This window comes from Pseudomonas sp. PDM20 (genome assembly GCF_014852575.3).
GTDB lineage: Bacteria > Pseudomonadota > Gammaproteobacteria > Pseudomonadales > Pseudomonadaceae > Pseudomonas.
Genome location: NZ_CM181224.1, coordinates 672130 through 1582913, shown reverse-complemented (window position 1 = coordinate 1582913; position 910784 = coordinate 672130). Strand labels below are relative to the sequence as shown.

The following is a 910784-nucleotide window of genomic DNA, read 5'->3' as shown; positions in this document are numbered from 1 at the left end:
CGGGACGCAGCGACAGTGTGCTTCTGGATATTGCGGGCCAATGCCGGCGGGTCCGCAGGGCAAATGGGCCGCTTTCATTCGATTTAAAAGAATGCTCCTATAGATTTTCGATAATCAACAATGAAAAGCGCCGAGAGCGGATAGACAAGGCTCTAGATCGCGGCTCCGCGCACCAGCGGCCAATCACCATGATGACGCTTCGCCAGATTCGCCATTTCATCGCCGTCGCCGAGACCGGCTCGATTTCCGCCGCCGCCCAGGCGGTGTTCATTTCCCAGTCCACCCTGACCCTCGCCATCCAGCAGCTGGAAGAAGAGATCGGCGTGCGCCTGTTCGACCGCCACGCCAAGGGCATGACCCTGACCCACCAGGGCCACCAGTTCCTGCGCCAGGCGCACCTGATCCTGGCCACGGTGGAGAACGCCAAGCGCAGCCTGCAGCAGAGCACCGACCAGGTGGCCGGCAGCCTGACCATCGGCGTGACTAGCCTGGTAGCGGGTTACTACCTGGCGGACCTGATCAACCGCTTCCAGCGCGCCTACCCTAACGTGCAGACCCGCGTGGTGGAGGACGAGCGCCCCTACATCGAGCACCTGCTGGTGAGCGGCGAGATCGATGTCGGCGTGCTGATCCTCTCCAACCTGGAAGACCGCCACGCCCTGCAGACCGAGGTGCTGACCCACTCGCCGCACCGTCTGTGGCTGCCGGCGCAGCACCCGCTGCTGGAGCGCGACAGCATCGGCCTGGCCGATGTGGCGGGCGAGCCATTGATCCAGCTGAACGCCGACGAGATGGGCCTGCACACCCAGCGCATCTGGTCCCGCGCCGGGTTGGTACCGCAGGTGACGCTGCGCACGGCGTCGGTGGAGGCGGTGCGAAGCCTGGTGGCGGCGGGCCTGGGCCTGTCGATCCAGCCGGACATGACCTACCGCCCCTGGTCGCTGGAAGGCGACATCATCGAAGCGCGGCCGCTGGTGGACCTCTCCGAGCCACTGGATGTCGGCCTGGCCTGGCGCCGTGGCACCGCGCGGCCACCGCTGGTGGACCCGTTCCTCACCGTGGCCCGCGAGCAGCCCAATGCGAAGAAGCTGTCGATCTGAGGAGAGCGACTCCGAGTCTATGTAGGGCGCATAACCGCTTGCGGTTATGCGCCGAGAAGTTTCGGAACTGCGCGGACGGCGGATAACGCCTGGGGCGTTATGCGCCCTACAAGTTCGGTGCAGCAAAGTCAGCCATTCGATTTAATCGAACGCCGCTTTCAGTAATTAGAATTTGTCGACCCCACGCCCGGACTCTAGTCTCTGCCCTCATACAAAGGGCCAGCTCCGGGTATCGCCCCATCCGGAGCACGCACATGGCCACCGAAAACAAGACAGATAAAAGACGAGTTTCCAAGATGACCGGCGCAACCCTGCACACCGCCTTGCTGATCGACGGCCAACTGGTCGCCGGCGAAGGCATGGCCGAGCCGATCATCAACCCGACCACGGGCGACACTCTTATCAGCATCGCCGACGGCTCCCTGGACCAGGTCGAGCAGGCCATCGCTGCCGCGCACCGCGCCTTCCCCGCCTGGGCTCGCACCACGCCTGCCCAGCGCGCCACCGCCCTGCTCGCCATCGCTGACGCCATCGACAAGCGCGCGAACGACCTCGCCCAGCTGGAATCGCTGAACTGCGGCAAGCCGCTGCACCTGGCGCGCCAGGACGACATTCCGGCCACCGCCGACGTGTTCCGTTTCTTCGCCGGCGCGGTGCGCTGCCAGCAGGGCCAGCTCGCCGGCGAATACGTGCCCGGCCACACCAGCATGGTGCGCCGCGACCCGGTAGGCGTGGTCGCCTCGATTGCGCCCTGGAACTACCCGCTGATGATGGCCGCGTGGAAGATCGCTCCCGCGCTGGCCGCCGGCAACACCCTGGTGTTCAAGCCGTCCGAGCACACCCCGCTGAGCATCCTGGCGCTGGCCCCGGCGCTGGCAGAAATCCTCCCCGCCGGCGTGATCAACATCGTCTGCGGCGGCGGCGAAGGCGTCGGCAGCCACCTGGTCAGCCACCCGAAGGTGCGCATGGTGTCGCTGACCGGCGATATCGTCACCGGGCAGAAGATTCTCCAGGCCGCCGCGCGCACCCTCAAACGCACCCACCTGGAACTGGGCGGCAAGGCGCCGGTGATCGTCTGCAACGACGCCGACCTCGAAGCCGTGGTCCAGGGCGTGCGCACCCACGGTTACTACAACGCCGGGCAGGACTGCACCGCCGCCTGCCGCATCTACGCGCAGGCCGGTATCCATGACCGCCTCGTCGCCGAGCTGGGCGACGCCGTGGCCAGCATCCGCTTCGCCCGCAAGCGCGATGCCGACAACGAGATCAGCCCGCTGATCAGCGCCCGCCAGCGCGACCGCGTGGCCAGCTTCGTCGAACGCGCCCTCGGCCAGCCGCACATCGAGCGCGTCACCGGCGCCGCCGTGCATTCGGGCCCCGGCTTCTACTACCAGCCGACCCTGCTGGCCGGCTGCAAGCAGCAGGACGAGATCGTCCAGCGCGAGGTGTTCGGCCCGGTGGTCACCGTGACCCGTTTCGACCAGCTGGAACAGGCGGTGGACTGGGCCAACGACTCCGAGTACGGCCTGGCCTCCTCGGTATGGACGCAGAACCTCGACAAGGCCTTCCAGATCGCCAACCGCCTGCAGTACGGCTGCACCTGGATCAACACCCATTTCATGCTCGCCAGCGAGATGCCCCACGGCGGGCTCAAGCGCTCGGGATACGGCAAGGACCTGTCCAGCGACTCGCTGCAGGACTACAGCGTGGTGCGCCACATCATGGCGCGCCACGGCCAGCGACTGGATTGAACCACCCGGCGGGGTCGCCCGCCGGCACATAAAAAGAAGCCCTGCATCAGGGCGTGTGAAAACGTAGCGAGCGACGGTCAGGCAAGGCGAAGTCGCTCCGGGAAAGCGGAGTTTATGCCCATAAATGAGCATTTCCCGGAGTGGCTTCAACGCAGCCTGGCCGAGCGCAGTAGTTTTCTCACGTCCTGAAGGGCTGTTGCTCGATTGATCCTGCCCCACCAATAGAGACAACAACGAGAGGGAGACACCCGATGCGCAAGACCGCACTGCTCAGTGCCATCACCACCGCCCTGCTGGCCAGCGCCGGCGTCCAGGCCGCCGAGGCCCTGAAGGAAGTCGGCAAAGGCGAAGGCCGCCTGGACATCATCGCCTGGCCCGGCTACATCGAGCGCGGCCAGTCCGACAAGAACTATGACTGGGTCACCCAGTTCGAGAAGGACACCGGCTGCCAGGTCAACGTGAAGACCGCCGCCACCTCCGACGAGATGGTCAGCCTGATGGCCAAGGGCGGCTACGACCTGGTCACCGCATCCGGCGACGCTTCCCTGCGCCTGATCTACGGCAAGCGCGTGCAGCCGATCGATCCGTCGTTGATCCCCAACTGGAAGAACATCGACCCGCGCCTGAAGGACGCCGCCTGGTACGTGGTCAACGGCAAGACCTACGGCGCGCCGTACCAGTGGGGCCCGAACCTGCTGATGTACAACACCAAGGTCTTCCCCACCGCGCCGGACAGCTGGAAGGTCGTGTTCGACGCCCAGAACCTGCCTGACGGCAAGTCGAACAAGGGCCGCGTGCAGGCCTACGACGGCCCGATCTACGTCGCCGACGCCGCGCTGTACCTGAAGGCGACCCAGCCGGAGCTGGGCATCACCGATCCGTACCAGCTCGACGAGAAGCAATACGCCGCCGTGGTCGAACTGCTGCGCAAGCAGCATGACCTGATCCACCGCTACTGGCACGACACCACCGTGCAGATGAGCGACTTCAAGAACGAAGGCGTCGCCGCTTCCAGCGCCTGGCCGTACCAGGCCAACGCCCTGAAGGCCGAAGGTCAGCCGATCGCCACGGTGTTCCCGAAAGAGGGCGTCACCGGCTGGGCCGACACCACCATGCTGCACGCCGAAGCCCAGCACCCGAGCTGCGCCTACAAGTGGCTGAACTGGTCGCTGGAGCCCAAGGTCCAGGGCGACGTGGCGGCCTGGTTCGGCTCCGTGCCAGCCGTACCCGAAGGCTGCAAGGCCAGCACCCTGCTCGGTGCCGAAGGCTGCGCCACCAACGGTTACAACCAGTTCGACAAGATCGCGTTCTGGAAGACCCCGGTGGCCGAGGGCGGCAAGTTCGTCCCGTACAGCCGCTGGACCCAGGACTACATCGGGATCATGGGCGGCCGCTAAGGCAGGGATTTTTCCCGAGCGCCTGACAGCTCCCTCTCCCTTCAGGGGGACGCCTAGTCAGAGGGTTGGGGAGAGGGAATCCGGGCTCCGTGCCTGAGGCTCGCCCTCTCCCCCAGCCCCTCTCCCTGAAGGGAGAGGGGGGCCAGTCCTGCGCGGCAGCCAGCACCGAACCACATCCGTACCGATTCACCCGTATCTCAGATTCACGGGCAGGGCTCCCCTACGCCGGATTCCTGCCCCTTGGAGCGTGCACCATGACCACCCCCGCTGTTCAATTCACCCAGGTCTCCCGCCAGTTCGGCGACGTCAAGGCCGTTGACCGGGTGTCCATCGACATCAAGGACGGCGAGTTCTTTTCCATGCTCGGCCCGTCGGGCTCGGGCAAGACCACCTGCCTGCGCCTGATCGCCGGCTTCGAGCAACCCAGCGCAGGCTCCATCCGCATCCATGGCGAGGAGGCCGCGGGCCTGCCGCCCTACCAGCGTGACGTCAACACGGTATTCCAGGACTACGCGCTGTTCCCGCACATGAGCGTGCTGGAGAACGTCGCCTACGGCCTGAAGGTGAAAGGCATCGGCAAGGCCGAACGCCTCAAGCGCGCCGAAGAAGCCCTCGGAATGGTCGCCCTGGGCGGCTATGGCGTGCGCAAGCCGGTGCAGCTTTCCGGCGGCCAGCGCCAGCGCGTGGCCCTGGCCCGCGCTCTGGTGAATCGCCCGCGCGTGCTGCTGCTCGACGAACCCCTCGGCGCCCTCGACCTCAAGCTGCGCGAGCAGATGCAGAGCGAGCTGAAGAAGCTGCAGCGCCAGCTGGGCATCACCTTCATCTTCGTCACCCACGACCAGAGCGAAGCGCTGTCCATGTCCGACCGCGTCGCGGTGTTCAACAAGGGCCGCATCGAGCAGGTCGACACCCCGCGCAACCTCTACATGAAACCGGCCACCCCGTTCGTGGCTGAATTCGTCGGTACCTCCAACGTGCTGCGCGGCGACCTCGCCCAGGGCCTGACCGGCAACGCCCAGCCCTTCTCCATCCGTCCCGAGCACATCCGTTTCGCCAATGGCGAGCGCAGCGCCTCGGACATCGAGATCAGCGGCCTGCTGCACGACATCCAGTACCAGGGCGCGGCGACCCGCTACGAGATCCGTCTCGACAATGGCCAGAACCTCTGCCTCAGCCAGGCCAACAGCCAGTGGGCCGACATCGACCTCGCCCACCAGCCGGGCCAGCGCGTGACCGCCCGCTGGGCGCGCGAGGCGATGGTGGTGCTGAACGAGGGCGCGTGACATGGAACTGACGATGAACGCTCCGCTGCCGCAGGCCTGCAATGGCCCGCTGCGCCGCCTGTGCAACCTGCTCTACCGCAAGCCGACGCTGTACCTCTCGCTGCTGCTGATCCCGCCGCTGCTGTGGTTCGGCGCGATCTACCTCGGCTCGCTGCTGACGCTGCTGTGGCAGGGTTTCTACACCTTCGACGACTTCACCATGACGGTGACGCCGGACCTGACCTGGGCCAACTTCGGCTCGCTGCTCAGTGGCTCCAACTTCGACATCATCCAGCGCACCGTGCTGATGGCGGTTGCGGTGTCCATCGCCAGTGGCGCGGTGGCCTTCCCCATCGCCTACTACATGGCGCGCTACACCACCGGCAAGACCAAGGCGTTCTTCTACATCGCCGTGATGATGCCGATGTGGGCCAGCTACATCGTCAAGGCCTACGCCTGGACCCTGCTGCTGGCCAAGGGCGGCGTCGCCATTTGGTTCGTCCAGCACCTCGGTCTTGAGCCCGTGCTGAACCTGTTGCTGGGCATTCCGGGCATCGGTGGCAACACCCTGTCGACCTCCAGCTTCGGACGCTTCCTGGTGTTCGTGTACATCTGGCTGCCGTTCATGATCCTGCCGATCCAGGCCTCCCTGGAACGCCTGCCGCCGTCACTGCTGCAAGCCTCGGCCGACCTCGGCGCGCACCCGCGGCAGACCTTCCTGCAGGTGATCCTGCCGCTGTCGATCCCCGGCATCGCAGCCGGCTCGATCTTCACCTTCAGCCTGACCCTGGGCGACTTCATCGTGCCGCAGCTGGTGGGCCCGCCGGGCTACTTCATCGGCAGCATGGTCTACGCCCAGCAGGGCGCGATCGGCAACATGCCAATGGCCGCCGCCTTCACCCTGGTGCCCATCGTGCTGATCGCGGTCTATCTCTCCATCGTCAAACGCTTAGGAGCCTTCGATGCACTCTGACTCTTCATCTCAAGGGCAGGCTTCCTGGGGTCTGAAAGCGGCCGCCTGGGGCGGGCTGGTGTTCCTGCACTTCCCGATCCTGATCATCTTCATGTACGCCTTCAACACCGAGGACGCGGCCTTCAGCTTCCCGCCCAAGGGCTTCACCCTGCACTGGTTCAGCGTCGCCTTCGCGCGCCAGGACGTGCTCGAAGCCATCGAGCTGTCGGTGAAGATCGCCAGCGTCGCCACGCTGATCGCCATGTTCCTGGGCACCCTGGCCGCGGCCGCGCTGTACCGCCGCGACTTCTTCGGCAAGGAAGGCATCTCGCTGATGCTGATCCTGCCGATCGCCCTGCCCGGCATCATCACCGGCATCGCGCTGCTGTCGGCGTTCAAGACCCTCGGTATCGAGCCGGGCTTCCTGACCATCGTCATCGGCCACGCCACCTTCTGCGTGGTGATCGTCTACAACAACGTCATCGCGCGCTTCCGCCGCACCTCGCACAGCCTCATCGAAGCCTCGATGGACCTGGGCGCCGACGGCTGGCAGACCTTCCGCTACGTGATCCTGCCCAACCTCGGCTCGGCGCTGCTGGCCGGCGGCATGCTGGCGTTCGCGCTGTCCTTCGACGAGATCATCGTCACCACCTTCACCGCCGGCCACGAACGCACCCTGCCGATCTGGCTGCTCAACCAGTTGGGCCGCCCGCGCGACGTGCCGGTGACCAACGTGGTGGCGATGCTGGTGATGATCGTGACCATGCTGCCGATCCTCGGCGCCTACTACCTGACCAAGGGTGGCGAGGGCGTGGCGGGGAGCGGCAAGTAACTTGGGTGCCGTGCGCCCCTCACCCTAACCCTCTCCCGAGGGAGAGGGGACTGTCCGGTGCAGGAGGAAACCAAGGTTTCAGCCGGCACGAATAGCTCCCTCTCCCTCTGGGAGAGGGCTGGGGTGAGGGAAACCCGCGGCACCGATATCAACAGAACCCCTCAGGCCCGCCACCCCAAACCGGCAGGCCCCTAAAAAGAAACACCCCAACCGAATTTGCACCACGCTCCTGAACAAGAGGACTCAACCATGCAAACCAACCTGCTGATCAACGGCCAACTGGTCGCTGGCGAAGGCGAGAAGCTCGCCGTCCTGAACCCGTCCCTGGGCACCACCCTGGTGGAAATCGCCGAGGCCACCCCGGCCCAGGTCGACGCCGCCGTGCTGGCCGCCGACGCCGCCTTCGACAGCTGGTCGCAGACCGCGCCGAAGGATCGCTCCCTGCTCCTGCTGGCACTGGCCGACGCCATCGACGCCAACGCCGAGGAACTGGCCCGCCTGGAATCCAACAACTGCGGCAAACCCTACTCCGCCGCGCTGAACGACGAACTGCCGGCCGTGGCCGACGTGTTCCGCTTCTTCGCCGGCGCCTGCCGCGTGATGCAGGGCTCCGCCGCTGGCGAATACCTGCCGGGCCACACCTCGATGATCCGCCGCGACCCGGTGGGCGTGGTAGCCTCCATCGCACCGTGGAACTACCCGCTGATGATGGTCGCGTGGAAACTCGGCCCGGCCCTGGCCGCCGGCAACACCGTGGTGCTCAAGCCCTCCGAGCAGACCCCGCTGACCGCCCTGCGCCTGGCCGAACTGATGGCCGGCATCTTCCCCGCCGGCGTGGTCAACCTGGTGTTCGGCCGTGGCCCAAGCGTCGGCGAGCCGCTGACCACCCATCCGAAAGTGCGCATGGTGTCCCTGACCGGCTCGGTCGCCACCGGCAGCCGCATCATCGCCGGCACCGCCGACACCGTGAAGCGCATGCACATGGAACTGGGCGGCAAGGCCCCGGTGCTGATCTTCGACGACGCCGACATCGACGCCGCCGTGGAAGGCATCCGCACCTTCGGCTTCTACAACGCCGGCCAGGACTGCACCGCCGCCTGCCGCATCTATGCGCAGAAAGGCATCTACGCCAAGTTCGTGCAGAAGCTCGGTGAAGCGGTGGCCAGCATCCAGTACGGAGAGCAGGACGACCCGAATACCGAGCTGGGCCCGGTCATCACCGAGCAGCACCTGGAGCGTGTCGTCGGCTTCGTCGAGCGCGCCCGCCAGGTGCCGCACATCGAAGTGGTTACCGGTGGCAAGCGTGCCGACCGCCCGGGCTTCTTCTTCGAGCCCACCGTGCTTGCCGGCGCCCGCCAGGACGACGAAGTGGTCCGCCGCGAAATCTTCGGCCCGGTGGTTTCGGTCACCGAGTTCGAGGACGAAGCACAGGCGCTGGCCTGGGCGAACGACTCCGACTACGGCCTGGCCTCCTCGGTATGGACCAGCGACATCGGCCGCGCCCATCGCCTGTCCGCCCGCCTGCAGTACGGCTGCACCTGGGTCAACACGCACTTCATGCTGACCACCGAGATGCCCCACGGCGGCATGAAGCTGTCGGGCTACGGCAAGGACATGTCGATGTACGGCCTGGAGGACTACACAGCCATCCGCCACGTAATGATCAAGCACTAAAACGACCGGCTGCGCGTCGGCAGTACAGCGTTGCAACGTAGCGCAGCGAAGTAACAGCCAACGGCTGGCCCGTAGGGCGAGCGAAGCGAGTCAAACGGGGGCGGGCCCAGTCATTTACAGCTCGTAAACTCCTGGGCCCGCCCCCGTTTCCGCCTCGTCCTGCTCTAGCTCGCGCGGTCGTTGGCTCCTCGCGCCATCGTAAAGATCCAAAGCCTCAAAACGGCGCCCCGCTCGACCGGGACCGCCGCGCGGCCACGCATGCCGCACTCCCTTCCGGATGGAAGGGCATAACCATGACAGCCCGTACCCCGGGCCATCACCTTGCAAGGACTTCCCATGACCATCACCCGCCGCGACTTCCTCAACGGCGTTGCCCTCACCATCGGCGCGGGCCTCACCCCGCTGCAACTTCTCCAGGCCGCCCCCTCCGGCCGCTACTACCCGCCCGCCCTCACCGGCATGCGCGGCAGCCATCCCGGCGCGTTCGAGGTCGCGCACCAGATGGGCTGGGAGAAGAAGGTATTCGACACCGATGGCCTGAAGATCGAGGAGCACTACGACCTGGTGGTGGTCGGCGGCGGCATCAGCGGCCTGTCCGCGGCCTGGTTCTACCGGCAGAAGCACCCCAAGGCGCGCGTGCTGATCATCGAGAACCACGATGACTTCGGCGGCCACGCCAAGCGCAACGAATTCCAGGCCGGCGGGCGGATGATCCTCGGCTACGGCGGCAGCGAAGCCTTCCAGTCGCCCAAGCACCTGTACAGCGACACGGTCAACAACCTGCTCAAGCAGCTCAACGTCGACGTGGACCGTTTCGAGACCGCCTTCGACCGCGACTTCTACCCGAACCTGGGCCTGTCGCGCGGCGTGTTCTTCGACAAGGCCGGCTTCGGCGAAGCGAAGCTGGTGTCCGGCGACCCGACACCGATGGTGGCCGACGACATCGCCCCGGAAAAACTCAACGCCCGCAGCTGGCGCGCGTTCATCTCCGACTTCCCGCTGCCCGAGGCCGACCGCCAGGCGCTGATCGACCTGCACGAAGCGCCGAAGGACTACCTCGCCGGCAAGACCCGCGAGGAGAAGGAAGCGCACCTGGCCAAGACCAGCTACCAGGACTTCCTGCGCAAGGACGTGGGCCTGAGCGAAGCGGCCACCCGCTACTTCCTCAGCCGCACCAACGACTTCTCGGCGCTGAGCATCGACGCCGTTTCCGCGGACTCGGCCTACTCCGTGGGCTTCCCCGGTTTCGCCGCCATGGACCTCTCGCCCATAAGCGAGGAAGCCAAGGCGGAGATGGAAGAGCCGTACATCTACCACTTCCCCGACGGCAACGCCTCGCTGGCGCGCCTGCTGGTGCGTGGCCTGATTCCGGGCGTGGCGCCGGGTAAGGACATGAACGACATCGTCCTGGCCACCTTCGACTACGCCAAGCTGGACCAGCCGAAGAACGCCGTGCGCCTACGCCTGAACAGCACCGCAGTCAGCGTGAAGAACCGCGATGGCGGCGTGGACGTCGGCTACAGCCGCGCCGGCGCCCTGCATCGCGTGCGCGCCAAGCACTGCGTGCTGGCCTGCTACAACATGATCATCCCCTACATCCTGCGCGACCTCTCCGCCGAGCAGAGCCACGCCCTGGCGCAGAACGTGAAGTTCCCGCTGGTGTACACCAAGGTGGTGATCCGCAACTGGCAGAGCTTCATGAAGCTGGGCGTACACGAGATCTACGCGCCGAGCCAGCCATACAGCCGCGTGAAGCTGGACTACCCGGTGGACATCGGCGGCTACAGCCACCCGCGCGATCCGAACCAGCCCATCGGCCTGCACATGGTCTACGTGCCCACCAGCCCCAACGCCGGCATGGACGCACGCACCCAGGCCCGCGTCGGCCGAGGCAAGCTCTACGCCATGCCTTTCGAAAAGATGGAAGAGATGATCCGCGACCAGCTGCAGGCCATGCTCGGCCCGGCCGGCTTCGACCATCAGAAGGATATCCAGGGGATCACCATCAACCGTTGGTCGCACGGCTATTCGTACTTCTCCAACAGCCTCTTCGATGATGAGGAAGAGAGCGAAAAACTGATGAACCTGGCTCGTACCAAGGTCGGCAACGTCACCATCGCCAACTCCGATGCCGCCTGGGACGCCTATGCCCATGCGGCCATCGACGAAGCCTGGCGCGCGGTGGGCGAACTGTCCTGACAGACCCGGCGCCACGCCCAGCGTGGCGCCACACCTAACGGCCGTCCGGCCGACAACCCGCGGGCACGCCCGCAACGGAGGCAAGCATGCGTCACCTCGTCAGAGCGTTTTACCTGCTGTCGCTGTTCACCTTTGCCGGCCTCGTACAGGCTGCAGAGTCGCCCAAACAGATCGTCGATGCCTACATGGCCGCGTGGAACGCCCACGATGCCGAGAAGGCCGCCGGCTACCTGGCCAAGGATGCGGAGTACTTCGACGTCACCGTCGGCACCCCGCAGAAGGGCCGCGATGCCGCGCGCGACAACGTGATCAAGGTGTTCGTGGGGGCCGTTCCGGATCTTACGTGGAAGATGAACGGCAAGCCGATCGTCGACAAGGACGGCATCGCCTTCCAGTGGACCTTCAGTGGCACCAACACCGGCGCCTGGGATGCTCAGACCCCGGCGACCAACAAGCCGCTGTCGTTCGACGGTGTGAGCTACGTGAAGGTCAAGGACGGCAAGATCGTCTACCAGGGCGACTACTACGACGCCCTGGGTCTGCACAAGCAGCTCGGCTGGTAAGCGGCATCCGGTAGCGCCTTTGTAGGATGGGTGGAGCGCAGCGATACCCATGTTGTGTACGCAAGGAGCGATGGGTATCGCTGCGCTCCACACCATCCTACGACCTGCGCCTTGCCACAGATCCGCCTCTCGGGGGTGCGTCTGCCACAACAAGAAAACGATCCCTCGCCTACCTCTGCCCTCCTCCGCCACTGCAGTGTCCCAAGCCATGTCAATCACACTCGAACCACGGCCCGCCAAGGCCGAAGACAGCTCCAGCACCCGCTCCACCATCGACCAGGTCAAGCAGCTGATCGCCGACCTCAACGTGCGCTGGACCGAGATCAGCAAGGTCTCGGAAGTCATCAAGCAGATCGCCAGGAACACCAACCTGGTGGCGCTCAATGCCGCCATCGAAGCCGCCCGCGCCGGGGAAAGCGGGCGCGGCTTCGCGGTGGTCGCCGATGAGGTGCGCCGCCTGGCGACCCAGTCGGCCAACGCCACCGCCGATATCGGCAACGTCGTCGCCTCGATCAAGAGCGAGAGCGCCCGAGCCCTGGCCGATGTCGAGCAGGCCGAGCACTCCAGCCTGCTGGACACCGTCCGCGTGGTGCTCGCCAGCGAGACCCAGCGGCTGGAGGCGAGCTTCGCCGTAATGGCCACCGCGCTCTACGGCCTCAAGCACTTCATCCTCGGCATGAAGAGCCGCAACCTCGGCCCGCAGCGCGAGCAGATCGACGCGGTGATGCACGAGTACCTGACCCGCAACCCCGAGCTGCTGGCCTTCGCCTGCGGTTGCGAACCCAACGCCTCGACGGCCGCGACCGCGAGTTCATCGATGCCCCCGGCCACGACGCCAGCGGGCGCCTCATGGCCTACTGGCACCGCGGCAGCGGCGTGGCCCAGCGCGAATGCCTGGTCGGCTACGACAAGGCCGACGGCAGCGGCGACTGGTACCAGATTCCCCGCGACAAGGGCCGCGACGTGTTCATGGAGCCCTACGAGTACAGCGTCGGCGGCAGCACCGTGCTGATGACCTCGTTCATGTCACCGATGTATTCCAATGGCCGCTTCCTCGGCATCCTGGGCGCCGACTACACCCTGCACCAGCTGCAGGAAAGCCTCGGCAAGCTGAGCCCGATGGGCAATGGCCAGTACGCGCTGCTGTCCAACGCTTGCGTCTACGTCACCCATTCCGACGCCAGACGCCTGGGCGACAAGGCCGGCGAGCTGCCGCAGGAAGCACGCAACGCCATCGCCCAGGGCCGCTGCTGGGAACAGGTGAAAGGCCGCCGCGTGCAATTGCTGCAACCCATCCGCGTGGGCGACAGCGATGCGCCCTGGGCGCTGATGATGAGCTTCGAGCTGGCGCAGGCCGGCGAATAGGGCATCAACCTGCAGGAGTGCGCCATGCGCGCCCCTGCAGGGGAGTTCGGATCACGTCCGCTCGGGCAACTCGGTGATATGGATTTCCGTCACCAGCGACGGCTTCACCAGCGGCGTGCGCGACAGCAGCGGGCAGAAGCGCGCCAGCGCGCCGATCAGCTCCCACTGGGTGTCCAGGGATTGCGCCAGCACATCCACATCCGCCAGCACCCGCTGGCCCACGCGCTGCAGGTGCGGATCGGGGCTATGGCCGAGCTCCACCGACAACTGGGTGATCAGCGTGCTGAGGTTGGACATGTTGCGGGTGGCGAGGGCGAGGATGTTCGCCAGCAGGGCGATTTCCGATTGCGGGATGACAGCAGGCGTTGCAGAAGCGTCCATGCGTGCTCCAGTGGTGCTCTGAGGGGTAGTGGCGCAATCCTTGCGCGAGCGCGGTGAGAGTAGCATCACAGCGCCACCGTGCGACAGATATCACATTTCATTTCTTTTCCTGACCTTTCGGTCACGCCTCCCGAACTGGCGTTCCGGAAGCTGCCGCAAAGCGCGACCTGATCCTCAAATCCCCACCCCGGCGACGGAAACCACCCAGGGCATTTGAGCCGTGGAAATCGGCTTTCTATGATCCGCGGCCATTTTTCGAACATTGAATGCCTGCTTCTCGTCGTGCACGGCAACGCGCTTCCAGCACGAGGCCAGGCCTCTTCTCTACCCCCTTGAAGATGCCGCCCGATGGAATCCACCTCGAACGCTTCCCGCCCCCATGACACCCGGACGCCTCCGGGCACTGAGCATGCCGGTTCTACTCCCATCGATGCCCTGAGTTCCTGGGACGGCCCGGGCACCGCCTACACCCTGGCGCCACGCCCCGCGGTTCCTGTACCGATTTCCGCCCAGCCTGCCGTTCAGAGCGCGCCGCAGGAACCACCCGAAGCTTTACCAGCCCCCCACTCCTCCCTGCCCACACCCGGACCATTGGTGAACTGGCTGCTGATCGTCGGCGTTGCCGTCTGTGTGCTGCTGGTGGCGCTGTGGAAAGCCGGAACATTCGACAACCCGATCGCCGCCCCCGCCCCGACAAACCACGAGGCTAGCCCCCCGCCGCCTGTGCAAACACAGCCCGCGGACAAGCCGCTGGAAAGCACCGTGACCGTTACCCAGGAGCCCATGGACGACGAGCTGGAGCAGGCGCCGTCCTCCGCGCCCGTTGTGGATGAACTGCCCGACCCGGCGGCTCATGACCACCAGCTCCCATCCGACGCCAATACCATCAGGCCAGCCGCACCCGATGCGCAGAACGTAGAAAAGCCAGCACCTGCACCTGCACCTGCACCTGCACCTGCAACAGCCCCGTCCCCAGCAAAGGTTTCGGCGCAAAAGCCTGCGGAACGCAGGCAACCAAAACCCACTACGCCTGCCATCGCGGCGCAGAAAGTACGCCCGCTGCCCACCGACGCAGTGGTCATCACCGGCACCAGACCGGCCAGCCCGACCAGACCGCGCAGCACGCCGGCGCCAGCCACGGCCGGTACGCTGATCGTCGCCGTGCAGCCGTGGGCCGAAATCTGGATCGACGGCCGCAAGCGCGGTATCAGCCCGCCGCAGTTCAAGCTGCAACTGCCACCCGGCGTCTACACCGTCGAACTGCGCAACCCCGACCTGCCCGGCTACAGCCAGAAGGTGCAGATAGTCACAGGACAGTCGGTGACGCTGCGGCACAGCTTCCAGTGAGTGCCGGCAGCCCCCTTTTCCCGCATACGGACCGCCCCATGAAGACTCTGCACACTCTGTCGGCCTCGCTGCTGGTCGCCTTTCTGGCGCTGGCATCAGGCTGCCGGAGCCACCTCGAAGCACCGCCTGCGCCGCAAGCAGACGACACCCAGGCCAACGCCGAGAGCACCTTTGCCGAAGGCCTGCGGCTATATGAAGCGGGGCACTACTACCTGGCCGAGGAACAGTTCCTCGCGCCGCCCCTGTGGGCCGGCGATGCTCAGGTACAGCTGAAGGCGCTCAAGTACCTGGCGTTCAGTTACTGCGTGACCGAGCGGCCGATCCAGTGCCGCTTCGCCTTCGACCGCGCCCTGCAGATCGACCCGACCTTCCACCTGGGAACCGCCGAAGCGAGCCATCCCCTCTGGGGCCCGGTGTTCGTCCTGGCGGCGCGCCGTTGAACCTCCCCCCCGATCGCGAGGCCCCCATGCCCTTCACTCACCGATCAGGCCGCTTTGGCCTGGTGCTTGCCCTTCTGGGCGTGCTGCCGCTCGCCCAGGCCGACACCCATGAAAGCCTGAACGCCGCCGTCGAGAGTCTCTGGAGCGGCGAACAGGTCTCCATCAGCGTGCTGAGTTCCAGCTTCACCCAGCAGGCGTCGAAGGCCGGGACCGAGTACCGGACCGAGGTGAAGAACGCACCGGTCTACCTGCAGACCGCCGGGGAATCCGCCTGGGTGGTCGCGGGCCGGACACGCTTCAATGCCATCGCCACCCCCTGGGGCAACTTCCCCCGGCTGGACATGCGCAACGCCCGCCTGCTGGCAATCGACCTGCCGAAAAAGCACTACCAGGTACTGGCCAGCCCCGGCGCCGGTCTGTTCAGTGTCGGCGACTGGCAGCGCTATGGATTTCTCCAGGTGATCGACGTCAGCACTCCCTCCGCACCTTCCCATTACCCGCTCTACACCGACGCCGACGTGGGCGAGCGCGCACTGGGGCGCCTGGCAAACTCCCCGGTGCTCAACTATGCGCGCCTGGTCCCCGCCAGCCGCAGCAAGGCCGGAGAGATCGACGCTTATGAGGTCTCGCTCTACGCGCTTGGCCGCAAGGGCCCGGAGCGCGTGCTCAGGGAGGGTGTTCCGCTGGCCTACCTGCTCAGGCGCGAAGGCGACAGCTGGAACATCGACAGCGTGGACCGCACGCCGGTGACGACGGCACGGGACGAAGAGCATCGCCCGTTCACCACCCCGCTTCGTCCGGCGCTGTTCTCGGTGAAGGAAGACGGCCCGCAGTAAGCGGCCACCGCACGGGCTGCCGCTGACTCATCGGTGGCTGGCAAAGGTGGGGAGCACGCGGTTCTCGCCCGCGTGCTCCGACCAGGCGTCAAACCTGTCCGTAGGCCTTGCGCTTGGGCGTACCGCGTTGCGCGGCGCGCAGGTACTGCGCCGGCCACGGCACCTGCTGGCCGCCCAGTTCATCGGCGGCGTGCAGCGGCCAGTACGGGTCACGCAGCAGTTCGCGGGCCAGCAGGATCAGGTCGGCCTGCCCGGTGCGCAGGATGTGCTCGGCCTGCACCGGCTCGGTGATCATCCCCACGGTGCCGCTGGCGACGCCCGCCTCCTTGCGCACCCGCTCGGCAAACTGCGTCTGGTAGCCCGGCCCCACCGGAATTTCGGCGTTCACCGCGGTACCGCCGGAAGACACATCGATCAGGTCCACGCCCAGGTTCTTCAGACGGCGCGCCAGCTCCACCGTCTCGTCGGGGTTCCAGCCGTCCTCCACCCAGTCGGTGGCGGACAGGCGGACGAACAGCGGCAATTCCTGCGGCCAGACCGCGCGCACGGCTTCGGTCACTTCCAGAAGGAAGCGGATGCGGTTCTCGAAGCAGGTGCCGTACTGGTCGCGGCGCTGGTTGGAAAGCGGCGACAGGAACTGGTGCAGCAGGTAGCCGTGGGCGGCATGTACCTCGGCAATCTTGAAGCCGGCCGCCAGCGCGCGCTCGGCGCCGCGCACGAACTGGTGCTTGATGGTCGCCATCTGCTCTTCGCTCAGGGCGATCGGCGCGGTGTGCTGCGGGTCGAAGGCGATGGCCGAGGGCGCCACCGGCGTCCAGCCGCCTTCGCTGATCGGCACCGAACCGTGCTTGCCCAGCCACGGCGCCCAGGTGCTCGCCTTGCGGCCGGCGTGGGCCAGCTGCACGCCGGCCACCGCGCCCTGGGATTCGATGAAGCGGGTGATGCGCCGTAGCGGCTCGACCTGTTCGTCATTCCAGATGCCCAGGTCCTCGGCGCTGATCCGCCCTTCCGGGGCGACCGCCGTGGCCTCGACTATTACCAGACCGGCGCCGCCCACGGCGCGGCTGCCCAGGTGCACCAGGTGCCAGTCGTTGGCCAGGCCGTCCTGGGCGGAGTACTGGCACATGGGGGAAACGGCGATGCGGTTGGACAGGGTCAGCTGGCGCAGGGTCAGGGGCTCGAACAACTGGCTCATGGTGGCACTCCCTCTCTGGTCTTCAGATCTTGTCCTACAACTGTAGACCGGGATCGCCTAAGGATAGGCCCAGATGATAGGTGGCTCGGTCGTAGCCGGGACACCTGCAACCGGAAGGAAATGCCGCCCCCCTTGCAGGAGCGCGCCATGCGCGCGATCGCGGGCATGGCCCGCTCCTGCTGGGAGCTTCGCCGCGGTCAGTGCAACTCGTTCGACTTGCCCATGGCCGCTACCGCGCCGGGTGCCAGGCTGTAGCGCTTGTTGGTGTCGCGCTCGAGCAGGCCGGAGAGGTGCAGCCGACGCAGGGTCTGGCTGACGCAGCTAAGGGAGATCGGCAGGCCCGGCTCCTCCAGATAGGCGTGCAGCTCGACCGCGGTCGCCTTGCCGCAGATCACCAGCGCATCGAGGATATTCAGCCGTGGCAGGCTGCTGCGCAGGCCGGCGTGCTCCAGCAGTTGGCGGGCCGGGCGCGGCAGACGCGGCTGCACCGGGGTACTGACTTTCATCGCAGCTCTCATGGGCGCACCTCGAAAGACAGTGTGGAAACGTGGATCACGCTGTCATAGCGCTTGCCCTCGATACTGGCGCCGCCGTTGACCTGGGCGGAGACCTCCAGCACGTAGCGCGCCGGGAACGGCGTGATCAGGGTCACCGTGCCGTCCGCCGCCGGTTTCAGGCTGCGGGTCCACTGCTCGGAGGTGTACACGTTGACCTGCGAGGCCGGCACCACGGTGCCTTTCCAGTGCAGGGCGAAGGTGTTGCCGCCGGGCGTGGTGGGCACCAGCTCAAGATCATTCTGCGCCCGGGTTTCGGTCCGCCCCTCGCGCGCCTGATAGATGGTCAAAGTGCCACCCTCGGCCCGCTGGGCGGCAACCCGCAGGTCGCCTGCCGGAGCGCTGGCAATCTCGAAGGAGTCGATGCCGGCCTTCATTGGCGCGGTCTTGCCATCGCCCAGCACGACACGGGGGTTCTGCAACTGGGCCACCGGCAGGTGCTCGCCGGGCTGCAATTCGCTGAAATAGCTTTTCGCGCTCTGGCCTGCACTGCGTTCCAGCCACAGGTAGTCCGCGTTGGCCAATGGCGCGCAGCTCAGCGCCAGGGCCAGCAGCACGGGCTGGCGAAGGGAAACGTTCATGCGGGGGGATTCTCCTGTCTGGGGCGCTACTCGAAAGAAACGTCGCTCGCATCCGTTGCGAATCGATCGCTTTCACATAACAAGACGGATGAGCCGCGAAAAACACGCACAGAAATTGTGTAAAGAAATCGAAAAGGCCGGGAAACCGGCGCCGAAACATTTATTTGCAACTGCACATGGCCGGTTTTTCGATCTCATCCGTCCTTACTCCTAGAACACCGCTGCTCCTTTGGTGTCTTCGCGCCTCGTCGGCCCTGTCCGACGGGGGGCCTTTTCCTTTGTCCCCTTTTGCGTGGCCGTGATTCCCATGTCCAAGAAATCCCGCTCCAGGCTCTGGTTCCTGGTCCACAGCTGGCTGGCCCTGCCCATCTGGTTCTTCGTGTTCCTGGTGTGCATCACCGGCACCCTGGCCACCGTGAGCCAGGAAATCATCTGGCTCGCCGACCCCACCGTGCGTGCCAACCCGCCAGACGACAACGCCCAGCGCCTGGGCTACGACCAGGTGCTCGCGGCCATGGCCCAGCAGCAACCGCAGGCCGCCGTGCGCATAATCAGCGCGCCCACCGAAGCGCATTTCGCGCTGCGGGTCAGCGTGACCTATCCGGACAGCGCTACCGCCATGCTCTACGTGAACCCCTACACCGGGGTCATCCAGGGCAAGATGCCGCTGTTCGACTTCCGCCAGTTCACCCGCGCGCTGCACGGCTGGTGGCTGGTGCCGTTCAGCCACGGCTTCAGCTGGGGCTGGTACCTGGTCTCGCTGCTCGGCCTGCCGATGCTGGCGTCGCTGGTCACCGGCCTTGTGGTGTACAAGCGCTTCTGGCGCGGCTTCCTCAAGCCGACCCTGCGCCTGCGCCAGGGCGCGCGCATCTTCTGGGGCGACATGCACCGGCTGATGGGCATCTGGTCGATCTGGTTCATCGCGGTGATCTCCATCACCGGCACCTGGTTCCTGATCCAGGCGACGCTGTTCGACAACAGCATCTCCATCTCCAGCGAGGGCGTGCCGACCATCATCCAGCGCGACAGCATCCCCGTGAGCGCAGACGGCAAGGCGCCGCCGCGCATCGGCCTGGACGCCGCCGTGCTGGTTGCCCAGCAGCGCATTCCCGGCTTCGAACCGAACTTCTTCCGCCTGCCCTCCAGCGCCTACGACCCGGTGACCATCTTCGGCAAGGCCTGGTATCCGCTGATGTTCGAAAGCGCGCAGGTGAACCCCTATGACGGCAGCGTGGCCTCGACCCGCCTGCTGGGCGACCGCACTGGCCTGGAGTTCGTCACCGAGTCCATGCGCCCGCTGCACACCGGCGATTTCGGCGGCGTGTGGGTCAAGCTGATCTGGTTCGTGTTCGGCCTGATCCTCAGCATGATGGTGCTCAGCGGCCTGATGATCTGGAGCAAGCGCACCCTGATCGCCACCGCCAAGGAACTGAAGAAACAGAAGGCCCGCGAGCGGATCCTCGTCGCAGCCACCCCGGAGGCCAGCCAATGAGTGGCAATAGCAAGCTGCGCCGCCAGTGGCTGCGCTGGCGATTCCACCTCAGTGCCCTGCTGGTGCTGATCCCGCTGGGCTTCATGCCCCACTACTTCCACGAGGCGAAGCTCGACCGTGGCCTTCGCGGGCTTGGCGAACGCGAGATCGGCGCCGTCCAGGTCGGCCCATGGACCGCGCGCATGGCCGAATGGGAAGTGGGCGAGCCCGAGGACGAAGGCCGCGCCGGCTTCGTCAAGGCCTTCACCCTGGCCTTCTGCGACAGCTGTTATCCCCAGGTGAAAGCCGCCTACCTGCGCATCGGCCAGCCGCGCAGCCTGCGCGCCGCCGGCGGGCTGTTCGCCGGTGCGCGTCACCAGCAGTTCGCCGAGGTCACCATCCCGCCCCGCGTCACCCCGGCCGATGAGCTGTGGCTGACCGTGGAAGGCTGGGACGGCGCCGTGCACCAGGCGCAGATCCCCTTGGACAAGGCCTCGCCCTCGCTGGTGGCCTGGCTGGAAAAGACCCGGAGCAACCGATGAAAGCGATCCTCAAGTTCAGCGCCATACTGCTCGGCCTGAGCGCCAGCGCCAGCGCCCTGGCCCACGCGCCCTACTGCGAATGCACAGCACTGGATGCGCAGACCATCCGCTGCGTCGGCGGCTTCACCGACGGCAGCGCCGCGCCGGGCGTGACCCTGGACGTGATGAGCAGCGACAACCAGGTGCTGATCCCCGGCAAGCTGGGCGCGGACTCCAGCCTGACCTTCAAGCGGCCGAGCGGGGATTTCTACATCCTCTTCGACGTCGGGCCGGGGTACATGGTCGAGGTTGATCCGAGCGAGATCAAAGGCATCTGAGGCGTATATCGACGCGCCCATTGCAGGAGCGCGCCATTCGCGCGATCGCGGGCATGGCCCGCTCCTACAGGTCAGCTACGGCGTTTCCGTCAGCGTAGGAGCGAGCTTGCTCGCGAACCCGTCCCGGCAGTGGAACAACCGGCAAGCTCGCTCCGGCAAAAGACTCAACGTGGCGCGATATGCGCCACCATCAGTTGCACCGTCTCGTTGCCGCGGAACTCGTTGACGTCCAGCTTGTAGGCCACTTCCGCCCAGCGCACGGTGGGGTTCGGCCAGATTTCGCGGTCGATGTTGAAGGCGATGGCGTCCAGCTGCAGCGAGCCGCATTCGGTCTTGAGCACCAGCTTCAGGTGACGCTCGCCAACCACGCGCTGCTGGACGATCTGGAAGATGCCGTGGAACAGCGGCTCGGGGAAATGCTGGCCCCAGGGCCCGGCCTGGCGCAGGGCGCGGGCCAGTTCCAGGTGGAACTCCTCGGCGCCCAGCTGGCCGTCGGAGAGCAGGCGGCCGGTGAGGTCTTCTTCATCCAGCTGGCGGCGCACCTCGGCGTCGAAAGCGGCGGCGAAGGCACCGAAGTTTTCCTGCGGCAACGACAGGCCGGCGGCCATGGCGTGGCCACCGAACTTGCTGATCAACCCCGAATGACGAGCAGCCACGGCGTCCAGCGCGTCGCGGATATGGAAGCCCGGCACCGATCGCGCCGAGCCCTTGAGCGTGCCGTCGCCGGCATCGGCAAAGGCGATGGTCGGACGGTGGTAACGCTCCTTCAGGCGCGAAGCGAGAATGCCGATCACGCCCTGGTGCCACTCCGGGTCGAACAGGCAGAGGCCAAAGGGCATCTCCTCCACCGGCAGTTCCTTGAGCTGCGCCAGCGCCTCGCGCTGCATGCCCTGCTCGATGGCCTTGCGGTCCTGGTTGAGCTGGTCGAGCTGCACTGCCATGTCGCGGGCGACGCTTTCGTCTTCGCAGAGCAGCAGCTCGATTCCCAGGGACATGTCGTCCAGGCGGCCGGCGGCGTTCAGGCGCGGGCCGAGGATGAAGCCCAGGTCGGTGGAGGTGATTCGCCGGCAATCGCGTCCGGCCACTTCCAGCAGCGCACGCAGGCCCGGACGGGCGCGGCCGGCGCGGATGCGCGCGAGGCCCTGGTGCACCAGGATGCGGTTGTTGGCGTCCAGCGGCACTACGTCGGCAACGCTGCCCAGGGACACCAGGTCGAGCAGCTCGGCGAGGTTCGGCTCGGCGATGCCGCGCGCGGCGAACCAGCCGCGCTCACGCAGGCGCGCGCGCAGGGCGAGCATCACGTAGAAGATCACGCCAACGCCGGCCATGGCCTTGCTGGGGAAATCGCACCCGGGCTGGTTCGGGTTGACGATGGCGTCGGCGGCGGGCAGTTCCGCCCCCGGCAGGTGGTGGTCGGTGACCAGTACGCGCAGGCCGGCGGCCTTGGCAGCGGCGACGCCGTCGATGCTGGAGATGCCGTTGTCCACGGTGACCAGCAGTTCCGGGCGCTTCTCCAGCGCCACCGCGACGATCTCCGGGGTCAGGCCGTAGCCGTACTCGAAGCGGTTGGGCACCAGGTAATCGACCCACGCCGCGCCGAGCATGCGCAGCGCCAGCACGCCGACGCTGCTGGCGGTGGCGCCGTCGGCGTCGAAGTCGCCGACATAGAGAATCCGCTGGCCCTTTTCCAGCGCATCGACCAGCAGTTCCACCGCCGCGTCCACACCCTTGAGCTGCTGGTACGGGATCAGCCGCGCCAGCCCCTTGTCCAGCTCGGCGGCGCTCTGCACGCCACGGGCGGCGTAGAGACGGGTCAGCAGCGGCGGCAGGTCGCCCAGGTTGGGCAGGGTTGGCGGGAGGGGGCGGGATTCGATGCGCATGGGTGTTCCAGTCGATTCATTCAGGCGCCGATCCCGGCGCCCTGGTTACAGCAGGTACAACGAGCGATCAGCGCTCGCCCATCAGCCATTCCACCTGGAGCTCGTGCTGGCCGCGTTCGTCGGTCACAAAGATGGTTCCTTCGCTGATCATCACGGTCCAGTTGATCGAGCGCGGCAGGTCGCGGGAGATTTCCTCCAGCGCCTCCTGGGGCATGGCGACGACGTTGAGGTTCTTCAGGTGGCGCACCGTGTCGAGAACCTTGGTGGTCCATACGCGCAGGTTGCCGTAGGCGACCAGGGTCAGCTTCTCGCAGCGGCGCGAGCACCAGGTCAGGCGCTCGGCGTCGGGCTGGCCGACTTCGATCCAGTGCAGCACACGGTCGTCCAGGCTCTTTTCCCAGAGCGAGGGCTCTTCCACGTCCGACAGGCCGCGCCCGAATGCCAGTTGCTCGTTGTACCAGATGACGTAGGCGAGCAGGCGCACCGCCAGGCGCTCCTCGGTTTCCGAGGGATGGCGGGCGACGGTGAAGCGCAGGGTCTCGTAGACCCCACGGTCGAGGTCGGTCAGGCTGATATCGGCTTTGTAGGGCGTGGCGGACAGGGCCATGGGGGTTCCCGGCGAATTTTCGAAGGCGGCAAGTCTACCGCGAAAGCACAGGCGCCGTGGCTTATGTCCGTGGACGCCGGTCGGCTCCCGGCTCCGGCGCGGCCAGTTCGATGCGGTTGCGACCCTTGGCCTTGGCGGCGTAGAGCGCCTGGTCGGCCAGCGACAGCAGGCGCAGCAGGTCATGCCCGGCCTCGCGCGTGGTAGCAATGCCGATGCTGACGCTGAGCTGGCCCTCGGCCATGAACGGCAGCTCGGCGAACTCGCGGCGCACCCGCTCGGCGACCTGGCAGGCGCCTTCGGTATCGGCGGCCACCAGCAGGCAGGCGAACTCTTCCCCGCCGATGCGGGCGAACTGGTCGTGCTTGCGCATCCGCGAGGCAGTGATGCGACTGAACTCCACCAGCACGCGGTCGCCGGCCGGATGGCCGAAGGAGTCGTTGAGGCGCTTGAAGTTGTCCAGGTCGCAGAGCAGCAGCGAGGCCTGTTCACCGCGCTCCACGCACAGGCGCAGCAGGCGCTCGCCGGTCTCCATGAAGGCACGGCGGTTGCCCACGCCGGTCAGCGGGTCGCTCAGGGCGGCGCTGCGGAACTGCAACTCGGCGCGCTCCTTGACCATCGCCAGGGTGGCGAAGGCAATACCGATAGCGAACAACATGGTCTCGAAGACCAGGAAGGTGAAGAAGGTCGAGCCCTGGCCATTGTCCGCCACGCTCTGGAACGGCATGCCGCGATCCACCACCAGACGCACGCCGTAGACCAGCGTGTGGAAGATCAGCAGCGCCAGGGTCGGGCGCAGCTCCACTTCCAGCTTGAGGCGGCTGCGCCAGAGTTCGGCGATGGACGCCAGGCAATAGACGATGGTGATCGCCGTGCTGACCAGCACCCGCGCCGCGAGGGATTCATAGAAGGCCGGGACGAGGCAGAGCACCGCCCAGAACGCCGCGCCTGCACCGATCAGCGGCCAGTTCGGCTTGCGCCCGGCAAACACCCGCATGGCCGTCCAGGTCATGGCCGAACACAGGTGCAGGACGACATTGCCCAGCAGGATCGCCACCCAGTCGATGCCCATGCCGCGCAAAGTAGCGAGCAAGGTGCCGACGGCTCCCAGCAGCAGCGCGGCGCTCATATAGCCCAGGGTAGGGTCGCGGCGGCCGCTGTGCCAGGCGAAAGCCATCAGCACACCGACCAGGGTCAGCACATACAGGTCGACGACTACCAGCGTCGGCAGGTTCAGCGTCATGCAGCCCCCTCGCCACCCGCCTGCGCGCATTCGTCGGGGAATGCCGCCAAGCCAAGGGGCTGTCTGGAAGTGGGCGAGCGCATCACGGTATACCTGTCCGAAAACCGGCGGGCTGAAGTCAGAAACATCCTTGAATGTCGCTACTCTACGCGCGCCAAAGGTCGGCGCAAAGCACCGTTGCCAGGCGTCTGCCCGGCGGCCTGTTCGAAGCGGCGCACAAGCGTTAGAGTCCGGCGATTCCTCTCTGATCGGACAGACCGATGAACAGCACCGCCAAACCCCTCGCCGGCCTCAAGGTCATCGAACTCGGCACCCTGATCGCCGGCCCCTTCGCCTCGCGCCTGTGCGCGGAATTCGGCGCCGAAGTCATCAAGGTCGAGTCGCCCGATGGCGGCGACCCGCTGCGCAAGTGGCGCAAGCTCTACGAAGGCACGTCGCTGTGGTGGTTCGTGCAGGCGCGCAACAAGCGTTCGCTGACCCTGAACCTCAAGCACGAGTCCGGCCGCGAGGTGCTGAAGAAGCTGCTGGCCGAGGCTGACATCCTGATCGAGAACTTCCGCCCCGGCGTGCTGGAGAAGCTCGGCCTGGGCTGGGACGTGATCCACGCGCTGAACCCGAAGCTGGTGATGGTGCGCCTGTCCGGCTTCGGCCAGAGCGGCCCCTACAAGGACCAGCCGGGCTTCGGCGCGGTCGGCGAGTCGATGGGCGGGCTGCGCTATATCACCGGTTTCGAGGACCGCCCGCCGGTGCGCACCGGCATCTCCATCGGCGACTCCATCGCCGCGCTGTGGGGTGTGATCGGCGCGCTGATGGCGCTGCGTCACCGCGAAGTGAACGGCGGCGCCGGGCAAGTGGTCGACGTGGCGCTCTACGAAGCAGTATTCGCCATGATGGAATCCATGGTCCCGGAGTTCGACGTGTTCGGCTTCATCCGCGAACGCACCGGCAACATCATGCCCGGCATCACCCCCTCCTCCGTGCACACCACGGCCGACGGCAAGCACGTGCAGATCGCCGCCAACGGTGACGCCATCTTCCGCCGTTTCATGACCGCCATCGGCCGCCTCGACCTCGCCGAAGACCCGAGCCTGGCCAGCAACGACGGCCGCGATGCGCGCCGCGACGAGCTGTACGGCATCATCGACCGCTGGGCGCGCTCCGAATCGCTGGATACCGTGCTCAAGGTGCTCACCGAAGCCGAGGTGCCGGCCAGCCGCATCTTCTCGGCCGAGGACATGTTCAGCGACCCGCAATTCCTCGCGCGGGAGATGTTCCTCTCGGCCAAGCTGCCGGACGGCAAGTCCTTCCGCATGCCCGGCATCGTCCCCAAGCTCTCCGACACCCCCGGCAGCGCCGAGTGGATCGGGCCGAAACTGGGGGAACATACGGATGAGGTGCTGACCGGGCTGGGCTACGACGCAGCGGCCATCGCGGCGCTGCGCAAGGATGGCGCGGTCTGATTTTTTGCTGCTTGCAGGAGCGGAGCTTCTCCGCGAAATCCCGTCGCAACCGGGACAGGCGCCGCTGGCTTGGCGGCCGGATCGCGGATAAATCCGCGCCTGCAAATGTCGAACTCCTACACTCGTCGCAACGTATATCCCATTGACATATCCCACCTGGAAACTAGCATGACACCCATCAGCCACCTGAAGGGAGGTTCGTCATGGAACAAGGCTCCGTTTTCCAGAGCAATCGCAGCCAGGCCATTCGCCTGCCAAAGGCCGTGGCCTTGCCCGAAGAAGTGAAACGCGTCGATGTGGTCGCCTTGGGGCGCACGCGCATCATTACCCCGGCGGGCGAGTCCTGGGATAGCTGGTTCGACGGCGACAATGTCTCCGCCGACTTCATGAGCGAGCGGGAACAGCCTGCCGATCAGGAGCGCGAGGGTTTCTGATGCTGAAGTACTTGCTGGATACCAACATCTGCATATTCACCATCAAGAACAAACCCGAAGCCGTGCGCGAGGCCTTCAACCGCCATCACGGTCAGCTCTGCATCAGTTCGGTGACCTTGATGGAGTTGATTTACGGCGCAGAGAAGTCCTCGGCACCGGAAAGCAACCTCGCGGTTGTGGAAGGGTTCGCTGCCCGGCTGGAGGTTCTTTCCTACGACTCCGGCGCCGCTGCACACACAGGCCAGTTGCGTGCGGAGCTGGCGAAAGCAGGAAAACCCATCGGCCCTTATGACCAGATGATTGCCGGGCACGCCCGCTCTCTTGGCCTGATCCTGGTCAGCAACAACCTTCGCGAGTTCGAACGCGTGCCCGGGCTGCGCGTCGAGGACTGGGTCTCGGCGTAGGCTCAGCCCGCCTCCTGCTCCGGCTCTTCGGTCTGGGCGATGAACTCCAGCATCTTCTCGCTGCCATCCAGCAGGTCCGCGTGGATCGCCTCGCGGGCGGCGGTGCCGTTGCGTTCGCGCAGGGCACGCAGGACATCCCAGTGGTGTTCGATGGCCATGCGCTCGTTGAAGTCGGCGTAGGCCTGGGCGATCAGCGGGCCGGTGCGCATCCACAGACTGTCGAGGAAGGCGCGCAGCAGCGGCATGCCGGCGATGTCGGCCAGGGCGAAGTGGAAGGCCTGGTTGAGCTTGAGCGCCAGCACCAGGTCATCGGCGTGGATCGCCTCGAGGTTCTCGCGGATGTTGGCTTCCAGCTCGTCCAGTTGCCCGTCGCTGGCGCGCTCGGCGGCGGTCTCGGCGGCCAGGCCTTCGAGCGCCACGCGGATGCTGCGGATTTCCAGGTACTGCTCGCGGGTGAGCAGCGGCACGCGGATGTCGCGCGGGGTCTTCAGTACCAGCGCCTGCTCCTTGGCCAGTTGCAGGATGGCGTCGCGCACCGGGGTGACGCTGGTGCCCAGCTGCTGGGCCAGGTCGCGGATGCGCAGGCGGTCGTCAGGCTTGAAGCGACCAGTGATCAAAGCCTCGCGCAGCAGCGCGTAGACGCCGCTGCCAAGGTAGGAGTGATTCAGGCCTTCGATCGGGTAGTTCATCGCTTTCTCATCGCGTGCTGCGGCATTTCCGGCGCGCATGATGCGGATTGAGCGCGCTGGATGCCAGCAGGATCACACATGCTGGCCGCCGTTGACGTGGATTTCCGCACCATTCACGTAGGACGCGCCGCTGGTGCAGAGGAAGTGGATCAGCGAGGCGACCTCCTCCGGCTTGCCCAGGCGGTGCATGGGAATGTCGCGCTCGACGATCAGCTCGGTGCCCGAGGACAGGATGGCCGTGTCGATCTCCCCCGGCGCGATGGCGTTGACGCGCACGCCGTGCGGGCCGAAGTCGTGGGCCATCTCGCGGGTCAGCGCCGCCAGCGCGGCTTTCGAGCAGGCGTAGGCGGCACCGGCGAACGGGTGCACGCGGGAGCCGGCGATGGAGGTGACGTTGATCACCGAGCCCTTGGCCGCCTTCAGTTCGTCGAACAGGCCGCGCGCCAACAGCGCTGTGGAGAACAGGTTGACGTTGAACACCTTGAGCCAGGTGCCGTAGTCGCTGCCCAGCACGCCCAGGCGCTCGCCTTCCGGGCCCTTGGGCGAGATGCCGGCGTTGTTCACCAGCGCATGCAGGCTACCGCCGAGCTTCTCGCGGATCATCGGCAGGCTGGCCTGGACGCTGTCGATGTCTTCCAGGTCCAGGTGGATGTGATTGATCAGCCCTTCGGCCCAGGGGCATTCGGCGCTCCAGTCCTGGCGCGAGGCGGTGAACACGCGCCAGCCGGCAGCGTTGAAGTGCTTCACCGTGGCATGGCCGATGCCGCGGCTGGCGCCGGTGAGCAGCAGGGTGCGGGTCTGGTTCATGGTGCTTCCCTCTCAAGTCTGAGCCGCTGTCTGCGCCACCCATCGGGGCGCGCGATCTGTGAACATCCGTGAAGCGATGGCGCCAATAAAAACATGATGCATCATGTTTTGGAAGGTGTTTTAATCGGCTCAGCTTGGTCCTACAACGAGCTATCCGAACAACAACAAGAAACGGAGCACATTCCCATGATCGACCTCACCCGTTCCGCCCGCTCTTCTCCCTGATGTCCGAGGGCGTATCAGCCGGCCTTTCAGCTTGGCCTGGCGCAGCGCCCCACTCTTGAAGCTGCCCTCTTATTCATGGGCCGGATTGGCCCGCTCAGGAGTCATCGCATGTTCAAGAAAGCCATAGCACTGATGATGCTGGCCGGCGGCGCCGCCCAGCTGCATGCCGAAACACTCACCGTGGTGTCCTTCGGTGGAGACAACAAGGTGGCCCAGGAAAAGGCCTTCTACAAACCCTTCGAGCAGCAGGCCAAGGTCACCGTCCAGGGCGCCGAGTACAACGGCGAGATGGCCAAGATCAAGGTCATGGCCGACACCGGCAAGACCAGCTGGGACGTGGTCGAGGTGGAATCCCCGGAACTGATGCGCGGTTGCAGCGAAGGCCTGTTCGAGCAGCTCGACTGGTCGAAGCTGGGCAAGCGCGAGGACTTCCTCGACGCCGCCGTCAGCGACTGCGGCGTGGGCATCTTCATCTGGTCCACGGTGCTCACCTACGACGCCAAGAAGCTTGCGAGCGCGCCCACCGGCTGGGCCGATTTCTGGGACGTGAAGAAATTCCCCGGCAAGCGCGGCCTGCGTCGCGGCGCCAAGTTCACCCTGGAGTTCGCCCTGGAAGCCGACGGCGTGAAACAGGCCGACCTGTACAAGGTGCTGGGCACCAAGGAAGGCGTGGACCGTGCGTTCAAGAAGCTCGACGAAATCAAGCCGTACATCCAGTGGTGGGAAGCCGGTGCGCAACCGCTGCAGTGGCTGGCCGCCGGTGACGTGGTGATGACCAGCGCCTACAACGGCCGCGTCGCCACCGCGCAGAAGGAAGGCCGCGACTTCGCCATGCAGTGGGACGGCAGCATCTACGACCTGGACCACTGGGCCATCGTCAAGGGCAGCCCGAAGAAGGAGCTCTCCGAGCAGTTCATCGCGCTGGCCAACAAGCCCGAGCACCAGAAGGTCTTCGCCGAGAACATTCCCTACGGCCCGACCAACAAGAACACCATCCCGCTGATCGACCCGGCCATCGCGCCGAAGCTGCCCACCGCGCCGCAGAACCTGGCAAACGCGCGCGCCATGGACACCGAGTTCTGGATCGACCACGGCGAGGAACTGGAACAGCGCTTCAACGCCTGGGCGAGCAAGTAACACCGGCGACTCCCGCCCGGCCCCGCGCCGGGCGGGAGCAACCAGCTCACTGAAACAGCGCAATACCGTTGCACCGCTGAACCCTGCTTGACCCGTTATCCCTGCTGGAGAAGTACCCGTGCCCCTCAATACCGCTCCCGTCCACGATCACCTGCTGGAAGCGGCCCCCGCCCAGGTGAGCGACGCCCAGGCCGCTGCCATCGCCGAGGAATACTTCGGCCAGCACGGCACGCTGCACCGCCTCGCCGGCGAGCGCGACCTGAACTTCCATATCGCCCACGGCCATGGCGACGACCGTCTGCTGAAGCTCTCCCACCCGCTGGAAGACCCGCAGGTCGTGGACTTCCAGACCCGCGCCCTGCTCCGCGTCGAAGCGCAGGACCCGACCCTGGCAGTACAGCGTGTCTACCCCTCGCTCAATGGCGAGCACCAGATTCCCATCGAAGTCGACGGCCAGCCGATGATTGCCCGGCTGTTCTCCTTCGTCGACGGCGTCCCGCTGCACCGTGTCGCGCAACGCAGCCGTGCCCTGCGCGAGAACCTGGGCGACGACCTGGCCCGCCTGGGCCTGGCGCTCAAGGGTTTCGAGCACCCGGCCACCGCCGGCCATGAACTGCTCTGGGACCTCAAGCACGCCTCGCGCCTGCGCAACCTGCTGACTTACATCGAGGACCGCGAGCAACGCGCTCTGGTCGAACGCTTCCTCGACAACTTCGAGCGCCACGCCCTGCCCCACCAGGCCACGCTGCGTGCCCAGGTCATCCACAACGACCTGAACCCGCACAACGTCATCGTCGACGCGCAGCACCCGGACCAGGTGCGCAACATCCTCGACTTCGGCGACATGGTTCATGCGCCACTGATCAACGACCTCGGCGTCGCCGCCGCCTACCAGGTGGGCGAGCCGGACGCACCGCTGGGCACTGCCTGCGAGATGATCGCCGCGTACCACCGCCGCTGCCCGCTGCTGGCCGAGGAACAGGAAATCCTTCCCGACCTGATCGCCACACGGCTGATCATGACCCTGAGCATCACCGCCTGGCGCGCCAGCCTGCACCCCGAGAACCGCGACTACATCCTGCGCAACACCCGCCACGCCTGGCAGAGCCTGCAAGGCCTGGCCGGCCTAAGCCGGGAGCAGGCGCAGGAGCAGATCGCCGCCGCCTGCGCCCCTTCAAGCGCGAATCAACAGGAGCCCCGCCCATGACCATGCCCAACGGATTCAGCGCCGCCGATGCCGAGCGCCTGAGCGAACAGGAGCGCCGCCTCATCGAACGCCGCGCGCGCCTGCTCGGCCCGGCCTACCGGCTGTTCTACGAGCGCCCGCTGCACACCGTGCGCGGCGAAGGCGTGTGGCTCTACGACAACCAGGGCAACCGCTACCTCGACGCCTACAACAACGTTGCCTCCATCGGCCACTGCCATCCGCGCGTGGTGCAAGCCATCGCCAGCCAGGCGGCAGTGCTGAACACTCACACGCGCTACCTGCAGGAAGGCATCCTCGACTACGCCGAAGACCTGCTCGCCACCTTCCCCGACGGCCTGGACCAGGTGATGTTCACCTGCACCGGCAGCGAGGCGAACGACCTCGCCCTGCGCATCGCCCGCCAGTACACCGGCGGCACCGGGGTGATCATCACCCGCTTCGCCTACCACGGCGTCACCGGCAGCATTTCCGAGCTGTCGCCGTCCCTCGGCGCCGGCATCACCCTCCCCGCCCACGCGCGCACCGTGATTGCACCGGACGCCTACCGGCTGGGTGCGGAGAACGTCGGCAAGCGGTTCGCCGATGACGTGCGCGCTGCCATCGCCGATATGCGCGCCCACGGCATCAAACCCGCTGCGCTGCTGCTTGATGGCATCTTCGCCAGCGACGGCGTGCTGGCCGGCCCGGCCGGCTTCCTCGCCGAAGCCGTGAAGGTCGCCCAGGACGAGGGCCTGCTGTATATCGCCGACGAAGTGCAGAGCGGCTTCGCCCGCACCGGCGACGCCATGTGGGGCTTCCAGCGCCACGGCGTAAAGCCGGACCTGGTCACCCTCGGCAAGCCCATGGGCAATGGCCAGCCCATCGCCGGCGTGGTGGTGCGCCCGGAAATCCTCGAAAGCTTCGGCCGCGAGGTGCGCTACTTCAACACCTTCGGCGGCAACCCGGTGTCGTGCGCGGCGGCCCAGGCAGTGCTCGACGTGATCCGCGACGAGAAACTGCAGGAGCGCTCTCAGCGTATCGGCGCCTTCCTCGCCGACGGCATCCGCCAGTTGGCCGAGCGCCATGAGCTGATCGGCGATGTGCGCGGCGCGGGGCTGTTCCTCGGCGTCGAACTGGTCACCGACCGCGCGTCGAAGTCTCCCGCCGCCAACCAGACCCGCCAGGTAGTCAACGGCATGCGCGAGCGCGGCGTGCTGATCAGCGCCGCCGGGCCCCTGGAAAACATCCTGAAGATCCGTCCGCTGCTGGCCTTCGAGCAGGAACATGCCGAGCTCTTCATCGACTGCCTGGACAAGTCGCTGAAGGACGTCACTGCCTGACACTCTCCTCCTTCAGAAACGACGCGGGCCGCGATGAACACTCATCGCGGCCCGTTTCATTTCGGCTGCCGGAAATATCAGAAGCGTAAGCCAACGTTGACCATCGCGGCGGCGTTGCCCAACACCACGAGTTCGGCGCCGACCGGCCCGAAGTGCGCGCCGACCGAAGGAATGATCGCCGGCGCCACGCCCAGGTGGTTCAGCGGGATCTTGTCGCGGTACTCGCCGCGATAGCCCTGCAACGCGCCGCCGGTGACCTTGGCGTAGAAAGGCGTGCCTTCCCAGTCGAAGCGCTTGCCGGCGTAGACATAGTTGGAACGCTGGCTGAAGGAGTTCTTGAAGGTCGCACCGCCCCAGACCACGCCATCGGCACGGTTGCGCTCCAGGCCAATCAGCTCCTGGTGGTTGTTGTGGTCCGGGTCGTGGTTCCAGTGGGTGGTGTAGACGCTGGTCTGCAGGTACCAGAAGCCCCCGTCGTCGGCCATGGCGATGCCACAGCCGAGCAGGGCCAGCGCGGCGATCAACAGGCGGCGCATGGGGCGTCCTCCGCTCAGAGGGTGACGCGGCTGGCGCCGTTGACGGTCATGATGCGGACGCGATCACCGATGCGGAACTGCTGGTTCGCATCCACCGCCTGGACATAGGCACGGGTGCCGCCGTCATCCTCGCGAACCACGATTTCAACGCCCTGGGTGCGGGTGATGCCCTCTTCCACCGCAGAACCCGCCGCGCCGCCAGCGACGCCGCCGAGAATGGTGGTGATGGCCTTGCCGCGACCGCCGCCGATGGAGTTGCCGGCGATGCCGCCGACTGCCGCGCCGGCCAGGGTGCCGATGGGCGTCTTGGTGCCTTCGATCTGTACCGGGCGCAGCGATTCGATGGTGCCCATGCGCACGTTCTGCACGGCGCGGGCGTCAGCACGGGAGTAGGAAGAACCCGACAGGTTGGAAGCGCAGCCGCTCAGCAGAGCGGCGCTGGCAAACAGGGCAGTCAGAAGCAGAGTGGGACGGTTCATGATGTTGACCTCGGAAGGCTCTCAAAAGTGATGGTGAAAGCCTAACGATCGGTCCCTGAACTCCCCCTGAACCCTCTCTGAACCAATGCTGAACGAAGCTGAACGACTGAATGAATTTACTGAAAGACGTCAGCCTTCCAGGGCGACCAACTGCATCCGGCTGCGCTCGAACCAGCGCAACAGGTAGTCCGCCAGCAGCTGCGTGCGGCGCGGCAGGCGGCTCTGGTAGGCGTGGATGAGGAACACCGGCTGGGTCCGGGTCTGGTAGTCGCGCAGCAGCCAGACGAGGCTGCCTTCAGCCAATTCCTGCTGAATCATGTAGGACGGCAGCCGGCTGATCCCCGCGCCCGCCAGTGCCGCCTTCTTCAGCAGGGTGTAGTGGTTGCTCGCCAGCAGGCCGCTCACCGTCACGCGGAACAGTTCGTGGTGGCGCTGGTAGAGCCAGACGTCGCTGTCCTGATAATGGGTGTTCTGCAGGCAGGAATGCCCGGCCAGCTCCGCCGGCACTTCCGGTACGCCGTGCTCAGCGAGGTAGTCCGGCGTGGCGCAGGTCAGTTCCTGCAGGGCGAACAGCGGCCGCGCCACCAGGCGCTCGTCCACCGCCAGGCTTCCGGAGCGGATCGCCAGGTCGAAGCCGTCGGCCACCAGATCGCGGCGTTCGTTGGACAGGTCCAGCTCCAGGCGGATGTCGGGGTACTGGCGGGAGAACTCCATCAGCCAGGCATCGAAGAAGGTCTCACCCAGCGACACCGGCACGCTCAGCCGCACCTTGCCCTGCGCCTCCTCCTGCAGCGCCAGCACCGCCTGCCGCGCCCGCGCGGCCTGGGCGTTGAGCGCCTGGGCCTCGGGCAACAGCGCGGCGCCCGCGGCGGTCAGCGACAGGCGTCTGGTAGTACGGTGCACCAGCGTCGCCCCCAGGGCTTGTTCCAGCGCGGAAATCCGCTTGGACAGCTGGCCCTTGCTGCAGCCGAGCTTCTCCGCCGCGCGGGTGAAGCTGCCGCACTCGAGGAGCACGGCGAAGGCGGAGAGGTCTTCCAGGTCGCTGGCTATTGTTTCCATATGAAAACCAAAGGTTATCGATTAGCATGATTATCTAAACAGGAGACCACTCTACTCTGAAGCCGTCTTCAGCCAAATTCTTTCGGAGCCTTCATGAAAATCATCCTGATCGGTGCCAGCGGCACCCTCGGCCAGGCCGTCGCCAACGAACTGGGCCAGCGCCACGAGATCGTCCGCGTCGGCCGCAACAGCGGCGACTACCGCGTGGACATCACCGACAGCGCTTCCATCCGCGCGCTGTTCGAGCAGGTCGGCGGCTTCGATGCGCTGATCAGTGCCGCCGGCAAGGTGCACTTCGGCGCACTTGCGGAAATGGGCGAGGCGGAAATGGCGGTCGGCCTGAAGGACAAGCTGATGGGCCAGGTGAACCTGGTGCTGATCGGCAGCCAGTACGCCAATGACGGCGCTTCCTTCACCCTCACCACCGGTATCCTCAGCGAACAGCCCATCGTACTGGGCAGTTCGGCCAGCCTGGTCAACGGTGCGGTGGAGGGCTTCGTGCGCAGCGCTGCCCTGGAACTGCCACGCGGCCAGCGGATCAACGCGGTGAGCCCGAACGTGCTGGTGGAATCGATGGAAGGCTACGGCCCGTTCTTCCGCGGCTTCAAGCCGGTGCCGGCCGCCGACGCCGCGCTGGGCTTCGCCCGCAGCGTGGAAGGCAAGCAGAGCGGACAGGTGTACAAGATCTGGTAACGGGACTTCCTCGCAGGGCGCATAACCTGGAACAGGTTATCCGCCGAACCTGTCGCGGCGGATAACGCTTACGCGTTATCCGCCCTACGACTCCGGTGACGATTTCCCTTGGTTCGCGAGCAAGTCCCCTACTCGGTCTTGCCGGCATAGCAGACCGGGGAACTGCCCTCGTCCTGCTTCTCCAGCTCGTCTTCCAGAAACTCCGCCAGCACCTGCGCGTTGTTGTGTTCCTCGTCCTTGGCCGCATAGAGCAGCGTCAGCGGGCCCTTGCGTGCCAGGTCGAGCAGGCCCATCCAGTGTTCCGGATGGGCATTCAGCTCGCCGTGGTAAGCCTTGCGGAAATCCTCGAACAAGCTCGGATCGTGGTGGAAGCGCTGGCGCAGTTCGTTGGACGGCGACGCCTCCTTGGCCCACTGCTCCATGTGCAGGTCTTCCTTGCGAATCCCCCGCGGCCACAGGCGGTCCACCAGCACCCGCTGGCCGTCTTCCTTCGCCGCCGGTTCATAGGCGCGCTTGCAACGAATCATCCGAAATCCTCCGTGTCAGCTTGAGGTGGCCGGCTTCGCTGGGTAACGTGGGCGCACTTTCGAGGGAGCCCGTTTCATGCGATCCAGCCGTTTCATTCTGTTCAGCCTGCTGCCCCTGTTCGCCGCCTGCCAGGTGTGGACGCCGAACAAGACCGATCTTAACGCCTCCACCCGCCTGCAGGGCGAACTGACCCGCCAGGACGGCAAGCTGGTGTTCCGCAGCTGCACCGAGCAACGCCGCTTCAGTATCGAGGACACCGGCAACACCGGCCTGCCCCGCGATGCGCTGGAAATGTTCAACGACGGCGCGACCTCGCTGTACGCCGACCTGCGCGGCAGCTTCAGCGGCAGCAGCGCCCAGGGCACCGATGGCAAGCTGGAAGTGGCCAAGGTCTATCGCCTGCAGAACGAAGGTTCCGGCTGCGACGATCCGAACTTCAAGCGCGCGGTGGTCCGCGCCCACGGCAACGAGCCGGGCTGGAGCGTGCTGGTGAACAGCCAGGGCATGTTGATCGAGCAGCCGGGCAAGGAGTCGCTGGCGCTGCCGTACATCGCCGAAGGCGTGCCTGACGGCAGCACCAGTTATTCCAGCGAGGCCAACGGCGAGAAGGTCGAGCTGTGGGTCGCTCCGGCACGCTGCCAGGACAGCATGAGCGGCGCACTGAGCAACCTGTCCGCCGAGCTGCGCCTGGACAACAAGGTCATGCGCGGCTGCGCCTATCCGGGCGGCTCCAGCGGCGACTGATCGCCGCCCGCTGCAAACGTGCCTGCAACGTAGGAGCGGACTCCGTCCGCGATCGATATCCGGCGCCATTCGGACCTATCGCGGACAGAATCCGCTCTTACGCAACCGGAAACCTCAAACCAGATCGTAGGGCGCCCTGCAGAGAGGCGTCAGACCAGCAATCCTGCCGCCACCAGCCGCGCCTTCAGCACGGCGAATTCCCCGTCGTATTCCCAGTACGCCAGCCGGCCATCGCTGGCGGTCACCAGCACGTACTTCTCGCTGATCGACTGGATGCGCTCGATGCGCACCAGCTTCTCGACGAAGTCCGGGTCCGCGACCTGCTCGATCACCTCGCGGTTCTGCTCGTCGTAGCCGTGCATGATGAACGCCGCACGCACCCTCAGGCTGATGAAGCTCATGCTGTGAGTTCTCCTCAAATGGCGGCGTCGGCCGCGTGCAGGGCATGCAGTGCCGTGGTGTCGAACAGCGGCACCGAGGCGTCCGCCGGACCGACCAGCAGGGAAATCTCCGTGCAGCCGAGGATCACCGCCTCCGCGCCCTGCTCCACCAGCGCAGCGATGATGCGCCGGTACTCTTCTCGCGATTCGTCGCGAATCCGCCCCAGGCACAGCTCCTCGTAGATGATCCGGTGCACCACCTGGCGGTCGGCTTCGTTCGGCGTCAGTACCTTCAGCCCGAACCTGTCCACCAGGCGATCCTTGTAGAACGCCTGCTCCATGGTGAAGCGCGTGCCCAGCAGGCCGACCGTGGCAACGCCCGTCGCACGGATCGCCTCGGCGGTCGGGTCGGCGATGTGCAGCAGCGGGATATCCACCGCCGCCTCGATGGCCGGCGCCACCTTGTGCATGGTGTTGGTACAGAGCACGAGGAAGTCCGCGCCTGCCGCCTTCAGCGAACGGGCCGCGTCAGCCAGCACACGGCCGGCAGCGTCCCAGTCGCCGGCGTGCTGCAGGCGCTCGATCTCGTGGAAGTCCACGCTGTACAGCGCGACCTTCGCCGAGTGCAGGCCGCCAAGGCGTTCCTTGATGCGTTCGTTGATCTGCCGGTAGTAGGGAATGGTCGACTCCCAGCTCATACCGCCGATCAGGCCGATGGTTTTCATGCGTCCCTCCATGGGATCAGTCCAGTCCGATGCAGGGCAGATCACCGGGCAGCGCCGCGCCGTGCTCGGCGCACTGGCGCACGGCCTCGATCAGCGGATCGAGGTCGAAGCCCTGGGAAATCAGCCACAACGGGTTGTAGTAGGTCGTCTCGTAGCGCTCGCCGCTGTCGCAGAGGATCGCCACCACCGAGCCGCTCTCGCGCCGCGCCACCATCTGCCGCGCCACCAGCAGCGCGCCGATCAGGTTGGTGCCGCTGGAGCCGCCGACATGCCGGCCCAGGCGCCGGGCCAGGTAGTGCATGGCCGCCAGCGACAGGTCGTCCGGCACCTTGCAGCAGGCGTCGAGCACGTTGGGCAGGAAGGACGCTTCCACACGTGGGCGACCGATGCCTTCAATGCGCGAGCCGTAGCTCAGGGTCAGGTCGCGGTCGCCGGTCTTGTAGGAATCGAAGAACACCGAGCGCTCGGCGTCGGCGCAGAGCACGCGGGTGTCATGCCGGCGATAGCGGGCAAAGCGCCCCAGGGTCGCCAGGGTGCCGCCGGTGCCGGGGCTGGAGACCAGCCACGACGGCTCGGGGAAGCGCTCGTGGCGCATCTGCTGGAAGATCGACTCGGCGATGTTGTTGTTCGCCCGCCAGTCGGTGGCGCGCTCGGCGTAGGTGAACTGGTCCATGAAGTGGCCGCCGGTTTCCGTCGCCAGGCGCTCGGACTCGGCGTAGATCTGCGTCGGGTCATCGACCAGATGCGCCTGGCCGCCGTAGAAGGCGATCTGCGCGATCTTCTCCTTCGAGGTGCTGGCCGGCACCACGGCAATGAAGGGCAGGCCGAGCAGTCGCGCGAAGTACGCCTCGGAGATCGCCGTCGAGCCGCTGGACGCCTCGATCACCGGCGCGCCCGGCTTCAGCCAGCCATTGCACAGCGCGTAGAGGAACAGCGAGCGCGCCAGGCGGTGCTTGAGGCTACCGGTGGGGTGGCTCGACTCGTCCTTGAAGTACAGGTCCACGCCCGGCAGGCCGGGCATGTCCAGAGGGATCAGGTGGGTATCGGCGCTGCGCTGGAAATCCGCTTCGATGATGCGGATCGCCTCACGGGTCCAGTTGCGTTCCTGGGTGGCCATCGTGTCGTTCTCCTGGCAGGGCAAGCGGTTCAATGGGTTCAGTCCAGCACACCGGCAGGCGATGTGGGCGGCGCGCTGCGCCACTGGCTGAGGGCGACCCCGATGAACACCAGGCCGGCGGCCAGCGCCTGCTGGCCGCTGAGCACCTCGCCCAGCAGCAGCGCGGCGAAGATCAGGGTGAACACCGGGATCAGGTTGATGAAGCCGGTCGCCTGGCTCGCCGGCAGGCGGCTGACGCCGAAGTTGTACAAACCATAGGCGCCGACGGTGACCACGCTGCCCAGGTAGACCAGGGCGAACCAGCCGGTCGGGCCGGGCGCCGGCGGCAGGCCGGAGGTCGCCAGTGCCAGCGGCAGGAAGAACAGCGAGCCGATGAATGCCTGCATCGCGGTGAGGATAAAGGGCGAGTAGCGCGCCGACAGGTGCTTGAGCAACAGGGTGTAGCCGGTGGCGCAGAGCATTGCCACCAACTCGTAGAAATTGCCCAGCAGCGGGTTGGGCGCATGGCTGTCCGGCTCGCTGGCCAGCGTCAGCCAGAGCGAGCCGAGCACCGCCAGGGCGAAGCCCAGCCAGGTGTTGCGGGCGATCTTCTCATGCAGCAGGAAGAACGCGCCGACCGCCACCAGCAGCGGCAGCAGCGCGGTGATCATCCCGGCCTGCGCAGCGCTGGTCTGCTGCAGCGCCAGGGACTCGAAGATGAAGTACAGGCAAGGCTCGCAGGCGGCCAGCGCGAGCAGCCACTTCCAGTCGCCGGGGCGGTAGTCGATGCGTCCACGCCAGCGCCAGGAGGCGAGGAAGATCAGGCTGCCCAGCGCCATACGGGCGAAGATCACCCACATGGCCGGCATTTCCTGGAAGGCGAACTTCAGCGCGATGAAGGAACTGCCCCAGAGCGCCATGGCCAGCACCAGGCACGCGAGGGCGAACGGCCGGGATTGCTGCACGGGACGCTCCAGTCAAAAGGTCCCCGGAGTATAGGAGGCGCGCACCGGCCGCCGACAGGTACAGAATCGTGGCGAAACTGTATGGGCGATCCGATGTTTCCGGATCAGTCCCAGGGCTTGCCCTTGGTTCCCCGCTCCACCGGCACGCGCTGCTGCATCGCCGCCTTGGCCAGCAGGTGCGCACTCACCGGCGCGGTGATGAAGAGGAACACGGTGATCAGCACCTCATGCAGGCTGACGCCCTCGCCGCGCGTGCTGAAGTACAGCAGCGAGGCCAGCACCACGCCGCCCACGCCCAGGGTCGAAGCCTTGGTTGGCGCGTGCAGGCGCGTGTAGAAGTCCGGCAGGCGGTACAGACCGATGGCGCCAAGTAGCGCAAACAGGCTCCCCGCCAGCAGCAGCACGCAGACCAGCGCTTCCACGATCATTTCGCCATTCATTCGATGATGTCTCCGCGCAGCAGGAACTTGCACAGGGCCACGGTGCTGACGAAGCCCATCACCGCGATCAGCAGCGCCGCCTCGAAGTACAGGCCGCTGCCCTTCCAGATGCCGAACAGCACGATCAGCGCGATGGCTTCCACCGACAGGGTGTCCAGCGCGAGGATGCGGTCCGCCACCGACGGCCCGCGAACCAGCCGCACCACGGTGAGCAGCACGGCGATACCCAGCAGCGCCAGGCAGATCGGGATCACGATACCGAGCATGCGAACACCTCCTTCAGCGGCGCCTCGTAGCGCGCCTTGATGTCCGCCGCCAGCGCCTGCGGGTCCGGCACGTCGATGCCGTGGACCAGCAGCGTGCGGCGATCGGCGGAAAGGTCGGCCGAACAGGTGCCCGGGGTCAGGGTGATGACGCTGGCGAGGATGCTGATGGCCAGGTCATCGGTCAGCTCCAGGGGAATCTCGACGAAGCCCGGCTGCAGCTTCGCTTTCGGTCCCAGCACCAGTTTCGCCACCTGCAGGTTGGCGACCACGATGTCGTAGAGCACCAGGCCAATGAAGCGCAGCAGCAAGCCCGGCCGCTGGATGCGCGGCGCGGCCAGCAGCAGGTTGCGGCACAGCAGCGGGATGCTCAGGCCGAGGAAGGCGCCGAGCAGCCAGTGGCCGAGGGAGAAGTCGTTGACCAGCAGCAGCCAGCTCAGCAGGAGCACACCGCTGAGCAGCGGGTGCGGAAGGATGCGCCGGATCATGCGCCACCTCCCAGCAGGATCGCCTGACGGTAGAGCCCGGCGTCCAGCAACTGCACGGCTGTGGCCTGTGCATATGTGATCAGCGGCCGCGCGGCGACCACCATCAGCGGTGCGCTGGCCAGCAGGCCGAAGCCCGCAAACATCTTCACCGGCTCCCGATTGGCGCTGCCCAGCACACTCAGGCCGGTGCGCCAGAACAGCGTGCTGCCGGCGCGACTGAGCGCGACGATGGTCACCAGTCCGCTGACCAGCACCACGCTCCACAGCGCGATGGCCTCGCTGCCCCCACTCACCGAGCGCAGCAGCATCAGCTTGCCGAGGAAGCCCGACAGCGGCGGCAGGCCGGCAACGGCAATGGCGCCGAAGAAGAACGCGCCACCGAGCAGATGCGGTTGCAACAGCGCCGGGCCCTGCACCAGCCGGCCACTCTTCTCACCGCGCTGGCGAGCAATCAGGTCGGCCAGCAGGAACAGGCCGCCGGCCACCCAGATGCTGTGCAGCAGGTAGTAAAGCGCGGCGGAAAGCGCCTCCGGCGTGCCCAGGGCGATGGCCGCCAGCAGCGTGCCGGCAGAGACCACCACCAGGTACGAGAGCAGCCCCTGCAGCGTGGTCGCCGCCAGCGCGCCCAGCGCACCGGCGACTATCCCGGCCAGCGCCAGCGGCCACAGCCAGGACTGCGCGAGGTTCGCCAGCTCGCCGGCCTGCTCACCGAAGATCAGCGTGTAGACCCGCAGGATCGAGTAGATGCCGACCTTGGTCATGATCGAGAACAACGCCGCCACCGGCGCGCTGGCCTCGGCATAGGCTTTGGGCAGCCAGAAGTACAGCGGCAGCAGCGCCGCCTTCAGGCCGAACACCACCAGCAGCAGCAACGCCGCCGCCCGCACCAGCGGCGCCTGCTCGGCGCTCAGCTGGGCCACTCGCTCGGCCATGTGCGCCATGTTCAGGGTGCCGGTGATGCCATAGAGCGTGCCCACCGCGAGGAGGAAGAACGCCGAGCCGACGAGATTGAGCACCACGTAATGCACACCCGCACGCACCCGCCCTGCCCCGCCGCCATGCAGCAGCAGCGCGTAGGAGGCGATCAGCAGGATCTCGAAGAACACGAACAGGTTGAACAGGTCTCCGGTGAGGAACGCCCCGTTCAGACCGAGCAACTGGAACTGGAACAGCGCATGGAAGCGCTTGCCGCGCCGGTCATCCCCACGCACCGCGTAGATCAGCGACAGGCTGGCGAGCAGTGCGGTGGCAGCGATCATCAGCGCGCTGAGGCGGTCCAGTACCAGGATGATGCCGAACGGAGGCTGCCAGTTGCCCAGCGCGTAGAACTGCACCACGCCGCTGTCGGCCTGTTGCAGCAGCACGGCGGAAAGCGGCAGCAGGGCCAGGGTGGCGAGCAGCGACAGGCCGCGCTGCAGGCGCTCGCCCACGAGCAGCAGTGCGCAACCGGCGAACAGCGGCAGCAGGACCGGCAGGATCAGCCAGTGATTCATCGGCCTTCCTCCCCTTCGCCGCCATCCACATGGTCGCCGCCGGTGTCAGCCAATCCACGCAGGGCCAGCACGATGACGAAGGCGGTCATGGCAAAGCCGATGACGATGGCCGTCAGCACCAGCGCCTGGGGGATCGGGTCGCCGGCGTTGGCGACCTGACCGATCACCGCCGGGTCGCCAGCCAGCCGGCCCATGGCGAAGAGGAACAGGTTGACCGCGTAGGACAGCAGGGTCAGCCCCAGCACCACCGGGAAAGTGCGCGCGCGCAGCAGCAGGTAGACGCCGCTGGCGGTCAGCAGGCCGAGGGCGATGGCGAACAGCGCTTCCATCAGGGCGCCTCCTTGGACAGCAGCGGCTCCGGCGGCGCGGTGACCGAACCCAGCCCGGAAAGAATCAGCAGCGTCGCGCCAACCACGGTGAAGTACACGCCCAGGTCGAAGAGCATGGCCGTGGCCAGTTCGATGTCGCCCACCAGCGGAATGTGGAAGTGGCCGAATGCCGAAGTCAGGAACGGGAAGCCGAAGAACCAGGCGCCCAGCCCGGTCAGCCCGGCGATCAGCACCCCGAGGCCGGCGAGACGGCTGTAGTCCAGCGGCAGGCGCGTGCTCACCCAGCGGCTGCCGCAGGCGATGTACTGGAGGATCAACGCCACCGAAGTGATCAGGCCGGCGATGAAGCCTCCACCCGGCAGGTTGTGGCCGCGCAGGAAGATGAACACCGAGACCAGCAGCGCCAGCGGCAGCAGCAGTCGCGACAGCGTGGCGAGGATCGGCGGGAAGCGGTCTTTCGCCCAGGCGCGGCCTTCGTCGTCACCCTCGCGGCGCAGCAGGCGCAGGCCGTCGAGCAGTGCGAAGATGCCGACGGCGGCAATCGCCAGCACGGTGATCTCGCCGAGGGTATCGAAGCCGCGGAAGTCCACCAGGATCACATTCACCACGTTGTGCCCGCCACCACCGGAGACGCTGTTTTCCAGGTAGTAGCCGGCAATGCTGTCGTAGGGGCGCGTGAGCACGGCATAGGTCAGCAGCGTGACCATCACGCCGGCGCCAATGGCGATCACGAAATCGCGCAGGCGGCGCAGGCTGCTGGAGGTCTTCGGCGTGCGCGCCGGCAGGTAGTACAGCGCCAGCATCAGCAGGACCATGGTCACCACTTCCACCGACAGCTGGGTCAGCGCCAGGTCCGGTGCGGCGAAGCGGGCGAAGGCCAGCGCCACCAGCAACCCGGCGATGCTGAGGATCACCAGCGCGGTCAGGCGCTGGCGATGGAACCAGACGGTGAGCGGCCCGGCGATGGCCAGCAGGACCAGGCCCAGCGCGGTGATGCCATCCAGCGGCGTCTGCGCCCGATCACCGGCAATGCCCGGCAGCGGCGCGAGGCCGGCGAACACCACCACCACGGCGGCCAGCACCAGCAGCATAGCGTAGCGCTGCAGCGAGCCGTTCTCCAGGTAATCGGTCACGCACTTCGCGAAGTGCACCACACGCTGCACCTGCTGCTCGAACACCAGCTTGGCGTCCACCGCCGGCAGCCCGGCGTACCAGTCGAACAGCGGCTTGCGCAGCACGTAGAGCAGCACGCCGCCGGCGGTGGCGACGAAGCTCATCGCCAGCGGCGCGTTGAAGCCGTGCCAGATCGCCAGGCTGTATTCGGGCAGCACGCCGTTCAGGCTCGACGCGGCGGCGCCGGCCAGCAGCGGACCGACGATCACCCCCGGCATGACGCCCACCAGCAGGCAGATCAGCACAAGGATTTCCACCGGCACCTTCATGTAGCGCGGCGGCTCGTGGGGGTGCGGATTGGGCAGGTTGATCGGCTCGCCGTTGAAGAACACGTCGTGGATGAAGCGCACCGAGTAGCTCACCGAGAACAGCGCGCCCACGGTCGCCAGCGCCGGGATCACCCAGTTGAAGCTGCCCATCATGTTCTGCGCCAGGGTCTCGCCGAAGAACATCTCCTTGCTGAGGAAGCCGTTGAGCAACGGCACGCCCGCCATGGACGCCGACGCCACCATCGCCAGCACGGCGGTGTGCGGCATGTATTTCCACATGCCGTTGATGCGCCGCATGTCGCGGCTGCCGGTCTCGTGGTCGATGATCCCGGCAGCCATGAACAGCGAGGCCTTGAAGGTGGCGTGGTTGATGATGTGGAAGATCGCCGCGACGTTGGCCATGGGCGAATCCAGGCCGAACAGCAGGGTGATCAGGCCCAGGTGGCTGATGGTCGAGTAGGCCAGCAGGCCCTTGAGGTCGTTCTGGAACAGCGCCATGAAGGCGCCCATCAGCAGGGTCGCAAGACCCGTCAGGCTGACCAGGTAGAACCACAGGTCGTTGCCCGACAGCAGCGGGTACAGGCGCGCCAGCAGGAATACGCCGGCCTTCACCATGGTCGCCGAGTGCAGGTAGGCCGACACCGGCGTCGGCGCCGCCATCGCATGGGGCAGCCAGAAGTGGAACGGGAACTGCGCGGACTTGGTGAACACGCCCAGCAGTACCAGGCACAGCGCCAGCGGGAACAGCGGGCTGGCCTGCAGCACCTCACGGGCACCGAGCACGGTGGTGAGTTCGAAGCTGCCGACCACATGGCCGATCAGCAGGATGCCGGCGAGTAGCGCCAGGCCGCCACCACCGGTGACCGCCAGGGACATGCGCGCGCCCTTGCGCGCATCCGAGCGATGGCCCCAGAAGCCGATCAGCAGGAACGACGACAGGCTGGTCAGCTCCCAGAACACCAGCATCAGCAGCAGGTTTTCGCTCAGCACCACGCCGAGCATGGCGCCCATGAACAGCAACAGGAAGGCGAAGAAACGCCCGGCGGGCTCCCTCTCGGACAGGTAATAGCGGGCGTAGAGGATCACCAGCAGACCGATGCCGAGGATCAGCAGGGCGAACAGGAAGCCCAGGCCGTCCAGGCGCAGGCTGAGGTTCAGGCCCAGCTCCGGCAGCCACTCCAGGCGCTGCACCTGCGGATCGGCGCCGAGCACCGAGCGCTGGCCCAGCAGCAGGATCAAGCCCAGCAGCGGCACCAATCCGGTGGCGGCGGCGCAGGCGGTTCGGCCGAAACGCTCGGCCAGCAGCGGCAGCAATACCCCGAAGAAAGGCAGCGCGATGATCAGCGCCAACGTCATGACCCACTCCTTTTCACCGCCGGACGGCGTTCAGACAGGCAACACCGCGCAAAGGCGGCCGGCTTGCAAAGGCGACGATTATCCATATCTATCGATTACGCGTCATGGATTGAATTATTACGAAATTGCAAGCTTGAGCCGCGCCCGCAGTGGGCTGCGACGGATTTTCCTAACCCCCAAACGATAGCGCGCGACAGCCGGGTCGACTGTCGCGCGCTGGGTTTCGCTGGCTGCCACGGGCGGGCAGCCGTTGCCGGTCAGTGAGCGACGCGGCTGGTACCGTTGACGGTCAGGATGCGCACGCGCTCGCCGACGCGAAACACGGCGCCTTCGTCAACCTGCTGGACGTAGGCGCGGGTGCTGCCGTCGTCTTCGCGGACGGTGATTTCCACACCCTGGGTGCGGGTCAGGCCTTCTTCGGTGGCCGCACCGAGCAGGCCGCCGGCTACGGCACCGATGATGGCAGTGACATAGCTGCCCTTGCCGCCACCGATGGCGCTGCCGCCGATACCGCCAACGGCGGCGCCGGCAACGGAGCCGATGGGAGTCTTGGTGCCTTCGATCTTCACCGGGCGCAGGGCCTGGATGGTACCCATGCGAACGTTCTGCACGGTGCGTGCTTCTTCACGGGTGTAGGTGTCGCCGGTCAGACTGGACTGGCAACCACCGAGGGTCATGGCCAGGGCAGCGAAAGTCACGGCGATCAGGGCAGTTTTACGCATTAGGGAACCTCCGAGTAGGGCTACGGCTATTAGACTCCGACGGCAGCCCGCCTGTCACGCCAGGTCATGAAACATGCTGATCTCGATTCAGCTTTCGTACAGTTTGTGCCAGATCGTCGGAAAACGCCTGCCCTGGCTCAGTTTTTCGTGCAGCACGATGGGTTAGCCTTGCAGCCGCAGAAGGAGCAGCCGTTCATGGACTATTTCATCATCGTCGTCACCACCGCCGCCGGCCTGTATTTCCACTGGTGGATCTACTGGCGCATCCGCCGCTGGATGGACCGCGACCTGGCGCTGTCGCTGGCGGGCGATGATCCGCAGAAACGTATCTATCTGTTGCAGCGCCTGGCCGATGCCAAGCGCGAGAAGGTGAAGCGGCGCGACCTTCCCGACTGGCTGCAGCGCGCCGCCGACGATTACCGCGCGGCCTGAGCCAGCGACCAGAAGCGCGCCAGCGCCTCGGCGCGGTTTTCCAGTTCCTGCGCCGCCCGAGCGCAGGCATCGGCCAGGGTGATGGGCCCCGGCGCCAGGCTGAACGCCGCTTCGATCCCCGCTTCACGCAATTCGGCCAGCCCTTCGCCCACGCTACCGGCCAGTGCGATCACCGGCACACCCGCGCGCCGGGCGACATGGGCCACGCCCACCGGCGTCTTGCCGTGCAGGCTCTGGCCATCCAGCCGCCCTTCCCCGGTGATGACCAGCGACGCGCCGGCCAGCGACGCCTCCAGCTCCGATAGCTCGGCAATCAGCTCGATGCCCGGACGGAAGCGCGCCTTGAGGAAAGCCCGGCAGGCGAAGCCCAGGCCACCCGCTGCACCGACGCCGGGGAACAGGCTGTGATCCTGCCCGAGTGCGAGCGCAGCGACTTCGGCGAAGCGTTTGAGTGCGGCATCCAGCTGCTGCACCTGCGCCGGGTTCGCACCTTTCTGCGGGCCGAAGACGGCCGAGGCGCCGTGGGGGCCGCAAAGGGGATTGTTCACGTCGGCAGCCACTTCGACCTCGACTGAGGCCAGTCGCGGATCGAGGCTCGACAGCTCGATGCGCTCCAGTTCCGCGAGCCGCGCGCCGCCGGCGCCCAGCTCCTTGCCCTGGCCATCGAAGAAACTCACGCCCAGCGCCTGCAGCAAGCCCAGGCCGCCGTCGTTGGTAGCACTGCCGCCCAGACCGATGATGATCTTCTTCGCACCCGCATCCAGCGCCTCGCGGATCAGCTCGCCGGTGCCGCGACTGGTGGTGCGGGTGGCGTCGCGCTGCCCTTCCGGGACCCAGTGCAGGCCACTGGCGGCGGCCATCTCGATCACCGCGGTGGCGTCCTCCAGCCAACCCCAGTGGGCTTTCACCGGCTGCTCCAGCGGGCCGCAGACATCCAGCTCGCGCCGCTCGCCCGGCCGCGCCGCCAGCACCGCGTCCACCGTGCCTTCGCCGCCGTCGGCCATGGGCCGCAGCAGGGTTTCGTCGCCAGGCCGCGCGCGCAGCCAGCCACGGGAAATGGCCTCGGCGACCTCGGGGGCGGAGAGGCTTTCCTTGAAGGAGTCGGGAGCGATGACGACTTTCATGGGGGACAGGTCCGTTGTGCGGGAGGATGAAGGGCATCCTACACCGCGCGACAGACAGACATGGTTCGATAGGAGCGAGCTTGCTCGCGAACCGCCTCAGCGAGACCTGGTTCGCGAGCAAGGACTGGGCGAGCCCTCGGTCCTACAAAAAGCGCATCGGCACAACCAGCGAATCAGGGCGCCAGGCGCTCGCGCACCCAGGCTCCATTTTCGTGGCGGTAGTTGAGGCGATCGTGCAGGCGGCTCGGCCGGCCCTGCCAGAACTCGATGCGGCTCGGCAGCAGGCGGAAGCCACCCCAGAAATCCGGGCAGGACGGTGCCGTGTCGGCAAAGCGTTGCTCGGTCTCGGCCAGCAGTTGCTCCAGCTCGCCACGGCCGTCGATCACCCGGCTTTGCGGCGAAGCCCAGGCACCCAGGCGACTGCCCAGCGGGCGCACACGGTAGTAGGCAGCGGATTCTTCGCTGGAGACCTTCTCGACCCGTCCCTCGATGCGCACCTGGCGTTCCAGGGCCGGCCAGAAGAAGGTCATGGCCGCGCGCGGGTTTTCCCCGAGCTGCTGGCCCTTGGCGCTTTCGTAGTTGCTGAAGAAGGTGAAGCCGCGCTCGTCCAGGCCCTTGAGCAGGAGCACGCGGCAGTGCGGCTGGCCGTCGGCGTCCGCAGTGGCGAGCATCATCGCGTTGGGCTCGACCGGCAGTTGCTCGGTCTTCACCGCGTCCTCGAACCACTGGTTGAACAGGCTGAACGGTTCGGCGGGCGCCTGGGTCTCGGTCAGTCCGTCACGGGTGTATTCGCGGCGCATATCGGCCAGGGTCTGGGCCATCGGAAATCTCCTGCAGAAGAAGTCCCTAAGCTTATCCAGAGTTGCGCCTTCGCGCTTGATCCACGACAAGCGTCATTCCAGCGGGAATGACGCTAGTCGCACAAGGGATCAGTTGGCCTGGGCGAGTGCCAGCAGGCTGGTGCGCTGGGTCACCAGCACTTCGACGCGGCGGTTCAGCGCGCGGCCTTCGGCGCTGGCATTGTCGGCGCGCGGCAGGCTCGAGCCGACGCCCTTCAGGCGCAGGCGGTCGGCGCCCAGGCCGCTCAGGCGGAAGATCGAGGACACCGCCTGGGCACGCTGCAGGCTGACCTTGTCGTTGAGCGCCTTGTCGCCCGAGCTGTCGCTGTGGCCGAGCACCAGCACGCCGCTTTCCGGATCGTTCTGCAGCATCTTCGCCACGTTGCCCAGCGGCGCCAGGGTGATCGGCAGCAGCAGTTCAGGACGCTTGGGGTTGAACGAGCCTTCCACCGGCGCGATCAGCACCAGGGCGTTCTCGCGGCGCTCGACGGTGAACTTGCTGCCTGCAACGGCGGCACGCAGGGACTGCTCATGCTGGTCCAGCCATTCCTTGCTGACCTTGGTGTCCTGCGGCTTGGCCGCCTTCTCGGCGCCCGGCTTGCTGTCGCTCACGCCGAACGGCCACCACCAGTGGCCACCGGGCTGCTGGCTGCCAGCGGCGGCGACCTTGGTCGCTTCGACGGGCTTTTTCTCCGGCGCGGGGGCCGCAGCGCTCACTTCCTCGTCGCCACCGAAGGGCCACCACCAGTGGCCGGTGCCGGGCTTGGCGGCAGCTGCAGCGCTTTCCATGGTTTTCGCCGGGTCCTTGGCCTGATCCTGAGACTGGAACTGGCTGCAGGCGGAAAGACCGACGCACAGCGCAAGGGTGGAGACTTTCAGCGAATTCGAGAACAGCAGGTTCATGGGAGCGATTCCATAAAGTCGGAACATGAAGAGAGGCCGGGTGCAGCTGGCAGGCAGCGGCACCCTGACTTCAGCAATCAGCTTAAGAGTTGTACATAACTTACTCAGTTGGAACGAGATTTTAATCCCGAACTGACGAGCGGCGCATAGCTGTGCGCAGGGGAGGACCGTCGCGACCAGCGCGACGGCAATTGCGGACGACCTTAAGAAGGCGCAGCGGGGGGAAGGTTCCTCCCGCTCGTCGTTACAGGCAGTCGCCGGCGAGGCGGGCCAGGCGCTGGGCGCGCGGGTCCATCAGCACATAGGGGCCGAGGGTGTTGACGACGAAGCCCAGCGCCAGCTCGCGCTCGGGATCGACGAAACCGATGGAGCCACCGGCGCCCGGATGCCCGAAGGCCTGCGGGCCAAGGCCGTAGGTGGCGTTCGCCACGCTCGGTTGGTCAAGCATGCAACCCAGCCCGAAACGCGTACAGGTCAATAGAGTTCGATCCTCGCCAACGGCATGCTCGCGGGTGAGTTCGGCCAGCAGCGCTTCGTCCAGCAATTTGCCCTGTAGCAGGCCCGTGTAGAAACCGGCCAGCGAGCGCGCATTGCCATGGCCGTTGGCCGCCGGCTGCGACATGCGCCGCCATTCGGGCTTGTTGGTGCTGGTGAGCACCGAAGGCGGATTGGTGAAGGCGCGGGTGGAGAGCGCGGCGGCGTCGGTCATCATGGTCCGCAACAGGCGTTGCGCGGCAGCGTCCCCCAGGTTGCCCTTGCCCCGCGCGATGTGCGCGACGCGGTGGAATTCGCTGTCATCCAGGCCGATATGGAAATCCAGCCCCAGCGGCTCGGCGGTGCGCGCGATGATGGCGGAGCCCGGCTCGCGACCGTCGACACGACGGATCACTTCGCCGATCAGCCAGCCGTAGGTAATGGGTGCGTAGCCGTGTTCGGCGCCCGGCGTCCACCAGGGCGTCTCGGCAGCCAGTGCGGCGGTCATGCTCGACCAGTCATACAGCGCCTCGGGCGCCAGCGGCTGGCGGATCGCCGGCAGCCCAGCGCGATGACAGAGGAGCTGGCGCACGCTGATGCTCTGCTTGCCGGCCTGCTCGAACTCCGGCCAGTAACGCGCAACCGGGGCGTCCAGTTCCAGCCGGCCCTCGCCCACCAGTTGCAGCGCGGCAACGGCGGCGAAGGTCTTGGTGCAGGAGAACAGGTTGAGCAGCGTGTCGGCCTGCCAGTCCTGGCCCGGCTCCTTGCCCGCGCTGCCGGCCCAGAGATCGACCACGGTTTCGCCGCCGACCTGGATGCACAGCGCTGCGCCGCGCTCCTGTGGGTCTTCGAACAGTGCACTGAAGGCGTCGGCAACGGGGGTGAAGCGCGGATCACAGTGGCCGTTCAGGGTCATTTCAGGCTCCGGAAATGCACATACTCAGGGACGGAAAGTGCGGAAGACGCCATTCTTTCAGCGCGTTCCGCCCCTGGGAACCCTGCCGAAGGCGGGGTGTGGCTTCACGAATGACGGATCATTGCTCCGAGGCCTGTTCCTCGTCGTCGCTGTCGTCCCCGGCGGGCGCGGCTTTGGGCTGCGGTTCCGGCGCCACCTTGGCGGCGGCGCGGGCCTGTTCGTCGATGCCTTTGAGCGTCTGCTGGTTGGCCTTGCGCACGGCGTCGACGAAGCCGGTGAACGGCAGGTCGGTGATGCCGACCAGGCCGATGTGACCATTCTCGCCGTCGAGCAGGCGGCCGGTCACCGGCTGGTCGAGGTACTGGAACCAGTGCGCGCCGACGATGTTCGGCTCCTTCGCGGCCTCGGCGAGGAAGCGCTGGTACGCCTCGCCACGCTGCTGCTCGTTGTACACCTCGGCGACACCGCCCCAGAACGGCCCGCGATCGCGGGAGCCGAAGTGGAATTCGGTGATCAGCACCGGCTTGTCCAGGCTGCGCACGTAGTTGGCGTCGAACCCCTGCTGCGGCAGCGGCACGTAGAGGTTGAAGCTGAGGATGTCGCAATACTGCGCACAGGAGGCCAGTGCTTCCGGCGTGCTGACGGCGAAACGCGGGCCGAGCAGCAGGTGGTTCGGCGCGTGCCACTTCAGCGAGTCCTTCAGGGTCTTGAAGTACTGGTCGGCGTACAGCCGCAGGAAGGCGCTGTAGTCCTGGGCGATGGCCGGGTGCGCCTCGCTCGGGACCGGTGCCTGGTAGCCCGGCGCGTCGAGGTCCTCCCAGGAGCCCAGCTGCACGCCCCAGGCCTCGGCGAGCTGCTCGTGATCCTCGTACTTGTCCTTGAGCTGCTTGATGAAGGCACGTTTGGCCGGGCTATCGGTGGACAACTTGAGTGTGCCGAAAGCCAGGGCGAAGTGCGCCTGGTCATCGTCGCCACGACCAGCCCAGGCCAGTTCGTTGTCGGCGTAGTAACCCAGCAGCCAGGCATCCTCGCGGTGATCGCGGGCGGCGATGGCGATGGCGCGCTCGGCGGCCATGGCGAAGCGCGGGTCGAACGGATCGGGCATGGCGCCCCACCAGTCGTAGCCGGTGCTGACGGTAGCGTAGTCGCCGCTGATGGACAGCGGCACGCTGTACGGCATGCGCGGATCATCGGCGAAGGCCGGATCGCTCCAGTCGCCCAGGGTGTTGAAGCCCCAGGAACCGAGGCGCTGCACGGTGCGTTCGCGCCAGGCGACCGCGGCGGCGTCAGCGCTCAGGCCACCGTCGGCACGGAAGCGGTTGGCGGCGTAGAAGTCGAACCAGCGGCCGTTGCCGAACGCGCGGCCCTGCTGGGCGCCGACACCACTGCGGTCATCGCGCTGGCCATAGAAGGCGGCCAATGGCTCGTCCTCCTTGGGCAGGCTGGCGAACATGTACTCGCGGCCTTCCACGTAGGTCTGGCTGCTGTCGGCGTTCACCGCGTTGACGCCCATGGACCAGAACGAATGCCCTTCCGGCGTCACCAGCCACCAGCGGCCGTTGCGCTTTTCGGTGCGGAAGAAGCCGGTGCCTTCGAAGGCCGGGCCGTCCAGCAGGCCACCAAAGGCGTCGCGACCGGGCGCCGGCTGCCACTTCTTCAGTTGCTCGCCTTCGGCTTTCCAGGCGCTGGCCAGTTGCTCGGGGCTCTTCACCTTCTCCGGCCAGTCGCTGCGGGTGGACTGGCCGAAAGCGTCGACAATGCCCGTGTAGGCCTTGTGGTACTCGTCATTGCCGGCGCGGGTGCCGAAGCGGCCGACGAGGATGTCCTGCGCCGCCTTGGGCGCGGTGAGGAACAGCTTCACAGCGCCGACCTGGCTGCGGTTCAGCTCGCCGGTGACCTTGCTCGCCAGCAGCAGGCGCTGGCCGTCCTGGGTGACGGGCATGGGCACGCCGGCACGCATGCCGAAGTCTTCCGGGGCGATGGCGTGCAGCGGGATCACCAGGGTCTGCGCCGGGCCCGGCGGCAGGGCGATGCTCGCGCGCAGGCCGGGAGCACCGGCGACGCCTTCGATTTCCACTTCCAGGGTGATGGCCCAGTCCATGGCGTTCTGCAGGCGCAGGCTGACACTGTCGGCCTGGGACCAGTCCCAGCTGCCGCTGGAAGGCGCGAGACGCAGGGTCGGTTGCGGCGCGGGGTTGAAGTTCACCCGGCGGAGGATTTCGCCCTCGGGTGTGGCCTCGGCGGTGGAGCTGGGCAGGTCGGCGTTCTGCGTGGTGACGCTGACCACGGCCATCGGCTTGACGAAGTTGAAGAGGGTTTCATTGCCGCCAGCCGACCAGGCCGGGGCGCTGGCGATGGCCAGGCTGAGCAGCAGAGGCAGATGCCAACGCATCGATGTCATGGATTCGAGTCCTTGCAACACGCCCGCCGGGCGGCGGGCGTTCGTTTGACAGCAAGCGCGGGAGCTCGCTCCCGCACACTCAAGCGATTTCTCGGCGGAATGGGGGTAACGCGTTCAGGATGGCCTTGCCGTAGCGCTGCGTCACCACGCGGCGGTCCAGCAGGGTGATGGTGCCGCGGTCCTGCTCGGTCCGCAGCAGGCGGCCGCAGGCCTGCACCAGGCGCAGCGAGGCGTCGGGCACGGCGATCTCCATGAAGGGATTGCCGCCGCGCGCCTCGATCCATTCCGACAGCGCCGCTTCCACCGGGTCGTCCGGCACGGCAAAGGGGATCTTGGCGATCACCACATGCTCGCAATAGGCGCCGGGCAGGTCCACGCCTTCGGAGAAGCTGGCCAGGCCGAACAGCACGCTCGGTTCGCCATCGTCGACCCGCGAACGGTGCTTGTTCAGGGTTTCCTGCTTGGACAGGTTGCCCTGGATCAGCACGCGCTTGCGCCAATCGCGGTCCAGGCCGTCGAAGACTTCCTGCATCTGCTTGCGCGAGGAGAACAGGATCAGCGAGCCGCGCGAGCCTTCGACGATCTCCGGCAGCTCGCGGATGATCGCCGCGGTATGGGCAGCAGCATCGCGCGGGTCGGCCTTGAGGTCGGGCACGCGCAGCACGCCGGCGTCGGCATGGTGGAACGGGCTCGGCACCACGGCGGTAACGGCGGCGCGCGGCAGGCCGGCGCGCATGCGGTAGCGGTCGAAGGTGCCCAGCGCCGTGAGGGTTGCGGAGGTCACCAGCACGCCGTAGGCCACGTTCCACAGGTTGCGGCGCAAGGTCTCGGCGGCGAGGATCGGGCTGGCGTTGGCCTCGATGTCATAGAAGGTGCCGCTCTCGGCGAGGGTCAGCCAGCGCGCCATGGGCGGGCTGTCTTCCGGGTCCTCGCAGGTGAAGGCGGTCCACAGCTCCCAGTTGCCCTGGGCGCGGGACAGCAGGCTGCCGAACAGCGGGTACCACTCCTCGGCCTGGTGGCTGGCGATACCGACGCTGCCCTCCCCGTCCATGGCTTCCTTGAGCAGTTCGGTGAGGCGGGTGAAGAGGTCGGTGAGCTTGGAGAAGCCCTTCTTCAGCTCGATGCCCATCTCGCGGATGTGCTCGGGAATCACCCCGCCCTCGAAGCGATGGCGCGGCCGCTCGCGGCCTTCCATGTCCTCGCCGGCGCGGAAATCGCCGACCTCCTCGCAGGCGGTGAACATGAATTGCTGGTGCGTGCGCAGCTCGCGGGCCAGCTCCGGCACCTGCTCGATCAAGCGGCCGAGGTCACCCGGCAGCGGGTTCTGCGCCAGCAGCTTGGTCAGGTTCTTCTCCACCTGGCCCAGCCAGTCGGCGGTGGCGCGCAGGCGGGTGAAGTGAGCGAAATGGCCGATGGCCTTGTCCGGTAGGTGGTGGCCTTCGTCGAACACGTAGAGGGTGTCGCGCGGGTCCGGCAGGATCGCGCCGCCGCCCAGGGCGAGGTCGGCCAGCACCAGGTCATGGTTGGTGACGATCACGTCGACCTTGGTCATGCCTTCACGCGCCTTGTAGAAGGCGCACTGCTGGAAGTTCGGGCAATGGCGGTTGGTGCACTGGCTGTGGTCGGTGGTGACCTGCGCCCACTGCGCGTCCTCGATGGCCTCGGGCCAGGAGTCGCGGTCGCCGTCCCAACGGTTGCCCGCCAGGCGCTCGATCATCTGGTTGAACAGCTTGGTGGAGGTCTCGTCCACGTCGATGCGGAAACCTTCCTCCTCGAACAGCTGGGCGGTGGCGCTCTGCGCCTGGCCTTCCTGCAGCAGGTGGTCGAGCTTGGACAGGCACATGTAGCGCCCGCGCCCCTTGGCCAGGGCGAAGCTGAACGACAGGCCGGAGTTGCGCAGCAGGTCGGGCAGGTCCTTGTGGACGATCTGCTCCTGCAGGGCGACGGTGGCGGTGGCGACGACCAGGCGCTTGCCGGCGGCCTTGGCGCAGGCGATGGCGGCGAGGCTGTAGGCGACGGTCTTGCCGGTGCCGGTTCCGGCTTCCACGGCGACCACGGCGGCATCGCCCAGGCGATGGCCTTCCTCGTCGCTGGCGATGGTCCCCAGGACCTTGGCGACTTCGGCGATCATCAGGCGCTGGCCGTAGCGCGGCTTGAGTTCCTTGGCCTCGAGGAAACGCGAGTAGGCGCCCTGGATCGTGGCCTTGAGTTCGGTGCTGAGCATGGACTTCCCGGGCCCCGGAGCGTGCCTTGAGGACACATCCGGATGCTGGATAAATTTTCAGTGGTTCGAATCGGCGGCTATGATAGCGCGCTTGACTTCAATCGCCAGCGGAGATCGTCCGAATGACACCCTTTGCCTTCATCTACGCCCTGCACGTCCTGGCCGCCCTGGTCTGGGTGGGCGGCATGTTCTTCGCCTGGATGATCCTGCGCCCGGCCGCCGTCGCCGCGCTGGAGGCGCCGCCCCGGCTGAAGCTGTGGCTGGAGGTGTTCCCGCGCTTCTTCCGCTGGGTGTGGGCCGCGGTGATCCTGCTGCCGGTGACCGGCGTGGGCATGCTGCACCTGAGCTTCAACGGCATGGCCGGCGCGCCGCGTTATGTGCAGGTGATGATGGGCCTCTACGTGGCGATGCTCGCGCTGTTCCTGCGCATCCAGGCGCTGCAACTGCCGGAGCTGCGCCGCGCGGTGGGCGCCGAGGACTGGCCGGCCGGCGGCGCCGCGCTGGGCAAGATCCGCAAGACCGTGGGCCTGAACCTGCTGATCGGCATGGCGCTGGTGGCTTTCGTCGCCGCGCGTCCGCACTGGTAAGACCCGCACGGCCAAGAAAAAAGCCCGCCGGTTGCCGGCGGGCTTTTTTTCAGGCACGTCGTTTCAGAAGCGTTTTACGTCCAGGCGGCCTTCGCTGCCTTTCGCCCCTTCCGCACCGCCGCTGCCTTCCGCGCCGGGCTTCTCACCCGCCACCGAATAGAACCAGCAGCCCTTCTCGCTGCTGCGCGGGCCTGCCTTGCCGGGCTTGCCGCCGGCTCCGCCTGCGCCGCCTTCCAGGCGAACCCTGACCTTCGCGACATCGAACTGCTCGGGTACTTCCAGACGCACCACGCCGCCGGACGCGCCGGTCTGGCCGTCGGCGCCGTTCTGGCCGTTGCCGGCGGACTTCCCGCTGCCCCACAGGCAACCGGACGTCTGCGCGCTGCCGCCATCCAGGCCGTCATAGCCCGGCGCGCCGACACCACCACGGACGTCGATCAGCAGGTTTTCCACCGCCACATCCTGTAGCCGCAGCACCAGGTTGCGGCCGCCGCTGGCAGGCTTCTCGAAGCTGCCGGAACTGCCTTGCGCGGCGATCACGCTGCCGTCGGCGAGGCTGCCGTGCTGCACTTCGATCTGCAGCGCATCGTTGCCGGGGAACACGCCGATCCGCGCATTCTTCGCCAGATCCAGCTCGCCGATCTTCAGCTCCTTGACCCGCGAAGGGATCAGCAGCGCGCCTTCCGGGCCGACGCTGATACGGTCCAGGCTCAGGCTCTCGCCCTTCACCGGCAGGCGCAGCACGGTATTGGCCTCCACCGAGACAGTGCCGGCGGCCGAACACGCCAGCGGGGCGAACAGCGCCAGGCCCAGCAACGACTTACGCATGGGTATCTCCTTCTACTTTTGCGGATGCCGGCTGCGGCAGGGTAGCGAAATGGAAGACGCCGAACAGCAGGATCTGCAGGCGGTCCATGCCCGGATGCGGGCGGCCCTGCAGCCGCTTGCGCAGCGCCACGAGTTCGAGAATGTGGATCAGCAGGATCAGCGCGCCCGCCGCATTGAGCAGCAGCGCGAAGGGATGTGCGAAGGGTTGGATCAGGTTGGCCAGCACCGCCAGCCAGAACAACAGGGCAATCAGTTTGCCCAGCCCCAACAACGCTTTCATGAAGTGCCCCCGTGTTTTTCTTTGCCGGGGAACATACGCCTCTGCTCCGCCCTGTGCCAGTGGCAACCGGGAATGACAAAGGGGGCCACGAGGGCCCCCTTTGCACAGATCACGCCGGACTTACTGACGGGTGATCTTGATTTCCACGCGACGGTTCTCGGCGCGGCCTTCCTTGGTCTTGTTGTCCGCAACCGGCTGGCTCTCGCCATAGCCGACGACCGACTTGATGCTGCTGGCAGGTACGCCAGAGTCGACCAGGTAGTTGGACACGGCGTTGGCGCGGCGCTCGGACAGTTTCTGGTTGTAGGCGTCGGTACCGATGCTGTCGGTGTGACCGCCGATGTTCAGCTCGGTGCTCGCAGCCTCACCCTTCAGGCGGGTAGCGATGGTGTCGAGCTTGTCCTTGTCCTGCGCATCGATCTTCGACGAGTCGAAGGCGAAGTGCAGGTCACGCACCACGATGGTCTCTTCCTTGGGCAGCGGAGCCGGAGCAGGCTCAGGAGCCGGTGCAGGCGGCGGAACTTCGGCCACTTGCTCTTCGGCGCCATGCACCCAGCAATAGGACGCACCCAGCACGCCACCAATCAGGGCCCCCCAACCGGCCCAGGCGCTGCTTTCGATGGAACCCAGACCGGCGCCGCCGACACCGCCAACCACGGCGCAGGTTGGCCAATCGGACTTCTGCAACCCTGCGCAGCCGGTGAGCAACGTGCTTACCAGCAGCAGGGGTAAAGCGGTCCTTGTGATGCTCATAAAGTTATGTCTCCTCTAATGATCGGGTCTTGACCGACAATTACCGAGTAAAGACGTGACTGACAGAATGCGCCAGCACTAGGCCATATGGGTGTCACACGCTAGTCTTCGTTCATTATTTTTCGCCTTCGACGAGCCTCATGATTTCGACACGCACGCCGCAACAAGCCCTGGCCGCCCTGCTCGATCGCTATGCGCCGCAGCGCCTCCTGCTGGTGGGTGCCAGCCAGATTCCGGCAGTGGACGCCTTCCTCGCGGCGCATCCGGATTGCGAACTGTTTCACGCTGACGCTGGCGCCCTGTCGGCGGAGCTGGCTGGCCAGCGCTATGACCTTGCGCTGCTGGCCGATTGCCTGGAACACCTGCCGCGCCGCGAAGCGCAACAGCTGGTGGGCGGCATCCGCAACCTCAACAGCAGCCGCGTGGCCGTGCTGGTCGACCTCGACGCCGCCCAGGCGCAGGACGCCGACTTCTACGCCCTGGCCATGCAGGCCAGCGAGCGCTTCCAGCGCGACGAGCAGGTGATCACGCTGTTCACCTACGATCTGCACGAATACAAACAGGTCCCGGACTGGCTCAATGCGAAGTTCTGGGCCAACCCGGAAAACTTCGGCAAGTACTGGTGGTGACCATGATCGAACCGACCTGCCCCTGCGGCAGTGGCCGCCCATTGCCCGACTGCTGCGGGCGTTTCCATGCCGGCGTCGCGGCGCCCACTGCCGAGGCACTGATGCGCTCGCGCTACAGCGCCTACGCGCTGGGCCTGGTGGATTACCTGCGTGACACGACGCTGCCCGCCCAGCAACAGGGTCTGGACCTCGACGCCATCCGCACCTGGAGCCTGGGCAGCACCTGGCTGGGCCTGGAGGTGGTGAGCCACGAAGTGCTCGGCGGCCAGCCGGAACATGCACGGGTGACTTTCATTGCGCGCTGGCACGATGCTGGCGGCGAACACAGTCACCGCGAGTGCTCTGGATTCGTCCAGCGCGACGGACGCTGGTACTTCCTCGACCCCACCGTGCCGATGAAGCTGGGACGCAACGACCCGTGCCCCTGCGGCGCCGGCGGCAAGCTGAAGAAATGTTGCGGGCCCTGGATTGAGTAGGAAAGGATCGAGTGAGGCGCGAACTCGCCCCACTTGGGGGCGTCCGGTGTCTGGGCTAGAATCCGCGCTTTTTTCCGGGGCGGCGGTGTTTCGCCGCACCGGCTACTCCTGCCGGACCTCGCCATGCTGCTGACCGTTCTCTACATCATCGCCATCACCGCCGAAGCCATGACCGGCGCGCTGTCCGCCGGCCGGCGGAGCATGGACCTGTTCGGCGTAGTGCTGGTGGCCTGCGTCACCGCCCTGGGTGGCGGTTCAGTGCGCGACATGCTGCTGGGCCACTACCCGCTGACCTGGGTGCGTCACCCGGAGTACCTGGCACTGACGGCCGGCGCCGCGCTGTTCACGGTGTTCATTGCCCCACTGATGCGCCACCTGCGCTCGATGTTCCTCGCGCTGGACGCCGTGGGCCTGGTGGCCTTTACCCTGATCGGTTGCCAGGTCAGCCTGGAGATGGGCCACAGCCTGCTGATCGCTGCCGTGAGCGGCGTGATCACCGGGGTGTTCGGCGGCATCCTGCGGGACATTTTCTGCAACGACGTGCCGCTGATCTTCCGCCGCGAGCTGTACGCCAGCGTGTCCTTCGCCAGCGCCTGGTGCTACCTGATCTGCCTGCAGATCGACCTGCCCAAGGAGCAGGCCATGCTGATCACCCTGTTCTCGGGCTTCCTGTTCCGCATGCTGGCGATCCGCTTCCGCTGGGAAATGCCCAAGTTCGTCTACAAGGACGACCCGCACCAGGGCGACTGATCAGTCCTGCAGCTTGAGGTGGCTGGTGTCCGGCGCAGGCCCGGCAGGCTCGGGCTTGGCCTGGCCCATGTCGCTGCCCACCGGGGCGACGCTGAACTGGCTGAGGTCCACGCGCGGTGCCTGGGCGTCGGGCTTCTCGTCCTGCAGGTCGGTGCCCACCGGAGCCAGGCCGAAGTCCGGCGCATCCACATCGGCGAAAGCGGCCATGTACTCGTCACGCGGCGCCACCTTCAGGCGCCCCTGCGGTGCAGCGGCAGAAGCAGCTGACTGTACCGGTGCGCTGTCAGGCTCGGCGGGCGGCGGCGGGGCCAGTTCGATCTCCTCGATCTGCGCATCCATGTCGACCACTTCGACGACAGCGCCGGCGCGCTCGATCACACTGCGGTACTTTTCCGCGGCCTCGGCATCGAGGTTGTTCTTGATCACCATGCGGCGACCGGAGAACAGCAGTTCGATGCGCGGCGCGTCGGCCTGGAACAGCCTGGCCAGGTTGGCTTTCACCGTCTCGAGCTGAGCACCCGGCACGGTCTGTCCCGAGAAGGCAATCTCATAGCGGCTCATCTTCACTCTCCTGTGTTAACCCGCCGGTTACATTCGGCCAGTATGGTGCAGCTTCTTTTAACGTAACAACAACTTGCGGCCGAGCAGGTGCTTGGTACACTGGGGCGTCTTGAGGGGTAGACATGAATTATCAGGCGCAAATGATAAGAATTTTCAGCCTGTTCTGGCTGTTCAGCCTCGTTTCGGGCTGCGGCTGGATGTCAGGCAATTTCGAGCAACCCGACGTGAAACTGCAGAAGGTAGACGTCGTGAAAGCTCGTTTGCTGGAGCAGGAATTCGTCCTGCATTTCCGCATCGACAACCCGAACGACTTCAGCCTTCCGGTTCGTGGCCTGGCCTACAAGGTCAAGCTGAACGATATCGACCTCGCCGAAGGCGAGTCGAATAACTGGTTCACAGTGCCGGCCAACGGCCACGAAACCTTCGAAGTACCGGTGACCACCAACCTGTGGCGGCACATGAAGTACATCGTCAAATTGCTGGAAGACCCGGACAAGCCGATCCGCTATCGCCTCGACGGTGAAGTGAAGACAGGCCTGCTCTTCGGACAGAGCGTGCACATCGCCCGCAATGGCGAGATAATTCCCGGTGATTTCATCCCCGAGTGAGCGTCACCATGAGCCAGGAACCCCACGTACACGGTCCGAACTGCAACCACGACCACGATCATGACCACCACCATGATCACGGCCACGTGCACGGCCCGCACTGCAACCACAGCCAGGAGCCTGCGCGTAACCCGCTCAAGGATGTGGGCCGCAACGATCCTTGCCCCTGCGGCAGCGGCAGCAAGTACAAGAAGTGCCACGGCGCCTGACCCAGGCCCCGAGCACTGCGAAGAAGGCCCGCCCAGCGCGGGCCTTCTGCTGTCCGGCCCAACTATTCGTCGGCTGCTGAAAATCCCGCCGCGCGCGGCTTGCGAAGCTATCCTCGGCTCACTAACGTAGCGCGCTTCAAGCAACCTCCTTCAAGCGACCTTTTTGTGCAGGAGCACATCCCCATGGCCCCGCGAGCCTTCCGCCGGCTTCCCAGCTTCGGCCTTGCCGCCACCCTCAGCGCCGCTGTCAGCCTCACCGGTTGCCAGGGCTGGCTCAACGACCGCTATGCAGGCAGCCTGCCGCCGAGCTACGGCGTGCAGCCGATCAAGGGCCTGGCGGACAACGTGTCGATCCGCCGCAACAGCCTGGGGATGCCGCTGATCGAGACCAGCACCTTCCACGATGCGCTGTTCACCCTGGGCTACGTGCATGCCAGCGACCGCATCAGCCAGATGGTCGGCCTGCGCCTGATGGCCCAGGGACGCCTGTCGGAGATGGTCGGCCCCGGCGCCCTGGAGACCGACCGCTTCATGCGCACGGTGAACCTGAAGAAGGCCGCCGATGCGCTTTACGCCGGCTCCTCGCCACGCCTGAAGCGCTTCTTCGAGACCTACGCGCGCGGCGTCAACGCCTACCTGTACCGCTACCGCGACAAGCTGCCGATGGACCTCGCCGAGTCCGGCTACCGTCCCGAGTACTGGAAGGCCGAAGACTCCGCACTGGTCTTCAGCCTGCTGAACTTCGGACTGGCGGTGAACCTGCAGGAGGAGATCGCCTCCCTGGTGCTCGCGCAGAAGGTCGGCGCCGACAAGCTGCCCTGGCTGACGCCGATCTACCCGGACGAAGCGCTGCCCTTCGAGGAAGCCGAGAAGCTCAAGGGCCTGCGCCTGGACGGCAGGATCGCCGGCCTCGACGCCCTGGACCGCGCCGCCGGGCAAGTCGCCTCGCTGCAGATGATGGGCGTCGCCGCCTCCAACAACTGGGCCATCGCCCCGCAGCGCACACGCAGCGGCAAGAGCATCCTGGCCAACGACACCCACCTGCCGCTGTCCATGCCTTCGGTGTGGAACTACGTGCAGATCCGCTCGCCCAAATACAACGCCGCAGGCGTCTCCATCGCCGGCGTGCCAGGCGTGGTTGCCGGCTTCAACGGCAAGCTGGCCTGGGGCATGACCATGGTCATGGGCGACAACCAGGACCTGTTCCTCGAACAGGTGAAGCGCCAGGGCAGCAAGCTCTACTACCTCGCCGATGGCCAGTGGAAACCCGCCATCGAGCGCAACGAGACCTTCTTCATCAAGGGCCAGAGCCCGGTCCGCGAAGTCATCTACGAGACCCGCCACGGCCCGCTGCTCAACAGCGCGCTGGGCGAGCGCAAGCACGACCTGCAGCCGCTGCCGCTGTCCAGCGGCTACGGCATCGCTTACCAGAGCATCCAGGGCGAGACCGACCGCACGCTCGACGCCTTCTTCGATCTTTCCCGCGCAAAGAACGTCGAACAGGCCTTCGACGCCACCCGTGACGTGCGCGCGATGGCGCTGAACATCGTGTTCGCCGACGAGAAGCACATCGGCTGGCAGGTCACCGGGCGCTTCCCCAACCGCAAGGAAGGCCGCGGCCTGCTGCCCTCCCCCGGCTGGGACGGCCGCTACGACTGGGACGGCTACGCCGACCCGATCCTGCACCCGTCCGACCAGGACCCGGCGCAGGGCTGGCTGGGTACCGCCAACCACCGCAGCGTGCAGCCGGGCTACGGCGCGCAGCTGTCCAGTTCCTGGTACTACCCGGAGCGCTACGAGCGCATCGCCCAACTCGCCAGCGGCAGCAAGAGCCACGACTACCGCAGCATGATCGCCATGCAGTACGACCAGACCACGCCGTTCGCCGGCAAGCTGCAGTCGATGCTGGATGCACCGGGCATGGCGCAGCCGCTGAAGAAAGCCATCGACGCCCTGCCCGCCGACCAGCGCGCCCGCGCCCGCGAAGCGCTGGACCGGATCATGGCCTTCGACGGCAAGCTCTCGGCCACCTCCGGTGACGCCGCGCTCTACGAAGCCTTCCTGCAGGAAAGCACCAAACAGATCTTCCTCGACGAACTGGGCCCGGAAGACAGCCCGTCCTGGAAGGCCTTCGTCGAGACTGCCAATCTCTCCTACTCGGCCCAGGCCGACCACCTGCTGGGCCGCGACGACAGCCCGTTCTGGGATGACACCCGCACCCCGCAGAAGGAAGACAAGCCGGCGATCCTCGCCCGCAGCCTGGCCGCCGCCACCGCCTTCTGCGAGCAGAAGCTGGGCAGCGACCGCCACGCCTGGCAGTGGGGCAAGCTGCACACCTACGAGTGGGTCAGCGACAGCACCAAGATGGCGCCCAACCTCAGCGCCGGCGACCGTGCCAGCCTGGGTGCGATCAAGGGCTACCTGGACCGCGGCCCCTACCCGGCCGGCGGCGACCACAGCACGCTGAACGTCTCGGCCTACCACTGGGGCCAGGACTTCAACACCTGGCTGATCCCGGCCATGCGCCTCGTCGTCGACTTCGGCCAGAGCGAGCCGATGATCGGCCTCAACAGCAGCGGCCAGTCCGGCAACCCGGCCAGCCCGCACTACGCCGATGGCATCGACGCCTGGCTGAAGGGCAACTACATGAGCTTCCCCTTCCAGTCGCAGAACCTGGAGAAGGTCTACGGCGTGAAACGCCTGACGCTGGTGCCGGAGAAGTGATGATCTGAAAAATATTTCCGGGGACCGGGAACTTGGCTCCCGCCCCGGAATCAGATTTGTCGACTTACTCCATGATCATATTCAGGCACCCTCTGGGTGCCTTTCTTTTTTCCCCGCTCCGTTTCCGCTGCACCTCCCTTCGCAACACCCTTCCCCGGCCGGAACTCCCTCGTATCCTTTCCCACAGGAGTCATCGCCATGTCCGAATCGCTCATCGTCATCACCGGCGGCCCCGGCGCCGGCAAGAGCACGCTGCTCGACCATCTGCACCAGCATCACGGCCTGAACGTCGTCGAGGAAGGCGGCCGGGCGATCATCCGCGAACAACTGGCCCGTGGCGGCGATGCACTGCCATGGGCAAACCGGGAGGCCTTCTGCCGGGAAATGTTCGAACACGCGCTGACGACCCGCGAGCGAGCGCTCGATACGGGGGGACTGTGGCTGTTCGATCGCGGCCTGCCGGACGTGCTGGGGTACGCGCGGCTCTGCGGCCTGCCGATTCCCGAAGCGCTGGAAACCGCCGCACGGGAACAGCGCTACGGGCAAACCGTGTTCCTGGCGCCCGCGTGGGAAGCCATCTACCGCAACGACGCCGAACGCCGGCAGGACTTCATCGAAGCGCAGCGAACGGCGGCGATGATGGCCCAGGTGTACGAAGCGCTGGGGTATCGCGTCGTGCAGTTGCCGCTCGTGAGCCTGGAGGAACGAGCGGCCTTCGTGCTGGAAGTCCTAGGGACGGCTCATCACGCCCATTGAGGCAGCGGCAGCAGGCGGTTCGGGGATACTCACGCTGAGGGACACCACGACCTGACGGTTCTCGCCCTGGATGCCGTAGTCGTCGGAGTTGCCATAGCCCAGCCAGACTTCGCTGTTGCCACTCATGCGGACATCGGATAGTTCGTCACCGTCACCTTCGTGGCCATTGAGCCAGCCGGACGCGGCACCGCGCTCCTGCCCCAGATGCAGCGTGCCATCCACGGCAAAGGTCAGCGGGTCCTTGCCCGGCTCGACCTGATCCAGCCAACCGAGGAACAGCGAAGGAGTGAATCGGCTGTGCAGCCAGCAACGAACCTGCGTGAGGCGCTGGTTCTTGAACACCAGCAGCGTGGCGTTGCCGTAGAGCAGGCCCTGCTCGCCGCCGCGCATGGGCAAGCGCGCCGTGGGCTCGCCCAGGCGTTCGACGAACTGGTTCAGGGGAGCGCTGGACGGCAGGCCGAGCACTTCGCCACCGGGAGTGACGTTGAGTTCGGCTGCCGCCAGATGGCCGCTGGCGCCCAGCAACAGGGCGCAAAGCAGGCCCCGCAATCCTTGCGAGGTCATGTCCGTTTCTCTCTGTGCGGCGCGATCAGGCCTTGGGCAGGGTGACGCCGGTCTGGCCCTGGTATTTGCCGCCGCGATCGCGGTAGGACACTTCGCAGGCTTCGTCCGACTGCAGGAACAGCATCTGCGCCACGCCTTCGTGGGCGTAGATCTTCGCCGGCAGGTTGGTGGTGTTGGAGAACTCCAGGGTCACGTGGCCTTCCCACTCGGGTTCCAGCGGGGTCACGTTGACGATGATGCCGCAGCGCGCGTAGGTGCTCTTGCCCAGGCAGATGGTCAGTACATCGCGCGGGATGCGGAAGTACTCGACGGTGCGGGCCAGGGCGAAGGAGTTCGGCGGGATGATGCAGACGTCGCTGTTGATGTCGACGAAGCTCTTCTCGTCGAAGTTCTTCGGATCGACCACGGCCGAGTGGATGTTGGTGAACACCTTGAATTCGGCGGCGCAGCGTACGTCGTAGCCGTAACTGGAAACGCCGTAGGAAATCACCCGGCTGTCATCGGCACCGCGAATCTGGCGCTCGACGAACGGCTCGATCATGCCGTGTTCCTGAGCCATGCGGCGAATCCACTTGTCCGATTTGATGCTCATGGCGGGTGTCCTGTGCGGCGGTTGAAAAAAGAAGGCGAATCTTACCGGGCGTCACAATTTCCGGCAAAGGGTGCGGCCGGATGGTCGACGCTCAAGTGTGGATTTGCGTAACCTGCTGCGTATCGACTCATGGAAGAGGCCGCCGATGTTTGATCATTTCTCGTCCACCCTGTACCTGAAACTCTCCCGACAGTGGATCAGCGGCGTGGCGCTCCCTTCCGGCGAGGCATTCGGCGAACCGCCCCTGCTGGCCCTGCGCTACGAGGATGGCAAGCCCAGGGTTCTTGCGGCCGGCGAGGCCGCTCGGCAACTGCAGGGCCAGGAGGGCGTCGAGATCGTCAACGGCTTCGACCATCCCCGCTCCTTGCTGGCCAATTTCTCCTTCGCCGAGATGACCCTGAAGCTGCTGGTGGGCCGCCTCGTACCCAGGTCTCTGCTCAAGGCGGCGCCGGTGCTGATCCTGCACCCGCAGGAACTCCTCGAAGGCGGCCTGACGCAGGTGGAAGTCCGCGGGCTGTACGAGCTCTGCCGCGGGGCCGGAGCGCGCAAGGTGCGTCTCTGGACCGGGCGCGAGCTCACCCAGGACGAATTGCGCAGCGGTCAGTTTCCCGCCGGCGCCGGGGCGGAATGGTTTCCGTAAGCCCTCAGGGCAGCCAGCTGGTGCGCAATTTGCGCTGGTCCACCGAGAAACGCAGCCAGTCTTCGGCATAGCCGTCGGCGCAATCGCACTCGGCGCCGGGCACAGCCTCGCGCACCAGGCGCAGGTCGACGCTCTGCGGCGACTGGCGCAGCACCAGGCTGGCGGTTTTCAGCAGGCCTTCCACCGCACCGGGGTCGCCCAGGCGCTTGTCCACCACCTGCAGGGTGGCGAGGTCCAGCAGCAGCGCATCCACCACCGGCAGGCCGGGACGGTTGTCGCGCACCACGAGCAGCAGACCGAGGCCATTGCCCATGTCCAGCAGCGGCACTGGGTCGCAGGCACTCGTCGGGCTGCCGAGCAGGCCGGTGGCATGGTAGAGGGCTGGCGGCAGTGGCAGGGTCAGGCTGGTACCGTCGGCCCGGCGCGCCTGCACCACCATGTCGTCCTCGAAGGCATCGCCCGAGGCGGAACGGAAGTCCAGGGTCACCGGCTTTGCGCCGATCACGCACTGGGCCTGCCAGTTGGCGGAGTCCTCGTCGGCGCCCCAGGCCACTGAGCCGATGAGGCCCAGGCACGCCGCCAGCAGCCAGCCGGCGGCGCGTTTCGCATCCTTGCGCATGGCAGTCCCCGGGTATCAGTCGTCGCTGATGGAGATGTTCGGCATGTCCGGCGCAGCCTTCTCGCTCAGGGCGATGCGGGCGCCGACGCAGCGGGCCATTTCCTGGTAGATCATCGCCAGCTGGCTTTCCGGGTCGGCGATCACGGTGGGCTTGCCGCCGTCGGCCTGCATGCGGATGGCCATGGACAGCGGCAGCGACGCCAGCAGCTCCACGCCGTACTGCGCGGCCAGCTTCTCCCCGCCGCCCTCACCGAACAGGTGCTCGGCGTGGCCGCAGTTGGAGCAGATGTGCACGGCCATGTTCTCGACCACGCCCAGCACCGGGATGTTGACCTTGCGGAACATCTCCACGCCTTTCCTGGCGTCGAGCAGGGCCAGGTCCTGCGGGGTGGTGACGATCACCGAGCCGGCCACCGGGACTTTCTGCGCCAGGGTCAGCTGGATGTCGCCGGTACCCGGTGGCATGTCGATGACCAGGTAATCCAGGTCGTTCCAGGCGGTCTGGGTGATCAGTTGCAGCAGCGCGCCGGAGACCATCGGGCCGCGCCACACCACCGGGGTGTTGTCGTCGGTGAGGAAGGCCATGGACATGACTTCCACGCCGTGGGCTTCCAGCGGGATGAACCACTTCTGGTCACGGATCTTCGGCCGGGTGCCTTCGGGGATGCCGAACATGATGCCCTGGCTCGGGCCATAGATGTCGGCGTCGAGGATGCCGACCTTGGCGCCTTCGCGGGCCAGCGCCAGCGCGAGGTTGGCGGCGGTGGTGGACTTGCCCACGCCGCCCTTGCCGGATGCCACGGCGATGATGTTCTTGACGTTGCTCATGCCCGGCACCTGGGCCTGGGCCTTGTGCGCGGCGATGTGGGTTTCCACCTTGACCTGGGCCGAGTCGACGCCGTCCAGCGCCTCCAGGGCCATCTGCACGGTCTGCGCCAGGCCGTTCTTGAACAGGCCGGCGGCGTAGCCCAGCTCCAGGGTCAGCGAGATTCGCCCGCCCTGGATGTCCAGCTCGCGCAGGTAGCCGGCGTCCAGCAGGTTCTGGCCGGTGTGAGGGTCGTTGATCTGGCGGAGAAGGTTTTCCACCGTGGCTCGGTTGGCGGCGCCCATGGGTACTCCCGATGAAAGACTGAGCAGAATAGGCGGGCATTCTAACAGCAGCGGCCCGCTTCAGGCTGCAGGCTTCAGGTGCGGCGCATCGCATCACCTCGCTCGTGCCTGCAGCCTGTGACCTGCCGCCTGTAGCCCGTTCTGGCCTGCCACAGGTCGCTTCCTATATAGTTGCCGATTCCCTCGTTTTAACCGGAACGGCCGATCATCATGTCCGAAGCCCGCAAGATCCTCGTCACCAGCGCCCTGCCCTACGCCAATGGTTCGATTCACCTGGGTCACATGCTGGAGTACATCCAGACCGACATCTGGGTGCGCTTCCAGAAGATGCGTGGCAACCAGGCGGTGTACGTGTGCGCGGACGATGCCCACGGCTCGGCCATCATGCTGCGCGCCGAGCGCGAAGGCATCACCTCCGAGCAGCTGATCGACGGCGTGCGCGCCGAGCACATGGCCGACTTCGCCGACTTCCAGGTGAACTTCGACAACTACCACTCGACCCACTCGGAAGAGAACCGCGAGCTGTCCTCGGCCATCTACCTGAAGCTGCGCGACGCCGGCCATATTGCCACCCGTCCGGTGACCCAGTACTTCGACCCGGAAAAGCAGATGTTCCTGGCCGACCGCTTCATCAAGGGCACCTGCCCGAAGTGCGGCACCGCCGACCAGTACGGCGACAACTGCGAAGCCTGCGGCGCGACCTACGCCCCGACCGAGCTGAAGGACCCGAAATCGGCGATCTCCGGCGCCACCCCGGTGCTCAAGGAATCGCTGCACTACTTCTTCAAGCTGCCTGACTTCCAGGACATGCTGCAGCAGTGGACCCGCAGCGGCACCCTGCAGGACTCGGTGGCCAACAAGCTCGCCGAGTGGCTGGATTCCGGCCTGCAGGAGTGGGACATCTCCCGCGACGCACCCTACTTCGGCTTCGAGATTCCCGACGCGCCGGGCAAGTACTTCTATGTCTGGCTGGACGCGCCGATCGGCTACATGGCCAGCTTCAAGAACCTCTGCGCACGCCGCCCGGAACTGGACTTCGATGCCTACTGGAAAGAAGGCTCCGAAGCCGAGCTGTACCACTTCATCGGCAAGGACATCGTCAACTTCCACGCGCTGTTCTGGCCGGCCATGCTCCAGGGCGCCGGCTACCGCAAGCCGACCGCGGTCAATGTGCATGGCTACCTGACCGTCAACGGCCAGAAGATGTCCAAGTCGCGTGGCACCTTCGTCAAGGCGCGCACCTACCTGGACCACCTGGACCCGGAATACCTGCGCTACTACTACGCCTCCAAGCTGGGCCGCGGCGTCGACGACCTCGACCTGAACCTCGAAGACTTCGTGCAGAAGGTCAACTCCGACCTGGTCGGCAAGGTGGTCAACATTGCCAGCCGTTGCGCCGGCTTCATCCACAAGGGCAACAACGGCCTGCTGGTGGACGCCAATCCGGCGCCGGAACTGGTCGAGGCCTTCCGCACTGCCGCCCCGAGTATTGCCGCGGCCTATGAAGCCCGTGACTTCGGTCGCGCCATGCGCGAGATCATGGCCCTGGCCGACCAGGCCAACGCCTGGATCGCCGACAAGGCCCCGTGGTCGCTGAACAAGCAGGAAGGCAAGCAGGACGAAGTCCAGGCCATCTGCGCCCTGGGCGTGAACCTGTTCCGTCAGCTGGTGATCTTCCTCAAGCCAGTGCTGCCGAAGCTGGCCGAAGCCGCCGAAGCCTTCCTCAACGTCGCCCCGCTGAAGTGGGCCGACCACGAGCAACTGCTGGCCAACCATCAACTGAACCCGTTCAACCCGCTGATGACCCGTATCGAGCCTGCGAAAATCGAAGCCATGATCGAAGCCTCCAAGGAAGACCTCGCCGCCGCCAACAAGCCCACTGGTAATGGCGAACTGACCAAGGACCCGCTGGCCGCGGAGATCAACTTCGACGCCTTCGCCGCCGTCGACCTGCGCATCGCGCTGATCGAGAAGTGCGAGTTCGTCGAGGGCGCCGACAAGCTGCTGCGCCTGTCCCTGGACATCGGCGACGAGAAGCGCAACGTGTTCTCCGGCATCAAGAGCGCCTACCCCGACCCGAGCAAGCTCGAAGGCCGCCTGACCCTGTACGTGGCCAACCTGGCCCCGCGCAAGATGAAGTTCGGCATCTCCGAAGGCATGGTCCTGGCTGCCGGCCCCGGTGGTGAAGAGATCTACCTGCTGAGCCCGGACAGCGGCGCCAAACCCGGCCAGCGCGTCAAGTAAAAGGCTGGTCAAGCAAGACGCACCATCACGGCAAGGAGGCCATCGATGAAACTGCACCACTGGGCAGCACTCGTCCTGAGCGCCGCCCTCGCCGGCTGCGGTGCTCCGTCGGAGCACGGCGCCGGTTCCGGCGCCGCTTTCCAGGGGGAAGCGGCGAAGGCCGGCACCTTCCTCGCCTATGAACACCAGGTCGGCATCCGCCTGGCCAGCGAGCGCATCGACGCGCAACTGGCCGCCGCCCGCGATGCCTGCACCCAGGACCGCTTCGGCCAATGCGAGCTGATCGCCATCGAGCAGAGCGGCGACAGCCAGATGCGCAACGCACACCTGGTCGTGCGCATCGCCCCCGAAGGCGTAGAGAAACTTGTCACCCTGGCAGCCGAAGGCGGGCAACTGCAGAGCCGCAGCACCCGCGCCGAAGACCTCGCCCAGGCTGTCAGCGACAACCAGCAACTGCGTGGCCGTCTGGAGCGCGAGTACCAGACCCTGCAGGGCTTCCAGGGCCGCAAGGACATGAGCGTCAGCGACCTGCTGGCCCTGGCCAAGGCCACCGCCGAGGTCGAGCAGCAACTGCAGGCCTCCAGCCAGGAAGCCGCCCAGCAGCAACGGCGCATCTCCACCAACCTGCTCACCCTGGACTTCTCCAGCGAATACCAGCCCAGCGGCCGCTGGTCGCGCATCGGCAAGGCCTTCGGCAACTCGCTGGACGAACTCACCGACGGAACCGTCAACGCCATCCAGGTGGCCGCGTTCGGCCTGCCGCTGCTGGTCGTACTGCTCATAGCCGGCCTGATCCTGCGCTGGCTGTGGCGCAAGCTCGGACCACGCCGCAGCGCAAAGCGATCCGCCTGACTCAGACCAGCCTGCCCGGCGGCGGCTGGCCCAGGGGCTCTACTGAGCGTCTTCGCAGTCCACGTCGCCGCCGCCCAGGTGCTCGAAGCCTTCCAGGTAGAGGCACGACGCATCCGACGCACAGTCCTGCAGCGAAGCGTTGCTCAGGTTGTCCCGTGAAGTGGGGTCTTCCAGGTTCACCTGCGGGAAGATGTCGGCCACCTCCTCCGCCGTCATGATCCTGTCGAAGGTGACGTTGACCGATTGCAGGCGGCCATACTCCCAGTCCAGGTCCACCGCCGCGATGCGCGGGTCGAGCGCCCGCACCTGCGCCTCGGCCAACTGCGGGCCGGCGTAGCTGAGATCGGTGTCGTGGCAGGCGTCGCCCCAGTTGCTCAGCTTCTTGCTGGCGGCGCAGCTGAACTGCGCGTCGACATGACCAGTGCGCTGCTCCAGCAGGCAAGCGAAGTCGGCCACGCTCATGCGCGGCCAGCCGACCAGATCGGCCGTGGTGAAGGGCGCGGCCGAAGCCAGGGCACTGGAGAACAGCAGGCAAAGGGCGGTGAAGCGTCCAGACAGGGGTTTGCGCATCGCGACTTCCGTGAGGGGAACCGATCGGGTTCGGCAGCCGCCGATATTCCTCCCGCCGCCCCTGGCACCGCAACTGATTTCGGGGAGGTACAATTGCCTACTTCGCACCTTGTATTCGAGCCATGTCCTCTCGCCGCCATCAACCCGCTGACCATCGGTCTCCGAGCATGATCCGCCTTTCCTTGCGCCCGGCTGCGAGTGCCCGGCCGTGACCGAACTCGCCCTGATCCTGGTCAGCGCCATCCTGGTCAACAACTTCGTGCTGGTGCAGTTCCTCGGCATCTGCCCGTTCATGGGCGTGTCGCGCAAGATCGAGACGGCGCTCGCGCTGGCCCTGGCGACCACCTTTGTCCTCACCCTCGCCTCGGCATTGAGCTACATCCTGCAGCGCTACGTGCTGCAACCGCTGGACCTGGAATTCCTGCGCACCATCGGCTTCATCCTGGTGATCGCCGTGGTGGTGCAGTTCACCGAGCTACTGGTGAACAGAACCAGCCCGCTGCTGGGTCGAACCCTGGGCATCTTCCTGCCGCTGATTACCACCAACTGCATCGTGCTGGGCGTAGCGCTGCTGAATGCGCGCAAGGCCGAGTTCGGCTTCCTGCAATCCACCCTCCAGGGCTTCGGTGCCGGGCTGGGCTTCACCCTGGTGCTGGTGCTGTTCGCCGCCCTGCGCGAGCGCATCGCCATCGCCGACGTGCCCAAGCCGTTCAAGGGCGCGGCCATCGGCATGATCACCGCCGGGCTGATGTCCCTGGCGTTCATGGGCTTCAGCGGGTTGCTCAAGCCATGATCGCGGCGCTGCTGATCATCGTGGTTTGCCTCGGCGGCGCCGTGGCGTTGCGCCTGGCCTCAGCGCGGGTGAAGGTCGCAGGCGAGCCCATCGCCGGGCAGATCAATGACCTGCTGCCGCAGACCCAGTGCGGCCAGTGCGGCTACGCCGGCTGCAAGCCCTACGCCCAGGCCATCGCCGAGGGTGACGCGATCAACAAGTGCCCGCCCGGCGGCGCCGCGACCATCGCCGCCCTCGCCGAGTTGCTGGACGTCGCCCCCCTGCCGCTGGACGCCGCCGAAGAGACGCCGCTGCGTGTGGCCTACATCCGCGAGGCCGAGTGCATCGGCTGCACCAAGTGCATCCGCGCCTGCCCGGTGGACGCCATCGTCGGTGCGGCCAAGCTGATGCACACGGTGATAATCGACGAATGCACCGGCTGCGACCTGTGCCTGGAACCCTGCCCGGTGGACTGCATCGAGATGCGCGACCTGCCGCTGCGCGTCGCCGACTGGAAATGGCCGCTGCCGCAGGGCCGGCTGATCCAGACCGACCGGGAGCAGGCGGCATGAACGCGCAGGTCTGGGACTTCCCCGGCGGCCTGACGCTGCCGGCGAACAAGCAGCAGTCCACCGGCATGCCAATCCAGCAGCCACCATTGCCGCGCCGACTGGTGCTGCCCCTGCAACAGCATATCGGCGAGCCTGCCGTGCCCTGCGTCACTGCTGGCCAGCGCGTGCTCAAGGGCCAGCGGATCGCCGAGGCCGGCAGTGCCATCAGCGCCGCGCTGCATGCGCCGACCTCCGGCACCGTGGTCGAGATCAGCGAGCAACCTTATCCGCACAGCTCCGGCCTTTCTGTGCCCGCCATCGTCATCGACAGCGACGGCACGGATGAATGGACCACGCGGGAGCCCATTTCCGATTACCCGTCCCTAGCCGCGAGCGAACTGCTGCAACGCATTCGGCAAGCGGGCATCGCCGGCCTCGGTGGCGCCGGCTTCCCCACCGCCGCCAAGCTGGCCTCGCGCGCCCAGGACGACCTGCATACGCTGATCATCAACGGCGCCGAGTGCGAGCCCTACATCAGCGCCGACGACCTGCTGATGCGCGAGCGCGCCGTCGAACTGGTCGAAGGCATCGAGGTGCTGATGCACATCCTCCAGCCGCAGCAGGTGCTGCTCGGCATCGAGGATGACAAGCCCGAGGCCATCGCCATTTTGCAGGCCACCATTGGTGAGCGGCCGATCCGCCTGCAACCGGTCCCGACCCGCTACCCCTCCGGCGGCGAGCGCCAGTTGATCCAGGTGCTGACCGGCCGCGAGGTGCCGTCCGGCGGGCTGCCGGCGGATATCGGCATGCTCTGCGTGAACGTCGGCACCGTCGTCGCCGTGGCCGACGCCGTGCTGCGCGGGCGGCCGCTGATCTCGCGCATCACCACCCTGACCGGCGCCGCACTCGCGCGCCCGTGCAACGTTGAAGCGCTGCTCGGCACGCCCGTGGGCGAGCTGCTGGCGTTCGCCGGCCTCGACAGCGCGAAGCTCGACCGCCTGCTACTCGGCGGCCCGCTGATGGGCGACAGCCTGCCGTCGCTGGACGTGCCGCTGATCAAGACCGCCAACTGCCTGCTGGCCGCCACCCGCGAAGAGCTGCCGGCACCGGCACAGGCCATGCCCTGTATCCGCTGCGGCGACTGCGCACAGGTCTGCCCCGCCAGCCTGCTGCCGCAGCAGCTGTACTTCTTTGCCGAAGACCATGACCAGTTGATGGAGCACAACCTGTTCGACTGCATCGAGTGCGGCGCCTGCGCCTACGTCTGCCCGTCGAGCATTCCGCTGGTGCAGTACTACCGCGCCGCCAAGGGCGAGATCCGCGAACTGGAACAGCGCCAGCTGAAGGCCGAGCAGTCGCGCCTGCGCTTCGAGCAGCGCCAGGAGCGCCTGCGCCGTGAGGAAGAACAGCGCGCTGCCGACCGCCTGGCCCGCCAGGAACGTGCGTCACGCGCGCAGGAAGACCCAGCCGAAATCGAGACGCCCAGCGTACCGGCCGCGCAATCGGTGATCGAGCGGGTGAAGGCCGAAAAGGCCGTGGGCAATGCGCCTGACCAGCTCAAGCGCCTGAAGATCGACGCCAGCATGGCCCAGGTCGCGCTGAACAAGGCCGAGAAGCAACTGGCCAGCCATGACACCGAGCAGTTGCGCACTCAGGTTGCCGAGCTGCGTGTCGCCGCCGCCGAGGCGAAAGCCGCACTGGCGGCTGCCGAAACGCAAAGCGCCAGCGCGGAGCCAACGCCCACTGCCGCCCCCGTCTCGGACGAAGCGGCACTGAAGAAAGCGAAGATCGACGCCGCCATGGCCCGCGCCCAGCTGAAGAAGTCCGAGAAGGCCTTCGGCGAATCGCCCAGCGACGAGCAGCGCGCCACCCTCGCCTCCTTGCGCGGGGACGTCGAACGTATCGAGCGCCAACTCAACGAACTGCAGGGGACCGCCATGCCAACCGAACCGAAAACCGAGCACCCCGTCGACGGCGTACTCGCCCTGCGCCAGGCCAAGCTGGCCTATATCGCCCAGCGCGACGCCCTGCGTGCGGCTGAACGCGAAGGCGTGTCCGCCGAGGCGCTGGACGCGATCCGCCAGACGCTCGCCGCCGCGGAAGCTGCCCTGCACGCTGCCGAAGACGCCAGCGGCAAGGCGCCGCCGGACCTGGTGCGCACCGACAAACGTCCGATCACCGACGCCCTGCGCGCCGCCAAAACCGAACTGGCCTACGCCCGCGCCGACCTGAAGAAGCTCGAACGCGAAGGTGCTGGCGACTCGGCACTGGCCACTGCCCGTGAGCGCCTGAAAGCGGCGGAACACGCAGTCGCCGATGCCAGCGGTGAGGCGCCTTGATGAAGCTGCCACGCATCAGCTCGCCCCACGCCACAGGCGCCAACCGCACGCAGCGAGTCATGCTGACGCTGCTGGCCGCCTGCGCGCCGGGTGCGCTGGTGCTGATCGGCCTGTACGGCGTCGGCACCCTGTTCAACCTGCTCTGGTGCAGCCTGCTCGCCCTCTCCACCGAGGCGCTGATGCTCAAGTTGCGCAACCGCCCGGTGACCTTCCTCCTCAAGGACGGTAGCGCGCTGGTCACCGCGGTGCTGCTCGCCCTCGCCCTGCCGCCCTACTCGCCCTGGTGGCTGAGCGCGGTCGCCACGGTGTTCGCGCTGATCTTCGGCAAACACCTGTACGGCGGCCTCGGGCAGAACCCGTTCAACCCGGCGATGGTCGGCTACGCGGTGGTGCTGGTGTCGTTTCCGCAGCAGATGAGCCAGTGGCCGGCGCCGGACAGCGCGCTCGGCTTCGTCGAGGGCCTGCGGCAGATATTCGGCTTCGCAAGCCAGGGGCCGGACGCCTGGGTCGGCGCCACGGCGCTGGACGTGGTGCGCAACAACCACAGCCTGACCATGGAAGAACTGCTGGCGCAGTCCCCCGCTTTCGGCAGTGTCGGCGGGCGCGGCGTGGAACTGGTCAACCTGGCCTTCCTGGCCGGCGGGCTGTTCCTGCTCTGGCGCAAGCTGTTCACCTGGCACGCGCCGGTGGGCATGCTCGGCGGCCTGTTCGTCATGAGCCTGCTGTTCTGGAACGGCTCCGGCTCCGACTCCCACGGTTCGCCGCTGCTGCACCTGTTCAGCGGCGCGACCATGCTCGGCGCCTTTTTCATCGTCACCGACCCGGTCTCCGGCGCCACCAGCAACCGCGGCCGGCTGCTGTTCGGCATCGGTGTCGGCGTGTTCACCTACGTGATCCGTGCCTGGGGCGGCTACCCCGACGGCCTGGCCTTCGCCGTGCTGCTGATGAACCTCGCCGCGCCGACCCTCGACTACTTCACCCGCCCACGCACTTACGGACACAAGAAGCCCGAACGCGGCTTCAAGGCGGGTGAGCGATGAACCGCACCCTGCTGAAGAACATCCTGGCGCTGGGCCTGCTCGCGGTGCTTGCCGCCAGCGTGGTAGCGACCGTCCACCAGCTCACCGCCCAGCGCATCGACACCGCCCAGCGCGAGGCGCGTGGCCGCACCCTGCTGGAACTGCTGCCCAGGGGCAGCTACGACAACCATCCACTGGAGACCGAAGTCAGCGCCTTCGATCCCAAGCTGCTGGGCCGCGACGAGCCGGCGCCCGCCTACCTCGCCCGACTCCAGGGGCAGACCACGGCGGTCGTGCTCCAGCCCGTGGCGCGAGATGGCTATGGCGGCTCGATCCAGCTGCTGGTGGGAGTGACCGCACAAGGCCGTCTGCTCGGCGTGCGGGTCGTGGCGCATCACGAGACGCCCGGCCAGGGCGACCGCATCGAACTGGGCAAGAGCGACTGGCTGCATGGCTTCGACGGCCGCTCCCTGAGCGACCCGGCCGAGGCCGGCTGGAAAGTGAAGAAGGACGGAGGCCAGTTCGACCAGTTCGCCGGCGCCACCGTCACCCCTCGCGCGGTGGTCAAGGCCACGCACCTGGCGCTGCAGTACTTCGACGCGCACAAGTCCGAGCTGCTGGCCCCTGCGACCTCGGGAGGCAAGCATGAGTAATCCCGGCTACCGCGAAATCGCCCTGCAGGGCCTGTGGAAGAACAACCCCGGCCTTGTGCAGTTGCTCGGCCTGTGCCCGCTGCTGGGCACCAGCAGCTCCATGGTCAACGCCCTCGGCCTGGGGCTGGCGACGATCTTCGTGCTGGTCTGCTCCAGCGTCGCCGTAGCGCTGATCCGTGGCACGCTCAGCGAGGCCGTGCGCCTGCCGGCCTTCCTGCTGGTCATCGCCACCCTCACCACCTGCGTCGAACTGCTGATGCAGGCGTGGCGGTACGAGCTGTATGAAGTGCTGGGCATCTTCGTGCCGCTGATCACCACCAACTGCGTGATCCTCGGCCGCGCGCAATCCTTCGCCGCGAACAACAACGTGGCGCGCTCGGCCTTCGACGCACTGATGATGGGGCTGGGCTTCGCCCTGGTCCTGCTGGCCATCGGCACGCTGCGCGAACTGCTCGGCCATGGCACGCTGCTGGCCGGCACGGACTTGCTGTTCGGCCCCGGCGCCGCCAGCTGGAAACTGCAGATTCCCGGCTACCAGGGCCTGTTGCTGGCCGTGCTGCCGCCCGGTGCCTTCCTGGTGCTGGGCCTGCTGATTGCCCTGAAGAACCGTATTGATGAAAGCCTGGCGGACCGCGCCAAGGCGCAGGCGGGCGACGTACCCGCGACCGAGCGCCAACGCGTCCGCGTGACCGGAGTGATCGAATGAATGCCGCCAAACGCGCGGAGATTTTCCGCCGACTCAAGGAAGACAATCCCAACCCCGAAACCGAGCTGGCCTACAGCACGCCCTTCGAGCTGCTGATCGCGGTGCTGCTCTCCGCCCAGGCCACCGACGTCGGGGTGAACAAGGCCACCGCCAAGCTCTACCCGGTGGCCAACACCCCGGAGGCGATCTACGCCCTGGGCGTGGAAGGCCTGTCGGAGTACATCAAGACCATCGGCCTTTACAACAGCAAGGCGAAGAACACCATCGAGACCTGCCGCATCCTCATCGAGAAGCACGGCGGCCAGGTTCCGGAGAACCGCGAAGACCTGGAAGCCCTGCCGGGCGTGGGCCGCAAGACCGCCAACGTGGTGCTCAACACGGCTTTCCGACAGCCGGCGATGGCAGTGGACACCCATATCTTCCGCGTCTCCAACCGCACCAACATCGCGCCGGGGCGCAATGTGCTGGAAGTGGAGCGCAAGCTGCTCAAGTTCGTGCCCAAGGAATACCTGCTGGATGCGCACCACTGGCTGATCCTGCATGGGCGCTACGTCTGCAAGGCGCGCAAGCCGCAGTGCGGCAGCTGCCGAATCGAGGACCTGTGCGAGTTCAAGCACAAGACGTCGGACGATTGAGCGTTATGGGAAAATTCCTTCAGGCTGATTGAAAAAATCTTTTTTACCGCTTACGCCTTTGTCGATATAAGGGGCGCCAACACACCCCGTGTTGTGGAGTGCACCGAATGGCAAACGACAAAGAAGACCTCGAACTCGAGGACGATGTCAGCACAGACGACAGCGATGACGGCGCCGAAGCATCGGCAGAGGTCGCCAAGACCAACCTGACCAAGCGCCGCATCATTGACAACTACCTGGAAGAGCGTCGCCTGCAGCGCCAACTGTCCGACTACGATTTCGATCTGTAAGCCTTCTCCTAAGCGAAGTACCTGCATGAAAAAGCCCCGCATCCTGGCGGGGCTTTTTGTTTTCTGCTCCTTGTGGGAGCACGCCATGCGCGATCGCGGGCATGGCCCGCTCCTACAGGCTCACACCGCTACACCAGCGCGCTGCACCACCCGGTAGCACGGCTCGTACGCCGCGCCGCCCGGCAACTTCATGCGGTGCTGTTCGACGAAGGCCTGCAGCAGAGCATCCAGCGGTTCCATGATGGCCGCGTCGCCGTGGATCTCGTACGGGCCGAACTCTTCGATCATGCGGATGCCGCGGTCCTTCACGTTGCCCGCGACGATGCCGGAGAACGCCCGGCGCAGGTTCGCCGCCAGTTCGTGTGGCGGCACGTCGCGACCCAGATCCAGGCCGGCCATGTTCTCGTGGGTCGGCTCGAACGGGCGCTGGAACCCCTCGTCGATCTTCAGCAGCCAGTTGAAGTGGTAGGCGTCGTTGCGCTCGCGGCGGAACTGCTTGACCCGCTTCAGGCCGGTGCTCATTTCCCGCGCCACTTCCGCCGGGTCGTCGATGATGATGCGGTAGCGCTTCTGCGCCGCCTCGCCCAGCGTCGCACCGACGAAGGCATGCAGCTGTTCGATGTAGGCCGCCGCGCTGCGCGGGCCGGTGAGCACCAGGGGGAACGGCATGTCCTGGTTTTCCGGGTGCATGAGGATGCCCAGCAGGTAGAGGAACTCCTCCGCCGTACCGACGCCGCCGGGGAACACGATGATGCCGTGACCGACACGGACGAAGGCTTCGAGGCGCTTCTCGATGTCCGGCAGGATCACCAGTTCGTTGACGATCGGGTTCGGCGCCTCCGCAGCGATGATTCCCGGCTCGGTCAGGCCCAGGTAGCGGCCATCGGTGATGCGCTGCTTGGCGTGACCGATGGTGGCGCCCTTCATCGGGCCCTTCATCACGCCCGGGCCGCAACCGGTGCAGACGTCGAGGCTGCGCAGGCCCAGTTCGTGGCCGACCTTCTTGGTGTACTTGTACTCGTTGGTGCTGATGGAGTGGCCGCCCCAGCACACGACGATCTTCGGCTCCACGCCGGCGTGCAGGGCACGGGCGTTGCGCAGAAGGTGGAAGACGTAATCGGTGATGCCGGCCGAGCTGTCCAGGCCGAAGCGCCGGCTGTTCAGGGCGTTCTGGGTGTAGACGATGTCGCGCAGGGCGCTGAAGAGCATCTCGCGGGTGCTGGCGATCATCTCGCCGTCGACGAAGGCGTCGGCCGGCGCGTTGAACAGCTCCAGGCGCACGCCGCGGTCCTGCTGGTGGATTTCCAGTTCGAAGTCGCGGTAGGCGTCGAGGATGTGCTTGGCGTTGTCGATCTGCGTGCCGGTGTTGAGGATGGCCAGGGCACACTGGCGGAAGAGCTTGTAGGTACTGCCCGAGCCCGCTTCGCTGAGCTGGTGGACTTCACGTTGGGAGAGGGTTTCGAGGCTGCCCTTGGGGCTGACCGAGGCATTGTTTACCGGTCTTGGGGACATGCTGTATTCCTTGACGATGGAAGCCGGGCACCTGAGCGCGCGGCTTTCCGATAAATCGATGCGGCCGTCCATTCGGCCGTCATTGCCGGGGGCGTCGCGGCGGGGATTCTCCGGCCCGCAGCGCGCTCCTTCTGACTGTGACAAGCGAATGGCGGAAACTGCTTCCGCAATCGACGCGTCCGACGTCGATGCCCCTTGAGTATGAACGCTGCGATGACTTTCTGATGACGCACCGCAAAAGAAAAACCCCGCTGGATTGGCGGGGTTTCTTCAAGGACGCTTCGCGATCAGTCCTTGCGCTGCGGGCTCAGCAGCTCGATCTTGTAGCCGTCCGGGTCTTCGACGAAGGCCAGGATGCTGGTGCCGTGCTTCATCGGGCCCGGCTCGCGGGTGATCTTGCCGCCACGGGAGCGGATGTCCTCGCAGGCCTTGTAGACGTCCGCCACTTCCAGGGCGATGTGGCCGTAGCCGGTGCCCAGCTCGTACTGGTCCACGCCCCAGTTGTAGGTCAGCTCGATGACGCTGTTGTCGTCTTCGTTGCCGTAGCCCACGAATGCCAAGGTGAACTGGCCGTCCGGATAATCCTTGCGACGCAGCAGGGTCATGCCCAGGACTTCGGTGTAGAAGGCGATGGATTTGTCCATGTCGCCGACGCGCAGCATGGTGTGCAGCAGTCTCATCGGTTCTTTCCTCATCAGGTGCCCGGAGTGCGGGCTTATAAACACAAACCCCGGCTCGTGGCCGGGGTCTGCTTGTCACGGGAGACGCAAGCTTATCAGAACAGCTTGCGGCCCTTGTTCGCGGCGATACGCATGCGCAGCGCGTTGAGCTTGATGAAGCCAGCGGCATCGGCCTGGTTGTAGGCGCCGCCGTCTTCCTCGAAGGTCGCGATGTTGGCATCGAACAGCGAGTCGTCGGACTTGCGGCCGGTGACGATGACATTGCCCTTGTACAGCTTCAGGCGCACGACGCCGTTCACGTGTTCCTGGGAGGCATCGATCATCTGCTGGAGCATCTCGCGCTCCGGGCTCCACCAGTAGCCGGTGTAGATCAGCTTGGCGTAGCGCGGCATCAGCTCGTCCTTCAGGTGAGCGACTTCGCGGTCCAGGGTGATCGACTCGATGGCACGGTGCGCCTTGAGCATGATGGTGCCGCCAGGGGTCTCGTAGCAGCCACGGGACTTCATGCCGACGTAACGGTTCTCGACGATGTCCAGACGGCCGATGCCGTTGGCGCCGCCGATGCGGTTCAGCTCGGTCAGTACCTGGGCGGGAGTCATGTCCTTGCCGTCGATGGCGACGATGTCGCCCTTGCGGTAGGTCAGCTCGATGTAGGTGGCGGTGTCAGGGGCCTTCTCCGGGGAGACGGTCCACTTCCACATGTCCTCTTCGTGCTCGGTCCAGGTGTCTTCCAGCACGCCGCCTTCATAGGAGATGTGCAGCAGGTTGGCATCCATGGAGTACGGCGATTTCTTCTTGCCGTGGCGCTCGATCGGGATGTTGTGGGCTTCGGCGTAGTCCATCAGCTTCTCGCGGGACAGCAGGTCCCACTCGCGCCAGGGAGCGATCACCTTCACGCCCGGCTTGAGCGCGTAGGCGCCCAGCTCGAAACGCACCTGGTCGTTGCCCTTGCCGGTGGCGCCGTGGGAGATGGCGTCAGCGCCGGTGGCGTTGGCAATCTCGATCAGGCGCTTGGCGATCAGCGGGCGGGCGATGGAGGTACCCAGCAGGTACTCGCCTTCGTAGACGGTGTTGGCACGGAACATCGGGAAGACGAAGTCGCGGACGAATTCTTCTCGCAGGTCCTCGATGAAGACCTCTTTCACGCCCATCTGCTTGGCCTTGGCGCGGGCCGGTTCGACCTCCTCGCCCTGACCCAGGTCGGCGGTGAAGGTCACCACTTCGCAGTTATAGGTATCCTGCAGCCACTTCAGAATTACCGAGGTGTCCAGGCCACCGGAATACGCCAGGACTACCTTCTTCACGTCCGCCATGCCACTCAACTCCACGGGGGTTGTCACGAAAGGGGCCGATTCTACTGTCCGCTCGGAATAATTTACAGAGGGGCGACAGCTTTTGACGACAAAGCGACAAATACTATCGTCGGTGCGACCCGACGCCGCGGGTCAGCCCTTGGGTGTCGCGGGCGGCGTGGCGGGTGGGTTGGCCGCGTTGGCGGCAGGCGCTGCCGGCGCGCCCTGAGCCGGCGCGCTGGCGGTGCTGGGAGCCGGTGCGGCAGGGGCTGGCGGGGCTTCGGCGGGTGCCTGCTCGACGACCGCCTCGCGGGACAGGTTCACCGTTACCCGGCGATTCTTCGCGCGGTTGGCAGCGGAGTTGTTCTTCACCAGCGGGTAGCGCTCACCGTAGAAGCGCACGGTGATCTGCGATTCCGCCACACCATTGGCCTTCAGGTACTCCATCACCGCGATGGCCCGGCGGCGCGAGGCCTCGCGGTTGGCCAGGCGGTTGCCGCTGTTGTCGGAATGGCCGTCCAGCTCGATGCGATTCACCGTCGGATCGGCCTTCATGTACTGCAGGATGATGTCCAGCTTGGCGCGACCCAGCGGATCGACCTCGGTGCCGCCGTCCGGGAAGCCGACCTGGCTCTGGCGCACCTGGTCGAAGTTGACCGGGAGCATCTTCGTCGAACAGTCCTGGAACTTCACGTATCCGTCGGCGAAACGCGTTGGCATCAGCCGTACCAGCAGGTTCTCGCCAGTGCGCGTGCGGTGGCGCACTTCCGGCGCACGGCCTTCCAGCAAACCGCCGAGCAGCCGCCCGGCCTGCTGCTGGGTGCTGTTGAAAGGCACATCGCCCGAACCCACCTGCACTGCCCCCAGGTTCAGGTCGCCCTGCCCCGGACGCCACGGCGGCGCGGCCGCCAGCAGGGTTGCCGAGCCGCTGCCCAGCCAGCCCCTCTGCGGCTTGAGCCGGAAGGTCGGCTGCTCGCCGGCGCGCCAGACGAATTCGCCCAGGCCGAAACCGGCCACGCTCTGCGACAGCCGGCACTCGAACTGGTCGCCCTCCACCGTCCATTGCGCACTTTCCATGCGCGTCTGGAAGGTCAGCCCCCAGGCCGGGAGGCTGGCACAGAGAGCGAGCAGGAGAAGGGAGGGCTGGCGCACGATGGCTTCCATACAGATAAAGAGGCGTCCCAGATTCTATCGGTCGGCCTCGGCAAAACTTGATAGCGAGTGCCGGCGGCGGCCTTTTCCGGTAGCATTTCACCCTCTTCCCGCTGCAACCGCACCCCTGGAATCCGCATGTCCGACCGCCTGACACTCCTGCGCCCCGACGACTGGCACATCCACCTGCGCGACGGCGCCGCACTCGCGCAAACCGTCGGCGACGCCGCCCGCACCTTCGGCCGCGCCATCATCATGCCGAACCTGGTCCCGCCGGTACGCAACGCCGCCGAAGCCGACGCCTACCGCCAGCGCATCCTGGCCGCCCGTCCCGCCGGCAGCCGCTTCGAGCCGCTGATGGTGCTGTACCTCACCGACCGCACCAGCGTCGAGGAAGTCCGTGCCGCCAAGGCCTCCGGCTTTGTGCACGCCGCCAAGCTGTACCCGGCCGGCGCCACCACCAACTCCGATTCCGGCGTCACCAGCGTCGACAACATCTTCCACGTGCTCGAAGCCATGGCCGAAGTCGGCCTGCCGCTGCTGGTACACGGCGAGGTGACCCGCGCCGAGGTCGACGTGTTCGACCGTGAGAAGCGCTTCATCGACGAGCACCTGACCCGAGTGGTCGAGCGTTTCCCGACCCTCAAGGTGGTCTTCGAGCACATCACCACCGGCGATGCCGCCGCCTTCGTCAAGGCCGCCCCGGCCAACGTCGGCGCCACCATCACCGCACACCACCTGCTGTACAACCGCAACCACATGCTGGTTGGCGGCATTCGCCCGCACTTCTATTGCCTGCCGATCCTCAAGCGCAACACCCACCAGGAAGCCCTGCTGGATGCCGCTACCAGCGGCAGCCCGAAGTTCTTCCTCGGCACCGACTCGGCCCCCCACGCGCGCCACGCCAAGGAAGCCGCCTGCGGTTGCGCCGGCTGCTACACCGCCTACGCCGCCATCGAGCTGTACGCCGAAGCCTTCGAACAGCGCAATGCGCTGGACAAGCTGGAAGGTTTCGCCAGTTTCCACGGCCCGGATTTCTACGGCCTGCCGCGCAACAGCGACCGCATCACCCTGGTCCGCGAAGAGTGGGAAGCCCCGGCGGCCCTGCCGTTCGGCGATTTCGACGTCGTCCCGCTGCGCGCGGGTGAAAAACTGCGCTGGCGCCTGCTGGAGACCGAGGCATGAGTGACGAGAACGAAATCTTCGAAGAAGAACTCGACGGTTCCTTCCCGCCCGGCCCGCGCCACCCGATGGCGCGCCGCTTCCGTGGCTACCTGCCGGTCGTGGTGGACGTCGAGACCGGTGGCTTCAACGCCGGCACCGACGCCCTGCTGGAAATCGCTGCCGTCACCATCGGCATGGACGAAAGCGGCTACCTGTTCCCCGAACACACCTACTTCTTCCGCGTGGAGCCCTTCGAAGGCGCCAACATCGAGCAAGCGGCGCTGGAGTTCACCGGCATCAAGCTGGACCACCCGCTGCGCATGGCCGTGCCGGAAGAACAGGCGCTGACCGAAATCTTCCGCGGCATCCGCAAGTCGCTGAAGTCCAACGGCTGCAAGCGGGCGATCCTGGTCGGCCACAACAGCAGCTTCGACCTGGGCTTCCTCAATGCGGCGGTGAACCGCAGCGGCGTGAAACGCAACCCGTTCCACCCGTTCTCCAGCTTCGACACCGCTACCCTCGCCGGCCTCGCTTACGGCCAGACCGTCCTGGCCAAAGCCTGCCAGACCGCCGGCATCGAGTTCGACAACCGCGAGGCTCACTCGGCGCGCTACGACACCGAGAAGACTGCCGAGCTGTTCTGCGGCATCGTCAACCGCTGGAAGGAATTCGGCGGCTGGATGGAAGACGATCACTGATCGTGCCGTCCTGAATAAAAAAGCCCCGCAATCGCGGGGCTTTTTTATTCACCAGCAGCCTTACAGCTTGCCGGCGTTCTCGGCCAGGTAGGCGGCAACGCCTTCGGGCGAGGCGGTCATGCCCTTGTCGCCCTTCTTCCAGTTGGCCGGGCAAACTTCGCCGTGTTCCTCGGTGAACTGCAGGGCGTCGACCAGACGCAGCAGCTCGTCCATGTTACGGCCCAGCGGCAGGTCGTTGACGATCTGCGAACGCACCACGCCGTTCTGGTCGATCAGGAAGGCGCCACGGAAAGCCACGCCGCCTTCAGATTCGACGTCATAGGCCTTGGCGATCTCGTGGGTGATGTCGGCGGCCAGGGTGTACTTGACCGGGCCGATGCCGCCCTTGTCCACCGGAGTGTTGCGCCAGGCGTTGTGGGTGAAGTGGGAATCGATGGAAACGCCGATCACTTCGACGTTGCGCGCCTGGAAGTCGGGGATGCGGTGGTCCAGGGCGATCAGCTCGGACGGGCACACGAAGGTGAAGTCCAGCGGGTAGAAGAACACCAGGCCGTACTTGCCCTTGATGGCTTCGGACAGCACGAAGCTGTCGACGATCTCGCCGGTGCCCAGCACGGCGGCCACGTTGAAATCGGGAGCTTTCTTACCTACGAGTACGCTCATTCCTTGTCTCCGGAAATGGTGAGGCGCTTGGGAGCGAAACGCCCGCTGCCCGGTCGAAACTGCCGGGCTTGAGGGGTTGCCGCTCCAGTGGGGCAGCCATCATACACCGGGCAGGCAAGGCCTTCATCCATGCGGCTTTCGCGGCAGATTCACTGACCTCACGACCATTTATCGGAGACCACGAAAGGGGTTCCTGGTAAATTTTGACAATCATTCTCATTATTATTAGTATCGCTTCCAACAACCCCACAGCGACTGTAGTGCAACCATGTACGTCTGCCTCTGCAACGGTGTTACCGATACCCAGATCCGCGATGCGATCTACGACGGCGCCTGCAACTATCGCGAAGTGCGCGAATGCACCGGCGTCGGCACTCAATGTGGCAAGTGCGCCTGCCTGGCCAAACAGGTGGTTCGCGATACCCTCGGCGAGCTGCAAAGCGCCCAGGCGATGAACTACAACCTGGCCTACGCGGCGGGTTGAGAAAAAAGACCGCTGATCGATTCAGCCAAAATTCCAAGGAAACCGGGCTCTGGCCCGGTTTTTTTATGCCCGTAATTCAGTGGTTTAGCGCCAAGTTGCGGAATGAAAACATTCGCATTCATATTCCTTTTTATAACAAATTCAAGGACTTATGTTTGACAGATGGTTATAAGGGCGCGAGAATTTCAATCTCTCCCACTCCACACGGCAGGACCCCGGCATGAAAGGCGACAAGAAAGTCATCCAGCATCTGAACAAGATCCTCGGCAACGAGCTGATCGCCATCAACCAGTACTTCCTGCACTCGCGCATGTGGAACGACTGGGGCCTGAAGCGCCTCGGCGCGCATGAGTACCACGAGTCCATCGATGAGATGAAGCACGCCGACAAGCTCATCGAACGCATCCTGTTCCTCGAAGGCCTGCCCAACCTGCAGGACCTGGGCAAGCTGCTGATCGGCGAGAACACCCAGGAAATGCTGCAGTGCGACCTGAACCTGGAACTCAAGGCCTGCAAGGACCTGCGCGACGCCATCGTGCATTGCGAAAGCGTGCATGACTACGTCAGCCGCGACCTGCTCAAGGACATCCTCGAGTCCGAGGAAGAGCACATCGACTACCTGGAAACCCAGCTGGGCCTGATTCAGAAAGTCGGTCTGGAAAACTACCTGCAGTCGCACATGCACGAAGACGACTGATAGAAAAAAGGCACCGGCGCTGTTGTGGACGCCGGTGCCCTCTCCTTCTAGACGTTCGCCTTTGGCGGACGGCGCACCAGTGACGCCTTCAGCACCAACCCTGCGCACAGCCCCACCACCACCAGCAACGACAGGCGCAGGCCCACGTGCTCGGCGAGGAAGCCGATCAGCGGCGGGCCCATCAGCAAGCCGCCATAGCCGAACGACGCTACCGCCGCCACGCCGCGCGAAGGCTCGACGCCCGGCCGGTTGCCCGCGGCGCCGATCAGGATCGGCACCACCACCGACAGTCCCGCGCCCACCAGGGCGAATCCGGCAATCGCGCCGGCAACCCACGGACTGAACAGCGCCAGGAACATGCCCGAAATCGCCAGCAGCGCGAGGTTGCGCACCAGCGCCTCGTCGGCGAAGCGCACGCGCAAACGATCACCGAACAGCCGCCCCAGCACCATGGTTGCGGAGAATGCCGCGAAGCCCAGTGCTGCCAGGCGTTCGGACGCGCCCAGCACCTGATGCAGCAGCAAGGCCCCCCAGTCGGCAACCGCCCCTTCGGAAACGAACGCGCAGAGCGTCAGCAGACCCAGGCCGATCAGTGCCGGTGGCGGCAGGCGCCAGCCACGTTGGGCTGGCGCCTCCTCCTCCATGGGTTCCGGACGGCCCTCGAACAGATGACGGGCGAAGAACGGCAGGATCGCCACGGCGATCAGCGCCAGCAGGCTGAAGTGCCAGATCGGCGCCAGGTCGGCAAACGCTGCCGCGCCGACTGCACCGACCAGACCGCCCAGGCTGTACATGCCATGCAAACTGGAGATGCACGGGCGGCCGAGGCGCCGCTCGACTTCCACCGCCTGGGTGTTCATCGCCACGTCCATGGTCGCGAAGGTCAGGCCGACGGCGAGGAAGCCCGCCGCCAGTACCCAGACATCCTGCGCCAGCCCGAGCAAGGGGAAGGTCGCCATCAGCGCCAACCCGGAAATCACGGTGATCGCCCGGCTGCCATAGCGCCGCACCAGCGCGCCGGCGAAGGCGAACGCCAGCAGCGCGCCGAAGCCCGCGCCCAAGAGCGCCTGGCCCAGTTGCTGCTCGTCGACCCCGGTCATGCTCTTGAGGGCCGGCACCCGCCCCATCACGCTGCCATGGACCATCCCGCCCATGGCGAAGCAGTATCCGCACGCCCAGCGCGCGGCGTTGGCCCGCGTCTGTTCAGTCATCTTTTATTTCTTCCCAAAAACAAAGCCCCGCCAAGGCGGGGCTTTGTGCGACAGCACGAAAGACTCAGGCGTTGGCCTTGCTCACGGCGTCCTTGATCAGCGGTTGCAGCTCACCCTTCTCGAACATCTCGGCCAGGATGTCGCTGCCGCCGACCAGTTCACCACCGACCCACAGTTGCGGGAAGGTCGGCCAGTTGGCGTACTTGGGCAGGTTGGCGCGGATTTCCGGGTTCTGCAGGATGTCGACGTAGGCGAACTTTTCGCCGCAAGCCATCAGCACCTGCGCGGCGCGGGACGAGAAACCGCACTGGGGAGCGTTCGGCGAACCCTTCATGTACAGCAGAACAGGGTTGCTGGAGATCTGCTCTTTGATGGTATCGATGATATCCATGAACTTCCTCGGCTTAACTATCAGACACTGACCCGGCAGTCGCCTCTGGGGGCACAGGCCGGCACGGTACCGCGCATTGTACTGCAAAGCCGAGTGCAACGCTCGGCTTTGCAGGTGACGTGCGTCAGCTTGTCAGGCCGCCTCGACCTCCACCGGCACACCATTGAGCGCAGTGTTGCCGGAGAGTGCATCCAGGTGGCGCTCGTCGGTCAGATCGTTGGCGCTGGCACCGCCCTGCTCGCGCGCGATGGCCAGTTGCACGCCCGGTCGCCCGTGGCCCCAGCCGTGGGGCAGGCTGACCACGCCGGCCATGACTTCATCGCTGGAAGCCACTTCGATCTCGATGCTGCCTACCCGCGAACGCACCCGCACCTTCTGCCCATCTACCAGCCCGCGCGACGCCAGGTCCTGCGGATGCATCAGCAACTGGTGGCGCGGCTTGCCCTTCACCAGGCGGTGATAGTTGTGCATCCACGAGTTGTTGCTGCGCACGTGGCGGCGGCCGATCAGCAGCAATTGGTCGATGGCCGGCGACTGGCTGTCGGCAAAACGGCGCAGGTCGTTGAGGAAAATCTCCGGTGCCGCCTCGATGCTGCGGCTGGCGGTTTTCAGGCGCGGCGCCAGGTTCGGCTGCAGCGGCCCCAGGTCCAGCCCGTGCGGGTGCTCGCGCAGCCGCGCCAGGTTGAGCTTGTGCTCGCTGGCGTCGCCGTAGGGGCCGAAGCGCAGGCCCATCTCGATCATCTGCTCCGGCGCCATGGTCGGCTTGAGCTCGCTGCCCTGACGCGCGGCATAGGCCTTGGCCAGGCCGACGAAGATTTCCCAGTCGTGCAGTGCGCCTTCGGGCTTGGGCAGGATCGCCTCGTTGAAGCGGGTGACGTTGCGCACTGCGAAGACATTGAAGGTGGTGTCGTAGTGATCGTGCTCCAGCGGCGCGGTGGGCGGCAGGATCAGGTCGGCGTAGCGGGTCGTCTCGTTGATGTACAGATCGACGCTGAGCATGAACTCCAGGCCATCCAGCGCCTGCTCCAGGCGACGGCCATTGGGCGTGGACAGCACCGGGTTGCCGGCCACCGTCACCAGTGCGCGCACCTGCCCCTCCCCTTCGGTGAGCATCTCCTCGGCCAGCGCCGCCACCGGCAGTTCACCGCCGTATTCCGGCAGGCTGGACACGCGGCTTTGCCAGCGATTGAAAGCGCCGCCCGCAGTGGACGCCACCAGGTCCACCGCCGGCGTGGTGCACAGGGTGCCGCCGACGCGGTCGAGGTTGCCGGTGACCAGGTTGATCAGTTGCACCAGCCACTGGCACAGGCTGCCGAAGACTTGCGTCGAAACCCCCATGCGCCCGTAGCAGACCGCCTTGTCGGCGGCGGCGAAAGCCCGCGCCAGCTGGCGGATATCCTCGGCCGGCACACCGCAGCGCGCGGCCATGGCTTCGACCTTGAACGGCGCCAGGGCTTCGCGTACCGCCTCCAGGCCATTCACCGGCAGGGCGGTTGCGCGGGTCAGCCCTTCGCTGAGCAGCGTGTCGAGGATGCCCAGCAACAAGGCTGCATCCTCGCCGGGACGGACGAACAGATGCTGGTCCGCCAGCGCCGCCGTCTCGGTGCGACGCGGATCGACCACCACCAGCTTGCCACCGCGCGCCTTCAGCGCCTTCAGGCGTTTCTCCACGTCCGGGACGGTCATGATGCTGCCGTTGGAGGCCAGCGGGTTGCCGCCCAGGATCAGCATGAAGTCGGTGTGGTCGATGTCGGGAATCGGGATCAGCAGGCCATGGCCGAACATCTGCTGGCTGACCAGATGATGCGGCAACTGGTCCACCGAGGTCGCCGAGTAACGGTTGCGGGTCTTCAGCTGGCCGAGGAAGTAGTTGCTGTGGGTCATCAGCCCGTAGTTGTGCACGCTGGGATTGCCCTGGTACACGGCCACGGCGTCGTTGCCATGGCGTAAACGAATCTCGGCAAGACGCGTGGCGACCAGCTCGAAAGCCTCGTCCCAGCCGATCGGCTGCCACTCGTTGCCGACGCGGCGCACCGGCTGGCGCAGGCGGTCCGGGTCGTTCTGGATGTCCTGCAGGGCCACCGCCTTGGGGCAGACGTGGCCGCGGCTGAAGCTGTCCTGGGCGTCGCCCTTGATCGAGAGGATGCGCTCATCCTCGGTCTCGATGGTCAGGCCGCAGATGGCTTCGCACAGGTGGCACGCACGGTGGTGGAGGGTCTTGCTCATGGCTCGCCTCGTTATTGTTGTCGCCGGCGCCTCATGGGGCCGGTCGCGGGGTCGAAAGCACTATGAATCCTGGCCTGGCGAAGCACCACCAGCTTCCGTCGGGTGAATCGCGGGGCATCAGGAACGACCATGTTGAAGCCCCGCCCGACGGGCCTTCCGGGGGAAACTTGCGTAGATCCGTCATTTCCTTATAGGATCGCGCCTTCCCCCATTTTCCGCTCCATGCGGTCCCGCCGCAGGTTCAGCCCGTTTTTTCTCACGAAAGCCGGTCGGTACCTCGGCCTGATTCTGAGAATAAGTAGTAGGTACGAACCATGAGCGCACGTCACTTCCTCTCGATGCTGGATTACACGACCGAAGAACTGCTCGGTCTGATCCGCCGCGCCACCGAGCTGAAGGACCTGCGAGACCGAGGCGTGCTCTACGAACCACTGAAGAACCGCGTGCTGGGCATGATCTTCGAGAAAGCCTCGACCCGTACGCGGATTTCCTTCGAAGCCGGCATGATCCAGCTCGGCGGCCAGGCCATCTTCCTCTCCCCGCGCGATACCCAGCTGGGCCGTGGCGAGCCGATCGCCGACGCCGCACGGGTGATGTCGCGGATGGTCGATGCGGTGATGATCCGCACCTTCGCCCACAGCAACCTGATCGAGTTCGCCGAAAACTCCCGCGTGCCGGTGATCAACGGCCTGTCGGACGACCTGCATCCCTGCCAGTTGCTGGCCGACATGCAGACCTTCTTCGAGCACCGCGGCAGCATCGCCGGCAAGACCGCAGCCTGGATCGGCGACGGCAACAACATGTGCAACAGCTACATCGAGGCGGCGATCCGCTTCGACTTCCAGCTGAACGTGGCCTGCCCGGAAGGTTACGAGCCGAATGCCGCGCTGATGGAACTGGCTGGCGATCGCGTGAAGATCTTCCGCGACCCGCGCGAGGCGGTGGCCGGCGCGCACCTGGTAAGCACCGACGTCTGGGCCTCCATGGGCCAGGAAGACGAAGCGGCCGCGCGCCTGCGCCTGTTCCAGCCATATCAGGTAACACGTGCGCTGCTCGACGGCGCGGCGGCGGATGTACTATTCATGCACTGCCTGCCGGCCCACCGTGGCGAAGAGATCAGCGAAGACCTGCTGGACGACGCGCGCTCCGTGGCCTGGGACCAGGCGGAAAACCGTCTCCACGCCCAGAAGGCGCTGCTCGAACTGCTGGTCGAGCACGCCCACTACGCCTGAGAACCTGCCCATAATCTGCCTGCGCTGGCCCGGGCGGCGTTGGAATCAGGTAAAAAATGCTCATTCAGCAGGCGTAAACTGCGCTTTTTTACCTGATTCCGCCTAGCCCGGACTGCGCTCGGCGAGATTCTGAACAGGTTCTACGTTCAATGACCCAAACGCTGCTGCTCAACCTCGAAGATCTTTCCTGTGGCTATGAACAGCAGCGTGTGGTGCAAGGCGTCAGCCTGCACCTGAACGTCGGCGACATCGGCTGCCTGCTCGGCCCCTCGGGCTGCGGCAAGACCACCACCCTGCGCGCCATCGCCGGTTTCGAGCCGGTGCAGGCCGGCCGCATCGAGCTGGCCGGCGAAGTGATTTCCCGCCCCGGCTTCACCCTGTCGCCGGAGAAGCGCCGGATCGGCATGGTGTTCCAGGACTACGCGCTGTTCCCGCACCTGTCGGTGGCGGACAACATCGCCTTCGGCATTCGCAAGCACCCCGAACGCGAGCGCATCGTCGGCGAATTGCTGGAGCTGGTGAAGCTCGACGGCCTCGGCCAGCGCTTCCCCCACGAGCTCTCCGGCGGCCAGCAGCAACGCGTGGCCCTGGCCCGCGCGCTGGCACCGCAACCGCAACTGCTGCTGCTCGACGAACCCTTCTCCAACCTCGACGTGGAACTGCGCCGCCAGCTCAGCCACGAGGTGCGCGACATCCTCAAGGCTCGCGGCACCAGCGCGGTCCTGGTCACCCACGACCAGGAAGAGGCCTTCGCCGTCAGCGACCACGTCGGCGTATTCCGCCATGGCGTGCTGGAGCAGTGGGACACCCCGTTCAACCTCTACCACGAACCGCAGACACCCTTCGTCGCCAGCTTCGTCGGCCAGGGTTATTTCATTCGCGGACAGATGTGCGGACGCGATGCGGTGCAGACCGAACTGGGCCTGCTGCGCGGCAATCGCGCCTACAGCCTGCCGGACGGCAGTGCGGTGGATGTGCTGCTGCGCCCGGACGACCTGGTGCCGGCCGCCGATGGCGCGCTGAAGGCGCGGATTGTCGGCAAGTCGTTCCTCGGCGCGGCGACGCTCTATCGTCTGCAACTGCCCACCGGCACCCAGCTGGAATCGCTATTTCCCAGCCACTGCGACCATCAACCGGGCGACGAAGTGGCCATCGGCGTCGCCGCCGAGCACCTGGTGCTGTTCCCGGCACAGGGCAGCGTGGCGCTCTAGCCGAGCGCGCTGTCCAACTCGAGCATCAACGCCGGCAGCAACTCGAACAGGTCGCCCTGCAGGCCGTAGTCGGCGATTTCGAAGATCGGTGCGTCCGGATCGAGGTTGATCGCGGCGATGACCTTGGCGTCCTTCATCCCCGCCACGTGCTGCACCGCACCGGATATCCCTACCGCCAGGTAAAGCTCCGGCGCGACGATGCGCCCGGACTGGCCGATCTGCAGCTCCGCCGGTGCGAAACCTGCGTCCACCGCCGCCAGCGAAGCGCCCACGGCGCCGTGCAGGCGATCCGCCAGGGGATAGAGCGCCGCGAAGCCTTCCTCGGTCTGCAGCCCGCGCCCGCCAGCGACTATTACCCGCGCCGCTTCCAGTGCCGGGCGTTCGAAGTCCGGATGCTCCTCACCCTGCCAGGACGAAAGCGCGAGATCGCCCGCCCCGTTGCGTCTTTCCAGCTCGGCGTTGCCACCTTCAGCGGAAACCGGGTCGAAGGCCGTTGGCCGGATACCCAGCACTTTCAGCCGCCCTGCGCAGCGCACCGTGGCAATCGCATTGCCGGCGTAGATCGGGCGCTGGAAGGTCTCGTCATCGATCACCGCGATGACGTCGGAAACCGCATCGACGTCCAGCAGCGCGGCAATACGCGGCAGGCAATCACGGCCCATGGCGCTGGCAGGCGCGAGAATATGGCTGTAGCCAGGAGCGAGCTGCACGACCAGTGCGGAGAGGTTTTCCGCCAGCAGGTGGTCGTAGGCGGAATCGTCCACCAGCACGACGCGCGCGATGCACTCGATGCCGCGAGCGTGCTCCGCCAGTTGGGTCAGGCCGCTGCCGGCCAGCAGCAGATGCACGTCACCGCCGATCTGCCGGGCAGCCGCCAGGGCGTTCAGGGTCGCCGGGGCAAGAACGGGGGAGCCGGTGTGGGTGTGATAGTCAGCGATGACCAGGGTTGCCATGGGCCTTCCTCCGAAGCTGCGAACCGCGCCAGAGGGGCGCGGTTTTCAGGGAAGGCCAGCCTACGCCGGGAAGACGAAATCTCCCCGGTCACAGATCAAACAACCAGCAGACGACCGCTGGCCACCAGGCGCGCATAACCGGCGATGCTCACGCGGTCGTCCTCCAGGCGGCACCACAGCTCGCCGCCGCGCTCGGAGCACTGGAAGGCGCGCATCTGCAGCTTGTTCAGGCGGCCCGACCAGTAGGGGATCAGGCTGCAGTGGGCGGCGCCGGTCACCGGGTCTTCGTTGAGGCCGATGGCCGGGGCGAAGAAGCGCGAGACGAAGTCATAGTCATCGCTGCGCGCAGTGACGATCACCCCCAGGTACGGCAGACGCGCCAGGGCGGCGAAATCCGGCTTGCAGTCGCGCACGGCCTGCTCGGATTCCAGCAGCGCCAGCAGGTGCGAGGCGTTGCTCAGTGCGTCCACCACGTCCACGCCCAATGCGCTGGCCAGTTCCACGGTGGCGCCGGTTTCGCTCGGCGGCTGCGCCGGGAAGTTCAGCGCCAGACGGCCCTCCTCGCGGGTCACGCGCAGCGGGCCGGACAGCGAATTGAGCTCCAGCACCTCGCCCGGCTCATCGAACACCTCGAACAGCACGTGGGCGCTGGCCAGGGTGGCGTGGCCGCACAGCGGCACCTCGGCGGTCGGGGTGAACCAGCGGATGCGCCAGCCCTCGGGTTCCTTCACCAGGAAGGCGGTCTCCGAGAGGTTGTGCTCGGCGGCGATCTTCTGCATCAGCTCGTCGTTCAGCCAAGCATCGAGGCGATAGACCATGGCCGGGTTGCCGGCGAAAGGACGGTCGGTGAAGGCGTCCACCTGATGGAAGTCGAGCAGCATGGCGATCTCCTTGTAAGTGATGGCCGAGCATGACAGAAGCCGGCGGGCGGCGAACCGTACAGTGGGGACCACACAGTCCCCGGGGTTGAGCGATCAGGGGCGGCCGATGGGCGCGAACTTCGCCGAGGTCAGGCCGGCCAGCGTCTCGGCGCTCAGCTCCACTTCCAGACCGCGTCGGCCAGCGCTGACATGGATGGTCGGGAAGCCCTGGGCGGATTCATCGATGAAGGTGCGCAGGCGCTTCTTCTGCCCCAGCGGGCTGATGCCGCCAACCAGGTAGCCAGTGGCGCGCTGCGCAGCGTTGGGGTCGGCCATGTCGGCCTTCTTCACGCCCGCCGCGTGGGCCAGCGCCTTGAGGTCCAGGCTCCCCACCACCGGAACCACCGCCACCAGCAGTTCGCCCTTCTCGCTTGCCGCCAGCAGCGTCTTGAACACCCGCGCCGGGTCGAGGTTGAGCTTCTCGGCGGCCTCCAGGCCGTAGGACGGCGCCTTGGGGTCGTGCTCGTAGCTCAGCACGTGGTGTTCGGCGCGGTTCTTTTTCAGCAGGTCGATGGCGGGGGTCATGATCGGCGGGCTTCTCGCAGGCGGCTTTCCAGCGCATAACAGTAAGCCAAGGTGTGGCGTACTGCACGGTGTTCGCTTCACCGACGGGGATGAATCCCGTATGTTCACCGCCAATCCCTACCCGGCCCTGCCGCCGGGGTTGCCGAACGGAATCCGCACAAGGCCGCTGCCATGACCGACCTTACGAACAAGAAATACGTCGTCGCCCTCGACCAGGGCACCACCAGCTCGCGCGCCATCATCTTCGACCACGACGCCAACGTGGTCAGCACGGCCCAGCGCGAGTTCGCGCAGATCTACCCGCAGCCGGGCTGGGTCGAACACGACCCGATGGAAATCTGGGCGACCCAGAGTTCGACCCTGGTGGAAGCCCTCGCCCAGGCCAGCATCAGCGTCGCCGAAGTGGCCGCCATCGGCATCACCAACCAGCGCGAAACCACCCTGGTGTGGGACAAGAGCACCGGCCGGCCGATCCACAACGCCATCGTCTGGCAGTGCCGGCGCAGCGCGGCGATCTGCGAGCAGCTCAAGCGCGACGGCCTGGAACAGCACATCCGCGACACCACCGGGCTGGTCATCGATCCCTACTTCTCCGGCACCAAGCTCAAGTGGATCCTCGACAACGTCGAAGGCGCCCGTGAACGCGCGCAAAGCGGCGAGTTGCTGTTCGGCACGGTCGACAGCTGGCTGATCTGGAAGCTCACCGAAGGCGAGGTGCACGTCACCGACTACACCAACGCCTCGCGCACCCTGATGTTCGATATCCACAAGCGCGACTGGGACGAACGCCTGCTCGCCGCGCTGGGCGTACCGCGCGCGATGCTGCCGCAGGTGCGCCCGTCCTCCGAGGTGTATGGCCACGCCAAGGTCGGCGGCCTCGGCGTGCACCGCACGCCGATTGCCGGGATCGCCGGCGACCAGCAGGCCGCGCTGTTCGGCCAGATGTGCGTGGAGCCGGGCCAGGCGAAGAACACCTACGGCACCGGCTGCTTCCTGCTGATGAACACCGGAGACAAGGCGGTGAAATCCACCCACGGCCTGCTCACCACCATCGCCTGCGGCCCGAGCGGCGAAGTGGCCTATGCGCTGGAAGGCGCGGTGTTCAACGGCGGCTCCACCGTGCAGTGGCTGCGCGACGAACTGAAGGTGATCAACGACGCCCACGACTCCGAGTACTTCGCCACCAAGGTGAAGGACAGCAATGGCGTCTACCTGGTCCCCGCCTTCACCGGCCTCGGCGCGCCCTACTGGGACCCGTACGCCCGTGGCGCGCTGTTCGGCCTGACCCGTGGGGTGAAGGCCGACCACCTGATCCGCGCCACCCTGGAATCCATCGCCTACCAGACCCGCGACGTGCTCGACGCCATGCAGCAGGACGCCGGCGAGCCGCTGCGCGCCCTGCGTGTGGACGGCGGTGCGGTGGCCAACAATTTCCTCATGCAGTTCCAGGCCGACATTCTCGGCACCCCGGTGGAACGCCCACAGATGCGCGAAACCACCGCCCTCGGCGCCGCGGTGCTGGCGGGGCTGGCCTGCGGTTTCTGGGGCAGCCTGGCGGAGCTGAAGAACAAGGCGGTGATCGAGCGGGTGTTCCAGCCGGCCTGTGACGAGGCAGAGCGCACTCGCTTGTATGCCGGGTGGAAGAAAGCCGTGGAGCGCACCCGCGGCTGGGCAGCCGAAGACTGACCGCACGAACCTGTAGGAGCGGGCCATGCCCGCGATCGCACGCATGGCCCGCTCCTACAGGCGGTGCATTGCATGACAGAGAGGCCGCGCTGCGGCATCCTTGCCCTCCCGGCCCGTCCGCACGAGCACAGCGCATGAACCTGCCACCCCGACAGCAAAGCATCCTCGACCTGGTCCGCGAGCGCGGCTACCTGAGCATCGAGGAACTCGCCCAGCAGTTCGCCGTGACGCCGCAGACCATCCGCCGCGACATCAACCAGCTCGCCGAGCAGAACCTGCTGCGCCGCTACCACGGCGGCGCGGCCTGGGACTCGAGCATCGAGAACACCGCCTACAACACCCGCGCCGACCAGATGCGCGACGAGAAGCAGCGCATCGCCGAGGCCATCGCCGCGCACATCCCGGACAACGCTTCGCTGTTCATCAACATCGGCACCACCACCGAGGCCATCGCCCGCGCCCTGCTCGGCCACAAGAACCTCAAGGTCATCACCAACAACCTGCACGTCGCCAGCATCCTCGCCGGCAAGGACGACTTCGAAGTGCTGATCGCCGGCGGCACCGTGCGCGGCGACGGCGGCGTGGTCGGGCAGGCGGCAGTGGACTTCATCGAGCAGTTCCGCGTCGACTTCGCCGTGGTCGGCATCAGCGGCATCGACGAGGACGGCAGCCTGCTGGACTTCGACTACCAGGAAGTGCGCGTCTCCCGCGCCATCATCGACAACGCCCGGCAGGTGTTCCTCGCCGCCGACTCCAGCAAGTTCGGGCGCAACGCCGTAGTGCGCCTGGGGCCGATCTCCCTGGTCAGCCGGGTGTTCACCGACTGCCCGCCGCCCACCGCCGTGGCGCGCCTGATGCACCAGCACAAGGTCCAGCTCGAACTGGTCTGAGTCGCGCCCGACTCCTTCACTTTCGAACATTCAGACGAATGTCTGCGCGAATTCGCGCTCAAGGCTGGTCATATTTCATTCATTGAACTAGGATATTTTCGAAAACGAACATCAAAAGATTCACTTTCAATCCCCAAGGCGGCCCCCATGAACCCAACCAGCAAGCGCCACGCGCCCCTGGCCGAAGTCTATGACCTGGCAGTCGTCGGTGGCGGCATCAATGGCGCGGGGATCGCGGCGGACGCTGCCGGGCGCGGGCTGTCGGTGTTCCTTTGCGAACAGCACGACCTCGCCGCCCACACCTCCTCCGCCAGCAGCAAGCTGGTCCACGGCGGCCTGCGCTACCTGGAGCACTACGAATTCCGCCTGGTCCGCGAAGCCCTCGCCGAGCGCGAAGTGCTGCTGGCCAAGGCTCCGCACATCGTCCACCCGCTGCGCTTCGTACTGCCGCACCGCCCCCACCTGCGCCCGGCCTGGATGATCCGCGCCGGCCTGTTTCTCTACGATCACCTGGGCAAGCGCGAGAAGCTGCCGGCTTCCCGGGGTGTGCGCTTCGGCCACGACAGCCCGCTGAAGGCCGAGATCATCCGCGGCTTCGAATACTCCGACTGCTCGGTGGACGACGCCCGCCTGGTGGTGCTCAACGCCATGGCCGCCCGCGAGAACGGCGCCCATGTGCACCCGCGCACCCGCTGCGTCAGCGCCCGGCGCAGCAAGGGTCTGTGGCACCTGCATCTGGAGCGCGCCGATGGCAGCCTGTACTCGGTGCGCGCCCGCGCGCTGGTCAACGCCGCCGGCCCCTGGGTCGACCGCTTCCTGCGCGAGGAACTGCGCCAGAAACCGCCCTACGGCATCCGTCTGATCCAGGGCAGCCACCTGATCGTGCCGCGCCTATACGAAGGCGAGCACGCGTACATCCTGCAGAACGAGGACCGGCGCATCGTCTTCGCCATCCCCTACCTGCGCCAGTTCACCCTGATCGGCACCACCGACCGCGAATACCAGGGCGACCCGGCGAAGATCAGCATCAGCGAAGAAGAGACCGACTACCTGCTCAACGTGGTCAATGCGCACTTCAAGCACCAGCTGGGCCGCCAGGACATCCTGCGCAGCTTCTCCGGCGTGCGCCCGCTGTGCGACGACGAGTCCGACGACCCTTCGGCCGTGACCCGCGACTACACCCTGGCGCTGGACAATACCCCCGGCGAAGCGCCGCTGCTGTCGGTGTTCGGCGGCAAGCTGACCACCTACCGCAAACTCGCCGAGGCTGCGCTGGAACAGCTGGCGCCGCACTTCGCCGGCGTGATGAAAGCCAGCTGGACCGCCAGCGCCCCGCTCCCCGGCGGTGAAGCCATGACCTGCGTGGACGACCTGGCGATCCAGCTCATGGACCGCCTGCGCCAGCTCGACCCGGCCCTCGCCCGGCGCTGGGCCAGCACTTACGGCAGCCGCATCTGGAAACTGCTGGACGGCGCGCACAACCTCAGCGAACTGGGCGAACACCTGGGCGCCGGGCTCTATGCGCGGGAAGTGGAATACCTGGTCCACGAGGAGTGGGCGCGCGACGCCGATGACATCCTCTGGCGCCGTACCAAGCTCGGCCTGTTCCTCAATGCCCGGCAGCGCGAGCGCCTGGAGCAGTTCCTCAGCAGCGAAAGCCCGCTGGAGCCCAGAACCCAGGTCGCCTGAGGCAGCGTCGCCTCAGAGCGACGCGTTCAGCTCGCTGATCAGTTCTTCGCGCTGGCGCAGTGACTCCAGCGCGCTTTCGCCCAATCGCCCCGCCACCTCGCTCAACAAGCCCTGCGCCAGCAGCATGAAGGCGCACATGCTGTTGCTGTAGAACAGGCTGTGGTTGGGCACATAGAAGCTGTGCCGCGCCACCTTCGCCAATGGCGAGCTGGAGGAGTCGGTCAGGGCCACGACCTCGATGCCATGGCGCGCGGCGACTTCCGCCGTGGCCAGCACGCTGGGCGTGTAGGGGAAGCAGCTGGCGACCACCAGCACATCGCCGGCATCCAGTTGCGCCAACGCATCGGCCACGCCCTGGCGGCTGGCATCCAGCGCTGCCACGTCCTGGCGCAGCATGCCCAGGCCATAGGACATGAACAGTGCCAGCGAAGTGAACTGGCGCATGCCATGGATTCGCACACGGCGCGCGCTGGCGAGAAGCTCCACCACGCGGGAGAACACTTCCGGCTCGACCTGCTCGATCAGGCTGGCGATGTTGGTGCTTTCCTGCCGGCCCAGGCGGGTCAGGCGCGACAACGTGGTGTCGGCGGGAGTCAGCAGCAGGCGCGAGGCCTGGTCGCTGTAGAAATTCTTGCCCTCGGTCAGCTCGCGGCGGAACAGGTCCTGGAACTTGCTGAAACCGCCGTAGCCCAGGCGCTGGGCCAGGCGCGACAAGGTCGAGGCGTTCACCCCGAGCTGCTCCGCCAGCTCGCTGATGGAGGACACCGCAGTGCGCTGCGGTGCCTCGATCAAGGCAGCCAGCACCCGCCGCGAACTGCCGCCCAGGGAGATGCCCGACTCACCGCGCTCGATAGCCTCCAGCAGTTGCTTGAGGGCTCCCAGGTTATCGGGCAGTGCGGCGGGCGCTTGGGTCATCGGGCAGGTCCGTTGGCGGAAGAAGGACGGGTACTGCCGGCGCTTTCCACGTGCTGGACGTCCGGCTGGCAGTAGACGCGCCATTCTACCGAGTTCGCGCCGATGAGAAACACGGCGGTGGCCAGGGTGTTCTCATCGTCCGGGTCGTCCGCCGCGCGACGGTAGATCGGCAGCTCGGGATCAGCGCCATCGCGCAGGATCGCCAGCGCGCGGGCCTCGTCGAGCAGACCGCCCCCCTCCCCCAGCAACCCGTCGACGCGACGCTGGCGGCTGCCGGAACTGCCGGTGATGCGCTGGCCGGCGGCGTCCAGCCCGGCATCCAGCAGATGATTGGAGTGCCCGCCCGGACGCCGCACCTTGCGCACAACGACGCCGGCCGAGCAGGCTTCGACGCTCAGCAGATGAGCCGAACCGACCTGCCCGAGGGCATGGTGGAAGGCACCGGCGCGGCCTGCGCGGGAGAGCACGTCGACCGCCTCATCCAGGCTGGCGCAATCCAGCACCGCACGGGCCAGTACCTGACGCGGCAGGCCGGTTGGGATGTTGGCAGGGCGGATGTTGTTCACCGTACTGACCAGCCCGGCGGCATTCACTGCGAAGGTGTGGCCGGGAAGGGAGCCGGGGTAGACGAAGCTGGTGAAAGCCATGCCTTGCTCCGGCGCCGCCTGCAGCAGGCCGCAGGCACCCTCGAGGGAGGGCAGGCCATCCTCGTTGTGGGCGATCAGCCAGCCCTCGGCGGTCGGCCCGAACACCGTGGTGCAGCCATCCACGCTCTGCGGGCTGACGAAGTCGCCGCGGCAATTCCACAGGAAGACTTCCTCGACCGGCAGTTCCAGCCCATCGGCCAGGCCGCGGATTTCCTCCCAGATACGCGGGAAGTCGGCCTCGACCTGCGCCTGCATGGCTTTCGCCACACCCGCTCCGGCCAGGGCCGCGAGGCTCCGCCACAGTGGCAGCGGGCGAAGGCGCTGATGCACCGCATCGCGGCCGAAGCGGCCCAGCCCCAGGCCGATGTCATACGGGCTGCCGCCCAGTTTCAGGGGTTGCAGGATCATCGGCGCACCTCAGGCGACATGTTGCAGGAACTCCCGCAGACGCGGGCTGGTGGGGTTGCCGATCAGACTGGCGGGGTCGCCGTCCTCGGTGATGCGGCCCTGGTCGATGAAGATCAGCCGCGAGGCGACCTTGCGGGCGAAGTCGATCTCGTGGGTGACGATGACCATGGTCATGCCCTCCTCCGCCAGGTCCTTCATCACCTGCAGCACTTCATGGCGCAGCTCGGGGTCGAGCGCCGAGGTGGGCTCGTCGAACAGCATCAGCTTGGGCTTCACCGCCAGCGCGCGGGCGATGGCCACGCGCTGCTGCTGGCCGCCGGACAACTCCGACGGATAGTGCCCGGCGCGCTCGGAGAGCCCCACCTTCGCCAGCAGCGTACGCGCCAGCGCCTCGGCGTCCGCCTTCTTCGCCCCGCGCACGCGGATCGGCCCGAAGGCTACGTTTTCCAGTGCGGTCATCTGCGGGAACAGGTGGAACTGCTGGAACACCATCCCCGCCTCCTGGCGGATCAGGCGCTCGTCCACCTTCGGGTCGTTGACCTCCATGCCATCGACGAACAACTGGCCGTCGGTGATCACTTCGAGCTTGTTGATGCAGCGCAGCAGCGTCGATTTGCCGGAGCCGGAAGGGCCGATGATGACCACCACCTCGCCGCTGCCGATCTTCAGGTTGATGTCGTGGAGCACCTTGGTCTCGCCAAAGTGCTTGGCGACCTGCTTGAACTCGATCATAGGATCTTCAGCCTCGATTCCATGCGCCGCAGCACGTAACTCAACACCAGGGTGATGACCAGGTAGATCACCGCCACCGCCGACCAGATTTCCATCGCGCGGAAGTTGCCGGCGATCACCTCCTGGCCCTGGCGGGTCAGTTCGGCGACGCCGATGACGATGAACAGCGAGGTGTCCTTGATGCTCACGATCCACTGGTTGCCCAGCGCCGGGATCATCCGCCGGAAGGCCAGCGGAGCGATCACGTAGCGCAGCGTGTCGCGCCCGGAAAGCCCCAGCGCCAGCCCCGCCTCGCGGAAGCCCTTGTTCACCGAGAGCAGCGCACCGCGGGTGATCTCGGCGATGTAGGCGCCGGAGTTGATCATGATGGTGACCACCGCTGCGCTGAACGGATCGATGCGCACCGGGATCATCAGCGGCAGGGCGAAGTAGATGAACATCACCTGGACCATGATCGGCGTGCCACGGATCAGCTCGACGAACACCAGCGCCGCGCGACTGCCGATGAAGCCGCCGTAGGCGCGGCCGACACCGGCCACCAGGCCGATCACCGCGCCGCCGATCAGACCGAGAATGGATATCCACAGGGTCAGCCGGGCGCCCTCGAGCAGCACCGGCAACGCGTCCCAGATGGCGGACCATTGAAAATGCATGGATGCCTACCTCGTCTTATTTCGGGTCGGTGCCGAACCACTTGCGGTAGATCTGCGCATAGGTGCCGTCCTCACGCAGCTTCTTCAGCGCCGCGTTCACCGGCTCACGCAGCTCGCTGCCCTTGGGGAATCCGATGCCGTACTGCTGCGCCATCATCTGCTCGCCCACGGCCTTCACCTGCCCGTCGCCGGCGGTCTTGATGTAGTAGAGGACGTTGGGAGTGTCGTGCATCGCGGCATCGACGCGGCCGGTGCGCAGCTCCAGGTAGGCGTTGTCGACGTTGGGGAACTGGCGCAGGTCGCCGGCCTTCAGATTGGCCTTGGCGTAGTCCGCCGAGGAGGTGCCGCTCTTCACCGCCAGGCTCTTGCCGGCAATGTCGGCAGAGCTCTTGATGCTGTCGTTATCGGCCTTGACCATCAGCAGGAAGCCGCTGTCGTAGTAGCCGTCGGAGAAGTCGATGACCTGCTTGCGGTCTTCCTTGATGGTGATGCCGGCCAGGGCCGCGTCGACGTTGCGGGTCTGCAGCGCGGGGATGATGCCGTTGAAGTCCATCGGCTTGAGCTGGTAGCTCACGCCCATCTCCTTGGCGATGGCTGCCCAGAGATCGATGTCGAAGCCGACGTATTTGTCGCCCTGTTTGAACTCGAAGGGAACGAAGGCGGTATCGGTGGCGATCAGCAGCTCCTTGTCGGCAGCCATCGACTGGCTGGCGGCGAACAGGGAGAGAGCGGCGAACGAGGCTTGCAGCAGCTTTTTCATGCAGGACTTCCTCTTGCGGGACGGCGGGATGCGCCATGCCCTGGGGCTGGCGCGCATTAGCGGCAGTTCGATGCAACGGGCCTGGGCCCGGACTTTATTGTTTTGAGCGGCTAACCCCCGTCAGGGGCTGCATGCACTTGCGTGCTTTTGTGCAAAATAAACATGCAATAAATTTATTTGCAAGTATTTTTCCCAGCCCAAAACACCCCGCGCCTCGTCTGACGCACCCGGAAAATCGAAGAAAAGCACCGCAGGATGCGCATTAGCCAAATGCAGAGCAGCGCCATTCTTCGCAAGAAAAATTTGCCAAGAACAAAAATGCATTTAATATTTGCGCAAACCCCAGGAGGTCACCATGAGCCACGTCCTGCACCGCAGCCTCATCCAGTCCTACCCCACGGCCGTTCGCGGCGACGGCGCCTACCTGATCGACAGCGAGGGCCGTCGCTACCTCGACGCCAGCGGCGGAGCTGCGGTGTCCTGCCTGGGGCACAGCGACGCCGAAGTGATCGAAGCGGTACGCCGGCAGATCGGCACCCTGGCCTACGCCCATACCTCCTTCTTCACCAGCGAGCCAATGGAAGAACTGGCCGACTTCCTGATCGCCCGCGCCCCGGCCGGGATGCGCTCGGTGTACTTCGTTTCCGGCGGTTCGGAAGCGGTAGAGGCGGCGCTCAAGCTGGCCCGCCAGTACTTCGTGGAGATCGGCCAGCCACAGCGCACGCACCTGATCGCCCGCCGCCAGAGCTACCACGGCAACACCCTCGGCGCCCTGGCCGCCGGCGGCAACGCCTGGCGACGCCAGCAGTTCCAGCCGCTGCTGATCGATGTCAGCCACGTCAGCCCCTGCTACGCCTATCGCGACCAGGCCGAAGGCGAAACGCCGGAAGCCTACGGCGAACGCCTGGCACGGGAACTGGAAACGGAAATCCTCAACCTCGGCCCGGACAAGGTCATGGCCTTCGTCGCCGAGCCGGTGGTGGGCGCCACGCTGGGCGCAGTGACCGCCGTGCCGGGCTACTTCAGACGGGTGCGGGAAATCTGCGACCGCTATGGCGTGCTGCTGATCCTCGACGAAGTGATGTGCGGCATGGGCCGTACCGGCAGCCTGTTCGCCGCCGAACAGGAAGGCATCAGCGCCGACCTGATCACCATCGCCAAGGGCCTGGGTGCCGGCTACCAGCCCATTGGCGCCACCCTGGTCAGCCAGCGTATCCACGACGCCATCGCCAACGGCTCGGGCTTCTTCCAGCACGGCCACACCTATATCGGCCATGCCACCGCCTGCGCCGCTGCCCTGGCCGTGCAGAAGACCATCGAACAGCGCAACCTGCTGCCACGCGTACGGGAGCTGGGCGAACAGCTGCAGCAACGCCTGCTCAGCGCCCTTGGCGAGCATCCCAACATCGGTGACATTCGCGGTCGCGGGCTGTTCCAGGGAGTGGAGCTGGTGGCCGAGCGCGCCGGCAAGACGCCCTTCCCCGCCGAAGCAAAACTGCACGCACGGATCAAGAAGGCCGCCATGCAGGAAGGTCTGATGTGCTACCCCATGGGCGGCACGCTGGATGGCCGCCGCGGCGACCACATCCTGCTGGCCCCGCCCTTCATCCTCGAAGAAGCGCAGCTGGATGAACTGACTGAAAAGCTGCGGCGCGCCATCGTCAAAGCCATCGGCAGCCTCTGAAGGACCTCGCATGAAAATCGACTCACGCCTGACCCCGCTGTCCGACGCCAACATGGACGACGAACAGCGCCGCGTATTGCAGGAGATCCTCAGCGGTCCGCGCGGCAATCTGGACGGCCCGTTCCTGGCCTGGGTGCACAGTCCCGGACTGGCGGACAACGCCCAGAAGCTCGGCGCCTTCTGCCGCTACGGCACACGCCTGGAACTGCGGCTGAGCGAACTGGCGATCCTGGTCACCGCCGCCTGGTGGCAATCCCAGGCGGAATGGCAGATCCACGAACCCATCGCGCGCCAGGCCGGCCTCAGCGACGAAGTGATCGAGGCCTTGCGGCAGAATCGGACACCGGACTTCCAGCGTGAAGACGAACGCCTGATCCATCGCCTGGGCCGCTCGCTGTACGAAACCCGACGCATCGACCAGGCGTTGTACGAAGAAGCCACGGCCAGCTTCGGTGAGGCCGGACTGGTGGAGCTGGTGGGAATCTTCGGCTACTACGCGCTGGTGGCCATGACGCTCAACGCGTTCTCGGTGCGGCGCGAAACCGAGGCGCCACTGCCGTTCAGCGAACCCTGAGGCAGGCGATCAGAGTTGTGCGACGTGCCCGCCGCCCTGATGTTCGCGCAGGTAAGGCAGCACCGCGCCCAGCAGCGGCTCCTTGAAGTCTTCCTGGAAGCGGTGCGCCATGCCGGGGATCAGCTTGAGTACCGAACCGCGGATGTGCGCCGCCACATGTACGCCGTGCATCACGGGCAGTAGCGGGTCGGCGGTGCCGTGGACCACCAGGGTCGGTACGTTCAGGCGGTTGAGCAGTTCCACCCGGCTCGGCTCGGCGAGGATCGCCAGCATCTGCCGTTGCACGCCTTCAGGATTGAACGCTCGATCGTAGGAACGCGCCGCCTGCTGCAGCAACTGCTGGCGATCGTCGCGCACTTCCGGACTGCCGAGGGCTGCCAGCAGGTCGGCCTGCTGCTCGATGGCCTGTTCGCGGCTGGCCGCTTCACGCCGGGCGAGCAGGCGCAGCAATGACTCGCTGGGCGCCGGCAGGCCTTCTGCACCGGAACTGGTCATCACCAGTGTCAGGCTGATCACCCGGTCGGGCGCCATATCGGCCAAGTGCTGGGCGATCATCCCGCCCATGCTCGCGCCCAGCACATGGGCACGCTCGACATGCAGCGCATCCAACAGGTGCAGCGCGTCGCCGGCCATGTCGGTCAGGCTGTAGGGCGCGCTCACAGGCAGGCCGAGGCGATAGCGAATGACTTCGTAGGTCAGGTTGCCGCTGGGCGTAGGAACGCGCCAGGAAGACAGGCCGACATCGCGGTTGTCGTAGCGGATCACCCGAAAGCCCTGCTGGCAGAGCGCCTCGACCACTTCGTCCGGCCAGTGGATCAACTGGCCACCCAGGCCCATGACCAGCAACAGCGTTGGGTCCTGCGGACGACCGATGCTCTGGTAGGCCAGACGCACGTCACCCAGGTCGACCAGTTCGGTCGGCACCCGCGCATCGCAGCGATCGGCGGCAACCGCCCGATCGGCAAAAGAAAGAGAGGACAGGCCGCAGCAAAGTGCGACTGCCAGCAGGAAAGCTCGCATGAATGAAAATCCGGAACGCAAAACCCCAGTTGAGCGCGATTCTGATGAATTTCCGTCGCTCGCTCTGCCACAGGTCCGTGACAGTTTGATGAAAGGCGCTGAGCGGTCACCGACGGCCCTTCCCATGATCCGGATCAAGGGAGGTCGCCCCTCGCACTGGCGAAGATAGGAAACCCCCGCTCGGAAGTTTCCTCATGGCCTACCCCATCCTGCTGGTGCTGCACCTGTTCGCCGCGATCATGTTCGTCGGCACGGTGTTCTTCGAAGTGCTGATCCTGGAAAGCGTCCACCGCCATGTCCCGGCACGGGCGATGAAAATGGTCGAGGGTGCGTTGGGCCGTCGCCTGCGCCGGGTGATGCCCTGGGTGATCCTGACCCTGTTCGGCAGCGGTCTGGGCATGCTGCACCTGCGTTACGCACCGCTGCTGGCCGCCCCGCTGGCATCGCCCTTCGCCACCCTGCTCAGTCTCAAGTTGCTGCTGGCCACCAGCGTCCTGGGCCATTTCCTCTTCGCCATGTATTCCTTCCGAGTCGGGCGCATGACCGGCCAGCGCTCCCGGCGCATCCACTACAGCGTGTTTGCCCACGTGGTACTGATCGTGCTGCTGGCCAAGGGCATGTTCTACCTGAGCTGGTGACCCCCGGCCGGCGGCTCCAGCCCGGTAAGGCGGGCTGGCGAAAGCGTGCTGGTGAAGTGCCAGTCACCGGCTTATCATGAGAGCAGTTCAATTGATCTGCCGTTTCATCAAGATTTCCTCATAGTGAGGCGAGGCCGCGCCATGCTTGAACTCCGTCACCTGAAAACCCTGCATGCCCTGCGCGAAGCCGACAGCCTGGTGGAGGCCGCCGAGCGTCTGCACCTGACGCAGTCCGCCCTGTCCCACCAGTTCAAGGAACTGGAGGAGCGCCTCGGCCTGTCCCTGTTCATCCGCAAGACCAAGCCGGTGCGTTTCACCAGCGCCGGCCTGCGCCTGCTGCAGCTGGCCGACGCCGTGCTGCCGCAACTGCGCGGCGCCGAGCGCGATCTCGCGCGCCTGGCCGGTGGTACCGCCGGCCGCCTGCACATGGCCATCGAGTGCCACAGCTGCTTCCAGTGGCTGATGCCGACCATCGACCAGTTCCGTGACGCCTGGCCGGAAGTGGAGCTGGACCTCGCCTCCGGCTTCTCCTTCGCCCCGCTGCCGGCGCTGGCCCGCGGCGACCTGGACCTGGTGGTGACTTCCGACCCGGTGGACATCGCCGGCATCACCTACGTGCCGCTGTTCACCTACGAGGCTCTGCTGGCGGTGGACAACCACCATGCGCTGGCCGGCAAGTCGTTCATCGTCCCGGAAGATCTGGCCAACCTGACGCTGATCACCTACCCCATCGAGCGCGATCGACTGGACATCTTCACCCGCTTCCTCGAACCCGCCGACGTCGAACCGGCGCAGGTGCGTACCTCGGAGCTGACGGTGATGATGATGCAGTTGGTGGCGTCCGGACGCGGCGTCTGCAGCCTGCCCAACTGGGCGCTGCACGAGTACAGTTCGCGAGGCTACGTGACCGCCAAGCGCCTGGGGGAAAAAGGCCTGTACTGCACCCTGTTCGCCGCCATTCGCGCCGACATGCTGGATGCGCCGTTCATGCGAGATTTCCTGCTGACTGCGAAGGACACTTCGTTCGCCACCCTTGAAGGCGTCAGCGCGGCGAAGAATTGACCTGACACCGGGCGTCCGTCGCAGAGCGCCAATCCCGCCCGGGGACAGGATTCCAGAACTGGAACGCCGCGAGAGCATCGCGGTATAGGGAAGGATTCCTCCCAGGAGAATGTCCAGTGCTCAAGGACTTTCCGCCAAGCTACTTCGCGCTGGTCATGGCAACCGGCATTGTCTCCCTCGCCTGCCACTTGGTCGGCCTGCAGCCGGTGGCGCTCGGCCTGTTCTGGCTCAACGTCCTGCAGTACGCGCTGTGTCTGTCGTGCAGCCTGTACCGGCTGGTGCGCTATCCGCGGCTGATGTGGCAGGACCTCACCCACCACGCGCGCGGCCCGGGTTTCCTCACCCTGGTGGCCGGCTCCAACGTGCTGGGCGTGCAGTTCATCGTACTCGCCAACCAGCCCGCCATCGCCCATGCCCTGTGGCTGTTCGCCGGGCCGCTGTGGCTGCTGTGCATGTACGCAATGCTCGCTGGCGTCACCCTCACCCAGCACAAGCCCACCCTGGAACAGGGCCTGAACGGCACCTGGCTGCTATGCACAGTGTCCAGTGCCTCGGTCTGCGTGCTCGGCAGCTATCTGGCATCGCGATTTCCCGATCCGGAGCTGATCCTCTTCGTCTGCGTGGCGGCCTACATGGTCGGCATCATGCTTTACGTGCTGATCATGTCGCAGATCCTCTATCGCTGGCTGTTCCTCGACCTGGAAGCCGGTGAGCTGTCGCCGTCCTATTGGATCAACATGGGCGCCCTGGCGATTTCCACGCTGGCCGGCGCACGCCTGCTGACCGCCGGAGCCGACAGTGCGCTGATCCAGTCCCTGGCACCCTTCATCCTCGGGCTGTCGGTCTTCGTCGGCGCTTTCGCCTGCTGGTGGATTCCGTTTCTCGTACTGGTCTTCGTCACCCACCGGGTGCGCTATGGGGTCGGCATCCATTACGACCTGCAGAACTGGTCGGTGGTGTTCCCGCTGGGCATGTTCTGCGTCGCCTCGTTCAGCTTTCTGCCGCTGGTCCATCAGCAGGTGTTCCTGCCGGTCATCCAGGTCATTGCCTATGCCGCCCTGGCCGCCTGGGTGGCGACCTTCTTCGGGCTGCTGCGCCACCTGGCGCGGCGCTGAAGCCAAGAAAAAAGGCCCATCCTTGCGGATGGGCCATCGGGGGACATAACCGATCAACACCTGTGGTTCTTATGGTTCCAGCGACGCCGTGTGATGGGGTTACGCGGCGTTGGGGCAATCATTGACCAGCACCCTGCTACGGAAAATATGGCCACACGAAAAAAAGAACTTTCCCACATGGCCTGAGACCGATTCCGCAAAAAGCGTCAGGGCCACCACGACAGCCCGAAACCCTTCTATGGCTCTGGAACGGTCCGTTGCCTGCTATCAGGGCGCTTTCGCTTCCGCCACGCGGGTGTGTTCTTCCGCCCACTGCACATCCCGTTCCCACACTCGCTTGAAGGCCGGGCGCGAGGTCACCAGCTCCACATAGCGCTCGAACACCGGCAGCTTGGGCACCACGCCGAAGCCGATGGTCCAGCGCAGGGCCGCGCCCCACAGCACGTCGGCAGCGGTCATGCGGCTGCCCAGCAGATATGGGCCGGTTTCCAACTGTTCGGCGAGGGCGCGCATGACGCTGTCGTAATCGCCGTAGGGGCTCATGGCCTGCGGAGCGGCATCGCGCTTCAGGGCACGGTCGACGATGGCCGGTTCGAAGCTGGAGCCATAGAACACCAGCCAGCGCAGGTAGGGGCCGCGCAAGGGGTCGTCGAGGGCAGGAGCGAGATTCGCCCGGGGGAACAGGTCGGCGAGGTAGATGAAGATGGCGCCTTGCTCGGTGACCAGCGACTCGCCGAGGCGGATCGCCGGGACCTTGCCCAACGGGTTGAGCGCGAGGAATTCCGGCTTGCGTTGCTCGCCGGCCTTCATGTTGATCAGTTCGAGGTCGTACTCGGCGCCCAGTTCTTCCAGCAGCACCAGGGTGCCGCTGGAGCGTGTCTGGGGCGAATGATAGAGGGTGAGGCGGGGCATGGCGGGATCTCCTCGGGCATCACGGCTCGGAGTCCCCAGCATAGCCCCGCGCGGGGCTCACGCCTCCTCGAAATGCATCTCCGGCGGTTGCTGGCGGAAGCCGCTGGTGATCACCGCCAGGTAGATCACGCCGAGCACCAGCCAGGTGGCGCCGAGCCAGATGGCCAGGTGGTCGAGGCTGAACATCAGCCACAGGTCGGCGAGCAGGCCGATCAGCGGGAACAGCAGGAACAGCACCAGCTCGCGCAGGCCGCGGCGCTCGGCGTTCAGGTAGTAGTGGAAGATCACCGAGAGGTTCACCAGGCTGAAGGCGAGGAAGGCGCCGAAGTTGATGAACGAGGTGGAGGTGGTGACGTCCATGTGCAGCGCCAGCAGGGCCACCACGCCGCACAGTACGATGCTGTTCACCGGGGTTTCGAAGCGCTTGCTGATGCGACCGAAGAACGGGCGCGGCAGCACTCCGTCGCGCCCCATGGCGAACAGCAGGCGCGAGGCGCTGGCCTGGGCCGACAGGCCGGAGGTGAACTGGCCGACGATCAGGCCGATCAGGAAGAAGCTGACGAACAGGTCGCCGCCGATGTTGCGGGCAATTTCGTAGGCCGCCGAATCGGCGTTCTGGAATTCCACCGACGGGTGCGCCAGCTGTACGAAGTAGCTGGCGGCGATGAAGATGCCGCCACCGATCAGGGTGATCAGCAGGATGGCGCGCGGAATGGTCTTGCGCGGCTCGTGGGTTTCTTCGGTCAGGGTACTGACCGCGTCGAAGCCCAGGAAGGAGTAACAGGCAATAGCCGCGCCGCCCATGATCAGCGGCAGCTGGGTGCCTTCCTTGAGGAAGGGTTCCAGGGTCCACAGCGGGCGGCTGCCATCACCGGTGATGTAGTGGATGGCCAGGCCGACGAAGGCGATCAGCACGAGGAACTGCACCAGCATCAGCACGCCGTTGATGTTCTTCGCCAGGCGCAGGCCGACCACGTTGATCGCGGTGGTCACGCCGATGAACGCCAGCACCCACAGGGCCTGGGGCACAGCTGGGAACGCGGAATGCAGGTAGGCGGCGCCGATCAGCCAGATGGCCATGGGCAGGAACAGGTAATCCAGCAGCACCGCCCAGCCGGCGAGGAAGCCGAGTTTCGGGCTGATCGACTTGCGCACGTAGGTGTAGGCGGAACCGGCCACCGGGAAGGCAGCCGCCATGCGCCCATAGCTCAGCGCGGTGAACAGCATTGCAACGGATGCGACGAGGTAGGCCGAGGGGACTACGCCGCGGGTGACGTCGGCGAGAATGCCGAAGGTGCCGAGGACGATGATCGGGGTCATGTAGGCGATGCCGAACAGCACCACCGAACCCAGCGACAGGGTTCGTTTCAGTCGAGCCATTACTGCTTACTCCGCGTTGTGTTTGTTATGGCAGTGCAAAGTGCTGGCCTGCGCTCACCCGCAGGCCTCGCGGGCGCTCTGGTCGCCCGTCGAATGTGGAATAACGCTGTGGCGGCGCGGCCCTGCGCCCCGGCCCGGTTGCAGTGGGCCGGATAGGAAACTCAGGCGGGAATGATCAGCTCGCGCAGACCGCTTGCGTGCTCGCGCATCTCGCCGGGCAGCTCGAAGCGGCGCTCGGCCAGGTAGCTGTAGTCGCGGCGCGACTGCGCCAGGCGCTCGAAGTCCAGTTCGACGATCTGCCGGCACTCTTCGCGGCCTGCTTCGACGATCAGTTGGCCGTAGGGGTCGACCACAGCGCTGCCGCCAGCAAACACCAGGTCGTCATCGCCTGCGCCAACGCGGTTGACCATCACCGCGTAGGCCTGGTTTTCCATGGCGCGGCCCATGATCGCGGTGCGGTGGGTCGGGCCGTAGGGGTCCATGTTGCCGTTGGTCACGATGATCAGCTCGGCGCCAAGCTGGCCCAGCGCACGGGCGGACTCGGGGAACTCGATGTCGAAGCAGATCACGATGCCGACGCGGATGCCGTTCCACAGGCAGGTGGCGTAGCGATCGCCGGGGGTGAAGATGCCGCGGTCCGACGCCCACAGGTGCGTCTTGCGGTACTTCAGGGCGATGCCGTCGGGGGTGATCAGCAGCGTGGTGTTGTAGAAGCGGCCATCGGCGGCCTCGGCGAAGCCCACGGCGACGCTGATGTTCTTCTCCCGCGCGGCCTGCTGGACGGCCTGCACGCTGGGGCCGTCCACCGGCTCGGCGATGGCGGCGATGTTCTGCTCGGTGGGGAAGCCGGTCAGCTGGGTCTCGGGGAACACCACCAGCTGGGTGTCGTCGGCGCAGGCGTGGATGGCCTCCAGGGTGCGGGCCAGGTTCCAGGCCACATCGCCATCACGGCCGGCGAGTTGGACGAGTTCTACTTTCATGGGGCTTCCTCGGATTCTTGTCTTCCAGTGACCAGACGATGCAAAAGGGTCAGAATGCGCACCGCGCCGGCTCAAGGCATCCACCGAGTATGCCGGGCGTGCCATCACCGGGTAATTACGCCCGCGTGGTAACCCATCGGGGGTAGAGTCATGAGCCTTTCCCTTCAGGATATCGCCTGGCACCGCTCGGTCGGGCAACTGATCGAGGCGCTGGACAAGCCGAACTTCTGGACCTCGCTGGTGCGCCTGCTGGGCCAGTATGTACCCTTCGACAGCTGGGTCGTGCTGCTCTTCAGCGACGGCCGTCCCCAGGTTTTCGCCGAATGCCCGGGCGAGGATGGCGGCCCCGATCCGCTGTTCCAGGACTACCTCAAGGGCCTCTACCTGCTCGATCCTTTCTACATCGCCAGCCGCGAGGCGCCCGGCAGCGGACTGTTCCGCCTCGATGACGTGGCGCCGGAGATGTTCGAGCAGACCGACTACTTCCAGCGCTACTTCAGCCTGAACGTGGTCGCCGACGAAGTGCAGATCAACGTGCAGCTCGACAGCGAACGCACCCTTTGCTGCTCGGTGGGCAGCAAGGGCCGCTTCACTCCGGAGCAGATCGCCCTGCTTGCCCTGGTGCAACCCTGGGTCGCCGGCCTGATGCGCCAGCGCATGGCATTCGAGCGCGAAGTCCAGGAAGCGCCCCCGCCGCCGCGCTGGCAGAACCGCCTGGAGTCCACTGCGCAGCAGATGGAAACCCCGCTCACCGCCCGCGAGCTGGAAGTCGGCCGCCTGATGCTCAGCGGCTGCTCCAGCAAGGAGATCGCCCGCAAGCTGGCTATTTCCGCCGAGACGGTGAAGGTCCACCGCAAGCACATGTACGCCAAGCTGGGGATCAAGTCGCAGTCGGAACTGTTCTCGCTGTTCCTGCAGGCGCAGGGCTGATTCCCCGCTCGCATTTCCCCTGCTGTCTCCTACAAAAAGCGTCCAGCCGTCGAGCGGTCGGTGAGCATTCGGGGCCACGCGGGTCCATGCTTGAGGACAGGAGGAAATCCCATGAGCCTCAGCGTCTTCGATATGTTCAAGCCCGGCGTCGGGCCGTCCAGCTCCCACACCGTGGGGCCGATGCGCGCCACCCGCGAGTTCGTCGACCGCCTGCGCGACGACGATCTGCTGCCGCGCACTGCCGCCGTGGAAGTGCATCTCTACGGTTCCCTCAGCGCCACCGGCAAGGGTCACGCCACCGACCGCGCCTGCCTGATCGGCCTGCTCGGCATTGATCCGGCCGAAGCCGATCCTGCTGCCCTCGCCCCGCAGGTGGACGACATCCTGCTGCGCCATCGCCTGCGCCTGGGCGGCGTGCAGGAGATCGACTTCGACCCGGCGCGCCAGCTGGTCTTCCACGACGACAGCCTGCCCGCCCACCCCAACGGCCTGCACCTGCGCGCGCTGGACGACAACGGCGAACTGCTGGCCGAGCGCATCTGCTATTCGGTTGGCGGCGGCTTCGTGGTGGATGCGCAGGACTTCAACACCGACCGCGCCCTGCAGGGCAACCCGATGCCCTACCCCTTCCACAGCGCCGAGGAACTGCTGCGCCTGTGCCACGAGCAGGGTTTCAAACGCATCAGCGACCTGATGTGGGCCAACGAACGCGCATTGCGCAGCGACGAGGAGATCCATGCAGGCCTTGCGCATATCTGGGACGAAATGCAGGCCTGCGTGAACCGTGGGCTGGAAACCGAAGGCACGCTGCCCGGCGGCCTCAAGGTGCGGCGCCGTGCGCCCATGCTGTTCCGACGGCTCAACGAGGCGGACAGCGGCAACCTGATCGCCACCACCCTCGGCGCGCTGGACTGGGTGGACCTCTGGGCGCTGGCGGTGAACGAGGAGAACGCCGCCGGCGGGCGCGTGGTGACCGCGCCCACCAACGGCGCGGCCGGCATAGTCCCGGCGGTGCTGCATTACTACGCGCGCTACGACGCCCACGCCAATGCCGAAGGGATCGAACGCTACCTGCTGACCGCTGCTGCCATCGGCATCCTGTGCAAGCTCAACGCCTCCATCTCCGGTGCCGAAGTCGGTTGCCAGGGCGAGGTCGGATCAGCCTGCGCCATGGCTGCCGGGGGCCTGGCGGAAGTGTTGGGCGGCAGCCTGGAGCAGGTGGAAAACGCCGCCGAGATCGGCCTTGAGCACAACCTCGGCCTGACCTGCGACCCGGTGGCCGGGCTGGTCCAGGTGCCCTGCATCGAACGCAACGCCATGGCCTCGCTCAAGGCCATCAACGCCGCCCAGCTCGCCCTGCGCGGCGACGGCCAGCACCTGGTCAGCCTCGACAAGGCCATCGACACCCTGCGCGACACCGGCCGCGACATGATGGACAAGTACAAGGAGACGGCGAAGGGCGGACTGGCGGTGAATGTGATTGCCTGCTGACCACCAGGGTTCGTTGTAAGAGCGAGGGGGACGCCTACTCCCTGATCGCGAACAGCCCGGCCCCCATTCCGCCGTTCTTGCACCGCTCGAAACAAGCTTTCTCAGCCCCGGAGAAAATCGTTAGCTAGCTTTCTTTTTCCTTCGCTTCGGGCTACCGTCGATGCCCGCCAGAACTAGAAAGACTTCCGAAAGTCCGCCGCATTGACCTTTACCCAGGCGCGTTCGCGCGATGCCTGCCATGCTCTGTGGCGGCCCTTTTGGCCAACCTGACCGTGATCAAAAGCCCGACGACTGGAGACTCCATGAACCTGTCGCTGCTCAGCCGCTATGCCTTTTTCGCCGCGTGCGTCCTGTTCACCGTGCTCAGCCTGCCCTTCCTCGGGCATGACTGGGTATGGCCCTTCACCCTCACCACCTTCGCCCTGAGCGTGCTAGGGGTCTTCGACCTGCTGCAGGAACGCCATGCGGTACGCCGCAACTACCCGGTCCTGGGCAACATCCGCTACCTGGTGGAAGCCATCCGCCCGGAAATCCGCCAGTACCTGCTCGAAGGCGACCAGGAGGCCCTGCCCTTCTCCCGCGCCCAGCGCGCCCTGGTGTACTCGCGGGCGAAGAACGAGACCGCCGACAAGCCCTTCGGCACCCTGATCGACGTCTACCAATCGGGCTTCGAGTTCATCGCCCACTCTATCCGCCCCGCCCCGGTGGCCGACCCCTGCACCTTCCGCGTCACCGTCGGCGGCCCGGAGTGCAAGCAGCCCTACTCCATCTCGGTGTTCAACATCTCGGCGATGAGCTTCGGCTCGCTCAGCGCCAACGCCATCCGCGCGCTGAACAAGGGCGCCAAGCTCGGCGGCTTCATCCATGACACCGGCGAAGGCAGCATCAGCCCCTACCACCGCGAGTACGGCGGCGACCTGACCTGGGAACTGGGCAGCGGCTACTTCGGCTGCCGCAACGACGACGGCACCTTCAGCCCCGAGCGCTTCGCCAAGCAGGCAGTCGACCCGCAGGTGAAGATGATCGAGATCAAGCTCAGCCAGGGCGCCAAGCCCGGCCACGGCGGCATCCTGCCCAAGCACAAGGTGACCCCGGAAATCGCTTCCACCCGTGGCGTGCCCATGGGCCAGGACTGCATCTCGCCCTCCTCCCACAGCGCCTTCGATTCGCCCCACGGCCTGCTGAACTTCATCGTCCAGCTGCGCGAACTCTCCGGCGGCAAGCCGGTGGGCTTCAAGCTGTGCATCGGCCACCCGTGGGAATTCATGGGCATCGCCAAGGCCATGCACGAGACCGGCATCCTCCCCGACTTCATCGTCGTCGACGGCAAGGAAGGCGGCACCGGTGCCGCGCCCCTGGAGTTCACCGACCACATGGGCCTGCCGATGCGCGAGGGCCTGCTGTTCGTGCACAACACCCTGGTCGGCCTGAACCTGCGTGACAAGATCCGCATCGGCGCCAGCGGCAAGGTCGTCAGCGCCTTCGACATCGCCAGCGTGCTGGCCATGGGCGCCGACTGGGCCAACTCGGCGCGCGGCTTCATGTTCGCCATCGGCTGCATCCAGAGCCAGAGCTGCCACACCAACAAGTGCCCCACCGGCGTCGCTACCCAGGACCCGCTGCGCCAGCGCGCCCTGGTGGTGCCGGACAAGGCCGAGCGCGTCTACCACTTCCACCGCAACACGCTCAAAGGCCTGGCCGAGATGATCGCCGCCGCCGGCATCCAGCATCCGTCGCAGCTGGAAGCCAAGCACCTGGTACGCCGCGTCTCGGCCACCGAGATCCGCCTGTTCTCGCACCTGCACTACTTCCTCAAACCCGGCGAACTGCTCTCGGGCAACATCGAAGGCGAGTTCTACGAGCGCATCTGGCGCATGGCGCGCAGCGACAGCTTCGAGGCTGCCGCCGGCTGAACAGCCTGAGCAGCCCCAGGAGGACAGCCCCGGCCAGGGACTGTCCCGATGGACAGCTCCCGCAGCCACTGAAAGCCATAAGCCGCCTGACGACGTGGAAACAACAGTGAGCCTGTTCTTTGGCGGTAAAGCATCGTAATTTACCCGCCACAATTACAAGGATGCCGGGGGCTTGAGTGGGGGCGTATCGTCTGTTGTTGGCCATTCTAGTGGCCGTGTCCCATTTGGGTATCACCTTCGCCGGACTGAATCCTGGCGTAGTTGCGGTGATCTCCTTCCTGATCATCAGCGGCTTCGTGATGACCTCGCTCATCGAACGTAATTACGCCGCTGCGGATAAGGTCGCCCTGTTCTACCTGGACCGGGCGATGCGGCTATACCCGCAGTTTCTGCTCTACTTCGTCGCGGCCTGCGTGGTGGTCTACTTTCTCCTCCCCGGCACGCCTCAGGCAGCCGAACTGACACCTGGAAAGATCGCCGCCAGTCTCACCATGGTGCCGCTGGGTTTCTACATGTTCGGAGCAGCCAGCACAGAAATCCTGCCGCCGGCCTGGTCGCTTGGCCTGGAGTCCTGCTTCTACCTGGTGATCCCTTTCCTGATCATCTACAAGGCGCGCGGCATAGCGTTTTCGCTATCCGTCGTGGTTTTCCTGGTCGCCTGTCTCGGATACGTCAACACGGACCTCTACGGATATCGCCTGCTTCCTGGCGTTCTGTTCATATTCCTCTGTGGCAGCTACCTGTACAAAGCACAAGCCAGAGGCCTGACCATTGCCGTCTGCACGACCGCTGCGGCCACATTGATGTTCGTGGCGATCATGGCGGGCCTTATCGAGCGTCGACCATTCAATGCCGAAGTAACCGCCGGTATCGCGTTAGGCGTGCCTGCTGTCTACCTGCTGACGAAACTCAAATTCCATCCAATTGACGAGCTCCTCGGCAACATCAGTTATGGAGTGTTCCTCAATCACTTCGTGGTGATGTACCTCCTGCGAGTTTTCTGGCCGGTCAGTTACTCGGATTACCTGGTTACCGCGCTGCTGGTGTTCTCCTTCCTGCTCAGTGGCGTGTCGTATTATTGCATCGAGCGGCCGGCGTTGAGGCTCCGGCATGCACTGCGGGGCAGTAGCAAACAGCCGAGAGTTCAAACGCTGGGAAGTAAAACGGCGACCTGAAGACTGACGAGGCACATCCCTGGCTCTCGCCACTGCTTGCGGGCAACCCACCGCTACCCCAACCGGCTCCAGACCTGCGCCAGCCCCACCAGATGCACCAGCGCAAAGCCCAGGCAGATCGCCGAGCTGACGCAGATGAAACGCTGGCTGCGACCGGTGTCCTTGAGAATGACAGGGCCAGCCACGCCGCGCAGCAGGTAGACCAGCGAGATCGCCACCAGCGCCGGGCGCAGCAGCGGCAGCGGGCACAGCACCCCCGCCGCAGACAGCGCAAAGGCGGCCCAGACGAACAGCACGAAGGCGATGCCGAAGGTGATCAGCGCCGGGTAGACGCGCCCGGCTTCGGCGGCCCGCGCGAGCCTCTCCCCGGCGCCGAACAGCCGGTACCAGCGCGGCCCGACCAGCACCACGCCGACATGCAGCGCCCCGGCGATGGCACTGAGCGCGGCGGCAATGATCAACGCCAGGTTGTATTCCTGCCCCATGAACAGCTCCCTCCTGGAGATCGTCTTTTCCGGTCACTGCATCCTATCGCCAGCACGCAGGATTCACGACACTCGACCGCCGGCTGCACGAATCTTCCAGACAGCCACTCCACGCGCGGTATGCTGGCCGACCGGGCAAGCGGTGCGGAGGCGGCCCATGCACAAAGACAACTGGATCGACCTGCTGCAGGATGCCGACACCGGCATCCAGAGCCTGCGCGCGCACTTCAAGGGCCACGCCTACGACCCGCACTGGCACGACAGCTACCTGATCGGCTACACCGAGTCGGGTGTCCAGCAGTTCCGCAGCCGCAACCAGCGCTACATCAGTACTACCGGCCAGGTGTTCTTCCTTGAGCCCGGCGACATCCACGATGGCGAGGCCCCCACCGAAGGCGGCTTCACCTACCGCACCCTGTACCTCGACGCGCCCTGGCTGGAACGCGAGATCGGCACGCTGTTCGAAGAGGCGCCGGGCAACTGCCAGCTAAGCGTGCCTGAGCTGCTGATCGACGACCTGCAACTGGCGCGACGCGTCGACAACGCCTTCCAGGCGGTGCACGGCAACGACCTGAAGATCGTCCGCCAGACCGCCATGGACGAGCTGCTCGACGGCATGACCCGCCACCTGCACTGGCGCCAGCGCGGGGAAGCACAGGTTCATCTGCCCATGGTGGCGCAGCGCGCGCGGGACTTCCTGCACGCCAACCTGACCGCCGATATCGGCCTCGACGACCTGGCCCGCGCCAGCGGCTGCGACCGCTTCCGCCTGACCCGCGCCTTCAAGCAGGCCTTCGGCCTGCCGCCCCATGCCTACCTGATCCAGCTGCGCCTGGCCCGCGCGCGGCAATTGCTTGGTCGCGGCCTGGCGCCCGCGGACATCGCCGCCGACCTCGGTTTCGCCGACCAGAGCCACCTCGGCCGCTGGTTCCGCCGCGCCTATGGCGTAACCCCCGCCTACTACCGCAAGCGCTGCTCAAAGCTTCCAGACTGAGCCCGCCGCACTGGCGAAGATGAGCTCCCACGGATTTACCGGAGTTCCCGCCATGCACTTCTCGCAGCTCGGCCAATGGCTGCCCTTCGTTCTCTTCGCCTTCGTCGCCTCGATCACGCCGGGGCCGACCAACCTGCTGGTGTTCAGCAACAGCGCCCGCTTCGGCTGGGGCGCCGCGCTGCCGATCATGTTCGGCGGCTGCGCGGCGGCCGCCGCACTGGTACTCGCCGTGGGCAGCGGCCTGGGTGAAGTGCTGGCCAGCCTGCCGCGCGTACAGCAGGCGATGAGCGTGGTCGGCGTGCTCTGGCTGAGCTGGCTGGCGTGGCAGATCTTCCGCAGCCCTCCGGCAGACCTTGCGCGCGACGGCGACGCCGCCCGCCTGGGCGCACTCGGCGCCGCCGCGCTGCAACTGGTCAACCCCAAGACCTGGATGATGGCGCTGGCGGTGATCAGCGTGTATGCCGGCCACGGCGTCGACCGGCTGGACCGCGTGCAACTGCTGTCGCTGCTGTTCTTCGTCGTGTCGATTCCCTGCACGGCGGTCTGGGCCAGCCTGGGTATCGGCAGCCAGCGCCTGCTTTCGCCCACACAGATGCAGCGACTCAACCAGTTGATGGCAATCCTGCTGCTGGTATCGGCCTGGGCCGGGGCGCTGCTCTGATCCTTAAAGGATGCCGTCGCGCCGCAGGTAGTCGCGCAGGTGCTCGATGAACGCATGGATCTTGCGCGTCGCCCGGCGGTTGCTTGGGTACACCGCGAGGATCTGCGCGCCGAAGGTATCCGGTTCGAAGAAGTAGTCTTCCAGCACCGTCACCAGCCGCCCACTGCGCAGGTGCTCCAGCACGCTCCAGTGCGGGCACGGCAACAGGCCGTGCCCGGCCAGGCAGGCGGTGAGCAGCACCGCCTGGTTGTCGCTGTTCAGACGGCCGTTGCGCGGGGTGGAGAAGCGCTCACCTTCCACATCGAACCACCAGCGGTCATCCAGCGCAGGATGGCGGTAGACCAGGCAATCGTGATCGACGATCTCGCTGGGGTGCCGCGGTGTGCCGCGCCGGGCCAGGTAGGCCGGACTGGCGCACATGATCAGGCGGCTCGCCGCCAGCGGCTGGGCGATCAGCCCCGGCAGGTCGCTGTTGCCCATGCGCAGGGCGAGGTCGTAGCGGCCATCGAGCAGGTCGACATAGCTGTCGGAAAGGTCCACCTGCAGACGCACGTCCGGGTGCAGGTCGAGGAACTCGGCGCAGGCCTGGTCGAGGAACACCGGGCCGACGATCAGCGGCCCGGTGATGCGCAGCACGCCACGCAGGCTGTGCTGCAGCTGGGCGATTTCCTCGGTGGTCTCGCGCATCCGCGCCAGCACCTCGCGGGCGCCGTCCAGATAGAGCTGGCCAGCTTCGGTCAGCGACATGCTGCGCGTGGTGCGCTCGAACAGGCGCGCGCCGACTTCGATTTCCAGCTGGCCGACTGCCTTGGTCACCGCCGAGGGCGTCTTGCCCAACTGCTCGGCGGCGCGGCTGAAACTGCCGGTCTCGGCACTGGCGACAAACATTGCCAGGCTGCTGAATCTGTCCATCGTCATTCGTGCAAATCCTTCACAAGTGTTATGCCTGGCGGCGACTTCCGCACGATCCGGTCCGCCAGTAGCCTGCGCCGCAGACCAACAATAATCCACCGAAAAGCAGAGGGAAGTCATGCACGGCATGCTCAAGGGCGCGCTGGCGCTCGCCATCGCACTGGGTACTTTTGAAGCTCAGGCACAGAACGCGGACCTGATCCTGTACAACGCCAAGGTCTTCACCGCCGAGCCTGGCCAACCGTTGCAGCAGGCCGTCGCGGTCGCTGGCGGCAAGGTGCTGCAGGTAGGTTCCAACGAGGACATCCGCAAGCTCGCCGGCACCGCCAGCAAGCAGGTCGACCTGGGCGGCAAGGTACTGATGCCCGGCTTCATCGACAGCCACTCGCACTCCATCTTCGGCGGCCTGGAACTGATCTCCGCCAGTCTGATGGATGAAGAGATGGACCTCGACGCCTTCGTCGCCCGCCTGAAGCAGGACCGCGACAGCGGCAAGGCGAAGAACGGCGACGTCGTCGTGATGAACGGCATGAACTCCAGCTACTGGTCCAAGGCCGACGGCCTCGCCGAGCGCCTGAACCATGGCGAATGGGAGAAGGTGCCGGTGATCCTGATCGGCAGCGACCACCACACCGCCTGGGCCAACGCCGCCATGCTCAAGCGCGCCAAGCTGGACGCCCAACGGGTGCGCGGCCTCAGCTCGCTGGAACAGGGCAACATCGCCCACGGCAAGGACTTCGCCCCCACCGGTTTCCTGGTGGACTCGGGCTTCGACCTGGTCGCCGCGACCATGCCCGCCGCCAGTACCGAGACCATGGACCGCGCTGGCCGCGCTGCGGTGAAGTACAACAACAGCCTCGGCATCACCGCCTGGATGGACCCGGCCGCCAACGGTGCCCCGGGCGAGGCGGTGTTCAACATCAAGCCCACCGAGAAGACCGTCGGCGTACTGCCGGTGTACCGCGACCTGGCTCGCGACGGCGAACTCACCGCCCACGTCGCCGCACTGCAGGTGGTCAATCCCAGGAGCACTCCGGCCGATCTTGACGTCATCGAGAAGGTCCGCCAGCAGTTCCAGGGCATCCCCAACCTGACGCTGCCGGGCATCAAGGTGTTCGCCGACGGCGTGATCGAATTCCCGGCGCAGTCCGCCGCGCTGCTGGAGAACTACAAGAACAGCCACAAGCCGGGCGAGTTGCTGATCGATCCCAAGCACTTCGGCGAGCTGGTCAGCGCCGCCGATGCCCGTGGCTGGCTGGTGCACGTGCACGCCATCGGCGACCGCGCGGTGCGCGAATCACTCAATGGCGTCGCCCAGGCGCGCAAGGACCGGCAGAGCGGCGTGACCCACTCGATCACCCACCTGCAGCTGGTCAACCCCAAGGACTTCCCGCGCTTCAAGCAGTTGAACGTGATCGCCTCGATGCAGCTGGACTGGGCCACCGCCGAGCCCTACACCGTGGAGCTGGTCAAGCCCTACATCGCCGACGAGGCCTACCGCTACATGTACCCGGCCAAGTCGCTGCTGGACAACGGCGCCACGATCGCCGGCGCCAGCGACTGGCCGGTGTCCACACCCGATCCGCTGAAGGCCATCTACCAGGCCGTCACCCGCCAGGGCGAGGAAGGCGTGCTCAACGCCGCCGAGCGCGTGGATCGCCAGACCATGTTCTATGCCTACACCCGCAACGCCGCCCAGACTATCGGCCTGGGCGACAAGATCGGCACCCTGGCGCCCGGCAAGCAGGCCGACATGGTGGTGCTCGACCGCGACGTGTTCAGCGTGCCCGACCAGCAACTGGACGAAGCCCGCGTGCTCCACACCCTGTTCGAAGGCCGCGAGATCTACCGCGCCGAAGACCAACCGGCTCTCTGAGCCGGGCTCCTGCGCCGGGGCGTGAACACCCCCGGCGCCCTGCCCGCCAGCCCTACCCTTGCCGAAGCTTCCCGAGTTGACCGGGAGGGTCGGCGCTGCGCGGGATTTTTCATCTGCCCACAGACAATCACAACAAAGGGAACCCCGTATGAATCGCCCGCAATGGCTTGTCGGCGCGCTGCTCGCCTGCGCCCCGCTCACCTCCGCCCTGGCCGTGGAGCTCGGCGAAGGCTTCGCCCTGCAGATCGACACCGCCCTGGTCAGCGACTACCGCACCCGCGGTATCTCGCAGACGCAGAACGACCCCGCCGCCCAGCTCGGCCTGACCCTGCAGCATGCCTCCGGCGCCTATCTGGGCGTGTGGACCTCCAACGTCGACTTCGGCGGCGGCCTGAAGACCCGCCAGGAAACCGACTACTACGCCGGCTGGTACTGGCAGGCCAACGACGACATCGCCCTGGACCTGGGCTACATCAAGTACGCCTACCCGAAGGAAGCCCAGTTCAACCAGAGCGATACCTACGCGATCCTCCACGCCTACGGCTTCGAAGTGGCGGCCTACTATGGCAACGACTACCCGACCTACTTCGGCGAGAACCAGGCCAACCTCTACACCTACCTGGCCTACAACGCCGAGCTGCCGGCGGAGTTCAAGCTGCGCGTGCGCTACGGCCGCAACGACGCCAAGGACCCGCTCTACCTGTCCGGAGACGGCAGCACCCGCGACACCTACCACGAGTGGGAAGCGAAGCTGAGCCATGAATGGGTGGGTTTCGACTGGGGCGTGAGCTACATCGACACCGACCTGTCGCAGAACGAGTGCCGCACGCAGTTCGGCTTCGGCGACGTGTGCACGGCAACCGTGGTCGCCAGCGTGAGCAGGAGTTTCTAACGCGGACGGACGGGGTGCGACTGGTGCGCGCCCCGCTCGCCCAGCAGGGCGATGGCGCACAGCGCCAGGGCGGCGACGTTGGTGGACACCGGGTTGAAGGCGCCCAGCAGCAGTTCAGGGGCGAACAGCGCCACATCCACCAGCAGCGCCAGCAGGGCGAAAGCCGCCAGCCACAAGGGCCAGCGGCTGCGGCGAAGCAGCAGGATGCACAGCGCCAGGACGATCTCGGCGGCGCCGGCGACCTGGGCGACGCGCAGGGTCGACAGTGGCCAGTTGTGGGCCTCAATCATCCGCACTTCATCAGGACTGAGGAACAGCAGCTTGGGCACCAGCCCGTGGTAGAGGAACACCACGCCCAACGCCAGCCGCGCGATGGCGACGCTAGTCATTGCCAAGGAAGCGCCCGCGATACTGCGGCGACGGGACCAGGCAGATGTCCTCGCGGCCGAACAGGCGGTAGCGGTTGAGCGCGACGCGGTCGTAAAACCAGTCACGCAGCGGCCGGGGCACCAGCCAAAGCACCCGCAACCAGTTCCAGGGCGCCGGTAGCTGACCGATCACCCGCAGGAAGGCATCGCTACGCTCGAAGCCTTCGCGGCCATCGACATAGAGCATGGTGTCGAAGTATCCGGTGGGCAGGCCGAACCAGTCGAGAATCGCCTGGCCCTCGGCGGACTGCACGCTGCAAAGCTTCACGCGGCGCTCGCGGTCGTAGCGCAGGAGGAAGCGGCTCCAGCCGTTGCACAGCCGACAGGTACCATCGAACAGCACGACCTTGTCGTCGGGCTGCATGTTGGGGGGCAGAGCCATGGCGTCGTCTCCAGAAGCCTGGTGAAGCAACCTTGCCCGCCGCTTGTGACAAGTCATCGACTCACCCATTGGCCAATGAAAACAACCGGTATTCCACCCACCCCGGCCCCAGCCGTCCTTCGCCCACCGCCAGTTGGTGGTTGAGCCAGCGGTAGCGGTCGTCGCCGACCTCGAAGCGCGGTTGGATCATGAAATAGGTATCGCCGAACTCGGTACTGTCACCCCGCGAGACCGCGTGGATGATCTTCGGATTGGCCACCAGCAGGCCGTTGTGCTGCATCAGGATACGCGCGCCGTCGTCGGTACGCAGCACCAGGCGCACTTCCAGGTGCCAGCCGCCGTCACTGTCCACCAGGATCCAGTCGCCGCCGCCGGGTAATACCTCGCCGCTCAGGCGCTGTCCCTTGAAGGTACCGCCGCCGGCCGCCGAGATCAGCCGCTGGCCCTGCGGCACGCGGCCGATCTCCAGCGGCACACTGGCCTTCACGTTCATTTCCATCAACGGCTCGAGCTTCATCGCCAGCTCCTGAACAAGGTCGTCGTAGACGCATCAGTAAAGCAGCCGGGGCGCGGTGCGGCCATCTGCTCAGGACGTTGGGCCGAAGCGATAGCGCAGCAGCCGGCCCATGCGGCGCATCGCCGGAATGGCCAGGGTGATCTCGTAGAGCAGGCGCATGCCCAGGGACAACCGGGCGATCTGCGCGCGGTCGTAGGCGGCGATGGCATCGACGAAACGCAGGGCCGGCACCTGTTGCTCAAGCTCCTGCGGCTCGTCGATGCCCCAGTGCAATACAGCGCCGGTACGCCGGATCATCGGGTTCCACTGCAACAGGCGGATGCCCAGGCGACTGTATCCGTCGAACAGCAGCTCGCCCCGACCGAAACGCGCGGTCAGCGCAGTCAACAGGCGGTACACCTCGTCGGTTTCCACGTAGGGCAACACACCCTCGGCGATCATCAGCACCGGCCATCCGGTCGGCACCGCGCTCCACCAGTCCGGCGCAGTCAGGGAACTGGCCAGCAGGTGGCAGTTTTCCCGCGCGGGATACAGGCGCTCGCGCAAGGCGATCACCTCCGGGAAGTCCACCTCGAACCACTGCACGGTGGACGGCGGGTCAATGCGCAATACCCGGCTGTCCAGCCCGCAGCCCAGTTGCAGGACCACGCAGGCCGGGTATCGGGCGAGGAAATCGCGCACCCAGTCATCGAACAGCCGGGCCCGCAGGGCGATGCCCACCTGCTCGGCGCGGCCGATGTGCAGGCGGGCGAAGTCGTAGTCGATCTGTTCCACCGCCTGCCGCGAGAAACGGTCGCGCAGCAGGCTGTCGGGCAGCTCGCTCTCCTTCGCCTTGGCGTACAGGGTGATCAGCAGGGTTTCCGGCGTGCCGCGCAGGGTGATGCGTTCCACGTCATTCGTGCAGGTAATAGAGCTTGTTGACGATCTGCCAGCCGTTGCCGATGCGCAACAGGGCCAGGTAGTCGGTGAAGTGCATGCCGAGGAACTCGTCGGTGACCTTGGCCACCGCGCTGTCGCCGGTGATGTCCAGCGACTTCAGCTCCCACGGCGGCGGCGCGCCTTCGGAAGGCGGCGACTCGGCCTTGATCGCGCCGATGAACTCATCCAGCGACGCCCACTCCAGCGCGCCATGGTAATTGCCGATGATCCTGCAGGACGGATGGAACGCCAGGCGCAGGCGCGACTCGTCACCGAAGGTCATGCCCTCGACGTAGTCCGTCAGTACGCGGTTGATGGCGGCGCTGTCCGCCGTGTAGTTGCTCATCGCTGCAGCCCTCCCCGGTCGGTGACCATGGGGCAAGGCTAGCACCGCACCCCGGCCGCGCCCTGGCGAGCGACGACCGGGGCTCCGGCGTCAGACCACCGCCAGGTGCCGCTTGCGGGTCGGCGGCGGGAAGGCGGCGTCGAGGGCTTCGAGGTCCTCGGGGGTCAGACGCAGTTGCAGCGCGGCGGCGTTGTCGCGCACGTGCAGCGGCTCCACCGCCTTGGGAATGGCAATCACACCCGGCTGGTGGATCAGCCAGGCCAGCGCCACACGGGCCGGGGTGGCGTCGTGGCGGCCGGCGATTTCGCCCAGCACGCGGTGGCGCAGCAGCTTGCCGCCCTGGCCCACCGGGCAGTAGGCCATCAGCGGCATGCGCTCTTCCTGGCACCAGGGCAGCAGGTCCCACTCGATGCCGCGCTCCTCCAGGCTGTACTGCACCTGGTTGGTGGCGCAGGCCGGTTCGTTCAGTTCCTGCAGGTCGTCGAGGTCGAAGTTGGACACGCCCCAGCGCTTGATCTTGCCGGCCTCACGCAGGCGCTCGAAGGCTTCGACGGTTTCCTCCAGCGGATACTGGCCGCGCCAGTGCAGCAGGTAGAGGTCCAGGCAATCGGTGCCCAGGCGCCGCAGGCTGCGTTCGCAGGCCTCGGGGATGCCGCGCCGGCTGGCGTTGTGCGGGTAGACCTTGCTGACCAGGAAGACCTGGTCGCGCAGGCCGGTCAGCGCCTCGCCGACCACCTCTTCCGAGCCACCCTCGGCGTACATCTCGGCGGTGTCGATCAGGGTCAGACCGCGCTCGATGCCTTCACGCAGGGCGGCAATCTCGCGCTTGCGCTGGAAGCTGTCCTCGCCCATGCGCCAGGTGCCCTGGCCGATGGCGGGAACGGCGGTGCCGTCGGCGAATACCACGGTGTTCATCTCGTGCTCCTTGTTGCGCTTGTCGTGGGGACACGGGGCCAGCCGCCCGAAACCGGGCGACGGGCACACAGGGTAGCGCAGAAGCAGGAGCCAGGCTGTGGATCAGCGGTTGGTCTGCAGGTTGCGGCGGGCGGCGTGGCGCTCGATGGCCAGGTCGATCAGCCGGCTGACCAGCTCGCTGTAGGTCATCCCGGCAGCCTGCCAGAGCTTGGGGTACATGCTGATGCGGGTGAAGCCGGGCAGCGAGTTCAGCTCGTTGATCAGCACCTCGCCAGTCTCGGTGAGGAACACGTCGACCCGCGCCAGACCGGAGCACTCCAGCGCCAGGAAGGCGTCCACGGCGAGCTGGCGGATACGCTCACTGGCCTGTGCGGGAATGTCCGCCGGCACCACGACCTTGGCCGCGTCCTCGTCGATGTACTTGCTGTCGTAGGAGTAGAAGCCGCTGCCCACGACGATCTCGCCGCAGCCACTGGCGATGGGCTGCTCGTTGCCCAGTACCGCGCACTCGATCTCGCGGCCCTTCACGGCAGACTCCACCAGCACCTTGTCGTCGAAGGCCAGCGCCAGGCGCACGGCTTCATCGTAGGCGGCCTCGTCCTCGACCTTGCTCACGCCCACCGAGGAGCCCATGTTCGCCGGCTTGATGAACAGCGGCAGGCCGAGCTTGCGCTGCGCCTCGGCGAAAGGCGTACGCGCGGCGTTGGCGCGGGTCAGGGTGACGAAGGGTGTGATGGCGATGCCGGCGTCACGCAGCAGGCGCTTGCTCACGTCCTTGTCCATGCAGATGGCCGAGCCCAGCACGTCGGAGCCGACGAAGGGGATGTCGGCCATGCGCAGCAGGCCCTGCAAGCAGCCGTCCTCGCCCTGGGTACCGTGGACGATGGGGAAGATCACGTCGACGTGGTCGAGCAGCTGGCGGCTGCCGGTTTCCACCAGTTGCTGCTCGGCCTTGCCCGGCACCACGGCCAGCTCGCGGTTGGAGCGGTTAAGGGCGATCAACGCCGGGTTTTCCTGGTTGAGCAGGTAGTCGGAGGCATCGTTGAGGTGCCAGCGGCCCTCCTTGTCGATGCCCACCAGCACCGGTTCGAAGCGCTCGCGATCCAGGGCATCGACAATATTCTTCGCCGATTGCAGGGACACCTCGTGCTCCGCCGAACGCCCACCGAAAATCACCCCAACACGCAACTTGCCCATGACAGCCTCCGAATGAACGATGGGCGTTTTCTAACACGGGCTCCGGCACTTGGGTAGGAACAGTGGCCGGCGAACAGACGGGACGCTCTGCTCAGAGCTGACCCAGCGCCTGCGCCAGCTCGCGCGCGGCCTGGCCGCTGTGCACGCCGGGGAACAGGTGGGTGAAAGGCAAGGCCACGAAGCGCCCTTCGCGCACGGCGCGCAGGCGCGAGAGCACCGGGTCCGCGCGCAGCGCTCGGACCTTCTGATCGGCCGTGGACCAAAGCGCATCGGCCAGCAGGATCACATCCGGGTCGCGCGCCAGCAGTTGTTCGGTGTTGGCGGTAAAGCCTCCCAGGTCGACATCCCCGAACAGGTTGTGCGCGCCGGCAGCGTGCAGCAACTGGGTGACCACGCCGCGCCGCCCCTGGCTCTCCAGGCCATTACTGACGCTGTCGAGGTAGAAGACTTCCAGCGGTTTGTTCCCGGAGAAATGGCGGCGTGCCTGGGCCAGTTCGGCGTGTTGCTGGCGGATCAGCTTCTGTGCCCGCTCCTGCTCGCCGAGCAGGCCCCCCAGTGTCGTCAGGTCCGCCTCGACACCGGCGAACAGATCGTCCTGCCACGCGCCACAACCGGCATCCAGCAGATAGCTGGCGACGCCATGGCCGGCCAGTTCCTCGCGGGAGAGGTTGCCCAGCCGGAAGGCCGAGGCAAACCCGGCCACCACCAGGTCCGGGCGCTGCGCGTAGACCGCTTCCGCCGACGGGTACTGACGCGATAGCAGCGGCACACCCCGATAGCTTCCTTTGGTCAGGTCGAGATCGTCATCGATGTAGGCCACGCCGATCAGCCTCTCTCCGACGCCCAGCGCCAGCAGCAGGTCGGCAGCGTGCTGGTTGAGGGCGAGGATGCGTTGCGGCGGGTGGTCGATCTGCCAGGTCCGGGCGCAGTTGCGGTAGTCCTGCGCGGAGACCGTCATAGTGCCAAGCAAGCATGCGAGCAGCAGCGTCCCCTGCAGGAGCGGGCCATGCCCGCGAGCGCCTCCGGCAGTTGAGCGACGCTGCCTCCACCCGCTCGCGAGCAAGCGCGCTCCCAAGAAGAGCGAGCGCCTCATGGCTCGTCCACCCGCAGCTCCGCCACCGGCACGCCGTCGCGCAGATGCTCCGCCACCATCCGGCACACCTGCTCGTCACTGCGCAGGCCATACCAGACACGGTCGGGATAGACCGTCAGCAACGGCCCGCGATTGCACGGGAACTGGCAACCGGTGCGGGTCAGCAGGGCGCCCGCAGCGTTCTCGTACAGATCGAGACGGATCAGTTCGCGGCGCAGGGTTTTCCACAACGGCAGCGCACCACGCCGCACGCAGCGCGGCCCGGCACAGAGGAACAGGTGATGCCGGTGCGGCGGCGGCGCGGACCAGTCCGGCTGCGACGGCACTTCACCGACACCCTGACAGTCCAGCTGTTGCGCCGGGTCACCAATCGCCGCCAGCACCGCCGCCGCGTCCAGCCCGCGCCGGCCGAGCGCCGACGCGGTGACTTTCGGCGGCGGCGCCTGCGGATGATCTTCCGACAGCGCGGCCAGCTCGGCACGCAACCAGTCGAGGTAGGCACCGTCAGCGGTCGGTTCAAGGTCGACCAGCAACAGCTCCCGCGCCTCCGCCAACAGCGCGCGCACCCGCCCCCAGAGCGAATCGAAACCCTCGCCGGTATCGATGCATTCGACACCGGCGAGGCGCGCCGACACCTCGCGGTGCAGGCGCTCGCCCTGGGCTCCGGCGAGCGGGCCGACCAGCAGGATGGCCTTCATCAGAAGCTGAAGGTGTAGCGCAGCTCGGCGGTACGCGGCCGGCCGAGGTTGTCCACCTGGCGGATGCCGTTGCTGGTGCGACCGGTGGCGTAGTCGCGGTCCAGCAGGTTCTCCAGCAGCAGACTCAGGCGGTGCGCGTGGGCGGCGTCGAGGTAGCGGTAGGCGTCGCCATCGAGCACGCTGTAGTGGCCGTAGTCGTCATCCTGGGCACTGACGATGGAACCGACATAGCGGGTGGCAAGGCCCGCGCCCCAGAGGCTGTCGTCATAGCCCAGGCGCAGGCGGGCGAAGAAGTGCGGGATGTTGTTCACCGTCACGCCTTCGCGGCTGTCCACGAGGTTGCGCGTGGCGTCCGCAGAAAGCTGCCAGTGCCGCCCGAACTGCCACTGGCCGTTGGCTTCCATGCCACGCACGGTGATCTCGCCATTGCCGTTCACCCACTGGTCGCCCGCGAGGGTGATGAGATCGGTGATCTCGCGGCGGAACAGCGTGACGCTGCCGCTCCACGGCTGCTCGAACAGCTCGCCGGTGTAGTCCAGGCCCAGCTCGGCGTTGCGGCTGCGCTCGGGCTTGAGGTCGCGGTTGCCGACTTCATCGCCCGGCTCGTTGACGAACAACTGCTCGGCGGTGGGCAGCTTGAAGGCGGTGCCGAACTGGCCGCGCAGCTTGAGCTGCTGCGTGAGGTCGTAGAGCGAGGTCAGCATCCACACGGTGGCGCCTTCACCGCCGGAGATTTCCTCGCGGCGCACGCCCAGGCTCGGGTGCCAGTCAGGCAGCGCCTCGATGTTCGGCCGCAGCTGGGCGTAGAGTGCGTGGGACTCGGCCTTGTCGTTGTCGATGATCAGCACATCGTCCCGGCCCTTGTACCACTGGTTGTCGTTGCCCAGGACCAGTTCGTGGCCGCCCGCCAGCTTCGCCTTGCCTTCGAGCTGCGCGCCCCAGTCGGTGAAGCCCCAGTAGTCGTTGTTGTTGAGTACCTGGGTACCGCCGCCCTGCAGGTTGTAGACGCGGTCGTAGCGAGTGTCCCAGTCGTTGATATGGGTCTTGGCGAACCAGCTGAAGTCCTCGCTGACGCTCTGCTGGAAAGTCGCCGTGGCGATCTGCTGCACGCGGTTGTTGCTGGTGTGGTGGTTGGAGGTCGGCCGGGCGAAGTCCAGCTCGGCGTCGGCGTACTGGTAGAACAGCTCCAGGCGCGAGGCATCGCCGATGGCCTGGATGGCCTTGGCGCCGAACACGTTGACGTCGTAGGAGCGGCGCTTGTCGCTCACCGTGTCGGTCATGTCGCGGTCGCGGTAGGGCTGGTAGCCGTCGGAGCGGTTGTGGCTGACGTAGGCCATCAGGCCGAGGTCGCCCAGGCCGTTCTGCACGATTTTCTCGGCGCGGGCATCACCACTGCGGCCCTTGAAGGTGTCCAGGCCGAGGTTCACCTCGCCGGATGCTTCGCGGCTGCGCGCGCTGCGGGTGACGATATTGATCACCCCGGACACCGCCTGGGTGCCGAACAGCAGGCCCTGGCCGCCCTTGAGCACTTCGATGCGCTCCACCGCGGTGGTCGGCAGGGTGTCGATGTAGATGCCGCCGTAGAGGCGGTTGTTCAGGCGCACGCCGTCCAGCAGGATCAGCGTGTCGTCGTTGCGTCCGCCCAGCAGCGAGTAGGTGCCGTAGTCGAACGGGCCGTTCTTCGGCGCGACGAACAGGCCGGGCACGTACATCTGCAGCACACGGGTGATGTCGGCGCTGGGGCCGGCGCGTTCGATCTGCTGGCGGTCGATGACCTCCAGCTTGCTGCCGTAGCGGGCCATGTCGGCCACGGTGGTGGACTCCACGGAAGGGCCGCTGACGACTTCATCGGCCAGGTCGAGCGGCGCCGCCGACAGGTGCGCACCCAGGACATAGAGGGGGAGAACGGGAGTCCAGCGCAGGGCGCGCCGGTACAGGAACGAAGAATGTTGCAAGGTGATCGCCTCGAAATCGGGATTTCGCAGGCGGCGCAGCGACACCCGGAACGAGCGCGCCCCGGGAACCGGCTCACGCCCGCCCACCGCGGGTTTGCCAAACAGGTTCCAGGCCGGTCTCCGGGCTTGCGAGGGTCATGGAACATCCGCCTTCCCATGCCTGAGCACAGTGGCTTAGTGGACGCTCCGCTCGCTTACCGTTGCGGGGGCAGCGCCGGACTGATCGCACGAGGGCGACGCACCGGCTTCCCGTTTCACCCCACGCACGGCGGCGGGGGGCACCTGAAACGGGGCGAATCTGAACACCTGGCGGACGAAAGCGTCAAGCGCGGGGGTTGGGCAGGATGTTGCGGGCGCGGCGCAAAAGCGCGAAATCAGTGCCAGGGATCGTAGGTGCCGAAACTCCAGATGTGCCCTTCCGGATCACGGCAGGTGAAGCCCTGGCCGCCGTAGTCCTCGTCCTTGATGTCGATGACGATCTGCGCGCCGGCCTCAACTGCTGCGCGATACAGCGCTTCGGCGTCCTTCACCACCACGTAGATACTCTGGGTACAGCCGCCGATCTCGTCGGGCTGGCGCATCAGCCGGCCGTACTCGTTGTCATGCAGCGACCCGAGCATCACCAGCCCGCTGCTGTCGGCCAGCGCCAGCTGTGCGTGGGCAATGCCGCCGTGGTCATCGGCGACCACCAGTTGCCGCTGGAAACCGAAGGTGGCGCACAGCCAGTCGATGGCCTGGGGCGCATCGCGGTAGCGCAGGCAGGGAATGACGCTGGGGCGGGCGATGGGAGCGGGCGTGGACATGGCGGTCTCCGGAGCAGAACGAGCGCGATGCTCTGAGCATAGTCGCCCGCTTTTCGCTCCCCGCTACGGCATGGCGACCAGCAGCAACAGCGACACCGAAGCGCAAGTTCCTGCAAGACCGCTCCAGGGGCCGGCAGTAGTTTGGGCAGACCGATCCCAAGGAGACAACCACCGTGACCCAACGCCAACCGATCAACCTGCAGGACAAGCTCGGCCGCATCAGCGAAACCTGGCAACCACGGGTGATCGCCGAGATGAACGACTACCAGCTCAAGGTGGTGAAGCTGCAGGGCGACTTCGTCTGGCACAGCCACGCCGACACCGACGAGACCTTCATCGTGCTGGACGGCGAGCTGCGCATCGACTTCCGCGACGGTCCGCTGACCCTGCGCGCCGGCGAGCTTTACGTGGTACCCCGTGGGGTGGAGCACAAACCCTATGCCGAGCACGAGGTGCAACTGATGCTGATCGAACCGCGCGGCGTGCTGAACACCGGCGACCAGGGCGGCGATCGCACGGCGGAGAATGATCGCTGGGTGTGACCGCTCAGAGATCCAGCAGGTCGGCGTGAATCCCCAGCGCCTTCGCGAGCTTTTCCCGCGTGTGCTTGCGCGGGCGGGTCGCGGCTTCCTGCTGGGCATAGGCGGACTGGCTGATGCCAATGCGTTCGGCCACTTCCGCCTGAGTCAGCCCCAGGTGCCGGCGCCAGGCGCCGACAGCGGTCAGCCCATCCCTGACCATGAAGCCCACTACCTCATTGGGGACCAGGTCCTCCTTCGGGTGACTGGCGATGTACTCCGCGTAGGGAATGACCACGAAGGCCGGTACGCCATCCGGCCCGTTGATGATCTGCACGTTAGTACGTGTGCTCATCGCGCTTGCTGACCTCTTCGATATTCACGATGCGGATGCCGCCGTCCCAATCGAACAGGACGCGCTACCTGCCTACCCGCAGACGGTAGCCGTAAGCATGGTTGACCAACCTTCTGACGTTCGGCACCGCCGGCATCCGGGCGAGTTCCTGCACGGCGTCGTAGATCACCGGCTGATCGGCCTTGTTTAACCTGCCAAGCTGCTTCACGGCCTTTCGGGTCCAGTTGATCCGGTTCATGGCTGCCTCGCGGGGAGAGGCAGAAATATAAGTCTTTCAATAAGTATATTAGCGCGAGTCTGGCGGTTGTGGGACGGTGTTCTCAGGCACAGACTCCGACCGCCGATCGACTGCCCAGCCCGTTGCCGATCAGCGGCCTCTCCCGCTTCGCTGGGTGCTGCTATGCCTGTCGGGAGAACGCCGCTCCCAGCCGGAGGCTGTCACGCCTGGGATACACCGGCGCGGCTCTGGCGGCGTCGCCGGTTCGGGTCCGCGTCCATCGAAGCCCGGAGCCGGGCCGGAGGTGCGACATGCTCTATCTGGTGAACTGGACCATCCCCATCGAAAACCGCGACAGGATCATTCAACGGTTCCTCAAGACCGGCGGCCTGCCGCCGCCCGGCGTGAAGCTGGTCGGCCGCTGGCACGCCATGGGCCACATGCTCGGTTTCGGCCTCGCGGAGGCCGAGAACCCGCTCGATGTGCAGCGCTGGATGCTGCAGTGGACCGACCTGATGCACCTGCAGGTGCACCCGGCCATGACCGACGCGGAATATGCACCGCTGCTCACGCAGATGCTGCAGCAGGCGGCGGACAACCCATCGGTCAGTCCCTGAGCAGGACCTCGGCTGGCTTGGCGCCGAAGCGCTTGCGGTAGTCGCTCGGCGCCATCCCGGTGATCTTGCGGAAGGTGCTACGGAACGAGCCCGGATCGAGGTAGCCGACCGTATAGGCGATGTGGTCCACCGTGCCGTTGGTGAACTCCAGCAGCTCGCGCGCCTTGCCCACCCGCAGGTGCTGGCAGTACTCGGTGGGCTTGAGCCCGGTGGCGGCGCGGAAGCGCCGCAGGAAGGTGCGCTCCTCCAGCCCTGCCTGGGCGGCCATGACAGCGAGGCTGACGTCCACCGCGCCATTGCCCTGCAGCCAGTGCTGCACCCTGAGGATCGCGGCATCGCCATGCCCCAGCAGCGGCGCGAAATTGCTGCCGCATTGCTGGGCGCTGTCGCTGTGTTCGACCACCAGGAAGCGCGCGGTGCGGTTGGCGATGCTCGGGCCGAGCAGGCGATCGACGATGCGCAGGCCCAGGTCCGACCAGGCCATCAGCCCGGCGGAGGTGATCAGGTCGCCGTCGTCCACCATCGGCTTGTGTGCTTCCAGCCGCACACGCGGGAAGCGTTTGGCGAAGGCCTCGGCGCCGCTCCAGTGGGCGGTGGCGCTGCGGCCGTCGAGCAGCCCGGCCTCGGCCACCAGCAGGCCGCCGATGCACACCGAGCCGACGATAGCGCCCTCGCCGTGGCGCGCGGCGAGCCAGTCGGTGAGATTGCGCAGTGGCGCGGCGTCGGGCAGCCCGAACAACGAGGGCGGCACCAGCACGGCGACCAAGCGACTGTCGGCGCCTGGATGCGTGTCGAACACACGCCGCGGCTCACCGCCGTCCTCACCGGACCAATGGCTGACGCGCAGTGCCGGCAGCTGCTGCGCGGCTTCTTCGCCGGCGATGCGCTCGGCCACCGCGAACAGGTCGGTGAGCCCATGCAGCGCCGCCGTCTGCACACCGGGATAGAGCAGCAACCCGATCTCGACGACGCTCCGTTCCGCAACCATTGTCAGTTTTCCCCCGGTTATTGTCGTTCCGCCTGATCCCCGCGCGGCGCGCGGCGAACCATACTGGTCCCACTTCCTCACCACTCAACGTTCAAGAAGGACTTCGGAAATGGCCAAGCAAGCGCTCATCCTAGTGGATATCCAGAACGACTACTTCCCTTCCGGCAAGTGGCCACTGGTCGGCATCGAAGCCGCCGCCGACCAGGCTGCCAAGGTACTGGCCGCCTTCCGCGAGCGCGGTGATCTGGTGGTGCACGTGCGCCACGAATTCGAAAGCGCCGATGCTCCGTTCTTCGCCCCCGGCAGCGACGGCGCGAAGATCCACGCAAAGGTCGCCAATCTGCCTGGCGAGCCGGTGGTGCTCAAGCACTTCGTCAACTCGTTCCGCGACACCGACCTGAAGGCCATCCTCGACCAGCACGGCGTAGAATCGCTGGTGGTGGTCGGCCACATGAGCCACATGTGCGTGGATGGCGCAGTGCGCGCCGCCGCCGACTTCGGCTACCCGGTGACCGTGCTGCACGACGCCTGCGCCACCCTGGACCTGGAGTTCAATGGCGTGAAGGTTCCGGCAGCCCAGGTACACGCGTCCTACATGGCGTCCCTGGCTTTCGCCTACGCCGAGGTGGTGTCCACCGCCGAGTACCTGAATCGCTGATTTGCTGAGACAGGTGACTCTCCTGTAGGAGCGGGCCATGCCCGCGAACGCGCGCATGGCGCGCACCTACAGGGGCACCAGGCAGGCCGTGCTCGCTCAGAACAAAAGCACGATCAGCCCAAAGTATCGGGAAAAGGATAAGGCCCGCTTTGCTGGCTTTCCGCTATGATCGACGCTCGATCGCCTGCCGATAAGGACATCCCATGAGCGTTTCCTCGATCATCACCCTCGCCATCATCGCTGGCGCCATCTTCCTGCTGATCAGCGTGTTCAACCGCCTGGTGGCGCTGCGCAACCGCTACCAGAACGCCTTCGCGCAGATCGAGGTGCAGCTCAAGCGCCGCTACGACCTGATCCCCAATCTGGTGGAAACCGCCAAGGCCTACCTCAAGCACGAACGCGAGACCCTGGAAGCGGTGATTGCCGCCCGTAACGCGGCGGTGGCCGGTCTGAAAGCCGCTTCCGAACAACCCGGCGACGCCGGCCGCATGGCGCAACTGGCCGCCGCCGAGAACGCCCTGGGCGGTGCCATGGGTCGCCTGAACGTGACCCTGGAAGCCTACCCGGACCTCAAGGCCTCGCAGAACCTGCAGCAGGTCAGCGAGGAGCTGTCGAGCACCGAGAACAAGGTCGCCTTCGCCCGCCAGGCCTACAACGATGCGGTGATGGAGTACAACACCTACCGCCAGTCGTTCCCCGCCAACTTCCTGGCCACCACCTACGGCCACAGCAAGGACGCCAGCCTGCTGGAGTTCGAGGACAGCAAGGCCATCCAGGCCGCGCCGAAAGTCGCCTTCTAAAACCCTGGCGCAGGACGCGCGATGAACTTCTTCGAACACCAGGACCGCGCCCGCAAGCAGACCGGGCGACTGGTCCTGCTGCTGACCGTCGCGGTGATCTGCCTGGTCACCATCACCAGCTTCGCCCTGGGCTGGCTCTGGCGTCACCTGGGTGAGCCGGCGCTGCACCTGACCTCCCGCGCCTCCCTGCCCGACCCGGAGCTGTACCTGTCGGTGGCCGCCGTGATCATCGGCGTGGTCGTGCTCGGCGCGCTGTACAAGCAGGTGCAGTTGAGCGCAGGCGGCAAGGTGGTGGCCGAGAGTCTCGGCGGTCGCCTGCTCAACCTCAGCGCCGGCAACGCCGATGAACGCCGTCTGCTCAACGTCGTCGAGGAAATGGCACTCGCCTCTGGCTCGCCAGTGCCGCCGGTGTACGTGCTGGAAGATGGCTCGATCAACGCCTTCGCCGCCGGGCTGACGCCACGCGACGCGGTGATCGGCATTACCCGTGGCGCCATCGAGCAGCTCGACCGCAACGAGCTGCAGGGCGTGATCGCCCACGAATTCAGCCATATCCACCACGGTGACATGCTGCTCAACACGCGGCTGACCGCCCTGCTCCACGGCATGCTCCTGCTCGGCCTGATCGGCGGGATGCTGCTGCGCGGCTGGAGCGAAACCAGCACCGGCATCCGGGTCAGCAGCCGGAGCAGCAGCAACGACAAGAACGGCGGCGGCAGCGTGGTGTTGCTGGTGATCGGCGCCGGCGTGGTGCTCTATGTGCTGGGCTATGTCGGCACCTTCTTCGGCCAGCTGATCAAGGCGTCGGTGAGCCGCCAGCGCGAGTACCTGGCCGACGCCTCGGCGGTGCAGTTCACCCGCGATCCCTCGACCATCGCCGGCGCGCTCAAGAAGATCGGCGGCAACCCGCTGGGCGCCCTGCTCAGTGCGCCACGCGCGGCCGAGTTCAGCCATATGTACTTCGGCGACGGCGTGGGCAGCAGCTGGTTCGACACCCACCCACCGCTGAAGGATCGCATCCGCCGCGTCGATCCGGGCTGGGATGGCCGCTACCCGAAATTCGAGCCGCGCCTGGACGTGGCGCTGATGAACCAGGAGGCCTGGACTGCCGCCGTCACCGGCCAGCCTTACCAGCCCAGCGCCGTGGAAATGGCCGTGACTGCCGTGGGCGCGCCGACTGCCGCGCACCTGCTGGAAGCGCGCAGCACCCTGCAACGTCTGGATGAGCGCCTGCAGCGCGCCGCCCATGACAGCGAAGGTGCCGAGGCACTGATCTACGGCCTGCTGCTGGACAACGAACCCGGCCTGCGTGCGCGCCAACTGGAAGCAATCAAGCAGCGCCTGAACCTGAGCCTGGCGCTGCAACTGGACCTGCTGGAAGAGTCGTTGCTGCGGCTCGACCCCGGCCAGCGCCTGCCCTTGCTGGACCTGGCGATGCCGGCACTCAAGCAGCTGGACGCCAAGGCCTTCCTCGCCCTGCGCGAGAACATGGCGCTGCTGATCAAGCTGGACGGCAAGGTGAAACTGCTGGAGTGGACCCTGCTGCGCATCGTCGAACGCAACCTGCGACCGGGCAGCGGGAAGATCGGCAATGTGGCGCTGGCGGAGCTTGCCGAAGAGTCCGCGACGCTGCTGGCCTTCCTCGCCCGCGTCTGTGAAACCAGCGATGCGGAAACCGCACAGGCATTCTTCGATGCCTGGAACGGTCTACCCTTCCCGCCTCGTCCCATGCCGGCGGAAGGCAGCCTGCGCGACCTGGAAGGCGCCCTGAAGAAACTGGAGCAACTCAGGCCGCTGCAGAAGCCGCAACTGCTCAAGGCGCTGGCGCGCTGCATCGAACACGACGGGCGCATCAGCACCGGCGAGGCGGAACTGATGCGCGCGGTGGCGGATATCCTGGATTGCCCGATGCCGCCGTTGCTGGCGGCCTGAGGTTCCAGCACGCAGGGCGCATAACCCGGAACGGGTTATCCGCCGATACCATGACGGCGGATAACGCTGGCGCGTTTTCCGCCCTACGATCTTGCCGCCCTCTGCGGCGGATGCAGGAAAACTGCTTTGTAGGATGGTGTGGAGCGCAGCGATACCCATCGCTTACCGCGCACCGAAGCAGCATGGGTATCGCAAGCTCCACCCATCCTACGTTGGTACTTCACCCGTAAGTTCGATTTGGATGAAAACGCCAATCGCGCGCGGGCGTTTCTACAGATCAGCACCATCGGATACGTAGTCACCCGCATATCCGCCGTGAGCTCATCTCCCTAGGATGAACGGCATCACGGATGCCGGATATTCCCCATGCCCCACATCGCCATCGACTACACCGCCAACCTCACCGACGACCTCACGCCACTCGGCCTTCCACAGAAACTCCACGAAGCCGCGCAGAGTCTCGGTGTGTTCCCCGTCAACGGCCTGCGCACCTTCGCCCGCTCCATCGGGGAATACCAGGTGGGCGCGAACGCTAAGAACGAAGCCTTCATCAATATCCAGGTCCGCATCGCCCCCGGCCGCCCGGAGGAGTTGCGCCAGCGCATCGTCGACACGCTGTTCGCCACCGCCGAGCAGACCCTCGCCGCGCTCATCGAAAAACGCCCCGTCGGCCTGCAACTGGAGATCACCGAGTTCGACCGCAGCCTGACCCGCATGGCCGGCAGCCTGCCCAGCGCCTGATTCGGCACGAAAAAAAAGGGCCTCCGCAGAGGCCCTTTTTTCATTCGCTCAACCGCGCATCAGGCACGGCTGGCGACGCTGCCCTGCTCTTTCGGAGCCAGATTTTTAGGAGCAAGGTTCAGCGCGTAGTACAGCACCGTCAGCAGCACCAGGAACGCCGGGCCGATGTACAGCGCGATGCGGGTGTCCTCGAAGAAGGCCATGAGCACCACCACCAGCACCAGGAAGGCCATGGCGAGGTAGGAGCTGAGCGGGTACAGCCACATCCTGAACTGCAGCTTGCCGGCTTCGGCGGCGGAGAGGCCGCGGCGGAACTTCAGCTGCGCCAGCAGGATCATCGCCCAGGTCCAGATCGCACCGAAGGTGGCGATGGAGGTCACCCAGGTGAACACCTTCTCGGGTACCAGATAGTTCAGCAGCACGCCCAGCAGCAGCGCGAAGATCGACAGCAGCAGCGCATTGCGCGGCACGCCGCCCTTCGAGGTCTTGGCGAACACGGCCGGGGCCTGGCCATGCTGGGCGAGGCTGTAGAGCATGCGGCCGGTGCTGAAGATGCCACCGTTGCAGGACGACAGCGCGGCGGTGATCACCACGAAGTTGATGATGCCGGCGGCGGTCTTGATGCCCATGCGCTCGAAGGTCATCACGAAGGGGCTGCCCTGGGTGCCGATCTCGTTCCACGGGTAGATCGACATGATCACGAACAGCGCGCCCACGTAGAACAGCAGGATGCGCCAGAACACCGAGTTGATCGCACCGGGGATGGTCTTCTGCGGGTTCTTCGCTTCACCGGCGGTGAGGCCGATCATCTCCACGCCCAGGTAGGCGAACATCACCATCTGCAGCGACATCAGCACGCCGGTGATGCCGTGGGGCATGAAGCCGCCGTTGCTCCACAGGTTGGAGATGCCGGTGGCAATGCCACCGTTGCCCAGGCCGAAGAAGATCATGCCGGCGCCGGCCAGGATCATGGCGACGATGGTGACGATCTTGATCAGCGCGAACCAGAACTCGAATTCACCGAAAGCGCGCACGGCGATGAGGTTGATGGTGCCCATGCTCGCCAGCGCGGCCAGCGCCCAGATCCAGCGTGGCACGTCAGGGAACCAGATGCCCATGTAGATGGCCACCGCGGTGATTTCCGCGACGCAGGTCACCAGCCAGAGGAACCAGTAGTTCCAGCCGGTCAGGTAGCCGGCCAGCGGGCCGAGGTAGTCCTGCGCGTAGCGGGCGAAGGAGCCGGCCACCGGATTGTGCACAGCCATCTCGCCGAGGGCGCGCATGATCACGAGGATGGCGAGACCGCCGATGATGTAGGAGAGCATGATGGCCGGGCCGGCCATCAGGATGGCCTTGGCGGAGCCGAGGAACAGGCCGACGCCGATGCAGGCGCCCAGGGCCATGAGACGGATGTGCCGCTCGTTGAGATCCCTTTGGAGATCGTGGGACGACATGGTGATGCAACCTCATTTTGTTCTTGGGAGTAATCAGCTGCGGACTCTGAGTGCAGTCAGGGTGCGGAACCACCGGAAAGGCTTCGCCACCGCGCCGGGAGGCACGGAGAGAGAAGTGTCTGGCAGTTCCAGGACGGCACACCGGAAGAGGCTGCCCGCTCTTGTGAAGCGGACGTGGGCATTGCGGGAGGACCACGGCTGAGGTCGCGGGCGAGTGTTACACAAGTGTGTAGGAAACGTCTGCACCACCAAGGTGCAATGTGACCAAAGGAATAGCGGCGTATCGCCACATCCACGCGCCCGGCCAGCGCCGTTTCAGAGCGGTTCAGCCCGCCAGCGGCTGCAGTTCCAGCAACAGCGAGCAGGCCTGGCCGGTGCCCGGATGGCGCGGTTCGCGCAGCTGCCGCAAACGCCAGCCGCTGGCGGCCAGCAGCGCCAGCCAGGACTCCAGGGTGCGGAAGAACCAGGGCATCGGTGAGCGGAACTCGCCACCGAATGCGGCGAAGGTTTCCAGGCGCCAGCCATCGGCATAGGGCTCGTCGCCGCAGGCGGTCCAGGGGTGAACGGTCTGGATCAGCAGCCGCCCGCCGGGGTTGAGCCGCTCAGGCAATGCGCCGAGCAACGGCGCGATGGACTCATCGAGTAGCGCGAAGTTGCAGACCAGCACGTCGAACTGGCCCAGGCTGCTGCCGGACTCGATCAGCGCCACGTAATCCATCACCTCGAAGCGCCCCTCGTCTGCCGCCTGCGCCGAATCGATCAGCGGCGCCGAGGCATCCACGCCGACGCACTCGCTGCGCCGCTGCGCCAGCGCGCGACACAACCAGCCTTCGCCGCAGCCGATATCGAGCACGCGCCGCGCCGGGCCATCGGCGATGGCGCCGAGGATCGCCGCGTCAGTGACCAGCCGCCGGCTTTCGATACGCTGCTCGCGCACCGCACGGGTCCAGGCATCGGCGTTGGTCTGCCAGCTCTGGCGGATTCGGGCGTCGTGATCGGTCATGGTGAGCTCCGTGCGTGGGTGAAATGATGGCGGAGGAATCTGCTCCTACGGTGATACTCCGGCGCCCGGGCGTCCCTCACCCTAACCCTCTCCCAGAGGGAGAGGGGACCGTTCGTGCAGGATGAAACCACAGCATCAGCCGGCACAATCTGCTCCCTCTCCCTCAGGAGCGGGGCGCGCAGCCAGGGCTGGGGTGAGGGGGAAACGTCGGCACCCAATGTCCCGGTACAACGCCCCCAGAAACTGTAACTACTGCCCCTTCAACACCTTGGGCACCGCCAACCCCTTGGGTGGCGGCGTCTGCGGCAGCGCTTCACGGCAGCCGGCGTCACGGAACGGCCCGCCGATCTTCTGCCAGCCACTGCCCGGCGACGTCTGCTGGCAGGTGTAGGCGCCATCGAGCTTGCTCTGCCAGCGGTAGAACGGCATGGGCGCCGCCTGGGCGCTCAAGGACGCCAGCAGCAGCGCGGCCAGAGGCAGAACACGGGGCAGGCTGCAAGGCAGAAAAGGCGAACGCATGGGCAAGGGTTCCTGTCGAAGTCAGTACATTGCACCTGCTGGCCGTCGGCAAATCAATCCGCACGGCCATGAACGGTGCCAGCCGGTGCGCAGTTTTTTTGCCGCCGACTACGCTGGAAGTTAGGAAAGCCGCGGGGGAAGCGGGTTTCGCGGCGCCAGGATGGCGCCGGCCATCACGTGGGCGGAGTCCGCTACCTGGGCTGTCGTACAAGCAAGGGCGGGGCGTGAAGATGGGCAACTCGAAGCATTCCGGTACGCAAGTGGCAGGTCAACCGGGAAGTCTGGGGCCCGGCCTTTCCCCGCAGAAAGTGCATCACCACCGTTTCCTCATCCTCTTCCTGTTTCTCCTGCCGTTGCTGGCCGCCATGGGCGCGGCGCTGCTCTATGAAGCGCGCACCTCCAAGCTGCAGGCGCGCGAGCTGGCACGCTACGCCACCGGGCTGACCTGGAGCCTGGAACAGGGCGGCACCGGCGACGTGGTCTATCCCCAGGGCGGCCCCTTCGACCGGCGCCTGGGTTACCAGCAGCTGCCGAGCTTCCTCGGCCGCCTGCACGAGCGCAATTTCGTCACCCTGAGCCAGGCGCGCTTCTCCGATCCGCTGATGCAGTACACCAGTCACGGCATGTTCCCGCCCTACCCGGAGAAGGCCCAGGCCGGCGTCGACATCGCCGACTGCCGCGGCCTGCCGATCTACAACTTCCGCTACCCGCAGCGGCTCTACGCCAACTTCGAGAGCATCTCGCCGGCCATCGTCAACAGCCTGCTGTACATCGAGAACCGCGACCTGCTGGACCCCGACCGTCCCTACCTGAACCCGGCCATCGACTGGAGCCGCTTCACCCAGGCTTCGGTGGCGCAGGTGGGCAAGCTGGTCGGTCTGGGCAACCACGCGCCCGGCGGCAGCACCCTCGCCACGCAGATCGAGAAGTACCGCCACTCCGAGGATGGCCGCACCAACTCCATCACCGACAAGCTGCGGCAGATGGCTTCGGCCAGCGTGCGCACCTACCAGAACGGCGCGGAGAATATGGCCGCGCGGCGCAACGTCGCCCTCACCTACCTGAACTCCGTGCCGCTTTCGGCGCAGCCCGGTTACGGCGAAGTCAGTGGCCTGCCGGACGGGCTGTGGATCTGGTACGGCGCCGACTACCAGCAGGTCAACAAGCTGCTCAACGCCCCGCCCGGCTCCGGCGCCGAACTGGCCGCCCAGGGCAAGGCGCTGCGCCAGGTGGTGTCACTGATGATCGCCCACCGCCGGCCGTCCTGGTACCTGGCGCGCGGCCGAGAACAGCTCGCCGTGCTGACCGACAGCTACCTGCGCCTGCTGGCGCAGAACAACGTGATCGCCCCCGAACTGCGCGACGCCGCACTCAAGCAGAAGCTGACGTTCCGCGATCCACGCAGCGAGCCGAGCTTCACCCCGCTGGAGAACAACAAGGGCATCGGTCTGGCCCGCACCCGCCTGGCCGGCATGCTCGATGTGCCGCTGTATGACCTCGACCGCTTCGACATGAGCTTCACCACCACCCTGCAGCATGAGTTGCAGGAGCAGGTCACCGGTTACCTGCGGCATCTGTCCGACCCGGAATTCGCCGAGCAGATCGGCCTGTTCGGCGAGCACCTGCTGTCCAAGGACAAGACCAAAGACGTGCGCTACAGCTTCACCCTCTTCGAGCGCACTCCCAGCGGCAACCGCGTGCGCGTGCAGACCGACAGCACCGAGCAACCCTTTGACATCAACGAAGGCAGCAAGCTGGAACTGGGCTCCACCGCCAAGCTGCGCGTGCTTTCCACCTACCTGGAAACCATCGCCGACCTGCACCAGCTGTACGCGCCGATGAGCGTGGCGGAGCTGAAGAAGGTGCCGGTGGAGCCGCTGGATTTCCTTACCCGCTGGTCCATCGACTACCTGATCACCGCCAAGGACCGCGACCTGCCGGACATGCTCGCCGCCGCGCTGCAGCGCAAGTATTCCGCCAGCCCCTACGAGAGCTTCTTCACCGGCGGCGGCATCCACACCTTCAGCAACTTCCGCAAGGAAGACAACGGCCGCATCCCGACCCTGCAGGATGCCCTGCGCGAGTCGATCAACCTGCCCTTCGTGCGCCTGCTGCGCGACCTGGTGCGTCACGACATCTACGCCAACGAGGGCAGCAAGGTCGCCGTGCTCGCCGACGACAAGGACCCGCGCCGGCAGGACTACCTCGACCGCTTCGTCGACAAGGAAAGCCAGGTCTACCTGCTGCGCTTCTGGCAGAAGTACAAGGGCAAGGACAACGACGCGCGCCTGAGCACCTTCCTCGACGGCCTGCGCGCCTGGCCGGTGCGGCTGGCGGCGATCCACCGCTACCTGCAGCCGCAGGCGGATGTCCCGACCTTCGCCGCCTTCCTGCAGGATCGCCTGAAGCAGGGCAAGTACGCCGGCGACAAGCTCACCGACAAGCGCATCGAGGACCTCTACACCCGCTACGGGCCGGGCGCCTTCAACCTCAACGACCAGGGCTACGTGGCCCGCGTGCACCCGCTGGAACTCTGGCTGCTGGGCTACCTGCAACGCCAGCCGGCAGCGACCTTCGCCGACGCCGTGGCCGCCAGCAGCGCCGAGCGCAAGGAAGTCTATGGCTGGCTGTTCAAGTCGCGGCACAAGTACGCCCGCGACAAGCGCATCCGCATCATGCTGGAGGTGGAAGCCTTCCTCGACCTGCATGAACAGTGGAGGCGCCTGGGCTACCCGTTCGACCACCTGGTGCCATCGCTGGCCACCGCGCTGGGCAGCTCGGGCGACCGCCCGGCGGCGCTGGCGGAGCTGATGGGGATCATCCTCAACGATGGCGTGCGCCTGCCGACCCTGCGCATCGACAGCCTGCACTTCGCCGCCGCCACGCCCTATGAAGTCACCCTCGGCCCGGAATCCGGCAATGGCCGCCAGGTGATGCGCTCGGAAGTGGCCCAGGCCCTGCGCACGGCGCTATCCCAGGTGGTGGATGCGGGCACTGCGCGGCGTCTGTCCGGCACCTTCAAGCTGGCTGATGGCAATGCACTGGTGATGGGCGGCAAGACCGGCACCGGCGACAACCGCATCGAGAGCGTCACCCGCAGTGGCTGGGTGAAGAGTTCGAAGGCGATGAACCGCACGGCGACCTTCGTCTTCTACATCGGCCCGCGCCACTTCGGCACGCTCACCGCCTACGTGGCGGGCAGCGAGTCGGACGGCTTCAAGTTCACCTCGGCGCTACCGGTGCAGGTGCTCAAGGGCATGGCGCCGCTGCTGACCAGCTACCTGGAACCGGGGATCAGCACCGGCTGCCAGGAGCGGCTGGACAATCTGCGGGTGAGTTGGCGCTGAGCCAGGAGGCGGGACTGTCGTAGATCGCATACACCGGCGCTCCTACAAAATCTCCGTGCTCGCCGGCCGCCCCCTACGCACGCCCCGCCATCAGATACTCTGCACGCTCTTCACGTACAGCGCCTCGACCTGCTCCCGCGCCCACGGCGTGCGGCGCAGGAAGGTCAGGCTGGACTTGATGCTCGGGTCGTTCTTGAAGCAGCGCACGTCGATGCGCTTGGCCAGTCCGTCCCAGCCGTACTGCGCCACCAGCTGGTTGAGGATGGCTTCCAGGGTCACGCCATGCAGCGGGTTCTTCGGTTTGTCGTTCATCTTCGGTGCCGTCGTGGAGAATGCGCGGCACCTTACCATCAAGCATCAGCCACCGGCGATCAGGCCCGCAACCCGGCCACGCCCGCCACGATCAGGGCGACCGACGCCAGCTTGGTCAGGGTCAGCGCCTCGCCCAGCAGAACGAAGCCGAAGAATACCGTCCCCAGCGTGCCGATGGCCGTCCAGACCGGATAGGCGATGCTCACCGGCAACTGGCGCATCGCCAGGGTGAGGAAGAAGATCCCGCCGATCACCGCGACCACCGTCACCACGGTCGGCAGCGGTCGGGTGAAGCCTTCGGCGTACTTCATCGACACCGCGAACATCACCTCGAACACCGCCGCCACCATCAGCATCGCCCAGGCCATCACGCACGCGCCCACTCGCTCTCGGCGAGATCGGCCAGGGCCTGCTCGGCCTGTTGATAGGAAGCGCGGAAGGCTTCGGGATTGCCCTCCTCGCCCTCCGCGGCGATCACCTGCACGTCCTCGATGCCGAGGAAACCCAGCGCCACACGCAGCCAGGTATCGGCGTGGTTCATCCATTCCAGCTCGCCGCCCGGCCCCATGCCGGCGCCGCCGCGGCTGGTGACGATCAGCGCCTTGCGCCCCTTGAGCAGCGGTTCGTATTCCGCCTCGCCGTCCTTCAGGTGCAGGTCGAAGGTGCGGCCGATGCGGACGATCTGGTCGACCCAGGCCTTCAGCCCGCTGGGCACGCTGAAGTTGTACATGGGCGTGGAGATCACCAGCAGGTCGTGGGCGAGCAGTTCATTCACCAGCTCCTCGCTCAGCGCCAGCTCGGCCTGCAACTCGGCCGGGCGATGCTCTCGCTGCGGGTGGAAGGCGGCGGCGATGAAGCCTTCGCTGACGTGGGGCAGATCGGCACGGCCGACCTCGCGGCGGGTGAGTTGCGCCTGCGGCAGCGCGGCGAGAAAGCCCTCGGCCAGGCGACGGGAATGCGAGCGGTCGGCGCGGGGGCTGGCGTGAATGGCGAGAATCCTGTTCATCTGTCGTTCCTTGCTGAAGGTGTACACTGCGGAAGTCCTGATTGGCCTCCTGTTGCCGCCTAAGCTATTTCCAGCCGTATGGCCGGACAACTGAGGGGATTTCCTTCCAGATGAATTCAACTCATCCATGGAGCGCACCATGTTCGCCAACCTGCCGCTTCCCGCCCTGCGCACCTTCGAATCCGCCGCGCGCCAGCTGAGCTTCAAGGCCGCCGCCCAGGAGCTCGCCGTCACGCCCACGGCGGTGTCCCACCAGGTGCGCGCGCTGGAGGAATGGTTGGGCCTGCCGCTGTTCGAGCGCCTGCCACGCCAGGTGCGCCTGACCGAAGCCGGTGAGCGGCTGTTCCGCAGCCTGCATGGCGCGCTACTGGAGGTATCGCAATCGGTGGACAGCCTGCGCCCGCAGCGCAGCGCCAGCAGTCTGACGATCTCCACCACCCCGGCCTTCGCCGCGCTGTGGCTGGTGCCGCGCCTGGGGCGCTTCTACGCGCGCTACCCGCACATCCGCCTGCGCCTGGACAGCCAGTGCGAACTGCTCGACCTGCAGCAGGACGCCAGCGTCGACCTGGCGATCCGCTACGGCTTCGGCGACTACCCGCGCATGCACAGCCAGTTCCTGCTGGCGGAGCGCTTCGCCGTCTATGGCGCGCCGGCACTGGTGGCCACCGCCGATGTGGAAGTAGCGGAGATGATCAGCGTGCGCTGGCACAACTCCGAGCTCTACGAGCGCGGCTGGAAGGCCTGGTGCCAGGTGGCCGGCGAGCAATGCCTGCTGGCCCAGGCAGTGCAGCGCGAATACGACGAGGAGTTCTACGCCCTGCAGGCGGCCATCGCCGGGCAGGGGCTGGTGCTGGCCAGTTCGCTGCTGGTGTCCGAGAGCGTGGAGAAAGGCCTGCTGGTGCCCTACCGCCCCGACATCAACGTGCCCGGCGCCCGTTACACCGCGCTCTGCGTGCCGGGCCGCGAGCGTCACCCGCCGGTCCGCGCGTTCCTCGACTGGCTGGCCGAGGAAGCCGCGCAAGCCGCCGACCCGCTGATCGACAACGCCGCCTGAGCCTGCCGCTGCGCCCGCGCAGGGCGGCATTCGCCGTGCGCGATGGGCAACCCGTGGGTAGAATCAGGCCCGCCGCAACAACAATTCTTCTTTGCCAGGGACACGCCTTTCGCGTGATCCGCAGGCACGGCCTGAGCCCCACTTCACCTCAGGATTCCCATGACCACCGTGCAAGAAACCCGCTCCGGCAGTTGGCTGAACGTCATTGCCCTGGCCATCGCCGCCTTCATCTTCAACACCACCGAGTTCGTCCCGGTGGGCCTGCTCAGCGACATCGGCGCGAGCTTCGACATGCGGCCCGAACAGACCGGGCTGATGCTCACGCTCTACGCCTGGGTCGTGTCGCTGGCCTCGCTGCCGCTGATGCAGCTGACCCGCAACATGGAACGCCGGCGCCTGCTGGTGGTGATCTTCTGCCTGTTCATCGTCAGCCACGTGCTCTCGGGCTTCGCCTGGAACTTCACGGTGCTGATGATCAGCCGCTTCGGCATCGCCTTCGCCCACGCGGTGTTCTGGTCGATCACCGCGTCGCTCGCGGTGCGTGTGGCGCCGCCGGGCCAACAGGCGAAAGCCCTCGGCCTGCTGGCCACCGGGACCATCCTGGCGATGGTGCTGGGCATCCCGCTGGGCCGCGTGCTGGGCGAAGCGATGGGCTGGCGCACCACCTTCCTGGCGATTGCCGGCGTCTCGGTGGTCGTGGTGCTCTGGCTGGCCCGCGCGCTGCCGCTGCTGCCGAGCCAGAACTCCGGCTCGCTGCGCAGCCTGCCGCTGCTGTTGCGCCGCCCGGCGCTGGTGTCGATGTACGTACTCACCGTGCTGGTGATCACTGCGCAGTTCACCGCCTACAGCTACATCGAGCCGTTCGCCCGCGAGGTCGCCGCACTGGACAGCCACAAGACCACCCTGCTCCTGCTGCTGTTCGGCGGCGCCGGGATGTTCGGCTCGATCCTCTTCAGCCGCTACAGCGAGCGTTTCCCCCGCGCCTTCCCGTGCCTGGCCATCGCCGTGCTCGGCGGCTCGCTCCTGCTGCTGATGCCGCTGGCCCATTCGCCCACGGCATTGCTGGGGCTGAGCCTGTTCTGGGGCGCGGCGATCCTCTGCTTCGGCCTGGCGCTGCAGGCCAAGGTGCTGCAACTGGCCCATGACGCCACCGACGTGGCCATGGCGATGTTTTCCGGCCTGTACAACGTCGGCATCGGCGGCGGCGCGTTGCTGGGCAGCCGCGTGGCGGTAGGCATGGGGCTGGAGTGGATCGGCTACGTCGGCGGCGCGCTGGCGGTGGTCGGCCTGCTGCTGTGCCTGTTCGCCTGCTGGCGCTTTGCGGCGGCGATGAGCGGCGGGCACGCATCCAGCTGACACTCCAACGCTCCAGGGAGCTCCAGCGTAGGATGGGTGGAGCGGAGCGATACCCATGCTGCCGGCGCTGCGAATGATGGGTATCGCTTCGCTCCACGCCATCCTACAAGAGCGCATCCGGTCAGCGCGAAGCACATCACCGGACACCCCAACGAAAAAGGCCGCGCCCCTCACGGAGCGCGGCCTTTTTCATTCAGCGAAGACTCAGCGGCTGGTCACGGCAGTGCCGGTCGACTGAGTGGCTTCGGCGTATTCCGCCTCGGCTTCCTCGAAGCGCTGGATCATCGCCTTGGATGGCGCGGAGCCGAGCAGGCTGAAGATCACGATGGAAACGCTGGAGAGGATGAAGCCCGGGATGATCTCGTACAGGCCGAGCCAGCCGAACTGCTTCCAGACGATCACGGTGACCGCACCGACGATGATGCCGGCCAGCGCGCCGTTGCGGGTCATGCCCTTCCACAGCACGGAGAACAGCACCAGCGGACCGAAGGCGGCACCGAAGCCGGCCCAGGCGTAGGACACCAGGCCCAGGACGCGGTTTTCCGGGTTGGCGGCCAGGGCGATGGACACCAGCGCCACCAGCAGCACCATGGCACGACCGACCCACACCAGCTCCAGCTGGCTGGCGTTCTTGCGCAGGAAGGCCTTGTAGAAGTCTTCGGTCAGCGCCGAGGAGCACACCAGCAGCTGGCAGCTCAGGGTGCTCATCACCGCGGCGAGGATGGCGGACAGCAGGATGCCGGCGATCCACGGGTTGAAGAGGATCTTCGCCAGCTCGATGAAGATGCGCTCGTGGTTCTCGCCCACGGCGCCAGCCTGCTCCGGGTGCGCCTGGAAGTAGGCGATGCCGAAGAAGCCGACGGCCACGGCGCCGCCCAGGCAGAGAATCATCCAGGCCATGGAGATGCGGCGGGCAGCCGGGATCGACTTGACCGAGTCAGCGGCCATGAAGCGCGCCAGGATGTGCGGCTGGCCGAAGTAGCCCAGGCCCCAGGCCATCAGCGACAGTACGCCGACGAAGGAAGCGCCCTTGAACATGTCGAAGTTCGCGGCGTCCTTCAGCTCGATGGCGGCGAAGGCCGGGTCGATACCGCCGGTGGCGAGCAGCACGAAGATCGGCGTGAGGATCAGCGCGAAGATCATCAGCGAAGCCTGCACGGTGTCGGTCCAGCTCACCGCCAGGAAGCCACCGACGAAGGTGTAGGCGATGGTCGCGGCGGCACCGGCCCACAGGGCGGTCTCGTAGGACATGCCGAAGGTGCTTTCGAACAGGCGGGCGCCGGCGACGATGCCGGAGGCGCAGTAGATGGTGAAGAACACCAGGATCACCAGCGCGGAGATGACGCGCAGGATGCGGCTGTTGTCCTCGAAGCGGGTGCTGAAATAGTCCGGCAGCGTCAGGGCGTTGCCGTTGTGCTCGGTGTGCACACGCAGGCGACCGGCGACGAACAGCCAGTTCAGGTAGGCGCCGCAGATCAGGCCAATGGCGATCCAGCTTTCCGAGATGCCCGACAGGTAGATGGCACCCGGCAGCCCCATCAGCAGCCAGCCGCTCATGTCCGAGGCACCGGCCGACAGCGCGGTGACGAAGCTGCCGAGGCTGCGGCCACCGAGGATGTAGTCGGAGAAGTTGTTGGTCGAACGATAGGCAGCCAGGCCGATCAGAACCATGGCCGCGATGTAGATCACGAAGGTGATCAGTGTTGGCGTGTTGACGCTCATGGGGACTCCCCTACAGCTTGTTTTTATCCGGGACCGCGGGGTATCGCGGCCCCTTGACTGGCAGCCGGCGTGGTTGACGCCGACCGGTTAGCGCTTGCTCACAGGCAAACCGGGTTGCGCGTGGCACCAAACCGGCACCGAACCGCTACGCATCCCGACGCAGGCACGCCCTCGTCCTTGCTGGCGTCTTCCTGCAGCCACCGTCTCACCACGGCGACCTCCGTCCCGCCTTCGCCGGTAAGCGAGGTGCGGGCCGTTTCCCGGGCTGGGCCCGGTGATCCATCAGGCGCCGGAACGGGCGCCAGCACTGCGGCAATACCTGGCGCGCCGTCCCGTGGACGGGCAGCACTGCTTGCCGGAGCGATTCGAAACTGGGTTCACGCGCGCATGGAGGTGCGGCAGGGGGTAGCCGGTGCGCGAGGGCGCGGATTGTACAGAAAGCATCGAAGCGAATGGCGCCGCTGGTCCGAGGGCGGACGGCGCAGGACCACGGGCGGGCGCTGCGGGCCGGGCCGTGGAGGGAGTGGCGCAGCCAGGTGCAGGCGCGCTACAGGCAAAGACAAAACCGGTGATGGGCATGCTGCCCCTCCCGCGTATCGAGCTGGCTGTTGTTCTTGGCTTGACCGGGTTGCACCTTGGAGCACCAGCAACGCGGTGGGCGGACTCTATGGGTTGCACCCAACGAATTTCTTGCTGAAAGCTCTGGAGTTCTTGCAAAAGACTCCAGCACCCAAAGGTCGGCAGCTGACCGTTCGATCAGCAATCCAGGATGCGAAGGCTAGCGGATTCAGCAGCGGCGCAGGCTGCCCGGGGTCAAGCCGAGGTATCGGCGCATCGCGGTGGTCAGCGCGCTCTGGCTGGAGAAGCCGCATTCGCCGGCCACGCCGACCAACGGCAGGTCGGTTTCCCGCAGCAGGCGCGCGGCGCGGTCGAGCCGCTGGCGCAGCAGGTACTGGTGCGGCGTGAGGCCGACGCGATCCTTGAACTGCGCATGGAAGTGACTGGGGCTCAGGCAGGCGACCTGGGCCAGTTCAGCCACGGTGATGCGCCGGGACAGGTGATCGCCGATATAGCCGTCCAGCCGCTCCAGGTCCAGCGGCCCGCTGCGCGGCGCACGGTCTTCGCCGAACAGGCGCAGGTGCAGCGCGCGCAGCAGCACGCCGCCCAGGGCACGGGCGAGCAATGGGTCATCGCCGTAGCGGGCGATCTCCGCGCCGGCGTAGCTGAGCAGGTGCTGGAAGTCCGCATCCAGGGTCGGGTAGCGCGGCACCTCGAACAACCGCGCCAGCAGCTCGCGATCCTGCTCGCCGGTGCCGGCCTCGTTCAGATCGAGGATCAGCATGCGGTTGTCGCCGAGCCCGGCGAACTCGTGAGCGACATCCCCCGGCACCAGGCAGGCGCGCATCCGGCAGACCTCGCCACCGGCGCCGCCGATCTCGAATTCCGCGCGGCCGCTCAGGGCCAACACCAACTGGTGATGGCCATGGGCGTGCTGGTCGGTCTGGTCGGACAGCGTGGCGAGGCGGGTATCGAACATGGCGCTGGACTGATCAAATTTTGAGCATGGTACGGGATTCGACCGGGCCTGCCCAGCGCACAGGTGCAACCGGGCGCAACTCCAGGTGCTCGCAAGCACTAAAGCATCTAAGCCGGAAAATCTTGCTAACCGACGGATATGTTATGTTATAACAAATAACACATTCCCATTTCCCCTCCTCCGCCGCCTGGCGCATCCCTGACCACGAGGGAGGGGTTCGCTTTGCCAGAAGAAAAACCAGGAGTTCGTCATGCCCCCATCCCTTCCCCGTCCGCGCTGGCGTCTAGCACCGCTGGGCCTCGCCCTGTGCGCCGGCGCCCCCTCGCTGGCCGATGCCGCCCCCACCGAACTGGAGCCCCAGGTGATCACCGCCAACCCGCTGGGTGATGCCTCCCCAGCCGCCCCCAGCAGCGTCCTGCGGGGCGACGAGCTGACCCTGCGGCAGAAAGGCAGCCTGGGTGAAACCCTCAATGGCACGCCGGGCGTGTCCTCCACCTGGTTCGGCCCCGGCGCCAGCCGCCCGGTGATCCGCGGCATGGACGGCGACCGCATCCGCCTGCTGCGCAATGGCGTGGGCGCGCTGGACGCCTCGTCGCTGTCTTACGACCACGCCGTGCCGGAAGACCCCAACGTGGTCGAGCGCATCGAAGTGGTGCGCGGCCCAGCCGCCCTGCTCTACGGCGGCAATGCCATCGGCGGCGTGGTCAACAGCTTCGACAACCGCATCCCCAGCGAACCGGTGGACGGCATCCACGGCCAGGGCGAGCTGCGCTACGGCGGCTCGGACACCACCCGCAGCGCCGCCGGCGCGCTGGAAGCCGGCGACGGCAACTTCGCCCTGCACCTGGACGCCGGCTCCCGCGAGTTCAATGACCTGCGCATCCCCGGCTACGCCCATTCGGCACGTCAACGCCAGATCGATGGCGATGACGCGAAGCACCGCGTGAACAACAGCGACGGCCGCCAGGACAGCGGCGCCATCGGCGGCAGCTACCACTGGGATCACGGCTATGCCGGCCTGTCCTACAGCGGCTACGACAGCAACTACGGCTCGCCCGCCGAAGACGACGTGCGCCTGAAGATGCAGCAGGACCGCTACGCCTTCGCCTCGGAAATCCGCGACCTCGACGGTCCTTTCAGCTCGGTGAAGCTGGACGCCGCCTACACCGAGTACCAGCACAAGGAAATCGAGGACGGCGAGACCGGCACCACCTTCAAGAACGATGGCTACGAGGCTCGCATCGAGGCGCGGCACAAGCCCATCGGCCCGCTGGATGGCGTGGTCGGCGCGCAGGTCGCCAACAGCCGCTTCTCCGCGCTGGGGGAAGAAGCCTTCGTGCCGCACACAGAGACCGACAGCGCCGCGCTGTTCTTCCTCGAGAACTGGCAGGCCAGCGAGCGCCTGGCGCTGAACCTGGGCGGCCGCGTCGAGCACACGCGCATCGAGCCCAACGCCAAGGACAACGAGCGCTTCGCCGAGAACGACGGCTCGCGCAGTTTCACCGCCGGCAGCCTGTCCACCGGTGCCGTCTACAAGCTGACGCCGATCTGGTCGCTGGCCGGCACCCTGGCCTACACCGAACGCGCACCGACCTTCTACGAGCTGTACGCCAACGGCGCCCACGCCGCCACCGGCACCTTCGAAGTGGGCGACGCCGACGCGAGCAAGGAAAAGGCCGTTTCCACCGACCTCGCCCTGCGCTTCGACAACGGCCGCCACAAGGGCAGCGTCGGCGTGTTCTACAGCCGCTTCTCCAACTACATCGGCCTGCTGGCCAGCGGGCGCTACCGCGACGAGGAAGGCGCAGTGGTGGATGCCGGCGACGACGAGGCACTGCCCGAGTACCTCTACAGCGGCGTGAAGGCGGACTTCTACGGCGTCGAGGCGCAGGACCGCATCCACCTGCTGGACAGCCCCTACGGCCGCTTCGACCTGGAGCTTTCCGGCGACTACACCCGCGCCAAGAACAAGGACACCGGCGAAGCCCTGCCACGCATCGCCCCGCTGCGCCTGAACAGCGCGCTGCTGTGGGAACTGCAGCAATGGCAGGCACGGGTCGGCGTGGAATACGCCGCCGACCAGAACCGCGTTCCGGAGAACGAGCTGCGCACCGACGGCTACACCACCCTCGGCGCCAGCGTCGGCTACCGCTTCGACCTGGGCGACAGCCGCTGGCTGGCCTTCGTCAGGGGCGAGAACCTGACCAACCAGACCGTGCGCTACGCCAGTTCCATCCTGCGCGACAGCGTGCCCGCCGGTGGGCGCGGTATCCAGGCGGGGGTGAAAGTGGCTTTCTGATTTCCTAGAGCTGACGCCCGGCGTAATCCCGGGCGAACTGCGCGGCGATCCGCCCGGACCGCGACCCGCGATGGGTGGCCCAGCGGATCGCCGCCTGCTCCCACTCCTCCTGCCGCACGCCGCCCAGGCCATGGAACTCGAGCCAGCGGGCGACCGCCTCCAGGTACTGCTCCTGGCTGAAGGCGTAGAAAGATATCCACAGGCCGAAACGCTCGGAGAGCGAGATCTTCTCTTCCACCGCCTCGCCAGGGTGCAACTCGCCGCTCTCGCTGCGCTGGAACGACAGGTTGTCCTCGGCGCGCTCGGCCAGCAGGTGGCGGCGGTTGGACGTCGCGTAGATCAGCACGTTGCCGGACTGCCCCGCCACCGAACCGTCGAGCACGGTCTTCAGACCCTTGTAGCCGGTCTCGCCGTCCTCGAAGGACAGGTCGTCGCAGAACAGGATGAAGCGCTCCCGGCGGTGGCGCAGCAGGTCGATGATCTGCGGCAGGTCGGCCAGGTGCTCCTTGTCGACCTCGATCAGACGCAACCCTTCGGCATGGAAGGCATGCAGGCAGGCCTTCACCAGCGAACTCTTGCCGGTGCCGCGCGCGCCGGTCAGCAGCACGTTGTTCGCCGGGCGGCCGGACACGAACTGACGGGTGTTCTGCTCGATCAGCGCCTTCTGCCGGTCGACGTTGCGCAGGTCGTCGAAGCCGATCAGCGCCGGCTCGATCACCGGCGTCAGGCGCGGCTGGCCCTGGCGGTATTCCCAGAGGTGAGCGATGGCGCCCTCCTGCAGCGCCAGCTCGGGGCGCGCGGGCAGGGATTGTTCGAGCAACCGGGCGATACGGGCCAGTTGTTCGGCGATAACGGACATGTCGGTCATGGCGGGATCATCGATGCAGATGGGGACTGTTCAGCAGCCTAACGATGGCGGAAAGTGGTCGTCTAACGACAAACAGGCATCCAGATGCGAAAAAAGGACATTTCAGCCCAACCGCTGGAAAACCACGGCGACGAACGGGCCGCCAGCCCGGTAGCGGCCGTCGCCCTGGACTTCCCCGATGGGCATCAGGTGCCTGCGCACAGCCATCACCGCGCGCAACTGCTCTACGCCGTGCGCGGCGTGCTGGTGGTGGGCAGCGCCAGTGGCCAGTGGGTGGTGCCGGACAACCGCGGCCTGTGGATACCCGGCGGCGTGGAACACTGGACGCGCATGGTCGGCGACGTGCAGGTGCGTACTCTTTATGTGGAGCCGGGCAGCGCGCCGCACCTGCCAGCGGACTGCTGCGTGCTGGCGGTCTCGCCGCTGCTGCGGGAACTGATCCTGGCGGCGCTGTCGATCAGTGGCGAGGTCACCCCGGACTCGCGCGACGGCCGCGTGCTGGGCCTGATGCTCGATGAACTGCGTGAAGACCCGATGCTGCCGCTACACCTGCCGCTTCCCGCCCATCCGCGCCTGCGCGCATTGTGCCAGGCCATCCGGGCCCAGCCCGGCGACAGCGCCAGCCTTACCGACTGGGCCGCCCGGCTGAATGTCGACAGCAAGACGGTACAACGCTGGTTCTTCCGCGAAACCGGGCTGACCTTCGGCCAATGGCGGCAACAGGCACGGCTTCTGGCCGCACTGGAGCGCCTGGCCCTGGGCGAAAGCGTGCTGAGCGTGGCGCTGGAAGTGGGCTACAGCACGCCCAGCGCCTTCAGCGCCATGTTCAGCCGCCAGTTCGGCCGGCCGCCCAGCGATTTCCTGCGGCCGCGCCCGCTAATCCACTCGTAAGCTTCGTTCACACACAATCGGCCGCAACATCTCCGGACACATCCTTCCAAGCAATGGGATTGAAACCCCGAGCCGGTTTCCCCATCTAGACTGTCATGTTCAATCAGTCAGGTGCCTCATGAGCGACCACGACGAGATTCACGATATCCATAGCGCCGAAGAGGTCAGCAACACCGGGCTGGTGTTGCCGGGGCAGAACCTGCCGACCACGGTCTACGTCATTCCGATCCACAACCGCCCGTTCTTCCCCGCGCAGGTGCTGCCGGTGATCGTCAACGAGGAGCCGTGGGCCGAGACGCTGGAGCTGGTCGCCAAGACCGAGCACCACAGCCTGGCGCTGTTCTTCATGGAGAACCCGCCGGAAGACCCGCGCCACTTCGACCCGGACAGCCTGCCCGAGCACGGCACCCTGGTGCGCGTGCACCACGCCAGCCGCGAGGGCGGCAAGCTGCAGTTCGTCGCCCAGGGCCTGTCGCGCGTGCGCATCCGCGGCTGGATCAAGCGCCACCGCCCGCCCTTCCTGGTGGAGGTGGAGTACCCGCACACCCCCAACGACCCGAGCGACGAGGTGAAGGCCTACGGCATGGCCCTGATCAACGCGATCAAGGAACTGCTGCCGCTCAACCCGCTGTACAGCGAAGAGCTGAAGAACTACCTCAACCGCTTCAACCCCAACGATCCGTCGCCGCTGACCGACTTCGCCGCCGCGCTGACCACCGCGCCGGGCGCCGAACTGCAGGGCGTGCTGGACACCGTGCCGATGCTCAAGCGCATGGAGAAGGTGCTGCCGCTGCTGCGCAAGGAAGTGGAAGTCGCGCGCCTGCAGAAGGAGCTGTCCGCCGAGGTCAACCGCAAGATCGGCGAGCGCCAGCGCGAGTTCTTCCTGCAGGAACAGCTGAAGATCATCCAGCAGGAACTGGGCATCACCAAGGACGACAAGAGCGCCGACTCCGACGAATTCCGCGCGCGCCTGGAAGGCAAGACCCTGCCCGAGCAGGCGAAGAAGCGCATCGATGAAGAGCTGAACAAGCTGTCGATCCTGGAGACCGGCTCGCCGGAATACGCCGTCACGCGCAATTACCTCGACTGGGCGACCTCGGTGCCGTGGGGCCTGATGGGCGTCGACAAGCTCGATCTCAAGCACGCGCGCAAGGTCCTCGACCGCCACCATTCCGGACTGGAAGACGTGAAGGACCGCATCCTCGAATTCCTCGCGGTCGGCACCTTCAAGGGCGAGATCGCCGGCTCCATCGTGCTGCTGGTGGGCCCGCCCGGCGTGGGCAAGACCAGCATCGGCAAGTCCATCGCCGAGAGCCTGGGGCGGCCGTTCTATCGCTTCAGCGTCGGTGGCATGCGTGATGAGGCCGAGATCAAGGGCCACCGCCGCACCTACATCGGCGCCCTGCCCGGCAAGCTGGTGCAGGCGCTGAAGGACGTCGAGGTGATGAACCCGGTGATCATGCTCGACGAGATCGACAAGCTCGGCAGCAGCTATCAGGGCGACCCCGCCTCGGCGCTGCTCGAGACGCTCGATCCGGAGCAGAACGTGGAGTTCCTCGACCACTACCTGGACCTGCGCCTGGACCTGTCCAAGGTGCTGTTCGTCTGCACCGCCAACACCCTGGATTCCATCCCCGGCCCGCTGCTGGACCGCATGGAAGTCATCCGCCTGTCCGGCTACATCGCCGAGGAGAAGCTGGCCATCGCCAAGCGTCACCTGTGGCCCAAGCAGCTGGAAAAGGCCGGCGTGCCGAAGAACCGCCTGTCGATCAACGACGCCGCCCTGCGCGCGGTGATCGAGGGCTACGCCCGCGAGGCCGGCGTGCGCCAGCTGGAGAAAGTCCTCGGCAAGCTGGTACGCAAGTCGGTGATGAAGCTGCTGGATGACCCGGATTCGGTGGTGAAGATCGGCGCCAAGGACCTCGAGGAATACCTCGGCATGCCGGTGTTCCGCACCGAGCAGGTGCTCTCCGGCATCGGCGTCATCACCGGCCTTGCCTGGACCAGCATGGGCGGCGCGACCCTGCCCATCGAGGCGACGCGCATCCACACGTTGAACCGCGGCTTCAAGCTCACCGGGCAACTAGGCGACGTGATGAAGGAGTCAGCGGAGATCGCCTACAGCTACATCAGCTCGAACCTGAAGAAGTACGGTGGCGAATCGACCTTCTTCGACCAGGCCTTCGTCCACCTGCACGTTCCCGAGGGCGCCACGCCCAAGGACGGCCCCAGCGCCGGCGTGACCATGGCCAGCGCCCTGCTGTCCCTGGCGCGCAACCAGGCGCCGAAGAAGGGCGTGGCCATGACCGGCGAGCTGACCCTCACCGGCCAGGTGCTGCCCATTGGCGGGGTGCGCGAGAAGGTCATCGCGGCGCGCCGGCAGAAGATCTTCGAACTGATCCTGCCCGAGCCCAACCGTGGCGACTTCGAAGAACTGCCGGAGTACCTGAAGGAAGGCCTGACGGTGCATTTCGCCAGGCGCTTCGGCGATGTGGCGAAGGTGCTGTTCCCGGCCTGACGTCCCGAGGCCCGCTCCTATGAGGAGCGGGCTCTACTCCCTCCCGCAGGTTTACCCTCCCTTTTTTCAACTCTCTCGCTTGGTGGCGGCGCACTCTGCCGCCGCATCCGGCAAGCACAGACGTTGGATGGGTGGAGCTTGCGATACCCATGCTGTCGCTTCGGCGGAATCGATGGGTATCGCTGCGCTCCACGCCATCCTACATTCGTGCTCCGTCGTGATTTCGGCGTGGTTGTGGAATTCTGGTCGCAGGCAAGGTCCATGCAATCCTCGCGCAGAAATTCACTGCCATCGGTGAGTTCCCGACATCCGCGCCCGCGCATACGCCCCCCGCGAAACATCCCCTGCCCACATGATTGCGGTATCCTGCGGCCCAACCTGTCCCCTCCCAGGAGCCGTCATGCCGTCGTACCGCTCGTTGCTGCCCCTCACCCTGGCCCTGCTCGCCGGCTGCGCCGGGCAGACCAACCCCGTGGTCACCCTGGAAGACGCCAGCGACTGCAAACCGCTGAAGCTGCACACCGGCCAGGAGCTGGTGCTGATCCTGCCGAGCAACCCCACCACCGGTTTCCGCTGGGAACTGCGCAACGCCGCCAACGGCCTGCTGCGCGCCCTCGGCCCGGAGGTCTACAGCAACCCGGAAGACGCAGGCCTGGTCGGCAGCGCCGGCGAATCCACCTGGCGCTTCCGCGTGACCGCCGCCGGCGAGGACAAGCTGGAACTGGCCTACCGCCGCCCCTGGGAGGCGGAAGTGGCACCGGCGCAGACTTTCGTCTGCCCGATCAGCGTCAAGTAAAGCGCAGTCGACAGGACGCCCCCGGCGCCATAAGCCGCTCGCCCTGGCGCCTTCGGCCTGTGGGCCGGGCACCACGCTGCGGCACAGTGGGCGTTCATTTCCTCGGGAGGGAACCCCATGCGCTGGGCACTCTTGGCACTGATCGGCGGTGCCGCCTACCTGTTCGCCGTCACCTTCGACCTGCCGACCCTGCGCATGCTGTGCAAGCCGCTGCCGGTGCTGGCCATGCTGCTGTGGATTCTCGCCACCCCCGCCGACGGCTATCGCCGCTGGGTCGCCATCGGCCTGGTGCTGTCGATGCTCGGCGACATCCTGCTGGAATGGCCGATCAACGCCTTCGTTCCCGGCCTCGCCGCCTTCCTGCTGGCACACCTCGCCTACCTGGTCGCTTACCTGGGCGATACCCGCCGCTTTGCCCCGCTCGGACTGCTGGTCGCAGGCGGCGTGGGTGGCGGCCTGTTCGCCCTGCTCTACAGCCGGGGTCTGGGTCCGCTGCTGCTGCCGATTGCGCTGTACAGCCTGACCATCAGCGCCATGCTCTGGCGCGCCATTGCCCGCCTTGGCGTACCCAGCATTGCCAATGCCAGCCGGGTGTTTGCCGCCCTCGGCGCACTGCTGTTCGTCAGCTCCGATTCGATGATCGGCATCAGCCGCTTCGTCGCTGCTTTCGACGGCTCCTCCTACGCCATCATGCTCACCTACTGGCTCGGCCAGTTCGGTATTGCCGCGTCCGTCACATCCCGTCATATCGCTCTGCCATACTCGGAAGGACACTCCACTTCCCGGGCCTGACATGCTGCGAATCGCTTCACCGCTGCTGCTCCTCTGTTCGGCGCTGGCCAGCGCCGAACCCCTGCGCCTGGCCGGCGACGACTGGTGCCCTTACCTCTGCCCTGACGATCCGGACAAGCCCGGCTACCTGCTCGAAGCCCTCGGCCGGGTGCTGCCGCAACCACCCCGCTTCGAGCCGCTGCCCTGGCCTCGCGCCCTGCAGATGGCCCGCGAAGGGCTCGTGGATGGCGTGGTCGGCGCCTACAGCGAAGAGTCCGCGGAACTGCTGATCGGCAAAGAGCCCATCGGCTGGGTGACCATGCGTTTCTACGTGCGCCAGGACAATCCCTGGACCTGGAAGGGGCCTGCCTCGCTGAGCAGCCAGTCCATCGGGCTGGCTCAGGGCTATTCCTACGGCAAGGAGCTGGACGACTGGCGCGACGAGCACCTGGCCAACCATGAACAGGTGCAGGTGCTCAGCGGCGAGAAGGTGCTCGAACGCAACATCCAGAAGCTGCTGCTCGGGCGCATCACGGTGCTGCTCGAGGACAGCCAGATCGTCGAGCACTACCTGCAGCGCCACGGCCTCTCGGAGCGCATTCAAGCGGCCGGCGAGCTCGCCGATAAACGTCCTATGTACGTCGCGCTCAACCCGCGCCTGGAAGGCGTGCAGGAGCGCCTGGCCGACCTCGACGAGGGCCTGCGCGAGCTGCGCCGCAACGACCAGTGGAAACCCTTGATGCAGGGTTACGGCATCGCCGTTGACTAGTCCTGCGAAGGCGTGAGAAAAGTCCGGCAGAGCCCTCTGTCATCGGCTATAGATCAATCAATAAGAGACTGGGAAAAGGGGAGCTCCATGCGTGCAGTAGTTCGCTCCATGTTGTTGCTGGGAGCCTGCCTGACACTCTCGGCCTGTGGCAGTCTGTTGCCCAGCGAACGCGCGGAAGTGCAGTCACCATTCCTGGATTACCAGGATGCACAGAGCCGCTACAACCAGGTCGATCCTGGCAAGACCACCAAGTCTCAGCTCTACGCGCTGGGCTTCGATCCGCTGTCCCAGGGCAACGCCAAGATGCTTTCGTTCATCGATGTGCGCCTGCTCTTCGTGCAGCCCAACATCCCCATCGACTACCTGCCCGACGGCCTGGTGACCTGCCTGCAGGCCAAGGACCGCTGCGTCGGCTACGCCTTCGACTTCAACAAGACCGACAGCCAGCGCGTGGGCAGCTTCTGGGCCGACATCTTCAACTTCCGCAAGCGCCGCCAGGTGCAGGGCTGGTCGTTCCGCCCGGTGTTCGTGCTGATCGACGACGTGGTGGTGCACAAGACCAGCAACGGCGAGCCGAACATCCGCCGCATGGAAGACAAGAAGAACCCCCTCGGCCCACTGCAGGGCGCCGGCGAATACTTCTCCGACCAGCTCAAGTGACCCTCGTCCGCTAACGGTTGGGCGCACCTCGCGCCTCGGCTACAATGCGCGCCCCGGCAAACCGGGCGCGCCGCGCCTGGTTGCCTGTTCAGCGTAACGAGGCCCCATCCAGCGTGAGCGAATCCGACCGCATCTTCGCCCAGCCGCAAACCCAGGTTCCCGACTTCACCTTCAACGAGGACGTGGTGCGCGTCTTCCCGGACATGATCAAGCGATCGGTGCCGGGCTACCCCACCATCGTCGAGAACATCGGCGTGCTCGGCGCGCGCTTCGCCGCCCCGCACAGCGTGCTCTACGACCTCGGCTGCTCGCTGGGCGCCGTGACCCAGGCGCTGCGCCGCCACGTGAAGACCGAAGGCTGCCGCGTCATCGGCGTCGACAACTCCGCCCCGATGATCGAGCGCTGCGGCGAATACCTGCGCGCCCAGGACGCCATGCACCAGGAACTGCTGCCGGTCGAGCTGATCGAGGCGGACATCCTCAAGCTGGACCTCAAGCCCTGCTCGCTGATCGCGCTGAACTTCACCCTGCAGTTCATCGCCCCCGAACAACGCCTGGAACTGCTCACCCGCCTGCACAGCGCCCTGCTGCCCGGCGGCGCGCTGATCCTCTCGGAAAAACTGCGTTTCGCCGACGAGCAGGAGCACGAGCTGCTCACCGACCTGCACATCGACTTCAAGCGCGCCAATGGCTACAGCGAATTGGAAATCGCCCAGAAACGCACCGCCATCGAGAACGTCATGCGCCCCGACACCCTGGATACCCACCGCGAGCGCCTGCTGGCCGCCGGTTTCTCCAAGGTCGTGCCCTGGTTCCAGTGCCTCAACTTCGCCTCCCTGATTGCCCTGCCATGATCGAACGCTTCGACCTCGACCGCCTGCGCCTTGAACTGGCCGGCACGCCACTGGAATCCTGGGCTGCGTCGCTGCCCGCGCAACTGGCCAGCAAGGTCGACGATGGCCACGGCGATCTCGAGCGCTGGCTGGACGCAGTGGATCGCCTGCCGCCGCTGCAAGCTGCCGCCGTCGAGCTGCGCGAGCGCTTCAACCTCGAAGGCACCTGCGACGAGGACACCCGCGCGCAGCTCAAGCTCGCCCTGCAAGGGCTGATCCCGTGGCGCAAGGGGCCGTTCAACCTGTTCGGCGTGCACATCGATACCGAATGGCGCTCGGACTGGAAATGGGAGCGTGTCTCGCCGCACATCGACCTGGCGGGCAAGCGTGTCCTCGATGTTGGCTGCGGCAACGGCTACTACCAGTGGCGCATGCTCGGCGCCGGCGCGCGCAGCGTGGTCGGCGTGGACCCGAACTGGCTGTTCTTCTGCCAGTTCCTCGCCATGAAGCGCTACCTGCCGGATCTGCCGGCCTGGCACCTGCCCTTCGCCCTGGAAGACCTGCCCGAGAAACTGGAAGGCTTCGACACCGTGTTCTCCATGGGCGTGCTCTACCACCGCCGCTCGCCCATCGACCACCTGCTGGCGCTCAAGGACTGCCTGCGCCGTGGCGGCGAGCTGGTGCTGGAAACCCTGGTGGTGGAAGGCGATGTGAACACCGTGCTGGTGCCCGAGGACCGCTACGCGCAGATGCGCAACGTGTGGTTCCTGCCCTCGGTGCCGGCGCTGGAGCTGTGGCTGCGCCGCGCAGGGTTCACCGACGTACGCAGCGTGGACATCAGCCGCACCTCGGTGGAAGAGCAGCGCGCCACCGAGTGGATGCGTTACCAGTCGCTGCCGGACTTCCTCGATCCGGACGACCACAGCCGCACCCTCGAAGGCCTGCCGGCGCCCATGCGCGCCACGCTGGTAGCGCGCAAGCCCTGAGCGCTGCTCAGGTCGAACTAGAACGTAGGGCGGATAACCCGTTCCGGGATATCCGCCCTACGGCTTCCAATCAGGTAGCGATCAGCGGTTGGCTGCCGCCACGATCAGCGCCTTCATCTCGGCAACCGCCTGCTTGAAGCCCACGAACAGCGCATGGGCGACGATGGCGTGGCCGATGTTCAGCTCGTTGATCCCGGCGATGGCCGCTACCGGCTCGGCATTGTGGTAATGCAGACCGTGGCCGGCATTGACGATCAGGCCATGGGACAGACCGAACTCCACGCCATCGCGGATGCGCGCCAGCTCATGGGCACCTTCGGCCGGGCTGTGGGCATCGGCGTAACGACCGGTGTGCAGTTCGACGGCGGGGGCGCCAACACGTGCCGAAGCCTCGATCTGGCGCTGGTCCGGGTCGATGAACAGCGACACCTCGCAGCCTGCGGCCGCCAGGCGCTGCACCGCTTCGCGGATGCGCGCTTCCTGGCCGGCGACGTCCAGGCCACCCTCGGTGGTCAGCTCCTGGCGGGTCTCCGGGACCAGGCAGACATGGGCAGGGCGGATGATCTCGGCGAACTTCATCATCTCCTCGGTGACGCCCATCTCGAAGTTCATGCGGGTCTGCAGCACTTCGGCGAGCACGCGCACGTCGCGGTCCTGGATGTGCCGGCGATCTTCGCGCAGGTGCACAGTGATACCGTCGGCGCCGGCTTCCTCGGCGTCCAGCGCGGCTTTCACCGGGTCGGGATAACGGGTGCCGCGGGCCTGGCGCAGGGTGGCGACGTGGTCGATGTTCACGCCGAGCAGAATACGGTTGGCTTCAGTCACGGGAGTTGTCCTTGCGATTCATGAAGAGCTCGCGGCTGACCAGCGGTCGGCCGCCAAGATGGGGTGCCAGGGCCTGGCGCATCAGGCGCTTGGCCGCTGCCAGGGCGCCGGGGGCGCTCCAGTCGGCTTCGGCCATGGCCAGCAGGTCGGCACCGTGGAACAGCCCCGGCTGCAGGCTACCGACCGGCTCGAGGCCCGCGTCGGGCAGCAGGCGGTAGAGACCATCGGGCGCCACAGCCTGGCCGACGATATCGGTGTCCAGGGAAAAACCATAGCCCAGGTCATCCAGCAGCCGCCATTCGAACGAGCGCAGCAGCGGCTCCAGCGGTCTGCCGGCGGCCAGCAGCGGCAGGGTCGCTCGGTAGTGCTCGAACAGCGCGGGATGCGGGTCTTCGGCCGGCAGCAGGCGGATCATCAGCTCGTTCAGGTACAGGCCGCTGAACAGCGCTTCGCCACTGAGCAGGTTGGGGATGCCATTGGGTTCCAGGCGCACGACATTCTTCAGATCGCTGCGCCCGCGGAATTCGGCTTCCAGCGGTACGAACGGTCGCGCCAGCGCTCCAGCCTTGCCCCGCGCGCCACGCAGGACGGCACGCAGACGCCCCTGCGGGGTGAAGAAATCCACCAGCGCGCTGGTTTCCTTGTAGGGGCGGCTGTGCAGGACGAAGGCAGCTTGGGCAATAGAAGCGAGGCTCATGGCGCTGCGCCTGGAATGGGAGTCGGGAGGCGGGCGCGCTCAGGCGCCCGAAGGGTGCGCCCCGCGAATGCTCGCGGGGCGCTGAAGGTCAGAGGTCGCCGTAGCCCAGCGAACGCAGTGCGCGCTCGTCGTCGGACCAGCCGCCTTTCACTTTCACCCAGAGGTTGAGCATGACCTTGGAGTCGAACAGCACTTCCATGTCCTTGCGGGCGTTCTGGCCGATGCTTTTGATGCGATCACCCTTGTCACCGATGATGATCTTCTTCTGGCCATCGCGCTCCACGAGGATCAGCGCGTGGATGTGCAGGATCGGACCGTCCTGCTTGAACTCTTCGATCTCCACGGCGACCTGGTACGGCAGCTCGGCGCCCAGTTGGCGCATGATCTTCTCGCGCACCAGTTCGGCGGCGAGGAAGCGGCTGCTGCGGTCGGTGATCTGGTCTTCCGGGAAGAAGTGGTCATTCTCCGGCAGGCGCTCGGCCACCAGGCCTTCGAGCACATCGAGGTTCTGCCCGTGCTGGGCGGAAATCGGCACGACTTCGGCGTTGGGCAGTTGCTCGGCCAGCCACTGCAGATGCGGCAGCAGCTCGCCCTTGTCTTCCATGCGGTCGACCTTGTTCACCGCCAGCAGGACCGGGCAGCTCACGTACTTGACCTTGTCGTAGACCATCTGGTCTTCGTCGGTCCAGCGGTTGCGGTCGACAACGAAGATCACCACGTCGACGTCCTTCAGCGCGGCGCTGGCCGAACGGTTCATGTAGCGGTTCAGCGCCTTGTCGTTGTCCTTGTGCAGGCCAGGGGTGTCGACATACACAGCCTGCACGTCACCCTCGGTCTTGATGCCCAGCAGGGTATGGCGAGTGGTCTGCGGCTTGCGCGAGGTGATCGCCAGCTTCTGCCCGAGGATGTGGTTGAGCAGGGTCGACTTGCCGACGTTGGGGCGGCCGACGATGGCGACGTAACCGCAACGAACGGCTCCTGCTTCATCGTGCTCGGATGGGTCGTGCTGGTCTTGCTCGTGCTCACTCATGGCCATTCTCCACGCCCAGGGCTGCCAGTGCGGCGGCGGCTGCCACCTGCTCGGCGATGCGGCGACTGCCGCCGTGACCGTGGGTCTTGTCGTTCAGCAGGGCCACCTCGCACTCCACGAAGAAAGTGCGGCAATGCGGTTCGCCCTGGATATCCACCACGTCGTAACGCGGCAATTCGCACCCGCGGGACTGCAGGAATTCCTGCAGGCGGGTCTTGGGGTCCTTGTTGGTATCCACCGGGGTCAGCTCGCGCAATTGCGGGCCAAGCCAGTCCATGATCCGCTCACGGGCGGAATCCATGCCGGTGTCCAGATAGATGGCGCCAATCAGCGCCTCCATGGCGTCAGCCAGGATCGACTCGCGGCGATAACCGCCGCTCTTCAGCTCGCCCGAGCCCAGTCGCAGGTAATCCCCGATCTCGAAACCGCGGGCCAGCAGGGCCAGGGTCTCGCCCTTCACCAGTCGCGCGCGCAGGCGCGACAGCTGGCCTTCGCGGGCCTGGGGAAAGTGGGTGAACAGGGCTTCGCCGATGACGAAGTTGAGGATGGCGTCACCGAGGAACTCCAGGCGCTCGTTGTTGCGCCCGGCGAAACTGCGATGGGTCAGCGCCAGGACCATCAGGTCCTGGTCGCGGAAGGTGTAGCCAAGCTTGCGCTCGAGTCGATCCAGACTGTTGTTACTCACGGCATTCGTACACGGAATTCTTTGTCAAATTTGACCACCAGGTCGATGTTCTGTACCAGTGGCTCGCGTTTTTCGTATTTCAGGTGGGCGCGGAATTCGTTGTTCTCGAGTTTCACGTCCAGCGCGTCATCCAGCTTGAGGTCGCGGATGTTGTTGAGCATCAGTGCCTTGTCCACATAGGAGTAGAACTCCGGAACAGTGCGCACTTCGGCGGCCTTGTCGGTCTCAACCGAGGTGATGGCCTTCTCGATGGCGTAATAGTCCAGGTAATGCGGAATGATCTTGAACGCGGCACTGGCCAGGAACGCCACGACGGCGAGCACCACCAGCCAACCCAGCAACGACATTCCCTTCTGCGAACGTGCGTACGTCATATCGACCTCATGTCGGTATCTTTCTTATTTGCCCGCCAACCACGGCGGGTCCAAGTGAAGCGGGGCTGCCTCGCTCCCCGCGTGCAGCCCCGCCCTTTTCTAGCACCGTTCCAGCCACGCCGGCCTGGAGCGCCTCACAAGTCTAGTGAATCACGCCGACTCGCGAGAAATTCGGCAGATTGCGCATCTTCGGATCCGGCCAGCTCATCCAGACCGCGAAGGCCTTGCCGACGATATTGCGGTCCGGAACCATGCCCAGCAGGTCCTTCGGAATCTTCGGATCGTTCCAGTAGCGGCTGTCGTTGGAGTTGTCGCGGTTGTCGCCCATCATGAAGTAATGGCCGGCCGGCACCTTCCACTGCTTGCCCGGCTCGATGCGGAAGCGGGTCATTTCCTTGCGGATCATGTGCTCCGCGGCGCCCAGCTTCTCCTGGTACAGGGTCACGCTGCCCAGGGTGCCCGGCTCCTCGCCCACCAGCGACTCGGCTACGGCCTGGTCATTGATGAACAGGCGCTTGTCGCTGGTGTAGCGGATGGTGTCCCCAGGAACACCGACCACACGCTTGATGTAGTTGATGTTCGGATCGCTGGGATAGCGGAACACCATGACATCGCCACGTTGCGGGTCACCCACCGGGATCACCTTGGTGTCCAGCACCGGCAGGCGGATGCCGTAGGCGAACTTGTTCACCAGGATGAAATCGCCCACTTCCAGGGTCGGCTTCATCGAACCCGACGGGATCTGGAACGGCTCGACCAGGAACGAACGCAGCACCAGCACGATGAACAGCACCGGGAAGAACGACTTGCCGTACTCGACGAGCACCGGCTCCTTGTTCAGTTTCTCCAGCACTTCCGGGTCAGCTTCGCCGACCGAACCTTCATAGGCGGAAATGGCCGCCCGGCGGCGCGGTGCGAACAGCACCAGGTCCACCAGGGCGAGAACGCCGCATACCGCAACGGCAATCACCAGCAACAGCGGGAAATTCAGGGTCATAGGGTTCAACTGTCCACTTTGAGCACAGCGAGGAAGGCTTCCTGCGGAATCTCCACGCTACCGACCTGCTTCATCCTTTTCTTACCGGCCTTCTGCTTCTCCAGCAGCTTGCGCTTACGGCTCACGTCACCACCGTAGCACTTGGCCAGCACGTTCTTCCTGAGCGCCTTGACCGTCGAGCGGGCGATGATCTGCCCACCGATGGCCGCCTGAATCGCGACGTCGAACATCTGCCGCGGAATCAATTCCTTCATCTTCTCCACCAGCTGACGGCCCTTGTACGGGGCGTTGTCGCGGTGGACGATCAGGGCGAGGGCATCGACCTTCTCACCGTTGATCAGCACATCGAGGCGAACCAGGTTGGCCGGCTCGAAGCGGTCGAAGCTGTAGTCCAGCGAAGCATAGCCGCGGCTGGTGGACTTCAGGCGGTCGAAGAAGTCCAGCACCACTTCGTTCATCGGCAGATCGTAGATCACCTGGACCTGGCCGCTGAGGAAGTGCATGTCACGCTGGACGCCGCGCTTCTCGATGCACAGGGTAATGACGTTGCCCAGGTGCTCCTGAGGCACAAGAATGGTTGCGCGGCAGATCGGCTCGCGCATTTCGTCGATGGACGAGAGGTCGGGCAGCTTGGATGGATTGTCGACGTAGAGGATCTCGCCGTTCTTCTGCACGATCTCGAAGATCACGGTCGGTGCAGTGGTGATCAGGTCCAGGTCGTATTCGCGCTCCAGGCGCTCCTGGATGATCTCCATGTGCAGCATGCCGAGGAAGCCGATGCGGAAGCCGAAACCCAGGGCCTCGGAGCTTTCCGGCTCGTACTGCAGCGCGGCGTCGTTCAGGGTCAGCTTCTGCAGCGCTTCGCGGAAGTCCTCGAAGTCATCGGAGCTGACCGGGAACAGGCCGGCGTAGACCTGCGGCTTGATGCGCTTGAAGCCTGGCAGCACGTCCACGTCGGGGGTGTTGTTCAGGGTCAGGGTATCGCCCACCGGCGCGCCGAGGATGTCCTTGATGCCGGCGATGATGAAGCCCACTTCACCGGCCTTGAGGTCCGGAGTCTCGGTGTGCTTCGGGGTGAAGACGCCGACGCTGTCCACCTGGTGGACCTTGCCGGTGGACTTCACCAGGATCTTGTCGCCTTTCTTGACGCGGCCGTGCTTCACACGCACCAGCGAGACCACGCCCAGGTAATTGTCGAACCAGGAGTCGATGATCAGCGCCTGCAGCGGTGCGTCGATCTCGCCTTCCGGAGCGGGAATGGCAGTGACCAGGCGCTCCAGCACGTCTTCCACGCCCATGCCGCTCTTGGCCGAGCAGGCCACGGCGTCGGTGGCGTCGATGCCGATGATGCTTTCGATCTCGTCCTTCACGCGGTCCGGATCGGCCTGCGGCAGGTCCATCTTGTTCAGGACCGGCATCACTTCCAGGCCCTGCTCGATGGCGGTGTAGCAGTTGGCGACCGACTGCGCCTCCACGCCCTGGCCGGCATCCACTACCAGCAGCGCGCCTTCGCACGCGGCCAGCGAACGGCTGACTTCGTAGGTGAAGTCGACGTGGCCGGGGGTGTCGATGAAGTTCAGCTGGTAGGTCTTGCCGTCCTTCGCCTTGTAGTGAAGGGTGACGCTGTGCGCCTTGATGGTGATGCCGCGCTCACGCTCCAGGTCCATGGAGTCCAGTACCTGGGCCTCCATCTCGCGGTCGGACAGGCCGCCGCACATCTGGATGAAGCGGTCTGCCAGCGTCGACTTGCCATGGTCGATGTGGGCGATGATGGAGAAATTGCGGATATGACTCAGGTCACTCACGGCGAACACACTCGGAAGGCTGAAGGCGGCGGTCCGCCGAAAAATAGCGGGGGAGTTTACCTGACTACAGCCTGATGCGTCACGCCGCGCCGGACGGTCAGGCATGAAAAAGGGCGACCGGAGTCGCCCTTTTCTGGTGCGCCGACCTTACTCGGTCAGTTTGAACGTGATGAAGCTCGCACGACCCTGACGCAGCACTCGCATGGAAATCGAACGATCCTTCGGCAGCGCCTTGGCGATCTCGCTGAAGGTTTTCGAGGAATCCACCGCGCGATTGTTCAGATGAGTGATGACGTCGCCCGGACGCAGGCCGATCATGGCCGCCGGACCGCCCTGCACTTCCTTGATGACCACGCCGCCTTTGATATCCAGGGACTTGCGCTGCTCGGCAGTCAGCTCCGCCACGGTCACACCCATGCGGTTGCTGCTGCGCTCGGCGCCCTTGCCCTCGACAGCGGCGACGGCATCATCGTCGTCCGGCAGGCTGCCGATGGTCAGGCTCAGGGTCTGGCGCTTGTTGTCACGGATGACTTCCAGGGACGCCTTGTCGCCCGGCTTCATGTTGCCCACCAGGTGCGGCAGGTCGGCGGATTCATTGATGGTCTGGCCGTTCAGGCTCAGGATCACGTCACCCACCTGCAGGCCGCCCTTGGCCGCCGGGCCATCTTCCACCAGCTGCGCGACCAGCGCGCCGGCCGGTTTGTCGAGACCGAAGGATTCGGCCAGGTCCTTGTTCACTTCCTGGATTACCACGCCCAGCCAGCCACGGTTGACCTTGCCGCCGGCCTTGAGCTGATCGGCGACGTTCAGCGCCACATCGATCGGGATCGCGAAGGAAAGACCCATGAAGCCGCCGGAACGGGTGAAGATCTGCGAGTTGATACCCACCACTTCGCCCTGCAGGTTCAGCAGCGGACCACCGGAGTTGCCCGGGTTGATCGCCACGTCGGTCTGGATGAACGGCACGTAGTTCTCGTTCGGCAGGCTGCGGCCCTTGGCGCTGACGATACCGGCAGTCACCGAGTGGTCGAAGCCGAACGGCGAACCGATGGCCAGCACCCACTCGCCGACCTTCAGCTTGTCGGAATCGCCCAGCTTGAGCGTCGGCAGGCCCTTGGCATCGATCTTCAGCACGGCCACGTCGCTGCGCGGATCGGCACCGACCAGCTTGGCCTTGTGCTCGCTGCGGTCGGACAGGCGTACGAGGATCTCGTCGGCGTCGGCCACCACGTGGTTGTTGGTGAGAATGTAGCCATCATCGGAAATGATGAAGCCCGAACCCAGCGACTGGGCCTCGCGCTGCTGGCCACGGGGCGCCTGACCCTGACCGCCCTGGCCGCGGGGAATGCTGCGCTCGAAGAATTCGCGCAGGCCCGGCGGCAGGCCGTCGAGGTCCGGAATGCCCATCTGCGCGTTGGAGCGGTCGGGAAGTTTCTGGGTGGTACTGATGTTGACCACCGCCGGCGAGGCCTTCTCGACCAGCGGAGTGAAGTCCGGTAGTTCAGCCCGCGCGGTGACCGACAGGCTCAGGGCCAGCAGGGCGACCAGCGCAGCCATGCTGCGTTTCAGGGTTTGCATTGACTACAGCTCCCGTGATGTTGATTGGGAAGATCACTAAACAGGGCCGGGCGGCCCACCGACCAGCGCACGCAGCACAACCGGTTGCATCGCCGGATCATCCGTATGGCGTCGCGCATGGCGACGCACCAGCAGCCAGGCCAGCAGGAAACCCGCCAGCCCGGCCACGATGATGAGAGGTTCCCCCAGATCGAGGCGCGCCGCCAGTAGCGCCAGCGCGAACAGCCCGATCAGCGGGGAAAGATAGAAAAGCAGGGCGCTTTTCAGCAGAAGGTCTTCATCCACGCCCAGCAGGATTTCATCGCCAGGCTTAAGACTCGATGAAGCCAGGTTCGGCGAGATGAGCGCTCGCACTCGGCTGCGTCCCTGGGAAACACCCAGCCGCTCCAGGAGACCCTGGCCGCAACCGGCGTTGACCGAACATCCCGAGCAGGTGGAGCGGCGCAGCGTTTCGACCTGGACCGCTCCAGACTCGAGCGCAACCACTCTTCCCCGCTCATGGATCACTGTGGCTGGGCTCCCGTTGGCCGCATGGACAACGCCACGCGCTCGGCCGTGCCACTGGGTATCTCGCCGACCACGGTCACCATGGTGCCGCCATCTTCACTGGCGATCCGCCTCGACACCACGGTGGTCGGGCCCAGCTGGGTGCGGGCATCATCGACCTTGGCGCCGTGCAGCGGCTCGAGGAATACCGAGAAACGCGCCAGTCCGTCGCCGTAGGCCAGGCACAGGACCTGGTCATTGGAGACCGGGCTGCGCTCCTGCAGCGTACTGTTCAGGGTAAAGCCCGGCGGCACCCATTCCGAATGCCAGTTGGTCTTCACCTGGGCAACCTTGGCTACCTTCACCGGCTTGCAGGCCGCGCTCGCCTGCAACTCGCCGTCATCCGGCGCTGCCATGTCGATGCGGGTGAACTGCAGGCGCTCGATGATCTGGCCCTTGTCATTGAGCAGCAGGGACTTGAGCGGCAGGCCCGTCTCCTTGTCCACGTGCAGCTCGAAGCCATAGCGATGCTGGTCACGCGGGATCACCGCCAGCACCACCGCCGGACGATCGGCAATACGCGACTCGCCGGCGACGCGAACGTCGTAGTAGGTAGATAGATCAGCAGGGTTGAGCTTGCGTGCCGGCCACATCTCGCCGGTCGACGCCTGCCCCGACATGCCTCCACCTACGCACTGGGTGGCGCCATCGACGCGCACCACTTCCTGGCGCGGCCCATCGACCTGAACCAGGTGCTCGCGCACCGAGCCGTCACTCTCCACACGATGCCAGACATCGTGGGTGGAGAAGGCTCCGCTGCGTTCGTAGATGAAGGTACCCTGGAAGTTCTGTTGCTGATCAGCCTCGGAGAGGCGCTTGATCCAGTCCAACGCATCGGCGGCCTGGACTGGCAATGCCAGCAGACCGCCGAGGAAGAACAACAGTGCTGTCGTCGCGCGCATGTCGCTCCTTAAGGTCGCAAATCAGCGGCTTTCCAGGCTCGCGGCGCGTGCATAAGGCAGGGCGCTGTCGGTGCCGCTGACGGCGGACTGCTGCGCGTGTTGACGCAGGTAACCCGGAAGACGCTGCTCATGCCAGGTGGTCTGCCCGCCCTGGGCATTGGTGATCACCTGCGGCGCCTCGTCCTGAGTGTAGCCTGCCAGTACCGCCGGGCCTTGCACTTGCGGCAAGGCGATCTGCGGGGTGGCACCTTGCTGGGCAAGGCCGTTGGCGACACTGTCATCCTGGTGGTACATGCGTACACCGGCCAGCACAGCCAGGGTCACCGAGGCGGCGACGGCCAGGCGGCCGACGTTGCGCCACGGATTGCGGCTGCGCGGCGCCGGTGCGGCTTCATCGGCCAGCGCGGCGGACACGGCGGCGGCAATGTCCAGCTTGGGCATGGCCGGCTCGCGGTGCATCACTGCACGGGCCAGTTGGTAACGGGACCAGGTGGCCCGCAATTCGGCGTCCTCGCCGCAGGCTGCAAGCACACGCCGCAGCTCAAGCTCATCCGCTTCGTTATCCATTACCGCGGACAGCGACTCCTGCAGGGCTTCACGACTCATAGCGGTACCTCTCTTGGCTTCTGCCGCTGTATCAGACTTCATCATGCAACAAAGGCTGCAAAGCTTTGTCGATCGCTTCCCGCGCACGGAATATCCGTGAGCGGACGGTCCCCACCGGACACTGCATCACGGTGGCGATATCTTCGTAACTCAGGCCTTCGAACTCGCGCAGGGTCAAGGCCGTGCGCAAATCATCGGGCAGCTGCTGGATGGTGCGATGGACGGTTTCCTCGATCTCATCCCGCAGCATGGCTCTTTCCGGCGACTCGATGTCCTTCAGGGCGTGATCGCCGTCGAAGAACTCCGCGTCCTCTGCCGTGACATCGCTGTCCGGCGGCCGCCGACCGCGCGCAACCAGATGGTTCTTCGCGGTGTTGATGGCGATACGGTACAGCCAGGTATAAAAGGCACTGTCGCCCCGGAAGTTGCCCAAGGCGCGATACGCCTTGATGAATGCTTCCTGTGCAACGTCCTGGGCTTCCTGCGCGTCGTGCACGAATCGCACGATGAGACCCAGAATCTTGTGCTGGTACTTCAGCACCAGCAGGTCGAATGCCCGTTTGTCTCCGCGCTGTACCCGTTCAACCAGTTGCTGATCCTGTTCCTGGGTTAGCATGAATGCTCCTCTGAAAACCTGGAGGAGCTTCGAGCACCCTGGTAAATCGTCCTGCCAAGATAGACTCGGGTCTTTTGCAAAAGTTCTCCCCTCCAAGCATGCGCCGCACAGTTTTTTCACATTTGCGGCAATCGGACCCCACATGCGTCCGAAGCCCGTCAAATTCAACTGCACCGGGCGGAACACCCGCTCCCCTTCCGCGCAATGTCAATCTGCGCGCAAAGTTGATTGGGTATTCCGCGTTCGAACCGGAACGCCTGAAAAAGTTCCGGTGATTTGCCGTGATCGTTCAATGACTTCGACGCAACCCCTGGCGCCTGCCGGACCGGCTTGAGCGGGGAAGAAAGCTTCCCGCCCTGCGACTGCCGCCCCACCTCACGCGCCTTCGGTGTCATCGGTTCGCCAGTATTGTGCCGTGGCCCCCTTCTATATACTAGGGCGCCATTTTGTGGAGCCGGGTATGAGTCAGCATTTCCAGCACGACGTCCTAGTGATCGGCAGCGGGGCCGCCGGCCTGACGCTGGCTTTGACGCTGCCTTCGCACCTGAAGATCGCCGTGCTGAGCAAGGGCGAACTCTCCCAGGGCTCCACCTTCTGGGCCCAGGGTGGCGTTGCCGCCGTGCTGGATGACACCGATACCGTGGAGTCCCACGTCGAGGACACCCTGGTCGCCGGCGCCGGCCTGTGCCGCGAGGACGCGGTGAAATTCACCGTCGAGCATAGCCGCGAGGCCATCCAGTGGCTGATCGAGCAGGGCGTTCCCTTCACCCGCGACCATGAGCCGGGCCGCGAGGACGGCGGTTTCGAGTTCCACCTGACCCGTGAAGGCGGCCACAGCCATCGGCGGATCATCCACGCTGCCGACGCCACCGGCGCCGCGATATTCAATGCCCTGCTGGAACAGGCCCGCCAGCGGCCGAACATCGAACTGCTGTCGCAACGGGTCGCCGTCGACCTGATCACCGAGCAGAAACTGGGTATGGACGGTCAACGCTGCCTGGGCGCTTACGTACTGGACCGCTCGACCGGCGAAGTCGACACCTTCGGCGCGCGCTTCACCGTGCTTGCCTCGGGCGGCGCCAGCAAGGTCTACCTCTATACCAGCAACCCAGACGGCAACTCCGGCGACGGTATCGCCATGGCCTGGCGCGCCGGCTGCCGGGTCGGCAACCTGGAATTCAACCAGTTCCACCCGACCTGCCTGTACCACCCGCAGGCCAAGAGTTTCCTGATCACCGAGGCGCTGCGTGGCGAAGGCGCCCTGCTCCGACTGCCCAATGGCGAGCGCTTCATGCCGCGCTTCCACGCCTTGGGCGAACTCGCCCCGCGTGACGTGGTGGCCCGCGCCATCGACCACGAGATGAAGCGCCTGGGCATCGACTACGTCTACCTGGACATCAGCCACAAGCCGGCCGAGTTCATCCGCGAGCACTTCCCCACCGTCTACGAGCGCTGCCTGGACTTCGGCATCGACATCACCCGCGAGCCCATCCCTGTGGTACCGGCGGCGCACTACACCTGCGGCGGCGTGCTGGTGGACTCCCAGGGTCGCACCGACGTGCCGAACCTCTACGCCATCGGCGAGACCACCTTCACCGGCCTGCACGGCGCCAACCGCATGGCCAGCAACTCACTGCTGGAATGCTTCGTCTACGCCCGCTCCGCCGCCGCCGACATCCTCGCCGAACTGCCCAAGGCGCAGACGCTGGTCGCCCTGCCCTGCTGGGACGCCAGCCAGGTGACCGATTCGGACGAGGACGTGATCATCGCCCACAACTGGGACGAGCTGCGGCGCTTCATGTGGGACTACGTGGGCATCGTGCGTACCAACAAGCGCCTGGCGCGCGCCCAGCACCGGGTTCGCCTGCTGCTGGACGAGATCGACGAGTTCTACTCGAACTACAAGGTCAGCCGCGACCTGATCGAGCTGCGCAACCTCGCCCAGGTGGCCGAACTGATCATCCTCTCCGCCATGCAGCGCCACGAGAGCCGCGGCCTGCACTACACGCTGGACTATCCGGACCTGTTGCCCGAAGCCCGCGACACTATCCTGGCGCCGTCCACCTATTGCGACTGAAGCGCAGCCGCACCCGCAGGCGCCGGTGCAACTCCGGCGCCAAGGCGTCGGAAGGTACGCAGACGCTGCGCGCCAGCCAGTCACCAGGACGACGGAAACGCAGGACGATCAACGAGGGCAGCGCCAAGCTGTCCGGCATCAACTGCACGGATTGAAACCCTTCCCGCTCGCTCCACAACTGCCAGCCCTCGGCGTTGTGGCGCAGCGCACGCACCGAATCCGGCGCGCGCAATAGAATCCGCCCAGGCACCACCCGGCACGCATGCAGCAGGCAGAGGCTCAGGCCGAGCGTTTTCCAGTGAAGGGGAATGTCCGCGAGCAGCAGCGCCAGGACGGCGCAGCATTGCGCGGCGAGGTAGGCCGCCAGCAAACCGATGGACGGCTGCCAGCGGCACTCGAAGGGGTCACTTCGGCTGGACACGGTCCAGGATCATGCGAACGATGATGCGCAGGTCGGCATCTTCCGGCTCGCCGCGCTGCATGAACCAGCCGAACATGTCCTGGTCCTCGCACTCCAGCAGCTTGCGGAAGCGCGCCTGATCGTCGGCGGGCAGGCCCGGGTAGACTTCCTGGACAAAAGGCACCAGCAGGACGTCCAGTTCCAGCATGCCGCGGCGGCTGTGCCAGAAAAGGCGTTTGAGTTCGGTTTCGTCGTTCATCTGCGGGTTCCCTCGAATAACTGCGAGCAAATACATCGGAACGCTCGCGAAGTCGACGGACGGCGCGAGCCGAGCGGCATTATACGCATGCTCGGCTCACCCGGCACCCGCTGACAAGGCTGGGCCTGAGCTCTATCATGAGGCCCCTAACTTTCTTCCAGCGAATCGTGATGACCGACTCTGCTTTCTACACCGAACTCAATCACGAAGGGATTCTCGCCGTCCGTGGCGCGGACGCCGCCAAATTCCTCCAGGGCCAGCTGACCTGCAACCTCAATTACCTGAACGCCGAATACTCCAGCCTCGGTGCCCGCTGCACACCCAAGGGCCGCATGACCTCCAGCTTCCGCATCCTCGCCGAAGGCGAAGGCTTCCTGCTGGCCATGGCCAACGACCTGCTGGACAGCCAGCTGACTGACCTGAAGAAGTACGCGGTGTTCTCCAAGGCCACCCTCTCCGATGACAGCACCCAGTGGGCGCGCTTCGGCCTGAGCGGTGCGGACGCTGTCCTCGCCGAACTGGGCCTGAGCCTCTCCGGCGAAGCCGACCAGGTAGCGCGGGTCGAGGGCCTGATCGCCATCGGTCTCGGCCAGGGCCGCGTCGAACTCTGGGCATCGGCCGAACGCGCCGCCGCCATCGCCGACCTGCTGCAGACCCGCCTGCCCCACGCCGAACTCAACGACTGGCTGCTCGGCCAGGTTCGCGCCGGGGTCGGCCAGGTGTTCGGCGCCACCCGCGAGCTGTTCATCCCGCAGATGATCAACCTGCAGGCCGTAGGCGGCGTGAGCTTCAAGAAGGGCTGCTACACCGGCCAGGAAATCGTCGCGCGCATGCAGTACCTGGGCCGCCTCAAGCGCCGCCTGCAGCGCCTGAAACTCGATGGTGCCGAACTGCCGGAGCCGGGCCGCGAGCTGTTCTCGCCGGTGCATTCCACCAGCGTCGGCGAAGTGGTACTGGCCGCCCGCGCGGCCGATGGCGTGGAGCTGCTCGCTGTGCTGCAGGACGACGCCGCTGCCGACGGCAACGTGCGCCTGGGCGAGGACCAGCCCCTGCGTCTGCTGGACCTGCCTTACGTTCTGGACAGCGACCGCGAGATCCAGCGCTGAATTTCGTGCCGGGCGGGGAGCCCGGCTTTCCCTGAAGGACACTTCATGAGCAAGCTTGCCGAAAAAGTACAACAGGAACTGCTGCGGGCCATCGACAACGATGAGCTGGTGCTGCCGACGCTGCCGGAAGTCGCCCTGCGCGTCCGTGAGGCGGCGGAAGACCCGGATATCAGCATCCAGGATCTGGCCAAGGTGATCGGCAACGACGCTGCCCTGACCGCGCGCATCATCAAGGTGGTGAACAGCCCGCTGCTGCGCACCAACAAGGAAATCACCGACCTGCAGATGGCGATCAGCCGCCTGGGGATCAACTACACCTGCAACCTGGCCACCGGTCTTGCCATGGAGCAGATGTTCCAGGCCACCTCCGACGTGGTCGACCGCAAGATGCGCGAGGTGTGGAACAAGAGCACCGAGATCGCCGGCATCTGCCACGCCCTGTGCCGCCACTACACCCGCCTGGCGCCGGATCAGGCGACCCTGGCCGGCCTGGTGCACCAGATCGGCGTGCTGCCGATCCTCACCTACGCCGAGGAGCACAGCGAACTGCTGGCCGATTCCATCAGCCTCAACCATGTGATCGAGCGCATCCACCCGGTCATCGGCGACCGCATCCTCAAGGCCTGGGACTTCCCGGCGCCGATCGCCGCCGTGCCGGGCCAGCACCTGGACTTCAGCCGCGACTCGGCCAAGGTCGACTACGTGGACATCGTCCAGGTAGCCACCCTGCAGAGCTACCTGGGCAGCCAGCACCCCTACACCGAACTGGACTGGGCGACCATTCCGGCCTTCGCCAAACTGGGCCTGGACCCGAAGGCAGACGTGAAGGAAGACGAAGACCTCTCCGCCGCCATGGAAGCGGCCATGAGCATGCTGCAGTAAGTTCGCGCCGTACCACCCGAAACCCGCCCTTACCGGCGGGTTTCGTTTTTATGGCTCAGGCGATCTCCGCCGGGAAGGTCACCCGCACCAGCAGCCCGCCCAGCTCGCCCTGGCCCAGCTCGATGCGCGCACGATGCGCGCTGCAGATCTCGCCGACGATGGCCAGGCCCAGCCCGGTGCCCTGCTGGCGGCGGCGGTAGAAGCGGCGGAACACCTTGTCGCGTTCCTCCGGCGGGATGCCGGGGCCGTCGTCCTCGACCTCCAGCTCGGCCGGCGAGCGCACGCGGATGATCACGTTGCCGTCCGCCGGGGCATGGGCAATGGCGTTATCCACCAGGTTGCTGAGCAGTTCGTTGAGCAGGGTCGGATCGCCCTTCACCCAGGCCGGCTCGTCCGCCTCCAGCGCCAGCGCCACACCGCGCGAATACGCCAGCGGCGCCAGCGCCAGCCCGAGTTCGCGGGCCAGTTGGCCCAGCTCGAGGCGCTCCCCCGCACCTTCGGCGATGGCGCGAGCGCCGCTTTCCACCCGCGCCAGGGACAGCAGCTGATTGGCCAGCCCGGTCACCCGGTCGGTGTTCTGCACGGCGTCGACCAGCGTCGCCCGCCATTGCTGCGGGTCCTGCTCGCGCAGGCCCAGCTCCAGCCGCGCCTTGAGCGCTGCCAGTGGGGTACGCAGCTCGTGGGACGCCTCGGCAATGAACTGCGACTGACGGTCGAACAGCCCGCGCAGGCGCACGGTGAAGTGGTTGAGCGCCGCTACCAGCGGGCGCAGCTCCTTCTGCACGCGGACTTCCGGCAACGGCCGCAGATCGTCCGGCTGGCGCTCCTCCACCGCCTCGCGCAAACGGTCCAGCGGGCGCAGGCCGGCGCTCACCGCGTACCAGACCATCATCAGCGCGGCGATGGCCGACAACGCGAGGTTGAGCAGGGTATCGGCGAGCAGGTTGCGCGCCAGCCGCTCGCGGGCGCCCATGGTTTCGGCGACACGGATTTCCGCCATGCCGTTGACCGTCGGCTGGCTCACCGGCTGCAGCAGGCTGACCACCCGCACGCCCTGCCCTTCGTAGGTGGCGTCGTAGAACTTGGCCAATGCCGGATAATCGTCGGTGCGTGGCGTGGTCGGCAGTGGCGCCGGCAGGTTCTCGTAGCCGGAGATCATCTTCCCCTGCGGATCGATCACCTGGTAGAAGATGCGCCCGGCGCTGTCGTACTCGAAGCTGTCCAGCGCCACGTAGGGCACGTTGGCGCGCAGGGTGCCGTCGCTGGCGTAGAGGCCGTCGGCGATGTCCCGCGCCGACGCCAGCAGGGTGCGGTCATAGGCGATGTCGGCCGCGTGCCGGGCACGCCAGTAGGTGGCCGCGCTGCCGATCAGCAGCAGCACCAGCAGCAGCCCGCCGAGGCGCCAGAGCAGGCGCCCGCGCAGGCTGCCCGTGCCGGGAAGCACCCAGCGCCGTTCAGCCATCCTGGGCCTCGAGCAGATAGCCCAGGCCGCGGAAGGTAACGATGCGCACCGAGCTGCCTTCGAGCTTCTTGCGCAGGCGGTGGACGTAGATTTCGATGGCGTCCGCGCTGGCGTCCTGATCCAGGCCGAACACCTGCGCCGCCAACTGCTCCTTGCTCATCACCCGCCCCGGACGGGCAATCAGCGCCTCCAGCACGGCCTGCTCGCGGGAGGTCAGGTTCATCGCCTGCTCGGCCAGGGTGAAGCGCCGCGCGCCGAGGTCGTAGACCAGCTCGCCACAGCGCTGCTGCTGCTCGCCACCCAGCACACTGCGGCGCAGCAGGGCCTTCACCCGTGCTTCCAGCTCGGTGAGTTCGAAGGGTTTGGCCAGGTAATCGTCGGCGCCCAGGTTCAAGCCGTGCACGCGGTCGCGCACTTCACCACGGGCGGTGAGCATCAGCACCGGCAGGGTCTTGCCGCGCTCGCGCAGGCGCGCCAGCACCTGGAAGCCGTCCAGCCGTGGCAGGCCGACGTCGAGGATCGCCAGCGCGTAGTCCTCGCTGGCCAGGGCCAGGTCGGCGGCCACGCCGTCCTGCAGCAGGTCCACGGTCCAGCCGGCGCCCTTGAGCGCCTGGGCGACGCTTTCGCCGAGTTGCGGATGGTCTTCAACCAGGAGGATTCGCACGCGTTTCTACCCCTCGGACTACAGGTTCGGGCCGGCAGTTTACCCATCCGCGCGCCACTGTGAATGGGGGAAATTCGCTGAAATCACTGCGAAAGGCGACTGAAAGCCTGGCGAAAGCTTAGCCCGTTAGCATCGCCAACGAGCCGCCTCCCAACCCCGAATATTTCAGCGCCGACTGCCCAGGCGCAACGGCGGGAGCAGCGGACTCGACGACGGCAAAGACCGTCAACAGAGCGGAAGGCGGCGTGGTGCCCTTTCGCGACAACAACAAGAACGGAGACCACAGATGCCCACCGCCCGGCCTTTGGCTGCACCGGCTTTTTCCAAGCCCAACTCCCGCTGTCTGACCCCCGCCCTGCTGGCTTTCGCCGGGGTCGCCCCGCTGTGCGAAGCCGCCGGCTTCGTCGAAGACAGCAGCGCCACGCTCAGCACCCAGAACATCTACTTCAACCGTGATTTCCGCGACGGCGCCGGCCAGTCCAAGCGCGAAGAATGGGCGCAGGGTTTCATCCTCGACTTCCAGTCCGGCTACACCCCCGGCACCATCGGCGTCGGCCTGGATGCCATGGGCATGCTCGGCCTGAAGCTCGACTCCTCCCCGGACCGCACCGGCACCGGCCTGCTGCCGACCCACGACGACGGCCGCGCCGCCGACGAGTACAGCAAGCTGGGTCTTACCGCCAAGTTCAAGGCCTCCGAGACGGAGCTGAAGATCGGCAGCCTGATCCCCGACCTGCCCACCCTGCAGCCAAACGACAGCCGCCTGTTCCCGCAGACCTTCGAGGGCGGCCTGCTCAACTCCACCGACCTGCCCGGCCTGAACTTCACCGGCGGGCGCCTGGAGAAAGTGAAGGACCGCGACTCCACCGACTTCACCGACCTGGCGCTGAACAACAAGAACCGCCGCTTCTCCGGTGGCAGCGCCGAGGGCAAGCACTACGACCTGGCCGGCGGCGACTACCAGTTCACCGATAACCTCACCGGCCGTTACCACTATGCGCAGCTGGACGAGGTCTACCGCCAGCACTTCGTCGGCCTGCTCGCCAGCTACCCGCTGGGCCCCGGAAAATTCAGCGCCGATGTGCGCCTGGCCATCAGCGATGACCAGGGCGAGGCGCGCGGCGGCGAGATCGACAACCGCGCCTTCAACGGCATGCTCGGCTACGCCCTGGGCGCCAACAAGTTCAGCCTCGGCTGGCAGCAGATGAGCGGCGACAGCGCCTTCCCCTACATCGACGGCAGCAACCCCTACCTCGTCAACTTCGTCCAGGTCGGCGACTTCGCCGAGACCGACGAGCGCTCCTGGCAGGTCCGCCACGACTACGACTTCGCCGGCCTCGGCCTGCCCGGCCTGACCCTGATGAATCGCTACATCAGCGGTGACAATGCCAAAATCAACGGCATGGACGGTCACGGCAAGGAATGGGAGCGCAACACCGACATCAAGTACGTGATCCAGAGCGGCCCGCTCAAGGACGTCGCGGTGCGCGTGCGTAACGCCACCTACCGTTCCAGCTTCGCGCGGGACGCCGACGAGACGCGTATCTACCTCAGCTACTCCCTGGCGATCTGGTAAACCGACAACAACAAGAGAGGCATCGCACCATGACCACCGTCCTGCGCAACCTGACCCTCGCCGGCGCCACCCTGCTCGCCGCCAGCCAACTGATGGCCGAGCCCAAGCGCCCGGAATGCATCGCCCCGGCGTCCCCCGGCGGCGGCTTCGACCTCACCTGCAAGCTGGCGCAGAGCGCCCTGGTGGACGAGAAACTGCTGACCAAGCCGATGCGCGTCACCTACATGCCCGGCGGCGTCGGCGCCGTGGCCTACAACGCGGTGGTCGCCCAGCGTCCGGCCGACGGCAACACCATCACCGCCTTCTCCAGCGGCTCGCTGCTGAACCTGGCCCAGGGCAAGTTCGGCCGCTTCGACGAAAACGCCGTGAAGTGGCTGGCCGCCGTGGGCACCAGCTACGGCGCCATCGCAGTGCCCAGCGACTCGCCGTACAAGAACCTCGGCGACCTGGTGGCCGCGCTCAAGGCCGACCCGGGCAAGGTGGTGATCGGTTCCGGCGGCACCGTCGGCAGCCAGGACTGGATGCAGACCGCGCTGATCGCCAAGGCCGCCGGCATCGACCCGAAGCAGCTGCGCTACGTCGCGCTGGAAGGCGGCGGCGAGATCGCCACGGCGCTGCTGGGCGGGCACATTCAGGTGGGCAGCACGGACATCTCCGACTCCATGCCACACATCCGCGCGGGCAAGATGCGCATCCTCGCGGTGTTCTCCGAGGAGCGCCTGAAGGATGAAGGCATGGCCGACATCCCCACCGCCAAGGAGCAGGGCTTCGACATCGTCTGGCCAGTGGTGCGCGGCTTCTACGTCGGGCCGAAGGTGAGCGAAGAGGACTACCAGTTCTGGAAGGCCTCCTTCGACAAGCTGCTGGCCTCGGAAGACTTCGCCAGGCTGCGCGACCAGCGCGAGCTGTTCCCCTTCGCCATGACCGGCCCGGAACTGGACGCCTACGTGAAGCAGCAGGTCGCTCAGTACAAGCAGCTGGCCCGCGAGTTCGGCCTCATCCAGTAACGCCCCGAGCGGCGCCGTCTTCCGCGAAGGCGGCGCCAGGAGACTCCCCATGTCCCGTACCAGCCTCTTCCAGCGGCTGTTCGCCGGCGCCTGGCTGTTCGCCTGCGTCGCCTTCGCCCTGATCGCCTGGCAGCTCCAGGCGCCCTTCTCCTACGAACCGGTCGGCCCGCGCGCCTACCCGCTGCTCTGCCTGGGCCTGATGGCCGTGGGCCTGGCCTGGCTGATCGCCCGTCCCACGCCAATCAAGCGCGAGGAAGACGAACCCGCGCTGGAAGGCGCGCTGCTGGGCAAGGTGGTGCTCTGCGTCGTGCTGCTGGCGGTGTATGCCGGCCTGTTCGAGCCGCTGGGCTTCATCCCGGCGAGCGCGATGATCGGCACCTTCATCGCGCTGATCTACGGCGGCCGCCCGGTGGCCAGCGTGATCACCGCGACGCTGCTCGCCATCAGCCTCTACGTGCTGTTCGACCGCACTTTGGACGTCCCGCTGCCGCTGGGCATCCTCGATCCCCTGCTCTGAGGAAACCGTCATGGAAACATTGAGCTACCTCGGGCAGGGCTTCGGCGTCGCCCTGAGCCCGTACAACCTGATCACCGCGCTGATCGGCACCCTGATCGGCACCGTCGTCGGCCTGCTGCCGGGCCTGGGCCCGATCAACGGCGTAGCCCTGCTGATCCCGGTCGCCTTCGCCCTCGGCCTGCCGCCGGAGTCGGCGCTGATCCTGCTGGCCGCCGTGTACCTGGGCTGCGAATACGGCGGGCGGATTTCCTCGATCCTGCTGAACATCCCCGGCGAAGCCTCCACCGTGATGACCACCCTCGACGGCTACCCCATGGCACGCAACGGCCTGGCTGGCGTGGCCCTGTCGCTGTCGGCCTGGAGCTCGTTCATCGGCGCCTTCATCGCCACCTGCGGCATGGTGCTGTTCGCCCCGCTGCTGGCGAAATGGGCCATCGCCTTCGGCCCGGCGGAATACTTCGTACTGATGGTCTTCGCCATCGTCGCCCTCGGCGGACTGGCCGGCGACCGGCCGCTGAAGACCCTGCTGGCGGCGCTGCTCGGGCTGTTCCTGTCCAGCGTCGGGATCGACGCCAACAGCGGCGTGTACCGCTTCACCTTCGACAACATCCACGTCTCCGACGGCATCCAGTTCGTCGTGCTGGTGCTGGGCCTGTTCTCGGTGAGCGAGATCCTCCTGCTGCTGGAGAAGACCCACCACGGCCACAAGATGGTCGAGGCCAGCGGGCGCATGCTGTTCAACATGAAGGAAGCCGCCTCGGTGGCCGTGGTCAACGTCCGCTGCGGGCTGCTCGGCTTCATCATGGGCGTGCTGCCCGGCGCCGGTGCGACCCTGGCCAGCGCCGTGGCCTACATGACCGAGAAGAAACTGGCCGGTGACACCGGCAAGTTCGGCAAGGGCGACCTGCGCGGCCTGGCCGCCCCGGAAACCGCCATCGGCGCCTCCGCCTGCGGCGCCCTGGTGCCGATGCTGACCCTCGGCGTACCCGGTTCGGGCACCACCGCGGTGATGATCGGCGCGCTCAGCCTGTACAACATCACCCCCGGCCCGCTGCTGTTCCAGGAACAGCCGAACATCGTCTGGGGCCTGATCGCCTCGCTGTTCATCGCCAACGTCATGCTGATCATCCTCAACGTGCCGATGGTGCGGGTGTTCACCCGCATCCTCTCGGTGCCGAACTGGGCGCTGGTGCCGGGCATCGCAATCATCACCGCCATCGGCGTCTATGCCGTGCACGCCACCACCTTCGACCTGTTCCTGATGGTCGCCATCGGCATCCTCGGCTACATCCTGCGCAAGCTGGACTTCCCGCTGTCGCCGCTGCTGCTGGGCTTCATCCTCGGCGGGCTGATGGAACAGAACCTGCGCCGCGCGCTGTCCATCTCCAACGGCGAACTGGGCATCCTCTGGTCCAGCCCCATCGCCATCGGCACCTGGGCACTGGTCGCGCTGATGCTTGGCCTGCCGCTCTACCGCGCCTGGCGCAAGCGCACACGCCGTTCCCGCGAGGCCGTGGCTGACGCCACGTAAAGCAACCACGCTCGCCGCGTCGAGACGCGCGGCGACTTTCAAGGCCCGCCTTTGTGCGGGCCTCTTTTTTTCCCTGATACGCCGTTGCCACTGCCAAGTTGTGCCGAATGACGGAAAAGACTGACGCCGATTCAGCATTCAACTTCGGACAGGTCCTATCGCCACCGAAATATAGAAAAGAGTAAATGCGGGACTCTCTCAGACACGGATGCCTGCACGATGAATTTCCACACTCTTTCCGCCTGCGCTATTAACAAAGGCTCAGCAACGAATGGAAGTCCAATCAGACTCCTGATTGGAAGAGCCGTCCAATTCTCGACACTGGCATTCGTACTCTCCACCCTTATCGGCTGCGGCACCCTGGGGGCAGCAGTATCCTATGGCCCAACCTGCCCTTATCAAGGCTTGTCGTGGGACTTCGCCGCCATGACTGATTGGTCGGCGATAAAGAGCACACTTGGCTTCAATATCGTGCTGGGCGCTCTCGATACGCCATTCTCCTTTATTGCCGACACACTCACCCTGCCGCTGACGGACTGGAGTGAAGAGGATCTTTCGCAATGCCCGCGGCACTTCAACTGATAGTGGCCAGCCTATATCAAAGCAATCATGACAACCTCTTTCCGGAGTATGAAATGAACACACCTGGATTAGTCGCTGCATCGGCCGCCTTCCTGTTATTCAGTCTCGGCGGTTGCGCCCAGGAGGCCGTATTTTCTCCCCCGTCCAATAGCGAGCAAGTCACGGTCAGCGTCAAAGTGCCCAAGGACTTGGCAGCGGACACGATGCGCGTGATGTACCGCTCGGCCAAATGCCCGAGCAAGGAATCCGCCGATGGCGTGCCCTACGAAATAGACGGCTTCTACCCCATCGACGTAGAACCTCGGCAGGTGGGGCAGAGCGACCTGTATGAGGCCAAGTTGGCCAGGGACGGCGGCGGCGCCTGCCAATGGCAACTAAGTAACGTGACCTTTGGGGTGTATTACGAGAATACAGCGCAGTTTGGGGAGAATGTTAAGTATGGGCGTGGAGGGGGGGTTATCGTGATATTTGACAACAATCGCCCCCAGCGCCGCTCGATGGACAGTATTGTAGAAGCATCTGGAAATATCCACATAAAGAAAGATTACTACCCATGGCTGGTTGAAATACACCTGCACGAGCCTCGGAACATAATAAATATACTCGGAGATCAAGACGTATTCACATACAAAATCACCGAGACAAATAAGATTATTTTTGAGCCACAGCTTCACAACCAAAAAACAGTGAGGACAATTGGCGCGAAAAGTAGAGATAAGAGCGATCTACCAAAGATTATTTACCCTGACGGTAGCGAAATTACCGATGACACCGGCGAACCTGACCTGGGAAAACTTCAATCCATTAAAGACAAGCCCTAAACATTAGACTCATGGAGGACTCACTATGTCTGAATACTCCCATCGCACCGATACCATCTGCGCAGTCAAAACAGTCACCGTTCGTGGCAAGCAGATTCGCCACTGGCTGGAATTCCAGTTGCTCGACGAACAAGGCGACCCGCTGCCGCACCAACCTTATCGAGCGAGCAACGAGGCAACGCGCTGCGGGTTGATCCCCGAGTTCAGCGGCCAAAGCGATGCCAAAGGGGTGATCCGCCTGGAGGGCCTCCATCCCATTGCCGTGACCTTGTGGCTGACTGCGGACCCGCTGGCGGAGGTCATGCAGACCCGCCGTTTGCGCGCCACACGCGGGGAAAAGCTGCGGGAGCCGGTGTATGCCTATAGCTACGGACCGCCAGCACCGGGCTCTCGAGCGGAAAAGCTGGCGCGGGAAGCCGGTTATGCCCATCACTACCTACGCATTGGTCAACTGTGCGACCGCTTACCTAAGATTGAGCCTGAGTGGACTGGCAACCAACTGCCCGCCTTCCATTTCCCCGATCCCACGTTCAGCGGCTTTACCGTTGCAGCTGAGGCGCTGGACCGCCGCCATGTGCTGGAAATCTGCCCGTTCCGTGCCTGGAACCTGGTATTGCACCACCAGCCCGAATACAGCATGGCCAATGCCTACAACCTGGGGCTGATGGCGGACCTCTCCTACACCGATGTGACCTTCAAGGCACGCAAGCAGCGCGTGCTCACTCCTGCGGAAGAACTGCGCGGCTCGGTAGAGGAGTTCTTCTTCCGGCAATGCCTGGATCTCTCTCGAACACCGGCCTTCCCGCCCCCCACGCCCGGCGGCCTCTGGCTGGCGGCGCTGGTGGTGGATGTGCCCTTCAGCGAGCGCTACACCACGGCGGTGATGCTGGATGCGCGCACGGTATCAGTGCCCAAGGGCGAGTCCAACATCCCGCTGCGCATCATCAAGGACACCCAGCTGTTCTATGCCAGCAACAAGACCCAACTGCTGGTGGCCTGGCGTGGTACCTCGGAGTTCTGGGACTGGCTGACCGATGCGCAGTACCAGCCGGTGCAAGCCGATGGCACGCGCTGCGAAACCAAGGCGCCCTGCACCCAACTGACCAACAAGGGCAAGGTGCATTTCGGATTCCTACAGGCTTTCGAAGTTGCCAAAAAACTATTTGGTGAGCGCCTTGAGGAAATCCAGGGAAAAGCTCGCGATAAGAAACTATTCATCTGCGGCCACAGCCTGGGCGGCGCCTTGGGCCTGATCCACTCGGCCGAACTAAAGGACTTCAATCCCCTGCTCTACACCTACGGCATGCCGCGCACCTTCACCGCCATGGCCATGCAGAACTTGCGCTTCACGCACTACCGCCATATCAACGACGCCGACCTGATCCCCTGCGTGCCGCCGGAAGCCGAGCTGGACAACTGGCTGTACAAGGCCCTCGGCCCCCTGGGCCCGGACCTGGGTTACCTGTGGTCCACTGGCGAGCTGCTAGCCAGCAAGATCGTGGAGTTCGGCGACCCGTACTGGCACCACGGCAACCCGGTGCTGTTCTTCACCGCCCAGCAGACGATGCAAAGCAACGACACGCAACCCGCCGTCCAGGGCGGCAACGACGGCCCGCGCATGCCGCAACAACGCGTACTGACTCGGCGCTTGGCGAAAATCACCAAGCTCTACCTGGTGCCCAGCCTGAGTGATGAGAAGAGCCAGTACGCCAACGAGCAGCAAAAGGCCTTCATCCAGTCCCTGTCGAAGGACAGCCTGAAAAAGTACTTCCCGCCCTATAGCAACCCGGAAACCGGCTCCCACCGCGTCAGTGCCAGGGACCACTTCATGAGTTCGCAGTACCTGCCCTTCCTGCACAACCAGTTGCTGGAGCTCTGCGCCCCGTCCATGCCACTGGAGCGCAAGCAAGAGCGCGCCGCCTTCGTCGAACAGATGGCCAAGGGGTCCGCACACAGCCCCGAAGAAGAGCGCAAGCGCAACGAGCTGTTCCTCGCCCTGCAACAGTTACTGCCCCAGGCGATGGTGATGACCGAACAACTGGAAGGCGGCAGCGACGCGATCGAACGCTTCGCCGGCCTGGAACGGGAATCCGGCGAGCCCATCGAAAACATCTACCGCAAGCGCCCGACCGAGGAGTGATGGCATGAGCACTATCCTGATCCACCCCGGCCAGTTCCCGGTCCAGCACGTGACTTATACCGTCCGCCAGTACGATCGCAGCCCGCATACCTTCGTGCTCTACCGGGTCACCACCGGTGAACGCAAAGTCTATGAAGGCGTTACCGACCGGAACGGCCTCACCGAGCCGATTCCTACCCGCTACCCGGACGAGATGAAGATCGTGTTTCCCAATAGCGTCAACGAGGAGGAGCGCTAAGCATGAAAGCCTTGATCAACAGCGGCGGTGGCGCCCTGCTGATGTTTGCCAGCCTGAGTGGCTGCGCCCAGCAACCGACCTTCGCCCCGGCACCCGGCGGCGAGCAGGTGACCATCAGCATCAAGGTGCCCCAGGACCTTGCCGCCAGAAACATGCGAGTGATGTACCGCTCGGCCAAATGCCCCAGCAAGGAGTCGGCCGATGGCGTTCCTTACGAAGTCGACGGGTTCTACCCTATCGAAGTGCAACCACAGCGCCAGGGGCAAAGCGATCTTTATGAAGCGAAGCTAGCCAGGAATGGGGGCGGCGCGTGTGAGTGGAAACTGAGCAACGTGACCTTGGGCGTTAGCTACCAGAACACAGAGCGTTTCGGGGCAGATGTTCAATCAGGTCGAGGGGGGGGTAATCGCCATTTTTGATGACAACTCTCCCCAGCAACGCTCATACCCCGATCAGACACAGGACATAGTGGGCAACTTACTGATACGAGGGGACTACTACCCTTGGGTGGATGAAGAGTTCCTAGGCCCCTATAAGAAGCAAGTTCGCTTATTAGGAGACGGAGATATCTATAGAACTTACAGAACACCGTCTGCGCAACGCGTCGACTTTGAACCAGTTCTGCACGCTGGTTACGTTGTTTATTCAGCAGGGCCAAAGGTGAAAAAGGAGGGTAACCATACTCAATTCACCTACCCCGACGGCAGCGTCATCGCCGATGGCAGCAGCGAGCCCGACTTCGACAAACTCCAGGCCATTCGTCTGAAGCAGGCCAAATGAACCCGCTGTAAAAGCCATCCGCAGTTCCCGGCCAGGCGCCCACGGCTTGCGGGCGCCCGTCCAACACGGAGAATTCGTTCACGCCCCAAGGGGGATGGCCTCAGCCATTCCTCATGGGCGCACGAGGCAGACAGAGCATACGCGCTGCGCTTTGGTTCAAGACGGGAGGAAAACGCGCAGCGAGACCTTCCAGCTCTTGCCACTGACGGGTTTGTCACAGACAACTTCGACGACCTTGCGGGTGAGTGCACGGCCATCTGGCGCGAACAGATGAATCTCGCCCCAACGACTGTCGAGCGGCACCAAACATCGGGCGACGAGAGTCTTGAGATTGGGTTCGGCCACCGTCCAGGCGGTGTTGTCGCGGGCGTTCTCGGCGGCCACGAAGGCGCGGGCTGCCTGGTCGATCTCGTACAGGCCGTGGATCGACTCGCTGGAGCGGAATTCTTCGAGCGGGGAACCGGCGGCGAGGCAGCTCATGCCGAATAAAAAGCTCGGCAGGGAATGTAGCCACGCACGCCGGAGCATCGGCTTCACACCGGCGGCAGCGACCAGTCGATGGGCGTCAGGCCGTGCTGTTCGAGGAACTTGTTGGTGCGGCTGAAGTGGCCGTTGCCGAGGAAGCCGCGATAGGCGGAGAGCGGCGACGGGTGCGCGGACTTGAGCACCAGGTGCTTCTGCGCGTCGATCAGCTTCTGCTTGCTCTGTGCGTGGGAACCCCAGAGCAGGAACACCAGGTTTTCGCAGCGCTGGCTGACCACTTCGATCACCTTGTCGGTGAACGGGCCCCAGCCCGCCTGGGCGTGGGAGCCGGCGCGGGCCTGCTCGACGGTGAGCGAGGTGTTGAGCAGCAGCACGCCCTGCTCGGCCCAGTGCTGCAGGTAGCCGTGGCTGGGGATCGGCAGGTTGAGGTCGCGTTGCAGCTCTTTATAGATGTTCTGCAGCGACGGCGGCGTCGGCACGCCCGGTTGTACCGAGAAGCACAGGCCGTGGGCCTGGCCGGGACCGTGGTACGGGTCCTGGCCGATGATGACGACCTTGATGCGCTCCAGCGGCGTGGTGTTCAGCGCGTTGAAGATCAGCGGGCCGGGCGGGAAGATCACCTTGCCGGCGGCCTTCTCCGTGCGCAGGAACTCGCCCAGCTGCTTCATGTAGGGTTTTTCGAACTCCTCATGGAGGGCTTCTTTCCAGCTGGGTTCCAGCTTGATCCGGTCGTCGTGGGTCATGGTACGTCTGCCTGGTGAAACGAACCGGCACGCTAAGCAAGCGCCCCGGCCAAGTCAAGGCGACTAGTGCCGCACCGCCCAGGAGCCCGGCAAGCGCGGTGCACCACTGCCCAGGCCAGCCAGAATCCAAGCTGCGACGGCGACCGTCAGGCCCAGGTGGAACAGCTCGCGGCGCGGCACGCCGGCCAGTTCGCCACGGGTGCCGATCAGCAGGCCGCTACCGATGAACAGCAGCGCGCCAAGCAGCGCCAGCGAATAGCGCCGGGAACGACCGGGCCAGGCGATGACCAGCAAGGCGATCAGGTTGCTCACCAGCGAGAGCTGCGCCAGGAAGACCAGCAGCACGCCGATCACCAGCACCATCACTTGCCGGCCGGGCCCGCCGGACAGACGCCCGAGCGCGATCAACGGCAGGCCTATGGCGCCGGACACCACGCTCGCCAAATGATGCGCCTCAGACAATGCCGCAACGCCGCCATACTCCAGCGCGCCCAGCAGCGCCGCGATACCCATGGACAGGAATCCCAGCGCGCGCCAGCCCATCTGCTCACGCAGGGCGAGCCAGGCGGCGACGGCGCAGGCCAGGGTCAGCAGCAGTTCGGCGATCACGGGCAGCATCGGGCAGTCCTTCTTCTTGTCGTCGGCGCAGACTAGCGAGCCCCGCCGCTGCGCGCACGGTCGAGCACGCCAGCACAGGCGACGCCGCGCGCCATCCTGCGTCCATCGACCAGGTCCGGATTCGACCAAAGGCCAATGGGAGTGGCCGGCCAGTCTGTGCACAGTCCCCTCTTCGCTTCACCCGCCAATAAAAACAACAGGGAACGAACATGCGCTTTCTGACTGCCGCACTCTCGCTGGTGGCTGCCTTCAGCTGCCTGGCGCAAGCCGCCGAACCGATCAACCTCGGCCTCAATTACCCCCGCACCGGCTCCTACAAGGAAGAAGGCCTCGCGCAGATGCGCGGCGCGCTGCTGGCCATCGACGAGATCAACGCCCAGGGCGGCGTGCTCGGCCGGCCGCTGCATCTGTTGAGCAAGGACGACGCCTCGCGCCCGGAAAAGGCCCTGCGCAATATCGACGCCATGGCCGCCGACGGCGCAGCGATGTTCTTCGGCGGCGCCTCCAGCGCGGTAGCCATCGCCGCCGGAGAACGGGCGGCGCAGAAGAAGTTGCTGTACTTCGGCACCCTCACCTACTCCAACGACACCACCGGCAAGGACGGCCAGCGCTACATGTTCCGCGAGTGCAACAGCGCCTGGATGAGTGCCCGCGCGCTGGGCAACTACCTGGGCCGCACGCTGCCGGGCAAGCGTTACTTCTACGTCACCGCCAACTACACCTGGGGCCTGACCACCGAAAGCTCGCTGCGCCACTACACCGGCACCGAAGACGCCGCCCGGCACCCGTCGATCAAGGTGCCCTTTCCCGGCGCACGCCTTTCCGATTACCGCGATGCGCTGACCCAGGCGGCTGCGAGCAAGGCGGACGTGCTGGTCCTGGCGCTGTTCGGCGAGGACCTGGTACACGCCATGCGTATCGCCGATGAACTGGGCCTGACGCGCAACCACCAGATCATCGCGCCCAACCTCACCCAGAGCATGGTCGAGCTGGCCGGGCCCGGCCTGATGCAGGGCGTGATCGGCACCGAACCCTGGACCTGGCAGGTCCCTGAGCGCGAAGGCTCGGCGCGCGGCCAGGCCTTCGTGCGCGATTTCACCCAGCGCTACGGCGTCTACCCCGCCAGCTCCGCCGCCTCGGCCTACAGCATCGTCTACCAGTGGGCCGACGCCGCCCGGCGCAGCGGCAGCCTGGACAGCGACGCGCTGGTCAAGGCGCTGGAAGGCCACCGCTACAGCCTGCTCAAGGGCGAGCAGCAATGGCGCGACTTCGACCACCAGAACATCCAGCGTGTCTACGTGGTGAAGGTGAAGCCGCGCGACGAGGTGATGCGCAGCCCGCTGCACCAGGACTACTTCGAGATCGTCGAGCACATGGACGGCCCCGAGGCGGCCCCCTCCCTCGCCGAATGGCAGGCCGAGCGCAGCGCCGCAGGCAAGCCGCTGACCCTGCAATGACTCAGCCGGTGTGCAGCGCCCGGTAATGACTGGGCGCCATGCCCACCACGCTCTTGAACAGCCGCGAGAAGTAGTACGGGTCGGCGTAGCCCAGTTGCTCGGCCACCTGGCGTACTTCCAGGTTGCCCTGGTCGAGCAGCCGGCAGGCGTGGGTCATCTTCAGCCGGATGAAGTCCTGGATCGGCGCCTGGCCGGTCAGCGCGCGGTAGGTCTTGGCGAAGTGGAAGCGCGACAGGCGGAACTGCGCCGCCAGCTCGTCGAGGTTCAGCGCGTCGTGCAGGTGCTCGCGCATCATCGCCTGCACCGCCTCCACGTCCAGCACCCGCCCGGACTTCAGCCGCGCCCGCGCCGGGCGCAGGGCCAGCGAGGTCAGCAGGCTCTGCAGCAGGTGGGCGGCATGGATGAAGTGCGGCAGGCTCAGGCCTTGCCGGCGCAGCGCCAACAGCGCATCGAACTCACCGAGAATGCGCGGCTGCACGCCCACGCGCAGGCGCGGCGACTTGCCCAGCGGGCGCAGAAAGTCCTCGGCCAGCCGGCCTTCCAGGTGCACCCAGAAGATCGACCAGGGTTGCTGCAGGTCGGCGCCATAGGCGTGGGCGCGGCCCTTGGGCAGCACCAGCAGATCACCGCCGGCGACCTCGAATCGTCCATCCGCCGTTTCCAGCCAGCCGAGCCCTGCGCTGCAGTAGATCAGCAGGTGATCGTCCGGGTCTTCCCGCTCCATGCGATGCCCTACCGCTGCCGGGTAGTAGCCCAGCGCCAGCGGATAGCAGGCCTGGCCCAGCGGATGGCGATCCAGCGCGCGGCGCAGGCGTGGCGGGGTGATGAAGCGCACGCCCTGCTGCGGCAGCGGCCAGGTAGAGATCAGTGGACGGGACATGGGCACGAATCCGGGATCGGCAATACCAAGATCGTCCATCCCCAGCACAAGATCGTCAATCCACAGCCGATGGCGCAACGGCTATAACCGAAGGACTCTTTACCCAAGAGCCCAAGAAGCGCGCCACGAGCGCGAAGCGGTAGCCGACAAGAACAAACAGAGGTAGCTGCATGCATTTCGATCTGTCCGAAGAACAACGCCTGCTGGTGGAGAGCGCCCGCGCCTTCGCCAGCCGCGAACTGGCGCCCCACGCCGCCGACTGGGACCGCCAGCACCACTTCCCGGTGGAAGTGATCCGCCGCGCCGCCGAACAGGGCTACCTGGGCCTGTACATCGCCGAGGAAGACGGCGGCCTGGGCCTCTCGCGCCTGTCCGCCTCGCTGATCTTCGAGCAGCTGGCCGCCGGCTGCGTCGCCACCACCGCCTACATGACCATCCACAACATGGCCAGCTGGATGCTCTCAAGCTTCGGCGACGCCGCGCTCAAGGAGCAGTGGCTGCCGGGGCTGATCGGCGGCGAGCTGCTGGCCTCCTACTGCCTGACCGAGCCGGACGCCGGCTCCGACGCCGCGCGCCTGCGCACCCGCGCCAAACGCGACGGCGATGACTACGTACTCGACGGCGCCAAGACCTTCATTTCCGGCGCCGGCTCCACCGACGTGCTGATCGTCATGGCGCGCACCGGCGAGGAAGGCGCCAAGGGCATTTCGTGCTTCCTGGTGCCGGCCAACGCCGAGGGCATCCGCTACGGCCGCAACGAAGACAAGATGGGCTGGAAGGCGCAGCCGACCCGCACCATCACCTTCGAAGGCGTGCGCATCCCCGCCGGCAATCGCATCGGCCCGGAGGGCCAGGGCTTCGTCTACGCCATGAAGGGCCTGGACGGCGGCCGCCTGAACATCGCCAGTTGCTCCCTCGGCGCGGCCCAGGCGGCGCTGGAGCAGTCGCTGCGCTACGTCGAGGAGCGCAAGCAGTTCGGCAAGGCGCTGGCCGAGTTCCAGGCCCTGCAGTTCAAGCTCGCCGACATGCTCACCGATCTCACCGCCAGCCGGCAGATGGTGCGCCTGGCCGCGCACAAGCTGGACCACAAGGACGGCGAGGCGACCCTGTATTGCGCCATGGCCAAGCGTTTCGCCACCGACCGCTGCTTCGCCCTGTGCAACGAGGCGCTGCAGCTGCACGGCGGCTACGGCTACCTCAACGACTACCCGCTGGAGCGCTGGGTGCGCGACAGCCGCGTGCACCAGATCCTCGAGGGCACCAACGAGATCATGCGGGTCATCGTCGCCCGCCGCCTGCTGGAACAGGGCGGAATGCTGGACCGCCTGCTCTGACCCGGCCGCAACGAATCACTGGAAAAACCGCCCGCCCGCGCGGGCGCAATCGAACAGATCGGACATGGACTCGCCCTGCCGCGCACGCCTAGAGTCCATGCCCATACGCCCGCCCGCTGGCGACACCGACAAGGAGATGCCCATGAGCAACGCCCTCGAACCCTACAAGCCCGGAGTCTTCGACCTGACCCACAAGCTGACCGTGGAAAAACACGGGCACACCGCGCTGATCACCATCAACCACCCGCCGGCCAACACCTGGGACCGCGACTCGCTGATCGGCCTGCGCCAGGTGGTCGAGCACCTGAACCGCGACGACGATATCTACGCCCTGGTGGTGACCGGCCAGGGCCCGAAATTCTTCTCCGCCGGCGCCGACCTGAACATGTTCGCCGACGGCGACAAGGCCCGCGCCCGCGAGATGGCCCGCCGCTTCGGTGAAGCCTTCGAGACGCTGCGCGACTTCCGTGGCGTGTCCATCGCCGCGATCAACGGCTACGCCATGGGCGGCGGCCTGGAATGTGCCTTGGCCTGCGATATCCGCATCGCCGAGCGCCAGGCGCAGATGGCCCTGCCCGAAGCCACCGTGGGCCTGCTGCCCTGCGCCGGCGGCACCCAGGCGCTGCCGTGGCTGGTCGGCGAAGGCTGGGCCAAGCGCATGATCCTCTGCGGCGAGCGTGTCGATGCCGACACCGCGCTGCGCATCGGTCTCATCGAGCAGGTCGTCGATACCGGCGAAGCGCGCGGCACCGCCCTGCTGCTGGCGGCCAAGGTCGCGCGGCAGAGCCCGGTGGCGGTGCGCACCATCAAGCCGCTGATCCAGGGCGCCCGCGAGCGCGGCCCGACCACCTGGCTGCCGGAGGAGCGCGAGCGCTTCGTCGACCTGTTCGACGCCGACGACACCCGCGAGGGCGTGAACGCCTTCCTGGAAAAACGCGACCCGCACTGGCGCAACCAATAAGGCCCTGACCATGAATGTGATGTTCGAAGAACGCCCCGGCCTGCATGGCTTCCGCATCGGCGTGGTGACGCTGGACGCGGAGAAGAGCCTGAACGCCCTGAGCCTGCCGATGATCGAGGCGATGAACCACCAGCTGCGCGTCTGGCAGGACGACGCGCAGATCGCCTGCGTGGTGCTGCGCGGCAACGGCGGCAAGGCCTTCTGTGCTGGCGGCGACGTGCGCAAGCTGGTCGATGCCTGCCGCGAGAAGCCCGGCGAGGTGCCGGAACTGGCGCGCCGCTTCTTCGCCGACGAGTACCGCCTCGACTACCTCATCCACACCTATTCCAAACCGCTGATCTGCTGGGCCCACGGCTACGTCATGGGCGGCGGCATGGGCCTGATGCAGGGCGCCGGCGTGCGCATCGTCACTCCGAGCAGCCGCCTGGCCATGCCGGAAGTGAATATCGGCCTGTACCCGGATGTCGGCGCCAGCTGGTTCCTCGCCCGCCTGCCCGGCCGCCTTGGCCTGTTCCTCGGGCTGACCGCGACGCAGATGAACGCCCGTGACGCGCTGGACCTGGACCTCGCCGACCGCTTCCTGCTCGACACTCAGCAGGACGACCTGATCGAAGGCCTGGTGCAACTGAACTGGCGCGAACAGGCTGACGTGCAGCTGCACAGCCTGCTCCAGGCGCTGGAGCACGAAGCCCGTGGCGAGATGCCCGAAGCCCAGTTGCTGCCGCGCCGCGCACGCCTGGATGCGGTGCTCGACAGCGCCAATATCGCCGAGGCCTGGAACGCACTGACCGCGCTGGCCAACGACGAGGACGCGCTGATCGCCCGCGGGGCAAAGACCCTCGCCTCGGGCTGCCCGCTGACCACCCATCTGGTCTGGGAACAGATCCGCCGCGCGCGCCATCTGTCGACTGCCGAGGTGTTCCGCATGGAGTACGCGATGAGCCTGAACTGCTGTCGCCACCCGGAATTCCCGGAGGGCGTGCGGGCCCGGCTGATCGACAAGGACAACACCCCGCACTGGCACTGGCCGCATATCGCTGCCATACCTGATGCTGTGGTGAATGCGCACTTCGACGCGACCTGGGAGGGCGAGCATCCGCTGGCGGACCTGTAACCGCCCTCCCTGAGCAGCGTAGGGCGCATAACCTGGAACAGGTTATCCGCCGCCGACCGAGCGGCGGATAACGCTGGCGCGTTATACGCCCTACGCGAACAGCTACCCGCCTCGGATTGGGAATGCGGTCTGCTGGCGCTGGCGTGTTCTGTGGTCCAACAGGAGGAAACCAGCATGCAAACCATCGCCTTCATCGGCCTCGGCCACATGGGCGCCCCCATGGCCGCCAACCTGATCAAGGCCGGCTACCTGCTGCGCGTGTTCGACCTGGTGCAGAGCACCATCGACGGGCTGATCGCCCAGGGCGCCAGTGCCGCGCGCAGCGCCCATGACGCCGTGGACGGTGCCGACGTGGTGGTCACCATGCTGCCGGCCAGCCAGCACGTCGAGGGCCTCTACCTCGGCAACGAAGGCCTGCTCGCGCACATCGCCCCCGGCACCCTGGTGCTGGAGTGCTCCACCATCGCCCCGGCCTCGGCGCGCAAGGTGCATCAGGCGGCGGCCGAAAGGCATATCCCCCTGCTCGACGCTCCCGTCTCCGGCGGCACTGGCGGCGCCATCGCCGGCACCCTGACCTTCATGGTCGGCGGTGACGCCGAGGTGCTCGAACGCGCGCGCCCGGTGTTCTCAGCCATGGGCCGCAATATCTTCCACGCTGGCGGCGACGGTGCCGGGCAAGTGGCCAAGGTATGCAACAACCAGCTGCTCGCCGTGCTGATGATCGGCACCGCCGAATCCCTCGCCCTGGGCGCCGCCAATGGCCTGGACCCGGTAGTACTGTCGGAGATCATGCGGCGCAGTTCCGGCGGCAACTGGGCGCTGGAGGTGTACAACCCGTGGCCCGGCGTGATGGAAAACGCCCCCGCCTCGCGCGGCTACACCGGCGGTTTCATGGCCGCGCTGATGACCAAGGACCTGGGTCTGGCGCAGGAGACCGCGCAGGTCAGTGGCAACAGCACGCCCATGGGCAGCCTGGCACTGGCGATGTACCGGCTGCTGGTGAAACAGGGCCATGGAGAACAGGACTTTTCCGTCGTGCAGAAGCTGTTCGATTCCTAGGTACAGGCATGGTGCGCTCGTGTGTCCCGGCCGAGACTGGCCTCCCCTGAAGGACAGAGGGCCATCGGCCTTGAACTCATTCCTGCTGCGCTATCGCTTTCGTCTTCTGCTCAACAGCATCCTTCTGCTGCTGGTCGTCCTGGCTTTCCCATCGCCCAACCCGCTGCTGGAATTGTGCAGCCTGTTGCTGATGGTGCTGGCTGGCCTGAACACCGTCCGCAGCCATAGCATGCTTTTCAGCTTCATCAGCGTGATGGGTGTGCTCAGCCTGTTCATGCTGTTCGCCCCCGCCGCGTGGCATGTGCACCCCACACTGCAGCGAGGTATTCCGCAATTGATCTTCATTCAGTTGCTGGTCGTCGCACTGTTCCGCCGCGTCACCCAGGAACGCCCCGTCACCCGCGAGTTGCTCTACGGACTCTGCGCCCTGTACCTGAACTTCGCCCTGTCTTTCGCACTGGCCTACAACCTGATCGAGGACCTCAGGCCGGGCAGCTTCCAGACCAACAATGGGGCACTGCATCTGGACGCCTTCATCTACTTCAGCATGATCACCCTGACCACCATCGGCTACGGCGACATCGTCCCGGTGAACCCGCTGGCGCGCCTGCTGGCGGGCAGCGAAGCGATCATGGGCGCGCTGTTCATCGCGCTGGCGGTGGCGCGGGGGCTGAGCCTGATGAGCGACGACAGCAAGGACTGATTGTGAAGCCGGGCTTACGAGTGCATGGCGTCAGCCGGTCTTTATCGCCGGCGGTCGCCGGCCGAAGATGAATCACCTGCCAACCCTGCACAGCCAGGCGCGGCACTCCCTCCCACGAAAAGGTGATTCCATGAACATTGCCCTGATCGGCGCCACCGGCCACGTCGGCCATTACTTCCTCGAAGAGGCCCTGCGCCGAGGCCACCAGGTCACCGCATTGGTGCGCGACCCGGCGAAACTGCCGGCGCGCGACCACCTCAAGGTGATCCAGGCCGACGTCTTCGACGCGGCCCAGGTCGCCCGTGCCGTGGCTGGCCAGGACGTCGTGATCAGCGCGTTCAACGCCGGCTGGGGCAACCCGGATATCCGCGAGGCCCACGCCAGCGGCAGCCGCGCCATCCTCGACGGTGTGAAGGCTTCCGGCGTGAAACGCCTGCTGGTGCTCGGCGGCGCTGGCAGCCTGGAGATCGCTCCCGGCCAGCGTCTGGTGGACAGCCCGGAATTCCCCGAGCAGTGGAAGCAGGGCGCACTCGGCGCCGCCGACGCACTGGATCAATTGCGTGGCGAGAAGGAGCTGGATTGGGCCTTCCTCAGCCCGGCCATGCTGCTCGACGGCGAGACCCGCAGCGGCAGCTTCCGCATTGGCGGCGACCAGGTACTGTTCGACGGCAATGGCGAGAGCCGCATCTCCCTGCCGGACCTGGCGGTGGCGATGATCGACGAGGCCGAGCAAGCCAACCATCACCAGCAGCGGTTTACCGTGGCTTATTGATGGAACCGAATAGGTCCATGGGCCACGTTCAAGCCAAAACGTAGGATGGCGTGGAGCGCAGCGATACCCATCGACCCCGCGCACCTGCATGGGTATCACAAGCTCCACCCGTCCTACGCAAGCGTCCTCCGGGAACTGCGGTAGACGCGTAGGGCGCATAACCCGGAACGGGTTATCCGCCGATTCCCGCGCGGCGGATAGCGCTGGCGCGTTATCCGCCCTGCGATCCTGCAAGCAACGGACTCCGCCGCGTTGGATTTCGCGGACAAGGTCCGCTCCTACGGTGCGTAAAAACAAGACGGGCCACCCTTGGGTGGCCCGTTTCGTTTGGTCCCGCGCGGCAATCAACGCTCGCGCAGCGCCTCCGCCTTGGCCCGCAGGATCGGCTTGAGCAGGTAGCTGAGGATGCTCTTCTTGCCGGTCATGATGTCCACGGTGGCGATCATGCCGGGGATGATCAGCAACGGCTTGTCGTCCGTGCCCAGGTGGCTTTTGCGGGTGCGCAGCTTGATCAGGTAGAAGCTGTTGCCGTCGTCGTCGGTGACGGTGTCGGCGCCGATCTGCTCCAGGTCCGCCTGCAGGCCGCCGTAGATGGTGTAGTCGTAGGCGGTGAACTTGACCATGGCGTGCTGGCCGGGACGCAGGAAGGCGATGTCCTGCGGACGGATGCGCGCTTCCACCAGCAGGGTGTCGTCCAGCGGGACGATCTCGATCAGGTCGCTGCCCGGCTGGATCACGCCGCCGATGGTGTTCACCAGCAGCTGCTTGACGATGCCGCGCACCGGCGAAGTGACCAGGGTGCGGCTGACGCGGTCTTCCAGCGCCTTGCCGGTGGCGGTGGCCTTGCTCAGTTCGGTGCGGGCTTCGTTGAGTTCTTTCAGCGCGTCGCTGCGGAAGCGCGACTGGGTCTCGGCGACCTTGCGCTCGACTTCCTTCACCGCCGCTTCGGCACGCGGGATCGCCAGGGTGGTGGCGTCGAGCTGGCCACGGTTCTCCACTTCACCGCGCTTCAGGCGCAGCAGTTCCACCTGGGACATCGCGCCCTGGGCCACCAGCGGCTCGGACATGGAGATTTCCTGGCGCAGCAGGTTCAGGCTGTTACGGTACTGCGCCTGCTTGGAGATGAACTCGCGCAGTTCCTGCTGCTTCTGCACCAGTTGCTGCTGCAGGCCGTCGGTTTCGTCCTTGAGCTGTTGCTGGCGGCTGTGGAACAGCGCTTCTTCGCTGCTGGCCTGGCCCGGAGCCTTGGCTCGCACGTCGTCGGGGATGTTCAGAGCGCGGTCCTCGACCTCGGCGGACAGGCGCTCCACGCGCAGGAACATCGCCAGGCGGTCGGCCTCGGTCTCGCCGACGTTGGACTGGAAGCGCGTCGGGTCCAGGCGCATCAGCTGCTCGCCGGCCTGCACCACCTGCCCTTCGTGGACGAAGATCTGCGAGACGATGCCGCCTTCCAGGTTCTGGATCTTCTGCACCTTGGACGAGGGAATCGCCTTGCCCTCGCCACGGGTGACTTCGTCGATCTGCGCGAAGTGCGCCCAGAGCAGCAGGAAGGCCACGAAGCCGATGAGAATCCAGATGGTCAGGCGCACCACCCGCGGCGCATCTTCGATCAGTGCCTTGCTGACCTCCGGAAGCGGTTGGCCGGAGAGGTTGTCGCCGCCCTTGAAATAGCCACGGACAGAGTGGCGGATACTGCCCAGCGGATTAAGCGACACTGATCTGCCCCTTCTTCAGTGCATCCATGACCACGTCCTTCGGACCGTCGGCGATGATGCGGCCCTTGTCGATGATCACCAGGCGGTCCACCAGGCTGAGCATGGAGGCACGGTGGGTGACCAGCAGCAGTGTCTTCTCGCCCATGATCGCTTGCAGGCGCTGTTTCAGGCGTTCTTCGCCGGCGTTGTCCATGGCGCTGGTGGGTTCGTCCAGCAGCAGGATCGGCGGGTCGAGCAGCAGTGCGCGGGCCAGGGCGACGTTCTGCCGCTGGCCGCCGGAAAGATTGTGCCCGCGCTCGCCGACCTGCAGTTCGTAGCCCTGCGGGTGCAGGCGGACGAACTCGTTGACGCCGGTCAGCTCGGCCACTTCCAGCACGCGCTCGTCATCGATGTAGCGCGCGCCGCTGACCAGGTTGTCGCGCAGGGTGCCACTGAACAGGCTGATGTCCTGAGGCACGTAGCCGATGTTGTGGCGCAGCTCGCTGATGTCCAGCTGGCGCACGTCGGCGCCGTCCACCAGCAGGTTGCCGTTCTCGGGCTGGTGCAGGCCGACGATCAGCTTGGCCAGGGAGCTCTTGCCCGAGCCGCTGCGGCCGATGATGCCGATCTTCTCGCCGGCGCGGATCTGCAGGTTGATGCCATGCAGCGCCGCCACCTGCTGGTTCGGGTAGGCGAAGTCGAGGCCGCGCATCTCGATGCCGCCGCGCAGTTGCGAGCGGGTCAGCGGACGTTCGTCGGCGTTGCGCTCCTGCGGCAGCTCCATCATCTGGTTGGTGGTGGCCATGGACAGGCGCGCCTGCTGGTAGCGCTGGATCAGCCCGGAGAGCTGGGTCAGCGGGCCGAGGGCGCGGCCGTTGAGCATGTAGCAGGCGATCAGACCGCCCATGGACAGGTCGCCGGCGATGATCAGGTAGACGCCGCCGATGATCATGATGACCCCGGCCAGCGCCTGGATCAGCACGGTGATATTCATCGCCAGGGTCGACAGCAGCTTGACCCGCAGCTCCAGGCGGCTGAGGGTGCCGATGGTCTGCTCCCAGAGGTACTGGCGCTCGCTTTCGGCGTTGTTGACCTTCACCGCGTCGAGGCTGGCGAGGGTCTCGATCAGGCTCGACTGGCGCTCGGCGGCCAGCGCCATGGTGCGGTTCATGGTCTCCACCAGCGGCTTCTGCAGCAGCCAGCCAAGACCTGCGGCCAGCGGGAAGGCGATCAGCGGGACGAACACCAGCGGCCCGCCGATGATGCCGATCACCAGCAGGATCAGCAGGGTGAACGGCATGTCGATCAGGGTGGTGAGCGTGAGCGAGTTGAGGAAGTCGCGCAGCGTCTGGAATTCGTGGATGTTCTGGGCGAACGAGCCGACCCGTGCCGGGCGGTACTTCATGCTCATGCCGACGATGCGCTCGAACAGCGTCGCCGAGATGATCAGGTCGGTCTTCTTGCCCGCCAGGTCCAGGCACAGGCCGCGCATGGTCTTGAGCAGCAGGTCGAACAGGTAGGCGCCGCTGATGCCGATGGCCAGCACCCAGAGGGTGGCGGCAGCCTGGTTGGGCACCACGCGGTCGTAGACGTTCATGACGAACAGCGGCGCGGCCAGGGCGATCAGGTTGATCAGCAGGCTCGCGGCCACGGCGTCGACGTAGAGCCAGCGCGAGCGCTTGAGGGTGTCGCGGAACCAGCTCTTGGCGCGCGGGATCAGCTCACCGTGCTGCAGGTCGAACTTGTGCTGCGGCTGGGCGAAGAAGGCCTGACCGGCGTAGTCCTCGCTGAGCAGCTCGCGGGTGACGCGTACTTCACCGCCGTCGCTCTCGGACAGCAGCAGGCGCGCATCGCCGTTGTTTTCCCAACCCAGCAGCACCGCGCAGCGCCCTTCGCGCAGCAGCAGCATGGCGGGCATGGCCAGCGCGGGAATCTGCTCCAGCTTGCGCTGCAGCAGGCGCCCCTGCAGGCCGGCGCGAGCCGCCGCACGGGGCAGCAGCTCGGCGGACAGGCGCTGGCCGGGCAGCGGCAGGCCGCTGGTGAGCATGGCGCGGCTGGCCGGCTTCTGGTGCAGCTGACAGAGCGTCAGCAGGCTGTCCAGCAGCGGGTCATCCAGCAGACCGCGCGGATCGTGGCTTAGGGGTACTTCGCTGACTTCTTGATCCACGCGGATGCTCTCTCGGGCAGGTTAGTTGAGGCCGGGCAGCTGGACTTTCGGCTTGATGTCTTCGGAAGCCACTGCGGCCATCGGCGCGACCACGCCCTGGCTCTTGAGCAGTTCGCCCAGGGTGGCCTTGATGCGGTACTGGGTGAACAGCTCGGTGTACTTCAGGTCGACCAGGCGGCGCGAAGCGTTGAACAGTTCGTTCTCGCTGTCCAGCAGGTCGAGCAGGGTGCGCTCGCCGATGGTGAACTGCTTCTGGTAGGCCTCGCGCACACGGGTGCTGTAGTCCACGTACTGGCGGGCGATCGGCAGCTGGTCACGGGCATTGTTCAGGGCGTTCCAGGACAATCCGAGTTCCTCGTTCAACTGGCGCAGGGCGTTGTTGCGGATATCCAGGGCCTGGTTCGCCTCATAGGACTTGGCTTCCAGCTCGGCCTTGTTGCTGCCACCGGCGAACAGGTTGTAGCGCATGCGCAGCATGGCCTGCCATTCGTTGTTGTGGCCTTCTTCTCCGTCGAGGTTGTTATCGGCACCTCGGGAAAGTTCTGCATCGAATCTCGGATAGAAGGTCGATTTCGCAGCGTCGTACTGCTTCTCGGCGGCGGCCACGTCGGATTCTGCGGAGCGCAGGATCGGGCTGTTCTCGACCAGTTGGCGACGGGCGGCCTGCAGGTCTTCCGGCAGTTGGCCGACAAGCCCGGTGGGCTCGCTCAGCTCCACCGGGTCGCTGCCCACCACGCTGTAGTAGTTGGTGCGGGCGTCGGCCAGGTTGGTCTTCTCGGTCATCAGGTTGTTCTGCGCCTGGGCCAGACGGGCTTCGGCCTGGTCCTGGTCGGCGAGTCGGCCGACGCCACGGGAGCTGCGCAGGCTGATCTGGTCGTAGACGCGCTGGTGATTCTTCAGGTTGTCCTCGGCCAGGCGAACCATCTCCTGGCGACGCAGCACGTCGGTGTAGACCTGGGCGACGTCCAGCGCGGTGCGCTCGGAGGTACCCAGCAGCGCATAGGCGCGGGAGTTGACGTTGGCCTGCTGGCGGCCGACTTCGCTGGAGGTGGCGAAGCCGTCGAACACCATCTGGCGCAGGGCGAGGTTGGATTCGCCACGGTTCAGCGTGTCCCAGTGGTCGCCTTGGCCACGGGTAGTGGTGTTGTCGGAGCCTTCACGGCCGTAACCGGCGGTCAGGTCGACGGACGGCAGGTAGCCACCTTTCGCAGCGCGCAGTTGCTTGTCCGCAGCGAGACGCGAGTTCACCCCGGCCTGGATTTCCGGGTGGTACTCCAGGGCCTTCTGCATGGCCTGGTTGAGGGTGTCGGCCTGCACCGGCAGGGCAACGGGAATGACGAAAGCCAGGGCGAAGGGCACGGCTTGAGCGAATCGCATGCGCATGAGGAAAACATCCTTATCAGTGAGATAGCCGCAGCGATTCGATTGCCGCTAGGGAGCGTCAAAAGACCGGCGAATGGCTGCAAGGAAAGCTTCAAAAAGCGTGATGAATTTCACGCTAAATTTTTTTGGGCGGACCACCGATATCAAAGTGACATCGATTTGCCAATTGTTTAGGATGGCAATCGAATGGTCAATACATTGGCATATCCGTAATTTCGATACGCTACAAGCCAAAGGATTGACGCCAAACTTTTTGCTCTTAAAGACAAAGGAATGCCTCCTGAGCCGACCTCACCTGCGGCCGGTCGGCAACCAGGCAAGCCTCACCAGGAGAAGTGCATGAGCAGCGTCGTCGCCGTCGTAAAAAGCATCATCGGCCAAGTGATTGCGGTATCCCCCGAAGGCGCCCAGCGCGTCCTGGTCGAAGGTGACCGCATCTACCAGGGCGAGCAGCTGCTCACCGGCGCTTCCGGCGCGGTGACGCTCGACGTCGGCAAAGGCAAGCTGGTTGACCTGGGCCGCGACAGCCAGTGGAGCAGCGCCGACCTGCCGCAGGCCGAGACGCACCACGCCGCCGCGCAACCGGTCAATGCACCGAGCACCGAAGACCTGCAGAAAGCCATCGCCGCCGGCCTCGACCCGACCCAGGCGCTGGCGCCCACCGCAGCGGGCCCGACTGCCGCGCCTTCGGCCGCTGGCGGCAATGGTGGCGTTGGCGGCGGCCACAGCTTCGTGGTGCTGGATGCTACCGCCGGCCGCGTCGACCCGAACATCGGCTACACCACCTCCGGCCTGGACAACGGCGGCGCTACCGGTGACGAGCGCCAGAACGAACTGCCGGCCAACCTCGCGCCGCAATTCGAAGACGGCGGCAACGGCGTGCTGAACCTCACCACCGCCGAAGACACCCTGCTCACCGGCGCCTTCTCCGCCCGCGACCCGAACGGCGACCTGATCTCCTACAGCGTCGGCCAGGCACCGGCCAACGGCCTGCTGGTGCTCAACCCCAACGGCACCTGGCAGTACAACCCCAACGGTGACTACAACGGCGCCGACAGCTTCACCGTGATCGTCACTGACAGCCGTGGCGCGTCCAGCACCCTGGTCGTAAACGTTGGCATCACCCCGGTGAACGACGCTCCGGTGGCCACGGGCACCTATACCAGTGCCATCACTGACACCGCCGCCAACGACAGCTTCGCCGACATCAAGGGCCAGCTGACCGCCACCGACGTCGACGACACCAACCTGACCTGGAGCGGCAGCGCCAAGGGCGCCTACGGCGAGCTGACCGTCAACGCCGACGGCAGCTACACCTACGTGGTTGACGCCAACGCGGTGAACGCCCTGCCGCTGGGTCAGAACCCGAGCGAGAGCTTCACCGTCACCGTCACCGATCCGTCCGGTGCCACCGACACCCGCGTCATCACCATCAACGTCCAGGGCGCCAACGACACCCCGGTCGCCCAGGATGGCCAGGCCAGCGGCAACGAAGACAGCGTGATCGGCGGCCAACTGGTAGCCACCGACCGCGACACCGGCAGCACCCTCACCTTCACCACTAACGGCAATCCGCCGGCGGGCTTCACCCTGAAGCCGGACGGCAGCTGGACCTTCGATGGCAAGGACCCGTCCTACCAGCACCTGGCCGAGGGCGAGACCCAGGTTGTGCAGGTGCCCTACACCGTCACCGATGAGCACGGTGCGACCAGCACCGCCACCCTCACCGTGACCCTGACCGGCACCAATGACGCGCCGGTCGCCCTGCCGGGCGCAGCCACCACCGAAGAAAACAGCGTGCTCAACAGCCAGGTCCCGGCCGCCTCCGACGTGGACGGCAACGTCGCCGGCTACCAGCTGACCACCGGTGTCGGCAACGGCAATGGCAACCTGACCTTCAACCCGGACGGCAGCTACAGCTTCAACCCCGGCAAGGACTTCGACAGCCTGGCCCAGGGCGAGACCCGTGACGTGACCTTCACCTACCAGGCGAAGGACAACAACGGCGCGCTGAGCGATCCGCAGACCATCACCATCACCGTTACCGGCACCAACGATGCGCCGGTAGCTCTGCCTGGCGCGGCCACCACCGAGGAGAACACCGTTCTCAACGGCCAGGTCCCGACCGCCACCGACGTCGACGGCAGCGTTGCCGGCTACCAGCTGACCACCGGTGTCGGCCAGGGCAACGGCAGCCTGACCTTCAATCCGGACGGCAGCTACAGCTTCAACCCCGGCAAGGACTTCGACAGCCTGGCCCAGGGCGAGACCCGCGACGTGACCTTCACCTACCAGGCGAAGGACAACAACGGCGCGCTGAGCGATCCGCAGACCATCACCATCACCGTCACCGGCACCAACGACGCGGCGGTCCTTACCGGCCAGACCAGCGGCAGCGCCGATGAAACCAACGCCCCGGTCACCATCGGCGGCAAGCTGAACATCAGCGACGTCGACAGCCCGGCCAGCTTCCAGGTCCAGACCGGCACTGCCGGCGACTATGGCAAGTTCAGCGTTGCCGCTGACGGCAGCTGGACCTACATCACCAACGAGGCCTTCAACGAGCTGAAGGACGGCGAGCATCAGACCGAGTCCTTCAACGTCCTGGCCGCCGATGGCACCAGCACCACCGTCACCGTGACCCTCATCGGCACCAACGACGCGCCGGTAGCCGTTGCCAGCACCGCCACTACCGAAGAGAACGCCGTTCTCAACGGCCAGGTTCCGGCAGCCTCCGACGTGGACGGCACCGTCGTCGGCTACCAGCTGACCACCGACGTGGGCCAGGGCAAAGGCACCCTGACCTTCAACGCCAACGGCAGCTACAGCTTCGATCCGGGCACCGCCTTCGACCATCTGGCCGCCGGCGCCGAGGAGACCGTAACCTTCACCTACCAGGCGAAGGACAACAACGGCGCGCTGAGCGATCCGCAGACCGTCACCATCACCGTCACCGGCACCAACGACGCTCCGGTCGCTTATGCCGACAGCGCCACCACCGAAGAGAACACCGTCTTCAACGGCCAGGTTCCGACAGCTTCCGACGTGGACGGCAGCATCGCCGGCTATCAGCTGACCACCGGCGTGGGCGCCAACAACGGCACCCTGACCTTCAATGCCGACGGCAGCTACAGCTTCAACCCCGGCAAGGACTTCGACGGCCTCGCCGAAGGCGAATCCCGCGACATCACCTTCACCTACCAGGCGAAGGACGACAACGGCGCCCTGAGCGATCCGCAGACCATCACCATCACCGTCACCGGCAGCAATGACGCGCCGGTCGCCAGCGCCACCACCGGCGCAGTGAAGGAAGATGCACAGATCAGCGGCCAGCTCGCCGCCACCGACGCCGACAACGGCGCCAAGCTCAGCTACGCCCTGGACAAGGCCGCCCCGGCCGGCTTCAGCATCGACGCCGACGGCAAGTGGAGCTTCGATGCCAGCGGCAGCGAGTACCAGCACCTGAAGGCCGGCGCCACGCAGACCCTCAGCATCCCGTTCACCGTCACCGACGAGCACGGCGCCACCAGTTCCAGCAGCCTGACCATCACCATCACCGGCACCAACGATGCGCCGGTCGCCAACGCGGCGTCCGCCAAGGCCAGCGAAGACAAGCTCAGCTTCGGCAAACTGACCGCCAGCGACGTCGACGACGGCGCCAAGCTCAGCTTCAGCCTGAATGACAAGGCACCGGCCGGCTTCACCCTGTTCAAGGACGGCACCTGGGCCTTCAGCGGCCTCGACCCGGCCTACCAGAGCCTCGCCGCTGGCGAGACCAAGGTGCTGTCGATCGACTACACCGTCACCGACGAACACGGCGCCACCAGCAGCAACACCCTGACGCTGACCGTCACCGGCACCAACGACACGCCGATCGCCCTGCCCTCGCTGCTCAATGGCGTCAAGGAAGATGCGCAGATCAGCGGCGAGCTGAAGGCCATCGACGTCGACAACGGCGCGCAGCTCACCTACAGCCTGAACAAGGCCGCTCCGGCGGGCCTGACCCTGAACAGCGACGGCAAGTGGAGCTTCGACGCAAGCGATGCCGCCTACCAGCACCTGAAGGCCGGCGCGACCCAACTCATCAGCGTGGGTTACACCGTCACCGACGAACACGGCGCCAGCACCCAGAGTGTGCTGGTGATCACCGTCACCGGCACCAACGATGCGCCCAAGGCCGACGCCGCGACTGCAGCTGCCAAGGAAGACGCCGTCAGCAAAGGCCAGCTCACCGCCACCGACGTGGACGATGGCGCCAAGCTGAGCTTCAGCGTTTCCGGCAACCCGCCGGCCGGCTTCACCCTGAAGACCGACGGCAGTTGGAGCTTCGACGGCAAGAACCCGGCCTACCAGTCCCTCGCCGAAGGCGAGACCAAGGACATCCAGGTCAAGTACATCGTCACCGACGAACACGGCGCCACCGACACCCAGACCCTGACCATCACCGTTACCGGCAGCAACGACCCGGCGGTGATCGGCGGCGTGGCCAGCGTGAATGTCAACGAGACCAACGCGCCGGTCACCACCGGCGGCCTGCTGACCGTCAGCGATGTCGACGGCCCGGCCAGCTTCCAGGCGCAGAGCAACGTCGCCGGCAAGTACGGCACCTTCAGCCTGGGCACCGATGGCACCTGGACCTACACCGCCAACGATGCCTACAACGAGCTCAAGCAGGACGAAAAACTGACCGACAGCTTCACCGTCAAGGCGACCGATGGCACCAGCGCCACGGTCACCGTGAACATCGTCGGCACCAACGATGCGCCGGTGGCATTCGGCGACAGCAAGACCACTGGCGAAAATGCGGCCTTCACTAGCCAGGTTCCGCTGGCGACCGATATCGACGGCAGCGTCGTCGGCTACGAACTGGCCACCGACTTCGGCCAGGGCCATGGCAGCCTGACCTTCAACGCCGACGGCAGCTACACCTTCGAGCCGGGCACCGACTTCGACCACCTGGCCGCCGGCGAAAGCCAGGACGTCACCTTCACCTACCAGGCGAAGGACGACAACGGCGCGCTGAGCGACCCGCAAACCATCACCATCACTGTCACCGGCAGCAACGATGCCGCGGTCATCAGCGGCCAGACCTCGGTCAGCGTCTACGAGACCAATGCACCGATCAGCACCAGCGGCCAGCTGGCCATAAGCGACGTCGACAGCCCGGAAACCTTCCAGGCGCAGAGCAACGTCGCCGGCAAGTACGGCACCTTCAACCTGGGTGCCGACGGCCAGTGGACCTACACCGCCAAGTCCGCCTACAACGAGCTGAAGGTTGGTGAAACCCTGGTCGACACCTTCGCTGTGAAAGCCGCAGACGGCACCGCCTCCAGCGTCACAGTGAACATCGTCGGCACCAACGACGCGCCGGTCGCCTACCCGGCCACCGCCAGCGCGGTCGAAGGCGGCATCAAGGACCCCGGCGTCGTGGCCGGCGCCACCGACGGCTCGTCCGTCACCCTGACCATCACCACCACCCAGCCGGGCGAGGCGGTCAGCTTCAACTGGAAGTTCAGCACCAACGACGAATCGGCCTTCAACGATTTCGCCTACGTGCAGGTCAACGGCCAGAAGGTGCAGCTGCTTTCCAGCGTGGCTCTGGTCGGCGACGGCGGCAGCTCGGGGCTGCAGACCTTCCAGCAGGTGTTCGACAAGCCGGGCACCTACACCATCGTCCTGGGCGTTTCCGATGCCGTCGACAAATCCGTCGACTCGACCCTCGTGCTGAGCAACCTGCCTTCGCAGGTGAGCGTCGGCAATGTGGTCGGCCAGGTCACCCACATCGGCAGCAACTGGACCCTGACCTCCAGCGGCGCCAACAACACCACCCTGACCAACCAGCTCAAGCCGGTCAGCGAGATCACCGGCAAGCTGCAGGCCACCGACGTCGACCACGACGCCCAGCTGACCTTCAGCACCGCGCAGAACACCGCCGGCTTCACCCTGAAGTCCGACGGCAGCTGGCTGTTCGACGCCAAGAACCCGGCCTATGACCACCTCGCCCAGGGCGAGACGCAGACCCTGGCGATCAACTACACCGTCACCGACGAACACGGCGCCACTGGCACCAGCACCCTGACGCTCACCATCACCGGCACCAACGACGCACCGGTCGCCGGGGTGATGAAGGAAACCGTCTACGAAGACAGCAAGATCGGTGGCCAACTGGCCGGCAGCGATGTCGACGACAATGCCGTGCTGACCTTCGCCACCACCGGCAACCTGCCGGCGGGCTTCAGCAGCGACAGCAGCGGCAAGTGGAGCTTCGACGCCGGCAACGCGGCGTACCAGCACCTGGCCGTGGGCGCGACCCAGAACTTCACCGTCAACTACAGCGTTACCGACCAGTACGGCGCCAAGAGCAGCAGCACCCTGACCATCACCGTCATCGGCACCAACGATGCGCCGGTGGCCAAGGCCGCCAGCGCCTCGGTGAATGAAGACAAGATCAGCGGCGGCACGCTCACCGCCACCGACGTCGACGACGGCCACGCGCTGTACTTCAGCCTGAAGGACGCGGCGCCCAGCGGCTTCACCCTGAACGCCAACGGCACGTGGAGCTTCAACGGCAACCACGCCGACTACCAGAAGCTCGGCGCCGGTGAAACCCTCGAGCTGCAGGTCAAGTTCATCGTCACCGACGACAAGGGCGCCACCGACGAGAACGTCCTCACCCTGACCGTGACCGGCAGCAACGATGCCGCAGTCATCAGCGGGGCGAAGATCGTCAACGTCTACGAGACCAACGCGCCGATCACCACCAGCGGCAAGCTGGACGTCAGCGACGTCGACGGCCCGGATACCTTCCAGGCCCAGACCAATGTCGCCGGCAAGTACGGCACCTTCAACCTGGGCACCGACGGCACCTGGACCTACATCGCCAAGGACGCCTACAACGAGCTGAAGCCGGGCGAGTTGCTGACCGACACCTTCACCGTGAAGGCCGCCGACGGCACCAGTTCCAGCGTCACCGTGAACATCCTCGGCACCAACGATGCGCCCACCGCGTACGATGACAGCGTCACCATCGATGAGAACGGCCGCGTCAACGGCAAGGTACCGGCCGCCACCGATCCGGACGGCAGGGTCTCCAGCTACCAGCTGGTCACCGACGTCGGCCAGGGCAACGGCTCGCTGAACTTCAACTCCAGCGGCACCTACCACTTTGAGCCGGGCAGCGACTTCGACCACCTGGCCGCCGGCGAGAGCCAGGTCGTCACCTTCACCTACCAGGCGAAGGACAACAACGGCGCGCTGAGCGAACCCAAGACCATCACCATCACCGTCACCGGCAGCAATGACGCCGCCGTCATCAGCGGCGTGAAGTCCAGCAGCGTCAACGAGACCGACGCGCCGGTCAGCACCAGCGGCAAGCTCAACGTCAGCGACGTCGACAGCCCGGAAACCTTCCAGGCGCAGAGCAACGTGGCCGGCAAGTACGGCACCTTCAACCTCGGCACCGACGGCAACTGGACCTACGTCGCCAGCAGCGCCTACAACGAACTGAAGGTCGGCCAGACCCTGACCGACACCTTCACCGTGAAGGCCGCCGACGGCACCAGCGCCACCGTGACCGTCAACATCGTCGGCACCAACGATGCGCCGGTAGCCTTCGACGGCGTCGCGGCCACCGGGGAGAACACCGTCTACAGCGGCCAGGTTCCGACCGCCACCGATGTCGACGGCACCATCGCCAGCTACCAGCTCGCCACCAACGTCGCCGCCGGCAAGGGCACCCTGACCTTCAACGCCAACGGCAGCTACAGCTTCAACCCGGGTAGCGCCTTCGATCACCTGGCTGCCGGCCAGAGCGAAACCGTGTCCTTCACCTACCAGGCCAAGGACAACAACGGCGCGCTGAGCGATCCGAAGACCATCACCATCACCGTCAACGGCTCCAACGACGCGCCGGTCGCCTACGCCGACAGCAAGACCACCGAAGAGAACACCGTTCTCAACGGCCAGGTTCCGACCGCTACCGACGTCGACGGCACCGTTGCCGGCTACCAGCTGACCACCAGCGTGGCTGCTGGCAAAGGCACTCTGACCTTCAACACCGACGGCAGCTACAGCTTCAATCCGGGCGCTGCCTTCGATCACCTGGCCGCCGGCCAGAGCGAAGCCGTGACCTTCACCTACCAGGCGAAGGACAACAATGGCGCGCTGAGCGATCCGCAGACCATCACCATCACCGTTATCGGCAGCAACGACGCAGCCGTCATCGGCGGCCTGTCCACGGCCAACGTGTACGAGACCGACGCCCCGGTCACCACCAATGGCCAGCTGAGCATCAGTGACGTCGACAGCCCGGAAAGCTTCCAGGCACAGAGCAGCACCGGCAAGTACGGCACCTTCAACCTCGGCAGCGACGGCGCCTGGGTCTACACCGCCAAAGAGGCCTACAACGAGTTGAAGGACGGCCAGACCCTGACCGACACCTTCACCGTGAAAGCCTTCGACGGCACCAGCAGCACCGTCACCGTGAATATCGTCGGCACCAACGACAAGCCGGTGGCGTTTGCCGACACCGTCAGTACCGACGAAAACGCCGTGTTCAACGGGCAGGTGCCGGTCGCCGCCGATATCGACGGCACCGTTGCCAGCTACCAGCTCACCACCAACGTGGCTGCTGGCAAAGGCACCCTGACCTTCAACACCGACGGCAGCTACAGCTTCAATCCGGGCGCCGCCTTCGATCACCTGGCCGCCGGCCAGAGCGAAGCCGTGACCTTCACCTACCAGGCGAAGGACAACAACGGCGCGCTGAGCACCCCGCAGACCGTCACCATTACCGTCACCGGCAGCAACGACGCGGCGGTGATCACCGGCCAGAACAGCGGCAACGCCGATGAAACCGACGCCCCGGTCACCATTGGCGGCAAGCTGAATGTCACCGATGTCGACGGTCCGGCCAGCTTCCAGGCGCAGACTGACACCGCCGGCACCAACGGCAAGTTCAGCATCGCCACCGATGGCACCTGGACCTATGTGGCCAACTCCGCCTTCAACGAACTGAAGGCCGGCGAACACCTCGTCGAGACCTTCGTCGTGAAAGCGGCCGACGGCACCAGCACCAACGTGACCGTCACCATCAACGGCACCAACGATGCGCCGGTGGCCTACGCCGACACCCAGAGCACCGGCGAGAACGCCGTGTTCCAGGGTCAGGTTCCGGTCGCCACCGACGTCGACGGCACCATCGCCAGCTACCAGCTGGCCACCGGTATCGGCGGCGGCAAGGGCACGCTGACCTTCAACAGCGACGGCAGCTACACCTTCAACCCGGGTACCGCCTTCGACTACCTGGCGGCGGGCCAGACCCAGGACGTCACCTTCACCTACCAGGCGAAGGACAACAACAGCGCCCTGAGCGATCCGAAGACAGTCACCATCACTGTCACCGGCACCAACGACGCGGCGGTGATCACCGGCCAGAACAGCGGCAGCGCCGACGAAACCAACGCCCCAGTCACCATCGGCGGGAAGCTGATCGTCAACGATGTCGACAGCCCGGCGGTCTTCCAGACCCAGACCAACACCGTCGGCACCAACGGCAAGTTCAGCATCGCCGCTGACGGCACCTGGACCTACGTGGCCAACTCCGCCTTCAACGAACTGAAGGCCGGCGAACACCTCGTCGAGACCTTCGTCGTGAAAGCCGCCGACGGCACCAGCACCAATGTGACCGTCACCATCAACGGCACCAACGATGCGCCGGTTGCCTACGCCGACACCCAGAGCACCGGCGAGAACACCGTGCTCCAGGGCCAGGTTCCGGTGGCGACCGACGTCGACGGCACCATCGCCAGCTACCAGCTCGTCACCAACGTGGCGGCCGGCAAAGGCACCCTGACGTTTAACGCCAACGGCAGCTACACCTTCAATCCAGGCACGGCCTTCGATCACCTGGCCGCCGGCGCTCACGAACTGGTGACCTTCACCTACCAGGCGAAGGACAACAACGGCGCCCTGAGCGATCCGAAAACCATCACCATCGACGTCACCGGCACCAATGACCGTCCGGTTGCGGCCGACGGCACTGCGTCGACCGGAGAGAACACCGTTCTCCAGGGCCAGGTCCCGGTCGCCACCGATATCGACGGCACCGTGGTCGGCTACCAGCTGGCCACCGATGTCGCGCAGGGCAAGGGCAGCCTGGTCTTCAACGCCAACGGCAGCTACACCTTCACGCCGGGTACCGCCTTCGACCACCTGGCCGCTGGCCAGAGCGAAACCGTCACCTTCACCTACCAGGCGAAGGACAACGACGGCGCGCTCAGCGATCCGAAGACCATCACCATCACCGTCAACGGCAGCAACGACGCTCCCAACGGCGCCGACAACACCATCACCCTGAGCGAAGACAGCAGCCGCAGCTTCAGCGCCGCCGACTTCGGCTTCAGCGACGTGGACGCCGGCGACACCCTGAGTGGCGTGCGCATCGACAGCCTGCCCACCAACGGCACGCTGAAGTTCAATGGCAACGCCGTGACTGCCGGCCAGGTAATCGACGCCGCCGACCTCGGCAAGCTGGTGTTCACCCCGGCCGCCAATGCCAACGGCAACAACTACGCCAACTTCACCTTCTCGGTGAAGGACAGCAGCAACACCTACGACACCACGCCGAACAAGATCACCTTCAACGTGACGCCGGAGAACGACGCCCCGGTGGCGGTGAACGACAACTTCACCCTCAGCGGCCTGAAGGGCAACTACTGGGGCTACAACGAAGGCCCCGATGGCACCAACCTGACCAGTCTGAGCCAGGTGACCAGCTTCATGGCCGGGCACAACCCGAGCGCCACCTTCACCTCCACCACGTTGAACTACAACCTCAGCGGCGGCGACCTGGGCGGTGACGGCAACCTGCAGAAGTTCCTCGGCAACGATGCGAAGAGCCTCAACACCGATCCGGCGAACACCTCGGACGCGATCATCCAGCTGACCGGCGCGATCAACCTCAACGCCGGCAGCTACCAGCTGCGGGTTAACGCCGACGATGGCTTCAGCATCAAGATCGACGGCGTGGAAGTCTTCAAGTACGACAACATCCAGAGCCCGACAGGCCGTGAATCGGCGGTGTTCACCATCGCCCAGAGCGGTAGCCACAGCATCGAGATCGTCTACTGGGATCAGGGCGGCCAGGCCCAGCTGCAGGTGGAGATGCGCCCGCAGAACGGCACCTACACCACCGTCGGCGGCACCTCGCTGACCCACACCGTGGGCGAGTTGGTGACCAACGAGGACACCGCGCTGACCATCGCTCCGCAGACCCTGCTGGGCAATGACAGCGACGTGGACGGCGACAGCCTGACCATCGTCAGCGTGCAGAACGCGGTCAACGGCAGCGTGAAGCTCGAGGGCGGCAACGTCGTCTTCACCCCGGCCAAGGACGTCAACGGCAGCGGCAGCTTCACCTACACCATCAGCGACGGCCACGGCGGCACCAGCACCGCCACCGTCACCGTGGGCATCAACGCAGTGAACGATGCGCCGGAAGCCAAGAACGACCAGCAGACCACCGGCGAGAACAACACGTACAACGGCCAGGTCCCGGCGGCTACCGACATCGACAGCGCGGTCAACCCCAACGGCTATGCCCTGGTACAGAGCGTGGGCGCCGGCAACGGCACCCTCACCTTCAACGCCAACGGCAGCTACGTGTTCAATCCGGGCACCGACTTCGACTCGCTGAACGTCGGCGAATCGCGCCAGGTGACCTTCACCTACACCGCCAAGGACGCCCAGGGTGCGGTCAGCGCGCCGGCCACCGTGACCATCACCGTGACCGGCAGCAATGATCTGCCCACCGCCACCGACAGCACCGTGACCCTGAACGAGGACGGCAAGCGCAGCTTCAGCGCCAGCGACTTCGGCTTCAGCGACAAGGACGCCGGTGACGCACTCAAGGCGATCCGCATCGACAACCTGCCCACCGCCGGCAGCCTGACCCTCAACGGCCAGTCGGTGACCGCCGGCCAGGTGATCGCCGTCAGCCTGCTCGCCAGTCTGGTCTACACCCCGGTGGCCAACGCCGCGGGCAACGCCTACGCGACCCTGAAGTTCTCGGTGCAGGACAGCCACGACGGCTTCTCCAGCTCGTCCAGCACCCTGACCCTCAACGTCACCCCGGTGAACGATGCGCCGCTCTCGGCGGACGGTTCGGCCAGCGTCTACGCCGGCAAGACCTACACCTTCGGCACCAAGGACTTCGCCTTCAGTGACACCGCGGACTCCACCAACGGCCAGAACCACAGCCTGCAGAACATCCTGATCAAGGCCCTGCCGGACTCCGGCACCCTGCTGCTCAACGGCCAGGCCATCAGTGCCGGCAAGGCCGTCAGCGCCAGTGACATTGCCGCCGGCAAGCTGACCTTCGTACCCGACGCTTCAGGTTCCAACGCGCACTTCAGCTTCGCCGTGCAGGACAGCGGTGGCGTGGCCAACGGCGGCGTCGACACATCGCCGACCTACGGTTTTGACATCCACGTCGGCCAGGTGCAGATCCCCGGCACCACTCCCAACGGTGACAACACCCTCACCGGCGGCTCGGGGGACGACGTGATCCTCGGCGACGTAGGCGGCATGCTCACCACCACCCAGCCGGGTACCAACTACAACATCGCCCTGGTGGTCGATACCTCCGGCAGCATGGCCTACAACCTTGCTGGCAACAGCGGTGCGGCCTACGCCGACTCGCGGATGAAACTGATCAAGGATGCACTGATCAACCTGGCCAACGAGCTCAAGGGCCACGATGGCGTGATCAACATTACCCTGATCGGCTTCTCCGCCTCCGCCAGCATCAAAGTCACCGTCGCCGACCTGAACAACGGCAACGTCGACCAACTGATCAACGCCATCGGCAAGACCCAGAACACCGGCCTGCAGGCCGACGGCGGCACCAACTACCAGTCGGCCTTCGAGCAGGCGGTCACCTGGTTCAACGGCCAGAAGAACGGCTATCAGAACCTCACGCTGTTCCTCACCGACGGTGACCCGACGTACTCGAAGAACTACGGTAACGGCAACAGCACCAGCGACAACATCGTCGCCGAGTCCGCACAGTCCTTTGCCGGCCTGAGCGGTATCAGCGATGTGCGGGCAATCGGTATCGGCACCGGCGTCAACGCCGACATCCTCAAGTACTTCGATAACACCAAGGTTACTGGGACCGGCACCATCAACCTGGGCAATACCACCACTGTTCTCGCCAACTTCGACAACAACAGCGGCACTGGCATCGCCAAGGTCGACAACTGGAGCAAGACCGGTACCGGCTCGATCTCCCGCACCAACAGCGAGCTGAAGATCACCGACGCCTACGGTGGCGCCGCAACCAAGGCCAGCAGCCCGGAGTTCAACGTCAACGGAAACAACCTGGGCAAGCTGAGCTTCGACTATCGCACCGGCGAATTCGGCAGCGGCGACAGCTTCGCCTGGAGCCTGATGAAGAAAGTGGTCGCGGCCAACGGCGCGGTCAGCTGGGAACTCGTCGACAGCGGCTCCCGCACCAGCTCGGACAGTGCCACCATCACCAGCAAGACCCTGGTCGACGGCATCTACAAACTGGAGTTCTCGGCCAATGACAACAGTACCCACTGGCTCTGGGGCAGCTCCGATGTCGACGTCCGCATCGACAACATCACGGTCGTGAGCCCCAACGTGGTGACCGCCCCGACTGGCCAGGTGGATATCGTCAAGCAGGCCAGCGACCTTTCCGCCGCCCTGCACGGCGGCTCCAGCAGCTCCGAGCTGGCGCCCTCGGGCCACGACACCATCAACGGTGGCGCGGGTGACGACATCATCTTCGGTGACACCATCAACACCGATAACCTGCCCTGGGGCGTCAACGGCAACCCGGCCAAACCGGCCGACATGCCGGCGGGCTCGGGCGTCAGCGCGCTGTCGGCGTTCCTCGAACTGAAGAATGGCCATACGGCGACCACCGAGGAGATGTACAGCTACATCAAGGCCAACCACGCGACCTTCAACGTCGAGGGCGATACCCGTGGCGGCAACGACCACCTGTATGGCGGCGATGGCAACGACATCCTCTACGGCCAGGGCGGCAACGACTTCCTGTTCGGCGAGAATGGCAACGACATCCTCTTCGGCGGCACCGGCGACGACCAGCTCACCGGCGGCAAGGGCAACGACATCCTCACCGGCGGTGCGGGTGCCGACACCTTCATCTGGAAGGCCGGGGATATCGGCAACGACACCATCACCGACTTCAAGGCCGGTGAAGGCGACCGCATCGACATCAGCGACCTGCTGCCGGAGACCGCGCACAACGACATCCTCAGCTACCTGAAGGTGGACACCACGACCTCGACCCTGCAGGTGAGCACCACCGGGCAGATCAACAACGGCGGGGCCGCGGACGTCACCATCAAGCTGAGCGGGGTCGACCTCTCCGCCTACGGCTCGACCTCCACCGAGATCGTGAACAAGCTGGTGGCAGGTTCCGACCCGGTGGTCAAGACTGAGCATCACTGATCCACGGTTGCCGCCAGGCTTCCAAACGGTCAGGCTCTGACACGACGACAGCGGGGCTACCCTTCGGGGTGGCTCCGCTGTCGTTCCTTCACATCACGAGAAATGGGGACGGTCGATGCTGTACATCCAGCGCAACGCCGAGGGGAGAATCTCGCGCGTCGAGGACGCCGAGTTCGACGGAATGACCGGCACCCTGCCGGCGGACCACCCGGACATCCAGGCCTGGGCGGCCGAGAGCAGCCTGCTGCAGCTCAAGCAGAGCGACCTGGACATGATCCGGGTACTGGAAGACCTGATCTCGGTGCTGATCACCAAAGGGGTGATCCGCATCACCGACCTGCCGCCGGCAGCGCGTTCCAAGCTGCTCAACCGGACGCAGGCCCGTGAAGCGCTGGGCGGGCTGACCCGGCTGATCAACGACGATGAGGAAACGGGGCTGATCTGAGCCCCGTTTTTCTTTTCCAGCAAATGTTCCCCTGTAGGGCGCATAACCCGGAACGGGTTATCCGCCGATGCCACGACGGCGGATAACGCTGGCGCGTTATGCGCCCTACGGCCCTGGAACCACGGCACACGTCGGCCCTGCCGACGGATCGCGGGCATGGCCCGCTCCTACAACGTTACAGACGCATCACCACGGCGCCGGCCCACCGAACAGCTGCCCCTGCACGCCCTGGATACCCATCTCCTTCAGCACCCGGAACTCCCCCGCCGTCTCCACTCGCTCGGCGATCAGCGGCAGGTCGATGCTGTGCGCCGCGCGCTGCATCGCCTCGATGAACAGGCGCTTGTCGTTCTCCTGGTCGATGTGGCGGATGTGGCTGCCATCGACCTTGAGGTACGCCAGCCCCAGCCGCGCCAGGTTGCCGATCATGCTGAAGCGCCCGCCGAAGTGCTGCAGGCTCAGGCGATAGCCCAGCTCGCCGAGGCGGCGGGTCAGCGCTTCCAGCACCGGTTGCGCCGGCAACTGGTCTTCTTCCAGCTCCAGGGTCAGGCGCCCGGCGAATTGCGGGTGCTGGCGCAGCAGGTCGAACACGCGGGTGGTCGCCCATTCATCCCGCAGCAGCGCAGCGGACAGGTTCAGCGCCAGCGGGCGGTTGTGTTTGGCCATGTCGGCCAGCACGCTTTCGAGCATCAGCAGGTCCAGCCGCGCGGTCCAGCCGAAGCGGTCCAGCCAGGGCAGGAAGCGCCCGGCGGCGATGCTGCCGCCCTGCCCGTCCGGCAGGCGCGAGAGCACCTTGTAATGCAGCACCACCTGCGGGTCGGCGCAGGACACCACCGCCTGGAAATGCAGCTGGAAGCGCTTGTGCATCAGCGCCTCGTCCAGCAGCTGGTGCCAGCTGTGGCGCTCCTCGGCGACCGGCTTGGCGCCGCCCTGGAGGAAGGCCCAGCAGCTGTCGTTCTGTCGCTCGGCCTGCACCAGCGCCTCGTCCGCGCGCTGCAACAGCGCCTGCGCCGACTCGCCGGAAACGAAGGGCACCAGCCCCAGGCAAGCCACGGGGCTCACATCGCTGGCGCCGGTGGTGGCCAGTGCGGCGAGCATGCCTTCCAGGCGCATCGCCAGGGCTGGCGCGTCCTCGGGCATCAGCCCCGGCGCCAGCATCACGAACTCGCCGCCACGGCTGCGCGCCAGGGTCAGGCCGGCGCCCAGGCCCTGCCCGGACAGACGCAGCTGGTCAGCCACCGCCTTGAGCAACTGGTCGACGCGCTGGCCGCCCAGGCGCTGGTTCAGCCCGGCGAGGTCGTTGACCCGCAGCACCAGCAGCACGCCGCTGCTGACCTGGTCCTCGGCGCTCAGGCGGTTATTCAATTGCATGTCGAAGAAGCGTCGGTTGCCCAGCCCGGTCAGGCTGTCCTGGTAGGCCTCGTCGCGAAGGCGTTCGCTGCGCTGGGCCTGCTCCTGGAACAGCGCCTTGAGCTTCTCCACCATCTGGTTCATGGCCTGCACCACGCGGCGCAGTTCGGGGGTGTGCGGCAGTTCCGGCAGGCTGAGGAATTCGCGGCGGGCAATGGCGTGGGACTGCGCCACCATGTAGTCCAGCGGCCTGAGCTGGCGGCGCAGCAGGATAGCGCCGAGCACGGCGCTGGCGATGCCGCACAGCACCAGCCAGAGCAGGCTGCCCAGGGTGCCCTGCCAGAGCTTGGCGATGGCGAACATCGGGTGGCTGAGCACCTCGACCCGCGCGGCCTGGGTCCAGCCGCGGCTGACGATGGCGTCGCCGCCAGCCGAATGCAGGTCGATCAGCGAGATGAACCACTGCGGCACCTTGGCGGCCACCGCGTCGGGGACCCCGGTGCGCTCCACCATCACCTTGCCGGTGGCCAGGTCGATCACCCGGATGCTCTCGTAGTAGCCGCTGTCGAAGATCGAGCTGACCATCAACTCGACCATCGCCGGGTCGTCGATGTTCGGCGTCAACGACAGTCCCAGCGCGGTGGCCGCGTCCTGGGCGTGGGAGCGCAGCTGGTTGCCGTACTGCTCGCGCGAGCTTTCCAGGCCGACCATGAAGCTGCCGCTGAAGGCGACCACCAGGAACAGGCAGATGGCGATCAACAACTGTTTGAACAGGGACATCGTGTCTCCAGGCTCCCCCCGCGGGAGCTATTCGTGTCGGTGCAGCTATTCGTTCCGTGGCTACTCATCCAGAGGGAAGCCTTCGGCCTTCATCTTCTTCAGCAGGTCCTGCCAGCGCGACAGCCGCTTGCTGTCGCCGACCTGCTTGCCGCCACCCGCGCCATTGCCGGCGAGCCACAGGCCCTCGCCGTTGAACGCGTAGACCGGCTGCAGGTCGCTGCGCTGGCTGGCCGGCAGGATGCTGCCGATCAGGTTGTCCAGCACCAGCGGCACGGCATCGGGCCGTGGGTAGTACGTGAGCACCATATGCGCCTGGTTCAGGCGCAGCGCCTTGACGTAGGTAATGCGCAGCTTCTGTGCCGGCACGCCCAGGTGTCGCAGGCTGATGTACTTGGCGATGGCGAAATCCTCGCAATCGCCGGCGCCCTTGAGCAAGGCCTCCACCGGCGTGGCCCAGTAGTCCACTTCGTGCCAGAGGCTCAGGTCATCGGTGAAGCGCAGCTGGTCGTTGAAGAATCGATTGACCGCCTGCAACTGGTCGCGCTCACTCGCCGTGGCCTGCTGCGCGAGCAGCTTCTGCCAGGCGTCGATGCGCACCTGGCCTTGACCCAGCGGCCCGTAGAAGCGCGTGGATTGCCGGCTGATCAGCTGGAAGTCCCATTCGGCCTGCTGCGCCCCCGCCAGGACGCCGAGCGAAGCCGCCAGCATCAGGGCCAACGGCCCCGGCCAGCAACGACGCAACACCCTGGAACAACGGTTGAGCACGATCGCGACTACTCGACTGCGAGCGCCGGCAACCAGCTGCCGGCGCAGGGGTCGCATGGTGCAGACTGGCCGCGAAAAAAACAATGGCACAATGCAATCATCGCATTGTGCCATCCAGGGGAGACGCGGCCTGGCGGGGAACCGACCGCGTAGATGGGGAAAGAATCAGCTCTTCTGCGGCGGAGTGACGACGTCGAACCAGAAGTTGAAGTCTTCCAGCATGCCGAACAGCTTGGCCAGCAGCAGCGGGTTGCCCGAGCTCTTGAGCTTGCCCTCGAACACCAGACGCACCGGCGAGACTTCCTTGAGCATCAGGCGATTGAGGTCGGCACGGTCGATGGTCACGGTCTGCCCGGCGCTCTCGCTCTGCACGCCCTTGATGTTGTTCAGGTGCGAATTCTTCAGTTCCAGCAGGTACTGCTCGTTCTTGTCCGGCAGCACCAGGTTGATGGCGAAGTCTTCACCCTCGGCCTTCTCGGCATTCAGGCGCACGCCGAGGTAGTCGAACAGCAGGCCGGTGTCCATCGCCGCCAGCGCATCGGGGCTGCCCGATTTCATGGTCGGCATGTCACGCGGCACGCCATTGCGCAGCTCCTGTGCGGCGGTCAGGTAGCTGTTGCGCCAGCCGGCGTTCTCCGCCTGGTAACCGAGCTGCTCCAGGGCGTCGGCCTGCAGGTTGCGCGCGGCCTGGTTGGTCGGGTCGGCGAAGACCAGCTTGTTGACCACCTCCACCACCCAGCGGTACTCGCCCTTGTCGAAGGACTCCCTGGCCATCTGCAACAGGTGATCGGCGCCGCCCATGAACTCGACGTACTTCACCGCCGACTCCTCCGGCGCCAGCGGGTTCAGCGTCGCCGGGTTGCTGTCGTAGTAGCCCAGGTACTTGTTCACCACCGCGCGCACGTTGTGGCTGACGCTGCCGTGGTAGCCGCGGTTGAACCACTCGTTGGCCAGCTCCGGCGGCACTTTCAGGCGCTCGTGGATCTGGTTGATGGTCACCCCGTTGTTGGCCAGGTGCAGCGTCTGGTCGTTCAGGTAGCCGTACATGTCACGCTGCTTCTCCAGGGTGCGGACGATGTCCTCGTGCCCCCAGCGCGGCCAGTTGTGCACGGCGAACATAACCTCGGCCTTGTCGCCGAACCGGTGCAGCGCCTCGTTGATGTACTTGCTCCAGCCCAGCGGGTCGCGGGTCTCGGCGCCGCGCAGGGTATAGAGGTTGTGCAGGGTGGCGGTGACGTTCTCGGCCATCAGCAGCGCCTTCTGCTGCGGCAGCCAGACGTTCATCTCCGCCGGCGATTCGGTGCCCGGGGTGTTCTGGAAGGTCACAGGCACGCCGTCGATCTCCATCTCCACCAGCGAGCCATCGACGGTCTTGGTCGGCGCGATGATGCTCATCGGGCCCTTGGCGACGGCCTTGCCGATGGCCATGTCGACGTGCCCTTCCGGCCCCTGCGGCAGCATGGTGCCGTACTGGTAGGTGGCACGGCGCAGCATGGCGTTGCCGGCCAGCACGTTTTCCTTGATCGCCGCTTCCATGAAGCCCTTGGGCGCGATGATCTGCACCTCGCCCTTGTCCACCTGCTCCTGGCTGACCAGGCCCTTCACGCCGCCGAAGTGGTCGATGTGGGCATGGCTGTAGATGACCGCGCGGATCGGCTTCTGCCCCAGCTCCTGGCTCACCAGGGCGTAGGCCGCCCTGGAAGTCGCGGGGGTGGTCAGGGTATCGATGACGATCCAGCCGGTCTTGCCTTCGATGAAGGTGGTGTTGGCGAGGTCGAAACCGCGCACCTGGTAGATGCCGTCGGTGACCTTGAACAGGCCGTAGCTGAGGTTCAGCTGGGCCTGGCGCATCAGGCTCGGGTTGACGCTGGCGACGTCCCTGGCGGCCTTGAGGAAGTCGTAGCCGCCCAGTTGCCAGGCCACCGTGCCGTCCTCGTTCTTGATCACGAGGTTCTCGGGGCGCTTGATCAGGCCTTTCTCCACCCGGTCGAAATCGGCACGGTCACTGAACGGCAGCGACTGGCGCACCTGCTCCTGCGCGGCCTGGGTGAAGGAGGTCGGGGGCTTGGGCTGTTCGGCGGCGACCAGCAGGCCGGGGCAGAGGCTGGCGAGCAGCACGGCAGCGGAAAGACGGGACATCGGAAGGCTCCGGAATTTGTTGTTGTGCTCGCACTATGCCGGCCGTCGCGCTAATAATTCCAATGCATTCCAACTTAACAATCAATGCAGGAAGCGCATGAGCGATCTCCGCCAGCTACGCCACTTCGTCGCCCTCGCCGAGCACGGTCACTTCGCCCGCGCCGCCGATGCGGTGAATCTTAGTCAACCCGCCCTGTCGCGGAGCATCCAGGCGCTGGAAGGCCAGCTGAGCTGCCAACTCGTGGACCGCAACCCGCGCGGGGTCACCCTCACCGCCCATGGCCGGCTGGTGCTCGAACATGCCCGCCGCCTGCTGGCCGGTGACCGTGCGCTGAAGAACGCCGTGCTGCAACTGGCCGACCTGGAGACCGGCGAGTTGCGCCTGGGCGCCGGCCCCTTCCCCGGCGCGCGGCTGATGCCGCAGGTGCTCGCGCGCTACAGCAGCGCGCACCCGAAGGTGTCGGTGCTGCTGTCCATCGAGAACTGGAGCGAGCTGCACCAGCGTCTGCTGGATGACGAGCTGGAACTGTTCATCGCCGACTACCGCGAACTGGAAGGCGACAGCCGCCTCGACATCCTGCCGCTGCGGGTACACCGGGGCGTGCTGTTCTGTCGGCCGGGACATCCGCTGCTCGGCAGCGTGCCGTCGGTGGAGCGCGTGCTCGACTACCCGCTGGCCGGCCCGCGCCTGCCGCGCGACGCCCACGAAGGGCTGGCTCGCACCCTCGGCCGCGAGCAGCCGCTGAGCGTGCAATGCGATGACGTGCTGATGCTCAAGGAGCTGGTGAAAGGCAGCGACGTGCTCTGCCTGGCTACCTGGGATGTGGTGGCCGCGGATGTGCAGGCCGGCAGCCTGGCGGTGCTGCCCTGGCCCAGCAGCGGCGACGTGGCAGGACGCGGCTCCGCCTATGCCCTGGTACGCCACGCCAGCCGCAGCCTGTCGCCTGCGGCCAGCCAGTTCGTCGAGTTGTTGCTGGAGGAAGACGCGGCGTTCAACGCCGCGTCATGAGGCTCAACGGCGCCAGCCCTGGTAAGGGCCACCGTAATAGGCCGGCGGCGGCGCCGGGCGATAGTAGTGCGGCCGGTCATGCCAGCCACCACGGTCATGGTCATGCTCGTAGACCACGCAGCCGGTCAACGGAAGGATCATCAGTACAGCAGCGAAGAAACGACGCATGGCGCCTCCATCAGGCGAGCCGGCCGCCCCGCCGGGGTGCGGGGCGTACATTCTTCCGGTCTCACAAGATCAGACATGTCTGTCAGAAGGCGGTGCCGCGGCGAAAGGTAAAGCTTGGGTAAATCAGCCGTTTACAGTGGCCAGACGGCGAACCTTGCGGCTCTGCAGGTGGAGCACGCCGAACAGCAGCACCTGCACCTGCTCCAGCCAGGAACGGCGGCGCGCCAGCAACAGCACCTCGCCCACATGCACCACCAGCAGGATCGCGGAGAGCCACAACAGCGGGCGATGCAGCTCGCCGAACGGGTAGATCAGGTTGAGCACGGCGGCGACCCAGAACATGGTCAGCGCGCCCTTGGCGAAGCTCAGCAACTCGGACATGGCGATGGATTCCTCAAGGTGAAGGTGACTGCAGTCTGCCGCCCGGCACGCCCCGCCCGCTCCTGCCTTTCGACTGGCCCCGCGCACCAGGATGCGGCGTCGCGCTTCATTTGAGGGCGGCGCAACGCTCCGGCTTGCAGCGAAACCTCCGCCCCGATCCAGCGCAGCCCTTCTGCCCCGGCACTTTCGCCAACTTGGCACGCCGCTCGCTTTGTATCGAGTGTGCAGGATCGATCCGAAGCATTCGGAAAGCGGCACCACAATCTGACAATGGATGACTAGGGTTCCGGCTCGCGCAGCGAGTGACTGGTCCGAGAGTCATCGACCTCCAGCGAGGTTACACGGCGGGACAAAAGCCCGGGAGACGAGAGCGACAAGTGCCGCCCGACTCCTGCCTGCCCGCCAATCGACTGGAGATGCTCCATGCGCAAGCCCCTTCTGACCGCCCTGTTCGCCGCCGGCCTCGCCGCCTTCAGCCTCTCAGCCTCCGCCGCCGCGAAGAACAGCTTCAACCTCTGCTGGACCATCTACGCCGGCTGGATGCCCTGGGAGTACGCGGCCAGCCACGGCATCGTCGACAAGTGGGCGAAGAAGTACGGCATCGAGATCAAGATCACCCAGCTCAACGACTACATCGAGTCGATCAACCAGTACACCGCGGGCCAGTTCGACGGCTGCACCATGACCAACATGGACGCCCTGACCATCCCCGCCGCCGGCGGCGTCGACTCCACCGCGCTGATCGTCAGCGACTTTTCCAACGGCAACGACGGCATCGTCATCAAGGGTGAAGGCAAGACCCTGGCCGACCTCAAGGGCATGAACGTCAACCTGGTGGAGCTGTCCGTCTCCCACTACCTGCTCGCCCGCGCCCTGGAGAACGCCCGCCTCAGCGAGAAGGACGTGAAGACGGTGAACACCTCCGACGCCGACATCGCCGCCGCCTTCAACACCGACGACGTGCAGGCCGTGACCACCTGGAACCCGATGCTCGCCGAGGCCCGCGCCAAGCCGGGCACCACCGAGGTGTTCAACTCCAGCCAGGTCCCCGGCGAGATCATGGACATGATGGTGGTCAACAGCACGGTCCTGAAGGACAACCCCGCCCTGGGCAAGGCCCTGACCGGCGCCTGGTTCGAAACCGTGGCGCTGATGCAGGGCGAAAGCGCCGAGACCCGCGCCGCGCTGGAGCACATGGCCAAGGCCTCGGGCACCGACCTCGCCGGTTACCAGAGCCAGCTCGCTACTACCAAATTGTTTGCCACTGCGCAGGAAGCACTGGCCTTCGCCACCAGCCCGAAACTGCCGGCGACCATGGACAAGGTCGCGGCCTTCTCCTTCGCCCACGGCCTGCTCGGCGAAGGCGCGAAAAGCGCCGAAGCGGTCGGCATGAGCTTCGCCGGCGGCCTCACCACCGGCGACGCGCAGAACCTCAAGCTGCGCTTCGACCCGACCTACGTGCAGATGGCGGCCGACGGCAAGCTCTGACCAACCCACCGCGTCCCTCGTAGGGCGAATAACCGCTTGCGGTTATCCGCCGTCCCGACGCCACGGCGGATAACGCGTTCCGCGTTATCCGCCCTACGAATCGACAGGTACGAAACATGCGCCTGATCAACCGAACCCCCGACCGCAGCGGCCGCCTGTTCCTCGTGCTGCTGCCCTTCGCCCTGCTGCTGTTCGCCTACTTCGCAGGCTCCACCTCGCGGCTGGCAGAGAACCCCAATGACAAGCTGCTGCCCAGCGCCGCGCAGATGGCCGACGCGGTGAACCGCCTGGCCTTCAGCGAAGACAAGCGCACCGGCGAAGTGCTGTTCTGGAAGGACACCGGCGCCAGCCTGCAACGCCTTGGGATGGGCCTGTCCATCGCCGCGCTGCTCGGCCTGGTGCTGGGCATCGCCGCCGGCAGCGTACCGCTGTTCGGCGCGCCGCTCTCGCCCCTGCTCACCGTGCTGTCGATGATCCCGCCGCTGGCGATCCTGCCGGTGCTGTTCATCGTCTTTGGCCTTGGCGAACTGTCCAAGGTGGTGCTGATCGTCATCGGCGTCGCCCCCTGCATCGCCCGCGACATCGAACAACGCGCCCGGGAAATCCCCCGCGAACTGCTGATCAAGGCACAGACCCTGGGCGCCAGCACCTGGACGCTGATCCTGCGCGTGGTGCTGCCGCAACTGCTGCCACGCCTGCTGATCTCCCTGCGCCTGATGCTCGGCTCGGCCTGGCTGTTCCTCATCGCCGCCGAGGCCATCGCCTCCACCGACGGCCTGGGCTACCGCATCTTCCTGGTGCGCCGCTATCTGGCCATGGACGTGATCCTGCCCTACGTGGTGTGGATCACCGCACTGGCCTGGCTGATGGACTGGGCACTGCGCGCGCTCACCCGGCGCGCCTTCCCCTGGTATGAAGGAGCCAAGGCATGAGCTTCATCCAGGTGAAGAACGTCTGGCAGGAATACGCCGGCAACGTGGTGCTCGAACGCCTGAATCTCGAGGTGAAGGAAGGCGAGTTCTGCACCCTGGTCGGCGCCTCCGGCTGCGGCAAATCCACCTTCCTGCGCCTGCTGCTCGGCCAGGAGCGCCCCAGCCGTGGCGAGCTGCTGCTCGAAGGCCAGCCGCTGGCCGCCGAGCCCGACCCCAGCCGTGGCGTGGTGTTCCAGCGCTACTCGGTGTTCCCGCATCTGTCCGTGCTCGACAACGTCGCCCTCGGCCTGGAACTGCCGCGCTCGCCGCTGCTCGGCCGGCTGTTCGGCAGCGCCAAGCGCGAGGCTCGCGAACAGGCCGCCGAGTTGCTCAAGCGCGTCGGCCTTGGCCATGCGTTGCAGCAGTACCCGAGCGCCCTCTCCGGCGGCATGCAGCAACGCCTGGCCATCGCCCAGGCGCTGGTGATGAAGCCGCGCGTGCTGCTGCTCGACGAACCCTTCGGCGCGCTGGACCCGGGCATCCGCAAGGACATGCACGCCCTGCTGCTGGAGCTGTGGCAGGAAACCCGGCTCACCGTGTTCATGGTCACCCACGACCTCGCCGAGGGCTTCAGCCTGGGCACCCGCCTGCTGGTCTTCGACAAGGTCCGCCACGACCCGCAGGCGCCCAACGCCTACGGCGCCCGCATCACCTACGACATCCCGCTCAACGCCGACCGCCGGGCCGCCCGCGCCGCCCTGCCAGCCACGCTCGCCGCGCGCCTGCAACCGGCCGCCGAGCCCGCGATCACGCCGGCCTACCAAGGAGCCCGCCATGAACGAACTGCGCACCACCCTCTATGAAGAAACCGTCCCCGGCGGCGGCCACACCTCCTTCGTGCTCAAGCGCGGCCAGTTGCTGCGCCTGACCGACCTGGAAGGCGGCGGCAACGCCAGCGTGCTGCTGTTCAATGCCGCCGAAAAAAGCGAGCGGCTGAACCTGCCCGACAGCCTCAAGTGCCAGCACACCGCGCGCCTCACCGCCGGCCACTGCCTGTACTCGGACATGGGCCGCGTGCTGGCCGCCATCACCGCCGACAGCTGCGGCTGGCACGACAGCTTCGGCGGCGTGCTGAACGCCGCCGAGGTGCAGGAGAAGTACGGCGCGGGCCGCTACCAGGAACTGCGTAACAGCTTCCACCGCAACGGCGTGGACAACCTGCTGGTGGAAATGGGCAAGTGGGACATGCGCCTGCAGGACCTGCTGATGTGCCTGAACCTGTTCAGCCGCGTGGACGTCGACGCCGATGGCTGCTTCCGCTTCGCCCAGGGCAACTCGAAAGCCGGCGACTACGTCGAGCTCTACGCGCCGATGGACACCCTCGTCGTGCTCACCGCCCTGCAACACCCGCTGGACCCGAACCCGCAGTACGCGCCCAAGCCCATCGGCCTGGCCTGGCAGCAGGCCGCGTCCGACGGCATCAGCGTGCTCTGCCGCACTTCCCGCGCGGAGAACGGCCGCGGCTTTCACAACACCGAACGCCAGTACCTGTAAGGAGCGCGAGCATGCCCATCGTCCCCAGCGACAAACACCCCGAAGCCTGCGTCTCGCGCACCCTGATCCCGGCCGGCGAACCCAGCCTCACCGAACTCAAGGCCGGGCAGACCCTGCGCATCCTCGACCTGGAAGGCAACCAGGCGGTGGACACGCTGTTCTTCAGCGCCGCCAACCCACGCGAGCGCTACGACGTGCAGCGCACCCTGCGCAAGCAGGGGCAGGTCTACCTCAGCGCCGGCAGCGTGCTCTGGTCCAACCTCGGCAACCCGATGCTGACCATCAGCGCCGACACCTGCGGTCGCCACGACACCCTCGGCGGCGCCTGCGCCCAGGAGAGCAACACCGTGCGCTACGCCCTGGACAAGCGCTACATGCACAGCTGCCGCGACAACTTCCTGCGCGCCAGCCTGCACGACGGCCGCCTGAGCAAGGCCGACATCAGCCACAACATCAACTTCTTCATGAACGTGCCGGTCACCGCCGAGGGCGGCCTGACCTTCGAGGACGGCATCTCCGGCGCCGGCAAGTACGTCGAGCTGCTCGCCCACATGGACGTCATCGTCCTGATCTCCAACTGCCCGCAGCTCAACAACCCCTGCAACGGCTGGAACCCGACCCCGGCGGAGCTGCTGGTATGGGACTGAAGCGGCTGCACAAGGCAGGCGATGGGCTGCACGTGCTGCGGCGCTGGCTGTACATCCTCAGCCAGAGCCGGAGCGCCCAATGCAGCCCGGCGCTGCGGACTGCCAGAACCTGCATCGAACGGACTTCGCCCGAGCCCCGGAGCTGACCGAGTAGGGCGCATAACGCGCCAGCGTTATCCGCCAAACAGATCGCGCGTAGCCGGACAGCGGATGGATAGAGCGCATCCGCCCTACGGCAGCATGAACCTGCCCCGGACGACCGGGATAGGCACCGAATGACGGCGGGACGGCCCGCCACCCCATGGGGACGCCCTCATGTTCGACAAGCTCCTGATCGCCAACCGCGGCGCCATCGCCTGCCGCATCCTGCGCACCCTTCGTGAGCTGCAAGTAGAGGGCGTGGCCGTCTACTCCGAAGCCGACGCCGCCAGCCTGCACATCCAGCAGGCCGACCAGGCCATCAGCCTCGGCGAAGGCCCCGCGTCGAGCACTTACCTGGTGGTCGAGAAGATTCTCCAGGCTGCCCGCGACAGCGGCGCGAAAGCGATCCACCCCGGCTACGGCTTCCTCTCCGAGAACGCCGCCTTCGCCGAAGCCTGCGAGGCCGCCGACATCACCTTCGTCGGCCCGACGCCGGAACAGCTGCGCCTGTTCGGCCTCAAGCACACCGCCCGTGCGCTGGCCCGAGAACAGGGCGTGCCGATGCTCGAAGGTACCGACCTGCTGGAAGACCTCGACGCCGCCCTGCGCGCCGGCGAGCAAGTCGGCTACCCGGTGATGCTCAAGAGCACCGCCGGTGGCGGCGGCATCGGCATGCGCGTGTGCCGCTCGGCGGACGAGCTGCGCGACGCCTTCGACGCAGTAAAGCGCCTGGGTCAGAACAACTTCAGCGACTCGGGCGTGTTCATCGAGAAGTACATCCAGCGTGCCCGCCACCTGGAAGTGCAGGTGTTCGGCGACGGCCAGGGCGAGGTGATAGCCCTGGGCGTGCGCGACTGCTCGGTGCAGCGGCGCAACCAGAAGGTGCTGGAGGAAACCCCCGCGCCCAACCTGCCCGCCGGCATGGCCGAAGCCCTCTGCGCAGCGGCGATCCAGCTGGCAAAAGCGGTCAGCTACCGCAGCGCCGGCACCGTGGAATTCGTCTACGACAGCGAGGCGCAGGACTTCTACTTCCTCGAAGTGAACACCCGCCTGCAGGTGGAGCACGGCGTCACCGAACAGGTCTGGGGCGTCGACCTGGTGCGCTGGATGATCGAACTGGCCGCGGGCGACCTGCCGCCCCTGGCCGAGCTCGCGGCCACGCTGAAGCCCAGCGGCCACGCCATCCAGGCGCGCCTCTACGCCGAAGACCCCGGCCGCGACTTCCAGCCCTGCCCCGGCCTGCTCACCGCCGTGCAATTCCCGCCGGCCGACGGCAAGGCGCTGCGCATCGACACCTGGGTCGAAGCCGGCTGCGAGATTCCGCCCTACTTCGACCCGATGATCGCCAAGCTCATCGCCTGGGCGCCGACCCGCGAGCAGGCCAGCGCCGGCCTCGACCGCGCCCTCGGCGAAAGCCAGCTCTACGGCGTGGAATGCAACCGCAACTACCTGCGGCAGATTCTCGCGGACGCTCCCTTCTCCAGTGGCTCGCCCTGGACCCGTTGCCTGGAAGGCCTGCGCTACCGCGCGCAGACCTTCGAAGTGCTCAGCGCCGGCACCCAGACCAGCGTGCAGGACTACCCCGGCCGCCTAGGCTACTGGGCCGTGGGCGTGCCACCGTCCGGGCCGATGGACGACCGCGCGCTGCGCCTGGGCAACGCCCTGCTGGGCAACCCCGAAGGCGCCGCCGCGCTGGAAATCACCATGAGCGGCCCGACTCTGCGCTTCAACACCGACGCGGTGGTCGCCGTCACCGGCGCGGCGCTGCCGATCAGCCTGGATGGCGTCGAGCAGCCGATGAACACTTCGCTGTTCATCGCCGCCGGCTCCACCCTCAGCCTCGGCACCGTTGGCGGCGCCGGCGCACGCAGCTACCTGTGCCTGCGCGGCGGCCTGCAGGTGCCAGACTACCTGGGCAGCAAGAGCACCTTCACCCTCGGCCAGTTCGGCGGCCATGGCGGCCGCGCGCTGCGCGCCGGCGATGTGCTGCACCTGGCCGAACTGGCAGACGACAGCCATGGCGCCAGCCTGCCTGCCGCACTGCGCACCGAGCTGCCGGCCGTAAGGCAAATCCGCGTGGTCTACGGCCCCCACGGCGCACCGGAATATTTCACCGCGCCCTACATCGACACCTTCTTTGCCACCGACTGGGAAGTGCACTTCAACTCCAGCCGCACCGGCGTGCGCCTGATCGGCCCGAAGCCGGAATGGGTGCGCGAGAGCGGCGGCGAGGCGGGCCTGCACCCGTCGAACATCCATGACAACCCCTACGCTATCGGTGCGGTGGACTTCACCGGCGACATGCCGGTGATCCTCGGCCCGGACGGCCCCAGCCTGGGCGGCTTCGTCTGTCCGGTAACGGTGATCGAGGCCGACCTATGGCAACTCGGCCAGCTCAAGGCCGGGGACAAGGTGCGATTCCTGCCGGTGGATATTTCCACCGCCCGCGCGCTTGCGGCTTTTCGCAGGACCGAGGGGAGCGCCTCAGCCCTTGCTCGCGAACCTCATGTCACCGGCGCTCCAGACGGAACTCCGTTCGCGAGCAAGCTCGCTACAGGTCAGGCGAACCACGGCGCCACCGGTTTCCCCTCACCCCAGCCCTCTCCCGGAGGGAGAGGGAGCAGTCCGGCGTTGTCGGCGGGCACAGTGTTTCCCGGTGGCACGGACAGCCCCCTCTCCCGCTTGCGGGAGAGGGCGGGGGGTGAGGGCAGCCCGAGCACCAGTCTCCCCAGCCCCATCGTCCTCGACCTCGGCCAGGACGACACCCGCCTGGTCGCCCGCCTCTCCGGCGACACCCACCTGCTGCTGGAAATCGGCCAGCCCGAGCTGGACCTGGTCCTGCGCTTCCGCGCCCACGCGCTGATGCAGGCGCTGGAAGCCAAGGCACTGGCCGGCGTGATCGACCTCACCCCCGGCATCCGCTCGCTGCAGGTGCACTACCAGCCGGAAACGCTGCCGCTGCAAAGCCTGCTGGAAACCGTCGCCGGCCTGTGGGACGCCGTCTGCGCCGCTCAGGACCTCAAGGTGCCGTCGCGCATCGTGCACCTGCCGCTGTCCTGGGACGACCCGGCCTGCCAGCTGGCCATCGAGAAGTACATGACCACCGTGCGCAAGGACGCGCCCTGGTGCCCGAGCAACCTGGAGTTCATCCGCCGCATCAACGAGCTACCGGACCTGGAGGCGGTGTACCGCACGGTGTTCGAGGCCAGCTACCTGGTGATGGGCCTGGGCGACGTCTACCTCGGCGCGCCGGTGGCCACGCCGCTGGACCCGCGCCACCGCCTGGTGACCACCAAGTACAACCCGGCACGCACCTGGACTGCGGAAAACTCCGTGGGCATCGGCGGCGCGTACATGTGCGTCTACGGCATGGAGGGCCCCGGCGGCTACCAGTTCGTTGGCCGCACCCTGCAGATGTGGAACCGCTACCGCGCAGTCGCGGCGTTCGACGGCAAGCCCTGGCTGCTGCGCTTCTTCGACCAGGTACGGTTCTACCCGGTGTCCGCCGAGGAGCTGCTGCGCATCCGCCGTGACTTCCCGCTGGGCCGCTACCCGCTGCGCATCGAGCACAGCGAACTGCGCCTGGCCGACTACCAGCAGTTCCTTGCCGAGGAAGCGCAGAGCATCGCCGCCTTCCGCAGCCACCAGCGCACCGCCTTCGACGCCGAGCGTGAGCGCTGGATCGCCTCCGGCCAGGCCCACTTCGAGAGCGAGGAGGCCGCCGCCGATACCGGCGAAGAGGCCCCGCTCGGCGCCGGCCAGCACGCCGTCGAGAGCCACATCGCCGGCAATCTCTGGCAGGTGCAGGTGGAAGCCGGCGCCAGCGTGAAGGCCGGCGACATTCTGGTGATCCTCGAATCCATGAAGATGGAAATCCCCCTCACTGCCCCGCGCGACGGCGTAGTCCGCGAGGTCCGCGTGCAGCCCGGCTCGCCGGTGCGCGCGGGGCAGCGGGTGGTGGTGATGGAGGAGGCTTGAGCTGGCACCGCAGAAATTGCGAGAGCCCCTCTCCCCAGCACAGGAACCCGAAACCACGACACACCGACTGGTGGGTCGTGCTTGGAAACAGACACCGCGCCGGACCGCTCTTCCCCCTCTCCCTCCGGGAGAGGGCCGGGGTGAGGGGCAATCCGAGAGAAGAACTGACAGGCCCAAAGGAATCCCGACCATGCCCAAAACCTTCGACCTCCGCCTCGCCACCCTGCGCGCCGCCTATCGCGAAGGCCGCGCCACGCCGCGCCAGCTGATCGCCGGGCTGCGCGACAAGGCCGCCGCGCTGAACCCGGACTACCACCTGTTCATCCACCTGCTGAGCCTGGAAGAACTGGAGCCCTACTTCGTCACACTGGATGAACAGTCCCCCGAAGCGCTGCCGCTGTACGGCATCCCCTTCGCCATCAAGGACAACATCGACCTCGCCGGCATCCCCACCACCGCCGCCTGCCCGGCCTTCGCCTACACGCCGGAGACCTCGGCGACGCTGGTTCAGCAACTGATCGATCTGGGCGCCATCCCGCTGGGCAAGACCAACCTCGACCAGTTCGCCACCGGCCTCAATGGCACCCGCTCGCCGTACGGCGAATGCCGCAACAGCGTGCTGCCGGAGTACCCCTCGGGCGGCTCCAGCGCCGGTTCCTCGCTGGCCGTGGCGCTGGGCGTGGCGAGCTTCGCCCTGGGCACCGACACCGCCGGCTCCGGCCGTGTGCCGGCGGCGCTCAACGGCCTGCTGGGGCTCAAGCCGAGCAAGGGCCTGCTGTCCAATACCGGCCTGGTTCCGGCGTGCCGCACTCTGGACTGCATCACCTACTTCACTGCCAGCGCCGCCGAGGCCAGCGAACTGCTGGGCCTCACCGCCCGACTCGATCCGCTGGACGGCTACAGCCGCGCCAATCCCGCCTGGAACGACACCAGCGCCTTCGGTACGCCAAAACCCTTCCGCTTCGGCGTGCCGCGTGCCGACCAGCTGGAATTCTTCGGCTGCCACGAAGGCCCGGTGCTGTTCACCGACGCCCTCGACCAGCTCAAGGCGCTGGGCGGCGAGGCTCGGGAAATCGACTTCGCGCCCTTCCTCGAAGCCGCGCGCCTGCTCTACGAAGGTCCGTGGGTGGCCGAGCGCTACAGCGTGGCGGGCGAGCTGATCGAGCGCGACCCACAAGCCGTGCTGCCGGTGATCCGCGACGTGCTGGCGAAAGCTCCCGGCGCCACCGCCGTGCAGGCGTTCCGCGCGCAGTACCGGCTGCAGGAACTCAAGGCGCAGTGCGACGTGATCCTCGCCGATCTCGACTGCGTGCTGACGCCCACCATCGGCCGTCCGGTGACCCTGGACGAGCTGCATGCCGAACCGGTGAAGCGCAATTCCGACCTGGGCTACTACACCAACTTCATGAACCTGCTGGACTACGCCGCCGTCGCCGTGCCCAGCGCGATCATGGGCAACGGCCTGCCCTGGGGCGTGACGCTGTTCGGCCGCGCCTTCACCGACCAGTACCTGCTCGGCGTGGCAGACGCCCTGCAGCGCCGGCACAACCTGCCGCTCTCCGGCAGCAACGCCATCGCACCCTCCTCCTCTGCCAACGCTGCGCGCAACGACCGCGCGCGCCTGGTGGTGTGCGGCGCGCATCTCGATGGCCTGGCGCTGAACTGGCAGCTGCGCCAGCGCCGCGCTCGCCTGCTGCGTGCCACTCAAAGCGCCCCGGCCTACAAGCTCTATGCCCTGGCCGGAGGCCCGCCGCTGCGCCCCGGCATGCTGCGCGTGGCCGACGGAGGCGTGGCCATCGAAGTGGAAGTCTGGGAACTGCCCAGCGCCGAACTGGGCTCCTTCCTCACCGGCATCCCGGCGCCGCTGGGGCTGGGCAAGGTGCAGCTGAAGGACGGCAGCTGGGAGACCGGCTTCATCTGCGACCCCTGGGGCCTGGAGGGCGCCGAGGACATCAGCCGTTTCGGCGGGTGGCGTGCGTGGCTGCAGAGCCGTAGCTGATCGCGGCGGGATTTCGTAGGGCGGATAACGCGCCAGCGTTACCCGCCGCGCAAGATCGGCGAAAGGCAGGCCGCAGGATGGCGTGGAGCGCAGCGATACCCATCAAGCCCCTGCACCGGCAGCATGGGTATCGCTCCGCTCCACCCATCCTAAAGTGAGCACGCGCCCATCGGCGGTGGCTGGACACCCCCTTGTAGGAACGGGCCATGCCCGCGATGGCGTATGACGTCACGCTTCATACGCACTGCGAAGCTGCCCATGGAACCCCGCCCCGCCGACAGCTAGAGTTCAAGCATCTCCCGCCGCAAGGACCGGTCATGCCCGACCTCAGCCACCAGCAGGCGCAGCACCGCGTCGACGATATCCTGGCCTTCGACCGCGAGCTGCGCCGCCTGCACGACGAAGGCGCCCTCGTCCTCGACACCACCCAGCGCGACCGCCTGCACGACCACCAGCAACGCCTGCTCGCCGACTACCGCACACGCTTCGACATCGACCGCGACAGCCAGGACCATCGCCTCTCCCTGGGCATGCGCATCGCCTCCTTCCTCGGCGCGCTGGCCCTGGCCGCCAGCCTGTTCTTCCTGTTCTACCAGTTCTGGGGCCTGTTCGCGGAAACCGCCCAGGTGCTCACCCTCATCGCCGCATCGCTGATCAGCCTGGTGCTGACATTCTTCCTGCAACGCCGCGACGCCTCCGGCTACTTCGCCAAGCTCGGCGCCATGCTGGCCTTCGCCTGCCTGGTGCTGAACGTCGTGATGGTCGGGCAGATCTTCAACATCACGCCCTCGGACAAGGCCCTGTTGCCCTGGGCCGCCTACGCCCTGCTGCTCGCCTACACCTGCAACACCCGCCTGCTGCTGGCCGCCGCGCTGATCTGCGTGATGGGCTACGTCGCCGCGCGGGTCGGCACCTGGAGCGGCGTCTACTGGCTGGATGTGGGCGAGCGCCCGGAGAACTTCTTCCCCGCCGCACTGCTGATCTTCCTCGTCCCCTCGTTCATCGCGCAGAACCGCTTCGACGGCTTCGCCGCGATCTACCGCGTATTCGGCCTGCTCGGTCTGTTCCTGCCGATGCTGGTGCTGGCCAACTGGGGCGGCGGCAGCTACCTGCCACTGGGCTTCGCCACGGTGGAGAACCTCTACCAGGTGCTCGGTTTCATTGCCTCGGCGCTGGTCATCTGGCAGGGCGCACGCCGCGAATGGCCGGAAGTGGTGAACACCGGGCTGACCTTCTTCGTGATCTTCCTCTACACCAAGTTCTTCGACTGGTGGTGGGAGGTGATGCCCAAGTACCTGTTCTTCCTCGTGCTGGGCCTGTGCGCTGTGCTGATCCTGCTGGTACTGCGGCGCCTGCGCCGTGCCCATGGCCTGCTGGGAGGGACTTCGCCATGAACTGGACGCGCACCCATGCCCTGGTCGGCGGAGCCGGCCTGATCCTGCTGGTCAACGCCGTGGCCCTGGGCGGCGTCGCCTGGAACCGTTCGGCCGAGCCCGAGAGCAGACTGCCCCTCAGCCAACGCGAGCTGATCCGCAACACCACCTGGCACAACGAGAACAGCGGCCTGAGCCTGCGGCTGCGCTGGCGGACTCCCACGCGCGATGAGGGCTCGCGGCACAATCGTGGCTGGCTGCCGGCCATCGACGCGCAGAAGATGGCGAAGCTGGGCTTCAACATGCCCGCGCAAGTGGATGACGACAGTGCCCAGCACTTCGGCCGCCAGCAATCGCGCGACGCCCTGCTGGTGCTGGAGCTGGCCGGCCCGCTGTACGAGCGCGAAGTACAGCTGACGCGCAAGCGCCTCGACGAGGCCCGCCAGGCCGCCGACGCCGCGCCGCAGAATGCGCGGCTGGCGGACGAGCGCGACTTCATCCGCCGCGAGCTGGACAGCGAAGAGAAAACCGACACGCGCCTGCTGCTCAAGGACGTCGGCCTGGATCTCCAGGCCCTGCGCACCCAATACCCCGACCGCCAGCGCTACCTGATCATCCATGGCCGCGTGCGCCCCATTTCCAACTACTACCAGCACATCTGGACACTGGGCGGCACCGCCAATGGCATCGGCTCCGACAGCATCAACGTGCCCTACCAGTGGCGCGGGCGCCTGGACGAGATCACGGCGCAGCCCCACCGGACGTCGGACGGCCTGCCCCAGCCCTTCGTCGCCGAAGTCGCCTTCGGCCGGCGCCTGGAGCCCTGGATCGAACGTATCGAAATCCCCTGACCGGCACCCGCCGCGCCGATCCGAATCCGCTTGCGCGATGCGGGTCGGCGCTGCACCCTGTGCGCCCGCCTCACCACCAGCCTCCGCCCTGACCGGCCATGAACGACGCCACTCCCGATCCCAGCCGCTGCCCGCTCTGCGGCCAGTCCAACCGCTGCACCCAGGCCGATCCGGCGCTGCAGGGCCAGGACTGCTGGTGCTTCAGCACGCCCATCGACCGTGCGGCGCTGGACCGTATTCCGCCGGAGCTGGTCGATCGCGCCTGCCTGTGCCCGCGCTGCGCCGCCGGGCTGAAGGATGCCGGGAACGCCTGATGCGTCTGGACCGTTTCATTGCCAACCTGCCTCACCTGAACCGCCAGCAGGCCCGTCAGCTGCTTGCCGAGGGCCGCCTGCGCGTGGATGGTCAGGTGGTGCGCGATGCTCGCCACGAGGTGCGCGAGTTTTCCCGCGTGGAGCTGGACGACGACGTGCTGCAGGTCGGCAAGCCGGCACGCTACTTCATGCTGCACAAGCCCGCCGGCTGCGTCAGCGCCACCCGCGACGCCGAGCACCGCACCGTGCTCGACCTGCTGGACGAGCCGGACAAGCACGAGCTGCACATCGGCGGCCGCCTGGACTACAACACCACCGGCCTGCTGCTGATCACCAACGACGGGCAATGGTCGCGGCGCATGACGCTGCCGGGGCGCAAGCTGCCCAAGGTCTACTACGTCGAGACCGAAGACCCGATCGAGGAGCGCTACATCGCGACCTTCGAGCAGGGCCTGTACTTCGCCTTCGAAGACCTCACCACCCTGCCCGCCCAGCTGCAGATCCTCGACACCCATGCCGCGCGCCTGACCCTGCACGAAGGCCGCTACCACCAGGTCAAGCGCATGTTCGGCCACTTCCAGAACAAGGTGACCCGCCTGCACCGCGAGAGCATGGGCAGCCTGCAGCTCGACCCGGCCCTGCAACCGGGCGAGTACCGCACGCTGACGGCGCAGGAAATCGCCGAGCTGGGCTGAGCCATTCCTCCGGGCATCGCGATCCAGGTCACGTCCTGAAACACCCTGCGCACGCCGTTCGGCCCAGCGGTTTGCAGCCCACCTCGCCGCTTGGCTAATCTCCCAGCCATGCCCGCGATCCAAGGAAAGGTAATGAAGAAACTGTCGGTTGCCCTGCTGATCGCCCTGAGCGCCAGCGTCGCCTTTGCCAATCCGGGCAAGCCCTCGCCGCTCTCGGACCTGCAGGCCGCGCTGAAGACGCTCAAGCCCGGCCAGTTCCTCTGGTACCCGGAAATCTCCCCGGCGGGCCCGGTCACCCTGGTGGTCAGCCTCACCGAGCAGCGCGCCTACGTGTACCGCAACGGCATCGCCATCGGCGTGGCCACGGTGAGCACCGGCAAGAAAGGCAAGGAAACCCCCACCGGCGTGTTCTCCATCCTGCAGAAGAAGGTCGAATACCACTCCGACCTCTACAACAGCGCGCCCATGCCCTACATGCAGCGCCTGACCTGGGACGGCATCGCCCTGCACGCCGGCAACCTGCCCGGCTACCCCGCTTCCCACGGCTGCATCCGCCTGCCCATGGCCTTTGCCAAGAAGCTCTACGAAGTCACCGGCTTCACCTCCACCACCGTGATCATCTCCGATGCCAAGAGCTCGCCGGTGGAGGTCTACCACCCCGGCCTGCTCGCACCCATCGTCAGTGATGGCCGCGCCGCCGGCCCGCATGATGACAGCGGCATGGTGGTGCCCTTCTGGAGCGACCCGGGGGCGGAAAAGGGCCCGGTCTCCGTGCTGGTCAGCCGCGCCGACCGCCGCCTCTACGTCTACCGCGGCGGCCTGCAGATCGGCACCGCGCCGGTGGCCTTCGAACACCCGGAGGAAAAAACCGGCGTCGCCGCCTTCTCCCTGATGGAAAAACCCTCCCAGACCGAGATCGACAGCGAAAACCCGAACCTGCGCTGGACCAGCGTGCAGGTCAGCGACCCGCAACGCGGCCTTTCACCCGCCGAGCAACTGGGCAAGTTCAGCCTCGACCGCGAGTTCCTGCGCAACCTGCTGACCAGCATGGACGTGGGCAGCACCCTGGTGATCACCGACCTGCCGTCCACCCGCGACATGCGCAGCAACCCGGACTTCACGGTCATCACCACCAACGACCGCAAGGCCGAGCAGAAGCCGGTCAAGAACCAGAGCGTGCAGTAACGCGGTGGGCCGGAGCGACACCAGCGCGCTCCGGATTTCCCCTACAGCGTCTTCATCATTCCACTGCATAGCCCCTCGCCCGCCTCCTGCAAACTGCCGGCACTCACCGACGGACAGACGGCCTAAAGCCAGCCGTGCAAGCAGCCGAAGAATCTCGAAACACAAGGAGTCAAGGCGCCTGTCCGGGGGTGAGCTCCCTTGCTCCTCGCGCAAGGAAACTCGCCGTCTCACGCGCTCTATCGCGCTGGAAAGTTCGTAATTACCGACGGGCGGAACCATACTTGATTAAAAAACAACCACAACACTGGTCAAAAATCGCGCACAATGCGGCGTTTCCCAGAAAAAACCATATCGATTCAACGGGAATGTTGTATTCATGCTGACTTTTTTGAAGTTACGGGGGTTCTTCCGGATTTCGCTCGCCAGTACCGCGCTTTTCGCGATCGGTAGCTGGCAGACTGCGTCCGCTGCCGCCCTGCCCACCGCCGAGGAACTGCACCGCCTCGCGCCGGCGACCAACACCGAAACCCTGCGCCTGGCGCTCAGCGCGCTGCAATGCGCCAGCACCCAGCTCGGCGGCCAGAACCGCCTGCTGACGGTGATCGACTATTCCAAGCCGTCCCGCGACAAGCGCCTCTGGGTCTTCGACCTGAAGCAGCGCAAACTCCTCTTCGAGGAGTGGGTCGCCCACGGCAAGAAGAGTGGCGACGACATGGCCACCTCCTTCTCCAACCGCCCGGAGAGCAACCAGTCCTCCATTGGCCTCTACCAGACGGGTCAGACCTACAGCGGCAAGCACGGCCGCTCCCTGCGCCTGCTGGGCCTGGAGCCGGGTTTCAACGACAACAGCGAAGAACGCGCCATCGTCATGCATGCCGCCGCCTACGCCGATCCCAAGGTCGTCTCCGGTCTCGGTCGCCTCGGCCGCAGCCTGGGCTGCCCCGCCGTGCGCCCACAGGTGGCGCAGAAGCTGATCGACACGGTGAAGAACGGCAGCTACGTGTTCGCCTACTACCCGCAGCAGCAGTACCTGAAGACCTCGCAGTTCCTCGCCGGGCAAAGCTGCACCGTGGCGAAGAACCCGCAGATCAATCGCTACGCCACCAACCTCGCCAAGCGCTGATCTCATCGCTGAAATGCAAACCGCCGGCTGATGCCGGCGGTTTGCGTTTCAGGGGACCGCGGTGTGCGACTAGGCCTTCACCCCATCGAGGATTTCCAGGATCGCGCGCACGTCCACGGCGTCCATCTGTTCGGGATTGAGGAAGCGTTCGCCGTACTCGCGGTACACACCCTGGCTGATGAACAGGCGGAACAGGTCGGCGTCGATGTGCTGGTCGCGGGCCATGAAGGCGAGGATCTTCAGCGACTCGGAGAGTGTCTTCGGCGCCTTGTAGGGGCGGTCGGCGGCGGTCAGCGCTTCGAAGATATCGGCGATCGCCATCACCCGCTCGGGGATGCTCATCTGCTCGCGGGAAAGTTTGCGCGGGTAGCCGGTGCCATCCATCTTCTCGTGGTGGTTGGCCGCGATGGTCGGCACGCGGCGCAGGTTGCGCGGCAGCGGCAGGGTGGTGAGCATCATCAGCGTCTGCACGATGTGCTCGTTGATCTTGAAGCGCTCCTCGTCGTTCAGCGTGCCGCGGCGGATGCCCAGGTTGTACAGCTCGCCATAGTGGCTGGCGTAGGGCGGCAGGCGCATGTCGAAGCCCCAGATATTGCGCGGGTCGTCCTTGGTCACCGGTGGTTTGCGCTCGCCCCACATCACGCGGTGCTCGGCCTTGTCGGCAAGGAGGAACTCCTCCGCCGGCAGCGGCTGCGCCGGCCGCCCCTGCAGGCGCTCGGCCTCGTCGTGGGAGATGCCCAGGCGATCGTCGAAATAGCGCAACCAGCGGCGCTCGCCGATCAGCTTGAGGCGCTCGATATCCTCGTCCTTCATGAATTCACCGCCGACGTTGGCCTGGGCGACGAAGGCATAGTCATCGCGCAGTGACTCGTGCAGCGCGTCGCGGCGGGCGGCGAGCAGGCCGATGTCGCTGCCCTCGGCGATGCCGCGCCAGTAGTCCAGTTCGATGTCGCGCCAGATCACCTCGAAGCGCGTGCGCACTTCGTGCAGGCGGTTGTACAGGGTCTCCAGCTTGGTCGCCTTGTCCACCACATACTCGGGGCTGGTGATCTTGCCGCAGTCGTGCAGCCAGGCGGCGATCTGGAACTCGTAGCGCTCCGCATCGCTCATGGTGAAGCCGGCGTACTCGCCATCGTGCGAATCGATGACCTTCTGCAGCAGCAGGTCGGCCAGTTGCGGCACGCGCTCGCAGTGACCGCCGGTGTAGGGGCTCTTGGCGTCGATGGCGTCGGCCAGCAGCTTGATGATCGCGTCCAGCAACCGCTGCTGGGCTTCGATCAGCTGGCGGGTCTCGATGGCCACGGCAGCGGCGCCGGAGAGTTCCTCGACGAAGCGCTTGAACGGCTTGCGCGGCTGGCGGCTGTGTACGCCTTCCTGGGCCAATTGCAGGACCAGGATACCCAGCAGCTCGTCCGAACGGTTGCGCAGGGAAACCTCCAGGTACTGGCCGCGATTGGCCAGCGCCAGGTCCACCCGCTCGGCCAGTTCCGCCTCGGTGAAGCCTTCGATCAGCATCGATTGCGGGTACTGCTCGCCATTCACCGAGCAGGCCAGGCGCAGGCGGCACTCCTCGTCGTCCAGCAGGTAGACCGCACCGCCCATGACGCCGGTAGCTTCCACCAGGCGCGAGAGTACGCCTTCGAGCATGCTTTCCAGCCGCGTCTCGCGGCTCAGGGTCAGGGTGATCGCCTGGAAGTTGTGGATGGTGCGCGACATGCTGCCCATCACGCTGCTCAGGTCACGAACCTCGGCGATCTTCGATTCCACGCCCACCGGCCGGGCAAAATCGAAGGCCGCCAGCGCGCCGACCTGGTCGGCCAGCGCGGTCAGCGGACGGGCGATGCGCCGGCCGATGTACCAGCCGATCAGCAGCAGGACCAGCAACAGGGTGCCGCTCCACAAAGCCTGGTTGAACAGCAGTTGCCGCGCGCCGGCCAGAAGCTCCACGGCGGGAATGGCGATCAGCACCTTCACCTCGTTGCTGGTGAAGTTCGACAGCGGCACCCAGATGCCGTACCAGTCCTCGCCATTGACCCGGTAAGCCTGCGGAGTACCGGAGGGCACCTTCTCGGCATTGAGTTCACTCAGTGCCGGCACCTTCAACTCGGCCAGCGAGGCCAGGCGCAGCTCCTTGCCCTCGTGGATCATCAGCCGGGACAGGTCCGGGTAGGCGATCACCGTCCCCTTGCCGTCGACCACCGCCAGTTCCGTATTGGCGGTCTGGCGCAGGTCGCCCATCTCGCCACCCAGATCGTTGACCGAGGCATCCATGCCGATCACCGCGGCGCCGTCGACGCTGCGGTGCGCCAGGGTCAGGCCGATCTCGCGGGTGGTGAAGAACACGTAGGGCTGGGTCAGCACCGTCTTGCTGGTGAGGCGCGCTTCGTTGTACCAGGGCCGCTGACGGGGGTCGTAGGTATAGTCGGGGCGCTCCTGCACGCGCAGCAGACGCAGCTCGCTGTCATAGAAACGCCACTCACCGAGCAGCCCGCCCTGGCCGTTGAGCGTCTGGCTCTGCACCAGGTACTTGGCCGCATCCGGCGCCTGCAACGCGCGGCGCACTTCCGGCACGCGCAGTGCGCGGATCAGCAGGAACTCGCCGTTCGGGTAGCCGATGTACACCGCACTCAGGGTGCGGTTGGCGCGCAGGTTCTCCACCAGCATCGGCAGGCGGTCGAGGCGCGCCGGCAGGTTGTCGGTCTGCGAGATGGGGTCGTGGGTCAGCAGGCGCAACGCGCTTTCCGCCGGGTCGATCAGGCGGCGGATTCGCTCGTTGATGGTCGCGCCCAGTTGGCTGGCCGACTCCCCGGCCGCCGTCACCAGCGCCCCTTCCACACCGCGATATCCCTGGATCAGCAACGCCCCCGCCAGCACCAGCATGCTGGCGATGATGGCTCCGGCCACCAGCAGTTGCAGCGGAATACCCCGTTCGAATGCCTTCATCCTTTACCAGCCTCTGTCCGTGGAGCTGTAGCGATAGCCGCTGTCGAGCAGTCCTTCCGCCTGTTGCGGCGGCGCATTCTTACGCATGATCCGGGCCAGGGTGCCATCCAGCCACAATGTCTCCATCAGGCGCATCCATTCGGCGCTTTGCGCCGGGGTGAAGCGCTTGCGCGAGAGCATCAGGTTGTGGGGTGTCGCCGGTCCCGGCATCACATCTATCACATGAAAGCGTTCCCGTTGACGACGATCGCTCACCGCGCCCTCGAGATTCATCTCGTGGCCGATCACACCCTCCACGTCACCGTTGAGCAACGCGCTGAAACGCGTCGCGTCGTCCTTGTATTCCACCACCCGGCCTTCGGCCCTGAGAATGCGCAACATGCCGTCGATGTAGGCACCATGGCGGTAGCCGGCGATCACCCCCAGGCGCGCACCGGGCATGTCGTGGAAGGCATCCAGGCTGGTCATCTCGCCCAGGTCGTCGCGCACGATCAGCTTGTTGCGCATATACAGATAGGGCAGCAGGTAGGTGTAGCTGCGCCGCTGCGGCGTGGCGACGCCGCTGGTGCCCATCAGCAACTCGCCGCTCTCCAGCTTGCTCCAGATTTCGTCGCGCGGGCGGACGGACGTCGCGAACTGGCAGCCGGTGCGCTTGCCCAGCTCGGCGATCAGGTCCGGGTCGATGCCAACGTCGTCATGGAAGAACACCACATTGCGGGTGTAGGCGATGGATATCGGCTGTTCGCAGCCGTAGCGATCCTCGGCCATGGCTTCCGCACACGGCCAGGCGGCCGGAGCCAGGACCAGCAGAGAAACGAACTGTCGGTGAAGTGCCATGGACCCGCTCCGCACGCGGTATCGGCCTCAGGGGGAGCACGGCAGGATCGCTCGTCTTCGGCAGGGGGCATTACAGCTATCACAAGAGTGTAATCCGGCTTCACCAAAGCGCCGGACAATCGCGCAGAGAAATGTCATTTCGTCGGAATCCGCATCGCCGATGTGACTCAGGCGCCCAGCGGTGGTTGCGCCGCCTGAACGGGGCTGCTTAACTCAGGCCCAAGCGTGACCCATGAGTCACACGCTGCATCCAAGAGAGCTTTTCGCGGCACGCCGTTCCCCCAAGCCGCCCCTTCCCTGCCTGATCAATAGCCCGAATCCGCGCCTTCAACGGTGCCGGAAATCGTGCCTATTGATGCTCCAACTAGTTGAAAATCAAGAAATTATTAACTTTCGTCGAGTGACATGAAGCTGTCACGTCAAGACGCTTTCCTCTGCCTGGGTACTTTCTTCGCATCCAATGGTGGATGCGCACCATGACCTGCGTCTGGAGGAATACGACATGAGGCCGGAAACCGCCGTCGTCGAGATTCAGCAACACCGGGTACACACGGAGTTTCACGCCAACAGGGAAGCGCGCCAGACCATCATCCTGGTCAACGGCTCGCTGGCAACCACCGCCTCCTTCGCGCAAACGGTGAAATACCTGCAACCGCACTTCAACGTGGTGTGCTACGACCAGCCGTACGCCGGCCGGTCCAAGGCCCACAACGACTGCCGCGAGTTCATCACCAAGGAGTACGAGGCGCAGCTGCTGCTCGGCCTGATCGAGCATTACCGCGCCGATGTGGTGATGTCCTTCTCCTGGGGGGGCGTCGCCACCCTGCTGGCCCTGGCCGAACGCCCGGCGCGGATCCAGAAGGCCGTGATCAACTCCTTCTCGCCGCTGCTCAACGCCTCGATGCTCGATTACCTGCACCGCGGCCTGGACTACCTGTCCGCCTGCGACCGCACCAACGTCGGCAACCTGGTGAACGACACCATCGGGCAGTACCTGCCGCAACTGTTCAAGCGCTACAACTTCCGCCACGTCAGCGGCCTCGACGAGCACGAATACCAACAGATGCACTTCCACATCTGCCAGGTGCTCAAGCTGAGCGCGGAAAGCTACATGGAGAAGTTCGCGGCCATCGACATCCCGCTGCTGTTCATGAACGGCGAGCTGGACATCTACACCACCCCGGCCGAGGCCAAGCTGTTCCAGCAACTGATCCGTGACTGCGAATTCCGCACCATCCGCAACGCCGGCCACTTCATCGACGTGGAGCACAAGAAGGCCTGGCAGGAAACCCAGGACGCCCTCCTGACCTTCCTCCAGCCCCAGCGCCACCCGGTCCTGGCCAACCCCTACCTGCCCAGCAGCCAGGGCGTGCCCATCGCCGCCATGGTGGGCTGATGCAGCCAGCGCACACAGCCGGGGGCCGGCCCCAGACCTTCCGCCCCCGGTTTTTTATTGCGCCACGTTGTTCACAGCTGCAGCCCGCTCGTAACACCTGAACGTCCGAGGCTTCACTAAGCCCCGCCCTTCTGGTAAAAAGGCACCCCCAAGCGGGCGTCGTATAATGGCATTACCTGAGCTTCCCAAGCTCATGACGAGGGTTCGATTCCCTTCGCCCGCTCCAGAATCCCAAGCAAAAGCCCCCGGCAGCGTGAGTTGCCGGGGGCTTTTGTGTTTTTGGCGTCGCCAAAGCCTGTCTTGTAAACTCCCTGGCACACCTACATCCCCGGACCCGCCGCATGCCCGCCCTCGCCTCGCACCGGCAATCCCTGTCCTGGCTCCTGCTCACCCTCCTCCTTCTATTGATCCGGCCTGCCTGGGCCGATCAGGTGGTCGATGCCGCCAGCGTCACCACGCAGCCGCTGACGCTGACCACCTACGTCTCCGTGCTTGAAGACCCAACCGGCAACCTGACGCTGGCGGACGTGCAATCCCCCGAGCAACAGGCACGTTTCAAGAGCGACCAACCGCCGGGCAGTGCGCTGGCGATGGGGTTCACCCGCTCGGCGTTCTGGTTGAAGGTGCGGTTGAGCAACTCCAGCGACGCACCGTTGCAGCGGTTTCTGGTTGTAGAGAACCCTCGGGTGTCCCATGTGCAGGCGAATATCCCGCAGGCGGATGGTTCGTATAAAACCATCAATACCGGCAGCGATGTGCCGCAGTCGAGCAAGGTCTACCCGAACCGCAATTTCGTCTTCCCGCTGAACCTGCCGGCGCGGTCGGAGCAGGTGGTGTACCTGCGGGTGGAGTCGAGCATCGGTTTGCTGGTGCCGCTGCAGCTGTGGCCGGTGAAGGCGTTCCACGCCTACGAGCGCGACGACTACACCGGCAAGGCGTGGTACTTCGGCATCGCCATGGCGATGATCCTGTTCAACCTGATGCTGCTGTTTGCCCTGCGCGACCCGATCTACCTGCTCTACGTGGTCTTCGTCGGCTGCACGGCCTCGGCACTGGCGATCAAGAACGGGCTGGCGCCGGACTGGGCGATCTTCGGCGTGCCGCTCAACTCGAACATCGTCTACTACTCGGGCGTGTCGCTGGCCCTCGCCGCGCTGCTGCTGTTCGCTCGCAGGATGATGCAGCTCGAACGCATCCTGCCGCGCCTGGACTGGGTGCTGCGCGGGATGATCGTGCTGTACCTGCTCAGCCTTGTCGCCTACGCGTTCGCGCTGCCCTATGTGTCCCGCGCGGGCATCCTGCTGAACTTCGCTACTGCCGTGGTGCTGCTGGCGGCGGCCATCGCCTGCGCCTTCAAGCGCCAGCGCAGTGCGTTCTTCTTCCTCGCCGCCTTTGCGCTGCTGATGCTGGGCGGGGCGATGACCTCGCTGCGCGCCATGGGCATCGTGCCGACCAACCTGTTCACCGTGGACGGCCTGCAACTGGGTTCGGCGATGGAGATGATCGTCCTGGCCTTCGCCCTCGCCGACCGCTTCAACGTGATGCGCCGGGAAAAGGCGCGCGTGCAGGAGGAGCTGATCCGCGCCCAGCAGCAGCTTGTGGATAACCTGCGCACCTCCGAGCACGAACTGGAGCTGCGCGTCGCCGAGCGTACCGATGAGCTGCGCGAGCTGAACAATCAGCTTGAAGCCATGAGCCTGACCGACGCCCTCACCGGCATCGCCAACCGCCGCCGTTTCGACCAGGTACTGGAGCAGGAATGGGGCCATGCGCGCCGCTCGGGCGAATTGCTGGCGTTGGCGGTGGTCGATGTGGACTGGTTCAAGCGCTACAACGACCACTACGGCCATCCGGCCGGCGACGCCTGCCTGCGCGAGATTGCCCAGGCGCTGGCAACGACGGTCAACCGTTCGACCGATCTGGTGGCGCGTTACGGCGGCGAGGAGTTCGTCTTCCTCGCGCCGATGACCGACCTCGCCGGCGTGCGTGGCATGGCGAACAAGCTGCTACAGGCGGTGGAGGCCCTTGCCCTGCCCCACGAGCTTTCGCCGTTGGGGCGAGTGAGCGTGAGCATCGGCGTGGCTGCTGCGCTACCGGGCCAGGAAAGCTCTGTGGGGGCGCTGGTAGAGCGGGCAGATGCGGCGCTGTATGAGGCGAAGAAGCAGGGGAGAAATCAGGTGATAGGCAGTTAGCTTCAATCGATTGGCTGGTCGCCACGCAACTTGCCCAACCAGCCACCAACACCCGCCGATATCGTGCTGAACTTCGGCACGTCGTCCCAGGAAACCCACAGGCGCCCCTGCCAGTCGAGGACCGTCACCCGGTCGGAACGCCAGCTCATCTGGACGCGCCGAGGACGCTGCGGATCGACGCGCCCCTGATCGCGCAGCAGTGGGATCACCTCGTCCGACAACCAGCGCGCCACCGTGCGGTACTCCGCATGGCCGTAGCGGATCAGTGCCTTGTACAGCGCCGGCTCGTTGATTACCTCGACCTTCTCCTCAGTACCTCGGGCCTGCAACAGCCAGACGGTTCGCACCTTATCGCCCGACACCTTCCCCGCCAGGCTCTGCGGATGCCGCAGGCCAAGCAGCCGCGCGAAGTCGTGCGCGACGATCCAGGGCTGGTCGTCGATCAGCACGCCGCGCAAATGGTGGTTGTTACGCGTGAAGGTTGTGGCGGTGTAGAGATCATCCATGGCTGGCCTCCAGGGGCTGGAAAGAGCGATCCATTGCTTCGAGTCGCCAAGCTCGAAATGGGTGGGACTTTCAAAAGGGCGAGCGGATGCGCAGGCGCGAGGCTTCCCGTTCGAGAGAGGTTGGGTCAATATTCGAGCACATTGGGCTGTGCAGATTAATGGACTGTATCCATTTTCTGGCAGTATGTCAATAATCCATAATGAGATTTTTCAATGGCCCAGAGCATGGCCGATAGAGCGATGCAGCTATTAGAGCTGACCAGTCTGAAGGATCTGGCAGAGGTGAATAGCAAGGAATACGTGCGATGGCAGAGCATCAAGCGAGGCAGAGCGAGGCTGGCAGTCGATGAGTTGGAGCAGCTTGCTGCCCATTACCCTCAATACCGCTGGTGGCTAATTACCGGAGAAACTCTCCCTGAATTGGAGCAAATAAGCCCGAGCACATAAATCGTATGAATACCTGTCCATTAACCTTCCCTTTGACATAAAGAAAGTGATAGAAATATCACTTTGCCAGCACACATACTGCAGACCACAAATGAAGACCACTCAGAAAAATCAGAAAAAACAACCTTCTAGGGCAATCTGTTTCTTCAACAACAAGGGTGGCGTCGGGAAGACGACCCTCGTCGCCAACTTAGCAGCTGAGCTTTCTCTAAATCATAACAAGAAAATTCTTGTTATTGATGCTGACCCTCAGTGCAACTTAACGCAATACATTCTCTCCGACGAAGATTTCCTCACCACCTATGGCGCACCTGATCCTCAAACCATATTTAGCGTCATCCATCCTCTTTCGCTGGGAAAAGGCTACAAGACATCACTCCCCATACAACACGTTGAAAACTTTGGGTTTGATGTAATTATTGGAGATCCTCGACTCGCCTTAAAAGAAGATTTATTGGCGCAAGACTGGAGAGATGCAAAAGCTGGTGGCATCCGTGGAATTAGAACAACGTTCGTATTCCATAACATTATCGAGCAGGCGCAAGATTACGACTATATATTTTTCGACATGGGACCATCACTCGGGGCAATTAACCGAGCAATATTGCTTTCCGTCGACTTCTTCTTAGTACCAATGGCTATTGATATATTCTCTAGCTGGGCACTTAAAAACATTGGCGAAGCTGTAAAAGTTTGGGAAAAAGACCTTTCCTTTGGAATGAAAAACTCTGAAGACCCTTCAGAACTACCCAATGTCGTGAGAAAGAAGCTGCAATTCCTAGGCTATGTAACTCAACAACACAAAGAGCGCAGAAAGGAAGGAAGCACCAGAATTGTTGAAGCTTATGAAGAAATAAGCAAAAAGCTCCCAGAGGTTGTTTCAAATCAACTTCATTATTTTTATCCAGACAATCTGAAGCCACACCTTGGCGAAATTAAGCATCTTGCCAGTCTCGCACCGAAGTCACAGACACTGCATCAACCCATGATAAACGTAAACGCCAAAGGCAGTTATACAGTGACTCGAGCGCAAGCTAGAGAAATCTATAAATCACTAGCTAAACGTTTCATCCAGAACCTTGAAATATATCAAGTCAAATAATAATTGAGCTCTGACCAATGCACACTATCAACCCGGATCTAATAAATGATTTAGCAGAGCGTCGCGCTGCTATATTTATCGGTGCAGGCGTCAGCGCAGGTGTAACCACTTTAGCTGGAACAAGAATTAAAGTATGGGGGCAGTTCCTATTAGATGCATCCGAGAGTCTTACAGACCCAAAGCTCAAGAAGCAAACTAAAGACCTAATAAAACAACAAGACTACCTTATGGCCTGCGAAATGATAAGCCGCGGCCTAGGAACTGCAGCTTGGGAAAAGCTATTAGAGGAAGAATACCACCAACGAGGCACCCCTAGTGAACTACAAAAATTAATAATCAACCTCAATCAAAGATTAATCATAACAACAAATTTCGATCTATATCTTGAAGCTGCTTGGGAAGAAGCAAACAAAAACGCGACACATCATCTCAAAACCGTAAAAACCATAACCGAAAAAGCTTTCCAGGCATTTCGGGATTCACAATCATATCTATTCAAAATCCATGGTTCCATTGATGACATTCCGTCCATGATCTTTACGAAAAAGGACTACTCGGACAAAGCATATGGAAACTGGGCATATTCAAAATTCATGGAAACAGTTTTACTGACACACACCGTTCTTTTTATTGGATTCTCACTAGGCGACCCAGCTATCGCCCAGATAATTGAAAACTACGCACATAACATGCCAAATGCAAGACCCCATTACATCTTCCTAGCCGGAAATCAATCAGACAAATTCATTGAAATAAATAAAGACCTGCGAAAAATATATATCATGCCCTATGACAAACGAAACAACCACCAAGAACTCACCGAAATTTTCAAACAAATCTCTGCCGATGTTGATGTTCGCCGTCGCGAGATAAGCATAAAAGCAATAAAACAGAACACACCAGAAGAAAAATCAGCTGAAATTGTGTGACCCAAAAATACAAATCCAATGACAAATATTTATCTAGGGCTTTAATTTTCATATCCTCTCTCCCTCAACAACGCCTGAATCACCTGCTCCTGCTCCTCATACCCGCCCTCGCCGATCGACAGGTGGCGAATCCGCCCCTGGGCGTCGATGAAGTAGTGCGCGGGCCAGTACTGGTTCGCGAAGGAATTCCAGATGCGGTACTGGTTATCCAGCGCCACGGGGTAGTGGATGTCGTGCTGCTTCACCGCTGCGCGGACGTTGGCCGGCACGCGTTCGAAGGGGTATTCCGGGGTATGCACACCGATCACCACCAGGCCCTGGTCGGCGTACTTCTTCGCCCAGGCGTTCACGTACGGCAGGCTGTGCTGGCAGTTGATGCAGTCGTAGGTCCAGAAGTCGACCAGCACTACCTTGCCGCGCAGGTCACGCAGGTTCAGTTCGGGGCTGTTGATCCATTCCACTGCACCTTGCAGTTCCGGAGCCGGGCCTAGGTCAGGCAGGCGTTCGGCGCCGTGGGCCATGTCGCCGGGCATCAGTTGGCTGATGAGCGCGGGCACGCCGTCGATGACCTTGCGCTCCAGGCTGTTCACCAGCGTGGATGAACTGCCGGAAGCCAGCTGCGCGCTGGTGCCGCTGGCGATGCCGACCACCGCCAGCAGCGCGAGTACGCCGGTGGCCCGGCGCAGGCCTTCGATGACGGTCATGCGCGGCCGCAGGTGCTGCATCAGCCGGCGGCCGGCGAAGAGCACGACGCCCAGCACCGTGGCGCTGCCCAGGCCGTAGGCGAACAGCAGCAGGCTGGTCTGCGCGCTCGGGCCTTGCAGCATGGCGCCGGAGAGAATCAGCCCCAGCACCGGCCCGGCACAGGGCGCCCACAGCAGGCCGGCGGCGAAACCCAGCACCCACGTGGAAAGCGCCGGCGGTAGACGGCGGGATTGGCCCTGCAGGCGATCGCCGATCCACGCCCAGGGCTTGGCCAGCGCGTCGCTGAAGCGCGGCCAGAGCAACGCAACGGCGGAAACCGACAGCAGCGCGAGGGCGAAGTAACGGCCCCACTCGCTGGCGGCAATTACCCAGTTGCTGGAGACGGTCGCCAGGCTCGCCAGCACGGCGAAGCCGCTGGCCAGGCCGAGCAGCGTGACCCACGGCGACCACGCCGGGCCGCCGGCGCGCTGCAGCAACAGGGGCAGTACGGGAAGGATGCAGGGGCTGAGCAGGGTCAGCGCCCCGCCGAGAAAGGCGATGAGCAACATGGGCACCTCGGTGGGCCATCGGCCCGTGGGGTTCACGCTTGGGATAAACACCAGGAACCGAACGCCGCGGCCTTCGCTGGCCGCGGCGCAGGGGAATCAGCCGCCTTCGTTGCAGTTGGTGGCGAATTTGCGATAGGCCAGGCTGTGCGGCTGGCCGCTGGAATCCAGGTAATCCATGCGGGCGTTGACGATGCCGCAGTCGTACGGCGAGGCGCTCTCTTCGTGGATGGCCAGGACGCGCTTCACGTCCAGTTTCTGACCGTAGTGGTAAGTCTCGGCGGGCTGGGTGTCGGCGGCCTGGGCGCTGAAGCTGGCGAAGGCGGCGACGACAGCGAAGAGGCAAGCGTTGGCGAGTTGGATGGCTTTCATGGTGGTTCTCCTGTCCTGTGTCGGGTTTGGCCGGCGGGGGCTGTGTGCCTCGCCGTTGGTGCCCATTTCACGTTCAGGAGGTATCGGGCTTGTGTCGCGCAGGGCCCGGGTTTGCCGCGCCGGGTATCGGCGGCGGCTGTAGATACAGTGGAATACAAAGCACGGAAGGCAAGCGCGGCGCTGCGCTATAAACTCGCCTCAACCCACTACGAACGAGGAACCGGCATGGACCATGTCGATCACGTACTGATCGTCGACGACGACCGCGAGATCCGCGAGCTGGTCGGCAACTACCTGAAGAAGAACGGCCTGCGCGTGAGCCTGGCGGGAGACGGCCGGCAGATGCGCGCCTTCCTCGATGCCAACAGCGTCGACCTGATCGTCCTCGACATCATGATGCCCGGCGACGACGGTCTGAAGCTGTGCCGCGAGCTGCGCGTGGGCAAGCACAAGTCCACGCCGGTGCTGATGCTCACCGCGCGCAACGACGAGACCGACCGCATCATCGGCCTGGAAATGGGCGCCGACGACTACCTCACCAAGCCCTTCTCCGCCCGCGAGCTGCTGGCACGGATCAACGCCGTGCTGCGCCGCACCCGCATGCTGCCGCCGAACCTGCAGGTCAGCGAGGCGAGCCGGCTGATCGGCTTCGGCCGCTGGAAGCTCGACACCACCGCGCGCCACCTGCTGGATGAAGACGGCACCCTGGTCGCCCTGAGCGGCGCCGAGTACCGCCTGCTGCGCGTGTTCGTCGATCACCCGCAGCGCGTGCTCAGCCGCGAACAGCTGCTGAATCTCACCCAGGGCCGTGAAGCGGACATCTTCGACCGCTCCATCGATCTGCTGGTCAGCCGCCTGCGCCAGCGCCTGCTGGATGACGCCCGCGAGCCGGCCTATATCAAGACGGTGCGCAGCGAAGGCTACGTCTTCGCGCTGGCCGTCGAACTGCTCGAGCCCAACCAATGAAATCCCTCCTGCACTGGCCACGCACGCTGGCTGCGCGCCTGGCGCTGATCTTCCTCGCCGGGCTGGTGTTCGCCTACAGCCTGTCGTTCTGCTCGCAGTTTTACGAGCGCTATCAGAGTGCGCGCAGCATGATGCTGGGCAACCTGGAGACCGACGTCAGTACTGCCGTCGCCCTGCTCGACCGCCTGCCCAAGGATGAGCGCGAGGCCTGGCTGCCGATGGTGCAGCGGCCCAACTACCGCTACCGGTTGGATGGCGGTGAACCGGGCGAGCCGATGAACATGGCGCAGGCGCCGATGGCGGCGACGTCCATTGCCGACTCCATTGGCCCGCGCTACGCCTTGCGCTTCGAGGACATTCCCGGCTCCATTCCGCACTTCCAGGCGCACCTCAAGCTCGCCGACGGCATGCCGCTGACCATCGATGTGACGCCCAAGGGTGTGCCGGTCGCGCAATGGTTGCCCTGGGTGCTGGTCGTGCAACTGGCGCTGCTGCTGTTCTGCACCTGGATTGCTGTGCGCCTGGCGATCCGTCCGCTCACGCGTCTGGCCCAGGCCGTGGATCATCTCGATCCGGATGCCCCGGCGCCGGAGCTGGACGAACGCGGCCCCAGCGAAGTCGCCTACGCCGCCCGCGCCTTCAATGCGCTGCAGGGGCGTATCGGCTCCTACCTCAAGGAGCGCATGCAACTGCTGGCCGCCATCTCCCACGACCTGCAGACGCCCATCACGCGGATGAAGCTGCGCGTCGAGCAGATGGACGACTCGCCCGAGCGCGAACGCCTGTGGAGTGACCTGGAAGAGATGCAGCACCTGGTCCGCGAAGGCGTGGCCTACGCGCGCAGCATGGACGGCGCCAGCGAGGCGGCGGTGAAGGTCAACCTCGACGCCTTCCTAGACAGCCTGGTCCTCGACTACCAGGACAGCGGCCAGGCCGTGGAGCTGCAGGGCAACAGCAACGCCGTGCTGGAAACCCGCCCCCACGCGCTGCGCCGGGTGCTCACCAACCTGGTGGACAACGCGCTGAAGTTCGGCGGGGCCGCCCAGGTGGAAGTCGAGCGCGATACGCAGGGCATCGTGTGTGTTCGTGTACTCGACGACGGTCCGGGCATTCCCGAGGAAGAGCTCGCCGAAGTGGTGAAGCCGTTCTACCGGGTGGAAAGCTCGCGCAACCGCAGCACCGGCGGCACCGGCCTCGGGCTGGCGATCGCCCTGCAGCTGAGCCAGGCGCTGGGCGGCACGCTGACCCTGTCCAACCGCACCAGCGGCGGGCTGTGCGTGCAACTGGAATTGCCGCCCGCCCGATGATGTACACAGAGATACAAGACGGCCTTCCCCGGACACATCCGGGATAAGGCCCGTCGACAAGATGGCTCCACGAACAGCGGTGGCACCCCGCCCGCCGCGTTCCCCAAAGGAGCCCGCCATGAACCGTCCCGCCGAACCTGCCCGCCTGCATGGCTGGCGCCTGTTTTCCCTGCTTTCGCTGCTGGTGCTTATCGTCACCGCGCTGGCCCTGTGGTCCCAGCCGCAAGGAGTGGAGGCGCTGCGCAGCTCGATCCGCGTCACCGCCCGCACTTCCTTCGCGCTGTTCCTCGCCACCTTCCTCGCCTCGTCCCTGGCAGCGCTGGTGCCGAGCGATTTCACCCGTGGCCTGCTGCGCGAGCGGCGCTTCCTCGGGCTGGCCTTCGCCTTCTCCCACGCCGTGCACGCGGTGCTGATCATCCTCTACGTGAAGTTCTTCCCCGAGACCTTCTGGCACGGCCGCAGCGTCGCCGCGAACATTCCCGGCTCGGTCGGCTACCTGTTCATCGCCCTGCTGGCCGTCACCTCCTTCCCCTACGCGGTGAAGCTGCTCGGCGTCCGCGTCTGGAAGGGCCTGCACAGCACCGGCACCTGGGTGATTGCCGGGGTGTTCTTCCTGTCTTTCTACAAGCGCCTGCCAATGGGCTCCTGGTACCCGCTGGGCTTCGGCCTGATCTTCAGCGCCATCGCCTTCAAGCTCATCGCCAAGCTGGCCGTGCGCCTGCGCCGTAGCGCACGTCCCGTGCTGCCGAGCGCCTGATCCCGACTTCTCCGCCACCGGGCGAAACCCTCGCCCGGCCGCCCAAGCCCTGCCCAAGACCGACTGCCCACAATAATGCCCACGAGGTGCGCCATGACCCTGCTGACCCTGAACCCGCTCAAGACCGCTTTCGACCAACTCGACCGCCTCGCCGCCTGGGGCTGGGACATCCCGTTGCGGCTGTTCCTGGCCTGGGAATTCTTCGAGTCGGGCCTGGAGAAATGGCACGGCGACAACTGGTTCGAACAGATCCACGCCAGCTTCCCCTTCCCTTTCAACCACTTCTCCGCCGGCTTCGACTGGCAGGTGTCGATGTGGGCCGAGCTGATCGCGCCGGTGTTGTTGCTCCTGGGGCTGGCGACTCGTTTCGCCTCGGCCTCGCTGATCGTCGTGACCCTCGTCGCCATCGCCGCGGTGCACTGGCCGGCGCAGTGGTCGAGCCTGGCGGAACTGGCCCAGGGCTACTCGATTACTGATCATGGTTTTGGCAACTACAAGCTGCCGCTGATCTACCTGGTAGCGCTGGTGCCGCTGGTGTTGAAGGGAGCGGGAGCGCTGAGTGTGGATGGGCTGGTGCGGCGGGTAATGGGAGCTTCGCGGAACGTCTGATAGGCTGGCGATTCATCTGGTCGACCCACGACGCCCTCTCCTTCTGGAGAGGGCGTTTTTGTTTGCCTGCGGGAAGTCGGCGCGATGGGGCGAACGCGGACCTTGTCCGCTGTTCGCGGGCATGGCCCGCTCCTACAGGGTACGTATTGCCCTCGGGTTTTCCTTCCAGCCTGGACTCCGCCGCTGTGATCGTAGGGCGCATAACGCGCCAGCGTTATCCGTCGCAAGGCAATTGGCGGATAACCCGTTCCGGGTTATTCGCCCTACGTGCGGCCCTGGCTTTGGCTTTGGCTTTGGCTTTGGCTTTGGCTTTGGCTTCAAAGACTTCCAGAGAAACGTCCGCGCGCCGAATGCCCCGTTCAGGAGGCCTCGTTGAAGCGGAGTTTCAGGGGTTGAGCGACATGGATGTCGCGAGAGCGGCGATGAGCCAGGGATGGCCCTTCGACGCGGGCCCCTGAAACTTCGCTTCAACGAGGGAATTTTTCGCCTAAGCGAAAAACCGGATGTCCGGGGCAAGACCTTTTGGTTCCTTTTGGGAGGGCGGCTATCCGACGTTTGCCAAAAGGAACTCGCCCGAGGGGGCGAAACCAGAAGCCCGCGCGTACGCCGAAGCGGCGCAGACACACCAAACCCCAAGCAAGAGCAAGAACGTCGCGGAGAAGCTCCGCTCCCACAGGGAAGCACCTCGCACGCCGATAGGACACAAAAAAGCCCGCGCACCGATGAAGGTGCGCGGGCTGTGCTGTGGACAAGGGATCGATCAGGGAATGACGAACCCCACCTCGATATTGCCGCGCGAAGCCTTGGAATACGGGCAGATCTGATGCGCCTCGTCGACCAGCTTCGCCTTGTCCTCGGCCTCCAGTCCCGGCAGGTGCACGGTGAGCTGGGCGGCCAGGGCGAAGCCGCCGTCGGCGGTGTTGCCCAGGGAGACTTCGGCGTCCACCGCCACATCGGCCGGCAGGCGCACGTTCAGCTTCTGCCCGGCGCGGCGCAGGGCGCCGATGAAGCAGGCGGACCAGCCGATGGCGAACAGTTGCTCGGGATTGGTGCCGGGGCGGCCGGAGCCGGGTGGGCTCAGGGGCAGGTCCAGTTCACCGTCGGTGGTCTGGCCGCGACCATCACGACCTCCGGTGGTGTGGGTGTGGGCGGTGTAGATCACGGTTGCCAGGGTGTCGGTCATGACGCTTCTCCTTCAGGGGCGATGCAACGAGGGACGACGTGGAGTGGTGCAATTCGGGCGGGTGCCGAGCACCACGCCCTGTTCTTTCAGGCTGCGCAGCAGGGCAACGCCCTGCCCTTCGATGGCGGCCGGTTCGACGCCGGCGATTTCAGCCAGCGCCTTGAGGTGTTGGCGACCGGTGAGCTGCCACTGTTGCAGCGACACCAGCAGAGCATGGGCCAACGGGGCCAGACGCGAGAAGTACACCTTCAGGTCGGTATCCCGGCGCACCAGCAGCAGTGTCGGTTCGGCCGGGGCGTCCAGGGGAATGTGTTGCGGACCGATGTGGCTGACCGGCCAGGCATAAGCCAGCGGCGCGGCGAGCGCTGACAGCAGCGGCACACCCTCGAGCAGGTCACCGTCCGGGTCGTGGGCCGGCTCGGCGTTGTCGCTGAGCAGCAGCGCGGTCTCGATGAATTCGTAGTGCGCCAGTTCAGCGACCCAGCCGGGCTGCTCGCTGCACCCCTCCAGGTAGTCGACGAACTCGCCGGCCACCTCGGTGAACAGCGGCGTCTGGCAGTGGAAGCTGGCGTAGAAATCCTCCGTCAGCGCCTGCCACTGTTCACTTGGCAGGCTGGCATGCAGCACCGGGAAGTTGCCGGCGAGCAGCGCTTGCAGGTTGCCGAAGAACAGTTGCCGGTACACCGCCAGGCGCCGCGCCTCGATGCCGGGCGGCGGCTCGTTGGCCTGCGGGTCGCGGATGTAGCGGGTCATGCGCAACTGCTGCTCGCGCAAGGTCTCAGCCATGACGCACCTCCGGTCGGCGCGCGGATGTTTGCAGGTGGCGGATGGTGGCTACTTCACCGAGCAACTCGGCCAGCGGCGGCAGGTTGAAGTCGCGTTCCAGCAGGGTCGGGACGCTGCCCAGGTGCTGGTAGGCGCTGGCCAGCAGGCTCCAGACGTCGTCCTTCACGGCGGCGCCGTGGGTGTCGATCTTCAGGTCCGGCGCTTCGTCGTAATGGCCGGCGACGTGCAGGCAGGCGACGCGCTCGGCCGGCACGCGGGCCAGGAAGCCGGCGGCGTCGTAGCCATGGTTGTGGGCGTTGACGTAGAGGTTGTTGACGTCCAGCAGCAGGTCGCAGTCAGCCTCGCCGAGCACCGCGAGGAGGAAGTCGATCTCGCTCAGCGCCTGGTAGGGCGCGGCGTAGTAGGAGATGTTTTCCACGGCGATGCGGCGACCGAGGATGTCCTGCACCTCACGGATGCGGCTGGCGATGTGGCGCACGGCCTCGTCGGTGAAGGGCATGGGAATCAGGTCGTAGAGGTGGCCTTCGTCGGAGCAGTAACTTAGATGTTCGCTGAACAGCGGTACCTGGTGCTGGTCGAGAAATTCGCGGACGCGACCGAGGAATACATGGTCCAGCGGTTCCGGGCCGCCCAGGGACAGCGACAGGCCATGGCAGGACAGCGGGAAGCGTTCGGCCAGACGGGCCAGCCCTTCACCATAGGTCCCGCCGACGCCGATCCAGTTGTCCGGGGCGACTTCGAGGAAGTCCACGGCGCGGTCGTCCAGGGTCAGCAGGTCAGGCAGCATCGCGCGGCGCAGGCCGAGGCCGGCTCCCTGCAGGGGTACGGAAGGGGTCATGGCAGTCTCCTTGGCGAAGTGCCCTCCCCGGCCATCGGCTCGGGGAGGGGCAGCGTCTGTCAGTTCTTGGCCTGGCTCAGCTTGCTGTACAGGTCGGACGGGAAAGGCTTGCCGTTGGAGTCGAACTGGTTCTTGCGGAACTGGTAGACCTCGGCCTCGGAGAGGTAACCGTCGTGGTTGGCGTCGATGGCGTCGAACTCCGCGCCCGCCTTGGGTGCCACAGCCAGCAGTTCGGCACGGGAGACGCGGCCGTCGTGATCGGCATCGGTGCGGGCAAAGGAGGCATCGCCGCACTTGCCTTCACCGCACTTGCCCTCGGCGCCGGTGGCCTTGGCCTGGGCGCCGTCGGCACCGCATTTGCCTTCGCCGCACTTGCCTTCGCCCTGGCTCACCTTGGCTTTGGCCTTGGCCTCGTTGGCGCCGCACTTGCCCTCGCCACACTTGCCCTCGCCGGCCTTGGCGGCGGAAGCCAGCTGGTAGCCCTGCGGCAAGGCTTCGACGGCGAAAGCGGAGGACGCCATGTTCAAGCCGCCAGCCAGCGCGATAGCGATCAGGCCCAGTTGAGTCTTCGAGGTACGAGTCATGCTGCTTCTCCAGATGCTGTGGCGCTTGCTGCGCCGAGTCATGCCGCAAGGGCGAATCCCTGGAACGAGGCACTGGAGGTTTCCCAGCCGTTGCGCCGTGTCGTTCGGGTAGGGCTATTTCGCCGCAGTGATGTATCGCGGACGTATCGGCGTCTGGAGGCTTTTGTATGCGTGTGTCCGCTCAGGGAGCGGTGGATACAAAGGAATACATTCGGGGGGGGGGGTTGGAGCGGGGACTGTTCGCGAGCAAGAACCAGGCGTCCCCCCGCTCCTACGCAGAGCAGCCTGGCGTGGTCCTGTAGGAGCGAGCTTGCTCGCGAACCAGAGACGTGCTCAGGTCGAAGAAGCGCAACACATAAAGAAAGGGCCGCAGAGCGGCCCGATCCTGCGGAACGGAGAGATCAGCCCGCGCGCTTGGCCGCGATGGCGGTGACTTCCACCTTCATGCCCTCGACGGCCAGCTCGGAGATACCGACGGCGGCGCGCACCGGGTAGGGCTTGGCGAAGAAGCTGCAGTACACCTCGTTGAACGCGGCGCGGTCGGCCATGCTGGTGAGGTAGATGGTCAGGTGCAGTACGTGGTCCAGGCCGCTACCGGCCTTATCCAGGGCCAGTTGCAGGCTGCGCAGGGTCGCCACGCTCTGGGCCTTGATGTCGCCCAGTTCCAGGCTGCCGTCCTCGAGGGTGGGGATCTGCGTGGAAACCAGCAGGCCGCCGAAGCCGGCGACGTCGGAGGAGATGGATTCGGGGTCCGCGTCGGGGATGAAGGTAGGCGTCATGGGACAAATCTCTGCTGTCGGTGAATGGGGCACGTCGCCGCAGCGGGTGCGGCGGCCGGGTCGCGCAGCTTAGCCGCATCGCCCCGATGCGCGCCATGTCACCGTGCCCGCAGCCCCCGGAAACAGTGACATTGCTTATATACGCGGAACTTCCAAATGCGTTATGTCAACTCGACCAACGTCCTGATTATTACAGTTTGAGACAAAGACCTTTTCATAATCCGTGATTTAAACGGCGAACTCTTTCGGCATTATGACGTCGGCTCTCCCACGCTTGGAGCAATTCGTGGGGGAATACAAAGCCAGTTAACTGCAACAATGCCAACGCAACTTCCTGCGACTTTCCGCCGTGGTCAATCCACGTTCGGATTCATTGTGCCTGCCTATAAAAACGTCCGGTTCTCACGCACTTCATCGAGCCGGTCCTCCAAGACTCTAGGGGCAATATCCATGAAGCACCTCAAACGCAGCGCCATCGTGCTCGCTGTTTCCGCCGCCGCCAGCCAGTTCGCCAGCGCCGAACCCTTCGTCACCGATCAGGCCGATGCCAAGGGCTTCGTCGAGGACGCCAAGTTCGACGTCCTGCTGCGCAACTACTACTACGACCACGACGGCAAGAACGGCAAAGCCGACAACCGCGACTGGACCCAGGGCTTCCTGGCGAACTTCTCCTCGGGCTACACCCAGGGCACCGTCGGTTTCGGCGTGGACGCCTTCGGCTACCTGGGCATCAAGCTCGACGCCGGCCGTGGCCGTGCGGGCACCGGCAACCTGCCGGTCGGCAACGACGGCAAGCCGGATGACGACTACGGCAAGGCCGGTGGCGCGCTGAAAGTGCGCATCTCCAAGACCGAGCTGAAATTCGGCGACATGCAGCCGACCGCTCCGGTGTTCGCCGCCGGCGGCACCCGCCTGATCCCGCAGACTGCGTCGGGCTTCAACCTGTTCAGCAGCGAAATCGAAGGCCTGGACCTGGAAGCCGGTCACTTCACCTCCGGCACCAGCCCGGTCACCACCGCCCGCGACGGCGGCCTGTGGGCGGCCTATGCCGGCGTGGAAACCAGCGACGTCGACTTCCTCGGCGGCAAGTACGCGATCAACGACAACCTGAGCGTTTCGCTGTACGGCTCCGAGTTCAAGGACATCTGGCGCCAGTACTATGGCAACGTGAACTGGGTGCTGCCGGTCGCCGATGACCAGTCGCTGGCCTTCGACTTCAACATCTACCGCACCAACGACGAAGGCCAGGCCAAGGCCGGCGAGATCAGCAACACCACCTGGTCGCTGGCAGCCGCCTACTCCTTCCTGCAGGCGCACACCGTCACCCTGGCCTACCAGAAGGTCCACGGCGACACCCCGTTCGACTACGTCGGCTTCGGCGACGACGGCGACGGTGCCACCGGTGACTCGGTGTTCCTCGCCAACTCCGTGCAGTACTCCGACTTCAACGGTCCGGGCGAGCGCTCCTGGCAGGTGCGCTACGACCTGGCGATGGACACCTACGGCGTACCGGGCCTGAGCTTCATGGCCCGCTACATCAACGGTACCGGCATCGACGGCAGCCACGCCGACGCCGATGGCAGCTACGCTGGCATGTACGGCGAGGACGGCAGCCACCACGAGACCGACCTGGAAGCCAAGTACGTGGTCCAGGAAGGCCCGGCGAAGGACCTGTCCTTCCGCGTGCGTCAGGCCTTCCACCGCGCCAACGCCGACCAGGGTGAAGCCGACAACAACGAACTGCGCCTGATCGTCGAATACCCGCTGTCGATCCTGTAATTCAGCACGAACATTCGCTGAATTATTGAGCGGGGCAACTTTCGGATTCGTCTGAAAGTTTGCCCCGTGTCCAGGCGAGATTATTACGCCCGTGCAGAAAGTCTCTTCCCGGAATAACGGTTTATCCCGCCGCTGCAACTTTCTAGAATTACCCCATCTTCCCGCTTCCGCACTTTCCCTGCGGAAGACAACTCCTGACGTTGATATTGTGATTGCTCCTTCGACGTCCTTCGAGCCGCTCCATTGGAGCGGCTTTTTTTATGTCCCGAATGCTGTCTTGAACAAAAAGTGAGCGAACCTGCCAGCGAAACGGTCCAACTCTGCGACGACGCGTTGTATCCCTACGCGAACCACGGAGGCACCTCACCATGAGCGCAATGACCCTCGAAGGCTGGTGCAAGACCACCGCCGAGCAGAAGCCCACGCCGCTGGAAGACATCCGCTTCTACCTGACCGATGAGGACCGCCTGCACCTGGAGCAGGCCGAGGTGTACCTGCAGGAGAACGGCCAGAAGGAAATGATGGTGGACGCCGACCTGCACACCCTCGACCTGCACATGCCCGAAGCGGTCGGCCCGCTGGCGGACTGCATGTTCCGCGTGTACCTGGGCGGCGCCGAGCACCGCGGGCAGTTCCACCTGGTCGGCCACAGCGCCCGCGACGGCAGCCTGATCTACACCAACGCCGTGCTGATCGACCAGCTCATCAACTGACGCCCTCCTCGCCCGTCGCAGACGCGGCGGGCGAGGTGCGCTCGTCGCCCATGTCGCAGGTGGAGATTGTGGCCGCTGAGCGGCCGTGATTTCATAAAGCCACCTGCGTCCGCCTGCCGCATGTCAGGCGCGGAGCACAATCCAGAACTACGCCCATCCTCCGTTGAAGAAGCTGCTATCGGATGCGAACTTCCAGTAAAGCTGGGGTACAGGAGTACGGGCGATACGACGGCCTGCTGCGTCTCGCCCGCCATGCGGGTGGCGATTGCGCCGTCCTGCTCATCGACATGCGCGGCCAATTGCTCGGCCAGCTCGGCATCGACGGTGCCGGCGCCCTCTCTCTGGCTACCCTGCTGTCCCTCAATGCCGCCACCAGCCCGCTGAGCCACCAGGGCCAGCTCCTGAACCTGCTGGCCAGCCAGACGCTGCGCGACCAGGAAGGCTTCCCCCAGGCGCGCCTGCTGCTGCTGGGCAACGGCGACCAGTCGCTCAGCCAGCAACAGCAGACGCTGCTGGACGATGTACTGGAGCTGGGCGAGGCCCTGCTCGACCGCGCCCGCATGCCACAGAAGGAAAGCGAGCGGCGCATGGCCCTGGCGGTGGACGGCAGCGGAACCGGTATCTGGGATCGCCATGTGCCCACCGGCGAGATCCACTATTCCAGCGCCTGGAAGTCCCTGCTGGGCTACGCCGAGGACGAGATCGGCAGCCGCATCGAGGACGCCTACACGCGCCTGCACCCGGACGACCTCGAGTACGTGCAGAACACCATGCGCGATCACTTCGAGGGTCGCACCGAGGCCTACGAGGTGGAGCATCGCCTGCGCCACAAGGACGGCCACTACCTCTGGGTCTGCAGCCGCGGCAAGGTGGTCGAGCGCGATGCCGCCGGCAACGCGCTGCGCATGCTCGGCACCACCACCGACATCACCGCCCTGCGCGGCATGGCCGAGCAACTGCGCGAAAGCGTGGAGCTGCTCACCGACCTGACCAATGAAATACCCGGCATGGTCTTCCAGTTCCGCCGCCTGCCCGATGGCACCGGCACCTTCCCCTATGTCAGTGCCGGGGTGATGGACATCTATGGCATTGCGGCCGAGCAGATGCAGCACAACTCCGTGTTCCTGCGCGACCTGATCCACCCCGAGGACCTGCCGGCCTGCCTTGCCTCGCTGGAGGCCTCCGCCGCCCTCCTGCAACCGTGGCGGCACGAATACCGCGTGCAGATCGCCGGGCGCGGTACGCTCTGGCGCCAGGGCAACGCGCACCCCAAGCGCGTGGCCGACGGCACCCTGATCTGGCACGGTTTCATCACCGATATCACCGAACGCAAACGCATCGAAGCCGAGCTGCAGGTGCTGGCCACCACCGACTTCCTCACGCAACTGCCCAACCGTGGCCACTTCATGCGCCTGATCGAGGCGGAGCTAGGCCGCGTGCAGCGCTCGACGACGCACCACGCGGCGATCCTGATGTGCGATATCGACCACTTCAAGGCGATCAACGACCGCTGGGGCCACGCCGTCGGCGATGAGGCCCTGCGCCACTTCGCCAGCATCCTCGGGCGTGACATCCGTCGCGTCGACTTCGCCGGGCGCATGGGTGGCGAGGAGTTCGCCGTGGTGCTGGGGGATGCCGACGTTGCCGCCGCCCAGGTCTTCGCCCAACGCCTGCAGCAGCAATTGCTGGAGCAGCCGCTGATGCAGGGCGGGCAGCGCATCCCGCTGAGCATCAGCATCGGCATCGCTGCGCTGGAAGCCAGCGACGCGTCTGCCGAGGCCGGGCTTTCCCGCAGCGACAGCGCGCTCTACCGGGCCAAGCAGAACGGCCGTAACCGTATCGAGTGCCACTGAGGGCAAACCCGCGAGGCAGAGCGTGCCGCCTGCGCGGGCGTTGCCGATCCTGAACGGCTGCCGTGAAAAAGCGTGCAGAATTTTTCACCATTATGACCAGGCGTTTTAAATAATGGACTTTTCAGCACGTCGAGATATTACAATAAATCCTTTAAAAACAATTAGATAGAAGAATTGTAAGACAGGATTTCGGCCATTATTTTTGACGGCCCGCGTCGAATTCGTTTGACATATTTAACGGCTCTGGCAGGCTGGTAGGCAGGTTTCGACCGGGAAACTTCGCCTTCTGTGCGCTCCCGGCAGTGCTCGGGGCCTCAGGTAGCGCGCCTTTCCGCTGCGCGCCTGCACAAAAACGATGGGCTGCAGCCCGTCCAAAGGTGACATATGTCCAACAGCAACATTGGCAACAAGAAACAGACTCTCCGTAAACCCGTCGTCCTGATGTCCATGGGCAGCCAAGAGCGCAAAGGCCACGACTATCAGGTAATGACCCACAAATACATCGTGCCCCTGGTCGAACAGTCCGATTGCGTGCCGGTACTGGTACCGACCTGCTGCGGCATCGAAGACCTCGAGCAATACCTGGACATGGCCGACGGCGTGTACCTGACCGGCGCCGGCAGCAACATCGATCCGACCCTGTATGGCCAGGAGAATGAAACTCCCGGCAAGGGCCAGGACAAGGACCGCGACAACTTCGACATCCCGCTGATCAAGGCCGCCATCGCGCGTGGCCTGCCGATCTTCGGCATCTGCCGCGGCATGCAGGAAATCAACGTGGCCCTGGGCGGCGATATCTACCAGAAGGTCTATGCCGAACCCGGCTTCAACGACCATCGCGAGAATCCCGAAGACCCGGTCGACGTGCAGTACAGCCCGGCCCACGGCGTTCGCCCGATCCAGGGCAGCTGGCTGCAGCAGCTGCTGGGTGACGAGATCCGCGTCAACTCGCTGCATGGCCAGGGCCTGAAGAATCTGGGCAAGGGCATCGAAGCCATCGCCCACGCCGAAGACGGCCTGGTCGAGGCCATCCACGCCCCGACGCTTTCCTCCTTCCTCTTCGCGGTGCAGTGGCACCCTGAATGGCAGGCGGCGAAGAACCCCGACTCGGTGAAGATCTTCCAGGCGTTCGGCGATGCTTGCCGCGCGCAGGTGAAGAAGAAGCAAGCCCGCGCACTCGCTGCCTGATTCGCTTCCCGCGTCATGAAAAGCCCGGCCAGGTGCCGGGCTTTTTCGTTTCTGCCATTTCTCCTGGCATGGCCCGCTCATCGATGGGTATCGCTTCGCTCCACACCATCCTACGTCCGCCCTCCCGGCTGTGATGGTGCATGGTCGCAAGAGGGGTGGAGCCCATGCTGTCAACGTCATCAGCCGCGCGAATGGCGCACCCTGCACGCCCTTGAGGGCGCATCCGGCTAACCTTGGCGATCAGCGAATTCGCTCTGATGAACAAGGTGCAGCCATGAGCAACGACCTCTTCTCCCTCTCCGGCAGGACCGTACTGGTCACCGGCGCTTCCAGCGGCATCGGCGCACACCTGGCGCGCGTGGCCGCCCGTGCGGGCGCCCGCGTGGTGCTGGCGGCAAGGCGCACGGAGCGCCTGGCACAACTGGCCGAAGCCATCCGTGCCGACGGCGGTGAAGCCCATGCCGTGGCGCTGGACGTGACCGACCGCGCCAGCGTCGAGGCCGCCTTCGACAGCGCCGAGGCGCAGTTCGGCGTGGTGGATGTGGTGCTCAACAACGCCGGCATCGGCAACGGCCAGCGCGCGCTGGAGGTCAGCGAGGAAGACTGGCGCAGCATGCTCTCCACCAACCTCGACGGCGTCTGGCGCGTCGCCCAGTGCGCGGCGCAGCGTCTGGCCAAGGCCGGGCGTGGCGGCAGCATCGTCAACATCGCCTCGATCCTCGGCCTGCGCGTGGGCGGCGGCTACAGCCATTACTGCGCGGCCAAGGCCGGCGTGGTACAGCTGAGCAAGTCCCTGGCGCTGGAACTGGCGCGCTTCAACGTGCGGGTCAACGCCATCGCACCGGGCTACTTCAGGACTGAAATGAACGACGCCTACTTCGACAGCGACAAGGGTCAGGCCTACATCCGCGACACGGTACCGATGCGCCGCCTCGGCCAGCTCCGGGAACTGGAAGGCCCCTTCCTGCTGCTGGCCAGCGACGCCGGCGCCTTCATGACCGGCGCGGTGCTCGCCGTGGATGGCGGGCACCTGGTGAGCAGCCTCTAGAGCGCCCCGGCCAGGCCTCCGCCCAGCGCGCCCAGCAGCACCAGCGCCCAGGGCGGAACCCGGCCACTGAGCAGCACCAGGAAGGCCAGCGCGACCAGGGAAATGTCGAGCAGGCCGACGATGGTCTCGCTGCCGATGGGATGTATCAGCGCCGCCAGCAACAGGCCGACCACGGCGGCGTTCACCCCGGCCAGCGCCGCGCGCAGAGGCCGCTGGCGACGCAGGCTCTGCCAGAACGGCAAGGCGCCGAGCACCAGCAGGAAGGACGGCAGGAAGATCGCCAGCAGGCACAGCAGCGCGCCGGTCGCGCCGCCCGGCTCGGTGATGGCCGCGCCGAGGAAGGCGGCGAAGGTGAACAGCGGCCCCGGCAAGGCCTGCGCCGCGCCATAGCCGGCGAGGAAGGTCGGTGCATCCACCCAGCCGGGGTCAACCACCGCACTCTGCAATAGCGGCAGCACCACATGCCCGCCGCCGAATACAAGGCTGCCGACCCGGTAGAAGGCGTCGAACTGCGTCAGCCATGGCCAATGCCACGCGGCCGCCGCCAACGGCAGAAGCGCCAGCAGCACGAAGAACAGCAGCAGGTAGAAGCCGCCCCGACGACGCGACGCGCAATGGCCCGGGCCCACCGAATCGTCCACCGTGGACGGCCGCAGCCAGGCCATGCCAATCAGCGCAGCCGCGAGGATCACCAGCAATTGCACGACAACGCCGGGCCAGCGCAGCGCCACGGCGGTCACCAGGATCATCAGCCCCTGGCGCTGCCAGTCCGGACACAGCGACCTGGCCATGCCCCAGACGGCATGGGCCACCACGGCGACGGAGACCAGCATCAGCCCGTGCAGCGCACCGGCCGGCAACCACTGGCCATGCCGCGACAGCCCCAGGGCGACCAGCAGCATCAGCAAGGCCGACGGCAAGGTGAAGCCTGTCCAGGCCACCAAGGCGCCCCACTGCCCCGCGCGCAAGGCGCCCAGGGCCATGCCCAGCTGGCTGCTGGCGGGGCCGGGGAGGAACTGGCAGAGGGCGATGAGATCGGCGTAGTGCGGCTCGTCCAGCCAGCGCCGCCGGCTCACGAACTCCTCGCGGAAATAGCCCAGGTGCGCCACCGGCCCGCCAAAGGAAGTCAGGCCCAGGCGCAGGAAGATCAGGAAGACGCTCCAGAGGGAATCGCGCGGCGTCGGTTCGGTCATGGGCACGGGTCGGCAGAGGTCAGTCGCACAGTCTGGCAGTTGGATGCTGCAATGCAACTCAGCGGTCGAGTTCGCGAATCCGCTGCTCCAGGAAGCGCCGCTCCGGCTCCAGCTTCGCCAGTTCCAGGGCGCGTTCGTAGGCCCCGCGCGCCTGCTCGCGGCGCTCCAGGCGGCGACAGAAATCGGCGCGCGCGGCATGGGCCAGGTGGTAATCCTGCAGGTCGCCACGGGCAAGGATGGCATCGACCTGCGCCAACCCCGCTTGCGGGCCATCGCGCATGGACAGGGCCACGGCACGGTTGAGTTCGATCACCGGCGAGGGCTGCATCGCCAGCAGGAGGTCGTAGAGACCGACGATTTCCGCCCAGTCGGTGCTGGCCATGTCGGCCGCGGCGGCATGCACGGCGGAGATCGCCGCCTGCAGGGTGTAGGGGCCGATACGCCGGGTAGCGAGCGCAGCGCTGATCAGTTGCTGGCCCTCCCCGATCAAGGCACGGTCCCAGCGCGCGCGGTCCTGGTTTTCCAGCAGCACCAGTTCGCCGTCCTCGGCGGTGCGCGCCTCGCGCCGCGACTCGTGCAGCAGCATCAGCGCCAGCAGGCCCATCACTTCGGCTTCCGGCAGCAATTCGAGGAGCTGCCGGCCCAGGCGGATGGCTTCGGCGGACAGGTCGGTGCGGGTCAGCGAATCGCCAGCCGAGGCCGAGTACCCCTCGTTGAACACCAGGTAGATGACCCGCAGCACACTGGCCAGGCGCTCCGGCAGTTCGGCGGCTTCTGGCACCTGGTAGGGAATCTGTGCGTCGCGGATCTTCGCCTTGGCGCGGACGATACGCTGGGCGATGGTCGAGGGCGTGGCGAGGTAGGCGCGGGCGATTTCCTCGGTCTTCAGGTCGCAGACCTCGCGCAGGGTCAGCGGCACCTGCGAGTCCGCCGGCAGGGCCGGGTGGCAGCAGGTGAAGATCAGCCGCAGGCGGTCGTCCTCGACGCTTTCGTCGGCCAGTTCTTCCACCGATTGCGCGTCGATCTCCAGTTGCTCGGCGATCTGCGTCAGGGACGCGTCGAAACGCGAACGCCGACGCAGGCCGTCGATGGCCTTGAAGCGCCCGGCAGAGACCAGCCACGCGCGCGGGTTGGCCGGCACGCCGTCGCGTCGCCACTGGTCCACGGCGGCGACGAAGGCTTCATGCAGTGCCTCCTCGGCGAGGTCGAAATCCCCCAGCAGACGGATCAGCGTGGCCAGCACCCGGCGCGATTCACGGCGATAGACCTCGTCCACCACGTCGCGCAGGGGCTGGGGAGCGTACTCGTGCATGGGCCGCAGGTCCTTGGCGTGGAGAGGTCTGCCTATCCTGCACGCATTCCCTTCAAGGTGGGAGCTGGTCGGACGGATGCGACGAGGGGATCGTTGCGGGGTGTTTCGCTGGAGCGAACGTACACGCGAACTCGTTGCACGGTAGCCCCTGCAGGAGCGGGCCACGCCCGCGATCGCGCGCATGGCGCGCTCCTACAGGTCAACCAGATTAAGGTTTGGCGTCGAACAACAGCTGCCCCGTCGCCGGATCGAAGGGAATCGAGAAATGCTCGTGGGCGATCTTCCACTGCCCTGCCTCGCGGCGCAGGCCGACGCTGACCCGCGCCCAGGAGGCGTTGTGCTGGCCCTTGTCGTCGGTGCCGCCGCAGTAGGCGAGGTAGTGCCCGAAGGCCGTATCGCCGCTGCTTTCGAAGCTCAGCTCATGGATCTCGAAAGTGGGTTCCTTGCACATCTGCGTGCAGTCGCGCCAATGGCTGGCGTAGGCCTCGACGCCCTTGAACTGCAGTTGCTTCACCGCATCGAAGGCGAGGATGTCGCGGGTGTAGTGGCCTGTAATGCCTTCGACGTCGGAGGCGCGCACGGACTTCAGCCAGCTTTCCAGCAGCGCGTGCAGTTCGCTGTGGGTGGCGTTCTTCTGGGCAGCAGTCATCGGGAATCTCTCCGTGTAGTAGTTGGGTCGGTTCAGGATTCGCAGCAGCTGTGCGGCGGCGCGGCCTGGTCGTAGTCGTCGTGGAAGCGCGTCCAGTTCATGCCCTTGCCCTGGTAGTCGGGCATGCCGTCCCAGCCTTCGCCGCGCCCCAGCGGGGTGAGATCGAGCAGGTGGTAGGTGAACAGCGGCGCCTCCAGCCCGCGGCCGTAGGTCGAGTAGCTGTGGAAGACCTGGTCGCCGTCGCGCAGGAACACGCTCATGCCCGGCTGCTCGCCGCGCACGTGGTAGTCCTGGCCGAGGCGCTCCAGCTCCGTCTTGTCACGATAGTTGTATTCCACCGGGGCGACGGACTCATCGACGCTGACGTGGAAGTCGTAGTTGAAGTCGCTGCCGAACGACGAGTACCAGGGGAACTGCCAGCCCATGCGGGCGCGGAATGGCGCGATTTCCTCCAGCGGCGCGCGGGACACCATGGCGAAGGTGGTACCACGCGCATGCAGGTGCTCCAGCCGGCCAAGGTTGTCGATCAGGTAGGAGCAGCCCTCGCAGCCCAGCCCCGTGTCGCGATGGAACATGAAGTGGTAGACGATCAGCTGCGGCCGGCCTTCGAACAGGTCGAGCAGGCGCAGCGGGCCGTGCGCGCCCTCGAAGCGGTAGTCCTTGTCGATGCGCACCACCGGCAGCTCGCGACGCTGGGCGTTGAGCGCGTCGCGGGCTTTGGTGGCAGCCTTTTCCTGCTCCAGCAGGCGGATGCGTGCCTGTCGCCAGGCGGCCTGGGACACCACGCGGGGCATCTCCGGAAATGAAGAACCTTTATCGGCCAGTTTCATGTCGCACGCTCCTGGGGGCGTTCCCGTTGCTCGTTGGGCCGGGCGCGGCGCTTGCCGCGCAGGCGGGTGACGGCGAAGGCACTGACGCCGCCGGCGGAAAGGACGCTGGTCACCGCCAGCGTCAGGGTCGATACGCACAGAGGGCACATGGCTCACCTCCTTCAGGTTGCGGGTTGCATCAGCCCTTCTCGGCAAGCGCCTTGAGGTTGGCCAGGCCCGTCTCGAAGTCCTTGCCAACCATGCTGTCCACGTCGAAGAACAGGTGCATGATCTTCGCCACGAAGGGCACCGGACCGAACATCGCCCAGGTCACCTCGGTGCCGCCGTCGCGCGGCACCAGGGTGAACTCGGCGGTGTTGCTGGCCTTGAACGGCTTGAAGAAGTCCAGCGCGATGGTCACGCGGCTGCCGGGGTCGCTTTCGAGGATTTCCATGCGCCCAGCCCCGGCCTTGCCGTTGCCTTCCCAGGCGTACACCGCGCCGCGGCCCTTGTCGGCGCCGGAGAAGCTGCGCTGCATGGCCGGATCGAGCTTCTCGAAGGGCGACCATTGCGCCCACAGGTGGAAGTCCTCGATATAGCCCTGGACCTTCTCCGGCGGCGCCTGGATGCGCGCGCTGCGCTCCACGCGGAAGGTGCCCGGACGATTCGCCGCCAGCACCAGAACCGCCACCACGGCCACTACCACCACCAACCCGATCCACTTCAGCATCACATCCTCCTGACGTTGCTCGCTCTTGAAATGAAGAGCCCTTGAAACAAAGAAATCTCGAAGAGCCGGGCCTCAGCGCCCGGCGAAATAACGATCCCAGTCACGCACAGGGCGGACCTCCACGGCACCCAGCCGACCGCTGGGAATCCGCTGGGCAATCTGCAGCGCTTCGTTGAGGTCGCGGGCGTCGATCAGCACGAAGCCGCCCAGGTACTCGCGGGTCTCGGCGAAGGGCCCGTCGGTGACCGCCAGCCCTGTCGCGCCATGCCGCAGCGTAGTCGCCGTCTCCACCGTTTCCAGCGCCTCGGAGGCGAGTACCCGCCCGGCCCGGCGCTGGTATTCGTCGTTGGCGAAGCACTCGTCCATCAGCCGCCGGTACTCGGGCTCGGACAGGCTCGACAGGCGCTGGTCATCCACATAGATCAGACAGAGGTACTTCATGGTCGTATCCCCGCTCGGTGCGCTTGCAGTTACTTCCTAGTCGAAGCGCGCGGGCGGGAATCGACAGGCGAGCAAAAGTTTTTTCTCCCGCGGCAGGGCAGCGGTCCCCGGCAGCCCCGGCACAGGGCTCTGCCACGGCCCCGGCGCCGTTGGTCAGGCGCCGCAGAAAACCTGCAGCGGTGCTTTCAGATTCGTCTCAGAGCTTTCCGAAAGCTCTGACGGGAAGATTGGCCTGGGAAAAAACCCTGACCATGGAGCTCAAGAGAATGAAACTTCGCGCAACCGCCCTGGCTGTCGCAGCCACCTTCGCTGTGCCGGGCTTTGCTTTCGCCGCCAACACCATCAATTTCAGTGGTGAAGTAACCGACCAGACCTGCTCGGCGGTGGTCGACGGCAACACCGACCCGACCGTCATCCTCGACAGCGTGCCGGTCAGCGCCCTGAACGGCACCGTCGGCCAGACCACCGGCGAGACCAGCTTCACCCTGCAACTGACCGGTTGTGCCGCCCCCAGCGGTGCCGCCGAGCACTTCACCACCCTGTTCCAGGCCACCAACGCCACCGCCTCGGGCAACCTGACCAACACCGCCGCCAGCGGCGCCACCGGCGTGGCCCTGCAGCTGCTCGACGGCCCGGCCGGCGCTCCGGTGAACCTGGCAGGTGGCGCGGCCGTGGCCGCCGGTGACATCGTCCTGGCCGACGGTGAGACCAGCGCCAGCTACGACTACGCGGTGCAGTACATCTCCGAAGACGCCGTCGTGACCCCCGGCCCGGTACTCGGCTCGGTGACCTACACCCTGCGCTACGAGTGATACCCCGCGGCACCGCCCCCCGGTGCCGCCTTCCCGCATTGCGCCGCGTCGTTCAGGGGTGAACCCGCCCCGAACGTCCCGGCAACACAGGTGAACCGGATGAACGCCCTCCCACCGCGCCCGCTTCGCGCGGCGACGCTTGCGCTCGCCCTGCTGGCATCCTTCACCGCCTCGCTCGCCCAGGCCAGCGTGGTGATCACCGGCACCCGCGTCATCTATCCCGGCGACGCCCGGGAGAAGACCGTGCAGCTGACCAACAAGGACGGCTTCCCCAACGTCATCCAGGCCTGGATCGACATCGACGACCCTGCCTCCACGCCGGACACCGCCAAGGCCCCCTTCGTGGTGAACCCTTCGGTATCGCGCATGGCGCCCGGCAGCGGCCAGACCCTGCGCATCCTCTACACCGGCTCCGGCCTGCCCCAGGACCGCGAATCGCTGTTCCACCTCAACGTGCTGCAGATTCCGCCACGCAACGCCGCCAAGGCCGAGCAGAACCAGATGCTGCTGATGCTGCGCAACCGCCTGAAGCTGTTCTACCGCCCGGCAGCCATCGCCGGCAGCCCGGAGCAGTTGCCCGAGAAGCTGCGCTTCTCCCTGGTGCAGAACGGCAGCAACTGGAGCGTGAAGGTGGAAAACCCCACCGGCTTCCACGCCTCCTTCGGCGGCGCGACGCTCAGCGTCGGCGAACGCCAGTGGACGCTGCAGCCGGGCATGGTCGCGCCCATGGGCCAGGCCCAGTGGCAGGCGCAGAAGCCTTCGGCACTGCCCGCCGGCACGCCGCGACTGTCCGCGCTGCTGATCAACGACTACGGCGCAAGAGTGGAACTTCGCCATGATCTGCCGCGTTGACCTCCACCGTGGACCGCTGCTGCCCTTCGCCCTCGGAACCCTCGCCATGGTGGTCGCGGGGCTGGCCCAGGGCGATGCGGACTACCGCTTCGACGACAGCCTGCTGATGGGGTCGGGGCTGGCCGGCGGCAGCCTGGAGCGCTTCAACCGCGCCGACCAGGTGGACCCCGGCACCTACCACGTCGACCTCTATCTCAACGGTCAGTACGCCACCCGCGCCGAAGTGGAAATGCGCCAGCGCGGCGAGCGCGCCGAGCCCTGCTTCAGCGAACGCTTCCTGCGTCAGAGCCTGGGTGCGCGCCCCGACCCGAAGGCCGGCAAGGACGACCAGGGCATCTGCCACTGGCTCACCGAGCGCCTGCCGGGCTCGACCTGGAACCTCGACACCGCACGCCTGCGCCTGGACCTCTCGGTGCCCCAGGCGCTGCTCGACATCAAGCCGCGCGGCTATGTCAGCCCGGATGAATGGGATGCCGGCAGCACCATGGGCTTCGTCAACTACGACGCCAACCTCTACCGTTCCACCTTCGAGGACTCCGGCAGCGGCGGCGATTCGGACTACGGCTACCTGGGCCTGAACGGCGGCGTGAACCTCGGCCTGTGGCGCCTGCGTCACCAGTCCAACTACACCTATTCCAGCTACGCGGGGAACACCCGCAGCGACTGGAACAGCATCCGCACCTACGCCCAGCGCGCGGTGCCGGGCCTGCGCAGCGAACTGACCCTGGGCGACAGCTACACCGAGGGCAACCTGTTCGGCAGCATGGGCTACCGAGGCCTGCGCCTGGCCACCGACGACCGCATGCTGCCCGACTCGCAGCGCCAGTACGCGCCCCAGGTGCGCGGCACGGCCAACACCAACGCGCGGGTAGTGATCAGCCAGAACGGCCGGAAGATCCACGAGACCACCGTGGCGCCCGGCCCCTTCGTTATCGACGACCTCTACGGCACCGCCTACGACGGCGACCTGGATGTGCAGGTGATCGAGGCCGACGGCAGCGTATCGCGCTTCTCCGTACCCTTCTCCGCCGTGCCCGAGTCCATGCGCCCCGGCCTGTCGCGCTACAGCGCCACGGTCGGCCAGGCGCGCCAATACGGCGACGGCAACGACCTGTTCGGCGACCTGACCTACCAGCGCGGCCTGACCAACGCCCTCACCGCCAACCTCGGCACCCGCGTCGCCGAGGATTACCTGGCCGTGCTCGGCGGCGGCGTGCTGGCCACGCCCTACGGCGCCTTCGGCATGAACACCACCTTCTCCAGCGCCACCGTGGAGAACAACCAGCGCAAGCAGGGCTGGCGCGTCGGGCTGAACTACAGCCGGACCTTCCAGCCGACCCAGACCACCCTGACCCTCGCCGGCTACCGCTACTCCACCGAGGGCTACCGCGACCTCGGCGATGCACTCTCCGCCCGCGATGCCGACGAGCACGGCGACAGCTGGGACTCGAGCAGCTACAAGCAGCGCAACCAGTTCACCCTGCTGGTCAACCAGGACCTGGGGCAGTACGGCAACCTCTACCTGTCCGGCTCCACCGCCGACTACTACGACGGCAAGAGCCGCGATACCCAGCTGCAGGTCGGCTACTCCAATGTCTGGCGCCAGCTCAGCTACAACCTGTCCTACTCGCGCCAGCAGACCACCTGGTACCGCGACGTGAACGACGACTACGACCCCTCTCAGCCGCCGCAGTACAACCTGCAGCACGGCAGCAACCGCAACAACACCCTGACCCTGAGCCTGTCCATGCCGCTGGGCTCCACCAGCCGCGCGCCGAACCTCAGCGCCATGGCCTCGCGACGCTCCGGCGATACCAGCGGCAGCACCTACCAGACCGGCCTCAACGGTACCCTGGGCGAGGCGCGCACCCTGAGCTACGCCCTGTCCGCCGGGCGCGACAGCGAAGGCCAGGGCACCGACTTCAACGGCAGCGTGCAGCAGCAGACCTCGGTCGCCACCTTCAACGCCGGCTACGCCGAAAGCTCCAGCTACCGCCAGGTCAACGGCGGCATGCGCGGCGCGGCGGTGCTGCACAGCGGCGGCCTGACCCTCGGGCCCTATGTCGGCGACACCTTCGCCCTGGTGGAAGCCAAGGGCGCCAGCGGCGCCGGCGTGCGCGGCGGCCAGGGCGCGCGGGTGGACAGCAACGGCTATGCCGTGGTGCCCTCGCTCTCGCCGTACCGCTACAACCCCATCAGCCTCGACCCGCAAGGGATCGACGAGAACGCCGAACTGGTGGAAACCGAACGCAAGATTGCGCCGTACGCCGGTGCCGCCGTGCGCGTCGAATTCAAGACCCTCACCGGCCACCCCCTGCTGATCCAGGCCAGGCTGCCCGATGGCCAGCCGCTGCCGCTGGGTGCCGACGTGCTCGACGGCAATGGCGTCAACATCGGCATGGTCGGCCAGGGCGGCCAGGTCTATGCCCGCGCGGAAGGCGAGAACGGCCGACTGCGCGTGCAGTGGGGCGAACGCCCGGAAGACGGCTGCCTGCTGCCGTATGACCTCAAGGGCGCCGACGTCGACCAGGTACTGGTCCGCCTGCAGGCAACCTGCCTACCGGAGGCTTCATGAACCCTATCCTGCGCAGCCTGCCGCTGCTCGCCCTGCTGCTCGCGCCAGGCGCCTGGGCCACCTGCTACAAGGTCACCAGCGTCGGCAGCGCCACCACCACCGCCACCTACCAGATCCGTCCCGGCGAGGGCGTGGCCGGCGCCTGGCCGGGCGACGGGGCCTGCGATACCTGCAACGGCTCCCTCGGCCTGCCCAGCGTGATCAACGTCAGCGACGCCAGTTTCCAGCCCGACGGCAGCCTGATCGCCAGCTCCGTGTCACCCATCACCCAATATGGGAACTCCGCCGGCTACGACGCCGAGCGCGTGTTCTTCCGCTGCGCATCGGGGGACGCGGTGTACGAGATGTTCTCCACCAACGCCGACAACCTCTACAGCGGCTGGTACCAGGGCGGCGACAGCGCCGGCAATTCCATCGGCCTGCAGTCGGCCTACCGAACTGCCTGGCCCAACGTCCTGCTACGCCTGACCCATGTGGAAAGCGGCCAGTATTTCACCGACGTCTGGCGCGAGCGTCTGCTGACCGGGCTGGACATCGATTCGCGGGGCTTCCAGCTGGTCAAGGCGAAGAATCTCAGCGCCGTACGTGCCGAGCTGTTTCGCGGGCCGCTCGAGACCAGCCTCGGCTTCCCCTATTCAGCCACCATCGCCTCGCAGGCCTACCTCTACACCCAGCCCGCCGGCTACATCGCCATCAAGGGCCCGGGCCTGGCCTACCCCAACGTCGGCCAGACCCACTATGGCAACTACAACGGCTGGCACTACAACTGGCCCGGCGCCATTGGTCTGTACAACACCATGACGCTCAAGCGCTACCCCACCTGCGCCGTCACCAACGTCACGCCGCACGTGGTGTTCCCGTCGATCTCCATCGGCGAAATCAACGCTGGCTCGAGCCGCGAGATGCCTTTCCAGGTCGACTTCAAATGCCAGTCGGGCGTGATCAACAGCACCACCGTCAACGGCACGGCACTGGGCATCAAGGTCTCCGCGGGAGCACTGGCAGCCTCCACCGGGCTCGGTCTGGTCAACTCCAACGGTGGGCTTTCCTACCTGGTCTCCGATCGCTACGGCCAACCGGGCGTAGCCCAGGGCGTGGGCATCCGCCTGCTGCGCAACGGCAGCGAGATGAACCTGCTGGCCAACGAGAACTCCGCCAAGGGCAGCAATGCGGCAGCCGTCGGCTGGTACCCGGTGATCGGCGGCGCGTCGAACAACACCGGTACAGTGAGTGGTATCACCCAGTACACCGAGACCTTCCGCGCCCGCCTGGAAAAACTCGGCGTCGGCAGCATGCCCACCGTCACTCCCGGTCGCGTGGAAGCCACCGCCCAGGTGGTGATCCGTGTGCAGTAAACGGCTGCTCATCGCGCTGTTCGGCCTCGCGCTTCTGGGGGCCATGGAGGCTCACGCCGGCGTCACCGCCGAACGCACGCGGGTGATCTTCGACGCCGACCAGCGCGAGGCTTCGCTGGCGCTGGTGAACCAGAACAGTTACCCGGTCATCGTGCAGACCTGGATCGACGACGGCGATCTCGACGCCGCGCCGCAGACCGCGCAGGCGCCGATCATGCCCCTGCCCCCGGTATTCCGCCTCAACCCCGGCCAGCAGCGCAGCCTGCGCCTGCTCTACACCGGCGAGGCGTTGCCGCAGGACCGCGAGTCACTGTACTGGCTCAACCTCTACGAAATTCCGCCGCAATCCAGCGAGCCGCTGGCCGAGGGACAGTCGCGCCTGACCGTCACGCTGCGCACGCAGATGAAGGTCATCTATCGACCGCGCGCCCTGGCGAAAGACGCCGAGGAAGCTCCGCGCAAACTGGTCTTCCGAAGGGCCGGCAATGCGGTGCAGGTGGAGAACCCCACCGCCTACGTCATCACCCTGGCCGGCGCCGAAGTGCGTCAGGGCAGCGCCGGTTCGCCGCTACCGGCCGACCTGTTGCCACCATTCTCGCAGCGCACACTGGCGCCAACCCAGCCACTGCCGGCAAGCGCTGGCGAGGTTCGCTACCTGTGGATCGACGATGGCGGGAACAGTCAGCAGGGCACTGCGCCGCTGCGCTGAGGTCCGAAGCGACGGAGCCCGCTCCTTCAGGGGAAATCCAAAGCCGGGCCTCTGTGCAGGAGTACGGCATTGGGCCTACTGGAACAAATTGGCCATCACGCAGAACGTCAGCAGCGCCTGGTCGGTATCGACGTCCAGCTTGCGCATGGCGGAGATCTTCTGCGCGCTCACCGTCTTCACACTGCGGTTGAGCAGCAGCGCGATGTCACGCACGCTCATCCCCGAGACGAAGTGGCGCAGCACCTCATACTCCTTTACCGACAGGCTGGCGATACGCCCCTCCACATCGTCGCCGCTGGACAGCACGCTGCTCGAGGACTGCATGCCCGGCCCACGGTAGATGCGGTCCTGGGACAACGCCTTGAGCGCCACCAGGATCTCGTTGAGGTCGCCGTTCTTCAGGATCACCCCCGACACGCCCAGGTCGTACAGGCTGGAGAGGATCAGCGGGTTGGACAGCATGGTGAGGATCAGGATGCGCGTGTCGGGGAAGTTGCGCAGCAGGAACTCGATCAGCTTGATGCCATCGCCATAGGTCTGGTCGCCCGGCATGTTGTAGTCGGTGATGACGATGGCCGGCCGCTGCTCGCGGTACAGGGCCACCAGCTCGCTGGAATTGTGCGCCTCGCCGATCACCTCGAAGCGATCGTCCCGTTCGATCACCTCGCGAACCCCCATCAGGACGATGGGATGGTCGTCCGCTAGTGCCACTCTGACTTTTTCCATGAGTTTTCTTGAGTCCCAACGTTTGCGATCGTCGGCCGGCCACAGAGGCACGACCACACTTCCAGAGTAGCCCCGGTTATCGAACAGGCTCTCAGAGGCTGGCCAGGGCCGCCTCGATTCGTCCCAGCAGCGCGTTCACCGCCGCGGACAGTTCCGGCCCGGCGGGCTGCGCGATCAGCGCCTCCTCCACCGCGCCGCAGGCATCACTCAGGCCATGGGCCTGGACCACCGCCAACGCGCCACGCAGGCGATGGACCTGCTGGCGGACGGTCGCCAGGTCGCCCGCCTGCAGGGCTTGGGTCACGCCCTGCATGTCCTGGCGCATGGTGCGCAGGAACAGCTCGCGCATCTTCTCCGAGACCTGGATGCGGTCCTGTGCCGGCTCCTGTCCCTGCGCCGGGTTTTCCGGCGGTTCTGCCGGCGCATGCCCGCAGACCTTGAGCAAGCCGTCGTGCAGCGTGCGCAGGCTCATCGGCTTGACCAGCCAGGCGTTCATCCCCACCGCCATGCAACGCTCGCCCTCCTCGCGCAGGGCATTGGCAGTGACGCCGATGATGGGCAGCCAGCTGTCCTGGCGACGCAGTTCGCCGACCAGTTCGTAGCCATTCATCACCGGCATATTCACATCGGTCAGCAGTGCATCGAAGGCGCCGGGCGCCCAACGCTGCAAGGCCTCGCGACCGTTGCTGGTGAGGGTGACGCGGCAACCCAGCTCCTCGAGCTGCTCCTTGAGCAGCGCCTGGTTGATCGGGTTGTCCTCGGCCACCAGGACCCGCAGGCCGAGCTTGCCCAGTCGGGCGACACGGGGAATCTGGCGGGGCTCGCCCCCTCCGCCCCGCTGCGCCAGGCGCAAGGCCTGGGCAATGCCGGACAGATGGTGGAGGCTGACCTCCCAGCCCAGGACTGAAGCTTGTGGCTGCACGCTGGCCTCGGTCAAAGCATTTACCCGCGCGCCGCTCCACAGCGGCTCGTCGCCGGCCTCGAGCAGGTCCAGCAGCACCGCACCAGGCGGAACGTCCAGCGGCAGCTCCTCCTGGACCAGCGCCGAGCCGCCCCAGCAGTCGACCCAGGCAGCCAGGTTCTGTGCCAGCTCCTTCACTGGCGCCCGCACGTAGACCGGTTGCGGTAGCAACGGCGCGTCGTCACCCAATGGCCGGGCGCGCTCCAGCACCGGCAGCACCAGGGTGAAGGTGAAACTGCTGCCCAGCCCGGTTTCGCTGACCACCCGCAGCTGTCCCCCCATCAGGTCGCTCAGTCGCGCGCAGATCGACAGGCCCAGACCGGTACCGCTGACCGTGTGCTCGTGGCCGTGAGCCTGGTAGAAGGGTTCGAACAGCCGCTGTTGCTGCGCGTCGGACATGCCGATGCCGGTATCGGTCACCTGCCACTGCAGGGCCGTCTCGCCCTTTTCGCCGACCACGATGCGCAGTCGCAGCACCACGCGGCCGATGTCGGTGAACTTCAGCGCATTGCTCAGCAGGTTGGCGAGAATCTGCCGGATGCGCGCAGCATCGCCGCGCACCAGGCTCGGAACATTCGTGTCGAGGCAGGCATACAGCTGCAGCTCCTTGCCCTCGGCCACGCCGGCATAGCTGGCGACCACGCCCTCCGCCAGCTCCAGCGGGTTGAACTCCACGGCCTCGAGCGCCATCTGCCCGGCCTCGATCTTGGACACATCGAGGATGTCGCTGATCAGTTGCAGCAGGGTCGAGGACGAGCGCTGGATGGTGGCGAGGTAGTCGCGTTGCTGGTGGCTCAGCTCGGTCAGGCCGAGCAGCTCCAGGGTGCCCAGCACCCCATAGAGCGGCGTGCGGATTTCATGGCTCATGGTGGCGAGGAACACCGATTTGGCCTCGCTGGCAGCATCCGCCGTGAGCTTGGCGTCGGCCAGCATCTGCTGCGCCTGCTTGTGCGCACTGATGTCGTTGAAGGCGCAGAGCACCACTTTTTCGCCACGGTAGCGGGTCGGTGCGAAGCTGGCATGCAGGGCGCGTCCTTCCACCTCGAAGACCAGTTCGCCGTTGCCCTCGCCCACCCTTGCGCTGAGGTCCCAGTCGCGGCTGATGCGGGTGATGGCCTCGCCATCGCCCAGCCATTGCTCGGCCAGGCGGTTCTGCATCACCACCTGATGGCCGCCATGGCGCAGCACGCACAGAGCCACCGGCGCGGTCTGGATCACCGCGCGACTGAAAGCATCGCTCTCGACCAGATCGAGGTGCGCCTGGCGTGCCGGCCCGATCACCCGCCGTGAATACCAGGAAATGGCCAGCCAGCCGCCAGCCAGGCTACCGAGGATCAGGGCCAGCCCGCCGAAGAACTCCCACTTGGCATAGCGGAAGAAACTGCCATAGCCCAGGTGATAGAGCCCGGTCCAGCCGCCGTCGAACTCACTGCGAATCTTGAACACCAGGCCGTCAGTCCCGATGTTGAGCCCATCCGCGTAGTCCCTTTCAGAACCGGGGACATCGATCAGCACGTTGCCGTGGGGGGTGATCAGCTCCAGCTCGTCGAACACCGGGCGATCGAGGATCTGCTCCATGTCATTGATCCGCCCCAGATCCAGCAGCGAAACCGCCACCACCCTGCGATCCAGGTCCGAATCCCACCAGAGGTCGTCAGGCAGGTCGAGGCTGACATAGGCCAGCAGTTCGCGACTGCCGCCCGTGTAGTTCTGCGCTTTTGCCCAGTGCACCCGCGTATCGCTGCGCTGGGGGGAGCGTGCTTCCAGCGCCTGGCGCACCTGCTCGATCACCGGCAGGTAGGAGCGCCGGGTCACCGGACGATGATCACGGAAGTTGCCGATGGCGGGCACCGCCAGGCTGGTCGGCCCATTGAGATCGAGTACCAGGACCTGCGGCGACGGGAAGGACGAAGTGCTCCAGTAACTGCTGTAGAAATTCGCCAGCATGACGCCGAAGGAGAAGGTTCCGGCCCTCGCACGCGGGCCTACGCCCCGTACCTGCTGCGCCAGGGTGAACGGCATGGCGAAGGAAAACTCCCGCCCTTCGTGGATCTCCATGCCGTTCTCGCTGACCAGCATTCGCCGTTGCAGCGGGATCACATCCAGGTCCTGACGCTGGGTGGAGGCGTCGCTCTGCTGGGCAACGCGGTTGAGGAAAGCCTCGTGCTCGTGGAGGTCTCCCACCAGCCGGCTGAAATGGAAATGCACCTTGTCCCGCTCTTCCTGCACCAGTCGGCCAAGCGCCCAGTAGCAGGCGCCAACCAGTATCAGCGCAAGGGAGACGGCACACAGCAGGACGATGTTCAGGCGCAGCGAAGTGCTCGCCAGTTTACGAATCGAGCCGTTGTCATGTTCCTGCATGCGAAGCATCCGGTGTCGCGGAAAGTGGCGGCGGAGGGCCCGCCGGATACCAGCAGACTGTAGATGTGAGTCAGGCATTAGGCGACCCGTCGGGCCTTTCGAAGCCGACGAGCATCCTGGCATCTGCGATGTTTCTGCCGTGGATCAATGTGCCATCGCGGAGCGTTCCTGGAGCAACTGGCGGGTGAATACGGCCGGCGGCACTGCCTCGGAGAACAGATAGCCCTGGGCGCAATCACACCGCAGCCGGCGTAGCAGCGCCAGCTCGTCCGGATGCTCCACGCCCTCGGCAATCACCTCCAGCCCAAGCTGCCGGCCGAGCTTGACGATGCTCTCCAGCGCCGCGGCCAGGCCGTCGTCGTCAACGCATCCGTGCACCAGCGCGCGATCGATCTTGAGCTCCGTGAAGGGTGTCGAAACCAGGTTGTACAGCGAGCTGTAGCCCTGGCCGAAATCGTCCTGGGCGAGGCCGAAGCCCTTCATGCGCAAGCGGCAGGTGCCGGCATAGTAGTTCGCCGGGGTCGCCGTGCTGCTGCATTCGAGCAGTTCGAAAACGATGTGCGCCGGCACTCCGCCACGGGCAGCGACGAAGGCTGCGAGCCGGTCCGGCAGCTCGGGATCATCCAGCAGGTGGGTCGGCAGGTTCACCGCCACCGACAGGTGAAAGCCCAGCTTGCCCCAGTCGGCCTGGGCCTGCAGCGCCTGTTCGAGCACCGTCCAGAGCAGCGCTTCATCCAGCCCGGCAGCGGTCAGCGCCGCCATGAAGCTGCCCGGCCGCAACACACCGTGGCGAGGATGCTCCCAGCGCACCAGCGCCTCCGCCGCAACGATGCGGCCATCGATCAGCGAGGCCTTGGGCTGGAACCACGCACAGAACTGCCGCTGCGCCAGGGCCTGTTCCAGCTCCTCGCGAGTCGGCGCGGGAACCGCCGGCGCACGCTGCTGCTCCGCACGTTCCAGGCGCAGGACGAGCTTCTCCAGCAGCCGGCGGATCACTGGCGCGCGGGCAGGCTTGGCGATCTGTTCCAGCACGGTGATGCCATGGGCGCGGGCCACCATGCAGGCACTGCCCATCAGCGGGCGCGAGGCCGAACTCATGATCGCCAGCAGCGGCGGATGACTCATTGCGGCCAGCCGCTGGATCAGCTGCACGCCGTCAAGGCCAGGCATCATCAAGTCGCTGACCACCAGGTCGAAGCGTTCCCGCGCCAGCCAGCGCAGCGCCTCGGCGCCATCCTCGGCGGCACGCAGCTGCACGGCACCCTGCTCGCGGAACAGGTTGAGCAGGTACTCCCGCTGGAAGGGCTGGTCTTCGACAATCAGGATTCGCTGATGTCGCATGGCGGCACCTCCGCGGGCAGGCTGGTCAGGCATTGGCGCAAGGTGCGCAGGTCCACCGGTTTGAGCAGGCAGAGGTTCATGCCGGCAGCGAGGCAGCGTTCGCTCTCCTCGTGCATGGCGTTGGCCGTGGCGCCGACGATCGGCCCGCGATAGCCGCGCTGGCGCAGCGCACGGGCCAGTTCGTAGCCGTTGATATGGGGCATGTTGACGTCGGTGAGCACCACGTCGAAGGCATCGGGCTGCCAGCGCGCCAGCGCCTGTCGGCCATCGGCGGCCAGTTCGACTGCGCAACCGAGCATCTCCAACTGGTCGCGCAGGATCAGCTGGTTGATCGGGTTGTCCTCCACCAGCAACACGCGCAGGCCGAGGCCGATATCGGGCAGGGTCTCGGCCAGACGCGTGGCCTCGCCACTGGTGCAGCCCTGCGCCGCTGCCAGGGCACGACGCAGTCCTTCGAGGTTGTAGCGACCCACATGCCAGTCGCAGCCTTCCTGGCGAGGCTGCTCGCCGCCCAGGTCGGTCACCAGCACCCGGCAGCCCCGCCAGGCAGGCAGCGGCTTGCGGTCGTGGGGATTGAAGCGCAGGTCCACCAGCACGCTGGACGCGTCTTCCTCGAGCGACTGGTCGGCGGCCACGACCTGGGCCCGCGCGCCCCAGCGGGTGATCCAGCCGCAAAGGCTATCGGCCAGTTCGCGGGTCGGTGCGTGCACCCACACCATCGCGTTGCACAGTCTGGGGGCGCTGGAACTCTGCCGGTCCACACATTGCAACGGCAGGCTGAGGGCAAAGCTGCTGCCCAGCCCCACGTCGCTGACCACCCGCAACTGCCCGCCCATCAACTCGGTCAGGCGCTTGCAGATCGACAGGCCGAGCCCGGTCCCGCCGGCCATGCGGGCGTTGCCGGAAACCTGGTAGAAGGCGTCGAAGAGGTTCTCCTGCTGGTCCTCGGGAATACCGATGCCGGTATCGGCCACCTGCCAGTGCAGGGTGTCGTTCCAGCCCTCGCCGGTCTCGGCGCGCACGCGCAGAACGATGCGCCCGCTGTCGGTGAACTTCACCGCATTGCTCAGCAGGTTGTTGAGAATCTGGCGGATGCGCGTAGCGTCGCCCAGCACCCGCTCGGGCATCTGCGAGTCACAGCAGGCATAGATCTGCAGGCCCTTGGCGCGAGCCGCGGCAGCGTATGACTGGACGCTGTCGAGGGTGAGCTCCAGCGGCGAGAACTCCACCGGTTCCAGACCCAGTTGGCCAACTTCGATCTTCGACACATCGAGCACATCGCTGATCAGTTGCAGCAAGGTCGAGGATGAGCGCTGGATGGCGCGCAGGTAGCCGGACTGCTGGTGGTCCAGCGATGTGCGGCCGAGCAGCTCCAGGGTGCCCAGCACACCGTAGAGCGGCGTACGGATCTCATGGCTCATGGTTGCCAGGAACAGCGTCTTGGCCTCGTTGGCGGTGTCGGACAGGCGCTTGGCTTCGGCCAGCGCCGCCTCGGTCTGCTTGCGCGCGCTGATGTCGCTGAAGGCGCAGCAGAGCACTTCCTCGCCCTTGTAGCGGGTCGGCGTATAGCTCAGGTACAGGTGCCGGCCGGTATGGGTTTCCACTTCCTCCGAGCCGCCCTCCTCGCCACTGCTGAAGCCACGCTCCAGCCAGCCGTGGCTCCAGTAGCGACGTTCGTCGCCGCTGCCCAGCCATTGCTGGGCAAGGCGGTTCTCCAGCACCACCTCGGCATCGCTGCGCCGCAGCACACAGAGCGCCACTGGCGCGGTCTGGATCATCGCGCGGGAGAACCCCTCGTTCTCCACCAGCGCAGTGAGGCGATGCTGCGCCGGGGCGATCAGGCGCCGGTTGATGCGCCGGCACATGCCCCAGACCAGCAGCGCGCAGCCCAGCAGGAAGGCCAGCGATGCGAGGATCCTGGGCCACATCGGCAGCAGCAGGTCGTACAGGTTGAAGTAGTAGATCAGCGACCAGTCGGAGCTGCCCAGGTGCTTGAGCAGCGCCAGGTGGCTGGGCAGCACACCGGGCCCGCTGAAGGCGAAATTGTCGCCGTCCCACAGGTCGCTGAACTGCAGGCCGAGCTGCGGCGTCACCGCGCTGCCGAGGATCGCCCGGTGATCACGGTCCAGCAGCAGGAAGCGCCCGGCCTCGGGCACGCCGAAGGCGGCGGAGAGGTCGGCGCCGAAAAGCTCCAGCCCCAGCCAGCCGTTGTCCTGCTCGCTGGTCACGCGGGTGAACAGGTACTGCCGCGCCTGCGGGTCGGTAGGGTCGGCGAGCCAGCGCACCTGTCGCTCCTCCTTCGGCGTACCGGGCTGCGCCAGCGCCTCGAGCACCGACGGCGGCACCACGGCGTTGAGCGCCGGCGCTCCGTACAGCCGGTTCACCGAGCGCTCCGGTTCGGGGGAGACATAGATCAGGTTCAGCCGCTTGGCCTCCATCTCCGCCAGGTCGCGCCCGGAAAGCGCCAGGCTCCAGCTGGAACCGGGCTCGCCGAGGGTGACGAAAATCTGCTCGTGGGGCGGCACCGGCACGCTCAACTGGCGCCACTGCACCGGTGGCTCGCGCATCTTCCAAGTCACGCCCCGGCTGATGTGCTCCAGCAGCGACTCGCGCTGGCTGAGATAATCCTGGGCCTCGTACATGGCCGCGTTCATCTGCCGGCGCAACTGCGACACTTCGCTGTTGAAGCTCGCGGCGAGGAACAGGCTGAGGGTGAAGAAAAGGCAGGCGATCACCACCCAGGCCAGCAGACGAAGGAGCTTTCGGGCCGCCTTCGGGGTGGAAAAGGACGAATCCTGACGACGAAGGAACTGCTTGAGTTTCATGGCCGCCAGCCTGGCGAAAAGCTTGCCAGGACGACATCAGACAAATCTAAAAAGTGTGGAAATGCGAGTTGCCGTCCATCTGGACCCATCGCCACCACAAAGACATATGCCTGGCATATGCTAGACTGACAGCATCAGATTGGCTGACCCATTTGCCAGGAGGTGCAACATGCCAACGACGACCGTTTCCCTGTTTCGCAACGGCAAGAACCAAGCCGTCCGAATCCCCAGGGACATGGAATTCAAAGGGGTAACCGAGCTGGTGATGAGCCGTGAGGGCGACACGCTGACCCTGCGTCCGGCGCGGCCGACCTGGAGCAGCCTGGCTGAACTCGAGCCCCTCGATGCTGATTTCCTGGGAGATCGCCCCGCGGTCATCGAGCCCGGCCGGGTAGACTTCAGCGAAGACGAGGGCTGACCCTGTGGCCGCTCCCGTGACGTACATGCTTGATACCAACATCTGCTCATTCATCATGCGCAACAACCCGCCCCAAGTCCTGCAGCGGCTGCAGGAGGCCTCGGAAACCGGCAATCGGTTGGTCATCTCGTCCATCACCTATGCGGAGCTTCGCTATGGCGCGGCGTCGCCGAAAGCTCCGAAGGCGGTGACGGCCTGGATCGATGCGCTGGTGCAGCGCCTGGATGAAGTACTGCCCTGGGACGTCGACGCCGTGGATACGTCGGCAGAACTCATGAAGCAACTGCTCCAGTCGGGAACGCCGATCGGGCCGAACGATACCGGCATTGCTGGCCATGCCTTGGCGGCCGACTGCATCATCGTAACCAACAACACCCGCGAGTTTCGACGGGTGCCGGGACTTCTGGTCGAGGATTGGTGCAACGACCAGCCGGCCTGAAGAAGGCCAGGATTGCCCAGACGCTCCGCTGCTTCAGGAACGATCCAGCAACCCGCTGGCCCGCTGCACCCGTCGTTCCGTCGCTGCCTCCAGCACCTGCCAGCCGCGCCCGGCGCTGGCCAGGGTGAACCATTTGCGCGCGCGGGTGATGCCGGTGTAGACCAGCTCGCGGGTGAGGATGGGGTTGAGGCTGTCGGGCAGCAGCAGCGCGGCGTGGGTGAACTCCGAGCCCTGGGACTTGTGCACGGTCATGGCGAACACGGTTTCCACCGCCTGCAGGCGGCTGGGCAGGATCCAGCGGATGGCGTCGGTACCGTCGCCCGCCGGGAAGGCCACGCGCGCCACCCAGCGCACCGAGCCATCGTCGGCCGTCTGCGGCAGCGCCAGGGTGATGCCGATGTCGCCGTTCATCAGTCCCAGGCCGTAGTCGTTGCGGGTGACCAGCACCGGGCGCCCGGCGAACCAGCCGCTCGCCGAGGGGATCAGTCCTTCGCGTTGCAGCAGGTCGCCGATCAGGCTGTTCAACCCTTCCACGCCCCAGGGCCCGCGGCGCAATGCGCAGAGCAACTGGAACTGGCCATGGGCTTCCAGCACCTTCCTGGCCCAGGTATCCAGTGCGACCTGATCGGCAGTGTCGGCCGGGCGCGAACCGCTGACGACGCGCAGGTAGTGGGCATAGCCGACCGGACCGAACAGGTCGCCACCGCGTCCGCCGTCGATCACCAGATCACGCAGGCTGCGGGTTTCCTGGGCGTCCACGGCGATGCGGGCGAGGTCCTCGTGCTGCGCCTTCCACACCTGGCGCAGGGCCGGGATATCGCCGGCGTTGACCGCCTCGGCCAACTGGCCGATGCCACTGTCGGCACTGAAACGGTGACTGTGGCGGAGCATCGCCACGGCCTGATCGAGGTCACTGCCGGAGGTGTCCAGCAATGCAGGGTCGATCGGCTCGCCGGTCACGGCTTCCAGCCAGTCGCGGGTGACCGGGCGGTAATGACCTTCGCGCGCGCGGCTGCACAGCTCGCCGAGCACTGCGCCGGCTTCTACCGAAGCCAACTGGTCCTTGTCGCCGAGCAGGATCAGCCGCGCGCGCGGCGGCAGCGCGGCGAGCAGCGAGGCCATCATTTCCAGGTCGACCATCGAGGCTTCATCCACCACCAGCAGCTCCAGCGCCAGCGGATTGCCGGCATGGTGGCGGAACTGGCGGCTGTCCGGCCGGCTGCCGAGCAGGCGATGCAGCGTGGTGACTTCCGTCGGGATCGCCTCGCGCGCGCCTTCGCCATTGGCCAGCCCGGCGAGGTCGAGGCGCTGCACGGCGCCGGCGATGGATTCGTTCAAGCGCGCGGCGGCCTTGCCGGTGGGCGCGGCGAGGCGGATGCGCAGCGGTCGCCCACCCTCCCCCAGCGCCAGGCTTTGCAGCAGGGCCAACAGTTTCACCACGGTGGTCGTCTTGCCGGTGCCAGGGCCGCCGGTGACGATGCCGAAAGCGTTGCCGGCGACCAGTGCGCAGGCAAGTTTCTGCCAGTCCGCGGGCGCGCCGGTTTTTTTCGGGAACAGCGCATCCAGCGCCTGGCGCAACTGTGCCGCAGGCAACCCGGCACGTAACGCATCGCCCTGCTGCAGACGCTGGTCGATACCGGCGCGCACTTCGCGCTCGTACTGCCAGTAGCGGCGCAGATACAGACGACGGCCGGACAGCACCAACGGCGTATCGCCAGGGCCTTCGCCGACCAGTCGCGGATCACTCAGCACGGCACGCCAGGCGTCGAGGTCGAAGCCGTCGAGCAGTACGCCAGGCAGCTCCGGGGCGTCCTTGGCCGAGTCGCCTTCAGGCGGCAGGGACAGGGCGAATCGGCTGTCGGCCAGGGTCGCTTCCAGGTCGAGGCAGACATGCCCGCGACCGAGCTGGTGGCTGGCCAGCGCGGCGGCGAGGATCAGCAGCGGATTGGCGTCGGGCGCGCGCTCGACCAGGAAGATCGCGAAGGCGCGGTCCAGCTCGCGCAGCCAGCCGCGCTCGGCCCAGCGACCGATCAGCTCAAGCATCTGGGCGGTGCTCTTCATGCCGGCACCTCCGCGCGGAACAGGCGGTCCAGCTCGTCCATCAGCGCCTTCGGCGGGCGCTCCAGGTACATGCCCTGGGTCGCCGAGGAACTGCCGCGCAGGAACAGGTACATCGCGCCTCCGATATGGCGGTCGTAGTCGTAGTCGGGCAGGCGCGCCTGCAGCAGCCGGTGCAGGGCGAACAGGTAGAGCGCGTACTGCAGGTCGTAGCGGTGCTCCAGCAGTGCCTCGCGCAGCGCGCTTTGGGTGTAGGCCTCGTCGTCGGCACCCAGCCAGTTGGATTTGTAGTCGGCCACGTAGTAGCGGCCCTCGTGCTCGAACACCAGGTCGATGAAGCCCTTGAGCATGCCGTTGAGCAGGTTCGCCTGCAGTGTCGGCCGCACCACGCCGCCGAGCGTATGGCGAGTCACGGCGGCGTCGAGGCGCTGGCTGTCGACATGGCGGGTGGAGAACCAGAACTCCATTTCCTTCTGGAAGGTGGTCAGCCCGGCAAGGCTGACCGGCGTGGCATCGGGCACACGGAAGGCCGTGCGCAGGTACTGCCCGAGCCAGCCGGTGAGCGGCTCGATCCACTCTTCCCAGCCGCGCACGGCGCAGCGCCTGGCGATCTGGTCGCGCAGCTGTTCTTCGTCGGCGTTGAAGCCTTCGTCGGCAGCCCACTCCAGCAGGCCGTGGAGGAAGCTGCCGGGATTCGCGCCGCGCGGGAAGGCGTGCAGGCTGAAGGGTGCGGGCACGGCTTCCAGCTCGCGATGTTCTTCCAGGCTGCTTTCGCGCAGCAGGTCTTCGCCGGCGCTGATGGGTTCGTCGGCGGCCGGCGCCGGGGCAATGTCGCTGTCTTCTTCAGTGGCCAGCGTCGCCAGCGCGGAATAGCTGGCGATCCACCATTTCTCCGCCACCCGGCGACGCGGCTCGCGGGCCGCGCCCAGCTCGCCGGCCTGCAGGCCAACGAAAAGCTCAGTGCCGACTTCCGGCGCCGGCTCCAGGGCGATCTCCACCTGGCCGGCCTGCAGGTCGCCCAGGCGCCCGGTCACGTCATCGACACTCAGCGCGTTGCCACCGCCCAGCAGGTAGCCCATGGCGCCCTTGTGCAGTTCGGGGCTCTTGCTGTTGCTCATCACCAGCGGCGCCATGCCCAGCCATACGGCGTGGCGCGCACGGGTCAGGGCCACGTAGAGCAGGCGCATGTCCTCGCTCAGGCGCTCGTCGTTGGCCAGCTGGAAGGCGGCCTTGGCCAGCTCCTTGTCGCGGGACAATTCGACTACCCGCGACTCGCCGGACTGGAAGCTCGGCGGCGTACCGCTCTTGCCGTCCAGCTCGCGCCAGGTGCAGATGAAGGGCAGCAGCACCAGCGGGTATTCCAGGCCCTTTGACTTGTGGATGGTCACCACCTTGATCAGGTCGGCGTCGCTTTCCAGGCGGAGGATTTCCTCGCTGGACGGGCTTTCCAGCTGCTCGGCCAGTACCCGCAGCAAAGCGTGCTCGCCATCCAGCTCCACGGCTTCGCGCTGCAGCCACTCCGCCAGGTGCAGCAGGTTGGTCAGGCTGCGTTCGCCATCGGTCTCGCGCAGCAGGCGCGCCGGCAGGGCGAAGTCGGCGAGCAGGCGACGCAGCATCGGCAGCACGCCCTGCTGCTGCCAGAGCACGCGGTAGTCGCGGAAGCGCAGCACCATGTCTTCCCAGAAGCGCTCGTCCTGATTCAGCCGCTCCAGGGTCGCCCAGTCCAGCGCCAGGCTGCGGGTCGCCAGGGCGATGCGCAGGGCGCCATCGTCGCCGGGATCGGCGCAGGCGCGCAGCCAGTGCAGCAGGTCGACGGCTTCGGGACTGTCGAATACCGAATCGCGGTCGGACAGGTAGACGCTGGCGAGCCGGCGTTTGGCCAACTCGCCGCGCACGGCTTCGGCTTCGCTGCGACCGCGCACGAGGATGGCGATATCCGCCGGGCGCAGGGCACGCCATTGGCCATCGGCGTCGCGGAAGCCGCTCTGTGCGGAGCTCAGCCAGCGCTGGATGGCGCTCGCGCTGCGCTCGGCCATCTGCTGGCGGTACAGCGTGGAGCCGCAGACCTGGCCGTCGTTGTCCAGTTGCCAGAAGGTCATGGCCGGCGGTTCGCTGCCTTCAAGCAGCAGCGTCTCGTCACGGCCACGCGCGTCGACATTGAGGAACGGCACCGGGTTTTCCTGGCCTTCCACGGCAAAGCGGAAGGCGCCACGCGGATGGCCTTCGGCGAACAGGAAGCAACGGTTGGCCGCCTTCACCATGGCCAGCGTGGAGCGGTAGTTGGTGCCCAGCGTGTAGTGCCGCCCGGCGGTGGCGGCACGGGCGCGCAGGTAGGTGTGGATGTCGGCGCCACGGAAGGCGTAGATCGCCTGCTTGGGGTCACCAATCATGAATAGACCGAGGTTTCGCGGGTTCTCGCCGATACGGTAGACGCGCTCGAAGATGCGGTACTGCAGCGGGTCGGTGTCCTGGAATTCGTCGATCAGCGCGATGGGGAACTGCTCGCGGATGCGTTCGGCCAAGCGCTCGCCACCGCTGCCGGCCAGGGCGCGGTCAAGGCGCACCAGCAGGTCGTCGAAGCCCAGTTCGGCGCGCTTCTGTTTTTCCACTTCGAGGTTGTGCCGCACTTCGCCCAGGGCGTGCAGCAGCAGTTGCGGGACGATCTCCGGGCGCTGCTCGGAACGCTCGACCCAGGCATCGATGGCCAGCAGCGCGGGGTGCTCCGGCACCACGGCCTTGGCTTTCACCTTGATCCGCGTCTGGCCGAACTTGGCCAGGTTGTCCGGCGCGTCGGCGCCTTCGCTCCAGGCATCCAGCGCTTCGATCCAGCCGGCGAACACGGCGTCGTCATCCTTGCCGCGATAGCTGTTGCCGTTGAGATCGCCGCGCAGGTTGCGCAGCAGTTCGGCGACGCCCTGGCGATCCGCCGCCCAGGCTTCTCGGGCGCGGGTTTCGGCGGCGGCGAGTTCGTCGTAGAACTGCCCGGTGGCTTCCAGCAGTTCGCCCAGCGAAGCCGGGGCGGTCAGCGGCTGGTCGGCGTAGCGGAAGCCGGCCTCCTGCGCCGCCAGCAGCGGTTGCAGGGCGCGGGCCAGCGCTTCGGGGCCGGCGTAGCAATGGCGCACGGCGTTGGCCGCCGCCACGCCCAGCGGGTAGAAGTTGCGCCGCCAGTAGTCGCGCACGGCCTCGGCCAGCAGTTCGCTCTGGTCGGCGGCAAGGTCCTGGGTGAACAGGCTGCCGCTGTCGAAGGCGTGCTCGCGCAGCATGCGGTAGCACCAGCTGTGGATGGTCGAGACGGCGGCCTCGTCCATCCATTCGGCGGCCAGCCGCAGCAGGCGTGCGCAGCCGGGCCAGCGCTCGGCGGCGTAGCTGTCGCGCAGCTTCACCAGCAGGCCGTCGTGCTTCTGCTCAGGCTCGGCAAAGCAGCGCGCGGCTTCGCCCAGGCGTGCGCGGATACGCTCGCGCAGTTCCTGGGTCGCGGCTTCGGTGAAGGTCACCACGAGGATTTCCGGCGGGCTCAACGGCCGGCCGAACGCGGCTTGCTCGCCGCCGTGATCGAGGACCAGGCGCACGTAGAGCAAGGCGATGGTGAAGGTCTTGCCGGTACCGGCGCTGGCCTCGATCAGCCGGCTGCCATGCAGCGGAAAGTCGAGGGGGTTGAGCTCGACGGCGCTCATTGTTCGGCCTCCTTGCGCTGCAACAGTTCGAACAGGGGCCCGTAGAGTGCTTTCGCCCAGGCAGCGAATTCCCCGTCGGCGTTGAGCGCAGAGAAGTCCGGGTAGACCCGCGCCAGCGCCGCCGAAGACGCCGCCTCGCCGCTCAGGTTGAAGCCGCCGTCGTAGCGCTTGGCGGCCTCGCGGGCGGCGCGATCTTCGTCATCTCCGGCGGCCAGCCAGGCGAACGCCGCCTTGCAGGCGACCGGCAGCGGGCGGCTCATGCCCTGGAACCAGGCGTCCATCAGGTTGTTCAGTTCGGCGCGGGCTTGCTCGGCCGGCAGCGGCGGGAATTCCAGGGTGCCAGTCAGCCCGACCAGCACGCTGGTCACCGGTTCGCCGCACAGCTGCAACGCCAGGTGGCGCACCCACGGGCGCACCAGCCCGTGCCATTTGTAGCCCTTGCCTTCATGCAGCTTGCCGCTGACCAGTTGCAGGCTGGCGAGTTGCCCGTCGGCGTTGCGGCGCAGGCCGCCAAGCCAGTCGGCCAACTGGATGCCGGCGTGTTCGTGGTTGAGCTCGCGCTGTTCGTCTTCCACCTGCGACCAGTGCTCCAGCTGTTCGCGGTAGCGCGCCAGCAGGTCGTGCAACGGTGCCACCAGCGCCTGGGCGGAGAAGTCACCGAAGGCCGCCAGCGGCAGCCGGCCTTCGCGGCGCAGGCGCTCGACCTGGGCGGTCAGTTGCGCCGCCAGCTGATCATCCTGCCAGTGCTGTTCCACCCAAGGGCGCAGGCGCTCGCAGAGCTCGAACTGCAATTGCCAGACATCCAGTCCGTTCAGCTCGAAGGGTTCCTCGTCCTGGCCAGTCAGTTGCTCCTCGCCGAAACGCACCTTGAGGCGCTGCAGGAAGAAGGCGCCGACCGGGTTGGCGAGGAAGTCCGAAACCACGCGCAGGCCGATGGGTGCGTCGAGCACCAGCGGCGACAGCGGCGCGTCGTTCGTCTCGCCATCGTGCTCGCGGTGCACATCGCGCCACTCACGGGCGTAGGTATACAGGCCGTCGATGCCCTGTACCGAGGGCGCATCGAAGTAAGCGCGGCTGAAGGGTTGCAGCGGGTGCTCCAGGGTCAGCCCGTGCAACAGGTCGCTATCGTTGGCGCCGTGCCAGCCGGCGGCGAGGTGGTCGCGCAACTGGCCGACCAGCACGGACGGCGGGCGCTCGCTGTTGTCGCGGATGCTCCGGCCAACCCAGCTGACGTAGAGCTGGCGGCGCGCGGAAAGCAGCGCTTCGAGCAAGAGGTAACGGTCGTCCTCGCGGCGCGAACGGTCGCCGGGGCGGTAGTCGTTGCGCATCAGGTCGAAGTCCAGCGGCGACTGCGGGCGCGGGTAGTCGCCGTCGTTCATGCCCAGCAGGCAGACCAGCTGGAAGGGAATCGCGCGCATCGGCATCAGGGTGCAGAAGCTTACCGCACCGGCGAGGAAGCGCTGGTTCAGGCCGCCGGCATCCAGCCCGCTGAGCCAGGCCTCGCGCACCACCGAAAGCGGCAGCGGGTCGGTGAAGCCGGCGTAGCCGCAGGTTTCCAGCCAGCCGTCGAGCAGGTCCAGCAGTTGCTGGCGGAGCAGTTCGTCGTGGTCGTCGGTGACCCGGAAGAAATCTTCCAGCAGGCCGCGCAGGCGTTGCACCCAGGTCGCCGCGTCGGCTTCCTCGGCGAGCAGGTCACAGGCCTTTTCCAGTGCGCCGAGCAAACCGGCCAGCGGGCCAAGGGCGGCGGCGTCGAGGCCGCCGATTTCCGCGTAGGGCTGGATACCCTGGAAGGCATCGCCCTCGCCCACCGCAAAGCCCAGCAGCATCCGCCGCAGGCCGAAGCGCCAACTGTTGGCTTCAGCGGCAGCGGGCAGGCCAAGGCGTTCGCGCTGCTGGCCGTCGAGGCCCCAGCGCACACCGGCGCCATCGATCCAGCGGCGCAGCAACGGCAGGTCGGCATCGGCCAGGCCGAAGCGCGCGCGCACGGCGGCGACGTCCAGCAGGTCGAGGATTTCGCTCACCGCGAAACGGCTATCGGGCAGCCGCAGCAGGTGCTCCAGCGCCACCAGCAGCGGCTCGCGGCCGCGCTGGCCCTGGTCGGCCAGGGTGTAGGGGATGAAGCGCTTGTCGTCGCGGGCGATCTGGCCGAACACGGCTTCGATGTGCGGCGCGTAGGGGTTGATGTCCGGGACCATGACAATCACGTCGCGCGGACGCAATGTGGGGTCGGCATCGAAGCGCGCGAGCAACTGGTCGTGGAGGATTTCCACTTCGCGCTGGGCGCTGTGGGCGACGTGGAAGCGCACCGAGTCATCGGTACGTGGGTCGACTGCCGGCCAGTGCTCGCGGGTCTCGTTGATCGGCCGCAGTTCGAGGATGTCGTCCTGCAACTGGCCGAGCAGGCTGCCCGGTTCCACGTCGCTGAACAGGTCGATACGCCCGTTGCTCACTGCGCCCAGGCGCGCGCGGTAGGTTTCCGGATCGTCGTACTGGTCGAGCAGGTTGATGTAGTCGCGGCCCTGCTTGCCCCAGGCAGCCAGCAGCGGCTGGGCGTACTGGTGCTGCTGGTCGTCGCTGAGCAGCTCCGGTGTGCCGGCGCGACGGCGCTGGCGACGGTATTCGTGGCGCAGCAGGTCCTTGTCGGCAACGATGTCGGCCCAGTGGTGACGGCAGGGGTTGTGCACGCAGAGCAGTACCTGGGCGTGGCGCGCCAGCACCGCGAGGGCCTCCACTGTCTGTGCGGGCATGGCGGAGATGCCGAATACCACCACGCGACGCGGCAGGTTCGGCAGCAGGTTTTCGGCGCCCTTCAGCTTCTCGATGAAGCGCCCGTGCACACCGGCACGGCTGGTGGCCAGGCCTTCGGTGCCGACATCGTCGAGCAGCACGCGCCACAGGGCAGCCTGCCAGCGATTATCGGCCTCCAGCTCGCGGACTGTGCCGTTGGCCAGGCGCAGCTGATCGACGCTGCGGCTCCAGTCCTCCAGCCAGTCGGCGCGGTAGACCTGGTACTGGTCGAACAGGTCGGCCAGGCGTTCGGCCAGCTGGTGGCGCTTGCGCAGGTCGGCGTCGTCGGCGAGAAAACGTTGCAGGGTGGCGAACTCGTCGCGCTCCAGCAGCGTGGGCAGCAGGCGCATCAGACGCCAGGTCAGCGGGCCCTTGTCGAGCACCGAGACCTCGGGGATTTCATCGCGGCCCAGCGCCCCCCGGTAGGCACGCCAGAGGAATTGCGCGGGCAGTTGTACGTCCAGCGCGGCAGTGACGCCGCAGCCGCCGTCCGCCACGTCACGCCCCAGCGCCAGCTTCAGCCACTGGGCGATGCCGTTGCTCTGCACCAGGATGACTTCGTTCTCCAGCGGCGCCAGCGGGTGCAGGCTCATCCACTGCACTAGCAGATCGCGCAGCGCTTCCGGATGGTTGCCGTGGATCACCATCAGGCCGGGGGTCAGTCGCTGCTCGCTCATCGTGTCTCCTGGTGCGGAGCGGGCAACTGGGAGCGCCCGCCGGGGATGTCGGGCATTTCACCAAAAAAGCGGGCGGGCGGGGCAGTTTTTTACAGGGCGGCTCAGGCGGCGACGGCACCCTGCTCCCAGACTTTGCGGATGGAGCAGGCGATCTCTTCACGCAAGGCTTCGCGGCGACGAAACTCGCTGCGCCGCTGGCTCTTCACCTCGGCGATGTCACGCACCGGTTCGCGTTCGGGCAGGCGGTACCAGTGACGGTCGTGGCGGTTGCCCTGGAGCTCCAGCCAGAAGGCGTCGTAACTGGACTTGAGCTTGTGCGAACAGGTGTGTGCGGCGTCGCTGATGCCCAGCAACCGGCGGCCACCCATCTGCTCGCCCAGCGTATAAAGAGCGGTGAGCAGCAGGCTCTTGGGGCGCAGACCGAACATTTCCTTGCCCAACCATTTGACGGTGCCTTCATCCATCGTCGTGCGAGGGCCCTGCAGCCCACCGATCAGCAACTGGCCATTCTTCCCGAGGCTGAAACTCAGGGAGTACAGGCGCTCGCCGTCGGCATTGCGCAGGTACAGGCCCAGTTCCCCCTCGCGATAGAAATCCGAGGGTTCCAGCAGCACTTCCAGCGCGTCCCCGCTTTTCAGCGGAACCCGGCTGAGGTGTACCGTCCCCAGCGCCAGCAACTTGTCTCTCCAGCCGCCGGGCAGGCACTGAAGCTGCGAATAGTGCTCCAGCAGCGCAGCAAGCCGGCGCCGCACGCTCCAGTGGCGACACAGATACTTTCGCCGGTGCTTCCGGGCGGGAGGCAAGCCGCCCCTGTAGGACTCCGACAGCACAGGCATGTGCGCGATGCAGCGCGACCAGCGCCAGTGGAGACGGGGAAACAGGGCCGCGGCCAGCGCCAGTTGGCCGGTCTTGCGAATGGTTTTCCAGCGCATGAGTGAGAGGGCTCCGGAGCGGGAGAAAGCGGCGCACTCCTGCGCGCGCAGAATGAAAGGCGCGCCAGTTTGGTCGTGAGCATCACGCCGGGGGATCGGCTTACAAGCCGCCCTGCTGGGTGATACTTCCGATTGGTATGCAGCAAAGTCCGACGGATATCGGATCGCTTTCGCAGATGCTCGATGGCAAACCACCGCTATGCTCTGGAGTGGTACCCCCGACGCCCCTACATGGAGACCAAGATGGGCAAGAAGAGCAAAGCCAAGAGCCAGGCTGTAGAACCGCAAGGCAAGATGAAGAACAGCGAGTACGAGGAACACCTGCGCAAACTGTCCGTGGAACTGGTCAAGCTGCAGGAGTGGGTGGTGCACAAGGGCCTGAAGGTCTGCATCGTCTTCGAAGGTCGCGACGGTGCCGGCAAGGGCGGCACCATCAAGGCGCTCACCGAGCGCGTCAGCCCGCGAGTGTTCCGGGTGGTGGCGCTGCCCACGCCCACCGAGCGCGAGAAGTCCCAGCTCTACGCCCAGCGCTACATCAAGCACCTGCCTTCAGCCGGCGAGGTGGTGATCTTCGACCGCAGCTGGTACAACCGCGCCGGCGTCGAGCGGGTGATGGGCTTCTGCACCGAGGAGCAGGCCGACAAGTTCCTCGCCGTGACCCCGATGTTCGAGCGCATGCTCACCGAGTCGGGGATCATCGTGCTGAAGTTCTGGCTGGAGGTCAGCCCCGAGGAGCAGGAGCGCCGCCTGAGAGACCGCATCACCGACGGCCGCAAGATCTGGAAGCTGTCGCCGATGGACGTGAAGTCCTTTACAAAGTGGGACGAATACACCCGCGCCCGCGACCTGATGTTCGCCGCTACCGACTCGCCCTGGGCGCCCTGGATCGTGGCGCCGTCCGAAGACAAGAAGCGCGTGCGCCTGAACGTCATCAAGCACATCCTCAAGCACGTGCCGTACAAGGAAATCCCGCGCGAGGAAGTGAAGCTGCCCAAGCGCGGCAGGATCGGCAAGTACAAGAGCCCCGACTATCCGTTCCACTACATCGACGAGGTCTTCTGAGGCCAACCGGGGCTGGTGCTCGCCGGCCCCGGATCGATCTGCACCAAGCGCCCACCGCTCACTGCGCTTCGAGCCAATCGCGGACGAAGTACGCCCCCCAACTGGCCTCAGGCAATGGAGCGCAGATACTTGGCGACCTCGCCAGACAACCATCCGGCAAACGCTGCCACCTTGGCCTGGGTTGCCTCGCGCTCGGGCCACACCAGCCAGTAGGGGAAGCCGTACGGCACGCGCAGATCGCTGAGCGCCACCAGCTCGCCGCTTTCCAGCGCTCCGGCCACCAGGCTGCGCCGTTCGAGACCGATTCCCTGCCCCATGCGCACCGCCTCGATGCTCAGGTTGGAGTCGTTCACCACGAACTCCGCCGCCTCCTGTGGCACCGCTACGCCAGCCGCCTGGCACCAGCCCAGCCAGGACTCGAAGCCGGTGACACGCGGGCAGCGAAGGATTTCTGCAGGCGTCCGGGGCAGACGCCCACCGTTGAAGTCGGGCGCGGCAACGACCACCACTTCATCCTCGAACAGGTATTCCTGCGCCAACCCTTCCCAGTGGCCCTGGCCGATGCGGATCGCCACGTCGGCCAGGCCCTGGCGCAGGTCCATCACTTCCAGGCTGGCCAGCAGGCGCAGGCGGTACTGTGGATAACTTGCGCGCAAGCCCGGCAGACGTGGAAGCAGCCACTTCTGGCCGAAAGACGGCGTGAGTGCCACCACCAGCTCATCCTCGCCCGGACGCGCCTTGGCCAGGCGGGTCGCCTCGGCGATGTCGCGCAATGCGCCGCGAATCTGCAGGGCATAGAGGCGGCCTTCCTCGCTCAGGCGCAGTCCTCGCCCCTCGCGCTGCAGCAGGGTGATGCCCAGCAGGCTTTCCAGCTGGCGCACCTGCTGGCTGATAGCCGAGTGGGTGACATGCAGTTCGTTGGCGGCGAGGGTCACACTGCCGAGCCGGGCAACGGCCTCGAAACTGCGCAGGGCGGAGAGCGGTGGCAATGCGCTCATGTAAGTTTTCCTAACCGAATCGGTCACTAATCGTCGCTATTTCCCAGCGATCAAAGCCGCTAGATTCATGACCAACGCGCGAAAACCGCACCAGCCACGATGCAATTTCCACTAACAGGATGTACCCATGCAACAGAAGCTTCCGCACCTGATCGGCATGCTCGACTCGCCCTACGTGCGCCGCGTCGCCATCACCCTGCGCCTGCTCGGCATCGAGTTCAGCCACCAGTCGCTGTCGGTGTTCCGCACCTACGAGGAATTCCGCGGCATCAACCCGGTGGTGAAGGCGCCGAGCCTGGTCCTGGGCGACGGCCAGGTGCTGATGGACTCCTCCCTGATCATCGACTGCTTCGAACACCTGGCCGGGCACAGCCTGATGCCCGCCGAGCCGGCCGCGCGGGTACGCGCCACGCGTTTGCTGGGCCTGGCCCTGGCGGTCATGGAAAAGGCCGTGCAGCGCTACTACGAGCAGCAGCGGCCGCAGGACAAACAGCTCGCCACCTGGCAGGAGCGGGTCGACCAGCAGTTGCACGCGGCCCTGGCGCAACTGGAAAGCGAGCTGCGCGAGATGTCGCTGGACGCCGGCGCGCCGCTGGATCAGGCCGGGCTGAGCATCGCCGTGGCCTGGACCTTCGTGCAGCTGCTGCACTCCGAGGACATTCCGGCCGAAAGCTACCCAGCAGTACGCGACTGGGCGGAACAGGCCGAAGCGCTGGACGTCTTCAAGGCCTTCCCGCCGATGTGAGTCAATGAGCCTGCGGCTTGCTCAGGGTGACGGTGCCGAAGGTCATGAAGACGAAAGCGCTGCCAGCGGGGCCGCGATAGGCTCCCTGGGCCTCGCCCAGCTTGCAGGCCAAGGCGGTGAATTCCCAGGCCTGCTCCTGACTGCACTCCAGCTTCTGCGTGGTGAGCAACTCGATACCGTTCTCCTCGCCGTACTGGCGCACGGCGAAGGCATGCTCCTGCAGGGGCGCCATGACGGAGGGATGCTCCCAGCCCCACAGCCAGGTGCCATCGGCCGAGTTGTAGGTGCCGATGATCTGCACCGGGCAGCTCGCAACCATACCCTCGGGATGGGCGAACTCGATGATTCCGCTGTCCTGATCGACACTCCACGAGCACTCGCCAAGGTGCCAGGTGCCATCGTGCACCTCGGCCTTGGCGGTCAACTCGGCGACGCATTGGTCGAGGAATGCCTGGAATGGCGAAGCCGGAGGGCTCGGCGGGGTTTCCTTGCCCAGAAGGCGTTTGAAAAAATTCATGGTCGGTCCTTCAACTCTCTGCATGGAAAATCATGGGTGATTGCGGCTGCCCGCATGGCTGTCAGTCGCGCGGCAGCTCCTCGTGCTGCTGCCGGGTGAAGCGCAGCAGGCCGAAGCAAATGACGAAGCCGCAGAGCGCCAGCCCGGCGGCGACCAGGAAGATCGACGCATAGCCATGTCGGGCGGCAACCAGCCCCATCAGCGGGCCGGCGATGCCCATCGCCAGGTCGAAGAACAGCGCGTAGGCGCCCAGTCCCGCACTGCGGCTGCTGGCCGGGATGCGCAACACCGCCTCGACACCCAGCGATGGATAGACCAGCGACAGGCCGCAACCGGTGAGCGCCGCGCCCAGCAGCGCAAAACCCGGCCCCGGCGCCTGCCAGAGCAGCAGCAGGCCGAAGACTTCAACGCCGAGACAGACAACCGCGACGGCGAAACCGCCGAAGCGATTGACCATGCCCGAGAAGATCAGCCGCGCACCGACGAAGCAGACGCCGAAGGCCGTCAGGCACCAGGCCGGGTTCGCCCAGCCCTGACTGCCGTAATAGAGGGTGATGAAGGTCGCCAGGGTGCCGAAGCCGATGGAGCCGAGCATCACGCACATCCCGTAGGGCAGCACGCGGCCGAGCACGGCATGGAAGGCCATGCGCACGCCCGGAATGGTCGGCACCTCCTCCCGACTTCGAGCTGCCAGCCAGCCCAGCGCGGTGAGTACCAGGATACTCACCCCCAGGCTCCACAGGCCCAGCGAGGCCGACATGGTGACTCCCAGCGGCGCCCCGATGGCGATGCCGCCGTAGCTGACAATGCCGTTCCAGGAAATCACCTTGGCGGTGTTATGCGTGCCCACCAGCGCAATGCCCCAGCTCGCCGTACCAATCCCCAGCAGTCCCTGCGCCAGGCCGAACAGCAGGCGGCTGCCGAGCAGCAAGGTCAGGCTCAGCCAGGTCACGGACGCGAAGCTGGTGGACGCCAGCACCAGCACACCGCCGGCGCCCAGAACGCCCAGGCCGTAGAGCACGGCGCGCTTGGCCCCGCAGGTATCGGCCACGTAGCCCGCCAGCGGGCGGGACAGCAGGGTGGCAATGTACTGCAGGCCGATCACCACGCCGGCGATCACTGTCGAGTAGCCCAGGCCTTCGTGGACGAAGCCGGGCAGCACCGGCAGCAGCAGGCCGATGCTCAGGAACAGGACGAAGGTGAAGAAGACGGTCGCGAGGATGCGCAGGGTAACGGCGGCGTTTCGCTGCTCGGACGAGCTCATGGACGGGCCTGACGGTGGGTGGCGGAGCGTGTGCGGGGACGATTGAAAGCAGGCTATCTATTTCCGCCGCGATTGCCAATCCGAACCTTGCTCGCCGGCCGATGCTCCTATAGTTGTTGCATTGCTGCGCGCCGTGGCGGCGCGCTCCACTTCAACCCAGGAGATAGTCATGGATACCAGCCAGCACAGCCTGAGCGCCCTGTTCAAGCAACTGGGGCTGCCCGACGGGCGCAAGGACATCGATACCTTCCTCGGCAGCCACCGCCTCGCCGAGGGCCAGAAACTGCCGGACGCGCCGTTCTGGAACGCCGCCCAGTCGCAGTTCCTGCGCGAGGCGCTGCAGCAGGATTCGGACTGGACCGAGGAAGCCGACGAGTTGGCGGTGCGCCTGTCCAACTGATCCCCCGCCCGTTCGTCACTTCAGATAGGAGCGCAGCACGCCCATGACCTGTTCCAGGTCTTCGTGGCGCTGCGCCGCGGTGCGGTCTTCGGCGCCCAGGTGATCGCGCAGGTGGCCTTCGAGCACTTCGGCCATCAGGCCGTTCACCGCGCCGCGGATCGCGGCGATCTGCTGCAGGATCGCTGCACATTCGCTACCCGCCTCCAGCGCCCGTTCCAGTGCTTCGCTCTGGCCCTTGATGCGCCGCACCCGGGTCAGCAGCTTCTTCTGGTCCTTGATGGTATGTCCCACGTCAAAACTCCAAAGGTATACTGGGGTATAGTATCCAGACTGATTCTGTGGACCATCATCATGCAGCACGCCGCCCACCCGCAAGACGGTCGCCACGACCACCAGTTCCACGAAGGCAACCCCCTGGCCGAACGCAACACCCTGCGCGCCGCGCTGCTGACCGTCGTGATGATGGTGGTGGAAATCGCCGGCGGCTGGATCTTCAACTCCATGGCGCTGCTCGCCGACGGCTGGCACATGAGTTCCCACGCCCTGGCGCTGGGGCTGGCGTTCTTCGCCTACGTGGCGGCGCGGCGCTTCAAGGGCGACGCGCGCTTCGCCTTCGGTACCTTCAAGATCGAGATTCTCGCCAGCTACACCAGCGCCATCCTGTTGCTGGGCGTGGCGGCGCTGATGATGTTCGAGTCCGTCGCACGGCTGCTCTCCCCTTCACCGATCCATTACCGGCAGGCCATCGCCATCGCAGTCATCGGCCTGCTGGTGAACCTGGCCTGCGCCTGGCTGCTGCGCGGCGAGCACCATCACCATGGCCACGATCACCAGCATGGTCATGACCATCACCACGGCCATGACCATCACGCCCATGGTCACGACCTGAACCTGCGCGCGGCCTATCTCCACGTGCTGGCCGACGCCGCCACCTCGGTGGCGGCGATCATCGCGCTGATCGGCGGCCTGATCTGGGGCGCCGCCTGGCTCGACCCGCTGATGGGCATGGTCGGTGCGGTGCTGGTGGCCATCTGGTCGGTCGGCCTGCTCAAGCAGAGCGGCCGGGTGCTGCTGGATGCGGAGATGAACGACCCGGTGGTGGAGGAAATCCGCGAGGTGGTCGCCGAGCTGCCCAATCCGGCGCACATCACCGACCTGCACCTGTGGCGCGTGGGCAAGTCGCGCTACGCCTGCATCCTCAGCCTCGCCAGCAGCGGCGGCCTGACGCCCGAGCTGGTGCGCCAGCGCCTGCAGGTCCACGAAGAACTGGCGCACATCACCGTGGAGATCAACCCGATTCCCGCCTGAGGACGGCCCATTAAAAGCCCGGAAGTCGCGGCGGCTTTGACGGCCGCCACGCCGCTACGGCCTAATGCGCAGCCTGTCGAACCCGGTCGCCTGCCTGCATGTCCAGCTCCCGCTTCTCCACCGCCCAGCAACGCGCCAGCATCCTGCACCTGCCCGCCGGCCCCTGGACGACGGTGCTCGACTGCCTGTGCGCGCGCTTCCCGGCAATCAGCCGCGACACCTGGCTGGACCGCATGGCGCGCGGCAAGGTGCTGGACAACGACGGCCAGCCCATCGGGCCCGAGCATCCTTACCGCGAAGCACTGCGCATCCATTACTTCCGCGAGGTGCCGCAGGAAACGCCGATCCCCTTCCAGGAGAGCATCCTGTATGCCGACGAACACCTGGTGGTGGCGGACAAGCCGCACTTCCTGCCGGTGACGCCCGCCGGGCAGTACGTCGAGGAAACCCTCCTCGCCCGCCTCACCAGGCGCCTGGACAACCCGCAGCTGGTGCCGCTGCACCGCATCGACCGGCTCACCGCCGGGCTGGTGCTGTTCTCCGCCAACCCGACCAACCGCGATGCCTACCAGGCGCTGTTCCGCGAGCGGCGAATCGACAAGCTGTACGAAGCCATTGCCCCGGCGCTGCCGCAACGGGCGTTCCCGCTGGTGCATCGCTCGCGGATGGTCGAGGGCGATCCCTTCATCCGCATGCAGGAAGTGGACGGTGAGCCCAACAGCGAAACGCGCATCGAGGTGCTGGAGCAGCGCGGCGAGCTGTGGCGCTATGGATTGCATCCGGTGTCCGGCAAACGTCACCAGTTGCGCGTGCACATGTCGGGCCTGGGCGCGGCGCTGTGCTTCGACCCGCTCTACCCGACGCTCCCACCACGCGGCGAGCGGCCGCCGGAAGACTTCGACAAGCCGCTGAAGCTGCTGGCCCGGCAACTGGAGTTCATCGACCCGCTCACCGGCGAGGCGCGGCATTTCAGGAGCCAGCTAGAACTGACCTGGCCTTCCATCAATTTCATCGATGGTCACCCTTAAGACGATCCATTTCCGTCGATAGTGGCCCGGGTGTTTTCATAGCTCCACCCCAAGGAGAGAAAGCATCGGGAGCCCGATCATGAGCTACAGCGCCAAGTCCTTTTCCGCCCTCGTCAACGCCCTGCGTGCCGATGGCATCACCCGTCCCGAACAGATGGCACGGCAGCCCTTCCGCAATGCCCAGGGCTTCTGGTCCGCGGTGGCCAAGAAATGAACCTCGTGCGGCGACTCCCGCCTGCGCTGCGCATGGATGCGGTGATCGTCCTCTACGCCCTGGCCGCGGCCTGGCTGGTCTTCTCGGGCCTGTAATGGCGGACCGGTGAAAAAGACCCAATGAAAAAGGGCAGCCATGGCTGCCCTTTTTCGTGCCCCGCGCGGCCCTGCCGCGCTCCATCCTCACTTCTTCAGACAGGTGCTCATGAACGCCTTGCGTTCATCACCCTTGAGCGCCTTCTTCGTCGCATCGGCGTTGCAGGTCTTCATCTTTTCCTGCTGCGCCGTCGTCGCCTTGGTTTCGCCCCCGCCAGCCTTCAGGCAGGTGCTCATGAACGCCTTGCGCTCATCACCCTTGAGCGCCTTGGTGGTGGCATCGGCGTTACAGGTTTTCATCTTCTCCTGCTGCGCGGTCTGCGCGGCGGTGGCGGCAAAGCCTTGCGCCGAAAAAAGCAGAGCCAGGACGAGCAGCGGAATCCGAACGGTGGTCATGGAGTGGTCTCCCAGGATGGAATTTCCACTCTGAGCGTAGCTCGCAGCCCAGCATTCGCGAGGGCTGCGCCGCGATGCTGCACTTCATCCCGCGCGGCCCGTGATGGCTTGCGCGAGGCGAAAAAGAAAACCAGTTATATATAAATTCGAATTGATAATTTTTTGAAATATCAAAAATACCGCAGTATGGCGCTGCCACCCATTCGGTACGCCAGGAACCTGCCATGTCGCTGTTGACCCTTCCCAATGCCCGCGAGCAAACCAAGTCGGTCCGCGCCACGGTGCTGGTGTTCAAGGACCCGCGCTCGCAGGAGCTGCTCAACCGCATCGAGCGCCTGGCCCCGAGCGAGGCCAACGCATTGATCATCGGCGAGACCGGTACCGGCAAGGAGCTGGTCGCGCGACATATCCACAAGCTCAGCCGCCGCAGCGGCGCGCCCTTCGTGGCGGTGAACTGCGGTGCGTTCTCCGAGACACTGGTGGAGAGCGAGCTGTTCGGCCACGAGAAAGGCGCCTACACCGGCGCCACGACCAGCAAGGCCGGTTGGTTCGAGTCGGCCAATGGCGGCACCCTGTTCCTCGACGAGATCGGTGACCTGCCGCTGAACATGCAGGTGAAACTGTTGCGCGTGCTGCAGGAGCGCGAGGTGGTACGCCTGGGCTCGCGCACACCAGTGCCGATCAACGTGCGGGTGGTCGCCGCCACCAACGTCAACCTGGCCGACGCCGTGGTGGCCGGGCATTTCCGCGAGGACCTGTTCTACCGCCTGCACGTCGCCACCATCCGCCTGCCCCCGCTGCGCGAGCGTCCCGGTGACATCCTGCCGCTGGCCGAGTTCTTCCTCGAAGAGCACTGCCAGCGCCTGGGCTACAACCGCGCATCCCTGAGCCCCGAGGCCGAACGCAAGCTGCTGGGTCACACCTGGCCGGGCAATATCCGCGAGCTGGAGAACGCCATCCACCACGCCCTGCTGGTGTGCCGCAACCAGCAGGTGCAGCCAGGCGACCTGCAACTCGCCGAGCTGCCGTCCGCGCCACGCCACGACTCGCTGCGCCACGAAACCTTCCCCCACGCCCTGACGCCCCGCGTCGAGGCCACCCTGGAGCAGGCGCTGCTGGAGCTGTTCGAAAGCAACAAGCCCGACCTCTACGAGCACGTCGAGGAAGTGCTGTTCCGCACCGCCTACCACTTCTGCCATGGCAACCAGCTGCAGACCGGCCGCTTGCTGGGCATCAGCCGCAACATCGTCCGCGCCCGCCTGGAAAAGATCGGTGAACTGAACCTCAGCCGCACCGGCTGAGGTGAGTTCAGCCCGCGCCAGCAGCGGGCTGAAACCGTCCGTCGGCGATCCCCGTCCGGCCTCCCCCCGCGAAAGGTTATAATCCGCGCCGGTTTTGCAGCCGGCACGCCAGTACAGGCTGAGCGTCTACACTTTCAGGGCATCGCCCGGGCGGGACGTCGACAGCCAGCGAAAGGCCCATCGCCGTCAGCTGCCAGTCACCCTCTTCAAGTCATCAGCTTCAAGTCATCAGGAACCATCGTGACCAAAGACGAACTGCGCGCGGAACTGGAGCGCCAGGAGCAACGTTTCAAGGATGAACAGGGCGGCGAAGTGACCCTTTATGCCGCCCAGCCCGAACCCGGCAAGAAACCCTGGCGCAAGCGACCCAGCGTGCAGGACAAGGCCTTCGACCGGGAACTGGAAAGAATCGAAGAAGAACGACAGAAAAAGGATCAGGAAGGCGCTTCCGTTTAAAGCGCAGGTACGGCCCCAGACTGAAAGACCCACCCGAATCTGTTGTGGGAAAGTCTTGATGCGATGGGCGAGCAGCGCTCCGTGGGGGAGCCCGCCAGTTGGCCTGCAAACACTCATCCGATGGGCCGGCGGCCCGCGTGGAAGCATTGCAAACTTTTTCCACCCTGCCTGAAAGCGCCGTGCGACGAGGCGTCGCGCAAATTGGAGAAACCGTTCCAGGCTAAATACGGTGCTCCAAGCTTCTGGCATAATCGCCGCCCCGTCTCCGACCGGTCATAGAATTTTCATGTTCGATCTCTTCAGCGGACTCGATCTCTGGGTGGGTATCAGCCTGGTGCTGGCACTCACATTCGTCCTGGCGTTCGAGTTCATCAACGGCTTCCACGACACCGCCAACGCGGTGGCCACGGTCATCTATACCAAGGCCATGTCCCCGTACCGCGCGGTGATCCTCTCCGGCATCTTCAACTTCCTCGGCGTGTTGCTCGGTGGCGTCGGCGTCGCCTACGCGATCGTCCACCTGCTGCCGGTGGAGCTGCTGATCAATGTGAACACCGGCCACGGTCTGGCCATGGTGTTCTCGCTGCTCGCCGCGGCCATCACCTGGAACCTGGGCACCTGGTACTTCGGTATCCCGGCTTCCAGCTCGCACACCCTGATCGGCTCGATCCTCGGCGTTGGCCTGGCGAATGCGCTGATCAACGGCGTACCGGTGGCCGACGGGATCAACTGGGGCAAGGCCATCGACATCGGCCTGTCGCTGATCTTCTCGCCGCTGGCCGGCTTCATCGTCGCCGGCGCCCTGCTGATCGGCCTGAAATGGCTGTACCCGCTGTCGAAGATGCACAAGACCCCGGAAACCCGCCGCGACGTCGACGAGAAGAAGCACCCGCCGTTCTGGAACCGCCTGGTGCTGGTGATCTCGGCCATGACCGTGAGCTTCGTGCACGGCTCCAACGACGGCCAGAAGGGCATCGGCCTGATCATGCTGGTGCTGATCGGCATCGTCCCGGCGAAGTTCGTCCTCGACCTGAACAGCACCACCTACCAGATCGAACGCACCCGCGACGCCGCCATCCACCTGCAGCAGTTCTACAACCGCCACTCCGACACCCTCGGCGAGATGCTCGCACTGGGCAAGGCCGGCGACGCGGACATGCCTGACCTGTACCGCTGCGAGCCGAAGCAGACCGAAGCGACCCTCAAGGGCCTGCTGAGCGACCTGCACGGCGTTTCCAGCTACAACGACCTGAACGACGACGAGCGCGTGCAGGTACGTCGCTACCTGCTGTGCCTGGACGACACCGCGAAGAAGGTCGGCAAGCTGTCCGAGCTGCCGTCCCGCGAGAAGGCGGACCTCGAGAAGCTGCGCAAGGACCTGACCAGCACCACCGAATACGCGCCCTTCTGGGTGATCATCGCGGTGGCCCTGGCCCTGGGCATCGGCACCATGGTCGGCTGGAAGCGCGTGGTGCTCACCGTCGGCGAGAAGATCGGCAAGCAGGGCATGACCTATGCCCAGGGCATCGCTGCCCAGCTCACCGCGACCGCCGCCATCGGCATGGCCAACATCTACAGCCTGCCTGTGTCCACGACCCACGTGTTGTCCTCGGGCGTGGCGGGCACCATGGTGGCGAACCGCAGCGGCCTGCAAGGCAGCACGATCCGCAACATCCTCATGGCCTGGGTGCTGACCCTGCCCGTGTCGATCGCGCTGTCCGCCGGCCTGTTCTGGCTGTCCTCGCGCTTCATCGGCTGATCCCGCGCCGCGCACCACGAAAAACGCCTGCAGATGCAGGCGTTTTTCATTTCCGGACGCTCAAACCGTCATGGCCTGCCTCGGCAGGCGGATGACGAAACGCGCGCCGCCCTTGAAGTTATCCACAGACAGGCTGCCGCCCATGTTGCGGATCAGGTCGTGGCTCACCGACAGTCCCAGCCCCGTGCCCTTGCCGATGGGCTTGGTGGTGAAGAAGGCCTCGAAGATGCGCTCGATCACCGCCGGGTCGATGCCGCCAGCATTGTCACGCACATGCAGCTCCACCCAGCCGGGGTCCGTGCAGGGTTCCTGCGACACGCCGACCCAGCGCGCGCCCTCTTCTCCTCGTCCCAGCAGAGCGTCACGGGCGTTGGCCAGCAGGTTGATCAGCACCTGCTCCAACTGGTCGGCATAGCCACGCACCACCACCCGTTGCGCCGGCGGCCGGCATTCCAGGGTGATGCCCTGCTGCGTGAGGCTCTCGCCCAGCAAGGCAACGGCGCCTTCGCAGGCGTCGTAGGGATCGAAGGGCGCGGCCTCCAGCTCCGACTTGCGACTGAACACCCCCATGTGGCTGATCACGCGCGAAAGACGGTCGATCTGCGCGTCCGCACGCTCGAGCTTTTCCTTCAGGTATTCGGGCTCGCCCAGCTTCTGCCGGGCGTTGTACAGGGACATACGCATGACGTGCAGCGGCTGCTTCATCTCATGCGCCATGCCGCTGACCATCTCGCCCAGGCTGGCCATCTTCGCACCCTGGGCCAGCTGCTGCTGGGCGTGGCGCACGGCGGTGTTGTCGCGGCCCACGGCCTGGATTTCCACCAGCCGCCCCTCGGCATCCAGCAACGGCCGGTCCGACCAGATCAGCCAGAGGTTGCGCTGGCCGGGGAGGCAGAAGCGCAACTCCCAGGAATCGTCCACCGCCCCCTTGCCGCCGCCCACCAGGCGCGCGCGCAGGGCGCTGCAATCCTGCTCCGAGAGCCACTCGTCGAGCCGCCGACCGAGCAGCGCGTCCACCGGTTCACCGAGCACCTGGGCAAAGGTGTGGTTGATGAAGGTCAGCTGCAGGCCGGGGTCATAGCGGCAGATCAGCGCCGGGGAGTCCTCGACCAGCACGCGATAGCGCTCCTCGCTTTCGGCGATCTGCAGTGCGGCCAGGTGCTGCTCGGTGACATCCAGCCAGAGGCCGACGGCCTCCTGCGGGATGCCCTGGATGTCGCGCAGCAGCTTGGCCTCGTCGTACAGCCAGTGCCACTCTCCAGCGCTGTCGCACAGGCGGTACTCGGTGCGCACGCGGCCTTCGCGCAGCAGCTCGCGGCCACGATCGAGAAAAGTCTCCAGGTCTTCGGGGTGCACCCGCTCGGCCAGCGCCTGCCAGTTCTGGCCCTGCAGGTCGAGGCCGAGCAGGTTGCCGGCGCTCTCGCTGTAGAACTCGGGGATCAGGTGGCCCTCCTCCACGCGCTGCACGTAGATCACCACCGGCGCGCTGTCGATCAGGTTGCGCAGCCGGGCGTGGGCGGCCAGCGCCTGATCTTCCTGCAACTTGCCTTCGCTGATATCCAGCAGCACACCGTCCATCAACTGGTCGCCAGCGCGTGCCTGGCGCCGGCCCTGCAGGCGCAGCCAGCGCCGCGTCTGAGCGGAAGAAGCACCGCGCAGGCGCAGGTCCTGGACCAGCCGCCCACCCGGTTGCAGGTTGCGCAGGCGCAGGCTGAGTTCGTCGGCGTCGGCGGGGTGCAACTGGCTCAGCAGGTCGGTCAACGCCAGCTGCAGCTGCCCACCGGGCAACCCCAGGCTCGCCGCCACCGCTGGTGACAGTTCGAACAGGCCCTCGTCGACGCGCAAGCGCCACCAGCCACCGCCCACCATATCCTGCAGCAGATTCAGGCGCCGGCTGCTGTCGCGCAGGCTGTGCAGTTCGGTGCGTTCGTGAACGAGATTGGTGAGGATTTCCGCCAGGTACTGCCAGTCGCTCGGCGCCAGCCCCGGCCAGCTGGCGCTATGCTCCATCGGTTCGGCCAGCAACCCGGCCAGCCGCCCACCGCGCACAGGGGCCGGAATCAGGTAGAGCTGGGCGCAGCACAAGGTACGCAGCAGCTCCGATGGGTTGTCATCGGCCCCCAGCAGGCAGGCACCGCTGGCGGCCCGCAGTTCATCGCCGGGCAGGGCCAGGTTTTCCCGTAGCAGGCTGTCGAAACCGGGCTGTACGTAGCAGGCAAAGACCCGCAGGCTCTGGTCCGGCGCCTCCAGCAACAGGGCCATGCTACGCATGTGGAAGTTGCTGCAGAACGCCTCCAGCACTTCACCGACGGCCTCGCCGAGGCGGCGTTGCGAGCTGTGGCGCAGGCGCGCCAGCAGCAGTTTGCTGAGGTTCAGGCATTGCAGCTTGTGTTGCTGGCTGTCGGACTGCCAGTTCAGGTCGGAGATGTCCGTGCCCAGCAGCAGGCAGTGCTCGTTGGCCTGCAGGACCGCCTGGAAGCGGCAGACCAGCGGCAGGTCGCCGGTGCTGCGCAGCACCAGGTCGAGCCGTTCACCCCCGCGCAGACTGGACACCTGCATGCCACCGGGAATGCGCCGGTCCAGATAGTCACCCAGCCCAGGCAGGTCGCCGTTGCCCGGCACCGGCGGGAGCAGACGGTGCGCCTGGCTGCCGCCACGGGCGATGACGCGATCGCGGCTGTCCAGCTCCAGCCACAGGTCCCAGTGGCCGGTCACTACGGGCTCGGTCAGTTCTTCCACCGGCAGTGCCGGACGTCTGCGTGCCGCCAGTGGCCGGCTCGGCACCGGGTTGTCATTCATCTCATGCTGGCCGCGAGGCCTGGAGCGCCAGAAATCGAACATCCAGTACCTCAGAGCAGGACGCTGGCGGTGCCGCTGAGCACGTCGGGCAGGCGCGGTACCGTGCCGATTCCCGGCAGGGTCAGCAGCGGGACGATGGGCGAGGTGGCGTAGGGGTAACTGACGCACACCTGCACGCGGGTGTAGTCACGACCCGAAACAGACTCCGTGGTGGGCGTGGCCATGAATTGCCCGCCGTAGCAGCCGTTGCGCCAGCTCGCGGGCATCCAGCTCAGACGCTCGGTCACGGCGCTGTCCACGGCAGCCTTGAGCGCGGCGTTGTAGCCGCCCGGTGCCTGGGGGTTCACCGAGACGGCCACTCGCGCCCCCGCCGCAGCCGCATCGTTGAACGACTGCAGCATCAGCAGGGGCACGCAATAACCGAGCAGTCCGTAGAGAACTGCGAAGAACAGCACGAATACGGCAGCGAACTCGATAGCCACCGCGCCTCGTTGAGTGCCACGCCCGCCGACTCCGTTCATGCGAAATACTCCCGGACCAACTTGCAACTTGAATGATCGTTCAACTTGTCGGCACAGCGGAACTTTACTGAAGATACTCGCCGTCGGATAAACACCGTTCTCCAGCAATACTAGGCGCTCTTCCAGGATTCGCCCTCATGGCCTATCGGAATAACCTTGCGAGCCAAACTCGATTACCCATGGCTTCAATTGCAATATGGCGCTGAAGTGGGGGATACCTTAAAACTCCACTAACCTGCTTCGAAGTCGCCGTGCCGGGATAAGGACATTCTCGATGCTGTTCAAACTCTGCCTGCTGGGCTGGTTCGCCGTCTGTGCCAGCCAGGACCTCACCCGGCTGCGGGTCAGCAACTGGCTGACGCTGGGCGGGGCGCTGGCGGCCCTGCTGTTCCTGCTGGTCACGGGCCATACGCTGACAGGCTATGCGCCGCTTGCCGCGGGGGTCGCCGCGTTGCTGGCGGCGCTGCTCAGCGTGCCGGGTTACTGGCTGGGGAAGCTGGGCGCCGCCGACGTGAAAATACTGATCGCCCTGGGCCTGGCCAGCGACCCGCTGACGGTGCTCTACACCCTGGCGCTGGCCTGCCTGTTCTGTGTGGTGCTGATGTTCGCCAGCAAACTTTTGATTGATTCGGATAAAGTACCGGCTAATTGCAAATCGCAATTAACCAAACTGCAACCGTCAAGATTCAAGTCATTTCCCTTCATCTTCGCACTGTTCGCCGGTCTTCTGACGACCCTGTCGCTCCTCAAATAAAAATGATTCCGACAATTGGCAGAGTCCAAACTTAACGACTATATGCTAAGGGTTAATACCATCCATCGCCTGATGGGACGATCCGGCTACGGTAATTGAACGGCCGGACGATAAAAATAATGGAAGTAATCTTTCAAGGAGCGTGCAGTCATGGAAAAAACGGCCAATCGCCGTTTCAGCGTGCTGGTCATCGATGACGAGCCTCAGGTCACTGCGGAGCTTTCCGAACTGCTGGAGAACAGCGGCTACCGCTGCGTGGTCAGCGACAGCAAGGACAGCGCCCTGCAGAAATTCCGCGATGACGCCTCGATCGGCCTGGTGATCTGCGACCTGGGCCTGGGTCGCGACAACGGCATCCGCGTGGTCGAGGCGCTCAAGGACGTGGCCGGCGCGACGCGGTTCTTCGAGACCATCATCCTCACCGGCCAGCAAGGCAGCCAGGAAGTGATCGAGGCCATGCGCGTCGGAGTCGCCGATTACTACCAGAAGCCAGTGGCGCCGATGGACCTGCTCAAGGGCCTGGAACGCCTGGAGGCGCGCCTGCATGAGCGCATCCGCAGCCAGCTCAGCCTGAGCCATGTGAACCAGCGCCTGGAGTACCTCGCCGAATCGCTCAACTCGATCTCGCGGGATATCCACAAGATCAAGTACGAGGTCCATGGCGGCGGCGGCCAACCGGCCAGCAGCAGCGTGCTCAAGCAGGAACAGCCCGAGCCTGCGGCCAGCGCAGCACCGAGCAACGCCGAGCAGATGACGCCGGTGGTGAACAACCCGCTGTTCAACAAGCTCTCGCCGCGCCAGCAGGCAGTGGCGCGCCTGGTGAGCAAGGGGCTGACCAACTACCAGATCGCCTATGACCTGGGGATCACCGAGAACACCGTGAAGCTCTATGTCTCCCAGGTGCTGCGGCTGATGCACATGCACAACCGCACCCAGCTCGCCCTCGCCATCTCCCCCAGCGCCTCGCAGAGCAGCGCGGTGCACTGAGCCCGCCGCCACCTCCACCGGCCTTCAGATCAGCAGCTCCGCGCCGCCGGTCTGGAGGTCGATGAGGCGCACGTCGAGGATGCCGGTCTGGATGCCCAGGAGCTTGAGCAGCGGGTCTATCAGCGCGGTCGCCAGCAGATTCACGACACTCGCCAAGGCACCTGTCAGCAAGTTACCGATCCCCAGCGCGGAATTGATCAGAGTGCTCGAGACACTGTTGACCAACTGCCCCAGCGGGCATAGCAGCCACCCCACCAGCGGAAGGTCGCAAGTCAGGCTGGGGGGCAGGGTGACAGTGACCTTGAGATTCTTCGCCAGATTCGCCGTACCGGCGGCCAGCGACGCACCCAGCGGGCTCTGCACGCGCTTGGCGGCACTGGGCAGCTCGGCAGGCGATGCCACGTCAAACACAATCTGCTGTTCTCCCCCGGCAGCGAACGAAGTTGCCTGATTGCCGTTGCTCAGGTCGACCAGCTTGAGCTTGTCATTCGCACCGGGGAATAACCCGACGCTGGCGTTCAAGGTCAGATTGGCGATCCCAGGCTTGGCCTGGATATCGACCTCCACCGGCTTCCCTACCCCACCACAATTGATGCTCTCCAGCGCCGCAGTACCCTTGGCGACGTCGACTTGCAACGCCACGTCGGTCGTCACCAGATTCAGATTCAGCAGATCGACATGCACCGCAGCCGTGAGGCTTATCTGAGTCGACGTGGCCTGCGTCCGCCAGGTGCCGTTGCTGTTCTTGCCGGGATAGCCGATGGCGATCTGTGGCGGCGAGATAACCGACAGACTGAGCGTCTGGGTGGCAAGGCCCGGAATGGAGAGTTTCTGCGCAGGCACTGCCACCGCATGCTTCTGGTTCGCTACCAACGCCGTCGCCATCAGCAGGTCGAACAGATTCACTCCCGCATTCAATGCCGTATCGCGCACACTGTCCGGCGCCACCACGCTGAGAATCTGCCCCAGCGTCAGCTGCGCCGTCGGCACGTTGATGGTGGCCAGTGCCGTACGCAGCAGCGCCGTATTCACCCCGGCCAGTTGTGAGGAGTCCGCCGCGTTGACCATGGCCTGGAGCAACTGCGCAGCGGTGACGTTGGCGCCCAGCAGGCTGTCGATCTTGCCCAGTTCGAGGTTCACCCCAGCGGCCTTGAGTTGCTGGCTCAGGGCAAGCAGCGAGACGTTGGCCCCGGCGATCCCCTGGTAGGTCACCACGTCCAGGTTGAGGTTGGTGCCCAGCAGCCCGCCGAGCAGGGCATTGAGCAACGGCGAGTTGCTCGAATCCAGGCTCAGCACACCGCTACCCGCGGAGATTCCCGCCATCGCCGAACGCCGTGCCACGGCCTGGGCACTGATCACCGTAGTGCTCGAGGCACCGCTGAACAGACTGGCGACGTTGAGCACCAGGCTGGAGGGAACGCTGTGGGTAGCCTGCACGCGAACGGAATCCGCCAGGTTGCCGCCAGCGCTGAAAACCCGCTGGGAATCGGCACTGCCGTAACCGGCAGAAAAGCTGACACTGCCCAGCGTCCCCACCAGGGTGTCGCCGGTGCCGGGCACGAAGCCGTTCTTCGCCGCGCTGGCGGTGACATAGCCCTGAATGTCGGCGGCCAGCTGCGAGCCGCACATACCGCCCTGGGTGGCGGCTTCCAGTGCCGCCATGTCCGCCACACGCTGCAGCTTGCGTTGTTCGAAGTACAGGCGCCCGGTGTCGATCACCAGGGCCAGGCAGATCAGCGCCAGCAGCAGCGTTCCCGCCGCCATGACGCCGATTGCGCCTCGCTGCCTTTCACGTCCCATGGCAGCCTCCGGAAGGGATCAGTTCTTGTCGGTGCTGAAGCCGTTGTTGTCGTCGAGCAGGTACTCGGGAATCTCGTGGGTATAGCTCTTCAGGTAGCGCTGGTAGGCGCGATCGCGCTCGGCCGGTGTGGCGCTCTGCCGGTGGGCCGAGGCGGCCTTGCCGCTGCTCTGCAGGTCCAGCCAGGTCAGCACTTCCTGCTGGTCACGAGCGGTGGTGCCGGCTTCGGTGTGGGTGGTCTCCACCGCCTGGGCCAGCATCGGCGTCGCCAGCAGTGCGCCGGCCAGAATCCATGTCTTCATCCTTCCCTCCCTGCCCACCTCAGCGGGCCTTGACCAGCAGCTTGGCGTCCCGCGCCACCGCCGGAGTCGACTCGACCAGCGCGGGGTGCGCGTCTTCCACCGCATCGTCCACGTAACTCACGCTTTCGGCCTGCACCGCCGGCTGGCTGGCCGGGCTGGCGGGGCTTGCCGGGCGCAGGTCCTTCGCCTGGTCCTGGGCCGCGCGGACCTGATCGGCGGACAACCCTACGCTCTGGATCAACCGGCTGGCCTCGCTGTTCTCACCCTGGATGAACATGACGCTGAGCAGGTTGGTGGCCGGCAGCTTGTCGTGTTCGTTCAGTTCCATGGCGGTGATGAACTCGAAGCGCGCCTTCTCCAGCTCACCGCGCCGCAGCAGGACGTAACCCAGGTCGTTGCGCAGCGCGCTGTCGGTGGGCTGCAGGCGCGCCGCTTCACGCAGCTCGCGCTCGGCTTCCACGGTATTGCCGCCGCGCATGGCGATCTGGCCCAGGCCATGATGGGCCTCGGCGGACTTGCAAGTGCCCAGTAGCCCTTCGTAGACGATGCGCGCCTTGGGATCACCGATACGGCGCAGGGCCAGCGCCTTGCTTTCGCGCACTTCCAGCGAGTTCGGCGGCAGGGTTTCCAGGTTGGCCAGGGCGGCGTGGGCGCGGCCGTTGTCCAGCATCTCGCGGGCCAGGTTGAGCTGCAGCTCCACCGCCTGGCCGAGCTTCTCGTCGCAGTTCTGCCCGACGCTCGGCCCGCCCCCCAGGCTGTCGAAGTTGGCGCAACCGCCAAGGGTCAGGCCCAGCAGGCCGATCAAGCACGCGTTTCTCATCCCATTCTCCCCAGGGCCTTGGTGATCGCGAGGAAGCCGGGCCCGGCGAGGATGATCAGCAGCGCCGGAAACAGCAGCGTCATCATCACCAGGCTCATCTTCGCCGACATCTTGCTGACCTTTTCCTGCAGGCCGGTCAGGCGGCGATCCTCGAACAATTGCTTGAGCGTCAGCAGCGACCCGCGAGCACTGCCGCCCTGGCGCAGCATCTGGCGCAGCACGTTGCAGCAGTCGCTCAGTTCCCCCACCGCCAGGCGCTTGCTAAGCAGCTCCAGCTCATCCGCCAGGTCCAGGCCGCTTTCGGCATGCGCCAGCACACCGTCGAGCTCTTCGACCAGCACCGGCACGATGCTCCGCCCTTCCCGGCTGACGACCCTCAGGCTCTGCTCCACCGTGAGACCGGAGTCGAAAAGGATGCGGATCAGCTGGATGAACAGGATCACCTCGTCCGCCAGACGCTGACGGCGCTTGCCGGCGAAGTAGGCCAGCACCCGCTTGGGCAGCAGGAAACCGATCCCGGCAGCGAAGGACAATGGCAGCAGCGGCGAGGTATGGGCGTGCCCCGGCGTGGCCAGGACCACCAGTACGATGGCCACGAACAGCAAGGGAACCAGGAATATCGACATCAGGTAGATGCGCCGCGGCGTACTGCCGGACCAGCCGGCCTGGTTGAGCAGCAGCCGGACTTCCTCATCGCGCAGCTGCAGGCGCCGACCCAGGCCACTCTCGCTCATCCGATCGAACGCCCGCGCCATGCGCTGGCCCGCGCCGTGCGGCGTTGCATCGCCCCCCAGGCGCTGCTCGATCAGGCGCTGTTCACGACCGGCCGTGCGGCTCTGCGAGAGCAGCAGGAGGATCGCCGCCAGGGCCAGGATCACCGCCATCAATCCGTACATCAGGGGCATGCCGGCCTCCTCAGATGCTCTTGAGCATGCGCCAGAGCGTGTAGCACCCCAGCACCTGCAACCCCAGGGAAGTCAGCAACATCAGGCGGCCGCCGTGGTCGTGCCACATGTTCATCAGGTAGCCCGGATTGCTGAACAGGATGTAGCCGCCCAGGCTCACCGGCAGCAGCGCCAGCACCAGGGCGCTCATGCGGGTTTCACCGGTCATGGCGCGCAGCTGGCGGCCGAGTTTCTCCCGCTCGTGGATGACCTTGATGATGTTTTCCAGCAGGTCGGTGGTATTGCCGCCGTAACGGTGGTTCACCGCCACGCCGAGGGAGAGCACGTGCAGCTCTTCCACGTCGTAGAGCTCTGCCACCTCCTGCAGTGCCTCTGGCAGACTGATGCCCAGCAACACATGGTTGTTCACCAGCGAGAAGATTTCCCGCAGCGGGTCGTCGGCCGCGTTCACCGCCTGGGTGATGGCATCGCCCAGGGTTCGCCCCGAGTGCAGGCTGCGTACCACCTGGTCGAGGAAGTTGGGCATCTGCCGGATCATTTTCTGCAGGCGACGCCGGTACAGCAGATTGAGCAGTGCATGGAAGCCGAGCACGCCGACCCCGACGCCGCAAAGCGCCCCCACCGGACCGGCCAGGCGCTGCCCGAACAGCCCCAGCACAATGCAAACCACCACGGCCCCCAGTACCCAGCCGCGCATGTCGGTGATGCCGGCACGCCGCATGCGCCGCGCCAGCCAGTGGCTGCTGCGGGCACGCCCTCCTCCGGCAACCACAGTCTCTCCGCTCAGGCGGCGCATCACCAGCTCATGGTGCCGCGCACGCCAGCTCATGCCCGCCAGCCCCATGCCCAGCGCCGCCAGCGCCAGGCTGGCCACGACCAGCCAGAGTGCGCCGCTCACAGCAGCACCTGGCGGAACTTGATGCCGCCCGGCTGGGCCGTGCGGACGAATTGCCCGGTGCCACGTCGGTCGAGGCTGAACAGCGAGTTGGTGACGTAGACACCGTCACGTACCTCCAGCACTTCGAGGATTTCGCTGACGCAGCGGCGGCCGTTGGACAGGCGGGTAATCTGCACGATGATGTCCAGCGCCGAGCAGAGCATCTGCCGCAAGGTCTGCTCCGGCACGCGCTGCCCGGTGAGCCCCACCAGCATCTCCAGGCGCAGCAGCGAATCCATGGCGGAGTTGGCGTGCACGGTGCTCATTGAGCCATCGTGACCGGTATTCATCGCCTGCAGTACGTCGAGCACTTCGACGCCGCGGATCTCGCCGAGGATGATGCGGTCCGGGCGCATCCGCAGGGCGTTGCGGATCAGGTCGCGGGCAGTCACTTCGCCGAAGCCTTCGGCATTCGGCGGACGGGTCTCCAGCCGTACCACATGGTCGTGGCCCAGTTGCAGCTCGGCGGTATCCTCGATGGTGACGATGCGCTCGCGCTCGTCGATGAAGCTGCTCATGACGTTGAGCAGCGTGGTCTTGCCAGTGCCGGTGCCGCCGCTGATGAGGATGTTGCAGCGGCTCGCCACCGCCTGGCGGAGGAACGCCAGCATCGCTTCGTCAACGCTCTGGTAGGCCAGCAGGTCGGCACTCTTGAGCAGCTCCTTGCTGAATTTGCGGATCGACAGGCAGGGCCCGTCCAGCGCCACCGGCGGGATGATCGCGTTGACCCGGCTGCCATCGGGCAGGCGCGCGTCCACCATCGGGCTAGACTCGTCCAGGCGCCGCCCCAGGGGCGCGAGGATGCGCTGGATCACCCGCTGCACATGGTGGTCATCGATGAAGCGCAGGTCGCTCTGGTACAGCCGGCCTTCGTGCTCGATGAACACCCGGTCCGGGCCGTTGACCAGGATTTCCGAGATGCCCGGATCGCGCAGGAGGATTTCCAGCGGACCGAAGCCGGTCAGTTCGTCCACCACCTCCTCGGCAAGGCGGTCCAGCTCGTAGCGGGAGATCGCCAGCTGGCGGCGCGAGGCGTACTCGCAGACCTTCTCGGAGACGTACTGCGCCACCGCCGGCCGCGCGCCCTCCAGCAGGTTCATACCGTCTTCGTCGATCTCGTCGATGATGTAGCGGTGCAGGCGCATCTTCAGCGTCTGCAGGTCCTGGTCGTGGCGGCCGTGACCACCGCCGTAGTGCTGGCTCATGAGCGCGCGGCCTTCGCCCGGCCGATCCAGCTGAACAATCCGCGCTTCTCGGCCACGCCGGCGCCCAGCGCCTCCGCCAGGTCGCGCAGCTTCACCGTCAGCGGGTCGCGCGGAGCCAGGTCGAACAGGCTCTGGCCGACGTTCTTGGCACGCAGGCGGGCTTCGGGCGAGGCCGGCAGCACGCCGAAGAGTTCCAGGCCAAACATCTTGCCCAGCGCCGGTGCATCCGGTGGCACCGAGGCCCAGTAACGCTCGATCAGCAGCTCGATACGCGGCAGCGCAGGCGTGCGTTCGCGCAGGCGGCGCAGGCGCTCCAGTCCTTTCTTGCACGATGGCACGCTCTGGTCCACGAGCCACAGCACGCGGTTGGCCTGCATCAGCAGCTGGCCGCTGAGTTCACCTTCGGCAACGCCGGTGAGGTTGATCAGGATATGGCTGAAGGCACTGCGCAGGTTGCCCAGCAGCAGGTAGAGCTCGGCGGTGGTGATGCGCTCCAGCACGCCGGGTTCGTCCGACAGGCTGAGCACGCGCAGGCCGGATTCATGGCGGGCAAAAGCACTGTCGATCAGGGTCTGGTCCAGGCGGCGCAGATTGCGCAGCGCATCAGCGAAGGTGAATGACGGTTCCATTCCGAGGATCGCCAGCGCCTCGCCGGTGGGTTGGCCGATGTCCACCAGCAGCACGCGATGGTCCGCCTGGCGTTGCAGCGCCAGGGCCAGGTGCAGGGCGACGAAGGCACCATCGGCGTCGGGCCTGGCGCTGATCAGGCTGATCAGCTCGCCCTGCTGGGTGGCGCTCACCGGCACCGTGGGCAGGCGCCCGCCTAGACGACGGACCAGTCCGCTCAGCTCGCTGGCACGGGCGCCGTAGGTGACGAAGTCCCGGGCTCCTGCGCGCATGGCGGCCAGCACCAGTTGGTTGTCCAGACCGTCGCCGACAGCGACGACCGAGAGCAGCGGTCGCGCCGAGACCAGCCCCTCGATCAGCGAGCCCTGGGAGACCAGGTTGGCCTTGTTCAGGCTGGTGAACAGGACCGTCGCACCGGTGACGTCCAGCAGCGACAGCAGCTCCTCCAGCGTACCGCTGTTGGCCAGGACGACCTGCCCGCAGCCGGCCAGGCTGCTCTGCAGCCACTCCTGCTCGCCGGGATGCTGGACCAGCGCCACGAAAGTCTGACTCATGCCCGTGCTCCCTTGCTTTGCCTTGCCTCCCGCTCTCTGGCGGGTCAACGCTTCGTAGGTATCCATCAGTGCGACATCCCGCTGCTGGCCTTGCGCTTGTCGAAGCGGCCGTCCTCGAGGAAGTAGAACTCGCCAAAGCCCGGGTCGTAGTCGCGCAGGCCTTCGCCAGGAAGCTTGGGCAGCGCGGCATTGACGGCCAGCGGCTGTACCAGGTGCGGGGTGACGATCATCAGCAGTTCACGGTCGTCCTTGTCCAGGTTCGAAGATCGGAACAACGCGCCGATCACCGGGATGCTGCCGAGGAAGGGGAACTTGTCGATATTGCTGATGGTGCTGCTGCTGATCAGTCCGCTGATCACGAAGCTCTCGCCGTCGGCGAGCATCACGCTGGTATCGGTGCGCCGCACAGTCAGCGCGGGCACGGCGATGTCGTTGGTGCGGATGCCGCTGGAGAAGTCCAGCTCGCTGACTTCCGGGGCGACCTTCAGGGCGATGCGCTTGTCGTTCATCACCGTCGGGGTCAGGGTCAGACGCACGCCGAACTCCTTGTACTCGATGGTGATGGTGTCTTTGTCGCCATTGGGCACGGGGATCGGGAACTCGCCGCCGGCCAGGAACGATGCCGTCTGCCCGCTGGTGGCCACCAGGCTGGGCCGCGCCAGGGTGTAGGCGAAGCCACTGCCTTCCAGGGCATTGATGAAGCCCAGCCACTTGCTGCTGCCGCCACCCCAGATGATGTTGAAGCCGCCATTGGCACTGCCGAAGGTCCCGCCGTCCAGAATCCCTCGGGGGTTGACCGTTACGCCACTCAGGCTACCGGGTGAGCCCAGCACGAAGGTGTTGGAGCCCTGGCGAATCAGCGAGGTACTGGCCTGCTTGAGCTTGCTGCGACTGACTTCCACAAAGCGGATATCGGTCTGCACCTGGTTAGGCAGGCTGCCGGCGCCAACGCCGGTTGCACCCGCCACGTCGCCTACGGCGCGCGCACCGACGCGCACCACAGTGCGCATCGGCTGGTCGCTGCAGGCGGTCCAGATCAGCAGGCTGGTGAGGCCTTCGGCCTTGCCGGTGACGAGGAAGTCGCGCTTGTCCAGCACCTGCACGTCGGCGATGTTCGGATCGCCGATGGCCAGGCGCTTGATCGGCACCGGCAGTTGCTGGTCACGCTGGGCGCCCTGCTCGACGTCGAGATTCAGTTGCTGGTCGGCGAAGCCTGCGCAGGCGCTCGGTACGGCCTGCGCCGCGGAGTGAACGGCACAGGCCAGCAGGGCAACCAGGGGAAGGATGAAGCGCTTGGACATCGATGCACTCCTTGCTCAATGTGCTTCACGGGTAACGGTGGTGCCTCGGTAGACCACCACGCCGGCGTCGACATGCGGCGCGGAAACCTGGCGCACGGCGGGGGCCGGCGCCTGGCGCGGCTTGCCGATGAGTTGTTCGAGGGTGATCGGCTGGCTGGAAGCGGAGCCGAGGGAGGCCTGGATATAGCGGCCCTGCTGCTCCTTCTCGTAGAGGTTCTCGTCCTTGCTGCGCACTGCCAGGCGCAGGGAGCCGGCCTGACTGGCGAGCATCAGGCGCGAGGCAGCTTCGGCGGGCACTGCCAGCACGGCAGTGCGCGGCGGTTTGGGTGTCTTGTCCTTGGGATCGCCGGCGTTGCGCGCCTGGCCGTCGGTGGAAACGGCGATCTGCTCGCCGTAGGTCAGCACCCGAACGCCGGGCAGCACCACCTGGGCGCTGAGGCTGCGCTCGGTGCTCTGCTGGTCCTGGACGAAGAGCATGACGTCGACGTAATCGCCGGGGAGCACGAAGCCGCCGCCACCGATGACCTCATCCACGGCAATCGCCATGGCGCGCTCGTCCGGCCGGATGGTACGAGCCAGAGGGCCGCCCGGTTCGGTCACGGCGGACGTAAGGATATTGCCCGCTGGAACGGCGACCCAGACGCGCTGGCCGATCACGGCTTCGGGCTTGGGGAAGCTGCCGGCGGGAGCGGTTCGCAGCATTTCCACGCTGACATCGTCCTTGCCGATCACCGCCAGGGGAGGCAAGTCACGGGCAGCCACCACCACGGCGGTGCGCTGCAGCTTGTCGGCTTCGGCCATTGCCGCCGGCGCCACCTCCTGCACCACGCCGGCAACCGGCGCGGCCGGTTTGCCGACCTTGAGTCCGAGATACCCCACCACACCGGCGCACACCAGCAACAGCCCGGCGAATACCATCAGCACCTTGCTATTCATGACCACATCCTTGGGCGATCTCGGAAATGCGGACCGGAGGGTCCGCGGCCTTGTCGTAAGAAGTCCGTTACCGGCAGCACCGGAGTTTGTCCTTCAGACCTTTATTGTTGTTTCGGCCAGGCGAGGAAGTTCGATAAGAACCATTCCTCATAATCAGTTTTCAGTTGTGCCATGGCTGAATCTAGTAGCTGTGTTTAGAGCGTCAACCACGCCGGTTAAATTTACGACCTGCAATTATTTATATGCCGAGAGGGTTATAACTTTGGTATTAGCGCTATTTGAACAATTGCATTCAGCCATACGACGCCTAGCCTGACGATGAAGTCGGGGCGCCGCCCCGGTGGTATTCGAGGGAGCACCCGCGATGGAACTGAAAATAAAAAACCTGTCCCTGAAACTGTTCTGCATGGCCAAGGCATTCGCGGCTGACAAGGAAGGGGCGACAGCGATTGAATATGCGGTGATCGCGGGCCTGATCTCGGTGGTAGTTATCACCGGCGCCGCGCTGATCGGTACCGACCTGGGTGCGATCATGACCACCATCCAGACTGAAGTTGCAAAAGCGAAATAACAGTAACTCCTGAATCACCCTATTCATAAGTTCCCGCGCCCTGCGCGGGAACTTGTTTTTCTGCCCTCGAATTTCTTCTAAAGATCATCACGCCCCTGCCGATACAACCTGCTCAAACCCGTTTTACAGCAGGATGCTTTACCGATGCTTCGTTCGCTGTCCTTCTCCAGGAAGATCCTCCTGGCAGCCTCCCTCGTGGTCACCTTCGCCTTCGCCTGTTTCATCTTCTTCAACGATCTGCGCCAGCGCGAGGCCATCCACTCCGACACCGAATCCTACCTCTCCGAGGTCGGCAGCCTGACCGCCAGCAACATCCACAGCTGGCTGGAAGGTCGCATCCAACTGGTGGAAGCGGAAGCGGCGCAACTGGCCGACGACGAGCCGACGCCCGAACGCATCCAGCACGTGCTGGAGCAGCAGGTGTTCCAGAAGAACTTCGAATCGGTCTACCTCGGTGAGGCCGCCAGCGGCGTGTTCACCATGCGCCCCTATGCGCCGATGCCCGACGGCTACGACCCGCGCACCCGCGGCTGGTACAAGGACGCCGTGGCCGCTGGCCGGCTGATCGTCACCGAGCCCTTCCTCGATGCCGGCACCAACGAGCAGATTCTCGCCATGTCCATGCCGGTCATGCGCAACGGCCAGCTGGTCGGCGTGGCCGCCGGCGACATGAAGCTGGAAACCATCACCGCGATCATCAACTCGCTGAAGTTCGATGGCGACGGCTATGCCTTCCTGGTCAGCGATGCCGGCAAGATCCTCCTGCATCCGGACAGCAGCCTGATCTTCAAGAGCCTGGGCGAGGTCTACCAGCAGGGCGCACCCAAGGTGCAGCCGGGCGTGCAGGAAGTCAGCATCAACGGCGAGGATCAGCTGGTCTCCATGACGCCGGTGAAAGGCCTGCCGGGCGTGACCTGGTACGTCGCACTGGTGCTCAACAAGGATTCTGCCTATGCGATGCTCAGCGACTTCCGCAACACCGCCATCGTCGCCACTGTCATCGCCATCGTCGCCATCCTGTTCCTGCTCGGCATGCTGATCCGCGTGCTGATGGCGCCGCTGACCGACATGGGCCGCGCCATGCAGGACATCGCCCAGGGCGAAGGCGACCTGACCAAGCGCCTGAAGGTCGCCAGCAACGACGAATTCGGCGTGCTGGCCAACGCCTTCAACCGCTTCGTCGAACGTATCCACGAATCGATCCGCGAAGTGGCCTCCACTGCACGCAACCTGCATGACGTCTCGCAGCTGGTGGTGAATGCCTCCAACTCCTCGATGAGCAACTCCGACGAGCAGGCCAACCGCACCAACAGCGTGGCCGCGGCGATCAACGAACTGGGCGCCGCCGCCCAGGAAATCGCCCGCAACGCCGCCGATGCCTCGCACCACGCTACCGACGCTTCGCACCAGGCCGGTGACGGTCGCCAGGTGGTCGAGCAGACCATCAGCGCGATGAACCTGCTGTCCGACAAGATCAGCTCCGCCTGCGCCAACATCGAAGCGCTGAACAGCCGCACGGTGAACATCGGGCAGATCCTCGAAGTGATCAAGGGCATCTCCGAGCAGACCAACCTGCTCGCCCTGAACGCCGCCATCGAGGCCGCCCGCGCCGGTGAAGCCGGCCGTGGCTTCGCCGTCGTAGCGGACGAAGTGCGCAACCTGGCCCACCGCGCCCAGGAGTCCGCGCAGGAAATCCAGAAGATGATCGAGGAGCTGCAGGTCGGCGCCCGCGAAGCCGTGGACACCATGACCGAGAGCCAGCGCTACAGCCTGGAGAGCGTGGAGATCGCCAACCGCGCGGGCGAGCGCCTGGCCAGCGTGACCCATCGCATCGGCGAGATCGACTCGATGAACCAGTCGGTCGCCACCGCCACCGAGGAACAGACCGCCGTAGTCGACTCGCTGAACATGGATATCACCGAGATCAACACCCTGAACCAGGAAGGTGTGGAGAACCTGCAGGCCACCCTGCGCGCCTGCGCCGACCTGGAGAACCAGGCCGGCCGCCTGCGTCATCTGGTGGACAGCTTCCGCATCTGATCGCCGCAGCCAATAAAAAAGGCGCCTTCGGGCGCCTTTTTTTGTTCGCGAGCATCCCCTGTTCTCTGGTTTCGGCTCCGCGTCGACCTGTAGGAGCGAGCCATGCTCGCGATTGCGGGCATGGCCCGCTCCCACAGGTAAATGCCGACCCTGTATCACCCATGAAACACCCGCCACAGAGCCGCCCCTACCGTTCGTCCGACTCCCTCAAGCTTCCACCGGGCACGCCGAAATCAAGGGTGAAGGCCTTTGATACCAACCAACAAACCGGGCCTGTCGTCACCGCCGGCACAAGGGAGTTCCGGCCAAGCCCGCACGGTTATCCGCCGCGCCGGCGCCGTCCGTTTCACACCACGGGGACGGACGTTCTACGGCGACACCGGATCTGTCGCCCGGACCAACGCCGCTCAGGCATCCCACTACCTCCGGACTCGACGCAGCATGATCAAGAGCCTGAAATTCAGCCATAAGATCCTCCTGGCCGCCTCTCTTGTTGTTTTCTCGGCATTCGCCCTCTTCACCCTCTACAACGACTACCTGCAGCGCAATGCGATCCGCGAGGACCTCGAGGATTACCTGCGGGAGATGGGCGACGTCAGCGCCAGCAACATCCAGAACTGGCTGAGCGGCCGCCTGCTGCTGATCGAAAGCACAGCCCAGACCCTCGCCCGCGACAGCTCGCCCGAGCACCTGACCGGCCTGCTGGAGCAGGACACCCTGCGCAAGACCTTCAACTTCACCTACCTGGGCCAGGAAGACGGCACCTTCAGCATGCGCCCCAACAGCGCCATGCCTGACGGTTACGACCCGCGCACCCGCCCCTGGTACAAGGATGCCGTCGCGGCCGGCGGCACCACGCTGACCGAACCCTACATCGACGCAGCCACCCAGCAACTGATCATGACCGTCGCCACCCCCGCGCGCGCCGGCGGCAAGACCCTGGGCGTGGTCGGCGGCGACCTAGGCCTGCAGACCCTGGTGGAGATCATCAACTCGCTGGACTTCAGTGGTATGGGCTACGCCTTCCTGGTCAGCGGCGACGGCAAGATCCTCGTGCACCCGGACAAGAACCAGATCATGAAGACGCTGGCGGACGTCTACCCGCAGAACACGCCGAAGATCGGCAGCGGCTTCAGCGAGGCCGAACTCAACGGCCACGAACGCATCCTCAGCTTCACCCAGGTGAAGGGACTGCCGTCGGTGAACTGGTACATCGGCCTGTCCATCGACAAGGACGCCGCCTACTCCATGCTGAGCAAGTTCCGCGCCTCGGCCATCGTCGCTGCCGCGATTGCCATCGTCGCCATCCTGCTCCTGCTGGGCATGCTGATCCGCGTGTTGATGCAGCCGCTGACCACCATGGGCCGCGCCATGCAGGACATCGCCCAGGGCGAAGGCGACCTGACCAAGCGCCTGAAGGTCGCCAGCAACGACGAGTTCGGCGTGCTGGGCAATGCCTTCAACCGCTTCGTCGAACGTATCCACGAATCGATCCGCGAAGTGGCCTCCACCGCACGCCAGCTGCACGACGTCTCGCAGCTGGTGGTGAATGCCTCCAACTCGTCCATGAGCAACTCCGACGAGCAATCCAACCGCACCAACAGCGTCGCCGCAGCGATCAACCAGTTGGGCGCCGCCGCCCAGGAAATCGCGCGCAACGCCGCCGATGCCTCGCACCACGCCACCGACGCCTCGCACCAGGCCGGTGACGGGCGTCAGGTGGTCGAGCAGACCATCAGCGCAATGAACCTGCTGTCGGACAAGATCAGCTCCGCCTGCGCCAACATCGAAGCGCTGAACAGCCGCACGGTGAACATCGGGCAGATTCTGGAGGTGATCAAGGGCATCTCCGAGCAGACCAACCTGCTGGCCCTGAACGCCGCCATCGAGGCCGCCCGCGCCGGTGAAGCCGGCCGTGGCTTCGCCGTGGTGGCGGACGAGGTGCGCAACCTGGCACACCGCGCCCAGGAGTCGGCGCAGCAGATCCAGAAGATGATCGAAGAACTGCAGGTCGGCGCCCGCGAAGCCGTGGACACCATGACCGAAAGCCAGCGCTACAGCCTGGAAAGCGTGGAAATCGCCAACCGCGCCGGCGAGCGCCTGGCCAGCGTCACCCACCGCATCGGCGAGATCGACTCGATGAACCAGTCGGTGGCCACTGCGACCGAGGAGCAGACCGCCGTGGTCGACTCGCTGAACATGGACATCACCGAGATCAACACCCTGAACCAGGAAGGCGTGGAAAACCTCCAGGCCACCCTGCGCGCCTGCGCTGACCTGGAGAACCAGGCTGGCCGCCTGCGCCATCTGGTGGACAGCTTCCGCATCTGATTCCGGCGGAGACGAAAAGGCGCCTTGCGGCGCCTTTTTTGTTCGCGAGCACAGAGTCCACCGCCAACAGGGGGACGTAGGGCGCATAACCCGGAACGGGTTATCCGCCGATGCCACAACGGCGGGTAACGCTGGCGCGTTATCCGCCCTACGATCTTATCTTCGCTTGCTACCGCCCAGCAGCGCGCCCATCAACCCGCGCACCAGTTGCCGGCCGATCTGGTTCGCCGCCTGGCGCACCACTGTCTTGCTGACCTGGCTGGCCAGAGAACCCAGAATCTCGCCGGCCATGTCACCGAAATCGGTGCCGCTGCCCTTCTCTTCCTTCTGCTCGGTCGGTGCCATCTTGTTGTCGGCGCGGCCGGTCAGCTTCTCGTAGGCGGACTCGCGGTCGATCGGCTGGTCGTAGCGACCGGCCAGCGGCGAACGGCGGATGACATCGGCGCGCTCGGCATCGGTCAGCGGGCCGATGCGCGACTGCGGAGGCGCTACGGCCACGCGCTGGACCATCGCGGGCGTGCCCTTCTCCTCCAGCGTACCGACCAGCGCCTCGCCGATGCCCAGCTCGGTGAGCACCTTCAAGGTGTCGAAAGCCGGGTTGGGCCGGAAGCCGTCGGCCACCGCGCGCAGGGATTTCTGTTCCTTGGCGGTGAAAGCGCGCAGGCCGTGCTGGATGCGCAGGCCCAGTTGCGCCAGCACGTCGTCCGGCAAGTCGCCGGGCGACTGGGTAACGAAGTAGACACCCACGCCCTTGGAGCGGATCAGCCGCACCACCTGCTCCAGGCGATCCTGCAGGGCCTTGGGCGTGCCGTTGAACAGCAGGTGCGCCTCATCGAAGAACAGCGCGAGGATGGGCTTGTCCGCATCGCCGCGCTCGGGCAATTGCTCGAACAGTTCGGCCAGCAGCCAGAGCAGGAAGGTGGCGTAGACCTTGGGGGCGTCATGCACCAGCTTGCTGGCGTCCAGCAGGTGGATGCGGCCACGGCCGTCGGCCTCGGGACGCAGCAGGTCTTCCAGCTGCAACGCCGGCTCGCCGAAGAAGTCCTCGGCGCCCTGCTGCTCCAGCAGCGCCAGGCGCCGCAGCAGTGCCTGGGACGAGGCGCCGGTGAACAACGCACGGTCTTCGCCGAGGATGTCCGGGTTTTCCTTGAAGTGGTTAAGCAGCGCCTTGAGGTCTTTCAGGTCGAGCAACAGCAGGCCTTCGCGGTCGGCCACCTTGAACGCGGCGAACAGCGCCGCCTGCTGGCTCTCGGTCAGCTCAAGCAGGTTGGCCAGCAGCAGCGGGCCCATCTCCGACAGCGTGGTGCGCAGCGGATGACCGGTCTTCCCGGCCACGTCCCAGATGCTCACCGGGTAGGCCTGAGTCTTGTGGTTCAACCAGGGCATGCTGGCGATGCGTTCGGCCACCTTGCCCTGTGGGTTGCCCGCGGCGGCGATGCCGCACAGGTCACCCTTGATGTCAGCGGCGAACACCGCGATGCCGGCGTCGCTGAAGGATTCGGCGAGGTGCTGCAGCGTCACTGTCTTGCCGGTGCCGGTGGCGCCGGCGATCAGGCCGTGGCGGTTGGCGAGTTTCCAGGACTGGCCGACCGGCTGCCCGTCGGGCCCGGCGCCGATGATGAGTTCGTTGGTGGCTGACATCCGTTGTTCCCCTTCAGTGGACCTGTCGCGCCAGAGGGCCTGTCGCGTTGGCTGCTTGAGCAAGAGTGGCGCGTCCCGGCGCGCTGCGCAATCGGCTACCCCGGTACTTTGAAGACGTGCTTGAGGTAGTGCAGGAAGTTCTCGTCCTTGCACTGGGTCTTGCCCGGCGCATCGGAGATCTTCGCCACCGGGTGGCCGTTGCAGGCAGTCATCTTCAGCACGATGTTCATCGGCTGTACGCCCGGCACATCGCAGGTGAAATGGGTGCCAATGCCGAAACTGACGTCGATGCGATCGCGCAGCGCCCGGTAGATTTCCAGCGCACGCGGCAGGTTGAGCCCGTCGGAGAACACCAGGGTCTTGGTCAGCGGATCGATGCCCAGGTGCTCGTAATGCCGGATGGCCTTTTCCGCCCACTCCAGCGGATCGCCCGAGTCGTGGCGCAAGCCGTCGAAGAGCTTGGCGAAGTACAGGTCGAAGTCCGCCAGGAAGGCTTCCATGGTGATGCAATCGGTCAGCGCGATGCCCAACTGCCCGCGGTACTCGCGAACCCAGGCGTCCAGCGCGGCGGCCTGGCTGTCGATCAGCCGCGGGCCGAGCTGCTGGTGCGCCATCAGCCACTCGTGGGCCATGGTGCCCAGCGGCTTCACCCCCAACTCGCGCGCCAGATGGACGTTGCTGGTGCCGACGAAGTGGCCGGGGAAGCCATCGCGCAGGTCGCGTACCACCGCTTCCTGTACCGGATAGGAGAAGCGCCGGCGGGTGCCGAAGTCGGCCATCTTGAAGCCAGCCAGCTCTTCGGCGCTGGCCTCCTTGCGCAGCCAGTCGAACTTCTCCTGCAGGCGCTCGCGGACCATCGTCAGCGTCGTGCCCGGATGGCGGTGGCGGTTGCGCACTTCGCTGATGATCGCCAGCAGCGGCACCTCGAAGAGAATCACGTGCAGCCAGGGGCCTTTCAGGCGCAGGAACAGCTCATCGTTCTCCACACCCAGCTGCACATAGCTGGGGTTGAAGCGGAACAGGCCGAGGAAGCGGATGAAATCAGGCTTGAAGAACGGGATGCGCTCTAGGAAAGCGAGGTCCAGCGGTGCGAAGGAAAGCTCCGACAGCTGCTCGATCTGCTCGCGCAGCGGGTCGAGGTAGGCGCGCAGGTCCTCTTCGTTACGGCAGCGGAACTCCCACTCGACTTCGGCGTTGGGGTAGTTGTGCAGCACCGCCTGCATCATGCTCAGCTTGTAGAAGTCGGTATCCAGCAGGTTCTGCACGATCCGCCGGGAAAATGCGCTGTCGCTCATGCTCATCTCATTGCAGGCTTGAACCGGCAGTCTAAACCCGTCGCCCACAAAAAACCCCGCCTAGGCGGGGTTTTGAGTTGGAATCAGAAATCAGCGTGCTTTGCTCTGCGACATCCCGAACAGGAAAAGCAGCAGGTCGTCATCCGGACGGATGTCCTGTTGCTTGGCGCGCAGGTTGGGCGGCATCGGGCAGCTGTCCAGGCCGCCTTTTCCGGAAATGACCGAAGGCCCAGGCTCATGCCAGGCCGCCGCCGCCAGGGTCGCCACCCCGAGCGCGCCGATGAGGAGCAAACCTCGCGTAATTTCTAACTTCATGTCTGCAACCCTTTGATGGCGCTGCCAAACGCCGCTTGGTAACCATAGACAAAGGCCTGCCATTGCGCCTCTGTCCACGACGAGCGGCGTTTCACCTGGCGAAGATCGTGACGGGCAGCACGCTGAGCGCTGAAGCGCTGGCGGGCTTTTTCCATGTCAATCAGGGCCACTTCGATCTTCTCGCCATCCATCTTCACGAACACGTGCTTCAGGTAGAGGCAGCCATGCTGCCAACGGCCGGCGTTAAGCTTTGCAAGGGTACTACCGTAATGTTGCAGAATTCTTTGGTGCAGGGCTTCGCCCCAACGCTCCTGGTCGCCACGGGCGTAGCAGTCTTCCAGGCTGCTGAAACCGTCCAGGGACTCGGTGACCAGCAGGGCCTGCCACTCGCCGTCCACCTTGCGGCAGCCGGCGTAGACCAGGGTCGGCACTCGCACGCCCAGGGCTTCGGCGGCCTTGAGCGCATTGCGCTCACGGATGGCGGTGGGGTAGCCGAAGGGATGCAGCAGGTCGCGGTAGATGTGGCCCATCTGCTGCTTGCGATAGAGCATCCGGCCGTCGGAGGTCAGGACTCGCTGCACGCCGCTTTCGCCGCCGCGCCGACGGTTGGGTTCCTCGACCCATTTGCCGGGCACCTGGAGCCAACGGTCGATGGCGTTCTCACCGGAAATTTGCTGCAGCGACGCCAGATCAACGGCCATCCATCACTCCTTACGCAGAATGTAGACCCGCCACATGTGTACGAGCGGGACGAAATCAATGTGATCCTGGACCTTGAAACCAGCCTGGCGGAACTCCGCCTCGATGGTCTTGGCGGGAATCACGAAGCGGTTCTGGTAGGCGTGTTTCTTGCGATTCGACTCGGCGCGAGCACGTTTCCAGGACTTGAAGTTGCCATCGACCCACATCGACAGGATCACCGAATCGCGGGTTACGCGGTGAAATTCGCGCAACATCGTCAAACGATCGTCAGTTTCGCCGATATGGTGCATCAGGCGCATCGAGAAGATGCTATCGACGGCATTGTCGGGCAGATCAATGGCAAACGCGGAAGTCTGCAAAGGTCGGACGCGTTTTACAACCTCATTCGGTTGACCGGCGCAAGCCACGGCGATCATGTCCGGGGAATTGTCCGCCCCGATGATCACCCGGTTCTCCTTTTCGGCCAGCATCGGCCAGAAGCGTCCGGCACCGCACGGCAGGTCGAGAACCAGATTGGGCTGCCCCGCCAGCTTGAGTGCCTGACGGGCGACTTGGACATCGCGCCAGTGAGAAAGTTTCCGGGAGAGTCCGGCCTGGTGCTTGCGCAGGTAACGCTCTGCGTGCTGGCGGTCGTACTTTTGGGAGAACTCCAGGTCGACGGGTTTTTCAGTCATCGGATATTTACCTTTCCCGAATTCAGGGCGAACGATACGAACCAGCCTGTCACAGCCGGGTCATGCACTTGTGAAGTTTTTGTCAAACGACGGCTAGGCGAACTTCGAAGCGACAGCCATGGGGCTCGGCCGGACGCAGCGTGACGTCCCAGCCTTCGGAGGCGCAGATCCGCTTGACCAGCGACAACCCCAGCCCGAGCCCCTCACCACGCGGGTTCTGGCCGCGCACGAAGGGCTGGAAGACGCGCTCGCGCTGTTCTTCCGGGATGCCGGCGCCGGTGTCTTCGACCCAGAATCCGTTCGGTCCAAGTTGTAAGCGGATGCTGCCGCTTTCGGTGTAATGCATGGCATTGCGCAATAAATTGCTCATTACCGAGCGCAGGAAAGGCGCGTTGAATTGCCCGGGCATCTCCTGGCTGACGTTGTATTCCAGGGTCAGGCCCTTCGCTTCGATAGGGCCGCGCCACTGCGCAACCAACTCGTCGCCGATCGTCCGCAATCCGGCCTGGGACACGATAGCCATGTCCTTGCGCTGAGCCCGCGCCAGCATCAGGAAGGTCTGCACCAGATCGCGCATCTCTTCGCAGGCGCTGTTCATGCGCGCCAACTGAGCACGCGACCGCGGGGTGAGCCCCGGCTCTTCAGCCAGCAGCTCGCAACTGGTGGCGATCACCATCAGCGGTGTGCGCAATTCATGGCTGACGTCGCTGGTAAAGAGCTTCTCCCGGGTCAGCACATCATGCAGCCGCCCCATGGCGTAATCGAAGGCCGCCGCCAGCTCGCCCACCTCGTCGTTGGCGTAGTCAGGCGACATGGGCGGCGCCAGTTCCAGCAACTGGTCACGGTGGCGGACCTGGCGCGCCAAGCGCGATACAGGCTCCATGACCTTGCGCGCCAGCAGCCAGCCCAGCACTCCGGACAGGGCCAGGCTGAGCACATAACCGGTGACAACGGCGGCGTAGAGGATCTGCTCGCGCGCCTCGAAGTCGCTCTGGTCCTGCAGCAGGACGAAGCGGCGACCATCGACGTCGCGCGCCAGCGCGTGGAAGGACAACTCGCCGTCGAAGACTTCGTGGAAGCCTTCGTCCAACCGGCGCAGCGCCGGCGGCATGGCATAGACGCCCGCGCCATCACTGATGAAGAAGCGCATGCCCGGATCGAGTTTCGGAGCCTGGCCGTTCTCCAGGTCTTCATTGATGATGCGGTCCAGTTCACCGCCCAGGTCGCGGGAGATCAGGCGCTCTTCGACAATATGAACGACGCCGACGATTCCCACCGAAAACAGGCCGCCAACGGCGGCGGTCATGAGTACGAAGGCAAAGACAATCCGTCGGGAAAGGCTCTGCTTATACTCCATGCGCTTCCTCCGCCAGCTTGTAGCCGACGCCGTGCACCGTGTGCAGCAGGGAGAATGCGAAGGGCTTGTCGATCACCTGGCGCAGTTGGTGAACGTGGCTGCGCAGGCTGTCGCTATCAGGGCAGTCATCCCCCCAGACGGCTTCCTCGAGCACGTCGCGGCGCACCACGTGCGGGCTCTTCTGCATCAGCACCGCCAGCAATTTGAGGCCGATGGGGTTGAGCTTGAGCGGCTTGCCGGCACGGTTCACTTCGAGGGTGTCGAGGTTGTAGCTCAGGTCGGCGACCTGCAGCTCGCGCCGCCCGCCGCCCTGGCTGCGGCGCAGCACCGCTTCGATGCGGGCGGCCAACTCGGAGAGCGCGAAAGGCTTGAGGAGGTAATCGTCAGCGCCGGAACGGAAGCCCTGCAGGCGGTCGTCCAGCTGATCGCGGGCGGTAAGCATAATCACCGGGGTGTCGCGGCGCGCGTCTTCGCGCAGGCGGCGGCACAGGGTGAAACCATCCAGCCCCGGCAGCATCACGTCCAGCACGATCAGGTCGTAATGGGACGTCGCCGCTAGGTGCAATCCGGACAGGCCGTCCTGGGCGCAATCCACCGTGTAGCCTTTCAGGCCCAGGTAGTCGGCCATATTGGCCAGGATGTCCCGATTGTCTTCAACCAACAAAATGCGCATATGCTCTCCTCGAACGCAATGCACGTTAGCCTAACCAGCTTAAATAGAACTTAAGCGCCTTTGACGGAATTTTCACATTCAGCCTGCCGATTTCCCGTGCGGCAGGTCGAATGGGCCGTTCAGCGCGGACTCAGTCGCCCTCGCCCGTCACGCCAAACTCGATCGGCGTCTTCACGTAGAACAGCTTCACACTCGCCTTGCGGATTACCTCGAAGATGCGCTCGGACTCTTCCTCGCTCACCGCCATGGTGACTTCCTGTGGCTGGTCGGCCAGTTCGAAGAAATGCGCGTAGTGAATGCGCCCGGTCTTGCCGAATCCTTCGCTCGCCGTCATCAGGGTGGCGCCGCGTACGCCTTGCCGGCGCGCTTCCTCCAGCAGCCATTGGGCCAGCGGCAGGCCGGCATGCTTGCGGTCCTGCTGGGTGAAGAACTTCAACTGGTAGCCGTTCATGTCTTCCTCCCGAAGGCCTCGCGGCCTCTCTCATGGCTGGACGGCCTAGCGGCCCATCAGCGCGTGCACCGACCAGAGTCCGGCCAGGGTCATCAGCAGGGAGCCGGCAAGGTGCGTGGCGACCGTGCCCATCGCCCAGGCCAGGCGGCCTTGCTGCAGCAGCACGACGACTTCGGCGGAGAAGGTCGAGAAGGTGGTGAGGCCACCGCAGAAGCCGGTGATGATCAGTAACCGCCATTCTGGCGCGAGGCCAGGGGAGTTGGCGAAGAAGGCGATGGCCGCGCCGATGATGTAGCCGCCGACCAGGTTGGCGACCACCGTGCCCGGCGGCATGGACGGCAGGAGGCTATTGAGCTTGAGCCCGAGCACCCAGCGCAGCAGTGCACCGAGAGCGGCTCCGAGAGAGACGGCGAGAATGGGTTTCCACATGGTCCTGTCCTGGGGAAGGTGTTTTGGACAGGCCGCAGGCGAGCGCCTACGCGCCTTTCCAGGTCTATGCGTAGGCATCATCAGCCACAAGGGCGGTTGAAGGAGGAATGCCATCTCCTGCGGCGCAGTCTGGCATATCCGACGCCCATGAAAAAGCCCCGCCTAGGCGGGGCTTTTTCTTACAGCAGGTGCCGGGTGGCTTACATCATGCCGCCCATGCCGCCCATGCCGCCCATGTCCGGCATGGCCGGAGCAGCCTTGTCGTCAGCCACTTCGGCAACCATGGCCTCGGTGGTGACCATCAGGCCGCCGATGGAAGCAGCAGCTTGCAGAGCCGAACGGGTGACCTTGGCCGGATCGAGGATACCCATCTCGATCATGTCGCCGTACACGCCGGTAGCAGCGTTGTAGCCGAAGTTGCCCGAACCCTGCTTGACCTTGTCGACTACCACGCTCGGCTCGTCGCCGGAGTTGGCAACGATCTGGCGCAGCGGAGCTTCAACGGCGCGACGCAGCAGAGCGATACCGACGTTCTGGTCTTCGTTGTCGCCCTTCAGGCCTTCGATGGCTTGCAGAGCACGAACCAGAGCGACGCCGCCGCCAGGAACCACACCTTCTTCCACAGCAGCGCGGGTAGCGTGCAGGGCGTCTTCAACGCGGGCTTTCTTCTCTTTCATCTCGACTTCGGTGGCAGCGCCAACCTTGATCACGGCAACACCGCCGGCCAGCTTGGCCAGACGCTCTTGCAGCTTCTCACGGTCGTAGTCCGAGGAAGTCTCTTCGACCTGCTTGCGGATCTGCAGGACGCGAGCTTCGATGTCGGCTTGAGCGCCAGCGCCATCGATGATGGTGGTGTTTTCCTTGCTCAGGACAACGCGCTTGGCGTTACCCAGGTGCTCCAGGGTGGCGCCTTCCAGGCTCAGACCGACTTCTTCGGAGATGACGGTACCGCCGGTCAGGATGGCGATGTCCTGCAGCATGGCCTTGCGGCGGTCGCCGAAGCCCGGAGCCTTGACGGCTGCGACCTTGACGATGCCACGCATGTTGTTGACGACCAGGGTAGCCAGGGCTTCGCCTTCGACGTCTTCAGCCACGATCAGCAGCGGACGGCCGGCTTTGGCAACGGCTTCCAGGACCGGCAGCATTTCGCGGATGTTGGAGATCTTCTTGTCGACCAGCAGCAGCAGCGGGCCGTCGAGCTCGGCCACCATGGTGTCCGGCTTGTTGATGAAGTAGGGGGACAGGTAGCCGCGGTCGAACTGCATGCCTTCTACGACGGACAGTTCGTTTTCCAGGCCCGAGCCTTCTTCAACGGTGATCACGCCTTCTTTACCGACCTTGTCCATGGCTTCGGCAATGATGTTGCCGATGGAGTCGTCGGAGTTGGCGGAGATGGTGCCTACCTGGGCAATGGCCTTGGTGTCGGCGCAGGGCTTGGCCTGCTCCTTGAGCTGGGCAACGATGGCCACGGTGGCCTTGTCGATACCGCGCTTCAGGTCCATCGGGTTCATGCCGGCAGCGACGGCCTTCAGGCCTTCGTTGACGATGGCCTGGGCCAGAACGGTAGCGGTGGTGGTGCCGTCACCGGCAGCGTCGTTGGCCTTGGAGGCAACGTCTTTCACCAGCTGGGCGCCCATGTTCTCGAACTTGTCTTTGAGTTCGATTTCCTTGGCGACGGAAACGCCGTCCTTGGTGATGGTCGGAGCGCCGAAGCTCTTGTCCAGGATGACGTTACGGCCTTTCGGGCCCAGGGTCGCTTTCACAGCGTCGGCCAGGACGTTTACGCCGACCAGCATTTTCTTGCGAGCGGAATCGCCGAACTTAACTTCTTTGGCAGCCATGTTCTGTTTCCTCTAAATCGAATTCGGTGGGGAGTGGACGGACTGAAATCAGTCTTCCAGGACGGCGAGGATCTCGGACTCGCCCATCACCAGCAGTTCTTCGCCGTCGACCTTGATGGCGTTGCTGCCGGAGTACGGACCGAAGACCACCTTGTCACCGACCTTCACGGCCAGAGCGCGAACTTCGCCGTTGTCCAGGACACGGCCGGCACCAACAGCGACCACTTCACCGCGGTTCGGCTTCTCGGCGGCGGAACCCGGCAGCACGATGCCGCCTGCGGTCTTGGTCTCTTCCTCGCTGCGACGGATGACGACGCGGTCATGCAGAGGACGAAGCTTCATAGTCGTAACTCTCCCAAACTGTGATTTCCAACGGCCGGATCGATGCCCGGCAGGTTTTATTGAATCCGGCGGTGCCGGTTTGCGACCCGGCAGGCGAATCGCGAAAAGAGCAGCCTGTCGTACTGACAGGGACCTTGCGGTGACCGGTACATAAGGTCGCTACAAGGCATTTCAAGTGTGTGACGAAAAAATTTTTGCAGGCGGCGGGTGCCTCGGGCGGGCGAAACCGCCCGAGGATCAACGCAGACGGTCGCGGTCTTCCTCGCGGCGCTGGTATTCGCCTTCGATCACGCTTGGGCCGCTGCGATGCTGGGCGGCCGGATCGTCGGCGAAGGCGCGGCGGCGCTCGGCCTGTTCCTGCATGCGCAGGCGCACGCGGCCAAGCATCAGGCGGCGGGTGAAGGGGATCAGGCAAAGCAGGCCGACAACGTCGCTGATGAAGCCCGGCAGCATCAGCAGGCCACCGCCCAGGGCGATGACCAGGCCTTCGAGCATTTCCTGCTCGGGCAGTTCGCCGCGATTCAGGCGCTCGCGGGCGCGCAGCGCAGTGGCGACGCCAGCCACGCGCAGCACCGCCGCGCCGATGAAGGCGCCGGCGATGATCAGCAGCAGGGTCCAGCCCACGCCGATCACGCTGCCGACCTTGATCATCACGGCCAGCTCGATCAGCGGGAACAGAAGAATCAGAAACAGGGGAACTCGCATCGATGAATCCTTGGCGGGGTCATTGCCCGGGTAGAAAGCTAGGTGGCGACGCCCCGCTCCGATTTCAAGGGATAAGCCGAGGGACAGATCAGGCCTGGATCACTTCGTTGCCCGGCCAGACGTCCGCCTTGGCCAACTGCACCAGCGCCTGGCGCACCGCGCCGGCGTTGCCGCAGGGCGCCGGGAACGGCAGCCAGTGCAGGCCCTGGCCGATGCGCAGGTGGAAACCTTCTGTATCAATTCCCGCCAGCTGCGGGCCCTGCCCGGCGGGCAACCCGGCCAGTTCGACGTAGTGCTCGATGGCATTGGCGTGGTCGCTGTTCATGTGTTCGACCATGCTCTTCTCCGCCTCGCCGACGAAGGGGTTGGCCAGCGGCACGCTGTTGGCGCCCAGCCAGTGGATATCGCCGAAGCCGCCGATGTAGCGCCACTGCACCGGCTCCAGCACCCAGAAATCGAAGTCGTGGACGATGTGGTAGTCCTGCGAGCCGGGGAAATAGCGGTAGTAACGTTCGGCCGCGCCAGCGATGGCGTCGACGTCCTCGACCAGCAGCGCCTCGGCCAGCAGGGTCAGGCGTCCGGCGGCCTGGATGTCGTCGACGCCGCGCTCGCCGATGAGCAGCGAGCATTTGCCGTCCATCTGCAGGTTATGGGTGTGCTGGGCGATGCGGCTGATCAGGATCAGCGGACGGCCGGCCTCGTCCAGGCAATACGGCACCACGGAGCCGAAGGGGAATCCGGACCACTTCTTCGAGTGGGTGGAGAGGACGCCGCGGTATTCCTTGAGCAGCAGTTCTCGGGCATGCTTGGCAGCTTTCACGCTCAACTTATGACTCCTCGCAAAGAATCCGTCGCAAACGGACGGGCAGGACTGACTCTGTGCACAGCTGCCGGCGGGGCCTTTCACCAGAAACTGTTCGTGGGGTTGTTCCGATGCAATTGAAAGACAAGGTCATCATCATCACCGGTGGCTGCCAGGGCCTGGGCCGCGCCATGGGCGAGTACCTCTCCGGCAAGGGCGCGCGCGTCGCGCTGGTTGACCTCAATGCCGAAAAACTGGACGAAGCCGTGGCTGCCTGCAAGGCCGCCGGCGGTGACGCCCGCGCCTATCTGTGCAACGTCGCCAATGAAGAACAGGTTACCCACATGGTGGCCCAGGTCGCCAGCGACTTCGGCGCCATCAACGGCCTGGTCAACAACGCCGGCATCCTGCGCGACGGCCTGACCATCAAGGTCAAGGACGGCGAACTGAGCAAGATGAGCCTGGCCCAGTGGCAGGCGGTGATCGACGTCAACCTGACCGGCGTGTTCCTCTGCACCCGCGAAGTGGCGGCGAAGATGATCGAACTGAAGAACGAAGGCGCGATCGTCAACATTTCCTCCATTTCCCGCGCCGGCAACATGGGCCAGGCCAACTACTCCGCGGCCAAGGCCGGCGTCGCCGCCGACACCGTGGTGTGGGCGAAGGAACTGGCGCGCTACGGCATTCGCGTGGCGGGCGTGGCTCCCGGCTTCATCGAGACCGACATGGTCGCCAGCATGAAGCCCGAGGCCCTGGAGAAGATGACCTCCGGCATTCCGCTCAAGCGCCTGGGCAAGCCGCTGGAAATCGCCCACTCGGTGGCCTACATCCTCGAGAACGACTACTACACCGGCCGCGTGCTGGAACTGGACGGCGGCCTGCGCCTGTAATCCGCCCGCCCATGAAAAAGCCCCGCCAGGTGCGGGGCTTTTTATTGCCGTTCTCGTAGAGCGGAGCCAGTCGAAGCGAAGAGTTACCAGCCGACGCCCAGGCCCAGGGTGTAGCGACGCTCGTTGACGTCGCCGTCGTTGCCGCTGAGCTTGTCCCATTCGGCCTTCAGGCTCAGGGACGCCCAGGAGGTCAGCTTGTAGCGGATGCCCGCCTCGCTCTCCAGCTCGTACTCCACGTTGGACTCCAGCGGCTTGCTGACTTCGCCGTTGGTGAACACCTCGAACTGCTTGGCCAGCAGGTAACGGTTGTAGTCCCACTTCAGGCTGGTGCTGTAGAAGTGGGATTTCTCGTCGTCGACGAATTCGTAGTCGTTGCGGTTGACCAGGGTCGCCAGGGAGAACGCACCCAGCTCATTGTCCCAGAACTGGTAGCCCGGGCCGGTACCGACGGTGCGTTTCTTCTGCAGGTCCTCGATCCAGTCGCGCTTGTACTGCGCCTGGCCCTGCCAGAACCAGTGCTCGTCAAGGAAGCGGTCCAGCGCGTATTGCGCGGAATAGTTGTTGGTACTGACCTGGTCGTCCTTCTTCTCGCGGTTGTACTCGCCCTGCAGATTGTGGCGCCAGCGGCCGTGGCGGGCGTTGGTCTTGAAGTCGATGTCGTAATCCTCGACATCGTTTTCCGCCTGCTTGTGGTCCAGGGAGAAGTCGACGTTGCCGGTCCAGACCCAGTCTTCGAGGATCGGCTTGGGCGGCATCATCTGCTCGATCTTCGCCAGTTCCACCGTGCGCGCCTCGCCGTTGACCAGCGTGACCTTGCCCTGGTCCGACGCCTTCAGGCCCTTGGAGTGCTCGCCGGTTTCCTCGTCGTACTTCACCAGCAGGTTCTGGTCGGTTTCCAGCGTCTTGATCTTGTCCCACTTCAGGGCGATCTCTCCGCCATAGTCGGTCGCCAGCAGCAGCTTGCCGCCGTCATAGAGTTTGATGGTGCCGGTAAGACGGTCACCATTCTTCAACCAGACGGTGTCGGCAAGGGCGGACAGGGAACAGGATGCGAGTGCGACGGTAAGCAGGGTTCTGGGGAACATGAGTCGGATTCAACTGGATTGAATGGGCAAAAAGCCGGGCATTATCCAGATACCCGACACTAGAGCAACGACTGACAGACCCAGTTGCAGGGAGTTCACAATGACTGACAGAAGGGTCTGACAAACGAGCCGACTTGTCAGGGCTGCCGCAGCCGATATCCTGAGCGTCAGCCCCTCTATTGCGGTGCATTCGATGCCCAAGCCCAAGCCCCCCGCCAGCGCACCGGTGACTGATCTCGGACTGGAAAGCCTGCAGGTACGGCGCGAAGCGATTTTCCTCGTCATCGCCCAGGTGCCCGAAGGCTGCGTCATCACCTATGGCGATGTCGCCCGCCTCGCCGGTCTGGGCCGTTCCGCGCGACTTGTAGGACGAATCCTCAGCCAACTGCCCGAAGGCACGCGCCTGCCCTGGCATCGGGTGATCGCCGCAGCGGGGCGTATCAGCCTGCCCATCGGAACCGTTTCGGGTAACGAGCAGCGCGCACGATTGCGTGCGGAGGGTGTCAGAATCCATAACGATCGGGTGGACATACGTCGGCACGGCTGGCCTACCGGCGAGCAGTCCTAGTAGAGTTCGCGTAATTTTTCGTACTGCTGGAAAACACCCCCCATGAAAGAGCACTCCTGGCGCGAGGCATGGATTGCCTACAAGTCTCCCGCCAGCCTCGCGCTTTTGCTGCTGGGTTTCGCCGCCGGCCTGCCCTACATGCTGGTGCTCTCCACTCTCTCGGTGTGGTTGCGTGAAGCGGGTGTCGCTCGGGAAACCATCGGATTCGCCAGTTGGATCGGGCTGGTGTACGCCTTCAAGTGGGTGTGGTCGCCCATGCTCGACCAGTGGCGCCTGCCCTTCATCGGCCGCCTGGGCCGCCGCCGCTCCTGGCTGGTGTTTTCCCAGGGGCTGATCGCCATTGGCCTGCTCGGCATGGCCCTGTGCAACCCGCAGTCGCACCTGAACTGGCTGATCGCCCTGGCGATGGTGGTGGCCTTCGCCTCGGCCACCCAGGACATCGCCATCGACGCCTACCGCCTGGAAATCGCCGAGAACACCCGCCAGGCCGCATTGGCCGCCTGCTACATGACCGGCTACCGGGTCGCCGTGCTGTTCGCCACCGCCGGCGTGCTGTTCCTCGCCGAGTGGGCCGGCTCCAGCGCACTGCACTACAGCCAGGCCGCCTGGGCCCTGACCTACGCGGTGTGTTCGCTGGCGATCCTGCCGGGCCTGATCACCACGCTGTTGATGAAAGAGCCGCCGGTGAACGTGCAGCCGCAGGCGGGCAGCTCGGCCTTCGCGTTCAATCATCAACTGCTCTCGGTGCTGACCCTGCTGGTGCTGCTGATCTCCGTGCCGGCCATGCTTACCGCACTGACCGCCCAGGCCTGGCCGCGAGCCGCGCTGTACGGAATCTTCATCGGCATCTGCATGACGCCCCACGGCCGCCGGCAGATCCGCCCGGTCCGCGAGCTGCTGTCGAAAGTGCGCCGCCCGCTGCTGCTGGCCGTGCACGGGCGCGGCCTGCCGCAGTTCGACTTCGTCCACCAGGCCGTTTCGGTGATCGTCCTGATCATCCTGCTGGTCACCGGCACCGCTTTCATCAACATGGCCGAAGCCGGCAAGTGGTGGCTCGCCATCCTGTACCTGCTGATCGCCCTGAGCTGCATTTCCGCTCCCGGCCGCCTGCTGATGGCGCCGGTGCTCACGCCCATTACCGAGTTCGTCCGCCGCTACCGCTGGCAGGCGCTGCTGCTGCTCGGGCTGATCTCCACCTATCGCATGTCCGACACCGTCATGGGCACCATGGCCAGCGTGTTCTACATCGACATGGGCTTCTCCAAGGACACCATCGCCACCGTCAGCAAGCTGTTCGGCGTGGTCATGACCCTCGTGGGTGCTGCAGCCGGCGGTGTGCTGATCGCCCGTTTCAGCATCCTGCCGATCCTCTTTATCGGCGGCGCGGCCTCTGCCGGGACCAACCTGCTGTTCGCCATGCTGGCGCAGATGGGCGCAATCGACGACCCGCACCTGATGGGGCAGAACGTCTTCGCCCTGCTCAAGGTGCTGGAACCCCACGTCACCATGCTGGTGGTGACCATCATGCTCGACAACTTCAGCGGCGGCCTTGCCACCTCGGCCTTCGTCGCCTATCTGTCGAGCCTGACCAACCTGAAGTTCTCCGCGACCCAGTACGCCATGCTCAGCTCCACCATGCTGTTGCTGCCGCGCTTCATCGGCGGCTATTCCGGGGCGATGGTCGAGGGCATGGGCTACGAGCGCTTCTTCTTCTTCACCGCCCTGCTCGGCGTGCCTACACTGCTGCTGATCGGCTGGCTGTGGCTGCGCCGCAAGAACGACCTCACCAACGGCGCGGCCGGGGAAGCCACGGAGGCGCCAGCGCAACACCCCAGCGCCGAGCATCACTGATTCTGGTCATTGGATCAGCGCCCATGAAAAAGGCCGGCAATTGCCGGCCTTTTTCGTTCCTGCAGGCAGGATCAGTCCGCCAGGACGGAATCCTCTTCACCCTTGACCACGCGCACCACCTTGTTCGGCGCCAGGTCGATACCGGCGTCGCGCAAACGCAGGCGGACCTGCTCATTGAGCATGAAGGTGACGCCCCAGTAGTCGGAGTTGGCAGTCCACAGGCGCAGCGACAGGGTCACCGAGTTCTCGCCCAGGCCCGCGACCACCACCACCGGCGCCGGCGACTTGAGCACGCGCGGATCGTCCGCCAGCTCCTTGAGGATGGATCGGGCGCCATCCAGGTCGGCGTCGAAGGCCAGCTTCACGTCGAAGGTCACCTGGCGGGTGGTCTGGGTCGAGGTGTTGGTGATGATGCCGTTGGACAGCGCGCCGTTGGGCACGATCACGGTGCGGTTGTCACCGGTGCGCAGCACGGTGTGGAAGATCATGATGTTGTCCACGGTGCCGGACACGCCCTGGGCCTCGATCCAGTCGCCGATCTTGAACGGGCGGAACAGCAGGATCAGCACCCCACCGGCGAAGTTCGACAGGCTGCCCTGCAGTGCCAGGCCGATGGCCAGGCCGGCGGCACCGATGGCGGCGACGAAGCTGGTGGTCTGGATGCCGATCATCGACGCCACACTGACCATCAGCAGGATCTTCAGGATGATGTTCACCATGCTGCCGATGAAGCCCTGCAGCGTCTTGTCCACATGCTTGGTGGACAGCACTCCACCCACGCGACGGGTAAACAGGTTGATCACCCACCAACCGATCAGCAGGGTCAGCAGCGCCAGCGTGGCATTGCCCAGGTAGGCCAGGACGACCGGCGTCCAGGCCTCCGCGCTGTTCATGATCTGCTCGTAATTCATATCCATGGATGCAGGCCCCTTGTCTATTGCCATTCCAAAAACAAAACCGCCATGGCAAGCCATGGCGGTCGGGAGTTCGCCGAGCGACTCTCTTACTGCGACGTCAGGCGGGCGGTGAGGTTCCGCAGCTTTTCGTCGAGAGTGCGCATCAGTCGCGGAAGTTGTTGAACTGCAGCGGCATGCCGAGGGATTCGCCGCGCAGCAGCGCGATGGCTTCCTGCAGGTCGTCGCGCTTCTTGCCGGTGACACGTACCTGCTCGCCCTGGATGGCGGCCTGTACCTTGAGCTTCTTGTCCTTGATCAGGGCGACGATCTTCTTCGCCAGGTCCTTGTCGATGCCCTCGCGGAAGTCGACTTCCTGCTTGACCACCTTGCCGGAGGCGAAGGAATCCTTGATCTCCATGCACTGTGCATCAATCTTGCGTTTGACCAGGCTGGAGCGAAGAATGTCGAGCATCTGCTCGAGCATGAAATCCGCCTCGGCGGTCAGGGTGATGGACTTTTCCTTGGCCTCGAAGCTGCACTTGCCCTTCAGGTCGAAACGGCGGTCCAGTTCCTTGGTGGCGTTATCCATGGCGTTGGTCAGTTCGTGTTTGTCCAGTTCGGACACCACGTCGAACGAAGGCATGACATCTCTCCAGATGGACGGCGCGATGCGGTTCACAGTCAGCATCGAGCCTGGCTTGACGATAAAAATGCGCGGTCATTATAACTGACACACAAGACCGCGCCCGGCCTCTGACACTATGAGCCGGCATTTCCCACTCGTTTGCGAGACATTCCTTTCCATGCCAACCAACCATCTCAGCATTCTGGTGGTCGACGACGCCAAGTTCTCCAGCGCCATGATCGGCCGCGCGCTGAGTCAGGCCGGCTACCAGAACGTGCGCTTCGCCAGCAGCGCCAGCGAAGCGCTCGACCTGCTGGAAAAGGAGCCGGTGAGCGTACTGCTCGCCGACTGGCTGATGCCCGAGATGGACGGCCTGGAGCTGACCGCGCGGGTACGCCAGCTCGACGAGAGTGGCGATCACTACACCTACATCATCCTGCTCACCGGCAAGGAGGGCGACAACGCCCTGGCCGAAGCCTTCGACCGCGGCGTCGATGACTTCGTCAGCAAGTCGGCGATGAACGAGCAACTGGTGCCCCGCGTACTGGCCGCCGACCGCCTGAGCAACACCCTGCAGCGCCTGCTGATGGAAAACCGCCTGCTCACCCAGAACATCACCAGCCTGGAAGAGCGCAACCTGGTGGACAGCGCCACCGGCCTGGGCAACCAGCGCTACCTGAAGCAGAAGCTGGCCGACAGTATCCGCCAGGTGGAATCCCGCGGCGGCGCGGTGTGCTACATGCTGATCGGCCTGCCGGAGCTGGCCGAACTGGGGCAGAAGCACGGCCAGCCGTTCCAGAACGAGCTGCTCCATGGCGTCGCCCGGCGCCTGCAGCAACTGGTGCGGCCGCTGGATGTCCTGGCGCGCATCGATGACCAGCACTTCGCCCTGATCACCCTGCTCGAAGACCTGCAGGAGTGCTCGCCGAGCAGCTTCCGCCGCCTGCACGAAGGCCTGAACCTCAAGGCGTTCAAGACCAGCGAAGGCTTCATCACCCTCAAGGCCGGCATCAGCCTGGTGGGCCTGGACGCCAAGGCGCTGCCCCTGGAGGTCGAGCACCTGATGCAGCAAGGCCGCGCGCTGCTGCCCGATGCCTTCGCCAGCGGGCGAATCAACGCCAGCCGCCTGACCGGCCTGCGCTAAACTTCGCGGTAAGCCCCCGAAACCGCGAAGTTCCTCCCATGACCTGGACCATCCTCGGCGCCGGCAGCCTCGGTTGCCTGTGGGCCGCCCGCCTGTCCCGCGCCGGCTTGCCGGTGCGCCTGCTGCTGCGTGACCGCCAGCGCCTCAATGCCTACCGCGCCCTCGGCGGTGTCACCCTGGTGGAAGACGGCCGCGAGAGCCTCTACCCCATTCCGGCGGAAACTGCCGCCCAGGGCGCGCCGATCCAGCGCCTGTTGCTGGCCTGCAAGGCCTACGACGCCGAATCCGCCGCCGCCAGCGTGGCCGCGCGCCTGGCCCCGGGCGCCGAGCTGATCCTGCTGCAGAACGGCCTGGGCAGCCAGCAGGCGGTCAGCGCTCATCTACCCCGCGCCCGCTGTCTGTATGCATCCAGCACCGAAGGCGCCTTCCGCGAATCCGACTTCCGCGTGGTATTCGCAGGTCAGGGACAGACCTGGCTGGGCGACGAACAGGGCGGCCCCGAGCCGGAATGGCTGGCCGACCTGCGCCGCGCCCAGATCCCCGCGCAGTGGAGCGACGACATTCTCGAACGCCTGTGGCGCAAGCTCGCGCTGAACTGCGCGATCAACCCGCTCACCGTGCTGCATCAGTGCCGCAACGGCGAGCTGGCCAGCCATCCCGGCGAAGTCGCCGGGCTCTGCGACGAGCTGGGCCAATTGCTCCATGCCGCTGGCTACTCCGCCGCCGCACGGGAGCTGCAGGGCGACGTGGAGCGGGTGATTGCCGCCACCGCAGCGAACTTCTCGTCCATGTACCAGGACGTCGCCAAGGGCCGGCGCAGCGAGATCGCCTACCTGCTCGGCCACGCCTGCCGCGAGGGCGACCGCCAGCACCTGGCACTGCCACAACTGCGCGCCCTGCACGAGCGCCTGCGGGCCTGCCTGGTGGCCCGCGGATTGCCCGACAACTGATGGCGGGCTACCCTGCCCGCCTCCCCTGTTCTTCTCTTTGACGCGCCCATGCCTTCACCCATGAACCTGCGCCAGCGCCTGGAAGACCTGCCGGTCGGCCAGAAAATCCTCGCCGCCCTGCTGGTGCTGCTGGCGACCGTGATGCTGGTGGCCAACCTCGCCTTCATCAGCGCGGCCTACTGGATCTCCCAGGACAGCGTGGCGCCGCAGGCCCTGCAGACCATCGGCCGGCTGATCGCCAACCCGGCGCTCAGCGAACCGGCACTGTCCTCGCCGACCCAGGCCCAGGTGCTGCTACGTCAGTTGGACGACTACCAGCCGCTGCGCGCCGCCGCGCTCTACGACAGCAATGGCGAGCGCATCGCGCAGACGCCGAGCAACGGCCCGGTGGCCCTGCCCGAGCGCCTGGACCACCTGGAGCGCTGGCGCCAGCACGAATACCGTCTCAATGCGCTGTTCGAGCTCCCCCAGGCCGGCCGCAACAGCGGCTACCTGCTGCTGGTGGCCAGCAGCGAGCTGCCCGGCGCCTTCTACACCGGCACACTGACCGCCAGCCTGGTGATCCTCGCGGTCTCGGTGCTGCTCTGGCTGCTCATCGCACAGCAGATCCGCCGCCTGATCACCCGGCCGATCCGCAGCCTGGAAGAGCTCTCGCGCCAGGTCACCCGCGAGGAAAACTACGCCCTGCGCGCCGAGCGCGGCAACGCCGACGAGATCGGCCGCCTGGCTGACGCCTTCAACACCATGCTGACCCGCATCGAGGCCCGCGAGCAGCAGCTCAAGCGCGCCCGTGACGACGCCCAGGAAGCCGTGGAGCAGGCCCAGTCGCTGGCCGAGGAAACCCGCCGCTCGAACCGCAAGCTGGAGCTGGAAGTCCAGGTGCGCAGCAAGATCGAGAAGAAGCTCACCGGCTTCCAGCACTACCTCAACAGCATCATCGACTCCATGCCTTCGGCGCTGATCGCGGTGGACGAGCAGCTCTACGTCACCCAGTGGAACCAGGAAGCCAGCCAGCTCTCCGGCACCAGCCTGGACGACGCGGTGAACCAGCCGGTGTTCCTCGCCTTCCCGTCGCTCAAGCCCTTCCTGCCGCAGCTCACCCGCGCCGCCGAGCAGCACAAGGTCGAGCGCGTCGAACGCGTCACCTGGGCCCTTACCGACGCTCCGCGCCACTACGCCCTGACCTTCTACCCACTGATGGGCGGCACCGGCCGTGGCGCGGTGATCCGCATCGACGACATCACCGACCGCCTTGGGATGGAAGAGATGATGGTGCAGTCGGAAAAGATGCTCTCCGTCGGCGGCCTCGCCGCCGGCATGGCCCACGAGATCAACAACCCGCTGGGCGCCATTCTGCACAACGTGCAGAACATCCGCCGGCGCCTGTCGCAGGAGCTGCCGAAGAACCTCGAAGTGGCCGGCGAAGTAGGCGTGCGTCTGGACGACCTCAACCACTACCTGGAGGCGCGGGAGATCCCCAAGCTGATGGATGGCATCCAGTACGCCGGCTCCCGCGCAGCGAAGATCGTCACCCACATGCTTTCCTTCAGCCGCCGCAGCCACCGCCAGATGGCCGCCTGCGAGCTGCCGGCGTTGCTGGAACAGGCGGTGGAGATCGCCGGCAACGACTTCGACCTCACCGGCGGCTTCGACTTCAAGTCGCTGGAGATCGTCCACGAATACGACCCCCGCCTGGGGCCGGTACCGGTGATCGCCAACGAGATCGAACAGGTCCTGCTCAACCTGCTGAAGAACGGCGCCCAGGCCATCCACCTGCGCGACGACGAAGAGGAAGGCGAATTCGGCCGCATCACCCTGCGCACCCGGCTCAATCCACCGTGGGCGGAAATCCACGTGGAGGACAACGGCTGCGGCATGCCGGAGAACGTGCGCAAGCGCATCTTCGAGCCCTTCTTCACCACCAAGGAAGTTGGCCAGGGCACGGGACTCGGCCTGTCGGTCTCGTACTTCATCGTCACCAACAACCACAAGGGGCAGATGGAGGTGCAGTCCGAACTGGGCGTGGGCACCTGCTTCACCCTCCGTCTGCCGCTGGCCGCCGAGATTTCCCCGCCGCTGCCACTACTGGCGCAGGGCGACAAGGAGCATTGAGTCATGGGCAATCGCCTGTCGAAGATCTACACCCGTACCGGCGATGCCGGCGAAACCGGCCTGGCCGACGGCCGCCGCGTGCCCAAGCACCATCCGCGGGTGGAAGCCATGGGCGCAGTGGATGAGCTGAACAGCCACCTTGGCCTGCTGCTGGCCGGGCTGCACGAAGCGCGTAGCAGTGCGCTCGAAGAGGTGATTGGTGTATTGGCGCCGATCCAGCATCGCCTGTTCGACCTGGGCGGAGAGCTGGCGATGCCGGAGTACCGCGCTCTGAACGATGCCGAAGTGGAGCGCCTGGAGCAGGTGATCGACCGCTGGAACGAGGAACTCGGGCCACTGAAGAACTTCATCCTGCCCGGCGGCTCGCGCCTGGTCGCTCTCGCCCACCTGTGCCGCGCCCAGGCGCGCAACGCCGAGCGCCGCTGCCAACAGCTGAATGCCGAGGAACCGTTGGAAGGCGCGGGCCTGCGCTACCTGAACCGCCTGTCCGACCTGCTGTTCGTCGCCGCGCGCTTCATCGCCCGCCGCCAGGGCGTGGAAGAGATTCTCTGGCATGCGGCTGAAAAACCGACCTGATCGACCTGTCAGCGAAATCCATCGCGGCGGATTCCGCACCTACCGGGTATGACCAACGCACAGCGCTCCTACAGGAAGCACCGCAGTTGCCCAGCAGTCCGGAATCAGTTTCGTAGGATGGCGTGGAGCGAAGCGATACCCCTCGCCGCCCCACGCAAAGTGCCTATCAGGCTTCCGCCTTCGGCCAGAACGCGCGAATCCCCGCCACGCCCTGCGCACCGGTCTGCCACGCCCGCTCGAGATCCTGCGGGCCGACACCACCGAGCAGGAACACCGGCTGGTTGAAGCCATCGATCAGTTCTGCCGCTGCCTCCCAGCCCAGCGCCGGCTCGCCCGGATGGCTCTCGGTGGGCTGCACCGGCGACAAGGTGACGAAGTCCACACCCATGCGCACCGCCAGCTCCAGCTCTTCGGCGCTGTGGCAGGACGCCGCCAGCAGGCGCTCGCGGGGGAACGGTCGGCCGTTGGGTGCGTACTTGCGCAATTGCTCGGAGGTCAGGTGCCAGCCGGCCGCCGGAAAATCTCCCAGCCACTCCAGCGGGCCCTTGAGCATCAGCTGCGCCCTGCCGGCGCACAGGCCTTGCACGTCGACGGCGAGGTCGCGGTACTCGGGGCTGTACATGTTCGGCGCGCGCAGCTGGATCAGGCGGATGCCGTTGGCAACAGCGGCTCGCACGCCCTGCACCAGCTGCGGGATTTCCAGGCCATCGGGGGTGATCAAGTAGCGATCCGGCAGGCGCGCGGCCTGCACGATGGGCTCATTGGCCGCCGGGAACTCGTAGTCCGGCAGGTCGCGCGGGGCGACCCAGGCCAGCGGCTGGCCCTCGGCACCATGGGGCGCACCGGAGAAAGCGGAGACTTCCCAGACATCCAGCAGCACATGCTTGTCGCTGTAGTCATGTTGCACACGGATCAGCGGGCGGGCCTGCTCGACGTCAATGCCGAGTTCCTCTTTCAGCTCGCGGGCCAGGGCGACCTGCACCGCTTCGCCCTCTTCCACCTTGCCACCGGGAAACTCCCAGAGACCGCCCTGGTGCTTGTCGTCCGGACGGCGGGCGATCAGCACCCGGCCATCGAGTCCGCGAATCACGGCGGCGGCGACATGTACTCGTTTCACAGTGCTACTCCTCAATCCGATTCAGGCAGGGCCCGCGCAGACGGGCATTCTACCGTCATTGGCGGCCGGGTTCAGGCGCGTTCGACCATCGCCGCGTCCAGCCAGGGACGGAAGGCCGGCCAGGCATAGATCGCATCGACGTATTTCTGCGCCTCGATGGGCAGGGTCACGCAGTAGCTGCGCAGGCGCGTGGCAATGGGAGCGTAGAAGGCGTCGGCAATGCTGGCGTGGCCGAACAGGAACGGACCGTCCTGGCCGAACTGCTGGCGGCACAACGCCCAGAGCTCGACGACACGGGCGATATCCGCCTCCACCGCGTCGGGCACGTTGGTCAGCGGCTGGTTGCGCTGGATGTCCATGGGCATGTGCGAACGCAGCGCCATGAAGCCGCTGTGCATCTCGGCGCAGACCGAGCGTGCCAGTGCGCGGGCCGCCTCGCCACGGGGCCAGAGATGGGCTTCGGGGAAGCGTTCGGCGAGGTATTCGGCGATCGACAGGGAATCCCAGATCAGCCCGTGCTCGCACTTGAGCGCCGGCACCTTGCCGCTGGGCGAGTGCTCGCGGATGCGCCGCGAGATGTCCTGCCCACCGAGGGGAATGAGGATTTCCTCGAACTCGGCGCCGGTGAGCTGCATGGCCAGCCAGCCGCGCAGGGACCAAGAGGAGAGGTTCTTGCTGCCGATGATCAGGGTGAGGGACATGGATGCGATGCTCTTGAGGGTCAGTCAGAAGACCTTAGAGCGCGGCAGCCATGAAAACAAATTCCCGATTTTCATCTATCGATGAAAATCGGGAATGCGAGAGAAGCGGCTGAAGGCTACAAGCAGCAGACTTCAGGCGCGCTCTTGCCTGCCGCCTGAAGCTTGTAGCCTATGGCTACCGTCAGGTGCGGTATTCCGCGTTGATCTTCACGTACTCGTGGGACAGGTCAGTGGTCCAGATGGTCTCGCTGCAGGTGCCGCGGCCTAGATCGATGCGGATGGTGATCTCTTCCTGGGCCATGACTTTGGCGCCCTGGTCCTCGGTGTAGCTGGTGGCGCGGCAGCCGCGGCTGGCGATGGCCACGTCATCGAGGAACACGTCGATCAGGCTCACGTCCAGGTCAGGCACGCCGGCACGGCCGACGGCCGCGAGGATACGGCCCCAGTTCGGGTCGGAAGCGAACAGCGCGGTCTTGATCAGCGGCGAGTGGGACACGGCGTAGCCGACGTCCAGGCACTCCTGGTGAGTCGCGCCGCCATTCACCTGCACGGTGACGAACTTGGTGGCGCCTTCGCCGTCGCGGACGATGGCCTGGGCCAGTTCCATGGAAACTTCCAGCACGGCCTGCTTCAGCGCGGCGAACAGCGCGCCGCTGGCAGCGGTGATCTCCGGCAGCGCGGCCTGGCCGGTGGCGATCAGCATGCAGCAGTCGTTGGTGGAGGTATCGCCATCGATGGTGATGCGGTTGAAGGACTTGTTCGACGCGTCGCGCAGCAGGTCCTGCAGCACGCCCTGGGCAACCTTCGCGTCGGTGGCGATGTAACCGAGCATGGTGGCCATGTTCGGCTTGATCATGCCGGCGCCCTTGCTGATGCCGGTAACCGTGATGGTCACGCCGTCGTGCTGGAACTGGCGGCTGGCGCCCTTGGGCAGGGTGTCGGTGGTCATGATGCCGGCAGCGGCGTCGGCCCAGTTATCCACAGACAGGTTGGCCAGCGCGGCAGGCAGCGCGGCTTCGATCTTCTCGACCGGCAGCGGCTCGCCGATCACCCCGGTGGAGTACGGCAGCACGGCGTTTTCCGGCACGCCGGCAAGCTCGGCCAGCTTGGCGCAGGTGCGGGTGGCGTTGACCAGGCCCGGTTCACCGGTGCCGGCGTTGGCGTTGCCAGTGTTGGTCAGGAGGTAGCGCACCGGCCCCAGGAAGCGCTTGCGCGCCAGGATCACCGGAGCGGCGCAGAAGGCGTTGGTAGTGAACACACCGGCCACGGTGGAGCCTTCGGCGCAACGCATCACCACGATGTCCTTGCGGCCGGGTCGTTTGATGCCGGCAGAGGCGATGCCGAGTTCGAAACCGGGGACCGGGTGCAGGGTGGACATGGGGCCGAGACCAACAGCCATGTGGCGCGCTCCTATCAAGTCAGTGAATCAAGTCAGTGAATCAAACCGGTAAAACGAATCAGTGAAGCAGATGTGAAAAACGCCGCGAGCGGCAGGGCCGGTCGCGGCGTTGGTATCAGGGGCGGGAAGCTTTATTCCACCTGACCGTGGCAGTGCTTGTACTTCTTGCCCGAACCGCAGGGGCACGGCTCGTTGCGGCCGATCTTCGGTTCGTTGCGGATGGGTTCCATCGGCACCACGTTGTCGGCCGGGATTTCACCCTCTTCTTCCGGCTCGCCGGTCACCTGGTCCATGGACGGTGCGGCGGCGTGCTGGAACTGCATGCGCTTGGCCATTTCCTCGGCTTCGCGACGCAGGCGGGCTTCTTCTTCGGCCGGGTCTTCGCGGCGAACCTGGACGAAGGACAGCACGCGGATGGTGTCGCGCTTGATGGAGTTCAGCAGTTCCTGGAACAGGTTGAAGGACTCGCGCTTGTATTCCTGCTTCGGGTTCTTCTGCGCGTAGCCGCGCAGGTGGATGCCGTGACGCAGGTGATCCATGGTGGACAGGTGGTCCTTCCACAGGTCGTCCAGCACGCGCAGCAGCATCTGCTTCTCGAAGGTGCGCAGGGCTTCTTCACCAGCGAGCTCTTCCTTCTCGTTGTAGGCAGCGACCAGCTCGGTGAGGATCTTCTCGCGCAGGGTTTCCTCGTAGAGCTTGTCGTCGTCGTCCAGCCACTGCTGGATCGGCAGCTTGAGGCCGAAATCGCTGTACAGCGCAGCTTCCAGACCGGCGACGTCCCACTGCTCGGGCAGCGACTGCGGCGGAATGTGCTCGCTGACGGTGTTGTTCAGGGTCTCTTCGCGGAACTCGGTGATGGTCTCGCCGATGTTATCGGCCGCGAGCAGGGTGTTGCGCATGTGGTAGATCACCTTGCGCTGCTCGTTGGCGACGTCGTCGAACTCCAGCAGTTGCTTGCGGATATCGAAGTTGCGGCCCTCGACCTTGCGCTGCGCCTTTTCGATGGCGTTGGTCACCATGCGGTGCTCGATCGCCTCGCCCGGCTGCATGCCGAGTGCCTTCATGAAGTTCTTCACCCGGTCGGAGGCGAAGATGCGCATCAGGTGGTCTTCCAGCGACAGGTAGAAGCGGCTGGAGCCCGGGTCGCCCTGACGGCCGGCACGGCCGCGCAGCTGGTTGTCGATACGGCGGGATTCGTGGCGTTCGGAGGCGATCACGTGCAGGCCGCCCGACTCGATGACCTGCTGATGACGCTTCTGCCAGTCGGCCTTGATCTGCGCGACCTGCTCGTCGGTGGGGTTCTCCAGCGCGGCGACTTCCACTTCCCAGTTGCCGCCCAGCAGGATGTCGGTACCACGACCGGCCATGTTGGTGGCAATGGTGACCGAGCCCGGACGACCGGCCTGGGCAATGATCTCGGCTTCCTTCTCGTGGTACTTGGCGTTCAGTACCTTGTGCTCGATGCCGGCGTTCTGCAGCAGCTGCGAAACGTATTCGGAGGTCTCGACCGAGGCGGTACCTACGAGGATCGGACGACCCAGCGCCTGGCACTGCTGCACGTCGGTGATGATGGCGGCGTATTTCTCGTCCTGGGTCAGGTAGACCAGGTCGTTGAAGTCCTTACGGGCAACCGGACGGTGGGTCGGGATCACCACCACGTCCAGGCCGTAGGTCTGGCGGAATTCGAAGGCCTCGGTGTCGGCGGTACCGGTCATGCCGGCCAGCTTGGTGTAGAGGCGGAAGTAGTTCTGGAAGGTGGTCGAGGCCAGGGTCTGGCTCTCGGCCTGGATCGGCAGGTTTTCCTTCGCCTCGATGGCCTGGTGCAGGCCCTCGGAGAGGCGACGGCCCGGCATGGTGCGGCCGGTATGCTCGTCGATCAGCAGGACCTGGTCGCCCTGGACGATGTATTCCACGTTGCGGTGGAACAGGGTGTGGGCGCGCAGCGCAGCGTAGACATGGGTCAGCAGGCTGAGGTTGTGTGCCGAGTAGAGGCTCTCGCCCTCGGCCAGCAGGCCGTTCTGGGTCAGCAGCTCCTCGACGTAGGCATGGCCCTGTTCGTTGAGTTCGACCTGGCGGGTCTTCTCGTCGATGCTGTAGTGGCCCTGCTGGGTCACCTGGCCTTCGACTTCCTCGATGTGACGCTTCAGGCGCGGGATCAGCTTGTTGATCTTGATGTACAGCTCGGAGCTGTCTTCGGCCTGGCCGGAGATGATCAGCGGAGTCCGCGCCTCGTCGATGAGGATGGAGTCCACTTCGTCGACCACGGCGAAGTTCAGTTCACGCTGGAACTTGTCTTCCAGGCTGAACGCCATGTTATCGCGCAGGTAATCGAAGCCGAATTCGTTGTTGGTGCCGTAGGTGATGTCGGCGGCGTAGGCGGCGCGCTTCTCTTCCGGCGGCTGGAACGGGCTGACGATGCCGACGGTCAGGCCGAGGAATTCATACAGCGGACGCATCCAGTTGGCGTCGCGGCGAGCCAGGTAGTCGTTCACGGTGACCACGTGCACGCCTTTGCCGGACAGGGCGTTCAGGTAGACGGCCAGGGTACCCACGAGGGTCTTGCCCTCACCGGTACGCATCTCGGCGATCTTGCCTTCGTGCAGGGACATGCCGCCGATCAGCTGGACGTCGAAGTGACGCATGCCCATCACGCGCTTGCCAGCCTCGCGGGCGACGGCGAAGGCTTCCGGAAGGATCTGGTCGAGGGTCTCGCCCTTGGCGACACGCGCCTTGAACTCTTCGGTCTTGGCCTTCAGTTGCTCATCGGAAAGCGGGACCATCTGGGGCTCGAGTGCATTGATGGCCTGGACCTGCTTGGCCATGCGCTTCACTTCGCGCTCGTTCTTGCTTCCAAAGAGTTTTTTCAACAAAGGCGCAAACATATCGACTGGGTCATCCGAACTGGAGAATTGGAGGGCTGCCCGACTGGCTGGCCGCGGCGCGGAACGGCAATGAAGCGGGCATTCTACCCGGAAACTACCGGGAAAAAAGTGCCGAAGTCATCCTCCGAAGCTTCGCATTCTGCGAGCTTGGGAGCAATGCATGGACGGACAACTTTGAATCCGAGTGGGTGATATGGTGACGCAGCCTGGCAACTTCAAGGGTGGACGGTGGCATCTGGCCCTGAGCGCATCTGTTACCATCCTGCTTCATTCACTCCCGGTTGCTCTCGATGGCCTTCCGCCCCCTGCCCGCCAAGGCGATGACCAAGCTGCTGCGCGAAGCCAAGCCGCTGCAGTCGCTGTTCGCCCAGGCGCAGCGCCTCTCGCGCCTGCAGGAGCTACTCGATTCGCAGCTGCAGCCCGCCGCGCGCCCCTACTGCCGTGTCGCCTCCTGGCGTGAAGGCAGCCTGCTGCTGGTCGTCACCGACGGCCACTGGGCCACGCGCCTGCGCTACCAGCAGAACCGCCTGCTGCGGCAGCTGGCCGCGTTCGAGGAGTTCAGGGGTCTGGCGCGCATCCTGTTCAAGGTGCAGCCGGTGATCCAGGCGCCCACCCGGGTGAATACCAACCGCATCACCGAGTCCGCCTCCGCCACCCTGCACGAAGCAGCCGAGGGCATCAGCAATCCGCAACTCAAGGCCGCCCTCGAGCGCCTCGCCAGCCGCAGTCGCAAGCCGCCGGAAGCGGACCAGGAATAAAAACGCTGGAATAAAAAAAGGCCACCCGAGGGTGGCCTTTGAAGTTGTAGCTGAAAGGAGGAGGTTTCCTTATACGGCCGCAGCGGGTCGCATATAGGAGATCGGCGCAGTCTTGGCGTCCTCGAAGGTCACCACTTCCCAAGCGTCCTTGTCTGCGATGAGGGTACGCAGGAGACGGTTGTTCAGGGCGTGACCGGACTTGTAGCCGATGAACTCGCCGATGAGGCTGTTACCCAGCAGGTACAGGTCACCAATGGCGTCCAGGATCTTGTGCTTGACGAACTCGTCCTCGTAACGAAGACCGTCTTCGTTGAGCACACGATACTCGTCGACCACGATGGCGTTCTCCACACTGCCACCGAGCGCCAGGTTCTGCGAACGCAGCATCTCGATGTCGCGCATGAACCCGAAGGTACGGGCGCGGCTGACTTCCTTCACGAAGGAAGTGCTGGAGAAATCCACCACGGCTTTCTGGGTGCGACCACGGAAGACCGGGTGATCGAAATCGATCTCGAAGCTCACCTTGAAGCCGTCGAACGGAACGAAAGTGGCGCGCTTGTCGCCCTCTTCCACCGTTATTTCGCGCTTGATGCGGATGAACTTCTTGGCCGCTTCCTGCTCTTGCAGGCCAGCGGACTGGATCAGGAATACGAAAGGACCTGCGCTGCCGTCCATGATCGGAACTTCCGATGCGGACAGCTCGACATAGGCGTTGTCGATACCCAGGCCGGCCATGGCCGAGAGCAGGTGCTCCACGGTATCCACCTTGATGTCACCCTTGATCAGGGTGGTCGACATGGTGGTTTCGCCGACGTTCGAAGCCCGGGCGGGAATTTCCACCACAGGGTCGAGATCGGTCCGGCAGAACACGATGCCAGTATCGACGGGAGCCGGCTTCAGGGTCAGGTAAACCTTTTCCCCGGAGTGCAGGCCGACACCGGTCGCCCGGATGATGTTCTTCAAGGTGCGTTGTCTGATCATGGCTTTGGCCGCTTTCGCGCAAGTTGCGAACTGTTGTCAACAATGGGCGGCGATGATAGCAGAACCGCCCTTTGCTGAACACCAATCACATTGATACTCCTGATAAATCGACTCAATCGGCCTGGCGACGCAGGAAGGCCGGGATGTCCAGATAGTCCAGATCGTCCTGCGGGTTCAGCTTGGCCGCGGTGGCTGCGCCGCCGTGGTTCTGGTTGCGCATGACGGTCGGACGATCCAGGTCGCGGTAGTTCACCGACTGCTGCTCGCGCTGAACCGGAGCCTGGGTGCTGACAGCCTGAGTCTGAACGGTGTTGTCGACGACCTTGACCGGCTTCTCCAGGCGAGCGCCCAGACCGGTGGCGACCACGGTGACGTGCAGTTCGTCGCGCATGTCCGGATCGATCACGGTGCCCACTTTCACGGTGGCGTGCTCGGAAGCGAACTGCTCGATGATGTTACCCACGTCGGAGTACTCGCCCAGGGACAGGTCCGGACCGGCGGTGATGTTCACCAGGATGCCGCGGGCGCCCTGCAGGTTGACGTCTTCCAGCAGCGGGTTGCGGATCGCGGCTTCGGTCGCCTCGCGAGCGCGGTTCGGGCCGCTGGCGCAGCCGGTACCCATCATGGCCATGCCCATTTCGCTCATGACGGTTTTCACGTCGGCGAAGTCGACGTTGATCATGCCCGGGCGCTTGATGATGTCGGAGATACCGCGAACGGCACCGGCCAGTACATCGTCAGCCTTGGCGAAGGCGGCCAGCAGGCTCGCGTCCTTGCCCAGGATGGTCAGCAGTTTTTCGTTCGGGATGGTGATCAGCGAGTCAACGCTTTCAGCCAGCGAGCGGATGCCCTCGTCGGCGATCTGCATGCGCTTGCGACCTTCGAACGGGAACGGACGGGTGACCACGGCCACGGTGAGGATGCCCATTTCCTTGGCAACCTCGGCAATGATCGGCGCAGCACCGGTACCGGTACCGCCACCCATGCCGGTGGTGATGAAGACCATGTCGGCGCCTTCCAGGACTTCGGCGATGCGCTCACGGTCCTCGATGGCGGCCTGGCGGCCTACTTCAGGGTTGGCGCCAGCGCCCAGACCCTTGGTCACGCCCGGGCCGAGCTGCAGCACGGTGCGCGCGGCGATGTTCTTCAGCGCCTGCGCATCGGTGTTGGCACAAATGAATTCGACGCCATCAACGTTGTTCTTGGCCATGTGGTTCACGGCGTTGCCGCCGCCACCACCTACGCCGATCACTTTGATGACTGCTGTTTGCGGGACGTTATCTACCAGTTCAAACATTTCCCCTCTCCTTCCTTTCTAGTTGTGTTGCCTACGTTTACCGCGGTGGTAAATCAGAAATTGCCCTGGACCCAGCGTTTGAGCTTTTCCAGTACCGGTGTCTTGGGTTCGTCGCTGCTGAAGCTGCTGCCGGACATGGAGATGCCGTCGGATTGCTTTTGCAGTCCGTACAGGAGCAGCCCCACACCGGTGGAATAGATCGGATTGCGCACGACGTCGGCCAGTCCCTTGACGCTGTGTGGTACGCCCAGGCGCACCGGCATGTGGAAGATCTCCTCGGCCAGCTCGACGGCGCCTTCCATCTTGGAGGTGCCACCGGTCAGGACGATCCCGGCCGGAATCAGGTCCTCGTAGCCACTGCGACGCAGCTCGGCCTGAACCAGGGTGAAGAGCTCGTCGTAACGAGGCTCGACCACTTCGGCAAGCGCTTGGCGCGACAGTTCCCGCGGCGGCCGATCCCCTACGCTGGGCACCTTGATGGTTTCGCCCGGACCGGCCAGTTTGGCCAAGGCGCAAGCATATCGAATCTTGATCTCTTCGGCGTACTGGGTCGGGGTACGCAGCGCCATGGCGATGTCGTTGGTGACCTGATCGCCGGCGATCGGGATCACCGCCGTATGGCGGATGGCGCCTTCGGTGAAGATCGCGATGTCGGTAGTGCCGCCGCCGATGTCCACCAGGCACACACCCAGTTCCTTTTCGTCCTCGGTGAGCACGGAGTAGGCCGAGGCCAACTGCTCGAGGATGATGTCGTCCACTTCCAGGCCGCAGCGGCGCACGCACTTCTCGATGTTCTGCGCGGCGTTCACCGCGCAGGTCACCACGTGCACCTTGGCTTCCAGGCGTACGCCGGACATGCCCAGCGGCTCGCGCACGCCTTCCTGGTTGTCGATCACGTAGTCCTGGGCCAGGGTGTGCAGCACACGCTGGTCGGCCGGGATGGCCACGGCCTGGGCCGCGTCCAGTACGCGCTCGATGTCTGCGCCGCTCACTTCGCGGTCGCGGATCGCCACGATGCCGTGTGAGTTCAGGCTGCGGATATGGTTGCCGGCGATGCCGACGAAGGCCGAGTGGATACGGCAGCCAGCCATCTGCTGGGCTTCATCGATGGCGCGCTGGATCGATTGCACGGTGGATTCGATGTTCACCACCACGCCCTTCTTCAGGCCGCGCGACGGATGCGTCCCGATGCCGACGATTTCCAGCTTGCCATCGGCCGCCACCTCGCCCACCAGCGCCACCACCTTGGAGGTGCCGATGTCCAGGCCGACGACCATTTTGCCGCTCTGCACGCTTGCCATGTTTATAGAAGTCTCCTCAACTCACTGCGCGGCGGTGGTCTGAGCCACCGTCGCTTCCGGCATCGGATCGCGCCAACCTACGGCAAGGCCGTTGGGGTAGCGCATGTCGATGCGGGCAATTTTCGTAATCTGATCTTTCAGCGCCTTGTCGTAGATGGTCACGAACCGGCGAATCTGTTCTACCGCGTGATCGCGGCCCAGCATGATCTCCACGCCCTGCGCGGTGCCCAGGGTCCAGGCGCCGCGCGAACTCATGTCCAGGCTGGCGATGGTGAAACCCAGCGGGCGGAGCATCTGGCTGAGAATCTGGTACTGCTGCATCACTTGCTGCTGAGCACGCTGCGGGCCGGACAGGCGCGGCAGGTGCTCGTAGTTGGCCACTTCACGCGGGGCGAAAGCCTGGCCCTGGTTGTTCAGCAGGGCTTCGTCACCCCAACGGGCGATGGGCAATTGCTCGTCCAGGCGGATAACCACCTGGTCGGGCCATACGCGACGCACCTCGGCGTGGGCGATCCAGGGCATCTGCTCCAGCTCCTGGCGCATGCCGGCCAGGTCGATGGTGAAGAAGCTGGCCGACACGTAGGGGCTGATCCGCTGCTGCACCGCCGCCTGGCTGATGTAGCTGAGGTCGCCTTCCACACTGACCTTGGCGATCGGCCGGTCCGCGTAGGGCAGCACGTACTGCGCGCCGTAGTAGGCACCGCCACCGAGCACACCCAGCACCAGAGGCCACAGCAGCACCTTCAGGAAGCCGAAGCTGGGCTTGGGCATGCGGGCGCTGAGCGGCTCCTTGGCCACCAGACGGCTGGCGCCGCGCGGCACCGGCTTGCGTGCCGGGGCACGGCCGATTCCGGGATTCTGGTGACGAAGCTGCGCGCCGTTCATGACTTACCCCCTTGCCTCGACGCTGTCGGCGAGGATCGCCAGCACCAGTTGCTGGAAATCCAGGCCGGCCGCGCGCGCGGCCATGGGCACCAGGCTGTGGTCGGTCATGCCCGGTGCGGTGTTCACTTCCAACAGCCAGAAGCGCCCTTGGGCGTCCTGCATCACATCGGTCCGACCCCAGCCCTGGATGCCGAGGGCATCACAGGCGCGCGCGGTCAGGTCCTTGAGTTCCTGTTCCTTCTCGGCATCGAGGCCGCAGGGAATCTGGTACTGGGTATCGTTGGCCAGGTACTTCGCGTCGTAGTCGTAGAAGGTGTGCGGGGTGCCCAGGCGAATGGGCGGCAGCACCTGGCCACGGAGGATCGCGACGGTGTATTCGGGGCCGCTGATCCACTGCTCGACGAGCACCTGCGGGTCGTATTTCGCGGCAGCAGCCCAGGCGGCGATCAGCTCCTGCTCGCTGTTCACCTTGGCCATGCCGATGCTCGAACCCTCGCTGGCCGGCTTGACGATCAGCGGGAAGCCGAGCTTCGCGGCAGCGGCACGGCAATCGTCCTCGGTGGCGAGCACGGCGTGGTCCGGCGTCGGCAGGCCGAGGCTCAGCCACACGCGCTTGGTGCGCAGCTTGTCCATGGCCAGCGCAGAGGCCAGCACGCCGCTGCCGGTGTAGGGAATGCCGGCGATTTCCAGCAGACCCTGCATGGTGCCGTCTTCACCGCCACGACCGTGGAGGATGATGAAGGCGCGGTCGATCTTCTCGCGGGTCAGACGCTCCAGCAGATCGTCGCCCACGTCGATGCCGAAGGCGTCCACGCCCGCGCCCTGCAGAGCCTGCAGGACCATGGCGCCAGACTTCAGCGACACCTCGCGCTCGGCGCTCTTGCCGCCAAACAGCACGGCGACGCGACCGAAGGCGCGGGGCTCGAGGGCGGATTTGAGGGCGTCACTCATTGCTTCTTCCCCTCGGCGCCAGCAGCGGCAGCGCTGAACATCGGATTCTTGATCAGTGCCGGAGCCAGCCCGCCGATATCACCGGCGCCCTGGCACAGCAGGATGTCGCCCGGACGCAGCAGCGGCTTGAGCAGCGAAGCGAGATCACCGCCGCGCTCCAGGTAGATCGGGTCGAGCTGGCCGCGCTGGCGGATGCTGTGGCACAGGTGACGGCTGTCGGCGCCGGGGATCGGCTCTTCGCCGGCCGGGTAGACCTCCATCAGCATCAGCACGTTGGCTTCGCCCAGCACCTGCACGAAGTCGTCGTACAGGTCGCGGGTACGGCTGTAACGGTGCGGCTGGTAAACCATCACCAGACGACGCTCCGGCCAGCCACCGCGCACGGCCTTGATCACCGCTGCGACTTCGCGCGGGTGGTGGCCGTAATCGTCGACCAGCATCACGCTGCCGCCTTCCACCTGCAGGTCGCCATAGACCTGGAAGCGTCGACCGACGCCCTGGAAACCGGACAGGCCCTGGACGATGGCCTCGTCGGAAATACCTTCATCGGTGGCGATGACGATGGTCGCCAGGGAGTTCAGTACGTTGTGCAGGCCGGGCATGTTCACCGAGACGTCCAGCGGCTCGCGCTCGGGGCGCAGCACAGTGAACCAGGTGCGCATGCCTTCCTGGCGGATGTTGATGGCGCGGACGTCGGCGTCCTCGCTCAGGCCGTAGGTCACGGTCGGACGGGCAACCTGCGGCAGGATCTCGCGCACTACCGGGTCGTCCACGCAGACCACGGCCAGACCGTAGAACGGCAGGTTGTGCAGGAAGTCGACGAAGGTGCGCTTGAGCTTGTTGAAGTCGCCGCCGTAGGTGCTCATGTGATCGGCGTCGATGTTGGTGACCACCGAGACCATCGGCTGCAGGTGCAGGAAGCTGGCGTCGCTCTCGTCGGCCTCGGCCACCAGGTAGCGGCTGGTGCCCAGCTGCGCGTTGGTGCCGGCGGCGTTCAGGCGGCCGCCGATGACGAAAGTCGGGTCCAGGCCGCCGGCGGCGAATACCGAGGCGATCAGGCTGGTGGTGGTGGTCTTGCCGTGGGTACCGGCGACGGCGATGCCGTGGCGATAGCGCATCAGCTCGGCGAGCATCTCGGCGCGCGGCACGACCGGCACACGGCGATCCAGCGCCGCAGCGACTTCCGGGTTCGACTTGTTCACTGCGCTGGAAACCACCAGTACGTCAGCGCCGTCGGAGTTCTCCGCGCGGTGGCCAATGAAGATTTCTGCGCCGAATTTTTCCAGGCGCTCGGTGACCTGCGAAGCCTTGAGGTCGGAGCCGGAGACTTCGTAACCGAGGTTGAGCAGCACTTCCGCGATACCGCACATGCCCACGCCACCGATGCCGACGAAGTGGATGCGGCGGATGCGCCGCATGGTGCGGGTGACGCCGGTGGGTTCTTTAACCACGGGCCACCTCCAGGCAGGCATCGACTACCGTGCGGGTAGCCTCGGGCTTGGCCAGGCTGCGTGCGCGAGCGGCCATGCGGGTCAGGGAATCGGGATGCATCAATACCTCGGACAACTGCGCGGCCAGTTCGGCGGCGCTGGTAGATTTCTGTGGCAGCAGGAGGGCCGCGCCCTCCCGCACCAGGAATTCGGCGTTCTTGGTCTGGTGGTCATCGATCGCGTGGGGCAGCGGCACCAGGAAGGACGGCAGGCCGGCGGCGGTCAGCTCGCTCACGGTCAGCGCCCCGGCGCGGCAGATCACCAGATCGGCCCAGGCGTAGGCGGCGGCCATGTCGGCGATGAACGGAGCTACGTCCGCTTCGACACCCGCAGCGCGATAACGCTCCGCAGTAATTTCGTCATGCTGACGGCCGGCCTGATGGCGAATGGCCGGGCGAATCTCGCCCCCGATTTGCGCGAGCGCTTCGGGCAGCAGCTTGTTCAAGGGCTCGGCGCCCAGGCTGCCGCCCAGAACCAGCAGGTTGACGCGGCGGCCGGCCAGCGGCGCGCGGGCGCCCTCCTCCAGGAACAGCTCGACGCGCACCGGGTTGCCGGTGGTCAGGCGCTTGGCGCTGCTGTCGAAGGTATCCGGGAAGGCTTCGCAGACTCGCTTGGCCAGCGGCGCAAGGCTGCGGTTGGCGGTGCCGGCAACGGCGTTCTGTTCATGGATCACCAGTGGCACGCCGGACAGCTTGGCAGCCAGGCCGCCCGGGCCGGTGACGTAGCCGCCCAGGCCGAGCACACAGACCGGCTTGAGCTGGCGAACCACGCCCAGGGCCTGGAACAGCGACTTGAGCAGATCGAACGGCGCGCGCAACAGGGACTTGAGGCCCTTGCCGCGAAGGCCGCTGACGTTGATCAGGTGCAGCGGCAGACCGGCCTTGGGTACCAGGTCGTTCTCGATGCCGCGCGGAGTGCCCAGCCAGTGCACGCTGTAGCCGCGTGCCTGAAATTCACGGGCGCAGGCCAGGGCCGGGAACACATGTCCGCCGGTGCCGCCCGCCATGATCAGGACGTTACCTTTCATCGGCAAAGTCCTCTTCGCTGAATTCATATTCCTCGCTGCCCATCACGGTGCGGCGTTCCCATTCGATGCGCAGCAACATTCCCAACTGGGCGCAGCAGATCACCAGGGAGCTGCCGCCGTAGCTGAGGAATGGCAGGGTCAGGCCCTTGGTCGGCAGCAGGCCGACGTTCACGCCCACGTTGATCAGGAACTGGCCGATCCACAGGAAAGCCAGCCCGTAGGCGACGTAGGCGGAGAAGTACTGTTTCGACTGCTCGGCCCAGATGCCGATGTACAGCGCACGCAGGCTGACGAAGACGAACAGGGCCACGGTGGCCATGGCGCCGACGATGCCCAGCTCTTCCGCGAGCACCGCGAACACGAAGTCGGTGTGCGCCTCGGGGAGGTAGAACTGCTTCTGGATGCTGTTGCCCAGGCCCATGCCGGTCCAGCCGCCACGGCCAAAGGCGATCAGCGCCTGGCTGAGCTGGTAGCCCGCGCCGAACTGGTCGGCCCAGGGATCGGTGAAGTTGGTCAGGCGCGCCATCCGGTAAGGCTGGGTCTGGATCAGCAGGACCACGGCGCCCACCGCCAGCGCGACCATCAGGCCGAAGCGGAACAGGCCCACGCCGCCGAGGAACAGCATCGCGGCAGCCGCACCCATCATCACCACGGTGGCGCCGAAGTCGGGCTCGCGCAGCAGCAGGCCGGCCATCGGCAGCAGCACCACGAAGGGTTTGAAGAAGCCCAGCCAGCTCTCGCGCACTTCTTCCTGGCGACGAACGAGGTAGCCGGCCATGAAGATCACCACGAAGACCTTGGCGATCTCCGAGGGCTGGATGTTGAACAGGCCGAAGCCGATCCAGCGCATGGAGCCGTTCACTTCGCGGCCGATGCCGGGGGTGATCACCATCACCAGCAGCAGGAAGGCCACGGCGAGCAGCTTCCAGCCCCAGCGCTGCCAGGTTTCCATCGGCACCATCATGGTCACGCCGCAGGCGACGAAGCCAATGGCGAGGTAGATCAGGTGGCGGACCGAGAAGTACAACGGGTTGCCGGACTGCGCCGCGGCGACTTCGGAGGATGCCGAAGTGACCATCACCAGGCCGAGGCCGAGCAGCGCCAGACAACCCGCGAGCAGCGGGAAGTCGATGTCGATGCCATTGCGGCTGATCAGCGGGGACGGATAGGGGCGCAGGAAGGAGAACATCAGGCGAGCTCCTCCACGGCCTTGGCGAACAGGCGTCCGCGTTCTTCGTAGTTCTTGAACATGTCCAGGCTCGCGCAGGCCGGCGACAGCAGCACGGCGTCACCCGGCAACGCCAGGTCGGCAGCGTGCTCGACGGCTTCGTCCAGGGTATTCACGCGGACCTTGGGCACCACGTTGCCAAGGGCGGCGCTCACCAGTTCGGCGTCCCGCCCCAGCAGCACCACGGCGCGGCAATGCCGGGCAACCGGGTCACGCAGGTCATGGAAGTCGGCGCCCTTGCCGTCGCCACCGGCAATCAGCACCAGCTTGCCGTCGATATCGGCGCCCAGGCCTTCGATCGCAGCCAGGGCGGCGCCGACGTTGGTGGCCTTGGAGTCGTCGTAGTAGCTCACGCCGTTGCGCTCGCGCACCCACTGGCAGCGGTGGGCGAGGCCGGCGAATTCACGCAGGGTCTGCAGCATCGGTTCGAACGGCAGACCGACGGCATGCCCCAGCGCCAGCGCCGCCAGGGCGTTGGACTGGTTGTGCGCGCCACGGATCTTCAGCTCGCGGGCCGGCATCAGTTTGTCGAACTGGAATGCCAGCCACTTCTCCCCGTCTTCTTCGATCAGGCCGAAGCCCTTGAAGTCCGGCTTGTTGGTGCCGAAGGTCCAGCACGGCACGTTGTCGGCGATCAGTGGGCGGCTCAGCGCGTCGGCACGGTTCACCACGACCTGCTTGGCGCCGCGGAAGATGCGGTGCTTGGCCAGGTGGTAGTCGGCCATGCCGTCGTAGCGGTCCATGTGGTCTTCGCTGACATTGAGGCAGGTAGCGACCTCGGCGTTCAGCCGCTCGCAGGTTTCCAGCTGGAAGCTGGACAGCTCCACCACGTAAAGCTCGACGTCATCGGCCAGCAGGTCCAGCGCCGGGGTGCCGAGGTTGCCGCCAACGGCGACGCGCTTGCCGGCAGCCCTGGCCATGTCGCCCACCAGGGTGGTGACGGTGCTCTTGGCATTGGAACCGGTGATGGCGACGATGGGCGCCTTCGCGTGACGCGCGAACAGGTCGACGTCGCCGGACATGCGCACGCCACGGGCGGCAGCTTCGATCAGCGCCGGCACGCGCAGCGACAGGCCGGGGCTCACGTAAAGCTCCTGGGCGCGGCAGAGGAAATCGGCGTCGAGGTCGCCACAGCGCACCTCGACCTGCGGATACTGCTCGCGCAGGGTCGCCAGCTCCGGCGGATTCGCGCGCGTATCGGCCACGGCAAAAGGCACGCCCTGGCGCGCCAGGTAGCGCACCAGGGACATGCCGCTCTTGCCGAGGCCGACAACGATGCGGAATTGGTCGGAAGCGATCAGGCTCATGCTCGATCAGTCCTCAACGCAGTTTCAACGTAGCCAGGCCGATCAGCACGAGAATCACCGTGATGATCCAGAAGCGCACGATCACGCGCGGCTCCGGCCAGCCTTTGAGTTCGAAGTGGTGGTGGATCGGCGCCATGCGGAACACCCGCTTGCCGGTCAACTTGAAGGAGGCGACCTGGATCACCACCGACAGGGTTTCCATGACGAACACGCCACCCATGATGAACAGCACGATCTCCTGGCGGACGATCACGGCGATGGTGCCCAGCGCGGCGCCCAGCGCCAGCGCGCCGACGTCACCCATGAAGACCTGGGCCGGATAGGTGTTGAACCAGAGGAAGCCCAACCCAGCGCCGACGATGGCGCCGCAGAAGATGATCAGTTCGCCCGCACCCGGCACGCTCGGGATGAACAGGTATTCGGCGAATTTGATGTTGCCCGACAGGTAGCAGAAGATCCCCAGCGCGCCGCCGACCATCACGGTGGGCATGATCGCCAGGCCGTCGAGGCCGTCGGTCAGGTTCACCGCGTTGCTGGAGCCGACGATCACGAAGTAGGTCAGCACCACGAAGAAGATGCCCAGCGGGATCTCGACGTTTTTCAGCATCGGCACGATCAGGGTGGTCTCGACCGGCGTCTCGGCAGTCATATAGAGGAAGATCGCCGCGCCCAGGCCGAATACCGACTGCCAGAAATACTTCCAGCGGCTAGGCAGGCCGCGGGAGTTCTTCTCGATCACCTTGCGGTAGTCATCCACCCAGCCGATGGCGCCGAACAGCAGGGTCACAGCCAGCACGACCCAGACGTAACGGTTCGACCAGTCGGACCACAGCAGCGTGCTGATGGCGATGGCGGTGAGGATCAGCGCGCCACCCATGGTCGGCGTGCCTTTCTTGGACAGGTGCGATTGCGGGCCGTCGTTGCGCACGGACTGGCCGATCTGGCGGATCTGCAGGGTGCGGATCATCCACGGGCCCAGCCAGAGCGACAGGGCGAGTGCGGTCAGCACGCTGAGGATGCCGCGCAGGGTCAGGTACTGGAAGACGCCGAAGCCCTTGTAGAACTGTTGCAGGTACTCGGCGAGCAGCAGCAGCATTTAGTGAATCTCCTCGGAGGAACCACACAGCGCCGCGACGACCTTGTCCATCGCCGCGCTGCGGGAACCCTTGATCAGAATGGTGGTGGTCGATGCTTCGTCGGCCAGGGCGCTGATCAGGCTGGCCTGATCGGCGAAGTGCCGGCCCGCGGAACCGAACGCCTGCACGGCGTGGCTCATCAACGGTCCGACGGCATAGAGCGAGGTGACTTTGCCAATGGCGTAGGTTCCCACTTCGCGGTGGGAAGATTCCGCCCAGGCACCCAGCTCGCCCATGTCCCCGAGGACCAGGACGGTCCGGCCGGAAAAGCCGGCGAGTATATCAATCGCCGCGCAGATTGAAGCCGGGTTGGCGTTGTAGCTGTCGTCGATCACACGCATGCCATTCGTCGCCAGCTGGGCTACGGCGCGACCCTTGACCGGCTGCAGGTTCTGCAGGCCGGAAACGATCCCGACCAGCGGCACGCCAAGGGCATGAGCGGCTGCGGCAGCGGCCAGCGCATTCGTGACGTTGTGCTCACCCAGCAGATTCAGCTGGACGGCAGCCTCGCCGGCCGGGCCCTGCAGGGTGAAACCCGGGCAACCACGAGCATCACGCTTCACATCGCAGGCGCGGAAATCGGCGCGCGCATCGTGCAGGCCGAAACTGGAGATACGGCGACCGGCAGCACGGGCCTGCCAGGTATCAAAGGCCTTGTCGTCGCGATTGAGGATGGCCACGCCGTCGGCAGCCAGCCCCTCGAGAATCTCGCCCTTGGCCAGGACGATCTTGTCCTGGCCACCGAACTCACCCACGTGAGCAGTGCCGGCGTTGGTGATGATGGCGACCTGCGGGCGGGTCAACGCAACGGTGTAGGCGATCTCGCCGACACGGTTGGCGCCCAGCTCGATGACTGCGCTTTTGTGCTCAGGCGCCAACTGCAACAGGGTCAGCGGTGCGCCGAGGTCGTTGTTCAGGTTGCCGCGGGTCGCCAGGACTTCGCCCTGGGTCCGCAGGATGCTGGCAAGCATCTCCTTCACGGTGGTCTTGCCGCTGGAGCCCGTCACAGCCGCGATGCGACCGGTAAAGGCAGCACGGTTCAGCGCGCCGAGCTGGCCCAGCGCGATACGGGTATCTGCCACGATCAGTTGCGGCAGCGGCGCACCGGCGACTTCGCGTTCGACCAGGGCAGCAACCGCGCCCTTGGCGGCGACGTCAGCCAGGTAGTCGTGGCCGTCGAAACGCGGACCGGTCAGGGCAATGAACAGCTGGCCGGGCACGATGGCGCGGCTGTCGGTGCTCACGGCGTCGAAGCTGGTGTCGGCGCCGACCACACGGCCTTGCAGCGCACCAGCGACCTCGTTGAGCGAAAGGGGTTTAAGCACGCTTCACCTCCCAGGCAGCCAGCGCCTTGGCGGCTTGTTCCAGATCGGAGAACGGGTGGCGAACACCGTCGATCTCCTGGTAATCCTCATGCCCCTTGCCGGCCAGCAGCACGACGTCATCGACGCCGGCAGCGGCGATCAGGCGAGCGATGGCTTCGCCGCGGCCGGGCACGAACTCCACCGCTTCGGGCTTGGCGAAACCGGCACGGATGTCGGCGATGATCGCCTCGCTCTTCTCGGTGCGCGGGTTGTCATCGGTAACCAGCACGCGGTCGGCATGCTGTTCGGCGATCTGCGCCATGATCGGGCGCTTGCCGCTGTCACGATCGCCGCCGCAGCCGAACAGGCAAAGCATCTGGCCATGTACGTGCGGACGCAGGGCCAGCAGGACTTTCTCCAGCGCGTCCGGGGTGTGGGCGTAGTCCACGACCACCAGCGGTTTTTCACCGCCGCCCAGGCGCTGCATGCGGCCGATCGGACCTTCCAGCTGCGGCAGCACCTTGAGCACATCGCCCAGCGGGTAGTCCAGGCCCAGCAGCGCGCCGACCACGGCCAGCAGGTTGCTCAGGTTGAACTTGCCCAGCAGCGAGCTGCGCAGCAGGCCTTCGCCCTGCGGGGTGACGATCTGCGCTTGCACGCCGGCATCGCTGAAGGTGGCTTCGCGGCAATAAATGTAGGCCGACGGGTCGCTCAGGCTGTAACCCATCAGGCGGGATTCGTGGGCCTCGGCAGCCAGCTGGCGGCCGAAGTCGTCGTCCAGGTTGATCACCCGGCAACGCAGGCCTTGCCAGGCGAACAGCTTGGCCTTGGCGGCGCCGTAGGCCTCCATCGAGCCGTGGTAGTCCAGATGGTCGCGGGACAGGTTGGTGAACACCGCCACATCGAAGCCCAGCGCCGCAACGCGGCCCTGTTCCAGTCCGTGGGAGGACACCTCCATGGCAACGGCCTTGGCGCCAGCCTGTTTCAGGCGTGCCAGGGTCGCCTGCACGGCAAGCGGGTCAGGCGTGGTGTGGCGACCGCTTTCCAGCGCGCCATAGAAACCGGTGCCGAGGGTGCCGACGATGCCGCAGCGTTCGCCGAGCAGGTCCAGCGCCTGGGCCACCAGCTGGCTGACGCTGGTCTTGCCGTTGGTGCCGGTCACGCCGACCAGTTCGACGCCACGGCTGGGTTCGCCGTAGAAGCGCCCGGCGATAGCGGACAGCTGCTTGGCGAGGCCCTTGATGGCAATCATCGGCACATCGCTGGGTGGCAGGTCTACAGCCCCCTCTGCTTCATAGGCAACAGCGGCCGCACCCTGGGTGAGCGCGGCGGCAATGTGCCCGCGGCCATCCTGACGACCACCCGGCACAGCCAGGAACAGGTCGCCCGGCTTGACGGTGCGGCTGTCCAGGGTCAGCTCACGGATCAGTTCACCACTTTCGGCTTGCGGCAGCAGTTGATTCAGGCTCATCGGCATCAGCCACGCCCTCCTTTGGCAGCGGGCGCAGCATCAGCTTGTTGCTGCGGGGTCGCCGGCAGGTTATCCGGCGGCACGTTCATCAGGCGCAGCGTGCCGGACATCACCTTGCTGAACACCGGCGCGGAAACCAGGCCACCGAAGTAGCCGGCCTTGCTGGGTTCATCGATGACCACCACGGCGACGTAGCGCGGGTTGTTCATTGGCGCGAAGCCGGCGAACAGGGAGCGATAGGAATTCTCGGCGTAGCCCTTGGCGCCGGTCGCGGTCTTGCGCGCGGTACCGGACTTGCCGGCCACGTGGTAACCCGGCACCTGGGCGCGGTACACGCCGTTCGGCGCTTCGATCACTTGTTGCAGCATGCCCTGCATGGTCTTGGCGACCGGCTCGGGGATGACCTGGGTGGCTTCGGCCGGACGATCGGCACGGACCATGGTCAGCGGAACGCTGCGGCCATTGTTGGCCAGCGCCGCATAGGCATGGGCGAGCTGGATAGCGGTGACGGACAGGCCGTAGCCGTAGGAAAGGGTCGCAGTTTCTGCCTTGCGCCATTCCCGGTAGTTCGGCAGGTTGCCGACACGCTCGCCGGGGAAGCCCAGGCCGGTGTCCTGGCCGAGACCGACCTTCTGCATCAGGCTGTAGATGGCCTCACCACCGATATCGAAGGCCACCTTGCTCATCCCCACGTTACTGGAGCGGATCAGGATGCCGGTCAGGTCCAGCACCGGCCCCTCGGTACGGGACACGTCACGAATGGTGTAGCGGCCGATCTGCAGCGTGCCGGGGTAGACCTCGACCTTGTCGGTGGGTTTCCAGCGGCCGGTTTCCAGCGCCGCACTCATGGAGAACGGCTTCATGGTCGAACCCGGCTCGAACACGTCGATCATGGCGCGGTTGCGCATCATCGCCGGCTGCAGGTTGCGACGGTTGTTCGGGTTGTAGGTCGGCTGGTTGGCCATGGCCAGCACTTCGCCAGACTTCACGTCGAGGATCACCAGGCTGCCGGCCTTGGCGCCGTTCTCCACCAGCGCATTGCGCAGCTCGCGGTTGGCGAGGTACTGCAGGCGCAGGTCGATGGACAGGGCCAGGGTCTTGCCGGCCTTGGCGTTGCGGGTGACCTGCACATCGCGGATCAGATGGCCACGGCGGTCCTTGAGCACCTGGCGCTTGCCCGGCACGCCGGCCAGCCAGCTGTCGAAGGCCAGTTCCACACCTTCACGGCCGCGGTCGTCGACGTCGGTGAAGCCCACCACCTGCGCGGCGACTTCGCCGGACGGGTAGAAGCGGCGGAATTCTTCAACCGAATAGACGCCGGGGATGCGATGGGTCTTCACCTGGGCCATCACGGCCTCGCCCTGCTCCGGGGTCAGGCCACGGACCAGATAGATGAACTCCTTGTCGGCGTTCGCGTCCAGGCGCTCGGACAGCGCCGCCTTGGGCTGACCAAGGGCGTCAGCGAGGTAGCCCCACTTTTCACGCTCGAGCACCAGCTCCTTGGGGTTGGCCCAGAGCGTGGCAACCGGGGTACTCACGGCCAGCGGTTCGCCATTACGGTCGGTAATCAGGCCACGGTGCGCGGGAATGGTGATGTGCCGCACGCTGCGCGCATCACCCTGGCCCTTGAGGAAATCATGGTCGATGACGTGCAGGTCGACGATCCGCCAGGCGATCGCCGCCACCATCGCCAGCAGCAGGGCGATGACGACGCGGAAGCGCCAGGGATAGCGAGCGCCGGCCAGGTCTCTCATGGTGCCACCATGATGATTTCGGTCGGATCAGGCACACGCATCTTCAACTGGTCGGTTGCCAGGCCTTCGATGCGGCTGTGGGCCGTCCAGGTGCTCTGCTCGAGAATCAGGCGGCCGTACTCGGCCTGCGCCTTGTCGCGAATGTTGAGCTCGGTGTACAGCGAGTTGAGCAGCTGGCGGTTCCAGTACGCGCTATAGGAAACGGAGATGGCCGACAGCAGCACGCCGATGAACAGCAGCAACATGAAGAAGCTGCCGGTCGGCAGGCGCTTGGAGAAGAGCCGGCTCATCTGAGCTTCTCCGCGATGCGCATGACCGCACTGCGCGAGCGCGGGTTGGCCTTGAGTTCGGCCTCGGAGGCATAGACCGGCTTGCCGATGAGTTTCAGGCGCGGGTCAAAGGGCTTGACCTGGATCGGCAGATTGCGCGGCAGGTTGTCCGCCTCGCCCTTCACCTGCTTGCGCATGAACTGTTTGACGATGCGGTCTTCCAGCGAATGGAAGCTGATCACCACCAGGCGACCGCCCACGGCCAGGCCTTCCAGCGCAGCCTCGAGGCCACGCTCCAGATCGCCCAGCTCGTTGTTGATGAAGATCCGCAGCCCCTGGAAGGCGCGGGTAGCCGGGTTCTTGCCCTTTTCCCAGGCCGGATTGGCCTCGGTGATCACGGCGGCCAGATCGGCAGTGCGCTCGAACGGCGCTTGCGCGCGGCGCTGCACGATCGCGCGAGCCATGCGCTTGGCGAAACGCTCTTCGCCGTAATCCTTGAACACGCGAGCGATCTCGTCTTCCGCGGCAGTGGCGATCCACTGCGCGGCGCTGACGCCCTGGTCCGGGTTCATGCGCATGTCCAGCGGGCCGTCGTTGAGGAAACTGAAGCCCCGCTCGGGGTCATCCAACTGCGGCGAAGACACGCCAAGGTCCAGCAGAACGCCGTTCACGCCGCCCTGCAGGCCGCGCGCGGAGAACTCTTCCGCCATCTCGGCGAAGGACCTTTGCACAATGACGAAGCGGCCGTCTTCGGCCGCCAGTGTTTTTCCCGTCGCAATCGCCTGGGGATCCTTGTCGAACCCGAGCAGTTGACCGCCCGGGCCGAGTCTCCCAAGCAAGGCCCGGCTGTGCCCCCCCCTTCCGAAGGTTCCGTCCACATAGCGGCCGCCCTCCAGGGGGGCCAGCGCTTCGACGGCCTCCTCGAGCAGAACGGTGATGTGTTGGAAGGTACTGGTCACAGGCAGGCTCACAGAATAAGGTCGCGCAATTCATCCGGCAGACCGCCGGGCTCTTTGATGGCTGCGAGATCGGCCTCGGCAACCGCATTCCATTTGTCTTCGTCCCACAACTGGAACTTGTTCAGCTGGCCGACCAGCATCGCTTTCTTGTCCAGGCCGGCGTACTCGCGCAGGCGCGGCGGAATGAGAAAACGCCCGGCGCCATCCAGCTCCAGGTCAACGGCATTGCCAATCAGCAAACGCTGCAGGCGCCGCGTTTCTTCACGCAGCGAGGGCAGTTCGCGCAGCTTGGCTTCGATGAGTTCCCATTCAGGGAGGGGATAGACAGTGAGGCAGGTGTCGACGGCATCGATGGTGACGATGAGCTGGCCATTGCAACGCGAAACGAGCTCGTCACGATACCGACTCGGCATCGCGAGGCGCCCTTTGGCGTCGAGACTGATGGCGTTAGCTCCGCGAAACACGTCAGCGCTTCCCCTGTGGTTGGCTATCCATGCCTGTTGATCCCACTTTTACCCACTTCGTACCACTTCCGCACACTATAGAAATCCGCGCTCCCCACCGTCAAGGCGAGCCAGAGGGGAAAAATCCTTACAGGACTGAGATTTAGCGTGCTTTTGCGAGGCTCGGGGAGGGAAATTGACGCGCCAGAAAAGAGAAAAGCCCAGTGTTTTCAAAACACTGGGCTTTCATACTTAAAGTGATTTCTTAAGTTTGTAACTTCTTCCGGTCAGCGACAAATGGTCATGTGGGAAGAAGTGGAGGAAAAGTGGTGAGAGTCGATCTGTAAGCCGGGTTCTGTCGAGGACAGCCATTCCTCTGGGACATACATCACTGCATGCCTCAAGCGATCTACCCGAACCCAACGCGGGCCGCGCCAATGGGTTCCTATTTGATCTTGCTCCGAGTGGGGTTTACCTAGCCACGAACTGTTGCCAGCCGTGCGGTGCGCTCTTACCGCACCTTTTCACCCTTACCGGCGCTTGCGCGCTTAGGCGGTTATTTTCTGTGGCACTTTCCGTAGGCTCGCGCCTCCCAGGCGTTACCTGGCACTCTGCCCTGTGGAGCCCGGACTTTCCTCCACCCCGTGGTGGAACACCACGGAACAGCGACTGTCCAATCGACTCTCAGTCCGCAAGATTAGCGGCTGACGACGTTCAGGACAAGCTCAAGCCTTGCCCTGCCGCTCCAGTGCGAGCTGGTAAAGCTGGTTCTTGCGTGCCCCGGTGATCTCCGCGGCAAGCGCTGCAGCGCGCTTGACCGGCAACTCCGCCAGCAGCAGATCGAGCACCCGCAAAGTCTGCGCGTCCACCGCCTCATCGCCTTCCGGCGCGGGTTTTCCGGCCACCAGCAGCACGCATTCGCCCCGCTGCTGGTTACTGTCGGACGCCACGAACTCGCGCAACTCGCCCAGCGGCAGCCCCTTCAGGGTCTCGAAGGTCTTGGTCAGCTCACGGGCCAGCAGCGCCGGCCGTTCGTCGCCAAAGATCGCCGCCATATCCTCGATGCACTCCAGCACCCGGTGCGGCGCCTCGTAGAAAATCAGAGTGCGCGGCTCATCCACCAGCGCCTCCAGACGCCCGCGGCGACCGGCGACCTTGGCGGGCAGGAAGCCTTCGAAGACGAAACGATCCGATGGCAGGCCAGCAGCGGAAAGCGCGGCAATCAGCGCACAGGCCCCCGGCACCGGCACCACGGCGATGCCGGCTGCGCGCGCCTGGCGCACCAGGTGGTAGCCCGGATCGGAAATCAGCGGCGTGCCTGCATCGGAGATCAGCGCAACGTCCTCGCCAGCCTGCAGCTTGGTGAGAAAGCGCCCACCCTGCTCCCGCTCGTTGTGCTCGTGGCAGGCCGCCAGTGGCGTCTGGATGCCGAAGTGCTGCAGCAGGCGCACGGAATGACGGGTGTCTTCGGCCGCGATCAGGGCCACGTCGGCCAGCACCTTCAGCGCCCGGGCGCTGATGTCGTCCAGGTTGCCAATGGGAGTGGCCACCACATAGAGAGTGCCAAGGGTCACGCGCTAACCTCGCCGGAAGTATCTGAAAAAGCCGCATTGTATCCCGATTCCGGCAGCCGCCATCGCGTCACCCTCGCCGCTTGGGTACAATCGGCAGCTCTTTGAATGCGTCACGAGAAGCCCGATATGATCGCTCGCCTGCGTCCGCTATCCGCTCTGTTCCTGGCCGGCATGCTCGCCGCCTGTGCGTCCTCCCCGTCGTCCAATCTCGGCGAACTGCCGCGCACCCCGGACGCCAGCATCGAACAGCTGCTGCAGCAGGCCTCCACCGCCAAGCCGGACGAAGCCGCCGTCCTGCGCCTGTCCGCTGCCGACCTGGCCTACAAGCAGAAGGACCTCGGCCGCTCCACGCAGATCCTCGACCAGATTCCGATGGACAGCCTGAAGCCTGCCCAGCAGGTCTTCGCCAGCACCCTGCGCGCCCAGCTCGAGCTGGCCCGCAACAAGACCAAGGCTGCCCTGAAGGCCTTCGACAACCCCAGCTTCCAGCGCCTGGGCGAAATGCCCGTGGACTTGCAGGCCCGCGCCGGCATGGTCAAATCCCTGGCCCTGGCCGCCGACGGCCAGACCCTGAGCGCCGCCCGCGAGCGCGTGTTCATCGACCCGCTGCTCAACGCCGAAGCCAGCAAGGCCAACCATGAGGAAATCTGGAAACTGGTGTCCAGCCTGCCCCTGGAGCAGATGCAGGCCAGCAGCAACGAAGGCGACCTGAACGGCTGGCTGGAGCTGGCGCGCATCACCAAGTCTTCCTCGACCCTGAAGGAACAACAGTCGAACATCGACAACTGGGTCGCGCAGAACCCGGATCATCCGGCCGCCAAGCAACTGCCTGACGCCCTGACCAAGCTGAAGTCCCTGGCCGCCCAGCCGCTGAACAAGATCGGCCTGCTGCTGCCGCAACAGGGCCAGCTCGCCTCCGTCGCCCGCGCCCTGCAGGACGGCTTCCTCGCCGCCCATTACCAGGCCCAGCAGAGCGGCCAGGCGCAGCCGGCGATCAAGCTCTACGACAGCACCCAGGTACGCTCGCTGGACGAGTTCTACCGCCAGGCCCAGGCCGATGGCGTACAACTGGTCGTCGGCCCGCTGGAGAAGAACCTGGTCAAGCAGATGAGCAGCCAGCCGCAACTGCCGATCACCACCCTGGCGCTGAACTATGCCGACGGCAACCAGGAAGGTCCGGCCCAGCTCTTCCAGTTCGGCCTGTCCGCCGAGGACGAAGCCCGCGAAGTCGCCAACCGCGCCTGGAACGACGGCATGCGCCGCGCCGTGGCCCTGGTACCGCGCGGCGAGTGGGGCGACCGTGTGCTCGCCTCCTTCAGCCGCAACTGGCAAGCCGCCGGCGGCACCCTGATCGCCGCCGAGCACGTCGACCAGCCGGTTGAGCTGGCCCGCCAGATCGCCGACCTGCTGCAACTGCGCCAGAGCGAAGGCCGCGCCAAGCGTCTGCAGGGCGTGCTCGACAGCAGCGTCGACACCCAGCCGTCGCGCCGTCAGGACATCGACTTCATCTTCCTCGCCGCCACCCCGCAGCAGGCCCGCCAGATCAAGCCGACCCTGGCATTCCAGTACGCCGGCGACCTGCCCGTCTACGCCACCTCCAACCTGTATACCGGCGTAAACAACCCGGCGCAGGACCAGGATCTGAACGGCATCCGCTTCTGCGAGACCCCGTGGCTGCTGAACCCGAACAACGCCCTGCGCCAACAGGTCGCCGCGCAGTGGCCGGCCGCCAACGGCAGTCTCGGCCGCCTTTACGCCATGGGTGCCGACGCCTACCAACTGGCCCCGCGCCTGCCGGAACTCAAGGCCGTGCCGAGCATGCAGGTTGACGGCCTGACCGGCACCCTGAGTGTCAGCGCCAGCCAGCGCGTCGAGCGCCGCCTGCCGTGGGCCGAGTTCAAGAATGGCCAGGTCCAGCCGCTGGAGAACAGCGGTATTTGATCGGCAACAGCCCTACCCAGAAGGCCGGGCGGCTGGCCGAAGCCGCCGCCCTGGCCCACCTGGAACAGCATGGATTGCGCCTCCTGGCGCAGAACTGGACGTGCCGCCGAGGCGAGCTTGATCTGGTCATGCTGGACGGCGATACAGTAGTATTCGTCGAAGTTCGCTCCCGCCGGCATTCCGCCTGGGGAGGAGCGCTGGAGAGCGTGGACTGGCGCAAGCAACAGCGCCTGGCCATCTCCGCTGAACTCTTCCTGCAACAGAACGCCCGCTGGAGCAGTCATCCCTGCCGGTTCGACATCGTCGCCATCGACGCGCGCGGCCCAGGCTGCGCAGGGCACTTGAACTGGATTCCCAACGCTTTTGACACCTGATCAGACGCCCGACGAAAGGTCACACCTGATGGACATGCAATCCCGTATCCGCCAGCTCTTCCATGCCAGCATCGAGACCAAGCAACAGGCCACCGAGGTGCTCATCCCGCATATCGAGCAGGCCAGCATGGTCATGGTCAATGCCCTGCTGAACGAGGGCAAGATTCTCTCCTGCGGCAATGGCGGCTCCGCCGGCGACGCTCAGCACTTCTCCTCCGAACTGCTGAACCGCTTCGAGCGCGAGCGCCCAAGCCTGCCGGCGGTCGCACTGACCACCGACAGCTCCACCATCACCTCGATCGCCAACGACTACAGCTACAATGAAGTCTTCTCCAAGCAGATCCGCGCCCTGGGCCAGCCGGGCGACGTGCTGCTGGCGATTTCCACCAGCGGCAACTCGGCGAACGTCATTCAGGCGATCCAGGCCGCACATGATCGCGAAATGGTTGTCGTAGCTCTGACCGGCCGCGACGGCGGCAACATGGCATCGTTGCTGCTGCCCGAAGACGTGGAGATCCGCGTTCCGGCCAAGGTCACCGCACGCATCCAGGAAGTCCACCTGTTGGTCATCCACTGCCTGTGCGACCTAATCGACCGTCAACTGTTCGGGAGTGAAGAATGACCCGCACCCCTCTGATCGCAGCCGCACTGGCCGTGACCATGGCACTGGGTGGCTGCACAAGCTTCGTGAGTGCCACCCGCGACAAGCCGATCGACGATGACAAGGGTACCCGTACCCTTGGCAGCAAGATCGACGACTCGCTGATCGAAACCAAGGTGGCAGTGAACGTCGCCAAGGCCGACGCGGACCTCGACCGCAATTCCCACGTCGTGGTGATCAGCTACAACGGCGTGGTACTGCTGGCCGGCCAGACCCCGCGCGCCGACCTGAAGAACAAGGCCGAACAGGCCGCCAAGGAAGTGCAGAAGGTCAAGACCGTGCACAACGAGCTGCAGATCCTGCAGCCCTCCTCCCTGGCCGCCCGCAGCAACGACACCTGGCTGACCACCAAGATCAAGAGCCAGATGCTCGCTGACGCCAACGTGCCCTCCACCCGCATCAAGGTCCTGACCGAGAACGGCATCGTCTACATGCTGGGCCTGGTGACCCGCAAGGAAGGCGACCTGGCCACCCAGGTGGTGCAGGGCGTGGACGGCGTACAGAAGATCGTCCGCCTGTTCGAGTACATCGACTGATCACTCGATCGCAGGCATGAAAAAGGCGACCCTCGGGTCGCCTTTTTTATTACTTCACCACCTTGAGGCTCGGCCGGCCACTGGGACGCGGCGGCTCGTCGGAGGGGCCGTCATCGGGCAGATCCTCGTCATCGGTGGGCACCGGCGGCTCCAGGTCGAAGACCATGCCCTGGCCGTTCTCCCGCGCGTATATGGCCATCACGGCCTGGGACGGGACATAGAGGCTCTGGGCGACGCCACCGAAGCGACCTTCGAAGCTGACCGCCTCGTTGTCCATCTGCAGGTGGCGCACCGCGGTCGGAGAGACGTTGAGCACTATCTGGCCGTCGCTGGCATAACCCGGCGGAACCCGCACGCCCGGGTACTCGGAATTAACCAGGATATGCGGCGTGCAGCCGTTGTCGACGATCCACTCATAGAGGGCTCGCACGAGGTAGGGACGACTGGAGTTCATCATCAGGCTCCTTAGCGCATATCACGTTCGATAGAGGACAGGCTCGCACGGAAAGTTTCCCGCGCAAACTGCCGCTCCATGTAATCCAGCAGAGGCTTCGCCGGCCGCGGAAGCTCAATGCCCAGGATCGGCAGGCGCCAGAGGATCGGCAGCAGGCAGCAATCCACCAGGCTCAGCTCGTCACTGAGGAAGAACGCCTTGTCGGCGAACAGCGGCGACACTCCGGTCAGGCTCTCACGCAACTCCTTGCGCGCCAAGGCTCGTTCGGCGTCCTTGCGGCGGGTATCGAGGATACGATCCACCAGGCTGCACCAGTCGCGCTGGATGCGGTGCATCAGCAGGCGGCTGTTGGCGCGGGCTACCGGATAGACCGGAAGCAGCGGCGGGTGCGGATAACGTTCATCGAGGTACTCCATGACCACCGTCGACTCGTAGAGCGCAAGATCACGATCCACCAGGGTCGGCAGGCTGCCATAGGGATTCACTTCGGCGAGTTTGGCCGGGATGTTGCCGACAGGCACGTCAATGATGTCGGCGACGACGCTCTTCTCGGCCAGCACCAGGCGCACGCGATGGCTGTAGTGGCAGGAAGGGTCGGAGAAACAGGTGAGCTTGTTGATTGCGGCCATGCCGCGCGCCTCCTCGCAGGATCTTCTTGTGGGAGGTAGAAAAACGCACGCGCGCCCCGTAGGGCGCGCGCTTGTTACTACGACGGGTGGTGCTTAGTGCACGTCCTTCCAGTATTCACGCTTGAGCAGGTAGGCGAATACGAAGAAGAAGGCCAGGAACAGCAGAACGTAGGTGCCGATGCGGTGAGAATCCAGCTTGTTCGGGTCAGCCGAATAAGCCAGGAAGGTCACCAGGTTCTTCACCTTCTCGTCGAACTGAGCTTCGGTCAGCTGGCCGGATTTCGGCACGATGGTCAGCTGGTCGCAGGCTTCGTGGGTCAGCGGGGTACCGGTCAGAGGATCGTACTGCTTCTTGCCATCCTCGACGACCTGAACCTGCTTGCAACCGACGACCTGGCGACCCTGCAGGCTCACCAGCACGTTCGGCATGCCGACGTTCGGGAAGATCTTGTTGTTCACGCCCCACGGACGCTTGGGATCTTCGTAGAACGAACGCAGGTAGGTGTACAGCCAGTCAGCACCACGAACGCGGGCCACCAGAGTCAGGTCCGGCGGCGCAGCACCGAACCATGCCTTGGCGTCGGCCGGCTTCATGCCGATGTCCATGTGGTCGCCGATCTTCGCACCGGTGAACACCAGGTGGCTCATCATCAGCTCTTCCGGGATACCCAGATCACGGCCAACACGCTCATAACGCTGGAACTTGGCGCTGTGGCAGCCCATGCAGTAGTTGGCGAAGGTACGCGCGCCATCCTGCATGGCGGCCTTGTCGGTCAGGTCGATATCGACCTTGTCCAGGGCCGGACCATGGCCTTCGGCGGCGAAGCCGAAGACAGGCAGCAGAGCCAGAACAAATGCAGCGAATTGCTTTTTCATCAGCCAGTCACCCTTTCCGGAACCGGTTTGGTTTTCTCCATCCGGGTGTAGAACGGCATCAGGATGAAGAAGGCGAAATACAGAATGGTGCACAGGCGGGACAGCGTGGTGCCCAGCGGCGACGGCGCTTGCGAGCCGTAGTAGCCGAGGATCACGAAGGAAACCGCGAAGATCACCAGCCAGATCTTGCTCAGCCAGCCCTTGTAGCGGATCGAGCGAACCGGGCTACGGTCGAGCCACGGCAGCACGAACAGCACGGCGATGGCGGCGCCCATGGCGATGACACCCATCAGCTTGTCCGGAACGGCGCGCAGGATGGCGTAGAACGGAGTGAAGTACCACACCGGAGCGATGTGCTCGGGGGTCTTGAACTGGTTCGCCATCTCGAAGTTGGGCTTCTCGAGGAAGAAACCGCCCATTTCCGGGAAGAAGAAGATCACGGTGCAGAAGACGAACAGGAAGACCACGACACCGACGATGTCTTTCACGGTGTAGTACGGGTGGAACGGGATGCCATCCAGCGGGATGCCGTTCTCGTCCTTCTTCTTCTTGATGTCCACGCCGTCGGGGTTGTTCGAGCCGACTTCGTGCAGCGCCAGGATGTGCAGCACGACCAGGCCGAGCAGGACGATCGGCAGCGCGATCACGTGCAGGGCGAAGAAGCGGTTCAGGGTGATACCGGAGATCAGGAAGTCACCACGGATCCACTGGGCCAGGTCTTCGCCGACGACCGGAATGGCGCCGAACAGCGAGATGATCACCTGGGCACCCCAGTAGGACATCTGGCCCCAGGGCAGCAGGTAGCCCATGAAGGCCTCGGCCATCAGGGCGAGGTAGATCAGCATGCCGAAGATCCACACCAGCTCGCGGGGCTTCTGATACGAACCGTACAGCAGACCACGGAACATGTGCAGGTAGACGACCACGAAGAACGCCGATGCACCGGTGGAGTGCATGTAGCGGATAATCCAGCCGTAATCTACATCTCGCATGATGTACTCGACGGACGCGAAAGCTTCTTCGGCCGACGGGGTGAAGCTCATGGTCAGCCAGATACCGGTGAGGATCTGGTTAACCAGGACGAGCAGCGCGAGGGAGCCGAAGAAGTACCAGAAGTTGAAGTTCTTCGGGGCGTAGTACTTGCTCAGATGGTCTTCCCACATCTTGGTCGCGGGGAAGCGGGCATCGACCCAAGCCATGAACTTGTTCATCAGGCTTTCTCCTGGTCCACACCGATGGTCAGCTCGTCACCATCAAGCGAATAAGGCGGAATCGGCAGGTTCAGGGGCGCGGGCTGTCCCTTGTAAACGCGGCCGGCGAGGTCGTAATGGGAGCCGTGGCACGGGCAGAAGTAGCCACCTTTCCAATCCGGACCGAGGTCTGCGGGAGCGACTTCCGGGCGGAAGGTCGGCGAGCAGCCCAGGTGGGTGCAGATGCCGACGATCACAGCCAGTTCAGGCTTGATCGAGCGCACCTTGGGATCGACGTAGGCCGGCTGGTCCGAAGCCTTCGACTCGGGGTCGGCCAGTTGCCCGTCGAGGGTCGGCAGCGCGTCCAGCATTTCCTTGGTGCGGTGCACCAGGAATACCGGCTTGCCGCGCCACTCAGCGATCACCTGCTGGCCCGGCTCGATCTTCCCTACGTTGACCTTCACCGGCGCGCCAGCGGCCTTCGCCTTGGCACTGGGGAACCATGACCCCACGAACGGGACCGCAGCTCCGACCGCTCCTGCCGCACCAACCACCGAGGTGGCCGCGACAAGGAAGCGACGCCGGCCTGCATTCACGCCGTCATTACTCATTCAGTCGTCTCCCATCAGCTTCAAGCCTGTTCAAATCAGGCTTTTAAGTAAAAATTCGAGCCGCGCAAAAAATTCGCCAAATGGTAAAGAAAAGCCCTTGTGATGACAAGGTAATAGCCTGTTACGCAACCCCTGGAACCCTTGCCCCGCGCGGCTTGCGCGGATGCGACACCTTGCCGCACGAACTTATTGAAGACATAAAAAAACGCCCAGTCCAAAGGATCTGGGCGTTTTTTTCGAAGCGTCGTATTAACGCTTGGAGTACTGCGGACGCTTACGCGCTTTGCGCAGACCGACTTTCTTACGTTCAACTTCGCGGGCGTCGCGAGTGACGTAGCCGGCTTTACGCAGCGAGCTGCGCAGGGTCTCGTCGTACTCGATCAGAGCGCGGGTGATACCGTGACGGATCGCACCAGCTTGACCGCTTACGCCACCGCCAACGACGGTTACGTAGATATCGAACTTCTCGGTGTTCTCGGTCAGCTCGAGCGGCTGACGGACAACCATGCGAGCGGTCTCACGACCAAAGAACTGCTCGATGGAGCGGTTGTTGATGGAGATCTTGCCAGTACCCGGACGCAGGAAGACGCGAGCGGTAGCGGTCTTACGACGGCCAGTGCCGTAATTTTGAGTCGCCGACATAATGAGCTATCCCGTTAAATCTTCAGTTCTTGAGGCTGCTGAGCGGTGTGCGGGTGGTTGGCACCCTTGTACACTTTCAGCTTGCGGTACATGTCGCGGCCCAGCGGGTTCTTCGGCAGCATGCCTTTGACGGCAGTCTCGATAACACGCTCAGGAGCCTTGGCGATCAGCTTCTCGAAGTTGATCGACTTGATACCGCCCGGGAAGCCCGAGTGATGGTAGTACATCTTGTCGGTAGCTTTGGCGCCAGTGACACGAACCTGCTCGGCGTTGATGACGACGATGTAGTCGCCGGTGTCAACGTGCGGGGTGTATTCCGGCTTGTGCTTGCCGCGCAGGCGGGTAGCAATCTCGGTAGCCAGACGACCCAGGGTCAGGCCAGCAGCGTCGACGACGAACCAGTCGCGCTTAACAGTTTCTGGTTTCGCGGTATAAGTTTTCATTCGTTATAGCCTCAGGGGCCGCCTGAAAATAAGACGGCGAATCTTACTGGACAGTGGTTGCCTTGACAAGTCAAGGACAGCCGAAGACAGACACGAATTGGGGCTCGGGTCGGTGTGCGTCCGTAACGACTAGATGTATCGATCGGCAGGCTTTGGCATCCCCCACCGATGAAAGGCTGCGGAATTATGCAGATTCCGGCAGAATTTTCAACCGTCTTACGCACTTGTTTTCATGAGGAGACCTGCATGGAGTACCGCCCGCTCGGCCGCACCGAACTGAAAGTCAGCGCCCTCTGCCTGGGGACCATGACCTGGGGCGAGCAGAATACGCAAAGCGAGGCCTTCGCCCAGATCGAACGAGCCAAGGCCGCCGGTCTGAATTTCATCGATACCGCCGAGATGTACCCGGTGCCGCCGCGCGCGGAAACCTACTCCCGCACCGAGCAGATCATCGGCAACTGGTTCGCCCAGCGCGGCGATCGCGCCGACTGGGTGCTCGCCAGCAAGATCGCCGGCCCCGGCAATTCCATCAGCCACATCCGTGACGGCCAGCCGAAGCTCGACCGCAAGAACATCGTCGCGGCGCTGGACGACAGCCTCAAGCGCCTGCAGACCGACTGGATCGACCTCTACCAGTTGCACTGGCCCGAGCGCAGCACCAACTTCTTCGGCCAACTGGGCTACCAGCACAAGGAAGAAAGCTTCACCGCACTGGAGGACACCCTGGAGGCCCTGGACGAGCAGGTTCGCGCCGGCAAGATCCGCCACGTCGGCCTGTCCAACGAAACGCCCTGGGGCACCATGCGTTTCCTGCAGATCGCCCAGGAGCGCGGCTGGCCGCGCGCGGTGTCGATCCAGAACCCCTACAACCTGCTCAACCGCAGCTTCGAGGTGGGCCTGGCGGAAGTCGCCATCCGCGAGCAGATCGGCCTGCTGGCCTACTCTCCCCTGGCCTTTGGCATGCTCTCGGGCAAGTACTTCGGCGGCGCGCGCCCGGCCAATGCACGGATTACCCTGTTCAGCCGCTTCACCCGCTACACCAACCCGCAGACCGCCAGCGCCTGCGACCGCTACGTCACCCTGGCCCGCGAGCACGGCCTGGACCCGGCGCAGATGGCCCTGGCCTTCGTTACCAGCCGGCCGTTCGTGACCAGCAACATCATCGGCGCGACCAACCTCGAACAACTGGAAGCCAACCTCGGCAGCTTCGAGCTGAAGCTCTCCGACGAGGTGCTGGCCGGCATCGAGGCGATCCACAAGGACCAGCCGAACCCGGCCCCCTGATCGTCTGTGCGCCACGAAAAAGCCCGGCCAATGCCGGGCTTTTTTCATCCGCGACGGTTACAGCGCGCGGGCGATGATCTCCTTCATGATCTCGTTGGTGCCGGCGTAGATGCGCTGCACCCGCGCATCGGCCCAGGCACGGGCGATCGGATACTCCCACATGAAGCCGTAACCGCCGTGGAGCTGCACGCATTCATCGAGCACCTTGCACTGCAGGTCGGTGGTCCAGTACTTGGCCATCGCCGCCGTGGGCACGTCCAGCTTGCCTTCCAGATGCTGCTCCAGGCAGCGGTCGACAAAGACGCGGCCAACCTGAATTTCGGTAGCCATTTCCGCGAGCTTGAAGCGCGTGTTCTGGAAGTCCGCGACGGATTTTCCGAAGGCCTTGCGGTCGCGGGTGTAGTCCAGTGTCCATTTCAGCGCTGCCTCGGCCGAGGCCAGCGCGCCGAGGGCCACGGTCAGGCGCTCCTGAGGCAGTTCCTGCATCAGGTAGATGAACCCCTGCCCGTCCTTGCCCAGCAGGTTTTCCTTGGGGATACGCACGTCCTGGAAGAACAGCTCGGAGGTGTCCTGGGCCTTCATGCCGACCTTTTCCAGGCGCTTGCCCTTGCTGAAGCCCGGCGTACCGGCCTCCACCAGGAACAGGCTGGTGCCCTTGGCGCCGGCCTTGGGGTCGGTCTTGGCGACCACGATCACCAGGTCGGCCAGCCAGCCGTTGGTGATGAAGGTCTTCGAACCGTTGATCACGTACTCGTCGCCATCCAGCACGGCGGTGGTCTTCACGCCCTGCAGGTCGGAGCCGGCGCCCGGTTCGGTCATGGCGATGGCCGAGACCATCTCACCGGAAATCAGCTTGGGCAGGTAGCGCTGCTTCAGCTCTTCGCTGCCGTAGTGAAGGATGTAGGGCGCGACGATATCCGAGTGCAGCGAGAAGCCGATGCCGGTCAGGCCCAGGCGGCCGATCTCCTCGATCACCACGGCGCTGTAGAGGAAGTCCGCCGCCATGCCGCCATAGGCCTCGGGCAGATGCGAGCAGAGCATCCCGGCCTCGCCGGCCTTGTTCCACAGCTGGCGATCGATGTGACCGTCCTTTTCCCACTGGGCGTGGAAGGGCACCGCCTCCTGTTCGAGGAACTTGCGGACGCTGTCGCGGAACAGCTCGTGGTCGGAACTGAACAGGGTTCTTGGAATCATGCGCTGCACCTGCGGATCGGTTGTAGGAATTATTGGAAGGCCGACTGTAGGCCAAGCACGAACCGCTCTGCACTGGACACTTTCGCCAAAAAATAAGACGATCCAGCCGCATCATGACCGCTTTAGCGTCATGCAAAGACATCCATAAGAAGTACAAGAACCGATGCCCAACCCAGCTTCCCGCGTGCTGCGCCGCGTCAGCATCCTCGCCACCCATGGCGTGTTCGGCTCCACCCTGATGCAGGCCAAGGACTTCTTCCACATGGCTGCCCTGCGCCACGGCCGCCAACAGGGCCTCGGCCTGCAGCCCAGCTTCGAGACCCGCATCGTCAGCCCCGACGGCCAGCCGGTGATGAGTTTCAGCGGCGATCTCCTGCCGGTCCACGGCGCCCTGGACGAACCTGAGCTGATCATCCTCCCGGCCTTCTGGGGCGACTTCGACGAACTGCTGACCCTCTACCCGCAGGTGATGCCCTGGCTGCGCGAGCGCCATGCGGCCGGCTGCGTGCTGTGCGGCGAAGTCTCGGGAGTATTCTGGCTGGCCGAGGCCGGCCTGCTGGACGGCAAGGAAGCAACCACCTACTGGCGCTTCTTCCGCGAATTCGCCGAGCGCTACCCCCGGGTTCTGCTCAACCAGGACAAGCACATCGCCGACGCCGACAACATCTACAGCGCCAGCGGCCTGACCTCGGTGCGCGACCTGTACATCTACCTGATCGAGCACTTCTGCGGCGCCGCCGTGGCCCAGGGCGTGGCCCGCGACATCCTCTACGAGGTGCAGCGCACCTACACGCCCGGGCGCCTGGGCTTCGGCGGCCAGAAGCTGCACCACGACCCGGCGATCCTGCAGATCCAGCACTGGCTGGAAGAACACTTCTGCGACAAGTTCCGCTTCGAGGATGTCGCCCGCGAGCACGGCATGAGCATCCGCAACTTCATGCGGCGCTTCCAGGCGGCCACCGGGGACAAGCCACTGCACTATCTGCAGCGCCTGCGCATCGAGACCGCGCGCAATCTGCTGTCCACCAGCCGCAAGAGTATCAAGACCATCAGCTACGAAGTCGGCTACGACGACGCCAGCTTCTTCGCTCGCCTGTTCAGACAGCACACCGGACTGTCGCCGAATCATTACCGGCGTCAGTACGAACAGAAGGAAGCCTGAAACAGGCCATCCCTAGGATGGGTTCACGGACTCGGGTGCCGCCCTATGATCGGGGCAGCAATCGACAACAAGAACCCAACGGGATATCGCCATGCGCCGCTTTCTGCTTGCCCTGCTGGCCGTCTTCAGCCTGAACGCTGTGGCGGACGACACCTGGAAACCCTTCCCCTACGACCAGAGCGCCTTCGACTACAGCGGGGACAAACTGCGCGAGGCCTGGCCGCGCCTGACTCGCGGCTTCGGCGCCAACTACCCCTTCCCGGATGCGGACTGGGTCGTGACCATGGCCACCAAGCATCCGGATGCCCTGGAGAAGACCGTGACCGCCGGCACCGGCTTCAGCGGCAAGCCGGAAGAGGCGCAGGTCTACGCCGAGAAGCTGCAGGACGTGTGGCGCAAGGTATTCCGCGGCGACTTCGCCCAGGCCAGGAAGGACGGTCTCGCGCTGGGTGTCGGCGGGCAGGTGCCGGGCATGTTCGCCCAGGTGCTCTATGCCATGTTCCTCGCGCCGAATCAGGACGAGAAGCAGCGCCTGCTGGAGGAAGTCATCAGCTACACCGACGAGGCCGGCCCACTGCTCAATGCCGACCCCATCGCCCAGTTCGGCCGCGCCTACGCCAAGGCCCGTCTGGCCGAAGACCTGCCGGTGCCGGTAGTGCTCAAGCGCGGCTACACCGGCGACATCCCCAAGGAACTGGACGCCCTGCTGGCCAAGCAGCCGAACCAGCCGTTCGCCCTGGCGCTCTACGGCGGCTATGAAGCGGGCGTGATCCGCAAGGTTGGCAAGCTGGTGGGCAAGATGACCTACGGAGTCAGCGCGGACAAGATGGAGCAGTACTTCGCCCGCTCCTTCCGCGCCTCCGACGACCTGCCCATCGGCCACTATGAATACGCCAACGCGCTGGGCTATGTGTACGGCGAGGACGAGGAGCAGAAGGCGCTGGAGCAGCTGAAGAAGGCCGTGGCGATCAAGCCGATCAATGCCATGGAGGCGCTGGAAGTCGCCCATGCCGAGCAATTGCTGAAGAAGGCGCAGCAGGAAATGGCGCAGCGCTGAATACGACTCCACGCCATCCTACGGCTCTATAGAGGCGGACCTTGTCCGCCATCGCGGGCATAGCCCGCTCCTACAAGGGGCCCGGCACGGTCGGCACAATCCCCGCACCTAAAAAACGAAAAAGGCTGCCCAAGGGCAGCCTTTTTCGTTCATCCGACCATCAGGGACGGTGCGGGCGGCTCAGGTATTCGTGGGACTGCATTTCCAGCAGGCGGCTCAGGGTGCGCTGGAATTCGAACTCCAGGCGGCCACCGGTGTACAGGTCCTTGAGCTCGACCTCGGCGGAGAGGATCAGCTTGACGTTGCGGTCGTAGAACTCGTCCACCAGGTTGATGAAGCGGCGCGCCATGTCGTCCTTGGCCACCCCCATCTGCTCGACGTTGGAAATCAGGATCGCGTGGAAGATCTTCGCCAGCTCGATGTAGTCGTTCTGGCTGCGCGGACCGTCGCACAGCTCGCGGAACTCGAACCAGGCCACATCATCGCAGGTGATGCGCGCGCGGATTTCGCGGTTCTCGATCATCAGAGCGTCGTCGCGGGTGGCCGCGGCGCACTCCGGGGTCAGCGCCTTGAAGTCGCGGGTCATGGCCTGCTCGGCCTGCTCGGACAGCGGCCAGTGGTACAGCTCGGCCTGCTCCAGGGCGCGCAGGCGGTAGTCCACGCCGCTGTCGACGTTGACCACTTCGGTGTGCTGCTTGACCAGCGCGATGGCCGGCAGGAAGCGGGCACGCTGCAGGCCGTCCTTGTACAGGCCGTCCGGCACGATGTTGGAGGTGGCCACCAGGCTGACGCCGTTCTTGAACAGCTCTTCCAGCAGGGTCGCGAGGATCATCGCGTCGGTGATGTCGGAGACGAAGAACTCGTCGAAGCAGATGACCCGGGCCTCGTCGGCGAAACGCTTGCCGATGATGGTCAGCGGGTTCTTCTCGCCCTTGAGGGTCTTCATTTCCTCGTGGACGCGCTTCATGAAGCGGTGGAAGTGCGTGCGCATCTTCTGCTTGAAGGGTAGCGCCTCGAAGAAGGTATCCACCAGGTAGGTCTTGCCACGGCCGACGCCGCCCCAGAAGTACAGGCCCTTCACCGGCTCCTGGGACTTCTTGCCCAGCAGCTTGCCGAACAGGCCGGTCTTGCCCTTATCGGCGGCGACCAGGTCGTCGTAGAGGCGTTGCAGGTGCTTCACGGCGTTCGCTTGCGCGGCGTCGTGGAAGAAATCGGGGCGTTTCAGGTCTTCCTGGTAGCGCTGAAGAGGCGTCATGATCGGTAGCAAGGCAACGAAAACGGGGGCGCACACTTTAGCGGCGCCCCCGTTGCTTGGCAATTGGCCGGTAGTCGGACCGGCCTGCCAACCCTCACTCCTGCGGAGCGAGAGCCTCACGCAGGCGCTGCATGGCAGCGTCGCGCTCCGCGTCGGTGGAGAACTCCGGGCTGTACGCCACGGCTTCGCCATCCAGGCGCACGCTGAAGGCATTCAGCTCGGCGTGCAGGTCCAGCTCCTCGGCTTGCAGGCGCTTGGTCACCTGGCCCGCGGCCTTGCCGTCGGCGAAGGCGATGGACAGCAGCAGTTGCTCGCCAGCGGCATCCAGCAGGCGGAAGCGGAAGCCGTCGTCCTCGCGGAAGCTGACGAAACGCGCGGCCTTGGCGACCTTCTTCTTGCCTTCGCTGGCCACCTGCACCTGCTCGCGGAACGAGCGCAGGCCGACGGATTCGCGCAGCTCGCCGAGGAACGGAGTAGCGATGCGACGGGCCTTGGCGGCACCGGCCAGGAGGATGTCCTCCAGGTCGGCCGGGCGAGTGATCAGTGCGTGGTAGCGCTCGCGAGCCTCGCCCAGCTCGTTGTCGAGCAGTTCGAACAGGCGCTGCTTGGCCTCGCCCCAGGCCAGGCCACCGAGCAGCTCGGCGCGGAACGCAGCCTGTTGCTCATGGGTGGAGAACGCCTGGTACAGGGTGAACAGGTGCGAGTTGTCCGGGTCCTTCGGCTCGCCCGGCGCGCGGGAGTCGGTGACGATGCGCGCCACGGCGTCCTTGAGCTGCTTGGCGCTGCCGAACAGCGGAATGGTGTTGTCGTAGCTCTTGGACATCTTGCGACCGTCCAGGCCCGGCAGGGTCGCCACGTCTTCCTCGATCACCACCTCGGGCAGGGTGAACAGTTCCTTGCCGTTGCCGAATAGGTGGTTGAAGCGCTGGCCGATGTCGCGGGCCATCTCGACGTGCTGGATCTGGTCGCGGCCGACCGGCACCTTGTGGGCGTTGAACATCAGGATGTCCGCGGCCATCAGCACCGGGTAGCTGTACAGGCCCATGGTGACGCCGGCGTCCGGGTCTTCACCGGCCTCGACGTTCTTGTCCACCGAGGCCTTGTAGGCGTGGGCGCGATTGAGCAGGCCCTTGGCGCTGACGCAGGTGAGCAGCCAGGTCAGTTCGGGGATTTCGGGAATATCGGACTGGCGATAGAAGGTCGCCTTGTCAGCATCCAGGCCGCAGGCCAGCCAGGTGGCGGCGATCTCCAGGCGCGAACGCTGGATGCGCGCCGGATCATCGCACTTGATCAGCGCGTGGTAGTCGGCCAGGAAGTAGAAGGAGTCTGCCTGCGGATCGCGGCTGGCAACGATGGCCGGGCGGATGGCGCCGGCGTAGTTGCCCAGGTGCGGAGTACCGGTGGTGGTGATGCCGGTCAGGATACGGGTCGTCATGGGAATCCAGGAATCAACACAAATGAAAGGGCGGGCCGGATGGTAACGCGGCTGGCCGACCTAGGCGAGCCGGGCCTGTATCAGGTCCTTGAGCTCGATCAGCTTGCCGTGGAAGAAATGGCTGCACTCGGGGATGCGGATCAGTTCGTGGGGTTTGCTCTGCTCGGCGCTCCAGGCATACACGCGCTCGGGAGTGACCACTTCGTCGGCCTCCGGCTGGATCACCGTGAGCGGGCAGCGCTCGGGCAGGTCGACGTCGAAACGCTCGACCGGCGGCGCCAGCATGAACAGTTGCGCAAGGTCAGCGCCCTCTTCTTCCAGGCGCTCGGCGGCGTTGCCGGCCACGCAGGAGCCGAAGGAGAAGCCCATCAGCGTCAGCGGCAGCCCCGGATGCTGCTCGGCGAGCCAGCGCGCAGCGGCCAGCGCATCGTCGATCTCGCCACGGCCTTCGGCATAACTGCCGGCGCTCTGACCCACGCCACGAAAATTGAAACGCAGGGTGGCGTATCCTGCATCCCGTGCGGCGCGCTGCAGGGTGGCGACCACCTTGTTCTGCATGGTGCCGGCGAACAGCGGATGCGGATGACAGATCAGCGCGACGCCCCTGGCGTCGGGCGTGGCGAGGTGCAGGGCTTCCAGCTGGCCGTCGGGGCCGTCGAGGAACAGGGGGATTTCGCGGGTGGTCAAACAACAGCTCCGTGACCCCGTGGCGGGTCGTCTCGTCTAGCTCAATACCTGCGCAGGCGGCGAAGCATTCGCCACGGTATACAAGCACAGGTGCAAGCCGCTAACGTAAAGCAAAGCCGTCTATAGAGGAAGGATTCGCGTGGAACAGTCCCTCACCACCTGGTTGCTGCCGCTACTCGCCCTGATCGTCGGGGTCGGCATCGGCTTTCTGATCGCCCGCCTTCTGCCCAACGCCGCGCCCAACAAGCTGCAGCGTCAGGTAGACGACATGCAGGATCGTTTCGATAGCTACCAGCGCGAAGTGGTGACCCACTTCAGCACCTCCGCCAGCCTGATGAAGAAGCTCACCCAGAGCTATCAGGATGTGCAGGAACACCTGTCCGAAGGCGCCGAGCGCCTGGCCCTGGACGAACAGACCAAGCAGCGCCTGCTGGCCGCCCTGCACGCCGACGAGTACCCCGAGCGCCGCGAGCGGCTGACCCCGCCGGCAAACAACGAAGCGCCGCGCGACTATGCGCCCAAGACCGGCGACGGCCCGGGCACCCTGGACGAGACGTACGGGCTGAAGAGCAAGTACTGATACCTCGCGCCAAAGAAAAAGCCCCGCCGATGCGGGGCTTTTTCATTCATGCGGCCAGGATTACCAGCGGAAGGTGACGCTACCCAGCAAGGTGCGCTCCTCGCCCCAGTAGCAGCGCCCGGCGTTGTTGCAGCCAGCGACGTATTCCTTGTCCAGCAGGTTCTTCGCGTTCACCTCGGCGGACCAGTGCTCGTCGAGCTGGTAGCCGACGAGCGCGTCCACCAGGGTCACGTCGCCGGTATCCAGCTTGCCGTACAGCGACGCCGGGGTGTAGGCGAATGTGCTGTCGAAGTGCCGTACGCCGCCGCCCACACGCAGGCCTTTGAGATAGCCATCGAGGAAGCGGTAGGTGCCCCAGGCCGAGGCCTGGTTGCGCGGCACGCCGGTCATCTGGTGGTCCTCCAGCAGCGAGCCGGGGGAATCCTTGGTGATCCGCGAGTCGGTGTAGGTATAGGAAGCTGTCAGGCTGAGGTTCTCGGTGATATCGCTGTTGACCTCCAGCTCCAGCCCCTTGGAACGGCTTTCACCCACCTGCCGGTAGTCGCCGACCGTGCTGTCGTAGATCACGTCGTCGGTCTTGCGCAGGTCATAGACCGAGGCGGTCATCGAGGTGTTCCAGCCCTTGGGCTCGTACTTCACGCCGACTTCGTACTGCTCGCTGGTGGTCGGGTCGAGGGTGCCGGACTTGCTCGACGTCTGCTGGGTCGGTGCAAAGGCCGTGGAGTAGCTGACATAGGGCGACAGGCCATTGTCGAACTGGTACATCAGGCCAGCCTGCCAGGTGAAGTCATGGTCCCAGTAGTCGAGGTCGGCCAGGCCGTTGGTGGTACCGGCGCGGTTGCGGTATTGGCTGTTGACCTCGTCGAGGCGCCCGCCAAGCAGGGCGATCCAGTTGTCATAGCGCGTCTGCAGCTGGCCATAGAGGCCGTACATCTTCTGCTCCAGCAGCGCGTCCTGCACGTGGATCGGCGTCGTCGGCTTGGTCGTCCACACCGGATCGAACACGTTGACCGAGCCGCCGGCGCCCGCGTCCCAGTCCTGGTTGAACGAGGTACGGTCGAAGCTCGTCCCCACCAGCACGGTATTGGCCAGTTCGCCGGACTGGAAATGCCCCTCGAACTGGTTGTCCAACGAGTAGGTCATCGACTTGTTGTAGCGGTCGTAAGCGGTGTTGTTGACGTTGGTGCCGAAGCCGCCGTTGTTCAGGTTGCCCGGCCACATCTCGCGGCGGTCGATGCGCGACTGCATGTAGCGCGAGTTCTGGCGGAACTGCCAGGTGTCGTTGAACTGATGGCTGAACTCATAGCCCAGCGTCCAGGCCTCGCGTTCGAACTTGTCCCAGTCCGGGTTGCCGGACAGGGTGTCCTTGTCGATCTTGCCGTTGGGGTTGTGCAGCAGGGTGCCGGCTGCCGGGTAGCCCAGCTCCATCAGCGTGCGGTCGCGCTGGTAGGTCGAGAGCAGCGTCAGCGAGGTCGCATCGTCGAAGTTGAAGGTCATCGACGGGGCAATATAGATGCGGTCATCGGGCTGGTGATCGACCTGGGTGTCGGAGTCGCGGCCGAGCATCACCACGCGCCCGAGGATATTGCCCTCGTCGGTCAGCGGGCCGGAGACGTCGACGCCCAGCTGCTTGCGGTCATGGGAGCCGTAGGTCAGCTGGACCTCGCCGCGCGGATCGACGGTCGGGCGCTTGCTGACCAGGTTGACGATGCCACCGGGTGCATTCTCGCCGTAGAGGATCGAGGTCGGGCCGCGAAACACCTCGACACGCTCCAGGCCATAGGGCTCGCTGGTGGTGTCGTAGCGGTTGCCTTGCACGCGCAGGCCGTCGCGCAGCAGGCCGTAGCCCCAGTCGGTGGCATTGAAGCCGCGAATGAAGAACAGGTCGCCGGCCAGACCATCACCGGCGGCGAACGGCGGGGCAAAAATGCCCGGTACGTAGCCCAGCACATCGGTAAGGGTCTGCGACTGCTGGTCCTCCATGCGCTGGCGGGTCACCACCGAGATCGAGCGCGGCGTCTCCGCCAGAGGAGTGCTGGTCTTGCCCGCGGTGGAGCTGACCTTGGCGTTGTAGCCGTTGTCGTCCGCTGGCTCACCGCTCGTACCGCTGCCGATGATCGAGGTCGAATCCATCTGCAGCACGGTGCCGTTCGGGTCCGGTTGCAGCACGTAGCCACCGGACTCCTGCGGCACCGCCTGCAGGCCCGTGCCATCGAGCAGCAACGCCAGGGCACGCTCGACGCTGTAGCGACCATCAAGGCCCTTGCTGGACTTGCCGGCAGTCAGATCGTTGTGGCCGACCAGGTAGATTCCAGCCTGGCTGCTGAACTGGTTGAGCGAGGTCGCCAGGGCGCCCGGCGCGACGTGGTATTCGCGCAGAGCGGCCTGCTCCGTGCCAGAGGCCGCCTGGGCGGGCGAGCTCAGGGGCAGCGCAGCGACGCTGCAGAACGACAACGAGATGGCCAGCGCCAGCGGCCGCCGGGCGAAGCGGCGCGAGGTGGAAGTGGGCGAGTACATGGAATTCCCTGGTTCGGTGCAGTGGGTAAAAGTGCGTTTCCATGGAGTGACCGAACGGGAAACTGAAAAGGGAACCGCTGCGGAAAGTTTTTTCGCGATACCTCAGGCTGACTCGATGCTGACCCACCAGGGCGTCAGACGCCGGACCTGCACCGGCAACGCCGCCGCCAACAGGCGCAACGCCTGGTCACTGTCGTCCAGCGGAAAGGCGCCCATCACCGGCAACTGCGCGACTGCCGGATCACAGCCCAGATAACCGTGGCGATAACGCCCCAGTTCCTCGACCAGTTGCCCCAGCGACATGTTCTCGGCGGTGAGCACATGGCGTACCCAGGACTCCCCTGCCGTCTGTGCTGGCGACACCTCGCCGATGGCGAGGCGCGTGAAATCGACGCGCTGGCCGGCCTCCAGCACCCGCCGCTCGCCGCTGTCCGCCGTACGAATCTCCACCGCGCCGCTGTAGACATTGAGGCGCGTGGCGTCGCCCAGTTGCCTGACCGCGAAGCGCGTGCCCAGCGCGCGCAGGCGCCCCTGCTCGGTGTCGACGAGGAAAGGCCGCTGCGCGGCATCCCTGGCGGTGTCCACCAGGACTTCGCCGAAGCGCAGGCGCAGCAGGCGCTGGTCCGGGCCATAGTCGGCGTCTACCGCGCTGATCGCCGCCAGCCAGAGGTGTGTGCCATCGGCGAGGATCGCCTCGCGGGTCTCGGCGGTAGTGGTGCTGTAGTCCGCGCTCCAGCCCTGCACCAGCCTTGGCAAGGCGGTACCGCGCCAGGTGCCCCAGCCGAGCAACAGGCCGCCGCTGAGCACCAGCAGGCTCTTGAGCCCCTGGCGGCGTGAAAGCTGACGTTCGCCGCTGGTCTTGAGCACCCGCCCTGCCAGTTGCCTCTCGCCCTGCAAAGGGGCGAAGCGTTGGCCAATGCGCTCGACGTAATGCCAGGCGGCCTGGTGCTCGGCGTGCAGGTCGAACCACTGGCGCCATTGTGCGTGGAGTTGCGCGCTGGGATTTTCATCCTGCAGCAGCACGTACCAGTTCGCCGCCTGCTGCAGGCTCGCGTGGCTGAGTTTGTCGTCGTGGCCGTTCACTCCACCAGCACTCCGTCCAGCTCGGCTTCCAGTACCGCACAATGCAGGAAGGCCTGGGCGAGATACTTCTTCACCATGCGCTCGGACACCCCCAGCTCCCCGGCGATTTCGCGGTACGGCCAGCCATCGATCTGCGCCAGCAGAAAGGCCCGGCGCACCCTGGCGGGCAGACGCAGCAGCATCGCGTCCACCTGGTGCAGGGTTTCCAGGATCAGCGCCAGTTGCTCGGGCGACGACTGCACCGCTTCGGGCTGCGCGGCCAGGGATTCCAGCCACGCCAGCTCGAGCTGCTGGCGGCGCCACTGGTCGATCACCAGGCCGCGGGCAATGGTCGCGAGGTAAGTTCGCGGCTGGTCGAGGTACACCGCGACGCCCTTGGCGCGCGTCATGAGCACACGCAGGAAGGTGTCCTGGGCGAGGTCGGCGGCGCGCTGCGAGCAGCCGGTCTTGCGCCGAATCCAGCCCTGCAGCCAGCCATGGTGATCAGCATAGAGGCGGTGGATGTCGTGATCCGCGAGTTGTGTACGACCCAATAGCGACACCGCCACACCTGCTATCTAGCAAATAATAATCAGTCTCATTATTAGACAGCATGCAGGTCGGCGGCAATAGCCATCTGCCAGTGAACGTTCGCGAGTCGTCTCGGGTCTTTGTGCAGGAGCGAGCTTGCTCGCGAACATTGCCTGGACAGCATGGTTTCAGGAGGTTCGCGAGCAAGCTCGCTCCTACAGAGAACAAAAGAAAAGCCCCGCAGAAGCGGGGCTTTTTCACAACGCGGAGGCGATCAGATCGCGCCGCGCTGACGGAGCAGGTCGAGGACTGCCTTGACGCCCTCTTCCACCGACTGGCTCTGAGTGTCGATCACCAGATCGGCATCCAGCGGCACGTCGAACGGGAAGGACTCGCCCGGGATGTTGTCCTGGCCGGCGGCGTACAGGCCCTGCGGATCACGCTCACGGCAGACCTGCGGGGAAGCCTGGACGTAGACGGTGATCAGGCGCTCGGCGCCGATCAGCGACTTGGCGCGCTCGCGACCCTCGGAGCTCGGGGCTACGAAGGCACACAGGCTGATCAGTCCGGCTTCGTTGAACTGACGGGCCACATGAGCGGTGCGCAGCCAGTTCTCGGTACGACCGGCGCGATCCTGCGGCAAGCCCTTGTTCAGGTCATGACGCAGGTTCTGGCCGTCCAGCACATAGACCGCGCGGCCCATGTCGAACAGCTTGCGCTCCAGGGCGTAGGCCAGAGTGCTCTTGCCAGCGCCGGAGAGGCCGCTGAACAGCACGGTAGCCGGCTGCTGGCCGAAGCGTGCAGCGCGCTCCTCACGAGCTACGTGGGCGTTCGCGCCATGGTGAGCGACGGTGCCGTGGCTCGACTGCGGTGCAGCGATGATCATGCCGGCGCCGACAGTGCCGTTGGTCAGGCGGTCGATGACGATGAAGGCGCCGGTGGTGCGGTTCTGGTCGTAGCCGTCCAGCGCGATCGGTGCATCCAGGCTGACCTTCACACGGGCGATCTCGTTGAGCTTGAGTTCGCTGGCGGCGGTCTCTTCCAGGGTGTTCACATCCACCTTGTGGCTGATGCTCGGAATCGAGCCCGGCACGTAGCTGGTGGCGCGCTTGATGTCGTACTTCTTGCCCGGCAGCATCGGCTCTTCGGCCATCCACACCAGCATGGCGTCGAAGCCGTCGGTTACCTGCGGACGGTTGTCGGCGTGAACCAGCATGTCGCCGCGGGAGACGTCGATCTCGTCTTCCAGGGTCAGGGTGATCGCCTGACCCGGTCCGGCCTGCTCCAGCTCACCTTCAAAGGTGACGATGGACTTGACCTTGCTGCCCTTGCCCGACGGCAGGGCGATGACTTCGTCGCCCTTGCGCACGATGCCGCTCGCCAGGGTGCCGGCGAAGCCGCGGAAGTTCAGGTTCGGACGGTTGACGTACTGCACCGGGAAGCGCATGTCGTCAAGGTTGCGGTCGCCCGCGACTTCCACGGTCTCGAGGATTTCCATCAGCGACTGGCCGGTGTACCACGGCGAGCGCTCGGACTTGTTGACCACGTTGTCGCCCTTCAGCGCCGACATCGGCACGAAGTGCAGGGAGTTGGTCTTGAGGTTGATCTTGTCGGCGAACTGCAGGTAGTCGGCCTTGATCTGCTCGAAGACGCCCTGGTCGAAGCCCTTGAGGTCCATCTTGTTGATGGCGACGACGATGTGCTTGATGCCCAGCAGCGAGGCGATGAAGCTGTGCCGGCGAGTCTGGGTCTGCACGCCGTAGCGGGCGTCGATCAGGATGATGGCCAGGTCGCAGGTGGACGCGCCGGTGGCCATGTTGCGGGTGTACTGCTCATGGCCGGGGGTGTCGGCGATGATGAACTTGCGCTTGGCAGTGCTGAAGTAGCGGTACGCCACGTCGATGGTGATGCCCTGCTCGCGCTCGGCCTGCAGGCCGTCGACCAGCAGCGCCAGGTCGACGTCATCGCCGGTGGTGCCGACTTTCTTCGAGTCGCGGGTGATGGCCTCGAGGTGGTCCTCGTAGATCATCTTGGAGTCGTGCAGCAGGCGCCCGATCAGGGTGCTCTTGCCGTCGTCGACGTTGCCGCAGGTGAGGAAGCGCAGGAGTTCCTTGCGCTCGTGCTGGGCCAGGTAGGCGAGGATGTCCTCGCTGATCAGATCGGATTGATGCGACATGGTGCGAGAACCTTAGAAGTAGCCCTGACGTTTCTTTTCTTCCATCGAACCGGCGGCATCGTGGTCAATGACCCGGCCCTGGCGTTCGGAAGTTCGCGTCAGCAGCATTTCCTGGATGATTTCCGGCAGCGAAGTAGCGGTGGACTCCACCGCGCCGGTCAGCGGGTAGCAGCCCAGGGTACGGAAACGCACCATCTTCTTCTGGATGCTGGCCTTCTGCTCGGGCGTGAGGTGCTCGAGGATGCGCTCGTCGTCGATCATGATCAGCGAGCCGTTCATCTCGATGACTTCGCGCTCGGCGGCGAAGTACAGCGGCACGATCGGGATCTGTTCCAGGTAGATGTACTGCCAGATGTCCAGCTCGGTCCAGTTCGACAGCGGGAAGACGCGGATCGACTCGCCCTTCTTCACCTTGCCGTTGTAGACGTTCCACAGCTCCGGACGCTGGTTCTTCGGGTCCCAGCGGTGCTTGCTGTCACGGAAGGAGTAGACGCGCTCCTTGGCGCGGGACTTCTCCTCGTCGCGGCGGGCACCACCGAAGGCGGCATCGAAGCCGTGCTTGTCGAGGGCCTGCTTGAGGCCTTCGGTCTTCATGATGTCGGTGTGCTTGGCGCTGCCGTGGGTGAACGGGTTGATGTCCTGAGCCACGCCATCGGGGTTGATGTGGGTGATCAGGTCCAGGCCCAGTTCCTCGACCATCTTGGTGCGGAAGCTGTACATCTCCTGGAATTTCCAGCGGGTGTCGACATGCATCACCGGGAAAGGCAGCTTGCCGGGGAAGAAGGCCTTGCGCGCGAGGTGAAGCATCACCGCGCTATCCTTGCCGATCGAGTACAGCATCACCGGGTTGTCGAACTCGGCGGCGACCTCGCGGATGATGTGGATGCTCTCGGCCTCCAGCTGTTTCAGATGCGTCAGTTTGTCGACCATGGCTACTCACGGAATTGCTTATGGACGGCCGGCGGGCCGTAGACGAGCGCGCACTCTATCACAGCGCAAGGCTCTAACCGGCGGGCCGGTTATACCGAAAAAATATACTGATATAGCCATACGCGCTCAGTGCGAACACCGCTTTCAACCGGTGTCTGAAGGTCTGCCGCCGAGGCGCTCGAACGAGGCGCAGCAAAGGCCCAAATGCCATCTCGGAAACAACCTCAGGACTTTTCCTGCAACAGAGTCAGCGACTTCTACGATGCTCTCCCGGCTTGTGCGCGGCCGGCACTGCGCTAGCATAGCGGCACGTTTTCCTGTCCCAGAAGATTTCCCATGCGCCGCATCGCTTTCGCCCTGCCCCTGCTTGTCCTCATCTCCGCGTGCAGCAGCAAACCGACTCCCGCCCCGCAGCCGGCCCAGAAGCCGAAGACGCCGACCCTGATCACGCCCAGCGCCCATCCGGCGTTCGGCTCGGTGCAGCCGATTACCCCGCTGCGCGGCGATTTCGCCGGCAACGCCAGTGCCCAGCGCTTCATCGACCGCATGGTGAGCCAGCACAACTTCAACCGCCAGGACCTTCAGGACCTGTTCGCCCAGACCCGCGAGCTGGACTGGGTGATCCGCCTGATGGACCGCCAGGCGCCGACCTACACCCCGCCCAGCGGCCCGAATGGCGCGTGGCTACGCTACCGGAAGAAGTTCATCACCCCGGACAACGTACAGAAGGGCGTGCAGTTCTGGGACCAGTACGAAGCCGACCTGCAGCGCGCCTCACGCACCTATGGCGTGCCGCCGGAAATCATCGTCGGCATCATCGGCGTGGAAACCCGCTGGGGCCGCGTGATGGGCAAGACGCGGATCATCGACGCGCTGGCCACCCTCTCCTTCTCCTACCCGCGCCGCGCCGAGTTCTTCAGCGGCGAGCTGGAGCAGTTCCTCCTGCAGGCACGCAAGGAAGGCGACAATCCGCTGGAGATGCGCGGCTCCTACGCCGGCGCCATGGGCTACGGGCAGTTCATGCCCTCCTCGTTCACAAAATACGCGGTGGACTTCGACGGCGACGGTCACCGCGACCTGTGGAACCCGCGGGATGCCATCGGCAGCGTGGCCAACTACTTCAAGCAGCACGGCTGGGTGACTGGGGACGCGGTGGCAATCCCGGCGATCGGCCAGGCGCGCTCGCTGGAAGACGGCTTCAAGACCCAGTACCCCATCAGCGTACTGGCAAACGCCGGGCTGCGTCCGCAGGGCTCGCTGGGTAACCATCAGAGCGCCAGCCTGCTGCGCCTGGACATGGGCAACACCTACCAGTACTGGTACGGCCTGCCGAACTTCTACGTGATCACCCGCTACAACCACAGCACGCACTACGCCATGGCGGTGTGGGAGCTGGGCAAGGCGGTCGACCGCCAGCGCCACGGCTACCGCTGAGGCGCACACAAAAAAGCCGGCTCGACGAGCCGGCTTTTTCATGGCACCGGAAAATCAGGCCGGGTTCGGGCAATCGATGAACAGGTGCTCGATGGCGAAGCGCCTGGCCAGGTAATCCCCCAGCGCCTGCACGCCGTAGCGCTCAGTGGCGTGGTGGCCGGCAGCGATGAAGCTGATGCCGTTCTCCCGCGCGCTGTGCACGGTCTGCTCGGAGACTTCGCCGGTCAGGTAGGCATCGACGCCAGCGGCAATCGCCTGATCGATGTAGCCCTGGGCGCCACCGGTACACCAGGCGATGCGGCGGATCGGCTGGCCGCCATCCACCAACAGCGGCTCGCGGCCCAGCACGTCGCGCACATGCAGGGCCAGATCGCTCGGCAGCATGGGTTCGGCGAGCGAGCCGACCAGCACGATGGAGCGCGGATTACCCGGCTCCAGCGGCCCTTCGATCTCGAAGCCGAGCTGGCGACCCAGTTGCACGTTATTGCCCACTTCGCCGTGAAGATCCAGTGGCAGGTGATAGGCCAGCAGGCTGATGTCGTTGTTCAGCAGGGTCTTCAGGCGACGCTGCTTCATGCCCACCACGCGGGCATCCTCGCCCTTCCAGAAATAGCCGTGGTGGACCAGCACCACATCGGCGCCTGCTTCCACGGCAGCATCCAGCAGCGCCTGGCTGGCGGTGACACCGGAAACGATACGGCGCACCTGCGGACGGCCCTCGACCTGCAGGCCGTTGGGGCAGTAATCCTGGATCTTCGCCGCGTCGAGAAAACGGTCCGCTTCCTCGACCAGCGTACTCAGTGCGATTGCCATCGAAATTCCTCCAACATCGGCTGCGAGCGTCTATTTTCTTGGCTCGCCGCCCGTATAATGGCCGCCACCCTATCGGCCATCCCCCGGCCAAGCAACCCCAAGGATTTTCTTCGATGCTGAAGGCCCTGCGTTTCCTCGGCTGGCCCGTGCTGGTTGGCGTCCTGTTGGCGCTGCTGATCATCCAGCATAACCCGCAATGGGTCGGCCTTCCGCAGCAGGAAGTGCACCTGCAGCAGGCCCCGCTGCTCAGCCGCCTGCAGCAGGGCCCGGTCAGCTACGCCGACGCCGTGACACGCTCCTCGCCGGCCGTGGCCAACCTCTACACCACCAAGATGGTCAGCAAGCCGAACAACTCGATGCTCGACGACCCGCTGTTCCGGCGCTTCTTCGGCGATAACCTGCCGCAGCAGAAGCGCATGGAGTCGAGCCTGGGTTCGGCAGTGATCATGAGCCCGGAAGGCTACCTGCTGACCAACAACCACGTGACCTCCGGCGCCGACCAGATCGTCGTGGCCCTGCGCGACGGCCGCGAGACCATCGCCCGCCTGGTGGGCAGCGACCCCGAGACCGACCTCGCGGTACTGAAGATCGACCTCAAGGACCTGCCCTCGATCATGCTCGGCCGCTCCGACGGCATCCGCACCGGCGACGTCTGCCTGGCCATCGGCAACCCCTTCGGCGTCGGCCAGACCGTCACCATGGGCATCATCAGCGCCACCGGCCGCAACCAGCTGGGCCTGAACACCTACGAAGACTTCATCCAGACCGACGCGGCGATCAACCCGGGCAACTCCGGCGGCGCACTGGTGGACGCCAACGGCAACCTGATCGGCATCAACACCGCGATCTTCTCCAAGTCCGGCGGCTCCCAGGGCATCGGCTTCGCCATCCCGACCAAGCTGGCCCTGGAGGTCATGCAATCGATCATCGAGCATGGTCAGGTCATCCGCGGCTGGCTCGGCGTCGAAGTCCAACCGCTGACCCCGGAACTGGCCGAATCCTTCGACCTCAAGGACAAGGCCGGCATCGTCGTCGCCGGCGTCTACCGCGACGGCCCCGCTGCCAAGTCGGGCCTGCTGCCGGGCGACATCATCCTGAACATCGATGGCGAGGCCGCCAGCGATGGCCGTCGCTCGATGAACCAGGTTGCGCGCACCAAGCCGGGCGAGAAAATCACCATCGAGGTGCTGCGCAACGGCAAGCCGGTGACGCTCAACGCCGAAGTCGGCCTGCGCCCGCCGCCCGCTCCCAACGGCAACTGATGCCGCTCTCTTTTCCAGAACAATGAAAAACGGCGCCCGAAGGCGCCGTTTTCTTTTCCAGCGAATGCCTTACAGCTTCAGCCGCAGGGCATCGATCAGAGCCTGGTTCTGCTCCTCGGTGCCGATGCTGATGCGCAGGAACTGGTTGATCCGCTGCTGCTTGAAGTGACGCACGATCACGCCCTCCTCGCGCAAGGCCGCGGCCAGTTCTGCGCCGTCGCGCTGCGGATGGCGGGCGAAGATGAAGTTCGCCGCCGACGGCAGTACCTCGAAGCCCAGGGTCTTGAGCTCGGCCACCAGCTTTTCGCGGCTGTGGATAACCGCGTTGCAGGTCTGTTCGAAATAGGCCTGGTCCTCGAAGGACGCCACCGCGCCGGCCAGCGCCAGGCGATCCAGCGGATAGGAGTTGAAGCTGTTCTTCACCCGCTCCAGCGCTTCGATCAGGTCTTCGTGGCCAACCGCGAAGCCGACCCGCAGGCCCGCCAGCGAACGGGACTTGGACAGGGTCTGCGCCACCAGCAGGTTAGGGTAACGGCTGACCAGGGAAATCGCGGTCTCGCCACCGAAGTCGACGTAGGCCTCGTCCACCAGCACCACGCTGTCCGGGCTCGCTTGCAGCAGGCGCTCGATGGCTTCGAGCGGCAGCAGGCAGCCGGTGGGCGCGTTGGGGTTGGGGAAGATGATGCCGCCGCTCGGACGCGCGTAATCCTCGACACGAATCTGGAACTGCTCGTCCAGCGGCAGGGCTTCGAAGTCGATGCCGTAGAGGCCGCAGTAGACCGGATAGAAGCTGTAGGTCACGTCCGGGAACAGCAGCGGCTTGCCGTGCTGGAACAGCGCGTGGAAGGCGTGAGCCAGGACTTCGTCCGAACCGTTGCCGACGAAGACCTGGGAGGTCTTCACGCCGTGGTACTCGGCGATGGTCTGCTTCAGGCGATCGGCGTTCGGGTCCGGGTACAGGCGCAGCGTGTCGTTCAGCTCGGCCTGGATCGCGGCGACCACCTTCGGCGACGGGCCGTAGGGGTTCTCGTTGGTGTTCAGCTTGACCAGTTTGGCCAGCTTCGGCTGCTCGCCCGGAACGTAGGGCACCAGTTCCTTGACGAAGGGACTCCAGAACTTGCTCATCGGTTACTCACCCTTGTCCAGAATGCGGAATTCGGCGCTGCGCGCGTGGGCGGTCAGCGACTCGCCACGGGCCAGGATCGAGGCGGTCTTGCCCAGCTCGGAAGCGCCCGGCGCGGAGCAGAAGATGATCGAGGAGCGCTTCTGGAAGTCATACACGCCCAGCGGCGAGGAGAAGCGTGCGGTGCCGGAGGTCGGCAGCACGTGGTTCGGCCCGGCACAGTAGTCGCCCAGCGCCTCGGCGGTGTAGCGGCCCATGAAGATGGCACCAGCGTGGCGAATCTTCGGCAGCCAGCTTTCCGGGTCGGCCACCGACAGCTCCAGGTGTTCCGGGGCGATGCGGTTGGCGACCTGGCAGGCCTGTTCCTGATCGGCGACGAGGATCAGCGCGCCACGATTGGTCAGCGACGTGCGAATGATCTCGGCGCGTTCCATGGTCGGCAGCAGCTTCTCGATGCTCGCGGCGACCTTGTCGAGGAAAGCGGCGTCCGGGCTGACCAGGATCGACTGGGCGTCCTCGTCGTGCTCGGCCTGGGAGAACAGGTCCATGGCGATCCAGTCCGGATCGGTGCCGCCGTCGCAGACCACGAGGATTTCGGAGGGGCCGGCGATCATGTCGATGCCGACCTGGCCGAACACATGGCGCTTGGCGGTGGCGACATAGATGTTGCCCGGGCCGACGATCTTGTCCACCTGCGGCACGCTCTCGGTACCGTATGCCAGCGCGGCCACGGCCTGGGCGCCGCCGATGGTGAAGACGCGGTCGACGCCGGCGATGCAGGCCGCCGCCAGGACGATCTCGTTGATCTCGCCACGCGGGGTCGGCACCACCATCACCACTTCGGCAACGCCGGCGACCTTGGCCGGAATGGCGTTCATCAGCACGGACGACGGGTAGGACGCCTTGCCGCCCGGCACGTACAGGCCGGCGCGGTCCAGCGGGGTGACCTGCTGGCCGAGCACGGTGCCGTCAGCTTCGGTGTAGCGCCAGGAATCCTGCTTCTGCTTCTCGTGGTAGCTGCGCACGCGTTCGGCGGCAACTTCCAGGGCTTCGCGCTGGGCCGGGGTGATACGGGTCAGGGCCAGTTCCAGGCGCTCGCGCGGAAGGATCAGGTCGGCCATGGTCTTGGCATCGACACCGTCGAAGCGCTGGGTGAACTCGACCACGGCGGCGTCACCGCGCTTGCGCACGTCGGCGATGATGTCCAGGACGCGCTGGTTCACCGACTCGTCGGACACGCTTTCCCAGGAGAGCAGATGGTCCAGATGACGCGCGAAGTCCGGATCGGCGGCGTTGAGTCGACGGATAGCGAAGGGTGCGGTCATAGCTGGCCTCTTTAATTGGCATGATCTCGGGCGCCGCAAGACTATCAAGCCTTCCGTGCGGGCACCCGAGAAAATTTGGCTATGACACGGATAGGCGGGCGCGGCGGGGAGGCCGCGCGGGAAATTACGCCCGGTGTCGAGACTCCACCGCTTCGCGCAGGGTGTCGATCAGGGCCTGGATGCGCGCGTGCTGCATCTTCATCGAGGCTTTGTTCACAACCAGGCGCGAGCTGATGTGCGCGATCATTTCCTGGGGTTCCAGGCCGTTTGCACGCAGGGTGTTGCCGGTGTCGACCACGTCGATGATCTTGTCGGCGAGGCCGACCAGCGGTGCCAGCTCCATGGAGCCGTACAGCTTGATCACGTCGACCTGGCGGCCCTGTTCGGCGTAGTAGCGCTTGGCGACATTGACGAACTTGGTGGCCACGCGCAGGCGCCCCTTGGGTTCCGGCGCGCCGACCGCACCGGCGGTCATCAGCTTGCAGTTGGCGATCTTCAGGTCCAGCGGCTCGTAGAGGCCCTGGCCACCGTACTCCATGAGCACGTCCTTGCCCGCGACGCCGAGGTCGGCAGCGCCGTGCTCGACGTAGGTAGGCACGTCGGTGGCGCGCACGATCAGCAGGCGCACGTCATCGAGGGTGGTGGGGATGATCAGCTTGCGGCTCTTGTCCGGATTCTCGGTCGGCACGATGCCCGCCGCTGCAAGCAGCGGCAGGGTGTCGTCGAGGATACGGCCCTTGGACAGGGCAATCGTCAGCATGGTCTGGCTCAGCCCTAGCCCGGCACGCGGCGAATCTTCGCCCCGAGCAGTTGCAGTTTCTCTTCGATGCACTCGTAACCACGGTCGATGTGGTAGATGCGGTCGATCATGGTATCGCCGTCAGCCACCAGGGCTGCGATCACCAGGCTGGCGGAAGCACGCAGGTCGGTCGCCATGACCGGTGCGCCCTTGAGCTGCGGAACGCCGGTGACGATGGCGGTGTTGCCCTCGACCAGGATCTGCGCGCCCATGCGGTTCATCTCGTAGACGTGCATGAAGCGGTTCTCGAACACGGTCTCGATGACCGCGCCGGTGCCTTCGGCGATGGCGTTCAGGGAGATGAACTGGGCCTGCATGTCGGTCGGGAATGCCGGGTACGGCGCGGTACGGAGGTTCACCGCTTTCGGCCGGCTGCCCTTCATGTCCAGCTCGATCCAGTTGCTGCCGGTGGTGATGTGCGCGCCGGCTTCGACCAGCTTGGCCAGCACGGCCTCGAGGATGGTCGGATCGGTGTCCTTGAGCTTGACGCGGCCACCGGTGGCCGCCGCGGCGACCAGGTAGGTACCGGTCTCGATGCGGTCGGGCATGACGCTGTACTTGGCGCCGCCACCCAGGCTTTTCACGCCGTTGATCACAATGGTGTCGGTACCGGCGCCCTGCACGTCACCGCCCATGGCGTTGATGAAGTTGGCCAGGTCGACGACCTCGGGCTCACGCGCGGCGTTTTCCAGCACGGAGCGGCCGTTGGCCAGGGCCGCGGCCATCATGATGTTCTCGGTACCGGTCACGGAGACGGTATCGAAGAAGAAGTGCGCGCCCTTCAGGCCGCCAGCCGGAGCCTTGGCCTTGATGTAGCCGCCTTCGACATCGATCTGCGCACCCATGGCTTCCAGGCCACGGATGTGCAGGTCCACCGGACGCGAGCCGATGGCGCAACCGCCGGGCAGCGCGACTTCGGCTTCACCGAAGCGGGCGACCATCGGGCCGAGTACGAGGATCGACGCACGCATGGTCTTGACCAGCTCGTACGGCGCCACCAGGGTCTTGATGGTGCTGGCATCGACTTCGACGTTGAGCTTCTCGTCGATGATCGGCTGCACGCCCATGCGACCGAACAGCTCGATCATGGTGGTGATGTCGTGCAGGTGCGGCAGGTTGCAGACGGTCACCGGGGTGTCCGCCAGCAGGGTCGCGGCGAGGATCGGCAGCGCCGAGTTCTTCGCGCCGGAGATGCGGATCTCGCCATCGAGACGAGTGCCGCCGGTAATGATCAGTTTATCCATTGCTATTTTCCCCGTGGGCTCAGGAACGCTCGGCCCAGGCGGCGCGGCTGAAGAATTTCATGGTGACGGCATGGATGGCGCCGGAGGCGATCCACTCGTTCAGGTGGGCATAGATCTGTTGCTGGCGCTTGACCGGGCTCAGGCCGGCGAGCTCGTCGCTGATCAGGTTCAGCTGGAAATTGCAGCCTTCGCCTTCCACTTCGATCTGGGTACCTGGGAGTTTCGATTCCAGGAAGTTTTTGACTTCTACGGCCTGCATGCTCAACCTCGTTCGGCGCCCTACGCGCGCGGGTCGGCCATGATACAAAAAAGCCCCCCGCCTGCGAACCCCGGCAGGGGAAGTCGCGGACGGAGGGCCCTTTCAGTGTTTCAATGCTGTAACGGCAGAATCTCCAGGAGCTCGCCAACCTTGGCGATTTCCTGCATGTCCTTGGGCAGGCCGGAAATCTGCAGCGTCTTGCCGGCCTTGCGCGCATCACGGGTGTAGGACAGCAGCAGCGACAATCCGACGCTGCTGGAGTGCTCCACCGCCGAACAGTCCAGGCGCAGCGCGCCGGCCTTGCTCGAAGCGATCAGCCGAGCGCCCTGCTGACGCAGCGCGGGGCCGGTGCTGTAGTCCAGCACGCCGGCGAGGGCCAACTCGCCCTCGCTACGCTCCGTGATACTGCCCTGACTCATTCTGCGCCGCCTTCCGGCTGGCCCTTGGCAGCGTCCTTGGCCTTGGCGACCACCTGGCCCCAGCCGGCGATGGTGGCTTCCAGGTCGTTGCGGTTCTTCTGCATGGAATCGGCGAACTGGTCACGGAACAGCTTGCCGATGTTGATGCCGTTGATGATCACGTTACGCAGACGCCAGTCGCTGCCCTGCTTGACCATGGTGTACTGCACCGGATAGACGGCGCCACTGCCACCGACCACTTCCATGTTCACCGAAGCGCGATCCTGCTCCTGCTTGCCAGTGTTCAGCACGCGGATGTCCTGGTTGTCGTACTCCAGCAGCGCGTTGCCGTAGAACTGGAACAGGCTGTTCTTGAAGGTTTCCTCGAAGCGCTTGACCTGCTCCGGAGTCGCCTGGCGGGAGTACTTGACGGTCATCACGCCCTTGGCGATGCCCTCGGAATCCACGACCGGGCCGAGAATGCGGTTCAGGGTGTCGTAGAACGCCTGGGGATTGGCCTTGTAGCTGGCCTTGTTGGTCTTCAGGTCCGACAGCAGGCTGTCGACGGTCTGCTGCACGACCTGCTGGGCGGTCTGCTCGGCCTGGGCGAACAGCGGCAGGATCGCGAGCAGAACCAGGAAGCCACGGCGCAAGGTTTTCAACATGGAGTGAGTCCTCATTTCTTCGAGTCGTCTTTGTTGACCGAATTCAGCAGGAACTTGCCGATCAGGTCTTCCAGCACGAGTGCCGACTGGGTGTCCTTGATGGTATCGCCTTCCTTCAGCAGCTCTTCATCACCACCGACGCTGATGCCGATGTACTTCTCGCCCAGCAGGCCGGCGGTCAGGATGGAAGCGGTGGAGTCGTCCGGCAGGTTGTTGACCTGGCGATTGATCTCCATGGTCACACGACCACGATAGCTGTCATGGTCCAGGTCTACCGCAGTGACCTTGCCGATGGTGACGCCAGCCATGGTGACCTTGCCACGCACGGTGACGCCGGCAATGTTGTCGAAGTAGGCATACAGCTTGTAGGTATCGCCCGAATTGCCGATGGTCAGTCCGCTGACACGCAGGGCCAGCAGCAGCAGGGCCAGCAGGCCGGCCAGAATGAACAGGCCTACACCGATTTCCAGGGTGCGGGTTTGCATCAGAAGTCTCCAAACATCAAGGCGGTCAGGATGAAGTCCAGCCCCAGCACGGCCAGGGAGGCATACACAACGGTACGGGTGGTGGCGCGGCTGATCCCCTCGGAGGTGGGCTCGCAGTCATAGCCCTGGAACACGGCGATCCAGGTCACGACGAAGGCGAACACCACACTCTTGATCACGCCATTGAGAATGTCCTTGGTGAACTGCACGCTGTTCTGCATGTTCGACCAGTACGAACCGTCATACACACCCAGCCAGTCCACGGCGACCAGGGCTCCGCCCCAGATGCCGACGACACTGAAGATAGCTGCCAGCAGCGGCATCGAGATGAAGCCTGCCCACAGGCGCGGAGCGATGATGTACTTGAGCGGGTCGACGCCGATCATCTCCAGGCTGGACAGCTGCTCGGTGGATTTCATGTTGCCGATCTCGGCGGTCAGCGCGGACCCCGCACGCCCGGCGAACAACAGACCGGTCACCACCGGCCCCAGTTCACGCAGCAGCGTCAGCGCGACCATCTGGCCGACCGCCTGCTCGGAGCCGTAGCTCGCCAGGATGTTGTAGCCCTGCAGGGCCAGCACCATGCCGATGAACAGGCCGGAGACGACAATGATCGCCAGCGACAGCACGCCAACCGAATACAGCTGCTTGATCAGCAGCTGGAAGGCGCCGCTGTGCACGCGGCGACCGAAGATGGTGTGCACCAGGAACAGGGTCGAACGCCCCAGCGATTCGAGGACATCGAGGCCCGCGCGCCCGAGCAGGCGAACTCGCTCGAGCGGTGAAGTCTTGCGCATCAACGTTCTCCCAGCAGGTCGGCGCGGTAATCGCGAGCAGGATAGTGGAACGGCACCGGACCATCCGGGATGCCCTTCATGAACTGACGAACCCGCGGATCATCGAGACCCTGCAGGTCAGCCGGCGTTCCGTGACCGAGCACGCGGCCGTCGCCGACGATATAGATGTAGTCGGCGATGCTCGCGGTTTCCGCGAGGTCGTGGGACACCACGATGCTGGTGATCCCCAGGGCATCGTTGAGCAGGCGGATCAGGCGCACCAGTACGCCCATGGCGATCGGGTCCTGGCCCACGAAAGGCTCGTCGTACATCAGGATCTGCGGGTCCAGCGCGATGGCGCGGGCCAGCGCCACGCGACGCTTCATGCCGCCGGACAGCTCATCGGGCATCAGCTCGACCGCTCCGCGCAGGCCAACGGCCTGCAACTTCATCAGCACGATGTCGCGGATCATGTCCTCGGGCAGTTCGGTGTGCACGCGCAGCGGGAAGGCCACGTTCTCGAAGACATCGAGGTCAGTGAACAGCGCGCCGCTCTGGAACAGCACGCCAAACTGCTTGCGCATGTCGAACAGATCGCTGCGCCCCAGCGTGGGGAGGTTCTGGCCATTGACCCACACTTCACCGCTCGCCGGACGCAGCTGGGCGGCGATCAGTCGCAACAGGGTGGTCTTGCCACAACCCGACGGCCCCATGATCCCGGTGACCTTGCCGCGTGGAATGCGGATGTCCACGTTATCGAAAATCTTACGCGTGCCACGCTTGAAGCTCAGGCCCTTCAGCTCGACCGCGTATTGGTCATTGGTGCTCATAGAACTCCTTTCATCACGGCGCTGTCCGTTGCCCCGTCTGTCACACGGCAGAAACACGGCGCGGCAGGCCGAACGGCCGCGAACTATAACACCCCGCGAAGCCACGCCCCAAGGGCTGCTAAGCCACTGTTAAGGCTCAGTTCAGCAAAATGCGCTCAACATTGAGATGCCAGTGATGAAGCCTTTGCCGCTTTCCCGTTATAATCTCGCACTTCATTTTGCCCCGCGCCTTTCGAACATGAGCCAGAAACACGATTTCATCCAGTCGGCACAACGCACTATCCGCCTCGAGCGAGACTCGGTGGACGCTCTGCTGCCGCGCATCGGCGCCGATTTTTCCCTGGCCTGCGAGCTGCTGCTGGCCTGCAAGGGCCGCGTGGTCGTGGTCGGCATGGGCAAGTCCGGGCACATCGCCCGCAAGATCGCCGCCACCCTGGCCAGCACCGGCACCCCGTCCTTCTTTGTGCACCCAGCCGAGGCCAGCCACGGCGACATGGGCATGATCACCAAGGACGACGTCGTCCTGGCCCTGTCCAACTCCGGCTCCACCGCCGAAATCATCACCCTGCTGCCGCTGATCAAGCGCCTGGGCATCACCCTGGTCAGCATGACCGGCAACGCCGAGTCGCCGTTGGCCAAGGCCGCCGAGGTCAACCTCGACGCCAGCGTGGAGCATGAAGCCTGCTCGCTGAACCTGGCGCCAACCTCCTCCACCACGGTTTCCCTGGTGATCGGTGACGCGCTTGCCATCGCCCTGCTGGAAGCCCGCGGCTTCACCGCCGAAGACTTCGCTTTCTCGCACCCGGGCGGCGCACTGGGCCGTCGACTGTTGCTGAAAGTGGAAAACATCATGCACGTGGGTGAAGCATTGCCGCAGGTTTCCCCCGGCACGTCGCTCAGCGGCGCGCTGCTGGAAATGACCCGCAAGGGCCTTGGCATGACCATCGTGCTCGGCGAGGACGGCCGCCTGGCCGGGATCTTCACCGACGGCGACCTGCGCCGCACCCTGGACAAGGGTCTGGACGTGCGCCAGGTGACCATCGACCAGGTGATGACCGTGCACGGCAAGACCGCCCGCCCGGACATGCTTGCCGCCGAAGCCCTGAAGATCATGGACGACCACAAGATCAACGTACTGGTGGTGGTCGACGACAAGGATCACCCGGTCGGCGTCCTGCACGTCCACGACCTGACCCGCGCGGGAGTCATCTGAATGACCGCCGACCTGCTGCAACGCGCGAAAGCGGTCCGCCTGGCGGTGTTCGACGTCGATGGCGTGCTCACCGACGGCAAGCTCTACTTCCTGCCCGACGGCGGCGAGTTCAAGACCTTCAATACCCTGGACGGCCAGGGCATCAAGATGCTGATGAACTCCGGCGTGCGCACCGCGATCATCACTGGCCGCTCGAGCCCGGTGGTCGAGCGCCGGGCGAAGAACCTGGGCATCAACCACCTGTTCCAGGGCCGCGAGGACAAGCTGGTCGCCCTCGACGAGTTGCTCGCCGAACTGGGTCTAGGCTTTGAAGAAGTCGCCTACCTGGGCGACGATCTGCCCGATCTGCCAGCCATTCGCCGTGCAGGACTCGGCATGGCAGTCGCCAACGGCGACGCTTTCGTCCGTCAGCACGCCGATGGTGTAACCCAGGCCCGTGGCGGCGAAGGTGCCGCCCGCGAGTTCTGCGAACTGATCCTGCGCGCCCAGGGCAACCTCGAAGCTGCCCAGAACGCGTATCTCTAGAGCCGAACATGCCCAAGACATTCCAACAAAAGCTGTTGTTCGCCCTGATCGCCATCGGGCTGATCGCCCTCGGCTATTACTGGAACGTGCGCCTGGACTTCAACGAGCGCCAGCTCAAGTCGCAGACCAGTGACGCAATCGACTTCTACGTGGTGAATGCCAAGAGCACTCAGTACCGCGTCGACGGCTCCCTCGCCTACGAGATGACCGCCGACAAACTCGAACACCTGAAAGCAAGCGACGTGACCCTGGTTACCACGCCCGACCTCTACTTCCACCGGGAGAATGAGCCTCAGCCGTGGCACGTCCAGAGCGTTCACGCCGAAGTGGCCCCCGAAGGCAAGCAGGTCGAGCTGATCGACGATGTGCGCGTCGCGCGCACTGACGCGCAGCAGCGCACGCTCCTGCTCAACACCTCGCGCATGACGGTGTTCCCAGACAAGGACTATGCGCAGACTGACCAGCCCGTGAAGATCACCGAACCCAACGGTGTAACCACGGCAGTTGGCATGAAAGCGTATCTGAAAGACAGCCGGATGCTCCTGCTGTCCAACGTAAGAGGTCAGCATGAGGCTCGTTAACACCCTCCCCCTTCTTTTCAGCCTCGCCGCCGCCATCGGCAGCTCTGCCGCCTGGGCTCTTCCCACCGACCGGGAACAGCCGATCCGCGTCCAGGCCGACAGCGCCGAACTGGATGACAAGCAGGGCGTGGCCGTGTATCGCGGCGACGTGGTGGTAACCCAGGGCAGCATGAAGCTGACTGGCAACACCGTTACGCTCAAGCAGAACAAGGACGGCGAGATCGAAGTCGTCACCTCGGTCGGCAAGCCCGCCTACTTCGAACAGAAGCCGGCGCCGGACAAGCAGATCACCCAGGCCTACGGCCTGACCATCCAGTACTTCGTCTCGCAGAACCGCGTCGTTCTGATCGACCAGGCCAAGGTGATCCAGGAAGGCAACACCTTCGAAGGCGAGAAGATCGTCTATGACACCCAGCGCCAGATCGTCAACGCAGGCCGCGCCACCGGCTCCCAGGTGACCACGCCGCGCCCGCGTATCGACATGGTCATCCAGCCCAAGAAAAAGCAGGATCAAGCGCAGTAATGGCTACGCTAACCGCCCAGCACCTCGCCAAGAGCTACAAGAGCCGGCAAGTCGTCCGCGACGTCAGCATGAGCATCGAGAGCGGGCAGATCGTCGGCCTGCTCGGCCCCAACGGAGCGGGCAAGACCACCTGCTTCTACATGATCGTCGGCCTGGTCCGTGCCGATCAGGGCGTCGTGCGCATCGACGAGCAGGATGTCACCCACCTGCCCATGCACGGCCGCGCCCGCGCCGGTATCGGCTACCTGCCGCAGGAAGCTTCGATCTTCCGCAAGCTGTCGGTGGCGGACAACATCGGCGCGATCCTCGAGACCCGCACCGACCTCGATCGCGCCGGCCGCCAGGAAGCCCTGGAAGGCCTGCTCGAGGAGTTCCACATCCACCACATCCGCGACAACCTCGGCATGAGCCTGTCCGGCGGTGAACGTCGCCGCGTGGAAATCGCCCGCGCCCTGGCCAGTTCGCCGAAGTTCATCCTGCTCGACGAACCCTTCGCCGGCGTCGACCCGATCTCCGTGGGCGACATCAAGCAGATCATCCACCACCTCAAGGCCAAGGGCATCGGTGTACTGATCACCGACCACAACGTCCGCGAGACCCTGGATATCTGCGAAACGGCGTACATCGTCAACGACGGTCAGTTGATCGCCGAAGGCAGTGCCGAGAGTATCCTCGCCAACGACCTGGTGAAGGAAGTCTACCTGGGCCACGAGTTCCGCCTCTAAGGCCAGTCTCCAAGGCCCTGTGCCGCGCCCTTTCCAGGGCGCAGCAGCTCCACCTCTCCCCCTAGCGTGGCGCGGCTCGCCGACCGTTCCGCGACGTACCCGGCTGCCTGGGCTGCCCCGGCGCAACCGGGTTGTAACGAAAGGTCGACAGCCCCTAGGCAAAGCGTCCAAACTCAGGCATATAATTTGCTTCCTCGCGGCACCCCGGTGTCCGTAGTCGTGGATATGGCGCGCTTCGCGCCAGCGAACAAGGTGCCTAGTTCCAGCCATGAAACCATCGCTAGTCCTCAAGATGGGCCAGCAGCTGACGATGACTCCGCAGCTGCAACAGGCCATCCGACTGCTCCAGCTCTCCACGCTGGACCTCCAACAGGAAATCCAGGAAGCCCTGGAGTCCAACCCGATGCTGGAGCGCCAGGAAGAAGGCGAGGACTTCGACAACAGCGATCCCATGGCGGACGGTGCCGAGTCGGGCGCCAACGGCACCAGCAGCAGCTCCCAGGACAACTTCCAGGAAAGCACCACGCCCAACGCCGACAGCCTCGACGAGGACCAGTGGGCCGAGCGCATCCCCAATGAGCTGCCGGTCGACACCGCCTGGGAAGACATCTACCAGACCAGCGCCAGCAGCCTGCCCAGCAACGATGACGACGAGTGGGACTTCACGTCCCGCACCTCCGCCGGCGAAAGCCTGCAGAGCCATCTGCTGTGGCAACTCAACCTCCTGCCGATGTCCGATACCGACCGCCTGATCGCCCTGAGCATCATCGACGGCATCACCGATGACGGTTACCTCGACGAATCCCTCGACGACATCCTCGCCTCCATCGACCCGGAACTGGGCGTGGAGATGGATGAAGTGGAAGTCGTCCTGCGCCGCGTGCAGCAGCTCGAACCCGCCGGTGTCGGTGCGCGCAACCTGCGCGAGTGCCTGCTGCTGCAGCTGCGCCAGATGCCGACCAAGACCTACCTGCTGGCCGAGGCCATCCGTCTGGTCAGCGATCACCTGGACCTCCTTGGCAGCCGCGACTACAGCCAGCTGATGCGCCGCATGAAGCTCAAGGAAGACGAGCTGCGCGAGACCATCGAGCTGATCCAGTCGCTGCACCCGCGTCCCGGCTCGCAGATCGAATCCGGCGAGGCCGAATACGTCGTTCCGGATGTCATCGTGCGGAAGAACAACGACCGCTGGCTGGTGGAGCTGAACCAGGAAGCGGTGCCGCGCCTGCGCGTGAACTCGCAGTACGCGGGCCTCGTGCGCCGCGCCGACTCCAGCGCCGACAACACTTTCATGCGCAACCAGTTGCAGGAAGCGCGCTGGTTCATCAAGAGCCTGCAGAGCCGCAACGAGACGCTGATGAAGGTGGCGACCCAGATCGTCGAGCACCAGCGCGGCTTCCTCGAGTATGGCGAGGAAGCGATGAAGCCACTGGTTCTGCACGACATCGCCGAGGCGGTGGGCATGCACGAGTCGACCATCTCCCGCGTCACCACGCAGAAATTCATGCACACGCCGCGTGGCATCTTCGAGCTGAAGTACTTCTTCTCCAGCCACGTCAGCACCTCCGAAGGCGGCGAGTGCTCGTCCACCGCGATTCGCGCCATCATCAAGAAACTGGTCGCGGCGGAAAGTCCGAAAAAGCCATTGAGTGACAGCAAGATCGCTGGTTTACTGGAGGCACAGGGCATTCAAGTGGCACGTCGTACCGTCGCCAAGTACCGGGAGTCCCTAGGAATCTCTCCCTCGAGCGAGCGCAAGCGGCTGGTGTGACGTTGATCCACGCCAAGGTGTTCCGGCGGCAGGCCCCATAACCTGCCACTTACACACGGGCAACAAGGAGAAAGCGGTATGCAAGTCAACATCAGTGGACATCAACTGGATGTGACCGACGCCCTGCGCGACTATGTCGGCGAGAAACTTGGCCGACTGGAGCGCCACTTCGACAAGATCACCAATGTTCAGGTCATCATGGAGGTCGAGAAGCTGAAGCAGAAAATTGAAGCCACCCTCCACATCGCCGGTGGCGAAGTGGTGGCCTGCGCGGAACATGAAGACATGTACGCGGCCATCGACCTGCTCACCGACAAGCTCGACCGCCAACTGATCAAGCACAAGGAAAAATACCTCGAACGCCAGCAAGGTGTTGGTGTCCGTTAACCCCTCCCTATGATCCGACTTGAGCAAATCCTGACCCCCGGCCGTTCCCTCGTGAACGTGCCGGGCGGCAGCAAGAAACGTGTCCTCGAACAAATCGCCAACCTGGTGGCTCGCGAGCTGCCGGGTTTCGATTCCCAAGACATCTTCGACAGCCTGGTGGCCCGGGAACGCCTGGGCTCCACCGGCTTCGGCAATGGCATCGCCATTCCGCACTGCCGCCTCCCCGGCTGCCAGTCGCCCATCAGCGCCATCCTGCACCTGGATCACCCGGTAGACTTCGACGCCCTCGACGGCGCGCCGGTCGACCTGGTGTTCGTGCTGCTGGTGCCGGAAGCGGCCACCGAGGAGCACCTGGAACTGCTGCGGCAGATCGCCTCCATGCTCGACCGCTCCGACGTCCGCGACCGCCTGCGTCACGCCGCCAACGGCGAGGACCTGTACCGGATCGTCGTGGACTTCCAGAACAACGGGCACTGATCATGCGCCTGATCATCATCAGTGGGAGATCCGGCTCGGGCAAGAGCACCGCGCTCAACGTGCTCGAGGACAACGGCTTCTACTGCATCGACAACCTGCCGGCCAGCCTCCTCCCTGACCTGGCCCAGCGCGCACTGCTGCACACCGAGCTGCTGCACCCGCAGGTCGCCGTCTCCATCGACGCGCGCAACCTGCCCAGCCAGCTGCAGCGTTTCCCCGAGCTGCTGCAGGAAGCCCGCGACAGACACATCCAGTGCGACGTGCTGTACCTCGATGCCGATGATGAGACGCTGCTCAAACGCTTTTCCGAGACTCGCCGGCGCCACCCGCTGACCACCGACACCCGCTCCCTGGCCGAGGCCATCAGCGACGAGTCGAACCTGCTGGCGCCGATCGCCGACCTCGCCGATCTCAAGCTCAACACCACCAACCTGAACCTCTACCAGCTGCGCGACGTGCTCAAGCTGCGCCTGCTGAACAAGCCCGAACTGGGCACCGCCTTCCTGGTCGAATCATTCGGCTTCAAGCGCGGCATGCCAGTGGACGCGGACCTGGTGTTCGACGTGCGCTGCCTGCCCAATCCGTACTGGAAGCCCGAGCTGCGCGAGCACACCGGGCTGGAAACGGAAGTCCAGGAGTACCTGGCGGCGCAACCGGACGTCGAGGAGATGTACCAGGATATCCTCGCCTACCTGAACAAATGGCTGCCGCGCTTCGCCGCGAGCAACCGGGCCTACGTGACCATCGCCATCGGCTGCACCGGTGGCCAGCACCGCTCGACCTACATTGCCGAGCGCATTGGTCAGGCCCTCAAGGAAACCCTCACCAACGTACAGATTCGCCACCGCGACCTGAGCTAAGCAGCGACAGACAACAAAAGGACAGCCCCTCGCGATGCCCGCCCTCGAAGTCACCATCATCAACAAGCTTGGCCTGCACGCCCGCGCGGCGGCCAAATTCGTCGGCGTCGCAGGGCGGTACCCCTGCCAGGTTCGCGTGGGCCGCAACCCGGAGAGTACGGTGGACGGCAAGAGCATCATGGCCGTGATGATGCTGGCCGCCGGCAAGGGTACCAATCTGCACCTCGCCGCCGAAGGTGAGCAGGAAGACGAAGCGATCAAGGCGCTGGTTGACCTGATCAACAACTACTTCGACGAAGGCGAGTGACGCGCAGGGCCATCAGCCCAGCGAAGTGTCCAGTACCATCATCAGACAGAAACCGATGATCAGCCCCTGCGTGGCCTGCGCCGCATGGCCGCGCCGCTGGGATTCGGGAATGATCTCGCGCACGACCACGTAAAGCATCGCGCCCGCCGCCGCGGCCAGCCCCCAGGGCAGGAACATCCGCGAGATACCGATCAGCCAGGCACAGAGCACCGCGAACAGCGGCTCCACCAGCCCGGAAGCCGCACCCGCCAGCGCCGCTTTGCCCCGCGAAACGCCCGCCCCGGCCAGCACCAGCGCGATAGCCAGCCCTTCGGGCACATCCTGCAGCGCGATCCCCAGCGCCAGACCGCTTGCGCCCTGCACCTCTCCCCCGGCGGCAACCCCTACGGCCATGCCTTCGGGAATGTTGTGCAGAACGATGGCGGCGACGAACAGCAGGATGCGCGCGGGCACCTTGCCTTCAGCCGCGCCCTGGATATTCGCCTGGGCGTCTTCGAGCACCCGACCGAACACCGCCAGACCGAAGGCGCCCAGCGCCAGGCCAAGACTGACCAGCAGCGAGGCCAGCCAGGTCGGACGACCGGAAGCTTCCGCCGCCTCCAGCGCCGGCAGCAGCAGGGAGAAGGCCGTGGCGGCCAGCATGACCCCGGCGCCGAAGCCAAGCATGGTGTCGGCGATACGCGCCGGCATACTGCGCACCAGCAACACCGGCAGAGCGCCCAGGGCCGTCCCGAGCGCGCAGAGCATGCCGCCATGCAGGGCCAGGTAGATCGGTGGGGAAAGCTGCAGCCGCGCCAGCTCCATCAGGTGCTGGACCACGAGTACACCGCCGCCGAGGACGATGCTCAGTCCCAGCAACCAACGCAAATTGCGTCCTCCGCTTTCACGCAGACTCTGCACGATCAGACGCATGCTGCCGCCTTCGGTTTCATCCTTTGCCTCGTGCCTGCTGCGCCACACGGTAACGGCGCAGCACCTCCGGCCAGGCGACCACGTTGTAGAAGGCCGCAATGTATTCCGGTCGGCGGTTCTGGTAGCGCAGGTAATAGGCGTGCTCCCAGACATCCAGGCCGAGGATCGGCAGGTTGCCCTGCATCAGCGGGCTGTCCTGGTTTCCACTGCTCTCGACGACCAGCCGCCCCTGCGGATCGACGCTCAGCCACGCCCAGCCGCTGCCGAAGCGCGTCAGCGCCGCCTTGGTAAAGGCCTGGCAGAAGGCGTCGTAGCCGCCCAGTTCAGCGTCTATCGCCTGGCGCAGCTCTTCCTGCGGCTGGCCACCGCCATCCGGCGCCATCACGGTCCAGAACAGTGAATGGTTGGCATGGCCGCCGCCGTTGTTGATCACTGGCCCGCGCAGGGCGGCGGGGAGACTGTCGAGCTGCTGCAGCAGTTGCTCGACCGGCACTTCGGCGAACGCGGTGCCTTCCAGCGCGGCGTTGAGGTTGTTGATGTAGGTCTGGTGGTGCTTGCTGTGGTGGATTTCCATGGTCTGCGCATCGATGTGCGGCTCCAGCGCAGCGTAGGCATAGGGCAAGGCAGGCAGGACGTGGGGCATCTTCAAACCTTCTTTCAGTGGGAGCGCATCGGCTCAGCGGTAGCGCATCGACTAGTGGTAACGCATCGAATGCACGGCAGTGAACAGCCCCGGGCGCAGCTCCACCGCACCCTGGCGGCGCAGCAGGCGCTGGGTGCGCGGGTAGGTGCCGTGTTCGCCGATGAAGTTGAGCAGCTCGACGTAGGTGCGGCGGCTGTGCTGCACCGCCGCCGCACGCAGATCCGAGCATTTGCGCAGGTCCTCACCCAGCGCCAGCAGGCGCTCGTGGCAGGCGCAGAGATACTCGGCGGTCTCTTCCGGCTGGCCCAGCTGCAAGTGCAGGTCGCCGAGGTTGTGGTGCGAGATGACGAAGGCCATCACCGCCTCCTCGGCGTCATGCCAGCGATCCAGCAGCACCTGTGCCAGCGCCAGAGCGTGGAGGTAGTGCTCACGGGCATCGATCAATTCCTGACGAATGAAGCAGCGGTTGCCCAGTTCGATGGTGCGTTGCCAATGACGCATGGCAGGTTCCTCCAGCGGGTGGGGCGGACTCAGAGTCCGCCGGCGGTGAGTTTCTCGGGATCGAGCAGTTGCTCGAGGCGGGCCCGGTCCAGGTCAGTGTTCTCCAGCGCAACGTCGATGATCGGCCGGCCCTCGCGATAAGCCTGCTTGGCGATCTCCGCGGCCTTCTGGTAGCCGATGATCGGGTTCAGCGCGGTGACCAGGATCGGGTTGCGCGATAGCGCCTCGCGCAGGCTCGCCTCATTGACTTTGAAGCTGGCGATGGCCTTGTCCGCCAGCAGGCGGCTGACGTTGGCCAGCAGATGGATGCTGTGCAGCAGGTTGTCAGCGATCACCGGCAGCATCACGTTCAGCTCGAAGTTGCCGGACTGCCCGGCGACGGCGATGGTGGTGTCGTTGCCCATCACCTGGGCGGCGACCATGGCGGTGGCTTCCGGAATCACCGGGTTGACCTTGCCCGGCATGATCGAGGAGCCCGGCTGCAGCGCCTCCAGTTCAATCTCGGCAAGGCCGGCGAGCGGGCCGGAGTTCATCCAGCGCAAGTCGTTGGCGATTTTCATCAGCGCCACGGCCAGGGCCTTGAGTTGGCCGGAAGTGGCTACGGCGATGTCCTGGGCGCCGATCAGCGCGAAGAAGTCGTCGCCGGGGCGGAACACCAGGCCGGTCAGGCCATTGAGCTCCTCGCAGAAGCGCGCGGAGAACTGCGGATGGGCGTTCACCCCGGTACCGACCGCCGTGCCGCCCTGGGCGAGCTGCTGCAGCGCCGGCAATTGCGCCTCGATACCCTGAGATGCCTGGCGCACCTGCTGGGCCCAGCCGCCGAGCACCTGGCTCAGGCGCACCGGCATGGCGTCCATCAGGTGGGTCCGGCCGGTCTTGACGTGCTGGTGAACGGCCTTTGCCTTCTTCTCCAGGGTGGCGTGCAGGTGGTCCAGCGCGGGCAGCAGGTGCTGGTGGACCTCCAGCGCCGCACTGATGTGGATGGTCGAGGGAATGATGTCGTTACTGCTCTGCCCGCAGTTGACCTGGTCGTTGGCATTGACCGGCTTGCCGAGGCGGCGGCTGGCGAGGGTCGCGACCACCTCGTTGGCGTTCATGTTCGAACTGGTGCCCGAGCCGGTCTGGAACACGTCCACCGGGAAATGCTGCTGCAGATCACCGGCCAGCAGCTCTTCGCAGGCGGCGACGATGGCTGCACCGGTCTCCGCGTCCAGCTGTTCCAGGCTGACATTCGCGCGTGCCGCGGCCGCCTTGGCCAGCAGCAGCGCGCGGATGAACGGACGCGGCATGCGCTGGCCGCTCACCGGGAAGTTGTTCACCGCCCGCTGCGTCTGGGCGCCGTACAGCGCCGAAGCCGACACCTCCAGTTCGCCCATGCTGTCGCGTTCGATACGGCTGTCAGTCATTCTCGATTCCTTCTTGCAGTCTCAGGGAAGGCGCCATCTCCTGCTGCGCCATGCGCCGGGCCAGCAGGCACAGGCGTTGGCGCTGGGCGGTCGAAGTCGCCAGGCGTTGCAGTTCACGCAGCGGGAGATAGGCGTGATCCAGGCAGAGCACGCGCCAGTGCCAGGGCAGCGCGATGTCGCGGCTGCTGTCGAGCAGCAGCCCGAAGCACTTCTCGAACAGGCGCCAGGCCGGCACCGGCTCCCAGGCCGCCAGGTAGCGCGCTTCGCCGAGATACTGCTCGACCAGGCGCGGCTCGTTCGGCTCCAGCGCACAGCGGATACGCGTGCCCAGGCGGTACCAGCGCTCGGTGATTGAACTGTCGATTTCGGCGAACATGGCAATCTCTCAATCGATAATGAGATTGATTATTGTTTCCGAAAGACAAAAAAACAAGCCACCCGAACGCATTGCGCTGGGCGGCCAGCCTGGAGAAGGGAATCGAAGAAGGGCTGAAAGCCGCGGCCAGCGGGCCGCGGCGGCTGGATCAGTTGCCGGCGACCATCATCTTTTCGATGAGCACGGAGCCGGTATGCAGGTTGCCGCGGTACTCCACGTCATTGCCGATGGCGACGATGTTGCGGAACAGGTCGCGCAGGTTGGCGGCGATGGTGACTTCCTGCACCGGGAACTGAATTTCGCCATTCTCGACCCAGTAACCGCCAGCGCCACGGGAGTAGTCGCCGGTCACCAGGTTGACGCCCTGCCCCATCAGCTCGGTGACCAGCAGGCCCCGGCCCATGCGGCGGATCAGGGCAGCCTGGTCCTCGTCGCCATGGCTGACGAACAGGTTGTGCACGCCACCGGAGTTGGCAGTGCTGGGCATGCCCAGCTTGCGCCCGGAGTAGGTGCCGAGCACGTACGACACCAGATCGCCGCCCTCGACGAAGGGCTTGGCGTAGGTCGCCAGGCCATCGTTGTCGAACGAGGCGCTGCCCAGCGCACCGCGCAGCAGCGGGCGTTCGTCCAGGGTCAGCCATTCCGGGAACAGCCGCTGGCCCAATGCGCCTTCGAGGAACGACGACTTGCGGTACAGGCTGCCGCCGGAGATGGCGCCGAGGAAGTGGCCAAACAGGCCGACCGCGACTTCCGGGGCGAACAGCACCGGCACTTCGGCGGTCGGCACCGGGCGCGCGCCGAGACGGCTGGCGGCGCGCTCGGCGGCGCGGCGGCCGATGGATTCGGGAGTGGCCAGCAGGTCGCCGCGACGGTTCACGTCGTACCAGTAGTCGCGCTGCATCTGCCCTTCCAGCTCGGCGATCATCACGCAACTCAGGCTGTGGCGGGTGCTGGCGTAGCCGCCAACGAAGCCGTAGCTGTTGCCGTAGACGCGACAACCCTGGTGGGTGTTCAGCGTGGTGCCGTCGGCCTTGGTAACGCGCTTGTCGGTGGCGAACGCAGCGGCCTCGCAGGCCAGCGCGCGCTCGATGGCCTGGTCGGGGGTGATCGACCAGCCGTGGTACAGGTCCAGGTCCGGCAGGTCACGGGCCATCAGCGCCGGATCGGCCAGGCCGGCACAATCGTCTTCGGAAGCGTGCTTGGCGATGGCCAGCGCCGCCGCCACGGTCTCGCGAATAGCATCCGCGCCGGTGGCCGAGGTGCTCGCGGAGCCCTTGCGCTGACCGACATAGAGGGTGATGCCGAAGCCCTGGTCGCGGTTGAACTCGACAGTCTCGACTTCACCCTGGCGCACCGAGGTCGACAGCCCCTGCTCCACCGACACCGCCACCTCGCAGGCGCTGGCGCCCTGCCGGGTGGCCTCGGCGATGATCCGCTCGACCTGCTCACGCAGTTCGGGAAGGACCTCCGGGCTCACTGCCGGGTTATGTTCGCTCATTGCATGCCTCTCCTGTTCATGGTCCGGCCCCGCCATCAGGCGGCGGCGACCGGCGCGGGCCGGACAAGTGGCCCCTGACTCGTTATCATGGCGGCGTTTTCAACGAGACCCCCGCCATGGCTGAAATTCACGATGACGACTCGTCCTTCGATGAGAAGAGCAAGTCGCAAGTAAAACGCGAAATGCACGCGCTGCAGGAACTCGGCGAGCGCCTGACCACGCTCAAGGCCGACATGCTCGACCGCATGCCGCTCACCGATCCGCTGCGCCGCGCACTGGAAGAAGCTCCCAAGCACAAGGCCAACGCCGCCAAGAAACGCCACCGGCAGTTCATCGGCAAGCTGATGCGCGACCAGGACGTCGAGGCCATCCTCGCCCTGCTGGAGCAGGTAGATACCTCGACCCGCCAGTACAACGAACGCTTCCACGCCCTGGAGCGCTGGCGCGACCACCTGATCACCGGCGGCGACGCCGCGCTGTCGGCCTTCTTCGGCGAATACCCGGAAAGCGACCGCCAGCATCTGCTCCAGCTGATCCGCCACGCCCAGCACGAGGCCGCTCACAACAAGCCTCCGGCCGCAGCGCGGAAGATCTTCAAGTACATCCGCGAGCTGGACGAGCTGAAACGCGGCCTGCGCTGAGCGGCCGCGCCCTTCCCTTCCAGCCCCACCGGCAACGGCCTCAGCCGCCCGTGCCGCCGACGGTGATCGCGTCGATCTTCAGGGTCGGCTGACCGACACCGACCGGCACGGACTGGCCGTCCTTGCCGCAGGTACCCACGCCGCTGTCCAGCGCCAGGTCGTTGCCGACCATGGACACCCGGCTCATCACTTCCGGACCGTTGCCTATCAGGGTCGCGCCCTTCACCGGACGGGTGATCTTGCCGTTCTCGATCAGGTAGGCCTCACTGGTGGCGAAGACGAACTTGCCGCTGGTGATATCTACCTGGCCGCCGCCGAGGTTCGCGCAGTAGATGCCGCGCTCGACGCTGGCGATGATTTCCTGCGGATCGCTCTGCCCGGCCAGCATGTAGGTGTTGGTCATGCGCGGCATCGGCAGGTGCGCGTAGGACTCGCGACGGCCGTTGCCGGTGCGCGCCACGCCCATCAGGCGGGCGTTGAGCTTGTCCTGCATGTAGCCCTTGAGGATGCCGTTCTCGATCAGCACGTTGCAGTTCGTCGGCGTGCCCTCGTCGTCCACCGACAGCGAACCACGACGGCCAGCGATGGTGCCGTCGTCGACGATGGTGCACAGGCTGGAAGCGACCTTCTCGCCGATGCGCCCGCTGTAGTTGGAGCTGCCCTTGCGGTTGAAGTCGCCTTCCAGGCCGTGACCCACGGCTTCGTGCAGGAGCACGCCGGACCAGCCGGCCCCCATCACCACCGGCAGGCTGCCGGCCGGCGCGGGCACCGCTTCAAGGTTGACCAGGGCCTGGCGCAGCGCCTCGCGGGCGTAGCTCATGGCGCGGTCTTCCTGGAGGAAGTACTTGTAATCGGTACGCCCGCCGCCGCCATGGCCGCCACGCTCGCGACGGCCGTTCTGCTCGACGATGACGCTGACGTTGAAGCGCACCAGCGGGCGGATGTCCGCGGCCAGCGAGCCGTCCGCCGCGGCGATCAGCACCTGGTCCCAGACGCCGGCGAGGCTGACAGTGACCTGCTGGATACGCGGATCGAGGGCGCGGGTGGCGGCATCGATCTTCTGCAGCAGCTCCACCTTCTCGGCGCGGCTCATGACGTCCAGCGGGTTCTCGCCGGCATACAGGCGGGTCGGCACCACGGCCTGGAACGCCTGCACCTTGCCGTTCTGCCCGGCGCGGGAGATCGAACGGGCGGCGCGGGCGGCCTGGATCAGCGCTTCATGGTTGATCGCGTTGCTGTAGGCGAAGCCGGTCTTCTCGCCGGACTGCGCGCGCACACCGACGCCCTGGTCCATGTGGAAGCTGCCTTCCTTGACGATGCCGTCTTCGAGCATCCAGGACTCGGAAACCTGGCTCTGGAAGTACAGGTCGGCGGCGTCGATACCGGGGCCGCTCAGCTCGTGCAGGATCGGCGACAGCTGGTCGATATCCAGACCACCGGGGGCCAGCAGGTGCTGACTGACGGATGACAACAGTTCGCTCATATTCACTCCGTACGCGCCGGTCGTGGTTCGACCGGCGGGAAAAATCTTCTGTGCCGGGCAATCGGCATGCGCTGCCGGACCGCCGCCTGTTCCTCGCTGTCGCGCTCGGCCAGCAGCACGGCCTCGCCCTTGGCCTGTTCGGCGAGGATACGCCCCCAGGGGTCGACGATGGCCGACTGGCCCCAGGTTTCCCGTCCTTTGGGGTGGGTACCGCCCTGCCCGGCCGCCAGCAGGTAGCACTGGGTTTCGATGGCGCGGGCGCGGACGAGGATTTCCCAGTGCGCCGCCCCGGTGACTGCAGTGAAGGCGGCGGGAGCGCTGATCAGCTCTGCGCCGGCTTCGCGTAATGCGGTGTAGAGCTCGGGGAAGCGCAGGTCGTAGCAGACCGTCAGTCCCAGGCGCCCGACCGGCGTATCCGCCACCACCACGCGTTGACCGAAGGCGTAGTCGTCAGACTCGCGATAGCGGCCACGGGCGTCGGCGACGTCCACGTCGAACAGGTGCAACTTGTCGTAGCGCGCCGCCACTTCACCGCGCTCGTCCACCAGCAGCGAACAGGCGTTGGCCTTGGCGTCCGGCTGGCCTTCGGGCGGCAGCGGCAGGGTGCCGGCGACTATCCACAACCTGAGGTCGCGGGCGGTGCTTTTCAACCAGGGCAGGATTGGGCCTTCGCCCAGGGCTTCGGCCCGACCGATCTCCGCGAGATCGCGGCGGCCCATGGCAGCGAAGTTTTCCGGCAACACGGCGAGGCGCGCGCCACCCTCGGCGGCCTGCTCGAGCAGGCGACGGGCGGCGGCGAGATTGGCCGGGACATCGTCCTGGCTGACCATCTGGATGACGGCAATGGACATGCTGAGCTCCGTCGGTGTCTGGGTTTCATGCTAACTGAAGCCCGGGCTTTCTGCTCGATTGAGGGGCTCAATGAGGCTTTTCGAAAGGTTTCTCGAAAGCGATGGTGGGGCTCTGCCACGGGCCCTTGACGCTGTATTGCACGCTGGCGAAGCGCGCGACCTTGTCGCCCAGCAGCTTGTCCACCACGAACAGCGCACCACCAATGGCCGGCGCACCAACGATCAGCGCCGCCAGCGGCAGGTTGTTGGTCACCGGCAGGGTCACCAGCAGCTTGGCGTCGATTTCGTCGTGTGCCAGGTCCAGGGTGCCGTTGAGCTCCAGGTTGCTCGACGGCCCATCCAGCCGCAGCGGCTCGCGAGTGAAGTAGACGCCATCGGTGGCGGTGAGCACGCCCTTCACCCGGTCATAGCTCAAGCCCTTGCCGAGCAGGTCGGAGAAGTCCAGACGCAGGCGGCGGTTGATGGCGTTGAAGTTGAGCAGGCCGAATACGCGCAGGGCATTGGCGCCGCCTTCCACTTCGACGAACTGGCCCTTGCGCAGGCTGGCGTCGAGGGTACCGCCGAAGCGCCGCAGGTTCAGCGCCGCCGGGGAGCCCGGCCAGTTGCCGTTGATGTCCACGCGGAAGCGCTCGCTGGTCACGCTGGGCGCGAAGTCCCAGGCCTTGAGCACATCGCCCATGTTCTTGCCTTCAAGCTGGCCCTGGAAGGTGCTGCGCGCACTTGCCTCCATGCCGTCCCAGCGCAGGTTGCCCTTCACCGACAGGCCGCGCAGGTCCAGGTTGACGTCGTTGAAGCCAACCCCGGTGGGTGTCGGCCGCACGTTGAAGCTCCAGGCACCAACGGGCTTGCCAGCCTTCAGCACCTGGCGAATGCTCACGTCCATCGGCGGCAGGGTCCGCGGGTCGATCTTCGCCAGTGGGTCCGGCTGCTCCACCGCCTTCTCGGAGTCGATGGCCTCGCCCTTGGGCAGGTCGATGCGGTCCAGGGCAATCTGGATCGGCTTCACCTTGCTGTCAGGCAGGGTGACCTTGCCGGAAACCAGTGAGCTGACCAACCCGACCTGCCAGCTGCTGTCGACGCGCGCCAGGTCCAGCGTGAGGTTTTCCAGGGTCTGGCCGAAACCCTTGAAGCGACCGATCTGCAGGTCCGCACCGCGCAACAGGCCAGCCGCGCCTTCAACCCCTGTGTTGGAGTACTTCTTCGCGACGGCCATCCAGGCGTCGGCGTCGACCTCATCGATCCTGCCGCGCACTTGCACGCCGCTCCAGTTGGGCAGCACAGCCGGATCGCCACCCAGGCGCAGCACGCCGCGACCAGCCAGCGGCTGCTCCACGGGCGCGGCGTAGGCCAGGCTGGCGCGGTCGCCATAGGTCGCCCAGTAACGCCGCTCGGCGCCGTCCAGGGTCATGCGCCACTCGCTCTCGCGAGTCTCCTGCGCCGCCTTGCCCAGTGGCGCCGGCAGGTCGATGGTGACGCCCTGCAGGTTCGAGGCGACCTGCAACTGGCTGTCCTTGCCGTCGAGCAGCAGGTTGAGCTGGAAGGGAATGCGCCCATCTACCGGCAACTGCTGCTGCACCTTGCCCCAGTCGAGCAGGGACTTGACCGGCACCTGACCACCCACCAGCACCCGCGTGCGCGGGACGCCGTTGCGGCCTTCGGCGCGAATGCTGCCGGTGACGCGCGCGCCCAGCACCTGGGCCGCGATGTTCTGCCCACTCAGGCCGCTGTCGGTGTCATAGCGGAACTTGCCCTTGACCTGTTCGAGGTTCAGCTCGGGCTTGGCGATCTTCAACTTCGCCTTGTCGGTGTCGAAGTCGACTATCACCCGCGCCTTGCTCGCCTCGCCCTTGGCCAGGGGAATATCGAGGTTGAGGTGGCCGTTCAGGTCGCCGGAGCCTTCCCAGCCGGCGAAGGTATGGGTCGCACCGATCGGCGAGTCCTGGAGGATCTTCAGGCCATCGACGAGGTTGCTGTCGATGTCGCCATTCACGTGCAGGTGGGCGACTTCGCCCGGGTCCGAATGGGGAATCTCCACCGACACATCGCGCACCTGGCTGTTGAGGATCTGCCCGCTGGTGGCGTTGATGCTGACACCGGTGTCCTCGACCCGCACCTCGCCCTCGGCCTTGCTCAGGCCGGGCCAGCCGGGCTGGTAGTCGAGCACGCCGTCGTGGACCTTGAAATACAGGGTCATGGCGTGGGCTTCGGGCGCCGAGCCCTTCTGCAGCGAGCCCTGCCAGAGGAAATAGCCCTGCTCGATACGACCGCTCTTGATCGAGCCCTTGAGCCAGGCGGCAAGGTCCTTGCTCATCTGCGGGATGACGGTCGGCAGGTACTTGCCGGTGTAGCGCGCATCGCCATTGCTCATGCCGACACGCAGGTCCATGTAGTCCTCCAGCGCCGGGTCGCGCATCAGGCGGATCAGCATGTCACCGGCGATGGTGCCCTCCTCGCCTTCCACCTGCATCAGATGGCTGCCGAGAGTGAAGGCCTCGTCGTTGAGCTTGAAGAACATGCGCGTGTGCGCGATGCGGTAGTGCCAGGGCTCGGGGAAGAGGGTTGCCAGGTGAAGCATGAAGTTCTGGGCGTTGGCATCCAGCGTGCCGCCTTCCAGGTTGCCGCGCAGGGTGCCATCGACATTGGCCACGGCGGGCACGTCATGGAAGGCACTGACGCCGACCTTCTCCAGGTTGGTCGCATAGGCAACCCGCTCGGCACCTTCGCGCTGCGGCCAGTAATCGAAGTTGACGTTGTGCAGCACACCCTGTGGCTTGAGACCGTCGAGCCACTCGATGGCCTTGTCCGGCAGCGGCGCCAGGGCGGTGATGGTCGGCCCCAGCGGGGTCAGGTCGAGGCGGTCGGCGCGCAGCTGCCAGTGCTCCTCGTCCTTCGTCCGGCGAGTCAGCTCCAGCTCCACCTCGCCCCAGCGGGTTTCGCCGAGGTTCGCCGCCAGATCGGCGACGCGCAGGTCGAAATCGTCGCCATTGCGCTGGAAGAACAGGCTGACACCCAGGTCACTCAGGCTCACCGGCTTGCGATCGCCCAGCGCCGCGTCGATCTTCGGCGCGTTCAGGCGTGCCACTGCGGACACCGGCACGCCCTTGTCGATGGTCGCCCACAGCTCGCCGCCGGCCTTGGCCTGGGACAGCTTCCAGGCACCGGTGAGGCGCCCGGGCAGCCACTTGGCCCAGTCGGCCTGCGGCAGGCTGAGGTACAGCTGGGCCGAACTCTTCGCCCAGTCATCACGGTTCAGGCGGGTTTCCAGGCGCGCCGCCACCGGCTCGCCGCCGGGCAGGCTGAGACGTGCTTCCAGGCGCTGGCGGCTGCCGCTGCGCAAGGTCATGCCGACGTAGGTCAGCGACAGCGGGTTGGCCTGCTGCGGCAGCACGGTCAGCTGGCTGTCCATCAGCGACAGGCGACGCGGGGTCAAAAGCAGGTCGATGAGCTTGCGCGGATCGGTGTCGCCGCCGCGGCTGGGCAGGCCATCGGCATGCCACTTGCCCTCCTCGTCCTCGCGCAGGGTCAGGTGCAGGCCTTCCAGTTCCAGGCTGTCGATGCGCGGCTGGCGCGCCATCACGCTGCCAAGAATGTCCGGGGTCAGGCGCACACGTTCCAGGCGCAGGGAGTCATTGCCCTCGCCCAGCTGGATATCGCGCACCACGATGATCGGGCTGAAGGCATGCCAGTGCCCCTCCAGCGCGCCAATGGCCACCGGCAGGCCCAGCTGTTCGCTGGCCTTCTGCGCCAGGTCATCGCGGTACTCCGCCACCAGCGGCACCAACTGTCGGCCGAGGCTGACATACAGCGCGAGCAGCACCAGCCCCAGCGCCAGGAGGCCCAGGATGATGCGCAGGGAAGTGGCGAACAGCCGGCCGGCACGCTCCATGTCAGCCGGCTGCCTGTGAAGTGTCGCGAAGGTTCATCGAGCGGCCTCCCAGCCAGGCAATGTCGAACCAGGTCTGACAGTGTGCGTCAGGCAAAGCTCCAAAAAACCCCATTGCACGACGGCCTCCTGCCCGAATCCCAAACGGTGCGATCCGCCGCTCAAAGCAGGACCACGTCGTACTGCTCCTGGGAATACATGGCCTCGACCTGGAACTTGATGGGGCGACCGATGAACAGCTCAAGGTCAGCAACGTTGCCCGACTCCTCGTCGAGCAGGCGATCCACCACCTTCTGATTGGCCAGCACCAGATAGGAATTGGCCTGGTAGGCCCGGGCCTCGCGAAGGATCTCGCGGAATATCTCGTAGCAGATGGTCTCGGCGGTCTTCAGCATGCCGCGCCCCTGGCAGCTCGGGCAGGGCTCGCAGAGCACCTGCACCAGGCTTTCGCGGGTGCGCTTGCGGGTCATCTGCACCAGGCCCAGTTCGGTGATGCCGATGATGTTGGTCTTGGCATGGTCGCGTTCGAGCTGCTTCTCCAGGGTCCGCAGGACCTGGCGGCGATGCTCCTCGTCTTCCATGTCGATGAAGTCGATGATGATGATCCCGCCCAGGTTGCGCAGGCGCAGCTGGCGGGCGATGGCGGTGGCCGCCTCGAGGTTGGTCTTGAAGATGGTCTCTTCGAGGTTGCGATGGCCGACGAAGGCGCCGGTATTCACGTCGATGGTGGTCATCGCCTCGGTCGGGTCGATGATCAGGTAGCCGCCGGACTTGAGCAGCACCTTGCGCTCCAGCGCCTTCTGCACCTCGTCCTCGACCCCGTAGAGGTCGAAGATCGGCCGCTCACCCGGGTAGTGTTCCAGGCGGTCGGCGATTTCCGGCATCAGTTCTTCGACGAACTGCGTGATCTTCTGGAAGTTTTCGCGGGAATCGACACGAATCTTCTCGATGCGCGGGTTCACCAGGTCGCGCAGGGTGCGCAGGGCCAGGGAAAGGTCTTCGTAGATCATCGTCGGCGCGCCGACGGTCTGGATCTGCGCGTCGATCTGGTCCCAGAGGCGGCGCAGGTAGCGGATATCGGCGAGGATCTCGTCCTCGCCGGCCCCTTCGGCGGCAGTACGCAGGATGAATCCGCCGCGCTCGACGATGCCCTCTGCCTCGACGCACTTGGCGACCACCTGCTTGAGGCGCTCGCGCTCGTGTTCATCCTCGATCTTCAGGGAAATGCCGACATGGCTGGTGCGCGGCATGTAGACCAGGTAGCGCGAGGGGATCGACAGATGCGTGGTGAGGCGCGCGCCCTTGGTGCCGATGGGGTCCTTGGTGACCTGCACCACCAGGCTCTGCCCTTCATGGACCAGCGCGCCGATGCTCTCCACCGCGCTGCCTTCGCGGGTGGAAATCTCCGCGGCGTGGATGAAGGCCGCACGTTCCAGGCCGACGTCGACGAAGGCCGCCTGCATGCCCGGCAGCACGCGCACGACCTTGCCCTTGTAGATATTGCCGACGATCCCGCGGCGCAAAGTGCGCTCGACGTGGACCTCCTGCAGGACGCCGTTCTCCACCACCGCCACGCGCGATTCCATCGGCGTGATATTGATCAGGATCTCTTCGCTCATGCGCCCTTCCTTATCGCGCCCGGAGTCGTGCCAGCGCTACTTTCCGATCAAGACTGCCAGCTGGGGATGGAGAAGTCAGCCAGCAATGCCGAGGTTTCGCAAAGAGGCAGGCCGACCACGGCGCTGTAGCTGCCCTCGACGCGGCTGACGAACACCGCCGCAAGCCCCTGGATAGCATAGCCACCGGCTTTATCCTGCGGCTCGCCGGTTTCCCAATAGCGTTCGGCTTCCTCTGTCGATACCTCGCGGAAGGCCACGCGGCTGCTGACCACGCGCGCCTCGCAGCGATCCCGATCAGCTACCGCCACGGCGGTCAGCACCTCGTGCTCGCGGCCGGACAGGGCCTGCAGCATGGCCAGGGCGTCGTCGCGGTCCACCGGCTTGCCAAGGATGCGGCCATCCAGCACCACGGCGGTATCGGCACCGAGCACGCAGACGTCGGCGCGCTGGGCGAGAAAGTTAAGTCCAGCCTGGGCCTTGCCGCGCGCCAGTCGCTCGACATAGGCGTGCGCCGACTCGCCGGACTCGGGAGTTTCATCGATGGACGCGGGCACTATATGGAACGGCAGGCCGATCTGGGTAAGCAGCTCGCGGCGGCGCGGCGAACTGGAGGCGAGGTACAGCTGGGCCATCAGGGACTCCGAAGCGGGCCTGCGCAGCGCGGGCCCGGCGATTCCCCCGCAAGGGGGCGATCAGTTGATGTTCAGGCGCAGCCGCAGGGCCCGCAGCAGTGTGTAGACCCAAGGCCAGAGCAAGGCGCTGACCAGTGCCGGCAGGAGGAACACCAGGGTCGGTGGGCGGTTGCCGGTCAGGGCGCTGATCCACAGCTGGACCAGTTGGGCGAGACCGAAGACCACCAGCAACACCAGGCATTGCTGCCAGATGGGGAACATGCGCAGGCGCTGGTGCAGCGACAGCACCAGGCAGATGATCAGGCTGAGGATCAGGGCGTTCTGCCCCAGCAGGCTGCCGTAGAGCACGTCTTCGGCGACGCCGAACACCCAGGCGGTCAGCATGCCGACCTTGTGCGGCAGGTAGAGCACCCAGTACGTGAGGAACATCGCCAGCCACAGCGGGCGGCCGATCTCCATGAAGCTGGGCATCGGCGCCACCGACAGCAGCAACGCCGCCAGCAGGGTGAGCCAGATGGCCCAGCCGTTGTTCGAGCCCTGCGCCGCCATCAGTGACGGGTCCTTGCATCCGGGTGCGATGCCGGCGCACCAGCCGGCGCAGCAGGGGCTGCGCCATTGGTGCCGGCCGGATGGGCAGGTTGCGCAGCAGGAGCAGTTGGAGCAGCGGGCTGCGCGCCGTCATGCGGCTGGGCTGCCGGAGCACCTGGTGCAGGCTGTACCGGCGTGCCGGACTCGGCGGCCTTGCGATCGGCCTCGGCCTGGGCTTCGGCGGCATCGGTGGCGCGCTGTTCGGGGGTACGGCTGTCGCTGAACACCAGCAGCACGTAGCGGCTGCGGTTCATCTTGGCGGTCGGCACGGCACGGATAGTGGCGAAAGGCCCGCCCGTGTCGTGCAGCACTTCCTTCACCACCGCCACCGGATAGCCGGCCGGGAAACGCTGGCCAAGGCCGGAGCTGACCAGCAGGTCGCCTTCCTTGATATCGGCGGTATCGGCGACGTAGCGCAGTTCCAGGCGCTCCGGGTTGCCGGTGCCCACGGCGATGGCGCGCAGGCCATTGCGGTTCACCTGCACCGGAATGCTGTGGGTGGTATCGGTCAGCAGCAGCACGCGCGCGGTGTAAGGCATGACCTCGACCACCTGGCCCATCAGGCCGCTGGCGTCGAGCACGGGCTGGCCCTGGAACACGCCGTCCTTCTCGCCCTTGTCGATCAGGATGCGCTGGGTGAAGGGGTTCGGGTCGACACCGATCAGCTCGCCCACCAGCACCTTGTCATCGACCAGGGCGGAGGAGTTGAGCAACTCGCGCAGGCGCACGTTCTGTTCGGTGAGGGTGGCCAGCTTCTGCAGGCGGCGCTGCATCAGCAACTGTTCGGCCTTCAGGCGCTCGTTCTCGGCCAGCAGCTCGCTGCGGCTGGTGAACTGGTCGCGCACGCCTTCCCAAGCACGAACGGGGAAATCGGCGATGCCATAGAAAGGACTCAGCACGAGGCCCATCTGGCTGCGTACCGGTTTCAGATAATCGAAGCGGGCATCGACCACCATCAAGGCGACCGACAGGACAGCGAGCACCAGAAGGCGCGCGCCCAGCGAGGGCCCTTTGGAGAATATCGGTTTGATGACCGGCTCCTAGCTGTGCAAGGTCGGTTGAAGTTTCACCAGCGCGGGCGAAACGTCAACCAACCTCCACGTCCAACTTACTCGGTGGACAGCAGGTCCATCGAATGACGGTCCATCATTTCCAGCGCCTTGCCGCCGCCACGGGCGACGCAGGTCAGCGGGTCTTCGGCGACGATCACCGGCAGGCCGGTTTCCTGGGCCAGCAGCTTGTCCAGGTCGCGCAGCAGCGCGCCGCCACCGGTCAGCACCAGGCCGCGCTCGGCGATGTCCGAAGCCAGTTCCGGCGGGGACTGCTCCAGGGCGCTCTTGACCGCCTGGACGATGGTCGCCAGGGATTCCTGCAGCGCTTCGAGCACTTCGTTGGAGTTCAGGGTGAAGCTGCGCGGTACGCCTTCGGCCAGGTTACGGCCACGAACGTCGACTTCGCGGACTTCGCCGCCCGGGAAGGCGGTGCCGATTTCCTGCTTGATGCGCTCGGCGGTGGATTCACCGATCAGGCTGCCGTAGTTGCGGCGCACGTAGGTGACGATGGCTTCGTCGAAGCGGTCGCCGCCGACGCGGACGGATTCGGCATAGACCACGCCGTTGAGGGAGATCAGGGCGATCTCGGTGGTGCCGCCGCCGATGTCGACGACCATGGAACCACGGGCCTCTTCCACCGGCAGGCCAGCGCCGATGGCGGCAGCCATCGGCTCTTCGATCAGGTACACCTCACGGGCGCCAGCGCCCAGGGCCGATTCACGGATGGCGCGGCGTTCCACCTGGGTGGATTTGCACGGCACGCAGATCAGCACACGCGGGCTGGGCTGCAGGAAGCTGTTCTCGTGAACCTTGTTGATGAAGTACTGCAGCATCTTCTCGCAGACGCTGAAGTCGGCGATCACGCCGTCCTTCATCGGACGAATGGCGGCAATGTTGCCCGGGGTACGGCCCAGCATGCGCTTGGCTTCGGTACCGACCGCTACGACGCTCTTCTGGCTGCCGTGGCTACGAATGGCGACCACGGACGGTTCGTTCAGGACGATGCCGCGCTCGCGCACATAAATAAGGGTATTGGCAGTGCCCAGGTCGATCGACAGATCACTGGAGAACATGCCACGCAGTTTTTTGAACATTGGAAAGAAACCCATAGGTGGCGCGTGGGTGAAAAGTGCGCGGGTAAAAAAGTGCGGCAAACTCTAACAATGACGGGGGTTTTGGGCAAGGCGGCAATTTATGCTAGATTCCTCGTTTTTCGGGCCTGCCGGCCCGTCCCAGCGGCCTTCGACCGTCTGCCGCGGGTTCTGTTCCCTGCCCCTCAATTCCTTCCGGCCAGGTCCAGTTCGAACCGGGCCGCTCTAGCTGGAGACCCCGATGGCGCTTGAACGCTCCGACGTGGAAAAGATCGCCCACCTCGCCCGCCTGGGCCTGGAGGAAGCCGACATTTCGCGCACCACCGATACCCTCAACAACATCCTCGGCCTGATCGACGCCATGCAGGCGGTCGACACCGACGGCGTGGAGCCCCTGGCCCACCCGCTGGAAGCCACGCAGCGCCTGCGCGCCGACGCCGTCACCGAGGAGAACCGCCGCGAAGCCTACCAGGCCATCGCGCCGGCCGTGGAAGACGGCCTTTACCTCGTCCCGAAAGTCATCGAGTAAGCGCTAAGGACACGGACATATGCTGCATCAATTGACCCTCGCCGAAGTCGCCCGCGGACTCGCCGACAAACAATTCTCCGCCCAGGAACTGGCCACTGCCCTGCTCGCGCGCATTCAGCAGCTCGACCCGCAGCTGAACAGCTTCATCACCGTCACCGAAGAGATCGCCCTGGCCCAGGCCAAGGCGGCCGACGAGCGGCGCGCCAAAGGCGAGACCGGGGCCCTGCTGGGCGCGCCGATCGCCCACAAGGACCTGTTCTGCACCCAGGGCGTGCGCACCAGCTGCGGCTCGAAGATTCTCGACGCCTTCGTCTCGCCCTACGATGCCACCGTCGTCGAGCGCCTGGCCGACGCCGGCACCGTGAGCCTGGGCAAGCTGAACATGGACGAGTTCGCCATGGGCTCGGCCAACGAATCCAGCCACTACGGCCCGGTGAAGAACCCCTGGGATACCTCCCGCGTACCGGGCGGCTCCTCCGGTGGCTCCGCCGCCGCCGTGGCCGCGCGCCTGATCCCGGCCGCCACCGGCACCGACACCGGCGGCTCGATCCGCCAGCCGGCCGCGCTGACCAACCTCACCGGCATCAAGCCCACCTACGGCCGCGTATCGCGCTGGGGCATGATCGCCTACGCCTCCAGCCTCGATCAGGGCGGCCCGCTGGCCCGCACCGCAGAGGACTGCGCGCTGATGCTCGGCGCCATGGCCGGCTTCGATCCGAAGGACTCCACCTGCGTCGACCAGCCGGTGGACGACTACCTGGCCGCCCTGGCCAAGCCGCTGACCGGCCTGCGCATCGGCCTGCCGAAGGAATACTTCGGCGCCGGCCTGGACAGTCGCATCGCCGACGCGGTGATGAAGGTGGTCGAGCAGCTCAAGCAGCTCGGCGCGGTGGTCAAGGAGATCTCCCTGCCGAACATGCAGCACGCGATCCCTGCCTATTATGTGATCGCGCCCGCAGAAGCGAGCTCCAACCTCTCGCGCTTCGACGGCGTTCGCTACGGCTACCGTTGCGAAGACCCGAAGGACCTGCAGGACCTGTACAAGCGCTCCCGTGCCGAAGGTTTCGGCGCTGAAGTGAAGAACCGCATCATGGTCGGCACCTACGCGCTTTCCGCCGGTTACTACGACGCGTATTACCTGAAAGCTCAGAAAATTCGTCGTCTGATCAAGAACGATTTCACCAGCGCCTTCGCCGAAGTCGACGTGATCCTCGGCCCGACCACGCCGAACCCGGCCTGGAAACTGGGCGAGAAGAACAACGACCCGGTCGCCCAGTACCTGGAAGACATCTACACCATCACCGCCAACCTCGCCGGCATTCCGGGCCTGTCCATGCCGGCCGGCTTCGTCGACGGCCTGCCGGTGGGTGTCCAGCTGCTCGCGCCGTACTTCCAGGAAGGCCGCCTGCTCAACGTCGCGCACCAGTACCAACTGGTCAGCGACTGGCACAAACAAGCACCGGCTGGATTCTGAGGACGACACACATGCAATGGGAAACCGTGATCGGGCTGGAAATCCACGCACAGCTCTCCACCCAATCGAAGATCTTCTCCGGTAGCGCCACCACCTTCGGCGCCGCCCCGAACACCCAGGCCAGCCTGGTCGACCTGGCCATGCCCGGCACCCTGCCGGTGCTGAACCAGGAAGCCGTGCGCATGGCCTGTCAGTTCGGTCTGGCGATCAACGCCGAGATCGCCGAGCGCAACGTGTTCGCGCGCAAGAACTACTTCTACCCGGACCTGCCCAAGGGCTACCAGACCAGCCAGATGGATCACCCCATCGTTGGCAAGGGCCACCTGGACATCACCCTGGAAGACGGCACCGTCAAGCGTGTCGGCATCACCCGCGCGCACCTGGAAGAGGACGCCGGCAAGAGCCTGCACGAAGACTTCCACGGCATGAGCGGCATCGACCTGAACCGCGCCGGCACTCCGCTGCTGGAGATCGTCTCCGAGCCGGACATCCGCAGCGCCAAGGAAGCCGTGGCCTACGTCAAGGCGATCCACGCCATGGTGCGCTACCTGGGCATCTGCGACGGCAACATGGCCGAAGGCTCGCTGCGTTGCGACTGCAACGTCTCGGTACGGCCGAAGGGCCAGGCCGAGTTCGGTACCCGCGCCGAGATCAAGAACGTGAACTCCTTCCGTTTCATCGAGAAGGCGATCAACCACGAAGTGCAGCGCCAGATCGAGCTGATCGAGGACGGCGGCAAGGTCGTGCAGGAAACCCGCCTGTATGACCCGAACAAGGACGAAACGCGCTCCATGCGCAGCAAGGAAGAAGCCAACGACTACCGTTACTTCCCCTGCCCGGACCTGCTGCCGGTGGTGATCGAGCGCGCCTTCCTCGAAGAGCTGCGCGGCCAGTTGCCGGAACTGCCGGACCAGAAGCGCGAGCGCTTCGAGAGCCAGTACGGCCTGTCCGCCTACGACGCCAGCGTGCTGTCCGCCAGCCGCGAGATGGCCGACTACTTCGAACAGGTCCAGAGCATCTGCGCCGACGCCAAGCTGGCGGCCAACTGGGTAATGGGCGAGCTTTCCAGCCTGCTCAACAAGGACAGCCTGGAAATCGAGCAGTCGCCCGTTTCCGCCGAGTACCTGGGCGGCATGATCCTGCGCCTGAAGGACGGCACCATCAACGGCAAGGCAGCCAAGACCGTGTTCGCCGCCATGGCCGAAGGTGAAGGCTCGCCCGACGAGATCATCAAGGCCAAGGACCTGGTGCAGAACACCGACTCGGGCGCCGTCGAGAAGCTGCTGGACGACGTGCTGGCGGCCAACGCCGAGCAGGTCGAACAGTACCGCGCCAGCGACGAAGCCAAGCGCGGCAAGATGTTCGGCTTCTTCGTCGGCCAGGCCATGAAGGCCGCCAAGGGCAAGGCCAACCCGGCACAAGTGAACGAACTGCTGAAGAAGAAGCTCGAAGCCTGAGCCCACACTTCAACGACGCCGGGCTTGCCCGGCGTTTTTTCGTCCGGAGGTTCGATGCTGCGACCCATGGCCCTCATCGGTTGCCTGGCCCTGCTGGCCGGCTGTAGCACCACGTCATACGACAGCGACTCGGAAGTCTCCGGACGCGGCTACCGCGCCGAAGGCACCGCGTCCTATTACGGCAAGGCGCACCATGGCAAGCGCACTGCCAGCGGCGAGCGCTTCAACCAGAACGCCCTGACCGCCGCGCATCGCACCCTGCCCTTCGGCACGCGGGTACGGGTGACCAACCTCGACAACGGCCGCAGCGTCGTGGTCCGGATCAACGACCGCGGGCCGTTCGGCCGTGGGCGGATCATCGACGTTTCCAAGGCCGCCGCCGAACAACTCAACATGCTGCGCTCCGGCACCGCGCCGGTGCGCCTGGAAGGTCTCTGAAGGAGTCAGAATGAGCAATGACAACCGCAAGGCCGGCGAGCAGGTCCGCCGTGAAGTGATGGGCGACGTCTTCGTCGACCGCGCGCTGGGCAACGCCACCGAATTCACCCAGCCGCTGCAGGACTTCGTCAACGAACACGCCTGGGGCGGCGTGTGGAACCGCGAAGGCCTGCCGCGCAAGACCCGCAGCCTGATCACCCTGGCCGCGCTGACCGCACTCAAGTGCCCGCAGGAGCTGAAAGGCCACGTGCGCGGCGCGCTGAACAACGGCTGCACGGTGGAAGAGATTCGCGAAGCGCTGCTGCATTGCGCGGTCTATGCCGGCGTCCCCGCGGCCATCGACGCCTTCCGCGCGGCGCAGGAAGTGATCGATGCATGGCAGGCGGATCAAAACGCCTGATTTTCAGCAGCGCCAATTGGCGCTGTTCGCGGGCATGGCCCGCTCCTACAGGTTGGCACCACAGCGCAGCGCCCATTTGTAGGAGCGGGCCACGCCCGCGATCAGTCGACAGGGCCGACGGTTCCCGCCATTACGGATAACTGAACCGTTTCACCAGCGTCAGCTCACCCGGCTGGCGCATCGGGATCAGGAAGGACTCCTGCTTCTCGTTCACCGTCCCCTCCTCCGTGACGATGGTCACCTGCGCCGTGGTCAGCGGCTTGGCCGCGTTCACGTCGCCGGAGCTTTCATCCGAACTCCAGCCACCGCCGTAGTAGTTCACGTAGACCAGGTACTGGCCCTTGAGCGGGGTCGGGCTGGCGATGATTTCCGGGCCGTAGCCGGTGGTCACGTCGACGTCCTGGGCCGCGCCATTGGGCAGCGAGCGGTTGCCGTACCAGACGTGCCCACCATCGGGCGTCACCAGGTGCAGGTCGAGGTCGGTGTTGTCCGAGTCCCACGACAGCATGACCCGCAGCTTGGCCGCTACCTCGCCACCGCCGCCGCCATGGTAGAACTGCACGCGCTTGCGCTGCTGGCCGTCCGGGCTGACGACCTCGACGCTGTTGGAGCCCGCCGGGAAGGCGAACGGCCGGTCGAACTTGCCGTCGCTCTCCACCCGCATCGGCATGGCCACGCCGTTGACCACCAGGCGCGCCGGGTCCTTGCTGTCCTTGGGCAAGCCACGGATTTCACCGCGGATGCGCGCGGTATCGGACTGGTCTTCCCGCGAGTTCACCGAGGACGCCGGGTAGTTCACCGTCTGCCGGAAGTCGGCCTTGTCGCCATCGCCCGAGCGCCAGCCCCCCAGCGGGGTATCCAGGCTGATCGGCGATTCGGCGGCCTGCGCGCCCAGCGGGATCAGGCTGGCGAGCAGGGACAGGCGGAGCACGTGGGCGAGTTTCATGCTGATCATTCCAGTATCAGGCGACGGGCCAGGCTTTCCACGTAGCCCTCGTCTTGTCCATTGGGGTGCGCCTGGAAGGCCAGGTGCAGGTATTCATGAGCCAGGTCGAGGCGATCCTGCTGGGAGTAAAGGCCGCGCACATAGATGCGCTGGCGTTCGCGGTCGACGTAGGGCCGGCCACTGCTCAGGCGGCACACGGCGAAGGACTGCAGTTCCTCATAGCCTGCCTCGGTTTCCAGGCGTGGGCGCCAGTCGCGGCGTTGCGCCTTCAGCCAGCGCTCGGCCTCGGGCAACGACTGGCAGGCGGCTGTCGGGTTGCTCCAGCGGCTCAGGCTGGTGCGCGGGAAGGCGCGGGCGAGGATCGCGTCATAGCGCAGGCCCTTGGCGGCCTGCTCCTGGGCGCTGCGCCAGGACAGCTTCGACTGCCCCGCCTCGTCCGAGTGGTAGGTGACGGTGCCGCCAGCCAGCACCAGATCAGCCGTCCAGGCCGCTATGCCACGCGCCGCGTCGCTGGCCGGGCGCGGTGCCACACGCTGGCGCTGGCTGCTGTCGTCGATGCTCAGGCAGTCGCCGCGCGGCGCGCCGTTCTGCAAGAGATAAGTGCGGATGGTCACCGCCAGCGCCTTGGCCGCTTCCGGCGGCGTAGCGGAAGCCTCGCGGTCGAGCACGCGGGCGACGTACTCCTCGCGGGACAGGCGGGCAGTCAGGCGCGGCCCCTGCGCATCGCGCTCGAGGAAAAGGTCGCCGCTGCTGTTCACGTCGAGTCGAACGCCATTGGCGAACAACACATTCTGCCGGCCCGCCAGCAGGCCTTCGGCGGCGGGCTGATTGCGCGCGTCGTAGACCTCCTTCAGCGGATAGCGGCTGAACAGCCCGACTTCGACGCAACGCCCCGGATCGCTGGGCCACGGCGCCGGCAGCGCGGCACCGATGGCGTTGCCGTACCTGGCCAGCACTGTCTTGCTGGTGCCCGGCCCGCGCGCCCAGAGCGGCGTGCCGTTGACCAGCCAACCGGCGAAGCCGCCCTCGCGCCGACCGCCTTCATCCCAACTCCAGGTCTTCACCCGCAGGCGCCCACCCAAAGCGGCAGGTGCGCGGCCTTCGTCGGCGGCCAGGCTGACATCGAGCAGCACCTTGCGCGCCTGCTCCTGGGCCGGCAGGTGCTGCAGTTGATCGAGCAGTTCGGCGACCGGTACTTGGGTCTGCGGCGCCAGCTTGTCCAGTTGGGCGATCCAGGCCGGCGCGTGGCGGGCCTGCCAATATTGCTGCCAGACCGCAGCATCGATGCCCAGGCGCTGCGGCTGGAAGTACAGGCCGCAGGATTTCACCAGCGCGGCGTCGCGCTCGATGCTCTGCCCCGCCGTGCAGCAATACACCTCTTCCTTGCTTTCGCCGCGGCACTGATAAGCCCGCTCCTGCTGCTCGGTGTCGTTCAGCCAGGCGTAGACGAACAGCTTCCACAGGCTGCCCAGCGGAGCATGCAGGTCGGCCGGCAATGGCTGGCGATCGAGCACCTGCTGCGGCCCGAGCCGCAGCAGTTCGTCGCCCTGCGCGGTGCGCCAGGCCAGCTGCGCCTGCTCTTGCGAGCCGGGCGCCGCGAGGGCACTCAGCGGCAACAGCAGGATCAGCCCGACCAGACGCGCGCGCATCGATTACTGAACCTTGATCTTCGCCAGGGCCGGCTGCTGCTCCAGCGCCTGCTCCTGCGGCGCATAGAGGCGCTGGTAACGCGCCGGCGGCAGGACGAACTCGCCCTTCTGCGAGAAGCGAACCAGATGACGGAAGCGCAGCTCGCCGCCCAGAGTGTCCACCGGCACGCCATAGAACAGTTCACCCGGCTCGTTGCGGGCGCGCTCCAGGCTGGTCGCCTCGACACCGCCCAGGCCGCTGATCTGCAGGCCCCAGGTGGTGCGCTCGACGTCCGCGCCCGGCGGCAGCGGTACTTCCAGCATGCCGTAGCGCAGCGCTTGGGCCTGCTCGGTGGTCAGGGTCACTTCATCCAGGTACAGCTCGTCGCTGGACAGCGGCTTGTCGCCCAGTTCCTCGGCGCTGAAGGCGAAGGCGTCCTCGCCCGGCACCAGGCGCAGCAGGCGGCGCTTGATGGACACGGGCAGCTGGCTGGCCGGCGCTTCGGCGCTGCGGAAGGTCACGGAAGCGTTGAGCGGACGCGAAGGCGCGGCGCTCAGGTCCAGCTGCGCAGGCACGTCCTTGCCCTGCCATTGCCAGAAGGCATCGCCGGTGGTGCTGTGACTTTCCTTCCAGTCCGCGACCGGTTTGGGCAGCTCGGCAGCCGGGGCATCGGCCACGGCGCGCTGCATCCAGGTCAGCGCCAGGGCGCGTTCGACGGTGGATTGCTGCGGCGCCAGGCTCTGCAGCAGGGCGCGGGCACGGCTGGCATCGACAGTACCGCTGTAGAGCTGCACGGCACGGGCGAACGGCTGGTCGTTGGTATTGAGCTTCAGGCGCGCACCATCCAGTTGCCTGGCGAACCCGGACGGCAGCGCAACCTTGTTCTGCTCGGCCAGGCTGGCCGTCAGTACACGGGCCACTGCCAGGCCCAGCTCGGAGTCCGGCTGGCCCATGACCAGGCTGTCGTCGCTGTCGAAGTCGTTCACCGACTTCGCCGCCTCGCCGTTGCCGGCGTTCTCCAGGTCAGTGAGCAGGCCGCTGACCAGGGTCTGCACCGGCAACTTCATGTCGCGGGCAAAGGCCAGGATCAGCGCGCGCTGCAGCAGCGGCGTGGCGCTGGCGCGTGCGGAGTAAAGCTCCAGGACGCGCTGCCAGTGGTCCGGCGGCAGCTGGATTTCCAGGGCGCGGCTGGCGTGCCAGTCGGCGTAGTAGGCATAGGCGGTGAGGAAGGCGTCGTAGTCTTCGCCGCCCCACCAGGTGAAGTAGGCGTCCGGGCCGGCCATCTGCACCAGGCGCAGGCGGCTGGTCTGCATGATCAGCCGCAGGCGGTCGCGCACACGCGGCTCGCCGTTGGCCAGCATCGGGTAGGCCACACTCAGCGGCAGCAATTGGCTGGCGGTCTGCTCGACGCCACCCCAGGGGTAGTCGAGCAGCGAGTCGAGATTGCCGCGCAGCAGGGCCTGGGCGCTGTCATCCAGGCGCAGGCTGACGTCGCGGGCATCCGCCGGCAACTGCAGCGGGGTGTTCTGCGCGTTGACCTGCAGCGGCCTGGACTGCAGCACCTGCCAGCTGTCCGCGACCAGGCTGAAGTGCACACCGAGGCTGTCGCGCACCTGGCCTTCCTGACGCAGTTCGACGCTCCAGTCGCCATCGCTGAGCGGCTGTTGCGGCAGGGCGATGTAGTTGACGCCACGCTTGAGGTCCAGCGCCTGGGTCTTCTCCGCGCCATTGGCGCGGATCAGCAACTCGGCCTTGGTGTCCTGCTCGCCCTGGTTGAAGACGAACAGTCCCAGGTCCGGCGCATCGCCCGTGCGGAAGCGTTTCGGGCCACTCCACTTCAGGTAAAGCGGCTTCTCGGAGCGGATGAACTGCTTCTTCTGGCCGACCTGCCCCTGGTCATCCATGGCACGGGCGGTGATACGCCAGCGGGTCAGGGAGTCGGGCATGCGGAACTTGAACTGGGCCTTGCCGTTGGCGTCGGTGACCAGTTCCGGCTCCCAGGCGGCGGTGTCGACTTCTTCGCGGCGCGGGCGCTCCAGCACCTTCACGCCACGCTCGCTGCGGTTGGCGCGGCCGGGCGCGCTGGGCGAACCGGGCAGTGCCACGTCGTAGCTGATGAACGCAAGGCTGGCACTGGTGCGCACGTTGTTGCGGCGCGGGTGGTAGAAGAACTGGTCGATGCCCGGAGCGATCTCCGGCTGCAGTGCGTAGATCATCTCGTCCACCACACTCACGGTGAGGTGGCTGGAGACAGGCTTGCCAGCGTAGGCGGTATCGAGGTTGACGGTGACTGTCTCGCCCGGCTCGTAGCGTTCCTTGTCGGTGCTGACGGCGATCTCCACCTGCGGCACGGCGACCTTGATGCCGGCGTTCTGGAAGCTGTAGTCACCGCTGCGGGTGTAGAGCACGGAGAAGGTCAGGTTCGGCGAGAACTCGGCCTTCACCGGAATGCGGGCGCGGTACTGGGTCGGGTTGAGCTTTTCCAGCTTCAGCCAGTCGCCGCCCTTGGACAGCAGTGCGGTGGCCTCGACCTTGTCGCGCTCCAGGGACAGCAGGGCGTCGTCCACCGGCTCGGGGAAGGTGATCAGTGCCAGCGCTTCTTCACCCGCCTGGTACTCGGCCTTGTCGAGGACGATTTCCACGGTGCCCGGGACGGCCTTCACGCCATCGCCGCTGACCGAGTGGCCGGTACCGCCGAGCAGTTGACCGGCCTTGTCGCGCAGCTCGACGCTGTAGGTGCCGGGCTTGTCGAAGGTAATGGCGAACTTGCCGCCTTCGACTGCGCCGTCGCCGCTGCTGCGGTCTTCCAGGCGTAGCCAGCGGTAGGCTGTGGGCTGGATCTGGGTCTGCTGTTCGGCGGCGTAGCTGAACTCGACCTTGTCACCGGCGGCGCTGAAGCGCTGCGGCGCGCTCACGCGGTAGCGCGCGGCGCCACGCTCGATGAGGATTTCCTTGCTGGTCTTCACGCGGTACGCGGCGCCATCGCTGGCGAACACGGTGAGCATGTAGCGGCTGGGTTTCTCCGCCGCCGGCAGGTCCAGCGCGGCGCGGCCCTGCTCGTCGGTGGTGATCTGTGCGCTGGTCAGCTCCACGGGGAACTGGCCGAGGTACTGCAGCTCGTTGTCCACCATCGACAGCTGCTGGGCGCGCAGGCTCAGCTCCAGGCGCGCATTGGCCACCGGCTTGCCGTCCGGGTAGAGCAGGATCAGGTTGCCCTTCACCGGCTCGCCGGTCTTGAAGTCCGGCTTGGCCAGGTCGAGGGAAATCTCGAAGTGCGGCTTGATGTACTCGGCGACGCGGAAGGCGCTGCTGTAGGTCTGGTCGCGGTAGTCGAAGCGCAGCTCGTAGCCGCCGGCGACGGCGTTGGCCGGCAGCTGGAAGCGGCCATTGGTGCCGCTCCTGGCGTCGTACTTGAGGTCGAGGGTCTGCAGCGTGGTGCCGGCGGCGTCGATCACCGACAGGCGCAGCGGCGCGCTCTGCGGCGACTGCGACTCGCGGGAGTTCTTGAATTCGCGACCGACGATCTTCAGCGATACCCAGTCGCCCGGACGGTACAGCGGGCGGTCGGTGAAGGCGTAGAGTTTGGTGTCGTAGATTTCGCTGTCGTAGTAGAAGTTCTCGGAGACGAAGACGCCACCCTCCTCGTCCTCGCCGATCACGAAGGAGCGCTCGGGGCTGACGTGCTGCAGGCGCAGCAGGCCGTCGGCATCGCTGCTGCCGCTGCTCATCACGCCCAGGCCGTCGGTCCACAGCACCTTGGCGCCGCTCACCGGCGTGCCTTCATGCTTGCGCGCGGTCCACACCAGCAGTTCGTTGCCGGCAATTTTGCTCACCGCGACGCTGTTGGAGACGAATACCACGGTGGTCGCGCGGTATTTGCCGACCAGCGCCTCGACCAGGTACAGGCCGGGCTTCAGCTTGCCCAGCGGCACGTAGACGTTGCCCGGTGCGACATTGATGAACTCGCTGGAAGAGCCGGCGAGGCTGACTTCCTTCGGCGGCTGGATCGGTTTGGCGTCCCACAATGGATAGCGGAACTGGCTGACCATCGGCAGGCCGGGAATCGGCGCGTACTGCGGCTGCGCGTCATAGGGAGTCGGCGCGCGCATGGCATTGCCCATCTTCAGCTCGGGCACCACCTCGGTGACCTGCTGGCGCGACTCGTAGGAGAAGGTCCGCTGCATCACCCGACGCGACTTGCGGTACCAGTTGTCCCACAGGTAGGCCAGGGTGTTGGACAGGCCCTCGCCCTTGAACTGCCCTTCGGACAGCACGCGGTGCAGGTTCTTCTGGCGCTTGAGGAAGTCCAGCGGCTTGTCGATGCGGTAGACGCGGATATCCGCGCCACCGTATGGCTCCATGCGGTAGCGGCGGTAGTCACGGCCTGGCGCCTCCAGGCGCACCTTGGCCACCTCGTCGGAAGCGAAGCTTGAGTCGGCGAGCAGGAAGAACGACTCGCCAGCCATGGGCGCGTAGTTGCTCGCCGGGACGTCATCGTCCGCCTGCACGATCGCGGGCGCGGCGGCGAACAGGCCGGCGCAGGCCAGGGCAGCGGCAATGCCGCGCAGCGCTTTCATCGGGTCAGGAAGGACAAGCGATAGACGCCGATAAAGTTGGGATTGGATTCGTCGGGTATCCATCGGGTGTCCTTCCATGTCATGAGTTGTTGCAGGCTGACCGAGCGCATGCCGTTGTCGGTCGCCGTACGAGTGCCGGTGTGATAAGCGATGTCGCGGCCCATCCAGATCATCAGATGCTGGTCATCGCCCTGGTCGAAGAACATCAGGTCGCCGGGGCGCGCCTGGTTGAGGTCGCGGCCAACGAGCTGGCTGTTGTATTGAATGAGTTTGATCGCGTTGACGTAGGGGCCGGTCTTGCCGCCGCCCTGCTGCCAGGTCTGCGCGAGATTGCGCTGTGCGTCGGACAGTTCCAGCTCCGGCGGCAGGTAGCGGTTGGACATGCCGTTGGCGCGCAGCCACTTGGCGTCATGCACCTTCAGCGCCTCGTTGGCGGCGAAGCGCACGAGGCCAGCGCAGTCCTGCTGGTACCAGCGCGGGTTCGGCCCGCGACGCAGCTGCTCCTCGGCGATGCGCACGAACCAGGCGCGGAACACCTGGGTCTGCTGCGCATCCAGCGCCGGCTCCGTTGCGTGCGCCAGCGTGGCGACAAGCAGACTGGCCAGCAGCATGAGGGGTTTGCGGATCACAGCGCCTTCCATTCCAGCGGCAACCACTCCCACTCACCGCTGGGCTCGCTGCCGGCCGGCAGGGTCAGGGCGTAGGAGCCGTTGCCGGCGAGAGTCTTCAGGCGCGGCAGGAGCAGCGTATCGGCAGCGTTGCGGAATACCGGCTCGATGTCCTGCGGCAGGCTGTCCAGGGTCTCGCGCTGGAGCAGTGCGGACAGCGTCTTGGGCGCCAGGTACGCGGGCACCAGGGCGTCCTTGGGCAGCACGTCGGCCAGCGGCGGGTAGCGCTTGGCCAGGGTGTTGCGGGCCTTGTCGAGCAGCTTGTCGTCGATGGAGAACAGCAGGGTGTTGCCATCGCGCAGCAGGCTGACGCGGAAGAAGCCGTTGCCGCTGACCTGGTCGGGATTCTCCGCCTCGCTGGCCGGGTACTGGCCGAAGCGCGAGCTGACCTGACGCTGCCACAGGTGACCTTCGCCCTCGGCACGACTTTCAACCTCGAAGGCGCCGGCCTCCACGTTGGCCTCGTAGGCGCCGATCATGCTGCCGAACAGCTTGCCCAGTTGCTCGTCCAGCTCGGGGCTGGCCGGCGCGTCGAGCTTCACCGCGAGCAGCGGCGAGTGCAGGCGCGAGTCCGGGTACCAGCACAGGCCGGCAGCGCCGGAGAGGTGCTCGGAGAAGGCGGCGGCCATCTTCTGCTCGGCGCCCAGCTTCACCAGCATGTTGTCGTACAGGCCCGGCGTGACCGGCAGCGCGACGCAGGCGCTGGCGCCCATGGGCATGGCCTGCCAGACAGAGGTGAAGTCCAGGTCCGGCTGGCGGGCAACCTCGTTGAGCGCCAGGTAGCTGTGCCAGCCGTCCTTGCCCTGTTCGAAGCGCACGCCAGCGAAGGTCGGGATGAAGCGCTGGTAGCCCATGGCGAGAACACCGGCGCCCAGGGTGATGCGCTGCTTCAGCTCGCCACGCGGTTCCAGGGAGAAGTCCTTGGCGAACAAAGGCTCGCCTTCCAGCGCGCTGCCCAGGTCTTTGGCGACGGCGGCATCGGGCTCGCCCAGGTTGTCGTAATCCGGGTTGGGGAAGAGCATCTTCGGGTTCGACAGAACCAGCATCTGGTCGCCACGGGAGACGAACAGCAGGGTCTTCTCGGCGCCATAGCGCAGGCTGTAGACCGGCGTGGCGCTGCTCTTCACCTGGATTTCCGCGACCTTCTTCAGCTGGCTGTCATCGGCCGCGATCCTGGCCAGCGGCTCCAGCACCTTGGCCAGGCCGCCGCGCTTGAGCACCACCATGAAGTCGCGCAGACGGCCATCGGCACCGCGCCACAGGGCGACCTGGGCCGGCTGGTCGAGCAGTTCCTCGATCACGCTGTCCTTCAGGGTCAGGTCGTGCTCGTAGACGATGCGCCGCAGGGTGCCGGTCAGGCCCAGGCGGTCGGCGTTATTCTCGTAGTAGAAGACGAAGTCCTCGGTGAGCACGTCGCGCAGCAGCGGCACTTCCAGCACGGCCTTGGGCAACTGGCTGAGGGAGGCGCTCTCGATCAGCGCGTCGGGGCGCTTGAGGTCGCGGACCACTTCCGGGCTTTCCGGCGCTTCCAGGGTCCCCACCGGCGCCGAATGGAAAGCCGGGATCAAGCCGAAGGCCAGGGCCAGGCCACCGGCGACCAGCGCGGCAGCGAGCGCGCCGATGGCGATCAGCGGACCACGGCCCGGGGCCTGGGCCGGCGTCGGCGTGGAGGTGCTGTCTTGGCTGCTGGAGGGCGTATTGTCGCTCATGGATCGCTTGTCCCGTGTCATCCCTGCGAGGGGCGAATTCAGTAGTTGAAGGTCTTCACCAGCACCAGATCACCGATGGTGCGCATAGGCACCACGAAGGTCTCGCGCTTCTCGTTGACGGTATTTTCGTTGAACACCAGGTTGATCTCGGCGGTGATCACGTCCTGCTCGTGGTTGCCTTCCTGGAAGTTGTAACCCTGGCTGGCGTTGTAGTTGCCCCAGTAGTTCACGTAGACCAGGTAGGTGCCGTGCAGCGGCGCGGCCATGGTGAACATTTCCGGACCGGGGCCATCGACGCCGTCCGGGTCGAGGCCGCCGCCATTGCTCAGGCGCGGCCGCGCCCAGAAGGCATGCTGGCCGTCGGGCGTGACGATATGCAGGTCGAGCTCGGCCTTGGGGTCGTTCCAGCCCAGCGCCAGGCGCAGGCGCGGCGCGACCCGGTGGTTGTTGGCCTCGTAGAACTGGATGCGCTTGAGGGATTTGCCCTCGGCGCTGGCCACCTCGACGCTGTTGCTGCCGGCGCCGAAGTTGTACGGACGGACAAACCTGCCTTCGCCGTCGGTGTAGAGAGGGAGCGGATTGCCGTTGACCACCAGGCGCTGGGCACGGTCGACGCCGGCCACTTCGCGCAGGTGGCCCTCGATCAGGCTGCGGCCACGGGAACCGCCCCGGTCGATGGGTGGCGTGGGATAGGCCACGCGGGGCACGCTGGGATCATCGGTCAGACCCGAATAGCGCCAGCCGGCGGCAGGGCTGGAGAGGTCCGCACTCGGCTCGGCAGCGACCGTCGCAGCCAGGAGACTGGCTGACAGAAAAAAGACGGCACGAACCATCCGACGCGTGAGCTGCATGAACATTCCTTGATCGTGCATAGCGGGGGGAGCCAAATGTAACCGGTCTTGTCGACGCGCGGAACGGCGTTCGCGCGGCGTTGCGACCCAAGGCGATCTTTCAGAAATTTCCTACAAACTGAATAGCCTTTTTCGCAACACCCATTGGAAGAATCTCGACTTCCCCCGAGTCACATCCAGCCGCCCCACTGCAGGACGAAGATGCCGATGTTGGTCGTCAGCGCCGCCACCAGGGTGGTGATGACGATGATCGACGCCGCCAGCTCGTGATTGCCATTGGCCGCACGGGCCATGACGTAGCTGGCCGCTGCCGTGGGGCTGGCGAAATAGAGGAACAGCACGCCCAGTTCGGCGCCGCGGAAGCCCAAGGCCCAGGCGACGGAGGTGCAGATCAGCGGCAGCCAGACCATCTTCATCAGGCTCGCGCTGATCGCCAGCCCACCGCTTTCGCGCAGCGAGGCCAGCGACAGGGTGCCGCCGATGCACACCAGCGCCAGCGGCAGGGTCATCTGGGCGAAGTAGTCAGCGGAGGTCAGCAGCCACTTCGGCAGGCCGATACCGAACCAGGAGAACGGCAGCGCCGCCAGTACGCTGATGATCAGCGGATTGCAGATGACATTGCGGGCGATGCTCAGCGGGTCGGACTTCATGCTCGGGCTGTAGATCGCCAGCACCACCGAGGACAGCGTGTTGTAGCAGAGGATCACCAGCGCAGCGAGGACCGAGCCCAGCGCCAGGCCGTGGTCGCCATAGAGGCTGGTGGCCAGCGCCAGACCGATGATGCCGTTGTTGCCGCGGAATGAACCCTGCACGTAGACGCCACGCTCCTCGCGCGGCACCCGCCAGACGGCCCAGCCCCAGGCCAGCAGGAAACCCGCCAGGGTCGCCGCGCAGAAGTACAGCAGCACTTCGGGGCGCGCCGCACTGTGCAGGTCGGAGTGGTAGATGCCGAGGAAGAGCATCGCCGGCATGGTGGCGTTGAACACCAGCGCCGACGCCGTCTGGATGAATTCCGGGTTGATCGCCCCCACGCGGCGCAGCAGCACTCCGAGGAACAGCATGGCGAAGACCGGGGCGGTGATGCTGAAGGTCTGGAGCAGGAGTGCGAGCATGGGGCGGGAGGGTCTGGGCGGTGGGGGCGACAATCATAGCAAGCTAAGTACCCACCGCGCCGGGGCAAATCAGGCTTCGCCCTCTTCCTCGTGGGCCAGCGCCGGGTATTCCGTAGACCTGGTCACGTCGCCCTCGGCCACGCGGGTCAGCTTGCCGTCGACGGTGGCGCCATTCTCCATGCTCAGTTGGCGATACTGGATATTGCCCATTACCCGCGCATTGGAATGCAACTCCAGCAGGTGCTCGACGTACAGGTCGCCGACGATGGTGCCGTCGATCAGCGCATCATAACTGCTGACATTACCCTCGATTCGGCCTTCCGCACTGAGCGCCAGCAGGCTGGCCGCGCCGGGCTTGTGGATTACGTTGCCCTTCACCGTGCCGAGGACCTTCAGGCCGTCCTCGAACTGAATGTCTCCTACCAGAGCGACGTTGCCGGACAGCAGGCTGGAGAACTTGTCCACCGTCACCTGCGGCCCTTTTTTCTTGCTGTTGCTGAACATCGAATTTCCTCGCGCGGACTACTTGCCAGGTTTCTGCTGGCGGTAGAAGGCCAGCTCGGTCTTGAGTTTCTTGATCTCGGCCGACATCGAATCGATGCGGCGCATCAGTTGTTCACGGTTGGCGCGGTCCTCCTCGCCCTGCATGCGCTTTTCCTCCAGTTCGGCGGTCAGTTGCACGACCTGTTCCTGCAGCGCATGCAGCTCATCGGCGTGTTTCTGGCCCTGGCTGTCGTCCAGCCCGCGCACGAACCACAGGCCCGCCAGCACCGCCGCCAGCAGGACGAACAGCGCCAGCAGGCGGCCGAACCATGCCGAGCCACGGGGAGCATGGGGCGAATGGTCGGCGCGTAGCAGGTCGCGGGTAGAAGGCTTTCTAGTCCGTGGCCATGCCATCGCTATCGATCTCCATTCCCCCTAGCGAGAGGAAGTTCTGTGGGTCGACGAACTCGCCGTGGTAGAGCACTTCGAAGTGCAGGTGCGGGCCGGTGGAACGCCCGGTGGAGCCGACCTTGGCGATTTCCTGCCCCGGCAGCACGACGTCGCCAACTTTCACCTCCAGCTTGGAAGCGTGGGCGTAGCGGGTCACCAGGCCGTTGCCGTGGTCGATTTCCACCCGATTGCCGTAGGAGGGGTTCGGCCCCGCCACGATCACGCGCCCTCCCGCGGCCGCGTGGATCGGGCTGCCGGTGGGCGCGGAGAAGTCCTGCCCGGAATGGAAGGCCAGGTGATGATTGAAGGGGTCGAATCGGTTGCCGAAGGGCGAGCCCAGGCGCGCCTGCTCGACCGGCCGGCGCGCTGGAATCGCCATGAAATCGGCATTGCGGCGGGCCACCTGATCCATCAGCAGGTCGAAGACCCGGCGCAGGCATTTCGCCGAGCGCTCGCCCTGCTGCAGATCGTCGGTCGAGCCGGGCAGCGGCTCGGCACAGGGACGCGGAGGCAGGAGGATGCCGCCCTCGCCTTTGCCAGACGCCGCGACCTTTGCCGCGGCCTTGGGCTTGGGTACCAGTTCCGGATCGACCTTGGCCAGCTTGCGGGCGATTTCCTCGTGACTGTCGACGGCCTGGAGCAGATAGGTCGCATCCTTTTCCAGTACCTGCAGGCGACCGGCCAGGTCGCCGATGCGCTCCGCGGCGAAGCGTTCGCCGGAGTCGTCTTCCGCCGCCGGCTCGGCCGGGGCAGCAACCGGCATCGGCGCCGGCGCGAGGTTGACCCGACCGACCCAGATGCCGCCGGCGAAGGCCGCAACAGCGAACAGTACGGCCACGCAGCCACCGATCACCACGATCCGGCGCGGGTCGACCAGGCGCAGGTCCGAGCGGGTCAGGGCTTGGCGTGACGGGGAAAGGGATTTCATAGCGGTACCAGTGAATTGCATTCGGCCCGGCGGGTGGCCGCCGGGGTGCACAGGGTACCTGTTCTTGAAAACTTCGCAGCGGCTAAACACTGAAAAATGTAAATAAATAAGAAGAAATCATCTTGTCTGAGAAGACTTTCAGATGTTTCCCACTAACAGGATCACATTATCCCAGTGAATCAAACTGCCACTACGCCGGTAAAACGGACTCGATCTCCTGCAAACGATGCTCCTCCAGGCGCAGTTGGCGCGAGTGGAATCGCTTCAGGCTGACCCGGTGGCCAATGCTGACCAGCGTCCCCCCCGGCAACTGGTCGAGCAGCACCTGATAGAGCGCGGCTTCGTCGGATTCATCGAGCGCGGAGGTGGCTTCGTCGAGGAACAGCCACTGCGGTGCGTAGAGCAGCGCGCGGGCGATGGCCAGGCGCTGCTGCTCGCCCGGCGAGAGCACACGCTGCCAGTGATCGGCGTCATCCAGACGCGGCACCAGCGAATCCAGGCGGCACAGGTGCAGCACCTGCTTCAGCTGCTCAGGGGCGTGGCGATCGCCTGACTCCGGATAGCTCAGCGCCTCGGCCAGGGTGCCGATGGGCAGATAGGGTTTCTGCGGGACGAACAGGCTGCGTGCGTCAGGCATCTGCACCACGCCGCTGCCATAGCGCCAGAGGCCGCTCATGGCGCGCAACAGGGTGCTCTTGCCACCGCCGGAGGGGCCGCCGATCAGCACGTGCTCGCCGGGGTTCAGCTCCAGGCTGGTGGGCTGCAGCAATTCTCGGCCGTTGCCCAGGCTCAGGGTGAGGTTGTGCAGTTGCAGGTTGTCGCCGGTCTTGCGCACGTCGATGTTGGCGGACTCATGGGCAGTCTCGTCCATGGTCTCGCGGAAGCTCAGCAGACGGTCGCAGGTGGCGCGCCAGCTGGCGAGGCTGGCGTAGGCGTCGATGAACCAGCTCAGGCCGTCCTGCACGTTGCCGAAGGCGGAGTTGATCTGCATGAGTTCGCCGAGCTGGATCTGCCCGGAGAAGTAGCGCGGCGCGGCGACGATGAAGGGAAACACGGTGGCGATCTGGGCGTAGCCTGAGCTGAAAAAGGTCAGGCGCTTCTGCACCTTCATCAGTTCCCAGAAATTGCTCCAGACGTTGCGGAAGCGGCCCATCAGGCGGGCGCTCTCGTTGGCCTCGCCATTGTACAGGGCGATGCTTTCGGCGTTCTCGCGCACCCGCACCAGGCCGAAACGCAGGTCCGCCTCGTAGCGTTGCTGGCGGTTGTTCAGACCGATCAGGCGGCGTGCGATGAGGTGGGTCAACCAGCTGCCGACCGCGGCGTAGAGCAGTGCCGCCCAGAACATGTAGCCGGGAATGCTTATACCGAAGAGCTCGATGCTGCCAGATACGCCCCAGAGAATGACCGAGAAGGACACCAGGCTGACGATGTTGCGGATCAGCCCCAGACCAAGGGTCAGGGTGGTGTCGGTGAAGCTGTTGAGGTCTTCGGAAAGACGCTGGTCGGGGTTGTCGGTGTGCCCACGCTGCTCCAGGCGGTAGTAGTTCTTGTCGCCCAGCCAGGCGGCGAAGTGCTTCTCCGTTAGCCAGCGGCGCCAGCGGATGGTGAGCATCTGGGTGAGGTACAGCCGGTACACCGCGGTGAGGATGAACACCGCGGCGATGCCGCAGAACATCAGCATCAGGTGGATGAAGCTCTTCAGGTCCTTGTTCTGCAAGGCGTTGTAGAAGTCGCGGTACCAGCTGTTGAGCCAGACGCTGAGGGCCACACCGACCAGCGACAGGGCGATCACCACGATCAGCAGCAACCAGGCCATGCCCTTCTCTTCGCTGCGCCAGTAGGGCGCGGTGAGTTGCCAGACTCGGTGGAAGAAGCGGCTGCGAACGGCGTCGTTCGCGGCCCGGTACTCGGCGCTGTCGGTCATGGGGTCGGCTCGCACGGCTGGAAATAAAAAGGAGCGCTCATTGGCGCTCCTTTGTCTTATCGATCGCTTAACGCCTCACCGGGCGTTTCTGCAGCTTACGTTGCAATGTGCGCCGGTGCATACCCAGCGCTCGAGCGGTCGCGGAGATGTTGCCGTCATGTTCGGCAAGCACGCGCTGGATATGTTCCCACTGCAGACGATCCACCGACATGGGGTTTTCCGGCACCAGGGATTCCAGGTCGGCATGTTGCGACAGCAGTGCAGTGAGCACATCGTCAGCATCGGCTGGTTTGCACAGGTAGTTGGTGGCGCCGCGCTTGATGGCTTCCACCGCGGTGGCGATGCTGGAATAGCCGGTGAGGATCACCACGCGCATCTCGGCGTCGAGCTCGAGCAGCTTGGGCAGCAGCACCAGGCCGGAGTCGCCGTCCATCTTCAGGTCCAGCACGGCGTAGTCGGGCAGATCTTCCTTGGCCATGGCCAGGCCTTCCTCGGCGGAGCCGGCGACCGACACCCGCAACCCGCGGCGGGTCATGGCTCGGGCCATGACGCGGGTAAAGGTGGCATCGTCGTCCACCAGCAGCAGGTGGGGCTGCTCTTCGCCTTCGAACAGGATCTCTTCGCTCATGGTACTTCCTCGCGGGCGCGGCTATCAGGCCACGCCATAGCTTCTGGGCAGACGCAACTCGGTCAGAGTGCCGCCATCTTCATGGTTATACAACTTCACCGTTCCACCCGCGCGGGTCACGCTGGCCTGACTGAGGAACAACCCCAGGCCAAAGCCCTTGCCCTTGGTGGTGAAGAACGGCTTGCCGAGCTGTTCGGCAATCGCCAGCGGCACGCCCGGGCCCTGGTCGCGGATGCTCAGGCAGATTTCACCGGCATCCCAGTCCAGGCGGATGTCCAGATCGTCCGGACAGGCGTCCGTCGCGTTATTCAGAAGATTCAGCAGCGCCTGGCTCAGGTCGGTCGGCGGAGTCATCCGCGGCGCCTTGCCCTTGCCCAGCGTCTGGTAGCGATAGCTCGCCTCGGGGCGCATCAGGTGCCAGCGACGCAGCACCGACTCGACCCATTCGTTGGCGCCCTGCTCTTCCACCGCCTGGCGACGATCCGCCTCGGCGGCGCGTACCAGGTGCTGAAGAGTAGTCTTGCAGAGCTTGACCTGCTCCTGCAGCAGGGCGAGATCTTCCTGCAACATCGGCTGGTCCGCATTGGTCTGGCGCAATTCCTTGAGCAATACGCTCATGGTCGCCAGGGGCGTGCCCAGCTCATGGGCAGCGCCGGCGGCCTGGGTGGCAACGGCCAGCAATTGCTGGTCGCGCATGCCTTCCTCGCGGCGCTGGGCCTGCAACTGTTCCTGGCGGCGCAGCGACTCGGACATGCGGGCGACGAAGAAAGTGATCAGCGCGGCGGCCAGCGCGAAGCTCAGCCACATCCCGTAGATCAGCAGGTTGTCGCGCTGGCCGGCCGCCATCTCCAGCGGGTGGAACCACACCAGCAGCACCGTATAGCTGGCCAGCGCGAGGCCGGCCAGGGCGATGGTGTAGAGCCACGGCAAGGTCGCCGCGGCGATGGTCAGCGGCACCAGGTAATAGGAGACGAAGGGGTTGCTCGAACCGCCCGAGTAATAGAGCAGCACGCTGTGGATGACCAGGTCGCAGGCGAGCTGGACGGCGTACTCGAGCTCGGTGACCGGCCACGGACCGCGCAGGCGCAGCGCAGTACCCAGGCACAGCACGAGGGAGACGCCGATGGTCACGCCGAGCGCCAGCCAGGGCAGCTGGATCAGCTGGGCCTTGTAGGCGAGCCCGACGGAACCGGCCTGGGCGGCAAGGACGAGAATACGGATGAGCGTCAGATGCAGAAGGTTCTGACGACTGGCGGACAGCTGGAAAACCGGTGGGCGCATGGTGAATTCCGGAATTTGCGCGAGTATAGCCAAGAGCCCCCTCCCCTTAATGCGGCATAGCGCCACAGCATACTCCAGCGCGCCCTGTGACGGCCGCCCCAGCCCGAAACAATTGGTGACATCGGTCATTAACCCGAATCCGAACCCTTCCTCGTCAAAGGGTCTGACAGTTCTCGCCACTGCCTCTACTAAGCTGTGGCCCGGACATTTTCTGGAGCAAGGAGTCATCCATGTCTGTACTGAAGAAACCCTTCACCGCCATCGCCGCCGCCATCGCCCTGTGCGCCACCAGCCTGGGAGCCCTGGCAGACGAACCTCGCTACAACCAGGTTTCGCTGCGCGCCGAGGTCAGCCAGGAAGTCGCCCACGACCTGATGCACGTGACCCTGTTCAGCGAAGGCCAGGGCACCGACCCGGCCAAGCTCGCCGCCGAGACCACCACCGCGATGAACGCGGCGGTCGAGCAGGCGCGCAAGGTGAAAGGCGTGACTGTCAGCCTGGGCAGCCGCAGCAGCTACCCGGTGTATGACGACAAGGGGCAGAAGATCACCGCCTGGCGCGAGCGCGCGGAAATCCGCCTGGAAAGCACCGACTTCGCCGCCCTCTCCCAGCTCAGTGCCGACCTGCTGGGCAAGCTGAAGATGGGCAGCATGAACTTCAGCATCGCCGACGCCACCCGCGCGAAGAATGAGGACGCGATGATGAAAGGCGCCGTGGATGCCTTCAAGGCCCGCGCCCAGGTCCTCACCGACGCGCTCGGCGGCAAGGGTTACAAGCTGGTCAGCCTCAGCCTGAACACCTCCGGTGCGCCGCACCCCATGCCGGTGATGCGCATGGCGGCGATGAAGGCCGACAGCTACGGCGGCGCCCCGGCCCAGGAAATCGAAGCCGGCACCAGCCAGGTTACCGTCAGCGCCGACGGCACGATCGAGGTGCAGATGCCGTAACACCTACGCTCTCCTCCAGCGCGGCGCCTCCTTCGGACCGGGGCGCCGCCACCCGACCGCACGGTTCCCATTGTCGAAATTGCGACATTCCCTTGCACCCGCGTCACAACTTCTACACTCACCCCGGTCGACCGCTTGCGCCCGGCATGTGCCGTGCATAGCTTCACGCAACGCAGCTCACGAGGCTGCCCCTCGATGACAACCAGAATAAACAGAGGTCCGTATGCGTAAGAACGCCGTCATCCGCTCCATGATTGCCGCTGGGCTGATCGCCAGCGCCCCGCTCGCCCACGCCGCCAACAACCTGGTCTACTGCTCCGAAGGCAGCCCCGCGGGCTTCGACCCCGGCCAGTACACCACCGGCACCGACTTCGACGCCTCGGCCGAGACGGTCTTCAACCGCCTCACCCAGTTCGAGCGCGGCGGCACCCAGGTCATCCCGGGCCTGGCGGAAAAGTGGGACGTATCCGATGACGGCAAGACCTACACCTTCCACCTGCGTTCCGGCGTGAAGTTCCACACCACCGACTACTTCAAGCCGACCCGCGAGTTCAACGCCGACGACGTGCTGTTCACCTTCAACCGCATGCTCGACAAGAACCACCCGTTCCGTAAGGCGTACCAGACCGAGTTCCCCTACTTCACCGACATGGGCATGGACGCGAACATCGCCAAGGTGGAGAAGGTCGACGACCACACCGTCAAGTTCACCCTCAATGAAGTCGACGCCGCGTTCATCCAGAACCTGGCCATGAGCTTCGCCTCGATCCAGTCCGGAGAATACGCCGACCAGTTGCTCAAGCAGGGCAAGGCCGCCGATATCAACCAGAAGCCGATCGGCACCGGTCCGTTCGTGTTCAGTCGCTACCAGAAGGACGCGATGATCCGCTTCAAGGCCAACCCGGACTACTGGAACAAGGGCGAGGTGAAGATCGACAACCTGATCTTCGCCATCAACACCGACGCCTCGGTGCGCATGCAGAAGCTCAAGGCCAACGAGTGCCAGATCACCCTCTTCCCGCGCCCGGCCGACCTGGAAGCGCTGAAGAAGGATGCGAACCTGAACATGCCGTCGCAGCCGGGCTTCAACCTCGGCTACATCGCCTACAACGTCCTGCACAAGCCGTTCGACAAGCTTGAAGTGCGCGAGGCGCTGGACATGGCGGTGAACAAGAAGGCAATCATCGACGCCGTCTACCAGGGCGCCGGCCAATTGGCCGTGAACGGCATGCCGCCAACCCAGTGGTCCTACGACGACACCATCAAGGACGCCGGCTACAACCCGGAAAAGGCCAAGGAACTGCTGAAGAAGGCCGGCGTGGCCGAAGGCACCGAGATCACCCTGTGGGCCATGCCGGTGCAGCGCCCCTACAACCCCAACGCCAAGCTGATGGCCGAGATGCTGCAGTCCGACTGGGCCAAGGTCGGTATCAAGGCGAAGATCGTCACCTACGAGTGGGGCGAGTACATCAAGCGCGCCAAGGGCGGCGAGCACGACGCCATGCTGATCGGCTGGAGCGGCGACAACGGTGACCCGGACAACTGGCTGGGCACCCTCTACGGTTGCGACGCCGTGGACGGCAACAACTTCTCCAAGTGGTGCGACCCGGCCTACGACAAGCTGATCAAGGATGCCAAGCGCACCCCCGACCAGGCCAAGCGCACCGAGCTGTACAAGCAGGCCCAGCACATCCTCAAGGAGCAGGTGCCGATCACCCCGATCGCCCACTCCACCGTGTACCAGCCGATGCGCAAGACGGTGCAGGACTTCAAGATCAGCCCGTTCGCGCTGAACTCGTTCTACGGCGTCAGCGTAGGCAAGTAAGGCCAGCGGCCGCCGGGTTTCCCGGCGGCCCTTTCTTCCGGCAGCCGCCGTGCGCAAAGCGCTCATCCGCCTGACCCTCGCCAGCCTGCTCGGCTGCGCGCCGGCATTCGGCCAATCCCTGGTGGTCTGCACCGAGGCCAGCCCGGAAGGGTTCGACATCACCCAATACACCGCCGCCACCACCGCCGATGCTTCGGCGGAGACCGTCTTCGAGCGCCTGGTGCAGTTCGCCCCCGGCAGCACCCGCGTGGTGCCCGCGCTGGCGGAAAGCTGGGAGATCAGTGACGACGGACTGCAGTACACCTTCACCCTGCGTCAGGGCGTGAAATTCCACAGCACCGACTACTTCACCCCGAACCGCGAGTTCGACGCCAACGATGTGCTCTGGAGCTTCCAGCGCCAGCTCGACCCGAAGCATCCGTGGAACAAGCTGGCCCCGCGCGGCTTCCCCTACGCCGAGGCGATGGGCCTGCCCGGCCTGATCAGCGCAGTGGAAAAGCTTGACGACCACCACGTGCGCTTCACCCTCAGGCACCCCGAGGCGCCCTTCCTTGCCGACCTCGCCATGGGCTTCGCCTCCATCTATTCCGCCGAATACGGCGACCTGCTGCTGGCCGCCGAGAAGGCCGACCAACTGAACAACCTGCCCATCGGCACCGGCCCCTTCGTCTTCCAGCGCTACCAGAAGGACGCCCAGGTGCGCTTCAACGCCAACCCCGACTACTGGGGCGGCAAGCCGAAGATCGACCGCCTGCTGCTGGCGATCACTCCTGATCCGAACGTGCGTATCCAGAAGGTCAAGGCCGGCGACTGCCAGATCGCCGTCTACCCCAAGCCCACCGACATCCCCGCGCTGCGCCAGGACCCGAAGCTGACGATCGAAGAACTGGACTCGCTGCTGGTCGCCTATGTCGGCATCAATACCCGACACAAGCCGCTGGACGACGTGCGCGTGCGCCAGGCGATCAACCTCGCCTTCGATCGCGACGCCTACCTGCGCGCGCAATTCGGCGAAGGCGCCGCGACGCTGGCAGTGGCGCCTTATCCGCCGACGCTGTGGGGCTCCGATCCGCAACTCAAGGTCTGGCCCCACGATCCGGCGCGAGCGAAACAGCTGCTGGACCAAGCGGGCATCAAGCCCGGCCTGAAACTGTCGATCTGGACCCGCCCCGGCGGCGGGCCGACCAACCCCAACCCCGGCATCGGCGCGCAGATGCTGCAGAACGACCTGGGGCAGATCGGCATCCAGGCCGACATCCGCGTGTTCGAATGGGGCGAGCTGATCAAACGCGCCAAGCAGGGCGAGCACGACCTGATCTTCATGGGCTGGGCTGGCGACAACGGCGACCCGGACAACTTCCTGACACCGAACCTTTCCTGCGCCGCCGCCAAGAGTGGCGAGAACCAGGCGGGCTGGTGCAACGCGGAGTTCGACGAACTGCTGCGCAAGGCCCGAGCCATTACCGCTCAGGAAGCCCGTGCGGGCCTCTACCGCCAGGCCTTGGCAATCTACCAGCGCGAGGCACCGTGGATCGCCCTGGCCTACCCGAAGCAGTTCGCCGTGGTGCGGCCGGGCGTGAGCGGCTTCACCCTGAGCCCGCTGGGGTCGAACAACTTCTCGCGGGTTGAAGTCGCGCCCTGACTGTAGGAGCGCGCCATGCGCGCGATCGCTGGCATGGCCCGCTCCTGGACCAAACTTCAGGCATCCAGGCCGAACGGATCGTCCACTGAATGACTCGGCTGGGTGAACCAGCGCGGACCTTCCGTCGTCATGTAGAAGTGGTCCTCCAGACGGATACCGAACTCCCCCGGCACACAGATCATCGGCTCGTTGCTGAAGCACATGCCGACGTCCAGCGGCGTGCTGTCGCCGCGCACCAGGTACGGCCCCTCGTGGATATCCAGACCGATACCGTGGCCGGTGCGGTGCGGCAATCCGGGCAGCGCGTAATCCGGCCCTAAGCCGCCGGCCTCCAGGCAACGGCGGGCCGCGGCATCCACCTGCTCGCAGGGTTCACCCAGCACAGCGGCGTCGAACGCAGCCTGTTGCGCGGCCTTCTCCAGGTCCCACAGCTCGCGCTGACGCGCGCTGGGCGAGCCGAACACGTAGCTGCGGGTGATATCCGAGTTGTAGCCGAACAGCTGGCACCCCGTGTCGATCAGCACCATGTCGCCTTCACGCAACGGGCGCGGTTGGCGCACGCCGTGGGGGAAGGCGCTGTCCTCGCCGAACAGCACGATGCAGAAGGTCGAACCCGGCGCGCCGACCTGCCGGTGCGCCGCTTCGATGAAGCGCGTCACCTCGGTGGTGGTGATGCCCTCGCGGAGGATGCTCGCAGCGGCCTTGTGTACTTCCAGGGTCATGTCCTTCGCCCGCTGCATCAGCGCCAGCTCCGCCGGCGACTTGCAGCGCCGGCACTGCTCGATCAGCGCGCCGGCATCCACCAGTTGCAGCTTGCCCGTCGCCTGGCGCAGGCGCTCGAACATGCCGAACGGCAGGCTGTGGGAAAGGCCGACCCGCGCACCTTCACGCACTTCAATCTCCGCCAGCATTCCAGCTAGCAGGGCGAACGGACTCTCATGCTCGGCCCACACGCTGATGCTGCCGGGCAGCACCTGCAGATCGCGCACCGTGCCCTCTTCGAAGGCCGGGGCGATGTAGCGCACCTCGCCCCGCGCCGGCACCAGCGCGCCCACCAGCCGTTCGCTGGGGCTCCACTTCAGGCCGGTGAAATAGACCAGCGTGCTGCCGGCATCGACGAATACCGCCGAGATTTCCCGCGCCTGCATCAACTGCTGCAGCTGCGCGATGCGCGCCTGGTACTCCTCGAGCGCAATGGGCCGAGCGCCGGCCGTCATGACCTGCAATTTCGCCAGCGCCTGCTCGGGGCTCACGCCCCCAACTCCCAATGTCATGCGACTCTCCCGAGGAATGGAATGAAACGACCTGAAATTTAAGCAGCACTGAAATTCCCGGTCAAAGGCTTTTCGGTGTTCTGCCTCCTTGCGGCCGATTTTCCTTCCGCTGATGGCTCGATGCTTTCACCGGCCGACGACACTGGTATGCTGCCGGCGTCCCACAAGAGCCTTGCCAATGTCCGCAGATCGTATCGGAGAACGCCTGCGCCGTTATCGGCGCGCAGCGAAGAAGACCCTGAACCAGGTGGCCGCCGAATCCGGCCTGACCGCCAGCTTCCTGTCCCAGGCCGAGCGCAATCTCACTGGCGTCTCGCTGTCTTCCCTGGCCAGCATCGCCAAGGCGCTGGACGTACCGCTCAACGCCCTCTTCGACTCTCCGCAGCAGATCCCGCCGGACTCGCACCAGGGCGAGCGCGTGCGCTACACCATCGAAGGCCAGCCACTGAGCTACGAGCGGCTGTCCAGCAGCTTCCCCGGCAACCAGCTGAACGCGGTGAAGGTGACTGTCCCGGTGGGCTACGAATCCGAACTGATCACCCACGACGGCTCGGAATTCGCCTACGTCCTCACCGGGCGTATCGCCTACGACATCGATGGCCACACCTATCCGCTGGGCCCCGGCGACTCCGTACACTTCGACTCCGGCAAGCGTCATTGCCTGCGCAATGTCGGCGACAGCGTGGCGGAAATGCTCACCGTTACCACCCTTCCGCTGTTCGGCGAACATCCCGCCACCTGATTCACAGACTGGCAAAATTTTCAGTACCACTGAATTTTAAGTTGAACTTAATTTCAGCCTGACTTAACTTCGGCGCGGCGTGGCCGGGCACAGCCCGACCATGAATGGATAGGCCTTATCCGGACCAGTCCGACCAGGCCGGCTGCAAACCCCATCGGTTCGCCGGCCCCCTCAGAAAAACAAGAATGAGGTCAGGCAATGCGCAAGATGCGACGTAATCCCCTGCACGCACTCGCCTTCGGCGGGCTGCTGCTCGCCGGCTCCGCGGCTCAGGCCGCCTCCAGCCTGGTGTACTGCTCCGAAGGCAGCCCGGCGGGCTTCGACCCCGGCCAATACACCACCGGCACCGATTACGACGCCACCTCGGAAACCCTGTTCAACCGCCTCGTGCAGTTCCAGCGCGGCGGCACCGAAGCCCAGCCAGCCCTGGCGCAAAGCTGGGAAACCTCCGCCGACGGCAAGACCTGGACCTTCCACCTGCGCCCGGGTGTGAAGTTCCACACCACCGACTACTTCAAGCCGACCCGCGAATTCAACGCCGACGACGTGCTGTTCACCTTCAACCGCATGCTCGACAAGGAGCAGCCGTTCCGCAAGGCGTACCCAACCGAGTTCCCGTACTTCACCGACATGGGCCTGGATCGCAACATCGCCAGGGTCGGCAAGGTCGACGAGCACACCGTGACCTTCACCCTGAACGAGGTCGACGCGGCCTTCGTGCAGAACCTGGCAATGAACTTCGCGGTGATCCAGTCCGCCGAATACGCCGACCAGTTGCTCAAACAGGGCAAGCCCGGCGAGATCAACCAGAAGCCCATCGGCACCGGTCCGTTCGTGTTCAGCCGCTACCAGAAGGACGCGATGATCCGCTTCAAGGGCAACAAGGATTACTGGAAGCCCGAGGACGTGAAGGTCGACAACCTGGTCTTCGCCATCAATACCGACGCCTCGGTGCGCATGCAGAAGCTCAAGGCCGGCGAATGCCAGATCACCCTGAACCCGCGCCCGGCGGACCTCGAGGCGCTGAAGCAGGACCCGAACCTGAACATGCCGTCGCAGCCAGGCTTCAACCTCGGCTACCTGGCCTACAACGTCACCCACGCTCCGCTGGACAAGACCGATGTGCGCCGAGCGCTGGACATGGCGCTGAACAAGCAGGCGATCATCGACGCGATCTACCAGGGCGCTGGCCAGCTGGCGGTGAACGCCATGCCGCCGACCCAGTGGTCCTATGACCAATCGATCAAGGGCCAGGCCTACGATCCGGAGCAGGCCAGGGCGCTGCTGAAGCAAGCCGGCGTGGCCGAAGGAACCGAGATCACCCTCTGGGCGATGCCCGTGCAACGCCCGTACAACCCCAACGCCAAGCTGATGGCCGAGATGATCCAGGCAGACTGGGCCAAGGTCGGCATCAAGGCGAAGATCGTCACCTATGAGTGGGGCGAGTACATCAAGCGTGCCCATGCCGGCGAGCATGACGCCATGCTGTTCGGCTGGACCGGCGACAACGGTGATCCGGACAACTGGCTGGGCACCCTCTACGGCTGCGATTCGGTGAGCGGCAACAACGTCTCCAAGTGGTGCGACGCCGCCTACGACAAGCTGGTGCGCCAGGCCAAGGCCACCACCGACCACGACCAGCGAGTGGCCCTGTACCAGAAGGCCCAGCAACTCCTCGCGCAGCAGTTGCCGATCAGCCCCATCGCCCACTCCACCGTCTACCAGCCCATGCGCAAATCGGTGCAGGGCTTCCTGATCAGCCCCTTCGGGCGCAACTCCTTCTACGGCGTGGCCAACCAGCCCTGATCGCCGACTCGACACCGGCGGCCACGGCCGCCTGAACGCCAGCCCGGCGCAGACCGGGCGGCACATCCCGTCTTCCCCTCCGCCTGCCGGCTCCCCCATCTCTCCGATGGGCGGAGGGGATGCATTCGTTGCTAGGAAAACCGACAACAACAAGGAGCAACTCATGCAGCATCACGTATTCACCCGCACGCTTCTGGCACTCGCCGTCCTGGGCTCCCCGCTGGGCCAGGCATTCGCCGACGAGGACGATCTGCCCCCAGACGAAACCCGCCGCGCCAGCGAAGTGGTGGTCAAGGGCCAGGCCGGCGCGAAAGGCTTCGTCGAAGGCCAGAGCCTGACCTTCAGCACCCGCAACTTCGCCGCCCGCGAGCAGATGAAGGACAGTTTCCACTTCAACATCAAGAAGGACGGCTATACCGAGCCGACCCACAGCCGCTACACCTGGACCCAGGGCAGCCAGCTCAAGTACAGCTCCGGCTACACCCAGGGCACCGTGGGCGTTGGTCTGGACGCCTCCGCCTTCAACGAGATCGCCCTGGAACGCGGCCACGGACGCATCGCTGGCGGCGGTACGCGCACCCTGACCGACAGCGACGGGGATGCCGTGCCGCAGTGGTCGAAGATGGGCGTGGCCAACCTGAAGCTGCGCGCCTCCAACACCGAGCTGCGCGCGGGTCGCCAACAGACCGAGACCCCGGTCTTCAACATCAACGACAACCGCGCCCTGCCCTCGTCCTTCGATGGCGTCAGCCTCCTCAGCGAAGAGCTGGAAGGCCTGCAGGTCCAGGCTGGCAGCTTCACCCGCGCCAGCCCGCGCACCGGCGCAGGCAGCGAACGCCTGACCACCGAGTACGGTGCGCAGGACTTTTCCGGCAGCCACTTCAGCTACCTGGGCGGCAGCTACCAGGCGATGAAGGAACTGAAGCTCACCGCTTACGGCGCGCACTTCGAAGACATCTGGAACCAGTACTACTTCGGCGCGTCCCACGACCTGGGCGATCCATCCAGCCTGGCACTGAATACCAGCCTGAACTACTACCACACCGGCGACACCGGCGAGCGCAAGGCCGGCTACATCGACAACGATGCCTACAGCCTCGCCTTCACCCTCACCCACGGCGCCCATGCCGTGCTGCTGGGCTGGCAGCAGATCCGTGGCGACGAGTACTTCGACTACGTGCACGAGACTGCGGCCATCTACCTGGCCAACTCCCTGCTCTCCGACTACAACGGTCCCAACGAAAAGTCCCTGCAGCTGCGCTACAGCACCGACTGGGCGGCCTTCGGCGTGCCCGGCCTGACCACCATGGCGTGGTACGCCAAGGGCTGGGGCATCGACGGCACCCACTACGACGGCGACCGCAACGGCGTGAGCGGCTACAACGTGCGTGCCATGGACGACGAGAAGCACCACGAGCTCGGCCTCTCCACCGGCTACACGCTGCAGGACGGCCCGCTCAAGAGCAGCAGCTTCCGCGTGACCTACATGAAGCACCTGGCGAGCCAGAATCAGGCGGACGGCAGCGTCAACGAGATCCGCCTGGTCAGCAACTTCCCGTTCAACCTGCTGTAAGGAGAACCGGTATGCCCATCCCGCGTCTGATCCCCCTTCTGCTCGCGCTCGGCAGCGGCACCGCCCTGGCGCAGAACCTGGTGGTCTGCACCGAAGCAAGCCCGGAAGGGTTCGACATCGTCCAGTACACCGGCGCGGTCACCGCCGATGCCAGCGGCCAGACCGTCTTCAATCGCCTGGCCGACTTCCGCCCCGGCACCACCGAAGTGGTGCCTTCGCTGGCGCAAAGCTGGGAGGTCAGCCCCGACGGGCTGACCTACACCTTCCACCTGCGCCCGGACGTGAAGTTCCATACCACCGACTACTTCAAGCCCACCCGCGCCCTCAACGCCGACGACGTGCTCTGGACCTTCCAGCGTCCGCTGGACCCGAAGCACCCCTGGCACGAATCGTCCGCGCGCGGCTATGCCTACTTCGACGCCATGGGCATGCGCGAACTGATCAAGTCGGTGGAAAAGCTCGACGACCTCACCGTGCGCTTCACCCTGAACCACCCGGAGTCGCCGTTCCTGGCCGACATGGCGATGGACTTCGCCTCCATCTACTCGGCCGAGTACGGCGACCAGTTGCTGGCCGCCGGCAAGCAGGGCCAGCTCAACAACCTGCCCATCGGCACCGGGCCCTTCGTCTTCAACCGCTACGCCAAGGACGCCCAGGTTCGTTTCCGCGCCAACCCGGACTACTTCGGCGGCAAGCCGAAGATCGACAACCTGATCTTCGCCATCACCCCGGATTCCAACGTCCGACTACAGAAGATCCGCCGCAACGAGTGCCAGATCGCGCTCTACCCCAAGCCATCGGACGTGCCGGGCCTGGAGCAGGACAAGAACCTGGCAGTGGACAGCATCGACGCGCTGCTCACGACCTATGTCGCCCTGAATACCCGGCACAAACCGCTGGACGACGTGCGCGTGCGCCAGGCCATCAATCTGGCGTTCGACAAGAAGGCCATGCTGGATGCCGTCTACGGGAATGGCGCGGCCACGCCGGCCATCAACCCGTACCCCGCCTCCCTGCTGGGTTACAACAAAGACATCCAGGACTGGCCGTACGATCCTGAACGAGCCAGGGCGCTGCTCAAGGAAGCGGGCGCGGAGAACCTCAAGCTGACCCTGTTCACCCGCAACGGCAGTTCCTCGACCATCCCCAATGCGGCGCAAATGGCACAGATGCTGCAGTCGGATCTGGCCAAGGTGGGCATCACGCTGGACATCCGCACCCTGGAGTTCGGCGAACTGATCAAGCGCATCAAGGCCGGCGAGCACGACCTCTCGCTCTATGGCGGCTGGGCCGGCGACAACGGCGACCCGGACAACTTCCTCTCGCCCAACCTGAGCTGTGCGGCAGCGAAATCAGGCGAAAACCATGCTTTCTGGTGCGATCAGGACTTCGAATCGCTGATCCAGGAAGCCCGCCAGACCAGCGACAACGCAAAACGGGCGGAACTTTACAAAAAGGCGACATCCATATTCCACGAGCAGGCCCCATGGATTCCCCTGGCACATCCTAAGCTGTTCAATGTGCGCCGCAGCACTATCTCGGGCTACACCATCAGCCCGCTGACAAAAAACAACTTCGCCGACGTTCAGATCCAGTAACCGGCAAAGTCATAAGAAACCGGCGCCCGTCGTGATCCGACGGGTAGCCGCTCGGTGAGGAGCCCCCAACCACCATGCTCAGTTTCATCGCACGTCGATTCGGTCTGCTGATCCCGACCTTCTTCGGCGTCACCCTGCTGACTTTCGCGCTGATCCGCCTGATTCCGGGCGACCCCGTGGAAGTGATGATGGGTGAACGCCGCGTCGATCCGCAGATGCATGCCGAGGCCATGCACCGCCTGGGGCTCGACAAGCCCCTCTACCAGCAGTACCTCGACTACGTCGGCAACCTCGCCCAGGGCAACCTCGGCGAGTCGCTGACCACCCGCGACAGTGTCTGGCACGAGTTCCTCACCCTGTTCCCCGCCACCCTCGAGCTGTCCCTGGCTGCCCTGCTGTTCGCCGGCGTCTTCGGCCTGCTCGCCGGGGTGATCGCCGCCTTGAAGCGAGGCTCGCTGTTCGACCACGGGGTGATGACCATCTCCCTGGCCGGCTACTCGATGCCGATCTTCTGGTGGGGCCTGATCCTCATCATGCTGTTCTCCGTTTCCCTGGGCTGGACGCCGGTTTCCGGGCGTCTGGACCTGCTCTACGACATCGAGCCGAAGACCGGCTTCATGCTCATCGACACGCTGCTGTCGGATGAAGAAGGCGCCTTCATGGACGCCGTGCGCCACCTGATCCTGCCGGCCATCGTGCTGGGCACCATCCCGCTGGCGGTGATCGCCCGGATGACCCGCTCCTCGATGCTCGAAGTACTGCGCGAGGACTACGTGCGCACCGCCCGCGCCAAGGGCCTGTCGCCGGCCCGCGTGGTGTTCGTGCACGCCCTGCGCAACGCCATGATCCCGGTACTCACCGTGTTCGGCCTGCAGGTCGGCACGCTGCTTGCCGGTGCGGTGCTGACCGAGACCATCTTCTCCTGGCCCGGCATCGGCAAGTGGCTGATCGACGCCATCGGCCGCCGCGACTACCCGGTGGTGCAGAACGGCATCCTGCTGGTGGCGACCCTGGTGATCCTGGTGAACTTCATCGTGGACATCCTCTACGGCCTCGCCAACCCACGCATCCGTCATCAACGCTAACCGGAGCCGACGCCATGAATGCCAACGCCAAAGCTCCCGCCAGCGACCCGAGCCTGGTCTACCCGTCCCCGCTGAAAGAATTCTGGCATGCCTTTTCGCGCAACAAGGGCGCGGTCGGCGGCCTCCTGTTCATGCTGGTCATCGTGTTCTGCGCGCTGTTCGCGCCGTGGGTCGCGCCCCATGACCCAAGCGAGCAGTTCCGCGACTTCCTGCTCACCCCGCCACTGTGGCTAGAAGGCGGCAACTCGCAGTTCCTGCTGGGCACCGACGAACTGGGCCGCGACCTGCTCTCGCGCCTGATGCACGGCGCGCGCCTGTCGCTGATGATCGGCCTGACCTCGGTGCTGATCTCGATGATCCCCGGCATCTTCCTCGGCCTGCTCGCCGGCTTCTCGCCGACCCGCCTGGGCCCGGTGATCATGCGCCTGATGGACATCATGCTGGCCCTGCCCTCGTTGCTGCTGGCGGTGGCCATCGTCGCCATCCTCGGCCCGGGCCTGATCAACACCGTGATCGCCATCGCCATCGTTTCGCTGCCGGCCTATGTGCGCCTGACCCGCGCCGCCGTGATGGGCGAGTTGAACCGCGACTACGTCACCGCCTCACGTCTGGCCGGTGCCGGCACCCTGCGTCTGATGTTCGTCACCGTGCTGCCCAACTGCATGGCGCCGCTGATCGTGCAAGCCACCCTGAGCTTCTCCTCGGCGATCCTCGACGCCGCCGCACTGGGCTTCCTCGGCCTGGGTGTACAGCCGCCGACGCCCGAGTGGGGCACCATGCTGGCCTCCGCGCGCGACTACATCGAGCGCGCCTGGTGGGTCGTCTCGCTGCCCGGCCTGACCATCCTGCTCAGCGTGCTGGCAATCAACCTGATGGGCGACGGCCTGCGCGATGCGCTGGACCCGAAGCTGAAGAACGCGGCGTGAGGACAGTGACCATGCACAGCCTCAAGATCGCCGATCACAACAAGAAAAGCCTGATGGAGACCGCCGTATGAGCCTCCTCGACCTGCGCAATCTTTCGGTCCGCTTCGGCGACCGCAACGCCGTCCCGGTGGTGGACGGCCTCGACCTCTCGGTGGACAAGGGCGAAGTCCTGGCCATCGTCGGCGAATCCGGCTCCGGCAAATCGGTGACCATGATGGCCCTGATGGGCCTGATCGACGCCCCCGGCATCATCACCGCCGACACCATGCAATTCGACGGCACCGACATGCTGCGCCTGAAGGGACGCGAGCGGCGGCGCATCGTCGGCAAGGACATCGCCATGGTCTTCCAGGACCCGATGACCGCCCTCAACCCCAGCTTCACCGTCGGCTACCAGATCGAGGAAGTGCTCAAGCTGCACCTCGGCCTGCGCGGCAAGGCGCTGCGCCAGCGCGCCCTGGAACTGCTCGAACGGGTGGAGATCCCCGGCGCCGCGCAGCGCCTGGACGCTTACCCGCACCAACTCTCTGGCGGCATGAGCCAGCGCGTCGCGATCGCCATGGCGATCGCCGGCGAGCCCAAGCTGCTGATCGCCGACGAGCCCACCACCGCGCTGGACGTGACCATCCAGGCGCAGATCATGGAGCTGCTGCTCAACCTGCAGCGCGACCAGGGGATGGCGCTGATCCTGATCACCCACGACCTCGCCGTGGTCGCCGAGACCGCCCAGCGCGTCTGCGTGATGTACGCGGGGCAGGCGGTGGAGATCGGCGAGGTGCCGGCGCTGTTCGACCTGCCGACGCACCCGTACACCGAGGCGCTGCTCAAGGCGATCCCCGAGCACAGCGCCGGCGAGGAACGCCTGGCCACCCTGCCCGGCATCGTCCCCGGCAAGTACGACCGCCCGCAGGGCTGCCTGCTGTCGCCGCGCTGCCCCTACGTGCAGGACAACTGCCGCAGCGTGCGCCCTGCCCTCGAAGCCCATGAGCGCGGCGCCGTGCGCTGCTTCTACCCGCTCAACCTGAACACCGAGGTGGCCCGATGAGCGCCGTCCTGACCGCCCGCGACCTGACCCGTCACTATGAAATCTCCCAGGGCCTGTTCAAGCCGCACGCCCTGGTCCGCGCGCTGAACGGTGTGTCCTTCGACCTGCAGGCCGGCAAGACCCTCGCCGTGGTTGGCGAGTCCGGCTGCGGCAAATCCACCCTCGCCCGCGCGCTGACCCTGATCGAGGAACCCACTTCCGGCTCCCTGCAGATCGCCGGCCACGAGGTGAAAGGCGCCGACCACGACACCCGCAAGCAACTGCGCCGCGATGTGCAGATGGTCTTCCAGAACCCCTACGCCTCGCTCAACCCGCGGCAGAAGATCGGCGACCAGCTGGCCGAGCCGCTGGTCATCAACACCAGCCTGTCCCGCGCCGAACGCCGCGAGCGCGTGCAGGCGATGATGAAGCAGGTCGGCCTGCGCCCCGAGCACTACCAGCGCTACCCGCACATGTTCTCCGGCGGCCAGCGCCAGCGAATCGCCCTGGCCCGCGCCATGATGCTGCGGCCCAAGGTGCTGGTGGCGGACGAACCGACCTCGGCGCTGGACGTGTCGATCCAGGCCCAGGTGCTCAACCTGTTCATGGACCTGCAGCAGGAGTTCGGCACCGCCTACGTGTTCATCTCCCACAACCTCGCCGTGGTCCGCCACGTGGCCGACGACGTGCTGGTTATGTACCTCGGCCGCCCGGCGGAAATGGGCCCGGCGGACAAGCTCTACGAGCGCCCGCTGCACCCCTACACCCAGGCGCTGCTGTCGGCGACCCCGGCCATCCACCCCGATCCGGACAAGCCCAAGATCAAGATCCAGGGCGAACTCCCCAACCCACTCAATCCGCCCACCGGCTGCGCCTTCCACAAGCGCTGCCCGTATGCGACCGAGCGCTGCAAGACCGAGGTGCCGGAACTGCGCCTGCTCGATGAGCGCCAGGTGGCCTGCCACCATGCGGAGCAGTTCCTGAACTGATACGAAACGGGCCGGTCATAGACCGGCCCCTCTTTCGGAAACAGCTGCGTCCTACGACGCAGCCGGAACAGGCCTATCGCCTGATCCAGACAATCCCGCCAGGGTGGCACCCCGCCACTGCCTGCACGCCGTGGCCGTTATCCACAGGGCCAAGATCCTCCATGCTGCTGTTCTACCTCCTGCTCATCCTCGTCACTGCCATCGTCGCCAACGTCCAGTTGCACAAGTGGAAGCGTCAGCGACGGATGGACGTGCGCGCGGCTGTGAAGTCGCGGAAGAAGCCAGCGGCGAAGAAGAAAGCGCCAGCGGAGGACGTCGAACTCGACGAAATCGACTGGGACGGTCTCGATCAGGAGGAGCTGGATTTCAGTGCGCCGCCCCCGCCAGCGCCAAAGCCACTGCCCGCGTCGGTTCGTGCCGCGGCCCCCACCCAGCCGCCGGCCGAGGCCAAACCGAAGGTCGAGCCCAAGGACGAATTCTTCGCCCTGGAACGCGCACTGCCACCGGGACAACTGACGGCCGCCCAGCGCGACGAAGCCATGGCGCAATTGCTCAAGACCAGCCTGCACCTCCCTACGCCGGAGCCCGGCGAAAAGCATGTGGTGCTGGACATGGACGACGGCAGCTACGTGCCGGTCGCCACGCACCCGACAGCGGCAGCCATCGCCCTCGGGCATCTTGCCGAGAGCCTGCAACAGCGCATGGGCGCGCAACTGCTGCGCGAGTTGCGCGGCAAGGACCTGGGCCTGCTGGTGGTCGCGCGCAATCCGCAGAAGCCCTCGGTGGCGCGGCTGTGGAAAATCCAGCCGGAAGACCTCTGACAAACAAACCACGCCTGCGACCTCGCACTGTCACGTCCGTTCCTACAGTGATACTCCAGCGCTCGGGCCTGCCCTCACCCTAACCCTGGCTGCGCGCCCCGCTCAGAGGGAGAGGGGACCGTTCGGTGCAAGATGAAACTACCGCGTCAGCTGGCACAATCTGCTCCCTCTCCCTCCGGGAGAGGGCTGGGGTGAGGGGGAACGTTGGCACAAACTTGCCGGAAAGAAGACAGTTGCTCCAACTTCCCATGAGGCGACGGAGCAGACCTGCATGAGCGCGCATGTCGCTTTCCTACAAATCTCGGATCAGCGCCAGGCGCACGCCGAAGCCCAGCAGGATGCCGCCGAAGCCCCACTGCTGAACACGCTGCATCGTCCGGTGCCGCGCCAGCCAGCGCCCCATGCGCTCGCCACTGACGGCGTAGAAGCTGTCGAACCCCAGCCCGACCACCACCAGCACGCCGCCCAACAGCGCGAACTGCAGCGCCAGCGGGCCGTTCTGCGGATGGATGAACTGCGGCAGCAGCACCGAACAGAACAGCAGCGCCTTGGGGTTGAGCAGATTGGTCAGCAGGCCCCGGCGAAATGCTCGTCGGTAGCTGACTGTGGATAACCCAGCCGAGCCGGTCGCTACCGGCAAACCCAGCGGTGCGCGCAGCAGTTGCAGGCCAATCCACGCCAGGTAGAGGCCGCCGCCGATGCGCACGACATCGAAGGTCCAGGGCGCGGTGCGGAACAGCAGCGCCAGCCCGGTCGCCGCCAGCGCGACGTGGCAGCCACGGGCCAAGCCCAACCCCAGGGCCGTTGCCAGAGCCGCGCGGCAGCCGTCGCGGGCACCGGTGTGCAGCAGGAGAATCATGTCCGGCCCCGGCAGCAGGTAGACCATCGCCAGGGCCAGCAGGAAGACGCCGATATCCACAAGAGCCACTCCGAAGAAGTCATTGCGGATAGGGATTCTATGCCTGAAGGCCGAGGCAGGTGCTTGCGTATTCAGCCAGTCTGACGCTAACAATTGGCATACTCTGCCAGTCTCAAGCTTAAACAGTAGCCACTCATGCCAAACCCTAAACTGGACGCCTACGACCACCGCATCCTCGCCGCGCTGCAGCGCGATGGCCGGCTGACCAACGTGCAGCTCGCCGAGGAGATCGGTCTGTCGCCCTCCCCCTGCCTGCGCCGGGTGCGCCTGCTGGAGGAAGCCGGGATGATCCGTGGCTACCACGCCGAACTGGGCCGCGACGAAGTCGGCCTCGGGCTGACCGTGTTCGTCGGAGTGAAGGTGGAGCGCCACAGCGACACCAGCGCCGCCGCGTTCCGCCAGGCCGTGATCGACCTGCCGGAAGTCATCTCGGTGCACCTGGTCAGCGGCGAGTCGGACTTCCTCCTGCAAGTGGTGCTGCCCGACCTGCGCGCCTATGAGCAGTTCCTCACCGGTACCCTGCTCAAGCTGCCGGGCGTCAGCGACATCCGCAGCAACTTCGCCATCCAGACGGTGAAGGAGTCGGCGCCCCTGCCGCTGCGGCACCTGCCGAAATAGCGAAGATTGCGCACGGCCGGCTGTGCGCCTATCATTCGCAGCCTTCCCATCCACCGACAGCAAAGGAGAGACATCATGCAAATACTGATCACCCTTTGCAGGTCGCGTCTGGCGTAATCGCTTCCCCGCCGCCCCTTTTGGCGGCACCGCATTGCCCGGCTCCGGCCTGCCCCCATCCTCTTTTTTCGTTTCATTCCTCATGGGATTGGACAATGGGCAATTGCATCCAAAATCTGTCCGACGGCATCACCCTGATCGCCGCGGACGACACCTGGATCGAAGGTAAAGCGATCCAGCAACTTGAAACCACCGCCCGCCTGCCGGGCATGCAGCGTGTCGCCGGCATGCCGGACCTGCACCCCGGTCGTGGCTACCCGATCGGCGCGGCGTTCTTCACCACCGGCCGCCTGTACCCGGCGCTGGTGGGCAACGACATCGGCTGCGGCATGGCGCTGTGGCGCACCGATATCGCCACCGCCAAACTGAACCTGGACAAGCTGGAAAAGCGCCTGGGCAACCTCGACGGCCCGCTGGACGATGACTGGAGCGAGCGCGTCGCAAGCTTCGGCCTGCCGCCCTGCGGCCACGAGCATTCGCTGGGCACCATCGGCGGCGGCAACCACTTCGCCGAGCTGCAGCAGCTCGATCAGCTCTACGACCAAGTCGCCGTCGAAGCCCTCGGCCTCGACCGCCGTCACCTGCTCCTGCTGGTGCACAGCGGCTCGCGCGGCCTGGGCGAAGCCATCCTGCGCGAGCAGGTCGATCGCTTCAGCCACCAGGGCCTGGAACAAGGCACCGACGCCTGCGCGCACTACCTGGCCCGCCACGATGGCGCGCTGCGTTTCGCCGAAGCCAACCGCCAACTGATCGCCCGGCGCATGCTCGACCGCCTGCGGGCGGACGGTTCGCAGGTGCTGGACGTGAACCACAACCTCGTCAGCCCGGCGCAGGTCGAAGGCGTCGACGGCTGGCTGCACCGCAAGGGCGCGACGCCGGCGGATCGCGGGGTGATGGTCATCCCCGGTTCGCGCGGCGACTACAGCTACCTGGTGGAACCGGTCGCCGATCCGCGCAGCCTCTTCTCCCTCGCCCACGGCGCGGGGCGCAAGTGGATGCGCAGCGAGTGCAAGGACCGTCTCTCGGCGCGCTACCGCGTCGAGCAGCTGGCCCGTACTGCGCTGGGCAGCCGGGTGATCTGCGGCGATCGCGGGCTGATCTACGAGGAAGCGCCGGAGGCCTACAAGGCCATCGACTCGGTGGTCGGTGCGCTGCGTGAAGCAGGGCTGCTGCGGGTACTGGCGCGACTGAAGCCGGTGCTGACCTACAAGACCCGCGGGGAGTGCTGCTGATGATCCTGCTGCAACTTTCCGCGGCCCAGGGGCCCGACGAATGCGCACTGGCCGTGGCCAAGGCCCTGCAGCGCCTGCTGCGCGAGGCCGAGGCCAACGGTGTCGAGGTGCGCGTGATCGAGGAAGAAGCCGGCCCGCGCCGAGGCACCCTGCTCTCGGTGCTGCTGGCGCTGGACGGTGACTCGGCGGCAACCCTGGCCGAGGACTGGAGCGGCACCCTGCAATGGGTCTGCGCCAGCCCTTACCGGCCCAATCACGGGCGCAAGAACTGGTACTTCGGCGGCGCGCGCTTCAGTGCGCCACCGGCCAGCCTCGAAGGTGAAGTACGCTTCGAAACCTTGCGCTCCTCCGGCCCCGGCGGGCAGCACGTCAACACCACCGACTCGGCAGTGCGCGCCACCCACGTCGCCAGCGGCCTGAGCGTCAAGGTCCAGACTGAGCGCAGCCAGCACGCCAACAAGCGCCTGGCGCTGCTGCTGATCGCCCGCAAGCTGGAGGAAAGCGCGGAGCAGGCAAGCAGCGAGCTGCGCGCCGAACGCCGGCTGGTGCATCACCATCTGGAACGCGGCAATCCGCGCCGGGTGTTTCGCGGTGAACGCTTCGAGGGCTGATGTCAGCCGCAGAAGAAGCGCAGGAACGTGCGCAGGTCCGCCTGCGCACGTTCCACGCTCACCGGGGTGAAACGCACTTCGCTGTGCGCCGGGCATTGCGCCAGGCGGCCGATGTCCAGCGGGTGCAGCACGCCCAGCAGCGGGTAGCCACCCATGCTCTGGCGGTCGGCCAGCAGGACGATCGGCTGGCCGTCCGGCGGCACCTGGATGGCGCCTTCCACTACCCCCAACGACCATTGCCGGCGAGGCGCGTTCAGCGCTTCGCCGCGCAGTCGCACGCCCATGCGATCGGACTGCGGGCTGACCTGCCAGCGCTGTTCGAAGAAGGCCTGGCGCTGGTCCTCGCTGAAAGGATCCGGGCCGGGCAGTACGCGCAGTGTCGGGGCCTCGCGGTAGTCCGGCCGATAAGGCCAGGGCACGCTGGCACCGCGAGTGAAATGCTCGCCGTAGGCGGCACATTCCAGCAGATCGTCGGCGGCGAGCGGCTGGCCATTGCCGGCAAGACCGCCGAGTTTTTCCCGCATCTGGGTCGCGACGCTACCCAGTATCGGCTGCGCCGAGAAACCTCCGGCAGCGGCGAGATACCCCCGCTGCCCGGTACGGGCGAAGCCCAGCTTCAGGCGCTGCCCGGCCCTCACGCGAAAGCGCGACCAGCCCGGTAGCGGCTTACCATCGAGCGTCGCCGGCAACTCGGCGCCCGCCAGTGCCAGCCAGGTGTCAGCCTGCACTTCCAGCTCCACTCCGCCCAGCGCGATTTCCAGCAACGGCACGCCCGGCCCGTTGTCGAGCAGGCGATTGGCCCAGGCCGCCGCGTGCTTGTCCACAGGGCCACCGGGCGATACGCCCAGGTGCTGCCAGCCCCGTCGGCCGCCGTCCTGCAGCAGGCAGAGCAGGCCGCAAGCCATGATTTTCAGGCTCACGGCTCGCCACCAGCCGCGCGATAAGCCGCCTCATCGATGGGCACAAAGCGCACGCAATCGCCCACCGCCAGCGGGCAAGGCGGCTGCCGATGCGGATCGAACAGGCGTTGCGCGGTGCGCCCGAGCAGGTGCCAACCACCAGGCGAGGCCTGTGGATAAACCGCCGTCTGCCGCTCGGCGATTGCCAGGCTACCGGCGGGCACGTGGGTGCGCGGCGTGGCCCGGCGCGCTAGGGCGAGGCGTTGGTCGAGCTCGCCGAGGTAGGCGAAACCGGGGGCGAAGCCGATGGCGCCGACGCGATAATCGCGGCCGGCGTGCAGATCGATCACCTGCGCCGGAATGAGCCCGCAGAGACGAGCGACTTCGGCGAGGTCCTCACCGGCATACCACACGGCAATTTCATGCAGGCGCCCGCCGTCGTTCGCCAGGGCATCGCCGGGCCAGTCCGCCAGCGCGGCCTGCACGCGGCTTTGCAATTGCGGGAGGTCAGTGCGCAACAGGTCGTAGTGCAGCAACAGCGTGGTCCAGCCCGGCACACAATCCGTCAGTGCCGCGCCCAGCTCGGTACGCAGGCGCTCGGCCAGTCGGGCGATGCGCAGCGGCAGCGCATCGTCGGGCTGTTCCGCGAGGGTGATCAGCAGCGCCGTGGCGCCGAAGGCTTCGACACGGATCATGCCTGGTCCAGCAGGCCACGCAGGCGCCGCAGCACCGCCAGGGATTCGGGGTTATCACCATGCACGCAGAGGCTGTCGGCGCGCAGGCGCAGCGGATTGCCGTCGATATCCGGGAATGGCTCGCCACGGGCAATGGCCAGGGCCTGGTCGAGGATGCGCTGCGGCTCGTGGTGCACGGCGTTGGGCAGCCGGCGCGGGGCAAGCTGACCATCGGGCAGGTAGGCGCGGTCGGCAAAGGCTTCGAACATCAGCGGCACGTCGGCGGCGTCAGCCAGTTGCAGCTCGCGGCGGTTGTCGGCCAGGGCCAGCACCATCAGCGGCAGGCGCTTGCGGTAGGCGGCACACGCGTCGAGCACCGCCGCAAGAAGCGCATCGTCGCGCACCAGGTCGTTGTACAGCGCGCCGTGGGGCTTCACGTAGGCCACCTGGGTGCCGGCGGCGCGGCAGAAGGCGTCCAGCGCGCCGATCTGGTACAGCACCAGGGCGTGGACGTCTGCGGGCGAACAGCTCATGTGCCGGCGACCGAAGCCAGCCAGGTCCGGGTAGGCGGGGTGCGCGCCGATGCTGACGCCCTGCTCCACCGCCAGTCGAACGGTGCGCTGCATGGTCAGCGGATCGCCCGCGTGGTAGCCACAGGCGAGGTTGGCCTGATCGATCAGAGGCATGGCGTGGGTATCGTCGCCCATTCGCCAGGCGCCGAAGCTTTCGCCCATATCGCAGTTGAGCAGGATACGCGGGGTGGGCTCGATCATCGCTATCGCCGTCCTTCCAGATTTCCCACAGGTTAAAGCACCTGCAGGCCTTTGGCCTTCGGAGAATACTCAGTCACGCTCAGGAGGAGTACCATCCCGCCTCTAGACCCGTGGAAATCTCCCCCCGAATGATCAAAGCCGCCATCCTGGCCGCCTTCGGCCTGAGCATCGTTTATGTCCACCTGCGTGGGCGGGTGCGCCACAAATTCACGCGCCAGTTGAGCGACCACTCCAGCTTCCTGGCGCCGATCAACTGCCTGATGTACCTGTTCTCACGGGTGCCGAGCCAGCCGTACCTGGCGACCGACGAATTCCCCGAGATGCGCCTGCTTGCCGACAACTGGGAAGCCATCCGCAGCGAAGCCCTGCACCTGCGCGACGCCGGCAGCATCAAGCGTTCCGACCAGCTCAACGACGTGGGTTTCAACTCCTTCTTCAAGACCGGCTGGAAGCGCTTCTACCTGAAGTGGTACGACGACAGCCACCCGTCCGCCGACGCGCTGTGCCCGAAGACCACCGAGCTACTGCGGCAGATTCCGTCGGTGAAGGCAGCGATGTTTGCCGAGCTGCCGCCGGGCTCGCGCCTGGTGCGCCACCGCGACCCCTATGCCGGTTCGCTGCGCTACCACCTGGGCCTGCTGACGCCGAATGACCCGGGCTGCTTCATCGAGGTGGACGGCGAGCGCTACCACTGGCGCGACGGCGAGGCGGTGGTGTTCGACGAGACCTATATCCACTACGCCGAGAACACCACGGATCACGACCGGGTGATCCTCTTCTGCGATATCGAGCGGCCGCTGAAATACGGCTGGGTGACGGCGTTCAACCGCTGGTTCAGCCGCAACGTGATGGCAGCAGCGGCTTCGCCCAACGACGCGGGCGACAAGACCGGCGGCATCAACCGCGCCTTCGCCTCGCTGTACAAGATCCGCCTGCATGGCAAGGCGCTGAAGAAGCGCAACCGCAAGCTGTACTACCTGCAGAAGTGGGGCTTCTTCGCGGCGGTGCTGGCACTGTTCTTATGGATATGAGCCGCGCCTGAAATCAAAAAGGCCTCCGCATTCGCGGGGGCCTTTTTGTTTGCGGACCGTTCAAGACATCGTGGACCGATCCGTTTGCAGGTGCATCGCTGGCCGCGAAATCCGCAGGTACCGGCGACGGCGGTGCGGAACGCCAACGCCGGCGGTGCCGGCAGGTCGCGGGCATGGCCCGCTCCTACAGGTTCAGGCCAGCGCGGTGGGCTCCCCCTGACGCAGGATCAATAGACATCGCGGCGGTAGCGCCCACTCTCCAGCAGCGCCTCGACCTCGGCGTCCCCCAGCATCTCGCGCAGGGCGCGGTCGACGCCTTCGGCCATGCCCTGCAGGCTGCCGCAGACGTAGATCGCCGCGCCGTCGTCGAGCCACTGGGCGAGGACTTCGCCGCTGGCACGCAGGCGGTCCTGCACGTAGAGCTTTTCGGCCTGGTCGCGGGAGAAGGCGACATCCAGGCGTTGCAGTTCGCCGCGCGCCAGCAGGCCTTCCAGTTCCTCGCGGCAGTAGAAGTCGTGGGCGATGTTGCGCTCGCCGAACAGCAACCAGTTACGCGACCGGCCCTCTGCCACGCTCGCCTGCAGCAGTGCGCGCAGGCCGGCGATACCGGTGCCGTTGCCGATCAGGATCAGCGGGCGATCCTCCTCGGTCAGGTGGAAGCTGCGGTTGCGCCGCAGGCGCAGCAGCAGGCTGCCGCCCTCGGGCAGGTACTCGGTCAGCCAGCCGGAACAGATGCCCAGCGAGCCGTCGGCGTGCTGTTCCTGGCGGACGATCAGCTCCAGGGCGCCTGCGCTGCGCAACGAGGCGATGGAGTACTGGCGCACCGAGAGCTTGATCAGCGCGTCGTAAACCGCCTGGCCATGCTGGCCGACCAGGTGCTCGAGGTTGCCCGGCAGCAGGCAGCCGGCCAGGGCGTCCTTCAGCGGCAGGGCCAGGCCATCCACTCGCACCTTGGCAGCACCATCGAGGCCGAGGCGCTCGAGCCAGCGGGCGACGAGGAAGTCCGGTTGGCGCGGAACGATTTCCACGAGGTCGCCGGCAGCCCAGTCGATCTGCGAGTCGTTCGGCGCGGTGAGGCGCAGCAGCCAGGTGGAATCGCCCTGGCTGCCGGGGTTGAGGTGTCCGCGACCACTCAGCGTCCAGACCTCGAAAGCTGGTGCAGTGAACGCCACTTGCGGCGCGGCGCCGGAGAGTTCGGCCAGACGGACCTGCCAGTTGTGCAGCGCAGCGGCATCACCATTGTCCACTTCCACGCCGTCGAACAGCGGGCGCGCGCCCTGCCCTTGCAGCCAGCCCTGCATGCGTCGGGCGAAGCCGCAGAAGTGTTCGTACTGGCGGTCGCCCAGGGCCAGGATGGCGAAGCGCAGGTCATTGAGGCCGAGGGTCTGGCCCAGCAGTTGGCGTTCGAAGCCACGGGCGCTGTCCGGCGCCTCGCCTTCGCCAAAGGTGCTGACCACGAACAGCGCGTTGCGGGTCTGCTCCAGCTGCGCGCGATCCAGCTTGCCCAGCGGCTCGACACGCACCGGCAAACCGGCGGCCTGCAACTGGCCGGCGCTCTGCCACGCCAGCTGCTCGGCGAAGCCGCTCTGGCTGGCATAGCCCACCAGCCAGGAGTCGGCGCCAGCGGCGTTGCTGCCCAATTCGCCACGGGCGGCCTGCGCGGCGCGCTTCTTGCGGCGGCGGTCGAGGTAGAGCAGCCAGCCGGTGATGAAGAACAGCGGCATGGCGAGGCTCGCGAGCATCATCAGGATGCGCCCGGTAAGGCCGAAGTAGCTGCCCACGTGCAGGGCGTAGACGCTGGTGAGCAGTTGCTTGCCGGCGCTGCTGTCGTTGTAGCGGCGGTGCTTGAGCAGCTTGCCGCTGGCCGGGTCGATGGTCATCTCGTTGAAGGCGCGTTCGTGGGCGGCATCATCGAGGAGATAGAACACGGTGGCCGGCTGGCCCTTCACCGGCGGCAGGCGCAGGTTGTAGGCAGTCATGTTGGGGCCGCCGGTCTGCGCGACGGTGTTCCAGATGGCCGTGGCATCCACCACCGGCGGCGGGCCCTCGGGCGCCGGGCCACGTTTGCCGCCGCGCTGGCCGCCCTTGGCCTGGCCGGCAGGGGCGTCGTCGAGCAGCTTGAACAGGCCGTTGCGGTACCACTCGTAGGACCAGTACAGGCCGGTCAGCGAGGCCAGGAGGTAAAACACCAGGCACCAGGTGCCGGCGACGGCGTGCAGGTCCCAGTTGAAAGCGCGACCCTTCTTGCGCCAGTCGAAGGTCAGCCAGGTGCGCCAGTTCAGCGCCTTGCGCGGCCAGCGCAGGTACAGGCCGGAGAGGCAGAAGAAGATCAGGATCAGGGTGCAGGCGGCCGTGATCCGCTGGCCGACTTCGCCGGCGGCGAGGAAACGGTGCAGCTGCATGATGAACATGAAGGCGCCCTCGCCCACTGGCGCGGGCAGAGCTTGCGCGGTGTACGGGTCGACATAGAGCGATTCGCCCCGGCGCTGGCCCGGTGGCGGGCTGAAGAAGATGCGCGCGGACTCCACGCCTTCGGTCTTCAGCCAGAGGAAGGAAACCTTCTTGCCCGGCTCGGCGCTCTCCACCCGGCGGATCAGTTCGTCCATCGGCAGCACGGCTTCGGCGCGCTTTTCCACCACCAGGCTCTGGGGGTTGATGGCGCGCAGGATTTCATCCTGGAACGACAGCATCGCTCCGGTGATGCCCATCAGTGCCAGCACAAGCCCTGCGCTGATACCGAACAGCCAATGCAACTGGAAAAGGACTTTCTTCAACACCGCGACTTCACCTTCGGACACCCATCACGCAGGGCGGGCATTTTAATGAGAATGGCTCGCAAGCGCAGCCGATTTAACAATCTTTACCCTGGCCTTACCTTCGCCGTACGGGCGCCAGCCCCGGACAAAGAAAAGCCCCGGCCGAGGAGCATCGGCCGGGGCGGGGCGCCAGAGGTGCGCGCCCCAACGGAAGGAGCTCGTTCTCAGAAGTGGACGTTGACACCCAGCAGCGCGGTGCGACCAGGGGCCACGTGGGCCATGTGGGTGCTGAAGACCTGGTCGAAGTAGCGCTTGTCGGTCAGGTTCTGCACGTTGAGCTGCAGGTCGACGTTCTTGCTGATCACGTACTTGGCCATGGCGTCGTAGCGCCAGTAGGACGGAATCATGGTGCTGTTGGCGGTGTTGCCGTACTGCTCGTCGACGTAGGTGGCGCCGCCGCCCACGGTGAAGTTCTGCAGCACGTCGTAGGTCGACCAGAGGGTGAAGTTGTTCTGTGCGGTCTGTGGCATGCGGTTGCCTTCGTCGCTGGCCACGCTGGACTTGAGGATCTCGCTGTCCAGGTAGGTGTAGCCGCCGAAGACTTTCCACTTGGGCGTCAGCGCGCCGCTGAAGCCCAGCTCGACGCCCTGCACACGCTGCTCGCCATCGAGCACCTGCACGGTGGAGTCATCCGGCGAGGCAACACGGGCGTTGGTCTTGTCGGTGCGGAAGATCGCTGCATTGAGCGACAGCGCTTCGTCGAAGAACGCCCACTTGGTGCCGATCTCGTAGTTGCGGTTGCGTTCCGGATCGAGGTTGGTGTTGGCCAGGGCCAGGTCGCCACCGCCTTCACCGGCAGTCTCGCCGCTAGGGTTGCTGGAGGTGGACCAGGCGGCGTAGACGCTGCCGTTGGGCGCCGGTTTGTAGACCACACCGAGCTGGTAGTTCCAGAAGTGGGAGTTGTTCTGGCGGTCGAAATCGCCGGCGGGCGAGCCGCGGCCCCCGGTGGAATAACCGCTGGAGCGGGTCTCGAAGTCGTCGTAGCGCAGGCCGAGGTTGAGGTCCCACTGCCCGCTGAGCTTGAGGGTATCGAACACGTAGGCCGAGGCGGTCTTGGTGTCGGTGTCGGTAAAGGCGGCGCTGTCGGTGATGCTGCCGGTCCAGTGGTCGCCCGGGGTCGGCTTGTTCAGGCTGGTGCAGTCGCCGCTGGCGATCAGCGATGGCGTGCAGATGTTGCCACTGCCGCCGCCCGGAGTGATCACGTACGGGCGGTTGTGCACGTCCTCGTAGCTGAACTCCATACCGGTCACCAGGGTATGGCCGACGAAGCCGGTGTCGAAGATGGACTTCAGGTCAGTCTGGTTGACCCAGCCCTTGGAGGTGGAGTTGCGGTTCTTCGAGGAGCGATAGACCAGGCCGTTGGCGACGTTGCCGCGACTGTCGTCGGGGTTGGTGACGATGTAGTCGAGGGTGGTGCGCACCAGGCGGAAGCTGTTGGACAGGGTCAGGTTGTCGTTCAGGTCGTGCTCGATCCGGAAGGTCCCGGTATCGGTGGTGCTCTTGCGATAGTCGCGGTCGTTCAGGCCGTAGAAGTTGCTCTTGTCCACGGACACCGGCTTGCTCGGGTTGCGCTCGCTGCGCCCGGTGAGGGTCAGCGGGATGCCGTAGTCGGGCATGTCGTCGGTGGACAGGTGGTAGTAGGACAGCGTCGCACGGGTCGGCGTGTTGAAGCCGAAGGTGATGGTCGGCGCGACGCCCCAGCGGCTGACATTCACCTCGTCGCGGCCGGCGACATTGGCATCGTGCTTCATCAGGTTCAGGCGGAAGGCCGCGTTGTCGCCCAGCATGTGGTTGACGTCGAGGGTGGTGCGGCGGGTCTGGTCGGTGCCCAGCACGACGCTGGCGTCGTTGAAGTCGGCCTGCTTGGCGGTCTTGCTGATCAGGTTCAGGCTGCCACCGGTGGAGCCGGCGCCGGTGTAGGCGGAACCCGGGCCCTTGCTCACTTCGATCTGCTCGATGTTGAAGATTTCGCGGGTCTGCGAGGCGACGTCGCGCATGCCGTCGAGGAAGGTGTCGCTTTCGGCGTTGAAGCCGCGGATGAACGGGCGATCACCCGCCGGGTTGCCACCCTCACCCGCCCCGAAGGTGATGCCGGGCGTGGTGCGCAGCGCATCCTGCAGGGTCAGCGCGCCGGTATCCTTGATCACCTGCTGCGGGATCACGGTGACGGTCTTGGGCGTATCCAGCAGCGGCGCGGTGTACTTCTCGTTGGAGGACTTCTCCACGTTGTAGGTGGTCGGGTCCTGCTGCTGGGTGCCGACGACAGTGTCGGCGTCCAGGGACAGCACGTCCTGGCCGGACTTCTTCGGCGCTTCGTCAGCATGGGCCAGTTGAGCGCCGGACATGGCGGTGATCGCCACGCCGACAGCGCTGACTAGAAGGCGCGGCTTGCTGCCGGCGAACTCGGTGGATTGACGCGACATCGAAACTCCCTCCCCAGGGGTTCATGAAGGCCGCGCAATTTATTGCAACTGAGAATTTGTATCAATTCACATTCATTACCATACGCACATGATTTACAACTTTTACACTTTCTCCCTGTCGGAAGTAGGGGTATGCCGGTTGTACCGATATGTTGCAAATCATTATCATTGGCAAATTATCGAAACTGATGGAACCGGCCCATGCTGCTGCACATTCCCGGCGTCTTCACCCGCGATGAGGTGACGCGCATCCGCGCCGCCCTGGAACAGGCCGAATGGGCCGACGGCAAGGTCACCGCCGGTTATCAGTCGTCCCGCGCCAAGCACAACCTGCAACTGCCGCAGGACCACCCGCTGGCCCGCGAGATCGGCGAAGCCATGCTGCAGCGCCTGTGGAGCAACCCGCTGTTCCAGTCGGCCGCGTTGCCGAGCAAGGTGTTCCCGCCGCTGTTCAACTGCTACACCGGCGGCGGCTCGTTCGACTTCCACATCGACAACGCCGTGCGCGACACCCAGGGCGGCCGCGAGCGGGTGCGCACCGACGTGTCTTCGACGCTGTTCTTCAGCGACCCGGAGGACTACGACGGCGGCGAACTGGTGATCCAGGACACCTACGGCACCCAGCAGGTGAAGCTGCCGGCTGGCGACCTGGTGCTCTACCCCGCCACCAGCCTGCACAAGGTCAACCCGGTGACCCGTGGCGCACGCATCGCCTCGTTCTTCTGGACCCAGAGCCTGGTGCGCGAGGACAGCCAGCGCGCCCTGCTGTTCCAGATGGACCAGTCGATCCAGGCGCTGACCCGCGACGTGCCGGACCATCCGGCGCTGATCGAGCTGACCGGCACCTACCACAACCTGCTGCGCCGCTGGGTGGACGTCTGACCCGCCATGAGTTTCGTCCTGCGTCGCACCGAAGAAATCAACGTCGAAGACCTCACCGGCCAGCTTGCCGATGACCCGCGACAGACCGCCCGCCTGATCGTGACCGGCGCCCGCGAGGGAGACCTCGAAGCCCAGGCATTGCTCGGGCAGATTCTCCTCGACGGCCACGGCATCGAGCAGGACGTCAGCCTTGCCCTGACCTGGTTCGGCATCGCCGCCGAGCGTGGCCACGCCATGGCGCGCAACATGCTCGGGCGCTGCCTGGAGCACGGCTGGGGCTGCGCGAAGGACGAGGCCGGCGCCGCCCGCCATTACGCCATCGCCGCGCAGCAGAAGCTCGACTGGGCGATGTACAACCTCGCCAACCTGCTCTCCACCGGCCGCGGCGTGGAACGCGACGACGCCCGCGCACTGGCGCTGTACCAGGGCGCGGCGGCCCTGGGTCACGCCAAGTCGATGAACCTGGTCGGGCGCTTCCACGAAGAAGGCCTGGTGGTAGCGCGCGACCTGGACGCGGCACACCAGTGGTACCGTCGGTCGGCCGAGGCCGGTGACTTCCGTGGCCAGTTCAGCCACGCCTCGGTGCTCGCCGAACGCGGCGACCTGCCCGCCGCGCGCATCTGGCTGGAGCGCGCACTGGAAGGCGGCAACCTCAACTTCCTGCGCGTGGCCCGCCAGCAGCTGGCGGCCTCCATGCCGCCGAGCCTGCGCGAGCTGACCCTGGCTTACTTCCAGCGCGCCGCCGAACTGGGTGACGAGTCGGACCTGCGTCACCTCGCCGAGCAGATGGGCGTCGCCTGACGCCCCTTGACGTAATTTTCACGCCCGCTTTGCTAGCTTCGCCGGCTACCCTGGCTGCCGGAGTGTTCGGCAGCCGCCACGTAACGACGAGGCGCAAGTGTCGAACACCACATCCCCCGCAGCGCGCAAACGCGTGGACTGGGCCGCCCTGGGCTGGCTCCTGCTGTTCTTCTGGTACTTCTCCGGCGTTACCCAGGCGCTGATCCTGTTCAGCGGCACCACCGGCTTTGCCGGCTTCCGTGACGCGTTCTTCCTCAGCAGCCTGTGGCTCGCACCGCCGCTGCTGCTACCGCGCTTCACCAGGGGCATCGCCGCCGTCATCGGCCTGGTGCTCTGGGGCGCCTCGCTGGTGGGCCTGAGCTACTTCGGCATCTACAAGCAGGAGTTCTCGCAGAGCGTCATCTTCGTGATGTTCGAGTCGAACACCGCCGAAGCCGGCGAGTACTTCAGCCAGTACTTCAGCCTCTGGCTGTGCCTGGCGCTGCTGGCCTACAGCGTGGTCGCCGTGGTGCTGTGGAAGCGCATCCGCCCGATCAGCATGCCGGCCTATGCCCGTGTGCCGCTGGCCGTGCTGCTGGTCGTGCTGAACCTGTTCTACCCCTTCTACAAGCAGATGGTCACCCAGGAGCGCACCTTCGCCCAGGCGGTGGAGAAGGTGCAGTCGCGCATGGAGCCGGCGGTACCGTGGCAGTTGGTGGTCGGCTACGTCCAGTACCGCCAGCAGCTGGACAACATGCAGAAGCTGCTGCAACAGAACGCCTCGCTGCCGCCCCTGCAGAACCTCAAGGACAGCAGCGGCAACGAGCCGCGCACCCTGGTCCTGGTGCTGGGCGAATCCACCACCCGCCAGCACATGCACCTGTACGGCTACGGCCGCGACACCACGCCGAACCTCGACGCCCTCGCCGCCAGCGGCCAGGGCCTGACCGTGTTCCAGAATGTGGTCGCGCCGCGCCCCTACACCATCGAGGTGATGCAGCAGATCCTCACCTTCGGCGATGAGCAGAACCCGGACAGGTTCCTCACCGATCCGTCGCTGATCAACCTGATGAAACAGGCAGGCTACAAGACCTTCTGGATCACCAACCAGCAGACGATGACCAAGCGCAACACCATGCTCACCACCTTCTCCCAGCAGACGGACGAGCAGGCGTACCTGAACAACCAGCGCAACCAGAACGCCAGCCAGTACGACGGCGTGGTGCTGGACCCGTTCGAGAAGGCCCTGAAGGACCCGGCGCAGAAGAAGTTCATCGTGGTCCACCTGCTGGGCACGCACATGGACTACCGCTACCGCTATCCCGAAGAATTCGCCTACTTCAAGGACCGCCAGGGCGCCCCCTCGGCGCTGTCGGATGACCAGGTGGAGACCTACAACTTCTACGACAACGCGGTGCGCTACAACGACTTCGTGGTGTCGAGCCTGATCAAGCGCTATTCGGCGGCCAACGCCAACGGCTTCATGCTTTACCTCTCCGACCACGGCGAGGAAGTCTACAGTTCGGGCAACCACGACCGTCTAGGCCGCAACGAGATGGACCCGACCCGGCCGATGTACACCATTCCGTTCATGGTCTGGACCTCGCCGAGCTGGCAGGCCGAACACCCGCGCGACCTGCAGGCAGTGGCCAACCGCTCCTACAGCAGCTCGCACCTGATCCACACCCTGTCGGACCTCGCCGGCCTGAGCTACGACCGTTACGAACCGGCCAAGAGCCTGGTGAACGAGCAGTTCGCCGCCGCCCCGCGCTGGATCGGCGACCCGTACAAGAAGGACGGTCTGCACGAGTTCGACAAGCTGCCGCAGGACAAGGCCGCGCCGGAACAGGAAATCGCCAAGGACGCCGAGGCTCCCGCCACGGCCCAGGCTCCGGTGCAGACGCAACCCAAGGAGGGTTGAGTCTCCCGCGATGCGATGAAACGCCCCGCCCCTGCGGGGCGTTTTTCATTCGGCCCCACCCATGGATTCAACCTACAGGAGCGCCCGATGGGCGCGATCGCGGACATGGCTCGCTCCGACAACAGTGCACAGCGGATTCAGTCCATCGCCCGTCCACGCCGCCAGAAAAGAAAAAGCCCCGCATCAGCGGGGCTTTTTCAGTGCAGCATGGCTTACAGGTAGAAGGCCTTCAGCGGCGGGAAGCCGTTGAATTCCACCGCACTGTAGCTGGTGGTGTAGGCGCCGGTGGACAGCCAGTACAGGCGGTCGCCAGCAGCCAGGTTCAGGGGCAGGCCGTACTTGTAGTGCTCGTACATGATGTCCGCGCTGTCGCAGGTCGGACCGGCGATCACCACTTCTTCCAGCTCGCCCGCTTTCTCCACATGGATCGGGAACTTGATGGACTCGTCCATGGTTTCGATCAGGCCGGAGAACTTGCCCACGTCGGTGAACACCCAGCGCTCGACGGCGGTACGCGACTTGCGCGCCACCAGCACGACTTCACTGACCAGGATGCCGGCGTTGGCGATCAGCGAGCGGCCCGGCTCGAGGATGATTTCCGGCAGCTCGTCGCCGAAGTCTTCCTTGAGGAAACGGATGATTTCTTCCGCGTAGGTTTCCAGGCTGTTGGTCTTGGCGATGTAGTTGGCCGGGAAGCCGCCGCCCATGTTGATCAGCTTCAGCTCGATGCCGTCTTCTTCCTTCAGGCGCTCGAAGATGACCTTCACCTTGGCAATCGCCGCGTCCCACACACCAATGTCGCGCTGCTGCGAACCGACGTGGAAGGACACGCCGTAGGGCACCAGGCCCAGGTCGCGGGCCAGTACCAGCAGGTCCATGGCCATGTCCGACTGGCAGCCGAACTTGCGCGACAGCGGCCAGTCGGCCGAGGTGGAGCCTTCGGTGAGGATACGCACGTATACCTTGGAGCCCGGCGCGGCCTTGGCGATGTTGCGCAGGTCGGCTTCGGAGTCGGTGGCGAACAGGCGCACGCCCTTATCAAAGAAGTAGCGAATGTCGCGGGCTTTCTTGATGGTGTTGCCGTAGCTGATCTGCTCGGCGCGCACGCCGGTCTTCATCACCTTGTCCAGCTCGTAGATGGAGGCGATGTCGAAGTTCGAACCCTTGTCGCGCAGCAACTCGGTGATCTCGGTGGCCGGGTTGGCCTTCACCGCGTAATAGATCTTGGCGAACGGGAAGCAGCCGGTCAGCTGGTCGTAGGCATCGGCAATGGTCTGCTTGTCGATGACGACGAAGGGGGTTTCCTGCTTGTCGGCAAACGCCTTCATACGCTGGAAGGTTTCGGGGGCGAAGTAATCCTCGACCTTGATGGACATGGTTGGGACTCCAAATGGCAGAACAGGTTATTCGTAGGGGTGAAGCTGAACGTCGAATCCGTTTCCCCACTTTGGTTCGCCTACTTCCCAAGGCATGTCGCCGAGTATCACCGGTACCGGTCAATGGAGCCGGTGCCTCTCGTCGTCAGTACTTGAGCCGGATGGATCGTTTCCAGCATGGACGTTCGGGCGCGAACTTTAGGACCTGAAGTCCCTGAGTTCAACCCTGAATTGCCGCTTTTTCGCATCCCTTTGTCGCACTGCCGGTTGACTGTTTCGGATACTCAACAAAATGCACGGAATACCGCACAGAACGGGGCTTTCGACGCGTTTCTGCATCATCGTCCTACTGAGTTAACGACCGGTGACAGAGGGGGTAGTTCAGCGTTTCGGGATGGGTGGTGCAGAGGAGAGTTTGCGAGCGCAATGGAGCAGTTTTTGTAGGAGCGAGCCAGCTCGCTCCTACCGGGTCAGATCACGAAGCCTGAGCCACCTCCGCCGGCGACACGATGTTGGTCTTGCGTCCACGCGAGCGACCCGAGCTCAGGTAATCGGCGATCGACTCCTGCGTCACCTCGCCGAGGAACTGCCCCTCGGCATCCAGCACCGGCAGCCACGAGCTGTTGAACTCGTACATGCGCGACAACAGGATGCGCAGGTGCTCGTCGTGGCTGGCGGTCACGCGGAACTCGTTGAGGAAGTCGCTGCACTCGCCTTCCTTGCGGCGCATGTCCTTGCGGCGCACATAGCCCAGCCCCTTGCCGCTGGCGTCGACCACCACCAGGTAGCGGCGGTCGTCTTCCTCCATCTTCTCCAGCGCTTCGGCGACGCTGGTCTGCGGGTTGGCGGTGACGATGCTGCTGTCGGCGGCATCCTCGGCACGCACCAGCAGCAGGCGCTTGAGGGTACTGTCCTGGCCGGTGAAGGCGCTGACGAACTCGTCCGCCGGGTGCGCCAGCAGGGTGTCCGGGTGATCGTACTGGAGCAGGCGGCCGCTCTTGAACACCGCCACCTTGTCGCCCAGCTTGATCGCCTCGTCGATGTCGTGGCTGACCATGATCACGGTCATGCCCAGCTTGCGCTGCAACTCGAAGAACTCGTTCTGGATCGACTCGCGGTTGATCGGGTCCACCGCACCGAACGGCTCGTCCATCAGCAGCAGCGGCGCGTCGGCCGCCAGCGCGCGGATCACGCCGATACGCTGTTGCTGCCCGCCGGACAGTTCACGCGGGTAGCGCGAGAGGTACTGCTTGGGCTCGAGCTTGACCATGGCCATCAGCTCGCGCGCCTTCTCCTTGCACTTCTGCTTGTCCCAGCCGAGCAGGCGCGGCACGACCATGATGTTTTCCTCGATGGTCATGTTGGGGAACAGGCCGATCTGCTGGATCACGTAGCCGATCTGCCGGCGCAGGGTCACCTCGTCCAGTTCGGCGGTGTCCTGGCCGTCGATCAGCACGCGCCCGGAGGTGGGCTGGATGATCCGGTTGATCATCTTCAGCGTGGTGGTCTTGCCACAGCCGGAGGGGCCGAGGAACACGCAGATCTCGCCCTTCTCCACAGTCAGGCTGACCTTGTCCACAGCACGGAATTCCTTGCCGTCCTTGAGGGTGAAGGTCTTGGTCAGTTGGTCGAGTTCGATCATGTTCAGTCTCCTGTCTGCGGGCGCAGGCCCTTCGGGGTGAGCGCACGCTGCAACCATTGCAGCAGCAGGTCGGCGGCGATGGCCAAGAGGCTCACCAGCACGGCGCCGACCACCAGCATGGGCATGTTGGATTGGCTGATGGAATTGAGGATGAGGACGCCCAGGCCACCGGCACCGATCACCGCGGCGATGGTCATCACGCCGATGTTCATCACCACGGCGGTGCGCACGCCAGCGAGGATCACCGGCACGGCGATGGGGATGTCGACCATCCGCAGGCGCTGCCAGAAAGTCATGCCGATGCCCTTGCCGGCTTCGCGGATGCCGGGTTCGACATTGGTCAGCGCGAGGTAGGTGTTGCGCAGGATCGGCAGCAGCGAATAGAGGAACACCGCAGTGATCGCCGGCAGCGGGCCGAGGCCCTGGCCGATCTTCGAGTAGAGCGGCAGCATCAGGCCGAACAGCGCAATGGACGGAATGGTCAGCACCACGGTGGCGGCGCCCTGCAGCGGGCCCGCGAGCCAGCGGAAGCGCGTCATCAGCACGCCCAGCGGCACGCCGACGATGATCGCCAGGCCCACGGCGATGGACACCAGCATCAGGTGCTGCAGCGTCAGTTGCCCGACCTGGGTCCAGTCCAGGCGGGAGATCACGGTCATGAAGTCCATGTCAGTTTTCCTCCTGTGCGGGTTGTTCCTCGACAGGCTTGGCCTTGTCGCCCAGCAGGCCGTGCTCGCGCAGGAACTTCTGCGCTACGCGCTGCGGCGGCTCCTGTTCGATATCGACCTGGGCGTTGAGCGCCTGCATGGTCTTGTCGTCGAGCAGGTCGGAGATGGGCTCGAACAGGGTCTTCAGCTCTGGGTGCTTCTGCAGCGCATCGGCGCGCAGCACCGGGGCGGCGTTGTAGAAAGGGAAGAAGTGCTTGTCGTCTTCCAGCACGCGCAGCTTGAAGTCCTTCAGGCGGCCGTCGGTGGTGTAGACGAGGCCGACGAACACCTGGCGATTCTTCAGCGCGGTGTAGACCAGTCCGGCATCCATCTGCCGCACGTCGTCGCGGGTGAAGTGCAAGCCGTACAGCTCGCTCATCGGCCCGAGGCCGTCGGGGCGCCCGGCGAATTCCGGGTCCATGGCGAACAGGTGGGTCTTCTTCGCGCCCTGCTCCTTCATCACCCGCGCCAGGTCGCTGAGGGTGCGCACGCCGAGTTGCTCGGCCTGCTCCTCAGGCATGGCCAGGGCATAGGTGTTGTTGAACGGTGCGGGCTTGGGCCAGACCAGCCCCTTCTTGCCGTCCAGCTCACGGACCTTGGCCAGCGACTGCTGGGCATCCAGCTTGTCCTTGATCTTGTTGTAGACGATCAGCGACGAGCCGGTGTACTCCCAGACCAGGTCCAGCTGGCCGCTCTGCTGGGCACTGCGCGCCAGGGTGCTGCCCAGGCCGTTGGTGACCTTCACCTCATAGCCCTTGCTCTGCAGGTACTGCGCGGTGATGGCGGTGAGGATGCGCTGTTCGGTGAACGGCTTGCCGCCGATGCGAATCACGTCGGCCGCGTGCGCAGCTCCCGTGGCGGCGGCGAGCAGCAAGCCCAGCGCGCCAAGCAGACGTTTCATGCCGGCTCCTTTGAATTCCAGTCCCTTCATTGCGTCAGCCCCCGCTCCAGCACGCTCCGGCTGAACAGCACCACCAGGCCATCGAGCACCAGCGCCAGCAGCGCGGTGCACACGGCTCCGAGCAGCAGCTTGGATTGGTCGTCCAGGGCGATGCCGGGGAAGATCAGGCTGCCCAGGCTGTTGGCGCCGATCAGGAAGGCCAGCGGCGCGGAACCCACGTTCAGCGCCAGGGCGATGCGCACACCCCCCATGATCAGCGGCACCGCGTTGGGCAACTCGACCCGCAGCAGCACCTGGCGCGGGGTCATGCCGATGCCGGTGGCCGCTTCCTTGAGCGAGGCCGGCACGGCGCGCAGGCCTTCGTAGGTGTTGCGCACGATGGGCAGCAAGGAGGCGAGGAACAGGGCGAGGATCGCCGGGCCGTTGCCGATCCCGACAATCGCCAGGGCGACGGCCAGCACGGCCAGCGGCGGGATGGTGTTGCCGACGTTGAACACCTGCATCAGGCGTTCGGCCTGCCCTTGCAGCGCGGGCCGGCTGAGCAGGATGCCGGCGGGGATACCGACCGCAACGGCGGCCAGCATGGATGCGAACACCAGAACCAGGTGCGCCTGCAGGTAGAACAGCAGGTCTTCGCGGTACTGCCACAAGGTGGCGGGGGTGATCCAGTGGATCAGCAAAGCCAGAACAACGACTGCAAAGCAGACGCCGAACAGGGCCTTGCCCGTGGTGGTTTTCACCATGGTTGGGGGACTCCCTTCGGGTGCGCGGCGACTGGCATCGCCCCGCTCACTTGACGCTCGATCCCGTCCAGAAACCCATCTGGGACCGCGATTAAACGCGACGGGAATCAAGCACTTGCGCATGCGTTTGCGGATTACCGTCGCGAAGGGATGGACCCCCGTCCGTGCCCATCCGTTCAATAAAATTGCCATCTTTGTGCCATCGCGCGCAGTCGAAACCGGCGTCAGCCCCCATGGTCCGGGGGCTGTGGGCGACAAAGTTTTTTTCAAAAAAACCGTCGACCCGGCTGAACCATCGCCCAGGTGCACTTGCCCAACGCCGAATGCGCCCGGCGAACACGCACGCGGTTTCGCTCAGCGGTTATCATCGGGTTCCTTTCGCGTGCCCCCGACCCATGGATAGGTCACTCGGGGCCGGCGTCTTGCCTACCACGGAGATCCTTCACCATGCTTGATCTGGCTGCGGCGTTCATCGCGCTGACCACCCTGCTCACCTACGTCAACTACCGCTTCATCCGCCTGCCGCCGACCATCGGTGTCATGGCCACCGCCCTGGTGTTCTCCTTCATCGCCCAGGGCATGTCGCTGCTCGGCTATCCGGTCCTGGAAGTCGAGATGCAGCAGATCATCAGCCGCATCGACTTCTCCGACGTGCTGATGACCTGGTTCCTGCCCGCCCTGCTGTTCGCCGGCGCGCTGCACGTGAACCTCGCCGACCTGCGCAACTACAAGTGGCCCATCGGCCTTCTGGCCACCTTCGGCGTGCTGATCGCCACCACGGTGATCGGCTACCTGGCCTACTACACCTTCGCCCTCTTCGGCTGGCACGTGGACTTCATCTACTGCCTGCTGTTCGGCGCGCTGATCTCGCCCACCGACCCCATCGCGGTGCTGGGCATCCTCAGGTCCGCCGGCGCGCCCAAGCCGCTGGCCACCACCATCGTCGGCGAGTCGCTGTTCAACGACGGCACCGCCGTGGTGGTCTTCACCATCCTGCTGGGCATCCTGCTGGCCGGCGAGACACCCACCGTGTCCTCCATCGCCTGGCTGTTCGTGCAGGAGGCCATCGGCGGCATCCTGTTCGGCGCAGCGCTGGGCTACGGGGTGTTCCTGATGATGCGTGGCATCGACCAGTACCAGGTGGAAGTCATGCTGACCCTGGCCCTGGTCATCGGCGGCGCAGCACTGGCGGCACGGCTGCACGTGTCGGCGCCGATCGCCATGGTGGTGGCCGGCCTGATCATCGGCAACCAGGCGCGGCAGTACGCCATGTCCGACGAGACGCGGCGCTACATCGACAAGTTCTGGGAGCTGATCGACGAGATCCTCAACGCCCTGCTGTTCGCCCTGATCGGCCTGGAGCTGCTCCTGCTGCCATTCAACTGGCTGCACGTGGTCGCTGCCTTCGTCCTCGGCGGCGCGGTGCTGATCTCGCGCCTGCTCACCGTCGCCCCGGCCATCCTCGTGCTGCGCCAGCGGGAAAACGGCCGCCGCCAGGTACCTGCCGGCACCATCCGCATCCTCGTCTGGGGTGGCCTGCGTGGCGGCGTCTCGGTAGCCCTGGCGCTGTCCCTGCCGCTGGGCGAGCAGCGCGACCTGATCCTCAGCCTGACCTACGTGGTGGTGCTGGTGTCGATCCTGCTCCAGGGCCTGTCCATCGGTCCGCTGGTGCGGCGCATCTACAAAGGCGCCGAGCCCGTCGCCGACAGCCACCACTGAAGGCCCCATCAAAGGCCAAGCACCTTGCGTCGCCGGGTCTGCCGGCGACGCCTCGAATCAGGCTATAATCCCGCGTTTTTCGGGCCGCTCGCCGCCCGTCTTCACCGAATCGACCAGGCACCCATCCATGAGCATCCAAGCCGCCGAAGTCGCGAAGCGCCGCACGTTCGCGATCATTTCCCACCCCGACGCCGGTAAGACCACCATTACCGAGAAGCTCCTGCTGATGGGCAAGGCGATTGCCGTCGCCGGTACCGTGAAGTCGCGAAAGTCCGACCGCCACGCCACCTCCGACTGGATGGAGATGGAGAAGCAGCGCGGCATCTCCATCACCACCTCGGTGATGCAGTTCCCCTACCGCGAGCACATGATCAACCTGCTCGACACCCCCGGCCACGAAGACTTCTCCGAAGACACCTACCGCACCCTGACCGCGGTGGACTCGGCGCTGATGGTCCTCGACGGCGGCAAGGGTGTAGAGCCGCGTACCATTGCCCTGATGGAAGTCTGCCGCCTGCGCGATACGCCCATCGTCAGCTTCATCAACAAACTCGACCGCGACATCCGCGACCCGATCGAGCTGCTCGACGAAATCGAAGCGGTATTGAAGATCAAGGCCGCGCCGATCACCTGGCCGATCGGTTGCTACCGCGACTTCAAGGGCGTGTACCACCTCGCCCAGGACAAGATCATCGTCTACGTGCCGGGCCACGGCCACGAGCGCATCGAGACCAAGGTCATCGACAAGCTCGACTCGGACGAAGCACGCGCGCACCTGGGCGACCTCTACGACAACTTCCTCGAAGAGCTGGAGCTGGTGCAGGGCGCCTGCCACGAGTTCGACAAGGACGCCTTCCTCAAGGGCGAGATGACCCCGGTGTTCTTCGGTACCGCGCTGGGCAACTTCGGCGTCGACCAGGTGCTCGACTGCATCGTCGACTGGGCTCCGCAACCGCTGGAGCGTGGCGCCCACGAGCGCACCGTGGCACCGACCGAGGAGAAGTTCTCCGGCTTCGTGTTCAAGATCCAGGCAAACATGGACCCGAAGCACCGCGACCGCATCGCCTTCATGCGCATCTGCTCGGGCAAGTACGAGAAGGGCATGAAGATGCGCCATGTGCGCCTGGGCAAGGACGTGAAGATCGCCGACGCGCTGACCTTCTTCTCCAGCGAGCGTGAGCAGCTGGAAGAGGCCTTCGCCGGCGACATCATCGGCCTGCACAACCACGGCACCATCCAGATCGGCGACACCTTCACCGAAGGCGAGGCGCTGGGCTTCACCGGCATCCCGCACTTCGCCCCGGAACTGTTCCGCCGCGTGCGCCTGAAGGACCCGCTCAAGTCCAAGCAGCTGCGCCAGGGCCTGCAGGAACTGGCCGAGGAAGGCGCCACCCAGGTGTTCTTCCCCGAGCGCAACAACGACATCATCCTCGGCGCCGTCGGCGTGCTGCAGTTCGACGTCGTCGCCAGCCGCCTGAAGGAGGAATACAAGGTCGAGTGCGCCTACGAGCAGATCAACGTCTGGTCCGCGCGCTGGATCGAGTGCAAGGACGAGAAGAAGCTCAAGGAGTTCAAGGACAAGGCCTTCGAGAACCTGTCCGTCGACGGCGGCGGCCACCTCACCTATCTGGCCCCGACCCGCGTGAACCTGAGCCTGATGGAAGAGCGCTGGCCGGACATCACCTTCCGCGCCACCCGCGAACACCACTGAGTTCGCCGCTCACGAAAACGCCCGCCTTGTGCGGGCGTTTTTGTGGGTGCCGAACTGCCATTCGGCGTTACGGATCGAGTGCGCCGGAACTCCAGGTGCTGGAAGTCGCGCTGCCGGTCAGCTTGGCGGCGATGGCGCCCTGCGGGATCAGCCGGTCGCGATAGCGTGTGGCAAGCAGCCCACTCTGCGGTGCGCGCAGGATGTGCTCGCTGCTGGCGTCGCCGGGACGGGCAATGATGCGCGCGAAGCGCTCGCCCGCCTCGATGTACTCGCCCAGCTCGCGTTCGAAAACCAGCACGCCAGCCGCCGGGGCGAACACGGTTTCCATGAAGCCCATGGGCGTGGCAACTCCCTTCCACTCCGGCAACGGCCCGGCATCGCTCACCACGCCACGGGCGCCCAGGAAACGGTAAAGACCATCGGCATCCTGCTGTGCCAGCGCATCGCTGACGTCGCCCTGGCCGCGCAGTTCGACGGTTGCCACCAATCGCCCGGCGAAGCGCTGTTCGGCCAGCCACGGGGCGATCACCACCTCTTCGAACGCCCCATCGCCATCGCCTTCCCAGATGATCGCCAGCTCCGCGCGAAGGGCGGCAGCGAGGTCCTGCGCGGCAGGCCAGAAGCACTCGTGGAGGTAGACGTACTGCAGCGCCTCGTCATCGGTGTGCAGGTCGAGCACGATGTCCGCAGGCGCGGCCAGTTCTGCCACGCGTTTCTGCCACAGCGTGAGGTTATCCAGGGTGCCGCTGGCGGCCGCCGAGGCGATGAAGCCACGATTGAAATTGCGCGAGGTCGCGTCGTGGTTCCGACCGAGAATCCGCCCCTGGCGGAACTGCCCGATGCCGATGGGATTGGCCTGCGGCACCACCGTCACGCTGCCGTTGAGCGCACCGCGTTCGGCGGCATCGCGCAGGCGTGGCAGCAGCTCGTGAAGCACCAGCATCCCGGCGATTTCATCGGCATGTACGCCGGCCTGCAGGTGCACCTTCGGCCCCGGCCTGCCGCCGTCGATACGCCAGGCGCGCACGCGCAGCTCGGCACCGGAATCACCCGGTACGCTGAAGGATACGTCCTCGATCATTTGCCCTCTCCTCTTGTCCGAATCGCCCATGGAAATCTTCCCCGGCGCCTCCTAGTATCGAAACCGTTCGCCGCTTGCCGGCACCCCGCAACACAGGACGCCCGCCCTTGGATACCCCCCGCCAGAAAGCCCAGCGCGCCACACCCGAGGAACGCCGCGACCACCTCGTGCGCGCCTGCCTCAAGTGCCTGGTCGCCGATGGCCACGCAGGCATCTCGGTGCGTCGCATCGCCAAGGAAGCCGGCGTCGCCGTGGGCCTGGTGAACCACCACTTCGGCAGCATCGACGCGCTGGTCGCCCAGGCCTACGAAACCCTCGCCAGCGAGGTGACCCAGGCGCTCTACCGGCAGGTCGACGCGGTCGGCAACGACCCGGCCGTGCGCATGGAAGCCTTCCTCACCGGGTCCTTCTCGCCCCAGGTGCTGGACCCCGATCTGCTCAGCCCCTGGGTCGTGTTCTGGAGCCTGATCCGCCACTCGCCGCCAGTGAACGAGGCACACGAGCGCGGCTACCACAGCTACCTCGCGATCCTGGAAAAGCTCATCAGCGAACTCGCCAGCGCCGAGGGTTTCAGCGTGGCGCGCCCGCGACTCGCCGCCATCGGTCTCTCCGCCATGCTCGACGGACTGTGGCTGGAGTGGTGCCTGAACCCCTCGACCTTCAGCGCCGCCGACGGCCTCGAGCTCAGCCGTTGCTGGGTAGAGGGACTGCGCCGAGGTGCCTACGCGTAATCACTCAAACTGCCGTTCTTGCACGGCGCTTGCCCAGCCATGAACGCTGCGTCGTCTTCTGCTCGCGGCGAACCGGGGTGGCGCGCTCCAGCAAGGCAAACAGCGCTTCGATGATGAAGGTCAGGCAGACATAGATCGCCGCCACCAGCAGCAGCGGCTCATAGATCTGGAAGGTCTGCGCACGCACCACGTTGGCGGCGCCGAGCAGGTCGACCACGGCGATGGTGGAAGCCAGCGCGGTGGACTTGAGCAGCATCACGCTTTCCCCCGCCAGCGTCGGCAGCAGCAGGCGAATCGCCCGCGGCAACCACACGCGGTAGAGCACCAGCGTGCGGTTCATGCCGAATGCCGAAGCGGCCTCCAGTTCGCCGCGCGGTACCGCCTTGAGACCGCCGCGGACCACCTCGCCGACGTAGGCGCCGACCGAGAGGATCAGCGCGATGACGATGTACCAGAAGCCATCGCGCAGGTACGGCCAGAGGAAGCTGCCGCGGATCAGCGGGAACTGCGCGAACAGGCTGCCCAGGCCGTAGTAGAAGATGTAGATCTGCACCAGCAGCGGCGTGCCGCGAATCACGCTGGTGTACGCCAGCGCCAGGCGCGAGACCAGGAAGTTGCGCGACATCCGCGCCAGCGCCACACCCAGCGCCAGCACGAAGCCCAGCGTGGCGGAAATCAGCAGGATCACCAGGGTGGTGCCTAGGCCCTTGAGCAGCAGGGCCCCATAGACGAATAGCCAGTGTTCGTTCATCGCCGCGCCTCGTTCAGACCGCCGGAATCCAGCGGCGGAAGCGCCGCTCCAGGTAGCCCGCGAACAGGTTGGAAAGCACGGTGAGCACGTAATACAGCGCCGCCGCGGTGAGGTAGAAGGTCAGGTAGTGACGGGTCGAACCGGCGGCCTGCTTGGCGGTGTAGAGCAGCTCGTTGGTGCCCACCACGCTGATCAGCGCGCTGTCCTTGATCAGGTTGACCCACAGGTTGGCCATGCCGGCCAGCGCGTTGGGCGCCATCATCGGCAGGGTCACCCGGCGGAACAGGCCGAAGCCGTGCATGCCGTAGGCGCGCGCCGCTTCGATCTGGCCATAGGGGATCGACTGGATGGCACCACGGAAGATTTCCGAGGCGTAGGCGCCCTGCACCAGGCCGAGCACGACGATGGCCACCATCATGCCGTTGAGCTTCACCTGGCCATAGCCGAGCCATTCGAAGAACTGGTTCAGGCCCATGGAGCCGACGTAGAACAGCAGCAGGATCAGCAGCAGCTCCGGCACCGCCCGGCACAGCGTGGTGTAACCACGCGCGAGTATCGCCAGCGGGCGCGGTCCGCCGATCTTGGCGCTGGCCGCGGCCAGGCCGATCAGCAGGCCGACGAGGAAGGCGCCGACGGAAATCTGCAGGGTGACCAGTAGCCCCTTGAGCAGGGCCGGGCCCCAGCCGGTGGGGCCGAAGCCGATCAGGTCGAAGATGCTTTGCATGGCCGTCTCCAGGAGGGAGGCTCAGGGTCGTCCCCGTGCCCGCAGCGGGCACGGGGACGGCTCACGCCGGGATCACTGCTTGGGCGCGACGCTCATGCCGAAGTACTTGTCCGACAGCGCCTTGTAGTCATCGCTGGCGAGCAGCTTGCCGATGGCCTCGTCCATCTTCGCCTTCAGCTCGGTATCGCCCTTGCGCATGCCGGCGCCGACGCCGCGGCCGAACAGCGGGTCGTACTTCACCTCGCCCTTGTTGACGATGCCGGCCGCCTGGGCGTCCGGCGACTTGACGAAGGACGCCACGGCGATGCCGTCGGCCATCATCAGGTCGATGCGCCCGGCCACCAGGTCGGCGTTCACCGAATCCTGGGTGTCGTAGTAGCGCACGTCGGCGATCTTCTCGTAGTACTGCTTGAGGTAGTTGGAGCTGACGGTGGATATCTGCACGCCGATGGTCTTGCCCTTCAGGCCCTCGGGGCTGATCTGCACGTCCACCGCCTGGGGCGCGGCGACGGCCACCGGGGTGTCGTAGTAGGGGCGGCTGAAGGCGATCTGTTTCTCGCGCTCATCGGTGATCGACAGGGAGTTGAAGATCACGTCGATCTTCTTCGCCAGCAGCGCCGGGATGATGCCGTCCCAGGCTACCTCGTCGATCTCGCAGGTCGCCTTCATCTCGGCGCAGACCTTGTGGATCAGGTCCGGCTCGAAGCCGACCCAGCTGCCATCGGGCTGCTTCTGCGAGAACGGCGGATAGGGCTCGGCGGCCAGGGCGAAACGGATCGTCTCGGCCTGGGCGCTCGCCACGCCGGCCACCAGCATCGCCGCACCCACCATCAGATTGCACAGACCTTTCTTGTTCATCGTGATCCCCTGCATTGTTTTACTTAGTGTTGGGTCACGCTCATCGATGCGCCGACAGCGCGGCATCGGTCAGCGATTCTGGTGCGCGTTGACGAACTGCCGGCAGCGCTCGCTGCGCGGCCGCGAGAAGACCTCCTCGGCGGTGCCCTCCTCCTCGATCAGGCCCTTGTGGAGGAACGCCACATGGCTGGATACGTCGCGGGCGAAAGCCATCTCGTGGGTGACCAGGATCATGGTCCGCCCCTCCTCCGCCAGCGAGCGGATCACCTTCAGCACTTCGCCCACCAGCTCCGGGTCCAGCGCCGAGGTCGGCTCGTCGAACAGCATCACTTTCGGCCGCACGGCCAGCGCGCGGGCAATGGCCACGCGCTGCTGCTGGCCGCCGGAAAGAAAGGCCGGGTACTCGTGGCGCTTCTCGGCCAGGCCGACGCGCTCCAGCAGCGCCTCGGCGCGCTCGCGGGCCTCGGCCTTGCTCTCGTGGAGGACGAAGGTCGGCGCCTCGATCAGGTTCTCCAGCACGGTGCGGTGCGGCCACAGGTTGAAGCTCTGGAACACCATGCCCAGCTGCGAGCGGATGCGGGTGAGCTGCTTCTGGTCGGCCACCATCGGCTCGCCATGACGGTTCTGGGTCAGGCCGATGGTCTCGCCATTGACGGTGACCGAGCCCTGGTTGGGAATCTCCAGCATGTTGATGCAGCGCAGCAGGGTGCTCTTGCCCGAGCCGCTGGCGCCGATCAGCGAGATCACCTCGCCCTCACGAGCCGACAGCGACACACCCTTGAGCACCTCGAAGTCGCCGAAGCGCTTGTGGATATCCCGAACCTCGATCACCGGTCTGGACTGCGCCTGCACGTCCTGCAGGAGCGGGCCATGCCCGCGACCCGCCTCGGCACGGGGCACATCACGGACGGAGTCCGCTCCTACGGAGTTGGCCTTCGCCGGAAGGGATTCGACAAAGCGGATGATCCGCGCACAGGCCTCCGCCATGCTCTCGTCGCTCAGGCCGAAGGACAGCCGCACGAAGCCCTCCGCCTGCGGGCCGAAGGCCGCCGCGTCGAGCACCGAGACACCGGTGGCGTGGAACAGCTGCCAGGAGAAGTCCAGCGAGCTGAGGCCGGTATCGCGCACGTCGACCATGACGAACATGCCGGCTTCGGGCGACAGCACCTTCACCCGCGGGCAATCGCTCAGCGCGGCGACCACCAGGTCGCGGCGGCGGCGGTAGATCTCGCGCATTGTCGTGACAACCTCGTCGTGACGCTCCACCGCCGCGAGGGCGGCTTCCTGCACGAAGCCCGGCAGGCCGTAGAACATGTTCAGCGCGAGGTTTTCCAGGTGCCCGACCAGCGTCGGGTTGGCGACTATCCAGCCAGCGCGCCAGCCGGTCATGGCGTGAGATTTCGACAGGCTGCCGATGCTCAGGGTGCGCTCGCCCATGCCGGGTAGCGCGGCGAAGCTCTGGTGTTCGCGCTCGAAGGTCAGGCCCTCGTAGACCTCGTCCACTACCACCCAGAGGTCGTGGGCCTCCGCCAGCGCGGCAATGGCCAGCAGCTCGTCGCGGTCCAGCACGACGCCGGTCGGGTTGCTCGGGTTGGCGAGGAAGATCGCCTTCGTGCGCGGGGTGATCGCTGCGACGATATCGGTGGCCAGCGGGCGGAAGCCGTTTTCCGGACGGGTCGGCACCCCGACCAGCACGGCGCCGGTGGCTTTCAGCGTGGCTTCGTAGGTGACGTAGACCGGGTCGAAGGTGATGACCTCGTCGCCCTTCTCCAGCAGGCACATCGCGGCGGCAAACAGGCCGTTTTGAGCACCGGCGACGACGATGACGTTTTCGGGCCCGGCCTTTTGGCCGAAACGCCGCTCATGCAACGCCGCAATAGCCCGGCGCAGTGCGGGTTTGCCGGCGACGTCACTGTAATGGGTGTCGCCGTCGCGCAACGCGGCAACGGCGGCATCGGTGATGAAGTCCGGGGTTGCGAAATCGGGGTCGCCGACGCTGAGCACTATCACGTCGCGGCCAGCTCGCTGGGCGGCAATGGCGGCGTAGTGAATGTCCCAGGCGGCCACGCCGGGTCCGACCATCCTGTCCACAAGCGACGAATAACGCATGCAAGGGCCTCATCCGAATGACGGAATGTCCTGCAGAAGGGTCCGCAGGAGCGTTGGGCCACCATAGCCAAGGATGAACGAGTGTTCAACAGCGTTTTCCGACATCAGCCATGTCGTTTTCAGACCGTTCACTCAAGTGACTCCTCACCTTCAGGTGCGACACGTCGCAATTCGACCGACGAACGGAATCACGACATCCACTTAACGGCTTCTTAACGATCTCCCCCGTAGCGTTCTCTCACCCCCTGACAGAGCCGTGACGGCCTTTGGAACACCACATGGAAATGCCCTTCCTCCCCTTCTCCCGCCCCAGCATCGGCGAGGAGGAGATCCAGGCAGTCAATGAAGTCCTGCGCTCGGGCTGGATCACCACCGGGCCGAAGAACGCAGAACTGGAGCAACAGTTCGCCCAGTCGATCGGCTGCCGCCACGCCGTCGCGCTGTCCTCCGCTACCGGCGGCATGCACCTGGCGCTGCTGGCCCTGGGCATCGGCCCGGGTGACGAGGTGATCACCCCGTCGCAGACCTGGGTCTCGACCGTCAACATGATCAGCCTGCTGGGCGCCACCCCGGTGTTCGTCGACGTCGACCGTGACACCCTGATGACCGACGCCGCCCGCATCGAGGCCGCGATCACCCCGCGTACCCGAGCCATCATCCCGGTGCACTACGCCGGCGCCGCCTGCGACATGGACCCGATCGACGAGCTCGCCCTGCGCCATGGCATCCCCGTGATCGAAGACGCCGCCCACGCTGCCGGTACCTTCTACCGTGGCCGCCCGGTAGGCCAGCGTGGCACCGCGATCTTCTCCTTCCACGCGATCAAGAACCTCACCTGCGCCGAGGGCGCCATGTTCGTCACCGATGACGAAGTCCTGGCCAATCGCGTACGCACCCTGAAGTTCCACGGCCTGGGCGTCGATGCCTACGACCGCCTGACCCACGGCCGCAAGCCGCAGGCACAGGTGGTGGAGCCGGGCTTCAAGTACAACCTCACGGACATCAACGCCGCCATCGCCCTGGTCCAGCTGCCCAAGCTCGATGCGATCAACGCCCGCCGCGCCGAACTGGCCGCGGGCTACGCCGAACGCCTGGCGCACCTGCCCGTGCAACCGCTGGCGGTGCCGGACTACCCGCAGCATCACGCCTGGCACCTGTACGTCCTGCGCATCGACCAGGAGCGTTGCGGCATCGACCGCGAAGCCTTCATGCAGGGCCTGCAGCAGCGCGGCATCGGCAGCGGCATCCACTTCATCGGTAGCCACCTGCACAGCTACTACCGCCAGCGCTACCCGCGCGTGCAACTGCCCAACACCGAGTGGAACTCCTCGCGGATCGTCTCCATCCCGCTGTTCCCCGACATGACCCAGGCCGACCAGGACCGTGTGGTCGACGCCATCGAAACCCTGCTTCGGTAACGCCACCGTGAAACCCTATCCGATCCATCGCGTGTCCATCGTCATCCCGGTGTACAACGAAGAGGCCAGCCTGCCCGAGCTGCTGCGCCGGACCACCGCCGCCTGCGAACAGCTGGGCCGCGACTACGAGATCGTGCTGATCGACGACGGCAGCCGCGACAGCTCCGCCGACCTGCTGCAGGAAGCCGCGCAGGCGCCGGGCAGCCATGTGCTGGCGGTGATCCTCAACCGCAACTACGGCCAGCACGCGGCGATCATGGCCGGCTTCGAGCAGTGCCAGGGCGACCTGGTCATTACCCTCGACGCCGACCTGCAGAACCCGCCGGAAGAAATCCCGCGCCTGGTGGCCGAGGCCGCCAAGGGCTACGACGTGGTCGGCAGCGTGCGCCAGCAGCGCCAGGACTCCGCCCTGCGCCGCTGGCCGTCGAAACTGATCAACCTCGCCGTGCAGCGCTCCACCGGCGTGGCGATGAACGACTACGGCTGCATGCTGCGCGCCTATCGCTCGAGCATCGTCAAGGCGATGCTCGCCTGCCGCGAGCGCAGCACCTTCATCCCGATTCTGGCCAACAGCTTCGCCCGCCACACCAGCGAGATCCTCGTCGCCCACGCCGAGCGCGAGCACGGCGAGTCGAAGTACGACTTCCTGCGCCTGATCAACCTGATGTTCGACCTGGTCACCTGCATGACCACCTCGCCGCTGCGCCTGCTGTCCTTCGTCGGCGGCGGCATGGCGATGGCCGGCTTCGCCTTCGCCCTGATGCTGCTGGTGCTGCGCCTGCTGTTCGGCGCCGCCTGGGCCGGCCACGGGGTGTTCGTGCTGTTCGCCGTGCTGTTCATGTTCACCGGCGTGCAGCTGGTCGGCATGGGCCTGCTCGGCGAGTACCTGGGGCGCATGTACAACGACGTGCGCGCCCGCCCCCGCTTCTTCATCGAGCGCATCGTCCGCACCGAGACGCCGCGCGCCCCGATCACCGCTTCTTCCCCTTCTTTCGAGTCCATCCAGCCATGACCCAGCAGACCATCGTCTTCGCCTACCACGACTTCGGCTGCGCCGGCATCGAGGCCCTGCTTGCCGCCGGTTACCAGATCGACGCCGTCTTCACCCACGCCGACGATCCGAAGGAAAACCGCTTCTATGGCTCCGTGGCGCAGCTCTGCGCGCGCCTGGGCATTCCGGTGCACGCCCCGGAAGACGTCAACCACCCGCTGTGGGTCGCACGCATCCGTGAGCTGCAGCCGCAGTACATCTTTTCCTTCTACTACCGCCACCTGCTCAGCGAAGAGCTGCTGGCCTGCGCCGCCAGGGGCGCCTACAACCTGCATGGCTCGCTGCTGCCGCGCTACCGTGGCCGTGCCCCGGCCAACTGGGTGCTGGTCAACGGCGAAACCGAGACCGGCGTGACCCTGCACCGCATGGTCAAGCGCGCCGATGCCGGCGGCATCCTCGCCCAGCAGAGCGTTGCCATCGGCGCCGACGACACCGCCCTGGTCCTGCACGGCAAGCTCCGTGAAGCCACCCGCGAGCTGCTCGCCGCCGCCCTGCCGCGCCTGGCTCGCGGCGAGCTGCAGGAAGTCGCCCAGGACGAATCCCGCGCCAGCTACTTCGGTCGCCGTACCCCGGCGGATGGCCAGCTCGACTGGAAACGCCCGGCGCGCGAGCTGCACAACCTGGTGCGCGCCGTGACCCAGCCCTACCCCGGCGCCTTCGCCCCGGTGGGCGATCGCAAGCTGATCGTCTGGAGCTCGCGCGTCGCGGCCGGCAACAACGGCATGGCGCCTGGCTCGGTGCTCTCGGTCGATCCTCTGCGCATTGCCTGCGGCGAAGACTCGCTGGAAATCCTCTCCGGCCAGCAGAATGACAGCGGCCTGTTCCTCGCCGGCCCGCAACTGGCCCGCGAGATGGGCCTGGTGGATGGCTCGCGCCTGCACGGCGCCGCCGGCAAGCCCAAGCGCAAGACCCGTGTGCTGATCCTCGGCGTCAACGGTTTCATCGGCAACCACCTCTCCGAGCGCCTGCTGCGTGACGGCAACTACGAGGTCTACGGCCTGGACATCGGCTCCGACGCCATCGAGCGCCTGAAGGGCAACCCGGACTTCCACTTCGTCGAAGGCGACATCAGCATCCACACCGAGTGGATCGAGTACCACATCAAGAAGTGCGACGTGGTCCTGCCGCTGGTGGCCATCGCCACGCCCATCGAATACACCCGCAACCCACTGCGCGTGTTCGAGCTGGACTTCGAGGAAAACCTCAAGCTGGTCCGCTACTGCGTCAAATACAACAAGCGCGTGATCTTCCCGTCCACTTCCGAGGTGTACGGCATGTGCGCCGACGCCAACTTCGACGAGGACACCTCCAATCTCATCGTCGGCCCGATCAACAAGCAGCGCTGGATCTACTCGGTGTCCAAGCAACTGCTCGACCGCGTCATCTGGGCCTACGGCCAGAAGGGCCTGAAGTTCACCCTGTTCCGTCCGTTCAACTGGATGGGCCCGCGCCTGGACCGCCTGGATTCCGCCCGTATCGGCAGCTCCCGCGCCATTACCCAGCTGATCCTGCACCTCGTGGAAGGCACCCCGATCCGCCTGGTCGACGGTGGCGAGCAGAAGCGCTGCTTCACCGACGTGGACGACGGCATCGAAGCGCTGGCGCGCATCATCGACAACGAGGGCAGCCGCTGCGACGGGCAGATCGTCAACATCGGTAACCCCGACAACGAAGCCAGCATCCGCCAGCTGGGCGAAGAGCTGCTGCGCCAGTTCGAGGCCCACCCGCTGCGCGACCAGTTCCCGCCCTTCGCCGGCTTCCGCGAAGTGGAAAGCCACAGCTTCTACGGCGACGGCTACCAGGACGTGTCGCACCGCAAGCCGAGCATCGAGAACGCCCGTCGTCTGCTGAACTGGCAGCCGAGCGTGGAACTGGCCGAGACCATCGGCAAGACCCTGGACTTCTTCCTCCGCGAAGCCCTGGCCGAACGCGCCGGCGGTGTGCCCCACGCCTTCCCGCTGAAGAAAAGCATCGCCTGATGAGAGCGGGACTGCGCATTGACGTCGACACCTACCGTGGCACCCGTGATGGCGTGCCCCGGTTGCTGGACATGCTCGAGGAAGCCGACGTCAAGGCGACCTTCTTCTTCAGCGTCGGCCCCGACAACATGGGCCGGCACCTGTGGCGCCTGATCCGCCCGCAGTTCCTGTGGAAGATGCTGCGTTCCAACGCCGCCGGACTCTATGGCTGGGACATCCTCCTGGCCGGCACCGCCTGGCCGGGCAAGCCGATCGGCCGCGACCTGGGCCATCTGATGCGACGCGCCCAGGACGCCGGCCACGAAGTCGGCCTGCACGCCTGGGACCACCACGGCTGGCAGGCCAACGCCGGCCGCTGGAGCGCGCAGCAACTGGAGCAGCAGATCCGCCGTGGCGTGGATACCCTCGCCGACATCCTCGGCAACCCGGTGGAGTGTTCGGCGGTGGCCGGCTGGCGCGCCGACGAGCGCACCGTGGAAGCCAAGGAGCGCTTCGGCTTTCGCTACAACAGCGATTGCCGCGGGCGCTCGCTGTTCCGCCCGCGCCTGGCCGACGGTCGTGCCGGTACCCCGCAGATTCCGGTGGACATGCCGACCTTCGACGAAGTCGTCGGTCCACAGGTCGCGCCTTCCGCCTTCAATGACTACATCCTTTCCCGCTTCGACATGGACGCCTTGAACGTGTACACCATTCACGCCGAGGTCGAGGGCATTCTCATGGCCCACGACTTCCGCCGCTTGCTGGCCCAGACACGGGCCGGCGGCATCCGCTTCGTTCCGCTGGGCCGGCTGCTGCCGGACGACCCGACCACCCTGCCCGTCGCCAGCCTGGTACGCGGCGAACTGGCCGGCCGCGAAGGCTGGCTGGGGGTGCAGCACGCATGAAGCGCCTGGCCTACCCGTCCCTGCTAGCCGCCTTCGTACTGTGCATCCTGCTGCCGATGGCCTTCCACGGGCTGTGGATTCCCGACGAGTCGCGCAATGCGCAGATCAGCCAGTCCATGCTGCAGAGCGGCGACTGGGTTTCCCCGCACCTGCTCGGCCTGCGTTACTTCGAGAAGCCCACCGGCGGCTACTGGCTGACCGCCGCCAGCCAGGCCGTGTTCGGGCAGAACCTGTTCGGCGTGCGCTTCGGCTCGGCGCTGGTGACTGCACTGAGTACCCTGCTGGTCATCCTGCTCGCCCGCCGGTTGTGGAACGACCCGCGCCGCACCTGGGCCGCGGGCCTGCTGTACCTGAGCTTCGGGCTGATCGCCGGGCAGGCCGGCTACGCCAACCTCGACCCGCAGTTCACCTTCTGCGTGAACCTCAGCCTCGGTGCCCTGTGGTTCGCCTTCGACGCCAGAACCACCCGTGGACGCTTCGCCGCCTGGAGTCTGCTGGGCGCCGCCTGCGCCTTCGGCTTCATGACCAAGGGCTTCCTGGCCTTCCTCCTGCCGGTGCTCGTCGGTCTGCCCTATGCCGTGCTGCAGAAGCGCTTCGGCGAACTGCTGCGCTACGGGCCCCTGGCGGTGCTGGTCGCCGTACTGGTCGCCGCACCCTGGGTGCTGCTGATCCACGCCCGCGAACAGGACTTCTGGGACTTCTTCTTCTGGCATGAACACATTCGCCGCTTCGCCGGGGAAGACGCACAGCACGGCCGACCGATCTGGTTCTTCGTGCCATTGCTGTTCGCCAGCGCACTGCCCTGGGCGGTGCTGATCTTCCCGGCGCTGCGCAACGGCCTGCAGGGCTGGCGTGATTCCAGGCTGGTATTCCTGCTGCTGTGGTTCGTCATGCCCTTCCTGTTCTTCAGCCTGGCCAAGGGCAAGCTGCCGACCTACATCATGCCCTGCTTCGCCCCCCTGGCCCTGTTGATGGCCGACGCCATCGGCCGCGCGCTGCAACAACGCAAGCTGATTGCGCTGAAACTCAACGGCGCACTCAACCTGCTGCTGGGCAGCAGCGCGCTGGCCGGCCTGGTGTTCATGCAGGCCCGCCACCCGCAGTACCACGACGAACTACCCAGCGTGCTGATGGTCGCCCTGGTCTGCATCGTCTGGCTGCTGGCCGGCCTGCTGCAACTGCTGCGCCCCAGTCGCTACTGGGCGGCGCCGGCCTTCGCGGCCTGGCTGCTGGTGGCGCTGGTGCCCAACGCGATGCCGAACAAGATGGTCAACAGCAAGATGCCCGACCAGTTCATCGCCGAGCACCTGGACCAGCTCAAGGGCGCCCGCAGCCTGCTGAGCAATGACCTGGGCGCCGCTACCGCCCTCGCCTGGCGTACCCAGCGCAGCGACATCACGCTGTTCAACACCGAAGGCGAGCTGAAGTTCGGCCTGGGCTATCCAGAAGGCCAGGGCCGCAGCATTGCCCCCGAAGGCATCCACGCCTGGATCGAGCACGCCCGCGCCGAAGGTCCCATCGGCGTGATCATGCGGGTCAACAGCGCCAGCGACGAAGCCGAACTGGCCATGCTGCCCAGCGACGCCATCAGTTATCGACAGAACCACCTGGTGGTCCTGCTGATTCCGCAGGCCGCGCCATGACCGCCCTGCTGCTGGCCGGTGCCTGCCTGCTTACCTGCATGGGCCAGCTGGCGCAGAAATTCGCCGTGGAAAGCTGGCGCGATGCTCCCTCGAGCATCGCGGCGAAGCTTTTCTCGCCCTGGCTGCTGCTGGCGATCGCCTGCCTGGGCTTCGGTCTGCTGTTCTGGTTGCTGGTCCTGCAGCGCCTGGAGGTAGGCGTCGCCTATCCCATGCTGAGCCTGAACTTCGTGCTGGTGACGCTCCTGGCAAGCCGCCTGTTCGGCGAGCGCATCGATGCGCGCCACTGGTTCGGCGTCGCGCTGATCGTCGGTGGCGTCGCCCTGCTGGGGATGCACTCGTGAAGCGCGGCATCGCCTTCGCTCTGGGCAGCGTGCTGCTGGTGAGCGGCGCGCAGCTGGGCATGCGCTGGAGCATGACGCGCCTGCCCACGCACTGGCCGTTCGACCTCGCGCAACTGGACCTTGCCGCCCTCTCGGCGCTGGCCGGCGCGGTCCTGGCCTACGCGCTGTCGATGCTCTGCTGGCTGCTCGCCCTCAAACACCTGCCGCTGAGCCGCGCCTACTCGCTGCTGAGCCTGAGCTATGCCGTCGTCTACCTCGGTGCCGCTTTGCTGCCGGGCTTCGGCGAACCCCTGAGCCTGCCGCGCACCCTGGGCGTCGCCCTGGTGATCGCCGGCGTGATCGCAATCAACGCACCGCGCCGCCCTGACAGAACAACCGTCATCAAACCCAGCGACGCTCGCTCCGAGCGCGCGCAGTTCGACTGACCCCAATCCCGCTTCGAGTCCCTATCCGGGAGAGCACAACATGAAAATCAGCGTATTCGGAATCGGTTATGTGGGCCTGGTGCAGGCCGCGGTCATGGCCGAAGTGGGCCACGACGTCCTGTGCATGGACATCGACGAAGACAAGATCGCCAAGCTCAAGCGCGGCCAGATCAGCATCTTCGAACCGGGTCTCGCCGAGCTGGTGAAGGACAACCTGGAAGCCGGACGCCTGCGTTTCACCAGCAACGTCGCCGAGGCCGCCGGCCATGGCCGCGTGCAGTTCATCGCCGTCGGCACCCCGCCGCTGCCCGATGGCTCCGCCGACCTGCGCGCCGTGCTGGCGGTTGCCGAGGGCATCGCCCGCAACCGCACCCAGCCGGTGATCATCGTCGAGAAGTCCACCGTGCCGGTGGGCACGGGCGATCGCGTGAAGACCAAGGTGCTGGCGGTGCTCGCCGAAGAAGGCCGCAGCCTGGACTTCGAGATCGTCTCCAACCCCGAGTTCCTGAAGGAAGGCTCGGCGCTGGCCGACTGCCGCAAACCCGACCGCATCGTCATCGGCTGCGAAAGCACCGAGGTGCTGGACGTGATGCGCGAGATCTACGAGCCGTTCAACCGCAACCACGACCGCATCCTGACCATGAACCTGCGCAGCGCGGAACTGACCAAGTACGCCGCCAACTGCATGCTCGCCACCAAGATCAGCTTCATCAACCAGATCGCCGAGCTGGCCGAACACCTGGGCGCCGACATCGAAGCGGTGCGCCAGGGCATGGGCGCCGACCCGCGCATCGGCTACCACTTCATCTACCCCGGCTGCGGCTACGGCGGCTCGTGCTTCCCCAAGGACGTCCAGGCCCTGATCCAGAGCGCCGAGGAAGCCCACTGCTCCAGCGACCTGCTGCGCGCCGTGGAAGCGGTAAACCAGCGGCAGAAGAGCAAGCTGTTCGAGCGCATCCGCAGCTACTACGGCGGCAAGCTCAAGGGCCGCACCTTCGCGCTCTGGGGCCTGTCGTTCAAGCCCAACACCGACGACATGCGCGACGCTCCCAGCCGCACCCTGATGGAAGCCCTGTGGGAAGCCGGCGCCAAGGTCCGCGCCTTCGACCCCGAAGCCATGCCCGAAGCGCAGCGCCTGTACGGCCACGATGAACGCCTGACCCTGATGGGCACGCCGGAAGCCACCCTGGGCGGCGCCGATGCGCTGGTGATCTGCACCGAGTGGCGGCAGTTCAAGGCACCGGATTTCGAGCTGGTGGCCAGCCGCCTGAAGACCCCGGTGATCTTCGACGGTCGCAACCTGTTCGACCCCGAGCGCGTGGCGCGCTACGGCTTCGAGTACTTCCCCATGGGCCGTGGCGACTCGCACCGCCTGCCGGTGCCGGCGCAGGTCGTCGAGCAACGTCAGCGACGCAGCGCCTGACCGAAGCTGGACCCGCAGGAGCGGACTCCGTCCGCCCCTGCGTCAGTGCAAGCTCCGTTACACCTGCCCCATCACCATCATCGGCGCCGCCTCGCCGCGCTTGAGCAGCGCATAGAGCACCCCGGTCACCACGCTGCCCGCGGCGATCGCCAGCAGGTAGAGCAGCGCGTGGTTCATCGCGTTGGGAATCAGCAGCACGAACAGGCCGCCATGGGGCGCCAGCAGCTTGCAGCCGAACAGCATCGACAGCGCGCCGGTCAGCGCACCTCCGGCGATGCTCGCCGGGATCACCCGCAGCGGGTCCTTCGCGGCAAAGGGAATCGCCCCTTCGGAGATGAAGCACAACCCCAGCACCAGCGCGGCCTTGCCCGCCTCGCGCTCGCTCTGGGCGAACTTGCGCCGCGCCAGCAGCGTGGCGATGCCCATGCCGATGGGCGGGACCATACCGCCGGCCATCACCGCCGCCATCGGCGCGTAGCTCTGCGAGGCGAGCAGGCCGACCGAGAACGCATAGGCCGCCTTGTTGATCGGCCCACCCAGGTCCACGCACATCATCCCGCCCAGCAGCAGGCCGAGCAGGATGGCGTTGGTGGTGCCCATGCCCGCGAGGAAGTCGGTGAGCGAACGCATCATCGCCGCTACCGGCGAACCCACCACGTAGATCATCACCAACCCGGTGAACAGGCTGGCCAGCAAGGGAATGATCAGGATCGGCTTGAGCGCCGCGACGCTGGCAGGCAGCGGAATCCACTGGGCAATTGCCCGCGCCGAATAGCCCGCGAGCAGGCCGGCGACTATGCCGCCAAGGAAGCCGGCGCCCAGCGTGCTCGCCAGCAGCCCACCGATCATCCCCGGCGCCAGGCCCGGACGGTCGGCGATGGACCAGGCGATATAGCCCGCGAGCATCGGCACCATCAGCTTGAACGCCGCGTCGCCGCCGATCTGCATCAGCGCCGCCGCCAGGGTGCCCTGCTGCTTGAAGGCCTCGATGCCGAAGACGAACGACAACGCGATCAGCAGGCCGCCGGCCACCACCATCGGCAGCATGAAGGACACGCCGGTGAGCAGGTGCTTGTAGACCCCCCGCGCCTCATTCCTGGTTGGCGCTGCACTGCTGCCGGCAGATGAAGCGGACTCCACCGTCGCTTCCTTCAACGCGCGTTCGATAGTCGCCTGCGGCTGCTTCAGCGCAACGCCAGTGCCACAACGGAAGATGCGCTTGCCGGCGAAACGCTCGGGGTTGACCTCGATGTCGGCCGCCAGCAGCACCACATCGGCGGCCGCGATTTCTTCCGCGGTCAGCGGGTTGCGCGCGCCCACCGAGCCCTGGGTTTCCACCCGCAGTTCGACGCCCATCTGCTGCGCTGTCTGCTGCAGCGCCTCGGCCGCCATGAAGGTGTGCGCCACGCCGGTCGGGCAGGCCGTCACCGCCACGACTTTCGCCGCGCGCTCCACTGCGACCGGCGCGCTCGAAGGCTCACCGGGCTGCCAGACCTGCGCCTCTTCCTGCGCTCGCTGCAGGAAGCTGGCGGGCTCGGCCAGTGCCTCGGCCGGCCGGGCCTGGAGCAGACGTTTGCCGGCGAAGCGCGAAAGCTCCAGCGGCTGCGTAGTGACCACCAGCACCCAGTCGGCCGCGGCGATCTGGCCTTCGCTCAACTGGCGCTCCGGATGCTGCGGGTCGCATTGCTCGACACACACCGACCAGCCCAGTCGCTCCGCCGCCGCACGCAGCAGGCGGGCGCTGAGCACGCTGGAAATCTGGCCGTTGGGGCAGGCCGTGATCAGGGCAAGGTTCATCGTCATACCTCTTGTTGTTCTATCGCTCAGGACAGCGCCTGAACCTGCACCGCGTCTTCGATGCGCTGGAGCCGCTGCGCATCGCCGATGCCAAACTGGAACTGGGTGACCGCCAGCGCAGCCACCGCCGTGGCCCGGCGCAACACGCGCTCGGCCGGCCAGCCGGCGAGCAGGCCATGGACCATGGCGGCCAGCAGGGAATCGCCGGCCCCCACCGTGCTGGCCACTTCCACCTTCGGCGGCAGCGCCTGCCAGACGCCCTGCGGGCTGAACCAGCGCACGCCCTCGGCGCCCTGGGAAAGCACCACCTGCTCGATCCCGCGAGCGCGCAGCGATTCGACCTGGGCGGTCGATTCCTCGGCGCTGCCGGCGAGTTGTCCACAGGCCTCGGCCAGCTCCTGGTCGTTGGGTTTGATCAGCCAGGGCGCGGCCTCGATGCCCGCGCGCAGGGCTGCGCCGCTGCAATCGAAGGCGACCTTCAGGCCATGCCCCTGCAAGCGCAGCAACAGCTCGCGCAGCCACTGGGGATCGACCCCGCGCGGCAAGCTGCCGGCAACCACCGCGATCTCGAAGTCGGCGGCGACCAGGTCGAGGCGATCCAGCAACGCGTCCTGCTGCGCCTCACCGACCTCGGGGCCGGGCCCGTTGATATCGGTGATGCGTCCGGTGCCCTCGGCGAGCTTGATGTTGCTGCGGGTTTCGCCCGGCACACGGACGAAAGCGTCGATGAAGCCGCGACGGCGAAAGAGAGCTTCGAAAGGCTGCGCGTTGTCCGCACCGAGGAAGCCGGCGACGGTCAGGGAATGCCCAAGGTCGGCCAGCACCTGGGCGACGTTCACGCCTTTGCCGGCGGCCTGGCTGAGCACCGACTCGCTGCGATTCACCTCGCCGGGCGCAAGCGTCGGCAGACGCACAGTGAGGTCCAGTGCGGGGTTCAGGGTCAGGGTCAGGATGCGGGCCATCAGTGCACCTCCGGCAGCGCGAGGGCGACACTCTGGCGAACGTCCGCCGCCGAGCACAGGGTCAGGGCGGCTTGCGCCAGTTCGCGGGAAGTCGGCAGGTCCAGCTCGCGGACGCGCGCCTTCACCAGGGGAATGCTGCGCGCCGAGACGCTCAGCTCGTCCACTCCCAAGCCAACCAGCAAGGGCACCGCCAGCGGGTCGGCGGCCAGTTCGCCGCACACGCCCACCCACTTGCCGTTGGCATGGGCAGCGCGCACGGTCATGTCGATCAGTTGCAGCACCGCCGGGTGCAGGCCGTCGGCCTGGGCGGAAAGGCTAGGATGGCCGCGATCGATGGCCAGGGCGTATTGGGTCAGGTCATTGGTGCCGACGCTGAAGAAGTCCACCTCGCGCGCCAGCACCGGCGCCAGCAATGCAGCGGACGGCACCTCGACCATGATGCCGAGCTGCAGATCGTGCTCGCCGCCCAGCTCGGCGCAGAGTTCGAGGGTGAGATCACGGGCCTGTCGCCACTCCTCCACCTGCCCGACCATGGGGAACATGATGCGCAGCGGGCGGCCGGCGGCGGCAGTCAGCAGGGCGCGCAGCTGGGTGCGAAAAATCTGCGGGCGCTGCAGCGTGAGGCGCACGCCACGGATACCCAGGTAGGGGTTGGTTTCCTCGGGGATCGGCCAGTAAGGCAGCGGCTTGTCGCCGCCCACATCAAGGGTGCGCGCCACCAGCGGGCGGCCTTTGAGGGCGTCGAGGACACGCCGGTATTCGAGCTCCTGGGTCGCCTGGTCCGGCGCCTGGGGGTTGTCCATGAAGACGAACTCGGTGCGCAGCAGGCCCACGCCTTCAGCGCCCAGCTCCACGGCTTTCGCTGCACCGGCGGTGTCGCCGAGGTTGGCGCAGATTTCCACGGCATGGCCATCGCGGGTGACTGCCGGCTCATGACGGCGCGCCTCGGCCTGTTCGGCGCGGCGCTGGCGCAGGTCGCGCTGGGTCGCGGCGACGTGCAGCGTTTGCGCATCCGGCGCGATGTTCAGCTCGCCCTTCTCGCCATCCAGCAGCAGGGCCGTGCCGGACTCCAGCGCCAGCACGCTTGCCCCGGCGCCCACCAATGCGGGAATGCCCAGCGCGCGAGCGATGATCGCGCTGTGCGAAGTCGCACCGCCGCGCGCAGTGACTATGCCAGCCACGCGTTCCGGGTCCAGTCGCGCCACGTCGGACGGGCCGACTTCATCCATCACCAGGATGTAAGGCTCGTCGGGTTCCACGGCGCTCTCGACGCCACACAGGCGCGCCAGCACCCGCCGACCGACGTCGCGCAGGTCCGCCGCACGCTCGGCCAGCAGCGCGTCGCGCAGGGCCTCCTGCTCGCCGGCCACGCGCTCGATCACCTGGCTCCAGGCTGCTTCGGCGCTGGCGCCTTCGGCCAGCCGCGCCTGCACCTCGTCGAGCAGTTCGGGGTCGTCCAGCAGGGCCTGGTGGGTGACGAAGATGTCGCGGATGGCCTTGACCTGGCTGCGCTCGACCAGGGTTTCGATCTCCCGGCTGATGGCCGTGCGCGCCTCGTCCAGGCGCTGGCGTTCGACCTCCGCCGACTCGCCGCGCGCGGCGAACTCGAAGGCGCGGGCGACCTGCACGTAGGCCGGGCCATGGGCAATACCCGGCGACGCGGGGATGGCCTGGAGCTGCGCGCCCGCTTCGGGAGCCCGCACGGCCTGCAATTCCTGCTCGTCCACCTGGATGCTTTCGACGATCAGTTCGAGCGTTTCCGGCAGCGGTTCGACCTCTTCGCCCAGGCCCTGCTCCACCGCCACACGGACGGCGGCCAGCGCGGCTTCGGCGATTTCCGGCTCGGCGAAGAACTCCAGCATCTGCCCGCGCCGTGCGCCGAGGCTGAGCAACTTGCTCAGGCTGCGGATCGACACCGGGGCACTATCGCCCTCGGCGATACGCACGCGGATTTCCCCGCTGAAGTCCCGCGCGAGCAACATCAGGACCTGCGCCGGGCGCGCGTGAAGACCATGGGGGTTGGCCAGCGGCACGCGGATGCTCGGCCAGTCCACCGGCAATTCGCCGCCCAGGGCCTCCAGCACAGTGCGAACGGAAGTGGCGCTCGCCAACTCGCCGGCGCGGCCATCCACCAGCAGGTCGCACAGGCGCGCGAACACCGCATCGTGGGCGCTGCCCTGGCGGGCCAGGCAGAACAGGCCGCGCACCGGCTGGCCAGCGTGGCTCAGCTCGCGCGTGGGGGTAACGAAGACGAGACCTGAGCGCGTGACGCATTGCTCGCTGTCCTGCCACCAGAGCCCGGCCCCCAGCGGCAGGGCCTCCTGGTCATGCAGCGCGGCGGCGAAGCCGGGGACGACGCAGCCGGCCTTCTTCAGGCGACGGGCGCCGACCAGGGCGAGTTCGTCGAAGTCTTCCGCGGCGACACCCAGGCCGACCAGGTGCTCGTCGAACAGCAACGGCTGCGGCGTTCCACCTTGCAGCAACTGCAGCAAGTCTTCGGGCTGCTGCGCTGCACGCAACGCCGCACCCACTTCGCCGTCACCCAGCGCACGGGTGAGCAATTGCAGCAGGCGCAGGTGTTCGTCGGACTTGGCGGCAATGGCGATGGCCAGGTGCACGGTCTGTCCGTCGCCCCAGTGCACGCCCTCGGGGAAGTGCATCAGGCGCACACCGGTGCGCTGCACCAGGTGACGGGTTTCCGGAGTGCCGTGGGGAATGGCGATGCCCTGCCCGAGGTAGGTGGAGCCCTGTGCCTCACGGGCCTGTATTCCGGCGAGATAGCCGGGAGCAACCAGTCCGTCGTCTTCGAGGGCGGAGCCGAGCATGGCCAGGGCGGCCTGCTTGTCGGCAGCGCGCTGGCCCATGCGGACCTGCTGCGCGTTGAATTCGAGCATCGCTTGTCTCCTCACCGGCGTTCGCGCACGCCGGCGCTGGGGCGGTTATCCGCTTGTACGGTGATCAGCTTAGAGGTTGCGGCGCAGGAACAGGGTTCAGGCAATACTGCGTGCGCAATGCTGAATCGTTTCACCTATTGAGACTGGCACGTTACTCGATAATGCGTGATCCTTGAAGCCCCCAATTGTCGGCAGCATCCCGCGTTGAAACTCAGTGATATCGCCCGCCTGGCCGGTGTTTCGGTCACCACCGCCAGCTACGTGATCAATGGCAAGGCCGTCCAGCGCCGCATCAGCGCCGCCACGGTGGAGCGCGTGCGCGCGGTAATCGAGGAGCACGGCTACCACCCGGACCAGCAGGCCGCCAGCCTGCGCCGCGGGCAGACCCGCACCCTGGGCTTCGTCCTGCCGGACCTGGAGAACCCCAGCTACGCCAAGCTCGCCAAGCTGCTCGAACAGGGCGCCCGGGCGCGCGGCTACCAGTTGCTGATCGCCTGCTCCGACGACGAGCCGGACACCGAGCGCCAGGTGCTCAACCTGTTCCGCGCGCGACGCTGCGACGCACTGATAGTCGCCAGCTGCCTGCCCGTCGGTGACGAAAGTCACACACGCCTGCAAGGCGACGGCGTGCCGATCATCGCCGTGGACCGCCAGCTCGACCCGCAACGCTTCTGTTCGGTGGTCAGCGACGACCGCGACGCCAGCCAACGCCTCACCGCCAGCCTGCTCAAGCCGGCGCCGCGCAGCATCGCCCTGCTCGGCGCACGACCGGAGCTGATCATTTCCCAGGAGCGCGCCGCGGGATTCCGCAGCGCCCTGCGCGACTACCGGGGCCAGGTGCTGATCGAGCACGGCGAGACCTTCAGCCGTCCCTGCGGCCGCCGCCTGATGGAAGAGCTGCTGGCTGGCCAGGGGCAGTTGCCCGACGCGCTGATCACCACCTCCTACGTGCTGCTCGAAGGCGTCTTCGACGTGCTCCAGGCCCTGCCCAGCGGCTGGCCGGCAGAGCTGCGCATCGCCACCTTCGGCGATACCCAACTGCTGGACTTCGTACCACTGAAGGTCAACGCCATTTCCCAGCAACACGCACTGATCGCCGAGCGCGCGCTAGACCTGGCGCTGGCCGCCATCGAACAGAACAGCTACACCCCCGGCGTGCACCCGATCCCGCGTAACCTCAAGCTGCGCACGGAGTGAGCCGATGCGCCTGATCGACACCCACAACCACCTCGACTGCCCGGACTTCGAGCAGGACCGCGCCGCCGTACTGCAACGCAGCCGCGAGCTGGGTGTGGAGCGACAGGTGCTGCTGGGAGTGTTCCGCGAGAACTGGGAGGACGTCTGGGCACTGGTGGAAACCGAGCCGGACCTGTACGCCGCCCTCGGCCTGCACCCGATCTACCTGGCGCGGCACCGGCCGGAACATCTGACAGCACTGCGCGAGTGGCTGCAGCGCCTGGCCGGGTACCCGAAGCTCTGCGCGGTGGGCGAGATCGGCCTGGACTATTACCTGGAGGACCTCGACCGCGATGGCCAGCAGGCCATCTTCGAGGAACAGCTGCGCATCGCCATGGACTTCGAGCTGCCGGTGCTGCTCCACGTACGCCGCGCCCATGCAGCGATGATCGCCACGCTCAAGCGCTACAAGCCCGCCCGCCAGGGCATCATCCACGCCTTCGCCGGCAGCCGCGAGGAAGCCCGCGAATACCTCAAGCTGGGTTTCCGCCTGGGCCTGGGCGGCGCACCGACCTGGCCGCAGGCCAACCGCCTGCGCAAGGTGGTGCCGGAGATTCCGCTGGAGTCCATCGTGCTGGAGACCGACTCGCCGGACATGGCGCCGTCGATGTACCCCGGCGTGCGCAACAGCCCGGAGCATCTGCCGGATATCTGCGTGGCACTGGCGGAGTTGAAGGGCGTCAGCCCGGAGGAGCTGGCCAGCGCCAGCACGCGCAATGCGCTGGAGTTGTTCGGCTGGAGCTGAGTGCCCCCTGTAGTAGCGCCCAATGAGCACGATCACGGGCATGGCCCGCTGCTACAGGTAAAGGTGGATTCACCGACAAACCGATGCCCGTGAGATGGGGTGCATCCGTGCGACCCACGGACATCGGTCTGCTGGCGAAAACCTCGTTGCGAAGCGGACTGCCACGTCCGCCCCGGATCTGTCAGATCAGACGCGGAACGCGCCGATCAGTCGCTTGAGCTCCACCACCTGCCCGGCCAGTTCGCGGCTGGCGCGCTCGGTCTCGCTGGCGCCTTCGGAGGTACGCTCGCCGGCCTGGTTGATCTCGACGATGTTCTGGTCGATGTCATGGGCCACGGCAGTCTGCTGCTCGGCGGCGGCGGCGATCTGCTGGTTCTGGTCAACGATGGCGCCCACCGCCTGGAGGATGTTCTCCAGCGCCTGCTGCACCTGGGCCGACTGGCTGACGGTGCCGTCGGCAGTCTGGTGACTGCTGCCCATGGCCTTCACCGCCGCGCCCACGCCGTTCTGCAGGCGCGCGATCATCTGCTCGATCTCTTCGGTGGACTGCTGGGTGCGCTTGGCCAGGGTGCGTACTTCGTCGGCCACGACCGCGAAGCCCCTGCCCTGCTCACCGGCACGCGCAGCCTCGATGGCCGCGTTGAGCGCCAGCAAGTTGGTCTGCTCGGCGATGCCCTTGATCACGTCGAGTACGCGGCTGATGGAGGAACTGTCGGCGGCCAGTTGGTTGATCACCGCCACCGACTCGTCGATCTCGCCGGCCAGGCGCTGGATGCTGCCCACCTGGGATTCCACCAGGGCGCGGCCGCTGGTGGTTTCCTGGTTCACGTTGTGCGCGCTGCCCACTGCCACAGCGGCGCTGCGCGCGACTTCCTGGGCGGTCGCGGCCATCTGGTTCATCGCCGTGGCGACCTGCTCGATCTGGTTGCGCTGGCCGGCCACCGCCTGGTTGCTCTCGGCGGAAACCGACTCCACGCGCACGGTCTGCCGCTCCACTTCGCTGACGGTGCGACCGACCTGCTCGATCAGGTCGTGGATCTTCGACACCGTCTGGTTGAAGGCATCGCCCAGTTCACCCAGTTCGTCGCGGCTCTGGGCCTGGAAGTTGACGGTCATGTCGCCGGAAGCGACGCGCTCCATCATCTTGCCCAGGCTCTTCAGGGTGGTGCGGGTGGAAACGTAGAAGCCTCCGTAGAGGTAGACGATGGAGACGAACACCACCAGCAGCGCGACGACCAGCAGCACCATCTGCCGCTGCTTGCTGGCCAGGCGGGACTGCAACTGGCCATCAAAGAATTGCAGGACATGGTCATCCAGGCGATAGGTCTGATCCATCGCCTTGCTGACCTGCTCGTAGAAGTCGAGCCACGGCGTGTCGAGGGTGTCGGCCATCACCACCTTGTCCTCGAACAGTTTGCCCATGCTCTTGATCGTTTCGCGGCTCGCCTGGGCGTCGTCGGACAGCGCGCTCTGCGCCGCCGGGCTCGCGCCCAGGGCTTCCTGCAGCTTGAGCCCGTACTCGGCGTGCAGCTTCTCCAGCTCCTGCAGCAGGTCATCCAGCTTGCCGCTGGTGGAAGAGTTGAGGAAACCCTGCCCCAGCGCGCTGGCCCCCATGGTGCGCCCCTGGCTGAGGGTTTCAGTAACCTGCGGGGTACCGGAGGTGATCAGCTCGGCGAGCTGGCGCAGGTCGCGGGCGTCGTCCTGGCTCAGGCCGGCCTGGGATACCAGCAGCTTGTTGAAGACCTGCACTTCGCTGAGCAGGCGCGCGGCCATGGCCGACTTGCTCTGCAGCGACCCCTCGGCGTCCACCCCCTTCAAGCTGGCCAGCAGTTCGTCGCGCTTGGCATTGAACTCGGCGATCTGCTCGGCGTCCTGCGTGACCGGCTGCAAAGCGCCGATCTGTGCCTGCAGGTCCTTGTGCAATTGGCCGATGCGCGAATCGATGCCCGCGGACTTGTTGGACTGTCCGAGAATCCCATTGATCTGCAACAGGTCGTTGTAGGACTCGAGGTGGCGGCGAATCTTCAGGCCGTCGCTGATCAGCGACAGGCTTTCCAGTTCGGCGCGGGTACTGACGAACTGCCCGTAGGAATCGCGCACCAGGTAGAAGTTGGTAATCAGCATCGGCAGAAAGAACAGCACACTGATCAGGCTGAACTTCATGCCGAAGCTCAGACGGTTCATCAGCGCGATGGCCGGATAGAGCACGGTCCTCACGAAAGACGTCTCCTGTTCCCGTTATTGTTATGTCGCTTGTCGGGGATGGTACGGCGCGCCCCTGGACGGGCCGTCGCCACGAGCGCTCACCGGCCGGTCACTGTCCTGCAGTGGCCGTCACCTCACGCTTTGGTTTCGATGTGTACCTGATATCGGCGGGGAGTTCTGTAACTTAAGGTTAAAATGCCATCATCGGACCGGCGGGCGCCGGCCCGATCCGCGGGCTCAGAGCAGCAGTGTCCAGATCGCGAAGATGGCGTACCAGAGCACGGCAGAGCGCACCAGCAGTTGCCACAGCGCATCCAGGCTGGCGACGCCCCTGGCGCCCAGGCCGCCTTCGTTGAAGTCTTCGGCGACGTAGCCGGCGCGGGCCAGCAGACGAGCGGCAGGCACGTCCCAGGCCAGCAGGTCGTGCAGCAGGGTGCGGGTCACCGCGACGAAGTTGCCCACCAGGGCGAAACTCAGCACCAGCGCACGCGACGGCAACCAGTCGAAGGCATGCCGCAGTTGCGCGGCGCGCTCCTGCAGCGCCGGCTGGCGACCCTGCTCGGCGGCGATGGCGAGCAGCCGGTAGGCCAGCGCGGCCACCGGGCCGAGCAGCGCGTACCAGAAGATCACGGCGAAGAAGGCCTGGTAGGCCTCCCACACCAGCGTGCCCTGGACCACGGCCAGCAGGTCGTCGTCGCCATCGGCCTGCACCTGCACGCCCAGGTCGCGCTCGGCGACGTGGTAGGCGGCCTGGGCATCTTCACGGCGCCAGGCATCGCGGAACGGTCCGATGGCGCGCAGCACGTCACCACGCCCCAGGCTCCAGACCACCACCAGCAACTGCACCGGCAGCGCCAGCAGACCGTAGGCGACCGGTTCGAGAAGGGTCAGCAGCAGCGCCAGCAACAGCAGCGGCGGCAGGACCGCCACCAGCAGGCCGAGCCAGGGTTGCGCCACCAGCGACTTCACGCCGCCCACGGTATCCAGCCAGCCGAGCCACCAGCCGTCGCGCTGAACCTTTGCCCGCCAACCGGAGAACTTCTCGACCAGCAGGACTAGCAACAGCACCAGGAAACTCATGTCGGCTCCTTCTTCAGGCCGGCGCCAATATCGGCAAAATAACGTGACCAGTCGAACGCCTCGCCCGGGTCGGTCTTGCGCTCCGGGGCGATATCGCAGTGGCCCTGGATGCGCTCCGGGGTGATGGCCGGGTACGCCTTGCGCAATTGCCGTGTCAGTTGCGCCAGCACCTCGTACTGACGCTCGCTGTAGGGTTCGGTATCGGTGCCTTCGAGCTCGATGCCGATGGAGAAGTCGTTGCAGTTCTCCCGGCCGTCGAAGCGCGACACGCCGGCATGCCAGGCGCGCGCGTTGCAGGGGACGAACTGGAACAGCGAACCATCGCGCTCGATGAGGAAATGCGCCGAGACGGTCAGGCTGCAGATGCTGGCGAAGTACGGATGCTCATCGGCGTCCAGGCGGTTCTGGAAGAACTCCTGCACCTTGCAGGTACCGAACTGGCCGGGCGGCAGGCTGATGTTGTGGATGACCAGCAGCGAGATTTCCTCGCCGTCGGGGCGCGCGTTGAAGTTCGGCGAGGGGCAGCGCTGGGCTTCGAGGCACCAGCCGGATTCGGGGTCGATCTGCATGGAGACTCCTTGGCAGAGCCCCACTCTAAAGCAGGCGACGAGGGAAATGAACTCGCTGGCACGCGGCCAGCGGGCTCAGGCGTTCTTCAGGCGGCGCAGGTTGCCGATCACCGACTCCAGGGCACGGTCGAACAGCAGCGCGTCGTCGAGCAGGCGCACGGCGTTGCGGCGGAACTCGACGGCCAGGCTCATGCGGGTCTTCTCCAGCACCTTCATGCCGGTGCGGTTGACGAAGATGTAGCGACCGCTCGGGCGGATCACCGCAGCCAGCTTGCAGCGCAGCTTGTGCTCTTCGTCTTCCTGGATTTCCACCCAGCTGCCGACGCGCAGGTCGTCGACCTTGCGCAGCGACTCGTCGTCGTCGGCAAAGGCCTCCTCGGGCTCTACGACGCGGGGCGGTTCCGGCGAGGCGAGGACGATCTCCTCGACCACCGCCACCATGGCTGGCTGTGCAGGTGCAGGCGCGACGGCTGCTGGTGCATCCAGCGGGTCGTCGAGCAGCGGCAGGTCGTCTTCCAGATCGAGCAGCGGCGCTTCCTCGACCTGCTTGTAGCGCTGGAAGGCCTGCACATGCAGCCCTTCCAGGCGACTGAAGAATTCACCGGTGGAGAACGGATCGAAGGCGGCCGAAGCCAGGCCTTCGCGCAGCGACTTGAGCAGTTGCGGGACCATTTCCAGCAGACGCAGACGGGAATCCGGATCTTCGTGGGGCTCGACGCTCCAGATCAGGTCGTCCATGGTCGCCAGCGCGGCTTCCCACTCGCTGGAGTGAGTGCCGTGCTTCAGGCAGGTGAGCAGCAGGACCTGGCTCCAGGCCTCCTGCAGCAGGCGCACCACCACTTCGGGCAGGGTGCGGCCCAGCAGGCGCTCATTGAGCACACCTTCAACGTCCTGGCGGGCCAGTTCGGCGCGCGCGCGGCCCTCTTCGGCGTCGCGGGTGCGCTGCTCCAGCAGGTCGCTGCGACGGCGCTCGTCGCCGGTGAAGGAGATGAACTCGTCGAGCAGCTCGGAGAAGATCGCCGGGTCGTCGACGAAGTCGTTCAGCAGACGCATCACCACCTGCTCGATCTTCTGGTACAGGTGGTCGCGCTGGCCATCGGACTGCTCGGCCCAGCCCAGGGCGGCCGAGGCGATCTCGTTGAGCAGGCGACGCGCCGGGTGGCTGCCACGGCTGAAGAAGTTCTTGTCGAGGACCGCAACCTTGAGCATCGGGATCTGCATGCGGCCGATCAGGGCCTTGAGCGAATCCGGCAGGGTGCGGTCATCGAGGATGAATTCGAAGAGCATGGAGACGAGGTTGATGACGTCCTCGTCAACCTGGCCAACCACGCGGGAACGGCCGCTCTTGCTGCTGACGCGGGTCAGCAGGTGATCCAGGTGCTGGCGCACGTCGATCTCGTCGATGCTCTGCGCCGGCAGGTGCGACTGCAGGTGGGACAGCAGGCGCATCAGGTCATTACTGGAAATAGGCACCGCATCGGCCGGCATCGGGCGGGCCGGGGCAGCACTGCCGCGCACTTGCGAGAGCAGATCGCGCAAGGCAGCGAAGGCGGCCTGGCTGTCGGCATCCATGTACTGGCCGGGGACGCTCTGCTCGCCCACTTCAGCGGCAGCAGAGGACAGCGCGGCCCCCTGGCTACCGGGAACGGTACGTTGCGGCGGACGGCGCAGCGGGACGGATTTCAGCTCCGGCAGCACGCCCAGCGCGATCAGCGTCTGGTTGGCTTCCGCGTACAGGTGCTCGGCGTCGGCCAGCACGTACTTCTCGAAGAGCTTGAGGATGATCAGCTTGACCTTGATCTCCACGCCCAGGCCACGGCAGGCATCGAGGAAAGCCTCGCACAGCTGGCGCGGACCGAGCGGGTTGCTCTTGTCCTCGACCTTCTTGCTGACCAGGGTATTGATACGGGTAGTGAGGTGCGTGAGGGCGACACCGTCGCGGCTCATCACCTTGGCAACCATGGCGTCCAGGGCGACGGACTCTTCCAGTTCGTCGTTCTGCACCAGGGTGAGATTTTCGTAGGAAACCGTATCCAGCACCGGCGCGCGGCCGATTTCATACTGGTTCAGGTTGGCGAAATTCTCGAAGACCTTCTGCAGGAAGCCGCGCTCGATGCCCTTGCGCTTGAGGCGCAGGTCGCGCATGGCTTCGAAGTAAGCGCTCTGTTCGGCGTTATTGGCGGCGCGATCGGCCATCTCGAACAGGGTATCGTCGGCGTTGTCGAACAGGGCCTGCATGGCATGACGCAGCTGGACGGCGACCTTATCGCGGACAGCGACGAGCCCCGCCGGAACGCGTCCAGCGAACGAAGTCTGCGAGGTTTCCGTGGCCGACTTGTTCAGCGGCACTACGTTCGCGTCGTTCTGCATCGCAAGTCTCCTGCCGTCAGACCTGTCTGGCGGCACCAACAGTCATCGAAGCGTCATCCGTAACGTCAATTTAGTGGCGTCAAAAAGCGGAAAGGTTCAACGTCATTATAGGGAAGCTTCTTACACAACCAAGAGACATTTCACGCATTCTTGAAGAAATTCACACTGAAGCGCCCGCCGTCCGTCCGACAGATTGTACGACGGTCCAAAAAACTGCCCTCCCTGCACGCCGCCCGCCGTCCCCCGTATAATCGCGCCACTGCGAACAGGAGCCTTCCATGCCGAACCTCACCCTCGCCGAGCTTTCCGGGGAAATCCAGGCCAACGTCCGCGCCGCACTGGCCGAAGACGTCGGCAGCGGCGACATCACTGCCCAGCTGATCCCTGCCGAGCGCGACGCCAGCGCCCGCATCATCACCCGCGAGAACGCCACCCTCGCCGGCACCGCCTGGGTCGACGAGGTATTCCGCCAGGTCGATCCGCGCGTGCTGGTGAAATGGCAGGTCCGCGATGGCGAGCAGGTCAGCGCCGACCAGACCCTGTTCACCCTGGAAGGCCCGGCCCGCGCCCTGCTTACCGGCGAGCGCAGCGCGCTGAACTTCCTCCAGCTGCTCTCCGGCACCGCCACCCGCGCCCGGCACTATGCCGACCTGGTGGAAGGCACCGGCGTGAAGCTGCTCGACACCCGAAAGACCCTGCCCGGCCTGCGCCTGGCGCAGAAGTACGCGATCACCTGCGGCGGCTGCCATAACCACCGTATCGGCCTGTACGACGCTTTCCTGATCAAGGAAAACCATATCGCCGCCTGCGGCGGTATTGCCCAGGCCATCGCGGCAGCCCAGCAGATCGCCCCGGGCAAGCCGGTGGAGATCGAAGTGGAAGACCTCGGCGAGCTGCGCCAGGCCCTGGAAGCCGGCGCTGATATCGTCATGCTCGACGAGCTGAGCCTGGACGACATGCGCACCGCCGTCGCCCTCACCGCCGGCCGCGCCAAGCTGGAGGCCTCGGGCGGCATCACCGAGAGCACCCTGCGCACCATCGCCGAGACCGGGGTGGACTACATCTCCATCGGCACCCTGACCAAGGACGTCAAGGCGCTGGATCTGTCGATGCGGCTGAGCCTGTAAAATTTCCTACTCGCGTTCACGCCGCCTCTGATAGTGCCGATTCGTGCGCCTCTGACATACTCAGGCGCTCACGAATCGGCGAACAGCGAAGGGAGCAATAGCGCGATCATGACGAAAAGGATTCTGCTGACCGGGGGCTGTGGCTACATCGGCTCCCACATCTGCCTGGAACTGATCGAGCAGGGTTTCCACCCCGTCGTCCTCGACAACCTGAGCAACAGCTCGGCCATCCCGCTGCAGCGCATCGAGCAACTCACCGGCCAGGCAATCCCCTTCGTCGAAGGCGATGTCCGTGACGAAGCCGTCCTCGACCGCCTGTTCGGCGAACACGAGATCGACGCCACCATTCACCTCGCCGGCCTGAAGTCCGTCGCCGAGTCGGTGGCCGACCCCATCGCCTACTACCAGACCAACTTCGCCGGCACCGTCACCCTCTGCCAGGTCATGCAACGCCATGGCGTGAAGCGCTTCATCTATAGTTCCTCCGCCACGGTCTATGGCCTGGCGGCCGAAAGCCCGATCCGCGAGGACGCTCCCACCGGCCCGGCCAGCCCGTACGGCCAGTCCAAGCTGATGGCGGAAATCGCCCTGCGCGACATCGCCCACGCCGACCCGCAGTGGACCATGGCCATCCTGCGCTACTTCAATCCAGTGGGTGCCCACGCCAGCGGGCGCATCGGCGAAGACCCCAACGGCATCCCCAACAACCTGATGCCCTACGTCTCCCAGGTCGCCACCGGCAAACAACCTTTCATCCGCGTCTTCGGCAACGACTACCCGACCCCGGACGGCACCGGCGTGCGTGACTACCTGCACGTCGTCGACCTGGCCAACGCCCACCTCAGCGCCCTGCGCTGGCTGGACGGCGCCAACGGCGCGAAGACCTTCAACATAGGCACCGGCCGCGGCTACAGCGTGCTGGAGATCATCCGCGCCTACGAAAAGGCCTGCGGCCACGAACTGCCCTTCCAGTTCCTGCCCCGCCGCGATGGCGACATCGCCAGCTACCACGCCGACCCGGCCCTGGCCGGCACAGAACTGCGCTGGAGCGCCGCCCGCGACATCGAAGACATGTGCCGCGATGCCTGGAACTGGCAGAGCCAGAACCCCAGCGGCTACGCCTGAGTTTCCGGAAGCCGGAAAACAAAAAGCCCCGCTCGAAAGCGGGGCTTTTTGCTGAAGATGGTGCCGGTAAGAGGAATCGAACCCCCGACCTTCTCATTACGAATGAGCTGCTCTACCGACTGAGCTACACCGGCGGCGGGGGCACTTTATCAGCCACCTATGCGCGAATCAATTGCAGCCCGAAAACGAGCGTGCCAGGTCTTGATAGATGCCCAGATAGGCCTGAACGCAGCTTTCCCAGGACCATTGGCGCGACAGTTGTTCTGCATGGGGACGCACCTGGCGCAAGGCATCCGGCTCACTCGCCAGCCTGCTCAAAGCCTGCCGCAACTGGATCACGGCATCAGGGCCGGAAACATCCGCAGCAAATACGCAACGCTCATCCAGACTGGGAAACGCCATCCGCACCTCGTCACTGACCAACACGGGCGTACCGCAGGCGAGCGACTCCTGGATGACGAGGGGGAACCCCTCCCCCTTGCTAGGGAGCACCAGGAGATCGGCTTGCTGGTAGTAGCGCACGACCTCCTCAGCCCTCAGCCCCTCCACCACCGTGATCTGCTCCGACAGCCCCCACAGCCTGGGCGACAGCGGCCCCCAGCCGACGAATGTCCAGTGGATGCCGGGAATGTCGAGACACGCTCTGAGCAGATCGATGCCCTTTTTCTCGACGAACCTGCCCACGAAGAGGAATTCCAGCACCCCACCCCGCGAAGCAGGAGCCGCTGGGGAATATCGCTGATGATCGACACCGTTTGGGATGACGTCCCCAGGCTGCTCACTACGCAGAATTCCCGCCCAGTAATCCGCCACGGGGCGCGACACATAGACAACGCGCCCTACCCGGGAAAGCACGAACCGCCCCAGAGTGTTATTGAGCAGGCGCAGGATGAACCGGGCGGCAGCAGAGTTGAATTCGATCCAGCCGATATGTTGTGTCACCACTACCGGACGGCGCAGGCACCACGCGAACAGCAACGTGATCAGGGACGGGAAATAGAGATAGTCGTGAACCTGAACCAGCTGAACGCAGCGGACCTCTTTCCACAGCTTGCGCAGACTCGCCAGCCCCCACAACGGCAAAGGCAAGCCCAGGTACCGCTCACAGAAGTCGATGGCCGAAGCCCGCTCGATCCGCAGGCCATCGCCCCCTGCGGGCGCCTCCTCCGCGAGTCCTCCCGCCATCCAGGCAACCTGGACACCTTCACTGGCCAGCCCCTCGGCCAGCTTGCCTGCCACGACCTCGATTCCCCCGCCGTGCGCGGGATAGAAAGCACTGACCTGAAGGATTCGGGGAGCGGTTTCGTTCGCAGGCAACTACTTCACCACTGGCTTGGCGACAAGCAGATAAACCGAGGCGTTGGTATCCCGGATGGAAGCGGGCGTGACCCTGTCCTCGACCCACATCCGACCATACATCAGGGTGCAGACTACCGCGGAGACAGCCCTTCCCAGCCATCCAAGGCGGGAGAACAGGTGATGGTAAGCCAGGCTGCGGAATTGTGTGGTCCAGGCCAAGGGACCAACGACCGGATGCACCTCCAGCACTTCGAACCCAGCCAGTTCCAGCTCCTTGCGCAGACCATCGCCCGTCCAGCGCCGGTAATCGCCGGGATGCGGGTGATAAAGCCAGACACCGTGAGTCGACAGGATCAGGCGTCCTTCCGGCCGGAGCACGCGCTTGCACTCCGCGAGATAGTGTTGAACTTCCCACACATGCTCAAGTACTTGGAAAGACACCACGCAATCTGCGGTGTGCGATTCGAGAGGTAACTCTTCATTCTCCTTGAAATGCACATCCGCCAGATCACTGCCTTCGAGATCACAACGCAAATATTCACGACAAGAAGAATCGAACAGACTTTTATAAGGCGCATCGCCACAACCAAAGTCCACAACTCGAGCACTCTTGCTCAATACTTCACGAGCGCTCAAAGCCTTGACAACGGCCTGGACCACCGTTTGCAATCGCCTGAGGACGAAGGCATCATGGCGCCAGATCGGCGAATTCAGTCTCCCAGCCATACTACTCTCCGCAGACGATAAAATTGATTCCAATCGCTAATATACTGAAGGATCACCGTTATTACCGATTCATCACCATTGGCGGACTTTGCTTCCTGGTCAACCTTGCAACTCTATATGTAGCGACCGATATATTCGGGCTTCATTATCTCGTCTCGATGGTCATTTCCATATTGATCGCCAATACGCTGGGCTGGGCACTTAATCGTCGCTGGACATTCAGCACCACCCAAATGCCAGCACTCGTCGAGTTCTCTCGATACCTGTCCGCCAATATAGGCCTGTTCGCCATCAACCTGGCGCTGATGGCGGTACTGGTTTCGGTCGTCGGTATTCACTACCTCGTGGCCAGTGCCATCCTGGCGGTCTGCATGACGATCCTCAACTTCACGATCCACCGAGACTGGAGCTTCAGGAAGAAGTAGCCGCCTGCCGCTCGTAGAGGGCGTAGTACTGCAGCCCGTTGGTGGCCAATCCGAGGATTCCGCTATGGCACTTCATGGGCATCACCTTTGCCTTGAGCCTCCAGCCCCGGCGACTGAGGTGATCGGTCCAGCTGCTACCATGCTGATATTGATAGAGCGAGGGAATACCGAAACGGCGGTTTCCCAGCTCATCGAGCACAGCCAGCGTCCAGCGCCCCACTGATGTCCGGTAGGCATGATCCTTGATCAACAGATAGCGGCCGGAAACCCGGGACAGCTCATCCAGTTGATAGAACGGGTCCTCGCAGTGATGCAGGACATCGATCGAGTAGACCAGATCGAAACTGCCATCCGGGAATGGAATCGCCTCGCCAGGCGTATAGATCTGCGGCTCGAAGTGCACGTTCGGGCGGCGCTTCACGTCGAGCGCAGTCAGGCTCTTCACCCCGTCCAGGGCATTGAAGCGACTGGCAAACCAGCCGTCGCCGCTGCCGAAGTCCAGCACCTTGTTCAATTCGCCCAATCCGCTGACCACGGGCAACAGGTAATCGGCGATTCGCAATCTGTATGGATTCATGCAATGGCTTTCCGAGCAGGAATTCGCAGCGTCTCGAGGAAAAAGGCCGCGAGGAAAACCTCGCCACCCAGTGCAATGGCAGTCACCGAGGGAACGACCCAGCGCATCACCACCCGCGGGTCTAGCGCGCCGAACCCACCTTCGCTCCAGATCAGCAGGGCTTCCCAGGTCATCCAGCCGCCGAATGCAAAAAGCGCGAGGGACAGCAGGATGCCACGCTCCAGCGTGACCCGCGAAAGTGCGGCCATCCATCGGGCATCGATGGGCAGCCATCCTGAGGTCATGCCAACCAGCCGACTGAAGACCGAGAAAAACACCATCTGCAAGCCCAGCAGAATACCGGCGCCGGCATACACCAGGGTGTGGACGTCCAACCCGACGTCCCTGACCACGATGGGGTGGAAGTCGATGACCACCATCAGCAGGGAACTGAGCACGAACAGCAGCAGGCCCGGAACGAAGAACAGCCAGTGCGGGCTGAAGATCAGCAGGAACTTCAGGTGTCGCCAGCCATCGCGCCAGGTACGCAGATGCGGCGGGCGCGAACGTCCGTCCGGAGACAGCGTGATCGGCACCTCACAGATACGCAGCTTTTGCAGCGAAGCCTTCACGACCATCTCGCTGGCGAACTCCATACCAGGGGAATTCAGGTCCAGCTTCAGGATCGCCTCACGGGAAAACCCGCGCAAGCCGCAGTGGAAATCCCCCACCGGCGCCTTGAAGAACAGTCGCCCGATGAAGCTCAGGACCGGGTTGCCGAGGTAGCGATGCAGGAAGGGCATGGCGCCCTTCTCGATTCCACCAGCGAAACGGTTGCCCATGACCAGCTCATAGCCTTCGCGCAACCTCTCCAGCATGCCTTCAAGGCGTTCGAAGTCATAACTGTCGTCGGCATCGCCCATGATGACGAATGCGCCAGCAGCCTCGTCAATACCACCTTGCAGAGCCGCGCCATAACCTCTACTTCTGACGGATATGACTCTGGCTCCCGCCTTTTCGGCCAACGCTTGCGAACCATCCGTGGAGCCATTATCTGCCACCAACACTTCCCCCTGAACATCAGCGACTCGGAGAAATGAAATAGCCTTTAAAACGCACGACTCGATGGTTTCTGCCTCGTTCAAGCAAGGCATTAGAATAGTAAGCTCCACTATCGCCTCTAATCAGGTGTAAGCATGGAGGGGCGAGTACAGTCGAACGTTCCCTTACCCTCTTCCACTTCAGCAAATGTGCCAATCCATTTATCAACCGGACTGCGCAGAAGTCTGGCCATAACGCCTCGCTCTTCAGAAACCATAACACTTGTATCCGTATTAGCGTAAAAACGCTCCCAAGCCCCATTACCCCATTCTGTAACGCCGCCACTGGGCCCATACAATTGAGGACATGCAGCCTCAATGACCTTGAATACCTGATCCGCTCGCTGGCGAGACCTCTCAAAATCAGCATCGGTAGTTTCACGCTCATTCAACCTGCAGCTTATATAAGAGCTTCTGAGAGAACCACCCTGATACATATTCTTCCTCTGAACAAATTCAGTAACGCTTCCCGACTCCGGCTTTTCTCGATAAAACTCGAACTTGAGACAATCCCTCAAATCAACTTCATACCCCAGCCGATAGAGCATTTTATTTATCTGTACTCGCGTCGTCTCAACATTGGCAGGCGATCCGCCAAGGAAGTCAGGCAAAAATGCTCTCGTGCGCCCTCGCCACTCGCTACGCAGCGACCTGAAGCGCTCACCTAAAGCGCCACTCTCAGGGATAGAGCTCTGCCCAAGTGGATTGACAAAAACCCCTTTAACGCCAGCACTCGCCAATAGAGAAGCGTTGGTTTTGATCCCAAGCAAGAGGTGTAAATATGGAGTTTCTATTAGCTCTTCTTGAGCTTCGGTCTTATAGAACGGCTTCGAATCCCAGGGTTCGAATACGAATCGAAGGTCAGATGCACTCAAGGAGTAAGCCGCTTGAAAGCAGATCACTAGCAATGCCAACAACCGCCCTACCCTCTGCCCGCACAATAGAAATATATATCTAACCAAAAGAAGCCCAGCCAAAAGACAGACCGGCAGGACATAACGAGCATTACCCGATATAAAAATCCAAACACAGAAACTCAAAGCGTAGAAAACCAGAAGATCACAATCTAACCCACTCATCTCGAGACGTTCTCTCGAGCGCCTTCTTACGCAGCCCCACTTTATAAACACCGCACCAAAAGCCACAAGCAGCGCGGCATAGCGAACATCTGGCGCAAAACCTTCAAAGTATACAAATCGCTTCATTTCGGCCATTTGAAACGAGCGATAAAAAATATTTACGCCCAATCCAAACCGACTCGAAACCACATCCTCCACGCTGGCATAAGGCGACTTAAAAATACTATTGTAAAGAGGAAATATAGGACTCTGAAAGTTCCGATACAACTCCCAACAGTACCAGCTCATCCCAAGGCTCAACGCAGCTAGAAAACCAAGAGAAAAAATGAAGGCATCCAACCATCCCAGTCGACGCTGCAACAACTGGACGAGCATAACTCCACCCAGAGCTATTACAAATATCAAATTACTTAGTTTAATAGAAACCGCCAGCGCAAGAAATGCACCCGCAAAAACAAAACACCACCCCCCTCTGACATCGCGCGACCTCGAACCAACTACCAACGAAAGAGCAGCTAGTACAAATATGCTTGAGAGGATATCAACAGACGAACTAGAAACCAGTGCCAAAAAAACAGGAGACGCACCCGCCAGCGCTGCCGCGAGCACACTCCACAGCAACTGCGATCGATTTCCACTCCAGACATTTGAGGCAATTCTATAAATCAATACAATATTGACAGCATGCAAGACCCCAAGACCTGCACCTATCATCCACGACGGCCAACCCGACACCACCATGAAATAAAATGGAAAATACCCCAATGGGCTCTGGTAGCTTTGAGGCCCCGCAGCAAAGAGGTCTTCAAATACGCGTCCGTTCCACCAAGCGTATGGAATATAAAAGTGGTGATTCATTACATCCCAGCTTAAGTCCTTGCCAATCACCCCTCCCCAAATAGTGGTCACAAGCACAATCAGCAAGAAAACAAAGAGTTCGCGGCGCATATTATTAATACTTATAAAGATAAAAAAATGGCGCACCATAGGTGCGCCATTTGTTAAGCAACTCGAAAACGAATTACTTGCAGGAACCCGGCATCAGACGAGCAGGAGTACCAGCACACCGCCAAGAAGAAATGGCATTGGTGCCGCTCAGGGTCGGAGTCAAAACAACCGAAGCAGCCTCACCAATGGTAGTCGCGTTACCGGTTGCAGTGACGACACCGGAGGTCGCACCGACAGTCAGGCCGGAAACATATTGAGTAGTGACAAAGTTGTTGGCGCAGGTGTCCAGACTGGCCGCACCAGCCGACTGAATGATCTCGGTGACGCAGGTACGAGCGGAGCTGGCAGCCAGCACCAATTCGGACACACGGGCCTTACGGGTGTAATCCTGATAAGCCGGCAGAGCGATGGCGGCCAGGATGCCGATGATCGCAACTACGATCATCAGTTCGATCAGGGTGAAGCCTTTTTGAGCTTTCATAATTCTCTCCAGGTTTTTAGAAGAGGTCGTAGGACCTGAACTCGAAGTAAGCAGGTTCCATGCCAGATCGTCATACACCGCATTCGGCGGGCGCTGTGCGAATTACCGGCAATGTGCCGTACGATTTTTCGCAGCAAGTGACAAATTTCGGCACTCCAAATAACCCGGTTTGGCTCCACCGAGCATCTACGATATAAGGCATGCAATACATCATTCGGCCATCTCTGTATGAACGATCAAGTCGTGCTCTCCGGTCTTGCCCGCCAACTGGTGCACTCCGAACTGCTGGACGAGAAGAGCGCCCAGCAGGCGCAACTTCAGGCGCAACGGAACAAGCTGTCGCTGGTTACCTACTTGGTGCAGAACAAGCTGGTAAAAAGTCGCCCGCTGACGGAACTGGCGGCAGATCAGTTCGGCATCGCCTATTGCGACCTGTCCGGCATCGACCGAGAGTCGATTCCGAAGGAACTGGTCACTGAGAAGCTCATCCGTCAGCATCGCGTGATCCCGCTCTGGCGCCGCGGCAACAAGCTGTTCGTAGGCCTGTCCGATCCGACCAATCACCAGGCGATCACCGATATCCAGTTCAGCACCGGCCTGACCACCGAAGCCATCCTCGTCGAGGACGACAAGCTCGGCGAAATGATCGAAAAGATCTTCGAAAGCGTCACCGGCGGCCTGGACGACCTTGGCGATGTCGACCTTGAAGGGCTCGATATTGAGAGCGGCAATGCCGAGCCCAAGGATGACGCTGTTGGCGAAGCCGCTGACGACGCACCGGTGGTCCGCTTCGTCAACAAGATGCTGCTGGACGCCATCAAGGGCGGCTCGTCCGATCTGCACTTCGAGCCCTACGAGAAGATCTACCGCGTACGCTTCCGTACCGACGGCATGCTGCATGAGGTCGCCAAGCCGCCGATCCAGCTGGCAAGCCGTATTTCCGCACGCCTGAAGGTCATGGCGGGCCTGGACATCTCCGAACGCCGCAAGCCGCAGGACGGTCGCATCAAGATGCGCGTATCGAAGACCAAATCCATCGACTTCCGCGTCAACACCTTGCCCACCTTGTGGGGCGAGAAGATCGTGATGCGGATTCTCGATTCCTCCAGCGCACAGATGGGCATCGATGCCCTGGGTTATGAAGAGCCGCAGAAGCAGCTCTATCTCGATGCGCTCAAGCAACCACAGGGCATGATCCTCGTGACCGGCCCCACCGGCTCGGGCAAGACCGTCTCGCTGTACACCGGCATCAACACCCTCAACACCCCGGACATCAACATTTCCACGGCGGAAGACCCGGTGGAAATCAACCTGGAAGGCATCAACCAGGTCAACGTCAACCCGCGCCAGGGCATGGACTTCGCCCAGGCGTTGCGCGCCTTCCTGCGCCAGGACCCGGACGTGATCATGGTCGGCGAGATCCGCGACCTGGAAACCGCCGAGATCGCCATCAAGGCGGCGCAGACTGGCCACATGGTGATGTCCACCCTGCACACCAACAGCGCCGCCGAAACCCTGACCCGCCTGCTGAACATGGGCGTCGCCTCCTTCAACCTGGCAACGTCCACCAACCTCATCATCGCCCAGCGCCTGGCTCGCAAACTCTGCCCGCACTGCAAGAAGGAACACGACGTTCCGCGGGAAACCCTGCTCCATGAAGGTTTCCCTGAGGAAAAGATCGGAACATTCAAATTGTATTCACCGGTCGGGTGCGACAATTGCAAGGGTGGATACAAAGGACGCTTGGGTATTTATGAAGTGGTTAAAATCACGCCAGCCCTGCAGCGGATTATCATGGAGGAAGGCAACTCCATTCAGATCGCCGAACAGGCCCGCAAAGAAGGCTTCAACGATCTGCGCACTTCGGGACTGCTGAAGGCCATGCAAGGCATCACCAGCCTCGAAGAAGTCAACCGCGTGACCAAGGATTAATCCATGGCGGATAAAGCATTGAGGACCAGTGTCTTCTCCTGGGAAGGTACTGATCGCAAGGGCGGGAAAGTCAAAGGGGAGCTTTCCGGGACCAACACGGCACTGGTCAAGGCCCAACTGCGCAAGCAGGGGATCAACCCGACCAAGGTTCGCAAGAAGAGCATCTCGCTATTCAGCAAGGGCAAGAAGATCAAGCCCATGGATATCGCCCTCTTCACTCGCCAGATGGCGACGATGATGGGGTCGGGCGTGCCCTTGCTCCAATCCTTCGACATCATTGGCGAAGGCTTCGAGAACCCGAACATGCGCAAGCTGGTCGATGAGGTCAAACAGGAAGTGGCATCCGGCAACAGCCTGGCCAACTCCCTGCGCAAGAAGCCGCAGTACTTCGACGACCTCTACTGCAACCTGGTTGACGCCGGTGAGCAATCCGGTGCGCTGGAGTCGCTGCTCGACCGTGTCGCTACGTACAAGGAAAAGACCGAGTCCCTGAAAGCGAAGATAAAGAAGGCAATGACCTACCCCATCGCGGTAGTCGTCGTGGCCATCGTGGTTTCGGCCATCCTGCTGATCAAGGTCGTTCCGCAGTTCCAGTCGGTATTCGCCAACTTCGGTGCCGAGCTTCCGGCATTTACCCGCATGGTGATCTCACTCTCTGAAGCAATGCAGGAGTGGTGGTTCATAATTCTGATTTTGCTGTTCGCAGGGGCTTTCGCCTTCCGTGAGGTCCATCGGCGCTCGGAGAAGTTCAGAGACGGCATGGATCGCGCCATTCTGAAGACGCCGGTTGTCGGCGACATCCTCTACAAATCCGCCGTGGCCCGTTACGCCCGCACGCTATCCACCACCTTCGCCGCGGGTGTACCACTCGTCGAAGCACTGGACTCCGTATCCGGCGCCACGGGCAACGTCGTCTTCCGCAACGCAGTGAACAAGATCAAGCAGGACGTATCCTCCGGTACACAGTTGAACTTCTCGATGCGTACCACCGGCGTATTCCCCAGCATGGCCGTGCAAATGGCCGCGATCGGTGAAGAGTCCGGCTCCCTGGACGCCATGCTCGATAAGGTCGCCAGCTATTACGAGGAAGAAGTCGACAACGCCGTCGACAACCTGACCACCCTGATGGAGCCCATGATCATGGCCGTTCTGGGCGTACTGGTCGGCGGCCTGATCATCGCCATGTACCTGCCGATCTTCCAGCTGGGCCAAGTAGTTTAAAGATGCCCATCTCCAACTTCCTGGCCAGCACCCCGCTGGCCTTTGTTTTGTGCGTCACCCTCCTCGGCCTGCTGGTCGGCAGCTTCCTCAACGTGGTGATCCATCGCCTGCCGCGGATGATGGAGCTCGACTGGCAGCAGCAGGCGCGGGAAACCCTGGGCCTGCCGGAGGGCGAGAAGCTCCCGACCTACAACCTGGTCCTGCCCAACTCCCAGTGCCCGCACTGCGCCCACGAGATCAAGCCGTGGGAGAACATCCCGGTGGTCAGCTGGCTGGCGCTGGGCGGCAAGTGCTCGTCCTGCAAGGCGCCGATCAGCAAGCGCTACCCGCTGGTCGAGCTGGCCTGTGGCGTGCTGTCGGCCTTCATCGCCTGGCATTACGGCTTCGGCTGGCAGGCCGGCGCGATGCTGCTGCTGACCTGGGGCCTGCTGGCGATGAGCATGATCGACGTCGATCACCAGCTGTTGCCGGACGCCCTGGTGCTGCCGCTGCTATGGCTGGGGCTGATCGTCAACCATTTCGGGCTCTTCACCAGCCTGGGCGACGCGCTCTGGGGCGCGGTGTTCGGGTACCTGAGCCTGTGGTCGGTGTACTGGCTGTTCAAGCTGATCACCGGCAAGGAGGGCATGGGTTACGGCGACTTCAAGCTGCTGGCCATGCTCGGCGCCTGGGGCGGCTGGCAGGTGCTGCCGTTGACCATCCTGTTTTCGTCGCTGGTGGGCGCGGTGCTGGGCGTGATCATGCTACGCCTGCGCAATGCCGAAACCAGTACGCCCATCCCCTTCGGCCCCTATCTGGCCATCGCCGGCTGGATTGCGCTGCTCTGGGGTGATCAAATAACCGCGACCTATCTGCAGTTCGCCGGTTTCCGCTAGCCTTCTCCTGCGCCGAGTCTACTCGGCGCATCTGGACGGCCACCGGGCCGGCTGAAAGGAGAACGATGAAACCCTGGATTCTGGGCCTTACTGGCGGCATCGGCAGCGGCAAAAGTGCCGCCGCCGAGCATTTCGCCTCACTGGGCATCCACATGGTCGACGCCGACCACGCTGCGCGCTGGGTGGTGGAACCCGGCCGCCCTGCCCTGGCGAAGATCGTCGAGCGCTTCGGCGAAGCCATGTTGCTGCCGGACGGCCAGCTCAACCGCGCCGCCCTGCGCGAGCGCATCTTCAAGGCCGAAGACGAACGCCGCTGGCTGGAACAGCTGCTGCACCCGCTGATCGGCCAGGAGATCGCCAGCAACCTGGCGCAGGCGCAATCGCCCTACGCCATCCTGGTCTCGCCGCTGCTGGTGGAGTCCGGGCAGCACCGCATGACCCAGCGCGTGCTGGTGGTGGATACCCCCGAACACCTGCAACTGGAGCGCACCATGCGCCGCGACCAGGTGTCCGAAGAACAGGTCCGCTCGATTCTCAAGGCCCAGGCCTTGCGCGACGACCGACTCAAGCACGCGGACGACGTGCTGCTCAACGATGGCGACCTCGGCCACCTGCACCAGCAGGTCGAGCGTCTGCATCAGTTCTATCTAGGCCTGCGTGGAGGACAACCATGAGCCAACCCCTGACCGTGGAATGCCCCACCTGCGGCGCCCCCGTGGAGTGGAGCGCCAAGAGCGAATTCCGTCCCTTCTGCTCGCACCGCTGCAAGCTGATCGACCTCGGCGCCTGGGCGGCGGAAGATCACGCCATCCCTGGCGACAATCTCGAGGACGAGCTGTTCTCCGGCGATCTGGAGAAGCCGCGCGGGCATTGAGCCGCCGTTCCCCCAGCCAGTAAAAGGCCCGCATCTGCGGGCCTTTTTCGTCAGGGGCGCATGAAGGCGTAGTCCCGCTCTTCGTCCAGGTTGTCGGCGAGGAAATGCAGCTCATGCTCCAGGTCTTCCTGGGTGCGGACCTGCGCATTGGCCTGCACCACGGCGCTGAGCAGCGCACGCACGACCAGTTGCGGGTCCTGGCCTGCCGCTTCGGCTTCGATCAGCAGTTCGTGGAGGCGTTGTTCGGCCCAGCTGTGAATGCTCATCGGCAGTCTCCTTGCGAATGGGGGCCAAGCTTCCCTGATCCTGGGAGGTTGCCGAACTGACCTGGATCAAACCGCGGCGGCCATGTGCCTCGCAGATGGCCGAACATCAGCGTGGCTCATCGTCATCCTTCCACGGCGCCTGCAGGTACCGCGTGCGGTTGAAGGTCTCCAGCCAGTCTGGATAGAAGACCACCAGCCCGGTGACGATGGTGCCGTTGATGAAGGCTTCAGGGAACATGATCAGCCAGAGGTAACCGATGAAATCCTCGATCCACGGCGGCATCGGGAAGAGCCCGTCCATCCACAGCAGGCCGAGGCCCAGCAGCAGGCTGCAGACCGCGGCCAGCGCCGCCGGGAAGAAGCCCGAACAGAAGATGTAGACGAACAGGTTCCGCGGCTGGCGGCGCTCGACGAAGATCGCCGCCAGCTCGGTGATGACCACCGGAATCAGCACCAGCAGGATGCCGTTGACGCCGATGGCGGCCCAGTCCTGCCGGCCGATGGCGCACAGCCCCAGTTGCGCAACCAGGCCGACCAGCACCGCCAGCGGCCAGTCCAGCAGCAGGGTCACGGCGGTCATGCCGATGAAGTGGAAGGACACCCCGGAAGCGAAGTCCCGCCGCACCAGCCAGAGCAGGAACAGCCCGAGCATGGTGCCGAACACCAGGTGCTGGCGACGGAAGTCGCTGACCAGCTCCAGCCACGGCGCGCGCCAGATGGCCCAGACGACGATGGGCAGGTAGATCGCCCAGCCGATCTCCAGGATTTCCGCAGACAGCAGTTGTGCGGCGATCACGGCGCGCCCCGCTCCAGCGCATGACGCAAAGCCTCAACGGAGTCGAACTGATGAGTCGAGACGACCTTGCCCTGCTCGAGTTGCAGCCAGGTCACCGCATCGGCCCGGGCCGGGAAGCGGTTGGCCACGCGCGGCTCGCGGTCGAGCAGCACGCGGTAGGAGTAGTCGCGCATGGCGGGGATAGCGAACAGCTTCGAGATGGGCGCGGGCATGCGGCTGATGTCGGCGACGAAGGCTGCATGGCGCGCCTCCAGATAGCCTGTCGGGCGCTCAGCCAGAACCGTTTTCACCAGCTTCGAGCCGGCCATGTCGTGGGCGACCAGCAGGACTTTCAGGTCAGTTTCCGCCGTATAGGGCTTGTCGAACTGATCCAGCAGCGTCCAGCCAGTGGCCGGTGACTCCTGCGCCATAGCCACGCTCGCCAGCACCATCAACAGCATCCCGCCCAGCACTCGTCTCACGTTTCCTCCTAGCCCGGAACCGCCAATGATTGGCAACAGTCTACACCGCCGCCGTCGCCCGCCTGCGGTTGCCAGCAACTATGCTTGAGGCATGAACGAGTCCGACTATCTGCGCCTGCTGACGCGCCAGGCGGAACAAGCCAACGACTTTCTCTCCAACGCCCGCAAGTGGGAGCGGGAGTGCTGGGCCTGCCAGCGGCTGCTGCAGGCGCTGAAGGTGCCGTATCGCCAGGAGGACTTCGTCGCGCCCACGCAACAGCCGCCGGATGTGCTGTTCCGCGACGCCACCTTCGAGGTGTTTTTCGTGCTCGACCAGGGCCGTCGGCTCAACGAGGAATGGAAGGAGGAACTGCTGCGCCGGCGCATGGCCCAGAGCCTCAACCAGTTGATCCGCCGAGAGCAGCGGCCGCGACGGATTCCCTGCGCGGAACTGCAGGCGCGCCTGGCACCGACACTGCGCAAGAAGGCGCACAACTACACCGAGCGCGGCATCGACCCGCGCGAGCTCGACCTGCTGGCCTTCGTCAGCCTCAAGCGCGAGACGCCGGACTTCAACACCCCGTTCCCACCACCCACCGAGTACCTGCGCCAGGGTTGGCGCTCGCTGTCGGTAGTCGGGCCGACCTTCGCCCGCGTGCTATTCGCCCACAGTGACGCGCCGGACTTTCTGCGCGGCAGCCTGGGCCGCAGCATCCTTTTCGACATGGGCGTCGGCCTGTAAATAGGCGCCGACGCAAAGCTGCATTGATCGGCGGCGCATTGAGAGGCCGCCCAAGCCCTACTAGAATGCTTGGCATTATAAACGGAGGCCGCCCATGCCCAGTCGCCTGAGCCCCGAAGACCAGCAGAAGGTCGATCAGTACCTCAGCTCTCCCGTCCACCAGGTCCAACGCGCGCCGTTCAAACCCTGGCTGATGATGGGAGCCTTGCTCGCTGTGGTCATCGCCCTGGGTTTGCTGAGCCGCCTCCTGGCCTACCTTGCGTGAGCGCCGTGCCGCCACGGGCCGATACAGGATTCCTTAAGCTATGAGAATGCACCATGTCCCATCGTATCGTGATCGTCGGCGGCGGCGCCGGCGGGCTGGAGCTCGCGACCCGTCTCGGCCGCACCCTGGGTAAAAAGGGCAAGGCGCGCATTACGCTCGTCGACGCCAACCTCACCCACATCTGGAAACCCCTGCTGCACGAAGTCGCCGCTGGCTCGCTCAACTCCTCCGAGGATGAGCTGAACTACGTCGCCCAGGCGAAATGGAACCACTTCGAATTCCAGCTCGGCCGCCTCTGCGGCCTGGACCGCGCGAGCAAACGCATCCAGCTCGCCGCCACACTCGATGAGCAGGGCGAAGAACTGGTGCCGGCGCGTGGACTCGAATACGACAGCCTGGTCCTGGCCATCGGCAGCACCACCAATGACTTCGGCACCCAGGGCGCCGCGGACCACTGCATCTTCCTGGATACCCGCGAGCAGGCCGAGCGCTTCCACAAGCAGTTGCTGACCCACTACCTGCGCGCCCATGCCGGGCAGGACAAGGACGACCAGATCAGCGTCGCCATCGTTGGCGCCGGCGCCACGGGCGTCGAGCTGTCCGCCGAGCTGCATCACGCCGCACAGGAACTGTCGGCCTACGGCCTGACCGGCATCCAGCCACAGAACATGCGCATCACCCTGATAGAGGCCGGCCCGCGCGTGCTGCCGGCGCTACCCGAGCGCATCAGCCGCCCGGTGCACCAGACGCTGGAGAAGCTCGGCGTGCGCGTGCTGACCGGTTCGGCGGTGCAGGAAGTGACTGCAGAAGGCCTGCGCACGGCGGTGGGCGAGTTCATTCCGGCGAGCCTGAAGGTCTGGGCGGCGGGCATCCGCGCGCCGAGCCTGCTCAAGGAGATCGACGGCCTGGAGACCAACCGCATCAACCAGCTGGTGGTCCGCCCTACCCTGCAGACCACCCGCGACGACGACATCTTCGCCTTCGGTGACTGCGCCGCCTGCCCCATGGGCGATGGCAGCGAACGCACCGTACCGCCGCGCGCCCAGGCTGCGCACCAGCAGGCCTCCCTTCTGGCCAAGGCCATCGTCGCGCGCCTGGAGGGCAAGCCGCTGCCGGAGTACCGCTACACCGACTACGGCTCGCTGATCTCGCTGTCGCGCTTCAGCGCGGTGGGCAACCTGATGGGTAACCTGATGGGCAGCGTGAAGCTCGAAGGCTGGCTGGCGCGGATGTTCTACGTGTCGCTGTACCGCATGCACCAGGTGGCGCTGTACGGGCCGTTCCGCACGGCGCTGCTGATGATCGCGGATCGCATCGGGCGCAGCACCGAGCCGCGCTTGAAGCTGCATTGAGGCTTGACCCCATCGGCGGATAACGGCTTTGCCGTTATGCGCCCTACACCAGGGCTGATCTCGGTGTAGGGCGCATAACGCGCAGCGTTATCCGCCATGATGGGTATCGCTTCGCTCCACACCATCCTACGGACCTGCCCAATACCGTTCAGCGGTGCTCCTACGAAGAGCCCATAAAAAAGCCGCCCCGAGGGGCGGCTTTTTCGTTGCAGCAGAGCAGCCTTACAGCGCCGCCAGCATCGACTGTGCCGGGATGCCCTGGAAGTCGATGGACATCATCAGGCTCAGCACGCTGATCGCGATGATGGAGAAGGCGAACAGCTGGCGGGCCCAACGGCGGTCGTCTTCGGCACTGAAGCCTTTCACCGCGATGAACAGCCACCAGGCACTGACGGCCAGCGCCACCACCAGGTAACCGTAGCCGGCGAAGCCGGTCACGGTCAGCAGCAGGGTCGCCAGGCCGAAGGCCACGACGTAGTACAGGATCTGCTTCTTGGTCGCTTCGATGCCCCGCTCCACCGGCAGCACGGGAATCCCGGCGGCACGGTAGTCGTTGAGGCGGAAGATCGCGATGGCATAGCTGTGCGGCATCTGCCAGAGGCAGAAGATCAGCAGCAGCACCGCCGCGCCCATGTCGAAGTGACCGCTGGCGGCGCAGTAGCCCACCACCGGCGGCATGGCTCCGGAGAGACTGCCGACCAGCGTGCCGTAGACCGAACTGCGCTTGAGCCAGAGGCTGTAGAGCACGACATAGACGAAGAAGCCGAACGCGGCGAGCAGGGTCGCCTGCACGTTGGTCTTCCACGCCAGCAGGCCGAAGCCTGCCGCGCCGAGGACCACGCCGTGGGCCAGGGCGGCCTTCAGCGAGATCTGCCCGGTCACGGTGACACGGCTGCGGGTACGCTCCATGAAGCGATCGATGTCGCGGTCGATGCAGTTGTTGAACACACAACCGCTGGCAACGACCAGGGACAGGCCGATCACGGTGGCCAGCAGCAGCATCGGGTCAACACTGCCGCGAGCGGCGAGGAAGTATCCCCCCGCCACCGCGATCAGGTTTCCGAAGATGATGCCCGGCTTGGCGACCAGGAGATAACGCTTGAGTTTCACGGCATCGGCCCTCAGGGCATCGGCATCATCAGGGTGTCTGCGGTGTAGATGATCCACAGCGACAGACCGACCACCAGCAGGATGATGATGGCGGTGAAGATGAATGCCATGACGTTCCAGCGGCCTTCGGAGCTGAAGTTCATGTGCAGGAAGCAGATCAGGTGCACGACGACCTGAACCAGACCCAGGATCACCATGGTCAGCAGGGTGGCGTGACGCGAGAAACCACCGTCGATGACCATGTAGAACGGAATCGCAGTCAGGATCACCGAGAGCACGAAGCCGATGGCGTACGAGCCCAGGCTGCCGTGACCGGCGCCGTGATCGCCGTGGCCGGCACCGTGGGAGTCATGATGATGTGCAGCAGCGGTCATTACAGAGCCCCCATCAGGTAGACGACGGTGAAGACGCAGATCCAGACGATGTCCAGGAAGTGCCAGAACAGGCTCAGGCACATCATGCGGGTGTTGTTCTGCGCGGTCAGGCCGCGGGTGCCGATCTGCGCCATCAGCACCAGCATCCACAGCAGGCCGGCACTTACGTGCAGGCCGTGCATGCCGACCAGGGTAAAGAAGGACGACAGGAAGGCGCTGCGGCTCGGGCCGAAGCCTTCGACGATCAGGTGATGGAACTCGTTGAGTTCCATGCCGATGAACGCGGCGCCGCAGAGGAAGGTCACGCCCAGCCAGGCGATGGCCTTGCCCTTGGCACCCTTGTGCGCAGCCAGCATGGCCAGGCCGTAGGTGCAGGAGGAGATCAGCAGGATCGCGGTTTCGACGGCCACGTAGGGCAGTTCGAAGATGTCCTTGCCGCTCGGGCCACCGGCCGTGTGGTTGACCAGCACGGCGTAGGTGGCGAAGACGCTCGCGAACAGGATGCAGTCGGTCATCAGGTACAGCCAGAAGCCGAAGACCGTCATGCCGCCGCTGTCGTGGGCGTGCTCGTCATGGTGAGCATGGTCTTGCGCCGCTTGGTGCGCATCAACCACGTGTTGATTCAGTACTGCCGTCGACATGGTTTTATACCTGCTGCGCGGTGGCGAGTTTCTGGAAGTTGGCGTTCTCGATGCGCTCGATCTCATCCGGCTGGACGTAGTAGTCCAGGTCGGTGACGTAGCTGCGCACGATGACCGAAGCGATCATGCCGACGAAGCCAACACCCACCAGCCACCAGATGTGCCAGATGGCGGCGAAGCCGAAGAGGAAGGCGAACACGGCGATGGAGAAGCCAGCGGCGGTGTTCTTCGGCATGTGGATCGGCGCGTAGGCCGGCAGCTTGCGGTACGCGGTACCGGTCTGCTTCATGTCGTGGAACGCGTCGATGTCGTTGACCTTCGGCAGTTCGGCGAAGTTGTAGTACGGCGGCGGCGAAGAAGTGGACCATTCCAGGGTACGGCCACCCCACGGGTCGCCAGTCAGGTCGGCCAGCTTCTCGCGGTTCTTGATCGAGACGAACAGCTGGATCAGTTGGCAGGCGATACCGAAGAAGATCAGCACGGCGCCGCAGAACGCCACCACCATGTACGGCTGCCACATCGGGTTTTCGTAGTGGTTCAGGCGACGGGTCATGCCCATGAAGCCGAGGATGTACAGCGGCATGAAGGCCATGTAGAAGCCGACCAGCCAGCACCAGAAGGAACGCTTGCCCCACTTCTCGTCCAGCTTGAAGCCGAAGGCTTTCGGGAACCAGAAGACGAAGCCGGCCAGGTAGCCGAACACCGCACCACCGATGATGGTGTTGTGGAAGTGAGCGATCAGGAACAGGCTGTTGTGCAGCAGGTAGTCAGCACCCGGAATGGCCAGCAGAACGCCGGTCATGCCACCGATGGTGAAGGTGACGATGAAGCCCAGGGTCCACAGGATCGGGGTGTCGAAGCGCAGGCGGCCACGGTAGATGGTGAACAGCCAGTTGAACAGCTTCACCCCGGTCGGGATGGAGATCAACATGGTCGCAACGCCGAAGAAGCCGTTGACGTCGCCGCCCGAACCCATGGTGAAGAAGTGGTGCAGCCACACGGTGAAGCCGAGGAAGGTGATCGCGGCGCTCGCCCACACCATCGAGGTGTAGCCGAACATGCGCTTGCCAGCGAAGGTCGCGGTGACTTCGGAGAAGATACCGAAAGCCGGCAGGATCAGGATGTACACCTCAGGATGGCCCCAGGCCCAGAAGAGGTTGATGTACATCATGGCGTTGCCGCCCAGCTCGTTGGTGAAGAAGTGCATGTCGAAGTAGCGGTCCAGCGACAGCAGGCCCAGGGCCGCGGTCAGGATCGGGAACGACGCAACGATCAGGATGTTGGCGAAGGTGCAGGTCCAGGTGAAGATCGGCATCTGCATCAGCTTCATGCCGGGGGTACGCATCTTGAACACGGTCACCAGGAAGTTGATACCCGTGAGCAAGGTACCCATACCCGATATCTGTAGAGCCCAGATGTAGTAGTCCACACCCACGCCCGGGCTGTAGGCCAGCTCGGACAGCGGCGGGTACGCGACCCAGCCGGTACGGGCGAACTCACCCAGGCCTAGCGAGACGTTCACCAGCATGGCGCTGACGACCAGCAGCCAGAAGCTCAGGGAGTTCAGGAAGGGGAACGCCACGTCGCGCGCGCCGATCTGCAGCGGCACGGCCAGGTTCATCAGACCGGTCATGAAGGGCATGGCCATGAAGATGATCATGATCACGCCGTGAGCGGTGAAGATCTGGTCGTAGTGTTCCGGCGGCAGGTAGCCGTGGTTGGCGCCTTCAGCCAGCGCGAGCTGGCCGCGCATCATGATGGCGTCGGCGAAGCCGCGCAGGAGCATGACCAGGGCGACGATGATGTACATCACGCCGATTTTCTTGTGGTCGATGGACGTCAGCCATTCGGTCCACAGGTAGGTCCACTTGCGGTAGTAGGTGATCGCGCCAAACACACCGAGGCCCAACAGGGCGACGACGGCCAGCGTGATGACGATGATCGGCTCGTGATACGGCACGGCCGACAGTGTCAGTTTCCCGAACATCTGCGGTTACTCCTGGCTCGGATTCGTTTGCATGCCAGGCATGCCTTGCATGTTGCTCATGTCGTGGCCCGCCATGGCGGTCTCGTCATGCGCTGCTTCGCCGTGCTCGCCCTTCTCGGCCTGCTCTTTGGCTTCGTGGGCCTTGGCCATCGCGTGGCCAGCGTGTTCCCACTTGTTCAGCACGTGAGAGAACAGCTCGGGGCTGACGGTTGCGAAGTAGGTCGCCGGGACGTTCTCGGTCGGCTTGACCAGCTCCGGGTACTGATCCAGGTTCAGGGTCTGCTGCGAGGCCTTGACCTTCGCGACCCAATCCTGGAAGCCCTGCTCGGAGGTGGAGATGGCCTTGAACTTCATGCCCGAGAAGCCGCCGCCGCTGTAGTTCGCGGAGATGCCGTCGAACACGCCTTCTTCGTTGGCGATCAGGTGCAGCTTGGTCATCATTCCGGCCATGGAGTAGATCTGGCTGCCCAGCTGCGGAATGAAGAAGGAGTTCATCACCGAATCCGAGGTGATCTGGAAGTTCACCGGGGTGTCTTTCGGGAAGGCGATTTCGTTGACGGTGGCGATACCCTGTTCCGGGTAGATGAACAGCCACTTCCAGTCCAGCGAGATGGCCTGGATGGTCACCGGCTTGACCTCAGAGTCCAGCGGACGATACGGGTCCAGCTTGTGGGTGCTCTCCCAGGTGATCCAGCCGAGGATGGCGATGATCACGCAGGGAACCAGCCATACCACCAGCTCGATCTTGGTCGAGTGAGACCAGTCCGGCATGTAGGTGGCCTTGGTGTTCGAAGCCCGGTATTTCCAGGCGAACCCGAAGGTCATCAGGATGACCGGCACCACCACGATCAGCATCAGCAGCGTTGCCGTGATGATCAGGGACTTCTCGTCAGCGCCGACCTGCCCTTTCGGGTCGAACAGCGCCATGTTGCAACCACCGAGCATCAGCATCGGCAGCAGCGCAAGTCTCTTCAAAATTCCTGTGTACTGCTCTTTTTTCATCTTGCGGCCTTAGTGGATGAAAATCGCTTCACCGCCCACGAGCCTTCGCCACGCACTGCTCGACGACTCGTTACCCGCGACTTTTCCAAGCCGCCTGCCAGGGCTGTCATGGATTCACGAACGCGGCCGCACGGATTCCAGGCAAAGGGACCTCGCCCGGTCTTCGCGATGCGAAACCGATTTCGTCAGCTGATTCGTTCCGTGTTATTCAGCGTGTGGTGTCTGGACTGGCGGCTCGTTGAAGCGCGCGCGTCGCACACCGGATGCACGAGCGGATTGCCCGACTCGTCTTGATGACAGGAGCCCACCGATGGCAGCCCCCTGTTGTTATGCCGCTGCACCGAAGGGTGAGCACTGGCTTTGATCTACGTCAGTGCGACTCAGCGATTTGGGGGTAGGAAATGGACGGCGGGTATTACAAAGCATTTCAGAAACCCCTTTCAAGGCCCATTCCGCCCATTTTTAACAAGATATTTTCTCAGCCAGAGAAACAGTCCCGGGCAAAATCGCTCACAAAACAACCAATTCACAGGAGTTGCGCAGGGTTATTCCCTCCCTGCCAGGGGCTTGCACGGGCGTGCCATGGGAATGTGTCAGGACCATGAAGGACGGGGCTTTCAGCGCGCTTTTCCAAGGCCGGAAGGACGCCTCAACGCCTTTGGCAAAGACCTTGCCATGATGGCGATCAAGAACCTTTGCGAAAGTCGCGGATTCCCCCTGCGCACCCTGCGACACATCGACGCACAGCGACTTTGGCAAGGGGGAAAGTCATTCAAATTATGACGATCGTGCAGGACGACCCGAGGTCTCTCCTCGGCATGTCCGCCTCAGTGCAGAGACGAAACGAGCCATCATGACCACCGAAGCGGACATGCCGGGAGGATAGGGAAGTATCAGGCGGGTACGGTCAGCAGCGGACCGAAGGGGATCAGTGTTCCGGCGTCAGCCACGCGAGCAGGCCGCTGGTCTCGGCGCGGATGCGCAGATCGCTTGCCTTCGCATTGTAGTAGGTGTCCGAAGCGGCGATCTGCGCGCTGTAGTACTCGTTCTCGGCGATCAGCACATCCAGCAGGGTGCGCTTGCCCAGGTGGTACCACTGGTCATAGAACATCTTGCGTACGCGGTCCGACTCCACCAGCAGTGCCTTGTAGTCATCGACCCGCGCAGCGGACAGATCGCGCTGCTCGACCAGGTTGCGAATGAGGTACTCCGACTCGCGACGGGTCGCCTCCATCTTCTCTTCCGCCGCATTCGCCCGGGCATAGGCTGCTCGCTGCGCCGCCGAAGCCGACCCACCGGAGAACGCCTGCCACTCCACGGCCAGCCCAGTCGACCAGGGCTCCTCGTTGTTCAGCATATTGCTGCCCGAACTGCGCCCTACCACCCAGTTCAGCTTGGGATAGCGCGAGGACTTCACCGACTCGGCACTGGCCAGGGCAGCCTCTTTCTCCCAGCGCGCCTGGCGCAGGGAAGGACGATCCTGCATCGAGCCCAGCGCGTCGTTCAGGGTGATGGGTGCCCACTCCCACCTGGCGTTCGCCGGCACCGTCACATCCTCGCCCACCAGCTTGGCCAGCGTGGTCTTCTGCTCCTGCAGCTTGGACAGCACCATGTTGCGCGCGGTCTCGGCCTGCAGCAGCCGCGAACGCGCCTGCACCACCTCACTGCGGCGGCCCGGGTCGACGTCGGAAATCTGCGAGAGCATGTTCACCAGCTCGCGCATACGCGCCACATAGCGGTCGCTGATAGCCAGCGCCTCCTGTTGATGCGCCAGTTCCAGCACCCCCGAAGCGGTGTTGTAGGCAACGGTGACCTGAGTCTGCCCCTTTGCCTCTTCCTGCGCGTTCGCGGTGCTGCTGCGGCTGTCGATGGTGTGGCTGATCGCGCCGAAGTCATAGACCGGCGTGGTCATCTGCACGGTGGTCGTACCGTCGTTGTTGTAGTCGTCGCTCTTCTTGCTCTGCAGCGTCCTGGAGCTGGCGCTGACCTGCACCTGCGGCCAGCGCGCGCCCTTGGCCTGGTCCACATCGCCCTTGGCGGCTTGCCAGTTGGCATCGGCCTGTTTCATTTCCGGGCTGATGTTCAGGGCGGTGTTCACCAGCTCGCGGATATACGCCAGCGACGCTTCCGACTGGCTGAGCGTCGATGCGGACGCCGAGCCCGGCTGCACGCCAGCGCGCAGCTCGGCGGGCAGGCTCAGGTCCAGCTTGGGAGCCTGCCTGGCCGGTTGCGCCTGGGCTGCCGGAGCGGCATTGACCATCGCAGCCACCGAACTCGGCGCGGCTTGCAAGGTGGGCGCCGGCCGAGGCTGGGCGACTGCGGATGCAGGCTGTGTCGCCGCCTGCGTCGCTGGTGCGGCGGTCGAGGCCACCAGCTCGCCCTGCAGCGCGCCGTGGGTCAGCGAGGCGGCGGAAGCCTCCCGAGGCTTGGAGTAGAAGCTCAGCGCGCCGCCCAGTTCGTCGGAGCCAGCGGCTTCGGCGCCCCCGCTCAGTGCAGCCATGGCCAGCACCAGTGCCGAGGGGCAGAACCGCCAACGAGCGTTTCGAAGGTTGGATGAAGGTTTACGGGCTTTCATTTCATTATCTCTCGCGGAAGGCCTCACGCGCTTTCAGCGCGGGCTTAAGTAGGTATTCAAGGATGGTCTTTTCCCCGGTACGGATTTCCGCGGTCGCGGTCATGCCGGGAATGATCGGGAAGTGCTTGTCGCCGCGGGTCAGCTGCGCTTCGTCAGTACGAATCAGCACGCGGTAGAAGGAGGTATCCGGCCGGCCCTGGCGGGCCAGTTCGTCGTCCTTGATGGTGTCGGGGCTGATCAGCTCGACCTTGCCCTTGAGGCCGCCGTAGATGGCGAAGTCATAGGCGGAAATCTTCACCGTGGCAGGCAGGCCGGGGCGCAGGAAGGCCACGTCGGCCGGGCGAATCTTCGCCTCCACCAGCAGTTGGTCTTCCAGCGGGACGATCTCCATGATGTCCTGCCCCTGCTGAATCACCCCGCCAATGGTGTTGACGCGCACGTTCTTCACGATGCCCTTGAGCGGCGCCATGAGTGTGGTGCGCTTCATCACGTCCTCGCGCCCGGCCGCGTTCTCCTGCGCCTGGGCCAGTTCGCTTTCCACGCGGGTCAGTTCGGCGTTCGCATCGGAGCGGTACTTGTTGCGCCGCTCGCTGATCTGCAGATTGAATTCGTTGGCCTGGCGGCGCATGCGCAGGATCTCGACATCGGAGATCAGCCCTTGCTTGGCCAGCTTCTCGGACACGGTCAACTCGCCCTGGGCCAGCGACAGGCTCTTCTGCAACCCGGCGACGCCATCGTCGAGCGCATGCTTGCGAGCGTTGTAGGCCTCGGTCTCGGCCTCCACGATCGAAGGAACGGCAATCACCTCCGGTGGGAACACCAGGGGCTTGCCGTAGGCCTCCGAGCGCAGGCGCACCAGTTGCCCCTTGAGCGCCAGGGCCTTGGATTGCGCCTCGCGGTAGCTGGCGCCGGCGCGGGTCGGGTCGATCTTCAGGAGAATCTGCCCGGCCTCGACCACGTCGCCTTCCTTGACGTTCATCTGCTCCAGGATGCCGCCTTCCAGGCTCTGGATGACCTGCTCGCGACTGGACGGAATCACCTTGCCCTCACCCTTGGTGATCTCCTCCACCCGGGCGAAATAGGCCCACACGATGATGCCGGTGAACACCGCCGCGATCAGCAGCAGCACCACCGTGCTCGCCGTGGTTTTCTGGGAGATCAGTGCTGCCTGCAGGTCCGACACATAGGCGATATCGTTCTCGCGCAGGCGCGCCACTTCTTTCTGGTACGGCGTAGCCTGAGTCGTCGCCACCGCCTTGGACGGTTCGACGACAGCGGGTACCGCCGCTTCGCTTTGGGGGGTATCAGTCATGATCGGTTCACCAGGTAGAGGCCGGCGCCTTGTTCGGCGCGGGAGAGTTGTTGGCCTGCAAGGCGCGCAGCACCTCGTCCTTGGGACCGTCGGCGACGATCTGGCCGGCGTCCACGACGATCAGGCGGTCGACCTGTTCGAGCACCGAGAAGCGGTGGGTCACCACCACCACCGTGCGCCCCTGGGTGGCCACTTCCAGGCGTTGCAGGAAGAGCCGCTCGGTCTGCATGTCCATGCCGCTGGTAGGTTCGTCGAGCAGCAGCACCTGCGGGTGCAGCAACAGCGAACGGGCCAGTGCCACCAGTTGCCGCTGGCCGCCGGACAGCGCCTGCCCCATCTCGCCCACCGGACGATCGAAGCCCAGCGGGTGGTTGACCACCACCGAATCCAGACCGGTCAGTTGCACCACGTTCAGCAGTTCCTCACTGCTCGCCGAGGGATTGCCGATCAGCAGGTTCTCTCGCAGCGAACCAAAGAACAGCCGCGTGTCCTGGCCGACGAACCCGACGGTGGAGCTCCAGTCCGCCGGGTCGATCTGCTCGGCATCGATGCCATTGATCAGCACCTGCCCTTCCACTGGCTGGTACAGCCGGGCGATCAGGCGCAACAGGGTCGACTTGCCACTGCCGATGCTGCCGACGATGGCCACGCGCTCGCCGTGCTTGATGCTCAGGTTGATGTTGTTGAGCACCAGCGGGCGCGGCTGCATCGGCGGAGCCGGGTAGGAGAACTTCAGCTTGCGCAGCGACAGCGTCGCGTTCTTCGGCGCCTCCAGGTAGCGACGCTGGGTGTCGCGCACCGTGGGGATCTCCATCAACTGGTTCAGCGAATGCAGGGCCGTCTTGGCCTGCTGGTAACGCACGGCCAGCCCCACCGAACTCGCCAGCGGCGCCAGGGCGCGACCACTGAGCAGGACCATGCCCACCAGGCCACCCTGGGTCAGGTTACCGTCACCAATGAGGTACACACCCCACAGCACCATCACCACGGTGTTGAGCTGGGTGATCAGCGATACCGAGTTGCCAGCCATGTTCGACAGGGCCTTGGTCTTGATCGCCGACGCGGCCAGTTGCGCGCTGAAGTCTTCCCAGCGCCGCAGCATGCTGCCTTCGGCGCGGACCGCCTTGAGCGTCTCGACCCCCTCGATTGCCTCGATCAGCAGGCCGTGCTTCTGCGATGCCTCCCGAAGGTTCTCCTTCATGTAGCGCGACAGCGGCAACTGGATATAGGCGCACAGCCCCAGCAACACGATCATCGCGCCCAAGGGCACCAAGGCCAACGGACCACCGATGATGAACAGCACGAACACGAACAGCATGCAGAACGGCAGGTCCGCCAGGGTTGCCAGCGAGGCCGAAGTGATGAAGTCGCGCACCGACTCGAATTCGCGGAACTGGTTGGCGAAAGAACCCGCCGAGGCTGGCTTGTGCTCCAGCCGGACTTCCAGCAACTGGCGAAACAGGATTGTTCCCAGGATCAGGTCGGCCTTCTTGCCGGCGTTGTCGATCAAGTACGCCCGGACCTGCCGGGAAGTGAACTCGAAGCCGATCGCCACCATCACGCCAACAGCCAGTGACCAGAGCGTCACGTAGGCCTGGTTCGGCACCACCCGGTCATACACGTTCATGATGAAGAAGGTGCTGGCCAGCGCCAGGATGTTGATCAGGAAAGTCGCCAGCGCGGCGCTGTAATAGAAGCGCCGGTACTTCCACAGCGTGGAGAACAGCCAGTGGCCCTTGCCCGCTTCGGCGCGGGGGATCTCCGTACGCGAATCCTTCACCGCCTTGGGGCGAGCAAGCAGCGCATAGCCCAGGTAATGCTCCTGCAGCTCGGCCGCACTCATGGTGATGGTGCCGCCGCCGGCTTCGGGCACTACCAGCTCGAACTCCTCGCCACGGCGGGCCACCAGGATGCGCGCCTCGCCATTGCGGAACAGCAACAGCAGGGGAAACAGATAGGAGGAAAGTTCGGCGGGGCGCCGCTTGACCCAGCCGGCACCGATACCGGCCTGCTCAAGCATGCGCGTCACCAGGCTGGGACGAAGCTTCCGATCACGCGGCAGGCCGGCGTACAGCGACTCCAGGGTCGTTTGCCGCTCGAAGTGATCGCAGAGCCAGCACACCCCTGCCAACAGGCTGTCGCTTTGGGGTGAAACGCCCGGATCGACGACGGGCGTCGCAGGCGCGGAAGAGGAATTCATGAACACACCTTCTGGGGGAGAGAGAAGCTGTGCGCATGGTAGAAATGCGCTGATCCGCGGGGGATCAGAAAAGCCTGATTGGCTTGACGTACCTTTCCTTCACGGGTCTAGCCTCGTTCCCCACGAACGGGAGCGGGGAAAGACCGGGCTGTCACAAGCGGGGAAAGCCCAAAAAAACGCCAGGGCTGCACGTTACGAGTGCAGCCCTGGCGAGTGAGGCAGGTAACAGCGAAAGGCGGGGAGGCTTTACTGGCCTTGCCCTTGAATCACCAGCTCGACGCGACGGTTCGGCGCGTTACAGGCGATGTTCGCGGCGTTGCGGGTCGTACCGCAGCTCACTACCGGCTCGCTGCTGCCACGGCCAACGGCCTGCACCAGGTTGCTGGCGACACCCTGCTCCAGCAGCACCTTGCGGATCGTCTCGGCGCGTTGCAGCGACAGGCGCTGGTTGGCCTCGGCACGGCCGATGGGGTCGGCGTGACCGATCACTTCGATGCTCTTGATGTTGTCGCCCGACGCGGAAATGTCCTGGACCACCTGGCGCAGCTGGCTATGGCCCTCGGACGTCAGGTCGTTGTAGCCGCCCTTGCCGAACTTGAACAGCACATCGCTGCGCAGGCTCAGCTTGGTCTCGGTCTGCGTCTGGCACGGCACCACCGAGGCGGCCCGGCTGATCACGTGGATCTGCTTGCGCATGCCTTGCAGGCTCCGCTCGGCATCCTTGCCGGTGTGCACGATCGGCGTGCTCTGGTTGGCGCCAACCGGTGCCTCCAGGACGTAGGTCTGGCCACCGTCGAGCTTGGCGTAGCTCTGCGGGTTGCGCTTGCCGGCGTACTGCGGCGCATCGCCGATGTACGACTCCACCGAGTGCTCGCCTGCGGGGGTGCAGAATACGGTGTAGCCGCCGGGCATCAGCGCGCTTTGCAGTTGGCCGTCGATGTAGACGTGGGCGGCCTGCTTGCCGCCGTCGTTGCCACGGAACATCACGATCTGCGCCTGTTGCGCGATGACGTGTTGCTCCTTGGTGTAGGTGTCGCCGTAGATGGACTGCGTCGCCGCAACGGCGCCCTGGCTCACAGCCAGGCCCAGCACGGCAAGGCAGACGGCCTGACGCAGCGGGCGGATAAGGGAAATTGCCATGTTCGTATCTCCAGTACCCCGCCGCCAGGCGGCAGGGCACGTTCTAGAAAAGGGTGAGGAGTGCCGGTGCGCGGCGGATGCCGCGCACCGGCCAGCGCTTAGACCAGGTTGACCTTCACCGCCTGCTGGACCAGCAGTTCGGCGTCGAGGCTGGAGTGCTGGTAGACCTCGTAGGAGGTGCCGCCAACCATCACGGCGCCCTTGTCGGTCCAGCTGCCACCCGCCACACCGTCCTTGCCCTGCAGTTGAGCCAGGTTGACGGTGTCGCTGGCGTCGCCCTGCACCAGCATCTGCACGCTGTGCTTGTCGGTGCTGTGGAACAGGTCGGCCTGGCCGTTTTCCAGCACATCCTTGAGCGACAGCGTCAGGGTGTTGTGGCCTGCGCCACCGAGGTCGATGACCTCCATCCCGCTCAGCTTGCCCTGGGAAGTGGCCAGGGTCAGGTCGAGCGACTGGTCGTGACCCGCCAGCTTCAGCACGTCGACACCGTCGCCGCCGTGGATGCCCTGATTTTCGCCACTGGCCAGGTACTGGTCGGCGGCGTATTGCAGGGTGACCACGCTGCCATCACCGGCACCGTAGTAGGTGTCGGCCATGCCAGCGACCGCGTGGGTCATTGTCGGCAGTGCGAACGGCAGGCTCTGCGACGTATCAGTCGATGCCGAGGTGCCAAGGGCACCTGCATGATCGTCCGACACCCCGTTGGCCGAGCCATCCACCGTGACGAAGTCGGTGCTGACACCCATCGACTCGATGACCGCGCTGCCGCCGTCGTTACCGACCATGATGGCGCCGGTCACGCCTTGCTTGATCAGGATTTCGGCATCCATGAGGCTGTAGGTAAAGACTTGATAGGTCACCCCACCGATGGTCGTGGTACCGGCGCTCTGCCAGGTTCCGGAGTCCACCCCGTGGCCTTCCAGGCTATACAGCTCCACCTTGTCGCCGGCATCGCCGTCCACCTTGAGCTGCACCTTGCCGTCCTTGCGGAACAGATCGACCTGGCCCAGGTGCAGCACATCGTTGAGCGAAACCTTCAGCGTGTTGTTGCCGCTGCCGGTGATGTCCAGCACTTCCACGTTGTCCAGCTTGCCGGCATTGATCAGCGTCGACAGGCTCAGGGTCTGCCCGGCGCCGGTCAGCTTCAGCGTGTCGATACCGCCCGGACCGCCGTGGACACCCGTGCTGGACAGTACCGCCACATCGGCCACCGCGAAGGTGTTGCTGCCGCTGTCGCCGTAGTAATCCGACGCCCCCGCCAACACGTTCTGCACGGCATCGGCATCGGTCCAGACCAGGGTATCCACCCCGTTGTTGACGGTGGCGTTGATCTTGACGTTATCCACGGTGAACCAGTCCTCCCCCCCGTCGAGTTCGAAGCGGACGAAGGATGTACCCGCAGGCATGGTCCAGCTAAAAGTGCCGTTTATCGCATCCGCTGTACCAGACATGGCCCTTGTGGTGCCAAGAGCATTCAAATCTACCGTGTAGATCAGCTTGTCATTGGCATCGTAGAAACGCAGCGCCTGACCATGAAGCAGCACCGGCCCCCCAGGATTCTGGGTGAAATCGACCTGTTCGATATCGTAGAAGGTGCCGGTAAAGCTGGTGGCGGAGGCGCCATCCTTGAGGCTGCAGCTCACAACCCCCCCTCTGACGCCCAGCATCGTCTCGGACGTCAACCCCCAGTAGCTCCAGGGCTTAATGGCGGTCCAGCCATCCACAAGAGCCGATTTGTTGGTAACGATCAGGTTATCGGTAGTCACCGGATTGTTTCTGTAGATGTTCGTATTCAACCCACTGAAGGTCTCGGTGAAGCTTCTATCGACTGAAGTCACCGAGAGGTAGTCCGACACGTTGCCCGCGCGATCCACCAGGGCGACCTTGACGTCATACCTCGACTCAGCGCCCGTCCCGGAAACGTCGGCCTTGCCAGCCGAGATATCCGCCGCCGTCAGCGCGTAGCTGAAGTGCTTGCCCGCCACCACGACATCCAGCAGATCGCCCACGGCCTTGTCGGCGCCGTTGAAGCTGACGCTGACCACACCGTCGGCATACGTGATATTGGTCGCGTGGCTCGGCGCCACGGTATCCAGGGTAACCGCCTGCGATTTTACCTCGCCGGCGGTCCCATCGGCTGCGACGACACGGGTCTGGATCGTCCAGTTGCCGCTGTGGGCGTTCGGGTCCATGACGTCCCACTTGCTGCCCGAGACGAGAGCATCGCTCCAGGTGCTGCCGCCGTCGGTGGATACCTGCACCTTCTCGCCCGTTGCCAAGGTGCCGCTGATGGTGCCGCTGATCAGACGGCCGGCATCGCCGTTGTTGGTCAGCCAGTCGCTCAGGCTGACGCCGCTCTCCTTGTCCATGCTGACGATCTGTGCAATGGCTGTTGGGGCCAGTTTCACTTCATACGCATGCGGCGTAGCAATCGCATCCGTATAGTTACCCGCCACGTCAGTGGCGTGCAGCGTACCGTCGACTTTATGGTCGCTATCGGCCACCAGATCGCTGCCGGCCACGCCGTTCACGGTCCACTTGCCGTCGCTTTCCACCGTGGTGGAGTAAGCCTTGCCATTGATGGTCAGGGTCACCACGTCACCCTCCCGCGCGCCAGTTGAGGTCCCGGTGATGCTGACGGTGCCTGCCGCTTCGGTGCTGTCGACCACATCATCACCCGCCACCGAAACGATGGTCAGGGTCGCCGTGGGCGGGGTGTAGTCGGTGGTGATGACGAACTTGTCGGACGGCACGCTCGGGTTGCCCGCCGGGTCGGTGGCAATGACGGTGAAGCTGTGCTCGCCTTCGCTCAGGTCCTTGGCCGGGGTGAATTCCCAGGTACCGTCGGGCTTGGCGATGGTGCTGCCCAGTACGCCGTCCTTGTCGTCCTTGATGGTGACGATCGAGTCGGCTTCGGCCTTGCCCGACAGGGTCGGGGTCGAGTCGTCGGTCACGCCGCCATTGGTGATCGGACCGGTGATGGTGCCGTAGTCGTCGAGGACCTGCTCGATGGTCGGTTTGCTCGGGGCATCGAGGTCGATGCTGTAGGCATGCTTGGCCTTGATGTCTCCGGGGTTGCCGGCGGCATCGTGGGCAGACAGGGTGGCATCGATCTGACGATCAACGCCTTCGCCCGCGATCAGGTCAGAACCCGCCACGTCCACTTTCCAGAGGCCGTCCTTGTCGACGGCGGCGCTGTAGGTGGTGCCGTTGAGAGTGAACTTGACCAGGTCGCCGGTGCTGAATTCGCCGGTGGCCTTGCCGCTGATGCTGACGTTGCCTTCGGACTCCTTCTTGTTGACGACGTCGTCACCGGCAACGATGTCGATGATCAGCTTGGTCGAGTCGTCGTTCGGGCCGTGGTAGTCGGTGGTGATGACGAAGTCGTCGGACTTGACACTGGTGTTGCCCGCCGCGTCGGTCGCGGTGACGCTGAAGGTGTGTTCGCCTTCGCTGATCGGCGTGGTCGGGGTGTAGCTCCAGGTGCCATCAGGCTTGGCAATCACCGAACCCAATACGTCGGTCGCACCATCCTTGATGATGACGATGGAACCCGCCTCGGCCTTGCCCGACAGGGTCGGGGTCGAGTCGTCGGTCACGCCGCCATTGGCCACCGGACCCTGAACTGCGCCCACGTCGTCGTAGACCTGCTCGATGGTCGGCTTGCTCGGCGCAGTAAGGTCGACGGTGAAGTCGTACTTCGCCGGGGCGCTGACGTTGCCCGCCAGGTCGGTGGCGGTGGCTTCGATCTTGTGCAGGGTTTCGGCCAGGTCGCTGCTGGGCTTGAAGCTCCAGTAGCCATCATTGTTGGCGGTGACGCTGCCCAGTTCTACGCCATTGTCGGTGATCTTGATGACGCTGCCCGGCTTGCTGGTGCCCTGGATTTCCGGACGCTGCTCGTCGGTCACGCCATGCAGTGCGATGTCGCCCTGGATGCTGCCGGTCTTGTCGATCACGTGGGTGATCTGGACCTCAACGTCTTTGGTGTCGACGGTCACACCGATCTGGTCGGCCTTGCCGCTGCTGTTGCCGGCCGGGTCGAGTACTTCGGTGGCAAAGTTATGCTCGCCATCGTCCAGCGCGGTGCTCGGGGTGAATTCCCACTTGCCGTCCGCATCGACGTCGGCTTCGCCGATCTTCGCGCCGTTGTCATAGATGATGACCTTGCCATTGGGCTCGGCATCGCCGCTGAAGGTCGGGCGGTTGTCGTCGGTGATGTCCTTGTCGTGCAGCGGGCCTTGTTGGTCGCCGACGTCGTCGGTGATCACCAGGTTGCTGACGTTGGACGGAGGAGTGGTGTCGACGATGAAGTCCCAGATGCCAGTCGGCTCGCTGACCACGCCCACGCCATTGGTGGCGGTGGCGATCACTTCGTGCTTGCCATTGGCCAGTTCGCTGGTGGTGATGGTCCAGTTGCCGTCGCTATCGGCGATGCCGCTACCGATCAGGGTCTGGTCGGTGTCATACAGCTTGACGATACTGCCCGCTTGCGCGGTGCCGTTGAAGGTCGGCTGCTTGTCGTCGGTGACATCGCCCTTCTGCAGGAAGCCGGTGTACGGGCCAACGTCGTCATACACGCTGACGATGACCGGTACTTCAGGTTTGCCCTGGTCGAGGATGACTTCGTAGACCTTGCTGGTGCTGGCGTTGCCGGCCGCATCGCTTTCCACGGCGGTCAGTTCGTTGAGGCCGGAGATCAGCGGCAGGACCGGTTTCAGCGTCCAGGTGCCATCCGTGCCAACCGTGGCGCTGCCCAGGATGTGGTCCTGGCCGTTGACGTCCTTGCCGTGCACGACGATGGTGTCGCCGGCGGTGCCGGTGCCGCTGATGACCGGGCGGGCGTCATCGGTGGTGCCACCGCTGAGGATGTTGCCGGTGACTTCGCCGACGCTGTCGAGCACGCCAGTGATGGCCAGCTTGCTGACATCCGGCGGGGTGTAGTCGGTGGTGATGACGAACGGCTCCGACGGCACGCTGACGTTGCCGGCCTTGTCGGTCGCTTCGACGGTGAAGCTGTGCTCGCCTTCGCTCAGGTCCTTGGCCGGGGTGAATTCCCAGGTGCCGTCGGCCTTGGCGGTGGTGCTGCCCAGTACGCCATCCTTGTCGTCCTTGATGGTGACGATCGAGTCGGCTTCAGCCTTGCCCGACAGGGTCGGGGTCTTTTCGTCGGTTTCGCCGCCATTGGTGATCGGACCGGTGATGGCGCCGGTGTGGTCAAGGACCTGCTCGATGGTCGGTTTGCTCGGGGCATCGAGGTCGATCTTGTACGGGTGCTCTTGCTCGATCTCGCCCGTGTTGCCGGCGGCATCGTGGGCGTACAGGGTGGCATTGATCTGACGATCAACGCCCACACCCGCGACCAGATCGGCACCGGCGACTTTCACGCTCCAGTTGCCGTCCTTGTCGACCGCCGCGCTGTAGTGGGTGTCGTTGAGGTCGAACTTGACCAGGTCGCCGGCCATGAACTTGCCGATGGCCTTGCCGCTGATGGTCTGCTCGTGCTTGGCTTCTTCGGTGTTGACGATGTCATCGCCGGCCACCACGTCGATGGTCAGGTAGGTGTTCTTGGGCGTCGGACCATCCAGGTCAACCTTGATCGGATAGGGATCCGACGACTTTCCGGGATTGCCGGCCGGATCTTCCGCCTGCACGGTGATCAGGTGCTCGCCTTCGTCCAGGGCCTTGTCAGCTGGTACTTCGAACGACCACTTGCCGTCATCGCCAGCCACGGTGCTGCCCAGCTCGGTCTTGCCGTCGAAGACATGGATGATGTCGCCCTTCTCGGCGCCGCCACCGGAGATCACCGGGGTGGTGTCGTTGGTCATGCCCCCTCTGGGGATGTCGACCAGGTGCGACGGATCCTCGTTGTTGACCACGCTGCCAATGGTCGGGACACCTGGTTCCTGGGTGTCGATGGTGACGATGATTTCCTTCGGTTCGCTCGGGTTACCCGCCGGGTCGGTGGCAATGATGACGATCTTCTGGTCACCGTCAGCCAGTTCCTGGGTCGGCGTAACCTGCCAGTTGCCTTCGGCGTCGGCCTGGGTGGTGATGGTTTCGCCCGTCGGGAAGCTGACGGTGACGTCCGCACCCGGCTCGGTCTTGCCGTCGATGGTCGGCTTGGTGTCGTTGGTGATGTTGTCGTCCTTGATGCCCGAGTCGGACTCCGGGTCAAGCCAGGCGTCCGGCTGTTCCGGCCCCTGGGTATCGATCACAACGGTGATGGTGGTCGGATCACTCGGGTTGCCTGCCGGGTCGATGGCAATGATGATGATGTCGTTCTTGCCTTCGGGCAGGTCCTGCGTCGGAGTGATCTGCCAGTTTCCCTGGTCATCGGCCTTGGCATGGATTTCTTCGCCGGTGCTCGGGATCTTGACGGTGATGTCGGCGCCCGGCTCGGTCTTGCCCTCGATGGTCGGCTTGGTGTCGTTGGTGATGCTGTCACCCTTGATGCCCGAGTCGGACTCCGGGTCCAGATGACCTTCGGGGGCGACTGGCGCGACGGTGTCGATGATCACCGGGACGGTGATTTCGGTCTGGTTGCCGGCCGGGTCCTGCTCGATCACCTTGATCTCGTTGTCGCCTTCGGGCAGCGGCTGGGTCGGCTTGGGCGCCACCCAGTGGCCGTCGTCATCCACGACTGTGTTGACGGTTTCGCCCGTCGGGTAGACCACGATGATGGTGTCGCCCGGGGTGCCGTCGCCATGGATGCTTGGCTTGTCGTCGTTGCTGTAGGTTTCCCCACCATCGACCTTGGCGCCATCGATTTCGGCGGTCGGCGCCGCTGGCGGCGTGGTGTCGACGACAATGTCGATCACCTCGACCGGAGCGCTGGGCTTCTGCCCGGGCACTTCCTGGGTGACCTCGATGCTGTGCCCGCCATCGGCGAGCTCAGGGGTGTAGGACCAGGTACCGTCCTGCGCCACTGTGGTGGAGCCGATTTCCTGGCCATTGTCGAAAATATGGATGATCGCGCCGGGGACACCGTTGCCAGAAATCTCCGGATGCTTGTCGTCGGTGATGTCGCCGTTGTGCAGTTCGCCCTGGATCGGACCAACGTCGTCGATGACCTTGGTGTTGGTCGGGGCGGAGCTGGTGGACTTGTCGTGGTGACCGCCATTGTCCTTGTTGTGATGGATGATCGCGGCGGTAGCAGCGCCCACGCCAGCCAGGCCGAGCAGCCAGGGCCAGAGGACGAAGCCGGCGGCGTCATCGAAGGTGGAGGCCAGATAGGCCGCGCCATTACCCAGGGAATCGCCACCCAGGGCGATGGGGGCCGAGTCGCCATCGGCCAGCAGCAGTTGGCTGTCGCCGAAGGTCTGGCCGTCGGTGCGCACGTAGGCGTACAGCTGGCCATCTTCGGCCACGCCGTAGAGTTGGCTGTCCATGCCTTCGGCGAAGAAGTCCTGGATAGTCAGGTCGGGTTTTTCGCTGCCTTCGAACTGGACCAGCAGGTCCTTGCCGACACGCTTGACGGTCACGTTTTCCGGCGCGACGTCGCTGTTTTCCACTTGCAGCAGGTACTTGGTACCTGCATGTGCCTTGATCTTGCCACCAGTCTTGACCGCAAGCTTCTTCGCTGCGTTCTCGGTGACGGCGATAAGACCGATAGTTTCAATTGCCATTTCTAACCCACCTCGGGGACACGTTTTCGAGGTGAGGAGATTAATTTTCCGGAGCAGTCAATAAGATCAGAACACTCTGACAAGGCTCCCGGGATTTCTGATGACGTAGTTTTGGCGGCAAAAAGCGGCTGCGGACAGCTGACGGGCGGAATGAGGAAGCGAACCGGGCCTGGGGCGAAGCGCATGGCGGCGGGGCAGAAACGAAAAAGCCCACCTCGAGAGGTGGGCTTTTCCTGAGAAGCGGCTTTCATTCCGCTTCAGGCATTCAGCAGCGCCGATGCCTTCAATATGGTGGGTCGTGTAGGATTCGAACCTACGACCAATTGGTTAAAAGCCAACTGCTCTACCGACTGAGCTAACGACCCAAATGTTGGTCGGGGTAGGGGGATTCGAACTCCCGACATCTTGCTCCCAAAGCAAGCGCGCTACCGGACTGCGCTATACCCCGTTTGAAAGTTGGCTCCGCGACCTGGACTCGAACCAGGGACCCAATGATTAACAGTCATTTGCTCTACCGACTGAGCTATCGCGGAACTATGAACCTTTCAATCTCCTCTACTTTCTTCCGGCTTCACCGGTTTCCCGTATCAGAGGCGCGCCATTTTACGTATATCGAAACGCCTGTCAACACTCTGATCCAAAAAGTTTTTCTCTGCTTTGCAGGGGGCCGGGCTGATTGCTATATCTGCATGGAAAAACTCGAGTGATCCACCGCGGGTGCAAACGGAACGATCACGCACAGGATGGCCATGAGCAACAAGGACACCCCACCACCCTCTCCCATCGCCAGCCGGATGATTCAGCCGCGCTTCGGCGAACTGGTGCAGGGCTGCCGTCAGTTGGCGATGAATCACCTCGCCGAACTCCTGGGTAATGTCTTCGCCCAGGTGGACGACACGCTCTTCGAATGCGCCGAGAAAGCCGAGAACAATCAGGTCCAGGCCCTGTTCTTCGATGCCATGCGCGAAGTCCGCCGCGACCGACCGAACCTCGAGCGCTTCTACCACCAGCGCATCGCCCAGGGCCTGAGCGACTTCCTTGAAGGCAAACTGCCCCTTGCGGAGCCGCTGGAAGAGCTGGATATCGACCAGCTGACCCTGGTCGGCAACGATGAATACGAAGAAACGCTGCTGGTGACCAACATGGTCAACCAGGTGCGCGCCCACTGCGCCCAGCAGCTGTTCGCTCTGGACCAGCGCCTGGCGCTGCTCAACAACGGCAGCAAGCTGGGCGAGGACCGCAATCCCTTCGGCCCACAGGCCATTGCCCAGGCATTGCGCGACACCCTGGCGCGCAGTGCCTTCCCTCTGCGAATCAAGACCATCCTTTATGTGCTGTTCGATCAACAGGTCATGCAGCATCTGCAACCTTTATATGAACAGCTGAACAAGCGCCTGGCCGATGGCGGTGTTCTGCCCAACCTGAAATACCGCCCGCAAGGGCAGCGCCAGGCCTCCCCGCCCCCGCCGCGCCCGACCGGGACCGAGAAAAGCTCCGCGACGACGGGCAGTGGAGCAGCAGCACCGCCCTACGCCGCCAGTGACCTGCCGGATGTGCCTCCGGGCGACCGCAATGCCCTGTTCGGCGGCCTCGCGGTGCTGCTCGCCGAGCACCGTCGGCGCGGTGACAAGGCCACGCTGTTCGGCAACACCCAGAGCATCGTCAGCTTCGGTCCCAGCTCGGCTACCACGACCTACAGCGCCAACGAGCTGCTGGAGGCGCTGAACCGCCTGCAACGCGAGTCCGCCCGCGAACTGGCCCACCGGCTGCGCCAGCCGCAGCCGGTCGATGCACTGAAGGCCGACCTGCAGCGCCAGCTGGAATCCGGCAGCGCACAACCGAACAACACCCGGCTGACCGACCAGGAAGCCGATGTCATCGACCTGGTGGGCATGGTCTTCGACTTCATCCTCGATGACGAGAACCTGCCCGACAGCTGCAAGACCACCCTTTCCCACTTGCACACACCCTTCCTCAAGGTGGCGCTGCTGGACAAGCAGCTGTTCACCCAGCATCACCACCCCGCTCGCAAGCTGCTCAACGCCATGGCTCAGGCCGGTGTGCTGTATGGCGGCGAGGGTGAGGAGCGCGCCCTGCTGGCGAAGATGCACTGGGTGGTCGAGCGGGTGATCCAGGATTTCGTCGGCGACCTGTCGCTGTTCGACAGCCTGCTGGGTGAGTTCAGCGAGTACGTCACCAACCTGCGGCAGAAGGTCGAACTGCGCGAACGCCGCGCCATGGAGGCTGCCCGTGGCCGCGATCGCCTGCTGGCCGCCCGCGAGCACGCGCTGGACGCCATCGCCAGGGTGACACAGGACCGCGACCTGCCGGAGCTGGTACGCAACTTCCTGGAAATGAGCTGGTGCGATGCCCTGACCTTCATCGTGCTGCGTAGCGGTGAGCACAGCGACGAATGGAAACGCGCCTGCGAAGTGGGAGAACAGCTGGCCTGGAGCGTGACACCGCTGGATTCCGCCGGCCGCGATCACCTGCAGGCAATCCGCCTGGCCCTTCTGGAAGAGCTGCGCAAGGGCCTGGAAGTGCTCGGCGGCTACCACGAGGACGGCATCCGCCGGTTGCTGCAGGATCTGGTTGCCTGTCAGCACGCGATCCAGGCACAGCAACCGCAGATCGCCGCACAACTCAAGCAGGAACTGCCGGAGAGCCCGCTGGGCGCCATGCTCGGCGCCGAGGGGCACACACTGGTCAAGCCCGACGGCGAGGCGCTTTCCGAGCGTGTGCGGGTACTGATGAAGGAACTGAGCCACCTGGAATTCGGCACCTGGTTCGAATTCAGCGACACCACACCGGCGCGCCGGCTCAAGCTGTCGTGGTTCAGCCCGACCACGCGCAACTACATGTTCGTCGACCACACCGGGCAGCGGGTGGCAGTCAAACCGATAGTGCAGTTGGCCCAGGAGATGGAAGCCGGCAAGGTCCGCCTGGTACCGACGGAACAGTCCGCCCCGCTGATGGATCGTGCGCTGAGTGCGATCTACCGCGTCCTGCAACGCTTTACTTCCGGGCGCAGCCCGGCACAGACCTGAAGGAGCAGTCGATGAGTGAACGTCGCCAGCATAGCCGGCAGCAGACCGGGCTGACCGTGGAAGTCTTCGACCGCCACTCCGGGCGCAGCCTGGGCCGGCTCGCCGACCTGTCCGCCGAAGGGTTCATGCTCTGCGGCGTGGACGTGCCGGAGGCCGACTCGGTCTGGGAGTGCCATCTGGTGCCGGCGCCGCCGCTGGACGAGATCGGCGAAATCCAGCTCGGCGCCGATTGCCTGTGGAGTCGCGCCGGCACCGACGGCCAATTGGGCTGGGCGGGCTTCCACATCATCGATATCGCCGAGGATCAGGCCGAGCTGATCGAGCAACTGCTGGTCATGCTCGGTGGAGCCCGCGCGCCGAAACACCTGTAGGAGCGGGCCGGGCGCGCGATCGCGGGCATGGCCCGCTCCTACCGGATAGATCTGTGCTCGGATCGGCCCTCACCCTCTCCCAGAGGGAGAGGGGACCGTTCGGTGCCGGATGAAACCACAGCGTCAGCCGGCACGATTTGCTCCCTCTCCCTGAGGGAGAGGGCTGGTGTGAGGGGGAAAGCACAAACACCGAACTACCAGGGAAAGACAGTTGCTCCTACAAGGGAATGCCGTGTCCTGCGGCTCGCTCCTACAAAGCCCATGAAAAAGCCCGCCAATTGGCGGGCTTTTTCGTGGATCTCCGATCAGGAGAAGACGATCTCGTCGTTCTCGACCTTGGCGTGGATCTGCGTGCCAGGGTTGAACTTGCCGGCCAGGATCAGTTGCGCCAGCGGGTTCTCGATCCAGCGCTGGATCGCGCGTTTGAGCGGTCGCGCGCCATACACAGGGTCGAAGCCGACGGCGATCAGCTTGTCCATGGCTTCGTCGCTCAGCTCCAGGCTCAGCTCGCGCTCGGCCAGACGCTTGCGCAGGCGCCCCATCTGGATGCGGGCGATACCGGCGATCTGCTCGCGGGCCAGCGGTTCAAAGACCACTACTTCGTCGATCCGGTTGATGAATTCCGGACGGAAGTGCGCATTCACTGCATCCATGACCGCCGCATACTGGGCTTCACGATCGCCCACCAGCTCCTGGATCTGCGCCGAACCGAGGTTCGAGGTCATCACCACCACGGTGTTGCGGAAGTCCACGGTACGGCCATGGCTGTCGGTCAGGCGACCATCTTCGAGTACCTGAAGCAGCACGTTGAAGACGTCCGGGTGGGCCTTCTCGACTTCGTCGAGCAGCACCACGGAGTACGGCTTGCGACGCACGGCCTCGGTCAGGTAACCGCCTTCTTCATAGCCGACGTAGCCCGGAGGTGCACCGATCAAGCGCGCCACGGAGTGCTTCTCCATGAACTCGGACATGTCGATGCGCACCAGCGCTTCCTCGGTATCGAAGAGGAACTCGGCCAGGGCCTTGCACAGCTCGGTCTTGCCCACCCCGGTCGGGCCGAGGAAGAGGAATGAGCCGCTGGGGCGATTCGGGTCCGCCAGGCCGGCGCGGGAACGGCGCACAGCGTTGGAGACAGCCACCACAGCCTCGTTCTGGCCGATGACGCGCTTGTGCAGCTCGTCTTCCATGCGCAGCAGCTTCTCGCGCTCGCCTTCGAGCATCTTGGAGACCGGGATACCGGTCCACTTGGCGACGACCTCGGCGATTTCCTCGTCGGTCACCTTGTTGCGCAGCAGCTGCTTCTCGGTCTGGCCGTGCTGGTCGACCATCTGCAGGCTGCGCTCCAGGTCCGGAATGGTCTGGTACTGGATGCGCGCCATGGTTTCCAGGTCGCCCTTGCGCCGCGCGGTTTCCATCTCCTGTTTGGCCTGCTCGATTTTCTGCTGGATCTGCGCGGAACCCTGAACCTCGGCTTTTTCCGACTTCCAGATTTCCTCGAGGTCCGCGTATTCGCGCTCGAGCTTGGCGATGTCTTCCTCAAGCTTGGCGAGGCGTTTCTTGGTCGCCTCGTCGTCTTCCTTCTTCAGCGCCTCGCGCTCGATCTTCAGCTGGATCAGGCGGCGATCCAGGCGATCCAGCTCCTCCGGCTTGGAGTCGATCTCCATGCGGATGCGGCTGGCGGCTTCATCGATCAGGTCGATGGCCTTGTCCGGCAGCTGGCGGTCGGTGATATAGCGGTGGCTGAGCTTGGCCGCGGCAATGATCGCGCCGTCGGTGATGGTGACGCCGTGGTGCACCTCGTAGCGCTCTTTCAGGCCACGCAGGATGGCAATGGTGTCTTCCTCGCTCGGCTCATCCACCAGGACTTTCTGGAAGCGGCGCTCCAGGGCGGCGTCCTTCTCGATGTACTGGCGGTATTCGTCCAGGGTGGTGGCGCCCACGCAGTGCAGCTCGCCACGGGCCAGGGCCGGCTTGAGCATGTTGCCGGCGTCCATGGCGCCCTCGGCCTTGCCGGCGCCGACCATGGTGTGCAGTTCGTCGATGAACAGGATGATCCGGCCTTCCTGCTTGGACAGCTCGTTGAGGACGGCTTTCAGGCGCTCCTCGAACTCGCCGCGGAACTTGGCACCGGCGATCAGCGAGCCCATGTCCAGCGCCAGCAGGCGCTTGTCCTTCAGGCCGTCAGGCACTTCGCCGTTGACGATGCGCTGGGCGAGGCCTTCGACGATGGCGGTCTTGCCGACGCCGGGTTCGCCGATCAGCACGGGGTTGTTCTTGGTACGGCGCTGCAGGACCTGGATGGTCCGGCGGATTTCGTCATCACGGCCGATCACCGGGTCGAGCTTGCCGTCCTCGGCGCGCTTGGTCATGTCGACGGTGTACTTGTCCAGCGCCTGGCGCGAGTCCTCGGCGTTCGGGTCGTTGACCGCCTCGCCGCCGCGCAGGTTGGCCACGGCATTCTCCAGGGCCTTCTTGGAGACGCCCTGACTGGTGAGCAGCTTGCCGAGCTTGGTGCTGTCATCCATGGCGGCGAGCAGCACGAGCTCGCTGGAAATGAACTGGTCGCCCTTCTGCTGGGCCAGGCGGTCGGCCTGGTTGAGCAGGCGCGCCAGATCCTGCGACAGGTTCACGTCGCCGGTGGGATTCTGGATCTTCGGCAGCGTGTCCATCTCCTTGTTGAGAGAGGAACGCAGCGCTGGGATATCGAAGCCGACCTGCATCAGCAGCGGCTTGATGGAGCCGCCCTGCTGCTCGATCAGGGCGGACAGCAGGTGCACCGGCTCGATGGCCGGGTGGTCATGTCCGACAGCCAGGGACTGGGCATCGGAGAGTGCAAGCTGGAGCTTGCTGGTCAAACGGTCTATTCGCATGAGGGTCGTCCTTCCTTTCTAAAGCGGGCCGGAGCGATGAGTGCCCCTGGTCACGACTAACCCGCCGGGATGCCAGATAGATAAGGACGATTTTGGTCGGTTCAAGCCATTTGGCCATGACACCCGTCAGTTAGTGCCTTCGAAAGGGCCTCCGGAACGGAGTTGAACCTGCAGGAAAACGGATCAGGCCAGCCAGATCAGGCTGGCCTGGCGGCCGGTGCGTGAGCTGCGGCGATAGGAATAGAAGCGTTCGGTGTCGGTGAAGGTGCAGAAATCCCCACCATAGACGGCGGTCACGCCCTTCGCCGCGAGGCGGATGCGCGCCAATTCGTAGATGTCGGCCATGAACTTGCCGGCATTGGTGCTGGGCACAAAGGCGCGCGCGGCTTCGGCGTGGTCCGCCAGGAAGGCTTCACGCACTTCGGGGCCGACTTCGAAGGCCTGCGGACCGATGGACGGGCCGAGCCAGACCAGCAATTCCGCCGGCGCGACGCCCATGGCGGCCACGGTCGCCTCCAGCACGCCGCCCGCCAGCCCGCGCCAGCCGGCGTGGGCAGCAGCGACACGGGTCCCCGCGCGGTCGCAGAACAGCGCCGGCAGGCAATCGGCCGTCATGATGGTGCAGGCGATACCCCGCGTGGCGCTCCAGCTGGCATCCGCGGTAGCGACGGCAGACGGATCGGCCTCGACCACGTCGATGCCATGCACCTGGCTCAGCCAGGCTGGCTGGCAGCCCAGTTCGGCGGTCAGGCGACGGCGGTTCTCGGCCACGGCGGCCGGCTCGTCGCCGACGTGGTCACCGAGGTTGAAGCTGTCGAAAGGCTCGACGCTGACGCCGCCGGCACGGGTAGTCACGCAGGCGCGGACGTTCGCCGGAGCCGGCCAGTCAGGCGTCAGCCAGGGGCTCATACGAAGGACTCGTTGTCCTGCCGCAGCAGGCTCAGCAGCCAGGTGAAGTCATCCGGCAGCGGCGATTCCCACTTCATGCGCACATTGGTGGCCGGGTGATCCAGTTCCAGGAAACGCGCATGCAGAGCCTGGCGCGGGAAATCGCGCAGCGACTCGACGAGAGTCGGGCTGGCCCCCGGCGGAATGCGGAAACGCCCGCCGTAGGTGGGGTCGCCCACCAGCGGGTGGCCAATGTGCGTCATATGGACGCGGATCTGGTGGGTACGCCCGGTTTCCAGCTTCACCCGCGTGTGGGTATGCGCACGGAAGCGCTCCAGCACGCGGTAATGGCTGATGGCGACCTTGCCGGTCTCGATCACCGCCATCTTCTGGCGCTGCACGCCGTGACGGCCAATGGGCGCGTCGACGGTGCCGCCGGCGACGATCACGCCGGTGACGATGGCTTCATAGATGCGGCTGACGCTGCGCGCCTGCAACTGGGCGACCAGGTTGGTGTGCGCTTCCAGGGTCTTGGCCACCACCATCAGGCCGGTAGTGTCCTTGTCGAGGCGGTGCACGATGCCGGCGCGCGGCACGTTGGCCAGGTGCGGCACGTGGTGCAGCAGCGCGTTGAGCAGGGTGCCGTCCTGATGGCCGGCGGCGGGGTGAACCACCAGGCCGGTCGGCTTGTCGATGACCAGGATCTGGTCATCTTCATAGACGATGTCCAGTTCGATGTCCTGGGCAACCCATTCACCCTGGGCCTCCAGTTCGACATCCAGCTCGAGGCGCGAGCCGGCATGGACGATGTCGCGCGGACGCAGCACGGCGCCATCGACCTTGAGACGGCCGTCCTTGATCCAGCCAGCCAGGCGCGAGCGGGAGTGGTCGGAGAAGAGCTGAGCGGCGACCTGGTCGAGACGCTGACCACCGAGGTCGAACGGCACTTCTGCCGCGAGTTGGATGATATTGGACATGACGGGACACGAAGGGCGCGCGGCCTTTTGGTTCGGCTGCGCGCTGTGGTTAAATACGGGGCCTTTGTCCCAGGGGTATCCCTGGGGCGCCAATCATAACAGACGGTTGCGGCCGCGACAGCCGACCGTCCAGGGACGCAACTCGCCATGCAAGTGAAACACCTGCTGCTGATCGCCACCCTCGCCTTCGTCACCGCCTGCTCCTCCAAGGGCGAGAAGGTGGATGAGAACCTGAGCGAAAGCCAGCTGTACCAGCAGGCACAGGAAGACCTCAACAACAAGAGCTACACCAACGCCGTCGCCAAGCTGAAGGCGCTGGAGTCCCGCTATCCGTTCGGTCGCTACGCCGAGCAGGCCCAGTTGGAACTGATCTACGCCAACTACAAGAACATGGAGCCCGAGGCCGCCCGCGCTTCGGCTGAGCGCTTCATCCGCCTGCACCCGCAGCACCCGAACGTCGACTATGCCTACTACCTCAAGGGTCTGGCCTCCTTCGACCAGGACCGTGGCCTGCTGGCGCGCTTCCTGCCGCTGGACATGACCAAGCGCGACCCGGGCGCTGCCCGCGACTCCTTCAACGAGTTCGCCCAGTTGGTCAGCCGCTACCCGAACAGCCGCTACGCCCCGGACGCCAAGGCGCGCATGATCTACCTGCGCAACCTGCTGGCGGCCTACGAAGTACACGTCGGCCACTACTACCTCAAGCGCCAGGCTTATGTCGCCGCCGCCAACCGTGGCCGCTACGTGGTCGAGAACTTCCAGGAAACCCCGGCCGTCGGCGATGGCCTGGCGATCATGGTCGAGGCCTACCAGCGCCTGGGCCTGAACGACCTGGCCGATTCCAGCCTGGAAACCCTGAAGGCGAACTACCCGGACAACGCCAGCCTCAAGGATGGCCAGTTCGTTCCGCGTGAAGACGAAGCCGACAACCGCTCCTGGCTGGCCAAGGCTACCCTGGGCCTGATCGAGACCAACGATGCCCCGCCGCACATGGAAACCCAGGCATCCAAGGACGTGATCAAGCAGTACGAGGACGCCGAACAGCAGATTCCGGCCGAACTCAAGCCCGAGAACCAGAGCGACGTGCAGGAAGAACAGCACGAGTCCGAAGGCAACGCCGGCAGCAGCGACCGCTCCTGGTTCAGCTACATGACCTTCGGCATCTTCGACTGATACTGGCAGGTACAAGGAAAAGGGAGGCTTCGGCCTCCCTTTTTCGTTCGGGCAAAGCATCGGCGCTTTTGCCCTTGGTCTGGCGGGTGCGCGCACGGGCTCACTGTGCGGCGCCGCGTGGCTTGGATAAACTGCCGCTCTTTATGCACAAGGGATTGCCATGACCCGTCTGCTGTTCTGGATCGCCCTCTTCGCCTTCGGCTGGTGGTTGTGGCGCAAAGCTACCCGGCCGGCCCGCCCCGCCGAGAAGCCCAAGGGCGACGACCCGGCCGCACCGATGGTCCGCTGTGCGCAGTGCGGCGTGCATGTGCCGCAGACCCACGCCCTGCAGGACGAGAGCCAGTGGTACTGCAGCCGCGCGCACCTCGAACAGGACCGCGCCGACCGTGGTCGCTGAAGGCATCTCCCTCACGGGGCAGGGCCTGCGGGTCCTGCGCCTGTACCACCTGTACCGCCTGACCATCGGGCTGGTGCTGGTGCTGCTGATCTCCAGCAGCCTGGACGATGAGCTGCTGAAACTGGCCCACCCCGAGCTGTTCCACGTCGGCTGCTGGATCTACCTGGTCCTCAACATCCTGATCGCGGTGCTGATGCCAACGCCGCGCCAGCTCTTGCCGATATTCCTCCTGGCGGCGCTGGACATACTCCTACTCAGCGCCCTGTTCTATACCGCGGGCGGCATTCCCAGCGGCATCGGCAACCTGATGGTGGTTGCGGTAGCCATCGCCAACGTTCTGCTGCGGGGTCGCATCGGCCTGCTCATCGCCGCCATCGCCGCCATCGGCCTGATCTACCTGACCTTCTACCTGAGCCTCAGCCAGCCCACGGCCATCAACCATTACGTGCAGGCCGGCGGGCTAGGCGCACTGAGCTTCGCCTCAGCCTTGCTGATCCAGGCCCTGGCACGGCGCCAGCAGATCGTCGAAAGCATCGCCGAGCAGCGCGCCACCACGGTGGCCAACCTCGAGGAACTGAATGCGCTGATCCTGCAGCGCATGCGCACCGGCATCCTGGTGCTGGGCGATCGCCACCGGGTACTGCTGGCCAACCAGAGCGCCACCACCCTGCTGGGCGGCCACGACCTTCCCGGCCACTCGCTGGCCGAGTACAGCCCGCAGCTGGTCTCCAGCCTGCAGCAGTGGCAGCAGAACCCCGCCTTGCGCCCACCGAGCCTGCAGCCCGTGGAGTCCGGCCCGACCGTGCAGCCAAGCTTCATCCCCCTGCGCCGGGACAACGAACAGCACATCCTGATGTTCCTCGAGGATATCTCGCAGATCGCCCAGCAGGCCCAGCAGCTCAAGCTCGCCGCCCTGGGCCGGCTCACCGCGGGTATTGCCCATGAGATCCGCAACCCGCTGGGCGCCATCAGCCATGCAGCGCAATTGCTGCTGGAGTCCGAGGAACTGGACAAGCCTGACCGGCGCCTGACGCAAATCATCCAGGACCAGTCGCGGCGCATGAACCTGGTCATCGAAAACGTCCTCCAGCTGTCACGCCGGCGCCAGGCCGAGCCGCAACTGCTGGACCTGAAGTACTGGCTGCACCGCTACGCCGGCGAGATGCGCGAGAGCCTGCGCGAGGACCAGCAGATCCATGTGGAAACCGGCCAGGGCACCGTGCAGACGCGCATGGACCCGCACCAGTTGACGCAGGTACTGACCAACCTCGTGCAGAATGGGTTACGGTACAGCACTCAGAAGAACGGCACCGGCCAGGTATGGCTGCGTCTGTTCCGCGACAGCGAGACCGACCTGCCCGTACTGGAAGTGCTCGATGACGGTCCCGGCATCGCTGCCGATCAGCGGGTGAAGCTGTTCGAGCCGTTCTTCACCACTGAAAGCAAGGGCACCGGCCTTGGCCTGTACATCTCTCGTGAGCTGTGCGAAAGCAACCAGGCCCGGCTGGACTACAAGACGCGTGACGAAGGCGGCAGCTGCTTCCGCCTCACCTTCGCCCACCCGCGCAAACAAAGCTAAGAAGACGCAAAGAGCATGAGCCGTCAAAAAGCCCTGATCGTCGACGACGAACCCGACATCCGCGAGCTGCTGGAGATCACCCTCGGCCGCATGAAGCTGGACACCCGCAGCGCCCGCAACGTCAAGGAAGCCCGCGACTTCCTGGCCCGCGAGCCCTTCGACTTCTGCCTCACCGACATGCGTCTGCCCGATGGCACCGGCCTGGACCTGGTGCAATACATCCAGCAGCGCCATCCGCAGATGCCGGTGGCGATGATCACCGCCTTCGGCAGCCTCGACACCGCGGTGCAGGCCCTCAAGGCTGGCGCCTTCGACTTCCTGACCAAACCGGTGGACCTTGCCCGCCTGCGCGAGCTGGTGAATTCGGCCCTGCGCCTGCGCTCGCCGGAGGCCGAGGAAGCGCCGGTGGACAGCCGCCTGCTGGGTGATTCGCCGCCCATGCGCACCCTGCGCAACCAGGTGGCCAAGCTCGCCCGCAGCCAGGCGCCGGTGTACATCAGCGGTGAATCCGGCAGCGGCAAGGAGCTGGTGGCCCGACTGATCCACGAGCAGGGCCCGCGCGAGACCCAGACCTTCGTGCCGGTCAACTGCGGCGCCATTCCATCCGAGCTGATGGAAAGCGAGTTCTTCGGCCACAAGAAAGGCAGCTTCACCGGTGCCGTGGAAGACAAGCTCGGCCTGTTCCAGGCGGCCAACGGCGGCACGCTGTTCCTCGACGAAGTCGCCGACCTGCCGCTGCCCATGCAGGTCAAACTGCTGCGTGTCATCCAGGAGAAGGCCGTGCGCGCCGTGGGCGGCCAGCAGGAGGTCGCGGTGGACGTGCGCGTTCTCTGCGCCACCCACAAGGACCTGGCCGCCGAAGTGGCCGCTGGCCGATTCCGCCAGGACCTCTACTACCGCCTGAACGTCATCGAACTGCGGGTTCCGCCGCTGCGCGAGCGCCGCGAAGACATCCCGCTGCTGACCGACCGCGTGCTCAAGCGCCTGGCCGGCGACAACGGACTGGCTGCCGCGGCAGTCAGCTCCGATGCGCTGGAGAAGCTGAAAAGCTACCGCTTCCCCGGCAACGTGCGGGAACTGGAGAACATGCTGGAGCGCGCCTACACGCTCTGCGAGGATGACGTCATCCAGCCTCACGACCTGCGCCTGGCCGAAACCAGCACGGCAGACGGCGGTGGCGACGCGAGCCTGGCACAGATCGACAACCTCGAGGATTACCTCGAGGACATCGAGCGCAAGCTGATCATGCAGGCGCTGGAAGAGACGCGCTGGAACCGGACAGCGGCGGCGCAGCGCCTGGGACTGACCTTCCGCTCCATGCGCTACCGCCTGAAGAAACTGGGGATCGACTGATCCCCGGCTTTCAGACGATGGGCGTCGCCACCAGGCGCCCTTCTGGCGCATAGGGTGCCGCTTCGATGATCGGCTGACGCTTCCGCATCAGGTCCGCCAGCAACTGGCAGGACGCCGGCGCCAGCACCAGCCCATTGCGGTAATGGCCGGTGTTCAGCCACAACCCCGGGTGACCGGGAACCTCGCCGATGAAGGGAATGCCCTGCGGCGAGCCCGGACGCAGCCCAGCCCAGTGATTCACCGGTTCCATGCCCGCCAGCGCGGGAATCAGCTCCTCAGCCGAAGCGCGCAGGCTGTTCAAGGCCTCGTCCGATGGGGTCTTGTCGAAACCGGCGTGCTCCAGCGTACTGCCCACCAGAATGTGCCCGTCGCGACGCGGAATCGCATAGCGACCTTTGGCCAGGACCATGCTGGAGAGGAAGTCCGGGGCGCAGCGATAGAGGATCATCTGCCCCTTCACCGGCTCGACCGGTAGCTCCAGCCCCAGCCTTGCCAGCAACTCGCCACTCCAGGCGCCGGCCGCGAGCACCATCGCGTCGGCAGTGAAATCACCCTGCCCCGTGCGGACGCCTGTCACGTTATCGCCCTGCTTCAGGAAGCCGGTCACCTCGACCTGCTCCTGCACGCTCACATTTGGCAGTTGCACCAGCGCCTGGCGGAGCGACTTGGCCAGCCGCGGGTTGCGCACGTTGGCCACGCCGGACATGTACACCGCGCGTTCGAAACCTTGCCCCAGCACCGGGACAGCTTCATGCACGGCGCCGATATCCACTTCCGAAAGCGGGCGGCCATGGGTCCTGGCCCACGCCAGGGCTTCGGCCTGATCGTCCAGGTCCAGCCAGTAGAGGCCGGTGACGTGCACTTCCGGATCGAGCCCGGTATCAGCGAGCAGACGTTCGCCCAGCTGGGGATAGAAGTCCTGCGACCAGTGAGCCAGGTTGGCGACCGCCGAGCTGTAGCGCCACGGATAGAGCGGCGAGACGATGCCGCCGCCGGCCCAGGACGCTTCGCGCCCGGTCTCCCCCTTTTCCAGCAGCACTACCTCGGCACCCGCCTGCCCCAGAGTCCAGGCAGTCAGCATGCCCACCACCCCACCGCCCACTACGATCATGTCCGGCATACCACGCCCCACATCACAGGAAAATCAACGGCCCATCGCCGGCCGCACACTATACCGGGCATGGGCCGTCGACGGAGCAAGACGGAAGTCGGTGCGGCATCGGACCGCTCCTACAGTGTCTATCCAACTTACTGACATGCAGGAGGTGGTCAGCGGCCAATACTTCCCGCACCGCAACTGCCAGGAAGCGAACCATGGCCAGGGAACGATCCATTACCGGGGAGCTGGGCTTCACCCTCGTTGAACTGCTGTTCACCCTCGCGATACTGGCGATCGCACTCTCCATCGCGGCCCCAAGCTTCAACGAACTGCTGCAGAACCAGCGGGCTAGCACGGCGACCCAGGAACTGCGCAACGCCCTGGACTTCGCCCGTGAATCGGCCGCACACAGCGGACAACCGATCAGCATCGCAGCGACCGGCGGCGATTGGGCCGCCGGCTGGGAGGTGTTCGCCGACGCCAGCAATAGCGGCATCCGCACCCCACAGCAACTTCCGCTCGCGGCCCATGGCCCCCTGAGTGGTATCAGCATCCACACCGACAGCACCTCGCGGCGCTACCTCCACTTCACGCCGCGCGGCAATGCGATCCAGCCCAACGGTGCCTTCCATTCCGGCACGCTGACGCTCTGCGGCGCGGGCCGAACGAGCTACCACATCGTGTTCAACAAGGCGGGGCGCATCCGTACCGAGGCCGGAAACACCGAGGACTACTGCCCCCGCTGACCGACTTCTCACGCCTTGCGCGACGGGGTTCACAGAACCTCGGAAGGCATGACCGAACGTCCCCCTAATACGAACGGTCATCTATAGAAAAAAGACATTTCCCACACGACTAGGCAACATCGCCGCTATCGAAAATGTGAGGAATGCGCCATGTCGCGCCGCAGGGAATTGGCAGGGTTCACCTTGGTGGAGTTGATGGTCACGATTGCCGTACTGGCAATCCTGATTTCCATCGCTGCTCCATCCATGGGGGACTTCGTTACTCGGCAACGTATTTCCAGCCAGGCTTCGGACCTGGCCAGCACGTTGGCGACAGCGAGGGCTGAAGCCGCCAAGCAGAACGCCAACATGATAGTGATTCCGGCTGCCAGCGGCGCCAATGGCTGGGTCAGTGGCTGGTGCTTCGGTCCCGCCACCATGGCCAACTGTCAGGATGCTGCCGCGATCCAGCACTACGACGCCATGAGTGGCGTCGAGATATCCAGCGACTATCAGCTCAGCGCCAATAAGCTGACCTACCGCCGGGATGGAAGTCTGCTGAGCGGCCTCAGTGCCCGACCATTCAAGATCAACGCACCTGCTTCGTCGTCCGTGACGGAAGCCCGCTGCCTCGACATCAACGCCGTGGGACGCACTACCGTGCGGACCGTGGCTCGCGACACTTCGTGCTGAAGGGATAACCATGACGCGCCATTCCCAACAAGGCATCACGATGCTCGAGGTACTGGTGACACTGCTGGTGTTCACCGTCGGGCTGCTGGGTGTCGCTGCCCTGCAGTTGAACGCATTGAAAGGCATCGCTGACAGCAATCAACGCTCGCAGGCCACCTGGGTGATGCAGGAACTTGCCGAGCGCATGAGGGCAAACAGCCTCGGCTCGGAAAGCGGATACACCACTGCGCCAAACTGCGCGACCCTGCCGGCCACGTGGTGCGCAGATCACTTCAATCCGATCTCCGGCGCGAAGGTCAACGCGGCGACCTGCAGCAGCGACCAGATGGCTGCTTTCGATCGCTGGGAAGCCCAGTGCTCCTATGCAGCCAGCACCACTTATGCAGCCAACGCCACAGCTGCTGCGGGGCGCTACACCAGCGCTGACTTCCTCATTGCGCCGTCGCAAGGCGCCGCCCTGACCGTGAATGCCAACAACCACCTGCTGACCGTCACCCGCCGCTGGAAGAGCAAGGGCGACGAAGCCAAGCAACAGAGCTCGGAGTCGGTGCTCAGCGCATCGCTGGGAGTCCGTCGATGAGTATCCGTAATCGCCACCAGGCTGGCCTGACCCTGGTCGAACTGATGATCGCCATGACTCTCAGCCTGGTGCTCATGCTGGGCGTCATTCAGGTTTTCCTGTCCGTACGGCAGACCTACAGCACCAACGACTCGACATCTCGCATGCAGGAGAGCGGGCGATTCGCCTTGACCTTCATCTCCAACAGCGTGCGCCTCGGGGGCTACCTGGAGCCTGGCTCGGCTCTTCCCAAACCCATGGCGGTGCAGGGCCCCAACTGCGCAGGCCCCGATGACTCGCCTTGCAGCAGCAACGGTAGCGGGAATGCCTCCGACAGCATTGCCGTCGCGTTCCAGGTACCGCCTGACAGCTCCGACAGCAACAAGCGACGCGATTGCGCGGGAACGGAAATCACCACCGCCAACGTTGGCAAGGTGGTGGTGAACGTCTTCCGTGTGAGGGACGGCAGCCTGACCTGCAGTTCGTACTTCCTCGGGGAGACCGCCTGGCTCAGCCAGAACCAGGCGCTGGTGCCGGGTATCGACGCTCTGCAGGTGCTCTACGGCATCAGCACCGACGGCAATCCGGAAAGTGTCACCCGCTATGTGTCGGCCGACAGGGTTTCCAAGTGGGCGGATGTTCGGGCGGTCCGCGTGGCAGTGCTCGCCAACTCCCAGACAACCGTGACGCCGCGCCCGCAGCAACGCGGCTACTACCTGCTGGATGCCTCTGCACTTTCGCCTGACGACGGTCTGGCACGGCAGATTTTCAGCACCACGATCGGTCTTAAGAACACTTACTGAGGCTCGCATGCGGACCCTTTCACTCCGAAACCAAAAAGGCGCCGGTCTCATCGTGGCGCTGGTCTTCCTGGCCGTACTGACCGTCGCCGGCATCACCGCCGCACGCCTGACCAACATGGAAGAGCGCATGGCCGGCAACGCGCAGTTCCGCGGTATGACCTACCAGAACGCGCAGAGCGAAATACGCTCGCAGATAGCGGCCTACAACGCGAACCTGCTGGGGCGCAAACCCCTGCTGGACGCCGCTAACCAGGGCGTAGCCGCAATCACCAGCTTCCCTGACCGCCGCCAGGCCCTGGCAGTCGACGCGATCCAGTCCGGCGCGAATATCACGACCAATACCATTCGCTACATGAACAAGAGCATCTGCGAGGGTGCCAGCGTCGGCAAATTCGAATGCTCCGGTTATGAAATCAACTCGGTTTCCCGCCTGGACAATGGTGCGTCGTCGAACCAGGTCCAGGGCATCTACTTCATCAATTCGAAATAGGCACTCGTATGAGACGCTTCCTCCCGTTCGCTCTTGCGGTTTGTGCCAGCACCTTTTGCGTGGCAGCCCACTCGGAAGACGAAGAAGAAACCGGGTACATCGAAGATACCCAGATCATCATCAACGCCAGCTCGGGCCCGAATGGCGCGGCGGGTGCGATCCTCGCCCTTCCCTGTGCCGAGTGCCCCAGCCGCCGCTTCAGCTACGACCGTGACACGGTCTTCGTTCTCGGTGGTGCTCCGGTCGAGTTCAGGGAACTGGGCGGAAAGATCGACTGGCAGGGCATGGTCATGTTTCCGATAGCCGACCCGACCCGCGCGTCCAAGGTATTCCTGCGTAAACCGGAGTCCCAGCAATGAAATTCAAGCGCAACCTTCTCCTGGGGCTCTCCGCCTTCACTTACCTCGCTGGCGGCCTGCAGTCGGCCATGGCCGACGATACTGAAATCTACGTCACCCGCGACCTGCCGGCGGACCAGCGTATTCGCCCGAACCTGATGTTCCTCATCGACACCTCCGGTTCGATGCTCAGCTCGGTTCCCGGCACCAACTGCAAAACGCTGAACTACAACGGCACCAACACCGTGCCGGAAAACTGGTGCACCAACACCAACAGGACCAAGGGCACCAAGACCCGTATTCAGGTCGTCAAGGAAGTGGTCAACTCGCTGGTGGACGAACTGGCCGCCAGCAACGATGTGAACATCGGCCTGGCGCGCTTCGACTCCTCGAGTAACGGTGGCTTCGTCAACATCCCCATGCAACGCGCTGGCGACGTATCCACTGCCTTCAAGACCGCGCTGAGCAGCTACTACGCCGATGGCGGCACTCCCCTGCTGGAGTCTTACTACGAGACTTATCTGTACATGTCGGGAGGCACTCCGAGCTGGGGCCTGAACTCCAAGGGTTACATAGAAAACAGAACCGACTCCAAACTGGTCAGCCCCTGGAAGAGCGACAGCGGGTCCTTGACGGGCAGCAAGTACAAGTCGCCGATCCAGTATTCCTGCCAGAAGAGCAACATCATCGTTCTGACCGATGGCCTGCCAAGCAATGACGTCGGGTCCAACAGCACGGTCCAGAGTCTTGTGTCTTCGGTCAACCAGACCTACAAGTCGTGCAACAGAAACTACCCCACGGACGATAACGGAACGACGTCCGGCTGCTGGATGCCTGGCCTCGCCGAGTACATGGCGAACCAGGACGTGAGTTCGAGCCAGACCGGCAAGCAAACGATCAACACCTACACCATCGGCTTCGGCAACATCAGCGATACGCGCCTGCTCGAGGACAGCGCCAGCCTGGGTGGCGGGCGCTTCTTCACCACCAGCAACACGTCGGAGCTGGCCGAAGCGCTGCGCTCGATCGCGGTAGATATCCTGGCCGAGAACACGACCTTCGCGACCCCCAGCGTCTCGGTCAGTGCCTACAACAACCTCGGCTATCGCAACGACCTCTACTACGCCCTGTTCCGCCCCGCCGCAGGGGCACGCTGGTTCGGCAACATCAAGAAGTACAAGCTGGGCAAGGACACCGTCGGCAACTCCATCGTGATGGACAGCAATGGACGCAACGCCGTAGATCTCACGACGGGTTTCTTCAATGGGACTTCGCAGAGCTATTGGAGCACCGTCACCGATGGCAAGGATGTGAAGCTGGGCGGCGCGGCGGGTCGACTGACCAACCCGAGTGGCCGAAACATCTACACCTACGTGGGCGACGAGCGCACCCCCGGCCTCAGTGGTTCCGTGGCCCTGAGCGCACTGGCTACCAGCAACACCGGGATCACCAAGCCCCTGCTCGGCCTGGCGACCGGCGCCAGCGACCAGTCGCGCCTCGACACCATCAACTGGGGTATAGGCATCAATCCCAGCGACGGCACGGCACGCCTCGCCATCGCCGATATCCTGCACAACGAGCCGCGTCTGGTGGCCTACGTGACGGACGAAAACCTTCAGCGAGTCGTCAACTCCCAGGCCACGCCCCCGACGGCCACGTCGACGGAGCGACTGGTGCTGTTCTACGGTACCAACGAAGGTTTCATCAACGCCGTCGATCCTGCCACCGGTACCGAGATCTTCTCCTTCATCCCCAAGGAACTGCTGCCCAACCTCAACTTCTACCTGAATGATCCGAAGGGGACGGCCAACAAGCGCTACGGGATGGACGGGCAGATGGAGATGAGCGTGACCTATGGCGCGCTGAGCACCAACCAGGCTCGCACTGTTACCCAGGCAACGCTCTATGCCGGCATGCGCCGCGGCGGACGCAATTACTACGCTCTGGACGTGTCTCCCTCGAGCACCAGCGGCCCGGTCAGCATCACCCCCAAACTGAAGTGGGTGATCAAGGGAGGGACCAGCACCGGTTTCGAGAAACTGGGGCAGACCTGGTCGACGCCCAAGCAGGCGAAAGTAAAATTCAATGGCAGCAACAAGAACGTATTGTTCTTCACGGGTGGCTACGACACCAACCAGGATACCGAGTCGCCCAACACGCCCACCAACGACACCGTCGGCAACGCACTGTACATGGTGGATGCTGATACCGGCGCGCTGCTCTGGCATGCCGGCGTCACGACCGAAACCTCCGCCAACCTGAAGATCGCCACGCTGACCAACAGCATTCCAGCCGACCCGACGCTGGTGGACAGCACGGGTGATGGACTGATCGATACCATCTTCATGGCGGACACTCGCGGCCAGGTCTTCCGTATCGACCTCAACACCGGCAACGCTGGGGCGAGCAACTTTGCCACCGGCGGGCGGATCGCCGCTCTGGGCGGCGCCACGGCGGCGGAGAACCGTCGCTTCTACAACGCCCCCGATGTGTCCCTGATCCGCGAACGTGGCGGCAAGACCTACTTCACCATCGCCCTGGGCACGGGGTATCGGGAGCATCCGCTCAACGAAGACACCGTCGATCGCTTCTACGTGCTTCGCGATAACAATGTCTATGCGGCTCCGTCCAGCTACACCACCCTGACGGAGTCGAGCCTGGTCGATGTCACCAGTGTCAACCTGACCAGCCAGCAGGCTCAGCAGATCAAGCAGAGCATCGACACCAAGCTCGGCCAGATCGCTCAGCTGAACCAGGCGACCAGCACTGCCGACACCAACTTCGACAGCTACAAGAGCAGCATCGGCTACACCCAGAAGTACAACCAGCTGACCCAGGCCAATAGCGACGCAACCCAACGTCAGGCTCAGATCGACGCCATTTACAAGGAAAACCCTTTCCTCGACGAGCACGCGCCGGAGAGTGCGCTGCAAAGCGCCCAGCAGAATCAGTTGCTGAGTTTGCAGAACGCGCTGAAACAGCTGTATGCCTTCTCTCCCGACGCAGCTCAGGCCCTGGGGCAGCAGATGGCCGGCGTCATGATCGTGCAGATGACGCTGGAAAATTCGGCCACAACGCTGGCCACCAAGGAGCAGGCCGTCCTTAGCGCCAAGGCCAGCGGGGCTTCCGACGACACCCTAAATGCCCTGCGAGCGGATCTCGAACAAGCGCGCGCGGCCTACCAGGCGTCTGCTGCCTATACCCAGCGGGCATCGCTCAATGGGGTCGACCTGAGCGGTGCTCTCAACAGCCTCAATCAGGCCATCCGCGCCAATGACCTCGCGGCAGCGAACAGCGCCGTTCAGAGCATTGCCTCGCAGCTTGCACTGACTGACGTTCCGAGCACTGTGGATGTCGCGATGCTCAACGGCCGGAAGGAGGCCGAGAAGGCATCGGACCTGCAGAGCCAGGCCAGCAGCCAGAACAGCCTGCTGCAACTGTCCAACGACCTGGAGACCCAGCGGGTTGCACTGGCCAGCCAGGCTGCCACCTTGCAGACCGAGCTGCAGACCCTGTCCAACACGGCGTACGACACCTCGAGCAATCTGTTGACCTCCGCCGAACTGCAGGATGCCAGGAGCCAGGACAGCACCCCGCCGCTGAGCGCCTTCGAGGCGTACGACTACCTGCGCAACAAGGCACGCAGCAGCGCCCTGGCGCAGATTCCGGTTCTGCGCGGCGAGATCAACTCGCTGTATCAGCAGTTGACTCCTGGTGATAGCTACAGCGTCAACTCCGACCTGTTGAATGCCAGTAGCGGCTGGTTCGTGCGATTCCCGCAAGGCGAGAAAGTGCTTTCCAGTTCGATCAGCTACCAGGGCGCGGTGCTGTTCACCACCTTCAGCCCCAACGGGCAGACCGTGACCACTTGCGGGCCGGACGTGGGACGTGGCCGCATGTATGCCATGAATCTGGTGGACGCCTCTGCTGTCTACACCAAGGACGTCGCTGGCGTCGAAACCCCCAGCCGCTCGTTCGATCTGGTCCGCGGTGGCATTCCGCCCACTCCCGCCGTGATTCTGGGGGATGACAAGACGACAGTACTCGTGGGCTCGGAAAAGCCTTCGGGAGACGGTAACGGTGGCGACCTGAAATGCACCTTCACCAGCTCGGGTCTGTGCAAGACAGACGTCGCCGTGAGAAGTACCTATTGGAGAGAAAACTGATGCGCCAGAAGGGATTCAGCCTGATCGAGCTGATGGTTGTTGTCGCGATAGTCGGCATCATTGCCGCTATCGCCTACCCCAGCTACGAGCAGTATGTGCTGCGCTCGGGACGCGCGGACGGGAAGGCCAAACTGATGGAGATGCTGCAGGCACAGGAACGGTACTTTTCGCAGAATCAGACCTATACCGCCACGCTGGGCACAGGAAATGGAGGGCTGGGGTACACGGCTGATGCCAATGGCGCGGTCGCGAGTCAATCCGGCAAGTACAACATCACGGCAGCCGCCTGCACCGGAAAGACCATTGGAAACTGCGTGAACCTGACCGCGACCCCAGCCGGGGGGCAGGCGAACGACAGCGAATGCGGCACTCTGACCCTGGACAGCACCGGCGTCAGGACCGAAAGCGGCAGCGGAACCGTTGCGACCTGCTGGTAAAAGAAAAGGGCCGACAAAGTCGGCCCTTTTTCATTACAGCTGCACCTGCCAACGGATAGTCAGAGCGCCTTGAGCCGCAGCTCCTTGGGCATCGAGAAGGTAATGTTCTCTTCCCGCCCATCCAGCTCGACTTCAGGCTCCGCACCCCAGTCACGCAGTTGCTGGATCACACCGCGCACCAGCACCTCCGGAGCCGAAGCGCCGGCAGTGATGCCTATGCGCTGCACGCCGTCGAACCACTCCTTCTGCATGTCCTCGGCACCGTCGATCAGGTAGCCGGGGGTGCCCATGCGCTCGGCCAGCTCGCGCAGGCGGTTGGAGTTGGAGCTGTTCGGGCTGCCGACCACCAGCACCAGGTCGCACTGGTCGGCCAGCTCCTTCACCGCATCCTGGCGGTTCTGGGTGGCATAGCAGATGTCGTTCTTGCGCGGCCCCATGATCGCGGGGAATTTCGCACGCAGCGCGTCGATCACCTTGGAAGTGTCGTCCATCGACAGGGTGGTCTGGGTGACGAAGTGCAGCGCCTCGGGGTTGCGCACTTCCAGCGCGGCAACGTCTGCCTCGTCTTCCACCAGGTAGATGGTGCCGCCATTGGAGGCATCGTACTGGCCCATGGTGCCTTCCACTTCCGGATGGCCCTCGTGGCCGATCAGGATGCATTCGTGGCCGTCGCGGCTGTAGCGCACGACTTCCAGGTGCACCTTGGTCACCAGCGGGCAGGTGGCATCGAAGACTTTCAGGCCACGGTTCTCGGCTTCCTTGCGTACCGCCTGGGAAACGCCGTGGGCGCTGAAGATGACGATGGTGTCGTCCGGCACCTGGTCAAGCTCCTCGACGAACACGGCGCCGCGGTTGCGCAGGTTCTCCACCACGAACTTGTTGTGCACCACTTCATGGCGCACATAGATCGGCGGGCCGAAGACATCGAGGGCGCGGTTGACGATCTCGATCGCCCGGTCGACGCCGGCGCAGAAGCCGCGGGGATTGGCGAGTTTGATTTGCATGGTGGCCTCGGGTGGACGTGGGCGTCCCGGAAGCTTAATCGGGAATCCTGGCCGCGCGAGCTAGAGCCAGACTAGGCGGAGATACTCGGGAAATGCGGAGTTTGCTCCAGCAAATGAGCAATTTCCCGAGTGTCTCCAACGACGTATGGCCGACGCGCAGCCGGTCAGCGGTCAGGCTGGTTGTACGTCGATAATATCCACTTCAAACGCCAGCGTTTTACCGGCCAGCGGATGGTTGAAGTCGATGGTGACGTGCTGCTCGTCGAACTCTTTCACGACGCCCGGCAGTTCGGTCTTGGCGGCATCGTTGAAGATCACCAGCAGCCCCTCGGCCAGTTCCATGTCCTGAAACTGGTCGCGCGGCATCACCTGCACGTTGGCCGGGTTCGGCTGGCCGAAGCCCTGCTCCGGCTCGATGCTCAGGGTACGCTTGTCGCCGGCCTTGAGGCCGAACAGAGCCTGCTCGAAGCCCGGCAGCAGGTTGCCGTCGCCGACCTTGAAAGTGGCCGGCTGCTTGTCGAAGGTACTGTCGACGATGTTGCCGTCGTCGAGCTTCAGGGCGAAATGCAGGGTGACCTTCGAGTCGCCGCCGATGCGCTGAATGGTGTCAGAGGAATCAACCATTGGCGGTCTCTCCGGAATTCTTCGATTTGAACATATCCAGCGCCAGCATGATGGCGCCGACGGTGATGGCGCTGTCGGCCAGGTTGAAGGCCGGGAAGCGCCAGCGGTCCTGCCAGTGCACGAGGATGAAGTCCACCACGTGCCCCAGGACCATGCGGTCGTACAGGTTGCCTAGCGCGCCGCCCAGCACCAGGGCCAGGGCGATGGCCAGCCAGGTCTCGCCGCGCTTCAAGCGCTTGAGCCAGACCACCAGCACGACACTGACCACGATGGCGATCAGCGCGAACAGCCAGCGCTGCCAGCCCGAGCTGTCGGCCAGGAAGCTGAACGCGGCGCCGGTGTTGTAGGCCAGGGTCCAGCTGAACAGGTCGGGAATGACCACGATCTGCTGGTACATGGTCAGCTCAGACTGGAAGAAGGCCTTGGTGACCTGATCCAGGACGAACACTACCACGGTGATCCACAGCCAGGGCAGGCGGCCGAAACGATCGGCGTTAGGCATAGTGACGCACCTCGCCCGCGCCATCGATGTTCTCGACGCAGCGACCACACAGTTCCGGGTGCGCGGCGTGGCTGCCCACGTCGGCGCGGAAGTGCCAGCAACGGCCGCACTTGGCATGGGCGGACTTGACCACCTTCAGCTTCAGGCCCGGCAGCTCGCTCTCGACCGCATCGGCCGGTGCATCGGCCAGCGGCGCAACGGTGGCGGCGGAAGTAATCAGCACGAAGCGCAGCTCGTTGCCCAGTTTCTCCAGGCGCTTGGCCAGGGAGTCTTCAGCGTAGAGGGTGATCTCGGCCTGCAGGTTGCCGCCGATGGTCTTGGCGCTACGCAGGTTCTCCAGTTCCTTGTTCACGGCAGCCTTGGCAGCCATGATTTCATCCCAGTAGGCTCGGTCCAGCTCGGCGTCGGCCGGCAGCTCGGAGAGACCGTCGTACCAGGTGCTCAGCATCACCGATTCGGCGCGCTCGCCCGGCATGAAGCTCCAGATCTCTTCGGCAGTGAAGGCCATGATCGGCGCAATCCAGCGCACCAGGGCCTCGGCGATGTGGAACAGCGCAGTCTGGCAGGAACGGCGGGCGACGCTGTCCGCCTGGGTGGTGTACTGGCGGTCCTTGATGATGTCCAGGTAGAAGCCGCCCAGCTCCTGCACGCAGAAGTTGTGCACCTTGGAGTAGACGTTCCAGAAGCGGTAGTCGCGGTAGGCCTCTTCCAGCTCGCGCTGCAGCTGCAGCGCGCGGTCGATGGCCCAGCGGTCCAGGGCCAGCAGCTGGTCGTTGGGCAGCAGGTCCTTGGCCGGGTCGAAGCCGGACAGGTTGGACAGCAGGAAGCGCGTGGTATTGCGGATACGACGATAGGCGTCGGCGCTGCGCTGGAGGATCTGCTGGGAAACTGCGATCTCGCCGGAGTAGTCGGTGGACGCGACCCACAGGCGCAGGATGTCGGCGCCCATGCTGTCGATCACGGTCTGCGGCACCACGGTGTTGCCCAGGGACTTGGACATCTTGCGGCCGGACTCATCGACGGTGAAGCCGTGGGTCAGCAGCTGACGGTACGGCGCGTGGCCATCGATGGCGCAGCCGGTCAGCAGGGAGGAGTGGAACCAGCCGCGGTGCTGGTCGGAGCCTTCCAGGTAGAGGTCGGCGACCGGGCCGCCGGTGTGGCCCAGCTCGGCGTGGGAGCCACGCAGCACGTGCCAGTGGGTGGTGCCGGAGTCGAACCAGACGTCCAGGGTGTCGTTGATCTTGTCGTACTGCGCGGCTTCATCGCCCAGCAGTTCGGCGGCGTCGAGCTTGAACCAGGCCTCGATGCCTTCCTTCTCGACGCGCTGGGCGACGGCTTCCATCAGTTCGACGGTGCGCGGGTGCAGTTCACCGGTGGCCTTGTGCAGGAAGAACGGGATCGGTACGCCCCAGTTGCGCTGACGCGAGATGCACCAGTCCGGACGGCCGGCGATCATGCCATGCAGGCGCGCCTGGCCCCAGGTGGGCACGAATTCGGTCTGGGTGATGGCCTCCAGCGCGCGCTCGCGCAGGGTGGCACCGGTCTGCGGCTGCTTGTCCATGCCGACGAACCACTGCGCGGTGGCGCGGTAGATCAGCGGGGTCTTGTGGCGCCAGCAGTGCATGTAGCTGTGGCTGATGCTGGCGTGCTTGAGCAGTGCGCCGACTTCATCGAGCTTGGCGACAATGGCCGGATTGGCCTTCCAGATGAACTGGCCGCCGAAGAACGGCAGGTCGGCCACATAGACGCCATTGCTCTGCACCGGGCTGAGGATGTCGTCGTTGCTCATGCCGTACTGCTTGCAGGTACGGAAGTCGTCCTCGCCGTAGGCCGGGGCGGAGTGAACCACGCCGGTGCCGGCGCCCAGCTCGACGTACTCGGCCAGGTAGACCGGCGAGAAACGCTCGTAGAACGGGTGACGGAAGCGGATCAGGTCCAGCGCCTCGCCCTGGGCGGTGGCGATGACCTTGCCTTCCAGGCCGTAGCGCGCCAGGCTCGACTCGACCAGTTCCTCGGCCAGCACCAGCAGGCGATCGCCGACATCCACCAGTGCGTAGGTGAATTCGGGATGGACGTTCAGCGCCTGGTTGGCCGGGATGGTCCAGGGGGTGGTGGTCCAGATGACGATGGCAGTCGGCTTGGGCAGGCTGGCCAGACCGAAGGCGGCGGCCAGCTTGTCAGCGTCTTCCACCGGGAAGGCGACGTCGATGGCGTCGGACTTCTTGTCGGCGTACTCGACTTCCGCCTCGGCCAGGGCCGAGCCACAGTCGAAGCACCAGTTCACCGGCTTCAGGCCCTTGAACACGAAGCCTTGCTTGACCATCTCGGCGAGCGCGCGGATTTCGCCGGCCTCGTTGGAGAAGTTCATGGTCTTGTAGGGATTGTCCCATTCGCCCAGCACGCCCAGACGGATGAAGTCGGCCTTCTGCCCCTCGATCTGCTCGGCGGCGTATTCGCGGCACAGTTCGCGGGTCTTGTCCGCCGGCAGGTTCTTGCCGTGGGTGGTCTCGACCTTGTGCTCGATCGGCAGGCCATGGCAGTCCCAGCCCGGCACATAGGGGGCGTCGTAGCCGGCCAGGGTCTTGGAACGGACGATGATGTCCTTGAGGATCTTGTTGACCGCGTGACCGATGTGGATGCTGCCGTTGGCGTAGGGCGGGCCATCGTGCAGGATGAATTTCGGGCGACCTTCGCCAATCTTCCGCAGCTTCTGGTACAGGCCAATGTCGTTCCAGAGCTTCAGGGTCTGCGGCTCGCGCTGCGGCAGGCCGGCTTTCATCGGGAAGTCGGTTTCGGGAAGGTTCAGAGTGGCTTTGTAATCGGTCATCTCAGGGCCTGTTCAGGATCTTCAATCAAGCGGTTGGCCCAGCCAGTAGGCCCGGGCGGCGGCGATGTCGGCGAGGATGGCCGCCTTGAGTGCCTCGAGCGAGGCGAAACGCTGCTCATCACGCAGCTTCTGGTGGAAAGTGATGTCCAGATGCTGGCCGTAGAGATCGCCAGCGAAATCCAGCAGATGCACTTCCAGGTGGGGCCGGCCGTCGCCATTCACAGACGGTCGGGTGCCGATGTTGGCAACCCCGTTGCGGCGCTGGCCAGCCACCATCGTGCTGACCAGGTAAACGCCGTTGAGCGGCGCCTTGCGGCGCTTGAGCTGGATGTTCGCGGTGGGCGAGCCCAGCGTGCGACCCAGCTTCTGCCCGTGCAGCACGCGGCCGCCCAGGCTGTACGGACGACCCAGCAGGCGCTCGACCATGTGCAGGTCGCCATCGGCCAGGTCCTTGCGGATACGCGAGCTGCTCACGCGCATGCCGTCGACTTCCACGGTGGTCGCGGCTTCGACGGTGAAGCCCTGCTCCGCGCTGGCGTTGACCAGGAAGGCGAAGTCGCCGGAGCGGTCGCAGCCGAAGCGGAAATCGTCGCCCACTTCCAGATGGCGGACCCGCAGGCCCTCGACCAGCACCTGGCGGACGAACTCGGCGGCTGACAGCTCGCGCAGACGGCGGTTGAAGGCCAGACAGAGAACGAAGTCGACGCCGTACTGGCGCAGCAGTTCAAGCTTCTCGCGCAGGCGCGTCAGGCGCACCGGGGCGGCATCGGGAGCGAAGTATTCGCGCGGCTGCGGCTCGAAGATCACCACGCAGCTGGGCACGCCCAGCTCCAGCGACCGCTCGCGCAGACGCCCCAGGATCGCCTGGTGGCCGAGATGGACGCCGTCGAAGTTACCGATGGTGGCGACACAGCCCCCGGACAGGGGCCGCAGGTTGTGAAGGCCTCGAAGCAGCTGCATAGCGCGCGTATTGCTCAGAAAGTGGTCGATTATACCTGCACCCGTTGCCATGCGACAGGCAAAATGCCGTCGCCGCAAACCGATGCAATGCTTTGCCCGGCGAAGGTTACAGCACCGCGCGGCGGGAGAAGTCCCGCAAGCGGAAGCCAAGGATCGCCAGCATACCGAAATAGGCGACCACACCGGCCACCACCAGCGCGCCCAGGCGCACCAGGCGAATCGGCATGCCGCCCTGATCCCAGGCCGGCATGAAGTGCATCATGCCGATCAGCACCGCGCACATCACCAGTACAGCTACGACTAATTTGGCGATGAACTTGCCCCAGCCCGCCTGCGGCTCGAACAACTGCTGCTTGCGCAGTTGCCAGAACAGCAGGCCGGCGTTCAGACAGGCCGCCAGGCTGATCGCCAGCGCCAACCCTGCGTGCTTGAGCGGGCCGATGAACACCAGGTTCATCAACTGGGTGGACACCAGGGTAAACAGCGCGATCTTCACCGGCGTCTTGATGTTCTGCCGCGCATAGAACCCCGGCGCCAGTACCTTCACCAGGATGATGCCGAGCAGGCCGACCGCGTAGGCGATCAGCGCATGCTGGGTCATCTGGGCGTCATGGGCGCTGAACTTGCCGTACTGGAACAGCGCAACGGTCAGCGGCTCGGCGATCACCGCCAGCGCCAGGGAGCATGGCAGCACCAGCAGGAAGCACAGGCGCAGGCCCCAGTCCATCAGCCGCGAATACTCGTGGCGGTCGTCGCTGGCGTAGGTCTTGGCCAGCGACGGCAGCAGGATGGTGCCCAGCGCCACGCCGAGCACGCCGGACGGCAGCTCCATCAGGCGGTCCGCGTAATACATCCAGGACACGGAACCGGCAACCAGGAAGGAAGCGAAGATGGTGTTGATGATCAGCGAGATCTGGCTGACCGAGACGCCGAGGATCGCCGGGCCCATCTGCTTGAGCACGCGCCAGACACCGGAATCGCGCAGGTTGATGCGCGGCAGCACCAGCATGCCGATCTTCTTCAGGTGCGGCAGCTGGTAGAGCAGCTGTGCCAGGCCGCCGGCCAGCACCGCCCAGCCCAGCGCCATGATCGGCGGGTCGAAGTACGGCGTGAGGAACAGCGCGAAGAGGATCATGCTGACGTTCAGCAGGGTCGGCACGAAGGCCGGCACCGAGAAGCGGTTCCAGGTATTGAGGATCGCCCCTGCCAGGGAGGCCAGCGAGATCAGCAGGATATAAGGGAAGGTCACCCGCAGCAGGGCACTGGTGAGTTCGAACTTCTCCGGCGAATCGACGAAGCCGGGCGCCGTCACCCAGATCACCCAGGGCGCGGCGAGCATGCCCAGCGCGGTGACCAGCGCCAGGATCAGGGTCAGCAGGCCGGACACATAGGCGATGAAGGTGCGGGTCGCCTCCTCCCCCTGCTGGGTCTTGTACTCGGCCAGAATCGGCACGAAGGCCTGGGAGAACGCCCCCTCGGCGAAGATGCGGCGCAGCAGGTTGGGCAGTTTGAAGGCGACGAAGAAAGCGTCGGTCGCCATGCCGGCACCGAACATGCGCGCGACGATCGTGTCGCGCACGAAGCCGAGCACCCGCGAGATCATGGTCATCGAGCTGACCGCGGCCAGCGACTTGAGTAGGTTCATAGCGTCCAGAACTGGTAGAATGGCCGCCCCTGCAGGGTGCAGCCCTGGCCTAGAGCGATTGCTCGACCGTCAGGCGAAGCGCAGCAGTGTAGGGCCGCGGGGCGAATAAATCACCCCATCCGCCGGACAGCGTGCGCCCGTCGCACCACTCGTCGGAGGCCGCGCATACCCTTGACAAGGCCCTGATGCAACGGCATTATTCGCGGCCTTAATTTATTCGCAACATCCCAAGTTTTTTTCGAGGAGCTCGACGGTGGCCAACACACCTTCCGCCAAAAAACGCGCCAAACAGGCTGAGAAGCGTCGCAGCCACAACGCCAGCCTGCGTTCCATGGTTCGTACCTACATCAAGAACGTAGTCAAAGCAGTCGACGCCAAGGACCTGCCGAAGGCCCAGGCCGCTCTGGTTGCTGCTGTACCGGTCATCGACCGTATGGCCGACAAAGGCATCATCCACAAGAACAAGGCCGCTCGTCACAAGAGCCGCCTGAACGCCCACGTGAAGGCCCTGGCCACCGCGTAAGCGTTCCGTTCTTGAAAAACCGGCCTCAGGGCCGGTTTTTTATTGCCTGCGATTTGATCTGCACAGCGTTATCCACACGCTCACTTTTGCAAAGGCAAAAAGAAAGGGCGGTCACCCGCCCCTTTCTTTCTTACTTCTCAGGCCACGGCATGATCGGAATCGCCGTCACCGCATTCTGCGGACTGCCTTCGATCACCCGGTCGCTGTAGACCAGATAGACCAGCGCATTGCGCTTCTTGTCGAAAAAGCGCACCACCTGCATGGTCTTGAATACCAGCGAAGTGCGTTGCTGGAAGACCACCTCGCCATCCTTCAACTCGCCGGCAAAACGGATCGGCCCGACCTGACGACAGGAGATCGACGCCTCGGCGCGATCCTCCGCCAGCCCAAGCCCACCCTTCACGCCACCCGTCTTGGCGCGAGACAGGTAGCAACTGACACCCTGCACCTTCGGATCATCGAAAGCCTCGACGACGATCTTGTCGTTCGGCCCGACCCATTTGAAGACGGTGGACACCTCACCGACCACGTCGGCCCGGGCCAGCGCCGGCAGCAGCATCAGCGCCGCCATCAATCCCTTGCGCATGAAGAATCTCCTCAGACGAGCACCAGGTTGTCGCGGTGCACCAACTCCGGACCATCGACATAGCCAAGCATGCCTTCGATGGCATCGGTCGGCTGGCCGATGATCTTCTGCGCCTCGAGAGCGCTGTAGTTCGCCAGGCCACGAGCAATCTCGCGACCCTGCTGATCCACACAGACCACCATCTCTCCGCGACGGAAGCTGCCCTGTACGGCCTTCACGCCGACCGGCAACAGGCTCTTGTGATCCTGCGACAGAGCCCTCACCGCGCCATCGTCCAGCACCAGCGTGCCGCGCATCTGCAGATGCCCCGCCAGCCACTGCTTGCGCGCCGCCTTGCGGCTCTGCTCGGGAGTCAGCAGCGTGCCGAGCCGCTCACCGACACGCAGGCGATCCAGCACGCGCTCGATACGTCCACCAACGATGACGGTGTGCGCACCGGAACGCGCCGCCAGACGAGCCGCACGCAGCTTGGTCTGCATGCCGCCACGACCCAGCGCACCACCGGTACCGCCAGCGACCGCGTCCAGGGCGGGATCATCGGCGCGAGCCTCGAAAATCAGCTCAGCATCGGGATTGTTGCGCGGGTCGGCGTCGAACATGCCGTCGCGATCGGTGAGGATCACCAGCAGGTCAGCCTCGACCAGGTTGGCCACCAACGCCGCCAGGGTGTCGTTGTCGCCGAAGCGGATCTCGTCAGTGACGACGGTATCGTTCTCGTTGATCACCGGGATCACGCCGAGATCGACCAGCGTGCGCAGGGTGTTGCGCCCGTTCAGGTAGCGCTTGCGGTCGGACAGGTCGTCATGAGTCAGCAGCACCTGCGCGGTCTGCAGACCATGCACGCCGAAGCTGGACTCCCAGGCCTGGACCAGGCCCATCTGCCCCACCGCGGCGGCCGCCTGCAGCTCGTGCATGTCACTAGGTCGGGAAACCCAACCCAGACGGCTCATGCCCGCCGCGACGGCGCCCGAGGACACAAGAACCAGCTCAACGCCCGCGCAATGCAGCGCGACCATCTGCTCGACCCATACCGCCATGGCATCACGATCCAGACCGCGACCATCGGCGGTCAGCAACGCACTGCCAATCTTGACTACCCAGCGCTTGGCGCCAGTGACCTTCTCACGCATACCCTCAACCTTAGAAGTCAGGCTTCACACGTTTCATCCGGACCGGCGGGCGCCGTTCCGATCAAGGCACGTAGAAGATTTCCGGCCCATCGCCGTCGTCTTCGTCATCCTCGAAATCATCGTCATCCGCATCGTCGACATTCTTCAGACCGGAGCGACGCAGTGCACGAGCATCGTCCAGGGCCTGCAGACGGGCACGAGCCTCGTCTTCGATGCGCTGATCCAGGGCCGCCAGGGCTTCGCCATAGGCCGGCTCCTCCTCGATGCGCAAGGTGCGCTCGTCGAGGTACTTCATGATGTCCTGGCTCAGCTTCTCGGTGCCTTCACGCTCCAGGGCGGAGATCACATAGACCGGACCTTCCCAGCCCAGACGCTCGACCACGGCCTGCTTGCGACGCTCCTGCTCCTCAGGCTCGAGGATCTGGTCCATCTTGTTCAGCACCAGCCAGCGATCACGCTCGGTCAGCGCCGGGCTGAATTTCTCCAGCTCGTGGACGATGGTTTCCGCGGCATCGGCCGGATCACTCTCATCCAGCGGCGCCATGTCGACGATGTGCAGCAGCAGACGGGTACGCGCCAGGTGCTTGAGGAAGCGGATGCCCAGGCCGGCGCCTTCGGCAGCACCCTCGATCAGGCCGGGGATGTCGGCGACCACGAAGCTCTTGAAGCGTCCCACGCTGACCACACCCAGGTTCGGCACCAGGGTGGTGAAGGGATAGTCGGCGACCTTCGGCTTGGCGGCGGACACCGCACGGATGAAGGTGCTCTTGCCGGCGTTCGGCAGACCGAGCAGACCGACGTCCGCCAGGACCTTCAGCTCCAGCTTGAGGTCACGCGCATCACCAGGCTTGCCCGGCGTGGTCTGGCGCGGCGCACGGTTGGTGCTGGACTTGAAGCGGGTATTACCCAGGCCGTGCCAGCCGCCCTGGGCAACCATGATGCGCTGACCGGCAGTGGTCAGGTCACCGATGATTTCCTGAGTGTTGGCATCGATGATGGTGGTACCGACCGGCACGGGCAGGACGAGATCGTCACCCTTGGCGCCAGTGCAGTCCTTGCTGCCGCCGTTCTCGCCACGCTGGGCGTCGAAACGACGGGTGTAGCGGTAGTCCACCAGGGTGTTCAGGTTCTCGTCGGCCTCGAGGTACACCGAGCCGCCGTCGCCACCGTCACCGCCGTTGGGACCGCCTTTCTCGATGAACTTCTCGCGGCGGAAGCTCATGAGGCCGTTGCCGCCGTCACCGGCTTTCACGTGGATGGATACTTCGTCGACGAATTTCATTGCGAACGCCTCCCGCAGCACCTGCGGGTTGAAAATAAGAAAAGGAGCATAGGATACAGCCAAGTCCGCGCAAACGCCCGAACCGGCAGCACCTCGCCTGGAACCGCCAGAAACAAAAAAGCCCCGTCGCGAGACAGGGCTTTTTCAGTGAGAGCTCGCTTAGGCAGCGACGACGCTTACATAGCGACGGCCAAAGGCGCCCTTCACTTCGAACTTGATCACGCCGTCGACTTTAGCGAACAGGGTGTGATCCTTGCCCATGCCAACGCCGTAGCCAGCGTGGAACTGGGTACCGCGCTGACGCACGATGATGTTGCCTGCTTTCACAGCCTGGCTACCGAACAGCTTCACGCCAAGGCGTTTGCTTTCTGAGTCGCGGCCGTTGCGGGTACTACCGCCAGCTTTTTTGTGTGCCATGAGTCAATTCTCCTAAAACAGGAAGCAGCCCTAAAAAGGAATTAGGCCTGGATGCCGGTGATTTTGATTTCAGTGAACCACTGGCGGTGGCCCTGACGCTTCATGTGGTGCTTGCGGCGGCGGAACTTGATGATGCGCACTTTGTCGTGACGACCGTGGGAAACCACTTCTGCGGTCACTTTCGCGCCTTCTACCACCGGCAGGCCGATCTTGACGTCATCGCCGTTGGCGACCAGCAGGATGCGATCCAGGTTGATCGCTTCGCCGGTGGCAACGTCGAGCTTCTCGACCTTGAGGAATTCGCCTTCGGTGACTTTGTATTGCTTGCCACCAGTAACAATTACTGCGTACATCTGGATGTCTCCGTTAGACCTGCTCACCCGACGCTTTATAGAAAGAGGAATCGGTCGGCATGGCTGCATGGGGCCGGAAAGGACGCCCGTGCAATTGCGTAAGGCAGGATATGCCAGGGAAGTTCGGGGCCGCGATTGTACGCAAACCCCTGGTGCGGATCAAGCCCCATGGGGCCTTGCCTTGACAGCCCAAACAGCGGCACCTAGCATGCCGCGCAATCTACGAGGAGCGCTGTCTTTAATGCAACCCCAGGCTTTCTATCGCGTGGTGGCGGACGACTTCACCGCCGTCGACGGCATCATCCGTCGCCAACTCACTTCCCGCGTTCCCCTGGTGGAAAAGATCGGCGACTACATCATCTCCGCCGGCGGCAAGCGTCTTCGCCCGCTGCTGGTGCTCCTCTCGGGCAAGGCCCTGGGCTATTCGGGCGATGACCTGAAGCTGCTGGCCGCCACCATCGAATTCCTGCACACCTCGACCCTGCTGCACGACGACGTGGTCGACGCCTCCGGCCTGCGCCGCGGCCGCGCCACCGCCAATGCCCAGTGGGGCAACGCACCGAGCGTGCTGGTGGGCGACTTCCTTTATGCGCGCTCCTTCGAAATGATGGTCGAACTGGGCTCCATGCCGGTCATGCGCATCATTTCCCAGGCCACCCGCGTGATCGCCGAAGGCGAAGTGCTGCAGCTGTCCAAGGTCCGCGACGCCAGCACCACCGAAGAAACCTACATGGAAGTCATCCGCGGCAAGACCGCGATGCTCTTCGAAGCCTCCACCCACAGCGCCGCCGCGCTGGCCAACGCCCAGCCGGAGCAATCCGAGGCGCTGCGGCTGTTCGGTGACGCCCTGGGGATCGCCTTCCAGCTGGTGGACGACCTGCTCGACTACCGCGGCGACGCCGCCAGCCTGGGCAAGAACGTCGGCGACGACCTCGCCGAAGGCAAGCCCACCCTGCCGCTGATCGCCACCATGCGCGACGGCACCCCGGAACAGGCTGCGCTGGTGCGCAAGGCCATCCAGCAGGGCGGCAGCCAGGACCTGGAAGGCATCCGCGCCGCCGTGGAAGCCGCCGGCGCGCTGGACTACACCGCCAACCTGGCCCGCGAGTACGCTGCCCGCGCCATCGACTGCCTGAAGGCGCTGCCGGACAACGAATACCGCGCCGCGCTGATCGAACTGGCCGAGTTCGCCGTCGCCCGCACGCACTGATCTGCCGCTTCACCAAAGCCCGCCCCGGTTCGCCGCGGCGGGCTTTTTGTTGCCTGTCTTTTGACCGGGAACAACAGATCGTCGCCTGCGTAAAAATTTTTCCAATTCAGGCTTGCTATTAAGATAATAAGAATTATTCTCATTAAACGGTCTGCACGGAGGAACACGCCATGACCTACATGATCGACGCCTGGCTGGATCGCCCGCACCCCTACCTGCGCATCCTGCATCGGGACACCGGGGAAGTCTGCGCGGTGCTGGAAGAAGAAGCGCTGGATGAACTGCGCGAACAGGGCGGCCTGGAGTTGTCCGAGCTCAATACCAGCGAACCGCTGGTGCTCAAGGAGCTGGTGCGCAACCTGTTCCTGTTCTGTTACGCCCGCGCGCTGCGCTAGACGCACTTTACGATGGCGCAGGAAGCGCCATCGGTGCTCCGCCGCCCGGGAGGCGGATGCACAAAGGGGCGCCTGAGCGCCCCTTTTCCTGCGCAGTCGCCAGGGATGGCACTGCGCAGCGAACCTTCGGGAATCAGAGGATTTCCAGCAGCTCGACGTCGAACACCAGCACGCTGTGCGGCGGGATGCTGCCGACGGCTTGGCCGCCATAGGCCAGCTCGCTCGGCACATGCAGGCGCCATTTGCTGCCGGCGTTCATCAGTTGCAGCGCCTCGACCCAGCCGGCGATCACACCGCCCACCGGGAATTCGGCCGGCTGGCCGCGCTCGTAGGAGCTGTCGAAGACGGTGCCGTCGACCAGGGTGCCGTGGTAGTGGGTACGCACGGTGTCTTCGCGGGACGGCTTGGCGCCTTCGCCGGTGGTCAGCACTTCGTACTGCAGGCCGGACGGCAGGACAGTCACGCCTTCGCGCTTGGCGTTTTCCACCAGGTACTCGCGACCTACGGCTGCGGCGGCTTCGGCTTTCGCCTGGGCTTCGGCCTGCATGCGCTCGCGGATCACCTGGAAGCTGGCGGACAGGACCTCGCCCGGAACGCGGCTTTCAGCGCCGGCGTAGGCGTCGGACAAGCCGGCCACGATGGCGTCCAGGGTCATGCCCGGAACCGGGTTCTCGCGCAGCTGGTCGCCCAGCTGACGGCCGATGCCGTAGCTGACGCGGGCTTCGTCGGTGGAAAGGTTGAGTTCGCTCATGGCGGCGCTCCGCTGGGGGTTCAAAAAAGGGCCGCCAGCCTAGCACAGATGCACCGCCTCCCCCACCGCGCGAGCCTCGCGCAGCGCGCCGCGCAACTGACTCAGTGCAACGGGATGGTCACGCCGGCGCCGATGTCGCGCTCGTCGTCCATGCCGCACATCTCGTCATGCACCACCGCGTGCACCAGATGGAACGGGACGTTGGGCAGCGCCTTGAGCACCTCCCGCGCATGGGCGACCGAACGCACGCTGATGACATGCCCGGCCTCGTCCTGGACCGGATAGAAGCGCGCGCCCATCCGAGCCTCCAGCACGTAGATATCGCCTTCCAGCGACACCAGGTTGATTTCGTCGATGTCGCCGGCGACGGAGCGGCTGGTCAGTTCCTGCAGATTCATGTGCTGCACCTCCTGCGGATTGATCCACGCAAAAAGTCTTGTACAGCAGGCGCTCACCGCAAGCCGAAAACGCAACCGCCCGTCCGTTTTGCAACGGCCGGGCGGCGGGAATGACGCAGCAACGCCTTAGTGGTCGTGGCGCGTGGCCTTGTCCAGGTAGCCCATGGCGAAGGCCGAGAGGACGAAGGTGAGGTGCATGATCACGTACCACATCAGCTTGTTGTCTTCGATGTTCTTGGCGTCCATGAAGATCCGCAGCAGGTGGATCGAGGAGATCGCCACGATGGAGGCGGCCACCTTGTTCTTCAGCGAACTGGCGTCCATCTTGCCGAGCCAGCTGAGCTTTTCCTTGCCTTCATCGATGTCCAGCTGCGAGACGAAGTTCTCGTAGCCGGAGAACATCACCATCACCAGCAGGCCACCGACCAGCGCCATGTCGATCAGCGACAGCAGCACCAGGATCAGGTCCGCCTCGGCGATGCTGAAGATGCTGGGCAGGATATGGAAGATTTCCTGGAAGAATTTGATGGTCAGCGCCAGCAGGGCCAGCGACAGGCCGATGTAGATCGGCGCCAGCAGCCAGCGCGCGGCGTACAGCGAGTTTTCGACGAATCGTTCCATGGTGATCGTAGGAAATATCTTGGGAAAGGGCGGCCGCAGTATAGCGGATGGCTTTTGCGAGTTTTCCCGGCTTTCTATGGATAAATATGTCAGTGGATAAATAGGCGGCGGCCACGGTATGGAACCGTAGCGACCAGGCGTCCCGCGGGATTCAGCGGATTGTGCAGGGCCTGCGCAAGCGGCCGTCAGCCTTCGGGGCGGAACTGGAAGTTGCCGACATGGCGCGAGCGTTCGCCGTTCAGGCGGCGCAGTTCGCCCTGCAGGTGCAACTGCCAGATGGGGGGATCCTCCGCCACGATGTAGCCCTGCTGGGCCAGGCAGTCGGAGATTGCCTCAAGCACGCCTTCGGCCACGAAAGGCCCGCAGAACGGGCCCTGCGCCTTGATGGCGGTGGGCTGCGCGCCGGACATCCCGGCAGCGCACAACAAGGTCCAGAGTCCATTCTCTCCGGCCAGCGGCCTGATCTCGCACTCGATGCGCGTGGTCAGCCCCAGACAGGGGCGGATAAGGCAGAGGTTACGCGGCATGGCGGCACCCTCGCGGTTGTCCTGAGTTCGAGACTACACCCAGGTTCCGACACGCGAAAGCGCGGATTTATCCCGACATCTTGCAGACAACAGAGTGTAAAACGCGCGGACAGGACGCCGAAGCGGCGCCCCTGTCCTGACGTCAATCAGTCGACGTCCTTCTTCTTGCGGGCGCGCTCTTTCTCCACAGGAGCCTTTTCCACCGGCACCTTCTCCGCCTTCGGTTTGCTGGCGGGCTTGGCGGCGGCGGGCTCCTTGGCCGGTTTTTCCTTCTCTTCCTCGTCCATGCCCAGCTCGGAGATTTCCTTCAGGCGCTCGACGACACGGGCGTTGACGCTGCCCTTGGGGAAGTGGCCCTTGGCATCCGGCGCACCGGCTGGCTCGCCGACCAGCAGGCTCAGCGCCTCGTCGGCCTGGCGCACGGCGTAGATGTGGAACTGGCCGTTGCGCACCGCCTGCAGCACGCGCTCGTCGAGCATCAGGGTGGCGACGTTGGCGCGCGGGATGATCACCCCCTGCTCGCCGGTCAGGCCACGCGCCTCGCAGAGGCGGAAGAAGCCTTCGATCTTCTCGTTGACCCCGCCGACCGCCTGCACTTCGCCGAACTGGTTGATCGAGCCGGTGATGGCGAAGCATTGCCGCAGCGGCGTGCGCGACAGGGCGGAGATCAGCGTGCAGACCTCGCCCAGCGAGGCGCTGTCGCCGTCCACGTAGCCATAGGACTGCTCCAGGGCGATGCTCGCGGAAATCTCCAGGGGGAACTCCTGGGCGTAGCGGCTGCCGAGGTAGCCGGTGAGGATCATCACGCCCTTGGAGTGGATCGGCTGGCCGAGGTTGACTTCGCGCTCGATGTCGACGATGCCGCTGCCGCCCGGGTAGACGGTGGCGGAGATGCGCGCCGGCATGCCGAAGGCGGAGTCGCCGACTTCCAGCACGGTCAGGCCGTTGCACTTGCCCACCGCGGCGCCTTCGCTGTCGATCAGGATGATGCCGGCGAGAATGTCGTCGAGAATCCGCGCCGACACACGGCCGGTGCGGGTTTCCTTGGCCTTCAGGGCACGTTCGATGTGGCCCAGGTCGGTCACCTCCTGACCGGCCAGCTGGCGAATGAAGTCCGCTTCGCTGACCAGCTGGAACAGGTCGCCGATGCGTGCCGAGAGGCGACCCTGGTGTTCAGCCAGGCGGGCGCTGTAGGTCGCCAGGCGCGCCACGGCTTCACGGCTGAGCGGTGCCAGGCCCTCTTCCGAGGTGCGGGTCTTGAGCAGCTGGGCGAACTGTTCGAGGCTGTCCTCGGCGAGCGGGATGTCCTCGTCGAAGTCCACCAGCACGCGGAACATCTCCTGGAAGTCCGGATCGAGGTCCTGCAGCGTGTAGTAGATCTGCCGCGAGCCGATGATGATCACCTTGATGTTCAGCGGGATCACCTGGGGCGTCAGGCTCATGGCGGTGAGGCGGCCGAGTTCGGCCAGGGGCGATTCCATCTTCAGCTGGCGCGACTGCAGCGCGCGCTTGAGGGCGTCCCAGACGAACGGCTCGCTCAGCAGCTTCTCCGCCTCCAGCACCAGGAAGCCGCCGTTGGCGCGGTGCAGAGCACCGGGGCGCAGCTGGCGGTAGCTGGTGTAGAGCGCGCCCTGGTCGGAGGCGTACTCGATGCGTCCGAACAGGTTGTCGTAGGTCGGGTGCGACTCGAACACCACCGGCGCGCCGCTGGTGGCATGGTGGCCGATCGCCTGGTTCGGCGCGTACTGCTCTTCCAGGCTCTGCTTGCGCTGCGGGTCGGTGCGCTCGGCGTCCACCAGCTGGTCGACCACGGTCTTCAGCAGGTTGAGCTGCATGGCCTGCAGGTAGGCGCTGACCCCGGAGTTGTTGTTGTACTTCTCCACCAACGGCGCCAGCAGTGGCTGCAGCGCCAGGGTGATGGTTTCCTCGTTGAGCTGGCGCAGCTGGTTGCTCGACTCGCGCTTCCACTGCGGCAGGCTGGAAAGCTCCTCGTTGAGGTGCTCTTCCAGGTCGGCGATGTCGGCATGGAAGCGCTCGCGCTCCTCTTCCGGCAGCTGGGCGAAATCGGCTTCATCCAGCGCCTTGCCGTCCTTCATCGGGGTGAAGGCGATGTTGGAGCTGTCGCGGTAGAGGGCGACCTCCTTCTCCAGCGCCAGGCGCTCGACGGTGTCCAAAGCCTTGTCGTAACGCTGGTTGAAGGCGCGGTCGATGGCGCTCTTCTTCTGCTGGTAGGCCGGGTTCTCGAACACCGAGGGGAAGGTGGAGAGCAGGTTGTCGATCAGGTGGTCGATATCGGTGCCGAACTCGGCAGCGCTGCCCGGCGGCAGCTCGATCACGCGCGGCTCGCGCGAATCGTCGAAATTGTTGACGTAGACCCAGTCGGCCGGCGTCGGCAGGCGCTTGCCCTCGGCCTTCAGATAGCGCTGCACAAAGGAGAAGCGACCGGTTCCCGGTTCGCCCATGACGAATACGTTGTAACCCGGACGCGGCATCGCCACGCCGAACTGCAGCGCCTCGACCGCGCGCTCCTGTCCGAGCACGCCCAGGAAAGGCTCCAGTTCTTCGGTGGTCTTGAAGGGAAACTGTTCGGGGGTGAAGGGGCGGGTCAGTTCATCGGGCGCCAGGCGCAGGCCGGCAGCAACGGAATCGGGCATTGGAGGTCCTTGCTTCGGGCGGCGCGAGGCCGCGGAGATTCGACCGCATTCTCGCGCCGCCCGCGCGCCACTGGCAAGGCAGTATTGGTGACAGTTTCAGTCCACCGCATCGGCGCAGCGCAGGCAGTGCTCGGCGGCCGGCAGCGCGCGCAGGCGGCGCTCCTCGATGGCCTCGCCGCAGCGCGCGCACTCGCCGTAGGTGCCGTCAGCCAGGCGCAGGCGCGCCAGGCCCACCAGGCGCATGCCGGCGTCGGCTTCGGCGAGCAAGGCGCGCAGCACGTCGTCGTTCTGCCGCTGCTGGGCCTGCTCGGCGAAGTCCGGAGAATGGCTGCGACCGAGGTCGCGGCGGATGGCTTCGGCACGCTTGGAATACTCGGCCGCCAACTGGTCCAGCGCTGGCCGTGGATCGAAATCGACCATGACTACTTCCTCGCAAGGGGAACTGATTCAAGTGTGGTCGGTTCCAAGACTTCCGCCGCTGATGCCGATCAACTGCCGGTCATCCCGGCCCATTCAGCCGTGACCGGCCATACTGGCTGCGGCAGCGGTTGCCTTGACACTCGCAAGGCATTGGAGAAAAGCTCTGACCAGGCGCTGTTTTGCTGTCAGCGACTGTTCACCGGTCCCCGACCTCAAAAAGAGAGAAAAACGATGAAAAGGATTCTGCTCGGTACCCTCCTCGCCACCGCCTCCCTGAGCGCCCTCGCCGATGCCCCCGGCAGCGACGGCTGCGGCTGGGGCAACATGCTGTTCAAGGGCCAGCGCGGCACCGCCACCCACGTCCTGGCAGCCACCACCAACGGCACCAGCGGCAACAACACCTTCGGCATGACCACCGGCACCAACGGTTGCCACACCAATGGCGCGCTGACCTACGGCGGCAAGCCGATGATCGTGCTCAGCAGCATGATGGATGAGCTCTCCGAAGACATGGCCAAGGGTGACGGCGAAGCGCTGACCACCTACGCCGTCGTGCTGGGCGTGAAGCCCGAGGACCGCGCACACTTCGCCCAGGTCACCCACGAGCACTTCGCGCAGATCTTCAACAAGTCCGACGTCACCGCCGAAGACGTCTACGCCAACACCCAGGCCGTCCTGAAACAGGACAGCACCCTGGCCAAGTACGCCGAACAGGCCTGATGGCCAACGCGAGCCCGCCTCCTGAGGGCGGGCTCACCCTTCCTTCCCAGTAGCCCACTCGATGCCCAAACGCCTGTTGCCCTGGATGGCGCTGTGCGCCTGCACCCCACTGCTGGCTTCGCCGGCGATCGACTCACAACGCCTGCAGAGCCTGGCCGACGAGCCCTACTGGCTGGCCCTGGGTCACTACGAGCACGCCAAGCTCGGTGGCTGGCGCAGCTTCGTCGACGACCCGAAGTTCTTCCTCGCCAAGGACGGAGACCGCCATCCGCAGTCGGAACTGGCCGCCACCGTGAAGGCGCTCTACGCCCCGGCCAGCCTCGGCGACAAGCATGCCCAGTGCGTGTACCCGGCGCGCACCCGCTGGCTGCGCCAGCAATTGCAGCTCGATGACCTGCCGGCCGTGGAGTGCAAGGAATTCACCACCTGGTACCAGGACATCAACCCGCACAGCGCCGTGCTGGTGTTCCCGGCCGCCTACCTGAACAGCCCGTCCTCGATGTTCGGCCACACCCTGCTGCGCATCGACCAGGCCGACGTCGACTCCGACAACACCGCCCTGCTCAGCTACGCGCTCAACTTCGGCGCCTACATCGAGGGCATGGACAACAGCATCCTCTACGCCTGGAAGGGCCTGATGGGCGGCTATCCCGGCCTGTTCGCCCTGGTGCCCTACCGCGAGAAGCTCTCCGAATACAGCCGACTGGAGAACCGCGACCTCTGGGAATACCGCCTGAACCTGACGCCGGAAGAAACTGCGCGCATGGTCGAGCACGTCTGGGAGCTGAAGCAGATCCGCTTCAAGTACTACTTCTTCGACGAGAACTGCTCCTTCCGCCTGCTGGAGCTGCTGGAGATCGCCCGCCCCGGAACTGAGCTCACCGACCACTTCCCGATCACCGCCATCCCCACCGACACGGTGCGCGCGGTGAAGGACGCCGGGCTGATCGACCGGGTGGACTACCGCCCCTCCCGCGAGCGCGAACTGCTGGCCCGCGGCGAACCGCTGAGCCACGACGAGAAGGTGCTGGCCCGCCACATCGCCGACGACGACAGTCAGCTGCAAAGCCCCGAGTTCGCCGCCCTGCCCGCCGACCGCCAGGCGCTGGTACAGGACACCGCCTTCCGCCTGGTGCGCTACCGCGCCACCGGCCAGGAACGCGACCAGTCCACCGCCTCGCGCAGCTACAACCTGCTCAAGGCGATCAACAAGAACCCGCCGCCGGCGCTGGACGTGGAGCGCCCCGGCCAGCCGGAAAACGGCCACGAATCGCGCACCTGGCAGGTAGGCGCCGGCAGCCGCGACGGCGAAGCTTTCGCCCAGTACGGCCTGCGCATGGCCTACCACGACCTCGACGACAACGCCTACGGCTTCCCCCTCGGCGCGCAGATCGAGATCGGCCAGCTCAAGCTGCGCCAGTACGAAGGCAACCGCTGGCAGCTGCAGCAACTGGACCTGGTCACCATCCGCTCCATGACGCCGCGCAACGAGCTGCTGAAACCGCTGTCCTGGCAGGTTGCCGGCGGCTGGGAACGAGTGATCGGCAAGCACAGCGACAACGACCACGACACCCTGGTCGGCCACCTCAACGGCGGCGCCGGCGGCAGCTGGAAGCTCTCCGACGACCTGCAGGCCTACGCCCTGGGCACCGCGCGCATCGAGAACAACCAGGACTTCGCCGCCACCATCGCCCCGGCCATGGGCTTCGACACCGGCATCCTGTGGAGCAACCCGCTGGGCAACCTCAGCCTCGAGGGCAAGGGCGACTACTTCCACAACGGCGAAGTGCGCCGCACCCTGAGCTTCGGCCAGCAGGTGGAACTGGGCCGCAACCTCGGCCTGCGCCTGTCGGCCCAGCGCGAATTCAGCCATGAGGCCAGTCCGCGCAACGAAGTGATGCTGGAACTGCGCTGGTACCACTACTGACCGGGGAAGGCGCGCTGCGGCCAATGCCGTGCGCGCCTTCGCCGGCGTCACTCCAGATAGGCAGCCACTTCTTCCGCACTGAGGAAACGCACCAGTTCCACCGACGGCTGATGCGCATCGTGCAGCCGATCGGCAAAGCCCGACCAGGAGCGTGACACGCCCTCTTCGGTATCCAGCGCAATCAGTACGCAGCGGCCATGCTTGCGGCTATTGCTGCGCAGCGGCGCCTCGCCCCACGCCCAGGCCAGACTGTTGACCAGCTCGCCCTTCTCGAAGGCGAAGGCCTGCAGCCACAGGTACTGTGCGCAGTCTTCCCGCGGCACGTCGGCAACCGGGAGCGGTGCCGCGACCCGCAACCCGAGCTGCTCACCATGGGCAGCCAACAGCGGCTGCAGCAGGGAGAACGCATGGAAGTTGCAATTGATGCCCTGCGCACTCACCACCAGACCACTGCGCGTCGCGGGCAGCACGACCACCAGCTCGTCTTCGTAGGTCAGCGCCGCGGCATGGTCGAGGAAGTGCAGATTCTCGAAGGGCAGCGTGGTGTTGGATTTCACCATGGCGTCGATATCGCGGAGCAGCTCGCCATGGGCCAGGAAATCGCGGTGATTTTCCCGCGAACGCATCAGCATGGTCATCAGCGGCAGCACCAGCAGATCGACCGCCGGATGCGCGCTGTCGATGAGTAGCGACTGCGAAGGCGTCAGGCTATCGAGCCGCGCGCGGGCCTGCCGGGCGGCGGCCTGCGCTTCTTCGTCGTCCTCGACCTCTTCGTCAGCGCAGTACGGACGCAGCATCGCCAGCGCACGCGCCAACGCGCCGAGCACCGCGGCGAAGGCAATACGCGGGCTGGCACCACCTTCCACCCAACTGCCGCAGAACAGCGCCAGCAGCGATGCGCGGTTGGGATTGAACTCGGGAAACAATGCCGCGCACTGGGCAAGCATCGTGTCCGCAAGGGGCGTGCCCAGGGTGTCGCGGTACAGCTCGCGGACATCGGAGCGGCGGACGAAATCCTGCGCCTCGACCCGATCCTCCGGTGCACTCACCGGCTGGCGCAGGAACTCGACCAGCGATTCTGGCAGAGTGGTTTCGCAGGTCATGGAATCTCTCCACGGGCCGCCGGGTCATCGAGCTGATACTCCGCGACGCCTTGCTCGGCAAACCAGCGGATCACCGCCTCGCGCTGCATCACCCGCGCATGCACCGGCGCATTGCCGCCGCCGGTCAGCAGCCGGCCAAGGTCGCAACCCCGGTCGCGCAGCTGTTCCAGCAGCGCGATATCGCCGCTGCGCACCGCATGCGTCAGCGCCAGGCGTTGCAGCTCCGGCTCACCGGCAATCCGCCCCTGCTCCAGCGCCGTGCGCCAGTCGCGTACCAGCGGCCGCAGCGAATCCTGCAGCTGTTGCGCCAGCGCTGCGCCCTCGGCGCCAGAGGTGGCCAGCTCATCCAGGGCCTCGAGTAGTTCCTGCCCGGCATCCGCACCCTCGGCGAACGGGTCTTCATCGAAGCCCAGCAACGCGAACAGGCCATACAGGTCGTCTGCCACCCTGGTCAGGGCATCCTCATGCAGACGCAGCTGCCAGGCTGGCGGCAAGGCGCGACTCCAGGCATAGATGGCGCCGAACTCTTCCGGCTCGACGCAGACGTAGATCCGCTCCAGGTACTCGAAACCACCGATGGGCAGGAAGCCCACGCGGCCGTCCCACTCCTGGCCATTCTCCTCGGCGACTTCCTCGGCGCACTCCTGCTCGTGCGCCAGCCAGCCCCAGAGGTCGTTGTAGCCGTCGCTGTCCGGATAGAACAATTCGTTGAAGGAGTAAGGATGGAGGTGGCCGTCGTAGTCCACGCACAGCTCGTAATCCAGCCGGCCACCGAAACTGCAGCGCCACAGGGCGACCAGTTCACGCGGCAGTTGGCTGCCCAGGCGTTGTTCGACCTCGGCCAGTTGGGCATCGCTGATCGGCGGCTGCGCGTCATGGATAATGCGCCCGGCGAACCAGGCCAGGCGGTGGTCACGCGGCAGTTGCTGCTGGGCAGCCGTGAGCTCAGGCATGTTGACTCTCCCGACGCAGCACATCGCGCGCGCTCATGAGGGCAACACCCAGCAGGTTCAGCCCGCGCCAGCGCGCCGGGTTGCCCGCGTCGGGATGATCGACCGCCAGGCCGATGCCCCAGATGGCGTCCACCGGGCTGGCCTCGACCAGCACGCGATCGCCCGTGCCCAGCAGGAATTCGCGCAGGGCCGGGTTCTGCCCGAACTTGGCGTGGTTGGCGCGAGTGACAATGGCCAGGCGCTCGGCGTTCCAGGCGGCCTCGTCGAAGCCGAGGATCTCGCGGCCGATGGATTTGGCCTCAGCCGGCGTGCGCGCCGCGAGAATCCGCGCCAGCGCCGCCTCGTCACCGAACAGTCGGGCCTTGCCGGCCATCATGTAGTGCTCAGCACTGGTGTAGGTCACTCCGTCGATCTCGAAGGCCGCTTCGAACCACTGGCTGAAGCAGCTCTTGTCGACTTCCACGGAGTGCTTCGGGCGATGCCCCCAGAAGTACAGGTACTTGAACGCCTCGCCCGCCTCGATGCGTCGGCACAGCTGCTCGACACTCATCGGTTCTTCCATGATCGGCTCCTTGCCGCTACCGCAAAACGCCGATTCTAGCGCACCCCATCGGTGATCCCGGACCAATCCAGGCCGAAGCGCGCCAGGTACTTGCGCAGGCGGTCGGCGTCGTTGGGGTTCTGCTTTTCCTGGCGCGAGACAGCGAACAGCTGGCGACCGGCGTCGGACAGGCTGCGCGCCTGCCGGCAGACGTCGATCACCGCTTCCAGCTGCAGACGGTCGAACAGGTCCAGCGCCTCGGCGCCCTCCTCCCCCAGCAAGCGATCCAGCAGGCTCTGCGCCTGGGTCGCGCCCCAGGAGCGGCGCAGCCGGCCGATCTCTTCCTCCACCAGCGCCTCGTCGATCCGTCCGCTGTCGGCCAGGGTCGCCATGCGCGTGATGGATGCCGACAGCTCGCGGAAGTTGCCGCTCCACAAGGCCTGCGCCGAGTTGGCGAAAGCCAGGTAGCGCGTGCGCGCCTCGCGGTTGAAGCGCACCAGGCGACCCTGCTCGCGGGCGTGGCGTTCCAGCTCGAAGTCGATGTTCGGCTCGATGTCTTCGCGGCGCCCGGCCAGCCCCGGCAGGTCGAACGTCCAGAGGTTGATGCGGGCGAACAGGTCCTCGCGGAACAGCCCCTCGGCCACCCGTTCGCGCAGATCGCGGTGGGTGCCGGCGATCAGCTGGAAGTCGCTGCCCACCTCGCGGTCCGAGCCCAGCGGGAAGAAGCGCTTCTCTTCGATGGCCTTGAGCAGCATGGCCTGCTCGTCCAGGCCCAGCTCGCCGATCTCGTCGAGGAACAGCATGCCGCCATCCGCCGCGCGCAACAGACCTTCGCGGGCGTTCTGTGCGCCGGTGAAGGCGCCCTTGATGTGGCCGAACAGCGCGGACATGGCGCCGTCGCCGCGCAAGGTCGCGCAGTTCACCTCGACGAAACGGCCCTGGAACTGGTGCCGTGCGCGCTTGAGTTCGTACACGCGGCGAGCAAGGAACGACTTGCCGGCGCCGGTCGGGCCGATCAGCAGCATCGGCGCGCGGGAGCGCCCGGCAACCCGCTCGATCTGCTCGATGGAGCGGTTGAAGTCGGCGTTGCGCGTGGCGATGCCGGACTTGAGGAAGGCCAGGCTTTCCTCCTGTTCACGGCGAAAGCGCGTGGCGATGCGGTCGTAGCGCGACAGGTCGAGGTCGATGACCGTGACCGTCCCTTCCGGCTGCCGCGCCTCGTCCTTGCGCCGCGACGGAGAAGCCTGCACCAGTCGCGCCGGCAGGTAGCGCGCCTCGGTGAGGAGGAACCAGCAGATCTGCGCGACGTGGGTCCCGGTGGTGATGTGCACCAGGTAGTCCTCGTGCTCGGTATCGAAGGCGTAGCCGCCGACGAAATCGTGCAGCGCGCCGTAGACCTCCTCGAAGTCCCACGGGTTGCGCAGCGCCATGGGCTGCAGGCGCACCTCGGTCTCCGGGGAGACGAGCCGCACATCGGCGGCAATGCGCTCGGCCAGCCCGATATCCCGCGCATCCAGCCCGTGGATCAGTTCCAGGCGGTCGACCAGCAGGTCCTGCTGCTGGCACAGGCCGACCGTGGGTCGCCATTTCTGCCAGCGCGCTGCGCCCTTGCCGACGCGATCCAGGGTTGAACCGAGGAAGCCGATGGCGACGGTTTTCTTGGCTTTCATCTTTTATCCATGAAGATAAATAACGATCTCAGAATATCCATAAAGTCCATAACCGGCCAATCGTCGAGAATGGACTCCCGCACCCAACAAATAATTAATTTGTTATTTATCAAATAGTTATAAGAAAAGAACACCACCCGAAAACAAACCTGGCACGCCCCTCGCTATATCTCCCTCGACCGCATCGCTGATGCAGCCCACGGGCAGGGACTACCACTCCCGCCGGTGCCCGAGCCCCCCTGGTGTCGGCTTCGTGCATGCCGCTGCAGCAGTCACGGTCGATGGCGCGGTAGCTCAGCCCGGTAGAGCACTCCACTTCGCTGGAGCCGTCGCAGGTTCGAATCCTGCCCGCGCCGTTCGATAGCTCAGTCCGGTAGAGCAGCCATCCACGAAATGGCCTGTCGCGGGTTCGACTCCCGCTCGAACACTGCCCTGTTAAGGCAGCTACTCATGAAGGCAACACCCCGCCGGTGGGCGACGGGAGAGGCGCAAAGAGTCCAGGAAGGCCGGACACGCCAGGGACCCGAAGCCACCGCCGGCCCGCCCGGTACGAGGACCGGGCCCGCGACAAGGCAAGTGCTGGCCGATGGATTCGGCGCAATGGACAGGCAGTCCGCAGCACCTGGCTCTCGCAGGCCCCCGCCTCGCCACCCGACGGGCTGGCGGACACCGGCACCCAGCACAACAGAAGCACGCACAACAGAAGAAGGAAGAAAGATGAAACTGCTGAAGCGCTTTACCGTGAAGAAGAACGAACGCGGCCTGCTGTACTCCGAGGGCGATTTCCTGGCAGTCCTCGAGCCGGGCATCCACCGCCATCTGGACCTGTACAACCGCCTGAGCGTGGAAACCTTCAGCCTGAACACCCCGCTGTTCGAACACCGCCTGGCTGGCTACCTGCGCCAGTCCGAAGCGGCGCTGGTCGAACGCTACTTCACCCGCATGGACCTGGCCGAGAACGAGGCCGGCCTGCGCTTCGAGGACGGCGTGCTGGCGGAAATCCTCGCGCCGGGCAGCCGCCGGCTGTACTGGAAAGGCCAGACCGAACAGCGCCTGGAGCGCATCGACCTGAGCCAGGAGTACCGCGTGGCTCCGGCGCTGTTGCAGCAGATGCAGGGCAACCTGCGCGGTCGCAGCGTGGTCGGCGTCGAGGCGCTGCTGGTGACCCTGGTACCGGCTTACCAGGTCGGCGTGCTGAAGGTCGACGGCGCGGTGGTCGAGTTGCTGCCGGCAGGCCAGTACGGTTTCTGGCGCTACAACCGCCAGGTCAGCGTGGAGCTGATCGATACGCGGATCCAGGCGCTGGAAGTCAGCGGCCAGGAAATCCTCACCCGCGACAAGGTGAGCCTGCGCCTGAACCTGGCCGCCAACTGGCGTTACAGCGACGTGCTGACAGCGTTTTCCAGCCTGTCCAAGCCGCTGGAACACCTCTACCGCGAGCTGCAATTCGGCCTGCGCGCGGCGGTGGGCACCCGCTCGCTGGATGAGTTGCTGGAAAACAAGCAGCTCATCGACGACTCGGTCAGCGCCTACCTGAAGGAGCGACTGCCGGGCACCGGCATCGAGGTCAGCGGCCTGGGCGTGCGCGACATCATCCTGCCGGGCGAGATGAAGACCCTGCTGGCCCAGGTGGTGGAGGCGGAGAAGGCGGCGCAGGCGAACGTGATCCGTCGCCGCGAGGAAACCTCGGCGACCCGCTCGCTGCTGAACACAGCCAAGGTGATGGAGGACAACCCCACCGCCCTGCGCCTGAAGGAACTGGAAACCCTGGAGCGGGTAGCCGAACGAATCGACCGCATCTCGGTATTCGGCGGCCTGGATCAGGTATTGAATGGACTGGTAACGCTGAAGCAGGCCTGACAAAGGCCTGCCCAGCGCAGGAGTCGGCACCGTGAAGAGCAACAAGCAACGCCGCCGGGAAATCCGCCAGGCGCGCGAGCAACGCAAGGCGAAGAAGGCCGCGCCAGCCTGGCATCCTTCGGGCCAGGTCGCTCCGCCCGGCAGCGTCCCGGTCAACCGCTCGAACCTGGCGCCTTACAACAGCTACGGCGACCCGTTGTTCGTGCGCCGTGGCTGGTACGAGGACGGGGATTTCACCTGCCATGACTGCGGCGCCGAGCAGACCTGGACCGCCGCCCAGCAGAAGTGGTGGTACGAAGACTGTAAGGGACAGGTGTTTTCCACGGCGATACGCTGCCGCGCCTGTCGATTGAACAAACGAATTCGCGATGGCCGGGCACAACCCGCTACCGGCCAGCTCGCCAAGCAAATGAAGAGAGTCGAAACATGAGCACCAAGACCTTCCAACTGCTGGAAGTCGCCAACGGCAAACCGATCAAGCTCTGGACCCAGGGCGTGCCGGTGGAAGACGACGCCAGGCAGCAACTGATGAACACCGCGAAGATGCCCTTCATCTTCAAGCACCTGGCCGTGATGCCGGACGTGCACCTGGGCAAGGGATCGACCATCGGCAGCGTGATTCCCACCAGGGGCGCCATCATCCCGGCGGCCGTGGGTGTGGATATCGGCTGCGGCATGATCGCCGCACGCACCTCGCTGGTCGCCGCGGACCTGCCGGATAACCTGCACGGCCTGCGCACCGCCATCGAGAAGGCCGTGCCCCACGGTCGCAGCAACACCCGGGCAGGCCGCGACAAGGGCGCCTGGGAAAACGTGCCCGATCACGCCGACGACGCATGGCGCGCACTGGCCGGCCGCTTCAAGGTGATTACCGACAAGCACCCGAAACTGGAGAAAACCAACAACCGCAAGCACCTGGGAACCCTCGGTACCGGCAACCACTTCATCGAGGTCTGCCTCGACGAAGCGGACCGCGTCTGGTTCATGCTGCACAGCGGCTCGCGCGGCGTGGGTAACGCCATCGGCAACCTGTTCATCGAACTGGCCCAGGCGGATATGCGCCAGCACATCGCCAACCTGCCGGACCGTGATCTGGCCTACTTCGAGGAAGGCAGCCAGCACTTCGATGACTACGTGGAAGCCGTGGGTTGGGCCCAGGACTTCGCCCGGCAGAACCGCGAGCTGATGATGCAATCGGTGATCGCCGCGGCGCGGCAGATCATCCGCAAGCCGTTCGAGGCGAGCCTGGAAGCGGTGAACTGCCACCACAACTATGTGCAGAAGGAACGCCACTTCGGCGAAGAGGTACTGGTGACGCGCAAAGGCGCGGTGTCTGCGCAGAAAGGCCAGCTCGGCATCATTCCGGGATCGATGGGCGCCAAGAGCTTCATCGTCCGCGGCCTGGGCAACGAAGAAGCGTTCTGCTCGTGCAGCCACGGCGCCGGGCGGACCATGAGCCGCACCAAGGCGAAGAAGCTGTTCAGCGTCGAGGACCAGGTGCGCGCCACCGCCCACGTCGAATGCCGCAAGGACGCCGACGTGATCGACGAGATTCCGATGGCCTACAAGGACATCGACGCCGTGATGGACGCCCAGCGCGAGCTGGTGGAAGTGCTGCATACCCTGCGCCAGGTGGTCTGCGTGAAAGGATGAGGTGAGGACATGCTGCAACCCATGGAAAACCAGCGCATGCAGGAACTGCGCAGCCGCCTGGAACAGGAGCGCTGCGTCTTCGACTTCCGTGTGCTGACACTCGACCCTACCGCCACGCCCGGCGAAGCGGAACATCGCCTGGCGTTGCAGCTGCTGTTCGAGTCCATCCAGGAGCGCGCGCGCAACTGGCAGGCGGACGTCATCGCCCGCCACCCGCAATACGCCAACCATGAATGGGCGGACCTGACGCCGGACCTGGCGCGGGCCCGCCCACAGGCACTCGGCATCGAGGAAATACGCGAGCTGAACCGCGACGACGGTCCGCTGTGCCGCGCCTTCCGCGACCCGCCCTACGGCACACAGCTGCAGGTCGCGGACTTCCGCGAATGGCTGCAGGCACTGCGGCTGTATCCGGACGAAGGCCTGCAGGTGCTCGACTGGGTTGGCGACGGCGACGCCGAACCGCATCGCAGCAACTGGAGCTGCTACTTCGATGACGGCAAGGAATGGTGGGGCATCTGGTGCCTCACCCTGTACAACCCGCGACGACGAACATTGTCCGCGCTGGCCGCCAGCGCGACGGACTGAAAGAACAAGGAATACCCCATGAACAGGGACGAACGACACCCGCTCCCCGCCGCCATGCGCGAAAGGGTGCTGGAAGAACTGGCAAGACTGGAACAGGAGCGCGGCGTGACCGTGCTCTACGCATGCGAATCCGGCAGCCGCGCCTGGGGCTTCGCCTCGCCGGACAGCGACTACGACGTGCGCTTCGTCTACGTGCACCAGCCGGACTGGTACCTGCGCGTGGAAGAGCCGCGCGACGTGCTGGAGCGCCCGCTGACCGACGAACTGGATCTCAGCGGCTGGGAGCTGCGCAAGACGCTGCGGCTGCTGCGCAAGTCCAACCCGACGTTGCTGGAGTGGCTGGACTCGCCGCTGATGTACCGCAGCGAAGCAGCAGCGACCGAGGGCCTGCGTCAACTGGCGCAGGATTTCTACTCGCCCGCCGCAGCGCGGGCGCACTACCTCTCGATGGCGAAGAAGAACTTCCGTGGCTATCTGCAGGGCGAAGAGGTTCGCTACAAGAAGTACCTCTATGTGCTGCGCCCGCTGCTGGCGGTGCGCTGGATCGACCAGGGCCTCGGTATGCCGCCGATGGTCTTCGAGACACTGATGGAAGCGACCCTCGACGACGCGGCGCAGCGCGCCGAAGTCGAGGAACTGCTGGTGCTCAAGCGCCAGGCGGTCGAGGCCGAATATGGCCCGGCGCGCCCGGCCCTGCACCGGCTGATCGAGGAACAGCTGCAACGCGCGGAAGCCCTCGGCGCACCCCGTGGCGGCTGCCACGAGCCGGAGCGCCTGGACCGTTTCCTGCGCGAACAGGTAAGGAAGCACGCGAGATGAACAAGCACCTGATCGAACTCGACGGCGCCGAAGGCGGCGGGCAGATTCTGCGCAGCGCGCTGAGCCTGTCGATGATCACCGGCAAGGCCCTGCGCATCGTCAACATCCGTGGACGCCGCTCGCGGCCGGGGCTGCTGCGCCAGCACCTGACGGCCGTGCGCGCGGCGGCGGAAATCTGCGCCGCGGTGGTGGAAGGCGACGAGCTGGGCTCGCGCAGCCTGACCTTCCGCCCCGGCACGATTCGCGGCGGCGACTACCGCTTCGCCATCGGCAGCGCGGGCAGCGCCGTGCTGGTATTGCAGACGCTGCTGCCAGCCCTGCTGTTCGCCGATGGGCCGAGCAGCCTGGCGATCAGCGGTGGTACGCACAACCCGCTGGCGCCGCCGGCGGACTTCATCGAGCGCAGCTGGCTGCCGTTGCTGCGGCGCATGGGTGCGACGGTGGCCTTCGAGTTGCTGCGCCATGGCTTCATGCCCGCCGGCGGCGGCGAATTGCGGGTACAGGTGGAGCCCGGCGAGTTGCAGCCGCTGCATCTGCCGCAGGCCGGTGCCGTACTTTCGCGCTCGGCCCGCGCCCTGCTGGCGGCCGTTCCCGGCCATGTGGCGGAACGCGAACTGGAGAAGGTGAAGCGGCATCAGGACTGGCACGCAGCCTCCGCACAGGTCGTCCGCCTGCCGGAAGACCAGGGCCCGGGCAACGCCCTGCTGCTGGAAGTCGAATGCGAGCAGCTCACCCTGGTGTTCTGCGCCTTCGGCCAGTCCGGGGTCAGCGCCGAGCGTGTCGCCAGCCAGGCGTTGCGCCAGGCCGATGACTGGCGCCGCAGCGGCACCAGCGTCGAGGAACACCTCGCCGACCAGTTGTTGCTGCCCATGGCGCTGGCCGGCGGCGGCAGCTTCAGCACGCCGGTTGCGAGCGATCATCTCTTGAGCAACCGCGCGGTGATCGAAGCCTTCCTGCCGGTGCGGATCGACTGCACGGCAGGGCAGGCAGCTGGCCAGCACATCCGCATCACGCCGGCTTGACGCTTTCCTCACGAGCCGCCCAATAGAGTCGCGCCATGTCACCTCGAGTGGCGCCAACTCTTCCGGCGTGTGTGCCCGCCCTACCGGCACACGGGAGTCTCCATGGCGCAGCGCGCCGCCCTCGCCCTGCTCTGCGCCGCGCTGCTCGCCGGCTGCGAAACCACCCATGAAAGCCTCATCGCCCAGGGCTATCCGCCCGCCTATGCCGACGGCTATGACGACGGCTGCGGTAGCGGTCGCCAGGCGGCCGGCGCGATTACCGGCGAGTTCCGCAAGAACGTGCCGCGCTACCTCGATGAGCCGAAGTACGCCCTGGGCTGGAACGACGGCTTCCAGCAATGCCAGGCCATGCGCGCGAGCCAGGAACGCCAGGAGTACGAGGAACAACGCAACAGCGATCGGGACCGCGACTGGGAACAGCAGAAAGACCGCGCGCTGTCCCGCGCCCTGCGTGGCAACTGACCGCTGCGGCAACCATCCGCACCCACGCCGGAACGCCCGCTTGATTTCGGTCAAGCCGGCTCCCGCCCACCTGGCCTCTCCTTGAACTCAGAAGAAACCAAAAGCCTGAGACAAGGAGACTCCACATGCAGCCCATCAAACTGGCCCTGGGCAGTCTGCTGCTGGCCGTGAGCACGGCGGCGGCACAAGCGAACGCCGACGTCCTGCGCGACAACGCCAACAGCATCTTCAAGCCCATCCCGGAGCAGGCCAGCGACAAGCTCGACCCCAACCAGATCGAACTGGGCCGGCAGCTGTTCTTCGAGCCGCGCCTGTCGGCCAGCCACGTGATCAGCTGCAACACCTGCCACAACATCGGCACCGGCGGCGCCGACAACGTGCCTGCGTCCAGCGGTCATGCCTGGCAGAAAGGCGCGCGCAACTCGCCCACCGTGTTCAACGCGGTGTTCAACGTTGCGCAGTTCTGGGATGGCCGCGCCAAGGACCTGGAAGAACAGGCCAAGGGCCCGGTGCAGAACCCGGTGGAGATGCACAACACGCCTAAGAACGTCGAGGCCACGCTGCGCAGCATGCCGGAGTACGTCGCCTCCTTCGAAAAAGCCTTCCCCAGCGACAAACAACCGGTCAGCTTCGACAACATGGCCCGCGCGCTGCAAGCCTTCGAGTCGACCCTGATCACCCCGGACTCGCGCTTCGACCTGTACCTCAAGGGCGACGACAACGCCCTCGATGCCAGGGAGAAAAAGGGTCTGCAGACCTTCATGAGCTCGGGCTGCATCAGCTGCCACAACGGCGTGAACCTGGGTGGCCAGGCCTACTTCCCGTTCGGCCTGGTGAAGAAGCCCGACGGCAAGATCCTGCCCACCGGTGACAAGGGCCGCTTCGAGGTGACCAAGACGCAGAACGACCAGTACGTGTTCCGCGCCGCGCCCCTGCGCAACATCGCGCTGACCGCGCCGTACTTCCACAGCGGGCAGGTCTGGGACCTGGAGGAAGCGGTGGCGATCATGGGCACCGCGCAACTGGGCAAGCAGTTGAACGCCGAGGAAGTCGGCGACATCGTCGCCTTCCTCAAGACCGCCACTGGCAAGCAGCCGAAGGTGGAATACCCGCTGCTGCCGCCAAGCACGGCGACCACGCCGAAGCCGGTGGACTGAGCGAAATGAAAAACGGGCCCGACGGGCCCGTTCTTCATTTCCGGGGAGTGGTCAGACCACGCCCTGAGCCAGCATCGCGTCGGCGACCTTGACGAAGCCGGCGATGTTGGCGCCCTTCACGTAGTTGATCCGGCCATTCTCCTCGCCATAGGCGACGCAGGCATGGTGGATGTTCTGCATGATGCCGTGCAGGCGCTGGTCCACTTCACCGGCGGTCCACAGCAGGCGCATGGCGTTCTGACTCATCTCCAGGCCGCTGGTGGCGACGCCGCCGGCGTTGGAAGCCTTGCCCGGCGCGTAGAGAATGCCGGCCTCGAGGAAGATATCCACAGCCTCCAGGGTCGACGGCATGTTCGCGCCTTCGGCCACGCAGATGCAGCCGTTGGCCAGCAGGGTGCGCGCGTCGTTGGCGTCCAGCTCGTTCTGGGTAGCGCAGGGCAGCGCGATATCGCAGGCCAGCGACCACGGGCGCTCACCGGCAATGAAGCGCAGGCCGGGGCCGGTCATCTCGCTGAGGCGACCGCGACGGACGTTCTTCAGCTCCATCACTGCTTCCCACTGTTCCAGGGTCAGGCCGGCCTCGAAGAACAGGGTGCCTTCGGAGTCGGACAGCGAGATCACCTTGCCGCCCAGTTCCATGACCTTCTGCGCGGCGTACTGGGCCACGTTGCCGGAACCGGAGATGGCCACGCGCTGGCCGTCGAAGCCGCTCTCGCGGGCCTTGAGCATCTCCTGGGCGAAGTACACGCAGCCGTAGCCGGTGGCTTCCGGGCGGATCAGGCTGCCGCCGTAGGACATGCCCTTGCCGGTCAGCACCGAGGTGAACTCGTTAGACAGGCGCTTGTACTGGCCGAACAGGTAGCCGATCTCGCGGGCGCCCACGCCGATGTCGCCGGCCGGCACGTCGAGGTCAGCGCCGACGTGGCGGAACAGCTCGCTCATGAACGACTGGCAGAAGCGCATGACTTCGGCGTCGCTCTTGCCCTTGGGATCGAAGTCCGAGCCGCCCTTGCCGCCGCCCATGGGCAGTGAAGTCAGGGAGTTCTTGAAGACCTGCTCGAAGGCCAGGAACTTCAGCACGCCCAGGTTCACCGAGGGGTGGAAGCGCAGGCCACCCTTGTACGGGCCGATGGCGCTGCTCATCTGGATGCGGAAACCGCGGTTGACCCGCACTCGTCCGGCATCATCCACCCACGGTACGCGGAACAGGATCGCGCGTTCGGGCTCGACGATGCGTTCGACGATGCCGGCCTGCAGGTAGTGCGGATTGGCTTCGAGGAAGGGCCAGAGGGAGCGCAGCACCTCTTCCACCGCCTGGTGGAATTCGGGCTGATCGGGGTCGCGCCGCTTTAGGCGCTCGAGGAACGAGTCAACGGATTGCGTCATGTCTACACCGGTACTTTTCTGATTATGTGATGCTTTTTGCCGGCAGACTCTAACAATCCACGCCGCCCCGAGATAGTGCAGCGTGACGCTTTTATGAATCTTTATGGTGCAAAAATATAAATCCCACTTCTGCCGGACCGGCAGAAAAACAGATTTCTGTATACAAAATCAATAGGTAGTTGCACTCAACAAATCATGCCACCAGGACGCCCATGATGCCCACACGCCCGCTCGCGCTTCTCGCCGCCCTCACCTGCACCCTCGCCCTGCCCGCCCACGGGGCCATGAAACTGGGCAATTTCACCGAATCCGGCGCGCTGGTGGTGGCGGATACATTCGACAGCGAAGTGATCCACAAGTCGAAGTTCAGCACCGACGACCTGGAGCGCATGTCGCGCCAGCTGGAAGAACAGCAACGCAGCCTGCAGGACCAGGCGCGGCAAATCGACACACTGCAGCGCCAACTGGAGGAACAGCGCCGCGCCCTGGATGATCTCAAGCGCAGCCGCTGACCGTTGTCGGCGCGCGCCGCAAAAAAAACGGGGCCCGAGGGCCCCGTTTTCCTGCAGAAGCGGCTTACGCCAGCTTCTTGTAACGCACGCGGTGCGGCTGCGAGGCAGCGTCGCCCAGGCGTTTCTTGCGATCGGCTTCGAACTCGGTGTAGTTGCCTTCGAAGAAGACCACCTTGCCGTCGTCCTCATAAGAGAGGATGTGGGTCGCGATGCGGTCCAGGAACCAGCGATCGTGGGAGATCACGATGGCGGCGCCGGGGAAGTCCAGCAGCGCTTCTTCCAGCGCACGCAGGGTTTCCACGTCGAGGTCGTTGGACGGTTCGTCGAGCAGCAGCACGTTGCCGCCCTGCTTCAGGGTCAGGGCCAGGTGCAGACGGCCACGCTCACCACCGGAGAGGTCCTTGACGAACTTCTGCTGGTCGCCGCCCTTGAAGTTGAAGCGACCGACGTAGCTGCGCGACGGGACTTCGTAGTTGCCGATCCTGATCTGCTCGAAGCCGTCGGACACCTGCTCCCACACGGTCTTGTTGCCATCGAGGATTTCGCGGCTCTGGTCGACGCTGGCGATCTGCACGGTTTCGCCGATCTCGATGCTGCCCGAGTCCGGTTGCTCCTTGCCGGTCAGCATGCGGAACAGAGTCGATTTACCCGCGCCGTTGCCACCGATCACGCCGACGATGGCGCCCTTGGGAATGCTCAGCGACAGATCGTCGATCAGCTGGCGATCGCCATAGCCCTTGCTGACGTTGTGCAGCTCGATGACCTTGTCGCCCAGGCGCGGACCTGCCGGGATGTAGATTTCGTTGGTCTCGCTGCGCTTCTGGAATTCCTGCGATTGCATTTCCTCGAAGCGTTGCAGACGGGCCTTGGACTTCGACTGGCGAGCCTTGGCGCCCTGGCGAACCCATTCCAGTTCGGCCTTCATGGCCTTGGCGTGGGAGGCTTCCTGCTTGGCTTCCTGGGCCAGGCGGTTGGCCTTGGATTCCAGCCAGCCGGAGTAGTTGCCTTCGAAGGGGATACCCTGGCCACGGTCCAGCTCGAGAATCCAGCCGGCGACGTTGTCGAGGAAGTAACGGTCGTGGGTGATCGCTACCACGGTGCCCGGGAAGTCGTGGAGGAAGTGTTCCAGCCAGGCGACGGAGTCGGCGTCCAGGTGGTTGGTCGGTTCGTCCAGCAGCAGCATGTCCGGGGCGGACAGCAGCAGGCGGCACAGGGCGACACGGCGCTTCTCACCACCGGAAAGGTGTTCGATCTTGGCGTCCCACGGCGGCAAGCGCAGGGCGTCGGCGGCGACTTCCAGCTGGCGCTCCAGGTTGTGGCCGTCGGAAGCCTGGAGGATGGCCTCCAGCTTGGCCTGCTCGGCGGCCAGGGCGTCGAAGTCGGCGTCCGGCTCGGCGTAGGCGGCGTAGACCTCGTCCAGGCGGGCCTGGGCGGCCTTGATCTGGCCGACGGCTTCTTCGACGATCTCGCGAACGGTGGCCTGCGGGTCGAGCTTGGGCTCCTGCGGCAGGTAGCCGACGTTGATGCCCGGCATCGGGCGGGCTTCACCTTCGATCTCGGTGTCGACGCCGGCCATGATGCGCAGCAGGGTGGATTTACCCGCGCCGTTCAGGCCGAGCACGCCGATCTTGGCGCCGGGGAAGAACGACAGGGAGATGTTCTTGAGGATTTCACGCTTGGGCGGCACGACCTTGCCGACCCGGTGCATGGTGTAGACGTATTGAGCCATGGATACCTGACTTCTGGGATGAATTGTGATCGGGATGGCCGGAACGGACGACGGCAGGTTCCGGGACGCCGGCTCACTGGCCGGAGCGGCAGCGCTCGAACGCTCGCGAGCGGGCTGCCGGCGGGCGCGAACGGCCGATGGACGGCCCTTCGCGCGGGACTCTGCGGGGATGTACTTTATGCGTCGAACTTTTCGCTGCACATCACGCGCGCGTGCGGCAAAGCTACCGGAATGAACCGGGAAGGGCAAACGACGCTCGTCGGCCATACTGGCACTTCGCCGCCTTTCCGGGCATCCTAGCCTGCGCCGAATTCAGCCGTATCGCCCCAGGTCCTTAAGTCCTTGTCTATTTTCCCCCGTACTCCTCCGGACGCCCTGGCCAGGCCTGGCCGCGTGGCGACCCGGACCGCGCTGGTGCTGCTGGTGCTGTTCATGCTCGGCCTGCTGGGCTGGCAGCTGCATCAGGAGTTCCGTAGCCAGGAGCGCTTCGAGCGCGAGCGGGTGGTGCTGCACGGCGAACAGATGGCCCAGCGGATCTCCCTGACCCTGGAGCTCAAGGCCGTGGCGGCCCAGGCCCTGCTGCAGCAGGAGCAGGACCGCGACCCCGGCGACGTCCACGCGCCGCTGATCGCCGGCCTGACACACATCTACCCGTCCTTTCACAGCCTGGTCCGGCTGAACGCCAGCGGCGTGCCCGTGCATGACTCCGCCAGCGGCATCAAGGACACCGCGTTCATCGAGGCCCTGCGCCAGCGCAGCACGCAGCAGACCTATCACTACGCCTTCAGCGAGGAAAACGGCGGCCACTTCTATGTCTGGCTGAAGGCCACCGAGGCGGGCGAAGGCGACAGCGTTATCCGCCTTGACGAAAAGGCTGCCCGACGTGGCTGGGCGGCGCAGATCCGCCCCGAATCACCGGACTGGATTCTGGTCGATGACGTCCAGCAGAAGGTCCTCGGCCGTTCCAGCGGCTTCCGCCCCGGCCCGCTGTCCGCCGCCTCGCCGCTGGAACAGGCGCAGAGCCTGGACGGCCTGGACATCCAGAACACCGACTGGCAGTTGCACCCGCAATTCGACGACCGGCAGATCCGCGCCACCCTGCTGCCGCGCCTGGCCGGCGAGCTGGCTCTGCTGCTGGTACTGGCGGGCGTTGCAGGCGCCGCCCTGCTGCGCCTGCAGCGCGAACAGCAGAACCTGCGGGCACTGACCGTGGAGTCGCAGCAGAGTCTGCGCCAGGCCGCGCAGGCTCTCGGCGCGATCGACGAGCGGGTACTGGTGACCCGCGCCGACGGGCGCCTCGCCTACCTCAATCCACAGGCCGAGCAGCTGTTCGGCATCAGCGCCGACAAGGCCGGCGAGCATCACCTGCTGGAGCTGCTGCCCGGCCTGGGCAACCTGCTGCATGGCGGCGATGCCGCGGCGGAGAACGGCTCCGAACTGGTGCGCGTCAACGATACCGGCCAGGCCCGGCTGTTCGCCGTCAGCCACCATTCCCTGGACGACAGCCCGCTGTCGCCGGAGCAGACCTGGGTGCTGCGCGGCAACCTGCCCCAGGGCGGGCAGGTCTGGGTGCTGCGCGACGTCACCGAGGAACAGCAGGCGCTGCACATCCTCGAAGAGACCCGCCGGCGCTACCAGGACATCTTCGACGGCGTCGGCGTCGCCCTTTGCGTGCTCGACCTTTCCGCGCTGCGCCAGAGCCTGGTGGACCTCAACCTGCGCCGACAGAGCGACCTGCGCGAGTGGATCGCCTCGCAGCCCGAGCGCCTGCCCTGGCTGTTGCGCCAGGTACGCATCACCGAGATCAACAACGTCGCCAAGCGCCTGATGGGCGTGAGCACCACCGAACAGGCCTGGCAGGTTCTCGTCGGCGGCGCCGGCATGCGTCCGGACGGCGTGCGCAGCAAGGTCCTCGAAGCCGTGCTGCACGGCCACGGCATGGTCGAGCTGGAAGCCTGCATCCATACCCGCCAGGGCGAGCAACGCCATCTGTGGCTGCAGTTGCGCGTGCCGGAGATGATCCAGGACTTCCACGCCGTCACCCTGAGCCTGTCGGACATCACCAGCCGCAAGCAGGTCGAGCTGTCGCTGATCGAGCGCGAGAAGTTCTGGTCCGACGCGGTGCGCGCGGTGCCCGACACCCTCTACATCCACGACATCGCCGCGCGCCGGGTCATCTTCAGCAACCACAACCTCGGCCACCAGCTCGGCTACGACAACGACGAGCTGCGCGAGATGGGCGAGCGCTTCTGGGAGAAGGTGCTGCACCCGGACGACGTCGAATACTATTGGCGCGTGCGCAACCTGCAGCAGGTGGTAGGCGACGGCCTGCTGCTGGACAGCCAGTTGCGCTGGCGCCACCGCGACGGCAGCTGGCACTGGTTCGACATCCGCGAGCAGGCCTTCACCCGCGACGCCTCCGGCCGCGTGGCGCGGCTGATCGGCGTGGCCAAGGACATCACCGACACGGTCGAGGCGCACAACTCCCTGCGCGAGAGCGGCCGCCGTTACCGCATGCTCGCCGAGAGCATCAGCGACGTGATCCTCTCCACCGACGCCCAGGTCAAGCTCAACTACCTCAGCCCGTCTATCCACCAGGTGCTCGGCTACAGCCCCGAGTGGGTGCTGTCCAACGGCTTCCAGCAGGTGGCCGCCAACCCGGCTCAGCTGGAGCGCCTGGATGAACTGCTGAACCGCGTGCAGGGCGCCATCGGCGAGCCCAAGCGCCTGGCCGAGCTGCGTGAAAGTGCCGAACCGCAGCTGTTCAGCCTCGACTGCCTGCATGCCGACGGCCACAAGATTCCCGTGGAGCTGCGCATCGCTTTGATGTGGGACGACCACGGCCGCTTCGAAGGCCTGCTCGGCGTCGCTCGCGACGTGAGCCAGCAGCGCCGCGCCGAGCGCGAGATGCGCATGGCGGCGACGGTATTCGAGCACTCCACGGCGGCGATCATGGTCACCGACCCAGCCGGCTACATCGTGCAGATCAACGACTCCTTCAGCCGCCTCACCGGCTACTCCGCCGAGGAGGTGCTGGACCAGCTGCCGCGCCTGCTCACCGCCGACCGCCAGGAAGCCAACCAGCTCAAGCACGTGATGGAAAGCCTGCTCAAGAGCGGCAGCTGGGAAGGCGAGATCCTGCAGAAGCGCAAGAACGGCGAGCTGTACCCCAGCTGGGTCGGCATCACCGCGGTGCATGACGAGGACGGCGACCTGGTCAGCTTCGTCTGCTTCTTCAGCGACATCAGCGAGCGCAAGGCCAGCGAGCGTCGCATCCATCGCCTGGCCTACTACGACGCCCTGACCCACCTGCCCAACCGCACGCTGTTCCAGGACCGCCTGCACACCGCCCTTTTGCAGGCCGAACGGCACCAGCAGTGGGTGGTGCTGATGTTCCTCGACCTCGACCGCTTCAAGCCGATCAACGACTCCCTCGGTCATGCCGCAGGCGACCGCATGCTCAAGGAAGTGGCAGAGCGCCTGAGCCTTTGCGTCAGCGACGACGACACTGTGGCGCGCATGGGCGGTGACGAGTTCACCCTGCTGCTGCCCGGCCAGAAGGACCGCGAGAAGGCGCTGCGCCAGGCGATCCAGGTCGCCGAGCAGATTCTCTCCAGCCTCGCCCGCCCCTTCACCCTGGAAGGCCGCGAGTTCTTCGTCACCGCCAGCATCGGCGTTGCGCTCTCGCCGCAGGACGGCGCCGAGCTCAGCCAGTTGATGAAGAACGCCGACACTGCGATGTACCACGCCAAGGAAATGGGCAAGAACAACTTCCAGTTCTACCAGGCCGAGATGAACGCCCGCGCGCTGGAGCGCCTGGAGCTGGAAAGCGACCTGCGCCGCGCCATCGAGCTGCACGAGTTCGTCCTGCACTACCAGCCGCAGTTCACTGGCGACGGCCGCCGCCTGACCGGTGCCGAGGCGCTGCTGCGCTGGCAGCACCCCAAGCGCGGGCTGATCCCGCCAGCGGAGTTCATCCCGGTGCTGGAAGAGCTCGGCCTGGTCGCCCAGGTCGGCGACTGGCTGCTGGAGCAGGCCTGCCTGCAACTGCGCGCCTGGCACCGGGACAAGGTTCGGGTGCCGAAGATTTCCGTGAACCTCTCGGCCCGGCAGTTCGCCGACGGCCAGCTGGGCGAGCGCATCGCCGGCATCCTCGCGGACACCGGCATCGCCCCGGCCTGCCTGGAACTGGAGCTGACCGAAAGCATCCTGATGAGCGACGTCTCCCAGGCGATGCAGATACTCCAGGGCCTGAAGCGCCTGGGCCTGGCGATTGCGGTGGACGACTTCGGCACCGGCTATTCCTCGCTCAACTACCTGAAGCAGTTCCCCATCGACGTGCTGAAGATCGACCGCAGCTTCGTCGACGGCCTGCCCCACGGCGAGCAGGACGCACAGATCGCCCGCGCCATCATCGCCATGGCCCACAGCCTGAACCTGATGGTGATCGCCGAGGGCGTGGAGAGCCACGAGCAGCTCGAGTTCCTGCGCGAACACGGCTGTGACGAGGTACAAGGCTTCCTCTTCGGCCGCCCGGTGCCGGCCGACCAGTTCGCCGCGCTGTTCGCCAGCAACGCGCTGTTCCTGCTCGGCTGAACGCACAGCGGCGCAGGAGAGCGCCTTTGCAGGATGGGTGGAGCGCAGCGATACCCATGCTGTCGCGATGTCGGATCGATGGGTATCGTTTCGCTCCACGCTATCCTACGTCGAGTTTCTCCTGCACCTTCGGCAAGTGGCTCGTCACGCCATTTCGGCCACTCGCCCGCGCGCGATCCCGGCCTTGAACCCCGCTTGTCAGCCACATGACCGCCTTTCATGTGCCAGCACCGGCGCCTTGGGTTAGAATGCGCGCCTTTCCCCAGCACCCGATCCTTAAGAGGACCGCCATGTTCAGCCGTGATTTGACCCTCGCCCGCTACGATGCCGAACTCTTCGCCGCGATGGAGCAGGAAGCCCAGCGCCAGGAAGAGCACATCGAGCTCATCGCCTCCGAGAACTACACCAGCCCGGCGGTGATGGAAGCCCAGGGTTCGGTGCTGACCAACAAGTACGCCGAAGGCTACCCGGGCAAGCGCTACTACGGTGGTTGCGAGTACGTCGACGTCGTCGAGCAGCTGGCCATCGACCGCGCCAAGGAACTGTTCGGCGCCGACTACGCCAACGTCCAGCCGCACGCCGGCTCCCAGGCCAACGCCGCCGTTTACCTGGCCCTACTGTCGGCCGGTGACACCATCCTGGGCATGAGCCTGGCCCATGGCGGTCACCTGACCCACGGCGCCAGCGTTTCCTCCTCCGGCAAGCTGTACAACGCCGTTCAGTACGGCATCACCGACGCCGGCCTGATCGACTACGACGAAGTCGAGCGCCTGGCCGTCGAGCACAAGCCGAAGATGATCGTCGCCGGCTTCTCCGCCTACTCCCAGGTGCTGGACTTCGCCCGCTTCCGCGCCATCGCGGACAAGGTCGGCGCCTACCTGTTCGTCGACATGGCCCACGTGGCCGGTCTGGTCGCCGCTGGCGTCTACCCGAACCCGGTGCCGTTCGCCGACGTGGTCACCACCACCACCCACAAGACCCTGCGCGGCCCGCGCGGCGGCCTGATCCTCGCTCGCAAGAACGAAGAGATCGAGAAGAAGCTGAACTCCGCTGTCTTCCCGGGTGCCCAGGGTGGCCCGCTGGAACACGTGATCGCCGCCAAGGCCGTGTGCTTCAAGGAAGCTCTGCAGCCCGAGTTCAAGGCCTACCAGCAGCAGGTCCTGAAGAACGCCCAGACCATGGCCAGCGTATTCATCGAGCGCGGCTTCGACGTGGTTTCCGGCGGTACCCAGAACCACCTGTTCCTGCTGTCCCTGATCAAGCAGGACATCACCGGTAAGGACGCCGACGCCGCCCTGGGTCGTGCCTTCATCACCGTGAACAAGAACAGCGTGCCGAACGACCCGCGTTCCCCGTTCGTCACCTCCGGCCTGCGCATCGGCACCCCCGCTGTGACCACCCGCGGCTTCAAGGAAGCCGAGTGCCGCGAGCTGGCTGGCTGGATCTGCGACATCCTGACCAACATGGGCGACGAGTCCGTGGTGGACGGCGTGCGCGAGAAGGTCAAGGCCATCTGCGCCAAGTTCCCGGTCTACGGCGCCTAAGCCCAGCCCGCGAACCGCGAAACGAAAAAGCCCGGCAGATGCCGGGCTTTTTCATGTCTGTCATTCGCAGAGTCCTGACCTGTGGGGCGCGTATCGCGCCAGCGTTATCCGCCGTCGGGTCATCGGCGGATAACCTGTCCCAGGTTATTCGCCCTACGCAGTGCCACCCTATTCAAACCCCTATAAAGAAGCTACGGCTGCCCGCCGGACTTCTGCTCCGGCTGCACCGGCACGTCACGCAGCTCATTGAGCCGACGCACCAGCGTCTGCGCCTCCTCCGGGCTGGCGAAGCCCTTGAGCAGCACCTGCCCATCGGTCACCACCCGCGTCACCCTGGGCAGCAGGCGCAGCTGCCCGTCGATGACCACCGCCAGGGCGTTGCCCTGCTCTTCCCGGGTCAGTTTCGCCAGGCGCTGGCTGGCTTCGGGAGTGAACAGCACGCGCACGGCCGGCGCGCCATCGGCCACGCTGGCCAGTTCGGCCCGCTGCACGTCGCGCTGGGTCAGGGCGGGATGAGTGGTCACCAGCACGGCCTTGCCCTGCGGGTCGGCCAGGGTGCGGGTGCTGGCCGTGGGCTTCTCGGCCACGGCATGGACATCGAACGTATGCTGCGGGGCCGACGGCGGCGCACCGGCACACGCACCCAGCAAAGAGGCGCCCAACAATGAGGCAAGGAGGATCGGAATAGAGCGTTTCATCGACGGAGAATCGGACAGGATGGCCCGGTCAGGCCAGGGTTATTGCCAAGGTCATGAACAGTCAGACCACCCACAGCGCACAAGTTGCACTCCCTTGGTCGGCGCTCGCGTCTAAGCTTGCAGACGAACGGATGCTGGCGGTCCGGTCAGAAATTCTCCGGCGCAGGACGAGCTGGTATCATGCGCGCCTTTTGCCGGTCACAAGAAAAGGCGCACGGCCCACCTGGGCATGCACCTTGCTTTTCCCGGCCAGAACGATAACGGCGCGAGAGCGTCACGGGGAGCCAAACATGCTGGAAAAGCTGTTCCAACTCAAGGCGCACAACACCACTGTGCGCACCGAGATCCTGGCGGGTATCACTACCTTCCTGACCATGGCCTACATCCTTTTCGTCAACCCGAGCATTCTCGGCGAGACGGGCATGGATAAGGGCGCGATCTTCGTCGCGACCTGCCTGGCCGCGGCCATCGGCTCGGCGGTGATGGGCCTGATCGCCAACTACCCGATCGCCCTGGCTCCCGGCATGGGCCTGAACGCCTTCTTCACCTACACCGTGGTCCTGCACATGGGCCACACCTGGCAGGTGGCCCTCGGCGCGGTGTTCCTCTCCGCGTGCATGTTCTTCATCATTTCGATCTTCCGCATCCGCGAATGGATCATCAACAGCATCCCGCTGGCGCTGCGCTCGGCCATCGCTGCCGGCATCGGCCTGTTCCTTGCGCTGATCGCGCTGAAGGAGTCGGGCATCGTCGTCGCCAACCAGGCCACCCTGGTGGGCATGGGTGACCTGGCCAAGCCCGCGCCGCTGCTGGCGATCCTCGGCTTCATCCTGATCGTCGCCCTGGAAGCCCGCCGCGTGACCGGCGCGGTGATGATCGGCATCCTGGTGGTGACCTTCATCTCCATCGCCATCGGTGTCTCCCAGTTCGGTGGCGTGGTATCGATGCCGCCGTCGCTGGCGCCGACCTTCCTGCAGCTGGATATCAAGGGCGCGCTGGACATCGGCCTGTTCAGCGTGATCTTCGCCTTCCTCTTCGTCGACCTGTTCGACAACTCCGGCACCCTGATCGGCGTCGCCAAGCGCGCCGGCCTGATGGGCAAGGACGGGCACATGCCGAAGATGGGCCGCGCCCTGATCGCCGACAGCTCCGCCGCCATGGTCGGTTCGCTGCTGGGCACCTCCACCACCACCAGCTACATCGAGTCGGCGGCTGGCGTTTCCGCTGGTGGCCGCACCGGCCTGACCGCCATCGTGGTCGCCGTGCTGTTCCTGCTGGCGCTGTTCTTCGCCCCGCTGGCCGGTAACGTGCCGGCCTTCGCCACTGCACCGGCGCTGTTCTTCGTCGCCGTGCTGATGGCCTCGGGCCTGGCCGAGATCGACTGGGACGACCTGACCGTCGCCGCCCCGGTGGTAGTGACCGCACTGGCCATGCCGCTGACCTTCTCCATCGCCAACGGCATCGCCTTCGGCTTCATCACCTGGACCGCCTGCAAACTGCTGTCCGGCCGTTTCCGCGAGCTGAACCCGGCTCTGGTGATCCTGTCGATCCTGTTCGTGATCAAGCTGGGCTGGTTCAACGCCTGATCTGATTCTCCCGGCATGGGTATCGCTGCGCTCCACCCATCCTACAAGTGACACTGATGTAGGATGGTGTGGAGCGAAGCGATACCCATCAAATGCCGCCGCCTCCACACGAGTTACCCGCCCCATGAGCAGTCCGCGTTTCGATCCCTCCCAATACGACAGCCAACTGGCCGAAAAGGCCGCGCGCCTGCGCGAGCTGCTGGCGCCCTTCGCCGCGCCAGAGCCGGAGGTGTTCGATTCGCCCCGCGAGCATTACCGCCTGCGCGCCGAATTCCGCCTGTGGCGCGAGGGCGAAGCCCGCCACTACGCGATGTTCGAGCAGGGCGACAAGCACACGCCGATCCTCATCGAAGAATTCCCCATCGCCAGCCAGCGCATCAACGAACTGATGCCGCGCCTGAAGGCCGCCTGGGCCGAGCCGACGCTGGGCCACAAGCTGTTCCAGGTGGAGTTCCTCACCACCCTGGCCGGCGACGCAATGATCACTCTCTGCTACCACCGCCCGGTGGACGCCATCTGGCAGGCTGCCGCCGAGAAGCTGGCCAGTGAGCTGGGCGTGAGCATCGTCGGCCGCTCCCGTGGCAAGCGCCTGGTCGTCGGCCGTGACTACGTCAGCGAAGAACTGACCGTCGCCGGCCGTACCTTCCGCTACCGCCAGCCGGAGGGCGCCTTCACCCAGCCCAACGGCGAGGTCTGCCAGAAGATGCTCAACTGGGCGTACGAAGCCCTGGGCCAGCGCGAGGACGACCTGCTGGAGCTCTACTGCGGCAACGGCAACTTCACCCTGCCGCTGGCCACCCGCGTGCGCAAGGTGCTGGCCACCGAGATCAGCAAGACCTCGGTGAACGCCGCGCTGGCGAACCTGGCCGACAACGCCGTGGACAACGTCACCCTGGTGCGCCTCTCCGCCGAGGAGCTGACCCAGGCGCTGAATGACGTGCGCCCGTTCCGCCGCCTGGCCGACGTCGACCTGAAGTCCTACGCGTTCGGCAGCGTGTTCGTCGACCCGCCGCGTGCCGGCATGGACCCGGACACCTGCGAGCTGACCCGCCGCTTCGACAACATCCTGTACATCTCCTGCAACCCGGAGACCCTGGCGCAGAACATCGCCCAGCTGCACGACACCCACCAGGTGAGCCGCTGCGCCCTGTTCGACCAGTTCCCCTACACGCACCACATGGAAGCCGGCGTCCTGCTGACCCGCCGCTGAGCCTGCTCACCCGCCGCCCAACCAAGGGTTGGGCGGCGAGCCAGCGCCAGGCGGCTACGCTTGCGGGACAATGACAAGAGGCACGTCCATGTCCCGCCTGATCCTTCCCCTGTTCTGCCTGCTGCTGGCCGCGTGCGCCGGCACCGACCCCGCCAACATCAGCGTCTCCCCCGCCGCCAACGGCCGGCAAAGCACCTTCTTCATCCAGGCCGTGCGCGCACAGGGTCACCGCGAGGACCTGGAAGATCGCTTCGATCTCGCCGTGCGCCGCGCGCTGGAAGCCAAGGGCTACCACTATCAGGACAATTCAGGGGAGCTGCGGGTGATCTATGCCGTCGGACTGGATAGCCAGACCGGCATCGTCCAGCGCCCGGTGGTGACCGGCGCGGGGGTGATGACCCAGACGCAGATCACCGACCAGGAACAGGCGCGCCTGGCGCTGCAGATTCTCGACGAGGCGAGCGGACAGGTGCTCTATCAGGCGCAGGTGGCGCGCCAGCTGCACGATCCGAAGATTACCCAGCAGGCCGTGGACGAAGGCATCGCCCGCCTGCTCAGGGACTTCCCCGCGCAGGCGGGGAACTGAGGATCAGCTGTAGTTCGACGGCGACTTGCGCACGAACTTGATGCTGTACTTGAAGTCGGCCTTGCGCGTGACGCTGATGGCGCGACGGGTGACGGTGTCGATGGTGATGTTCCAGTTGCCGGTGCTGGGTACCTTGATCTTGGCCGGGAACCGGTCGAACGCGCCGCCGTGGTAGACGTGGCGCCCGCCATTCTTGAAGCTGCGGAAGGCGGCATCGGTCATCAGGCGGATATTGCAGGTCATGGAGCACTCGATGACGACCAGGTCGCCTTCGTTCAGGTGCTCACGTTGATGTACGAACTTCATGCTGGCTCCGCCTTGCTTCTACCGCGAAATCAATACGATAGCACGGAGCGGGGGTAACCCGGCAGCGCTGCCGCCGGCAGGCCGCGCCGCCTATCCGAAGCTCACAGTCCTTCGAAGTCCGCCTTGCGCTCCTCCGGCTCTTCCGGTTCGCGCACCACCACGGCGCGATGGCGCGACTGCCGCTCCAGCCAGTAGAGGGCGAAAATCGCCAGCGCCGAGATCACCCCGCGGTAGACCACGCCGGCCAGTTGCGCATCCCACTCCATGCCGCCTTCGGTCCAGGCGATCAGCAGGCGCGACAGCGTCAGGGTCAGTTGCACCAGGATCACCAGGATCAGCGCCGGCCGCACCAGCAGGCGCCGACGCAGGGCAAAGACGAGGAACAGCGCGAGGGCGAACTGGTGACCGCCATAGAAGACGCGGGCGTCGCTCACCGACGACGGTTCCATCAGCAGCATGCCGCTGAGGTTGGCCATCTCATAGGGGCGAATCCAGTAGAGCAGTCCCAGGCCACCCCAGACCAGAGCCTGGACCAGCAGGACGAGACGGGCGAAGAGCATCCGATTTCTCCTTGGCCATGCAGCCATTGCCGAGCGTCCAGACCTGCGACCGGGAGTCGCGGACGCACCACCGATCAGCTAGAGACCCCGCACGGCGCGGCAAGTTCGGGCCAGCGCGTCATATGGGGAAACAAACACCGGGTGGGGGCTGAAGACGCTCGGGAGTATGCTCGGTCGCGTTCGTATTTCGAGGTTCCAACCATGCGCACCCTGCTTCTGCTCACCGCCCTTGTCGCCGGCGCCGCCCAGGCCGCCGAGCCGCTGACCATCGACGTGCACCGCGATGCCAACTGCAGCTGCTGCAAGGACTGGATCAAGCACCTGGAAAGCAACGGCTTCACCGTCAACGACCACGTCGAGGCGGACATGAGTGCAGTGAAGACCAGACTCGGCGTGCCTTACAGCATGGGCTCGTGCCACACCGGCGTGATCGACGGCAAGTTTGTCGAGGGCCACGTACCGGCGGCCGACGTGCTCAAGCTGCGCGAGCGGGCCGATCTGGTCGGCGCCGCCGTGCCGGGCATGCCGATGGGCTCGCCGGGCATGGAGATGGGCGACCGGCATGACGCCTACCAGGTGGTCGGGTTGAACAAGGCCGGCCAGCGCGAGGTGCTGGCGGACTACCCCGCTCACTGACCTGACACCGAGGCACTCCCTCACCCCTGAACGCTTGTGGAGGTGGGATGGGGCTTCCGACGCGCGGGGCACTCTCCAGGTTCCCGCGCGACATGGCTCCGCGAGCAGGATGGGGTGAGGGACTCCACAACGAGAAAGGCGGCCATCTGGCCGCCTTTTTCGTTCTCCGGTTCCTGTCACTCGCCCTTGGCCGGCAACAGGCCGTCGGCGCGGAACATCGCCTTGATCCCGCGCACGGCCTGGCGCAGGCGGTCGCGATTCTCGATCAGGGCGAAGCGCACGTGGTCGTCGCCGTAGTCGCCGAAGCCGATGCCCGGCGACACCGAGACCTTGGCGTCCTTGAGCAGCTTCTTGGCGAACTCCAGCGAACCCAGGTGCGCATAGGCCGGTGGGATCTTCGCCCAGATGTACATCGACGCCTTGGGGTTCTCCACCATCCACCCGGCTTCGTGGAGGCCCTTCACCAGCACGTCGCGGCGCTTCTGATACTGGTCGGCGATATCGCGCACGCACTGCTGATCACCTTCCAGCGCGGCGATGGCCGCCACCTGCAGCGGGGTGAAGGTGCCGTAGTCGTGGTAGCTCTTGATCCGCGCCAGGGCCGAGACCAGCTCCGGATTGCCGACCATGAAGCCGATACGCCAGCCGGCCATGTTGTAGCTCTTGGACAGGGTGAAGAACTCCACCGCGATGTCCTTGGCGCCCGGCACCTGCATGATCGACGGGGCTTTCCAGCCATCGAAGGTGATGTCCGCGTAGGCCAGGTCGTGCACCACCAGCACGTCATAGCGCTTGGCGAGATCGACCACGCGCTCGAAGAAGTCCAGCTCCACGCACTGCGCGGTAGGATTGGAGGGGAAGCCGAGGATCATCATCTTCGGCTTGGGGATCGATTCGCGGATCGCCCGCTCCAGCTCGTTGAAGAAGTCGATCCCCGGCACCAGCGGCACCGAGCGCACCTGGGCGCCGGCGATCACCGCGCCATAGATGTGGATCGGGTAGCTGGGGTTGGGCACCAGGATGGTGTCGCCGTGGTCCAGGGTGGCCAGCATCAGGTGCGCCAGGCCTTCCTTGGAGCCGATGGTGACGATGGCCTCGGATTCCGGGTCGATCTCGACCTCGTAGCGGTCGCGGTACCAGTGCGAGATGGCGCGGCGCAGGCGCGGGATACCACGGGACGTGGAGTAGCCGTGGGTGTCTTCGCGCTGGGCGACCTGGCAGAGCTTTTCGACGATGTGCGGCGGCGTGGCCCCGTCCGGGTTGCCCATGGACAGGTCGATGATGTCCTCGCCACGGCGGCGGGCGGCCATCTTCAGCTCGGCGGTAATGTTGAAAACGTAGGGGGGCAGGCGATCGATGCGCGCAAAGCGACGAGCTGAACGGGGTTCAGTCATGGTGTCCTCTGATGAACGTAGGCGCCCGGAACCGTCCGAGCGACGCCGGCCACTGCGGTGGCCTGGAAAGCACGGTGCTGTGACCTGCGCTTTCTTGTCGGCGAACATATAGCTCGCTAGGCTGGCTGTCGAGTTTTTCTTTGCGCCGCTCAAGGGCGGCATCTGGAGGCCCATGTCCGCGCAACAGTACTGGCAGCTCGACGTCTTCGCCGACCAACCGCTCACCGGCAATGGCCTGGCGGTATTCCCCGACGCCCGTGGCATTCCCGCCCAGACCCTGCTGGCGCTGACCCAGGAGCTGCGCCAGTTCGAGTCGATCTTCCTGTTCCCGTCCGCCTCGCTGGACACCTACTCGGCGCGCATCTTCACCGTCGACGAGGAACTGCCCTTCGCCGGCCACCCGGTGCTGGGCGCGGCTGCGCTGCTGCACCACCTGCACCAGCGCGGCGAGGAAGAACACTGGACGCTGGAGTTGCCAGCCAAGCAGGTGAAGGTCGCCACGCGCCGTCGCGGCGCCGGCTTCCACGCCGAGATGAACCAGGGCGCCGCCGACTTCGGCAGCGTGCTCGACGATGACGCGCGCCGCTGGTTCGCCGAGGCCTTCTCGCTGAGTGCCAGCGATCTCGCCGACTACCCCGCCGCCGTGGTCAGCACCGGCCTGCCCTACCTGCTGCTGCCGGTACGCAGCGAGGCCCTGGGCCGCGTGCGCCAGCGCACGGATCTGGCAGCCGAGCTGGCCAAACTCAACGCTGCCTTCGTTTTCGTGCTGGATGTGGATAATCGCGAGGGCCGCACCTGGGATGGCGCCGGGGTCATCGAGGACGTCGCCACCGGCAGCGCCGCCGGCCCCGTTGCCGCCTACCTGGTGGAACTGGGCAAGGCCCGCCGCGGCGAGCTGTTCCAGCTGGCCCAGGGCCGCTTCGTCGGCCGCCCCAGTCGGCTCGACGTGCAGGTCGGCCAGGATGATGAGGTCCGCGTCGGCGGCGACGTGCAACTGCTCGCCCGCGCCGAGCTGCTGCACCGTTTCGCCTGACGACCGGGCTGGCGGCCAGCCCCACCCGCGACAACACTGAACCCACCTGTTCGATGGAGATGCCGCCATGCAATGGCGCAAAGGACGACGCAGCGACAACGTAGTGGATGCCCGCGATGACAGCGGCGGTGGTGGCATGGGCGGTGGCGGAGGCATGCGCATCGGCGGTCGCGGCCTGAGCCTGGGCGGCGTGGCCATCGTGGTAGTGATCGGCCTGCTCTCCGGGCAGGACCCGATGACCATCCTCGGCTCGCTGCTCGGCCAGATGGACGTCTCCCAGCAGCAGGCGCCGGCGCGGCCGACGCAAGGCAAGCCGGCCACCGGCAACGATCCGCAGGTGGATTTCGTCCGCTCGATTCTCGGCGATACCGAGGACACCTGGGGTGAGATCTTCTCCCGCAGCAACCAGCAGTACGAGCAGCCCAAGCTGATCCTGTTCAACGGCGGGGTGAACTCGGCGTGCGGCTTCGCCTCCTCGGCGGTCGGGCCGTTCTACTGTCCGGGCGACCACCGCGTGTACCTCGACCTCGGTTTCTTCCGCGAGATGGAACAGAAGTTCTCCGCCGCCGGCGACTTCGCCCAGGCCTACGTGATCGCCCACGAGGTCGGCCACCACGTGCAGAACCTGCTGGGCATCTCCGCGAAGATCAACGCCGCCCGCCAGCGCGGCGCGCGCATGGAAGGCGCCAACGGGCTTTCGGTGCGCCAGGAACTGCAGGCCGACTGCTTTGCCGGTGTCTGGGCCAATCACGCCCAGCAGCGCCTGAACTGGCTGGAGCCGGGCGACGTGGAAGAGGCGCTGAACGCCGCCAACGCCATCGGCGACGACCACCTGCAGCGCCAGGCGCGCGGCACGGTGATGCCCGATTCCTTCACCCACGGTTCGTCCGCGCAGCGCGTGCGCTGGTTCAAGATCGGCTTCGAGAGCGGTGCGCCGGGCAAGTGCGATACCTTCAAGGCGCAGACGCTGTAACGCCGTTATCGGGCTCGCCCGTTGCACGGTCCTACAGATAACGGCTGAGCAGGTCGAGGAAGTACAGCGGGTCCAGCGGCTTGACCATGAAATCCAGCACGTTCAGCCGCATCGCCTCGATCACGTCGCGAGCATCGGCCTGGCCGGACAGGACGATGATCGGCAGGAAGGTGCCGACCTCGTTCAGTTCGCGGATCAGGTCCAGCCCCGCGCCCTGGTGCTCCATGCGCAGGTCGGTCACCAGCAGGTCGATGTCCGACTCGTCGCGACGGATGCGCCGCAGCGCTTCGACGGCGCTGCCGGCGGTCAGGCAGCGCAGGTTCGCCCCCTCGATCAGTTCGCGCAGCTCGGCCAGCACCTCAAGGTCGTCGTCGACCACCAGCACCAGCGGCTTGCGCGGCGCCCGCGCGGTCACTTCGCGCAGCGCTTCGAGCTCCTCCTCGTCGAGGACCACAGGATTGACCATGAACGCCACACCGCAAGTAGAGGCTCGTTGACATCATTCTAGATGGCGATTGGCCTTTATTCCTGCAGTCCCGCACTCACCCTGCATATAAAAAAGGGCCGCAACGAGTGCGGCCCTGGAAATACGCCGGCAGCACCGGCGTCGTGGGATATCAGCCCGCCTTGGCCAGGCCGGCCTGACCGAGGCGCTCGGCAATCTCGCCGAGGATCGCCGGGTCGTCGATGGTGGATGGCGGCGCATAGCTCTCGCCGTCGGCGATCTTGCGTAGCACCGCGCGCAGGATCTTGCCCGAGCGGGTCTTGGGCAGGCGCTTGACCACCACCGCGCGCTGGAAGCAGGCCAGCGCCCCGATGCGCTCGCGCACCAGCGCCACCAGTTCGCGCTGCAGGTTGGCCTCGGTCGCCTGCGCGCCGTCCTTGAGCACCACCAGCCCCAGCGGCACATGCCCCTTGAGGTCGTCCTGCACGGCGATCACCGCGCACTCGGCAACGGCCTCGTGCAGCGCCAGCAACTCTTCCATCTCGCCGGTGGATAGACGGTGGCCGGAGACGTTAATCACGTCGTCGGTGCGGCCCATGATGTAGACGAAGCCCTCCTCGTCCACATAGCCGCCGTCGCCAGTGTGGTAGTAGCCGGGATAGGTCTTCAGGTACGCCTGCAGGTAGCGCGGATGATCGTTCCACAGCGTCTGCGCGCAGCCGGGCGGAAGCGGCAGGGCAATGACGATGGAGCCCTGCTCGTTCGCCCCGAGCAGCCGACCCTCGTCGTCCACCACCTGCACGTGGTAACCGGGCACCGCGCGGTTGGTTGAGCCGGCGCGCAGGTCGTGGTCCCTCAGGCCGGTGCAGGGCGCGGTCACCGGCCAGCCGGTCTCGGTCTGCCACCAGTGGTCGTGCACCGGCTTGCCGGTGAGTTCCTCCAGCCAGTGCTGGGTGCTGCTGTCGAGCTTCTCGCCGGCGAGGAACAGGTGGCGCAGCGAGCTCAGGTCGTAGCGTTTGAGCAGGTCGCCCTGGGGGTCTTCCTTGCGGATCGCGCGGATTGCCGTGGGCGCGCAGAACAGGCTGTTGACCTTGTGTTCCTCGATCACCCGCCAGTAGCTGCCGGCGTCGGGCGTGCGCACCGGCTTGCCTTCGTAGAACACCGTGGTGCAGCCATTCATCAGCGGTCCGTAGACGATCAGCGAGTGGCCGACCACCCAGCCGACGTCGGAGACGCCCCACCAGACATCCCCCGGCTGCAGGCCGAAGATGGTCGGCAGTGCATAGCTCAGCGCTACCGCGTGGCCGCCGTTGTCGCGCACGATGCCCTTGGGTTTCCCGGTGGTGCCGGAGGTGTACATGATGTACAGCGGGTCGCCACTGGCGACTTCCACCGGGTCGGCCGGTTGCGCGTGGGCCAGGGTTTCGCGCCAGTCGAGGTCGCGGCCGGCCTTGAGCTCCGCCATCGCCTGCGGGCGTTGCAGCACCAGCACATGGGCCGGCTGGTGGCTGGCCAGCTCCAGGGCCTTGTCCACCAGCGGCTTGTATTCGATCACCCGCTCGAACTCCAGGCCGCAGGAGGCGGTGAGCACCAGCTTGGGTCTGGCGTCGTCGATGCGCAACGCCAGTTCGTGTGGCGCAAAGCCACCAAAGACCACCGAGTGCACCGCGCCGAGCCGGGCACAGGCGAGCATGGCCATGGCCGCCTGGGGCACCATCGGCATGTAGATGATCACCCCGTCGCCCTTCTCCACCCCCAGCGCGCGCAGGGCACCGGCCAGGCGCGCGACCTCATCGCGCAGCTCCAGGTAGCTGAAGCGCTGCTGGGTATTGGTCACGGGGGAGTCGTAGATCAACGCTGCCTGGTTGCCGCGGCCCAGCTCGATCTGCCGGTCGAGGGCGAGGTAGCAGGTGTTCAGGCGGCCATCGGCGAACCAGCGGTGGCTGCCGTCGGGCAGGGCCTGCAGGGTGTCCTGCGGCGCGCGGTACCAGGCCACGCGGCCGGCCTGTTCGGCCCAGAAGGCGGAAGGCTCCGCGATGGAGCGGTCATGGGACTGCCGGTAACTCATCGTCACTGCCTCTTATTGTTGTTATCGAGGTCGAACAACGAGTATGGACGGGGATCGCCACCCCACCATCAACCTTTGGTCGTAGTCCTGCCGCCCGCCCCGCAAGCGGGCCGGCAGTAATGCTTTGCAGGATTTTTCAGCGAAGCGGCACGACGGCGGATGGAGCGCTCTGGCACGGGAGCTGGCGAGTTTTCCGGCAGCGCCGCCGCCGCATGTCGGCGACCACAGGTCGCACCTACTACCGCCATGTGACAGGACTACACTGAGAGTCCCTTTTCACCTGACAGCACAGGGGTGAGCACCGTGAACATCCTCGTCCGTCCGTCCCGCTTGCGCAAAGACCAACCGTGGGAAGTCTGTCTCGACCAGCAGGCCGTGGGCTTCCGCAGCGAGCTCGAGGCGCGCAGTTTCGTCGCGACCCTCGAAGCCCGCCTGAAGGCCCCGCACCGGCTACCCGAACTGGTGCAACGCGCCGCCAGCTGATCAGGCCGCGCGTTCGCTGATCTGCCCGCTCAGCCAGCCGAGCACCGCGGCCACCAGGCCGCAGACGGTGATGACCACCGCCATCGGCAGTGCCGAGCCGTCGTGCAAAGCACCGACCAGCGCCGAAGCGCAGGCGGCGACGGTGAACTGCAGGCTGCCCATCAGCGCCGAGGCGCTGCCCGCGTGCCGACCCTGGCTGGCCATGGCGCAGGCCGAGGAGTTGGGCAGCAGGAAGCCCAGGCTGGCGATGGCGCCGAACAACGGTACCAGCAGCGGCCACAGGTGCTCGGGCTTGGCCAGGGTGATCGCCAGCAGCGCCACGCCGCAGCCGAAGTACACCCACACCGCCCGGCGCAGCCAGAACCCCGGCCCGCGATAGCGCAGCAGCCGCGCGTTGACCTGCGCCATGAGGATGAAGCCCGCCGCATTGCTGCCGAATATCCAGCCGTAGTGCTCGGCCGGCACGCCGTAGAGTTCGATGAAGACGAAGGGCGAACCGGCGATGTAGGAGAACATCCCGGCAATGGCGACCCCGCCGGTCAGTGCATAAGTGATGAAGGAGCGGTCGCGGAACAGCGCGCGGTACTGCTTCAGCGCACCGCGCAACGGCGGGCGCGGCCCGCTCGGAATGGTCTCGGGCAGCCACAGCGCGATGGCGCCGCCGGCCAGGGCGCTGAACAGCGTCAGGCAATAGAAGATCGACTGCCAGCCGGACAGGCTCAGCAGCAACCCGCCACCCAGCGGCGCGAGGATCGGCGCCAGGCCCATCACCAGCATCAGTTGCGAGAAGGCCTTGGCGGCGGCGATCGGGTCGCACAGGTCACGCACCACCGCCCGCGAGATCACCATCCCCGCGCAGCCACCCAGAGCCTGGACGAAGCGCGCGCCGATCAGCCATTCCAGGTTCGGCGCGAAGGCGCAGGCGAGCGACGCCAGGGTGAAGATGCTCACCCCCAGCAGCAAGGGGATACGCCGGCCGATGCGGTCGGCCAGCGGGCCGTAGAGCAGCTGGCCGATGGCGAGGCCGGCGAAGTAGGCCGACAGGCTCAGCTGGATGTGCTCGACGTCGGTACCGAAGGCCTGCGCCAGCGCCGGGAAGCTGGGCAGGTAGAAGTCGATGGCCATGGGCCCGAAGGCGCTGAGGGCGCCGAGGATCAGCAGGATGCGGAGGTTCATGGATCACCTGGTCACACGCGTCCACCGAAGGGCGGCAGAGACCGCAGGCAGGCAGGTGTGGCTAACGGATTGGCGCGCAGGGAAGGCGCGGCGAAGCCTTGCATTGTGGCGAGCGCCGGAAAATTAGCAAGCTCCCTAAGCAACTACCTGGGCAACTCCCGAAACAATGGGAGAAGCGGGTCCGGCCACACCGGCCGGGCCCGCTTTCGCATCAGGCTTCGTGCGCGCCCTCTGGCTCGGGCTTGGCCTTGGCCTTGGCCTTGCGGCCGCCGACCTTGTCCGCGGCCGACTCCACCAGCATGTAGAACATCGGGATGAGGAAGGTCGCCAGCAGGGTCGCGGCGAGCATCCCGCCGATCACCCCGGTGCCGATGGAATGGCGGCTCGCGGAACCGGCGCCGGTGCTGATGGCCAGCGGCACGCAACCCAGGATGAAGGCCAGCGAGGTCATCACGATGGGGCGGAAGCGCAGCTTGGCCGCCTCCAGCGCCGCTTCGACCGGGCCCATGCCCTGCTCCTCGCGGCACAGCACGGCGAACTCGATGATCAGGATGGCGTTCTTCGCCGCCAGGCCGATCAGGGTCACCAGGCCGACCTGGAAGTACACGTCGTTATCCAGCCCACGCAGCCAGATCGCCAGGATCGCACCGAACACCGCGAAGGGCACCGCAGTGACCACCGCCAGCGGCAGGGTCCAGCGTTCGTACTGGGCGGCGAGGATGAGGAACACCAGGATCAGGCCGAAGATGAACGCGGTGCTGCCCGAACCCTGGGTCGCCAGTTCCTGGTAGGCCGAGCCGATCCAGGCCAGCGAGTAGTCCTCGCCCAGCACCTGGTCGGCCACTTCCTGCATGGCCGCCAGCGCCTGGCCGGAGCTGTAGCCGGGCGCCGGGCCGCCGAGCAGCTTGGCCGCCGGGAACACGTTGAAGCGCGCGTAGGAGTCCGGGCCGAGGATGCGCTTGACCGAGACCAGCGTGGTCAGCGGCACCAGATCGCCGGTGGACGAGCGGACGAAGACCTGGCTGAGGTCGTCCGGCTTGCGGCGGAACTCCGGCTCCGACTCTAGGGAGACCTGCCAGGTCCGCCCGTAGAGGGTGAAGTCGTTGACGTAGTAGCTGCCGAAGGTGGACTGCATGGCCGTGAACACGTCGTCGATAGCCACGCCCAGGGAACGCGCCTTGGTACGGTCCAGGTCGACGTAGTACTGCGGCACGTTGGCGTTGAAGGTGGTGTTCAGCCCCGCCAGTTCAGGGCGCTTGCCGGCCGCTGCAAGGAACTTGGTGGTGATCTCCTCGAGCTGCTCGGAGGTGCCGCCGCTGCGGTCCTGGATGTAGGCCTCGAAGCCGCCGGTGGTACTCATGCCGGTGATCGGCGGCGGGTTGAAGGACATCACCACACCGTCTTCCTGGCCCGCCCCCATCTTCATGAACTCGCGGGTCAGGTTGCGTGCGTCCAGCTCGGGCGTGTTGCGCTCCTTCCAGTCCTTCAGGGTGACGAAGGACACCCCGGCGTTGCTGCGGGTGCCGAAGGTGAGGATGTCGAAACCGGCGAAGGTCACCACGTCGGCCACGGCCGGATGCTTCATCAGTTCCTGGGTCACGTCGCCGGTGAGCTTCTCGGTACGGCTCAGCGAAGCCGCCGGCGGCAGGAAGTAGGCGTTGAGCACGTAGCCCTGGTCTTCGTCAGGCACCAGCGAGCCGGGCACCCGGCCGAACAGGATGACCAGCAGCGCGATCATGCCGCCGAACAGTATCAGGCCGAGGGCCGCCCGCTTGAGGAAGAACTGCACCCCGGCGCCGTAGCCGTTGGTGATGCGTTCGAAGGCGTTGTTGAACCAGCGGAATGGCGCAGCCGGCTCCTTGTGCTCGGGCTTGAGGATCAGCGCGCAGAGCGCAGGAGAGAGCGTCAGCGCGACGATGCCGGAAATCACCACCGACACGGCGATGGTGATCGCGAACTGCTTGTACATCTGGCCCGCCAGACCGCCGAGGAAGCCGACCGGGATGAATACCGCGCAGAGCACCAGCACGATGGCGATGATCGGCCCGGTCACTTCCTCCATGGCCTTGATCGCCGCCTCTTTCGGGCTGAGCTTCTCGGTGCGCATTACCCGCTCGACGTTCTCCAGTACCACGATGGCGTCGTCCACCACGATGCCGATCGCCAGCACCATGCCGAACAGCGACAACAGGTTGATGGAGAAGCCCATCAGGTACATGCCGGCGAAGGTGCCGACCAGCGACACCGGGATCGCCAGCACCGGGATCAGCGTGGCGCGGATGTTCTGCAGGAAGATGAACACCACCACCATCACCAGGATCAGCGCCTCGATGAAGGTATGGATCACCTCCTCGATGGACACCTTCACGAAGGTAGTGGTGTCGTAGGGAATCTTGAAGGCGATGCCCTGCGGGAAACGCTTGGCCAGCGCTTCCATGTGGGTACGCACGGCCTCGGCGGTGTCCAGGGCGTTGGCGCCCGGTTGCAGGTAGATACCGAAGGCAGCGTTCTGCTGGCCGTTGAGCGAGGTAACCAGGGAGTAGTCCTGTGCGCCCAGCTCGACCCGCGCCACGTCCTTGAGCAGCAGGCTGGCGCCAGTGGAATCACTGCGCAGGATGACGTTCTCGAACTCCTTCGGATCGGTGAAGCGCCCCTGCGCTGTGGCCATGTAGGTGAAGTCCTGCGGCTCCTTCATCGGCTGCTGGCCGAAGCTGCCGGCGGCGAACTGCGAGTTCTGCTCGCGCACCGCGTTCACCACGTCGGTAGGCGTGAGGTTGTACTGCGCCAGCTTGTCCGGCCGCAGCCAGATGCGCATGGAATAGTCCTTGGAACCGAACTGGCTGACGTCGCCGACACCGGGAATCCGCTTGAGGTCGTCGATCACGTTGATCAGCGCGTAGTTGCTGATGAAGATCGGGTCGCGGGAGTTGTCCGGCGAAAACAGCGTCACCACCTGCAGGATATCGGAGGATTTCTTCTCCACCTTCACGCCCTGCCGGCGCACTTCCTCGGGCAGCTTGGCGAGCGCCGCCTGCACCTTGTTGTTGACGTCGATGGTGGCCTGGTCGGGGTCGGTGCCGACCTCGAAGTACACGGTCAGGCTCATGGCGCCGCTGGCGTCGGAGTTGGACAGCTGGTAGATCATGCCCTCCACGCCGTTGATTTCCTGCTCCAGCGGAGCGGCCACGGTTTCGGCGATGACCTGGGAGCTGGCGCCCGGGTAGGAGGCCGTCACGGAGACTTCCGGCGGCACGATTTCCGGGTACTGAGCGATGGGCAGCGCGCGCATGGCCACCAGGCCCGCGAGCAGGATCACGATGGAAATCACCATCGCGAACACCGGACGTTCGATGAAGAAGCGCGAAATCACGATGGGCGCTCCTTAGGACTGGGACGAAGCGGTATTGGCGGCAGATTCCTGCGCGCCACCTTCCACGGCCTTGACCGGCTGGTCGGGGCGTACCTTGAGCAGCCCGTCGACTATCACCCGATCACCGTCATCCACACCGGCATCGATGATCCAGCGGCCGTCCACGGTCTTGGTCGTGGTGACCTGGCGCACGCGGGCGAAGCCGTCCTTGTCCACCACGTAGACGAAGGTGCCGCGCGGCCCCTGGGCCAGCGCGCGCTCCGGCAGGGTCACGGCATTGCTCTGGGTGATGCCGGTGATCAGGATGCGCACGAACTGGCCGGGGATCAGCAGGTTGTGCGGGTTGGGCACCACGGCGCGGGCGTTCACCGTGCCGGTGCCGGTATTGACGAAACTGTCGGTGAAGTCGACGACGCCTTCGATGGGGTACTTGCTGCCGTCGCCGAAGCGCAGCTCGGCGGTCAGCTTGCCGTCCTTGGGCAGGAGGTAGCGGCCGCTCTTCACGCCATCGTTCATCTGCGTCGCCTGGGTGTCGGGGTAGGCGAAGTTGACGTACACCGGGTCGAGCTGGGTGAGCTTGGTCAGCAGGCTGGAGTTCGGGTCGCTGGCCACCACCAGGCTGCCTTCGGAGCGCACTTCCTTGCTCGCCATGCCGGAAATCGGCGCGGTGACCGTCGTGTAGTTGAGGTCGATCTGCTTGGCCTGGACGTTGGCGCGGGCGGCCTCGACGTCGGCCTTGGCCTGTTCGAAATCGGAGGTGTAGCGGTCCAGCTCGCTTTCGCTGGCGAAGCCCTTGGCCTGCAGCTCGCGGATCCGCTTGAGGTCACGCTCGGTCTGCCGGTAGCGCGCCTGGGTCTGTGCCAGCGACCCCTTGGCCTGGCCCAGCGCGGCCTGGTAGGGGCGCGGGTCGATGCGGAACAGCACCTGGCCTTCCTTCACCGGCCGGCCTTCCTCGTAGGTGCGGCGCTGCAGAATGCCGCTGACCTGGGCGCGCACCTCCACTTCGCGGTAGCCGGCGGTCCGCGCGGCGTATTCGAAGGTCAGCGGCACCGGAGCACTCTTGGCCACTTCGACCGTCACTGCCGGGGGCGGAGGCGCTGCCGCAGCCGGTTTGTCCTCGGCCTGGGCCCAGGCAGCGAACAGGACTGGCAACCCAACGACAGCAAGCGCGACGGGCAAACGACGGGCAAACGGCATGTAACCTCTCCATGGAAATGACTGACGGCGGAACCCCAAAAAGACGACGACTGCGTGACTTTTACCTACGCCAGTGTCTGTAAAGCACTGTTAGCGCAATAAAATCAGTAAACTGCCTGTCACCCAGTGATCCTAGCCTGTATACCACCAAGCGCCATGCGAAGAACTAAAGAAGATTCGGAACGAACCCGTCAGACGATTCTCGACTCGGCTGAAGGCCTTTTCTTTGCGAAAGGCGTCTCAAATACCAGCCTGGAAGAGATCGCGCGCGCCGCTGGCGTCACCCGCGGGGCGGTGTACTGGCACTTCCAGAACAAGGCGCACCTGTTCAACGACATGCTCAACCAGGTCCGCCTGCCGCCTGAGCAACTGGCGCAGCGGCTGTCCGGGTGCGACGGTCACGACCCGATCGAATCGCTGTTCCAGCTCAGCGTGGAAGTGGTCGAGAACCTCGCCCGCGACGAGCAGCGCCGACGCATCCTCACCATCCTCCTGCAGCGCTGCGAGTTCACCGATGAGCTGCGCGATGCCGAGGAACGCCACAACCAGTTCGTCCGGCAGTTCATCGAGCTTTGCGAGCAGCTGTTCAGCCGCGAGGACTGCCGCACGCGGCTGATGCCCGGCGTGACGCCCAAGATTGCCTCGCGCGCGGTGCACGCGATGATCTTCGGCCTGCTCAGCGACTGGCTGCGCGACCCGGCCCTGTTCGACCCGCTGCAGGAAACCCGCGAACTGTTCGACGCCGTGTTCCGTGGCCTGGTGCGCGACTGGCACCCGGCACAGGCGTAAGGGCCGGCAGAACGCCGGCCCGGAAGGGATGAAACCTCAGGCCGCCTCGGCCTCGTAGCCTTCCTCGCGGATCGCCGCGAGGATCGCGGGCTCGTCCAGCCGGCTGGCAACGCGGACTTCACCGGCGCCCAGGTCGACCTGCACGTCCGCTGCGGCGTCCAGCGCCTGTACCGCCTGGGTGATGGCCCGCACGCAGTGGCCGCAGCTCATGCCCTTGACATTGAAGGTGTGCATGGAATCTCTCCTCTGATGGATTGAAGCGTTGGATGCAGTCTCGACCTTGCCACCGTGGCAAGGTCAAGCCTCTCGCGTTGCACTCGCCTTGCACTTGTCCTACGTCAGGCTCTCAGCCAAGCTGCGGAAACAGCTGACTCGTCGGAGAACGCCATGCGCCGTTCCCTTTTAATCGCCGCCGGCTTCGCCGCCGCCCTGCCCTTCGCCGGCCTGCCTTCGAGCGCCTGGGCCGATGGCATGCCCGAGGAACCCTCGGCGCCGCCCGTACCCACCTCCCCGGCCACGCCACCGCCAAGCACTCCCGGTTCCTGGCCGGTGCCCGACGCCCAGCCGGTGGCCTATGCCGTGCTGATCGTCAGCCGTGAACGGCTGGACACCGGCACCGCCTGCGACATCGACCTGTATGTCCAGGACGAAAAGGTCTCGCGCCTGCAGCCCGAAGGCGAAATCGCCCTCAACCTGCCGCCGGGCGAGGTCTCCCTGCGCCTGCAGACCGCCAACTCCGGCCTCTGCCGCAGCGGCATCCAGCCGTTGCGCGCCCAGTCCGTGCAGCTGCACGCCGGCGAAGTGCGCAAGTTCCGCATCGCCAACAGCGAGAGCGGGCTGTATCTCATGCCGGTCTCCAGCGGCAGCTGATCCCGGCCACGGCTTTGACCTGCGACAAGCTGGCAGCGAACGAGGGTTGACCTTGCCCTCGTGTCAAGGTTGATGCTATCGGGGAACTTCAGGGAGAAACCCCATGAACAGCGCCAACCCCATCGAACTCGACCTCCCCGTCTCCGGGATGACCTGCGCCAGCTGTGCAGGACGCGTCGAGCGCGCCCTGCGCAAAGTGCCCGGCGTGCAGGACGCCAGTGTCAACCTCGCCAGCGAGCAGGCCCGCGTGCAGCTCGCCGCGCCATCCAGCGGTGAGACCCTGCCGGCGCTGGTCGCCGCTGTCGAACAGGCCGGCTACCAGGTACCGGCCCATAGCCTGGAACTGGCCATCGACGGCATGACCTGCGCCAGCTGCGTCGGCCGCGTCGAACGCGCCCTCAACAAGGTCCCCGGCGTACGCACGGCCAGCGTCAACCTGGCCAGCGAGCGCGCCCACGTCGAACTGCTCGGCGCGGTGGACGCCGCCGCGCTGATCACCGCCGTCGACAAGGCGGGCTACAAGGCCCGCCCCATCGAACCCGATCAGCCCGCCGTGGATCCGGCCGTGGCCCGTCTGGCGCGCGAGCGCTGGTGGCTGGCCGCCGCCATCCTGCTGTCGCTGCCGCTGGTGCTGCCGATGGTGGGCGACTGGTTCGGCCAGCACTGGATGCTGCCGGCCTGGGTGCAATTCCTCCTCGCCACGCCCGTGCAATTCCTTATCGGCGCACGCTTCTATGTGTCCGCCTACAAGGCAGTGCGCGCCCGCAGCGGCAACATGGACCTGCTGGTCGCCCTCGGCACCAGCGCCGGCTACGGCCTGAGCCTGTACCTCTGGTACGCCGCCGCTCCGGGGCAGATGCCGCACCTGTACTTCGAAGCCAGCGCCGTGGTCATCACCCTGATCCTGCTCGGCAAGTACCTGGAAAGCCGCGCCAAGCGCCAGACCGCCGCCGCCATCCGCGCCCTCGAGGCCCTGCGCCCGGAACGCGCCACCCGCGTGCGGGACGGCGTCGAGGAAGACGTCGCCATCGCCGAACTGCGCCTGGGTGATGAAGTGCTGGTGCGCCCCGGCGAACGCTTCCCGGTGGACGGCGAAGTCCTCGCCGGGCAGAGCCACGCCGACGAAGCCCTGATCACCGGCGAAAGCCTGCCGGTGCCCAAGGACGTCGGCGATCCGGTCACCGGCGGTGCGATCAACGGCGAAGGCGTACTGCGCGTGAAGACCACCGCGCTGGGCGGCGAGACCGTGCTGGCCAGAATCATCCGCCTGGTGGAAGACGCCCAGGCCGCCAAGGCGCCGATCCAGAAGCTGGTGGACAAGGTCAGCAACGTGTTCGTCCCGGTGGTGATCGGCATCGCCCTGCTCACCCTGGTCGGCTGGCTGATCGCCGGCGCCGGCTGGGAACAGGCACTGATCAACGCCGTGGCCGTGCTGGTCATCGCCTGCCCCTGCGCCCTCGGCCTCGCCACCCCGACCGCGATCATGGCCGGAACCGGCGTCGCGGCGAAATACGGCATCCTGATCAAGGACGCCGAAGCCCTGGAAGTCGCCCACGCCGTGACCGCCGTGGCCTTCGACAAGACCGGCACCCTGACCTCCGGCCAGCCGCGCATCACCAACCTCGCGGCGAACGGCGACGAGGCCAAAGCCCTCGCCCTGGCCGGCGCCCTGCAGCGCGGCAGCGAACACCCGCTGGCCCGTGCCGTGCTCGACGCCTGCGCCGAACGCAGCCTGAACCCTGCCGCCGCCGAGGCCACCCAGGCCCTGACCGGCCGGGGCATCCAGGGCCGCATCGACGACCGCCTGCTGGCACTGGGCAACCGCCGGATGCTCGACGAAGCCCGGCTGCAACCCGGCGCGCTCACTGAATCGGCACAGCGCTGGGAAGCAGAAGGCCGCACCCTGTCCTGGCTCATCGAACGCGAGCCGCAGGCACGGGTGATCGCCCTGTTCGCCTTCGGCGACAGCCTCAAGGAAGGCGCGAAGACCGCCATCGACGCCCTGCGCGAGCGCGGCATCGCCAGTCACCTGATCACCGGCGACAACCGTGGCAGCGCCAAGGTCGTGGCCGACGCCCTGGGCCTGGACGACGTACACGCCGAGGTTTTGCCCGGCGACAAGGCTGCCGTGGTCGGCGCGCTGCGCCAGCAAGGCAAGGTCGTGGCGATGGTCGGCGATGGCATCAATGACGCCCCGGCACTGGCTGCGGCAGACGTGGGCATCGCCATGGGTGGCGGCACCGACGTCGCCATGCACGCCGCCGGCATCACCCTGATGCGTGGCGACCCGCGCCTGGTTCCGGCGGCGCTGGACATCTCCCGGCGCACCTACGCGAAGATCCGCCAGAACCTGTTCTGGGCCTTCATCTACAACCTGGTGGGCATCCCGCTGGCCGCCTTCGGCCTGCTCAACCCCATGGTCGCCGGCGCGGCGATGGCTGCCTCCAGTGTCAGCGTGGTGAGCAACGCCCTGCTGCTCAAGCGCTGGAAACCGCGTGATCACCAATAAGCCCCACGCCCCCGCCCGAGAAGCGGGGGCGTTCGTTCAGGAGACATCGGCATGAACATCGGCGAAGCGGCGAAGAAAAGCGGCCTGACCGCGAAGATGATCCGCTACTACGAATCCACCGGCCTGCTGGCCCCCGCCGGCCGCAGCGCCAGCGGCTACCGCCACTACAGCGAGCAGGACCTGCACACCCTGGCGTTCATCCGCCGCTCGCGGGACTTCGGCTTCTCGCTGGAGGAAGTCGGCCAACTGCTCGCCCTCTGGCAGGACCGCGCCCGCGCCAGCGCCGATGTGAAGGCCCTGGCCGCCCGGCACATCGACGAACTCAACCGCAAGATCGCCGAACTCAGCAGCCTGCGCGACACCCTGCAGGAGCTCAGCGACCACTGCCAGGGCGACCACCGCCCGGACTGCCCGATCCTCAAGGACCTGGAGTCGGGGAATTGCTGTCATTGAGGAATTTTCAGGCGTACTCGGCGAAGCGTCCGATATCTGGCTAACCGCATCGATTGGTAGCATAATCTGATACCAATCACCGGAGCACAGGATGAATGCCCGGCACCGCAGGACGCTGGAGCTGATCTTCTCCCTTCCCGTCCCGGCTTCACTGGAATGGCTACGCATCGAGTCGCTGCTGATCGCGCTCGGCGCGCAGGTGATCGAGGGCAATGGCTCGCGGGTGCGCTTCGAGCTGAATGGCATAGTCGCCACCTTCCATCGCCCGCATCCGGCCAAGGAGGCCAAGCCTTACCAGGTGCGTGACGCACGCGCCTTGCTCGAACAGTCAGGAATCCACCCATGACCCCCATGAAATATCAGGGCTACGCCGCACGGATCGAATACAGCGACGATGACCGGCTGTTCATCGGCCATATCGCCGGCATCCGCGATGTCGTCGGCTTCCACGGCGAGTCGGTCAACGAATTGCGCGGGGCGTTCGAAGAGGCCGTGGATGACTACCTGGCGACTTGCGCGAAACTTGGTCGCGAGCCGCAACGGCCATTCTCCGGCAAGCTCAGCCTGCGCCTCGACCCGCAACTTCACGCGCAGGTGGCGATCAAGGCGGAGTTGAGCAACCAGAGCATCAACCAGTGGGTAGTGGACCGCCTCGGCGAAGCGGTCTGACACCGCAGGCTCGCTCCTGCAATCCTCCTGTCAGCCTCACTTGCTAGACCGTAGGGCGCATAACGCCTCTGGCGTTATCCGCCGAAACCGGCAACGGCAGATAAAGCGTTCCGCTTTATCCGCCCTACGAAAAATCGCAGGAGCGATCAGCCTTGTGCGCTGGCCACCGCACGGCGACGCCAGATGGAGGCCGGCAGCACGGTCACGGCGAGGCCGACGAACACCAGCACGCAGGCCATCCAGTCCTGGGTGGTGAGGTCTTCGCCAAGGAACAGCCAGCCCGACAGCAGGCCCGACACCGGCACGGCCAGGGCGAAAGGCGTGACCTGGCTGGCCGGATAGCGGCGCAGCAGGAAACTCCACAGGCCGAAGCCGACGGTGGTGGCGAGGAAGGCGATGTAGAGCAGCGCGCCCATCCCGCTCAAGCTGATGTTCAGCACTGCGTGCTCGATGGCTTCCTGGCCTTCAAATATCCACGAGAGGACCAGCAGCGGCAGTGGCGGGATCAGGCTGACCCAACTGATCAGGCGCAGCATATCGCTGGCGCCGGAGCGCTTGGTGGCGATGTTGGAGAAGGCCCAGGCCAGCGCGGCGGCAATCACCAGCAGGAAGGCTACCAGGCTGTCGCCCATGGGGCGCTCCAGGCCGATCAGCAGCAGGCCACCGGCGGCCAGCGCCAGGCCGATCAGGGCGCGCGGGCTGGGACGCTCGCCGAGGAAGGCGGCGGCGATCAGCACGGTGAAGAACACCTGACTCTGCAGCACCAGAGACGACAGGCCGGCGGGCATGCCGATGTGCATGCCGACGAACAGCAGCCCGAACTTGACCACACCCAGCAGTACGCCGATCTGCACGATACGCCAGAACGGCGCCGGCAGCGGGCCGCGCAGGAAGATCAGCGGCAGCGCCGCCAGGGCGAAGCGCAGGGCGCAGAACAGCAGCGGCGGGAAGTCGTGCAGGCCGACCTTGATCACGACGAAGTTGACGCCCCAGATCAGGGTGACCAGCAGGGCGAGGAGAACGTGGCGGAGGGGCATGGCAGAGCGCTCGGGGTGGGATGAGGCAAAACTAACAGCCCGCGTCTGAAATGTATGGATACAGTTGAGGGCTTACAGTTCTTTCGCAGGACCAAACGGGAATCCAACCCAGGCCAAAGCAGGAACCGTGAGTAGGATGGTGTGGAGCGAAGCGATGCCCATCAATCCCGGGAAACCATCAGCACGGGTATCGCTGCGCTCCACCCATCCTACGCAGAGCATGACGGCGATTTCGGCGAAAAGGATTTACAGGGTCTCTATGTGCAGCTTCGGCCAGCGCGCCGGCCAGTTCTTCGCGGCGATGCGCTCGCGGTAGATCTGCGGCTTGGCGCGGAAGTGCTCGGTTGGCCGGACGCGCAGCTGCCAGATGTCGTCGATCCCCAGCGGCGCCAGCAACTCCAGGGACTCTAGGGACTCGCCACGCAGGCGTACCGCCACCGCTGCGCTCACTTCCACCCAATGGCACATGGCGTCGCCACAATCGCTGTAGGGCGCATCGCCATTGCGCAGGTGCATCCGCGCCTGGTTGCGCACCGACCAGGGCTGGTCCGGGCAGGCCTCCAGCAGCCGGCGCTCCCAGGCATAGTCCGCCTCGGGCTCCAGGTTGTCTGCCGAGAAATACAAGACGTCGATATCGCTGAGCGGCGTGGGCTCGTCATAGCCGTGCAAGGCGTCCCACACCGCGTTGCGCACGAAACCGGCAGCGATCCAGGCGCCTTGCGGGCCGTGATCGCGCACCACGCGCAGCAGGTGCAGGCGTTGAGGTTGCCCGGCGATCAAGGCGAGCAGCTCTGGCTCGCCGGGCAGTTGGCTCAGGCCTGTTCCCACGGCGGAGGCGGCGGTTCGTCGCGTTGCGGCGGGGCGTCCTGGGCGGCGCGGCCGGCTTCGCGGCGCTCCTGCTCGCGCATGGCCTCGGCGATTTCACGCAGCACCGAATCCACGTCCGCCTCGTCTTCCGGATCGTCGAAGTGCCCGGTCAGCGGGGTGTCCGGCTGCAGCTTGCCGTCCTCGTAGAGGGCCCACATTTCCTTGGCGTAGTGGGTGTACTTGAGCTCCGGGGCGAAGCGGCCGAAGTAGGCGGCCATGTTGCCCACGTCGCGCTCGAGCATGCGGAAGGCATGGTTGTTGCCGGCGGCGTCCACGGCCTGCGGCAGGTCGATGATCACCGGGCCGTCCGGGCCGACCAGCACGTTGAATTCCGACAGGTCGCCATGCACGAGGCCCGCGCAGAGCATCATGACGATCTGGCGGATGAGGAATTCGTGGAAGTCACGGGCCAGCTCAGGCTCCATCACCACGTCGTTCAGGCGCGGCGCGGCGTCGCCCTCTTCGTCGGCGACCATCTCCATCAACAGCACGCCGTCGAGGAAATCGTAAGGCTTGGGTACGCGTACCCCGGCGTTGGCCAGGCGGAACAACGCAGCCACCTCGGCGTTCTGCCAGGCGTCTTCCTGCTCCTTGCGGCCGTACTTGGTGCCCTTGGCCATGGCGCGGGCCTGGCGGCTGTTGCGCACCTTGCGGCCTTCCTGGTACTCGGCGGCCTGGCGGAAGCTGCGTTTGTTGGCTTCCTTGTAGACCTTGGCGCAGCGCAGCTCGGCGCCGCAGCGCACCACGTAGACCGCTGCTTCCTTGCCGCTCATCAGCGGGCGCAATACTTCATCGATCAGGCCGTCTTCGATCAACGGCTCCAGGCGTTTCGGGGTTTTCATCAGGCTTCCTGGCGTACCTCTCTGGGGCGCTGCGCTCCTTATACGGCAATCCTCGACAACCGCCCAGCGCGATCAGGGTTCAGGCGGCGTCAGCTCGATGCTTTCCACCACCGCGTCTTCCAGCCGCTGCAGTTCCAGCCCCAGCGCCTCGTCGCTGTCGGCGTAGCGCTGGGCGATGTTGGCAAAGCCTTCGGCGACCTCGCTGAAGGCCTCGGCCACGCGCGGGTCGAACTGTTTGCCGGCGCCGGCCGTGATGCGTCCGGCGGCCTCATCCGGGGTCAGCGAGGTGCGGTAGGCATGGCGGCAGGTGAGTTCGTCATAGCAGTCGATCAGCGAGAGCATCCGCGCGCCCAGGGGAATCTGCTCGCCGGCCAGCCCCTCGGGGAAGCCGCTGCCGTCCCAGTGTTCGTGATGGCTGTAGGCGATCTCCTTGGCGTACCGCAAGAATTCCGCCGGGGAGCCCAGCTTGCGCTCGGCAGCCTCGAGGGCGTCACGACCGACGGTGGTGTGGCTTTCGAGGATCAGCCGGTCAGCCTCCTCCAGCTGGCCGGGGCTGTGCAGGATGCGGTCGGGCACGGCGACCTTGCCGATGTCGTGCAGCTGCGCCGAGCGCACCAGCAGCTCGATGTTCTCCACCGACAGCTCGGCAGCGAACTCGCTGTGCAGGGACAACGCGCTACCCAGCAGGCGCATGTAGTGCTCGATGCGCACCAGGTGGTTGCTGTGTGGGTTGTCGCGCAGGTCGCAGAGGGTCGCCATGGCTTCCAGGGTGGCGTCCTGGATGGCCTGCAGTTCGCGGGCGCGGCGGCGCACCTCCAGCTCCAGGTACTCGCTCTTGTCGCGCAGGAAGTCGGCGTTGGACTTGAGGTTCAGGTGCGCGCGGATGCGCGCCAGGGTCACCGGCGGGCTGATCGGCTTGGTCAGGTAGTCCACCGCGCCCAGGTCCAGCCCCTTCTGTTCATCGGCGGCGCTGACCATGCCGGTGAGGAAGATCACCGGGATGTCGCGGGTCAGCGGGTCAGCCTTGAGCTGGCGGCAGACTTCGTAGCCGTCCATCTCCGGCATCATGATGTCGAGCAGCACCAGGTCCGGGCGCGGGTCGCTCTGCATCAGGCGCAGCGCCTTCGGCCCGCTGGAGGCGACGCGCACCTGATAGCGGTCCATGAGCAGCTCGCTCATGAGCATCAGGTTGTCGGGCTGATCGTCCACCACCAGGATCATCTCCTGCTCCGGCCGGTCCAGCATGCTATCCATCGCAACTCCTCGCATCGGTCAGATTCGTGACATGCCATGGGTGATCGGACCACGGCCCTGTCCGCGTGTTCCTGTCGCACCTTTCTTGTCTATCCGCCCCGTCAGATCCGGATGTCGCGCTCCCTCGCGAGATTCACCAGACTTTCCAGGGCCCGCTCGAACTCGAAACGCCGCACGCTCGTGGCAATGCCTTCGTAGCCCTCATTGAAGACGCTGCGCAGCAGGCTTGCACGTTCGCCGAGCAACCGTCCGGCGCGCGGGTCGTCCGCCGCCAGCAGGTGCGCCAGGCGCCGGCAGACCTGCTCAACCTCGGCGACGTTGCCGCTCTCCAGCAGCGCCGGAGCGGCCGAGGCCGCAGGCAGCATCGGCACCGGCAGCGGTTCGTGGCTGATGTTCTGCAGGCTCAGGCTGACCGAGTCGTCCACCCGACCCATGGGTAGCCGGCACCAGAACAGGCTGCCGCGGTTCGGCTCGCTTTCCACCCCGACGCTGCCGCCCATCGCCTCCGCCAGTTTCTTGCAGATCGCCAGGCCCAGGCCGGAGCCGCCATAACGGCGGGTGATCGAGCTGTCCGCCTGCTGGAAGGACTCGAACAGGCGCGCCTGCTGCGGCTCGGTGATGCCGATGCCGGTGTCGCGGAAGGCGAAGTAGAGCTGCAGGCTGTCTTCGTCCTCGTCTTCCAGGCGGACGATCAGCACCACCTCGCCCTGCTCGGTGAACTTCAGCGCGTTGTTGCCATAGTTCATCAGGATCTGCCGCAGGCGCAGCGAATCGCCCACCACCTGGGCCGGCACCCGTGGGTCTATCTCGCAGCGCACCGCCAGGCTCTTGCTCGCCGCACGGATGTTGAACAGGTCGAACAGCTCGCCGAGCAGGCGCTCCAGGTCGAAGCCGATGTGTTCGAACTCCAGCTTGCCGGCCTCCACGCGGGACAGGTCGAGGATGTCGCTGATCAGTTCCAGCAGGTACTGGCCCGACCCCTGGATCTTGCCCAGGTAGTCCACCTGCTGCGGGTCCAGGGTGGTTTCCTGGAGCAGGTGCGCCAGGCCGATGATGATGTTCAGCGGCGTGCGGATCTCATGGCTCATGTTGGCCAGGAAGTCGCTCTTGAGCTGCGCAGCCTCTTCCGCCAGGTCGCGGGCCTCGGCCAGTGCCAGCTCGGTGGACTTGCGCGCGGTGACGTCGCGGCTGACGCCCACCAGCCCGAGCAACCGCCCCTGGTCGTCGTGAAAGGCGCTGCGCAGGGTATCGAAGAGCACCCGCCGGCCATCGGGATAGACCACCCAGCCTTCGCTGGCGTAGGGCTCGCGCTCGGTCAGCGCCTGGCGGTCGCGCTCCTGGCGTCCGGTGCCGGCGGCACGGCTGAACATCTGCTGGTCGCTGCGCCCGACTATGTCCTCCGGCGCGCGCCCCAGGCAGTCGGCGAACGCCTGGTTGACCCCCAGGTAACGGCCCTGGGTGTCCTTGAACCAGATCGGATCGGGGATCGAGTTGATCAGCGCCAGCAGCGTGCTGCGCTGGCGCCGCTCCTCCGCTTCGGCGCGGGCGCGCTCGGTCACCTGGATCGACAGCCGGCGGTTCCACACCAGCACGAAGGTCAGCAGGGCGAGGAAACCCACCACCCACGGCCAGGCGATCTGCAGCAGGTTCATCCAGTCGAAGACATCCAGCGACGGCAGCCAGCGCGCCTGGATCGCCTCCTGCTCGTTGCGGGTGATGTTGCCCAGCGCGCGGTCCAGCAGCGGCACCAGGGGCTCCAGCGCCTTGCGCGTGGCGAAGCGCACCTGGCTGTTGCCCAGCCCGCTGTCGCCGCGCACCTCCATGTTGGAAAGGCTGAGCTGCTCGATCAGGAAGGTGGTGGTGATGAGGTTGCCGACATAGGCATCGGCGCGCCCGGTGGAGACCGCCTTGAGCGCGCTGGGGGAATCCTCCACCAGTACGAAGTCGATCCCCGGCACCGCCTTGGTCAGCAACTCGTGGACGGCGTAGCCCTGCTCAACAGCCACGCGGCGGCCGGACAGGTCGTCCAGCGTGCGGATGGTGCTGTCGCGCCGGGCGAAGATCAGGCTGCTGGTGGTGACGTAGGGCTGGGTGAAACTCAGGAAATGCTGGCGTTCCTCGGTGGCCGCCATGGACGGCAGCAGGTCCACCTCGCCGGCCTTCACCGCTGCCAGCACCTCTTCCCAGGTGTTGTAGAGCACCGGCTGAACCTTCATCCCCAGGCGCTCGGACAGCAACTGCAGGTAATCGGCGCTGATGCCGTGGAACTGGTCGAACTCGTCGATCACCTCGAACGGCGGCCAGCCGGCGCGGAACAGGCCGACGCGGATCGGCTCGTGGTCTGAGATGAAGGCTCGCTCCTGCTCGCTCAGCGCCAGGCTCGCGGCACGGGTCTGGGCGCTCAGCGCGAGCAGCAGCAGAAGGCAGCACAGGCAGAATCGGCGCAAGGACATGGGGTCTTCTTCAGGGAATACCCAGCAAGCGTAGCCCCTGCCGCCGCGCTTCGAGTTTGAAAACGCGATGCGGATTGCTGCACTTCGTGTCGGGACGGACAATCGCCCCAACAGCCATTGCCCCGGAGAGCTGCCATGACGACCACCCGACTTGACCCCGAGCGCTGCTGGCAGGCGGTCTGCGAGCGCGATGAGCGCTACGAAGGGCGCTTCGTCTTCAGCGTGCGCTCCACCGGTGTGTACTGCCGGCCGAACTGCCCGGCGCGCCGGCCATCAAGGGAGAACGTGGCCTTCCACGCGGCCCCCGAAGCGGCCGAAGCCGCCGGCTTCCGGCCCTGCAAGCGTTGTTCGCCGCGCGGCCCGAGCCCGCGCGAACAACTGGATGCGCTGGTCGCCGCGGCCTGCGAGCTGCTCGACAAGGCCGAGAAACCGCTGACGCTGGAGGAGCTGGCCGGACGCATCGGCCTGTCCGCCTCGCACCTGGCCCGCGCCTTCAAGGCCCGCACCGGCCTCACGCCACGGGCCTGGGCGGAATCCCGCCGCGAGCAGCGCCTGGCCGCTGCCCTGCCGCAAGCGCGCTCGGTGCTCGACGCCGCGCTGGAAGCCGGCTACTCCGGGACCCGCGCCCTCTATGAAAACGCCACACCGCTGAGCCCCGCGCAACGCCGGCAGAAAGGCGCCGGTGAGCGGCTGCGCTATGCCATCGCGCCCTGCCCGCTCGGGCTGGTGCTGCTGGCGGCCACCGACAAGGGCGTGTGCGCCCTGCTCTTCGCCGACGATGCAGGCGAACTGGAGCGCCAGCTGGCAGAACGCTTCACTGCCGCCGAACGCAGCCGCGACGACGCCGGCCTGGGCGACTGGTTGCGCGAGGTGATCACCCAGCTGGAGGAACCCGAACAGGCCGCGCACCTGCCGCTGGACCTGCACGGCAGCGCCTTCCAGCTGCGCGTCTGGCGCGCCCTCACGCGCATCCCCAGCGGCGAGACGCGGCGCTATGGCGAACTGGCCGAACAGTTGGGCACGCACCCGCGCGCCATCGCCCGTGCCTGCGCTAGCAATAATGTCGGCCTGCTGGTGCCCTGCCACCGCGTGGTTGGCGGCACTGGCGAAGGAGGTTATCGCTGGGGCCTGCCGCGCAAGCGCGAACTGCTGCGCCGCGAAGGTGGCTCAGGCGACGCCGGCGAACTCCGCCACCGAGCCAATCACGATCAGCACCCAGAGTAGGCCGCCGAGGATCAGGAACGGCACGTTGTAGCGGGTGACCGAGGCATTGCCCTGGCCCAGCGGATCACCACTGGCCTCATTGGCGCGGCGCTGGATATTCGTCAGCGGAATGAGCGGCACCAGCCCCAGGACGATGAATGGCAGGCTGTAGTGGCTGAGCTCGGGAATGCGGCTGGTCAGCTTGTCGGCGACATTGGAGACGATCAGCAGCACGACCGCCCAGGTGGCATCGCTGCTGTAGCTCCAGCCCTTGCGCTGCTCTTCGGGCAAGGCCTCGTGCACGCGCCGGGCGAGGGAGTGGATATAGAAGATCATGAACAGGCTGCGCAGCGGCGGGTTGATCTTGCCCGGCATGTGCGGCTTCTGGATCGACCAGTGCTTGTACATCCAGTACAGGTTGAACAGCCCCAGCGTCGCCACGTAGAGCACGATCATCTTGGTGATGGAGATGACGAAGAATCGATTGGCCTGCGCGGCGCCGGTACGCTCCTCGACCAGCGGGGCTTCCGGGGCGCGGTAGGGGTTTTCCATTTCCATGGCAGGCATTCCTGAGGGCTGAGGCCGACATTGTGGGCCAGCACCCGGATCACGGCCAAGGGGCACATCCCGTCGCCTGGCGCCCAGTGACGGTGCCGGCCTGTGCTACCGTTGCCAGCCTTCGTCCCCCCATCCGACGCCCCATGACCTTCTGGCCCCTGATCACCCGCCTCGGCGACAGCTCCCTGCTGGCGCCCGCCGCCGTGTTCGTCTTCTGCTGGCTGCTGTACCGCCGCGAGACCGCCAAGGCCGGGCTGTGGGCGCTGCTGTTCGGATTCTCGACCGCGCTGGTGGTGGGTTCGAAGCTGGCCTTCATGGGCTGGGGAATCGGGATTCCGAACCTCAATTTCACCGGCATCTCCGGCCATAGCATGATGGCCGGCGCCGTGCTGCCGACCCTGGCCGCGCAGTTGTTCAGCTCGCGGCGCGCCGGCCTCGCCGCCGCCGGGCTGGCGGTGCTGGTCGCGGTGCTGGTGGGTCTCTCGCGGCTGGCGATCAACGTTCACTCGCCGGCCGAGGTCTACGCCGGCCTGGCGCTGGGCCTGGGCACCAGCGCAGCCTTCCTCGGCGCCACGCGCATCCACCTGCCGGCCTTCCAGCCCGCGCTTCTGCTGCTGGTCATCGCGCTGGGGCTGGGCCAGGCGGTCACCGGCGTGCGCGCCCCCACGCACCAGCTGCTGGAGCGCATCGCCGCGCACCTGGCCGATCGCGACCAGCCGTATCAGCGCGGCCAGTGGGCCGGCCAGCCGGACGTCTGAGCGGGCGATTCGTTCGGATTTCCGAACGAGAATTCCACGAATATCCGGATGACCGAACGAGGCGTTGCTTCACTACGCCCAAAGTAAAACAATTAATCCTTATAATTCAATAAGTTACTAAAAAAGAAAGAGCTTGGCACGGAGCCTGCTCTGCTCCACCTCGAACATGCGACCGGCCTGGAGTGAGCCTCGTCGGCGCAGGACTGAATAACAAACACAACCAGTCGAGGTAGTCTCCATGCGTTTCGCACCCCGTGCGTTGGGCGTCGCCATTGTCGCGGCCCTGCTCGCCACTCCCGTCGTCGCCGAAGAACTCACCGGTACCCTGAAGAAGATCAAGGACTCCGGCACCATCGTCCTCGGCCACCGTGACGCCTCCATCCCCTTCTCCTACCTCGGCAGCGATCCGCGTCAGCCGGAAGGTTATTCCCACGACCTGCAGATCAAGGTCGTCGAAGCCCTGAAGAAAGAGCTGAACGCTCCCGACCTCAAGGTCCGCTACAACCTGGTGACCTCCCAGACCCGTATCCCGCTGGTGCAGAACGGCACCGTGGACATCGAGTGCGGCTCCACCACCAACAACCTCGAGCGCCAGAAGCAGGTCGACTTCTCCGTCGGCATCTTCGAGGTCGGCACCCGCCTGCTGACCAAGACCAGCTCGGGTATCAACGACTTCCCGGACCTCAAGGGCAAGAACGTGGTGACCACCGCCGGCACCACCTCCGAGCGCCTGCTCAAGCAGATGAACGCCGACCAGAAGATGGGCATGAACATCATCTCGGCCAAGGACCATGGCGAGTCCTTCCTGATGCTCGAATCCGGCCGCGCCGTGGCCTTCATGATGGACGACGCGCTGCTCTACGGCGAAATGGCCAAGGCCAAGAAGCCCGACGACTGGCACGTGGTCGGCAAGCCGCAGTCCTACGAGATCTACGCGTGCATGGTTCGCAAGGGCGACGCACCGTTCAAGAAGGTGGTCGACAAGGCCATCTCCGACACCTTCGCCTCGGGTGAAGTGAACAAGATCTACGACAAGTGGTTCATGCAGCCCATCCCGCCGAAGAACCTGAACCTCAACTTCCCGATGAGTGATGAGCTCAAGAAGCTGATCGCCAATCCGACCGACAAGTCTGCCGAGCAGATGTAACGGTCGCGCGCGGCTGCGCCCACAAGGCGTAGCCACGCGGGGGATCGGGAGCGCAAGCCAGCGCTCCCGAGCCCACTACTCCTGATGACGATGCCGGAACACCCGCTACCCGCGGGTGGCGGGCGGCCTTGCGCCCGCGTCCGGCCCCGTAGCGTATCAAGCAACCGTGCAAAGCAATCGAGGGGAAACCCGTCATGGATTACAACTGGGACTGGGGCGTGTTCTTCAAGTCCACCGGGATTGGCGACGAACGCTACCTGGACTGGTACATCACCGGCCTTGGCTGGACCATCGCCGTCTCGCTCGCGGCCTGGGTCATCGCCCTGGCGCTCGGCTCGCTGCTGGGCGTGATGCGCACCCTGCCCAACCGCTGGTTGTCGGGCATCGCCACGGCCTACGTGGAGCTGTTCCGCAACGTGCCACTGCTGGTGCAGCTGTTCCTCTGGTACTTCCTGGTGCCGGATTACCTGCCGCAGCCGATCCAGGACTGGTTCAAGCTGGGCATCGCCCCGGAAACCTCGGCCTTCATCAGCGTCGTCGTGTGCCTGGGCCTGTTCACCGCCGCGCGGGTCTGCGAACAGGTGCGCACCGGCATCCAGGCGCTGCCCAAGGGCCAGCTCGCCGCCGCCAGCGCCGTGGGTTTCCGCCTGCCGTCGATCTACCGTCACGTGCTGTTGCCGCAGGCCTTCCGGATCATCATTCCGCCGCTGACCTCGGAATTCCTCAACGTCTTCAAGAACTCCTCGGTGGCCTCGCTGATCGGCCTGATGGAGCTGCTGGCGCAGACCAAGCAGACCGCCGAATTCAGCGCCAACCTGTTCGAGGCCTTCACCCTCGCCACTGCGATCTACTTCACCCTGAACATGAGCCTGATGCTGATCATGCGCTTCGTCGAGCGCAAGGTAGCGGTGCCGGGCCTGATCTCCGTGGGAGGTAAATGATGGACTTCAGTCAGATCGTCCCCGCCCTCCCCGGCCTCTGGGAAGGCATGCTCACCACCCTGCAACTGATGGTGCTGGGCGTACTGGGCGGCGTGGTGCTGGGCACCATCCTCGCGCTGATGCGGCTGTCCAACAGCAAGCTGCTGTCGAACATCGCCGGCTTCTACGTGAACTACTTCCGCTCGATCCCGCTGCTGCTGGTGATCACCTGGTTCTACTTCGCGGTGCCGTTCATCCTGCGCTGGATCACCGGCCAGGACACCCCCGTGGGCGCGTTCACCTCGTGCCTGGTGGCCTTCATGATGTTCGAGGCGGCGTACTACTGCGAGATCGTCCGCGCCGGCATCCAGGCCATCCCCAAGGGCCAGATCGGCGCGTCCTACGCGCTGGGCATGACCTACGGCCAGTCCATGCGCCTGATCATCCTGCCCCAGGCATTCCGCAAGATGACCCCGCTGCTGCTGCAGCAGAGCATCATCCTGTTCCAGGACACCTCGCTGGTCTACAGCGTCGGCCTGATGGACTTCCTCAACGCCGCCCGCTCCCGTGGCGACATCATCGGCCAGCCCCATGAGTTCCTGATCTTCGCCGGACTCGTCTACTTCGTCATCAGCTTCGCCGCGTCCTTCGGCGTGAAGCGCCTGCAGAAAAGGTTAACCGTATGATCTCCATCGATAACGTCAGCAAGTGGTACGGCGACTTCCAGGTGCTCACCGACTGCAACACCAAGGTGTCCAAGGGTGAAGTGGTGGTGGTCTGCGGGCCGTCCGGCTCGGGCAAGTCGACCCTGATCAAGTGCGTCAACGCGCTGGAGCCCTTCCAGAAGGGCGATATCACCGTCGACGGCACCTCCATCGCCAACCCCAAGACCGACCTGCCGAAACTGCGTTCGCGGGTCGGCATGGTGTTCCAGCACTTCGAGCTGTTCCCGCACCTGACCATCACCGAGAACCTCACCATCGCCCAGCGCAAGGTACTGGGGCGGAGCAAGGAAGAGGCGATGGACAAGGGCATGAAGCTGCTCGACCGCGTCGGCCTCAAGGCCCATGCGCACAAGCACCCCGGCCAGCTCTCCGGCGGCCAGCAGCAGCGCGTGGCGATCGCCCGCGCGCTGGCGATGGACCCGATCGTCATGCTGTTCGACGAACCGACCTCGGCGCTCGACCCGGAGATGGTCAACGAAGTGCTCGACGTGATGGTCCAGCTCGCCCAGGAAGGCATGACCATGATGTGCGTGACCCACGAGATGGGCTTCGCGCGCAAGGTCGCCGACCGGGTGATCTTCATGGACCGCGGGCAGATCGTCGAGGACTGCCCGAAGGAGGAATTCTTCGGCGACCTGCAGAACCGCGCCGAGCGCACCCAGCAGTTCCTCGCCAAGATCCTGCCGCACTGATCCAGCCGTTCTGACTCACCCGAAGGCCCCGGTTCGCCGGGGCGTTCAACCTCACCGCAAGCACAAGAATAAATAAGGAAGTTCCATGCGCGTGTTCCACTTCAGCAAGCTGCCCCTGGGCGTCGCGATCCTCGCGGCGAGTTCTTCGGTGTTCGCCGTCACCCTCGACGGCGGCGCGGTCGCCTCCCCCGACCAGTACGGTGCGAAGGTCGCCGCCGAGATCCTCAAGAAAGGCGGCAATGCCGTCGACGCCGCGGTCGCCACCGCCTTCACCCTCGCGGTCACCTACCCCGAAGCCGGCAACATCGGCGGCGGCGGCTTCATGACCCTGTATGTCGACGGCAAGCCGTACTTCCTCGACTACCGCGAGATCGCCCCCAAGGCGGCGACCAAGACCATGTACCTGAACGACAAGGGCGAGGTGATCGAGAACCTCAGCCTGGTCGGCGCCAAGGCCGCCGGCGTGCCGGGTACCGTGATGGGCCTGTGGGAAGCGCACAAGCGCTTCGGCAAGCTGAAGTGGAGCGAGCTGCTGACCCCGGCCATCGGCTACGCGCAGAGCGGCTTCCGGGTCGCCGACCAGCAGTACCAGTACCGCCAGGACGCCATCGCGCTGTTCAACGGCAAGACCAACTTCGGCGACTACTTCGGCACCATGAAGCCGGGCGAGACCTTCAAGCAACCCGAGCTGGCCAAGACCCTGGAGCGCATCGCCGACAAGGGCCCGGACGACTTCTACAAGGGCGAGACCGCCAAGCTGCTGATCGCACAGATGAAGCAGGACGGCGGCCTGATCAGCGCCGACGACCTCTCCACCTACCAAGCCAAGTGGCGCGAACCGATGCGCATCGACTGGCAGGGCAACACCCTCTACACCGCGCCGCTGCCCAGCTCCGGCGGCATTGCCCTGGCCCAGCTGATCGGCATCAAGGAACAGCGCGCCGCCGACTTCAAGGGTGTGGAGCTGAACTCCGCCAAATACATCCACCTGCTCGCGGAAATCGAGAAGCGCGTGTTCGCCGACCGCGCCGACTACCTGGGCGACCCGCAGTTCTCCAAGGTGCCGGTGGCCCAGCTGACCGACCCCAAGTACATCGCCAAGCGCGCCAAAGAAGTGAACCCGGACGCCATCTCGGCCACCGAGAAAGTCCGTCCCGGCCTGGAGCCGCACCAGACCACGCACTTCTCCATCGTCGACAAGGACGGCAACGCCGTCAGCAACACCTACACCCTCAACTGGGACTTCGGCAGCGGCGTGGTGGTCAAGGGCGCCGGCTTCCTGCTCAACGACGAGATGGATGACTTCAGCTCCAAGCCGGGCGTGGCCAACGCCTTTGGCGTAGTGGGCAGCGACGCCAACGCCATCGAGCCGGGCAAGCGCATGCTCTCCTCCATGAGCCCGAGCATCGTCACCCGCGACGGCCACGTCAGCCTGGTGCTGGGCACCCCCGGCGGCTCGCGGATCTTCACCTCGATCTTCCAGGTGCTGAACAACGTCTACGACTACAAGCTGCCCCTGGAAAAAGCCGTCGCCGCGCAGCGCGTGCATCACCAGTTGCTGCCCAAGGACACCATCTACTACGACGCATACGCGCCGCTCACCGGCAAGGTTGCCGACGAGCTCAAAGCCATGGGCTACACCCTGGAAGACCAGGGTTGGAACATGGGTGACATCCAGGCCATCCGTGTGAACGGCAAGGCTCTGGAAACCGCCTCCGATCCGCGCGGCCGCGGCGTCGGCATGGTGGTTAAACCCTAAGCCTGCGGACGCGCACCGTGTGGTACCCGAGCCAGTCCATCGCCGCCCCCCGGCGTTGGGCTGGTTCGGCCCCGGCGACTGTGCTGCAATGCGCTTCCAGCCCACTGCCGCCGCCGCTCACCGTGAAGCCACGCCTCGTGCGCAACTACCTGTTGCCCTTCCTCCTGCTCCTGCTCACCCTGGGCTTCGGCTATGGCGGCTACCTGATCAGCGAAGGCGCCGGCACCCGCACCCTGATCGAGACCGGCGAACGCCAGCTGGAACTGCACGCCCGTGGCGTGGAAAGCGAGATCAGCCGCTACACCTACCTGCCCAGCCTGCTGGAACTCGAAGGCAGCGTCAGCCGCCTGCTGGTGGACCCGACGCCGCTGCACCGCGACCGCGTCAACCATTACCTGGAAGGCCTCAACCGCCGCGCTGGCAGCCGCGCCGTGTACCTGCTGGACACCTCCGGCCGGGTGCTGGCCACCAGCAACTGGCAGGACGCCGACAGCTACCTGGGTGAAGACCTGTCCTTCCGCGCCTATTTCCAGGAAGCGGTGAACGGCCGCCCCGGACGCTTCTACGGCATCGGCAGCACCACCGGTGAGCCCGGTTACTACCTCGCCCACGGCCTGGTTCACGGCGGCAGGATCGTCGGCGTGGCGGTGGTCAAGGTGCGCATGGAATCCCTCGAAGAACGCTGGGAGAAGGCGCGCCTGCAAGCCTTCGTCAGCGACGAGAACGGCATCATCATCCTCTCCAGCGATCCGGCCCTGCGCCTGAAGGCCGTGCGCCCGCTCAGCGACCAGGACAAGGAACGCCTCGCCCGCAGCCTGCAGTACTACTGGTGGGCGCTCAACGAATGGCAGCCACTGTCACGCCAGCCACTGGGCGAGGGCGTCGAGGAAATCAGCTTCCCGCCCAGCGAGCATGCCGACAGCCACAAGCCGCTCAGCTACCTGATGCAGACGCGCAGCCTGAGCGACACGCCATGGAACTTCACCCTGCTCACTCCACTGGCCGACCTGCGCCGCGAAGCACTGATGCACGGCGTGCTGGCCGCCGTCGGCTTCGCCCTGTTCGCCTTCCTGCTGATCGCCTGGAACGAGCGGCGCAAGGTCATCGCCACCCGCCTCGCCGCCCGTGAGGCACTGGAGCAGGCCAACAACGCCCTGGAGCGGCGCATCGCCGACCGCACCGCCGACCTGCGCGCCAGCAACCAGCACCTGCGCGAGCAGATCCGCGAACGCCGGCAGGCCGAGGACACCCTGCGCAAGGCCCAGGACCGCCTGGTCCAGGCCGGCAAGCTGGCGGTGATCGGGCAGATGTCCACCAGCATCGCCCATGAACTCAACCAGCCGCTGGCGGCGCTGCGCACCCTGTCGAGCAACAGCGTGCGCTTCCTCGAACGCGGCAAGCTGGACGTCGCCAGCAGCAACCTCGAAGCCATCGCCGAAATGGTCGACCGCATGGGCCGCATCACCGCCAGCCTGCGCGCCTTCGCCCGACGCGCCGACGACCACGGCCAGGCAACCCTGAGCAAGGCGGTGGACGCCGCCGTGATGGTGCTGCAGGGGCGGCTCTCCGAAGTGCCGGTGACCCTGCACCGCGACTACCCCGACGCGCAACTGGCCATCGACCAGACGCGCCTGGAACAGATCCTGGTCAACCTGATCGCCAACGCCCTCGACGCCATGGGCCCGCAGGTCGACCGCCAGCTCTGGCTGGAAGGCCGCAGCGAAGGCGACGGCCACTACCGTCTGGTGGTCCGCGACAACGGCCCCGGCATCCCGCAGGATGCGCGCCAGCACCTGTTCGAACCCTTCTTCACCACCAAGCCCGGCGAACTCGGCCTGGGCCTGGGCCTGACCCTATCGGCCAGCCTCGCCACCGCCGCCGGCGGCAGCCTCGGCGTGGCCTACCCGGAGGCCGGCGGCACCGCCTTCGAGCTGAACCTGCCGCTGCTGCCCGCCATGGAGACACCCGCATGAGCGACCCTTCCCTGCGCGTATTGATCGTCGAGGACGACCCCCACGTGCGCCTCGGCTGCCAGCAGGCGCTGGCCCTGGAAGACATCGAGACCGACAGTGTGGGCAGCGCCGAGGAAGCGCTGAAGAAGGTCGGCGTCGACTTCCCCGGCATCGTCGTCAGCGACATCCGCATGCCCGGCATGGACGGCCTGCAACTGCTGGAGAAACTCAAGACGCTCGACCCCAGCCTGCCGGTGGTGCTGATCACCGGCCACGGCGACATCGCCATGGCGGTCAAGGCCATGCGCGACGGCGCCTACGACTTCATGGAGAAACCCTTCTCCCCCGAGAAGCTGGTGGACACCGCGCGCCGCGCCCTCGCCCAGCGCGCGCTGACCCGCGAAGTCAGCCAGCTGCGGCGCCAGCTCGCCGGCAAGCAGGCCCTGGAGAGCCGGCTGATCGGCCGCTCGCCGGCCATGCAGGCGCTGCGCGAACTGATCGCCAATGTCGCCGACACTTCCGCCAACGTGCTCATCGAAGGCGAGACCGGCACCGGCAAGGAACTGGTCGCACGCTGCCTGCACGACTCCAGCCGGCGCCAGCCCAAACCCTTCGTCGCGCTCAACTGCGGTGGCCTGCCGGAAAGCCTGATCGACAGCGAAATCTTCGGCCACGAGGCCCATGCCTTCACCGGCGCCGGCAAGCGGCGGATCGGCAAGATCGAGCACGCCGACGGCGGCAGCCTGTTCCTCGACGAGATCGAGAGCATGCCGCTGAACCTGCAGATCAAGCTGCTGCGCGTGCTGCAGGAACAGCAGCTGGAACGCCTGGGCTCCAACGAACTGATCCGCGTGGACTGCCGGGTGATCGCCGCGACCAAATCCGACCTCGCCGCCATGGGCCGCGAAGGCAGCTTCCGCAGCGATCTCTACTACCGCCTCAACGTCATCACCCTGAACCTGCCGCCGCTGCGCGAACGCCGCGAAGACATCCTGATGCTCTTCGAGCATTTCCTGCAGCAGTCCTCCCTGCGCTTCGACCGGCCGGCTCCGGCCATCGACAACGCCACCGCCGCCACCCTGATGGCCCACGACTGGCCGGGCAACGTGCGCGAGCTGCGCAACGTCGCCGAACGTTTCGCCCTCGGCCTGCCGGTACTGGCCGGCGGCAACCTCGGCTCGGACTCCGGCGAACCGCGCTTCGCCGAGGCCGTGGAAGCCTTCGAGAAGAGCCTGCTGTCCACCGCCCTCGAACGCCACGCCGGCAACCTCAGCCAGGCCGCGCACGCACTGGGCATGGCCAAGACCACGCTGTTCGACAAGGTGAAGAAGTACGGCCTGTGACGGCGCGCCTCGCACACAACTGACAGTCACTCGGAAAAGGATTGGCAATGACTGAAGACGCTCTGCTGCAAGATATCTGGAAGATTCTCGAACCCATCGAGATCGAGCACTTCGAAGTGGTGGCCGGCAAGGCCGAGCCCGCCGCCCTGGAGCGCTTTGAGGCGGAACTGGGCTTCGCCCTGCCGGAGGTCTTCCGCCTGCTGACCCTCTCCAGACTCGGTGGCCTGTACATCACCGCACGGGAGGAGTCCTGGCCTGCCGCCAAGGCCTTCGACGTCGGTCCGGCCTGGACCTTCTGGCGCGGCCTGCTGGTGTTCGGGCTGGCCGAGGACATCCCCGAGTGGCTGAGCCTGAGCGTGCAGCTGGCCGAAGTCCGCAGCCAGGGCATCGAGGACTTCGTGCCGGTGCTCAAGGTCCAGAGCGATCCGCGCTACTACGGCTTCCGCGCCGACGGCAGCCTCGCGCTGTACGACGGCTACGAGGTGGAAAGCTGCGAGCCGACCGATTTCCTCGACCTGTTCAAGCAGGAAGTCGACAGCCTGATCGAACGCATGGACCAGATGCGCACCCGCATCAGCGCGCGCTGAGCGAATCGTGATGCGCCAGCACGACCTCGGTCGCGCTGACGCAGGGCGTTGATCTCTGCCCCGCCGTCCCGGACACTATCGGCCTTTGAACCGGCCGCACGAGCGGGAGCCATCATGTCCACCCAAGCCGAAACCCTCTGGAACCAGCTCTGCGCCGATGCCGGCGTCGACCCGCAGCAGCGCATGGCCTCGCGCCAGGCCATCCTCGCCGACAGCAACGCGCTGGACGCCACCGTCTACCGCCCGGACGACAACGACCCGGACGCCGAAGAACTGGACATGGGCGACGCCAAGGTACTGTTCCTCGGCCCCTTCGAAGCCCCCGTGGAATGGGACGCCGCCGAGCGCGAAGACTTCTTCGACGACGCCGACCCGGCGCTGTTCTTCAGCGTCCGCATCGAGTGCGAAGCCCAGCCGGGCACCTCCGCCTTCTTCGTCCCGGAAGTGGGCGACTACCTGGCGGTGATGGACGGCGGCAAGATCCAGATGTACTTCCTCCACGACTGGCGCGAAGACGAAGACGGCTGCACCTGCGTGCTGATCCGCGACGATATCCAGCTCTGAACCCACCTCTTGGCGGGCCGCGCCTGCCGCCGATAGAGACGTAGGGCGGATAACGCTGGCGCGTTATGCGCCCTACGGGGCAGCAGACCGTCGGCACCGGCATCAACCTGTAGGAGCGGGCCATGCCCGCGATCGCGCGCAAGGCGCGCTCCTACAGGCTGCGCCGCACGCTCCCCGGCGACACGCCAATGAACCGTTTGAACGCCCGGCTGAACGCCGCCTCGGACTGGTAGCCGAGGCGCTCGGCCAGTTCGGCCACGGCGATCTCCCGCTCCTGCAACCAGCTCAGCGCCACATGCATGCGCCAGCGAGTGACGTAGTGCATGGCCGGCATGCCGACCTTTTCGGCGAAGCGCGCAGCGAAGGCGGAGCGCGACATCGCCGCCGCGCCGGCCAGGGAGGCGAGACTCCAATCCCGCGCGGGGTCACGGTGGATCAGGCTCAGCGCGCGGCCCAACTGGCGGTCCTGCAGGGCGCCGAGCCAGCCGGTCTGGGCAGCCGGGTCCTGCTCGATCCAGGCGCGGATGGCCTGAATCACCAGGATGTCGGCCAGCCGGGTGATCACCGTTTCGCCGCCGGGACGCATGGCCCGTGCCTCGTTCTCCATCAATTGCAGGGTGCTCATCAGCCAGTCGCGCTGGCCGGGATCGCGCACCTGCGCCTCCAGCACGCGCGGCAGCAGGCGCACCAGTTGCAGCGCGGCGGGATGGTCGAAGCGCACGGCGCCGCAGATCATCGCCGTCGTCTCCCCGCCTCCGCCCTGGCGCAGCACTTCGTAGCGGTCGCTGGCGTAGGCGCGCGGCAGGTCGAACAATCCCGCCGCCGCTTCCCCCTGCGCGCTCACCAGCCGGTGGCCCTCGCCGTGGGGCACCAGCACCAGATCGCCCGGCGCCAGCCGGCGCGGCTCGTCGCCTTCGGCTTCCAGCCAGCACTCGCCGACGGTCAGCACATGGAACATCAGGCACTGTGGCATGGCCGGCAGGTCCAACCCCCAGGGCGCGCTGAACTCCGAGCGGCAATAGAAGGTGCCGCTCATGCGCAGGAAATGCAGGGCCTCGCCCAGGGGATCGGTGGAAGCCCAGGCGTCGGTCAGGTCTGGAATGGCGGTAGGAGTGTTCATGCTCCTGAGACTGGTCCGGCAGTTCGGCAACGTCCAGCACTTCTGGACGAATGAGAATGAAGCGGCGATTTCCAGGCATTAACCGTCCAGCGTTCTGGCAGGAGACTGCACCCAGGCCAACGAACCCACGGCGGGCGCCGCGGGACGGCCAACAGCGAGGACACCGCCATGATCACCATAATGGGAGCCACCGGCCGCACCGGTTCGAGAATCTGCCAGACCCTGCTGGAAGCCGGCGTACCCGTCCGCGCCCTGGGCCGCGATGCCGAGCGCCTGGCGCCGCTGGCTGCCGCCGGCGCGCAGATCGCCGTGGGCGAGCCGCACGACGCCGCCTTCCTCAGCGAAGCCTTCCACGGCTCGGAAGCGGTCTACACCCTGCTCGCCTACGGCCCGGATACCGAGGACTACCGCCAGCAGCAGGCTGCCCAGGGCGAGGCGATCCTCTCTGCGATCCGCACCAGCGGCGTGCGCCGGGTGGTGTTCCTGAGCAGCGTGGGCGCCGAGGTGCCCGCCGGCACCGGGCCGATCATCAGCATGCATGACCAGGAACAGCGACTGCGCCTGCTGCCGCCGGAGGTGGATGTGCTGATGCTGCGTTCCGGCGCGCTGTTCGAGAACCTGTATGGCGCACTGGAAATCGTTCGCGCCTACGACTGCTACAGCGATGCGGTGGCGCCGGATGTTCCGGTACCGATGGTCGCCAGCCGCGATGTCGCCGACGCCGCCAGCTGCGCCCTGCTGGAGCGCGACTGGCAGGGCCGCGTGACCCGCGAGGTACTCGGCCAGCGCGATATCAGCTACGCCCAGGCAACCCGGCTGCTGGGGTTCGCCATCGGCCGGCCTGACCTGCCGTACGTGCCGGTATCGCCGCCGGAGCTGGCCGCCGCGCTGCGGGAAGCCGGTTGTTCCGCCAGCGTCGCCGCGTGCTACGCAGAGCTGGGCGAGGCGATCAGCAGCGGGCGGGTTCGGGCGCAGGAGGTGCGCTCGGCTCGCAACACCACGGCGACACGCTTCGAGGACTTCGCCCAAGCCTGGGCCGAAGCCTATCGGGCCTTGCCGTAAGCGGGGCCGTCAGTCAGCCAAAAATAAATTCCTACAAATATCTCGGAAGGCTCTGATGAATTTGGCGCTGGTCCGCTGTCTAGAGTACTCGCCCTTCTATTCAGCCGGATCATCCGCCATGAACCACGCTCCCGACAGTCTCTGGGTCGATGTGGAGACCTGGTCTCCCTACCGCCCGCAACGCATCCTCCACGGCCGCATCAGCCGCGAGGATTACCTCGCCCTGCGAGATGGCCGCGCGCCCTTCGAGGTGCGCCTGGGCGATTGCCAGAGCCGCCACTGCCCCACCGGCCCGGTGCAGGACCTGTTCCTCAGCGGCACGCACATCCTCAACGTCACCCCGGCCGACCGGGTCGCCTGATGCGCCAGGGATAGTCCCACAGGCCATTCAGAACAACCTGACAGAGACCATTCAGGACGGACGTTAAGGTCTGCCACCTCTTTTCCCCACCGTGGAGTGACGTGGCAATGGACAATCAGCTCAAGGTCGAAGTCGTGGTTCGCGCGCACAACCGCGAGTCCTCTGTGCTCCAGGGCTGGATCAGCCAGGGGGACTACAGCGCGCTGTGCGACGGCGACGCGCCTTTCGTGGTGCGCATGAACGACTGCCAGTCGGACATGGGTTTGCTCGAACGCCCGGAAGACCTCTACGTGCGCAGCGCCTACATCCTCAGCATCGAGGTGCTCGACCGCCTGCCCACACCTCAGTCGGCCATGCCACGGTAGACGTAGGTCATTGGCCGCGGCCCCGGCAGGTAGTCCTGGATCAGTTCGCGCAGGTGGAAACCGCCGGACTCGATCAGCGCCGGCATATCGCGGTCCAGGTGGCAGCCACCGGCCAACGGCTTCCAGACCGGCGTCAGGCGGTGCTGCCAGGCGCGCACGCCGGCATCCGGCGCCAAGCCATGCTCGCAGAAGAGAAATTCGCCGCCGGGCTTGAGTACCCGGCGCATTTCCCTCAGCGCCGCGACCGCATCGGGGATGCTGCACAGGGTGAAGGTGCAGACGATGCTGTCGAAGCTGCCGGCGTCGGCACGAATCTGCCCCAGCTCCAGCGCCACCATATCCACCGGAATGCCGATCGCCTCGGCACGACTGCGGGCGAGCTTCTGCATCTGCGCCGCCGGGTCGACGCCAACGATTGTCGACACTTTCGCCGGATCGTAGAACGACAGGTTCAGGCCGGTGCCCATGCCGATCTCCAGCACCCGCCCGCGCGCACGGGGCACCAGCAGCGAACGCTGCTTCATCACATCACCCATGCCACAGGCGAAGTCGATCAGTCGGGGCAGCACATAGCGGTCATAGAGTTGCATGGGCAGTTCTTCCGGCGTTTCCCCCGATCCTAGCGGGCCTGCAGCGTGCCGGCACAGCGGCCGACGAGGGGATATCCGCCATTCTCGCGCACCATTCTCCCGTACAGCGGCCCCCAGCGAGGCGCCCGCCTCGGCATAACCAACGGTCCCCATTAGACGATTGTCGACAATTCATCAGTTCTTGATTGACCGAAGGCTTTTCCAGGGGTAGCTTTCGCCGCACATCAAGAAGATTGTCGACACCATGAGCGATAGCCTGATTCTCCCCACTCCTGCCAGCGACGACGGCGAGACCCTGTCGGAACACGTGTTCCGCAAGATCCAGTCGGCCATCGTCAAGGGCGAGATCGCCCCCGGCAGCAAGATTTCCGAGCCGGAACTGGCGCGCACCTACGGCATCAGCCGCGGCCCGCTGCGCGAGGCGATCCACCGCCTGGAAGGCCAGAAGCTGCTGGTGCGCGTGCCGCACGTCGGCGCGCGGGTGGTTTCGCTCAGTCACGAGGAGCTGCTGGAGCTCTACGAGATCCGCGAATCCCTCGAAGGCATGGCCTGCCGTCTCGCCGCCGAGCGCATGAGCCAGGCCGAGATCGACGAGCTGCGCCGGGTGCTCGACACCCACGAACGCGACGAGGCGTTCCAGGCCGGCCGTGGCTACTACCAGCAGGAAGGCGACTACGACTTCCACTACCGGATCATCCAGGGCAGCGGCAACCGCACCCTCACCCGCATGCTCTGCGGCGAGCTGTACCAGCTCGTGCGCATGTACCGCCTGCAGTTCTCGGCGACGCCCAACCGCCCGCGCCAGGCCTTCTCCGAGCACCACCGGATTCTCGATGCCATCGCCGATCGTGACGGCGAACTGGCCGAGTTGCTGATGCGCCGTCACATCGGCGCCTCGAAACGCAATATGGAGCGTCACTACCTGGACGCCCAAGCCAAGACAGCCAACGAACGAGGTGAACAATGAGCAACAAGACCGCCGGCCAACGTTTCCGTGAAGCCCTTGCCGAAGAAAAGCCGCTGCAGGTGATCGGCGCGATCAACGCCAACCACGCCCTGCTGGCCAAGCGCGCCGGCTTCAAGGCCATCTACCTCTCCGGTGGCGGCGTGGCGGCGGGTTCCCTCGGCCTGCCGGACTTAGGGATAAACACCCTGGACGACGTGCTCACCGACGTTCGCCGCATCACCGACGTCTGCGACCTGCCGCTGCTGGTGGACATCGACACCGGCTTCGGCCCCAGCGCCTTCAACATCGAGCGCACCGTCAAGAACCTGATCAAGGCCGGCGCCGCCGCTGCCCACATCGAAGACCAGGTTGGCGCCAAGCGCTGCGGTCACCGTCCGGGCAAGGAAATCGTCTCCGTCGAGGAAATGGCTGACCGCGTGAAAGCCGCCGCCGACGCCAAGACCGACCCGGACTTCTTCCTCATCGCCCGCACCGACGCCATCCAGGCCGAAGGCGTGGACGCCGCCATCGAGCGCTGCCTGCGCTACGTCGAGGCCGGCGCCGATGCGATCTTCGCCGAAGCCGCCTACGACCTGCCGACCTACAAGCGCTTCGTCGATGCGCTGAACGTGCCGATCCTGGCCAACATCACCGAGTTCGGCGCCACCCCGCTGTTCACCCGCGACGAGCTGGCCTCGGTCGGCGTGGCCATCCAGCTGTATCCGCTGTCGGCCTTCCGCGCCGCCAACAAGGCCGCCGAAGCCGTGTACACCGCGATCCGCGAGGAAGGTCACCAGCAGAACGTGATCGAACTGATGCAGACCCGTGCCGAGCTGTACGACCGCATCGGCTACCACGCCTTCGAGCAGAAGCTCGACGCGCTGTTCGCTGCTGGCAAGAAGTGAGCGCGCGAGCCTGAACCTTATGTAGGGTGCATAACGCCCCTGGCGTTATCCACCATGAGGCTGTGACGGCGGATAACGCTTCGCGTTATTCGCCCTACGCCAGACCTGATGCACCGTAGGGCGCATAACGCCGCAGGCGTTATCCGCCAACCAGATTCGAACCGAAACCTCGGCCCATGCCGGGGGACAAGAACAAGCAACCGGATTTGATGAGGAGACACGCGATGAGCGCTACCGCAGAAACCACCACCGGCTTCAAGCCGAAGAAGTCCGTGGCCCTGAGTGGCACCGCCGCTGGCAACACTGCCCTGTGCACCGTCGGCCGTACCGGCAACGACCTGCACTACCGTGGCTATGACGTCCTGGATTTCGCCAACCGCTGCGACTTCGAGGAAATCGCCCACCTGCTGGTCCACGGCAAGCTGCCCAACGCCGCCGAACTGGCCGGCTACAAGGCCAAGCTGAAAGCCCTGCGCGGTCTGCCGGCCGGCGTCAAGGCCGCCCTGGAAACCCTGCCGCCCTCGGCCCACCCGATGGACGTGATGCGCACCGCCGTATCCGTGCTCGGCTGCCTGTCGCCGGAGAAGGACGACCACAACCACCCGGGCGCCCGCGACATCGCCGACAAGCTGATGGCTTCCCTGGGCTCCGCGCTGCTCTACTGGTACCACTTCAGCCACAACGGCAAGCGCATCGACGTCGAGACCGACGACGACTCCATCGGCGGCCACTTCCTGCACCTGCTGCACGGTGAGAAGCCCCGCGAGTCGTGGGTGCGTGCCATGCACACCTCGCTCAACCTGTACGCCGAGCACGAGTTCAACGCCTCCACCTTCACCTCCCGCGTGATCGCCGGCACCGGCTCGGACATGTTCTCCTGCATCGCCGGCGCCATCGGCGCGCTGCGCGGCCCGAAACACGGCGGCGCCAACGAAGTGGCCTTCGAGATCCAGAAGCGCTACGACAACCCGGACGAAGCCGAGGCCGACATCCGCGCCCGCGTCGAGAAGAAGGAAGTCGTGATCGGCTTCGGCCACCCGGTCTACACCGTGTCCGACCCACGCAACAAGGTGATCAAGGAAGTCGCTCACCAGCTGTCGAACGAGCAGTCCAACACCAAGATGTATGACATCGCCGAGCGCCTGGAAACCATCATGTGGGACATCAAGAAGATGTTCCCCAACCTCGATTGGTTCAGCGCCGTGAGCTACCACATGATGGACGTGCCCACCGCGATGTTCACCCCGCTGTTCGTCATCGCCCGCACCGCCGGCTGGTCCGCCCACGTCATCGAGCAACGCATCGACGGCAAGATCATCCGCCCGAGCGCCAACTACACAGGCCCTGAAGACCTGAAGTTCGTGCCGCTCAAGGACCGTAAATAACTATGAACGCCACCGTGAACAGCCAATTCCGCAAGCGCCTGCCCGGCACCGCGCTGGATTACTTCGACGCCCGCGAGGCGGTCGAGGCGATCCAGGCCGGCGCCTGGGACAAGCTCCCCTACACCTCCCGCGTGCTGGCCGAACAGCTGGTGCGCCGCTGCGAGCCGGCGGACCTGACCGCCTCGCTGGAACAACTGGTCTACCGCAAGCGCGACCTCGACTTCCCCTGGTACCCGGCGCGCGTGGTCTGCCACGACATTCTCGGCCAGACCGCGCTGGTCGACCTCGCCGGCCTGCGTGACGCCATCGCCGAGAAAGGTGGCGATCCGTCCAAGGTCAACCCGGTGGTGCCGACCCAGCTGATCGTCGACCACTCGCTGGCCGTGGAAGCCGCAGGCTTCGACCCGGACGCGTTCGAAAAGAACCGCGCCATCGAGGATCGCCGCAACGAGGACCGCTTCCACTTCATCGACTGGACCAAGACCGCGTTCAAGAACGTCGATGTGATCCCGGCCGGCAACGGCATCATGCACCAGATCAACCTGGAGAAAATGAGCCCGGTGATCCAGGCGCGCGGCGGCATTGCGTTCCCCGACACCTGCGTCGGCACCGACTCGCACACCCCGCACGTGGATGCCCTGGGCGTGATCGCCATCGGCGTCGGCGGCCTCGAAGCCGAGACCGTGATGCTCGGCCACCCGTCGATGATGCGCCTGCCCGACATCGTCGGCGTCAAGCTCACCGGCAAGCGCAAGCCGGGCATCACCGCCACCGACATCGTCCTGGCGATCACCGAGTTCCTGCGCAAGGAGCGCGTGGTCGGCGCCTACGTCGAGTTCTTCGGCGAGGGTGCCGACAGCCTGACCATCGGCGACCGCGCGACCATCTCCAACATGTGCCCGGAATACGGCGCCACCGCCTCGATGTTCTACATCGACGGCCAGACCATCGACTACCTCAAGCTCACCGGCCGCGAGCCCGAGCAGGTGGAGCTGGTGGAGAACTACGCGAAGACCCTCGGCCTGTGGAGCAGCGCTCTGGAAACCGCCGAGTACGAACGCGTGCTGGAGTTCGACCTGGGCAGCGTCGTGCGCAACATGGCCGGCCCGTCCAACCCGCATCGCCGCCTGCCGACTTCGGCACTGGCCGAGCGCGGCATCGCCGACGAAGCCAAGCTGCAGGAAGGCAAGGGTGAAGAAGCCCAGGGCCTGATGCCCGACGGCGCGGTGATCATCGCCGCCATCACCAGCTGCACCAACACCTCCAACCCGCGCAACGTCATCGCCGCCGGCCTGGTGGCGAAGAAGGCCAATGCGCTGGGCATGCTCCGCAAGCCGTGGGTGAAGACGTCGTTCGCTCCTGGGTCGAAGGTCGCCAAGCTGTACCTGGAAGAAGCCGGCCTGCTGCCGGAACTGGAGAAGCTCGGCTTCGGCATCGTCGCCTATGCCTGCACCACCTGTAACGGCATGTCCGGCGCGCTGGACCCGGTGATCCAGAAAGAGATCATCGACCGCGACCTGTACGCCACTGCCGTGCTCTCGGGCAACCGCAACTTCGACGGGCGTATCCACCCGTACGCCAAGCAGGCCTTCCTCGCCTCGCCGCCGCTTGTGGTCGCCTACGCCATCGCCGGCACCGTGCGCTTCGACATCGAGCAGGACCCGCTGGGCACCGACAAGGACGGCAACCCCGTCACCCTGAAGGACCTCTGGCCGTCCGACGAAGAGATCGACGCCATCGTCGCGGCGAGTGTGAAGCCCGAGCAGTTCAAGCAGGTCTACATCCCGATGTTCGACCTGGGCAGCGTGCAGGAAGCGGAAAGCCCGCTGTACGACTGGCGCCCGATGTCCACCTACATCCGCCGCCCGCCGTACTGGGAAGGCGCGCTGGCCGGCGAGCGCACGCTCAAGGGCATGCTGCCGCTGGCGATCCTGCCGGACAACATCACCACCGATCACCTGTCGCCGTCCAACGCCATCCTGCTGGACAGCGCGGCCGGCGAATACCTGGCGAAAATGGGCCTGCCGGAGGAGGACTTCAACTCCTACGCCACCCACCGCGGCGACCACCTGACCGCCCAGCGCGCCACCTTCGCCAACCCGCAGCTGGTCAACGAAATGGCCGTGGTCAACGGGGAAGTGAAGAAGGGCTCGCTGGCCCGCGTGGAACCGGAAGGCAAGGTGATGCGCATGTGGGAAGCCATCGAAACCTACATGAACCGCAAGCAGAACCTGATCATCGTGGCCGGCGCCGACTACGGCCAGGGCTCGTCCCGCGACTGGGCGGCCAAGGGCGTTCGCCTGGCGGGCGTGGAAGTGATCGTGGCCGAAGGCTTCGAGCGCATCCACCGCACCAACCTGGTGGGCATGGGCGTGCTGCCGGTGGAGTTCAAGCCGGGCACCACCCGCCTGACCCTGGGCCTGGACGGCACCGAGACCTACGACATCAAGGGCGACGTCTCGCCGCGCTGCAACCTGACCCTGGTGGTCAATCGCCGCAATGGTGAAGTGGTCGAAGTCCCGGTCACCTGCCGCCTGGATACCGCCGCCGAAGTGAAGGTGTACAACGCCGGCGGCGTGCTGCAGCGCTTCGCCAAGGACTTCCTCGAGTCGTCCGTGGCGTGATGTGAAGGCTCCGGCACGCCTCGCGGCGTGCCGGATCGAACCCTGTAGGAGCGGGCCATGCCCGCGATCGGCCTCCGCGCGGGGATGTCGCGGGCATGGTCCGCTCCTGCAACTGATCTGTCAGGACCGTACCCCATGCCCCACGTACCCCAAGTGAAGATCCCCGCCACCTACATCCGCGGCGGCACCAGCAAGGGCGTGTTCTTCCGCCTGCAGGACCTGCCCGAGCGCTGCCAGGTGCCCGGCGCGGCCCGCGACCAGCTGTTCATGCGCGTGATCGGCAGCCCCGATCCGTACAGCGCGCACATCGACGGCATGGGCGGCGCGACCTCCAGCACCAGCAAGTGCGTGATCCTGTCGAAAAGCACCCAGCCGGACCACGACGTCGACTACCTCTACGGGCAGATTTCCATCGACAAGGCCTTCGTCGACTGGAGCGGCAACTGCGGCAACCTCTCCACCGCCGCCGGCTCCTTCGCCATCCACGCCGGCCTGGTCGACCCGTCGCGCATCCCGGACAACGGCACCTGCGTAGTGCGCATCTGGCAAGCGAATATCCAGAAGACCATCATCGCCCACGTGCCCGTCACCAACGGCCAGGTGCAGGAGACCGGCGACTTCGAGCTGGACGGCGTGACCTTCCCCGCCGCCGAAATCGTGCTGGAGTTCCTCGACCCGTCCGACGACGGTGAAGACGGCGGTGCCATGTTCCCCACCGGCAATCTGGTGGACGACCTGGAAGTCCCCGGCATCGGTACCTTCAAGGCGACCATGATCACCGCCGGCATCCCGACCATTTTCGTCAACGCCCAGGACATCGGCTACACCGGCGCCGAACTGCGCGAAGCGATCAATGGCGACCCCGAGCAACTGGCGCGCTTCGAGAAATTCCGCATCGCCGGCGCTCTGCGCATGGGCCTGATCAAGACCCCGGAAGAAGCCGCGACCCGCCAGCACACGCCGAAGATCGCCTTCGTCGCGCCGGCGAAGAACTACGTCACCTCCAGCGGCAAGGAAGTCCAGGCCGGCGACGTCGACCTGCTGGTGCGCGCGCTGTCCATGGGCAAGCTGCACCACGCCATGATGGGCACCGCCGCCGTGGCCATCGGCACCGCCGCGGCCATCCCCGGCACCCTGGTGAACCTCGCCGCCGGCGGTGGCGAGCGCAGCGCGGTACGCTTCGGCCACCCCTCCGGCACCCTGCGCGTGGGCGCCGAGGCCAGGCAGGTAAACGGCGAATGGACCGTGACCAAGGCCATCATGAGCCGCAGCTCGCGCATCCTGATGGAAGGCTGGGTACGGGTGCCGGGCGATTCGTTCTGATCGCTGGCCCTATCCGTAAAAACACAAGGCCCGCATTCGCGGGCCTTGTGCTTCTGCGGACCAATCGGCGCGCCGATGTATCCCTGTAGGAGCGGGCCATGCCCGCGATCGCGGACAAGGTCCGCGTTTCCATGATCACACCGCACCGACGGGTTGAATGGGCATTCCCGGCAACGGCGCCTGTCGGCGCCTTCGCGGGCATGGCCCGCTCCTACAGTGTGCGGCGGAGTGCAGGGTGAGCCAGCGTGTCAGGCGACGAAGTCGCCCTGCAACTGCTCCAGCAGTACCTGGATGCGCGCCAGGCGCACGGTGGGGTCGTCCATCTCCAGCAGCACCTGCTTCTGGTCGCGCTCGAAGGGCAGCAGGTAGGCGAGCTGGCAGGCCAGTGCCTGCTGGCCGTTGACCTCCCCGCCCATCTCCAGCGCGGAAACCATCGGGTGCATGGACAGCGCCTCGAGCAGCGCGGCGAGGTCGTCATGCTCCTTGGTCAGCGGCTGGTCGGGTTGCTCGTCCAGCCACTCCACTTCGGCCACCGTCAACTGGTCCGTCTGCACGTTGGCGGAGAGCACGCGGAAACGCCGCCCACCTTCGACACGGATGCCCAGCAGGCCGTTGGGACGTTGCTGCCAGTCACGGATATGCGCCTCGCAGCCGACCAGGCTGTAACGCTCCGGCGCATCGCCGACCTCCCCTCCCTCGACGATGGCCACCACGCCGAATCCGCCGTTCTGCTTCATGCAGCGGCCGATCATGTCCAGGTAACGCGCCTCGAAGATCTGCAGGTCGAGGCGGCAGCCGGGAAACAGCACGGTGTTGAGGGGGAACAGCGGGAAACTCATGGACACTCCGTCGATTCGTCAGGCGATCAGCGCTACCGCCAACGGTAGCAGCACAGCGGTGGCCACGCCCATCAGGCTCATGGCCAGGGCGGCGAAGGCTCCGCATTCCTCGCCCTCCTGCAGGGCGCGGGAAGTGCCCACGGCGTGGGCAGTCATGCCCAGCGCCATACCCTGCGCAGCCGGGTGATGCACACCGCAGCGGCGCAGCAGCTCCGGGCCGAGGATGGCGCCGAGCACGCCGGTGATCAGCACGAACACCGCCGCCAGGGCCGCCACGCCGCCGATCTGGCTGGCCACCAGCATGGCGATCGGTGAGGTCACCGACTTGGGCGCCAGGCTCATCAGCAACTCGTGGTCGACGCCGAACAGCCAGCCCAGGCCGATGCCCAGTGCAGTGGCGAACAGGCCGCCGACCAGCAGGGTGATCAGGGTCGGCCAGAACAGCTGGCGGATGCGCTTGAGGTTGAGGAACAGCGGCACCGCCAGCGCGACGGTAGCGGGACCGAGCAGGATGGTCAGCACCTTGGCGCTGTTGCTGTATTCCGCGTAGTCGATGCCGCAGGCCAGCAGTACCGCGATGACCATCAGCATCGACACCAGCACCGGCTGCAGGAACACCCAGCGCGTGCGCTCGTAGGCGGCCAGGGCCAGCTGGTAGGCACCCAGGGTGACGCCGACGCAGAACAGCGGATGGTGGATGACGGAGTTCAGCGCGCCTTGCCAGTCGAACATCACGCGCCCTCCTTCTGCTTGCGCTGGCGGTCGATGAGCTTCTGCATCAGCCAGCCGGCGAACACGAAGGACACCAGCAGCGACAGCGCCAGGGCGCCGGCGATGGCCCAGAAGTCCGCGGCGATCTGCTTCGCGTAGGCCATCACGCCCACCGCCGCCGGCACCAGCAGCAACGGCAGGTAGCGCAGCAGCGAGGCGGCCGCCTCGTTCACCGGCTTGCTCACCTCGCCGTTCCACACCAGGAAGGCGAACAGCAGCACCAGCCCAATGATGGGGCCGGGAATCATGTGCAGGATGAGAGCATTCAGGCCCGTGCCGAGCAGTTGGAACAGCACCAGCCAGGTCAGGCCGCGTAGCAACATCAGGGAGCATCTCCAGCGCAAGGAGCCGCCATTATGCCCGCCCGGCGACCGCTATGGCTCGGCATTCGCCCAAAGCATGAATGCCGCTGCGGCTTGACCGGCCGCGGACCCCATGCTGATCTGTTGTCGGACTCTTACGCAGGCCGCATTAGAAGAACAACGATATCCCCGGAGGAAACATGGCATTCGTACCCGTAAGCGCACTGAAGGACTACATCGGCAAGGACCTGGGCCATTCGCAGTGGATCACCGTCGATCAACAGCGCATCAACCAGTTCGCCGAGTGCACCGAGGACCACCAGTTCATCCACGTCGACCCGGAAAAGGCGAAGAAGACGCCCTTCGGCGGCACCATCGCCCACGGCTTCCTGTCGCTGTCGCTGATCCCCAAGCTCTGCGAGGGCCTGCTGGTCCTGCCGGAGAACCCCAAGATGGTGGTCAACTACGGTCTGGACAGCGTGCGCTTCATCCAGCCGGTACCGGTGGATTCGCGCGTGCGCCTGCAGGTGACCATCACCGACATCACCGAGAAGAACCCCGGCCAGTGGCTGATCAAGGCCCGCTGCACCCTGGAGATCGAAGGCCTGCCCAAGCCGGCCTACATCGCCGAATCGCTGAGCCTGTGCTTCGTCTGACGGCTCTGGCACAGCGCTGAGAAAAAAGCCCGCGTCCGCGGGCTTTTTTACGTCACACTCACTCTGCGCCCCACCGTCGATTCGAGAGTCCCGATGCCACGCCAACTCCTGCCCTTGAGCCTTGCCCTGCTCCTGACTGCCTGCGGCGAAGGCGAACCGCTAACGCCCCCGGATGCCCGCCTGCCCGACGGCGCGCGCTACCGTGGCGAGCTGGTGAACGGCCAGTTGCAAGGGCCCGGGCGGCTGGATTACAGCAACGGCGCCTGGTACGAGGGCGGCTTCGACAAGGGCCTGCAGAGCGGCCAGGGCAAGTGGAACGACGGCAACGGCACGAGCTATGAAGGCGAGTTCCGCGACGGCCTGTTCGAAGGGCGTGGCCGCCTGCAGTACGCCGACGGCAGCTTCTACGAGGGCCAGTTCAAGCGCGGCGAGTTCGACGGCGAAGGGCGGATTTCCCAGGGCGGCACCACCTACAGCGGCGGCTTCCGCAAGGGTCGCTACGAGGGCCTGGGCAGCCTCGAACAAGCCGATGGCACCCGCCACCAGGGCGCCTTCTCCCGTGGTGAAGCCAACGGTGAAGGGGCCCGCCGCGACAGCCTCGGCAACCAGTACAGCGGCCCGTTCAAGAACGGCGTGCTCGAAGGCAAGGGCATCTTCCGCGACGATGCGGGCGACCAGTACGCCGGCGAGTTCCGCAACGACCAGTTCGACGGCACCGGACGCTTCCAGAACGCTGACGGCGATGTCTGGTTCGGCCGCTTCAAGGCCGGCGCGCTGAGCGGGCCGGGCGAGTTCATCGGCGCCGATGGCAGCCGCTACAAGGGCGACTTCCGTTTCTGGCGCTTCGACGGCCAGGGCACCCTGACCAGGGCCGACGGCCAGACCTACAGCGGCGGCTTCGCCCGTGGCGAGTACTCCGGCGCCGGCACCCTCACCCGCCATGACGGCAGCGTGCAGAAAGGCACCTGGAGCGCCGGCCAGTTGCGCCAGGACGCCGCCGGCAAAACACTGCCCAATCCGCTGGAAGTCGGCTTGCTGGAACAGGGCGCCATGCTGGAGAAAGCCCTGGCCGCGGTCCCGCAGTCCACCCCGGCAATCGAGCTCTATGGCGTCAGCCTGGGCGGCGACGGCAAGCAGAGCGTGTTCCTGCGCGAGGCCGATTACGTCGCCAACCTGCTCGGTGACCGCTTTGGTGCGCGCGGCGTGGTGCGCCTGGTGAACCACCGCGATCACCTCGCCGACCGTCCCATGGCCACCCGCGAAACCCTCGCCCGCACCCTGCGCACCATCGCGCAGCGCAGCGGCCCGGAAGACCTGGTGTTCATCTACCTGACCAGCCACGGCTCCCATGACCACCAACTGGTGCTGGACATGCCCGGCCTGAAGCTCGACGACCTGCCGGCCAGCGAACTGGCCAACCTGCTCGCCCCGCTCAAGGACCGCACCAAGGTGCTGGTGATCTCCGCCTGCTACAGCGGCGGCTTCATCCCCGCGCTCAAGGACGACAAGACCCTGATCATGACCGCCGCGCGCAGCGACCGAGTGTCCTTCGGTTGCTCCGAGGAGGCCGACTTCACCTACTTCGGCGATGCGCTCTTTGCCAAGGCCTTCCAGCAGACCGACGACCTCAGGCAGGCGTTCAAGCTGGCCAGCGCCACCGTGGCCAAGCGCGAGAAGGAGGAAGAGTTCGAGCCATCGGAACCGCAACTCTGGGCGCCGGATGCGGTCATTACTCGCTGGCAGGCCCTGCGTGCGCAACAGACGCACGGAGCCCTGGCGCTCGGCAGCAACGATGCGCAGGCAAAAGGACAGGGCGAGAACTAAGCTGGAAGGTGTGTCAGAGGGGAAACACAGATGTACTCGAAACCGACGAATATCCTGCTAGCTGGCGCCACCGGCCTGACCGGTGAGCATCTGCTCGACCGCATGCTCAACGAGCCCACGGTCAAGCGCGTCATCGCCCCGGCCCGAAGGAAGCTGGCGGAGCACCCACGCCTGGACAATCCCATCGGCCCGCTGGCTGAGCTCATCCCGCACCTGACCACGCCGGTGGACACCCTATTCTGCTGCCTGGGCACCACACTCAAGGAAGCGGGCTCCGAAGAGGCCTTCCGCAGCGTCGATTTCGACCTGCCGCTGGCCCTGGGCGAGCGCGGCCTGGCCCTGGGCGCCCGGCACTACATCGTGGTCAGCGCGCTGGGCGCGGACAGCAAGTCATCGATCTTCTACAGCCGGACCAAGGGCGAACTGGAAGATGCGCTGCGCCAGCAAGGCTGGCAGCAATTGACCATCGCGCGGCCGTCGCTGCTGCTGGGGCAGCGCGAGGAAGTCCGCTTGGCCGAACTGCTCGCCGCGCCGTTCTCGCGCATCCTGCCGGGCAAGCTCCACGGCATCGAAGCCATCGCCCTGGCCCGTGCGCTGTGGCGCCTGGCCCTGGAACCGGGCAAGGGCGTGCGTATCGTCGAGTCGGACGAACTGCGCAAGCTGGGCAAGTAACCCGCCGTCCAGTGGAACACCCTGCAGGAGCGGGCCATGCCCGCGAAGGCGCCGGCAGGCGCCCTTGCAGAGAGTGTCCATCCACCCGGTCGCAATGTGCGCTCAAGTGAACGCGGACTTTGTCCGCGGTCGCGGGCGCGGCCCGTTCCTACAGGCAAGCCCACCGTTCTGCGCGGGACAGCCCTGGATACGCATGCTCTCGTAGGATGGGTATCCCTTGACGTTCAGCAGTAGCGGATCAGTTCCCGCCCCACACCTGCAGGCCGACGCCCAGCTCTGCGGCAATCGACAGCGGCAGCAGCAAGGTATCCAGCAGCGCGCTGCCGGGCAGGTCGAGACCGGGGTAGGCCGGCGCGTCGGTGCCGAAGTGGTCCTTCGGGCAGCAGCCGCCATTGAGCGAATACCAGTCCAGCCGGGTGCCGGCATAGATCAGCGGATCGCCGGGGCGGCTGTCGTTGAGGGTCTTCACGGTGGCGCAACCGCCCAGTTGCAACAGCAACAGGGCGGCGAGAAGCTTATTCGTCGCTGACAAGATGGTGTTCGCCCCAGCGCGGCAGCATGTCCTGGGGAATACCCAGTTGGTTGAGGATGCGCGCGACGACGAAGTCGATCAGGTCGTCGACCGTCTGCGGCTGGTGATAGAAGCCCGGAGCGGCCGGCAGGATCACCGCGCCCAGGTTGGACAGCTTGAGCATGTTCTCCAGGTGGATGCTGGAGAACGGCGCCTCGCGCGGCACCAGGATCAGCTGGCGGCGCTCCTTCAGCGCCACGTCGGCGGCGCGTTCGATGAGGTTGTTGCAGGCGCCCGTGGCAATCGCCGAGAGCGTCCCCGTCGAGCAGGGCACCACCACCATCGCACTCGGCGCGCCGGAACCGGAGGCCACCGGGGCCATCCAGTCTTCCTTGCCGTACACGCGAATCTGCCCCGGCGCGGCGCCGGTGTATTCACTCAGGAAAGCCTGCATCGCCTGCGGCTTGCTCGGCAGGGTCACGTCGGTCTCGGTGGCCACCACCAGTTGCGCGGCCTTGGAGATCAGGAAGTGTACCTCGCGGTCTTCCTGCACCAGGCAGTCGAGCAGACGCAGGCCGTACTGGGCGCCCGAGGCGCCGGTCATGGCGAGGGTGACGCGTTCGGCTCCGGCCATGTTCAGCCCTCCAGCGCCTTGGCCAGCTTGCCGTGCAGGCCGCCGAATCCGCCGTTGCTCATGACCACTACCTGGGTGCCCGGCGTGGCGATGGCCTTCACGCCCTCGATGATGGCTTCCAGCGAATCGCACACTTGCGTGGGCACCGTGGAACTGGCGACGGTGGCCGCCAGGTCCCAGCCGAGGTTCGGCGGCGCGTACCAGAACACGTTGTCGGCCTGCACCACGGACTCCGGCAGGCCGTCGCGGTGGGCACCGAGCTTCATGGAGTTGGAGCGCGGTTCGACCACGGCGATCACCTTGGCATCGCCGACGCGCTTGCGCAGGCCGTCGAGGGTGGTGGCAATGGCAGTCGGGTGGTGGGCGAAGTCGTCATAGATGGTCACGCCCTGCACTTCCGCGACCTTCTCCATGCGCCGCTTGACGCTCTTGAAGGCCGACAGCGCGGCGCAACCCAGCTCCGGCACCACGCCGACATGGCGGGCCGCCGCGAGGCAAGCCAGGGCGTTGGCAACGTTGTGCTGGCCGGTCAGTTCCCAGTCCACGGTGCCCTGGGCCTTGCCGTCGAACAGCACCTCGAAGTGCGAGCCGTCTTCGCTGAGCAGACGCGCCTGCCACTGGCCGCCTTCGCCGGTGGTCTGCACAGGCGTCCAGCAGCCCATGTCGATCACACGCTTGAGTGCGGTCTCGGACGTCGGGTGGATGACCAGGCCTTCGCCGGGGATGGTCCGCACCAGGTGGTGGAACTGCCGCTCAATGGCCGCGAGGTCGGGGAAGATGTCCGCGTGGTCGAACTCCAGGTTGTTCAGGATCGCCGTGCGCGGGTGGTAGTGGACGAACTTGGAGCGCTTGTCGAAGAAGGCGCTGTCGTACTCGTCGGCCTCGACCACGAAGAACGGAGTGCCGCCCAGGCGCGCGGAGACCCCGAAGTTCTGCGGCACGCCGCCGATCAGGAAGCCCGGGCTCATGCCGGCGTGCTCCAGGACCCAGGCCAGCATGCTGCTGGTGGTGGTCTTGCCGTGGGTGCCGGCGGCCGCCAGGACCCAGCGGCCCTGCAGCACGTGGTCGGCCAGCCACTGCGGGCCGGAGACATAGGGCAGGCCCTTGTTCAGCACGTATTCCACTGCCGGGTTGCCGCGCGACAGCGCGTTGCCGACCACTACCAGGTCCGGTGCCGGCTCCAGGTGCGCGGGGTCGTAGCCCTGCATCAGCTCGATGCCCTGGGCTTGCAGCTGGGTGCTCATGGGCGGGTAGACGTTGGCGTCGGAGCCGGTCACGCGGTGGCCCAGTTCCTTGGCCAGGACGGCCAGCGACCCCATGAAGGTGCCGCAGATGCCGAGGATGTGGATATGCATGCAGACTCCTGCAATCAAGCCTTTGAAGGCACTTCGAATGGGCGGCAGAGTAGCACAGCGCACCCCCGCGCGGCCCGCCGCCGGGGCATCAGACGACGAGGTGGGGAGGCGGTTCCCGCAGGCCGGGGAAAGTCGTCACGGGAACGATACGTAGGATGGCGTGGAGCGAAGCGATACCCATCGATTCCGGGAACCGGGTCAGCATGGGTATCGCTGCGCTCCACCCATCCTACGAGAGGCTTTTCCGGCTCAGGCCGTGGCGGTTGAGCTTGCGGTACAGGGTATTGCGGCTGATGCCCAGCTGCTGCGCGGCACGGCTGATGTGCCAGCGCTGCGCTTCGAGCACCTCCAGCAGCGCGTTGCGTTCGGCAGCGCCAAGGGTGTCACCGCCCTCCCCGGCCAAGGCGACCGGAGCCGCGGCGGCAGCCGGCGCGCGGCGCAGGTCCGGCGGCAGGTCGGCCATCTGGATGCGGCCGCCGTCGCACAGTGCACAGAGCGTGCGCAGCACGTTACGCAACTGGCGCACGTTGCCCGGCCAGGGGAAGTCCAGCAGGTGCCGACGCACGTCGTCGTCCAGGCGCACGCTGCAGCCCTTGCTCTCCTCGGCCAGCAGATGGTCGAGCAGTGCGCAGCGGTCTTCGCGCTCGCGTAGCGGCGGCAGCGCAACCACCAGGCCGTTGAGGCGGTAGTAGAGGTCTTCGCGGAACTGCCCGGCGGCTACCAGTGCTTCCAGGTCACGGTGGCTGGCGCTGATCAGGCGGATATCCACATCCTGCGGTTCGCCGCCGATGGGCACCACCTGGCGCTCTTCCAGCACGCGCAGCAGGCGGGTCTGCAGCGCCAACGGCATGTCGCCGATCTCGTCGAGGAACAGCGTGCCGCCATCGGCCTGCTGCAGCTTGCCGCGCATGCCTTCCTTGCGCGCACCGGTGAAGCTGCCGCCGCGGTAGCCGAACAGTTCGCTCTCGATCAGGGTTTCGGGAATCGCCGCGCAGTTCAGCGCGACGAAGCTCTTGCCGGCGCGCTCGCCGCCCAGATGCACGGCGCGGGCGAAAGCCTCCTTGCCGGTGCCGGTCTCGCCCTGCAGCAGCAGCGGCACGTCGTGGGCGTAGACCTTCAGCGCACGGCGGAAATCGTGGGCCAGTTGCGGGTCGTCGATACACAAGCCTTTCGCCAGAGGCGCGCGTGGCAGGACCGGCGCGGCGGCGATGGGCCGCTTGCCGCGCAGCAGCGCATACAGGGTGCGCCCGGCGTGGGTGCGCAGCGGCCAGCTGGCGTTGGGATGCGGGTCGGCGCGGCTGAACAGGTCGTCCAGCCGGCAATCGAAGCACTGCTCCAGCGAGCGGCCGATCAGGCTTTCCCGGCGGCTGCCGAGCAGGTTGATGGCGCTCTGGTTCGCCGCGCGGATGCGCCCGTCGCCGCCGAAGGCCAGCATGCCTTCGCTGAACAACCCGAGGCCGTCGGGTTGCAGGTGGAAGCGCAGCAGCCATTGGTCCTCGAAATGGCGCAGGAAGTAGCAGCTCTCGATGGCCTTGGCCGAGAGGTTGACCAGCGCCATGGTGTGGAACTGGCTCTGCCGCGACACGTCGCGGCGCGCGGAGGAAACGTCGAGCACCGCCAGCAGTTCGCCCTGCGGGTCGAACACCGGGCTGGCCGAGCAGGTCAGGCCGGTGTGGCGGCTGCGGAAATGTTCGTCCTGGTGAATGGTCAGCGCCTGGCGCTCCACCAGGCAGGTGCCGATGCCGTTGGTACCTTCGCGGGCTTCGCTCCAGTCGGCGCCGAGCCACAGCCCGGCCTGCTCGAAGGTGCGCCGCTCCGCGGCTTCGCTGACGCAGTTGAGGATCACCCCGCGGGAATCGGTGAGCAGCACCGCATGGCCGGCGCCGGACAGCTGCTGGTGCAGGCTGTTCATCTCGTCGCTGGCGATCTCCAGCACCTGGCGGTGGCGCTCGCGGACTTCGAGCATGCGCGCGTGCTCCAGCACGGCCGGCGCCATGGGCTGCGCCGGGTCGAGGTGGTATTGCTCCAGGCAGCGCATCCAGGAGCGGGCGATCGATGGGTCCGCGCCGGGGGCACCGGCGGGGGCCTTGCCCTCGGCCACGGTCATGACCTGGCGGGCGTGGCGGCTCAAATCGTTGGCGCGCATTCTTGTTGTTCTCCGCTTGGGGACGGGGAGGCAGCCCCGAATTCCAACGAAGTCTTGCAGGACCTTTCTCTTCCTACAGAAAGCGATGGAACGCAGGACAGCATCCCCCACGCGCCAGCCCAATGCAACGCCTGGCCGACCGTCAGGTCACGACTGTCACGAAAACGGGACAAAGTGTCACCCGGCACTGTGCCAGCGGCGCAACAGCGCGCTTTCCGGAGCATCGCCCGTTGCCCGTCCAGCCCATGCGCGGCGTGCCTTTCACTGGCATGGCCCGGCCCTTGCTCTACGCTTGTTCAACGTCCTCCCCAACAAGCACAAGACCCAGGAGATCCGACCATGCGTTATGCCCATCCCGGTAGCGAAGGCGCCATCGTTTCGTTCAAGGCGCGCTACGGCAACTACATCGGCGGCGAATTCGTCCCGCCGGTGAAGGGTCAGTACTTCACCAACACCTCGCCGGTGAATGGCCAGCCCATCGCCGAGTTCCCCCGCTCCACCGCCGAGGACATCGACAAGGCGCTGGACGCCGCCCACGCCGCCGCCGATGCCTGGGGCCGCACCTCGGTGCAGGACCGTTCGCTGGTGCTGCTGAAGATCGCCGACCGTATCGAACAGAACCTGGAACTGCTGGCCGTCACCGAGACCTGGGACAACGGCAAGCCGATCCGCGAAACCCTGAATGCCGACATCCCGCTGGCCGCCGACCACTTCCGCTACTTCGCCGGTTGCATCCGCGCGCAGGAAGGCAGCGCCGCCGAGATCAACGACAGCACCGTCGCGTACCACATCCATGAGCCGCTGGGCGTGGTCGGGCAGATCATCCCGTGGAACTTCCCGCTGCTGATGGCCGCGTGGAAACTCGCCCCGGCCCTGGCCGCCGGCAACTGCATCGTGCTCAAGCCGGCCGAGCAGACCCCGCTGGGCATCTGCGTGCTGATGGAAGTGATCGGCGACCTGCTGCCCAAGGGCGTGCTCAACGTCGTCCAGGGCTTTGGTAAAGAAGCGGGAGAGGCGCTGGCCACCAGCAAGCGCATCGCCAAGATCGCCTTCACCGGCTCGACCCCGGTGGGCTCGCACATCCTCAAGTGCGCCGCCGAGAACATCATTCCGTCCACCGTGGAGCTGGGCGGCAAGAGCCCGAACATCTACTTCGAAGACATCATGCAGGCCGAGCCGACCTTCATCGAGAAGGCCGCCGAAGGCCTGGTGCTGGCCTTCTTCAACCAGGGCGAGGTGTGCACCTGCCCGTCCCGCGCGCTGGTGCAGGAGTCCATCTACCCGCAGTTCATGGACGTGGTGATGAAGAAGGTGAAGGCCATCAAGCGCGGCGACCCGCTGGACACCGACACCATGGTCGGCGCCCAGGCCTCGCAGCAGCAGTACGAGAAGATCCTCTCCTACCTCGACATCGCCCAGCAGGAAGGCGCACAGATCCTGGTCGGCGGCTCGGTCGAGAAGCTCGACGGCAATCTCTCCACCGGCTATTACATCCAGCCGACCCTGCTCAAGGGCAGCAACAAGATGCGCGTGTTCCAGGAGGAAATCTTCGGGCCGGTGGTGGGCGTCACCACCTTCAAGGACGAGGCCGAAGCACTGGCCATCGCCAACGACACCGAGTACGGCCTGGGCGCCGGCGTATGGACTCGCGACATCAACCGCGCGTACCGCATGGGCCGCGGCATCAAGGCGGGCCGCGTGTGGACCAACTGCTATCACCTTTACCCGGCGCACGCTGCGTTCGGCGGCTACAAGAAATCCGGCGTGGGCCGCGAGACCCACAAGATGATGCTCGACCACTACCAGCAGACCAAGAACCTGCTGGTCAGCTACGACATCAACCCGCTGGGCTTCTTCTGAGTTTGTTCTGAGCCACCCGCCCGCCGCGAGCCGGGCACCTCCTCACATCGATCCTTGCGCGGCCCTTGGGCCGCGCTTTTTTATGTCCGCAAAAGGCTCGGATGGATGCCATTCGCAGGAGCAGATTGGGCATCGTGCATAGCCCCCGCGCGGCACGGGTTATCCGCTCTACAAGGGATAACAGGCCACCAAGCTGTTGTAGGAGCGGGCCATGCCCGCGATCCGTATGCAGGCCGCCGGCAAAGCCCGCTCCTGCAATGAAAAACCTCAGCTGGCGTCGCTACGCCACTGCCGCGGGCTCACGCCGAACCAGCGGCGGAAGGCGCGGGAGAAGGCGCTCGTCTCGGAGTAGCCCAGCAGCGGCGCCAGTTCGGAGATCGGCCGTTGCGGCTGCCGCAGGTAGTGCAGCGCCAGCTCGCGACGAGTGTTTTCCACCAGCTGGCTGAAGCTCAGCCCGGCCTCGCGCAAGCGTCGCTGCAGGCCGGCGGTGGTGAGCTCCAGTTGTTCGGCAATGATCTCCAGCGACGGCTCGCCATCCGCCAGCGCCAGGCGAATCTGGGTGCCGGCGTCCTCCACCAGATTCGGCGCACCGCCCTGCTCGCCCAGACGACGGATCACGTCCTGCACCAGGAACAAGAGGTTGGCGTCGCGCTCGGGCATCTGCCGGCCGTAAAGGTCACGCTTGGGAATCAGCATCGAATTGCAGCCGCGCTGGAACAGCACCGGCGCATCGAACACCCGCCCATGTTCCTGCCAGCCTTCCGGCCGCGCGTGCTCGAAGCTCACCGCACGCGGCGCCCACTCGGGGCCGAGCGCGTGGCGCATCAGGTTCAGTGCCATGCCCAAGGTCAGCTCGGCGTCCTGGCGGCGGTCGAGGATCGCGCCGTGGCGAACCTGGTAGTCGAAGCGATAGCACTCGCCGCAATCCACCAGACGGATCAGAGTGTCGTGCTGGTGGTAGGGGAAGGCGGCAGCGAAGTTCTTCAGCGCCTCTTCCAGCGTTTCCGAACACAGCCCGACGTAGCCCAGCAGGCCCAGCTCGCGGGGGCGGAACTGCTCGCCGTAGCGCAGCCCGAAGTTGTCGCAGCCCGACTGTCGCGCGGCCTCTTCCAGCACCTGGCAGTAGTTGGTCAGCGCCAGGCTCAGGGTCGGATGCAGCAGGCGCTCCGGGTCGATGCCGGCGCGACCGAAGACGCGGTCGATGTCGCCGCCCTGGTCGCCGATGAAGCGTCCCAGGCCGCTGGCGGCAGCGGACAGCACGCCGATGTTGCTGGCCAGGGGCAGGCTCAGGCCGGACGGGGAAAACAGAGGCTGGCTCATGTCGGTTACCGATCTTGTTATGAGGTGCTCGGGGCACGTCGCACGCGGGAACAGGGAACGAGAAAACAAAGCAAATCCCGTGCCTCGCCGATCGCTACCAACAACCCCGACACGTCGCCGCGCCTGGCCTGCAGCTGCCACAGCACGGGGCAGACGGGCGATTTCCGGCACCAGAAGCGAGCACCGTGCGCACGGTGGGGCAATGGGTAACAACCAGTTGACCCTGCACGGCGAAAGCCGGTTCCAGCGGTCAAGTCTTGCGCGGCAGTGCGCCACTACCATCGAGTCTCAGGTATCCGTCCACGCCCCTGCGGCCCGCCCCACTTGCGGCCTATCCCTTGCGGAGAGAGGAATAACAACAATGAGCGCATCACAACTCAAACCAACGCTTGGCACCCTTCACCTCTGGGGGCTCGCCGTGGGCCTGGTGATCTCCGGCGAGTACTTCGGCTGGAGCTACGGCTGGGCCGCCGCCGGTACCCTGGGCTTCCTCGTCACCACGCTGATCGTCGCGGTGATGTACACCTGCTTCATCTTCAGCTACACCGAGCTGACCACCGCCATCCCCCACGCCGGCGGGCCCTTCGCCTACAGCCTGCGGGCCTTCGGCAAGACCGGCGGGATGATCGCCGGCATCGCCACCCTGATCGAATTCGTCTTCGCCCCGCCGGCCATCGCCATGGCCATCGGCGCCTACCTCAACGTGCAGTTCCCCGGCCTCGATCCGAAGTGGGCGGCCACCGGCGCCTATGTGATCTTCATGACCCTGAATATCCTCGGCGTAAGCATCGCCGCCACCTTCGAACTGGTGGTGACCGTGCTGGCAGTGGCCGAGTTGCTGGTGTTCATGGGCGTGGTCGCACCGGGCTTCAGCTTCAGCAACTTCGTGCTCAACGGCTGGGCCGGCTCGGATGTATTCGGCTCCACCGCCATGGCCGGCATCTTTGCCGCGATCCCCTTCGCCATCTGGTTCTTCCTCGCCATCGAGGGCGCGGCCATGGCCGCCGAGGAGGCGAAAGACCCGAAACGCACCATCCCGCGCGCCTACATCGCCGGCATCCTGACCCTGGTGACCCTGGCCATCGGCGTGATGATCTTCGCCGGCGGCGTGGGCGACTGGCGCGCCCTGTCGAACATCAACGACCCGCTGCCGCAGGCGATGAAAGCCGTGGTCGGCAACAACTCGACCTGGATGCACATGCTGGTGTGGATCGGCCTGTTCGGCCTGGTGGCGAGTTTCCACGGCATCATCCTGGGTTACTCGCGGCAGTTCTTCGCCCTGGCCCGCGCCGGCTTCCTGCCGCGTAGCCTGGCCAAGCTGTCGCGCTTCCAGACCCCGCACCGCGCCATTCTCGCCGGCGGCGCCGTGGGCATCGCGGCGATCTTCAGCGACGGCCTGATCAGCCTGCAGGGCATGACCCTGACCGCGGCGATGATCACCATGAGCGTGTTCGGCGCCATCGTCATGTACATGACGAGCATGTTCAGCCTGTTCAAGCTGCGCCGCAGTGAGCCGGACCTGGAGCGCAGCTTCCGCGCGCCGGGCTACCCGATGGTGCCGGCCATCGCGCTGGTCCTGGCGCTGGTCTGCCTGGCCGCCATGCTCTGGTTCAACAGTGTCATCGCCTCGATGTTCCTGGTGCTGATGATCGGCGGCTGCTCCATCTGCAGCATCGTCATCAGCCTCAATCGCGGCACCGACGCATCGTTCGCCAGCCAGGGCTGAGGAGTAGCGCCATGTCCGGATTCGTCCACAGCGTCGGTGGCCAGACCTGGCGCTTCGACAGCCTGCGCGAGGTGATGGCCAAGGCCAGCCCGGCGCGCTCCGGCGACCGCCTCGCCGGGGTCGCCGCCGGCAGCGACGCCGAGCGCGTCGCCGCGCAGATGGCGCTGGCCGACATCCCGCTCAAGCACTTCCTCGACGAGGCGCTGATCCCCTACGAGAGCGACGAAGTCACCCGGCTGATCATCGACAGCCACGACCGCCAGGCCTTCGCGGCGGTCAGCCACCTCACGGTGGGCGGCCTGCGCGACTGGCTGCTCGGCGATGCCGCCGACGAAGCCAGCCTGCGCGCCCTTGCGCCCGGGCTGACGCCGGAGATGGCAGCCGCGGTATCGAAGATCATGCGTGTGCAGGACCTGGTGCTGGTCGCGCAGAAAATCCGCGTGGTCACCCGTTTCCGCAACACCATGGGGCTGCGCGGACGCATGTCCACACGCCTGCAGCCCAACCACCCGACGGACGATCCCGCCGGCATCGCCGCCAGCGTGCTCGACGGCCTGCTCTACGGCAACGGCGACGCCATGCTCGGCATCAACCCGGCCACCGACAGCCTGCAGTCGATCTGCACCCTGCTGGAGATGCTCGACGCGATCATCCAGCGCTACGAGATTCCCACCCAGTCCTGCGTGCTGACCCACGTCACCAGCTCCATCGAGGCAATCAACCGGGGCGCGCCGCTGGACCTGGTGTTCCAGTCCATCGCCGGCACCGAGGCGGCCAACGCCAGCTTCGGCGTGAACCTGGCGATCCTCAAGGAAGGCTACGAAGCGGGGCTGTCGCAGAAGCGCGGGACGCTCGGCGACAACCTCATGTACTTCGAGACCGGCCAGGGCAGCGCGCTGTCGGCCAATGCCCACCACGGCGTCGACCAGCAGACCTGCGAGACCCGCGCCTACGCGGTGGCGCGGCACTTCAAGCCGTTCCTGGTGAACACCGTGGTCGGCTTCATCGGCCCGGAATACCTGTACAACGGCAAGCAGATCATCCGCGCCGGCCTGGAAGACCACTTCTGCGCCAAGCTGCTCGGCGTGCCCATGGGTTGCGACATCTGCTACACCAACCACGCCGAAGCCGACCAGGACGACATGGACATGCTCCTGACCCTGCTGGGCGTGGCCGGCATCAACTTCATCATGGGCATCCCCGGCTCCGACGATGTGATGCTCAACTACCAGACCACCTCCTTCCATGACGCGCTGTACGCGCGCCAGACGCTGGGTCTGCGGCCGGCGCCGGAGTTCGAGGCGTGGCTTGCGCGCATGGAGATCCTCCGCCAGCAGGATGGCCGCGTGCAGATGGCCGGCCAGCTTCCCGGCGCCTTCCGCCACGCACTCGCGCAACTGTCCTGAGTGGAGGAGTTTTCGATGAGCGACAGCTTCACCCCCAACCCCTGGCAGGAACTGCGCCGCCTGACCTCCGCGCGCATCGCCCTGGGCCGCGCCGGCACCAGCCTGCCGACCGGCGCGCAACTGGACTTCCAGTTCGCCCACGCCCAGGCGCGCGACGCCGTGCACCTGCCCTTCGAGCGTGACGGCCTCGCCGCGCAACTGGCCGAGCGCGGCCGCGACACCTTGCTGCTGCATAGTGCCGCCGCCGACCGCGACACCTACCTGCAACGCCCTGACCTGGGCCGCCGGCTGAACGAGGAATCGGTGGAGATTCTGCGTCGCCACGCTGACCGTCACCCGCAGGGTTATGACCTCGCCGTGGTGATCGCCGACGGACTCTCGTCGCTCGCGGTGCAACGTCACAGCCTGCCCTTCCTCGAACGCATGGAAGAACAGGCGCGCAACGAAGGCTGGAGCCTGTCGCCGGTCGCGCTGGTGCAACAAGGCCGGGTCGCCGTGGCCGACGAAGTCGCCGAGTTGCTGCGGGCGAAGATGGTGGTGATCCTGATCGGCGAGCGCCCCGGCCTGTCCTCGCCCGACAGCCTGGGCCTGTACTTCACCTGGGCGCCGAAGGTCGGCCTGAACGACGCCTACCGCAACTGCATCTCCAACGTGCGGCTGGAAGGCCTGAGCTACGGCCTCGCCACCCACCGCCTGCTCTACCTGATGCGCGAAGCCTGCCGCCGGCAGCTGTCGGGGGTGAACCTGAAGGACGAAGCAGAACTCCCGGCACTGGAGGCCGAAAGCGCCGGCAGAACTGGCAACTTTCTTATCGGTGGCTGAGTCATCGGCAAGCCGAGCCGGACAGCCCTGCATCGCCCGTAGCGTGAACGCGACCACATGCCGCGCAGCGGGCCGCCCTCTTTAAGAATCGTCTTAAATCACCCTCGCCAACCGTCACGATAAAAACCACGCCATCAAGGTCCGTGCCCGGCGCACCACAGGAAGCGCCAGCGCACGGCGTTTCATGACGATGGCGAGACGATGGATTCACCCAACACTCAGTTGCACGCTCCGGTCAGCCCCCGGCGAGCTCAGCGTGGCTTCACCCTGATCGAAGCGATGGTGACCATCGCGATCCTGGCGATCCTGCTGGGCATCGCGGTGCCCTCCTTCGACCTGCTGATCAATCGCAACCGCGCGCAGAGCACCGGCAAGCAGTTGGTCGCGGTGCTGCAGTACGCCCGCGTCCAGGCGCAGATCGGCCAGCAGCCGGTGCGAGTGACTCCGCAGAGCAGCGCAGACTGGACCTCCGAACTGAGCATCGGTCGACTGCGCGGCGGCGATCTGGAGGGCCATCGGGAGATCGAGTTGCGCAGGACCCGGCTCGATGATTCCGGCGCGGTGCTCATCACCCAGGAGCCGGCGGGAGCACTGGAGTTCGACGGCAACGGCGTCGCCATGGGCAGCGCCAGCGGCAGCTTCCCGCGGGTCTTCACCCTGACCGCCGGCGGCTATTCGAGCAAGGTCTGCCTGCAGCGCGGCGGAGCGGTGGCTCCATGCGACTGACGCGCCGATCCCATGCGGCTCAGCGGGGCTTCTATCTGATCGAGGTCATGGTGGCGGTGATGCTTACCAGCGTCGCCCTGCTCGGCCTGCTGGCGCTGCAGAGCCGCAGCATCGCCTACAGCCACGACAGCCAGCAGCGGCAAAACGCCCTCCTGCTGGCCGCGGACCTTGCCCGCAGCATCCAGGCCAATCGCGAGGCGCTGGTCAGCAAGGGCAAGCTCAGTACCGACGCGGCCTACCTGGTCCCGGCCGGCAGCAGCTTTCCCAGCCTCGGCAGTGGCCAGAGCTGCGCTACCAGCGGCCTGGGCAAGGCGGACCGGGCCAGGCGCGAACTGGCCTGCTGGGTCGAACAGTTGCGCCTGAAGCTCAACACCGACGATGCGCTGTTGAGCGATGCCACCTTCATCTGCCCCAGCCGCGACGGCAAGGCCTGCGACGCCGGTTCGCGCCAGCCGCTGCTGCTGATCCAGCTGGCCTGGCACAGCCGCAACTGCCAGGCCGGCAGCCCGACCACCGCTGACGATGACGATGCGGCCTGCCTTTCCGGCAGCGATGGCGGCGGTGTCGAGCGCTACCGACTGAGTTTCCAGCCATGAGCCCGCAGCGCCAGACCGGCCTGTCCCTGATCGAGCTGATGGTCGCCATTGCGCTGGGCGTGATGGTGCTGCTGGGCGTGCTGCAGATCTACCTGTCGGGCAGCGATCACGCCGCCTTCAACCACGCCCAGCAGCAGAACCAGGCCAATGCCCGTTTCATCCTCGACCTGCTGCAGCGCGAGAGCGGGCATGCCGGCTACAGCACCTGGGTGCGCCACGCCAGCGATGCCGACGAGCAGCAGTACGACTTCGTCATCGACCGCGAGGGGCCCTTCCCGGCGCTGACCGACACAGCCACCGGCTGCGTCTTCGGCGCCGGCAAGATCGCCAGCCTGGATGCCGGCGGCCGCGGCCTGTGCCTGCGCTACCAGCGCCCACAGCGCAGCGATGCGCAGGTACACCAGGACTGCACCGGCGCCTCGCTCTACAGCGATGACGACACGGGCAGTCCGCCGGTATTGGTCAGCCACCTGCGACTGGTCGACGGCGAGCTGCTGTGCAAGACCAACAACGCCTTGTCCGCCGGTGAGGTCGCCCTTGCCAGCGGCATCCACGACCTGATGTTCGCGGTCGGCTCGACCAACCAGCTCCGCGCCGGCCTGGTGGTCACCTCCACCCGCGCATTGCTGCCCGAAAACTGCACCTACCAGGACCCGCTGAACCCCGCGACGACGAAAAACACCGGCGCGCGCGGCCTGTGCAGCGCCTTTGCGCAGACGCTCTACCTGAGGAACCAGCCATGAACCGGCAACGCGGCCAGACCCTGCTGATCGCCCTGCTCATGCTGCTGGCGCTGAGCATCCTGACCCTGGGCAACCTGCGCAGCGGCCTGCTGCTGGACAACAGCCTGGCCGAGACGAGGGACTACCAGGCGGCGCTGGGTGGCGCCGATTCGGCGATCAGCGAAGCACTGGCGCGGACCCGCTACAGCCCGTCGATGGCCGTGGGCGAGGCCGACACCTGCATCAGCACCGCGCAGAACCAGCAACAGGTCCTGCTGTGCGACCGACTCTGGCTCGAACCGGAGAATGCCGCCAGCAGCGCACTGCTGCCACGGGCGCGCACCTACCGGGGCAACGACCTGGCCAACCCCGACCAACTGGCGGAACTGAGCAGCGCACCGCGCTGGTACGTCGCCGCGCAATGCGAGAGCCGTTCCTCCAGTGCCATGGCCGACTGCCTGGCGGGCAATGGCACCCTGCTGCTGCAGATGAACGCCCTTTCCACCGGCATCACCGACCAGGCCCTGGTCCGACTACAGGAGTACGCCCGTGTCCAGCGCTGACCAGCTCCACTCGTCGTCCCACCGCGCCGTACTGGCCGGCCTGGCGATTCTGCTCACCTGCACGGATGCGCAAGCCGCAGCCCCGAGCCAGGCGCCGCTGTTCCTGGTGGAAGGCGTCTCGCCCAACCTGATCGTTACCCTCGACGACTCCGGCAGCATGACCAGCGCCTACACCCCGGATGGCATGAGCTCCTACAGCATCGCCAACCGTTCCACCGCCTACAACCCGATGTACTACAACCCGGACATCACCTACGAGGCGCCGTGGAAGGTCACCTTCAGCGGCGGCCGGATCGTCAGCGAGCGCTACGTCACCAGCTTCGACAAGGCTTACTACGACGGCTTTCTCACCATCCAGACCGGCACCGTCGACCTGAACCGCAATACCGGCAATGGCTATGGCCAGAACGCAATCCAACCGGTCAACAGCACCGACAGCTACCAGCGCTACGCCCACTACTACCAGTTCAACGCGTCCTGCCCGCACGCGCGCAATGTCGCCACCAGCAGCCTCAGTGCCGTGCAGAACTGCGCGGCGGACTCGTCGTTCACCAGCGCCAGCGCCTGCACCCGCACCTGCTTCACCCCGCACTGGGTCAGCACGGCGGAAGAGAAGCAGAACTACGCCAACTGGTTTTCCTTCTACCGTACCCGCCAACTCGCCACGCGCACCGCCGCCAACCTGGCGCTGTTCGACCTGCCCGAGCACATCCGGGTGACCTGGCAGGCGCTGAACAGCTGCTACAACACCAACTTCAACCTGAACTCCACGGCCTGCGGCAACCAGACCCTCGCGGCCTTCGCCGGCCAGCACAAGGCCGACTTCTTCAACTTCACCAGCCGCCTCGCCGCCAGCGGCGGCACGCCCCTGGGGACGGCGCAGAACCGGGTCAACAGCTACCTGAGCAACACCACCGCCTATAACCCCTACGCCCGTGCGCCGGGCAGCCCCCGCGACCTGAAGACCGAGTACGCCTGCCGGCCCAGCTACCACCTGCTGATGACCGATGGCTTCGGCGACGGCTCCGGCGGCAGCAACGCCGACGGCACTGCGCGAACCCTGCCCGACGGCACCGCCTTCACGGCGACGGCGCCCTATCAGGACAAATGGTCGAACACCCTGGCCGACAACATCTTCCTCGGCTGGGCCACCGACGCCCGCAGCGACCTGGAAAACAAGGTTCCACCGCGCTTTCGCGACGGCAACGACTACTGGAACCCGAAGAACGACCCGGCCACCTGGCAGCACATCACCACCTACACCGTAGGCCTGGGGCTCGGCCCGACGCTGAAGTACCTGCAGTGGGACGGCGACACCTATTCCGGCTCCTATCGGCAACTGCTCGACGGCACCCGGAGCTGGCCCAACCCGAGCGCCAGCACCAGCCTCGACGGCATGACCGTCACCGCCAACGAAGGCAAGGTGGCCGCGCTCTGGCACGGCGCGCTGAACTCCCGCGGCGAATTCTTCAGCGCCGACTCCACCAGCGAACTGGTGAAGGCCTTCCAGGCCATCGTCAGCAGCATCTCCAGCAACCAGCTGGCGGTGGCTGCCGCCGGCGCCAGCTCCACCTCGCTGAGCACCGACACCCACCTCTATCGCGCCAGCTACCAACCCACCGACTGGAGCGGCGACATCCTGCAGTACCGCCTCGACGCCCAGGGCAATACCCAGGCGAACTCCGCGCTGTCGTTCCGCAACCAGCTCAACCAGCGCTCACCGGCCAGCCGCAGCATCTACACCAATACCGCACCCGACAGTGCCAAGGGTCACCTGCAGGCCTTCACCTGGGGCAACCTCGCGGCCCAGCAGCAACAGCTGCTCAACCGCACTCCGGGTACCCAGCGTGAGGACCACCTGGGAGAGAAACGCGTCGCCTGGCTACGCGGCGATCGAAGCGATGAAGGCAACACCTTCCGCGCCCGCAACCATCTGCTGGGTGACATCATCTACTCCTCGCCCGTGGTCGTCGGCCCGCCATCCGCGGTCACCTACTACCTGGAGAAAGCCTCCGGCGCGACCGGCTACGACGCCTTCCGGCAAGCCAATGCCACTCGCGAGAGTCGTCTCTACGTCGGCGCCAACGACGGCATGCTGCACGCTTTCGACGAGACCGGTCGGGAGCGCTGGGCCTTCATTCCCGCCGCCGTGTACGGACAGCTCAACTACCTCTCCGACACCCACTACGCCGCGCGCTCGGAAGAGGAAAACACCAACAGCCTGCACCGTTTCTATGTCGACGGCAGCGCGGTCACCCGTGATGTGCATTTTGATGGCAGCTGGCACACCGTGCTGGTCATGGCGCCCGGACGCGGCGGGCGCGGCCTGTTCGCCCTGGACATCACCAACGCCGACCAGCCCCGCCTGCTCTGGGAGTACGCAGGCAGCGCCAGCAGCGAGGACGGCAAGGACATCGAGTTCGGCTACGTGCTCGATCGGCCGGTGATCACCTTCTCCGACGGGGTTGCCTATGTGCTCAGCGGAAACGGCTACGACACCGCCAAGGGCTACTCACTGTCGATCCGCCTGGAGGATGGACGCATCAGCGCTGCCAGCCAGTCCGCCGCTGGCGACGGCGAGGTCGGCAGCACGGTCGCCTGGACCCGCGCCGACAGTCCCGGCGAACTCGCCCAGCGCTACTACGGCAGCCTGCAGGGCCAGCTCTACCGGCAGGCCGGCCTCGACGTCGCTTCCGGCGTGCTCACCAGCATCCCCGGCAGCCGCGGCCAGCCGCTGAGCGCCGCCGGCGAAGTCACCCAGCATCCACGCGGCGGGCAGTTGGTGATCGCCGGCACCGGCAAGTACTTCGAGGGGGGCGACAAGGAAGGCGCGGTCAGCCGCCAGTCCCTGTACGGCTTCTGGGACCAGACCGACTACCTCGCCCACGTCGACGGAGCCGGCGCGCCTGCCGCGCTGAACAAGCTTTCCGATCTGCAGGCCCAGACACTGACCCAGGAAACCGTCACCCACAGCGCCGGCACCAGCGAGGTCCGCCAACTGAGCAGCACCCCCGTGGCCTGGGACAGCAGTGGCAAGCGCGGCGTTGGAATCCGTGGCTGGTACTTCGATCTGGCTGATGGCGAGCGGGTCCTCGACCAGCCCTTCATGCTCGGCGATGTACTGTTCGTCACCGTCGGCCAACCCAACGCCGACCCGTGCAGCGCAGGCATCACCTACTGGCTGCTGGCAGTGAACCCGAATACCGGCGGTGCACTGGACTTCAACGTGTTCGACCTGGTGGGCGACGGCTCCTTCAGCGAGACCGCCAGCGGCATGCGCATCGACGGACCGGTGACCCGCATCGGCGACAGCCTCTACACCCCGGATGGAAACCGTCTCCCCGTGCAGCTGTTCAACCCGGTGAACCAGGGCCGCTTCAACTGGCGGATCATGAACTACAACCTGCCCGTGAGTTACCCATGAGAGCCCTGCCTTCGGCACCTGCGCCGCACATCGCGAAAGCTGGCGGATTCACTCTGGTCGAACTGATGGTGGTGGTTTCCATCCTGGCCCTGCTCGCCGGTATCGCCATTCCCAGCTACCGCCAGTTCATCCTGCGGGCCAACCGCAGCGAGGCGCAGACCCTCCTGCGCGATGCCGCGGCCCAGCAGGAGCGCTACCTGGCGCAATACAGCAAGTACACCGACGATCCCGCGAAGCTGGCGTTCACCTACCCGCTATCGGCGGACGGCAAGCGCCTTTCGACGCACCAGCTGTACGAACTGGCCGCTGAGCATCCCCAAGGCGACACGCGCCGCTTTCGCCTGACTGCCCTGCGACGGGGCACTCAGGCGGGCGACTCGGACTGCGGCGACTTCACCCTGGACGAGCGAGGCACCCGCGGCGTGAGCGCAGGAAGCGTCGACAGTTGCTGGCGCTGATCAAACGCTCGCTTGGATTGCGCTTTCAACAAATTCTGGTGCAGCATCGGACCAACGGCTATCCACTGGCATAGCCCCTGCATTGCCCTGCCAGCCCACTCACCTCCCGCCGAGGCCCGCTTATGCGCATCGTGCAAGCCACGCTCGACCACCTCGATCTGCTCGCGCCGCTGTTCGTCAAATATCGCGAGTTCTACGGCATGCTCCCCTACCCCGAGTCCTCGCGAAAATTCCTCGAGAAGCGCCTGCGCCGCAAGGAATCGGTGATCTACCTGGCCCTGCCGGATGACGATGACAGCAAGCTGCTGGGCTTCTGCCAGCTCTACCCGAGCTATTCCTCGCTGTCGCTCAAGCGCGTGTGGATCCTCAACGACATCTACGTCGCCGAAGAGGCGCGCCGCCAGCTGGTCGCCGACCATCTGCTGCAGACCGCCCGGCAGATGGCCCGCGAAACCCAGGCCGTGCGCATGCGCGTGTCCACCAGCGTCAACAACGAAGTGGCGCAGAAGGTCTACGAGTCCATCGGTTTCCGCGAGGACAGCGAGTTCAAGAACTACATCCTGCCGATCAGCGACGATCTCAACTGAGACCCTGCTGCAAGGTGTGGAGCGGCCCGCTGGCATCGGCGGGCCCGGCGCATTAGAGTGCAATCAGCGGAATCACCGCGGCCTCCGCATGAAGGGATCCCATGCGCATTTCCCTGCTTGTTCTGCGCACCGCCTGTCTCTGTCTCGCCTTCCTGGGCGCCAACGCACAGGCGCAGACCCTGCGCGTCGCCACCCTGGAGTGGGCGCCCTACGTCGGTAGCGACCTGCCGGGCAACGGGCTGGCCAGCCGCATCCTGAACGAAGCCCTGGCGCTCAATGGCGACAAGGCAGAACTGGTCTTCCTGCCCTGGCAACGGGCCCTGAACGAAACCCGCGAAGGCCGCTTCGACGCCCTGATGCCGGCCTACCTGTCGCCAGACCGCAGCCAGGACTTCTACACCTCGATGCCGCTGCTGGACTCCCAGCTCGGTTTCTTCCGCCGCCGCGACCGCGCCCTGCCGATCAACCCGCGCGACCTCGACACCCTGCGCCCGTACCGCATCGGCGTGGTGCGCGGCTACGTCAATCAGGAGCGCTTCGACGCCGCCGACTTCCTCAACAAGGACGTGGTGAGCAGCGACTGGCAGAACCTGGAAAAACTCCTGCGCGGGCGCATCGACCTGGCCGTGGTGGACCGCTATACCGGCTACCAGCTGCTCAGCCAGAACGCCCCGGCGCTGCGCGAGCAACTGGAGTTCGTCGACCCGCCGCTGGAGGTCAAGCCGCTCTACGTGCTGGTGCCGAAGAAGCGCGCCGAAGGCGAGGCCCTGGCTGCCAGCCTCGACCGCGGCCTGCGCACCCTGCGCCGCAGCGGTCGTCTTCAGCAACTGATCGCCGAAGCTCATCTGGAAAGCGCGATGAACACCCGCGAAGTTGCCGCGCATCCGCTGGCCGAGCAATTGCCGGCGACCAGCGATCAGCACGGGGCCACCCTGACTCCCCGGACGACAACGGACCTGCTGAGCTGGCAGGCGAGCCTGCTCTAGGGCCGTGCGCCGGGCATTTGTCACAAGGCATTGCCGCGTTCACAGCGACAGGATTTTCACGCAGAAGCTGTAATATCCTCCCGCGGACCTCCGTCGCAGGATTCGACGGAGCGCGCCCCCGGCAGCCCGGCCGCGCCTTATAATGGGCGGCCCGGCCGTTCACCTTGTTGTCAGACAGGCTTCTCATGGAATTCAACCCGATCGACCTGATTCTCCACCTCGACACCTATCTGTCGCTGGCGGTGGCCAACTATGGCACCTGGATCTACGCCATCCTCTTCCTGGTGATCTTCTGCGAGACCGGTCTGGTGGTGACGCCCTTCCTGCCGGGCGACTCCCTGCTCTTCATCGCCGGCGCCATCTGCGCCGCGGGCGGCATGGACCCATGGATGCTCGGCAGCCTGCTGCTGCTTGCGGCGATCAGCGGTGACAGCACCAACTACGTGATCGGCCGAACCCTGGGCAAACGCCTGTTCAGCAACCCGGACTCGAAAATCTTCCGCCGCGACTACCTGGACCAGACCCACGCCTTCTACGAACGCCACGGCGGCAAGACCGTGACCCTGGCGCGCTTCCTGCCCATCGTGCGGACCTTCGCCCCCTTCGTCGCCGGCATGGCCTACATGCCCTATGCGCGCTTCCTGTTCTTCAGCGTGGCCGGCAGCATCGCCTGGGTCGGCGGCCTGGTGACCCTGGGCTTCTTCTTCGGCAATGTGCCGTTCATCAAGCAGAACCTCTCGGTGATGATCGTCGCCATCATCGCCTTCTCCCTGGTGCCCATGCTGATCGGTTTCATCCGCCACAAGATGCGCCCCTCGGCCAAGGCCCAGCCCGGCGAGCACTGATCCGCCCATGTGGTCGTTCAGCGCCTGGCGCCGCCGGCGCTTCCTCGCCCGCTATCCGCTAGACGCAGCGCTGTGGGCGCAGGTGCGCCGACACCTGCCGATCCTCGACGGCCTGAGCGAAGAAGAGCTGCGCCGGCTCGGTGAGCGGGCGCTGCTGTTCCTGCGCGACAAGCGCCTCTCACCGCTGCCCGGCATCGAGCTGGACGACTACCGCCGCCTGCTGCTGGCCACCCAGGCAGAATTGCCGCTGCTGCACCTGCCGGACCTGAACTGGTACGGCGGCTTCCATGAGCTGGTCCTCTACCCCGACGACTTCGTCAGCCCGCAGAAGCACCGCGACCCGGCGGGCGTCCTGCACGAGTTCGACGACGAGCGCGCCGGCGAGACCTCGCTGCAGGGCCCGGTGATCCTCGCCTGGCCCGGCGTGGAAAGCGGCGGCGGCTGGGATGCCTACAACCTGGTGATCCACGAACTGGCACACAAGCTCGACATGCTCAATGGCGATGCCAACGGCCTGCCGCCGCTGCACCGCGACATGCGCGTCGCCGACTGGGCCGGCGCCATGCAGGCTGCCTACGACGACCTGAACCGCCAGCTGGACCACGACCCGCAGGCGCACACCGCCATCGACCCGTACGCGGCGGAGAATCCGGCCGAGTTCTTCGCCGTCACCAGCGAGTACTTCTTTACCGCTCCGGACCTCCTTTGGGGGGCCTATCCCAAAGTCTATGAACAGCTTTCGCTGTTCTACCGGCAAGATCCGCTCTCGCGCCTGCACAAGCTTCAGGCCGATCACCCCGAATATCAGGAAACTCAGGCGCACTAGGCGATGTCTGTGGCTTGGACACGGCAATCTGCCTATAATCCGCCGCACTTTTTCGGCCCGACCACTATCTGGAGTCGTCCATGAGCTACAGCAGCATCCCGGCTGGCAAAGACCTGCCGAACGACATTTACGTCGCCATCGAGATCCCGGCCAACCACGCGCCGATCAAGTATGAAATCGACAAGGACACCGACTGCCTGTTCGTCGACCGTTTCATGGCCACCCCGATGTTCTACCCGGCCAACTACGGCTTCATTCCGAACACCCTGGCCGACGACGGTGACCCCCTGGACGTGCTGGTCGTGACCCCGTACCCGGTCGCTCCGGGCTCGGTGATCCGCGCCCGTCCGGTTGGCGTACTGAACATGAGCGACGAAGCCGGCGGCGACGCCAAGCTGATCGCCGTGCCGCACGACAAGCTGAGCGTGCTGTACCACGACGTGAAGGAATACACCGACCTGCCGGCCCTGCTGCTGGAGCAGATAAAGCACTTCTTCGAGAACTACAAGGATCTCGAGAAGGGCAAGTGGGTGAAGGTCGAAGGCTGGGGCGACACCGCCCAGGCTCACGACTACATCAACAAGGCCGTCGCTGCCTTCCAGGCCAAGTGATGGTGGCGCGGGTGACCGCGCTGTGAAGAGCCCCGCCCAGGCGGGGCTTTTTCATGACCGGGATTAGGCTTTTCGTCCCGACTTTGCTACCATCTTCGCCCCCGCACGCAGCTCGCTGCGTTGCCACAGAATCAAGGCGGTCCGCCCTACCAGAAGTAAGGTTGGACCACCCCCTGAAAGCCGGCCACAAGCCGGCTTTTTTAATGCCTGCGATTTGCACTCGCGCAGCCTGCGCAATCCCCCGCCAGACCGCTCGCCGGCCAATGCGCCGCTGTCACGGGCCAGGCATAAGATCGGACTATTCCCCCGCCGGTCCGTTGTCATGAAACGCTCGCCATACCTGCTGCTTGCCCTCCTGCTGACAGGCCCTGCGCTTGTCCATGCGCAGGCGGCGGAGTGGAAGCTTGCCAAGGACAAGGACGGCGTGCGGGTCTACCTGAGCGAAGTGCCCGGCTCGCACTACAAGAGTTTCCGTGGCGTGACGCTGGTGAACGCCGACGTTGCCACCCTCGGCCACCTGCAGGAGAACCTGCGCGTTTCCTGCGCGTGGCTCTATGCCTGCGCGCAGATGCGCCTGCTCAAGTACAGCGACGAAGCCATCTGGGTCTACCTCGACACCAAGCTCCCCTGGCCCGCCGCCCCACGCGACCTGGTGCTGAGGGTGAGCACCGAGGAAACCCCCGACGGCGGCATGATCCGCCACCTGCAGGCCGCTCCGGACTATATCCCGCCGGTGAAGGACCGCATCCGTGTGCCCAGCGTCTCCGGCACCTGGCAGATGGTCCCCAAGGGCCCGAAGCTCACCGAGGTCACCTACGAAATGCGCGGCGAACCCGGCGGCAGCGTGCCGTCCTGGCTGGCGAACCAGTTCGTGGTCGACGCGCCCTTCGAGTCGCTGCGCATGCTGAAGGTGGTGGCGGAACACCAGGGCGTCCGCGACGGCGGCTACTAGAAAAACAGGCCGAAAGTACCGCTGGCTGCACTTGCACACTCGCCGGCAGCCTGGCCGAAGATTTGCCCGCAAGCCCCGTCTCTGCTAGTGTCGCGAGGTTTCCGAATACCCCCGCCGAGATGTCCGCATGGCCCGCAAGAAAGCTTCCCTCGACTTCGAACAGTCCCTCGCCGAGCTGCAAACGCTGGTGGAGCGCCTGGAAAGCGGCGAGCTGTCGCTGGAGGACTCGCTGGGTGCCTTCGAGCAGGGCATCCGCCTGACCCGCGACTGCCAGGCAGCGCTGACCCAGGCGGAGCAGAAGGTGCAGATCCTGCTGGAACGCGACGGCGAGCTGAGCGAAGCGCCCTTCGATCCGGAAGGCGACGACGCATGATCGCTGCGTACCAGGCGCGCTGCACGGCGCGTGTCGATGCTGCGCTGGAAAAACTCTTCGTCGCCCCTCGTGAAGAACTCAACCGCATCTACGCCGCCATGCGCTACAGCGTGGTCAACGGCGGCAAGCGCGTGCGTCCGTTGCTGGCCTACGCGGCCTGCGAAGCCCTGGGTGGCGAAGCCGAACGCGCTGATGGCGCGGCCTGCGCGGTGGAACTGATTCACGCCTATTCCCTGGTACATGACGACCTCCCGGCCATGGACGACGACGACCTGCGCCGCGGCCAGCCGACCACCCACATCGCCTTCGACGAAGCCTGCGCGATCCTTGCCGGCGACGGCCTGCAGGCGCTGGCGTTCGAGGTGATCGGTAACGCACAACTCAATCCGCAGGATGCCCAGACTCGCCTGGACATGCTGCTGGCCCTGACCCGCGCCGCCGGTTCCGCCGGCATGGTGGGCGGCCAGGCCATCGACCTGGAATCCGTCGGCCGCAAGATCGACCAGGCAGCGCTGGAGACCATGCACCGGCACAAGACCGGCGCGCTGATCGAAGCCAGCGTGCAGCTCGGCGCCCTCGCCAGCGGCCGCGCCACGACCGAGGCGCTGGAAGCCCTGCGCCGCTATGCCGAGGCCGTGGGCCTGGCGTTCCAGGTGCAGGACGACATCCTCGACGTGGAAAGCGATACCGCCACCCTCGGCAAAACCCAGGGCAAGGATCAGGCCCACGACAAGCCGACCTATCCCGCCCTGCTCGGCCTCGACGCCGCCAAGGCCTACGCCCTGGCCCTGCGCGATCAGGCGCTGGCCGCGCTGGAGGGTTTCGGCGACAACGCCGAACCGCTGCGTGCCCTCGCCCGCTACATCGTCGAACGCCGCCACTGATTCCCCGGCACGCGCATTGCGTGTGCAAATCCCGTGAGTCACCCATTGCGATGACCGCTTGCCGGTGCTTCACTGCATGGCAGGGATTTCGTATACCATATCCGACAACAGCCACCTGACCGGACTGCATCGTGCCGCTACGCAACGCTCCCAACCTGGGTATCGTCCCCTCCGCCTCGGAGACCATCGCCAAGCATCTGCGCGAAGCGATCATTTCCGGCCAGATGGCGGAACACGAGCCGATCCGCCAGGACGACATCGCGCAGATCTTCAACGTCAGCAAGATCCCCGTGCGCGAGGCGCTCAAGCGCCTGGAAGCCGAAGGCCTGGTGGAGTTCCAGCGCAACAAGGGCGCGCTGGTGACGAAGATTTCCGAACCGGAACTGGCGCAGATGTTCGAGGTGCGCGTGGTGCTGGAAGTCCAGGCGCTGCGCCTGGCGATCCCCAACATGAGCGCGCAGACCTTCGCCCGCGCCGAGAGCATCTGTGCCGAGTTCGTCGGCGAGGATGACATCGGCCGCTGGGCCGAACTGAACTGGGAACTGCATGCCTGCCTCTACGAACCGGCGCAGCGGCCGTACCTGGTCGGCCTGATCCGCTCGATCCACGACAAGGTGGAACGCTACCTGCGCCTGCAGATGAGCATGTCCGACGGCAAGGAACGCGCCGACCACGAGCACCACGACATCCTCGACGCCTGCCGCGCCGGCGACGCCGACCGCGCCGCACGCCTGCTGGAAGAGCACATCAACGGCGTCTGCCGCACGCTCTACGAGCACCTGCCGAACCGGCCGACGCCGAGTTAGACAAAACTGCCCGCTGTGCCGATTTCATCATCGACCCGGCGGAAAACCCTCAAGCTGCAATCCCCGCGCCGCGCCACCCTAGGGTCAATCACAAGACCACCCCAGGGGGCAGCATGAAACGCATCCAGGTTCTCGATTCCCACACCGGCGGCGAACCCACTCGCCTGGTGCTCGACGGCTTCCCCGATCTGGGCAAGGGCAGCATGGCCGAGCGCCGCGCGCTGCTGGCCGAGCAGCACGACAGCTGGCGCGCCGCGACCGTGCTGGAGCCGCGCGGCAGCGACGTGCTGGTCGGCGCGCTGCTCTGCGAGCCGGTGGACCCGAGCGCCTGCGCCGGGGTGATCTTCTTCAACAACACCGGCTACCTGGGCATGTGCGGCCACGGCACCATCGGCCTGGTGGTCTCGCTGGCGCACCTGGGTCGCATCGGTCCCGGCACGCACAGGATCGAGACGCCGGTGGGCACCGTCGAAGCGACCCTGCACGATGACCGCTCGGTGAGCGTGCGCAACGTCCCCTCCTACCGCTACCGCAAACAGGTTCCGGTGGAAGTGCCCGGTCATGGGCTGGTGCACGGCGACATCGCCTGGGGCGGCAACTGGTTCTTCCTGATCTCCGATCACGGCCTGCGCGTCGCCGGCGACAACCTCGATGAGCTGACCGCCTACACCGTCGCCGTGCAGAAGGCGCTGGAAGACCAGGGCATCCGTGGCGAAGACGGCGGGCTGATCGACCACATCGAACTGTTCGCCGACGACCCGGAAGCGGACAGCCGCAACTACGTGCTCTGCCCCGGCAAGGCCTACGACCGCTCGCCCTGCGGCACCGGCACCAGCGCCAAGCTGGCCTGCCTCGCCGCCGACGGCAAACTCGCTGCCGGCGACGCCTGGCGCCAGGCCAGCGTGATCGGCAGCCAGTTCGAAGGGCGCTTCGAGTGGATTGGAGAACCCTCCGAGGGCCGCATCATCCCGACCATCCGTGGGCGCGCCAACCTCAGCGCCGAGGCCACCCTGCTGCTGGAAGGGGACGATCCCTTCGCCTGGGGCATCCGCCCGTGAGCGATGCCGATATCATCGTCATCGGCGCCGGCATAGTCGGTGCCGCCTGCGCCCACGCCCTCGCCCGCCGCGGCCTGGACGTATTGGTGCTGGATGCGCGCCTGCCCGGCGCCACCGCCGTCGGCATGGGGCACCTGCTGGTGCTCGACGACAACGCCGCCGAACTGGCGCTGAGCAACTACTCGCTGCAGCGCTGGCGCGAGTGGGGCCACGACATGCCCGCCGAGTGCGCCTACCGCAGCAACGGCACGATGTGGCTGGCCGCCAATGATGAAGAGATGGCCGAAGCGGAACGCAAGTTCGCCGTCCTCCGCGAGCACGGCGTCGCCGCCAGACTACTGAACAACGCCGAGCTGCAGCAGGAAGAACCCGAGCTGCGCAGCGACCTGCACGGCGGGCTGGAGATCACCGGCGACGGCATTCTCTACGCGCCGCGCGCCGCCGCCTGGCTGCTGGAATCGGCTCTGAAACCGATCCGCCAGCGCCAGGCGAAAGTGGTGGAGATCGACGAACCCCGCGTGCGCCTCGACAGCGGCCAATGGCTGAGCGCCAGGGCCGTGGTGCTGGCCAACGGCATCCAGGCCGGCGAGCTGTGCCCCGGCCTGCCCATCGAGCCGAAGAAGGGCCACCTGCTGATCACCGACCGCTACCCCGGCAAGGTGCGCCGCACCCTGGTCGAGCTGGGCTACGTGACCAGCGCACACAATGCCAGCGGCCCCTCGGTGGCCTGCAACATCCAGCCGCGCCCCACCGGCCAGCTGTTCATCGGAGCTTCGCGGCAGTTCGGCACCACCGACCCGCAGGTGGAGGGCTGGATGCTGGCGAAGATGCTGCGCCGCGCCGTGGACTACATGCCCGGCCTGGCCAACCTCAATGTGATTCGCAGTTGGGCCGGGTTCCGCGCCGCCAGCCCCGATGGCATGCCGCTGGTGGGCGAACACCCGCAGCGCCCCGGCCTGTGGCTGGCGGTCGGCCACGAAGGCCTGGGTGTGACCACCGCCCCCGGCACCGCCGACCTGCTCGCCGCGCAGCTGTGCGATGAGCCGCTGCCGCTGCCGGCCGAGCCCTATTCCCCGCACCGCTTCCTCGGAGCCAACGCCCATGCCTGAGCTGATCCTCGACGGCCGCCCGCTGCGGGTCGCCGCCGGCACCACGGTCGCCGCTGCGCTCGCCCTGGGCGGTGACGGCACCACACGGACCTCGGTCAGCGGCCAGCGCCGCGCGCCACTGTGCGGCATGGGCGTCTGCCAGGAATGCCGGGTGAGCATCGACGGCCAGCGTCGCCTGGCCTGCCAGACCCTGTGCCGCGACGGCATGCAGGTGGAGACCCGCCCATGAACGCTGCGGCCGATATCGTCATCATCGGCGCCGGCCCGGCCGGGCTGTCCGCCGCCCTCGCTGCCGCGCCCAGCGGCGCGAGCATCGTCATCCTCGACGACAACCCGCTGCCCGGTGGGCAGATCTGGCGCGACGGGCCCAATGCACACCTGCCGCGTGCCGCCACCGAGCTACGCGAGCAAGTGGCTGCCTGCGCCAATATCAGGATTCACAACGGCACGCGCGTGGTCGCGCTGGCCGGCGAGCGCGGCCTGCTGCTGGAGGACTACGAGCGCGGCTGGCGGCTGGACTACCGCAAGCTGATCCTCTGCACCGGCGCCCGCGAATTGCTGCTGCCCTTCCCCGGCTGGACGCTGCCCGGCGTTACCGGCGCGGGCGGCCTGCAAGCGCTGGTCAAAGGCGGGCTGCCGGTGGATGGGCAACGCGTGGTGATCGCCGGCAGCGGCCCGCTGCTGCTCGCCAGCGCCGCCACTGCCCGCGCCAACGGCGCGAAAATCCTGCGTATCGCCGAGCAGGCGTCCTGGCCTGCGCTCGCGCGGTTCGCCATGAAGCTGCCGCGCTGGCCGAACAAGCTGCTGCAGTCCCTCGGTCTGTATGACCCGGCCTACCGCGCCGACAGCCATGTGGTCGCCGCCCTGGGTAGCGATCACCTGGAAGGCGTACGCATCAGCCAGGGCGGCAAGCTGAAGGAAATCGCCTGCGACCGGCTGGCCTGCGGCTTTGGCCTGATTCCCAACGTGCAGCTCGGCCAGGCGCTGGGGTGCACGGTGGACGACGGCGCGATCCGCGTCGATGCCTGGCAGGCGAGCAGCCGGGATGGCATCTATGCGGCGGGCGAATGCACCGGCTTCGGCGGCTCGGAGAAAGCCCTGGTGGAAGGCCGCATAGCCGGCCACGCCGCAGTGGGTGAGCACGACCGCGCGCGCGAGCTATGGTCGCAGCGCCAGCGCTGGCAGAGCTTTGCCGACGCCCTGAGGCGCGACTTCACCCTCGACCCGCGCCTGAACCAGTTGGCCCAGCCGGACACCCTCGTCTGCCGCTGCGAGGACGTGCCCTACTCGGTGCTGGCCGGCAAGCCGGACTGGACCGCCGCCAAGCTCGCCAGCCGCTGCGGCATGGGAGCCTGCCAGGGCCGGGTGTGCGGCGCAGCGGCGCAGCAACTGTTCGGCTGGCAACCGCCGGCCCCGCGCCCGCCCTTCAGCCCTGCGCGGGTGGAAACCCTGTTGCAGCTGGCCGAAGACTGAAGACTGAAGACTGCGCCTGTCCCGTAGGGCGCATAACGCCTTTGGCGTTATCCGCCACCCGCCGCCACATCGAAGCCAAGGCGGCGGATAAAGCTTCCGCTTTATGCGCCCTACGAGTTGACAGCGCCCCGCCACCTCGCCACTTTGCACCGTACCTTTCGCCATGTTCCGACAGCCGACCCGCTTCCCGATGCACGACCTGATCCCCCAGGGCGCCCGCGACCTGGACAGCCTGCTGCAGACTTTCCGGCAGATAGCCCCGCTGCTCGATGCCATGCCCGGCGTGGTGTTCTTCATCAAGGACACCGCGGCCCGCTATGTGCTGGTCAACCAGACCCTGGCGCGGCGCTGCGGCGTGAAGGACGCCAGCGAACTGCTTGGGCGCACCGCCGAGGAAGTCTTCCCCTCGCGCTTCGGTCCGGTCTACACCGAGCAGGACCGCCGCGTGCTGGAAACCGGCGGCCAGCTCAGCGACCAGCTGGAACTGCACCTCTATCCCGGCCGCCAACCCGGCTGGTGCCTGACCCACAAGCTGGCGCTGCGCGATGCGGCCGGCGCGGTGATCGGCATGGCGGGGATTTCCAGCGACCTGCAGGCGGCGCAATCCACGCACCCGGCGTACCAGCGCCTGGCAGCGGTGGACGCCTACATCCGCGAGCACTTCGACAAGCCGATCAACCTCGGCGAGCTGACCGAGCTGGCCGGGCTGTCCGTGGCCCAGCTGGAGCGCCACTGCAAGCGCATCTTCCAACTGACCCCGCGGCAGATGATCCACAAGGCACGCCTGGGCGCAGCCACCCGCCTGCTGGGCGAAGACCTGCCGATCACCGAGATCGCCCTGCGCTGCGGTTACACCGACCACAGCGCGTTCAGCCGACAGTTCCGCGCGCTCACCGGGCTGTCGCCGACGCAGTACCGCGAGTCGCAGATCACTTCCAACTGACAAGCCCCGTAGGGCGCATAACGCCTACGGCGTTATCCGCCGTCAGCCCAACCGCGAGATGGCGGATAAAGCGTGCCGCTTTATGCGCCCTACGGGGCTGCGGATATCGAACCTGGCGTAGGAGCGGACTCCGTCCGCGATCGCTGCCCGCCGCGCAAGAGCATCGCGGATGAATCCGCTCCTACGGGGCATGGCGGTTCGCGATCAGCCTCAGCACCGATGCTCTCTGTAGGAGCGCGCCATGCGCGCGATCGCGGGCATGGCCCGCTCCTACAAGGGAAGTGCTGCTCGGCGGAGTGCTCCCATAAGGGGCAGCGAAACGCACTCCTGCTTCATTTGGTAACAGCGCGCAGAACCCGCCTACAGTTAATTCGGAAGGCTCCCAGCAACCAATCCCCCAAACACCGGGCCTTGCGACCCATGGGTCACACCCGAGTGGTTTCTGGCACATGCCTTGCTCTAAAAAATATCGTATACGAAATCCATAATACAAAAACTGCTGCACAACACTGACTCAGAGAGGCCCCAATGAAATTCTCCCGAATTGCTCTAGCCCTCACCGCTGTGTTCCTCGTCGGTCAGGCCCAGGCCGACAAGCTCGACGACATCATCGAATCCGGCAAGCTGCGCTGCGCCGTGACCCTGGACTTCCCGCCCATGGGCTCGCGCGATGCACAGAACAACCCGGTCGGCTTCGACGTGGACTACTGCAACGACCTGGCGAAAGTGCTCGGCGTCACCGCCGAAGTCGTCGAGACGCCCTTCCCCGATCGTATCCCGGCGCTGGTTTCCGGCCGTGCCGACGTGATCGTCGCCTCCACCTCCGACACCCTGGAGCGCGCCAAGACAGTCGCCATGACTATCCCCTACTTCGCCTTCCAGATGGTGGTGCTGACCCGCGAGGACACCGGCATCACGAAATACGACGATCTCAAGGACCGTCCGGTGGGCAACACCAGCGGCACCTATGAAGCCATCGCGCTGGAGAAGGACGTGAAGAAGTGGGCCGGCAAGGGCAGCTTCCGCGCCTACCAGAGCCAGAACGACACCATCCTCGCCGTCGCCCAGGGCCACATCGACGCCACCGTGGTGACCAACACCGTCGCCGCTTCCACCCTCAAGTCCGGCAAGTACAAGGGCCTGAAGGTCGTGGGCAACGCGCCCTACGTGATCGACTACGTCTCGCTGGCCGCCGCACGCAACGAGTACGGCCTGATCCATTACCTCAACCTCTTCGTCAACCAGCAGGTCCGCACCGGCCGCTACGCCGAGCTGTATGAGAAGTGGGTCGGCGGCACCCCGGTCGATCTCACCGTTCCCCACGTGTACTACTGACAGCGGGTGCGACATGTCTTCGATGCAGGCTTCAAGGGTGCGGGACTCACGCCTGACAGGGCGGGTCCTGATGGGGGGTAGCGCCGAAGGGGCGCTACTGTCCGCCGACACCGGGCTGAGCTTCTGGGGAGGCGTCGAGCCTTTCACGGGCGAGGTCATCGACCGCCACCATCCGCTGTCGGGCAGCTTCCTGCCCGGCCGGGTGCTGGCGATTCCCAGCGGACGCGGCTCCTGTACCGGCAGCAGCGTGATGCTGGAAATACTGCTCAACGGCCACGCGCCCGCAGCCCTGCTGCTGGCCGAGCCGGACGAAATCCTCACCCTCGGCGTGCTGGTGGCGCAGGCGTTGTTCGGCCGCTCCATTCCGGTGCTGTGCCTGGGTCGCGAAGGTTTCGAGCAGTTGTCCGCGGGCGGCTGGGCCCGTATCGAAGACGGTCAGGTAACACTCAGCGCCGAGCGCCCTGCCGATAATTGGCAGGGCGTGATGGCCAACGATGCCGGCCCGCTGCCGGAAGGCCTGGCGTTGAATGCCGGCGACCACGAGCTGCTCGACGGCAAGCACGGCAAAGCCGCCCAGGCCGCCATGCAGATCGTCCTGCGCATGGCCGCGCTGCAAGGCGCGAAAGACCTGCTCGATGTCGCCCAGGCGCACATCGACGGCTGCATCTATACCGGCCCCGCGAGCCTGCGCTTCGCCCGCCAGCTGGCGGACTGGGGCGGCCAGGTGAAGGTGCCGACCACCCTCAACTCCATCTCCGTGGACCATCGCCGCTGGCGCGAGCTGGGCGTCGACAAGGCCTTCGGCGAACCCGCCGCCGCGCTGGGCGATGCCTACATGGAGATGGGCGCGCAGATGAGCTACACCTGCGCGCCCTACCTGCTGGACAGCAAGCCGAGCCTCGGCGACCAGGTGGTCTGGGCCGAGTCCAACGCCGTGGTGTACGCCAACAGCGTGCTCGGCGCGCGGACCCTGAAATACCCGGATTACCTCGACATCTGCATCGCCCTCACCGGCCGCGCGCCGAATGTTGGCAGCCACCGCGACGAGGGCCGGCTGGCCACGCTGCGGATCGATGTCGAGCTGCCGGCCGCCCACGACGAATCGATCTTCCCGCTGCTCGGCTACCACATCGGCGAGCTGTGCGGCTCGCGTATCCCGGTGGTCGACGGCCTGCAGCCGCTGGCCCCGGACAGCGATGCGCTGAAAGCCTTCGGCGCGGCCTTCGCCACCACTTCCGCCGCGCCGATGTTCCACATTGCCGGGGTCACCCCGGAAGCGCCGGACGCCACCACCGCCCTGGGCAACAAGGCGCCGCTGCAGCACCTGCGCGTCACCCCGGCGGACCTGGTCGCCTCCTGGCGTGAACTGGACCACGCCAGCGAGCCGACCGTGCAACTGGTCTCGCTGGGCAACCCGCACTTCTCCGCCAGCGAGTGCGCGGACCTGGCGAAGCTCGTCGCCGGGCGCCGCAAGCATCCGGGCGTCGCGCTGGTCATCGCACTGGGCCGCGCCGTGCAGGAGAAGGCCCGCGCCGCCGGAGACGTGAAGGTGCTGGAAGACTTCGGCGCGCAGCTGCTCAACGACACCTGCTGGTGCATGATCGGCGAACCGGTGATCCCGCCGGCCTGCACCACGCTGATGACCAACTCGGCGAAGTACGCCCACTACGGTCCGGGCCTGGCCGGGCGCCAGGTGCATTTCGGCAGCCTTGCCGCGTGCGTCGAGGCGGCCTGCAGCGCGCGCGCCGATGGCGGCGTGCCCAGCTGGCTGTGCGAGGGGGTACGCTGATGTTCAACTACAGCTTCCACTGGCGTTCCGCCTTCAAGGCCCTGCCGGACATGCTCGGCGGCGCCTGGGTGACCCTGGAGACGGCCGCGCTGTCGATGATCCTGGGCGTGCTCATCGCACTGCTGCTGACCGTCATGCGGCAGATGAAGAACCCGCTGCTCAAGGGCTTCGCCGATACCTGGGTGTCCATCGCGCGCAACACCCCGTCGCTGTTCCAGATTTACATCCTCTACTTCGGCCTGGGTTCCTTCGGCCTGCACGTCAGCTCCTGGGTGGCGCTGCTGGCGGGGATCACCTTCAACAACGCCGGCTACCTCGCGGAGAACTTCCGCGGCGGCCTCAAGGCCGTGCCGGACACCCAGATGCGCGCCGCGCGCTCGCTGGGCATGAGCGCCTTCCAGGCGTACCGGATGATCATCGTTCCGCAGCTGCTGCGCATCGTCTATTACCCGCTGACGAACCAGATGGTCTGGGCGGTGCTGATGACTTCGCTGGGCGTGGTGGTAGGCCTGAACAACGACCTCACCGGCGTGACCCAGGACTTCAACGTGCGCACCTTCCGCACCTTCGAGTACTTCGCCCTGGCCGCGGTGCTCTATTACATCATCGCCAAGGTCATCGTGGCGGTCGCCCGCCTGTTGAGCTGGCGGCTGTTCCGCTACTAGGAGAAGCGCGCATGTTTTCCACGAGCTTCACCGTCAACGACCTGATGTTCCTGCTGCAAGGGGCCTGGGTCACCGTCAAGCTGACCGTCGGCGCCATGCTCATCGGCACCCTCGCCGGCGTCGTGCTGGGCTGGCTGCGCGCCGCCCTGCCGCGCGCCACGATGCCGGTCGGCTGGTTCCTCGACATCTTCCGCAGCGTGCCGCTGCTGATCCAGTTCGTACTGTTCAACTCGCTGAAAAGCATCGTCGGCCTGAACTGGAGCGCCTTCACCGTCGGCTGCCTGGTACTGGGCATCTACGCGGCGGCGTTCTGCACCGAGATCATCCGCAGCGGCATCCTCGCCGTCGGTCCGAACATCCGCCGGGCGAGCCGCTCGCTGGGTCTGACCTACTGGCAGGACCTGCGCTACATCGTGCTGCCGCTGGCCGCGCGGGTGGCCTTCCCCGGCTGGCTGAACCTGGTGCTGGGGGTGATGAAGGACACCGCGCTGGTCATGTGGATCGGCATCGTCGAACTGCTCCGCGCCTCGCAGACCATCGTGACGCGCATCCAGGAACCCCTGCTGGTGCTGTGCGTCGCCGGGGTCATCTATTACCTCATGAGTTGGGTCGTGGCGCGCCTCGGTGCCCGGCTGGAAAAAAGGTGGCAGGAAAATGATTGAAATCGACAACGTGCACAAAGCCTACGGCGATCTGGAAGTGGTCAAGGGCGTGAGCCTGACCGTGAAGAAAGGCGAGGTGGTCTCGATCATCGGCGGCTCGGGTTCGGGCAAGTCCACCCTGCTGATGTGCATCAACGGCCTGGAGCCGATCCAGCGCGGCAAGATCCGCGTCGACGGCATCGAGGTCCACGCCAAGACCACCGACCTGAACAAGCTGCGGCAGAAGATCGGCATCGTCTTCCAGCAATGGAACGCCTTCCCGCACCTCACCGTGCTGGAGAACGTCATGCTCGCCCCACGCAAGGTGCTGGGGCTGTCCAAGGACGAAGCCGAGGCGATGGCGGTGAAGCAGCTCAAGCACGTGGGCCTGGGCGACAAGCTCAAGGTGTTCCCGCAGAAGCTTTCCGGCGGGCAGCAGCAGCGCATGGCGATCGCCCGCGCGCTGGCCATGTCACCGGACTACATGCTGTTCGACGAAGCCACCTCGGCGCTCGACCCGCAGCTGGTGGGCGAGGTGCTCGACACCATGCGCCTGCTCGCCGAAGAGGGCATGACCATGGTCCTGGTGACCCATGAAATCCGCTTCGCCCGCGACGTGTCCGACCGCGTGGCGTTCTTCCGCGAAGGACTGGTGCACGAGATCGGCACACCGGACCAGGTGATCGTCAACCCGCAGCGGGCGGAGACGGCGGAGTTCCTCCGCTCGGTGAACTGACCGCGCGTTCATTGGCCCATTCGCACAGGAGACAGACATGCGTTCGAGCAAGATCATCCATGTGGTCAGTTGCCATGCCGAGGGCGAGGTCGGCGACGTCATCGTCGGCGGCGTCGCCCCGCCGCCGGGCGACACCGTGTGGGCGCAGTCGCGCTTCATCGCCAGCGACAACGTGCTGCGCAACTTCGTCCTCAATGAACCGCGCGGCGGCGTGTTCCGCCACGTGAACCTGCTGGTCCCGCCCAAGGACCCGCGCGCGCTGATGGCCTGGATCATCATGGAGCCGGCCGACGTGCCGCCCATGTCCGGCTCCAACTCGCTGTGCGTCAGCACCGTGCTGCTCGACAGCGGCATCCTGCCGATGCAGGAGCCGCAGACGCGCCTGACCCTGGAAGCTCCCGGCGGGCTGATCGAGGTGGTGGCCGACTGCAAGGACGGCAAGGTGCAGCGTGTGGAAGTACGCAACCTGCCCTCCTTCGCCGACAAGCTCGATGCCTGGATCGAGGTAGAGGGTCTCGGCTCGCTGCAGGTGGATACCGCCTACGGCGGCGACAGCTTTGTGCTCGCCGATGCCCACGCCCTGGGCTTCACCCTGCACGCCTCGGAGGCCGCCGACCTGGTCGCCACCGGCCTGAAGATCACCCAGGCGGCGAACCAGCAACTGAGCTTCAAGCACCCGGAAAACCACGACTGGGCGCACATCTCCTTCTGCCAGCTGACCGCTCCGGTGGAGCGCGTCGACGGCGTACTGCACGGCCGCAACGCGGTGGTCATCCGCCCCGGCAAGATCGACCGCTCGCCCTGTGGCACCGGTTGCTCGGCGCGCATGGCGGTGCTGCATGCCAAGGGCCAGCTGAAGGACGGCGAACGCTTCGTCGGCCACTCGATCATCGATTCCAAGTTCCACTGCCGCATCGACGGCCTCACCAGCGTCGGCGGCAAACCGGCGATCCACCCGTGCATCTCCGGTCGTGCCTGGATCACCGGCACCCACCAGCACCTGCTCGACCCGTCCGATCCGTGGCCCGAAGGCTACCGGCTCTCGGACACCTGGCCGAACGGCTACTGATTTCCCCTTTTCAACCCTGATTCGCCGCGTAGCGGCACCCGACGACGAAATGCTGCGGGATTTCCTTCAGACGTTTCGTATACGAAATACGACAATTGGAGACAAACATGAGCAAGAAGGTCAATTGGAGTGGCGTGTTCCCCGCGGTGACCACTCAGTTCAACGACGATTTCTCGGTCAACCTGGAAGCCACCCACAAGGTGATCTCCAACCTGGTGCGCGACGGCGTGTCGGGCCTGGTGGTGTGCGGCAGCGTGGGCGAGAACACCTCGCTGTCCATCGAGGAAAAGATGGCCGTCACCGAAGTCGCCAAGGACGCTTCCGGCGGCCGCGTGCCGGTGATCTGTGGCATCGCCGAGTTCACCAGCCACGGCGCCTCCCAGGTGGCCAAGGCGGTGCAGAAGGTCGGCGTCGACGGCATCATGGTGATGCCCGCGCTGGTCTACTCCTCCAAGCCCCACGAGACCGCCGCGCACTTCCGCAGCGTGGCCACCAGCACCGACCTGCCGGTGATGGTCTACAACAACCCGCCGATCTATAAAAACGACGTCACCCCGGACATCCTCATCTCCCTGGCCGACTGCGAGAACATCGTCTGCTTCAAGGACAGTTCCGGCGACACCCGCCGCTTCATCGACGTGCGTAATGAAGTGGGCAACCGCTTCATCCTCTTCGCCGGCCTCGACGACGTGGTCCTGGAGAGCATCGCGGTGGGCGCCGAAGGCTGGATTTCCGGCATGTCCAACGTCTTCCCGCAGGAAGGCGAAACCATCTTCCGCCTGTGCAAGGCCGGTCGCTATGAGGAGGCCATGCCGATCTACGAATGGCTGATGCCGATCCTCCACCTCGACGCCCGCCCGGACCTGGTGCAGTGCATCAAGCTCTGCGAAGAGATCGCCGGCCGCGGCACCGCGCTTACCCGTCCGCCGCGCCTGGCGCTGCAGGGCGCCGACCGCGAGCACGTGGAGACGATCATGGCCAAGGCACTGGCCAACCGGCCGAAGCTGCCGGATGTGGGGCTCTGAGTCGACTTGTATCGAGTGTCCGGGGCAACCCTCTCCCCCGCCCTCTCCCTTCAGGGAGAGGGTTAGGGAGAGGGGCTCTCGCTCCCGCACAAAGCCCACCGGAGACGACGGAACCCATCTCATGACCGCCCACAACTTCATCGCCGGCCAGCGCATCGGTGCCGGCACCGTCCGCCTGCAGAGCCTCGACGCCAGCACCGGCGAAGCCCTGCCCCGCGAATTCCTCCAGGCCACCGAGGCCGAAGTCGACGCCGCCGCCCGCGCCGCCGAAGCCGCCTTCCCGACCTATAACGCCCTGTCGCCGGAACGCCGCGCGCAGTTCCTCAACGCCATCGCCAGCGAACTCGAAAGCCTCGGCGACGACTTCATTGCCACCGTCTGTCGCGAGACCGCGTTGCCCGCCGCACGTATCCAGGGAGAACGTGGCCGCACCGCTAATCAAATGCGCCTGTTCGCCAAGGTCCTGCGCCGTGGCGATTTCCTCGGCGCGCGGATCGACCGCGCGCTGCCCGAGCGCCAGCCACTGCCACGCCCGGATCTGCGCCAGTACCGCACCGGCGTCGGCCCGGTGGCCGTGTTCGGCGCCAGCAACTTCCCGCTGGCCTTCTCCACTGCCGGTGGCGATACCGCCGCAGCGCTGGCCGCCGGTTGCCCGGTGGTAGTGAAGGCCCACAGCGGCCACATGGCCACCGCCGAGCTCGTCGGCGAGGCGATCACCCGCGCGGCCGAAGCCACCGGCATGCCGGCCGGGGTGTTCAACATGATCTACGGCGCCGGCGTCGGCGAGCCGCTGGTGAAGCACCCGGCGATCCAGGCGGTCGGCTTCACCGGCTCGCTCAAGGGCGGCCGCGCGCTGTGTGATCTCGCCGCCGCGCGCCCGCAACCGATCCCGGTGTTTGCCGAGATGAGCAGCATCAACCCGGTGCTGGTGCTGCCCGCCGCCCTGGAAGCTCGCGGCGAGAAGATCGCCCGTGAGCTGGCGGACTCGGTGGTCATGGGCTGCGGTCAGTTCTGCACCAACCCCGGCCTGGTCATCGGAATCGCCTCGCCGGCGTTCAGCCTGTTCGTCGCCAACCTGATCGCCGAGATCGGCCAGCGCCCGGCGCAGACCATGCTCAACGCCGGCACCCTGAAGAGCTACGAAAAGGGCATCGCCCGCCTGCTCACCCACCCCGCCATCCGCCACCTCGCCGGCCAGCCGCAGGAAGGCAAGCAGGCCCAGCCGCAGCTGTTCCAGGCCAGGGCCGAACTGCTGTTGGCGGGCGAAGAGCTGCTGCAGGAGGAAGTCTTCGGCCCGACCACCATCGTCGTCGAAGTGGCCGATGAAGCCGAACTGCGCCGCGCGCTGGACGGCCTGCACGGCCAGCTAACCGCCACGCTGATCGCCGAAGCCAACGACCTGTCGCACTTCGCCGCACTGGTGCCGGTGCTGGAGCGCAAGGCCGGGCGCCTGCTGATCAACAGTTACCCGACTGGCGTGGAGGTCTGCGATGCGATGGTCCACGGTGGCCCGTATCCGGCGACCTCGGATGCGCGCGGCACCTCGGTCGGCAGCCTGGCCATCGACCGTTTCCTGCGCCCGGTGTGCTACCAGAACTACCCCGACGCGCTGCTGCCCGATGCGCTGAAGGACGACAACCCGCTGGGTATCGCGCGGCTGGTGGATGGCGAGACGACGCGCAGTGCGGTGACTCGCTGAAAGTTCGTCGGCGCGGGAGTGAACTGTCGGCCAGTCCCGCGCCGATGCTCAGCCCCGGCCTTGCGCCGGGGCTTTTTTATGCACGGATGCTTGGAATTTACGCAGGGCGCATAACTCGCCAGCGTTATCCGCCCACATCCTCGCTAACCCACGCCCTGTAGGAGCGTTGTTACTCCAGCAACTTGCGCAAATCGGCATACAGCGAATCGCTGATCTCCACGCCCTCGGCGAGGCTGCGCTGACGCGCCGCGAAACGCCGTTGGGACGGCAACCGCGCGCCCATGTCGACGATGGACTCGAACAGCGTCTCCGCGCGCGCCAGATGCTGCGCGGCGTCCGCGCCCAGGAAGCGCGCCGGGTCCAGCGCGATCAGCAGCTCGCCGTGGTGTGGCGAGGACCTGGTGCCCTCATCGAACACCGTGGATTCCGCACTGGTCAGGTCGCCGATCAGCGGGCCGGCGATCAGCTCGACCATGGTCGCCAGCGCCGAGCCCTTGTGCCCGCCGAAGGTCAGCATGGCGCCGTCGAGCACGGCGCTCGGATCAGTGCTGGGGTTGCCCTGCGCATCGATGCCCCAGCCCAGCGGAATGGCCTTGCCCTCGCGCTCGTGCAGCTGGATTTCCCCACGCGCCACCACCGTGGTGGCGAAGTCGAAGACATACGGGTCCATGTCCCCGCGCGGCCAGCCGAAGGCGATGGGGTTGGTGCCGAACAGCGGCCGCGTCCCGCCCGCTGGCGCCACATAGGCCTGGGCCGGGGTGACCGCCAGCGCGACCAGGCCCTGGGCGGTGATCCGCTCGATCTCCACCCACAGCGCCGAAAAGTGCACGCAATGGTTGATCGCCAGCGCCGCCAGGCCCTGGCTGCGCGCCTTCTCCACCAATTTCGGCAGGCCGAGGTCGAAGGCGCATTGCGAGAAGCCGCCCTTGGCGTCCACCCGCACCAGTGCCGGCGCGGGCTCGGACAGTTCCGGCACGGCATCGGGCACAACCTTGCCGGCGCGCACGGTGTGGATACAGCCCAGCAGCCGCCATACGCCGTGAGACGTGCAGCCATCGCGCTCGCCCGCCAGCACGGTGGCGGTCACCGCCTGCACGTGGGGTTCGCTGAAGCCGTTGTGGCGCAGGATCGCCAGCGACAGCTCACGCAGTTCATCCAGGGTCAGTCGGGTCACAGCTCACTCCTTGGGGGGGACAGCCACACAAGCATGGCGGAGACCGCCAGCGCCACTCGCTACTTTGCCGTTTCAGGGCCGACGCTGCTTGCTCCCTATCCTTCGGCGGGACGACGAAATCGGCATAGCCAGGACAGGCGGGGCCCATCGTTCGAGCGCGCGCCGTACACCCTGAATATTCGCCTGCTCGATCAGAACATTTACAGCCAGCCAGCACGAATACCTGACTGAAGAATCCCCGCAACGCCGCAGCACTCCTGACAGAAGTAAAACCCCCTTCAAACTTCTCGAAAGCCCCCGCCTGCCGCCTCGACAAGACCACTTGGGAACCATTGAGCCCGCTTACCCTTTCTTCAAACAAGAAAGGCGCAAAGCCAGTTCCAGTTCCCTTTCCACGAATAACCTTCTATCCAGAGCACATCCATGGAAAACATTCCCGTAAACACCCGTTCGCAAAGTTACTCCCGCTGGGAAAGCTCGTCGGCAGGCAACAGCCTGTATGCCAGCTCCGCAGCGACCCAAGCGGTTGCCACCACCATCACCGGCGCCTTCGACCTGTACGGCCCAGCCGCCGCCGACCTGACCAACGGCGCCACCACCAGCATCTCCCGTCTGACCTTCCACGGCACCGGCACCCCCGGTGAACTGATCAACGTCATGGCCGTTGCCATCGGCGCCGACGGCAAGGCGTCGGACATCTCGATCCACCTCGGCACCGCCCTCGTGCAGCAGAACGGCACCTGGCAGCTCAGCGCCAACCAGCAGCTCCCTCAGGGTGCCTACGACTTCCATGCCGGGTATGGCCCCACGGATGGCAATGCCTTCCACCTGGTCATCGACCGCTCCGCCGGCTTCCCTGCGCCCCAGCCACAACCGGAACCGCAGCCACAACCCGAGCCGCAGCCCCACCCGGAGCCGTCCCACGGTGACACGACCATCACTTCAGCCACCGACCACATCGGCCCGGTGACTGGCGAGCTCGCCAACGGCGCCACCACCGACGACACCCGCCCGACCTTCCACGGCACCGGCACGCCAGGGGATCTGATCCACCTCAGCGCCACCGCCATCGGCGCCGACGGCAAGGCTTCCGGCCCGATCCTCGGCCTGGGCACCGCACTGGTCCAACAGGACGGCACCTGGCACTTCACCGCGCCTTACGCCATCCAGGAAGGCACCTACGACTTCCGCGCCGGCCAGGGCCTGCTGGAAGGCGATGCGTTCCGCCTGGTCATCGACCGCTCCGCGACCATGCCTCAGCCGCAACCCGAACCCGTTCCGCAGCCTGACCCGCAGCCGCTGCCGGAGCCGCCCCATGGCAACGCCAGCATCACTGGCGCCGTCGACCACGTCGGCCCGGTCACCGGCGAACTGGCCAGCGGCGCCACCACCGACGACACCCGCCCGACCTTCCACGGTACCGGCGCCCCCGGTGAGCTGCTCAACGTCAGCGCCATCGTGATCGGCGCAGACGGCAAGGCCTCCGGCGCCATCCTCGGCCTGGGCATTGCCCTGGTGCAGCCGGACGGCACCTGGCACTTCAATGCTCCCTATGCCCTCCAGGAAGGCACCTATGACGTCCACGTCGGTCGTGGCGGCATCGAAGGCGAGGCTTTCCGACTGACCGTCGACAGCCATTCTCCGCTGCAGGCGAACGCCGGATTCGATGCCCAGCACAGCCTCCAACTGATGGGCCAGCAGAGCCTTGAGCTGAACCTGAGCGCACTGGCTCCCCAGGCCGGAGCGAATCAGGCCAAGGCGGCCTTGCCCTCGATGGGCAGCGTTCTGGAGACCGGGCACGCGAACCTGACCTTTGCCGGTGACGCAGGCAGCCCCAACCAGGCAGGCTCGACCCCGCACTACGGCGCGATGGACGTGCGCCCGATGCTGATCGACGAGTTGTCCGTCCACCACGCCGTGATCTAAGCCACGGCCGCGCAGCGGGTCGCCCTCGGGCAGCCCGCTGCGACGCTTTGCCACTCCCCCGGCCGGCTTCCCGTCCGCTTCCCACCCGGGACGAAGACCGGCAATCCCGGCCACCAGCGCTTCGGCCCGGTCCCGACCATCCGGTCGTCCGAAGGATTGGCCCCACGTTGCTTGGGCCAATCAGGAGCTTCGGGTAAACTTCCGCATCTTTGCCTTCTCATAACGATCAGCCTGATGCCCACGACGTTTCACGAGATTCCCCGCGCGCGCCCTGCCACGCCCCTGCTCGACCGCGCCAGCACGCCGGTCGAGCTGCGTCGCCTGGGCGAGGCGGAGCTGCTGACCCTCGCTGACGAACTGCGCCAGTACCTGCTGTACAGCGTCGGCCAGACTGGCGGGCACTTCGGCGCAGGCCTGGGCGTCATCGAACTGACGGTCGCCCTGCACTACGTCTTCGACACCCCGGACGACCGTCTGGTGTGGGACGTCGGCCACCAGGCCTATCCGCACAAGATCCTCACCGGGCGCCGCGAGCGCATGGGCAGCCTGCGCCAGAAAGACGGCCTGGCCGCCTTCCCGCGCCGCTCGGAGAGCGAGTACGACACCTTCGGCGTCGGTCACTCCAGCACCTCCATCAGCGCCGCCCTGGGGATGGCCATCGCCGCCCGCATGCAGGGCTCGGGCCGCAAGTCGGTGGCGGTGATCGGCGACGGCGCACTCACCGCCGGCATGGCCTTCGAGGCGCTCAACCACGCGTCGGAAGTCAAGGCCGACATGCTGGTGATCCTCAACGACAACGACATGTCGATTTCGAACAATGTCGGCGGCCTGTCCAACTACCTGGCCAAGATTCTCTCCAGCCGCACCTACAGCAGCATGCGCGAAGGCAGCAAGAAGGTGCTCTCGCGCCTGCCCGGCGCCTGGGAGATCGCCCGCCGCACCGAGGAATACGCCAAGGGCATGCTGGTCCCCGGCACGCTCTTCGAGGAACTGGGCTGGAACTACATCGGCCCCATCGACGGCCACGACCTGCCGACCCTGATCGCCACCCTGCGCAACATGCGTGACCTCAAGGGCCCGCAGTTCCTCCACGTGGTGACCAAGAAGGGCAAGGGCTTCGGGCCGGCCGAGATCGACCCGATCGGCTACCACGCCATCACCAAGCTGGAGCCCGAGGGCGCCCCCGCCCACGCGGTGCCGAAGAAGGCTGGCGGGCCGAAGTACTCCAGTGTGTTCGGCCAGTGGCTGTGCGACATGGCTGCCCAGGACCCGCGCCTGGTCGGCATCACCCCGGCCATGAAGGAAGGCTCCGACCTGGTCGCCTTCGCCGACAGATTCCCGGACCGCTACTTCGATGTCGCCATCGCCGAGCAGCACGCCGTGACCCTGGCGGCCGGCATGGCCTGCGACGGCGCCAAGCCGGTGGTGGCGATCTACTCCACCTTCCTGCAGCGCGGCTACGACCAGCTGATCCACGACGTCGCGGTGCAGAACCTCGACGTACTGTTCGCCATCGACCGCGCCGGCCTGGTGGGCGAGGACGGCCCGACCCACGCTGGCAGCTTCGACCTCTCCTACCTGCGCTGCATCCCCGGCATGCTGGTGATGACCCCCAGCGACGAGAACGAACTGCGCAAGCTGCTCACCACCGGCCATCACTTCGAAGGCCCGGCGGCGGTGCGCTACCCGCGCGGCACCGGCCCCAACGCTCCCATCGAGGCGGCGCTGGAACCGGTAGAGATCGGCAAGGGCGTGGTTCGCCGTGAAGGCAAGGCCGGCAAGGTCGCCTTCCTGGTGTTCGGCGTGCAACTGGCCGAAGCGCTGAAAGTGGCGGAGCAGTTCGATGCCACGGTCGCCGACATGCGCTTCGTCAAGCCGCTGGACGAGGAGCTGGTGCGCCAGCTGGCCGCCAGCCACGAGCTGCTGGTGACCCTCGAGGAGAACTCGGTGATGGGTGGCGCCGGCGCCGCCGTCAGCGAATTCCTCGCCCGCGAGAACCTCCAGCAGCCGATCCTGCACCTGGGTCTGCCGGACTACTACGTCGAGCACGCCAAGCCCGCGCAGATGCTCGCGGAGTGCGGGCTAGACGCCGCCGGCATCGAAGCCTCGGTGAAGGCGCGCCTGGAGGCCCTCGGCAAGCGCTGAGACCGATCGGCGCATCCCTCCCCGGGAGTATTGCCAGTGACGGGCGCACCGACTAAGGTGCGCCCGTTTTCGTTCGAGGTAACGGGAAGCAGGTGAAAGACCTGCGCTGCCCCCGCAACGGTAACCGACGCGCCCCTGACGGAGCGCAGCATCGCCATCCGCCACTGCACAAAGCGGGAAGGCGGCGATGTGACGTCGGCAGCCCGGAGACCGCCCTCGACACGCCCCGACAGGTGTTGCGGAGGGCCGCACCGTCAAGTGCGGCCTGCCGCCCTTGCCACGCCCTCCTCGAAAGTCATCCGACCGCTTTTGAGGACGCTCCATGAAACTGACCCGACTCGCCCTGGCCACCAGCCTGCTGCCCGGCCTGGCCTTCGCCGCCGACGACATCTACCGGCTCTCCGACCAGGTGATCACCTCCGCACGCCAGGCCCAGCCGCGTGCCGAAGCCACTTCGGCCAACAGCGTATTCACCCGTGCCGACATCGAGCGCCTGCAAGTGCGCAGCGTGCCCGCCCTGCTCGCCCGTGTGCCCGGCGTGCAGATGGGCAGCTCGGGCGGCGTGGTCTCGTACTCCGTGCGCGGCACCAGCACTGCGCAGACCCTGGTACTGGTCGACGGCCAGCGCGTCGCTTCGGCCAGCAGCGGCATCGCCCGCCTGGACTACCTGAGCATCGACAGCATCGAGCGCGTCGAGGTGACCCGCGGCCCGCGCTCCGCCCTGTACGGCGCCGACGCCATTGGCGGGGTCATCCAGATCTTCACCCGTCGCGGCGAAGCCGGCCTGCACCCCGAAGTGCGCCTGGCTGCCGGCAGCCACGGCACCTTCGAACGCAGCCTGAGCCTGTCCGGCGGCGACGAGCAGACCCGCTACAACCTCGGCGGCAGCCTCGACGAGAGCCAGGGCTGGGATCGCACCAGCGACAACGTCGGCGCCGACAACGATCACGACGCCCAGCGCAACAAGGCCGTGCACCTGAACCTGGACCATCGCTTCAGCGAGGACTGGAAGGCCGGCCTGAACCTCAACGACCAGCGCGGCAAGAACGAATACGATGACGCCTACAACTTCGAGCCGGGCTCGCCCCGCGACGAATTCCGCGTCAGCAGCTACAGCGCCTACCTCGACGGCCAGATCACGAAGATGTGGAACAGCCACCTGGAACTGGGCCGCAGCTTCGACCGCAACAAGGCCGTGGGTGCCGCCGACAGCTGGAACAACGGCACGCTGGAAACCACCCGCCACTCGGCGAGCTGGATCAACCGCCTGCAACTGGACGACGCCAACCAGCTGGCGCTGGGCACCGACTGGTACGAAGACAAGGTCGACGGCACCACCGCTTTTGCCGACGACCAGCGCAGCAACCGCGCCTTCTTCGCCCAGCACAGCTTCAAGGGCGACAGCTTCGGCACCGAGCTGGGTATCCGCCACGACAACAACCAGGCCTACGGCAGCCAGAACAGCTGGAACGCCGCCTTCAGCCTGCCGGTGGGCGACAGCCAGACCTGGATCGCCAGCTACGGCGAAGGCTTCCGCGCACCGACCTTCAGCGACCTCTACTACCCCGGCGCGAGCAACCCGGACCTCAAGGCCGAGACCTCGAAGACCTACGAACTGCAATGGCGCGGGGACTTCTCGGGCACGCACCTGGAAGCCTCGCTGTACCGCACCGAAATCGACGACATGATCGCCTGGGACAGCAACAGCAATCAGCCGGAGAACATCAACAAGGCACGCATCAATGGCTTTGAGGCCAGCGTCGCCCGCGACGTGCTGGGCTGGCAGGCCGCGCTCGGCCTGAGCCTGATCGACCCGCGCGACCGCGACACCGGCCACACTCTGCCGTATCGCGCGCGCCGCACCCTGAGCCTGGACCTGGATCGCCAGTTCGGCGCCATCGGCCTCGGCGGCACCTGGCGTGCGGTCAGCCAGCGCTACGACGACGCGGCCAACACCCGCGAGCTGTCCGGCTACGGCGTGCTCGACCTGCGCACCAGCTGGCTGGCCAGCGACGAGATTCGCTTCGACCTGAAGCTGGATAACGCCCTGGACCGCGACTACACCCTGGGCGACTACCTGCGCCCGACCAGCCCGATGGACTTCATGGGCGAAGCACGCCCCTACCGCGAGCCGGGTCGCACCGCGCTGCTGGCGGTGACCTGGACGCCGGAGCTGTAAGGCCTGGCGCATTTGTAGGATGGCGTGGAGCGCAGCGATACCCATCGGCCCTTGCACCGACCACATGGGTATCGCCTGGGCTCCACCCATCCTACGTTCGAGGCTCCGTGAGCCTGTAGGAGCGTGCCATGCCCGCGATCACGCCCAGGGGGCGCTCCTACAGGGAGCGTCAGTTTCGTAGGGCGCATAACCTGGAACAGGTTATCCGCCGCACGTTACTCCGGCGGATAACGCTGGCGCGTTATGCGCCCTACACCCACCCAGCCATCGGTGTGGGGATGAGGTCAGCCCAGAACCCCCGCCATCCGCCCCAGCTCCGCGCAATCCTGCGCGTGCCAGTCGGTCAGCTCGGGCCAAGGGTTCTCTGGCAGGTTCACCAATGCGCTGTGCGCACCGGCGGCGCGGGCGCAGTCGAGGTCGAAGCGGTAGTCGCCGACCATCAGCATTTGCTGCGGCGCCACGTCCCAGCGCGCGGCCAGGCGCAGCAGGCCGTCCGGGCTGGGCTTGGGGTCTGCCTCGCCACGGCCGAGAACATCCTCGGTCAGGAAGCAATCACCGATGCCAATCGCAGCCAGCGTGATCAGCGCCAGCTCATGGGCATTGCGGGTGAGGATGCCCAGGCGGTAGCCGGCGCCATGCAGCGCCCGCACCAATTCGACCGCGCCAGGGGCAGCGGTGGAAGCCACCGCCAGCTCGCGCTCGTGCTCCAGCAGCCAGGCATGCTTGGCCGCCGCCTCATCCTCCGGCAACGCGGCCAGGTGGGTGAGGATGTCGTGCTCCTGGGGAATCCCCAGGGCCCGCTTGATTGCCGGGAAGTCATGCACCGCCAGGGTCAGGGTGCCGTCCATGTCGAACACCCAGTGGCGGATGCCTTCCAGCGTCATGCCCAGTCCTCGCGGCGGCGGATCAGGCCTTCCTGGGTCGAGGAGGCGACCAGCTGGCCGTCACGGTTGAAGATGCTGCCGCGCACGAAGCCGCGGCCATTGCCGGCCCACGGACTGTCGATGGCATAGAGCAGCCACTCATCCGCGCGCAGGTCACGGTGGAACCACACGGAATGGTCGATGGTGGCGACCTGCATGTCCTTCTGCCACACCGAGCGGCCGTGGGGCAGCAGGGAGGTGGTGAGGAAGCCGAAGTCCGAAGCGTAGGCGAGGATGTACTTGTGCAGCGCCGGGATGTCCGGCAGCTTGCCGTCGGCGCGCAGCCAGAGGTACTTGACCGGCTCGCCGACCTCGGGGTCGTACGGGTCGTTCTCGGTCACCGGACGGATTTCGATGGGCTTGGGGTAGAGCAGCTTGTCGCGGATACGCTCAGGGAACTGCGCGGCGCTGCGCTTTTTCAGTTCCTGATCGGTCGGCAGATTCTCCGGGCCGACCACGTCGGGCATGGCGATCTGGTGTTCGAAGCCTTCCTCGTCGGTCTGGAACGAGGTGCTCAGGGCGAAGATCGGCTGGCCTTTCTGGATCGCGGTGACGCGGCGGGTGCTGAAGGTGCCGCCGTCACGCACACGGTCAACCTGATAGACGACCGGCTTGCTGGCGTCGCCCGGGCGCAGGAAGTAGCCGTGCATCGAATGCACGTGGCGCTCCGGCTCGACGGTCTGGCTGGCCGCCGACAGCGCCTGGCCGAGTACCTGCCCGCCGTACAGCTGGCGGAACCCGAGGTCCTGGCTCATGCCGCGGAACAGGTTCTCTTCGATCTGCTCCAGGCTCAGCAGAGCCACCAGGTTGTCCAGGATCTGGGTCATGCGCGTTGTTTCCTCAATTGCGGTCTTGCTGAAGTGGGAGTCGGCGTGGCGACGGATAAGCGGGAAGACTGCTGAGGCGTTCGTCCCAGACCGCGCGGCCGATGGTGAAATGATAGAGGCTGACCGGGCAGTCCGGACCACCGCCGAGCAATTCGTCCAGTGCCGGGTCGAAATAGCAGCCGATGCCGGTGCCCGACAGGCCCGCCGCCTCGGCTTCCAGGTAGAGCAGTTGGCCGACCTGTCCGGCTTCCCAGTACAGGCGCGGGTAGGTCCACGCGCCCTCGGTCAGCGCGGCATCAAGATCAGTCAGCATGGCGAAAGCGACGCAGCCGTCGCTGGCGATGTCCTGCCCGCAGGAGAGGAACGCCGACAGCCCGCGTGCGTCGCCGGACAGCAGGCGGTATAGCGGCACGCCGCTCTCCTCCACGCTCTGCCACAGGTAATCCTCGCGCAGCCCGCCCGCTTCGCGGCCACTGCGGCCGAGCCAGTACAGACCCGGTTCCAGGCCCTGGACGCGGTGGACGAAGAGCAGCAGGTCGATGCGCGCCGGCTCGCCGCTGCAGGCGAAAGGCACGGGCGAGCATTCGGGCATCAGGCGGCGCAGCCAGGCATACAACAGTTCGGCGTGAATGCCGCTGCGGCCGTCCATGGACTGCGCGCTGCGCCGTCGATGCAGGATCGGTCGCAGCGGCAGGCCGGGGTTATCCACAACCGTCTCAGGCTTCGGTGCGGACCAGTCATGGCCCGGCAGCGCGGGGGCACGGCACAGCTGATGCACCCGCTCCAGCTCCGGCCAGTGGCGATACTCCCGCGACAGCCGATTGGGCGTGCCGGCCAGGGGCAGCCCTGCAAGGCCCTTGAGCAACGTGCCGGGCAGCGGGAACTCGGCAGGCTGTGCCGGGCCGATCCACAGCAGCGCATCGGCGAACTCGTGCTCGCTGAAGCCATCGCGGTCAAGGCCGATCAGCGTATCCAATTGCGCTTCGGCGACGCCGCGCAGCAGACGCACTTCCCAGCCCTGGATCGCCGCGGCGATGTTAAGACAGGCCAGCGCGTGGCCGAGGTCGTGATTGCAGTAGCGGTAGGCACGCTCACCGTACTTCCAGGCCTCGCGCCAGGGAATGCTCGCCAGCGCCAGCAGGAACCCGCCGGCGGGCAACGCATCGTCGAGCTTTTCGGCCAGCGGCGCGGGCAGTTCGGCGCGCACCTCCAGCACATGTTCGTCGGCGCTGTAGTGCGCCAGCAGCGCGGCGTTATCCACAGCCCCGGAAGGCAGCAGCAGATAGGCTTCGGTCGGGTGCAGGTTGCCGCTCGACGGGTTGACCCGCAGCGCCCAGCGGCTGCCGCCGGCGTCCTTCCAGGCCGACAGCGCCAGGCTGTCGTAGAGCAGTTGCGAGACGCTGGCGAGGTTCAGCGGCGCGGGCGCGCCGAGGGGCCCCGCGAACACCTGGTCATACCCTGGCGACTCTTCCTGCGGCCGGTGCAGCAGCTCGATGCAACGTGCCCCGGCATAACGGCGGAAGGCGGCCGGCTGGGTCGCCCAGTCGAGCTGGCCGGGGCCGGGGGCGAAGCGCTCCGGACGATGGCTGCTCAGTTCGTGATAGGCGCGCACGCCTTCGCTCGGCGTCATGGGCGAGGAATCCGATAGAGCACATGCAGGCGCAGCGGATGGCCTTGCGGCAGGCGCGGATGCTCGAAGTCACCGGCTTCATCACGCTGCATCCCCAGGCGCTGCATCAGCCCCTGGGACGGCAGGTTGGCCGGCACGGTGAAGGCCACCACTTCCTCCAGCCGCAACTGCTCGAAGGCGAAGGCCAGCGCCGCGCGTGCCGCCTCCAGCGCATAACCCTGCCGCCAGTAGGCCGTGTTGAAGCGCCAGCCGATCTCCACCGCAGGAGTGAACGGCGCCTCGAAGGACACCCGCTGCAGGCCGAGCACGCCGATGAACGCTCCATCCTCGCGGCGCTCGACTATCCACTGGCCGAAGCCGTGCTCATCGAAGTGCTTGAGGATGCGCGCGGCCAGCAGGTCGCTGTCCTCGCGGCTCATGCAGGCGGGGAAGTGGCGCATTACCTCGGCGTCGGCGTTCAGCGCAGCGAAGGACACCAGGTCGTCATGGCGCCACGGCCGCAGCAGCAGGCGCTCGGTGGTCAGGCTGGGAAAATCCATGGGAATCATCGCGGATCAGCAAAGGTCTGCATGATACCCGGCGACGGGCCTGTAGGACGCAATCCGTCAGACGAGGCGCAATCGGTTCAGCAGGAAAGGCCCTCATCTGGTATTTTTCTCCTACCTCCGCTGTCGGTCACTGCCTTGACCGTGCTCACGCAGACAGCCGCGCCGCCATGGCGCACCGCAAAAAAGACCAAGGAACTCCCATGACGACCTCCACCACCGGACTGCAACGCAGTACGGCCCTGGTGCTTTTCGCATTGGCTGTCGGCGGCTTCGCCATCGGCACCACTGAATTCGCCACCATGAGCCTGCTCCCCTACTTCGCCCCGGCGCTGGGCATCGATGCCCCCACCGCCGGCCACGTGATCAGCGCCTACGCCCTGGGCGTGGTCGTCGGTGCGCCGCTGCTGGCGGTGCTCGGCGCGCGGTTGCCACGGCGTACCCTGCTGGTGCTGCTGATGGCACTGTTCGCCATCGGCAACGGCCTCAGCGCCCTGGCGCCGACCTACCACTGGATGCTGCTGTTCCGCTTCATCAGCGGCCTGCCCCACGGCGCCTACTTCGGCATCGCCGCACTGGTCGCCGCCTCCATCGTGCCGCCGCACCGGCGCACCGTGGCGGTCGGGCGGATGTTCCTCGGCCTCACCGTCGCCACCATCATCGGCGTGCCGCTGGCCAACTGGCTGAGCCAGGCCGTGGGCTGGCGCTGGAGCTTCGCGCTGGTGGCCGCACTCGGCGTGCTGACCATGATCTGCGTACGCGTCCTTGCGCCCTACTCGCCCGCCGAGCCGGACTCCAGCCCGCTGCGCGAGCTGGGTGCGCTCAAGCGCGGCCAGGTCTGGCTGACCCTGGGTATCGGCGCCATCGGCTTCGGCGGACTGTTCGCGGTGTACACCTACCTGGCCGACATCCTCGGCGCGGTAACCCACGTTTCGCCGAGCATCGTGCCGCTGATCCTGGCGGTGTTCGGCATCGGCATGACCCTGGGCAACCTGTTCATCCCGGTGCTCGCCGACCGCGCCGTGATGCCCACCGCCGGCGGCCTGCTGGTGTGGAGCGCGGTGGTGCTGGCGATCTTCCCGTTCACCGCGGGGAACATCTGGGCCATCTCGATCTGCGTGTTCTTCGTCGGCTTCGGCGGCGCCCTGGGTACCGTCCTGCAGACCCGCCTGATGGACGTCGCCGAAGACGCCCAGGGCCTGGCCGCGGCGCTGAACCACTCGGCCTTCAACTTCGCCAATGCGCTGGGCCCGTACCTCGGCGGCCTGGCCCTGGCGGCCGGCTACGGCTGGACCTCGCCGGGCTGGGTCGGCAGCCTGCTGGCCATCGGCGGCTTCGTGCTGTGGTCGGTCTCGGTGGCCACCAGCCGCAGCACGCGACGCGACACCGCGCTCTCCAACGAGGGCTGAATACGATGAGGGCCGGCGCAACGCCGGCCCTTTCGTCTGTGCGCCACGCCGACGTACCCTGTGCAGCACATTCCCGATCCGCCGACGCCATGCCGCTGCCCCTGGTCTACCACGACGACTACAGTCCGCCCTTCCCGGACAACCATCGCTTCCCCATGGAGAAGTTCCGCCTGCTGCGCGACCACCTGGTGGACAGCGCCCTGGTGAAAGACGCGCAATTGCTGCGCCCGGAACTGTGCCCAACGGACGTCCTCGCCCTGGCCCACGACCGCGACTACATCGAGCGCTATTGCAGCGGCGAGATGAGCCGCGAAGAACTGCGCCGCCTCGGCCTGCCCTGGACGCAAGCGCTGGCGCGGCGCACGGTGCGTGCGGTGGGCGGCTCGCTGCTCAGCGCGGAGCTGGCACTGAAACACGGACTGGCCTGTCATCTCGCCGGTGGCACCCACCATGCGCACCACGACCATGCCTCGGGCTTCTGCATCTTCAACGACCTGGCAGTGATCAGCCTGTACCTGCTGGAAAGCGGCAAGGCCAACCGCGTGCTGATCTTCGACTGCGACGTGCACCAGGGCGACGGCACCGCGCGCATCCTGGAAAACGTACCGGACGCGGTGACGGTGTCGTTGCACTGCGAGAAGAACTTCCCCGCGCGCAAGGCGCAGAGCGACTGGGACATTCCCCTGCCACTGCACCTGGGCGACGGGGAATACCTGAAGGTGGTGCAGGAGGCGCTGGACTACCTGCTGCCGCTGTACCAGCCGGACATCGTGCTCTACGACGCCGGCGTGGACGTGCACAAGGACGATGCCCTGGGCTATCTGCAGCTCACCGACGCGGGACTGGCGGCGCGCGACGAGCACGTCATCCGCCGTTGCCTGTCCAGCGACATCCCGGTTGTAGGCGTGATCGGCGGTGGCTACGACAAGGACCGCCACGCGCTGGCCCGGCGCCACGGCATCCTGCACCACAGCGCTGCGCGGGTGGCGCGCGAGTTTCAGCTGGACCGGTAACGCGAGTTGTTGGTGTCCATGCGCATCGGCAGGCGTTGCTGCTCCCAGCGCGCCAGCTCATGGGCGGAGAACCCCAGGAGCGCGGCCGCACGCGACCGGGCATCGTCTTCGTAGTGCTTCTCGCAGAAGCGCATCACCTGCTCGGGCACGTGGTGCTGCAGCAGCTCCTGCGCGCGCAGTGGCCCTGCATATTGCAGGTAGCGTGGCAGCAGGCGGCTCCAGTTGGTAAATACATACAGGTTGTGCAGCGCGATCTGGATCGACAGCAGCTCCAGCACGCGTTGCTCGAACTTCACCTTCGAACCCTGCAGATTCTTGTTCAGGCGCACCACCATATGGGCCACCGCCTCGTTGAGCAGCGCGCGGATTTCCTCGCTGGGGAGGCTGCGGATGACAATATCGAGGCCATTCACCCGCACGCGGGTGTCGCTGCCCTCCACCCATAGGTGGGCCTCGTGGGAGCGAAGGTAATCACGGACTTTCATCGACAGTCGGACCAAGGTTGCAAGAGGCCCGCATGCTGATGGATTCACAAAAGCGCCAACATCGGCGCAATCCCTATCCCCTGTAGGAATTCTCGCAACCCCTATCCATCAGGGATCAGAACGACCGTTCCTCGCCTTCCGGGGTTGTCCACGACAACTGTGGAGCGGCCTGTGGATAAGCTGCGGGAAAGCGGCTGACGCGCCCGCCCCCGCCGGCCCCGGGCCAGCTGGACAAAAAATGAGCAACCGGCGTGCAGTGCCGCTGCGCTAGAATTGCGCCCTTTCCCGCCCTCCTTCGCCTGGCCCCCTGCATGACCGATTCCCGCCCGCTCGCTTCCCGTACCGCCCTCGTCATCGGCGGCGGCCCCGCCGGCCTGATGGCGGCCGAAGTCCTGGCCGGCGCCGGCGTGCAGGTGGAGCTGTTCGACGCCATGCCCTCGGTCGGGCGCAAGTTCCTGCTGGCCGGCGTAGGCGGCATGAACATCACCCACTCCGAGGAGCGCGAAGCCTTCCTGTCGCGCTACGGCCAGCGCGCACAAACCCTCGCGCCACTGATCGACGCCTTCGACAACCAGGCGCTGTGCGCGTGGATTCATGGCCTGGGCATCGAGACCTTCGTCGGCACCTCCGGCCGCGTGTTCCCCACCGACATGAAGGCCGCGCCGCTGCTGCGCGCCTGGCTCAAGCGCCTGCGCGAAGCCGGCGTGGTCATCCACACCCGTCACCGCTGGCTGGGTTGGGATGCCAATGGCGCGCTGTTGATCGACGGGCCGCAAGGCCAGCTCAGCCTGAGCGCCGACGCCAGCGTGCTGGCCCTCGGCGGCGGCAGCTGGCAGCGCCTGGGCTCGGACGGCGCCTGGGTGCCACTGCTCGCCGGGCGCGCTGTGGATATCTCACCGCTGCGTCCGGCCAACTGCGGTTTCGAAGTGGCCGGCTGGAGCGAGTTCTTCCGCGACAAGTTCGCGGGTGCGCCGGTCAAGCCGGTGGCGCTTTCGCTGGCCGGGGGCACGCCGCGCCAGGGCGAGTTCGTGGTCACCGCCGGCGGCATCGAAGGCAGCATGGTCTACGCGCTGTCCTCCGGCATCCGCGAGTGCATCGAGCAGACCGGCAGCGCCACCCTGCACCTGGACCTGCTGCCCAATCGCAGCCTGGAACAGGTCGCCAAGGCCATCGCCCAGCCGCGCGGCTCCAGGTCCATGGCCAACCACCTGCGCGGTCGCCTGGGAGTGGACGGCGTGCGCGCCGGGCTGTTGCGCGAGTTGTCCACAGCCGCCGACTACGCCGATCCACAGCGTCTAGCCCAACTGATCAAGGCGTTGCCGCTGACCGTGGTGCGCACCCGCCCGCTGGATGAGGCCATCAGCAGCGCCGGCGGCGTGACCTTCGAGGCGCTGGACGAGCAGCTGATGCTCAAGGCACTGCCGGGAGTGTTCTGCGCCGGCGAAATGCTCGACTGGGAAGCACCCACCGGCGGCTACCTGCTCACCGCCTGCTTCGCCAGCGGTCGCGCCGCCGGGCTTGGCGCGCTGAAGTGGCTCGAAGCGCAGGGCTGAACCCTGCCAAAACTGGAACCATGGTGCTAGATTCTCGATTCCCACCCAGGAGTCGCCTGCATGCCGCTGACCTTCCGCCGCGCCCGTCCCGATGATGTCGATGCCGCCATCCCGCTGATCTACAGCTCCGGCCCCGACGCCTTCGACTATGCCTTCGCCCGCCCCGGCCGCAACAGCGCCGAGGACTTCCTGCGCTACGCCTTCGCCCAGGGCAGCGGGCAGTTCGGCTGGCGCCAGCACTGGGTCGGCGAGCAGGACGGCCAGGTGGTGGCGGCCGGCACGGTATTCGGCGGCGAGGCGAACCTGGGCTACATGCTTGCGGCCACGCGACAGATTTTCAGCTACTTCGGCCTGGGGTCGGCGGGGGTGATCCGCCGTGGTCTGCAACTGGAGAAGATCATCTGCCCGCCGCCCCGCAAGACCCTGTACCTCGCGCACCTGGGCGTCATGCCGACGCTGCGCGGCGAAGGCCTGGGCAGCCAGCTGATCGACCACTTCCTGCAGATCGGCCGCAGCAGCGGCCTGCCCATGGCGGCGCTGGATGTCTCCACGGCCAACCCCAAGGCCCAGGCGCTCTACGAGCGGCTGGGTTTCAGCGTGCAGGTGGAGCGCACCTCGACCCTGCCGGGCGTGGCCGGCAGTCGCTACATGCAGCGCCAGCTCTGAGTTAGACTCGCGGCCAGCCGCCCGCCAGAGGCAGCTCGCCCGCATCGAGGGCACCGTCGAGAAGCCTGCTCACGCATGAACCAGGAAGGTTGTCCCATGAGCACTGCCAGCGTTGAACTGAAAGTCTTCGTCCCCGCCCGCGATTTCGCGCTCTCCCAGCAGTTCTACAAGGACCTGGGATTCCTCTCGCCGTGGAACTCCGAAGAGCTCGCCTACTTCCACCATGGCGACCATTGCGCCTTCCTGCTGCAGAACTACTACGTCAGGGAATTTGCCGAAAACCTGATGCTGCACCTGCTGGTGGAAGACGCCGATGCCTGGTACGCGAAGGTCCGCGACTCCGGCCTCGCCGAGCGCTACGGCGTGCGCCTGGGCTCGCCGGAAGACCAGCCGTGGAAGATGCGCGACTTCACCTGCACGACCCGAGCGGCGTGCTCTGGCGGATCGGGCATAACCTCGACTGAGCCCCGTAGACGACCTGCAGGACCGAACCACGGCGCTTGCTTCAGTACGTAGGGCGCATAACCCGGAACGGGTTATCCGCCGTTGCCACGATGGCGGATAACGCTGACGCGTTATGCGCCCTACGAGTCTGACGTTCAGGAGCGGTCATTTCAGGTACCAGCCCCACGGCTGATCCGAGAGGTACTCGGTCACCTGCTTCACCTCCAGGTAGTTTTCCAGCCCCCACACGCCCAGCTCGCGGCCGATGCCGCTCTGCTTCATGCCGCCCCAGGGCGCCTGGGTGAAGGTCGGCTGCGAGCAGTTCACCCAGACGATCCCCGCGCGCAGCCCATCGGCCACCCGCGCGGCGCGCTGCGGGTCGCCCGACATCACCGCGCCGGCCAGGCCGAAGCGGCTGTCGTTGGCCAGGCGCAGGGCTTCGGCTTCGGTCTTGAAGCGCTTCACGCAGAGCACCGGGCCGAAGATCTCCTCGCGCCAGATCAGCGCGTCCTCGGCTGGCTCGTCGAAGATCGCCGGCTCGATGAACCAACCCTCGTCCAGCCCCGCGGGACGCTTGCCGCCGGTGAGCAACCGCGCGCCGCCGGCACGACCACGCTCGACGAAACCCAGCACCTTTTCGTGCTGCCCCTGGCTGACCAGCGGGCCGAGCAGCACGCCCGGCTTGAGGCCATTGCCGATGCTGATGGCGCGGGTCGCTTCCACCAGCCGCTCGATCAGGCGCGCGGCGATGCCCTCCTGAATCAGCAGGCGCGAGGTGGCGCTGCACACCTGGCCCTGGTTCCAGAAGATGCCGAAGAGGATCCACTCCACCGCCGCCTCGACATCGCTGTCGTCGAAGACGATGAAGGCCGACTTGCCGCCCAGCTCCAGGCTGACGTTCTTGATCTCCTGGGCCGCCGCCGACATGATCCGCGAGCCGGTCGGCACGCTGCCGGTGAAGGCCAGTTTGTCCACCCCCGGATGCTGGCTCAGCGGCCCGCCGGCCTCCGCGCCGAGGCCCGGCAACACGTTGAGCACGCCCGCCGGCAGGCCCACGGCGTCCGCCGCGGCGGCCAGTTCCAGCGCGCTCAGCGGCGTCAGCTCGGACGGCTTGAGTACGCAGGTGGCGCCCGCCGCCAGGGCCGGTGCGACCTTCCACGCCGCCATCAGCAGCGGGTAGTTCCAGGGGATGATCTGCCCCGCGACGCCCACCGGCTCCTGGCGGATGCGGCAGCGGAAGCGCTCGTCGGGCAGCGCCAGCAACTGGTCCTGGCGCTGGTCCAGCTCCCGCGCCAGCTCCGCGTAATAGCGGAAGCAGCCGATGGCATCGGCCACGTCCCACCGCGCCTCGGGCAGCGGCTTGCCGTTATCGCGCACCTCCAGTTCGGCCAGTGAATCCTGGTTGCGCTCCAGCTCCCCGGCCAGCGCTTCCAGCCACTCGGCACGCTCGCTGCCACGGCTCTGCCCCCAGCCGCGATTGAACGCGGTACGCGCCGCGCGCACGGCGTGGTCGATATCTTCCTCGGTGGCCGCCGGCACTTCCTGCAGCGGCTGCCCGGAGGCCGGGTCGAAGCTGGTGAAGCGGCCACCCAGGTCCGGCCTGACCCACTGCCCGTTGATGTAGAGCTGGTCGCGCATCCTCGAGTCTCCTTGAAGGCGGCCCTCAGGCGGCCTGAACGCCGGTGCGGCGGTTCTGCAGGTAGCGGGAGGTGAACAGCAGCGCCAGCGAGGCGCAGATGATCACCGTGGAGATGGCGTTGATCTCCGGCGTGATGCCCCGGCGGATCGACGAGAAGATGTAGATCGGCAGCGTGGTCTCGGAGCCGGCGACGAAGAAGGCGATGATGAAATCGTCGAAGCTGAAGGTGAACGCCAGCAGGAAGCCGGCGAGGATGGCCGGGGCGATCTGCGGCAGGGTCACCCGCCAGAAGGTATCCAGCGGCGGCGCGTAGAGGTCGGCGGAGGCTTCCAGCAGCGACTTGTCCATCGCCTCGACGCGGGTGCGGACGATCACCATCACCAGCGCCATGGTGAACAGCGAGTGCGCCGCCACCACGGTGCCGAAGCCCATGTTGAGTTTCGGCAGGCCGATGTCCAGCAGCGCCAGCAGCGGGTTGAGCACGTCGAACAGGGTGATGAAGGCGATCAGCGTGGCGATGCCGATGACGATGCCCGGCACGATGATCGCGCAGTAGGTCAGCGCGTCGAACAGCAGGCGCACGCGCTTGCCGACCCGCAGCAAGCCGAACACCGCGAGGGTGCCGAACAGGGTGGCGATCAGCGCCGAGCAGAGGGCGATCAGCGCGCTGTTGCCCAGGGCTTCCAGGATGAACGGGTTGTCGAAGGCGCGGCCGAACCACTGCACCGAACAGCACTGGAAGCTCAGCCCGCTGCGCCCGGCGTTGAAGGCGAAGAGCATGATCAGCGCGATGGGCGCGTAGAGGAACAGGTAGACCGAGGTGGAGTAACTGCGCAGCCACATGTCAGAGCACCCCATCGTTGCGCGAGCCGCCGTAGCGGGCCACGAGTTTCAGATACACGCCGATGATCACCAGCATCATCGCCACCAGGGTCATCGCCACCGCGCTGCCGAACGCCCAGTTGCGCGATTGCAGGAACAGGTCGACCAGCGCGTTGCCGACGAAGAACACCTTGCCGCCACCGAGAATGGCCGGGATCAGGAACTCGCCCATGAGCAGGATGAACACCAGCATCACCCCGGTGATCACCCCCGGCGCGGACAGCGGCAGGGTGATCCGGCGGAAGGTTTCGAAGGCGCTCGCGCCGAGGTCGCCGGAGGCTTCCAGCAGACGCTTGTCGAGCTTCTCCAGGGTCACGTAGATGGGGAACACCATCAGCGGCAGGTAGCCGTAGACGATGCCGATCAGCACCGCGTAGGGCGTGTTGATCAGGCGCACGTCGGCGATGCCGAAGGTCTCCAGCAGCGCCGGGATGCCGCGACCGCTGAGCAGGAAGATCCAGGCGTAGGTGCGGATCAGGAAGCTGGTCCAGAACGGCACGATCACCAGCGTGAGCAGCAGCGATTTGTTGCGCCGCACCTTCACCGCCAGGAAGTAGGCCAGCGGGTAGGCCGCCAGCAGGCACGCCAGGGTGCCCAGCGGCGCGAGGGTCAGGGTGTTCCAGAAGGCCTGGGCGCGGGAGCCGAGGTTCAGGTAGTTCTCCAGCGTCAGCCCGCCACCGTAGCCACCCACGGCGCTGCGCTCGCCGAAGCTGAAGACCAGGATGATCACCAGCGGCATCAGGAGCAGCAGCAGGAACCACAGGGTGGACGGCAACAGCAGCAGGAGCGTGACGCGCCGGCCGAGGCTTTTTGCGCGCGAGGCGCTGGGCGTCGCCTGGGTCTGCGGCACCGGGGCGCTGACAGCGATGTTCATGTTCGATTCCCTACGCATGGAACGGACCTTCGCGGTAGGGCGAATAACGCGCCAGCGTTATCCGCCGCATTCCGCACAAGCGCCAGAATTGCCGATCAGGCGGCCTTGAACCGCGCCATCAGTTCGGCGCGTGCCGGGCTGGTGAGGGTCGCCGCGGCGCCGAACTCCAGCGGCGACAGGCGCTCGGCCGCCGGGTACATGATCGGGTCGTCGAGCATCTCCTTGGAGAGCAGCGCATCGACGCGCTTGTCCCCACTCGGATAGCCGTGGGAGAGCACCTCCAGCTTGTTGTGCTGCGGGTCGAGCAGGTAGTTGATGAACGCATAGGCGGCATCGCGGTGCTCGGCGCTTTTGGGAATGGCGAAGAAGTCGCTCCATATCTCACCGCCTTCCTTGCCCAGCACGAAGGTCATGTCCGGGTTGTCGCGGTGCAGCTGGGAGGCGTCGCCGGTCCAGGCCATGGCCATCCAGGCGTCGCCGTTGCGCAGCGAAGGCTGGATGTCGGAGTTGATCGCGAACAGGTGCGGCTTGGCCTGGATCAGCAGCTTCTCGGCCTCGGCCAGTTCCTTCGGGTCCAGCGAGTTGAAGCTGTAGCCGTAGTACTTGAGCGCGTTGCCGATGGCGGTGAGCTGGTAGTCGTGGACGATGGTGCGGCCCGAGGCGTGGGTCAATGTCAGGTCCCAGAACTGCTTCCAGGAATCCGGGCTGCCCTTCACACGGCTGGCGTCATAGACGATGCCGGTGGTGCCCCAGTTCTTCGGCACCGCGTAGACCTTGCCGTCCACCGTTCCCTGGGCCATGAAGCGCTCCTCGAAGGCCTTGGGGTCGAAGTTGGGGATGCGCGAGAGGTCCAGCGGCTCGATCAGCCCGAGCTGCACGTAGGTGCTGATGGTGTAGTTGGTCGGCACGAAGACGTCCCAGCCGCTGCCGCCGGCCTGCAATTTGGCGAGCATCTCCTCGTTGGAACCGAACACGTTCATCTGCACCCGCGCGCCGGTAGCCTTGGCGAAGGCATCGAAGTTCTCCTGGCTGTGGTAGTTCGGCCAGGTGGCCAGGGCCAGGCGGTCACCGATGTTGCTGCCTTCGGCCGCGTAGGCCTTGCCGCTGAGCAGGCCGGGAGTGTTGGCGGCGACCACCGCCATCGCCAGCCCGAGGCCGGTCTTGCCGAGGAAATCGCGCCGCGTGATGGAGCCGTTTTCCCAGCTGCGCATCGTCTTGATGAAGCTCTTCTTGTCCATCGTCACTCCCCGCCTGTCTGCTGATTGTCGTTATGGTTGGATCGTCGAACTCAAAGGGCCATGGCCAGGCCGCTGGCCTGGTTCCAGCCGACCTGTACCGGCGCGCCGTGCTCGAAGGCTTCCGCCTCGCCGCCGGCCTTGCGCGGCACGCGCACGCAGACGATGCCGAAGGCGTCGGTGCGTACGCGGTATTCAGTGAGGTTGCCCAGGTAGATGCGGTCTTCGACGCGGCCCTTCAGGCGCACTTCGCGCTGCAGCTCCGAATCGGCGGCGGCGATGCCGACCAGCTCCGGGCGAACGGCGATGCAGCCTTCGGCCTGGGGCGCCAGCGCAGGGCCGGTGGGCGTCGGCGGGCTGCTCAGTTCCAGCCCGGCCGGGGTGCCCAGCACCACGCGGCCTGAATCGAGGCGGCGCACGGTGCCGGAAAACAGGTTGGACTCGCCGATGAAGTCGGCGACGTAGCGGCTCGCCGGGGTCTCGTAGAGCGCCTCGGGGGTGGCGGTCTGGATGATCAGGCCGTCCTTCATGATGCTGATGCTGTCGCTCATCGACAGCGCTTCTTCCTGATCGTGAGTGACCAGCACGAAGGTGATGCCGACCTCGCGTTGCAGGCGCAGCAGCTCCGACTGCATCTCCTTGCGCAGCTTGCGGTCGAGTGCGGCCAGCGGCTCGTCGAGCAGCAGCACGGTGGGCTTGTTCACCAGTGCGCGGGCCAGCGCCACACGCTGCTGCTGGCCGCCGGAAAGCTCGTGGGGCTTGCGCGTGCCGAAGCCGGACAGGCGCACCATCTCCAGCGCCTCGTCGGCCATCCGGCGCTGCTGCGAACGGTCAGGGCGCGGCGTGCGGTAGCGCAGGCCGTAGGCGATGTTCTCGGCCACCGTCAGGTGCGGGAACAGCGCGTAATGCTGGAACACCATGTTCACCGCACGCTGGTGCGCCGGCACCCCGGCCACCGCCTTGCCGGCCAGCAGCACCTCGCCTTCGCTGGGCTGCTCGAAGCCGGCGATCATCCGCAGGGTGGTGGTCTTGCCGCAGCCGGAGCTGCCGAGGAAGGAATGGAAGGCGCCGCGCTTCACCCTGAAGCTCAGCCCGTTGACCGCCGGCACGCTGCCGTAGCGCTTGACCACGTTACGGAATTCGATATCGAAGTCCTGACCGCTTTCCATCACCGCGCGCTCCCACTTTGTTCTTGTTGGGGCTCACGCTAGCAACGGGGCTTTCGGGGTGTATATATCCCTCGGGGGATAGATGTCGGGAAAGCAGATCAATAGCCCCTCACCCTAACCCTCTCCCGCAAGCGGGAGAGGGGACTGTTCGGCGCAGGTTGAAATCACGGCGTCAGGCGGCACGGACGGCCCCCTCTCCCCCCAGGAGAGGGCTGGGGTGAGGGGGATGGCGTGGCACGAAATATCGTTTGGCCACCGCTCAACCGACCTCACGCATCCCACCCGCCGCATCGCGCCCGGCCAGCTCGCGGATGAACAGCCCGAGCAGCTCCGACTGGCTGCCGATGCCGAGCTTGGCGTAGATGTTCTTGCGGTGGATCTTCACCGTACCGGGGCTGATATCCAGCTGCTCGGCGACCGAGGCGCTGGAGTGGCCGCGCAACAGTAGCTGGACGATCTCCTGCTCGCGGGGCGTGAGCAGCTGGGCGCCGAACTGGTCGAAGGCCTCGCGGATCTGGTAATCCAGGTCCTGCGCCGGGCGCGGCTGCGCGCGGCGCAGTTCCCAGGCTTCGCGCACCACCTGCTCGACCACCGGCCGCGCGCACTCCAGCAGTTGCATCTCGTCGCGGCTGTAGGCGGGGCTGGAGGTCTTGCGCATCAGCGAGAGCACGGCGGTGGCGCCGTCGGCGAGGTCGATGAAGAAGGCGATCTCCTCGGTCAGGCCGGTCTGCTGGTAATAGGTCTGGTAGTACTCGCCCAGGTAGAAGTGGTCCGGCGCGAACTGCCGCAGGCGCCACAGCCCCGGCGCCTGGTGGCGGGTGCAGGCGAGGTAGAAGGGATCGAGCAGGTAGGGGCCGACCTGGTAGTCCTCGACGTAGACGTGGCGGACATCGGCCGGGAAGGTGTCGAACAGGTCCAGCGGCCGGTGGTTGCCTTCGTAGACGAAGAGCACGAAGTTATCCACCGCGCAGACCTGCTGCAGCCACTGGCTGAGGCCGAGCAGGCGCGGACGACCGGCGGCCAGCGGGAGCAGATGGGCGACTCCGCCGGTCCAGGCTTTGAGTTCCTTGTGGCGCATGGGCTGTCGTTCTTGTTGTGTGCGCAATGGGCACACTATAGGCGTTCGGGATTCCACACGGAAATGCAGCTTTTGCGCCACACCCCGCAAGGCCCCGCAACGCCTGGCGACAGCGACCGATTCAGCTTCCGGCGCGCACCGCGATGAAGCAGGCGCGCGCCGAATCGGCTCAGGGCCGGCGAGCGCCCTTGCCGCCCGGCTTTCCGGCGGACGATTTGCCGGAGGCAGGTTTGCCAGCGGCTGGTTTACCGCCCAGGCCGAAGCCCGGCGCCTTGCGCACCGCCTTGACCTGCGGCTTGTCGTCCAGCAGCGAGCCGAGGTGCACCTTGCCCGGCTTGCCTTCGGGCACCTTGGGTTGCTTGGGCTTCTTCGGCTTCTTGGTGATCTGGCCACCCGGAGCAGTGACGGGTACCCGGTGCTCCGCCTCGAAGCCGTCTTCCTCCTGGCGCGGCAGGGTCTGGCCGATCAGCGTCTCGATGGCCGCCAGCTGTTGCACTTCATCGGCGCAGACCAGCGAGATCGCCTGCCCGCTGGCGCCGGCACGGCCGGTCCGGCCAATGCGGTGCACGTAGTCCTCGGGGACGATGGGCAGGTCGAAGTTGACCACCAGCGGCATCTCCTCGATGTCCAGGCCGCGCGCAGCGACATCGGTGGCGATGAGGAAGTCCACCTCGCCCGCCTTGAACCGCGCCAGGGCGCGCAGGCGCGAGGGCTGCGGCTTGTCGCCGTGGATCGAGTCGGCGCGGATGCCTTCGCGCTGCAGCAAGTCGACCAGTTCGTCGACGCCCTTGCGGGTCTTGGCGAACACCAGCGCCTGGCTCCAGCCCTGTTCGCGCAAAAGGTGCAGGAACAGCTCGGCTTTGCGCTTCTTGTCCACAGTGAGCAGGTGCTGCTTCACCGTCTTCGCCGCCGTGTTGCGCGGTGCCACGTCGATGGTCAGCGGGTCGCGCAGCAGGGTGCGGGCCATCTGGCGGATGGCGTCGGAGAAGGTCGCGGAGAACAGCAGGGTCTGCCGGCGCCGGGGCAGCGCGGCGAAGACTTCGTCCAGTTCGCGGGCGAAGCCCAGATCGAGCATGCGGTCGGCCTCGTCCAGCACCAGCACCTGCAACTGGGTGAATTTCAGCGCGTTCTGCCGGTACAGATCGAGCAGGCGGCCGGGCGTGGCCACCAGCACGTCGACGCCCTTGCGCAGCTTCATCATCTGCGGGTTGATGCTGACCCCGCCGTAGGCCACGGCAGTACGCAACGGCACGTGCTGGCCGTAGGCGCGGAAACTCTCGTGCACCTGCTCGGCCAGCTCGCGGGTCGGCACCAGCACCAGCGCGCGGATCGAGTTGGCCGCTACCTGATGGCCTTCCTGCAGCAGCTTCTGCAGCAGCGGCAGGGCGAAGCCGGCGGTCTTGCCGGTGCCGGTCTGGGCGGCGGCCAGCAGGTCGCGCCCCTTGAGCACAGCCGGGATGGCCTGGGCCTGCACCGCCGTCGGGTTCTGGTAGCCGAGCCCGTCGAGGGCGCGCAGGAGGGGATCGATCAGGCCGAGATTGGCGAAGGTCATGGAGCGCTCGCAGAAACGATTCGGAATGGGCGGCATTGTAGCCGCAAGGGTCAGGAACGCAGCAGCAGCGCGCCTTCGATGGGCACGTAGCGGCTGGCCGCGCGGATCAGCGCCTGGGCGGTGAGGCCCGGCACGCCGTAGGCGGTGGCGTCGGTGCCGCCGGCACGGACGCGGTCGAGCAGCAGGTCGAAATCGCCGTCGCCGGAGGCCAGCACGACCTCGTCCACGTTCGGCGCGGCGTCGAGGATGTCGATGGTGATGCCGACGTCCCAGTCACCCTTGGCCGAGCCGTCGGCGCGCTGGATGTAGGGCTTGAGCTTCACGGTGAAGCCGAGCTTGCGCAGGATCTGCTGGAACTGCTGCTGCCTGGCATCGCCGCGGTCGATGGCGTAGGCGTAGGCCTGGACGATGTTGCCCTGGGCACTCAGCTCGGCCCACAACGCCGCGTAGTTGAAGTGGCAGCCGTAGGCCTGACGCACGGTGTAGTAGAGGTTCTGCACGTCGGCGAACAGGGCGATGGTCTTCAACGGTGACTCCGGGACTCGAACAGCGGGGGCGCATTATCGGCACAGCGGCGCGCCCCCGCCAGTCCCGGCGGGCGGGATGACCCGGCGCCAGGGTCAGCTGAACAGGTCGCCGTCGTCGTCGCCGAAGAAGCTCGAATCGTCACCGAAGCTGCCGCTGTCGTCGTAATTCGCATCGTTGAAGCCGTTGTCGGCGTAGCGGTCGCCGCCCAGGGACGAGTCATCGCCGCGCCCGTCGTCGAAGCTGGACGGCTCCGGCTGCACCGGCTGTTCCTGGATCACCTCGACGATTTCCTGCGGCTGGTTGTGGTGGAACATGCTGGTCAGCAGGTCCGCCACCATCACGCCACCGGCCACGCCCGCAGCGGTCTGCAAGGCGCCGCGCATGAAGCCGCCACCCTGGGGCGCCGCTTGCGCGGGCTGGGCTGGCCTGAAGTCGTTCGGGTTGCCGGCGCCGGGGTTGTTCGCGTAAGTCGCATTGCCGCCGGCCGGTTGCGAGAAGCGTGTCTGGCCCCAGCCGTCCGGGCGCTGCTGCGCCTGTTCCTGGCGCGGTTGCGGGCTCTGGCCGCCGCCGAACAAGCCGGCGAGGAAGCCGCCGCTGCTCGGGCGCTGCTCCTGGGCCCTGGCCTGCTGCGCTTCCAGCTCCTTGACGCGCTGGTCCAGGCGCTTGATCGCCGCTTCCTGGATCAGCATCGCCTGGGCCATGTAGTACGGCGCGGCTGGCTGCTGCACCAGGTGCCGGTTGATCTGGGCCTCGGCGTCGGCGTCGCGTGGCGCGGTCTGCGCCTGCGCGTCACGCAGGCGGGTGAACAGACCATCGATCAGGGATTGCTCTTCGGAATTCATGGCAGGCCTCGAGTGAGCGGGTGGTTCGGCAGAACATTGCCTCTGCAACATTGGATCGGCTCGCAAAAAAACAAGTTCCGGTCGCAGAATTCTGGCGTCTTCAGCTGAGGGTTTGCTTAAGTTAGAGTCGAAGCCCTCGGACAGTATCGGGTTACTGATGAATCCCCTTTCCATCCTCCGCGACACCTGGTTCTTCTTCTCCCGTCACCTCGGCATCCTGGTGCCGCTGTGCCTGCCCTGGATCGTCATCGAGACGCTGGTCCAGCAGCAGATCAACGTCGCCGCCGGCTCGCAGAACTTCGCGCCCTGGGGCATGGCCGCGGGCCTGGTGTTCTACCCGATCTACACCGCCAGCCTGATCCTTTTCATGATCGACACCGGCGAAGGCGTGCAGCGCAGCGTGCGCGAACTGTGGAGCGCGGCGCTGCGGCTGTGGCCGGCCTTCGCCCTGCTCTCGGCGATCACTTCACTGCTGATCGTGCTCGGCCTGTACCTGATGGTGCTGCCGGGCATCTTCGTGATGATCAAGCTGGCCTTCGCCGAATTCCTCCTGGTGCAGCGCGGCCGCGCGCCCATCGACGCGATGCGCGAAAGCTTCGCCCTGACCACCGGGCACTTCTTCCTGCTGCTGATGACCTCCCTGGCGATCCTCGCGCCGGTATGGATCGCCGAAGGCTGGATCACCGAGGCCGGCCAGGACGCGCCGGTGCTCAGCGTCGCGCTGCACTCGCTGAGCGGGTTCTTCCAGCTGCTGCTGACGGTGGCCGCCTACCGCATCTTCATCCTGCTCGGCCGCGAGCCCGCCTGAGCGGCAGCAAGTCGCAACAAATCCCCCGGCGCGACGCACGCCGGGGTTCTACGCTGGAGTCTCCTTCCCACCCCCCGAAAATCCGGAGTAAGGAGACTCGCCGTGAGCGACTTCCCGCCCAGCTGCCTTTCGCACATTTCCATCGGCACCAATGACTATCCGCGCGCCAAGGCGTTCTACGACGCCGTGCTGCCCACCCTGGGCTGCCAGCCGATCATGGAGCACCCCGGCGCCGTGGCCTACGGCCGGGTGTTCCCCGAGTTCTGGCTGCAGACGCCCATCGACGGCCACCCGGCCAGCGTCGGCAATGGCACGCACTTCGGCTTCATGGCCAACTCCCGCGACGAAGTGGACGCCTTCTACCGCGCCGCGATTGCCGCCGGCGCCACCGACGAAGGCGCACCCGGCCCGCGCCCGCTGTATGGCGACCCTTACTACGGCTGCTTCGTCCGCGACCTGGACGGCCACAAGATCGAGGCCTCGTTCTGGGACATGGCGCTGGCCGGCGGCGGGTTCGATACCCACTCCCACTGATGGACCTCACACGTAGGGCGCATAACCCGGAACGGGTTATCCGCCAGAACGGCGGATAACGCCGTAGGCGTTATGCGCCCTACGTTAAATAAGCTCGACCGGTACCGATCTTCCCTGTAGGAGCGGGCCATGCCCGCGATCCATGAGCAGGGCTCACGGCGTCAATGCAACGGGCGCGGACCTTATCCGCGCTCGCGGGCAGGGCCCGCTCCTACAGTTGTCCCGGGTTTTACCGCGGACCGGTTCAGTGTCCGGGACGCAGCCCCGACATCTTCGGCACCAGCAGCTTCTCGAACAGCCGCGGGAAGAAGCGCGCCAGCAGCCGCGCCCGCCAGTTGACGTTGGACAGCACCAGCAAACGCCGCCGACGCAGCGCTCCCTGGTAAATCGCCTCGGCCACATCGCGCGGCGAGGCCACTTCCGCCCCCAGTACCACGGCCGGCTGGCGGATCACTGAGCCGTCGCCGACCAGGGCATTCTTGCGCAGGTCGGTGGCGGTAAAGCCCGGGCAGGCCAGGGTGATCGCCACCCCGGTGCCGTCCAGTTCCATGCGCAGCGTGTCGAACAGCCCGTGCAGCGCGTGCTTGCTGGCGTTGTAGGCACTGCGGTAGAGCAGCGGGGCGAAGCCGGTCAGCGAACTGAGCACGACGATCTGCCCGTGCCGCGCCAGCAGGCTGGGCAGCGCAGACTGGGTACAGTGCAGCGCGCCATAGAAGTTCACCGCCATCACCCGCCGGAACACCGCCAGCTCGGTCTCGATGAACAGGCTGCGGTGGGTGATACCGGCGTTGTTCACCAGCACGTCGATACCGCCGAAGCGCTCGACGGCGAGCGCCACCGCGCGCTCCACCGCCTCGGCATCGGCGATGTCGCAGCGCAGGCCGAGGGCTTCGACGTTCAGGTGCTCGCGCAGGTGCTGCACCAGGCTGTCCAGTGCCGCCTGGTCGAGGTCGAGGATTACCGGATGCGCGCCGGCCCGGGCGAAGCGCAGCACCAGCGCGCGACCGATGCCGGAACAGCCGCCGCTGACCAGTACGACCTTGCGCCGGTAAGGCGAATGGGAGAATAGTGTTCGGGGCATGGCAGTCTCCCGAAGCCCGCAGGGCGCGATGTCGACGTCTTGCGAACTACATCTCACAAGGTTTCAGGATAATTCCCACATCAAACACGGAGGTGAAATACAAAGTCGCAGCCACTATCCTCTGGACCCAACAAGCATAGCCCCTGGTCACCCATGAGCCTCTCGCTTCGCCGCCGCTTCCTCTTCGTGCTGTTCATCGCCCTGCTGCTCGCCGTCACCGCTGCCGCCTGGCTGCTGGCCTGGCACCCCGCCGAGCGCGAGGCCGTCGCCGCACAGTGCCGCGCGCCCGCACCGCAACTGCAGCCAGGGCAGGCGCTGAAGGTGATGACCTGGAACGTCCAGTACCTGGCCGGCAAGCGCTACATCTTCTGGGACGACCTGCCCGATACCACCGGCCCCGACGACAGCCCAAGCGCCGAAGACATCGCCTACAGCCTCGACGAAGTGGTGCGGGTGATCCGCGACGAAGCGCCGGACATCGTCCTGCTGCAGGAAGTCGACGACGGCGCCGCCGCCACCGGCAAGCAGGACCAGCAGGCGCTGATCGGCGACCGCCTGACCGATATCTACCCCTGCTCCACCGCTGCCTTCGACTGGAAGGCGCGCTTCGATCCCAACCCCCATGTATTTGGCAGCGCCGGGCGCAAGCTGGTGACCTTCAGCCGCTTCCAGATCAGCGGCGGCGAGCGCATCGCTTTGCCGCAGCGCTCGTCCATCCCGCTGCTGCACCTGTTCGCCCCGCAGCCGGCGATGCTGCAGAGCGACCTGCCGATCCGCGGCGGCGGCCAGCTCAGCGTGATCAACACGCGCCTGGAGCGCCCCAACGGCGACGACACCCCGCAGCGCCAGGTCGAAGCCGTCGAAGCCCACCTGAACACCCTGCAGGCTGCCGGCCGCCCCTGGCTGCTGGGCGGCGACCTCGGCCTGCTGCCGCTGGGCCAGTACCCCTACCTGCCGGAAGTGCTGCGCGCGCCCTACCGCGCCAACAGCGAGCTGAACCTGCTGGCGGCGCGCTTCCCGGTGGTCCCGGCGGTGGAGGAATCCAGCGGCGCCGACCAGGAGAAGTGGTACACCCACTTCCCCAACGACCCGCGCGTGCACAAGCCCGATCGCACCCTCGACTACCTGTTCCACAGCCCCGGCCTGAACCGCCTCGATGCCGGCGTGCGCAGCCACGACACCCTGCGTATATCCAATCACCTGCCGCTGTCCGCGCGCTTCCTGCTGCCCCACTGAGCGCCGCGGCACATCGCCGCCGAGCCAGGCTGGACAAGCGAGGCGCGGCGGCCCCATGCTCGGCCGGCACCGCATAACAACGACAACATGCACTTCGGGTATCCATGCACTTTCGCCGTCTCGTCGGGCTGATCGTCGCCCTGCTCTGCCTCAACGCCTTCGCCGTCGACCGGCCCACGCTGGCCGACCGGCTGCCGCATCCGCTGCCGGCCCTGACCGTCGGCTACTACGAATTCCCGCCCTACACCTATACCGCCGCGGACGGCAGCACTCGCGGCAGCGGCGCCGAGATGGTCCGGCGCATCCTGCTCAAGGCCGGTTATCGCGCCGATTTCCGCCCCTTGCCCAGCGCCCGCCTGTACCTGGGCCTGCAGGACGGCAGCGTGCAGCTCTGGGCCGGCGCGCCGGGCAAGCCGGAACTGCTGGGCAGCACACTGGAGTGCGAGCGCGTGCTGGGGCACGTCGAGCTGAACCTGTATCGCCTGGCCTCCCGCCCCTCGCCGAAACTGCCCGAAGGGCTGACCACCAGCCGGGTGATCCTGATCAGCGGCTACAGCTACTGGCGGCCGATCACCGAGATGCTGGCCGACCCGAAACTGCAGCTGGAAGTGCACCGCACCAGCACCCACACCGCCGCCCTGCAGATGCTCGAGCGCGGTCGCGGCGACTACCTGATCGACTACCAGACGCCGGTTGAACAGGCGCGCCGCGAGCTGAACATGGCGCCGCTGGCCTTCGACAACCTGTACAGCGTGCCGACCAAGCTCATCGTCTCCCGCCACGCCCCCGACGCCGAAGGCCTGCGCGCGCAGCTGGACCACGCCTACGACGAACTGCAGTCGGCGGGTTACGAGATGAAGTTGCCCTGACTGCGTAAGGCGGGAATGGCGCAGGAGCGTACTGAAGCGACGGAGACGACCTGTAGGAGCGCGCCATGCGCGCGATCGCGGGCATGGCCCGCTCCTGCAGGGAGGACATCACCTCTGTGCCAAACCTACCCCTTGCGCGGCTTGGCCCGCGCCGTCGGCTCGGCGATCAGTGGGTCATCCGGCCAGTAGTGCTTCGGATAGCGCCCCTTCAGGTCCTTCTTCACTTCCGCATAGGTGCTGCGCCAGAAGTTGGCCAGGTCCTGGGTCACCTGCACCGGCCGCTGCGCTGGCGACAGCAGGTGCAGCTTCACCGCCACCCGCCCACCGGCAATGCGCGGCGTATCGGCCAGGCCGAACAGCTCCTGCAGGCGCACGGCAAGCACCGGGGGAAACTCGCTGTAATCCAGGCGGATATTCGAGCCGGACGGCACCTGCAGCGCGCGTGGCGCCAGCTCGTCCAGCCGCTGCGGCAACGGCCAGGGCAGCAGCCCGTGGAGAATCCCGCTCAGCTCCAGGTTGGCGAAGTGCGACAGCCGCGAGACCTTGCCCAGGTACGGCAGCAGCCAGTCTTCCAGCGAAGCCAGCAGCGCGGCGTCGCTGACGTCCGGCCACTCGCTCTCGCCCTTGCCTTCCAGATCGAGCCGGCGCAGCAAGGCGATGCGCGCCTGCCACTGGCGCAGCTCCGGCGTCCACGGCAGCAGCTCCAGCCCCTTGCGCCGCACCAGCCCGAGTAGCGCGCGGCTGCGCGCCTCGGCGTCGAGGTTGGGCAGCGCCTCGGTGGACAGCACCAGCTCACCGACCTTGCGCTGGCGCTCAGCGCGCAGCACGCCTTCTCGCTCGTCCCACTCCAGCTCGTCATGGACACTGACCTGTTCGGCAAGGATCGACTCGAACAGCCCCGGCTCCAGCGCCGCCGCCAGATAGATGCGTTCTTCGCGCTGGCCCTGGCGGCTGCCGAGATCGGCGATCACCAGCCAGGCTTCCTTCATCAGTGCATCCGGCTCGCCGAACAGCGCCGCGCGGCCGTTGGCCAGGCGATATTCGCCGCCACCGGCGCGGCGCTGGCGGGCGATGCGGTCCGGGTAGGCAAAGGCCAGCAGGCCGCCCAACCAGCGCGGATGATCGGGGTCGGCCACCGGCTCGCGGGCCGGGCCGCGCAAGTAGCCCTTGAACTGTCGCGCCAGCTGGCGCACCCGCTGCACCGCGCCCCGGCTGGCGCGCGGGCCGTTCTGCTCGCCGGCCAGCAAGGCGATGCGGTGATGCAGGTCGGCGTCGCTGCCACGCAGGATGTCGCGCTCGCCGAGCAAGGCGGCCAGATCGCAGGCCAGCTGCCCCAGCCCCAGCGCATGGCCGCGCAGCAGCAGATGGGCGATACGCGGGTGCGCCGGCACTTCGGCCATGGCCTGACCGTGGGGCGTGAGGCTACCGCCACCGGCGCGGGAAGCCAGCGCGCCGAGGCGCTCCAGCAGGTCCTGGGCCTGTGCATAAGCGGCGGCGGGCGGCAGGTCGAGCCAGGCCAGCTCCTGCGGGGCAACACCCCAGCGCGCCAGCTGCAGGGCGAGGCCGGCGAGATCGGCCTGGAGAATTTCCGCCGCGCCATAGGCCGGTAGTTGATCGTGCTGCGCCTCGGACCACAGGCGGTAGCAGGCGCCCGGTTCCAAACGTCCGGCACGGCCGGCGCGCTGGGTGGCGGAGGCGCGGGAGATGCGCTGGGTTTCCAGGCGGGTCATGCCACTGCCCGGATCGAAGCGCGGTACCCGCGCCAGCCCGGCGTCCACGACGACGCGCACGCCGTCGATGGTCAGGCTGGTCTCGGCGATGTTGGTCGCCAGCACCACCTTGCGCTTGCCCGCCGGCGCGGGTTCGATGGCGGCACGCTGGGCGTCGAGGTCGAGTTCGCCGTGCAGCGGGCAGAGCAGGACATCGGAGCGGCCGGCCAGGGTCTCGCCCAACTGCTCGGCGACGCGGCGAATCTCCGCCTGTCCGGGCAGGAACACCAGCAGGCTGCCGGGCTCGTCGGCCAGCGCCTGCTGCACCGTCTGCACCACGCGCGGCTCGATGAACTCGCCGGCCTGCCACGGCCGGCCCCAGCGGATATCCACCGGGAACATGCGCCCCTCGCTGCGCACCACCGGCGCGTCGTCCAGCAGCGCGGAGAGGCGCTCGCCTTCCAGCGTGGCCGACATCACCAGCACCTTGAGCGGTGGCTCGTCGCGCAGCAGTGCGCGGCCATTGAGGGTCAGCGCCAGCGCCAGATCGGCATCCAGTGAGCGCTCGTGGAATTCATCGAAGATCACCAGCCCCACGCCCTCCAGCGCCGGGTCATCCTGCAGGCGGCGGGCGAGGATGCCCTCGGTGACCACCTCGACGCACGTCCTGGGGCCGACCTTGCTGTCCAGGCGGATGCGGTAGCCAACGGTCTCGCCGACCTTCTCGCCCAGCTCCGCGGCCAATCTTTCAGCGGCGGCGCGAGCGGCCAGGCGGCGCGGTTCCAGCATCAGGATCGACTGGCCGTCCAGCCACGCCTCATCCAGCAGCGCCAGCGGCACGCGGGTGGTCTTGCCGGCGCCGGGCGGCGCCTCCAGCACCACCTCGTGGCGCCCGGCCAGGGCCTGGCGCAGGGCGGGAAGGACGCTGTCGATGGGAAGGGCGTTCATGCCGGCTCCTGGAACTCGAATTTCATAAGGCGGTAACCCGGACTACGCGGGGGGCGGCGATTATAGCGGGCGAACCACGGTGCCAACTCGGCAGTCATAGAAGCAAGCAGAACGCTGGCTAGTACGAATCTGCCAGCAGCGACAGCAAGCTCGTTGATATAGTTGTCCGCATCATCCTCCCGGAGGTTTTTTCATGCGTCTTGCCACCCGAGTCTCCTGTGCAGTTCTGAGCGCCGCCCTGTTCAGCCAGCTGACGGCCTGCGGCACCCTGTTCTACCCTGATCGCCGCGGCCAGATCGACGGCCGCATCGACCCGGCAGTCGCTGCCCTGGACGCCGTCGGACTGTTGTTCTACATCATCCCGGGCCTGATCGCCTTCGGCGTAGACTTCGCCACCGGCGCGATCTACCTGCCCGACGAGAAGTACTCGGTCGCGCCTGAAAAGCTCAAGGATGCCGTGAGTGAAGACGGCACCGTGGACAAGGCTAAACTCAAGGTGATCCTCGAGCGTGAAACCGGCCGCAGCCTGCCCCTGGACGATCCGCGTCTGATCCAGCGCAGCGGCGACCTCCAACAACTCGCCAGCCTGGGCCTGCGCCCGGAGGCCTGATATGCACGGCGCTCTCGCTTCACACCTTCAGCAACTCCTGGCGTACCACCAGTGGGCCTACGAACGAATCCTGGAGGCCGTCGCGCCGCTGGATGAAGAGGCCTATCGCGCACCGCGCGGGCTGTTCTTCGGCAGCCTGCACGGCACCCTCAACCACCTCGCGGTGGTCGATCGCATCTGGTTCGCCCGTGTGCAGCGAGAGCCCTGGCAGTTCGAACGCCTCGACGCCGAGGCCGCGCCGGACCGCGCCGGCCTCGCCGACTTCCTGGGTGACGGTGTCGGCGCCTGGCGCCTGTGGCTGAGCAAGCAGAGCGACGCCACCCTCGGCACCCAACTGGACTACCGCAACATGGCCGGGCAGGAACATCGCCAGAGCCTGGCGAACATCGTCCAGCACCTGGTCAACCACGGCACCCACCACCGCGGGCAGATGAGCGCCGCGCTCACCGCGCTGGGCCACAAGGCGCCGCTGCTGGACTACATCTACTTCCTGCCCAACCGCCTGGACACCTGATGCTCAAGCACGCCAGCCACGCCCACCTGATGCGGCTGGCGACCTTTGCGTCGCTCGGCGTCGCCACCACCCTGATCGTCGCCAAGGCCATCGCCTGGTGGCTCAGCGGCTCAGTCAGCCTGCTGGCCGGCCTCACCGACTCGCTGCTCGACGGCGCCGCATCCTTCCTCAACCTGCTGGCGGTGCACTACGCCATCCGCCCCGCGGACGACGACCACCGCTACGGCCACGGCAAGGCGGAATCGCTGTCGGGGCTGGCCCAGGCGCTGTTCATCGCGGTCAGCGCCGTGCTGGTCGGCACCCAGGCCATCGACCGCCTGCAGCACCCGGAACCAGTGGAAGCCGTGGGCTGGGGCGTCGCCGTGATGATCCTGTCGCTGGCGCTCACCGCCGGCCTGCTGCTGGTGCAGGGCTACGTGGTGAAGATCACCGGTTCCAACGCCATCCGCGCGGATTCGCTGCACTATCGCTCGGACCTACTGCTCAACAGCAGCATCCTGGTGGCGCTGCTCCTGGCGCAGTTCGGCTGGCAGCAGATGGACGCCATCTTCGGCCTGGGCATCGCCTTCTACATCCTCTGGAGCTCCTTCCAGATCGCCCGCGAATCCATCGCGGTGCTGATGGACGAGGAGCTGCCGCCGGACGTCAGCACACGCATGCTCGAACTGGTGCGCGAAGTGCCCGGCGTGCTCGGCGCCCACGACCTGCGCACGCGGATTTCCGGCACGCACTGGTTCGTCCAGCTGCACCTGGAGCTGCCCGGCGAGCTGTCACTGTCGAAGGCGCATCATCTGTGCGACGAGGCGGTGCTGGCGATCCACCGGGAATTCCCGCGGGCCGAGGTGCTGGTGCACGCCGACCCGCAGGAAGTGGTAGGCAAGGAAACCATCAGCTAGAGAGCGTCAGTTGACGCTGTAGCCGCGCCCGCTCAGGCACGCGGTCAGCGCGCGGCGGTAGTTGTCGGCGACGTAGGCCGGCGGCGCGTAGCTCGCCAGGGCCGGGTCGAAGCCGCTCTGGTCGGCGGCCCAGCGGTGGCATTCATAGCGATCGCGGGCCTGCTGGTCCGGGCCCTGGTTGTACATCGGGTAAGCCATCACGTCATAAGCCGATTGCGCCACGCTGGCCACCTGCTGCGGCGGCTCCACCACTTCGTAATCCTGCGAGCCGGCTTGCCACAGGTAGTAGGTGCCGGCCGCGAGGAAGTAGCCGATGCTGCCGATCCACACCTGCTCGGCGTAGGACGGCAGGTAGCGCACGCGCACACCGTAGGGCGGCGTCACCACCACATAGCGTGAGCCGTAGGGGCGATACCAGTAGCCATCGTTGAAGTAGTAGTCGCTGCCGCGATAGGGCACACGGTAATGCCCGCTCGGCATGGCGTTGACCACATAGCCCGGCCGCCAGTAGGACGGATGCGGGCCCCAGTTGCCGTGGGAAGGCGGCGGGCGGCCTTGCCAGCCTGCCGATGGCGGACGGTTGCCGCCCTGCCAGCCGGGGCTGTCGTGATCGTGGCCGTGGTCGTTGCCTTGCGGACGACCTTGCCACTGGCCGCCGTTGCCGCCCGGCGGACGTCCCTGCCACTGCCCGCCGTTGTTGCCCTGCGGACGCCCCTGCCACTGACCGCCGTTATTGCCCTGCGGACGGCCCTGCCACTGATCGCCATTGTTACCCTGCGGATGGCCCTGCCACTGACCGCCGTTGCTGCCCGGCGGACGGCCCTGCCACTGACCGCCATTGTTGCCTTGCTGATGGCCCTGCCACTGCCCGCCATTGTTGCCCCGCGGACGCCCCTGCCACTGACCGCCGTTGTTGCTCTGCGGACGGCCCTGCCACTGACCGCCGTTGCCGCCCTGCGAACGCCCGTGCTCCTGGCCGCCATTGTTGCCCTGCGGACGCCCCTGGGACTGCCCGCCACCGCCGTTCGCGGATGGATGGCCCTGCATATCGGGACCTTCGGCCGCCAGCGCCTGGACCGCGACGGCCAGAGAAAGCACAGCGAACGAGGCGAACCGCCCGATGCCCGACTTCATGGATTCCTCACTTCGGCAACGGCCGAAAACCGTGATGTGACATTGCCATAGACCACGGCGCAAAGCCGCCATTGCGGGGCGCTGGGTAAAGTCAGGGTAAAGATGGCGGGGCAAATCGCGGGCAAGAAAAAAGGGAGGCTCGTCAGCCTCCCTTCCGGAATCTCGTCCTGCTCGTCGCTGTTGGCGCCGGCTCACCTCGCGCCGCCTTCTGGGCAGTGCGTAGCCCGGTGGCCGGCGCGATCCTGTTGGGTCGGCGGGCCGCGAAGCGCCTGATTGGGCGGATCGCTGGGGACGTGATGTCCGGGCTGTGAATCTGGAAGAAATAGTAAAGCGACAGAGCGGGGAAATGATTGCTAAGATTGCTCATACAGGCACCACCTGAGCAACAAATACCTAAAAATTACGCCACAAGCGCAATTCAATAGAAACATGAGGCTTTCATGGACAAGCTGGACCGCTACGACCTGCGAATTCTTGCCGAACTGCAACGCGACGCACGCATCTCCAATCAGGAGCTGGCCGAACGCATCGGCCTGTCGCCTTCCCCCTGCTCGCGGCGGGTCAAGCAGCTCGAGGACGACGGCTACATCGTCCGCCAGGTCGCCCTGCTGGACAGTAAGAAGCTCGGCCTGAGCCTCACCGCCTTCGTGCTGATCGGCATGGACCGTCACACGCCGGAGCGTTTCGAGCACTTCCAGCAGATCATCGGCAAGTGCCCCGAGGTGCTGGAATGCAGCCTGGTGACCGGCATGGACGCAGACTACCAGCTCAAGGTGATGGTGCCGGACATGGAACACTACCAGCACTTCCTGCTCGGCACCCTGACCCGCATCGAGGGAGTGACCAGCGTGCGGTCGAGCTTCGTGCTGCGCAATGTGATGGCGAGCACCGAGCTGCCGCTGGATCACCTTCGGGTCTGAGCCTCATCGCGGTCCGCGCGATCCCGAGCCAATCGCGGACAAGGTCTGCTCCTACAGATTGGAAATGGTGCCGTGCCGTGCGGTTCGCGAGCAAGCTCGCTCCTACGAAGAGCCCACCTACGTCGATCCAGCTTTGGCTTTGGCTTTGGCTTTGGCTTTGGCTCGAAAGTCTTCCAGAGAAACATCCGCGCACTCCGACTGCCCCGTTCAGGAGGCCTCGTTGAAGCGGAGTTTCAGGGGTTGAGCGACATGGATGTCGCGAGAGCCGCGATGGGCCAGGGATGGCCCTTCGCGGCGTGCCCCTGAAACTTCGCTTCAACGAGGGTATTTTTCGCCTAAGCGAAAAACCGGATGTCCGGGGCAAGACCTTTGGTTACTTTGGGGCGTTTGCCAAAGTAACTCGCCCGAGGGGGCGAAACCCAATCCCCCCGCGCACGCCGAAGCGGCGCAGTACACCCAGACAGAAAGCCGCTCACCCGCTCTCGCAAAAACACTTCCTGCGACACAGCACCGCACCCCTCCTCCCGCCAAACGAAATCGATACCGCAGATTTCCCCCGCCAGCCGGCGCGCCGCGGCAATTTCCGGGGCAATCCGCCCATCCCGCAGCAGGAACTGATCACTTTATGAACGGCTCTGAACGACAAAGCGCCGCATGCGTATAATGCGCGCCTTCTTCACCACCACCGCGTCCCGGCGTCCCTCGGACACCCTCCGCACCGGGCAGGAGCTGTAATGAACGAAAGTTTCGAAGACTGGATGATGTATGGCCTGGTGACCGGCCTGATCCTGTTCATGGCCTTCATCGTCTGGGACCTCGCCAAGAAGTCCAAGGCCGGCCGCATGGGCACCATGGTGCTGTTCTTCGCACTGGGCCTGGGCGTACTCGGCTTCCTGATCAAGTCCGTGGTCGTCGCCGGGCTCGAAGGCGGCTTCTGACCCCGCGCCCTGCCCCAAGCCTCAGAGCTCGGGGCTGACTTCCCGCCACTGCCCCGGCTGCAGGCCATCCAGCTGCCACGGCCCGATGCGCACGCGCACCAGGCGCAGCGTGGGCAGGCCGACCGCCGCCGTCATCCGCCGCACCTGGCGGTTGCGCCCCTCGCGGATCACCAGTTCCAGCCAGGCGGTCGGCACCGACTTGCGGAAGCGCACCGGCGGGTCGCGCTCCCACAGCGGCGGCTCCTCCAGCCGCCGGGCTTCGGCCGGCAGGGTCGGGCCGTCATTGAGCTGCACGCCCTTGCGCAGCTGGTCCAGCTGCCCGTCGCTCGGCTCGCCCTCCACCTGCACCCAGTACGTCTTCGGCAGCTTGTGCTTCGGATCGGCGATGCGCGCCTGCAGGCGGCCGTCGTTGGTCAGCAGCAGCAGGCCCTCACTGTCGCGGTCCAGGCGACCGGCCGGGTAGATGCCCGGCACGTCGACGAAATCCTTCAGCGTCGCGCGGCCCTCGCTGTCGTTGAACTGCGTCAGCACGTCGAACGGCTTGTTCAGCAGGATCAGCCTGGGTTGCGCCGGCGGCGCCTTGGCCACGCGGCGAGGCGCGGGGCGGGTGGCTGGACGACGATTGGCGGGACGCGGAGGACGGGGCATGGCGAAAAGACTGGTAACCGAGGATGGGGGTGCGAGGAATGCCCGGCATGCTAGGTTGTGCAAAGCCCCCACCGCAAGAGCATGCCCATGAGCCACCCCACCTGGCTGATCACCTTGCAGAACCTCAGCGGTCGCCTCGGCGCCCGCTATCGCGGCCCGCAGACGGCGCATTTCGACGGCGCCCGCTTCCATAACCTCGACCGCCAACCGCACAACGGCCTGCGCGCCTTCCTCAAGTGGCAGCGCGAGCGCGGCCGCCAGCAGGAGTGGATCGCCCAGCCCGGCCCGGATACCCGTCCGGAGACGCCGGCCCGCGTCGAAGGCGACGAACTGCGCGTCACCTACATCAACCATGCCACCCTGCTGATCCAGCACCGCGGCCTGAACATCCTCACCGACCCGCTCTGGTGCGAGCGCACCAGCCCGTTCAGCTTCGCCGGTCCCAAGCGTGTGCATCCGCCGGGCCTGGCGCTGGACGAGCTGCCGCCGATCAACCTGATCCTGGTCAGCCACAACCACTACGACCACCTGGATATCCACAGCCTGCGCGAGCTGGCGCGGCGCTTCCCCTCCGCCAAGGTGGTGACCGGCCTGGGCAATGGCGAGCTGATCCGCGCGTGCGGCTTCACCGATATCGCCGAACTGGACTGGTGGCAGAGCCTGCCGATGCCCGAAGGCATGCTGCTCACCGGCGTGCCGGCGCAGCACTGGTCGGCACGCTCGCGGCGCGACACCAACCGCACGCTCTGGATGGGCTTCGTGCTGGAGTCGCCGGACGGCCCGCTGCTGTTCCCCGGCGATACCGGGCTGGGCGAAGAATTCGGCCTGATGCATGAGCGCTTCGGCCCCATGCGCTTCGCCGCCCTGCCTATCGGCGCCTACGAGCCGCGTTGGTTCATGCGCCACCACCACATGAACCCGGACGACGCAGTGCAGGCGCACCAGCACCTCGACTCGCAGTGCAGCATGGCGATCCACTTTGGCACCTTCCGCCTGAGCGACGAGGGCCAGTTCACGCCGGTCAGCGACCTGGCGGCAGCCCTGCAGCAACGTGGTGTGGCGGCGGAGCGTTTCCGCGCGCCGAAGCCGGGGGAACAGTGGCTGGTGCCGCCGATGCCGGACGCTTCGTTGTAGGGCGAATAACCTGGAACAGGTTATCCGCCACCTTCCTGTCGCGGCGGATAACGCTGGCGCGTTATTCGCCCTACGAAAACTCGCTCAGGATCAATTATCCCGCACCCGCTTGCTGCAGCAATTGCGATAACGCTTGCCGCTGTTGCACGGACACGGCTTGTCGCCGCGGCCGCCCAGCTCCAGCCAGCTTTCCAGGCGCTGACGCATGGCGTCGCGGACTTCCCGGCGCTCGTCGTCCATCTGCGGTTTACTCAGTTCACGACTGAGCCAGAGGTAATCCTCCAGCAGCTCGTCACGCTCCAGCGCGTGAAGCTGTTCGGCGACCGGCACGCCTTCGTAGCGACGTTTCGGATCAGGCAGGAAGGCGATGGCTTCGCCGCCCGGCAGCACGTTCCACAAGCGGCCCTGGGCGTCGCGCCAGCAGGCGCTGAAACGGGCGCGCAAGGCCAGGCCCGGCCACTCTTCCAGGCACCAGCCATCCACTCGCTCGCCGCCCAGACCTTCCACTGCCTTGCCCACGGAGAACCACGGTTCGCCGGCGATGCTGTCGGGTAGTGGCAGTGGCGCGGCGACTTCGGGCGTGCCGTTGTCCACCAGTCGGCGGGCGAAACGGCGCAGCGGGTTGGTGAGGTGCGAGGGGGCGCGGAACGGCATGGAATCACCAGCGGAAAAGGTCGGCGAAGGTCCGACCGGAGGGACGCACCACGGTTCCCCGTGGCGCGAAAGGCGAGCATTCTAGGCTCACCCGGGGCGGCGTCAACGCGGCGCGCTCAATAGTCCCGCGTGGAGATCGGCTTCGCCTCGCCGCTCAGTTCACGCAGCAGGTCGTCGAGCAGCGCGGAAGCGCCGAAACGCAGATGCTCCGGCTTGATCCAGCCGGCGCCGAAACGCTCCTCCGCCAGCTTCTGGTACACCTGCGCATCGGCCAGCGTGCGCAGGCCGCCGGAGACTTTCAGGCCGACCTTGCCGCCCTCCTCCTCGATGGTTTCGAGCATCACCCGCACGGCTTCGGGCGTGGCGTTCACCGTCGCCTTGCCAGTGCTGGTCTTGAGGAAGTCGGCGCCGCCGGCAATGGCTTCGCGGCAGGCCGCGCGGATCAGTTCCGGGTCGGCCAGCTCACCGGTTTCCAGGATCACCTTGAGCCGGTGGTACGGCCCGCACAGGGTTTTGCAGGTGCGGATCAGTTCGACCGCGCCAGTGTCCTGGCCGGCCTTGAGCTTGCGCCAGGGGTAGACCAGGTCGATCTCGTCGGCACCTTCGGCAAGGGTCTTGCGCACTTCCTCCACCACATCGGCCAGCGGCGCGTTGCCACCGGGGAAGTTGCATACGCTGGCGACCCGCACGTCGCGCCCACCCAGCGTATTGAGCGTACGCCGGGCGACGTGCGCCAGCTTCGGCCACACGCACACCGCCGCCACTTCGCCGTAGGGCGTCAGCGCGCGGCGGCAGAGGTCCACTGTGCTTTGCAGGTCATCGCCAGCATTCAGCGAAGTCAGGTCCAGCAGGGCGAGCACGCGGCCCGCCGGGGTCTTGCGAGGATCGGTCATCGGCAACACTCTCCATCGGCTTTCTTCAGCCCCGCCTGCGCGGGCAACAAATCACCAGCACACCATCAAGGCCGTAGGGCGCATAACCTGGAACAGGTTATCCGCCGGAACCACCACGGCGGATAACGCTGGCGCGTTATGCGCCCTACACGGCAGCCAGGGCAACCACCATCGCCCCGGCAGGCGCTCCGAGCCCTGTCGCAGATCAGCGGAACGGCGGCTCGTCGAAGCTGCGCAACTTGCGCGAGTGCAGCGAGTTGAGCTGGGTGCGCAGCAGGTCGACAGCGGCAACGCCGATGGACAGGTGCTGGCTCACCGCGCGCTGGTAGAAGGCCGTGGCGGCGCCGGGCAGCTTGATCTCGCTGTGCAGCGGTTTGTCCGACACACACAGCAGCGTGCCGTACGGCACGCGCAGGCGGTAACCCTGCGCGGCGATAGTGCCACTTTCCATGTCCACCGCGATGGCCCGCGCCAGGTTGATCAGCGGGCGCTCCTGGGCCCAGTGCAGCTCCCAGTTGCGGTCGTCGTAGGTCAGCACGGTGCCGGTGCGTAGTCGACGCTTGAGCTGGTCGCCGCGCTCGCCAGTCACCAGCGCGGCGGCTTCCTGCAGCGCCAACTGCACCTCGGCCAGCGCCGGGATCGGGATGTGCGGCGGCAGCACGCGGTCAAGGATGCCGTCGCGGCGCATGTAGGCGTGGGCCAGCACGTAGTCGCCAATGGTCTGCGACTGGCGCAGGCCGCCACAGTGGCCGACCATCAGCCAGCAGTGCGGACGCAGCACGGCGAGGTGGTCGGTGATGTTCTTCGCGTTGGACGGGCCGACGCCGATGTTCACCAGGGTCACGCCGTCGCCGTCCTCGGCGATCAGGTGATAGGCCGGCATCTGGAAGCGGTGCCACTCGACGCTGGCGACGATGGCATTGGCCTCGCCCTCATCCGTGCCGCGCTCGATGATCACGTTGCCCGGCAGGACCATGCGCACGAAGCGCGGGTCGTCGCGCAGGCGCTCCAGGCCCAGGTGGATGAACTGGTCGACGTAGCGGTGGTAGTTGGTCAGCAGGATCCACGGCTGCACGTGGCGCCAGTCACTGCCGGTGTAGTGCACCATGCGGCGCAGGGAAAAGTCGGTGCGTGCGGCGTCGAACAGCGCCAGCGGCATCGGGTCGGCGTTCTCCCATTCGTACAGACCGTCCGCCACACCGTCGGAGGTGGCCGACAGATCGGTACTGGGGAACACCCGCGCCAGCTCAGCGGCCGTCACGCCCGAGCCACCCAGTTCGTCGCCGCCTTCCACCACGTAGGGGTACGGAATGTTCTGCGCGCTGACGCCAACCTCCACGCGCACGGTGAAGTCTTCCATCAGCGGGCGCAGCTGCTCCAGCAGGTATTTGCGGAAGGCCTTGGGCTGGGTGATGGTCACGGCGTAGGTGCCGGGCACCTGGACCTTGGCGTAGGCGCGGGTGGTCGAGGGCACTTCGCCCTGGCACAGGTAGGTCACCCGCAGCAGCGGGTAGCGGAATTGTTCGCGCTGCTGCGCGTCGGGGACTTCGCGGTCCTTCAGGTACCGCTTGAGCGCCTGGTTCAGGGCGCCGGTGGCCTGCTCGTGGAGCACGGCCAGTCGATCGACGGCCTCTTCGGCCGTCTGCGCGACGAAGAACTCGTCGCCAGTCGTAAGACTCATGGTGGGCATCCTGTCTGAACGATCAGCTCCATCTTGCCTGCTTCCGTCACAGAAAGGGATGACAGATTCCGAACCGGCAGGACGAGCGGAAGGGTTGAAGAAAGCCTATGACAGAATCCGCGACCGCGAGTGCGGATGACAGCCGGAATGAAGCGACTGCATTCCATTTTCGTATATCGCTTGTCGGGCCGTCCCAAGCTGCTGGAAGCGTCTTGTTTATCGAGGCGCCGCCGCTAGATTGGCCGCGCTGCGGTCAATCCCGCAGCCGGGTTTGACGGCCTGATTCTAGTGGCGCGATCGCGTCCTCCGACGCATGCAGAGATGGGTACATCTCTGCGCCCATTGGTGTCCCCACGAGTAATGCTCGTGATGCTCAATGGCAAATCGCGCAGGGAGGCTCTCAAGAGGGGCCTGCCGGTGTCGCTAGAGCCGGTCCGTCAACCCTGCGCGGTTTGCCGCCCTTCGATTGACGGCGATGGACGGCAGCTGCTCCCAACCACAATTGGAGTACTGCCATGAACCATGACGTTCATACATCTAGCGTATTCATGCGTCACCAACGTCCGCTCCGCGCCCTGATGCTGGAAAACCAACCCTGGTTCGCCGCCAGCGACCTCGGCGGCCTGATGGGCTGCCCGGTGGAGCACTTCACCGAGCACCGCCTGGATGCCGACCTCAAGCGCCGGGAACGGCTGCAAACCCAGAGCGGCGAACAGGACACCTGGCTGGTCTGCGAAGCCGGCTTCTTCAATCTCCTATCGCGCTACCGCCACCCGGAAAACCGCAGCCTGCGGCAGTGGATCACCCACGAAGTCATCCCTGCCCTGCGCGGCCCCACCCTCCCCGTCCAGCACCCGCGCCGCTCCCTGCTGCGCTGGGAAAGCCGCGACATCGCCCTGCTGGAATGGAACGACCAGCTCTGGGTCCGCTACAGCGACGTGCCGCAGTTGCTCCAGCCCAAGCCGCAAACGGAATCGCGCGCCGGTTGGCGGCACCCACTGCGCTGGCTCACTGGCGCCTGACCGGTAATGAACGTAGGGCGCATAACCTGGAACAGGTTATGCGCCCTACTAAACCGAGTACACGTCGCCCCTGAGGAGCCCGAAGTCATGTCACTACGCGATCTCACCGACAATATAACGCGACACGTATTACGCATTGCGTTATACGCATGCCATGATACCGTATCTCCATGATCACGTCGTTCGCCTGCAAACACACGCAAGCGCTGTTCGAAGGGACCTGTCCGAAAGCTTTCAGAGCCTTTCAGGCTCAGGCGGAACGGAAGCTACAAATGCTGGATGCCGCTGCAACGCTGGACTTTCTCAGGTCGCCACCGGGCAATCGCCTTGAAGGGCTGCAGGGTAACAGGGCCGGCCAGTACAGCATCCGTATCAACGGGCAATGGAGAATCTGCTTTCGCTGGGTTGATGGCAACGTGCACGACGTTGAGATAGTGGACTACCACTGAAGGTAAACAGACATGACGCAAAATCGCATGCGCCCGGTTCACCCGGGCGAAATCCTCCGAGAGGAATATCTGGCACCGCTGGAAATGTCGGCCAACGCCTTGGCCACAGCCCTGAGAGTTCCCGCTACCCGAATCCACGAGATCGTCAACGAGCGTCGCAGCATCACGGCAGACACTGCGCTGCGCCTGGCACGCTACTTCGGAGGTGACGCTCAATCGTGGGTCAACCTGCAGACAGCCTTCGATCTACGCGTCGCAGAGTTGGAATCGGGACAGCAGATCATCGACGAGATCAAGCCAAGGGCGGCATAGCACCGCCCTGAGCCTTTCGCTCAACTTCACGCCAGATGCGGCGTCGCCCGCGCCACCAGCGCTTCCACATCCACCCCGCGCGGCAGGGTGCCGTAGACGCGGCCGCTGTCGTCCAGGCGGCTGGCGATGAAGGCGTCGGAGACCACCGAATTGCCCGCTTCCAACAGCAGCTTGGCCTGCAGGGCGATGGCGACGTTTTCGGTGAGTTGGCGGGCGCGGTACTGGATGTCCTGGGTGTCGGCGAAGGAGGCCTTGAGGTTGCCGATGAACGAGGCCAGGCGCGCATCGCCATGCCCGTCGCCCAGCTCGCTGAACAGCGCGTCGAGTACGCCGGGCTCCTTCGACAGCGCGCGCAGCACGTCCAGGCACTGCACGTTGCCCGAGCCTTCCCAGGTGGAGTTGACCGGCGCTTCGCGGTACAGGCGCGGGAGGATGGTGTCCTCGACGTAGCCGGCGCCGCCCAGGCATTCGGCGGCCTCGTTGATCATTGCGGGGGCGCGTTTGCAGATCCAGTACTTGCCCACGGCGGTGACCAGGCGGGCGAACTTGTCCTCCTGCTCGTCGTGCAGGTTGTCCAGCGCGCGACCCATGCGCATGGTCAGGGCCAGCGCGGCTTCGCTTTCCAGGGCAAGGTCGGCCAGCACGTTCTGCATCAGCGGCTGTTCGGCCAGAACACGACCGCCGACCTGGCGGTAAGCGCAGTGGTGCGCGGCCTGGGTCAGCGCCTGGCGCATCAGCGAGCTGGAGCCGACCATGCAGTCGAAGCGGGTCATGGCGACCATCTCGATGATGGTGGGTACGCCACGGCCTTCCTCGCCGACCATCCAGGCCAGCGCGCCGCGGTATTCCACTTCGCTGGAAGCGTTGGACCAGTTGCCCAGCTTGTTCTTCAGACGCTGGATGTAGAACTCGTTGCGGCTGCCGTCCGGGCGGTGGCGCGGCAGCAGGAAGCAGGTCAGCCCCTTGTCGGTGTAGGCCAGGGTGAGGAAGGCGTCGCACATCGGCGCCGAGCAGAACCACTTGTGGCCGACCAGTTCGTAGGCCTGGCCCGGGCCGGGAATGCCGACCGGGTAGGCGCGGGTGGTGTTGGCGCGCACGTCGGTGCCGCCCTGCTTCTCGGTCATGGCCATGCCGATGGTGGCGCCGGTCTTCTGTTCGATGGGCAGGTTGCGCGGGTCGTATTCGGTGGAGAGGATCTTCGGCAGCCATTTCTCGGCGAGGTCCGGCTGCAGACGCAGGGCAGGCACGCTGGCGAAGGTCATGGTCAGCGGGCAGCCGGTGCCGGCTTCGGCCTGGCTGTGCAGGTAGCTCAGGCCCGCACGGGCGACGTGGGCGCCAGCACGCGGATCGGTCCAGGGCATCGAGGGCAGGCCGGCCTCGATGGCCGCGCGCATCAGCTCGTGGTAGGCCGGGTGGAATTCCACCAGGTCAACGCGATGGCCGAAGCGGTCGTGGGACTTGAACACCGGCTTGTTCTCGTTGGCGAGGAAGCCCGCCGCCATCAGCGGCCCGCCGGCCAGCGCGCCATAGGCATCGAGTTTCTGTTCGGCCCAGCCGCCGCCGTAGCGGCGCACCCACTCCTGCAGCGGTACGTCGACGCGATAGAGGTTGGCGCCGTCCAGCGGCGGTACCTGGTTGGTCACTTCGTGGGTTTCGGCGTACGGGTGCGGGATCATGGCTGGTCCTCCATAACGGGCGTGGGCCTGGCTGGCTTGGGCAAGGCAGATGTGGACGCGCCGACGGCGCGCAGGCAGAAGCTGGCGAGGGCGTCGCTGACGTCCTCCAGGGAAACGCTGGACTGGCCCGCATCCCGCGCGGCGCGGGCCGGCGGCGAAAGCGGGCCGATCAGGGCTTCGGCGATGGCGCCGACCAGGCAGGCGGCGGTCAGTTGCACCGGCTGGGGCTGGAATTCGCCGGATGCGATGCCTTGCTCCAGCAGGGTGACGAACAGCGCGGCGTAGGCTTCGCGGTAGATCAGGCGCTGCTCGTCCACTTCCGGATCGACCGGCTCGGCGATCAGCGCGAAGGCCAGCTGCCGGCTGCCCCAGGCGCGCGCGGCGAACTGCTGCAGGCCCAGGTTCAGGCGCTCGGAAGCGCTGCCGGGAGCTTTCAGCTGCGCACCGAGGGTATCGACCTCGTGCTGGCTGGCACGGGCGAAGACCTCGGCGGCCAGTTCGCCCTTGCCGCTGAAGTGACGGTAGAGGCTGCCGGTGGCGATGCCAGCGGCGTCCGCCAGGCTCTGCATGGTCAGGGCGGCGAATCCGCCGTCGGCGACCCGCGCCAGCGCCAGTTCGAGGATGCGCTCGCGCAGCTCGCCGTCCTTTTGCAGCCGTGCTGGGGAGTGTCGGTAGGCCATGATCTGAATCCGGATTCACTGCATGAAAATCAGTGAATCACGGTTCAGACCTTTGCTGAAAGGGACATTCCCGCCACGAGCGGGGCGATTCTGGCCAAACCGCCACCGCCCGTGCGCATACTTACCAGAGCGGCATCTGGTAGCTGACGATCACACGCGTTTCGTCGATATCGTTGCCGAAGTCGCTGCGGAAGGCGCCGTTGCGCACCTTGAAGCCAAGGTTCTTCAGCGGGCCGTTCTGCACCACGTAGCCGATATCGGTGTCGCGCTCCCACTCCTTGCCGCGCCCCTGGCCGTTCAGCAGGTCGATGTGGTCGCCTTGCAGGTAACGGGTCATGAAGGTCAGGCCGGGCAGGCCGAGGCCGGCGAAGTCGTAGTCGTAGCGCGCCTGCCAGGAGCGTTCGTCCTTGTTGGCGAAGTCGCCGATCTGCACGAAGTTGGTCAGGTACGGGTCGGTGCCGCTGAGGTAGGCGAAACCGGTGTCGCCGGACATGCGCTGGTAGCCGACGCCGAAGCCGCTGCCGCCGATGCGATAGGTGAACAGCGCGTTGAGCGCGCGGTTGTCGACGTTGCTGCCGCCATCGTCGGTGGAACGGGCCCAGCGGATATCCGACTTGAGCGACTGGCCCTCGGTGATCGGCAGGGTGTGCACCACGCTCAGGTAGTGCTGGCGGTAGAAGTTTTCCAGGCCGCCGTAGTGGTAGCTGGTGCTGAGGTTGTCGGTCCAGCGGTAGGTGCCGCCGGCGAGGTTGAAGCGGTCGCTGCTGGTGTGGCTGCCAAGCACGATGTTGCGCTTGTTGCCACGGGTCATCGACAGGTCTTCGTCGTTGGTCGAGTCGCGCTGCTTCACCTGGCGCAGTTGGCCGAGCTGGGCACTGAGGCCGTCGATCTCGTTGACCTCGGCGAGCCCGCCCTGGAAGGTCTGCGGGGCCAGGCGGGTGTCGTTGTACTGCACCACCGGCAGCTTGGGCAGCAGGGTGCCGACCTTCAAAGTGCTCTTCGAGGCGCGCAGCTTGGCCGTCACGCCGAGGGAGCTGTAGTCGTCGGCGGCGCGCTTGTCGCTGGCCGAGTACGGCAGCAGGCCGGAGCCGGTGCGATCAGGGCTGGAGTCCAGCTTGATCCCCAGCAAGCCGAGGGCATCGACGCCCACGCCGACCGTGCCTTCGGTGTAGCCCGACTCGAAGCGCAGCAGGAAACCCTGCGCCCACTCCTCGGATTTCGACTGCGCGGCACCGCTCTGGCGGTAGTCGCGGTTGAAGTAGAAATTGCGCAGCTCCAGGTTCGCCTTGCTGTCCGCGATGAAGTCCGCGTGGGCGAACAGGGGCAGGCAGGCGATGCTCGAAACGAGCGCCCGTACGGGAAGATTTTTCATTGTTGTTGTCTCTTCGTCAGGTGAGGTGAAGGCGGCGCCGCTCCTGAAAGCGCCGCGCTCGGGATCAATCGGAGAGCAGGCCCTCCAGTCGCTGGCGGATCAACTGGCGCGCCTGTTCGACGATGTCGCGCAGCAGTTCCTCGCAGCTGGGTTCGTCATCGATCAGGCCCTGGACCATGCCCGCCGACCAGATTCCCAGGTCGGTGTCGCCCTGCTCGTAGACGGTGCGCCCGCGCAGGCCGCTGACCAGCGTGGCGATGTCGGCGTAGGTGGCGTTGCCGCGCGCCTCGATGGCCAGCACTTCCTGGCTGATCGCGTTGCGGGCGACCCGCGCACTGTTGCGCAACGAACGCATGATCACGTCCGTGGAGCGCTCGTCCGCCGCGCGGATGGCCGCCTTGACCTGCGGGTGGATCGGACACTCGCGGGTGCTGAGGAAGCGCGTGCCCATGTTGATCGCATCGGCCCCCAGCGCCAGCGCCGCCACCAGCCCGCGCCCGTCTGCGAAGCCACCGGAAGCGATGATCGGCACGCGCAGCCGGTTGGCCGCAGCAGGCAGCAGGACCAGGCCGGGAATGTCGTCCTCGCCCGGATGGCCGGCACACTCGAAGCCGTCGATGGACACCGCGTCCACGCCCAGTTGCTCGGCCTTGAGCGCATGGCGCACGGCGGTGCATTTGTGGATGACCTTGATCCCGTGCTGGCGGAACTCGGCGATGTGCTCGCCGGGGTTGTTGCCAGCGGTTTCGACCACGCCGATGCCGCCCTCGATGATCGCCGCGCGGTACTCCGCGTAGGGGATCGGCTTCTGCGTCGGCAGCAGCGTGAGGTTGACGCCGAAGGGCTTGTCGGTGAGTTCGCGGCAACGCGCGATCTCGTCGGCCAGCGCCTGCGGGGTCGGCTGGGTCAGCGCCGAGAGCGTTGCCAGCCCGCCGGCATTGGCCACCGCCGCGGCCATCTCGGCGCGGCCCACCCACTGCATGCCGCCCTGCATGATCGGGTGTTCGACGCCGAAGGTTTCAGTGAATCGGGTCTTGAACATGCGCCTGTCCTCCGGCGGTTCAGATCGGGTCCCAGGAGAACACGTCCGGGCTGCGCGCCAGGTCCATGAAGCTGCCGCGCAGCGCGGGCATGCCGTGCTCGGCGATGCTCTGCGGGGTCCAGCCGTTGTCGCTGTGCACGCTGCGCAGCGGGCGGCTCTGGCTCATCAGGAATATCTCGTGGTTGCGCGCGGCGAACACCTGGCCGTTGACCGCACTGGCGGCGTCGGAAGCGAGGTAGACGGCCAGCGGTGCGTTCTTGTCCGGGGTCATGCGCTGCAGGTTTTCCACCCGCGCCTTCTGCTCCGGCGTTTCGGCCGGAATGGAGTCGGTCATGCGGCTCCAGGCGAAGGGCGCGATGCAGTTGGAGCGCACGTTGTAGCGCTGCATGTCGAGGGCGATGGACTTGCTCAGCGCGACGATGCCGAGCTTGGCCGCCGAGTAGTTGGCCTGGCCGAAGTTGCCGATCAGCCCCGAGGTGCTGGTCATGTGCACGAAGGCGCCGCTGTTCTGCGCGCGGAAGTGCTCGGCGGCGGCGCGGCTGACGAAGAAGCTGCCGTTGAGGTGCACGTTGATCACCGACAGCCAGTCCTCGGCGCTCATCTTGTGGAAGATGGTGTCGCGCAGGATGCCGGCATTGTTCACCACGATGTCGACGCGACCGAAGGCGTCGATGGCGCTGGAGACGATGCGCCGGGCGCTGTCCCAGTCCGACACGCTGTCGGTGTTGATGGCGCCGTCACCGCCGCGCTGGCGGATCAGCCCGAGGGTTTCCTCGGCCGGGGAAGCCGAGCCGCCCTCGCCCTGCAGGGACACGCCGATATCGTTGATCAGCACCCGCGCGCCGCTGTCGGCCAGGGCCAGGGCGATCTCGCGGCCGATGCCGCCACCGGCGCCGGTGACGATCGCTACCTTGCCTTCGTTGAGTCGTTGGGTCATCGCTAATTCCTTACTGTTCGTTCAATCAGGGAGTTCGGTGCGCGCAGGATCAGCTCGGCAGGCCGAGCACGGCCTTGGCCAGGATGTTGCGCTGGATCTCGTTGGTGCCGCCGTAGATGGTGGTCGGCCGCGACTGGATGAAGATGCCCGCCGGGTGCAGTTCGGCGTCGTCGGCGAAGGGGTTGAGCAGCGCCGAATCCGCGCCGGCGATCTCCAGTCCCAGCTCGCTGATGCGCTGGTACAGCTCGGACTGGTGGATCTTCAGCAGGGAAACATCCGGGCCCAGCTCCTCGCCGCGCCGCAGGCGTTCGGCGAAGCGCTCGTAGAGCGCCTTGTGGCAGTCCAGGTCCATGCTCAGCGCGGCGAAACGCTGGGCGAACACCGGGTCGTCCCACAGGCCCTGATGGCGAGCCAGGCGCACCAGGCGTTCGAGGGCGAAGGTGGCCTGCTTGGGCGAGCCCAGGAAGATGCGCTCGAAGCCGAGCAGAGCCTTGGCCATGCCCCAGCCGTGGTTGACCGCGCCGACGAGGTTCTCTTCCGGCACGCGCACGTCGTTGAAGAACACCTCGCAGAACTCGCCCTGCAGTTCCAGGTTGAGGATCGGCCGCACCTCGACGCCGGGGCTGTCCATCGGCACCAGCAGGAAGCTGATGCCCTGCTGCGCCTTGGCGCTGCGCTCGGTGCGCGCCAGCACGAAGATCCAGTTGGCCTCGGTACCCATGGTGGTCCAGGTCTTCTGGCCATTGATCACCCACTCGCCGTCACGCAGCACCGCCTCGGTGCGCAGGCTGGCGAGATCGGAGCCGGCGTTGGGCTCGCTGTAGCCCTGGCACCAGATGTCTTCACCGCTCAGGATGCGCGGCAGGAAGCGCTCGCGCTGGGCGTCGGTGCCGTAGCGGATCAGCAGCGGGCCGAGCATGGTGATGCCGCTGTCGGGCAGGCGTGCGCAGCCGTAGTTTTCCATCTCCTCGATCATGATCAGCTGCTTGCCGGCGGCGAGGCCCATGCCGCCGAACTGCACCGGCCAGCCGGGGCACAGCCAACCCTGTTTCGACAGTGCCTGGTACCACTCCCAGGTGTCATCGCGGCCCAGGCGGTGGGCCGGGTTGCGGATGCGCTGCGGGTAGTTGGCGGCGACCCAGTCGCGCACCAGCCGGCGGAACTCGCCATCTTCGAGGGCGTTGTAATCGGTCATGTCACGGCTCTCTTGATTACTGGCCCCGGAAATTCGGGGAACGTTTATCGAGGAAGGCCGCCTTGCCTTCGGCATGGTCGGCGCTGAGGAACAGCTGGCTCTGGAAATCGCCTTCGCGCTCGAGCAGCAGCTCCAGGCCGTCGGCCAGCAGGGCCTTGGTCAAGGCCAGCGGCAGCGGCGCCTGTTGCTCCACTTTCGCGGCCAGCGCGAGGGCCGCGTCCAGCGCAGCTCCCGGTGCGCAGAGCTGGTCCACCAGGCCGATGCGCAGCGCTTCCTCGGCCTCGATGACCTGGCCGAACATCAGCACCTGCCGCGCGCGGCCGACACCGATGCGCGCCGGCAAGGTGTGCAGCTGGCCAAGATCGGCGAGCAGCCCGACCTTGCCGAAGCCGGCGGCGAAGCGCGCGGTTCCGCCGCACACCAGGCTGTCGCAGGCCAGCGCCACCGACAGCCCGGCGCCCACCGCCCAGCCTTCGATGGCGGCGATGATCGGCTTGCCCATGCGCAGCATCTGGCGGATCAGGTCGGCGTTCTTCTGCATGCGCACGCGGCCGGCGTTGAGGTCGGTGACGTGCATGTCGCTGAGGTCGCCGCCGGCGCTGAAGACTTCCGCCGAACCGGTGAGGACCACGCTGCGCACGGCGGGATCGGCGTCCGCTTCGCGCAGCGCGTCGAGCAGCTCGGCGCGCAGTGCGGGGGACAGCGCATTGCGCCGCGCCGGATTGTTGAAGCGCAGCAGACGCACCGAGCCGTGGGTTTCCTGCAGCAGCATCTCGCTCATCACGCCACCTCCGCATGCAGCAGGGCGATGTAGCGTGCCCGGTGGAAGGCCAGCGAGCCCTGGCTGTTGAGCAGCACCATGGCGCGGCGCAGGAACAGGCCGATGTCGGCCTCGTCGGTGTAGCCGATGCCGCCGTGCAGCTGGATCGCCTGGCGGGTCACCAGCATGGCCGCTTCGGCGGCGCGCACTTTGGCGGTGGACACCAGGCGCTGCACCTGCGCGACCGGCGCGCCGTCGTCCAGCGCGGTGGCTGCTTCGCCGACGATGGCGCGGGCCAGTTCGATCTGCAGTTTCAGGTCGACCATGCGGTGCTGCAGCGACTGGAAGCTGCCGATCTCGCGGCCGAACTGGCGGCGCACGCCGAGGTAGTCGCGGGTCTGTTCGAAGGCCGCGTCCATCAGGCCCACCAGGTAGGCGGCGCAGGCCAGCGCCGACTCGTCGAGGGCGGCGGGCGCACTGTCGACGAGCTGCGCGGGCGTGCCATCGAAGCGCAGGCGCGCCAGGTGGCCGCCGTCCTGGGTCGGCTCCTGGTGAACACTCAGCCCCTCGGCATTGCGTTGCACCAGCGCGAGGCCGGCGTTGCAGGCAACCAGCCACGCATCAGCGGAAGCCCCCAGAGCGACGTGAGCAACCTCGCCGCGCAGCTGGCCGTCGCGCAGCACCGGCAAGGCGGCGCCGGCTTCGTAGCCGATGCCCGCAGGCAGGATCAGTCGCTCGCCGGCCAGCAGCGCGTCGCGCTCGGCGGCGGGCAGCAAGGGAGCGACCAGGCTCGCCTCGATCAGCGGTTCGGGCAGCAGGCCGCGGCCGAGTTCTTCCAGCAGCGCCGTGTACTCGCCCATGCCCAGCCCACTGCCGCCCAGCTCTTCGGCGAGGCGCAGGCCCGGCCAGCCCATGGCGCAGACTTCGGCCCAGGCGTCGCGGTCGAGGCCCGGCGCCTGGAAGCGCAGGCGGCGCACCCGGCCCAGGTCGCCGCCACGCGGCACCAGGGAAGCGGCGCTGTCACGGATCATCCGCAGGCGCTCTTCGCGCTCCTCGGCCATCGCGGTGTTGTCGGTCATTTCGTCATTCCCGTGTCGGTTGAACAGCGCCGGCCGCAGCGGGCCGGTACTTGAAACTGCCGGTGGCGCTGGCGATCAGCTCGCCGGCCCCGTCGAAGATTTCCGCCGCGCAGAAGCACAGCGTGCGGGTCCGCCGCAGCACCCGGCCGACGGCGTTGATCTCGCCGCTGGTGCTGCCCATGAAGTGGGTGGCCATGTCGATGGTGACCATCGAGCAACCCGGCATCTGCGCGCGGATCGCCCCGGCCATGGCGGCATCGAGCACGCTCATCAGCACGCCGCCGTGGAAGCTGCCGATGTAGTTCATCAGCTCCGGGCGGTGAGGCAGGCGCACCCGCACCACGTCGCCATCGATCCAGCGCTCCAGGCCAAGGAACTCCTGGAAGGTGAAGCGGCCGCTGGGGAACATCTCCAGGCCACCCTCAGCAGGTGCAGCGGCGCGGGTCGAGGTGAGATCGGTCATCGAACGCCTTCCTCCGTGGCAGGCTGACCCACCGGGCGGGCCACGCCTTGTACCGCCGGGCGCGCGGGCGCTGCAGGTGCGGCATCCGGCTGCGGGCTGCGCGCCTCGCGGTTCGGGTCATACAGGCGGTTGGGGATCATCAGCGCAGGGATCAGGCCGGTGATGACGTAGGTGATGCCCATGACCAGGAAGCCCGCGCCGATGGACACGTGGGAGGCCAGCAGGCCGATGGCCGCCGGGGCCACCGCCGCGCCGATGCGGCCGAGGTTGTAGGAAGTGCCCACGGCGGCGCCGCGCACCTGGGTGGAGAAGCTCTCGGTCATGTAGGTGGCCAGCACGCCCACCGGTACGCCGTAGATGAAGCCGAACAGCGCGAGGATCCAGACGATGTTGTCCGGGGTGTGCCAGAACACGATCACCGGCATGAAGATCGCGGTGCCGATGGCGCCGGCGGCGAAGGTGGCGCGGCGGCCGAAGCGGTCCGAGGCGATCCCGGCGAGCACCTTGCCGAGGATCATCGCGGTGTAGGTGCCGACCATGTAGCCGGTCATGGACTTGAAGTTCATGCCCAGCTCGCTTTCCAGGTACGAGGGCATCCAGTTGTTGGTGCCGTAGTAGCCGAACAGCAGGAAGCACGAGGTGATGCTCCAGAGCACGAACATGCGGCGGGTGGACGGATCGACCAGCAATTGGCGCATGCCGCCGCTGGGCGCGCTCTGCTGGCGACTGCTGGCCTGCTGCGCGCGTTGCGCACGAGCCGCCAGCCAGGACGGCGACTCCGGCACCCAGGGCCGCAGCGCCAGGCAGATCAGCGCCGCGCCGATGGCAGTGAAGAACAGCGCGCGCCAGCCGTAGTCCGGGATGATCTGCCCGGCGAGGATGGTCGCCACCAGGTAGCCCACGGTCCAGCCGGCCTGCATGGTCGCCAGGATGGTAGTGCGGTACTTGGCGGTGACGAACTCGGACATCAGGATGTTGCAGGCCACGAACAGCGAGCCCAGGCCCAGCGAGGAAACGAAGCGGATCAGTGCGAAGGCCCAGTAGTTGTGCGCCAGGCCCAGCAGCGCGGTACCGACGGAGAACACCAGGATGGTCCAGGTCACCACGCGCACCCGGCCGAAGCGGTCGCACGCCCAGCCGCCGTAGATGCCGCCGATGGCCATGCCGGCCAGGGTGATGCTGCCCAGCGAGCCGGCCTCGAAGTTGGACAGGCCGAACTCGGCCTTGAGGCTGTTCAGGCTGTAGGCGAGGAACATCAGGTCGGCGCCATCGGCGAGCAGACCCAGGAAGCAGAAGAAGAAGGCGATCACCAGGGTCCGCCGCGGTATCGCGGCGCTCTGGGCCAAGCTGTCGGGTGCGTTCATTGTTGTTGTTCTCGCAGGTAGGTTGAGGTCGTCGTCGCGCTAGGCCCGCCCGGCTGGTTCTCCACCCTCCGGGGTCAGGCTTACGCGGCCGTTGTCCAGCACCACCACGTCGCGCTCGACGACGCGGGTGCGGAAGGAGCCGTCATTCCAGATTTCCGTACGCAGGGTTTCGCCGGGGAACACCGGTGCCGAGAAGCGCACCTGCAGGTGGGCGAAGCGCTCCGCGCGGTAGTCGGCGAAGCCGCGCAGCAGCGCATGGAAGGCCACGCCGAGGGTGCACAGGCCGTGCAGGATCGGCCGCGGGAAACCACCGCGAGCGGCCGCCGCGGGGCTGGCGTGGATCGGGTTGTCGTCGCCGTTGAGGCGGTAGTGCAGCGCCTGTTCCGGGCGTGTCGGCAAGTCGATGACCAGGTCCGGCGCCTGCTCGGGCAGACGGTGCGGCTGGCTGAGCGACTGACTGTCGCCGCCGAAGCCGCCGTCACCGCGCAGGAAAGTGGTGCCACGGGCAATCGCCAGCACCTCGCCGCTCTGCGCGTCGCTGACGACCTTCTCGCTGTAGAGCAGCGCGCCCTTGCCGGCTCCCTTGTCCACCAGACCGGTGACGCGGGTGCGGCCGATCACTTCGCCTTCCACCGGCAGCGGTTTCAGCCACTCGATACTTTGCTCGCCATGGACCAGGCGCAGCGCATCGACGCCGGTGTCCGGGTTGCCCAGCCAGAAGCCGGGATGGCCGAGCACCACGGCCATGCAGGGCAGCGCCTGGAGGTCGCGGTTGGCGTCGACGAAGGTCAGCTGGTGCTCATCCATCGGGTCGGCGCCGAGGCCCACCGACAGCGCGTAGAAAGCGCTGTCCTGGCGGCTGAAACGCTGCCGCACTTCGGGGATCGGGTAGTTCAGCAGGTGCTCAGGATTCAGCGCCATGGGCCACCTCCTCCACTTCCAGCACCGCATCGGCGGCCCACGCGCCCTGCCCCTCGGGCATGGCGAAGACCGGGTTGAGGTCGACCGAACGCAGGCGCGGACCGGCCTCGGCGGCGAATTGCGAGAGCTGCGCGAGCACCCGCGACAGCGCCTTGATGTCGGTCACCGGGCGACCCCGGGCACCCAGCAGCAGCGGTGCGCCCTTGATGCTGCGGATCATCTGCTCGGCCTCGTCGACGCCGAACGGGCAGCGGCGGAACACCACGTCCTTGAGCACTTCGACGAAGATGCCGCCGAGGCCGAACACCGCCACCGGTCCGAACTGCGGGTCGCGCTGAATGCCCATGAAACACTCCACACCGCCCTGCAGCTGGCGGGCCACCAGCACGCCGTCGAGGCGGGCGTTCGGTGCCTGTTCGGCAGCGCGTTGCAGCAGCAGGTCGTAGCCTTCGCGCACGGCCTGGGAGCTGCTGACGTTGAGCAGCACGCCGCCGATTTCCGACTTGTGCAGGATGTCCGCCGAGGCGATTTTCAGCACCACCGGGAAGCCGATCTGTTCGGCGAAGGCGGCGGCTTCCGCCGCACTTTTCAGCACCCGCTCGGGCGCCGATTCGATGCCGGCGCGCGCCAGCAATTGCTTGGCTTCGGCCTCACCGGGCGTGCTGGCCGGCAGCTCGACGCCGCCGGGCGCGGGAATCCTGCGCAGCGGGCGGGCGAAGGCTTCGCCCAGCTGGCCCATGGCCTGGATGGCGCGCACCGCGCGGGTCGGGTCCTCGAACAGGGCGAAGCCGGCCTTCTGGTACGGCGCCAGCTCCTCGCCCTCGCCCATCACCGAGACCACGAACAGGCGGTCCGGGTGATCGACCTTGATCCGCGCGAACTGCTCGGCGAGGCGCGGGCCAATGGAGGCGGCGGTGCCGGCCTGGGTGAAGAAGGCGATCAGCGAGCGGTAGCCACCGTCCACCACCATGGACTCGGTGAAGTCGTGCACCAGGCTCAGGTCGTTGAGCGCCTGGGCGGTGCAGTCCACCGGGTTGAGTGGCGAGGCGTAGTGCAGGCGCTGCTTCAGGCGTGCCTGGGCCGCTTCGGGCATCGGCGGCATGGGCAGGCCGAAGTCCTCGGCGGCGTCGCTGACGATGATGCCGGCGCCGCCGCTGACGGTGATCATCCCCAGGCTGTTGTTCACCGGGTAGATGCGCTGGGTGGCGAGGTAGGCGATGTCCACCAGCTCCTCGGTGGTGCGCGCGCGAACCACCGCGTAGTCGGCCAGCACCGCGTCGAGCACCTTGTCGTCACCCGCCAGGGAGGCGGTGTGCGACATGGCGGCGCGGCCGCCCAGCTCGCTGCGCCCGACCTTGTGCAGGATCACCGGCTTGCCGGCGCGATGGGCCGCTTCGAGGGCGGCGAGGAAGCTGTCGACGTTGCGGATGGATTCGGCGTAGGCCATGACCACGTCGATCTCCGGCGACTCCACCAGCCAGCCGATGGCATCGCCCAGGGTGACGTCGGCTTCGTTGCCGGTGGCGACGCAGATCGGCGTGCCCAGCCCGCGCTGCCGCGACAGGCCGAGCAGGTGCGCCCCGTAGGCGCCGGACTGGGTGGCGATGCCGACCCGCCCGGCCAGCGGAATGCCGCGTTCCAGGCTGGTGGAGAAGAAGGCGTAGTAGCCCAGGTTGGCGTTGAACACGCCCAGCGCGTTCGGCCCCAGCAGGCGCATGTTCGCCGCGCGGGCGGCTTCGACGATAGCGTCCTGCATGGCCACGCCTTCCTCGCCGACTTCGCTGAAGCCGGAGGAGAACACGATGGCGCTGCGCGCGCCCTTGCGGCCCAGCGCCTGGACGGTCTCCAGCACCTGCGGCGCCGGCACCGCGATGATCGCCACGTCCGGCGCCTCGGGCAGCGCATCGACGCTGGCGTAGGCCGGCAGGCCCTGGATCTCGGTGCGGTTGGGGTTCACCGGCAGGATGCGCCCGGAAAAGCCGTTGCGCAGCATGTAGGCAATGGGGCGGCCGCCGATGCGGTGCGGGTCGCTGGAAGCGCCGACCACGGCGACCGAGCGCGGCTGCACCAGGGGGGTGAGACTGGAAAAACCGGTGTGTTGCAAGTGACTCACTGACATGACGTTCCACCTGAACAAATAGCGGGTGCCGGGCGTTTGCGTGCCGGCGCGAGGGCGAGCGCATCCACGGCAGGCTGCGGGCAGCAGCCACCGGGAGCGTCGGCCCTGAGTTTCAGAGCCCTGAATTTCAGAGCACGGGCTTTCAGAGCACCGCTTGGGTGCCGAGCAGTGCCGTCACCTGGCTGGACAAGGTGCCGCCGTTGCCGTGCAGCAGCGCCACGTCGGCCTTCTTCAGCTGGCGTTCACCGGCCTGGCGACGCAGCTGGGTGACCGCCTCGATGATCAGGAACATGCCGTACATGCCCGGATGCACACAGGACAGCCCGCCGCCGTTGGTGTTCACCGCCAGTTCGCCGCCAGGAGCGATGCGCCCGCCCTGGACGAAGCGGCCACCCTCGCCCTTCGGGCAGAAGCCGAGGTCCTCGAGGAACAGGATCGTATTGATGGTGAAGGCGTCGTAGACCATCACCAGATCGATGTCCGAGTGCTTTACCCCGGCCATCTGCATGGCTCGCGGGCCGCTCTCGGAAGCGGCGGTGACGGTGAGGTCGGGCATGGCGACGATGGAGCGGTGCCACTGCGCGCCGGCGGCGCCGAGGAAGTAGATCGGCGCTTTGGGCAGGTCGCGCGCGCGGTCGGCACGCACCATCACGCAGGCGCCGCCTCCATCGGTGACCAGGCAGCAGTCGGCCTTGCTCAGCGGGTCGCTGACCATCCGTGCGGCGAGCACCTCATCGATGCTCAGCGGGCCACGGGCAAAGGCCTCGGGGTTGAGGTTGGCCCAACCGCGCGCTGCCACGGCCACTTCGGCCAGGTGCTCGCGGGTGGTGCCGTATTGATGCATGTGGCGGCTGGCGGCCAAGGCGTAAGCGGTGATCGGGTGACGCGGCTGGTAGGGCGTCTCGTGCCACTGCGGCTCGCTCATCGACACCAGCTTGCCGCCGGCAGTGCGCTGGTTGGAGCCGTAGCAGATGAGCGCCGCGTCACACAGGCCGGCTTCCAGGGCCAGGGTCGCCTGCAGCAGGTGCAGCTCGAAACTGGAGCCACCGACGTTGGTGCCGTCGACGAATTTCGGCTTGATGCCGAGGTACTCGCAGACCGAGAGCGTCGGGAAGGCGTGGGAGCTGGTGGCCGAGAACACCGCGTCGATGTCCGAGAGCGCAAGCCCCGCATCGGCGATGGCCTTCATCGAGGCCTGGCCAAGCAGTTCCATGGCGCTGTAGCCGTGGGCTTCGCCGATACCGGCGCTGCCGATGCCGACGATGGCGGTCTTGCCGCGCAGGACCTGGCTCATGACTGTGCCTCCGTCAGGGGCTCGAAGACGACGGCGGGGCCGCTGTCCTGCTGGGCGATGCGCGCCTTGAGGCGGGTGCCGATGGGCAGGCTGAGATGGCCTTCGATACGGGACATCATGCGCACGCCTTCATCGAGGTCGACCAGGGCGACGTTGTAGTCACCGCTGCGGGCGCGGTTGACGGTCAGGGCATAAAGGGTGCCCAGGCCACTGGCGGGAACCCATTCCAGGTCCGTTTCGCCGCTGCCGGGCACCTGGGTGCGCGGGTAGAACACGTGCCGGCCGGTGGAGGCGCTGCGCTGCAACATGAAGCGACCCTGGGCGAGGAAGGCGAGGTACTGCGCCTCTGGCCCTGGCATGTTGCGGTCGGGGAAATCCACCATTGAGGTTTCTCCTTTGTTCTTGTTCTGCCTTTGTTGCAAAGTGCGTTACCGCCCATGCCAAGCCAGCTTCACGGAAGCCGTTGCAGGCGTCGCAGGGTCAGAATACATTCACAATACTGAATGTCAATCAGAATACAGAATATGACCACTGAAAAAACCGTCGAAGAAGCCAGCAGCAAACGCACCGGCGGCGCCAAGGATGTCGGCGCCGTGGTGAATGCCATCCAGATCCTGCGCCACCTGGCCAATGCCGAAGGCCCCGAGGGCGCGACCGCCATCGCCCGCGCCACCGGTATCAGCCCGAGCACCACCTTCAATATCCTGCGCACGCTGAGCAACGAGCAGTTGACCTCGTTCGACAACGAGACCAAGACCTATCGCCTGGGCCTGGGCCTGTCGGAGCTGGCAGTGAGCTTCATCGGTCGCAGCTACGCCGACCTGATCCAGCCGGAACTGGAGCGCCTGAGCACCAGCCACCACATCCTGATCACCTTGTGGCAGGTCACCGACGATGCGCACATCCGCGTGATCGCCGTGTCCGCGCCCATCGTGGCGCACGTCAACGTCGCCGTGGGCTCGCGCCTGCCGGAGCTGGTAGGCGCCGCCGGACGCTGCATCGCCGGGCTGCGCAACCTCCCCGAGGATGAACTGAGACGCCGCCTGACCCGCGTGCGCTGGGAGAATCCACCGAACTTCGACGAGTACCGCCGCGACGCCGCTGCCACGCTGGAGCGCGGCTGGGCCATCGACCAGGACCACCTGTATCGCGGCGTCAGCATGGTCGCCAGCGCGATCATCGACCACGATCGCCAGCCACGCTTCATCATTTCCGGTATCGGCATCAGCGCCCAGCACGACCGCGAGAAGCTCGAGCAGATCGGCGCCAGCCTGCACGAGACGGCCTGCTTCATCAGCCGCTCACTGTTCCCGCAAAGCGCCATCAGCCCAGCAGAATAGCCCGAACTCTATTCATCATATGAAATGACATTCATGTGAATGGATGATTTCGACAAGAACAACGGCACCGGCGCGAAACCGCACAGCGGAACCCCGCGCGCCGGCGCCCGCGTCGCAGCATTCCCGATGCGACTGATGGCAGCGATATTCGCCGCCAGGGGCCCACAGCCGCGACTATCGCCGGTATCATGGCAAGTCTTGATGGAGTCCTGGCGGTGACCATCCCGCGGAGAACACCGTTCCCGCCGCACGCCTGAATCCCTTGCGATTCAGGCAGCCCGCCGCCAGAGCCCGCCAAACCTTCTGCCCGGATGCTCGCCGGCCTTGAATGGCTCGCGGCAGCCGCAGGTAATCCCATTGAATGAGGCAACCATGGAACAGAAAGACATCGATTGGGGCACGCTCGGATTCGATTACATCAAGACCGACTTCCGCTACATCTCCCACTGGCGCGATGGTCTGTGGGACGACGGCAAGCTGACCGAAGACAACACCCTGCACATCAGCGAGGGCTCCTCCGCCCTGCACTATGGCCAGCAGTGCTTCGAAGGCCTCAAGGCCTACCGCTGCAAGGACGGCTCGATCAACCTGTTCCGCCCGGACCAGAACGCCGCGCGCATGGCCCGCAGCTGCGCCCGCGTACTGATGCCGCAAGTGTCCGAAGAGCAGTTCATCGAGGCCTGCAAGCAGGTCGTGCGCGCCAACGAGCGCTTCATCCCCCCGTACGGCTCGGGCGGCGCGCTGTACCTGCGCCCGTTCGTGATCGGCGTGGGCGACAACATCGGCGTGCGCCCGGCTCCGGAATTCATCTTCTCGGTGTTCTGCATCCCGGTCGGCGCCTACTTCAAGGGCGGCATGAAGCCCCATGACTTCGTGATCTCCACCTACGACCGCGCCGCCCCCAACGGCACCGGCGCCGCCAAGGTCGGTGGCAACTACGCCGCCAGCCTGATGCCGGGCGCCCAGGCCAAGAAAGAAGGCTTCGCCGACTGCATCTACCTCGACCCGGCCACCCACAGCCGCATCGAGGAAGTGGGCTCGGCCAACTTCTTCGCCATCACCCATGACAACGAGTTCGTCACCCCGCGCTCCAGCTCGGTGCTGCCGGGCATCACCCGCCTGTCGCTGATGCAGCTGGCCGAACAGCGCCTGGACCTGAAAGTGGTCGAAGGCGACGTGCAGATCGACGACCTGGCCCGCTTCAAGGAAGCCGGCGCCTGCGGTACCGCAGCGGTGATCACCCCGATCGGCGGCATCCAGTACAAGGACAACCTGCACGTATTCTTCAGCCGCGAAGACGTCGGCCCGGTGACCCGTCGCCTTTACGAGGAACTGACCGGCATCCAGAAGGGTGACGTGGAAGGTCCGGAAGGCTGGGTGGTCAAGGTCGACTGAGCCTGACAGCTAGCTTAAGAACGAACGCCGCGCTACCGGAAGGTAGCGCGGCGTTTTACTTTGGGCCGAGGCCGCCGGCCTGAACCTGTAGGAGCGAGCCATGCGCGCGATCACGGGCATGGCCCGCCCCTATAGGGGACGCCGACCTTTCCGTCAGGCAGGGCTGGGCAGCGCCGGCTGACACAGCAGCCAGTCATGGAGCAGCGCCTGCAGCTCCTCGAACTTCACCGGCTTGGCCATGTAGTCGCTCATTCCCGCGGCCAGGCAGCGCTCGCGATCGCCACTGTGGCTGTGGGCGGTAATCGCCAGCACTGGCAGGTCGGCGCAACGCGGTAGCGTGCGGATCGCCCGGCAGGTGGCGAAGCCGTCCATCACCGGCATCTGGCAATCCAGCAGCACGGTGTCGATGACTTCCCGGCGCAGCAGCTCGATGGCCTCGGCGCCGTTGTCAGCCGTGCGCACGCGGTAGCCGAGCTTGAGCAGCATGCCGCGGATCACCAGCTGGTTGATGGCGTTGTCCTCCACCACCAGCACGGTGCACTGGTCGGGGCTGCGCAGCACCTGGCCGCCCGCGCGACGCGGCGGCGGGGCGATGCCCTGCACCGGCTGGCCGACCTGCAGCTCCAGGGCAAAGCGGCTGCCCTGCCCCGGCATGGATTCGTGGCTCAGCGTACCGCCCAGCAACGCGACCAGCTTGCGGGTCAGCGCCAGCCCAATACCGAGGCCGCCGTACTCGCGGGTCAGCGACCCGTCGAGCTGGAAGAAGCGTTGGTACAGCGCGCCATCCGGCGGGGTGGAGAAACCGATGCCGCTGTCCTGCACCTCGATGCGCAGCGCCAGCCCTTCGCTGTTAGGCACACCGGCAACCCGCAGGTGTACGCCGCCCTGATGGGTGAACTTGATGGCGTTGTCGATCAGGTAGCCCAGCGCCTGGGTCAGCTTGCCGGCATCGCCCTCAAGGGTGTCGGGCAGGCTCTCGTCCAGTTGCAGGACGAAGCGCAGCCCGCGCTCCTCGGCGCGAGGCGCGTACTGCGCGCGCAGGCCGTCGCACAGGCCGCGCAGGCTGAACGGCTCGCGGCGAGGGTAGAGCTTGCCGGCCTGCAGCTCGATCAGCGCGAGGATGTCGTTGACCATGCGCATCATGTCGCGCGCCGAGCCGGTGGCAGTCTTGTGGTACTGCGCCAACTCGATGTCCATGGGCACCGTCTGCATCAGCTCCAGCGAACCGATCACCCCGCTCATGGGCGTGCGCAGTTCATGGGTGACGGTAGCGAGGAATTCGTCCTTCAGGCGGTTGCTGCTGGCCAGCTCCAGGTTCAGCTGCTCCAGCTTGCGGCTGGTTTCCTGGAGGATGCGCGTGCGCTCCTCCTTCATGGCATTGATGCGGTCCGCCAGCGCCAGGGACAGCAGGCCGACCTCCAGCGCCGAACCGATCTGGCTGGCGTACATGGTCAGGAAGATGTTGGGCAGCAAGCCCAGCACCATCAGCGTGTTGATGACTCCGCCGAGCAGGAAGGCGCTCCAGGCGAAAATGAAGTAGCGCGCCACGCGCATGCCGCGCAGCCAGGCGACGATGCCGGCAGTGAAGATCACCACGGTGAAGGCCAGCGCCAGGTAGGTGGCCAGCCGCAGGGCGATGGCGTAGCTGACCGTCAGCGCCAGCACCATCACCAGCGCGCCAACCCCCATCAGCACGCGCAGGATGCGGTCGATCCACAGGCTGTGCTCGCGGGTATGCAGGAAGCTGCGGGCGAACTGGCAGCCGAACAGGCCGGCCGAACCGATCAGGAAGGGCGTGGCGGCGTTGGCCCACCAGGGACTGTTCGGCCAGAAGTACTCGATGCCCGCGCCGTTGACCGATATCTGGTAGAAGCCGAACGAGGCTATATAAAGGATGTAATAGAGGTAGCTGGTGTCACGCACGCTGAGGAAGATGAACAGGTTGTAGATCAGCATCACCAGCAACACGCCATAGATGATGCCCAGCACATAGATGCGCCCCGGCTGCTCTTCCAGATAGGCCTTGGACGACCAGAGCGTCAGCGGCGCCTGGATCGAGCCCTGGCTTTCCAGGCGCAGGTAGACGCGCAACGGCTTGCCCGGCTCCAGCTTGAGGTCGAACAGGTAGTTGTTCTGGCGGATCGGCCGGCTGTCGAACGGCAGGGTGTCGCCGGTACGCTGGGCCAGCTTGAAGCCGCCCTGGCCGTCGGGCAGGTAAAGGTCGAGCTTGTCCAGCGGCGGGTAGGCCAGCTCCAGCAGCCAGTTGGCCGGGTCGCGCGAGGCCCTGGGCTGGTAGTCCAGGTCCAGGCGCAGCCAGAACACCGAGCGCGAGTAGCCGGCATTGAGCACGTCGCGCTCATGGTGGCGGAAGCTGGCGGCCAGCGCTGGCGAGCTGATCTCGGCGATATCGGCCGTGCCGCGCACATCCTCGAAGACATCCATCGCCCGCCCCAGGGGCAGTTGTCCGACGTGCTCGTCGAAGCTGATGGCGCTCGCCACTGGCGAGAGGATGAGAAGGATCAGGAAGATCAGCCAGTGCCGCATGGTGCCCCGCAGTGCCGCCGACAGCTGCGCCGGAGATCCCCATCCCCTGCATTGGCGCGCCGTGGAGGCGTTGTGTTGGAATCGGCGAACTCTAGCACAGGCCTTGTGGCCCGTGGCATTCGACCATCCGGGCAGGGCGCGGCCAGGCGATGCGCATTGGACCGTTCGGTCAGCTCAGCGCGGCGATTTGGTGATAAGCTCCCGCGCCATGAAAACACCTGCCTCCCGTCCCGTAGTGCTCTGCCTGTCCGGCCACGATCCCAGTGGCGGTGCCGGCCTGCAGGCCGATATCGAAGCCCTGATCGCCCAAGGCTGCCACGCGGCGCCGACCGTCACCGCGCTGACCGTTCAGGATACCGTCAACGTTTCCGACTTCCGCGTGCTCGACCGCGAATGGGTGCTGGCCCAGGCCAACGCCGTGATCGCCGATCTGCCGGTGGCTGCGGTCAAGCTGGGCATGCTCGGCTCGGTGCAGATGGTCGACACGGTCGTGGAGATCATGCAGTCCCTGCCGGGCATCCCGCTGGTCTGCGACCCGGTGCTGCGCGCCGGTGGCGGCGGCTCGCTGGGCAAGGACGACGTCGGCTACGCCATGCGCGAACGCCTGCTGCCGATTGCCGCAGTGGCTACCCCGAACCTGCCCGAGGCGCGCATCCTCGCCGAACTGCCCGAGGGCACCGCGGACGAGTGCGCCGACAAGCTGCTGCCTTATATCCAGACCCTGCTGATCACCGGCGGCCATGGCGACGAGTCCGAGGTGCACAATCGCCTGTACACCCGCGACGGCCAGCGCCACACCTTCACCTGCCAGCGCCTGCCCGGCAGCTACCACGGCTCGGGCTGCACCCTGGCGAGCACCCTCGCCGGCCGCCTGGCCCTGGGCGAGGAACTGGTGAGCGCGGTGCGCAGCGCCCTGGACTACACCTGGCGCACCTTGCGCGACGCGGAAGCGCCCGGCCACGGCCAGTACGTGCCGCGCCGCCTGCCACTGGACTTCTGCAACTGATCTGATCGAGGCCTTGATGAAACTGCGCGGACTCTACGCCATCACCGACAGCCAGCTGCTCGACGGCGGCCGCCTGCTGCCCTACGTCGAAGCCGCCCTGAAGGGCGGCGCCAGACTGCTGCAGTACCGCGACAAGTCCGACGACGCCTCGCGCCGCCTGCGCGAAGCCGAGGCCCTGCGCGACCTCTGCGCTCGCTACGGCGCCACGCTGCTGATCAACGATGACGCCGAACTGGCCGCGCGCCTGGGCGTCAGCGTGCATCTGGGGCAGACCGACGGCTCGCTGGCCGCTGCCCGCGCCCTGCTCGGCCGCGACGCGGTCATCGGCGGCACCTGCCACGCCAGCCTCGAGATGGCCGAGAAGGCCATCGCCGAGGGCGCCAGCTACGTCGCCTTCGGCCGCTTCTTCGCCTCCCAGACCAAACCCGGCGCGTCCGCCGCCAGCGTCGAACTGCTGGATCAGGCCAAGGCCCGCTTCAACGTGCCGCTGGTGGCCATTGGCGGCGTAACCCTGGACAACGCGCCCGAGCTGATCGCCCGCGGCGCCGACATGATCGCCGTGATCCACGCCCTGTTCGCCGCCGACACCCCGGCCGAAGTCGAACAGCGCGCCCGCGCCTTCAGCCAACTCTTCGAAACCCGCTGAGCGCCACGCGCCCAGCCCTTCACAGCTTCGCGAGGTACACCATGTCCCGTTCCGAAACGCTTTTCGCCAATGCCCAGAAACACATCCCCGGTGGCGTGAACTCGCCGGTACGCGCGTTCAAGAGCGTCGGCGGCACCCCGCTGTTCTTCAAGCACGCGGAAGGCGCCTACGTGGTGGACGAAGATGACAAGCGCTACGTCGACTACGTCGGCTCCTGGGGCCCGATGATCCTCGGCCACAGCCATCCGGACGTCCTCGACGCCGTGCGCAAGCAGCTCGACCACGGCCTGTCCTACGGCGCGCCGACCGCGCTGGAAGTGGAAATGGCCGACCTGGTCTGCTCCCTGGTGCCGTCCATGGACATGGTGCGCATGGTCAGCTCCGGCACCGAAGCCACCATGAGCGCCATCCGCCTGGCCCGCGGTTACACCGGCCGTGACAGCATCATCAAGTTCGAGGGCTGCTACCACGGCCACTCCGACAGCCTGCTGGTGAAAGCCGGTTCCGGCGCCCTGACCTTCGGCGTGCCGAACTCCCCCGGCGTGCCGGCGGCCTTCGCCAAGCACACCCTGACCTTGCCCTACAACGACATCGCCGCCGTCGAGAAGACCCTGGCCGAAGTCGGCAAGGACGTGGCCTGCATCATCGTCGAGCCGGTCGCCGGCAACATGAACTGCGTGCCGCCGGCCCCGGGCTTCCTCGAAGGCCTGCGCAGCCTGTGCGACAAGCATGGCGTGGTACTGATCTTCGACGAAGTGATGACCGGCTTCCGCGTAGCCCTGGGCGGCGCCCAGGCGCACTACGGCATCACCCCGGACCTGTCGACCTTCGGCAAGATCATCGGCGGCGGCATGCCGGTGGGCGCCTTCGGCGGCAAGCGTCAGATCATGGAGCAGATTTCCCCGCTCGGCCCGGTCTACCAGGCCGGCACCCTGTCGGGTAACCCGCTGGCCATGGCCGCCGGCCTGACCACCCTGCGCCTGATCAGCCGCCCCGGCTTCCACGACGAGCTGACCACCTACACCACCCGCATGCTGCAAGGCCTGCAGGAGCGCGCCGACGCCGCCGGCATTCCCTTCGTGACCACCCAGGCGGGTGCCGCGATGTTCGGCCTGTACTTCACCGGCGCCGATGACATCGTCACCTTCGACGACGTGATGACCAGCGATGCGGAACGCTTCAAGCGCTTCTTCCACCTGATGCTGGACGCCGGCATCTACCTGGCTCCGAGCGCCTTCGAGGCCGGCTTCACCTCCATCGCCCACGGCGAAACCGAGCTGAAACTGACCCTGGACGCCGCCGAGCGCGCTTTCGCCGCACTCAAGTAAGCCGCCCCACGCGAAGGCGCCCGTCCGGGCGCCTTCCGCTCTGCCACGACGCTTTCAGCGCTTTATTCCGGCGTTACACTCACCCCGCCGTCACAGCCGTTTCCAGCAAAAAAACAGAAAAGAAGGTAAAGACTTTGTAAGGAAGCGCCTGCTTATTTCATAATGTGAAGGCTGGCGCATTTCGCTGGCCGGGTTTTACCCGCCCCGATCCTGGAGGCCGTTTCTCCCCATGTACCGTTCCGGTCGCACCCTGCTGGGCTGCCTGTTGCTCGCACTGCCCCTGTTCACTCAGGCGGGCGGCAACTCGCTGCTGATTCCAGCCACCGGACGCTGCACCCTGAACACCGTGCCCGAACAGCTGCAACAGGCACTAGCCAGCTGCCAGCAAGCCGCCAACGCCGGCGACGCACAGGCCCAGTTCGAACTGGGGGAATTCTTCTACACCGGCGAGCGCGCCCCGCGCGACTTCCAGGCCGCCCTGCACTGGTACGAGAAGGCTTCGCTGCAAGGCCACGCCGACGCACAGCTGCGCCTGGGCACCATGTTCTTCCGTGGCGAAGGCGTGAAGGCCAACAACGTGCAGGCCTACATCGTGCTGAAGATGGCCGCGGTCAACGGCGCCGAAGACGCCATGGACAGCGCCGACCTGGTCGCCGAGCAGATGAACAAGGACGAACTGGACATCGCCACCAAGGTGCTTGGACAGATCTTCCGCAACTACCTGATCGAACTGCAGACTGCCGGCAACTCGCCGTTCTCGCCGCTGCCCTAATTCACCCTTTCTCGTAGGGCGCATAACGCGCCAGCGTTATCCGCCGCATAGAGCCGGCGGATAACCTGTTCCAGGTTATTCGCCCTACTACAGGATCGTTCGCGAGCAAGCTCCTACCAAAAGCGAAAAGCCGAGCGTCAGTCCTTGCTGGGCATCGGCATGGGGAACGGCATCACGTTGCCGCTGGGCTTGGCCTCGCTGATCTTCGCGGTGCCCAGGCGCTCCACTTCGTCGATGCGGATGATCGAGTGCAGCGGCACGAAGCTGCGGATGACGCCATCGAACTGCGCCTTGAGCTTCTCCTCGCTGGGATCCACCACCACCTGGGTGCGCTCGCCGAAGACGAACTCCTCGATCTCCAGGAAACCCCACAGATCGCTCTGGTAGATCTGCTTGGCGTACATCTCGTACACCTGGCCCTGGTTGAGGAAGACCACCTTGTAGATCGGGTTCTCGCGCTTGCTCATGAACGAAGGATGACAGCTTTGCAAAAAGGGCACGCAGCATAGCACAGACAGCCGCCCCTCAAGCCCGCCGCTGGTAGATGCCCGCCCCGGGGCTTATAATGCGCGGTCAATTTTTAACCAGAACAAGACAGGTTCCATGGCCAAGAAGCTTTTCATCCAGACCCACGGTTGCCAGATGAACGAGTACGACAGCTCGCGCATGGCCGACCTGCTGGGTGAACACCAGGCCCTGGAAATCACCGAAAAGGCCGAAGAAGCCGACGTCATCCTGCTCAATACCTGCTCGATCCGCGAGAAGGCCCAGGAGAAGGTGTTCTCCGAGCTGGGCGCCTGGCGCACCCTCAAGCAGCAGAACCCCGACCTGGTGATCGGCGTCGGTGGCTGCGTGGCCAGCCAGGAAGGCGCGGCGATCCGCGAGCGCGCGCCGTACGTCGACGTAGTGTTCGGCCCGCAGACTTTGCACCGCCTGCCGGAAATGATCGACGCCGCCCGCACCACCCGCAAACCGCAGGTGGACGTGTCCTTCCCGGAAATCGAGAAGTTCGACCGCCTGCCCGAGCCACGCGTCGACGGCCCCACCGCCTTCGTCTCGGTGATGGAAGGCTGCAGCAAGTACTGCACCTTCTGCGTGGTCCCCTACACCCGCGGCGAGGAAGTCAGCCGCCCGTTCGACGACGTGCTGGCCGAGGTGATCCACCTGGCCGAGAACGGCGTCAAGGAAGTCACTCTGCTGGGCCAGAACGTCAACGGCTACCGCGGCCCGACCCATGACGGGCGCATCGCCGACTTCGCCGAACTGATCCGCGTGGTCGCCGAGGTCGATGGCATCGAGCGTATCCGCTACACCACCTCGCACCCGCTGGAATTCTCCGACTCGCTGATCGCCGCCCACGCCGAAGTGCCGCAACTGGTGAAGTTCGTCCACCTGCCGGTACAGGCCGGCTCCGACCGCATCCTCGCGGCGATGAAGCGCAACCACACCGCACTGGAATTCAAGTCGCGTATCCGCAAGCTGAAGGCCGCGGTGCCGGACATCTGCATCAGCTCGGACTTCATCATCGGCTTCCCCGGCGAGACCGAGAAAGACTTCGAGCAGACCCTGAAGCTGGTGGAGGACGTCGGCTTCGATTACTCCTTCTCCTTCATCTACAGCTCGCGCCCGGGCACCCCGGCCGCCGACCTGGCCGACGACACCCCGGACGAGGTGAAGAAGCAGCGCCTGCTGACGCTCAACAGCCGCCTCAATCACCAGGGTTTCGAGATCAGCCGACGGATGGTCGGCACCATCCAGCGCATCCTCGTCACCGATTACGCCAAGCGCGACCCCGGCCAATTGCAGGGCCGCACCGAGAACAACCGCGTGGTCAACTTCCGCTGCGACAATCCGCGCCTGATCGGCCAGTTCGTCGACGTGGAAATCTACGAGGCGCTGCCCAACTCCCTGCGCGCGACCCTGCTGGAAGCACGCCACTGACAGTAGAAGCACGTCACTGGCAACCGACCGTTGACTACCCCCTTGGCGACTGAACTTTCGTACTCGGTCGCGTGGGGTTATTCTTCGACCATCTCCCTTTGAAGCACGGCGACTTAGACAACACCTTGAACGCCCCCCTGGATATCCATCGTTTCATGCTCGAGCCCTTCGAGGCCCGCAGCTTCGCCAACCTGTGCGGTCAGTTCGACGAACACCTGCACCAGATCGAGAAGCGCCTCGGCATCGAGATCCGCAACCGCGGCAACCAGTTCGAACTGGTCGGTGACCCCGAGCGCACCCAAGCGGCCGAAAACCTCCTGCAGCGCCTCTACCGCGAAGTGCAGAACGGTACCGAGCTGACGCCTGACATGGTCCACCTGTTCCTGCAGGAGTCCGGCCTGGAAGAACTCTCCGTCGAGCCCGTCGCCCCGCTGGTCACGCTCAAGACCCGTCAGGCGCACATCCGCCCGCGCGGTGCGAACCAGCAGCGCTACGTGAAGGCCATCCTCGACCACGACATCAACTTCGGCATCGGCCCGGCCGGCACCGGCAAGACCTACCTCGCCGTGGCCTGCGCCGTGGACGCCCTGGAACGCGAGCAGATCCGCCGCATCCTGCTGGTGCGCCCGGCAGTCGAGGCTGGCGAGAAGCTCGGCTTCCTGCCCGGCGACCTGTCGCAGAAGATCGACCCGTACCTGCGCCCGCTGTATGACGCGCTGTACGAGATGCTCGGCTTCGAGACCGTGGCCAAGCTGATCGAACGCCAGGTGATCGAAGTCGCGCCGCTGGCCTATATGCGCGGCCGCACGCTGAGCAACAGCTTCATCATCCTCGACGAAAGCCAGAACACCACGATGGAACAGATGAAGATGTTCCTCACCCGGATCGGCTTCGGCTCCACCGCGGTGATCACTGGCGACGTTACCCAGGTCGACCTGCCCAAAGGCACGCGCTCGGGCCTGAAGCACGTGATGGAAGTGCTGCGCGACGTCCCCGGTATCAGCTTCACCCACTTCAAGTCCAAGGACGTCGTGCGTCACCCGTTGGTGCAGCGCATCGTCGATGCCTACGACGCCTACGAGAATCGCCTGACCGGCGTAGAAGGCCAGGGCAACAAGCATGCTTGAACTGGACCTGCAGGTCGCCTGCGAAGCGACCGGCCTGCCGAGCGAAGCGCAGTTCCGCCACTGGTGCGAACTGGCCCTGCGCCAACGCCAGAATGATTCGGAACTCACCATCCGCCTGGTGGACGAAACCGAAGGGCGCGAACTGAACAAGACCTGGCGACACAAGGACTACGCCACCAACGTACTGTCCTTCCCCGCCGACGTTCCCGACGAGCTGCTGGACATCCCGCTGCTCGGCGACCTGGTGATCTGCGTCCCTGTAGTCACCCGCGAGGCCGCCGAACAGGGCAAGTCCGCCGAGGCCCACTGGGCCCACCTCGTCATCCATGGCTGCCTCCACCTGCTCGGCTACGATCACATCGAAGATGAAGAAGCCGAGGAAATGGAAGGCCTGGAACGCGAATTGCTGGCTGAACTGGGTCACCCGGACCCATACGCGGCCGATGAAGAATAAAAGCCACCGAGCAAGGAAAAGATGAGCGAAGACCGATCGAGCAATGGGCACAAGTCGTGGTTGGACAAGATCACCCAGGCTTTTGCCCATGAGCCGAGAAACCGCCAGGAGCTGCTTGAGCTGCTGCGCGAAGCCCACGACAACAAGCTGCTGGACAGCGAAGCGTTGTCGATCGTCGAAGGCGCGATCCAGGTGGCGGACCTCCAGGTCCGCGACATCATGATCCCGCGTTCGCAGATGATCTCCATCAAGTCGACGCAGAAGCCTGCCGACTTCCTCCCGGCTATCATCGAAGCGGCGCACTCGCGCTACCCGGTGATCGGCGAGAGCCTGGACGACATCATGGGCGTCCTGCTGGCCAAGGACCTGCTGCCGCTGGTCCTCCACGACCAGAATCACGCCTTCAACATCAAGGACCTGCTGCGCCCGGCCACCTTCGTGCCCGAGTCCAAGCGCCTGAACGTGCTGCTGCGCGAATTCCGCGCCAACCGCAACCACATGGCCATCGTCATCGACGAATACGGCGGCGTGGCGGGACTGGTGACCATCGAGGACGTGCTGGAGCAGATCGTCGGCGATATCGAGGACGAGCACGACGTCGAGGAAGACAGTTACATCAAGCCGCTGCCCAGCGGCGACTTCATCGTCAAGGCGCTGACCCCGGTGGAAGCCTTCAACGATTTCTTCGGCGCGGAATTCTCCGACGAGGAATTCGACACCGTCGGCGGCGTGGTGATGAGCGCCTTCGGGCACTTGCCCAAGCGCAACGAAACCACCGAACTGGGCGGCTTCCGCTTCCGCGTGCTCAACGCCGACAGCCGTCGGCTGCACCTGCTGCGCCTTACTCCGCTGCAGGACTGAGCCACCACGCACCCTGTAGGAGCGGGCCATGCCCGCAATCGCGGACAAAGTCCGCTCCTACAGGAGCGCGCGAAACACCCCTCGCTGAATTCCTACAGACAAACCCTCCGCGTCCTGCAACATCCCGCCGCAGTCAGCTCATGGCTTTTGGCTTTCATCCCCATAGCCTACCGTTCGTCTCTCCATTACTCTTGCGCATCGCTTAACCGCAACAAGGATTTCCGATGCGCTGGATCACCCGCCCCGGCCTGCCAGGCCACCTGCTCGCCCTGGCCGCCGGCGCGCTCACGCCGCTGACCCTGGCCCCGTTCGGCTACTGGCCGCTGGCAGTGCTCTCGCTGGCCCTGTTCTACCTCGGCCTGCGCGGCACCACCGCGGGTTCGGCGCTCTGGCGCGGCTGGTGGTACGGCTTCGGCGCCTTCATCGCCGGCACCAGCTGGATCTACTTCAGCATCTACAACTTCGGCGGCGCGTCCGGGCCGCTGGCGGGCTTCCTGGTCGGCGGCTTCAGTGCCGGCGTGGCCTTCTTCTTTGCCCTGCCGGCGTGGGTCTGGGCGAAGTTCTTCCGTCGCAACAATGCGCCGGTCAGCGACGCGCTGGCCTTCGCCGCGCTGTGGGTGGTGCTGGAGCTGTTCCGCAGCTGGTTCCTCACCGGCTTCCCCTGGCTCTACGCCGGCTACAGCCAGCTGGACGGCCCGCTGGCCGGCCTCGCCCCGCTGGGCGGCGTCTGGCTGGTGTCCTTCGGCATAGCCCTGACCGGCGCGCTGATCATCAACCTCCCGGCCCTGACCCGGCGCCCGGCGCGCCTGGTCACCGGCCTGGTCCTGCTGATCGCCCCCTGGGCCGTGGGCCTGGGCTACAAGGGTCACGCCTGGACCACTCCGGCCGGCGCACCGCTGAAGGTCGCCGCGCTGCAGGGCAACATCGCCCAGGAAATGAAGTGGGACCCCAAGGCCATCACCCACCAGCTGGAGCTGTACCGCGACCTGACCGCCGAGCAGAACGACGTCGACCTGATCGTCTGGCCGGAAACCGCCGTGCCGGTGCTCAAGGACCAGGCCACCGGCTACCTGGAGATGATCAACGGCGTCGCCACCGCCAAGAAGGCCGCGCTCATCACCGGCGTACCGGTACGCGAGAAGACCACCGAAGGCATTCGCTACTACAACGGCATCACCGTGGTCGGCGAAGGCAGCGGCAACTACCTCAAGCAGAAGCTTGTGCCCTTCGGTGAATACGTCCCGCTGCAGGACCTGCTGCGCGGCCTGATCAGCTTCTTCGACCTGCCCATGTCCGACTTCGCCCGCGGTCCGGCCGACCAGCCGCTGCTCAAGGCCAAAGGCTACTCCGTGGCGCCGTACATCTGCTACGAAGTGGTCTACCCGGAATTCGCCGCCGAACTCGCAGCGCAGAGCCAGCTGCTGCTGACCATCAGCAACGACGCCTGGTTCGGCACCTCCATCGGCCCGCTGCAGCACCTGCAGATGGCGCAGATGCGCGCCCTGGAAGCCGGGCGCTGGATGGTGCGCGGCACCAACAACGGCGTCACCGCGCTGATCGACCCGTTCGGCAAGCTGGCGGTGCAGATCCCGCAGTTCCAGCAAGGCGTGCTGCGTGGCGAAGTGGTGCCGATGCAGGGCATGACGCCGTACCTGCAGTGGCGCGTCTGGCCGCTGGCGATCCTCAGCGCCGTGCTGCTGGTGTGGGCACTGGTACGCCGCCGTACGCACCCGGAAGAACGCCGGCTGTTCGGCTGATTCCAACGAACAAGGGCCTCATTGCGAGGCCCTTTTTCATGGCGGAGGCTAGCGATAGAACAACCGATAGCCGACCAACCCGATCGCCTCATTGAGCAACTGCCCGCTCTGCCAGATCGCCCGCCCTTCCGGCAGCCAACCGCCCATGGGCACTGCGTCGTCCGTACCGATGTAGCCCGAGGGCGCCGGCAGCACTTCCAGCCCGGCCTTCTCGAAGCTCCAGATCGAGCGCGGCATGTGAATGGCGCTGGTCACCAGCACTACTCGCTGGATACCCGCCTCGCGCAGCATGTCGGCGCTGAACCGGGCGTTCTCCCAGGTCGTGCGGCTGCGCCCCTCCTCCCAGCGCACCGGCACGCCGTAATCGTCCCGCAGGCTCTGCGCCATGATCCGCGCCTCGGAGGGCGGCGTGCCGTAGTGCAGGCCGCCGGAAGTCAGCACTGGCAGGCCGCTGGCCTTGGCCAGGCGTGCGGCATAGCGAATGCGCTCGCGAGCCATCAGGCCCGGCTGGTCCTCATCCCAGGCACGATCCCCGCGCACCCGACCAGCGCCGAGCACCACGATGGCGTCGGCGCGCTGCGCCAGACCCGCCCACTCTGTCTGTTTCAGCGCATCCTGCTGCTCCAGCTGGCGTGCGCCCCACTCCACCGTCACCGGCAGGCTCATCACCAGCAGGCCGAGGAAACCGGAAAAGAAGCAGAACACCGACAAGCGCGGATAGCGCCGGCGCAGCACGAAGCCCAGGAAGAGCAACAGCAGCAGCAATCCCGGCGGCATGAAAATCTGTTTGAGGATGAAGCGGATAGGCATTGGCGACTCCTTGTCGAGGCGCCAAGCCTAACGGATCGGGGAAATGTCAGCGTGCCTTCGCGTTGCGGAACAACTGCGAGCCACAGGAAGTGCAGGGCAGCACGCCCTGATTGCGGCTCCAGGCCACCGGCGAACCGCACAGCGCGCATTGCAGCTGCTGCGGGCGCGTCACCAGGCGGGGACGGCTGGGCGGTGTGGGTTGGCGCACATGGCGCGGCACCCGAGCCGGGGCACGCTCCAGCATGGCGAGCTCCTCCGCCGCGGCATGCCAGCCGCGCAGCCAGTTCACATCCTGGTCCAGATAAGCCCTGATCAACTCCATCTCGGCACTGCTCAAACCGCGCAACTCCAGTTCCACGGGGCATTCGTCACGTAGTCGCTCAGCGGTGTCGGCCTCATCCAGGGCCAGCGCGAGCCGTTGCAACAACCGTTCATACAGACCGGAACCCGAAGCACTTGCGCGATGCAGCTCAGCCATCAGTCACCTCAAGACAGGCGGAAACCTCCCGCCCTCAGGCAAAGCTTAGCGGCCCACCCCGTGCAACACCGAGCGTGCGACAAACGGCGCGGGCTACCGGCTCGAGTGGGGGTCATGTATGCTACGAGGCTTTCTGTAGCCGCCCGGCCCGGGTCTTCTCAGGGGTCGGTTCAGCGAAAGGGCCACTCGACCTTCCTGGCTGCACAATTCTTTTCCGTACAGGTTCAAATCGCGCCATGCACGAGCAATATCAGCCTCTCGAGATCGAATCCCAGGCCCAGAACTTCTGGAACGAACACAACTCTTTCCGCGTCGACGAAGTCGCCGGCAAGGAGAAGTTCTACTGCCTGTCGATGTTCCCGTATCCGAGCGGCAAGCTACACATGGGGCATGTGCGCAACTACACCATCGGTGACGTGATCAGCCGCTACCACCGCATGCAGGGCAAGAACGTCCTGCAGCCGATGGGCTGGGACGCGTTCGGCATGCCGGCGGAAAACGCCGCGATGAAGAACAACGTCGCCCCGGCGGCCTGGACCTACGACAACATCGCCTACATGAAGTCCCAGCTCAACAGCCTGGGCCTGGCGATCGACTGGTCCCGCGAAGTCACCACCTGCAAGCCGGACTACTACCGCTGGGAACAGTGGCTGTTCACCCGCCTGTTCGAGAAGGGCGTGATCTACCGCAAGAACGGTACCGTGAACTGGGACCCGGCGGACCAGACCGTACTGGCCAACGAGCAGGTCATCGATGGCCGTGGCTGGCGTTCGGGCGCGCTGATCGAGAAGCGCGAAATCCCGATGTACTACTTCAAGATCACCGCCTACGCCGAAGAGCTGCTGTCCAGCCTCGACGACCTGCCGGGCTGGCCGGAACAGGTCAAGACCATGCAGCGCAACTGGATCGGCAAGTCCCGCGGCATGGAGATCGCCTTCCCCTATGACCAGGCCTCCATCGGCGAAGCCGGCCAGCTGAAGGTCTTCACCACCCGTCCGGACACCCTGATGGGCGCCACCTACGTCGCCGTGGCCGCCGAGCACCCGCTGGCCACCCTGGCCGCCGAGCGCGATCCGGCGCTGCAGGCGTTCATCGACGAGTGCAAGCGCGGCGGCGTCGCCGAAGCCGACATTGCCACCCAGGAGAAGAAAGGCGTCGCCACTTCCCTGTTCGTCGAGCACCCGCTGACCGGCGACAAGCTGCCGGTGTGGATCGCCAACTACGTCCTGATGACCTACGGCGAAGGCGCCGTGATGGCCGTGCCGGGTCACGACGAGCGCGATTTCGAGTTCGCCAACAAATACGCCCTGCCGATCCAGCAAGTGATCGCCCAGGTCGGTGCCGACAACGACTTCGAATCGACCCTCTGGAAAGAGTGGTACGGCCTGAAGGACGAGAGCGTCATCACCGTCAACTCCGGCAAGTACGACGGCCTCGGCTATCAGGCCGCGTTCGACGCCATTGGCGCCGATCTCGCCGCCAAGAGCCTCGGCCAGCAGCGCACCCAGTTCCGCCTGCGTGACTGGGGCATCAGCCGCCAGCGCTACTGGGGCTGCCCGATTCCGATCATCCACTGCGACACCTGTGGCGACGTGCCGGTACCGGCCGACCAATTGCCGGTCGTCCTGCCCGAAGACGTGGTGCCGGACGGCGCCGGCTCGCCGCTGGCCAAACTGCCGTCGTTCTACGAGTGCAGCTGCCCGAAATGCGGCCAGCCGGCCAAGCGCGAAACCGACACCATGGACACCTTCGTCGAGTCGTCCTGGTACTTCGCCCGCTACGCCTGCCCGCAGTTCGAAGACGGCATGCTGGACAAGAAGGCCGCCAACTACTGGCTGCCGGTCGACCAGTACATCGGCGGTATCGAACACGCCATCCTCCACCTGCTGTACGCGCGCTTCTTCCACAAGCTGATGCGCGACGAAGGCCTGATCGACTCCGACGAGCCGTTCAAGAACCTGCTGACCCAGGGCATGGTGGTCGCCGAGACCTACTACCGCGTCGCCGCCAACGGTGGCAAGGAATGGTTCAACCCGGCGGACGTGGAAGTCGAACGTGATGCCAAGGCCAAGGTCATCGGCGCTCGCCTGAAGACCGACGGCCTGCCGGTGGAAATCGGCGGCACCGAGAAGATGTCCAAGTCCAAGAACAATGGCGTGGACCCGCAGGCCATGATCGATGCCTACGGCGCCGACACCTGCCGTCTGTTCATGATGTTCGCCTCGCCGCCGGACATGAGCTGCGAATGGTCCGACTCCGGCATCGAAGGCGCCAACCGCTTCCTGCGCCGCGTCTGGCGTCTGGCCCAGGCCCACGTCAACGCAGGCCCTGCCGGCGCCGTGGACAAATCCGCGCTGGACGACGCACAGAAGGCCATTCACCGCGCCATCCACCTGGCCATCCGCCAGGCCAGCCAGGACGTAGGCCAGCACCACAAGTTCAACACCGCCATCGCCGCCGTGATGACCCTGATGAACGTGCTGGAGAAGGCTCCGGCCGAATCCGCCGCCGACCGCGCCCTGCTGCAGGAAGGCCTGGAAACCGTCACCCTGCTGCTTGCCCCGATCACCCCTCACATCTGCCACGTGGTCTGGCAGGAGCTGGGCAAGGACGGCGCCGTGATCGACGCCAGCTGGCCGCAGGTCGACGAAGCCGCCCTGGTGCAGGACAGCCTGCAACTGGTGGTACAGGTCAACGGCAAGCTGCGCGGCCACATCGAAATGCCCGCCAGCGCCAGCCGCGAGGACGTCGAAGCGGCCGCCCGCGCCAACGAGAACGTGCTGCGCTTCACCGACGGCCTGACCATCCGCAAGGTCATCGTGGTGCCCGGCAAGCTGGTCAATATCGTCGCCAACTAAAAGCAACGCTGGAAAAGACCCATTCGCCCGTGGCACCTTCGCCACGGGCATACCGGATCAACAGGAGTGAGGGAAGCTTGATGAAACGTATCCTGACCAGCCTCGCGCTGATCGGCCTGGCCAGCGTGCTGAGCGCCTGCGGTTTCCAACTGCGTGGCCTGGGCGATACGAACTTTGCGCTCAAGGAAATCGACGTGAGCGCGCGCAACGCCTATGGCGAAACCGTAACCCAGCTAAAGCAGGTGCTTGAAGGCAGCGGCGTGAAAGTCGTCTCGCGTGCGCCGTACCACCTGATCCTCGCCCGCGAAGACGTGACCAGCCGCAGCGTCAGCTACACCAGCTCGGCGCGCAGCGCGGAAAACGAACTGACCAACACCCTGAGCTACGAGATCCGTGGCACCGACAACCTGCTGCTGCTCGCCAACCAGGTTCAGGTCCGCAAGGTCTATGTGCAGGATGAGAACAACCTGATCGGCTCCGACCAGGAAGCCCAGCAGATCCGCACCGAAATGCGCCGCGACCTGGTCCAGCAGATGGTCACCCGCCTGCAGCTGATCACTCCGGCCCAGCTCGACGAGCTACAGACCAAGGCAGAAGCCAAGGCCAAGGCCGAAGCGGACGCGATGAAGGCCGCGGATGAGGCTGCCAAGTCTCAGCCGCAGCAATCGCCGATCGAATTCCCGAAAGCGCAGTAAGCGACAAGGGGCCGGCCAACCGGCCCCTTTCTCATTATGAAGCTCAATCCCGGACAACTCGCCAAGCACCTGCAAGGCAACCTCGCGCCCGTCTACGTGGTCAGCGGCGACGAACCGCTGCTCTGCCAGGAGGCCTGCGACGCCATCCGCACCGCCTGCCGCCAGCGTGATTTCGGCGAACGCCAGGTGTTCAACGCCGAAGCCAACTTCGACTGGGGCCAACTGCTCGAAGCCGGCGCCAGCCTCTCGCTGTTCGCCGAAAAGCGCCTGATCGAACTGCGCCTGCCCTCCGGCAAACCCGGCGACAAGGGCGCGGCCATCCTCCAGGAATACCTGCAGCGCCCGCCGGAAGACACCGTCCTGCTGGTCAGCCTGCCCAAGCTCGACGGCAGCACGCAGAAGACCAAATGGGCCAAGGCCCTGATCGACGGCGATGCTGCCCAGTTCATCCAGATCTGGCCGATCGACGTGCATCAGTTGCCACAGTGGATTCGCCAGCGCCTGTCCCAGGCCGGCCTTGCCGCCAGCCAGGAAGCGGTGGACCTGATCGCCGCGCGCGTCGAAGGCAACCTGCTGGCCGCCGCCCAGGAAATCGAAAAGCTCAAGCTGCTCGCCGATGGCCAGCAGATCGACGCCGACACCGTGCAGGCCGCCGTGGCCGACAGCGCGCGCTTCGACGTCTTCGGCCTGATCGATGCCGCCCTCAATGGCGAAGCCGCCCACTGCCTGCGCATGCTCGAAGGCCTGCGCGGCGAAGGCGTTGAGCCGCCGGTGATTCTCTGGGCCCTGGCCCGGGAAGTCCGCGTGCTGGCCAGCCTTGCCCAGCAGTTCAGCCAGGGCATACCGCTGGACAAGGCCTTCAGTCAGTGCCGACCGCCCATCTGGGACAAGCGCCGCCCGCTGATGAGCAAGGCCCTGCAGCGGCACACCGCGCAGCGCTGGAACCAGATGCTGCAGGACGCCCAGTTGATCGACGCACAGATCAAAGGCCAGGCGCCCGGCAACGTCTGGAACAGCCTCGCCCGCCTCGCTCTGCTGGTCGCCGGGCAGCGCATCAGCCTGCCTTCGGCCTGAATTCTCACAGCCCCCCAACTGTAGGGCGGATAACGCTGACGCGTTATGCGCCCTACGTCATTCAGCGGACCGCTGTGTCGACTTCCTGAAGCACATTGCGTCCTCTTACCCGCTCTTGAGTCGGCCGGTCCAGCGACAACTCGTAGAGCTGTCGCGCCTCGCTGACCAGCGGCAACAATGCCGAAGCCAGCCGCGACGTAGCGCGGATCAGGCCAGGGTCGGAGTCATCTTCCAGCAGGCTCAGCAGGTCTTCCACGGCCGTCAGGCGGCGCAGCGCAGCGTCGCGTAACTGCTCGATCGAAGCCAAAGCATTGATGAACATCACGTCCTCATAGGGCCGGGACTCCAGCGGGACGGGCAGGAACTCAGTCATGGCGGACCTCCGGGGGAAGTACGACGGGAAACGAAGGACTCTGGCGGGGCACGGGCGTAAAAAAGGGATAGTGCATGGCTGGTAACTCCGTCCACGTTGAGAAACCGCCTCCTCCCGCTGCGACGCGAGAAGGGAGGCGGACCGTGCGGAAGGTCGCAGTACCGGTGGACAGAGCAAAACCCGGCCAGGCGTTAGCCTGCAACCACACGGCCGCCACGGAGAAACCATGCAGCAGGCAACAATCGCCTGTGCAGGTAGACGGCAGTACGTGTGCTTTGTCCATACCAGGCTGCGACACCCGGCCACGGTTTTTGGGCCGTGGCAAGTGGAATCTAGCGAGCACGCACGTAGGCCCTCAAGGCTAAAAGAACGTAGGAGAATTCGCTGGTCTGACAGCTCAAACCCGAACGTTTAGCCGCATAGCGTGGCCCGGTTCACCTCTCAGGAAATAGCCAACCACCATTCTGAATGGCTGCATCCCCCTGTAGGAGCGGGCCATGCCCGCGATCGCGCCCATGGGGCGCTCTTGCCATTCGGCACCGCGCGTCCCGGCGCGAATAACCCTGAACGGGTTATCCACCGTCTTGCCTTCGGCGGACAACACTGCGCGTTACTCGCCCCAACGCCGCCCCCATACCTCACTCCCACTCCCGTACCTGGCGTACTTCCACACAGCCCAGCCGCCCCGGTGGAATCTTCGCGGCGATGCGCTCGGCCTCCTCCATGCTCTGCGCCTCGATCAGGTAGAAGCCGCCCAACTGCTCCCGCGTCTCGGCGAAAGGCCCGTCGGTAACGGCAAGCTTGTCACCCTGGCCGCGCACTGTGCGCCCGGTCGGCGTCGGCAACAGCGCATTGGCCGCGATGTAATTACCGCTGCGCCGCAGTTGCTCGCTGTAGGTCATGCACTCGTCGACGATGCCGCGCAGCTCGGCCTCCGGCAGCTCCGCCGCCTTTCGCTCGTCAAAGTAGATCATGCACAGAAACTTCATCGCCCTTGCCCTCGTCTTTATCCGTGGTGCCAGAAAGGTCCGTCGACCAGAGTAGCCCCGAATCGCACACGGCAGCCTTGCCCCGCTCGCCGGTGACCAATGGCATGGACAAACGTCCCAGATAGGCAGAAGATGCGCCCGCCGGCAATGGCACCGGCCTAAACGAGGAAAGTCACATGGCGAAGAAATCCAAACGGCCGAACAAGGCCAAGTCCCTGGTCGCACAGCCCCTGTTCCGCAGCCGCCAGGAACAGCCGCTCAAAGGCAAAGGCAGCTACCGCCGCGAAGCCTCCCGAAACTGGGAGGCTTCTTCGCTTCTGGCGGCCTGAAATCCTCAAAAAACCTGAACCAGCCCCGCCCTTTCGCTTTCAACCGGACAGCCAAGCCCTGGAGTCCAAACCATGAAAGCGCCCCTGATCCTCGCCATCCTCGCCCTTCCCTTCAGCCTGTCCGCCCATGCGTTCTGCTCCGACCAGGAAGCCGAAGCCAAGGGCAAGCAAGTCGCCGCCAAGGTCACCGAAGTCACCCGCAGCGACCCCCAACGCGCACAGAAGCTCAATGAAAAACTCGCGGAAATGAAGAAGTCTCGCTCCAGCGAACAGCGCCCGGACGACTGCGCCGCCTATGACGACATGCTCAAGGAACTGAACCAGAGCGCGCCCAAGGTCGATCAGGAAACCGGCGCCACACCCAAGCAGTAACGGGGCAGACCGTGGGCCGGCACCAGACGACCGGACCGTAGGGCGCAGCAACGCCAGATGGCCGACCGTAGGGCGCATACCCCGGAACGGGTTATCCGCCGCATCCTCCACGGCGGATAACGCTGGCGCGTTATGCGCCCTACAAGAGTGCGGCGGCGCGCCGCCCGACGGTTACCTTGTCGCCAGGGGGAATTTTCCCGCGGCTGCGCCATCGAATCTGCACACCCGCCGATTCTGCCCAACGCAGACGCGTCACAGTGGCCATGCTAAGGTGGCCCCTCCCCTGCCAGTTCCCGAGGAGAGCAATGCGCAAGCCTGTTTCACCTGTTGTCGGCCAACGCTGCCTGCTCGTCGCCGCTCTGTCCCTGGCCAGCTTCGGCCTGCTGACGTCCTGCATGGAGCCGCCCCCAAAGGGCGCCGCTGCCGAGCATGCCCGACCAACGCAAAGCTTCGCCCAATGGCGCGACGACTTCCGCATCCAGGCGCTGGCTGCCGGCATTCGCGCAGAAACATTCGACACAGCCTTCGATGGCATCGAGCCGGATGATTCGGTAGTGACCGCAGATCGCAGTCAACCCGAATTCACCCGTCCGGTCTGGCAGTATCTGGAAAGCGCCGTCTCGCCAGCGCGGGTCCGCAATGGCCAGGACCGCCTGTCGCAGAACGCCGAGACGCTGCAACGCATCGACACCACCTACGGCGTCGACCGCGAAGCCGTCGTCGCGATCTGGGGCATGGAAAGCAATTTCGGCCGGCAGATGGGCAGCAAGAACGTTATTCGCTCCCTCGCCACGCTCGCCTACGAAGGCCGTCGCCCGGATTTCGGCCGCGACCAGCTGATCGCCGCCTTGCAGATCATCCAGCATGGCGACGTGCCCGCCAGCAACATGATCGGTTCCTGGGCCGGTGCCATGGGGCAGACGCAGTTCATCCCGACGACCTACAACCGCTACGCCGTGGACTTCGACGGCGATGGCCGGCGCGATATCTGGGACTCGCCCGGCGACGCGCTGGCCTCCACCGCCAACTACCTGAAGACTTCCGGCTGGCAGCGCGGCCAGACCTGGGGCTTTGAGGTCCGTCTGCCGCAGGGCTTCGACTACGCCCTCGCTGAAATGAGCATCCGCAAGCCCATGGCCGAATGGCTGCGCCTGGGGGTGCGGCCGGCCAGCGGCACGCTGCCTGGCGATCCGCAGGCGAGCGTCTCACTGGTACTCCCAGCAGGCTATCGCGGCCCGGCGTTCCTGGTAACGGACAACTTCCGCGCCATTCTCAAGTACAACAACTCAACCTCCTACGCCCTCGCCGTCGGCCTGCTCGCCGATAGCTTCAAAGGCGGCGGCCAACTGGCGGGGAAATGGCCAGTCGAGGAGGTGCAACTGAGCCGCAGCGAAAGGATCGAATTGCAGGAGCGGTTGAACACCAAGGGTTACCAGGCGGGAACGGCAGACGGCATCATTGGAGCCAACACACGACAAGCCGTGCGAACTTATCAGACGTCGGTGGGACTGCCGGCCGACGGATATCCCACGCAAGAGTTGCTGGCTCGGCTGCGGAACTCCTGAAGCGGAATGCGCCAATGCCAGCCCAGACGCCTGCACGGCAATAGCCGCGCAGGCAGAAGGATCAATACTGCAGGGTGATGTAGCCGAAGGTCTTGATCTCGCCCGGCACGACTGGCACCACCTTGGCGTAGTACTGGCCGTAGTAGGTCAGCTCCGCCGAACCACCGGTAACGACGCGCCCCACATCAGCATTCATGTTGATGGGCGTGAAGGTATCGTCGAGCACTCGAATCTGCGCGTTGGTGCCGGCAACCGTGTTGACCAGCGCTCCAGTGCTGCCATCGACGTTCGCCATCTTCTCCCAGACAATCTTTACCGAATCGGGACAGTTGGTCAGCGACAGCTTGAACGGTGTATTCAACGCCCAATCGCCCACCTTGTTCAGCGCGTTCTTGTTGATGGAGCTCATGGACACGTTGATCGGCACGGGGGCAGTACCCGAGCCGTTGATGGTGCAACTCTCGGTCAATACCATACCACTGAACTTGACTTCTGAGTCAAAAGCGAAAGCGGGGGCCGTCGCCAGGGCCGACAGCAATCCGGTAATCAACACTTTATTCATGGGATATTCCTTTTAGGTTTGGAGGCCGAGGCCGGGGCACCCCCGGCCTTGCGTGCCGGAAAGCGCCAGCCACTAACGATAAAGACTGGCCCCGGATGCCACTATCAGGCACAACCTTGTGTAAGCAGGATCGAGCGATATTTGCAGTCACCCCATTCCTACAGCCCGGAAAAGGTTGGCCGTCTATTGGTACTTGAACGTCACAGTCGCCAACCCGAGAACATGTCCAGGACCAGGGCGAGTGCTGGAGTTCTGGAAGTACCAGGCGGTGAGCGGAATATTCATGATCTGGCCATCACTGGTTGATCTGCCGACGTAGACGGACTGCGCCAGGGTCTGAGCCGTATTGCTGGAGCTGTCGCCCTTGTAGAGAGCAATCCCGACTCCAGTGGCGGCATCCGAACCGGTGGCGGTATTGGTGAGCACGTTCGTCGCGGTAACTCCAGCAGGACGAGTGCCATCGAGTTGGTAGTAGACCGACACGCCCGAATCACACTTGACCGGAATATTGAACGGTGTGGGCCCCTGTTTGCTCCCAGCGCCCGTGAAGTCAGCCACCCGCACACGCTTCATCGGGACCGCAATGTTCTGGTTCGTCACCTCACAACCGCGAACATTGACCACGAAGGTACTGTTGGGGAAGTAAGCCTGGTTGACCAACCCTCCGCCGTAATAGACCTGAGCGATAGGGTTGGGAAGCGAGGAAGTACCGCTCTGAATGGGCGTACCAAGGGCGATGTACTGCATGCGAAAATAACCGCCCGGCTTATAGGTGGTACTCCACAACGCGCAGCCCGTACCACCGGGCCAGCCCCCCGGATTGCACTCATACTTGATGCCCGACTGCAGGACGTGGCTCGGCGGAGTAGTGTCAATGTCCCAATTCGGACCATTGTTATTATATGCCACCTTGAAACCAATACCCGGCACACCCGTCTGGTAGACCCGGTAAAGATTTGTGCTGGTGGCTCCACCAGGTATTCCCATGGTCCAAGTTTCGCCCCCCTGGCAAGTCGCCTGGCCGACCCCGCTAAGCTGCCACTGGGTATCGTAAATAACAGTGCCTGCCGTGGCATCGCGCGGCACCGTTAGCGTACTAGGCGCATTCAGGGTGCCCGAGCCCATAATGAAATTGGAGCAGGTAGCCCAGGCCCCATCCGCAACCGTCAATAGCCCCACCAGGGTGGCTAGCGCCCCCCCCATCCCAAGACGATGCGCACCGGCCGTGTGAGCGGCCTTGTCAGCACGCTCTGCCGCAAGCAGCTTCAGCCCTGCCCATCTGACCAATGTACGAACAACAGACTTCATAACCACTCCGTCAGCCTTGCGCCCCTGGAAGGGCACATCGCAAAGCCGTAACGCCTAACCTTGATGAGTATTTCAACCTACCAACTCCGCAGGTCCAGCAGCGCTGGATAACGGAAATCACATGCCACGAGGTAATTGATCCTGTTTTTTCGATGCTCCCTTCCCTACCGCTGCGCAACCTGCGGCTTATCCAGCACCGCCCGGCAAGTGGCATCGGCTTTCATGAAAGCCGTACCGCTCGCTTTTTCGGCAGGCAGCTGGTAGCTGAGCTGGCAACGCTGGCCGGAGCCTTCACCCCACTTGACCAACAGTTCGCCCCGGGGCTCAAGCCCTCGCAGGAACACCTTGCCGCCCTGACCAACCATGGACAGACTGTTACCCTTGGCATCGAGCACGTCGGCCCCCATCGGAACCAGCTCACCATCATCACGGCGCACGGACATGAGCACGGCCACGCCGCTGACGGTGGGATACTTGAGCATCACCACCGAGCCGTAACGCGGCGCGACGCTCTGCTGAGTAACCTGGAGTTCGACGTTGCTGGAGGTACCCTTCGGATCGATATCCAGGTCATTCTGTCGATACGGAGTCAGGCCGCCGACCACGGCATAACCGTTGCTCGCCACCTTGGCACCGACGTTGGCACTGACCGAAGCCCCTTCGGCGCCTTTGGCTTCAAGAACAGCGATGGTCTCGCCCTGGTTCTGGCTGAAGTTGATGCCACCTGGGTGCGCCACGACGGAACCGCGCACACCCAGGCCGGCCTGTTTGTAGCTGTCGCCGGCACTGGCGTTGGCGTTGTAGGTTGCATAGGGCGAGTTGTAAGTAGCGTTGGCGCCGCCGTTGTAGGTGCGGTCTCCGTCCACCTTGTTGCCCGAGCCGAACACGGCGTAGCTGACCTCACGCTCTTCCCCCGCTGTTCCGCTAAGGGTGGTCTGGACGCTATTGTTCTTGTCGTCAGTGGCGGACACGTTGGTGGTGAGGGTCAGCGGCCGGCCGCTTTCGGCGCCAATCGGCACGTTGACGTTGACCATGTAGGTGTTCTGGTAGTCGCCATACTGGTTGTTGGTACGCGAGGCGCTTACCCCCAGAGACCCCCAGTTGAAGCCAGTGCTGTAGCCAGCCTGGTAGCTGGTGTCACTACCGCTGCGGTTCCAGTAATCCTGCTTCGACCCGTTGATATAGAAGGAGCTCTGTTCTCCCACCGGCTGATTGAGTGTGAGCTGGTATCGATTGCGCTGCCGGTCGAACTGATACTGCGGATCGAGACGTCCCCAAACCTGGGCGTAATCCTGCAAGCTCAGGTAGTTCTCGCTGTTGAAGCGGTAAGCCGCGATGGTCATGTTGGTAGCGGTCGCTTCGAGCAGCTTGCTATAGGTCAGCCGATAGCTCTGGCCATTCATGTCACGCTTGATGCCGTATCGATCCATGGGCAGATCGGTAGCGCGGGACACTGTCACATCCCCCGCCAGCGCCCCCATCGGCGTACTGAACGCCAGGCCGCCCTGTCCGGACTGATAGGTGTTCGCCAGGATGCCGCCACCATAGACAGTCATCAGGTTACTCACGCCATACTGGTAGGTACCCTGGGCGAAGTTCGGCTCGCGGTCGAGCGTGTCGTCACGGTATTTGCCAGCCGTCGCGCTGTAGCGCGTCACACCAGGACGTACCAACTGGGTGATGGAGGCGTAGGGGACCAGGAAGGACTTCACACGGCCGTCGGCCTCAGTGACTTCCACCGTCAGGTCACCCGCATAACCGGTGTTGTACAGGTCGTTGATCTCGAACGGTCCGGGAGCGACGCTCGTTTCGTAGATAACGTTGTTGCCCTGCTTGACCTGTACTCGAGCGTTGCTTTCGGCGACCCCTCGGATACTCGGGGCGAAGCCACGCTGGGAGTCAGGCAGCATCCGATCATCACTGGCCAGTTGCACGCCGGTATAGGGCACGGAGTCGAACAGGTCGCTGGGGGAATAGTATTCGCCAACAGTGAGCTGTGACTTCAACGCCGTGACGTCCCGCTGTGCGTAGGTACTGAGCGACTGATAATTGCTCTGGGTCGGGCTACCGTCGGACTTGGAGCGGTTGTAGCTCCCGTTGTAGCGGACACGCCAGTCCGCCAGGTTGACGCCTGCGTTGATGCCTGCGAACCCCTGAGTGGAGTCGCTGCCGTGGCTGTCCGTCTTGTACAGGTTGGTGTTGTAGTTCAGGAAGCCAGCTGTGACGCCGCGATCCCATTGCGACGGGTCAACGTAACCACGCAGGGGGCGGCCGACATAGAGCTGCGGGATCGATACATGCGCAGTCAGTTCGGACAGGTCGACATCGATCTTGCCGTCGGGCACGGCGGCGCCGAAATCAACGCAGTCGCCTACGATCAGCTTCTGGTTCTCGGGCGGCAACTTCTCGATATCCACGCCTAGCTCACGGAACTGCGGAGCCTTGAGGCAATAGTGCGATGCCGCATTCCTGACGGAACTGTCCGCCACGGCTCGAACCGGCATGCGACCTACCCAGCTGTCATTGACATAAACATCCAGCCGGTATTCCCCCGGCGTCACCGGCGTGCCGTTCTCGAAACGGGAAACATCGACCCCCGGTGCCGCGCCGTCATTGTCAAAGAAGCTCGGGTTGAACGCAGCAAAGCTCGGCGAGGCCCCCTTGGCTGCCGAGGTTTCAGGAGCCGCTTGCTCCTCCGCCTGGAGCGATGCGCTACCCGACATGAGGACCGTGGCGAGCAGCAGACCACAGGCCATGGATACCGACGGAGTCACGGAAGACGCCACCGCGATTGCCAGTCGCGAACGCCGATGCTGTGAAGGGAGCCTGCCTTGCATTATGTCCATGATCTTCTCTGTATTCATCCATTTACCGCGGACGACACCGCCCCCTGCCCCAGGAGAGGGACATGCAGGGATGAAATAGACGCAGCGGCAGCCCGGCCGCGGATGCGGTGCCGCTAGTCGACGCTCGTAACTTAGAGTGCGGCTTCCTGTTTATTCAGCGAGCCATAGTCACTGACCCACTGGTAAACCACCTTGGCACCGGCACCCTGTAGCGACGTGACCCCTCGTAGTGGAATGTCCACACTGCTGTTGGGTGTCACCAGCGGGAGGTCTTCGGGCTTGACCGCGAACGACTTGGGGCCGCCTGCCAGATCAACGGTTACCAACGAGACGTGGAACGCAGCGTCATTCTTGACCCGAAGCGCGTAACCAGCCGCTGATTGCACCAGCGTCCAGTGGAGGTTCTTCGCTGCTTCGATAGGAGTGCCGACAAGGCCCTCCGGACGATAGAAGATCTTCAGCCGCGACCGTATGGCCACCTGCAGGAAGTTGGAATCCTTGTCCTTCGGCATCGGAGGGACATCAAGGACATTCAGCCAGAAAACGGTCTCCTGTTTCTTCGAAGCAGCCTCATCGCCGGTGTAGATCAGGCGCAGCGCCTGGCCTTTCTTGGCCTCGACACGGACGATGGGGGGGGTAATCAGGAAGGGGCCATCAGCCTTGTCGGCCGTCAGCTTATCGTTGCCCTTGTCCACCCAGGCCTGAACCAGCGAAGGCTGGTCGGACATATTGTTCATCTTGACCGTTACTTCGCGTTCTTTTGCCGGGTAGACGACGCGCGAGCCCTGGATGACGATGCCCGCAGTCGCCAGGCTGGAGCAGAGCATGCCTATCCCAAGGCAGCCGGCGAACCACAGGGATTTGGAAGTCAGACTTGCCATTACTTCAACACCTTTGAAAACCGAAGGGAAAGGGAAGGGGTTACCCTCCCCCCTCCGGATGTTGCGACTAGCCGCTACCGCCAATGAGGCGGTAGACCGATTAGTAGGTCAGGGTCCAGTAGCCAACGGTTTCCAGCGGGCCTGGGGTCGCCGAGCCGGCCTGAGAGTAGTACTGCGCCATGTAGTTCAGCGTGGCGCTGCCATCGGCGGCCGGGGTGAAGGAATAACCAGCGTCGGTCTGGATGTTGATGTAGTTATTGGCCGGATCAATCAGGCGCACGGTGGCATTGGTGCCCGCGCCGGTGTTTTTCAGGGTGCCCGCGGCATCAACTTCGCCGCGCAGTTCCCATTTGGCCTTGGTCAGTTGAACCGGGCAATTAGTCAGCTTGAACTGGAACGGAGTATTACCAGCCCAACTGTCTGCACCGGCCAGAGCGCTCTTGTTGACCTTTGGCAGAGTGACAGTCTGGACGTCAGAACCGTCGTTCTTGCCGTTGATCTCGCAGGTCTGGTTCAGCACTTCGCCGCTGAATTTGACCTCGGCGTCGTAGGCAAAAGCGCCAACGGAAACGGAGGAGAGGATTGCAGCTACAAGCAGCTTTTTCATTGGGTTCACTCTGCAGAATTTAGGGTGGTCGGGGGGCCGCCTAACGATCGATGTTGAGCCGCATACCAGGCATCGCTGCCTGTCCCCGTCGCGGCCTCCGCTGCCAGTTCTTTTCAATGGCTCGCGTCGATATGAATTTTGCGTCGCGCGATACTCGCTTCGCAGTCAGCCAATCCGCCCCTGATCATGGGAATCTTCTCAACACAGGCGCAGCCCTATCCCCTCGCCGCCCTCCACCATTCCGTCTTCCTACCCAATAGAACATTCACCTGCCCGCGTTTCTCATTGGATCAATAGGAAAAATCCGTAGGACTTAAACACCGCCGTCGCAAATGCCGACGCTTCAAGGGAAAATCACCTGCGGACCAGTGCTCGCACCAGGATGCCGCGGGCCGGCAACTCGGCGGAGAATCATCGCGCCAAAAAGAAAGGCCGCTTCCTTGCGGAAGCGGCCTTCTGGAGGACGCATAGCGGCCGGCGATGCCGGCGCAGGTCAGCCGATCTTGGTACCGTGGGCCTGCTGGTCGGCGTGATACGAGGAGCGTACCAGCGGGCCGGAGGAGACGTTCTTGAAGCCCATCTTCTCGCCTTCCTCGGCGAACCAGGCGAAGGTGTCCGGGTGGACGAAGCGCTGCACCGGCAGGTGGTTGCGCGAGGGCTGCAGGTACTGGCCGAGGGTCAGCATGTCGATGTCGTGCTCGCGCATGCGGTGCATGACTTCGATGACTTCCTCGTCGGTCTCGCCCAAGCCGAGCATCAGGCCGGACTTGGTCGGTACGTGCGGGACCATCTGCTTGAACTTCTGCAGCAGGTCGAGCGACCACTCGAAGTCGGAGCCCGGACGGGACGACTTGTACAGGCGCGGCACGGTTTCCAGGTTGTGGTTGAACACGTCCGGCGGCTCGTTGGCGGTGATTTCCAGGGCGATGTCCATACGGCCACGGTAATCCGGGACCAGGGTCTCCAGTTGTACGCCGGGGGACAGCTTGCGGATTTCGCGCAGGCAGTCGGCGAAGTGCTGGGCGCCACCGTCACGCAGATCGTCGCGGTCCACCGAGGTGATCACCACGTACTTCAGACGCAGGTCGGCGATGGCGATGGCGAGGTTGGTCGGCTCATCGACATCCAGCGGCTTCGGACGGCCGTGGCCGACGTCGCAGAACGGGCAGCGACGGGTACAGATGTCGCCCATGATCATGAAGGTCGCGGTGCCGCCGGAGAAGCACTCGCCCAGGTTCGGGCAGGAGGCTTCCTCGCAGACGCTGTGCAGCTTGTGCTTGCGCAGCAGTTGCTTGATGCGGTCGACCTCGGGGGAGACGGGGATGCGCACGCGAATCCAGTCGGGCTTCTTCGGCAGTTCGTCGGTGGGGATGATCTTCACCGGAATGCGCGCGACCTTCTCTGCGCCACGCAGCTTGACGCCGACTTCCACCTTGCCCGGCTTGGCGGCCGGAGCAGCCTGGCCGGAATTCTCCACAACAGTGCTCATCTAGGTTGGATCCCGCCCGTTAGGGTCTTCTGTGCCGCGTAGCCAAGGCGTTCGACGAGTTCGCCACGCAGGCGCTCGCGCACATCGGCCAATGCGATGGGGCCGGCCAGCTGACTCAGCTGGGTCATGGCCATGCCTGCGTAACCGCAGGGATTGATGCGTCGAAAGGGTTCCAGGTCCATGTCCACGTTGAGGGCCAGGCCATGGAAGGAGCGGCCGTTGCGGATGCGCAGGCCGAGGGATGCGATCTTCGCGCCGTCCACATAGACGCCCGGAGCGTCGGGTTTGGACACAGCGGTGACGCCGTAACTGTCGAGAAGGCCGATGAGGCTCTGCTCGATGCGCGAAACCAGGTCGCGCACGCCAATGCCGGAGCGGCGCACGTCGAGCATCAGGTAGGCAACCAGCTGGCCGGGGCCGTGGTAAGTCACCTGGCCGCCGCGGTCGACCTGGACCACCGGGATGTCGCCAGGGAACAGCACGTGCTCGGCCTTGCCGGCCTGGCCCTGGGTGAACACGCGCTCGTGTTCGAGCAGCCAGACTTCGTCGGGCGTGACGGGTTCGCGCTCGGCGGTGAAGCGCTGCATGGCGTGCCAGGTCGGCTCGTAAGGAAGGATACCCAGCTCACGAAAGCCCAGCGTTTCGCCCATCAGAGCACCATGTGGACGCGGCCGGTGGCGCGCAGGTCTTTATGGATGTTCTGCAATTGGTCGACGCCGGTGGCGGTGATCAGCACCTGCACGGACAGGAAACGGCCGTTGCGGCTGTCACGGGTGACCAGGGTGGTGATGTCGAGGTCCGGAGCGTGACGCTGGATGACTTCGACGACCAGGTCGGGGAAGCCTTCGCCGGCGTCGCCGATGACCTTGATCGGGTAGCGTTCGCAGGGGAACTCGATCTTCGGTGCGGGCTGTTCGCTGGTATCGACGGAATCAGGGGTATCAGTCATGGCTCTCGCGGGCGGGTGGCCCGCCTCCGCATGAGCGTCCGGGATGGGGACGCTCCGGGTGGATCGGACTTCGGCCGCCGGGCCACGGGGACCAGGCAGTCGCAGGCGGGCATTTTACCCGAGTTTGCGACCGCGCGGGCGGGTCAATCCCGGTCTTGTATACAAAAGTACAAGACCGGGACGGGCGGTCAGTTGAACAGGCCGAAGAAGAACAGGCGGATGCTGTCCCAGATGCGGCGGAAGAAGCCGCCTTCTTCCACGGCGTTCAGGGCGACGAGGTCGGCGGTGCGGACGACCTTGTCGTTCAGCTTGACCTCGACCTTGCCGATGACCTGGCCCTGCTGGATCGGCGCCATGAGGTTCGGCTCGACGACCATGTTGGCCTGCAGCTGCTTGAGCTGGCCGCGCGGCACGGTCATGGTCAGGTCTTCGGACAGGCCGGCTTTGACTTCGTGCTCGGAGCCTTTCCAGACCATGGCCTTGGTCAGCTCGGTGCCCTTCTTGTAGAAGGTCTGGGTTTCGAAGAAGCGGAAGCCGTAGGTGAGCAGCTTCTGGGTCTCGGCGGCGCGAGCCTGTTCGCTGTTGGTGCCGAACACCACGGCGATCATGCGCTGGCCATCACGCACGGCGGAAGCCACCAGGCAGTAGCCGGCCTCGTCGGTGTGGCCGGTTTTCAGGCCGTCGACGGTCTTGTCGCGCCACAGCAGCAGGTTGCGGTTGGGCTGCTTGATGTTGTTCCAGAAGAACTCTTTCTGCGCGTAGATGGCGTAGTGGGTCGGCTCGCCGTAGATGATGGCGCGGGCCAGGGTGGCCATGTCCTTGGCGGACGAGTAGTGGTCCGGGTTGGGCAGGCCGGTGGCGTCCATGAAGTGGGAATTGGTCATGCCCAGCTTCTGCGCGGTGGTGTTCATCATGTCGGCGAAGGCGTCTTCGCTGCCGGCGATGTGCTCGGCCAGGGCGACGGAGGCGTCGTTGCCCGACTGGATGATGATGCCGTGCAGCAGGTCGCTCACCGAAACCTGGGAGCCGACCTTGATGAACATGCGCGAGCCGCCGGTGCGCCAGGCGTGTTCGCTGACGGTGACCAGGTCGGATTCGGCGATGCGGCCGCCTTCGATTTCCTTGGTGGCGATGTAGGCGGTCATCAGCTTGGTCAGGCTGGCGGGCGGCAGGCGCTCGTCCCCGGCGTTCTCGACCAGGATGTTGCCGCTGGCGCCGTCCATCAGCACCCAGGCCTTGGCCGCGAGCTGCGGGGCGGCGGGAACGACTTCAGCTGCCCAGCTGGCCACGGGGGCGCTGAACAACACGAGCAAGGACAGGCGTTTGGCGAAGTTGAAGATGTTCATCCGTCTCTCTGGGGTTCACTAATGGTCAAACAATCCCCTTGAGGGGAACTCGGGTGCTGCAACCTCTGGCGGGCCGCTGCGGCGCGGGCGGTGGAATCTCAGTCCAGGCGCACGAGCTTGGGTTGGCCAAGGTTGGCCACGCGGATGCTGTCCTGCATCCGACTTGCTTCATCCTGCGTTCCGATCGGTCCCAGGCGCACTCGGTACAAGGTCTGCTGGTTGACCACGACCGAGCTGATAAAGGATTTCGCCCCCGTCAGGCCGCCGACCTTCTCCTTGAGGAGCTCCGCAGCGTCCGGGTTGGCGAAGGCACCCACCTGGAGATACAGGCCATCGGCTGGTAATGAAGCGTTTTTTTTTGAGTCGATCTGGACCGGCGCCACAGGCACGGCGTGCTGCGCTGGCGGCGGGGTATAGGTTTCGATGGGCTGGGCCATGGCGACCGCCTGCGGCTGTGCGGCAGGCTGCGCGGCCATCTTCGGCAGGGCCATGATCATCGGCGGCTGCTTGCCCTGGGAGGCCCACCAGCGGTCGGGGTCGATGCCCTCTACCTTCACGTGGGCGGTGCCGGTCTCGGCGTAGCCGAGCTTCTTGGCAGCGGCGAAGGACAGGTCGATCACCCGGTCGGAATAGAACGGGCCGCGGTCGTTGACGCGGACGATGACGCTCTTGCCGTTGTCCAGGTTGGTCACGCGGACGTAGCTGGGCAGCGGCAGGGTCTTGTGCGCGGCGGTCATGCCGTACAGGTCGTACTGCTCGCCGTTGGCGGTGGCCTGCCCATGGAACTTGGTGCCGTACCAGGAGGCGGTGCCGACCACGCTGTAGGTGTTCGCGTTGTTCAGCGGGTAGTAGGTCTTGCCCAGCACGGTGTAGGGGTTGTTCTTGAACGGCCCGTTGTGCGGCATCGGCACGGCATCGGGGATGCGCGACACGTCGACGTCCCACCAGGGCGCGCCGTCGCGGTGCGGGCGGTTGTAGTCATAGGGACCGGAAATGCCGCTGCTGGCCACCGGCTGCTGCTGGGGCGCGCGGTTGCCGGTACAGCTGGCGAGGAACACGGTGCTCAGGCCAACGCAGGCGGCCAGCGACCAGAGGCCGGGACTTGCGATTCGCTTGCTCAATGGACACCTCGTGCCTTGGCGATCTCGCCGGCCAGCTGATGGACCGCCATGGCGTACATGGCGCTGCGGTTGTAACGGGTGATCACGTAGAAGTTCGGCAGCCCGACCCAGTACTCGGTGCCCTGCGCGCCTTCCAGGCGCATGGCGGTCACCATCAGGTCGTCGCGGATCACGTCATGGGTTCGCCAGCCCTGAGAGCGTAGCTGACCGAGGTTCATCTGCGGTTCCAGGCCCTGGGTAAGCGCGTCTTCGGCGGTCGAGGTGCCGATTTCCGCCTGCGACACCACCGGCTCGCCGGTGTGCCAGCCGTGCTGCTTGAAGTAGTTGGCGACGCTGCCGATGGCATCGGTGGGGTCGCTCCAGATATTGATGTGGCCGTCTCCGTCGAAGTCCACGGCGTAGGCGCGGAAGCTGCTCGGCATGAACTGCGGCAGGCCCATGGCGCCGGCATAGGAGCCGGTGAGGCTGAGCGGGTCGACCTGCTGTTCGCGGGCCAGCAGCAGGAACTGCTTGAGCTCCTTGCGGAAGAAGTCGGCGCGCGGCGGGTAGTCGAAGCCCAGGGTGGACAGCGCGTCCATCACCTTGAAGTTGCCGGTATTGCGGCCGAAGAAGGTCTCCACGCCAATGATGGAGACGATGTACTGGGCCGGCACGCCGTATTCCTGCTCGGCGCGGGCCAGGGCCTCGGCATTCTGGTTCCAGAAGTCCACCCCGCGGTTGATGCGCGCGTCGGTGACGAAGATCGGCCGGTATTCCTTCCAGGTCTTCACCCGCTCGGCGGGGCGGGAGATGGCGTCGAGGATGGACTGCTTGCGTTCCACGTCGTGGAAGAGACCCATGAGCTGCTCGCCGGCGAAGCCGTAGTCACGGGTCATCTCGCTGACGAACTCGGCGACCTGGGGCGAACCATCGTAGTCGCCCGCGCCAGCGGCGCCGGACATGCCGATCGCCCCCGCGATTCCGACCCAATGCACCCCCCTGGCAGCCCAGGCGCGCAGTACTTGCATTCCTTTCTTCACTCTTGTCATCAAACCTGGGCGATCCACTTCCGGTGGGTGTGAATCGACATCAAAACGCCGAACCCTGACATCAGGGTCACCAGCGAAGTTCCGCCGTAACTGATAAAGGGCAGCGGTACCCCCACCACTGGCAACAATCCGCTGACCATACCAATGTTGACGAACACATACACGAAGAAGGTCATGGTGATACTGCCGGCCAGCAGCTTGCCGAACAGCGTCTGTGCCTGCGCCGTGATCACCAGCCCCCGGTAGATCACCAGCAGGTACAGCACCAGCAGAAGGCATACGCCGACCAGGCCGAACTCTTCGCCGAGCACGGCAATGATAAAGTCCGTGTGGCTTTCGGGCAAAAAATCCAGATGGGACTGCGTGCCCAGCAGCCAGCCCTTGCCGAAGACGCCGCCGGAACCGATGGCCGCTTTTGACTGGATGATGTTCCAGCCGGTACCCAGCGGATCGCTTTCCGGGTCGAGGAAAGTCAGTACGCGCTGCTTCTGGTAGTCGTGCATGACGAAGTACCACATGCCCACGGCGACCGGCACCGCGGCCGATACGGCCATGATGATCCAGCGCCAGCGCAGCCCGCCGACGAACAGCACGAAGGAGCCGGACGCCAGCACCAGCATGGCGGTGCCCAGGTCCGGCTGCTTGAGGATCAGCACGAACGGCACGACGATCAGCGCCAGGCCCACCACGCTGTGCTTGAAGCCCGGCGGCAACGAGCGCTTGGACAGGTACCAGGCGATCGTCATGGGCATCAGCAGCTTCATGAATTCCGCCGGCTGGAAGCGGATCACCCCGGGAATGTTGATCCAGCGGGTCGCCCCCATGGCGTTGTGGCCCATCACGTCCACCACCACCAGCAGCGCCACGCCGATCAGGTAGCCCAGCGGCACCCAGCGGGCGAGGAAGCGCGGCTCAATCTGCGCCAGCACGAACATCGCGCCCAGGCCCAGGCCGAAGGACGAGGCCTGCTTGATCAGCAGGTCCCAGCTCTTGCCGCTGGCAGAATAGAGGACGAACAGGCCGACCGAGCCGAGGGTCACCAGCAGCAGGAGCAGCAGGCCGTCGATGTGCAGGCGCTGCAGCAGGCTGGAGCGCCGCTTCATCACGTCTTCGCTGGACAGCGTGCGGTCGAAATTTCCGTTCATGGTCATGGTTTGGGCGCCTCCGCCGTGGTCTGCGGTGCGTATTCGGCCTTGAGCTTGCCAGTCTCGTCGAGCAACCAGGCGTCGGTCACGGCCTTGAGCACGGGGGCGGCAACGCCGGAGCCGGACTCGCCGTTCTCCACCATCACGGCCACGGCTATCTGCGGGTTGTCTGCCGGCGCGAAGCCGACGAACAAGGCGTGGTCGCGGTGGCGCTCGAGCAGCTTGGAGCGGTTGTATTTCTCGCCCTGCTTGATCGCGACGACCTGCGCGGTACCGGACTTGCCGGCAATGCGGTAGACGGAGGTGGCGCCAACCTTGTGCGCGGTGCCGCGAGCCCCATGGACTACCTGCTGCATGCCGTAGTCCACCAGGTTCCAGTTGTTCGGGTCCTTGAGCTTGATATCCGGCATCGGGTCCTCGTCGACCGGCGGCTTGCCGTCGATGGTCTTGGCCAGGTGCGGTCGAATCCATTTGCCCTTGTTGGCCAGCAGCGCGGTCATCTGCGCCAGCTGCAGCGGCGTGGCCTGCATGTAGCCCTGGCCGATGCCGAGAATCAGGGTTTCACCGGGGAACCAGGCCTGTCGGCGCAGCGCGCGCTTCCACTGGCGCGACGGCATCAGGCCCTCCGCTTCGCCGTACATGTCCAGGGCGACCCGTTGACCGAAGCCGAACTCGCTCATGTAGTCGTGCAGGCGGTCGATCCCCAGCTTATGCGCGAGGTCATAGAAGTAGGTGTCGTTGGAGCGCATGATCGCGGTCTCCAGGGTCACCCAGCCGTCGCCCATGCGGTTCCAGTTGCGGTACTTGTGGTCGTAGTTCGGCAGTTGGTAATAGCCGGGGTCGAACACTCGGCTGGAGGGCGTCACGACGCCTGCATCGAGGCCGGCGATGGCCACCGCCGGTTTTACCGTCGAGCCCGGCGGGTACAGGCCGCGCAGCACGCGGTTGTACAACGGGCGGTCCTCGGAATCGCGCAGGGCCGCATAGTCCTTGAAGCTGATGCCGGTGACGAACAGGTTGGGGTCGTAGGCGGGCTGGCTGACCATGGCCAGCACTTCGCCGGTGGACGGCTGGATCGCCACGATGGCGCCGCGCCGGCCGGCCAGTGCGGTTTCCGCGGCAGCCTGCAGCTTGCTGTCGATGCTCAGCACGATGTCACGGCCGGAGACTGGCTCGGTGCGCTTGAGCACGCGCAGGACGCGGCCGCGGGCGTTGGTCTCGACTTCCTCGTAGCCAACCGTGCCGTGCAGCGCGTCCTCGTAGAATTTTTCCACGCCGGTCTTGCCGATGTGGTGGGTGCCCGAATAGGCCACCGGGTCGAGCTTCTTCAGTTCCGCCTCGTTGATCCGCCCGACATAGCCGACCGAGTGGGCGAAGTGCTCGCCCAGCGGGTAATGGCGGACGAACTGCGCAGCCACGTCGACGCCATTGAGGCGGTACTGGTTCACCGCGATGCGGGCGATCTGCTCCTCGGACAGCTCGAACATGATCGGCACCGGCTCGAACGGCCGGCGCCCCTGTTTCATGCGCTTCTCGAAGATGGCCTTGTCTTCCTCGGTGAGGCCGAGGATCTCCACCAGGGTCTTGAGCGTCTCCTGCAGGTTCTCGGTGCGCTCGCGGGTGATGGTCAGGCTGAAGCTGGGGCGGTTGTCGGCGATGATCACCCCGTTGCGGTCGAAGATCAGCCCGCGATTGGGCGGAATCGGCTGCACGTGGACGCGGTTGTTCTCCGACAGCGTCGAGTGGTAGTCGTACTGCGTCACCTGCAGGTGATACATGCGCGCCACCAGCACCAGGGCGAGCAGGAAGATCGCCACCCCGCCGACGATGACGCGGGCGCGGACCAGACGGGCGTCCTTCTCGTGGTCCTTGAGCTGTATCGGCTGCGGCATCGAAAACGGCTACGACTACTTGTGGTAGGGGTGCCCGGACAGAACCGTCCAGGCGCGGTAGATCTGCTCGCCGACCAGGATCCGCACCAGCGGGTGCGGCAGGGTCAGCGGCGACAGCGACCAGCGCTGCTCGCTGCGCGCGCAGACCTCCGGCGCCAGGCCTTCCGGCCCGCCGACCATGAGGTTGACGGTGCGCGCGTCCAGGCGCCAGCGGTCGAGTTCCTGCGCCAGCTGGGGGGTGCTCCAGGGCTTGCCTTCGACTTCCAGGGTGACGATGCGTTCCCCCGGCTGGACCTTGCTCAGCATGGCCTCGCCTTCCTGGCGGATCAGCCGCGCCACGTCGGCATTCTTGCCGCGCGTGTTGAGCGGGATTTCCACCAGTTCCAGGGACAGCTCCGAGGGCAGGCGCTTGACGTACTCCGCCCAGCCCTCTTCCACCCAGCGCGGCATGCGCGAGCCGACCGCGATCAGACGCAGACGCACGGCAGGCTTACTCGGCGCTGTGCGAGGCGCGGCTCTGCTCGGCGCCCTGCCACAGGCGTTCCAGGTCATAGAACTGGCGGGTGGCCGGCTGCATGACGTGGACCACGACATTGGCGAGGTCGATCAGGACCCACTCGCCGCCTTCCTGGCCTTCGCTGCCGATCGGGCGCACGCCCTGTTCCTTGACCTTTTCCAGGACGTTGTCGGCCAGCGACTTGACCTGACGGCTGGAGGCGCCGGTGGCGATGACCATGACGTCGGTGATGCTGGTCTTCTCGCGCACGTCGATGACGGTGATGTCCTGCGCCTTGAGATCTTCCAGGGCGGCGATGGTCAGTTCGACCAGTTGTTCGGTTTGCATGTATGACTCTCTAGCTTGATCAGTGAGACGCCTGGTACAGGCCGTGCGCCTCGATATAGTTCAATACCGCATCCGGCACCAGGTAGCGCACCGAGCGCCCCTGCGACAGGAGTTGGCGGATCTGGGTGGCGGATACTGCCAGCGGCGTCTGCCAGACGAAGGTGATCTGCCCGGCGGGGCCGGTCATCGCCTTCGGGTCGGCAACACTGCGCGCCGCCAGCAGGTCGCGCAGGTCTTCCGGCGGCTCGCTGTCGGCATCCGGGCGCTGCAGCACGACGATATGACAGTGCTCCAGCAACTCTTCCCAGCGATGCCAGGTCGGCAGGCCGCAAAATGCGTCCCAGCCGACCAGCAGGAACAACTGGTCCTGCTCATCCAGCTCCCCACGCAGCGACTCCAGGGTGTCGATGGTGTAGGAGGGTTTGTCACGCTTCAGCTCGCGGTCATCGACCACCAGCGGGATCACGCCGGCTACTGCCAGCTCGACCATCGCCAGCCGCTGCTCCGGTTTCACCTGGGGGGTGTCGCGGTGCGGCGGGCGGAAGTTGGGGATCAGGCGCAACTCGTCGAACTCGAACTGCTCGGCCATCTCCAGCGCACTGCGCAGGTGACCGATGTGCACCGGGTCGAAGGTGCCACCGAACAGACCGACCCGACGGGAACGCGCCTTGTTCATCAGGTCCGCACGTGTCCGTCGCCGAACACCACGTATTTCTCGCTGGTCAGGCCTTCCAGGCCGACCGGGCCGCGGGCGTGCAGCTTGTCGGTGGAAATGCCGATCTCCGCGCCCAGGCCGTATTCGAAGCCATCGGCGAAGCGGGTCGAGGCGTTGACCATGACCGAGGCCGAGTCCACTTCGGTGAGGAAGCGGCGGGCGTCGGTGAAGTTCTCGGTGATGATCGCATCGGTGTGCTGCGAGCCGTAGGTGTTGATGTGCTCGATGGCCGCGTCGAGGCCGTCGACAATACGGATCGACAGGATCGGCGCGTTGTACTCGGTGCGCCAGTCTTCCTCGGTGGCTTCCAGTACGTCGGCGCCCAGCAGCGCGCGGGTGGCGGCATCGCCACGCAGTTCCACGCCCTTGTCACGGTAGATGGCGGCCAGCGGCGGCAGCACGCGGTCGGCGATGCCGGCGTGAACCAGCAGCGTCTCCATGGTGTTGCACGGCGCGTAGCGCTGGGTCTTCGAGTTGTCGGCGACGCGGATTGCCTTGTCCAGGTCGGCGGCGACGTCGATGTAGACGTGGCAGATGCCGTCCAGGTGCTTGATCACCGGGACCTTGGCGTCACGGCTGATGCGCTCGATCAGGCCCTTGCCGCCGCGCGGAACGATGACGTCGACGTACTCGGGCATGGTGATCAGCGCGCCGACAGCGGCGCGGTCGGTGGTTTCCACCACCTGCACGGCGCTGGCCGGCAGGCCGGCGGCGGCCAGGCCGGTCTGGATGCACGCAGCGATCGCCTGGTTGGAGTGGATCGCCTCGGAGCCACCGCGCAGGATGGTCGCGTTGCCGGACTTCAGGCACAGGCTCGCGGCGTCGATGGTCACGTTCGGACGGGATTCGTAGATGATCCCCACCACGCCCAGGGGCACGCGCATCTTGCCCAGCTGGATGCCGGACGGCACGTAGCGCATGTCGCGGATCTCACCGATCGGGTCCGGCAGCGAAGCGACCTGGCGCAGGCCTTCGATCATGTCGTCGATGCGCGCCGGCGTCAGGGCCAGGCGGTCGAGCATGGCGGGCTCCAGACCGTTGGCACGGCCATTGGCCAGATCCTGTTCGTTGGCTTCGGTCAGCTGGGCGCGGGCGGCGTCCAGGGCATCGGCTGCGGCCAGCAGGGCTTGGTTCTTCTGCGCGGTCGTGGCGCGCGCGACAACGCGCGACGCTTCACGGGCGGCGCGGCCCAGGCGGCTCATATAGTCGAGAACGGACTCGGTCATGATCTAACGCGTCTGCGTGAGGGAAATGCGCAAGTATAGCGGGAGCGCGCCCTCAGCGGCCAGCCACAGCAGCCGGCCGGTCAGCGACGCGCTTCGCGTAACGCCAGCGCCCGTCATCCCCCGCCCGCCGGTTACATCCGACACTCCCCGCCTCTCCCTGCCGCCCGAAGGTTGGGTAAACAAATTCGTATCGGCTGGTTACTTTGCAAGCATGGCTCATTGCCCCCGCAGCGTTCGCATTGCCAGGGAGGCACGCCAGGGAAGAACAACAAGAGGCGGTCCACCGCCGGAGAACTGCCATGCGCTATCGCACCGATTACAGCGCCCAGTCCCTGACCACCGCCCCGGCGGTGCTGGAACTGGACGGTTGGCAACTGCACTACCAGGCCTTCTCTTCACGGGAGGATGACACCCGCCCGCCGGTCCTGCTGCTGGGCGGCGCGTTCCAGAGCTTCCGCTCCTTCGCCAGCGAGGTCTCGGAGCTGCTCGCCGGGCACCCGGTGATCCTGCTCGACCTGCCCAGCCAGGGCGGCAACCTGCAACTGGCGCCAGAGCTGAGCCTGGAGGACCTGGCCGACCTGATCGCCGCCTTTGCGCAAACCCTGCAGCTGCCGCCGCTGATGCCCATCGGGCTGTCCTACGGCTCGGCGCTGGCCGCGCTGTTCGCCGCCCGCCACCCGGCGCGCTGCGGCCGCCTGCTGCTGGCCGGCATCACCGCCTTCGGCCGCCCCGGCGCCCGCGCGCTGCTGGTGGAGGCCCTGGCGCGCCTGGAGCTGGGCGAGCAGACACCTTTCGCCCACGGCGTGCTGACCGGGCTGATCAACCCGCTGCGCCTGGCCGATACGGGCGTTTCCCCGGTATTCCGCAAGGCCCTGCTGCGCCAACTGCAGCGCCTGACCCCGGCGGAGATCGAACGCTACCGGCAGAACAGCCAGCGCCTGCTGGCCTTCGGCGGCTTCGACCGCCACCCGCAGTGCCCGACCCTGGTGCTGGCCGGCGAGTACGACCACTTCACCCAGCCCTGGGAGCATGCCGAATTTGCCCACGCCTGCGCGGATGCCGAGTTCGCGCTGATCCACAACGCCGACCACCTGGCCCAGTTCGAGCGCCGCGATGCCTGCGCGCGGCTGTACAACCCGTTCCTGCGCGGTGAAGCACTGCCGCGCAGCGCCGCCGGTAGCACACGCTTCCAGCGCCAGCAGCTGCTGCACCTGGAACGCCGCTTCGAACCGCGCCTGGCGCCGGCCGACACCCGCGCCGTGCTGCGCAACGGCGAAGGTGGCGAATGGCGCTGCGAGCTGGCGGAGCTGGGGTATTTCGGCGGACTGGTCCGCGTCGAGCTGCCGGCAGATCGCCCGGCGCGCGGCTGGAAGCTGGCCGCCGCGGGCCTGCCGGAACTGGATATCCTGCCGCTGCGCTACTGCGACGATGGGTTGGCCTTCATCTTCGCCCACGGCGACCCGCAGGCCAGCGCGGCGCTGGCGGCAATGGTGGTGCCGATGCAGCAGGGCGCGTGCGCGGCTTGAGACGCGACGGCGTATGACCACCAGAGGTCGTACGCCCTACACCCGTGCTTCGATCACCCGCACCAGGCTCGGAATCCGCCCCTTGGGCAACCCCAGCCCCGCACCATCCACCTGCGGATCGAGCACCCATACCCGACCGAACCCGCAGCCGCTGAACGCCTGCTCGATCTCGCCGGCACTGCGGTAATGCAGCGGATAGCCGCCACGGGTCAGCCGGCCGATCAACCCGACGCCCCAGCGGATCTGCCGGTAGCGCGGGTGTTCGCGCAGGTCGGGGTACAGTTCGGTCAGGTAGGTCGCTTCCGGGAACACCCGCAGGGCGGCCGCCAGACGGCGCCAGAAGCCCTCGATCACCGGGCGCTGAAAGTAGTTCACCAGCCCCTCGGTAATCACCGCTACCGGGCGGTCGCGGTCCAGCTCGGAGAACAGCGCCGCCAGACTCTGCTCGCCCTGTTCGGCAAGGATATCCACGGCCCGCACGCGGTGCTTGCCGTCCAGCCAGCCCTGTTCCTGCAGCAGCGCAGACTTGCGCGCCGCCATCGGCGGCAGGTCGGCTTCAATATAAGTCAGCTGGGGATAGCGCTCGCGGAAGCGCCGGCCACGGGGCGAAAGCCCGCAGGCGATCTCCACCACCTGGGTAACACCGCGCAATTCGATGGCCTGGGTCAGCCGGGCATCGATCAGCAGGTGACGTTGTAACAGGAAGTCTTCGATATTCAGCCCGAAGCCGATCCGCGCCCCCCAGTTGATCGGCGCCACGCAGCCATGCACCCAGCGGCCGAACGCCGTGGCGAAGGCTGGATCGGCCAGTTGGTGGCGATACCAGACGTAACCTGTGTAATGCGCGCTGGGGGTGATGTGGGCGCTGTCGGCCCGGATCCGTTCAGCCATGCTTAAGAATCTTGTTGTTATGATTCCCCAGCCTAAGACCGGCCCGAGAACCGCGACAATCCGATGCCCGCCGAACCCAACCTAAGTTTGCCCTGGCCCGATGCGAACCCGCTGCCGGATGCCTTCTTCAACCGCGACGCCCTCACCGTCGCCCGCGAGCTGCTGGGCAAGGTGATCCGCCACCGGGTCGGCGAGCTGTGGCTGTCGGCGCGGATCATCGAGACCGAGGCCTATTACCTGGCCGAAAAAGGCAGCCACGCCTCGCTGGGCTACACCGAGAAGCGCAAGGCGCTGTTCCTCGATGGCGGGCACATCTACATGTATTACGCGCGCGGCGGCGACTCGCTGAACTTCAGTGCCGGCGGTGCGGGCAATGCGGTGCTGATCAAGTCCGGCCACCCCTGGCTCGATCGCATCTCCGGAGACGCCGCCCTGGCCTGCATGCGCCAGCTCAACCCCGCCGCTGACGGCAGCGAGCGCGCGCTGGGCAAGCTGTGCTCCGGCCAGACCCTGCTCTGCCGCTCCATGGGCCTGAAGGTGCCGGACTGGGACGCCCGGCGCTTCGACCCGAAGCGCCTGTTCGTCGACGATCTCGGCGAGCAGCCCTCGCTGGTCATCCAGGCCGCGCGCCTGGGCATTCCCCACGGCCGCGACGAACACCTGCAATACCGCTTCGTCGACGCCGCCTTCGCCAGCTTCTGCACGCGCAACCCTTTGCGTCGCGGACAGGTCGAAGGCCACGACTACCACCTGCTCGGAACCCAGGACGCTACCTTCCGATGATCGATCTCGCCGCCTTCAACACCTGGATGGCCACCCATCCGCAATGGCTCGCCCTGGTCCTGTTCCTGGTCGCCTTCCTCGAATGCGCCGCCGTCATTGGCATCATCCTGCCCGGCGTGGTGATGCTCTTCGCCATCGCCGTGCTGGCCGGCAGCGGCGCCCTCGGCCTGGGGGAAACCCTGGCGCTGGCGTTCTTCGGCGGCTTGCTGGGCGATTTGTCGTCCTACTGGATCGGCCGCCACTTCCACCAGGACATCCGCCGCCTGCCGGTGCTGCGCCACCATCCGGAATGGATGGCCGCCGCCGAAGGCTTCTTCCACCGCTACGGCGTCGCCAGCCTGCTGGTGGGCCGCTTCATCGGTGCGCTGCGGCCGTTCCTGCCGATGATCGCCGGCATGCTCGACATGCCTTTCGGCCGCTTCCTGGCCGTCTCCATCCTGGCCGCCGCCGGCTGGTCGATCGCCTACCTGGTGCCCGGCTGGGCCACCGGCGCGGCCATGCGCCTGCCGCTGCCCGAGGGCTTCTGGCCGGAGGCCGGGGTGGTCGCCGCCTGCGTCGCCGCGGTGCTGGCCCTGATCATCCACGCCGAACTGCGCAAGGAGCGCAAGGCTGCGCTGATCGGCGCCGTCGGCTGCTTCGCGCTGCTGATCGCCATGCTGATCGGCTGGCCGCACCTCGACGCCCTGGACAAGGGTCTGATGGCGCTGGTGCAGGAGCACCGCCACGCCTGGCTGGACGATGTGATGGTGGCCGTCACCCGCGTCGGCGACTTCCGCACCCAGTTCATCGCCGGCGCGCTGCTGGCTGTTCTGCTGGCCGCGCTGCGACTGTGGCGCCATGCGTTCTTCGCCGCCGGCACCATGGTCGGCACCGCCCTGCTCAACACCACCCTCAAGCACCTGTTCAGCCGCGCGCGCCCCGAAGTGATCGCCGACCCGCTGTCCGCCTTCAGCATGCCCAGCGGGCACAGCTCGGCATCCTTCGCCTTCTTCCTGGTGCTTGGCGTGCTGGCCAGCCGGGAAAAATCCCCACGTGTACGCCTGACCTGGATGCTGCTGGCGGTGATCCCTGCCGCCAGCATCGCGCTGTCGCGCGTGTACCTGGGAGCCCACTGGCCCAGCGACATCATTGCCGGCGCCCTGCTCGGCGCCTCGGTATGCGCCGCCAGCCTGTGGATAAGCCAGCGCCGCAGCGAGCTGCCGGCCCTGGCGCCGCGCATCTGGTGGAGCCTGCTGCCGACCGCCATGGTACTGCTGGCGGTGGCCAGCGCCTGGGGCCTGTCCGCGGCGATCCACCGCTACACGCCGCTCTGATCCCGCGTCAGGTCCAGGGGCGCTCGCGCATCAGTTCGGCGCAGCGCAACTGGACGAACTCGCGCAGCTGGGTCACCGCCCGGCTGAGCTGGGCGCGGTGGGTGCAGAACAGGTTCATCGGCGTGGCCTCGCCCAGGTAGTCCGCCAGCGCCACTTCCAGCCGACCGGCGCGTACGTCGGCCGCGACGTCCAGCCAGGACTTGTACACCAGCCCCTGCCCCGCCACGGCCCAGCGCCGCACCACATCGGCATCGTCGCAAAGGCGGTCGCCGCGCACCGCCACCACATGCTGCTTGCGGCTGTCGCTGAAGCTCCAGCGCTCATGGGCGCGCCCGCCGAGCATGTAGAGCAGGCAATTGTGCCGGTGCAGCTCGTCCGGATGTGTCGGCTTGCCATGGCGTGCGAAATACTCGGGAGCGGCGCAGAGCACGCGGCGATTGTCCGGGGCCAGCGGCAGCGCCACCAGGTTCGAATCACCCGGCTGGCCGAGACGGAAAGCCACGTCCACCGGCTGCCGGTAGAGATCGGCCTGGCGGTCGCTGATCAGCAGGCGCAGGTTCATCCGCGGGTGCAGCGCCTGGAATTCGTCGAGCCAGGGCAGCAGCACGTTGCGGCCGAAGTCCGACGGCGCCGAGACCTGGAAGTTGCCGGCAATCTCGCTCTTGCCGCCGGCCAGCAGCTGGCGGCCGTCGTCCAGGCTTTGCAGCGCAGCACGGGCGTGGGCCAGGTACAGCTCGCCCTCGGCGGTCAGGCGCAAACTGCGAGTGGAGCGGGCGAACAGGCGCACATCCAGCTCGCTTTCCAGGCGCTTGAGCGCTGCGCTGGCCACCGCCGGCGACAGCTCCAGCTCGCGGGCGGCGGCGGAAAGGCTGCCGCGCTCGGCGGTGCGGACGAAGATTTGCAGGTCGTCGAAACGCAGCATTTTCAAAAATCCTTTGAAAGAGACTCTCTACTTACGCGGTTTTTCTTCCCAACGAAAGAGAGCAGCATGCCCTCACCTTCCCCGCCCCACTGGAGATACCCGGATGAGCCTGACCCTGATCGCCATCATTCGCGCCAAGCCCGGCCGCGCCGACAGCCTGCAGGAGCGCCTGCACGGCATGCTCGCGCCGTCCCGCGCCGAGGCCGGCTGCCTGCAGTACGACCTGCACCGCGACATCAAGGACGCCGAGCTGATCTACATGATCGAGCAGTGGCGCGATGAGGAAGCCCTGGCCGAGCACGAAGCCAGTCCGCACTTCCAGGCCTTCGTGAAGGCCGCCGAACCCGATCTGGCGGAACTCGATATCCGCCTGATGAACCGCATCGACTGATCGCCTCGAACGCATAGGAATTCCCATGAAAGCCATCGGCTATACCCAGAGCCTGCCCAGCAACGACGCCAATTCCCTGCTCGACATCCAGCTGCCCGAGCCCACGCCCGGCCCACGCGACCTGCTGGTGGAAGTACGCGCCATCTCCGTCAACCCGGTGGACACCAAGGTGCGCCAGCGCGCCCAGCCCGCCGAAGGCCAGTACAAGGTGCTGGGCTGGGACGCCGCCGGCGTGGTTCGCGCGGTGGGCAGCGAGGTCAGCCTGTTCAAGCCGGGCGACAAGGTCTGGTACGCCGGCGACCTGACCCGCCCCGGCAGCAACGCCGAGCTGCAGCTGGTGGACGAGCGTATCGTCGGCCCGATGCCGCAGAGCCTGGATTTCGCCCACGCAGCCGCCCTGCCGCTGACCACCATCACCGCCTGGGAACTGCTGTTCGACCGCCTGCAGGTAGCCGAAGGCAAGGCCAGCGCCGGACAGAGCCTGCTGATCGTCGGCGCCGCCGGCGGTGTCGGGTCGATCCTCACCCAGCTGGCGCGCCAGCTCACCGGCATGACCGTGATCGGCACCGCTTCGCGTCCGGAAACCCAGGAATGGGTGCGCAACCTCGGCGCGCACCACGTGATCGATCACCGCAAGCCGCTGAGCGAAGAACTCAAGCGCATCGGCGTCGGCGAAGTCACCCACGTGGCCAGCCTGAACCAGACCGAGGAACACCTCGCCGAGATCGTCGCCAGCCTGCGCCCGCAGGGCCGCCTGGCGCTGATCGACGACCCGCTGAACCTCGACGTGCGCCTGCTCAAGCAGAAGAGCCTGTCGCTGCACTGGGAGTTCATGTACACCCGCTCGATGTTCCAGACCGACGACATGATCGAGCAGCACAAGCTGCTGCAGCGAGTGGCCGGGCTGATCGACAGCGGCGTGCTGAAGACCACCCTGGGCGAGCACTTCGGCAGGATCGACGCCGCCAACCTGCGCCGCGCCCACGCGCTGCTGGAAAGCAACACGGCCAAGGGCAAGATCGTGCTGGAAGGGTTCTGAGCCACCACCTCGTAGGGCGCATAACCCGGAACGGGTTATCCGCCGCCGCGGCGGATAACGCCTTAGGCGTTATGCGCCCTACGAGGGTGGCGTCAGGGGAAGTACCTGTGCACGGCTGTTCGCGAGCAAGCTCGCTACAGTCGGCCGGGCGCACTGGTGTGGCTTTTCGTAGCGAGCTTGCTCGCGAACCCCGGCCAGCTCAGTCGTTGGCCTTGGCCCCGGCCAGCAACCGACAGAGCTTCTCGGTCGCGTCGAGCATCGCGAAGCTCGGTTTCTCCAGGTTGCGATCCGGCACCACCCAGAGCTGCTTGAGCCGCGTGGCGCTGAGTTGCTGCATGCCGGTCCAGCTGCGCAGTTGGTCGTCGCTGGCCGCCAGGATCACCTGGGGATCGCGCGCCAATACCGCTTCCTGGCCAACCTGCGGCGCGGGCAGGTCAAGATCGGCGAACAGGTTGCGGCCCCCGCAAACCTCCAGCGCCTCGCTGATGATCTGCTGGCCACCGACGGTATAGAGCGGGCGATCCCACACCTGATAGAACACCTTGAGCGGCTGCTCGCGGCGGTACTGCGCCCGCAGCTGCGCCATGCCCGAATCGAAGGTTTCCGCCAGTTCACGGCCCTTTTCCGCCCTCCCCAGTCGCTCGCCCAGCTCGCGGAACTGTCGGGCGATATCCTCCAGACGGTGCGGATCGGCCACATAGACCGGGATGCCCACAGCCTGTAGACGCTGCAGCTGCGCTTCGGGCACGGCTCCAGGCCAGACCAGCAGCAGGTCAGGCTGCAGGGCAAGAATCTGTTCGAGGTTGACCTGGCCGTAGCGGCCGACGGACGGCAGGTCTTTCAGGGATTCCGCGCGCGGCCCGCCATCGAGCAGACCGACCAGCCGGTCGGCGGCGCCCAGTTCGAGGACCATGTCGGTGAGTGAAGGCGCGAGGCTCACCACCCGTTCCGCCGCCGCGACCGGCGGGCCGGCAAGCAGCAGGAGCAGGCAGAGGAAACGGCGCATCAGGCCAGTTGGCGCGGCAGGCGGTACAGCCAGAGGATGACCAGGCTGGCGAAGCCCAGCAGCAGGACGGGCACGCCATGCAGGTCGACCAGCACCGCCAGGGCGCCGATCCAGGCCGGCAGGCTGCCGACCAACGCGCCACGGCGCTGCGCGGCGCCCAGCGCCTGCCAGGCGGCGGGTTCATCCACGCCGTCACGGGCCTTGCCGGTGGCAATCAGCGCATGCTTGTAGCGGCGGAACAGCGGCAGGGTGAGGAACATCGACAGCAGGCCGACGACGAACACCGGCGTGGCCAGCGACTCCGGCCCGGGCGCTTCGCCCACCAGCGCCAGCATCAGGTGCTGCGGCGCCAGCGCGAGCGCCAGCAGCAACCACCAGAGCAGATTCAGCCGGCGCCGGGCAGCGGCGCGATTCACGAAGCGGATGCCTCGGCCTCGGCTTCGCCCTGATGCATGTTGCCCAGCATGTGGCCCAGCTTTCCTGCCTTGGTCTGCAGGTAACGCTTGTTGTGCGGGTTCAGGCCCTTCTGCAGCGGCACGCGCTCGGCAACGGTCAGGCCATAGCCTTCCAGCGCCTTCACCTTGCGCGGGTTGTTGGTCATCAGCCGCAGCGAGCAGACGCCCAGGTGCTTGAGCATCGGCAGGCACATGGCGTAGTCACGCTGGTCGGCGCCGAAGCCCAGGGCCAGGTTGGCTTCCACGGTATCGGCACCTTCGTCCTGCAGGGCGTAGGCGCGGATCTTGTTGAGCAGGCCGATGCCACGGCCTTCCTGGCGCAGGTACAACAGGACGCCGCGACCTTCCTTGGCGATGGCCGACAGCGCGCCCTCGAGCTGGAAACCGCAGTCGCAACGCAGGCTGAACAGCGCATCGCCGGTGAGGCACTCGGAATGCAGACGCCCCAGCGCCGGCTGGCCGTCGTCGAGCTTGCCCATGGTCAGGGCGACGTGTTCCTTGCCGGTTTCCTCGTCGAGGAAGCCATGCATGGTGAATTCGCCGAAGGGGGTGGGCAGCTTGGAGGCGGCGACGAAAACGACAGACACCGGAAACTCCTGAAAGATTTATCTAAGGAAGGAGGACCGGGATTGTAACAGCTGCGCCGGCCGCACCGTCATTGCGAATTCTGCAAGATAAGCATCGATGCTTTTGATAGAAGTCACGGGGACTGCAGACTACGGGCTCAGTGCTTGGCCTGGATGTACATCATGCCCTGGTCTTCGCGCCAGCCGACGCGGTTGAGGTAGCTCATGCCCAGCAGGATTTCGGTGGGGAAGTCGCCTTCGAGCACCACCGCCTCGACCCCCAGCACCTCGACGCCGCCGAGCTTCACGCTATTGAGCGTCACCCGCCAGCCCTTGGCCGTGCCGCTGGCGGTGGAGGCCATCATCGGCGTACCGCCGGCGCGGTAATCCAGCCCCAGGCGCCGGGCCTGACCTTCGTTCATGGCGATCGAGGTCGCGCCGGTGTCCACCAGGAACTGCGCATTCTGGTTGTTGATCGTGCCGGCCACCCAGTAATGGCCGCCGGTTCCGCGGGCGATGCTGGTCTCGGCGTGCGCGGCCGGCGTGGCATAGCCGGCCGTGTTGTACTCGCGGCTCAACTCATAGGTCTGCTCGACGCCGCCCACGCGCAGCACCGCCTTGTGGCTGTCGGCACTGACCACCTGCACGCCTTCCGGGCCGGTCTGGCCGACCTTCACCAGCTTGCGCTGGCCATCGATGCTGAGCACCGCGGCACCGGGGAACAGCCCCACCACCTGCACCTGAGGCGCCGCTACGGCAGCGAAGGAGCAGAGAGACAGGCAGATCAGGGCGGACAGGCGCATGGCGATCACTCCTTGGGCGGCAGCAGCGGTTTCAGCGGGGCGTAAGGCCAGTGCCAGCGGGCGAAGATGCGTTCCAGCTCGCCGCTGCGGTAAAGCACCTGCATGCGTGAATCATAGAGTTTCGCCAATGCCCGCCCACGGTCGTTGTTGGCGAAGCCAAGATACAGCGCAATGGTGCCGATATCGGTGATGTGGTACTCGCTGGCATCAACGCCCCTGGCCTCGATCATCTCTTCCAGCTCGGGCCGCGCGTCGATGAAGTAGTCGATGCGGTGGCCGTCGAGCATTGGCAGGGCCGAGCTGCGCCGTTGCAGCTCGTTGCGCTGCTTGAGGTGGTCCAGGTAGCGGTCGAACGCATAGCCGCGCATCCACGCCAGGCGGTAGCGGTCGAGCGTGGCCAGGGTCGGCTGGGGAGAAGTCTTCAGGCCCAGCGCGCCGATCGGATCGACGTCATAGGGCCAGTGCGGATAGATGATGTGATCGATTTCGTTGCGGTAGGAACCGACCCAGGCGTCCGCCTCGCCGCGCTGCACCAGCCCGACCGAGCGCACGTAGGGCTCGCTGCGCAGGCTCAGGCGCACACCTTCGGGTTCGTAGATGGCCCGCAGCAGATCCCAGGCCAGGCCACTCCCGTCTGCCTGGCTGTAGTTGACCCAGACTTCGCTGACCACCCGGACTTCCGCGGGCAGCCCGGCAGGCGCTTCGGCGGCCTTGTCAGAGGCCAGGGCCGACGTCAGGGAAGTCGCCGGCAGCCAGCACAGGCAGAGGAGCAGGCACAGCAGTCGGCGCATCGATCTTCCTCAGATCAGCCAGTGGGCCCAACCCCATGTCAGGCCTTGCATCACCAGCCAGGCAAAAACGCCGGCCAGCACATCGTCGAGCATGATGCCGACGCCGCCATGGACGTTGCGGTCGATCCAGCTGATCGGCCAGGGCTTGGAAATGTCGACGATGCGGAACACCACGAACCCGACCAGCAGCCACCACCAGCCTTCCGGCACCAGCCAGAGGGTGATCCACATGCCGACCATCTCGTCCCAGACGATGCCTTCGTGATCGTGCACGCGCAGGTCGTCGGCAACCTTGCCGCACAGCCAGAAGCCGAACAGCATGGTGACGCCCAGCATCAGCCAGTAACCCCAGTCCGGCAGCATCTGCCAGAGTGGTATGAAGGGTAGCGCAACCAGCGAACCCCAGGTGCCCGGCGCCTTGGGCAGGGTGCCCGAGCCGAAGCCGAAGGCCAGGAAGTGCCAGGGATTGCTCCATACCGAATGGGGTACGGGTTGGGCCGGGGCCTGGTTGGGGTGTTCTGTCACGGTCACTCCATGAAATGCAGGTAGCCGCCCTGATGCGGCGTGATGTCGGCACCAGCGCCATCGAGCACGCGTACGCCCGAACCGGCTTCCACCCTACCGACCACGCGCAGGGCCGGCCAGTTCGCCGAAAGTGCCGGCAGATGCTCGGCAGGCAGGGTGAAGGCGAGCACGTAGTCGTCACCGGCGCCCAGCTTGAGCTGCTGCGCGCGCTCGGCGCCCAGCAGGGTTTCCAGCGCCGGGCTTTCCGGCAGCTTGTCGGCTTCGACGATGAGCGCCACGCCAGAGGCGCGGGCGATGTGTCCGCAGTCGGCGAGCAGCCCGTCGGAAATATCCAGCGCCGCGGTGGCCTTGCCGCGCAGCGCCTGGCCGAAGTCCAGCTGCGGCTGCGGCGACCAGTAGCGCGCCAGCAGCGGCTCGGCGACGGACGGTTCCGCGGTCATCTCGCCCAGTACCAGCGGCAACGCCCCGCCCGCTTCGCCCAGCGGGCCACCAACGCAGAGCAGGTCGCCCGGCCGCGCACCGGCGCGGGTCAGCGCCTGCCCGGCGGGCACCCCGCCGAATACGGTGACGGTCATCGCCAGCGGGCCACGGGTGGTGTCGCCGCCGATCAGCACCAGCGCGCATTCCTGCGCCTTCTGGTTCAGGCCACGGGCGAAACCTTCCAGCCAGGCCGGGTCGGCCTCGGGCAGGGTCAGGGCAAGGGTGAAGCCGATGGGCGCGGCGCCCATGGCCGCCAGGTCGCTGGCGGACACCGCCAGGGCACGCTGGCCAAGCAGGAAGGGATCGCAGACGGCGGGAAAATGCACGCCGACGACCAGGGTGTCGGTGGAGATCGCCAGCTGTTCGCCGGCCTTGGGCGCGAGGAGCGCGCAGTCGTCGCCGATCCCCAATGCCACTGCCTCGCCGCCGGCCGCACAGGCGGCCGAGGCGAAGTAGCGACGGATCAGCTCGAACTCACCCATGCCTCAGCGCTTGGCGCCACGCAGTTCGGCGGCGCGCAGGCGCGGAGCGAGCTTGTCCAGCACGCCGTTGACGAACTTGTGTCCGTCGGTGGCGCCGAAGGTCTTGGCCAGCTCGATACCTTCGTTGATGACGACCTTGTACGGCACGTCCAGGCGATTGCGCAGCTCGTAGGTGGCCAGGCGCAGGATGGCCAGCTCCACCGGGTCGATCTCTTCCAGCGCACGGTCCAGGCAGGGAGCGAACGCCTCGTCCAGATCGGTCTTCAGGCGCGGTACGCCGTGCAGGATCTCGTGGAAGTAGGCACCGTCGACATCACTGAAATCGTTGTCGGTACGGAAGGTCGCCTCGATCTCGTTGAGCGGCTGACCAGCCATCTGCCAGGAGTACAGGGCCTGCACCGCGAGGCTGCGGGCCTTGCGACGCATGGCGATCTTGTTCGGCTTGGCGGGCTTTGCCGGGGCGTTGTTGCCGTCCTGGGTGCTCACTTGGCCTCCAGCTGCGACAGCAGGCTCACCATTTCCAGGGCGGACAGGGCAGCTTCGGCGCCTTTGTTGCCGGCCTTGGTGCCGGAGCGCTCGATGGCTTGTTCGATGGAGTCGACCGTCAGCACGCCGAAGGCGACCGGCACGCCGAACTGCAGGGAAACCTGCGCCAGACCCTTGGTGCACTCACCAGCAACGTATTCGAAGTGCGGGGTGCCGCCACGGATCACCGCGCCGAGGGCGATGATGGCGTCGAACTCGCCGCGCTGGGCGACTTTCTGCGCTACCAGCGGGATTTCGAAGGCGCCCGGAGCACGGATCACGGTGATTTCGCTCTGGGCGACGCCGTGGCGCACCAGCGCGTCGATAGCGCCTTCCACCAGGCTTTCCACCACGAAGCTGTTGAAGCGGCCAACCACCAGGGCAAAGCGGCCTTTGGGGGCGATGAAGGTACCTTCGATGGTCTTCAGGGTCATGGGCAAGTCTCACTGTTAAAGAGCCGGAGCGTCACTGTGGCGCTCCGCAAATAGGGTAGAAGAACGGCACCGCCGTGCCAGGGCACGGCGGCGAGGTTCATTCAGCGGGCAGGTATTCTACAACTTCCAGGTCGAAACCGGATATCGCGTTGAAGCGCATCGGTGCCGACATCAGGCGCATCTTGCGAACGCCCAGGTCGCGCAGGATCTGCGAACCGGCACCCACGGTGCTGTAGGTGGTGGTCGGCTTCTGCACGGGCGCCGGGGTATTGGTGATCTCGCGGACATGCGCCAGCAGATCGTCGCCGCCGACCTGGTGACCCAGCAGCAGGACCACGCCGGTGCCGGCCTCGGCCACCTTGGCCATGGCCGCGCGCAGGCTCCAGCGGCCCGCCTGGTTGACCATCAGCAGGTCGCGCAGCGGGTCGGGGTTATGCACACGCACCAGGGTCGGCTCTTCCGGGCAGACGTTGCCCAGGGTCAGCGCCAGGTGCACGTCGCCTTCCACGGAATCGCGGTAGGTGATCAGCTTGAACTGGCCCAGTTCGGTATCCAGCGGCTGCTCGGCGAGGCGCTCGACGGTGCGCTCGTGGATCAGGCGGTAGTGGATCAGGTCGGCGATGGTGCCGATCTTGATGCCGTGCTGCTGGGCGAACTCTTCCAGTTCCGGGCGACGGGCCATGGTGCCGTCGTCGTTCATGATCTCGCAGATCACGCCGGACGGCTCGAAACCTGCCATGCGCGCCAGGTCGCAGGCCGCTTCGGTGTGACCGGCGCGAGCCAGTACGCCGCCGGGCTGCGACATCAGCGGGAAGATGTGCCCGGGGCTGACGATGTCGGCGGCAACCGCGTTCTTCGCGGCGGCGGCCTGCACGGTGCGGGCGCGGTCAGCGGCGGAGATGCCGGTGGTGACGCCTTCAGCGGCCTCGATGGAGACGGTGAACTTGGTGCCGAAGCCGGAACCGTTGCGCTGCACCATCAGCGGGATGCCCAGGCGCTCGCAGCGCTCGCGGGTCATCGGCATGCAAATCAGGCCACGGGCGAAGCGGGCCATGAAGTTAATGTCTTCGGTGCGGACACACTCGGAGGCGATGATCAGGTCGCCTTCGTTCTCGCGGTCCTCGTCATCCATGAGGATGACCATCTTGCCCTGACGCATGTCGTCGAGCAGTTCTTCAATGCTGTTGAGTGCCATACGGGGAAGAGCCTTATCAGTGTTTCATGAAGCCGTTTTCGGCCAGGAATGCTTCGGTGATGCCGCCAGCGCCGGCGGCGGGGTCCGCCGCCTTGTCGCCGAGCAGCAGGCGCTCCAGGTAGCGCGCCAGCAGGTCGACTTCGAGGTTGACCAGGCGACCACCGCGGTAGTCCGCCATGATCGTCTCCTGCACGGTGTGCGGGACGATGGTCAGCTCGAACTCGGCGCCGTTGACCGCGTTCACCGTCAGGCTGGTGCCGTCCACGGTGATCGAGCCCTTGAGCGCGATGTACTTGGCCAGCTCACGCGGTGCGCGCACGGTGAACTGGATGGCGCGGGCGTTTTCCTCGCGCTTGACGATCTCGCCGACGCCGTCGACGTGGCCGCTGACCAGGTGGCCGCCCAGGCGGGTGGTCGGCGTCAGGGCTTTTTCCAGGTTCACCCGGCTGCCGATCTTGAGCTGCGCGAAGGCGGTGCGCGCGAGGGTCTCGCGGCTGACGTCGGCCCAGAAGCCGTCGCCGGGCAGTTCCACCGCCGTCAGGCAGATGCCGTTGACCGCGATGCTGTCGCCGAGCTTGACGTCGGCGAGGTCGAGCTTGCCGGTCTTCACGTACAGGCGCACGTCACCGCCTTTCGGGGTGATGGATGCGATGGTGCCGATGGATTCGATTATGCCGGTGAACATGAGGCCTCCCGCACGGCAAAGGCCGCTGGCCGGCAAGGCCGCGTAGCCAACTGGGAAAGATGATGCATGTGGCGAACTCCTGTTTTGGTTAAAAAACAGGGCGTATCGATCGAAGGGATTTCACGGACGCGCGCAGGCACGCCCCGATGGCTCATCCCGTTCTCTCTTCATCCGGACTATTACCGTCGGCCCCGGAATCACACCGGGTCTGCTGACCCTGGCCATCCGGCGAACCGGTCTGGACAGGCGCTCGCGGGCTAGGCGCATTGCGCGCCATTACCGCCGGTGGGGACTTGCACCCCGCCCTGAGAACGTCAATCGCGGTCGTTACAGCGTCGACCGCGTGTGGCGTTTTACCACAGGCCGGCGCAAGTCGGAAGCTTCCTATTGATCGCTCCGCGCCCGGCGGCAAGCCGAAGTCAGTGGCGCCAGCGCGCCATCACAGCGGTCTGGCCGTGACCAGCCAGTCGTCTCCCACTGCGCGGATGTCGACGATCTTCAGCTCGCGGGATTCGCTCATGCGCTCCAGCGGCAGCTCCAGCAGCGGGCGCGCGGAGGAGCCGAGCAGCTTGGGCGCCATGAAGATGCTGTACTCGTCCACCAGACCGAGGCGGGCGAAGGCTCCAGCCAGGCGTGGACCAGCCTCCACCAGCACCTCGTTGACGCCTCGGCGGCCGAGTTCGGCCAGCAGCGCCATCAGGTCGACCTGGCCGTCGAGGCCGGCGAGGTTCAGCAGTTCGTGGCCGACCACGGCGTAGTTCGGATCGTCCTGGGTGCTCACCACCAGCGCCGGACCGGCCTGGAAGAAGGTAGCGGTCAGCGGCACCCGCAGGCGGCCGTCGATCAGCACGCGCAGCGGCTGGCGCCGGGAGGCCAGTTCAGCCAGATCGGCGTCCAAGCCCAGCTCGTCCGGGCGTACGGTGAGGCGGGCGTCATCGGTCAGCACCGTATCGGCACCAGACAGCACCACGCTGGCTTGCGCGCGCAGGCGCTGCACGGCGCGGCGCGCGGCTGGGCCGGTGATCCACTGGCTCTCGCCACTGGCCATGGCGGTGCGGCCGTCCAGGCTCATCGCCAGCTTCACGCGGACGAACGGCAAGCCGGTTTCCATGCGCTTGAGGAAGCCCTGGTTCAGCGCGCGGGCTTCGTTTTCCAGCACGCCGGAGCGCACTTCGATGCCCGCTTCGGCAATGCGCTTCATGCCGCTGCCGGCGACCTGCGGGTTCGGGTCCTGCATGGCCGCGACTACGCGAGCGAGTCCGGCGCCGATCAGCGCATCGGCGCACGGCGGCGTGCGGCCGAAATGGCTGCAGGGCTCCAGGGTGACGTAGGCGGTGGCGCCACGGGCCTTGTCGCCAGCCTGGCGCAGGGCGTGGACTTCCGCGTGGGGCTCGCCGGCGCGCACGTGCCAGCCTTCACCGACCACCTCGCCATCGCGGACGATGACACAGCCGACGCGCGGGTTGGGATGGGTCGTGTACCAGCCCTTGCGCGCCAGCTCGATGGCGCGGGCCATCCAGAACTCATCCATGCCACTCATTCCTTCGACGGCTCGCGAGCCAGGCGCTCGATTTCCTCGCGGAACTCGTTGAGGTCCTGGAAGCGGCGGTACACCGAGGCGAAGCGGATATAGGCAACCTCATCGAGCTTCTGCAGTTCGGCCATCACCAGCTCGCCCAGCACCCGCGACTTGATCTCGCGCTCGCCGGTGGCGCGCAGCTTGTGCTTGATGTGCGCCATCGCCTCCTCGAGTCGCTCGATGCTCACCGGACGCTTCTCCAGCGCACGCTGCATTCCGGCGCGCAGCTTGTCCTCGTCGAAGGGCTGGCGGCTGCCGTCCTGCTTGATCAGGCGCGGCATGACCAGCTCGGCGGTCTCGAAGGTGGTGAAACGCTCGCCGCAGTTCAGGCACTCACGGCGCCGGCGGACCTGGTCGCCCTCGGCGACCAGGCGCGAATCGATGACTTTGGTGTCGTGGGCGCCGCAGAAAGGACAGTGCATGGCGAGTCTTGGGCAGTCAGGAAAGGTAAGAGGCTCATGGTAGCGCATCGACTGGCCGAAGAAACCCCGCTCCCACGAGACACGCCGCAGGCATTAGGCTATATAGGCGCCCGCCTGGAATCTGTTGCGATGGAGCCCGCCATGTTCGCCCGCCTGCTCTGCCTGTCCCTTACCGTCCTGCTGGCCGCCTGCGCCAGCGAGAAGCCCGCGCCGGTCACCCAGCCAGTCGCCGTCACGAAGAAATCGACTTCCCCGCTGGACGAGCCCGTGCCGGCCAACATGCGCGCCCTCAGCGGCCAGCTCAGCAGCTCCCAGGGCTTCCTGCCAGCCGGCAGCGAAGTGGAACTGGCGCTGCTGGTGATCGACCAGCGCGACCGCCCGCAGCAGTTGCTCTCCAGCGAGAAGATGATTGCCACCGGCCAGGCCCTGCCGTTCCGCGTGGTGTTCAATCCGGAATCCTTCCCGGCCGGCGCCCGCGTCGAACTGCATGGCCGCGTCTCGCAGTCCGGCCAGCTGGCCTGGCGCCTGCCGCCGGTGCGCATCACCCAGCCGGAAACCCGCGCCCTCGGCGAGCTGCGCCTGGAGCGCGCGCCGTGACGCCACCGCTTTCCCTGCAGACAGCCCTCGGTGAACTGCTCGGCGACGCGCGCCTGTCCGCCGAAACCTTGCCGGGCACCGACATCCGCCTCTGGCTGATCGACGCGCAGAACATGGACCGCGAGTTCAGCCCCGACGAAACCCGGCGCATCCTCGAAGAACCGCCCTACTGGTGCTTCTGCTGGGCCAGCGGCCTGGTGCTGGCGCACTGGCTGGCCGAGAAACCCGAGTGGGTGCGCGGCAAGCGCGTACTGGATTTCGGCGCAGGCTCAGGCATCGCCGCCATCGCCGCGGCCAAGGCCGGTGCCGCCGAAGTGGTGGCCTGCGACCTCGACCCACTGGCGCTGGACGCCTGCCGCGCCAACGCCGAGCTGAACGGTGTGGAGCTGAGCTATTCGGCGGACTTCTTCCAGGAGCAAGACCGCTACGACCTGATCATCGTCGCCGACGTGCTCTACGACCGCGCCAACCTGCCGCTGCTGGACGAATTCCTCAGCCGTGGCCGCGAGGCCCTGGTCGCCGACTCGCGGGTCCGCGACTTCAGCCATCCGCTGTACCAGCGCCTGGGTATTCTCGACGGCTGCACCTGGCCGGACCTGGCCGAGCCGGCCGAATTCCGCCACGTCAGCCTCTATCACGCGCGCCGCGGGTAGCGCCGGCGCGGCGGGGCAAACCATCTCGGATACAGTCCTACGCTCAATGCGCGACGGGTGCGCCATTGCAGGAGCGGGCCATGCCCGCGATCGCGCCCATGGGGCGCTCCTACAGGGAATGCCGGCGCCAGCGTGTGGGTTGTTTCCGTCAGGCAGCGCCCCCACTTATAGTGGCAACCACCTTCATCGCCCCACTCGATTCGAGATTCCCCATGAGCGATACGCCTTACATCTTCGACGCCAGCATCGCCAACTTCGATCAGGTCGTCATCGAGAACTCCTTCCACAAGCCGGTCCTGGTGGACTTCTGGGCCGACTGGTGCGCCCCGTGCAAGGCGCTGATGCCGCTGCTGGCGCAGATCACCGAGTCCTACCAGGGCGAGTTGCTGCTGGCCAAGGTCAACTGCGACATCGAGCAGGACATCGTGATGCGCTTCGGCATCCGCAGCCTGCCCACCGTGGTGCTGTTCAAGGACGGCCAGCCGGTGGATGGCTTCGCCGGCGCGCAGCCCGAATCGGCGATCCGCCAGATGCTCGAGCAGCACGTACAGCCACCCGCTCCGGCCGCCGACAATCCACTGGAACTGGCGCAGAACGCCTTCAACGAAGGCCGCTTTGCCGAAGCCGAGGCACAACTCAAGGTGCTGTTGGGCGAAGACAACACCAACGCCGCCGCGCTGATCCTCTACGCCCGTTGCCTCGCCGAGCGCGGCGAGATGGGTGAAGCCGAGACCGTGCTCGACGCAGTGAAGAGCGACGAGCACAAGCAGGCACTGGCCGCCGCCAAGGCCCAGCTGACCTTCCTGCGCCAGGCTGCCGACCTGCCCGACGCCGCCACACTGAAGACCCGCCTGGCCGCCGACGCCAACGACGACGAAGCCACGTACCAACTGGCCGTCCAGCAACTGGCCCGCCAGCAGTACGAGGCGGCGCTGGACGCCCTGCTCAAGCTGTTCGTGCGCAACCGCAGCTACGGCGAGGACCTGCCGCGCAAGACGCTGGTCCAGGTGTTCGACCTGCTGGGCAACGACCATCCGCTGGTGATCGCCTACCGGCGCAAACTGGCGAACGTGTTGTACTGATAAACAGGGCGCCGCAAGGCGCCCTTTTTCATGGCGGCATGGGCTCGGTCCGTGCCAGCGCTTTCCCCCAGCGCAGAGGCCTCCCGAACCGTAGGGCGCATAACCTGGAACAGGTTATCCGCCATCAAATTCGCGGCGGATAACGCTGGCGCGTTACTCGCCCTACCAGAGCAGGCCGCGAAGGCTTCTACTCCTCGATCCAGTTGAAGACCTGCACACCCTCGTGCACCTCGATCTTCACCTTCGGACTGTGCCGCAGGCGCACCAGCAGCCCCTTCGCCGCCCCTGAACTCCCCGCCAGCGCCGCCAGCTCATCCAGCAGTTGCGGTCCCTCGCTGCTGCCACTGCGGCGCAGCAGGTCCTGCGCGGCCAGCCACAGCTGATCCACTGGCGCGCCCGCTGCGGGCGCCGGCACGGCAGCGGCCACCGGCGCCACAGCGGCAGCCGGCAGGTTCTGCGCCAGCCGCGCCCAGTCGGCGTCGTCCATCTCCACGGTGAGGTCCACCGGCCAGTCGCCGATGGTGCCCTTGATTCTCAGCATCGCCCTTCTCCTCGCGGCCTTTCGCGCATGCTCCCACGGTGCAGGCGTCGCGCCAAATGAACGCTAAGCTGGCGTTAATAATTAATCTGTTATAACGTAACAAAATCATTCAACAGACCGGAGTTTCCCATGCGCCCCCTGCTCCTCGCTGTCGCCCTGCTGCCCCTCGCCGCCCAGGCCCACGACGAACATGAACACGGCAGCCTCGGCAAGCACGAGCATGGCGTCGCCCAGCTCAACGTCGCCCTCGACGGCAAGACCCTGGAACTGGAGATGGACAGCCCGGCGATGAACTTCGTCGGCTTCGAGCACACCGCCACCAGCGACGCCGACAAGGCCACGGTTGCCGCCGTGCAGGCCCAGCTCAAGCAGCCGCTGCAACTGCTCGCCCTGCCCGTCTCGGCAAAATGCAGCGTGCAGTCGGTGGAGCTTTCCAGCCCGCTGTTCGGCGATGCGCCCAAGGCGGAAGACCACGATCATGACCACGAACATGCAGATGGCGACCACGACGAACACGAAGGTCACCAACACGCCGACATCGACGCCCACTACCAGCTGACCTGCGCCCAGCCGCAGGATCTCGCCACCCTCGATTTCGCGCCGCTGTTCAAACGCTTCCCGGCGACCCAGAAGATTCAGGTACAACTGATCGGCCCGAGCGGCCAGCAAGGTGCAGAATTGACCGCCGCCAACCCGACCCTGAACTTCTGATCACGACGCTCTGAAATGACCGCACTGCTCGAACTCGACAACCTCGGCTTCGCCTGGCCCGGCCAGGCGGAGCTGCTGGACATCCCGGCCTTCACCCTGGCCCGTGGCGAGACCCTGTTCCTCAAGGGCCCGTCCGGCAGCGGCAAGACCACCCTGCTCGGCCTGCTCGGCGGCGTGCAGCGCCCCCAGCGCGGCAGCGTGAAGCTGCTCGGCGAAGACATCGCGCAGATGAAGCCTTCGCGCCGCGATCATTTTCGCGTCGATCACACCGGCTACATCTTCCAGCAGTTCAACCTGCTGCCGTTCCTTTCAGTGCGGGAAAACGTCGAGCTGCCCTGTCACTTCTCCCACAGCCGCGCCGAGCGCGCGACCCTGCGCCACGGCAGCGTGGCCAAGGCCGCCGAGGCGCTGCTCAAACATCTGGGCCTGGGCGATGCGGCGCTGATCGAACGCCGCGCCGACAGCCTGTCGATCGGCCAGCAGCAGCGCGTCGCCGCCGCCCGCGCGCTGATCGGCCAGCCGGAACTGGTGATCGCCGACGAACCGACCTCGGCGCTGGACGCCGACGCCCGCGAAGCCTTCCTCCAATTGCTGTTCGCCGAATGCCGCGAGGCCGGCGCCAGCCTGCTGTTCGTCAGCCACGACCAGAGCCTGGCGACCCTGTTCGATCGCAGCCTGTCGCTGACCGACCTCAACCGCGCCGCCCGCGCTCCGGGAATCTGAGCATGTACCTGTTGCGCCTGGCGCTCGCCAGCCTGTCCAACCGCCGCTTCACCGCCCTGCTGACCATCTTCGCCATCGCCCTCTCCGCCTGCCTGCTGCTGGCGGTGGAGCGCGTACGCACAGAGGCCAAGGCCAGCTTCGCCAGCACCATCTCCGGCACCGACCTGATCGTCGGCGCCCGCTCCGGCTCGGTGAACCTGCTGCTCTACTCGGTATTCCGCATCGGCAATGCCACCAACAACATCCGCTGGGAAAGCTACGAGACGGTGACCCACAGCCCGCTGGTGAAGTGGGCCATCCCGATCTCCCTGGGCGATTCGCACCGCGGCTATCGCGTCATGGGCACCGACACCGGCTACTTCGAGCACTACCGTTTCGGCCGCGGGCAGACGCTGGAGCTGGCAGAGGGCAAACCGTTCGGCCAGGACCTGTTCGACGTGGTGCTCGGCGCGGAAGTCGCGCAGGCCCTGCATTACAAGCTGGGCGACAAGATCGTCCTGGCCCACGGCGTCAGCACCATCAGCCTGGTGCAGCACGACGACAAGCCGTTCACCGTGGTCGGCATCCTCAAGCGCACCGGTACGCCGGTGGACCGCACCCTGCACATCTCCCTGCAAGGCATGGAGGCGCTGCACGTTGACTGGAAGAACGGCGTCCCGGCACGCGGCGCCGACCGCGTCAGCGAAGACCAGGCGCGCGGCATGGACCTGCAGCCCAAGGCGATCACCGCCTTCCTGCTGGGCCTCAAGAGCAAGGTGGCAACGTTCACTCTGCAGCGGCAGATCAACGAATACGACGGCGAACCGCTGATGGCGATCCTCCCGGGCGTGGCGCTGCAGGAGCTGTGGGGGCTGATGGGCACGGCGGAGAAGGCGCTGTTCGTGGTCTCGCTGTTCGTGGTGCTGACCGGCCTGATCGGCATGCTCACCGCCATCCTCACCAGCCTCAACGAACGCCGCCGCGAGATGGCCATCCTGCGCTCGGTGGGCGCGCGGCCCTGGCACATCTTCAGCCTGCTGGTGGCGGAAGCCTTCTCCCTGGCGCTGGCGGGCGTGGCACTGGGCATCGGGCTGCTCTACGCCGGCATCGCCGGCAGCCAGGCGTACGTCCAGGCGAACTACGGCATCTTCCTGCCATTGGCGCTGCCCAGCGCCTATGAATGGTCACTGCTGGGCGGCATACTCCTGGCGGCGCTGCTGATCGGTTGTGTACCGGCGTGGCGTGCCTACCGGCAATCGCTGGCCGATGGCCTGTCGATCCGCCTCTGATTCAGCCCCCTGCGAGCCAGACCCTGAAGGAAAGCCCCATGCGTCGCCTGCTGTTTCTCCTGCTGATGCTCACCAGCGCCGCCGTCTGGGCGGCGCCGCGTGAGCTGAGCTGGCCGGAGCTGATCCCCGAGGGCGCACCGCCGCCCCCGCCGCCAGTGCCGCTGCACGATATGTCCAAGCTCTCCGATGTACTCAATTCGGAGAGTGGACCGGCGGTGAAGCAGCAGATACCCAACGCTCCCGTGGTACAGCAGCTGGACGGCCAGGAAGTGAAGATGCCCGGCTACATCGTGCCGCTGGAAGTGGAGGAAGACGGCCAGACCGTTCGCGACTTCCTGCTGGTGCCCTACTACGGCGCCTGCATCCACGTGCCGGCACCGCCGTCCAACCAGATCGTCTATGTTCGAGGCGGCAAGGGCGTAAAAGTCGACGAGCTTTATCAGCCCTTCTGGATCATCGGCAGGATGAGCGTGAAGGCGATGGAAAGCGACCTCGCCGAGGCCGGCTACCAGATGCAGGCCAGCAGCATCGAACCCTACGAATACACCGGCCAGTGACAGGGCGCGGCGCTTTGCCGCACCCTCGATTCCTACAAAGCTTGTGGTCTTTATTGAGCCAGGTCAAAAGTGCGCTTTTAGCGCTGTCTACTATTCTGGGCACCAACACTTATACCAAAGAGATATTGGAGCTCATCATGCGTAAGTCCTGGCTCACCACTTCGCTTCTCTCACTTGCCGTCGCAGCGCCGGTCGCAGCCCAGGCCGCCGACATTCGCGGCCACCAGGCCGGCGACTTCCTGGTACGTGGTGGTTTCGCCACCGTGGCGCCCGATGACAGCAGCTCCAACGTCAAGCTCGACGGCACCAAGGTCAGCGGCACCAAGGCCACTGTCGACAGCGACACCCAGCTGGGCCTGACCTTCGCCTACCTGCTCACCGACAAGATCGGCATCGAGCTGGTCGCCGCCACCCCGTTCAACCACCAGGTCGACGTCAAGGGCCTGAACAAGGCCACCGGCCTGACCGGCCTGGACGGCAAGCTGGCCGACATCAAGCAGCTGCCGCCGACCGTGCTGCTGCAGTACTACCCCATGGGTGGTACCAACTCTGCCTTCCAGCCGTACGGCGGCCTGGGCATCAACTACACCACCTTCTTCGACGAAGACCTGGCCAGCAACCGCAAGGACCAGGGCTTCAGCAACCTGAAGCTGCAGGACTCCTGGGGCCTGGCCGCCGAGCTGGGCATGGACTACATGCTCAACGAGCACGCCTTCGTCAACGCCGCTGTCTGGTACATGGACATCGACACCAAGGCGAGCGTAGACGGCCCGTCCGCGCTGGGCGTACAGAAAACCAAGGTCGATGTTGACGTCGACCCCTGGGTTTACATGGTCGGTTTCGGCTACCGTTTCTGACGGAGCAAACATGAAAAAGGCGCCCAAGGGCGCCTTTTTCACTTTCAGGGAACCGGTATGTACCTCGAACTCAAAGCACTGCACGTCAGCCTTGCGATCATCAGCACCCTGCTTTTCCTCCTGCGCCTGGGCCTGAGCTGGTGGGGCAAGCGTCCAACCGGCTGGCAGCGCGGATTGCCCCATCTGATCGACACCCTGCTGCTGCTGAGCGCCCTGGGCCTGGTGCACCTGGCGATGCCCTGGCCGCTGCCGGTCTGGCTGCAGGTTAAGCTCGGCCTGCTGGTGCTCTACATCGTGCTGGCGGCCTTCGCCCTGCGCAGCGCGACGAAGCCAGCCAAGGCACTGCTCAGCGCTCTGGCACTGGGCTCGCTGGCCGGCATCTTCTATCTGGCCGTCAACAAACCCTGGTGGTGATCAACTGGGCCAGGCCATCGGCCAGCGGCGTGGGTGCGTCCAGGCTATAGCGCTGCAGCAGGCGGCGGTTGTCCGCGCGGGAATGGCGGATATCGCCGTGGCGCGCCGGCAGGTAGGTAATCTCCGGCAGGCCGCCGGTGAGCTTGCCGATCTCGGCCAGCAACTGGTTGAGGCTGGTGGACTGGTCGAGGCCGACGTTGATCGCCGACTCGGCCACGTCATCGGCCAGCAGCGCCGTCATCAGCAGCTTCACCAGGTCACCGACGTAGATGAAATCACGGGTCTGCTCGCCGTCGCCGAACACGGTGATCGGCAGGCCCTGCTCGGCGCGCCGGGCGAAGATGCTGATCACCCCGGAATAGGGCGAGGACGGGTCCTGGCGCGGGCCATAGACATTGAAGAAGCGGAAGATCGCCGGCTCCAGGCCGTGTTCGCGGCGATAGAAGTCCAGGTAGTACTCGCTGGCCAGCTTGTCCGCGGCATAGGGCGTCAGCGGCGCCTTCACCACGTCCTCGTCGATGGCGGAGCCTTCGCCGTTCTGCCCATAGACCGCCGCGCTGGAAGCGAACAGCACCCGGCGGATGCCTTCCTGGTGCATGGCCTCGCAGAGGTTCAGGGTGCCGATGAAGTTGGCGCGGTGGGTGCCCACCGGGTCTTCCACCGAAGCCTGCACCGAGGCGATGGCCGCCAGGTGCACGACGCCCTGGCAGCCGCTCAGCGCACCACGCAGGGCGGCTTCATCGGCGACGTTGCCGACTATCAGGTCGACGCGGCTGTCGAGGTTCTCGCGCCGGCCGGTGGACAGGTCGTCCAGCACGCGCACGGTGAAGCCCTGCGCCAGCAGCGCGTCAGCCAGATGGGAACCGATGAACCCCGCGCCGCCGGTGATGAGGATGGGCTGCGCGGAGGGGGAAAGACGATCAGACATGGCGGTAATAGCGATCCAGCAAGGCGGGCAGGCCGGCGCGCCAGGCGCGCGGCTTGATACCGAAGGTATGGAGGATTTTCTTGCAGGCGAGCACCGCGTGCTGCGGTTCGTCGCCGGCATCCGGGCGCGCGGCGTGGGCCTGCGGGCTCGGTTCCTGGACAGCCAGGGTATGGAAGGCGCGGGCCTCGCCGAGTACCACCTGGCCCAGGGAGAGGGTGGTCGTGGCCTCCAGGCCGCCGTAGTGGTAGGTGCCCCACAGCGGTGCCTGGCAGTCGAGTTGCTTGAGCACCGAGAGGATCACCCGCGCGGCGTCATCCACCGGGGTCGGGTTGCCTCGCCGGTCGTCAGCGAGGAACAGCACCTGCTCCTTCTCGGCACGCCCGAGGAAGCGGCCGAGCACGCCGTCGGCGCTGTCGTCCAGCAGCCAGCCGAAACGCAGCAGCACATGCCGCGGGCAGGTCGCCCGCACCCACTGTTCCATGCGCCACAGCGCCTGGCCACGCGGGCCCAGGGGCAGCGGCTCGTCCTTCTCGCTGTAGGCGGTGGCGCGGGCGCCATCGAACACGCGGTAGCTGGACGGCTGGATCAGCAGGATCTCGTGGTGCTGGCAGAGTTCGGACAGACGCTCCACCGCGCGCTCCTGGCTGGCCAGGCGAGCGGCGTCGACGGCCTCGGCCTGGAACCAGTCGTAGTAGTAGGCGAGGTTGATCACCGCGTCGGGGCGGGTCTCGTCCAGCAGGACGGTGAGGCTGGAAGCATCCCAGCCCTGCTCGGGCGGCCGGGGGGCGAGGAAGCCGATGTCCTCCTCGGCGCCAAGGCGGATCAGCGCCTGTCCAAGGGCATTACCGCCACCCAACAGCATCAGGCGCATACGCATATTCTGGGGGTCACTCGAATCCGTGGGTTACCGCCGGCGCGCAAGGTGCCGGGGATGATGCCCGCATTTTTCCTGTGCCCCGGCACAGCGTCAAGCTTGGCCGACCCGCTGCAGCCTTCGCCGCGCGCGGCGACTCCTGTCTAGGAGCGGCGACGGAACAGCGGACGCGGCTCGATCACCGAGCGTCCGTAGAGCACGCTCAGCCCCGCCAGGCCCTTCAGCGCGTCTTCCACGGACTTGTCCTCGCGCACGGCAAAGGCATCGAAACCGCACTGGCGCATATGCGCCAGCTGGTCACGCAGCACATCACCCACCGCGCGCAACTCCCCGCGCCAGCCCAGGCGGCTGCGCAACAGGTAGGCCAGGCTGTAACCGCGACCGTCGCGGAAACTGGGGAAGTCGATGGCGATCAGTGCCGGTTCCTTCAGGCGCCAGATGAGGTCCTCGGGATCCTCCTCCGGCGCCAGCCAGACGCCGAAGCCCGTCCCGGACTCCAGCGCCAGCCAGTGCTTCAACGGCAGGATCAGTCGCCCACCGGGCAATACCTCCGGCACTTCGCGCAGCAATTCCCAGGGGTCGCCCGGCGCCATTTCCGCCACCCCGTCCCGCAGATGAATCAGGTTCCTCATGCCGGCACCTCCGCCTGGCGGTAGACCCGCGCCTTGAAAGGCTCCAGGCCGATGCGCTCGACCGTTTCGACGAAGCGCTCCCCGGCACCGCGCTGCTCCACATAGGTGTGCACCAGCGCCTCGATCACGTCCGGCACCTCGGCGGCGCTGAACGACGGGCCGATCACCTTGCCCAGCGCGCTCTTCACACCCTGCGCGCCGCCGAGGGTGATCTGGTACCACTCGCTGCCGTTCTTATCGACGCCGAGGATGCCGATGTTGCCGATGTGGTGATGGCCGCAGGCGTTCATGCAGCCGGAGATGTTCAGACTGAGGTCGCCCAGGTCATGCAGGTAGTCGAGGTCCTCGAAGCGCTGCTGGATGCCCTGGGCGATGGGAATCGACTTGGCGTTGGCCAGCGCACAGAAATCGCCGCCGGGGCAGGCGATGATGTCGGTCAGCAGGCCCTGGTTCGGTGTGCCCAGGCCAGCCACGCAGGCTTCCCGCCAGAGCGCGTGGAGGTCGGACTTGCGCACGTCCGGCAGCACCAGGTTCTGTTCGTGGGCGACACGGATCTCGCCGAAGCCGAAGCGCTCGGCCCAGTCGGCCACCTGTTCCATCTGCTCGGCGGTCGCGTCCCCCGGCGGCGCCTCGGCGCCCGGCTTGGTGGACAGCACCACGCTGGCATAGCCGGGCACGCGGTGCGGGCGCACGTTGCGCGAGACCCAGCGGGCGAACGCAGCATCAGCGGCCAGTGCGCTGCCATAGGCCAGCTCGTCGGCCGCTACATAAACAGGCGGATCGAACGCCGCGGCAACCCGCTGGTACTCATCGAGAGTCAGCTGCGCCTCGCCATCGCGCAGATGCTGCCACTCCTCCTCCACCTCGCGGGAGAACGCCTCGATGCCCAGCGCCTTCACCAGGATCTTGATCCGTGCCTTGTACTTGTTGTCGCGCCGGCCGTGCCGGTTGTACACACGCAGGATCGCCTCGACATAGGACAACAGGTGCCACCAGGGCAGGTCGTCGCGGATCACCTGGCCCAGCATCGGCGTGCGCCCCAGCCCGCCGCCCACCAGCACTTTCAGGCGCAGCTCGCCGTCTTCGGCGCGGCGCAGGTAGAGGCCGATGTCGTGCATCATCACCGCCGCGCGGTCTTCCTCGGCGGCGCAGAGGGCGATCTTGAACTTGCGCGGCAGGAACAGGAATTCCGGGTTCACCGTCGACCACTGGCGGAGGATTTCCGCCAGCGGGCGCGGGTCGAGGAATTCGTCGGCGGCGACACCGGCGAAGGCCTCGGTGGTGATGTTGCGTACGCAGTTGCCAGAGGTCTGGATGGCGTGCATCTCGACATCCGCCAGGCGCTCGAGGATGTCCGGCACCCGCGCCAGCTCGACCCAGTTGAACTGGATGTTCTGCCGCGTGGTGAAGTGGCCGTAGCCGCGGTCGTGCTCGCGGGCGATCCAGGCCAGGGTGCGCATCTGCTCGCTGGACAGGGTGCCGTAGGGAATCGCCACCCGCAGCATGTAGGCGTGCTTCTGCAGGTACAGGCCGTTCTGCAGGCGCAGCGGCAGGAATTCCTCTTCGCTCAGCTCATCGCTCAGGCGCCGCTGCACCTGGTCACGGAACTGCGCCACCCGTTCGCGCACCAGGGCGCGGTCGTAATCATCGTATCGGTACATCGCCAGGCCACCTTCAGGACGTTGCGTAGCGGCCTGCTTCTGTCGTCGAGCGCGCTACTTTGCGGTTGACCGAATAGTGGCCGGCGCCTGCTGTGCAAAACAGCGGCAGATCGCGCGGGAAAAACCGGATCAGATGCTCTCGGCGCCTGCCCCTGCGGGCCTGCGACCGGTTGCCGCAACAGGCCCGATCAGCCGCCCCATCGCGCAGCACGCCAGGCCGCCAGCAGCGCGGGGCGGAGCGTTTTCCGCCATCTGATATGGTTTTTTCCGGCGAACCTGAATCTGTTTCGGGTGCAGACCGATTCGTACAGTCGCGGCGCCTCTTCTGCCTGATGGGCCACGACAATGAGCGAAAGAATCCAAGCGAAGGTCATCGAGATCGACGCACCGCAACGTTTCACCCCGCCGCCCAAACCGCTGTCGGCGGTAACCCCGACGGTCTACACCAAGCGCTTCGCCGGGCGTTTCCGCGACCTGCGGCGCCTCGGCGGCGGCCTGCTGTTCCTGCTGTTCTTCGGCACCCTGTGGCTGCAGTGGAACGGCCGCCAGGCGGTGCTCTGGGACCTGCCCGAGCGCAAGTTCTACATCTTCGGCGCGACCTTCTGGCCGCAGGACTTCATCCTGCTCTCGGCGATCCTGATCATCGCCGCCTTCGGCCTGTTCTTCATCACGGTGTTCGCCGGCCGCGTCTGGTGCGGCTACACCTGCCCGCAGAGCGTGTGGACGTGGGTCTTCATGTGGGCCGAGCAGGTCACCGAAGGCGACCGCAACCAGCGCATCAAGCGCGACCAGGGCCCGGTGAGTACCGAGAAAGTCCTGCGCAAGGGCGCCAAGCACGGGCTCTGGTTGCTGATCAGCCTGGTTACGGCGATCACCTTCATCGGCTACTTCACGCCGGTGCGGCCGCTGGTGGCGGACCTGTTCACCTTCAGGCTCGACCTGGAAAGCACCTTCTGGGTCGCCTTCTTCGCCGCCGCCACCTACGCCAACGCTGGCTGGCTGCGCGAGCAGGTGTGCATCCACATGTGCCCGTACTCGCGCTTCCAGAGCGTGATGTTCGACAAGGACACCCTGATCATTTCCTACGACGCGGCGCGCGGTGAGTCCCGTGGTGCGCGCAAGAAGGACGCCGACCCCAAGGCCCTGGGCCTGGGCGACTGCATCGACTGCTTCCAGTGTGTGCAGGTCTGCCCCACCGGCATCGATATCCGCGACGGCCTGCAGATCGCCTGCATCGGCTGCGCCGCCTGCATCGACGCCTGCGACTCGGTGATGGACAAGATGGGCTACGACCGCGGCCTGGTGCGCTACACCTCGGAAAGCGCGCTGGAAGGCGGCAAGACCCACCTGCTGCGCCCACGCCTGATCGGCTACGCGGCGGTGCTGCTGGTGATGATCGGCGCGTTCGTCTGGGCGCTGGAAGCACGGCCACTGATCAACCTCGACGTGGCCCGCGACCGTGGCCTGTTCCGCGAGAACGCCGTCGGCGAGATCGAGAACATCTACAACCTCAAGCTGATCAACAAGACCCAGCAGCCGCAGCATTACCAGTTGAGCCTTGCCGATGGCGCCGGCTACCGCCTGCAGGGCGTGCCGGAACTGATGCTGCAGCCGGGCGAGATCCGCGACTTCGCCGTCTCGGTGGCAAGCCTGGCGCAGAGCAGTGCCGGTGGCTCGGTGCCGCTGCACTTCGAGGTCAGCGATGGCAACGAGTCCATCGACGCCGCCAGCACCTTCGTCTCGCCGAGGCGCTGAGCATGGCTCGGGAGCTTGGCGTGACCTCGGCGCAGCGCCTAGAGTGGGCGGATTCTTCCGCCCCTCAGGCCGCCGTGCAGGACAAGATGAAGCGCTACGAGAAATTCGCCGACGAGATCGCCGGCCTGATCCGCAGCGGCGTGCTCGCCCCCGGCCAGAAAGTCCCCTCGGTGCGGCACGCCAGCCGCACCTACGGGGTCAGCGCATCCACCGTGTTCCAGGCCTATTACCTGCTGGAGGATCGCGGGCTGATCGTCGCCCGCGCGCGCTCCGGCTACTTCGTCCGCGAACACGTGCAGCGCGCGCTGGCCGAGCCGGAAATCGCCCGCCACGACGCGCAGACCACCGAGGTGGACGTCAGTGAACTGGTGTTCTCGGTACTCAGCTCGATCAAGGACCCGGACACCGTGCCCTTCGGCTCGGCCTTCCCGGCGCCGGAACTGTTCCCCCTGCCGCGTCTGGCGCGCTCCATGGCCCACGCCGTGCGCGACATGGACCCTCGCTCGGTGGTCGCCGACCTCGCCCCCGGCAGCCACGCGCTGCGCCGGCAGATTGCCCTGCGCTACATGGTCGGTGGCATGCCGCTGCCGGTGGAGGAGCTGGTGGTCACCAACGGCGCGCTGGAAGCGCTGAACCTGTGCCTGCAGGTGGTCACCCAGCCGGGCGACCTGGTCGCCATCGAGGCGCCGGCCTTCTATGCCAGCCTGCAGGTGCTCGAGCGCCTGAAACTCAAGGCCGTGGAAATCCCCGTGCACCCGCGCGAAGGCATCGATCTGGACGTGCTCGCCGACAGCCTGGCACGTCTGCCGATCAAGGCCTGCTGGTTCATGAGCAACTTCCAGAACCCGCTGGGCGCCAGCATGGCCGAGGACAAGAAGCGCGCCCTCGCCGCACTGCTGGCCCAGCACCAGGTGCCGCTGATCGAGGACGACGTCTACGCCGAGCTGTACTTCGCCGCCCAGGCGCCCAAGCCGGTGAAGGCCTTCGACAGCGAAGGGCTGGTGATGCACTGCAGCTCCTTCTCCAAGAGCCTCGCGCCGGGCTACCGGGTCGGCTGGGTCGCCGGCGGGCGCTACGCCGAGCAGATCGAGCGGCTCAAGCTGATGACCAGCCTGTCGGCCTCGGTGCCGGCCCAGGCAGCCATCGCCGACTACCTGCAGCACGGTGGCTACGACCGCCACCTGCGCAAGCTGCGCCATGCGCTGGAAAGCCAGCAGCACGCGATGCTCGCCGCCGTGGCCCGGCACTTCCCCGCCGCCACCCGCGTCACCCGGCCCAGCGGCGGCTACTTCCTGTGGCTGGAGCTGCCCGAGCACATCGACGCGCTCAAGCTGTTCCAGCTCGCCCATGCTCAGGGCATCAGCCTCGCACCGGGGCCGATCTTCTCGGCGACGCGGCGCTTCGGCCACTGCCTGCGCCTGAACTATGGCCACCCATGGACCACGGCCAGCGAACAGGCCATGGAAACCCTCGGGCGGATCATTCACTCGCTGTAGAGCGGCAGCCGGACTGATCCGCACATTCGGAAACGATCTGTACCTGTGCGGCGCTTTGTCGCAGGCCTACCCTGTCAGGCAGGAAACCCGGACGAGGGAAGCTGCCATGGAAGCGGAAGGCCTGATGATCCTGCTCACAGTGAGTGCCGCGCTCGGCGTGCACCTGTGGGTTCGCTGGTACCTGCGGCGCGGGATGCTGCCGCGCGGGGATCAGTGGCTGGCCTGAACCTCGTGCCTATCCGCTCTTCCGCAGGAGCGAGGGGGACGCCATCGTTATTGCGCGCGAACCGCCCAGCCCTGGCGCCTCCGGGAATCCCTGCTCGCGAGCAAGCTCGCGCCTACAAGGCGCCCCCGCGATACAGATGCGCATGCCCCGCACTGTACAGCGACGAATCGGCAAACCCCTCCGCCCCCAGCACCTTGCCCACCAGGATCAGCGCCGTGCGCCGGAAGCCCTTGGCCGCCGCCTTGGGCAGGATGTCGCCGAGGGTGCCGGTGACCTGGTCCTGGTCCGGCCAGCTGGCGCGATGGATCACTGCAATGGGGCAGTCCGCACCGTAGTGCGGCAGCAGCTCGGCGACGATATTCGCCAGCTGACCGACGCCCAGGTGAATGGCCAGGGTCGCGCGGTGCTGCGCCAGTTCCGCCAGCGACTCGCCCTCGGGCATGCGCGTCCTGCTCGCGTAGCGGGTGAGGATCAGCGTCTGGGAAATGTCCGGCAGGGTCAGCTCGCAACCGAGAATCGCCGCGCAGGCGGAAGTCGCGGTGACGCCGGGGACGATCTCGTAGGCGATGCCCCGTTCGCGCAGGTGACGGATCTGCTCGCCGATGGCGCCGTACAGAGAGGGATCGCCGGAGTGCACCCGCGCGACGTCCTTGCCCTCCGCGTGGGCCTGCGCCAGCAGCTCGACGATCTCCTCCAGGTTCAGTTCGGCGGTATTCACCACGCGCTCGGCGCTGTGCCCTTCCAGTACGGCCGGCGGCACCAGGGAGCCTGCGTAGAGGATTACCGGACAGGTGCGGATCAGTCGCTGGCCCTTGACCGTGATGAGTTCGGGATCGCCGGGGCCGGCGCCGATGAAGTAGACCGTCATGGCTGCTCCTGTGCGGATTCGACGGGGATGAAGGCCAGCGCACAGGTGGCCTGCTCGCTGCGGCGCTTGCCCACCAGCAGGCGTGCCGGCGCACCACCTTGCGCCTCGGCCTGCAGCAATCCCGCCGCTTCGGCCACGCTCACACTGCCGGTGGCCGCGCGCACGGTTTCGGAAGGGTCGCCCAGGCGCTTCTCGCAGGCCGCGAGCTGTTGCGGCGTGAACAGCGCCAGCGGCAGGTCAAGTGCGGCAGCCAGGGCAGTCAGCCCTTCCTCGTCGGCCTTCAGCGTGGCGCTGGCCAGCGCGGTGAGGTTCGACTCGTCGAGCCCCGCTTCGGCCAATGTTTCTCGCAGCAGCGCACGCAGTTCGTCGAGCGGGCAGCCCCGGCGGCAACCGAGGCCGGCAACCAGCGTCATGGTCGCTCTCCTTGCAGATCAAAATAAAAACCCCGCAGTCGGCCAGGCCGGCTGCGGGGTCGAGCATAGCGCGTGAATCAGGCCGACGGCGCGAAGCGACGGAACAGCCAGGCCGCGACCAGGCCGAGCGCCACCCAGAACACCGCGTTGGTAACCAGCGAGGCGAGGATGAACTCATGGGCCAGGCTTTCCGGCGCGAGGCTGGAATGCACTTCCGGTTGCGGCGCGCCAATCACGTGCGGCACCACCAGCAACGCCAGGCCGACGATGCGCAGCGCCCAGTGGCGACCGAACACCAAGAGCGCGAGGCCGGCGGCGGTGGCGGCGGCCGTGCCGATCCACCAGGTCTGCCGCAGGCTCAGGTCGGCGGCGGCGGTGCCGGGGACTTCCGGCGGCAGGCCGAGGGACGGTGCGAGGGTGAACACGGCAAAGCCGGCCAGGCCCCAGAGCAGGCCTTCGGAGGTTTTGCCCGGCGCGCGCAGGGTGAACAGGCCGGCCAGCATCAGGGCGAAGCCCACCGCGACCACCAGGTTGCCGCCGGTGGTGGAGAGAATGCGCTGCCAGCCGTCTTCCGGCTCCCAGGCCTCCGCGTCGTGGTGGTGGCCCGCAGCAGCACCGTCGGCATGCTCGTGGGCGTGCTCCTCGACCAGCGCGGCGGCCGGCTCGGATTTCTCATAGGTTTCCGCCTTGAGGATCAGCGGGGATACCCACAGCAGCTGGACTACGGTCAGCACCAGCGCGGCGATCAGACCGGCGAAACCGGCGGTCTGGGCGATACGTTTGATCATTTTTTCCTTTCCTTTTCGGACTCTCGAATCGAGCGAGCTAGAGCCAGGCAAGGCGGAGGATCGCCGGGGACACGGAGTTGACTGCAGTCAATGAGCAGTCCACGGCGATACTCCAACGCAGCCTGGCCGACGCGCAGCCGATTGAAATCAGAACCGCATCAATGGCAGGGGAAGCCCGCGCTATGGCGAGTGTCGTGCGCGGCGTTGTGTACCGCTTCCAGATGCGAGAAACCGGCGAAATACACCAGCAGCGCACCGAGCAGGCTGGCGCCGACGGCCAGGCTGATGCGCTTGGAAAGGGGGATGGACGTGCTCGACGCCTGTTGCGTCAGGATGCTGCTGGACATGAACGTTCCCTCTGAAAAGAGTGAGAACGCAGAGGTTGAACGCATTCGAACGCGCCGGATCGGTCGCGCCACGGCCTGCGCCCGCCCACCGCGGGTTGCCAAAATGTGAGGATTCCAGGCCGGTCTCCGGGCTTGCGACGCCAGCGAGAGACTCTCGCCGGATGGGTCAGCCTTCCCATGCCTTGGCACAGTGGCTACTGACGACCCTCGATGCGCTTACCGTTGCGGGGGCAGCGCCGGACTGGTCCTTGCGGACGCACCGGCTTCCCGTTTCACCTCGCGCGCGTCGGCGCGAGACACCTGAAACCGCGCTAGCTGACCACGGCAGTCCCGCAGCGTCAACTGCGCAGCAACCGATCCTCGGCGATTGACCGGCCCGGCCACGCTGCGTAGCCTTCCTCCCTTCGAGGTTCTCCGGCACTGGCCGGAGCTAAGAGGGAACGTGGAAATCTTCGGATGCGCCACGGCTGCCCCCGCAACTGTGAACAGCCTGTCTCTTCACGCGCCACTGCCGATTCGGGCGGGAAGGCGAAGGGATAACAAAGGGCTGTGAGCCAGGAGACCTGCCTCGTGACGGGTTTTCGATCTGCTGCGCGTCGGCCATGCTGCGTTGGAGGATCGCCGTGGACTGCTCATTGACTACAGTCAACTCCGCGTCCCCAGCGACCCTCCGCCTTGCCTGGCTCCAGCTCGCGAGATCCAGAACTGGTTCGTTATCAACAGACAACCGGGCGGGGTGATCCGGTGGCGACCTTCGTTGCGCGGCGAACCCGCGCGCGCGCCCTTCATCCGCCCTCCCAATTTCGCTTGCGAGGCGCGCATGAAAACCCTGGCCAAACTCCCCGTCACCATCGTCACCGGCTTCCTCGGTGCCGGTAAGACCACCCTGCTCCGCCACATGCTCGATAACGCCTCCGGCCGCCGCATCGCGGTGATCGTCAACGAATTCGGCGAGCTGGGCATCGACGGCGAAATCCTCAAGCAGTGCTCCATCGGTTGCAGCGAAGAAGAAGCGGTCGGCCGCGTCTTCGAGCTGGCCAACGGCTGCCTGTGCTGCACCGTGCAGGAAGAATTCTTCCCGGTGATGCGCGAACTGGTGGCGCGCCGTGGCGACCTCGACCAGATCCTCATCGAGACCTCGGGCCTGGCCCTGCCCAAGCCGCTGGTGCAGGCCTTCCAGTGGCCGGAAATCCGCAACGCCTGCACCGTCGACGCGGTGATCACCGTGGTCGACAGCCCGGCAGTGGCCGCCGGCACCTTCGCCGCTTACCCCGAGCAGGTGGACGAGCAGCGCAAGCAGGACCCGAACCTGGACCACGAATCGCCGCTGCACGAACTCTTCGAAGACCAGCTGGCCAGCGCCGATCTGGTGGTACTGAACAAGGCCGACCTGCTCGACGCCGAGGCGCTGGCCCGCGTGCGCGCCGAAGTTGCCGAGGAGCTGCCACCGGCAGTGAAGATCGTCGAAGCCAACTCCGGCCAGCTGCCGCTCTCGGTGCTGCTGGGGCTGAACGCCGAAGCCGAGCTGCACATCGACAGCCGCCCGACCCACCATGACCACGAAGGCCATGAAGATCATGACCACGACGAGTTCGACTCCTTCCACGTCGACCTGCCGGAAGTGGAAGAGCGTGCCCTGCTTGATGCGCTGAACGCGCTGGTCGAGCGCCACGCCGTGCTGCGCATCAAGGGCTTCGTCGCCATCCCCGGCAAGCCCATGCGCCTGCTGGTGCAGGGCGTCGGCAAGCGCTTCGACAAGCACTTCGACCGCGCCTGGCGCAGTGACGAAACCCGTGTCACCCGACTCGTGGTGATCGGCCAGGAACTGGACCAGGCCACCATCGCCAACGAGCTGCGTACCGCCCTGGCGTAACACAACGCTACCCGCAAACGCCGAACTGCCCCCTCTCCCTTCAGGGAGAGGGCTGGGGAGAGGGTGTTACCACCGAGCGACAAGGCCCGATCCATGCACCTGCTGCGCACCCAACCCGGCGGTTTCGTCCCCGACGACGGCATTGCCCACCTGGCCCAGACGCCCGCCGAGCTGGTGATCCTCTGCAGCGGCGATTCGCACCTGGCGCTGCTCGCCGAGGCCGCCCGAGAGCTGCCGGAAGACTATCCGAGCCTGCGCCTGGCCAACCCCATGCAACTGCAGAACCACGCCTCGGTGGACCTCTACGTCGACGAGGTGCTGCAGCACGCCAGGGTCATCCTGATCTCGGTGCACGGCGGCGTTGGCTACTGGCGCTACGGCATGGAGCAACTGGCGGCGCTGGCCGAGCGCGGCGCCACGCTGATCGCCGTGCCCGGCGACGACAAACCCGACCCCGAACTCGCCGCCCTGTGCAGCGTCCCGCCGCAGGATGCCGAGCGCCTCTGGCAGTACCTGCGCCAGGGCGGCATGGACAACGCCCGGCAGTTCTTCGCCTGCCTGGCCAACCGTCACCTGCAACGCGACTACGCCTGGAGCGAACCCCGCACGCTGCCGCGCGTGGCGGTCTATCACCCGCAAGTAGGCAGTTGCGACCTCGCCCGCTGGCAGGCGGACTGGAACCCCGAGTACCCGGTCGCCGCACTGCTGTTCTATCGCACCCACCTGCAGGCGGCGAACACCGGCTTCATCGACACCTTCTGCGAACGCCTGCAGGCCCAGGGCATCAACCCGCTGCCCATCGCCGTGGCCAGCCTCAAGGAAGCCGCCTGCCTGGAAGCGGTGGAAAGCCTGCTGGACAGCGCTGACACCGAGCTGATCATCAACACCACCGGCTTCGCCCAGTCGAACCCGGAGGCTCCGCAGGACCGGCCATTCCGCCGCGACGTGCCGGTACTGCAAGCCATCTGCTCGCTGGACAACCTCGACCTCTGGCGCGCCAACCCGCAGGGGCTCGGCCCGCGTGACCTGGCCATGCACATCGCGCTGCCGGAGCTGGACGGTCGCATCATCACCCGGCCGATCAGCTTCAAGGGCCTGGCCTGGCGCAGCGAGCGCAGCCAGAGCGACGTGGTCTGCTACCTGCCGCACCTGCCGGGCATGGACTTCGTCGCCGAACTGGCGCGGCGCTGGATGCTGCTGGCGCGCAAGGCCAGCGCCGACAAGCGCGTGGCGCTGATCCTGGCGAATTACCCGACCCGCGACGGACGCATCGGCAATGGCGTCGGCCTCGACACGCCGGCTGCCGCGCTGAATATCCTGCGCGCGCTGGAGGCCCAGGGTTATCCGGTCGCCGGCCTGCCCGATTCCGGCACCGCGCTGATCCAGCAGTTGCTCGGCGGCGTCAGCAACGACCTCGACAGCCTCGACCTGCGCCCCTGCGCGCAGAGCCTGGCGCTGGACGACTACCTCGCCTGCTTCGCGCGCCTGCCCGAAGCCAACCAGCAAGCGGTGCGCGAACGCTGGGGCGAACCACAGCAGGACCCGATGTTCCGCAGCGGCCGCCTGATGGTCGCCGGCCTGCGCTTCGGCCTCGGCTTCGTCGGCATCCAGCCGGCACGCGGCTACCAGCTCGACGCCGCGGCGATCTACCACGATCCGTCGCTGGTGCCGCCCCACGGCTACCTCGCCTTCTACTTCTGGCTGCGCGAGGTGTTCGGCGCCGACGCGGTGGTCCACGTCGGCAAGCACGGCAACCTCGAATGGCTGCCGGGCAAGGGTGTCGGGCTCTCCGAGGAATGCTGGCCGGACGCGATCCTCGGCGCGCTGCCGAACCTCTACCCGTTCATCGTCAACGACCCTGGCGAAGGCGCGCAGGCCAAGCGCCGCGCCCAGGCGGTGATCATCGACCACCTGATGCCGCCGCTGACCCGCGCGGAAAACTACGGCCCGCTGCGCGACCTCGAACGCCTGGCCGACGAGTACTACGACGCTTCCCTGCTCGACCCGCGCCGCGCCACCGAGCTGCGCGGTGACATCCTCACGCTGGTGCGCGAAACCGCGCTGGACCGCGAGCTGGGCCTGCAGCTGAGCGACGATGCGGAAAGCTGGCTGCCGCAGCTGGATGCCTACCTGTGCGACCTCAAGGAATCGCAGATTCGCGATGGTCTGCATGTGTTCGGCGAATCGCCCGTGGGCGAGTTGCGCCGCGATACGCTGCTGTCGCTGGTGCGCATCCCGCGCGGTGATGGACGCGGCGGCAATGCCAGCCTGCTGCGCGCGCTGAGCGAAGACCTGCAACTGGGTCGCGACCCGCTCGACGAAGCCTTCGCCGAAGCCTGGCAAGGCCCGCGCCCGGACGTGCTGCTCGGCATGAGCGACGAGCCCTGGCGCAGCAACGGCGACACCCGCGAGCGCCTGGAGCTGTTCGCCCTGCGCCTGATCGACGGCACGACCAGCGCGCCGGGAAGCGCCAGCGCGGCGGTCCTCGCGCAACTTCACCAGCAGATCGCACCGACCCTGGACGCCTGCGGCGCCAGCGAGATCGGCCACCTGCTCGCCGGTCTCGACGGTCGCTTCGTCCCGCCCGGACCCAGCGGCGCGCCCAGTCGCGGGCGGGTCGATGTGCTGCCGACCGGGCGCAACTTCTTCACCGTGGACGTGCGCAACCTGCCCACGCCCACCGCCTTCCGCCTTGGCTTCCAGTCCGCCAGCCGCCTGCTCGAACGCCACCTGCAGGACCATGGCGACCACCTGCGCCAGCTCGGCCTGTCGGTGTGGGGCACGGCGACCATGCGCACCGGCGGCGACGACATCGCCCAGGCACTGGCACTGCTCGGCGTGCGCCCGGTGTGGCAGGCCGGCAGCCAGCGCGTGGAGGATTTCGAGATCCTGCCGATCACCCTGCTCGACCGCCCACGGGTCGACGTGACGCTGCGCGTTTCGGGCTTCTTCCGCGATGCCTTCGCCAACCTGATCCGCCTGTTCGACGCCGCCGTGCAGGCCGTCGCCGCGCTGGACGAGCCGGACGATCTGAACCCGCTGGCCGCTCGTGTGCGGGCCGATCAGGCACGCTTGCAATCCGAGGGACTGGAGCGTGATGACGCCCGTCGCCAGGCCGGCTGGCGCATCTTCGGCGCACAGCCCGGCGCGTACGGTGCCGGCGTGCAGGGCGTGATCGAATCGCGCCAGTGGGACAGCCGCGCCGATCTTGCCGAGGCCTACCTGAACTGGGGCGGCTACGCCTACGGCGCCAGCGACGACGGCACTCCGGCGCGCGAGCATTTCGCCCAGCGCCTGTCCGGCCTGCAGGCGGTGCTGCACAACCAGGACAACCGCGAGCACGACATCCTCGATTCCAACGACTACTACCAGTTCCAGGGTGGCATGCTCGCCGCCGCCGAGGTCATCCAGGGGCAGTCGCTGGCCAGCTACCACGGCGACCACAGCCAGCCGGACAACCCGCGCATCCGCACCCTGAAGGAAGAACTCGGCCGCGTGGTGCGCGCACGCGCGGTAAACCCGAAATGGATCGCCGGCATGAAGCGCCACGGCTACAAGGGCGCCTTCGAACTGGCCGCGACGGTGGACTACCTGTTCGCCTTCGACGCCACCAGCGAGCTGGTGGACGACCACCAGTACCGCCTGCTGGCCGACGCCTACCTGCTGGACGACGGCACCCGCGAATTCATCCGCCAGCACAACCCCGAGGCCCTGCGCGACATCGCCGAACGTCTGGTGGAAGCGCAGCAGCGGGGGTTGTGGGAAGAGCCGGGGGAGTACCGCGAGACGCTGGAGAACCTGCTGGTGGACAGCGAGGAGCAGTGAGCCGCACGGTTCCTGCAGGAGCGGGCCATGCCCGCGAATCGCGCCCACCGGGCACTCCTACAGGACTTCCGCACGTCGTTCAGCGCAGCAGTTGATAGAACGTGGGATTGTCATCGCACTGCCCGCCGCCGCATTCCAGCACGGTGGACACAAGATTGGCCGCGATCAGCGCGGTGAACAGCAGCGCGCCCACCTTGCCCAGCAGAGAGAAGTGCGGTGCCTCCCGACTGGCCCCCTCTTTCAGCGTCATCATCAGGGCGACGGCGACAATCACCAGCAGCGAGGCCACCACCGTCCAGGTGTAAAAGTGCAGGCCGAGGAAGGGTGAGCCGTAGCCGGCATCCCCGGGGGTGATGTGCAGGAAGACCTGGCGCATGCCCACGGCGCCTGCCGTGATTGCCCCCAGCAGCGCCATGGCGTAATGACGGTTGCGGATGCCGAAACGGACGTTGAACAGGAAGCCGAAGCCGATCAGCAGCATTCCGCCCCGCTGCAACAGACAAAGCGGACAAGGCAGCTCGATTTTCCACAACTGGTAATAGAAGGCGACCAGTAACGTGGCGCAAATCGCATAGAGGGCCAGGACATTCAGCCACAGCGGCAGGCGGCTTTCCGCCTGGAAGATGGGTGAGTTCATGGCGGGCCCTCAGAACGACAGCGTCAGCGGGTCGGTGACGTGGTGATCGAACCACCCCAGCGTGACCAGCAGCAGAACCAGCCAGAGCGCGTAGCTGACCCCGGCCTTCCCCATGAAAGTACTGACGGCTGCGCAGAGCGCGATCAGAAACGGCAGGAACATGTACATCGGCGTTACCTCGCTCCGCAGCGGGAGCAGAAAGGACGATTCAGCCGCCGAATCTCGGCGGGACCGGCAGTAAAATTAGCCGGCACCGCCCGAGGAAATTTCGCCTTTTCAGAAGAGAAAGTTCACAAACGCCGCCCGAAGCGATCAGGCCCGACGCAGCCGCTCCGCCGCATTCAGCAACAGCGCCTCGGTGCCGCTCCAGCCCAGGCAGCCGTCGGTGATCGAGACACCGTAGCGCAGCTCGCCGGACAGCGGCTGGCAGCCGTCGAACAGGTGACTCTCCAGCATCACCCCGCGCAGCGAGGCATCGCCGGCCAGGCGCTGGTCGAGCACGCTGTCCAGCACTGCCGGCTGGCGCAGCGGGTCCTTGCCGCTGTTGGCGTGGCTGCAGTCCACCATGATGCTCGGCTCGAGACCGAGCTTTTCCAGCCCCTGGCGAATCTGCTGCACGCTGGCGGCATCGAAGTTCGGCCCGGCATGACCGCCGCGCAGCACCAGATGAGTGTCCGGGTTGCCCTGGGTCTGCACCAGCGACGGACGCCCCAGCGCATCGATGCCGAAGTGCTGGTGCGGATGTGCCGCCGAGCGCATGGCATCGGTGGCGATGCCGATGCTGCCGTCGGTGCCGTTCTTGAAGCCCACCGGCAGGTCGAGGCCGCTGACCATCTCGCGATGCACCTGGGATTCGCTGGTGCGCGCACCGATGGCGGCCCAGCCCAGCAGGTCGTCGAAGTAGCCGGCCACCAGGGGTTGCAGCAGTTCGGTGGCGATCGGCAGACCGCGCTCGAGCATGCCCAGCATCAGCCGTCGCGACAGCTCCAGGCCGCCAGCCATGTCACCAGTACCGTCCAGCTGCGGGTCGTAGACCAGGCCTTTCCAGCCGATGGTGGTGCGCGGCTTCTCGACGTACGCGCGCATCACCAGCAGCAACTGGTCGCTGACCTGCGGCGCCAGTTCGGCGAGGTGGTCGGCGTATTCGAGGGCGGAGATGGGGTCGTGCAGCGAGCAGGGGCCGATGACGACCAGCAGGCGCGGGTCGCGGCCATCGAGGACAGCGCGGATGGCATCGCGACCTTCGCGGACACGGTGGGCCATGGCGGCGGAAAGCGGCAGGTGCTGGCGCAGTTCGGCGGGGCTCGGCAGCGGGTGTTCGCGGCGTCGGGCGGAGGGCAGCGGCAGGTCGAGGACTTCGGCGCGTGCTGCGTGTTCGGGGCGGATCAGGGTGGAGGTGGAAGCGTTCATCTGACTGGCATCCTTGGCCGGCGCGGAGGTCTTTCCGCGCTCGGCGCTCTATCTAAGTGTTCGTGGCAAGGCTCGTTGGGTGGCACGCAGTGCGCTGCTAAATCGCCAGTCGGAGTTGCGGTAATAGCGGTAATCGGTGGTGTAGGCGGTCATGTCTCGATCCTCTGTCTGAGCGTTTGCGCTCGTTTCAATGCGTTGGGCCTTGTGGGCTTTGAAAAACAAAAACCCCGGTCGGGTTGCCGACCGGGGTTTCGTGAATCTGTCTGGTTGGCGACCCTGCTTGCTAGGGCGCCTGTGGGGTATCAGGCGCGCCTTTGGCTAAACCAATACCCATAGAAGAAATAGCCGGCAGCAGCAGCCAGAACCTGCGCGCGAGCAACTGCGGAGCCGATGGCACCGAGGCGGGCGAGGGACTGGATGGACAGGCTGGACGGCATGATGTTCTCCGTGGAAGTGGAGCCAAGGTACTGCATCGCGCAGCGCCGATCAATGACTTGAATCTATCGTTCCGATGGACATTGGTCGCACCTCCTACACCCGGTTCGCTACCATGCACGGACGAAATCTGCAGGAAATCCCCATGAGCGCCCTTCCCCATTTCCCACTGGCAGCCGTCGTCGGCGCCGATGAGCTGAAGCTGGCCCTGTGCCTGGCAGCCATCGACCCGGCCATCGGCGGCGTGCTGATCGAAGGGCCGCGCGGCATGGCCAAGTCCACCCTGGCGCGCGGCGTCGCCGACCTGCTGGACGGCGGGCGCTTCGTCACCCTGCCGCTGGGCGCCAGCGAGGAACGCATCGTCGGCACCATCGACCTGGACGCGGCGCTGGGCCAAGGCCGCGCGCAGTTCTCCCCCGGCGTGCTGGCCCATGCCCACGGCGGCGTGCTTTATGTGGATGAAGTGAACCTGCTGCCCGACCACCTCGTCGACCTGCTGCTCGACGTCGCCGCCAGCGGGGTCAACCTGATCGAACGCGACGGCCTGTCCCACAGCCACCCGGCGCGCTTCGTGCTGATCGGCACGATGAACCCCGAGGAAGGCGAGCTGCGCCCGCAACTGCTGGACCGCTTCGGCCTCAAGGTGCAGCTGGAAGGAACGCCCGCACCGAGCGAGCGAGCCGAGATCGTCCGCCGCCGGCTGGCCTTTGACGCCGACCCACAAGCGTTCCTCTCGCATTGGCTGGATGCGCAGCAGGCTCTGCAACAGCGCTGCGGCGACGCGCGCCAGCAGTTGGCCGCGATTCCCCTGGACGATGCCGCGCTGGAGACCATCGCCGAGCGCTGCCACGCCGCTGGCGTCGACGGTTTGCGTGCTGACCTCGTGTGGCTGCGCGCGGCTCGCGCTCATGCCGCCTGGCGCGGAGCGAGCGCCATCGAGGCGCAGGACATCGATGCAGTCGAGCACTTCGCCCTCGCCCATCGCCGCCGCCATGCGCCGCCGCAATCAAGCACTCCACCGCAGTCACCTTCGAGCCAACCCCAGGCACCATCCAACGCCTCCAGCGGCGAAGGCCAATGGGGCGAGCTGCCCGCGCAGAGCGTCGCCATGGGCGAACGCCGGCAACTGACGGGCTGGCCAAAAAAGCCCTGAGCATCCGCCCGCGCCCGGCCCCAGGCGCGGATGCCAACCCCCGACCCGGCCAGCTCGCCGGTGGCCGCAGCGGCGCCCGCCACACCGGCGCGCACGCCCGCATCGACTGGCCCGCCAGCCTGCGCAACGGCCGCCCGCAACGCCGCGCCGACCTGGTGCTGCGCGCCCGCAGCCGCCAGCCCGGCGAACTCTGGCTGGTGATAGTCGACGCCTCCGCCAGCACCCGCCGCCACGGCGCCCTCGCCCAGGCCAAGGGCCTGCTCGCCGACACCTTCGAACAGGCCTACCGGCAACGCGCTCGCCTCGCCGTGCTGCATGCCACGGGCGCACAACCGCGCTGGTTGTGGCAGGGCCAGAAGGCTTCGAGTCAATTGCAGGAATGGCTGGAGCAACTCGGTGCCGGCGGCGGCACCCCGCTGATCGAGGCGCTGCAGCAAGCGAGCGAATGGCTGGACCAGCGCCAGCGACAGAAGCCGGGCGAGAGTCAGCGCCTGCTGGTGCTGACTGACGGCCGCCTGCGCGACTGGCCGGCGCTGCAGCCGCTGAACTGCCCGACAGTGCTGGTGGATATCGAGGGTGGAGCCGTGCGGCTGGGGCGGGCGAGGAAACTGGCGGAGGAGCTTGAGGCGGGCTATCGGCAGATCACCGAACTCTGAGAATCAGCCTACCCGCCCCGTGCGCATCCCCATCAAAATTCATCGACAACCGGCAGACTTGTCCGACTTGACCCTGTCTGGGCGGGTATTTACTCTCACCCCATCCCGCCCATGGCAGTAAGCCGTCCCCCTCATCCCGGACGCGCCGAACCCTTGGGCGTTTTGCTTTCAGAGGACCGGGAATGTCGACTGCGATCCTTGTGGACGGAGCCTATTTCATCAAGCGCTTCCGGCAGATCGAGCCGGATAACGCCTATGACGCAGAGCGGGCCGCCGACCTGGTTCACCGCTGGGCAACAGCGCACCTCGTACCGTCGATGCGCCCTGCGCAGAACGGCGTGCCTCGCACAGACACCCTGCCCCGCCGAGAGCTGTATCGGATTTTTTTCTACGACTGCCCGCCCCTGTTGCTCAAGCATCACAACCCAATCAGCAAATTGGCCATCGACTTCTCAAGGTCGCGGGAGGCCACTTTCCGAGTCGAGTTGCACAACCAACTGCGAAGCAAGCGAAAGCTCGCCCTGCGCCTGGGTCATCTTTCCAAGGACGTCCGCTGGACGATCAAGCCAGACAGGATTGCTCAACTGCTGCGTGGGCAGTTGCAGATCTCCGACCTCACCCCCGACGACGTGCGCATAGACACCAAACAGAAAGGCGTCGATATGCGTATCGGCATTGATGTCGCTTCACTGGCCTTCAAACAGCACGTCGATCAAATCGTCCTGTTCGCCGGCGACGCCGACTTCGTTCCGGCTGCCAAGATGGCGCGCCGCGAGGGCATCGACTTCATCCTCGACCCGATGTGGCAATCCATCCCTGACGGGCTCATGGAGCACATCGACGGATTGCGCTCCACATGTCCGAAGCCTGCGCCTCGCCGGACCGCCTTCTCCGGTGCTACAACCTGATCCAACAGCCCTCAAGGCTCGCCATTGCGCCCATGCAACAGGAACCCCGGCCGCTCGCTCAATCGCTCGTAGTAGGCCGCCACCGCGGGTAGATCGGGGCGCTGCATGGGCGTCAGGTACCAGCGGTTCACCGACAGGCCGAGCACGACATCGGCGAGGCTGAAACAGGCGCCGGTGACGAATGCTCCCGTATGCGCCAACTGGCGGTCCAGCAGGACCATGCCGTGGTTCCACTGCGCCTCGCTCAGGGCGATGGAGGATTCGTCGGTATGGCTCGGACTGTTGCGCACCCGAGCCATGAACACATAGCGCCAGGCGTTGTTCAGCTCGGTGGCCTGCCAGCCCATCCACTGTTCCACCAGGGCTCGCTCGCGCGGCCGGGTCGGCAGCAACTCGTCGAGCGGGTACTGGGTAGCGAGGTAGCTGCAGATGGCGTTGGATTCCCAGAGCACGAAGTCGCCGTCGACCAGAACCGGCACCATGGCGTTGGGGTTGAGTGCGATGAACTCCGCCGAGGCGGTGGAGCGGAAGCCCGTGCCCCAGTCTTCGCGTTCATAGGGCAGGTTCAGTTCGGCGCAGGTCCAGAGCACCTTGCGCACGTTGATCGATGAGGCGCGGCCGAGGATTCGCAGCATGGTGTCACTCCCTGTGAAAACCGGGGCCCAGCATAGAGGCTGGCGGGGCGGCGGAGAAGCGCGGTCTTGACGCAACCGCGAGCTTGCCCGCGAATCGCTACGAAGCTGTGAACGCCCGCAGCGCAGGACGTTCCGTCAATCGGCTGCGAGGGGCTCCAGCGCCAGCCAGAGCGCCTCGACACTGCCGAACTGCCGGTCCACTTCCGGCAGTTCCGGCCGCGCCAGGATCAGCACCGGCACACCGCGCTCGCGGGCGACCTGCAGCTTCGGTTCGGTGGCCTGGCTGCCACTGTTCTTGCTGACCAGTACGTCGGTGCCAAGACGGGTGAACAACTCACGCTCGCCCTCGAGGGTGAACGGCCCCCGCGCGCCGAGCACTTCGGCGCGCGCGTTGCCGGGCAGGCTTTGCAGGCAACGCACGGTCCAGTGTTGATGCTCAGGAATTTCCTCAAGGTGCTCCAGCGGCTCGCGGCCCATCGTGAAAAGCGGGCGGCGAAAATCCTCCAGCACCGAGATCAGTGCCGACCAGCCGGCCACCTCGCGCCAGTCGTCAGCGGCGCCCGCCTGCCAACCGGGGCGACGCAGCGCCCAGCAGGGCACGCCAGCCAGTTGCGCGGCGCGGGCGGCATTTTCACTGATCTGCGCGGCGTAGGGATGGGTAGCGTCGAGCAGCAGGTCGAAACCACGTTCGCGGATGAAGTCCGCCAGGCCTTCGGCGCCGCCGTAACCACCCACCCGCACCTCACAGGCGAGGTCGTCCGGCACCTTGCCGAGGCCGGCGAGGCTGTACAGGTGCCGAGGCCCAAGACGGCGCGCAATGGCCAGCGCCTCGCCAATACCGCCCAGCAGGAGAACCCGTTTCATCGCACCTCCAGCGCCTCGCCCACCAGGTTGCCCTGACGGTCGATGGCGAAGACTTCCAGCGTCACTTCCAGGGGCACGATGCGCCGGGCAAAGGCCAGCGCGCGTGCGCAGACGGCATCACCGAGGGCGATGCCCTCGGCGCGGCACAGGGCCAGCGCCTGCTGGCTGGTGTTGGCCTCACGCATGCGTTGTTGCAGGTCCGCCGTCGCGCCGATTTCCGCCGCCCACTCGGCCAGTTGTGGCAGGTCGATGCTGGAATGACGGCTGTGCAGGTCCATGTGGCCGGCGGCGAGCTTGCTGATCTTGCCGAAGCCGCCGCAGACGCTGAAGCGCTCCACCGGCACCTTGCGCAGGTGCTTGAGCGCGGCGCCGACGAAGTCGCCCATCTCGATCAGCGCGGTGTCGTCGAAGCCGTAGCGACGGCGCATGGCGTCCTCGCTGGCATTGCCGGTGCAGGCGGCGAGATGGCGGAAGCCGTTGGCGCGGGCGACGTCGATGCCCTGCTGGATCGAGGCGATATACGCCGAGCAGGAAAACGGACGGACGATGCCGGTGGTGCCGAGGATCGACAGGCCACCGAGGATGCCCAGGCGTGGGTTCATGGTCTTGAGCGCCAGCTCGGCGCCGCCCTCGATGTTGATCGTGACGTCGAAGCCCCCGGCGTAGCCGCACTCTGCCGCCAGCGCAGCGAGGTTGCCCTGCATCATCTGCCGCGGCACCAGGTTGATCGCCGGCTCGCCCACCGCCAGCACCAGCCCCGGCTTGGTGACGGTGCCCACGCCTTCTCCTGCGTGGAAGCGCACGCCCGGTTCGGCAGTCAGAACGACACGGGCGAAAACCAGCGCGCCGTGGGTCACGTCCGGGTCGTCGCCGGCATCCTTCAGCGTGCCGGCTTCGGCGCCGTTGGCAGTGAGCCGGCAGAACTCCAGGCGCAGGGTCGCGCTGCGCTCTTTGGGCAGGGCGATCTGCGCCGCATCCAGCGCCTCACCGGTCAGCAGCAGGCGCGCCGCCGCCAGGCTGGTGGCGGTGGCGCAGCTGCCGGTGGTGTAGCCACTGCGCAGCGGACGGGGCTCTTCGGAAGTTTCTTCGCGCATCGTCAGTCGGCCAGGGGCTTGCGCACTTCCAGCAGGGTGATCGGCAACGCCGCGCGCCAGGTATCGAAACCGCCGAGCGGCTGGGCCTGGGAAACCGACAGGCGAGTCAGCTCGCCGCCGATGCGCGCGCGCCAGCTCAGCAACATGGACTCGCTCTGCAGGGTGACAGCGTTGGCGACCAGCCGGCCGCCGGGCCTGAGTTGCTCCCAGCATTGCTCGAACACGCCGGGCAGGGTTACGCCGCCGCCGATGAAGATCGCGTCGGGGCGCTCCAGCCCCTGCAAAGCTTCCGGCGCGGCGCCGCAGACAAGTTGCAGCGCCGGCACGCCGAGGGCGTCGCGGTTGAAGCGAATATGTTCCTGGCGTCCGCCATTGGCTTCGATGGCCAGCGTGCGGCAGCTTGGATGCGCGCGCATCCACTCGATGCCGATGGAGCCACAGCCGGCACCGACATCCCAGAGCAGCTCGCCGGGCTTCGGCGCCAGCCGTGCCAGGGTCACGGCACGCACGTCACGCTTGGTCAGCTGGCCGTCATGGCGGTAGGCATCGTCCGGCAGGCCGACGGTCAGCGGCAGACGCACCGCGTCGAAACCGGCTACGCACTGCACAGCCACCAGGTTGAGCGCAGCGGTCTCGCTCGGCGACCAGTCGCTGGCAAGCCCGTCGATGCGTAGCTCCAACTCGCCGCCCAGGTGCTCCAGCACGCTGAGGCGACTCGCGCCGAAACCCCGTTCGCGCAGCAGCGCAGCAATGGCCGCCGGGCTGTCACCATCGTTGCTGAGGATCAACAGCTTCGCGCCGTCGTGGATCTGCGCGTTGAGTGCCGCCAATGGGCGCGCCACCAGCGACAGCAGCGTGCAGTCCTGTAACGCCCAGCCCATCCGTGCGGCGGCGAGCGAGGCGGAAGACGGCGCGGAAAGCACGAGCATTTCCTCGGACGGAATCTGACGGGCAAGGCTCGCGCCGACGCCAAACAGCATCGGGTCACCGCTGGCCAGCACACAGGTCGGCTCGCCGCGCCGGCGCAGCACCGGCTCCAGGCTGAACGGGCTCGGCCAGGCCTGACGACGGGCGCCCAGGCAATGCGGCAGCAACTCCAGCTGGCGTGGCGCGCCAATCACTTCGCTGGCCGCGAGCAGCGCGCGGCGCGCGGCCTTGCCGAGGCCGGCATAGCCGTCCTCGCCGATGCCGACGATGGTCAGCCAGGGCGTCATGAAATGTCCTCGAAGGTGCGACGATCGATCCGACGGGCAGGCTTTTCCTGACCTCGGGCAAAGCAGGCATAATACCCGCTTCGTCGGTGCTCGTAGGACGCTTCGCCTTTTGCGGTGAGGTTTCTCAGAGCCGAAGAGGGAACACGGTTAAGCCGTGGCTGCCCCCGCAACTGTAAGCAGCGAGTCCGCGCAATGCGGCGACACGAGAACGACGTTCCGTGCCGCCGGCCAGGCCACTGGGCAACCGGGAAGGCCGCGCTGGATGAGGACCTGCCAGCCAGGAGACCTGCCGACGAAACCAGTCGCGCGTGCAGACATCGAGCGGGGTGTATCGGTGTCGTGAAGTCCCCTTTGGGGGATTCGCAGGTCACCGCGACCCAGCCCTGGTGACCTCAGTGCAAGACTCCTCAGCTCTGCCCGTCCGTCCGCATGCCTGTCCCGGCCTGCTGCGTATCGTGGCCTCCCGCGATGGCGGCATCTGCCGCATCAAGCTGCCCTGTGGGCAACTCGACGCCAGCGCCGCACGCGCCATCGCGATGGCTGCCGAACGGCATGCCGACGGCGTGCTGGAAGCGACCAACCGCGCCAACCTGCAGATTCGCGGCGTGCATGCCGGTGCCGAAAATGCGCTGAGCCGGGAACTGCTGGCCGCCGGCCTCGGCCCGCGTGAGCTGGCCTCGGACGACGTGCGCAACCTGCTGGTCAGCCCGGCAATGGGCCTGGGCACCGGCAGCGCTTTCGATGCGGGCCCGCTGGCCCGCCAGCTGCTCGACCTGCTGGAGCGCACCCCGCGCTTCCACGACCTGTCACCCAAGTTCGGCATCCAGCTGGACGCCGGCGAAGCGCTGGCGATGCTGGAGCACCCCAACGACCTCTGGCTGTCGGCCCTGTCCGACGATGCGGCGCCGCTGTTCGCCTTCGGCCTGGCCGGTTGCCCGCCGCAGCGCGAGAGCGATCGCCCGGCCCTCGCCGCCGTGTCCGCCGGGCAGGTACCGCAGTTGGTGGAAGCCCTGCTGCATCTGTTCCTCGACCTCGCCGGCGACGGCCAGACCCGCATGCGCCACCTGCGCGAGATGCTCCGCGATGAAGTGCTGCTGGAACGCCTGCAGCAACGCCTGCCGTTCGCGCTGCAGCTCGGGCCGGCTGTGGATAACTGGCGACGTCCTGCACCGCAGGCCTTCGGCCACCTCGGGATTCAGCCCCTGCGCCAGCCGGAACGCACCATGGTCGGTGCGGGATTCGTCCTCGGACGACTCGACAGCACCACCCTGTTCGGCCTCGCGGACCTTGCCGAGCGCTTCAGCGGCGGACAGCTGCGTCTGACGCCCTGGCAAAGTTTGATCTTCCCTGACGTGGCACAAACCGATGCCGCCGTCGTACTCGGCGCGCTGGCCAACCTCGGCCTGGTGATCGACGCCGCACAGCCGCTCTCGCGCCTGGTCGCTTGCAGCGGCTCCAGCGGTTGCGCCCGCGGGCTGGCCGACACCAAGGCCGATGCCCTGCGTCTGGCCGAACGCCTGCGCCGCGCATCGCCGGCCGGCGTGCACCTGTGTGGCTGCCCGCGCTCCTGCGCCGCCGCCCACGTCGCCCCCTACACCCTGCTGGCCGTCGCCGACGGCCGCTATGACCTGTTCCGTCGCGCCGATGGCGTGGCCGGCTTCGGCCAGCCATTGGCGCGCAACCTTTCCCTCGATGCCGCCGGCGACCTGCTGGCCGCACCCGGAGCCCTCACCGATGCTTGATTACATTCGCGACGGCCAGGCGATCTACCGCCAGTCCTTCGCCACTATTCGCGCCGAAGCCGATCTGTCCGGCATCCCCGCGGACCTCGAGAAACTCGCCGTGCGGGTGATCCACGCCTGCGGCATGGTCGACGTCGTGCAGGATCTGCACTTCTCCGCCGGCGCCGGGGCCATCGGCCGTGCGGCGCTGGCCGCTGGCGCGCCGATCCTCTGTGATGCGCGGATGGTCGCCGAGGGCATCACCCGCGCGCGCCTGCCGGCACACAACGAGGTGATCTGCACCCTCAATGATCCGGACGTCCCGGAGCTCGCCCGCGAGCTGGGCAACACCCGTTCGGCGGTGGCGCTGGAGCACTGGCGCGAGCACCTGGAAGGCAGCGTGGTGGTGATCGGCAACGCGCCGACCGCGCTCTTCTACCTGCTGGAAATGCTCGATGCCGGCGCACCGAAACCGGCGCTGATCCTCGGCTTCCCGGTGGGCTTCGTCGGCGCCATGGAATCCAAGGACGCCCTCGCCGCCGACAGCCGTGGCGTGCCCTATGTGATTGTCCGAGGCCGCCGTGGCGGCAGCGCGATGGCCGCCGCCGCAGTGAACGCCCTGGCCACGGAGGTGGAGTGATGACCGGCCGCCTGATCGGCCTGGGCGTCGGCCCGGGCGACCCGGAACTGCTGACCCTCAAGGCCCTGCGCCTGCTGCGTGCGTCCCCGGTGATCGGCTACTTCGTAGCCAAGGCCAAGCACCACGCCGGCCAGGGCGGCAACGCCTTCGCCATCATCGAGCAGCACCTGCTCGATGAGCAGCAACGCCTGCCGCTGGTCTACCCGGTGACCACCGAGAAGCTGGAGCCACCGCTGACCTACGAAGGCGTGATCAGCGACTTCTATGACACCGCCGCCGAGCAGGTGGCGATGCACCTGGATGCCGGCCGCGACGTGGCGGTGATCTGCGAGGGCGACCCGTTCTTCTACGGTTCCTACATGTACCTGCATGACCGTCTTTCGGAACGGTATGACACCGAAGTCGTACCCGGCGTCTGCTCGATGCTCGGCAGCGCGGCGGTGCTCGGCGTGCCGCTGGTGTATCGCAACCAGAGCCTGTCGGTGCTGTCCGGCGTGCTGCCGGAGGACGAGCTCAAGCGTCGCCTGGCCGACGCCGATGCGGCGGTGGTGATGAAGCTCGGCCGCAACTTCGACAAGGTCCGTCGCGTGCTGCGCGAGCTGGGCCGTGACGGCGGCGCCCACTACGTCGAGCGCGCGACCATGCGCGAGCAGCGCATCGTCGCGCTGGACGACGTGGACCCGATGGCTTCGCCGTACTTCTCGATGATCGTCATCCCCGGCCAGCGGTGGAACGGCTGATGCGCGCTGCCATCGTCATTCTCGGCCAGGGCGCACTGGCCACGGCGCGACGCCTGCAGGGGATTTATCCACAGGCGCGCGTGCTGGGCCTGAAGGACCGCGTCGAAGGCGCCGATGAGTCCTACGCAAACTTCGGCGATACCCTGCGCCAGCTGTACCGCGACGACACCCCGATCATCGCCCTGTGCGCGGCCGGCATCGTCATTCGCACCCTCGCGGCACTGCTGGTCGAGAAAGGTGCGGAGCCGCCGGTTCTGGCCGTCGCCGAAGACGGCAGCGCCGTGGTACCGCTGCTCGGCGGGCTCGGCGGGGTGAACCGCATGGCCCGCGAGATGGCCGCCGCACTGGAAGTGGCGCCCGCCATCACCACCAGCGGCGAGCTGCGTTTCGGTGCCTGCCTGCTCGACCCGCCACCGGGCTATGCGCTGGCGGATATCGAACAGGGCAAGCGCTTCGTCTCCGACCTGCTGGGCGGCGACACCCTGCGCATCGAGGGCGACGCGCCCTGGCTGGAGGAACTGGACCTGCCGCTGGCCGACGACGCCGCGCATACCCTGCGCATCGACGTCCGCGCCGAGGGCATCGCACAGAACGAGCTGCGTATCCATCCGCGCCTCGTCCTCGCCCACGTCACCCTGGTGGATTCGCAGCTGCCCGAGCGCATCCGCCAGGGCCTGGCACAGGCCGGGCTGGCGGAAGCATCGCTGGCCGCGCTGGTAGCGCCGCGCTGCCGCATGGCCGACCCGGCGCTGGCCGAGGCCGCTGGCGAGCTGGGTGTGCCACTGCGGTTCATCCACAGCGACGATGAGTTGCCGCCGGCTGTGTTGCAGGGTGACTCCTTCCACCTGCACCGCGCCGCCGCGCCAGCTGAAGCCCTAGGCATTGGTCAGCCGCGCGGGCGACTCAGCGTGATCGGTCTGGGCCCCGGCGCCAGCGACTTCATGATTCCCGCCGTACGTCGCGCGCTGGACGAAGCCCAGGACCTGCTCGGCTACGAAACCTACGTGAAGATGGCCGAGCCGTTGCGCGACGACCAGGTGCGCCACTGCACCGACAACCGCGAGGAAATGCAGCGCGCCCGTCATGCCTTCGAACTGGCCGCCAGCGGCCGGCGCGTGGTGGTGATTTCCTCCGGCGACCCCGGCGTGTTCGCCATGGCCGCCGCCGTGATGGAAGCCCTGCACGAGAGCAGCGACCCGCATTGGCATGGTGTGGAGCTGGAGGTGCTGCCGGGGGTGTCCGCCGCGCTGGCGGCTGCCGCCAAGGCCGGTGCGCCGCTGGGGCATGATTTCTGTCTGATTTCCCTGTCGGACAACCTCAAGCCCTGGGACACCATCGAGAAGCGTCTCGACCATGCCGGAGCCGCCGACCTGGCCATGGCCTTCTACAACCCGATCTCCAGGGCCAGGCCCTGGCAACTGGGACGCGCGCTGGAAATCGTCCGCCGCCACCGCCTGCCGGAAACCCTGGTAGTGCTCGGCCGTGACATCGGCCGCCCGGCGGAGGCCCTGCGCGTCGTCACCCTCGGCGAGCTGGTGCCGGAAATGGTCGACATGCGCACGCTGGTAATCATCGGCTCCTCCCTGACCCGGCGCTTCCCCCGTGCCGGCGGTGGCGACTGGGTGTATACGCCGCGTTGGTACCACTGACAGTCCTAACGCACACAGCGAAATCTCCCGTTGGCGTCCGCGTAGGATGGCGTGGAGCGAAGCGATACCCATCGATGGCCTGGCAGCCAGGCTGATGGGTATCGCTTCGCTCCACCCATCCTACGAACTGCGTAGACCTGTAGGAACGCCCCACGGGCGTGATCGCGGGCATGGCCCGCTCCTACAGGAAACACCGGAGCCTCAGACACATCTTGCAAATGGCCATCGCCTTGTTGAAAATGCGATAAATTATCATTTGCAACCTTCACGCCCATGTCCTCGACCCTCGACGTCCAGTCGCTCTACAGCGACCATCACGGCTGGCTGCACAACTGGCTTCGCGGCCGGCTGGGCAACGCCGCCGATGCCGCCGATCTGGCCCAGGACACTTTCCTGCGCGTATTGCTCAGGCCCGAGCGCGTCGAACTGCATACCCCGCGCGCCTTCCTGCGCACCGTCGCCCGCGGTCTGGTGATCGACCACTGGCGTCGCCAGGAGCTGGAGCGCGCCTACCTCGACTCCATCGCCCATCTGCCGGAAGCGCAGGTGCCGTCGGCAGAAGACCGGCACACCATCCTCCAGCTGCTGGAGAACATCGCCCGCCTGCTCGACGGCCTCAAGCCGAAGGTGCGCAGCGCTTTCCTGCTGGCCCAGTGCGAGGGCATGCCCCACGCGCGGATCGCCGAAGAGCTGGGCGTCTCGGTACGCTCGGTGGAGCGCTACATCGCCGAAGCGCTGTTCCACTGCTACCAGTTGCGGTACGCCGAGTGAGCGGCGCCAGCGCCACGCCCGATCCGCGGGTGGTGAAGCAGGCCATCCAGTGGACCCTGCGCCTGAGCGGCAATGCCGATCCTGAGTTGCTCAGCGCCTGCGAGCACTGGCGCCAGGCCAGCCCCGAACACGAAACCGCCTGGCTGCGGGTGCAGGCGCTGAACAGCGAACTGGTCGCCGGCTACCAGGCCGTGCCTGGCGCTCGCGTGGCGCTGGAGACACTGGAAAACACCAGCCAGCGCCTGCAGCGGCGCCAGGCGCTCAAGCTGCTCTCGACCTTCGCCATCGGCGCCTCCGCGCTGTGGCTGGCGCGCGACGTCGCGCCCTGGCAACGCTGGATGGCCGACTACAGCACCACCACCGGCGAGCGCCGGCGCTTCACCCTGGCCGATGGCAGCCTGCTGCAACTGAACACCGACAGCGCAGTGAACGTGCGCTTCGATCCGCGCCAGCGCCTGCTGGTGCTGGAGCGCGGCGAGATTCTCGTCAGCACCGCGAAGGACGCCGCGCGCCCATTGCGGGTGCGCAATCGCGACGGCCTGTTCGAGGCCCTGGGCACCCGCTTCGTGCTGCGCCAGGACGAGCGCTCCACGCGCCTGAGTGTCGAGGAAGGTTCGGTGGCCATCGCCCCGCGCGTACGCGGCCAGACCACCACCATCGCCGAAGCCGGGCAGTCCTACGAGATCAATGGCGACAGCGCGCTGCTGGCCGAACGCAGCAACATGGACAGCGCCGCCTGGGCCGACGGCCTGATCGTCACCCGCGACATGCGCCTGGCGGACTTCCTCGCCGAGATCGGCCGCTACCGTCACGGGCATCTGCATTGCGATTCCAGCGTGGCCGACCTGCGACTGTCCGGCGTATTCCGCCTGGACGACACCGACAAGCTGCTGGCCCTGTTGCCGCAGACCCTGCCGGTGCGGGTGGAGAAACGCACGGACTGGTGGGTGACGGTGAGCGCGCGGGGCTGACGGTCAATTGCATCTGTAGGGGCACCCTATGGGCGCGATCGCGGACGTGGCTCGTTCCTGCAAGTCAGCGCCAAACAGTTTTATTTCTCAAACGAGAATTATTTTTGTCGGGTTTCGCCGACCGGATCGGCAAGGAGGAATAACCCGATCATTTCCTTCGTCCACGGAAGCCCCAGCATGCCAGCCGTCCACCTCCCGATGCCCTCCTCCGCCCTGCCCCGCGCCAGCCGGCTGGCCCATGCCGTGCGCGGCGCGCTGCTGTGCGCCAGCCTGGGAGCCAGCCTGCCGCTGAGCGCCTTCGCCGCAGACGCTTCCGCCATCACCAGCAGTCGCGCCTACGCGATTCCGGCCGGACCGCTGGACGAGGTGCTGAACAGCTTCGCCCGCGAAGCCGGCATCACTCTGTCGGCCACGCCGGAGCAGACCCGCGGCCTGAACTCAGCCGGGCTGAACGGGACCTACTCGGTGGATCAGGGCTTGTCGCGCCTGCTGGCCGACACTCCGCTGGAAGCCGCCGACCAGGGCGACGGCAACTACGTGCTGCGCGCCGCCGCGCCGAGCGACGTGCTGGCCATGCCGTCCAGCGAAGTGTTCGCCCTCGGCAACGCGCTGGGCGAGGAAGACGGCTACCTGGCGACCCACAGCCAGATCGCCACCAAGACCTCCAAGTCCCTGCTGGAAACCAGCCAGAGCGTCTCGGTGATCACCCGCGAGCAGATCGACGACACCGCCTCCAAGACCGTACAGCAGGCGATCCGCTACACCCCCGGCATCTTCACCGGCCAGGTCGGCGCCTCGAACCGCTATGACTACATCGTCATGCGCGGCTTCGCCGACAACAGCGTGGACAACATCTACCTCGACGGCCTGAAGGCCATGGGCGACAGCGGCACCTTCAGCTCGATGCAGATCGATCCGTACTTCCTCGAACGCATCGACGTGCTAAAGGGCCCCTCCTCGGTGCTCTACGGCCGCAGCCTGCCCGGCGGCCTGGTGGCGCTGACCAGCAAAAAGCCGCTGTACGAGGACTACCACCAGATTACCGGCACCGTGGGCAACATGGGCCAGAAGGAAATGGGCTTCGACTTCAGCGGCCCGCTGGATGAGGAGAAGCGCATCGCCTACCGCCTGGTCGGCCTGGGCAAGGGTTCGGACACCCAGTTCGACCACGTCAAGGAGGAGCGCTACGCCATCGCCCCGACCCTGGCCATCGACTTCACCGACGACACCACCCTGACCCTGCAGGGTTACCTGCAGCACGACCCGAACGGCGGCTACCACGGCGGTGTGCCGGCGGACGGCGCGCTGTTCCACCACAACGGCCAGAAGATCTCCCGCGAGTTCTTCGACGGCGAGCCGAGCAAGGACGACTTCGACCGTACGCAGCGCATGTTCGGCTACCAGCTGGAACACCGTTTCGACGACGTGTGGACCGCGCGGCAGAACTTCCGCTACCTGGATTCCGACGTCGATCTCTCGCAGGTCTACGCCTACGGCTGGACAGCGCCGGACGAGAACACCCTGAACCGCTACTTCTCCAGCGCCCGCGAGCACCTGCAGGCGTATATCGTGGATAACATGGCGCAGGCCGAGTTCAGCACTGGCGCGGCCAAGCACACCCTGCTGATGGGGTTGGACTACCAGCGCCGCCGCACCACCGTGGACTGGCGCTCCGGCTCGGCGCAGCCGCTGGACGCGTTCGACCCGCACTATGGCAACGACGCCATCAGCTACTACCCGGACGACAACCACACCCGTCGCCTGGAGCAGACCGGCGTCTACCTGCAGGACCTGATCGACATCGACAACTGGCGCTTCTCCCTGGGCATGCGCGAGGACTGGGTGACGGTCGAGGACAAGAACCGCAGCAGCGGCAGCAAGGCCGACGACGACTGGAAGAAATTCACCGGCCGCATCGGCGCGCTGTACCTGTTCGACAACGGCATCGCTCCGTACATCAGCTACTCCGAGTCGTTCAACCCCAACGCTTACTCCGACCAGTCCGGCACGCCGCTGGAACCGACCGAGGGCAAGCAGTGGGAAGCCGGCCTGAAATTCCAGCCCGAGGGCAGCCGCAGCCTGTACACCGCGTCGATCTTCCACATCACCCAGGAAAACGTCGCGTCGAAGGAGCCGCAGGACAACTTCTACACCTCCGTGGGTGAAGTGCGCTCCCAGGGCCTGGAGCTGGAGGCCCACACCCAGGTCACCGACAACCTCAAGGTACTCGGCAGCTACACCTACACCGACATCACCTACACGAAATCGCTGGACGGCAACCAGGGCCATACCCCGAACCAGGCGCCCAAGCACATGGCCTCGCTGTGGGCCGACTACGGCTTCAACGCCGGCCCGCTGGACGGCCTGACCCTCGGCGGCGGCGCCCGCTACGTCGGCGAGACCTGGGCGGACAAGGAAAACACCCTGCGTGTACCGGACTACACCCTGGTGGATGCGCGCATCGGCTACGACCTGTCCCGCGTCGGCCTGAAGGGCCTGGACGTCAGCCTCAACGCCAACAACCTGCTGGACAAGGACTACGTGGCGTCCTGCTACAGCCTGGACTTCTGCTACTTCGGCGAGAAGCGCAACGTCACCGCGACGGTGAACTACCAGTTCTGATCGAGTGCGCCCGGTTCATCGAACGGCTGCTCTTTCGTAGGAGCATTTTCGCGGTGTACGAGTCTGGAGGCGGAGATTTCTTCGACAAGTACCGCCCCTGAGGCGGCACGGTGCAGATAGAATCCGACGCACCTTACGACACCGGCTGGAAGAAGCACTTGAAAGGGATATCTGTACTCTTGGCAGCCCTGCTGCTATCAGGCTGCACCGTATTCGTCAGAACCGAATCGGTACCCCACGAAACCGCTAGGCCGGCGCCGGCTGATCGAGTCCTGGCCTATCAGGAGCAGAAGGAGACTTATGTCCCGCTCGTTGTCACCCGCGACGCGGGCTTCATGGGAGGCGGCTGTTACATCGGTGTGGTGATCGAAGGCACACTCGTGGCCAGGTTGGACCCGGGCGAAACCGCAACCTTCTACGCGCCACCTGGGGACACCAATATGGGCGCGGTGCCTGATCCCCAGGCTCGCGGACTCTGCGCAATGGGCTGGGACCCAGTCCCAGAACACTACGTCCTTAAAGTTGACCGTCCCAATCTCTTCCGGATAAGTCTTGGCGCGTATCGCCGGCCCCGTCTGGTGCCGGCGGTCTTTTAATCGCAGATTCTCCACACACAACCAATTACCCCGTGGCGCGGCCGTCGCCACGGGGCTTTCATGTTCTAGAACTCCGCCGCGTGGCGGTAGCGCGCCTCCAGCTCCAGGGAGGCGCGATAGGCTTGCGCCTCGCCTTCGGTGTGGAAGATCCCGACCAGCTGGCCTTCCTGGTGCACATCCCAGCAACGCCCACCGTGGGCGCGGAACTCGCGGGATTTATGGTCGTCGTCACGCTCGGTCACTGTAATGCTCATGTCTTTTCTTCTCCGGTTTTGCCGTACATCAAGGCAATGCCAGAATCATTTAATTAGCTAGCTAATTAAATACTCGCTTCCGAGAAAGACCGTTGCAGAGATTCGCCAAAACGAGCGTTCCAGAAACGCAAAAGCGCAGCTCGAAGGCTGCGCTCTTGGTGACGATCCGTTCGGGTTAGAACGGAATGTCGTCGTCGAAGCTGTCGTAGTCCGGAGCCGGTTGCGGCGCGGGCTGGGACTGTTGCTGCGGCGCAGGGCGCTGGGCCTGCTGCGGACGCTGCTGTTGCGGCTCACGGGGAGCGCGCGGAGCGTCGTCACCACCAGCGCCCGGACGGCCGCCCAGCAGCTGCATGTTGCCGTTGATGTCGACCACGATTTCGGTGGTGTACTTGTCCTGGCCGTCCTGACCCTGCCACTTGCGGGTACGCAGGCTGCCTTCGACGTAGATCTGCGAACCCTTGCGCACGTACTCGGCGACGATTTCCGCCAGGCGACCGAAGAACACCACGCGGTGCCACTCGGTACGCTCCTGCTGCTGGCCGGTCTGCTTGTCCTTCCAGCTCTCGCTGGTGGCCAGGGTGACGTTGGTCACCGCGTTGCCGTTGGGCATGTAGCGGGTTTCCGGATCGCCACCAACGTTACCGACCAGAATGACTTTGTTAACCCCACGGGCCATGACGCTCTCCTAAAGGCTTCAGCACGTCGCCTGCTCGGCGCCGGCGAGGCGCTCGAGGGACGTGCGATCAACTTGTTGGGAATCCACTTTGACATAAGCGGCCGCTTCTTCAGCGACCACCATCACATCGCTCACACCGGGCAATGCCTTGAAACGCTCAGCCAACGAAGCATCGCGCAGCGCCTCAGCGGAAAGAGGCAGGCGAATACTCGTTACATAAGGCGGTTCGCGCATGGTAACAGCAATCGCCAGCCAGATGGCAGCCAGCACCGCGCAGCCGATGAACACCCCGTCGAGCCCGCCGTGCTGGAACATCCAGCCGCCCAGGATGCCGCCCACGGCGGCACCGAGGAACTGGCTGGTGGAGTACACGCCCATCGCTGTGCCCTTGCCGCCGGCGGGCGAAACCTTGCTCACCAGCGAAGGCAGCGAGGCCTCCAGCAGGTTGAACGCGGTGAAGTAGACGATGATGCCGAACACCAGTTCCTTGAGGCTGTTGCCGAATTCCCAGAAGAACAGTTCGCAGAGCATCAGGGTCGCCACGGCACCGGTCAGCACGCGTTTCATCTGACGCTTCTTCTCGGCGTAGATGATGAACGGGACCATGCCGAAGAAGCCCACCAGCAGTGCGGTCAGGTAGACCCACCAGTGTTCTTCCTTGGGCAGCCCGGCGCGTTCCACCAGCGCCAGCGGCAACGCAACGAAGCTGGCCATGAGGATGGCGTGCAGGACCAGGATGCCGGCGTCCAGGCGCAGCAGTTCGCCGTTCTTCAGGGTCGGCAGCAGCGACTGCTTGGCCACGCTCGACTCGCGGTGCTGCATGCGGTGGTCGGGGGTCGGCACGAAGAACAGGATGATCAGCATGCCCACCAACGCCATGCCAGCGGTGAACCAGAACAGGCCGTGCAGGCCGAACCAGTGGGTCAGTACCGGGCCTGCGACCATCGCCACGGCGAAGGATACGCCGATGCTCATGCCGATCATCGCCATGGCCTTGGTGCGGTGCTGCTCGCGGGTGAGGTCGGAGAGCATCGCCATCACCGCCGCGGAGATCGCCCCGGCGCCCTGCAGGACGCGACCGGCGATGATGCCCCAGATGGAATCGGCGTTGGCCGCCAGCGCGGCGCCGGCGGCGAACACCAGCAGGCCGACGACGATGATCGGCCTGCGGCCGATGCGGTCAGACAGGGTGCCCAGCGGAATCTGCAGGATCGCCTGGGTCAGGCCGTAGGCGCCGATGGCCAGGCCGATCAGTGCCGGGGTGGCGCCGGCCAGGTCCTGACCGTAGGTGGCGAGCACCGGCAGGACCATGAACATGCCGAGCATGCGGAACGCGAAGACCAGGGACAGGCCGGCGGCCGCGCGGGTTTCGGTGCCACTCATGCGCTCAGTGTGGGAATCGTGCATAAGCCCCTCATGAAAAGACAAAAAACGGGAATGCGCTGGATTGCCCCCGTGGCATCGCGTCATCCGGGCCTTGCAGGGCCGGTTGTCGCCAACGCCGAAAAATAGCCGCGCATTCTACCAGCCCAACGGTCCAAGGGCACACACGCGCTACTTTGCCGCGTGCCGGAAACGCCCCGTATAATCGATAGTTTTCGCCCGCCATGCGAGGCCGCAGTGGACAAGATCCTCATCCGTGGGGCACGTACCCACAACCTGAAGAACATCGACCTGACCCTGCCGCGCGACAAGCTGATCGTGATCACCGGCCTGTCCGGTTCCGGCAAATCTTCCCTGGCCTTCGACACGCTCTACGCCGAAGGCCAGCGCCGCTACGTGGAATCCCTGTCGGCCTATGCCCGGCAGTTCCTCTCGATGATGGAAAAGCCCGACGTCGACACCATCGAAGGCCTGTCGCCGGCGATTTCCATCGAGCAGAAATCCACCTCCCACAACCCGCGTTCCACCGTGGGCACCATCACCGAGATCTACGACTACCTGCGCCTGCTCTATGCACGCGTGGGTATTCCGCGCTGCCCGGACCACGACATCCCGCTGGAAGCGCAGACCGTCAGCCAGATGGTCGACCAGGTGCTGGCGCTGCCCGAAGGCCGCAAGCTGATGCTGCTGGCTCCGGTGATCCGCGAGCGCAAGGGCGAGCACCTGGCGGTGTTCGAGGAGATGCGCGCCCAGGGCTTCGTCCGTGCCCGCGTCGACGGCAAGCTCTACGAACTGGATGAAGTGCCCAAGCTGGACAAGAAGCTCAAGCACTCCATCGACATCGTGGTCGACCGCTTCAAGGTGCGTGGCGACCTGCAGCAGCGCCTGGCGGAGTCCTTCGAGACGGCGATCAACCTGGCAGATGGCATCGCGCTCGTGGCACCGATGGATGACGAAGAAGGCGAAGAGATGATCTTCTCCGCCCGCTTCGCCTGCCCGATCTGCGGCCATTCCATCAGCGAGCTGGAACCCAAGCTGTTCTCCTTCAACAACCCGGCCGGTGCCTGCCCGACCTGCGATGGCCTGGGCGTGAAGCAGTTCTTCGACGCGCGCCGGGTGGTCAACGGCGAGCTGACCCTGGCCGAGGGCGCGATCCGCGGCTGGGACCGGCGCAACGTCTACTACTTCCAGATGCTCGGCTCGCTGGCCGGGCACTTCGGCTTCAGCCTGGAAGAACCGTTCCAGGACCTCGACCCGGACCACCAGAAATTTATCCTCAACGGCTCGGGCCGCGAGAATGTCGAGTTCCGCTACCTCAACGACCGTGGCGACATCGTCAAACGCGCCCACCCGTTCGAGGGCATCCTGCCGAACCTGGAGCGCCGCTACCGCGAGACCGAGTCGGCCACCGTGCGCGAGGAGCTGGCCAAGTTCCTCAGCACCCAGCCCTGCCCGGACTGCCACGGCACCCGCCTGCGCCGCGAGGCGCGTCACGTCTGGGTGGGCGACAAGACCCTGCCGGCGATCACCTCGATGCCGGTGGGCACCGCCTGTGAGTACGCCGAGAGCCTGACCCTGACCGGCCGCCGCGGCGAGATCGCCTCGAAGATCCTCAAGGAGATTCGCGAGCGCCTGCAGTTCCTGGTCAACGTCGGCCTCGACTACCTGACCCTGGACCGCAGCGCCGACACCCTGTCCGGCGGCGAGGCCCAGCGCATCCGCCTGGCCAGCCAGATCGGCGCCGGCCTGGTGGGCGTCATGTACATCCTCGACGAGCCTTCCATCGGCCTGCACCAGCGTGACAACGAGCGCCTGCTGGGCACCCTCACCCACCTGCGCAACCTGGGCAACACGGTGATCGTGGTCGAGCACGACGAGGACGCCATCCGCCTCGCCGACTATGTCGTCGACATCGGCCCCGGCGCCGGTGTGCACGGCGGACAGATCGTCGCCGAGGGCACACCGCAACAGGTCATGGACCATCCGGACTCGGTCACCGGCGCCTACCTGTCCGGCCGCACCAAGATCGTCGTGCCCGCCGAGCGCACTCCGCGCAACAAGAAGCAATTGCTCAAGCTCAAGGGCGCGCGCGGCAACAACCTGCAGAACGTCAACCTGGAAATCCCGGTCGGCCTGTTCACCTGTATCACCGGCGTGTCCGGCTCGGGCAAGTCGACGCTGATCAACAACACCCTGTTCCCGATCACCGCCACCGCGCTCAACGGCGCCACCACGCTGGAGGTCGCGCCCTACGATTCGTTCGACGGCCTGCAGCACCTGGACAAGGTGGTGGACATCGACCAGAGCCCGATCGGCCGCACCCCGCGCTCCAACCCGGCGACCTACACCGGGCTGTTCACGCCGATCCGCGAGTTGTTCGCCGGCGTGCCGGAAGCCCGCTCGCGCGGCTACGGTCCGGGGCGTTTCTCGTTCAACGTCAAGGGAGGCCGCTGCGAGGCTTGCCAGGGCGACGGCGTGATCAAGGTGGAAATGCACTTCCTGCCGGACATCTACGTCCCCTGCGACGTCTGCAAGGGCAAGCGCTACAACCGCGAGACCCTGGAAGTCCGCTACAAGGGCAAGAGCATCACCGAAGTGCTGGACATGACCATCGAGGACGCCCGAGCGTTCTTCGACGCCGTGCCGGCCATCGCCCGCAAGCTGCAGACACTGATGGACGTCGGCCTGTCGTACATCAAGCTCGGCCAGAGCGCGACCACGCTGTCCGGTGGTGAGGCGCAACGGGTGAAGCTGTCCCGCGAGCTGTCCAAGCGCGATACCGGCAAGACCCTGTACATCCTCGACGAGCCGACCACCGGCCTGCACTTCGCGGATATCCAGCAACTGCTCGACGTGCTGCACCGCCTGCGCGACCACGGCAACACCGTGGTGGTGATCGAGCACAACCTGGATGTGATCAAGACCGCCGACTGGCTGGTCGACCTCGGTCCCGAGGGCGGCTCCAAGGGCGGCCAGATCATCGCCACCGGCACACCGGAGCAGGTCGCGGAGCTGGCGGTGTCGCACACCGGGCACTTCCTCAAGCCACTGCTGGAGCGCGATCGGGCCTGATCCGCACCGGCATGAAAAAGCCCCTGCTGCCGAACGGCGCAGGGGCTTTTCTTTGGGCTATTGCAGGAGCAGGCCATGCCCACGATCAGCGCGCCTCGCGCGCTCCTGCAAGATGCACATCAGACCTGCGACTGCAGATAGTTCTCCAGGCCCATCTTCTGGATCAGACCGAGCTGCTGCTCCAGCCAGTAGGCGTGGTCTTCCTCGGTATCGGTCAGCTGCACGCGCAGGATGTCGCGGGTAACGAAGTCCTTGTGCTTCTCGCACAGGGCGATGCCCTTGGCCAGGGCGGCGCGTACGTGACGCTCCAGCTTGAGGTCGGCTTCCAGCATCTCCGGCACGGTCTTGCCCGGGTGGATGTCGTCCGGGCGCATGCGCGGAGTGCCTTCGAGCAGCAGGATGCGACGCAGCAGGGCGTCGGCGTGCTGGGTTTCCTCTTCCATTTCATGGTTGAGGCGCTCGTAGAGCTTGGTGAAGCCCCAGTCCTCGTACATGCGCGAATGGATGAAGTACTGGTCGCGAGCGGCCAGCTCACCGGTCAGCAGCGTGTTGAGATAATCGATAACCTCGGCATGGCCTTGCATCAGCCTTCTCCCTGGGACGTGACAGCGAATTAAACGGCGCTATGGTCGCGACTGGCCATGACCGGGGTCAAGTCCGCAATGCCCCACAAACGCAACCGCCCTCCGAGGAGGGCGGCTGGTGGAACGGCTTCAGCTTAGTCCAGCTTCAGGCCCAGCGCCTTGGCGACGCCTTCACCGTAGGCCGGATCGATGTTGAAGAACAGAGCGAGCTGACGACGCTGGATAACCTCCGGAACGCCCGCCATGTCACCGGCGATGTTCTCGTACAGGCGCTGCCGCTGGGCTTCGTCGAACAGACGGAACAGCGCTGCCGGCTGGCTGTAGTAATCATCGTCGACGCGGTGGTTCCAGTGATCTGCGCTGCCTTCCAGGGTCAGCGGCGGTTCGGAGTAGTCCGGCTGCTCCTGCCACTGGTTGAAGCTGTTCGGCTCGTAGGTGACGGTCATGTCGCCGTTGTTGCCATCCACGCGCATGGCGCCGTCGCGGTGATAGATGCGCGGGTTGTTGCGCGCAGCGTTCACCGGGATCTGGTGGTGATTCACGCCCAGGCGGTAGCGGTGCGCATCGCCGTAGGAGAACAGGCGGCCCTGGAGCATCCTGTCCGGCGAGAAGCCGATACCGGGGACGATGTTCGCCGGGCTGAAGGCGGACTGTTCGACCTCGGCGAAGTAGTTCGCCGGGTTACGGTTGAGCTCGAAGTAGCCCACCTCGATCAGCGGATAGTCCCCGTGCGGCCAGACCTTGGTCAGGTCGAACGGGTTGTAGCGGTAGCGCGCAGCCTCCTTCTCAGGCATTACCTGCACATACATCTTCCAGCGCGGGAAATCGCCGCGTTCGATGGCGTCGTACAGGTCACGCTGCGAGCTTTCGCGGTCGGCGCCAACCAGCTTGGCGGCTTCCTCGTTGCTCAGGTTCTCGATGCCCTGTTGGGTCTTGAAGTGGAACTTGACCCAGAAGCGCTCGTTGCTGGCGTTGATGAAGCTGAAGGTGTGGCTGCCGAAGCCATGGACGTGACGGTAGCTGCGCGGCAGCCCGCGATCGCTGAAGTCGATGGTCAGCTGGTGCAGGGCTTCGGGCAGGTGCGAGAAGAAGTCCCACTTCAGGGTCGCGTTGCGCAGGTTGGTGCGCGGATCGCGTTTCACCACGTGGTTCAGGTCGGGGAATTTCAGCGGGTCGCGGAAGTAGAAGACCGGGGTGTTGTTGCCCACCAGGTCCCAGTTGCCTTCCTCCGTGTAGAACTTCATGGCGAAGCCGCGGATATCGCGCTCGGCGTCAGCAGCGCCACGCTCACCGGCCACCGTGGAGAAGCGCAGGAACAACGGAGTCTGCTTGCCGACCTCGGAGAACAGCTTGGCGCGGCTGTACCGGGTAATGTCGTGGGTGACGGTGAAGGTGCCGTAGGCAGCAGAGCCCTTGGCATGCATGCGGCGCTCAGGGATCACTTCGCGGTCGAAGTGCGCCAGTTTCTCCAGGAACCAGACGTCCTGCAGCAGCATCGGGCCCCGCGGGCCGGCGGTCTGGACGTTCTGGTTATCGGCGACCGGCGCTCCGGCAGCAGTCGTCAGGCGGGTGTTGTCACTCATCGTTACTCTCCTCAACGGCGGGGTGTTCGAAGACCGGCGGATCACCATGGCAGTGAGCGCGGCCCGACATCCCAATCGGACAATTAAGCGCCTCCACCGGCGTTGCGGCTGTTGATCCAGCTCAGCAAGCAGTAGAAGTCGGCGTCGTTAAGGATCGGTGACAAGGGCATGGATCAGCCAATTTATTGATTCGAGCCGATCGATAGAGAAAAACTTTTCCATAGGCGATAAAAAACCGGGCACAAGGCCCGGTTTCTTATAAGGCGTAAACCTTACTCTGCAGCTTCTACTGCTTGGCCGCCAACAGCGCGGTCAATCAGTTCGACGTATGCCATGGGGGCATTGTCGCCGGCGCGGAAGCCGCACTTCAGGATGCGCAGGTAGCCGCCCGGACGGTTGGCGTAGCGCTTGCCCAGTTCGTTGAACAGCTTGCCTACGGCTTCTTTCGAACGGGTACGGTCGAAAGCGAGACGACGGTTGGCAACGCTATCCACTTTAGCCAGGGTGATCAGCGGCTCGGCAACGCGACGCAGTTCCTTGGCCTTGGGCAGGGTGGTTTTGATCAGTTCGTGTTCGAAGAGCGACACAGCCATGTTCTGGAACATAGCCTTGCGGTGCGCGCTGGTGCGGCTCAGGTGACGACCACTTTTACGATGGCGCATGGTTCAATTCCTTTCCAAACTTTACGTTCGGTAGCTACGACGATCAGGCAGTAGCCTTGTCGTCTTTCTTGAGACTTGCCGGCGGCCAGTTGTCGAGGCGCATACCGAGGGACAGACCGCGAGAGGCCAGAACGTCCTTGATTTCGGTCAGGGACTTCTTACCCAGGTTCGGCGTTTTGAGCAGCTCTACTTCGGTGCGCTGAATCAGGTCACCGATGTAGTAGATGTTCTCTGCCTTCAGGCAGTTGGCCGAACGGACGGTCAGCTCAAGGTCATCGACCGGACGCAGCAGGATCGGATCGATCTCGTCTTCCTGCTCTTCAACAACAGGCTCGCTATCGCCTTTGAGGTCCACGAACGCTGCCAGCTGCTGTTGCAGGATGGTAGCGGCGCGACGGATAGCCTCTTCAGGGTCCAGGGTGCCGTTGGTTTCCAGATCGAGGACCAGCTTGTCCAGGTTGGTACGCTGTTCGACACGGGCGTTTTCGACCACGTAGGCAACACGACGTACGGGGCTGAACGAGGCGTCGAGCTGAAGACGGCCAATGCTGCGGCTTTCGTCTTCATCGCTCGAACGGGCATCAGCCGGCTCGTAGCCACGGCCACGAGCGACTTTCAGCTTCATGTTCAGCGCGCCGTTATCGGCCAGGTGGGCGATAACATGGTCACCGTTGACGATCTCGACATCATGATCCAGCTGAATATCGGCAGCGGTCACCACACCCGAGCCCTTTTTCGCCAGGGTCAGCGTCACTTCGTCACGGCCGTGCAGCTTGATGGCCAGGCCTTTCAGGTTGAGCAGGATCTCGATGACATCTTCCTGCACACCTTCGATGGCGGAGTACTCGTGGAGTACGCCGTCGATCTCGGCCTCGACTACTGCACAGCCAGGCATGGAGGACAACAGGATGCGACGCAGCGCGTTGCCCAGGGTATGGCCGAAACCACGCTCGAGAGGCTCGAGAGTGATCTTGGCGCGGGTTTGGCTGACCACCTGCACATCGATGTGGCGGGGGGTCAGGAACTCATTTACCGAACTCTGCATGGATGCACCTATTTTCTAGCCCTTACTTGGAGTAGAGCTCGACAATCAGGTTTTCGTTGATGTCGGCGGACAGATCGGCACGAGCCGGGACACTTTTGAAGGTGCCAGCTTTCTTGTCGGTGTCCACGTCGACCCACTCAACGCGACCGCGCTGGGCGCACAGGTCCAGAGCTTGGGCGATACGCAGCTGGTTCTTCGATTTCTCGCGAACAGCAACTACGTCACCAGCTTTGACCTGGTAGGACGGTACGTTTACGGTCTGACCGTTGACGCTGATGGTCTTGTGGGACACCAGCTGACGGGATTCGGAACGAGTGGAACCGAAGCCCATACGGTAGACGACGTTGTCCAGACGGCACTCAAGCAGCTGCAGCAGGTTTTCACCCGTGGAGCCCTTGCGGCGGGACGCTTCCTGATAGTAGCCACGGAATTGACGTTCCAGAACGCCGTAGATGCGGCGAACTTTTTGCTTCTCGCGCAGCTGCAGACCGTAGTCGGACAGGCGACCACGACGCTGGCCATGCTGACCGGGAACTTGTTCTGCCTTGCACTTCGAGTCGAGGGCACGAACGCCGCTCTTCAGGAAGAGGTCAGTGCCTTCGCGGCGGGACAGTTTGCACTTGGGACCAATGTAACGAGCCATTTCTCACTGTCTCCTATTACACGCGACGCTTTTTCGGCGGACGGCAGCCGTTATGCGGGATCGGGGTTACGTCGGTGATGCTGGCGATCTTGTAACCGCAGGCATTCAGCGCACGAACAGCCGACTCGCGACCCGGGCCCGGGCCTTTGACGTTTACGTCAAGGTTCTTCAGACCGTATTCCAGAGCAGCCTGGCCGGCACGCTCGGCCGCTACCTGGGCAGCGAACGGGGTGCTCTTACGCGAGCCGCGGAAGCCCGAACCACCGGAGGTAGCCCAGGACAGAGCGTTGCCCTGACGATCAGTGATGGTAACGATGGTGTTGTTGAAGGACGCGTGGATGTGCGCGATCCCGTCGACCACCGTCTTTTTGACTTTCTTGCGAGGACGAGCAGCAGGTTTTGCCATGACTAGATTCCTAAGCGATTACTTGCGGATCGGCTTACGCGGGCCCTTACGGGTGCGCGCGTTGGTCTTGGTGCGCTGACCGCGAACCGGCAGACCACGACGATGACGCAGACCGCGGTAGCAACCGAGGTCCATCAGACGCTTGATGTTCATGTTGATTTCGCGACGCAGGTCACCTTCGGTGGTCAGCTTGGCCACCTCGGTACGCAGCGAATCAATCTGCTCTTCGCTCAGCTCTTTGATCTTTACAGCCGGGCTGATGCCGGTGGCTGCACAGATGCTCTGTGCGGTAGTGCGACCAACACCATAGATGTAGGTCAGCGAGATAACAGTGTGCTTGTTATCCGGAATGTTTACGCCTGCAATACGGGCCATTCAGAAAAACTCCAATTGACAGCTACCCGGCGCCCAGGGAGCCAAGAAAGGGCGCGGATATTAGCGCTGTAAAAACAAATAATCAACCCGGCAGCACACTAGCTGCCGGGTTATAACGCGTGGTTCACACTCAGCCTTGGCGCTGCTTGTGACGCGGCTCCGCGCTGCAGATCACACGAACGACGCCTTCGCGACGGACGATCTTGCAGTTACGGCACAGCTTCTTAACCGATGCACGAACTTTCATCAGTGACTCCTCGAACCTTACGGGTTAGCGCAGCAGACCGCTGCCATAGCCCTTCAGGTTGGCTTTCTTCATGAGGGATTCGTACTGGTGAGAAACGAGGTGCGATTGTACTTGAGCCATAAAGTCCATCACAACCACGACCACGATCAGCAACGAGGTCCCGCCAAGGTAGAACGGTACGTGGGCAGCTACGACCAGGAACTGGGGCAGCAGGCACACAGCCGTCATGTACAGGGCACCGAACATGGTCAAACGGGTCAACACGCCATCGATGTAGCGAGCCGACTGTTCACCCGGACGAATACCCGGAATAAATGCACCGGACTTCTTGAGGTTTTCCGCCACGTCCTTCGGGTTGAACATCAGCGCTGTGTAGAAGAAGCAGAAGAAAACGATCCCTGCACTAAACAGCAGAATGTTCAGCGGCTGACCAGGAGCAATCGCTTGCGCGACGTCCTGCAGCCAACCCAGGCCTTCCGACTGACCGAACCAGGCACCCAGGGATGCCGGGAACAGCAGGATGCTGCTGGCGAAAATCGCGGGGATTACACCCGCCATGTTCACTTTCAGCGGCAGATGGCTCGTCTGGGCGGCAAACACCTTGCGACCTTGCTGGCGCTTGGCGTAATGCACGGCGATACGGCGCTGACCCCGCTCGATGAACACCACGAACGCGATGATTGCCACAGCCAGGAGGCCGATGGCGATCAGGGCGAAGATGTTGATGTCACCTTGACGCGCGGACTCGAAGGACTGACCGATTGCTCGGGGCAGGCCTGCGACGATACCGGAGAAGATCAGCATGGAGATGCCGTTGCCGACACCCCGTTCGGTGATCTGCTCACCCAGCCACATCATGAACAGTGCACCCGCCACGAAGGTGGTGACCGACACGAAGTAGAAGCCGAAGTCGTTGGAGAAGGCCACGCCCTGGCTACCCAGACCAATGGACATGCCAATGGCCTGGACAAGTGCCAGGGCGAGAGTTGCGTAGCGGGTGTACTGGCTGATCTTGCGACGCCCAGACTCACCCTCTTTCTTCAACTGCTCCAGCTGCGGGCTGATAGCGGTCATGAGCTGCATGATGATCGATGCCGAGATGTACGGCATGATCCCCAGTGCAAAGATACTCATGCGCTCCAGCGCGCCGCCGGAAAACATGTTGAAGAGGCTAAGAATGGTCCCCTCGTTCTGCCGGAACAGTGCCGCCAAGCGATCGGGGTTGATGCCCGGGACTGGGATATGCGCGCCGATCCGATAGACGATGATCGCCAGGAACAGGAAACGCAGACGTGCCCAGAGCTCGGACAAACCACCACCGTTGCTCAGCGCAGAGAGAGCACCTTGCTTAGCCATTTAGTCCTCGATTTTGCCGCCAGCTGCTTCGATAGCCGCACGAGCGCCCTTGGTGGCGCCGATGCCTTTCAGGGTGACTGCGCGAGTAACGTCGCCCGACAGCATGACTTTCACACGCTGTACGTTCTGGTTAATCACGTTGGCATCCTTCAGGGACTGCACGGTTACGACATCACCCTCGACCTTGGCCAGTTCGGAAGTGCGCACTTCTGCGCGATCCATGGCTTTCAGCGAGTTGAAGCCGAACTTCGGCAGACGACGGTGCAGCGGTTGCTGACCACCCTCGAAGCCCGGAGCGATGGAGCCACCGGAGCGGGAGGTTTGACCTTTGTGACCACGGCCACCGGTCTTGCCCAGACCGCTACCGATGCCACGGCCCGGACGGTGCTTTTCGCGACGGGCACCCGGCGCGGAACGCAGATCGTTCAGTTGCATGGATTAACCCTCCACACGCAGCAGGTAGTAAGCCTTGTTAATCATGCCGCGGTTTTCAGGAGTGTCCTGAACTTCGACGGTGTGATTAATGCGACGCAGGCCGAGGCCTTTGACGCAAGCCTTGTGATTGGCCAGACGGCCGTTCAGGCTCTTGATCAGGGTAACTTTGACAGTTGCCATGGTTAGAGAATCTCCTCGACGCTCTTGCCACGCTTGGCCGCTACCGACTCAGGGGACTGCATGTTCTTCAGGCCCTTGAAGGTTGCGTAGACCACGTTCACCGGATTGGTGGAGCCGTAGCACTTCGCCAGAACGTTCTGCACACCAGCAACTTCCAGGACAGCGCGCATGGCGCCGCCGGCGATGATGCCGGTACCTTCGGAAGCCGGCTGCATGTACACCTTGGAGGCGCCATGAGCGGACTTGGTCGGGTACTGCAGGGTGGTGCCGTTCAGATCAACCTGGATCATGTTGCGGCGAGCAGCTTCCATTGCCTTCTGGATGGCAGCAGGCACTTCACGCGCCTTGCCACGACCGAAGCCAACACGGCCCTTGCCATCGCCAACCACGGTCAGCGCGGTGAAGGCGAAGATACGGCCACCTTTTACGGTTTTGGCGACGCGGTTCACTTGAACCAGCTTCTCGATGTAGCCTTCGTCGCGCTTTTGATCGTTGTTTGCCATAACTTAGAACTCCAGACCGCCTTCACGAGCGGCATCAGCCAGGGCCTTGATACGACCGTGGTACTTGAAGCCAGAACGGTCGAACGCCACCTGAGTGACGCCGGCAGCCTTGGCGCGTTCCGCGACCAGTTGACCAACTTTCTTGGCTGCGTCGACGTTGCCGGTGGCAGCTTCGCGCAGTTCTTTGTCCAGGGTCGAGGCGCTGGCCAGGACCTTGCCGCCGTCGGCTGCAATGACCTGGGCGTAGATGTGCTGGGAGGAGCGGTACACGCAGAGGCGTACGGCTTCCAGTTCGCGCATCTTCAGGCGAGCCTTGCGAGCGCGGCGCAGACGGGTTTCTTTCTTGACGCTCATTTGCTATGCCCTACTTCTTCTTGGCTTCTTTACGAAGGACGACTTCGTCGGCGTAACGCACGCCCTTGCCTTTGTACGGCTCCGGCGGACGGAAGTCGCGGATTTCCGCGGCAACCTGGCCAACCAGCTGCTTGTCGATACCCTTGATCAGGATGTCGGTCTGGCTGGGGGTTTCCGCGACGATGCCGGCAGGCAGTTCGTAATCAACCGGGTGGGAGAAGCCGAGAGCCAGGGACAGCACTTGGCCTTTGGCCTGCGCTTTGTAACCAACACCAACCAGCTGGAGCTTGCGCTCGAAGCCCTGGCTGACGCCGATTACCATGTTGTTGACCAGAGCGCGGGTGGTACCGGCCATGGCACGGGTCTGCTGGTCGCCGTTACGCGCAGCGAAACGCAGCTCACCGTTGTCCTGAATGACTTCGACGGACGGATGTACTTTCAGCTCGAGAGCGCCTTTGGCACCCTTGATCGAAAGTTCCTGACCAGCCAGCTTGATTTCGACGCCGGCGGGCAGAATGACGGGGTTCTTAGCAACGCGAGACATGCTGATTCCCCTTAGAACACAGTGCAGAGCACTTCGCCACCGACGCCAGCGGCACGGGCAGCACGATCAGTCATCACACCTTTGTTGGTGGAGACAATCGAAACGCCCAGGCCGCCACGAACTTTCGGCAGCTGGTCTACGGATTTGTACTGGCGCAGGCCAGGACGGCTGATTCGCTTCACTTCCTCGATGACAGGCTTGCCTTCGAAGTACTTCAGCTCGATCGACAGCAGAGGCTTGGCCTCGGCGGTGACTTGGAAATCCGCAATATAGCCTTCGTCCTTGAGGACTTTGGCGACTGCCGCTTTCAGCTTGGAAGACGGCATGCTCACGACGGTCTTCTCAGCCATCTGGGCATTACGGATGCGAGTTAGCATGTCTGCTAACGGGTCCTGCATACTCATGGGCTTAATGCTCCTGATACAAAAGATAAGCCTTCAACTTCATAACTCGCCCTCAAAACGCCGGGCGATCTAAACCCGGGCTCGGGGGAGCCGGGTATTCTAGAGATCGCTCAAAAACGAATCAAGCCCCACGAGGGGGCTTGCTTCGCAAAGCGATCAACGGAGCCGTTGCCGACCCCGTCTAGCACTTACCAGCTGGCTTTCACCAGGCCCGGTACGTCACCGCGCATTGCCGCTTCACGCAGCTTGTTACGGCTCAGGCCGAACTTGCGGTAGTAACCGTGCGGACGACCGGTCAGGCGGCAACGGTTACGCAGGCGGCTGGCGCTCGCGTCACGCGGTTGCTTCTGCAGGGCGACCTGGGCATTCCAACGATCTTCAGCCGAAGTGCTCGGATTAGCGATGATCGCTTTCAGCTCGGCACGCTTTTTGGCGTACTTAGCTACCGTTTGCTGACGCTTCAGCTCACGGTTCTTCATGCTCTCTTTAGCCATGGTCCTACTCCAATCAGTTGCGGAACGGGAATTTGAAGGCGCGCAGCAGTGCACGACCCTCATCATCCGAACGCGCGGTGGTGGTCAGAGTGATATCCATACCGCGGAGGGCATCGATCTTGTCGTAATCGATTTCCGGGAAGATGATCTGCTCTTTGACGCCCATGCTGTAGTTGCCACGGCCGTCGAAGGACTTGGCGTTCAGACCGCGGAAGTCACGAACGCGCGGCAGAGAGATCGACAGCAGACGGTCCAGGAACTCGTACATGCGATCGCCACGCAGGGTGACTTTCACGCCGATCGGCCAGCCTTCACGAATCTTGAAACCAGCGATGGACTTACGAGCGTAAGTCACAACCGGCTTCTGACCCGCGATCTTTTCCAGATCAGCTACGGCGCTCTCGATGACTTTCTTGTCGCCGACAGCTTCGCCAAGACCCATGTTCAGGGTGATTTTGGTAACGCGCGGAACTTCCATCACGTTCGCCAGCTGAAGCTCTTGCTTCAGCTTGGGAGCGATTTCCTTCCGATAAATTTCTTTCAATCGTGCCATGGTGATCTACCTAGCTCCCTCAAGCCTGAACCGGTTTCTGGGTCGACTTGAAGACACGAATCTTCTTACCGTCTTCGACTTTGAAACCAACGCGGTCAGCCTTGTTGGTTTCAGCGTTGAAGATGGCGACGTTGGAGACGTGCAGAGGCGCCTCCTTCTCGACGATCCCGCCTTGCTGGTTGAGCATGGGGTTGGGCTTGGTGTGGCGCTTGACCAGGTTCACACCGCCAACGACCAGACGGTCATCAGCCAGAACCTTGATCACTTTGCCACGCTTGCCCTTGTCCTTGCCGGCAATGACGATGACTTCGTCGTCACGACGAATTTTTTGCATGACGGCTACTCCTTACAGCACTTCAGGGGCAAGGGAGACGATCTTCATGAACTTCTCGGTACGAAGTTCACGAGTCACCGGCCCGAAGATACGGGTGCCGATCGGCTCCTGCTTGTTGTTCAGCAGGACGGCGGCGTTGCCGTCGAAGCGAATGATGGAACCGTCGGTACGACGTACGCCGTGCTTGGTGCGAACGACCACGGCAGTCATTACCTGGCCCTTCTTCACCTTGCCACGCGGAATTGCTTCCTTGACGGTGACCTTGATGATGTCGCCAATGCCGGCGTAGCGGCGGTGGGAACCGCCGAGCACCTTGATGCACATTACGCGACGCGCGCCGCTGTTGTCAGCGACTTCGAGCATGGATTGAGTCTGAATCATCTTCTATCTCCGACCCTTAGACTTCAACCGCGCGCTCGACGATGTCAACCAGAGTCCAGGCCTTGGTTTTGGCCAGAGGACGGGTCTCGCGAATGGTGACCAGGTCACCAATGCGGCACTGGTTGGTTTCGTCGTGGGCGTGCAGTTTGGTCGAACGCTTCACGTATTTGCCGTAGATCGGGTGCTTAACGCGGCGCTCGATCAGAACGGTGACGGTCTTGTCCATCTTGTCGCTGACGACGCGGCCAGTCAGCGTACGGACGGTTTTCTGAGCTTCAGCCATGATTACTTACCTGCTTGCTGGTTGAGCACAGTTTTCACGCGAGCGATGTCGCGCTTAACCTGCGAGAGCAGGTGAGACTGCCCCAACTGGCCAGTTGCTTTCTGCATGCGCAGATTGAACTGGTCGCGCAGCAGGCCGAGCAGTTGCTCGTTCAGCTGCTCAACGGATTTTTCACGAAGTTCATTCGCTTTCATCACATCACCGTCCGCTTAACAAAGGAGGTGGCGAGCGGCAGCTTTGCAGCAGCCAGGGCGAATGCCTCACGCGCCAGCTCTTCGGATACACCCTCGATCTCGTACAGGACCTTGCCCGGTTGAATCTGGGCTACCCAGTACTCGACGCCGCCCTTACCT

Annotated in this window: 850 protein-coding genes, 6 tRNA genes, 1 other RNA gene, 3 pseudogenes and 8 riboswitches (1 of these 868 running past the window's edge); of the genes and pseudogenes, 399 read left to right on the top strand and 461 right to left on the bottom strand. The window is 65.7% G+C overall.

Going from position 1 to position 910784, the window contains the following annotated elements:
• The first annotated feature begins 188 nt into the window (after positions 1-188).
• The 11 genes from IB261_RS07555 (at position 189) to IB261_RS07505 (ending at position 13095) form a co-directional block, all read left to right on the top strand.
• On the top strand, positions 189-1100 hold the full coding sequence (locus IB261_RS07555; RefSeq protein WP_081517787.1) for a LysR family transcriptional regulator: 912 nt from the start codon (positions 189-191) through the stop codon (positions 1098-1100).
• Positions 1101-1396: 296 nt separating this feature from the next.
• Positions 1397-2851, top strand: a complete 1455-nt coding sequence (locus IB261_RS07550; RefSeq protein ID WP_412548382.1) for a gamma-aminobutyraldehyde dehydrogenase — start codon at positions 1397-1399, stop codon at positions 2849-2851.
• A gap of 251 nt (positions 2852-3102) precedes the next feature.
• A complete protein-coding gene (ydcS, locus tag IB261_RS07545) occupies positions 3103-4248 on the top strand; it encodes a putative ABC transporter substrate-binding protein YdcS (RefSeq protein ID WP_081517785.1) in 1146 nt (381 codons plus the stop codon).
• Positions 4249-4502: 254 nt separating this feature from the next.
• On the top strand, positions 4503-5531 hold the full coding sequence (locus IB261_RS07540; protein ID WP_138212585.1) for an ABC transporter ATP-binding protein: 1029 nt from the start codon (positions 4503-4505) through the stop codon (positions 5529-5531).
• A gap of 1 nt (position 5532) precedes the next feature.
• On the top strand, positions 5533-6483 hold the full coding sequence (locus IB261_RS07535; protein WP_412548381.1) for an ABC transporter permease: 951 nt from the start codon (positions 5533-5535) through the stop codon (positions 6481-6483).
• Positions 6473-7294 (top strand): ABC transporter permease, encoded by an 822-nt coding sequence (locus IB261_RS07530; protein WP_192381820.1) that lies wholly within the window; start codon positions 6473-6475, stop codon positions 7292-7294. The genes IB261_RS07535 and IB261_RS07530 overlap by 11 nt, the downstream gene beginning before the upstream one ends.
• Before the next feature lie 249 nt (positions 7295-7543).
• Positions 7544-8968, top strand: coding sequence for a gamma-aminobutyraldehyde dehydrogenase (locus tag IB261_RS07525; protein ID WP_192210088.1), 1425 nt, complete (start codon positions 7544-7546; stop codon positions 8966-8968).
• Between the two features lie 336 nt (positions 8969-9304).
• Positions 9305-11167, top strand: coding sequence for an FAD-dependent oxidoreductase (locus IB261_RS07520; RefSeq protein ID WP_192381818.1), 1863 nt, complete (start codon positions 9305-9307; stop codon positions 11165-11167).
• A gap of 86 nt (positions 11168-11253) precedes the next feature.
• Positions 11254-11730 (top strand): ester cyclase, encoded by a 477-nt coding sequence (locus IB261_RS07515; protein ID WP_024766936.1) that lies wholly within the window; start codon positions 11254-11256, stop codon positions 11728-11730.
• Positions 11731-11779: 49 nt separating this feature from the next.
• Positions 11780-12742 (top strand): methyl-accepting chemotaxis protein, encoded by a 963-nt coding sequence (locus tag IB261_RS07510; RefSeq protein ID WP_412548380.1) that lies wholly within the window; start codon positions 11780-11782, stop codon positions 12740-12742.
• On the top strand, positions 12625-13095 hold the full coding sequence (locus tag IB261_RS07505; RefSeq protein ID WP_412548388.1) for a PDC sensor domain-containing protein: 471 nt from the start codon (positions 12625-12627) through the stop codon (positions 13093-13095). The genes IB261_RS07510 and IB261_RS07505 overlap by 118 nt, the downstream gene beginning before the upstream one ends.
• Before the next feature lie 51 nt (positions 13096-13146).
• On the opposite strand, the gene IB261_RS07500 is transcribed toward IB261_RS07505, so the two are convergent.
• Positions 13147-13476, bottom strand: a complete 330-nt coding sequence (locus IB261_RS07500) for a hypothetical protein (RefSeq protein WP_081517779.1) — start codon at positions 13474-13476, stop codon at positions 13147-13149.
• 594 nt (positions 13477-14070) lie between these two features.
• Here IB261_RS07500 and IB261_RS07495 point away from each other — a divergent pair.
• From IB261_RS07495 to IB261_RS07485, 3 genes are read left to right on the top strand one after another with little or no spacing between them, the layout of a single operon-like run.
• Complete coding sequence (locus IB261_RS07495) at positions 14071-14823, top strand: hypothetical protein (RefSeq protein ID WP_192381816.1); 753 nt, start codon at positions 14071-14073, stop codon at positions 14821-14823.
• Between the two features lie 38 nt (positions 14824-14861).
• Positions 14862-15263: a TssQ family T6SS-associated lipoprotein gene (locus IB261_RS07490; protein ID WP_192381814.1), complete on the top strand. Its 402-nt coding sequence runs from the start codon at positions 14862-14864 to the stop codon at positions 15261-15263.
• 26 nt (positions 15264-15289) lie between these two features.
• The gene (locus tag IB261_RS07485; protein WP_192381812.1) at positions 15290-16099 is read left to right on the top strand and encodes a hypothetical protein; all 810 of its coding nucleotides are present in this window, start codon (positions 15290-15292) and stop codon (positions 16097-16099) included.
• Between the two features lie 88 nt (positions 16100-16187).
• Here the strand turns inward: IB261_RS07485 and IB261_RS07480 are convergent, their stop codons facing one another.
• The 3 genes from IB261_RS07480 to IB261_RS07470 form a co-directional block, all read right to left on the bottom strand.
• A complete protein-coding gene (locus IB261_RS07480; RefSeq protein ID WP_081517775.1) occupies positions 16188-17294 on the bottom strand; it encodes an NADH:flavin oxidoreductase/NADH oxidase in 1107 nt (368 codons plus the stop codon).
• 197 nt (positions 17295-17491) lie between these two features.
• Positions 17492-17800 (bottom strand): transcriptional repressor, encoded by a 309-nt coding sequence (locus IB261_RS07475; protein ID WP_081517774.1) that lies wholly within the window; start codon positions 17798-17800, stop codon positions 17492-17494.
• Positions 17801-17808: 8 nt separating this feature from the next.
• Entirely contained in the window at positions 17809-18429 is a 621-nt protein-coding gene (locus IB261_RS07470) for a hypothetical protein (RefSeq protein ID WP_081517773.1), read from the bottom strand.
• A gap of 307 nt (positions 18430-18736) precedes the next feature.
• Here IB261_RS07470 and IB261_RS07465 point away from each other — a divergent pair, with 307 nt between their 5' ends.
• Genes IB261_RS07465 through IB261_RS07455 form a run of 3 tightly spaced genes read left to right on the top strand, consistent with a single transcriptional unit; the run spans position 18737 to position 20759 of the window.
• Positions 18737-19921: a PepSY-associated TM helix domain-containing protein gene (locus IB261_RS07465; protein WP_081517772.1), complete on the top strand. Its 1185-nt coding sequence runs from the start codon at positions 18737-18739 to the stop codon at positions 19919-19921.
• Entirely contained in the window at positions 19918-20442 is a 525-nt protein-coding gene (locus IB261_RS07460) for a PA2404 family protein (RefSeq protein WP_081517771.1), read from the top strand. The genes IB261_RS07465 and IB261_RS07460 overlap by 4 nt, the downstream gene beginning before the upstream one ends.
• Positions 20439-20759, top strand: a complete 321-nt coding sequence (locus IB261_RS07455; RefSeq protein ID WP_081517770.1) for a hypothetical protein — start codon at positions 20439-20441, stop codon at positions 20757-20759. The genes IB261_RS07460 and IB261_RS07455 overlap by 4 nt, the downstream gene beginning before the upstream one ends.
• Before the next feature lie 164 nt (positions 20760-20923).
• On the opposite strand, the gene recJ is transcribed toward IB261_RS07455, so the two are convergent.
• From recJ to IB261_RS07440, 3 genes are all read right to left on the bottom strand, one after another.
• The gene (recJ, locus tag IB261_RS07450) at positions 20924-22639 is read right to left on the bottom strand and encodes a single-stranded-DNA-specific exonuclease RecJ (RefSeq protein WP_081517769.1); all 1716 of its coding nucleotides are present in this window, start codon (positions 22637-22639) and stop codon (positions 20924-20926) included.
• 67 nt (positions 22640-22706) lie between these two features.
• A complete protein-coding gene (locus IB261_RS07445; protein WP_081517768.1) occupies positions 22707-23246 on the bottom strand; it encodes a YaeQ family protein in 540 nt (179 codons plus the stop codon).
• A 61-nt stretch (positions 23247-23307) separates the two neighbouring features.
• The gene (locus tag IB261_RS07440; protein WP_081517767.1) at positions 23308-24486 is read right to left on the bottom strand and encodes a GGDEF domain-containing protein; all 1179 of its coding nucleotides are present in this window, start codon (positions 24484-24486) and stop codon (positions 23308-23310) included.
• A gap of 260 nt (positions 24487-24746) precedes the next feature.
• Here IB261_RS07440 and IB261_RS07435 point away from each other — a divergent pair, with 260 nt between their 5' ends.
• The 3 genes from IB261_RS07435 (at position 24747) to vapC (ending at position 26784) form a co-directional block, all read left to right on the top strand.
• Complete coding sequence (locus IB261_RS07435; protein WP_192224865.1) at positions 24747-25946, top strand: CaiB/BaiF CoA transferase family protein; 1200 nt, start codon at positions 24747-24749, stop codon at positions 25944-25946.
• A 203-nt stretch (positions 25947-26149) separates the two neighbouring features.
• Complete coding sequence (gene vapB, locus IB261_RS07430) at positions 26150-26380, top strand: type II toxin-antitoxin system VapB family antitoxin (protein WP_192381811.1); 231 nt, start codon at positions 26150-26152, stop codon at positions 26378-26380.
• Positions 26380-26784, top strand: coding sequence for a type II toxin-antitoxin system tRNA(fMet)-specific endonuclease VapC (gene vapC, locus IB261_RS07425; protein ID WP_151186206.1), 405 nt, complete (start codon positions 26380-26382; stop codon positions 26782-26784). The genes vapB (IB261_RS07430) and vapC overlap by 1 nt, the downstream gene beginning before the upstream one ends.
• A 2-nt stretch (positions 26785-26786) precedes the next feature.
• On the opposite strand, the gene IB261_RS07420 is transcribed toward vapC, so the two are convergent.
• Positions 26787-27473 carry a GntR family transcriptional regulator gene (locus IB261_RS07420; protein ID WP_081517765.1) on the bottom strand — a complete coding sequence of 229 codons (687 nt, stop codon included), beginning with the start codon at positions 27471-27473 and terminating at the stop codon, positions 26787-26789.
• Between the two features lie 72 nt (positions 27474-27545).
• Positions 27546-28280 carry an SDR family NAD(P)-dependent oxidoreductase gene (locus tag IB261_RS07415; protein ID WP_045209895.1) on the bottom strand — a complete coding sequence of 245 codons (735 nt, stop codon included), beginning with the start codon at positions 28278-28280 and terminating at the stop codon, positions 27546-27548.
• Between the two features lie 333 nt (positions 28281-28613).
• On the opposite strand from IB261_RS07415, the gene IB261_RS07410 reads away from it, so the two are divergent.
• From IB261_RS07410 to IB261_RS07400, 3 genes are all read left to right on the top strand, one after another.
• The gene (locus IB261_RS07410) at positions 28614-29642 is read left to right on the top strand and encodes an ABC transporter substrate-binding protein (protein WP_151186205.1); all 1029 of its coding nucleotides are present in this window, start codon (positions 28614-28616) and stop codon (positions 29640-29642) included.
• Positions 29643-29760: 118 nt separating this feature from the next.
• A complete protein-coding gene (locus IB261_RS07405) occupies positions 29761-30849 on the top strand; it encodes a phosphotransferase (protein WP_192381809.1) in 1089 nt (362 codons plus the stop codon).
• On the top strand, positions 30846-32168 hold the full coding sequence (locus IB261_RS07400; RefSeq protein WP_192381807.1) for an aspartate aminotransferase family protein: 1323 nt from the start codon (positions 30846-30848) through the stop codon (positions 32166-32168). The genes IB261_RS07405 and IB261_RS07400 overlap by 4 nt, the downstream gene beginning before the upstream one ends.
• Before the next feature lie 77 nt (positions 32169-32245).
• On the opposite strand, the gene IB261_RS07395 is transcribed toward IB261_RS07400, so the two are convergent.
• From IB261_RS07395 to IB261_RS07385, 3 genes are all read right to left on the bottom strand, one after another.
• On the bottom strand, positions 32246-32704 hold the full coding sequence (locus IB261_RS07395; protein ID WP_081517760.1) for a sn-glycerol-3-phosphate transporter: 459 nt from the start codon (positions 32702-32704) through the stop codon (positions 32246-32248).
• Between the two features lie 14 nt (positions 32705-32718).
• Positions 32719-33183, bottom strand: coding sequence for an outer membrane lipoprotein (locus IB261_RS07390; protein ID WP_081517759.1), 465 nt, complete (start codon positions 33181-33183; stop codon positions 32719-32721).
• Positions 33184-33312: 129 nt separating this feature from the next.
• A complete protein-coding gene (locus IB261_RS07385; protein WP_192210075.1) occupies positions 33313-34242 on the bottom strand; it encodes a LysR family transcriptional regulator in 930 nt (309 codons plus the stop codon).
• Between the two features lie 93 nt (positions 34243-34335).
• On the opposite strand from IB261_RS07385, the gene IB261_RS07380 reads away from it, so the two are divergent.
• On the top strand, positions 34336-34935 hold the full coding sequence (locus IB261_RS07380; RefSeq protein ID WP_081517757.1) for a short chain dehydrogenase: 600 nt from the start codon (positions 34336-34338) through the stop codon (positions 34933-34935).
• 128 nt (positions 34936-35063) lie between these two features.
• On the opposite strand, the gene IB261_RS07375 is transcribed toward IB261_RS07380, so the two are convergent.
• A complete protein-coding gene (locus tag IB261_RS07375) occupies positions 35064-35462 on the bottom strand; it encodes a DUF488 domain-containing protein (protein ID WP_151186201.1) in 399 nt (132 codons plus the stop codon).
• A gap of 76 nt (positions 35463-35538) precedes the next feature.
• On the opposite strand from IB261_RS07375, the gene IB261_RS07370 reads away from it, so the two are divergent.
• A complete protein-coding gene (locus IB261_RS07370; protein WP_017521068.1) occupies positions 35539-36207 on the top strand; it encodes a COG3650 family protein in 669 nt (222 codons plus the stop codon).
• 149 nt (positions 36208-36356) lie between these two features.
• On the opposite strand, the gene IB261_RS07365 is transcribed toward IB261_RS07370, so the two are convergent.
• The 11 genes from IB261_RS07365 to IB261_RS07315 all read right to left on the bottom strand — a co-directional run bounded on the left by IB261_RS07365 (position 36357) and on the right by IB261_RS07315 (position 45906).
• Complete coding sequence (locus tag IB261_RS07365) at positions 36357-36608, bottom strand: hypothetical protein (protein ID WP_081517755.1); 252 nt, start codon at positions 36606-36608, stop codon at positions 36357-36359.
• A gap of 14 nt (positions 36609-36622) precedes the next feature.
• The gene (locus IB261_RS07360; RefSeq protein ID WP_192381805.1) at positions 36623-37312 is read right to left on the bottom strand and encodes an aspartate/glutamate racemase family protein; all 690 of its coding nucleotides are present in this window, start codon (positions 37310-37312) and stop codon (positions 36623-36625) included.
• Between the two features lie 16 nt (positions 37313-37328).
• Positions 37329-38429, bottom strand: coding sequence for a PLP-dependent cysteine synthase family protein (locus IB261_RS07355; protein ID WP_081517753.1), 1101 nt, complete (start codon positions 38427-38429; stop codon positions 37329-37331).
• A gap of 38 nt (positions 38430-38467) precedes the next feature.
• Positions 38468-39328 carry an EamA family transporter gene (locus tag IB261_RS07350; protein WP_494515527.1) on the bottom strand — a complete coding sequence of 287 codons (861 nt, stop codon included), beginning with the start codon at positions 39326-39328 and terminating at the stop codon, positions 38468-38470.
• Positions 39329-39477: 149 nt separating this feature from the next.
• Positions 39478-39813: a Na+/H+ antiporter subunit G gene (locus tag IB261_RS07345; RefSeq protein ID WP_081517751.1), complete on the bottom strand. Its 336-nt coding sequence runs from the start codon at positions 39811-39813 to the stop codon at positions 39478-39480.
• Positions 39810-40079: a K+/H+ antiporter subunit F gene (locus IB261_RS07340; protein WP_081517750.1), complete on the bottom strand. Its 270-nt coding sequence runs from the start codon at positions 40077-40079 to the stop codon at positions 39810-39812. Before IB261_RS07340 ends, IB261_RS07345 begins: the two co-directional genes overlap by 4 nt.
• Positions 40064-40564 carry a Na+/H+ antiporter subunit E gene (locus IB261_RS07335; protein ID WP_192381802.1) on the bottom strand — a complete coding sequence of 167 codons (501 nt, stop codon included), beginning with the start codon at positions 40562-40564 and terminating at the stop codon, positions 40064-40066. The genes IB261_RS07340 and IB261_RS07335 overlap by 16 nt, the downstream gene beginning before the upstream one ends.
• Complete coding sequence (locus IB261_RS07330) at positions 40561-42057, bottom strand: monovalent cation/H+ antiporter subunit D (RefSeq protein ID WP_192381800.1); 1497 nt, start codon at positions 42055-42057, stop codon at positions 40561-40563. The genes IB261_RS07335 and IB261_RS07330 overlap by 4 nt, the downstream gene beginning before the upstream one ends.
• Entirely contained in the window at positions 42054-42386 is a 333-nt protein-coding gene (locus IB261_RS07325) for a Na+/H+ antiporter subunit C (protein ID WP_151186199.1), read from the bottom strand. Before IB261_RS07325 ends, IB261_RS07330 begins: the two co-directional genes overlap by 4 nt.
• Complete coding sequence (locus tag IB261_RS07320) at positions 42386-45184, bottom strand: monovalent cation/H+ antiporter subunit A (protein ID WP_192381798.1); 2799 nt, start codon at positions 45182-45184, stop codon at positions 42386-42388. The genes IB261_RS07325 and IB261_RS07320 overlap by 1 nt, the downstream gene beginning before the upstream one ends.
• Before the next feature lie 257 nt (positions 45185-45441).
• Positions 45442-45906, bottom strand: coding sequence for an outer membrane lipoprotein (locus tag IB261_RS07315; RefSeq protein ID WP_045209875.1), 465 nt, complete (start codon positions 45904-45906; stop codon positions 45442-45444).
• A gap of 195 nt (positions 45907-46101) precedes the next feature.
• On the opposite strand from IB261_RS07315, the gene IB261_RS07310 reads away from it, so the two are divergent.
• Complete coding sequence (locus IB261_RS07310; protein ID WP_045209874.1) at positions 46102-46338, top strand: hypothetical protein; 237 nt, start codon at positions 46102-46104, stop codon at positions 46336-46338.
• Here the strand turns inward: IB261_RS07310 and IB261_RS07305 are convergent.
• The 6 genes from IB261_RS07305 to dinG form a co-directional block, all read right to left on the bottom strand.
• On the bottom strand, positions 46323-47462 hold the full coding sequence (locus IB261_RS07305; protein WP_192381796.1) for a glycerate kinase: 1140 nt from the start codon (positions 47460-47462) through the stop codon (positions 46323-46325). The genes IB261_RS07310 and IB261_RS07305 overlap by 16 nt on opposite strands.
• 173 nt (positions 47463-47635) lie before the next feature.
• Positions 47636-48283, bottom strand: a complete 648-nt coding sequence (pdxH, locus tag IB261_RS07300; protein ID WP_081517743.1) for a pyridoxamine 5'-phosphate oxidase — start codon at positions 48281-48283, stop codon at positions 47636-47638.
• A gap of 108 nt (positions 48284-48391) precedes the next feature.
• The gene (locus IB261_RS07295; RefSeq protein WP_192381794.1) at positions 48392-49204 is read right to left on the bottom strand and encodes an OmpA family protein; all 813 of its coding nucleotides are present in this window, start codon (positions 49202-49204) and stop codon (positions 48392-48394) included.
• A gap of 244 nt (positions 49205-49448) precedes the next feature.
• Positions 49449-50594 carry a serine hydrolase domain-containing protein gene (locus IB261_RS07290; protein ID WP_192381792.1) on the bottom strand — a complete coding sequence of 382 codons (1146 nt, stop codon included), beginning with the start codon at positions 50592-50594 and terminating at the stop codon, positions 49449-49451.
• A 118-nt stretch (positions 50595-50712) separates the two neighbouring features.
• On the bottom strand, positions 50713-52995 hold the full coding sequence (locus IB261_RS07285) for a beta-galactosidase (protein WP_192381790.1): 2283 nt from the start codon (positions 52993-52995) through the stop codon (positions 50713-50715).
• Positions 52996-53074: 79 nt separating this feature from the next.
• Positions 53075-55219, bottom strand: a complete 2145-nt coding sequence (dinG, locus tag IB261_RS07280) for an ATP-dependent DNA helicase DinG (protein WP_081517739.1) — start codon at positions 55217-55219, stop codon at positions 53075-53077.
• 122 nt (positions 55220-55341) lie between these two features.
• Here dinG and IB261_RS07275 point away from each other — a divergent pair, with 122 nt between their 5' ends.
• A complete protein-coding gene (locus IB261_RS07275; protein ID WP_192210064.1) occupies positions 55342-55806 on the top strand; it encodes a CopD family protein in 465 nt (154 codons plus the stop codon).
• A 63-nt stretch (positions 55807-55869) separates the two neighbouring features.
• Here the strand turns inward: IB261_RS07275 and IB261_RS07270 are convergent, their stop codons facing one another.
• The 3 genes from IB261_RS07270 to IB261_RS07260 form a co-directional block, all read right to left on the bottom strand.
• Positions 55870-56634 carry a collagen pro alpha-chain precursor gene (locus IB261_RS07270; protein ID WP_081517737.1) on the bottom strand — a complete coding sequence of 255 codons (765 nt, stop codon included), beginning with the start codon at positions 56632-56634 and terminating at the stop codon, positions 55870-55872.
• Positions 56627-56914, bottom strand: coding sequence for a DUF1145 domain-containing protein (locus IB261_RS07265; protein ID WP_192210063.1), 288 nt, complete (start codon positions 56912-56914; stop codon positions 56627-56629). Before IB261_RS07265 ends, IB261_RS07270 begins: the two co-directional genes overlap by 8 nt.
• A gap of 120 nt (positions 56915-57034) precedes the next feature.
• Positions 57035-57667, bottom strand: coding sequence for an OmpA family protein (locus IB261_RS07260; protein WP_081517735.1), 633 nt, complete (start codon positions 57665-57667; stop codon positions 57035-57037).
• A gap of 140 nt (positions 57668-57807) precedes the next feature.
• Here IB261_RS07260 and IB261_RS07255 point away from each other — a divergent pair, with 140 nt between their 5' ends.
• From IB261_RS07255 to IB261_RS07245, 3 genes are all read left to right on the top strand, one after another.
• A complete protein-coding gene (locus IB261_RS07255; RefSeq protein ID WP_192381788.1) occupies positions 57808-58296 on the top strand; it encodes a DUF6231 family protein in 489 nt (162 codons plus the stop codon).
• Between the two features lie 2 nt (positions 58297-58298).
• Positions 58299-58772, top strand: a complete 474-nt coding sequence (locus IB261_RS07250) for a YchJ family protein (protein WP_081517733.1) — start codon at positions 58299-58301, stop codon at positions 58770-58772.
• 123 nt (positions 58773-58895) lie between these two features.
• Positions 58896-59522, top strand: a complete 627-nt coding sequence (locus tag IB261_RS07245; RefSeq protein ID WP_138212538.1) for a trimeric intracellular cation channel family protein — start codon at positions 58896-58898, stop codon at positions 59520-59522.
• On the opposite strand, the gene IB261_RS07240 is transcribed toward IB261_RS07245, so the two are convergent.
• Positions 59523-60083: a hypothetical protein gene (locus tag IB261_RS07240; protein WP_192224852.1), complete on the bottom strand. Its 561-nt coding sequence runs from the start codon at positions 60081-60083 to the stop codon at positions 59523-59525.
• A gap of 122 nt (positions 60084-60205) precedes the next feature.
• Here IB261_RS07240 and IB261_RS07235 point away from each other — a divergent pair, with 122 nt between their 5' ends.
• The 4 genes from IB261_RS07235 (at position 60206) to IB261_RS07220 (ending at position 64380) form a co-directional block, all read left to right on the top strand.
• A complete protein-coding gene (locus tag IB261_RS07235) occupies positions 60206-60691 on the top strand; it encodes an LEA/WHy family protein (protein WP_081517731.1) in 486 nt (161 codons plus the stop codon).
• Between the two features lie 8 nt (positions 60692-60699).
• Complete coding sequence (locus IB261_RS07230; RefSeq protein ID WP_045209858.1) at positions 60700-60900, top strand: SEC-C metal-binding domain-containing protein; 201 nt, start codon at positions 60700-60702, stop codon at positions 60898-60900.
• Positions 60901-61083: 183 nt separating this feature from the next.
• The gene (locus IB261_RS07225; protein ID WP_192381786.1) at positions 61084-63624 is read left to right on the top strand and encodes a penicillin acylase family protein; all 2541 of its coding nucleotides are present in this window, start codon (positions 61084-61086) and stop codon (positions 63622-63624) included.
• A 198-nt stretch (positions 63625-63822) separates the two neighbouring features.
• Entirely contained in the window at positions 63823-64380 is a 558-nt protein-coding gene (locus tag IB261_RS07220; protein WP_192381784.1) for an AAA family ATPase, read from the top strand.
• Here IB261_RS07220 and IB261_RS07215 read toward each other — a convergent pair.
• Entirely contained in the window at positions 64354-64944 is a 591-nt protein-coding gene (locus IB261_RS07215) for a hypothetical protein (RefSeq protein WP_192381782.1), read from the bottom strand. The genes IB261_RS07220 and IB261_RS07215 overlap by 27 nt on opposite strands.
• Positions 64945-64969: 25 nt before the next feature.
• Positions 64970-65536, bottom strand: a complete 567-nt coding sequence (gene dcd / locus IB261_RS07210; RefSeq protein ID WP_017521037.1) for a dCTP deaminase — start codon at positions 65534-65536, stop codon at positions 64970-64972.
• A gap of 145 nt (positions 65537-65681) precedes the next feature.
• Between dcd and IB261_RS07205 the strand changes: the two genes are divergently transcribed.
• On the top strand, positions 65682-66176 hold the full coding sequence (locus IB261_RS07205; RefSeq protein ID WP_081517727.1) for a rod shape-determining protein: 495 nt from the start codon (positions 65682-65684) through the stop codon (positions 66174-66176).
• A 4-nt stretch (positions 66177-66180) separates the two neighbouring features.
• Here IB261_RS07205 and IB261_RS07200 read toward each other — a convergent pair whose 3' ends face one another.
• Positions 66181-66795 (bottom strand): hypothetical protein, encoded by a 615-nt coding sequence (locus IB261_RS07200; RefSeq protein WP_192381780.1) that lies wholly within the window; start codon positions 66793-66795, stop codon positions 66181-66183.
• Positions 66796-66810: 15 nt separating this feature from the next.
• The gene (gene apbC, locus IB261_RS07195) at positions 66811-67905 is read right to left on the bottom strand and encodes an iron-sulfur cluster carrier protein ApbC (RefSeq protein WP_192381778.1); all 1095 of its coding nucleotides are present in this window, start codon (positions 67903-67905) and stop codon (positions 66811-66813) included.
• A gap of 210 nt (positions 67906-68115) precedes the next feature.
• Between apbC and metG the strand changes: the two genes are divergently transcribed.
• Both metG and IB261_RS07185 read left to right on the top strand, forming a co-directional pair.
• Positions 68116-70149, top strand: coding sequence for a methionine--tRNA ligase (gene metG / locus IB261_RS07190; RefSeq protein WP_081517724.1), 2034 nt, complete (start codon positions 68116-68118; stop codon positions 70147-70149).
• A gap of 51 nt (positions 70150-70200) precedes the next feature.
• Positions 70201-71001: a DUF4349 domain-containing protein gene (locus tag IB261_RS07185; protein ID WP_412548387.1), complete on the top strand. Its 801-nt coding sequence runs from the start codon at positions 70201-70203 to the stop codon at positions 70999-71001.
• Positions 71002-71040: 39 nt separating this feature from the next.
• Here IB261_RS07185 and IB261_RS07180 read toward each other — a convergent pair whose 3' ends face one another.
• Positions 71041-71571: a hypothetical protein gene (locus IB261_RS07180; RefSeq protein ID WP_192381774.1), complete on the bottom strand. Its 531-nt coding sequence runs from the start codon at positions 71569-71571 to the stop codon at positions 71041-71043.
• A gap of 208 nt (positions 71572-71779) precedes the next feature.
• Between IB261_RS07180 and rsxA the strand changes: the two genes are divergently transcribed.
• The 8 genes from rsxA (at position 71780) to IB261_RS07140 (ending at position 78536) form a co-directional block, all read left to right on the top strand.
• Entirely contained in the window at positions 71780-72364 is a 585-nt protein-coding gene (gene rsxA, locus IB261_RS07175; protein WP_151186183.1) for an electron transport complex subunit RsxA, read from the top strand.
• Complete coding sequence (rsxB, locus tag IB261_RS07170; RefSeq protein ID WP_192381772.1) at positions 72361-72915, top strand: electron transport complex subunit RsxB; 555 nt, start codon at positions 72361-72363, stop codon at positions 72913-72915. The genes rsxA and rsxB overlap by 4 nt, the downstream gene beginning before the upstream one ends.
• Positions 72912-75233: an electron transport complex subunit RsxC gene (gene rsxC, locus IB261_RS07165; protein ID WP_192381771.1), complete on the top strand. Its 2322-nt coding sequence runs from the start codon at positions 72912-72914 to the stop codon at positions 75231-75233. The genes rsxB and rsxC overlap by 4 nt, the downstream gene beginning before the upstream one ends.
• The gene (locus IB261_RS07160; RefSeq protein ID WP_192381769.1) at positions 75233-76273 is read left to right on the top strand and encodes an RnfABCDGE type electron transport complex subunit D; all 1041 of its coding nucleotides are present in this window, start codon (positions 75233-75235) and stop codon (positions 76271-76273) included. Before rsxC ends, IB261_RS07160 begins: the two co-directional genes overlap by 1 nt.
• Positions 76270-76905, top strand: a complete 636-nt coding sequence (gene rsxG / locus IB261_RS07155) for an electron transport complex subunit RsxG (RefSeq protein ID WP_192381767.1) — start codon at positions 76270-76272, stop codon at positions 76903-76905. Before IB261_RS07160 ends, rsxG begins: the two co-directional genes overlap by 4 nt.
• Positions 76898-77611 (top strand): electron transport complex subunit E, encoded by a 714-nt coding sequence (locus tag IB261_RS07150; protein ID WP_192381765.1) that lies wholly within the window; start codon positions 76898-76900, stop codon positions 77609-77611. Before rsxG ends, IB261_RS07150 begins: the two co-directional genes overlap by 8 nt.
• Positions 77608-78246, top strand: coding sequence for an endonuclease III (nth, locus tag IB261_RS07145; RefSeq protein WP_081517715.1), 639 nt, complete (start codon positions 77608-77610; stop codon positions 78244-78246). The genes IB261_RS07150 and nth overlap by 4 nt, the downstream gene beginning before the upstream one ends.
• A gap of 107 nt (positions 78247-78353) precedes the next feature.
• Positions 78354-78536: a PA3496 family putative envelope integrity protein gene (locus IB261_RS07140; RefSeq protein WP_081517714.1), complete on the top strand. Its 183-nt coding sequence runs from the start codon at positions 78354-78356 to the stop codon at positions 78534-78536.
• A gap of 120 nt (positions 78537-78656) precedes the next feature.
• On the opposite strand, the gene ppnN is transcribed toward IB261_RS07140, so the two are convergent.
• The 4 genes from ppnN to IB261_RS07120 all read right to left on the bottom strand — a co-directional run bounded on the left by ppnN (position 78657) and on the right by IB261_RS07120 (position 83172).
• On the bottom strand, positions 78657-80048 hold the full coding sequence (gene ppnN / locus IB261_RS07135) for a nucleotide 5'-monophosphate nucleosidase PpnN (RefSeq protein WP_081517713.1): 1392 nt from the start codon (positions 80046-80048) through the stop codon (positions 78657-78659).
• A 287-nt stretch (positions 80049-80335) separates the two neighbouring features.
• Positions 80336-80728: a lactoylglutathione lyase gene (gene gloA, locus IB261_RS07130; RefSeq protein WP_045209838.1), complete on the bottom strand. Its 393-nt coding sequence runs from the start codon at positions 80726-80728 to the stop codon at positions 80336-80338.
• Between the two features lie 95 nt (positions 80729-80823).
• Positions 80824-82041: an argininosuccinate synthase gene (locus tag IB261_RS07125; protein WP_151186177.1), complete on the bottom strand. Its 1218-nt coding sequence runs from the start codon at positions 82039-82041 to the stop codon at positions 80824-80826.
• A 132-nt stretch (positions 82042-82173) separates the two neighbouring features.
• Complete coding sequence (locus tag IB261_RS07120; RefSeq protein WP_318653044.1) at positions 82174-83172, bottom strand: flagellar protein MotY; 999 nt, start codon at positions 83170-83172, stop codon at positions 82174-82176.
• A gap of 138 nt (positions 83173-83310) precedes the next feature.
• On the opposite strand from IB261_RS07120, the gene pyrC reads away from it, so the two are divergent.
• Both pyrC and rnt read left to right on the top strand, forming a co-directional pair.
• Positions 83311-84357 carry a dihydroorotase gene (gene pyrC / locus IB261_RS07115; protein WP_151186176.1) on the top strand — a complete coding sequence of 349 codons (1047 nt, stop codon included), beginning with the start codon at positions 83311-83313 and terminating at the stop codon, positions 84355-84357.
• Positions 84354-85034 (top strand): ribonuclease T, encoded by a 681-nt coding sequence (gene rnt, locus IB261_RS07110; RefSeq protein ID WP_037011317.1) that lies wholly within the window; start codon positions 84354-84356, stop codon positions 85032-85034. Before pyrC ends, rnt begins: the two co-directional genes overlap by 4 nt.
• A 60-nt stretch (positions 85035-85094) precedes the next feature.
• Here rnt and IB261_RS07105 read toward each other — a convergent pair whose 3' ends face one another.
• Complete coding sequence (locus tag IB261_RS07105; protein ID WP_081517709.1) at positions 85095-85697, bottom strand: peroxiredoxin; 603 nt, start codon at positions 85695-85697, stop codon at positions 85095-85097.
• Between the two features lie 268 nt (positions 85698-85965).
• Between IB261_RS07105 and IB261_RS07100 the strand changes: the two genes are divergently transcribed.
• Complete coding sequence (locus IB261_RS07100; protein WP_081517708.1) at positions 85966-86181, top strand: bacterioferritin-associated ferredoxin; 216 nt, start codon at positions 85966-85968, stop codon at positions 86179-86181.
• Positions 86182-86401: 220 nt separating this feature from the next.
• On the top strand, positions 86402-86878 hold the full coding sequence (bfrB, locus tag IB261_RS07095; RefSeq protein ID WP_017521012.1) for a bacterioferritin BfrB: 477 nt from the start codon (positions 86402-86404) through the stop codon (positions 86876-86878).
• A 47-nt stretch (positions 86879-86925) separates the two neighbouring features.
• Here the strand turns inward: bfrB and IB261_RS07090 are convergent, their stop codons facing one another.
• The 3 genes from IB261_RS07090 to IB261_RS07080 form a co-directional block, all read right to left on the bottom strand.
• Positions 86926-88089 (bottom strand): MFS transporter, encoded by a 1164-nt coding sequence (locus tag IB261_RS07090; RefSeq protein WP_192381761.1) that lies wholly within the window; start codon positions 88087-88089, stop codon positions 86926-86928.
• A 64-nt stretch (positions 88090-88153) separates the two neighbouring features.
• Positions 88154-88480, bottom strand: coding sequence for a Grx4 family monothiol glutaredoxin (gene grxD, locus IB261_RS07085; protein WP_017521010.1), 327 nt, complete (start codon positions 88478-88480; stop codon positions 88154-88156).
• A gap of 132 nt (positions 88481-88612) precedes the next feature.
• Complete coding sequence (locus IB261_RS07080; protein ID WP_192381759.1) at positions 88613-90706, bottom strand: molybdopterin oxidoreductase family protein; 2094 nt, start codon at positions 90704-90706, stop codon at positions 88613-88615.
• A 314-nt stretch (positions 90707-91020) separates the two neighbouring features.
• Here IB261_RS07080 and argF point away from each other — a divergent pair, with 314 nt between their 5' ends.
• Together argF and IB261_RS07070 are read left to right on the top strand one after the other, a co-directional pair.
• Positions 91021-91938 carry an ornithine carbamoyltransferase gene (gene argF / locus IB261_RS07075; RefSeq protein WP_081517705.1) on the top strand — a complete coding sequence of 306 codons (918 nt, stop codon included), beginning with the start codon at positions 91021-91023 and terminating at the stop codon, positions 91936-91938.
• A gap of 149 nt (positions 91939-92087) precedes the next feature.
• A complete protein-coding gene (locus IB261_RS07070; RefSeq protein ID WP_192381757.1) occupies positions 92088-93149 on the top strand; it encodes an ABC transporter ATP-binding protein in 1062 nt (353 codons plus the stop codon).
• On the opposite strand, the gene IB261_RS07065 is transcribed toward IB261_RS07070, so the two are convergent.
• The 3 genes from IB261_RS07065 to ybaK all read right to left on the bottom strand — a co-directional run bounded on the left by IB261_RS07065 (position 93146) and on the right by ybaK (position 95547).
• Positions 93146-94102, bottom strand: coding sequence for an FAD-binding protein (locus IB261_RS07065; protein ID WP_192381755.1), 957 nt, complete (start codon positions 94100-94102; stop codon positions 93146-93148). The genes IB261_RS07070 and IB261_RS07065 overlap by 4 nt on opposite strands.
• Positions 94103-94197: 95 nt before the next feature.
• Complete coding sequence (locus tag IB261_RS07060) at positions 94198-94983, bottom strand: PhzF family phenazine biosynthesis protein (protein ID WP_151186172.1); 786 nt, start codon at positions 94981-94983, stop codon at positions 94198-94200.
• A gap of 93 nt (positions 94984-95076) precedes the next feature.
• Positions 95077-95547, bottom strand: coding sequence for a Cys-tRNA(Pro) deacylase (ybaK, locus tag IB261_RS07055; RefSeq protein WP_081517701.1), 471 nt, complete (start codon positions 95545-95547; stop codon positions 95077-95079).
• Between the two features lie 171 nt (positions 95548-95718).
• Between ybaK and glpK the strand changes: the two genes are divergently transcribed.
• From glpK to glpD, 3 genes are all read left to right on the top strand, one after another.
• Complete coding sequence (gene glpK, locus IB261_RS07050) at positions 95719-97233, top strand: glycerol kinase GlpK (protein WP_192381753.1); 1515 nt, start codon at positions 95719-95721, stop codon at positions 97231-97233.
• A 134-nt stretch (positions 97234-97367) separates the two neighbouring features.
• Positions 97368-98123: a DeoR/GlpR family transcriptional regulator gene (locus IB261_RS07045; RefSeq protein WP_081517699.1), complete on the top strand. Its 756-nt coding sequence runs from the start codon at positions 97368-97370 to the stop codon at positions 98121-98123.
• A 147-nt stretch (positions 98124-98270) separates the two neighbouring features.
• On the top strand, positions 98271-99812 hold the full coding sequence (gene glpD, locus IB261_RS07040; RefSeq protein ID WP_192381751.1) for a glycerol-3-phosphate dehydrogenase: 1542 nt from the start codon (positions 98271-98273) through the stop codon (positions 99810-99812).
• Positions 99813-99824: 12 nt separating this feature from the next.
• Here glpD and IB261_RS07035 read toward each other — a convergent pair whose 3' ends face one another.
• Genes IB261_RS07035 through glnH form a run of 5 tightly spaced genes read right to left on the bottom strand, consistent with a single transcriptional unit; the run spans position 99825 to position 103927 of the window.
• Complete coding sequence (locus IB261_RS07035; RefSeq protein WP_081517697.1) at positions 99825-100727, bottom strand: MurR/RpiR family transcriptional regulator; 903 nt, start codon at positions 100725-100727, stop codon at positions 99825-99827.
• Entirely contained in the window at positions 100724-101782 is a 1059-nt protein-coding gene (locus IB261_RS07030) for a C45 family autoproteolytic acyltransferase/hydrolase (RefSeq protein ID WP_177429482.1), read from the bottom strand. Before IB261_RS07030 ends, IB261_RS07035 begins: the two co-directional genes overlap by 4 nt.
• Before the next feature lie 9 nt (positions 101783-101791).
• Positions 101792-102514, bottom strand: coding sequence for a glutamine ABC transporter ATP-binding protein GlnQ (gene glnQ, locus IB261_RS07025; RefSeq protein WP_081517696.1), 723 nt, complete (start codon positions 102512-102514; stop codon positions 101792-101794).
• Positions 102511-103167 carry a glutamine ABC transporter permease GlnP gene (glnP, locus tag IB261_RS07020; protein WP_081517695.1) on the bottom strand — a complete coding sequence of 219 codons (657 nt, stop codon included), beginning with the start codon at positions 103165-103167 and terminating at the stop codon, positions 102511-102513. Before glnP ends, glnQ begins: the two co-directional genes overlap by 4 nt.
• Positions 103168-103183: 16 nt before the next feature.
• Positions 103184-103927, bottom strand: a complete 744-nt coding sequence (gene glnH, locus IB261_RS07015) for a glutamine ABC transporter substrate-binding protein GlnH (protein ID WP_151186169.1) — start codon at positions 103925-103927, stop codon at positions 103184-103186.
• Positions 103928-104282: 355 nt separating this feature from the next.
• On the opposite strand from glnH, the gene IB261_RS07010 reads away from it, so the two are divergent.
• Together IB261_RS07010 and IB261_RS07005 are read left to right on the top strand one after the other, a co-directional pair.
• Positions 104283-105611: an aspartate aminotransferase family protein gene (locus tag IB261_RS07010; protein ID WP_192381749.1), complete on the top strand. Its 1329-nt coding sequence runs from the start codon at positions 104283-104285 to the stop codon at positions 105609-105611.
• 10 nt (positions 105612-105621) lie between these two features.
• Positions 105622-106185, top strand: a complete 564-nt coding sequence (locus IB261_RS07005; RefSeq protein WP_081517692.1) for a carboxymuconolactone decarboxylase family protein — start codon at positions 105622-105624, stop codon at positions 106183-106185.
• Between the two features lie 9 nt (positions 106186-106194).
• On the opposite strand, the gene IB261_RS07000 is transcribed toward IB261_RS07005, so the two are convergent.
• Positions 106195-107205 carry an alpha/beta fold hydrolase gene (locus IB261_RS07000; RefSeq protein WP_151186167.1) on the bottom strand — a complete coding sequence of 337 codons (1011 nt, stop codon included), beginning with the start codon at positions 107203-107205 and terminating at the stop codon, positions 106195-106197.
• Positions 107206-107399: 194 nt separating this feature from the next.
• Between IB261_RS07000 and IB261_RS06995 the strand changes: the two genes are divergently transcribed.
• The 3 genes from IB261_RS06995 to IB261_RS06985 all read left to right on the top strand — a co-directional run bounded on the left by IB261_RS06995 (position 107400) and on the right by IB261_RS06985 (position 110020).
• The gene (locus IB261_RS06995) at positions 107400-107843 is read left to right on the top strand and encodes a CopD family copper resistance protein (protein ID WP_081517690.1); all 444 of its coding nucleotides are present in this window, start codon (positions 107400-107402) and stop codon (positions 107841-107843) included.
• 141 nt (positions 107844-107984) lie between these two features.
• The gene (gene metR, locus IB261_RS06990; RefSeq protein ID WP_081517689.1) at positions 107985-108905 is read left to right on the top strand and encodes a transcriptional regulator MetR; all 921 of its coding nucleotides are present in this window, start codon (positions 107985-107987) and stop codon (positions 108903-108905) included.
• A 116-nt stretch (positions 108906-109021) separates the two neighbouring features.
• Positions 109022-110020 (top strand): tellurite resistance/C4-dicarboxylate transporter family protein, encoded by a 999-nt coding sequence (locus IB261_RS06985; RefSeq protein ID WP_151186165.1) that lies wholly within the window; start codon positions 109022-109024, stop codon positions 110018-110020.
• 267 nt (positions 110021-110287) lie between these two features.
• Here IB261_RS06985 and IB261_RS06980 read toward each other — a convergent pair whose 3' ends face one another.
• From IB261_RS06980 to IB261_RS06970, 3 genes are all read right to left on the bottom strand, one after another.
• Positions 110288-110932: a glutathione S-transferase family protein gene (locus tag IB261_RS06980; protein ID WP_081517687.1), complete on the bottom strand. Its 645-nt coding sequence runs from the start codon at positions 110930-110932 to the stop codon at positions 110288-110290.
• Between the two features lie 57 nt (positions 110933-110989).
• A complete protein-coding gene (locus IB261_RS06975; protein WP_081517686.1) occupies positions 110990-112312 on the bottom strand; it encodes an APC family permease in 1323 nt (440 codons plus the stop codon).
• 161 nt (positions 112313-112473) lie between these two features.
• Positions 112474-113292 carry a carbon-nitrogen hydrolase family protein gene (locus tag IB261_RS06970; RefSeq protein WP_081517685.1) on the bottom strand — a complete coding sequence of 273 codons (819 nt, stop codon included), beginning with the start codon at positions 113290-113292 and terminating at the stop codon, positions 112474-112476.
• 150 nt (positions 113293-113442) lie between these two features.
• Between IB261_RS06970 and IB261_RS06965 the strand changes: the two genes are divergently transcribed.
• From IB261_RS06965 to IB261_RS06950, 4 genes are all read left to right on the top strand, one after another.
• Positions 113443-114222, top strand: a complete 780-nt coding sequence (locus IB261_RS06965; RefSeq protein ID WP_081517684.1) for a helix-turn-helix transcriptional regulator — start codon at positions 113443-113445, stop codon at positions 114220-114222.
• A gap of 111 nt (positions 114223-114333) precedes the next feature.
• Complete coding sequence (locus tag IB261_RS06960; RefSeq protein ID WP_081517683.1) at positions 114334-115713, top strand: L-serine ammonia-lyase; 1380 nt, start codon at positions 114334-114336, stop codon at positions 115711-115713.
• A gap of 302 nt (positions 115714-116015) precedes the next feature.
• On the top strand, positions 116016-117626 hold the full coding sequence (locus IB261_RS06955) for an FMN-binding glutamate synthase family protein (RefSeq protein ID WP_081517682.1): 1611 nt from the start codon (positions 116016-116018) through the stop codon (positions 117624-117626).
• A 176-nt stretch (positions 117627-117802) separates the two neighbouring features.
• A complete protein-coding gene (locus tag IB261_RS06950; protein WP_192381747.1) occupies positions 117803-118801 on the top strand; it encodes an acyltransferase family protein in 999 nt (332 codons plus the stop codon).
• Positions 118802-118854: 53 nt separating this feature from the next.
• Here IB261_RS06950 and IB261_RS06945 read toward each other — a convergent pair whose 3' ends face one another.
• Entirely contained in the window at positions 118855-119286 is a 432-nt protein-coding gene (locus tag IB261_RS06945; protein WP_192381745.1) for a hypothetical protein, read from the bottom strand.
• Positions 119287-119443: 157 nt separating this feature from the next.
• On the opposite strand from IB261_RS06945, the gene IB261_RS06940 reads away from it, so the two are divergent.
• Both IB261_RS06940 and IB261_RS06935 read left to right on the top strand, forming a co-directional pair.
• Positions 119444-120280 carry an AraC family transcriptional regulator gene (locus IB261_RS06940; protein WP_151186162.1) on the top strand — a complete coding sequence of 279 codons (837 nt, stop codon included), beginning with the start codon at positions 119444-119446 and terminating at the stop codon, positions 120278-120280.
• Between the two features lie 52 nt (positions 120281-120332).
• Positions 120333-120941, top strand: coding sequence for a LysE family translocator (locus tag IB261_RS06935; protein ID WP_192381743.1), 609 nt, complete (start codon positions 120333-120335; stop codon positions 120939-120941).
• 3 nt (positions 120942-120944) lie between these two features.
• Here the strand turns inward: IB261_RS06935 and IB261_RS06930 are convergent, their stop codons facing one another.
• Positions 120945-121853, bottom strand: a complete 909-nt coding sequence (locus IB261_RS06930; RefSeq protein WP_192382221.1) for a LysR family transcriptional regulator — start codon at positions 121851-121853, stop codon at positions 120945-120947.
• A gap of 118 nt (positions 121854-121971) precedes the next feature.
• Here IB261_RS06930 and IB261_RS06925 point away from each other — a divergent pair, with 118 nt between their 5' ends.
• A complete protein-coding gene (locus IB261_RS06925; RefSeq protein ID WP_192381741.1) occupies positions 121972-123729 on the top strand; it encodes an amidohydrolase in 1758 nt (585 codons plus the stop codon).
• Positions 123730-123877: 148 nt separating this feature from the next.
• A complete protein-coding gene (locus tag IB261_RS06920; RefSeq protein ID WP_192381739.1) occupies positions 123878-124621 on the top strand; it encodes a TorF family putative porin in 744 nt (247 codons plus the stop codon).
• Here IB261_RS06920 and IB261_RS06915 read toward each other — a convergent pair.
• From IB261_RS06915 to IB261_RS06865, 11 genes are all read right to left on the bottom strand, one after another.
• On the bottom strand, positions 124618-125010 hold the full coding sequence (locus tag IB261_RS06915) for a DoxX-like family protein (RefSeq protein ID WP_192381737.1): 393 nt from the start codon (positions 125008-125010) through the stop codon (positions 124618-124620). The two genes, IB261_RS06920 and IB261_RS06915, sit on opposite strands and share 4 nt — an antisense overlap.
• A complete protein-coding gene (locus IB261_RS06910; protein WP_081517674.1) occupies positions 125003-125431 on the bottom strand; it encodes a thiol-disulfide oxidoreductase DCC family protein in 429 nt (142 codons plus the stop codon). The genes IB261_RS06915 and IB261_RS06910 overlap by 8 nt, the downstream gene beginning before the upstream one ends.
• Before the next feature lie 61 nt (positions 125432-125492).
• Positions 125493-125948: a DUF3237 domain-containing protein gene (locus tag IB261_RS06905; RefSeq protein ID WP_151186157.1), complete on the bottom strand. Its 456-nt coding sequence runs from the start codon at positions 125946-125948 to the stop codon at positions 125493-125495.
• A gap of 69 nt (positions 125949-126017) precedes the next feature.
• A complete protein-coding gene (locus IB261_RS06900; protein WP_192381735.1) occupies positions 126018-126839 on the bottom strand; it encodes a class I SAM-dependent methyltransferase in 822 nt (273 codons plus the stop codon).
• 1 nt (position 126840) lies between these two features.
• A complete protein-coding gene (locus IB261_RS06895; protein ID WP_151186155.1) occupies positions 126841-127212 on the bottom strand; it encodes a nuclear transport factor 2 family protein in 372 nt (123 codons plus the stop codon).
• A gap of 90 nt (positions 127213-127302) precedes the next feature.
• Positions 127303-128127 carry an aldo/keto reductase gene (locus IB261_RS06890; RefSeq protein ID WP_192210040.1) on the bottom strand — a complete coding sequence of 275 codons (825 nt, stop codon included), beginning with the start codon at positions 128125-128127 and terminating at the stop codon, positions 127303-127305.
• Between the two features lie 102 nt (positions 128128-128229).
• On the bottom strand, positions 128230-129324 hold the full coding sequence (gene ddlA / locus IB261_RS06885; protein WP_081517669.1) for a D-alanine--D-alanine ligase: 1095 nt from the start codon (positions 129322-129324) through the stop codon (positions 128230-128232).
• Positions 129325-129415: 91 nt separating this feature from the next.
• The gene (locus IB261_RS06880) at positions 129416-130282 is read right to left on the bottom strand and encodes an ABC transporter substrate-binding protein (RefSeq protein WP_192381734.1); all 867 of its coding nucleotides are present in this window, start codon (positions 130280-130282) and stop codon (positions 129416-129418) included.
• 131 nt (positions 130283-130413) lie between these two features.
• Entirely contained in the window at positions 130414-131115 is a 702-nt protein-coding gene (locus tag IB261_RS06875) for a (2Fe-2S) ferredoxin domain-containing protein (protein WP_192381732.1), read from the bottom strand.
• Positions 131115-133004 (bottom strand): TonB-dependent receptor plug domain-containing protein, encoded by a 1890-nt coding sequence (locus IB261_RS06870; protein ID WP_225606031.1) that lies wholly within the window; start codon positions 133002-133004, stop codon positions 131115-131117. Before IB261_RS06870 ends, IB261_RS06875 begins: the two co-directional genes overlap by 1 nt.
• A 160-nt stretch (positions 133005-133164) precedes the next feature.
• A riboswitch (cobalamin riboswitch) is annotated at positions 133165-133371 on the bottom strand.
• A 73-nt stretch (positions 133372-133444) separates the two neighbouring features.
• Complete coding sequence (locus IB261_RS06865) at positions 133445-133873, bottom strand: VOC family protein (RefSeq protein ID WP_192381729.1); 429 nt, start codon at positions 133871-133873, stop codon at positions 133445-133447.
• Between the two features lie 173 nt (positions 133874-134046).
• On the opposite strand from IB261_RS06865, the gene IB261_RS06860 reads away from it, so the two are divergent.
• On the top strand, positions 134047-134415 hold the full coding sequence (locus tag IB261_RS06860) for a cupin domain-containing protein (RefSeq protein ID WP_081517665.1): 369 nt from the start codon (positions 134047-134049) through the stop codon (positions 134413-134415).
• 4 nt (positions 134416-134419) lie between these two features.
• Here IB261_RS06860 and IB261_RS06855 read toward each other — a convergent pair whose 3' ends face one another.
• Both IB261_RS06855 and IB261_RS06850 read right to left on the bottom strand, forming a co-directional pair.
• Complete coding sequence (locus IB261_RS06855) at positions 134420-134746, bottom strand: helix-turn-helix domain-containing protein (RefSeq protein WP_151186149.1); 327 nt, start codon at positions 134744-134746, stop codon at positions 134420-134422.
• A pseudogene (locus tag IB261_RS06850) lies at positions 134730-134984 on the bottom strand (type II toxin-antitoxin system RelE family toxin). Before IB261_RS06850 ends, IB261_RS06855 begins: the two are co-directional and overlap by 17 nt.
• Positions 134985-135274: 290 nt before the next feature.
• Here IB261_RS06850 and IB261_RS06845 point away from each other — a divergent pair.
• On the top strand, positions 135275-135580 hold the full coding sequence (locus IB261_RS06845; protein WP_081517664.1) for a DUF3303 domain-containing protein: 306 nt from the start codon (positions 135275-135277) through the stop codon (positions 135578-135580).
• Here the strand turns inward: IB261_RS06845 and IB261_RS06840 are convergent.
• Positions 135570-136568: a GlxA family transcriptional regulator gene (locus tag IB261_RS06840; RefSeq protein WP_192381727.1), complete on the bottom strand. Its 999-nt coding sequence runs from the start codon at positions 136566-136568 to the stop codon at positions 135570-135572. The two genes, IB261_RS06845 and IB261_RS06840, sit on opposite strands and share 11 nt — an antisense overlap.
• A gap of 109 nt (positions 136569-136677) precedes the next feature.
• Between IB261_RS06840 and IB261_RS06835 the strand changes: the two genes are divergently transcribed.
• The 4 genes from IB261_RS06835 (at position 136678) to IB261_RS06820 (ending at position 140699) form a co-directional block, all read left to right on the top strand.
• Positions 136678-137226 (top strand): cysteine hydrolase family protein, encoded by a 549-nt coding sequence (locus IB261_RS06835; RefSeq protein WP_081517662.1) that lies wholly within the window; start codon positions 136678-136680, stop codon positions 137224-137226.
• A gap of 203 nt (positions 137227-137429) precedes the next feature.
• Positions 137430-138026 (top strand): LemA family protein, encoded by a 597-nt coding sequence (locus IB261_RS06830; protein ID WP_081517661.1) that lies wholly within the window; start codon positions 137430-137432, stop codon positions 138024-138026.
• Positions 138027-138047: 21 nt separating this feature from the next.
• Positions 138048-139958 carry a M48 family metallopeptidase gene (locus tag IB261_RS06825; RefSeq protein WP_192381726.1) on the top strand — a complete coding sequence of 637 codons (1911 nt, stop codon included), beginning with the start codon at positions 138048-138050 and terminating at the stop codon, positions 139956-139958.
• Between the two features lie 366 nt (positions 139959-140324).
• On the top strand, positions 140325-140699 hold the full coding sequence (locus tag IB261_RS06820; RefSeq protein WP_192381724.1) for a 5-carboxymethyl-2-hydroxymuconate Delta-isomerase: 375 nt from the start codon (positions 140325-140327) through the stop codon (positions 140697-140699).
• Positions 140700-140758: 59 nt separating this feature from the next.
• Here the strand turns inward: IB261_RS06820 and IB261_RS06815 are convergent, their stop codons facing one another.
• The 3 genes from IB261_RS06815 to IB261_RS06805 all read right to left on the bottom strand — a co-directional run bounded on the left by IB261_RS06815 (position 140759) and on the right by IB261_RS06805 (position 143675).
• Positions 140759-142153 carry an amino acid permease gene (locus IB261_RS06815; protein WP_192381722.1) on the bottom strand — a complete coding sequence of 465 codons (1395 nt, stop codon included), beginning with the start codon at positions 142151-142153 and terminating at the stop codon, positions 140759-140761.
• Positions 142154-142478: 325 nt separating this feature from the next.
• Positions 142479-143156 (bottom strand): class I SAM-dependent methyltransferase, encoded by a 678-nt coding sequence (locus tag IB261_RS06810; RefSeq protein WP_192381720.1) that lies wholly within the window; start codon positions 143154-143156, stop codon positions 142479-142481.
• A gap of 249 nt (positions 143157-143405) precedes the next feature.
• The gene (locus tag IB261_RS06805; RefSeq protein ID WP_081517656.1) at positions 143406-143675 is read right to left on the bottom strand and encodes a hypothetical protein; all 270 of its coding nucleotides are present in this window, start codon (positions 143673-143675) and stop codon (positions 143406-143408) included.
• Between the two features lie 230 nt (positions 143676-143905).
• Here IB261_RS06805 and IB261_RS06800 point away from each other — a divergent pair, with 230 nt between their 5' ends.
• Positions 143906-147022, top strand: coding sequence for a transglycosylase domain-containing protein (locus tag IB261_RS06800; RefSeq protein ID WP_192381718.1), 3117 nt, complete (start codon positions 143906-143908; stop codon positions 147020-147022).
• Between the two features lie 90 nt (positions 147023-147112).
• Here the strand turns inward: IB261_RS06800 and IB261_RS06795 are convergent, their stop codons facing one another.
• The 3 genes from IB261_RS06795 to IB261_RS06785 are packed head-to-tail and all read right to left on the bottom strand — an operon-like array spanning position 147113 to position 148340.
• On the bottom strand, positions 147113-147334 hold the full coding sequence (locus tag IB261_RS06795; protein WP_192381716.1) for a VF530 family protein: 222 nt from the start codon (positions 147332-147334) through the stop codon (positions 147113-147115).
• A 59-nt stretch (positions 147335-147393) separates the two neighbouring features.
• Positions 147394-147702, bottom strand: a complete 309-nt coding sequence (locus tag IB261_RS06790) for a DMT family transporter (protein WP_081517654.1) — start codon at positions 147700-147702, stop codon at positions 147394-147396.
• Complete coding sequence (locus tag IB261_RS06785; RefSeq protein ID WP_151186142.1) at positions 147702-148340, bottom strand: FMN-dependent NADH-azoreductase; 639 nt, start codon at positions 148338-148340, stop codon at positions 147702-147704. The genes IB261_RS06790 and IB261_RS06785 overlap by 1 nt, the downstream gene beginning before the upstream one ends.
• Positions 148341-148479: 139 nt before the next feature.
• On the opposite strand from IB261_RS06785, the gene IB261_RS06780 reads away from it, so the two are divergent.
• Both IB261_RS06780 and IB261_RS06775 read left to right on the top strand, forming a co-directional pair.
• Complete coding sequence (locus IB261_RS06780) at positions 148480-149394, top strand: LysR substrate-binding domain-containing protein (protein ID WP_192210030.1); 915 nt, start codon at positions 148480-148482, stop codon at positions 149392-149394.
• A 159-nt stretch (positions 149395-149553) separates the two neighbouring features.
• Positions 149554-150750 carry a sugar transporter gene (locus IB261_RS06775; protein WP_192210029.1) on the top strand — a complete coding sequence of 399 codons (1197 nt, stop codon included), beginning with the start codon at positions 149554-149556 and terminating at the stop codon, positions 150748-150750.
• A gap of 204 nt (positions 150751-150954) precedes the next feature.
• On the opposite strand, the gene putP is transcribed toward IB261_RS06775, so the two are convergent.
• Positions 150955-152472 (bottom strand): sodium/proline symporter PutP, encoded by a 1518-nt coding sequence (gene putP, locus IB261_RS06770; protein ID WP_192381714.1) that lies wholly within the window; start codon positions 152470-152472, stop codon positions 150955-150957.
• Between the two features lie 787 nt (positions 152473-153259).
• Positions 153260-154009 carry a helix-turn-helix transcriptional regulator gene (locus tag IB261_RS06765; protein ID WP_081517649.1) on the bottom strand — a complete coding sequence of 250 codons (750 nt, stop codon included), beginning with the start codon at positions 154007-154009 and terminating at the stop codon, positions 153260-153262.
• A gap of 250 nt (positions 154010-154259) precedes the next feature.
• Between IB261_RS06765 and IB261_RS06760 the strand changes: the two genes are divergently transcribed.
• The gene (locus tag IB261_RS06760; RefSeq protein ID WP_192381713.1) at positions 154260-156308 is read left to right on the top strand and encodes a TonB-dependent receptor; all 2049 of its coding nucleotides are present in this window, start codon (positions 154260-154262) and stop codon (positions 156306-156308) included.
• Positions 156309-156312: 4 nt separating this feature from the next.
• Here IB261_RS06760 and IB261_RS06755 read toward each other — a convergent pair whose 3' ends face one another.
• Positions 156313-157176, bottom strand: a complete 864-nt coding sequence (locus tag IB261_RS06755; protein WP_192381712.1) for an ATP-binding protein — start codon at positions 157174-157176, stop codon at positions 156313-156315.
• An 84-nt stretch (positions 157177-157260) separates the two neighbouring features.
• Between IB261_RS06755 and IB261_RS06750 the strand changes: the two genes are divergently transcribed.
• The 8 genes from IB261_RS06750 to cmoB all read left to right on the top strand — a co-directional run bounded on the left by IB261_RS06750 (position 157261) and on the right by cmoB (position 165400).
• Positions 157261-158067, top strand: coding sequence for an AraC family transcriptional regulator (locus IB261_RS06750; protein ID WP_192381711.1), 807 nt, complete (start codon positions 157261-157263; stop codon positions 158065-158067).
• 118 nt (positions 158068-158185) lie between these two features.
• Complete coding sequence (gene lon / locus IB261_RS06745; protein WP_081517645.1) at positions 158186-160585, top strand: endopeptidase La; 2400 nt, start codon at positions 158186-158188, stop codon at positions 160583-160585.
• Between the two features lie 400 nt (positions 160586-160985).
• Positions 160986-161381, top strand: coding sequence for a protease inhibitor I42 family protein (locus IB261_RS06740; protein ID WP_192381710.1), 396 nt, complete (start codon positions 160986-160988; stop codon positions 161379-161381).
• A gap of 117 nt (positions 161382-161498) precedes the next feature.
• Complete coding sequence (locus IB261_RS06735) at positions 161499-162173, top strand: lysoplasmalogenase (RefSeq protein WP_081517643.1); 675 nt, start codon at positions 161499-161501, stop codon at positions 162171-162173.
• A 1-nt stretch (position 162174) separates the two neighbouring features.
• A complete protein-coding gene (locus IB261_RS06730) occupies positions 162175-162921 on the top strand; it encodes a substrate-binding periplasmic protein (protein WP_151186134.1) in 747 nt (248 codons plus the stop codon).
• Positions 162922-163008: 87 nt separating this feature from the next.
• Positions 163009-163581 carry a hypothetical protein gene (locus tag IB261_RS06725; protein WP_081517641.1) on the top strand — a complete coding sequence of 191 codons (573 nt, stop codon included), beginning with the start codon at positions 163009-163011 and terminating at the stop codon, positions 163579-163581.
• Positions 163582-163694: 113 nt separating this feature from the next.
• Positions 163695-164435, top strand: coding sequence for a carboxy-S-adenosyl-L-methionine synthase CmoA (cmoA, locus tag IB261_RS06720; protein ID WP_081517640.1), 741 nt, complete (start codon positions 163695-163697; stop codon positions 164433-164435).
• On the top strand, positions 164432-165400 hold the full coding sequence (cmoB, locus tag IB261_RS06715) for a tRNA 5-methoxyuridine(34)/uridine 5-oxyacetic acid(34) synthase CmoB (protein WP_192381709.1): 969 nt from the start codon (positions 164432-164434) through the stop codon (positions 165398-165400). Before cmoA ends, cmoB begins: the two co-directional genes overlap by 4 nt.
• An 81-nt stretch (positions 165401-165481) precedes the next feature.
• Here cmoB and pdxJ read toward each other — a convergent pair whose 3' ends face one another.
• The 12 genes from pdxJ to rpoE form a co-directional block, all read right to left on the bottom strand.
• Positions 165482-166225 carry a pyridoxine 5'-phosphate synthase gene (pdxJ, locus tag IB261_RS06710; RefSeq protein WP_081517638.1) on the bottom strand — a complete coding sequence of 248 codons (744 nt, stop codon included), beginning with the start codon at positions 166223-166225 and terminating at the stop codon, positions 165482-165484.
• Positions 166218-166922 (bottom strand): DNA repair protein RecO, encoded by a 705-nt coding sequence (recO, locus tag IB261_RS06705; protein ID WP_151189626.1) that lies wholly within the window; start codon positions 166920-166922, stop codon positions 166218-166220. Before recO ends, pdxJ begins: the two co-directional genes overlap by 8 nt.
• Positions 166923-167010: 88 nt before the next feature.
• Positions 167011-167952, bottom strand: coding sequence for a GTPase Era (gene era / locus IB261_RS06700; RefSeq protein WP_081517636.1), 942 nt, complete (start codon positions 167950-167952; stop codon positions 167011-167013).
• Complete coding sequence (rnc, locus tag IB261_RS06695; protein ID WP_017517395.1) at positions 167945-168637, bottom strand: ribonuclease III; 693 nt, start codon at positions 168635-168637, stop codon at positions 167945-167947. Before rnc ends, era begins: the two co-directional genes overlap by 8 nt.
• Complete coding sequence (locus tag IB261_RS06690; RefSeq protein WP_081517635.1) at positions 168634-169011, bottom strand: DUF4845 domain-containing protein; 378 nt, start codon at positions 169009-169011, stop codon at positions 168634-168636. Before IB261_RS06690 ends, rnc begins: the two co-directional genes overlap by 4 nt.
• A gap of 142 nt (positions 169012-169153) precedes the next feature.
• Positions 169154-170008: a signal peptidase I gene (lepB, locus tag IB261_RS06685; protein WP_081517634.1), complete on the bottom strand. Its 855-nt coding sequence runs from the start codon at positions 170006-170008 to the stop codon at positions 169154-169156.
• A 5-nt stretch (positions 170009-170013) separates the two neighbouring features.
• Positions 170014-171813 carry a translation elongation factor 4 gene (gene lepA, locus IB261_RS06680; RefSeq protein ID WP_045210230.1) on the bottom strand — a complete coding sequence of 600 codons (1800 nt, stop codon included), beginning with the start codon at positions 171811-171813 and terminating at the stop codon, positions 170014-170016.
• Positions 171814-171960: 147 nt separating this feature from the next.
• Positions 171961-173391: a DegQ family serine endoprotease gene (locus IB261_RS06675; RefSeq protein WP_081517633.1), complete on the bottom strand. Its 1431-nt coding sequence runs from the start codon at positions 173389-173391 to the stop codon at positions 171961-171963.
• 36 nt (positions 173392-173427) lie between these two features.
• Positions 173428-173898, bottom strand: coding sequence for a SoxR reducing system RseC family protein (locus IB261_RS06670; RefSeq protein WP_192381708.1), 471 nt, complete (start codon positions 173896-173898; stop codon positions 173428-173430).
• The gene (locus tag IB261_RS06665; RefSeq protein ID WP_192381707.1) at positions 173895-174839 is read right to left on the bottom strand and encodes a MucB/RseB C-terminal domain-containing protein; all 945 of its coding nucleotides are present in this window, start codon (positions 174837-174839) and stop codon (positions 173895-173897) included. Before IB261_RS06665 ends, IB261_RS06670 begins: the two co-directional genes overlap by 4 nt.
• A gap of 21 nt (positions 174840-174860) precedes the next feature.
• A complete protein-coding gene (locus IB261_RS06660) occupies positions 174861-175445 on the bottom strand; it encodes a sigma-E factor negative regulatory protein (RefSeq protein ID WP_081517630.1) in 585 nt (194 codons plus the stop codon).
• Positions 175446-175476: 31 nt separating this feature from the next.
• Positions 175477-176061 (bottom strand): RNA polymerase sigma factor RpoE/AlgU, encoded by a 585-nt coding sequence (gene rpoE / locus IB261_RS06655; protein ID WP_017516654.1) that lies wholly within the window; start codon positions 176059-176061, stop codon positions 175477-175479.
• A gap of 460 nt (positions 176062-176521) precedes the next feature.
• Between rpoE and nadB the strand changes: the two genes are divergently transcribed.
• Entirely contained in the window at positions 176522-178138 is a 1617-nt protein-coding gene (gene nadB, locus IB261_RS06650; RefSeq protein ID WP_192381706.1) for an L-aspartate oxidase, read from the top strand.
• Here the strand turns inward: nadB and IB261_RS06645 are convergent.
• Positions 178107-178559: a protein YgfX gene (locus IB261_RS06645; RefSeq protein ID WP_192381704.1), complete on the bottom strand. Its 453-nt coding sequence runs from the start codon at positions 178557-178559 to the stop codon at positions 178107-178109. The two genes, nadB and IB261_RS06645, sit on opposite strands and share 32 nt — an antisense overlap.
• Positions 178543-178797: an FAD assembly factor SdhE gene (locus IB261_RS06640; RefSeq protein ID WP_138212446.1), complete on the bottom strand. Its 255-nt coding sequence runs from the start codon at positions 178795-178797 to the stop codon at positions 178543-178545. Before IB261_RS06640 ends, IB261_RS06645 begins: the two co-directional genes overlap by 17 nt.
• 170 nt (positions 178798-178967) lie before the next feature.
• On the opposite strand from IB261_RS06640, the gene ygfZ reads away from it, so the two are divergent.
• Positions 178968-179903 (top strand): CAF17-like 4Fe-4S cluster assembly/insertion protein YgfZ, encoded by a 936-nt coding sequence (gene ygfZ, locus IB261_RS06635; protein ID WP_192210023.1) that lies wholly within the window; start codon positions 178968-178970, stop codon positions 179901-179903.
• 45 nt (positions 179904-179948) lie between these two features.
• Entirely contained in the window at positions 179949-180785 is an 837-nt protein-coding gene (locus IB261_RS06630; protein ID WP_081517625.1) for an HDOD domain-containing protein, read from the top strand.
• Positions 180786-180840: 55 nt separating this feature from the next.
• On the opposite strand, the gene tctE is transcribed toward IB261_RS06630, so the two are convergent.
• Both tctE and tctD read right to left on the bottom strand, forming a co-directional pair.
• On the bottom strand, positions 180841-182247 hold the full coding sequence (gene tctE / locus IB261_RS06625; RefSeq protein WP_192224803.1) for a two-component system sensor histidine kinase TctE: 1407 nt from the start codon (positions 182245-182247) through the stop codon (positions 180841-180843).
• On the bottom strand, positions 182240-182911 hold the full coding sequence (gene tctD / locus IB261_RS06620) for a two-component system response regulator TctD (protein ID WP_024765529.1): 672 nt from the start codon (positions 182909-182911) through the stop codon (positions 182240-182242). The genes tctE and tctD overlap by 8 nt, the downstream gene beginning before the upstream one ends.
• 286 nt (positions 182912-183197) lie before the next feature.
• Between tctD and IB261_RS06615 the strand changes: the two genes are divergently transcribed.
• From IB261_RS06615 to IB261_RS06570, 10 genes are all read left to right on the top strand, one after another.
• Positions 183198-184487: an OprD family porin gene (locus IB261_RS06615; RefSeq protein ID WP_151189620.1), complete on the top strand. Its 1290-nt coding sequence runs from the start codon at positions 183198-183200 to the stop codon at positions 184485-184487.
• Between the two features lie 29 nt (positions 184488-184516).
• Positions 184517-185494, top strand: coding sequence for a Bug family tripartite tricarboxylate transporter substrate binding protein (locus IB261_RS06610; RefSeq protein WP_081517622.1), 978 nt, complete (start codon positions 184517-184519; stop codon positions 185492-185494).
• A gap of 49 nt (positions 185495-185543) precedes the next feature.
• Positions 185544-186011 carry a tripartite tricarboxylate transporter TctB family protein gene (locus IB261_RS06605; protein ID WP_192381702.1) on the top strand — a complete coding sequence of 156 codons (468 nt, stop codon included), beginning with the start codon at positions 185544-185546 and terminating at the stop codon, positions 186009-186011.
• Between the two features lie 10 nt (positions 186012-186021).
• On the top strand, positions 186022-187542 hold the full coding sequence (locus IB261_RS06600; protein ID WP_192381701.1) for a tripartite tricarboxylate transporter permease: 1521 nt from the start codon (positions 186022-186024) through the stop codon (positions 187540-187542).
• 219 nt (positions 187543-187761) lie between these two features.
• On the top strand, positions 187762-188124 hold the full coding sequence (locus IB261_RS06595) for a YceK/YidQ family lipoprotein (RefSeq protein WP_192381700.1): 363 nt from the start codon (positions 187762-187764) through the stop codon (positions 188122-188124).
• Positions 188103-188945, top strand: a complete 843-nt coding sequence (locus tag IB261_RS06590; RefSeq protein ID WP_192381699.1) for a hypothetical protein — start codon at positions 188103-188105, stop codon at positions 188943-188945. Before IB261_RS06595 ends, IB261_RS06590 begins: the two co-directional genes overlap by 22 nt.
• A 25-nt stretch (positions 188946-188970) precedes the next feature.
• On the top strand, positions 188971-191085 hold the full coding sequence (locus IB261_RS06585; protein ID WP_192381697.1) for a lipase family protein: 2115 nt from the start codon (positions 188971-188973) through the stop codon (positions 191083-191085).
• Positions 191086-191089: 4 nt separating this feature from the next.
• The gene (locus tag IB261_RS06580) at positions 191090-191323 is read left to right on the top strand and encodes a hypothetical protein (protein WP_192381696.1); all 234 of its coding nucleotides are present in this window, start codon (positions 191090-191092) and stop codon (positions 191321-191323) included.
• Positions 191324-191325: 2 nt separating this feature from the next.
• Positions 191326-191742 carry a hypothetical protein gene (locus IB261_RS06575; protein ID WP_225605986.1) on the top strand — a complete coding sequence of 139 codons (417 nt, stop codon included), beginning with the start codon at positions 191326-191328 and terminating at the stop codon, positions 191740-191742.
• Positions 191702-192103, top strand: coding sequence for a hypothetical protein (locus tag IB261_RS06570; protein ID WP_225605985.1), 402 nt, complete (start codon positions 191702-191704; stop codon positions 192101-192103). The genes IB261_RS06575 and IB261_RS06570 overlap by 41 nt, the downstream gene beginning before the upstream one ends.
• A 156-nt stretch (positions 192104-192259) precedes the next feature.
• On the opposite strand, the gene IB261_RS06565 is transcribed toward IB261_RS06570, so the two are convergent.
• From IB261_RS06565 to IB261_RS06555, 3 genes are all read right to left on the bottom strand, one after another.
• Positions 192260-192583 (bottom strand): hypothetical protein, encoded by a 324-nt coding sequence (locus tag IB261_RS06565; protein WP_192381695.1) that lies wholly within the window; start codon positions 192581-192583, stop codon positions 192260-192262.
• Between the two features lie 53 nt (positions 192584-192636).
• Positions 192637-193329, bottom strand: a complete 693-nt coding sequence (ung, locus tag IB261_RS06560) for a uracil-DNA glycosylase (protein WP_192289762.1) — start codon at positions 193327-193329, stop codon at positions 192637-192639.
• Between the two features lie 63 nt (positions 193330-193392).
• Entirely contained in the window at positions 193393-193947 is a 555-nt protein-coding gene (locus tag IB261_RS06555; protein ID WP_192381694.1) for a hypothetical protein, read from the bottom strand.
• A gap of 209 nt (positions 193948-194156) precedes the next feature.
• Here IB261_RS06555 and IB261_RS06550 point away from each other — a divergent pair, with 209 nt between their 5' ends.
• Positions 194157-195404 carry an ABC transporter substrate-binding protein gene (locus IB261_RS06550; protein ID WP_081517617.1) on the top strand — a complete coding sequence of 416 codons (1248 nt, stop codon included), beginning with the start codon at positions 194157-194159 and terminating at the stop codon, positions 195402-195404.
• Position 195405: 1 nt separating this feature from the next.
• Here IB261_RS06550 and IB261_RS06545 read toward each other — a convergent pair whose 3' ends face one another.
• Positions 195406-196284, bottom strand: a complete 879-nt coding sequence (locus IB261_RS06545) for an AraC family transcriptional regulator (protein ID WP_081517616.1) — start codon at positions 196282-196284, stop codon at positions 195406-195408.
• A gap of 170 nt (positions 196285-196454) precedes the next feature.
• On the opposite strand from IB261_RS06545, the gene IB261_RS06540 reads away from it, so the two are divergent.
• The 6 genes from IB261_RS06540 (at position 196455) to IB261_RS06515 (ending at position 202227) form a co-directional block, all read left to right on the top strand.
• The gene (locus IB261_RS06540; RefSeq protein WP_017516638.1) at positions 196455-197618 is read left to right on the top strand and encodes an isobutyryl-CoA dehydrogenase; all 1164 of its coding nucleotides are present in this window, start codon (positions 196455-196457) and stop codon (positions 197616-197618) included.
• 142 nt (positions 197619-197760) lie between these two features.
• A complete protein-coding gene (locus tag IB261_RS06535; protein ID WP_081517615.1) occupies positions 197761-198579 on the top strand; it encodes an enoyl-CoA hydratase in 819 nt (272 codons plus the stop codon).
• 10 nt (positions 198580-198589) lie between these two features.
• Positions 198590-199693 carry an enoyl-CoA hydratase/isomerase DspII gene (gene dspII, locus IB261_RS06530; protein ID WP_192381693.1) on the top strand — a complete coding sequence of 368 codons (1104 nt, stop codon included), beginning with the start codon at positions 198590-198592 and terminating at the stop codon, positions 199691-199693.
• A gap of 174 nt (positions 199694-199867) precedes the next feature.
• Positions 199868-200752 carry a 3-hydroxyisobutyrate dehydrogenase gene (gene mmsB, locus IB261_RS06525; RefSeq protein WP_081517613.1) on the top strand — a complete coding sequence of 295 codons (885 nt, stop codon included), beginning with the start codon at positions 199868-199870 and terminating at the stop codon, positions 200750-200752.
• A 70-nt stretch (positions 200753-200822) separates the two neighbouring features.
• Complete coding sequence (locus tag IB261_RS06520; protein ID WP_174824621.1) at positions 200823-201455, top strand: potassium channel family protein; 633 nt, start codon at positions 200823-200825, stop codon at positions 201453-201455.
• Positions 201456-201585: 130 nt separating this feature from the next.
• Complete coding sequence (locus IB261_RS06515; protein ID WP_151189612.1) at positions 201586-202227, top strand: NAD(P)-dependent oxidoreductase; 642 nt, start codon at positions 201586-201588, stop codon at positions 202225-202227.
• Positions 202228-202571: 344 nt separating this feature from the next.
• Here IB261_RS06515 and IB261_RS06510 read toward each other — a convergent pair whose 3' ends face one another.
• The 3 genes from IB261_RS06510 to IB261_RS06500 are packed head-to-tail and all read right to left on the bottom strand — an operon-like array spanning position 202572 to position 207471.
• A complete protein-coding gene (locus tag IB261_RS06510; RefSeq protein ID WP_081517610.1) occupies positions 202572-203942 on the bottom strand; it encodes an HlyD family type I secretion periplasmic adaptor subunit in 1371 nt (456 codons plus the stop codon).
• The gene (locus IB261_RS06505) at positions 203932-206088 is read right to left on the bottom strand and encodes a type I secretion system permease/ATPase (RefSeq protein ID WP_081517609.1); all 2157 of its coding nucleotides are present in this window, start codon (positions 206086-206088) and stop codon (positions 203932-203934) included. Before IB261_RS06505 ends, IB261_RS06510 begins: the two co-directional genes overlap by 11 nt.
• A 21-nt stretch (positions 206089-206109) precedes the next feature.
• The gene (locus IB261_RS06500; RefSeq protein ID WP_045209747.1) at positions 206110-207471 is read right to left on the bottom strand and encodes a TolC family outer membrane protein; all 1362 of its coding nucleotides are present in this window, start codon (positions 207469-207471) and stop codon (positions 206110-206112) included.
• 339 nt (positions 207472-207810) lie between these two features.
• On the opposite strand from IB261_RS06500, the gene IB261_RS06495 reads away from it, so the two are divergent.
• Both IB261_RS06495 and IB261_RS06490 read left to right on the top strand, forming a co-directional pair.
• Positions 207811-221973, top strand: a complete 14163-nt coding sequence (locus IB261_RS06495) for a retention module-containing protein (RefSeq protein ID WP_192381692.1) — start codon at positions 207811-207813, stop codon at positions 221971-221973.
• Between the two features lie 115 nt (positions 221974-222088).
• Positions 222089-222418, top strand: a complete 330-nt coding sequence (locus IB261_RS06490; RefSeq protein ID WP_081517608.1) for a tryptophan synthase subunit beta — start codon at positions 222089-222091, stop codon at positions 222416-222418.
• A gap of 186 nt (positions 222419-222604) precedes the next feature.
• Here the strand turns inward: IB261_RS06490 and lapD are convergent, their stop codons facing one another.
• From lapD to sdsA1, 3 genes are all read right to left on the bottom strand, one after another.
• Positions 222605-224548 (bottom strand): cyclic di-GMP receptor LapD, encoded by a 1944-nt coding sequence (gene lapD, locus IB261_RS06485; protein ID WP_192381691.1) that lies wholly within the window; start codon positions 224546-224548, stop codon positions 222605-222607.
• A gap of 60 nt (positions 224549-224608) precedes the next feature.
• Positions 224609-225256: a cysteine protease LapG gene (gene lapG / locus IB261_RS06480; RefSeq protein WP_192381690.1), complete on the bottom strand. Its 648-nt coding sequence runs from the start codon at positions 225254-225256 to the stop codon at positions 224609-224611.
• 222 nt (positions 225257-225478) lie between these two features.
• Positions 225479-227452, bottom strand: a complete 1974-nt coding sequence (gene sdsA1, locus IB261_RS06475; protein ID WP_192381689.1) for a linear primary-alkylsulfatase SdsA1 — start codon at positions 227450-227452, stop codon at positions 225479-225481.
• A 97-nt stretch (positions 227453-227549) separates the two neighbouring features.
• On the opposite strand from sdsA1, the gene IB261_RS06470 reads away from it, so the two are divergent.
• On the top strand, positions 227550-228461 hold the full coding sequence (locus IB261_RS06470; protein WP_192381688.1) for a LysR family transcriptional regulator: 912 nt from the start codon (positions 227550-227552) through the stop codon (positions 228459-228461).
• A 3-nt stretch (positions 228462-228464) separates the two neighbouring features.
• On the opposite strand, the gene IB261_RS06465 is transcribed toward IB261_RS06470, so the two are convergent.
• Together IB261_RS06465 and IB261_RS06460 are read right to left on the bottom strand one after the other, a co-directional pair.
• The gene (locus IB261_RS06465; protein WP_167523272.1) at positions 228465-228629 is read right to left on the bottom strand and encodes a hypothetical protein; all 165 of its coding nucleotides are present in this window, start codon (positions 228627-228629) and stop codon (positions 228465-228467) included.
• A gap of 123 nt (positions 228630-228752) precedes the next feature.
• Positions 228753-229010, bottom strand: a complete 258-nt coding sequence (locus tag IB261_RS06460) for a DUF1145 domain-containing protein (RefSeq protein ID WP_081517603.1) — start codon at positions 229008-229010, stop codon at positions 228753-228755.
• 267 nt (positions 229011-229277) lie between these two features.
• Positions 229278-229376: riboswitch (guanidine-I (ykkC/yxkD leader) on the top strand.
• 57 nt (positions 229377-229433) lie between these two features.
• Here IB261_RS06460 and IB261_RS06455 point away from each other — a divergent pair.
• The 13 genes from IB261_RS06455 (at position 229434) to IB261_RS06395 (ending at position 245269) form a co-directional block, all read left to right on the top strand.
• Entirely contained in the window at positions 229434-230498 is a 1065-nt protein-coding gene (locus IB261_RS06455) for a putative urea ABC transporter substrate-binding protein (protein WP_192381687.1), read from the top strand.
• A 116-nt stretch (positions 230499-230614) separates the two neighbouring features.
• Complete coding sequence (locus tag IB261_RS06450; protein WP_192210015.1) at positions 230615-231430, top strand: ABC transporter permease; 816 nt, start codon at positions 230615-230617, stop codon at positions 231428-231430.
• A complete protein-coding gene (locus IB261_RS06445) occupies positions 231427-232272 on the top strand; it encodes an ABC transporter ATP-binding protein (protein WP_192381686.1) in 846 nt (281 codons plus the stop codon). Before IB261_RS06450 ends, IB261_RS06445 begins: the two co-directional genes overlap by 4 nt.
• Entirely contained in the window at positions 232244-232963 is a 720-nt protein-coding gene (locus tag IB261_RS06440; RefSeq protein WP_192381685.1) for an urea amidolyase associated protein UAAP1, read from the top strand. The genes IB261_RS06445 and IB261_RS06440 overlap by 29 nt, the downstream gene beginning before the upstream one ends.
• A gap of 11 nt (positions 232964-232974) precedes the next feature.
• Positions 232975-233610, top strand: a complete 636-nt coding sequence (locus IB261_RS06435) for an urea amidolyase associated protein UAAP2 (protein ID WP_192224786.1) — start codon at positions 232975-232977, stop codon at positions 233608-233610.
• Between the two features lie 315 nt (positions 233611-233925).
• On the top strand, positions 233926-237729 hold the full coding sequence (locus tag IB261_RS06430) for a 5-oxoprolinase/urea amidolyase family protein (protein WP_192381684.1): 3804 nt from the start codon (positions 233926-233928) through the stop codon (positions 237727-237729).
• 190 nt (positions 237730-237919) lie between these two features.
• On the top strand, positions 237920-239728 hold the full coding sequence (gene atzF / locus IB261_RS06425) for an allophanate hydrolase (protein WP_192381683.1): 1809 nt from the start codon (positions 237920-237922) through the stop codon (positions 239726-239728).
• Positions 239729-240045: 317 nt separating this feature from the next.
• Positions 240046-241122 (top strand): DUF2157 domain-containing protein, encoded by a 1077-nt coding sequence (locus tag IB261_RS06420; RefSeq protein ID WP_192381682.1) that lies wholly within the window; start codon positions 240046-240048, stop codon positions 241120-241122.
• Positions 241119-241952 carry a DUF4824 family protein gene (locus IB261_RS06415; protein WP_081517594.1) on the top strand — a complete coding sequence of 278 codons (834 nt, stop codon included), beginning with the start codon at positions 241119-241121 and terminating at the stop codon, positions 241950-241952. Before IB261_RS06420 ends, IB261_RS06415 begins: the two co-directional genes overlap by 4 nt.
• A gap of 98 nt (positions 241953-242050) precedes the next feature.
• Entirely contained in the window at positions 242051-242266 is a 216-nt protein-coding gene (locus tag IB261_RS06410) for a cysteine-rich CWC family protein (protein WP_192381681.1), read from the top strand.
• On the top strand, positions 242266-242961 hold the full coding sequence (locus tag IB261_RS06405) for a pseudouridine synthase (protein WP_192381680.1): 696 nt from the start codon (positions 242266-242268) through the stop codon (positions 242959-242961). Before IB261_RS06410 ends, IB261_RS06405 begins: the two co-directional genes overlap by 1 nt.
• A 132-nt stretch (positions 242962-243093) precedes the next feature.
• Positions 243094-244146: a L,D-transpeptidase gene (locus tag IB261_RS06400; RefSeq protein ID WP_081517591.1), complete on the top strand. Its 1053-nt coding sequence runs from the start codon at positions 243094-243096 to the stop codon at positions 244144-244146.
• Between the two features lie 376 nt (positions 244147-244522).
• A complete protein-coding gene (locus tag IB261_RS06395; protein ID WP_081517590.1) occupies positions 244523-245269 on the top strand; it encodes a murein L,D-transpeptidase catalytic domain family protein in 747 nt (248 codons plus the stop codon).
• A gap of 69 nt (positions 245270-245338) precedes the next feature.
• On the opposite strand, the gene IB261_RS06390 is transcribed toward IB261_RS06395, so the two are convergent.
• Positions 245339-248212, bottom strand: a complete 2874-nt coding sequence (locus tag IB261_RS06390) for an HD domain-containing phosphohydrolase (RefSeq protein WP_151189599.1) — start codon at positions 248210-248212, stop codon at positions 245339-245341.
• A gap of 3 nt (positions 248213-248215) precedes the next feature.
• Positions 248216-249049 (bottom strand): substrate-binding periplasmic protein, encoded by an 834-nt coding sequence (locus IB261_RS06385; protein WP_192381679.1) that lies wholly within the window; start codon positions 249047-249049, stop codon positions 248216-248218.
• Positions 249050-249551: 502 nt separating this feature from the next.
• Here IB261_RS06385 and IB261_RS06380 point away from each other — a divergent pair.
• The 3 genes from IB261_RS06380 to IB261_RS06370 all read left to right on the top strand — a co-directional run bounded on the left by IB261_RS06380 (position 249552) and on the right by IB261_RS06370 (position 252637).
• Positions 249552-250445: an alpha/beta fold hydrolase gene (locus IB261_RS06380; protein WP_081518170.1), complete on the top strand. Its 894-nt coding sequence runs from the start codon at positions 249552-249554 to the stop codon at positions 250443-250445.
• A gap of 152 nt (positions 250446-250597) precedes the next feature.
• Positions 250598-250671, top strand: a tRNA-Gly gene (locus tag IB261_RS06375).
• A 115-nt stretch (positions 250672-250786) separates the two neighbouring features.
• Complete coding sequence (locus IB261_RS06370) at positions 250787-252637, top strand: sensor domain-containing diguanylate cyclase (RefSeq protein WP_192381678.1); 1851 nt, start codon at positions 250787-250789, stop codon at positions 252635-252637.
• 2 nt (positions 252638-252639) lie between these two features.
• Here the strand turns inward: IB261_RS06370 and IB261_RS06365 are convergent, their stop codons facing one another.
• Positions 252640-253143, bottom strand: a complete 504-nt coding sequence (locus tag IB261_RS06365; RefSeq protein ID WP_192381677.1) for a BRO-N domain-containing protein — start codon at positions 253141-253143, stop codon at positions 252640-252642.
• 538 nt (positions 253144-253681) lie between these two features.
• Between IB261_RS06365 and IB261_RS06360 the strand changes: the two genes are divergently transcribed.
• The gene (locus IB261_RS06360; RefSeq protein WP_192381676.1) at positions 253682-254692 is read left to right on the top strand and encodes a ParA family protein; all 1011 of its coding nucleotides are present in this window, start codon (positions 253682-253684) and stop codon (positions 254690-254692) included.
• 17 nt (positions 254693-254709) lie between these two features.
• Positions 254710-255621 (top strand): SIR2 family protein, encoded by a 912-nt coding sequence (locus tag IB261_RS06355; RefSeq protein WP_192381675.1) that lies wholly within the window; start codon positions 254710-254712, stop codon positions 255619-255621.
• Positions 255622-255662: 41 nt separating this feature from the next.
• On the opposite strand, the gene IB261_RS06350 is transcribed toward IB261_RS06355, so the two are convergent.
• Positions 255663-256874: a cytochrome c biogenesis protein DipZ gene (locus IB261_RS06350; protein ID WP_192381674.1), complete on the bottom strand. Its 1212-nt coding sequence runs from the start codon at positions 256872-256874 to the stop codon at positions 255663-255665.
• Between the two features lie 96 nt (positions 256875-256970).
• Complete coding sequence (locus tag IB261_RS06345; protein ID WP_192381673.1) at positions 256971-257243, bottom strand: DUF2790 domain-containing protein; 273 nt, start codon at positions 257241-257243, stop codon at positions 256971-256973.
• Between the two features lie 225 nt (positions 257244-257468).
• On the opposite strand from IB261_RS06345, the gene IB261_RS06340 reads away from it, so the two are divergent.
• From IB261_RS06340 to IB261_RS06325, 4 genes are all read left to right on the top strand, one after another.
• Positions 257469-258209: a response regulator gene (locus IB261_RS06340; RefSeq protein WP_081517582.1), complete on the top strand. Its 741-nt coding sequence runs from the start codon at positions 257469-257471 to the stop codon at positions 258207-258209.
• The gene (locus IB261_RS06335; protein WP_151189545.1) at positions 258206-259516 is read left to right on the top strand and encodes an ATP-binding protein; all 1311 of its coding nucleotides are present in this window, start codon (positions 258206-258208) and stop codon (positions 259514-259516) included. The genes IB261_RS06340 and IB261_RS06335 overlap by 4 nt, the downstream gene beginning before the upstream one ends.
• Positions 259517-259634: 118 nt before the next feature.
• A complete protein-coding gene (locus IB261_RS06330; RefSeq protein WP_192381672.1) occupies positions 259635-260273 on the top strand; it encodes a hypothetical protein in 639 nt (212 codons plus the stop codon).
• A 93-nt stretch (positions 260274-260366) separates the two neighbouring features.
• Entirely contained in the window at positions 260367-260882 is a 516-nt protein-coding gene (locus IB261_RS06325; protein ID WP_151189541.1) for an HvfX family Cu-binding RiPP maturation protein, read from the top strand.
• Between the two features lie 760 nt (positions 260883-261642).
• Here the strand turns inward: IB261_RS06325 and IB261_RS06320 are convergent.
• The 5 genes from IB261_RS06320 to IB261_RS06300 all read right to left on the bottom strand — a co-directional run bounded on the left by IB261_RS06320 (position 261643) and on the right by IB261_RS06300 (position 265052).
• Entirely contained in the window at positions 261643-262065 is a 423-nt protein-coding gene (locus IB261_RS06320; protein WP_081517574.1) for an organic hydroperoxide resistance protein, read from the bottom strand.
• A gap of 12 nt (positions 262066-262077) precedes the next feature.
• Entirely contained in the window at positions 262078-262851 is a 774-nt protein-coding gene (locus IB261_RS06315; RefSeq protein ID WP_192381671.1) for an HvfC family RiPP maturation protein, read from the bottom strand.
• Positions 262844-263689, bottom strand: coding sequence for an HvfB family MNIO-type RiPP peptide maturase (locus IB261_RS06310; protein ID WP_192381670.1), 846 nt, complete (start codon positions 263687-263689; stop codon positions 262844-262846). The genes IB261_RS06315 and IB261_RS06310 overlap by 8 nt, the downstream gene beginning before the upstream one ends.
• Before the next feature lie 59 nt (positions 263690-263748).
• Complete coding sequence (locus tag IB261_RS06305) at positions 263749-264273, bottom strand: HvfA family oxazolone/thioamide-modified RiPP metallophore (RefSeq protein ID WP_081517571.1); 525 nt, start codon at positions 264271-264273, stop codon at positions 263749-263751.
• A 401-nt stretch (positions 264274-264674) separates the two neighbouring features.
• Complete coding sequence (locus IB261_RS06300; protein WP_192381669.1) at positions 264675-265052, bottom strand: RidA family protein; 378 nt, start codon at positions 265050-265052, stop codon at positions 264675-264677.
• A 450-nt stretch (positions 265053-265502) separates the two neighbouring features.
• On the opposite strand from IB261_RS06300, the gene IB261_RS06295 reads away from it, so the two are divergent.
• The 5 genes from IB261_RS06295 to IB261_RS06275 all read left to right on the top strand — a co-directional run bounded on the left by IB261_RS06295 (position 265503) and on the right by IB261_RS06275 (position 271633).
• A complete protein-coding gene (locus IB261_RS06295; RefSeq protein ID WP_138212384.1) occupies positions 265503-266831 on the top strand; it encodes an OprD family porin in 1329 nt (442 codons plus the stop codon).
• Positions 266832-267199: 368 nt separating this feature from the next.
• Positions 267200-267544: a hypothetical protein gene (locus IB261_RS06290; RefSeq protein WP_192381668.1), complete on the top strand. Its 345-nt coding sequence runs from the start codon at positions 267200-267202 to the stop codon at positions 267542-267544.
• A gap of 182 nt (positions 267545-267726) precedes the next feature.
• Complete coding sequence (locus IB261_RS06285) at positions 267727-269397, top strand: sensor domain-containing diguanylate cyclase (RefSeq protein ID WP_081517567.1); 1671 nt, start codon at positions 267727-267729, stop codon at positions 269395-269397.
• 384 nt (positions 269398-269781) lie between these two features.
• A complete protein-coding gene (locus IB261_RS06280) occupies positions 269782-270585 on the top strand; it encodes a gamma-glutamyl-gamma-aminobutyrate hydrolase family protein (protein WP_151189532.1) in 804 nt (267 codons plus the stop codon).
• A 274-nt stretch (positions 270586-270859) separates the two neighbouring features.
• A complete protein-coding gene (locus tag IB261_RS06275; RefSeq protein ID WP_081517565.1) occupies positions 270860-271633 on the top strand; it encodes an SDR family NAD(P)-dependent oxidoreductase in 774 nt (257 codons plus the stop codon).
• On the opposite strand, the gene chrA is transcribed toward IB261_RS06275, so the two are convergent.
• The 7 genes from chrA to IB261_RS06240 form a co-directional block, all read right to left on the bottom strand.
• Positions 271630-272826 (bottom strand): chromate efflux transporter, encoded by a 1197-nt coding sequence (gene chrA / locus IB261_RS06270; protein WP_081517564.1) that lies wholly within the window; start codon positions 272824-272826, stop codon positions 271630-271632. The genes IB261_RS06275 and chrA overlap by 4 nt on opposite strands.
• Before the next feature lie 58 nt (positions 272827-272884).
• Positions 272885-274138, bottom strand: coding sequence for an RNA polymerase sigma factor (locus IB261_RS06265; RefSeq protein WP_192224762.1), 1254 nt, complete (start codon positions 274136-274138; stop codon positions 272885-272887).
• A gap of 208 nt (positions 274139-274346) precedes the next feature.
• Positions 274347-274787 carry a YybH family protein gene (locus tag IB261_RS06260; protein ID WP_151189528.1) on the bottom strand — a complete coding sequence of 147 codons (441 nt, stop codon included), beginning with the start codon at positions 274785-274787 and terminating at the stop codon, positions 274347-274349.
• A gap of 32 nt (positions 274788-274819) precedes the next feature.
• A complete protein-coding gene (locus IB261_RS06255; protein WP_218035535.1) occupies positions 274820-275581 on the bottom strand; it encodes a DUF899 domain-containing protein in 762 nt (253 codons plus the stop codon).
• 32 nt (positions 275582-275613) lie between these two features.
• The gene (locus tag IB261_RS06250) at positions 275614-275766 is read right to left on the bottom strand and encodes a hypothetical protein (protein WP_167523265.1); all 153 of its coding nucleotides are present in this window, start codon (positions 275764-275766) and stop codon (positions 275614-275616) included.
• A gap of 29 nt (positions 275767-275795) precedes the next feature.
• Entirely contained in the window at positions 275796-276326 is a 531-nt protein-coding gene (locus IB261_RS06245) for an SRPBCC family protein (RefSeq protein WP_192381667.1), read from the bottom strand.
• Between the two features lie 72 nt (positions 276327-276398).
• Entirely contained in the window at positions 276399-276767 is a 369-nt protein-coding gene (locus tag IB261_RS06240) for a YciI family protein (protein ID WP_192381666.1), read from the bottom strand.
• Positions 276768-277033: 266 nt separating this feature from the next.
• On the opposite strand from IB261_RS06240, the gene IB261_RS06235 reads away from it, so the two are divergent.
• The 5 genes from IB261_RS06235 to IB261_RS06215 all read left to right on the top strand — a co-directional run bounded on the left by IB261_RS06235 (position 277034) and on the right by IB261_RS06215 (position 283070).
• Positions 277034-277579, top strand: coding sequence for a fimbrial protein (locus IB261_RS06235; protein WP_151189524.1), 546 nt, complete (start codon positions 277034-277036; stop codon positions 277577-277579).
• A gap of 99 nt (positions 277580-277678) precedes the next feature.
• On the top strand, positions 277679-278431 hold the full coding sequence (locus tag IB261_RS06230; RefSeq protein ID WP_192381665.1) for a fimbrial biogenesis chaperone: 753 nt from the start codon (positions 277679-277681) through the stop codon (positions 278429-278431).
• Positions 278415-281006 (top strand): fimbria/pilus outer membrane usher protein, encoded by a 2592-nt coding sequence (locus IB261_RS06225; RefSeq protein WP_192381664.1) that lies wholly within the window; start codon positions 278415-278417, stop codon positions 281004-281006. The genes IB261_RS06230 and IB261_RS06225 overlap by 17 nt, the downstream gene beginning before the upstream one ends.
• Complete coding sequence (locus IB261_RS06220) at positions 281003-282361, top strand: fimbrial protein (RefSeq protein WP_192381663.1); 1359 nt, start codon at positions 281003-281005, stop codon at positions 282359-282361. Before IB261_RS06225 ends, IB261_RS06220 begins: the two co-directional genes overlap by 4 nt.
• Entirely contained in the window at positions 282351-283070 is a 720-nt protein-coding gene (locus IB261_RS06215) for a fimbrial biogenesis chaperone (protein WP_081517554.1), read from the top strand. The genes IB261_RS06220 and IB261_RS06215 overlap by 11 nt, the downstream gene beginning before the upstream one ends.
• A gap of 75 nt (positions 283071-283145) precedes the next feature.
• Here the strand turns inward: IB261_RS06215 and IB261_RS06210 are convergent, their stop codons facing one another.
• The 4 genes from IB261_RS06210 to IB261_RS06195 all read right to left on the bottom strand — a co-directional run bounded on the left by IB261_RS06210 (position 283146) and on the right by IB261_RS06195 (position 291284).
• A complete protein-coding gene (locus tag IB261_RS06210; RefSeq protein ID WP_081517553.1) occupies positions 283146-283796 on the bottom strand; it encodes a response regulator in 651 nt (216 codons plus the stop codon).
• Between the two features lie 91 nt (positions 283797-283887).
• The gene (locus IB261_RS06205) at positions 283888-287118 is read right to left on the bottom strand and encodes a hybrid sensor histidine kinase/response regulator (protein WP_192381662.1); all 3231 of its coding nucleotides are present in this window, start codon (positions 287116-287118) and stop codon (positions 283888-283890) included.
• A gap of 144 nt (positions 287119-287262) precedes the next feature.
• The gene (pvrR, locus tag IB261_RS06200; RefSeq protein ID WP_081517551.1) at positions 287263-288459 is read right to left on the bottom strand and encodes a response regulator cyclic di-GMP phosphodiesterase PvrR; all 1197 of its coding nucleotides are present in this window, start codon (positions 288457-288459) and stop codon (positions 287263-287265) included.
• Positions 288438-291284 (bottom strand): ATP-binding protein, encoded by a 2847-nt coding sequence (locus IB261_RS06195; protein WP_081517550.1) that lies wholly within the window; start codon positions 291282-291284, stop codon positions 288438-288440. Before IB261_RS06195 ends, pvrR begins: the two co-directional genes overlap by 22 nt.
• 169 nt (positions 291285-291453) lie before the next feature.
• Here IB261_RS06195 and vapB (IB261_RS06190) point away from each other — a divergent pair, with 169 nt between their 5' ends.
• Together vapB (IB261_RS06190) and IB261_RS06185 are read left to right on the top strand one after the other, a co-directional pair.
• Positions 291454-291702: a type II toxin-antitoxin system VapB family antitoxin gene (vapB, locus tag IB261_RS06190; protein ID WP_192381661.1), complete on the top strand. Its 249-nt coding sequence runs from the start codon at positions 291454-291456 to the stop codon at positions 291700-291702.
• Between the two features lie 25 nt (positions 291703-291727).
• On the top strand, positions 291728-292141 hold the full coding sequence (locus tag IB261_RS06185) for a type II toxin-antitoxin system VapC family toxin (protein ID WP_081517548.1): 414 nt from the start codon (positions 291728-291730) through the stop codon (positions 292139-292141).
• Positions 292142-292174: 33 nt separating this feature from the next.
• Here IB261_RS06185 and recD read toward each other — a convergent pair whose 3' ends face one another.
• From recD to IB261_RS06165, 4 genes are all read right to left on the bottom strand, one after another.
• On the bottom strand, positions 292175-294202 hold the full coding sequence (recD, locus tag IB261_RS06180; protein WP_192381660.1) for an exodeoxyribonuclease V subunit alpha: 2028 nt from the start codon (positions 294200-294202) through the stop codon (positions 292175-292177).
• Complete coding sequence (recB, locus tag IB261_RS06175; protein WP_192381659.1) at positions 294199-297873, bottom strand: exodeoxyribonuclease V subunit beta; 3675 nt, start codon at positions 297871-297873, stop codon at positions 294199-294201. The genes recD and recB overlap by 4 nt, the downstream gene beginning before the upstream one ends.
• Entirely contained in the window at positions 297870-301337 is a 3468-nt protein-coding gene (gene recC, locus IB261_RS06170; protein WP_192381658.1) for an exodeoxyribonuclease V subunit gamma, read from the bottom strand. The genes recB and recC overlap by 4 nt, the downstream gene beginning before the upstream one ends.
• A 101-nt stretch (positions 301338-301438) precedes the next feature.
• Positions 301439-302269: a VirK/YbjX family protein gene (locus tag IB261_RS06165; RefSeq protein ID WP_192209917.1), complete on the bottom strand. Its 831-nt coding sequence runs from the start codon at positions 302267-302269 to the stop codon at positions 301439-301441.
• A 243-nt stretch (positions 302270-302512) separates the two neighbouring features.
• Here IB261_RS06165 and ppk2 point away from each other — a divergent pair, with 243 nt between their 5' ends.
• A complete protein-coding gene (ppk2, locus tag IB261_RS06160) occupies positions 302513-303331 on the top strand; it encodes a polyphosphate kinase 2 (protein WP_081518169.1) in 819 nt (272 codons plus the stop codon).
• A 107-nt stretch (positions 303332-303438) separates the two neighbouring features.
• Here ppk2 and IB261_RS06155 read toward each other — a convergent pair whose 3' ends face one another.
• Positions 303439-304329, bottom strand: coding sequence for a LysR substrate-binding domain-containing protein (locus tag IB261_RS06155; protein ID WP_192381657.1), 891 nt, complete (start codon positions 304327-304329; stop codon positions 303439-303441).
• A gap of 127 nt (positions 304330-304456) precedes the next feature.
• Here IB261_RS06155 and IB261_RS06150 point away from each other — a divergent pair, with 127 nt between their 5' ends.
• Positions 304457-305074, top strand: coding sequence for a glutathione S-transferase family protein (locus IB261_RS06150; protein ID WP_192381656.1), 618 nt, complete (start codon positions 304457-304459; stop codon positions 305072-305074).
• 1 nt (position 305075) lies between these two features.
• On the opposite strand, the gene IB261_RS06145 is transcribed toward IB261_RS06150, so the two are convergent.
• Complete coding sequence (locus IB261_RS06145) at positions 305076-305591, bottom strand: DUF6882 domain-containing protein (protein ID WP_218035503.1); 516 nt, start codon at positions 305589-305591, stop codon at positions 305076-305078.
• 61 nt (positions 305592-305652) lie between these two features.
• Complete coding sequence (locus IB261_RS06140) at positions 305653-306855, bottom strand: MFS transporter (RefSeq protein WP_192381655.1); 1203 nt, start codon at positions 306853-306855, stop codon at positions 305653-305655.
• A gap of 169 nt (positions 306856-307024) precedes the next feature.
• On the opposite strand from IB261_RS06140, the gene IB261_RS06135 reads away from it, so the two are divergent.
• Complete coding sequence (locus IB261_RS06135; RefSeq protein ID WP_081517540.1) at positions 307025-307255, top strand: DUF2789 domain-containing protein; 231 nt, start codon at positions 307025-307027, stop codon at positions 307253-307255.
• 15 nt (positions 307256-307270) lie between these two features.
• On the opposite strand, the gene IB261_RS06130 is transcribed toward IB261_RS06135, so the two are convergent.
• Positions 307271-307546, bottom strand: a complete 276-nt coding sequence (locus tag IB261_RS06130) for a metal/formaldehyde-sensitive transcriptional repressor (protein WP_024764116.1) — start codon at positions 307544-307546, stop codon at positions 307271-307273.
• A 60-nt stretch (positions 307547-307606) separates the two neighbouring features.
• Between IB261_RS06130 and dmeF the strand changes: the two genes are divergently transcribed.
• From dmeF to IB261_RS06115, 3 genes are all read left to right on the top strand, one after another.
• Positions 307607-308563: a CDF family Co(II)/Ni(II) efflux transporter DmeF gene (gene dmeF / locus IB261_RS06125; RefSeq protein ID WP_192381654.1), complete on the top strand. Its 957-nt coding sequence runs from the start codon at positions 307607-307609 to the stop codon at positions 308561-308563.
• A 98-nt stretch (positions 308564-308661) separates the two neighbouring features.
• Positions 308662-309591, top strand: coding sequence for a pseudouridine synthase (locus tag IB261_RS06120; RefSeq protein WP_081517538.1), 930 nt, complete (start codon positions 308662-308664; stop codon positions 309589-309591).
• Between the two features lie 79 nt (positions 309592-309670).
• Positions 309671-309805 carry a hypothetical protein gene (locus IB261_RS06115; RefSeq protein WP_017519380.1) on the top strand — a complete coding sequence of 45 codons (135 nt, stop codon included), beginning with the start codon at positions 309671-309673 and terminating at the stop codon, positions 309803-309805.
• Between the two features lie 182 nt (positions 309806-309987).
• Here IB261_RS06115 and IB261_RS06110 read toward each other — a convergent pair whose 3' ends face one another.
• Entirely contained in the window at positions 309988-310296 is a 309-nt protein-coding gene (locus IB261_RS06110; RefSeq protein WP_045209676.1) for a PsiF family protein, read from the bottom strand.
• 224 nt (positions 310297-310520) lie between these two features.
• On the opposite strand from IB261_RS06110, the gene IB261_RS06105 reads away from it, so the two are divergent.
• The 3 genes from IB261_RS06105 to IB261_RS06095 all read left to right on the top strand — a co-directional run bounded on the left by IB261_RS06105 (position 310521) and on the right by IB261_RS06095 (position 313812).
• Positions 310521-311597, top strand: a complete 1077-nt coding sequence (locus IB261_RS06105; protein ID WP_192381653.1) for a sigma-54 interaction domain-containing protein — start codon at positions 310521-310523, stop codon at positions 311595-311597.
• A 240-nt stretch (positions 311598-311837) separates the two neighbouring features.
• Positions 311838-312053: a hypothetical protein gene (locus IB261_RS06100; RefSeq protein ID WP_081517536.1), complete on the top strand. Its 216-nt coding sequence runs from the start codon at positions 311838-311840 to the stop codon at positions 312051-312053.
• Between the two features lie 286 nt (positions 312054-312339).
• Complete coding sequence (locus IB261_RS06095) at positions 312340-313812, top strand: inorganic phosphate transporter (RefSeq protein WP_081517535.1); 1473 nt, start codon at positions 312340-312342, stop codon at positions 313810-313812.
• Positions 313813-313872: 60 nt separating this feature from the next.
• On the opposite strand, the gene IB261_RS06090 is transcribed toward IB261_RS06095, so the two are convergent.
• Both IB261_RS06090 and IB261_RS06085 read right to left on the bottom strand, forming a co-directional pair.
• Complete coding sequence (locus IB261_RS06090) at positions 313873-316653, bottom strand: PAS domain-containing sensor histidine kinase (RefSeq protein WP_192381652.1); 2781 nt, start codon at positions 316651-316653, stop codon at positions 313873-313875.
• An 8-nt stretch (positions 316654-316661) separates the two neighbouring features.
• Positions 316662-317132 (bottom strand): TadE/TadG family type IV pilus assembly protein, encoded by a 471-nt coding sequence (locus tag IB261_RS06085; protein ID WP_081517533.1) that lies wholly within the window; start codon positions 317130-317132, stop codon positions 316662-316664.
• Positions 317133-317406: 274 nt separating this feature from the next.
• On the opposite strand from IB261_RS06085, the gene IB261_RS06080 reads away from it, so the two are divergent.
• Entirely contained in the window at positions 317407-317886 is a 480-nt protein-coding gene (locus IB261_RS06080; protein ID WP_081517532.1) for a prepilin peptidase, read from the top strand.
• Between the two features lie 150 nt (positions 317887-318036).
• Positions 318037-318873: a response regulator transcription factor gene (locus IB261_RS06075; RefSeq protein ID WP_081517531.1), complete on the top strand. Its 837-nt coding sequence runs from the start codon at positions 318037-318039 to the stop codon at positions 318871-318873.
• A gap of 24 nt (positions 318874-318897) precedes the next feature.
• Here the strand turns inward: IB261_RS06075 and IB261_RS06070 are convergent, their stop codons facing one another.
• The 9 genes from IB261_RS06070 to cpaB all read right to left on the bottom strand — a co-directional run bounded on the left by IB261_RS06070 (position 318898) and on the right by cpaB (position 328258).
• Positions 318898-320673 (bottom strand): pilus assembly protein TadG-related protein, encoded by a 1776-nt coding sequence (locus IB261_RS06070; RefSeq protein WP_192381651.1) that lies wholly within the window; start codon positions 320671-320673, stop codon positions 318898-318900.
• 18 nt (positions 320674-320691) lie between these two features.
• A complete protein-coding gene (locus tag IB261_RS06065; RefSeq protein ID WP_081517529.1) occupies positions 320692-320973 on the bottom strand; it encodes a DUF3613 domain-containing protein in 282 nt (93 codons plus the stop codon).
• A gap of 19 nt (positions 320974-320992) precedes the next feature.
• Complete coding sequence (locus tag IB261_RS06060) at positions 320993-321793, bottom strand: tetratricopeptide repeat protein (protein WP_168190493.1); 801 nt, start codon at positions 321791-321793, stop codon at positions 320993-320995.
• On the bottom strand, positions 321790-322698 hold the full coding sequence (locus tag IB261_RS06055; RefSeq protein ID WP_081517527.1) for a type II secretion system F family protein: 909 nt from the start codon (positions 322696-322698) through the stop codon (positions 321790-321792). Before IB261_RS06055 ends, IB261_RS06060 begins: the two co-directional genes overlap by 4 nt.
• A gap of 10 nt (positions 322699-322708) precedes the next feature.
• Positions 322709-323596 (bottom strand): type II secretion system F family protein, encoded by an 888-nt coding sequence (locus IB261_RS06050; RefSeq protein ID WP_081517526.1) that lies wholly within the window; start codon positions 323594-323596, stop codon positions 322709-322711.
• The gene (tadA, locus tag IB261_RS06045; protein ID WP_081517525.1) at positions 323593-324840 is read right to left on the bottom strand and encodes a type 4b pilus Flp biogenesis ATPase TadA; all 1248 of its coding nucleotides are present in this window, start codon (positions 324838-324840) and stop codon (positions 323593-323595) included. Before tadA ends, IB261_RS06050 begins: the two co-directional genes overlap by 4 nt.
• On the bottom strand, positions 324837-326021 hold the full coding sequence (gene tadZ / locus IB261_RS06040; RefSeq protein WP_045209663.1) for a type 4b pilus Flp biogenesis protein TadZ: 1185 nt from the start codon (positions 326019-326021) through the stop codon (positions 324837-324839). The genes tadA and tadZ overlap by 4 nt, the downstream gene beginning before the upstream one ends.
• A gap of 65 nt (positions 326022-326086) precedes the next feature.
• Positions 326087-327322, bottom strand: a complete 1236-nt coding sequence (locus tag IB261_RS06035; protein ID WP_081517524.1) for a type II and III secretion system protein family protein — start codon at positions 327320-327322, stop codon at positions 326087-326089.
• 15 nt (positions 327323-327337) lie between these two features.
• Positions 327338-328258 carry a Flp pilus assembly protein CpaB gene (cpaB, locus tag IB261_RS06030; protein WP_192381650.1) on the bottom strand — a complete coding sequence of 307 codons (921 nt, stop codon included), beginning with the start codon at positions 328256-328258 and terminating at the stop codon, positions 327338-327340.
• Positions 328259-328634: 376 nt separating this feature from the next.
• On the opposite strand from cpaB, the gene IB261_RS06025 reads away from it, so the two are divergent.
• From IB261_RS06025 to IB261_RS06010, 4 genes and pseudogenes are all read left to right on the top strand, one after another.
• Positions 328635-328829 (top strand): Flp family type IVb pilin, encoded by a 195-nt coding sequence (locus IB261_RS06025; protein ID WP_138212932.1) that lies wholly within the window; start codon positions 328635-328637, stop codon positions 328827-328829.
• A gap of 144 nt (positions 328830-328973) precedes the next feature.
• Positions 328974-329966: pseudogene (locus IB261_RS06020) on the top strand (cache domain-containing protein); the annotation flags it as partial.
• Between the two features lie 138 nt (positions 329967-330104).
• A complete protein-coding gene (locus tag IB261_RS06015; protein WP_371318965.1) occupies positions 330105-330869 on the top strand; it encodes a methyl-accepting chemotaxis protein in 765 nt (254 codons plus the stop codon).
• A gap of 441 nt (positions 330870-331310) precedes the next feature.
• Positions 331311-333200, top strand: coding sequence for a methyl-accepting chemotaxis protein (locus tag IB261_RS06010; protein ID WP_192381648.1), 1890 nt, complete (start codon positions 331311-331313; stop codon positions 333198-333200).
• 156 nt (positions 333201-333356) lie between these two features.
• On the opposite strand, the gene IB261_RS06005 is transcribed toward IB261_RS06010, so the two are convergent.
• The 13 genes from IB261_RS06005 to IB261_RS05945 all read right to left on the bottom strand — a co-directional run bounded on the left by IB261_RS06005 (position 333357) and on the right by IB261_RS05945 (position 344451).
• Positions 333357-334841 (bottom strand): helicase HerA-like domain-containing protein, encoded by a 1485-nt coding sequence (locus IB261_RS06005; protein WP_192381647.1) that lies wholly within the window; start codon positions 334839-334841, stop codon positions 333357-333359.
• A 95-nt stretch (positions 334842-334936) separates the two neighbouring features.
• On the bottom strand, positions 334937-336136 hold the full coding sequence (pncB, locus tag IB261_RS06000; protein WP_192209908.1) for a nicotinate phosphoribosyltransferase: 1200 nt from the start codon (positions 336134-336136) through the stop codon (positions 334937-334939).
• Between the two features lie 90 nt (positions 336137-336226).
• Entirely contained in the window at positions 336227-336451 is a 225-nt protein-coding gene (locus tag IB261_RS05995) for a hypothetical protein (protein ID WP_081517518.1), read from the bottom strand.
• Positions 336448-337152, bottom strand: coding sequence for a lipopolysaccharide kinase InaA family protein (locus IB261_RS05990; protein ID WP_081517517.1), 705 nt, complete (start codon positions 337150-337152; stop codon positions 336448-336450). The genes IB261_RS05995 and IB261_RS05990 overlap by 4 nt, the downstream gene beginning before the upstream one ends.
• 3 nt (positions 337153-337155) lie before the next feature.
• Complete coding sequence (locus tag IB261_RS05985) at positions 337156-337827, bottom strand: class I SAM-dependent methyltransferase (protein WP_192289925.1); 672 nt, start codon at positions 337825-337827, stop codon at positions 337156-337158.
• Between the two features lie 82 nt (positions 337828-337909).
• Entirely contained in the window at positions 337910-339184 is a 1275-nt protein-coding gene (locus IB261_RS05980) for a sensor histidine kinase (protein WP_081517515.1), read from the bottom strand.
• Entirely contained in the window at positions 339174-339857 is a 684-nt protein-coding gene (locus tag IB261_RS05975) for a response regulator transcription factor (protein WP_192381646.1), read from the bottom strand. Before IB261_RS05975 ends, IB261_RS05980 begins: the two co-directional genes overlap by 11 nt.
• A 130-nt stretch (positions 339858-339987) precedes the next feature.
• Complete coding sequence (locus IB261_RS05970) at positions 339988-340308, bottom strand: DUF190 domain-containing protein (protein WP_151189500.1); 321 nt, start codon at positions 340306-340308, stop codon at positions 339988-339990.
• Positions 340309-340353: 45 nt separating this feature from the next.
• Entirely contained in the window at positions 340354-340737 is a 384-nt protein-coding gene (gene crcB / locus IB261_RS05965) for a fluoride efflux transporter CrcB (RefSeq protein ID WP_151189499.1), read from the bottom strand.
• A gap of 64 nt (positions 340738-340801) precedes the next feature.
• A riboswitch (Fluoride riboswitch) is annotated at positions 340802-340864 on the bottom strand.
• Positions 340865-340937: 73 nt separating this feature from the next.
• Positions 340938-342578, bottom strand: a complete 1641-nt coding sequence (gene groL / locus IB261_RS05960; RefSeq protein WP_045209649.1) for a chaperonin GroEL — start codon at positions 342576-342578, stop codon at positions 340938-340940.
• 48 nt (positions 342579-342626) lie between these two features.
• Complete coding sequence (locus IB261_RS05955; protein WP_009617968.1) at positions 342627-342920, bottom strand: co-chaperone GroES; 294 nt, start codon at positions 342918-342920, stop codon at positions 342627-342629.
• Between the two features lie 237 nt (positions 342921-343157).
• Positions 343158-343625 (bottom strand): FxsA family protein, encoded by a 468-nt coding sequence (locus tag IB261_RS05950; protein ID WP_081517511.1) that lies wholly within the window; start codon positions 343623-343625, stop codon positions 343158-343160.
• An 88-nt stretch (positions 343626-343713) separates the two neighbouring features.
• On the bottom strand, positions 343714-344451 hold the full coding sequence (locus IB261_RS05945; RefSeq protein WP_081517510.1) for a HugZ family pyridoxamine 5'-phosphate oxidase: 738 nt from the start codon (positions 344449-344451) through the stop codon (positions 343714-343716).
• Between the two features lie 107 nt (positions 344452-344558).
• On the opposite strand from IB261_RS05945, the gene IB261_RS05940 reads away from it, so the two are divergent.
• Positions 344559-345317 carry an SDR family oxidoreductase gene (locus tag IB261_RS05940; RefSeq protein WP_024764082.1) on the top strand — a complete coding sequence of 253 codons (759 nt, stop codon included), beginning with the start codon at positions 344559-344561 and terminating at the stop codon, positions 345315-345317.
• Positions 345318-345400: 83 nt separating this feature from the next.
• Here IB261_RS05940 and IB261_RS05935 read toward each other — a convergent pair whose 3' ends face one another.
• Positions 345401-346402, bottom strand: coding sequence for a DUF481 domain-containing protein (locus IB261_RS05935; protein WP_081517509.1), 1002 nt, complete (start codon positions 346400-346402; stop codon positions 345401-345403).
• 193 nt (positions 346403-346595) lie between these two features.
• Here IB261_RS05935 and IB261_RS05930 point away from each other — a divergent pair, with 193 nt between their 5' ends.
• Positions 346596-346970 carry an MGMT family protein gene (locus IB261_RS05930; RefSeq protein ID WP_151189497.1) on the top strand — a complete coding sequence of 125 codons (375 nt, stop codon included), beginning with the start codon at positions 346596-346598 and terminating at the stop codon, positions 346968-346970.
• 42 nt (positions 346971-347012) lie between these two features.
• Entirely contained in the window at positions 347013-348821 is a 1809-nt protein-coding gene (locus tag IB261_RS05925; RefSeq protein ID WP_151189496.1) for an AmpG family muropeptide MFS transporter, read from the top strand.
• A 71-nt stretch (positions 348822-348892) separates the two neighbouring features.
• Here the strand turns inward: IB261_RS05925 and IB261_RS05920 are convergent, their stop codons facing one another.
• Both IB261_RS05920 and IB261_RS05915 read right to left on the bottom strand, forming a co-directional pair.
• Positions 348893-349738 (bottom strand): mechanosensitive ion channel family protein, encoded by an 846-nt coding sequence (locus IB261_RS05920; RefSeq protein WP_081517506.1) that lies wholly within the window; start codon positions 349736-349738, stop codon positions 348893-348895.
• A 142-nt stretch (positions 349739-349880) separates the two neighbouring features.
• Positions 349881-350360, bottom strand: a complete 480-nt coding sequence (locus tag IB261_RS05915) for a YajQ family cyclic di-GMP-binding protein (protein ID WP_192381645.1) — start codon at positions 350358-350360, stop codon at positions 349881-349883.
• A 160-nt stretch (positions 350361-350520) separates the two neighbouring features.
• On the opposite strand from IB261_RS05915, the gene IB261_RS05910 reads away from it, so the two are divergent.
• From IB261_RS05910 to IB261_RS05895, 4 genes are read left to right on the top strand one after another with little or no spacing between them, the layout of a single operon-like run.
• Positions 350521-351486, top strand: a complete 966-nt coding sequence (locus tag IB261_RS05910; RefSeq protein WP_081517505.1) for a response regulator — start codon at positions 350521-350523, stop codon at positions 351484-351486.
• Between the two features lie 38 nt (positions 351487-351524).
• Entirely contained in the window at positions 351525-352436 is a 912-nt protein-coding gene (locus IB261_RS05905) for a putative 2-dehydropantoate 2-reductase (RefSeq protein WP_192381644.1), read from the top strand.
• Between the two features lie 60 nt (positions 352437-352496).
• Positions 352497-354548, top strand: coding sequence for a sensor histidine kinase (locus tag IB261_RS05900; RefSeq protein ID WP_192382219.1), 2052 nt, complete (start codon positions 352497-352499; stop codon positions 354546-354548).
• Positions 354549-354551: 3 nt separating this feature from the next.
• Positions 354552-355124, top strand: coding sequence for a cob(I)yrinic acid a,c-diamide adenosyltransferase (locus tag IB261_RS05895; RefSeq protein WP_192381643.1), 573 nt, complete (start codon positions 354552-354554; stop codon positions 355122-355124).
• Positions 355125-355290: 166 nt separating this feature from the next.
• Here IB261_RS05895 and IB261_RS05890 read toward each other — a convergent pair whose 3' ends face one another.
• From IB261_RS05890 to secA, 4 genes are all read right to left on the bottom strand, one after another.
• On the bottom strand, positions 355291-356241 hold the full coding sequence (locus IB261_RS05890; RefSeq protein WP_192381642.1) for a Nudix family hydrolase: 951 nt from the start codon (positions 356239-356241) through the stop codon (positions 355291-355293).
• A gap of 71 nt (positions 356242-356312) precedes the next feature.
• Positions 356313-356942 carry a glutathione S-transferase family protein gene (locus tag IB261_RS05885; RefSeq protein ID WP_192381641.1) on the bottom strand — a complete coding sequence of 210 codons (630 nt, stop codon included), beginning with the start codon at positions 356940-356942 and terminating at the stop codon, positions 356313-356315.
• A 181-nt stretch (positions 356943-357123) separates the two neighbouring features.
• Entirely contained in the window at positions 357124-358341 is a 1218-nt protein-coding gene (gene argJ, locus IB261_RS05880) for a bifunctional glutamate N-acetyltransferase/amino-acid acetyltransferase ArgJ (protein ID WP_081517499.1), read from the bottom strand.
• Positions 358342-358472: 131 nt separating this feature from the next.
• Complete coding sequence (secA, locus tag IB261_RS05875) at positions 358473-361223, bottom strand: preprotein translocase subunit SecA (protein WP_151189493.1); 2751 nt, start codon at positions 361221-361223, stop codon at positions 358473-358475.
• 290 nt (positions 361224-361513) lie between these two features.
• Here secA and IB261_RS05870 point away from each other — a divergent pair, with 290 nt between their 5' ends.
• The gene (locus IB261_RS05870) at positions 361514-361981 is read left to right on the top strand and encodes a DUF721 domain-containing protein (RefSeq protein ID WP_081517497.1); all 468 of its coding nucleotides are present in this window, start codon (positions 361514-361516) and stop codon (positions 361979-361981) included.
• 69 nt (positions 361982-362050) lie between these two features.
• Here IB261_RS05870 and lpxC read toward each other — a convergent pair whose 3' ends face one another.
• From lpxC to rsmI, 18 genes are all read right to left on the bottom strand, one after another.
• Positions 362051-362962 carry a UDP-3-O-acyl-N-acetylglucosamine deacetylase gene (gene lpxC / locus IB261_RS05865; RefSeq protein ID WP_045209632.1) on the bottom strand — a complete coding sequence of 304 codons (912 nt, stop codon included), beginning with the start codon at positions 362960-362962 and terminating at the stop codon, positions 362051-362053.
• 112 nt (positions 362963-363074) lie between these two features.
• Positions 363075-364259 (bottom strand): cell division protein FtsZ, encoded by a 1185-nt coding sequence (ftsZ, locus tag IB261_RS05860; protein WP_017518095.1) that lies wholly within the window; start codon positions 364257-364259, stop codon positions 363075-363077.
• 53 nt (positions 364260-364312) lie between these two features.
• Entirely contained in the window at positions 364313-365560 is a 1248-nt protein-coding gene (ftsA, locus tag IB261_RS05855; RefSeq protein WP_045209630.1) for a cell division protein FtsA, read from the bottom strand.
• A gap of 21 nt (positions 365561-365581) precedes the next feature.
• A complete protein-coding gene (locus IB261_RS05850) occupies positions 365582-366445 on the bottom strand; it encodes a cell division protein FtsQ/DivIB (protein WP_081517496.1) in 864 nt (287 codons plus the stop codon).
• Positions 366446-366448: 3 nt separating this feature from the next.
• Complete coding sequence (locus IB261_RS05845; protein ID WP_192381640.1) at positions 366449-367396, bottom strand: D-alanine--D-alanine ligase; 948 nt, start codon at positions 367394-367396, stop codon at positions 366449-366451.
• Positions 367393-368847 carry a UDP-N-acetylmuramate--L-alanine ligase gene (gene murC / locus IB261_RS05840; RefSeq protein WP_192381639.1) on the bottom strand — a complete coding sequence of 485 codons (1455 nt, stop codon included), beginning with the start codon at positions 368845-368847 and terminating at the stop codon, positions 367393-367395. Before murC ends, IB261_RS05845 begins: the two co-directional genes overlap by 4 nt.
• The gene (gene murG, locus IB261_RS05835) at positions 368840-369913 is read right to left on the bottom strand and encodes an undecaprenyldiphospho-muramoylpentapeptide beta-N-acetylglucosaminyltransferase (RefSeq protein WP_192381638.1); all 1074 of its coding nucleotides are present in this window, start codon (positions 369911-369913) and stop codon (positions 368840-368842) included. Before murG ends, murC begins: the two co-directional genes overlap by 8 nt.
• Entirely contained in the window at positions 369903-371102 is a 1200-nt protein-coding gene (gene ftsW, locus IB261_RS05830; RefSeq protein WP_045209625.1) for a putative lipid II flippase FtsW, read from the bottom strand. Before ftsW ends, murG begins: the two co-directional genes overlap by 11 nt.
• Positions 371102-372448, bottom strand: a complete 1347-nt coding sequence (murD, locus tag IB261_RS05825) for a UDP-N-acetylmuramoyl-L-alanine--D-glutamate ligase (RefSeq protein ID WP_151189490.1) — start codon at positions 372446-372448, stop codon at positions 371102-371104. The genes ftsW and murD overlap by 1 nt, the downstream gene beginning before the upstream one ends.
• A 13-nt stretch (positions 372449-372461) precedes the next feature.
• Positions 372462-373544, bottom strand: a complete 1083-nt coding sequence (gene mraY, locus IB261_RS05820; protein ID WP_081517491.1) for a phospho-N-acetylmuramoyl-pentapeptide-transferase — start codon at positions 373542-373544, stop codon at positions 372462-372464.
• Positions 373545-374909, bottom strand: a complete 1365-nt coding sequence (locus IB261_RS05815; RefSeq protein ID WP_192381637.1) for a UDP-N-acetylmuramoyl-tripeptide--D-alanyl-D-alanine ligase — start codon at positions 374907-374909, stop codon at positions 373545-373547. It abuts the gene before it with no gap.
• Positions 374902-376365 (bottom strand): UDP-N-acetylmuramoyl-L-alanyl-D-glutamate--2,6-diaminopimelate ligase, encoded by a 1464-nt coding sequence (locus tag IB261_RS05810; RefSeq protein ID WP_192381636.1) that lies wholly within the window; start codon positions 376363-376365, stop codon positions 374902-374904. Before IB261_RS05810 ends, IB261_RS05815 begins: the two co-directional genes overlap by 8 nt.
• Complete coding sequence (locus IB261_RS05805; RefSeq protein WP_192381635.1) at positions 376365-378113, bottom strand: peptidoglycan D,D-transpeptidase FtsI family protein; 1749 nt, start codon at positions 378111-378113, stop codon at positions 376365-376367. Before IB261_RS05805 ends, IB261_RS05810 begins: the two co-directional genes overlap by 1 nt.
• The gene (ftsL, locus tag IB261_RS05800) at positions 378110-378403 is read right to left on the bottom strand and encodes a cell division protein FtsL (RefSeq protein WP_045209619.1); all 294 of its coding nucleotides are present in this window, start codon (positions 378401-378403) and stop codon (positions 378110-378112) included. Before ftsL ends, IB261_RS05805 begins: the two co-directional genes overlap by 4 nt.
• Positions 378400-379341, bottom strand: a complete 942-nt coding sequence (rsmH, locus tag IB261_RS05795; protein ID WP_192381634.1) for a 16S rRNA (cytosine(1402)-N(4))-methyltransferase RsmH — start codon at positions 379339-379341, stop codon at positions 378400-378402. Before rsmH ends, ftsL begins: the two co-directional genes overlap by 4 nt.
• Positions 379342-379349: 8 nt before the next feature.
• Positions 379350-379805 carry a division/cell wall cluster transcriptional repressor MraZ gene (gene mraZ / locus IB261_RS05790; RefSeq protein WP_081517487.1) on the bottom strand — a complete coding sequence of 152 codons (456 nt, stop codon included), beginning with the start codon at positions 379803-379805 and terminating at the stop codon, positions 379350-379352.
• Positions 379806-380112: 307 nt separating this feature from the next.
• Positions 380113-380469, bottom strand: an RNA gene (gene rnpB, locus IB261_RS05785) — RNase P RNA component class A.
• Between the two features lie 40 nt (positions 380470-380509).
• A complete protein-coding gene (gene rsmI / locus IB261_RS05780; RefSeq protein WP_151189485.1) occupies positions 380510-381358 on the bottom strand; it encodes a 16S rRNA (cytidine(1402)-2'-O)-methyltransferase in 849 nt (282 codons plus the stop codon).
• A gap of 126 nt (positions 381359-381484) precedes the next feature.
• On the opposite strand from rsmI, the gene IB261_RS05775 reads away from it, so the two are divergent.
• The 4 genes from IB261_RS05775 to IB261_RS05760 are packed head-to-tail and all read left to right on the top strand — an operon-like array spanning position 381485 to position 384870.
• Positions 381485-383299 (top strand): penicillin-binding protein activator, encoded by a 1815-nt coding sequence (locus IB261_RS05775; protein ID WP_192224730.1) that lies wholly within the window; start codon positions 381485-381487, stop codon positions 383297-383299.
• Positions 383299-383673 (top strand): YraN family protein, encoded by a 375-nt coding sequence (locus tag IB261_RS05770; RefSeq protein ID WP_412548386.1) that lies wholly within the window; start codon positions 383299-383301, stop codon positions 383671-383673. The genes IB261_RS05775 and IB261_RS05770 overlap by 1 nt, the downstream gene beginning before the upstream one ends.
• Before the next feature lie 28 nt (positions 383674-383701).
• Entirely contained in the window at positions 383702-384295 is a 594-nt protein-coding gene (locus IB261_RS05765; RefSeq protein WP_017518113.1) for a phosphoheptose isomerase, read from the top strand.
• Positions 384292-384870, top strand: a complete 579-nt coding sequence (locus IB261_RS05760) for a BON domain-containing protein (protein ID WP_045209615.1) — start codon at positions 384292-384294, stop codon at positions 384868-384870. The genes IB261_RS05765 and IB261_RS05760 overlap by 4 nt, the downstream gene beginning before the upstream one ends.
• Before the next feature lie 49 nt (positions 384871-384919).
• Here the strand turns inward: IB261_RS05760 and IB261_RS05755 are convergent, their stop codons facing one another.
• The 7 genes from IB261_RS05755 to rplM form a co-directional block, all read right to left on the bottom strand.
• A complete protein-coding gene (locus IB261_RS05755; protein ID WP_081517483.1) occupies positions 384920-385324 on the bottom strand; it encodes a ClpXP protease specificity-enhancing factor in 405 nt (134 codons plus the stop codon).
• 11 nt (positions 385325-385335) lie between these two features.
• Complete coding sequence (locus tag IB261_RS05750) at positions 385336-385953, bottom strand: glutathione S-transferase N-terminal domain-containing protein (protein ID WP_081517482.1); 618 nt, start codon at positions 385951-385953, stop codon at positions 385336-385338.
• A gap of 93 nt (positions 385954-386046) precedes the next feature.
• Positions 386047-386829 carry a cytochrome c1 gene (locus IB261_RS05745; RefSeq protein WP_081517481.1) on the bottom strand — a complete coding sequence of 261 codons (783 nt, stop codon included), beginning with the start codon at positions 386827-386829 and terminating at the stop codon, positions 386047-386049.
• Positions 386829-388040, bottom strand: a complete 1212-nt coding sequence (locus tag IB261_RS05740; RefSeq protein WP_045209611.1) for a cytochrome b — start codon at positions 388038-388040, stop codon at positions 386829-386831. Before IB261_RS05740 ends, IB261_RS05745 begins: the two co-directional genes overlap by 1 nt.
• Positions 388040-388630, bottom strand: a complete 591-nt coding sequence (petA, locus tag IB261_RS05735; protein WP_081517479.1) for a ubiquinol-cytochrome c reductase iron-sulfur subunit — start codon at positions 388628-388630, stop codon at positions 388040-388042. Before petA ends, IB261_RS05740 begins: the two co-directional genes overlap by 1 nt.
• Before the next feature lie 249 nt (positions 388631-388879).
• Positions 388880-389272 carry a 30S ribosomal protein S9 gene (rpsI, locus tag IB261_RS05730; RefSeq protein ID WP_015475858.1) on the bottom strand — a complete coding sequence of 131 codons (393 nt, stop codon included), beginning with the start codon at positions 389270-389272 and terminating at the stop codon, positions 388880-388882.
• A gap of 14 nt (positions 389273-389286) precedes the next feature.
• Positions 389287-389715 (bottom strand): 50S ribosomal protein L13, encoded by a 429-nt coding sequence (gene rplM, locus IB261_RS05725; RefSeq protein ID WP_015475857.1) that lies wholly within the window; start codon positions 389713-389715, stop codon positions 389287-389289.
• Between the two features lie 246 nt (positions 389716-389961).
• Between rplM and IB261_RS05720 the strand changes: the two genes are divergently transcribed.
• The gene (locus IB261_RS05720; protein WP_192224728.1) at positions 389962-390999 is read left to right on the top strand and encodes an NADP(H)-dependent aldo-keto reductase; all 1038 of its coding nucleotides are present in this window, start codon (positions 389962-389964) and stop codon (positions 390997-390999) included.
• A 57-nt stretch (positions 391000-391056) separates the two neighbouring features.
• Here IB261_RS05720 and IB261_RS05715 read toward each other — a convergent pair whose 3' ends face one another.
• Positions 391057-392202, bottom strand: coding sequence for an acyl-CoA dehydrogenase family protein (locus IB261_RS05715; protein ID WP_174824619.1), 1146 nt, complete (start codon positions 392200-392202; stop codon positions 391057-391059).
• A 253-nt stretch (positions 392203-392455) separates the two neighbouring features.
• Here IB261_RS05715 and IB261_RS05710 point away from each other — a divergent pair, with 253 nt between their 5' ends.
• On the top strand, positions 392456-393355 hold the full coding sequence (locus IB261_RS05710) for a GlxA family transcriptional regulator (RefSeq protein WP_167523310.1): 900 nt from the start codon (positions 392456-392458) through the stop codon (positions 393353-393355).
• 91 nt (positions 393356-393446) lie between these two features.
• Positions 393447-394412 carry a hypothetical protein gene (locus IB261_RS05705; protein ID WP_192381632.1) on the top strand — a complete coding sequence of 322 codons (966 nt, stop codon included), beginning with the start codon at positions 393447-393449 and terminating at the stop codon, positions 394410-394412.
• Positions 394413-394572: 160 nt separating this feature from the next.
• Here IB261_RS05705 and zapE read toward each other — a convergent pair whose 3' ends face one another.
• The 3 genes from zapE to IB261_RS05690 all read right to left on the bottom strand — a co-directional run bounded on the left by zapE (position 394573) and on the right by IB261_RS05690 (position 397789).
• Positions 394573-395667, bottom strand: coding sequence for a cell division protein ZapE (gene zapE / locus IB261_RS05700; protein WP_081517474.1), 1095 nt, complete (start codon positions 395665-395667; stop codon positions 394573-394575).
• A gap of 94 nt (positions 395668-395761) precedes the next feature.
• On the bottom strand, positions 395762-397102 hold the full coding sequence (locus IB261_RS05695; protein ID WP_151189481.1) for a tryptophan--tRNA ligase: 1341 nt from the start codon (positions 397100-397102) through the stop codon (positions 395762-395764).
• 60 nt (positions 397103-397162) lie between these two features.
• On the bottom strand, positions 397163-397789 hold the full coding sequence (locus IB261_RS05690) for an alpha/beta hydrolase (protein ID WP_081517472.1): 627 nt from the start codon (positions 397787-397789) through the stop codon (positions 397163-397165).
• A 139-nt stretch (positions 397790-397928) separates the two neighbouring features.
• Here IB261_RS05690 and IB261_RS05685 point away from each other — a divergent pair, with 139 nt between their 5' ends.
• Positions 397929-398369 (top strand): Z-ring associated ZapG family protein, encoded by a 441-nt coding sequence (locus IB261_RS05685; RefSeq protein WP_045209602.1) that lies wholly within the window; start codon positions 397929-397931, stop codon positions 398367-398369.
• 60 nt (positions 398370-398429) lie between these two features.
• Here IB261_RS05685 and IB261_RS05680 read toward each other — a convergent pair whose 3' ends face one another.
• The 5 genes from IB261_RS05680 to cysD form a co-directional block, all read right to left on the bottom strand.
• On the bottom strand, positions 398430-400886 hold the full coding sequence (locus tag IB261_RS05680; RefSeq protein ID WP_192381631.1) for a TonB-dependent siderophore receptor: 2457 nt from the start codon (positions 400884-400886) through the stop codon (positions 398430-398432).
• A 102-nt stretch (positions 400887-400988) separates the two neighbouring features.
• Entirely contained in the window at positions 400989-401969 is a 981-nt protein-coding gene (locus IB261_RS05675) for a FecR domain-containing protein (protein WP_192381630.1), read from the bottom strand.
• A complete protein-coding gene (locus IB261_RS05670) occupies positions 401966-402502 on the bottom strand; it encodes a sigma-70 family RNA polymerase sigma factor (protein WP_139791526.1) in 537 nt (178 codons plus the stop codon). The genes IB261_RS05675 and IB261_RS05670 overlap by 4 nt, the downstream gene beginning before the upstream one ends.
• A 251-nt stretch (positions 402503-402753) precedes the next feature.
• Complete coding sequence (cysN, locus tag IB261_RS05665; RefSeq protein ID WP_081517468.1) at positions 402754-404655, bottom strand: sulfate adenylyltransferase subunit CysN; 1902 nt, start codon at positions 404653-404655, stop codon at positions 402754-402756.
• 12 nt (positions 404656-404667) lie between these two features.
• Positions 404668-405585, bottom strand: a complete 918-nt coding sequence (gene cysD, locus IB261_RS05660) for a sulfate adenylyltransferase subunit CysD (protein ID WP_045209600.1) — start codon at positions 405583-405585, stop codon at positions 404668-404670.
• Positions 405586-405921: 336 nt separating this feature from the next.
• On the opposite strand from cysD, the gene mltB (IB261_RS05655) reads away from it, so the two are divergent.
• Positions 405922-407019, top strand: a complete 1098-nt coding sequence (gene mltB / locus IB261_RS05655; RefSeq protein ID WP_081517467.1) for a lytic murein transglycosylase B — start codon at positions 405922-405924, stop codon at positions 407017-407019.
• Between the two features lie 54 nt (positions 407020-407073).
• On the opposite strand, the gene IB261_RS05650 is transcribed toward mltB (IB261_RS05655), so the two are convergent.
• Positions 407074-407832 carry a Nif3-like dinuclear metal center hexameric protein gene (locus IB261_RS05650; RefSeq protein ID WP_081517466.1) on the bottom strand — a complete coding sequence of 253 codons (759 nt, stop codon included), beginning with the start codon at positions 407830-407832 and terminating at the stop codon, positions 407074-407076.
• Between the two features lie 113 nt (positions 407833-407945).
• Between IB261_RS05650 and algW the strand changes: the two genes are divergently transcribed.
• Complete coding sequence (algW, locus tag IB261_RS05645; protein ID WP_081517465.1) at positions 407946-409094, top strand: Do family serine endopeptidase AlgW; 1149 nt, start codon at positions 407946-407948, stop codon at positions 409092-409094.
• Positions 409095-409163: 69 nt separating this feature from the next.
• Here the strand turns inward: algW and hisC are convergent, their stop codons facing one another.
• From hisC to IB261_RS05595, 10 genes are all read right to left on the bottom strand, one after another.
• Positions 409164-410219 (bottom strand): histidinol-phosphate transaminase, encoded by a 1056-nt coding sequence (hisC, locus tag IB261_RS05640; RefSeq protein WP_081517464.1) that lies wholly within the window; start codon positions 410217-410219, stop codon positions 409164-409166.
• A 3-nt stretch (positions 410220-410222) separates the two neighbouring features.
• Positions 410223-411542, bottom strand: a complete 1320-nt coding sequence (hisD, locus tag IB261_RS05635) for a histidinol dehydrogenase (RefSeq protein ID WP_151189476.1) — start codon at positions 411540-411542, stop codon at positions 410223-410225.
• A 124-nt stretch (positions 411543-411666) separates the two neighbouring features.
• Positions 411667-412302, bottom strand: a complete 636-nt coding sequence (gene hisG, locus IB261_RS05630) for an ATP phosphoribosyltransferase (protein ID WP_081517462.1) — start codon at positions 412300-412302, stop codon at positions 411667-411669.
• Positions 412303-412316: 14 nt separating this feature from the next.
• A complete protein-coding gene (murA, locus tag IB261_RS05625) occupies positions 412317-413585 on the bottom strand; it encodes a UDP-N-acetylglucosamine 1-carboxyvinyltransferase (protein WP_081517461.1) in 1269 nt (422 codons plus the stop codon).
• Positions 413586-413604: 19 nt separating this feature from the next.
• On the bottom strand, positions 413605-413844 hold the full coding sequence (locus IB261_RS05620; protein ID WP_017518139.1) for a BolA family protein: 240 nt from the start codon (positions 413842-413844) through the stop codon (positions 413605-413607).
• A 110-nt stretch (positions 413845-413954) separates the two neighbouring features.
• Positions 413955-414263, bottom strand: a complete 309-nt coding sequence (locus IB261_RS05615; protein ID WP_081517460.1) for an STAS domain-containing protein — start codon at positions 414261-414263, stop codon at positions 413955-413957.
• Positions 414260-414907 (bottom strand): Tgt2/MlaC family protein, encoded by a 648-nt coding sequence (locus IB261_RS05610; RefSeq protein ID WP_081517459.1) that lies wholly within the window; start codon positions 414905-414907, stop codon positions 414260-414262. The genes IB261_RS05615 and IB261_RS05610 overlap by 4 nt, the downstream gene beginning before the upstream one ends.
• A gap of 11 nt (positions 414908-414918) precedes the next feature.
• On the bottom strand, positions 414919-415392 hold the full coding sequence (gene mlaD, locus IB261_RS05605; protein ID WP_045209590.1) for an outer membrane lipid asymmetry maintenance protein MlaD: 474 nt from the start codon (positions 415390-415392) through the stop codon (positions 414919-414921).
• Positions 415392-416189 carry a lipid asymmetry maintenance ABC transporter permease subunit MlaE gene (mlaE, locus tag IB261_RS05600; RefSeq protein WP_151189475.1) on the bottom strand — a complete coding sequence of 266 codons (798 nt, stop codon included), beginning with the start codon at positions 416187-416189 and terminating at the stop codon, positions 415392-415394. The genes mlaD and mlaE overlap by 1 nt, the downstream gene beginning before the upstream one ends.
• A complete protein-coding gene (locus tag IB261_RS05595) occupies positions 416189-416998 on the bottom strand; it encodes an ATP-binding cassette domain-containing protein (protein ID WP_024766540.1) in 810 nt (269 codons plus the stop codon). Before IB261_RS05595 ends, mlaE begins: the two co-directional genes overlap by 1 nt.
• A 238-nt stretch (positions 416999-417236) precedes the next feature.
• Here IB261_RS05595 and IB261_RS05590 point away from each other — a divergent pair, with 238 nt between their 5' ends.
• The 10 genes from IB261_RS05590 to IB261_RS05545 all read left to right on the top strand — a co-directional run bounded on the left by IB261_RS05590 (position 417237) and on the right by IB261_RS05545 (position 424367).
• Complete coding sequence (locus IB261_RS05590; protein WP_081517458.1) at positions 417237-418211, top strand: KpsF/GutQ family sugar-phosphate isomerase; 975 nt, start codon at positions 417237-417239, stop codon at positions 418209-418211.
• Positions 418212-418736: a KdsC family phosphatase gene (locus tag IB261_RS05585; RefSeq protein WP_192381629.1), complete on the top strand. Its 525-nt coding sequence runs from the start codon at positions 418212-418214 to the stop codon at positions 418734-418736.
• 8 nt (positions 418737-418744) lie between these two features.
• Positions 418745-419317, top strand: a complete 573-nt coding sequence (gene lptC / locus IB261_RS05580; RefSeq protein WP_151189473.1) for an LPS export ABC transporter periplasmic protein LptC — start codon at positions 418745-418747, stop codon at positions 419315-419317.
• Positions 419304-419840: a lipopolysaccharide transport periplasmic protein LptA gene (gene lptA, locus IB261_RS05575; RefSeq protein ID WP_017518148.1), complete on the top strand. Its 537-nt coding sequence runs from the start codon at positions 419304-419306 to the stop codon at positions 419838-419840. The genes lptC and lptA overlap by 14 nt, the downstream gene beginning before the upstream one ends.
• A complete protein-coding gene (gene lptB / locus IB261_RS05570) occupies positions 419840-420565 on the top strand; it encodes an LPS export ABC transporter ATP-binding protein (RefSeq protein ID WP_081517456.1) in 726 nt (241 codons plus the stop codon). The genes lptA and lptB overlap by 1 nt, the downstream gene beginning before the upstream one ends.
• Before the next feature lie 268 nt (positions 420566-420833).
• Positions 420834-422336, top strand: coding sequence for an RNA polymerase factor sigma-54 (locus IB261_RS05565; RefSeq protein ID WP_081517455.1), 1503 nt, complete (start codon positions 420834-420836; stop codon positions 422334-422336).
• A 78-nt stretch (positions 422337-422414) separates the two neighbouring features.
• Positions 422415-422723, top strand: coding sequence for a ribosome hibernation-promoting factor, HPF/YfiA family (gene hpf / locus IB261_RS05560; protein ID WP_017518151.1), 309 nt, complete (start codon positions 422415-422417; stop codon positions 422721-422723).
• A 9-nt stretch (positions 422724-422732) separates the two neighbouring features.
• Positions 422733-423200 carry a PTS IIA-like nitrogen regulatory protein PtsN gene (gene ptsN / locus IB261_RS05555; protein WP_037009823.1) on the top strand — a complete coding sequence of 156 codons (468 nt, stop codon included), beginning with the start codon at positions 422733-422735 and terminating at the stop codon, positions 423198-423200.
• A 2-nt stretch (positions 423201-423202) separates the two neighbouring features.
• Complete coding sequence (rapZ, locus tag IB261_RS05550) at positions 423203-424060, top strand: RNase adapter RapZ (RefSeq protein WP_081517454.1); 858 nt, start codon at positions 423203-423205, stop codon at positions 424058-424060.
• A gap of 34 nt (positions 424061-424094) precedes the next feature.
• The gene (locus IB261_RS05545) at positions 424095-424367 is read left to right on the top strand and encodes an HPr family phosphocarrier protein (RefSeq protein ID WP_192224717.1); all 273 of its coding nucleotides are present in this window, start codon (positions 424095-424097) and stop codon (positions 424365-424367) included.
• 12 nt (positions 424368-424379) lie between these two features.
• Here IB261_RS05545 and IB261_RS05540 read toward each other — a convergent pair whose 3' ends face one another.
• The 6 genes from IB261_RS05540 to pmbA form a co-directional block, all read right to left on the bottom strand.
• Positions 424380-425273 (bottom strand): ZIP family metal transporter, encoded by an 894-nt coding sequence (locus IB261_RS05540; RefSeq protein ID WP_412548385.1) that lies wholly within the window; start codon positions 425271-425273, stop codon positions 424380-424382.
• Between the two features lie 22 nt (positions 425274-425295).
• Positions 425296-425922, bottom strand: coding sequence for a superoxide dismutase (locus tag IB261_RS05535; RefSeq protein ID WP_081517452.1), 627 nt, complete (start codon positions 425920-425922; stop codon positions 425296-425298).
• A 51-nt stretch (positions 425923-425973) separates the two neighbouring features.
• Complete coding sequence (locus tag IB261_RS05530; RefSeq protein ID WP_081517451.1) at positions 425974-426423, bottom strand: DUF2753 family protein; 450 nt, start codon at positions 426421-426423, stop codon at positions 425974-425976.
• A 29-nt stretch (positions 426424-426452) separates the two neighbouring features.
• Positions 426453-427829, bottom strand: a complete 1377-nt coding sequence (gene fumC / locus IB261_RS05525) for a class II fumarate hydratase FumC (protein ID WP_192381627.1) — start codon at positions 427827-427829, stop codon at positions 426453-426455.
• On the bottom strand, positions 427822-428205 hold the full coding sequence (locus tag IB261_RS05520) for a FagA protein (RefSeq protein ID WP_081517449.1): 384 nt from the start codon (positions 428203-428205) through the stop codon (positions 427822-427824). The genes fumC and IB261_RS05520 overlap by 8 nt, the downstream gene beginning before the upstream one ends.
• 148 nt (positions 428206-428353) lie before the next feature.
• Positions 428354-429703 carry a metalloprotease PmbA gene (gene pmbA, locus IB261_RS05515; protein ID WP_192381626.1) on the bottom strand — a complete coding sequence of 450 codons (1350 nt, stop codon included), beginning with the start codon at positions 429701-429703 and terminating at the stop codon, positions 428354-428356.
• A 116-nt stretch (positions 429704-429819) separates the two neighbouring features.
• Here pmbA and yjgA point away from each other — a divergent pair, with 116 nt between their 5' ends.
• Complete coding sequence (gene yjgA, locus IB261_RS05510) at positions 429820-430344, top strand: ribosome biogenesis factor YjgA (RefSeq protein WP_024766553.1); 525 nt, start codon at positions 429820-429822, stop codon at positions 430342-430344.
• A gap of 40 nt (positions 430345-430384) precedes the next feature.
• On the opposite strand, the gene tldD is transcribed toward yjgA, so the two are convergent.
• From tldD to mreB, 8 genes are all read right to left on the bottom strand, one after another.
• The gene (gene tldD, locus IB261_RS05505) at positions 430385-431827 is read right to left on the bottom strand and encodes a metalloprotease TldD (RefSeq protein WP_081517447.1); all 1443 of its coding nucleotides are present in this window, start codon (positions 431825-431827) and stop codon (positions 430385-430387) included.
• 2 nt (positions 431828-431829) lie between these two features.
• Positions 431830-432678 carry a carbon-nitrogen hydrolase family protein gene (locus IB261_RS05500; protein ID WP_081517446.1) on the bottom strand — a complete coding sequence of 283 codons (849 nt, stop codon included), beginning with the start codon at positions 432676-432678 and terminating at the stop codon, positions 431830-431832.
• Positions 432679-432745: 67 nt separating this feature from the next.
• Positions 432746-436564: a YhdP family protein gene (locus IB261_RS05495; protein WP_192381625.1), complete on the bottom strand. Its 3819-nt coding sequence runs from the start codon at positions 436562-436564 to the stop codon at positions 432746-432748.
• A 158-nt stretch (positions 436565-436722) separates the two neighbouring features.
• Positions 436723-438180: a ribonuclease G gene (gene rng / locus IB261_RS05490; protein WP_045209573.1), complete on the bottom strand. Its 1458-nt coding sequence runs from the start codon at positions 438178-438180 to the stop codon at positions 436723-436725.
• Positions 438181-438227: 47 nt separating this feature from the next.
• Entirely contained in the window at positions 438228-438812 is a 585-nt protein-coding gene (locus IB261_RS05485) for a Maf family protein (RefSeq protein ID WP_192381624.1), read from the bottom strand.
• 60 nt (positions 438813-438872) lie between these two features.
• Entirely contained in the window at positions 438873-439361 is a 489-nt protein-coding gene (gene mreD, locus IB261_RS05480; protein WP_081517443.1) for a rod shape-determining protein MreD, read from the bottom strand.
• A complete protein-coding gene (gene mreC / locus IB261_RS05475) occupies positions 439361-440383 on the bottom strand; it encodes a rod shape-determining protein MreC (RefSeq protein ID WP_494515523.1) in 1023 nt (340 codons plus the stop codon). Before mreC ends, mreD begins: the two co-directional genes overlap by 1 nt.
• Positions 440384-440508: 125 nt before the next feature.
• Entirely contained in the window at positions 440509-441546 is a 1038-nt protein-coding gene (gene mreB / locus IB261_RS05470) for a rod shape-determining protein MreB (RefSeq protein ID WP_017518164.1), read from the bottom strand.
• 238 nt (positions 441547-441784) lie between these two features.
• Between mreB and gatC the strand changes: the two genes are divergently transcribed.
• Genes gatC through IB261_RS05445 form a run of 5 tightly spaced genes read left to right on the top strand, consistent with a single transcriptional unit; the run spans position 441785 to position 445841 of the window.
• Complete coding sequence (gatC, locus tag IB261_RS05465) at positions 441785-442072, top strand: Asp-tRNA(Asn)/Glu-tRNA(Gln) amidotransferase subunit GatC (protein ID WP_015475813.1); 288 nt, start codon at positions 441785-441787, stop codon at positions 442070-442072.
• 19 nt (positions 442073-442091) lie between these two features.
• Positions 442092-443546, top strand: a complete 1455-nt coding sequence (gene gatA / locus IB261_RS05460) for an Asp-tRNA(Asn)/Glu-tRNA(Gln) amidotransferase subunit GatA (RefSeq protein WP_192381623.1) — start codon at positions 442092-442094, stop codon at positions 443544-443546.
• A gap of 11 nt (positions 443547-443557) precedes the next feature.
• The gene (gatB, locus tag IB261_RS05455) at positions 443558-445003 is read left to right on the top strand and encodes an Asp-tRNA(Asn)/Glu-tRNA(Gln) amidotransferase subunit GatB (RefSeq protein ID WP_192381622.1); all 1446 of its coding nucleotides are present in this window, start codon (positions 443558-443560) and stop codon (positions 445001-445003) included.
• A 54-nt stretch (positions 445004-445057) separates the two neighbouring features.
• A complete protein-coding gene (locus IB261_RS05450) occupies positions 445058-445441 on the top strand; it encodes a septal ring lytic transglycosylase RlpA family protein (protein WP_081517440.1) in 384 nt (127 codons plus the stop codon).
• 10 nt (positions 445442-445451) lie between these two features.
• A complete protein-coding gene (locus IB261_RS05445) occupies positions 445452-445841 on the top strand; it encodes a carboxymuconolactone decarboxylase family protein (protein WP_151189460.1) in 390 nt (129 codons plus the stop codon).
• Positions 445842-445971: 130 nt separating this feature from the next.
• On the opposite strand, the gene IB261_RS05440 is transcribed toward IB261_RS05445, so the two are convergent.
• From IB261_RS05440 to IB261_RS05380, 13 genes are all read right to left on the bottom strand, one after another.
• Positions 445972-446787: a YfaP family protein gene (locus tag IB261_RS05440; protein ID WP_081518163.1), complete on the bottom strand. Its 816-nt coding sequence runs from the start codon at positions 446785-446787 to the stop codon at positions 445972-445974.
• Between the two features lie 5 nt (positions 446788-446792).
• Positions 446793-448436 (bottom strand): DUF2300 domain-containing protein, encoded by a 1644-nt coding sequence (locus IB261_RS05435; protein WP_192381621.1) that lies wholly within the window; start codon positions 448434-448436, stop codon positions 446793-446795.
• 3 nt (positions 448437-448439) lie between these two features.
• Positions 448440-452993 carry an alpha-2-macroglobulin family protein gene (locus IB261_RS05430; RefSeq protein ID WP_192381620.1) on the bottom strand — a complete coding sequence of 1518 codons (4554 nt, stop codon included), beginning with the start codon at positions 452991-452993 and terminating at the stop codon, positions 448440-448442.
• Complete coding sequence (locus IB261_RS05425) at positions 452990-453604, bottom strand: DUF1175 domain-containing protein (RefSeq protein ID WP_225594755.1); 615 nt, start codon at positions 453602-453604, stop codon at positions 452990-452992. Before IB261_RS05425 ends, IB261_RS05430 begins: the two co-directional genes overlap by 4 nt.
• A gap of 14 nt (positions 453605-453618) precedes the next feature.
• Positions 453619-455370, bottom strand: coding sequence for a DUF2138 domain-containing protein (locus IB261_RS05420; protein WP_081517435.1), 1752 nt, complete (start codon positions 455368-455370; stop codon positions 453619-453621).
• Positions 455371-455408: 38 nt separating this feature from the next.
• Positions 455409-456203 carry a YfaP family protein gene (locus IB261_RS05415; protein ID WP_081518162.1) on the bottom strand — a complete coding sequence of 265 codons (795 nt, stop codon included), beginning with the start codon at positions 456201-456203 and terminating at the stop codon, positions 455409-455411.
• Between the two features lie 188 nt (positions 456204-456391).
• Entirely contained in the window at positions 456392-457333 is a 942-nt protein-coding gene (locus IB261_RS05410) for an AEC family transporter (RefSeq protein WP_192381619.1), read from the bottom strand.
• A gap of 69 nt (positions 457334-457402) precedes the next feature.
• Positions 457403-457837, bottom strand: a complete 435-nt coding sequence (locus IB261_RS05405; RefSeq protein WP_081517433.1) for a bactofilin family protein — start codon at positions 457835-457837, stop codon at positions 457403-457405.
• Between the two features lie 18 nt (positions 457838-457855).
• Positions 457856-458230: a guided entry of tail-anchored proteins factor 1 gene (locus IB261_RS05400; protein WP_225594718.1), complete on the bottom strand. Its 375-nt coding sequence runs from the start codon at positions 458228-458230 to the stop codon at positions 457856-457858.
• Positions 458211-459194 (bottom strand): M23 family metallopeptidase, encoded by a 984-nt coding sequence (locus tag IB261_RS05395; protein ID WP_081517432.1) that lies wholly within the window; start codon positions 459192-459194, stop codon positions 458211-458213. Before IB261_RS05395 ends, IB261_RS05400 begins: the two co-directional genes overlap by 20 nt.
• 190 nt (positions 459195-459384) lie before the next feature.
• Positions 459385-461118: an ABC transporter ATP-binding protein/permease gene (locus IB261_RS05390; RefSeq protein ID WP_192381618.1), complete on the bottom strand. Its 1734-nt coding sequence runs from the start codon at positions 461116-461118 to the stop codon at positions 459385-459387.
• Positions 461119-461185: 67 nt separating this feature from the next.
• Positions 461186-461746, bottom strand: coding sequence for a response regulator transcription factor (locus tag IB261_RS05385; RefSeq protein ID WP_081517431.1), 561 nt, complete (start codon positions 461744-461746; stop codon positions 461186-461188).
• 24 nt (positions 461747-461770) lie between these two features.
• Positions 461771-463027 carry an ATP-binding protein gene (locus IB261_RS05380; protein ID WP_045209553.1) on the bottom strand — a complete coding sequence of 419 codons (1257 nt, stop codon included), beginning with the start codon at positions 463025-463027 and terminating at the stop codon, positions 461771-461773.
• A gap of 230 nt (positions 463028-463257) precedes the next feature.
• Between IB261_RS05380 and IB261_RS05375 the strand changes: the two genes are divergently transcribed.
• The 3 genes from IB261_RS05375 to IB261_RS05365 all read left to right on the top strand — a co-directional run bounded on the left by IB261_RS05375 (position 463258) and on the right by IB261_RS05365 (position 467441).
• Positions 463258-463974, top strand: coding sequence for an SIMPL domain-containing protein (locus IB261_RS05375; RefSeq protein ID WP_192290063.1), 717 nt, complete (start codon positions 463258-463260; stop codon positions 463972-463974).
• Positions 463975-464197: 223 nt separating this feature from the next.
• Positions 464198-465799, top strand: coding sequence for an ABC transporter substrate-binding protein (locus tag IB261_RS05370; protein WP_151189453.1), 1602 nt, complete (start codon positions 464198-464200; stop codon positions 465797-465799).
• Positions 465800-465848: 49 nt separating this feature from the next.
• The gene (locus IB261_RS05365) at positions 465849-467441 is read left to right on the top strand and encodes an ABC transporter substrate-binding protein (RefSeq protein ID WP_192381617.1); all 1593 of its coding nucleotides are present in this window, start codon (positions 465849-465851) and stop codon (positions 467439-467441) included.
• Between the two features lie 56 nt (positions 467442-467497).
• On the opposite strand, the gene IB261_RS05360 is transcribed toward IB261_RS05365, so the two are convergent.
• On the bottom strand, positions 467498-468715 hold the full coding sequence (locus IB261_RS05360) for a M24 family metallopeptidase (protein ID WP_192381616.1): 1218 nt from the start codon (positions 468713-468715) through the stop codon (positions 467498-467500).
• A gap of 178 nt (positions 468716-468893) precedes the next feature.
• On the opposite strand from IB261_RS05360, the gene IB261_RS05355 reads away from it, so the two are divergent.
• The 9 genes from IB261_RS05355 to IB261_RS05315 all read left to right on the top strand — a co-directional run bounded on the left by IB261_RS05355 (position 468894) and on the right by IB261_RS05315 (position 479279).
• On the top strand, positions 468894-469457 hold the full coding sequence (locus IB261_RS05355; protein ID WP_081517427.1) for a helix-turn-helix domain-containing protein: 564 nt from the start codon (positions 468894-468896) through the stop codon (positions 469455-469457).
• Between the two features lie 198 nt (positions 469458-469655).
• On the top strand, positions 469656-471263 hold the full coding sequence (locus IB261_RS05350) for an ABC transporter substrate-binding protein (protein WP_139791521.1): 1608 nt from the start codon (positions 469656-469658) through the stop codon (positions 471261-471263).
• A 163-nt stretch (positions 471264-471426) separates the two neighbouring features.
• Complete coding sequence (locus IB261_RS05345; RefSeq protein ID WP_192224703.1) at positions 471427-472836, top strand: OprD family porin; 1410 nt, start codon at positions 471427-471429, stop codon at positions 472834-472836.
• Between the two features lie 11 nt (positions 472837-472847).
• On the top strand, positions 472848-474434 hold the full coding sequence (locus IB261_RS05340; RefSeq protein WP_192381615.1) for an ABC transporter substrate-binding protein: 1587 nt from the start codon (positions 472848-472850) through the stop codon (positions 474432-474434).
• 74 nt (positions 474435-474508) lie between these two features.
• Positions 474509-475519 carry an ABC transporter permease subunit gene (locus tag IB261_RS05335; RefSeq protein WP_045209546.1) on the top strand — a complete coding sequence of 337 codons (1011 nt, stop codon included), beginning with the start codon at positions 474509-474511 and terminating at the stop codon, positions 475517-475519.
• A 14-nt stretch (positions 475520-475533) separates the two neighbouring features.
• On the top strand, positions 475534-476445 hold the full coding sequence (locus IB261_RS05330; protein WP_081517424.1) for an ABC transporter permease subunit: 912 nt from the start codon (positions 475534-475536) through the stop codon (positions 476443-476445).
• A gap of 67 nt (positions 476446-476512) precedes the next feature.
• The gene (locus IB261_RS05325; protein WP_081517423.1) at positions 476513-477490 is read left to right on the top strand and encodes an ABC transporter ATP-binding protein; all 978 of its coding nucleotides are present in this window, start codon (positions 476513-476515) and stop codon (positions 477488-477490) included.
• Entirely contained in the window at positions 477487-478458 is a 972-nt protein-coding gene (locus IB261_RS05320) for a peptide ABC transporter ATP-binding protein (RefSeq protein WP_151189449.1), read from the top strand. Before IB261_RS05325 ends, IB261_RS05320 begins: the two co-directional genes overlap by 4 nt.
• Positions 478459-478619: 161 nt before the next feature.
• Positions 478620-479279 carry a hypothetical protein gene (locus IB261_RS05315; protein WP_192381614.1) on the top strand — a complete coding sequence of 220 codons (660 nt, stop codon included), beginning with the start codon at positions 478620-478622 and terminating at the stop codon, positions 479277-479279.
• 292 nt (positions 479280-479571) lie between these two features.
• Here IB261_RS05315 and IB261_RS05310 read toward each other — a convergent pair whose 3' ends face one another.
• Positions 479572-480198, bottom strand: coding sequence for a LysE family translocator (locus tag IB261_RS05310; RefSeq protein WP_151189447.1), 627 nt, complete (start codon positions 480196-480198; stop codon positions 479572-479574).
• Positions 480199-480333: 135 nt separating this feature from the next.
• On the opposite strand from IB261_RS05310, the gene IB261_RS05305 reads away from it, so the two are divergent.
• The 3 genes from IB261_RS05305 (at position 480334) to prfH (ending at position 482776) form a co-directional block, all read left to right on the top strand.
• A complete protein-coding gene (locus tag IB261_RS05305) occupies positions 480334-480816 on the top strand; it encodes an Lrp/AsnC family transcriptional regulator (RefSeq protein WP_045209541.1) in 483 nt (160 codons plus the stop codon).
• Positions 480817-481028: 212 nt separating this feature from the next.
• Positions 481029-482165, top strand: a complete 1137-nt coding sequence (locus IB261_RS05300; RefSeq protein ID WP_192381613.1) for an RNA ligase RtcB family protein — start codon at positions 481029-481031, stop codon at positions 482163-482165.
• Positions 482165-482776 carry a peptide chain release factor H gene (gene prfH / locus IB261_RS05295; RefSeq protein WP_192381612.1) on the top strand — a complete coding sequence of 204 codons (612 nt, stop codon included), beginning with the start codon at positions 482165-482167 and terminating at the stop codon, positions 482774-482776. Before IB261_RS05300 ends, prfH begins: the two co-directional genes overlap by 1 nt.
• Positions 482777-482778: 2 nt before the next feature.
• Here prfH and IB261_RS05290 read toward each other — a convergent pair whose 3' ends face one another.
• The 3 genes from IB261_RS05290 to IB261_RS05280 are packed head-to-tail and all read right to left on the bottom strand — an operon-like array spanning position 482779 to position 485122.
• On the bottom strand, positions 482779-483681 hold the full coding sequence (locus tag IB261_RS05290; protein WP_192382217.1) for a 5-oxoprolinase subunit C family protein: 903 nt from the start codon (positions 483679-483681) through the stop codon (positions 482779-482781).
• 11 nt (positions 483682-483692) lie between these two features.
• Positions 483693-484370: a 5-oxoprolinase subunit PxpB gene (gene pxpB / locus IB261_RS05285; protein WP_081517417.1), complete on the bottom strand. Its 678-nt coding sequence runs from the start codon at positions 484368-484370 to the stop codon at positions 483693-483695.
• The gene (locus tag IB261_RS05280) at positions 484367-485122 is read right to left on the bottom strand and encodes a 5-oxoprolinase subunit PxpA (protein WP_192381611.1); all 756 of its coding nucleotides are present in this window, start codon (positions 485120-485122) and stop codon (positions 484367-484369) included. Before IB261_RS05280 ends, pxpB begins: the two co-directional genes overlap by 4 nt.
• A gap of 131 nt (positions 485123-485253) precedes the next feature.
• Between IB261_RS05280 and lpxO the strand changes: the two genes are divergently transcribed.
• A complete protein-coding gene (gene lpxO, locus IB261_RS05275; protein ID WP_138212927.1) occupies positions 485254-486153 on the top strand; it encodes a lipid A hydroxylase LpxO in 900 nt (299 codons plus the stop codon).
• A 227-nt stretch (positions 486154-486380) separates the two neighbouring features.
• Here the strand turns inward: lpxO and IB261_RS05270 are convergent, their stop codons facing one another.
• Both IB261_RS05270 and IB261_RS05265 read right to left on the bottom strand, forming a co-directional pair.
• A complete protein-coding gene (locus tag IB261_RS05270; RefSeq protein WP_225605981.1) occupies positions 486381-488927 on the bottom strand; it encodes a sulfite reductase flavoprotein subunit alpha in 2547 nt (848 codons plus the stop codon).
• Positions 488928-489133: 206 nt separating this feature from the next.
• Positions 489134-491392, bottom strand: coding sequence for a TonB-dependent receptor (locus IB261_RS05265; protein WP_192381609.1), 2259 nt, complete (start codon positions 491390-491392; stop codon positions 489134-489136).
• Between the two features lie 201 nt (positions 491393-491593).
• Between IB261_RS05265 and IB261_RS05260 the strand changes: the two genes are divergently transcribed.
• From IB261_RS05260 to IB261_RS05250, 3 genes are all read left to right on the top strand, one after another.
• Positions 491594-492274: a Fe2+-dependent dioxygenase gene (locus IB261_RS05260; protein WP_192224694.1), complete on the top strand. Its 681-nt coding sequence runs from the start codon at positions 491594-491596 to the stop codon at positions 492272-492274.
• A gap of 6 nt (positions 492275-492280) precedes the next feature.
• Positions 492281-493075: a tetratricopeptide repeat protein gene (locus IB261_RS05255; protein ID WP_192224693.1), complete on the top strand. Its 795-nt coding sequence runs from the start codon at positions 492281-492283 to the stop codon at positions 493073-493075.
• Between the two features lie 97 nt (positions 493076-493172).
• Positions 493173-494975 (top strand): phosphoethanolamine transferase CptA, encoded by a 1803-nt coding sequence (locus IB261_RS05250; RefSeq protein ID WP_081517411.1) that lies wholly within the window; start codon positions 493173-493175, stop codon positions 494973-494975.
• Positions 494976-495187: 212 nt separating this feature from the next.
• Here IB261_RS05250 and IB261_RS05245 read toward each other — a convergent pair whose 3' ends face one another.
• From IB261_RS05245 to IB261_RS05225, 5 genes are all read right to left on the bottom strand, one after another.
• Positions 495188-496351, bottom strand: a complete 1164-nt coding sequence (locus IB261_RS05245; protein WP_192290098.1) for a type III PLP-dependent enzyme — start codon at positions 496349-496351, stop codon at positions 495188-495190.
• Between the two features lie 475 nt (positions 496352-496826).
• Positions 496827-497993: an osmoprotectant ABC transporter ATP-binding protein OsmV gene (locus IB261_RS05240; protein WP_192381608.1), complete on the bottom strand. Its 1167-nt coding sequence runs from the start codon at positions 497991-497993 to the stop codon at positions 496827-496829.
• A 2-nt stretch (positions 497994-497995) separates the two neighbouring features.
• Positions 497996-498661: an ABC transporter permease gene (locus IB261_RS05235; RefSeq protein ID WP_081517409.1), complete on the bottom strand. Its 666-nt coding sequence runs from the start codon at positions 498659-498661 to the stop codon at positions 497996-497998.
• A gap of 1 nt (position 498662) precedes the next feature.
• Positions 498663-499601, bottom strand: a complete 939-nt coding sequence (locus tag IB261_RS05230) for a glycine betaine ABC transporter substrate-binding protein (RefSeq protein ID WP_081518155.1) — start codon at positions 499599-499601, stop codon at positions 498663-498665.
• A gap of 26 nt (positions 499602-499627) precedes the next feature.
• Positions 499628-500344, bottom strand: a complete 717-nt coding sequence (locus IB261_RS05225) for an ABC transporter permease (protein ID WP_192381607.1) — start codon at positions 500342-500344, stop codon at positions 499628-499630.
• 447 nt (positions 500345-500791) lie between these two features.
• On the opposite strand from IB261_RS05225, the gene IB261_RS05220 reads away from it, so the two are divergent.
• The gene (locus IB261_RS05220) at positions 500792-502063 is read left to right on the top strand and encodes a cation:proton antiporter (protein ID WP_081517407.1); all 1272 of its coding nucleotides are present in this window, start codon (positions 500792-500794) and stop codon (positions 502061-502063) included.
• A gap of 127 nt (positions 502064-502190) precedes the next feature.
• A complete protein-coding gene (locus tag IB261_RS05215; protein WP_054906664.1) occupies positions 502191-503774 on the top strand; it encodes a peptide chain release factor 3 in 1584 nt (527 codons plus the stop codon).
• 67 nt (positions 503775-503841) lie between these two features.
• Here IB261_RS05215 and IB261_RS05210 read toward each other — a convergent pair whose 3' ends face one another.
• Complete coding sequence (locus IB261_RS05210; RefSeq protein WP_192224690.1) at positions 503842-504855, bottom strand: M14 family metallopeptidase; 1014 nt, start codon at positions 504853-504855, stop codon at positions 503842-503844.
• 107 nt (positions 504856-504962) lie between these two features.
• Between IB261_RS05210 and IB261_RS05205 the strand changes: the two genes are divergently transcribed.
• A complete protein-coding gene (locus IB261_RS05205) occupies positions 504963-505586 on the top strand; it encodes a TetR/AcrR family transcriptional regulator (RefSeq protein ID WP_081517404.1) in 624 nt (207 codons plus the stop codon).
• Positions 505587-505590: 4 nt separating this feature from the next.
• Here the strand turns inward: IB261_RS05205 and IB261_RS05200 are convergent, their stop codons facing one another.
• From IB261_RS05200 to IB261_RS05185, 4 genes are all read right to left on the bottom strand, one after another.
• The gene (locus tag IB261_RS05200) at positions 505591-506337 is read right to left on the bottom strand and encodes an ABC transporter permease (protein ID WP_081517403.1); all 747 of its coding nucleotides are present in this window, start codon (positions 506335-506337) and stop codon (positions 505591-505593) included.
• 13 nt (positions 506338-506350) lie between these two features.
• Positions 506351-507061: an ABC transporter permease gene (locus tag IB261_RS05195; protein WP_081517402.1), complete on the bottom strand. Its 711-nt coding sequence runs from the start codon at positions 507059-507061 to the stop codon at positions 506351-506353.
• A gap of 72 nt (positions 507062-507133) precedes the next feature.
• Complete coding sequence (locus IB261_RS05190) at positions 507134-507919, bottom strand: transporter substrate-binding domain-containing protein (protein WP_138212225.1); 786 nt, start codon at positions 507917-507919, stop codon at positions 507134-507136.
• Positions 507920-507988: 69 nt separating this feature from the next.
• A complete protein-coding gene (locus tag IB261_RS05185; protein ID WP_192381606.1) occupies positions 507989-510028 on the bottom strand; it encodes an aminotransferase class I/II-fold pyridoxal phosphate-dependent enzyme in 2040 nt (679 codons plus the stop codon).
• 278 nt (positions 510029-510306) lie between these two features.
• Here IB261_RS05185 and arnB point away from each other — a divergent pair, with 278 nt between their 5' ends.
• Genes arnB through IB261_RS05145 form a run of 8 tightly spaced genes read left to right on the top strand, consistent with a single transcriptional unit; the run spans position 510307 to position 519192 of the window.
• A complete protein-coding gene (arnB, locus tag IB261_RS05180) occupies positions 510307-511446 on the top strand; it encodes a UDP-4-amino-4-deoxy-L-arabinose aminotransferase (protein WP_151189434.1) in 1140 nt (379 codons plus the stop codon).
• Between the two features lie 7 nt (positions 511447-511453).
• Positions 511454-512458, top strand: a complete 1005-nt coding sequence (gene arnC, locus IB261_RS05175; RefSeq protein ID WP_081517398.1) for an undecaprenyl-phosphate 4-deoxy-4-formamido-L-arabinose transferase — start codon at positions 511454-511456, stop codon at positions 512456-512458.
• Positions 512455-514476 (top strand): bifunctional UDP-4-amino-4-deoxy-L-arabinose formyltransferase/UDP-glucuronic acid oxidase ArnA, encoded by a 2022-nt coding sequence (gene arnA / locus IB261_RS05170; protein ID WP_192381605.1) that lies wholly within the window; start codon positions 512455-512457, stop codon positions 514474-514476. Before arnC ends, arnA begins: the two co-directional genes overlap by 4 nt.
• Positions 514473-515360: a 4-deoxy-4-formamido-L-arabinose-phosphoundecaprenol deformylase gene (gene arnD, locus IB261_RS05165; RefSeq protein ID WP_412548384.1), complete on the top strand. Its 888-nt coding sequence runs from the start codon at positions 514473-514475 to the stop codon at positions 515358-515360. Before arnA ends, arnD begins: the two co-directional genes overlap by 4 nt.
• Complete coding sequence (gene arnT, locus IB261_RS05160; RefSeq protein WP_192381603.1) at positions 515357-517003, top strand: lipid IV(A) 4-amino-4-deoxy-L-arabinosyltransferase; 1647 nt, start codon at positions 515357-515359, stop codon at positions 517001-517003. Before arnD ends, arnT begins: the two co-directional genes overlap by 4 nt.
• Positions 517000-517344 (top strand): 4-amino-4-deoxy-L-arabinose-phosphoundecaprenol flippase subunit ArnE, encoded by a 345-nt coding sequence (gene arnE / locus IB261_RS05155; RefSeq protein ID WP_192381602.1) that lies wholly within the window; start codon positions 517000-517002, stop codon positions 517342-517344. Before arnT ends, arnE begins: the two co-directional genes overlap by 4 nt.
• A 59-nt stretch (positions 517345-517403) precedes the next feature.
• On the top strand, positions 517404-517769 hold the full coding sequence (gene arnF / locus IB261_RS05150) for a 4-amino-4-deoxy-L-arabinose-phosphoundecaprenol flippase subunit ArnF (RefSeq protein WP_494515526.1): 366 nt from the start codon (positions 517404-517406) through the stop codon (positions 517767-517769).
• Positions 517770-517809: 40 nt separating this feature from the next.
• On the top strand, positions 517810-519192 hold the full coding sequence (locus tag IB261_RS05145; protein ID WP_192381601.1) for a UDP-glucose dehydrogenase family protein: 1383 nt from the start codon (positions 517810-517812) through the stop codon (positions 519190-519192).
• Positions 519193-519249: 57 nt separating this feature from the next.
• Here the strand turns inward: IB261_RS05145 and IB261_RS05140 are convergent, their stop codons facing one another.
• The 3 genes from IB261_RS05140 to ptsP are packed head-to-tail and all read right to left on the bottom strand — an operon-like array spanning position 519250 to position 524845.
• Positions 519250-520989, bottom strand: coding sequence for a PTS fructose-like transporter subunit IIB (locus IB261_RS05140; protein WP_192224683.1), 1740 nt, complete (start codon positions 520987-520989; stop codon positions 519250-519252).
• Positions 520990-521015: 26 nt separating this feature from the next.
• A complete protein-coding gene (gene pfkB / locus IB261_RS05135) occupies positions 521016-521951 on the bottom strand; it encodes a 1-phosphofructokinase (protein WP_192381600.1) in 936 nt (311 codons plus the stop codon).
• Complete coding sequence (gene ptsP, locus IB261_RS05130; protein WP_192381599.1) at positions 521951-524845, bottom strand: phosphoenolpyruvate--protein phosphotransferase; 2895 nt, start codon at positions 524843-524845, stop codon at positions 521951-521953. The genes pfkB and ptsP overlap by 1 nt, the downstream gene beginning before the upstream one ends.
• 204 nt (positions 524846-525049) lie before the next feature.
• On the opposite strand from ptsP, the gene cra reads away from it, so the two are divergent.
• Together cra and IB261_RS05120 are read left to right on the top strand one after the other, a co-directional pair.
• Positions 525050-526042 (top strand): catabolite repressor/activator, encoded by a 993-nt coding sequence (gene cra, locus IB261_RS05125; protein WP_192224680.1) that lies wholly within the window; start codon positions 525050-525052, stop codon positions 526040-526042.
• A gap of 4 nt (positions 526043-526046) precedes the next feature.
• Complete coding sequence (locus IB261_RS05120) at positions 526047-526826, top strand: TatD family hydrolase (protein ID WP_192381598.1); 780 nt, start codon at positions 526047-526049, stop codon at positions 526824-526826.
• A 186-nt stretch (positions 526827-527012) separates the two neighbouring features.
• Here IB261_RS05120 and IB261_RS05115 read toward each other — a convergent pair whose 3' ends face one another.
• The 4 genes from IB261_RS05115 to IB261_RS05100 form a co-directional block, all read right to left on the bottom strand.
• Complete coding sequence (locus IB261_RS05115) at positions 527013-527717, bottom strand: methyl-accepting chemotaxis protein (RefSeq protein ID WP_412547969.1); 705 nt, start codon at positions 527715-527717, stop codon at positions 527013-527015.
• 1551 nt (positions 527718-529268) lie between these two features.
• The gene (gene ampE / locus IB261_RS05110; RefSeq protein ID WP_192381597.1) at positions 529269-530111 is read right to left on the bottom strand and encodes a regulatory signaling modulator protein AmpE; all 843 of its coding nucleotides are present in this window, start codon (positions 530109-530111) and stop codon (positions 529269-529271) included.
• Positions 530108-530680 carry a 1,6-anhydro-N-acetylmuramyl-L-alanine amidase AmpD gene (gene ampD, locus IB261_RS05105; RefSeq protein WP_192381596.1) on the bottom strand — a complete coding sequence of 191 codons (573 nt, stop codon included), beginning with the start codon at positions 530678-530680 and terminating at the stop codon, positions 530108-530110. Before ampD ends, ampE begins: the two co-directional genes overlap by 4 nt.
• 75 nt (positions 530681-530755) lie before the next feature.
• Positions 530756-533050, bottom strand: a complete 2295-nt coding sequence (locus tag IB261_RS05100; protein ID WP_192381595.1) for a DUF1631 domain-containing protein — start codon at positions 533048-533050, stop codon at positions 530756-530758.
• Between the two features lie 278 nt (positions 533051-533328).
• Here IB261_RS05100 and nadC point away from each other — a divergent pair, with 278 nt between their 5' ends.
• Together nadC and galE are read left to right on the top strand one after the other, a co-directional pair.
• On the top strand, positions 533329-534177 hold the full coding sequence (gene nadC, locus IB261_RS05095) for a carboxylating nicotinate-nucleotide diphosphorylase (protein ID WP_192381594.1): 849 nt from the start codon (positions 533329-533331) through the stop codon (positions 534175-534177).
• A 108-nt stretch (positions 534178-534285) separates the two neighbouring features.
• Positions 534286-535302: a UDP-glucose 4-epimerase GalE gene (gene galE / locus IB261_RS05090; RefSeq protein ID WP_192381593.1), complete on the top strand. Its 1017-nt coding sequence runs from the start codon at positions 534286-534288 to the stop codon at positions 535300-535302.
• Positions 535303-535360: 58 nt separating this feature from the next.
• Here galE and IB261_RS05085 read toward each other — a convergent pair.
• The 3 genes from IB261_RS05085 to IB261_RS05075 form a co-directional block, all read right to left on the bottom strand.
• Positions 535361-535436, bottom strand: a tRNA-Thr gene (locus tag IB261_RS05085).
• 34 nt (positions 535437-535470) lie between these two features.
• A complete protein-coding gene (locus IB261_RS05080; RefSeq protein ID WP_192381592.1) occupies positions 535471-536619 on the bottom strand; it encodes a glycosyltransferase family 4 protein in 1149 nt (382 codons plus the stop codon).
• A complete protein-coding gene (locus IB261_RS05075; RefSeq protein WP_081517379.1) occupies positions 536620-537327 on the bottom strand; it encodes a class I SAM-dependent methyltransferase in 708 nt (235 codons plus the stop codon).
• A gap of 23 nt (positions 537328-537350) precedes the next feature.
• Here IB261_RS05075 and IB261_RS05070 point away from each other — a divergent pair, with 23 nt between their 5' ends.
• Positions 537351-537752 (top strand): GtrA family protein, encoded by a 402-nt coding sequence (locus IB261_RS05070; protein WP_192381591.1) that lies wholly within the window; start codon positions 537351-537353, stop codon positions 537750-537752.
• Here the strand turns inward: IB261_RS05070 and IB261_RS05065 are convergent.
• From IB261_RS05065 to IB261_RS05050, 4 genes are all read right to left on the bottom strand, one after another.
• Positions 537739-538329 (bottom strand): class I SAM-dependent methyltransferase, encoded by a 591-nt coding sequence (locus tag IB261_RS05065; protein WP_081517377.1) that lies wholly within the window; start codon positions 538327-538329, stop codon positions 537739-537741. The two genes, IB261_RS05070 and IB261_RS05065, sit on opposite strands and share 14 nt — an antisense overlap.
• A complete protein-coding gene (locus tag IB261_RS05060) occupies positions 538326-539462 on the bottom strand; it encodes a glycosyltransferase family 2 protein (protein ID WP_192381590.1) in 1137 nt (378 codons plus the stop codon). The genes IB261_RS05065 and IB261_RS05060 overlap by 4 nt, the downstream gene beginning before the upstream one ends.
• A 26-nt stretch (positions 539463-539488) precedes the next feature.
• Positions 539489-541435 (bottom strand): hypothetical protein, encoded by a 1947-nt coding sequence (locus IB261_RS05055; RefSeq protein WP_427871352.1) that lies wholly within the window; start codon positions 541433-541435, stop codon positions 539489-539491.
• A 73-nt stretch (positions 541436-541508) separates the two neighbouring features.
• Positions 541509-541916: a pilin gene (locus tag IB261_RS05050; protein WP_192381588.1), complete on the bottom strand. Its 408-nt coding sequence runs from the start codon at positions 541914-541916 to the stop codon at positions 541509-541511.
• Positions 541917-542144: 228 nt separating this feature from the next.
• Between IB261_RS05050 and pilB the strand changes: the two genes are divergently transcribed.
• The 5 genes from pilB to yacG all read left to right on the top strand — a co-directional run bounded on the left by pilB (position 542145) and on the right by yacG (position 546818).
• Positions 542145-543848 carry a type IV-A pilus assembly ATPase PilB gene (gene pilB, locus IB261_RS05045; RefSeq protein ID WP_192381587.1) on the top strand — a complete coding sequence of 568 codons (1704 nt, stop codon included), beginning with the start codon at positions 542145-542147 and terminating at the stop codon, positions 543846-543848.
• Between the two features lie 3 nt (positions 543849-543851).
• Positions 543852-545069 (top strand): type II secretion system F family protein, encoded by a 1218-nt coding sequence (locus IB261_RS05040; protein WP_192381586.1) that lies wholly within the window; start codon positions 543852-543854, stop codon positions 545067-545069.
• Between the two features lie 2 nt (positions 545070-545071).
• The gene (locus IB261_RS05035; RefSeq protein ID WP_192381585.1) at positions 545072-545944 is read left to right on the top strand and encodes a prepilin peptidase; all 873 of its coding nucleotides are present in this window, start codon (positions 545072-545074) and stop codon (positions 545942-545944) included.
• Positions 545945-546009: 65 nt separating this feature from the next.
• Positions 546010-546618, top strand: a complete 609-nt coding sequence (coaE, locus tag IB261_RS05030) for a dephospho-CoA kinase (protein ID WP_081517370.1) — start codon at positions 546010-546012, stop codon at positions 546616-546618.
• Positions 546615-546818 (top strand): DNA gyrase inhibitor YacG, encoded by a 204-nt coding sequence (gene yacG, locus IB261_RS05025; protein WP_017516736.1) that lies wholly within the window; start codon positions 546615-546617, stop codon positions 546816-546818. The genes coaE and yacG overlap by 4 nt, the downstream gene beginning before the upstream one ends.
• Before the next feature lie 50 nt (positions 546819-546868).
• Here the strand turns inward: yacG and IB261_RS05020 are convergent, their stop codons facing one another.
• The 3 genes from IB261_RS05020 to IB261_RS05010 all read right to left on the bottom strand — a co-directional run bounded on the left by IB261_RS05020 (position 546869) and on the right by IB261_RS05010 (position 548341).
• Positions 546869-547084 carry a hypothetical protein gene (locus IB261_RS05020; RefSeq protein WP_081517369.1) on the bottom strand — a complete coding sequence of 72 codons (216 nt, stop codon included), beginning with the start codon at positions 547082-547084 and terminating at the stop codon, positions 546869-546871.
• Between the two features lie 106 nt (positions 547085-547190).
• On the bottom strand, positions 547191-547880 hold the full coding sequence (locus IB261_RS05015; RefSeq protein WP_192381584.1) for an energy-coupling factor ABC transporter permease: 690 nt from the start codon (positions 547878-547880) through the stop codon (positions 547191-547193).
• A complete protein-coding gene (locus IB261_RS05010; protein WP_318653043.1) occupies positions 547877-548341 on the bottom strand; it encodes an FAD/FMN-containing dehydrogenase in 465 nt (154 codons plus the stop codon). The genes IB261_RS05015 and IB261_RS05010 overlap by 4 nt, the downstream gene beginning before the upstream one ends.
• Positions 548342-548432: 91 nt before the next feature.
• On the opposite strand from IB261_RS05010, the gene IB261_RS05005 reads away from it, so the two are divergent.
• From IB261_RS05005 to IB261_RS04995, 3 genes are all read left to right on the top strand, one after another.
• Positions 548433-549062: a DUF1780 domain-containing protein gene (locus IB261_RS05005; protein WP_045209488.1), complete on the top strand. Its 630-nt coding sequence runs from the start codon at positions 548433-548435 to the stop codon at positions 549060-549062.
• A 94-nt stretch (positions 549063-549156) separates the two neighbouring features.
• Positions 549157-549327, top strand: coding sequence for a DUF3094 domain-containing protein (locus IB261_RS05000; protein ID WP_017516731.1), 171 nt, complete (start codon positions 549157-549159; stop codon positions 549325-549327).
• 53 nt (positions 549328-549380) lie between these two features.
• Positions 549381-550679, top strand: a complete 1299-nt coding sequence (locus tag IB261_RS04995) for an NAD(P)/FAD-dependent oxidoreductase (RefSeq protein ID WP_192381583.1) — start codon at positions 549381-549383, stop codon at positions 550677-550679.
• A gap of 222 nt (positions 550680-550901) precedes the next feature.
• On the opposite strand, the gene cyoE is transcribed toward IB261_RS04995, so the two are convergent.
• The 13 genes from cyoE to IB261_RS04930 all read right to left on the bottom strand — a co-directional run bounded on the left by cyoE (position 550902) and on the right by IB261_RS04930 (position 571178).
• Positions 550902-551789 carry a heme o synthase gene (gene cyoE, locus IB261_RS04990; RefSeq protein WP_192381582.1) on the bottom strand — a complete coding sequence of 296 codons (888 nt, stop codon included), beginning with the start codon at positions 551787-551789 and terminating at the stop codon, positions 550902-550904.
• A gap of 11 nt (positions 551790-551800) precedes the next feature.
• A complete protein-coding gene (gene cyoD / locus IB261_RS04985; RefSeq protein ID WP_081517365.1) occupies positions 551801-552163 on the bottom strand; it encodes a cytochrome o ubiquinol oxidase subunit IV in 363 nt (120 codons plus the stop codon).
• Positions 552163-552804, bottom strand: coding sequence for a cytochrome o ubiquinol oxidase subunit III (cyoC, locus tag IB261_RS04980; RefSeq protein ID WP_081517364.1), 642 nt, complete (start codon positions 552802-552804; stop codon positions 552163-552165). The genes cyoD and cyoC overlap by 1 nt, the downstream gene beginning before the upstream one ends.
• Positions 552805-552808: 4 nt before the next feature.
• The gene (gene cyoB, locus IB261_RS04975; protein WP_081517363.1) at positions 552809-554791 is read right to left on the bottom strand and encodes a cytochrome o ubiquinol oxidase subunit I; all 1983 of its coding nucleotides are present in this window, start codon (positions 554789-554791) and stop codon (positions 552809-552811) included.
• A gap of 6 nt (positions 554792-554797) precedes the next feature.
• A complete protein-coding gene (gene cyoA, locus IB261_RS04970) occupies positions 554798-555793 on the bottom strand; it encodes a ubiquinol oxidase subunit II (RefSeq protein ID WP_081517362.1) in 996 nt (331 codons plus the stop codon).
• Between the two features lie 928 nt (positions 555794-556721).
• Complete coding sequence (locus IB261_RS04965; RefSeq protein WP_192381581.1) at positions 556722-558293, bottom strand: TolC family protein; 1572 nt, start codon at positions 558291-558293, stop codon at positions 556722-556724.
• A gap of 79 nt (positions 558294-558372) precedes the next feature.
• Positions 558373-559680, bottom strand: coding sequence for an HlyD family type I secretion periplasmic adaptor subunit (locus tag IB261_RS04960; protein ID WP_412548379.1), 1308 nt, complete (start codon positions 559678-559680; stop codon positions 558373-558375).
• A gap of 7 nt (positions 559681-559687) precedes the next feature.
• Positions 559688-561880, bottom strand: a complete 2193-nt coding sequence (locus tag IB261_RS04955) for a type I secretion system permease/ATPase (RefSeq protein ID WP_192381580.1) — start codon at positions 561878-561880, stop codon at positions 559688-559690.
• A gap of 246 nt (positions 561881-562126) precedes the next feature.
• Positions 562127-563020, bottom strand: coding sequence for an OmpA family protein (locus tag IB261_RS04950; protein ID WP_192381579.1), 894 nt, complete (start codon positions 563018-563020; stop codon positions 562127-562129).
• 98 nt (positions 563021-563118) lie between these two features.
• Positions 563119-570645: an Ig-like domain-containing protein gene (locus IB261_RS04945; RefSeq protein ID WP_192381578.1), complete on the bottom strand. Its 7527-nt coding sequence runs from the start codon at positions 570643-570645 to the stop codon at positions 563119-563121.
• Between the two features lie 289 nt (positions 570646-570934).
• Positions 570935-571010: transfer RNA gene (locus IB261_RS04940), tRNA-Lys, on the bottom strand.
• Between the two features lie 6 nt (positions 571011-571016).
• Positions 571017-571093: transfer RNA gene (locus IB261_RS04935), tRNA-Pro, on the bottom strand.
• A gap of 9 nt (positions 571094-571102) precedes the next feature.
• Positions 571103-571178, bottom strand: a tRNA-Asn gene (locus IB261_RS04930).
• A 216-nt stretch (positions 571179-571394) separates the two neighbouring features.
• Here IB261_RS04930 and IB261_RS04925 point away from each other — a divergent pair.
• Positions 571395-573692 (top strand): DUF1631 domain-containing protein, encoded by a 2298-nt coding sequence (locus IB261_RS04925; protein WP_192381577.1) that lies wholly within the window; start codon positions 571395-571397, stop codon positions 573690-573692.
• 11 nt (positions 573693-573703) lie between these two features.
• A complete protein-coding gene (locus tag IB261_RS04920; RefSeq protein ID WP_192381576.1) occupies positions 573704-574063 on the top strand; it encodes a PilZ domain-containing protein in 360 nt (119 codons plus the stop codon).
• 305 nt (positions 574064-574368) lie between these two features.
• Here the strand turns inward: IB261_RS04920 and clpB are convergent, their stop codons facing one another.
• The 3 genes from clpB to rluD all read right to left on the bottom strand — a co-directional run bounded on the left by clpB (position 574369) and on the right by rluD (position 578798).
• Positions 574369-576933, bottom strand: a complete 2565-nt coding sequence (gene clpB, locus IB261_RS04915; protein WP_192381575.1) for an ATP-dependent chaperone ClpB — start codon at positions 576931-576933, stop codon at positions 574369-574371.
• Positions 576934-577116: 183 nt separating this feature from the next.
• On the bottom strand, positions 577117-577842 hold the full coding sequence (pgeF, locus tag IB261_RS04910) for a peptidoglycan editing factor PgeF (protein ID WP_081517355.1): 726 nt from the start codon (positions 577840-577842) through the stop codon (positions 577117-577119).
• Entirely contained in the window at positions 577839-578798 is a 960-nt protein-coding gene (rluD, locus tag IB261_RS04905) for a 23S rRNA pseudouridine(1911/1915/1917) synthase RluD (RefSeq protein ID WP_081517354.1), read from the bottom strand. Before rluD ends, pgeF begins: the two co-directional genes overlap by 4 nt.
• A 147-nt stretch (positions 578799-578945) precedes the next feature.
• On the opposite strand from rluD, the gene IB261_RS04900 reads away from it, so the two are divergent.
• The 4 genes from IB261_RS04900 (at position 578946) to IB261_RS04885 (ending at position 583300) form a co-directional block, all read left to right on the top strand.
• Entirely contained in the window at positions 578946-579971 is a 1026-nt protein-coding gene (locus IB261_RS04900; RefSeq protein ID WP_081517353.1) for an outer membrane protein assembly factor BamD, read from the top strand.
• 160 nt (positions 579972-580131) lie between these two features.
• Positions 580132-580368: a PP0621 family protein gene (locus IB261_RS04895; protein WP_177429479.1), complete on the top strand. Its 237-nt coding sequence runs from the start codon at positions 580132-580134 to the stop codon at positions 580366-580368.
• Positions 580358-581947, top strand: a complete 1590-nt coding sequence (locus IB261_RS04890; protein WP_192381574.1) for a sensor histidine kinase — start codon at positions 580358-580360, stop codon at positions 581945-581947. Before IB261_RS04895 ends, IB261_RS04890 begins: the two co-directional genes overlap by 11 nt.
• 15 nt (positions 581948-581962) lie before the next feature.
• On the top strand, positions 581963-583300 hold the full coding sequence (locus IB261_RS04885; RefSeq protein WP_192381573.1) for a sigma-54-dependent transcriptional regulator: 1338 nt from the start codon (positions 581963-581965) through the stop codon (positions 583298-583300).
• 10 nt (positions 583301-583310) lie between these two features.
• Here IB261_RS04885 and thiO read toward each other — a convergent pair whose 3' ends face one another.
• The gene (thiO, locus tag IB261_RS04880; protein ID WP_192381572.1) at positions 583311-584420 is read right to left on the bottom strand and encodes a glycine oxidase ThiO; all 1110 of its coding nucleotides are present in this window, start codon (positions 584418-584420) and stop codon (positions 583311-583313) included.
• Between the two features lie 194 nt (positions 584421-584614).
• On the opposite strand from thiO, the gene IB261_RS04875 reads away from it, so the two are divergent.
• The 8 genes from IB261_RS04875 (at position 584615) to IB261_RS04840 (ending at position 592610) form a co-directional block, all read left to right on the top strand.
• Positions 584615-585145: a GspH/FimT family pseudopilin gene (locus tag IB261_RS04875; RefSeq protein WP_192381571.1), complete on the top strand. Its 531-nt coding sequence runs from the start codon at positions 584615-584617 to the stop codon at positions 585143-585145.
• Positions 585146-585295: 150 nt separating this feature from the next.
• Entirely contained in the window at positions 585296-585817 is a 522-nt protein-coding gene (locus tag IB261_RS04870; RefSeq protein WP_192382213.1) for a GspH/FimT family pseudopilin, read from the top strand.
• 10 nt (positions 585818-585827) lie between these two features.
• Positions 585828-586397: a type IV pilus modification protein PilV gene (gene pilV, locus IB261_RS04865; protein WP_192381570.1), complete on the top strand. Its 570-nt coding sequence runs from the start codon at positions 585828-585830 to the stop codon at positions 586395-586397.
• Complete coding sequence (locus IB261_RS04860) at positions 586394-587179, top strand: PilW family protein (protein WP_192381569.1); 786 nt, start codon at positions 586394-586396, stop codon at positions 587177-587179. Before pilV (IB261_RS04865) ends, IB261_RS04860 begins: the two co-directional genes overlap by 4 nt.
• Positions 587180-587186: 7 nt before the next feature.
• Positions 587187-587669: a pilus assembly PilX family protein gene (locus IB261_RS04855; protein ID WP_192381568.1), complete on the top strand. Its 483-nt coding sequence runs from the start codon at positions 587187-587189 to the stop codon at positions 587667-587669.
• An 8-nt stretch (positions 587670-587677) separates the two neighbouring features.
• Positions 587678-588028, top strand: a complete 351-nt coding sequence (locus tag IB261_RS04850) for a hypothetical protein (protein ID WP_192381567.1) — start codon at positions 587678-587680, stop codon at positions 588026-588028.
• A complete protein-coding gene (locus IB261_RS04845; protein WP_192381566.1) occupies positions 588025-592173 on the top strand; it encodes a PilC/PilY family type IV pilus protein in 4149 nt (1382 codons plus the stop codon). The genes IB261_RS04850 and IB261_RS04845 overlap by 4 nt, the downstream gene beginning before the upstream one ends.
• Positions 592173-592610: a type IV pilin protein gene (locus tag IB261_RS04840; protein ID WP_318653042.1), complete on the top strand. Its 438-nt coding sequence runs from the start codon at positions 592173-592175 to the stop codon at positions 592608-592610. Before IB261_RS04845 ends, IB261_RS04840 begins: the two co-directional genes overlap by 1 nt.
• Before the next feature lie 59 nt (positions 592611-592669).
• Here the strand turns inward: IB261_RS04840 and ispH are convergent, their stop codons facing one another.
• From ispH to murJ, 6 genes are all read right to left on the bottom strand, one after another.
• Positions 592670-593614 carry a 4-hydroxy-3-methylbut-2-enyl diphosphate reductase gene (gene ispH / locus IB261_RS04835; protein WP_192381565.1) on the bottom strand — a complete coding sequence of 315 codons (945 nt, stop codon included), beginning with the start codon at positions 593612-593614 and terminating at the stop codon, positions 592670-592672.
• A 171-nt stretch (positions 593615-593785) separates the two neighbouring features.
• On the bottom strand, positions 593786-594238 hold the full coding sequence (fkpB, locus tag IB261_RS04830) for an FKBP-type peptidyl-prolyl cis-trans isomerase (protein WP_081517340.1): 453 nt from the start codon (positions 594236-594238) through the stop codon (positions 593786-593788).
• Positions 594231-594740 carry a signal peptidase II gene (gene lspA, locus IB261_RS04825; RefSeq protein ID WP_081517339.1) on the bottom strand — a complete coding sequence of 170 codons (510 nt, stop codon included), beginning with the start codon at positions 594738-594740 and terminating at the stop codon, positions 594231-594233. The genes fkpB and lspA overlap by 8 nt, the downstream gene beginning before the upstream one ends.
• Positions 594733-597567 carry an isoleucine--tRNA ligase gene (gene ileS, locus IB261_RS04820; RefSeq protein ID WP_192381564.1) on the bottom strand — a complete coding sequence of 945 codons (2835 nt, stop codon included), beginning with the start codon at positions 597565-597567 and terminating at the stop codon, positions 594733-594735. The genes lspA and ileS overlap by 8 nt, the downstream gene beginning before the upstream one ends.
• Positions 597568-597588: 21 nt before the next feature.
• Positions 597589-598527 carry a bifunctional riboflavin kinase/FAD synthetase gene (ribF, locus tag IB261_RS04815; RefSeq protein ID WP_081517337.1) on the bottom strand — a complete coding sequence of 313 codons (939 nt, stop codon included), beginning with the start codon at positions 598525-598527 and terminating at the stop codon, positions 597589-597591.
• 106 nt (positions 598528-598633) lie between these two features.
• Positions 598634-600172 carry a murein biosynthesis integral membrane protein MurJ gene (gene murJ / locus IB261_RS04810; RefSeq protein ID WP_081517336.1) on the bottom strand — a complete coding sequence of 513 codons (1539 nt, stop codon included), beginning with the start codon at positions 600170-600172 and terminating at the stop codon, positions 598634-598636.
• Between the two features lie 253 nt (positions 600173-600425).
• On the opposite strand from murJ, the gene rpsT reads away from it, so the two are divergent.
• On the top strand, positions 600426-600695 hold the full coding sequence (rpsT, locus tag IB261_RS04805) for a 30S ribosomal protein S20 (protein WP_009617555.1): 270 nt from the start codon (positions 600426-600428) through the stop codon (positions 600693-600695).
• A gap of 130 nt (positions 600696-600825) precedes the next feature.
• On the opposite strand, the gene IB261_RS04800 is transcribed toward rpsT, so the two are convergent.
• The 5 genes from IB261_RS04800 to rplU form a co-directional block, all read right to left on the bottom strand.
• Positions 600826-601281: a CreA family protein gene (locus IB261_RS04800; protein ID WP_081517335.1), complete on the bottom strand. Its 456-nt coding sequence runs from the start codon at positions 601279-601281 to the stop codon at positions 600826-600828.
• A gap of 11 nt (positions 601282-601292) precedes the next feature.
• The gene (gene proB, locus IB261_RS04795; protein ID WP_192381563.1) at positions 601293-602411 is read right to left on the bottom strand and encodes a glutamate 5-kinase; all 1119 of its coding nucleotides are present in this window, start codon (positions 602409-602411) and stop codon (positions 601293-601295) included.
• Positions 602412-602472: 61 nt separating this feature from the next.
• A complete protein-coding gene (cgtA, locus tag IB261_RS04790; protein ID WP_151189396.1) occupies positions 602473-603693 on the bottom strand; it encodes an Obg family GTPase CgtA in 1221 nt (406 codons plus the stop codon).
• Positions 603694-603852: 159 nt separating this feature from the next.
• On the bottom strand, positions 603853-604110 hold the full coding sequence (rpmA, locus tag IB261_RS04785) for a 50S ribosomal protein L27 (protein WP_017521622.1): 258 nt from the start codon (positions 604108-604110) through the stop codon (positions 603853-603855).
• 41 nt (positions 604111-604151) lie between these two features.
• A complete protein-coding gene (gene rplU, locus IB261_RS04780) occupies positions 604152-604463 on the bottom strand; it encodes a 50S ribosomal protein L21 (protein WP_015475683.1) in 312 nt (103 codons plus the stop codon).
• Positions 604464-604704: 241 nt separating this feature from the next.
• On the opposite strand from rplU, the gene IB261_RS04775 reads away from it, so the two are divergent.
• Together IB261_RS04775 and IB261_RS04770 are read left to right on the top strand one after the other, a co-directional pair.
• On the top strand, positions 604705-605673 hold the full coding sequence (locus tag IB261_RS04775; RefSeq protein WP_081517332.1) for a polyprenyl synthetase family protein: 969 nt from the start codon (positions 604705-604707) through the stop codon (positions 605671-605673).
• A gap of 170 nt (positions 605674-605843) precedes the next feature.
• Positions 605844-606068, top strand: coding sequence for a PA4570 family protein (locus IB261_RS04770; RefSeq protein WP_045217230.1), 225 nt, complete (start codon positions 605844-605846; stop codon positions 606066-606068).
• 133 nt (positions 606069-606201) lie between these two features.
• Here IB261_RS04770 and bamJ read toward each other — a convergent pair whose 3' ends face one another.
• From bamJ to IB261_RS04740, 6 genes are all read right to left on the bottom strand, one after another.
• On the bottom strand, positions 606202-606819 hold the full coding sequence (gene bamJ, locus IB261_RS04765; RefSeq protein ID WP_081517331.1) for a BamJ family beta-barrel-assembly machinery protein: 618 nt from the start codon (positions 606817-606819) through the stop codon (positions 606202-606204).
• A 101-nt stretch (positions 606820-606920) separates the two neighbouring features.
• Complete coding sequence (locus tag IB261_RS04760) at positions 606921-607217, bottom strand: DUF6482 family protein (RefSeq protein ID WP_045217224.1); 297 nt, start codon at positions 607215-607217, stop codon at positions 606921-606923.
• Positions 607218-607343: 126 nt separating this feature from the next.
• The gene (locus IB261_RS04755) at positions 607344-607838 is read right to left on the bottom strand and encodes a TIGR00645 family protein (protein ID WP_017521628.1); all 495 of its coding nucleotides are present in this window, start codon (positions 607836-607838) and stop codon (positions 607344-607346) included.
• 185 nt (positions 607839-608023) lie between these two features.
• A complete protein-coding gene (locus IB261_RS04750) occupies positions 608024-608365 on the bottom strand; it encodes a PA4575 family protein (RefSeq protein ID WP_081517330.1) in 342 nt (113 codons plus the stop codon).
• Positions 608366-608511: 146 nt separating this feature from the next.
• Positions 608512-611019 (bottom strand): Lon protease family protein, encoded by a 2508-nt coding sequence (locus tag IB261_RS04745; protein ID WP_081517329.1) that lies wholly within the window; start codon positions 611017-611019, stop codon positions 608512-608514.
• A gap of 96 nt (positions 611020-611115) precedes the next feature.
• Positions 611116-611439 carry a TraR/DksA family transcriptional regulator gene (locus IB261_RS04740; protein WP_045217219.1) on the bottom strand — a complete coding sequence of 108 codons (324 nt, stop codon included), beginning with the start codon at positions 611437-611439 and terminating at the stop codon, positions 611116-611118.
• 231 nt (positions 611440-611670) lie between these two features.
• Between IB261_RS04740 and IB261_RS04735 the strand changes: the two genes are divergently transcribed.
• Together IB261_RS04735 and IB261_RS04730 are read left to right on the top strand one after the other, a co-directional pair.
• Positions 611671-612159, top strand: coding sequence for a DUF3015 domain-containing protein (locus IB261_RS04735; protein ID WP_038803701.1), 489 nt, complete (start codon positions 611671-611673; stop codon positions 612157-612159).
• A gap of 61 nt (positions 612160-612220) precedes the next feature.
• Positions 612221-614086: an Lnb N-terminal periplasmic domain-containing protein gene (locus tag IB261_RS04730; protein WP_192381562.1), complete on the top strand. Its 1866-nt coding sequence runs from the start codon at positions 612221-612223 to the stop codon at positions 614084-614086.
• Between the two features lie 47 nt (positions 614087-614133).
• Here the strand turns inward: IB261_RS04730 and IB261_RS04725 are convergent, their stop codons facing one another.
• The 4 genes from IB261_RS04725 to rtcR are packed head-to-tail and all read right to left on the bottom strand — an operon-like array spanning position 614134 to position 618353.
• Positions 614134-615189, bottom strand: a complete 1056-nt coding sequence (locus IB261_RS04725) for a hypothetical protein (RefSeq protein ID WP_192381561.1) — start codon at positions 615187-615189, stop codon at positions 614134-614136.
• The gene (locus IB261_RS04720) at positions 615186-616142 is read right to left on the bottom strand and encodes an SMI1/KNR4 family protein (protein WP_192381560.1); all 957 of its coding nucleotides are present in this window, start codon (positions 616140-616142) and stop codon (positions 615186-615188) included. Before IB261_RS04720 ends, IB261_RS04725 begins: the two co-directional genes overlap by 4 nt.
• Positions 616135-616704 (bottom strand): riboflavin biosynthesis intermediates N-glycosidase, encoded by a 570-nt coding sequence (gene ybiA, locus IB261_RS04715; protein ID WP_081517325.1) that lies wholly within the window; start codon positions 616702-616704, stop codon positions 616135-616137. The genes IB261_RS04720 and ybiA overlap by 8 nt, the downstream gene beginning before the upstream one ends.
• A gap of 35 nt (positions 616705-616739) precedes the next feature.
• Positions 616740-618353 carry an RNA repair transcriptional activator RtcR gene (gene rtcR, locus IB261_RS04710; protein WP_151189392.1) on the bottom strand — a complete coding sequence of 538 codons (1614 nt, stop codon included), beginning with the start codon at positions 618351-618353 and terminating at the stop codon, positions 616740-616742.
• Between the two features lie 283 nt (positions 618354-618636).
• Between rtcR and IB261_RS04705 the strand changes: the two genes are divergently transcribed.
• The 9 genes from IB261_RS04705 (at position 618637) to IB261_RS04665 (ending at position 625914) form a co-directional block, all read left to right on the top strand.
• Positions 618637-618709 (top strand) — tRNA-OTHER (locus IB261_RS04705).
• Between the two features lie 361 nt (positions 618710-619070).
• Positions 619071-620213: a slipin family protein gene (locus IB261_RS04700; protein ID WP_081517323.1), complete on the top strand. Its 1143-nt coding sequence runs from the start codon at positions 619071-619073 to the stop codon at positions 620211-620213.
• Between the two features lie 31 nt (positions 620214-620244).
• Entirely contained in the window at positions 620245-620643 is a 399-nt protein-coding gene (locus tag IB261_RS04695; protein WP_192381559.1) for a zinc-ribbon domain containing protein, read from the top strand.
• Positions 620640-621866: an RtcB family protein gene (locus IB261_RS04690; protein WP_081517321.1), complete on the top strand. Its 1227-nt coding sequence runs from the start codon at positions 620640-620642 to the stop codon at positions 621864-621866. Before IB261_RS04695 ends, IB261_RS04690 begins: the two co-directional genes overlap by 4 nt.
• Before the next feature lie 9 nt (positions 621867-621875).
• Complete coding sequence (locus IB261_RS04685; RefSeq protein ID WP_151189390.1) at positions 621876-622454, top strand: hypothetical protein; 579 nt, start codon at positions 621876-621878, stop codon at positions 622452-622454.
• 18 nt (positions 622455-622472) lie between these two features.
• The gene (locus IB261_RS04680; RefSeq protein ID WP_192381558.1) at positions 622473-623273 is read left to right on the top strand and encodes a nucleotidyltransferase domain-containing protein; all 801 of its coding nucleotides are present in this window, start codon (positions 622473-622475) and stop codon (positions 623271-623273) included.
• The gene (gene rtcA, locus IB261_RS04675) at positions 623270-624295 is read left to right on the top strand and encodes an RNA 3'-terminal phosphate cyclase (protein WP_192381557.1); all 1026 of its coding nucleotides are present in this window, start codon (positions 623270-623272) and stop codon (positions 624293-624295) included. Before IB261_RS04680 ends, rtcA begins: the two co-directional genes overlap by 4 nt.
• 102 nt (positions 624296-624397) lie before the next feature.
• Entirely contained in the window at positions 624398-624757 is a 360-nt protein-coding gene (locus IB261_RS04670; RefSeq protein WP_192224642.1) for a hypothetical protein, read from the top strand.
• A 125-nt stretch (positions 624758-624882) separates the two neighbouring features.
• Positions 624883-625914 carry a cytochrome-c peroxidase gene (locus IB261_RS04665; protein WP_081517316.1) on the top strand — a complete coding sequence of 344 codons (1032 nt, stop codon included), beginning with the start codon at positions 624883-624885 and terminating at the stop codon, positions 625912-625914.
• Between the two features lie 51 nt (positions 625915-625965).
• Here IB261_RS04665 and gdhA read toward each other — a convergent pair whose 3' ends face one another.
• A complete protein-coding gene (gdhA, locus tag IB261_RS04660) occupies positions 625966-627300 on the bottom strand; it encodes an NADP-specific glutamate dehydrogenase (RefSeq protein WP_192211143.1) in 1335 nt (444 codons plus the stop codon).
• Between the two features lie 215 nt (positions 627301-627515).
• On the opposite strand from gdhA, the gene IB261_RS04655 reads away from it, so the two are divergent.
• Positions 627516-627812, top strand: coding sequence for a hypothetical protein (locus IB261_RS04655; RefSeq protein ID WP_225605980.1), 297 nt, complete (start codon positions 627516-627518; stop codon positions 627810-627812).
• Positions 627813-627876: 64 nt separating this feature from the next.
• Here the strand turns inward: IB261_RS04655 and ettA are convergent, their stop codons facing one another.
• Complete coding sequence (gene ettA, locus IB261_RS04650; RefSeq protein WP_192224641.1) at positions 627877-629541, bottom strand: energy-dependent translational throttle protein EttA; 1665 nt, start codon at positions 629539-629541, stop codon at positions 627877-627879.
• A 432-nt stretch (positions 629542-629973) separates the two neighbouring features.
• On the opposite strand from ettA, the gene IB261_RS04645 reads away from it, so the two are divergent.
• Positions 629974-634137, top strand: a complete 4164-nt coding sequence (locus tag IB261_RS04645; protein WP_225606013.1) for an EAL domain-containing protein — start codon at positions 629974-629976, stop codon at positions 634135-634137.
• Positions 634138-634427: 290 nt separating this feature from the next.
• Positions 634428-635681, top strand: coding sequence for a serine hydroxymethyltransferase (gene glyA, locus IB261_RS04640; RefSeq protein WP_024763060.1), 1254 nt, complete (start codon positions 634428-634430; stop codon positions 635679-635681).
• A gap of 191 nt (positions 635682-635872) precedes the next feature.
• On the opposite strand, the gene IB261_RS04635 is transcribed toward glyA, so the two are convergent.
• Positions 635873-636268 (bottom strand): SecDF P1 head subdomain-containing protein, encoded by a 396-nt coding sequence (locus IB261_RS04635; RefSeq protein WP_318652487.1) that lies wholly within the window; start codon positions 636266-636268, stop codon positions 635873-635875.
• Positions 636269-636669: 401 nt separating this feature from the next.
• Here IB261_RS04635 and IB261_RS04630 point away from each other — a divergent pair, with 401 nt between their 5' ends.
• From IB261_RS04630 to IB261_RS04620, 3 genes are all read left to right on the top strand, one after another.
• Positions 636670-637965, top strand: coding sequence for an NCS2 family permease (locus IB261_RS04630; RefSeq protein WP_081517309.1), 1296 nt, complete (start codon positions 636670-636672; stop codon positions 637963-637965).
• A gap of 124 nt (positions 637966-638089) precedes the next feature.
• The gene (gene trmA, locus IB261_RS04625; protein ID WP_192381556.1) at positions 638090-639175 is read left to right on the top strand and encodes a tRNA (uridine(54)-C5)-methyltransferase TrmA; all 1086 of its coding nucleotides are present in this window, start codon (positions 638090-638092) and stop codon (positions 639173-639175) included.
• An 88-nt stretch (positions 639176-639263) separates the two neighbouring features.
• Positions 639264-639761, top strand: a complete 498-nt coding sequence (locus tag IB261_RS04620; RefSeq protein ID WP_081517308.1) for a DUF4136 domain-containing protein — start codon at positions 639264-639266, stop codon at positions 639759-639761.
• 3 nt (positions 639762-639764) lie between these two features.
• On the opposite strand, the gene IB261_RS04615 is transcribed toward IB261_RS04620, so the two are convergent.
• Positions 639765-640067, bottom strand: a complete 303-nt coding sequence (locus IB261_RS04615) for a DUF1883 domain-containing protein (protein WP_017521653.1) — start codon at positions 640065-640067, stop codon at positions 639765-639767.
• Positions 640068-640168: 101 nt separating this feature from the next.
• Positions 640169-640627, bottom strand: a complete 459-nt coding sequence (locus IB261_RS04610; RefSeq protein ID WP_081517307.1) for a DUF4345 family protein — start codon at positions 640625-640627, stop codon at positions 640169-640171.
• A 184-nt stretch (positions 640628-640811) separates the two neighbouring features.
• Here IB261_RS04610 and IB261_RS04605 point away from each other — a divergent pair.
• Positions 640812-641263 (top strand): annotated as a pseudogene (locus IB261_RS04605) (DUF411 domain-containing protein).
• A 176-nt stretch (positions 641264-641439) separates the two neighbouring features.
• On the opposite strand, the gene alaC reads toward IB261_RS04605, so the two are convergent.
• A complete protein-coding gene (gene alaC, locus IB261_RS04600) occupies positions 641440-642657 on the bottom strand; it encodes an alanine transaminase (RefSeq protein WP_081517305.1) in 1218 nt (405 codons plus the stop codon).
• A gap of 172 nt (positions 642658-642829) precedes the next feature.
• On the opposite strand from alaC, the gene IB261_RS04595 reads away from it, so the two are divergent.
• Both IB261_RS04595 and ypfJ read left to right on the top strand, forming a co-directional pair.
• Positions 642830-643690: a PhzF family phenazine biosynthesis protein gene (locus tag IB261_RS04595; RefSeq protein ID WP_151189382.1), complete on the top strand. Its 861-nt coding sequence runs from the start codon at positions 642830-642832 to the stop codon at positions 643688-643690.
• A gap of 67 nt (positions 643691-643757) precedes the next feature.
• A complete protein-coding gene (ypfJ, locus tag IB261_RS04590; protein ID WP_081517303.1) occupies positions 643758-644663 on the top strand; it encodes a KPN_02809 family neutral zinc metallopeptidase in 906 nt (301 codons plus the stop codon).
• Between the two features lie 31 nt (positions 644664-644694).
• On the opposite strand, the gene IB261_RS04585 is transcribed toward ypfJ, so the two are convergent.
• Both IB261_RS04585 and IB261_RS04580 read right to left on the bottom strand, forming a co-directional pair.
• The gene (locus IB261_RS04585; RefSeq protein WP_081517302.1) at positions 644695-645129 is read right to left on the bottom strand and encodes a response regulator; all 435 of its coding nucleotides are present in this window, start codon (positions 645127-645129) and stop codon (positions 644695-644697) included.
• 151 nt (positions 645130-645280) lie between these two features.
• Positions 645281-647176 carry a propionyl-CoA synthetase gene (locus tag IB261_RS04580; protein WP_192381555.1) on the bottom strand — a complete coding sequence of 632 codons (1896 nt, stop codon included), beginning with the start codon at positions 647174-647176 and terminating at the stop codon, positions 645281-645283.
• Between the two features lie 303 nt (positions 647177-647479).
• Between IB261_RS04580 and IB261_RS04575 the strand changes: the two genes are divergently transcribed.
• A complete protein-coding gene (locus IB261_RS04575; protein ID WP_045217315.1) occupies positions 647480-647659 on the top strand; it encodes a hypothetical protein in 180 nt (59 codons plus the stop codon).
• On the opposite strand, the gene IB261_RS04570 is transcribed toward IB261_RS04575, so the two are convergent.
• The 3 genes from IB261_RS04570 to IB261_RS04560 all read right to left on the bottom strand — a co-directional run bounded on the left by IB261_RS04570 (position 647660) and on the right by IB261_RS04560 (position 653402).
• Positions 647660-648835 (bottom strand): multidrug effflux MFS transporter, encoded by a 1176-nt coding sequence (locus IB261_RS04570; protein ID WP_081517300.1) that lies wholly within the window; start codon positions 648833-648835, stop codon positions 647660-647662.
• A gap of 211 nt (positions 648836-649046) precedes the next feature.
• Complete coding sequence (locus tag IB261_RS04565) at positions 649047-652205, bottom strand: efflux RND transporter permease subunit (protein ID WP_192381554.1); 3159 nt, start codon at positions 652203-652205, stop codon at positions 649047-649049.
• A 12-nt stretch (positions 652206-652217) separates the two neighbouring features.
• The gene (locus IB261_RS04560) at positions 652218-653402 is read right to left on the bottom strand and encodes an efflux RND transporter periplasmic adaptor subunit (RefSeq protein WP_081517298.1); all 1185 of its coding nucleotides are present in this window, start codon (positions 653400-653402) and stop codon (positions 652218-652220) included.
• Positions 653403-653558: 156 nt separating this feature from the next.
• On the opposite strand from IB261_RS04560, the gene IB261_RS04555 reads away from it, so the two are divergent.
• Complete coding sequence (locus IB261_RS04555; RefSeq protein WP_081517297.1) at positions 653559-654191, top strand: TetR family transcriptional regulator; 633 nt, start codon at positions 653559-653561, stop codon at positions 654189-654191.
• A gap of 36 nt (positions 654192-654227) precedes the next feature.
• Here IB261_RS04555 and IB261_RS04550 read toward each other — a convergent pair whose 3' ends face one another.
• Complete coding sequence (locus tag IB261_RS04550; RefSeq protein ID WP_081517296.1) at positions 654228-654425, bottom strand: heavy-metal-associated domain-containing protein; 198 nt, start codon at positions 654423-654425, stop codon at positions 654228-654230.
• 153 nt (positions 654426-654578) lie between these two features.
• Between IB261_RS04550 and IB261_RS04545 the strand changes: the two genes are divergently transcribed.
• The 5 genes from IB261_RS04545 (at position 654579) to IB261_RS04525 (ending at position 658692) form a co-directional block, all read left to right on the top strand.
• On the top strand, positions 654579-655061 hold the full coding sequence (locus IB261_RS04545; RefSeq protein ID WP_081517295.1) for a hypothetical protein: 483 nt from the start codon (positions 654579-654581) through the stop codon (positions 655059-655061).
• 103 nt (positions 655062-655164) lie between these two features.
• Entirely contained in the window at positions 655165-657570 is a 2406-nt protein-coding gene (locus IB261_RS04540) for a heavy metal translocating P-type ATPase (protein WP_192381553.1), read from the top strand.
• Between the two features lie 51 nt (positions 657571-657621).
• Positions 657622-658023, top strand: coding sequence for a Cu(I)-responsive transcriptional regulator (gene cueR, locus IB261_RS04535; RefSeq protein WP_081517293.1), 402 nt, complete (start codon positions 657622-657624; stop codon positions 658021-658023).
• A 91-nt stretch (positions 658024-658114) separates the two neighbouring features.
• Positions 658115-658369 (top strand): type II toxin-antitoxin system HicA family toxin, encoded by a 255-nt coding sequence (locus tag IB261_RS04530; RefSeq protein WP_151189376.1) that lies wholly within the window; start codon positions 658115-658117, stop codon positions 658367-658369.
• Positions 658366-658692: a type II toxin-antitoxin system HicB family antitoxin gene (locus IB261_RS04525; protein WP_081517291.1), complete on the top strand. Its 327-nt coding sequence runs from the start codon at positions 658366-658368 to the stop codon at positions 658690-658692. Before IB261_RS04530 ends, IB261_RS04525 begins: the two co-directional genes overlap by 4 nt.
• A 146-nt stretch (positions 658693-658838) precedes the next feature.
• Here IB261_RS04525 and IB261_RS04520 read toward each other — a convergent pair whose 3' ends face one another.
• The 5 genes from IB261_RS04520 to IB261_RS04500 all read right to left on the bottom strand — a co-directional run bounded on the left by IB261_RS04520 (position 658839) and on the right by IB261_RS04500 (position 665145).
• A complete protein-coding gene (locus IB261_RS04520; RefSeq protein WP_081517290.1) occupies positions 658839-659729 on the bottom strand; it encodes an EamA family transporter in 891 nt (296 codons plus the stop codon).
• A gap of 246 nt (positions 659730-659975) precedes the next feature.
• Entirely contained in the window at positions 659976-660536 is a 561-nt protein-coding gene (locus tag IB261_RS04515) for a nucleotidyltransferase family protein (protein WP_192382207.1), read from the bottom strand.
• Between the two features lie 5 nt (positions 660537-660541).
• Positions 660542-661438: a PA4780 family RIO1-like protein kinase gene (locus IB261_RS04510; RefSeq protein ID WP_081517288.1), complete on the bottom strand. Its 897-nt coding sequence runs from the start codon at positions 661436-661438 to the stop codon at positions 660542-660544.
• 72 nt (positions 661439-661510) lie between these two features.
• Complete coding sequence (locus IB261_RS04505) at positions 661511-662692, bottom strand: two-component system response regulator (protein WP_081517287.1); 1182 nt, start codon at positions 662690-662692, stop codon at positions 661511-661513.
• A 101-nt stretch (positions 662693-662793) separates the two neighbouring features.
• Positions 662794-665145 carry an ATP-binding protein gene (locus tag IB261_RS04500; protein WP_192381552.1) on the bottom strand — a complete coding sequence of 784 codons (2352 nt, stop codon included), beginning with the start codon at positions 665143-665145 and terminating at the stop codon, positions 662794-662796.
• 135 nt (positions 665146-665280) lie between these two features.
• Here IB261_RS04500 and ada point away from each other — a divergent pair, with 135 nt between their 5' ends.
• Positions 665281-666369, top strand: a complete 1089-nt coding sequence (gene ada / locus IB261_RS04495; protein ID WP_081517285.1) for a bifunctional DNA-binding transcriptional regulator/O6-methylguanine-DNA methyltransferase Ada — start codon at positions 665281-665283, stop codon at positions 666367-666369.
• Here the strand turns inward: ada and IB261_RS04490 are convergent.
• The gene (locus IB261_RS04490; RefSeq protein WP_192381551.1) at positions 666313-666906 is read right to left on the bottom strand and encodes an MFS transporter permease; all 594 of its coding nucleotides are present in this window, start codon (positions 666904-666906) and stop codon (positions 666313-666315) included. The genes ada and IB261_RS04490 overlap by 57 nt on opposite strands.
• 143 nt (positions 666907-667049) lie before the next feature.
• Between IB261_RS04490 and IB261_RS04485 the strand changes: the two genes are divergently transcribed.
• From IB261_RS04485 to IB261_RS04440, 10 genes are all read left to right on the top strand, one after another.
• Positions 667050-667664 (top strand): phosphatase PAP2 family protein, encoded by a 615-nt coding sequence (locus tag IB261_RS04485; RefSeq protein ID WP_192381550.1) that lies wholly within the window; start codon positions 667050-667052, stop codon positions 667662-667664.
• Positions 667665-667902: 238 nt separating this feature from the next.
• The gene (locus IB261_RS04480) at positions 667903-668811 is read left to right on the top strand and encodes a glutamate/aspartate ABC transporter substrate-binding protein (protein WP_065084484.1); all 909 of its coding nucleotides are present in this window, start codon (positions 667903-667905) and stop codon (positions 668809-668811) included.
• A 194-nt stretch (positions 668812-669005) separates the two neighbouring features.
• Positions 669006-669752 carry an amino acid ABC transporter permease gene (locus IB261_RS04475; RefSeq protein ID WP_192381549.1) on the top strand — a complete coding sequence of 249 codons (747 nt, stop codon included), beginning with the start codon at positions 669006-669008 and terminating at the stop codon, positions 669750-669752.
• Positions 669749-670417: an amino acid ABC transporter permease gene (locus tag IB261_RS04470; RefSeq protein ID WP_138520248.1), complete on the top strand. Its 669-nt coding sequence runs from the start codon at positions 669749-669751 to the stop codon at positions 670415-670417. The genes IB261_RS04475 and IB261_RS04470 overlap by 4 nt, the downstream gene beginning before the upstream one ends.
• The gene (locus tag IB261_RS04465; protein WP_081517280.1) at positions 670414-671148 is read left to right on the top strand and encodes an amino acid ABC transporter ATP-binding protein; all 735 of its coding nucleotides are present in this window, start codon (positions 670414-670416) and stop codon (positions 671146-671148) included. The genes IB261_RS04470 and IB261_RS04465 overlap by 4 nt, the downstream gene beginning before the upstream one ends.
• Positions 671149-671233: 85 nt before the next feature.
• Positions 671234-672907: a gamma-glutamyltransferase gene (gene ggt / locus IB261_RS04460; RefSeq protein WP_192381548.1), complete on the top strand. Its 1674-nt coding sequence runs from the start codon at positions 671234-671236 to the stop codon at positions 672905-672907.
• A gap of 80 nt (positions 672908-672987) precedes the next feature.
• A complete protein-coding gene (locus IB261_RS04455; RefSeq protein WP_192382205.1) occupies positions 672988-674880 on the top strand; it encodes a sensor histidine kinase in 1893 nt (630 codons plus the stop codon).
• Positions 674877-676202, top strand: a complete 1326-nt coding sequence (aauR, locus tag IB261_RS04450; RefSeq protein WP_192381547.1) for a two-component response regulator AauR — start codon at positions 674877-674879, stop codon at positions 676200-676202. The genes IB261_RS04455 and aauR overlap by 4 nt, the downstream gene beginning before the upstream one ends.
• 47 nt (positions 676203-676249) lie before the next feature.
• Positions 676250-676789, top strand: coding sequence for an SMI1/KNR4 family protein (locus tag IB261_RS04445; RefSeq protein ID WP_192381546.1), 540 nt, complete (start codon positions 676250-676252; stop codon positions 676787-676789).
• Between the two features lie 114 nt (positions 676790-676903).
• Complete coding sequence (locus IB261_RS04440; RefSeq protein WP_081517275.1) at positions 676904-677353, top strand: hypothetical protein; 450 nt, start codon at positions 676904-676906, stop codon at positions 677351-677353.
• 151 nt (positions 677354-677504) lie between these two features.
• On the opposite strand, the gene IB261_RS04435 is transcribed toward IB261_RS04440, so the two are convergent.
• The gene (locus tag IB261_RS04435; RefSeq protein WP_192381545.1) at positions 677505-678473 is read right to left on the bottom strand and encodes an AraC family transcriptional regulator; all 969 of its coding nucleotides are present in this window, start codon (positions 678471-678473) and stop codon (positions 677505-677507) included.
• 168 nt (positions 678474-678641) lie between these two features.
• Here IB261_RS04435 and IB261_RS04430 point away from each other — a divergent pair, with 168 nt between their 5' ends.
• From IB261_RS04430 to IB261_RS04420, 3 genes are all read left to right on the top strand, one after another.
• Complete coding sequence (locus IB261_RS04430; protein WP_192381544.1) at positions 678642-679535, top strand: NAD(P)H-binding protein; 894 nt, start codon at positions 678642-678644, stop codon at positions 679533-679535.
• A gap of 118 nt (positions 679536-679653) precedes the next feature.
• On the top strand, positions 679654-679896 hold the full coding sequence (locus IB261_RS04425) for a hypothetical protein (protein WP_192381543.1): 243 nt from the start codon (positions 679654-679656) through the stop codon (positions 679894-679896).
• Positions 679897-680003: 107 nt separating this feature from the next.
• The gene (locus IB261_RS04420; protein WP_192381542.1) at positions 680004-680261 is read left to right on the top strand and encodes a hypothetical protein; all 258 of its coding nucleotides are present in this window, start codon (positions 680004-680006) and stop codon (positions 680259-680261) included.
• Here the strand turns inward: IB261_RS04420 and IB261_RS04415 are convergent.
• Positions 680240-680851: a class I SAM-dependent methyltransferase gene (locus IB261_RS04415; RefSeq protein WP_192224620.1), complete on the bottom strand. Its 612-nt coding sequence runs from the start codon at positions 680849-680851 to the stop codon at positions 680240-680242. The two genes, IB261_RS04420 and IB261_RS04415, sit on opposite strands and share 22 nt — an antisense overlap.
• Positions 680852-681095: 244 nt before the next feature.
• On the opposite strand from IB261_RS04415, the gene IB261_RS04410 reads away from it, so the two are divergent.
• The 5 genes from IB261_RS04410 (at position 681096) to prpF (ending at position 688034) form a co-directional block, all read left to right on the top strand.
• A complete protein-coding gene (locus IB261_RS04410) occupies positions 681096-681818 on the top strand; it encodes a GntR family transcriptional regulator (protein ID WP_081517269.1) in 723 nt (240 codons plus the stop codon).
• Entirely contained in the window at positions 681815-682702 is an 888-nt protein-coding gene (gene prpB, locus IB261_RS04405) for a methylisocitrate lyase (protein ID WP_192381541.1), read from the top strand. The genes IB261_RS04410 and prpB overlap by 4 nt, the downstream gene beginning before the upstream one ends.
• A 224-nt stretch (positions 682703-682926) precedes the next feature.
• Positions 682927-684087, top strand: coding sequence for a bifunctional 2-methylcitrate synthase/citrate synthase (gene prpC, locus IB261_RS04400; protein WP_192381540.1), 1161 nt, complete (start codon positions 682927-682929; stop codon positions 684085-684087).
• Between the two features lie 14 nt (positions 684088-684101).
• Positions 684102-686711 (top strand): Fe/S-dependent 2-methylisocitrate dehydratase AcnD, encoded by a 2610-nt coding sequence (acnD, locus tag IB261_RS04395; protein WP_192382203.1) that lies wholly within the window; start codon positions 684102-684104, stop codon positions 686709-686711.
• Positions 686712-686846: 135 nt separating this feature from the next.
• Positions 686847-688034, top strand: a complete 1188-nt coding sequence (gene prpF / locus IB261_RS04390) for a 2-methylaconitate cis-trans isomerase PrpF (RefSeq protein ID WP_081517265.1) — start codon at positions 686847-686849, stop codon at positions 688032-688034.
• A gap of 248 nt (positions 688035-688282) precedes the next feature.
• Here prpF and IB261_RS04385 read toward each other — a convergent pair whose 3' ends face one another.
• The 3 genes from IB261_RS04385 to IB261_RS04375 are packed head-to-tail and all read right to left on the bottom strand — an operon-like array spanning position 688283 to position 689967.
• The gene (locus IB261_RS04385; protein ID WP_192381539.1) at positions 688283-688873 is read right to left on the bottom strand and encodes an LON peptidase substrate-binding domain-containing protein; all 591 of its coding nucleotides are present in this window, start codon (positions 688871-688873) and stop codon (positions 688283-688285) included.
• Between the two features lie 18 nt (positions 688874-688891).
• A complete protein-coding gene (locus tag IB261_RS04380) occupies positions 688892-689605 on the bottom strand; it encodes an LrgB family protein (RefSeq protein ID WP_081517263.1) in 714 nt (237 codons plus the stop codon).
• Complete coding sequence (locus IB261_RS04375) at positions 689605-689967, bottom strand: CidA/LrgA family protein (RefSeq protein ID WP_045217069.1); 363 nt, start codon at positions 689965-689967, stop codon at positions 689605-689607. The genes IB261_RS04380 and IB261_RS04375 overlap by 1 nt, the downstream gene beginning before the upstream one ends.
• 179 nt (positions 689968-690146) lie before the next feature.
• Between IB261_RS04375 and IB261_RS04370 the strand changes: the two genes are divergently transcribed.
• The 3 genes from IB261_RS04370 to IB261_RS04360 all read left to right on the top strand — a co-directional run bounded on the left by IB261_RS04370 (position 690147) and on the right by IB261_RS04360 (position 693098).
• Positions 690147-690602 carry a MaoC family dehydratase gene (locus tag IB261_RS04370; RefSeq protein ID WP_045217066.1) on the top strand — a complete coding sequence of 152 codons (456 nt, stop codon included), beginning with the start codon at positions 690147-690149 and terminating at the stop codon, positions 690600-690602.
• A 93-nt stretch (positions 690603-690695) separates the two neighbouring features.
• On the top strand, positions 690696-692426 hold the full coding sequence (locus tag IB261_RS04365; protein WP_192224618.1) for a C13 family peptidase: 1731 nt from the start codon (positions 690696-690698) through the stop codon (positions 692424-692426).
• Between the two features lie 30 nt (positions 692427-692456).
• On the top strand, positions 692457-693098 hold the full coding sequence (locus IB261_RS04360; protein ID WP_192211148.1) for an oxidoreductase: 642 nt from the start codon (positions 692457-692459) through the stop codon (positions 693096-693098).
• A 238-nt stretch (positions 693099-693336) separates the two neighbouring features.
• On the opposite strand, the gene IB261_RS04355 is transcribed toward IB261_RS04360, so the two are convergent.
• The 4 genes from IB261_RS04355 to IB261_RS04340 form a co-directional block, all read right to left on the bottom strand.
• Positions 693337-693630 (bottom strand): YceK/YidQ family lipoprotein, encoded by a 294-nt coding sequence (locus IB261_RS04355; RefSeq protein WP_081517260.1) that lies wholly within the window; start codon positions 693628-693630, stop codon positions 693337-693339.
• A complete protein-coding gene (ubiX, locus tag IB261_RS04350; RefSeq protein WP_081517259.1) occupies positions 693614-694243 on the bottom strand; it encodes a flavin prenyltransferase UbiX in 630 nt (209 codons plus the stop codon). Before ubiX ends, IB261_RS04355 begins: the two co-directional genes overlap by 17 nt.
• Positions 694244-694245: 2 nt before the next feature.
• Positions 694246-695598, bottom strand: a complete 1353-nt coding sequence (gene mpl / locus IB261_RS04345; protein ID WP_151189361.1) for a UDP-N-acetylmuramate:L-alanyl-gamma-D-glutamyl-meso-diaminopimelate ligase — start codon at positions 695596-695598, stop codon at positions 694246-694248.
• Positions 695599-695827: 229 nt separating this feature from the next.
• Entirely contained in the window at positions 695828-697744 is a 1917-nt protein-coding gene (locus IB261_RS04340; RefSeq protein WP_192381538.1) for a sigma-54-dependent Fis family transcriptional regulator, read from the bottom strand.
• Between the two features lie 339 nt (positions 697745-698083).
• Between IB261_RS04340 and exaC the strand changes: the two genes are divergently transcribed.
• Positions 698084-699604: an acetaldehyde dehydrogenase ExaC gene (gene exaC, locus IB261_RS04335; RefSeq protein WP_081517256.1), complete on the top strand. Its 1521-nt coding sequence runs from the start codon at positions 698084-698086 to the stop codon at positions 699602-699604.
• Between the two features lie 267 nt (positions 699605-699871).
• Here the strand turns inward: exaC and qhpR are convergent, their stop codons facing one another.
• Positions 699872-700924: an AraC-like transcriptional regulator QhpR gene (gene qhpR / locus IB261_RS04330; protein ID WP_138520227.1), complete on the bottom strand. Its 1053-nt coding sequence runs from the start codon at positions 700922-700924 to the stop codon at positions 699872-699874.
• 361 nt (positions 700925-701285) lie between these two features.
• On the opposite strand from qhpR, the gene eat reads away from it, so the two are divergent.
• From eat to IB261_RS04175, 31 genes are all read left to right on the top strand, one after another.
• The gene (gene eat / locus IB261_RS04325; RefSeq protein WP_192381537.1) at positions 701286-702650 is read left to right on the top strand and encodes an ethanolamine permease; all 1365 of its coding nucleotides are present in this window, start codon (positions 701286-701288) and stop codon (positions 702648-702650) included.
• 11 nt (positions 702651-702661) lie between these two features.
• Positions 702662-704056: an ethanolamine ammonia-lyase subunit EutB gene (locus IB261_RS04320; RefSeq protein WP_192381536.1), complete on the top strand. Its 1395-nt coding sequence runs from the start codon at positions 702662-702664 to the stop codon at positions 704054-704056.
• Between the two features lie 15 nt (positions 704057-704071).
• Positions 704072-704878, top strand: coding sequence for an ethanolamine ammonia-lyase subunit EutC (gene eutC / locus IB261_RS04315; protein ID WP_081517252.1), 807 nt, complete (start codon positions 704072-704074; stop codon positions 704876-704878).
• A gap of 201 nt (positions 704879-705079) precedes the next feature.
• Positions 705080-705604 (top strand): GspH/FimT family pseudopilin, encoded by a 525-nt coding sequence (locus tag IB261_RS04310; protein WP_192381535.1) that lies wholly within the window; start codon positions 705080-705082, stop codon positions 705602-705604.
• Positions 705595-706200 carry a type IV pilus modification protein PilV gene (pilV, locus tag IB261_RS04305; RefSeq protein WP_192381534.1) on the top strand — a complete coding sequence of 202 codons (606 nt, stop codon included), beginning with the start codon at positions 705595-705597 and terminating at the stop codon, positions 706198-706200. The genes IB261_RS04310 and pilV (IB261_RS04305) overlap by 10 nt, the downstream gene beginning before the upstream one ends.
• Complete coding sequence (locus IB261_RS04300) at positions 706197-706943, top strand: PilW family protein (RefSeq protein WP_192381533.1); 747 nt, start codon at positions 706197-706199, stop codon at positions 706941-706943. Before pilV (IB261_RS04305) ends, IB261_RS04300 begins: the two co-directional genes overlap by 4 nt.
• The gene (locus IB261_RS04295) at positions 706940-707485 is read left to right on the top strand and encodes a hypothetical protein (protein WP_192381532.1); all 546 of its coding nucleotides are present in this window, start codon (positions 706940-706942) and stop codon (positions 707483-707485) included. Before IB261_RS04300 ends, IB261_RS04295 begins: the two co-directional genes overlap by 4 nt.
• Complete coding sequence (locus IB261_RS04290; RefSeq protein WP_192381531.1) at positions 707472-710909, top strand: pilus assembly protein; 3438 nt, start codon at positions 707472-707474, stop codon at positions 710907-710909. Before IB261_RS04295 ends, IB261_RS04290 begins: the two co-directional genes overlap by 14 nt.
• Entirely contained in the window at positions 710906-711367 is a 462-nt protein-coding gene (locus tag IB261_RS04285; RefSeq protein ID WP_192382201.1) for a type IV pilin protein, read from the top strand. Before IB261_RS04290 ends, IB261_RS04285 begins: the two co-directional genes overlap by 4 nt.
• A gap of 122 nt (positions 711368-711489) precedes the next feature.
• Positions 711490-711954, top strand: coding sequence for a GNAT family N-acetyltransferase (locus tag IB261_RS04280; protein ID WP_081517245.1), 465 nt, complete (start codon positions 711490-711492; stop codon positions 711952-711954).
• Positions 711955-712055: 101 nt separating this feature from the next.
• Positions 712056-712940 carry a substrate-binding periplasmic protein gene (locus tag IB261_RS04275; protein ID WP_081517244.1) on the top strand — a complete coding sequence of 295 codons (885 nt, stop codon included), beginning with the start codon at positions 712056-712058 and terminating at the stop codon, positions 712938-712940.
• Between the two features lie 185 nt (positions 712941-713125).
• Positions 713126-713785, top strand: a complete 660-nt coding sequence (locus tag IB261_RS04270; RefSeq protein WP_151189355.1) for a DedA family protein — start codon at positions 713126-713128, stop codon at positions 713783-713785.
• Positions 713786-713792: 7 nt separating this feature from the next.
• Positions 713793-714611: a M90 family metallopeptidase gene (locus tag IB261_RS04265; protein ID WP_192224608.1), complete on the top strand. Its 819-nt coding sequence runs from the start codon at positions 713793-713795 to the stop codon at positions 714609-714611.
• An 80-nt stretch (positions 714612-714691) separates the two neighbouring features.
• Positions 714692-715222, top strand: a complete 531-nt coding sequence (ppa, locus tag IB261_RS04260; protein WP_081517241.1) for an inorganic diphosphatase — start codon at positions 714692-714694, stop codon at positions 715220-715222.
• A gap of 322 nt (positions 715223-715544) precedes the next feature.
• Positions 715545-716174, top strand: coding sequence for an START domain-containing protein (locus IB261_RS04255; protein WP_081517240.1), 630 nt, complete (start codon positions 715545-715547; stop codon positions 716172-716174).
• Positions 716175-716301: 127 nt separating this feature from the next.
• On the top strand, positions 716302-716547 hold the full coding sequence (locus IB261_RS04250; protein WP_081517239.1) for an exodeoxyribonuclease VII small subunit: 246 nt from the start codon (positions 716302-716304) through the stop codon (positions 716545-716547).
• Entirely contained in the window at positions 716544-717431 is an 888-nt protein-coding gene (gene ispA / locus IB261_RS04245; protein ID WP_192224606.1) for a (2E,6E)-farnesyl diphosphate synthase, read from the top strand. The genes IB261_RS04250 and ispA overlap by 4 nt, the downstream gene beginning before the upstream one ends.
• Before the next feature lie 131 nt (positions 717432-717562).
• Positions 717563-718237, top strand: coding sequence for a GntR family transcriptional regulator (locus IB261_RS04240; RefSeq protein ID WP_081517237.1), 675 nt, complete (start codon positions 717563-717565; stop codon positions 718235-718237).
• A gap of 113 nt (positions 718238-718350) precedes the next feature.
• Positions 718351-719295, top strand: a complete 945-nt coding sequence (locus tag IB261_RS04235) for a 4-hydroxyproline epimerase (protein ID WP_192381530.1) — start codon at positions 718351-718353, stop codon at positions 719293-719295.
• Positions 719292-720404: an NAD(P)/FAD-dependent oxidoreductase gene (locus IB261_RS04230; RefSeq protein WP_192381529.1), complete on the top strand. Its 1113-nt coding sequence runs from the start codon at positions 719292-719294 to the stop codon at positions 720402-720404. The genes IB261_RS04235 and IB261_RS04230 overlap by 4 nt, the downstream gene beginning before the upstream one ends.
• Positions 720397-720633 (top strand): 2Fe-2S iron-sulfur cluster-binding protein, encoded by a 237-nt coding sequence (locus IB261_RS04225; protein ID WP_081517234.1) that lies wholly within the window; start codon positions 720397-720399, stop codon positions 720631-720633. Before IB261_RS04230 ends, IB261_RS04225 begins: the two co-directional genes overlap by 8 nt.
• Positions 720630-721877: an NAD(P)/FAD-dependent oxidoreductase gene (locus IB261_RS04220; protein WP_192381528.1), complete on the top strand. Its 1248-nt coding sequence runs from the start codon at positions 720630-720632 to the stop codon at positions 721875-721877. The genes IB261_RS04225 and IB261_RS04220 overlap by 4 nt, the downstream gene beginning before the upstream one ends.
• A 163-nt stretch (positions 721878-722040) precedes the next feature.
• Positions 722041-722820, top strand: coding sequence for an AraC family transcriptional regulator (locus IB261_RS04215; protein WP_081517232.1), 780 nt, complete (start codon positions 722041-722043; stop codon positions 722818-722820).
• Between the two features lie 528 nt (positions 722821-723348).
• Positions 723349-724155, top strand: a complete 807-nt coding sequence (locus IB261_RS04210) for an ABC transporter substrate-binding protein (protein WP_081517231.1) — start codon at positions 723349-723351, stop codon at positions 724153-724155.
• A 70-nt stretch (positions 724156-724225) separates the two neighbouring features.
• A complete protein-coding gene (gene lhpI, locus IB261_RS04205; RefSeq protein ID WP_192381527.1) occupies positions 724226-725944 on the top strand; it encodes a cis-3-hydroxy-L-proline dehydratase in 1719 nt (572 codons plus the stop codon).
• Positions 725944-726609 carry an amino acid ABC transporter permease gene (locus IB261_RS04200; protein WP_045216994.1) on the top strand — a complete coding sequence of 222 codons (666 nt, stop codon included), beginning with the start codon at positions 725944-725946 and terminating at the stop codon, positions 726607-726609. The genes lhpI and IB261_RS04200 overlap by 1 nt, the downstream gene beginning before the upstream one ends.
• Positions 726610-726620: 11 nt before the next feature.
• Complete coding sequence (locus tag IB261_RS04195; protein ID WP_081517229.1) at positions 726621-727271, top strand: amino acid ABC transporter permease; 651 nt, start codon at positions 726621-726623, stop codon at positions 727269-727271.
• Complete coding sequence (locus tag IB261_RS04190; protein ID WP_081517228.1) at positions 727264-727986, top strand: amino acid ABC transporter ATP-binding protein; 723 nt, start codon at positions 727264-727266, stop codon at positions 727984-727986. The genes IB261_RS04195 and IB261_RS04190 overlap by 8 nt, the downstream gene beginning before the upstream one ends.
• A 37-nt stretch (positions 727987-728023) precedes the next feature.
• Positions 728024-729055 carry a trans-3-hydroxy-L-proline dehydratase gene (locus tag IB261_RS04185; RefSeq protein WP_192381526.1) on the top strand — a complete coding sequence of 344 codons (1032 nt, stop codon included), beginning with the start codon at positions 728024-728026 and terminating at the stop codon, positions 729053-729055.
• Positions 729056-729162: 107 nt separating this feature from the next.
• Positions 729163-730080, top strand: coding sequence for a dihydrodipicolinate synthase family protein (locus IB261_RS04180; protein ID WP_015475498.1), 918 nt, complete (start codon positions 729163-729165; stop codon positions 730078-730080).
• A 121-nt stretch (positions 730081-730201) separates the two neighbouring features.
• Positions 730202-731779: an aldehyde dehydrogenase (NADP(+)) gene (locus tag IB261_RS04175; protein WP_192381525.1), complete on the top strand. Its 1578-nt coding sequence runs from the start codon at positions 730202-730204 to the stop codon at positions 731777-731779.
• 169 nt (positions 731780-731948) lie between these two features.
• Here IB261_RS04175 and IB261_RS04170 read toward each other — a convergent pair whose 3' ends face one another.
• A complete protein-coding gene (locus tag IB261_RS04170; protein ID WP_192381524.1) occupies positions 731949-732953 on the bottom strand; it encodes an Ldh family oxidoreductase in 1005 nt (334 codons plus the stop codon).
• Between the two features lie 423 nt (positions 732954-733376).
• Here IB261_RS04170 and IB261_RS04165 point away from each other — a divergent pair, with 423 nt between their 5' ends.
• From IB261_RS04165 to IB261_RS04155, 3 genes are all read left to right on the top strand, one after another.
• Entirely contained in the window at positions 733377-734879 is a 1503-nt protein-coding gene (locus IB261_RS04165; RefSeq protein WP_192381523.1) for an Ig-like domain-containing protein, read from the top strand.
• A 234-nt stretch (positions 734880-735113) separates the two neighbouring features.
• A complete protein-coding gene (gene dxs / locus IB261_RS04160; RefSeq protein ID WP_081517223.1) occupies positions 735114-737024 on the top strand; it encodes a 1-deoxy-D-xylulose-5-phosphate synthase in 1911 nt (636 codons plus the stop codon).
• Between the two features lie 54 nt (positions 737025-737078).
• A riboswitch (cobalamin riboswitch) is annotated at positions 737079-737241 on the top strand.
• Positions 737242-737346: 105 nt separating this feature from the next.
• Positions 737347-739203, top strand: a complete 1857-nt coding sequence (locus IB261_RS04155; RefSeq protein WP_081517222.1) for a TonB-dependent receptor domain-containing protein — start codon at positions 737347-737349, stop codon at positions 739201-739203.
• Between the two features lie 284 nt (positions 739204-739487).
• On the opposite strand, the gene IB261_RS04150 is transcribed toward IB261_RS04155, so the two are convergent.
• Genes IB261_RS04150 through IB261_RS04135 form a run of 4 tightly spaced genes read right to left on the bottom strand, consistent with a single transcriptional unit; the run spans position 739488 to position 743122 of the window.
• Entirely contained in the window at positions 739488-740087 is a 600-nt protein-coding gene (locus IB261_RS04150; protein WP_192224596.1) for an HAD family hydrolase, read from the bottom strand.
• The gene (gene tesB, locus IB261_RS04145) at positions 740084-740953 is read right to left on the bottom strand and encodes an acyl-CoA thioesterase II (protein ID WP_081517220.1); all 870 of its coding nucleotides are present in this window, start codon (positions 740951-740953) and stop codon (positions 740084-740086) included. The genes IB261_RS04150 and tesB overlap by 4 nt, the downstream gene beginning before the upstream one ends.
• 13 nt (positions 740954-740966) lie before the next feature.
• The gene (locus tag IB261_RS04140) at positions 740967-742583 is read right to left on the bottom strand and encodes a nitroreductase family protein (protein ID WP_192381522.1); all 1617 of its coding nucleotides are present in this window, start codon (positions 742581-742583) and stop codon (positions 740967-740969) included.
• Entirely contained in the window at positions 742580-743122 is a 543-nt protein-coding gene (locus IB261_RS04135) for a GNAT family N-acetyltransferase (protein WP_081517218.1), read from the bottom strand. Before IB261_RS04135 ends, IB261_RS04140 begins: the two co-directional genes overlap by 4 nt.
• A gap of 209 nt (positions 743123-743331) precedes the next feature.
• Between IB261_RS04135 and IB261_RS04130 the strand changes: the two genes are divergently transcribed.
• On the top strand, positions 743332-744537 hold the full coding sequence (locus IB261_RS04130; RefSeq protein WP_192381521.1) for an MFS transporter: 1206 nt from the start codon (positions 743332-743334) through the stop codon (positions 744535-744537).
• A gap of 89 nt (positions 744538-744626) precedes the next feature.
• A complete protein-coding gene (locus IB261_RS04125; RefSeq protein WP_081517216.1) occupies positions 744627-745550 on the top strand; it encodes a histone deacetylase family protein in 924 nt (307 codons plus the stop codon).
• On the opposite strand, the gene IB261_RS04120 is transcribed toward IB261_RS04125, so the two are convergent.
• Positions 745535-746035, bottom strand: coding sequence for a hypothetical protein (locus tag IB261_RS04120; protein ID WP_167523257.1), 501 nt, complete (start codon positions 746033-746035; stop codon positions 745535-745537). The genes IB261_RS04125 and IB261_RS04120 overlap by 16 nt on opposite strands.
• 311 nt (positions 746036-746346) lie before the next feature.
• Here IB261_RS04120 and IB261_RS04115 point away from each other — a divergent pair, with 311 nt between their 5' ends.
• From IB261_RS04115 to IB261_RS04105, 3 genes are all read left to right on the top strand, one after another.
• Positions 746347-747588: a TIGR03862 family flavoprotein gene (locus IB261_RS04115; RefSeq protein ID WP_192381520.1), complete on the top strand. Its 1242-nt coding sequence runs from the start codon at positions 746347-746349 to the stop codon at positions 747586-747588.
• A gap of 60 nt (positions 747589-747648) precedes the next feature.
• A complete protein-coding gene (locus IB261_RS04110; protein ID WP_192381519.1) occupies positions 747649-748254 on the top strand; it encodes a GNAT family N-acetyltransferase in 606 nt (201 codons plus the stop codon).
• Positions 748255-748350: 96 nt separating this feature from the next.
• On the top strand, positions 748351-748770 hold the full coding sequence (locus IB261_RS04105) for a VOC family protein (protein ID WP_225605978.1): 420 nt from the start codon (positions 748351-748353) through the stop codon (positions 748768-748770).
• A gap of 93 nt (positions 748771-748863) precedes the next feature.
• Here the strand turns inward: IB261_RS04105 and IB261_RS04100 are convergent, their stop codons facing one another.
• From IB261_RS04100 to IB261_RS04060, 9 genes are all read right to left on the bottom strand, one after another.
• Positions 748864-750336, bottom strand: coding sequence for an aldehyde dehydrogenase family protein (locus tag IB261_RS04100; protein WP_192381518.1), 1473 nt, complete (start codon positions 750334-750336; stop codon positions 748864-748866).
• 25 nt (positions 750337-750361) lie between these two features.
• Positions 750362-751180, bottom strand: a complete 819-nt coding sequence (locus tag IB261_RS04095; protein WP_192381517.1) for an ABC transporter permease — start codon at positions 751178-751180, stop codon at positions 750362-750364.
• Position 751181: 1 nt separating this feature from the next.
• Positions 751182-752093, bottom strand: a complete 912-nt coding sequence (locus tag IB261_RS04090; protein WP_151189341.1) for an ABC transporter permease — start codon at positions 752091-752093, stop codon at positions 751182-751184.
• A 95-nt stretch (positions 752094-752188) separates the two neighbouring features.
• Positions 752189-753331 (bottom strand): ABC transporter substrate-binding protein, encoded by a 1143-nt coding sequence (locus IB261_RS04085; protein WP_192381516.1) that lies wholly within the window; start codon positions 753329-753331, stop codon positions 752189-752191.
• Positions 753332-753381: 50 nt separating this feature from the next.
• On the bottom strand, positions 753382-754497 hold the full coding sequence (locus IB261_RS04080; RefSeq protein ID WP_192224588.1) for an ABC transporter ATP-binding protein: 1116 nt from the start codon (positions 754495-754497) through the stop codon (positions 753382-753384).
• 259 nt (positions 754498-754756) lie between these two features.
• Positions 754757-755575, bottom strand: coding sequence for a helix-turn-helix transcriptional regulator (locus tag IB261_RS04075; protein ID WP_151189338.1), 819 nt, complete (start codon positions 755573-755575; stop codon positions 754757-754759).
• Positions 755576-755744: 169 nt separating this feature from the next.
• Positions 755745-757127: an RNA helicase RhlE1 gene (gene rhlE1, locus IB261_RS04070; RefSeq protein ID WP_192381515.1), complete on the bottom strand. Its 1383-nt coding sequence runs from the start codon at positions 757125-757127 to the stop codon at positions 755745-755747.
• Between the two features lie 50 nt (positions 757128-757177).
• A complete protein-coding gene (locus tag IB261_RS04065) occupies positions 757178-757654 on the bottom strand; it encodes a LabA-like NYN domain-containing protein (protein ID WP_081517205.1) in 477 nt (158 codons plus the stop codon).
• Positions 757655-757747: 93 nt separating this feature from the next.
• On the bottom strand, positions 757748-758497 hold the full coding sequence (locus IB261_RS04060) for a DUF2076 domain-containing protein (protein ID WP_192381514.1): 750 nt from the start codon (positions 758495-758497) through the stop codon (positions 757748-757750).
• A gap of 157 nt (positions 758498-758654) precedes the next feature.
• Between IB261_RS04060 and IB261_RS04055 the strand changes: the two genes are divergently transcribed.
• Positions 758655-759305 (top strand): YciC family protein, encoded by a 651-nt coding sequence (locus IB261_RS04055; protein WP_081517203.1) that lies wholly within the window; start codon positions 758655-758657, stop codon positions 759303-759305.
• A gap of 102 nt (positions 759306-759407) precedes the next feature.
• The gene (locus IB261_RS04050; RefSeq protein WP_151189335.1) at positions 759408-759839 is read left to right on the top strand and encodes a VOC family protein; all 432 of its coding nucleotides are present in this window, start codon (positions 759408-759410) and stop codon (positions 759837-759839) included.
• Positions 759840-760083: 244 nt separating this feature from the next.
• On the opposite strand, the gene IB261_RS04045 is transcribed toward IB261_RS04050, so the two are convergent.
• Positions 760084-760920 carry an SDR family oxidoreductase gene (locus IB261_RS04045; protein ID WP_151189334.1) on the bottom strand — a complete coding sequence of 279 codons (837 nt, stop codon included), beginning with the start codon at positions 760918-760920 and terminating at the stop codon, positions 760084-760086.
• 153 nt (positions 760921-761073) lie between these two features.
• On the opposite strand from IB261_RS04045, the gene IB261_RS04040 reads away from it, so the two are divergent.
• Positions 761074-762156: an endonuclease/exonuclease/phosphatase family protein gene (locus tag IB261_RS04040; RefSeq protein ID WP_192381513.1), complete on the top strand. Its 1083-nt coding sequence runs from the start codon at positions 761074-761076 to the stop codon at positions 762154-762156.
• A 104-nt stretch (positions 762157-762260) separates the two neighbouring features.
• Positions 762261-763025, top strand: coding sequence for a substrate-binding periplasmic protein (locus IB261_RS04035; RefSeq protein WP_081517199.1), 765 nt, complete (start codon positions 762261-762263; stop codon positions 763023-763025).
• A gap of 125 nt (positions 763026-763150) precedes the next feature.
• On the opposite strand, the gene hrpB is transcribed toward IB261_RS04035, so the two are convergent.
• Positions 763151-765682 carry an ATP-dependent helicase HrpB gene (gene hrpB / locus IB261_RS04030; protein WP_192381512.1) on the bottom strand — a complete coding sequence of 844 codons (2532 nt, stop codon included), beginning with the start codon at positions 765680-765682 and terminating at the stop codon, positions 763151-763153.
• A 193-nt stretch (positions 765683-765875) separates the two neighbouring features.
• On the opposite strand from hrpB, the gene pmcY reads away from it, so the two are divergent.
• The 3 genes from pmcY to IB261_RS04015 are packed head-to-tail and all read left to right on the top strand — an operon-like array spanning position 765876 to position 767702.
• Positions 765876-766292 (top strand): periplasmic Zn2+ metallochaperone PmcY, encoded by a 417-nt coding sequence (gene pmcY, locus IB261_RS04025; protein WP_151189330.1) that lies wholly within the window; start codon positions 765876-765878, stop codon positions 766290-766292.
• A 1-nt stretch (position 766293) separates the two neighbouring features.
• On the top strand, positions 766294-766806 hold the full coding sequence (locus tag IB261_RS04020; protein WP_081517196.1) for a DinB family protein: 513 nt from the start codon (positions 766294-766296) through the stop codon (positions 766804-766806).
• Complete coding sequence (locus IB261_RS04015) at positions 766806-767702, top strand: cation diffusion facilitator family transporter (RefSeq protein WP_151189329.1); 897 nt, start codon at positions 766806-766808, stop codon at positions 767700-767702. The genes IB261_RS04020 and IB261_RS04015 overlap by 1 nt, the downstream gene beginning before the upstream one ends.
• 6 nt (positions 767703-767708) lie before the next feature.
• On the opposite strand, the gene IB261_RS04010 is transcribed toward IB261_RS04015, so the two are convergent.
• Positions 767709-768836, bottom strand: coding sequence for a DUF6515 family protein (locus tag IB261_RS04010; protein WP_225605977.1), 1128 nt, complete (start codon positions 768834-768836; stop codon positions 767709-767711).
• Positions 768837-769276: 440 nt separating this feature from the next.
• Between IB261_RS04010 and IB261_RS04005 the strand changes: the two genes are divergently transcribed.
• Together IB261_RS04005 and IB261_RS04000 are read left to right on the top strand one after the other, a co-directional pair.
• The gene (locus tag IB261_RS04005; RefSeq protein ID WP_017521771.1) at positions 769277-769756 is read left to right on the top strand and encodes an Lrp/AsnC family transcriptional regulator; all 480 of its coding nucleotides are present in this window, start codon (positions 769277-769279) and stop codon (positions 769754-769756) included.
• Positions 769757-770490: 734 nt separating this feature from the next.
• Entirely contained in the window at positions 770491-770694 is a 204-nt protein-coding gene (locus IB261_RS04000; protein ID WP_015475469.1) for a DUF2788 domain-containing protein, read from the top strand.
• Between the two features lie 21 nt (positions 770695-770715).
• Here IB261_RS04000 and IB261_RS03995 read toward each other — a convergent pair whose 3' ends face one another.
• Entirely contained in the window at positions 770716-771282 is a 567-nt protein-coding gene (locus tag IB261_RS03995; RefSeq protein WP_192382199.1) for a pseudouridine synthase, read from the bottom strand.
• Between the two features lie 141 nt (positions 771283-771423).
• Here IB261_RS03995 and IB261_RS03990 point away from each other — a divergent pair, with 141 nt between their 5' ends.
• The gene (locus tag IB261_RS03990; protein ID WP_151189782.1) at positions 771424-772476 is read left to right on the top strand and encodes an MBL fold metallo-hydrolase; all 1053 of its coding nucleotides are present in this window, start codon (positions 771424-771426) and stop codon (positions 772474-772476) included.
• A 90-nt stretch (positions 772477-772566) separates the two neighbouring features.
• Here the strand turns inward: IB261_RS03990 and IB261_RS03985 are convergent, their stop codons facing one another.
• The 3 genes from IB261_RS03985 to amn form a co-directional block, all read right to left on the bottom strand.
• The gene (locus IB261_RS03985; RefSeq protein ID WP_192381511.1) at positions 772567-773130 is read right to left on the bottom strand and encodes a hypothetical protein; all 564 of its coding nucleotides are present in this window, start codon (positions 773128-773130) and stop codon (positions 772567-772569) included.
• Positions 773131-773246: 116 nt separating this feature from the next.
• Positions 773247-774023: a deoxyribose-phosphate aldolase gene (gene deoC, locus IB261_RS03980; RefSeq protein ID WP_192381510.1), complete on the bottom strand. Its 777-nt coding sequence runs from the start codon at positions 774021-774023 to the stop codon at positions 773247-773249.
• Between the two features lie 205 nt (positions 774024-774228).
• Complete coding sequence (gene amn / locus IB261_RS03975; RefSeq protein WP_412548378.1) at positions 774229-775713, bottom strand: AMP nucleosidase; 1485 nt, start codon at positions 775711-775713, stop codon at positions 774229-774231.
• A gap of 539 nt (positions 775714-776252) precedes the next feature.
• Between amn and IB261_RS03970 the strand changes: the two genes are divergently transcribed.
• From IB261_RS03970 to IB261_RS03960, 3 genes are all read left to right on the top strand, one after another.
• Entirely contained in the window at positions 776253-776726 is a 474-nt protein-coding gene (locus IB261_RS03970) for a BRO-N domain-containing protein (protein ID WP_167523256.1), read from the top strand.
• A 170-nt stretch (positions 776727-776896) separates the two neighbouring features.
• Positions 776897-777175 (top strand): type II toxin-antitoxin system RelE/ParE family toxin, encoded by a 279-nt coding sequence (locus IB261_RS03965; protein WP_151189324.1) that lies wholly within the window; start codon positions 776897-776899, stop codon positions 777173-777175.
• 12 nt (positions 777176-777187) lie between these two features.
• A complete protein-coding gene (locus tag IB261_RS03960; RefSeq protein WP_138212037.1) occupies positions 777188-777487 on the top strand; it encodes a HigA family addiction module antitoxin in 300 nt (99 codons plus the stop codon).
• A gap of 26 nt (positions 777488-777513) precedes the next feature.
• Here IB261_RS03960 and IB261_RS03955 read toward each other — a convergent pair whose 3' ends face one another.
• The 14 genes from IB261_RS03955 to IB261_RS03890 form a co-directional block, all read right to left on the bottom strand.
• Entirely contained in the window at positions 777514-779163 is a 1650-nt protein-coding gene (locus IB261_RS03955; protein ID WP_192381509.1) for an acyl-CoA dehydrogenase family protein, read from the bottom strand.
• Positions 779160-779843 carry a TetR/AcrR family transcriptional regulator gene (locus IB261_RS03950; RefSeq protein ID WP_192381508.1) on the bottom strand — a complete coding sequence of 228 codons (684 nt, stop codon included), beginning with the start codon at positions 779841-779843 and terminating at the stop codon, positions 779160-779162. Before IB261_RS03950 ends, IB261_RS03955 begins: the two co-directional genes overlap by 4 nt.
• Positions 779844-779964: 121 nt before the next feature.
• Positions 779965-781215 carry an OprD family porin gene (locus IB261_RS03945; protein ID WP_081517183.1) on the bottom strand — a complete coding sequence of 417 codons (1251 nt, stop codon included), beginning with the start codon at positions 781213-781215 and terminating at the stop codon, positions 779965-779967.
• A gap of 64 nt (positions 781216-781279) precedes the next feature.
• Positions 781280-782257 carry an NADH:ubiquinone reductase gene (locus IB261_RS03940; RefSeq protein ID WP_081517182.1) on the bottom strand — a complete coding sequence of 326 codons (978 nt, stop codon included), beginning with the start codon at positions 782255-782257 and terminating at the stop codon, positions 781280-781282.
• Between the two features lie 19 nt (positions 782258-782276).
• The gene (locus tag IB261_RS03935; protein WP_015475457.1) at positions 782277-783194 is read right to left on the bottom strand and encodes an SDR family NAD(P)-dependent oxidoreductase; all 918 of its coding nucleotides are present in this window, start codon (positions 783192-783194) and stop codon (positions 782277-782279) included.
• A gap of 49 nt (positions 783195-783243) precedes the next feature.
• Positions 783244-784389, bottom strand: a complete 1146-nt coding sequence (locus IB261_RS03930; RefSeq protein WP_081517181.1) for an acyl-CoA dehydrogenase family protein — start codon at positions 784387-784389, stop codon at positions 783244-783246.
• A 16-nt stretch (positions 784390-784405) separates the two neighbouring features.
• Positions 784406-785161, bottom strand: coding sequence for an enoyl-CoA hydratase/isomerase family protein (locus IB261_RS03925; protein ID WP_192211199.1), 756 nt, complete (start codon positions 785159-785161; stop codon positions 784406-784408).
• 8 nt (positions 785162-785169) lie between these two features.
• Positions 785170-786228: an acyl-CoA dehydrogenase family protein gene (locus IB261_RS03920; RefSeq protein WP_192381507.1), complete on the bottom strand. Its 1059-nt coding sequence runs from the start codon at positions 786226-786228 to the stop codon at positions 785170-785172.
• 4 nt (positions 786229-786232) lie between these two features.
• Entirely contained in the window at positions 786233-786637 is a 405-nt protein-coding gene (locus IB261_RS03915; protein ID WP_139791554.1) for a PaaI family thioesterase, read from the bottom strand.
• Positions 786638-786687: 50 nt separating this feature from the next.
• Positions 786688-788055, bottom strand: coding sequence for an MFS transporter (locus IB261_RS03910; RefSeq protein WP_081517177.1), 1368 nt, complete (start codon positions 788053-788055; stop codon positions 786688-786690).
• A 39-nt stretch (positions 788056-788094) separates the two neighbouring features.
• Positions 788095-788976: a MaoC/PaaZ C-terminal domain-containing protein gene (locus IB261_RS03905; RefSeq protein WP_081518147.1), complete on the bottom strand. Its 882-nt coding sequence runs from the start codon at positions 788974-788976 to the stop codon at positions 788095-788097.
• Positions 788960-791095, bottom strand: a complete 2136-nt coding sequence (locus IB261_RS03900; RefSeq protein ID WP_192381506.1) for an acetate--CoA ligase family protein — start codon at positions 791093-791095, stop codon at positions 788960-788962. Before IB261_RS03900 ends, IB261_RS03905 begins: the two co-directional genes overlap by 17 nt.
• Before the next feature lie 142 nt (positions 791096-791237).
• Complete coding sequence (locus tag IB261_RS03895; protein ID WP_081517175.1) at positions 791238-792389, bottom strand: thiolase family protein; 1152 nt, start codon at positions 792387-792389, stop codon at positions 791238-791240.
• Positions 792386-792772, bottom strand: a complete 387-nt coding sequence (locus tag IB261_RS03890; RefSeq protein ID WP_192211188.1) for a Zn-ribbon domain-containing OB-fold protein — start codon at positions 792770-792772, stop codon at positions 792386-792388. Before IB261_RS03890 ends, IB261_RS03895 begins: the two co-directional genes overlap by 4 nt.
• A gap of 141 nt (positions 792773-792913) precedes the next feature.
• Between IB261_RS03890 and IB261_RS03885 the strand changes: the two genes are divergently transcribed.
• Both IB261_RS03885 and IB261_RS03880 read left to right on the top strand, forming a co-directional pair.
• On the top strand, positions 792914-793729 hold the full coding sequence (locus IB261_RS03885) for an IclR family transcriptional regulator (protein ID WP_192381505.1): 816 nt from the start codon (positions 792914-792916) through the stop codon (positions 793727-793729).
• Positions 793730-794101: 372 nt separating this feature from the next.
• Positions 794102-795124 (top strand): branched-chain amino acid aminotransferase, encoded by a 1023-nt coding sequence (locus tag IB261_RS03880; protein ID WP_192381504.1) that lies wholly within the window; start codon positions 794102-794104, stop codon positions 795122-795124.
• 153 nt (positions 795125-795277) lie between these two features.
• Here IB261_RS03880 and IB261_RS03875 read toward each other — a convergent pair whose 3' ends face one another.
• Entirely contained in the window at positions 795278-797668 is a 2391-nt protein-coding gene (locus IB261_RS03875) for a hybrid sensor histidine kinase/response regulator (RefSeq protein ID WP_192381503.1), read from the bottom strand.
• Positions 797669-797876: 208 nt separating this feature from the next.
• On the opposite strand from IB261_RS03875, the gene IB261_RS03870 reads away from it, so the two are divergent.
• The 4 genes from IB261_RS03870 to IB261_RS03855 all read left to right on the top strand — a co-directional run bounded on the left by IB261_RS03870 (position 797877) and on the right by IB261_RS03855 (position 801420).
• Positions 797877-798674, top strand: a complete 798-nt coding sequence (locus tag IB261_RS03870) for a hydroxymethylpyrimidine/phosphomethylpyrimidine kinase (protein ID WP_192211191.1) — start codon at positions 797877-797879, stop codon at positions 798672-798674.
• 16 nt (positions 798675-798690) lie between these two features.
• On the top strand, positions 798691-799320 hold the full coding sequence (gene thiE, locus IB261_RS03865) for a thiamine phosphate synthase (protein WP_081517169.1): 630 nt from the start codon (positions 798691-798693) through the stop codon (positions 799318-799320).
• A gap of 41 nt (positions 799321-799361) precedes the next feature.
• The gene (gene hemL / locus IB261_RS03860) at positions 799362-800648 is read left to right on the top strand and encodes a glutamate-1-semialdehyde 2,1-aminomutase (RefSeq protein ID WP_081517168.1); all 1287 of its coding nucleotides are present in this window, start codon (positions 799362-799364) and stop codon (positions 800646-800648) included.
• 229 nt (positions 800649-800877) lie between these two features.
• Positions 800878-801420, top strand: coding sequence for a tetratricopeptide repeat protein (locus IB261_RS03855; RefSeq protein WP_017521798.1), 543 nt, complete (start codon positions 800878-800880; stop codon positions 801418-801420).
• A 137-nt stretch (positions 801421-801557) separates the two neighbouring features.
• On the opposite strand, the gene IB261_RS03850 is transcribed toward IB261_RS03855, so the two are convergent.
• Positions 801558-801887, bottom strand: coding sequence for a DUF1820 family protein (locus IB261_RS03850; protein WP_088421405.1), 330 nt, complete (start codon positions 801885-801887; stop codon positions 801558-801560).
• Between the two features lie 136 nt (positions 801888-802023).
• On the opposite strand from IB261_RS03850, the gene miaB reads away from it, so the two are divergent.
• From miaB to lnt, 5 genes are all read left to right on the top strand, one after another.
• On the top strand, positions 802024-803361 hold the full coding sequence (gene miaB, locus IB261_RS03845) for a tRNA (N6-isopentenyl adenosine(37)-C2)-methylthiotransferase MiaB (protein ID WP_081517166.1): 1338 nt from the start codon (positions 802024-802026) through the stop codon (positions 803359-803361).
• Positions 803362-803486: 125 nt separating this feature from the next.
• The gene (locus IB261_RS03840) at positions 803487-804488 is read left to right on the top strand and encodes a PhoH family protein (RefSeq protein ID WP_081517165.1); all 1002 of its coding nucleotides are present in this window, start codon (positions 803487-803489) and stop codon (positions 804486-804488) included.
• Positions 804481-804942, top strand: coding sequence for an rRNA maturation RNase YbeY (ybeY, locus tag IB261_RS03835; RefSeq protein WP_192381502.1), 462 nt, complete (start codon positions 804481-804483; stop codon positions 804940-804942). The genes IB261_RS03840 and ybeY overlap by 8 nt, the downstream gene beginning before the upstream one ends.
• A 21-nt stretch (positions 804943-804963) precedes the next feature.
• Positions 804964-805803 carry a CorC family transporter gene (locus IB261_RS03830; RefSeq protein ID WP_081517163.1) on the top strand — a complete coding sequence of 280 codons (840 nt, stop codon included), beginning with the start codon at positions 804964-804966 and terminating at the stop codon, positions 805801-805803.
• A 224-nt stretch (positions 805804-806027) separates the two neighbouring features.
• Positions 806028-807560, top strand: coding sequence for an apolipoprotein N-acyltransferase (gene lnt, locus IB261_RS03825; RefSeq protein ID WP_192381501.1), 1533 nt, complete (start codon positions 806028-806030; stop codon positions 807558-807560).
• A 48-nt stretch (positions 807561-807608) separates the two neighbouring features.
• On the opposite strand, the gene IB261_RS03820 is transcribed toward lnt, so the two are convergent.
• Complete coding sequence (locus tag IB261_RS03820) at positions 807609-808370, bottom strand: YdcF family protein (RefSeq protein WP_192381500.1); 762 nt, start codon at positions 808368-808370, stop codon at positions 807609-807611.
• Positions 808371-808416: 46 nt separating this feature from the next.
• Positions 808417-808848 carry a hypothetical protein gene (locus tag IB261_RS03815; protein ID WP_151189310.1) on the bottom strand — a complete coding sequence of 144 codons (432 nt, stop codon included), beginning with the start codon at positions 808846-808848 and terminating at the stop codon, positions 808417-808419.
• 236 nt (positions 808849-809084) lie between these two features.
• Between IB261_RS03815 and leuS the strand changes: the two genes are divergently transcribed.
• The 3 genes from leuS (at position 809085) to holA (ending at position 813475) form a co-directional block, all read left to right on the top strand.
• Complete coding sequence (gene leuS / locus IB261_RS03810; protein WP_192381499.1) at positions 809085-811706, top strand: leucine--tRNA ligase; 2622 nt, start codon at positions 809085-809087, stop codon at positions 811704-811706.
• Positions 811707-811786: 80 nt separating this feature from the next.
• Positions 811787-812401 (top strand): LPS-assembly lipoprotein LptE, encoded by a 615-nt coding sequence (locus tag IB261_RS03805; RefSeq protein WP_192381498.1) that lies wholly within the window; start codon positions 811787-811789, stop codon positions 812399-812401.
• Between the two features lie 36 nt (positions 812402-812437).
• Positions 812438-813475 (top strand): DNA polymerase III subunit delta, encoded by a 1038-nt coding sequence (gene holA, locus IB261_RS03800; protein WP_081517157.1) that lies wholly within the window; start codon positions 812438-812440, stop codon positions 813473-813475.
• Positions 813476-813536: 61 nt separating this feature from the next.
• Here holA and IB261_RS03795 read toward each other — a convergent pair whose 3' ends face one another.
• Positions 813537-813848: a hypothetical protein gene (locus IB261_RS03795; RefSeq protein ID WP_192381497.1), complete on the bottom strand. Its 312-nt coding sequence runs from the start codon at positions 813846-813848 to the stop codon at positions 813537-813539.
• Between the two features lie 638 nt (positions 813849-814486).
• Positions 814487-814837 (bottom strand): YciI family protein, encoded by a 351-nt coding sequence (locus IB261_RS03790; RefSeq protein WP_081517155.1) that lies wholly within the window; start codon positions 814835-814837, stop codon positions 814487-814489.
• A gap of 176 nt (positions 814838-815013) precedes the next feature.
• On the opposite strand from IB261_RS03790, the gene arfA reads away from it, so the two are divergent.
• The 3 genes from arfA to IB261_RS03775 all read left to right on the top strand — a co-directional run bounded on the left by arfA (position 815014) and on the right by IB261_RS03775 (position 817103).
• Entirely contained in the window at positions 815014-815166 is a 153-nt protein-coding gene (gene arfA, locus IB261_RS03785) for an alternative ribosome rescue factor ArfA (RefSeq protein ID WP_045215115.1), read from the top strand.
• Between the two features lie 72 nt (positions 815167-815238).
• Positions 815239-815538 carry a hypothetical protein gene (locus IB261_RS03780; RefSeq protein ID WP_081517154.1) on the top strand — a complete coding sequence of 100 codons (300 nt, stop codon included), beginning with the start codon at positions 815239-815241 and terminating at the stop codon, positions 815536-815538.
• Between the two features lie 305 nt (positions 815539-815843).
• The gene (locus tag IB261_RS03775) at positions 815844-817103 is read left to right on the top strand and encodes a lytic murein transglycosylase (RefSeq protein WP_192381496.1); all 1260 of its coding nucleotides are present in this window, start codon (positions 815844-815846) and stop codon (positions 817101-817103) included.
• A 61-nt stretch (positions 817104-817164) separates the two neighbouring features.
• Here the strand turns inward: IB261_RS03775 and IB261_RS03770 are convergent, their stop codons facing one another.
• The 17 genes from IB261_RS03770 to IB261_RS03690 form a co-directional block, all read right to left on the bottom strand.
• The gene (locus IB261_RS03770; RefSeq protein ID WP_192381495.1) at positions 817165-817665 is read right to left on the bottom strand and encodes a fimbrial protein; all 501 of its coding nucleotides are present in this window, start codon (positions 817663-817665) and stop codon (positions 817165-817167) included.
• A 183-nt stretch (positions 817666-817848) separates the two neighbouring features.
• Positions 817849-818973, bottom strand: coding sequence for a fimbrial protein (locus tag IB261_RS03765; RefSeq protein WP_192381494.1), 1125 nt, complete (start codon positions 818971-818973; stop codon positions 817849-817851).
• Between the two features lie 164 nt (positions 818974-819137).
• On the bottom strand, positions 819138-821837 hold the full coding sequence (locus tag IB261_RS03760; RefSeq protein ID WP_192381493.1) for a fimbria/pilus outer membrane usher protein: 2700 nt from the start codon (positions 821835-821837) through the stop codon (positions 819138-819140).
• A 113-nt stretch (positions 821838-821950) separates the two neighbouring features.
• Complete coding sequence (locus tag IB261_RS03755) at positions 821951-822700, bottom strand: fimbria/pilus periplasmic chaperone (protein WP_192381492.1); 750 nt, start codon at positions 822698-822700, stop codon at positions 821951-821953.
• A 100-nt stretch (positions 822701-822800) separates the two neighbouring features.
• Positions 822801-823307: a fimbrial protein gene (locus tag IB261_RS03750; protein WP_192381491.1), complete on the bottom strand. Its 507-nt coding sequence runs from the start codon at positions 823305-823307 to the stop codon at positions 822801-822803.
• 493 nt (positions 823308-823800) lie between these two features.
• Positions 823801-824796, bottom strand: a complete 996-nt coding sequence (lipA, locus tag IB261_RS03745) for a lipoyl synthase (protein WP_192381490.1) — start codon at positions 824794-824796, stop codon at positions 823801-823803.
• Positions 824793-825446 carry a lipoyl(octanoyl) transferase LipB gene (gene lipB / locus IB261_RS03740; RefSeq protein ID WP_045215121.1) on the bottom strand — a complete coding sequence of 218 codons (654 nt, stop codon included), beginning with the start codon at positions 825444-825446 and terminating at the stop codon, positions 824793-824795. The genes lipA and lipB overlap by 4 nt, the downstream gene beginning before the upstream one ends.
• Entirely contained in the window at positions 825446-825745 is a 300-nt protein-coding gene (locus IB261_RS03735; protein ID WP_045215124.1) for a DUF493 domain-containing protein, read from the bottom strand. Before IB261_RS03735 ends, lipB begins: the two co-directional genes overlap by 1 nt.
• Positions 825746-825933: 188 nt before the next feature.
• Positions 825934-827091 (bottom strand): D-alanyl-D-alanine carboxypeptidase family protein, encoded by a 1158-nt coding sequence (locus IB261_RS03730; protein ID WP_081517144.1) that lies wholly within the window; start codon positions 827089-827091, stop codon positions 825934-825936.
• 98 nt (positions 827092-827189) lie between these two features.
• A complete protein-coding gene (locus tag IB261_RS03725; RefSeq protein ID WP_139791516.1) occupies positions 827190-828212 on the bottom strand; it encodes a septal ring lytic transglycosylase RlpA family protein in 1023 nt (340 codons plus the stop codon).
• Positions 828209-829231 (bottom strand): lytic murein transglycosylase B, encoded by a 1023-nt coding sequence (gene mltB / locus IB261_RS03720; RefSeq protein ID WP_138216917.1) that lies wholly within the window; start codon positions 829229-829231, stop codon positions 828209-828211. The genes IB261_RS03725 and mltB (IB261_RS03720) overlap by 4 nt, the downstream gene beginning before the upstream one ends.
• 8 nt (positions 829232-829239) lie before the next feature.
• Entirely contained in the window at positions 829240-830343 is a 1104-nt protein-coding gene (gene rodA, locus IB261_RS03715; RefSeq protein WP_138216950.1) for a rod shape-determining protein RodA, read from the bottom strand.
• 44 nt (positions 830344-830387) lie between these two features.
• The gene (gene mrdA / locus IB261_RS03710; protein WP_192224564.1) at positions 830388-832277 is read right to left on the bottom strand and encodes a penicillin-binding protein 2; all 1890 of its coding nucleotides are present in this window, start codon (positions 832275-832277) and stop codon (positions 830388-830390) included.
• A gap of 15 nt (positions 832278-832292) precedes the next feature.
• Positions 832293-832760 carry a 23S rRNA (pseudouridine(1915)-N(3))-methyltransferase RlmH gene (gene rlmH / locus IB261_RS03705; protein ID WP_015475414.1) on the bottom strand — a complete coding sequence of 156 codons (468 nt, stop codon included), beginning with the start codon at positions 832758-832760 and terminating at the stop codon, positions 832293-832295.
• A gap of 7 nt (positions 832761-832767) precedes the next feature.
• On the bottom strand, positions 832768-833121 hold the full coding sequence (rsfS, locus tag IB261_RS03700) for a ribosome silencing factor (protein ID WP_024763994.1): 354 nt from the start codon (positions 833119-833121) through the stop codon (positions 832768-832770).
• A 19-nt stretch (positions 833122-833140) separates the two neighbouring features.
• Positions 833141-833797, bottom strand: coding sequence for a nicotinate-nucleotide adenylyltransferase (gene nadD, locus IB261_RS03695; RefSeq protein ID WP_081517141.1), 657 nt, complete (start codon positions 833795-833797; stop codon positions 833141-833143).
• On the bottom strand, positions 833797-835062 hold the full coding sequence (locus IB261_RS03690) for a glutamate-5-semialdehyde dehydrogenase (protein ID WP_192224561.1): 1266 nt from the start codon (positions 835060-835062) through the stop codon (positions 833797-833799). Before IB261_RS03690 ends, nadD begins: the two co-directional genes overlap by 1 nt.
• Before the next feature lie 299 nt (positions 835063-835361).
• Between IB261_RS03690 and IB261_RS03685 the strand changes: the two genes are divergently transcribed.
• A complete protein-coding gene (locus IB261_RS03685; RefSeq protein ID WP_192381489.1) occupies positions 835362-836588 on the top strand; it encodes an alpha/beta fold hydrolase in 1227 nt (408 codons plus the stop codon).
• Positions 836589-836624: 36 nt separating this feature from the next.
• Here the strand turns inward: IB261_RS03685 and IB261_RS03680 are convergent, their stop codons facing one another.
• Entirely contained in the window at positions 836625-837479 is an 855-nt protein-coding gene (locus tag IB261_RS03680) for a class I SAM-dependent methyltransferase (RefSeq protein ID WP_192381488.1), read from the bottom strand.
• A gap of 63 nt (positions 837480-837542) precedes the next feature.
• On the opposite strand from IB261_RS03680, the gene IB261_RS03675 reads away from it, so the two are divergent.
• Both IB261_RS03675 and IB261_RS03670 read left to right on the top strand, forming a co-directional pair.
• Complete coding sequence (locus tag IB261_RS03675; protein WP_192381487.1) at positions 837543-838262, top strand: DNA-3-methyladenine glycosylase; 720 nt, start codon at positions 837543-837545, stop codon at positions 838260-838262.
• Complete coding sequence (locus tag IB261_RS03670) at positions 838259-839575, top strand: bifunctional DedA family/phosphatase PAP2 family protein (protein ID WP_151189296.1); 1317 nt, start codon at positions 838259-838261, stop codon at positions 839573-839575. The genes IB261_RS03675 and IB261_RS03670 overlap by 4 nt, the downstream gene beginning before the upstream one ends.
• Positions 839576-839582: 7 nt before the next feature.
• Here the strand turns inward: IB261_RS03670 and IB261_RS03665 are convergent, their stop codons facing one another.
• The gene (locus IB261_RS03665) at positions 839583-840497 is read right to left on the bottom strand and encodes a LysR family transcriptional regulator (RefSeq protein WP_081517135.1); all 915 of its coding nucleotides are present in this window, start codon (positions 840495-840497) and stop codon (positions 839583-839585) included.
• 103 nt (positions 840498-840600) lie between these two features.
• On the opposite strand from IB261_RS03665, the gene IB261_RS03660 reads away from it, so the two are divergent.
• The gene (locus tag IB261_RS03660) at positions 840601-840888 is read left to right on the top strand and encodes a putative quinol monooxygenase (RefSeq protein WP_017521835.1); all 288 of its coding nucleotides are present in this window, start codon (positions 840601-840603) and stop codon (positions 840886-840888) included.
• Positions 840889-840913: 25 nt separating this feature from the next.
• Entirely contained in the window at positions 840914-841927 is a 1014-nt protein-coding gene (locus tag IB261_RS03655) for a zinc-binding alcohol dehydrogenase family protein (RefSeq protein WP_081517134.1), read from the top strand.
• A 199-nt stretch (positions 841928-842126) separates the two neighbouring features.
• On the opposite strand, the gene IB261_RS03650 is transcribed toward IB261_RS03655, so the two are convergent.
• From IB261_RS03650 to nrdR, 13 genes are all read right to left on the bottom strand, one after another.
• Positions 842127-842933: a cobalamin-binding protein gene (locus tag IB261_RS03650; protein WP_192381486.1), complete on the bottom strand. Its 807-nt coding sequence runs from the start codon at positions 842931-842933 to the stop codon at positions 842127-842129.
• Positions 842933-843349, bottom strand: a complete 417-nt coding sequence (locus IB261_RS03645; protein ID WP_192381485.1) for an MFS transporter — start codon at positions 843347-843349, stop codon at positions 842933-842935. Before IB261_RS03645 ends, IB261_RS03650 begins: the two co-directional genes overlap by 1 nt.
• A complete protein-coding gene (ribA, locus tag IB261_RS03640) occupies positions 843346-843975 on the bottom strand; it encodes a GTP cyclohydrolase II (protein ID WP_081517131.1) in 630 nt (209 codons plus the stop codon). The genes IB261_RS03645 and ribA overlap by 4 nt, the downstream gene beginning before the upstream one ends.
• Before the next feature lie 137 nt (positions 843976-844112).
• Positions 844113-844757, bottom strand: a complete 645-nt coding sequence (locus IB261_RS03635; protein ID WP_081517130.1) for a retropepsin-like aspartic protease family protein — start codon at positions 844755-844757, stop codon at positions 844113-844115.
• 5 nt (positions 844758-844762) lie between these two features.
• On the bottom strand, positions 844763-845548 hold the full coding sequence (locus IB261_RS03630) for a substrate-binding periplasmic protein (protein ID WP_192381484.1): 786 nt from the start codon (positions 845546-845548) through the stop codon (positions 844763-844765).
• Positions 845549-845557: 9 nt separating this feature from the next.
• A complete protein-coding gene (locus IB261_RS03625) occupies positions 845558-846073 on the bottom strand; it encodes a phosphatidylglycerophosphatase A family protein (protein WP_081517128.1) in 516 nt (171 codons plus the stop codon).
• A 2-nt stretch (positions 846074-846075) separates the two neighbouring features.
• Positions 846076-847035: a thiamine-phosphate kinase gene (thiL, locus tag IB261_RS03620; RefSeq protein WP_081517127.1), complete on the bottom strand. Its 960-nt coding sequence runs from the start codon at positions 847033-847035 to the stop codon at positions 846076-846078.
• 3 nt (positions 847036-847038) lie between these two features.
• Complete coding sequence (nusB, locus tag IB261_RS03615; RefSeq protein WP_192381483.1) at positions 847039-847521, bottom strand: transcription antitermination factor NusB; 483 nt, start codon at positions 847519-847521, stop codon at positions 847039-847041.
• The gene (gene ribH, locus IB261_RS03610; protein ID WP_081517125.1) at positions 847518-847994 is read right to left on the bottom strand and encodes a 6,7-dimethyl-8-ribityllumazine synthase; all 477 of its coding nucleotides are present in this window, start codon (positions 847992-847994) and stop codon (positions 847518-847520) included. Before ribH ends, nusB begins: the two co-directional genes overlap by 4 nt.
• 97 nt (positions 847995-848091) lie before the next feature.
• Positions 848092-849189 carry a bifunctional 3,4-dihydroxy-2-butanone-4-phosphate synthase/GTP cyclohydrolase II gene (gene ribBA / locus IB261_RS03605; RefSeq protein ID WP_081517124.1) on the bottom strand — a complete coding sequence of 366 codons (1098 nt, stop codon included), beginning with the start codon at positions 849187-849189 and terminating at the stop codon, positions 848092-848094.
• A 16-nt stretch (positions 849190-849205) separates the two neighbouring features.
• Positions 849206-849874, bottom strand: a complete 669-nt coding sequence (locus IB261_RS03600) for a riboflavin synthase (RefSeq protein ID WP_081517123.1) — start codon at positions 849872-849874, stop codon at positions 849206-849208.
• Positions 849875-850028: 154 nt separating this feature from the next.
• A riboswitch (FMN riboswitch) is annotated at positions 850029-850191 on the bottom strand.
• 122 nt (positions 850192-850313) lie between these two features.
• Positions 850314-851414: a bifunctional diaminohydroxyphosphoribosylaminopyrimidine deaminase/5-amino-6-(5-phosphoribosylamino)uracil reductase RibD gene (ribD, locus tag IB261_RS03595; protein ID WP_192381482.1), complete on the bottom strand. Its 1101-nt coding sequence runs from the start codon at positions 851412-851414 to the stop codon at positions 850314-850316.
• Positions 851411-851875, bottom strand: coding sequence for a transcriptional regulator NrdR (nrdR, locus tag IB261_RS03590; RefSeq protein ID WP_045215192.1), 465 nt, complete (start codon positions 851873-851875; stop codon positions 851411-851413). Before nrdR ends, ribD begins: the two co-directional genes overlap by 4 nt.
• A gap of 129 nt (positions 851876-852004) precedes the next feature.
• Between nrdR and IB261_RS03585 the strand changes: the two genes are divergently transcribed.
• From IB261_RS03585 to trxA, 3 genes are all read left to right on the top strand, one after another.
• Positions 852005-852472 (top strand): YbaY family lipoprotein, encoded by a 468-nt coding sequence (locus tag IB261_RS03585; protein ID WP_081517121.1) that lies wholly within the window; start codon positions 852005-852007, stop codon positions 852470-852472.
• A complete protein-coding gene (locus IB261_RS03580; RefSeq protein WP_151189288.1) occupies positions 852469-853125 on the top strand; it encodes a class I SAM-dependent methyltransferase in 657 nt (218 codons plus the stop codon). Before IB261_RS03585 ends, IB261_RS03580 begins: the two co-directional genes overlap by 4 nt.
• Positions 853126-853337: 212 nt before the next feature.
• Positions 853338-854207 carry a thioredoxin gene (gene trxA, locus IB261_RS03575; RefSeq protein ID WP_192381481.1) on the top strand — a complete coding sequence of 290 codons (870 nt, stop codon included), beginning with the start codon at positions 853338-853340 and terminating at the stop codon, positions 854205-854207.
• A 187-nt stretch (positions 854208-854394) separates the two neighbouring features.
• Here trxA and IB261_RS03570 read toward each other — a convergent pair whose 3' ends face one another.
• Complete coding sequence (locus IB261_RS03570; protein ID WP_081517118.1) at positions 854395-854748, bottom strand: hypothetical protein; 354 nt, start codon at positions 854746-854748, stop codon at positions 854395-854397.
• Between the two features lie 129 nt (positions 854749-854877).
• Between IB261_RS03570 and IB261_RS03565 the strand changes: the two genes are divergently transcribed.
• From IB261_RS03565 to IB261_RS03540, 6 genes are all read left to right on the top strand, one after another.
• The gene (locus tag IB261_RS03565; RefSeq protein ID WP_081517117.1) at positions 854878-855459 is read left to right on the top strand and encodes a DUF2796 domain-containing protein; all 582 of its coding nucleotides are present in this window, start codon (positions 854878-854880) and stop codon (positions 855457-855459) included.
• A 15-nt stretch (positions 855460-855474) separates the two neighbouring features.
• Complete coding sequence (locus IB261_RS03560) at positions 855475-856182, top strand: ABC transporter ATP-binding protein (RefSeq protein WP_081517116.1); 708 nt, start codon at positions 855475-855477, stop codon at positions 856180-856182.
• Positions 856183-856184: 2 nt separating this feature from the next.
• Entirely contained in the window at positions 856185-857450 is a 1266-nt protein-coding gene (locus IB261_RS03555; protein WP_151189284.1) for an ABC transporter permease, read from the top strand.
• A 38-nt stretch (positions 857451-857488) separates the two neighbouring features.
• The gene (locus IB261_RS03550; RefSeq protein WP_081517114.1) at positions 857489-858007 is read left to right on the top strand and encodes a DUF3299 domain-containing protein; all 519 of its coding nucleotides are present in this window, start codon (positions 857489-857491) and stop codon (positions 858005-858007) included.
• 137 nt (positions 858008-858144) lie between these two features.
• Positions 858145-858864, top strand: a complete 720-nt coding sequence (locus IB261_RS03545; protein WP_081517113.1) for an OmpW/AlkL family protein — start codon at positions 858145-858147, stop codon at positions 858862-858864.
• Between the two features lie 57 nt (positions 858865-858921).
• The gene (locus IB261_RS03540) at positions 858922-859278 is read left to right on the top strand and encodes a SirB2 family protein (RefSeq protein WP_192224552.1); all 357 of its coding nucleotides are present in this window, start codon (positions 858922-858924) and stop codon (positions 859276-859278) included.
• On the opposite strand, the gene IB261_RS03535 is transcribed toward IB261_RS03540, so the two are convergent.
• The 4 genes from IB261_RS03535 to nirA all read right to left on the bottom strand — a co-directional run bounded on the left by IB261_RS03535 (position 859259) and on the right by nirA (position 863373).
• A complete protein-coding gene (locus IB261_RS03535; protein ID WP_192381480.1) occupies positions 859259-860206 on the bottom strand; it encodes an NAD-dependent epimerase/dehydratase family protein in 948 nt (315 codons plus the stop codon). The two genes, IB261_RS03540 and IB261_RS03535, sit on opposite strands and share 20 nt — an antisense overlap.
• Positions 860199-861083: a sugar nucleotide-binding protein gene (locus IB261_RS03530; RefSeq protein WP_045215221.1), complete on the bottom strand. Its 885-nt coding sequence runs from the start codon at positions 861081-861083 to the stop codon at positions 860199-860201. The genes IB261_RS03535 and IB261_RS03530 overlap by 8 nt, the downstream gene beginning before the upstream one ends.
• A 140-nt stretch (positions 861084-861223) precedes the next feature.
• Positions 861224-861712, bottom strand: coding sequence for a DUF934 domain-containing protein (locus IB261_RS03525; RefSeq protein WP_081517109.1), 489 nt, complete (start codon positions 861710-861712; stop codon positions 861224-861226).
• Positions 861709-863373, bottom strand: coding sequence for a nitrite reductase NirA (nirA, locus tag IB261_RS03520; RefSeq protein ID WP_192381479.1), 1665 nt, complete (start codon positions 863371-863373; stop codon positions 861709-861711). The genes IB261_RS03525 and nirA overlap by 4 nt, the downstream gene beginning before the upstream one ends.
• Before the next feature lie 345 nt (positions 863374-863718).
• Here nirA and ccoG point away from each other — a divergent pair, with 345 nt between their 5' ends.
• Together ccoG and mapR are read left to right on the top strand one after the other, a co-directional pair.
• Entirely contained in the window at positions 863719-865128 is a 1410-nt protein-coding gene (gene ccoG / locus IB261_RS03515; RefSeq protein WP_192381478.1) for a cytochrome c oxidase accessory protein CcoG, read from the top strand.
• Positions 865129-865214: 86 nt separating this feature from the next.
• Positions 865215-866624 (top strand): GntR family transcriptional regulator MpaR, encoded by a 1410-nt coding sequence (gene mapR / locus IB261_RS03510; protein WP_081518143.1) that lies wholly within the window; start codon positions 865215-865217, stop codon positions 866622-866624.
• Between the two features lie 338 nt (positions 866625-866962).
• Here mapR and cobM read toward each other — a convergent pair whose 3' ends face one another.
• The 4 genes from cobM to IB261_RS03490 form a co-directional block, all read right to left on the bottom strand.
• A complete protein-coding gene (gene cobM, locus IB261_RS03505; protein WP_081517106.1) occupies positions 866963-867718 on the bottom strand; it encodes a precorrin-4 C(11)-methyltransferase in 756 nt (251 codons plus the stop codon).
• A complete protein-coding gene (locus IB261_RS03500) occupies positions 867715-868131 on the bottom strand; it encodes a cobalamin biosynthesis protein (RefSeq protein ID WP_192224546.1) in 417 nt (138 codons plus the stop codon). The genes cobM and IB261_RS03500 overlap by 4 nt, the downstream gene beginning before the upstream one ends.
• Positions 868132-868208: 77 nt before the next feature.
• A complete protein-coding gene (locus IB261_RS03495) occupies positions 868209-868919 on the bottom strand; it encodes a CbtA family protein (RefSeq protein WP_192381477.1) in 711 nt (236 codons plus the stop codon).
• A gap of 158 nt (positions 868920-869077) precedes the next feature.
• Positions 869078-869266, bottom strand: coding sequence for a CbtB domain-containing protein (locus IB261_RS03490; RefSeq protein ID WP_015475371.1), 189 nt, complete (start codon positions 869264-869266; stop codon positions 869078-869080).
• A gap of 100 nt (positions 869267-869366) precedes the next feature.
• Positions 869367-869585: riboswitch (cobalamin riboswitch) on the bottom strand.
• A gap of 71 nt (positions 869586-869656) precedes the next feature.
• Positions 869657-869851, top strand: a riboswitch (cobalamin riboswitch).
• A 235-nt stretch (positions 869852-870086) separates the two neighbouring features.
• Between IB261_RS03490 and cobW the strand changes: the two genes are divergently transcribed.
• Positions 870087-871139 (top strand): cobalamin biosynthesis protein CobW, encoded by a 1053-nt coding sequence (cobW, locus tag IB261_RS03485; RefSeq protein WP_192381476.1) that lies wholly within the window; start codon positions 870087-870089, stop codon positions 871137-871139.
• Positions 871140-871232: 93 nt separating this feature from the next.
• On the top strand, positions 871233-874964 hold the full coding sequence (cobN, locus tag IB261_RS03480; protein ID WP_192381475.1) for a cobaltochelatase subunit CobN: 3732 nt from the start codon (positions 871233-871235) through the stop codon (positions 874962-874964).
• A gap of 79 nt (positions 874965-875043) precedes the next feature.
• Here the strand turns inward: cobN and IB261_RS03475 are convergent, their stop codons facing one another.
• From IB261_RS03475 to IB261_RS03460, 4 genes are all read right to left on the bottom strand, one after another.
• Positions 875044-875601, bottom strand: coding sequence for a disulfide bond formation protein B (locus tag IB261_RS03475; RefSeq protein ID WP_081517101.1), 558 nt, complete (start codon positions 875599-875601; stop codon positions 875044-875046).
• Between the two features lie 9 nt (positions 875602-875610).
• A complete protein-coding gene (locus IB261_RS03470; protein ID WP_167523254.1) occupies positions 875611-875769 on the bottom strand; it encodes a DUF5993 family protein in 159 nt (52 codons plus the stop codon).
• 144 nt (positions 875770-875913) lie between these two features.
• The gene (locus IB261_RS03465; RefSeq protein WP_192381474.1) at positions 875914-877011 is read right to left on the bottom strand and encodes a 3-deoxy-7-phosphoheptulonate synthase; all 1098 of its coding nucleotides are present in this window, start codon (positions 877009-877011) and stop codon (positions 875914-875916) included.
• A gap of 302 nt (positions 877012-877313) precedes the next feature.
• On the bottom strand, positions 877314-877448 hold the full coding sequence (locus tag IB261_RS03460; RefSeq protein ID WP_263866027.1) for a hypothetical protein: 135 nt from the start codon (positions 877446-877448) through the stop codon (positions 877314-877316).
• Positions 877449-877591: 143 nt separating this feature from the next.
• On the opposite strand from IB261_RS03460, the gene IB261_RS03455 reads away from it, so the two are divergent.
• The 3 genes from IB261_RS03455 to IB261_RS03445 all read left to right on the top strand — a co-directional run bounded on the left by IB261_RS03455 (position 877592) and on the right by IB261_RS03445 (position 880163).
• Positions 877592-878599, top strand: a complete 1008-nt coding sequence (locus IB261_RS03455) for a magnesium chelatase ATPase subunit I (protein ID WP_192381473.1) — start codon at positions 877592-877594, stop codon at positions 878597-878599.
• Entirely contained in the window at positions 878524-879255 is a 732-nt protein-coding gene (locus tag IB261_RS03450; protein WP_192381472.1) for a vWA domain-containing protein, read from the top strand. Before IB261_RS03455 ends, IB261_RS03450 begins: the two co-directional genes overlap by 76 nt.
• A 182-nt stretch (positions 879256-879437) precedes the next feature.
• Positions 879438-880163, top strand: coding sequence for an NYN domain-containing protein (locus IB261_RS03445; protein WP_192381471.1), 726 nt, complete (start codon positions 879438-879440; stop codon positions 880161-880163).
• Between the two features lie 11 nt (positions 880164-880174).
• Here the strand turns inward: IB261_RS03445 and IB261_RS03440 are convergent, their stop codons facing one another.
• From IB261_RS03440 to cbiE, 4 genes are all read right to left on the bottom strand, one after another.
• Positions 880175-880798 (bottom strand): glutathione S-transferase family protein, encoded by a 624-nt coding sequence (locus IB261_RS03440; protein ID WP_081517097.1) that lies wholly within the window; start codon positions 880796-880798, stop codon positions 880175-880177.
• Between the two features lie 135 nt (positions 880799-880933).
• On the bottom strand, positions 880934-881662 hold the full coding sequence (locus tag IB261_RS03435; RefSeq protein WP_192381470.1) for a cobalt-precorrin-6A reductase: 729 nt from the start codon (positions 881660-881662) through the stop codon (positions 880934-880936).
• A complete protein-coding gene (locus IB261_RS03430) occupies positions 881659-882756 on the bottom strand; it encodes a cobalt-precorrin-5B (C(1))-methyltransferase (protein ID WP_192381469.1) in 1098 nt (365 codons plus the stop codon). Before IB261_RS03430 ends, IB261_RS03435 begins: the two co-directional genes overlap by 4 nt.
• Positions 882757-882758: 2 nt before the next feature.
• Positions 882759-883970 (bottom strand): precorrin-6y C5,15-methyltransferase (decarboxylating) subunit CbiE, encoded by a 1212-nt coding sequence (cbiE, locus tag IB261_RS03425; RefSeq protein ID WP_192381468.1) that lies wholly within the window; start codon positions 883968-883970, stop codon positions 882759-882761.
• 67 nt (positions 883971-884037) lie between these two features.
• Positions 884038-884278, top strand: a riboswitch (cobalamin riboswitch).
• Between the two features lie 78 nt (positions 884279-884356).
• Here cbiE and cobG point away from each other — a divergent pair.
• The 7 genes from cobG to IB261_RS03390 all read left to right on the top strand — a co-directional run bounded on the left by cobG (position 884357) and on the right by IB261_RS03390 (position 893084).
• Positions 884357-885712, top strand: a complete 1356-nt coding sequence (gene cobG, locus IB261_RS03420; protein WP_412548377.1) for a precorrin-3B synthase — start codon at positions 884357-884359, stop codon at positions 885710-885712.
• Positions 885705-886331: a precorrin-8X methylmutase gene (locus tag IB261_RS03415; protein ID WP_192381466.1), complete on the top strand. Its 627-nt coding sequence runs from the start codon at positions 885705-885707 to the stop codon at positions 886329-886331. The genes cobG and IB261_RS03415 overlap by 8 nt, the downstream gene beginning before the upstream one ends.
• Positions 886331-887071, top strand: coding sequence for a precorrin-2 C(20)-methyltransferase (locus IB261_RS03410; protein WP_081517091.1), 741 nt, complete (start codon positions 886331-886333; stop codon positions 887069-887071). Before IB261_RS03415 ends, IB261_RS03410 begins: the two co-directional genes overlap by 1 nt.
• On the top strand, positions 887071-888720 hold the full coding sequence (gene cobJ / locus IB261_RS03405; RefSeq protein WP_192381465.1) for a precorrin-3B C(17)-methyltransferase: 1650 nt from the start codon (positions 887071-887073) through the stop codon (positions 888718-888720). The genes IB261_RS03410 and cobJ overlap by 1 nt, the downstream gene beginning before the upstream one ends.
• A gap of 273 nt (positions 888721-888993) precedes the next feature.
• The gene (locus IB261_RS03400) at positions 888994-889491 is read left to right on the top strand and encodes a sigma-70 family RNA polymerase sigma factor (RefSeq protein WP_192381464.1); all 498 of its coding nucleotides are present in this window, start codon (positions 888994-888996) and stop codon (positions 889489-889491) included.
• Entirely contained in the window at positions 889488-890462 is a 975-nt protein-coding gene (locus IB261_RS03395) for a FecR domain-containing protein (protein WP_318653040.1), read from the top strand. The genes IB261_RS03400 and IB261_RS03395 overlap by 4 nt, the downstream gene beginning before the upstream one ends.
• Before the next feature lie 177 nt (positions 890463-890639).
• Entirely contained in the window at positions 890640-893084 is a 2445-nt protein-coding gene (locus IB261_RS03390; protein ID WP_192381463.1) for a TonB-dependent siderophore receptor, read from the top strand.
• A gap of 661 nt (positions 893085-893745) precedes the next feature.
• On the opposite strand, the gene IB261_RS03385 is transcribed toward IB261_RS03390, so the two are convergent.
• The 3 genes from IB261_RS03385 to IB261_RS03375 all read right to left on the bottom strand — a co-directional run bounded on the left by IB261_RS03385 (position 893746) and on the right by IB261_RS03375 (position 896017).
• Positions 893746-893934 carry a hypothetical protein gene (locus tag IB261_RS03385; protein WP_081517087.1) on the bottom strand — a complete coding sequence of 63 codons (189 nt, stop codon included), beginning with the start codon at positions 893932-893934 and terminating at the stop codon, positions 893746-893748.
• A gap of 175 nt (positions 893935-894109) precedes the next feature.
• Positions 894110-894610: a single-stranded DNA-binding protein gene (gene ssb / locus IB261_RS03380; RefSeq protein ID WP_081517086.1), complete on the bottom strand. Its 501-nt coding sequence runs from the start codon at positions 894608-894610 to the stop codon at positions 894110-894112.
• Positions 894611-894628: 18 nt separating this feature from the next.
• Positions 894629-896017, bottom strand: a complete 1389-nt coding sequence (locus tag IB261_RS03375) for an MFS transporter (protein ID WP_151189264.1) — start codon at positions 896015-896017, stop codon at positions 894629-894631.
• Positions 896018-896230: 213 nt separating this feature from the next.
• Here IB261_RS03375 and uvrA point away from each other — a divergent pair, with 213 nt between their 5' ends.
• A complete protein-coding gene (gene uvrA / locus IB261_RS03370; RefSeq protein ID WP_081517084.1) occupies positions 896231-899065 on the top strand; it encodes an excinuclease ABC subunit UvrA in 2835 nt (944 codons plus the stop codon).
• A 119-nt stretch (positions 899066-899184) separates the two neighbouring features.
• Here uvrA and bfr read toward each other — a convergent pair whose 3' ends face one another.
• From bfr to rplP, 22 genes are all read right to left on the bottom strand, one after another.
• Positions 899185-899649: a bacterioferritin gene (gene bfr, locus IB261_RS03365; protein ID WP_192381462.1), complete on the bottom strand. Its 465-nt coding sequence runs from the start codon at positions 899647-899649 to the stop codon at positions 899185-899187.
• Positions 899650-899783: 134 nt separating this feature from the next.
• Complete coding sequence (gene katA / locus IB261_RS03360; RefSeq protein ID WP_081517083.1) at positions 899784-901232, bottom strand: catalase KatA; 1449 nt, start codon at positions 901230-901232, stop codon at positions 899784-899786.
• A gap of 272 nt (positions 901233-901504) precedes the next feature.
• Positions 901505-901894 (bottom strand): 50S ribosomal protein L17, encoded by a 390-nt coding sequence (gene rplQ / locus IB261_RS03355; RefSeq protein ID WP_015475338.1) that lies wholly within the window; start codon positions 901892-901894, stop codon positions 901505-901507.
• A gap of 43 nt (positions 901895-901937) precedes the next feature.
• Positions 901938-902939, bottom strand: coding sequence for a DNA-directed RNA polymerase subunit alpha (locus tag IB261_RS03350; RefSeq protein ID WP_009617182.1), 1002 nt, complete (start codon positions 902937-902939; stop codon positions 901938-901940).
• 22 nt (positions 902940-902961) lie between these two features.
• Positions 902962-903582, bottom strand: a complete 621-nt coding sequence (gene rpsD, locus IB261_RS03345; RefSeq protein ID WP_054906702.1) for a 30S ribosomal protein S4 — start codon at positions 903580-903582, stop codon at positions 902962-902964.
• A gap of 16 nt (positions 903583-903598) precedes the next feature.
• Positions 903599-903988: a 30S ribosomal protein S11 gene (gene rpsK, locus IB261_RS03340; RefSeq protein ID WP_003093689.1), complete on the bottom strand. Its 390-nt coding sequence runs from the start codon at positions 903986-903988 to the stop codon at positions 903599-903601.
• 18 nt (positions 903989-904006) lie between these two features.
• Positions 904007-904363: a 30S ribosomal protein S13 gene (rpsM, locus tag IB261_RS03335; protein WP_024767079.1), complete on the bottom strand. Its 357-nt coding sequence runs from the start codon at positions 904361-904363 to the stop codon at positions 904007-904009.
• Between the two features lie 130 nt (positions 904364-904493).
• Positions 904494-904610: a 50S ribosomal protein L36 gene (gene rpmJ, locus IB261_RS03330; protein WP_014854209.1), complete on the bottom strand. Its 117-nt coding sequence runs from the start codon at positions 904608-904610 to the stop codon at positions 904494-904496.
• Between the two features lie 24 nt (positions 904611-904634).
• A complete protein-coding gene (gene secY, locus IB261_RS03325; RefSeq protein WP_017521895.1) occupies positions 904635-905966 on the bottom strand; it encodes a preprotein translocase subunit SecY in 1332 nt (443 codons plus the stop codon).
• Positions 905967-906401: a 50S ribosomal protein L15 gene (gene rplO, locus IB261_RS03320; RefSeq protein ID WP_045215310.1), complete on the bottom strand. Its 435-nt coding sequence runs from the start codon at positions 906399-906401 to the stop codon at positions 905967-905969.
• 3 nt (positions 906402-906404) lie between these two features.
• Positions 906405-906581 (bottom strand): 50S ribosomal protein L30, encoded by a 177-nt coding sequence (rpmD, locus tag IB261_RS03315; protein WP_009617174.1) that lies wholly within the window; start codon positions 906579-906581, stop codon positions 906405-906407.
• A gap of 2 nt (positions 906582-906583) precedes the next feature.
• Positions 906584-907084, bottom strand: a complete 501-nt coding sequence (rpsE, locus tag IB261_RS03310) for a 30S ribosomal protein S5 (protein WP_009617173.1) — start codon at positions 907082-907084, stop codon at positions 906584-906586.
• 3 nt (positions 907085-907087) lie between these two features.
• Positions 907088-907438 (bottom strand): 50S ribosomal protein L18, encoded by a 351-nt coding sequence (gene rplR / locus IB261_RS03305; protein WP_017521897.1) that lies wholly within the window; start codon positions 907436-907438, stop codon positions 907088-907090.
• A 10-nt stretch (positions 907439-907448) separates the two neighbouring features.
• Complete coding sequence (gene rplF, locus IB261_RS03300) at positions 907449-907982, bottom strand: 50S ribosomal protein L6 (protein WP_015475332.1); 534 nt, start codon at positions 907980-907982, stop codon at positions 907449-907451.
• An 11-nt stretch (positions 907983-907993) separates the two neighbouring features.
• Positions 907994-908386 (bottom strand): 30S ribosomal protein S8, encoded by a 393-nt coding sequence (gene rpsH / locus IB261_RS03295; protein WP_015475331.1) that lies wholly within the window; start codon positions 908384-908386, stop codon positions 907994-907996.
• Between the two features lie 188 nt (positions 908387-908574).
• Positions 908575-908880 (bottom strand): 30S ribosomal protein S14, encoded by a 306-nt coding sequence (gene rpsN, locus IB261_RS03290; protein WP_045215313.1) that lies wholly within the window; start codon positions 908878-908880, stop codon positions 908575-908577.
• 13 nt (positions 908881-908893) lie between these two features.
• Entirely contained in the window at positions 908894-909433 is a 540-nt protein-coding gene (gene rplE, locus IB261_RS03285) for a 50S ribosomal protein L5 (RefSeq protein WP_017521899.1), read from the bottom strand.
• A 19-nt stretch (positions 909434-909452) separates the two neighbouring features.
• The gene (gene rplX / locus IB261_RS03280) at positions 909453-909767 is read right to left on the bottom strand and encodes a 50S ribosomal protein L24 (RefSeq protein ID WP_045215317.1); all 315 of its coding nucleotides are present in this window, start codon (positions 909765-909767) and stop codon (positions 909453-909455) included.
• 12 nt (positions 909768-909779) lie between these two features.
• Entirely contained in the window at positions 909780-910148 is a 369-nt protein-coding gene (rplN, locus tag IB261_RS03275) for a 50S ribosomal protein L14 (RefSeq protein ID WP_017521901.1), read from the bottom strand.
• Positions 910149-910164: 16 nt separating this feature from the next.
• Positions 910165-910431, bottom strand: a complete 267-nt coding sequence (gene rpsQ / locus IB261_RS03270; protein WP_009617165.1) for a 30S ribosomal protein S17 — start codon at positions 910429-910431, stop codon at positions 910165-910167.
• 2 nt (positions 910432-910433) lie between these two features.
• Positions 910434-910625, bottom strand: a complete 192-nt coding sequence (gene rpmC / locus IB261_RS03265; protein WP_003093720.1) for a 50S ribosomal protein L29 — start codon at positions 910623-910625, stop codon at positions 910434-910436.
• Positions 910625-910784 carry the final stretch of a 50S ribosomal protein L16 gene (gene rplP / locus IB261_RS03260; RefSeq protein WP_009617163.1) on the bottom strand. 254 nt of this gene lie beyond the right edge of the window, so 160 of the gene's 414 nt are visible here — the last part of the coding sequence; the start codon falls outside the window, past its right edge; its stop codon occupies positions 910625-910627. Before rplP ends, rpmC begins: the two co-directional genes overlap by 1 nt.

Bases quoted from the DNA above. Each gene is read 5' to 3' on its own strand.
- IB261_RS07555 (WP_081517787.1), top strand. From the start codon at position 189: ATGATGACGCTTCGCCAGATTCGCCATTTCATCGCCGTCGCCGAGACC.
- IB261_RS07550 (WP_412548382.1), top strand. From the start codon at position 1,397: ATGACCGGCGCAACCCTGCACACCGCCTTGCTGATCGACGGCCAACTG.
- ydcS (WP_081517785.1), top strand. From the start codon at position 3,103: ATGCGCAAGACCGCACTGCTCAGTGCCATCACCACCGCCCTGCTGGCC.
- IB261_RS07540 (WP_138212585.1), top strand. From the start codon at position 4,503: ATGACCACCCCCGCTGTTCAATTCACCCAGGTCTCCCGCCAGTTCGGC.
- IB261_RS07535 (WP_412548381.1), top strand. From the start codon at position 5,533: ATGGAACTGACGATGAACGCTCCGCTGCCGCAGGCCTGCAATGGCCCG.
- IB261_RS07530 (WP_192381820.1), top strand. From the start codon at position 6,473: ATGCACTCTGACTCTTCATCTCAAGGGCAGGCTTCCTGGGGTCTGAAA.
- IB261_RS07525 (WP_192210088.1), top strand. From the start codon at position 7,544: ATGCAAACCAACCTGCTGATCAACGGCCAACTGGTCGCTGGCGAAGGC.
- IB261_RS07520 (WP_192381818.1), top strand. From the start codon at position 9,305: ATGACCATCACCCGCCGCGACTTCCTCAACGGCGTTGCCCTCACCATC.
- IB261_RS07515 (WP_024766936.1), top strand. From the start codon at position 11,254: ATGCGTCACCTCGTCAGAGCGTTTTACCTGCTGTCGCTGTTCACCTTT.
- IB261_RS07510 (WP_412548380.1), top strand. From the start codon at position 11,780: ATGTTGTGTACGCAAGGAGCGATGGGTATCGCTGCGCTCCACACCATC.
- IB261_RS07500 (WP_081517779.1), bottom strand. From the start codon at position 13,476: ATGGACGCTTCTGCAACGCCTGCTGTCATCCCGCAATCGGAAATCGCC.
- IB261_RS07490 (WP_192381814.1), top strand. From the start codon at position 14,862: ATGAAGACTCTGCACACTCTGTCGGCCTCGCTGCTGGTCGCCTTTCTG.
- IB261_RS07485 (WP_192381812.1), top strand. From the start codon at position 15,290: ATGCCCTTCACTCACCGATCAGGCCGCTTTGGCCTGGTGCTTGCCCTT.
- IB261_RS07480 (WP_081517775.1), bottom strand. From the start codon at position 17,294: ATGAGCCAGTTGTTCGAGCCCCTGACCCTGCGCCAGCTGACCCTGTCC.
- IB261_RS07475 (WP_081517774.1), bottom strand. From the start codon at position 17,800: ATGAAAGTCAGTACCCCGGTGCAGCCGCGTCTGCCGCGCCCGGCCCGC.
- IB261_RS07470 (WP_081517773.1), bottom strand. From the start codon at position 18,429: ATGAACGTTTCCCTTCGCCAGCCCGTGCTGCTGGCCCTGGCGCTGAGC.
- IB261_RS07465 (WP_081517772.1), top strand. From the start codon at position 18,737: ATGTCCAAGAAATCCCGCTCCAGGCTCTGGTTCCTGGTCCACAGCTGG.
- IB261_RS07460 (WP_081517771.1), top strand. From the start codon at position 19,918: ATGAGTGGCAATAGCAAGCTGCGCCGCCAGTGGCTGCGCTGGCGATTC.
- IB261_RS07455 (WP_081517770.1), top strand. From the start codon at position 20,439: ATGAAAGCGATCCTCAAGTTCAGCGCCATACTGCTCGGCCTGAGCGCC.
- recJ (WP_081517769.1), bottom strand. From the start codon at position 22,639: ATGCGCATCGAATCCCGCCCCCTCCCGCCAACCCTGCCCAACCTGGGC.
- IB261_RS07445 (WP_081517768.1), bottom strand. From the start codon at position 23,246: ATGGCCCTGTCCGCCACGCCCTACAAAGCCGATATCAGCCTGACCGAC.
- IB261_RS07440 (WP_081517767.1), bottom strand. From the start codon at position 24,486: ATGACGCTGAACCTGCCGACGCTGGTAGTCGTCGACCTGTATGTGCTG.
- IB261_RS07435 (WP_192224865.1), top strand. From the start codon at position 24,747: ATGAACAGCACCGCCAAACCCCTCGCCGGCCTCAAGGTCATCGAACTC.
- vapB (WP_192381811.1), top strand. From the start codon at position 26,150: ATGGAACAAGGCTCCGTTTTCCAGAGCAATCGCAGCCAGGCCATTCGC.
- vapC (WP_151186206.1), top strand. From the start codon at position 26,380: ATGCTGAAGTACTTGCTGGATACCAACATCTGCATATTCACCATCAAG.
- IB261_RS07420 (WP_081517765.1), bottom strand. From the start codon at position 27,473: ATGAACTACCCGATCGAAGGCCTGAATCACTCCTACCTTGGCAGCGGC.
- IB261_RS07415 (WP_045209895.1), bottom strand. From the start codon at position 28,280: ATGAACCAGACCCGCACCCTGCTGCTCACCGGCGCCAGCCGCGGCATC.
- IB261_RS07410 (WP_151186205.1), top strand. From the start codon at position 28,614: ATGTTCAAGAAAGCCATAGCACTGATGATGCTGGCCGGCGGCGCCGCC.
- IB261_RS07400 (WP_192381807.1), top strand. From the start codon at position 30,846: ATGACCATGCCCAACGGATTCAGCGCCGCCGATGCCGAGCGCCTGAGC.
- IB261_RS07395 (WP_081517760.1), bottom strand. From the start codon at position 32,704: ATGCGCCGCCTGTTGATCGCCGCGCTGGCCCTGCTCGGCTGTGGCATC.
- IB261_RS07390 (WP_081517759.1), bottom strand. From the start codon at position 33,183: ATGAACCGTCCCACTCTGCTTCTGACTGCCCTGTTTGCCAGCGCCGCT.
- IB261_RS07385 (WP_192210075.1), bottom strand. From the start codon at position 34,242: ATGGAAACAATAGCCAGCGACCTGGAAGACCTCTCCGCCTTCGCCGTG.
- IB261_RS07380 (WP_081517757.1), top strand. From the start codon at position 34,336: ATGAAAATCATCCTGATCGGTGCCAGCGGCACCCTCGGCCAGGCCGTC.
- IB261_RS07375 (WP_151186201.1), bottom strand. From the start codon at position 35,462: ATGATTCGTTGCAAGCGCGCCTATGAACCGGCGGCGAAGGAAGACGGC.
- IB261_RS07370 (WP_017521068.1), top strand. From the start codon at position 35,539: ATGCGATCCAGCCGTTTCATTCTGTTCAGCCTGCTGCCCCTGTTCGCC.
- IB261_RS07365 (WP_081517755.1), bottom strand. From the start codon at position 36,608: ATGAGCTTCATCAGCCTGAGGGTGCGTGCGGCGTTCATCATGCACGGC.
- IB261_RS07360 (WP_192381805.1), bottom strand. From the start codon at position 37,312: ATGAAAACCATCGGCCTGATCGGCGGTATGAGCTGGGAGTCGACCATT.
- IB261_RS07355 (WP_081517753.1), bottom strand. From the start codon at position 38,429: ATGGCCACCCAGGAACGCAACTGGACCCGTGAGGCGATCCGCATCATC.
- IB261_RS07350 (WP_494515527.1), bottom strand. From the start codon at position 39,328: ATGGCGCTCTGGGGCAGTTCCTTCATCGCGCTGAAGTTCGCCTTCCAG.
- IB261_RS07345 (WP_081517751.1), bottom strand. From the start codon at position 39,813: ATGAATGGCGAAATGATCGTGGAAGCGCTGGTCTGCGTGCTGCTGCTG.
- IB261_RS07340 (WP_081517750.1), bottom strand. From the start codon at position 40,079: ATGCTCGGTATCGTGATCCCGATCTGCCTGGCGCTGCTGGGTATCGCC.
- IB261_RS07335 (WP_192381802.1), bottom strand. From the start codon at position 40,564: ATGATCCGGCGCATCCTTCCGCACCCGCTGCTCAGCGGTGTGCTCCTG.
- IB261_RS07330 (WP_192381800.1), bottom strand. From the start codon at position 42,057: ATGAATCACTGGCTGATCCTGCCGGTCCTGCTGCCGCTGTTCGCCGGT.
- IB261_RS07325 (WP_151186199.1), bottom strand. From the start codon at position 42,386: ATGGAAGCGCTGTTCGCCATCGCCCTCGGCCTGCTGACCGCCAGCGGC.
- IB261_RS07320 (WP_192381798.1), bottom strand. From the start codon at position 45,184: ATGACGTTGGCGCTGATCATCGCGCTGCCTTTCTTCGGGGTATTGCTG.
- IB261_RS07315 (WP_045209875.1), bottom strand. From the start codon at position 45,906: ATGCGTAAAACTGCCCTGATCGCCGTGACTTTCGCTGCCCTGGCCATG.
- IB261_RS07310 (WP_045209874.1), top strand. From the start codon at position 46,102: ATGGACTATTTCATCATCGTCGTCACCACCGCCGCCGGCCTGTATTTC.
- IB261_RS07305 (WP_192381796.1), bottom strand. From the start codon at position 47,462: ATGAAAGTCGTCATCGCTCCCGACTCCTTCAAGGAAAGCCTCTCCGCC.
- pdxH (WP_081517743.1), bottom strand. From the start codon at position 48,283: ATGGCCCAGACCCTGGCCGATATGCGCCGCGAATACACCCGTGACGGA.
- IB261_RS07295 (WP_192381794.1), bottom strand. From the start codon at position 49,204: ATGAACCTGCTGTTCTCGAATTCGCTGAAAGTCTCCACCCTTGCGCTG.
- IB261_RS07290 (WP_192381792.1), bottom strand. From the start codon at position 50,594: ATGACCCTGAACGGCCACTGTGATCCGCGCTTCACCCCCGTTGCCGAC.
- IB261_RS07285 (WP_192381790.1), bottom strand. From the start codon at position 52,995: ATGACATCGATGCGTTGGCATCTGCCTCTGCTGCTCAGCCTGGCCATC.
- dinG (WP_081517739.1), bottom strand. From the start codon at position 55,219: ATGCTCAGCACCGAACTCAAGGCCACGATCCAGGGCGCCTACTCGCGT.
- IB261_RS07275 (WP_192210064.1), top strand. From the start codon at position 55,342: ATGACACCCTTTGCCTTCATCTACGCCCTGCACGTCCTGGCCGCCCTG.
- IB261_RS07270 (WP_081517737.1), bottom strand. From the start codon at position 56,634: ATGCGTAAGTCGTTGCTGGGCCTGGCGCTGTTCGCCCCGCTGGCGTGT.
- IB261_RS07265 (WP_192210063.1), bottom strand. From the start codon at position 56,914: ATGAAAGCGTTGTTGGGGCTGGGCAAACTGATTGCCCTGTTGTTCTGG.
- IB261_RS07260 (WP_081517735.1), bottom strand. From the start codon at position 57,667: ATGAGCATCACAAGGACCGCTTTACCCCTGCTGCTGGTAAGCACGTTG.
- IB261_RS07255 (WP_192381788.1), top strand. From the start codon at position 57,808: ATGATTTCGACACGCACGCCGCAACAAGCCCTGGCCGCCCTGCTCGAT.
- IB261_RS07250 (WP_081517733.1), top strand. From the start codon at position 58,299: ATGATCGAACCGACCTGCCCCTGCGGCAGTGGCCGCCCATTGCCCGAC.
- IB261_RS07245 (WP_138212538.1), top strand. From the start codon at position 58,896: ATGCTGCTGACCGTTCTCTACATCATCGCCATCACCGCCGAAGCCATG.
- IB261_RS07240 (WP_192224852.1), bottom strand. From the start codon at position 60,083: ATGAGCCGCTATGAGATTGCCTTCTCGGGACAGACCGTGCCGGGTGCT.
- IB261_RS07235 (WP_081517731.1), top strand. From the start codon at position 60,206: ATGAATTATCAGGCGCAAATGATAAGAATTTTCAGCCTGTTCTGGCTG.
- IB261_RS07230 (WP_045209858.1), top strand. From the start codon at position 60,700: ATGAGCCAGGAACCCCACGTACACGGTCCGAACTGCAACCACGACCAC.
- IB261_RS07225 (WP_192381786.1), top strand. From the start codon at position 61,084: ATGGCCCCGCGAGCCTTCCGCCGGCTTCCCAGCTTCGGCCTTGCCGCC.
- IB261_RS07220 (WP_192381784.1), top strand. From the start codon at position 63,823: ATGTCCGAATCGCTCATCGTCATCACCGGCGGCCCCGGCGCCGGCAAG.
- IB261_RS07215 (WP_192381782.1), bottom strand. From the start codon at position 64,944: ATGACCTCGCAAGGATTGCGGGGCCTGCTTTGCGCCCTGTTGCTGGGC.
- dcd (WP_017521037.1), bottom strand. From the start codon at position 65,536: ATGAGCATCAAATCGGACAAGTGGATTCGCCGCATGGCTCAGGAACAC.
- IB261_RS07205 (WP_081517727.1), top strand. From the start codon at position 65,682: ATGTTTGATCATTTCTCGTCCACCCTGTACCTGAAACTCTCCCGACAG.
- IB261_RS07200 (WP_192381780.1), bottom strand. From the start codon at position 66,795: ATGCGCAAGGATGCGAAACGCGCCGCCGGCTGGCTGCTGGCGGCGTGC.
- apbC (WP_192381778.1), bottom strand. From the start codon at position 67,905: ATGGGCGCCGCCAACCGAGCCACGGTGGAAAACCTTCTCCGCCAGATC.
- metG (WP_081517724.1), top strand. From the start codon at position 68,116: ATGTCCGAAGCCCGCAAGATCCTCGTCACCAGCGCCCTGCCCTACGCC.
- IB261_RS07180 (WP_192381774.1), bottom strand. From the start codon at position 71,571: ATGCGCAAACCCCTGTCTGGACGCTTCACCGCCCTTTGCCTGCTGTTC.
- rsxB (WP_192381772.1), top strand. From the start codon at position 72,361: ATGATCGCGGCGCTGCTGATCATCGTGGTTTGCCTCGGCGGCGCCGTG.
- rsxC (WP_192381771.1), top strand. From the start codon at position 72,912: ATGAACGCGCAGGTCTGGGACTTCCCCGGCGGCCTGACGCTGCCGGCG.
- IB261_RS07160 (WP_192381769.1), top strand. From the start codon at position 75,233: ATGAAGCTGCCACGCATCAGCTCGCCCCACGCCACAGGCGCCAACCGC.
- rsxG (WP_192381767.1), top strand. From the start codon at position 76,270: ATGAACCGCACCCTGCTGAAGAACATCCTGGCGCTGGGCCTGCTCGCG.
- IB261_RS07150 (WP_192381765.1), top strand. From the start codon at position 76,898: ATGAGTAATCCCGGCTACCGCGAAATCGCCCTGCAGGGCCTGTGGAAG.
- nth (WP_081517715.1), top strand. From the start codon at position 77,608: ATGAATGCCGCCAAACGCGCGGAGATTTTCCGCCGACTCAAGGAAGAC.
- IB261_RS07140 (WP_081517714.1), top strand. From the start codon at position 78,354: ATGGCAAACGACAAAGAAGACCTCGAACTCGAGGACGATGTCAGCACA.
- ppnN (WP_081517713.1), bottom strand. From the start codon at position 80,048: ATGTCCCCAAGACCGGTAAACAATGCCTCGGTCAGCCCCAAGGGCAGC.
- gloA (WP_045209838.1), bottom strand. From the start codon at position 80,728: ATGAGACTGCTGCACACCATGCTGCGCGTCGGCGACATGGACAAATCC.
- IB261_RS07125 (WP_151186177.1), bottom strand. From the start codon at position 82,041: ATGGCGGACGTGAAGAAGGTAGTCCTGGCGTATTCCGGTGGCCTGGAC.
- pyrC (WP_151186176.1), top strand. From the start codon at position 83,311: ATGTCCGACCGCCTGACACTCCTGCGCCCCGACGACTGGCACATCCAC.
- rnt (WP_037011317.1), top strand. From the start codon at position 84,354: ATGAGTGACGAGAACGAAATCTTCGAAGAAGAACTCGACGGTTCCTTC.
- IB261_RS07105 (WP_081517709.1), bottom strand. From the start codon at position 85,697: ATGAGCGTACTCGTAGGTAAGAAAGCTCCCGATTTCAACGTGGCCGCC.
- IB261_RS07100 (WP_081517708.1), top strand. From the start codon at position 85,966: ATGTACGTCTGCCTCTGCAACGGTGTTACCGATACCCAGATCCGCGAT.
- bfrB (WP_017521012.1), top strand. From the start codon at position 86,402: ATGAAAGGCGACAAGAAAGTCATCCAGCATCTGAACAAGATCCTCGGC.
- IB261_RS07090 (WP_192381761.1), bottom strand. From the start codon at position 88,089: ATGACTGAACAGACGCGGGCCAACGCCGCGCGCTGGGCGTGCGGATAC.
- grxD (WP_017521010.1), bottom strand. From the start codon at position 88,480: ATGGATATCATCGATACCATCAAAGAGCAGATCTCCAGCAACCCTGTT.
- IB261_RS07080 (WP_192381759.1), bottom strand. From the start codon at position 90,706: ATGAGCAAGACCCTCCACCACCGTGCGTGCCACCTGTGCGAAGCCATC.
- argF (WP_081517705.1), top strand. From the start codon at position 91,021: ATGAGCGCACGTCACTTCCTCTCGATGCTGGATTACACGACCGAAGAA.
- IB261_RS07070 (WP_192381757.1), top strand. From the start codon at position 92,088: ATGACCCAAACGCTGCTGCTCAACCTCGAAGATCTTTCCTGTGGCTAT.
- IB261_RS07065 (WP_192381755.1), bottom strand. From the start codon at position 94,102: ATGGCAACCCTGGTCATCGCTGACTATCACACCCACACCGGCTCCCCC.
- IB261_RS07060 (WP_151186172.1), bottom strand. From the start codon at position 94,983: ATGCTGCTCGACTTCCATCAGGTGGACGCCTTCACCGACCGTCCTTTC.
- ybaK (WP_081517701.1), bottom strand. From the start codon at position 95,547: ATGACCCCCGCCATCGACCTGCTGAAAAAGAACCGCGCCGAACACCAC.
- glpK (WP_192381753.1), top strand. From the start codon at position 95,719: ATGACCGACCTTACGAACAAGAAATACGTCGTCGCCCTCGACCAGGGC.
- IB261_RS07045 (WP_081517699.1), top strand. From the start codon at position 97,368: ATGAACCTGCCACCCCGACAGCAAAGCATCCTCGACCTGGTCCGCGAG.
- glpD (WP_192381751.1), top strand. From the start codon at position 98,271: ATGAACCCAACCAGCAAGCGCCACGCGCCCCTGGCCGAAGTCTATGAC.
- IB261_RS07035 (WP_081517697.1), bottom strand. From the start codon at position 100,727: ATGACCCAAGCGCCCGCCGCACTGCCCGATAACCTGGGAGCCCTCAAG.
- IB261_RS07030 (WP_177429482.1), bottom strand. From the start codon at position 101,782: ATGATCCTGCAACCCCTGAAACTGGGCGGCAGCCCGTATGACATCGGC.
- glnQ (WP_081517696.1), bottom strand. From the start codon at position 102,514: ATGATCGAGTTCAAGCAGGTCGCCAAGCACTTTGGCGAGACCAAGGTG.
- glnP (WP_081517695.1), bottom strand. From the start codon at position 103,167: ATGCATTTTCAATGGTCCGCCATCTGGGACGCGTTGCCGGTGCTGCTC.
- glnH (WP_151186169.1), bottom strand. From the start codon at position 103,927: ATGAAAAAGCTGCTGCAAGCCTCGTTCGCCGCTCTCTCCCTGTTCGCC.
- IB261_RS07010 (WP_192381749.1), top strand. From the start codon at position 104,283: ATGAGCCACGTCCTGCACCGCAGCCTCATCCAGTCCTACCCCACGGCC.
- IB261_RS07005 (WP_081517692.1), top strand. From the start codon at position 105,622: ATGAAAATCGACTCACGCCTGACCCCGCTGTCCGACGCCAACATGGAC.
- IB261_RS07000 (WP_151186167.1), bottom strand. From the start codon at position 107,205: ATGCGAGCTTTCCTGCTGGCAGTCGCACTTTGCTGCGGCCTGTCCTCT.
- IB261_RS06995 (WP_081517690.1), top strand. From the start codon at position 107,400: ATGGCCTACCCCATCCTGCTGGTGCTGCACCTGTTCGCCGCGATCATG.
- metR (WP_081517689.1), top strand. From the start codon at position 107,985: ATGCTTGAACTCCGTCACCTGAAAACCCTGCATGCCCTGCGCGAAGCC.
- IB261_RS06980 (WP_081517687.1), bottom strand. From the start codon at position 110,932: ATGCCCCGCCTCACCCTCTATCATTCGCCCCAGACACGCTCCAGCGGC.
- IB261_RS06975 (WP_081517686.1), bottom strand. From the start codon at position 112,312: ATGGCTCGACTGAAACGAACCCTGTCGCTGGGTTCGGTGGTGCTGTTC.
- IB261_RS06970 (WP_081517685.1), bottom strand. From the start codon at position 113,292: ATGAAAGTAGAACTCGTCCAACTCGCCGGCCGTGATGGCGATGTGGCC.
- IB261_RS06965 (WP_081517684.1), top strand. From the start codon at position 113,443: ATGAGCCTTTCCCTTCAGGATATCGCCTGGCACCGCTCGGTCGGGCAA.
- IB261_RS06960 (WP_081517683.1), top strand. From the start codon at position 114,334: ATGAGCCTCAGCGTCTTCGATATGTTCAAGCCCGGCGTCGGGCCGTCC.
- IB261_RS06955 (WP_081517682.1), top strand. From the start codon at position 116,016: ATGAACCTGTCGCTGCTCAGCCGCTATGCCTTTTTCGCCGCGTGCGTC.
- IB261_RS06945 (WP_192381745.1), bottom strand. From the start codon at position 119,286: ATGGGGCAGGAATACAACCTGGCGTTGATCATTGCCGCCGCGCTCAGT.
- IB261_RS06940 (WP_151186162.1), top strand. From the start codon at position 119,444: ATGCACAAAGACAACTGGATCGACCTGCTGCAGGATGCCGACACCGGC.
- IB261_RS06935 (WP_192381743.1), top strand. From the start codon at position 120,333: ATGCACTTCTCGCAGCTCGGCCAATGGCTGCCCTTCGTTCTCTTCGCC.
- IB261_RS06930 (WP_192382221.1), bottom strand. From the start codon at position 121,853: ATGGACAGATTCAGCAGCCTGGCAATGTTTGTCGCCAGTGCCGAGACC.
- IB261_RS06925 (WP_192381741.1), top strand. From the start codon at position 121,972: ATGCACGGCATGCTCAAGGGCGCGCTGGCGCTCGCCATCGCACTGGGT.
- IB261_RS06920 (WP_192381739.1), top strand. From the start codon at position 123,878: ATGAATCGCCCGCAATGGCTTGTCGGCGCGCTGCTCGCCTGCGCCCCG.
- IB261_RS06915 (WP_192381737.1), bottom strand. From the start codon at position 125,010: ATGACTAGCGTCGCCATCGCGCGGCTGGCGTTGGGCGTGGTGTTCCTC.
- IB261_RS06910 (WP_081517674.1), bottom strand. From the start codon at position 125,431: ATGGCTCTGCCCCCCAACATGCAGCCCGACGACAAGGTCGTGCTGTTC.
- IB261_RS06905 (WP_151186157.1), bottom strand. From the start codon at position 125,948: ATGAAGCTCGAGCCGTTGATGGAAATGAACGTGAAGGCCAGTGTGCCG.
- IB261_RS06895 (WP_151186155.1), bottom strand. From the start codon at position 127,212: ATGAGCAACTACACGGCGGACAGCGCCGCCATCAACCGCGTACTGACG.
- IB261_RS06890 (WP_192210040.1), bottom strand. From the start codon at position 128,127: ATGAACACCGTGGTATTCGCCGACGGCACCGCCGTTCCCGCCATCGGC.
- ddlA (WP_081517669.1), bottom strand. From the start codon at position 129,324: ATGGGCAAGTTGCGTGTTGGGGTGATTTTCGGTGGGCGTTCGGCGGAG.
- IB261_RS06880 (WP_192381734.1), bottom strand. From the start codon at position 130,282: ATGACGGTCTCCGCGCAGGACTACCGCAACTGCGCCCGGACCTGGCAG.
- IB261_RS06875 (WP_192381732.1), bottom strand. From the start codon at position 131,115: ATGAAGGCCATCCTGCTGGTCGGCCCGCTCGCCGGAGCCCAGGGCGAG.
- IB261_RS06865 (WP_192381729.1), bottom strand. From the start codon at position 133,873: ATGTCCACGCCCGCTCCCATCGCCCGCCCCAGCGTCATTCCCTGCCTG.
- IB261_RS06855 (WP_151186149.1), bottom strand. From the start codon at position 134,746: ATGAGCACACGTACTAACGTGCAGATCATCAACGGGCCGGATGGCGTA.
- IB261_RS06845 (WP_081517664.1), top strand. From the start codon at position 135,275: ATGCTCTATCTGGTGAACTGGACCATCCCCATCGAAAACCGCGACAGG.
- IB261_RS06840 (WP_192381727.1), bottom strand. From the start codon at position 136,568: ATGGTTGCGGAACGGAGCGTCGTCGAGATCGGGTTGCTGCTCTATCCC.
- IB261_RS06835 (WP_081517662.1), top strand. From the start codon at position 136,678: ATGGCCAAGCAAGCGCTCATCCTAGTGGATATCCAGAACGACTACTTC.
- IB261_RS06830 (WP_081517661.1), top strand. From the start codon at position 137,430: ATGAGCGTTTCCTCGATCATCACCCTCGCCATCATCGCTGGCGCCATC.
- IB261_RS06825 (WP_192381726.1), top strand. From the start codon at position 138,048: ATGAACTTCTTCGAACACCAGGACCGCGCCCGCAAGCAGACCGGGCGA.
- IB261_RS06820 (WP_192381724.1), top strand. From the start codon at position 140,325: ATGCCCCACATCGCCATCGACTACACCGCCAACCTCACCGACGACCTC.
- IB261_RS06815 (WP_192381722.1), bottom strand. From the start codon at position 142,153: ATGTCGTCCCACGATCTCCAAAGGGATCTCAACGAGCGGCACATCCGT.
- IB261_RS06810 (WP_192381720.1), bottom strand. From the start codon at position 143,156: ATGACCGATCACGACGCCCGAATCCGCCAGAGCTGGCAGACCAACGCC.
- IB261_RS06805 (WP_081517656.1), bottom strand. From the start codon at position 143,675: ATGCGTTCGCCTTTTCTGCCTTGCAGCCTGCCCCGTGTTCTGCCTCTG.
- IB261_RS06800 (WP_192381718.1), top strand. From the start codon at position 143,906: ATGGGCAACTCGAAGCATTCCGGTACGCAAGTGGCAGGTCAACCGGGA.
- IB261_RS06795 (WP_192381716.1), bottom strand. From the start codon at position 147,334: ATGAACGACAAACCGAAGAACCCGCTGCATGGCGTGACCCTGGAAGCC.
- IB261_RS06790 (WP_081517654.1), bottom strand. From the start codon at position 147,702: ATGGCCTGGGCGATGCTGATGGTGGCGGCGGTGTTCGAGGTGATGTTC.
- IB261_RS06785 (WP_151186142.1), bottom strand. From the start codon at position 148,340: ATGAACAGGATTCTCGCCATTCACGCCAGCCCCCGCGCCGACCGCTCG.
- IB261_RS06780 (WP_192210030.1), top strand. From the start codon at position 148,480: ATGTTCGCCAACCTGCCGCTTCCCGCCCTGCGCACCTTCGAATCCGCC.
- IB261_RS06775 (WP_192210029.1), top strand. From the start codon at position 149,554: ATGACCACCGTGCAAGAAACCCGCTCCGGCAGTTGGCTGAACGTCATT.
- putP (WP_192381714.1), bottom strand. From the start codon at position 152,472: ATGAGCGTCAACACGCCAACACTGATCACCTTCGTGATCTACATCGCG.
- IB261_RS06765 (WP_081517649.1), bottom strand. From the start codon at position 154,009: ATGTTCGATACCCGCCTCGCCACGCTGTCCGACCAGACCGACCAGCAC.
- IB261_RS06760 (WP_192381713.1), top strand. From the start codon at position 154,260: ATGCCCCCATCCCTTCCCCGTCCGCGCTGGCGTCTAGCACCGCTGGGC.
- IB261_RS06755 (WP_192381712.1), bottom strand. From the start codon at position 157,176: ATGACCGACATGTCCGTTATCGCCGAACAACTGGCCCGTATCGCCCGG.
- IB261_RS06750 (WP_192381711.1), top strand. From the start codon at position 157,261: ATGCGAAAAAAGGACATTTCAGCCCAACCGCTGGAAAACCACGGCGAC.
- lon (WP_081517645.1), top strand. From the start codon at position 158,186: ATGAGCGACCACGACGAGATTCACGATATCCATAGCGCCGAAGAGGTC.
- IB261_RS06740 (WP_192381710.1), top strand. From the start codon at position 160,986: ATGCCGTCGTACCGCTCGTTGCTGCCCCTCACCCTGGCCCTGCTCGCC.
- IB261_RS06735 (WP_081517643.1), top strand. From the start codon at position 161,499: ATGCGCTGGGCACTCTTGGCACTGATCGGCGGTGCCGCCTACCTGTTC.
- IB261_RS06730 (WP_151186134.1), top strand. From the start codon at position 162,175: ATGCTGCGAATCGCTTCACCGCTGCTGCTCCTCTGTTCGGCGCTGGCC.
- IB261_RS06725 (WP_081517641.1), top strand. From the start codon at position 163,009: ATGCGTGCAGTAGTTCGCTCCATGTTGTTGCTGGGAGCCTGCCTGACA.
- cmoB (WP_192381709.1), top strand. From the start codon at position 164,432: ATGATCGAACGCTTCGACCTCGACCGCCTGCGCCTTGAACTGGCCGGC.
- recO (WP_151189626.1), bottom strand. From the start codon at position 166,922: ATGAGCCTCGCTTCTATTGCCCAAGCTGCCTTCGTCCTGCACAGCCGC.
- era (WP_081517636.1), bottom strand. From the start codon at position 167,952: ATGAGTGAGCACGAGCAAGACCAGCACGACCCATCCGAGCACGATGAA.
- IB261_RS06690 (WP_081517635.1), bottom strand. From the start codon at position 169,011: ATGACGTACGCACGTTCGCAGAAGGGAATGTCGTTGCTGGGTTGGCTG.
- lepB (WP_081517634.1), bottom strand. From the start codon at position 170,008: ATGACCCTGAATTTCCCGCTGTTGCTGGTGATTGCCGTTGCGGTATGC.
- IB261_RS06675 (WP_081517633.1), bottom strand. From the start codon at position 173,391: ATGCAAACCCTGAAACGCAGCATGGCTGCGCTGGTCGCCCTGCTGGCC.
- IB261_RS06665 (WP_192381707.1), bottom strand. From the start codon at position 174,839: ATGCGCGCGACGACAGCACTGTTGTTCTTCCTCGGCGGTCTGCTGGCA.
- IB261_RS06660 (WP_081517630.1), bottom strand. From the start codon at position 175,445: ATGAGTCGTGAAGCCCTGCAGGAGTCGCTGTCCGCGGTAATGGATAAC.
- rpoE (WP_017516654.1), bottom strand. From the start codon at position 176,061: ATGCTAACCCAGGAACAGGATCAGCAACTGGTTGAACGGGTACAGCGC.
- nadB (WP_192381706.1), top strand. From the start codon at position 176,522: ATGAGTCAGCATTTCCAGCACGACGTCCTAGTGATCGGCAGCGGGGCC.
- IB261_RS06640 (WP_138212446.1), bottom strand. From the start codon at position 178,797: ATGAACGACGAAACCGAACTCAAACGCCTTTTCTGGCACAGCCGCCGC.
- ygfZ (WP_192210023.1), top strand. From the start codon at position 178,968: ATGACCGACTCTGCTTTCTACACCGAACTCAATCACGAAGGGATTCTC.
- IB261_RS06630 (WP_081517625.1), top strand. From the start codon at position 179,949: ATGAGCAAGCTTGCCGAAAAAGTACAACAGGAACTGCTGCGGGCCATC.
- tctE (WP_192224803.1), bottom strand. From the start codon at position 182,247: ATGGCTGAACGGCGCTGGGTGCTTCCCGGCACGGGCAGCCTGCGCGGG.
- IB261_RS06615 (WP_151189620.1), top strand. From the start codon at position 183,198: ATGCCCACCGCCCGGCCTTTGGCTGCACCGGCTTTTTCCAAGCCCAAC.
- IB261_RS06610 (WP_081517622.1), top strand. From the start codon at position 184,517: ATGACCACCGTCCTGCGCAACCTGACCCTCGCCGGCGCCACCCTGCTC.
- IB261_RS06605 (WP_192381702.1), top strand. From the start codon at position 185,544: ATGTCCCGTACCAGCCTCTTCCAGCGGCTGTTCGCCGGCGCCTGGCTG.
- IB261_RS06600 (WP_192381701.1), top strand. From the start codon at position 186,022: ATGGAAACATTGAGCTACCTCGGGCAGGGCTTCGGCGTCGCCCTGAGC.
- IB261_RS06595 (WP_192381700.1), top strand. From the start codon at position 187,762: ATGAATTTCCACACTCTTTCCGCCTGCGCTATTAACAAAGGCTCAGCA.
- IB261_RS06590 (WP_192381699.1), top strand. From the start codon at position 188,103: ATGCCCGCGGCACTTCAACTGATAGTGGCCAGCCTATATCAAAGCAAT.
- IB261_RS06585 (WP_192381697.1), top strand. From the start codon at position 188,971: ATGTCTGAATACTCCCATCGCACCGATACCATCTGCGCAGTCAAAACA.
- IB261_RS06580 (WP_192381696.1), top strand. From the start codon at position 191,090: ATGAGCACTATCCTGATCCACCCCGGCCAGTTCCCGGTCCAGCACGTG.
- IB261_RS06575 (WP_225605986.1), top strand. From the start codon at position 191,326: ATGAAAGCCTTGATCAACAGCGGCGGTGGCGCCCTGCTGATGTTTGCC.
- IB261_RS06570 (WP_225605985.1), top strand. From the start codon at position 191,702: ATGTTCAATCAGGTCGAGGGGGGGGTAATCGCCATTTTTGATGACAAC.
- IB261_RS06565 (WP_192381695.1), bottom strand. From the start codon at position 192,583: ATGAGCTGCCTCGCCGCCGGTTCCCCGCTCGAAGAATTCCGCTCCAGC.
- ung (WP_192289762.1), bottom strand. From the start codon at position 193,329: ATGACCCACGACGACCGGATCAAGCTGGAACCCAGCTGGAAAGAAGCC.
- IB261_RS06555 (WP_192381694.1), bottom strand. From the start codon at position 193,947: ATGCTGCCCGTGATCGCCGAACTGCTGCTGACCCTGGCCTGCGCCGTC.
- IB261_RS06550 (WP_081517617.1), top strand. From the start codon at position 194,157: ATGCGCTTTCTGACTGCCGCACTCTCGCTGGTGGCTGCCTTCAGCTGC.
- IB261_RS06545 (WP_081517616.1), bottom strand. From the start codon at position 196,284: ATGTCCCGTCCACTGATCTCTACCTGGCCGCTGCCGCAGCAGGGCGTG.
- IB261_RS06540 (WP_017516638.1), top strand. From the start codon at position 196,455: ATGCATTTCGATCTGTCCGAAGAACAACGCCTGCTGGTGGAGAGCGCC.
- IB261_RS06535 (WP_081517615.1), top strand. From the start codon at position 197,761: ATGAGCAACGCCCTCGAACCCTACAAGCCCGGAGTCTTCGACCTGACC.
- dspII (WP_192381693.1), top strand. From the start codon at position 198,590: ATGAATGTGATGTTCGAAGAACGCCCCGGCCTGCATGGCTTCCGCATC.
- mmsB (WP_081517613.1), top strand. From the start codon at position 199,868: ATGCAAACCATCGCCTTCATCGGCCTCGGCCACATGGGCGCCCCCATG.
- IB261_RS06515 (WP_151189612.1), top strand. From the start codon at position 201,586: ATGAACATTGCCCTGATCGGCGCCACCGGCCACGTCGGCCATTACTTC.
- IB261_RS06500 (WP_045209747.1), bottom strand. From the start codon at position 207,471: ATGCGCATGCGATTCGCTCAAGCCGTGCCCTTCGCCCTGGCTTTCGTC.
- IB261_RS06495 (WP_192381692.1), top strand. From the start codon at position 207,811: ATGAGCAGCGTCGTCGCCGTCGTAAAAAGCATCATCGGCCAAGTGATT.
- IB261_RS06490 (WP_081517608.1), top strand. From the start codon at position 222,089: ATGCTGTACATCCAGCGCAACGCCGAGGGGAGAATCTCGCGCGTCGAG.
- lapD (WP_192381691.1), bottom strand. From the start codon at position 224,548: ATGTCCCTGTTCAAACAGTTGTTGATCGCCATCTGCCTGTTCCTGGTG.
- lapG (WP_192381690.1), bottom strand. From the start codon at position 225,256: ATGCTGGCGGCTTCGCTCGGCGTCCTGGCGGGGGCGCAGCAGGCCGAA.
- sdsA1 (WP_192381689.1), bottom strand. From the start codon at position 227,452: ATGTCCCGTCTTTCCGCTGCCGTGCTGCTCGCCAGCCTCTGCCCCGGC.
- IB261_RS06470 (WP_192381688.1), top strand. From the start codon at position 227,550: ATGAGCGATCTCCGCCAGCTACGCCACTTCGTCGCCCTCGCCGAGCAC.
- IB261_RS06465 (WP_167523272.1), bottom strand. From the start codon at position 228,629: ATGCGTCGTTTCTTCGCTGCTGTACTGATGATCCTTCCGTTGACCGGC.
- IB261_RS06460 (WP_081517603.1), bottom strand. From the start codon at position 229,010: ATGTCCGAGTTGCTGAGCTTCGCCAAGGGCGCGCTGACCATGTTCTGG.
- IB261_RS06455 (WP_192381687.1), top strand. From the start codon at position 229,434: ATGCGCAAGCCCCTTCTGACCGCCCTGTTCGCCGCCGGCCTCGCCGCC.
- IB261_RS06450 (WP_192210015.1), top strand. From the start codon at position 230,615: ATGCGCCTGATCAACCGAACCCCCGACCGCAGCGGCCGCCTGTTCCTC.
- IB261_RS06445 (WP_192381686.1), top strand. From the start codon at position 231,427: ATGAGCTTCATCCAGGTGAAGAACGTCTGGCAGGAATACGCCGGCAAC.
- IB261_RS06440 (WP_192381685.1), top strand. From the start codon at position 232,244: ATGAACGAACTGCGCACCACCCTCTATGAAGAAACCGTCCCCGGCGGC.
- IB261_RS06435 (WP_192224786.1), top strand. From the start codon at position 232,975: ATGCCCATCGTCCCCAGCGACAAACACCCCGAAGCCTGCGTCTCGCGC.
- IB261_RS06430 (WP_192381684.1), top strand. From the start codon at position 233,926: ATGTTCGACAAGCTCCTGATCGCCAACCGCGGCGCCATCGCCTGCCGC.
- atzF (WP_192381683.1), top strand. From the start codon at position 237,920: ATGCCCAAAACCTTCGACCTCCGCCTCGCCACCCTGCGCGCCGCCTAT.
- IB261_RS06420 (WP_192381682.1), top strand. From the start codon at position 240,046: ATGCCCGACCTCAGCCACCAGCAGGCGCAGCACCGCGTCGACGATATC.
- IB261_RS06415 (WP_081517594.1), top strand. From the start codon at position 241,119: ATGAACTGGACGCGCACCCATGCCCTGGTCGGCGGAGCCGGCCTGATC.
- IB261_RS06410 (WP_192381681.1), top strand. From the start codon at position 242,051: ATGAACGACGCCACTCCCGATCCCAGCCGCTGCCCGCTCTGCGGCCAG.
- IB261_RS06405 (WP_192381680.1), top strand. From the start codon at position 242,266: ATGCGTCTGGACCGTTTCATTGCCAACCTGCCTCACCTGAACCGCCAG.
- IB261_RS06400 (WP_081517591.1), top strand. From the start codon at position 243,094: ATGAAGAAACTGTCGGTTGCCCTGCTGATCGCCCTGAGCGCCAGCGTC.
- IB261_RS06395 (WP_081517590.1), top strand. From the start codon at position 244,523: ATGCTGACTTTTTTGAAGTTACGGGGGTTCTTCCGGATTTCGCTCGCC.
- IB261_RS06390 (WP_151189599.1), bottom strand. From the start codon at position 248,212: ATGAAGGCATTCGAACGGGGTATTCCGCTGCAACTGCTGGTGGCCGGA.
- IB261_RS06385 (WP_192381679.1), bottom strand. From the start codon at position 249,049: ATGGCACTTCACCGACAGTTCGTTTCTCTGCTGGTCCTGGCTCCGGCC.
- IB261_RS06380 (WP_081518170.1), top strand. From the start codon at position 249,552: ATGAGGCCGGAAACCGCCGTCGTCGAGATTCAGCAACACCGGGTACAC.
- IB261_RS06370 (WP_192381678.1), top strand. From the start codon at position 250,787: ATGCCCGCCCTCGCCTCGCACCGGCAATCCCTGTCCTGGCTCCTGCTC.
- IB261_RS06365 (WP_192381677.1), bottom strand. From the start codon at position 253,143: ATGGATGATCTCTACACCGCCACAACCTTCACGCGTAACAACCACCAT.
- IB261_RS06360 (WP_192381676.1), top strand. From the start codon at position 253,682: ATGAAGACCACTCAGAAAAATCAGAAAAAACAACCTTCTAGGGCAATC.
- IB261_RS06355 (WP_192381675.1), top strand. From the start codon at position 254,710: ATGCACACTATCAACCCGGATCTAATAAATGATTTAGCAGAGCGTCGC.
- IB261_RS06350 (WP_192381674.1), bottom strand. From the start codon at position 256,874: ATGTTGCTCATCGCCTTTCTCGGCGGGGCGCTGACCCTGCTCAGCCCC.
- IB261_RS06345 (WP_192381673.1), bottom strand. From the start codon at position 257,243: ATGAAAGCCATCCAACTCGCCAACGCTTGCCTCTTCGCTGTCGTCGCC.
- IB261_RS06340 (WP_081517582.1), top strand. From the start codon at position 257,469: ATGGACCATGTCGATCACGTACTGATCGTCGACGACGACCGCGAGATC.
- IB261_RS06335 (WP_151189545.1), top strand. From the start codon at position 258,206: ATGAAATCCCTCCTGCACTGGCCACGCACGCTGGCTGCGCGCCTGGCG.
- IB261_RS06330 (WP_192381672.1), top strand. From the start codon at position 259,635: ATGAACCGTCCCGCCGAACCTGCCCGCCTGCATGGCTGGCGCCTGTTT.
- IB261_RS06325 (WP_151189541.1), top strand. From the start codon at position 260,367: ATGACCCTGCTGACCCTGAACCCGCTCAAGACCGCTTTCGACCAACTC.
- IB261_RS06320 (WP_081517574.1), bottom strand. From the start codon at position 262,065: ATGACCGACACCCTGGCAACCGTGATCTACACCGCCCACACCCACACC.
- IB261_RS06315 (WP_192381671.1), bottom strand. From the start codon at position 262,851: ATGGCTGAGACCTTGCGCGAGCAGCAGTTGCGCATGACCCGCTACATC.
- IB261_RS06310 (WP_192381670.1), bottom strand. From the start codon at position 263,689: ATGACCCCTTCCGTACCCCTGCAGGGAGCCGGCCTCGGCCTGCGCCGC.
- IB261_RS06305 (WP_081517571.1), bottom strand. From the start codon at position 264,273: ATGACTCGTACCTCGAAGACTCAACTGGGCCTGATCGCTATCGCGCTG.
- IB261_RS06300 (WP_192381669.1), bottom strand. From the start codon at position 265,052: ATGACGCCTACCTTCATCCCCGACGCGGACCCCGAATCCATCTCCTCC.
- IB261_RS06295 (WP_138212384.1), top strand. From the start codon at position 265,503: ATGAAGCACCTCAAACGCAGCGCCATCGTGCTCGCTGTTTCCGCCGCC.
- IB261_RS06290 (WP_192381668.1), top strand. From the start codon at position 267,200: ATGAGCGCAATGACCCTCGAAGGCTGGTGCAAGACCACCGCCGAGCAG.
- IB261_RS06285 (WP_081517567.1), top strand. From the start codon at position 267,727: ATGCGAACTTCCAGTAAAGCTGGGGTACAGGAGTACGGGCGATACGAC.
- IB261_RS06280 (WP_151189532.1), top strand. From the start codon at position 269,782: ATGTCCAACAGCAACATTGGCAACAAGAAACAGACTCTCCGTAAACCC.
- IB261_RS06275 (WP_081517565.1), top strand. From the start codon at position 270,860: ATGAGCAACGACCTCTTCTCCCTCTCCGGCAGGACCGTACTGGTCACC.
- chrA (WP_081517564.1), bottom strand. From the start codon at position 272,826: ATGACCGAACCGACGCCGCGCGATTCCCTCTGGAGCGTCTTCCTGATC.
- IB261_RS06265 (WP_192224762.1), bottom strand. From the start codon at position 274,138: ATGCACGAGTACGCTCCCCAGCCCCTGCGCGACGTGGTGGACGAGGTC.
- IB261_RS06260 (WP_151189528.1), bottom strand. From the start codon at position 274,787: ATGACTGCTGCCCAGAAGAACGCCACCCACAGCGAACTGCACGCGCTG.
- IB261_RS06255 (WP_218035535.1), bottom strand. From the start codon at position 275,581: ATGCCCCGCGTGGTGTCCCAGGCCGCCTGGCGACAGGCACGCATCCGC.
- IB261_RS06250 (WP_167523265.1), bottom strand. From the start codon at position 275,766: ATGTGCCCTCTGTGCGTATCGACCCTGACGCTGGCGGTGACCAGCGTC.
- IB261_RS06245 (WP_192381667.1), bottom strand. From the start codon at position 276,326: ATGCTGAAGTGGATCGGGTTGGTGGTGGTAGTGGCCGTGGTGGCGGTT.
- IB261_RS06240 (WP_192381666.1), bottom strand. From the start codon at position 276,767: ATGAAGTACCTCTGTCTGATCTATGTGGATGACCAGCGCCTGTCGAGC.
- IB261_RS06235 (WP_151189524.1), top strand. From the start codon at position 277,034: ATGAAACTTCGCGCAACCGCCCTGGCTGTCGCAGCCACCTTCGCTGTG.
- IB261_RS06230 (WP_192381665.1), top strand. From the start codon at position 277,679: ATGAACGCCCTCCCACCGCGCCCGCTTCGCGCGGCGACGCTTGCGCTC.
- IB261_RS06225 (WP_192381664.1), top strand. From the start codon at position 278,415: ATGATCTGCCGCGTTGACCTCCACCGTGGACCGCTGCTGCCCTTCGCC.
- IB261_RS06220 (WP_192381663.1), top strand. From the start codon at position 281,003: ATGAACCCTATCCTGCGCAGCCTGCCGCTGCTCGCCCTGCTGCTCGCG.
- IB261_RS06210 (WP_081517553.1), bottom strand. From the start codon at position 283,796: ATGGAAAAAGTCAGAGTGGCACTAGCGGACGACCATCCCATCGTCCTG.
- IB261_RS06205 (WP_192381662.1), bottom strand. From the start codon at position 287,118: ATGCAGGAACATGACAACGGCTCGATTCGTAAACTGGCGAGCACTTCG.
- pvrR (WP_081517551.1), bottom strand. From the start codon at position 288,459: ATGCGACATCAGCGAATCCTGATTGTCGAAGACCAGCCCTTCCAGCGG.
- IB261_RS06195 (WP_081517550.1), bottom strand. From the start codon at position 291,284: ATGAAACTCAAGCAGTTCCTTCGTCGTCAGGATTCGTCCTTTTCCACC.
- vapB (WP_192381661.1), top strand. From the start codon at position 291,454: ATGCCAACGACGACCGTTTCCCTGTTTCGCAACGGCAAGAACCAAGCC.
- IB261_RS06185 (WP_081517548.1), top strand. From the start codon at position 291,728: ATGCTTGATACCAACATCTGCTCATTCATCATGCGCAACAACCCGCCC.
- recD (WP_192381660.1), bottom strand. From the start codon at position 294,202: ATGAAGAGCACCGCCCAGATGCTTGAGCTGATCGGTCGCTGGGCCGAG.
- recB (WP_192381659.1), bottom strand. From the start codon at position 297,873: ATGAGCGCCGTCGAGCTCAACCCCCTCGACTTTCCGCTGCATGGCAGC.
- recC (WP_192381658.1), bottom strand. From the start codon at position 301,337: ATGAGCGAGCAGCGACTGACCCCCGGCCTGATGGTGATCCACGGCAAC.
- IB261_RS06165 (WP_192209917.1), bottom strand. From the start codon at position 302,269: ATGCGCTGGAAAACCATTCGCAAGACCGGCCAACTGGCGCTGGCCGCG.
- ppk2 (WP_081518169.1), top strand. From the start codon at position 302,513: ATGGGCAAGAAGAGCAAAGCCAAGAGCCAGGCTGTAGAACCGCAAGGC.
- IB261_RS06155 (WP_192381657.1), bottom strand. From the start codon at position 304,329: ATGAGCGCATTGCCACCGCTCTCCGCCCTGCGCAGTTTCGAGGCCGTT.
- IB261_RS06150 (WP_192381656.1), top strand. From the start codon at position 304,457: ATGCAACAGAAGCTTCCGCACCTGATCGGCATGCTCGACTCGCCCTAC.
- IB261_RS06145 (WP_218035503.1), bottom strand. From the start codon at position 305,591: ATGAATTTTTTCAAACGCCTTCTGGGCAAGGAAACCCCGCCGAGCCCT.
- IB261_RS06140 (WP_192381655.1), bottom strand. From the start codon at position 306,855: ATGAGCTCGTCCGAGCAGCGAAACGCCGCCGTTACCCTGCGCATCCTC.
- IB261_RS06135 (WP_081517540.1), top strand. From the start codon at position 307,025: ATGGATACCAGCCAGCACAGCCTGAGCGCCCTGTTCAAGCAACTGGGG.
- dmeF (WP_192381654.1), top strand. From the start codon at position 307,607: ATGCAGCACGCCGCCCACCCGCAAGACGGTCGCCACGACCACCAGTTC.
- IB261_RS06120 (WP_081517538.1), top strand. From the start codon at position 308,662: ATGTCCAGCTCCCGCTTCTCCACCGCCCAGCAACGCGCCAGCATCCTG.
- IB261_RS06115 (WP_017519380.1), top strand. From the start codon at position 309,671: ATGAGCTACAGCGCCAAGTCCTTTTCCGCCCTCGTCAACGCCCTGCGT.
- IB261_RS06110 (WP_045209676.1), bottom strand. From the start codon at position 310,296: ATGACCACCGTTCGGATTCCGCTGCTCGTCCTGGCTCTGCTTTTTTCG.
- IB261_RS06105 (WP_192381653.1), top strand. From the start codon at position 310,521: ATGTCGCTGTTGACCCTTCCCAATGCCCGCGAGCAAACCAAGTCGGTC.
- IB261_RS06095 (WP_081517535.1), top strand. From the start codon at position 312,340: ATGTTCGATCTCTTCAGCGGACTCGATCTCTGGGTGGGTATCAGCCTG.
- IB261_RS06090 (WP_192381652.1), bottom strand. From the start codon at position 316,653: ATGTTCGATTTCTGGCGCTCCAGGCCTCGCGGCCAGCATGAGATGAAT.
- IB261_RS06085 (WP_081517533.1), bottom strand. From the start codon at position 317,132: ATGAACGGAGTCGGCGGGCGTGGCACTCAACGAGGCGCGGTGGCTATC.
- IB261_RS06080 (WP_081517532.1), top strand. From the start codon at position 317,407: ATGCTGTTCAAACTCTGCCTGCTGGGCTGGTTCGCCGTCTGTGCCAGC.
- IB261_RS06075 (WP_081517531.1), top strand. From the start codon at position 318,037: ATGGAAAAAACGGCCAATCGCCGTTTCAGCGTGCTGGTCATCGATGAC.
- IB261_RS06070 (WP_192381651.1), bottom strand. From the start codon at position 320,673: ATGGGACGTGAAAGGCAGCGAGGCGCAATCGGCGTCATGGCGGCGGGA.
- IB261_RS06065 (WP_081517529.1), bottom strand. From the start codon at position 320,973: ATGAAGACATGGATTCTGGCCGGCGCACTGCTGGCGACGCCGATGCTG.
- IB261_RS06060 (WP_168190493.1), bottom strand. From the start codon at position 321,793: ATGAGAAACGCGTGCTTGATCGGCCTGCTGGGCCTGACCCTTGGCGGT.
- IB261_RS06055 (WP_081517527.1), bottom strand. From the start codon at position 322,698: ATGCCCCTGATGTACGGATTGATGGCGGTGATCCTGGCCCTGGCGGCG.
- tadA (WP_081517525.1), bottom strand. From the start codon at position 324,840: ATGAGCCAGCACTACGGCGGTGGTCACGGCCGCCACGACCAGGACCTG.
- tadZ (WP_045209663.1), bottom strand. From the start codon at position 326,021: ATGAGTCAGACTTTCGTGGCGCTGGTCCAGCATCCCGGCGAGCAGGAG.
- IB261_RS06035 (WP_081517524.1), bottom strand. From the start codon at position 327,322: ATGTCCAAGCGCTTCATCCTTCCCCTGGTTGCCCTGCTGGCCTGTGCC.
- cpaB (WP_192381650.1), bottom strand. From the start codon at position 328,258: ATGAATAGCAAGGTGCTGATGGTATTCGCCGGGCTGTTGCTGGTGTGC.
- IB261_RS06015 (WP_371318965.1), top strand. From the start codon at position 330,105: ATGAGCAACTCCGACGAGCAGGCCAACCGCACCAACAGCGTGGCCGCG.
- IB261_RS06010 (WP_192381648.1), top strand. From the start codon at position 331,311: ATGATCAAGAGCCTGAAATTCAGCCATAAGATCCTCCTGGCCGCCTCT.
- IB261_RS06005 (WP_192381647.1), bottom strand. From the start codon at position 334,841: ATGTCAGCCACCAACGAACTCATCATCGGCGCCGGGCCCGACGGGCAG.
- pncB (WP_192209908.1), bottom strand. From the start codon at position 336,136: ATGAGCGACAGCGCATTTTCCCGGCGGATCGTGCAGAACCTGCTGGAT.
- IB261_RS05995 (WP_081517518.1), bottom strand. From the start codon at position 336,451: ATGAAGTTAGAAATTACGCGAGGTTTGCTCCTCATCGGCGCGCTCGGG.
- IB261_RS05990 (WP_081517517.1), bottom strand. From the start codon at position 337,152: ATGGCCGTTGATCTGGCGTCGCTGCAGCAAATTTCCGGTGAGAACGCC.
- IB261_RS05985 (WP_192289925.1), bottom strand. From the start codon at position 337,827: ATGACTGAAAAACCCGTCGACCTGGAGTTCTCCCAAAAGTACGACCGC.
- IB261_RS05980 (WP_081517515.1), bottom strand. From the start codon at position 339,184: ATGGAGTATAAGCAGAGCCTTTCCCGACGGATTGTCTTTGCCTTCGTA.
- IB261_RS05975 (WP_192381646.1), bottom strand. From the start codon at position 339,857: ATGCGCATTTTGTTGGTTGAAGACAATCGGGACATCCTGGCCAATATG.
- IB261_RS05970 (WP_151189500.1), bottom strand. From the start codon at position 340,308: ATGAACGGCTACCAGTTGAAGTTCTTCACCCAGCAGGACCGCAAGCAT.
- crcB (WP_151189499.1), bottom strand. From the start codon at position 340,737: ATGTGGAAACCCATTCTCGCCGTCTCTCTCGGAGCCGCTCTCGGTGCA.
- groL (WP_045209649.1), bottom strand. From the start codon at position 342,578: ATGGCTGCCAAAGAAGTTAAGTTCGGCGATTCCGCTCGCAAGAAAATG.
- IB261_RS05955 (WP_009617968.1), bottom strand. From the start codon at position 342,920: ATGAAGCTTCGTCCTCTGCATGACCGCGTCGTCATCCGTCGCAGCGAG.
- IB261_RS05950 (WP_081517511.1), bottom strand. From the start codon at position 343,625: ATGCGAGTTCCCCTGTTTCTGATTCTTCTGTTCCCGCTGATCGAGCTG.
- IB261_RS05940 (WP_024764082.1), top strand. From the start codon at position 344,559: ATGCAATTGAAAGACAAGGTCATCATCATCACCGGTGGCTGCCAGGGC.
- IB261_RS05935 (WP_081517509.1), bottom strand. From the start codon at position 346,402: ATGTTCCCCAGAACCCTGCTTACCGTCGCACTCGCATCCTGTTCCCTG.
- IB261_RS05930 (WP_151189497.1), top strand. From the start codon at position 346,596: ATGCCCAAGCCCAAGCCCCCCGCCAGCGCACCGGTGACTGATCTCGGA.
- IB261_RS05925 (WP_151189496.1), top strand. From the start codon at position 347,013: ATGAAAGAGCACTCCTGGCGCGAGGCATGGATTGCCTACAAGTCTCCC.
- IB261_RS05920 (WP_081517506.1), bottom strand. From the start codon at position 349,738: ATGGATATGAATTACGAGCAGATCATGAACAGCGCGGAGGCCTGGACG.
- IB261_RS05915 (WP_192381645.1), bottom strand. From the start codon at position 350,360: ATGCCTTCGTTCGACGTGGTGTCCGAACTGGACAAACACGAACTGACC.
- IB261_RS05910 (WP_081517505.1), top strand. From the start codon at position 350,521: ATGCCAACCAACCATCTCAGCATTCTGGTGGTCGACGACGCCAAGTTC.
- IB261_RS05905 (WP_192381644.1), top strand. From the start codon at position 351,525: ATGACCTGGACCATCCTCGGCGCCGGCAGCCTCGGTTGCCTGTGGGCC.
- IB261_RS05900 (WP_192382219.1), top strand. From the start codon at position 352,497: ATGAACCTGCGCCAGCGCCTGGAAGACCTGCCGGTCGGCCAGAAAATC.
- IB261_RS05895 (WP_192381643.1), top strand. From the start codon at position 354,552: ATGGGCAATCGCCTGTCGAAGATCTACACCCGTACCGGCGATGCCGGC.
- IB261_RS05885 (WP_192381641.1), bottom strand. From the start codon at position 356,942: ATGTCCCTCACCCTGATCATCGGCAGCAAGAACCTCTCCTCTTGGTCC.
- argJ (WP_081517499.1), bottom strand. From the start codon at position 358,341: ATGGCTGTTGGTCTCGGCCCCATGTCCACCCTGCACCCGGTCCCCGGT.
- secA (WP_151189493.1), bottom strand. From the start codon at position 361,223: ATGTTTGCGCCTTTGTTGAAAAAACTCTTTGGAAGCAAGAACGAGCGC.
- IB261_RS05870 (WP_081517497.1), top strand. From the start codon at position 361,514: ATGGCCTTCCGCCCCCTGCCCGCCAAGGCGATGACCAAGCTGCTGCGC.
- lpxC (WP_045209632.1), bottom strand. From the start codon at position 362,962: ATGATCAGACAACGCACCTTGAAGAACATCATCCGGGCGACCGGTGTC.
- ftsZ (WP_017518095.1), bottom strand. From the start codon at position 364,259: ATGTTTGAACTGGTAGATAACGTCCCGCAAACAGCAGTCATCAAAGTG.
- ftsA (WP_045209630.1), bottom strand. From the start codon at position 365,560: ATGGCAAGCGTGCAGAGCGGCAAAATGGTCGTCGGCCTGGACATCGGC.
- IB261_RS05850 (WP_081517496.1), bottom strand. From the start codon at position 366,445: ATGAACGGCGCGCAGCTTCGTCACCAGAATCCCGGAATCGGCCGTGCC.
- IB261_RS05845 (WP_192381640.1), bottom strand. From the start codon at position 367,396: ATGAGTGACGCCCTCAAATCCGCCCTCGAGCCCCGCGCCTTCGGTCGC.
- murG (WP_192381638.1), bottom strand. From the start codon at position 369,913: ATGAAAGGTAACGTCCTGATCATGGCGGGCGGCACCGGCGGACATGTG.
- ftsW (WP_045209625.1), bottom strand. From the start codon at position 371,102: ATGTTCTCCTTCCTGCGCCCCTATCCGTCCCCGCTGATCAGCCGCAAT.
- murD (WP_151189490.1), bottom strand. From the start codon at position 372,448: ATGAGCCTGATCGCTTCCGACCAATTCCGCATCGTTGTCGGCCTCGGC.
- mraY (WP_081517491.1), bottom strand. From the start codon at position 373,544: ATGCTGCTGCTGCTCGCCGAGTACCTGCAACAGTTCTACAAGGGCTTC.
- IB261_RS05810 (WP_192381636.1), bottom strand. From the start codon at position 376,365: ATGCCGATGAGCCTGAATCAACTGCTGCCGCAAGCCGAAAGTGGTGAA.
- IB261_RS05805 (WP_192381635.1), bottom strand. From the start codon at position 378,113: ATGAGAGACCTGGCCGGCGCTCGCTATCCCTGGCGCTTCCGCGTCGTC.
- ftsL (WP_045209619.1), bottom strand. From the start codon at position 378,403: ATGAGCCGGCTCTTCTCCAAGCGCCTGCCGACCGGCAGCTTCTTCATG.
- IB261_RS05775 (WP_192224730.1), top strand. From the start codon at position 381,485: ATGATCGCTCGCCTGCGTCCGCTATCCGCTCTGTTCCTGGCCGGCATG.
- IB261_RS05765 (WP_017518113.1), top strand. From the start codon at position 383,702: ATGGACATGCAATCCCGTATCCGCCAGCTCTTCCATGCCAGCATCGAG.
- IB261_RS05760 (WP_045209615.1), top strand. From the start codon at position 384,292: ATGACCCGCACCCCTCTGATCGCAGCCGCACTGGCCGTGACCATGGCA.
- IB261_RS05755 (WP_081517483.1), bottom strand. From the start codon at position 385,324: ATGAACTCCAGTCGTCCCTACCTCGTGCGAGCCCTCTATGAGTGGATC.
- IB261_RS05750 (WP_081517482.1), bottom strand. From the start codon at position 385,953: ATGGCCGCAATCAACAAGCTCACCTGTTTCTCCGACCCTTCCTGCCAC.
- IB261_RS05745 (WP_081517481.1), bottom strand. From the start codon at position 386,829: ATGAAAAAGCAATTCGCTGCATTTGTTCTGGCTCTGCTGCCTGTCTTC.
- IB261_RS05740 (WP_045209611.1), bottom strand. From the start codon at position 388,040: ATGAACAAGTTCATGGCTTGGGTCGATGCCCGCTTCCCCGCGACCAAG.
- petA (WP_081517479.1), bottom strand. From the start codon at position 388,630: ATGAGTAATGACGGCGTGAATGCAGGCCGGCGTCGCTTCCTTGTCGCG.
- rpsI (WP_015475858.1), bottom strand. From the start codon at position 389,272: ATGTCGGCGACTCAAAATTACGGCACTGGCCGTCGTAAGACCGCTACC.
- rplM (WP_015475857.1), bottom strand. From the start codon at position 389,715: ATGAAAACTTATACCGCGAAACCAGAAACTGTTAAGCGCGACTGGTTC.
- IB261_RS05720 (WP_192224728.1), top strand. From the start codon at position 389,962: ATGGAGTACCGCCCGCTCGGCCGCACCGAACTGAAAGTCAGCGCCCTC.
- IB261_RS05710 (WP_167523310.1), top strand. From the start codon at position 392,456: ATGGCTGCCCTGCGCCACGGCCGCCAACAGGGCCTCGGCCTGCAGCCC.
- IB261_RS05705 (WP_192381632.1), top strand. From the start codon at position 393,447: ATGCGCCGCTTTCTGCTTGCCCTGCTGGCCGTCTTCAGCCTGAACGCT.
- zapE (WP_081517474.1), bottom strand. From the start codon at position 395,667: ATGACGCCTCTTCAGCGCTACCAGGAAGACCTGAAACGCCCCGATTTC.
- IB261_RS05695 (WP_151189481.1), bottom strand. From the start codon at position 397,102: ATGACGACCCGTATCCTGACCGGCATCACCACCACCGGTACTCCGCAC.
- IB261_RS05680 (WP_192381631.1), bottom strand. From the start codon at position 400,886: ATGTACTCGCCCACTTCCACCTCGCGCCGCTTCGCCCGGCGGCCGCTG.
- cysN (WP_081517468.1), bottom strand. From the start codon at position 404,655: ATGTCGCATCAATCCGATCTGATCAGCGAGGACATCCTCGCCTACCTG.
- cysD (WP_045209600.1), bottom strand. From the start codon at position 405,585: ATGGTCGACAAACTGACGCATCTGAAACAGCTGGAGGCCGAGAGCATC.
- mltB (WP_081517467.1), top strand. From the start codon at position 405,922: ATGCGCCGCATCGCTTTCGCCCTGCCCCTGCTTGTCCTCATCTCCGCG.
- IB261_RS05650 (WP_081517466.1), bottom strand. From the start codon at position 407,832: ATGGCAATCGCACTGAGTACGCTGGTCGAGGAAGCGGACCGTTTTCTC.
- algW (WP_081517465.1), top strand. From the start codon at position 407,946: ATGCTGAAGGCCCTGCGTTTCCTCGGCTGGCCCGTGCTGGTTGGCGTC.
- hisC (WP_081517464.1), bottom strand. From the start codon at position 410,219: ATGAGCAAGTTCTGGAGTCCCTTCGTCAAGGAACTGGTGCCCTACGTT.
- hisD (WP_151189476.1), bottom strand. From the start codon at position 411,542: ATGACCGCACCCTTCGCTATCCGTCGACTCAACGCCGCCGATCCGGAC.
- hisG (WP_081517462.1), bottom strand. From the start codon at position 412,302: ATGCTGACGATTGCCCTGTCCAAGGGCCGTATCCTCGACGACACCCTG.
- murA (WP_081517461.1), bottom strand. From the start codon at position 413,585: ATGGATAAACTGATCATTACCGGCGGCACTCGTCTCGATGGCGAGATC.
- IB261_RS05620 (WP_017518139.1), bottom strand. From the start codon at position 413,844: ATGCAGGCCGTAGAAGTCAAAAACTTCCTGGAATCGAAACTCCCAGGT.
- IB261_RS05615 (WP_081517460.1), bottom strand. From the start codon at position 414,263: ATGAGTCAGGGCAGTATCACGGAGCGTAGCGAGGGCGAGTTGGCCCTC.
- IB261_RS05610 (WP_081517459.1), bottom strand. From the start codon at position 414,907: ATGTTGAAAACCTTGCGCCGTGGCTTCCTGGTTCTGCTCGCGATCCTG.
- mlaD (WP_045209590.1), bottom strand. From the start codon at position 415,392: ATGCAAACCCGCACCCTGGAAATCGGTGTAGGCCTGTTCATTCTGGCC.
- mlaE (WP_151189475.1), bottom strand. From the start codon at position 416,189: ATGCGCAAGACTTCACCGCTCGAGCGAGTTCGCCTGCTCGGGCGCGCG.
- IB261_RS05595 (WP_024766540.1), bottom strand. From the start codon at position 416,998: ATGAGCACCAATGACCAATACGCGGTCGAGCTGAAGGGCCTGAGCTTC.
- IB261_RS05590 (WP_081517458.1), top strand. From the start codon at position 417,237: ATGAGCCAGAAACACGATTTCATCCAGTCGGCACAACGCACTATCCGC.
- IB261_RS05585 (WP_192381629.1), top strand. From the start codon at position 418,212: ATGACCGCCGACCTGCTGCAACGCGCGAAAGCGGTCCGCCTGGCGGTG.
- lptC (WP_151189473.1), top strand. From the start codon at position 418,745: ATGCCCAAGACATTCCAACAAAAGCTGTTGTTCGCCCTGATCGCCATC.
- lptA (WP_017518148.1), top strand. From the start codon at position 419,304: ATGAGGCTCGTTAACACCCTCCCCCTTCTTTTCAGCCTCGCCGCCGCC.
- lptB (WP_081517456.1), top strand. From the start codon at position 419,840: ATGGCTACGCTAACCGCCCAGCACCTCGCCAAGAGCTACAAGAGCCGG.
- IB261_RS05565 (WP_081517455.1), top strand. From the start codon at position 420,834: ATGAAACCATCGCTAGTCCTCAAGATGGGCCAGCAGCTGACGATGACT.
- hpf (WP_017518151.1), top strand. From the start codon at position 422,415: ATGCAAGTCAACATCAGTGGACATCAACTGGATGTGACCGACGCCCTG.
- ptsN (WP_037009823.1), top strand. From the start codon at position 422,733: ATGATCCGACTTGAGCAAATCCTGACCCCCGGCCGTTCCCTCGTGAAC.
- rapZ (WP_081517454.1), top strand. From the start codon at position 423,203: ATGCGCCTGATCATCATCAGTGGGAGATCCGGCTCGGGCAAGAGCACC.
- IB261_RS05545 (WP_192224717.1), top strand. From the start codon at position 424,095: ATGCCCGCCCTCGAAGTCACCATCATCAACAAGCTTGGCCTGCACGCC.
- IB261_RS05535 (WP_081517452.1), bottom strand. From the start codon at position 425,922: ATGCCCCACGTCCTGCCTGCCTTGCCCTATGCCTACGCTGCGCTGGAG.
- IB261_RS05530 (WP_081517451.1), bottom strand. From the start codon at position 426,423: ATGCGTCATTGGCAACGCACCATCGAACTGGGCAACCGCTGCTTCATT.
- fumC (WP_192381627.1), bottom strand. From the start codon at position 427,829: ATGACTGACAGCCGTATCGAACGCGACAGCATGGGCGAACTGGAGGTG.
- IB261_RS05520 (WP_081517449.1), bottom strand. From the start codon at position 428,205: ATGTTCGCCGAAATCGACAGTTCAATCACCGAGCGCTGGTACCGCCTG.
- pmbA (WP_192381626.1), bottom strand. From the start codon at position 429,703: ATGAGCGAACATAACCCGGCAGTGAGCCCGGAGGTCCTTCCCGAACTG.
- yjgA (WP_024766553.1), top strand. From the start codon at position 429,820: ATGGCTGAAATTCACGATGACGACTCGTCCTTCGATGAGAAGAGCAAG.
- tldD (WP_081517447.1), bottom strand. From the start codon at position 431,827: ATGAGCGAACTGTTGTCATCCGTCAGTCAGCACCTGCTGGCCCCCGGT.
- IB261_RS05500 (WP_081517446.1), bottom strand. From the start codon at position 432,678: ATGTCCATTGCCGTCATCCAGATGGTCAGCCAGGACGATGTCCCGGCC.
- IB261_RS05495 (WP_192381625.1), bottom strand. From the start codon at position 436,564: ATGGAGCGTGCCGGCCGGCTGTTCGCCACTTCCCTGCGCATCATCCTG.
- rng (WP_045209573.1), bottom strand. From the start codon at position 438,180: ATGAGCGAAGAGATCCTGATCAATATCACGCCGATGGAATCGCGCGTG.
- IB261_RS05485 (WP_192381624.1), bottom strand. From the start codon at position 438,812: ATGGCCCAGCTGTACCTCGCCTCCAGTTCGCCGCGCCGCCGCGAGCTG.
- mreD (WP_081517443.1), bottom strand. From the start codon at position 439,361: ATGGCGGCGCAGGGCTCGAACAACGGCTGGGCCATCTGGCTCACCCTG.
- mreB (WP_017518164.1), bottom strand. From the start codon at position 441,546: ATGTTCAAAAAACTGCGTGGCATGTTCTCCAGTGATCTGTCGATCGAC.
- gatC (WP_015475813.1), top strand. From the start codon at position 441,785: ATGGCGCTTGAACGCTCCGACGTGGAAAAGATCGCCCACCTCGCCCGC.
- gatA (WP_192381623.1), top strand. From the start codon at position 442,092: ATGCTGCATCAATTGACCCTCGCCGAAGTCGCCCGCGGACTCGCCGAC.
- gatB (WP_192381622.1), top strand. From the start codon at position 443,558: ATGCAATGGGAAACCGTGATCGGGCTGGAAATCCACGCACAGCTCTCC.
- IB261_RS05450 (WP_081517440.1), top strand. From the start codon at position 445,058: ATGCTGCGACCCATGGCCCTCATCGGTTGCCTGGCCCTGCTGGCCGGC.
- IB261_RS05445 (WP_151189460.1), top strand. From the start codon at position 445,452: ATGAGCAATGACAACCGCAAGGCCGGCGAGCAGGTCCGCCGTGAAGTG.
- IB261_RS05440 (WP_081518163.1), bottom strand. From the start codon at position 446,787: ATGAAACTCGCCCACGTGCTCCGCCTGTCCCTGCTCGCCAGCCTGATC.
- IB261_RS05435 (WP_192381621.1), bottom strand. From the start codon at position 448,436: ATGCGCGCGCGTCTGGTCGGGCTGATCCTGCTGTTGCCGCTGAGTGCC.
- IB261_RS05430 (WP_192381620.1), bottom strand. From the start codon at position 452,993: ATGAAAGCGCTGCGCGGCATTGCCGCTGCCCTGGCCTGCGCCGGCCTG.
- IB261_RS05425 (WP_225594755.1), bottom strand. From the start codon at position 453,604: ATGCTGCTGGCCAGTCTGCTTGTCGCCACGCTGGCGCACGCAACGGAG.
- IB261_RS05420 (WP_081517435.1), bottom strand. From the start codon at position 455,370: ATGAGCGACAATACGCCCTCCAGCAGCCAAGACAGCACCTCCACGCCG.
- IB261_RS05415 (WP_081518162.1), bottom strand. From the start codon at position 456,203: ATGGTTCGTGCCGTCTTTTTTCTGTCAGCCAGTCTCCTGGCTGCGACG.
- IB261_RS05410 (WP_192381619.1), bottom strand. From the start codon at position 457,333: ATGCTCGCACTCCTGCTCCAGACCTTCAGCATCACCGCCCCGGTCTTC.
- IB261_RS05405 (WP_081517433.1), bottom strand. From the start codon at position 457,837: ATGTTCAGCAACAGCAAGAAAAAAGGGCCGCAGGTGACGGTGGACAAG.
- IB261_RS05400 (WP_225594718.1), bottom strand. From the start codon at position 458,230: ATGGCATGGCCACGGACTAGAAAGCCTTCTACCCGCGACCTGCTACGC.
- IB261_RS05395 (WP_081517432.1), bottom strand. From the start codon at position 459,194: ATGAAATCCCTTTCCCCGTCACGCCAAGCCCTGACCCGCTCGGACCTG.
- IB261_RS05390 (WP_192381618.1), bottom strand. From the start codon at position 461,118: ATGACCGACAGCGCCGAGTACCGGGCCGCGAACGACGCCGTTCGCAGC.
- IB261_RS05385 (WP_081517431.1), bottom strand. From the start codon at position 461,746: ATGAGCGAAGAGATCCTGTTCGAAGGCGAAGAGCAGCCCCACCTGCTG.
- IB261_RS05380 (WP_045209553.1), bottom strand. From the start codon at position 463,027: ATGCGCCCACCGGTTTTCCAGCTGTCCGCCAGTCGTCAGAACCTTCTG.
- IB261_RS05375 (WP_192290063.1), top strand. From the start codon at position 463,258: ATGTCTGTACTGAAGAAACCCTTCACCGCCATCGCCGCCGCCATCGCC.
- IB261_RS05370 (WP_151189453.1), top strand. From the start codon at position 464,198: ATGCGTAAGAACGCCGTCATCCGCTCCATGATTGCCGCTGGGCTGATC.
- IB261_RS05360 (WP_192381616.1), bottom strand. From the start codon at position 468,715: ATGACATTGGGAGTTGGGGGCGTGAGCCCCGAGCAGGCGCTGGCGAAA.
- IB261_RS05355 (WP_081517427.1), top strand. From the start codon at position 468,894: ATGTCCGCAGATCGTATCGGAGAACGCCTGCGCCGTTATCGGCGCGCA.
- IB261_RS05350 (WP_139791521.1), top strand. From the start codon at position 469,656: ATGCGCAAGATGCGACGTAATCCCCTGCACGCACTCGCCTTCGGCGGG.
- IB261_RS05345 (WP_192224703.1), top strand. From the start codon at position 471,427: ATGCAGCATCACGTATTCACCCGCACGCTTCTGGCACTCGCCGTCCTG.
- IB261_RS05340 (WP_192381615.1), top strand. From the start codon at position 472,848: ATGCCCATCCCGCGTCTGATCCCCCTTCTGCTCGCGCTCGGCAGCGGC.
- IB261_RS05335 (WP_045209546.1), top strand. From the start codon at position 474,509: ATGCTCAGTTTCATCGCACGTCGATTCGGTCTGCTGATCCCGACCTTC.
- IB261_RS05330 (WP_081517424.1), top strand. From the start codon at position 475,534: ATGAATGCCAACGCCAAAGCTCCCGCCAGCGACCCGAGCCTGGTCTAC.
- IB261_RS05325 (WP_081517423.1), top strand. From the start codon at position 476,513: ATGAGCCTCCTCGACCTGCGCAATCTTTCGGTCCGCTTCGGCGACCGC.
- IB261_RS05320 (WP_151189449.1), top strand. From the start codon at position 477,487: ATGAGCGCCGTCCTGACCGCCCGCGACCTGACCCGTCACTATGAAATC.
- IB261_RS05315 (WP_192381614.1), top strand. From the start codon at position 478,620: ATGCTGCTGTTCTACCTCCTGCTCATCCTCGTCACTGCCATCGTCGCC.
- IB261_RS05305 (WP_045209541.1), top strand. From the start codon at position 480,334: ATGCCAAACCCTAAACTGGACGCCTACGACCACCGCATCCTCGCCGCG.
- IB261_RS05300 (WP_192381613.1), top strand. From the start codon at position 481,029: ATGGGCAATTGCATCCAAAATCTGTCCGACGGCATCACCCTGATCGCC.
- prfH (WP_192381612.1), top strand. From the start codon at position 482,165: ATGATCCTGCTGCAACTTTCCGCGGCCCAGGGGCCCGACGAATGCGCA.
- IB261_RS05290 (WP_192382217.1), bottom strand. From the start codon at position 483,681: ATGGCTTGCGGCCTGCTCTGCCTGCTGCAGGACGGCGGCCGACGGGGC.
- pxpB (WP_081517417.1), bottom strand. From the start codon at position 484,370: ATGATCCGTGTCGAAGCCTTCGGCGCCACGGCGCTGCTGATCACCCTC.
- IB261_RS05280 (WP_192381611.1), bottom strand. From the start codon at position 485,122: ATGATCGAGCCCACCCCGCGTATCCTGCTCAACTGCGATATGGGCGAA.
- IB261_RS05265 (WP_192381609.1), bottom strand. From the start codon at position 491,392: ATGTCGCGTCAATCCACCGAGTTCGCCGGCAGCAAGCCGCGCCTTCTA.
- IB261_RS05260 (WP_192224694.1), top strand. From the start codon at position 491,594: ATGCTGCTGCACATTCCCGGCGTCTTCACCCGCGATGAGGTGACGCGC.
- IB261_RS05255 (WP_192224693.1), top strand. From the start codon at position 492,281: ATGAGTTTCGTCCTGCGTCGCACCGAAGAAATCAACGTCGAAGACCTC.
- IB261_RS05245 (WP_192290098.1), bottom strand. From the start codon at position 496,351: ATGTCCATCAAGGTCGAGGATTACTTCGCCCCCGAAACCTTCCAGCGT.
- IB261_RS05240 (WP_192381608.1), bottom strand. From the start codon at position 497,993: ATGATCGAACTCGACCAACTGACCAAGACCTTCACCCTCAAGGACGGC.
- IB261_RS05235 (WP_081517409.1), bottom strand. From the start codon at position 498,661: ATGGACTTCATGACCGTGATCTCCCGCCTGGACTGGACCCAGGTCGGG.
- IB261_RS05230 (WP_081518155.1), bottom strand. From the start codon at position 499,601: ATGAAACGTCTGCTTGGCGCGCTGGGCTTGCTGCTCGCCGCCGCCACG.
- IB261_RS05225 (WP_192381607.1), bottom strand. From the start codon at position 500,344: ATGGTGAAAACCACCACGGGCAAGGCCCTGTTCGGCGTCTGCTTTGCA.
- IB261_RS05220 (WP_081517407.1), top strand. From the start codon at position 500,792: ATGCTTGATCTGGCTGCGGCGTTCATCGCGCTGACCACCCTGCTCACC.
- IB261_RS05215 (WP_054906664.1), top strand. From the start codon at position 502,191: ATGAGCATCCAAGCCGCCGAAGTCGCGAAGCGCCGCACGTTCGCGATC.
- IB261_RS05210 (WP_192224690.1), bottom strand. From the start codon at position 504,855: ATGATCGAGGACGTATCCTTCAGCGTACCGGGTGATTCCGGTGCCGAG.
- IB261_RS05200 (WP_081517403.1), bottom strand. From the start codon at position 506,337: ATGAACGAACACTGGCTATTCGTCTATGGGGCCCTGCTGCTCAAGGGC.
- IB261_RS05195 (WP_081517402.1), bottom strand. From the start codon at position 507,061: ATGCAAAGCATCTTCGACCTGATCGGCTTCGGCCCCACCGGCTGGGGC.
- IB261_RS05190 (WP_138212225.1), bottom strand. From the start codon at position 507,919: ATGAACAAGAAAGGTCTGTGCAATCTGATGGTGGGTGCGGCGATGCTG.
- IB261_RS05185 (WP_192381606.1), bottom strand. From the start codon at position 510,028: ATGCGTTATTCGTCGCTTGTGGACAGGATGGTCGGACCCGGCGTGGCC.
- arnB (WP_151189434.1), top strand. From the start codon at position 510,307: ATGGAAATGCCCTTCCTCCCCTTCTCCCGCCCCAGCATCGGCGAGGAG.
- arnA (WP_192381605.1), top strand. From the start codon at position 512,455: ATGACCCAGCAGACCATCGTCTTCGCCTACCACGACTTCGGCTGCGCC.
- arnT (WP_192381603.1), top strand. From the start codon at position 515,357: ATGAAGCGCCTGGCCTACCCGTCCCTGCTAGCCGCCTTCGTACTGTGC.
- arnE (WP_192381602.1), top strand. From the start codon at position 517,000: ATGACCGCCCTGCTGCTGGCCGGTGCCTGCCTGCTTACCTGCATGGGC.
- arnF (WP_494515526.1), top strand. From the start codon at position 517,404: ATGCGCTGGAGCATGACGCGCCTGCCCACGCACTGGCCGTTCGACCTC.
- IB261_RS05145 (WP_192381601.1), top strand. From the start codon at position 517,810: ATGAAAATCAGCGTATTCGGAATCGGTTATGTGGGCCTGGTGCAGGCC.
- IB261_RS05140 (WP_192224683.1), bottom strand. From the start codon at position 520,989: ATGAACCTTGCCCTGATCACGGCCTGCCCCAACGGCCAGATTTCCAGC.
- pfkB (WP_192381600.1), bottom strand. From the start codon at position 521,951: ATGGCCCGCATCCTGACCCTGACCCTGAACCCCGCACTGGACCTCACT.
- ptsP (WP_192381599.1), bottom strand. From the start codon at position 524,845: ATGCTCGAATTCAACGCGCAGCAGGTCCGCATGGGCCAGCGCGCTGCC.
- IB261_RS05120 (WP_192381598.1), top strand. From the start codon at position 526,047: ATGCGCCTGATCGACACCCACAACCACCTCGACTGCCCGGACTTCGAG.
- IB261_RS05115 (WP_412547969.1), bottom strand. From the start codon at position 527,717: ATGGCCGCGACCGCCCAGGAAGTCGCGCGCAGCGCCGCTGTGGCAGTG.
- ampE (WP_192381597.1), bottom strand. From the start codon at position 530,111: ATGAGTTTCCTGGTGCTGTTGCTAGTCCTGCTGGTCGAGAAGTTCTCC.
- ampD (WP_192381596.1), bottom strand. From the start codon at position 530,680: ATGCAGATCGACCCCGAATCCGGCTGGTGCCTCGAAGCCCAGCGCTGC.
- IB261_RS05100 (WP_192381595.1), bottom strand. From the start codon at position 533,050: ATGCAGAACGACGCGAACGTAGTGCCGCTGAACAAGTCGGCCACGGAA.
- nadC (WP_192381594.1), top strand. From the start codon at position 533,329: ATGCCGAACCTCACCCTCGCCGAGCTTTCCGGGGAAATCCAGGCCAAC.
- galE (WP_192381593.1), top strand. From the start codon at position 534,286: ATGACGAAAAGGATTCTGCTGACCGGGGGCTGTGGCTACATCGGCTCC.
- IB261_RS05075 (WP_081517379.1), bottom strand. From the start codon at position 537,327: ATGGCTGGGAGACTGAATTCGCCGATCTGGCGCCATGATGCCTTCGTC.
- IB261_RS05065 (WP_081517377.1), bottom strand. From the start codon at position 538,329: ATGAATCCATACAGATTGCGAATCGCCGATTACCTGTTGCCCGTGGTC.
- IB261_RS05060 (WP_192381590.1), bottom strand. From the start codon at position 539,462: ATGCCTTGCTTGAACGAGGCAGAAACCATCGAGTCGTGCGTTTTAAAG.
- IB261_RS05055 (WP_427871352.1), bottom strand. From the start codon at position 541,435: ATGCGCCGCGAACTCTTTGTTTTCTTGCTGATTGTGCTTGTGACCACT.
- IB261_RS05050 (WP_192381588.1), bottom strand. From the start codon at position 541,916: ATGAAAGCTCAAAAAGGCTTCACCCTGATCGAACTGATGATCGTAGTT.
- pilB (WP_192381587.1), top strand. From the start codon at position 542,145: ATGAACGATCAAGTCGTGCTCTCCGGTCTTGCCCGCCAACTGGTGCAC.
- IB261_RS05040 (WP_192381586.1), top strand. From the start codon at position 543,852: ATGGCGGATAAAGCATTGAGGACCAGTGTCTTCTCCTGGGAAGGTACT.
- IB261_RS05035 (WP_192381585.1), top strand. From the start codon at position 545,072: ATGCCCATCTCCAACTTCCTGGCCAGCACCCCGCTGGCCTTTGTTTTG.
- coaE (WP_081517370.1), top strand. From the start codon at position 546,010: ATGAAACCCTGGATTCTGGGCCTTACTGGCGGCATCGGCAGCGGCAAA.
- yacG (WP_017516736.1), top strand. From the start codon at position 546,615: ATGAGCCAACCCCTGACCGTGGAATGCCCCACCTGCGGCGCCCCCGTG.
- IB261_RS05020 (WP_081517369.1), bottom strand. From the start codon at position 547,084: ATGAGCATTCACAGCTGGGCCGAACAACGCCTCCACGAACTGCTGATC.
- IB261_RS05005 (WP_045209488.1), top strand. From the start codon at position 548,433: ATGAACGAGTCCGACTATCTGCGCCTGCTGACGCGCCAGGCGGAACAA.
- IB261_RS05000 (WP_017516731.1), top strand. From the start codon at position 549,157: ATGCCCAGTCGCCTGAGCCCCGAAGACCAGCAGAAGGTCGATCAGTAC.
- IB261_RS04995 (WP_192381583.1), top strand. From the start codon at position 549,381: ATGTCCCATCGTATCGTGATCGTCGGCGGCGGCGCCGGCGGGCTGGAG.
- cyoD (WP_081517365.1), bottom strand. From the start codon at position 552,163: ATGACCGCTGCTGCACATCATCATGACTCCCACGGTGCCGGCCACGGC.
- cyoC (WP_081517364.1), bottom strand. From the start codon at position 552,804: ATGTCGACGGCAGTACTGAATCAACACGTGGTTGATGCGCACCAAGCG.
- cyoB (WP_081517363.1), bottom strand. From the start codon at position 554,791: ATGTTCGGGAAACTGACACTGTCGGCCGTGCCGTATCACGAGCCGATC.
- cyoA (WP_081517362.1), bottom strand. From the start codon at position 555,793: ATGAAAAAAGAGCAGTACACAGGAATTTTGAAGAGACTTGCGCTGCTG.
- IB261_RS04965 (WP_192381581.1), bottom strand. From the start codon at position 558,293: ATGGCTGCACTGAGCGGGGGCGCCGAAGCCGCTGGCTCCGACGAACTG.
- IB261_RS04960 (WP_412548379.1), bottom strand. From the start codon at position 559,680: ATGACTGATACCCCCCAAAGCGAAGCGGCGGTACCCGCTGTCGTCGAA.
- IB261_RS04955 (WP_192381580.1), bottom strand. From the start codon at position 561,880: ATGAATTCCTCTTCCGCGCCTGCGACGCCCGTCGTCGATCCGGGCGTT.
- IB261_RS04950 (WP_192381579.1), bottom strand. From the start codon at position 563,020: ATGGCAATTTCCCTTATCCGCCCGCTGCGTCAGGCCGTCTGCCTTGCC.
- IB261_RS04945 (WP_192381578.1), bottom strand. From the start codon at position 570,645: ATGGCAATTGAAACTATCGGTCTTATCGCCGTCACCGAGAACGCAGCG.
- IB261_RS04925 (WP_192381577.1), top strand. From the start codon at position 571,395: ATGAGCAACAAGGACACCCCACCACCCTCTCCCATCGCCAGCCGGATG.
- IB261_RS04920 (WP_192381576.1), top strand. From the start codon at position 573,704: ATGAGTGAACGTCGCCAGCATAGCCGGCAGCAGACCGGGCTGACCGTG.
- clpB (WP_192381575.1), bottom strand. From the start codon at position 576,933: ATGCGAATAGACCGTTTGACCAGCAAGCTCCAGCTTGCACTCTCCGAT.
- pgeF (WP_081517355.1), bottom strand. From the start codon at position 577,842: ATGAGCCCCTGGCTGACGCCTGACTGGCCGGCTCCGGCGAACGTCCGC.
- rluD (WP_081517354.1), bottom strand. From the start codon at position 578,798: ATGTCCAATATCATCCAACTCGCGGCAGAAGTGCCGTTCGACCTCGGT.
- IB261_RS04900 (WP_081517353.1), top strand. From the start codon at position 578,946: ATGCAAGTGAAACACCTGCTGCTGATCGCCACCCTCGCCTTCGTCACC.
- IB261_RS04895 (WP_177429479.1), top strand. From the start codon at position 580,132: ATGACCCGTCTGCTGTTCTGGATCGCCCTCTTCGCCTTCGGCTGGTGG.
- IB261_RS04885 (WP_192381573.1), top strand. From the start codon at position 581,963: ATGAGCCGTCAAAAAGCCCTGATCGTCGACGACGAACCCGACATCCGC.
- thiO (WP_192381572.1), bottom strand. From the start codon at position 584,420: ATGCCGGACATGATCGTAGTGGGCGGTGGGGTGGTGGGCATGCTGACT.
- IB261_RS04875 (WP_192381571.1), top strand. From the start codon at position 584,615: ATGGCCAGGGAACGATCCATTACCGGGGAGCTGGGCTTCACCCTCGTT.
- IB261_RS04870 (WP_192382213.1), top strand. From the start codon at position 585,296: ATGTCGCGCCGCAGGGAATTGGCAGGGTTCACCTTGGTGGAGTTGATG.
- pilV (WP_192381570.1), top strand. From the start codon at position 585,828: ATGACGCGCCATTCCCAACAAGGCATCACGATGCTCGAGGTACTGGTG.
- IB261_RS04860 (WP_192381569.1), top strand. From the start codon at position 586,394: ATGAGTATCCGTAATCGCCACCAGGCTGGCCTGACCCTGGTCGAACTG.
- IB261_RS04855 (WP_192381568.1), top strand. From the start codon at position 587,187: ATGCGGACCCTTTCACTCCGAAACCAAAAAGGCGCCGGTCTCATCGTG.
- IB261_RS04850 (WP_192381567.1), top strand. From the start codon at position 587,678: ATGAGACGCTTCCTCCCGTTCGCTCTTGCGGTTTGTGCCAGCACCTTT.
- IB261_RS04845 (WP_192381566.1), top strand. From the start codon at position 588,025: ATGAAATTCAAGCGCAACCTTCTCCTGGGGCTCTCCGCCTTCACTTAC.
- IB261_RS04840 (WP_318653042.1), top strand. From the start codon at position 592,173: ATGCGCCAGAAGGGATTCAGCCTGATCGAGCTGATGGTTGTTGTCGCG.
- ispH (WP_192381565.1), bottom strand. From the start codon at position 593,614: ATGCAAATCAAACTCGCCAATCCCCGCGGCTTCTGCGCCGGCGTCGAC.
- fkpB (WP_081517340.1), bottom strand. From the start codon at position 594,238: ATGGTTGATTCCTCTGACACCATTCAGCGCATCGGCGGCGACTCGAAG.
- lspA (WP_081517339.1), bottom strand. From the start codon at position 594,740: ATGCCTAACGCCGATCGTTTCGGCCGCCTGCCCTGGCTGTGGATCACC.
- ileS (WP_192381564.1), bottom strand. From the start codon at position 597,567: ATGACCGATTACAAAGCCACTCTGAACCTTCCCGAAACCGACTTCCCG.
- ribF (WP_081517337.1), bottom strand. From the start codon at position 598,527: ATGCAGCTGCTTCGAGGCCTTCACAACCTGCGGCCCCTGTCCGGGGGC.
- murJ (WP_081517336.1), bottom strand. From the start codon at position 600,172: ATGAACCTACTCAAGTCGCTGGCCGCGGTCAGCTCGATGACCATGATC.
- IB261_RS04800 (WP_081517335.1), bottom strand. From the start codon at position 601,281: ATGCGCAAGGGATTGATGGCGGCGCTGATGCTGCTGCCGGCGCTGGCC.
- proB (WP_192381563.1), bottom strand. From the start codon at position 602,411: ATGCGTGAGAAGGTCACTGGCGCCAAGCGCTGGGTAGTCAAGATTGGC.
- cgtA (WP_151189396.1), bottom strand. From the start codon at position 603,693: ATGAAATTCGTCGACGAAGTATCCATCCACGTGAAAGCCGGTGACGGC.
- rpmA (WP_017521622.1), bottom strand. From the start codon at position 604,110: ATGGCACACAAAAAAGCTGGCGGTAGTACCCGCAACGGCCGCGACTCA.
- rplU (WP_015475683.1), bottom strand. From the start codon at position 604,463: ATGTACGCAGTAATTGTTACTGGTGGCAAGCAATACAAAGTCACCGAA.
- IB261_RS04775 (WP_081517332.1), top strand. From the start codon at position 604,705: ATGCAACCCCAGGCTTTCTATCGCGTGGTGGCGGACGACTTCACCGCC.
- IB261_RS04770 (WP_045217230.1), top strand. From the start codon at position 605,844: ATGACCTACATGATCGACGCCTGGCTGGATCGCCCGCACCCCTACCTG.
- bamJ (WP_081517331.1), bottom strand. From the start codon at position 606,819: ATGAGCGAACTCAACCTTTCCACCGACGAAGCCCGCGTCAGCTACGGC.
- IB261_RS04760 (WP_045217224.1), bottom strand. From the start codon at position 607,217: ATGAATCTGCAGGAACTGACCAGCCGCTCCGTCGCCGGCGACATCGAC.
- IB261_RS04755 (WP_017521628.1), bottom strand. From the start codon at position 607,838: ATGGAACGATTCGTCGAAAACTCGCTGTACGCCGCGCGCTGGCTGCTG.
- IB261_RS04750 (WP_081517330.1), bottom strand. From the start codon at position 608,365: ATGCCGCGTAACCTCTGCCTTATCCGCCCCTGTCTGGGGCTGACCACG.
- IB261_RS04745 (WP_081517329.1), bottom strand. From the start codon at position 611,019: ATGCCCGATTCCGTTGCTGCCGGCCTGCGCCTGGCGCCCGATGAACTG.
- IB261_RS04740 (WP_045217219.1), bottom strand. From the start codon at position 611,439: ATGGTCGATTTCGATCCACGGCCAGCGCTGGACCAGTTGGCGGCCGAG.
- IB261_RS04735 (WP_038803701.1), top strand. From the start codon at position 611,671: ATGAAAAGGATTCTGCTCGGTACCCTCCTCGCCACCGCCTCCCTGAGC.
- IB261_RS04730 (WP_192381562.1), top strand. From the start codon at position 612,221: ATGCCCAAACGCCTGTTGCCCTGGATGGCGCTGTGCGCCTGCACCCCA.
- IB261_RS04725 (WP_192381561.1), bottom strand. From the start codon at position 615,189: ATGACCTGCGAAACCACTCTGCCAGAATCGCTGGTCGAGTTCCTGCGC.
- IB261_RS04720 (WP_192381560.1), bottom strand. From the start codon at position 616,142: ATGCCTGAGCTCACGGCTGCCCAGCAGCAACTGCCGCGTGACCACCGC.
- ybiA (WP_081517325.1), bottom strand. From the start codon at position 616,704: ATGGAAGAACCGATGAGTGTCGAGCAGCTGTGCCGACGCATCGAGGCG.
- rtcR (WP_151189392.1), bottom strand. From the start codon at position 618,353: ATGAAAGCCAAGAAAACCGTCGCCATCGGCTTCCTCGGTTCAACCCTG.
- IB261_RS04700 (WP_081517323.1), top strand. From the start codon at position 619,071: ATGAAACTGCTGAAGCGCTTTACCGTGAAGAAGAACGAACGCGGCCTG.
- IB261_RS04690 (WP_081517321.1), top strand. From the start codon at position 620,640: ATGAGCACCAAGACCTTCCAACTGCTGGAAGTCGCCAACGGCAAACCG.
- IB261_RS04685 (WP_151189390.1), top strand. From the start codon at position 621,876: ATGCTGCAACCCATGGAAAACCAGCGCATGCAGGAACTGCGCAGCCGC.
- IB261_RS04680 (WP_192381558.1), top strand. From the start codon at position 622,473: ATGAACAGGGACGAACGACACCCGCTCCCCGCCGCCATGCGCGAAAGG.
- rtcA (WP_192381557.1), top strand. From the start codon at position 623,270: ATGAACAAGCACCTGATCGAACTCGACGGCGCCGAAGGCGGCGGGCAG.
- IB261_RS04670 (WP_192224642.1), top strand. From the start codon at position 624,398: ATGGCGCAGCGCGCCGCCCTCGCCCTGCTCTGCGCCGCGCTGCTCGCC.
- IB261_RS04665 (WP_081517316.1), top strand. From the start codon at position 624,883: ATGCAGCCCATCAAACTGGCCCTGGGCAGTCTGCTGCTGGCCGTGAGC.
- gdhA (WP_192211143.1), bottom strand. From the start codon at position 627,300: ATGACGCAATCCGTTGACTCGTTCCTCGAGCGCCTAAAGCGGCGCGAC.
- IB261_RS04655 (WP_225605980.1), top strand. From the start codon at position 627,516: ATGCCCACACGCCCGCTCGCGCTTCTCGCCGCCCTCACCTGCACCCTC.
- ettA (WP_192224641.1), bottom strand. From the start codon at position 629,541: ATGGCTCAATACGTCTACACCATGCACCGGGTCGGCAAGGTCGTGCCG.
- IB261_RS04645 (WP_225606013.1), top strand. From the start codon at position 629,974: ATGCTCGGCCTGCTGGGCTGGCAGCTGCATCAGGAGTTCCGTAGCCAG.
- glyA (WP_024763060.1), top strand. From the start codon at position 634,428: ATGTTCAGCCGTGATTTGACCCTCGCCCGCTACGATGCCGAACTCTTC.
- IB261_RS04630 (WP_081517309.1), top strand. From the start codon at position 636,670: ATGCTGGAAAAGCTGTTCCAACTCAAGGCGCACAACACCACTGTGCGC.
- trmA (WP_192381556.1), top strand. From the start codon at position 638,090: ATGAGCAGTCCGCGTTTCGATCCCTCCCAATACGACAGCCAACTGGCC.
- IB261_RS04620 (WP_081517308.1), top strand. From the start codon at position 639,264: ATGTCCCGCCTGATCCTTCCCCTGTTCTGCCTGCTGCTGGCCGCGTGC.
- IB261_RS04615 (WP_017521653.1), bottom strand. From the start codon at position 640,067: ATGAAGTTCGTACATCAACGTGAGCACCTGAACGAAGGCGACCTGGTC.
- IB261_RS04610 (WP_081517307.1), bottom strand. From the start codon at position 640,627: ATGCTCTTCGCCCGTCTCGTCCTGCTGGTCCAGGCTCTGGTCTGGGGT.
- alaC (WP_081517305.1), bottom strand. From the start codon at position 642,657: ATGACTGAACCCCGTTCAGCTCGTCGCTTTGCGCGCATCGATCGCCTG.
- IB261_RS04595 (WP_151189382.1), top strand. From the start codon at position 642,830: ATGTCCGCGCAACAGTACTGGCAGCTCGACGTCTTCGCCGACCAACCG.
- ypfJ (WP_081517303.1), top strand. From the start codon at position 643,758: ATGCAATGGCGCAAAGGACGACGCAGCGACAACGTAGTGGATGCCCGC.
- IB261_RS04585 (WP_081517302.1), bottom strand. From the start codon at position 645,129: ATGGTCAATCCTGTGGTCCTCGACGAGGAGGAGCTCGAAGCGCTGCGC.
- IB261_RS04580 (WP_192381555.1), bottom strand. From the start codon at position 647,176: ATGAGTTACCGGCAGTCCCATGACCGCTCCATCGCGGAGCCTTCCGCC.
- IB261_RS04570 (WP_081517300.1), bottom strand. From the start codon at position 648,835: ATGAACCTCCGCATCCTGCTGATCCTCGGCGCCCTCAGCGCCTTCGGG.
- IB261_RS04560 (WP_081517298.1), bottom strand. From the start codon at position 653,402: ATGCCGTTTGCCCGTCGTTTGCCCGTCGCGCTTGCTGTCGTTGGGTTG.
- IB261_RS04555 (WP_081517297.1), top strand. From the start codon at position 653,559: ATGCGAAGAACTAAAGAAGATTCGGAACGAACCCGTCAGACGATTCTC.
- IB261_RS04550 (WP_081517296.1), bottom strand. From the start codon at position 654,425: ATGCACACCTTCAATGTCAAGGGCATGAGCTGCGGCCACTGCGTGCGG.
- IB261_RS04545 (WP_081517295.1), top strand. From the start codon at position 654,579: ATGCGCCGTTCCCTTTTAATCGCCGCCGGCTTCGCCGCCGCCCTGCCC.
- IB261_RS04540 (WP_192381553.1), top strand. From the start codon at position 655,165: ATGAACAGCGCCAACCCCATCGAACTCGACCTCCCCGTCTCCGGGATG.
- cueR (WP_081517293.1), top strand. From the start codon at position 657,622: ATGAACATCGGCGAAGCGGCGAAGAAAAGCGGCCTGACCGCGAAGATG.
- IB261_RS04530 (WP_151189376.1), top strand. From the start codon at position 658,115: ATGAATGCCCGGCACCGCAGGACGCTGGAGCTGATCTTCTCCCTTCCC.
- IB261_RS04525 (WP_081517291.1), top strand. From the start codon at position 658,366: ATGACCCCCATGAAATATCAGGGCTACGCCGCACGGATCGAATACAGC.
- IB261_RS04520 (WP_081517290.1), bottom strand. From the start codon at position 659,729: ATGCCCCTCCGCCACGTTCTCCTCGCCCTGCTGGTCACCCTGATCTGG.
- IB261_RS04510 (WP_081517288.1), bottom strand. From the start codon at position 661,438: ATGAAAACCCCGAAACGCCTGGAGCCGTTGATCGAAGACGGCCTGATC.
- IB261_RS04505 (WP_081517287.1), bottom strand. From the start codon at position 662,692: ATGGATAGCATGCTGGACCGGCCGGAGCAGGAGATGATCCTGGTGGTG.
- IB261_RS04500 (WP_192381552.1), bottom strand. From the start codon at position 665,145: ATGTCCTTGCGCCGATTCTGCCTGTGCTGCCTTCTGCTGCTGCTCGCG.
- ada (WP_081517285.1), top strand. From the start codon at position 665,281: ATGACGACCACCCGACTTGACCCCGAGCGCTGCTGGCAGGCGGTCTGC.
- IB261_RS04490 (WP_192381551.1), bottom strand. From the start codon at position 666,906: ATGGAAATGGAAAACCCCTACCGCGCCCCGGAAGCCCCGCTGGTCGAG.
- IB261_RS04485 (WP_192381550.1), top strand. From the start codon at position 667,050: ATGACCTTCTGGCCCCTGATCACCCGCCTCGGCGACAGCTCCCTGCTG.
- IB261_RS04480 (WP_065084484.1), top strand. From the start codon at position 667,903: ATGCGTTTCGCACCCCGTGCGTTGGGCGTCGCCATTGTCGCGGCCCTG.
- IB261_RS04475 (WP_192381549.1), top strand. From the start codon at position 669,006: ATGGATTACAACTGGGACTGGGGCGTGTTCTTCAAGTCCACCGGGATT.
- IB261_RS04470 (WP_138520248.1), top strand. From the start codon at position 669,749: ATGATGGACTTCAGTCAGATCGTCCCCGCCCTCCCCGGCCTCTGGGAA.
- IB261_RS04465 (WP_081517280.1), top strand. From the start codon at position 670,414: ATGATCTCCATCGATAACGTCAGCAAGTGGTACGGCGACTTCCAGGTG.
- ggt (WP_192381548.1), top strand. From the start codon at position 671,234: ATGCGCGTGTTCCACTTCAGCAAGCTGCCCCTGGGCGTCGCGATCCTC.
- aauR (WP_192381547.1), top strand. From the start codon at position 674,877: ATGAGCGACCCTTCCCTGCGCGTATTGATCGTCGAGGACGACCCCCAC.
- IB261_RS04445 (WP_192381546.1), top strand. From the start codon at position 676,250: ATGACTGAAGACGCTCTGCTGCAAGATATCTGGAAGATTCTCGAACCC.
- IB261_RS04440 (WP_081517275.1), top strand. From the start codon at position 676,904: ATGTCCACCCAAGCCGAAACCCTCTGGAACCAGCTCTGCGCCGATGCC.
- IB261_RS04435 (WP_192381545.1), bottom strand. From the start codon at position 678,473: ATGAACACTCCTACCGCCATTCCAGACCTGACCGACGCCTGGGCTTCC.
- IB261_RS04430 (WP_192381544.1), top strand. From the start codon at position 678,642: ATGATCACCATAATGGGAGCCACCGGCCGCACCGGTTCGAGAATCTGC.
- IB261_RS04425 (WP_192381543.1), top strand. From the start codon at position 679,654: ATGAACCACGCTCCCGACAGTCTCTGGGTCGATGTGGAGACCTGGTCT.
- IB261_RS04420 (WP_192381542.1), top strand. From the start codon at position 680,004: ATGGACAATCAGCTCAAGGTCGAAGTCGTGGTTCGCGCGCACAACCGC.
- IB261_RS04415 (WP_192224620.1), bottom strand. From the start codon at position 680,851: ATGCAACTCTATGACCGCTATGTGCTGCCCCGACTGATCGACTTCGCC.
- IB261_RS04410 (WP_081517269.1), top strand. From the start codon at position 681,096: ATGAGCGATAGCCTGATTCTCCCCACTCCTGCCAGCGACGACGGCGAG.
- prpB (WP_192381541.1), top strand. From the start codon at position 681,815: ATGAGCAACAAGACCGCCGGCCAACGTTTCCGTGAAGCCCTTGCCGAA.
- prpC (WP_192381540.1), top strand. From the start codon at position 682,927: ATGAGCGCTACCGCAGAAACCACCACCGGCTTCAAGCCGAAGAAGTCC.
- prpF (WP_081517265.1), top strand. From the start codon at position 686,847: ATGCCCCACGTACCCCAAGTGAAGATCCCCGCCACCTACATCCGCGGC.
- IB261_RS04385 (WP_192381539.1), bottom strand. From the start codon at position 688,873: ATGAGTTTCCCGCTGTTCCCCCTCAACACCGTGCTGTTTCCCGGCTGC.
- IB261_RS04380 (WP_081517263.1), bottom strand. From the start codon at position 689,605: ATGTTCGACTGGCAAGGCGCGCTGAACTCCGTCATCCACCATCCGCTG.
- IB261_RS04375 (WP_045217069.1), bottom strand. From the start codon at position 689,967: ATGTTGCTACGCGGCCTGACCTGGCTGGTGCTGTTCCAACTGCTCGGC.
- IB261_RS04370 (WP_045217066.1), top strand. From the start codon at position 690,147: ATGGCATTCGTACCCGTAAGCGCACTGAAGGACTACATCGGCAAGGAC.
- IB261_RS04365 (WP_192224618.1), top strand. From the start codon at position 690,696: ATGCCACGCCAACTCCTGCCCTTGAGCCTTGCCCTGCTCCTGACTGCC.
- IB261_RS04360 (WP_192211148.1), top strand. From the start codon at position 692,457: ATGTACTCGAAACCGACGAATATCCTGCTAGCTGGCGCCACCGGCCTG.
- ubiX (WP_081517259.1), bottom strand. From the start codon at position 694,243: ATGGCCGGAGCCGAACGCGTCACCCTCGCCATGACCGGCGCCTCGGGC.
- mpl (WP_151189361.1), bottom strand. From the start codon at position 695,598: ATGCATATCCACATCCTCGGCATCTGCGGCACCTTCATGGGGTCGCTG.
- IB261_RS04340 (WP_192381538.1), bottom strand. From the start codon at position 697,744: ATGCGCGCCAACGATTTGAGCCGCCACGCCCGCCAGGTCATGACCGTG.
- exaC (WP_081517256.1), top strand. From the start codon at position 698,084: ATGCGTTATGCCCATCCCGGTAGCGAAGGCGCCATCGTTTCGTTCAAG.
- qhpR (WP_138520227.1), bottom strand. From the start codon at position 700,924: ATGAGCCAGCCTCTGTTTTCCCCGTCCGGCCTGAGCCTGCCCCTGGCC.
- eat (WP_192381537.1), top strand. From the start codon at position 701,286: ATGAGCGCATCACAACTCAAACCAACGCTTGGCACCCTTCACCTCTGG.
- IB261_RS04320 (WP_192381536.1), top strand. From the start codon at position 702,662: ATGTCCGGATTCGTCCACAGCGTCGGTGGCCAGACCTGGCGCTTCGAC.
- eutC (WP_081517252.1), top strand. From the start codon at position 704,072: ATGAGCGACAGCTTCACCCCCAACCCCTGGCAGGAACTGCGCCGCCTG.
- IB261_RS04310 (WP_192381535.1), top strand. From the start codon at position 705,080: ATGGATTCACCCAACACTCAGTTGCACGCTCCGGTCAGCCCCCGGCGA.
- pilV (WP_192381534.1), top strand. From the start codon at position 705,595: ATGCGACTGACGCGCCGATCCCATGCGGCTCAGCGGGGCTTCTATCTG.
- IB261_RS04300 (WP_192381533.1), top strand. From the start codon at position 706,197: ATGAGCCCGCAGCGCCAGACCGGCCTGTCCCTGATCGAGCTGATGGTC.
- IB261_RS04295 (WP_192381532.1), top strand. From the start codon at position 706,940: ATGAACCGGCAACGCGGCCAGACCCTGCTGATCGCCCTGCTCATGCTG.
- IB261_RS04285 (WP_192382201.1), top strand. From the start codon at position 710,906: ATGAGAGCCCTGCCTTCGGCACCTGCGCCGCACATCGCGAAAGCTGGC.
- IB261_RS04280 (WP_081517245.1), top strand. From the start codon at position 711,490: ATGCGCATCGTGCAAGCCACGCTCGACCACCTCGATCTGCTCGCGCCG.
- IB261_RS04275 (WP_081517244.1), top strand. From the start codon at position 712,056: ATGCGCATTTCCCTGCTTGTTCTGCGCACCGCCTGTCTCTGTCTCGCC.
- IB261_RS04270 (WP_151189355.1), top strand. From the start codon at position 713,126: ATGGAATTCAACCCGATCGACCTGATTCTCCACCTCGACACCTATCTG.
- IB261_RS04265 (WP_192224608.1), top strand. From the start codon at position 713,793: ATGTGGTCGTTCAGCGCCTGGCGCCGCCGGCGCTTCCTCGCCCGCTAT.
- ppa (WP_081517241.1), top strand. From the start codon at position 714,692: ATGAGCTACAGCAGCATCCCGGCTGGCAAAGACCTGCCGAACGACATT.
- IB261_RS04255 (WP_081517240.1), top strand. From the start codon at position 715,545: ATGAAACGCTCGCCATACCTGCTGCTTGCCCTCCTGCTGACAGGCCCT.
- IB261_RS04250 (WP_081517239.1), top strand. From the start codon at position 716,302: ATGGCCCGCAAGAAAGCTTCCCTCGACTTCGAACAGTCCCTCGCCGAG.
- ispA (WP_192224606.1), top strand. From the start codon at position 716,544: ATGATCGCTGCGTACCAGGCGCGCTGCACGGCGCGTGTCGATGCTGCG.
- IB261_RS04235 (WP_192381530.1), top strand. From the start codon at position 718,351: ATGAAACGCATCCAGGTTCTCGATTCCCACACCGGCGGCGAACCCACT.
- IB261_RS04225 (WP_081517234.1), top strand. From the start codon at position 720,397: ATGCCTGAGCTGATCCTCGACGGCCGCCCGCTGCGGGTCGCCGCCGGC.
- IB261_RS04220 (WP_192381528.1), top strand. From the start codon at position 720,630: ATGAACGCTGCGGCCGATATCGTCATCATCGGCGCCGGCCCGGCCGGG.
- IB261_RS04215 (WP_081517232.1), top strand. From the start codon at position 722,041: ATGTTCCGACAGCCGACCCGCTTCCCGATGCACGACCTGATCCCCCAG.
- IB261_RS04210 (WP_081517231.1), top strand. From the start codon at position 723,349: ATGAAATTCTCCCGAATTGCTCTAGCCCTCACCGCTGTGTTCCTCGTC.
- lhpI (WP_192381527.1), top strand. From the start codon at position 724,226: ATGGGGGGTAGCGCCGAAGGGGCGCTACTGTCCGCCGACACCGGGCTG.
- IB261_RS04200 (WP_045216994.1), top strand. From the start codon at position 725,944: ATGTTCAACTACAGCTTCCACTGGCGTTCCGCCTTCAAGGCCCTGCCG.
- IB261_RS04195 (WP_081517229.1), top strand. From the start codon at position 726,621: ATGTTTTCCACGAGCTTCACCGTCAACGACCTGATGTTCCTGCTGCAA.
- IB261_RS04190 (WP_081517228.1), top strand. From the start codon at position 727,264: ATGATTGAAATCGACAACGTGCACAAAGCCTACGGCGATCTGGAAGTG.
- IB261_RS04185 (WP_192381526.1), top strand. From the start codon at position 728,024: ATGCGTTCGAGCAAGATCATCCATGTGGTCAGTTGCCATGCCGAGGGC.
- IB261_RS04180 (WP_015475498.1), top strand. From the start codon at position 729,163: ATGAGCAAGAAGGTCAATTGGAGTGGCGTGTTCCCCGCGGTGACCACT.
- IB261_RS04175 (WP_192381525.1), top strand. From the start codon at position 730,202: ATGACCGCCCACAACTTCATCGCCGGCCAGCGCATCGGTGCCGGCACC.
- IB261_RS04165 (WP_192381523.1), top strand. From the start codon at position 733,377: ATGGAAAACATTCCCGTAAACACCCGTTCGCAAAGTTACTCCCGCTGG.
- dxs (WP_081517223.1), top strand. From the start codon at position 735,114: ATGCCCACGACGTTTCACGAGATTCCCCGCGCGCGCCCTGCCACGCCC.
- IB261_RS04155 (WP_081517222.1), top strand. From the start codon at position 737,347: ATGAAACTGACCCGACTCGCCCTGGCCACCAGCCTGCTGCCCGGCCTG.
- IB261_RS04150 (WP_192224596.1), bottom strand. From the start codon at position 740,087: ATGACGCTGGAAGGCATCCGCCACTGGGTGTTCGACATGGACGGCACC.
- tesB (WP_081517220.1), bottom strand. From the start codon at position 740,953: ATGACCCAGATCCTGGACAACCTGGTGGCTCTGCTGAGCCTGGAGCAG.
- IB261_RS04140 (WP_192381522.1), bottom strand. From the start codon at position 742,583: ATGACGCCGAGCGAAGGCGTGCGCGCCTATCACGAACTGAGCAGCCAT.
- IB261_RS04135 (WP_081517218.1), bottom strand. From the start codon at position 743,122: ATGGATTTTCCCAGCCTGACCACCGAGCGCCTGCTGCTGCGGCCGTGG.
- IB261_RS04130 (WP_192381521.1), top strand. From the start codon at position 743,332: ATGACGACCTCCACCACCGGACTGCAACGCAGTACGGCCCTGGTGCTT.
- IB261_RS04125 (WP_081517216.1), top strand. From the start codon at position 744,627: ATGCCGCTGCCCCTGGTCTACCACGACGACTACAGTCCGCCCTTCCCG.
- IB261_RS04120 (WP_167523257.1), bottom strand. From the start codon at position 746,035: ATGAAAGTCCGTGATTACCTTCGCTCCCACGAGGCCCACCTATGGGTG.
- IB261_RS04115 (WP_192381520.1), top strand. From the start codon at position 746,347: ATGACCGATTCCCGCCCGCTCGCTTCCCGTACCGCCCTCGTCATCGGC.
- IB261_RS04110 (WP_192381519.1), top strand. From the start codon at position 747,649: ATGCCGCTGACCTTCCGCCGCGCCCGTCCCGATGATGTCGATGCCGCC.
- IB261_RS04105 (WP_225605978.1), top strand. From the start codon at position 748,351: ATGAGCACTGCCAGCGTTGAACTGAAAGTCTTCGTCCCCGCCCGCGAT.
- IB261_RS04100 (WP_192381518.1), bottom strand. From the start codon at position 750,336: ATGCGCGACCAGCTCTACATCAACGGGCAGTGGGTCAGGCCGGACCTG.
- IB261_RS04095 (WP_192381517.1), bottom strand. From the start codon at position 751,180: ATGTGGCTGCGCAGTTACTCCACCTCGGTCTACCTGTTCCTCTACGCG.
- IB261_RS04090 (WP_151189341.1), bottom strand. From the start codon at position 752,093: ATGAACATCGCTGTCAGCGCCCCGGTGCCGCAGACCCAGGCGACGCCC.
- IB261_RS04085 (WP_192381516.1), bottom strand. From the start codon at position 753,331: ATGGACAAGAAGAGCTTCATCAAGACGATGCGCAGCTGGGAAAACGGC.
- IB261_RS04080 (WP_192224588.1), bottom strand. From the start codon at position 754,497: ATGGAAAGCGGTCAGGACTTCGATATCGAATTCCGTAACGTGGTCAAG.
- IB261_RS04075 (WP_151189338.1), bottom strand. From the start codon at position 755,575: ATGCGCCACAAGGAACTCAAAGCCTGGACCGGCGGAGTCGCCCATCTG.
- rhlE1 (WP_192381515.1), bottom strand. From the start codon at position 757,127: ATGACCTTCGCCAATCTCGGCCTGATCGATCCCCTCCTGCGCGCCCTC.
- IB261_RS04060 (WP_192381514.1), bottom strand. From the start codon at position 758,497: ATGAATTCCGAAGAGCAATCCCTGATCGATGGTCTGTTCACCCGCCTG.
- IB261_RS04055 (WP_081517203.1), top strand. From the start codon at position 758,655: ATGAATCCCCTTTCCATCCTCCGCGACACCTGGTTCTTCTTCTCCCGT.
- IB261_RS04045 (WP_151189334.1), bottom strand. From the start codon at position 760,920: ATGCCCCGAACACTATTCTCCCATTCGCCTTACCGGCGCAAGGTCGTA.
- IB261_RS04040 (WP_192381513.1), top strand. From the start codon at position 761,074: ATGAGCCTCTCGCTTCGCCGCCGCTTCCTCTTCGTGCTGTTCATCGCC.
- IB261_RS04035 (WP_081517199.1), top strand. From the start codon at position 762,261: ATGCACTTTCGCCGTCTCGTCGGGCTGATCGTCGCCCTGCTCTGCCTC.
- hrpB (WP_192381512.1), bottom strand. From the start codon at position 765,682: ATGAACGCCCTTCCCATCGACAGCGTCCTTCCCGCCCTGCGCCAGGCC.
- pmcY (WP_151189330.1), top strand. From the start codon at position 765,876: ATGCGTCTTGCCACCCGAGTCTCCTGTGCAGTTCTGAGCGCCGCCCTG.
- IB261_RS04020 (WP_081517196.1), top strand. From the start codon at position 766,294: ATGCACGGCGCTCTCGCTTCACACCTTCAGCAACTCCTGGCGTACCAC.
- IB261_RS04015 (WP_151189329.1), top strand. From the start codon at position 766,806: ATGCTCAAGCACGCCAGCCACGCCCACCTGATGCGGCTGGCGACCTTT.
- IB261_RS04010 (WP_225605977.1), bottom strand. From the start codon at position 768,836: ATGAAGTCGGGCATCGGGCGGTTCGCCTCGTTCGCTGTGCTTTCTCTG.
- IB261_RS04005 (WP_017521771.1), top strand. From the start codon at position 769,277: ATGGACAAGCTGGACCGCTACGACCTGCGAATTCTTGCCGAACTGCAA.
- IB261_RS04000 (WP_015475469.1), top strand. From the start codon at position 770,491: ATGAACGAAAGTTTCGAAGACTGGATGATGTATGGCCTGGTGACCGGC.
- IB261_RS03990 (WP_151189782.1), top strand. From the start codon at position 771,424: ATGCCCATGAGCCACCCCACCTGGCTGATCACCTTGCAGAACCTCAGC.
- IB261_RS03985 (WP_192381511.1), bottom strand. From the start codon at position 773,130: ATGCCGTTCCGCGCCCCCTCGCACCTCACCAACCCGCTGCGCCGTTTC.
- deoC (WP_192381510.1), bottom strand. From the start codon at position 774,023: ATGACCGATCCTCGCAAGACCCCGGCGGGCCGCGTGCTCGCCCTGCTG.
- amn (WP_412548378.1), bottom strand. From the start codon at position 775,713: ATGCCCACCATGAGTCTTACGACTGGCGACGAGTTCTTCGTCGCGCAG.
- IB261_RS03970 (WP_167523256.1), top strand. From the start codon at position 776,253: ATGCGTCACCAACGTCCGCTCCGCGCCCTGATGCTGGAAAACCAACCC.
- IB261_RS03965 (WP_151189324.1), top strand. From the start codon at position 776,897: ATGATCACGTCGTTCGCCTGCAAACACACGCAAGCGCTGTTCGAAGGG.
- IB261_RS03960 (WP_138212037.1), top strand. From the start codon at position 777,188: ATGACGCAAAATCGCATGCGCCCGGTTCACCCGGGCGAAATCCTCCGA.
- IB261_RS03955 (WP_192381509.1), bottom strand. From the start codon at position 779,163: ATGATCCCGCACCCGTACGCCGAAACCCACGAAGTGACCAACCAGGTA.
- IB261_RS03950 (WP_192381508.1), bottom strand. From the start codon at position 779,843: ATGGCCTACCGACACTCCCCAGCACGGCTGCAAAAGGACGGCGAGCTG.
- IB261_RS03945 (WP_081517183.1), bottom strand. From the start codon at position 781,215: ATGAAAAATCTTCCCGTACGGGCGCTCGTTTCGAGCATCGCCTGCCTG.
- IB261_RS03940 (WP_081517182.1), bottom strand. From the start codon at position 782,257: ATGTTCAAGACCCGATTCACTGAAACCTTCGGCGTCGAACACCCGATC.
- IB261_RS03935 (WP_015475457.1), bottom strand. From the start codon at position 783,194: ATGACCCAACGACTCAACGAAGGCAAGGTAGCGATCGTCACCGGCGCC.
- IB261_RS03930 (WP_081517181.1), bottom strand. From the start codon at position 784,389: ATGACCGATTACAACGCCCTCGAAGATGGCGAGTTCCGCCGGCTGGTG.
- IB261_RS03925 (WP_192211199.1), bottom strand. From the start codon at position 785,161: ATGCTGCTGCAGGAAACCCACGGCTCGGTGCGTCTGCTGCGCTTCAAC.
- IB261_RS03920 (WP_192381507.1), bottom strand. From the start codon at position 786,228: ATGACCGACAACACCGCGATGGCCGAGGAGCGCGAAGAGCGCCTGCGG.
- IB261_RS03915 (WP_139791554.1), bottom strand. From the start codon at position 786,637: ATGTTCCCCAGCGGCCGCTTCACCTTCCAGGAGTTCCTTGGCCTGGAG.
- IB261_RS03910 (WP_081517177.1), bottom strand. From the start codon at position 788,055: ATGAACGCACCCGACAGCTTGGCCCAGAGCGCCGCGATACCGCGGCGG.
- IB261_RS03905 (WP_081518147.1), bottom strand. From the start codon at position 788,976: ATGGCGCTGAATCCTGAGCACCTGCTGAACTACCCGATCCCCGAAGTG.
- IB261_RS03900 (WP_192381506.1), bottom strand. From the start codon at position 791,095: ATGTCAGTGAGTCACTTGCAACACACCGGTTTTTCCAGTCTCACCCCC.
- IB261_RS03895 (WP_081517175.1), bottom strand. From the start codon at position 792,389: ATGAGCCAGGTCCTGCGCGGCAAGACCGCCATCGTCGGCATCGGCAGC.
- IB261_RS03890 (WP_192211188.1), bottom strand. From the start codon at position 792,772: ATGGTGGATTTCCCCGACCGCAACATGCCAGGGCCAGAGGCGCAGTAC.
- IB261_RS03885 (WP_192381505.1), top strand. From the start codon at position 792,914: ATGACCACTGAAAAAACCGTCGAAGAAGCCAGCAGCAAACGCACCGGC.
- IB261_RS03880 (WP_192381504.1), top strand. From the start codon at position 794,102: ATGGAACAGAAAGACATCGATTGGGGCACGCTCGGATTCGATTACATC.
- IB261_RS03875 (WP_192381503.1), bottom strand. From the start codon at position 797,668: ATGCGGCACTGGCTGATCTTCCTGATCCTTCTCATCCTCTCGCCAGTG.
- IB261_RS03870 (WP_192211191.1), top strand. From the start codon at position 797,877: ATGAAAACACCTGCCTCCCGTCCCGTAGTGCTCTGCCTGTCCGGCCAC.
- thiE (WP_081517169.1), top strand. From the start codon at position 798,691: ATGAAACTGCGCGGACTCTACGCCATCACCGACAGCCAGCTGCTCGAC.
- hemL (WP_081517168.1), top strand. From the start codon at position 799,362: ATGTCCCGTTCCGAAACGCTTTTCGCCAATGCCCAGAAACACATCCCC.
- IB261_RS03855 (WP_017521798.1), top strand. From the start codon at position 800,878: ATGTACCGTTCCGGTCGCACCCTGCTGGGCTGCCTGTTGCTCGCACTG.
- IB261_RS03850 (WP_088421405.1), bottom strand. From the start codon at position 801,887: ATGAGCAAGCGCGAGAACCCGATCTACAAGGTGGTCTTCCTCAACCAG.
- miaB (WP_081517166.1), top strand. From the start codon at position 802,024: ATGGCCAAGAAGCTTTTCATCCAGACCCACGGTTGCCAGATGAACGAG.
- ybeY (WP_192381502.1), top strand. From the start codon at position 804,481: ATGCTTGAACTGGACCTGCAGGTCGCCTGCGAAGCGACCGGCCTGCCG.
- IB261_RS03830 (WP_081517163.1), top strand. From the start codon at position 804,964: ATGAGCGAAGACCGATCGAGCAATGGGCACAAGTCGTGGTTGGACAAG.
- lnt (WP_192381501.1), top strand. From the start codon at position 806,028: ATGCGCTGGATCACCCGCCCCGGCCTGCCAGGCCACCTGCTCGCCCTG.
- IB261_RS03820 (WP_192381500.1), bottom strand. From the start codon at position 808,370: ATGCCTATCCGCTTCATCCTCAAACAGATTTTCATGCCGCCGGGATTG.
- IB261_RS03815 (WP_151189310.1), bottom strand. From the start codon at position 808,848: ATGGCTGAGCTGCATCGCGCAAGTGCTTCGGGTTCCGGTCTGTATGAA.
- leuS (WP_192381499.1), top strand. From the start codon at position 809,085: ATGCACGAGCAATATCAGCCTCTCGAGATCGAATCCCAGGCCCAGAAC.
- IB261_RS03805 (WP_192381498.1), top strand. From the start codon at position 811,787: ATGAAACGTATCCTGACCAGCCTCGCGCTGATCGGCCTGGCCAGCGTG.
- holA (WP_081517157.1), top strand. From the start codon at position 812,438: ATGAAGCTCAATCCCGGACAACTCGCCAAGCACCTGCAAGGCAACCTC.
- IB261_RS03795 (WP_192381497.1), bottom strand. From the start codon at position 813,848: ATGACTGAGTTCCTGCCCGTCCCGCTGGAGTCCCGGCCCTATGAGGAC.
- IB261_RS03790 (WP_081517155.1), bottom strand. From the start codon at position 814,837: ATGAAGTTTCTGTGCATGATCTACTTTGACGAGCGAAAGGCGGCGGAG.
- arfA (WP_045215115.1), top strand. From the start codon at position 815,014: ATGGCGAAGAAATCCAAACGGCCGAACAAGGCCAAGTCCCTGGTCGCA.
- IB261_RS03780 (WP_081517154.1), top strand. From the start codon at position 815,239: ATGAAAGCGCCCCTGATCCTCGCCATCCTCGCCCTTCCCTTCAGCCTG.
- IB261_RS03775 (WP_192381496.1), top strand. From the start codon at position 815,844: ATGCGCAAGCCTGTTTCACCTGTTGTCGGCCAACGCTGCCTGCTCGTC.
- IB261_RS03770 (WP_192381495.1), bottom strand. From the start codon at position 817,665: ATGAATAAAGTGTTGATTACCGGATTGCTGTCGGCCCTGGCGACGGCC.
- IB261_RS03765 (WP_192381494.1), bottom strand. From the start codon at position 818,973: ATGAAGTCTGTTGTTCGTACATTGGTCAGATGGGCAGGGCTGAAGCTG.
- IB261_RS03760 (WP_192381493.1), bottom strand. From the start codon at position 821,837: ATGAATACAGAGAAGATCATGGACATAATGCAAGGCAGGCTCCCTTCA.
- IB261_RS03755 (WP_192381492.1), bottom strand. From the start codon at position 822,700: ATGGCAAGTCTGACTTCCAAATCCCTGTGGTTCGCCGGCTGCCTTGGG.
- IB261_RS03750 (WP_192381491.1), bottom strand. From the start codon at position 823,307: ATGAAAAAGCTGCTTGTAGCTGCAATCCTCTCCTCCGTTTCCGTTGGC.
- lipA (WP_192381490.1), bottom strand. From the start codon at position 824,796: ATGAGCACTGTTGTGGAGAATTCCGGCCAGGCTGCTCCGGCCGCCAAG.
- lipB (WP_045215121.1), bottom strand. From the start codon at position 825,446: ATGGGCGAAACGCTGGGCTTTCGTGAGCTGGGTATCCTTCCTTACGAG.
- IB261_RS03735 (WP_045215124.1), bottom strand. From the start codon at position 825,745: ATGACTGATACCCCTGATTCCGTCGATACCAGCGAACAGCCCGCACCG.
- IB261_RS03730 (WP_081517144.1), bottom strand. From the start codon at position 827,091: ATGAACATCTTCAACTTCGCCAAACGCCTGTCCTTGCTCGTGTTGTTC.
- rodA (WP_138216950.1), bottom strand. From the start codon at position 830,343: ATGAAGCGGCGCTCCAGCCTGCTGCAGCGCCTGCACATCGACGGCCTG.
- mrdA (WP_192224564.1), bottom strand. From the start codon at position 832,277: ATGCCGCAGCCGATACAGCTCAAGGACCACGAGAAGGACGCCCGTCTG.
- rsfS (WP_024763994.1), bottom strand. From the start codon at position 833,121: ATGCAAACCGAACAACTGGTCGAACTGACCATCGCCGCCCTGGAAGAT.
- nadD (WP_081517141.1), bottom strand. From the start codon at position 833,797: ATGAACAAGGCGCGTTCCCGTCGGGTCGGTCTGTTCGGTGGCACCTTC.
- IB261_RS03690 (WP_192224561.1), bottom strand. From the start codon at position 835,062: ATGACCGAGTCCGTTCTCGACTATATGAGCCGCCTGGGCCGCGCCGCC.
- IB261_RS03685 (WP_192381489.1), top strand. From the start codon at position 835,362: ATGCGCTATCGCACCGATTACAGCGCCCAGTCCCTGACCACCGCCCCG.
- IB261_RS03680 (WP_192381488.1), bottom strand. From the start codon at position 837,479: ATGGCTGAACGGATCCGGGCCGACAGCGCCCACATCACCCCCAGCGCG.
- IB261_RS03675 (WP_192381487.1), top strand. From the start codon at position 837,543: ATGCCCGCCGAACCCAACCTAAGTTTGCCCTGGCCCGATGCGAACCCG.
- IB261_RS03670 (WP_151189296.1), top strand. From the start codon at position 838,259: ATGATCGATCTCGCCGCCTTCAACACCTGGATGGCCACCCATCCGCAA.
- IB261_RS03665 (WP_081517135.1), bottom strand. From the start codon at position 840,497: ATGCTGCGTTTCGACGACCTGCAAATCTTCGTCCGCACCGCCGAGCGC.
- IB261_RS03660 (WP_017521835.1), top strand. From the start codon at position 840,601: ATGAGCCTGACCCTGATCGCCATCATTCGCGCCAAGCCCGGCCGCGCC.
- IB261_RS03655 (WP_081517134.1), top strand. From the start codon at position 840,914: ATGAAAGCCATCGGCTATACCCAGAGCCTGCCCAGCAACGACGCCAAT.
- IB261_RS03650 (WP_192381486.1), bottom strand. From the start codon at position 842,933: ATGCGCCGTTTCCTCTGCCTGCTCCTGCTGCTTGCCGGCCCGCCGGTC.
- IB261_RS03635 (WP_081517130.1), bottom strand. From the start codon at position 844,757: ATGCGCCTGTCCGCCCTGATCTGCCTGTCTCTCTGCTCCTTCGCTGCC.
- IB261_RS03630 (WP_192381484.1), bottom strand. From the start codon at position 845,548: ATGCGCCGACTGCTGTGCCTGCTCCTCTGCCTGTGCTGGCTGCCGGCG.
- thiL (WP_081517127.1), bottom strand. From the start codon at position 847,035: ATGGGTGAGTTCGAGCTGATCCGTCGCTACTTCGCCTCGGCCGCCTGT.
- ribH (WP_081517125.1), bottom strand. From the start codon at position 847,994: ATGACCCTGAAGACCATCGAAGGTACCTTCATCGCCCCCAAAGGCCGC.
- ribBA (WP_081517124.1), bottom strand. From the start codon at position 849,189: ATGGCACTCAACAGCATTGAAGAACTGCTCGACGACATGCGTCAGGGC.
- IB261_RS03600 (WP_081517123.1), bottom strand. From the start codon at position 849,874: ATGTTCACCGGCATAATCGAATCCATCGGCACCATCGCATCCATCACC.
- ribD (WP_192381482.1), bottom strand. From the start codon at position 851,414: ATGAGTGGCATGGATGAGTTCTGGATGGCCCGCGCCATCGAGCTGGCG.
- nrdR (WP_045215192.1), bottom strand. From the start codon at position 851,875: ATGCACTGTCCTTTCTGCGGCGCCCACGACACCAAAGTCATCGATTCG.
- IB261_RS03585 (WP_081517121.1), top strand. From the start codon at position 852,005: ATGGAGCCCGCCATGTTCGCCCGCCTGCTCTGCCTGTCCCTTACCGTC.
- trxA (WP_192381481.1), top strand. From the start codon at position 853,338: ATGAGCGATACGCCTTACATCTTCGACGCCAGCATCGCCAACTTCGAT.
- IB261_RS03570 (WP_081517118.1), bottom strand. From the start codon at position 854,748: ATGCTGAGAATCAAGGGCACCATCGGCGACTGGCCGGTGGACCTCACC.
- IB261_RS03565 (WP_081517117.1), top strand. From the start codon at position 854,878: ATGCGCCCCCTGCTCCTCGCTGTCGCCCTGCTGCCCCTCGCCGCCCAG.
- IB261_RS03560 (WP_081517116.1), top strand. From the start codon at position 855,475: ATGACCGCACTGCTCGAACTCGACAACCTCGGCTTCGCCTGGCCCGGC.
- IB261_RS03555 (WP_151189284.1), top strand. From the start codon at position 856,185: ATGTACCTGTTGCGCCTGGCGCTCGCCAGCCTGTCCAACCGCCGCTTC.
- IB261_RS03550 (WP_081517114.1), top strand. From the start codon at position 857,489: ATGCGTCGCCTGCTGTTTCTCCTGCTGATGCTCACCAGCGCCGCCGTC.
- IB261_RS03545 (WP_081517113.1), top strand. From the start codon at position 858,145: ATGCGTAAGTCCTGGCTCACCACTTCGCTTCTCTCACTTGCCGTCGCA.
- IB261_RS03540 (WP_192224552.1), top strand. From the start codon at position 858,922: ATGTACCTCGAACTCAAAGCACTGCACGTCAGCCTTGCGATCATCAGC.
- IB261_RS03535 (WP_192381480.1), bottom strand. From the start codon at position 860,206: ATGTCTGATCGTCTTTCCCCCTCCGCGCAGCCCATCCTCATCACCGGC.
- IB261_RS03530 (WP_045215221.1), bottom strand. From the start codon at position 861,083: ATGCGTATGCGCCTGATGCTGTTGGGTGGCGGTAATGCCCTTGGACAG.
- IB261_RS03525 (WP_081517109.1), bottom strand. From the start codon at position 861,712: ATGAGGAACCTGATTCATCTGCGGGACGGGGTGGCGGAAATGGCGCCG.
- nirA (WP_192381479.1), bottom strand. From the start codon at position 863,373: ATGTACCGATACGATGATTACGACCGCGCCCTGGTGCGCGAACGGGTG.
- ccoG (WP_192381478.1), top strand. From the start codon at position 863,719: ATGAGCGAAAGAATCCAAGCGAAGGTCATCGAGATCGACGCACCGCAA.
- mapR (WP_081518143.1), top strand. From the start codon at position 865,215: ATGAAGCGCTACGAGAAATTCGCCGACGAGATCGCCGGCCTGATCCGC.
- cobM (WP_081517106.1), bottom strand. From the start codon at position 867,718: ATGACGGTCTACTTCATCGGCGCCGGCCCCGGCGATCCCGAACTCATC.
- IB261_RS03500 (WP_192224546.1), bottom strand. From the start codon at position 868,131: ATGACGCTGGTTGCCGGCCTCGGTTGCCGCCGGGGCTGCCCGCTCGAC.
- IB261_RS03495 (WP_192381477.1), bottom strand. From the start codon at position 868,919: ATGATCAAACGTATCGCCCAGACCGCCGGTTTCGCCGGTCTGATCGCC.
- IB261_RS03490 (WP_015475371.1), bottom strand. From the start codon at position 869,266: ATGTCCAGCAGCATCCTGACGCAACAGGCGTCGAGCACGTCCATCCCC.
- cobW (WP_192381476.1), top strand. From the start codon at position 870,087: ATGAAAACCCTGGCCAAACTCCCCGTCACCATCGTCACCGGCTTCCTC.
- cobN (WP_192381475.1), top strand. From the start codon at position 871,233: ATGCACCTGCTGCGCACCCAACCCGGCGGTTTCGTCCCCGACGACGGC.
- IB261_RS03475 (WP_081517101.1), bottom strand. From the start codon at position 875,601: ATGAACTCACCCATCTTCCAGGCGGAAAGCCGCCTGCCGCTGTGGCTG.
- IB261_RS03470 (WP_167523254.1), bottom strand. From the start codon at position 875,769: ATGTACATGTTCCTGCCGTTTCTGATCGCGCTCTGCGCAGCCGTCAGT.
- IB261_RS03465 (WP_192381474.1), bottom strand. From the start codon at position 877,011: ATGAACGCTTCCACCTCCACCCTGATCCGCCCCGAACACGCAGCACGC.
- IB261_RS03460 (WP_263866027.1), bottom strand. From the start codon at position 877,448: ATGCCGTCCAGCCTGTCCATCCAGTCCCTCGCCCGCCTCGGTGCCATC.
- IB261_RS03455 (WP_192381473.1), top strand. From the start codon at position 877,592: ATGAGCGCCCTTCCCCATTTCCCACTGGCAGCCGTCGTCGGCGCCGAT.
- IB261_RS03450 (WP_192381472.1), top strand. From the start codon at position 878,524: ATGGGGCGAGCTGCCCGCGCAGAGCGTCGCCATGGGCGAACGCCGGCA.
- IB261_RS03445 (WP_192381471.1), top strand. From the start codon at position 879,438: ATGTCGACTGCGATCCTTGTGGACGGAGCCTATTTCATCAAGCGCTTC.
- IB261_RS03440 (WP_081517097.1), bottom strand. From the start codon at position 880,798: ATGCTGCGAATCCTCGGCCGCGCCTCATCGATCAACGTGCGCAAGGTG.
- IB261_RS03435 (WP_192381470.1), bottom strand. From the start codon at position 881,662: ATGAAACGGGTTCTCCTGCTGGGCGGTATTGGCGAGGCGCTGGCCATT.
- IB261_RS03430 (WP_192381469.1), bottom strand. From the start codon at position 882,756: ATGCGCGAAGAAACTTCCGAAGAGCCCCGTCCGCTGCGCAGTGGCTAC.
- cbiE (WP_192381468.1), bottom strand. From the start codon at position 883,970: ATGACGCCCTGGCTGACCATCGTCGGCATCGGCGAGGACGGCTATGCC.
- IB261_RS03415 (WP_192381466.1), top strand. From the start codon at position 885,705: ATGCTTGATTACATTCGCGACGGCCAGGCGATCTACCGCCAGTCCTTC.
- IB261_RS03410 (WP_081517091.1), top strand. From the start codon at position 886,331: ATGACCGGCCGCCTGATCGGCCTGGGCGTCGGCCCGGGCGACCCGGAA.
- cobJ (WP_192381465.1), top strand. From the start codon at position 887,071: ATGCGCGCTGCCATCGTCATTCTCGGCCAGGGCGCACTGGCCACGGCG.
- IB261_RS03400 (WP_192381464.1), top strand. From the start codon at position 888,994: ATGTCCTCGACCCTCGACGTCCAGTCGCTCTACAGCGACCATCACGGC.
- IB261_RS03390 (WP_192381463.1), top strand. From the start codon at position 890,640: ATGCCAGCCGTCCACCTCCCGATGCCCTCCTCCGCCCTGCCCCGCGCC.
- IB261_RS03385 (WP_081517087.1), bottom strand. From the start codon at position 893,934: ATGAGCATTACAGTGACCGAGCGTGACGACGACCATAAATCCCGCGAG.
- ssb (WP_081517086.1), bottom strand. From the start codon at position 894,610: ATGGCCCGTGGGGTTAACAAAGTCATTCTGGTCGGTAACGTTGGTGGC.
- IB261_RS03375 (WP_151189264.1), bottom strand. From the start codon at position 896,017: ATGCACGATTCCCACACTGAGCGCATGAGTGGCACCGAAACCCGCGCG.
- bfr (WP_192381462.1), bottom strand. From the start codon at position 899,649: ATGCAAGGCCATGCCGAGGTTATCGATTATCTCAACACGCTGCTGACC.
- katA (WP_081517083.1), bottom strand. From the start codon at position 901,232: ATGAGTGACAACACCCGCCTGACGACTGCTGCCGGAGCGCCGGTCGCC.
- rplQ (WP_015475338.1), bottom strand. From the start codon at position 901,894: ATGCGCCATCGTAAAAGTGGTCGTCACCTGAGCCGCACCAGCGCGCAC.
- IB261_RS03350 (WP_009617182.1), bottom strand. From the start codon at position 902,939: ATGCAGAGTTCGGTAAATGAGTTCCTGACCCCCCGCCACATCGATGTG.
- rpsD (WP_054906702.1), bottom strand. From the start codon at position 903,582: ATGGCTCGTTACATTGGTCCCAAGTGCAAACTGTCCCGCCGCGAAGGC.
- rpsK (WP_003093689.1), bottom strand. From the start codon at position 903,988: ATGGCAAAACCTGCTGCTCGTCCTCGCAAGAAAGTCAAAAAGACGGTG.
- rpsM (WP_024767079.1), bottom strand. From the start codon at position 904,363: ATGGCCCGTATTGCAGGCGTAAACATTCCGGATAACAAGCACACTGTT.
- rpmJ (WP_014854209.1), bottom strand. From the start codon at position 904,610: ATGAAAGTTCGTGCATCGGTTAAGAAGCTGTGCCGTAACTGCAAGATC.
- secY (WP_017521895.1), bottom strand. From the start codon at position 905,966: ATGGCTAAGCAAGGTGCTCTCTCTGCGCTGAGCAACGGTGGTGGTTTG.
- rplO (WP_045215310.1), bottom strand. From the start codon at position 906,401: ATGCAACTGAACGATCTGCGTTCCGCGCCGGGTGCCCGTCGCGAAAAG.
- rpmD (WP_009617174.1), bottom strand. From the start codon at position 906,581: ATGGCAACTGTCAAAGTTACCCTGATCAAGAGCCTGAACGGCCGTCTG.
- rpsE (WP_009617173.1), bottom strand. From the start codon at position 907,084: ATGGCAAACAACGATCAAAAGCGCGACGAAGGCTACATCGAGAAGCTG.
- rplR (WP_017521897.1), bottom strand. From the start codon at position 907,438: ATGAGCGTCAAGAAAGAAACCCGTCTGCGCCGCGCTCGCAAGGCTCGC.
- rplF (WP_015475332.1), bottom strand. From the start codon at position 907,982: ATGTCTCGCGTTGCTAAGAACCCCGTCATTCTGCCCGCCGGCGTCGAA.
- rpsH (WP_015475331.1), bottom strand. From the start codon at position 908,386: ATGAGTATGCAGGACCCGTTAGCAGACATGCTAACTCGCATCCGTAAT.
- rpsN (WP_045215313.1), bottom strand. From the start codon at position 908,880: ATGGCTAAAGAGAGCATGAAGAACCGTGAGCTGAAGCGTCAGCAAACG.
- rplE (WP_017521899.1), bottom strand. From the start codon at position 909,433: ATGGCACGATTGAAAGAAATTTATCGGAAGGAAATCGCTCCCAAGCTG.
- rplX (WP_045215317.1), bottom strand. From the start codon at position 909,767: ATGCAAAAAATTCGTCGTGACGACGAAGTCATCGTCATTGCCGGCAAG.
- rplN (WP_017521901.1), bottom strand. From the start codon at position 910,148: ATGATTCAGACTCAATCCATGCTCGAAGTCGCTGACAACAGCGGCGCG.
- rpsQ (WP_009617165.1), bottom strand. From the start codon at position 910,431: ATGGCTGAAGCTCAGAAAACCGTCCGTACGCTGACTGGCCGCGTCGTC.
- rpmC (WP_003093720.1), bottom strand. From the start codon at position 910,625: ATGAAAGCGAATGAACTTCGTGAAAAATCCGTTGAGCAGCTGAACGAG.